Here is an 868106-nt window from a genome sequence, read left to right on the forward strand (position 1 = left end):
CCATCGCGGCGAGCCGGTCGGGGTCGCCGAGCAGGTCGGGGACGTGGGCGGCCACCCACTCCGACGTCAGCGCGGCGTCGGCGACGAGGAGGCCGCCTCCGGCGTCGACGACCGGGCGGGCGTTGAGCTCCTGCTCGCCGTTGCCGATCGGCAGCGGCACGTAGACCGCCGGCAGGCCCACCGCCGCGGCCTCGGCGACGCTGTTGGCGCCGGCGCGGCACACCACGAGGTCGGCGGCGGCGTAGGCGAGGTCCATGCGGTCGACGTAGGGCACGACGACGTACGGCCCGCCGGCGCCGGCCGACGCGGGCGCGGCGACCTCGTTCTTCGGCCCGGCCACGTGCAGCACCTGCACCCCGGCGGCCGCGAGGGCGGGCGCTGCGCCGAGCACGGCCTCGTTCAGGCGCCGGGCGCCCTGGGAGCCGCCGGTGACGAGCAGGGTGGGCCGCTCGGCGTCGAGCCCGAAGTGGGCGCGGGCCTCCGCGCGCCGCGCGGGCCGGTCGACGCGGGCGACCATCGTGCGCAGCGGCAGGCCGACGTGCTCGGCGCGCGGCAGCGGGGTGCCGGGGAAGCTCACCGCGACCCGGCGCGCGAGGCGCGCACCGAGGCGGTTGGCGACGCCGGGCAGCGCGTTCTGCTCGTGCACGACCACCGGTGCGCGGCGACGGGCCGCGAGGTAGACGGGGACGGAGACGTAGCCGCCGTAGCCGACGACCACGTCGGGGCGCAGCCGGTCGAGCAGCGCGCCCGCCTCGGCGACGGCACCGCGCAGCCGGCCGGGCACGCGCAGCAGGTCGACGCCGGGTCGGCGCGGGAGCGGGACCGGGGGCACGAGCTCGAGCGGGTAGCCCGCAGCGGGGACGACGCGGGTCTCGAGGCCGCGCGCCGTGCCGATGCAGGTGATCTCGACACCGGGCTCGGCGCGACGCAGCGCGTCGGCCGTCGCGAGCAGCGGGGACGTGTGGCCGGCCGTGCCGCCGCCGGCCAGCACCACCCGCGTCACGCGCGCACCCCGCGGCGCCGCGCGGCGAGGGCGCGTGCGGCCGCCGGCTCGCGGCGGGCGAAGCCGATGAGCAGGCCGAGCGCGACGAGGGAGGGCACCAGTGCTGAGCCGCCGTAGGAGATGAGGGGCAGCGGGATGCCGATGACGGGCAGCAGCGTGAGCACCATGCCGACGTTGACGATCATCTGGCCCAGCAGCCACACCACGATGCCGAAGGTCGCGTAGCGCACGAACGGGTCGGTGGTCACCTGCGCGACCCGCACGGCGGCCCAGGCGATGGTGAGGAAGAGCGCGAGCACCAGCAGCGTGCCGACGAGGCCGAGCTCCTCGCCGAGCACCGCGAAGATGAAGTCGGTGTGGGCCTCGGGCAGGCTGCCCCACTTCTGCTGGCTGGCACCGATGCCCTGGCCGAACCACCCGCCCGAGGAGAGCGCGAACAGCCCGTGGGCCGGCTGCCAGCCGGCGTCCTGGAAGTCCTTGAAGGGGTCGGTGAAGGTCATCAGCCGCTGGCGGCGCTCCTCGCTGGTGGAGGCGAGGAAGAGGGCCAGGACCGCGGCACCGGTGGCCGCCACGGCGAAGAGCCGGCCGGGGGCGCCCACGACCCACAGCAGCGCGAGTGCGATGGCGGCGAGCACGAGGGCGGTGCCGAGGTCGCGCTGGGCGACGACGAGCCCGGTGACCAGCAGCAGCCCGGGCACGACCGGCACGAAGACGTGGCCGAGGCGGCCGAGCAGTCGCTCCTTGCGGGCGTAGACGTGGGCGGCCCACAGCACGACCGCGAGCTTGGCGACCTCTGAGGGCTGCACCTGGAAGGGGCCGACGCCGAGCCAGTTGGTGTTGCCGTTGACGGTGCGGCCCAGCGGGGTCATCGTCAGCGCGAGCAGCACGACGGAGACCAGCAGGCCCGGCCACGCGAGCCGGCGCACCGCCGAGAGCGGCAGCCGCGAGGCCACCCACGCGCAGGGGACGCCGATGACCACCCAGGTCAGCTGGCGGGACACCACGGTGTAGGAGCTGCCGGTGCGGTCGAAGGAGTAGACGCTGGAGGCCGACAGCACCATGAGCAGCCCGATGGTCAGCAGCAGCGCGGAGGCGCCCAGCAGGGCGTAGTAGGACGTCAGCGGTCGCGCGAGCGCGTCGCGGAGCGCCGCGACCCCCGACCCGGACGACCAGCGGCCGGTCGTGGTGGGGGTGGCCGGGGTCGTGGCCGGGGTCGTGGACGTGGGGGGCGCCACCGTGGTCACTGCGAGCCTCCTCGTCCCTGGTCAGCCGTCGTGCGGGTGCCGATCGCCCCGGGGTCCGGTCACCCCTGCGCCGCGGCGCGTCGCTGCACCGCCGCCGCGAAGGCGTCACCGCGTGCGCCGTAGTCGGCGAACATGTCCATCGACGCGCACCCCGGCGCCAGCAGCACGGTGTCGCCCTGGTGGGCCATCCCGGCAGCTGCCGCCACGACGCGGTCCATGACCCGGTCGGGACCATCCTCGCCGCCGTCGACCACGACGACCGGCACATCGGGCGCGTGTCGCGCGAGAGCCGCGGCGACGACGTCGCGGTCGCGCCCGAGGAGCACCGCGCCGCGCAGCCGGTCGCGGCAGGCGGCGACCAGGTCGTCGAACGCGGCGCCCTTCGCCAGGCCGCCGGCGACCCAGACCACCGGGGAGTACGCCGCGAGCGAGGCGCGCGCGGCGTGCGGGTTGGTGGCCTTGGAGTCGTCGACGTAGGCGACGCCGTCGACCTCGCCGACCGCGGCGATGCGGTGGGCATCGGGGCGGAAGGCACGCAGGCCGTCGCGCACGGCCTGCTGCGAGACGCCGTGGGCGCGGGCGAGCGCGGCGGCGGCGAGGGCGTCGGCCACGACGTGCGGTGCGGGCGAGGGCAGGTCGGCCACGGTGCACAGCTCGGCCGCGGAGCTCTGGCGCTCCTCGACGAAGGCGCGGTCGGCGAGGATGTCGTCGACGACGCCGACCATGCCGACGCCGGGGGTGCCGAGCGTGAAGCCGATCGCCCGGGCGCCCTCGACCACGTCGGCGTCGCGCACGAGCTGCTCGGTGACGGGGTCGGCGACGTTGTAGACGCAGGCCCGCTCGACGCCCTCGTAGACGCGGCCCTTCGCCGCGGCGTACTCGTCGAGCGTGCCGTGCCAGTCGAGGTGGTCCTCGGCGACGTTGAGGACCGCGGCGGACTCGGCGGCCACGCTGCGGGTCCAGTGCAGCTGGAAGCTGGACAGCTCGACCGCGAGCACGTCCCAGGGCTCGGGGTCCATCACGGCCTCGACGAGCGGCAGCCCGACGTTGCCGGCGGCCACCGTGCGCAGCCCGGCGGCGCGCAGCACCGACTCGAGCATCCGCACGGTCGTGGTCTTGCCGTTGGTGCCGGTGACGGCGAGCCACGGCGCCGGACGCTCGGGGTCGCGCAGGCGCCAGGCGAGCTCGACCTCGCCCCACAGCGGTAGGCCGCGCGCGGCGGCCTGGGCGAGCAGCGGCGCGGTGGGCCGCCAGCCGGGCGAGACGACGACCAGGTCGACGTCGTCGGGGAGCGTGGCGGTGCTGCCCTCCCCCAGCCGCACGCGGGCGCCGAGGACCTCGAGCAGGTCGGCCTTCTCGCGGCGGTCGCCGGCGTCGGACTCGTCGAGCGCGGTCACGTCGGCGCCGAGGTGCAGCAGGTTGTCGGCGGCGGCGAAGCCGGAGACGCCGAAGCCGGCGACGACCGCGCGCACGCCCTCCCAGGAGTCGCGCCGACCCAGGCCGTGCGGGTCGCGCCCGCTCACGCGCCCGTCCCGGCGACCCACTCGGCGTAGAAGATGCCGAGCCCGGTCACCACGCACAGGCCGGTGATGATCCAGAAGCGGATCACGACGGTGACCTGCTCCCAGCCGAGCATCTCGAAGTGGTGGTGCAGCGGGGTCATGCGGAAGATGCGCCGCCCGGTGCCGGTGAGGCGGCGGGTGGCCTTGAACCAGCTCACCTGCAGCATCACCGAGAGCGTCACCGCGACGAAGAGGCCGCCGAGCACGACGAGCAGCAGCTCGGTGCGGGTGAGGATCGCCAGGCCCGCGAGCGCACCGCCGAGCGCGAGCGACCCGGTGTCGCCCATGAAGATCTTGGCGGGCGAGGCGTTCCACCACAGGAAGCCGAAGCAGGCGCCGGTAATGGCTGCCGAGACGATGGCGAGGTCGAGCGGGTCGCGCACGTCGTAGCAGGTGCCGTAGGAGATGTCGAGCTGCCCGCACCACTGGTTGTTCTGCCAGATGTTGACCAGCGTGTAGGCGCCGAAGACCATCATCGACGCGCCGGTGGCGAGTCCGTCGAGACCGTCGGTGAGGTTCACGGCGTTGCTCGTGCCGGTGATCATCAGCCAGATCAGCACCACCACCACGACGGTGGGCAGCGTCCAGGACTCGAAGTCGCGGATGAAGGAGATGTGGCGCGAGGCCGGGGTCTCGCCGCGGCTGTCCTCGAGCCACGGCGAGAGCGCGAGCGCGCCGAAGGCCACCGCGACCGCGGTCTGCCCCACGATCTTGGCCTTGCTGCGCAGGCCGAGGCTGCGCTGCTTGTAGATCTTGATGAAGTCGTCGAGGAAGCCGACGAGGCCCAGGCCCACGAAGAGGAAGAGCAGCAGCAGCGCCGAGGCCGAGGGCCAGTCGCCGAAGGCCAGCTTGGCGGCGAAGTAGCCGACGACCGACGCACCCACGATCACGATGCCGCCCATGGTGGGCGTCCCGCGCTTGGTGTGGTGGCTGGTGGGCCCGTCGTCGCGGATCTCCTGGCCGTAGCCCTTGCGCGACAGCACCGTGATCGCCAGGCGGGTGCCGAAGAGGGAGATGAGCAGGGACAGGCCACCCCCGAGCAGGATCGCTCTCACCGGACGGTCTCCTCCTGCTGCTCTCCGGGACGGTCGTGCGCCAGCGCCGCGACGACGTGCTCCAGCGCGACCCCGCGGGACGCCTTCACGAGCACGACGTCCCCGGCCGCGACATTCTCCCCCACGCGCGCGGCTGCCTCGTCCCGCCCCGCCGTGAGGACGGTCTCACCGCGGTGGCCCCGCGACTCGGTGTAGGCCGCTGCCGCGTGGGCGGCCAGCGGGCCCACGGTCACCAGGAGGTCCACCCCGGCCGCGGCGGCGGCGCGACCCAGGGCACGGTGCTCCTCGACCTCCCCGGAGCCGAGCTCGAGCATGTCGCCGAGCACCGCCACCCGCCGGGCGCCGCGGCGCTCCCCCACCAGGCGCAGCGTGTCGAGCGCCGCGGCCATCGACTCGGGGTTGGCGTTGTAGCAGTCGTCGAGGACGACCGTGCCGTCCGCGCGCTCGGTCACCTCCATCCGGCGCCGCGACGCGGCCTCGGAGGTCGCGAGGGCCGTGGCCACCGCCGCGAGGGGTACGCCGCCCGCGACGGCGAGCGCGGCGGCCGCGGCGGCGTTCGGGACCTGGTGGGGGCCGACCTGGCGCAGCGCGACGCGGTGCGACTCCCCGGCCGCGCCCAGCGTGAAGGCGGCCCGGGCGAGGTCGTCGAGGACGACGTCGTCGTAGGTCACCGCCGCGCCGCTGGAGGCCGGGCCGAAGGTGAGGACCCGCGCCGCGGTGCGGGCGGCCATCGGCGCGACCAGCGGGTCGGCGGCGTTGAGGACGGCGGTGCCGTCGGCGCCGAGAGTCTCGACGATCTCGCCCTTCGCCTGCGCGATGGCCTCGCGGGAGCCGAACTCGCCGAGGTGCGCGCTGCCCACGTTGAGCACGGCGGCCGCGTCGGGGCGTGCGACCGCGCACAGCTCGGCGACGTGCCCGACGCCGCGGGCGCCCATCTCGACGACGAGCCAGCGGGTCCGCTCGTCGGCACGCAGCACGGTCAGGGGGACGCCGAGCTCGTTGTTGAGGTTGCCCCGGGTGGCCACCGTCTCCCCCACCGACGCGAGCACGTGCGCGAGGTGGTCCTTGGTGCCGGTCTTGCCCTGCGACCCGGTCATCGCGAGCACGGTCAGCGCACCCCGGCGCGCGAGCTCGTCGCGCACGTGGCGCGCGAGGCGGCCCAGCGCGACCGTCGCGTCGGGCACCACGACGGTGGGCAGGGCGGTCGGCCGGCTCCCGATCGCGGCGGCGGCGCCCGCGGCGGCCGCGGCCTCGGCGAAGGCGTGACCGTCGACCCGCTCCCCCGCGATCGCCACGAAGAGCCCGCCGGGCTCGACCTCGCGGCTGTCCAGCGTCGCCGGGCCGCTCACCACGACGTCGTCGCCACCGGCGGGGGCGACCTCGCCGCCGACCACGGCGGCGACCTGCCGCAGCGTCATGGCGATCACCGGGCGCCGCCCGTTGCGGACGCGGCCGCCAGGGCCGCCGCCTCCTCCGCGACGACGACCCGGTCGTCGAAGGGGTGCACCGTGCCCGCGACCTCCTGGCCGGTCTCGTGTCCCTTGCCCGCGACGAGCACCAGGTCGCCGGGGCCGGCCGCGGTCAGCGCCGCGCGCACGGCGCGGCGGCGGTCGCCCTCCTCGTGGACCTCGGCGGCGCTGCCGGCGGCGCGCGCCTCGGCGGCGCCGACCAGCAGGGCGGCGCGGATCTCGGCCGGGTCCTCGGAGCGGGGGTTGTCGTCGGTGACCACCACGACGTCCGCGAGCTCGGCGGCGAGGCGGCCCATCACCGACCGCTTGCCCGGGTCGCGGTCACCGCCGGCACCCAGGACGACCAGCAGCCGGCCGCCGGCCGCCGCGGCGAGCGGCCTCAGCGTGCGCAGCGTGGCCGCGACGGCGTCGGGCTTGTGGGCGTAGTCGACGACCACCGTGCAGGGCAAGTCGGTCGGGACGCGCTCGAGACGGCCCGGCACGCCGGGGCCGGCCGCGATCCCCGCGGCGACCGCGCGCAGGTCGTGGCCCAGCTCGGCCGCCGCGGCCAGGGCGGCCAGCGCGTTGGCGACGTTGAAGTCGCCCGGCACCGGCACCGCCGCCTCCGCGCGCTCGCCGTCGGGCCCGAGGACGGTGAAGCGCGACCCGTCCGCCTCGAGCACCACGTCGACGGCGCGCCAGTCGGCGGCCGGGTCGCCGGCAGCGCTGAAGGTGCGGGTCGGGACGGTCGCCGCGGCGAGCAGCCGGCGGCCGTGGGCGTCGTCGAGGTTGACCAGCGCGCGCCGGCACCGGTCGGGGTCGAAGAGGCGCGCCTTGGCGGCGAAGTAGTCCTCTTCGTCGGCGTGGAAGTCGAGGTGGTCGCGCCCGAGGTTGGTGAAGACGGCCACGTCGAAGACGACGCCGTCGACGCGGCCCAGGACCAGCGCGTGGCTGCTGACCTCCATCGCGCACGTGTCGACGCCCTGCTCGCGCATCCGCGCGAACAGTCCGTGCAGGTCGGGCGCCTCCGGGGTCGTGAGCACCGTCGGGACGTCGGCGCCGAGCACGCGGGTGCCGACCGTGCCGACCACGGCGGCGGGCACGCCCGCCGCGCTCAGCCCTGCCTCGAGCAGCCGCGTGGTGGTGGTCTTGCCCTGGGTGCCGGTCACCCCGCACAGCCGCAGGGCGGCGGCCGGCTCGCCGTACGCGCGGGCGGCCACCGGGCCGAGGGCGGCCCGCGGGTCGGGGACGACGAGGACCGGGAGGGACGCGGCGACCGCGGGCGCGAGTCGCGCCAGCCCGTCGTCGTCGGTGAGCAGCGCCACGGCGCCCGCCTCGAGCGCCGCACCCGCGAAGTCGGCGCCGTGCGCGCGGGCTCCCGGGAGCGCGGCGTACAGGTCGCCTGGGCGGGTGCGGGAGGTGCTCAGGGTGACCCCCGTGACCGACGTGCCCTCGCCGGCGGTGGCCGGGTCGGCGCCCGCCAGGCGCACCGGCCCGTGCTGCTCCGCGGCCGCGACGAGCGCGGCGAGCGGGACCGGGGTCGCGCGGGCGGGACGGGTGGGGTCGTCGTCGCTCAGCACGGCGCGAGGCTACCGCCCGCGGCGGGCCCCGGTCGCGAGCCCGGGGTCACCACTCGACCGGCAGGTCCGAGGGCGGCGTCTGCGTCGGCGGCACGGCGTAGCGGCGCAGCACGTGGCCCATGATCTTGGCGAAGGCCGGGCCGGCGACCGAGCCGCCGCCGCCACCGTTGCGGGGGTTCTGCACGACGACGTAGACGGTGAAGCGCGGGTCGTCAGCGGGCGCGAAGCCGGCGAAGGAGACGGTGAAGGTGCCGTCGTAGCAGGCGCAGTCCGCGCCGACGCGCTGCGCGGTGCCGGTCTTGCCGGCCACGCGGTAGCCCGGCACGGCGGCACCCGGCGCGACGCCGTCCTCGGGGTCGAGGACCCGCTCCATCATCAGTGCCGTGTCGCGGGCGGCCTGCTCGCTGATGACGCGGCGCTCGACGGTGGTGCCGGTGCCCACCACGGTGCCGTCGTCGGCCCGGGCGGTGCCCTCGACCAGGCTCGGCGAGACGTGGACCCCGCCGTTGGCGATCGTGTTGACGGCCGCCGCCATCTGCAGCGCGTTGACCGACATCGCCTGGCCGAAGGCGATGCGGTCCTTGCCCATCGGCGTCCAGGTCGCGCCGTCGGGCAGGATGCCCGGGGTCTCGCCGCGCACGCCCACGCCGGTGCGCCGACCCAGGCCGAAGGCCGTCATGTAGCGGTGCATCCGCACCGCCGACATCTCGTCGGCCGCGAGCACGGTGCCGATGTTCGACGACTTGGCGATGGCGCCGGTCAGCGTGAGCCGCAGGCGGCCGTGCTCGAAGTAGTCCTTGATGTAGCGGTCGCCGCTGAGCAGCCTGGGCGGCACCGCGATGCGGGTCTCGGGGGTGACCAGGCCCGCGTCGAGCAGCGCGGCGGCCGTCACCACCTTCTGCACCGACCCCGGCTCGTAGACGTCGCTCATCGCTCGCGAGCCGAGGTCGTCCTCGGCGGAGGCCAGCGGGGCGTTGGCGTCGAAGGTCGGGTGGTCGGCGAGCGCGAGCACCTCGCCGGTGCGGGTGTCCATCACGATCGCGACACCGGAGTCGGCGCGGGCGTCCTCGACCGTCTGGCGCAGCACGCGCTGGACGAAGAACTGCTCGTCGCGGTCGAGGGTCAAGGTGAGGTCCTGGCCGTCGACCGGCTCGGTCGTGGTCTGCTCCCCCAGCGGGATCCGGTTGCCGCCGCCGACCTCGTAGCGCTCCGACCCGTCGGTGCCCGACAGCAGGGCGTCGAAGGTCAGCTCGAGACCGCCCAGGGCCTGGCCCTCCGCGCCGGTGAAGCCCACGAGGTTCGCCGCGACGTCCTCGGCCGGGTAGGTGCGCAGCGGGTCGCGACGGGTGTCGATGCCGCGGAAGCCGGCCGCTGCCACCTCCTCGACCACGTCGGTGGCCAGCGTGGAGGGGACGCGCCGCGCGACGTACTGGAAGCGGGTGCCCTCCTTGCGCAGCCGCTCCAGGGTCTCGAAGTAGTCGACGTCGAGGCGCTGCGAGAGCAGCCGGGCGAGCTCGGGGGCGTCCTCGGCGGTCATCGCGGGGTCGGCGACGACCATGAGGCCGTCGACGGCCTCGGCGAGCGGGGCGCCGTTGCGGTCGAGGATCGCCCCGCGCGCCGCCGGGAGGGTCACCTCGACGACGCCGGAGGCGGCCGCCATCGCGGCGTACGAGCGGGGGTCGAGGCCCTGCAGCTGGACCAGGCGGGCACCGAAGACCGAGAGCACCATCGCGATGACCACGAAGCCGACGCGCAGCCGCACGTGGGGCGCGCCCCTCCGGGCGGGACGGGCAGGCCGGGCGGGGCGTCGGGCGGGGCCGCGCGTCGAGGTCACCGCCCGCCTCCCCCCTGTCCACGCCGGCCGTCACGCTGCCCGTCACGCTGGCCGTCACGCTGGCCGGCACGCTGCTCGGACCGGGCCTGCGCGCCATTCCTACCCTGCGCGCCGGGGGTCTCCCGGGACGCCTCGCCGGTGTCGCCGGACCGGTCCGGACCAGCGGCGCCGGCCGCGTCGTCGCGGGACGCGGGCACCTCGACCACGACGGGCGCAGGAGCGAGCACGGCCGGCTTGACCGGCGGCTTCGGCTGGAGGCGCACGTCGAGCGGGGCCGGCGCCTCGCCGCCGGTGGGCCCGCCCACGACCTCGTCGGTGCGCAGGTCGAGGAAGGTCGGGGCCGCGGGCAGCACCATGCCGAGGGCCCGCGCCTGCTCGGCCACCCGCTGCGGCGAGCGCAGCGCGTCGAGCTCGACCTGCAGCGTCTGCTGCCGCGCCGCGAGGGTGGCGGCCTGCCGCTCGAGCGCGGTGGTGGCGAAGGAAGCCTGCTGCATGGAGGTGTTGAAGAGCAGCAGCCCCACGACGCCGCCCAGCAGCAGCAGGCTCACGAGCGAGACGAAGGGCACCCGCGCGGCGCGGGTGCGGACGCGCGGCACCACCGACAGCGGGGCGCGGCCCGGCTGCTCGTGGCGCTCGGGCCGGCCCTGGTGGTGGCGCTGTGCGGGGGCGACGACACCGCTCACGACGCGGCTCCTCTCGTGGGACGGGTGCGCTGGACGGCCCGCAGCCGCACGGAGGCGGCGCGGGGGTTGTGCTCGACCTCGTCGGCCGGGGCCTTCTCCGCGCCCCGGGTGACGGTGCGGAAGGGGGGCTCCTGGTCCGCGGGCACGAAGGGGAGGTCGTCGGGGACGGTCGAGCGGGTCACCTCGGCGAAGGCCTGCTTGACCAGGCGGTCCTCGAGGGAGTGGTAGGCCTCGACCACGACGCGTCCGTCGACCGCGACGGCGTCGAGGGCGGCCGGGAGGGCGCGGCGCAGCACGGCCAGCTCGTCGTTGACCTCCATGCGCAGCGCCTGGAAGGTGCGCTTGGCCGGGTGGCCGCCGGTGCGGCGCGCCGGCGCCGGGATCTCGGCGTACAGCAGCTCCACGAGCCGGCCGGAGGTCGTGAACGGCGCGCGGGCGCGCTCGCGCACGACGGCGGCCGCGATCTTGCGCGCGAACTTCTCCTCGCCGAAGTCGCGGAGCACCCGGGTCAGCTCGGCGGCGTCGTAGGTGTTGAGGACGTCGGCCGCGGTGCGGCCGGCGGTGCCGTCCATGCGCATGTCGAGGGGGGCGTCCTCGCGGTAGGCGAAGCCGCGCTCGGCCACGTCGAGCTGCATGGAGGAGACCCCGAGGTCGAAGAGCACCGCGCCGACGCCGCCGCTGCGGCCGAGCCCGAGGTCGTCGAGCACCTGCGGCAGCTCGTCGTAGACCGCGTGCACGCCGGTGAACCGGTCGCCGTGCGGCGCCAGCCGCTCCGCCGCCAGCGCGAGCGCCTGCGGGTCGCGGTCGACGCCCACCACGCGGCACCCGGGCACGGCACGGAGCACGGCCTCGGTGTGCCCGCCGAGGCCGAGGGTGCAGTCGACCAGGACGGGCGGGGCCGCACCGTCACCGCGCAGTGCGGGCGCGAGGAGCGCGACGACCCGGTCCAGCAGCACCGGGACGTGGTGGGGGGTGGTCACGGGCCTACCGGCCCACGCTGGCGAGGAGCAGCAGCAGGACGGCCGTGCCGGCCGAGGTGGCCGCGGAGAACGCCATGACGGCGACCGCCTCGCGCGCCTGGTGGCGCACGCGCCGCGTCGGCCCGCCTGCGTGCCCCGACGGAACGGGGTGCCCGGCGTGCGCCTGGACCCTCATCTCGACCCCACCCTCCGGCCCCCACGGCCGACTCGTGTGCGTGCTGCGGTGCACGGGCGGACCCGCCGGGCCAGGTCCCGTCCCGCTCTCCTGGGAGTGCCGGCTTCTGGGGCCGGGGAAGTGGCTCCAGACGTCGACGGGAGAGCGGGTCCGAGACCTCGTCCTGCGCGTCCGCTGTGCTGTTGTCTGCTGGTGCTGCCGGTCCTGCTGTGCCTGCCGCCCGTCAGATGCCCGGGAAAACCTCGTCGCTGAGCTCGGCGAACTTCTGCTCCTGCTCCTCGGAGTAGGTGGCCCAGGACTGCGGGTCCCAGATCTCCACCCGGTTCATCGCCCCGATGACCATCACGTCGCGGGTGAGCGAGGCGTAGTCGCGCAGCGTCGCCGGGATGCCGATGCGCCCCTGCTTGTCCGGCACCTCCTGGGAGGCGGCGGCGAAGAGCATGCGCACGTAGTCACGGGTGGCCTTGTTGGTCACCGGCGCCTCGCGGAGCCGGTCGGTCATGCGGCTGAAGTCGGCCAGGGACCACACCGTGAGGCACCGCTCCTGCCCTCGGGTCACCACGAGTCCCTCCGCCAGCTCGTCCCTGAACTTCGCCGGGAGGAAGAGCCGGCCCTTGTCGTCGAGCTTGGGGGTGTAGGTGCCGAAGAACACCGGCCACCTCCACTCGTGCCGCCACTTCCTCCACTGCGCACCACTTTACGCCACTTTCCCCCACCGTCAACGACCCCGGGCACATCTGCCCTGCTCAGGGCGCGATCAGGGGCGGTGGTGCAGACCACCTCGCGACGGCGCGGAGTCGTTGCCGCGCACGGCGTACGCCGCCTCGGGCGGTGCTGGGGAGCGCCGGGGTGGAGCGGAGTGGAGGACGCGGTGGTGTGCGGGGTGTCGGGCGCGCCCGGCGGGCTGCACGGCCGGCCCGCCGTGTCCGGCGACAGCGGTTGCCGGTGCCGCATACGGTGGGGGCCACCCCGTCGGGCGACGACGGGCCACGGGAGGGAGGACCGGGCCTTGGCAGAGCACCCTGCGCGCGGCGGCACCGACGAGACCGGCAGCGGCGGCGGCACCGGCCCCACCGACGGCACCGACCTCGAGCTGGTCGCCCGGGTCACCGACCGGGTCCGCCGCAACGTCGAGCGGGTCATCGAGGGCAAGCCCGACGTCGTCACGACCGCGCTCGTGGTGATGCTGGCCGAGGGCCACCTGCTGCTCGAGGACGTCCCCGGCGTCGGCAAGACCATGCTCAGCAAGGCGCTGGCCCGCAGCATCGACGCCACGGTGCGGCGCCTGCAGTTCACGCCCGACCTGCTGCCCTCCGACGTGACCGGTGTGTCGGTCTTCAACCAGTCGACGCGCGAGTTCGAGTTCCGCCCCGGCGGGATCTTCGCCAACATCGTGGTCGGCGACGAGATCAACCGCGCCTCGCCGAAGACCCAGTCGGCCCTCCTCGAGTGCATGGAGGAGCGGCAGGTGAGCGTCGACGGCTCGACGTGGACCCTCGAGTCGCCCTTCATGGTCATCGCGACGCAGAACCCCGTGGAGATGGAGGGCACCTACGCCCTGCCCGAGGCCCAGCGCGACCGGTTCATGGCCCGGGTCTCGATCGGCTACCCCGTCGAGTCCGCCGAGCTGGCGATGGTCGCCTCGCACACCGGCGGTCACCCGCTCGAGGAGATCGACGCCGTCACCGACGCCGCCGAGGTCCGCAAGCTGATCGAGGTCGTGACCTCGGTGCACGTCTCCGAGCCGGTCCGGCGCTACGCCGTGGCGATCACGACGGCCACCCGCCGCAGCAGCGACCTGCAGCTCGGCGCCTCCCCCCGCGCCACGCTCCACCTGGTGCGCGCCGGCAAGGCGTACGCCGCGCTGCAGGGTCGCGCGTACGTCCTGCCCGACGACCTCCGGCTGCTCGCCCCGACCGTGCTGGCCCACCGGCTGCTCCCCAGCGCCGAGGCCGCGATGGCCGGCCGCTCCCCCGCGCAGGTGCTCGACGCGCTGCTGGGCGCGGTGCCGGTGCCCGAGCCGGCGCCCCGGTGACGCCGACGCCGGGCTGGACGACTCCGTGAACCCGCTGCGCGAGGCGCTCGGCGCCCTCACCGTGCGGGGTCGCGCCTTCCTCGCCGCGGGCACGACCACGGTGGTGTGCGCGCTGGTGGTCGGCCAGGAGCCGCTCGTGCGCGCCGGGCTGCTGGTGCTCGCGCTCCCGCTGGTCTGCGCGCTGGTCCTGGCCCGCAGCCGCTACCGCCTCGCGCTCGAGCGCGTGGTCTCCCCGCAGCACCTCGCCGCAGGCCAGGCCGCGCGGGTGCGCCTCACGCTCACCAACGAGGGCCGGCTCCCGAGCGGCGCGCTGCTGCTCGAGGACCAGCTACCCTACGTGCTGGGCACCCGCCCGCGCTTCGTGGTCGAGGGCATCGGCCCCGGGTGGCGCCGCACGGTGGACCACGTGGTGCGCTCGGAGGTGCGCGGTCGCTTCGAGGTCGGCCCCATGACGGTGCGGGTGCGCGACCCCTTCGGCATGGTCGAGCTGGGCCGCTCCTTCCGCGGCACCGCTCCCCTGGTGGTCACCCCCCGCACCGTCCCGCTGCCCGCCGTGCCGGTCGAGGGCGGGCAGCGCGGCGCCGGGGACGACCGGCCCCGCGCCTTCGCCGTCGGCAGCGCGGAGGACGTCACGGTCCGCGAGTACCGCCGCGGCGACGAGCTGCGTCGCGTGCACTGGCGCAGCTCGGCGCGACGCGGCGAGCTGATGGTGCGCCGCGAGGAGCAGCCGTGGCAGTCGCGGGTGACGATCGTGCTCGACCACCGTGCCCGCGCCCACCGTGGCCAGGGCATCGCCTCCACCCTCGAGGCCGCCGTCTCGGCCGCCGCCTCGGTGGGCGTCCACCTCGCCCGTCGTGGCTACGGCGTCCAGCTGGTCACCGCCTCGGGCGAGGACCCGACCTCCCACGGCCACCTGCGCGAGGCGCAGGCCACCGCCGACGCCCTGCTCGAGTCGCTCGCCGTGCTCCGTCCCGCGACCACGCCGACCCTCGACACCCGGTGGCTCGGCGAGGGCAGGTCGGGCCTGCTGGTCGGCGTCTTCGGGGCGCTCGGTCCCGAGGACGTGCCCGCGCTGCGGCGGCTGGCCGCCCACGCCGACCCGGCACTCGCGATCGTCCTCGACGTGGACCACTGGGGCGCCGGCGGTCGGCGCCACCCCGGCGAGTCCGACGCCGCCGCCCTGCTGGCGGCGCAGGGGTGGCGCGTCGTCGTGCTCGGCCCGCGCGACCGCCTCGACACCGCCTGGCAGCAGCTGGCGCGCCGCGGGCGCCCGTCGTCGGCTGCACGGCCGGCTGCGTCCGGGGCCACGCCGTGACCACCCCACCGCCCACCCGCGAGCGGCGCGACGGCTTCGACGGGCTCGACGGTCTCGGGCACCACCTCGCCCTCGCGCTCGCAGCCGCCCTCACGACCTGGGCGGCGACGTGGGCGTGGCGGGGCTTCAGCGTCGACTCTTCCCCGTGGCTGGTGCCGCTGCTCCTGCTCGCGGTGCTGGTCGCCGTCGGTGGCGCCGTCGGCCGGTGGGCGCGCGTGCCCGGTCCCCTGCTGGTCGTCGGCCAGGTCGCGGGGTCGGGCCTCGTGGCCGTGGCGCTGGTGGCCGGCACGGCGGTGCCGGGCCCCGGCACCGTCGAACGGCTGGTCTCGCGGCTGCGCGGAGCCGTCGCCTCCGCCCAGGAGTACGCCGCGCCCGTGCCCGCCGACGCCCCCAGCATCGCTCCGCTGCTCGTGCTCGGGGGCCTCGCCTGCCTGGTGCTGGTCGACCTGCTCGCCGGCACGCTGCGGCGTGCGGCCCTGGCCGGCCTGCCGCTGCTGACCGTCTACGCGCTCCCGGTCAGCATGCTCGGCGACGGCGCGCCGTGGCCGGTCTTCGCCCTCGTGGCCGTCGGCTACCTCCTGGTGCTGGCGCTGCAGGAGGACGAGCAGGTGGAGCGGTGGGGCCGCGGTCTGGCCGGCGGCGGGCCCGCCGTCCTGGGGCGCCCGCTCGCGGCGCGCCTGGGCGCCGCCGCGGTCGGTGCCGCGGTGACGGTCCTCGCCCTGCTGGCTCCGGTGTCGGCCCCGAGCGCCGGGCTGACCCTCTTCGAGGGTGGCCTGGGGCCCGGCGGCGACGGCGAGATCGAGCTCGACGACCCCATGGTCGACCTGCGGCGCGACCTGCGCGAGCGCGACGACGTCCCCCTGCTGCGGGTGCGCACCGACGACCCCGACCCCGACTACCTCCGCATCACGGTGCTCGAGCGCTTCTCCGACAACGCGTGGACCAGCGGCGGCCGCGACCTGCCCGACACGCAGCGCGCCGACGGCAGCGGCCTGCCCGCGACCGGCGTCGACGCCGAGGTGGCCGCGCGCAGCGACCGCTTCGCCTACGCCTTCGAGGCCACCGACGCCCTGCGCTCGGAGTGGCTGCCCGTGCCGTTCCCGCTACGCTCCGTCGACGCCCCGGGCAACTGGAAGTACGACCTGTCGACGCTCGACGTCCTGGCCACCGACGAGGACGGCGGCCTCACCACCGCGGGGCTCTCGTGGAGCGCCACCGGCCTCGAGCCCGCCTTCGACGAGGCCGCCCTCGACGACGCGCTGCCCGGCAGCGACCTGGTCGACCCCGTCTACACCGAGCTGCCCGAGCTGCCGGCCCTGGTCACCGACCTGGCGCGCGAGGCGGCCGGCGACGGCACCGCGCTCGACCAGGCCAAGGCGCTGCAGGCGTTCTTCCGGGTCGGCGGCGACTTCCAGTACACCCTGGAGGCGCCCGCCGGCAACGGCAGCGACGACCTCGTCGCCTTCCTCACCGACGACGCCGACGGCCGGCGGGGCTACTGCGAGCAGTTCGCCTCGGCCATGGCCGTGATGGCCCGCGTGGTGGGCATCCCGTCGCGGGTGGCCATGGGCTTCCTCGAGCCCACCCAGGTCGCCCCGGGCGAGTTCGAGTACAGCACCGACGACCTCCACGCCTGGCCCGAGCTGTTCTTCGCCGGTCAGGGGTGGGTGCGCTTCGAGCCCACGCCGGGCGGTCCGGGTGGGCGCGCCCAGGTGCCGCCGCCGTGGACCGTCGGCGACGCCCCCGCTCCCGCACCCGCGGCGCCGGAGGGCCAGGTCGGCGTCGACCCGCTCGACCCCGACCGCGGCGGTGCCGCCTCGCCCGCACCCGCGCCCGACGAGGCCCCCGAGGCGGCCGACGCGCGCACCGACGGCGACGGCACGCCGTGGCGGGCCGTGGTGCTCACGCTCCTGACCCTGGCCCTGCTCGTCGCCGTCGCCCTCGTGCCCCGCGCCCTCCACCGCGCGCGCACCCGGCGCCGGTGGGCCGACGCGGCGCAGGGCCGCGCCGGCGTCGGCAGCACGGCCTGGCGGGCCCTGCAGGACGGGTGCCGCGACCTCGGGGTCGCCTGGCCCGGTGGCCGGTCACCGGCCGAGACGCGACGCGCGCTCGGGCCGGCCCTCGCGTCCGGTCCCGTCAGCGCCGACGCCGCGCTCGCGCGGCTCGCCCGCCTCGTCGAGCACGAGTGGTACGCCGCGCCCGCCGACGCCGCGCCCGCCGAGACGAGGGGACGCGCGGGGCTGGCGACCGACGCGCGGCGCGACACCGAGCTGGTGCTCGAGGCCGTGGCGAGCGGCGTCAGCCCGCGGGCCCGGGTGCGGGCCGAGTGGGCGCCGCGCTCGGTGCTGCGACGCGACCGAGGCCTCGACCACCCGGTCGGTCCGGTGCTCGCCGACCAGGTGCACTGACCCCGTCAGGACGCCAGGGGTGCCGCTGCTCGCGGCACCGGCGGGGAGCAACGGCTCAGTAGCCCTCACGGCGACGACGCCAGCGCTGCTCCATGCGCTCGAGGAACGAGCCCTGCGCGCGCTGACGCGGCTGCTTGGTGCGGCGCGAGGAGCGGCCGCCCTGGACCAGGCTGAGGCCCTCGACGCCGGTGGGCGCCGCGGGGGCGGCGCCACCCTGGGCCGCCTGGCCGCGCAGGGCGGTGAGCCCCACGGTCGCGGCGCCCAGCATGATCACGAAGCCGACGATGCCGACCGGGGTGATCCGGAGCACCGCACCGGTCATGAGGACCGTGATGCCGGCCGCGAACACGACGCCCGCGAGGATCGCGCGACGGCGCGCGTTGCGCCGCATCGCGGTGCCGCGCAGCGTGTTGGCGAACTTCGGGTCCTCCTCGACGAGGGCGCGCTCCATCTGCTCGAGCATTCGCAGCTCCTCTTCCGAGAGCGGCACGGTTCCTCCACGAGTGTCATCCCGGCGTCGACCCGGGCAGTGCGAGCCCGGTCACTCCAGGATAGGCAGGGGGTGGTCACGTGGGTAGCGGACCCCGGAAAATCTTGCGCGGCTCTCAGGCAGGCCGCCGGTCGGGCGCGCCGGGCAGCAGCGAGGCCGGCCGGACGGCCGCCGCACCGAAGCGCCCGGTCGCCCGGTCGACCGCCCGGTCGGCCTCGGCCCAGCCGTGCTCGGGCTCGCCCAGCACGAGCTGGTGGTGCACCTCGCTGCGCCGCACCAGGTGCTCGGCGCGCACCCCCACGAGGCGTACGCCGCGCCCGCGCGAGCCGGGTCGGTCGAGCAGGGCGTCGAGCAGGTCGGTCGCCGTGCGGTAGACCTCCTGGGTCACGTCGGTCGGCTCCGGCAGCGTCCGCGACCGGGTCAGGGTGGTGAAGTCGGAGTAGCGCACCTTGAGGGTCAGCGTGCGCCCGACCACTCCCCCGCGGCGCATCCGACCGGTGAGGCGGGCCGAGAGGCGCAGCAGCTCGCGGTGCAGCACGGCCCGGTCGGTGGTGTCGCGGGCCAAGGTCGCGTCGGCACCCGTGCTGCGGTCGGGCTCGGTCGGCCCCCGCCGGTCGCGCACCTCCCGCCGGTCCTCACCACGGGCCAGGGTCTGCAGCTGGCGGGCAGCGCCGGGGCCGAGGCGGCCCTCGAGCAGCTCGAGGGGGGCGTCGGCGAGGTCGCCGACGGTGCGCAGCCCCAGGCGGTGCAGGCGCTCGCGAGTCTTGTCCCCCACGCCCCACAGGGCGCCGACGTCGAGCGGGCGCAGGAAGGCGGCGACCTCCTCCGGCGGCACGACGACGACGCCGTCGGGCTTGGCCCGGCGGCTGGCGACCTTCGCCACCGACCGGGTCGGCGCGACGCCGACCGAGCAGGTGAGCCCCTGCTCGTCGTGCACCAGCGCCCGCAACCGCTGGGCGAGCTGCAGGGGTGTGCCGTGGCGGTGGGCGCCGCGGACGTCGAGGAAGGCCTCCTCGAGCGAGACGACCTCGACGCGCGGGGTCACCGACCGGAAGGCCTCGAGCACCGAGGCCGAGGCCCGGGAGAACGCTGCGAAGTCCGGCGGGACGACGACGAGCGAGGGGCACAGGCGCCGCGCGTGCACGACCGACATCGCGGAGCGCACCCCGTGGCGGCGGGCGGGGTAGCTGGCGCACAGCACGACCCCCCGGCCGCCACCCGCCACGACGACCGGGGCGTCGCGCAGCTCGGGCCGGTCACGGAGGGCGACCGCGGCGTAGAAGGCGTCGACGTCGACGTGGAGCACGGGGCACGCCGAGGAGGCGTCGCCGCCCCTCACGGCCGCTCAGCGGGTGGCGAGCAGGTGCAGCTGCGTGGCGAGCGGGAGGTACTCCGGGCGCGAGGCGACGGCGCGCTCGAGCTCGACGAGGGCGTCGGTCGCACCGGGCTCGAGGTCGAGCAGCGAGCCGGGCACCAGGTCGGCGAAGACGCGCACGCCGTGGACCTCGGTGACGGCGAGGCCGGCCGACTGGAGCAGCGCCTCGACCTCGTCGCGGGCGAAGCGCCGCCCGGCCCGTCCCCCCGGCTCGAGTGGGGTGTCGAGGGGGGCGTCGAGCAGCTCGCGGGCCTGCTGGAAGTGGCCCGCCATCGCCCGGGCGACGACGGCCGCGTGGCGCTGTCCGACCAGCAGGCTGAGGGTGCCCCCGGGGCGCAGCACCCGGTGCAGGACGTCGAGGGCCGCGGCGGGGTCGTCGACGACCTCGAGCACCCCGTGGCACAGCACGACGTCGGCCGACGCCTCGCCCACGACCTGCAGGAGGTCGGCGAGGTCCCCCTGCCGCCCGGTGACCCGGTCGCCGACGCCGCGCTCGGCGCCGCGGCGGTCGAGGGCCGCGAGCGCGTCGGGGCTGGGGTCGACCACGACGACGCGGTGACCGAGCTCGGCGACCCGCACGGCGAAGCCACCCGTGCCACCTCCGATGTCGAGCACCTCGGCCGCACCGTCGCCGGCCGCCTCGAGCACCGGGCGCAGCGCCGACCAGACGAGGGCGGTGCGGGCGGCGGTGCGGCGCTCGCTGGCGGTCTGCGCGGAGGCGGGCATGGGGCCCACCCTAGTGGGGTCACCCCCCGGCGCCGGCCGGGCAGCGCGCTCACGCCGTCACGCGCGCCGCCCGCGCCGAGAGCTGCTCGAGCGGCACGTGGGGCACGAGGCCGAGCTGCTGCTCGACCACCCCGAGGAAGCGGTCGGCGTCGCGCACGAGGTCGTCGGCCTCCCGCTCGGTCACCGCTCGCCGCGACCCCGCCTCGGCTGCCGCGCGCTTGGCCGCGCCCGCCGCGAAGAAGCCGGCCCACTCGGCGAGCTCGGGCACGACCTCGGCGAGCAGGACCCACGCGTTGGTCTGGGGGCGCCGGCGTCCCGCGGTCGGTCTGGCCCGGGCCGCGAGCAGCGCCGCGGCCGCGCGCAGCGCGGCGACGTGGGCGCACGCGTAGCGCGTGGGGACGTCGGCGGCGGTCATCGCCTCCTGCAGCGAGGTCGCCGCGCGGTCGAGGTAGGAGTGGGTCGTGGCCGGCAGCGAGAACGGCCCGGGGACCTCCTCGTGCCACCCGTCCCCGCTGCCCGCCGCCCTCCGTGCTGCTCCGCTCACCGCACTGCTCCCTCCGCCGCTCCGTGGACGTTCGAACGCATGTTCGAACGACGACGACGCTACACCCCGCCACCGACGAGGACAACGGGTCCGCAGGCGCGGAGGTCCAGCGCGGCGCCGGGGCCACTAGGGTCGTCGTCGTGGACCCCGAGCCCCCCGCCGTCAGCCGCTTCCGCGAGGCCCTGGCCGCTGCCGGGGGCCGCGGCGAGGTGGTCGTGCTCCCCGACAGCGTGCACACCGCCGCCCTGGCGGCGGAGGCCCTCGGCTGCGAGGTCGGCGCGATCGCGAACAGCCTCGTCTTCGAGGCCCGCCCGGAGGACCCGGCCGGCGACGAGCCGGGCCAGCCGGTCCTCCTCCTCACCTCGGGAGCACACCGCGTCGACACCGCGTCGACCGCCGCCCGCCTCGGCCTCGGGAGGCTGCGCCGCGCCTCGCCCGAGCTGGTGCGGCGCAGCACCGGCCAGGTCATCGGCGGCGTCTCGCCGATCGCCCACCCGGCCCCCCTCCCGACCTACGTCGACCCGTGGCTGCGGCGCCACCCCGTGCTGTGGGCCGCGGCCGGCCACCCCGCCGCGGTCTTCTCCACCACCTTCGACGAGCTCGTCGCCCTGACGGGGGCGGTGGAGGTCGACGTCGAGCCCGCGACCGGGTCCGGCGGGCCGTGAGCAGGGTCGTCGTCGTGGGCGGCGGCCTGGGTGGCACCGCCGCAGCCGCCCGGCTGGCGAAGCTCGGCCACGACGTGCACCTGCTCGAGCGCGCCGGAGCGCTCGGCGGCGCCCTGGTGCCGGTGCGCTCGGGCGACCTCACCTGGGAGTCCGCCACCGCCAGCACGACGCTGCCGGCCGTGGTGCGCGACCTCTTCCGCAAGAGCGGGCGCCCGCTGGAGCGCGAGCTCGACCTCGTGCCGCTCGCGGTGCCGCGGGAGCACCGCTTCCCCGACGGGAGCCGTGTGCGGCTGCCCACCGGCTCGCGGGCCGCCCAGCTCGAGGCACTCGAGGGCCTGGGGGCCGGCGTCGGGACGGCATGGGTCGACCACGTCGCCGCCTACGCGCCGGCGTGGGAGGCCCTGCGGCGTGACCTCTTCGAGCGGCCGTGGGCGCCCGACCTCGCCACAGCCGAGGCACGCGACCTGCTGCGCTCGCGCACCTCGCTCCACCGCCACCTGCGCCGCAGCCTGCGCGACCCGCGCCTGCGCGCCCTGGCCGCGCACCCCGCCGTCCTCGGTGGGCACGACCTCCGCGCCGTGCCGTGGTGGGTCGGCCTCGAGACCTACGTCGAGCAGCGCTCGGGCACCTGGACCGTGCCGGGCGGGATGCACCGCCTCGGCGAGGCGCTCGCCGACCGTCTGGCCACCCGCCGGGTCACGGTCTCGCTGGGCACGGCCGCCACCGACGTCGTGGTGCGCGGCGGGCGTGCGGTGGCCGTCGCCACCGCGGCCGGCGAGGTCGACGCCGACGTGGTCGTCTGCGCCGTCGACCCGCGCGGTCTGCCGACCCTGGCCCCGCACGCGGCGCGCACGACCCCCGCCCTGCCGCCCGTGGTCGCCCACGTCGCGCTGGACGCGACCGGCCTGCCCGACGACGCGCCGCCCGAGGTCGTCGTGCACGGCGAGACCACCTTCGTGGTGCGCACCGGCGGCCAGGCGCCCCCCGGCCGCGCCGCGTGGACCGTCCTGGGCCGCGGCCCGGTGTCGGAGGACCTGCTGCGCGCCCTGGCCCGGGTCGGCGTCGACCTCCGCGAGCGCGTGCTCGAGCGCCACGACCTCTCCCCGCTGCAGGCGGTCCAGCGCTGGGGCGGCTCGCCGTACGGCGTGCTGTGGCAGGGCCGCCGCAGCGTCACCGACCGGCTCGGGCCGCGCACGCCCGTGCCCGGCGTGCTCGCGTGCGGTGCGCACGCGACCTCGGGCGCTGGCCTGCCGTTCGTCGGCCTCTCCGCGGCTCTCGTGGCCGAGGTGGTCGGGCCCGCCTGAGGCCCCGGCCGACCCCTCAGACGGTGATGCGCAGCGCCTCGAAGATCTCGAGCGTGGCGCGCGAGCGGTTGAGGGTGAAGAAGTGCAGCCCGGGGGCGCCCGCGGCGAGCAGCTCCTCGCACAGCTCGGTGGCGATGCGCACGCCCTCGCGGCGCACGTCGGCGGGGTCGGTGAGCCCCTCGAAGCGGGCGAGCAGCGAGGCGGGCACCTCGGCGCCCGAGAGCTCGGCCATCCGGGTCACCTGGCGCAGGTTGGTGATCGGCATGATCCCCGGCAGCACCGGGATGTCGCAGCCGGCGGCGGCAGCGCGGTCGACCAGCTCGGCGTAGTCGGAGGCGCGGAAGAACAGCTGCGTGACCGCGAAGTCAGCGCCCGCGCGCGCCTTCGCGGCGAGCACCTGCGCGTCGTGCTCCAGGCTCTCCGAGCCGGGGTGCTTCTCGGGGAAGGCGGCGACGCCGACGCTGAAGTCGCCGACCTCGTGGCACAGCTCGACGAGCTCGACGGCATGGGAGAGGCCGCCCTCGGTCGGGGTCCAGGGCGCCGACGGGCCGTCCTGGGGGTCGCCGCGCAGCGCCAGGATGTTGTGGACACCGGCGTCGCGGTAGGCGGTGATGACGTCCACGAGCTCCTGGCGGGTGTGGCCCACGCACGTGAGGTGGCCCATGGCCCGCAGCGCCGTCTCGCGGGCGATGCGCCCCGTGATCTCGACCGTGGTGTCGCGGGTGGTGCCGCCGGCGCCGTAGGTGACCGAGACGAAGGTCGGCTCGTAGGGCTCGAGGTCGCGGATGGCCGACCAGAGCTGCGCGGCGCCGGCCTCGTCGCGCGGCGGCATGAACTCGAAGGAGATGACGCGCTCGCCGGTGCGCACGACGTCGCCGATGCGGTGCGAGTCAGGACCGGTGGCCTCGTCGGGGACGGGGCGCAGGGGCTCGGCGGGCATGGCTCCAGCGTAGGTGGCGGCGCCGTGTCCACCGGTGCGTGTCCACGCCGGAGGCGGTGGTTAGGCTCAGCGGGTGGACGACACCGCGAGGACAGCCCCGTCGACCTCGGCGGGGGCCGCGCTGGCCGACGCGCCCGCGGGGGCCTGGGACATCGCGGCGTTCCGCGACGGGGTGCAGGCCACCCTCGACACGTTCCTCGACGGCCAGGTGGAGCGCCTCGTGGACCTCGGGCCCGACGCGGCCCGGCTGGTCGAGGAGGCCCGCGCGGCGGTCAGCGGCGGCAAGCGGCTGCGCGCGGCCTTCTGCTGGTGGGGGCACCGCGCCGTGCCCGCCCCGGGCGGCGACCCGGCGCCCGTCGACGAGGCGGCGCTGCTGCGCGCGTGCGCCGCGCTGGAGCTGCTGCACGCGAGCGCGCTCGTCCACGACGACGTGATGGACGCCTCCGACACCCGCCGGGGCCGGCCCTCGGCCCACCGCACGTTCGAGGCCGAGCACCGCGCTGCGGGGTGGCAGGGCGACGCCGAGCAGTTCGGCGCGGCCGCCGCCGTGCTCCTCGGCGACCTGCTGCTCACCTGGTCCGACGAGCTGCTGCGCACGTGCGGCCTGCCCGCCGAGCGCGTGGCCGCCGCGATGCACGTGCTCGACCTGTGCCGCAGCGAGGTGATCGCCGGGCAGTTCCTCGACGTCTCGGTGCAGGCCCGCGGGCGCGCCGACGTCGACGCGGCGATGACGGTGCTGCGCTACAAGTCGGCGAAGTACTCCATCGAGCGGCCGCTGCACGTCGGCGCCGCCCTCGCCGGCGCGGACGCGGCCCTCCTCGGGCGCCTGAGCGCCTTCGGCCTGCCACTGGGCGAGGCCTTCCAGCTGCGCGACGACCTGCTCGGCGTCTACGGCGACCCGCAGGTGACCGGCAAGCCCGCGGGCGACGACCTCGTCGAGGGCAAGCGCACCGTGCTGGTCGCCCTGGCGCTCGACGCCGCACCGCCGGCCGACGCAGCGCTGCTGGACGCCGCGCTCGGCACGCCCCTCTCCCCCGGTCAGGTCGACCGGCTCCGCGAGGTGATCTCGGCCTCCGGCGCCGCCGACCAGGTCGAGCAGGTCATCGGGGCGCTCGTCGAGCGCAGCCGAGAGGCGCTCGCCGAGGCCGGCACGACGGCGGCGGCGCGGTCCGCGCTGCGCGCGCTGGCGACCGCCGCGACCGAGCGCGCCTTCTGAGGGGCTCGCTCAGAGCATCGCCTGGGCGCGCCGCTTCACCTCGGAGCCGCGGTTCTCGCGCAAGGCGTCGATGGGGCGCCCCGGCAGGTCGGCGTCGGTGAAGATCCAGGCGATCGCCTCGCGGTCGTCGAAGCCGGCGTCGTGCAGCAGCGTCAGCAGCCCGGGGAGTCCCTTGACCACCTCGCCGTCCTGGACGAACTCCGTGGGCACCTGCTGACCGGCTCCCGGCGACGGGACCGCCGCGGCCAGCCGGTGCTCGCGGATCCACTGACGCACCTTCGACACCGTCACGCCGAGGGCGCGCGCCGTCTCCGCCCAGTCCGACCACGCGGGGACGAGGGCGGCGAGGTCGGGACCGGCGAGCTGGTCGGGGGCCTGGTCGTCGGGTGCAGCAGCGCTCATGGCCCCCATCCTCGCACCGCGGGCGGTGCGCGCCACGCCGGGACGTCGCGCACGCCGGCGCGAACGACCGCGGTCCGTACCATGGACGCGGCCGGCCTTCCCCCCGGCCACGTGGAGGAGACGTCGTGGACCGGGTCGCGGAGCACGCCGTCGGGCCCGGTCGCACCGCCGACCCGCTCGTCGGCCGCGTCCTCGACGGCCGCTACCGCGTCGAGGAGCGCATCGCCCGCGGCGGGATGGCGACGGTCTACACCGCGACCGACCTGCGCCTCGACCGCCTCGTCGCGGTGAAGGTGGTGCACGAGGGCCTCGGCGACGACGCCGACGTCGCCGCCCGCTTCGTGCGCGAGGCCCGTGCGGCCGCGCGGCTCGACCACCCCAACGTGGTGGCCGTGCACGACCAGGGCGACGACCACGGCACGGTCTTCCTCGCGATGGAGCACGTGCCGGGCCGCACCCTGCGCGACGTGGTGCGCACCGACGCCCCGCTCTCCCCCGCCCGCGCCCTGGCGCTGCTCGAGCCGGTGGTCGGCGCGCTCGCGGCCGCCCACCGGGCCGGCATCGTGCACCGCGACGTCAAGCCCGAGAACGTCCTGCTCGCCGACGACGGCCGTGTGAAGGTGGCCGACTTCGGTCTGGCCCGGGCCGTCAGCGCCGACACCCAGCACACGGCGACCGGCGGCGTGCTCATCGGCACCGTCTCCTACCTGGCGCCGGAGCTGGTCGTCGACGGTCGCGCCGACGCCCGCGCCGACGTCTACGCCGCGGGCATCGTGCTCCACGAGCTGCTCACCGGCCGCAAGCCGCACGAGGGCGAGTCGGCGCTGCAGGTCGCGTGGAAGCACGTCCACGAGGACGTCCCGCCGCCGTCGCTGCTCGTGCCGGGTCTCCCGGCGTACGTCGACGCCCTGGTGGTCCGCGCCACCAGCCGCGACCGCTCGCACCGCCCCGCCGACGCCGGAGTGCTGCTGCACCAGCTGCACCGCGTCTCCTCCGCGCTCGCCGACGGCGTCCGCGAGGACCCCGACCTCGTCGCCGACCTGCTGCCCCCGCCGCCGCGCGAGCCCTCCGAGCCCGAGCCGACCCGGGTCGTGACAGTGGAGCCGACCGGGGAGCCGACCGGGGAGCCGACCAGCGAGCCGACCGGGGAGCCGACCGGGGAGCCGACCGGGGAGCCGACCAGCGAGCCGACCGGGGAGCCGACCGGAGAGCTGTGGCCCGGTCCCGCGCTGCACCAGGCCGTGCCGCTCCCGCCCACCCCCGCACCGCGCCGCCGCTCGCGTCGCGGGCCGGTGCTGCTGCTGGTCGCCCTGCTGCTCGCCACCGGCCTCGGCGCCGGCGCGTGGTGGTGGGGCGTGGCGCGCTGGACCGTGACCCCCGGTGTGACCGGGCTGGGCCAGGTCGCGGCGACCGAGCGGCTGGAGCGCGCAGGCCTCGACGTCGCGGTCGGCACGCCGGCCTTCTCCGAGAGCGTGCCCGCGGGTCAGGTGCTGCGCACCGAGCCGGCCGCCGGCGAGCGGGTGCTCGACGGGGGCGACGTCACGCTGGTGCTCTCCCGCGGCCCCGAGCGCTACGACGTGCCCAGGCTGCGCGGGCGCAGCGTCGACGAGGCGCAGGACGCGCTCCTGTCCTCGGGCCTGGCCTACGGCGGCTCGGTCGAGCGCTTCCACGAGCAGGTGCCGGCCGGGCAGGTCGTGCGCACCGAGCCCGCCGCGGGCACGACGCTGCGTCCCGACACCGAGGTGCGGCTCGTGGTCAGCAAGGGCCCGCGCCCGATCCGCGTGGGCGACTGGGTCGGCGACCCGCTCGAGACCGCCCGCGCGACGCTGGAGGAGCGCGGGCTGCGCGTCGAGGTGGTCGGCGAGGAGTTCAGCGACGACGTCGCCGAGGGCTCGGTGATCCGGCACGACCCCGCCGAGGGCACGCTGACCCGGGGCGCCACCGTCTCCTTCGTGGTCTCGCTCGGCCCCGAGCTGGTCGAGGTGCCCGAGGTGCGTGCGAGCGGCGTCGAGGCCGCCACCGAGCGGCTCGAGGCGCTCGGCTTCGAGGTGCGCACCGAGCAGGCCGCGGGCTACCTCGGCCTCGGCTACGTCTTCTCCACCGACCCCGGCGGCGGCGCCAGCGTGCCGCGGGGCAGCACCATCACCCTCTTCCTGGTCTGAGCCCCGCGCCGCTTAGGCTGCTGCGGTGCTCGACCCCGCCCGCCGCAACCCCGTCGGCACCCACGTGACGGTGGGCAAGGGCCTCGCGTCCGGCGCGCTCCTCGCCGCCGACGCCGCGGGCTGCGAGACGCTCCAGGTCTTCGTCGGCAACCCCCGCGGCTGGGCCTGCTCGCCCGGCAAGCCGGCCGAGGACCGTGCCTTCCGCGCCGGCCTGGAGGCGCGCGGGGGCATGCGCGCCTTCGTCCACACCCCCTACCTCGTCAACCTCGGCTCCCCCACGCCCGCGACCTACGAGCGCTCGGTCGCGGTGGTCGCCCACAACCTGCGGCGAGCCGCCGAGATCGGCGCCGAGGGGGTCGTGGTGCACACCGGCTCCTACGTCGCGCCGGCGGAGGACGACGCGGCGGGACAGGCCCGTCACGACGCGGCGCTGCGGCAGGTGCGCGAGGCGCTGCTGCCGCTGCTCGACGACCTCGGGGCCGCCGGTGACGACGCCCCCTGGCTGCTGCTCGAGCCGACGGCCGGCCAGGGCCGCTCCCTGTGCGCGGGGGTCGACGACCTCGCGGCCTACCTCGAGGCGCTCGACCACCACCCGCGCGCCGGGATCTGCCTCGACACCTGCCACGTCTTCGCCGCCGGGGCGCCGCTCGACGAGCCGGGAGGCGCCACCGCCACCCTCGACCGGGTCGTCGAGGTGGGCGGCCCCGGTCGGCTCCGCCTGGTGCACGCCAACGACTCGCTCGACGTGCGCGGCTCCTTCCGCGACCGCCACGAGAAGATCGGGCAGGGCCGCATCGGCACGGACGCCTTCCGCGAGCTCCTGGCCCACCCCGCCACCGCCGGCGTGCCGCTGGTGCTGGAGACGCCCGGCTCCCGCGACGCCGACGACCCGGACATCCCGTTGCTGAAGCGGCTGCGCGACGAGGCGGCCGCGTGAGCGGCCCGCACGCTCCGTCCCCGCACACCGCCACCGACCGGCGCACGACGCTGCTCGCGACGGGCGCGCTCCTCGCGATGACCGCGGCCTGGGGCTCGACCTTCCCGCTGATCGCCGACCTGCTCGACCGGGTGCCGACCCTCGACTTCCTCGCGGTGCGCTTCGCCGTGGCCGGCGCGGCCATGGTGCTCGTGGCACCCGGCGCCCTGCGGCGACTCTCGCCCGAGACGCGACGCCGGGCGGTCGTGCTCGGCCTGGTCTACGGCGCGGCGCAGATCCTGCAGACCGCGGGGCTGGCCCACACCGCGGCGAGCGTGAGCGGCTTCGTCACCGGCACCTACGTCGTGCTGACGCCCGTCCTCGCCGCGCTGCTGCTGCGCACCCGGATCACCGGGGCGACGTGGCTGGCCGTCGCCGTGGCCACCGTCGGGCTGGGCGTCCTGACCCTCGAGGGCCTCGCGATCGGCTACGGCGAGGCGATCACGCTGGTCTCTGCCGGTCTCTACGCCCTGCACATCGTCGCGCTCGGCGCCTGGTCGCGCCCCGGCGAGGCCCTCGGCTGCTCGGTGCTGCAGGTGCTGGTCATCGCCGCGGTCTGCCTGGTGGCGACCTCGCCCGACGGGCTGGTGCTGCCGCCGACCACCCGCGACTGGGTCTCGGTGGTCTACATGGCGCTCGTCGCGGGCGCCCTGGCCCTGCTCGCGCAGACCTGGGCGCAGGCACGCCTCTCCCCGACCCGCAGCGCGATCGTCATGAGCAACGAGCCCGTCTTCGCGGCCTTCTTCGCGGTGACCTTCACCGCCGAGGTCCTCACGGGGCGGATGCTGCTGGGCGGCGCGCTGGTGCTCGCCGCGATGCTGCTGGTCGAGGCGCTGCCGCGCCGCAAGGTCGAGGGCGAGGTCCAGCACCTGGTCGTGTGACCCCACCCGCACGGGTGCGCCACTAGCGTGCCGCCATGGTCGTGGTCATGGCACCGGACGCCACCGACGAGGACGTCGCGCACGTCGTCGCCCGCGTCGAGGCCGTCGGCGGCGAGGCCTTCGTCAGCAAGGGCGTCGAGCGCACGATCATCGGCCTGGTCGGCGACCTGGAGTCCTTCCACCACCTCAACCTGCGCACGCTGCGCGGCGTCGCCGACGTGCACCGCATCTCCGACCCCTACAAGCTGGTCAGCCGCCAGCACCACGCCGAGCGCTCGACCGTGTGGGTGGGTCGCGAGGGCGCGCAGGTGCCGATCGGCCCTGACACGTTCACCTTCATCGCGGGGCCCTGCGCGGTGGAGACCGCCGAGCAGACCCTGGAGGCCGCCCGCATGGCGCGCTCGGCCGGGGCGACGCTGCTGCGCGGCGGTGCCTTCAAGCCGCGCACCTCGCCGTACGCCTTCCAGGGCCTCGGCGTCGAGGGGCTCCGGATCCTCGCCGCCGTGGGCGAGGCCACCGGCCTGCCCGTGGTGACCGAGGTGGTCGACGCCCGCGACGTCGACGTCGTCGCCGAGCACGCCGACATGCTGCAGGCGGCACCCGCAACATGGCCAACTCGGGCCTGCTGCAGGCCGTCGGCGAGGCGGGCAGGCCCGTGCTGCTCAAGCGCGGCATGACGGCCACCACGGAGGAGTGGCTGATGGCCGCCGAGTACATCGCGCAGCGCGGCAACCTCGACGTGGTGCTGTGCGAGCGCGGCATCCGCACCTTCGAACCGTCGACGCGCAACACCCTCGACATCGCGGCCGTGCCGGTCGTGCAGGCCACGAGCCACCTGCCGGTGATCGTCGACCCCTCGCACGCCGCCGGGCGCAAGGACCTCGTCGTGCCCCTGGCGCGCGCCGCGATCGCCGTCGGCGCCGACGGGATCATCGTCGACGTGCACCCCGACCCCGAGACCGCGCTGTGCGACGGCCCCCAGGCGCTGCTGGGCCTCGAGCTGCGCCAGCTCGCCCAGGCCGTGCGCCAGCTCCCCTCCGTGGTCGGTCGCCGCCCGGCGGTCGTGGGCGACCGGGGCTGAGGCCCGCGGCACACTGGCAGGGTGCTCGACTCCCTCGCCCCGGCCCGGCGCCGCACCGTGCTCGGCGCGGCCGCGCTCGCGGCGGTCCTCGTCGTCGCGGCGCTGACCGCGGTGGTGCTCGTCCAGCGCGCCGACCGGGTCGACCCGGTCGCCCAGGACCGCCTGGGACCGGTCCTGCTCGTGCCCGGCTACGGCGGCGCGACCGGCGGTCTCGAGCGACTCGCCGCGAGCCTGCAGGTGGGCGGCCGGCGCACCCAGGTGGTGCGTCCCTCCGCACCCACCGGCGACCTCCGCGCGCAGGCGGCCGAGCTCGGCGAGGTCGTCGACAGGCTGCTGGCCGCCGGCGCCCCGTCGGTCGACGTGGTGGGCTACTCCGCCGGCGGGGTCGTCGTGCGCTGGTGGGTGGAGGAGCTGGGTGGTGCCTCCCAGGCGCGCCGCGTCGTCACCCTCGCCTCTCCTCACGCGGGCACCGACCTGGCCGCACTGGGGGCCGGGCTCGGCGGAGACGCCTGCCCCGAGGCGTGCCGGCAGCTGGCACCCGACTCCGACCTGCTGCGGCGGCTGCCGGTCGACGACGTCGCGGAGGGCCCGCGCTGGACCGCGGTGTGGACCGAGGACGACCGCACCGTCGTGCCGCCCGACTCGGGACGGCTCGCCGGCCCCGGCGTGCTGTCCTACAGCCTGCAGTCGGTGTGCCCCGGGCTCGTGCTCGGCCACGCCGAGGTGCCCGCGCACCCGGTGGTCGCGGCCGCCGTCGAGGCCGCCCTCGGCACCCCGGCCCCGACGCCGCCGGACCCCGCGGTCTGCGACGGTCCCGGCGCCGGCGTCAGTCCGTGACGTCCTTGGTCGCGAAGCTCGCCCACGCGGCGGCCAGGAAGACCACGACGTAGGCGCCCTGCAGCAGCACGCCGCGCACCAGGTCGCGCCACAGCACGGGGTCGCGGAAGAGGTCGACGAAGGCCAGCCAGTAGCGGGTGGGCAGCCACGGGCGCAGCGCCTCCGCGGCGTCGAGCGTCAGCAGCAGCGTGGAGCCGATGAGGACGGCCATCGTGGCCATGGCCGCGCCGAGCGGGGAGTCGGCCACCGTAGAGGCGAAGAGCGCGATCGCCGCCACCCCGAGCATGCAGAGCATCGCGTAGCCCAGCGCCAGGAGGGTGCGACCCACCAGCTCGGGCGTCGACAGCGTCGTGCCCGACACGCTGGTCGTCCCCGTCGTCAGGTCCTGGTCGCCGAGCAGGGCGGTGCCCAGGAGGTAGGCGGTCCCCGCGACGACGAGCACGGCCAGCACGACGAAGGCCATCGACGCGACGAGCTTGGCCAGCAGCAACCGGCCGCGGCCCACGGGGCGCACCAGGACGTAGCGCAGCGTGCCCTGCTGGGCCTCGCCGGCGATCGACTCGCCCGCCACCAGCGCCACCGCGATCGGCAGGAAGAGCGGCAGCACGATCCCGAGGGCGGCGAGCGGGTAGAGCGTGCCGTCGGTCAGGACCGCGGACAGGAAGGCCGGACCCGTGCCGGGGCGGGGGCCGAGGTCGGTGACGGCGAGCAGCACCGCGACGACGACCGGCAGCGCGTCGATGAGCGCGATGGTCGTCCACGTGCGGCGGCTGCGCACCAGCTTGCGCAGCTCGACCCCGATCACGCCGGCACCGCGGCGTCCGACGTCGTCGCGGCGAGCACGACCTGCTCCAGCGTGCGTCGCTCCTCGACCAGCCGCTCCACCCGGACGCCGCCGTCGACGAGCAGCCGGACCAGACCCGCCGGGTCGGCGCTCACGACCCGCAGCCCCCGCCCCTCGAGGTCGACGGCGAGTCCCGCGCTCCGCACCAGGCGCGCGGCGAGGTCGACGTCGGGGGTGCCGACCTCGACGCGTCCGGTCGGGCCCCGCAGCTCGTCGAGCGCGTCCTGCAGCACGAGGCGTCCCCGGTGCAGCACGCCCACCCGCGTGGCCAGCTGCTCGACCTCGGCCAGCAGGTGGCTGGAGAGGAAGACGGTGGTGCCCTCGCGGTTGAGGTCGAGCAGCAGGTCGCGGATCTCGCGGATGCCCTGCGGGTCGAGGCCGTTGGTGGGCTCGTCGAGCACCAGCAGCCGCGGCCGCCGCACCAGGGCTCCTGCCAGGCCGAGCCGCTGGCGCATGCCGAGGGAGTAGGCCCGCACCGGGCGGTCGTCGACGTGGCCCAGCCCGACCCGCTCGAGCGCCTCGGAGACCCGGGCCCGGCGGGTGCGGCGCGGTCCGCCGGCGCCCATGGCGTCGAAGAGCGCGAGGTTGGCGCGGCCCGACATCGCGGCGTACGCCGCGGGGCCCTCCACGACCGCCCCCACCTGCGGCAGCACGGAGCGGGCCGCGCGCGGCACCGGCTCGCCCAGCACCTCGGCCTCGCCGGAGGTCGGGAGCACGAGGCCCAGCAGCATGCGCACGGTGGTGGTCTTGCCGGAGCCGTTGGCGCCGAGGAAGCCGTAGACGTCGCCCTCGCGCACGTCGAGGTCGACGCCGGCGACGGCGGTGACGGCGCCGTAGCGCTTGACCAGGGCGCGGGTGCGGATCACCGACGACCCACCACCCGCGTGCCCGTGAGCAGGTCGCGGCCGGCACGCTCCAGCGTCGGCGCGTCGACCGTGCCGGCGACGAGCCAGGCACCCTCGTCGTCCTGGCCGGTCACCAGCACGCCGAGCGGCCCGACCGCGAGGCGGACGGCGGGCAGGCCCGGCACGTCGGCCGCGCCGACGGCCGTGCGCAGCTGCGCGCGCAGCGGCTCGGCCTCCTGGGGCCGCAGCGGGATCGCGACGAGCTGGGTCAGGCCGGTGCCGTAGACGCCCACGGCGCCCGCGGAGGCGGACGAGCGGGGCAGGCCCCCGACGACGCCGGGCGGGCGGAACGGGGCGTACTGGTTCGCCGCGTCGGCGATGTCGAGCACCTGCTCGACCTCCACGTCGGTGGTGGCGGTGGGCGAGAAGTCGGTGACCGAGGCCGGCGGCACCTCGCGGGAGAAGTCGCCGAAGGCGGAGGTGAAGTCGGGTGGGCCGGTGGGCGAGGTGTGGACCTCGACGCGCAGCGGCACCCCCGTCACCGGGTCGGCCCACAGGTCGACGTGGTCGACGCTGGCCTGCGGGGCGGGCGGCCGCACCCGCAGGCCGGGCGCGGCGGTGCCGGCGACCCGGCGGCTGGGCACCCGCGAGACGTCGTCGGCACCGATGCCGCGCAGCACCCGGGCACCCAGCACCGGCGGCACGAGGTCGGCCGTGCGGGGCAACCGGACGGCCGGGTCGCGCGACAGCTCGGCCTCGCTGCGCTCGTAGGACCAGGCGACGGTCACCCCGTCGTCGTGGCGCAGGTCGCTCTCCCCCGTGGCCAGCAGCCGGTCGACGCGCCAGTCGTCGTCGCTGCGCCACCAGGCCCGCAGCCGGGTCCGCTCGCCGAAGAGCGCGGCGACGCCGTCGAAGTCGTCGGAGGTCGGCAGCTGCAGCGTGCCCTGGGTCTCGACGTAGCCCGACCACGCCCGGCCCTCCGCGCCGCGCACCAGGGCCAGCAGGTCGGCGGCGGCCACGTCGCTGTCGGCCGGCGGGACCGCGCGCAGCGCCGTCGGGACACCCACCACCACCGCGAGGACCAAGGCGACGAGGGCCCAGCGCCGACGGGTGGTCACCTCCGCAACCTACGACCGGGCCGCAACCCGGGGCGGGTCAGAGCCGGGCGAACACCGCCGCGGCCCGCTCCGCGTCGGCACGGTCGACGTCGAGGTGGGTCACGAGCCGCACGGTGCGCGGCCCGACCGTGGCGACCCGCACGCCCGCGTCGGCCGCGGCGCGCACGAACGCCGCCGCGGACTCGGCGCTGTCGCGCTCGACGACCACGATGTTGGTGTCGACGCCGGCCGGGTCCACGCCGACGGCCTCGGCCAGCAGGCGCGCGTGGGCGTGGTCGTCGGCGAGCCGCTCGACGTGGTGGTCGAGCGCGTGCAGGCCGGCCGCGGCCAGCACCCCGACCTGCCGCATGCCGCCGCCCATGCGCTTGCGCCACACCCGGCTCTCCGCCACGGCGGCGGCCGAGCCGACGACGAGCGAGCCGACCGGGGCACCGAGCCCCTTCGACAGGCACACGGCGAGCACGTCGGCGACCGCGCCGTAGGCCGCGAGGGAGGTGCCGGTCGCGACGTGGGCGTTCCAGATGCGCGCCCCGTCGAGGTGCACCGCGCACCCGGCGCGGTCGGCGAAGCCGCGCAGCGCCTCGAGGTCGGCCAGCGGCAGCACGGCGCCGCCGGCGAAGTTGTGGGTGTTCTCCACCGCGATCGCCGCGGTGGGCACGAAGAAGGGCCCCATGTCGGGGGCGAAGAGCGCCTCGACGGCCGGCAGGTCGAGCTGGCCGCGCGGCGCGGTCCAGGTGCGCATCGTCAGCCCGGTGTACGCCGCGTGGGCGCCGAGCTCGGCGCGCGCCACGTGGGCGGAGGACTCGCAGAGGAGCTCTTGTCCGACGCCGACCACGGTGCGCACGGCCAGCACGTTGGCCATCGAGCCCGTCGGGCAGAAGAGCGCTGCCTCGTGGCCGAACGCCTCGGCCACCCGCTCCTCCAGCAGGCGGACGGTGGGGTCCTCGCCGTAGACGTCGTCGCCGACCGGCGCCTGCGCCATCGCGCGGCGCATCGCCTCGGTGGGCTGGGTCAGGGTGTCGGAGCGGAGGTCGACGAGGTCGGGCACCGGGGGGACGCTACCGGGGCGCTCGCTCAGCCACGACGGGTGTCGGCTGCTCGCAGCATCTCCGCGACGAGGAAGGCCAGCTCGAGCGACTGCACGCGGTTCAGGCGCGGGTCGACGACCGACTCGTAGCGGTGGGCCAAGCCGTGCTCGTCGAGCTCCTCGCCGCCGCCGATGCACTCGGTGACGTCGTCGCCGGTCATCTCGACCAGGATGCCGCCGGGCCAGGTGCCGAGCGCGCGGTGGACGTCGAAGAAGCCCTGGACCTCGCCGACGACGTCGTCGAAGCGGCGGGTCTTGTAGCCCGTCGAGGACGTGAAGGTGTTGCCGTGCATCGGGTCGCAGACCCAGGCGACCTGGACGCCCTCGGCCGTGACCTTCTCGACCAGGCGCGGCAGCCCGTCGCGGATCTTCTCGGCACCGAAGCGGGTGATGAAGGTGAGGCGGCCCGGGGTGTTCTCGGGGTTCAGCTTGGCGGCGAGGGCCAGCGCGTCGTCGGCGGTGGCGGTCGGGCCGAGCTTGACGCCGATCGGGTTGCGCAGGTGGCGGAAGTACTCGACGTGCGCGCCGTCGAGCTGGCGGGTGCGCTCACCGATCCACACGAAGTGGCCCGAGACGTTGTAGGGCTGCTGCGTGCGGGAGTCGATGCGCGTCATCGCGTGCTCGTACTCCATGAGCAGCGCCTCGTGGCTGGAGTGGAAGTCGACGCGGCGCAGCTCCTCGGGGTCGGCCCCGATGGCCGACATGAAGGACAGCGCCCGGTCGATCTCGCTCGCCATCACCTCGTAGCGCTGGCCGACCGGCGACTCCTTGACGAAGTCGGTGTTCCAGGTGTGCACCTGGCGCAGGTCGGCGTAGCCGCCGGTGACGAAGGCGCGCACGAGGTTCAAGGTGGCGGCCGAGGCGTGGTAGACCTCGACGAGCCGCTGCGGGTCGGGGATGCGCGACTCGGGGGTGAAGTCGAAGCCGTTGACGGCGTCGCCGCGGTAGGCCGGCAGGGTCACGGACTCGCCGTCGACGACCCGGGTCTCGTCGTCGGAGCTGCGCGGCTTGGCGTACTGGCCCGCGAGGCGACCGACCTTCACCACCGGCACCGAGCCGGCGTAGGTGAGGATGACCGCCATCTGCAGCAGCACCCGCAGCTTGTTGCGGACGTTGTCGGCCGTGACGCCGTCGAAGGTCTCGGCGCAGTCGCCGCCCTGCAGCAGGAACGCCTCGCCGCGCGAGACGGCGGCCAGCTTCTCGGTGAGGTCGTCGCACTCACCCGCGAAGACCAGCGGCGGCGCCCCGCGCAGGCGCGCGACGGCGGCGTCGAGCCGCGCGCGGTCGGGGTACCGCGGCTGCTGCGCGGCGCCGATCGCGTGGAGGGACTCGAGGGAGGGGATGCTGCTCACCGATCCAGCGTACGTCGGGTGGGCGGCCCCGGCCGACTCGGCGAGCGTGCGTGGACGCTCTGCGGGCGGCCCGCTCAGGAGTCGAGCTGCTCCACGTCGCGGAAGCCCGTACGCTGCGCGCGCAGCCCCCGGTTCGCCGCCCAGGTGAGGGCCCACAGCACCACGCCCACCGCGAGGAGCGCCGCGCCGATGCGGTACTGCACCCAGTCCTCGGGCTCGCGTGCCCACGGTCCGACCAGGAAGGCGCTGGTCGCCGCTCCCGCCCACGGCACCCAGGTCGGCGCCCGGAAGACCCGCTCCGCACCCCGGCGGCGCAACCGGAGGCAGGCGAGGTTGACGACGGTGAAGACGACGAGCAGGAGCAGGGCGGTCGTCCCGGCCAGCGCGGTCACCACGCTGGACTCCGACTGTGTGCTCACCACGCTGATGAGGCCGACGGCGAGGAGGGTGGTGAAGACGACCGCCGCCCACGGCGAGCGGCGGCCCGGCAGCACCCGTCCCAGCGTGCGCGGCAGGACGTCCTGCTTGGCCAGGCCGTAGACGAGCCTGCTGGCCATCAGCATGTTGATCAGCGCCGTGTTGCCGACGGCGAAGATGGTGAGGAAGGGGAAGACGGTGTCGACCGGCAGGCCCGGCGCCCCCACCCGCACCACGTCGAGGAGGATGCCGGCCTCGGGGTTGACCGGGTCGGCGATGTCGCTCGGCGGGATGACGGCGACCACCATCACCGCGACCACGCCGTAGAGCAGGGCGCAGGCGCCGAGCCCGGTCAGCAGGGCGCGGGGGAAGGTCCGGCCCGGGTCGTGGGTCTCCTCGACCATGTTGACGGAGTCCTCGAAGCCCACCATGGCGAAGAACGCCACCGTCGTGGCCACCGTCGTGGCCAGGAAGAGGTCCTTCTCGCCCGCCGACTCGAAGACGACGACCCGCCCGAGGTCAGCACGACGTTGAGCTTCACGCTCTCCCCGACGCCGCGGAGGTTGACCGCCGCGAGCAGCAGCACCACCACCAGGGCGGTGACCAGCGTCGCGGTCTCCCCCGTCGGGACGCCGCCGACGACCTCGTCGAGCCCGAGCAGCAGGTTCGAGGAGAGCAGCGTCGAGGACGTCGAGGCGCTCGTGATGCCCGAGCAGACGACGGCGAAGGCCACCAGGAAGGTCACGAAGTGCAGGCCGAAGGCCTTGTGGGCGAAGAGCGCGGCCCCGGCGGCCTGCGGGTGCGCCGTCACGAGCTCGAGGTAGGACAGCGCGGTCAGGCTGGCCACGGCGAAGGCCACCAGGAAGGGCAGCCACGCGATGCCGCCGACCTGCGCGGCCACGTCGCCGGTGACGGCGAAGATCCCGGCACCGATGATGTCGCCGACCACGAAGAAGAGCAGCAGCCGCGGGCCGATCACCCGCTTCAGCTCACCCTCGCCGCTCCCGGGACCCTCGGCGCCCGCCGTGCCCGCCGTGCTCGCTGTGCCCGCCGTGCCCGCTGTGCTCCCCATCCCGCCATCTCTGCTCGCCCCGCTGCGAGGCCGCCGCGCGGCCTGCTCCGCAGGATGCCCTCGTCGTCGCCGGGCCGCACCTCACCCGTTCGGTCGCTCCGGGGCCACCCCGAGGCGGCGCAGCAGGTGCAGTGCCGCGTCGGCGAAGGGGTTCTCGCCCGTCTCCTCGGCGACGCGCTCCCAGTCGACCTGCTCGCGCACCGCGCGGGCCGCGGGGAGCACCTTGCCGAGGTCGCAGGCGTGCTCCTCGAGCGCACCGAGCTTGTGGGCCATCAGCTCGGTCGCCGAGAGCACCGGCATCAGCACCGACTCGACCTCGAGGCAGTCGACGTCGGCGAGCTGCTCGCGCGTGACCGGCACGCGCAGCGCCCGGAAGAGGACGTCGACCATCGCGTCGCCCTGCCACACCTTGAACAGCCAGTCCTCGGGCGGCTGCTGCACCTCGAGGCCGTGGTCGGCCAGCAGCCGCTCGACGCGTGCGGCGTCCTCCTCGGCGACCACGAAGTCGACGTCGTGCACCGGCTCGGGCGCCCCGCGCGCCCACAGGCCGTAGCTCCCGGCCAGCGCGAAGGGGGTGTCGCCCTCCTTCAGCACCACCGCGACGGTCTTCAGGGCCTCGCGCAGCCGCTGCTGCGCCTCCTCGCTCATGGCGGGCAGGTACCCCGCTCTGCGTGGCCGCCACGGCCCGGCGGGGTACCGGTCCCCCGATGCGCCTGGTGACCTTCAACATCCTCAACGGCCGCCACCCGGCTGACGACCACGTCGACCCCGCCCTGCTCGACCGGGCCGTGCGCGACCTCGCCCCCGACGTGCTCGCGCTGCAGGAGGTCGACCGCAACCAGCCGCGCTCGGCGCAGGCCGACCTCACCGCGGTCGCGGGCGAGGCGATGGGCGCGGTCGCCCAGCGCTTCGTCGCCGCCCTCCACGGCGTGCCCGGGTCGGCCTGGGTGGCCGCCACCGGTGAGGCCCAGCCCGACACGGCGGAGTACGGCGTGGCGCTGCTGTCGCGCTGGCCCGTCACCCACTGGCAGGTCGTGCGGCTGCCCGCGCTGCGGCGCGCCGCCCCGATGTGGTTCCGGCGCGACCGTCGCCCGACGCTGGTGCGCGACGAGCCGCGCGTGGCCGTCGCCGCGACGGTCGCGACGCCGGACGGCCCCCTCACCGTGGCGACGACCCACCTGACCTTCGTGCCCTGGTGGAACGGCGTGCAGCTCACCCACCTCGTGGGTGCGCTGGACGCGGACCGGGACCAGGGGGTCGCGCGCGGGCGCGACGCCACGCCGCTGGTGCTCACCGGCGACCTCAACATGGGCCCGCCCCGCGCGCAGGGGCTCACCGGCATGCGGAGCCTCGCGGCGCACCCGACCTTCCCGGCGCACGCGCCGCGCGCGCAGCTCGACCACGTGCTGGGTCGAGGCGCGGTGCGGGCGGTGGGCAGCGAGGCGCCGGCCGCACCGCTGTCGGACCACCGACCGCTGGTCGTGGAGCTGGCGCTGGGCTGAGCGCTGGGCTGAGCGCGGGACGGCCGCGGCAGGCGCCGAGCGGTCAGCCGAAGAAGACCTGCGCCTCGGCGTACTCGGCGGGGCTGACGACCTTGAGCTCCCCGGTGCCCTCGGCGAGGGGTACACGCACGATGTCGGTGCCGCGCAGCGCGACCATCACGCCGAAGTCGCCCTCGGCGACCGCGTCTGCGGCCTGGAGGCCGAAGCGCGTGGCCAGCCAGCGGTCGAAGGCCGTGGGGGTGCCGCCGCGCTGCACGTGGCCGAGCACGACGGAGCGGGCCTCCTTGCCGGTGCGCTCCTCGATCGCCTGGGCCAGGCGGTCGCCGATGCCGCCGAGGCGCACGTGGCCGAAGGCGTCCACCTCGCCGGACTGCAGGGCCATGTCGCCGTCCTTCGGGACCGCGCCCTCGGAGACCACGATGATCGGGGCGTACTGGCTGCGGAAGCGGGCCTCGACGTGCGCGCAGACCTCGTCGAGGTCGAAGGGCTGCTCGGGGATGAGCACGATGTTGGCGCCGCCCGCGATGCCGGCGTGCAGCGCGATCCAGCCGGCGTGGCGGCCCATCACCTCGACGACGAGCACGCGGTGGTGCGACTCGGCGGTGGTGTGGAGGCGGTCGATCGCCTCGGTCGCGATGTTGACCGCGGTGTCGAAGCCGAAGGTGAAGTCGGTGCCGGACAGGTCGTTGTCGATGGTCTTGGGCACGCCCACGACGTGCACGCCGAGGTCGGCCAGCTTCGTCGCGACGCCGAGGGTGTCCTCTCCGCCGATCGCGACCAGCGCGTCGACGCCGTCGCGGGCGAGGTTGTCCTTGATCTGCTCGACCCCGTCGTCGATCGCGAAGGGGTTGGTGCGCGAGGAGCCCAGGATGGTGCCGCCGCGCGGGAGGATGCCGCGGCAGTCCTCGATCCCGAGGGGGAAGGAGTGGCCCTCGAGCGGGCCGCGCCAGCCGTCGCGGTAGCCGACGAGCTCCATGCCGTGCACCGTGGCGCCCTTGCGCACCACCGCCCGGATCACCGCGTTGAGCCCCGGGCAGTCGCCCCCTCCGGTCAGCACACCGACTCGCATGCGCCCACCCTCGCACGCCCCCTAGGGTCTCCACCATGACGTTCTCGATCGTGGCCCGCTCCGCCGACGGTGAGTCGTGGGGCGTGGCGGTCGCCTCGAAGTTCCTGGCGGTGGGCAGCGCGGTGCCGGCGGCGGTGGCGGGGGTGGGTGCGATCGCGACCCAGGCCGACGCCAACGTCGCCTACAAGGGCATCGCCCTCGCCCACCTCGACGAGGGCGCGACCGCGGCGGTCGCGCTCGCGCGCATGCTCGAGGAGGACCCGCACCGGGAGCACCGCCAGGTCGGCCTGGTCGACGTCGACGGCGGCGCGGCGACCCACACCGGCAGCGAGTGCTTCGACTGGGCGGGCGGCTGGGCAGGCGACGGCGTCGCGGTGCAGGGCAACATCCTCGCGGGGCCCGAGGTGGTCGAGGCGATGCGCACGTCGTGGGAGGCCAGCGCCGGGGAGCCCGACCTCGCGCGCCGGCTGCTCGGCGCGCTGGCCGCGGGCGACGGCGCGGGTGGCGACAAGCGCGGCCGGCAGTCCGCGGCCCTGCTCGTGGTGCGCGACGAGGCGGGGTACGGCGGGCTCGACGACGTCGCCGTCGACCTGCGCGTCGACGACCACGCCGACCCCGTCGGCGAGCTGGGGCGGCTGCTCGACCTCAACGACCTCTACCTCACCGCCTCCACCGAGGAGGAGAAGGTCGAGGTGACCCCCGAGCTCGCCGCTGAGCTGCAGGAGCGCGTGGAGGCGCTGGGCCACCCCGACCTCGCGGCCTGGGTCGGCACCGAGAACCACGAGATGCGCGTCGACCCGGCCGGGCGCTGGATCGACCGCCGGGTGCTGGCCATCCTGCGCGGGGACGGCGCGTGAGCGTCCTCGCCGTCGACGCCGGCACCACCGGCGTCACCGCGCTGGTCGTCACGCCCGACGGGGCGGTCGCGGCCCGGGGCTACCAGGAGTTCACGCAGCACTTCCCCCGCCCGGGGTGGGTCGAGCACGCACCCGAGGAGATCTGGCAGGCCACGCTCGAGGCGGTGACCCAGGCGGTGCGCGCCTACGGCCGCGACGACCTGCAGGCCGTCGGGATCACCAACCAGCGCGAGACCGTCGTGCTGTGGGACCGCGAGACCCTCGCCTCGCCCCGCCGCGCGATCGTGTGGCAGGACCGTCGCACCGCCGACGTGTGCACGCGTCTGCGCGACGCCGGGCACGAGGAGCGCGTCGCGCAGCTCACCGGCCTGCGCCTCGACCCGTACTTCTCCGGCACCAAGCTCGCCTGGCTCGCCGAGCACGAGCCGCACACGTGGGCCCTCGTCGAGCAGGGCCGCTACGCCGTCGGCACGGTCGACTCCTACCTCGTCGCCCGGATGACGCGGGGCACCTGGCACGTCACCGACGTCTCCAACGCCTGCCGCACCCTGCTCCTCGACCTCACCACGGGTGACTGGTCCGACGAGCTGTGCGGGCTCTTCGGCGTGCCGCGCGACGCGCTGCCCGAGCTGGTCCCGAACTGGGGCGAGGTCGCCACGACCGACCCGCGCGTCTTCGCCGGGCTGTCCCTGCCGGTCGCGGGCCTCGCCGGTGACCAGCAGGCGGCGCTCTTCGGCCAGACCTGCTTCGACCCGGGCGACTCGAAGTGCACCTACGGCACCGGGTCGTTCATCCTCACCAACACCGGCTCGGAGATGGTGCGCAGCGACGCCGGGCTGCTCACCACCGCGGCGTGGCGGGGCCCCGACCAGGAGCTGACCTACGCCCTCGAGGGCGCCATCTTCGTCACCGGCGCCGCCGTGCAGTGGCTGCGCGACGGGCTGCAGGTCGTCGGCTCGGCTGCGGAGACCGCCGCGGTCGCGAGCACCGTCGACGACTCAGAGGGGGTCGTCTTCGTGCCGGCCCTGACCGGCCTCGGCGCCCCGCACTGGGACCCCCACGCCCGCGGCACGATCATCGGCATCACCCGCGGCACCACCCGGGCGCACCTGGTGCGCGCCACGCTCGAGGCCATCGCCTTCGAGGTGCGCGACGTGCTCGAGACCATGCCGAGCGTCGCCTCGCTGCGCGTCGACGGCGGGGCCGCGGCCAACGACCTGCTCTGCCAGGTGCAGGCCGACCAGGTCCGGGTGCCGGTCGACCGCCCCCGCACCGTCGAGACCACCGGACTCGGCGCTGCCTTCCTCGCCGGCCTCGGCACCGGCGTCTGGGACTCCACCGACGACCTGCGCGAGACCTGGCAGCTCGACCGGTCCTTCACCCCGCAGGCCGACCAGGCGGCCGTCGACGCGGCGTACGCCCGCTGGACGGAGGCCGTCCGGCGCTCGGCCGGGTGGGCACAGGTCTGAGGGGCGGGTCGACCTTGAGTCAGGCCGCGTCGTGCTGGGCCAGGCACCAGCGCAGGCGTCGCTCGACGCCGCACTCGACGTGCGTGCCGCGGTGGTCCACCACCCGGACCAGCCCGTGGGGACTGGTCCACCGCACCACCCCGAGGTCGAGCGGCTCGCACACGTAGGGCAAGTGGGTCTTCGCGCGGTGCGCACCGCGCGTGAGTGGCTGGCCGTTGCCGACCGAGGTCTGCTGGTCGGACGGTCTGGACGGCTCGGGCGGCCCGGTGTCGTGCCAGGGCACCACGTGGTCGTGGTCGACCCGGCTCGACCCCGGCCCGGGACAGGTGGCCGCGTGCGGGAAGGCGTCACCGTCGAACAACAGGTGCAGCCGCTGCCTCAGTGCCTCGGGGAACTCGTAGGCCGCCGTCGACACCCGGTCAGCGAGGTCCAGCACCGGCTGCACGCTGACCCGGTGCTGCCCCAGCAACCCCGCGAGGTCGTCGAGCGCCACCGGGCCCAGCCCCTCCACCCGCGCCACCCCCGCCCGACGCTCGACCGCGTCCTGGTGCAGGTGGAGGAAGACCACCGCCCGCGGCCGCAACGACGTCAGGTCCCGCGAGCGCAGGGCCTCCGCCAGGCGTGCCGGCACGGCGAGCAAACCCGACCGCTCGGTGGGCTCGTCGGTGGGCTCGGGCGGGAGGTCGTCGGGCGGGGCGTCGTCGGCGTGCTCCAGCAGCAGCACCAGCAGATCGGCCGGCCGCGCGAGCCACGCCACTGCCTCGGCCCGCAGCTGGTCACGGGTCGGCACCGGCGCCACCGGGCCGGAACCCGCACCCAGGGGGTGATCGTGCGCGGCGCGAGCCTGCGCCTCCAGGATCTCCGCGACCCGGGTGATGGTCGCGTCCACCGCAGCGGCCTCGCCTGCGTGCATCCGCGCGATCAGCGTGCGCATCCCGGCCGCGTCACGGCGGGTGAACGTGGCGTAGCGGCGCAGCCGCTCGACCTCCGCACGCGCGGCGTGGCCCTCCGGGTCTGCCTGCACGACCTTCGCCTCGGCCAGCTCCAGCACCTTGCGCGGCGCCTGACCCACTGCCCGCGCCACCGCCCGGTCGACCACACCGCAGCACGCCAGCGGCAGCACCCGCGACATCGCCGCGACCTTGCGCGCCACCCACACCGGCAACTCGCAGCACTGCACCACCGCCCACGTCGCCGGCAACCGGTGACGCAGGTCGAGGGTGTCGGCCAGCAACGACCGCGTCGCCTGCACCCCCTCCTCCCGCGCGAGCGCCAGCTCGTAGGTCGCCAGCTCCCGCACCCCCGGCGTGCCCTCCCCACCGAACCACCGCAACCGCTCGCCGCCCAGCACCACCCGGGCGCCGGGCTCCCGCTCGTCGGCCGGGTCGGTGCTGTGCAGGTCGGCCCAGTGCGCCACCACTCGCAGCTCCTCGGCCTCCACCTCACGACGCGCCCGCAGCAGCGCCGACGCGAGCGCCAGCGTCGACGACGCACCACGCTCGTCCAGCGGCAGCCCGCGGTCGGGATCGGAGACCATGCTGCACCTTATCGAACACAGTTTCGAGTAGTCAACCGGTTTCGCTCACCCCGAACGAGGTCAGGAGTCCTGGTTCGTCACCCGCGCTGCGTCCGGGTCGCCGCCCGCGACGAGGAGCCGCTCGGCCAAGGCTTCCTCGAGGCTCTCGAGGACGGCACCGACGGCGTAGCCGAAGGTCTCGAGCGTCGAGGGGGCGCGGTGGACCGACTGCAGCAGGCCGAAGGTCACGGTTACCAGGATCGAGAAGCCGAAGGTCGTGCTCTCGCGGCCCACGGTGCTGCGCATCGAGCGCAGCGTCGCGCTGCCGGACACGTCTGCTGACGCCTCCCCTGACGCCTCGCCACTGCCCACGCCGACCACCCCTCGCTCGCACCGCGGCGCCGGAGGGCGCCCACCCTCGGACGTACCCGGACGCCCGAGGCGGACACCTCATCCCAGGGCGTCGAGCGCGGTCTGCGCGGCGTCCTGCTCGCGGCGCGCCTCCGCGGCCTCGGCCTCGGCCTGCTCGGCGGCGGCCTCGGCGTCCTCGAGCTCGTCGTCGACCTCCTCGGCCTGCGCCTCCAGCTCGGCGATGCGGCGCCGCAGCTCGTCGAGCTCGGCCTGCAGCTGCATGCCCCGCGCCTGCAGCTCGCCGACCGCGGCGTGCGCCGCGTCGGCCTCGGCGGCGGCTTCCTCGGCGGCCTCGACCGCCTCGGCCAGCCGCTCCTCGGCCGCGCGGCGCGCCTTGGCCTCGGCCTCGGGGTCGGGCACGACGCGCAGGTCGGGGCGCCCCGCGGGCGCGGCCGGCGGCGCGTCGCGCGGCAGCGCCGCGAAGCCCAGGGCGGCCGGCGTCGCCACCGCACCCGCCGCGTCGACCTCGTCGACACCGGTGGCCGCGAGGGCGGCGACGAGCTGCCCGCTGCGCACGGCCTGCGCGGCGCCGGGGTCGACCATCGCCGCGGTCAAGGTGGCCTCGACCTGGTCGAGCACGGCGGGGGTCAGGCGCTGGCCCTCCGCGGACGCCAGCGCCCGCACCCGGCCCGTCACGGCCGCGGTCAGCTGCCGGCGCTGCTGGGTGAGCGCGCGCAGCTGCGCGGTGTCCATGCCCTCCTGCGCCTCCCGCAACGCAGCGCCCACCTCGACCAGCTGGGCCACCTGCCCGCCCTCGCGACGCACCAGCAGGTTGACCGCCCACGCGGCGACCGAGGGCTTGCGCAGGGCCTTCACCGACGACGAGAGCGTCGCGTCGTCGCCCTTGAGCTCCTTGGCCCGGGCGTCCCGCGCCGCGGTGAACTCCCCCAGCGTCAGGGCGTAGAGCTGGTCGGCCTCCGCCAGCAGGGCGGCCGCGGCGTCGTCGGGCACGCCGCCCACCCTAGGACCGCCCGCCGCGCCTCAGCGCAGCCACAGCGCCCACGCCTCCTCGACCGGGTGCGGCGGCCACGGCGAGTCGCGCGCCTCACCGGTGCGGGCCCACCCCAGGCGTGCGTACAACCGCTGCGCCCGCCCGTTCTGCGCCAGGCACCACAGCGTGACCTCGGCGGCCCCGGCCGCCCGGGCCGCCGCCACCGCCCGCTCGACCCCGTCCGCGCCGAGCCCGCGACCGGCCGCGTCCGGGTGCACTGCGAGGTGGCGGAGCGAGGCACGCCCCTCCCCCACGTCGTACGCCGTGAGGGCACGCAGCGGGCCCCCGTCGGGCCCGACGACCTCGACCACCGCGGTCGGGTCGGCGAGGACCAGCGCCCACCGTGCGGCGACGTCGTCGTCGGGGAAGGGGAAGCGGTCGGGCGGGAAGACGTGGCCGAGGGTCGCGAGGTTCGCCTCGCGCTCGAGGCGGGTCAGGGCGTCCAGGTCGCCGTCGCCGGCACGGCGCCACCGCTCGGCCTGCGGCACGGGCTCAGTCCTCGCCGTCGAGGCCCTGCTCGATCGCCCAGCGCGTGAGCTCGACCCGGTTGTGCATCTGCAGCTTGCGCAGGGTGTTCTGCACGTGGTTCTGCACGGTGCGGTGGGAGACCACGAGCCGCTCGGCGACCTGCTTGTAGGAGAGGCCCTTGGCGACGAGCCGCAGCACCTCGGTCTCGCGCTCGGTGAGGCGCGGGGCGTCGGGGTCGAGGGCCGCAGGACCGTCGGCGAGGCGGCGGAACTCCCCCAGCACGAGCCCGGCCAGCCCGGGTGTGAAGACGGTGTCGCCGGCGGCGACACGGCGCACGGCGTCGAGCAGCTCCTCGCGGGAGGCCGACTTGACCAGGTAGCCCGTCGCCCCCGCCTTGACCGCGGCCAGCACGTCGGCCTGCTCGCCCGAGGCGGAGAGCACGAGCACCCGCGCCGACGGGTCGTGCCGCAGCACCTCGCCGGTGACCTCGACACCGCCGGGCCCCGGGAGCTGCAGGTCCAGCACGACGACCTGGGGCCGGGCGGCGGGGAAGCGCGCGATGGCCTGGTGGCCGTCGGCGGCGACGGCCACGACCTCGAAGCCGGCCGAGGCGAGGTCGCGCTCGACGGCGTCGCGCCACATGGGGTGGTCGTCGACCACCATCACGCGCAGCGGCACGCCCTGCTCGCCCGCGGTCCCCGTCACGAGGGCCGAGCGTAGCGGCCGCGGCGGTGCTCCAGAGGAGCCTCGTCGGGACCGACGTGGACCTCCTCGAGCACGGCGGTCACCCGCAGGCTCCACCCGACCTCGACCGCCTCCTCGAGGGCGGCCCCGGCCCAGGTCGAGGCGGTCGTGAGCAGTGGGCCCCACGCGGTCGCGGCGAAGGCCGCCTGCCGGAAGGGGCCGCCCGGGGCGGGCGCCAGCCCGGCGAACTGCTCCGCCAGGTCGCGGTGCTCCCAGGAGAGCAGCTGCACGACGCAGCGCCCGGTGCGCGCGAGCACGTCGGCGAGGTCGGAGTCGGGGTCGACGAGGCCGAGCACCCGCGGCGGCTCTCCCGGCAGCACGAGCAGGGAGGAGACCGTCAGCCCCGCGCACCCGCGAGCGTCGGCGAGGTCGCCGGCGGTCCACAGCGAGACCGCGCCGCCGAGCCGCCCGCGCAGCCGGCGCACCGGGTCGCGCTCGCCGTCCGGGTCGGCGAAGGGGTGGTCGGCGTGGATCGTCACGTCGCGAGCGTACGAGGCCCGCGCGGCAGCTCGAGCTCCCACTCGGTGCCGTGCGCGCCGGTCTCGAGCCGTGCCTGCCCACCTAGCTCCGCGAGCCGCTCGCGCACCGACGCCGCGACCCCGAGGCGACCTTCGGCCGCCGCCTCGGCCAGCCGGCCGGGCGCGATGCCGGGGCCCTCGTCGCGCACCGAGACCACGACACGGTCGGGCAGCGCCTCGAGCAGCACCCACGCCGAGGCGTCGTCGCCGACGTGCCGGGCGACGTTGTCGAGGCAGGCGCCCACGGCCGCCACCAGCTCGGCGGCGGGGTGGGCGGCCACGGGCACGGGGTCGCCCGGGGTCGCGACGGACACCCGGGGCGCGGGGCGCTGCTCGAGCGCGACCAGCGCGACGCCGAGGTCGACCTCGGCCGCGACGCCCGCGGCAGCCGCCGAGGACGCCGGACCGCGCGCGTCCTGGCGCCGGATCAGCGTGCGCAGCCCCGCTTCCTGCTCCCCCGCCAGCCGACCGAGCTCGGCGCCCTCGGGGCCGAGCTCGGGGCCGCGACGCTGCACCAGCGCGAGCACCTGGAGCACCCCGTCGTGCACGGCCCGGGCGAGCCGCGCCCGCTCCGCCGCTGCGGCGGCGTCGCGCTCGGCGCGGTCGCGCTCGGTCGCCATCTCCTGCAGTGACCCGACGAGGTAGCCGACGATCGGCCCCCCGACCATGAGCAGGAAGACGTTGCCGTAGTTGGCCTGCGTGACCTGCGAGCGCACCGCGAGGTCGGCCGCGCACAGCGCGACGGAGGCGACGAGGCCGCCGGGCCAGCGCCAGTGCACCGCCCACGCCATCAGCGCCCCGACGACCCAGAAGCCCGGCACGGTCGCGCGGAAGTCCTCGCCCTTCAGCAGCGGCGAGCTCAGCAACGCCCCCACCGCGACGAGCAGGTCGACGACCAGCAGGCCGGCGACGCGGCGGTGCGCCTCGGCGTACGCCCAGAGGGCCACGACCGTCCAGGCGACGAGCACGCCGACGACCGCGACGGCCACCCAGGGCCGCACGAAGGAGTCGACGCGCCACAGCGTCAGCCCCACCAGGTTCAGCGTGAGGACCACCCGCAGCACCGCGAGGGCGCGGACCAGGCGGTCCTCGACGGCGATCGCCGGGGCCGCGGTCCACGAGCGCTGGCCCAGCGGCAACGGGCCGCTCAGGAGGCCTTCCGCTCCTCGGGCACCGCCGCGGCGGCGGCCGCCTGCTCCTTCTCGAGCCGCTTGGACTCCTCCTTGGCGCGGGCGGCGTACTGGTCGACGTACTCCTGGCCGGAGAGGCGCATGATCTCGTACATGATCTCGTCGGTGATCGAGCGCAGGATGTAGCGGTCGTTCTCCATGCCCTCGTAGCGGGAGAAGTCCAGCGGCGTGCCGAAGCGCACCACCGGCCGGGTCAGCGAGCCGAACTTCTTGCCGGGCGGGGCCACGACGTCGGTGCCGACGACGGCCACGGGGATGACCGGCACGCCGGTCTCGAGCGCGAGCCGCGCGACGCCGGTCTTGCCGCGGTAGAGCCGGCCGTCGTGCGAGCGCGTGCCTTCGGGGTAGATCCCGAAGAGCCCGCCCTCGCCGAGGATGCGCTTGGCCGACAGCAGGGCGCCCGCAGCGGCGTCGGCGCCCGAGCGGTCGATCGGCACCTGCCCGGCGCCGGAGAAGAACGTGCGCTGCAGCCAGCCCTTGAGGCCCGTGCCGGTGAAGTACTCCGCCTTGGCCACGAAGGTCACGCGGCGCGACAGGGTCAGCGGCATGAACAGCCAGTCGGCGTAGGACAGGTGGTTGCTCGCGAGGATGGCGGGGCCCTCCTCGGGCACGTGCTCGGCGCCCTCGGTGTGGGGGCGGAAGACGAGCCGCAGCAGCGGACCGAGGGCCACCCACTTGAGGAACCAGTAGAACACCGCGCGCTCCTGCCTGTCCGACACCGACCACCGGTCGTCGGGCGAAGACTAGTCCTCCGCGACCGGATGTGAGAATGCCGCGCGTGAGCACCGCACCGACTCCCGGCCACGGCCCCGATCCCCGCTCCGCCCCCGGCTCCGGCTCCGGCTCCGGCTCCGAGCACGTGCACCCGCAGGCCCAGCCGTGGTCGACGCCGGCGCGTCCCGAGCTCACGGGCGGTCGACGCGTCGCGGTGCTGCTGAGCCACGGCTTCACCGGCTCCCCGGCCTCGATCCGGCCGTGGGGCGAGGAGCTCGCCCGCCGCGGCTACGCCGTGGAGGTGCCGCGGCTGCCCGGCCACGGCACCACGTGGCAGGAGATGAACCGCACCCGCTGGTCCGACTGGTACGCCGAGGTCGCCCGGGCCTTCGACCGGCTGCACGCCGCGCACGACGCGGTCGTGGTCGGCGGGCTGTCGATGGGCGGCGCGCTCGCGCTGCGACTCGCCGCCGACCGCGGTCGCGACGTCGCCGGCGTCGTGCTCGTCAACCCCGCGGTCACCAGCACGAACAAGCAGCTGCTCGCCGTGCCGGTGCTCAAGCACCTCGTCGCCTCGATGCCCGGCATCGGCAACGACGTCGCCAAGCCCGGCGTCGACGAGGTCGGCTACGACCGCACCCCGCTCAAGGCGCTGCACTCGATGACGCGGGCGTGGGGGCCGCTGCGCGCCGACCTCCCCCGCGTCACCGCCCCGGTGCTGCTGCTGCGCTCGGTGGTCGACCACGTCGTCGACCCCTCGAGCGGCCGTCTGCTGCAGGCACGGCTGCGCGACGTCACCGAGGTGCTGCTGCCCGACTCCTTCCACGTCGCCACGCTCGACCACGACGCACCGCGCATCGTCGAGGAGTCCGCCGCGTTCGTCGCCCGCGTGAGCGCCCCCGCCCCCGCGTAGGCTCGAGGCGTGAGCAGCACCGGCGGCCCGCGGGGCGAGGAGGAGGCCTGGCGGGCCATCGTCGAGAACTACGGCGAGCGGCCCGAGGTCCCGGAGGCCCCGGTCGAGCGACCGGCGCCCCGCGAGGCAGCGCCCGGGCCCGTGGCACCGGAGGACCCCGACGCCGCGCTCGCCCGTGCGCTCGGCGAGCAGGAGCGCTTCGTGCCACCCCCGCCGCCTCCGATCCCCCGCCCGGCCCCGCCACGGCTCGCCGCGTGGATCGGCGTCTTCGGCGTCCCCGCCGTCCTGCTGCTGCTGCTCGTCACGCCGTTCAGCGTCCCCTCGCTGGTCGGCTACGCGCTCGTGGCGTGGTTCGTCGGCGGCTTCCTCTACCTCGTCTCCCAGATGCCGCGCGGGCCCCAGGACCCGTGGGACGACGGGGCCCGCGTCTGAGGCGGCCCGCGGCCGTTATCGTCGGCGCGTGACCACCACCGAGACCGTCGAGATCACCGGCCACCTCATGGACCACGGGCTGCTCAGCCTGGTCCTCGACGACATCCGCGAGTACGGCGGCGACTACACGATCGACCGCTTCGACGTGGGCCGCGAGACCGACGACCCCTCCCACGCGGTGATCACCGTCATCGCCGACGACGACGAGGCGCTGCAGCGCACCCTGATGCGGCTGCAGACCCGCGGCGTCAACCAGGTCGACCCCGGCGAGGCGGAGGTGGCCACGGCGACGCGGGACGGCGTCTTCCCCGACCGCTTCTACTCCACCACCAACCTGCCCACGCGGGTGCGCGTCGAGGGCCGCTGGCTCGAGGTCGGCAACCCCGAGATGGACTGCGGTCTCGTGCTCGAGCGCGACGAGCAGGGTCAGCCCGCCCGGGTGTCGACCCTGCCGATGAGCGACGTCCGCGCCGGCATGGAGGTCGTCACCGGCGCCTCGGGCGTGCGGGTGACCCTGCCGACGCCCGACAAGAGCGCCGAGGCCTTCGGCTTCATGGAGTCCGAGGTGTCCTCGGAGAAGCCCCAGGCTGTGCTGGTGCGGCAGGTGGCCGACGGCATGCGCGAGGCCAAGGCGCAGGGCAAGAAGGTGCTGTGGGTCGGCGGGCCCGGCGTCGTCCACACCGGCGCGGCCCCCGCGATGGTCGCGATGGTGCAGGCCGGCTTCGTCGACGTGCTCTTCGCCGGCAACGCGCTGGCCACGCACGACATCGAGTCCGCGCTCTACGGCACCTCGCTCGGCGTCGACCTGGCCCAGGGCCGCGGCGTGGAGCACGGCCACGAGCACCACATCCGCGCCATCAACACCATCCGCCAGGAGGGCTCGATCGCCGCGGCCGTCGAGTCCGGCGTGCTCGGCGGCGGGATCATGCACGCGCTGGTCACCCACGGCAAGGAGTTCGTGCTGGTGGGCTCGGTGCGCGACGACGGCCCGCTGCCCGACGTGCACACCGACGTGATCGAGGGTCAGCGCGCCATGCGCGCCGCACTGCCCGACGTCGGCTTCTGCCTCATGGTCGCGACCATGCTGCACTCGGTGGCGACCGGCAACATCCTGCCCGCCTCGATCCCGCTGGTGTGCGTCGACATCAACCCCGCGACGGTGACCAAGCTGACCGACCGCGGCTCCTCGCAGGCGCGCGGCATCGTCACCGACGTGGGCCTCTTCCTCGAGCAGCTCGCCGGCGAGCTCGTCCCCGACTACCGCCGGTAGCGCTCGGCGGCGAGCGCCGCCGCGCCGACCAGGCCGGCCTCGGGGCCGTGCACGGCCCGCACCACCGGCGGGACCCTGCGGTGCGCCGCGCCCACCAGCGCCCGCTCGAGCGCCGCGCGCGCCGGGTCGAGCAGCAGGTCGCCCGCGGCCGACACCCCGCCGCCGACCACCAGCACCGCGGGGTCGAGCGCCGCCGCGAGGTTCGCCAGGCCCACGCCGAGCCAGGTGCCGACCTCCTCGAACGCGTGCCGGGCGGCGGGGTCACCGGCCGCGGCCGCCGTCGTGACCTGCGGCCCCGTCAGCGGGTCGGACGCCCCTCCACGCTGCTCGTGGTCGGCGCGCACCAGCGCCCGCCCGCTGCAGTACTGCTCCCAGCACCCGCGACCTCCGCACTCGCAGGGACGACCCTCGGGCACCACCTGGGCGTGGCCGAACTCCCCGGCCATGCCGCTGGCCCCCCGCACCACCCGCCCGCCGACGACCACGCCGCCGCCGATGCCGGTGCCGAGGGTGACCACCAGCGCCGGGTCGAGCCCGCGCGCCGCACCCGACGTCGCCTCGGCGTACGCCGCGGCCGTCGCGTCGTTCTCGAGCACGACCGGCACACCGAGCAGCTCGGAGAACCGCGTGCGCACGGGCTCGCCGCGCCACGGCAGGTGCGGCGCGAAGACCACGTGCTCGCCGGCGGCGTCGACGAAACCGGCCGCGGCGACACCGACCGCCGCCAGCGGCTCACCGCCGGCGGCCTCCCGCACCGCCTCGACCACGGCCGCCTCGACCAGGCGCACGTCGACGCGGCGACCCGGGGTCGCGCGGCGGGCGACGCGCTGCACGCGGCCCTCGACCACCACCCCGGCCACCACCTTGGTGCCGCCGACGTCGACGCCGACGACGCAGCCCGGGTTCACGGGCGGGGGCTCACGGGCGGGGGCTCACGTGCGCGGGCGCTGGCGGGCGAGGTCGGCGGCGCCGATCAGGCCGGCGTCGTTGCCGAGCTCGGCGGGGCGGATCTCCAGCTCGGGGCGGTGCAGCCGCCCGGTCAGCTGCTCGCGGAAGCCCTGCCGCACGGCGTCGAGGAAGAGGTCGCCGGACTCCGACACCCCGCCTCCGACGACGGCGACCGCCGGGTCGAGCACGGCGGTCAGCGAGGCGATCCCCTCACCCAGCCAGCGGCCGAGGTCGGTCACCAGCCGCACGGCGAGGGGGTCGCCGTCGTGGGCGGCCGCGGTGACCATCGGGCCGGTGATGGCCTCGACCGCGCCGCCGGCCCGCTCGAGCAGGGGCGAGGAGCCGGGGTCACCGGTCGCGACCGCCTCCCGCGCGGTGCGCACGAGGGCCGAGCCCGAGGCGTACTGCTCCCAGCAGCCCAGGTTGCCGCAGCCGCAGGGCAGCCCGCCGGGCACGACGCGCAGGTGTCCGATCTCGGCGGCGACGCCGAACGCGCCGCGGTAGAGCTCGCCGTCGAGCACGAGGCCGCCGCCGACGCCGGTGCCGACGGTGACCAGCAGCAGGTCGTCGACGTCGCGACCGGCCCCGAGCACGAACTCGCCCCAGGCCGCGGCGTTGGCGTCGTTCTCCACGACGACCGGCAGCCCGGCCTCCTCCTCGAGCACGCTGCGGAGGTCCTCGTCGCGCCAGGCGATGTTGGGCGCGAAGAGCACCCGCGAGCGGGTGCGGTCGACGAACCCCGCGGCGCCCACGCCGACCCCGGTGATGCGGTCGCCCGGGGCGAGGTCGGCCTCGAGCCCGCGCACGAGCCCGGCCACGGCGCGGGCGAGCGCGCGGGCGTCACCGGCGGGGGTCGGCACCCGCGAGGCGCCGCTGATCCGGCCGGCCTCGTCGACGAGGCCGGCGGCGATCTTGGTGCCGCCCACGTCGACGCCGCAGGTCAGGTCGGTCATGGGGCGTCCTCCGCGGGTCGGGGGTCGGGGTGGGGCTCTGGCTCTGGCTCGGGCTCGGGATCGAGGTCGATGTGCTCGACCGGGCGGCCGGCACCGCCGGGCCGGCCGGGCTGGCCGGGCTGACCGGGCTGGCCTGGCTGACCGGGCTGGCCTGGCGGGTGGTCGCGGCCCACGGTCGCGAGGAAGGCGGTGGCGGCCTGCGCGAGGGCCGCGGCGGCGGTGGTGAGGTGCTCGCGCACCTCCGGCGACGTGCCGCGCAGCCAGCGGGCGCCGCGGCACACCGGGCACCAGGCGCACTCGGGCGAGCCAGCCTCGTGGCCGGCGCCCAGGTCCGCACCGTGCGCGGCGTCAGCCCCTCCGGCGCTCTCCTGCGCCCACGAGGCGAAGGCACCCAGCAGCTTGGCGGCCTCCTCCGCGGCGGAGCCGACCGGCTCCCCGCCCGGGGGTCCGGCGCTCACGCCGCGCCCTCGACGAAGCGCACGCGCAGCTCGCCCTGCTCGACCCGGGCCCCCGCGACCCGCAACCGGGCCAGGGACGTGGGCAGCGTCAGCAGCCGCCGGTGGGAGGCCACGGTGACGACCAGCTCGTCGCCGTTGCGGGCGAGGTCGACGTCGGCCCGGCTGACGTGCGGCAGCGCCAGGCGCAGGACCGCCCCGCCGTCGGAGGAGCGGTCGACGTGGAAGGGCCCGGCGGACCCGGGCAGGGCCAGCGGGTCGTCGTCGCCGTAGAGCTCGCGGGCGACCGCTGCGAGCGCCTCGACGCCGACCGGTTCTCCGGGCAGGTAGGGCGCGCGCCAGAGCGGCAGCCCCGCGAAGGACTCGCCGACCTCGGCGAGCACGGCGGCCTGGGCCTCGACCCACGAGCGGCGCCAGGCGTCGGCGCCCTCCTCGGGGAAGACGCGGTTGGCGACCACGCCGTCGACGCGGTAGCCGTAGAGCGACAGGCTGGTCCAGCAGCGGCGCGCCTCGGCGAGGACGACCTGCTCGGGGGTCAGCACCAGCCGCACGCTCGCGTCCGGGCCGGTGAGCATGGCGCGCACCTCGTCGAGCTCGGCGTGCAGGCGCTCGAGCGCCCCGAAGACGTCGTCCTCGGGCATCGGCACGCCCGCGGCGCGGGTGAGGACCGGGCGCAGCGCCTTCACGACGCGCCGCTGGGGCGGCAGCACGCGGCGGACGTACCAGCCGAGGGCCTCGGGCAGCGCCAGCAGCCGCAGCGTCTCCGCCGTGGGGGCGCAGTCGACGACGACGACGTCCCAGCCGCCGGCGAGCACCTGCAACCGCAGCTCGAGCAGTGCCAGCACCTCGTCGGCGCCGGGGATGACGGTGAGCTCCTCGGCGGTGACCGGGTCGACGCCCACGACGTCGAGCACCTGCAGCAGGTAGCGCTGCACGTCGGCCCAGCTCTGCTCGAAGCGGCGCTGGGTGTCGACCTGCTGCACCCACAGGTGCGGCACGACCTCGGTCGGCTCGGGGCCGACGGGGACGGCGTACGCGTCGGCGAGGGAGTGCGCCGCGTCGGTCGAGAGCACGAGGGTGCGCAGGCCGCCGGCCGCGGCGAGGGCCGCCGTGCCTGCGGCGACCGTCGACTTGCCGACGCCGCCCTTGCCGGTGAGGAGCAGGATCCGCACGCGCGTCCCCGCCCTCAGGCGAGCTGCTCGACGCGCTTCTCGAGACCCTTCAGCGCGGTGTCGATGAGGATCTTCTCCCCCTTGCGCTTGAGCATGCCGATCAGCGGGATGCTCACGTCGAGCGCGAGGCGGTAGGTGACCTCGGTGCGACCGTCGCCGAGGTCGCGCAGCACGTAGGCGCCGTCGAGGGCGCGCAGCAGGTTGCCCTCGACGAGGGTCCAGGTGACCTCGCGGTCGCCGTCCCAGGTGTAGGCCAGGGTGTACTCGTCCTTGATCGGCGCGACGTCGAGGGCGAAGAACACCTGCTCGGCGCGGCCGTCGGGGCCGCTCGCGCGGACCTCGGTGCGCTTCACGCCCTTCGCCCACGCGGGGTAGGACTCGAAGTCCGCGATCACCGCCATGACCGCGGCCGGAGGGGCCCCGATCACGATCGAGGAGGTGGTCTGCTCGGCCATGACCGGCGAGCCTACCGGACCGGCGCGCCCCGCCTCGCCACCGGTAACGTGCGCGAGCGTGCGTGAGTACTCCACCCCTCTCGACCGCTCGCGCGGCGTCGTCCCGGCGACCGGCAACCTCACCGACGACGTCGTGGCGAACGCCCGCGACCACGGGGACGAGGCCGTCCTCGCGCGCCGCGGGGCCGACGGGGTGTGGCACGACGTCACGGCCGCGCAGTTCCTCGCCGAGGTGCGGGGGGTGGCGAAGGGCCTGGTCGCAGCCGGCGTCCAGCCCGGCGACCGCGTCGCCCTGCTCTCGCGCACCCGCTACGAGTGGACCCTGCTCGACTACGCCACCTGGTTCGCCGGCGCCGTCGGCGTGCCCGTCTACGAGACCTCCTCCAGCGACCAGCTGGGGTGGATCCTCGAGGACTCCGGCGCGACCGCGGTCGTCGTGGAGACCCGCGGGCACGCCTCGCGGGTGGCACCCCACCGCGAGCGCCTGCCCGACCTGCACCACGTCTGGACGATCGACGACGGGGCCGTCGACGTGCTCACCCGCCTCGGGGGCGACGTGTCCGACGCCGAGCTCGAGGCGCGGCGCACGCGTGCCACCCCGCTCGACCTGGCGACCCTCGTCTACACCTCCGGCACCACCGGCCGCCCCAAGGGCTGCGAGCTCACCCACGGCAACTTCCTCGTCGAGCTCGGGGTGGCCGTCGACGAGCTCGACGAGCTCTTCGAGGCCGAGGGCGCCTCGACCCTGCTCTTCCTCCCGCTCGCCCACGTCTTCGCGCGGATCGTGCAGGTCGGCTGCGTCAAGGCCCGGGTCCGGCTCGGCCACAGCGCCGACGCGGCGCGGCTCGTCGAGGACCTCGGGGACTTCCGGCCGACCTTCGTGCTCGCGGTCCCGCGCGTCTTCGAGAAGGTCTTCAACACCGCCTCGCAGCGCGCCGCGGCCGACGGTCGCGGCGCGCTCTTCGACCGCGCGGCCGAGACCGCGATCGCCTGGTCCAAGGCGATCGACAAGGGGCGCCCCTCCCCCGTGCTGCGCGCCCGCCACGCGTTCTTCTCGCGCGTGGTCTACGGCCGGCTGCGCCAGGCGCTCGGCGGCCGCTGCCAGTACGCCGTGTCCGGCGGTGCACCCCTCGGTGAGCGGCTGGGCCACTTCTACCGCGGCATCGGCCTCACGGTGCTCGAGGGCTACGGCCTCACCGAGAGCACGGCCGCGCTGACGGTCAACCTGCCCGACGCCCAGAAGGTCGGCACGGTCGGGCGCCCGCTGCCCGGCACGGCGGTGCGGGTCGCCGACGACGGCGAGCTGCTCTTCCGCGGCGGCCAGGTCTTCTCCGGCTACTGGCGCAACGAGGAGGCCACCGCCGAGGTGCTGGGTCGCGACGGCTGGCTGCGCACCGGCGACGTCGGCGAGGTCGACGACGAGGGCTTCGTGCGCATCACCGGCCGCAAGAAGGAGATCCTCGTGACCGCCGGCGGCAAGAACGTCGCTCCCGCGGTCCTGGAGGACCGGTTGCGCGCCCACGCCCTGGTCTCGCAGTGCATGGTGGTCGGCGACGGACGGCCCTTCGTCGCGGCCCTGGTGACCATCGACGACGAGGTCTTCGAGGCCTGGGCCGCGCAGCGCGGCAAGACCGGGCGCGTCGCCGACCACGTCGAGGACCCCGACCTGCTCGCGGCCGTCCAGGACGCCGTCGACGACGCCAACGCGGCGGTGTCGAAGGCCGAGGCCATCCGCAGGTTCGCCGTGCTGCCGGAGGACTGGACCGAGGAGGCCGGCCACCTGACGCCGAGCCTCAAGCTGCGCCGCGCGGTCGTGCTGCGCGAGCACCGTCACGAGGTCGACGCGCTCTACCGCTGAGGGCACGACGGTGTGGTCCTGCGCCTGATCGGCCCGTCGCGACCCGACCTGAGGAGTCCGCCGACGGTGGTCTGGACCGGGCTCGTCAACCCCTGCGAACCACCGGACCAGACCGCTCGCCTCAGGCAACCTGAGGGGGTCCGCGGGCCGTGAGGGACGGCCCCGGCAGGAGGGGTGTGGAGAGGCATGGATCGACGCAAGGTCCTGCTCGTGGTCGCGGCGGTCGTCGCGGCCCTGGGCACGGTGCTCGTGTTCTTGTACGTCCGCGGCGCCGACGACCGCGCCGAGCAGCGCTTCGAGACCGTCGAGGTGCTGCGCGCCGTGGCGCCGATCGAGCCGGGCGAGGCCATCGAGGCCGCGGCCCAGGCCGGCAAGCTCAAGCTGCAGCCGGTGCCGCAGGAGGCACTGCTGACCGGCTACCAGACCAGCATCGAGGGGCTCGCCGGCACGGTGGCCCTCACCCGCGTCTACCCCGGCGAGCAGATCATCTCCTCACGCTTCGGCGGCGCCTCCGCAGCCGCGTCGAGCACGCTGCCGATCCCCGAGGGCATGCTCGCCATCTCGGTCAACCTCAGCGACACCGCGCGCGTCGCCGGCTTCGTTCAGCCCGGCTCGCAGGTCGCGGTCTTCCACAGCGGCGTCGACCCGCAGAGCCAGCAGCCCTACACCCGCCAGCTGCTCGAGCGGGTGCAGGTGCTCGGCGTCGGCTCGACCACGCCGGTCTCGACCACGACCACCACGCAGGACGGCGCCCAGACCACCGAGCAGCTGCCCCGCACCCTCATCACGCTCGCGCTCGACAAGCGCGACGCCCAGAAGGTGATGTTCGCCAGCAGTGCCGGCGAGCTCGGCTTCGCGCTGCTCACCGAGTCCAGCAAGCTGCCGGCCGACCGCGGCGTGACCGCGGCCGACCTCTTCCGCAGCTGACCCGTCGCGACACCCGAGGAGCCCCCCGATGCCCGTCGTCGTCGACACCGACACCCAGGTCCTCGACAAGCTGCTCACCGCGCTGCCGCCGGGCGGCCACGCGCTCGACGACCTCGCCCTGCTCGACGCCTGGCTGGCGCACCGCCCCGACGAGTACGTCGTGGTGCTGGGCGCCTCGCTCCCCCTCGACGCCGCGCTCGCGACGTGCGAGGAGCTGCGCCTGAGCCGGCCGACCACGTCGGTCGTGCTGGTGCGCGAGCAGGTCGACACCGCGACCCTCACCCGCGCCATGCACGCGGGCGTGCGCGACGTCGTCCCCCGCGAGGACGTCGCGGCCGTGAGCGCCGCCGTCGAGCGGGCGCGCCAGCTGTGGGCCGCGCTGCGCGGCACCGAGGGCGTGGTCACCACCGGCAAGGTCGTCACCGTCTTCTCCCCCAAGGGCGGGGTCGGCAAGACCACCGTGGCGGTCAACCTGGCCCTGGCGCTGGCCGACCGCGGCACCCGCCGGGTCTGCGTCGTCGACCTCGACCTCGCCTTCGGCGACGTCGCCATCACGCTGCAGCTCTTCCCGACCCACACCATCGAGCACGCCGTGGGCGGTGAGCACGCGCTCGACTTCGCGCTGGCCGAGTCGTTGCTGACCCGTCACGAGGACGCCGTCATGGTGCTGGCGGCGCCGAGCCTGCCCGACGCCCGCGACCGGGTCACCCCGGTGCTGGTGGCGAAGATGCTGCGCACACTGAAGGAGCACTTCGACTTCGTCGTCGTCGACACCGCGCCCGCCTTCGACGAGCAGACCCTCACCGCCCTCGACGAGACCGACGAGTGCGTCGTCGTGGCCACCCTCGACGTGCCCACGCTGAAGAACGTCAAGGTCGCCCTCGAGACCCTCGACATGCTTCACGCCGCGGTGGGCCACCGCCACCTGCTGCTCAACCGCGCCGACGACGCGGTCGGCATCGACCCGGCGAAGGTCGAGGCGATCCTCGGCATGCCCGTGAGCGCCCGGATCTCGACCGACACCGGCATCGCGGCCGCCACCAACGCCGGCCGCCCGATCGTGCTGGCCCAGCCCGAGCACCCCGCCAGCCGCGCCGTGCGCACCCTCGCGACCACCGTCGGCGGCGCCAGCGTCGCGGCGCCGGCCGCGACCGGCTCGGGCACCGGCCACGAGACCGAGCGGGCCCGCCGCTTCCGGATCCGGCGGTGACGCGGTGAGCACCCTCGCCGACCGCCTCCGAGCCGCGCGCGGCAGCGGCGCGGACGCCACCACCACCGCACCCGGGGACCAGCCCGCCGCGGCGGCTCCCGCCCCGACGGCAGCGGCCGCACCGGCAGTGCCCACCGCACCGGTCGCGTCGGCCGCACCGGCTGCTCCGAGCGAGCTCGCCCCCGCCGCCGAGCGGCTCGCACGCGCCTCCGCCCCCCTGGCCGAGCGCACGGGCCGCGACGCCGAGAGCGGCCTCGGCGCGCGGCGTACGCTCGCGACGCAGTCGGTCGGGCGGGTCGAGGACCTCAAGGCCAGCGTCCACACCGAGCTGCTCCAGCAGCTCGGGCCGCAGCTCTACGACGCCAACATGGACGCCACCGAGCTCGAGTCGCGGGTGCGCGCCGTCCTCGCCGACGTGCTCGCCGGCCAGGACCGCCCGCTCAGCAGCGGCGACCGTGCCCGGGTCACCCAGGAGATCAGCGACGACATCCTGGGCTACGGCCCGATCGAGCCCTACCTGCGCGACGAGGACGTCTCGGAGGTGATGGTCAACGGCCACGACAACATCTGGCTGGAGAAGAAGGGGCGGCTGGTCGCCGCCGACGCGACCTTCGCCGACGAGGCCCACCTGCGGCGCACCATCGACAAGATCGTCTCGCGCATCGGCCGCCGCGTCGACGAGTCGAGCCCCATGGTCGACGCCCGCCTGCCGGACGGCAGCCGCGTCAACGCCGTCATCCCGCCGCTGGCCATCGACGGCTCGGCGCTGACGATCCGCAAGTTCGCCACCGACCCGCTGACCGTCGACGACCTGATCCGCTTCGGCTCGCTCTCGCCGCGCACGGCCGACTTCCTCGAGGCGTGCGTGCGCGGGCGGCTCAACATCTTCGTCTCCGGGAGCACCGGCGCGGGCAAGACGACGACGCTGAACGTGCTGTCGTCCTTCATCCCGGCCGACGAGCGGATCGTCACCATCGAGGACGCCGCGGAGCTGCAGCTGAAGCAGGAGCACGTGGTGCGCCTGGAGTCGCGCCCGGCCAACATCGAGGGCAAGGGCGCGGTGACCATCCGCGACCTGGTGAAGAACAGCCTGCGCATGCGGCCCGACCGGATCATCGTCGGCGAGGTCCGCGACGCCTCGGCGCTCGACATGCTGCAGGCGATGAACACCGGTCACGACGGCTCCATCTGCACGCTGCACTCCAACGGCCCGCGCGACACCCTCTCGCGCATGGAGACGATGGTGCTGATGGCGGGCATGGACCTGCCGGTGCGCGCCATCCGCGAGCAGGTGGCCTCCGCGGTCGACCTGATCGTCCACCAGACCCGCTTCAAGGACGGCACGCGCCGCATCACCCACCTCACCGAGGTGGAGCGGATGGAGGGCGACGTCATCACGCTGCAGGACATCTTCGTCTTCGACCACGGTGCGGGCTTCGACGCCGAGGGCCGGTCGCGCGGCACGCTGCGCTCCACCGGCCTGCGCCCGAAGTTCCTGGAGAAGATGGCGCACGCCAACGTCACGGTCGACCCGATGCTGTTCGCGACGGACGGGCGCTGATGGCCGCGGGCAGCCGGCCGCTCGCCGGCCCCGTCGCGCTCCTGGCCGCTGTCGCGGCGCTCGCCCTCGGCCTCGCCCCCGCGGCGCACGCCGGCGGGCTGGGCGCGGGTGGGACCGGCGGGGCCCAGGTGACCTACGTCGAGGCGACCGAGGCCGGTCTCCGCATCCTGGTCGAGGTGCCGGAGGGTGCCGCGGTCGACCTCGACGCAGTGTCGGTCGCGGTCGACGGCCGCAACGCACCCGCGACCGCCGAGCCCACCGGTGACGGCGCCGTCGTCGAGCGCACCACCGTCCTCGCGGTCGACACCAGCCTGTCGATGCGCGGCGCCCGGTTCGCCGCCGCCAAGGCCGCCGCCACGACGTACCTCGACGCCGCGCCCGCCGACGTCGCCGTCGGCATCGTCACCTTCGACAGCGACGTCGAGGAGGCGCTCGCGCCGACCACCGACCGCGACGCCGCGCGTGCGGTGGTCGCGGGCCTGTCGCTCTCCCGCGAGACCCTGCTCCACGACGGCGTCGTGCAGGCGGTGGCGTCGCTGGGCGACGAGGGCGCACGCAGCGTGCTCGTCCTCTCCGACGGGGCCGACACGAGCGACACCCCCGTCGCGGACGTCACCGCGGCGATCTCCGAGGCCGACGTGCGCGTCGACGTGGTCGCGCTCGACGAGTCCGCCGACGAGGCCGGGTCGCTCACCGCCGTGGTGGAGGCCGGCGGGGGCCAGCTGGTGCAGGCCGACCCCGCCGCGCTGCGCGCCGCGCTCGTCGACCAGGCCGAGGCCCTCGGCCGCCAGGTGCTGGTCACGGCCGCCGTGCCCGCATCGGTGACCGCGGCCGAGGCGAGCATCGTCGTCGACCTGCCCACGGCCGCCGGCCGGTCGCTCACCGCCGAGGCGTACGCCGCGATCGAAGGCGCCGGCTCCCCGGCGGTCGCGATCGCCCGGGAGGCCGCCGGGCTCACGGTCCCCCGCCCGCTCATGTACGTCGGCGTGGTCGCCCTGGGCCTGGGCCTCGGCCTCCTGCTCGTGCTGCTGGTGCCGCGGCGGGCCACGGTCACCGACGCCGCCGAGGAGCGGTTGTCGCGCTGGAGCGCCGGCGCGCGCTCGGGCCCGGCCGAGGAGGCGCGGCCCCGCGTCGACACCGAGGCCGCGCTGTCGCAGGCCAAGGACGCCGCGGCGTCGGTGCTGCGGCGCAACCGGGGGCTCGAGCTGCGCATCGCCAAGCGCCTCGAGGCCGCCGGCAGCGGCATCAAGCCGGCTGAGTGGCTGCTGCTGCAGCTCGGTGTCTTCCTGCTCGCCGGGCTGGTCGGGCTGCTCCTCGGTGGCGGCAGCCTGGTCGTGGGCCTGGTCGCGATGTTGCTCGGCGCGCTGGGCCCGTGGCTGTGGTTGGGGATCAAGCGCACCAAGCGGGTCAACGCCTTCAACGCCGCCCTGCCCGACACGCTGTCGCTGATGTCGGGCTCGTTGTCGGCCGGCCTGTCACTGGCCCAGTCGGTCGACACCATCGTGCGCGAGGGCACCGAGCCGGTCGCCTCGGAGTTCAAGCGGGTGCTGGTCGAGACCCGCCTGGGCGTCTCGCTCGAGGACGCCCTCGAGGGCGTGACCGAGCGCTTCGAGAGCAAGGACTTCGGCTGGGTGGTCATGGCCATCCGCATCCAGCGCCAGGTCGGCGGCAACCTCGCCGAGCTCCTCGACACGGTCGCCGCGACCATGCGCGAGCGGGAGTACCTCCGCCGCCAGGTCCGCACCCTCTCGGCCGAGGGGCGGCTCTCGATGTACGTCCTCGGCGGTCTGCCGCCGCTCTTCGTCTTCTACCTCGTGCTGACGCAGGGCGACTACGTAGCGCCGCTGTTCACCGAGCCGCTCGGCTGGCTGATGCTCGCGACCGCTGGCGTCCTGCTCGGCGTCGGGATGCTGTGGATGTCCAGGATCGTCAAGGTGGAGGTGTGAGGTGACCCTGCTCCTCGTGCTCGGCGGCGTGATGCTGGCCGCCGCGGTCTACCTCGTCGCTGCCGCGACCCGCCCCGAGGGCGACACCGGGGTGACCCGCTCGCTCGCCATGATCGAGGCGATGAGCGTGGCCCCCAAGGCGCTCACCGACCAGGTCGAGCGTCCCTTCTCGGAGCGGGTCCTCGTGCCGCTGCAGGCCCGCGCGCTCACGGTCGGGCGCCGGCTGTCCGGCAGCGACACCGCCGAGCGGATCCGGCGCAAGCTCGAGCTCGCCGGCAACCCGCCCGGCTGGACGGTCGACAAGGTCGTCTCGAGCAAGGTGATCGGCGCCGTCGTCGGCCTCGTGGTGGCCCTTCTCCTCACGGCGCTCATGGGCGCGTCGTTCCCGGTACGCCTCGTCTTCGTGCCCGCCCTCACCCTCGTCGGCTTCTTCGCGCCCAACCTGTACCTCTACCAGAAGGCCTACGACCGCGAGCAGCGCCTGTCGCGCGAGCTGCCGGACGCGATCGACCTGCTCACCATCAGCGTGGAGTCGGGGCTCGGCTTCGACGCCGCGCTGCAGCAGGTGGCCCGCAACACCGAGGGACCGCTCGCCGAGGAGTTCTCCCGTGTGCTGCGCGAGATGCAGATCGGCTCCGGGCGCTCGGAGGCGATGCGGGCGCTGGCCGACCGCTCCGGCAACGCCGACCTGCGCTCCTTCGTCGCCGCCATGGTGCAGGCCGACGCGTTCGGCATCCCGATCGGGCAGGTGCTGCGCGTGCAGACCTCCGAGATGCGCACCAAGCGCCGGCAGCGGGCCGAGGAGGCGGCGCAGAAGGTGCCGGTCAAGATCACGGTCCCGCTGATCTTCTGCATCCTGCCGTGCCTGTTCATCGCCGTGCTCGGGCCGGCTGCGATTAGCATCATGGACAACCTGATGTGAGGAGGCACCTCCGGGATGGGTGACCGGCTCCAGTTCCTCCCCCGCTACGTCGGCATCGCCGCGGCAGCACGGCTCTTCGCCCTGCTCGCCATCGGCCTGCCCTCGGCGCTGCTCGGCGACCCCGAGGCGCTGGAGGGCGTGCTGCTGCTGGGGGTCGTCTGGACGGGTGCCATCACCTTGAGCGTGCTGGCGCGCCTGCCCGTGCTGCCGGCGCTGGTGCTCGAGGCGGGCCTGGTGACCTTCGTCGTGGCCGCGAACCTCGACCAGACCCAGATGCTGCACCTGACCGCGCTCGCGGTCAGCCCGTTCATCGCCGGTCTGCGTCGCGGCCCGCGCGGGGTCGTGGAGGTGCTCGCCGCCGAGGTCGTCGTGCTGGCGCTCGCCGCGGTGACGCTGCACGGCGAGCTCGACACCGTGCGCGGTGCGGAGATCTTCACCGCGATGGTCATGGGGCTCGGCGTCGGCCTGGTGTCGAGCTTCCTGCGCGCCGTGCAGGAGGACCCCGACGACCAGCTCACGCCCTACCGCGACGCCCGGGCCCTCATCACCCGGCTGCTGGACCTCTCCGACGACCTCGGCCAGGGCCTCGACCCGGTGACGATCGCGGAGCGGATCGCGCGGCAGGTGCGCGAGGCCCTGCCGACCGAGGCCGTCGTCGTCTACGTCGAGCGCTACGGCGAGTTCGTGCCGCTCCTCGACTCCCCCGCCGCCGGCGGCATCGGCGCGCGACGCGCCCTCGTGGACCGCGCCCGCGCGACGGCGCACTCGGTGGCCGAGGCCGGCCAGGTCGCGGTGCCCCTCGCCACCGACGCGGGCATCACCGGCGTGGTGGTCGGCAAGCTCACGGTCCCGCCCGACGGCACCGTCGTGGAGGGCCCGGCCCTCGCCGAGGCGCTGCACCGCCTCGAGCGGCAGCTGACCTCCGAGGCGCTGCGCCTCGACACCGCGCAGCTGTTCTCCCGCGTGCGCGAGGCAGCGACGTCGGAGGAGCGCCAGCGGCTCGCCCGGGAGGTCCACGACGGCATCGCGCAGGGTGTCGCCTCGCTCGGCTACCTGGTCGACGCGCTCGCTGCCGACGCCGAGGACGCCGCCCAGCGCGACGGCCTGCAGCTGCTGCGCTCCTCGATCACCGACGTCGTGAGCGAGATCCGTCGCTCGGTCTTCAACCTGCGCAACGAGGCCACCGCCGGGCAGCGCATCGTCGACCGGATCCAGGCGGTCGCCGACAACCTGGCCTCGACCTCGGGCATGCACATCCTGGTCGAGGTCGAGGAGACCGGCGACCGGCTGCTCGCCGAGGTCGAGGCCAACCTCGTCCGCATCGCCCAGGAGGCGATGAACAACGCGGTCAAGCACAGCGGGGCGACCGTGATCCGCGTGGAGCTGCAGACCAAGGCGCCGACGGCCGTGCTGCGCGTGGTCGACGACGGCGTGGGCATGCAGCCTGGACGCGCGGACTCCCACGGGTTGAAGATCATGAAGGAGCGCGCGCGCCGCATCGGGGGCGAGGTCGAGGTCGAGACCTCCCCCGCGGGTGGTGTAGCGGTCGTGGTCCGCGTGCACGGTGGGATCTCCAGGGTCAACGGATCGAAGGGGTTGGTGCGCTCGTGACCAGCAGTGCCGCAGTGGGCAGCGAGGAGCGGCCGATCCGCGTGCTGCTCGTCGACGACCACGAGCTGATCCGCCACGGCCTGGCGCTGGCCTTCCACCGCGAGCCCGGCACCGAGGTGGTGGCCCAGGCCGGCACGGTCGTCTCGGCGCTCGCCGCCTACGACCGGGTCACGCCCGACGTGGTCGTCACCGACCTGCAGCTGCCCGACGGCACCGGCCTCGACATCATCCGCTCCGTGCGCCAGCGCTCCCCCGCCATCGGCCTGGTGCTGCTGACCATGCACTCCGGCGACGACCAGATCTTCGCCGCCATGGAGGCCGGCGCCTCCGCCTTCGTCGGCAAGGACGCACCGTCGAGCGAGGTCGTCAAGGCCACCCGCCACGCCATGGTCTCGCCGCGCACCTTCCTGTGCGCCGGGCTCGCCCAGGCAATGATGCGCCGGGTCTCCGGCGAGAGCACCCGGCTCTCGGGTCGCGAGCACGAGGTGCTGCTGCTGCTCGCCGACGGCGACGGCACGGCCGCGATCGCCAAGCAACTGCACATGAGCGAGTCGACCGCGAAGTCGCACATCGCGAAGATCTACCAGAAGCTCGGCGCCTCCAACCGCGCTCAGGCCCTGGTCACCGCGATGCGCATCGGGCTGCTGAGCTCGGTCCAGCCGACCCAGCGCTGAGCCCCCGCCGGCGCACCGCGCATGCGTTCTGGTCTGCCACCACCCCCGCGGGTGAGGGCACCCGGGACCGTCCCGCCGACCGGCCCGCACGGATGGTCCGAAGTGACTACTGACCCCCGGACGTTCTCCCGATGGTTGCGCGAATCTTGAGGACCAGACTGGTGGACATCAGGGAGGAACCCTGCCGCAGCGGCAGGGACTGAACGTCCGGGAGGGACACCACCATGATCCAGCTCATCGCCACCAAGCTCATCGAGCGCAAGGCCCGCATGGACGAGCGCGGCGCGTCCGCGGTCGAGTACGGCCTGCTGGTCGCCGGCATCGCGGCGCTCATCGTCGCCGTCGTCTTCTTCTTCGGCGGATTCGTCGGCGACATCTTCGGTGACACCTGCGCCACCATCAACGCCGACGGCACCGCGACCGAGGGAACCGACGCCTCCTGCGACCAGACCCCGTGATCAGGTCGCGTCCCGAGCGGGGCGCGACCGCCACGGAGTACGCACTGCTCATCGCCGGCATCGCGGCCATCGTCGTCGCCGCAATCCTCCTCTTCGGGGGCTTCGTCGACGGCCTGCTCGGCCAGAGCTGCGACACCGTCGCCGCGGAGAGCGGCGGCAGCTGCTAGCGGTCGCGCTGGCCACCGAGGGAGGTGGCCAGCGCGATCCTCTCCAGCACCGTCGGGTGGCTGGAGAACCAGAAGTGCGACCACGCCGGCGGCGTGGGATCCGCGAGCGAGCGGCGGGCCAGGGAGACCTGGAGCCCCGCGAGCGCCTCCGGGTCCTGCGTCGCCGTCCGTGCGTCCAGGTCCGCCCGGGTCTCCACCAGTCTGCTGGCGCCGTTCTGCACCGGCGCCAGGAGCAGCGTCGTCACCGCCACCAGCGCGAGGACCCGCGGCACCGCCTCGGGCCGGGCCGCACCGGCGACCCGCCGGCCACGCCGGGCCCGGCGACCGCCCGCCGGCACGAGCAGGGCCAGCAACCCGCCCGCGGCCACCGCTCCCCCGGCGCCGATCACCGTGCCGACGAGCACGTCGTCGTGGCGGGCGTGGGCCAGCTCGTGGGCGACGACGGCGAGCAGCTGCTCGCGCGGCAGGTCGGCGACCGCGGTGTCGTAGAGCACCACGCGCCGACTGCTCCCGAAGCCCGACACGTAGGCGTTCAGCGACGTCGTGCGCCGCGAGGCGTCGGCCACCAGGACCTCGTCGACGTCGACCCGCTCGGACGCGGCCAGCGCCAGCACCTCGGTGCGCAGCGGCCCGGCCGGCAGCGGCTCGACCCGGTTGAAGAGCGGCTCGACGACCAGGGGGTACGTGAAGGACCCCGCGAGCACGGCCGCACCGAGCAGCGCTCCCGCAGCAGCCGGCCAGGCGCGGGGCAGGCGGCGCGCCAGCCCCACCACCGCGACCAGCGCCAGGCCGGTGACCACCACGTCGAGCGCCGTGCCCACGGCGACGTCGCGAAGGAAGCCCGGCCACGCCTGGGTGGACAGGCCGGCGCCGCGCCGGTGCGCGTGCAGCCCGGCCGCCAGGGGCAGCGTCACGACCCGGCCGAGCAGGAGCACCACTGCGACCGCCGCGAGCGTGCGCACCGCCCAGCCGCCCCACAGCCGGCCGACCAGCCGCTCGCCCCACCGCGTCGTGCCCAGCGCCACGGCGACCAGCAGCGACACCGCGAGCGAGGACCAGCTCCACGCGCGCGCCACCCTGCTGTAGGCCTCGGCGCGGGCGACCTCCTCGGCGGTGAACCAGTCGGCCGCGTCGACGGGCTCCGGCGCACCGCCCGGCACCGGTTGCCAGGGCAGCGCCGCGACGGCCACGCCGACCGCCACCGCAGCACCCACGGCGAGCACCGCCCACGCCGTACGCCGCTCGACCCGGCGGGACGCGTCGGTCACGGCACCCGCGGGCGGGGCCGACGGTGGGCTCACGCGGCCACCGCGCGGAGGCGCTCCTGCCACCGCTGGGTGAGGCCCGCGAGCCCGAAGCCGGCCACGTCGCGCAGCACGGCCTCGACGTCCTCGCCCGCGTCGACGCGCCGGTAGAGCTCGACCAGCGCGTCCGGCCCGGCCGCGTCGGCGACGACCTCGCACGCGAGCCACGCCGCCTCGTAGGTGGCCCCGAGGTGGGTGGCGGAGGTGTCGAACTCGGCCGGCCCGGGCAGTGCGGCGGGCACGCCGTCCTCACGCACCTGGGCGATGACCTGGCCCGCCGTCGTGGTCACCGGCAGGTCGACGTCGCGCAGCGCGACGTGGTCGGCGAACCCCTCGAGAAGCCACAGCGGCACGTCGGCGCGCGGCGCGTCGGTCGCGACGTGCACGGCCTCGTGGGTCATGACGACCTGTGCACCGCGTGGGTCGAGGCCGTCGAAGACCTCAGGGTTGACGAAGACGTGCACGGGCGCGGCCGGGTCGGTGCCGTCGCCGACGGTGGTGGTCACCGCCGCGACCGCGGCGTACTGGCGCTCGTCGGCGGCCAGCGCGGCGCGCAGCGCCTCCGCCGAGGACGGCACCTGCACCACCAGGCCGGTGCGCCACCCGGGCAGCACCTCCCGCACCTGGGCCACGGCGGCGCGCGCGAGGCGCGCGTAGCGCTCGAGGTCGAGGTCGTCGGCGGCGAGGACGAGCACGTCGTCGGCGCGGCTGACCTCAACGGCACCGGTCAGCCACAGCGGCAGGCGGTCGTCTGCTACGCCGTCGGTGGCGGCGGCGGGGGCCACGAAGCCCACCACCCCGACCGCGTCGCCGACGACGCGGAGCGCGACCTGGACCTCGGCGCGCACCGGAGCGGTGTCGAAACCCGCGAAGGACCAGGTGGCGTCGGCCTCCGCCGTCCAGCTGCCGTCGTTCCCGACGGGGCCGAGGGCGTCGACGTAGCGCAGGTCGACCTCGCCCACCCCGAGGGCGGAGGCGTCGTCGGCCACCGCGGCGAGGCGGGCCGCGGCGGTCTCGTCGCCCGGCGGAGCCACCGCGGCCGCGGCCTCGGGCGAGCCGTCCTCGAGCGCCCGGGCGAGGGCGTCGAGCGCCGCAGCCGCCTCGGCCGGGCGCGCCGCCGCGACGCTCGGCGCCGTCGGCGTGGGTGCGACGTAGGTGTCGTCGCGCAGCGCCAGGACCGCGACGACCGCCGCGACGAGCAGCACCACCGCGGCGACGGCGAGGCCGGCCGCACCGAGCGAGGTGCGGCCGGCCTGCGCGGGTCGACGCTGGGTTGGGTGCGGCTCAGCCAGGGCGGACCGCGCTGGTGATGGGCATCGAGCCAACCGGCGCGACGTTGACCGGCTTGCTCGGGTTGGCGGCGTGGACGATCTGGCCGCCACCGATGTAGATGCCGACGTGGCTGATCGGGCTGTAGTAGAAGACCAGGTCACCGGGCTGCAGGTCGCTGATCGAGACCGGCGCGCCCATCGAGGCCTGCGCGGAGGAGGAGTGCGGCAACGCGACGCCGGCCTGGGCCCACGCCATCATGGTCAGGCCCGAGCAGTCGAAGGCGTCCGGCCCGGCGGCGCCGTAGACGTAGGCGTCGCCGACCTGGGCGAGGGCGTACTGCACGGCAGCCCCCGCCCGCCCGCTCACCGCGACGTCGGGGAGCCGCACCTCGCTGCGCGAGGCACCGACGAGGCGCTCGCGCTCCTCGGCCTCGAGCCGGGCGAGGAGCTCCTCGGCCTCCTCGACCTTGGCGTCGATGGTCGACTTCTCCTCGGCGAGCCGCTCCTCGAGGGCGGCGACGCGCGCGGCGCGGTCACCGACGGCGTCGGCGCGCAGCTCGAGGGCGGCGAGCTCGGTCGAGTAGTCCTCGAGGAGCTCGGCCTGCACGTCGTTGAAGGAGGCCATGGTCGAGAGCCGGCCGAGGAAGGTGCGGGGGTCGTCCGCCACGACGACCTGGCCGACGGTCGAGATCCCCTCGCCGGCGTACTGCCGCACGACCGAGTCCTGGACCTGGTCCCGGACGGCCTCGAGCGCGGCGCGCTGGCGACGCTCGTCCGACTCGAGGGAGTCGAGCTCGCCGGTCAGCTCGCGCAGCTCGATGCGGACCGCGTTGTAGCGCTCCGAGGCCTGCTCCGCCTGGTGGTAGAGGGTGTCGACCCGCTCTTGGACGTCGGCGACGTCCGGCGCGGCGGCCGACGGGGCCGCGGGCACGAGGCCCACGGCGAGCACCGCGCTGACAGCGGTGAGGGCACTGACGAGTCGCTTCCGGCCGTGCAGCACGAGCGGGCGGTCTCCCTTGCGTGTCGTACGCCTACCGGGTGAGCTGACGGGTGCGGGCACGACCTGCCCGTCCTCTGCTCCTCGGGCGTGCGCCCGCCTCGCAGAGGATTGACCCCAGGGTGGTGGTTCCCCGGCTCCCGACCGTCGGCGGGGGCCTCGGGTCGGGACTCGACGCGGCACCCGCGCGGTCCGGTCGGACCGCTGTCACGGGCGCCAAGCGACCTCAGGGTAGGTCAGCCCTGAACGCCCGGCAAACTCCCCCGGGCGGGTCGTCGGCGTGTCGTCGGTGCGGGCGCCCGCTCACGCCGACTCCACCTCGGGGCCCCGCACGGGGCGCACCATCCGCAGCGGCGGCACCAGCCCGCCCTGCGCCAGCACGTCGAGCGCCGCCGTCTGGTCGTCGTCGAAGCCCAGCTCGGGCGGGGGTCCCAGGAGCACCGTCACCACGCAGTCGTGGCAGTGCAGGCCGCGCACCTCGCAGGTGTCGCAGTCGATCCTCGTCGTCATGGCGCGCACGCTGCCAGGCACCTCCGACAACGCCCCCCGCGAGCGGTGGTCCGCGGACCGCGTCAGCGCAGCGCCGCGACCAGCACCGTCGCGTCCACCACGCGTGCGCCTGCCCGGCTGACGTCGCGGCGCAGCTCCTGGTCGGACGTGACGACGACCGTGGGACGGCCCTCGGGCTCGGCGGCGACGAGGCGGCGCACGACGTCGTCGGCGATCACGCCCGGCGGGCTCCACACCACGCGCACCCCGCGGGGACCGGGCACGACCGGCCGGTGGGTCGCGGCCGCGGCGTCGAAGACGACGGTGGTCTCCGCCCCCGTGCGCGCCACCAGCGGCGCGAGGGCCGCGACCAGACGGGTGCGCTGCGCCTCGAGCGTGCTGGACGCGTAGGCCGTCTTCGTCACGTTGTAGCCGTCGACGATCAGGCGGCAGCGCGGGCGGGCGAGCAGCTGCTCGAGCACCGCCGGGCTGACGGGGGCGGCCGAGCCGGGGCGCTGCGGCGGCTCACCGGCCGGGTCGGCCGCCTCGACCAGCTCGGCCTCGGCGCGCTCCCCCGGCGTCGAGGTGGCGGTCGGCAGCGCCAGCTCCCGTCGCAGTCCGGCGGCGGCCTCCAGCACCGTGTCGAGCAGCAGCCGCGCCCGCGCGGAGACCTCCTCGCGCTCGGCCCGCGCCTGGCTGCGACTCTGACCGGCAGCGGCCTGCAGCTCCTCGACCTGCGCACGCAGTCGGCGTACCTCCGCCTCGGCGGCCGAGCTCGCCGCGGTCGCCGCGGCGACCTCTGCGGCCCGGGCGGCCTCGGCGGCCTCGAGGGCGGCGCGCGCCTCCTTCTCCGCCACCCGCGCCTCGCCGAGGCGCCGGCGCAGCACCTGGTGCTCCCGACGCGCCTCGTCGGCCTGGTCACGCACGCGGGCCCGCGCGTCGCGCAACGCCTCCTCGAGCTCGGCGACCCGGCGCTCGGCCCGCGCGAGCCCACCCTGCTCCCGGGCGGCCTCCGCCTCGGCCTCGCGGGCGGCCAGCACCGCCAGCGCCGCACCGCAGGGCTCCTCCCAGCCCTCGGGCCGGGCCAGCCAGAGGACGGCGGCACGGTCGACGGGGTCCTGGACCGCGGCGTCGGGCTCCGGTGCGTCCACGACCTCGGCGGTCGCCAGCGCGGCCAGCGCAGGGGCGGCCGCGCCCAGCTGCGTGGCCACGCGGCGCCGCAGGTCGTCGTCGGCGTCGAGGGCGGCCGCGATCGCCGTCGCCCCCAGCCGCGCACGGCGGCCCGGGGCGAAGTCGGCGACCTTCCGCAGCGCCGGCGGCAGCGGGGTCACGGCCGGCAGCACGTCGGCCGTCAGCGCCACCACCCGGGCGCGGACCGGCTCCGGGAGGGCCGCGAGGTCAGCGTCCGGGGCCACCGGCGGCGCTGCCCGTCGGGTCGGTGCCCGCCTCGGAGCGGTCGACCAGCTCGACGGCGTCGTCGCGGCCGCACCAGCGGCACGTGACCTGCTCGACGGTCTCCTCGCGCAGGTCGGTCTGCTCGACCTCGTGCTCACCGGCGAGGTCGAAGTGCCAGAACTCGGTGGTGCGGCGGGTCCGCGTGACGTCGAAGCGGGTGAGGTTGCCGCACCCGCCGCAGCGCCAGCGCTGGGAGGACGAGGGCAGGGCGACGGTCACGGGGGTCTCCTTCGCGGGCGGACGGCTCCGCCAGCCTAGTGCGGCCCGGGGCGCGCGCGTCGGCGCGGGGTTGCACGGCGTTGTCGGTGGGCCCACCTAGCGTGCCGCCCATGAGCAGGGGCAGTGCGTCGACGGCGGAGCCGGGGCGGTGGGAGGCGCAGCGCAGCTTCGACGAGCTCGGCCGGCCGCTGCGCGACGTCACCTTCACCGTGGTCGACCTCGAGACCACCGGCGGGTCGGCCGCGGGCGGGTCCATGATCACCGAGATCGGCGCCGTCAAGGTGCGCGGCGGCGAGGTGCTCGGCGAGTTCCAGACCCTCGTCGACCCCGGTCTCGCCATCCCGCCGTTCATCGCCGTGCTCACCGGCATCACCGACTCGATGGTGGTGGGCGCGCCCCGCATCGAGGCGGCGCTGCCCGCCTTCCTCGAGTTCGCCGCCGGCACCTGCCTCGTCGCCCACAACGCCCCCTTCGACGTCGGCTTCCTCAAGCACTTCGCCGAGCAGCAGGGCCGTCCGTGGCCCGCCTTCGAGGTCGTCGACACCGCCCGGCTGGCCCGCCGCGTCGTCACCCGCGACGAGACCCCTGACTGCAAGCTCTCCTCCCTGGCGCGGCTCTTCCGCTCCGGCACCACGCCCGACCACCGCGCGCTCACCGACGCCCGCGCCACCGTCGACGTCCTCCACGGGCTGATCGCGCGGCTGGGCGCGCTGGGCGTGCACACGCTCGAGGAGCTCGCCACGTTCAACGGCCGGGTGACCTCGGCGCAGCGCCGCAAGCGCCACCTCGCCGAGCACCTCCCCCACGCCCCTGGCGTCTACCTCTTCCGCGACGACGCCGACCGGGTCCTCTACGTCGGCACCTCGAAGGACCTGCGCACCCGCGTCCGCACCTACTTCACCGCCTCCGAGACCCGCAGCCGCATGGGCGAGATGGTCGGCCTCGCGGCGCGCGTCGACCACGTCGTGTGCGCCACCCCGCTCGAGGCCGAGGTGCGCGAGCTGCGCCTGATCGCGGAGCACACCCCGCGCTACAACCGCCGCTCCCGCTTCCCCCACAAGGTCCACTTCCTCAAGCTCACCCGCGAGACCTGGCCGCGGCTCTCGCTCGTGCGGCGCGTCCTCGACGACGACGCCGACTACCTCGGGCCGTTCTCCTCGCGCGGCACGGCCGAGAAGTGCCTGGCCGCCCTGCACGACACCTTCCCGGTCCGCCAGTGCTCCGACCGGCTGGGCCGCGAGCCGAGCCGCTCCCCGTGCGTGCTCGCCGAGATGCAGCGCTGCCTCAGCCCGTGCGACGGCAGCGTCGACCCCACGACGTACGCCGCGGTCGTGCGGCAGGTGCGCGACGCGCTGCTGACGCGTCCCGACCGCGTCGTCGAGGTGATCAACGAGCGCATGGGCGGCCTGGCCGCCGAGGAGCGCTTCGAGGAGGCGGGCACCCACCGCGACCGGCTCGCCGCCTTCGTGCGCGCCGCGTCTCGCACCCAGCGGCTCACCGCCCTGGCCCGGCTGCCCGAGGTGGTGGCGGCGCGGCGCGACGACGACGGGCGGTGGAGTGTCCACGTCGTGCGCCACGGCCGGCTCGCGGCCGCCGGCGTGATCCCGCCGGGCGCCGACGCCCACGACTTCGTCCGCGTGCTCCGCGCGGGCGCGGAGACGGTGCTGCCCGCGCCCGGCCCGGTGCCCGCGGCGAGCGCCGAGGAGAGCGAGAAGGTGCTGCGCTGGCTGGAGGCGCCCGGGGTGCGCCTGGTCGAGGTGGAGGGCGAGTGGACCTGCCCCGTCGGCGGCGCCGGGCGCCACCTCGCGCTGCACGACGCGGTGCACCAGTCGCGCCTCACGCTGGTGCCCTTCGACGACCGGCGCGGGCTGCGACCGGTGCACCGCCCGGCCCGCTGAGCCCGGCTAGGCTCCGCGCATGATCACCGCCATCGTCTTCGTCAACGCCGAGGTCGACCGGATCCCCGAGGTCGCCGACGCGATCGCGTCGATCGACGGCGTGAGCGAGGTCTACTCCGTCACGGGCCAGATCGACCTGATCGCCCTGGTGCGGGTGCGCGAGCACGAGCAGGTCGCCGAGGTCGTCGCCGACCGCCTCAACAAGGTCGAGGGTGTCCTGTCGACCGAGACGCACATCGCCTTCCGGGCCTACTCCCGCCACGACCTCGAGTCCGCGTTCTCGCTCGGGCTCGACTGAGCACGAGGTCGGGTGCGGCCGGGCACCTAGGCCTGCGAGGCCTCGACCCACCGATCGAGCGTCGCCTTCGCCGCGCCCGAGTCGACCGCCTCGCGGGCCCGCTCCAGGCCGTCGGCGAGCGCCTCGTGCACCCCGGCGCGCAGGTCTCCCCCGTCGAGCAGGCCGGCCACCGGGCCGGCGTGGACCGCGAGCGTCGCGGCCGCGTTGAGCAGGACCGCGTCGCGCACCGGCCCGGTCTCGCCGTCGAGCAGCCGCCGCACGACGTCGGCGTTGTGCGCGGTGTCGCCGCCGCGCAGCGACTCCGGCGTGGCCGGCGCCAACCCCAGCTCGCGGGGGTCGACGGAGGTCTCCCGCACCTGCCCGCCGCCCACGACCCACGCGGCCGACGTGGTCGTGGTGGTGAGCTCGTCGAGCCCGTCGTCGCCGCGCACGACCCAGGCGTCCACGCCGCGGCGGGCGAGGACGCCCGCCATGACCGGGGCCGCCGCTGGGTCGGCGCAGCCGATCGCCTGGGCGTCGGGACGCGCCGGGTTGGCCAGCGGTCCGAGCAGGTTGAAGGTGGTCGCGATGCCGAGCTCGCGGCGGGGAGCGGCCGCGTGCCGCAGCGCGGGGTGGAAGGCGGCGGCGAAGCAGAAGGTGATGCCGGCCTCCTCGGCGACCTCCGCGACCCGCGGGACCGGCAGGTCGAGCCGCACGCCGAGGGCCTCGAGCACGTCGGCGCTGCCGGACTTCGACGAGGCCGAGCGGTTGCCGTGCTTGACCACGCGGGCGCCGGCGCCCGCCGCCACGATCGCGGCCATGGAGGAGATGTTGACCGACATCGACCGGTCGCCACCGGTGCCGACCACGTCGACGGTGCGTCCGCCGACCTCGAGCGGCGCGCACACGGCGTACAGCGCGTCGACGAGGCCGACGACCTCGTCGGTGGTCTCGCCCTTGGCGCGCAGCGCCACCGCGAAGCCGGCCACCTGGGCCGGCGTCGCCTCGCCGCGCAGGACCTCGCCCATCGCCCAGGCGGTCTGGGCCGCGTCCAGGTCGCGGCCCGCGACCAGGGCGGTGAGCACCTCGGGCCAGCTGTGCCGGCCGGCGTCGGGCCGGGTCACGTCAGGCGCGCGCGGGGACGCGGGCGCGCAGCAGCGCCACGACCGACTCCGCGAGCTGCACGGGGTCGATCGGGTGCGGCACGGCGGCCTCTGCGCGCGACCACGTCGCGAGCCAGGCGTCCTGCGGCCGCCCGGTGAGCACGACCACGGGCGGGCAGTCGTGCAGCTCGTCCTTCAGCTGCTTGGCGATGCCCATCCCGCCGGCCGGGACCGCCTCGCCGTCGAGCACCACCAGGTCGACCCCGCCGGCGTCGAGCACCTCGACGACGACCGGCTCGGTGGCGACCTCGACGTAGGTGACCTCGGGCAGGTCGGGGTGGGGACGACGACCCAGCGCGAGGATCACCTGCTCGCGGGTGCGGACGTCGTCGCTGTAGACGAGGACCTTGAGCTTGGCTGCCCCTGCGCCGGGGCGGGTCGCGCTGGCGGCGTGCGAGTCGGTCACGGCCGCGATGCTACTTCGCGGCGCTCGAGGCGGTCGAGGCGCCGGTCCTCGCGCTGCGCCTCGCGCATCGACTGGCGCACCCACTGCACGAAGAGCGCGGCGAAGAAGAGCAGGCCGATCGCGTCGCCCGAGCCCCACAGGATGCCGCCCGCGACGTGCTGGTCGTCGGCCACCGACGGCAGCCAGCTGCCCATCGGGCCCTCGCGCAGGGCCAGGTAGTGCTCGCCGCCGATGAGCGTCGACTGCCCCATGATCGTCACGCCGAGGAAGGCGTGGAACGGCAGCGTCATCACCGTCAGGCCGATGCGGAAGGGGTAGGACATGCGCCCGGGCACCGGGTCGACGCCGACCAGGGGCCAGAAGAACAGCGCCCCCACCGCCACCAGGTGCACGTGCATCACCTCGTGGACGTACGAGGAGGCCAGGGACGCGTCGTACCAGCCGGTGAAGTAGAGCGCCCACGGCGAGACGACGTAGAGCGCGAAGGCGAGCGGCGGGAAGCTCAGGACCCTCGCGACGCGCGAGTGCAGCAGGGCGAGCAGCCAGCGCCGGGGGGCTGCCGGCAGCGTCCGCAGGGCGAGCGTGACCGGCGCGCCGAGCGCCAGGAACAGCGGCACGACCATCGACAGCAGCATGTGCTGGACCATGTGCACGCTCAGCAGCGTGGTGTCGTAGGCCGCGAGCCCGGACTGGGTCGCGAAGAGGAACGTGCCCATGCCGGCGCCGACGAAGGCCAGGGTGCGGCCGACGGGCCAGCGGTCGCCGCGCCGCCGCAGCGAGCGCACCGCCAGCAGGTAGAGCCCCGCCACCCACACCGCACCGACGAAGAGCACCGGGTCGAGGCCCCACTCGGTCACGATCCGGCCCGGCCCGAACGGGGGCAGGACGGGCTCGGCGGCGGCGGTCAGCACGCTGTGAACTTTATGACCCGCCTGGGAACCGACCCGGGGTGGGTTGCGGGCGACCTCCCGGTCATAATGGCCGTGTGGCGACAGCAACAGCGATCCCGGCATCCCGGCTCCACGGGCACCACGACCGGCCCTCGATGGTCAGCGTGGGCACGATCATCTGGCTCTCCAGCGAGCTGATGTTCTTCGCGGCCCTCTTCGCGAGCTACTTCACGATCCGGGCCGTCAGCCCCGAGCTGTGGGCGCAGGAGACCGAGAAGCTCAACGTCCCCTTCGCCACGGTCAACACCGTCATCCTGGTGCTGTCGTCGGTGACCTGCCAGCTCGGCGTCTTCGCCGCGGAGCGCGGCCAGGTGGGCCGCACCGGCGGCCTCGCGGACTTCCGCGGCTGGGGGCTGCGCGAGTGGTTCATCCTGACCTACGTCATGGGCGCCATCTTCATCGGCGGCCAGGCCCTCGAGTACGCCGAGCTCGTCGCCGAGGGCATGACCATCCAGGACTCCGCCTACGGCACGATGTTCTACCTGACCACCGGCTTCCACGGCATCCACGTGACCGGCGGCCTCATCGCCTTCCTGTTCGTGCTCGGCCGCACCTACATCGCCCGCCGCTTCACCCACGAGCAGGCCGTCTCCGCGATCGTCGTGTCCTACTACTGGCACTTCGTCGACGTGGTGTGGATCGGGCTGTTCGCCACGATCTACCTGATCCAGTGACCCCGCTGGCGTGGACCGGTCGCCGCCCGTCCGCGCTCGCCCGCCTGCCCCGCGTGACCGCCCGTCCCCTGAGGAACCCGAGGATCACACCGTGCGTCTCCTGAACCGCTCCGCCGGTCGCCTGTCGCGGCACCGTCGAGGCCCGCTCGCGGGTCTCGCCGTCCTGCTGCTGGGCCTGCTCATGACGGGTGGCCTCTACGCCGTCGTCGCTCCTGCGCAGGCCGAGTCCACCGCCACCGAGACCGAGCTGGTCGCCGAGGGCCGCGAGCTGTTCCTGGTCGGCTGCTCCTTCTGCCACGGCCAGAACGGCGAGGGTGTGCGCTCGCTCGACGGGGAGAGCCAGCTCGGCCCGTCGCTGGTCGGCGTCGGCGCCGCCGCCGTCGACTTCCAGGTCGGCACCGGCCGCATGCCGCTCGCCAACCCGGCCGTGCAGGGCCCCGACAAGCCCCGCGCCTACAACCAGGAGGAGATCGACGCCCTCGCGGCGTACGTCGCCTCGCTCGGCCCCGGCCCCGCGGTGCCCGACCCCTCCGAGTACTCCCTCGACGGCCTGTCCGACGCCGAGCGCGAGGAGGCCATCGTCAACGGCGGCCAGGTGTTCCTCACCAACTGCACCGCGTGCCACAACTTCACCGGCGCCGGTGGCGCGATGCCGCGCGGCAAGTGGGCCCCGCAGCTCGTCGGCGTCGAGCCGAAGTACGTCTACGAGGCGCTGCTGACCGGCCCCTCGCAGATGCCGGTCTTCTCCAACGGCAACCTGCCGCCCGAGGACAAGCGCGACGTGATCGCCTACCTGCAGTCGCTCGAGGAGGACCCGTCCTACGGCGGCTTCACCCTCGGCTCGCTGGGTCCCGTGTCCGAGGGCCTCTTCGCCTGGATCGTCGGCATGGGCGGCCTCGTCGCCTTCGCCGTCTGGATCGCCGCCCACACCGCCCGCACCAAGAAGGACAAGGTGGAAGCGTGAGCATCGAGAAGCACGACGCCTCCGTCCCCCACACCGGGGTCGGCTCCGACCTGGCCGAGGAGCCGATCGGCAACCCCGGGCTGCCGGCGCACACCTGGCGGCCCACCGACGTCGACGACGGCGCGGCGAAGCGTGCGGAGCGCCAGGTCGCGGCGATGTTCGTCGGCGCGATGGTCTGCTCGGTGCTCTTCGTGGTCGTCTACTTCACCGCCGAGATCGGCGACAACCAGGACGTCTTCCTCGGCCTGGGTGCCTCCAACCTCGGCCTGGGCCTCACGCTGGGCGGCGCGCTGCTGCTGATCGGCGTCGGCGTCATTCAGTGGGCCCGCAAGCTCATGGCCGACCACGAGCTGGTCGAGATGCGTCACCCCGCCAAGTCCAGCGAGGAGGACGTCGCCACGACGGTCGCCGCGCTGTCCGCCGGCGCCGAGGAGTCCGGCATCGGCCGCCGCCCGCTGATCCGCAACACCATGATCGGCGCGCTCGGCATGCTCGGCCTGCCGGCCGTCGTCGCGCTGCGCGACCTGGGTCCCACGCCCGGCGACGCGCTCTACTCCACCATCTGGTCCGAGGGCATGCGCGTCGCGCGCGACGTGCTCGGCACCCCGATCAAGGTCTCCGACATGGAGATCGGCGACCTGATCAACGGTCAGCCGATGGCGATCTTCGAGGTCGACGAGGAGGGCGAGCCGCTCGTCGAGGGCGTCGAGCTCTACGTCGCGAAGTCGAAGGCCTCGGTCGTGCTGGTCCGCATGGAGCCCGACGAGATCACCCCGGGCGAGGGCCGCGAGAACTGGTCGGTGGACGGCATCCTCTGCTACTCGAAGATCTGCACGCACGTCGGCTGCCCGATCTCGCTGTACGAGCAGCAGACCCACCACCTGCTGTGCCCCTGCCACCAGTCGACCTTCGACTTGGCGGACAGTGCAAGAGTGGTCTTCGGACCTGCAGCCCGCGCCCTGCCCCAGCTGCCGCTGGCGGTCGACGACGAGGGCTACCTGATCGCACAGAGTGACTTCACCGAACCGGTGGGTCCGAGCTTCTGGGAGCGTGGCTGACCATGAGCACGACGAGCAGCGTCGCCGAGACCAACGGCGCCACGGCTGCGACCGCGAAGAAGCCCAGCAGGGTCGGCGGTGCCGCCACCTGGGCCGACGAGCGCCTGGGCCTGGCCGGCCTGGCGAAGAAGAACCTGCGCAAGGTCTTCCCCGACCACTGGTCCTTCATGCTCGGCGAGATCGCGCTGTGGAGCTTCGTGGTCCTGCTGCTGACCGGCGTCTTCCTCACGCTGTGGTACCGCCCCAGCATGGCCGAGGTGACCTACCTCGGTTCCTATGACCAGCTCCGCGGGCTCCACATGTCCGAGGCGATGGCCTCGACGCTGAACATCTCCTTCGACGTCCGCGGCGGCCTGCTGATGCGCCAGATGCACCACTGGGCCGCGATGATCTTCATCGCCGCCATGCTGGTGCACCTGATGCGCGTCTGGTTCACCGGCGCCCACCGCAAGCCGCGCGAGCTCAACTGGGTCATCGGCGTGCTCCTGCTGACGCTCGGCACGCTCGAGGGATTCACGGGCTACTCCCTGCCCGACGACCTGCTCTCCGGCACCGGCATCCGGGCCGCCGACGGGTTCGTGAAGTCGATCCCCGTCATCGGCACCTACGGCTCGTTCTTCCTCTTCGGCGGCGAGTTCCCCGGTGACTCGATCATTCCGCGGCTCTACACGATCCACGTGCTGCTGATCCCGGGTGTGCTGCTCGCGCTGATCGCCGCGCACATGCTGCTGCTCGTCTACCACAAGCACACCCAGTGGCCTGGCCCCGGCCGCACCGAGCAGAACGTCGTCGGCTTCCCGATGCTGCCGGTCTACGCCGCCAAGGCCGGCGGGTTCTTCTTCGTCGTCTTCGGCGTCATCGCCCTCATGGGCGGCGTGATGACGATCAACCCGATCTGGAAGTACGGCCCCTACGACCCCTCGAAGGTCACCGCGGGCTCGCAGCCCGACTGGTACATGGGCTGGCCCGACGGCGCGCTGCGCATCATGCCGGGCTGGGAGAGCGAGCTCTTCGGCGTCACGATCTCCTGGAACGTGTTCATCCCGATCATCCTGCTGCCGACGCTGGCGATCGCGATCCTCATCGCGCTGCCCTTCGTCGAGTCCTGGATCACCGGTGACAAGCGCGAGCACCACCTGCTGCAGCGCCCGCGCAACGCCCCGACCCGCACGGCCGTGATGGTCGCGCTGATGACCTTCTACGGCCTGATGTGGGCCGCGGGCGGCAACGACATCATCGCGATCACCTTCGACCTGAGCATCAACCAGATCACGTACTTCATGCGTGCTGCGGTGTTCGTCGGTCCGGTCATCGCCTTCTGGATCACCCGCCGCTGGTGCATCTCGCTGCAGCGCAAGGACAACGAGGTGCTGCTGCACGGCTACGAGACCGGCGTCATCATGCGCTCGCCCCAGGGCGGCTACACCGAGCGTCACCTGCCGATCTCGGAGGCCAAGGCCTACACCCTCACCGCGCGGGACCGCGACAGCGTCTACGTCCTCAACGGTGACGCCGAGCGCCTCTCGGGCCGCAGCCTGGCCCTGGCGAAGGCACGCGAGAAGCTGTCGGCCACCTACTACGGCGACAACGTGCAGAAGCCGACCGCGACCGAGCTCGAGGAGGCGCACCACCACGCCGAGCACGAGCACGCGCTCGAGGCCGGCCTCGACCACCCCGCCGACGGCCACCAGTTCGACGGCCGGGCCGAGGTCGGTCCCGACCACCAGCTCCGCGCCCCGCACTGACACGGCGCTGAGCCACGGCTCCCGACCCGTTCAGGAGTCCCGCACCACCCGCCGACGGCGCGGTCCCCTCACGGGGGCCGCGCCGTCGGCGTCTGCGCCCCTCCCCCGCCGAGGGGTCACGCGCTGCGCTCACACCGAGGGGTCACGCGCTGGGCTCGCGTCGAGGGGTCGCGCGCTGCGCTCACACCGAGGGGTCACGCGCTGCGCTGACGCCGAGGGGTCGCGCGCTGGGCTCGCACCGAAGGGTCATGCGCTGCTCCAGCCGCGGCTGTCCACAGGTCTGGTCGACACACATCGCCGGCCGGCCCGATCTGTGGCAGACCTGGGTCATGACCAACGTGCACAGGACGGCCCGCGACCTCGACCAGCTCGCTGAGCGCTGTCCGACCACCGCGCCATTCAGCTCCACCCACGCACTGCGGCTCGGCCTCGCGCCGGAGGACCTGAGCGACCTGGTGCGCACCGCCCGACTCAAGCGGGTGCTCATCGGTGTCTACGTCCGCACGCACGTGGCCGACTCGCTGGCGCTGCGAGCCGCTGCCCTGCGGCTCGTCGTCCCGGACGGCAGCTTCGTCACGGACCGCTCCGCCGCGTGGCTGCACGGGGCGTCGATGGCACTCGCCCCTGGGGACCACCTCGAGGTCCCGCCGCTCGACGTCTTTCGCATCCCCAGCGCCACCCGGTTGCGCAACCCCATCGTCGTGTCCGGCCGCAGGACCGTCGCCGCGGACGAGCTCTGCACGGTGGCAGGACTGGTCGTGACGACCCCGCTCCGGACCGCCCTGGATCTCGGGAGGCTCCAGCGACCCGACATCGCCCTCGCCGGCATGGACGGGCTGGCGCGGCTGCAGGCGTTCACGGTGGCGGAGCTCGTCGACGCCGCAGCGAGGATCCGCGGCGCGCGGGGCGTCGTACAGCTCCGTCGACTCGCGCCCCTGGTCGATCCTGGGGCTGAGTCTCCAGGCGAGTCCGCCCTCCGCCTGCGGTGGCTCGAGGCCGGTCTCCCGCGGCCTCAGTGCCAGGTCCTGGTGCAGTGCGCCGACGGTCACACCTACTACCTCGACATCGGCCTCGCCGACGTCCGCTTCGGCGCGGAGTACGACGGTGCTGACTGGCACGGGCCCGACCGGGCTGCACACGACACGCGACGCCGTCAGTGCATCACGAAGCGGGCCGGATGGCACCTCGAGGTGTTCCGGGCCGAGCACGTGCACGGCCGCGACCAGGATGCCCACTACCGCCTGCTGCGCGCCTGGACCGAGCATGCTGCCCGGCGACGGCGGGTCGTGGTGTGACGCGGGTGCCAGCGCGCGACCCCTCGGCGTCAGCGCAGCGCGTGACCCCTCGGCCACAGCCCAGCGCGCGACCCCTCGGCCACAGCCCAGCGCGCGACCCCTCGGCCACAGCCCAGCGCGCGACCCCTCGACGCCAGCGCAGCGCGCGACCCCTCGACCTCAGCGCAGCGCGCGACCCCTCGGCGAGCACCCGGAGACGACGACACCCCCGGGAGCTGGCTCCGCGGGGGTGTCGTCGGTGACGGCTGCGTGCGTCAGTGCGCGTGCTCGCCGCGGTAGTACTCGAAGATCCAGCCCGACAGCGTGAGCACGCCGCCGGCCGCACCCATGATGAACAGCCACCAGGCGCCGAAGGCGGTCGCGAAGACCATCACGCCCAGCACAGCGGCGCACCACAGCGGCCACCAGGAGTAGGGCGGGAAGAAGCCGAGCTCGCCGGCGCCCTCCGCGATCTCGCCGTCCTTGCGGTCCTCCGGACGCGGCTCCATGCGCGAGGCGTGGAACCCGAGGTAGATCGCGACCATCAGCGTCAGCAGCGTGGTCATCACCAGCGCCGAGGTGCCGGTCCAGTCACCGGTGATGAACCAGTAGGCCGGGCTGACCAGCGCCAGGAAGATCGTCGTGATGAGGAAGATCCAGGTCTCGGCCTTCATCGGGTCTCGTCCTCCGTGCCGTCGGTGCGGTCGGTCGTCGCGGTGCCGGTGCGACCGCGCAGCATCTCCTCGCGGCCCTCCACGTCGGGCGCGTCGGCCGGACGACCGTCACGCTCGGCCAGGTTGTGCTCGAGCTCGAGGGCGGCGATCTCGGGGTGGTGCAGGTCGAAGGCCGGCGACTCCGAGCGGATCCGCGGGATCTCGACGAAGTTGTGGCGCGGCGGCGGGCACGAGGTGGCCCACTCCAACGACCGACCCCAGCCCCACGGGTCGTCGACCTCCACCAGGGGCGCCTGGCGGCTGACGTAGACGTTGTAGATGAAGGGCAGGATCGACAGGCTCAGCAGGAACGCACCGACGGTCGAGATCTGGTTGAGCAGCGTGAAGCCGTCGTCGGGCAGGTAGTCGGCGTAGCGACGCGGCATCCCCTCGACACCCAGCCAGTGCTGCACCAGGAAGGTCAGGTGGAAGCCGAAGAAGAGCAGCCAGAAGTGGACCTTGCCGAGCCGCTCGTCGAGCATGCGGCCGGTCATCTTCGGCCACCAGAAGTAGAAGCCGGCGAACATCGCGAACACCACGGTGCCGAAGACGACGTAGTGGAAGTGCGCGACCACGAAGTAGGAGTCGGAGACCGCGAAGTCCAGCGGCGGCGAGGCCAGGATGACGCCGGTCAGGCCACCGAAGAGGAAGGTCGTCAAGAAGCCGACCGACCACAGCATGGGGGTGTCCATCGACACCGACCCGCCCCACATCGTGCCGATCCAGTTGAAGAACTTCACGCCGGTCGGCACGGCGATCAAGAACGTCATGCCGGAGAAGAACGGCAGGTCGACCGCGCCGGTGACGTACATGTGGTGGGCCCACACCGCGACCGAGAGGATCGCGATGCCGAGCGTGGCGCCGACGAGGCCGACGTAGCCGAAGATCGGCTTGCGGCTGAAGACCGGGAGGATCTCGGTCACGATGCCGAAGAACGGCAGCGCGATGATGTAGACCTCGGGGTGCCCGAAGAACCAGAACAGGTGCTGCCACAGGATCGGGCCACCGTGGACCGGGTCGAAGACGTGGGCTCCGAGCAGGCGGTCGGCCTCGAGCGAGAGCAGCGCGCCGGCCAGGATCGGGAACGCGATGAGCACCAGCAACGAGGTGACCAGCGTGTTCCACACGAAGATGGGCATCCGGAACATGGTCATGCCCGGGGCGCGCATGCAGATGATCGTGGTGATGAAGTTGACCGCACCGAGGATCGAGCCGAGGCCGGCCATCCACAGACCCATGATCCACAGGTCGCCGCCGACGCCCGGCGAGCGGATGCCGTCGGACAGCGGGGTGTAGGCGAACCAACCGAAGCTGGCCGCGCCCTGCGGGGTGAAGAAGCCGGACGCCGCGATCAGGCCGCCGAAGAGGAACAGCCAGTAGCTGAACATGTTGAGCCGCGGGAAGGCGACGTCGGGCGAGCCGATCTGCAGCGGCATGATCACGTTGGAGAAGCCGAAGAACAGCGGCGTCGCGAACAGCAGCAGCATGATCGTGCCGTGCATGGTGAACAGCTGGTTGTAGAGCTCGTCGTTGACGACCTGCGTGCCCGGGAAGGCCAGCTCGGAGCGGATGACCAGCGCCATCAGGCCCGCGATGAGGAACCACGCGAACGAGGTGACGAGGTACATCTTGCCGATCAGCTTGTGATCGGTGGTGGTGAGCATCCGCACGACCTGCTCACCGAGGGGCTTGCGCCCGGGGATGGTCGTGGTGGTGCCCGGGGTGGCCGTGGCGGTCACTCGTCGCTCCCGTCGTCGTCGCCGCTGAGGTTCTCGCTGTTGCTGGACCCCTCGGACGTCCCCTCGTCCTCGAGGCCTTCCTGGGTGCGCGCCTCGGCACCGCCGAGGAGCGGCCCGTCGGAGGTGAAGCCGCGCTCGGCCTGCTGGTCGAGGTAGGCCTCGTAGTCGGCCTGGCTGACCACCTCGACGTTGAAGAGCATCCGGGAGTGGTAGGTGCCGCAGAGCTCCGCGCACTTGCCGGCGTAGGTGCCGATCCGGTCGGGCGTCACCTGGAAGTGGTTCACGCGGCCCGGGATGACGTCCATCTTCATCAGGAAGCCGGTGACCCAGAAGTCGTGGATCACGTCGGGCGAGTGCAGGTTGAACTGCACGGTCTGGTCGACCGGGAGCACCAGGGTCGGGATCTGCGCCGCGGTGCCCGACTCGTAGACGTAGTCGTCGTAGCGGTACTCGCCGTCGCCCACGTCAGGGGTGCGGGGCCCGTCACCCTCGCCCACGCCGTGGTTGAAGGTCCACGACCACTGCTGGCCGACCACCTCGACGACGAGGTCGGGGTCCTCGACCTCGTCGAGCACCTCGTTCTGGACGTTGACGGTCCAGTAGAAGAAGACGATCACCATCATGATCGGGGCGACCGTGTAGAAGATCTCGAGCGGCAGGTTGTAGCGCGTCTGCACCGGCACCTCGTCGGCGCTGCGGCGGCGGTAGCGCAGGACCACCCAGGCGATCAGGCCCCACACGATGACGCCGACGATGATCGCGGCGAGCCAGGCGTAGCGCCACAAGTCGTAGATCGCGGGAGCCTGCGTCGTCGCGGGCTCGGGCATCGCCAGACGCTGGATCTGGTCGACGTCGTCGGCGGAGCAGCCGCTGAGCAGAAGAAGGCTGGAGACCAGCAGCGCTCCGGCTGCGGCCCGCTTCGCGGACCGCGCGGCACGCGGGGGGACTGGCAGACCCACGGACGAGCCTCTCTCGTAGGACGGGAAGACGCCCTCCAGACTAGCCGAGTCCCGCAGCCGGACCCGGCCGGGGTCAGCGGTAGTTTCCCCGGTGTGAGGAAGTCCTCGTGAGCGCCGCCGGCCCGCCGCCGCGCACCTACCTCGACGCCGCCTCCTCCGAGCCGCTGCACCCGGCGGCGCGCGAGACGCTGCTGGCCGCCCTCGAGCGCGGGTACGCCGATCCGCGCCGCCTCCACGGAGCGGCCCGGGAGGCGCGGCTGCTGCTCGACAACGCGCGCGAGGTGGTCGCCGGCTGCCTCGGCGTGCGTCCCGACGAGGTCAGCTTCACCTCGTCCGGCACCGACGCCACCCACCGCGGCGTGCTCGGGCTGCTGCGCGGACGCGCCCGCGTCGGCGACACGCTCGTGCACGGCGCCGTCGAGCACTCCTCGGTGCTCCACGCCGCCCGCTGGGCCGAGGCGCCGACGCTCGTGCTCCCGGTCGACCGCACGGGACGCGTCGAGCCCGCAGCCGTGCCCGACGTGCTCGCCGGACTCCCCCGCCCGCCGGCCGCGGTGGCCCTGCAGACGGCCAACCACGAGGTCGGCACGCTGCAGCCGGTCGCCGAGGTCGCCGAGGCCGTGGCACGCGCGGTCGGCGAGCCCGTGCCGGTGGTGGCCGACGCGTGCGCCTCCGCCGGCCGGCTGCCGCTGCCCGACGGGTGGTCGGTGGCCGCCGCGTCCGCGCACAAGTGGGGCGGACCGGCCGGCGTCGGGGTGCTCGTGGTCAGGCGCGGCACCCGCTGGCGCCAGCCCTTCCCCGTCGACGACCGGGTCGACGAGCGGGTCTCGGGCCACGAGGACGTGCCGGGCGCGCTGGCCGCGGCGGCCGCGCTGCAGGCGCTCACCGCCGAGGCGGCCGACCTCGCCGCGCGGCAGCACGCCCTGGTCGCCGAGGTGCGGCGCGCGGCCGCCGCCCTGCCCGACGTCGAGGTGGTGGGGGCCGAGCACGACCGGCTCCCCCACCTCGTCACCTTCTCCTGCCTCTACCTCGACGGCGAGGCCCTCGTGCACGCCCTCGACCGCCACGGCTTCGGGGTCGCCAGCGGGTCGGCCTGCACGTCGGCCGCCGTCCGGCCCAGCCACGTCCTGGAGGCGATGGGCGTGCTGACGCACGGCAACGTCCGGCTCTCGCTGACCCGCACGACCACGACCGAGGACGTGCGCCGCTTCCTCGCGGTGCTGCCCGGGGTGGTCGCGGACCTCCGCGCCGAGACCGGCCTGTGAGCGCGCCCGCGCCCGACCTCGAGCTCGACTGCCGCGACCTGCGCTGCCCCCGACCGGTGATCGAGCTGGCGCGCCACCTCGCCGAGGTGCCGGTCGGCGGCGTGCTGGCGGTCGTCGCGACCGACGTCGCCGCACGCACCGACGTGCCCGCCTGGTGCCGGATGCGCGGGCAGGAGTTCCTCGGCGAGGACGCCGCCGACGACGGGGCCCCGCGCTACCTCGTGCGCCGGCTCAGCTGACGGGCAGGTGGGGGCGGACCTCGGCGGCCGCCTCCGCGCCGTACGACGCCTCGACGCGTCCGGCGAAGCCGTCGCTGGTGAAGGTGTACTCCTGCGTCCCGACCGTCTCGACGACGTAGGCGGCGAGCACGCAGCCGACCTGGGCCGCGCGCTCGAGACCGAGCCCCCACGACAGCGCGCCGAGGTAGCCCGCCCGGAAGGCGTCGCCCACTCCGGTCGGCTCGACGGCCGCGACGTCGCGCGCCGCGGCCACCACCAGGTCGGGCTCGCCCGCCCGCCGCACGCGGACCCCGGCGGCGCCCAGCGTGGTGACCTGCGTGCCCACGCGGTCGAGGACCTCCTCGGCGCTCCAGCCGGTCTTCTGCTCGATCAGGTGCGACTCGTACTCGTTGGAGAACAGGATGGCGGCGCCGTCGACGAGGTCGCGGATCAGCTCGCCGTCGCCGAACGCGAGCTGCTGGCCGGGGTCGGCGATGAACGGGTAGCCCCGCTGGCGGCACTCGGCGGTGTGGCGGCGCATCCCGTCGGGGTCGTCGGGGCCGACGAGGACGTGCTCGGGCTCGCCGACGCGCGCCGCGATCGGGGCCAGCTCGATCAGCCGGGCCTCGGCCATCGCGCCGGGGTAGAACGAGGCGAACTGCGCCATCGTCTCGTCGGTGGTGCACACGAAGCGGGCGGTGTGCTTGGACTCGGAGATGCGCACGTGGTCGCAGTCGACACCGTGCCGCTCCAGCCAGGAGCGGTAGTCGCCGAAGTCCTCGCCGGCGGCCCCCACGAGGACGGGCCGCAGGCCGAGCCGCGCCAGGCCGAAGGCGATGTTGGGGCCGACGCCGCCGCGACGGATCTCGAGGTCCTCGACGAGGAACGAGACCGACAGCTTGTCGAGCTGGTCGACGACCAGCGAGTCGGCGAACTTCCCCTGGAAGGTCATGAGGTGGTCGGTGGCGATGGAGCCCGCGATCAGCAAGGACATGGTGGGCGACCCTACTAGGACTACCCGCAGGTAAGGCCTAGCGTCGGCTGCATGAGCCCTGCCGCGCAGCCCGACCCCGCGAGCCACCTCGCCTACGACGACCTCGACAGCCTGGCGCAGATGCGGGCCGACGCGGGCTCGGCGCAGGCCCACCTGCCGCGTGCCCGTGCGCTGGCCGACGCCGCCCGTGCCGCGGTGCGCCCCGCCCCCAGCATCCGCTTCGAGGACTACCCCCGCGAGGTCGCCAAGCGCGACGTGCGGGTCGACGAGGCCGCCGCGCGGCTGGCGCGCCACCTCGGCCTCGGCTGAGCCCTCGCTCCGACGGGGCTCGGCGGGCCTCCGCACGACGAAGGCCCCCACCGCGGCGGTGGGGGCCTTCGTCGTGCAGCGTCGTGTGCAGCGCCCTGTGCGCCCGGGCGGGCGTCAGGCGCTCAGTGGAACGAGTCGCCGCAGGCGCAGGAGCCGGTGGCGTTGGGGTTGTCGATCGTGAAGCCCTGCTTCTCGATCGAGTCCACGAAGTCGATCATCGCGCCGTTGAGGTAGGGCACGCTCATGCGGTCGACCACGACGGTGACGCCGTCGAAGTCGGTGGTCACGTCGCCGTCGAGCGTGCGCTCGTCGAAGAACAGCTGGTAACGCAGACCCGAGCAGCCACCGGGCTGCACGGAGATGCGGAGCGCGAGGTCGTCGCGGCCTTCCTGCTCGAGGAGGCTCTTGACCTTCGCGGCGGCGACCTGGCTGAGGTTGATCTGGTCGGTCCGGCGCTCGTCGGTGGTCTCGACCTGCTCGGTCATCACATCGGTCCAATCACTGGAGGGTGGAGAAGTCTCGCTGGGTCCAAGTCTCGCACACGCGGGTTTGTTCCCCCGCCGCTCGACGGGGTGGACCCCCGGGGCACCGGCCGCGCCGGCGACCTCAGCGCGACCAGGTGCGGGCCACGCGCTCGGCGAGGTCGGCCAGCGCCGCCGCCGGCTCCGCCAGCGAGCGCTCCTGGCCGACGAGCTCGGAGACCGAGTACGCCGACTCCACGCCGAGCGCGCGCATCTCGCGTGAGCCGACCAGCACCTGCCCGGCGAGCGCCACGCAGGGGCGCAGCGCCTCGGCGGCGACGGCCGCCACGCCGTAGGGCACCTTGCCCGAGCGGCTCGAGAAGTCGAAGGCGCCCTCCCCGGTGACCACGAGGTCGGCCGCGGCCGCCCGGCGCGGCAGGCCGACCGCGTCGGCCACCAGCGCGACCCCGGGCACACGGGAGGCGCCGAGCAGCAGCAGCGCGAAGCCGAGGCCGCCCGCGGCACCGGCCCCCGGCTCGAGCGAGGCGCGCCGGTCGGTCGCGTGCGCGAGCTCCTCGAGCCAGCCGTCGACCACCGGCAGCCGCTCCTCGGCCAGTCCCTTCTGGGGGCCGAAGGTCTTGGCCGCGCCGAAGAGCCCGGTGAGCGGGCTGTCGACGTCGGAGGCGACGACCAGCTCGACGCCGGCGACCCGCGCCCGGGCCGCGGCGAGGTCGACCGTGCGGACCCCGGCGAGGCCGGCGGGGCCCCGGTCGAGGGGCACGTCGGCGCGAGCCCCGAGGGCCGCGAGCAGGCCGGCGCCGCCGTCGGTGGTGCCGCTGCCGCCCAGCCCGACCACGACGCGGCGGGCGCCGGCGTCCACGGCGGCCGCGACGAGCTCCCCGACCCCGACCGTCGTCGCGCGCTCCGCGAGGGCACCGGACCCCCGTCCCCCGGTGAGCTGCACCCCGCACGCCTGGGCGCTCTCGACGTAGGCCGTGCCGTCGACCAGGAGCACCGCTGCCGGCGCTCCCCCGGCGTCGCCGCCGGGGCCGGTGACCGCCGCGGCGAGCAGCTGACCACCCAGCCCGGCGTGCAGCACGTCGACGAAGCCGGGGCCGCCGTCGGCCATCGGGGCCAGGTCGAGCTCGTCGGCCGGCGCCCGCCGTCGCCAGCCCACCGCGATCGCCTCGGCGGCCTCGACCGCGGTCAGGGTGCCGGCGAACTTGTCGGGAGCCACGAGGACGCGCACCCCTGCATCCTGCCCGTCAGGCAGCGCGCCCGGCACCCGAGGGCCGCCGGCGACCTCCCCTAGGGTCGGCGGCGTGCCCGACGTCCGGATCCGCCCGCTCCGCGAGGACGACGTGCCCGCGGTCGAGCGGGTGCAGGAGACCGGCTTCGCCGCCCTCGACGCGCGCACCCTGCCGCGGGGCCGGCCGCTGCCGCCGCGGCGGACCCCGGAGGAGAACGAGCCGTGGGCGGAGCGGGCACGGCACCTGCTGCGCACCGACCCGGAGGGGTGCTGGGTCGCCGAGCACGGCGACGGCACGGTGGTCGGCTACGCCCTGGCGCTGCGGCGCGAGACGCTGTGGGTGCTGGCGTCCTTCGTGGTGCGTCCCGACGCGCAGGGTCGCGGCGTCGGCACCCAGCTGCTCGCGGCCGCGGCGCAGCACGGCCGCGGCTGCCTGCGCGCGATGCTCTCGGCGAGCGCTGATCCCGCCGCGGTGCGGCGCTACCGGCTCGCCGGCTTCGACCTGCACCCGCAGATGGAGCTGCACGGGCACGTCGACCGGGCGCTGCTCCCGGTCGTGCGCCACGTGCGGCCCGGCACCGAGGCCGACCGCGACCTCCTCGACTCCCTCGACCGCCGTACCCGCCACGCCGCGCACGGCGTGGACCACGCGCTGCTCGCGCGCCAGCTGCGGCTGCTCGTGGTCGACCGGCCCTCGGCGCAGGGCTACGCCTACGTCGACGCGTCGGGCTCGCCGCGGCTGCTGGCCGCCACCGACCGGCGTACGGCTCGGGCCCTGGTGTGGGAGGCGCTGGCCGCGTCGGCGCCCGACGTCGCGGTGAGCGTGCCGCACGTGACGGCCGCCAACCAGTGGGCCCTCGACGTGGGCGTCGAGGCGCGGTTGTCGGTGGCCACGGCGGGCTACCTCGCCGTGCGCGGCCTGCGCCCGCCGGCGCCGTACGTCCACCACGGCTCGCTGCTGTGAGCGCGCCGCCTATCCTGGCGCCATGACGACCGTCGACCTCCCGCTCCTCCCGCTGGGCCGCGGCAGCGACCGGCTCTCCGAGCGCGGCGTGGAGTGCCCCGGCGACCTGCCCGCGGTCTCCGACCCCGACCTGGTCGCCCGCGCCCGGGCCGCGAAGGCCGCGCTCGGCGACCGGGTCTTCGTGCTCGGCCACCACTACCAGCGCGACGAGGTCATCCAGTTCGCCGACGTCACCGGCGACTCGTTCAAGCTCGCCCGCGACGCCGCCGCCCGCCCCGACGCCGAGTACGTCGTGTTCTGCGGCGTGCACTTCATGGCCGAGAGCGCCGACATCCTCACCGGGCCGCAGCAGCAGGTCGTGCTGCCCGACCTCGCCGCCGGCTGCTCGATGGCCGACATGGCGCGCCTCGCCCAGGTCGAGGACGCCTGGGACGCGCTCGTCGACGCGGGCGTCGCCGAGCAGGTCGTGCCGGTGACCTACATGAACTCCTCGGCCGACATCAAGGCCTTCTGCGGGCGCAACGGGGGCGCCGTGTGCACCTCCTCCAACGCCGACGTCGCACTCGAGTGGGCCTTCGAGCAGCGCGGCCCCGGCACCAAGGTGCTGTTCCTGCCCGACCAGCACCTCGGGCGCAACACCGCCGTGCTCAAGATGGGGATGTCGCTCGACGACTGCGTGGTGTGGAACCCCCACCTCCCGGGCGGCGGCCTCACCGTCGAGCAGCTGCGGGACGCGAGGATGGTGCTGTGGAAGGGCCACTGCTCGGTGCACGGCCGCTTCACCGCCGACGTCGTCGACCGGGTGCGCGAGGAGGTGCCGGGCGTCACCGTCCTGGTGCACCCCGAGTGCACCCACGACGTGGTCACCCGGGCCGACCTGGTCGGCTCGACCGAGTTCATCATCAAGACCGTCGAGGCCGCGGAGCCCGGCACGGCCTGGGCCATCGGCACCGAGCTGAACCTCGTCAAGCGGCTCGCGGCCGCCCACCCCGACAAGCGCGTCGTCTTCCTCGACAAGACCGTCTGCTACTGCTCGACGATGAACCGCATCGACCTGCCCCACCTGGTGTGGGCGCTGGAGTCGCTCGTGGCCGGCACGGTGGTGAACCGCATCCAGGTCGACGCCGACACCGAGCACTGGGCGAAGGTCGCGCTGCAGCGGATGCTCGACCTGCCGGGGCGCTCGCACCGCGACTGAGCCGCTCTCCTCAGTCGGCGGAGCCGTCCGGCAGCTCGAACCACACGACGGTGCCGCCGCCGTCGCGCGGCTGCAGACCGATCTCGCCACCGTGCGCGTTGACCACCCGCTTGCAGGTGGCCAGGCCGATGCCCGAGCCCTCGACCCGGGTGTCGACCCGGGTCAGGGGCTCGAAGACCCGCTCGGCGTCGGCCTCGGCCACGCCGATGCCGCGGTCGGCCACCTCGACCCGCCAGCGGCCGTCGAGGCGGGTCGCGCTCACGTCGACGACCGGGGTCGCACCCTCGGGGACGAACTTGGCGGCGTTGGCCACGAGGTTCTGCAGCAGCGCGCGCAGCTGGGTGCGGTCGGCGTGCAGGGTCGGCAGCGCGCCGACGCTCACCTCGGCGTGGGCCAGCGGCCCCTCGAGGTCGGCGAGCACCTCGGCCACCACCTCGCCGAGGTCGACCTCGGTGCGGCGCAGGTCGCCGCCGATGCGGGCGTAGTCGAGCAGCTCGTCGACCAGCTCGCGCATCCGGTTGGTGGCGCTGAGCGCGCGGGTGGCCAGCCAGCTGGCCTGGCCGACCGCGTCGTTCTCGGGCCCGGCCTCCTCGAGCTCCTCGCGCAGCAGCGCGAGCGCCATGCCGACCGCCGTGAGCGGGTTGCGCAGGTCGTGGCTGACCTGCCCGGCGAAGGCAGCGAGCTCCTCGTTGGACCGCTCCAGCTCGCGCTGCACACGCCGCATCCGCGCCAGGGTGGCGGTGAGCTGACGGGTGCGGCGGTCGAGCTCGAGCACGTCGACGATCCGGTCGGCGAGCGTCTGCAGCGAGAGCCGCTGGTGGTCGTCGAGCACGCGCGGCTCGGTGTCGAAGACGCACAGCGTGCCGATCGCCACGCCCTCGGGCGTGACGAGCTGGTGCGCGGCGTAGAAGCGCACGTCGCCGAGCTCGCCGGTGACGAAGGGGTTGTGCTCGAAGCGCGGGTCGAGCCGGGCGTCGACCAGCACCACCGGCTCGGTCTCGTGCAGGATCGCCGCGCACATCGAGTCCTCGCGGCTGCAGATGCTCGCGTCGAAGCCGTGCGCGGCGACCTGGTGCTGCTCGGTGGCGGTGATGAGGTTGATGGTGGCCATCGGCACGCGGGTCACCACCGCGGCCAGCTCGGTGAGCGCCCGCAGCTCACGGCGCGGCTGGCGGGTGAGTGCCTCGTAGGCCGAGAGCTCGGCCTCGCGCCGTGCGTCCTCGGTGGCCCCCGCCGACGCGGTGCCCGCCGTGGCCGCAGTCGTCGTGCCCGCAGTCGTCGTGCCCGCAGTCGTGCTCGCCGTCGTGCTCGCCGTCGTGCTCACAGTCCCGGTGCCCCCCACAAGGCCAGCCAGCGCTGGCGGTCGTCCTCCACCGGCAGGTCACCGGCCACGGCCTGGGCCACCTGCACCTCCCGCAGGGTGTCACGGGTCTGCGGCCCGGTGGGCGAGAAAGGGTAGAAGGTGCCCTGCTTGTACAAGTAGACCAGACCGAGCGGGTGGCCGCTGCCGTCGTCGAAGGCGACGACCGAGCAGAGCAGCCCGGTGGCGAACCCCTGCTCCTCGAGCAGCAGGTGGGCGACGTGCAGGTCGGCGCAGAGCTCGCCGGTGGCCGCTTCCGGGCGCGCGAGGGTGAACCACGTGAAGCCGAAGCGGTCGTGGGAGACCTGCACCGCGGGCATCCGCGGGTCGGCGTCGAGCAGGGCCAGGATGTCGGCGCGCGTGCGGTCGAAGGCCGGCCCGCTGGCTGCGCGCAGGCACAGCGAGGCGGTGCCGGTCGCGTGCAGGCCGAGGGTGGACTCCAGCGTCAGCGCGGCGGTCGGCACGGCGAAGAGCGCGTCGAGGCGGGCGGGGCGGGGCGTCGAGCGGCCCAGCAGCGACTGCCACAGTCCCACGGCGCGCCCCTAGCCCTGCGGCCGACCGAGCTCGGTCTGGATGCGCGCGAGCTGCTCCAGGCGCTGCTCGAGCGACGGGTGGGTGGAGGTGAGGCCCTGCAGGCCGACCCCGCGCACCGCCGGGGCGATGAAGAAGGCGTTCATCGGCTGGGCCGCCCGCAGGTCGCGGGTGGGCGTCGCCTCGATGCCGCCGGCGATCTTCTGCAGCGCGGACGCGAGCGCCGCCGGCCGCATCGTGAGGTAGGCGCCGGCGCGGTCGGCCGACAGCTCGCGGTAGCGCGAGAGCAGCCGGGTCAGGAAGAAGCTCACGGCGTAGACCACGAGGCTCACGACGAGGGCGACCACCCAGAACGGCGCCCCGCCGTTGTCGCGCCGGTTGCCGCCGCCGAAGAACGCGCCGTACTGGGCGCCCTGCGTCAGCAGGCCGGCCGTGATGCCGGCCGACGCGGCGAGCGTCATGACCGCGACGTCGCGGTGGGCGACGTGGGCCAGCTCGTGGGCGAGCACCGCCTCGAGCTCCTCGGCGTCGAGGGTGCGCAGGATGCCGGTCGTCACCACGACCACCGCACGGTCGGGCGAGCGGCCGGTGGCGAAGGCGTTGGGCAGCGGGCTGTCGGCCACGCCGACGCGGGGCTTGGGCATGTCGGCGAGGGCGCAGAGCCGGTCGACCATGCCGTGCAGCTCGGGGGCCTCCTGGGGGGTGACCTCGCGGGCGCGCATCGCCCGCATCGCGACCTTGTCGGAGCTCCACCACTGGTAGGCGGCGACCCCGATGCCGGCCAGGGCGATGAGCGGCGCCAACCCGCGGAAGAGCGACATGAGCACCACGACGAAGCCGACGAAGAGCGCCCCGAGCAGGAAGAGCGTGAGCGTCATCCGGGCCGTGAGACCACGGTCGCCGACGAAGCGTGAGCGGGCCACGGCGCCCCTCAGCCCGGGACCAGGCCGTCGTCGCCGAGCATCTCGCGGACCTCGTCGAGCGTCGCGTCGGCGGGCGGCAGGATCAGGTCGGACTCGTCGAGGCTGTCGGCGGGGTGGGCGACGCCCACCTCGCGGACGCCGTCGAGCAGCGCCGCGAGCGCCGCGGTGAAGGCGGCCTCGTCGCCCGCCTCGACCGCGCGCTCCACGGCCCCGTCGAGCTCGTTGAGGCGGTCGAGCGCGGTCTCGGGCACGTCGAGCTGGCCCTCGCCGAGGATGCGGACGATCACGACCGGCCCTCCTCGTCGGCGACGGGCTGCGCCTGGGCCTCGCCCGCCAGGATCGGGCCCGACTCGGGTGCCTCGATCGCCTGGGGCTGAGCGCCGGCCTTGAGCCGGGCCAGCTCGGCCTCGACATCGGAGGTCGAGGAGAGCGCGTCGAGCTCGCGGGCGATGTCGTCGCCACGGTTGGTCGCGGTGGCGTCGTCGAGGGCGCCCGAGGCGATGAGCTCGTCGATCGCGCCAGCACGGGCCTGCATCTGCGCGGTCTTGTCCTCTGCGCGCTGGATCGCCAGGCCGACGTCGCCCATCTCCTCGCCGATGCCGGAGACCGCCTCGTTGATGCGGGTCTGCGCCTCGGCCGCGGTGTAGGTCGCCTTGATCGTCTCCTTGCGGGTGCGGAAGGCCTCGACCTTGGCCTGCAGCCGCTGCTGGGAGCTGACGAGCTTCTCCTCCTCGGCCTGCAGCTGGGCGTGCTGGGCCTGCAGGTCGCCGATCTGCGAGGTGAGCGCGGACTTGCGGGTCAGCGCCTCGCGCGCGAGGTCCTCGCGACCGACCTCGATCGCCTTCTGCGCCTGCGCGGTGAGCTTGGCGGCCTGCTGCTCGAGCTGGGTCACCTGCAGCTCGACCCGCTTGCGGCTGGTGGCGACGTCGGCGACGCCGCGGCGCACCTTCGTCAGCAGCTCGACCTGCCGCTGGTAGCTGTAGTCGAGGGTCTCGCGCGGGTCCTCCGCGCGGTCGATCGCCTTGCTGGCCTTCGACCGGAAGATCAGGCTGATGCGCTTCATGAGGCTCATGGTGCGGCTCCTCGTCTCGTCCCCGCGGGGCGCCGGTGGGCGGAGGTGGGCGAGGACCACCTCCGCGGTGCCCCTCCCGGGCCACCCTAGCCCGCACGCCCCACCGGCCGGGGGCACGCACGGGTCGAGCGCCGGTAGGCTGGCGGCGTGTTCCGACGCAGCAGGTCCGACGAGGCAGCGGCCCCCGCCACCCCCAGCCCGGGCCCGGGCGCCGGCCCCGCCACCGAGGTGGCCGCGCGCCCCGGCGCCAAGGGGCGTCCCACGCCGTCGCGCAAGGAGGCCGAGGCCGCCCGCAAGGCCCGCGCCCGCACCCCCCGCACCCGCAAGGAGCTCGCCGCGGCCCGCCGCGCCGCCCGCATCGAGCAGAGCGAGCGGGTGCGCCGCGGCATGCGCACGGGCAACGAGGCCGACCTGCTCCCCCGCGACCGCGGCCCGGTCAAGCGTTTCCTGCGCGACTTCGTCGACGCGCGCCTGACCTTCCTCGAGCTGATGATGCCGCTGCTGCTCCTCAGCCTGCTGCTGAGCCTCACCGGCAACGCCTACCTCGTCACGACCAGCTCCAACATGATGCCCCTGCTGCTCCTGCTGGCCCTGGCCGACGGCGTCGCGCTGCGCTTCCGGGTGCGTCGGCAGCTGAAGGCCCGCTTCCCCGACGAGTCGTGGAAGGGCACCACCTACTACGCGGTCGTGCGCGCCCTGCAGGTGCGTTTCCTGCGGATGCCCAAGCCGCAGGTCAAGCTCGGCCAGGAGCTGCCGGAGCACTACCGCTGATGGCGCGCCCCGACGGGCCGACCGCCGACGTGTCGGTCCGCGTGGCCTGGGCCGACGACGCGGCCGCGGTCGCGGCCGTGCAGGTGCGGGCGTGGGCCCGCGACCTGGCCGGGCGGGTGGCGGCCGACGACCTGCCCGACGCCGAGAGCGTCGCCGCGGCGTGGCACCGCTCGCTGACCGCCTCGGGCGACGCCCGCAACCGGGTGCTGGTCGCGCTCGAGCGCGCCCGGGTGGTGGGCTTCGCGGTGACCGTGCCCGCGGCCGACCCCGACTGCGACCCCGTCGCCGACGGGGAGCTCGCCGAGCTGGTCGTCGCCCCGGACGAGACCGGGCGCGGCCACGGATCGCGCCTGCTGCAGGCCGCGGCCGACACGCTGGCCGCCGACCGGTTCACCCGCGCCGTGCACTGGGTCGCGGCCGACGACGACGCGCGCCGCGCCTTCCTGCAGGGCGCCGGGTGGGCACCCGACACCGCCCACCGCGAGCTCGACCTCGGCGCGGCCGGCGGGGCCACCCTGCGCCAGGTGCGGTTGCACACCGCCCTGGGCGACCCAGCCGCGTGAGCCCCGGCCGGGTGCGGTCGGCGCTGCGTCGCCCGGTCGTGCGCGACGGGGTGGCGGTCGGCGTCGCCACGGGCCTGTACGGCGTGTCCTTCGGCGCCGTGTCGGTGGCCGCCGGCCTGAGCGTGCTGCAGACGTGCGCGCTGTCGCTGCTGGTCTTCACCGGCGCCTCGCAGTTCGCGCTCGTCGGGGTGGTGGCCTCGGGCGGCACGGTGCTCGCCGCGACCGCCACCGCCGTGCTCCTCGGCGCCCGCAACGCCTTCTACGGCCTGCGCCTCGCGCCGCGCCTCGAGGTGGCGGGCCTGCGGCGCGCCGCGGCCGCCCACCTCGTGATCGACGAGTCCACCGCGGTCGCGACCGCCCAGGTGGACGACGCCGACGGCCGCGCCGGCTTCTGGGTCACCGGCCTGGCCGTCTTCGTGTGCTGGAACCTCGCCACCGCCGTCGGCGCCGTCGGCGGGCAGGCCCTGGGAGACCCGCGCGCCTACGGCCTCGACGCCGCGGTCGGCGCCGCCTTCCTGGCGCTGCTGTGGCCGCGGCTCCACGGCACGGTCCCGCGCCTGGTCGCACTCGGCGCGGCCGCCCTCGCCTGCGGCCTCGTGCCGTGGACGCCCGCGGGCGTGCCGGTGCTCGCCGCGGGTGGGGTGGCCCTCCTCGTCGGGGCCTGGGGCCGGCCGGGGCGGGAGCCGTGAGCGCGACGGCGCTGTGGCTCGCGGTCCTCCTGACGGCGGCCGGGTGCTACGCGCTCAAGGTCGCCGGCCTCTCGGTGCCGCGAGCCGTGCTCGAGCGACCGCGGGTGCGCCGCGTCGCCGACCTGCTCCCGGTCGCCCTGCTGTCGGCGCTGGTGGCCGTGCAGGTGCTCGCCGACGGCGACCGCCTGGTGCTCGACGGCCGGGCGGCCGGGCTGGCGGTGGCGGTCGCCCTCCTCCTCCTGCGGGCGCCCTTCCTCGTCGTCGTGGCGGGCGCTGCCCTGACCGCCGCACTGCTGCGCGCGCTCTGAGGACACCGCGCGACCTCAGAGGTCGAGGAACTCCTCGAGGCCCACGGTCAGGCCCGGGCGGGAGCCGACCGTGCGCACCCCGACCAGCACGCCCGGGGTGAAGCCCACCCGGTCCATCGAGTCGTGGCGGATGGTGAGGGTCTCCCCCAGCCCGCCCAGCACGACCTCCTGGTGCGCGACCGCGCCTCGCAGCCGCACCGCGTGCACGGGGACGCCGTCGACGTCGGCGCCGCGCGCGCCCGGCAGGGACGTGGTGGTGGCGTCGGGGCCGGGGCCGCGACCGGCGGCGCGCCGCGCCTCGGCGACCAGGCGGGCCGTGCGCTGGGCCGTGCCCGACGGCGCGTCGGCCTTGTCGGGGTGGTGCACCTCCACGATCTCGACCGACTCGACGTGGGGCGCGGCGAGCGCCGCGAACCGCATCATCAAGATGGCGCCGATCGAGAAGTTGGGGGCGACGAGGCAGCCCGTGCCGGGCGCCTCGGCCAGCCAGCCGCGCAGGGTCGCGAGCCGGTCGTCGTCGAAGCCGGTCGTGCCGACCACGCTGTGGATCCCGTGGTCCACGCAGAAGCGCAGGTTGTCCATGACCACGTCGGGGTGGGTGAAGTCGACGACCACCTCGGCACCGCCGGCGAGGAGGGAGTCGAGGTCGCCGTCGGCGTCGACCTCGGCCACGAGCACCGTGTCGTCGGCGGCGGACACCGCGCGGCAGACCTCGCGCCCCACCTTGCCGCGGGCACCGAGCACGCCCACGCGGATCGGGTCGGCCGCGTCGCGGGACGCGGGCTCGGAGCTCGCCGGGTCGTCCGGGCCGGGGTCGGGCAGCTGGGTCACCGGCCCAACCTACCGCCGTGCGGCCGGACGTCCGCGCCCGGCGCGGGTGACTGACGGGGCGGGCGCGAGGTGGCAGTCTGTCCGCATGGCGGTGCAGACGGTCCCGGCACGGATCAGGTGGGCGGTCGACCTCATGGACCCTCGCCCCGACGACTCGGTCCTGGAGATCGGGTGCGGACCGGGTGCAGCGGCGGAGGTCATCTGCGGTCGCCTCGAGCGCGGGAAGCTCTTCGCCATCGACCGCTCGGAGTCGGGCGTCGACCGCACCCGCCGGCGCAACCAGCAGCACGTCGACGCGGGCCGCCTCACGGTGCGCCAGATCGACCTCGCGACGCTGCGGGTGCCGGTGAAGCGCCTCGACAAGGTCTTCGCCTTCGGCGTCAACCTCTTCTGGGTGCGCGACTGCGCCGACGAGGTCGCGCTGCTGCACGAGCGGCTGCTGCCCGGCGGTGGCGTCCACCTCTTCTACGACGCGACGCGTCGCGACCAGGTGCCGTCCATCCGCGACGGTGCCACCGCGGCGCTCGACGCCGGAGGCTTCGAGGTGCGCAGCGTGGTGAACGCCGCCCCCGCGGTCCTCGCTGTCGTGGGTCGTAAGGTTTGAGCCTTCAGACTGCTCGGACAAGCCTGTGACCTGTTGTACGGTCATCCCAGTCCCACGCCTGGAGGTCCGGTGCCCGTCGTCGTCCTGACGCTCGACCAGCGCGGCAGCCGACGCGCCGCCGACCGCGTCCCGGACCTGCTGCGCCGGCTCGCCGACCTCCCGACGGTCCGGGCCTTCGCCCGCACCGCCGGTGACGAGGTGCAAGGCGTGCTCGACTCCGCCGAGGCGGTCACCCGGGTCCTCGAGCTGCTGCTCCGCGACCGCGGCTGGCACCTCGGGGTCGGCATCGGGGACGTCGAGCTCCCACTGCCCCTCGACGTCCGCGCCGGCCGGGGCGACGCCTTCCTGCGCGCGCGCGACGCGGTCGTCCGCGCCAAGTCCTCCCCCGCGCACCTGCGCGTCGCCGGCCCCGCTGCCGGTCCGGCCGCTCGCAGAGCCGAGCACCTGGAGGCCGTGCTCTGGCTGTGGGCCGCGGTCCTGGCGCGTCGCAGCGCTCGCGGGTGGGAGGTCGCCGACCTCGTCGACGCCGGCCTGACCTACGACGAGGCCGCCGGTCGACTCGGCATCTCGCCTTCCGCGGTCAGCCAGCGCGCGCAGGCCGCCGGACTGGTCGAGGGCGCTCGCGCCCGTCGGCTGGTGGGTGACCTCGTGACCGACCTGCTCGACGGAGGCGCTGAGGGCGACCCCGACGTGGTGGCCCCGGGGGGCCGGCGGTGATCGCGCAGGAGTGGCTGGCCCTCGCGGCGCTCGCCCTGGCCACCGCGACGGCGTTGCCGGCCTGGTGGCAGGCCCTGCTGCCGGCCCGCACCCGCGCGCTGCTCGCCGCGGGCGCGGGGGGCCTGCTGCTCCTCGCCTGCGCCGTTGCTGCGCTGGTGCCCGGGGCCCCGCTGGAGGGAAGGGTGGTCCCCGACCTCGCGGTCGCCCTCGCAACCGTGCTGGCGGTGGTGGGGGGCGGACCCGTCACCGCCGCGGTCTTCGAGCTGGTCGACGCCCGTGACGACGACGAGCGCACGTCCGTGCGACGGGCCGGCGAGGTGCTGCGCGGCGGTGCCTGGATCGGCGGCCTCGAGCGGGCCGCGGTGACGGGGGCGCTGGTGGGCGGCTGGCCGGAGGGCGTCGCGGTGGTGCTGGCGGTCAAGGGCCTGGGGCGCTACCCCGAGCTGCGCAGCGGCGACAGCCCGGGCGCGGCCGAGCGCTTCATCATCGGCACCTTCGCCAGCGTGCTGTGGGCGGTGGCCTGCGCAGGCGCCGCGACCCTGCTGCGGCCCTAGTCCGCGTGCCGCACCGGCCGGGTCGCGTCAGGCCGGACCGACCACCGCGAGCGCCTGCGGGCGCCTGAAGAGCTCGGCCGCGAGCGCGCGGACCTCCTCGACGCCGACGGCGTCGATGCGCTCCACGACCTCCTCGACCCCGAGCAGCTCGTCGTGGACCAGCTCCGCCTTGCCGAGCCGCGACATCCGGGCGCCGGAGTCCTCGAGACCCAGCACGAGCCCGCCGCGGAGCTGGCCCTGCCCGCGCGAGACCTCCTCGGCGGAGAGGCCCTCCTCGGCCAGCCGCCGCAGCTCGCCGCGCACGGTGGCCAGCAGCTCGTCGTACTTGCCGGGCAGGCAGCCGGCCGAGACGCCCACCAGGCCGGCGTCGTCGTGGTGCGAGGCGAAGGAGTAGACGGAGTACGCCAGGCCGCGCCGCTCGCGCACCTCCTGGAAGAGCCGCGACGACGTGCCGCCGCCCAGCGCGGTGTTGAGCACCCCGAGCGCGTAGCGGCGCGGGTCGCTGCGGGTCAGGCCACCGACGGCGAGCACGAGGTTGACCTGCTCGAGCGGGCGCACCTCGCGCCGCTCTCCCGGGCGCACCGGACGGGCCCGCGTGGTGCGCTGGGGCAGCACGGGCTCCTCGTCGCCCTGCAGCCAGCCGCCGCGACCGAAGGAGCTCGTCACCTGGGCCACGACGGCGTCGTGGTCGACGTCGCCGGCCGCGGCGACCACCGTGCGCGACGGGCGGTAGTGGCGGCGGTAGAACCGCGCGACCTGGTCGCGGGTGAGCGCCTCGATCGAGGCCTCGGTGCCCGCGATGGAGCGGCCCAGGGGTGAGTCGCCCCAGGCCTGGAGCGCGAGCAGCTCGTGCACCACGTCGTCGGGGTCGTCGTCGTGCATGGCGATCTCGTCGAGGATGACCTCGCGCTCTGCCTCGACGTCGGCGGGATCGAGACGGGAGCTGGTGACCATGTCGCCGAGGACGTCGACGGCGAGCAGGAGGTCACGACCGAGCACGCGCGCGTGGAAGCAGGTGTGCTCCTTCGCGGTGTAGGCGTTCACCTCGCCGCCGACCGCGTCGAGCTCGACGGAGAGGTCCATCGCCGAGCGGTCGCGGGTGCCCTTGAAGAGCAGGTGCTCGAGGAAGTGGGAGCACCCGTGGAGGCGCGGCACCTCGTCGCGGCTGCCGACGCCGACCCACACGCCGACGCTGGCCGAGCGCACGCCGGCCATCCGCTCGGTGATGACGCGCAGGCCGCCGGGCAGCACGGTGCGGCGCACCACGGAGGTCAGCTGGCCGTGCTCGTCGTGCACCGTCTCGACGGTGCGCGCGGTGCCGAGGGGCTGCGGAAGCGACAACCGGCCGGCAGCGAGCTGCCGGCCGGTCGTCGTCCCCGGGTGTCGGGGGGTGCTCACAGGAGCGTCACGCCTCCGCAGGGGCCTCGGTGGCCTCGGGGGTCTCGCCGCCCTCGGCCGCCTCCGCCTCGTCGACGACGGGCACCAGCGACAGCTTGCCGCGGTCGTCGATCTCGGCGATCGAGACCTGGACCTTCTGGCCGACCGAGAGGACGTCCTCGACCGCCTCGACGCGCTTGCCGCCGGCGAGCGGACGCAGCTTGCTGATGTGCAGCAGGCCGTCCTTGCCCGGCATGAGCGAGACGAACGCACCGAAGTTGGTCGTCTTGACGACCGTGCCGAGGTAGCGCTCGCCGACCTCGGGCATCGTCGGGTTGCCGATCGCGTTGATGGCGGCCTTCGCGGCCTCCGCGGCGGCACCGCTCGTCGCGCCGATGTAGACGGTGCCGTCGTCCTCGATCGAGATCGAGGCCCCGGTGTCGTCCTGGATCTGGTTGATCATCTTGCCCTTGGGGCCGATGACCTCGCCGATCTTGTCGACCGGCACGCGCACCGTGATGATGCGCGGCGCGGTCTCGGCCATCTCCTCGGGCGCGTCGATGGCCTCGGCCATGACGTCGAGGATGGCGTGGCGGGCGTCGCGGGCCTGGGTCAGCGCGGCCGCGAGCACCTCGGCGGGGATGCCGTCGAGCTTGGTGTCGAGCTGCAGCGCCGTGACGAACTCGCGGGTGCCGGCGACCTTGAAGTCCATGTCGCCGAAGGCGTCCTCGGCACCGAGGATGTCGGTGAGCGCGACGTACTGGGTCTCGCCGTCGACCTCGCCGGAGATGAGGCCCATCGCGATGCCGGCCACCGGCGCCTTGAGCGGGACGCCGGCCTGCAGCAGCGACAGCGTCGAGGCGCAGACCGAGCCCATCGAGGTGGAGCCGTTCGAGCCCATGGCCTCCGAGAGCTGGCGGATGGCGTAGGGGAACTCCTCGCGGCTCGGCAGCACCGGCAGCAGCGCGCGGCGCGCGAGCGCGCCGTGGCCGACCTCGCGGCGCTTCGGCGAGCCGACGCGGCCGGTCTCGCCGGTGGAGAACGGCGGGAAGACGTACTTGTGCATGTAGCGGCGCGACTTCTCCGGGGAGAGGGTGTCGAGCTGCTGCTCCATCTTGAGCATGTCGAGGGTGGTGACGCCCAGGATCTGGGTCTCGCCGCGCTCGAACAGCGCCGAGCCGTGGACCCGCGGGATCACGCCGACCTCGGCGTGCAGCGGCCGGATGTCGGCGAGGCCGCGACCGTCGATGCGCACCTTGTCGCGCAGGATGCTCTCGCGCACGAGCTGCTTGTTGACCGAGCGGAAGGCCGCGCCGATCTCCTTCTCGCGGCCCTCGAAGCGACCGCCGAGACTGGCGAGCACGCCGTCCTTGAGCTCGTCGGTGCGGTCCTGGCGCTCCTGCTTGTCGGCGATGCGCATCGCCGCGGCCAGGTCGTCGCGCACGGCCTCCTCGACCGCGGCGAAGACGTCGTCCTCGTAGTCGAGGAAGACCGGGAAGTCGGCGACCGGCTTGGCGGCCTCCTTCGCGAGCTCGGCCTGCGCCTCGCACAGCTGCTTGATGAAGGGCTTGGCGGCGTCGAGACCGCCGGCCACGACCTCCTCGGTCGGCGCGGTGGCGCCGGAGTGCACGAGGTCGACGGTCTGCTCGGTGGCCTCGGCCTCGACCATCATGATCGCGACGTCGCCGGAGTCGGTGACGCGGCCCGCGACGACCATGTCGAAGACGGCCTCCTCCAGCTGGCTGTGGGTCGGGAACGCCACCCACTGGCCCTGGATGAGCGCGACCCGCACGCCGCCGACGGGGCCGGAGAACGGCAGGCCCGAGAGCTGGGTCGAGATGGAGGCGGCATTGATCGCGAGGACGTCGTAGGGCACGTCGGGGTCGAGCGCCAGCACGGTGATGACGACCTGGACCTCGTTGCGCAGACCCTTCTTGAAGGTCGGGCGCAGCGGGCGGTCGATGAGGCGGCAGGTGAGGATCGCGTCCTCGCCCGGGCGGCCCTCGGAGCGGAAGAAGGAGCCGGGGATCTTGCCCGCGGCGTACATCCGCTCCTCGACGTCGATCGTCAGGGGGAAGAAGTCGAAGTGGTCCTTGGGGTGCTTGCCGGCCGTGGTGGCCGACAGCAGCATGGTCTCGTCGTCGAGGTAGGCGGTGACGCTGCCGGCCGCCTGGCGGGCCAGCAGGCCGGTCTCGAACTTGACGGTCCGCTTGCCGAACGCGCCGTTGTCGATCACGGTCTCGACGGCGGAGATGACGGGTCCCTCGGTCAAGGGTGTCCCTTTCTGCTCGCGGAGCGAGCCGCGTCGCCCGCCGGTGAGGCGGGGCGCGTGGTGGCACCCGCCGAGGTGCCCTCCGGTCTGGGAGGGGGCCGGTCTTCGATCGAGGCCCGCGGCCGCACGCCGGCCCCGTGGGGCGGGCGGCTCCGAGAGCCACTACCGAGGACCGGGCCGGACGGTGCGGGTCGCTCCTGGTGTGGTCTTCAGTTGGGGGTGCGCCGGCGAGGCCGGCGCACGGCTCCGAGACTAACGCGCGTGGGGTGCGCACGCGAAGTGCGCGCGCCGCGGGGCCCGGAAGCACGAGAGCGGCCACCCGAGGGTGGCCGCTCTCGCGGTGTCAACGGCGCAGGCCGAGGCGCTCGACGATCGAGCGGTAGCGCTCGATGTCGGTCTTCTGCAGGTAGTTCAGCAGGCGGCGACGACGACCGACCAGGAGCAGCAGGCCGCGCCGGCTGTGGTGGTCGTGCTTGTGCTGCTTCAGGTGCTCGGTCAGGTGCGAGATGCGGTGGCTCAGGAGGGCCACCTGGACCTCGGGAGAACCCGTGTCGCCCTCGCTCGCGCCGTACTCGGCGACGATCTTCTTCTTGGTCTCCGCGTCGGTGCCGATCGACATGCGGGCCTCCTCTTCTGGTTGTCCGTTGCGCGGCGCGCCGGCCCGGTGGTGCCCGGCGCTCTCTGGTTCCGCGGCCGTCGTGACGGCAGTGCTGCCCCTGCGGGCAACCGGGCGAGGCTATCAGCGGCGGTCGGCGGCACCCAACTCCGCGAGGACGGCCCGGGCGGCGGCACGTGCCCCGGCGGGGTCCGAGGCCGCGAGCGCGGCCTCGGCCGCCTCCTCGCACGCGTCGAGGTGGGTGCCACCGAGGGCCGCCCCGACGGGCCGCACGGCCGCGGCCGCCATCGACAGCGAGGTCGCGCCCATGCCCACGAGGACCTGCGCCAGCAGCGGGTCGGCCGCCGCCTCGCCGCAGACCCCGACCGGCTTGCCGGCTCGACGTCCGGCCTCGGCGGTGATCGCGATGAGCTGCAGGACCGCGGGCTGCCACGGGTCGGTGAGGTGGGCGAGGTCGGAGGCCATCCGGTCGGCGGCCATCGCGTACTGCGTCAGGTCGTTGGTGCCGATCGAGAGGAAGTCGACCTGCTCGAGCACCCGGTGGGCGAGCAGGGCGGCGCTCGGCACCTCGACCATCACCCCGGCCCGCAACCCGCGGGCACGCACCCGGCCGGCGAAGTCCGCCGCCTCGGCGACCGTGGCCACCATCGGTGCCATGACCCAGGTGTCCGTGCCGGTGCGCTCGGCGGCCAGGGCGACCGCGTCGAGCTGGCGGTCGAGCAGGCCCGGGTTGCCCGCGGCCAGCCTCAGCCCGCGCACGCCGAGAGCGGGGTTCTCCTCCCCGTCGAGCGTGGCGAAGGCGACCGGCTTGTCCGACCCCGCGTCGAGCGTGCGCACCACGACGGTGCGCCCGACGAAAGGCGCCAGCACCGCCGCGTAGACCTCCGCCTGCTCCGCCACGGAGGGCTCCTCGGCTCGGTCGAGGAAGCACAGCTCCGTGCGGAACAGGCCGACACCCTCCACCGGGGCCTCCGCCGCGGCCGCGGCGGAGGCCGCGTCGGCCACGTTGGCCAGCACCTTCACGGGCTTCCCGTCGCGGGTGCGGCCGGGCCCGCACCACGCCGCCGAAGCGGCCCGGGCCTGCGCGTCGGCCGCCACGAGCCGCTCCGCCTCGTGGGGGTCCGGCCGGCGCCGCACCTCCCCCGTCGTGCCGTCGACGAGCAGTGCCTCGCCGGGGACGGGGCCGTCGGGGCCCCGCAGCCCACCCACGCCGACCACGCAGGGGATGCCGAGCTGCCGGGCGATGATGGCGGTGTGGCTGGTCGGCCCGCCGCGCTCGGTCACCAGCGCGCGCACGAGGGCGGGGTCGAGCCCGGCGGTGTCGGCCGGCGCGAGGTCCTCGGCGACCAGGACCACCGGCGCGTCCGGCACGGGCACCCCCGGCTCGGCGGCGCCGACGAGCCGGGCCACGAGGCGCCGCTCGATGTCGCGCAGGTCGGTGACGCGCTCGGCCATCAAGCCCCCCATCCCGGCGAAGACCCCGGCGAACTGCTCCACCGCGGCGGCCACCGCGTCGAGCAGGCCGGTGCCCGAGGCCAGCTCCTTGCGCACCGCTTTGCGCAGGCCGCGGTCGCGCGCGAGCCCGGCGCTGGCGGTGAGCACCTCCGCCGCGGCGCCCGAGGCACGGGCGGCCTTGGCGGCGAAGCCGTCGGCCACGGCCTCGACGGCGGCGTCGTAGGCCTGGAGCGCCGCGTCGGTGTCGAGCGCGCCGTCGTCGAACGCAGCCACGCGCGCGGGGTCGACCTCGGTGCGCACCACCAGTGCCGGCGCGTGGGCCACGCCGGGGACGACGGGCGTGCCGTGCAGGGCCTCCCCCTCGCCGGGGGACGGCGGGTCGGAGGCTGCGGAGGGGGTGTCCGAGGTGACCATGGCCACACGGTAGACCCTCTGCCCCCTTGACAGTCAACACAAATGGGCATAGAACAACACGAACGAAGACGTGCCCAGGAGGTGACCCGCACTGTACGCCGAGGAGCGCCAGCAGGCGATGGCCCAGCGCATCGCCGACCGCGGCCGCTGCGCCGTCGCCGAGCTCGCCGAGACCTACCGGGTCACCACCGAGACCGTGCGTCGCGACCTGTCGACCCTGGAGCACCTGGGACTGGTGCGTCGCGTGCACGGCGGTGCGGTGCCCGCCGGCACCCTGCGGGTCATCGAGTCCGGCGTCGCCGACCGCGACCGCACCAACGCAGCCGAGAAGGAGGCGATCGCCCGCGCGGCGCTGCGCTACCTCCCGGGGCCTGGCTCGACCGTGCTGCTCGACGCCGGCACGACCACCTCCCGCCTCGCCCAGCTGCTACCCCAGCAGCACGGGCTCAGCGTGGTCACCCACGCCGTGGACGTGGCCGCGCAGCTGACCGGTCGCGGTGGCGTCGACCTCCACCTGCTGCCCGGGCGCGTGCGCGAGACCACCCACGCCGCGGTGGGCGCCGCCACCGTCGCGGCCCTCGGCACGCTGCGGGCCGACCTCGCCGTGGTCGGCACCAACGGCATCTCCGCGGGGCACGGCCTCTCCACACCCGACACCGACGAGGCCGCGGTCAAGCGCGCGATGGTCCGCAGCGCCCGGCAGGTCGTCGTGCTCGCCGACTCGAGCAAGGTGGGTCGCGAGACCGCGGTCCGCTTCGCCACCCTCGACGAGGTGGACGTCCTCGTCACGGACGCGGGCGTGGAGGCCGCCGCCCGCTCCGCACTCGACGAGGCCGGCCTGGAGGTCGTGACCGCATGATCCTGACCGTGACGCCCAACCCGAGCGTCGACCGCACCGTGGCACTGACCGGGCCGCTGGAGCGCGGCAGCGTGCTGCGCGCCGCCTCGGTCACCGCCCAGGCCGGCGGCAAGGGCGTCAACATCAGCCGCGCCGCCGTCGCCGCGGGCGTGCCGTCGGTCGCGGTCCTGCCGGCGGAGGAGGACGACCCCTTCGTCCTCGAGCTGCTCACCGGAGGCGTCGACTGCCGCCCGGTCCCCCCGGCCGGGCCCGTGCGGGTGAACCTCACGCTCACCGAGCCCGACGGCACCACCACCAAGGTCAACGCCCCCGGCGCCGAGGCCACGCCCGCGCTGCTGGACCGGCTCACGGAGACCGTGCGCCGGCGCGCCAGCGGAGCCGACTGGGTCGTGCTCGCCGGCTCGTTGCCGCCCGGCACGCCCGAGACCTGGTACGCCGACCTCGCGGCCCGCCTGCGGGGCGGGGTCGCCGCCGTCGCGGTCGACACCAGCGACGCACCCCTCGCTGCCCTGGCTGCCGGGTTGCCGCACTCCGCGCCCGACCTCCTCAAGCCCAACGGCCACGAGCTCGCCTCGCTCACCGGCGACGACCCCGAGCTGCTCGAGTCCGACCCCGAGGCGGCCGCGGACGCGGCTGCCGGCCTCGTCGCGCGCGGCGTGCGCGCCGTGCTCGTCACCCTCGGCGGCCACGGGGCGGTGCTGGTGACCCGTGACGGTGCCTGGCACGCGACCCCGCCGCCCACGACCGTCGTCAGCACCGTCGGCGCCGGCGACTGCAGCCTCTTCGGCTACCTGCTCGGCGACGTGCGCGGGCAAGCACCCGCGCGGTGCCTCGCGCTCGCCGTCGCCTACGGCAGTGCCGCGGCCGCGCTGCCCGGCACCACCGTCCCCCGCCCCGACCAGGTGCACCCCGAGCGGGTCGCGGTGCGGCGGCTCGCGACCGTCGTGCGCCCGCCCGCCGACGACCGGGCCTCGGCCCTGGCCCCCGACCCGACCGACCGACCCGGGGGCCACGCCGACGACCCCGCCGGCACCTCCGCCGGCACCCCCGCCGGCACCCCTGTCAGCACCCCGGCCAGCACCCCCGCCCACACCCCCGTCCGCACGGCACCAGGAGCCTCTTCGTGACCGACATGATCACCACCGACCTCGTCCGGCTCGACGCTGACCTCGGAGGGGAGAAGCACGACGTCATCCGCGCCCTCGCCGCGGTCGCCGTCGACGCCGGGCGCACCACCGACACCGAGCAGCTGGTCGCCGACGCGTTCGCCCGGGAGGAGACCTCGCCGACCGGCCTGCCCGGCGGCATCGCGATCCCCCACTGCCGCACCGCGGCGGTCGAGGTGCCCACCCTCGTCTTCGCGCGACTGGCGCCGCCGGTCGACTTCGGTGCCAAGGACGGACCGGCCGACCTCGCCTTCCTCATCGCCGCCCCGGCCGGCGGCGACGCCGACCACCTCAAGATCCTGACGATGCTGGCACGCGCGCTGGTCAAGCCGGCCTTCACCGACGGCCTGCGTGCTGCCGAGACGCCGCAGGACGTCGTCGACCTCGTCGCCGGGGTGCTGCCGGCACCTGCCGCCCCCGCGAAGCCCGCGCAGGCGGCCGCGGTCGACGCGTCGACCGCGCAGGCCGAGCACGACCCCGAGCACCCGGTGGACGAGCAGGTCGGCGGCAGCGACGCCCCGGCGCCCACCGGGAGCGCCGGGACCGCGGGGACCGAGCCGTCCGCCCCTGCCCCCTCCGCAGCCGCGACCGGCACCCGCCGTCTCGTCGCGGTGACGGCGTGCCCCACCGGCATCGCCCACACCTACATGGCGGCCGAGGCGCTGGAGGCGGCCGCGGCCCGCGCGGGCGTGGCGATCGCCGTCGAGACCCAGGGCTCGGCCGGCTCGACCCCGCTCTCCCCCGACACGATCGCGGCGGCCGACGCGGTGATCTTCGCCGTCGACGTCGGGGTGCGGGACAAGCACCGCTTCGCCGGCAAGCCGGTGGTCTCCTCCGGCGTCAAGCGGCCCGTCGACGAGGCCGACGCCATGGTCGCCGAGGCGCTGCGCGTCGCCGACGACCCGCACGGCGCCCGCGTCGAGGCCGGCTCGGGGGGCGGCGACGGCGCGCGTGCCACCGGCGGCACCGGCGAGTCCTTCGGCGGGCGCACCCGCCGGGTCCTCATGACCGGCGTGTCCTACATGATCCCCTTCGTCGCGGCCGGCGGCCTGCTCATCGCGCTGGGCTTCCTCCTGGCGGGCTACGAGATCGCGCTGGGGTCCACCATCGGGGACGGTGCGGCCACGCCGAGCACGGCTGCGCACATCGTGCTCAACAGCTCGCTGGCCGACCTGCCCGACCCCACGGCGTACGTCATGGAGGACGGCCGCGCCTTCGGCAACGGCCCGCTGCTCACCTACCTCGGCGCGCTGCTGTTCGTGCTCGGCGGCGCCGCCTTCGGCTTCCTCGTGCCGGCCCTCGCCGGCTACATCGCCTTCGCGATCGCCGACCGGCCGGGCATCGCACCCGGGTTCGTCATGGGCGCGGTCGCGGGCATCACCGGCTCCGGCTTCATCGGGGGCATCATCGGCGGCGTGCTGGCCGGCGTGCTCGCCGCGTGGATCTCGCGCTGGCGCGTCCCGGCCTGGGCACGGGGCCTCATGCCGGTCCTCGTCATCCCGCTGGTCGCCACGCTCTTGGCAGGCTTCGTCATGGTCGTCGTGCTCGGCCAGCCGCTGAGCGCCCTCACCGGCGCCCTCGAGGACGGCCTGGAGAGCCTCTCCGGTGGCTCGGCCATCCTGCTCGGCGCGATCCTCGGCCTGATGATGGCCTTCGACATGGGCGGCCCGCTCAACAAGACCGCCTACGCCTTCGCGACGACCGGCCTCGGCGCCGCGGCCACCGCGACCGACGCCCCCGAGCTGCGCATCATGGCCGCCGTCATGCTCGCCGGCATGGTGCCGCCGCTGGCACTGGCGCTGGCCACCGTCGTGCGGCCGCGCCTGTTCACCGTGCCGGAGCGCGAGAACGGCAAGGCCGCCTGGGCCATGGGTGCCTCCTTCATCACCGAGGGCGCCATCCCCTTCGCCGCGGCCGACCCGCTGCGCGTGATCCCCTCGATCATGCTCGGCAGCGCGGTCACCGGTGGTCTCGCCCAGGCCTTCGACGTCGGCCTGCGGGCCCCGCACGGCGGCATCTTCGTGCTGTTCGCCGTCGACGGCGTCCTCGGCTTCGTCGTCGCCCTGGTCGCCGGCACCCTCGTCGCCACGGCCGCGGTCGTCGCCCTCAAGTCCCTGGGGCGCTCCGACCGCGAGGTCGAGCCCGCCGCGGCCCGCGTCGCCTGAGCCCCGCACCCACCCACACCCACCACCTGAGGAGAGCCCATGCCCACCCAGACCGTGACCGTCGGCTCGGCCGTCGGCCTGCACGCCCGTCCCGCCGCCATCATCTCGGAGGCGGCCGCCGACCTCGACACCGACGTGCTCATCGGCCTGCCGGGCGAGGAGCCGGTCGACGCCTCGTCGGCGCTGCTGATCATGACCCTCGGCGCCGGCAAGGGCGCCACGGTCGAGGTGTCCGGCGACTCCGAGGACGACGTCGCCGCCATCGCCCGCCTCGTCGAGCAGGACCTCGACGCCTGAGGGCACCCGGGCGTCCCGGCTCAGGGCGCGGGCCGCTCCCCCGGCTGCGTGCCGAACGCCGCGAGGTAGACCGCCCGGGTGCCGACCGCCTGCTCGAGGTGGCGGGTCACGTCGGAGAGGAACTGGCTGCGGTAGGCGTCGTCGGTCAGCGCGGAGACCGTGAAGTAGAGCCCCGAGAACGCCGCGAGGAACAGCGAGACCTGGAAGAGCTCGACCGACACGTTGGTCAGGTAGGGCAGGTTGCCCAGGTCGCCCTCCTCCTGCCCCGTCCACCCCAGCTGGACCGCGTCGGTCATGGTGAGCGAGCCGAAGACCAGGAAGAACACCAGCACCGAGAGGACCAGCAGCAGCACCTGCGCGGCCTGGATCACCACGAGCGCCAGCACGAGGTTGAGCCGGGCGGGGCCGGTGACCACGGCGTACGCCGCGGGGTCGACGCCGCGGTCGGCGACCAGCCGTCGGCAGGTCTCCTCGAGCGGCGTGCCGGCGCACGCCCGCAGCAAGAAGGCGTCGTCGACGGCGTCGTCGGCGCGGTCGACCTCCTCGGGCAGCCGCACCACCAAGAAGACGACGGCCAGCGCCGCCAGCAGCACGACGACGAGCCACAGCACGCCGGGCGCCATGGTGCCGGCCAGCTCCCACGCCTCGGCGTTGATGAAGAGGAAGGTGACGAAGAGCAGCAGCAGCGGCAGCGCGCGCGAGGCCATCCGCAGGGCGTGGCGCAGGCTCGACACCGTGCGGGTGGCCGCCCACGACAGGATCGGGCGCGCCCGCAGCGCCGTGACGGCGTACGCCGCTCCGGCGAGCAGGCCGGCCGTCACCAGCACCGCGGGGGCGGCGCTGGCCTGCCCGGCGAGCCACGCGACCGCGAAGCCGCCCGCGCCGGCGAGCACGACGGTGAGCAGGAGCAGCGGCAGCAGCCGCCGCGGACGCAGCGCGGACCGCGCGGCCGCCTGCTCCTCGGGCACGAAGTAGGGCAGGCCGTGGGCGAGGAACCACGCCTCGGTGGCGGCGCGGGTCTCGGCGCCGGTGTCGGCAGGGGTCACGGGACCAGCAGTTCCCGCGCCCGGTCGACGTCATGCCGCATCTGGGCCAGCAGCGGCTCGACCCCCTCGTAGCGGGTCATGCCGCGCAGCCGCGCGACGAAGGAGACCTCGACGTGCACGCCGTAGAGCGCGAGGTCGGTGCGGTCGAGCACGTAGGCCTCGACCCGCCGCTCCCGCTCGCCGTCGAAGGTCGGGTTGGTGCCGACCGAGATCGCGGCCGGCAGCCGCTCACCGGTGTCGTGGCGGTGCAGCCAGCCGGCGTAGACGCCGTCGGCGGGGGCGGTCACGCCCTCGGGCACCACGTTGGCGGTCGGGTAGCCGAGGTCGCGACCGCGCTGGTCACCGCGCACGACCTCGCCCGCCACGGCGTAGGGACGCCCCAGGGCCTCGGCGGCGCCCTCGACGTCGCCGGTGGCCAGGCAGTTGCGCACGTAGGTCGACGACCACACCTGCGGCCCGCCGTCGAGCGCGACGCCGTCGACCACGAAGCCGTGACGCTCGCCCGCCTCGCGCAGGAACGCCACGTCGCCCGCGGCGCGGTGGCCGAAGCGGAAGTTGGCGCCGACGACGACGGCGGCGGCGTGCAGCGCGTCGACCAGGATGCGCTGCACGAACTCCTCGGGCGTCCACGCGGCGACGCCGCGGTCGAAGGGGACCACCAGCGCGTCGTCGGCGCCGGCCTCGGCCAGCAGCGCGAGCCGCCCCTCGACCGTGCTGAGGGTCGGCGGCGCGTGCTCGGGGCGCAGCACCGCGATCGGGTGCGGGTCGAAGGTGACCACGACGACGGCCTCGGCGCCGGTGCGCTCGGCGGCCTCGCGGGCGCGCTGGACGACGTGCTGGTGCCCGAGGTGGACGCCGTCGAAGTTGCCGATGGTGACCACGGTGCGGCCCAGGTCGCTCGGGACCTCGGTCAGGGTTCGCCAGGTGCGCACGCGCAGAGCCTCCCACACGCGCCGCTCAGCAGAAGACGGCCACCGCCCGCGCCTGGGGGCCCCGCTGCTCGTAGAGGGCGAGGAACTCCCCGCCCGGCGCCAGCAGCGCCACGGGCCCCTCCTGCCCCAGGTCGAGCAGGAGCCCGCGGCCCACCCGCACGTCGGCCGCCTGCTCCGCGTCGAGGTGGCGCACCGCGAAGGTCCTGGCGGCCGCGGTGGCGAGGTCGACCAGCGCGAGGTCGTCGGCCAGCTGCTCGAGCGTGTGCGCCTGCGTGAGGTCGAAGGCCCCCACGGCCGTGCGCCGCAGCGCCGTGAGGTGCCCGCCGGTGCCGAGCGCGGCTCCGAGGTCGCGGGCGACCGCGCGGACGTAGGTGCCGCTGGAGCAGCGCAGCGAGAGGTCGACGTCGAGCCAGGACGGGGCGCCGTCTGCCCCGACCACCCGGCGTACGTCGTGCACGGCGAGGTCGTGGACCGTCACGCGCCGCGCGGCCAGCTCGACCTGCTCGCCGGCCCGCACCCGCTCGTAGGCGCGGCGGCCGTCGACCTTCACCGCCGACACGGCTGTCGGGACCTGGTCGATCTCGCCGACGAAGGCGCGCAGCGCCTCGCGGACCGCCGGCTCCTCGACCCCGTCGGCACCCTGGCGCTCGAGTGTCTCGCCCTCGGCGTCGTCGGTCGTCGTCGACTGCCCGAGGCGCACCGTGGCGTCGTAGGCCTTCTCGGTCAGCAGCAGGTGGCCGAGCAGGCGGGTCGCCCGCCCGACGCCGAGCACCAGCACACCGGTGGCCATCGGGTCGAGCGTGCCGGCGTGGCCGACCTTGCGCGTGCCGGCCAGGCGTCGCACGCGCGCCACGACGTCGTGGGAGGTCAGCCCGGCGGGCTTGTCGACGACGACCAGGCCTGCGGGCGCCTCCGGTGCGCCCGGGCTCACGCCTCGTCGGCGCTGTCGTCGGCGCTGTCGTCGGCGCTGTCGTCGGCCTCGCGGGGCTTCTTGTACGGGTCCGGGTCACCCGCCGGCACCGCGCCCGCCCGAGCGGCCGCGACCGCGGCGTCGGACTCGCGGGCCCGGGCCAGCAGGTCGTCGAGCGCCCGTGCGCTCTCGGGCAGGGCGTCGCGCACGAAGGTCAGGGTCGGGACGGTACGCATCCCGAGCTGCTTGCCCACCTCGGAGCGCAGCAGGCCCTTGGCCGACTCGAGCGCGGCCGCGCTGCCCTCGGCGGTGTCCTCGTCGAGCACGGTCCAGTAGACCGTCGCGTGCTGGTTGTCGCCGGTCATCCGCACGTCGGTGATCGTGACGAACCCGAGCCGGGGGTCCTTGACCCGCCGCTCGAGCATCTCGGCCACGACCACCTGGATCCGGTCGGCCACCTTGCGCACCCGGGGGTTCGCCATCGTTCCTCGCTTCGCTGCTGGTGGGCTGCCGGTGGGCAGCGGGGCTGCTGGTAGGACGGGGCGGGCCCGCCGCCCGCACCCAGGGGTGCGGGCGACGGGCCCGGTGGAGCATCAGCTGCGCGGGATCTCGCGCATCTCGAAGGCCTCGACCACGTCGCCTTCCTTGATGTCCTGGTAGTTGCGGAGCACCAGACCGCACTCGAAGCCCTCGCGGACCTCGGAGGCGTCGTCGCGCTCGCGCTTGAGCGACGCCAGGTCGAGGTTGTCGGCCACCACGGCGCCGTCGCGGATCAGGCGCACCTTCGCGTTGCGGCGGATGACACCGGAGGTGACCATGCAGCCCGCGATGTTGCCGATCTTCGACGAGCGGAAGATAGCGCGGATCTCCGCCTGGCCGAGGGTGGACTCCTCGTACTCCGGCTTGAGCATGCCCTTGAGGGCCGCCTCGATCTCCTCGATGGCCTGGTAGATCACCGAGTAGTAGCGGATCTCGACGCCCTCCTTGTCGGCCATCTCGGTCGCCTTGCCCTGCGGGCGGACGTTGAAGCCGATGATGATCGCGTCGGAGGCGGCCGCCAGGTCGACGTTGGTCTCGGTGATCGCACCGACACCGCGGTCGATGACGCGCAGGGTGACCTCGTCGCCCACGTCGATCTGCGACAGCGAGTCCTCGAGCGCCTCGACCGAGCCGGACACGTCGCCCTTCAGGATCAGGTTGAGCTCCTGGCTCGCACCCTTCTCCATCGAGGCCATGAAGTCCTCGAGCGTGCGGCGCACGCGGCGCTTGGCCTGCATGGCCGCCCGCTCGCGGGCCTCGCGCTTCTCGGCGATCTGGCGCGCGGTGCGGTCGTCCTCGACGACGAGGAAGTTCTGCCCCGCGCCGGGCACCGCCGAGAGGCCCAGCACCATCGCCGGCCGGGCCGGGGTGGCCTCGGTCAGCTCGTTGCCGTGCTCGTCGAGCATCGCGCGCACGCGGCCGTGCGCCGGGCCGGCGACGATCGAGTCGCCCACCCGCAGCGTGCCGCGCTGCACCAGCACCGTGGCGACGGGGCCACGGCCCTTGTCGAGGTGCGCCTCCACCACGAGGCCCTGGGCGTCCTGCGTCGGGTTGGCCCGCAGGTCGAGCGAGGCGTCGGCGGTCAGCACGACCGCCTCGAGCAGCTTGTCGAGGTTGAGCTCCGACTTCGCCGAGACGTCGACGAACATCGAGTCGCCGCCGTACTCCTCGGGGATCAGGCCGTACTCGGTGAGCTGGCCGCGGACCTTGGTCGGGTCGGCCTCGGGCTTGTCGATCTTGTTGACCGCCACGACGATCGGGACGCCGGCGGCCTTGGCGTGGTTGAGCGCCTCGACCGTCTGCGGCATGACGCCGTCGTCGGCCGCCACCACGAGGATCGCGATGTCGGTCGCCTGGGCACCACGCGCACGCATGGCCGTGAAGGCCTCGTGACCCGGGGTGTCGATGAGGGTGATGCGGCGGTCGTCGCCGTCGACCTCGGTCGCCACCTGGTAGGCACCGATGTGCTGGGTGATGCCACCGGCCTCCTTGTCGACGACGTTGGCGTTGCGCAGCGCGTCGAGGAGCTTGGTCTTGCCGTGGTCGACGTGACCCATGACGGTGACCACCGGCGGGCGCACCACGAGGTCGCTGTCGTCGCCCTCGTCGGAGCCGAACTCCAGGTCGAAGGACTCCAGCAGCTCGCGGTCCTCGTCCTCCGGGGACACGATCTGGACGTCGTAGTTCAGCTCCTCGCCGAGCAGCTGCAGCGTCTCGTCGTTGACCGACTCGGTCGCCGTGACCATCTCGCCGAGGTGGAAGAGCATCTGCACCAGCTGGGCGGCGTCGACGCCCACGCGCTCGGCGAAGTCGGTCAGCGACGCGCCACGCGGCAGGCGGACGGTCTCGCCGTTGCCCTTGCGGACGCGCATGCCGCCGAGGGTCGGGGCCTCCATGGCCTCGAACTCCTGACGACGCGCGCGCTTCGACTTGCGACCGCGGCGCGAGGGACCGCCGGGACGACCGAAGGCGCCCTGGGTGGTGCCGCGCTGGCCGGGACGGCCACCACCGGGGCGACCGCCGCCTCCCGGGCGGCCGGCGAAGCCGCCGGGTGCGCCACCCGGACCGCCGCGACCGGGCGCGCCGGGGCGACTGGGGCCGCCGGGGCCGCCGCGACCGGGCGCGCCGGGACGACCGGGCGCGCCCGCACGACCGCCGGGACCGGCGCCGAAGGCGGCCGGCGACTTCGGCATCATCGCGGGGTTGGGGCGCGGCATGCCCGGACGCCCGGGCGCACCGCCGTCGCGACCGGCCGGCGGACGCGGCGGACGCTGGTCACCACCGGCGGCACCGGGGCCGTCGGCGGCCGGGCCGCGGGCCGGCGCGGGTCGGCGACCCATGCCCTGGCTCGAGGCGAAGGGGTTGTTGCCGGGGCGCGGTGCACCAGGGCGACCGACCGGTCGAGGCGCGGGCGAGCGCGGCGCCGGGGCCTTCGGTGCACCCGGGGCGGCACCGCCGGCGGGCGGGGCCGACGGGCCCGAGGAGGCGGCCGGGGCCGCGGGGGCCGCGGGGGCCGCCGGGGCCGACGCCGCCGGGGCCGCGGGTGCGGCCGGTGCTGCAGGCGCCGGCGCCTCGGGCGCGGCCTTCGGGCCCGGCTTCGGGCCCGGGCGGGCGCCGCTGGGCGCGGGAGCGGCCGGTGCTGCCGGGGCCGCGGGGGCTGCCGGGGCGGTCTTGGCGGGCGCGGGGGCGGCGGGCGCTGCCGGGGCGGCGCCGCCGGCGGCCTTGAGCTCCTCGCCGTACTGCTTCTTGAACCGCATCTCGACGGGCGGTTCCACGGTGGAGCTCGCCGACTTGACGAACTCCCCCATCTCCTTGAGCTTCTCGAGAACGAACTTGCTCTCGACTCCGAACTCCTTGGCGAGCTCGTGGACTCGTGTCTTGGCCACGCTTCTCCTTCTGTGGCCCGAGCCCGGCTCCCGGCGGTCCGGGGGAAGGGTTGGTCGAGCCGTTAGTGGGGGTGTTGCACGCTCATCGGGAAGTACTCATCGAGTGCTCATGAGCTGCTGCTCCAGTCCTGGTCGGTCGATCACGTCGCGGTCGCGGGGTGCGTCCGCGCGTCGGCCCCTGGCGGGGCGGGGTCGGTGCGGGCTGCCACCACCCCGGCCAGCGCCGCGGTGCCGAGCGCCGAGCCGGCCCGCAGGGCCCGCCCGAACGCCTTGCGACGCACGGCGAGGTCGAAGCACGCGGTCGTGGGGTGCAGGTGCGCCCCCCGGCCCGGCGCGGTGCGGGCGGGATCGGGGACGACGGCCGGACGGCCCTCGTCGTCGACCCCTGCGACCACGCGCAGCAGCTCGTTCCTCGTGGCCCGCTCGCGACACCCCACGCACGTCCTGACCGGTGAGGTGCCGTCAGGGCATGCGGACGGGGAGTGCTCGCGCGCCACTGGGCCCACTCTAGCGTCCCGGCGCCCCCGAGCGTGAACCGGTGGCGTGCGGGCCGTCGTCTAGCCGGCCGGCGCCTCGTCGGAGCGGATGTCGATGCGCCACCCCGTCAGGCGGGCGGCGAGGCGGGCGTTCTGCCCCTCCTTGCCGATGGCCAGGGAGAGCTGGAAGTCGGGCACGACCACCCGCGCCGAGCGGGCCGCGGCGTCGACGACCTCGACGGAGGTAACCTGGGCCGGCGACAGCGCGTGGGCGACGTAGCGGGCGGGGTCCTCGGCGTAGTCGACGATGTCGATCTTCTCGCCGTGGAGCTCGGCCATCACGTTGCGCACGCGCTGGCCCATCGGGCCGATGCAGGCACCCTTGGCGTTGACGCCCGGCACGGTGGCGTGGACCGCGATCTTCGTGCGGTGCCCGGCCTCGCGGGCGAGCCCCGCGATCTCCACGGTGCCGTCGGCGATCTCGGGCACCTCGAGGGCGAAGAGCTTGCGCACCAGGTTGGGGTGCGAGCGCGACAGCGTGACCTGCGGGCCGCGCATGCCCTTGCGCACCGAGACGACCAGGCACTTCAGCCGCGTGCCGTGGGGGTACTCCTCGCCGGGGACCCGCTCACCCAGCGGCAGGATCGCCTCGAGCTTGCCGAGGTCGACCAGCACGTCGTCGGGGTTGCGACCCTGCTGCACGACGCCGGAGACGATGTCGCCCTCCCGCCCCGAGAACTCGCCGAAGCGCAGGTCGTCCTCGGCGTCGCGCAGACGCTGCAGCATGATCTGCTTCGCCGTCGTGGCGGCGATGCGCCCGAAGCCCTCCGGGGTGTCCTCGACCTCGCCGACGACGTTGCCCTCGGCGTCGAGCTCGGCGGCCAGCACGCTGACGTGGCCGCTGCGACGGTCGAGCACGACCCGCGCGCGCTCCTGCGCGCCGGGGGTCTTCTGGTAGGCGGTCAGCAGCGCCTGCTCGATCGCGTCGACGAGCACGTCGAAGGAGATCTCCTTCTCGCGCTCCAGCATGCGCAGGATGCTCAGGTCGATGTCCATCAGGCGTCCTCTCCGGTGCTGCGGTTGAACTCGACCTGGACCAGCGCCTTCGCCACGTCGGCGTAGGCCAGCCGCCGCTCGGGGCCGGCGCCGCGCCCCTCGGGCACGAGCTGGACCCCCTCGTCGTCGCTCGCGCCGACGCGGGCGGTCAGCGTGTCGCCGTCGGTCGTGGTCACGGCGACGAGGCGCCCGGCGTTGCGCCGCCAGTGGCGGGGCAACGTGAGGGGGCGGTCGACGCCGCGGGAGGTGACCTCGAGCGTGTAGGGCTGCTCGCCCATCACGTCGCTGGCCTCGAGCACGCGGTCGACCTCGCGGGTGGCCTCGGCGACGTCGTCGAGCGTCACGCCGCCGTCCTTGTCGACCGCGACCCGCAGCACCCGGCGCTTGCCGGCCGGGGTCAGCTCCACGGCCTCCACGTCGAGCGACAGGGCGGCGAGCGGCTCGAGGAGGGCCTCCTCGACGCGGTCGCGCGTGGTGTCGCGGCTGGCGCTGCTCATCGGGCGGTGCCTCCCTGTGCTGTTGTCGAGCGCTCACCCTAACCCCTCGCGGCGCCGTCCCCGACCGTCACCGGGACCTCGCTCGCTAGGGTCGGTCGGGTGCCCCGCCCCCTCCCCGACGCGCCCCGCGGCGGCCCCCTGCTCGGCCCCCTGCTCGGCCCCCACGGCGACCGCGCGCACTGCGCGACGACACGGTTGCCGCGCCGCGCACTGCTCGGGCTCGGGATGCTCGTCCCGGCGGTCGCGTGCGCCCCGCGGGGGTCGGACGCCGGCGGCGCCGTCGCTGCCGCGTGCAGGAACTCGTCCGGTGACGCGGAGCTCCTCACGGCGGCCCTCCGGGCGACCGCCTCGATCGAGGCCGACCTCGGCGCTGCGGCCGCACGCCACCCGGGCCTGCGCCCCCGGCTGCGGGCGTCGCAGCGCCTGCACGCCGCGCACCGCGGCGTGCTCGACCCCTCGGGCGAGGGTGTGGACGCGAGCGCCGGGGCTGGGTCGCCGGCACCCCTGCCGCCCACCCGGTCACCGGCAGCCGCGCTCGGGGTGCTGGCCCGTCGCGAGCGCGTGCTCGCCGACCGCATGGGTGCCCTGGCGGTCGCCGCCGGGTCGGGGCCGTTCGCCCGGCTCCTCGCCTCGTGCGCCGCGGGGGCCCGGGCCACGGCGGTCACCCTCGGCGCGTCGCCGACGCCGCCCGTGCTGCCCGACCCTGTGGTCGACGACGCGCCGCTGGCCGGCGCCGCCGTGGCCGTGCCTGCGCTCCAGGACGCGCTCGCCGCGGAGCACGCGGCCGTGTGGGCGCTCGGCGTGCTCGGCGCCCGGACCTCGAGCAGCGCGCAGCCGGGGCTCACCGCGGCGCTGACCTCGGCGTACGCTGCGCACCGCGACCGCCGCGACCTGCTGCAGGCGCTGCTCGTCGCTCTGGGCGAGGAGCCGGTCGCCGCCGCACCGGCCTACGCACTGCCGCCGTCGAGCGGCCCCGACGAGGTCGCCGCGTCGGCGCGTGCGGTCGAGACCCGCTGCGGCACCTGGTGGGCCGCGGCGGTGGAGGCGACCACGGGCCCGACCCGGGCCCTGGCGAGCGACGCCCTGGGAGACACCGCGGTCCGCGGGCTCGTCGGCCGGGGAGGTCCCGAGATCTTCCCCGGGGCCGACGAGCTCGCGGACCGGTAGCGGACCCTGGGGAGGGGTCCTGCCGCGCTCCTCGTGGGGGTCGGAGCGCGGCGGTCCTGGGTGGTGCCGGTGCTGCGAGGTGCTGCTGGACGGGACGAGTGCTCGCGGTGGTCGACCCCTGCCCGACCACCGCGAGCCGTCTCGGCTGCTCGCCCCCCCGAGGGGCGGAGCAGGCGGCGGTGCCGCCTGGGCCGGAGCGCTGCTGCCCCGAGAGCGGCGGCAGCGGTCCGGCGTGTCCTGTGGAGGTGTGCGAGCGGGTCTCCCGGTGGGGGCCGGTGGGGTGCGACCCGCTCGTGCACAACTCTGCAGCACGCCGCGGTCGGCGCCTAGAGCTCACAGCCTGCAGGATCCTGCACTGCAGGAACCTGCAGGACGGTCGGGCCGGCCGCCGACCCGCCGTCGGCGGGAGGCGGCGGGCCTCAGGACCGCACGAGCGCGACGACGTGGTCGACCACGCGGTCGGCGGGCACCTCGGTGCGCTCGCCGGTGCGCCGGTCCTTGACCTCGACCGTGCCGTCGGCCAGCCCCTTGCCCACCACGACGATCGTCGGGACGCCGATCAGCTCGGCGTCCTTGAACTTCACGCCGGGGCTGACCTTGACCCGGTCGTCGTAGAGCAGGTCGAGGCCGTGGGAAGACAGCTCGTGGGCGATCCGCTCGGCGGCGGCGTGCACCGCCTCGTCCTTGCCGGTGGCGACCAGGTGCACGTCGGCGGGCGCGACGTCGCGCGGCCAGCACAGGCCGAGCTCGTCGTGGGTGCCCTCGGCGATGGCCGCGACCGCGCGGGACGGCCCGATGCCGTAGGACCCCATCGTGACCGTGACCAGCTTGCCGTGCTCGTCGAGCACCTGCAGGCCGAGCGCCTCGGCGTACTTCCGGCCGAGCTGGAAGATGTGGCCCATCTCGATGCCGCGCGCGGACTCCAGCACGCCGCCGTCCTCGGCACCGCAGGCCGGGCAGGGGTCGCCGTCACGCACCTCGGCCACGTCGATCGTGCCGTCGGCGGTGAAGTCGCGGCCGGCGACGAGGTCGAGCACGTGGCTGCCGGGCTCGTCGGCGCCGGTGACCCAGACCGTGCCCTCCCCGACGCGGGGGTCGAGGAGGTAGCGGACGCCGGCGGGCCGCTCCTCCCCGAGCGCACCGGGTCCGATGTAGCCCTTGGCGAGCGTGGGCCGGGCCGCGAAGTCCTCGTCGCCGAAGGGCTCGAAGACCACCCCCTCCCCCAGCTTCGACTCCAACCGCTTCAGGTCGACCTCGCGGTCGCCCGGCAGGCCGACCGCGAGCGCCTCGCGCGTGCCGTCGGGGTGGCGGAGGGCGAAGAGCACGTTCTTGAGGGTGTCGGCGGCGTGCCAGGGCCGGTCGGCGCGCGGGAAGGCCTCGTCGAGGTGCGCGACCAGGGTGTCGATGGTGGGGGTGCCGGGCGTCTGCTCGGCGTGCGCGGCGGGCACGTCGTCGTACGCCCGGGGCGCGGCCGGCGGGGTGGTCACGGCCTCCACGTTGGCGGCGTAGTCGCAGCGGTCGCAGCGGACGTAGGTGTCCTCGCCGACGTCGGCCTTGGCGAGGAACTCCTCGGACTTCGAGCCGCCCATCGCGCCCGCCTCGGCCCGCACCACGACGTACTCGAAGCCGAGCCGGTCGAAGATCCGCACGTAGGCCTCGCGGTGGCGCTGGTAGCTCGCCTCGAGCCCTGCGTCGTCGACGTCGAAGGAGTAGGAGTCCTTCATCGTGAACTCCCGGCCGCGCAGCAGTCCGGCGCGCGGGCGGGCCTCGTCGCGGTACTTCGTCTGCACCTGGTAGAGCGAGAGGGGCAGGTCCTTGTAGGAGGAGTAGAGGTCCTTCACCAGGAGCGTGAACATCTCCTCGTGGGTGGGGCCGAGCAGGTAGTCGGCGCCCTTGCGGTCCTTCAGGCGGAAGATGCCGTCGCCGTACTCCGTCCAGCGGTTGGTCGCCTCGTAGGGCTCGCGGGGCAGCAGCGCCGGGAAGCTGACCTCCTGCGCGCCGATCGCGTCCATCTCCTCGCGCACGATGCCCTCGACCTTGCGCAGCACGCGCAGGCCCAGCGGCAGCCAGGTGTAGATGCCCGGGGCCGCACGCCGGACGTAGCCCGCGCGGATCAGCAGCCGGTGGCTCGGCACCTCCGCGTCGGCGGGGTCGTCGCGGAGGGTGCGCACGAACAGCTGGGACATCCGGGAGATCATGCGGCGAAGGCTATCCGTGACCCACGGCCGCCCGCGCGCCGGTTGTGCGCGCCCCGTCCTGGGCGCCGGCCCCGCCGTGAGGCGAGCAGCGTGCGGGTCAGGCGCGGCCGGCGCGCCAGGCGGCCCGCACCAGCGGGGCCTGGAGCGGGAGGCGGGCCCAGGCCGCCGGGGCCGGGACCGGGCTGCGGCCGGCCTGGGCGTCGAGGGCCATCTTCACGTTGCCGGGGAAGACGCCGAGGAGCAGGGCCGCGCTCGCGAGTCCCGCGGGGCGGCGGGTCGCCGGCACCAGCAGGCCGGCGGCGCACGCGAGCTCGGCGACACCGCTGGCCTTGATGACCTCGTCGTGCGCGGGCACCCACGACGGCATCAGCGGGCGGAAGACCTGCGGCCTGACCAGGTGCACGGTGCCGGAGACGAGGAAGGCGCCGACGAGGCCCTTCAGGGTGCGGGTCAGCGGAGCGGGACGGTTCACGGTGGGTCCTGTCGTGTGCGGGGCGGGGCGGGGCGGTGCGGGCCGGTGCGGGCGGTCCGGTGGGTCAGAACATGATCGTGGAGAAGCGGGCGGTCTCGGCGAAGCCGACGCGCTCGTAGGCGCGGCGGGCCGGGGCGTTCCACTCGTTGACGTAGAGCGAGACCGTGGGCGCGATCTCCGCCCGCACGACCTCGACGACCGCCGCCATCCCCCGCGCGGCGAGGCCCTCGCCGCGGCGGTCGCGGGGCACGTAGACGCCCTGGATCTGCGCCGCCCGCGGCGAGACGCAGGCGACCTCCGCCTTGAAGACCACCCGCCCCTCCTCGAAGCGGGCGAAGGACCAGCCCTTCGAGACCAGCTGCCGCACCCGGGCGCGGTAGAGGTCGGCGCCACCGCCCACCTCGGGGCTGACCCCGACCTCCTCGGTGTACATCGCGACGCAGGCGGGGTAGAGCGCCTCGAGGTCGGCGGGCTCCGTGCGGCGCACGGCCGGGTCGGGCGCGATGCTCGGCGGGCCGGCGATCTCGAGGTGGGGCTGGCGCCAGCGCACGTCGCGCGGGCTCCCCCACCCCTCGGCCGCGACCCGCCAGAAGGCCTCGACCGCCTCGTGGGGGCCCACCACGGTGGACGCGCTGCGACCGCGGGCCAGGGCCCGCTCGGCGAACGCGACGGCGTCGTCGGGCGTGGCCTCGATCGGCACGAGGTTGGCGCCGACGTGGCACGCCGCGACGAGGCGGCCGTCGTCGAAGCGGCCCCACACCTCGCCGCCGAGCCAGCGGGGGTCGAGGTTGGTGGTGCGCGCGCGGTGCTCGGCGAAGACGTTGAGCACCGGGTGGCGGGCGGTCAGCTCGAGGAAGGCCTGCAGGTCCGGTGCCCCGAGCACGTGGACGCCGTGGCGGATGTCGAGCACGGCCCGAGCCTAGTGCGACCGGCCGGCGGTGGCGTCAGGAGACGGTGACCTGCGCTCCCGCGCCGTCGACGCTCTCCATCCCCTCGGCGATGCGCATGGCCTCCTCGATGAGGGTCTCCACGATCTGCGACTCGGGGACGGTCTTGACGACCTCGCCCTTGACGAAGATCTGGCCCTTGCCGTTGCCGGAGGCGACGCCGAGGTCGGCCTCGCGCGCCTCGCCCGGGCCGTTGACGACGCAGCCCATCACCGCGACGCGCAGCGGCACCTCGAGCCCGTCGAGGCCGGCGGTGACCTCGTCGGCCAGCTTGTAGACGTCGACCTGGGCGCGCCCGCACGAGGGGCAGGAGACGATCTCGAGCCGCCGAGGGCGCAGGTTGAGCGACTCGAGGATCTGCAGACCGACCTTGACCTCCTCGACGGGCGGGGCCGAGAGCGAGACCCGGATGGTGTCGCCGATGCCCTGGGAGAGCAGGTGGCCGAAGGCCACGGCGGACTTGATGGTGCCCTGGAAGGCCGGGCCTGCCTCGGTCACGCCGAGGTGCAGCGGCCAGTCGCCCTCGGCGGCGAGCATCTCGTAGGCGCGCACCATGACGACGGGGTCGTTGTGCTTGACCGAGATCTTGAAGTCGCGGAAGCCGTGCTCCTCGAAGAGGCTCGCCTCCCACTTGGCCGACTCGACCAGGGCCTCGGGGGTGGCCTTGCCGTACTTCTCGAGCAGCCGCTTGTCGAGCGAGCCAGCGTTGACGCCGATGCGGATGGAGGTGCCGCGGTCCTGCGCCGCGCGCGCGATCTCCTTGACCTGGTCGTCGAACTTGCGGATGTTGCCGGGGTTGACCCGGACCGCCGCGCAGCCGGCGTCGATCGCGGCGAAGACGTACTTCGGCTGGAAGTGGATGTCGGCGATGACCGGGATCTGCGACTTGGCCGCGATCGCCGGAAGCGCGTCGGCGTCGTCCTGGCTGGGGCAGGCCACGCGCACGATGTCGCAGCCGGAGGCCGTCAGCTCGGCGATCTGCTGCAGCGTCGCGTTGACGTCGCTCGTGAGCGTCGTGGTCATCGACTGCACCGACACCGGGTGCTCGCTCCCGACGCCGACCTTGCCCACGCGGATCTGGCGCGTCGGGCGCCGCGGCGCGAGGACCGGGGGCGGGGCGGCGGGCATGCCGAGGCTGACGGTGCTCATGGCCTCCAGGCTACCGGCGGGGCCCCGCCCGCCCCCACGGGTCCGGTCAGGTGCCGTAGGGGCTGATCGGGACGACGAGGTCGCCGACGATGAGCACGACGCCCATGACGAGGAGCGCGGCCCCCACGACGTACGCGACGGGGAGCAGCTTGGCCACGTCGACGTAGCCCGGGTCGGGGCGACGGCGCACCCGCGCGACGCCGCGTCGCAGCGCCTCCCACAGCGCGCCGGCGATGTGGCCGCCGTCCAGCGGCAGCAGCGGCAGGAAGTTGAACATGCCGATGAACAGGTTGAACCCGGCGATGAGCAGCAGCAGGAAGGCGACCTTGTCGGTGCTGGGGATGAGGTCGGTCGAGGCGGTCTCGCCGGCGATCCGGCCGCCGCCGACGATGCTGACCGGGCTGTCGAGGGCGCGCTCCTCGAGCCCGACGACCGCGCGGGCGACGCCCCACACCTCCTGCGGCAGGGTGGCGATCGCCTGCACGGTGTCGACGGTCATCTCGCCCATCTCGCCCAGGGTGTAGAGCGGGCCGCCGGTCACCAGGCCCTCGAAGGAGGGGCTGACGCCGAGGAAGCCGACCTGGCGCAGGGTCTCGTCCTCCAGCGAGGTCGGTCGCGCCGTGACCGTCGTGTCGGTCTCGACCGTGAGGCGTTCGCCGTCGCGGACCAGCTCGATCGTGGCGGCACCGTCGGCGTTGCCGCGGATCAGCCCCTGCAGCTGCTCCCAGCCGGTGACCTCGGTGCCGTTGAAGGCCACGATCTCGTCGCCCTGCTGCAGGCCGGCCTCGGCCGCGGGGCTCGGCGGGTCGGCGGGGGTGCAGTCGCGCCCGGCCTCCTCGGCCGGGATCACGCACTGCGACACCGCGGAGACGGTCGGGGTGATGACCGGGTCGCCGGGGTTGCCGTAGGTCGCGAAGACGCCGGTGAAGACCGCGAAGGCGATGAGCAGGTTGACGGTGGGGCCGCCGGCCATCACCACGACCTTCTTCCACCACGCCATCTTGTAGAACAGCCGCGGCTCGTCCTCGGGGCCGATCAGCTCCCACTCGGCCGAGCGGGCGTCGGAGACCAGCTGGGTGAACAACCCGGTGTTGGAGCGGCGGACCCGGTGCACCGGGGCGCCGTGCTCGTCGACGCCGGCGGGCTCGGCGAGGTCGTCGCCGCCCGGGGGCAGCATACCGACGATCTTGACGTAGCCGCCGAGCGGGATCGCCTTGAGGCCGTACTCCGTCTCGCCCACCTGACGGCTCCACACCGTGGGGCCGAAGCCCACGAAGTACTGCGTGACCTTCCCGCCGAACTTCTTCGCCGGCACCATGTGGCCGACCTCGTGCAGGCCGATCGAGACCAGGATCGCGACGGCGAAGACCAGGACGCCGAGGAGGTAGAGCAGCGCGGTCATGAGGTGGGGGTGGTCCCTTCGATCACGCGCGCGGCCTCCGCGCGCGCCCAGGCGTCCGCGGCGAGCACGTCGTCGACGGACAGGTCGTCCTCCTCCGAGCGTACGTCGTGGCGCGCGAGCACGCGGTCGATCGTCGCGACGACGTCGGGGAAGGCCAGCGCACCCGCGTGGAACTGCTCCACGCAGACCTCGTTGGCGGCGTTGTAGACCGCGGGCGCGGTGCCGCCTCGTCGTCCCGCCTCGCGCGCGAGGCGGACGGCCGGGAAGGCGTCGTCGTCGATCGGCTCGAAGCGCCAGTCCGCGGCCTGCCGCCAGTCCACCGGCGTCTCCGCGCCGGGCACCCGGTCGGGCCACGCCAGGCCCATCGCGATCGGCACCATCATCGTCGGCAGCCCGATCTGGGCGACCACGGCGCCGTCGGTGAACTCCACCATGGAGTGCACGAGCTGCTGGGGGTGCACGACGACCTCGATGTCGTCGTAGGCCACGTCGAAGAGCAGGTGCGCCTCGATCACCTCCAGGCCCTTGTTGACCAAGGTGGCGGAGTTGGTGGTGATGACGGTGCCCATCGCGAAGTTGGGGTGGGCCAGCGCCTGCGCCGGGGTGACGTCGCGCAGCTGCGCGGGGGTGCGGCCCCGGAAGGGCCCGCCGCTCGCGGTGAGCACCAGTCGGCGCACCTCCTCGCGGCGCCCGGCGCGCAGGCTCTGCGCGATCGCGCTGTGCTCGGAGTCGACCGGCACCACCTGGCCGGGCGCCGCGGCGCGGGTGACCAGCGGACCGCCGATGATGAGCGACTCCTTGTTGGCCAGCGCGATCGTCGTGCCGGCCGCGAGCGCGGCCAGCGTGGGCCGCAGCCCCACGGCGCCGGTGATGCCGTTGAGCACGACGTCGCACGCCATCGCGGCGGCGGTGACGGAGGCGTCCTCGCCGAGGCCCGCGAAGGCCGGCCGGAACTCCGCGACCTGCTGCTCGAACAGCTGCTCCTGCGAGCCGCCGGCCGTCAGCGCCACGACCCGGAAGCGGTCGGGGTGGCGGCGCGCGAGGTCGAGGGCCTGCGTGCCGATGGACCCGGTCGAGCCCAGGATGACCACGTCTCGTCTGCTCACGGCCGACGAGTCTCGCAGGTGGAGGGGCGCGACCCTGCGCGGCGTCAGCCCCGCAGCACCGGGCGCAGGGCGTCGAGCACCGCGGGGTCCTCGATCGTCGACGGCACGGCGGGGTCGCGGCCGTCGGCGACCTCGCGCATGGTGCGGCGAAGGATCTTGCCGGAGCGGGTCTTGGGCAGCGCGGGCACGACGTCGACGCGGCGCAGGGCGGCGACCGCGCCGATCTCGTCGCGGACCTTCGCGACGAGCTCGGCGGCCAGGGCGTCGGGGTCGGTGTCGACACCGGCCTTGAGCACGACGAAGCCGCGCGGCACCTGCCCCTTCAGCTCGTCGGACACGCCGACCACCGCGCACTCCGCCACGGCCGGGTGACGCCCGAGCACCGCCTCCATCGCCCCCGCCGAGAGCCGGTGGCCGGCGACGTTGACGACGTCGTCGGTGCGCCCCATGACGAAGAGGTAGCCGTCCTCGTCGACGTAGCCGCCGTCACCGGTGAGGTAGTGGCCCTCGAAGGCCGAGAGGTACGACGCGACGTAGCGCTCGTCGCCGTCGACCGGGCCGCCCCAGAGCGTCGGGAGCGTGCCCGGCGGCATCGGCAGGCGCAGGCAGATGGCGCCCTCGGTGCCGGGCGGCACCTCCTGGCCCTGCTCGTCGAGGACGCGCACGTCGAAGCCCGGCACCGGCACCGACGGCGAGCCGGGCTTGAGCGGCATCGGCTCGAGCCCGCGGAGGTTGGCCGCGATCGGCCAGCCCGTCTCGGTCTGCCACCAGTTGTCGACCACCGGCACCCCGAGCCGCTCGGAGGCCCAGTGGAAGGTGTCGGGGTCGAGCCGCTCCCCCGCCAGGAAGAGCGTCTCGAGGCTCGACAGGTCGTGCTGGGCGAGCAGCGCGCCGTCGGGGTCCTCCTTCTTGATCGCCCGGATCGCGGTGGGGGCGGTGAAGAGCGCCTTGACCCGGTGGCGCGCGACGACGCGCCAGAAGGCCCCGGCGTCGGGGGTGCCGACGGGCTTGCCCTCGTAGAGGACCGTCGTGGCGCCGCAGATCAGCGGGGCGTAGACGATGTAGGAGTGGCCGACCACCCACCCCACGTCGGAGGCGGCCCAGAAGACGTCGCCGGGTCCGCAGTCGAAGACGTGGGGCAGCGACCACGCCATCGCCACCGCGTGGCCGCCGTGGTCGCGCACGATCCCCTTGGGCCGCCCGGTCGTGCCCGAGGTGTAGAGCACGTAGAGCGGGTCGGTGGCCTCGACCACCACGCACTCGGCCGGGTCCGTGCGCCCGGCCGTCATCGCGACGGCCCAGTCGACGTCGCGGCCCTCGACCAGGGTCGCCTCGACCTGGGGCCGCTGCAGCACCACGACCGCCGGCACCTCGTGCGCGGCGAGCTCGAGCGCCCGGTCGACGATCGGCTTGTACTCCAGCACCCGCCCGGGCTCGAGCCCGCACGACGCGGTCACCAGGGCGGCCGGGCGCGCGTCGTCGACGCGGGCGGCGAGCTCGGCGGCCGCGAACCCGCCGAAGACCACCGAGTGGACGGCGCCGATGCGGGCGCAGGCCAGCATGGCGACGACGGCCTCGGGCACCATCGGCAGGTAGACCACGACCCGGTCGCCCCGCTGCACCCCGAGCGCCCGCAGCACCCCGGCGAAGGCCGCGACGTCCTCCAGCAGCCGGCCGTAGGTCAGCTCGCGCACCTCGCCGGTGTAGGCGGAGTCGTGGACGAGGGCCACCCGGTCGGCGTGGCCGGCGACGACGTGGCGGTCGAGCGCGTTGTAGCAGGTGTTGAGGGTGGCACCCGGGAACCAGCGGTGGAAGGGCGCCGCCGACGAGTCGAGCACCTGCCGGGGCTTGCGGGCCCAGGAGACGAGCGCGGCGGCCTCGCCCCAGAAGCCCTCGGGGTCGCGGATCGAGCGGTCGTGGGTCTCGCGGTAGCCGGTCACGGAGCCATCCTGCCGCGCACCGCGTGGGGCACGCCACACCGCGCACCTGGGCCCGGGCCGCCGAAGGTGCAGGATGGGCCGCATGCACGCACGCCGCGCCCTGGTCCGCCGCCCCGGCCCGAAGCTCGCCGACGGCCTGCTGACCCACCTCGAGCGCCAGCCGGTCGACGTCGACCTGGCGACGCGCCAGTGGGAGGGCTACGTCGAGGCCCTCGCGGCCGAGGGCTGGGAGCCGGTCGAGGTCGCCCCGGCCGACGACTGCCCCGACGCCGTCTTCGTCGAGGACACCGTGGTGGTCTACGCCGACCTCGCCGTCGTCACCCACCCGGGCGCGCCCGAGCGGCGGCCCGAGACCGACGGCACCGAGCGCGCCCTCGGCGAGCTCGGCTACGCCGTGGCCCACCTCGACGCCCGCACCGGGGCCACGCTCGACGGCGGCGACGTGCTGAAGCACGACGGCACCGTCTGGGTCGGCGTCGGCGGTCGCACCAACGAGGCCGGGGTCGCCGCGCTGGCGGCCCTGCTCGAGCCCCGGGGCGCCCGGGTGCTGGGGGTGCCGACCACCAAGGTGCTGCACCTGAAGTCGGCGGTGACGGCCCTGCCCGACGGCACGGTCGTCGGCTACCCCCCGCTGGTCGACGACCCCGACGCGTGGGGCTCCTTCCTGCCGGTGCCGGAGGAGGGCGGTTCGCACGTCGTCGTCCTCGACGAGGAGACCGTGCTCATGGCCACGAGCGCGCCGCGCACGGCGGCGCTGCTGCGCCAGCGCGGGCTCCGCACGGTGTGCGTCGACATCTCGGAGTTCGAGAAGCTCGAGGGCTGCGTGACCTGCCTGTCGGTGCGGCTGCGCCACACCCCCTGAACCGCCCGGCCGCACCGGGAAAACCCGTTGCGCGCCGGCCGGGGCACCCGCCACGATGACGGCTGCCCGGGCGCCAGTGCGCGCCCACGACGAGAGGAGCGTGACGTGTCCACGACTGTCTCCGGCCTGCCCTCCACCGCAGCCAACCCTCTCGTCTCCAGGAGCACCCACCGCGATGACCCGCGAGCAGCACCCCGCCCCCGCCTGGGGGTCCGCGCCGGCCGCTGAGCCCGGCACCCCCGTCCCCACCGTCACCGAGCAGCAGCTCGACCCGAGGTTCGTCCTCGACTGGCAGACCTACGACGACCCCGACGACGAGCGTCAGCGCTGGTCGACGTGGCACGACGTCGAACCGCTGAGCCGTGGCCCCGAGCCGCGACCCGACTGGGTCGTGGTCTCCCGCGGCGCACTCGACACCGAGCTCGGCATCCTCAAGACCGGCAAGGAGGCCGACGTCTTCCTGCTCGAGCGCGCGGACCCGCACGACCCCGCCGGCGGGGTCGTGATGGCCGCCAAGCGCTACCGCAGCCCCGAGCACCGCACCTTCCACCGGGCCGCGACCTACACCGAGGGGCGCAGCATGCGCCGCTCCCGCGACCAGCGCGCGGTCAAGCGCGGCAGCACCTTCGGCCGCCAGCTCGCCGCCACCGAGTGGGCCGCCTCGGAGTGGGACCTGCTCAAGCGCTTCTGGTCGGCCGGTCTGCCCGTCCCCTACCCCGTGCAGGTCGACGGCACGGAGATCCTCATGGAGTGGGTGCACGTCGACGGTGCAGAGGGGCCGACGACCGCGCCGCGCCTCGCGCAGACCCGGCCGGACCCGGCGCTGCTGGCCTCGCTCTTCGAGCAGCTGCGCGCCGCCATGCTCGGGATGGTCGAGCTCGGCGTCGTGCACGGCGACCTGTCGGCCTACAACCTGCTGGTGCAGGACGAGCGGCTCGTCGTGATCGACCTGCCGCAGGTGGTGGACCTCGTGGGCAACCTCCACGGCGTCGACTTCCTCGCGCGCGACTGCGCCAACGTCTGCGGGTGGTTCCGCGCCCGCGGGCTCGAGGTCGACGACGGGGAGCTGCTCGGCGACCTGCTGGCCCACGCGTTCTAGGACCGTCGGCCCGCGCGGCTACGGTGCGGGCATGAGGCACACCCGAGGGCGCGCGGTCGAGGTCGACTCCCTGGTCGACCTCGACCGCCGCCTGGCGCGCGGCGCCAGCACGATGGCCGGCTGGCACCTGCGCGGGCTCGACCTCGCCGACCACGGGCCGGCCCTGCGCCGCTGCTCGGTCGCCGGGGCGCTCTTCCTCGGCTGCCGGCTGCACCCCGACGACGAGGCCGACGTCCGCCGCCGCGGCGCCACCGTCTTCCCCGAGGTGCCCGGCGTGCCGGTCGACGTCTACCGCGGCACGCTCTACACCCCCGAGGAGCTCTACGACACCGTCCTGGCCGGGCAGGGGGCCGGGCAGGGGGCCGGGCAGGGGTACGCCGTCTCGCTCGACGCACGCGCCTACGCCTGGTCGCAGCAGTCGCCCGACCGCGACGTCGCGCTGGCCCAGGCACTGCACGACCACGCTGTCGACACAGCGCTCGACGGCTGGGCCGCCGAGCGGCGACTGGTCGGCGTCATGGGCGGCCACGCCCTGCCGCGCGACTCCCCCGGCTACCGCGAGGCGGCGCTCCTCGGCCACGCACTCGGTCGTCACGCGCTCGTCGCCACCGGTGGTGGTCCCGGGGCGATGGAGGCGGCGGCCCTCGGCGGCTTCCTCGCGGACGAGCCGGTCGCCGAGGTCGGGGCGGCCGTGGCGCGGCTCGCCCGGGTGCCGTCCTTCCGGCCGTCCGTCGACGCGTGGGTCACCGCGGCGCTGGAGGTGCGGCGCGCCCACCCCGCGGGTCGTGAGGGCCTGGGCATCCCCACCTGGCACTACGGTCACGAGCCGCCGCACGTCTTCGCCTCGAGCATCGCGAAGTACTTCGCCAACCCCACCCGCGAGGCGGTGCTGCTCGAGGTCTGCGACGCCGGCATCGTCTTCCTGCCCGGGGCCGCCGGCACCGTGCAGGAGGTCTTCCAGGACGCCTGCGAGAACTACTACGCCGACGAGTCGTCGGTCGCGCCCATGGTGCTGCTGGGGCGGCGGCACTGGACGGTCGACCTGCCGGCCTGGCCGCTGCTCGAGCGGCTGGCGCGGGGGCGGGCGATGTCCGACCGCGTGCACCTCGTCGACACCGCCGAGGAGGCGATCGCGGCGCTCGGGCTGCGCTGACCGCGCGGCCCGTGCCCGGTCGTCTCACCACTGGACGCCCTCGCCCGGGTCGGGGCGCTGCGCGTCGCGGACCTCCCGCTCGGTGCCGGCGGCCCGCGCGGCCAGGTCGGCGAGCCGCGCGGCGTCGCGGCGCTGCTGCGGTGTGGCCGCCGGCAGGGCGGCCGCCGCCTCCTCTGCGGCTCGGGAGGCCGCGAGCTTGGCGCGCACGCGCTCGTCGGCGCGCCGGGCCGTGCGGGACACCGCCGGAGCGGCGGCACCGGGCTGGGTGCACCCGCCCGCGGCGAGCACGCCGCGCGCCCTCGTCCACTCCTCCCGGCCCGCCCCCTGCTGCCCGCCGCGCGCGGCGGCGTCGCCGCGCGCCTCCACGACGAGCGCGAGGTTGACCCGCACCCGGCACTGTGCCTCGGCCGGCGCCAGCGCGAGGGCGTCGGTCAGTGCCACCTCGGCGCCCGCCAGCTCGTCAGGGTCGGTCCGCCCGCGCGAGCCGCTCGCGGCCGCGCGCGCCGTGCCCTCCCCGAAGGCGGCGACCCACTGCTCGACCGGGGCCGCCACCCGGTTGCGCGCGAGGTGCGCGACGGCGTCGCGCACCTCCCCCGCCGCGTAGGCGTCGCGGCCGCGCTCGTCGTCCAGCGCGAGCATCAGCACCCGAGCGGCGACGAGCAGCAGCAGGAGGCTGGGCACGGCTCCGAGGAGCAGCAGCCGTCGGCGCGCGCTCACGGCCGGCCCGCCCGCCGGGTCTCGTGGAGGTCGCGGGCCCAGCGCCGCAGCTCGGCGAGCCCGAGCAGGGCCGCGAGCCCTGCCAGCGCCCACGCCGGGTCGGTCGGCGTCGGCACCGCCCGCGTCACGACCGCCTCGGGCTCCGGGAGCCGCAGCGCGAGGTCGCGCAGCGCGGCGGGGCCCGCCGAGGGTCCGCGTCCGACGTACGGCACCTCCAGCTGCGACGCCACCCGGCGCAGGGTGGCCGGATCGGCCCGCGAGAGCGCGGGCGCGCCGCTGCGGGGGTCGACGACCGGGGGCGCACCCGGCAGGTCGGCGCGCGGCATCGTCGCACCCGCCCGCGTGCCGTAGCCCAGCACGGCGCCGCCGTCGCTCAGGGCCCCGGCCGGGCGCCAGGACCGGGCCGCGGTGCCCGCGGGCCGCCCGGTGGTGTCCTCCCCGTCGCTGAGCAGCAGCACGAGGCTCCCCCGCTCGGGGTACTGGCGCGCGGCGCGACGCAGCAGGGCGGTCACCTCGGGCAACGGGCGGTCGACGGTCGACCCGGTGCCGGCACGCGGGTCCTCCGGCGCGGTGCGCGCCACCGCGTCGAGGAAGGCCGCCCGGTCCGTGGTGGCGGGCACGACCTCCTCGACCTCCCGCCCCCACACCACGAGGCCGAACCGCGCCCCCTCGAGCCGCTCGGTCAGGACGGCCAGGTCGGCCCGCGCCGCCTCGAGCCGGGTGCGGCCACCGGGCCCGTCGGTCGCGGCCATGCTGGTGGTGCGGTCGAGGACGACGAGCAGCTGGCGGTCGGGCACCGTGCCCGCGGTCGCGACCGTCCGGCCCAGCAGCAGCGGGTGGGCGAGCAGCACCCCGACGACGACCACGAGCAGTGCCCGCACGGGCCACCCAGCGCGGTCGCGCCCGCGGCGCAGCACCGGCACGAGCACCGCGACCAGCCCCACCGCGACGCCGAGCGCCAGCACCCGCGGGTCGAGCAGCGGCTCCCACCGGACGCCGGCCACCGCCCCGCCGAGGCCACTCACCGCACGCCCCGTCTGCGCCGAGGACCGCTCGGCCACCCGTCTGCTGGACGGGGTCGGCCGGCCGTCGGCCGCACCGCGCACGCCAGCGCCAGCGCCAGCGCGCCCGCACCGAGCACGAGCGCCCCGGCGCCGGGCGCGTCGACGCGTCGGGGGCGGGGCGGTCGCTCGAGGCGCCGTGCCTCCTGCCGGGCGATCGCCGCGACGACCGCGTCGGCCGCGTCGGACGTCGAGCCCGCGTCGAGCAGGCTCAACGTGCCGCCGGTGCGCCGCGCCGCCCGCTCGAGCGCGGAGCGCCGCGGACCGGTCAGGGCGTCGGGTCCGACGGCGTGCACGACGACGTCGCGCGCCACGGCGTACGCCGCGGCCTCGGACAGGTCGTAGAGCGGCGGGCCGAGGGGATCGTTGTCGGTGGCCAGCACGACGGTGCGGCCCCGCCGCTGGTCGAGGGCGTCGAAGCGCTGCACGCAGGAGACCAGACCGTCGCCGACCTGCGAGAGCCGGCGGCCGTCGCCCTGGGTGGCGAAGTCGAGGGCCGGGTCGCCGTCGACCACCGCGTCGGCCACGGTGCGCAGCCGCGCCCGCACCGCCGCGTGGTCGTCGCTGAGCGGCATCACGGTCAGCGGCGCGCCGTCGAAGAGCACGATCGCCACCCGGTCGTCGCGCTGCTCATCGACCACCGCCGAGACCGCGCGCAGCACGGCGGCCGCGCTCGAGTCCATCGAGCCCGAGCCGTCGAGGCAGACCACGACGTCGCGACTCGGCGGGTCGGCCGCCGCGGTCTGGGTCCGGGTCGGGCGGCTGAGCACCAGCGCGGCGCCGACCAGCAGCGTGAGCGCCGCGACGACGCGCACCCCGGTGAGCAGGAGGCGGCGTCGGCGCAGTCGCCGGAAGGGGGGCAGGGCTCGCACCCGGGCCGCAGCCACCGGACCGAGCAGCAGGCCGTCGCCGCGGTCGCGCACGCGTCGCGCCCCGAGCAGCAGGACGGACAGCGCGAGGAGGCCGACGACCGGCAGGGCGAGCGGCCAGCGGGGGTCGTCGAGCGCGGTCAGCGCCACGCCGCCACCGCCTCCCGGGCTGCGGCGAGCGCGCGGGCCCACCGCTCGTCGGCCGCCGTCCGGTCGGTCGCGGGGGCGCCGTCGGGGGCGAAGCCAGGCGGGTAGGTGAGCGCGACCGCGGCGACCGTCGCGGCGAGCGGGCGCGAGCGGCGCTGGTCGCGCTCGGTGGCCGCCTCGGTGGCGAGGGCCAGGTCGTCGAGCGCAAGGCTGCGGGCGGGCAGGTCGCCGAGGTCCTCGGCCAGGCCCCGCACCAGGGCGCTCAGGGCCAGGTGCGACTCCCGGTCGGTCGTGCGCCCGACGGACCGCTCGGCGTCGAGGGCGTCGAGCGCGCGGAGCACCCGACGGCGCAGCCGCGCCCGGCGCCATCGGCGTGCCGGGCCCGACCGGGCGGGAGCCCGGCGGTCGCGGGCGGGGCGGGTCCACCACCAGACCCCGAGGTGCCAGACGACGACGAGCGCGACGAGTGCGAGGCCCAGCAGAGCCCAGGGCGCGTCGTACCCGACGGGCGGGCTCAGCTCCCGCAGCGGGTCAGCGGCGGCCACGGCGCTGCCGCTCCAGCAGCCGCAGCACGGCTGCCACGGCACCCTCCTCGTCGGGCACCCGCTCGTGCGGCACGCCCAGCCGGTCGAGGGCCCGCTGCAGGCGGGCCGCGTCGGTGGCGTCGGCCGCGGCGTACTGCACGGCGAGGTGCGGGTCGTCGAGGAGCCACGCGGGCAGCCGCGCGCCCGAGCCGACGTCGACCAGGGGTGCCGTGGTCGCCCGCGTCGGGTCGAGGTCGGCGACGGTGACCAGCAGCACCTCGTGCTGCGCCGCCAGGCGCCGCAGCACCGACGTCAGCGCAGCGGGCAGCTCCCCGTCGGTGGCGAGCGGCACGTCGTCGGTGACGACCACGGCGATGCTGCGCCGACGCACCGTGCGCGCGACGTGCTCGAGCAGGCCCACGAGGTCACCCGGCGGGCCGTCCTCGCGGGTCGCGTCGTGGGCCGCGGCGAGGCACCGCTCGAGGTGCACCTCCCCCGTCCGGGGCGGCAGCTGGGCCGCACCGCCGGCGTGGCCGTGCACCAGGCCGACGCGGTCGCCGTGGCCGAGCGCGAGCTGCCCGAGCACACCGGCCACGAGGACCGCGACGCGGCGCTTGGGCACGCCGACGTCGTTGAGCGCCGCCATCTCGCGCCCGGTCGAGACCACGAGGAGCACGGTGTGTCGGCGCTCGGCGCGGTAGCGGCGCACCAGGAGCGAGCCGGTGCGCGCCGAGGCCTTCCAGTCGAGGTCGCCCACGTCGTCGCCGCGCACGTAGTCGCGCAGGTCCTCGAGCTCGGTGCCGCGGCCGGCCTGGGCGGCGGCGTACTGGCCCTCGAGGAGGCCGCGCACCTTGCGGTGGGCGTGCAGGGCGAGGCGGGAGCGCACCCGGACCAGGTGGGCCGTCACGGGCTGGGGACCGCCTCGAAGACGGCGTCGACCACGGACTCCGGGCGCACCCGGTCGGCCAGCGCCTCGAAGGAGAGGTGCAGCCGGTGCCGCAGCACGGCGTGGCGCAGCACCCGCACGTCGTCGGGCACCACGTGGTCGCGGCCGGCCAGCAGCGCCTGGGCGCGGGCGACGTGCAGGAAGGCGATGCTGGCGCGGGGGCTCGCGCCGCGCTCCACGAGCGCACCGGTCGCGGGCCCGACGACCCCGGCGAGGTCGCGGGTGGCGTGCACGAGGTCGACGATGTAGCGCTTCACCGCCGGCGACACGAAGACCCGGGAGGCGAGCGCCTGCAGGTCGAGCACGTCGTGCGGCGTGGCCACCGCCGGCGCGGGCCCGCCGTGCAGGCCGAGCGTGCCCGCGTCGACGCGGTCGAGCACCTCGACCTCGGCGGCGTGGTCGGGGTAGTCGACGACCTCCTGCAGCAGGAACCGGTCGAGCTGGGCCTGCGGCAGGACGTAGGTGCCCTCGTCGTCGACCGGGTTCTGCGTGGCCAGCACGAGGAAGGGGCGCGGCAGCGGGTGCACCACCCCGGCGATCGAGGTCTGCCGCTCCTGCATCGCCTCCAGCACGGCCGACTGCGTCTTGGCGCTGGCGCGGTTCACCTCGTCGAGCAGCACCACCTGGGCGTGCACGGGCCCGAGCTGGGTGTCGAAGGTGTGGGTGCGGGGGTCGTAGACCTGGGTGCCGACGATGTCGCTGGGCAGCAGGTCGGGCGTGCACTGGATGCGCGAGAAGTGCGCGCCCACCGACTGCGCCAGCGTCGAGGCGGCCAGGGTCTTGGCCAGCCCCGGCACGCTCTCGAGCAGCACGTGGCCCTCGGCGACGAGCGCGGTCAGGAGCACCCGTCGCACCCGGTCCTGGCCCACCACCCGGGCGCCGAAGGCGTCCGTCAGCCGGCTCAGCAGCTCGCTCGCGCGGGCCACCTCCTCGGCGGTCAACGGCTCGCTCACGTGGTGCGCGACCATGCGGGCTCCTCCGCGCTCGGGTCCGGTGCGGGCACGAGGCTAACCGCTGCCGCTGCCGCGGCTCGGCTCAGGCGTCGGCCTGCGACGCGACGCCCGGCAGGGTCGCGGTGCTGAGCGCCTCGACCTGGTCGCCGGGGCCGACCGCGGCGAGCTGGCCGCACGCCCCGTCGATCTCCTGCCCGCGGGTGTCGCGCACCGTCGTGGGCACGCCCTTCGCCTCCAGGCGGCGCACGAACTCGCGCTCGTCGGCCGGGTCGCTCGCCGTCCACTTCGAGCCCGGCGTGGGGTTGAGCGGGATCAGGTTGACGTGCACCCAGCCCCAGTCGCCGTAGCCGTTCAGCAGGTCGCCGAGGAGGTCGGCGCGCCACGCCTGGTCGTTGATGCCGCGCATCATGGCGTACTCGATCGAGACGCGGCGCTTCGTCACACGGGCGTAGTCCCAGGCCGCCTCGACGGTCTCGGCGACGGAGAAGCGGGTGTTGATCGGCACCAGCTCGTTGCGCAGCTCGTCGTCGGGGGCGTGCAGCGAGAGCGCCAGCGTGACCGGGACGCCCTCCTCGGTGAGCTGGCGGATGCGGGGCACGAGCCCGACGGTCGACACGGTGACGCCGCGCGCGGACATCCCGAGACCGGCGGGGCTGGGGTCGGTGAGGCGGCGTACGGCGCCCAGGACGGCCTTGTAGTTCGCGAGCGGCTCGCCCATGCCCATGAAGACGACGTTGTTGACCCGCCCCGGGCCGCCCGGCACCTCGCCGCGCGCCAGGGTGCGGGCCGCGGCGACGACCTGCTCCACGATCTCGGCGGTGCTCATGTTGCGCTGCAGCCCGCCCTGGCCGGTGGCGCAGAAGGGGCAGGCCATGCCGCAACCGGCCTGGCTCGACACGCACACCGTCGAGCGACCGGGGTAGCGCATCAGCACCGACTCGACCAGCGCACCGTCGAAGAGCCGCCACAGCGTCTTGCGGGTGGTGCCCCGGTCGGCCTCGAGGGTGCGCAGGGGCGTCATCAGGGTGGGCAGCAGCGCGGCGACCAGCTCCTCGCGCTGGGTGGCGGGGAGGTCGGTCATCTGGGCCGGGTCGTCGACCAGGCGCGAGAAGTAGTGCGTCGAGAGCTGCTTCGCGCGGAAGCCGGGCAGCCCGTGCTCGACCAGCAGGTCCTTGCGCTCGGCCTCGGTCAGGTCGGCGAGGTGGCGCGGCGGCTTGGCGCGGCCGCGCGGGGCCTCGAAGACCAGGGGCAGGCCGGTGCGGCCGGCCGCGGCGGCCGCCTCGGCGGCGGCGGCGTCGGCCAGCGGGGCGACCTCGGTGGCCGGGGCGACCGGGGCGACCGGGGCGACCGGGGCGGCCTCGGGTGCGGGGGCGGTGTCAGGTGTGTCGGGCATGGCTCCCCCATGGTCGCACCCGCCCCGGGGTGCGCCGAAAACGTCAGCGCTCGACGAGCACCATGAGCCACAGCACGAGCGAGGCGACGCCGAGCACCACGACCGCGGTGGTGACTGCCCCGAGCAGCACGTAGGCACCGAAGCGCCGGGTGCGGGCGGGGGCCAGGAGGCCGAGGGGCACCAGGAGGGCGAGCAGCGCCAGCGGGAAGAGCGAGGCGGCGGTGTCGTAGTCGAGGAACAGCCGCAGCAGGCCGATCCAGCCGCCGGGCACGACCGTCACGAGCACGGCGCCGGCGAAGAAACCGGCGAGCGCGCTGAAGACCGGGTGGTCGCGGTGCCACCAGTCGGTGGGCTGCGCGGGTCGACCGGGCGTCACGGTCTCCGCGTCACGGCTGCTGGGCACCGGGTCAGCATCCCACGGCTCAGAAGACGGCGTAGTGCAGCAGCAGCCAGGTGGGGGCGACGGTCGCGAGCAGGGAGTCGAGACGGTCCATCAGCCCGCCGTGGCCGGGCACCACCTGCGACATGTCCTTGATCCCGAGGTCGCGCTTGATGACCGACTCGCACAGGTCGCCGAGCGTGGCCATGACGACGGTGATGAGGCCGAGCACCACCCCCACCCACGCGGGGCCGTCGAGCAGCTGGGTGACCGTGAGCCACCCGGCGAAGACGCAGAGGGCGGCCGAGCCGGCGAACCCCTCCCACGACTTCTTCGGGCTGATGACCGGCGCCATGGGGTGCTTGCCGAAGAGCACCCCGGCGACGTACCCGCCGGTGTCGGAGGCGATGGTGACCAGGATGAAGCAGACGATGCCGAGCGCGCCCTGGGAGGGCTCCTCCGCGTCGGACCCGATGCCGCCCTCGGCCAGCAGCAGGGCCACGAAGGAGCCGAGGAAGGGCACGTAGACCAGCGTGAAGACCGACGCGGTGGCGGTGCGGACGTAGCCCTCGACGCCGCGGCGCAGCAGCCACAGCATGGTGGCCAGCGCGGTGACCGCGGTCGCGGTCACGAGCGCCTCGGCGCCCCACACGTAGGCGACGACGACCATGACGACGCCGCCGAGCATCAACGGCTGCTCCGGCAGGTCGACCGCCTGGCTCAACAGGCCCTGGCGCATCTCCCAGATCGCCACGACCACCGCGGCCGCCACGATGACCATGAAGGCGGTCTTGAGGAACGCCAGCGAGAGCGCGATCGCGGCGAGCAGGACGACGGCCGAGCCGATCGCGGCGGGCAGGTTGCGACCCGCCCGGCCGTGGTCCTTGGCAGGAGCCGCGGCGGGCGCGTGCGCAGGTGTCGGGTCGACCACAGGGGTCCGGGCGGCTCGAGGTCTCAGACCTCGAGCAGCTCGGCCTCCTTCGACTTCAGCATCTCGTCGATGGCGTCGGTGTGCTTCTTGGTGGTCGCGTCGAGCTTCTTCTCCGCCCCCACGACGTCGTCCTGACCGGCGTCGCCGTCCTTCTCCAACTTCTCGAGCGCCTGCTTGGCGGTGCGGCGCACGTTGCGCACCGAGACCCGGCCGTCCTCGGCCTTGGCCTTCGCGAGCTTGATGTACTCCTTGCGGCGCTCCTCGGTCAGCTCCGGGAAGACGCAGCGCAGCACCTTGCCGTCGTTGGCCGGGTTGACGCCGAGGTCGGAGTCGCGGATGGCGCGCTCGATGCCGCCCATCGCGCCCTGGTCGTAGGGCGAGATGAGGATGACCCGGGCCTCGGGGGCGGTGAAGGAGGCGAGCTGCTGCAGCGGGGTGGGCGAGCCGTAGTAGTCGACCACGATCTTGCTGAACATCGACGGGTGCGCCCGGCCGGCCCGGATCGCCGCGAACTCCTCGCGGGTCGCCTCGACGGACTTGCCCATCTTCTCGTCGGCCTCGGAGAGGACCTGGTTGATCACGGCTGCTCCTGTCTGGTGGTGCGTGGGGCGGGTGGGGGCTCAGCCGGCGGAGACCAGCGTCCCGATCCTCTCACCCGCGACGACGCGGGGGATGTTGCCCTCGGGCTCCATCCCGAAGACCACCATGGGCAGGCGGTTCTCGGCGCACAGGGTGAAGGCGGTCTGGTCGACGACGCGCAGCCCCTGGCTGATCGCGTCGTCGTAGGTCAAGGTGTCGAGCTTGCGCGCGGTGGGGTCCTGGTGCGGGTCGGCGGTGTAGACGCCGTCGACGCCGTTCTTGGCGAAGAGCACCGCGTCGCAGCGGCTCTCGAGCGCCCGCTGCACCGCGACGGTGTCGGTGGAGAAGAACGGCATGCCCATGCCGGCGCCGAAGATGACGACGCGCCCCTTCTCCATGTGCCGGATCGCACGGCGCGGCACGTAGGGCTCGGCCACCTGGCCCATCGTGATCGCGGTCTGCACGCGGGTCTCGACGCCCATCTTCTCCAGGAAGTCCTGCAGGGCCAGGCAGTTCATGACGATGCCGAGCATGCCCATGTAGTCGGCCCGCACGCGGTCCATGCCGCGCTGCTGCAGCTCCGCGCCGCGGAAGAAGTTGCCGCCGCCGGTGACGACCGCGATCTGGGTGCCCGACTCCACGACGCGGGCGACGTCGCGCGCCACGGTCTGCACCACGTCGGGGTCGACCCCGACCTTCCCGCCGCCGAAGACCTCGCCGGACAGCTTGAGGAGCACACGTCGGTAGGCGGTCACGGGCGGGTCCTCCTGGCGGTGGCGGGCGGGCGGTGGGTGCGGCGTACGGCGCGTGCTGCGGGCCCCGGACAGCGCAGGAGGCCGGTCCGGACCGCGGGAACCGCGCCGGACCGACCTCCGCTGCGTCTGGTCGGCAACCTAGCCGATCAGGCGCCGACCTCGAAACGCACGAAGCGGGTGACGGTGACGCCCGCGGCGTCGAGCACGGCCTTGACCGACTTCTTGCTCTCGGTCACCGACGGCTGCTCGAGGAGCACGACGTCCTTGAAGAAGCCGTTGAGCCGGCCCTCGGTGATCTTGGCGATCGCCTGCTCGGGCTTGCCCTCCTCGCGCGAGGTGGCCTCGGCGATCTCGCGCTCCTTGGCCACGACGTCGGCGGGGACCTCGTCGCGGGTGAGGTACTGCGGGCGCATGGCGGCGATCTGCATCGCGGCGCCGCGGGCGGCGTCCTCGTCGTCGCCCTCGAACTCCACGAGCACGCCCACCGCCGGCGGCAGGTCGGCGGCACGCTTGTGCATGTAGGTCACCGAGGTGCCGTCGAAGTAGGCCACCTGGCCCAGCTCGATCTTCTCGCCGATGGTGATCGCGAGGCCCTCGACGACCTCGCCGACGGTCTTGCCGTCGAGCGGGACGGCCTTGAGCGCCTCGACGTCGCCGGCCTTCGCCTCGGCGGCCGCGTCGGCGATCTTCTGGGCCACGGCGACGAAGTCCTCGCCCTTGGCCACGAAGTCGGTCTCGCACTTGAGCTCGACGAGCGCACCGCCGGAGGTGGCGACCAGGCCGGCGGAGGCCTCGCGCTCGGCGCCGCGCTTCGCGGCCTTCGCGGCGCCCTTGACGCGCAGCAGCTCGACGGCCTTGTCGAAGTCGCCCTCGGCCTCCTCGAGCGCCTTCTTGCAGTCCATCATGCCGGCGCTGGTGAGCTCACGGAGCTTCTTGACGTCGGCGGCGGAGAAAGTCGCCATGGGGTGTCCTCGCCCTCTTCTGGTCTGGGTGGTCAGGGAAGGGCCGGTGCCGCCCGGTGGGCGGCACCGGCCCAGGTGAGTGGTGGGACCGGCTCAGGAGTCGGTCGCGGGGGCCGCGTCCGCGGCGGGCGGAGCGGCCTCGGCGGGGGCCTCGGCGGGGGCCTCGACGGGAGCGGCGGCCTCACCGGCCTCGCTCGCGGCACCGGTCGACTCGGTGGCCGGGGTGGTCTCGGTGGCGGCGTCGCCACCGGTGGCCTCGACGGCGACCTTGTCGGCCTCGCCGGAGAGCAGCTCGCGCTCCCACTCGGCCAGCGGCTCGTCGGCGGCGGTGTCGGACCCCGAGCGGGCGCCCGAGCGCGACATCAGGCCGTCGGCCACGGCGTCGGCCACGACGCGGGTCAGCAGACCGACCGCGCGGATGGCGTCGTCGTTGCCCGGGATCGGGAAGTCGACGACGTCGGGGTCGCAGTTGGAGTCCAGGATGCCCACGATCGGGATCTTGAGCTTGCGGGCCTCCTCGACGGCGAGGTGCTCCTTGTTGGTGTCGACGATCCACACCGCGGAGGGGGTGCGACCCATCTCGCGGATGCCGCCGAGGGTCTTGTCGAGCTTGTCGCGCTCCCGCTTCATCTGCAGGAGCTCCTTCTTGGTGCGACCGGAGCCCGCGACGTCGTCGAAGTCGATCTCGTCGAGCTCCTTGAGGCGGTTGATCCGCTGGTGCACGGTCGAGAAGTTGGTGAGCATGCCGCCGAGCCAGCGCTGGTTGACGTAGGGCATGCCCACGCGGGTCGCCTGCTCGGCGATCGCCTCCTGCGCCTGCTTCTTCGTGCCGACGAACATGATCGTGCCGCCCTTGGCGACGGTCTCCTTGATGAAGGCGTAGGACCGGTCGATGTAGGCCAGCGACTGCTGCAGGTCGATGATGTAGATGCCGTTGCGCTCGGTCATGATGAAGCGCTTCATCTTGGGGTTCCAGCGACGGGTCTGGTGCCCGAAGTGGACGCCGCTCTCGAGGAGCTGGCGCATGGTCACGACTGCCATGGTGGTTCTCTCTCCTGGTGGCCCGCGCGCGCCCGCGAGGGCACGGCCGGGCCGGGTGGGTGTCCAGTTGTCCGCGGGCCGGCGGGTGCCGGCTCGCCCTGACGTCTGCGCGCGACCCCACCCGGTGCTGGCGCACCGGGACCGGAGGTCGTCGCCCACGGGTGGTCGGGGGCCGGAGCGGCTCCCGTCGCGGTCTGCGGACGTGCGAAGTCAGTCCCCGGAGGGACTGCTGGGGACACACTAGCCCCGCCGCGGCGCGCCCGACGAATCCGAGCGGGCCGCCGCGCGTGCACAGGGGGCTGCACCGACCCCGGTCCTCCCCAGCCTCGTCGCGGTGGCCCCGGCGTACGCCGTGGGGGCGGAGGGTGGGCGGGTGACCCGTCCCCGCTCCCGCCTCCGCCTGCTGCTCGCCGCGACCGCCGCGCTCCTCGCCCTGCCCGCAGGGTCGGCCGGCGGCACACCCGAGGGGGTCTGGCCCCTCGACCCGCGCCCAGCCGTGGTCGGGGCGTTCGCCCCGCCGCCGAGCCCCTGGGCGGCCGGGCACCGCGGCGTGGACCTCAGTGGACGGGTGGGCCAGCCGGTCCGTGCGGCGCTCGCGGGCACGGTGCGCTTCGCCGGGACGCTCGCGGGTCGAGGCGTGCTGGTCGTGGGGCACGGCGCGACCCGCACGACCTACGAGCCGGTGGCGGCGCTGGTCGTCGTCGGTGCGCGGGTGGCGCGCGGCGAGGTCGTGGGTGTGCTCGAGGGTGGCGGGTCGCACTGCGCGCCTGCCGCCTGCCTGCACTGGGGGTGGCGCCGTGGTGAGCGCTACCTCGACCCGTTGCTGCTCGTCGGGGGCGGCCCGGTGCGGCTGCTGCCCCTCGACGGGGGCGGCGGGGGCCCGGCCGCCGCGGTGGGACCGACGGCCGCGGCGGGCGCCTGGGCCGGCGGGGACACCACTGGCCCGGCTGCGCGCAGCGTGACGGCGCTGTGGCGCCCGCTGGCGGAGCTCGGGTTGCTCCCGTGCCCTGCTCAGGCGCGGGGGTGGGCCTGCCGGTAGGCGGCCCGCAGCCGGTCGGTGGTGACGTGGGTGTAGCGCTGGGTCGTGGCCAGGGAGGCGTGGCCCAGCAGCTCCTGCACGGTGCGCAGGTCGGCGCCGCCCTCGAGCAGGTGCGTGGCGGCCGAGTGGCGCAGGCCGTGGGGGCCGAGGTCCGGAGCGTCCTCGACCTCGCCGAGGAGCCGGTGCACGGTCGCCCGGACCGCGCGCTGGTCGAGACGGCCGCCGCGTGCGCCGAGGAACAGCGCCGGGCCGGAGCCCTCGCGCACCAGCGCGGGGCGCCCCCGGGACAGCCACCGGTCGAGCGCCGCGGCGGCGGGGCGGCCGAAGGGGACCGTGCGCTCCTTGCGGCCCTTGCCGAGGACGCGCACGACGTCGCGCTCGCGGTCGACGTCGTCGACGTCGAGCCCGACGAGCTCACCGACGCGCACCGCGGTCGCGTAGAGCAGCTCGAGCACCGCGGCGTCGCGGAGGCCGGTCGGGCCGGCCTCGGCGGCGGCCGCGGTCGCGTGGTCGACCACCGCGCGGGCCTCGTCGACCCGCAGCACGGTGGGGAGGGTGGTGTGGGCGCGGGGCGAGGCGAGCGCGGCACCCACGTCGGTGGTGGTCCGGCCGGTGCGGTGCAGCCAGGCGGTGAAGGCGCGGGCCGCCGCGGCCCGGCGCGCCATCGTGGTGCGGGCCATCCCCCGGGTCTGCTCCAGCGCCAGCCAGCTGCGCAGCGCGCGCAGGTCGAGCTCGGCCGCCCCGAGCCCGAGACGCCGGGCGTGCTCGAGCAGCCGGGCGACGTCGCCCAGGTAGGCGCGGACGGTGTGGGGAGCCAGGTCGCGCTCGGAGGCGAGGTGCTGCTCGTAGCAGCCGAGCAGCCGCGCCGCCTCCTCGTCGACCCCGGCGGCCTCGTCGACCCCGGCGGCCCCGGCGACCCCGTCGACCCGGTCGGCACCCGGCGCGCTGCCGCCCGGCGACCCGTCGCGCCGGGCCTCGGGACCGTCGACCCGGTCGCCCACCGGCCGCTCACCCCTCATCCCGCACCGTCCGGCCGCCCCGCGGACGGACCACCCTGCGGCCCTCGTGGCTCCCCGGATGCCCCCGCCGCGGGGTCGAGCGCGCCCCACACGTCGCGCAGCTCTCGCGGGGCGAGCTCGTCGAGCTGGCGGCGCACGTGGGCGAGCAGCTGCGCGGCGGCCTCGCTGGGGCCTGCGTCGACGCGGAGCAGCTCGCGGCCGTCGTCGCGGCGACGGACGACGAGCTCGCCGGCCGTGGGCTCGTCGTACCACCCCGCCATCGCCCCCACGGCGAGCAGCGCGCCGTGGGCGCGGGCTCGCCAGCGGCCGCGCGCCGTGCCGGGTGGCTCGAGCGCGACCGCGTAGACGTCACCGGCCCGGACACCGGCAGGCTCGTCACCCGGCCGCCCGCCTGCGGGCGGGCCGGCCGGGTCGCGCGTGCTGTCGGCCTCCACGGGCCCAGGCTAGGGCTCGCCCCCCTCGGGACGGTCGCGGCGCGCGAGGTCGGTCAGTCGCCACCCGGCGTCACCGTCGACCAGCCCCAGGGCGCGCAGCCGCTGCAGCTCGGCGCCGGTCTCGACCAGCCCGAAGCCGCAGGCACGCGCCACCGCGTCGCTGCCGACGCCGCGCCCGACGGGCACGGCGTCGAGGACCACCCGCTGCCGCGCGCTGATCCGGTCGCGTGGTCGTGCCGGGGCCCGCGGCTCGTCCACCAGCGCCTCCCCCGCCCGACCGACGAGCTCGAGGACCTCCTGGCCCGAGGTCACGACGGCAGCGGCGCCGGACCGGACGAGCTGGTGGGCGCCCTGGGAGGCCGCACTCGTGACCGGCCCCGGCACCGCCCCCAGGGGACGGTGGAGCCGCTCGGTCCAGTTGGCGGTGTTGAGGGCGCCGCTGCGCACCGCCGCCTCGACCACCACTGTGCCCCGACCGAGCGCGGCGATCAGCCGGTTGCGCGAGAGGAACCGGACCCGGGTGGGAGCACCGCCCGGCGGGGTCTCGGAGACCACCGCGGCGGTGGCGGCGAGGTGTTCGACCAGGCTGCGGTGGGCCTCGGGGTAGACCCGATCGGCACCGCAGGCCAGGACCGCGACCGTGGTGCCGCCCGCGCCGAGGGCGCCGCGGTGGGCAGCGTCGTCGATGCCGAACGCCGCGCCCGAGAGCACCGGCAGCCCCGCGCGCCCGACGGCCGCGGCGAGGTCGCCGGCGACCCGGGTGCCGTAGGTGGTGGCCGAGCGGGCGCCGACGACCGCGACGGCGGAGTGCAGCGCATCGAGGCGCAGCGGACCGCGGACCCACAGCCCCAGCGGCACGTCGCCGCGGTGCTGCAGCGGCTCGGGACGGGCCAGGTCGTCGAGCCCCGAAGGCCACTCCTGGTCGCCCGGGACGACGAAGCGCAACCCCGTCCGGGCGGCACGGTCGAGCTCGGCGTGCGGGTCGACCTCGGCGAGCCGCGCGGCGACGTCGGCAGCGGGCGCCTGGCCGCGCTGGGCGAGGAGGGCGTCGCGGACCGTCACCGCACCGAGCTCGCGCACCAGGCGCAGCACCCGGTGGTCACCCGGCTCGACCACGCGGCTCAGCGCGGCGCGGGCGAGCCGGTCCTCGTCGCCCGCCCGCGCGGCCGTCGGAGCGCTCACCGCCGGGCCTCGAGGTGGGCGAGGGCGGCGTGGACGGCGGGCGACGACGGGTCTTCGCCGCCGGCTCGGTCGTCCGCACGCCCGTCGACGAGGTCACCGACGGTCTCGGGCAGGTCGTCGAGGTCGGGCCCGACGTCGGCGGGTGCGGCCCCGGGCTGCACGACCCAGGCCGGGAGGGCGGTGCCGCGCCGCAGCGCCAGGGCGACCTCGACGTCGACCGCCTCGGGCCGGTGGACGCCGCGGAGGTCGGCGACCGTCCAGGCGAGGCGGTGCACCCGCACGGCGCCGCGCCGCGTCAGCGAGCCGTCCTGCAGGGCGGCACCGACGAGACGACGCGCGTCCGCCGGCAATGGGTGCTCGGCGCTGAGCACCGCGCCGGGGACGTGCGCGTTGAGGCGCCACCGGCGACCGGCCCAGCGGCGCGCTTGGCGCGCGCGGGCAGCCGTCACCCTCGCCCGCACCGCGGCGGTGCTCTCGGGCGGCTCGAGCGCGTCCTCGCCGCCGGCGCTGGCGGCCAGGTGGCAGACCACGTCGACGCGGTCGACGACGGGGCCCTCGAGCTTGCGGCGGTAGTCGCGGCGCCGGGTCTCGGCACAGCGGCAGCCGTTGCCGGCGGCCGTGGGGTGCCACCGACCGCAGGGACAGGGGTTGGCGGCGAGGACGACCATGCCGCGGGCGGGGTAGGTGGCGGTCTGGTCGCCGCGCGCCAGCGTGACCTCCCCGCTCTCGAGCGGGTCGCGCAACCCCTCGACGACGTCGGCGGCGAGGAGCGGGAACTCGTCGAGCACCAGGACCCCCGCGTGGGTGCGGCTGACCGCGCCGGGCGCGACCGTGCCGGTGCCGCCGCCCAGGACGCTCGCGCGGGTGGCGCTGTGGTGCAGCGACTCGTAGGGCGGGCGCCGCACCAGCCCCTCCCCCGGCACGAGCGTGCCGGCGAGGGAGCGCACGGCGGTGAGCTCGAGCGCCTCCTCGTCGTCGAGGTCCGGCAACAGCCCCGGCAGGCGCTCGGCGAGGCTCGTCTTGCCGGCGCCCTGCGGCCCGCTGAGCAGGAGGTGGTGACCGCCGGCGGCAGCGACCTCGACGGCGTAGCGCGCCTCCCGCATGCCGACGAGGTCGGCCAGGTCGACCTCGTCGCCCCGGTCCTGGCCGCGCCAGGCGAGCAGGGACAACCCCGACGGCTCCACCACCGGCGGGGCGTCGGGCACCTCCTCACCGCGCAGCAGCGCGAGCACCTGGGCGAGGGAGCGCACGCCGAGCACCTCGGTGCCGGGCACCATGGCCGCCTCGACCGCCTGCGGCTCGGGCACCACGACCCGGCGCAGCCCGTGGTCGCGGGCGACCATCACCATCGGCAGCACCCCGGTGGCGGGCCGCAGACCGGCGTCGAGGCCCAGCTCGCCGACGAAGACGGTGCCGGCGAGCGCCGAGCGGGGCACGTCGCCGGCCGCGCACAGCACGGACACCGCCACGGCGAGGTCGAAGTGGGTGCCGCGCTTGGGCAGCCCCGCCGGGGAGAGCAGCACGGTCACGCGCCGGGTGGCGGGCCACCCGACGCCGGCGGTGTTGCCCACGGCGGTGCGCACGCGGTCACGGCCCTCCTGCAGCGCCGCGTCGCCGCACCCGACGAGCGTCGTGCCGACCATGCCCTGCGACACGTCGGCCTGCACGTCGACGACGTGGCCGACGGACCCGGCGAGCGCCACGGTGCGCGCGCACGCCCAGGGCATCAGCCGATCCCCCGCACGTGCTCGACCTCGGCCGCGCCGCGTCGACGCAGGTGCACGGCGACGAGGTCGAGGCGCACGCCGCGCGGGTGCGCCGCGGGGTGGGCCGCCAACCAGGCGGCACCGAGGCGCCGCAGGCGCGCGAGCTTGGCGTCCGAGACCGCCTCGTGCGGCGTGCCGAAGGCGTCGCTGGAGCGGGTCTTCACCTCCGCCACCACGAGGTCGTCGCCCTCGCGGAGGACGAGGTCGAGCTCGCCGGCCTCGCAGCGCCAGTTGCGCTCGAGCAGCACCAGGCCCTGCGCGACGAGGTGCCGGGCGGCGACGTCCTCGCCGTAGCGGCCCAGCGCGGTGCGGCGCGCGGCCGTGTCACCGCTCGGGGGTGACTCCGCGGCAGGTGCTGAGGCAGGTGCCGCGGCAGGTGTGGGACCGTCCCCGGGCTCGGGCTCGGGCTCGGGCTCGGGTGAGGGTGAGGGGGCGGGGCCGGGTGCCGGCCCCGGGTCGGAGCCGGACTCGGGAGCGGCCGCGGGCACGGCGCCCGGCGTGGGGCTCGGCTCAGGGGTGGGTGGCGCGGTGGTGCTGGTCGTGGTCATCGGCGTACCTCCTGCGAGCAGCCTCGACCGCGCCGCAGGCCACCGGCGCCGCTCGGCCGGCGGCTGTGGACGACGAGCACCGGGGGCCGGCCTGTGGACGGCGGGTGGCGCAGCGTCGGACGCGGTCGTCAGCAGTCGAGGGCGTCGACAGGCACGTTCTCGACACGGTTGGTGGCGCTCTCCACGATCGCGCCACCGTCCGGCACGGGCACGAGGCCCACGTCGAGCGAGTCGACCCAGACCGTGACGGTCACCAGCTCCCCGCGCACCGCGGGGGCCGTCTCCGAGGCCGGCAGGCCGTAGGCGATCCGGATGCGGGGGTCGCCCGACCCGACGTGGGGGAAGGCGAGCTTCGCCAGCGCCTCCTCGCGCACGCACGTGGGGTCGGTGCCGACCACGAGCTGGCGGGCGGCCTCGCGAGCGGTGGCCGCGGCGGTGCTGAGCGCCCAGTAGTGGTAGCCGTACTGGACGACCGCGAAGACGAGCAGCACCACGACAGGGAAGACCAGCGCCATCTCGACGACCGCGGCACCGCGTGCGTCCCGCTGCCTCTCCCCCACCCGGGCCCTCACTCGACCAGCCTGACGATGCGGGGGCCCACGCCGACGTACTCCGCCTCGGGCCCGGTGTAGTCCGCCGGGACGGCCGGGAGCGCGTCCGGCGAGATCGTCACGAAGCGCACGGCGCTGAGGCGGCCCGAGGAGTCGAAGAGCAGGCCGTCCTGCTCCGTCACCCCGGCCTGCAGCAGCTCGCGCATGGCGGTGTCGATCGTGGTGATGACGGTGGCCATCGCAGGCTGCAGGCCCGGCAGGCCCAGGATCGAGGCCGGGTCGAGCAGCGGCAGGTCGGTGAAGGCCTCCGGGCCCGTGATGAACACGGGACGGAAGGTCAGCACGGGGTAGTCCCCGGCCTGCACCGCCGAGGTGGCCCCGAGGGTCGAGACCACCGCCACCCACATGAAGCGGTGGGAGTCGTAGATCGACCGGTCGAAGACGCTGGTGGGGGTCACCGGCGCGTCCCGGCTCAGGTAGCGGCCGGTGTCGGAGAACGTCGCCGGGGTGAGCAGGGAGGGCACGCGCACGAAGTCGAGCAGCTCGTCGTCGTTGACGAGTCGACCGTCGACCAGCACGCTCTCGCCGGGTCGGCAGGGCGCGCTCTGCGTGCAGGTCAGGCGCCCGGCCGGGCCGACCAACCCGTCGTGGAAGCCCGCCTCGTAGGCGTTGCTCATCATCGTGACGACGCAGTTGGGCACGTCCCCGTGGTGGTTGCCGTTGGTGTCGGTGACGCTGACGCCGTTCGACCCCGAGCAGGCGGCACCGCTCGCGACCTGGCGCAGCAGGGCCCCGTCGAGCGCGCCCTGCGGCACCGCGGCCGGCCAGGAGTCGATGAGGTGGTCGATGCCGTGCTGGAAGTTGAGCGGGAAGTTGGCGTTGGCCTGCGTGCCTGCCCGCGGGCTCTTGAGCAGCCGCCCGCAGGAGACCGGCGTCGCTCCGGCCAGGACGGGGTCCACGTCGACCGCGGAGGTGTCGGAGGAGTACGCCGTGGAGGTGACGGTGCTGCCGACGACCGTCTGCGTCACCACCTTGACCTGCCACTCGCCCGCGGTCGACGCGACGACGGCGGGCAGGGTCACGCTGACCTGGCCGAGGCGGCGGCGGTTGCGCCCGCCGTCGAGGACGAGCGTGCCGGGCACCTGCACCTCGACCCGCGCCAGGCCGCTGCCGCGGGCGAAGGCGACCGCGAAGCGCTGACCGGGCAGGAGCTCCGGCCACTCGCTGCCGCTCACCGCGACGCTGGGCGGGGTGCCGGTCAGCTGCTGGGTCACGCGTCCGGGCACCAACCCGTTGAGCCGCGGCGCCGCAGCGGCGAGGGGCCAGGTCGTCGTGACGGTGGGCGTGGCACCCCCGCCACCCTTGTGCGTGGTCGAGACGTAGCCGAACGGCAGGACGCCGCTCAGCAGGCTGCCGCCGGCGTCGAGGAGGCAGTCGATCGACAGCGCCATCGGGGCGAGCGGCCCGGGGCTGTTGACCCGGGCCGTGGCCCGCTTCTGCTGCTCGGTGCCCTCCGCGCCGGCCGCGCGGCCGAGGCCGAACTCCACGCGTGCCGTGGGCGTCGTCACCGACACCTGGTTGGGCGCGGGGAAGCTCACCGAGCCGGCGGGGCCCGCGACCGCGTCGAGCAACCGACCGGCGTACGCCGCGGTGGTCACCGCGCGGACGTCGGTCGGGCAGACCGGCATCTCGGGGTGCATCTCGCGCTGGCCGGGCACGGGGTTGCAGGCGAGGTACCACGCCACGGCCTGCGCGACGACCGCCTCCTGGGCGTCGGTGTGCGCGGGGAGGAACTGCGAGGCGAAGACCGCGGCGCGGTCCGCCTGCACCTGGAGCTGACCGCGACGGGCCCAGGTGTTGCCGAGGTCGACGGCGAGGCCGGCGACGACCATCAGCACGACGCTGACCACCGCGGTGAAGACCGCGACGGCCCCGCGCTCGTCGCGCGGCCGATGGGCGCCGCGCCCAGCCGGGCTCACCCGCAGCTCCCCTCGCTCAGGGTCACGTCGTCCAGGCGCTGGCTGAAGTCGGTGACCAGGGCACCGCCGCCGGGCAGCGGCAGCAGCGAGGCCAGGCCGCCGGTGGTCGGCACCTCCAGGTGCACCTGGACCGTCGCGCCGACGACCGGGTCGACGTCGACCACCTGCACCTCGACGTCGTCGGCGTCGAGGTCGACGCCGAGCCCGAGGTCGACGACGGTGGCGGCCACGGCCGCGGCCACCTCGGCCTCGAGCGCGTCGCAGGTGAACACGCCGACCACCAAGCCGACCGGCACGCCGGGCGTGACCGCGTCGATGCGCTGGGCACCCCAGAGGTACTGCCCGAGCTGGAGGGTGCCGAGCAGCAGCGGCAGCAGCAGCACGGCCGAGACCAGGCCGGCCTCCACCGCGACCGCACCACGCTGCTCGCGTCGTCGACGCGCGCACCTCCGCGCCATTCTCGCTCCTCCGCCACGTCCCGAGTGGTGACGCGTGCCCCGCCGCGTCGGCCCGCGGGTGCGGGCCTGAGGCCCACCCCATCGGCGGACCGCGGTGGGTCTTGAGGGTTTCTTGAAGGTTCGTCAGCCGACGAGTCGGGGGTGGCCGCAGGCCGGCGGCGCGACCCCCAGCACGTCGGCCCCGGCGACCCGGACCCCGAGGAGGCGGGAGAGCGGCACCAGGGCCTGGTTCACGTTGGCGACGACCGCCGCGGTCGAGGTGCCGACGACGCTGCTGCTCACCGCGGACAGCAACCCGGTCAGGTTGAGCTGCCCGACCGGCACCGCCTCGACCCGCACCGCACCCAGCAGCGTGGTGACCCGCACCGAGGCCGAGCTGCCGGTCGCGTCGAGCACGACCGACGGGCTCGGCAGGGCCACGGGACCCGCCGTGGTCGACGGCTCGGCGTCGAGGTAGGTGCGCGGCGGTGCGACGTAGAGCGTCGGCGACGCGGCCGCCTGGGCCGGCGTGGTGACGCTCGCGGTGTTGCGCAGGCGCAGGTCCAGCACGACCTCGACCTTGCCCACCACGCCGAGCAGCAGCCCGAGCGAGGACAGCACGGAGTCCAGCGTGCCGCTCGGGAGGAGCGAGCTCGTCGTGCCGGTGTCGAGGGTGCCGGTGACCCGCAGCGGCAGCGACACCGAGGTGGTGAGCAGTCCGCTCTGCACCTGGACACCGATCGTGTCCGGGTCGGCGACGGTCCCCTCGCCGCACCGTGCAGAGACGAGGCGGCCCGTGGCGCTGCCGAGCTCCGCACGGACGCTCAGCGTGCCGGCCTTGCTCGTCGGGTCCGAGGGGATGCCGACGTCGAGCGAGCCGAGCGAGCCGAGGCCCACCTTGTTCGGGAGCGCGAAGCCGAGGTCGGCCGCGACCTCGACCTGCGCGGTGCGCGCCTCCGCCTGGCCCAGCAGCCCGCAGGCCTGCTGCGGCGCCTGGATCGCGCGGAGGGCGATGGTGCCGTTGCTGACGTGCGGCGCGGCCCAGGCCACCCCGGTGTCGAGGAAGTTGTTGCCGTTGGACACCTCGGCGGCGACGCCGAGGGCCGCCGAGCCGAGCAGGTCGACGAGGTTGACGCGCCCCTCGAGGACCGAGCCGGCACCCACCGCCAGCACGTCTGCGACGTCCACCCGGAGCGTCTGCGACATCTGCTGGGACATCTGCAGCACGGTGCCCTGCGCGGCGGTGTCCCCGTCCTGGCCCAGCACGCGGGCGGAGGCGGCCAGCAGGTCGGCCACCTTGACCGCCGGCAGGGCGGCGAGCTGGTCGGTCGTGCCGGCCCCCAGCTCCGCGGCGAGGAGGGGCAGGTCCACGAAGGTCTGCAGCAGGCCCTGGTAGCCCACGGCCTTGAGGTTCAGGCCGAGCGCGTCCTGCACGGCTGCCTCGAAGACGCCGAGCACCGCCGCGTCGCCGGAGCTGAGCGCCGCGGCGAAGGACCCGAGCCGGAAGCAGGCGAAGGTCGAGGCGTTCGCCAGCGCCGTGCGCTGCGCGCCACCGCTGCCCGGGGCGAAGCCGAAGTCGACGGACGTCGCGGCCTCGACGAGCACCCCGTCGGGCTCGGCACCGGACGGCACCGGAGCGAGGGCGCCCGAGGCGAGCCGGACGGGCTCGCCGGTGAGCGCGTCGACGTCGACCAGCGTGGCGGTGACCTGGGGCGGGTCACCGAGCGTCAGGTCGTCGTTGCGGGCCACGCTCTTGCCCAGGGCCACCTGCAGCGGGTCGTGGGTCGCGTCCCCCGCGGTGATCTGCGCGGCCGTGCGGCCGTCGAGGAGCCGGGCGAGGTCGAGCGCCACGATGTCGGCGACGGCCTGCATGTCGCGACGGGCGACCCGCTGCATGCCGAGGTCGACGGCGAAGGCCGCCATGACCAGCAGCACGCTCGCCATGACGGCGACCAGCGCGAGCACCCCGCCCCGCTCGTCGCGGCGCCGCCGGCGCAGGGCCCGGCCGACCATCAGCTGACCTCGGCGCTCGCCGTGTAGACGAGGTGGTCGGGCATGACGATGCCCAGGCCCGGGAAGACCGGCGTCAGCGGCTCCGCCTCGTAGTCGTAGTCGACCGTGACCTCGAAGCACGTCGTGCAGGTGGTGCTGCGCACCACCGTGCACACCAGCGGCCCGCTGCCGCACGTGAGACCGTAGGAGGCCAGCGCGCTCTCCACCGCGGTGCGCGCGTCGGTCGTGCGCGTGGCGTCGGTGGTGGCGGGCGGCGCGACCGCCGCGGCCCGGGCACCCTCGGCCGCCGCCTGGCTCACTGCCTGGCGGAAGCTCAGCATGTAGCCGTAGCTGATGATGCCGAAGAGGATCAGCGAGAGCGGGATCAGCACGAGGCCGAACTCCACCGCGGCCGCGCCGCGCTCACCGTCCACGCCGCGCGCTCGACGTCGTCGGCGCGCGCCGAGGCGTGCGTGTGCGCTGATCCCCACCAGCATGCGAGTCCCTCCCCAGGTGATCCCGTGCCTCGATGCTAGGGAGCAGGGGGCGTCCCGTCCGCGGATCGGGACCTTCGGCCCGGACCGGTGGTCCGCTGGTCCAGACCGCAGGCTGCGGGAGCGTCGGCGGGGAGGCCCGGGTCAGGCCTCCGGCGGGTCCATCTCGGCGGGCGTGAGCTCCTCGACGTTGACGTCCTTGAAGGTCAGCACCTTCACGTTCTTCGCGAAGCGCGCCGGGCGGTAGACGTCCCACACCCAGGCGTCGCTCATGGAGACCTCGAAGAACACGTCGCCCTGCTCGGTGCGGGCCTTCACGTCGACCTGGTTGCACAGGTAGAAGCGGCGGTCGGTCTCGACGACGTACTTGAAGATCCGCGAGACGTCGCGGTACTCGCGGTAGAGGTGGAGCTCCATCTCCGCCTCGTACTGCTCGAGCTCCTCGGCGCCCATGCCACCTCCCGCGTCGTCGGACGGCTCATTGTGCCCTGCACGTCACGGCGCCACGGGTCCGACCACCCGACTGGCACCCTGGTGGACGTGGCGGGGACGCAGGCAGCCGAGGTCGTCGTGGTCGGGGCCGGGCTCGCCGGTCTGGCGTGCGCGGTCGAGCTGCAGCGGCACGGTGTCGCCGTCGAGGTGCTCGAGGCATCCGACGCCGTCGGCGGCCGGGTCCGCACCGACGTCGTCGACGGCTTCCGCTGCGACCGCGGCTTCCAGCTGCTGAACCCGAGCTACCCGGCCGCCCGGGCCCTGGTCGACCTGGACGCCCTCGCGCTGCAGGTCGCGGGCCGCGGCGTCGAGGTGCTGCGCCCGAGCGGCGTCGCACGGCTGGCCGACCCGACGCGGCACCCGCGCGACCTGCCGGCGACGTTGGCCAGCGGCCTCGTGCGCCCGGGCGAGCTGGTGCGGCTGGGCCGCTGGGCCGCACCTGCACTCGGCTCCGTCGACCGGCTGCTGCGCCGGCCCGACCGCACCCTCGGCGCGGCGCTCGACGCGGCCGGCCTGCGCGGGTCGCGCGACCGGTTGCGGCGCGAGGTGCTCGAGCCCTTCCTCACCGGGGTGGTGGCCGACGACCCCGCTCAGGTCTCCGAGCGGTTCGCGCGGCTGCTGCTCCGCAGCTTCGCGCTCGCCACGCCCGGGCTCCCCGCGGCCGGCATGCAGGCCCTGCCCGAGCAGCTCGCCCGTCGGCTCGCGCAGCCGGTGCGACTCGCCCACCCCGCCCACGGCGTACGCCGCCGCGACGACGCCGTCGAGGTGCTCACCGCGCACGGCACGTGGCGGGCGCGCGCGGTGGTCGTCGCCACCGACCCCCGAGCGGCCGCCGCGCTCACCGAGCAGCCCGAGCCCGCGACCCGGGGTCTGGCGACGTGGTGGTTCACCGCACCGGAGCCCGTGTCGTCGTCGCCCTTCCTGCGCGTCGACGGCACGCGCGGGGGCCCGGTGATCAACACCACCGTGGTCTCGGCGTGGGCCCCGACCTACGCGCCCGCGGGCCGACCGCTCGTGGCGGCGACGGCCCTGCTCGGCGCGGGCGCGGCCCCACGGGAGGACGAGGTGCGCCGACACCTCGCCGCACTGTGGCAGCGACCGACCGACACCTGGGAGGTGGTCGTGCGCCACGACGTGCCGCACGCGCTGCCGGCTGCCCCGCCCCCGCTGCGGCACCGCCGGGAGGTCGACCTCGGGGGCGGCCTGCTGGTCGCCGGCGACCACCGCGACACCGGGTCCATCCAGGGCGCCCTGGTCTCCGGACGCCGGGCCGCCCGGGCCGCCCTCGCCCACGTCACCGCGGGTGCTCGGTGAGCGGCGCCGGACCGCGCCTCGACCCCGAGGGCCCGCCGCTGCGGGGTCGCGCCCTCATGTCGCAGTGGTGGCACGACCTGGCCTTCGTCCACTGGCGCGTCGACCCGGGCCTCGTCACGCCGTGGCTGCCGCACGGTGTGCGCCCCGACCTCTTCGACGGGTCGGCCTGGGTGGGCCTGGTGCCCTTCCGGATGCTCGACGCCGCCGTGGGCGCCGGCCCACCCGTGCCCTGGCTCGGCACCTTCCTGGAGACCAACGTGCGCACCTACTCCGTCGACGAGCAGGGGCGCCACGGGGTGGTCTTCTGCTCGCTGGACTGCGAGCGGCTCGCGGCGGTCGCAGGGGCCCGAGCGGTCTTCGGCACGCCCTACCGGTGGGCGCGCATGCGCTTCGAGCACCGGCCCTCCGGGCGGCCCGACCGGGTGGGCGACCGCGTCGCCTACGCGACGTCGCGCCGCGAGCGCCCCCGCGGCGCCGGCGGCCGCCTGGAGCTCGAGGTGCGCGAGCCACTGTCCGCGCCCGGCGACCTGGAGGTCTTCCTCACGGCGCGCTTCGGGCTGCACACCACGGTGGCAGGACGCAGCTGGTGGGTGCCCAACACCCACGCCGCCTGGCCGCTGCACCGCGCCCGCGTCACCGGGCTCGAGGACCCGGTCGGCGCACCGGGGCTGCTGGCCGCGGCCGGCTTCCCGGGACTGGACGCCGGAGGCCGTGCACCCGACTCGGTGCTCTTCTCACCCGGGGTGCGCACCCGCTTCGGACTCCCCCAGCGGCTCGAGGCCCGCGGCGCGGCGCACGTTGACGAAGCGCCACCGGTGCACCGGTGACGGGCCGTGGCGCAGCAGCGCCTCCTGGTGCAGGTCGGTGGTGTAGCCCTTGTGGACGGCGAAGTCGTAGGCGGGCCACTGCCCGTGGAGCTCGGCCATGATCCGGTCGCGCGTGACCTTCGCGACGACGGACGCGGCGGCGATGCAGGCCGCGACGCGGTCGCCCTTCCACACCGCGAGCCCCGGCACGCCGAGCCCGTCGACCGGGAAGCCGTCGGTCAGCACGTAGGCGGGCCGCACGTCGAGCAGCGCGACGGCGCGGCGCAGCGCCTCGACGTTGGCGACGTGCATGCCGAGCCGGTCGCACTCCTCGGGTCCGACGACGACCACCGACCAGGCCGCAGCTCGGCGCACCACCTGCTCGTAGCAGCGCTCGCGCGCCCGCTCGGTGAGCAGCTTGGAGTCGGCGAGGCCGGGCACGACCCCGGCCTTGCCGGCCGGCAGCACGACGGCCGCGGCCACCAGCGGGCCGGCGCACGCGCCCCGGCCGGCCTCGTCGACGCCGGCGACCGGGTCGAGACCGGTGCGCCGCAGTGCCCGCTCGTAGCCGTAGAGCCCGGCGTCGCGCCGCACCGTCGCCCCGCGGGGCAGCACGCTCACCGCGGGCTCACCGGCCCGTCACCGACCCTGCCCGGCGGCCCCGTCCTGGGAACCCTCGGGCACGTCGGCGAAGGTCTGGGCCGGCCGCTCCACCCACTCGAAGCGCGACGCCGGCCACGCGAGCACGAAGACCTTGCCGACGACGAGGTCGACCGGCACGAACTCCCGCCCGGGCACGCACTCGGTCTGGTCGTCGCGGCAGATGCGGCGCGAGGAGTCGGCGGAGTTGCGCCGGTTGTCGCCCATCACGAAGACGTGGCCCTCGGGCACCGGCCCGGCGGTCCAGTCGCAGGTGCCGGTCATCGGCCCGTTGCACGGCGAGCTCGGGTCGTCCTTGACGTAGGGCTCCTCGAGGGGCACGCCGTTGACCCGGATGCGGCCCTGCCCGTCGCAGCAGGTCACGGTGTCGCCCGCGACCCCGATGACGCGCTTCACGAGGTGCCCGCCGGTCGGGTAGAGCCCGATGGCCGAGAGCACGCGCGAGACGGGGTTGGTCGGGCCGGCCGCCTCGACCGCGTTGAGCCAGCCACCCGGGTCCTCGAAGACCACGACGTCGCCGCGCTGGGGGCCGCCGTCGCCCCAGTAGGACACCTTCTGCACCAGGATCCGGTCGTTGCGCACGAGCCCGGGCTCCATCGACTCCGAGGGGATGTAGAAGGCCTGGAGGAAGAGCGCCTTGATGACGACCGCGAGCAGCACCGCGATGCCGAGCAGGAGCACGGTCTCCTGCCACAGCGGCAGCGGGCGGCGCGCCTGGCGGTCACCACGCGACGCGGGGCGGGACGCAGCGGACCGCGACCCCTCCCCCGGTGCGCCGCCGGGAGTGCCGGGGGCGGGGGTGGAGTCGCGGTCCGAGGTGGTCACCGCCAGAGCCTAACGAGCGACCGGTCGAGCCGGTGCGGGGGCCTCAGGCCTCGCGACGCTCCTTGATCTTCGCCTTCTTGCCGCGCAGGTTGCGCAGGTAGTAGAGCTTGGCGCGGCGCACGTCACCGCGGGTGACGACCTCGATCTGCTCGAAGATCGGGGAGTGCAGCGGGAAGGTGCGCTCGACGCCGACGCCGAAGGACACCTTGCGCACGGTGAAGGTGCGGCCGATGCCGGAGCCGTGGACGCGGATCACCACGCCCTGGAAGACCTGGACGCGGGAGCGGTTGCCCTCGACGACCTTCACGTGGACCTTGAGGGTGTCGCCGGCGCGGAAGTCGGGGACGTCGTCGCGCTTCGCCGCGTTGCCGATCTCGGCGATCAGGTGGTTGGTCATGTCTCTCCTCACGGGTGCCACAGGTCAACCGTGTGCGGGGATCGTGTCTGCGTGGCGGTCCAGCGCACGAGGCCGGCGGCGCTGCGCACCCCCTGTGGCAGGAGCGCGGCGCAGACCCCCCTGCCGGAGCAGGTCCTCGGGAGGGTCCGGGTTTGACCGGCTGGACCGGTCGGCAAGTCTGCCACAACGCCCGGACCGCACCGAAATCATCGTCGGCGCGGGCGGGTGAACCACACGGCGCCGTCGGGCGCGTCGAGCTCGGGCCGCGCCCGGAAGCCTGCCGCCCGGTAGAGGCGGTGGTTGCGCACGCTCCCCCGTCCCGTCAGCAGCCGGTAGGACGTCACCGCGTCGGGGGCGACGTCGAGGGCGTGCTCGAGGAGGCGACGGCCCAGGCCCCCGCCCTGCCGGTCCGGCGCGACCATCAGCCGTCCGACCTCCCAGACCGTCGACCCCGCGACCTCCGGGCGCGCGCGCACGGAGCCGACGAGGCGGGCGCCGTCGCGCACGACGTACGTCGACCAGGCGGCGAGGCCGTCGACGACCTCGGCGAGCGTCTCGTGGGCCGCCGGGATGTGCACCCCGGGGTTCTCCTGCTGCTCGGTGAGCCAGCAGGCGCGCTGCAGGGTCAGCAGCTCGCCGGCGTCGGCGCGCACGGCGGGGCGCACCAGGAGCTCGCCGGGCGCGGTGGTGGCGGTCAGCAGGTCGGGGCGCCGCTCGGCCGTGCGCCGGCGCGACTGCGCAGCGCGCCAGGCGGCGATCGCGCCGTGGTCGCCGCTGAGCAGCACGGCCGGCACCTCGAGCCCGCGCCACGCGGCGGGCTTGGTGTAGACGGGGTACTCGAGCAGGCCGTCCTCGTGGGACTCCTCCACCAGCGAGGCAGGGTTGCCCATGAAGCCCGGCAGCAGCCGGACGACGGCCTCGAGCAGCGCCAGTGCGGCGACCTCGCCACCGTTGAGCACGTAGTCGCCCAGGGAGACCTCGAGCAGCTCGGTGCGCGCCGCGGCGTGCTCCAGGACGCGGGCGTCGATGCCCTCGTAGCGCCCGCAGAGCACGACCAGGCGGTCGCGGCCGGCCAGCTCGCGGGCCATCGCCTGGGTGAAGGGGCGGCCGCTGGGGGTCGGCACCACGACGGTGGCGCCCTCGACCTCGAGGGCGTCGAGCGCCTCCCCCCACGGCTCGGGCCGCATCACCATGCCCGCGCCGCCGCCGTAGGGGGTGTCGTCGACGGTGCGGTGGCGGTCGTGGGTCCACTGCCGCAGGTCGTGCACCCGGAGGTCCAGCAGGCCCTTCTGCTGCGCCTTGCCGGGCAGGGACAGCTCGAGGGGGCGCAGGTAGTCGGGGAAGATGCTGACGACGTCGGCCCGCACCGGCTCAGGCGTCCTCGGGCAGCGGGGCCACGAGGCCCGGGCGGTCCGCGACCACGACCCTCCGACCGGCGAGGTCGACCTCGGGCACGAGTGCCTTGACGAACGGCACGAGCGTGTCCCGCCCGTCGGGGGTGCGCACCTGCAGCAGGTCCTGGGCGCCGCCGTGCACGAGCCCGGTCACCTCGCCCAGCGGCCGACCGTCGAGGTCCTCGACCGCGAGGCCCTCGAGCTGGTGGTCGTAGAACTCGTCGGGGTCCTCCGGCACCGCGTCGGCCGGCACGTCGACGTGCAGCACCGTGCCGCGCGCGGCCTCGGCGGCGTCGCGGTCGCCCAGCTCGGCGAAGACCACGAGCAAGGTGCCCTGGTGCACCCGGGTGGAGGTCACGGTGAGCGAGCGGGTCGGGGTCTCCGGGCGCACGCCCCGCAGCACCGCCCCGGGCGCGAAGCGCCGCTCCGGCTCGTCGGTGCGCACGTCGACGGTCACCTCGCCGCGGATGCCGTGCGGCTTGCCGATGCGGCCCACGACGACGTCGACGGTCTCTGCCATGGCGCGGTGTCTCCTCCGGTCGGGGGGTGCGGTGCTGGTGCTGGGGCTGGGCCGGGGCTGGGCCGGGACGACGAACGGGTGCCGCCCCGGTGGGGCGGCACCCGTGCGTGCACGTGCGGAGCGCTGGTCAGCGACGGTCGACGTCGACGAAGTCGACGCGCGCACCGCCACGGCCCGCGAGGGCCGAGACCACGGTGCGGAAGGCGGTGGCCGTGCGGCCCCCGCGACCGATCACCTTGCCGAGGTCGTCGGGGTGCACCCGGACCTCCAGCACGGAGCCGCGGCGCAGCTGCTTGTCGGACACCTCGACGTCGTCGGGGTGGTCGACGACCCCGCGGACGAGGTGCTCGAGCGCGTCGGCCAGCACGGTCAGGCCTCGGCCTTGTCGGCGTCAGCGCCCTCGGGCGCCTGGCCCTCGGCCTCGACGGCCTTGGCCTCCTGGACCTCGGCCTCCTCGGTCGCACCCTCGGGGGTCTCGACGCCGGGGACGAGCTCGGCGGCCTGCTCGGCGGGGGTCTCGGCCTTCTTCTCGGCCTTCTTCTTGGTGGTGGTCGCGCCGCCCTTGGGCTCGTTCGCGGCCTCCTTCAGCGCCTCGTTGAAGATGTCGATCTTCTCGCGCTTGGCGTCCTTGACCTGCAGGGTGCCCTCGGTGCCGGGGAGGCCCTTGTGCTTCTGCCAGTCACCGGTCACCTTGAGGAGCGCCTCGACGGCCTCGGTCGGCTGGGCACCGACGCCGAGCCAGTACTGCGCCCGCTCGGAGGTGACGTCGATGAGGGACGGCTCCTCCTTGGGGTGGTACTTGCCGATCTCCTCGATCACCTTGCCGTCGCGCTTCTTGCGCGAGTCGACGACGACGATGCGGTACTGCGGCACCCGGACCTTGCCCAGGCGCTTCAAGCGGATCTTGACGGCCACGTCTGTGGTGTCTCCTCGGAACTCGTGGTGGTGAGCGCGGCTGACCCGGGTGGGGACCAGGGGGCCGAGCTCGAAGGGCCTGGGGCGGGCGGCTGAGAGGGGTCCGCGCCGTCCAGGACTCAGCGCGCCATTGTGCCAGAGCGGGTGGGCCAGGCCGAATCGGCCGTGCCGGCCCGCGGGCTCACGCCACGACCACCCCGCGCAGCACCACCCGCGACGGCTCGTGGAGCACGCCGAGGTCCGCCAGCGGGTCGCGGGGGTAGACCACCAGGTCGGCCGGCGCCCCCTCGTCCAGCAGGGCGTTCCAGCCCAGCCACGACCGGGCCCGCCACGACGCCGCCCCGAGGGCCTCCTCGGGCGCCAGCCCCATCTCGGCGAGCGCGAGGACCTCCCCCGCCAGGTTGCCGTGGCGGGCCACGCCGCCGCCGTCGGACCCGGCGTACACCGCGACGCCGGCCTCGTGGGCGGCCATCACCGTCTCGCGGCGGCGGGCGTGGAGGTCGGTCATGGTCGAGGCGTAGGCGGGGAACCTCGCCGCGCCGGCCTCGGCGTACTGGGGGAACTTGTCGAGCTGCATGACGGTCGGCACGAGCGCGGTGCCGCGCGTGGCCATCTCCTCCACGAGGTCGGGGGTGAGCCCGGTGCCGTGCTCGATGCAGTCGATGCCCGCCGCCACCAGCCCCGGCAGCACCTGGGAGCCGAAGCAGTGCGCGGTGACCCGCGCGCCGTGCTCGTGGGCCACCCGGATCGCCTCGGCGAAGACCTCGGGCGGGAAGGACGGCCGCAGGTCGCCCTCCTCGCGGCTGATCCAGTCGCCGACCAGCTTGACCCAGCCGTCGCCGCGCTGCGCCTCCTGGGCGACGTACGCCGGGAGGTCGCCCGGCTCGACCTCGTGCGCGTAGCCGCGGATGTAGCGCTTGGTGCGCGCGATGTGGCGTCCGGCGCGGATCAGCCGCGGCAGGTCGTCGCGACCGTGCACCCAGGAGGTGTCGGCCGCGGACCCGCAGTCACGGATGAGGAGCGCGCCGGCGTCGCGGTCGAGCACCGCCTGCCGCTCGGTCTCGGCGTCGTCGACCGCGCCGTCGTCGTCGAGGCCGAGGTGGCAGTGCGCGTCCACCAGGCCCGGGACGACCCACCCCTCGGCGACCGTCTCGGCGCCGGCCTGCGGCTCGAGGGTGACCCGGCCGTCGACGAGGTAGAGGTCGCGGGGCTCCCCGTCGGGCAGGACGGGGCCGCGGATGCGCAGGGCGGTCATGCCGGGACCGTACCGCCCTCCCCGGCCACCCCGGCTCAGCCGAGCTGGTCCAGCAGCCAGGAGGGACTCATCGGCTGGGCGCCGAGCTGCTCGACGCGCCCGCGCAGGACCCGGTCGGCGGTGACCACGGTGACCCGTGCCCCCCGCTCGACGGCTGCCGCGGCCTGCGCCTGCACCTCCCGGTCACCGTCGCGCGCAGCGTGGACGGTCGTGACGTGGACGTCGCGACCGGCCGGGACCCCGCCCTTCGCCGCCCCCTCGAGCACGAGGACGACCTCGTCGTGCGGCAGGTCGGCCACGAGCAGCCGCTCGTGCAGCCGGCGCGCCGCACCCGCCCGGTCCTTCCACCAGCCGTCGGGGACGCTGCCGACCACGTTGGCGGCGTCGACGACCAGGGTGCTGATCACCACGGGGTCACTTGAGGAACTTCGAGAAGTCCTTCGGCAGGTCGAGCGCGGCCGCGGCCTGCTCGTAGTCGACAGGAGCCTGCTGGCCGAAGGGGTTGCCGGCCGACTTCTGCGCGGCCGCCTGCTGGGCCTCCTGGGCGGCCTTCGCGGGGTTGCCCGACCGCTTCGCGCCCTTGCCCTTCTTCTGCTGCTTCTGGGCCTTGCCACGCTTGGGGCCACCGGGCATCCCCGCACCGGGCATGCCCGGCATCCCGGGCATCCCACCGCCGCGCGCGAGCTGCGACATCATCTTGCGCGCCTCGAAGAAGCGGTCGACGAGCTGGTTGACGTCGGAGACCTGGCGCCCCGAGCCCTTCGCGATGCGGGCCCGGCGCGAGCCGTCGATGATCTTCGGGTCGGCCCGCTCGGCCGGCGTCATGGACTGGATGATCGCCTGGATCCGGTCGATCTCGCGCTCGTCGAAGTTCTCGAGCTGCTCGCGGAACTGGCCCATCCCGGGCAGCATCCCCATGATCTTCGACAGCGAGCCGAGCTTGCGGACCTGCTGCATCTGCTCGAGGAAGTCGTCGAGGGTGAAGTCGGCGCCGCCGCGGCCCGAGAGCTTCTCGGCGGTCTTCATCGCCTGCTCGGCGTCGAAGGTCTTCTCGGCCTGCTCGATGAGGGTGAGGACGTCGCCCATGTCGAGGATGCGCGAGGCCATGCGGTCAGGGTGGAAGAGGTCGAAGTCGGTCATCTTCTCGCCGTTGGAGGCGAACATGACCGGCTTGCCGGTGACCGAGGCGATCGAGAGCGCGGCGCCGCCGCGGGCGTCGCCGTCGAGCTTGGTGAGGACGACGCCGTCGTAGCCGACGCCGTCGAGGAACGCCTGCGCGGTGGTGACGGCGTCCTGGCCGATCATGGCGTCCACGACGAAGAGCACCTCGTCGGGCTGCACCGCGTCGCGGATGTCGGCGGCCTGCTGCATGAGCTCGGCGTCGACGCCGAGCCGGCCGGCGGTGTCGACGATGACCACGTCGTGCAGGCGCCGCTTGGCCTCCTCGACCGACGCGCGGGCCACGCCGACCGGGTCGCCCACGCCGTTGCCGGGCTCGGGGGCGAAGACCGGCACCCCGACGCGCTCGCCGTTGACCTGGAGCTGCTTGACCGCGTTGGGCCGCTGCAGGTCGCAGGCGACCAGCAGCGGGGTCTTGCCCTGCTCCTTGAGCCACAGCGCGAGCTTGGCGGCCAGCGTCGTCTTGCCGGCGCCCTGCAGGCCCGCGAGCATGATGACCGTCGGCCCCTGCTTGGCGAAGCGCAGCCGACGGGTCTCGCCGCCGAGGATTGCGACGAGCTCCTCGTCGACGATCTTCACGACCTGCTGCGCGGGGTTCAGCGCCTGGCTGACCTCCTCGCTGCGCGCCCGCTCCTTGACCGCGCCGACGAACTGCTTGACGACCGGAAGCGCGACGTCGGCCTCGAGCAGCGCGATCCGGATCTCGCGGGCCGTGGCGTCGATGTCGGCCTCGGAGAGCCGACCCTTCCCGCGGAGGTCCTTGAAGGTCGCGGCGAGGCGGTCGGAGAGGGTGGCGAACACGGGAGTCAGCCTAACGAGTCCCGGACGGCTCCTCGGACAGGGCGGCCCGCACGGCCTCGGCGATCGCGTCGGCGTCCTCCGGTGCGAGCGGCCCGCCGGCGGGCCCGGCGAGGTAGAACACGTCGACCGCCTGGGGGCCGAGGGTCACGACGTGGGCCGAGCGCACCCCGACCCCGAGGTCGGCCAGCGTCCGGCACACCGACCACACCACCCCCGGCCGGTCGGCGGCGCGCACCTCGAGCACCGTCGAGGTCTGCGACGCCTCCGGGCGCACCTGCACCGACGGCGCCAGCGCGGGGTCGCCGCTCGGGCGGCGCAGGCGCGCCGCGGGGTCGACCCGCCCCTCGGCCACCGCGAGCACCCGCTCGCGCAGCACCGCGGGCACCAACCCGTCGTCACGCACCTCCCAGACGCTGGTGGCGACCCCGTCGTGCGACCAGGCCCGCGCCGCCAGCACCGAGCAGCGCTGCAGCGCGAGCGCGGCCGCGGCGTCGGCCAGCAGCCCGATCCGGTCGCCGGAGACGACGGTGACCCGGGCTCGGTCCTCGTGCGGCTCGACGCCGACCCACACCTCGCGCGGGTCGCGGACCACCTCGTCGGGCACCGCGACGTCGTCGGCGACCGCGACCGGGGTGGCGACGCCGGCCGCCCGAGCCTCGAGGTGGGCGCGGGTCCGCGCGGCCAGGCGGCGCACGAGGCCGGCCCGCCAGCTCGACCAGGCCGGGGCGGAAGCCGCGCGGGCGTCGGCCTCGGTCAGCGCGAGGAGCAGTGCGAGGGTCTCCGGATCGCCCACCCGGTCGGCGACGAGCGCGGTCGTGGCGGGGTCGTCGAGGTCGCGGGTGGTCGCGGTCTCCGCGAGCAGCAGGTGGTGGCGCACCAGCAAGGCGACCTGGTCCACGGCGGCAGGGTCGAAGCCGAGGCGGGTCGCCACGCGCCGCGCGACCGGCTCACCGACGACGCTGTGGTCGCCTACCTCCGCCTTGCCCACGTCGTGCAGCAGCGCGGCGACGAGCAGCACGTCGGGGCGGGCCACGGTGCGGATCAGGGAGGCGACCTCGACGCAGGTCTCCACGACGTGGCGGTCGACGGTGAACCGGTGGATGGGCGAGGCGTGCGGGAGCAGCCGGATGCCCTCCCACTCCGGCAGTAGCCGGGCGAGCGCCCCGGTCTCCTCGAGGGTCTCCCACACCTCGAGCAAGCCGCGCCCGGCCGCGAGCAGGCGCACCAGGAGCCGACGGGCCTCCTCCGACCAGGGCTCGGGCAGCGGGGGTGCCTCGCGGACCAGGCGGGCCGTCGTCGTCGGCGAGAGCACCACGTCGCGCTCGGCCGCCTCGGCGGCGGCCCGCAGCAGCAGCAACGGGTCGCTCGCCGGGCGGGCGCGGGCGTCGAGGACCACCTCGCCGCGCGACAGCGCGACCCCGGGGGCCACCGGCACCAGTGCGGGGCGGCGTGCGCCGCGCAGCGACGACCGGCGCTCGACCAGCTCGCTCGCCCGGCGCCAGGTCAGGCGCGACAGGTGGGTGACGCGGCGGCCGTGCTCGCGCACGTGCACCTGCGCGGCCCGGGCGTCGCGCAGGCCGAGTCCGTCGGCCAGGTCGCGCCACGCCTCGGGCCCGACCCGGTCGACCGCCCGACCCGCCTGCTGCTGCACCACGTCGCGGACGTCGAGCAGCGCCTGCCGGCTGCGCTCGAGGTCGGCGTGGGGCACGTCGACGAGCCAGGTCGCCACCAGGGCCTGCAGCACGGTGGCGTCGCGCAGGCCGCCCTCGGACTCCTTGAGGTCGGGCACCGAGGCGTGGGCCAGCTCGCCCGCCAGCTCGTGCCGCCGGCGCACCAGCGGGCGGAGCTGCGGGATCCGCTCGCGCGCCTCGCGGCGCCACTGCGCGAGCAGCGTCGTGCGCAGCCGGAGCGTGAGCCCGGGGTCTCCCGCCACGTGGCGCACGTCGAGGAGCCCGAGCACGACCCTCAGGTCGGCGCTGGCCGCGGTCACCGTCTCCCCCACCGAGCGCACGGCGTGGTCGAGGCGGTGGCCGCCGTCCCACAGCGGGTACCACACCTCTGCGGCCGACATGCCCGGGTCGACGCCGTCGTCGTGGACGAGCAGCAGGTCGAGGTCGCTGTGGGGGGCCAGCTCGCCCCGGCCGTAGCCGCCGAGCGCCACGAGGGCCACGCCCGACGCGGGACCGCCGCACCCGTCGTACGCCGCGCGGCACGTGGCGTCGGCGGCCTCGGTGCGGGCGGTCCTCTCGGCGGCGGTCACGGGCGCTCCTGGCTCGGGGGCGGCAGTCGGGGTGCGTCAGGTCGGGGGTCCTGGCACGCGCCGGGCCGGCGCCGGGACGGGGGCGGACCCTCGTCCCGGCGCCGGCCCGGGCGTGCTGTCAGACGGCCGCGGCGTCGCGGTCGCCGGTGCGCACGCGCACGACGGTGTCGACCGGGGTGACCCACACCTTGCCGTCGCCGATGCGTCCGGTCTGCGCGGTCTTCACCACGATGCCGACCACGTCGTCGGCGTCGGCGTCCTCGACCACGATCTCGAGGCGGATCTTCGGCACCAGCGCGACGTCGTACTCCGCCCCGCGGTAGACCTCGGTGTGGCCCTTCTGGCGGCCGTAGCCGCTCACCTCCGAGACGGTCATCCCGGTGACCCCGAAGGTCTCGAGCGCCTCGCGGACGTCCTCCCACTTGTGCGGCTTGATCACCGCGGTCACGAGCTTCACGCGTTGGCTCCTTCGGTCTTGGTGCTCGGGGCCAGCAGGCCGGTCTTGCCGCCGCTGGACAGGCTGGTGTGCAGGTCGTAGGCCGACTCGCCGTGCTGGTCGAGATCGATGCCCTCGACCTCGGACTCCTCCGGGATCCGCAGGCCGATCGTGAACTTGATGGCCAGCGCGATGACCGCGGTCAGCACGCCGCTGTAGGCGATCGCCACGAGGGCGCCGAGGACCTGGTCGACCAGCGACCCGGCACCGCCACCGTAGAAGAGGCCGTCGACACCGCCCGCACCCTCGGCGGTGGAGAAGAAGCCGATGAGCACGGTGCCGACGAGGCCGCCGACGAGGTGGACGCCGACCACGTCGAGCGAGTCGTCGTAGCCGAGCTTGAACTTCCAGCCCACGGCCCAGGCGCAGAGCGCACCGGCTACGGCCCCGATCGCGACCGCGCCGCCGATGTCGACCGCACCGGCGGCCGGGGTGATGGCGACGAGGCCCGCCACGATGCCCGAGGCCGCGCCCAGCGAGGTGGCCTTGCCGTGGAGCAGGCGCTCGACCAGGAGCCAGGCCAGGATGGCGGCGAAGGTGGCCAGCGTGGTGTTGGCGAAGGTGCGACCGGTCTCGGACATGAACTGCGCGACGTTGGCCTCGTCGGTCTCGCCGGTGAAGACGATGGAGCCGACGTTGAAGCCGTACCAGCCGAGCCACAGCATGCCCGCGCCGAGCATCGTGAGGGTGAGGTTGTGCGGGCGCATCGGCTCCTTGCCGAAGCCGAGGCGCTTGCCGAGCAGGACGGCGAGGACCAGGCCGGCGACGCCGGCGTTGATGTGGACCGCGGTGCCGCCGGCGTAGTCCTGGGCGCCGATCCGCCCGCAGATGAGCGAGTCGTCGGTGCAGCTGAAGACCATGTGGGCGAGCGGGAAGTAGACGACCAGGGCCCAGATCGGCACGAAGACGACCCAGGCGGAGAACTTCATCCGGTCGGCGACGGCGCCGGAGATGAGGGCGGTGGTGATGATCGCGAAGGTCATCTGGAACATCACGAAGATGTAGCTGTCGGTGGTGACGCCGTCGAGCCACAGCAGCTCGAAGGGGTTCGCGAAGAGGGTGCCGTCGCCGCCGAAGCCCATCGACCAGCCGACCGCGACGTAGAGGATGCCGACGATCGCCGCAGCGACGAACGACATCATCATCATGTTGAGCACGGACTTGGAGCGCGACATGCCGCCGTAGAACAGGGCCAGCGCGGGCACCGTCATCATCAGCACGAACGCCGTCGCCACGAGCATGAAGGCGTAGTAGCCGTCCACAGGACCTCCCGGGGTGCAGGGTGCCGGGGCGGGCTGCTCGACGTCGCTGTCGAGGAGCCCCCCGGCCGTGGCACCGGACACTGCCCGCGGGAGGTTTCGGGTCGCGGGTGCCTCTGTTGCGGCCGTGTTACAGGTGGCGGCCCTGCGTTGCGGTGCGGTGAACGCTCAGCCGAGCAGGGCGTCGACGAACGCCTCGGCGTCGAAGGGCGCGAGGTCGTCGGGGCCCTCGCCGAGGCCCACGAGCTTGACCGGCACGCCCAGCTCGCGCTGCACCGCGACCACGATGCCGCCCTTGGCCGAGCCGTCGAGCTTGGTCAGCACGATGCCGGTCACGTCGACGGCCTCGCGGAAGACCCGCGCCTGCACCATGCCGTTCTGGCCGGTGGTCGCGTCGAGGACGAGCAGCACCTCCGTCACGGGCGCGAGCTTCTCGACGACGCGCTTGACCTTGCCGAGCTCGTCCATGAGGCCCTGCTTGTTCTGCAGCCGGCCCGCGGTGTCCACGAGGACGGTGTCGACCCCGGCCTCGAGGCCGTGCTTGACCGCCTCGAAGGCGACGCTGGCCGGGTCGGAGCCCTCGGGGCCGCGCACGACGTCGACCCCGACGCGCTCGCCCCAGGTCGCGAGCTGCTCGACGGCCGCGGCGCGGAAGGTGTCGGCGGCCCCCATGACCGCCCGGTGGTCCTCGGCGACGAGGATCCGGCCGATCTTGCCGACCGTCGTGGTCTTGCCCGCGCCGTTGACGCCGACGACCAGCACGACGCCGGGACGACCGTCGGTGCCGGTGACCTGCAGGCGCCGGTCCATCTCCGGGTCGACCAGCGCGACGAGCTCCTCGCGCAGCACCTGGCGGGCGTCGGTGTCGCCCCCCTCGACCCGCAGGCGAGTGCGGAGGCGCCCGACCAGCTCCTGCGTGGGGGCGACGCCGACGTCGGCGGTCAGCAGGGTGTCCTCGATGTCCTCCCAGGTGTCCTCGTCGAGGCGGTCGCGGGAGAGCAGCGCGAGCAGGCCCTGCCCGAGGCCGCCCTGGGAGCGGGCGAGCCGCTGGCGCAGCCGCTGCAGCCGGGTCGCGGTGCCCTCGGGGCGCTCCAGCGTGGGCGCAGCCGGGGCCTCGGGTGCTGCGACGTCCCCCGCGACCGGGGCCTCGACCTCGTCGGTCGGCGGCAGGCCGGGCGCCGGGGGCGCCTCGCGCTCGGGGGCCAGCGTGCCGGTGCCGACCCCCGTGCCGGGCCCGGCGGGCGGGCGGCGGCGCCGGGCTCCGGAGAGCAGGCCGACGGTGACGGCGACGCCGAGGACGGCGATGCCGACGACCAGCAGGATCCAGTCGGTGGCCCAGTCGGTGAGGAGGTCCATGGTCCGATCCTGGCAGAGGGCCGCGGCTCAGCCGCGGTCGCGGGTGGCCTGCCGCGGGGCGCGCTGGGCCGGCACGAGCGCGGGCGCCCGGGCCGCCGGTGCCTCGCGCTCCTCCTCCGCGACCGTGGGCAGCGCGTCGACCCCGCGCCGCAACGCGTCGCCGAGCCAGGGCGCGGCCGGCAGCGGGCGTCCGCGGTGCGGGAAGGCGACGTAGGCGACGACCACCCCGGCGACCAGCGTGATGAGCAGCATGGACAGGACGAGCGTGAGCACGAGCAGGCTCCCGAGAGTCGTGGTCGGACGGGCGCGGCCAGTCAACCACCGCGGCCCCGCCCCCCGACCACCCCGGCGCGGGGTGTCGGACACACCACCCCCGGGGGCCGCCCGGGCGGCCCGTCAGCGCAGGAGCGGCTCGACGGCGGCGCGGATCGCGTCCGGGAGCGGGGCCACCGGACGGTCGCCCGCCCCGCGCGCGTTGTCGACGTACACGTGGACGAAGCGGCCCTCGGCCGCGGCCTCGTCGGAGGCGCCCTGGAAGAGGCCGATGCGGTAGACCACGGAGCTGCGCCCCACCTTGTCGACGACCAGCCCGGTCTCGATCGGCTCGGGGAAGCCGAGCTCGCGGAAGTAGCGGCACGAGGTCTCCGCGACGACGCCGATCTGCGGCAGCGACCGCACGTCGAGGCCGGTCGCCTCGTAGAGGTGGGCGTTGACGGCCGTGTCGAACAGCTCGTAGTAGGTGGCGTTGTTGAGGTGGCCGTAGGCGTCGTCGTCGCGCCAGCGGGTGGTCACCGTGCGCCACGCGACGTAGTCGGACCGGGTGGGGCGGGTGGCTCGCGTGCCGTCGGCGCTCATGGGCGCCATCCTCGCAAGGCCCGGGCCCGGCTCAGGAGGCGGTCTCGCGCAGTCGCTGGCTGATGACCGCGGAGACCCCGTCGCCGCGCATGGTGACGCCGTAGAGGGCGTCGCCGACCTCCATCGTGCGCTTCTGGTGGGTGATGACGAGCAGCTGGGAGGTCTCGCGCAGCTCCTCGTAGATCTGCAGCAGCCGCCCGAGGTTGGTGTCGTCGAGCGCGGCCTCGACCTCGTCGAGGATGTAGAAGGGCGAGGGCCGTGCCTTGAAGAGCGCGACGAGGAAGGCGACGGCCACCAGGGAGCGCTCGCCGCCGGAGAGCAGCGAGAGCCGCTTGACCTTCTTGCCGGGCGGGCGGGCCTCGACCTCGACGCCGGTGGTCAGCATGCTCCCGGGGTCGGTGAGCAGGAGCCGCCCCTCGCCGCCGGGGAAGAGCCGGGCGAAGACGTGGTCGAAGGCGGTGCGCACGTCCTCCCACGCCTCGGTGAAGACCTGCTCGACGCGGGTGTCGACCTCGCGGACGATGTCGAGGAGGTCCTTGCGGGTCTGCTTGAGGTCCTCGAGCTGCTCGGTGAGGAAGCGGTGGCGCTCCTCCATCGCCGAGAACTCCTCCAGCGCGAGCGGGTTGACCCGGCCGAGCACCGCGAGGGCCCGCTCGGCCGAGCGCAGGCGCTGCTGCTGCTCCTCACGCACGTAGGGCACGGGCGGCGCCGGCTCCTCGCCCTCCTCGACCGGCGCAGTGGAGGGCACCGGCTGCTCGGGGCCGTAGTCGGCGACCAGGCCGTCGGGCTCGAGGCCGAGCTCGGCGAGGGCCTTCTCCTCCAGCTGCTCGATGCGCATCCGCTGCTGGGCGCGCGCCACCTCGTCGCGGTGCACCGTGCTGACGAGCTCGTCGTGCTCGCGCCCCAGGTCGCGCAGCCGCGCGCGCACGGCGAGCAGCTCGGCCTCGCGGTCCTTCCGCGCGGCCTCCACCGCAGCGCGGACCTCGGCCGCCTCGGTGACCGAGAGCTCGAGGCGCTCGAGCACGTGGCCGACCGCGAGCCCCACCGCCTCGGCGGCGCGACCCTCGCGGGCGACCCGGCGGCGGCGCTCGGCGGCACGGGCGCGGGCCTCGCGCTCCTGTCGGGCCGCGCGCAGCAGGCCGTCGGCCCGGCCGTGCAGCGCCCTGGCGCGCTCCTCGGCCGTGCGGAGCGCCAGTCGGCTGTCGACCTCGCCCTGACGGGCGTCGCGGGCGGCGGCCAGCAGCTCCTCGCGCCGTGCGGTGTCGGGCTCCTCCTCGGGCGCCGCCTCGGCCGTGGCGAGCCGCTCCTCGAGCTCGGCCAGCCCGGCGAGGTCGCGGTCGCGGGCCTCCTCGGCCTGGGTGATCGCCGCGGCGAGCCGCTCGGCCTCGCCGCGGGCCGCGCGGGCCTGCGAGCCGTGCTGCCCGAGCTCCTCGGCGACGGCGGCGAGGGTGGCGTCGGACTCGTGCAGCCGGGCCAGGGCCACGTCGACGCGCCGCTGCGCGTCGACGCGCTCGGCCTCGAGGCGCGAGGTCTCGAAGGCCAGGCGCTCCGCGGTGGCGCTCGCCTCGGCGAGCCGGGCGGCGGCGTCGTCGACCGCCGCCTGCACCTCGAGCAGCGAGGGCTTGGCGCTCGACCCGCCGGCCGCGGCGTGGGTGCCGAGCACGTCGCCGTCGCGGGTGACGGCGGTGACGTCGGGCAGCGCGGCGACGAGGGCGCGGGCAGCCTCGAGGTCCGGCACCACCGCCACGCGCTCGAGCAGCCGGTCGACGGCGCCGCGCAGCTCCTCGGGAGCCTCGAGCACCTCCACGGCGTACGCCGCGCCGCCCGGCAGGGCAGGCCAGTCGCGCGCCGCAGCGGGAGCCCCGCCCAGCAGCAGCCCCGCTCGGCCGAGGTCCTCGCCCTTGAGGTGGGCGAGGGCGTCGACCGCCGCGTCGAGGTCGCGCACCACGACCGCGTCGGCCGCCTGCCCCAGCGCCGCGGCGACGGCTGCCTCGTAGCCGGGACGCACGCGCAGCAGCGCAGCCGCGGAGCCGAGCAGGCCCGAGACCCGCTCGCCGGCGGCCAGGAGCGCACCCGCACCGTCCTTGCGGTCGAGGCCGAGCTCGAGCGCCTCCTTGCGGGCAGCGAGGGCGCTGCGGTCGCGGTCGGCCTGCTGCGCCGCCTCGCGGACCTTCGCCAGCTGCTCGACGACGTCGTCGAGGAGCCCGACGGCCACCTCGTGCTCGGCGTCGAGCCCCTCCTCGCCGGCGTCGAGGCCGGCGACCTTCGTCTCGAGGGCGGTGAAGTCGCGCTGCGCCCGGGCGGCGCGCGCCAGCGCGTCCTCGCGGGCGAGCCCGAGGCGTCCCACCTCGTCGTCGGCGGCCGCGGCGCGGGAGCGCAGCGCGTTGACCTTGCCGTGCAGACGGGCGAGGCCCTCACGGCGGTCGGCCGCCGCGCGCTGCAGGGCAGCGACGCGCCTGTCCTCGTCGGCGGCCGCCTCCTCCGCCTGCCCCTTGGCCGTCACCGCCGCGGCCAGCGCCGCCTGCATCGCCGCCACCTCCTCGGCGATCTGCGCCTCCTGCTCGGCGAAGCGGGCGGCGTCGGCCTCGAGCTGCTCGGGGTCGCGCCCCCCGCTGCTCTCGGCCTCGCGGGCCGCGGCCTGCGCGTTGCGCACCCGCTCCGCGGCGAGCGAGGCGGTGCCGCGCAGCCGCTCGCGCAGGCCGCTGAGCGCGAACCACGTCTCCTGCGCCGCGGCCAGTGCCGGCAGGTCCTCGCGCAGGCCGGCCTCCAGGGCGGCCTCGGCGGCGCGGGTCTCGGCGACCGCGGCCTCGACCTGCGCGCGGCGCTCGAGCAGCAGGGACTCGTCGGCCATCTCCTGCTCGAGCGCGGTGCGGGCACGGACCAGGTCGTCGGCCAGCAGGCGGGCCCGGGCGTCGCGCACGTCGGCCTGCACGACCTGTGCCTTGCGGGCCACTTCGGCCTGGCGGCCGAGCGGCTTGAGCTGGCGGCGGATCTCGGTCAGGAGGTCCTGCAGCCGGGTGAGGTTGCCCTCGGTGGAGTCGAGCTTGCGCAGCGCCTTCTCCTTGCGCTTGCGGTGCTTCAGGACCCCGGCCGCCTCCTCGATGAAGCCGCGGCGGTCCTCCGGCGTCGCGTGCAGGATCGAGTCGAGCTGGCCCTGCCCGACGATGACGTGCATCTCGCGTCCGATGCCGGAGTCGCTGAGCAGCTCCTGCACGTCGAGCAGGCGGCACCCCTGGCCGTTGATGGCGTACTCCGAGCCGCCGTTGCGGAACATCGTGCGGCTGATCGTGACCTCGGCGTAGTCGATCGGCAGCGCGCCGTCGGTGTTGTCGATGGTCAGCTGCACCTCGGCGCGCCCCAGGGGCGGGCGGCCGGAGGTGCCGGCGAAGATGACGTCCTCCATCTTGCCGCCGCGCAGCGACTTCGCGCCCTGCTCGCCCATGACCCAGGCGAGGGCGTCGACGACGTTGGACTTGCCGGAGCCGTTGGGCCCGACGATGCAGGTGATGCCAGGCTCGAGCTGGAGGGTCGTGGCCGAGGCGAAGGACTTGAAGCCCTTCATCGTCAGGCTCTTGAGGTACAACGTCGGGTCCCCTCGCAGCAGGTGGGCGCGTCAGCCTACCGCCGCCAGGACGTCGTCGAGGGCAGCCAGCACGGTCAGGGCGGCGTCGGGGCGCGCGTTGTGCCCCATCAGCCCGATGCGCCACACCGAGGCCGCGTAGGGCCCGGCACCGGCGCCGATCTCGATGCCGTGGCGCTCGAGCAGCAACCTGCGCACCGCGGCCGAGTCGACGCCCTCGGGCACCACGACGGTCGTGAGGTCGGGCAGCCGGTGGCCCTCGGCGGCGAAGAGCTCGAGCCCGCGCGCCTGCAGCCCCTCCTGGAGGATGCGCCCCGCCTCCTCGTGGCGCGCCCAGACCGCGGGCAGGCCCTCGTCGAGGATGCGCCGCAGGCCGGCGTGCAGGCTGGCGACCATCGCGACCGGCGCGGTGTGGTGGTAGGTGCGGCCACCGCCGCTGCTCGCGGCCTCGCCGACGTAGCCGCCGAGCAGGCCGAGGTCGAGGTACCACGAGCGGGGCCGCTCGACCCGACGCGCGAAGGCGCGCTCGGAGATGGTGAAGGGCGCCAGCCCCGGCGGCACGCCCAGGCACTTCTGGGTGCCGGCGTAGCCGAGGTCCACGCCCCAGTCGTCGGCGCGCAGCTCGAGGCCGCCGATGCTGGTGACCGCGTCGACGAGCAGCAACGCGTCGCCCTTGCCCGCGCCGAGCGCGGCGACGTCGGAGCGCACGCCGGTCGAGGTCTCGGCGTGGACCGCCGCCACGATCTTCGGCGACGGGTGCGCGGAGAGGACCCGGTCGACGTCGACGGGCAGCCCCCACTCGTGCTCGACCGCGACCACCTCGGCGCCGCAGCGCGAGGCCACCTCGACCATCCGCTGGCCGAAGAGGCCGTTGACCGCCACCACGACCACGTCACCGGGCTCGACGGTGTTGACGAAGGCGGCCTCCATGCCCGCGGAGCCCGTCGCCGACAGCGGGATGGTGCGCTGGTTCTGGGTGCCCCAGACCTCGCGCAGCATGTCGCAGGTCTCGTCCATCATCGCGATGAACAGCGGGTCCAGGTGCCCGAGGATCGGCAGCCCCAGGGCCGCGGTGGCCTCGGGGTAGGGGTTGCCGGGGCCGGGACCGAAGAGTTGGCGTGCGCGGATCATGCCGCCGAACCTAGCGCGCCCGGCCGGCGGTGCGGCCCCGCCGCCGGGTCTGCGCCACGCGGCCTCACCACAGCGCGCCGGGGTTGAGGATGCCGGCCGGGTCGAGCGCGGCCTTGACCGCGAGGTTGAGCGACATGACGTCGTCGCCGAGCTGGTCGGGCAGCGCGCCCTTCTTGGTGCGCCCGACGCCGTGCTCCCCGGTGATCGTGCCGTCGAGGGCGATCGCCGCGGCCATGACGGCCTCGAAGGCGGCGGCGGCACGTGCCCGCGAGTCGGGGTCGGCCTCGTCGAAGACGATGATGGGGTGGGTGTTGCCGTCCCCGGCGTGGGCGACGACGGGGATCTCCACCCCCTCCTCGGCGGCGATCCGCGCGATCGCGGCGAGCAGCTCGGGCAGGCGCGGGACGGCGACCCCGACGTCCTCGAGCATGAGCGCACCGCGCGCCCCGATGGCGGGGAAGGCGGCGCGCCGGGCCTCGACGAAGAGCGAGCCCTCCGCGGGGTCGTCGGTGACGAAGACCTCGAGCGCCCCCGCGGCGCGGCACGCCTCCTCCATCGCGACGACCTCCGCGGCCCGCGAGGTGCCGGGGGCGTCGGACTGGGCCACCAGCAGCGCCCCCGCGTCGCGGTCGAGCCCCATCGCGCGGTGGTCCTCGACCGCGTTGACCGACGCCTGGTCCATCAGCTCGAGCATGGAGGGCCGCAGCCCGCGGCGGATGCCGACCACCGCCCGGGCGGCCGCGTCGACGGTGGGGAAGCTCGCGACCAGCGTCGAGCACGCCTGCTGTGCCGGCACGAGCCGCAGCAGCGCGCGCGTGACGACGCCGAGCGTGCCCTCGGAGCCGACGAAGAGCTTGAGCAGGCTCAGCCCGGCGACGTCCTTGATGCGCTTGCCGCCGAGTGTGACGAGCCGACCGTCGGCCAGGACCACGTCGAGGCCGAGCACGTAGTCGGTGGTCACGCCGTACTTCACGCAGCACAGGCCGCCCGCGTTGGTGGCGACGTTGCCGCCGATGGAGCAGATCTCGAAGGACGAGGGGTCCGGCGGGTACCACAACCCGTGCTGCGCGACCGCGGCCTTGACCTCCGCGTTGAGCGCGCCCGGCTCGACCACGGCGACCTGGCAGTCGACGTCGACCTCCACCGCCCGCATCCGCTCCAGGCTCAGCACGATGCCGCCGTCGACGGCGCTCGACCCGCCCGACAGACCGCTGCCGGCGCCGCGCGGCACGACGGCGACCCGGTGCTCGGCGGCCCACCGCACCGCGGCCTGGACCTCGGCGGCGTCGGCGGGCCGGACCACGGCGACCGGGGTGCCGGCACCGGGGTCGCGCGACCAGTCGAAGCGGTAGGACTCCAGCAGGTCGGGATCGGTCAGCACGGTGCCCGGCGGCAACGAGCCGACCAGCGCGGGCAGGACCGCGCGGGCCTCCTCGGCCGACGCCAGGGACGTGGTGCCCGTCGGGGGCGCGAGCGTCATGCGCACACCCAACCACCCCGCCGGACGCGCCGGAAGGGTCAGTCCGCGCGCTGCGCCGCGCGACTGCGGCGACGCACCAGCGCGAGGGCGCCGAGCGCACCCAGCGTCACCAGGCCGACCGGCACGACCGCGCCCGCCGCGTCCGTCGCACCCGCGCGCCGCGGGACCACGGCCGGGTCCGGCTCGGCACCCCGACCGTCACCGGGGACGTCGACGGCGTAGACGTCGAGCCCGCGCACCAGGTCGATCGCGTAGACGACGTTCGACTTCCTGCCCGTCTGGCGACCGCGGGCGTCGTAGACCGGGAGCCACATCGCGTCCCACACCTCGCTGGCCGCCTGCAGGGCGTGGCCGTACGGCGTGATGTCGCGCGGCCGGCGCACGTCGAGCAGCTGCGTGCCGCCGCCGTAGTAGCCGATCGCGACCAGACCGCCGGGGCGGAAGTCGAACCAGTGGGCGGAGCAGAAGGCACCCTGCGGCAGCGGGAAGTTGCCGAGGTCGGCCAGCTCGACCTTGTCGAGCGGCACGATGCCGCCCGGGCGGCCGTCGAGCCGCTTGACCCACCAGGTCTGGAAGGAGCCCGCGAGGCTGCAGTCGGTCTGCTCGTAGTCCTCCTCGGTCACGAGCAGGACGTTGCCGTTGGCCAGCGACGGCGGCCGGAACGCCTTGAAGCGGCGGGCGTTGGGCCGGAAGGAGTTGTGGTGGATGAAGTCGTTGTAGCCCTCGGCGCGCGGGTCCTCCCCGCGGCCCGCGGCGCCGGTCGTGGCCAGCAGGCGGGGGCGACGGGGGTCCTTCGTGGACCACATGGAGCTGCCGCCGAAGCCGGTGTGGGTGCCGATGCCCGCGGCGTCGAAGTTCCACTTGTGGCCGGCGGTCGGCGAGCGGAAGGGCTGCAGCCCGGCCCTGCGGGGGTCGCCGTCGAGCTCGCGGGGCCGCGTCAGGTCGCGCAGGTCGAAGATCGAGAACTCGCCGTCGCCCCCGGCGGAGTAGACGTAGCGGCAGTCGCGCACCTCGACGCAGGCGACGGTGTGCGTCGACGTCGAGCCCGCGACCCGGGACAGCACCCGGGGCGCGGCCGGCTCGGTCACGTCGACGACGACCAGCTCGCCACCGCCGACGTTGGCGTGCTGGATGTCGTCGGGCGAGGCCTGGTAGAGGTCGACCCCGATCAGCGCGAAGCGGCGGACGCCGCGCGCGGTGCGACGCTCGCCGCAGTTCATCGCCTCGTTCTCGAACTGCAGGCTCGGCAGCACCCCGACGAGCCGGGGCCGCGCACCGTCGCGCACGTCGAGCACCCGCACGGAGTCCAGGCCGGAGGTCACCAGCAGCGGCGCCGTCGGCAGGAAGCACCCGGAGATGCCCAGCTGGGACGGGTTCGCGGAGAGCTGCGCGACGTTGTCGCTCGACAGCAGCGGTCCGTCGGGCTCCGCTGCGAGCGCTGCCCGCACCTCCTGGAGCCGCTCGAGGTCGCCACCGTGGGCGGAGGCGGGGGCGAGCGGGGCGGTGGCGAGGCCGAGTGCGAGGCCGAGTGCGAGGACAGCGGCTCGGCCCGCGGCACGGGGGGTGCGGCGCGTGCGTGCGAGGGTCATGCCCTCGTCAACGACGAGGGCACGGCCGGGTCACGCCGGCTGCATCTCCGCGAGGTCCGCGAGCGTCTCGTCGCGGCCGAGCAGGTGCTCGGCGCGCTCGGCGAGGAGGCGGTCGTTCTCGGCCTGCAGGGCGGTCACGAGGGCCTCGAGGTCGGCCACGCGACGGCGCAGGCGCGCGTTGTCGGAGACGAGGACGGCAGAGTTCCGCAGGTCGCTGGGCACGTGGCCGAGCAGCGCCTTCGCCATGGGTGTCCCTCCAGAGGGTGGTGGCGGGCTGGGGGCCCGAGGGGTGTCAGGGCCGTCTCCAAGAGTCTCACCGCGGGCGCGGCGGGTCAATCCGGCGGGTCGCCCGCGGCCGGCGCGGGACCGGCTGGCACACGGGGCAGAAGAACGAGGAGCGGTTGGCGAAGGCGACCCTGCGGATCGGGGTGCCGCAGCGCTGGCAGGGCCGCCCCTCCTGGCCGTAGGCCCGCAGCGAGCGGTCGAAGTAGCCGGACTGCCCGTTCACGTCGACGTAGAGCGCGTCGAAGCTGGTGCCGCCCTCGGCCAGCGCGTCGGTCATCACGTCGCGCACGTGGGCCAGCAGCTCGCGCACCTGGGCGGCGCGCAGCCGCTCCCCCGGGCGGTCGCCGTGGAGGCGGGTGCGCCAGAGCGCCTCGTCGGCGTAGATGTTGCCGATGCCGGAGACGAGCGTCTGGTCGAGCAGCTGTCGCTTGATGCCGACCGCGCGGCGGCGCACCCGGGCGACGAAGGCGTCGTCGTCGAAGAGCGGGTCGAGCGGGTCGCGCGCGATGTGGGCGACCTCGGCCGGGAGCTCGGCACCCCCGGCGCTCACCGCGAGGCCGCCGAACATCCGCTGGTCGACGAAGCGGAGCTCGGTGGGCTCGGCGCCGGGACGCTCGAGCGCGAAGCGGACCCGCAGGTGGCGCTCGGCGGGCGCCCCGGGCGGCTGCACGAGCATCTGGCCGCTCATGCCGAGGTGGGCGAGCAGCGCGTCGCCGCCGTCGAGCGGCAGCCAGAGGTACTTCCCGCGCCGTCGGGCCGCGGTCAGGGTGCGCCCGACGAGGGCGTCGGCGAAGCCCTCGGGCCCGCGGGGGTCGCGCCGGACCGGGCGCACGTGGAGCACCTCGACCGCGGTGACGCGGGCGCCCACCGCGTGCTGCTCGAGCCCGCGGCGGACGACCTCGACCTCGGGCAGCTCGGGCACTAGGACGCGGCGGAGTCGGGGGCGGCGGAGTCTGGAGCGGAGTCGGGTGCCGGGCTCGGCGTCGTGTCGCGCCCGTCGCCGACGCCCTCGGCGCTGCCCGCACCGGCCGCCGCCACGATCTCGCGGTAGGCGGACTCGGCCGCGCCCTGCTCGGCCTCCTTCTTCGACCGCCCGGTGCCGTGGCCGTGCAGGCTCTCGCCGAGGCGGGCGCGGGCGGTGAAGGTCTTCATGTGGTCGGGGCCCTCGTCCTCGATGACGTAGTCGGGCACCCCGAGCCCGCGCTCGGCGGCGAGCTCCTGCAGGGAGGTCTTCCAGTCGAGGCCGGCCCCCATGGCGGCCGCTGCCTCCATGAGGGGGTCGAAGAGGCGGTGCACGACCACCGCGGAGACCTCGAAGCCGCCGGAGAGGTGGACGGCGCCGATCACGGCCTCGACGGTGTCGCTGAGGATCGAGGCCTTCTCGCGCCCGCCGGTCGACTCCTCGCCGCGTCCGAGCTTGACGTGGGTGCCCAGCCCGATGGCGCGGGCGACGTCGGCCAGCGCCCGGGCGTTGACGACCGCGGCCCGCAGCTTGGCCAGCCGCCCCTCCGAGAGGTCGGGGTGGGTGCGGTAGAGCGCCTCGGTGACCACCACGCCCAGCACGGAGTCGCCCAGGAACTCCAGGCGCTCGTTGGTCGGCAGCCCACCGTTCTCGTAGGCGTAGGACCGGTGCGTGAGCGCACGCTCGAGCAGCCCGGGGTCCAGCTCGGGATCCCCGAGCGCCGCGCGGAGCTCGGTGTAGGTGGTCAGCGGACCGGAGGTCTCGGAGCCCTGGGGCTCAGAGGACCTGACGGCGGTCGGCGCGCGCGCCGTACTGCCCGCACGAGCCGCAGGCGCGGTGCGGGAGGTGCTTCTCGCCGCAGGCGGGGTTCGCGCAGGTCACCAGGGACGGCGCGACGGCCTTCCACTGCGAACGACGGTGACGCGTGTTGCTGCGCGACATCTTCCGCTTCGGGACTGCCATGTCTACTCCTCGTGCAGGGGCCGGGGGGTCCGGCCGCTTCGGTCGACCGGAGGTTGCTCCGGTCGCTCAGTCGTCGTGCTGCTGGCCCTGCTCGCCGCCCCGGAGGGCGGCCAGGCCGGCCCACCTGGGGTCGACCGGGGCGTCGTGCGTGTGGTCGGGGTCGTCGGCCAGGCGTGCCCCGCACTCGGGGCACAGGCCAGGACAGTCGTCCTCGCACAGCGGCTGGAAGGGCAGTGCGAGCACCACCGCGTCCCGCAGCAGCGGCTCGAGGTCGACCAGGTCGCCCTCCAACCGCCCGACGCCGTCGTCCTCCTCGTCGGCGGGGCGACGGTCACCGTCGTCGTAGAGGTACAGCTCCTGCAGGTCCACCGACACCTCGTCGGTGAGGTCCTGCAGGCACCGCACGCACTCGCCGACGAGCCCGGCCGAGGCCGTGCCGCTGACCAGCACCCCCTCCATGACCGCCTCCAGGCGCAGGTCGAGCTCGACCGGCGACCCTTCGGGGACGGAGAGGACTTCGATGCCGAGATCTGCCGGGGCCGGGACCGTCCGTGACACCTGTCGCTGGGACCCCGGGCGGCGGCCGAGCTCGCGGGTGTCGAGCACGAGCGGCGCTCTCGGGTCCAGGCTGCTCAGGGGATCACTTCCGGTTTCCGGGCACGTCAGATCGTGGGGAAGCGTAACCGTCGGGGCGGATCGGGAGCAAAACGACCCCGCGGCCCCGCGGGCTCAGCCGTGCTGGGCGCGCTCGGCGAGCCGGGCGGTCAGTCGGGCGTGCACGTGCGGCGGGACCAGCGCGGAGACGTCGCCGCCGAGCGCGGCGACCTCCTTGACCAGGCTGGAGGCCAGGAAGGACCACGCAGGGCTGGTGGGGACGAAGACGGTCTCGACGGGCGCGAGGCTGGAGTTCATCTGCGCCATCTGGAGCTCGTAGTCGAAGTCGGTGACGGCGCGCAGGCCCTTCACGATCGCCACGATGCCCTGCTCCTCGCAGAAGGTGGTGAGCAGGCCCTCGAAGCCGGCGACGCGCACGTTGGGCAGGTCGGCGACGCCCTCGGCGATCATCTCCATGCGCTCGGCGGGCGTGAAGAGCCGCTTCTTCGAGGCGTTGACGCCCACCGCGACGACGACCTCGTCGAAGAGCCCCGACGCCCGCCGCACGATGTCGAGGTGACCGTGGGTCACCGGGTCGAAGGAGCCGGGGCAGACGACGCGGCGCACGCGCATCACTCCTCGTCCGTGAGGTCGGGCAGGTGAGGGTCGGGGTGCTGCTGGTCGGACGGCCCCGCGCCGCCTCGAGGGTCCGGCGGCGGCGGAGCGGCGCGACCGTACCAGAGCACGGTCTCGCCGTAGCGCTTCTCGCGCTCCGGCTCGAGGCCCGCGGGCCAGGTCGGGGCGGGGCTGCGCACGGACCGCTCGACCACCACGAGACCGCCGGGCACGAGCCAGCCGCGCGCGGTCACCCGCACCAGGTCGGCGTCGACCTCGGCGGGCGCCAGGGGGTAGGGAGGGTCGCTGAAGACGACGTCGTAGGGAGCGCCCGGCGGGCGGTCGAGGACGGCGCCGACCGCGCCCACCACCACCTCGGCGCGCGACGCCCCCACGGCGCCGAGCGCGCGGGCGTTGGCCGAGACCAGGGCCGCGGTGCGCCGGTCGTGCTCCACCAGCGTCACCACCCCGGCCCCGCGCGACCAGGCCTCGAGGCCGACCGCGCCGGACCCGGCGTACAGGTCGAGGAAGCGCAGGCCCGCCAGCGGCCCGACGCGGGACTCCAGGGTGGAGAAGAGCGCCTCGCGCACCCGGTCGCTGGTCGGCCGGGTCGCGCCGCCGCGCGGGGTCTGCAGCCGCCGTCCGCCGGCACGGCCCGCGATGATGCGGGTCACGACTTGTCCAGGAAGTCGGACTCGACGGACGCCTCGAGGACGAGCACGGCCTCCGCGAGGCGGGGCGCGGCGTCGAGCGACGCGTCGAGGTCGAGCAGGCGCTCGGCCTCCTCGCGGGCCGCGACGATGGTCTCTTCGTCGCGCAGGACCCGCAGGCGCTGCAGGCTGGAGCGGCCGCCCGCCTGGTGGGCGCCGAGCACGTCACCCTCGCGGCGGTGCTCGAGGTCGAGCCGGCTGAGCTCGAAGCCGTCGGTCGTGGCCGCCACCGCCTCGAGCCGCTCGAGGGCGGGGCTGCCCGGCGGCACGTGGGTGACCAGCAGGCACAGCCCGGGCAGGCCGCCACGCCCGACGCGGCCGCGCAGCTGGTGCAGCTGCGAGACGCCGAAGCGGTCGGCGTCGAGCAGCACCATCGTCGTGGCGTTGGCGACGTCGACCCCCACCTCGACGACGGTGGTGGAGACCAGGACGTCGACCTCACCCGCGGCGAAGGCGCGCATGGTGGCGTCCTTGACCTCCGGGCTGAGCCGGCCGTGGAGGCGGGCGGTGCGCAGCCCTGCCAGCGGGCCGGTCTCGAGGTCGGTGGCCACCTCCTCGACCGAGGCCAGCCGGTGGGCGGGCGGCAGCGGGTTGCCCTCGGCGTCGAGGTCGACCTGGTCGACGGTCCCCTCCTCGGGGTCGTCGGCGTCGATGCGGGGGCACACGACGTAGGCCTGGTGGCCGGCCTCGACCTCCTCGCGCACCCGCGCCCACACGCGGTCGAGCCACACGGGGCGCTCGGTGACCGGGACCAGCGAGGTCTGCACCGGCGCGCGTCCGGCGGGCAGCTCGCGCAGCGTGGCGACCTCGAGGTCGCCGAAGACGGTCATCGCGACCGTGCGCGGGATCGGTGTGGCGGTCATGACGAGCACGTGGGGCGGGGTCGTCGCCTTGGCCGCCGCGGCGGCGCGCTGCTCGACGCCGAAGCGGTGCTGCTCGTCGACGACCACCAGGCCGAGGTCGGCGAAGGTCACCTCGGGCTCGAGGAGCGCGTGGGTGCCGATGACGAGCCCGGCCTCGCCGCTCGCGGCGGCCAGGAGCGCCTCCTTGCGGGCCGCCCGGGGCATCGAGCCGGTCAGCAGCACCACGCGGGTGGCCTCGGCGGCGCCGCCGAGCATGCCGCCGCCGGCCAGGTCGCCGAGCAGCGCCGTGATGGAGCGGTGGTGCTGCTGGGCGAGCACCTCGGTGGGCGCGAGCAGCGCGACCTGCCCCCCGCTGTCGACGACCCGCAGGGCAGCGCGCAGGGCGACCAGCGTCTTGCCCGAGCCGACCTCGCCCTGCAGCAACCGGTGCATGGGGCGGGGGCGGGCGAGCTCGTCGGCCAGCACCTCGCCCACCTCGCGCTGGCCGGCCGTGAGCTCGAACGGGAGCCGCGCGTCGAAGGCGCCGAGCAGTCCCTCCCCCTCCGCCCTGCCCGGGCGGGCGACGGTGCCCTGGGCGGCCTGCACGCGGCGTCGGCGCCCGAGCACGAGCTGCGTCACGAGCCCCTCCTCGAAGCGGAAGAGCCGGTGGGCCTCGCCCACCTGGTCGCGGGAGTCCGGGAGGTGCAGCCACTGCAGCGCCGTCAGCGTGTCGGGCAAACCGTGGCGGGCACGGACCTCCGCGGGCAGCAGGTCGGGCACGTCGTCGACGAGGGTGAGGGCGAAGGCGACGGCACGCTGCACGTCCCACGAGTCCAGGCCCTTGGTGAGGGGGTAGATGGGGTAGAGCGAGCGCAGCTGCTCGGTGAGGAACCGCGCGTCGGCCTCGTCGGCGCCGACGTCGTCGGCACCGCCCGGCCCGCCCGGCCCCACGCCGTCCTCGCCGAAGAGCAGCATGCGCGGGTTGGTGAGCTGCCACTGGTCGCGGAAGACCTTGGCCTGCCCGGTGAACAGGCCGCGCCGCCCCCGCTGCAGCCGACGCTCGTGCCAGTCGCTGACGTGCTTGGCCTTCGCGAAGAACGTCATGGTGAGCGACGGCCCGTCGGTGCGCAGCCGGGCCTCGACGCGGTAGGCCGTGCGGCCGGTGCGGCGGTCGGTGTACTGGTGGCGCTGGGTGCCGGCGACCTCGCCGACCACGGTGAGCACCTGGCCCTCCTCCAGCTCCTCGAGCCGGGTGAGCTCGGCGACCGCGAGGTAGCGCCGGGGGTGGTGGTGCAGCAGGTCGCCGACGGTGCGCACGCCGAGGCGCTCCATCGCCTTGGCGATCTTGGGGCCGCGGGGCCCGAGGACCGCCACGACCGGGGAGTCGAGCCCGATCACGTCGTGCAGCCTGCCCTACTCCACCGACACGAGCAGGGGGTAGCGCTCCTGGCCCCCGTGGTAGACCGCGACGTCGACGGTCGGGTGACGCTCCTCGAGGTGGGCGAGCGTCGCGGCGCGCAGCCCGGGTGCGGCGTCGGCGCCGGTCACGACCGTGACCAGCTCGCCGCCACCGCCGAGCAGCCGGTCGAGCACCTCGGCCGCGACCTCCTCCAGCCGCTCCCCCACCACCACGAAGTCGCCGGCGACCACGCCGAGCACGTCGCCGGGCTCGCACGGCCCGGCCGAGGTCATGGCGCGGCGGGCCGCGACCGTCACCGCGCCGTGGCGGGCGTGGCGCGCGGTCGCGGTCATCTCGAGCACGTCGGAGTCGAAGGCGCGGCCGGGCTCGTGCACGGCCAGCGCGGCGAGTCCCTGCACCTGCGCGTGGGTGGGGATCACCGCGACCCGTACACGACCGGACTCCTCGGCCGTGCGCGCGGCGATCTCGGCGGTGCGCACCGAGTCGGGGTCGTTGGGCAGGACGACCACCTCGCCGCTGCCGCAGCCGGTCACCGCCTCGAGCAGCTCGCCCGTCGACGGGCGGCGACCGGGGCCACCCTCGACCACCACCGCGCCCCCGTCCTCGAAGAGCCGGCGCAGCCCCGGTCCCGCCGCCACCGCGACGACCGTCCGCGCCCGGGCCGGCACCTGCGCCGGGGCCGTCGCCGGGGACGGGACCGCCGCGTGGCGGGCCTGCTGGGCGAGCTGCTCGGCGAAGTGGGTCACGCGCACCCGGTGGGGTCGACCGGCGCGCAGCCCGGCCTCGAGCGCGGCGCCGACGTCGTCCACGTGGACGTGGACGTTCCACAGCCCCTGCCCGCCCACGACGACCAGCGAGTCGCCGAGCGGGGCCAGCTCGCGGCGCAGCGTGGCCACGGCGTCGTCGCCGGGGTCGACGGTGTCGAGGAGGTACATCACCTCGTAGGACGGGCCGTCGGGGTCGAGACGGTGGTCGGGCGGTGCGTGCCGCGGTGCCGGGATGCGGTGGCCCCGCACGCCCCCGGGCGCCACGGGACGACGCCCGGTCAGGGCGGTCTCGGCGGCGTCGAGCAGCACGCACAGCCCCCGTCCGCCCGCGTCGACGACGCCCGCCTCGGCGAGCAGCGGCAGCTGCTCGGGCGTGCGGGCGAGCGCCTCCCGCGCGGCGGCCGCGGCGGCGACGTAGACCTCCCGGCTGCGCGCGTGCGGGTCCGCGGCGGCCGCGACGGCGGCCTCGGAGGCGGCCCGCGACACCGAGAGGATCGTGCCCTCGACCGGGGTGCCGACGGCCGCCCAGCTCGCCTCGGTCGCGGCTGCCATCGCCTCCGCGGTGACCTGGGCGTGGCGCTCGCCCGCGGCCGCCTGGCCCAGGCGCCGGCACACGGCGCCGAGCATCTGGGCGAGGATCACGCCGGAGTTGCCGCGCGCGCCGAGCAGCGCTCCGCGGGCCATCGCCGCCAGCGCCGGGGCGAGCGGGGCCTCGGCGTCGCCGCCGGTCGCCTCCAGCAGCGCGTCGCGGGCGGAGGAAACGGTGAGGAACATGTTGGTGCCGGTGTCCCCGTCGGGCACCGGGTAGACGTTGAGCGCGTCGATCTCCTCACGGGCGCCGCCGAGGGCGTCGGTCGCGAGCTCGACGAAGCGCAGCACGACCGCGAGGGAGATGCCGCCGCCGGTGGGGACCTGCTCCACGCGCGCCTCCTCCTCGGAACGGCCGGGGCCTGTGCCGCCGGTGCGGCGCCACGGTAGCGGGCGAGCGGGGTCGGTCCGCGGATTCGCCCGCGGCCTGACGCGTCCGTTACAGTGCTGCGGTTGCCCGAGCGTCGCCCCGTGACGCCTCTGCCGGGCCCCCATGACCGACACCGATCCACCACCACCAGGAGCTCCCGTGGCCGCCGTCTGTGACATCTGCGCGAAGAAGCCGGGCTTCGGCAACAACCGCCCGTGGTCCCGCAAGATCACCAAGCGTCGCTTCAACCCCAACATCCAGCGCGTGCGCGCCAAGGTCGACGGCACCCCGAAGCGCCTCAACGTCTGCACCGGCTGCCTCAAGGCCGGCAAGGTCACCCGCTGACCTGACGCACCACCTCGACGAGGCCCCCACCGCACCGCGGTGGGGGCCTCGTCGCGTCGGCTCTCAGAAGTGGGTCCAGCCGGTCGGCCCCTCGTGCGAGGCACCGTCGACGGTGACGCCGCTGCCCTCCCCCACGCTCCCGACGGCCCGCCAGCCCGGCGGCAGCGATGCGGCGTCGGGGAAGGTCGCGAGCAGGGCGTGGTCGTCACCCCCGGCGAGCACGAAGGACACCGGGTCGGCGCCGAGCGCCGCCCCGACGGCGTGCAGCGGCTCGGCGACCTCGAGCGCGTCGGTGCGGACGTCGATCGCCACCCCCGAGGCGGCCGCGAGGTGGCCCGCCTCGGCGAGCAGCCCGTCGGAGACGTCGACCATCGCCGTCGCGCCGGCGCGGGCCGCGGCCGGCCCCGCGTCGTACGGCGGCTCCGGACGTCGGTAGGCCTCCACCAGCGCGCGCGGCGAGCGGAAGCCGCGGCCCAGCACGGTCAGCCCGCCGGCCGCCCAGCCCTGGCGCCCGGCCAGCGCGAGCACGTCGCCGGGCGCGGCGCCACTGCGCAGCACCGGCGCCTCCGTGCAGGCCCCGAGCACGGTCACCGCCACCACGAGCTGGTCGCTGCGGGTCAGGTCGCCGCCGACGACGCTCGCCCCGACCTGCGCGCACTCGGCAGCGAACCCGCGGGCGAAGCCCAGCGCCCAGGCGACCGGCAGGTCGGCCGGGGCGGCCAGGCCCACGGTCAGCGAGTGCGCGCGGCCACCCATGGCGTTGACGTCGGAGAGGTTCTGCGCGGCGGCGCGGTGCCCGACGTCCTCGGCGCTCGCCCAGTCGCGGCGGAAGTGGCGGCCCTCGACGACCAGGTCGGTCGAGACCACGACGTGCCCCGTCCGCACCCGGAGCACGGCGGCGTCGTCGCCCGGCCCGACCAGCACGTGCTCACCCTGCTCGAACAGCGACGCCAGGGCGCCGATCAGGGGGAACTCGCCGGCGTCGGCGACGGTGGCGTCGGCGGGCAGGTCGGGCAGCAGCGGGTCCGCGGCGGGCATGGCCCCATCCCACCACCCGGGGGCCGCGGTCGCCCGGCCGGGCCGCTGCGGGCGGGGCCGCCATCGGGTGTCGCGTGCGACCGCCGTCACGGTAGGTTGTGCCCGCCCGCAAGCCCCGAGGTTGAGGAGTCACCGTGGTCGTCCAGGCGTACATCCTGATCCAGACCGACGTCGGCAAGGCCGCCGAGGTGGCCGCCGCCATCGCCCAGGTCAAGGGCGTCACCCTCGCCGAGGACGTCACCGGCCCCTACGACGTCATCGTGCGCGCCGAGGCCCGCAACGTCGACGAGCTCGGCAAGCTGGTCGTCTCCAAGGTGCAGAACCTCGACGGCATCACCCGCACCCTCACCTGCCCGGTCGTGCACATCTGAGGGTGCGCCCACCCCGCGCTGCGCGCCCCGTGCCCGTCCGGGCCCGGGGCGCTCGCGCGTCCGCGGCGCTGCTGGCGCCGCTGACGCTCGTCGGCTGCGGCGGCCCGGTCGAGCTCGGCGCGCCGCCGGAGCTGCCGCGCGCGGACGCCGCGGCCTGCGCCGACCTGCTCGCCGCGCTGCCCGACACCCTCGGCGACCTCGAGCGGCGCGACGTCGAGCCCGCGGCGGCGCGCGGCGCCGCGTGGGGCGACCCCGCGGTCGTGCTGACGTGCGGCGTGGGGGTGCCCGAGGGCTTCGACGCGTTCTCGCCGTGCGAGGAGGCCGACGGCGTCGGGTGGTACGCCGCGCCCGTCGCCGCCTACGAGGACCCCACCGCCGACGTCGTGCTCACGACGGTGACGGCGGAGCCGCGGCTGCGCCTGGAGGTGCCGGGCAGCCAGCGACCGCCGGCGGGCTACCTCTCCCGGCTGGCCCCGCTGGTGCGGGAGCACCTGCGGGCCACCGGGCCGTGCGTCTGACCCCTCAGCGCAGGCCTGGGGCGCGCTCGAGCGCCACCGTCACGAGGTGGTCGACCAGCGCGGGGTAGTCCACGCCGCTGGCGGCCCACACCTGCGGGAACATCGAGGTCGGCGTGAAGCCGGGCATGGTGTTGATCTCGTTGACCACGAGCTCCCCGCCGGGCAGCACGAAGAAGTCGACCCGGGCGAGGCCCGAGCAGCCGACCGCCTCGAAGGTGCGCACGGCGAGTGCCTGCAGCCGGGCGACGACGACGTCGTCGAGGTCGGCGGGCAGGTCGACCTCGGTCGCCTGGCCGGGGAGGTACTTCGCCTCGAAGTCGTAGAAGTCGTGCCCCTCCCCCACCCGGATCTCGGCCGGCACGCTGGTGCGCAGCGCGCCGTCGGCGTCCTCGAGCACCCCGCACTCGACCTCTCGGGCGTCGACGGCACCGGCCTCGACGAGGGCGGCGGTGTCGTGGCGCAGTGCCTCGTCGACGGCGGCCGTCAGGTCGGTCCAGGCGGTCACCTTGCTGATGCCGATGCTCGAGCCGCCGCGCAGGGGCTTGACGAAGACCGGGAGGCCCAGCGCCTCGGCGCGCGAGGCGCAGCCGGCGGCGTCGTCGGCCCAGGCGCGGGCCGTCACGGTGCGCGAGGGCAGCACGGGGAGCCCGGCGGCGGCGAGCACCACCTTCATCGACGCCTTGTCCATGCTCACCGCGGAGGCGAGCACCCCGGCCCCGACGTAGCGCAGGCCGACCATCTCGAGCAGGCCCTGCAGGGTGCCGTCCTCGCCGTAGGGGCCGTGCAGCAGCGGCAGGACGACGTCCACCGGACCGAGCGAGCGGGGCCCCTCGGGGTCCTCGGTCAGCACGAGGGCGGCCCCTCCGGCCAGCGGCGCCAGCGCGACGGCCGGGCGGGTCGGGTCGACGGCCGGCAGGGAGCCGTCGTCGCCGAGCGCGAGGCGGCTGGGGTCGTCGGTCTCCAGCACCCACCGGCCGTCGGTGGCGATGCCCAGCGGCACGACGTCCCAGCGCGCGCGGTCGAGGGCGCTCAGCACGCTGCCGGCGGTCACGCAGGAGATGCCGTGCTCGCTCGAGCGGCCGCCGAAGACGACCGCGACGCGGGGCCGCGCCCGGCCGGCGGGGTCGTCGGGCTCGCCGCCGGTGACGGGGCCGGGGTGGGCCGAGGGCTCGTTCACCGCGCAGACCCTACCGGCCTAGGGTGGCCGCATGAGCGACGCCGTACCGACCGGACCCGCCCGTCGCGCCGCGACGGTCGCGGTGCACGCGGGACGTCCCCCGCACACGAGCGACCAGCCGTTCAGCACCCCGGTCACCTTCGCCTCGACCTACGTCGCGGGCGGCGAGCTCGAGTACGGCCGCTACGCCAACCCGACCTGGACGGCCTTCGAGGACGCCCTGGGCGCGCTCGAGGGCGGCCGGTGCCTGTCCTTCGCCTCCGGCATGGCCGCGGTGACGACCGTCCTCGACCTCGTCGGGCTCGGCGCCAAGGTCGTCGCGCCGCGCCACGGCTACACCGGCACCGTGATGGCCCTCGGCGACCTCGAGTCGCGCGGGCGCCTCACGGCCGAGCTCGTCGACGTCACCGACACCGCGGCCGTCGTCGCGGCGTGCGACGGCGCCGCGCTGGTGTGGCTGGAGTCGCCGACCAACCCCGCGCTCGAGGTGGCCGACGTCGCGACGATCACCGCCGCCGCCCACGAGGCGGGGGCCTACGTCGTCGTCGACAACACCTTCGCCACCCCCGTGCTGCAGCGCCCGCTCGAGGACGGCGTCGACCTCGTCGTCCACTCCGTCACCAAGTACGTCGCGGGGCACAGCGACGTGCTCATGGGCGCGGTGTGCACCCGCGACGAGGAGCTGCACCGCGTGCTGAAGGGCCGCCGCGACCTCGTCGGGGCCGTGCCCGCCCCCATGGAGGCGTTCCTGGCCCTCCGCGGCCTGCGCACGCTGCACCTGCGCGTGGAGCGAGCCCAGGCCAACGCCGCGGAGCTCGCCCGCCGCCTCGCCGACCACCCGGCCGTCGCCGAGGTGCGCTACCCCGGCTTCGGCGGGATCGTGTCGATCGTCGCCGAGGGCGGGGCGATCGCGGCCGACCTGCTCGTGCACAAGACGTCGCTGTGGGTCCACGCCACCTCGCTCGGCGGCGTCGAGTCGACCTTCGAGCGCCGGCGCCGCTGGCGCGCCGAGGCGCCCACGATCCCCGAGGGCCTGGTGCGGCTCTCCGTCGGCATCGAGGACGTCGAGGACCTCTGGGAGGACCTCCGCGGCGCCCTCGACGACCTGGTCACCTGAGCCCGTCGCTCGCTCAGTCGGTCTCGGCCTTGGTGTCGCGGGCGATGAAGGCCGCCATCATCTCGGGGGCGGTCATGCCGCCGCTGACGACGGCGTCGACGTGCTCGGCTATCGGCGCGTCGACGCCGGTCTGCCGGGCCAGCGCGAGCAGCGAGGAGCACGACTTCGCGCCCTCCGCCACCTGGCGGGTGGAGGCGTAGATGTCGTGCGTGGTCATCCCCTGGCCGAGCTTCTCCCCGAAGGTGCGGTTGCGCGAGAGCGGCGAGGAGCACGTCGCCACGAGGTCGCCCAGCCCGGCCAGGCCCATGAGCGTCAGGGGGTTGGCGCCCAGCGCCATGGCGAGCCGGGCGGTCTCGGCCAGCCCGCGGGTGATGAGCGAGGCGGTCGTGTTGTCGCCGAAGCCCAGGCCGACGGCCATGCCCACGCTGAGGCCGACGACGTTCTTGTAGGCCCCTCCCAGCTCGCACCCGAGCACGTCGACCGAGGTGTAGGGCCGGAACGCCGGCGCGTGCACGAGGCTCTGCAGCTGGCGGGCGACCGACTCGTCGGCGCAGGCGACCACCGAGGCGGCCGGCTCGCGCCGCGCGATCTCGCGCGCCAGGTTGGGTCCGCTGACCACGGCGATGCGCTCGGGACCGGCACCGGTCACCTCCGCGACCACCTCGCTCATCCGCTTGAGCGTGCCGAGCTCCACTCCCTTCATCAGCGAGACCATCGGCGCGCTGGACGGGATCGCCGGCGCCCACACCTCGAGGTTCTCGCGGAGGGTCTGCGAGGGCACCGCCAGCACCACCACGTCGGCCCCGGCGAGGGCCTCCTCGTGGTCGACGGTCGCGCGGACCTGGGGCGGCAGCTGCACGCCCGGGAGGTAGTCGGCGTTCTCGCGCGTCTCGTTGATCGCGGCGCACACCTCGGCGCGCCGACCCCAGACGGTGACGTCGTTGCCGGCGTCGGCGAGCACGAGCGAGAACGCCGTGCCCCAGGAGCCCGACCCCATCACGCAGACCTTCGTCACGCCGTGCCCTCCTCGCGTCGCGCCTGCTTGTGCGGGTTGCCGATCTCGCCCACCCCGCGCTGCCGGGGGTCGAAGCGCTCGGCGGGCGGCTCCTCACCGCGCACGTCGGCCACCAGCGCGGTGATCGCGTCCATGATCAGGTCGGTCGCGCGCCGCAGTGCCTCCGCGGTCGGCGGGCCGTCGGGCAGCGAGCCGAGGTCGACCGGGTCGCCGACCTTGAACGTCACGGTGCGGCGCGGCAGCAGCCGCGGCCGGGTGGAGTAGGGCGGGAGGATCTCCTGGGCTCCCCACTGCCCGACGGGCACGACCGGGCACCCGGTCGCCAGCGCGATGCGCGCGGCACCGGTCTTGCCGGTCATCGGCCACAGGTCGGGGTCGCGGGTGATGGTGCCCTCGGGGTAGACGACGACGCACTCCCCGGCGCGCACCGCCGCGACGGCCGCGTCGTAGGCCCCGACGGCGTCGGCGCTGAGCCTGGCGACGGGGATCTGGCCGAGCGAGCGCAGGAAGCCGCCGAGGACGGGGTTGCGGAAGAGTCCCGACTTCGCGAGGTAGCGCGGGAGCCGGCCGTGGTCGTAGACGAAGTGGGCGGTGAGCAGCGGGTCGACGTGGGAGATGTGGTTGAGCACCAGCACGCAGCCGCCGCCGGCGGGCAGCTTGTCGCCGTCGATCCACCGCCGGCGCGTCCCCGGGACGAGCACCGGCTTGAGGATCGAGGCGGCCACGACGAAGGGCCACCCGCGCTTGCGCTCCAGCTTGCGGACCCTCACGACACCCCGTTCGTCCCTCCCGGCGCCCGGGGCAGGCCCGCACGCGACGCACCGGGCGGCACGTCGGGGTGCAGGCTACTCGTTCAGCTCCCCCGGCGGCGTCCGCCCGAGCCCGGCGGGGCGGCGCCGGGTCGGGCACGGGTCGTGCACGAGGCGGGTGCGGGGCGGCGCACGACCGGTTGGCAGGATCGGCGTGTGCCCGAGACGCCCCCGCCCGCCGACGCCGGCCCCCCGCGCGGCGTCACGGTGCTGGTGCCGGTGAAGCCCCCGGCGCGCGGCAAGTCGCGGCTCGCCGGCCTGCCCGACGAGGAGCGACGCGAGCTGGCCGCGGCGTTCGCCCTCGACACGGTCGCGGCTGCGCTCGCCACGCCCAGCGTCGAGCACGTCCTCGCCGTCACCGACGACTTCCGCTTCGCGGCCGAGCTGGCGCAGGCGGGGTGCACCGTCCTGCCCGACGGCGCCGGCGAGGACCTCAACGCCACCCTCGCGCAGGCCGCGGCGGAGGCGGGTCGACGCTGGCCGGGCACGGTTCCGGTCGCGCTGTGCGCCGACCTGCCGGCCCTGCGCCCCGAGCACCTCGGCGGCTTCCTCGCGGCCTGGGACGGCCGGGGTCCGGCCTTCGTCCCGGACGCCCTCGGCACCGGCACCACGGCGTACGCCGCCCCGCTCGCCGTCTTCGACCCGCGCTTCGGCGCCGGCTCGCGGGAGGCCCACCTGGCGGCCGGCGCGCGGGAGCTGGCGGGGCCGTGGCCCGGGCTGCGCCAGGACGTCGACGACGCGGGCGACCTCGGGCGGGCGCTCGTGCTCGGCGTCGGTCCGCGCACGGCGCGCGCTGCGGGTCGCTGACGCGGCGGACGCCCGACGCACGACGGCCGTGCACCACCGCGCGGGGGCGGCGGGCACGGCCGGTCGGCGGGGCTCAGCTGCCGGTAGAGCTGCTGTCGCTGCCGGAGGAGCCGGTCGACGAGGTGGTCGAGGAGGCCGAGCTCGTGGACGAGGCCTCTTTCGCGGGGGCGTTCTTCGCCGTGCTGCTCGAGGAGGCCTTCTTCGCCGTCCCGCTCGACGACGCCTTCTTCGCCGTCCCGCTCGACGACGCCTTCTTCGCCGTCCCGCTCGACGACGCCTTCTTCGCCGTCCCGCTCGACGACGCCTTCTTCGCCGTCCCGCTCGACGACGCCTTCTTCGCCGTCCCGCCCGACGACGCCTTCTTCGCCGTCCCGCCCGACGACGCCTTCTTCGCCGCGCCGCTCGACGACGCCTTCTTCGCCGCGCCGCCCGACGACGCCTTCTTCGCCGCGCCGCTCGACGACGTCTGCTTCGCCGCGCCGCTCGAGGAGGCCTTCTTCGCCGTCCCGGTCGTGGTGGTCTTCTTGACGGGGGCGGGCTTCTTCGCGGCCCTCGTCGGCGCCGTCACGGTCTCGGCCGCCTGCTTCGCGGTGGTCTTCTTCGCGGTCGTCTTCTCCGCGGTGGTCTTCTTCGCCGGGGCCGCTGTCGCCTTGCCGGAGCCGCGGCCGGCGCCGGTGGCCTTGCCGGCCACGCTGGTCGCGGCGGCGGCGGCAGCACCCGCGGTCGCGGTCGCCTTCTTGGCCGCGGCGGCGGGAGCCGTGACGGTGAGCTTCGGCAGCTTCTTGGCGCCGGAGATGACGTTCTTCAGGTCGGCGCCGGGTGTGAACTTCGGCACGGCGGTCTTCTTCGCCTTGACCCGCTCACCGGTGCGCGGGTTGCGCACCCAGCGCGCCTCGCGCACCCGCTTCTCGAACGAGCCGAAGCCGGTGATCGCGACCTTCTCGCCCTTGGCGACCTCGCGGGTGATGGTGTCGAGGACCGCGTCGAGCGCGTGCGCGGCGGCCTTCTTGTTGCCCTCGTAGCGCTGCGCCAGCGCGTCGATCAGCTGGGTCTTGTTCACGTGACGTCCCTTCCGGTGACTTCCGCGGGTCGAGCCCGTGCCCGACGTCCTGCAGGCACGCTAGGGACTCTGCACCGCGCCCACAACGACCGCTCACCCGTGTCCGGCGCCCCCGACGGCCCTCAGGTGCGCTGCGTGACCGGCTTCCACGCGGGTCGACGCGCCTCGAAGGCGGCGATGTCGTCGTCGTGGCCCAGCGTGATGCCGATGTCGTCGAGGCCTTCGAGGAGGCGCCAGCGGGTGTAGTCGTCGATGTCGAAGGAGTCCTCGACCGCCCCGTCGCCGCTCCCGGCACGCACGGTGCGCGACTCCAGGTCGAGGGTCACCTCGGCCCCGGGCTGCGCCTCGAGCAGGTCCCACAGCCGCTGCACGACCTTCTCGTCGACCTGGGCTGCGAGCAGGCCGGCCTTGCCGGCGTTGCCGCGGAAGATGTCGGCGAAGCGCGACGACACGACCGCCTTGAACCCGTAGTTCTGCAGCGCCCACACGGCGTGCTCCCGCGAGCTGCCGGTGCCGAAGTCGGGGCCCGCCACGAGCACCGACCCCGCGGCGTACGCCGGGTGGTTGAGCACGAAGTCCGGGTCGCTGCGCCACGCGGCGAACAGGCCGTCCTCGAACCCCGTGCGCGTCACCCGCTTGAGGTAGACGGCCGGGATGATCTGATCGGTGTCGACGTTGCTGCGCTTCAGCGGCACGCCCACGCCGGTGTGGGTGGTGAACTTCTCCATCAGTTGCTCCCGGCGGTGCTCAGCGAGCCCAGCGGCTCGAGGTCGGCAGGCGAGGACAAGGTGCCCCGCACGGCGGTGGCCGCGGCGACGGGCACGGACACGAGGTGGGTGCGACCGCCCTTGCCCTGACGGCCCTCGAAGTTGCGGTTGGACGTGGAGGCGCTGCGCTCCCCCACGGCCAGCTGGTCGGGGTTCATGCCGAGGCACATCGAGCACCCGGCCCCGCGCCACTCGGCGCCCGCCTCGGTGAAGACCGTGTGCAGGCCCTCCTCCTCGGCCTGCAGGCGCACCCGCACGGAGCCCGGCACCACGAGCAGGCGCGTGTCGGGCGCGACCTTGCGACCCTTGATCACCTCCGCGGCGAGACGCAGGTCCTCGATGCGGCCGTTGGTGCAGGAGCCGACGAAGACGGTGTCGACCTTGATGTCGCGCATCGGCGTGCCGGACTCCAGCCCCATGTAGGTGAGGGCCTTCTCGGTGGCGACGCGGTCGTTGGGCTCGTCGAAGTCGTCGGGCGAGGGCACCGACGCACCCAGCGGGACCCCCTGGCCGGGGTTGGTCCCCCACGTGACGAAGGGCGTCATCGTGGAGGCGTCGAGCACGATCTCGGCGTCGAAGACCGCGTCGTCGTCGGTGCGCAGGCTGCGCCAGTGCTCGACCGCGGCGTCCCAGTCGTCGCCCGTCGGGGCCTCGGGGCGGCCCTGCAGGTAGTCGAAGGTGGTCTGGTCGGGGGCGATCATCCCGGCCTTGGCGCCCCACTCGATCGACATGTTGCACACGGTCATCCGGCCCTCCATGGAGAGCTCCTCGATGGCCTGGCCGCGGTACTCCACGATGTAGCCCTGCCCGCCGCCGGTGCCGGTGTGGGCGATGAGCGTGAGCACGAGGTCCTTGGCGGTGACGCCGGCGGGCAGGCTGCCCTCGACCGTCACGGCCATCGTCCTCGGCCGCGACTGGGTCAGCGTCTGCGTCGCCAGCACGTGCTCGACCTCGGAGGTGCCGATGCCGAACGCGATCGCGCCGAAGGCGCCGTGGGTGGAGGTGTGGGAGTCACCGCAGACGATCGTCATGCCGGGCTGGGTCAGCCCCAGCTGCGGCCCGACCACGTGGACGATGCCCTGCTCGACGTCGCCGAGCGGGTGCAGCCGGATGCCGAACTCCTCGGCGTTGCGGCGCAGCGTCTCGACCTGGGTGCGCGACACCGGGTCCGCGATCGGCTTGTCCCAGTCGAGGGTGGGGACGTTGTGGTCCTCGGTCGCCAGCGTGAGGTCGGGCCGGCGCACGCGGCGACCGGCGAGCCGCAGACCGTCGAACGCCTGCGGCGAGGTGACCTCGTGGAGGAGGTGGAGGTCGACGAAGAGGAGGTCGGGCTCCCCCGGAGCGCTGCGGACGACGTGCTCGTCCCAGACCTTCTCGGCCAGCGTGCGACCCATGCCTCGTCCTCCCGCGCGGTGCGGCCGCGGCCGGGGCCGCGGCATCGTTGCCTCGATGCGTCGCCGGATGTGGCGACGGCCATCAGGTTACCTCTTGCATCCCATGATCTGAGACGTCAATATTGCTATATGGACAACAGCAGCGGGGTCGGCGTGCTCGACAAGGCGGCCCTGGTGCTCGCCGCGCTGGAGTCGGGCCCGGCCACGCTGGCCGGCCTCGTCGCCGGCACCGGGCTGGCCCGCCCCACCGCACACCGTCTCGCGGTGGCCCTCGAGCACCACCGCCTCGTGGCCCGCGACATGCAGGGCCGCTTCGTGCTGGGCCCCCGCCTCGCCGAGCTCTCCGCCGCCGCCGGCGAGGACCGGCTGCTGGCCGCGGCCGGTCCGGTGCTGGCCCGGCTGCGCGACATCACCGGGGAGTCCGCGCAGCTGTGGCGGCGCCAGGGCGAGCACCGCGTCTGCGTCGCGGCGGCGGAGCGTCCCTCGGGGCTGCGCGACACCATCCCGGTGGGCTCGCAGCTGACGATGCGCGCGGGCTCGGCCGCCCAGGTGCTGCTCGCGTGGGAGGACCCCGAGCGCATGCACCGCGGCCTGCAGAACGCCGCCTACTCCGCCACCGCGCTGTCCGGCATCCGCCGCCGCGGCTGGGCGCAGTCGGTCGGCGAGCGCGAGCAGGGCGTCGCCTCGGTCTCCGCGCCGGTGCGTTCCCCCAGCGGCAAGATCATCGCCGCGGTCTCGGTCTCCGGGCCGCTCGAGCGCCTCTCGCGCCAGCCCGGCCGCATGCACGCCCCCGCCGTGCTCGCCGCCGCCGAGCGGCTCTCCGAGTCGCTGCGCCGCGCCGCAGCGGAGTGAGGGGCCCGCGACCGCGCCTGCGAGGTCGCACGCCGACGCCTCAGAAGAGCGCGCCCTGCTCCAGCTGCAGCAGCGTCTGCTTGCGCGCCATCCCACCGGCGTAGCCGGTGAGGGTGCCGTCGGCCCCGATCACCCGGTGGCACGGGATGACGACGGGGATCGGGTTGCGGCCGTTGGCCGTGCCGACCGCCCGCGACGCGGCGCCGGTGTGGCCCAGCCGCCGCGCCACCTCGCCGTACGACGCGGTGCGGCCGTAGCCGATCCGCTGCAGCTCGGCCCACACGCGTTGCTGGAAGTCCGAGCCGACCGGTGCGAGCGGGAGGTCGAAGTCGGTGAGCTCGCCGGCGAAGTAGGCCTGCAGCTGCCGCACCGCCTCGGCGAGCACGGGGTGGTCGTCCTCGCGGTCGCCGATCGGCCGGCCGCCGGCGGCGTCGCGGAAGGGCGAGAACTCGATGGCCGTGAGAGCGCCGTCGCGCTCCACCACGCGCAGCTCGCCGATCGGCGAGTCCAGCGTCGTCCACATCTCAGGCTTCCTCTCGTGCGCGCCGGGCGTCGGGCTGGGCGTCGGGCTGGGCGTCGGGCTGGGCGTCGGGCTGGGCCGGCACCACGGTGTGCCACAGGTGCAGCAGGGCGTAGGAACGCCACGGCCGCCACGCCTCGCTGCGGGCGGCGGCCGCCGCGGGGTCGCCGGGCTCGCCGAGCGCCCGCAGCGCATTGCGCACGCCGACGTCGCCCGGCAGGAAGACGTCGGGGTGGCCGAGGGCGCGCATCGCGACGTAGTCGGCCGTCCAGGGCCCGATGCCCGGCAGCGCGAGCATCGCGGCGCGCACGTCGCCGCGGTCGCTGCCGCCGTCGAGGGCGACCGTGCCGTCGGCGAGCGCCGCGCAGAGGGCGACCAGGGCCCGACCGCGCGCCCGCGGCATCGGCAGCGTCTCCGGGTCGACCACGGCCAGCGTGGCTGCGTCGGGGAAGAGGTGCGTCAACCCCGCCACGCCGAGGTCGACCCGGCGTCCGTGCGCGGCGACGACCCGTGCGGTGACGGTGCGGGCCCCGACCACGCTGACCTGCTGGCCCACGACCGTGCGCACGGCGGTCTCGGCGCCGTCGACCTGACCGGGCACCCGCAGCCCGGGGGTGCGGGTCACGAGGGGGGCGAGGAGCGGGTCGGCCCCCAGGGCCGCGTCGACGGCCACCGGGTCGCAGTCGGCGTCGAGCAGCCGCCGCACGCGCGCCACCGCGGCCCCGGTGTCGCGCAGGTCGGTCAGCCGCAGCGTCGCCACGACGTACGCCGTGCCGCCCGGCTCGACCTCGTCGACCGGCGCCTCGAGGCGCACCGCGCCCGGGCCGTGCGGCAGGTCGAGGGTGCGGGCGTACCACCCCGGTCCGGCGGTCTCGACGCCCGGCACCACGTGGTAGGCCAGGAAGTCGACGAGCGCACGGGCCGCGAAGGGGGGGCGCACCGCGAGCCTCACCGGGAGCGTGCCGGGGGACGACGACCCGGCGGGCCCTCCGGCCCGGCGACGCCCGCGCAGCTCGGTCGGGGTCGCGGCGTAGACCTCGCGGACGGTGTCGTTGCACTGCCGCACGCTGGCGAAGCCAGCGGCGAAGGCGACGTCGGCCACGCGCAGGTCGGTGGTCTCGAGGAGCGTGCGCGCGGTCTGCGCCCGTCGGGAGCGGGCGAGTGCGAGCGGGCCGGCTCCGAGCTCGGCGACCAGGACGCGGCCGAGGTGGCGGGGGGTGTAGCCGACGCGGCGGGCCAGGCCCTCGACGCCCTCGCGGTCGACCACGCCGTCGGCCACCAGCCGCATGGCGCGGCCGGCCACGTCGGCGCGCACGTCCCAGCCCGGGCTGCCCGGTACGGCGTCGGGCAGGCAGCGCTTGCAGGCGCGGTAGCCGGCCGCCTGTGCCGCTGCCGCCGTGGGGAAGAACGCGACGTTGCCCTGCGCCGGCGTGCGCGCCGGGCAGGAGGGCCGGCAGTAGATCCCGGTCGTGCGCACGGCCGTGCAGAAGACGCCGTCGAAGCGCCGGTCGCGGCTGCGCACGGCGCCGTAGCGGGCGTCGTCGTCGAGCGCGGCCAGGTCGGTCGTCATGACCCCATCCTGCCGGAGCGGGGCGGCCCGCACTGGCGGGAACCGGACACGGCCGTGGACACCACCACGGGGACCTGCACCGCACACTCGCGGGCAAACGCAGCAGGGCCCCGGTCTCCCGGGGCCCTGCTGTCCGTGCGTACCCCCGACCGGATTCGAACCGGCGCTACCGCCTTGAGAGGGCGGCGTGCTAGGCCGCTACACAACGGGGGCATTGCTGCTCCGACCTGCGCTGACGCGGCCGTCGCAACGGTTCGGAACCTTAGCCTCGACGAGGGCCCCGCACCAAATCGCAGTCGTGTGACCGCGATCTCGCTGGGATACTAGGACTCGAACCTAGACTAACTGAACCAGAATCAGTCGTGCTGCCAATTACACCATATCCCACAGCATCGGCCCCTCACGCTGCCGCGTGCGGGACCGGGTGTGAACCATACACGCGTCCGCGCGACGCGATCAAAACGGCCGGGTCGCACACCGTCCGCAGGCCCATCAGGCGGGCGACGCCGACCGCGAGGCCGAGGTAGACCAGCGTCCGGACGACCGTCACGGGCACCATCCACCAGCTGCTCTCCCCGGGGCTCAGGGCACTGCCGAGCTCGCCGAGGGAGATGGCGACGCCGAAGGCCAGCAGGTTGTTGAGCACGTGCATGGCAATGGCCGCCTCGAGGCCGCCGGTGAGCACGACGAGCAGCCCGGCCAGCAGGCCGAAGGCGAAGCGGTCGATGAAGACGGGCGCGTCCTGCGCCCCGTGGGCGAGGGCGAAGAGCAGCGCGGGCACGACCACGCAGGCCGCGGCCGTGACCCGCCGCCCCGCCGGGCCGGTGCCCCGGCCGCCGAGCAGGCCGCCGACGGCCTGGGTGACGTAGCCGCGGAAGAGGTACTCCTCGCCGGCCGCCTGGAGCGGGGTGAAGAGCAGCGCGACCAGCAACAGGTCGCGGGTGGCGTCGGAGAACCCCTCGAACTGCGGCGTCTGCTCGGTCTCGGCCAGGCCCGGCAGCAGCGCACCCATCACGACGGTCACGAGGAGCGCAACGAGGGCGAGGCCCAGGCACACCGCGAAGTAGCCCCACCGCATCCGGGGTGCCACCGAGGTGGTCCACCGCGGCCGCAGCCCGTGCAGCCAGCGGGTCAGGGCCCAGGTCAGCGGGATGAAGAGCGCCAGCGACGTCAGCAGGTAGCTCAGCGATAGCGGGCCCGGGTCGTCGAAGGCGGTCAGCGCCGAGAACGTCTCCCCCGCCCCCTGCCCGAGCAGCAGCCCGCCCGCGACGAAGACCAGCATCCACACCAGGCTGAGCCCGAAGAACGCGACGGCGCACACCAGCAGCCCCACCAGCGGCCGCCACGCGCCGAGGTGACCGGCGCGGTGCAGCTCGTGGAACGGCAGCGGCGGGTAGAGGTCGACCGGCGGGCCCGCCGGGCCGGGGGTGGACGCGGCGGGCGGGCCCCCGGCGTACGACGGGTGGTGGGCGGTGCTCACACCGCCATTGTGCCGACCCTCCGGTCAGGCGCCCGGGGTCTCCGCGGGCGTGCTCGTGGCGGAGGCGAGGCGGGCGAGGCTGCGCTCGCGTCCGAGGAGCTCCATCGACTCGAAGAGCGGCGGGGAGATGCGGCGGCCCGTGACGGCCACGCGCACCGGGCCGAAGGCGACCCGCGGCTTGAGGCCGCGCTCCTCGACGAGGGCCTCGCGCAGCGCCGCCTCGATGGCCGCGGTGCTCCACTCCGGCAGCGCTGCGAGCGCGTCGTGGGAGGCCTGCACGACCGCGCGACCCTCCTCGGTGAGCACCTTCTCGACCTCGGCGGGGTCGCGCGTGAAGGACTCCTCCTCGGTCAGGAGGAAGCCGAGCATCTCGGGGGCCTCGGTGAGCTTGTTCATGCGCTCGGCCACGAGCGGCACCGCCTGCCCGAGGACCTGCAGCTCGGCCTCGGTCGGCGGGTCGGAGAGGACGCCCGCACCCTGCAGGAACGGCACCATGCGGGCCGTGAGGTCCTCGGCGCCCAGCAGACGCATGTGGGAGGCGTTGATGGCCTCGGCCTTCTTCAGGTCGAAGCGCGCGGGGTTGGGGTTGACGTCGCCGATGTCGAAGGTCTCGACCATCTCCGCGAGCGTGAAGACGTCGCGGTCGGCGGCGATGGCCCACCCGAGGAGCGCGAGGTAGTTGAGCAGGCCCTCGGGCAGGAAGCCCTGCTCGCGGTAGAGCGCCATGTGGGCCTGCGGGTCACGCTTGGACAGCTTCTTGTTGCCCTCGCCCATGACGTAGGGCAGGTGACCGTAGGCGGGGGTCTGCTCCGCGACGCCGATCGCCTTCAGCGCCTCGAAGAGCGCGAGCTGGCGGGGGGTGCTGGAGAGCAGGTCCTCGCCGCGCAGGACGTGGGTGATCGCCATCGTGGCGTCGTCGACGGGCGCGGTGAGGGTGTAGAGCGGGTCGCCGTTGGCGCGGCAGAGCGCGAAGTCGGGCACGAACGCGGTCTCGAAGGTGATCTCGCCGCGGACCAGGTCGTCCCAGGTGATCGAGCCGTCCGGCATCCGGAAGCGCACGACGGGGCGGCGGCCCTCCGCGCGGAAGGCGGCGACCTGCTCCTCGGAGAGCTCGCGGCAGAAGCCGTCGTAGCCCATGACCTTCGAGCCGGTGGCCTTGCGGCGCGCGTCGACCTCGTCGGTGGTGCAGTAGCAGTCGTAGGTCGAGGAGGTCTCGCGCAGGCGCGTCAGCACGTCGGCGTAGAGCTCGCTGCGCTCGGACTGGCGGTAGGGCCCGTAGGGGCCGCCGACCTCGACGCCCTCGTCCCAGTCCAGGCCGAGCCAGCCGAAGAGGTCGACGAGCGAGGCGTAGGACTCCTCGGTGTTGCGCTCCTTGTCGGTGTCCTCGATGCGGAAGACGAAGGTGCCGCCGTGGCGGCGCGCGAACGCCCAGTTGTAGAGCGCGGTGCGGGCCAGGCCGACGTGGGGCGAGCCGGTGGGGCTCGGGGCCATGCGGACGCGGACGGTCATCAGCGGGACGCCACCTTGTTGGTCAGGGAGCCGATGCCGGCGACGGTCACCTCGACCTCGTCGCCGACGGCCATCGGACCGACACCCTCCGGGGTGCCGGTGAGGATGACGTCGCCGGGCAGCAGCGTCATCACGCTGGTCACGTGGGCGACCAGGGTGGGGATGTCGAAGATCAGGTCGGCGGTGCTGCCGTCCTGCACGAGGTCGCCGTTGAGGTGCGTGGTGATGCGCACGCCGTCGGCGAAGGTCTGCGGGTCGAGGTCGGTCTCGATCCACGGCCCGAGGGGGCAGAAGGAGTCGAAGCCCTTGGCCCGGGTGAACTGCCCGTCCTTGCGCTGCAGGTCGCGGGCGGTGACGTCGTTGGCGACGGTGTAGCCGTGGATGACGTCGGTCGCCTTCTCGGGCGGGACGTCGCGGCAGATCCGGCCGATGACGACGGCGAGCTCGCCCTCGTAGTGCAGCTCCTCGGTCTGGCGGGGGTAGTGCACCGGGTCACCGGGGCCCACCACCGCGGTGTTGGGCTTGAGGAACATCAGGGGCTCCTCGGGCAGGTCGTGGCCGAGCTCGGCGGCGTGGGCGGCGTAGTTGCGGCCGATGCCGACCACCTTGCTGCGCGGCAGCACGGGGGCGAGCAGCCGCACGTCGGCGAGCCGGTGCTCCTGCTCCAGCAGCTTCACCCCCACGTAGAGCGGGTCGCCGGCCAGCGCCACGACGACGCTGTCGTCGGCGGGCTGGCCGAGCTCGTCGACCTCCCCGGTGACGACGCCGTACATCGGCTCTTCTCCCGTGGTGAACCTCGCGATGCGCACCGGTCGAGACTAGCGACCTACGATCGGTGCCCGTGACGGCGGAGGTGCGGGCGGCAGCGGGCGTGCTCGAGCCCGACGCGTGGCGCGCCCTGGCCGACGCGCACGCCGCGCGCGTCGACGCCCTCGTCGCCCCGCACCTCGAACGGCGACGGTCGGGAGTGCCGCACCCCGTGCACGACTTCCTCTTCACCTACTACTCCCAGCGGCCGGCCCAGCTGCGCCGCTGGCACCCGGGCTTCGGCACCGGGCTCGCGGACGCCGAGGAGCACGGCACGCTCAAGGGGTACGCCGTGCGCGACGGGGTCGCGGCCGTCACGGCGGAGCACGTGCGGGCGCAGCGGCCCCTGCTGGTCGCGCTCGCGCGGCTGCTGCGGGCGACGGCGTCGCGCGCCCCGGCGTACTCCTGCTTCGGGCTGCACGAGTGGGCGATGGTGCACCGATCCGCCGAGCACGGCACGCGCCACCCGTGGCCGCTGCGGCTCGGCGCGGACGCGACCGACGCGGTGGTCGAGTCGCACCGGGTGACGTGCTCGCACTTCGACGCCTTCCGCTTCTTCACGCCGTCGGCCCGGCCGCTCAACACCCTCTCCCCCGGCCGCGACGACCGCGACGCCTTCGAGCAGCCGGGGTGCCTGCACGCCGGGATGGACCTCTACGGCAAGGTTGCAGTCAGGTTGAGTCCGATGATCTGTTCGGACTTGGTTGCTGATGCGTTCGAACTAGCCTGGGACATCAGGATCTTGGACATGCGGGCGGCCCCTTACGACATGACTGGCATCCGGCTCGATCCCACCGGGGACGAATGGACTCCAGTCAAGATCGAGACTCCAGAAGGCAAGGCGGAGTACGTCAGGCTTCAGCGCGAGTTCTCAGGGCGCGCTGCGCCGATCCGTCAGCGACTCATCGAAGAGTGCGAGCGCCTCCTCAGCGCGACTGGCGTGTGATGATGCCGACATGAAGTTCGCCGTCGCCGCTCTCGCGATGTACCTGCTGCTAGGCATGGCGTTCGCGATGGCAACCCTGCCGGACCAGATGTACTACTGCCCGGACCCCTCGTCTCCTTCCGGAGAGGTGGGCTACGGGGGCCTTGACGCTCCCCCACGCCCCGACTGCCACGCGACCGTCACCAACGGCGATCGGGCGCAGTGGATCGCGTTCGCAACACCCACCTGGCTTCCTCTGATCGTCGCCAAGGGACTCTCGAACGACTGAGGACCGGCGCGACCGGTGTCTGCAGACTTCGCCTCTGCATGGACCTCTACAAGCACGCCTTCCGGCTCACGCCGATGGTCGCCTCCGACCTCGTCGTCGACTGCTTCGAGCTGGCCCGGGACATCCGCGAGCTCGACATGCGCGCGGCGCCCTACGACCTCGCCGACCTCGGCTACGCGCCGGTGCGGATCGAGACGGCCGAGGGCAAGGCGGAGTACGCCGCTGCCCAGCGCGCCTTCGCCGAGCGGGGCGCACCGCTGCGCGCGGCCCTCCTCGTGGAGTGCGAGCGGTTGCTCGAGGTCTGACGCACCGGGCGCTGGTCGTGCCGGGGCTCGGTGAACCGCCCCAGGGGCGCGCGCCGGGCTCGTGTCGAGGGGTCGCGCGCTGGGCTCGTGTCGAGGGGTCACGCGCTGGGCTCGCGTCGAGGGGTCACGCGCTGCGCTCGCGTCGAGGGGTCACGCGCTGGGCTCGCGTCGAGGGGTCGCGCGCTGGGCATGCGTCAAGGGGTCGCGCGCTGCTCTGGTGTCGAGGGGTCACGCGCTGCGCTGGCGTCGAGGGGTCACGCGCTGCGCTGGCGTCGAGGGGTCACGCGCTGCGCTGGCGGCGAGGGGTCACGCGCTGGGCTCGCGTCGAGGGATCACGCGCTGGTGCACACGGGTCGTCGGGGGGTCGCCCAGAGGCCCTCTCGACACCCGCACCCGACCCTCGTCAGACGCCGGTCTGCGCCACTTCCAGTCCACAGGCGACCGTCATGGATCCGTTCTCCACAGGCCGATCCGGGCCCCCGCGGAGTCGGGCGGGACTGTCGGTGGCAGGTGGTTGAGTAGGCGGCATGGCAGACCACCGCGACCACGCACCGCAGCACCCGCTGCTGGTCGCGCTGGCCTGCCTCGACACCGACCTCGACCACGCCTCGGGTACGCCGACCTGGTCACTCACCGCCAACGAGGCAGAGGCCGCCCTGGTCGAGCTCGCCAAGTGTCGTGCCCGCCTCGCCGCACTCGAGCTCACCACCGTTGCTGCTGCGGACCGGGCTGGTGTCGGTGACGCCACGGGTGCGACGTCTACGGGGGCGCACTGGGCCAGGCTGACCCACCAGACCCGGGCGAAGTCAGTCGCCACCGTCCGCCACGCTGCGGCGCTCGAGGCACGCCACTGCACCGTGTTGGCCGCGATGAGCGCCGGGGTGGTGTTGCCCGAGCAGGCCGAAGTCATCACCCGCGCGGTCGACGCCCTGCCGGTGGACCGGGTCGGGGCCGCAGTGGTCGACGCCGCCCGCGCCCACCTCCTCGAGCTGGCGGCCATGTTCGACGCGGTCGAGCTGAAACGACTCGGCGACCGCATCCTCGACGTCGTCGCACCCGACATCGCCGACGACGTCGAACGCGACCGCCTCGAACGCGAAGAAGCAGCAGCAGCCGCGGCAGCCAGCTTCACGATGACCCGCGACGGCCACGGCAAGGCGCATGGGCGGTTCACGATCCCGGTCGCGGAAGCCGACATGCTCGCCACCGCCCTCGACGCGCTCACCGCGCCCCGTCACCACCACGCCACCCACGGCACCGACCCGGTGCCGGTCGATCAGCACGGCGACCGGGCCCCCCGACCGCTACGACGCGGGCAGGCATTCTGCGAATACATCCGCACCCGCCACCACGCCGCCGCCACCACCGCGACCCAGGCCGGTGGAGTGGACGCGACCGTCACCGTCACCCTGGACCTCGCACAGCTCACCGGCACCGGCCCCGGGGCCGACGCACCGGCCACCCTGTCGACCGGCACCCGGATCACCGCCGCGAAAGCCCGCCTGTGGGCGTGCGGTGCTGGGATCGTGCCCGTCGTGCTCGGCGGAGCCTCGCAGCCCCTCGACGTCGGGCGGACCCGGCGGTACTTCACCAAGACCCAACGCCTCGCCCTCGCACGCCTCCAGGGCGGGTGCACCGCCGACGGCTGCGACTGGCCGCCCTCGATGTGCCACGCCCACCACCGCACCCCCTGGCATGCCGGCGGCAACACAGACCTCACCGACGGCTACCTGCTCTGCCCCAGACACCACGCCCGCGCCCACGACCCCGCCTACGAGACCACCTACCACCGCCACCGCGTCACGTTCGCCCGCACCCGACCCATACGGACCTGAGCCGAGGCGACGCAACCAGACCCACCAACGCCGACACCGCGTACCCGCGCATGGCTGTGCGAACGGTCCGATTCGGCACGGGCCGCCGACCCCCTAGACCACCAGCCCGCTGCCAGCGCGCGACCCCTCGGCGCGTGCGCAGCGCGCGACCCCTCGGTGCGTGCCCAACGCGCGACCCCTCGACACGAGCCCAGCCCGCGACCCCTCGACGCGAACCCCACGCGCGACCCCAACGCGCGACCCCTCGACGCCAGCCCAACACGCGACCCCTCGAAGCATGCCCAGCCCGCGACCCCTCGACCGAGCTCACCCGGGCCAGGCCGAGGACTCCCGGCGACCCCCAGACCTGCTCCGCTGTTCGAACAGGTGTTCTAACCTGGGTCGGTGGCGGGCGCGGGAGGAGCAGGTGGGCGGCGGCGGGCCGGCGCCCCGGCGAGCGCCCCGCCGACGCCTGGAGCGCGGCGCCCGGCCGCCGCGGCCTGGGCCAGCCTGTCCCCGGGCGCACCGCCGCCGGGGTCGCCCGCGCGGCACTGCTGGGTCACGGCGCCGGTCGACGGACCGACGCCGCGCCCGGGCCTGCTGCTCGAGTGGCGACGCGCCGAGCGCGGTCGGTGGGAGGGCCGGGTCGTCTACGCCGCTGAGCTGCGCCCAGGCCGCTGGGCAGCCGTGGAGGAGTGGGTGCCTGCTGAGCTGCTCACCGCTCGCTGAGGCTGCGCTCCCCCACCCGCAACCGGATGCCGTCGACCACCAGCGTCAGCCCGGCGAGGAAGTCCGATCCCTCCCGCGGCCCGTCGGCGATCGCACCCGCGCTGCCGGCCTGCAGGTGCGTCTGCTCCTCCACCGCGTGACCGTAGGTGAAGTGCAGGAGGGTGCGGGCGGCAGTCGGCACGAGGGAGGCAGGCAGGCCGGAGGTGTCGAGCGCGTCGACGAGGGCGTCGTACGGCGCGTGGGCACCGAGGCCGAAGGCGGAGACCGTCGCGACGAGCTCCGCCCCGTCGCGGTAGGCGAGCACGGACTCGCGCAGCCCCGCACACGTCGCGAGGACCCGCTCGTCCCAGGGTGCGTCCACCCCCGGGAGCGGGCGAGCGCCGCGCACGAGCAGCTCGTCGGCGACGAGCCCGAGGAGCGTCTGCTTGTCCGGCACGTGGTGGTAGAGCGCACTGGGCTGCACGGACAGCTCGGCGGCGAGCCGGCGCATGGTCAGGTCGGCCAGGCCGTAGCGGTCGAGGACGTCGAGCGCCCGGGAGACGACGTCGGCGCGGCGGTGGACCATGGTGCTCCTCACACGGGGTGGACCGGCGGAGGGCCCTACCCTAACCTGAACGCCGTTCAGCCCACCCCGGCGCCCGCCCCGGCGCGCCGCTCCCCGACACCGCACGAGGACGCCCCGTGACCAGCTCCCCCAGCAGCCGACCCGCCGGCCGCACCGCCCGCCGCAGCCCCGCCACCGACGTGGCGCTGATCGCCGGCTTCGCCGCCCTCGTCGCGGTCTGCGCGATCCTGCCCGCCATCAAGGTGGGCGCGGGCCTCGTGCCGATCACGCTGCAGACCTTCGCGGTGCTGCTCGCCGGCGCGGTGCTCGGGCCCGTGCGCGGCTTCCTCGCCGTCGCGCTCTACGTCGTCGTCGGCGCCGCCGGTCTGCCGGTCTTCTCCGGCGGCGCGGCCGGGCTCGGCGTGCTGGCCGGCCCGACGGCGGGCTACCTCCTCGGCTTCCCGCTGGCCGCCGGCCTGTGCGGCCTGCTGGTCTCGCGGCTGCCCCGGCGCAAGCTGGCCAGCGTGCCGTTGGTCTTCGCCGCGGGACTGGTGAGCTCGGCGCTGTTCATCCACACGCTCGGGATGGCCGGCCTCGTGCTGCGTGCCGACCTCACGTGGGCGCAGGCCTTCGACGTCGACAAGGTCTTCTGGATCGGCGACGTCCTGAAGAACGTCGCGATGGCGCTGGTGGCGACCGCGGTGCACCGCGCCTTCCCCGACCTGCTCGGGCGCCGCGCCCCGGCCACGAGCGCGACCCCCGCCACCGCACCCGCCGGGTCGGCGTCCTGACCTCGGACGGGATCCGGCTGAAGGCGGTCACCGTCCGGCTCCCGACGGCCGACGGCGACGTGGCGGTGCTGCACGAGACGTCGCTGCACCTGACCGAGCGCAGCACGGCGCTCGTCGGCCCCAACGGCTCGGGGAAGTCGACCCTGGCCCGCCTCGTCAACGGCCTCGTGACGGCCACGACGGGACGGGTGCTGGTCGACGGCCTCGACGTCGCCCGCGAGGGCGCCGAGGTGCGCCGGCGCGTCGGCTTCGTCTTCACCGACCCCGCAGCGCAGCTCGTGATGCCCACGGCGGTGGAGGACGTCGCCCTCTCCCTGCGCCGGCGCCACCGCGACCGCGCACAGCGGCGCGCGGCCGCCGAGGCCGTGCTCGCCGCCCACGGCCTCGCGGGGCTCGGCGACCGCAGCGTGCACTCCCTCTCCGGCGGCCAGCGGCAACTGCTGGCCCTGGCCGGCGTGCTGGCGACCGACCCGTCGGTGCTGGTGGCCGACGAGCCGACGACGCTGCTCGACCTCGGCAACGCGCGCCGCGTCGGCGACCTGCTGCTCGGGCTGCCGCAGCAGCTCGTGCTGGTCACGCACGACCTCGACCTCGCCGCCCGCTGCGAGCGCGCACTGCTCGTCGACGCCGGCCGCGTGGTCGCCGACGGCGCGGCGCCCGACGTCGTCGCGCACTACCGGGCCACCGCGTGAGCGCGAGCCTCCTCGGCGCCTACCGCCCCGGCACCACCTGGCTGCACCGGCTGAGCGCCGGGTCCAAGCTGGCGGCACTGCTCGTCGGTGGCACGGCCGTGGTCGTGGCCCGCGGCCCGCTCGTCGCCCTGGTCGCCCTCGCGGTCGCGGTGGTGCTCTTCGTGGCCAGCGGCGCCGGCCTGCGCCGCGCGCTCACCACCCTGCGCGGGCTGCTGGTCGTGGTGGTCCTCCTCGGCGCCTTCCAGTGGTGGCAGCACGGGTGGGTGCGCGCGGTCGAGCCGGTCGCCGAGCTGCTGGCGCTCGTGCTGGCCGCGACCGTCCTGACCGTCACCACCCCGGTCGACGAGGTGCTCGACGTCGTCGGCCGAGCGGCGCGGCCCCTGCGCCACGTCGGCCTCGACCCGGCGATGGTCGGCCTCGCCTTCGCGCTCGTGGTGCGGGGCATCCCCACCACCCTCGACCTCGCCGAGCAGACCCGCGACGCCGCTCGCGCGCGCGGCCTCGCCCGCGACCCGCGCGCCCGACTCGTGCCCCTGGTGCTCCGCGTGGTGGCCCACGCCCGCCACACCGGCGACGCCCTGCACGCCCGCGGCATCGGCGACGACTGAGCCGTCACCAACCGGGCGGGTGCACCTCGCCCCACGCCGGCCCGCGCGTCGCCGCGTCGGCCTCGAGCTGAGCGGCGACGCCGAGCAGCAGCTCCTCCTCCGCAGGCCGACCCGCCAGCATCACGCCGACCGGGAGACCCGCGCCCCGCGCGCCGCCCGTCCACCCCCACGGCAGCGAGACCGCGGGCGAGCCCGTGACGTTCCACGAGGAAGTGAAGGGGGTGAAGGCCTTCTGCGCCGCGAAGTCGGCCGCCGGGTCCGCGTCGTCGCGGATCGCCCCGACCGGCAGCGGCGGCGAGGCGAGCGTCGGCGTCAGCACCACGTCGTACGCCGCCAGCGCGGTCAGCGCGACCGCCGCGTGCCGTCGCACCGCACCGACCGCACGACCGAAGTCGGGCCCGCTGACCGCCTCGCCGCGTGCCCGCAGCCAGCGCGTGAGCGGGCGCAGGAGGTGCTCCTGGCCGGCCGGCACCGGCGGCAGCGCGGTGAGCACCGCCCAGCAGGTCTCGAAGTCCGCGACGGCCGCGCGCGGCAGCGGCACCGGCACGTCGACGACGTCGTGGCCGAGCGCCGCGAGCCGCGCCGAGACGTCCTCCCACGCGGCGAGGCAGGCCGGGTCGACCACGGTGTCGGTGATGACCGGCTCGGCGAAGCGGGCCACCCGCAGCCGCCGGGGCTCGCGGTCGCAGGCGTCGAGGAAGCGGCCGCTCGGCGGCGGCGCCCAGGACGGGTCGCCCGGCAGCCGACCGGCCAGCACGTCGAGCAGCGCGGCGGCGTCGCGCACCGTTCGGGCGATCGGCCCGGGGGTGGCCAGGCCGACGGGGTCGCCGTAGGCCGGCGCCCCGGAGACCCTCCCGCGCGACGGCTTGAGCCCGACCAGGGCGCAGCAGGAGGCCGGGATGCGGATCGACCCGCCGCCGTCCGACCCGGGTGCCAGCGGCAGCAGGCCCGCGGCGACCGCGGCGGCGGCGCCGCCCGACGACCCACCGGCCATCCGGGCGGGGTCGTAGGGGGTGACCGACGGCGGGTGTCCCTCCGGCTCGGTGTAGCAGGGCGAGCCCAGCTCCGGCGTCGCGGTCTTGCCCAGGCTCACCAGCCCGCCCGCCTCCAGGGCGTGCACGACCGCGTCGGACTCCGTGGGCACGTGGTCGGCCCACACCGGCGAGCCGTAGGCCGTGCGCACGCCCGCGGTCGGGTGGAGGTCCTTCACCGCGGTCGGCACGCCCCACAGCGGGCCCGCGTCGGCGGGCCGCGCCCCCAGGGCTCGGGCTGCGTCCAGCGCCCGGTCGGGGGTGAGCGTGACGAACGCGCCGACCGCGTCGCGGTCGGCGCGTCCGAGGAAGTGCTCGACGAGCTCGACGGGGCTCACCCCGCCCGCGGCGACCAGGGCGCCGAGGTCGAGCGCGGTCAGGTCGTGCAGGTCGGGCCGGCCGGGCGGGTCGTCAGGGGCGGGCACCCCGTCACGCTAGCGCTCAGGCGGCGGCCACCTGCGGCTCGGACTCCACGAGGGTGCGCAACGCCGCGCGCAGCTTGTCGCGCACGCCTTCGTCGGTCAGCACGTCGACCTCGAGCGCCGACTGCGACACGGTCGCGTCGGCGACCACGACGGCACCGGCGACGCCCGCGGAACGGCGCGCGTCCTCGTGCGCCCACTTCCCGCCGTACGGCGTGGGGGTCGCGCCGACGACGGCGAACGGCTTGCCCACGAGGGCGCCCTGGCCGTAGGGCCGGGAGAGCCAGTCGATCGCGTTGTTGAGCACGGCCGGCATGGTGCCGTTGTACTCCGGGGTCACGGCGAGCACGCGGTCCGCAGCCGCCACCCGCGCCCGGAGCTCGGTCGCGGCGGCGGGCACGGAGCCCTCGACGTCGACGTCCTCGTTGTAGAACGGCAGCGCGTCGAGCCCGTCGACGAGCTCGACGACGGTGCCCTCGGGCGCGAGGTCGGGCAGCAGGGCGGCGAGACGACGGTTCAGCGAGCCGGCGCGGAGGCTGCCGACGAGGACGGCGACACGGGTCTGCGACATGGGGTGCTCCTGAGGTGAGGTCGGGGTGCGGGGTCGGACAGGTGCTGGGGAGCAGCGCCCGAGGGCGCCGCACTCCGGACCGAACCGGACCGCGGTCCGGTTTGTTCCCGACGGTCCGTCCTAAGGTGGACCGGTGAGCGAGCCCACCCCGCTGCGGCTGCTCGGACCCGGTGCCAGCGCGCCCCCCGAGCGCGCCGACGCGGCCCGCAACCGCGACGCCCTGCTGGGCGCGGCGCGCGCGCTCGTCGACGAGCGCGGGGTCGGCGCCGTGACGATGGAGGCCGTCGCCGCCCGCGCCGGCGTCGGCAAGGGCACGCTCTTCCGCCGCTTCGGGAGCCGGGAGGGCCTCATGGCCGCGCTGCTCGACCGCTCGGAGGCGCAGTGGCAGGCCGACGTGATCTCGGGCCCGCCCCCGCTCGGCCCCGGGGCTCCCGCGCGCGAGCGGCTGCACGCCTTCGGCCGCTCCCGGGCGGCCACCGACCTGGCCCACGCCGACCTCGTGCGGGCCGCCGGGGCGACGCGCCAGCGCAGCTACGCGGCGTACGCCTTCACCGCGATGCACGTGCGCCTGCTGCTCACCGAGCTCGGCGTCACCGGCGACGTGCCGCTGCTCGCGACGGCGCTGCTGGCCCCGCTGGACCCGTTCGTGCTCGACCAGCAGGTGCGCCGGGAGGGCCTGCCGCTCGAGCGGGTGCTGGCTGGGTGGGACGACCTCGTGCGCCGCGTGGTCGAGGGCGGCTGAGGCGCTCGACCGTCAGGCCGGCAGCACCCCGAGGTGGGCGAGCGCCTGCTTGACCAGCACCCCGCGCCCGCCCTCCATCTCGGCGAGCATGCCGGGGGCGCAGGCCTCCTCGGGCGAGAGCCAGCTCAGCTCGAGCGCGTCCTGCCGCGGCTGGCACTCCCCCGCGACCGGGACGACGAAGACCAGCGCGACGGCGTGCTGCCGCGGGTCGTGCAGCGGGGAGACGCCGGGGATGGGGAGGTACTCGGCGACCGTGAACGGCACCGGGCTCGCGGGGATCTGCGGGAAGGCCGTGGGGCCGAGGTCCTTCTCCAGGTTGCGCACGAGCGCCCCACGGACCGACTCGCCGTGCAGCACCCGGCCGGACACGAGCGAGCGCGACATCTCGCCGGTCTCGGTGGCGCGCAGCAGCACGCCGACGTGCTCGACCGCGCCGAGCGGGTCCACCCGCACCGGCACGGCCTCGACGTAGAGCATCGGCACCCGCGAGCGCGTCTCGGACAGCGCGTACTCCGAGAGCCAGCCGGGGTTCGGGTCAGGGGTGCGCACGGTCGCCATGGCCCCATTCTCACCGCACCGGGGCCCGCGGCGCCGTCAGGGTCGTGCGCGGCGTGCCCCGGGTCGGCCGGCCGGGTCAGGCGCCGTGGCGCCGCAGGCCGAAGGTCAGCCCGTCGACCAGCGCGGCCCACGAGGCCTCGACGACGTTGGCGCCGACCCCGACGGTGACCCACGAGGAGGCGCCGTCGCTGGTCTCGATCAGCACCCGCGTCGTCGCGTCGGTGCCGTGGCCCTGGTCGAGGATGCGCACCTTGTAGTCGATGAGCTCGAAGGTCGCGACCTCCGGCCAGGCCTGACCGATCGCCGCGCGCAGCGCCGCGTCCAGCGCGTTGACGGGGCCGTTGCCCTCCCCGGTCACCACGAACCGCTCGCCGCCGGCACGCAGCTTGACCGTCGCCTCGGAGACGGCCTCCTCGCCCGGGCGCGCGTGGGCGAGGGTCTCGGTGATCACGCGCCACGACTCGACCTCGAAGTACGACGGGCGGCGACCCTCGATCTCCTCGACCAGCAGCAGCTCGAAGGAGGCGTCGGCCGCCTCGAAGGTGTGCCCGCGCGACTCGAGGGCCTTGACCCGCTCGGTGACCCGACCGACGAGCGCCCGGCCCTCCGGCGAGTCGGCGTCGAGGTCGAAGCCGAGCTCGCGGCCCTTGAGCTCGATCGAGGCCCGCCCCGCCATGTCGGAGACCAGCAGCCGCATGTCGTTGCCGACGCCGAGCGGGTCGGTGTGCTGGTAGAGGTCGGGGTCGACCTTGACCGCGCTGGCGTGCAGCCCCGCCTTGTGCGCGAACGCCGAGGTGCCGACGTAGGGCTGGCGCGAGGAGGGCGGCACGTTGGTCACCTCGGCGACCGCGTGGGCGGTGCGGGTGGCCTCGCGCAGCAGCCCGGGCGGCAGCACCTGGCGGCCCAGCTTGAGCTCCAGGTTGGCGACGACGGCGACGAGGTCGGCGTTGCCCGTGCGCTCGCCGTAGCCGTTGACGGTGCCCTGCACGTGGGTGGCGCCCGCGTCGACCGCGGCCAGCGTGTTGGCCACGGCGCAGCCGGTGTCGTTGTGGCAGTGGATGCCGACCCGCACGCCGGTCGTCTCGACGACGTCGTGCACCACGTCGGCGACCCAGCCCGGCAGCATGCCGCCGTTGGTGTCGCACAGGGCGGCCAGCTCGGCCCCGGCCTCGGCGGCCGTCCGCAGGACCTCCAGCGCGTAGTCCCGGTCGTCGCGGTAGCCGTCGAAGAAGTGCTCGGCGTCGAGGAAGACCTGCTGGCCTTCGGCGACGAGGTGGGCGACGGTGTCGCGCACCATCGCGAGGTTCTCCTCCAGCGTGGTGCGCAGTGCCAGCTCCACGTGACGCGCGTGCGACTTGGCGACGAGCGTGACCACCCCGGCGCCGGAGTCGCGCAGGGCCGCGACGCCCGGGTCGTCCGCGGCGACCGCCCCCGCCCGACGGGTGGCGCCGAAGGCGGCGAGCCGCGCGTGGCGCAGTGAGAGCTCGGTGCGCGCACGCCGGAAGAACTCGGTGTCCTTGGGGTTGGCCCCCGGCCACCCGCCCTCGACGTAGCCGACCCCGAGGTCGTCGAGGTGCCGGGCGATCGTCAGCTTGTCGGCGACCGACAGGCTCAGCCCCTCCTGCTGCGCGCCGTCGCGCAGGGTGGTGTCGTAGACGTGGAAGGCACCGTGCAGGTCCATCGGCCCGGGCCCGTCAGCGGGCGGCGGCGCGAGGGCGGGTCAGGTGCGGCACGCGCCCACTGTGGCACCGGGGTCCACCTAGTGGGCCCTCATCCCAGGATCTGGGCGAGGCCGGGCAGCCCGTCGAGCGCGCCCCGGAGCGCGGTGACCGGGTCCTGGGTCGCCGGTGACCAGACCGTGCCCTGCACGGCCGCGGCCGCCCCGAGCCCCGCGGCGAGCACGAGCGTCGCGACCAGCGCGAGCGACCAGGGGCCGGGTCGTCGCGCGAGCGTCAGCGCACCGCCGCCGACCGGCCCGCGCAGGCGGACCGCTCCCGGCCCCAGCCACAGCCCGACGGCCCCCGCGGCTCCGGCGGCGGCCAGCACCGCGGCCTCCCCGGGGGCGAAGGCGTAGGCCAGCAGCGCCCCGGCGAGCCCGATCCCCGTCGCCCAGAACAGCAGGACGAGCGTGCCCGGCAGCGACGCCACCAGGTGCCACGGTGCGCTCAGCACCCCCAGCGGCACGTCCCACCAGCGACGTCCCCGGGCCTCGCGCCGGGCCCGGCGCACGGCTCCGCCACGTGCGCCGGCCCGGACCAGCACCACCGCGGTCGAGAGCACCGCGGTCGCCATCCAGGGGTAGGACGCGAGCGCGGCGCCGACGAGGGCGGCCAGCCCGAGCAGCAGCGCTCCGGCCCGCCAGCGCTGGGCCCGCGGGGCGCGCGCGGGCACCTGGTCGGCCCAGTCCGGCCACGGACCGTCCGCCCCGTCGGTGCCGTCGCTCGCGTCAGCGACCGGCAGGACGCGGGTGGCGGCGGCCGGCACCTCGTCGACCCGGGCCGGGGGCGGGGGCACGGGCAGTGGCTCGGGGACCGTCTCGGCGGGCGGCGCGGCGGCCGCGGCCCGAGCAGGTACGTCGACCCGGCTGCGCAGCCACCCGCGGAGCTGGTCGAGGGTCGGGCGGGCGGCCGGGTCGGGGTGGAGGGCGTCGCGCAGGGCCTCGCGCAGCGGGCTCGGCACGGCGGAGAGGTCGTGCTCGCCGCGGCGCACGCGGTCCATCACCGCCACCGCGGGCCCGCGACCGAAGGGCGGCGTGCCGGTCGCCGCGAAGGCGACGGTGGCGGCCCACGAGTGCACGTCGGAGGCGGTGGTCGCGTCCTCGCCGTGGAGGACCTCGGGGGCGAGGTAGCCGGGCGTGCCGAGCAACCAGCCCGTGTGGGTCAGGCGCGGGTCGTCGGCGACGCGCGCGAGCCCGAAGTCGATGAGGACCGGGCTGCGGCCCTCGAGCAGCACGTTGGTGGGCTTCACGTCGCGGTGCAGGACGCCGGCGCGGTGCACGTCGGCCAGCGCCTCGGCCAGGCACCAGGCCGCCCAGTCGAGGTCGGCCCCGACCAGCGGCCCCTCCTCCGCGACGTGGGCGTGCAGGGAGGGGCCCGGCACGTAGCGGGTCACGACGTACGGCACGTCACCCCACGGGTCGGCGTCGAGGACCTCGGCGACGCGCCGCGAGTGCACCCGCGAGAGCGAGGCGACCTCGCGGGCGAGGCGCTCGCGCGCCTCCTCGTCGCCGACGACGTGCGGCCGCAGCACCTTGAGCGCCACCCGGTGGCCGTCGCTGCCGCGGCGCGCCAGGTGCACCACGCCCATCCCGCCCTCGCCGAGGCGGCTGAGGACGGTGTAGTCGCCCACCTGCACCGGCCCGGGCGGCGGGCCGCCGCTGCGCAGGGGCGAGGTCGTCACCTGCCCGAGGCTATCCGCCCGGGAGGACCCGGCCGCTCAGACCACGCGGTGCATCCAGCCGAAGGCGTCCTCGGCCCGGCCGTACTGCACGTCGACGAGCGCCTGCCGGATGCGGCGGGTCAGCTCGCCGCCGGCCTCGCCGGTGCCCGCGGGGGCCGCGACCTCGCCGCCGGCGTGCTTGAGCGTGCCGACCGGCGTGACGACCGCGGCCGTGCCGCAGGCGAAGACCTCGCGGATCGCCCCGGAGGCGACGCCGTCGCGCCACTCGTCGATGGAGAAGCGGCGCTCCTCGACGGGGTGGCCGAGCTTGCCGGCGAGCTCGATGATCGAGGCGCGCGTGATGCCCTCGAGGATGGTGCCGGTCTCCGGGGTGACGATGCGGCCGTCGTCGAAGAGGAAGTACATGTTCATGCCGCCCAGCTCCTCGACGTAGCGGCCCTCCTGGGCGTCGAGGAAGACCACCTGGTCGCAGCCGTGGGCGGTCGCCTCCTGCTGCGCGACCAAGGAGCTGGCGTAGTTGCCGCCCGTCTTGGCCGCGCCCATGCCGCCGCGCCCGGCGCGGGTGTACTCCTCGGTGAGCCACAGGCTGACCGGCTTCACCCCGCCCTTGAAGTAGGCGCCCGCGGGGCTCGCGATCACCATGAAGGTGACGTGCTGGGCCGGACGCACCCCGAGGAACGCCTCGGAGGCGAACATGAACGGCCGCAGGTAGAGGCTCTTCTCCCCCTCGGCGTCGGGCACCCAGCGCTGGTCGACCTCGACGAGCGCGTCGACGCACTGCACGAAGTCGGCCGGGTCGAGCACCGGCAGCGCGAGCCGGTGGCTCGAGCGCGCCATGCGCGCGGCGTTCTCCTCCGGACGGAAGGTCCACACCGAGCCGTCGGCGTGGCGGTAGGCCTTCATCCCCTCGAAGGTCTCCTGCGCGTAGTGCAGGACGGCGGTGGCGGGGTCGAGCGTCAGCGGCCCGTACGGCGTGACGCGGGCGTCGTGCCACCCGCGCTCGGGGGTCCACTCGACCGTCAGCATGTGGTCGGTGAAGTGCGTGCCGAAGCCGGGCGCGGCGAGGACCTCGGCGAGCCGCGCGTCGTCGACGGGTGCGGGGTTGGGCGTGACGCTGATCTGCATGGGGCTCACGGTAGTCCTCCTCCTGGCCGGGCCCGCGGGGCGCGCCCGGCCTAGCCGGTGACGCGGGCGGCGACGGCGTCGCCGACCTCGCTGGTGCGGCGCGTCGCGCCGGGGGTGCGGGCGGCGAGGTCGGCCAGGACGGCCGCCTCGACGCGGGCGGCCGCCTCGGGGTGACCGAGGTGGTCGAGGAGCAGCGCCGCGGAGAGGATGGCCGCGGTCGGGTCCGCCACCTGCTGCCCGGCGATGTCCGGCGCCGAGCCGTGCACGGGCTCGAACATCGACGGGGTGGTGCGGTCGGGGTTCACGTTGCCCGACGCGGCCAGGCCGATGCCGCCGGTGACCGCGGCGGCCAGGTCGGTGACGATGTCGCCGAAGAGGTTGTCGGTGACGACGACGTCGAAGCGGGCGGGGTCGGTGACCAGGAAGATCATCGCGGCGTCGACGTGGACGTAGTCGACGGTGACCTCGGGGAACTCCTGCGCGACCTCCTGCACGAGCCGCCACCACACGGCGCCCGCGTGCACGAGCACGTTGGTCTTGTGGACCAGCGTCAGCTTCTTGCGCGGGCGGCGCTGGGCGCGGGCGAAGGCGTCGCGCACGACCCGCTCCACGCCGTACGCGGTGTTGACGCTGACCTCGGTGGCGACCTCGGCGGGCGTGCCGACACGCAGGGCGCCGCCGTTGCCGGTGTAGGGGCCCTCGGTGCCCTCGCGGACCACCACGAAGTCGACCTCGCCCGGGTCCGCCAGCGGGCTCGTCACACCCGGGAAGAGCCGGGACGGCCGCAGGTTGACGTAGTGGTCGAGCTCGAAGCGCAGCCGCAGCAGCAGGCCGCGCTCGAGGATGCCCGGCGGCAGGCTCGGGTCGCCGGGCTTGCCACCGACCGCGCCGAGGAGGATCGCGTCGTGGCCGCGGACCTCCTCGAGCACCGAATCGGGGAGCACCTCGCCGGTCGCGAGGTAGCGCTCCGCGCCCAGGTCGTAGCGGGTGGGCTCGAACCGGGCGCCCGTCGGCGCGGCCGCCTCCAGCACCTTGAGGGCCTCCGCGGTCACCTCCGGGCCGATGCCGTCGCCGGGGACGACGGCCAGCTTCACAGTGCCGGTGGCGGGCACGGGTGCGGTGCTCGAGGCGGGAGAGGTCACGGGGGGCGACCCTAGTTGTCGTCGGGGCGCTCGCCCCCGTTGTCCCGCAGGTCGAGCGCGCGCTGCACCGCCTCGTGGCTGCGCGGGTTGTCGGGGTCGTGGCTGGCGGGGCCCCACTCGGGGTAGAGGTCGTACACGGGTGTCTCCTGGGGTGCGGCGCGCCGGGCGGCGCGCGAGGGGTCGTGGCTGTCAGGACCCTCCGGGCAGGCCCGGAGGGGTGGAGCGACGCCCCGCCGCGGCGAAGGGGAGGACGGTCGACGGCGGGTCACGCCGGTCGGGAGCGGTCCTCGGGACCGTCAGGAGCGGATCGCGCGTGCTGGGCGGGCGGTCCGCCGCGGAGGGCGGGGATCGCGAGGCCACGCAACGCCGAGCACCGCGGCGAGGTGGCCTCGCTGTCAGGCCTCGCCGCGGCGGTCGATGAGTACGAGCACGCTCCGCATGGTGCGAGCACGGTACGCCGCGCCGGGGCGCCGCGGGGCGGCTCGACGACCGGTGTCCCGCATCGTGGGACGGTCGTCCCGTGCAGCGAGACCCCTCGGTGGTCGCCGGCGCTCAGCGGCGACGGCTTGCGAGGGCGCCGGTGCCGACCCCGACCAGCGTGACGACTGCGCCGGCCACCGTGGCCGGGCCGACCTCGGCGGCACCGGTGACGGCGTCGAGGGCGACCGAGGTGACGACCTGGCCGGCGACCACGCACAGCCCCAGGACGAGCACGCCGTGCACCTTCACGAGCGCGGCGGTGAGGGCGATGAAGGCCACCCCCAGCGGGCCGCCGCAGTAGAGCCACCAGCCGTCGGCCAAGCCGGGCGGGCCCCGGAGCTCGCCCGGGAGCAGGACCGTGGCCGCGAGCAGCACGAGGAGGGCGACGAGGCCCACGGCGAAGTTGTTGACCGCCGTCGCGACGGGGCCCGCCACCTCGGAGACCCGGCCGTTCACGGCCTGCTGCCACGACACGGCTGCGCCCGCCAGCAGCGGCAGGAGCGCGAGCGCCAGCGCGGCGGCCCCGAGGCCCTCCGGACCGGTCAGCCGGCCGGAGACCGTGAGCACGACCGCGGCCACCGTCACCACCGCCCCGACGACGCGGCCGCGGCTCACCGCCCGCGGCCCGGAGGGCCCGAGGCCGGCACGGTCCACCACCAGCGCACTCGAGGTCTGTCCCGCGACCACGGCGACCGTGAACAGCGCCACCCCGACGGTGCCCACCGTCAGGCCCTGGGTGGCGACCAGCAGCGCGCCGGCGACGCCGCCGAGCAGCAGCCACGGGCGCAGCTCGCCGGAGCGCACCGCCGCCACCAGCCGCACCACCCCGGCGCGGGGCCCTCGCAGGACGGCGACCACCACCGCGAGCACGACCAGGCCCACCCCGAAGCTCACCGTCGCCGCCGCCACCCCCGCCCGCGCGCCCTCCCCGAGCCGCTGCGCGAGGTCGCCGTTCAGCTGCGACTGCACCGCCACCAGGGCGCCCACCGCGACCATCGCGGGCACCGCCAGCACGTCGAGCAGGGTGCGGTGCGGTGCCGGCCCTGCGTCCGGCGTCGAGGCTGGTGTCGAGGTGGTCGTCGAGGTGGTCGTCGAGGTGGTCGTCGAGCTGCCGGGAGGGCCGAGGTCGCGCACCGCACCATGGTCACGCACCCCTGGTCGTGCCCGCCCGCCCCGTCACCGGCCCGGACGGGCCGGGTGCTTGCACCGTGCATCCACCAGCCGAGACGGCCGTCCCACTGTGGGAGACTCCCCGCCATGAGCGCGCCGATGGAGCTGCCCGGCATCGTGACCCGAGCCTTCGACGTGTCGCGCCAGGCCGGCTACGTCTCCTCCTGCCGCAACGAGACCGGCCGGCTCCTCGCCGCGCTCGCCGCGACCCGCGGCGGCACGCTGGCGGAGTTCGGCACCGGCTGCGGCGTCGGCACGGCGTGGCTGCGCTCGGGGGTGCGCGACGGCGCCCGCATCCTCACCGCCGAGCTCGACGAGTGCCTGGCGGGAGCCGCGGCGCGGATATTCGAGGACGACCCGTCGGTGGAGGTGCTCGCCGCCGACTGGTCGACGCTGCACGACCGCGGGCCGTTCTCCCTGCTCTTCCTCGACGCCGGTCAGCCGGCCGACGTGCGCGTCGAGAAGGTGGCCGACCTGGTCGAGCCGGGTGGCCTCGTGGTCCTCGACGACTTCGTGCCGTGCGCGTCGTGGCCGCCGATCACCGGCGGCCGCGTCGACGTGCTGCGCGAGGAGTGGCTCACCGACGAGCGGTTCACGGCGGTCGAGGTCATGGTCGCCCCCGACGCCGCCACCGTCATCGCGACGAGGCGCTGACCTCCTCCGGGGCGCCCGCGGGCACGCGGAGGGCGACGGTGAACCACGGCAGCATCGCCTGCGTCAGCGGACCGATCGCGAGCGCGTAGAGCAGCGTCCCGAGCCCGGCGACGCCGCCGAGCAGCAGCCCGAGCAGCACCACGCCGACCTCCAGACCCGTGCGCACGAGCCGCAGCGAGGCGCCGGTGCGGCGCGACAGCCCGGTCATCAGCCCGTCGCGCGGCCCGCGCCCGAGCTGCGCGCCGATGTAGAGCGCGCTCGCCAGACCGCAGAGCACCACGCCCCCGACCATGAGCCCCGCGCGCCCGAGCAGCGCGTCGGGGCGCTCGAGCAGGGCCAGGGTGGCGTCCGCCGACAGCCCGACCACGACCGCGTTGGCCACCGTGCCCACGCCCGGCTTCTCCCGCAGCGGCACCCAGGCCAGGAGGACCACGAAGCTCATCGCGACGATCGTCTGGCCGAGCGTCAGCGGGAGGTAGCGCGCGAGGCCCGAGTGGAGCACGTCCCACGGCGCGAGACCGAGGTCGCCGCGGACCATCATCGCGAGCGACACGCCGTAGAGCACCAGGCCCACGGCGAGGCGCGCCAGCCTGCTGGGCAGGTGCCCGGCTCGCAGCTGCGCCACCGGCCCGAGGTCGGCCAGGGGACGGACGGGGCGGGCGGCCCGGGCGGGACGGACGGGACGGCGGCGGGGGCGCGGGGTCGTGCTCACCGCACCAGTGTGCGACCGGATTGGCCTGGTCACGAATAGCCAATCGTGGAACAGTGGCCTGCGTGCACCGATCCGTGAGCGCCACCCGCGTGGCCACCCTCGTGGCGGGCTTCGACCGCTCCCCCGCCTACGCCGGTCTGGCCGCGGCGGTCCGGCTCGCCGTCGGTGACGGACGCATCGCCGTCGGGACCCGGCTGCCCAGCGAGCGGGAGCTGACCGCGGCACTCGGCGTCTCGCGCACGACGGTCACCCGGGCCTACGCGGCACTGTGCGAGGAGGGGTGGGCCGAGGCCCGCCGCGGGGCCGGCACCTTCACGCGGGTTCCGGGCGGCCGGGCCCGGGCCTTCGACCGCGCGCTGGTCCCGCGCCCGGGCGACGAGGACGCGGTCGACCTCAACTGCGCCGCGCCCTCGGCGCCGCCGGGTCTCGCCGAGGCCCACGCCGCCGCGGCGGCCGACCTCCCCGCCTACCTCGGCGGCCACGGCTACTTCCCCGCCGGCCTGCCGGTGCTGCAGCAGGCCGTCGCCGCCGCGTACGACCAGCAGGGCCTGCCGACCGACCCCGGGCAGGTGCTGGTCACGGCCGGCGCGCTGTCGGCCACCGCGATCGTGGCCCACGGCCTGCTCGGCGCGGGTGACCGCGCCCTCGTCGAGACGCCCGTCTACCCCAACGCCGTGCAGGCCTTCCGCCACGCCGGTGCCCGCGTGCTGGGCGCGCCGGTCGACCCCGACGGCTGGGACCTCGACGTCGTCGCCGCCGCGCTGCGCCAGGCGGCGCCGCGCACGGCCTACCTCATCCCCGACTTCCAGAACCCCACCGGGCTGCTGATGGACGACGCCCAGCGGGAGGAGTACGCCGCGGCGCTGCGGCGCACGCGCACCGTCGCGGTGGTCGACGAGGCGCACCGCGCCCTCGTGCTCGACGACGACCTCGAGCGCGCCGGGATGCCCGCGCCCTTCGCCGTGCACTCCCCCGACGCGATCACGCTCGGCAGCGCCAGCAAGAGCCACTGGGGCGGCCTGCGGCTGGGGTGGGTGCGGGCGCCGCGCGACCTCGTCGACCGGCTGACGCGGGCGCGGCTCGGCGTCGACCTCGGTGCTCCCGTGCTCGAGCAGCTGGTGCTGGCGCGGCTGCTCGGGGACGACCACGAGGTCGCCGTCGAGCACCGCCGACGCCTGCGGCGCCAGCGCGACGCACTGGTCGCCGCGGTCGCGCGCGAGCTCCCCTCCTGGCGCACCCGCGTGCCGCAGGGCGGGCTGGCGCTGTGGTGCGAGCTGCCCGAGCCGGTGGCGACGGCCCTGGCCGCGGAGGCCGACCAGCGCGGCGTCGTCGTCGCTCCCGGCCCGACCTTCGCCGTCGAGGGCGGCCTCGGCCGCTTCGTGCGCCTGCCGTGGACGCGCCCGGAGGCCGAGCTCGAGCTCGCCGTGCGCCGGCTCGCCGAGGCGTGGGCCCGCGTGGCGGGCGGGGCCGGCGTGGGACCCGGATCCGCGGGGCGCGCCTCGCGTGACGGCTCCGGCGGCCCGGTCATGGTGGCCTGAGCCGCCCCGTGCTCCCCGCCCGGCCCTCCGAGCGGCGGCGGTGGCGGCCTCAGCCGAGCGGTCGCAGCAGCAGCGTCTGCACGGCACGTCCGACGGGGCCGTGCACGTCGTGGAGCACGGAGTCGGACATGCCGAGCCCGTCGGCGTGCCAGTGCGAGACCGACTCCGAGGCGAACCACTCCCCCTCGGGCCGGCGGTGCAGCGCGACGGTGAGGTCGGCGTTGAGGAAGCCGAGGCGAGCGACGTCCTCGTTGCGCGAGACCGCGTTGCCGCAGTCGGCGAGCGGGCAGATCCGCTGGAAGGGCGAGGGGTCCTCTCCGGCGAGCAGCCGCGGCGCGCGCAGCCACAGCGTCGTGGGCCCCGGCGAGCCGTCGTGGCCCGGTGGGTAGGCCGTCTCGACCGCGTCGGTGAAGCACGGCAGGCCGTGCAGCGTGCGGCCGATGGGGAACGGCCCGGGCACGGCGTCGGCGAGCACGGGCCCCGCCACGGGTGCGGTGGGCACGGACCCCAGCCCCTCGGCGTACGACGCGACGTGCAGGCCGCGGGCGCTCAGCAGCTCGCGCCCGTCGGCCGCGAGGAGGCGCACGAGCGTGGTCGAGACGCTGCGACCCGCGCGCGTCACCTCGGCCTCGACGGCGAAGCCCGCCATGGGCACCGGCCGGACGAGGTCGACCGTCAGCCGCACCAGCGGCTGGTCGGGCAGCGCGTGCGCGGAGGCCCGGGCCAGCAGCCCGGTGGGTGGTCCGGCGTGGCAGCTGTCGGCGTCCCACGGCCCGCGGGCGAGCGCGGTCGGCGCGAACCAGCGACCGTCGGGGGACGTGAAGAAGGCCGCCGGTCGCCCGGCGGCCTCCTCCGCGTCGTGCGCGTCGACCACGTCGTCAGCCGCGCTCACCGGCCGGTCAGACCAGGTCGACGGCGCGGACCGTGTCGGCCTCGATGGTCGTCTCGATGTCGGCGAGGGTCTCGGCCGGGATCGCGGTGTCCACCGACAGCGCGACGAGGGCGTTGCCGCCCTTGGCGTTGCGCGCCACCTGCATGCCCGCGATGTTGACGCCCGCGTCGCCCAGCACCCGGCCGACGACGCCGATGATCCCGGGGCGGTCGGCGTAGGAGAAGAACGCCAGGTGCTCGGTCGGCTCGATGTCGAGGTCGAAGCCGTTGACCTCGACGAGGCGCTCGCGCTGCTGGATGCCCACGAGGGTGCCGGAGACGGAGACCTGGGCCCCGTCGGCCAGCGTGCCGCGCAGCGTGATGAGGTTGCGGTGGTCGGGGCTGTCGGCCTCGGTCACCAGGCGCACCTCGGTGCCGCGCTCGGCGGCGAGCAGCGGGGCGTTGACGTAGGACACCTGCTCGGTGACGACGTCGGAGAAGACGCCCTTGAGGGCGGCCAGCTCGAGCACCTTGACGTCGTGCTCGGTGATCTCGCCGCGCACCTCGACGTCGAGGCTCTGGGCCACCTCGCCGGCCAGGGCGGTGAAGACGCGGCCCAGCTTCTCGGTGAGCGGGATGCCGGGACGCACGTCCTCGGCGATGACGCCGCCCTGCACGTTGACCGCGTCGGGCACGAGCTCGCCCGACAGCGCCAGGCGCACCGACTTCGCCACGGCGATGCCGGCCTTCTCCTGGGCCTCGTCGGTGGAGGCGCCGAGGTGCGGGGTGGCGACGACGTTCTCGAGCTCGAAGAGCGGGCTGTCGGTGCAGGGCTCCTTGGCGAAGACGTCGAGGCCGGCCGCGGCGACGCGGCCCTCCTTCAGCGCGGAGTAGAGCGCGCCCTCGTCGACGATGCCGCCGCGGGCGGCGTTGACCAGCACGAGCGACGGCTTCACCTTGTGCAGCTCGTCGTCGCCGATCAGCCCGAGCGTCTCCGGCGTCTTCGGGAGGTGGACCGACATGAAGTCGGACTCCGCCAGCAGGGTGTCGAGGTCGACGAGGCGCACGCCCATCTGCGCGGCCCGGCCGGCCTGCACGTAGGGGTCGTAGGCGATGACCTGCATGCCGAAGGCCGAGAGCCGCTGCGCGACCAGCACGCCGATCCGGCCGAGGCCGACGATGCCGACGGTCTTCTCGTAGAGCTCGGTGCCGGTGTACTTCGAGCGCTTCCACTCGCCGTCCTTCAGCGCGGCGTGGGCCGGGCTGACGTTGCGGGCGGCGGCGAGCATGAGGGCCACGGCGAGCTCGGCGGCGGAGACGATGTTGGAGGTCGGCGCGTTGACGACCATGACGCCCGCCTGGGTCGCGGCCTTGACGTCGACGTTGTCGAGGCCGACGCCGGCGCGGGCGACCACCTTGAGGCGGTCGGCGGCGGCGAGCGCCTCGGCGTCGACCTTGGTGGCCGAGCGCACCAGCACCGCGTCGACGCCGGCGAGGGCGGGCAGCAGGGCCGCGCGGTCGGCGCCGTCGCAGTGGCGGATCTCGAAGTCGGGGCCGAGTGCCTCGACGGTGGCGGGGCTGAGCTCTTCGGCGATGAGCACGACAGGCTTGGTCACAGCAGGTCCTCGTGGGTTGGGCGCGGGTGTGTGGGGACCGGGGTCTCCGGTCGTGCACGACGCTGTGCCGCCACCCAGCGTACAAGAGGTCGGCCGACTCGGGCAGCCGACCGAAGACGCGCTCAAGATTTGGGGCGGGAGTCGGCGAACGGCCCACAGCCACCGTACGGTCGTGGTCGGATGTACCCGGCCGCCGGGGGCGCGGCCGGCGCGCACGCGCGCTCGGGACAGGATTGGGGAACAGTGGGTCGACGACGCGCCATCGTGAGGCGCCTGCCGCGGTGGGCAGGACTGACTGGCGGAGCCGCCGCCGTGGTGCTCGTGAGCGGCCTCCTGGTCGGCCCGGTCGTGCCGGCACGTGCCGACGAGCCAGGCACACCCACCCCCACCGAGGCTACCGAGCCGGCGGGACCCACCGAGCCCAGCGAGCCCAGCGAGCCCAGCGAGCCCACCGAACCCAGCGAACCCAGCGAGCCCACCGAGCCGGCCGACTACCGCTTCCTGTCATCGCCCGACTTCCTGAACGGCGATGTTGGGGACGTCACCCGGTCCGGGTCATACCGGAACGGGCAGCCCAACTCGATCAACGACGACTACCGGGACGCCTTACGCGTCGTGATGGACGTCTTCGCGGCAGAACAACCCGACGACGTCTTCGTGGCCGGGGACCTGGTCGAGGGCCACTGGGGCCTCGACAGCTCGGGCACAGGGACCTTCGGCCCCGTCCGGACATACCCGGAGAGGGTGGCGGCGGTACGCCGAGCCGGCCGCCTGTACTTCCGCCAGTGGCGCAGCCGGTTCTCGGCGCGCGGGCTCGACGTTCACGCTGCGGTGGGTGACCACGAGTTGGGCGACAACCCTTGGGCGCGCTCCGGCGCTCCGTACCCGCGCTTCAAGCACCGCGCATTCGGGGTCTTCAAGGACGTGTTCGCGGACCACATCGTCGCGCCGCAGGGCTATCGCTCGCGGCCAGCGGGGCCTGCGCATGCGACCGCGTACGCCGTCCGGCTTCACCGCGAGGTCCTCCTGGTCACCGTCGACGTCTTCCGTCGCACCGACACGGGCGTGGTGTCGCAGCTGGATCCGCGGCAGTTGGCCTGGCTCGAACGGGTGCTTGCGCGCGCCCAACTCGACGGGGTCGACTGGACCATCGTGCAGGGTCACACTCCCGTACTGGGACCTGTGCGCCAGCGGGCCTCGTCCGGTCTGTACTACTCCGGCGGCCGAACCTCGCCGTTCTGGCGGACGATGCGCAACCGCGGCGTGGACCTGTACCTCTCCGGGGAGGTCCACGAGGTGACGGCGATCCGGCGAGACGGGGTGACCCAGGTCAGCCACGGTGGCATCTTCACGTCTGGTGGCACCAACTACCTCCTCGGCGAAGTGCGCGGGGACCGGCTTGCGCTCGCCGCCGTAGACCTTGTCGGGAGGTCAGGCGGGCCCGTCGGCCCACAACTGTGGCAGACCGACGCCCGTAAGACGCCCTCGGCTTTCGTGACCTATGACAGGTCGCCGGTGACCACGGGGACGATGGTGCTCGGCGCTGACCGCACTGTGCGCACGCCGGGGAGCGGCACGTTGGCACCATGGGAGTCCACGACCGACAAGACGGAACCACCTGCCCGCGCGGCTCGCTAGCGGTTCCGCGTCAGGCGCAGCCGTCGGGCCCGCAGACGGCCCCGTCCTCGTCGGGCCCGCCGACGCTCTGCAGGGCCGGGTGGGCCTCGTCCCAGGCCCGCTGCAGCACGTCGGCGAAGGTGGCGGTCGGCTGTGCGCCGGGCACGGCGTACTTCCGGTCGACCACGAAGAACGGCACCCCGGAGGCACCGAAGGCCTGCGCCTGGTCGACGTCGGCCTGCACGTCGTCGGCGTACTCGCGCGAGGCGAGCACCTCGGCGACCCGCTCGGCGTCGAGCCCCGCCTCGAGGGCGGCCGCGCGGAGCAGGTCGGGGTCGGCGACGTTGCCGCCCTCGACGAAGTAGGCGCGCAGCAGCCGCTCCTTCAGCGCGTCGACGCGCTGGGGGCTGCCGCCGTGGGCTGGGTCGCCGGCCAGGTGCAGCACGCGGTGGGCGTCGACGGTGCTCACGCGCTGGGCGATCGCCAGGTTGAACAGCAGGCCCTCCTCGGCGGCGGTGGCCTCCATCTGGTCGACCATCCGCTGCCCGCCCTCCGGGCCACCGCCGTACTTGCGGCCGAGGTGCTCGGCGACGCTCTCGGTGGGCTGGTCGGGCGCGCCGGGGTCGAGCAGGTAGGAGCGCCAGACGACCTCGACGTCGTCACGGTGCTCGAAGTCGGCCAGGGCCTTCTCGAAGCGCCGCTTGCCCACGTAGCACCAGGGGCAGGCGACGTCGCTCCAGATCTCGATGCGCATGGGGGGTCAACGCCGAGGCCCGGCCGGGGTGTTCCCGGCCGGGCCTCGAGCGTGCTCCTGGGTCGCTGCCGCAGCGGTCAGCGGGTGGGCGGCTCAGCGGGTCGCGGTGCCCTCGACGTAGTCGGAGTCGTGGCTCTTGACCCACGCCATGAGCTTGCGCAGCTCGCGACCGGTCTGCTCGATCGGGTGCGCCTCGCCCTTCGCGCGCAGCTCGGTGAACTCCGGGCTGCCGGCGTCCTGGTCGTCGATGAACCGCTTCGCGAAGGCGCCGTTCTTGATGTCCTCGAGGACGGCCTTCATGTTCTCCTTCACCTCCGGGGTGATGACCCGGGGACCGGAGACGTAGTCGCCGTACTCGGCGGTGTCGGAGACCGACCAGCGCTGCTTGGCGATGCCGCCCTCGTACATCAGGTCGACGATGAGCTTGAGCTCGTGCAGGCACTCGAAGTAGGCGACCTCGGGCTGGTAGCCGGCCTCGATGAGGGTCTCGAAGCCGTACATCACCAGCTGCGAGGCGCCGCCGCACAGCACGGCCTGCTCGCCGAAGAGGTCGGTCTCGGTCTCCTCGGTGAAGGTGGTCTTGATGCCGCCGGCGCGCAGGCCGCCGATGCCCTTGGCGTAGGAGAGCGCGAGGTCCCAGGCCTTGCCGGTCTCGTCCTTCTCCACCGCGACGAGCACGGGCACGCCGCGCCCGTCGACGTACTCCCGGCGCACGAGGTGGCCGGGGCCCTTGGGCGCGACCATGAACACGTCGACACCCTCGGGCGGGGTGATGTAGCCGAAGCGGATGTTGAAGCCGTGGCCGAAGACGAGCGCGTCGCCGGGGTTGAGCGCGGGCTCGACCTCCTCGGCGTAGAGCTTCCGCTGGTGCTGGTCGGGGGCGAGGATGACGACGACGTCGGCCTCCTCCGCAGCCTCCCGCGGGGTCAGCACGGTCAGGCCCTCGGCCTCGGCCTTGGCGCGGCTCTTCGAGCCGGGCTGCAGGCCGATGCGGACGTCGACGCCGGAGTCGCGCAGCGACAGCGCGTGGGCGTGGCCCTGGCTGCCGTAGCCGATCACCGCCACGCTCTTGCCCTGGATCAGGGACAGGTCGGCGTCGTCGTCGTAGAACATCTCAGCCACGGTGGGCTTCTCCTTCGGTGTGCGGGTGGGGTACGTCGTGCGGTGCGGTGACGTGCGGTGACGTGCGGGTGCGTCAGCTGGTGCGCGTCGCGCGGGTGACCGGCGGCGGCGCGGGGATGGGCACCGGGCGCAGCGTCCGCTCGGTGATCGAGCGGGAGCCGCGGCCGATCGCGACCATGCCGGACTGGACGAGCTCGCGGATGCCGAACGGCTCCATCACCCGCAGGAAGTCGGCGAGCTTGTCGGCGTTGCCGGTGACCTGGACGGTCACGGCGTCGGGGGCGACGTCGACGACCTTGGCCCGGAAGAGCTGGACGGCGTCGAGCACCTGGCCGCGGGTCTCGCCGTCGGCGCGGACCTTGACGAGCAGGAGCTCGCGGTTGACCGACGCGCCCGGGTCGAGCTCGACGATCTTGATGACCTCGACCAGCTTGTTGAGCTGCTTGGTGACCTGCTCGAGCGGCGATTGCTCGACGTCGACCACGATGGTCATGCGCGAGACCTCGGGGTGCTCGGTCGGGCCCACGGCGAGGCTGTCGATGTTGAAGCCGCGGCGGCTGAAGAGCCCCGCGATGCGGGCCAGCACACCCGGCTTGTTCTCGACGAGGACGCTCAGGGTGTGCTTGGTGCTCGAGGCGCTCACGCGCGGACCTCCCAGTCGTCCTCGACCTCGAACTGCGGTGCGAGGTCGCGTGCGTACTTGATGTCGTCGTTGCTGGTGCCGGCCGCGACCATCGGCCACACCATGGCGTCGCGGTGCACCCGGAAGTCGACGACGACCGGCTGGTCGTCGATGGCCATCGCCTTCTCGATCGTGGCGTCGACGTCGTCGGGGCTCTCGCACGACAGGCCCACGCAGCCGTAGGCGTCGGCGAGCTTGACGAAGTCGGGGATCCGCTTCGAGTGCAGGTCGGTGTTGGAGTAGCGCTCGTTGTAGAACAGCGTCTGCCACTGGCGCACCATGCCGAGCGACTCGTTGTTGATGATCGCGACCTTGATCGGGATGTCGTTGATCGCGCAGGTCGCGAGCTCCTGGTTGGTCATCTGGAAGCAGCCGTCGCCGTCGATGGCCCACACGGTGGCCTCGGGCCGCCCGACCTTGGCGCCCATCGCGGCGGGCACGGCGTAGCCCATGGTGCCGAGGCCGCCGGAGTTCAGCCAGGTGCGCGGGTGCTCGTACTGCACGAAGTGGGCCGCCCACATCTGGTGCTGGCCGACGCCCGAGGCGTAGACGGCCTCGGGGCCGGCGATCGCGCTCAGCCGCTCGATGACGTACTGCGGGGCGAGCGAGCCGTCGGACGGGGCGTCGTAGCCCAGCGGGTAGGTCTGCTTGAGCCCGGCGAGGTAGGCCACCCACGCCTCGTAGTCGCCGGTGCGCCCGGCGTCGGCCTCGGCCTTCAGCGCGACGACGAGGTCGCTGATCACCTCGCGGCAGTCGCCCACGATCGGCACGTCAGCGTGGCGGTTCTTGCCGATCTCGGCCGGGTCGACGTCGGCGTGGACCACCTTGGCGTGCGGGGCGAAGGAGTCGAGGTTGCCGGTGACGCGGTCGTCGAAGCGCGCGCCCAGGCTGATGATGAGGTCGGCCTTCTGCAGCGCGCCCACCGCCGCCACCGTGCCGTGCATCCCCGGCATGCCGAGGTGCTGCGGGTGGCTGTCGGGGAAGGCACCGAGGGCCATGAGCGTCGTGACGACCGGCATGCCGGTGAGCTCGGCGAGCACCCGCAGCTCGCGGTGGGCGTGGGCGCGGATGGTGCCGCCGCCGACGTAGAGCACCGGGCGGCGCGACTCGAGGATCAGCCGGGCGGCCTCGCGGATCTGCTTGCCGTGGGGCTTGGTCACCGGGCGGTAGCCGGGCAGCTGCAGCTCGGCGGGCCAGGTGAAGGTCGTCTGGGCCTGCAGGGCGGACTTGGCGACGTCGACGAGCACGGGGCCGGGGCGGCCGGTCGAGGCGATGTGGAAGGCCTCGGCGACCGTGCGCGGGATGTCGGCGGGGTCGGTGACCAGGAAGTTGTGCTTGGTGATGGGCATCGTGATGCCGCGGATGTCGGCCTCCTGGAAGGCGTCGGTGCCGATCATCGAGGCCCCGACCTGGCCGGTGACGGCCACCATCGGCACGGAGTCCATGTGGGCGTCGGCCAGCGGCGTGACCAGGTTGGTCGCGCCCGGGCCCGAAGTGGCCATGCACACGCCCACGCGGCCGGTCGCCGCGGCGTACCCCTGAGCGGCGTGGCCGGCGCCCTGCTCGTGCCGCACGAGGATGTGGCGGATGGCGGTGGAGTCCATCAGCGGGTCGTAGGCCGGGAGGATCGCGCCGCCCGGGATGCCGAAGACGTGCTCGGCGCCTGCGCACTCCAGCGACTTGACCAGGCTCTCCGCCCCGGTCACCGCCGCGCCCTGCTCGCTCATCTCGTCCGTCCTTGTCCTCGTGCCGGGCGCTCGCACCCGACCTCGCCAACCCAACAAAAAACCCTCCGGCCGAGTCGGCGAGCGGAGGGGAAGACGCGCAGCTGGGACCCGTCGGGGTCTCAGTCCACGCGTCGCGTGCGTACGAGGAGGTCGTCGCGCATGCGCCTACGGTCGCCGCCGGGGCGATCCGGCGTCAACCATACTGGCACGGTCGTCCCACATCTCGGGACGCGGGTCCCGGCATGTGGTCACCACGGGGCGCCCGACGCCTCAGCCGCGGCCCTGCGGAGTGCACACGCACACCCGGTTGCCCTCGGGGTCCGCCAGCACCCAGTACGCCGGCGCGTCGGCGTCGCTGACGAGGCTGCCGCCCGCGTCGAGCGCCGCCTGCACCCGCGCCTCGGCGTCGGCGGGGTCGACCCACACGTCGGGGTGCCAGGCCTGGGGTGGCTCCCCGGGCTGCGGGTCGTGGGCCGGGTCGGGGGCCTGGAACCAGACGTCGGGCAGGCCGCGCGGGCTGCCGACGACCTCGTCGCGCTCGACCTGCGCGCCGAGGACGGCCGCCCAGAAGCGGGCCTGCTCGGGGCCGCGAGCGGTGTCGAGGCCGAGCTCGACCGCACCGAGGTGCGACGGGTCGGACCGGGCACCGACCTCGGCCGCGAGCGCGCTCACCGCACGGGCGAGGTCGACGTCGCGGCTGGTCAGGCCGCCGACGTCGTGGCTCGTGAGCCGCACGGTCACCGACCCGTAGGTCAGGACGACGTCGGGGTGGTGGTCAGCGGCCTCGGCGGCGGCCCCCACCCGCGCGACCAGGGCCAGGCCGGTCGCGAAGTCGGCGGTGGCGAAGCGTGCCACCAGCTCGGAGCGCAGGTGGCGCCAGTCGGCGAGGCCCGCCGCGGCCACGTCGGGCGCGGTGAGCAGGCGGCGCTGGTCGGAGGTCGGCGCACTCACGGCAGCACCGACTGCCCGATCTCGCCCGGGTTGCAGGCGACCTCCCAGCGGAAGCCGTCGGGGTCGGCGAAGTAGCCGGAGTAGCCGCCCCACGCGCGGTCCTGGCCTGCGGCGACCACCTCGCCGCCGGCGGCCTCGGCGTGCTGCAGCACGCGGTCGACACCGTCGGGTGTCGCGACGTTGTGCGACAGGGTGAGGGGCGGCACGCCACCGGTGGCCACCCGCTGGCCGATCTCCTCCTCGAAGGCCACGCGACTCCACAGCGAGAGCACCACCTTGTCGGCCACGCGGAACATCAGCACCTCGCCGGGCACGTGCACGGCCGGCTCCCAGCCGAGGCCGTCGACGTAGAACTGCCGGGTGGCCTGCAGGTCGGCCACCGCGAGGGTGACGAAGCTCAGTCGCTGGTCCATGGGCGCACCCTGCCAGGCCGGACCGACACGGGCCAGCGCCCGCGTCAGGCGCCGACGGCCTTCCGCCAGGCGCTGAACGAGCGCACCGGTGCGCGGCGCGGTCGCACCAGCCAGGGCCAGGGGTGCTGCTCGACGACGTCGAGGCGGGCGGCGCGGCGCCGCCAGCCCGGCACCGGCGCCCAGGTCGTGGCCAGGGGCGTGCCGGCGAGCTCGGCCACGACCGGCCCGCGGCGTACGACGAGGGGTCGGGTCGCGGCCAGGTCGCCGAGGGTCTCGGCGAGGAACACCAGCCGCTTGCCCGAGAGCCGCAGGCGGGCGAGGAGCGGCTCGTCGAAGCAGAAGACGGCCGGCCGGCCGGGGTCGGCGGCCAGGGCGGGGTCGTCGGTGCCCAGGGACTCGGCGGTGAGCCACACGGCCTCTCCCCCGCCGCCCTCCTGCCCACGCGGCCCGGCCGGGACCTCGTCCGCGCCCAGGTAGGGGCCGTCGACCGGTGCGCCGCGCTCCGCCTCGGGCCACTCCTGCACCGGGCAGGCGTCGCGCAGGGCGCAGCCGCGGCAGAGCTGGGGCGCCCGCTTCTCCACCTGCCACCGGCTGAAGCCGTAGGGCTTGCCGCTGCCGGTGCCGACCGTCCACTGCCAGCCGAGGCGGTTGGCCGCGCGCGAGCCGTCGAGCAGGTGGGTGAAGAAGGCGTCCTCGCCGGCGCGCCAGTCGGCACCGGCGCGCACCGCCCACTGCGAGGCCAGCCACATCCGGGTCTGGTTGACCAGCCAGCCGTCGCGCTCGAGCTCGCCGACGGTGGCCTGCATGCAGGCCATCTCGCGCGGCCAGGGGTCGCGCCAGGGGGCGTCGGTGCGCGGCTGCTCGTAGCGCAGCGACCGACCCAGCTCGTCGCCGGTGCGTGCGTGCAGGTGGCGGGCGTACTCCTGCCACAGCAGCTCGTCGCGGTACTTCCGCCGGTCGCCGGAGGGCGCGTCCGCGACGTGGTCCCACACCGTGCGCAGGGTGAGCAGGCCGTGGCGGACGTAGGGCGAGACCCGCGTCGCTCCGCGCCGCGACGGCGGCCAGACCTCGTTGCGCCGGCGGGCGTAGCCGGTGACGTCGAGCGCGGCCAGGGCCGCGTCGGCGGCGACCTGGCCGCCGCGGTGCCGTCCGGGCCGCACCCCGTCAGGGCCCTCGAGCGTCAGGTCGCCGAGGTGCGCCGCGACCCACGCGGCTGCGTCGTCCGTCGTCGCGCCCTTGCTCGGCGCGGGCGGGGTGGGGAGCTGCACGCCTCGATCGTGCCGGGTGGGGCGAAGCCTGCTCGTGCGCACCGGGGGAGCCTGGCGGCCCCGCTCGACCACCAGGGTGGGCCTGGCGGCCCGGCTCGGCCACCGGGGTGGGCCTGGCGGCCCGGCTCGACCCGCGGAGCGGCCGGCGCTCAGGCGAGCAGGTCGCGGACGGCGGCGAGACCCGTGCGGACCTCGGTGAACGACGTCGACAGCGGCGAGAGGCCGAGCCGCAGACCGCCGGGGTCGCGGTAGTCGGGCAGCACGTCGGCCTGCCACAGCGCGGCCACCACCTCGCGCATCCGCGGGTGCGACAGCGTCACGTGCCCGCCGCGCCGCTCAGGGTCGCGCGGCGAGGCCAGCGCGACGCCGAGGGGCGCAAGCCAGGCGTCGGCGAGGTCGACAGCGTAGGACGTGAGCGCCACGGACTTCTGCCTCACCGCGGGCATCCCCACGGCCGCGAGCAGCCTGAGCATGTCCTGCAGCGCCAGCATCCCGACGATCGGTGGTGTGCCCGACACCATGCGCCGGATGCCCGGCGCCGGCACCCAGTCGGGCCCCATCGCGAACGGGTCGGCGTGCCCCATCCAGCCGGTGACCGGCTGGTCGAGGCCCTCGTGGTGGCGCGCGGCGGCGTAGACGAAGGCGGGCGCCCCCGGGCCGCCGTCGAGGTACTTGTAGGTGCAGCCGACCGCGAGGTCGACACCCCAGTCGTCGAGCGCGAGCGGGACCGACCCGACCGAGTGCGAGAGGTCCCACAGCACGACGGCGCCGGCGTCGTGGGCCACGGCGGTGATCGCGGGCGCGTCGGCCAGCCACGCCGAGCGGTAGGCGACGTGGCTCAGCAGCACGACCGCGGTCCGCTCGCCCACGACCCCGGCCGCGTCGTCGACCGACACGCCTGCGGCAGGGTCGACCTCGATCCAGCGCAGCGTCAGCCCCAGCTCGCGCGCCACCGACGCCGCGACGTAGCGGTCGGTCGGGAAGTCGTCGCGGTTCAGCACCACTTCGGTGCGACCGGGCCGCAGCGCCACCGCGGCGCGCAGCGCCTTGTAGAGCAGCACGGTGGTCGAGTCACCCACCGCGACCTGGCCGGCGGCCGCCCCGAGGCAGGCCGCACCGATCCCGTCGCCGACGACCAGCGGCAGGTCCATCCACGCCTCGTCCCAGCCGCGGATCAGCCGCCCGCCCCACTCCTCCTCGACGAAGGTGCGCAGCCGCTCGCCGGTCACGCGCAGCGGGCGCCCCAGCGAGTTGCCGTCGAAGTAGACCAGCGGCGTCTCGGCCCCGACGAAGAGGTCGCGGTGCGGTCCCAGCGGGTCCGCTGCGTCGAGCCCGGCGGCGTACGCCGGGTCGGTCGGGTCGGTGGGAGGGGCCACCTCAGCTCGTGATTGCGCCGTGGGCGGCGGACTGCACGACCTTGGCGTACTTGCCGAGGACACCGCGGGTGTACTTCGGCGGGCGCGGCGCCCAGCCCTCGCGGCGGGTCGCGACCACGTCGTCCCACGACGAGCCGTCGGCGGGCTCGACCTCGAGCAGCCGGTTGGCCACGTCGAGGGTGATCCGGTCGCCGTCGGCCACGAAGGCGATCGGACCCGCGTCGACGGCCTCGGGCGCGACGTGGCCGACGCACAGGCCGGTCGTGCCGCCGGAGAAGCGGCCGTCGGTCAGCAGCAGCACGTCCTTGCCGAGGCCGGCGCCCTTGATGGCACCGGTGATGGCGAGCATCTCGCGCATGCCAGGTCCGCCCTTGGGGCCCTCGTAGCGGATGACCACGACGTCGCCGGCGACGATGCGGCCCTCGGCGAGCGCGTCCATCGCCGCCCGCTCGCCGTCGAAGACCCGGGCAGTGCCGGTGAAGACCGACTCGTCGAAGCCGGCCGACTTCACCACCGCGCCCTCGGGGGCCAGCGAACCCTTGAGGATCGTCAGGCCGCCGGTGCGGTGGATCGGCCGGTCGAGCCCGCGCAGCACCTCGCCGTCGACGGCGGGCGGCGCGATCTCGGCGAGGTTCTCGGCCATCGTCTTGCCGGTCACGGTCAGGACGTCGCCGTGCATGAGGCCCGCGTCGAGCAGCGCCTTCATCACGACGGGGATGCCGCCGACCTTGTCGACGTCGTTCATGACGAATCGCCCGAACGGCTTGAGGTCGCCGAGGTGCGGCACCTTGTCGCCCACCCGGTTGAAGTCGTCGATGGTCAGCTCGACCTCGGCCTCCCGGGCGATCGCGAGCAGGTGCAGCACGGCGTTGGTGGAGCCCCCGAGCGCCATGACGACGGCGATCGCGTTCTCGAAGGCCTCGCGCGTCATGATCTGGCGTGCGGTGATCCCCCGCCGCAGCATGCCGACGACCGCCTCGCCGGAGCGGTGGGCGAAGCCGTCGCGGCGGCGGTCGACCGCGGGCGGCGCGGCGGAGCCGGGCAGCGACATGCCCAGCGCCTCGCCGACCGAGGCCATCGTGTTGGCGGTGTACATGCCGCCGCACGCGCCCTCGCCGGGGCAGATCGCGCGCTCGATGCGGTCGACCTCCTCCCGCGTGATCTTGCCCGCCAGGCACGCGCCGACCGCCTCGAAGGCGTCGATGATGGTCACGTCGTTGCCGTCGACCTGGCCGGGCATGATCGAGCCGGCGTAGAGGAACACTGAGGCCAGGTCGAGCCGCGCCGCGGCCATCAGCATGCCGGGCAGCGACTTGTCGCAGCCGGCGAGCAGCACCGAGCCGTCGAGCCGCTCGGCGTTCATCACGACCTCGACGGAGTCGGCGATGACCTCGCGCGAGACCAGCGAGAAGTGCATGCCCTCGTGACCCATCGAGATGCCGTCGGAGACCGAGATGGTGCCGAACTCCAGCGGGTAGCCGCCGGCGGCGTGCACGCCGTTCTTGACGGCCTTGGCGAGCCGGTCGAGCGAGAGGTTGCAGGGGGTGATCTCGTTCCAGCTCGACGCGACGCCGATCTGCGGCTTCTCCCAGTCGTCGTCACCCATGCCGACGGCGCGCAGCATGCCGCGGGCGGCGGTCTTCTCGAGACCGTCGGTGACGTCGCGGGAGCGGGGCTTGAGGTCGGGCTGCTGTGCGGGCCCGTCGGTCCCGCCGGTGCTGCTGGTCATGGGCGCCAGCCTAGGTGGCCCCACCGCCGCCCGCGCCCCGGTCTCAACCGTGCGCCCGCGCGACCTAGCCTGGAGGGGTGAACCCGGAGACCCCTGCTCCCCCGTCCTCGCGCGTCGACTGGTCCAGCGTCGACGCGGTGCTCTTCGACCTCGACGGCGTGGTGACGCCGACCGCCGAGGTGCACATGCGTGCGTGGACCGAGCTGTTCACGACGTGGCTGGAGCAGCACCGCGAGGACCCGGCGTACGCCGGGGCCGACCTCGGGCCGTACACCGACGGCGACTACTTCGCCCACGTCGACGGCAAGCCGCGCTACGACGGCGTGCGCGACCTGCTCGCCTCGCGCGGTGTCACCCTCCCCGAGGGCACGCCCGACGACCCGCCGAGCGCCGAGACGGTCTGCGGCCTCGGCAACCGCAAGAACGACGCCTTCAACGCCGTGCTCGCGCGCGACGGGGTCGTGGCCTACCCCGGCTCGGTCGCCCTGCTCGACCACCTGCGCGAGCGGGGCCTGCCGCTCGCGGTCGTGTCCTCCTCGGCCAACGCTCCCGCCGTGCTGGAGGCGGCCGGGCTGCTCGACCGCTTCGCCACCGTCGTGAGCGGTGCGGTCGCCGTCGAGCTCGACCTGCCCGGCAAGCCCGCACCCGACACGTTCGTCCACGCGGCGCGCGTGCTCGGCGCGGAGCCGGACCGCGCGGTGGTGCTCGAGGACGCCGTCTCCGGCGTGCGCGCCGGGGTCGCCGGCGGTTTCGCGGTCGTCGTCGGCGTCGACCGCGGCGCGGGCGACGCGCTGGCCGCCGCCGGGGCCCACCTGGTCGTCGCGGACCTCGCCGAGCTCGTGGGGCCCGGCGCGTGAAGCGCGGCTACGACCCGGCCGACGACCCCGACCCGCTCGACCGGGGCCGCTTCCCGGTGGACCCGTGGCGGCTGGTCGAGACGGCCTACGACCCCGCTGACCTCGGCGTCACCGAGACCCTCTTCAGCGTCGGCAACGGCTACCTCGGGATGCGTGCCAACCCCGAGGAGGGGCGCGACGCCCACACCCACGGCACCTTCGTCAACGGCTTCCACGAGACCTGGGACATCCACCACGCCGAGTCGGCCTTCGGCTTCGCGCGGACGGGCCAGACGATCGTCAACGTGCCCGACGCCAAGGTCGTGAAGATCTACGTCGACGACGAGCCGCTGATCCTCGGCACGGCCGACCTCGAGCACTACGAGCGCTCCCTGGACTTCCGCGACGGGGTGCTGCGGCGCAGCCTGGTGTGGCGCACACCGGCCGGCAAGCGGGTGCGGGTGGAGTCGACCCGGTGCGTCTCGATGGTCGAGCGGCACCTCGCGCTGATCACGCTCGAGGTCGAGATGCTCGACGGCGACGCGCCGGTCGTCATCTCCTCGCAGATCCTCAACCGGCAGGACGGCGAGGACGAGTACCACGTGCCGGCCGCCGCCATGGGCGAGGGCGTGGACCCCCGCAAGGCCAGCCGCTTCACCGGTCGGGTGCTGCTGCCCCAGGCCCACACCGTCGACGGCGGCGACGACCGTGCCCGCATGCTGCTCGGCTTCCGCACCGCCCGCTCGGGCATGACGATCGCCGTGGCCGCCGACCACGTGCTGCGCACCGACGACGCGGTGGAGTGCGTGCGCAGCGCGGAGCCCGACCAGGCCAAGGCGGTCTACCGCGTGGCGGCGACCCGTGGCCGACCGGTCGTGCTGCACAAGTTCGTCAGCGTCCACACCTCCCGCGGCGTGCCCGTGCGTGAGCTGTCCGACCGGTGCGACCGCACCCTCGACCGCGCGCGCCGGCACGGCGTCGAGCACTACCACCGCGCCCAGCGGGAGTGGTACGACGCCTGGTGGGAGGACGCCGACGTCACCCTCCGCACCACCGGGGCCGACCCGGGCGCCGGCTCGGTGCACGCCGGCGAGGAGCGCGGCCACCTGCAACAGGCGGTCCGATTCAACCTGCTGGCACTGGCCCAGGCGAGCGCTCGCGCCGACCAGCAGGGCGTGCCGGCCAAGGGCGTGACGGGCTCGGGCTACGAGGGCCACTACTTCTGGGACACCGAGGTCTACGTCGCGCCCTTCCTCACCTACACGCGCCCCGAGGTCGCGCGCAACGTGCTCCACTTCCGCCGCCGGATGCTGCCCGCCGCGCGTGCCCGCGCCCGCGAGATGGCGCAGAGCGGCGCGCTCTTCCCCTGGCGCACCATCAACGGCGAGGAGGCCTCGGCCTACTACGCGGCCGGCACCGCGCAGGTCCACATCGACGCCGACGTCGCCTACGCCCTCGCGAAGTACGTCGACGCCACCGGCGACACCGGCTTCCTCGTGCGCGACGGGGTCGACGTGCTCGTCGAGACCGCGCGGATGTGGACCGAGCTGGGCTTCTGGCGCACCAACGGTGAGCCCTCCTTCCACATCCACGGCGTGACCGGCCCCGACGAGTACACGACGGTGGTCAACAACAACCTGTTCACCAACGTGATGGCGCGCCTCAACCTCGAGCGCGCCGCGGACGCCGTCGAGCAGGTGCGCGACCTCGACCGCGCGGCGTACGACCGGGCGGTGCACCGCCTCGACCTGCGCCCCGGCGAGGTGGAGGAGTGGCGCCGCTGCGCGGCCGGGATGACCATCCCCTTCGACGAGGGGCTGGGCATCCACCCCCAGGACGACCACTTCCTCGACCGCGAGGTCTGGGACCTCTCCCGCACCCCGAGCGAGCTGCGCCCCCTGCTGCTGCACTACCACCCGCTGGTGATCTACCGCTTCCAGGTGCTCAAGCAGGCCGACGTCGTGCTGGCGCTCTTCCTGCAGGGCGACCGCTTCACCCCGGAGCAGAAGAAGGCCGACTTCGAGTACTACGACCCGATCACGACGGGCGACTCCACGCTGTCCGCCGTCGTGCAGTCGGTCATCGCCGCCGAGGTGGGCTACCACGAGGTCGCCCTCGACTACTTCCACCGGGCGGCCTACGTCGACCTCGCCGACCTCCACGCCAACACCGTCGACGGCCTGCACATCGCGTCGGCCGGCGGTGTGTGGACCGCGCTGGTGGCCGGCTTCGGCGGCATGCGCGACCACGGTGGCCGGCTCCACCTCGACCCCCGGCTGCCCGTCGGGTGGGAGGAGCTGCGCTTCCGCCTGCGCTGGCGCGGCAGCAGGCTGCAGGTGACCGTGCGCGAGGCCCACCTCGACCTCGAGGTGCTCGAGGCCGGCGACGAGGCGGGCGTGGTGGTGGACGTGCGCGGCACCGACCACGAGGTCGCGCCCGGACGACCGGTCTCGCTCGACCTCGACGGGCACGGGCCGCGCCAGGACGGCACCCTCGGCACCCGCCCGCTGATCGGCGGACGGCGCGCGGACGGCAGCCGGATCACGGCCGGGGTGCCCGAGCCGGCCCACCGCGACCTGCACGACGGGCACCTGCCGCGACCCGACGTGCCCGAGGAGCAGACCGCCTCGCACGCCGGGCCGCGGCTCAGCAGCGAGCCGCCCGCAGGCACATGACGTCGGGGAGGTCGCGCGCGACCTCCCGCCAGCGACCCCCGTCGACCGACAGCCAGACGCTGCCGTTGCGCGCGCCCAGCCACAGACCCGACCGCTCGTGGTCGTCGGCGGTCATCGCGTCGCGCATCACCCCCACCCAGAAACCGTCGGGCAGGCCCTCGTCGTGGGCCGCCCAGGTCGCACCGGCGTCCGGGGAGCGCCACACGCGGGCGCGCCCCTCGGGCGGGAAGCGGCCCTCCCCGCCGCCGAGCGGGAAGACGTGGACGGTGTCGGGACGGTGGGGGTGCACCACGACCGGGAAGCCGAAGTCGCTCGGCAGCCCCGCGGCGATCGACGCCCACGAGCCGCCCTCGTCGTCCGAGCGGTAGACGCCGCCGTGGTTCTGCAGGAACAGCCGCTCGGGGTGCGCGGGGTGGCGCGCCACCTTGTGCACGCACTGGCCGAACTCCGGGTAGTGCGCGCCGTCGGGGAAGAACTCGGCCTTCAGGCCGCGGTTGCGCGGCTCCCAGGTCGCTCCGCCGTCGGTGGTGGCGTAGACCCCGCCGGTCGAGATCGCCGCCACCAGCCGGTCGGGGTCGGTCGGGTGCGGCAGCAGGGTGTGGAAGGCCTGTCCACCGAAACCCTCCCCCCACTCCGCGCGGTGCGGGTGGTCCCACAGCCCCCGCACCAGCTCCCAGGTCTCGCCGTCGTCGGTCGAGCGGAACACCGCGCCAGGCTCGGTGCCGGCCCACAGCTCGCCGGCCCGGGCACCGGGCTGCAGCTGCCACACGCGCTCGACCGAGGCGTCGACGTCGTCGGGGAAGCGTGGGACGCCCGCCTCGACCCACGTCTCACCCAGGTCGTCGGAGCGCACCAGCGTCGGCCCCAGCCACGACGACGCGGTGGCGGCCCACAGCCGCGGCGGCCCGCTGTCGGACGGAGGCGTGACGAGGCAGGCGTAGACCTCCGTCATGGCGGCGTGGGGACCGCTCCACGCCCACGCCGCGCGTGCCCCGTCGGACCGGCCGACCCACAGGCCCTTCCGGGTGCCCACGAGCACCACCGTGTCCTGCCCCGTGCCCTGCTCCGTGCCCTGCCCCGTGCCCTGCTCTGTGCCCTGCCCCGTGCCGTGCTCTGTGCCGTCCACCGTGCCTCCTGCTCGCCGTGCCCTGCCGCCCGCCGTCCGGCCGACCGTAGTGGTGACCACCGACGGCGCCCAGGGTCATCGGTCGCGTCGTAGCCAGGCAGACTGCGGGGGTGCCGGCCACGACCTCGCCCCGCCTCCCGGCCGTCTGGCTCGTGCTCGTCGGCATCGCGTCGGTGCAGCTCGGGGCTGCGGTGGCCAAGGGCCTCTTCGACGAGCTCTCCCCCACCGCGCTGGTGTGGCTGCGCCTCGTGACCAGCGCCGTGGTGCTCGCCGCGATCGCCCGCCCTCGCGTGCGCGGGCTGGGTCGGGCGGAGTGGAGCGTCGTGCTGGCCTTCGGCGCCAGCCTGGCGCTGATGAACTGGGCGATCTACCAGTCCTTCGCCCGCATCCCGCTCGGGATCGCGGTCACCTTGGAGTTCGTCGGCCCGCTCGCCGTCGCGCTGCTCGGCAGCCGTCGCCCGCGCGACCTGCTGTGGGTCGCGCTCGCGGCGGGCGGCGTGGTGCTGCTCGGGCTGCAGCCGGCGTCGCTCACGGCGGCTGGCGTGGCGCTGGCGCTGCTCGCGGGCGCCGCGTGGGCGGCGTACATCCTGCTGAGCGCACGCACCGGACGGCTGTGGTCGGGGCTCGACGGCCTGGCGCTCGCCAGCGTTGTCGCCGCCCTGCTCCTCGCCCCGGCCGCGATCCCGTCGGGCGGCGCCGACCTGCTCGACCCGCGGCTGCTCCTCCTCGGCGCCGTCGTCGGTCTCCTCAGCTCGGTGGTGCCCTACAGCCTCGAGATGGTCGCGCTGCGCACCCTGCGGCCGGCCACCTTCGGCATCCTGATGAGCCTGGAGCCGGCGGCTGCGGCACTCGCCGGGCTGCTGGTGCTGCGCGAGCTGCTCACGCCGCTGCAGCTGCTGGCCCTGGCGTGCGTCGTGGCCGCCAGCGTCGGTGCGACCCGGAGCTCGCGCCGGGCCGACCCCGGCCCGGAGGAGGTCGTGGCGAGCGGGTGAGGCCCCCCTCGCGCCGGGCCCCGGTCGGCGCCGGAGCTCGTCACGTGCTCGTCACCCAGTGTTGACGAGAGGGGTCTCCCGCGGCGGCTGCGACGGGGCTAGGTTCGCCGGGTGACCTCGTCGCTGCGCCGCCTCCCCCGCGTCCCGCGCCCCGTGCTCCGGTGGGCCGGGGAGCGCGTCCAGCGGTGGTCCGAGGCGTCCGTGCAGGGCTCACGCCGCAACGCGATGGTCGCGGCCACCGCCCTGACCCAGCGCCGCGTCGAGGCGCGCGAGGTGACCGACTACCTCGCCTCGCTGCACGGTCCCGCGGTCGCCTCGCCGCACGACGCGCACGGTGACGCTGCGCACGCCCGCCGCTGAGAGGGGCCTCGCTGCGGCATGATCCGCCCATGGCTGCTCGTCCGTCCCGCTCCGCTGCCGCGCCCGCTCCACGCGACCCTGCACCCGTGGCCGCACCCGAGGCCGCGCCCGGCGCCGCACCGGGCCTCCGCTTCCACGACGTCGTCTCCGCCGACGGCACCCGCCTGCGCGCGTGGGACAACGGCGCCGAGGGCCCGACCGTCCTGCTGTGCAACGGCCTCGGCACCAACCCGTGGGCCTGGCCCGCCCTGCTCGACCCGGCCTGCGGCGTCCACGTGGTCTCCTGGCAGCACCGCGGCACCGGGGGCTCGGAGCGGCCGGCCGACCCCGACCACACCGGCATCGACGCCTTCGTCGAGGACGCCGTCGCCGTGCTCGACGACGCCGGGCTTGACCGCGTGCCGGCGGTCGGCTGGTCGATGGGCGTCAACACCGCCTTCGAGCTGGCGCTGCTCCACCCGGACCGCGTCAGCGGCCTCTTCGCCGTCGCCGGGGTGCCGGGTCGCACGTTCGGCAGCATGCTGGGGCCGCTCGGCCTCCCCCGGCTCCTCAACGAGGCGGTCACCGTCAACGCCGCCCGCCTCGCCCGCCGCGCCGGACCCGTGCTCAACCCCGTCGCCCGCCGCCTGCCGGTCGGCCCCCGCGCGATCGCCGCGCTGTCGCACAGCGGCTTCATGCTCCCCGTCGCCGACGCCGAGGTGGCGGCCCGGGCGGTGCAGGAGTTCCTCACCACGCCGCTCGACTGGTACTTCCACATGGCGCTGCGCACCCACCAGCACGACCGCGTGCCGTTGAGCCGCCTCGACGTGCCGGCGGCCTTCGTCGCCGGCCGCTGGGACCTGCTCGCCGGCACCCGCGACATGCGCACGGCCGCCGAGCGCATGCGCGACGCGGAGTACGTCGAGCTGCGGGGCTCGCACTTCCTGCCCCTGGAGCAGCCGGGCGAGGTCCACACCCGGCTGCTCGCCTTCCTGGCCCGCCTCGACGGCAACGAGGAACCCGGGGCCTGAGCAGCCGCACCCGAGGTGACCGGCGGCCGCCGGTCACCTCGGGTGCGTCGTCGGGGTGCGGCTCAGTGCTCCTGGATCTTCGCGTAGGGGTCGACGCCGTCGACGAGCGCGCCCAGCGGCGCCACCTGCGTGGTGCGCAGCGACGTCGTCGTCCGGCGGCCCTCGACGGCCGAGCCGACCGAGCGCGTGCGCGGGGCCCGGGCGTACCACGCCGCGATCCAGCGGTTGTAGCCCTCGAGGACGCGCTTGCTGCGCAGACGCATCACCGCCTCGTCGCTGGCGAGGGCGACCGGGGTCCAGTTCAGCGAGCCGTTGACCGTGACGAACGCCCCGCGCTGGCCGGCGTAGCGGCCGCGGATCGTCAGCACCTTGGTGTGGAGGTAGCGGTCGTAGACGCCGTCGCCGTCGGGGTCCTGCACGAGCTGGCGGAAGGGGATCGGGCCGCGGCGGCCGTTGCGCATGAGGCGGAGGACCTCGTTGCCCATGACGGCGTAGATGATCTGCACCTGGCAGCCGCCGTCGTAGAGCCGGCGCACCTTGCGCGCCAGGCGCACGCCGCGCTCGCCGTGCCACGACGTCATCGCGATCTTGAGGCGCGTGCGCCGGTCACCGGTGTTGGTGGCGCCCCAGCAGCGCACCCGGTCGAGCTCGCGCATCGTGGGGTCACCGGCGGTGCCGCTGCCGGTCCACGGCATGAACATCGTGGTCAGGCCCTGGAACTGGCGGACGCGGTAGCCCTGGGCGCGGGTGCGGTCGGCGTACATCTGGTCGAAGACGCGCAGGAACTCGTCGTAGACGTTGCGGCGACCGCGGGTCGTGAAGACGTCGTTCCACTGGTGGCTGGCGGCGAGGTCGGTGAGGTTGGCGGAGCCGTTGACGACGACCCAGCGGGTCGGGCCGACCTGGCTGAAGAGGAAGAACTTCGAGTGCGCGATGCCGCGCTGGCCGCGGCAGGCGCTCACGCAGCGGCGCACACCCGAGCGCATCGCGGGCTCGCGGGTGGCGTTGCCGTGCCGCGAGAGCACCCGGCGCAGCCGGTCGACGCCGGGGTTGGGGTTGTCGGGGTTGGCGTTGCCGCGGTCGACCACCACCCGCACGCTGACGCCCCGCTTGTGGGCGGCGACGAGCGAGTCGACGATGGTGTCGTTGCGCAGGTTCCAGCTGGCGATGCGGATCTTCTGCCGCCGCATGACCGAGTCGATGCTGCGGCGGACGTGGCGGTTGATCGCGCGCTTCTCGCGCTTGGAGCCGAGCGGGTCGTTGACGGTGATGCCGACCGGCGGCTTGTACCAGTCGGCCTGCGCCGGCGCGGCGGGCCCGGCGACGACGAGCAGGCCGACGAGCAGGGCGAGCACGGTGCTGGTGACGATGCCGCCGCTCACGGAGCTGGTCGCGCGGCTGCGGGGCGTGGTGGTGCGGACGATCCGGGGCAGCGTGAGGCGCTGCTTCGGGCGGGTCATGGAACGGCTGCTCCCTCGAGCGTGGTCTGTCCGGACCGCGGTCCGGTGGTCTGGACCCGTGGGCCCGCGTCACCGTAACAACTCAGGAGAGCTTCTCCAGGACCAGCGTCCGGACACGCCCGGCGTCGGCCTGCCCGCGCATCTCCTTCATGACCGCGCCGATGAGCGCGCCGGCCGCCGCGACCTTGCCGTCGCGGACCTTCTGCGCGACGTCGGGGTTGTCGGCGATGGCCTTGTCGACCGCCGCGGTCAGGGCGCCCTCGTCGGAGACGATCGCGAGCCCGCGGGCGGCGACCACCTCCTCCGGCGTGCCCTCACCGGCCACGAGGCCGTCGAAGACCTGGCGGGCCAGCCCGTCGTTGAGGCTGCCGGCCTGGACCATCGCCTGCACCGCGGCCACGTCGGCCGGCGTGACCCCGAGGTCGCCGATCTCGCGGCCGGTCTCGTTCGCGCGCCGCGCCAGCTCGCCGAGCCACCACTTCCGCGCCGCCTGCGGCGACGCCCCCGCGGCGACCGTCTCCTCCACCAGGCCCAGGGCGCCGGCACCGACGGTGTCGCGCATGTCGAGGTCGGAGAAGCCCCACGCCGCCTGCAGCCGGGCCCGGCGCTCGGTGGGGTTCTCGGGCAGCGTGCCGCGCAGCTCCTCGACCCAGGCACGCGACGGTGCGACGGGCACGAGGTCGGGCTCGGGGAAGTAGCGGTAGTCCTCGGCGTCGGACTTCTCCCGACCGCTCGTGGTCACGCCGGTGTCCTCGTGCCAGTGGCGGGTCTCCTGCAGGACGGTGCCGCCGCCGGCGAGCACGGCGGCGTGCCGCTGCACCTCGTAGCGCACCGCGCGCTCGACCGAGCGCAGGGAGTTCACGTTCTTCGTCTCCGAGCGGGTGCCGAGCACGCCGGAGCCCTTCGGGGCCAGCGAGAGGTTGACGTCGGCGCGGATCGAGCCCTGGTCCATCCGCGCGTCGGAGACACCGAGGGCGACGATGAGGTCGCGCAGCTGGGCGACGTAGGCGCGGGCCACCTCGGGAGCGCGCTCCCCCGCACCCACGATCGGCTTGGTCACGATCTCGATCAGCGGGATGCCCGCGCGGTTGTAGTCGACCAGCGAGTAGTCGGCGCCGTGGATGCGGCCGGTGGAGCCGCCGACGTGCAGCGACTTGCCGGTGTCCTCCTCCATGTGGGCGCGCTCGACGTCCACCCGGAAGGACTCCCCGTCGGCCAGCGTGACGTCCATCCAGCCCTCGAAGGCGATGGGCTCGTCGTACTGCGAGGTCTGGAAGTTCTTCGGCATGTCGGGGTAGAAGTAGTTCTTCCGCGCGAAGCGGCACCACTCCGCGATCTCGCAGTTGAGCGCCAGGCCGATGCGGATCGCCGACTCCACCGCGGTGGCGTTGACCACCGGCATCGAGCCCGGCAGGCCCAGACAGGTCGGGCAGACCTGGGTGTTGGGCTCGGCGCCGAACTCGGTGGCGCAGCCGCAGAACATCTTCGAGGCGGTGCCGAGCTCGACGTGGACCTCGAGGCCGAGGGCCGGGTCGAAGCGCTCGAGGGCCTCCTCGTAGGTCAGCAGCTCGGTCTCGGTGGCGCTCACGCGCGGGCTCCTTCGGGGGCGGCGGTGCGGGGCTGGGCGGCGAGGGCCGGCGCCTGCGCCAGGAGCGGACCGCCCCAGCGCTGCTCGAGCGCGGCCTCGAGGGCCGCCCCCACGCGGTAGAGCCGGTCGTCGGCCGTGGCCGGGGCCAGCACCTGGAAGCCGGCCGGCAGGCCGTCCTCGTCGGCCAGGCCGCTGGGCAGCGACAGGCCCGGGACGCCGGCGAGGTTGGCCGGGATGGTGGCGAGGTCGTTGAGGTACATCGCCAGCGGGTCGTCGAGCTTCTCGCCGAGGCGGAAGGCGGTCGTGGGCGAGGTCGGGCTGACCAGCACGTCGACCTGGCCGAAGGCCGCCTCGAAGTCGCGCGAGATCAGCGTGCGCACCTTCTGGGCCTGGCCGTAGTAGGCGTCGTAGTAGCCGCTGGACAGGGCGTAGGTGCCGATGACGATGCGGCGCTTGACCTCGTCGCCGAAGCCGGCGTCGCGGGTGGCGCGCATGACCTGCTCGGCGCTCGGCGCCTCGACGCCCTCGGGCAGCACCCGCAGGCCGTAGCGCATCGCGTCGAAGCGGGCCAGGTTGCTCGAGGCCTCGCAGGGCATCACCAGGTAGTAGGTCGCGAGGGCGTGCACGAAGCTGGGGCAGGACACCTCCACGACCTCGGCCCCGGCGGCGACCAGCAGGTCGAGGGAGTCGCGGAAGCGCGCGAGCACGCCGGCCTGGTAGCCCTCGCCGCCGAGCTCGGTGATGACGCCGACGCGCAGGCCGGCCAGGTCGCCGGCCGCGCCCTGGCGAGCGGCCTCGACCAGGCCTGGCAACGGGGCGTCGATGCTGGTGGAGTCGCGCGGGTCGTGGCCGCCGACCAGCTCGTGGAGCAGGGCGGCGTCGAGCACCGTGCGGGTGACCGGGCCGACCTGGTCGAGCGAGTTGGCCATGGCCACGAGGCCGTAGCGCGAGACACCGCCGTAGGTGGGCTTCACGCCGACCGTGCCGGTGACGGCACCCGGCTGCCGGATCGACCCGCCGGTGTCGGTGCCGAGCGCGAGCGGCGCCTCGAAGGCCGCGACCGCGGCCGCGGAACCGCCACCCGAGCCGCCCGGGATGCGCTCGAGGTCCCACGGGTTGCGGGTGGGGCCGTAGGCGGAGTGCTCGGTCGAGCTGCCCATGGCGAACTCGTCCATGTTGGTCTTGCCCAGGATCGGCAGGCCGCCCTCCCGCAGGCGGGTGACCACCGTGGCGTCGTAGGGCGGGAGCCAGCCCTCGAGGATCCGCGAGCCGCAGGTGGTCGCGAGCCCGCGGGTCGCGAGCACGTCCTTGACCGCGATCGGCACCCCGTCGAGCGGCGAGCGCACCTCGCCGTCGGCGCGTCGCCGGTCGGACTCGGCGGCCGCGGCCAGGGCGCCCTCGGCGTCGACCTGCAAGAAGGCGTGGACGCCCGCGTCGGGGCCGCCGTCGACGGCGTCGATGCGTGCGAGGTGGGCCTCGGTGAGCGCCACCGAGGTGGTCTCGCCCGCGGCCAGGGCGTCGGCGAGCGCGGCAGCGCTGCGGCGGGTCAGGTCGGTGCTCATCAGGCCTCCTCGCCCAGGATGCGCGGGACGGCGAAGCGCTGCTGCTCGTGGGCCGGGGCGCCGGCCAGGGCGTCCTCGGCGCTCAGGCCCCGCACCACCACGTCGTCGCGGAAGACGTTGGTCAGCGGCAGCGGGTGGGAGGTCGGCGGCACGTCGTCACCGGCCACCCCGCGGATGGAGGCGACCGACTCGAGGATCACCGACAGCTGCGGGGCGAGGTGGTCGAGCTCGGCGTCGGAGAGGTCGATCCGGGCGAGGTCGGCGAGGTGCGCGACCTCCGCCCGGGTGATCCCGCCGGCCGGCGCGGCGCCGCGGTCGGCACCGCGGTCGGGGCCGCTCTCGGGGGCGTGCTCGGGCTGCTCAGGCATGGCCCCGATCCTAGGCCCGGCGCCGGGGGCCGGCGGACCCGGGCGGGCACGGCCGGGTGGCGAGGGCCGGGGCCGAGGGCGGGGGTGGCGGGGCGGTGCGCGCGCGTCAGCTGCCGGTGAAGGGCCGCGCGGTCGACGCGGCGTCGAGGTGGCCGGGAGCCCCGACGACCTCGAGGCGCAGCTCCCCCGCGCCCGCGGGGGCCCGCGTGCGGAGGGTGACCGTGCTCTTCGACGTCGTCGCCGCGCTCGTGAGCGTGGCCGCGGCCTGGCCTCCGCTGGGCGTCCAGGTCAGGCGCACCCGCAGGCCGGTCGCCGGTCCGCTCGTGCAGTCGTACGCCCGGGTCACGGTGCCGGTGACCGTGATGCTCGCGCCGGTCGTCGCCGCGGCCGGCGCGGAGATCACGGCGAGCGCGGGGGTCCAGCTGCCCGCCACCACGTCGCCGACGAGCTGCTCGACCGCCGGTCGGCCCGCGGCCCCGGCGTAACGCACGCGCAGCGCGCCGGAGACCTTGAGGAGGGCCGGCAGGGACCAGGTGCCGTCGGCGGCGGTGCGGCCGCTCCCGACGCGCACGGCCCGGCCGCCCGGCGGCGTGACCGTGGCGGACACCGTGGCCGACGGCAGGCCCGCGACGACGCCGTCGCGCGCGAGCGTCAGGCGGCCGTTGACCACCGACGTCGTGCCCCAGCCGACGTCGCCGTCGGCGACCGCGGCCGTGAGGCCCGAGACCGGCGTGCGCACGGTCAGCGGGCCGAGGTCGACCCGGTCCGCGACGTACGCCGTCGAGCCGGGCAGCGCCGCCGCGAGGGCGCCGCTCGTGGTCGGCTTCGCGGTCAGGGTCCAGGAGCCGTCGAGGGCCACCTTCGCCGAGCCGAGCCGCTTCACCACCACGCGCTCGACGCCGGTCGCCGACGTGGTAGTGCCGGTGACGCTCACCGGCACGACCGCGCCGGCGACGGGCACGTCGACGGGACCGTCGGGTCCGGTGACCTGCCGCACGAGGCTGCCGCTGACGGTGAGCACGTCGCCGTGCCACACGGTGGCCGCCGAGGCGGAGGCGGTCAGCCGCGGCGCGCAGGTGCCGGCCGTGACCGCCTGGGTAGGGGCCGTGGCCCCGCCGAAGCCGTGGGCACCCAGGGACGCGGCGACCAGCGTGAGCGGTGCCCGGGTGGTCAGCCGGGCGACGGCGCCGTCGTGGGTGGTCGTGACGGTGCCGGCGCTGCTGCTGGCGCCGGTGGCCGTGGTCTTGCGGAAGGCCACCTCGAGGCCCTTCACCGGCCGGGAGGAGGCGGTGTCGACGACGGTGCCCACGACGACGGCCGGCGCACCCGCGCAGACCGAGGCGGTCGGGAAGTCGGTGACGCGCTGACCGGCGGTGGTCAGCTCGAGCGTCACCGGGCGGGTCGCGGTCGGCCGGGCGAAGGTGAGCGGCACGGCGACGGACCGGGTGGACCCGGCCGAGTCGGTCACCGTGGCGGTGACCGTCGTCGCCGTGGCCGAGGTCGCCGAGCAGGTCACCTCGGTCGAGACGGCGCCCGGCGAGGCGAAGGTGCAGTCGCGCCGGGTCGCCTTCCAGACCACGGTGGCGAGGCTGCGCCCGCTCGGCAGCACCGGCGTCACCGTCGCCTGGGTCGGGAGCCCCGGCACGGCCGGGTTGTTGACCGCGAGCGTCGCACCCAGGGTGCTCGGCGTGCCGGTCGTGCCGCCCCCGGTGCCGTCGCCGCCGCCGACGAGGAAGCGGGAGTCGGCCGCGTTCCAGTGGCCGTCGAGCCAGCCGCCCGGATCGGGGAAGGTGGAGAAGTAGTCGTCGCCGCCGCAGTCGAGGAGGTAGCCGCTCGCCGCCGGGCAGACGAAGCGCATCGTCACCCCCGCGCCGTCTGCGTAGCACATCGTGTCGTGCTCGTCGGTGCAGTGGCCGGCGGCGGTGCCGTTCGGTGCGGCGCTCGACACCGCGCCGAGCGTGTGCACCAGCTCGTGCGCCTCGACGGAGTGCTGGCCGGCGAGGCTGCCGAGGCCCCAGCACCCCGAGTCCACGCGGGCGTACTGCGGGTAGGCGCCGTTGTTGGGGTTCGCCTGGTCCTCGCGGTCGCCGAGGTACATGCTGGCGACCCCGCAGAGGACCGAGGCGTCGGTCCACACGAGGTACTTCCGCGACGGCGCCGTGTGGCCCTGGGCCTGCACCGCGGAGATGGCCGAGCCGAAGGACGACAGCGACCCGGGCGGCACGGTCACGTTCAGCACGCTCGGCACGCACGTGCCCTCGGTCGTCCCCGGCTCGCTGACGTAGCGGACCCGACGCACCCCGCCCGTCAGGGCAGCGGACCGGTTGACCACGTCGTCGACGCCGGCGGCCCAGACCCGCATGCTCGCCACGAGGTCGGCGTAACGGTTCGGGTCGTCGGACTCCACGACGTACATCGCCTGGGTGCGGTAGCCGGCGCTGCCGTCGCCGTCGCAGGCGACCTCGGGCGAGCTGACCGCGGCCTCGGCGGTGGTGGGCACGCCGAGGTCCTCGGCGACCTCGTGGGCCCGCTCGCCCGCGCCCTCCCGGGCGGCGAGGACGTGGGTGGGCACGTGCGCGGTGACGTCGACGCCCGGCGGGGCGACGTCGGCGTGGACGCAGGCAGGGGGCGCGCCGGGCAGGCGCAGCCACTCCCCGGAGGGGCACGCCGACGGTCCGGCGACCTGCACCGCGCGGAAGCCGAGGCCCACCACGGCGCAGGCCGCGGCGAGGAGCACCGCGCTCACGAGGAGCGGGAGCAGGCGGCGCAGCGGGCCGGGCAGGGCACGGGACACGGTCCGACGGTCCCAGGCCGGGCGGGCGGACGGGGGGGGTGCGCGGCCCACTCCGGACCGGCCGGGGGCGAGGTCGGGACGGAGGTCCCGGTCCGGGCCGCTCAGCCCGCAGTCGCCTCGGTGGGCTCCTCGCCGGGCTGCTCGGCGGGCTCCTCGGTGGGCTCCTCGACGCCGGGGAGCACGCCGGCCGGCCCCTCCGCCAGCAGCCGCACGAAGCCCTCCTCGTCGAGGACGGGCACGCCCAGCTGCTCGGCCTTGTCGGCCTTCGAGCCGGCGGCCTCGCCGACCACCACGTAGTCGGTCTTCTTCGACACCGAGCCGGCCGCCTTGCCGCCCCGCGCGAGGATCGCCTCCTTCGCCTCGTCGCGGCTGAAGCCGGTCAGCGACCCGGTCACCACGACCGTGAGGCCCTCGAGCGTGCGCGGCACGGAGGCGTCGCGCTCGTCGGCCATCGACACGCCCGCCTGCTCCCAGGCGTCGACGATGCGGGCGTGCCAGTCGACGGTGAACCACTCGGTGAGCGACGCGGCGATGGTCGGGCCGACCCCCTCGGCGGCGGCGAGCTCCTCCTCGCTCGCTGCGCGGATGGCGGCCATCGACCCGAACTCCTGCGCCAGCGCCCGGGCCGCCGTCGGCCCGACGTGGCGGATCGACAGCGCGACCAGCACCCGCCACAGCGGCACCTGCTTGGCCCGGTCGAGGTGGTCGAGCAGCCGGCGCCCGTTGGCGCCGAGCACGCGCCCCTCCCCCTCGCCCTTCTTGGCCGCGCGGGTGAACATCGGCACCCGCAGCAGCCGCTCCTCGTCGAGGTCGAACACGTCGCCCTCGTTGTCGATGACCCCGGCCTCGAGCAGTGCGGTCGCCGCCTCGTAGCCGAGACCCTCGATGTCGAAGGCGCCACGACCCGCGACGTGGAAGACACGCTCCCGCGCCTGCGCGGGGCAGGCCTCGTGGTTGGGGCAACGCAGGTCGCGGTCGCCCTCCTTCTGCTGGTAGAGCGTCGACCCGCACGCTGGGCAGGTCGTCGGCATCTCCCACTCCGGCAGGCCCTCGGGCCGCAGCGCGAGCACCGGCCCGACGATCTCGGGGATCACGTCACCGGCCTTGCGCAGGACGACCGTGTCCCCCGGGCGCACGTCCTTGCGCCGCACCTCGTGGGCGTTGTGCAAGGTGGCCTTCTCGACCGTCGAGCCGGCGACGCGCGTGGGCCGCATCCGCCCGAAGGGCGACACCCGGCCCGTGCGCCCGACCTGGACGTCGATCGCGAGCAGCTCGGCGTTGACCTCCTCCGGGGGGTACTTGAACGCGATGGCCCAGCGCGGGGCGCGGCTGGTGGAGCCGAGCCGTCGCTGCAGGGCGACGTCGTCGACCTTGACCACGACGCCGTCGATCTCGTGCTCGACGTCGTGGCGGTGCTCGCCGTAGTGGGCGACGAACTCCTGCACCCCGGCCAGGTCGGGCACGACGCGGGCGCGGTCGGACACCGGGAGGCCCCAGGCGGCCAGGGCGTCGTACGCCGCGGACTGCGAGGTCGGCTCGAAGCCCTCGCGCGCCCCGAGCCCGTGGCACACCATGCCGAGCGAGCGGCTCGCGGTGACCCGGGGGTCCTTCTGCCGCAGCGAGCCCGCCGCGGCGTTGCGGGGGTTGGCGAAGACCGGCTTGCCGGCCTCCGTCATCGCCTCGTTGAGCTGCTCGAACGCCCGCACCGGCAAGAAGACCTCGCCGCGCACCTCCACGAGTCGCGGCACGGGGTGCTCGTCGGTGCCGGTCAGCCGGGTCGGCACGGTGTCGATGGTGCGCACGTTGGGCGTGACGTCCTCGCCCGTGCGGCCGTCGCCGCGCGTGAGCGCACGGACCAGGCGCCCCTGCTCGTAGAGCAGGTTGATGGCGAGCCCGTCGACCTTCAGCTCGCAGAGCAGCGCGGGCGACTCCGCACCCTCGCGGGCGAGCCGGGCGTGCCACGCGGCGAGCTCCTCGTCGGTGAAGACGTTGTCGAGGCTCTCCATGCGCTGCAGGTGGTCGACGGCGGTGAACTCCGTCGAGACGGCACCGCCGACCTTCTGCGTGGGTGAGTCGGGGGTGCGGAGCTCGGGGTGCTGCTCCTCGAGCGCCTCGAGCTCGCGCACCCGGGCGTCGAAGTCGGCATCGGAGAGCGTGGGCGAGTCGAGCACGTAGTAGCGCCAGCGGGCGTCCTCGACCTCCTCGGCGAGCTGCCGGTGCCGCTCGCGGGCCTCGGGCTCGGCGGGCTCGGCGGGCTCGGGCGGGGTCGTCATGGGCACATCCTGCCGTGCCCCACCGACACCGACCTCACACCGACGCCGGCGCACGCGGGCTGGTGCCGGGCGGGGGGTGGTCGTACCGTGGCGACGGACAGAACGAAACCGTTCCGTATCATCGAGGCACGCTCGAGGAAGGAGGCACGCGGTGACGCCCGAGGCTCCGCAGCCCCGCCCCCGCGTCGAGGGCGACCGCGAGCAGGAGGTGCTCGACGCGGCACTGGACGTCCTCGTCGAGGTCGGCTACGACCGGCTGACGATGGACGCCGTCGCGACCCGCGCCCGGGCCTCGAAGGCCACCCTCTACCGGCGCTGGGCAGGCAAGGCCGCACTCGTCACCGACGCACTGGCCGCGGCGCGGGGGCCGCTCGTGACCTCCGACACCGGCACCCTGCGCGGCGACCTGCTCGCCGCGTTCTGCGGGCCGGGAGGCTTCACCGAGCCGTCCCACGTGCGCCACCTCGCCAGCGTGGCCACCGCGATCGCCACCGACCCCGAGTTCGCCGCGGCCTTCCGCGAGCGGGTCGTCGCCGCCAAGCTCCTCGCGCTGCGGGGCGTCTTCGAGCGCGCCGCGGCCCGCGGCGAGCTGCGCGACGACGCCGACCTCGACGTCCTGGCCCCCACGCTCCCGGCGCTGCTGGTGCACCGCTGCCACGTGCTGGGCGAGCTCCCCGACGACGCCCTGGTCGAGCGCGTCGTGGACCAGGTGGTCCTCCCCGCGGCGCTGCGCCCGGCCCACCCCGACCGCCGACCCGACCGCCGTACCCACTCCTGAACCGAGAGGCTGCCCCATGTCCGACCGCACCGCCGACGAGGCCGCGCCGGCCACCGGCCCCGAGGGCCCCACGAGCGTCGGCGCACCCGCCCACCTCGGCTGGGCCCTCGTCGTCATCTCCGTGGCCCAGTTGATGGTCGTCCTCGACGGCACCATCGTGAACATCGCCCTGCCCTACATCCAGCGCGACCTGGCCATCAGCGAGGCCAACCTGACGTGGGTCGTCACGGGCTACGCCCTGGCCTTCGGCTCGCTGCTGCTGCTGGGCGGACGCCTCGGCGACCTCTACGGCCGACGCAAGGTCTTCACGGTCGGCCTCGTCGTCTTCGCCGTGGCCTCGCTGCTGGGCGGGCTGGCGACGACCGAGCCGCTGCTGCTCGCGGCCCGCGGACTGCAGGGCCTCGGCGCCGCGATGGCCTCCCCCGCCGCGCTGGCGCTGATCGCGACCACCTTCCCCGCGGGCCCGCAGCGCAACCGCGCCTTCGCGGTGTACGCCGCGATGTCGGGTGCGGGCGCGGCCGTCGGGCTGCTGCTCGGCGGCTGGCTCACCGGGCTCGAGTCCGTCGCGGGCGTCGACGTCGAGGGCTGGCGCCTGACGCTGCTGATCAACACCCCGATCGGCATCGGCGCCGCGCTGCTCGCGCCGCGCTTCCTGCGTGAGTCCGAGCCGCACCCCGGCGAGATGGACCTCCTGGGCGCGGTCACCGGCACGGTGGGCCTGCTCGGTCTGGTCTACGGCTTCAGCCGCGCCGGCGAGGACGGCTGGACCGACCCGCTCACCCTGGTCAGCCTGCTGGGCGGCGCCGCGGTCCTCGCGGTCTTCCTGCTCGCCGAGCGCCGCGTCGCGCACCCGCTCCTGCCGACCCGGGTCTTCGCCCACCGCACGCGTGCGGCGTCCTACCTCGCGATGTTCCTGGCGCCGGCAGCGATGTTCTCGATGTTCTACTACCTCGGCCGCTACATCCAGGTCGTCATGGGCTACAGCCCGATCGAGGCAGGCGTGGCCTTCCTGCCCTTCTGCGTCGGCATCGTCGTCGCGGCCGGGCTGTCGTCGAACCTGGTCAACCGCGTCGACGCCCGCTACCTCGCCGGCACGGGCACGCTGCTGGCCGCGATCGCGCTCCTCGGCTTCTCGCGCATCCCCTACGACACCAGCTTCCCGGTCAGCGACGTGCGGGCCGACTACGTCACCGACGTGCTGCCCTTCATCGTGCTGATGTCGCTCGGCATGGGCTCGACCTTCGTGCCGCTGACGCTCACCGCGGTGCACCACCTGCGCGCCGAGGACTCCGGCATCGGCTCCGGCGTGCTCAACACGATGCAGCAGGTCGGCGGGGCCGTGGGCCTGGCCGTGCTCTCGACGCTGGCGACCCGCACCATCACCGACCGCAGCGGCGAGCTCGCCGACGCGGCCGGCCGCGCGGCGGCCGGCGGGGCCACCCCGCCCGCGGGCGCCTCGCCGGAGCAGCTGCAGGGGCTGATCCTCGGGCAGTCCTTCGCCGAGGGCGCGACCGACGCCTTCCTGCTCGGCTCCGTGATGATGCTGGGCGCCTCGCTCGTGGTGTGGACGCTGCTGCGCGTCAAGCACACCGAGCTGGCCACCGACGGCCCCGACGGGGCGGCCGTCCACGTGTGACGGTCCGCCCGGCGCGCGGGCGGGGGCGCGCGACGGAGCCCCGGGGCACCGCCCCGGGGCTCCGTCCTGCCTCAGGAGGCGAGGGACTCCTCGATCGCCTCCACGAAGGCGGGGAGGTCGTCGGGGTTGCGACTGGTGATGAGGTTGCCGTCGACGACGACCTCCTCGTCGGCCCAGTCGCCGCCGGCGTTGCGCACGTCGTCGGCCAGGCTCGGGAAGGACGTGAGCCGGCGACCCTGCGCCAGCCCGGCCGAGATCAGCAGCCAGGGCCCGTGGCAGATCACCGCGAGCGGCTTGCCCGCCTCGTCGACGCTGCGCACCAGCTGCTGGGCGTCCTCGTCGGTGCGCAGGTGGTCGGCGTTGACGGTGCCGCCCGGCACGACGAGCGCGTCGACGGTGTCGGGGTCGAGGTCGGCGACGGAGCCGTCGACCTCCACGACCTGCTTCTTCTCGGTGTCGCCCTCGACGGTCTGGATCGGGTCGCCCGACACCGAGTGCACGACGACCCGGGCGCCGGCCTCGCGGAGGGCGTCGCGGGGCGTGACCAGCTCGGCCTCCTCGACGAAGTCGCTGGCGATGATGGCGATGGTGCGTCCGGTCAGGTCGGCCACGGGGTTCCTCTCGACGGGTGCGTGCGTGCGCCGGGTCGGTACCCCGCAGCCGCCCCCTTGCAACGCGGTGTCCCGGTCGCTTCCCCAGCGGTCGAGCCCTGGGGTAGCGACGCGGACACCGCGTTGCATGCCGCAGGTGGGACGCCCGGCCGGCTCAGCCGAGGCCGGCGGCGGCGCTCCGGGCGAGGAGCAGCGCGCGCCGCGCCCAGGCGGGCGAGGCACCGGCCAGGCCGCAGCCCGTCGTGATCACCAGCGACCCGGCCACCTCGGCGGGGTCGAGCCCCACCACCTCGAGCAGCCGCAGCACCCGCTCGGTGGGCTGCTCGTGGCCCGGGTCGCGCGCCGGGTCGGTGGAGGGCAGCACGCCGAGGCCGACCACCTCGCCGGCCTCCAGCGCCGTTGCCAGCTCGTCGAGGTCGGCGGGGCCCAGCACGTCGGCGTCGACGAGCAGCCCGCGGGCGCCCGCGCCGCGCACCAGGCCCCACGGCACGTCGGGCGCGCACGCGTGGACCCACGGCTCGACGCCGGCGTCGCGGGCCGCGCCCAGCACGGCCTCGAGCCCGGCGGCCAGCTCGGGGCGGTCGACGGCGCGGTGGCGCCCGAAGCCGGAGGCGGTCGGCACCCGGGCGCCGGCCACCGCGGCGAGCGCCGGCTCGTCGACCTGGAGCACCAGCCGCTCGACCCCGGGCAGCCGCCGTCGCAGGTCGGCGACGTGGGTCGCGACCCCCTCGGCGAGCGCCTGTGCCAGCTCGCGGCGGGCCCCGTGGTCGGCGAGCACCTTGTCGCCGCGCGGCCGCTCGACGGTGGCCGCCAGCGTCCAAGGCCCGGCGACCTGCACCTTGAAGGCGCCGGTGAGCCCCTCGGCCCGCTCCTCCAGCGCGTCGAGGTCCTGAGCGAGGAGTGACCGTGCGCGCCGGTGGTCGACGCCACTGCTCTCCGCGCCGCCGCCGGTGAGCCGCCAACCGGCGGGCTGCAGGTCGGCTCCCAGCTCGGCGAGCACGGCCAGCCCGCGGCCGGTCATCGCGGCGGTGACGCCGCGGCCGGGCACCTCGGGCAGGAAGGGCAGGCCCCGCTCGTGACCGCCCAGCTCGTCGAGGACGACGCGCACCCCCTCGTCGTACGCCGCCTGGTCGGTGCCGGGCAGCGAGCCCACGCCGGTGCCGAGCGGGACCCGGGTGGCCGGGTCCGCGCTCACGCGGGCACCCGGCGGGTGGTCTCGATCGTGGCGGAGCCGACGACGCGGGTGCCGTCGTAGACGACGACGGCCTGGCCCGGCGCGATGCCCTCGGCGTGGTCGAGCAGCTCGACCTCGACCCGGTCGGCGCTCGCGCGCACGCGGGCCCGGTGCTCGGCGCCGTGGGCCCGCAGCTGCACGGCCGCGTCGAGCACCTCCCCGGCGGCGGGCGGCGCGCCGCACCACCGAGGTCGGCTGCCGACCAGGCCGTGCACGGCGAGCCGCTCGCGGGGGCCGACGGTCACGGTGCCGGTGACCGGCTCGATGTCGAGCACGTAGCGCGGCCGGCCGTCGGGCGCGGGCCGCCCCAGGCGCAGGCCCTTGCGCTGCCCGATCGTGTAGCCCCAGCTGCCCTCGTGGCGCCCGAGCACCTCACCGGTCGCCTCGTCGACGACGTCGCCGCCCTGGTGGGGGGCGCGGTCGCCGAGCGCGCCGCGCAGCCAGCCGGCGGTGTCGCCGTCGGCGACGAAGCAGACGTCGTGGCTGTCGGGCTTGTCGGCGACCAGCAGCCCGCGCGCGGCGGCCTCGCGGCGCACCTCGTCCTTGGGGGTGTCGCCGAGCGGGAAGAGGGCATGGCGCAGCTGGGCCTGGTCGAGCACGCCCAGCACGTAGGACTGGTCCTTGCCGGGGTCGAGGGCGCGGTGCAGCTCCACCCGGCCGTCGGCACCCGTGCGCAGCGAGGCGTAGTGGCCGGTGGCCACCGCGTCGAAGCCGAGGGCGAGGGCGCGGTCGAGCACCGCGGCGAACTTCACCTTCTCGTTGCAGCGCAAGCAGGGGTTGGGGGTGCGGCCGGCGGCGTACTCGGCCGTGAAGTCCTCCACGACGTCGGCGTGGAAGCGCTCGGAGAGGTCCCAGACGTAGAAGGGGATGCCCAGCACGTCGGCCGCCCGGCGGGCGTCGCCTGCGTCCTCGACCGTGCAGCAGCCGCGGGCGCCGGAGCGGTAGGACGCCGGGTTGCGGGAGAGCGCGAGGTGGACCCCCGTGACGTCGTGGCCGGCGTCGACGGCGCGGGCGGCGGCGACGGCGGAGTCGACCCCGCCGGACATGGCCGCGAGGACCCGCATCAGCCGCGCCCCGCGGCTACGGCGCCGGCGGCGCGCGCCCGCTCGACCACCGGCCCGATCGCGGCGACCAGCGCGGCGACGTCGGCGGCGGTGCTGCTGTGGCCGAGCGAGAAGCGCAGCGACGAGCGCGCCCGGCGGTCGTCGTGACCCATGGCAAGCAGCACGTGGGAGGGCTGCGGCACCCCGGCGGAGCAGGCCGAGCCGGTGGAGCACTCCAGGCCGCGGGCGTCGAGCAGCATGAGCAGCGAGTCGCCCTCGCAGCCGGGGAAGGACAGGTGGGCGTGGCCGGCCAGCCGCTCGGCGCCGGCGCCGTTGAGCACCGCGTCGGGCACGGCGGCCTGCACGCCGCGCACCAGCTCGTCGCGCAGGGCGGCGAGGCGCACCGCCTCCTGCTCGCGCGCGGCCACGGTCTCGACGACCGCCGCCGCCAGGCCCGCGACGGCGGCGGCGTCGAGGGTGCCGGAGCGCACGTCGCGCTCCTGCCCCCCGCCGTGCACGAGCGGCACCAGGTCGAGGTCGCGCCGGGCCACGAGCGCACCCGCCCCGACGGGTCCGCCGACCTTGTGGCCGGTGACGGCGAGGGTGTCGACGCCGACTGCGGCGAAGTCGACCGGCAGGGTGGCGACGGCCTGCACCGCGTCGGTGTGCACCGGCACGCCGTGGGCGGCGGCCAGCGCGGCGACCTCGGCGACGGGCTGCACCGTGCCGACCTCGTTGTTGGCCCACATGCAGGTGACCAGCGCGACCGAGCCGGGATCGCGTGCGAGCGAGGCCTCGAGGGTCGCGAGCTCGAGGCGGCCCTCGGCGTCGACGGGCAGCAGCTCGACCACGGCACCCTCGTGCGCAGCGAGCCAGTCGAGGGCGTCGAGCACCGCGTGGTGCTCGACGGCGGGCGCGAGCACCCGACGACGCGCGGGCTCGGCGTCGTGGCGCGCCCACCACAGGCCCTTGAGCGCGAGGTTGTCGGCCTCGGTGCCGCCGGAGGTGAAGACCACCTCGCCGGGGCGGCAGCCGAGCGCGGCGGCCAGCGCCTCGCGCGACTCCTCCACGACGCGGCGCGCGCGGCGGCCCGAGGCGTGCAGCGAGCTGGGGTTGCCCACCCGGCCGAGCTCGGCGGTCACCGCGGCCACGGCCGCGGCGCGCACCGGCGTGGTGGCGGCGTGGTCGAGGTAGACGGCGGGGGTGCACAGGTCGTGCGGCACGGCTGGCATGGCGCGCACCAGCGTACGGCGCCCCGCCCGGCACGCACGAACGCGGCCGCCCGCGGACGGGCCGGGACAGCCGCGGCGCCGCCCCGCCCGAGGGCGAGTCAGCCTCGCGGCGCCAGCGCGGCGAGCACGCCGCTGTGGTCGGTGCCGGGCACCGACACCCGGCGCACGTCGGTCACCGCGAGCTCGGGCCCCACCAGGACGTGGTCGATCTGCACGAGTCGCGGCGCGCGCAGCGGGCCGACCCCGACGCGCCCCTGGGCGGGCCAGGTCGGGGCCCACCCGGCCCCGGTCAGCTCGGTGGCCGAGCGCAGCCCGACCCGCGCGTAGTCGTGCAGCGGCGCGTGGTCGGGCGTCGCGTTGAGGTCGCCGGCCACGACGTCGACGCCGGCGCGGGCGGCGTCGAGCACGACGGCGTGGTCGGCCGCCCACGCGTCGGCGTCGCCGATCGGCGGGCGGGGGTGGGTCGCGAGCAGCGTGAGGTCCCCACCGGGCGCGCGGACGTCGACGACCCACGACCCAAAGCCCGTGGGCAGCGGCCGGTCGGGGCCGAGCGGCACCCGCGAGAGCACGACGGTGCCGGTCACCCACTCCCCCGGCTCACCGGCCCGGTGGGGCCACCGCGACGCCGCGCCGGCGGCGTCGAGCCGGGCGAGAGCGTCGGGCGTGACCTCGCTCAGCACGAGCACGTCGGCGTCGCCCCGCTCGGCCTCGGTCACCACCCGCTGGGGGTCGGCGCCGCCCCCGAGCAGGTTGAGCGCGAGCAGGCGCAGCCGGGGCGTGCCGTCGGGCACCACCGCGGGCGCGCCCACCAGCTGCGGGGCGACCCACGCGGCGTGCACCCCGGTGAGGGCGAGCAGGACCACGGCCGCCGCGAGGGTGCGGAGCCGGCGGCGGCGTCGCGCGGCCGTGACGAGCGCGGCGAGCGCCAGCACGGCGTACGCCGGGAGGGCGAGCGGGGCGAACGACGCCGCCCGGACCGCGGGCCCCCACCCGGTCTGCGACGCCCGGGCGAGGGTGACCCCGAGGCAGCCGAGCAGCACGACGACCACGAGCGACCCCAGGAGCAGGCGGCCCGCCCGCGCGGCGCCGGCGGGGCGCACGCTCAGCCGACCCTGCCGCGCCGCAGCAGCACCAGGTCGTCGCGGTGGACCACCTCGCGCTCGTAGGCCGCGCCCAGCTCGCGCTTGAGGTCGGTGGTGCTGCGACCCACGAGGCGGGGCACCTCGGCGGCGTCGAAGTTGACCAGGCCCCGCCCGACGACCGCGTCGTCGGGCCCGCACAGGTCGACCGGGTCGCCGGCCACGAAGTCGCCGCGCACCCCCGTCACCCCGGCCGCGAGCAGCGACGCGCGCCGCTCGGTGAGGGCGCGCACCGCGCCGGCGTCGAGCAGCAGCGCGCCGCGGGTGTCGGTGGCGTGGGCCAGCCACAGCAGCCGGGTCGGCCGCCGTCGGCCGGTGGCGTGGAAGAGGGTGCCGACGGGCTCGCCGGCGACGGCCTCCGCGGCGCGGTCGGCGGAGGTGAGCACGACCGGGATGCCGGCGCCCGTGGCGATGCGGGCGGCCTCGACCTTGGTGACCATGCCGCCGGTGCCGACGCCCGCGGCGCCCACCGACCCGGTGGCGACCTCCGCGAGGTCGGCCTCCGAGCGCACGTCGGTCAGCAGCCGCGCTCCCGGGCGGCTGGGCGGACCGTCGTAGAGGCCGTCGACGTCGGAGAGCAGCACCAGGAGGTCGGCGTGCACCAGGTGGGCGACGAGGGCGGCGAGGCGGTCGTTGTCGCCGAACCGGATCTCGGAGGTCGCCACCGTGTCGTTCTCGTTGACGACCGGCAGCACCCCGAGCTCGAGCAGGGTGGCGAAGGTCTGGTGGGCGTTGCGGTAGTGCGCGCGCCGCGTGACGTCGTCGACGGTGAGTAGCACCTGCCCGGCGGTGAGGCCGTGGCGCGCGAGCTCCTCGGTGTAGCGGTGCACGAGCAGCCCCTGGCCCACCGAGGCCGCGGCCTGCTGCGCCGCCAGCCCGCGCGGGCGCCGAGCGAGCCCGAGGGGCGCCAGGCCGGCGGCGATCGCGCCGGAGGAGACCAGCACGACCTCGGCGCCGGCGGCCCGCACCGACGCGAGCACGTCGACGAGGCGGCGCACCCGTGCCGGGTCGATGCCGCCGGCGGCGGTGGTGAGCGAGGACGAGCCCACCTTCACCACGACGCGGCGGGCCGCCGTGACCTCGGGGCGCAGGCTCACCCCGGGTCGCTCTCGGACCAGTCGGGGTCGTCCGCACCGCCGATCTCGTAGGACGAGGGGCCCTGCCCACTCCCGGTGCCGCGCCCGGTCTGCTCGCCGACGGTGAGGCCGAGGCGGCGCGCGACATCGGCGCGGGTCTCGCCCTCGGCGCGGTCGGGCATCGCCTCGTCGATGAGGCGGCGGCGGCGCGCGGCGGGGCGCTCGTCGGAGAACCGGTTGTCCTCGCCGCGACGGCCCAGCACCTCGGCACCGGCGTCCATGCCGGGCTTGAAGTCGAAGACCACGGCGTCGTCGGGATGGCCGATCAGCACGGCGTCGCCCTCGACCGCGCCGAGCTCGAGCAGCCGCTTCTCGACGCCGAGGCGGTCGAGCCGGTCGGCGAGGAAGCCGACCGCCTCGTCGTTGCTGAAGTCGGTCTGGCGCACCCAGCGCTCGGGCTTGGTGCCGCGCACGCGCCAGCCCTCCTCCTCGAGCACGACCTCGAAGTCCTCGCCGCCGTCGACCGACGGCGGTCTCAGCACGATGCGCTCCGCCTCGACCACCGGCGCCGCGGCGCGGGCCGCCTGCACGATCTCGGCCATCGCGAAGGTGAGGGCCCTGAGCCCCTCGCCGGAGGCGGCCGAGACCTCGAAGACACGCAGGCCGCGCTCGCGCAGCTCGTCGACGACGAAGGAGGCGATGTCGCGCCCGTCGGGCACGTCGACCTTGTTGAGCGCGACCAGCCGGGGCCGGTCCTCGAGACCGCCGTAGCGGGAGAGCTCGGACTCGATCACGTCGAGGTCCTCGACCGGGTTGCGGCCGGGCTCGATCGTCGCCGTGTCGACGACGTGGACGAGCGCGGCGCAGCGCTCGACGTGGCGCAGGAACTGGTGGCCCAGCCCCCGGCCCTCACTGGCCCCCTCGATCAGGCCCGGCACGTCGGCGACCGTGAAGACGGTGTCGCCGGCCGTGACCACGCCGAGGTTGGGCACCAGCGTCGTGAACGGGTAGTCGGCGATCTTGGGCCGTGCCCGCGACATCGCGGCGATGAGCGAGGACTTGCCGGCGCTCGGGAAGCCGACGAGCCCCACGTCGGCGACGACCTTCAGCTCGAGCACGATCTCGAGCTCCTCGCCGGGCTCGCCGAGGAGCGCGAAGCCGGGTGCTTTGCGCTTGGCCGAGGCGAGGGCGGCGTTGCCCAGGCCGCCGCGGCCGCCCTGGGCCACGACGAGCTCGGTGCCCGGGCCGACCAGGTCGGCCAGCACCGTGCCGTCGGGACGCGCCACGACCGTGCCGTCGGGCACGGGGAGCACGAGGTCCTTGCCGTGGCCGCCGTTGCGGTGCGCACCGGCCCCGTGGCCGCCGTGCTCGGCACGGCGCTTGGGGCTGTGGTGGTAGTCGAGCAGCGTCGTGGTGCCGGGGTCCACCCGGAGCACCACGGAGCCGCCAGGGCCGCCGTTGCCCCCGTCGGGTCCACCGAGCGGCTTGAACTTCTCGCGGTGCACCGAGGCCACGCCGTTGCCGCCGCGACCGGCGCTGACGTGGAGGACCACGCGGTCGACGAAGGTGGGCAGGGCCATCAGGGTGCTCCTCGAGGAGGGTGGGAAGGCGACGAAGGGCGCCCCTGTGCAGGGACGCCCTTCGACCGTGGACCGTGCGGGGGGAGCGTCAGCTCACGCCCCCGGGACGACGTTGACGACCTTGCGGCCGCGCTTGGTGCCGAACTCGACGGCACCGCCGACGAGGGCGAAGAGGGTGTCGTCGCCGCCGCGGCCCACGCCGCTGCCGGGGTGGAAGTGCGTGCCGCGCTGGCGGACGATGATCTCGCCCGCGTTGACGACCTGACCGCCGAAGCGCTTGACGCCGAGGCGCTGCGCGTTGGAGTCGCGACCGTTCTTGGTCGAGGCCGCACCCTTCTTGTGTGCCATGAGTCTGGATCCTTCGTCGAGTCGGAGGGGGTCTGCGCAGGTGCCGAGCCGGAGGCTCAGGCGTTGATGCCGGTGACCTTGACCTGGGTGTAGTGCTGGCGGTGACCCTGGCGCTTCTTGTAGCCGGTCTTGTTCTTGTACTTCTGGATGACGATCTTCGGGCCCTTGGTGGCGCCGAGCACCTCGGCGGTGACCGAGGCCTTGCCGAGGGTCGCGGCGTCGCTGGTGACCGTCTCGCCGTCGACGAGGAGCACGACGGGCAGGGTCACCGACTCGCCGGGCGCCGTGGCGTTCTTGTCGATCTCGATGACGTCGCCGACGGCAACCTTCTGCTGGGTGGCGCCTGCGCGCACGATCGCGTACACCGCGGTCTCCTTCGTCGAGTGCTTGGTGGTGCTCGTCCGGGGGTCCGGCTCCGGACCCGCACGCACCACGACGCGGGGCGCGGGCGGCCGCGCGGCGTCGGGAGGGGGTGGAGCTCGGAGGGGTGCGCACGGGGCACACCGAGGAACCATCGTACGGACCCGCGCCCCCCGGCGCAAAACGACCGGGAGGCGGCGGGCCAGGCCGTCGGCCCGCGCCGCTCAGCGCTTGCGCGTGCCCTTCTTCTTCACCGGCACGTGGTCGACCGGCGGCTGGTCGTCGCTGCTGTCGGACTCGTCCCCCGCGGGCGCGGCGGGAGCCGCGCCGGTCAGGGTGGTGGCCGACCCCGCCGTCGTAGCGGGGCGCGAGGCCCCGCGACGCGTGCGGGTGACGACCTTCGGTGCCGCCGGCTCCGGGGCTGGGGCCGCCTGCGCGGCGGGCTCCGGCGCCTGGTCCGGTGCCTGGTCCGGTGCCTGGTCCGGTGCCTGGTCCGGTGCCTGGTCCGGTGCCTGGTCCGGTGCCTGGTCCGGTGCCTGCTCCGGGCTCGGCACGCTGATCGCGACCGGGGCGGCTGGCGTGGTCACGCCCCCCGGGCGGCTGGCCGCCCGGCGGCGGGTCCGGGCCACCACGCGCGGCGCCTCGGGCTCGGCGGGGGCCTCGGGCTCCTCGGTGACCTCAGGCTCCGCCCGGACCTCGGGCTCCGCCCGCACCTCGGGCTCCGCCGGGACCTCCGGGGACACCGCGGCGGGTGCCTCGGTCGGCTGGCCGGTCGGCTCGGCGGCGGACGCCTCGGTCGCCTCGGTCGGCTCGGCGGGCGCGTCTGCGGTGGGGGCCTCGTGGCGCGCCATCGCCGCCACGGCGGCGGGCGACGGCACGACCGGCGCGGTCACGGCTGCTGCGTCGCCGTCGCCTCGGCCGCTGCCGCCGCGTCCGCGACCACCACGACCGCCGCGCGAGCGGCCGCCGGGCTCGCCGTCGCCGGCCTGCTCGGCAGCCCGGTCACCACCGCGCTCGCCGCCCTGGTCGCCCGACCGGTCGCCGCCGCCGCCGCCGGCGCCGCCGGCGCCGTCGTCGTCGCGACCCTTGCCGCCGCGCTTGCGGCCGCCGCGGCGGCCGCCGTCGTCCTCGCGACGGGGCTCGACCGGCACGTCGTGCAGCAGCAGACCACGGCCCTGGCAGTGCTCGCAGGTCTCGGTGAAGGCCTCGAGCAGCCCCGTGCCGATGCGCTTGCGGGTCATCTGCACCAGCCCGAGCGAGGTGACCTCCGCGACCTGGTGGCGGGTGCGGTCGCGCCCGAGGCACTCGACGAGGCGCCGCAGCACCAGGTCGCGGTTGGACTCGAGCACCATGTCGATGAAGTCGACGACGATGATGCCGCCGATGTCGCGCAGCCGGAGCTGCCGCACGATCTCCTCGGCCGCCTCGAGGTTGTTGCGGGTGACGGTCTCCTCGAGGTTGCCGCCCGAGCCGGTGAACTTGCCGGTGTTGACGTCGACGACGGTCATCGCCTCGGTGCGGTCGATCACCAGCGAGCCGCCGGAGGGCAGCCAGACCTTGCGGTCGAGGCCCTTCGCGATCTGCTCGTCGATGCGGAAGGCCGCGAACGAGTCGACGCCCTCCCCGCTGTAGCGCTCGAGGCGGGGCTCGAGGTCGGGGGCGACGTGCGCGACGTACTGCTGCACCGTCTCCCAGGCGTCGTCGCCCTCGATGACGAGCTTCGAGAAGTCCTCGGTGAAGAGGTCGCGCACGACCTTCAGGGTGAGGTCGGGCTCGCCGTAGAGCAGCTTCGGGCCCTGGCCCTTCGACTTCGCCTCGATGTCCTCCCAGCGCGCCTTGAGCCGCTCCACGTCGCGGGTCAGCTCCTCCTCGCTGGCGCCCTCGGCGGCGGTGCGGACGATGACGCCCGCGCCGTCCGGCACGACCTCCTTCAGCAGCGCCTTGAGGCGGGCGCGCTCGGTGTCGGGCAGCTTGCGGGAGATGCCGGAGTTGGTGCCGTCGGGCACGTAGACGAGGAAGCGGCCGGCCAGGCTGACCTGGCTGGTGAGGCGCGCGCCCTTGTGGCCGGCCGGGTCCTTCGTCACCTGCACGAGCACCGACTGGCCGGAGGTGAGGACCGACTCGATCTTGCGGGGCTGACCGTCCTTGTGGCCGAGGGCCGACCAGTTGACCTCGCCGGCGTAGAGCACGGCGTTGCGGCCCTTGCCGATGTCGACGAACGCCGCCTCCATCGAGGGCAGGACGTTCTGCACGCGGCCGAGGTAGACGTTGCCGATGAGCGAGGTCTGCGACTCCCGCGCGACGTAGTGCTCGACGAGCACCTTGTCCTCGAGCACCGCGATCTGGGTGAGGTCCTCGCGCTGGCGGATGACCATGACCCGCTCGACGGCCTCGCGACGGGCGAGGAACTCCGCCTCGCTCACGATCGGCGCGCGGCGGCGGCCGGCCTCGCGCCCCTCGCGCCGGCGCTGCTTCTTCGCCTCCAGGCGGGTGGACCCGCTCAGCGCGGTGATCTGGTCCTCGGCGGCGCGCGGCTTGCGGGTGCGGGTCGTCGTCGTCGCGTCGTCCGCGCCGTCCCCGCCCTCCCCGGCGTCGTCACCCGAGCGTCGCCGCCGGCGGCGACGGCGCGACGAGCCGGACCCGGAGCCCTCCTCGGCGCCCTCCGCCGCCTCGGCGTCGTCACCGGCGGCGGTGTCGGCAGCGGTGTCGGCGCCGGCGGTCTCGGCGGTCTCGGCGTCCTGCGAGTCACCTTCGTCGGCGCGCGGGGTGCTCTCGGGGTCGGCGCTGTCCTGGCTCCCTCCCCCGCCACCGCGGCGACGACGTCGGCCACCGCGGCGCCGGCGGCGGCGCGGCCCGCCCGTGCCCTGCTCGTCGGTGTCGTCCGAGTCGTCCGAGTCGTCCGAGTCGTCCGAGTCCTCGCTCGCGTCCTCGTCGTCGGCGTCCTCGGGTGCGTCGGCGGCCACCGGGTCGGCAGCCTGGTCCGCCGCGGCGTCCGCGAGGGCGCCTTCCTCCTCGACCGCCTCCTCGACCGCCTGGTCGTCGGACTCCTCGGCCGCGTCGGCCGGGGGCTCCTCGACAGGCACGGCGCGCCGCGCGGCGGCGCTGCGGGAGCGCGTACGGCGTGCCGGGGCCGGCTCGCTGCCCGCCTCGGCGGTCGCCTCCGCGGTGGGCTGGGCGGTGGGCTGGGCGGAGAGTTGGGTGGAGGGCTCGGCGTCTGCCGCGGCGTCCGTCGCTGGGTCCGTCGTAGGCGCCTCGGCGGCCTTCCGGCGCGACGCGCGCTTGCGGGGCGTCGCTGCCGGGGCTTGGAAGAGCGGCACCGGCGCACCGGGCAGGGGCTGGTCGACGCTGCCGTCGGCGGCGGGCTCGAGCACGGGCTCGGCGGCCGGCGCCTCGAGGGTCTCGGACGCGGCGGCCGCCTTGGTGGTGGTCCTGCGCTTGGCGGCCTTCTTCGCGGGCGCCCGCTCGGCCGCAGGCGCCTCCTCGGGTGCCGGCGCAGCGGTGTCACCCGCGGCAGCGTCGTCTGCGGCCGTCGTGGCCGACTCCTCCGCCCCTGACGCCTTCGCCGCCGACTTCCTCGGGGTCGACTTCTTCGCGGTCGACTTCTTCGCCGTCGTCCGCTTCGCAGCCGCCGCCGGCTCTGTTGGCGTCTCCTTCGGGGCCGCCGCCTCGGGAGCCGACTCCCCCGCGGTCGTCGCCTGCGCCGTCGCCTTCGTCGCGGCGGTCCTCTTCGTGGCCGTCCGCTTCGCCGCCGCCTTCTTCGCCGGGGCGGCACCGCCCTGGTCGGCCGCGTCGCTCGTTGACCCGTCGGCGGTGGCGTCTGCGGTGGCGTCTGCCGTGGCATCGGCCGTGGCGGCGGCCTTCTTGGTGCTGCGCTTGCGGGTGGCCTTGGTGGCCGGGGCCGGCGCGGAGACGTCGGCGGGGGACGTGTCGGCCCCCGCTGCGCTGCTGCTGTCGTCTGCCGGGGTCGTCTCGTCGAGCAAGGAGTGCTCCTCGGCCGCCGCGGGGAGCGACGGCGGGTCGGGCCGCCGGCCGGGCCGGCGACGCAAAGCCTGCGTGTGGCGGCGACGACCTCCGCTCGGTCGCGTCGCCGTCGCTCCACCGGCACCTGCCGCGGTCAGCTGGGCCGCCCCGGTGCTGTCACCACCGAGCCGGACCGCGTCGCGGTCTGGTGCCGACGTCGGTCGGGCGTGCCGGTCCAGGACCGACGAGGACGTCGTCGGGTCGGCGCCCGCAGCGCTGCCGCGGACCGACCGTGGCGAGTATCGCACACGGCGGCCCTACGACCCTTCACGACGCGAAGGGGTCGCCGACCTCACCGTCGACCAGCGGACCCTGCGCGAGCCGCGTCACCAGCACCGCGGCGCCGAGGTCGACGCCCCCGGCGCGGCCGACGCCGCGCAGCACGTCGTCGGGTCGCACGGCGGGCTCGCTGTGGCGCACCACGACCTCGAGGGCCGACCCTGCGCGCTCGTGCCGGGGCGCCACCACCTCGAGCCGCACGACGGCGGCGCGGCAGTCGAAGGTGCGCAGCCCCTTCTTCGTCATCCGCTCGACCTCGATCGCGTCGGCCGCGAGGAAGGCGGCGACGCCGGCGGCGGTGTCCGCGGCCGGCGCACCGACCTCGACGACCCAGTGGCTCGCCTCGAGCCGGTCGGCCAGGGAACCGCCCGGCGACTCCACGACCGCGAGCACGTCGAGCCCGTCGGGCAGCGAGGCGGCGAGCGCGTCCGCGACCGCTGCGGGGTCGAGGACCTGGGCGAGCCCCACCTCGACGTACTCCGCCTCGCTCGCGGCCCCGGTGGGCGAGGCGCCGGCGTAGGAGATGCGGGGGTGGGGGTTGAAGCCCGAGGAGTAGGCCATCGGCAGCCGCGCGCGCACCACGGCCCGCTCGAAGGCCCGGCTGAAGTCGCGGTGGCTGGTGAAGCGCAGCCGCCCGCGCTTGGCGTAGCGGATGCGCAGCTTCTGCACCGGCGGCGCCTGCTGCGGAGGTTGCTGCTTCACCGGCCCAGGCTAGGCCAGCGCGGCCCGCATCGCGGGCGAGGGGTAGACGGTGCCGACCCGCTCGCCGTCCAGCCACGCCGTCAGCCGCTCGGCCTCGACCGCGAGGGCCGCGCGGCCGGTCGGCGGCACGTCCTCGAGCAGGGACACCACGACCCGGCCCGCGTCGTCCTGCACCCACACGCCGACGACCCGGCCGTTCCACCACGCAGTCGTGCCGGCGTTGCCGTTGCGGTCGAAGACCGCCGCAGCGTGAGGACCGAGGTAGGCGTCGCGCTCCTTCCAGCCCATGGTGGTCGGGTCGAGCACGGGGAGCAGCGCGGCCCACGGCGCGACGTCGGGCTCGACCGCCAGGTCGTCGGGCAGCAGCCAGGCCGCCCGCCCGTCCTCGAGGCGCACCTCGACGGCGTCGACGTCGCCCAGCGCGCGCGTCACCGCCGTCTTGGTCGAGCCGAGCCACCACTGCAGGTCGGCCGCGGTGCCCGGACCGTGCGAGCGCAGCCAGCGCCGCACCAGCTCGGCCCACCCCGCGCGCTCGTCCCACGGCGCGGGCTGCTCGCCGAGCCAGTCCTCGGCCAGGGCCCAGCGGTGGCGCGAGACCCGCCAGTGCCCGGCGTTCGTGCCACGCACCACCCGCGCCTCGAGCCCCAGCAGCGTGAGCAGGCGGGGCACGACCGGCTGGGTCCCGCCGTACGCCGTGCCCGGCGCGACCTCGATCCCCACGTCGAGGGCGGGCACGGCGGCACGCACCTCCGCCGCCTGGAGCTCGCCGCGCTCCGCGAGCAGCGCCACGACGGCGTCGCCGGCCTGCGCCACCCACTGCTCGCCGTCGGCCGCGAGCCCGCCGGCGACGACCTCGCGCGCCAGGCGGCCGCGCTGCTGGGTCGCGACCCGGGCCGAGGCGCTCCCCCACGAGGCCGGCAGCAGGTCGCGCGGGAAGACGAAGAGGGTGCGCCGCATGGCCAGCTGCTTGACCAGCGTGCGGTCGACCTCGAGCGCGGCGCGCACGTCGTCGCGTGCGAGGTCCGCGACGCGGGCCTGCAGCGAGAGCGCGACGGTCGCGGGCTCGGTGGCGTGCAGGACGGTGACCGCACGGGTGGCGGCGACTGCGTCCCCGACGCGCTCCGTCGGGGCGAGCGCGTGGCGTCGTGCCAGCCGGGCTCGTCGCTCGTGGTCGGTGACGGTGCGCACGCGCCTCATCCTGCCCGGTCGCCACCCTGCAGAATGGCCGGGTGAAGCAGCAGCAGGCCCTGACGGCGGCCGTGGTGGTCGGCCTGCTGGCCGTCGTGGCGACGCTGCTCGCGCTCACCGCGCAGCGCGGCTCGCAGACCGCGGGTCCGACCGCTCCCACCCCCACCGTCTCCCCTGCTCCGTCGGGCACGGCGCCCGCCCCGACCGCTCTGCCCGCGCCCACGGCCACGCCCAGCGGCCCGCCGACCGCGCCTCCCGGCTCGCCGTCGCCCGTCGCACCCGACCAGGTGTGCGCGACCGGGGCCGCGACCGGCCCGCGCCGCCTGCGCGTCCTGACCTTCAACATCCACGCCGGGCTCGGCGGTGGCCGGCTGCAGCTCGGCAGGGTCGCCGAGGAGATCGCCGCGACCGGCGCCGACGTGGTCTTCCTGCAGGAGGTCGACCGCTTCCGCGCCCGCTCGGGCCGCACCGACCAACCGGCCCTGCTGGCGCAGCGCCTGGGCATGGAGGTGGCCTTCGGCAGCAACGTGCGCCACCCCCGCGGCGGGCAGTACGGCACCGCGATCCTGTCGCGCTGGCCGATCGTCGACCAGCGCAACCTGGCGCTGCCCAACCGTCCCGGCCTGGAGCAGCGCGGGTTGCTCTTCGCCGCGATCGACGTCGAGGGCACCCCGCTCCACGCGTACGGCACGCACCTGCAGCACACGCGGGGCCCGGCGCGCCTCGAGCAGATGCAGGCCGCCCTCCAGGTCATCGCCGCCGACCCGGTGCCGAAGGTCTTCGCGGGCGACTTCAACGCCGGGCCCGCCTCGGCCGCGCTGCAGGTGGCCCGCCGCTACCTCGCCGACCCGTGGCCGGTCGTCGGCGACGGGCCCGGGCTGACGGTGCCCCCACGCGCCCCCCGCCGCCGCATCGACTACGTCCTGCACGACTTCTGGTCGACCCCGGTCGCCGCCCGCACGGTGCGCTCACAGGTCTCCGACCACATCGCGGTGCAGGTCGACCTCGACCTGCGCACCCTGCCCACCTGCCTGGCGGGCTGAGCACCGTGACCGGCACCGCGACGACGCGCACCCCTGCGCCGCTGCGCACGCGGTGGCTGGTGCTCGCCGGCATCGTCCTGCTCAGCGTCAACCTGCGGCCCGCTGCGGTCAGCGTGGGGCCGGTCCTCGAGGAGGTCCGCGCGGCGCTCGAGATGGGTGGTGCGGCCGCGGGCCTGCTGACCTCGCTGCCCGTGCTCGCCTTCGCCGGCTTCGGCGCGCTCGCCCCCGGGCTCGCGGCCCGGGTGGGCGTGCACCGCGTCACCCTGCTCTCCCTGCTCGCGGTGGTCGGCGGGCTGCTCGCGCGCGCCGCGGCCGGATCGGGGCCCACCTTCCTGCTGTGGTCGGCCGTCGCGCTCGCCGGGATGGCCACCGCCAACGTGCTGCTGCCCTCGCTGGTCAAGCTGCACTTCCCCGACCGCACCGGCCTGCTCACGTCGGTCTACACCACGGCGCTGGCGCTGGGGCTGACCGCGGCCCTGACGCTGACCGCGCCCCTGGAGTCCGTGGTCGGGTGGCGCCCTGCGCTGGCGACGTGGGCCGGGCTCGCGGCCGTGGCGGCGCTGCCGTGGGTGGCCCTCGCGACCCACGACCGCCGGCTCGACCGCCGGGCGCGGGCCGTGTCGGTTCGGTCGGTGCTCCGCACCCGGCTCGGGGCGGCGATGGCACTGTTCTTCGGTCTGCAGTCGATGCAGGCGTACGCCGTCTTCGGCTGGTTCGCGACCCTCTGGCGCGACGCCGGCTCCTCCGCCGAGGCCGCCGGGGCGCTCGTCGGCCTGGTCGCCGGCGTGAGCATCCCGCTCTCCGCGCTCGTGCCGTCGCTCGCGGCGCGCCGGGAGAGCCAGGTGGGCATCCACCTCGCGCTGATGGCCTGCTACCCCGTCGGCTACCTCGGGCTGGTGCTCGGCCCGACCGAGCTGGCGTGGGTGTGGGCGGTCTTCGTCGGCACGGGGCTGTGCAGCTTCCCGCTCGCGCTGACGCTGGTCAACCTGCGCTCGCGCACCCCCGAGGGCACCGCGGCGCTCTCCGGCAGCACCCAGGCGGCGGGCTACCTGCTGGCCGCGGCCGGGCCCTTCGCGGTGGGCGTCGTGCACGACGCGACCGGCGGGTGGACCGTGCCGGTGCTCCTGCTGCTCGTGCTCACGCTGCCGCAGGCGCTGGTCGGGATCTACTGCGCCCGCCCCGGCGCGGTCGAGGACCAGCTGGCCGACCGCACCCGCGGCCGGCGCGGCTGAGCCCGGGCGGCGGCCCTCAGACCACCGAGAGCGGCAGCAGCTGCTGGCCGGTGGGCCCGACCTGGATCTCGGTGCCCATCTCGGGGCACACCCCGCAGTCGTAGCAGGGGGTCCAGCGGCAGTCCTCGACCTCGACGTCGGAGGAGCCGTCGGCGACCGCGAGCGCGTCCTCCCAGTCGGCCCACAGCCAGTCCTTGTCGAGCCCGGAGTCGAGGTGGTCCCACGGGAGGACCTCGTCGTAGCCGCGCTCGCGGGTGGTGAACCAGTCGAGGTCGACGCCCGTGCCGGCGAGACCGCGCTCGGCGGCCGCGACCCAGCGGTCGTAGGAGAAGTGCTCGCTCCAGCCGTCGAAGCGGCCGCCGTCGCGCCACACCTGCTCGATGACCGCGCCGACGCGGCGGTCGCCGCGCGAGAGCAGGCCCTCGACCGCCCCGGGCTTGCCGTCGTGGTAGCGGAAGCCGATCGCGCGCGCGAAGCGCTTGTCCTCGCGCACGGTGTCGCGCAGCTTCCTCAACCGCTCGTCGGTGGTCTCGGGGTCGAGCTGCGCAGCCCACTGGAAGGGGGTGTGCGGCTTCGGCACGAAGCCGCCGATCGAGACGGTGCAGCGGATGTCGTTGCGACCGGAGACCTCGCGGCCCTTCGCGATGACGCGCTTGGCCAGCTCGGCGATCTGCAGGACGTCCTCGTCGGTCTCGGTGGGCAGGCCGCACATGAAGTAGAGCTTCACCTGGCGCCAGCCGTGGGAGTAGGCCGTGGCGACCGTGCGGATGAGGTCCTCCTCGGTCACCATCTTGTTGATGACCTTGCGCATCCGCTCGCTGCCGCCCTCGGGTGCGAAGGTGAGGCCCGAGCGGCGCCCGTTGCGGGAGAACTCGTTGGCCAGCGTGATGTTGAAGGCGTCGACGCGCGTGCTGGGCAGCGACAGGGAGACGTTGGAGCCGTCGTAGCGGTCGGCGAGGCCCTTCGCGACGTCGCCGATCTCGGTGTGGTCGGCGCTCGACAGCGAGAGCAGGCCGACCTCCTCGAAGCCCGTGGCGCGGATGCCCTGCTCCACCATGTCGCCGATGGTGCCGATCGAGCGCTCGCGCACCGGGCGGGTGATCATGCCGGCCTGGCAGAAGCGGCAGCCGCGGGTGCAGCCGCGGAAGATCTCCACCGAGAAGCGCTCGTGCACCGTCTCGGCCAGCGGCACAAGCGGCTTACGCGGGTAGGGCCAGGCGTCGAGGTCCATCAGCGTGTGCTTGCGCACGCGGTGCGGGATGCCCGGCACGGTCGGGGTGTAGCCCGCGATCTCCCCGCTGGGCAGGTAGGTGACCTCGTAGAAGCGGGGCACGTAGACACCGCCGCTCACGGCGAGGCGGCGCAGCAGCTCCTCGCGCGGCGTCGGCATCTCGCCCGCCGGGCAGCCGTCGGCCTTCCACTCGCGCACGACCTCGGAGATCGCGAGCACGACCTCCTCGCCGTCGCCGAGCACGGCCGCGTCGAGGAAGTCGGCCACCGGCTCGGGGTTGAACGCCGCGTGGCCGCCCGCGAGCACGACCGGGTGCTCCTCGGTGCGGTCGGCGGCGTGCAGCGGGATGCCGGCGAGGTCCAGCGCGGTCAGCATGTTGGTGTAGCCGAGCTCGGTGGAGAAGCTCAGGCCGAAGAGGTCGAAGTCGCCGACCGGGCGGTGCGCGTCGACGGTGAACTGCGGGATGGGGCCCTGCTCGTCGCCCTCCCGCAGGACGGCCTCCATGTCGGGCCACACGGCGTACGTGCGCTCGGCGACGATCCAGTCGCGCTCGTTGAGCACCTCGTAGAGGATCTGCACACCCTGGTTGGGCAGGCCGACCTCGTAGGCGTCGGGGTACATCAGGGCCCAGCGGACGGTGGGGCCGGTGCCGGCCTGCTCGCCGCAGTCCCAGTCCTTGACCGTCGAGCCCAGCTCGCCGCCGACGTACTGGATGGGCTTGGAGACGCCGGGGAGCTTCGGCTCGAGGCGGGGGAAGACGCTCTCGGGCGCGGGGGCAGGCACGGGTGGACCTCGCAGGTTCCTCACGGGGGCAGGGCGCTCCCAGGGTACGGCGTGGGGCGGCGCCGGCCGAACCGCGCGCCACCCCCGACGGGGCGGCGCGGCCTGCGCACGCCGCCCGTAGGTTGACCGCATGAGCGCGACCACCACCGGCCGGCTGCACTGGACCGTCGTGGCGCCCCCCGTGGCGGCGGTCGTCCTCGCCCTCACGTGGGGCCGCTCCCCCGGGGGTGCGCTGCAGACGGTGGTCTACGTCGTGGCGGGGGCGCTCCTCGTCGGTGCCGTGCTCGCGGCGGTGCACCACGCCGAGGTGGTCGCCCACCGGGTCGGGGAGCCCTTCGGCTCGCTCGTGCTGGCGGTCGCCGTCACGGTCATCGAGGTGGGGCTGATCGTCACCCTGATGCTCGACGGCGGGAAGGGCGTCGACACCCTCGCCCGCGACACCGTCTTCGCGGCGGTGATGATCAGCCTCAACGGCATCGTCGGCCTCGCGCTGCTGGTCTCGGCGCTGCGCCACCACCTCGCGGAGTTCAACCCCGAGGGCGCCGGCGCGGCGCTCGCCACCGTCCTCGCCCTGGCGGGCCTCACCCTGGTGCTGCCGGGCTTCACCACGAGCGCCTCGGGGCTGGAGTTCTCCGGGCCGCAGCTGGCCTTCGCGGCGGTGGTCTCCGTCGTGCTCTACGGGCTCTTCGTCTTCACCCAGACCGTGCGCCACCGCGACTTCTTCCTGCCGGGCGAGGTGCCGCGCGGCGCGCTGGACCGGCCCGACGACGACGCGGACGGCCACGCCGACCCCCCGACGGGCCGCGAGACCGCGGTCAGCCTCGCCCTGCTGCTGGTGGCCCTGGTCTCGGTCGTGGGCCTGGCGAAGGTCGAGTCGCCCGCGATCGAGGCCGCCGTCTCCGCCCTCGGGTTCCCCTACGGCTTCGTCGGCGTGGTCATCGCGCTGCTGGTGCTGGCGCCCGAGACCATCGCCGCCACCCGGGCCGCCGCCCGCCGGCGCGTGCAGATCGCGCTGAACCTCGGCTTCGGCTCCGCGATGGCCTCGATCGGCCTCACGATCCCCGTCATCGCCGTCGCCTCGGTGTGGCTCGACGGGCCGCTCTCGCTCGGGCTCGAGCCGGTGCAGCTGGTGCTGCTCGCCGTGACCGCGGTCGTCGCCACCCTGACCGTCGTGCCGGGGCGGGCCAAGCCGCTGCAGGGCGGCGTGCACCTGGTGCTGCTGGCCGCCTTCGTCTTCCTCGCGATCAACCCCTGACGGGGTCTGCTCACCCCCGCAGCAGGGCGGGCGCGGCGGTGTAGCGCGTCGGCAGCGGCGCCGCCGAGCGCAGGTGGACGTTCTGCAGCAGGCCGACCGCCAGCATCCCGGCGAACATCGAGGACCCGCCGTAGGACACGAACGGCAGCGGCACGCCGGTGACCGGCATGATGCCCAGGCACATCCCGACGTTCTGGAAGGTCTGGAAGCCGAACCAGCAGGCGATGCCGGCGGCGGCCACCCGGCCGAAGACGTCGTCGGCGTGCAGCGCGATCGCGAGCGCACGCCAGACCACCACGCCGAGCAGGCCGACCAGGAGCCCCGCGCCGAGCAGGCCGAGCTCCTCGCCCGCGACGGTGAAGACGAAGTCGGTGTGCTGCTCGGGCACGAAGCCCGAGCGGGTCTGCGAGCCGTCGAAGAGGCCCTGGCCGAGCAGACCGCCGTTGCCGACCGCGATGCGCGCCTGCTCGACGTTGTAGCCCGCCCCGCGCGGGTCGAGCTCGGGGTCGGTGAAGGCGAGGAAGCGGTCGACCTGGTAGTCCTCGAGCAGGCCGAGCGCGACCGCGGTCAGCGCGACCGCGACGCCCGACGCGGCGAGGCCGACCAGCCAGCCGCGCGGTGCGCCGGAGACCGCGAGCACGCCGAAGACCGTCGCGGTGAGCACCAGCATGGTGCCGAGGTCGGGCTGGGCCAGGATCAACCCGGCCGGCACGGCCGCGATGAGCAGCATGCCGACCACCTCGACGGTGCCGACGGGGCGGTGCCGGTGGGCCTGGGCCCGCTCGGCGAGCAGCAGCGCCGCGCCGATGACGACCGCCAGCTTGGCGAACTCCGCCGGCTGGATCGACATGCCGCCCACCTGCACCCACGAGCGCGAGCCGTTGATGGTCTGCCCCACCACCAGCACCAGCCCCAGCCCGACGAGGCTGGCGAGGTAGGCGAGCGGCGCGAGGATGCGCACCCACCGGTGGTCGGTGGCCGTCACGACGACGAGGAGCACCACCCCGATCGCGACGTTGACGAGGCTCTTGCGGAGGTACGCCGTGCTGTCGCCGCCGGTCAGCGAGTCACGCGTGCTGGTGGCCGACCACACGAGCAGGGTGCCGACCACGCACAGCGCCAGGACGGCACCGAGGAGCACCCAGTCGACGCCCTGCGCGCGAGAGGCCCGCAGGGCCGGGCGCGCCGACGCGCCGCCGCGGCTCACGACCGCGCCCCCGCGGCGCGGCGCACGACCGGCGGCAGGATGGAGCCGTCGAGCTCGAAGCGCGGCAGCCGGCGCGGCGGCACGGTGCCGGGGATCGCGGCGGCCGCCGGGCGCACCTGCTCGCCCTGCACGCCGTACAGCGCCTCGTAGATCGCCCGGATCGCCGGGCCGGAGGTGCCCGAACCGGTGCCGCCCTGGCTCACCATCATCACCACCACGTAGTCGTCGGTGTAGGAGGCGACCCACGAGGTCGACTGCTTGCCGTAGACCTCGGCCGAGCCGGTCTTGGCCCGGATGCGCACCTGGTCGAGCGGGAAGCCGCCGAGGCGCCAGTTCATCGTGCCCTGGGGGTTGGCCGCGACGCCGGTCAGGGCGGCGTCGAGGTAGCGCAGCACGTCGCGCGGGGCGTCGACACGACCCTGCACGACCGGGGGGATGCGCTGCACGACGCTGCCGTCGGGTCCGACCACCGCCTTGCCGACGCGCGGCTCGTAGAGCGTGCCGCCGTTGGCGATGGCGCCGTAGGCGCGGGCGAGCTGCAGCGGCGTGACGATGGTGTCACCCTGCCCGATCGCGAAGTTGACGGCGTCGCCGGCGCGGTAGGCGTAGCCCTCGACGCAGAACTCCTCGGCGAAGCGGTGGACGAAGTCGCTGACGCCCTTGTTGTCGGGGTGGCTGCGCGGCTTGGCGGCGATCGCGCAGTAGTAGTCCTTCTGCGACTCGTAGTAGTCGCGCTTCCACTGCCGGTCGGCGATGCGGCCCGCGGCCTCGCCCGGCACGTCGATGCCCGTCTCGGCGCCGAAGCCCCACTCCTGCGCCTCGCGCACCAGCGGGTCGCGGGCCGCGACGTCGTCGACGTCGGAGCCGAGCCGCTGCCAGTAGTCGTAGCCGATGCGGTAGAAGAAGGTGTTGCACGAGACCTCGAGCGCCTTGGCGAAGGAGATCGACCCGTAGGCGCCGGACTCGTAGTTCTTGAACACCCGGTTGCCGACCTGGAAGCCCGACGAGCACGCGAGGCGGGTGTCCTCGTCGTAGCCGTGCTGCATCGCGCCGGCGGTCATGAAGGGCTTCCACGTCGAGCCGGGCGCGAACTGGCCCTGCGTGGCGCGGCTGAGCAGCGGGGTCCCGGCCGCCTCGGAGTAGAGCCGCGCCAGCTGACGGCTCGAGATCCCGCCGACCCACACGCCCGGGTCGTAGGTCGGCTGGCTCGCCATCGCGACCACGCGGCCGGTGTCGGCCTCGAGCACGACGGCCGCGCCGGAGTCGGCGACGTAGCGGCGGCCGGTGACGGTGTCGAGGGTGGCGCGGGCGGTCGCGATGGTCTGCGCGAGCTGCTGCTCGACCACCGACTGCACCTTGGCGTCGATCGAGGTGACCAGCGTGCTCCCGGGGACGCCCTCGACCTCCTCGGCGTCGTCGAGGGTGCGACCCATCGAGTCCACCGCGACGCGGCGGTAGCCGGGCATGCCGCGCAACCACGCGTCGTACTGCTTCTCGACACCGGCGCGGCCCACCGACGAGGCGCCGTTGACCGAGCGGTCGTCGGCCGCCTCCGCCGCGTCGAGCTCGTCCTCGGTGATCGGGCTGAGGTAGCCGAGCAGGTGGGCGGCGTTGACGCCGAAGGGCTCGGGGTAGGCGCGCACGGTCTGCTGCTCGACCAGCACGGCCGGGAAGTCCTCGGGCTGCTCGAGGATGCGCAGCGCGGTCTGCTCGGGCACGTCGGTGGCGACCGGTACCGGCTGGTAGGGCGAGCCGTTCCAGCACTCGCCGGCGATGCTGCCGGCGACGCCGCAGTCGAGCAGCGCGCGGCGCAGCCGGGCGGGGCGCAGGTCGACCTCGGCGGCGACGCGGCGCAGCACGACCGCCTGCTCGTCCTCGCCCATCCGGCCCAGCAGGGTGCGGTCGACGCTGACCACCCACGACGGGCGGTTGGCGACCAGGGGCCGGCCCTGCGCGTCGACGATCAGCCCGCGCTGCGGCTGGACGACGACCTCGCGCACCGACTGCGACGCCGCCTGGGCGCGGTACTCCTCGCCGTCGAGGACCTGCAGGAACCACAGCCGCGCGAGCAGCGTGGCGAAGAGGGAGAAGACGAGGGCCTGCACGACCACGAGGCGCACCCGGCTGCGCTCGGCGCCGACGTCGGGACGCCCCGCGCCCACGGTCATCCGCCGCTCACCCGGTCGAGCCGCTCGAGCCGATCGGTGCGCGCGCCGCGGTCGCGGCGCTCGGGCCGCCGACGGCCGTCGAGCCGCGCCAGGACCGCGAGCAGCGGGGGCAGCACGAAGGGGGTGAGCAGCACGTCCCAGACCACGGCCACGGCCACCACGGCGAGCATCGTCGCCACCGAGCCGACGGGCTCGCCCAGCAGGACGCCGCTGAGCGCGAAGACCGACGTGCCGACGAAGGAGGCGACCGCCACGGTCGCGACCACCGAGGTCGGGGTGCGGGTCTCGGCGCGCACACGGCCGACGACCCAGCCGACGAGCACCAGGGCGATCGCCCAGCGGCCGGCGAGGTGGTCGGCCGGCGGGGCCAGGTCGAGCAGCAGGCCCGCGGCCAGGCCGGTCGCGGCGCCCACGTCGGGGCCCCGCGCGAGGGCCGTGCCGACGACCACGAGCAGGCAGAGGTTGGGCACGACGCCGGCCCACGCGACGTGCGGGAAGACCGTCAGCTGGAGCACGAGGGCCAGCAGCAGGGCGAGCGCGGTGACCGCCGCGCGCAGCAGGCTCACCGCAGGCTCCCGTCGGCCTCGACGACCCCGCGGTCGCTGCGGGTGCCGGAGGGCACCACCACCCCGACCACGTCGAGCGCGCTGTAGTCGACGAAGGGCACCACGACGGCCCGCTGGCTGGTGGTGCGGGGGTTGCGGTAGACGTCGACGACGCGGCCCACGGGCACCCCCGCGACGTACGGCGCGCCCCCGCGGCTGCCCCACGTCACCACCACGTCGTCGCGGGCCGGGACGACGCTGCCGTCGACCAGCTCGAGGTCGAGCAGGTCGTCGTCGCCGAGGCCGCCGCGCCCGCGCAGGAAGCCCATCTCGAGGCTGCTGCCGAGCCGCGCGCCGACGACGGAGTCGGCGTCGGCGGCGAGCAGGACCGTCGCGGTGGTCGAGGTGGCGCGCAGCACCCGGCCGACCAGGCCGTCGGCGTTGACCACCGTCATGTCGGCGTCGACGCCGGCGTCGGTGCCGGCGTCGATGGTCACGGTGCGGGTGAAGGACTGCCGGGCGCCGAGCGCCACGACGCGGGCGGGCACCAGCGCGGTGCCGAGGTCGGCAGCGGCGCGGGTCAGCCCGTCGAGCTCGGCGAGGCGGTTGCGGTCGAGGTCGGTGGTGGCGAGGTCGGCGCGCAGGTCGGCGTTGTCGGCCTCGAGCGCGGCGACCCTCTCGCGCAGCGACGCGTGCGTGCGGAACCACCGCGGCACGGCCGTGAACGGGCGGACCACCGCGCCGGCAGCGGTCTCGGCCGGGCCGAGCACCTCGCCGACGGCCGCGCGGGCGGGGTCGAGCGCGGAGTCGTCACCGCCGCGCACGTCGACGGTCAGCACCGTCAGGCAGCACAGCAGCAGCGCGACGAGCAGCGAGCGCGAGCCGCGCGGGCCCTCCCGCTCGAGCCCGCGCCACCGCTTCTCCCGGTCGGTCGCCACCTGCTCCCCCTCACCAGCGCCGCGGGTCGGAGACGAGGACCTGCGAGAGCGCCTCGAACTCCTCGACGCAGCGGCCGGCCCCGAGGGCCACGGAGGACAGCGGGCTCTCCGCCACGTGGACCGGCATGCCGGTCTCGTGCCGCAGGCGCTCGTCGAGCCCGCGCAGCAGCGCACCGCCGCCGGTGAGCACGATGCCGCGGTCCATGATGTCGCCGGCGAGCTCGGGCGGGGTCTGGTCGAGGGTGGCGCGCACCGCGTCGACGATCGCGTGCAGCGGCTCCTCGAGGGCCTGGCGCACCTCGGCGGAGCTCACCGTGATGGTGCGGGGCAGCCCCGAGACCATGTCGCGCCCACGGATCTCGGCCTCGGGCTCGGCCGGCAGCGGGAAGGCCGAGCCGAGCGTGACCTTGACCTCCTCGGCCGTGCGCTCCCCCAGCATCAGGGAGTACTCCTTCTTCATCCACGCGATGATCGCCTGGTCGAGGTCGTCGCCCGCGGTGCGGATCGACAGCGAGGTGACGATGCCGCCGAGGGAGATGACGGCGACCTCGGTGGTGCCCCCGCCGACGTCGACGACCATGTTGCCGGTGGCCTCGTGCACGGGCAGGCCGGCGCCGATCGCGGCGGCCATCGGCTCCTCGACGATGTAGACCCGGCGCGCGCCGGCCTGGTAGCCGGCCTCCTTGACCGCGCGCTGCTCGACGGCGGTGATGCCGCTCGGCACGCAGACGACCATGCGGGGCTTGGCGAAGTAGCGGCGGCGGTGCACCTGGTGGATGAAGAAGCGCAGCATCTGCTCGGTCGCCTCGAAGTCGGCGATGACGCCGTCCTTGAGGGGGCGGATGGCGGTGATGGAGTCGGGGGTGCGCCCGATCATCCGCTTGGCCTCGTGGCCGACCGCGAGGATCTCGTCGGTCGCGGAGTTCAGCGCCACCACCGACGGCTCGTCGAGCAGCACGCCCTTGCCACGCACGTAGACCAGCGTGTTGGCGGTGCCGAGGTCCACGGCCATGTCGCGGCCGATGAAGCTGTTCGCCATGTGCGGACGCCCTCGCAGGTGGGACTCGTGGGGAAGGTGGGGCCGGAGGTGCCTCCGGGTCCTGCAGCAGGGTAGGAGCGCGCGGGCGCCCCTCCGGGGAGCCACGCCGTACGCCGCGGCTCACGGCCGCGCCCGCACCGGGCGGTCGGCCTCGGGGTCGACCGGGGTGCGCCACCACGGGTCGCGGCGGGGCTCGGCGTGCGCCACCTCCTCGTCGCGGCCGGCGACGACGAGCGCGAGGCCGGCCAGCGACTCGCCGCCGGGGGTGAGGTAGCCGCGGTGCTGGTCGAGCGACCAGCGCAGCCCGACGTCGCGGTCGCGGTGCTCGGCGGCGAAGCGTCGGGCACCGAAGTCCTCCCCCGCGGGGTCGCGCCCCAGGGTGCCCGGGCCGCCGAGGCGGCCCTCGTCGCCCAGCAGCGTGACCGGGTCGCTCGACGCGGACCCGACCCAGACCGGGGCGGGGCCGAGGTCGCGTGCGTCCTGCGCGGGGCCTGCGCCCGGAGCGCCGAGCAGCACCAGGTCGTCGGCGGCCAGGCCTGGGCCGGCGGCCCCGTGGGCGAGCGCGACGGCGCCGTAGCTGTGGCCCACGACGACGAGGTGCGGGTCGGTCGTCCGGGCGGCCGCCAGGCCCGCGAGGTCGGCGGCGAGCGCGTCGCCGCCCGTGCGGGCCAGGCCCTGCCCCGCGACCCGCCAGCCGTCGAGGTCGCCCGAGCCCCAGCGGTCGGGGGCGTCGTAGCCGAGCCAGGCGACGGTGGCCACCGAGTCGGCGCTCGCGCGACGCGCCGCGGCCCACAGGTGCCACGCGTCGCGGGCCCGGGCCGGCAGGTCGGTGCCCTCGGTGCCCAGGCCGGGCACGACCACGGCCACCCGCCGCGCCGCCGCGGGGTCGCCCAGCGCGAGGACCGCGGTGCCGTCGCCGCCGTGCGCCCGCGGCACCCAGTCCCAGAGCAGGGCGGGCACGGCCGTGCCCGTGCGCGGGTCGCGGTGGCGGGTGGCGGCCCGCAGCGCCTCGGCCGCGGCCCCCGCCAGCGCCAGGCGGCGGCGGTCGCCCGCGGCGAGCACCCCGGCCCCCTCCCGCGCCGTGAGCGTGACCAGGTCGCGCGCCAGCGCGAGCCTGTTGGCGCGGTCCCGCACCGCCGGCGGGAGCCCGTCGAGGCGCCCCACGACGAGGGGCAGGGTCGCGACGAGGGTCCACCGGACCGGGTCGGGCAGGGCCGCCCACCAGGCGGCGGCCGCGGCAGGACCCGCGGCGTCGGCCGGCGGCGCGCTCGGCGGCACGCTCGGCGGTGCGGTCGACGGTGCGGTCGTCGAGGACCAGCCGTCCGGCACGTCCTCCCGGCCGAGCGCGGGCCCCTGCTGACGGGTCGGGCGCGGTCCGGCGGAGCGGACCGAGCCGGCCGCCGCGGCGACCAGGGCCCGGTCGGCGTCGAGGCACGCCGCACGCCAGCGGCCCACCGCGTCGCGGTGCCGGGCCAGGTCGGCGTCGAGGCCGGCGACGCGCGCCCGCCACGCGGGCAGGCCGGCCAAGGCGGCGGGCGAGGCGGCGCCCGCGGCCACCAGTGCCGCGTGCTCGGCGACCAGCCCCGCGCGCGTGCCGCGCAGGTCGCCCGCGCGGGCCGCGAGCGCGGCCCGGGCCGCCCCGAGCGCCGTGAGCGCCTCGGCGTGCCGCAGCAGGCCGACCGCGAGCGCGCGGACGGCGTCGACGGCGTCGTCGGCGCCCGACCGGAGTCGTTCGGCGGCCGCCGCCGCGGCCGAGGCGGCCCACCCCTCCCCGGTGTCCGCTCCGTCGGCGAGGCCGTCGCGCACCTCGCCCAGCACGGCCGCCGCGACGAGCAGCCGCCCACCCGCCTCCTCGACCGGGCCCGGGTCGCCCGAGGTCGGCGGGAGCGGCGGGGGCTCGGGCCCGACGACCGCGCTCACCACCCACCCGCTGCGGGCAGCACCGGCGCGAGGCGGTCGACGACCGCCGCGACCTCCTCGTCGGTGGCCTCGAGGTCGTCGACGGTCTCGGCGAGCGCACCCGCGTGCCGCGCGACGGCGGCGGCGAGCCCGTCGGCGCCGTCCCGCAGGCTCGCGAGGGCCCGCGCGACCGAGGTGGCGGCGTCGGGCGAGAGCCCGCTGGTGCCTGCGGAGGAGACCAGCGCGGCCGCGGCCGACGCCTCAGCCGCGCGCGCCTGCCAGGCACGCACCGCGTCGTGGGCACCAGGGGTCAGGCGCAGCGCGGCAGCCGGCGCGGAGGGAGGCGAGGAGGGAGGCGAGGAGGGAGGCGAGGAGGGAGGCATCACCCACCCACGGTCGCGCTCGGCCGGTGCGCGCGTGCCGTTCTTCCACAGCCCCCGGGGCGGAGGGCACCGTCCACAGGACGCCGCCACCGCACCGGCCCACGGGTGCGCCTCGCAGGGTGTGACCCCGACCGGCGTCAGGAGCAGCGCCGAGGCAGGTCAGCCGGGCCTCAGAGGCCCGGGAACCAGATCGCGATCTCGCGCTCGGCCGACTCCGGGGAGTCCGAGCCGTGCACGAGGTTCTCGCGGTTGGACAGCGACAGGTCGCCGCGGATCGTGCCGGGCGCGGCCTTGCGGCCGTCGGTGGCGCCGTTGAGCGCGCGCACGACCTCGATCGCCTCGTCGCCCTCGAGCACGAGCGCCACGAGCGGACCGCTGGTGACGAAGTCGCGCAGCGGCGGGTAGAAGTCGCGCTGGACGTGCTCGGCGTAGTGCTCGTCGGCCTTCGCGCCGTCGATGGTGCGGTGCTCCATCGCCACGATCCGCAGGCCCTTGGCCTCGAAGCGGCGCAGCACCTCCCCCACCAGCCCGCGGCGGACGGTGTCGGGCTTGAGGAGGACGAGGGTGCGCTGGCTCATGCCGCTCACCCTAGTGGGGCGCGAGGGCGGCGGCGCGACGCCGTACGTCGAGCGGCACCGGCGCGCCCGCGTCCGCCGCTCCCTGCGGGTCACCCGCGACCTGCCGCAGCGGCAGCACGCCGGCCCAGGCACCCGCGGCGACGTCGTCGGGCTCGTCGACCGGGTCGCCCGCGCGCACCTTGACCGACGCCTCGTGCAGCGGCAGCGCGAGCACCGAGGTCGCCGCCAGCTCCTTGCGCGTGTGGGCACGCAGCGTCGCAGCGCGTCCGGGGACGACCTGCTCGACCAGCAGGTCCAGCGCGCGTCCGCGCTCGGCCGGGTCCGTGACGACCCGCGGCGTGCCCAGGACCACCGCCGAGCGGTAGTTCGCCGAGTGGTGGAAGGCCGAGCGGGCCAGCACCAGGCCGTCGAGCAGCGTGAGGGTCACGCACACGGTGGCGCGCGGCGCCGCCCGCAGCGAGCGCGAGGCGACCGAGCCGTGGAGGTAGAGCGACCCGCCCTCGTCGGGGCCGTCGGGGTCCCACCCGAAGGCGGTCGGCAGCACGACGGGGTGCGCGTCGGCGCCCTCGCCCACGACGACGCCGAGGTGGCAGACCAGGGCGTGGCGCAGCACGTCGTGGAGCGCCGCGCGGTCCGCCGTCGCTCGGCGGTGGCCGCGGACGACCGTCGTGCGCGGTGTGGGCGACAGGGGCGGCGAGGTCGTGGGCACCCGGACAGCGTGCCTGGATCGTGGCCTGCAGGCACAGGCCAATCCACGAGCGGTTGCGCAGGCCACTCGACCCCGGGCACGCTGGTGACGTGGCCAGCCTCGCCGTCACCCTCGACCGCGCCGGCGGCGCCCCGCTCCCCCGGCAGCTGGCCGACGCCGTGCGGGCGCAGGTGGTCGCCGGCACCCTGCGTCCCGGCGACCGGCTGCCGAGCAGCCGGTCGCTGGCCGCCGAGCTCGGCTGCTCGCGCGCGGTGACCGAGCAGGCCTGGGCCCAGCTGGTGGCCGAGGGCTGGCTCGAGGGCCGGCACGGCCGCGGCACCTTCGTCGCCGGGGTGCCCGGCGCCGCGCCGCTCACCGCACCTCCGGCGCCGGTCGCCTCCGCCCGCGACGAGCCGACGGGGCTGGTCCACCTCGGCACCGGCACGCCCTGGATCGACCCGCGCCACGCCGCGGCCTGGCGGCGCGCCTGGCGGGAGGTGGCCGCGGCGCGACCGCCCCGGGGCTACGACGACCCCCGCGGCCTGCCCGAGCTGCGCGAGCTGCTCGCCGCGCGGCTCGGTCGACTGCGGGGGCTGGCCTGCGGGCCCGACGAGGTGGCGGTCGTCGCCGGCACCACCGACGGGCTGCGGCACCTCCTGGGCGCGCTGCCCCCGGGCCCGGTCGCCGTCGAGGACCCCGGCTACCGCGCCGCCGTGGCGACCGTGGAGGCGGCAGGCCGCGAGGTGCGGGACCTGCCGGCGCTGCAGCCGGTGGCCGACCTGGGCGGGTGCGCCGCGGCGTACGTCACCCCGGCGCACCAGCACCCCCTCGGCCCCACGATGCCCGGTCCGCACCGGGTGGCGCTGCTCGCGGCCGCCCGGGCCGCGGACGCGCTCGTCGTCGAGGACGACTACGACTCCGAGTTCCGCTACGACGTCGCACCCGTGCCCGCGCTCGCCTCCCTCGACCGCGCCCGCGTCGCCTACCTCGGCACCGCCAGCAAGTCGGTGGCGCCGAGCATGCGGCTGGGCTGGCTGGTCGCACCGCCCGCTCTCGCCGACCGGGTCGCAGCGCAGCGCGCCCGCACCCACGACGCAGTGCCGTGGCCGGTGCAGCGGGCCTTCGTGGCGCTGCTGCGCGACGGCTACGTCGACCGCGTCGTGCGCTCCGCCCGCCGGGTGTACGCCGCGCGCGCGGCGCGGGTCGGTGCCGCGCTCGCGCCGCACGGCGAGCTCGCCGGGCCGGTGGCCGGGATGTACGCCACGCTGCGCACGAGCGCCGAGGCCGCCGAGCGGGCACGGCGCGCGGCCGCCGCCGCGGGCTTCGCCGTGCCGCTGCTCGCCGACCACGCCCGCAGCGCGGAGCTGCACGGCCTGGTCGTCGGCTTCGGTGGCTGCACCGACGAGCAGCTCGACCGGGCCCTCGCCGCGCTCGTGCGGGGGCTGCAGCCGACGGTCTGAGGTGCGGGAGGCTCAGCCCTCGTCGGCCGCGGGGTCGTCGCCGGCCTCGCCGCGACGCTCGGCGTCGAAGGCGCGGAACGCCTCGGCGCGCTCGCGCTCGATGCGCTGGCCCAGCAGGTCGGCGGTGGCCCAGAGCGCGCCGAAGAGCAGGCCGAGGAAGAACATGAGCGGCACCACGAAGCCGAGGGCGGTCGCGGCGACCTGGATGGCCCAGCCCGCGACGTAGGCCCACTCGCGCCGCAGCATGCCGGCGACGAGCACGCAGGCAACGGTGAGGCCGAGGCCCACCAGCAGCGCGGTGACCAGCGGCACGTCGGCGATGACCACCATCACCGGCGTGGTGAGGCCCAGCACGACCGCCTCGAGGGACAGCACGGCCGCGCACATGCCGCGGCGCGGCGACCGGGTGCGCTCGTCGCTCACCGCTCGCCTCCTGCGGGCCGCGTGCGGACGACCATCCGCCGGGCCTCTCCCACGGTCACCACCGAGCCCGTGACCAGGACCGCGCCGGAGCTCAGCGACCCGCTGAGCGCGTCGCCGGCCTCGGCGAGCGCCGCAGCCGCGTCGAGCGCGTCGGCGAGCCGGGGCACGACGCTCACCCGGCCGTCGCCGAAGACCTCGCGCGCGACCGCGCCGAGCTCCTCGGCGGGCAGGGCCCGGTCGGTGCTGGCCTGGGTCACCACGACGTGGGCCAGCCGCGGCTCGAGGGCGGCGAGCAGCCCCTCGTGGTCCTTGTCGGCCATCACCCCGACCACGCCCACGAGCGGCTCGAAGGAGAAGGAGTCCTCCAGCGCCGCGGCCAGCGCCTCGGCGCCGTGCGGGTTGTGCGCGGCGTCGAGCACGATGGTGGGGCTGCGGCGCACGATCTCGAGGCGCCCGGGCGAGGTGACCTCGGCGAAGGCCGCGCGCACCACCTCGTCGGCCAGGGGGGCGTCCCCGCCGAGGAAGGCCTCGACCGTCGCGAGCGCGACGGCGGCGTTCTGCGCCTGGTGCGCGCCGTAGAGCGGGAGGAACACCTCGGGGTAGGTGCCGCGCAGGCCGCGGAGGTCGACGACCTGGCCGCCCACCGCGGGCGAGCGCGCCTCGACGCCGAAGTCGACGCCCTCGAGCACCGCGGTGGCGCCCACCTCGCGCACGCGGTCGGCGACCACGGCCGCGACGGCCTCGGACTGCTCGGCGACAACCACCCGCGAGCCGGGCTTGACGATGCCCGCCTTCTCCGCGGCGATCGCGGCCGGGGTGGCGCCGAGGTACTTCGCGTGGTCGAGCGCGACCGGCAGCAGCACGGCGACGTCGGCGTCGGCGACGTTGGTGGCGTCCCAGGAACCCCCCATCCCGACCTCGACCACGGCGACGTCGACCGGGGCGTCGGCGAAGGCGGCGAAGGCCATCCCGACCACGGTCTCGAAGAACGACAGCGGGTGGTCGGCCTCGGCGTCCACGAGGTGGGTGTAGGGCGCCACGTCGGTGAAGGCGCGCACGAAGGCCTCGTCCGACAGCGGCTCGCCGTCGACGCTGATGCGCTCGGTGATCGACTCCACGTGGGGGCTGGTGAAGCGGCCGGTGCGCAGCTCGAGGGCGCGCAGCAGGGTGTCGACCATCCGCGACGTCGACGTCTTGCCGTTGGTGCCGGTGAGGTGGATGACGGGGTAGCCGCGCTGGGGGTCACCGAGCAGCTCGGTGAAGGCCGCGATCCGGTCGAGGCTGGGCTCGAGGCGGGTCTCGGGCCAGCGCGACAGGAGGGCGTCCTCGACCTCGGCGAGCGTCGCCGCCGGGCGGGCCTGGGAGTCGTGGTCCATGACGGGCCCGAGCCTAGCCGCGCGTGGTGCGGGAACTGGTTTCCGGAGCACCCGCGGCACTCCGTAGCATGCGCACATGACCCAGACCCCCGAGCAGACCGAGCAGTCCACGACGACGACGCCCCGCGCCGTCGTCGTACCGGACAAGCCGGCCCTCGAGGGCCTCGAGGCCACCTGGTCGCAGCGGTGGAAGGAGCAGGAGACCTACCGCTTCGACCGCAGCCGCCCGCGCGCCGAGGTCTACTCCATCGACACCCCGCCGCCGACCGTCTCCGGCTCGCTGCACGTCGGCCACGTCTTCTCCTACACCCACACCGACCTGGTGGCGCGCTACCAGCGGATGCGCGGCAAGACCGTCTTCTACCCCATGGGCTGGGACGACAACGGGCTGCCGACCGAGCGCCGCGTGCAGAACTACTTCGGCGTGCGCTGCGACCCCTCGCTGTCCTACGACCCCGGCTTCATCCCGCCGGGAAAGCCCGACCCGAAGCGGCAGGTGCCGATCAGCCGCCCCAACTTCGTCGAGCTGTGCGAGCGGCTCGTCGTCGAGGACGAGAAGGTCTTCGAGGAGCTGTGGCGCCGCCTCGGCCTCTCGGTCGACTGGGACGAGCACTACACGACCATCGGCCCGAAGGCGCAGCTGGCGAGCCAGCGCGCGTTCCTGCGCAACTACGCGCGCGGCGAGGCCTACCTGCAGGAGGCCCCCACGCTGTGGGACGTCACCTTCCAGACCGCGGTCGCGCAGGCCGAGCTCGAGGCCCGCGAGTACCCCGGCGCCTACCACCGCGTCGCCTTCCACCGACCCGACGGCACCCCGCTCCACATCGAGACCACGCGGCCCGAGCTCATCCCGGCCTGCGTCGCGCTGATCGCCCACCCCGACGACGAGCGGTACGCCGCGCTCTTCGGCACCACGGTCACCTCGCCCGTCTTCGGGGTCGAGGTGCCGGTGCTCGCGCACCCCGCCGCCGAGCCCGACAAGGGCGCCGGCATCGCGATGTGCTGCACCTTCGGCGACCTCACCGACGTCACCTGGTGGCGCGAGCTGCAGCTGCCGGTGCGCACCCTCATCGGGCGCGACGGTCGCTTCCTGCGGGAGACGCCCGCGTGGCTGGCCCACGAGCCGGCTGCGACGGCGTACTCCGAGCTCGCCGGCAAGACCACCTTCAGCGCCCGCGAGGCGGTCGTCGCGGCCCTGCGCGCGAGCGGCGACCTCGACGGCGAGCCGAAGCCGACCCAGCGCATGGCGAACTTCTACGAGAAGGGCGACAAGCCGCTCGAGATCGTCGCGACGCGCCAGTGGTACGTCCGCAACGGCGGGCGGGACGCCGAGCTGCGCACCGAGCTCGTCGACGACGGCCGCGAGATCACCTGGGTGCCGACCCACATGAAGCACCGCTACGACAACTGGGTCGGCGGCCTCAACGGCGACTGGCTCATCTCGCGCCAGCGCTTCTTCGGCATCCCCTTCCCGGTGTGGTACCCCCTCGACGCCGACGGCGAGCCCGACTACGAGCACCCGCTGCTGCCCACCGAGGCGCAGCTGCCGGTCGACCCGTCGACCGACGCCCCCGAGGGCTACGACGAGTCCCAGCGCGGCGCCCCCGGCGGCTTCCTGGGAGACCCGGACGTGATGGACACCTGGGCGACCTCGTCGCTGACGCCGCAGATCGCGGGCGGGTGGGAGACCGACCCCGACCTCTTCGAGCGGGTCTTCCCCATGGACCTGTGCACGCAGGCCCACGACATCATCCGCACCTGGCTCTTCTCGCGCGTCGTGCGCGCCCACCACGAGCACGGCGTCGTGCCGTGGCACACCGCGCTGGTCTCGGGCTTCGTCGTCGACCCCGACCGCAAGAAGATGTCGAAGTCGAAGGGCAACGTCGTCGTCCCGACCGAGATCCTCGACCAGTACGGCGCGGACGCGGTGCGGTGGCGCGCCGCGATGGCCCGCCCCGGACTGGACTCCCCCTTCGACGAGTCGCAGATGAAGGTCGGCCGGCGCCTGGCGATGAAGGTGCTCAACGCCTCCAAGTTCGTGCTCGGCGGCGTCGGCGCCTCGCAGCTCGCGCTCTTCGAGGTCAGCGAGCCGATCGACTGCGCCCTGCTCGGTCGGCTCGAGACGGTCGTGCGCCGCGCGACCGACGCGTTCGAGGCCTACGACTACACCACCGCGCTCGAGGTCACCGAGAAGTTCTTCTGGGAGTTCTGCGACGACTACCTCGAGCTGGTCAAGGAGCGGGCGTACGCCGAGGACGGCAGCGTCGCGACCGCCTCCGCCCGCGCAACCCTCGCCACCGCGCTGCACGTGCAGCTGCGGCTGCTGGCGCCGTTCCTGCCCTACGTGACCGAGGAGGTCTGGTCGTGGTGGCAGGACGGCTCGGTGCACCTGCAGGCGTGGCCGACCTCGGCCGACCTCGGCTCCGCGGCCGCCGCCGACCCGGCACTGCTCGACGCCGTCGCCGCGGCCGTCGCGGGCATCCGCGGCGCCAAGTCGCAGGCGAAGGTCTCCATGCGCACCGAGGTGCTCCGCGCCGTGGTCACCGGCCCGGCGGCGCTCGTCACCGCCGCCGAGGCCGCGGCCGACGACCTGCGCAAGGCCGGCAAGGTCTCGGGTGAGCTCGTCTTCGAGGCACGCGAGGACGCGCAGGAGATCGGCGTCGAGGTGGAGCTGGCCCCCGCCGGCTGACACCCGGAGCCGGGCGCCCCCGGGCGTTCGGCCCGTGCCTCGCCCGTGCGGATGCGGTCAGCGACCGCGGCCCTTGCCCGGCTTGTCGCGACCCTTGCCGCCGTTGCCGCGGTCGGCCTTCTCGCGGCCCTTGCCGCCGTTGCCGCGGTCGGCCTTCTCGCGGCGCTTCTCGTCGGCCTTGGCGGCCTGCTCGCGGCGCTTCTCCTCGGCCTTCGCGGCCTGCTCGCGGCGCCTCTCGTCGGCCTTCGCGGCCTGCTCGCGGCGCCTCTCGTCGGCCTTCGCGGCCTGCTCGCGGCGCTTCTCGTCGGCCTTCGCGGCCTGCTCGCGGCGCCTCTCCTCGGCCTTCGCGGCCTGCTCGCGGCGCTTCTCCTCGGCGCCGTCCGCAGCTCTGCCCGGGCCAGGCTCGGGAGGACGGGCCACGCCGGGCGCTGTCTGGTCGGGAGCCTCCGGCCCCTCGCCGCGGTCGCGGTCGCCGGAGTCCCACCCGAGGACGCCCTCGGGCGCCTGCTGCGAGCCGCGGCCGCCGCGGCCGGGGCCACGGGCCGGCGCCGCACCACCGGATCGAGACGTGCCGGAGGCGCCGGAGGAGTCGGACGTGGAGGCCGAGGTCGCACCGGGGTCGGCGGGCGACGGCTCGACCGGCGTGGGCGCGTCGGCAACCGCGGGCGCGGGCGCGGTCGCGGCGGCCGGCGGGGTCGCCGGGGGGCCGACCCGGTCGCGCTGAAGGGCGAAGCCGAGGACCGGGTCGGGGACGAAGGGATCGAGCATGCGCTCCGCGGTCCCGTAGACGTTCCGCTCCACCTGGTCGGCCACGAGGCGCGGGAGCGCACCGGCCTGCATCCCCTGGCCCACGAGCGTGGTGACGACACCGGCGACCAGCACGAAGGCGGCCATCGGCCCGCGGTGCTCGGCGTTCATCGTGGTCTCCTCACCCTCGGGTGGGATTCTCGCCCGCCCGCGTGGTCTGGACCAATCGAACGCCGGATCCGGCAGCGGTGGACTAGACCGTCGCGGTGGTCACCGCGACGCGTGCCCGAGTGCCGGTCAGGCGGACTTCTTCTTCTTGACCTCGGCCTCGCGCGGGACCAGCGTGGGCGCCACGTCGTGCACCACGACGTCGCCGGTCACCACGACCTTGGCGATGTCGCCGCGGGAGGGCACGTCGTACATCACGTGGAGCAGGACCTCCTCGATGATGGCGCGCAGCCCGCGGGCACCGGTGCCGCGCTCCATGGCGGAGTCGGCGATGGCGGTGATCGCGTCGTCGGTGAACTCCAGCTCGACGCCGTCGAGCTCGAAGAGCTTCTGGTACTGCTTGACGAGGGCGTTGCGCGGCTCGGTGAGGATCTGCACGAGCGCGGCCTGGTCGAGCTTGTTGACGCTGGCGATGAGCGGGAGGCGGCCGATGAACTCGGGGATCAGGCCGAACTTCGTGAGGTCCTCGGGCCGGACCTGCGCGAGCAGGTCGTCGGCGTCGCGCTCCGCCTGGCCGCGCACCTCGGCGCCGAAGCCGAGCGTCTTGCGACCCACGCGCTGCTCGATGATGTGCTCCAGCCCGGCGAAGGCGCCGCCCACGACGAAGAGGATGTTCGTCGTGTCGATCTGGATGAACTCCTGGTGCGGGTGCTTGCGCCCGCCCTGCGGCGGCACGGAGGCGGTCGTGCCCTCGAGGATCTTCAGCAGGGCCTGCTGCACGCCCTCACCGGACACGTCGCGCGTGATCGAGGGGTTCTCCGCCTTGCGGGCCACCTTGTCGATCTCGTCGATGTAGATGATGCCGGTCTCGGCCTTCTTGACGTCGTAGTCGGCCGCCTGGATCAGCTTGAGCAGGATGTTCTCGACGTCCTCGCCGACGTAGCCCGCCTCGGTCAGCGCCGTGGCGTCCGCGATCGCGAAGGGCACGTTGAGCATGCGGGCGAGGGTCTGGGCGAGGTAGGTCTTGCCGCAGCCGGTCGGACCGATGACCAGGATGTTGGACTTCGCGACCTCGACGGCCTCGTCCTTGCTGTGCTTGCCCGCGCTCTGCACGCCGGCCTGCACCCGCTTGTAGTGGTTGTAGACCGCGACCGCGAGCGACTTCTTGGCCTGCTCCTGGCCGATGACGTAGGAGTTGAGGAACTCGAAGATCTCGCGCGGCTTGGGCAGCTCGTCGAGGCCGACCTCGGAGCCCTCGGCGAGCTCCTCCTCGATGATCTCGTTGCACAGGTCGATGCACTCGTCGCAGATGTAGACGCCGGGTCCGGCGATGAGCTTCTTGACCTGCTTCTGGCTCTTCCCGCAGAAGGAGCACTTCAGCAGGTCGCCTCCGTCACCGATGCGTGCCACGGCGGTCATCCTCCGGTCGGGCCCACGGGTGGGTGGGCTGTCGTGTTGCGTCGTGCGGGTCGGCCTGCGGGGGCGGGACCGACGGGGGGTGCCAGGGCGGCTCGGTCGCAGCCGGTCGGGGCGGCGGGCCCGGCACCTGCGACGGTACCCCGAGCCGGCCCGCTGCGCAGGCCGGACACGGGGAACTCGTCGCTCGCGTCGCGGCGGTGCTCAGACCGCGACGGCCTTGCGCGACTCCAGCACGGAGTCGATGAGGCCGTAGTCGACGGCCTGCTGGGCGGTGAGGATCTTGTCGCGCTCGATGTCCTTGCTGACCTCGTCGCGACCCTTGCCGCTGTGCTCGGAGATCATCTGCTCGAGCAGCTCGCGCATGCGCAGGATCTCGTTGGCCTGGATCTCGATGTCGGAGGTCTGGCCGAAGGTGCCCTCGGTGTAGGGCTGGTGGATCAGGATGCGGCTGTTGGGCAGCGCCATCCGCTTGCCGGGGGTGCCGGCGGCGAGCAGGATCGCGGCGGCCGAGGCGGCCTGGCCCATGCACACCGTCTGCACGTCGGGGCGGATGAAGCGCAGGGTGTCGTAGATCGCGGTGAGCGCGGTGAACGAGCCGCCGGGGCTGTTGATGTAGATGCTGATGTCCTGGTCGGGGTTCATCGACTCCAGGCACAGCAGCTGGGCGATCACCGCGTTGGCGACGTCGTCGCTGATCGGGGTGCCGAGGTAGATGATGCGGTCCTCGAAGAGCTTGCCGTAGGGGTCGATGCGGCGGAAGCCGTAGGAGGTGCGCTCCTCCCACTGCGGGATGTAGTAGTTCATCGAGGGGCTCAGGTCGGGGGTGTGCTGGCTCATCGTCATCAGTCCTTCGTGTGGGCGGGGCGGCCCTCGTCGGCGGCCTCGCGGGCGCTCTTGACGACCTGGTCGACCAGGCCGTACTCCAAGGCCTCCTGGGCCGTGAACCAGCGGTCGCGGTCGGCGTCGGCCGTGACCTGCTCGACGCTCTGGCCGGTGTGCTCGGAGATCAGCTCCAGCAGGACCTTCTTGATGTGCAGCGACTGCTGCGCCTGGATCTTGATGTCGGAGGCCGAGCCACCCATGCCCGAGGAGGGCTGGTGCATCATGATCCGGGCGTGGGGCAGGGCGTAGCGCTTGCCCTTCGTGCCCGCGCACAGCAGGAACTGGCCCATCGAGGCGGCCAGGCCCATGCCGACGGTGGCGACGTCGTTGGGGATGTAGTTCATCGTGTCGTAGATCGCCATGCCGGCGTCCACCGAGCCGCCCGGGCTGTTGATGTGCAGGAAGATGTCTGCCTCGGGGTCCTCGGCCGAGAGCAGCAGCAGCTGGGCGCAGATCGCGTTGGCGTTCTGGTCGCGCACCTCGGAGCCGAGGAAGACGATGCGCTCACGGAGCAGCCGCTGGTAGACGTCGCTGTCGAGGCCGAAGGAGGGCATGCCCCCGTTCATCTGCGGGGAGGTCGCGGAGCTGAGGGTCGTGTTCACGTCTGCGACAGTAGCCGCCGCCACGGACAGAACCGGAGCGAATCCCGCCCTGTTCGCCGACAGCGGATTCGACGGGTGCGCCGGGGCGGCCCGGCGGCTGCCCCGCCCACCCGCTCCGTGCTCGGTCAGGCCAGCCAGCGGCGCAGCGCGGCGCTGACCCGGGGGTCGTTCAGCAGCGTCCAGTGGTGGGCCCGCCCCAGGTGCAGGGTCTCGCCGTCGGGGAAGAGCGCCCGTCCGGCCCGGCTGCGACCCCAGGCCGAGCGCGGCGGCACCAGCAGGTCGCCCACGGTCGCCGCCACCGGGTGGTCCGGGGAGGCGGTGAGGCTGGCGGAGACGAGCCGGTAGCGCGCGTGCGGCAGCGGCGCGACGTCCTCCCCCAGGCCCTCGACGAGGTCGTGCACGCCGCGCGAGCGCCAGTCGAGGATGCGCCCGAAGGCGGCGGTCTCGGGCACCCGGGCGAGCGCCCGGGAGCCGTGGCCCACGCCCTGGGCCACCGGCGAGCCCAGGTGGGGCGTGCCCAGCGTGACCACCTCGGTCACGAGGCGGGTCCACGGCGCTCCGGCCTCGTGGTCGTGGTCGGGCACCGCGACGGCGGCGGCGGCGCGCGTGATCAGCCCACCCATGGAGTGGCCCAGGAGGGCGACCTCGCGCACCTCGACGGGCCACTGCTCGACGAGCCGCTGCAGCAGCGCGGAGAGCGCGACGCCGTTGCGGCGCAGCGGCAGCCCCGTGTTGGCACGCAGCAGCACCGGGGTCCACCCGAGGCCCTCGAGCTCCTCGGGGTAGGTCGTCCCGCGCCCGCCGCGGTCACGCGTCCAGTACTCCTCGTCCTCGCACAGCCCGTGCAGCAGCACGACGACGCGCCCCGTCGCCCGGGGGTACGCCGCGGCGAGGGCGTCGCGGGTCACGGCCACGTCGCGCCCGGCGACCCGCGGCGACATCGTGATCGCCATGCGGGGCCGCTCGTCGGCGAGGCGGTCACCGATGAGCCCGTTGACCGCGGCGTTCAGCCACCGACCGCGCGGGTCGTCCTCGAGCCGCGGGTCGAGGTCGGCGCTCGCCGCCGCGGCGAGCGCACGGGACGCGCCGCGCAGCCCGAGGCCGAGGCCGGCGTAGACCCCGCCCGCGATGCCGCGGTGCACCAGCTCGGGGACGCCGGCCGTCCCGCCGGTCGGGCGCCGCAGCAGGCCGTGGACCCGGTCGAGGACGGCGACGTGGGTGTCGCGCACCGAGCGCAGCACCAGGCCGTCGGCCACCTCGGAGAGCAGCGACAGCGCGTCGAGCACGCCGGGCCCCGCCGACCGCGCCGACATCTGAGTGGACATGTGTGCACTCTACCGCGTGCGGACGCACGACGGCCCCGCTCCCGGGATCCGGGAAGCGGGGCCGCGGGTGCCGGTGCGGCGGGTCAGGCCTGCTGCTGGGCCTCGTCAGCCTCGTCCGTGGCGGCGGCGTCGGCGTCGGCGTCGGCGGGCTCCTCGGCCGGCGGCTCGCCGATGCTGCCGTCGGGCTGCAGCAGCGCGAGCTCGACGTGCTGACCGGAGGCGTCGGTGACGACGGCCTGCTCCACGATCGCCGCGAGTGCCTTGCCGCGCAGGATCTCCTGCACGAGCTCGGGCACGTGGTTGTGCTCGAACATGTGGTTGGCGAACTCCTGCGGGTCCTGGCCGGACTGCTGGGCGCGGCGCACGATGTGCTGCGACAGGTCCTGCTGGTCGACCCCGAGCTCCTCGGCCTTGGCGACCGCGTCGAGGAGGAACTGCGCGGCGACGGCGTCGCGCACCCGGCGCTCGAGGTCGGCCTCGAACTCCTCGACGGTCTGGCCCTCGTCCTCGAGGTACTTCTCCATCGTCAGGCCGGCGTAGACGAGCTGCTGCTCGAGGTTCTGCCGGCGCGCGTTGAGCTCCTCGGTGACGAGGGTCTCGGGCAGCGGGATGGAGACCTTCTCGAGGAGCGCCTCGAGGACCGCGTCGCGGGCGGCCGCGGCCTGCTCGAGGCGCTTGCCGCGGGTCAGGCGCTCGCGCACGTCGTCGGTCAGCTCGGCGACGGTGTCGAACTCGGAGGCCATCTGGGCGAAGTCGTCGTCGAGGTCGGGGAGCTCCTGCTCCTGGACCTGGTGGACGGTCACCTGGACCTCGACGTCCTGACCGACGAGCTCGCCGCCCACGAGCTGGGAGGTGAAGGTGGTGGAGTCGCCGGGCGCCATGCCCACCAGCGCCTCGTCGAGGCCCTCGAGCATGCCGCCGCGACCGACGCGGTAGGACATGCCGCTGACCTCGGCGCCCTCGATGGGCTCGCCGTCCTGGGTGGCCTTGAGGTCGAGGACGACGTAGTCGTCGTCCGCCGCGGCCCGCTCGACGTCGTTGAGGGTGCCGAAGCGCTCGCGCAGGGCCTGCACCTGCTCGTCGACGTCGGCGTCGGTGACCTCGAGGTCGTCGACCTGGGCCTCCACGCCGGCGTAGTCGGGCACCTCGAAGTCGGGCTTGACGTCGACCTCGGCGGTGAACTCCAGCACGTCGCCGTCGTCGATGCGGGTCACCTCGATCTCGGGCTGGGCGAGCGGCTCGAGCGAGTTCTCCTGCAGCGCCTCGGCGTACTTGCGGGGCAGCACGTCGTTGACGGCCTCGTTGAGGACGGCACCGCGACCGACCTGGCGGTCGATCACCACGGGCGGGACCTTGCCCCGGCGGAAGCCGGGGACGTTGATCTGCTGGGCGATCTGCTTGTAGGCCGCGTCGAGGCTCGGCTTGAGCTCCTCGAAGGGCACCTCGACGGTGATCTTGGCCCGGGTCGGGCTCAAGGTCTCGACGGCGCTCTTCACCGCTGGTCTCCTCATCGTTCGTCTGGTTCGGGGGTCGGCACGTGCTCAGCACGGGTCAGTCGGGGCGACAGGACTCGAACCTGCGGTCTCCTGCTCCCAAAGCAGGCGCGCTAGCCACTACGCTACGCCCCGCCAAGTGCGCCCGCCCGGGGGTGGGCACCGCTTGGAGCGGATGACGGGAATCGAACCCGCGTAGCCAGTTTGGAAGACTGGGGCTCTACCATTGAGCTACATCCGCGCGCACCGGTGTCTCGTGCGCCGCTCATCGTGCCACACCCCGCGGGGGCCGCCCCAACCGGCGCCGGTGCCCCGGACGCGCGTCAGAGCCGGTAGAGCAGCAGCAGGGCGCGGTCGTCGGTGTCGACGCCCACCTTGCGCACGAGGCGGTCGGCCACGCCGTCGAGGCCGCGCTGCAGCTCGCGCTCGGCCGTGCCGAGCAACCGGTCGATCCCGAGGGAGATGTCGCGACCGGCGGCGCCCTCGACCAGCCCGTCGGTGTAGACCATGAGGGCGTCGCCGCGGGCGAGGTGACCGCGCCACGGGGCGTACTCGGCGCCGCCGAGCACGCCGAGCAGCGGCCCGTCGGAGTCGAGCACCCGCCACCGGCCCGAGCCGGCGCTCAGCTGCACGGCCGGCGGGTGGCCGGCCGTGCGCACCTCGAAGTCGCCGGAGCGCAGGTCGACCGCGAGGTGCACCGCCGTCGCGAAGCCCTCCTCCCAGTCCTGGCGCAGGAGGTAGTCGTTGGCGGCCGGGAGGAACCGGTCGGCGGGCAGGGCGCTGAGCAGCCCGCCGAAGGCGCCGGAGAGCAGCAGCGCACGCGTGCCGGCCTGCTCCCCCTTGCCCGAGACGTCCACCAGCACCAGCTCGAGCCGGTCGTCGTCGGTGCGCGGGGCCGCGACGACGAAGTCGCCCGCGAAGGGGGTGCCGCCAGCCGAGCGCAGCACCAGCTGCGCACCCCAGCCGGGCGGCAGATCCGGCAGCCGGCCCTGGTTGAGGATGCGGTCGCGCAGGTCGACGAGCATCGACTCGCCGCGCAGGCCCGCGACGCCGAGCCGGCTGCGGCGGAAGGCGGACATCAAGATGATGAAGCCCAGCACGAACATCACGAGGACCGCACCGGCGGTGCGGACGGTGATGTCGGACTGGCGACTGACCACGAGCGCGACGGCGCACAGCACGGCCACGGTGAACCACGGCAGCCGGCGGGGCCCGAGCCAGAGGTTGCCCAGCACCAGCGGCACCATCAGCATCGTGAGCGGGAGCTCGTCGGGCTCGACGACGAGCGCCACGGTCATGACCGCGGTCAGGGCAGCCAAGCCGGAGAGCGCCCGGCGCTCGGGGTGGGCGCCGCCGATGCCGACCGAGCTCACCCGGCGACGCCCGAGCACCCGCCGCGGACGACGTGCCTGGGCCGTGCGGTCCGGCGCGACGGGTCCCGAGCCGCCCGACGACGCGCGGTCGGCGCCGGGGCGGGGTGCTGCGCCGCCTGCGCCGCCTGCGCCGCCAGCGCCGCCTGCGCCGCCTGCGCCGGAGGGCCCGCCCGGCCCGCGGGTCGGCGCGCCGGTGCCCGGTCGGGTCGTCGTCATCGCACCTCCCGGGGAGTCGGTCGCGGTCACTGTACGGCGCGCGGGCCGACCTCGGAGGGACGCGCGCTCAGTCGTCGCCGGCCGACGCGCTCGCGGCACCCTGCAGCGCGGAGGCCGGGAGCGGCGGCAGCTCGCGGGTCGTCTCGTAGTCGGCCAGCTGCCCGATGCGGCGGACGTGGCGCTCGTCGCCGCTGAACGCGGTCGCGAGGAAGACCTCCACGAAGCGGGTCATGTCGTCGAGGCTGTGCATGCGGCCACCGACCGAGACGACGTTGGCGTCGTTGTGCTCGCGCGCCAGCACGGCGGTCTCCTCCGACCACACCAGGGCGCACCGGATGCCCGCGACCTTGTTGGCGGCCATCTGCTCGCCGTTGCCCGAGCCGCCGACCACGACACCGAGGGCGTCGCCGCCCTCCGCACGCTCGGCCGCGACCGCCTCGGCGGCCCGCAGGCAGAAGACCGGGTAGTCGTCGAGCGCGTCGTAGGTGAACGGGCCGTGGTCGACGACCTCGTGACCGGCGTCGGTCAGCGCGGTCGTCAGGTGGTCCTTGAGCTCGAGGCCGGCGTGGTCGGAACCGATGTGGACGCGCATGGGGCGCGATTGTGCCAGCGTCGCCGGGCCGAGCCCCCTACGGGTGGTGCTGGCGCAGGTAGGCCGCGACCTGCCGGGTCAGCGGCTCGGCCGCCGTGAAGGCGTCGTGGTGGCGGAAGAAGCCGTGCACCTGACCCAGGTAGCGCGTGGCGGTCACCTCGACGCCGGCCTCGGCGAGCAGCCCGGCGAGGTGCTCCCCCTCGTCGCGCAGCGGGTCGTGCTCGGCCGTGACGACCAGGGTGGGCGGCAGCGTGCCGAGCCGGTCGGAGCGCAGCGGCGCGAGGTCGGGGTGGGTCAGGTCGGCCGACGAGGCGGCGTACTGCTGCCAGTACCACGCGGCCTCCGCGGGGTCGAAGCCGTCGGCGGCGGTGCGGTAGGACGCGAAACCCTGCTCGGGGTCGAGGAACGGGTAGACGAGCACCACGGCGCGGAACCGACCCGGGTGGCGCAGGGCCGCGACGAGCGCGAGGTTGCCGCCCGCGCTGTCGCCGTGGGCGTACGCCGGTCCGTCCAGGCCGTGGGCGGCGCCCGCCTCGTCGAGCCAGCGCAGCACCGCGTCGACGTCGTCGGGCGCGGCGGGGAAGCGGTGCTCGGGCGGGCGCCGGTAGTCGACGCTGAGCACCGCGAGGCCCGCCCGGTTCGCCAGTCGCCGGGCCAGCGGGTCATGGACCTCGACGTCGTTGAGCACGAAGCCGCCACCGTGCAGGTGGACCACGACGCCGGGGACGGCGCCCGCGGGGCGGTAGAGCCGGCACGGGACACCGCCGGCGTCGACGTCGAGCACCTCGGCGACCTCCTCGCGCGGCGCCGCGAGCGCGGCCTCGCGGTCGGCGGCACGGGTGGCCACGACGTCGAAGTCGGGGTGGTGGACCGGGAGGTCACCGCGGGCGGCCTCGACGGCGCGACGGGCGTCGGGGAAGAGCACGACCCCGCCCCTCAGCGCGCGAGCAGCGCGTCGAGGCCGACCGCCACCGCGGCGGCGACCCGGAAGTCGACGCGCGGGTCGGGCACGCGGACGGTGTAGCGGTCGCGCACGCTCGCCTCCCGCTCCACCGAGAGCAGCGGCGCCCCGCCACCGTCGTGGAAGTCGAAGTGGATCGGCAGGAAGGGGATGTCGAGGAAGCGGCGCACGAGGGCCACCGCCTGGCTGCGCTCCTGCCCCACGCCCTGGTAGCCCGGCCCCTCGAGGCGGAACGTCGTGCGGAGCAGGCTCGCGCCGAACTCCTTCTTGAACCACCCGATCTGCTGCCCGCCCTCGTCGGTCACGTCGTAGCCGGCGCCGAGGTCGAGGGCCTGGCGCGCTTTGAAGGCGAAGACCGGCCGCGCCTTGGTGTCGTCGGAGAAGAAGGTGACCTGCTCCTTGAAGGCCAACCGCTTCTGCTCCGCGAGGCCCATGAGGGGGCCGGGCGAGCCGTCGGGCGCGGTCGCCCACAGCTCGTAGCGGTTGGTCGTCATCGCGAAGCGCTGCCGCACGGTGAACAGCGGCAGGTGCATCTCGGCGCTCATGTCCCGGAGACTAGCCGCCGGCGCGCGGCGCGAGACCCATCGCGGCCGCTCCCGGGTACGCCGCGAGCGCGGCCGCCGCGAGCGGCCCCGCGAGCGCGCGGAACCGGGCGGCACCCGCCTCCCCCACGACGCGCCACGGCTGGGCCGCGAGCCGGTCGGTGGTGGCCTCGACCCCGTCGAGCAGGGTCGTGCCGGCCTCGGTGGTCCGAGCGTCCGCGTCCAGCAGGGCGCGGGCCTGCAGCCCCGCGACCGCGGCGTCCCACTGCGCGTCGCTCCAGCCGCGCGCGGCCTGCAGCGGCGCCCGCTCCAGGTCGCGGCCGGCCCGCAGCGCGAGTGCGTCGAGACCGGAGAGCTCCGCGGCGACGAGCGCCGCCACGTGCCCGTCACCGCGCACCTCGCGCAGCACGGTGGCAGCGCGCCACAGCCGCGCGAGCGGGTCCACCGGCCACGGCTGGGCGGCCTCGGCGGCGCCGAGGGCGCGGCCACCGTGGTCGGCGGAGCGCGCGGCCTGCGACGCGAGCTCGGCGGCCTCGGCGACGGACGCCGCGTCGAGGTCGAGCGCCCGGAGCGCGGCGACGGCACCGGCGAGCCGGGCACGCAGGGCGTCCTCCGGCGCGCACAGGTCCCACACCGACGGGATCGCGCGCTCGACAACCGCCGGCGCGAAGCCGTGGAAGAGGGCGGTGACGGTGGTCGCCGGCGCCCGCCCCAGCGCGGCCGCCCGGCCTGCGAAGTAGCCGCGCCAGTAGCCGCGCAGCCCGGCGGCCTCCGTCGCCTCGCGCGCCTGCGGCGCGAAGTAGGTGACGACGTGGAGGGGCTCGAAGACGGCGAAGAGCTCGCGTGGGGTCGGCGTGGTCACGGGCCGAACCTAGCGAGCGCCCACGCGGTCGCGGCCGACGCGAGGCCGTCGCCGCAGGTCACGAGGGCTGCTCGACCCGGCGACCTCCCGCCGCTCACCCACCGGCGAGCCGCGCGATCTCCTCGTCGACGACGCCCGGGTCGAGCTTGGTGAAGACCGGTGTCGGCTTCGCGATCGGCGTGCCCACGACGACGGTGCGCGACGCCCACGCGGGGGTGGCCGCGTAGTCTCCGGTGATGACGGGGTAGGTCGTCAGGCCGGCGCCGCTGTCGGGGTCGAGCTCCTCGACCTGCTCGACGCGGGGCATGGGCACGAAGTCGCCCTCCCCGCCGAGCACGGCGTGCACCCGGTTGGCGGCGTGCGGCAGGAAGGGCGCCAGGAGCGTGTTGCAGTCGCTGACGCACTGCACGGCGACGTGCAGCACCGTGGCGAGCCGGTCGCGCTGGGCGGGGTCCTTCATCTTGTAGGGCTCGGTGACGGTGAGGTACTTGTTGACCTCGCCGACCACCCGCATGGCCTCCGCGACCGCCGCGCGCAACCGGTGACGGCGCAGCAGGTCGCCGACCTGGTCGAAGCCCGCGCGCACCGCCGCGAGCACCGCCTCGTCGACGGGCTCGAGCGCGTGGGCGGGCGGCACCTCGCCGAAGTTCTTCGCCACCATCGTGGCGGTGCGGTTGACCAGGTTGCCCCAGCCCGCCACGAGCTCGGAGTTGTTGCGGGTGACGAAGTCGGCCCAGGTGAAGGCCGCGTCGGAGGTCTCCGGCCCCGCGGCGCAGATGAAGTAGCGCAGCGGGTCGGGGCCGTAGCGCTCGAGCACGTCGCGGACGTAGAGCACGTGGCCGCGGCTGGAGGAGAACTGCTGGTCGCCCATGGTGAGGAACTCGCTCGAGACCACCTCGGTGGGCAGGTTGAGCACGCCCAGGTCACCGGGCTCGCCGCCGCGGGCGCCCTGACCGTTGTGGGCCAGCAGCTCGGCGGGCCAGATCTGGGAGTGGAAGACGATGTTGTCCTTGCCCATGAAGTAGTAGGACAGGGCGTCGGGATCGTTCCACCAGGCACGCCAGGCGTCGTCGTCCCCGCTGCGCCGCGCCCACTCGACGGAGGCCGAGAGGTAGCCGATGACGGCGTCGAACCAGACGTAGAAGCGCTTGGTGGGCTGGTCCTCCCAGCCGGGCACGGGGATGCCCCAGTCGATGTCGCGCGTCATCGCCCGCGGCCGGATCTCGCTGAGGATGTTCTGCGAGAAGCGGATCACGTTGGGGCGCCAGTCGCCGTCGCGCTCGCGGCCGTCGAGCCAGGCCGTCAGGGCCTCGGCGAGGGCCGGCAGGTCGAGGAACCAGTGCTCGGTCTCGACGAACTCCGGCGTCGCGCCGGTGACCTTCGAGCGGGGCTCGAGCAGGTCGACGGGGTCGAGCTGGTTGCCGCAGTTGTCGCACTGGTCGCCGCGCGCCTCGGCGTAGCGGCAGATCGGGCAGGTGCCCTCGATGTAGCGGTCGGGCAGCGTGCGACCGGTCGACGGCTCGAGCGCGACCTGCTGTGCCTGGGCGACGAAGTAGCCGTTGTCGCGGCAGCGGCGGAACATCTCCTGCACGACCCGGTAGTGGTTGCCGGTCGTCGTGCGCGTGTAGAGGTCGTAGGAGCAGCCGAGGTCGGCCAGCTCCTGGGCGATGACCGCGTGGTTGCGCTCGACGAACTCGCGCGCCGTGGTGCCGGCCTTGTCGGCGAGGACGAGGATCGGGGTGCCGTGCTCGTCGGAGCCCGACACCATGAGCACGTCGTGCCCCGCCATGCGCATGTAGCGGCTGAAGACGTCGGAGGGCACGCCGAAGCCGGCCACGTGGCCGATGTGGCGGGGCCCGTTGGCGTAGGGCCAGGCGACGGCGGACAGCACTCGGGTCATGGGCCCGATCCTAGGGTTCGTCCCGACCCGCCCCGGTCCCGGCCCGACCGGTCACGACCAGCGGTCGGCGCGCCTCTGCGCGGCCCGGCGGATGCCGCCGAGGTCGGCGTAGAGCAGCCGCCCGGGGCAGGCGGTCTGGTTCGTGTCGCGGTGGCCGGCGGTGCGCGGGAGCCGGGGCCGGCTGCCGCGGGGGTAGCGGTCGCTGCCGTGGGACCAGACCCGTCCCGTGCCGCCGGGGCGGTGCCCCGCGGCGTCGAGCTTCCAGGCCACGAGCTGGGCGAGCGTCCACCGCGCCGCCCGCGGCACCCGCACCTGCTCGAAGTTGCCGATGACCGCGACGCCGGTGCTGTTCTCGTTGAAGCCGAGCGTGTGCGCCCCGCGCACCTTGCGGCCCCAGCCGCCGGCCCGGCCCTCCCACGCCCGGCCGAAGCGGTCGACCAGGAAGTTGTAGCCGATGTCGGACCAGCCCAGGCTCTGGGTGTGGTAGCGGTAGATGCCGCGGATCATCGGCGCCACGTCGGCACGGCGGTAGTCGTTGCTGTTGACCGTGTGGTGCACGTGCACCTGGTCGAGCCGGGTGTTGTAGCGCGGCGCGCCGTCGCGCCACGACTCGTCGGCCCCCCACGCGCGACGCAGCCGCACCTCGGGCCGCGGCGCCCGCGTCCGCCGGGCGGGCCGGGCGCTCGCGGTGGCCGAGCTGGTCGCGCTGGTCGCGGCGGTCCCGGTGGCCGCGGTGGCCGCGGTGGCCGCGGTGGGCGTGGTGCGGGCCGCGGCGGGCCGGGCGGTCGACCCGGGGGCGGCCGTGCCGGGGTCGATGACCACGACCCGCAGGCCTCGGTGCGCGCCGCGCACGCGCAGCTGCAGGTCGCGTGCGTCGCCGACCCACCGCAGCTCCGTGGCGTGGCGCCCGTTGCCCTCCCCGGCGCCGCTGCTCGGTCCGTCGTGCAGGTGCTCCAGGGTGGTCCAGGGCGTCCAGGCCCCACCCGCCGCGCGGGTGCGGATGCTCACGCCGGGCTCGCCACCGCGCCACGTGACGCCGACCTGGCGGAACCCGTCGGTGCGCCACCCGCGCCGGACCTGGCCGCGCGCGACCGCAGCGCTCGCGGCGCGCACCGGGTCGGCACCGCGCGGGCGCTGCGGCCCGCGGGCCGCCGGGCCGCCGGGGTCGGGTCGCAGGCTCAGCGGCTCCAGGCCGCCACCGCGCGCTGCCGCGACGTGCACGGCGTACGCCGTGGGGCCGGCCGCCGCCTGTAGGCCCGCCGCGGGCGCGGCGAGCGCCGGCAGCGGGGCGAGCACGAGCGCCCCTGCGAGGCCGACCGCGGCCGCGGGACGCGCGACGAGGCGGCGGGCACGGTCGACGGACAGGCGGAGCGGGGAAGTCACACAGACATCATGCGTCCCACCTGCAACAGGAGTCGACCCCCGGGGGGCCTGCTCGCACTCCCCCGGGTCGGCCCGCCGACCGTGTCGTCGGGGCCGCCGCCGACCTCAGCCGAAGTCGAGCTCGCCGGTGCGGCTGCGCTTCAGCTCGTAGAAGTAGGGCACCTTCGCCATCAGCACGGCGCCGTCCCACAGCTGCCCGGCCTCCTCGCCGCGCGGGATCCTCGACAGCACCGGACCGAAGAACGCCGCACCCTCGACCGCGATGGTCGGGGTGCCGACCTCGTCGCCGACCTGGTCCATGCCGCGGTGGTGCGACTCGGCGACCGCGGCGTCGAGCGAGGTGTCGTCCATCGCCTCGACCAGCTCGGCGGGCAGCCCGGCCTCGGCCAGCGACTCGGCGACGAGCTCGCGCGAGATCGGCCGGCCGCCGAGGTGGATGCGCTCGCCCATCGCGGTGTAGAGCGGCAGCAAGACCTCCTTGCCGTGCTCCTGCTCGGCCTTGACGAGCACCCGCACCGGACCCCAGGCCGGCTCGAGCATCTCGCGGTACTCCTGCGGGACGTCCTTGTCCTGGTTCAGGTAGGCCAGGCTCATCACGTGCCACGTCACGTCGACGTCGCGCACCTGCTCGACCTCGAGCATCCAGCGCGAGCTGATCCAGGCGAAGGGGCAGAGCGGGTCGAACCAGAAGTCGGCGGTGCCGCGCGCGGGCGCGCTCGTGTCGGTGGTCATGCCCGCCCCAACGCGACCGCGGGCACGGGTGTTCCCGGGCCGCGACGCGGGGTCACCGGGTGACATGATGCGGCGCATGCCTGGAACCAACCTGACCCGCGAGGAGGCCGCCACCCGCGCCGCCCTCCTCGACGTCGCGTCGTACGCCGTCGAGCTCGACCTCACCACGGGCGAGCAGACCTTCGGGTCCACCACGACCATCCGGTTCACCTGCCGCGAGCCCGGCGCCGCGACCTTCGCCGACCTGGTCGGCGCGACGGTGCACGAGATCGTGCTGAACGGGGAGACGGTCGACCCCGCGGCCTACGCCGACAGCCGGATCGCGCTGACCGGGCTGGCAGCCGACAACGAGCTCGTGGTGCGGGCCGACTGCACCTACAGCCGCACCGGCGAGGGCCTGCACCGCTTCGTCGACCCGGCCGACGACCGCGTCTACCTCTACTCCCAGTTCGAGGTGCCGGACGCCCGCCGCGTCTACACCACCTTCGAGCAGCCCGACCTCAAGGCCACCTTCACCTTCACGGTCACCGCGCCCGCCCACTGGAAGGTCGTCTCGAACGCGCCGACCCCCGCACCCGAGCCCGTCGAGGGCACCGAGTCGGCCGTCTGGCGCTTCCCCGAGACCGAGCGGATGTCGACCTACATCACCGCCCTGGTCGCCGGCGAGTACCACGAGGTGCTCGACACCTACGAGGGCGCGCACGGCACGATCCCGCTCGGCCACTACTGCCGCCAGTCGATCAAGGAGCAGCTCGACGTCGACGAGCTCGTCGAGCTGACCAAGCAGGGCTTCGCCTTCTTCGAGGACGCCTTCGACTTCCCCTACCCCTTCGGCAAGTACGACCAGCTCTACGTGCCGGAGTACAACATGGGCGCGATGGAGAACGCGGGCTGCGTGACCTTCCGCGACGAGTACCTCCCCCGCTCCCGCCAGGTGCACGCGTTCTACGAGCAGCGCGCCAACACCGTCCTGCACGAGATGGCCCACATGTGGTTCGGCGACCTCGTGACCATGAAGTGGTGGGACGACCTCTGGCTCAACGAGTCGTTCGCGGAGTGGGCCAGCCACCACGCGATGGTGAGCGCCACGAAGTACACCGAGGCGTGGACCGGCTTCACCAACGCCCGCAAGAACTGGGCCTACCGCCAGGACCAGCTGCCCTCGACCCACCCCATCGCGGCCGACAACCACGACCTGGCGGCCGTCGAGGTCAACTTCGACGGCATCACCTACGCCAAGGGCGCCTCCACGCTGAAGCAGCTCGTCGCCTGGGTCGGCATCGACGAGTTCCTCGCCGGGCTGCGGGAGTACTTCCGCGCCCACCAGTTCGCCAACTCGGAGTTCGGCGACCTGCTCGCCGCGCTCGAGCGCTCCTCCGGCCGCGAGCTCGACAGCTGGGCGCGCGAGTGGCTGCAGACCTCCGGGGTCAACACGCTGTCCGCCGCCTTCGAGGTCGACGAGGCGGGCGCCTTCCGCTCCTTCGCCGTGCAGCAGAGCGCCGCCGAGGCGTTCCCGACCATCCGCCGACACCGCATCGGCATCGGGCTCTACGACCTCGTCGAGGGCCGCGTCGTGCGCCGCTCGGTGGTCGAGACCGACGTGGCGGGCGAGCGCACCGAGGTGCCGGAGCTGGTCGGTGAGCGCCAGCCCGACCTCGTGCTGCTCAACGACGGCGACCTCACCTACGCCAAGATCCGCCTCGACGAGCGCTCGCTCGCGACCGCCGTCGAGCACGTCGACGCGGTCGAGGACTCCCTCGCCCGCGCGCTGCTCTGGGGCGCGGCCTGGGACATGACCCGCGACGCGGAGATGAGCACCAAGGACTTCGTCGCGCTCGTGCTGCGCGGCATCGGCACCGAGACCGACCTCACCGCCGTCAGCCGGCTGCCGCTCTACGCCCGCACGGCGGTCAACCTCTACTCCGACCCGGCGGGCCGGACCGAGCTCAAGGCGACGTGGGAGCGCGGCCTGCGCGGCCTGCTCGAGTCGGCGGACCCGGGCTCGGACCACCAGCTCGCCTTCGCCCGGGCCTACGCCTCCGCGGCGCACACCGACGAGGGGCTCGACCTGGTCGCCGCCCTGCTCGACGGGTCGGCCACGGTCGAGGGGCTCACCGTCGACACCGACCTGCGCTGGACCCTGCTGACCGCGCTCGCCACCCACGGGCGCGCCGACGAGGCGCGGATCGGCGAGGAGCTGAGCCGCGACAACACCATCTCCGGCCAGGAGCGGGCGGCGATGGCGCGCACGGTGCGGCCCACCGCCGAGGCGAAGGCGCAGGCCTGGCGCGACGCGATCGAGCGCGACGACGTCCCCAACGAGACCCAGCGCCAGATCGCGTACGCCTTCCCCACCGCCGGTCAGGAGGAGCTGCTCGAGCCCTACCTCGAGAAGTACCTCCAGATGGCGGAGACGGTCTGGGAGGAGCGCGGCACGCAGCGCGCCTCGACGGTGCTCGAGTACATGTTCCCGATGCCGCTGGTCTCCCCCGCCACCGTCGAGCGGGTGCAGACCTGGCTCGAGCACAGCCGCGCCAACCCCGCGGCGAAGCGCTACGTCCGCGAGGGCCTCGACGACATGCAGCGCGCCCTGGCCGCCCAGGAGCGCGACCGGGCCTGACGCCCCTCCCTGCTCACCGTTGGTCGAGCAGCGAGCGCCAGCGAGCGTGTCGAGACCACCGCGGGCCACCCACCCTGGTCTCGACACGGGCCTGGCGGCCCTGCTCGACCAACGAGGAGTCGCTGGTCGAGCAGCGAGCGCAGCGAGCGTGCGTGCGTGTCGAGACCACCGCGAGACGCGCTACCGACCTCTTCGCCAGTGCCCCTCGGCCAGGCGCGGCAGGTCGGCGTACCTGCCGTCCACGAGGGCCTGCCTCTTGGCCCGGCTCCAACCCTGCACCTGCTTCTCCCGGGCGTACGCCGCGTCCACGCGCTCGTGCTCCTCGCACCACACCAGCTCGACCGGGCGCCTGCGCCGGGTGTATGCCGCGCCGAGGCCGACCTGGTGCTCCCACAGCCGTCGCTCGAGGTCGACGGTGCTGCCGACGTAGAAGGAGCCGTCGCGGCAGCTCAGGAGGTAGACCCAGGGCACCCAGCCATCGTGGTCCCGCGCCACACCGGGCGCCAGGACCACGAACCCGTCTGTGGAGGACAGCTCACCCTGGTCTCGACACGGGCCTCGCGGCCCTGCGGTTCTTGAGCAGGCGCGCCAGCGCCGTGTCGAAGGGCGACCAACGGGTATCCCACCGCTGGTCGAACAGCGAGCGCCAGCGAGCGTGTCGAGACCACCGCGCGCGACTCACCCTGGTCTCGACACGGGCCTGGCGGCCCTGCTCGACCAACGAGTGGGGCCCGGCGGCCCCGTGGTCCCTGAGCAGGCGCGCCAGCGCCGTCTCGAAGGGCGACCAACGGGTCTCCCACCGCTGGTCGAACAGCGAGCGCCAGCGAGCGTGTCGAGACCACCGCGCGCGACTCACCCAGGTCTCGACACGGGCCTGGCGGCCCTGCTCGACCAACGAGTGGGGCCCGGCGGCCCTGCGCGTCAGGCGCCGGCGTGGAGGGTGCGCTGCGGGCGGGCGTGCTCGGCGAGCATCGCGACGCCGCGGCGCAGGCCGCCGACGAGGTCGCCGGCGGCGAAGTCGTGGCGCATCGACACCACGGCCAGCTCGACCTCCTGGTCGGAGAGTCGCTGGCGCACCTGGGCGCCGGTGACGACCTCGAGCACCTTGGCCTGCGGGTCGACCATCACCAGGACGCTCCGCGGGGGCGCGACGAGCGAGTTGTGCAGGCTGGTCGCGAAGGCGCGCGGGTCACCCTCGGACCGGCCGACGAAGACGGAGAACTCGAAGCGGCTCAGCTGCTCGGCGCGGCGGATCGCCGCGTCGACCGCACCGCGGTCGCCGGCGCGCAGCTCACCAGCGGGCACCGGCGCCACCCGCCTGCGAGGTCTCGTCGTCGGGGCCGGCGAGCTCGCGGGCACCCGGGCGCGGACCGCCGAACCACTGGTCCTCGACCTGGACGGGGCCCGGGGTGACCTTCTCGCCGCGCACGAGCGCGGGCACGTAGACGGCGAGCGCGATCAGCAGGGCGAGCGCGAAGGGCGCACCGACCAGCACCAGCAGGAACGGGCCGGCACCGACCTCGTCGGGGTTGCTCCACCCCTCGGGCACGTCGGCCGCGGCGGGCGCGACCGGGGCGAGGAGCGCCAGCGCGGCGCCGGTGGCCAGGCCGACGACGGCGCCGCGGCGGGCGCGGAGGCTGCGGGCGGGGCGGTCAGCGTGCGTGGTCACGCGCCCGAGGATATCGGGTCGCGCGGGGGGCCGGCGGCCCGGGGCGGGGCGTGGGCAGGCGCTTGCCCGCCTCCGACAATGGGCGGCATGCCTGCCGCACTCCCCTTCGCCCTGCGCGCCCTCGACACGGTCGAGGCGTGCGAGCCCGACCAGGCGCTGTCGTGCCGCCTCACCTACGACGTGACCGGCAACGCCACCGCCGCCGAGGCCGCCACGTGGCTGGTCGGCAAGCCCTCGGCCGTCCTGGGCATCCTGCTCATCGCGTTCGTGGCGCGCTGGCTCCTGCACCGCCTCATCGACCGCGTCGTCAGCCGCGCCGAGACCGGGGTGCTGCCCCACCGCCGCGAGCGGCGCCGGCGCGGCCGGCTGTTCCTCGGCACCCCGTCGGCGGCCAGCGCGGAGAACCCCGCCGTCGCGCACCGCCGCTCCCAGCGGGTCGCGACGATGGGCTCGCTGCTCAAGAGCATCGTGACCGGTGCGCTCGCCGCGATCGCGGTGATCATGTCGCTCTCCGAGCTCGGGCTCGACGTCGCGCCGCTGATCGCGAGCGCGGGCATCGTCGGCATCGCGCTCGGCTTCGGCGCGCAGAGCCTGGTCAGCGACTTCCTCTCGGGCATCTTCATGATCCTCGAGGACCAGTACGGCGTGGGTGACGAGGTCGACCTCGGCGAGGCGTACGGCGTGGTCGAGGCGGTCACGCTGCGCGTCACGCGGCTGCGGGACCTGCACGGGGTCGTCTGGTACGTCCGCAACGGCGAGATCCTCCGCGTCGGCAACGCCAGCCAGAACTGGTCGCGCACGGTGCTCGACGTGACCGTGGGCTACGGCGAGGACCTCACGCACGTGAAGCGGGTGCTGGAGGAGGTCGCCCACGACCTGTGGGACGACGAGGACTTCCGCGGCCGGGTCATCGAGGAGCCCTCGGTGTGGGGCGTGCAGGACCTCGGGGTCGACGGCGTCGCGGTGCGCGTCGCGATGAAGACGGCCCCGGGCGAGCAGTGGGGCGTGGCGCGGGAGATGCGCGCACGCATCAAGGCGCGCTTCGACCTCGAGGGGATCGAGATCCCCTTCCCGCAGCGCGTGGTGTGGCACCGCGGCGACGTCCCCGCCGACCTGCAGGGGGACGCCGCCGACCGGTCCTGAGCGGTCTCGTCAGGCGAGCGAGGCCTGCAGGGTGATGTCGACGCCGGCCAGCGCCTTGCTCACCGGGCAGCCGGCCTTGGCGCCCTCCGCGGCCTCGACGAACTGCTCCTCGGTGAGGCCCTCGACGGTGCCGACGACGGTCAGGCGGATGCCCGTGATGCCGGTGCCGGGGGTGAGCTCCACCTCCGCGGTCGTCTCGAGCGAGGTGGGCGGGGTGCCGGCCTTGCTGAGCCCGGCAGAGAGCGCCATCGAGAAGCAGGACGAGTGCGCGGCCGCGATCAGCTCCTCGGGGCTGGTGCGGCCGTCGGGCTCCTCGGCGCGCGAGGGCCAGGTGACGTCGAAGGTGCCGACGCCGGAGGACTGCAGCGTGACCTGGCCGGAGCCCTCGGTCAGGCTCCCCTGCCAGCGGGTCTGGGCGGTGCGGGTGGTGGGCACGGTGGCTCCTTCTCTCGCGGGTGCCCCGTCGCGGCGCGCGGCCGGGCGCGGGGCGGGTCGGCGACCATCCTGCCGCGTGGGCACAATGGGTCCCACCATGGGTGAGGCGAGCACGTTCTACGACGAGATCGGCGGTCGCGCGACGATCGAGCGCATCGTCGCGGTGTTCTACGAGGGCGTCGCGACCGACGAGGTGCTCCGCCCGCTCTACCCCGAGGAGGACCTCGGGCCGGCCGAGGAGCGCTTCCGGCTGTTCCTGGAGCAGTACTGGGGCGGCCCGACGGACTACTCCGACAGCCGCGGCCACCCCCGGCTGCGCATGCGGCACGCGCCGTTCGCCGTCACGCCGCACGCCGCGGAGCGGTGGTTGGTGCACTTCCGCGCCGGCCTGGACGCGGTGGCGCTGCCGCCCGAGCAGGACCAGCGGTTCTGGGACTACGTCACCCACGCCGCTCAGTTCATGGTCAACACCTTCGAGGACAGCAGCGAGCGGTAGTCCTCGACGAGCGGGGCGGCGCGCTGCGTGGTCGCGTCGAAGCCGACGAGCACGACCCGGGCCGTGGCCAGCGAGCGGTCGCCGTCGCGCAGGTCGTTCTCGATGACGAAGCTGGTGCGTCCGACGTGCGCGACGCGCGAGCGGACGTCGTACGGCTCGGGGCGGAAGAGCACCGGCACCCGGTAGTCGACGTCGCACTGGGCGAGCACCACCGAGCCGGGTGCGGCCGACGTGCCGGCCTCCTCGGCCAGCGCCGCCATGTAGGCGACCCGGGCCTCCTGGAAGTAGGTGAAGTACTCGACGTTGTTGACGTGGCCGTAGACGTCGACGTCCGAGAAGCGCACCTGCAGCGGCAGCCGGCCGGCGGGGTCGTCGAAGCCCGCGGGGTCGACCTGCAACGGGCCCCGGGCGGGTGCCGGCTCCAGGAAGCGACCGAGCACCTCGCGCTCCTCGGGCCGCAACCGCCGCGGCTGCTCGGTGGCGAAGACGTACGGCGTGAGCAGCGAGGTCGCCTGGAGGTAGACGCGCCGCCCGCCGTCGGGCAGGTGGTCGAAGAGCTCGTAGGCCATCGTGAACGAGCCCGCGCGGACCTCGGTGATCCAGACCTCGACGTGCACCGGCGTCAGCCGGAAGGTGAGCGGCGCGAGGTAGCGCACCTGGTGGCGCACGACGACGACGCCCTCGGCCAGCTCCCCGACCGCCGGGTCCGGGGCGTGGGTGAGGAGCATGTCGATGCGCGCCTCCTGGAGGTAGTCCACGTAGGTCACGTTGTTGACGTGGCCCAGCATGTCCATGTCGGCCCAGCGCAGCTGGCACTCGTAGAGGTGGCGCACACCACGGATGCTGCCACCTGCGGCACCCGGCGCACCGTCTAGGGTGGCCGGGCCCCGCAGTCCCGCACGCTCGAACGGAGTCCTCATGCCCGAGGCAGTCATCGTCTCCGCCGCCCGGTCGGCCATCGGCCGCGCCAACAAGGGGTCGCTCAAGGACCTGCGTCCTGACGACCTCGCCGCCACCATCGTCAAGGCGGCGCTCGACAAGGTGCCGGCACTCGACCCGACCACGGTCGACGACCTCTACCTCGGCTGCGGCCTGCCGGGCGGCGAGTCGGGCTTCAACATGGCCCGGGTCGTCAACGTGGTCAACGGCATGGACACCGTGCCGGGCGCGACCGTCACGCGCTACTGCGCGTCCTCGGTGCAGACCACCCGCATGGCCTTCCACGCCATCAAGGCCGGCGAGGGCGACGTCTTCGTCAGCGCCGGCGTGGAGACGGTGTCGCGCTTCCGCAAGGGCACCTCCGACCACTGGCCCGAGACGGAGAACCCCCTCTTCGCCGACGCCCAGGCGCGCACGAAGAAGACCGCCGAGGGCGGCAGCACGTGGCACGACCCGCGCGAGGACGGCCTCGTCCCCGACGCCTACATCGCGATGGGTCAGACGGCCGAGAACGTCGCCACCCTGCGCGGGCTCGACCGCAAGGAGCTCGACGAGTTCGCCGTGCGCTCGCAGAACCTCGCCGAGAAGGCGATCGCCGACGGTTTCTGGGCGCGCGAGATCACCCCGGTCACGGCCCCCGACGGCACCGTCGTCACGGCCGACGACGGCCCGCGCGCCGGCGTGACGTACGACGCGATCGCGGCGCTGCAGCCCGCCTTCCGCCCCGACGGCGTCGTCACGGCCGGCAACTGCTGCCCGCTGAACGACGGCGCGGCCGCGGTCGTCGTCATGTCCGACACCAAGGCCGCCGAGCTCGGCCTCACCCCGCTCGCGCGCATCGTGTCGACGGGCGTGTCGGGCCTCTCGCCCGAGATCATGGGCCTCGGCCCCGTCGAGGCGACCAACCGTGCCCTGGCCAACGCGGGCATGAGCATCGGCGACATCGACCTCGTGGAGATCAACGAGGCCTTCGCCGCCCAGGTGGTGCCGTCCTACCAGGACCTCGGCATCGACCTCGACCGCCTCAACGTCAACGGCGGCGCGATCGCGGTCGGCCACCCCTTCGGCATGACGGGCGCCCGCCTGCAGAACACCCTGCTCAACTCGCTGGACTGGCACGACAAGTCCACCGGCCTCATCACCATGTGCGTCGGTGGCGGCCAGGGCATGGCGCTGATCCTGGAGCGGATGTCCTGACCTCGGGTCGGCACCGCTGACCGAGGAGAGCCCGTCCCGCCCACGGCCGCGGGGCGGGCTCTCCTGCGTGCCGGTCCCCCACCTAGGATCGGGCGCATGACCGAGGGGGGCACCACCCGCTGGCTCGAGGAGCGGCAGCAGCACGCGTGGCGCGCGCTGCTCGTGGGCACGACGCTGCTCTACGACCGGCTCGACCAGGACCTGCGACGCGGCTTCGACCTCTCGCTCGGCGAGTACGAGATCCTGGTGCGGCTCTCCGAGGCCCCCGGGCGTGCCCTGCGGATGGCCCACCTCGCCGACTCGCTGCGCCACAGCCGCAGCCGCGTGACCCACACGGTCGGCCGGATGGAGGCCGCGGGGCTCGTGCAGCGCTCGCGCTGCGGCGACGACGGGCGCGGGATCCTCGCCACGCTGACCGACGAGGGCTTCGGGTTGCTCGAGCGGGCCGCGCCGCTGCACGTCGCGGGCGTGCGCGCCGGGCTGGTCGACCTCGTCAGCGACGAGGACCTCGCGGCCATGGGCCGGGTCATGGACGCCGTGGCGGACCGCCTCGTGGGCGGCCACCCCGGCGCCGACATCCGCTGAACCCCGGGCGGCCCGGCACGGGCCGCCCGAGGGCCGGCGCGCCGGTCAGTCGCGGGTCAGGCGGCGGTGCGTGACCCGGTGCGGGCGCGCCGCCTCCACACCGAGCCGCTCGACCTTGTTCTCCTCGTAGGCGGCGAAGTTGCCCTCGAACCAGAACCACTTCGCCGGCTCCTCCGCGTCGCCCTCCCACGCGAGGATGTGGGTCGCGACGCGGTCGAGGAACCACCTGTCGTGGGAGGTGACCACGGCGCAGCCGGGGAAGTCGAGCAGGGCGTCCTCGAGCGAGCTGAGGGTCTCGACGTCGAGGTCGTTGGTCGGCTCGTCGAGCAGCAGCAGGTTGCCGCCCATCTTGAGGGTCAGCGCCAGGTTGAGGCGGTTGCGCTCACCACCGGAGAGCACCCCGGCCTTCTTCTGCTGGTCGGGGCCCTTGAAGCCGAAGGACGCGACGTAGGCCCGGCTGTTCATCTCGAAGTTCGCGACCTTGATGTGGTCGAGCCCGTCGGAGACGACCTCCCACACGTTCTTCTGGGGGTCGATGCCGCCGCGGCTCTGGTCGACGTAGGAGATCTTCACCGTCTGCCCGACCGCGAGGTCGCCCTCGTCGGGCTGCTCCTGGTCGGTGATCATGCGGAAGAGGGTGGTCTTGCCGACGCCGTTGGGGCCGATCACGCCCACGATGCCGGCGCGCGGCAGCGAGAAGGTGAGGTCGTCGATGAGGGTGCGGCCCTCGAAGCCCTTGGTGAGGCCCTTCGCCTCGAGCACGACGTCACCGAGGCGCGGACCGGCCGGGATGTTGATCTCGGAGGTGTCGATCTTGCGCATGCGGTCGGCCTCGGCCGCCATCTCCTCGTAGCGGGCGAGGCGGGACTTGCTCTTGGCCTGGCGCGCCTTGGGGTTCGACCGCACCCACTCGAGCTCCTTCTCGAGCATCTTGGCGCGCTTGGCGTCCTTCTGCCCCTCGATCTTGAGGCGCTCCTTCTTGGTCTCGAGGTAGGTCGAGTAGTTGCCCTCGTAGCCGTGGATCTGACCGCGGTCGACCTCGGCGATCCACTCCGCGACGTTGTCGAGGAAGTAGCGGTCGTGGGTGACGGCGAGGACGGCGCCGGGGTAGGACTTGAGGTGGCCCTCGAGCCACTGCACCGACTCGGCGTCGAGGTGGTTGGTGGGCTCGTCGAGGAGCAGCAGGTCGGGCTGCTGCAGCAGCAGCTTGCACAGCGCGACGCGGCGCCGCTCGCCACCGGAGAGGTGGTCGACGAGGACGTCCGGCGGCGGGCAGCGCAGCGCGTCCATCGCCTGCTCGAGGCGGCTGTCGAGGTCCCACACGTTGGCGGCGTCGAGCTCGCTCTGCAGGTCGCCGGCCTCGGCGCTGACCTTGTCGAGGTCGGCGTCGGGGTCGCCCATCATGAGGTAGAGCTCGTCGAGGCGCGCCATCTTGGCCTTGGTCTCGGCCACCGCCTCCTCGACGTTCTCCAGGACCGTCTTGCCCTCGCTCAGCGGCGGCTCCTGCTGGAGCATGCCGACCGTGGCCTCGGGGTCGAGGATCGCGTCGCCGTTGTTGGGGTGGTCGAGCCCGGCCATGATCTTCAGCAGCGAGGACTTGCCCGCGCCGTTGGGCCCCACGACGCCGATCTTGGCGCCGTGGAGGAACGAGAGGGTGACGCCGTCGAGGACGACCTTGTCGCCGTGGGCCTTGCGCACCCCGCGCAGGGTGAAAACGTATTCCGCCATGCCCCCGAGCCTACGGCCGGACGCGCTCGGCGCGCCCCTCGGGGCACCGGCCGGGAAGCCGGCCTCACGCGGCCGTCGCGGGCACGGGCGCCGGGTCGGAGCCGGCCGGCGTCGCAGGAGCGCCGGCCGCGGCCCCGGTCGGCGCCTCGCGGTGCGGACGGCGTCGGGTGAACGACCCGGCCCCGTGCACGAGGTCGTGCCCCACCGCGTCGGCGACGACGACGTGGCGCGACGCCCGGGTGCCGTCATCGCGACGCCAGGACTCGGCCACGAGGCGCCCCTGCACCACGACCGGGTCTCCCTGGCGCAGCGAGTCTGCGGCGTTGCGCGCCAGGTGCGCCCAGGCCTTGACGGTGAACCACACCGACGGGAGGTCCTCCCAGCCGCCCTCGCGCCGGCGCCGCGGCGTGCAGCCGACCCGGAAGGACGCCAGCGGTCCCCCGCTCGTCTCGGTGACGGTGACGTCGCTGCCCAGCCAGCCGCGCAACGTGATCTCGGGCTCGTGCACGGTGCTCCTCTCCGGCGCGGACCCTCCGCGCCACCGGTCGCCACCCTGGCGCGGGCCGGACGCCGGAGGGCCGGGCCTCCCCCGACCTGTGGACGGACACCAGCCCGGGCGCGCCTGTGCACGCGTGGCGGCCCGGTTGGGAGGATGTCCCCGTGACCTCCTCACCTCCCTCCCGACCCGCCGTGCTCCGCGTGCTCGTGCCGGCGGCCCTGCTCCTGGCCACCGCCTGCGGCGGGCAGGACGACGGGGCCGACCCCGCGGCGTACGAGCAGGTCCGCGGGCGCGACCTGTGCCGCGCCGTCGGGGACGCGCCGGTGGAGGAGCTGCTGGTGGAGTCGGGTGCGGCGCGCTTCGACGAGCGCTCCGGCGACGTCCTGGTCGGCGGCCTCGACGTCTCCGAGGGCGAGGTCGAGGGTCTGCCATCGTGCACGTGGACCGCCACCGACGCCGTGGTGGGGGTGCGCGTCTACGCCGCCGAGCTCGGCACGGGCACGGGCCCGGACGGCACGGTCACGAGCGAGGTCGAGGTCGGCGGCGAGGCGGCGCTCGAGCAGCAGCTCGGCGACGGCGCCGCGTGCGTGGACTTCCTGCCGCTGGGCGACGACCTCTGGCTGGCCGTCGACGCGACGCTGCCGACCGGCGAGCCGTGCCCCCTCACCCGCGCGCTGGCCGCCGCCGCGGTCGACGACGTGCGCGGGCTCGCCGCCGGGTCCTGACGCGACCTCGGTCGGTGGCCGGGAGCCTCAGCCCGTGATGCGGGCGACCTCGGCGCGCAGCTCGCGGTAGGCCGCGACCTCCGCCTGGATCGGGTGCACCACCAGCTCGTCGGCGACGTCGGCGATGGCGGAGCGCAGTCGTTGGTCGGCCGAGCGCGCGCGGGCGCGCGCGGTCAGCGAGACCAGCACCCGCGCCAGCAGGGCGAGCAGGATGCCCGCCGCGACCCCGCCGAGGAGCAGGGCGGTCGGCGCCGGCAGGCCGGAGTACGACGGCGCGTCGGGCAGGTCGAGCTGGAGGAAGCCGGCGGCGGCGAGCGCGCCCAGCCAGGCGGCCCCGACCAGGGCGGTGAGCAGCAGGGCCCACTGCACGACGCGCAGGGCGCCCGCCCACCACGGCAGCCGGGCGACGCCGAGGTCGGTGCCCGCGACCGCCGCGTCGAGGCGGTCGCCGAGCTCGGGCACGCGGGAGACCGAGGCGCGGCGCACCGCGTCGGCGAAGGGGCCGCGCACCTCGCCGACGGCGTCGTCGGCCACCGCGCGCACGGCCGCGTCGACGCGCGCGCGCTGCACGCCCGTGGCCTCGGGCACCGAGGTGCGCGCCCGACCGGTGAGCTCGCGGCCCGACGAGCCGAGGTCGAGGTGGAGCCGCTTCAGCGGGTCGGGACGCAGCCGCGAGACCCAGGAGACCAGGGGCCAGCCGGTGGCCCGGCCGGCGCGCACGCGGGTCGCGGTCTGCACCGCGTCGACGACCGTGGGGACCCCCGCCGAGTCGGCGAGCGCGTCGCGCAGCTCCACGACGCGCGGGGCGCCGAGGTCGCGCGGTCGGCCGTCGCCGGCGGCCGTGCCGAGCCGGCGGGCAGCGGCCTGCAGGTCGGCCTCGAGACGCTCCCGCGTCGCCTTCTTGCTCTTCACCTGCGCGCCGATGCGCTCGCGCAGCTCGTCGAGGCCCCACCCCTCGCGGGCGCTGGCGGCGATGACGGGCACCCGGTCGAGCCCGTCGGCGTCGAGCAGGCGGCGCACGTCGGCCAGCATCGCGGCTCGCCGCTCCTCCGGCACCCGGTCGACGTGGTTGAGCACCACGACCATGACGTCCTGGTGGGTGGCGAGCGGGGCGAGGTAGCGGTCGTGGATCGCCGCGTCGGCGTACTTCTGGGGGTCGAGGACCCACACCAGCATGTCGGCGAGCTGCACGAGCCGGTCCACCTCGAGGTGGTGGGCGACCTCGGTGGAGTCGTGGTCGGGCAGGTCGAGGAGCACCACGCCCTGCAGCGCGCCGTCCTCGCGCCGGGTGTCGAGCATCGAGTCGCGGGTCACCTGGTGCCGCGCGGGGATGCCGAGCCACTCGAGCAGCTCCTCGGCGCCCTCACGACCCCACACGCACGCGGTGGCCCACGAGGTCGTGGGCCGGCGCACCCCGACGGCCGAGAGCTCGAGCCCGGTCAGCGCGTTGAACGTCGACGACTTGCCCGAGCCGGTCGCGCCGGCGATGGCGACCACCGTGTGGTCGGCCGAGAGCCGCAGCCGACCCTCGGAGCGCTCGACGACGGCCTGCACCTCGTCGACGACGTCGTCGGCCACCCGCCCGCGCGCCAGCTCGACGGCCGCCCGCAGGGCCTCCACGCGGGCGTCGGTGCCGGAACCACGGGAGACCAGCCGGCGGGCTCCCTCGAGCAGGGACGTCATCTTCTCCTCGTGCAGGTGCGCTGCGGTCGTGGCGATCGTGGGGGTGGAGTGGCGCGCGGTGCGGGGCGGACGGTGCGGGTGGTGCGTCGCGCGGGCTCCCAGCCTAGGGGGTGCCCGCCTCACCCTCGCGGGGTCTTGGCCTCCTCGAAGCGCAGGTCGTCGACGCGGCGCGACGCCGCCCGCAGCGTCTCGGCGGCCTGCGGGTCGACCTCGAGACTGTCGAGCAGCGCGGTGAAGCGGTCCTGCTCGGCCCCGAGGAGGGTGTCGACGCGTCGCTCGAGGTCGGCGCGGGCCCGGTCGGCGAGGCGGCGCACGGCCTGGTCGCCGAAGACGGCCTCGAGCAGCTTCTGACCGACGACGGCGCCGCCGCCGGCGATCGCGCCCTCGGCGGCGACCAGCGCGCCGCCCGAGTGGGCGAAGACCACGATCATCAGTGCGACGGACAGCCCGTTCACGCCGTACGCGAGGAACCGGGCGGTCGTGCGCTTGTCGGCGCCCTCGGTGCGGACCATCTCGAGGATGCCGCCCTGCCACTCGCGCACCTCGCGCTCGGCCCGGCGGCGGAAGTCGCGCGAGGCGCGGGTGAGGTCCTCGCCGGCGTCGGCCAGGAGGGCGGCGCCGGCGGCGTGGGACGACCACGAGGCGGCCGCGCGCTCGGCGGCGGCCTCGGCGTGCTCGAGCACCAGCGTCTCGAGGCCCGACTCGACCGCGACGGTGACCCGCTCGGCCTGCTGCGGCTTGCCCTTGACCGCGTTGACGATGCGGTCGCGGATCTTGCCGACGCGGTGCTCGAGCGAGCGCAGCAGCTCGCCGGTGCCGACGAACTCCTGCCAGCGCGCCATCACCTCGCCGCGCAGCAGGGTGCCGTCGGCCGAGGCGCGGGCGACGGCCTCGCGGGCGAGGTCGTAGGCCGCGGCGGCGTCGGCCCGCAGGCGCTCGGCGACCGCGACCTGCTCGGCCGAGGCGTCCGCGACGACGTGGGAGCGGCCCGACAGCGACCGGACGGCGCCGTCGAGCGTCTGCTTGACGACGGCTGCGCGCGCCTCGGAGTCCTCGGCGAGCGAGTCGAGCCACCCGCGCACGTCGGCGACGTGGGAGGCGGGCAGCAGGCCCTCCTCGGTGATCGGGCCTTCGTGCACCACGAAGAGCGGGGAGTCCTGGAGGCCGCGGCTGGCCAGCATGCGGGCCAGGTGGGTCGCGACCGTCTCGACGGCCTCCTCGGGCGTGCGGTCCAGCACGATCGCGACCGCGGTCGAGCGCTCGGCGGCCAGGCGCAGGAAGTTCCACGGCACCTGGTCGGCGTAGCGGGCCGCCGAGGTGACGAAGAGCCACAGGTCGGCCGCCGCGAGCAGCTGGGCGGCGAGGGTGCGGTTGCGCTCCTCGACCGAGTCGACGTCGGGCGCGTCGAGCACCGCCAGGCCGCGCGGGACCGCCTCGGTCGCGACCAGCTGCAGCGCGTCGGGGTCGTCGGTGGCGTAGGGGACCCGCTCGAGGTCGGGCAGCAGCCGGTCCTGGCCGAACCACTCGGCGTCGTCGGGGTGGTGCACGAGCACCGGGGAGCGGGTGGTCGGGCGCAGGACGCCCGGCGCGGTGACGCGGTGGCCCACGAGGGAGTTGACCAGGGTGGACTTGCCGGCGCCCGTGGACCCGCCGACGACGGCGAGCAGGGGCGCGTCGATGGTCATCAGGCGCGGGATGACGTAGTCCTCGAGCTGGTCGACCATCTCGCGGCGGGCCGCACGCTGCTCCGCCACGCCCGGCACGTCCAGCGGGAGCGCAGCCCCCTGCAGCGCGCTGCGCAGCTGCACCAGCGCGGTCAGCATGCGGGTGCTCTGGGCGGCCGGGGCGGCCGGGCCGCTCGGGGCGGGCCCGGGGGTCTCGGGGGGCTCGGTCGGCTCGGGGCTCATCGGGCGGGGACCACCTGTCCGGGGAGGGCGACGTGCGGTCGCACGGCGTGGATGCGGGCGACGAAGTGCTGACCGCGCTCGGCGAAGTCGGGCGGCGGGGTGCCGCGGAGGTAGCGGTGGTGCAGGAAGCCGAGCTCGACGGCCGCCTGCTGGTAGTCGCGGACCGCGGCCAGCATCGCGGGCCCGCCGACCGCGCGCGCGTGGCGACGGCTGGCGCGGCGTGCCTGCAGGTCGACCAGCCAGGGCACGTCGACCGCCGGCAGCAGGCCGCGGGCGGCGGCGTCCTCCAGCGCGATCCGCAGCACCCGGCCCTCGGCCCGCCGCGCCCACACCGAGAGCCCCGCGACGAAGAAGAACGCGGGGACCATCAGCAGGAGGTAGGTGCCGAGGAACCCGCCGAACCCGAAGAGGGTCGAGCCGTTCCACAGGGCGTGGGCGGTCACGGCCAGTGCGTACCCCGTCAGGGGCGCCGTGACGCGCACGAGCCCGGACCGGGCGCCCACCGCGATGCCGACACCGATGCCGGTGAAGGCGGTGAAGAGCGGGTGCGCGAAGGGGCTGAAGAGGCAGCGCACGAGGAAGGTGCCGGTGACGGCCTCGACGCCGCCGGGCCCGACGCCGTCGGTGCCGTCGTAGGCCGCGGCGAGGTAGAGGACGTTCTCGACGAAGGCGAAGCCGACGCCCACCATGCCGGCGTAGACGATGCCGTCGAGCACGCCGTCGAGCTCGTGGCGCCGCCACCACAGGAGCAGCAGCAGGAACAGGCCCTTGGTGAGCTCCTCGGTGACCGGCGCGACGACCGCGAGGCTCGCCGCCTCGGTCACGGGCACCAGGAGCCCGCCGATGCCGCCGAGCACCAGCGCGAAGGCGGTCGCGACCACGCCGCCCCACACCAGGCCGGCGGCCAGCAGCCGCCGCGGCTCGGGCTCGTAGCGGTCGAGCCAGACGAAGCAGGCGACGACCGGTCCGACCGGGAGCGCCGCGAGCACCGTGGCGAGCAGGACCGTGCCGGGGGCGCCGGAGAGGGCCACGACGAGCGCGAGCGGCACCGCGCAGAGCGCCACCAGGACCGTCACCACGACCGTGAACGCGACGCTGTCGCGGGGTCGCCTGGCCATGCCGGGAGCCTATCGGAGCAGGTGGGACGGCGTGTCGCGACCGGCGTAGAGTGCGGGAGGTGAGCGCCACTGACCCCGCCGACAGCACCGCAGCCACCCCGCCGGAGGGCACCGACGACGCGGCGGCGGAGCAGCCGCGCACGGAGTCGCACGACCCGGCGGTGCCGGAGGCCTACGCCGCGTTCATGCGCACCGGCTGGGGCGAGCGCGAGCTCGACCTGCCGCCGCACCCGGTCGCGCCGTACGCCGCGGCGCGCCGCCGCGCGCTGGCCGACGCGTTCCCCGGGGAGCGGCTCGTGCTGCCGGCCGGCACGTTCAAGGTGCGCTCCAACGACACCGACTACCGCTTCCGGCCCGACACCGCGCACACCTACTTCTCCGGCAACCAGACCACCGACGCGGTGCTGGTGCTCGAGGACGGCGACGCCGTGCTCTACGCCCGGCCGCGCTCCAGCCGCGAGACCGACGAGTTCTTCCGCGACCGGCAGTACGGCGAGCTGTGGGCCGGCCGCCGGCCGTCGGTGCGCGAGATGTCCGACAGCCTGGGCCTGGAGGTGCGCCACGTCGACGAACTGCCCGACGCGCTGACGCGCAGCGGGAAGACCCGCGTGCACCGCGGCGTCGACGCCGGGGTCGACCGGCTCGTGGACGCCGACGAGGGACGCGACGGCGAGCTCGCCCGGGTGGCCTCGGAGATGCGGTTGGTCAAGGACGACTGGGAGGTCGCCGAGCTGCAGGAGGCGTGCGACGTCACCACGCTCGGCTTCGAGGACTCCGTGCGCGAGTGGGACCGCGTGCTGGAGTTCGGCGAGCGCTGGGTCGAGGGCACCTTCTTCCGCCGCGCCCGCGCGATGGGCAACGACATCGGCTACGACTCCATCGTCGGCGGAGGACGTCACGCCACCACGCTGCACTGGATCGACAACACCGGGCCGATCACGCCCGGCGAGCTGGTGCTGCTCGACATGGGCGTCGAGGGCCGCAACCTCTACACCGCCGACGTGACCCGCACCCTGCCGGTCTCGGGCACCTTCACGCCGCTGCAGCGCGAGCTCTACGACCTCGTGCTCGCCGCCCAGCAGGCCGGCATCGACGCCGTGCGCCCCGGCGTACCGTTCCTGGCGGCCCACGAGGCCGCGATGCAGGTGCTGGCCCGCGGCCTCGACGGCCTCGGCCTGCTGCCGGTGAGCGCCGAGGAGGCGCTCGACCCGCAGAGCAAGGTCTACGCGCGCTGGACGCTGCACGGCACCAGCCACATGCTCGGCATGGACGTGCACGACTGCGGGCGCGCGGCGCTCGAGGTCTACCCGCGCGGCGACCTCGCCGAGGGCATGGTGCTCACCGTCGAGCCGGGCTTGTACTTCCAGGAGGACGACCTGCTCGTCCCCGAGGAGCTGCGCGGCACCGGCATCCGCATCGAGGACGACGTGCTGGTGACCGCCGACGGCTCGCGCAACCTCTCGGCCGCGCTCCCCCGCCCCGCCGACGAGGTCGAGGAGTGGATGGCGCGGCTGCGCGCCTGACGGTGGGGCACCGACCCGCTGGGGCCGGTGCCCCGACCGCGGTCAGGAGCAGACGGCCCGCTTGGCGGCCTGCGCGACCGGCTCGTAGGCCTTGACGTCGCAGCGCTGGCCGCCGGAGCTGCGGTAGCCGTAGGTCGTGAACCGGGCCCGCTCCCACTCGACGGTGCCCACCTGCGACGGCATGCCCGAGTAGTGGTGGCACCAGGAGTACTCGAAGGTGCCGCCCACCACGCGGTAGCCGCGGAACCAGGCGACGGAGCGGCCGCCCGGGATCACCATCTTGGTGCTCGACGACACCGTGGTGCTCTCGCTGCGGGTGCTGCCGATGCTCGCGCGCAGCTGGGTGCGCCCGCTGATCTCGCCGTAGATGCCGACGACCTTCTTCAGCATCGCCGAGGCCCCGAAGGTGGCGGAGACGGTGTTCTTCACCCCCGCGCTGAAGACGCGGTCGGTCGAGACCGTGACGCTCTGCCCCTTCTTGATGGTCGTGCGCCCGGGGTAGGTCACCGCCCGTACCCGGGTCAGGCCGATCTGCTGCGTGCCGCGCACGTTGCGGATGCGCGTGCGGTACTCGTCGGTGCGGCAGCTGCTCGAGCGTGCGTCGGCCCCGCCCGCGGTGGCGGCGCTCGCCGACGCGGCGGCCGCGCCGGTCGCGCCGGTCGCGCCGAGGGAGGCCACGACGGTGGTCGCGAGCAGCGTCGTCGTCGCCAGGGCGCGTCGCAGCAGGTGGCGGCGTGGGGTGGTGGGCTGGAGGTGTTGCACGGTGTGCTCCTGTCGCTGTCCGCCGGCCCCGTGCCGGCGCGCAGTCGTCCTACCCCGGTCCGGGGTGTCCCACTCCCCTAGGATCGGTGGGGTCCCGCCTCCGTAGCTCAGCTGGACAGAGCAGCGGCCTTCTAATCCGCTTGTCGCAGGTTCGAGTCCTGCCGGGGGCGCCGCGGACGACGAGTGACGCGCACGGCACGGGTGCGACCGGCCCCCACGGTGCTCCCCGCGTCACTCGTCGTCCCCACCGGAGGGGTGGTTGAGCCCTCAACCTCCTAGGTCCTCTCCGGCATGCTCGGGAGTGGCACACCCAGGTCCGGGACCCGCCCGGCCGCCTCGACCCGAAGGAGCGACATGAGCGTCAAGCTCGCGATCATCTACTACTCCAGCACCGGCAACGTCGACGGGATGGCCCGCCACCTGCAGGCCGCGGCGGAGAAGGCGGGCGCCGAGGTGCGCCTGCGCCACGTCGAGGAGATCGCACCGGACGCCGCGATCGACTCCCAGCCCCGCTGGCGCGAGCACGTCGAGGCGATCAAGGACGAGCCGCGCGCGACGGCCGACGACATCGTGTGGGCCGACGCCGTCATCTTCGGCACGCCCACCCGCTACGGCAACGTGGCCAGCCAGCTCAAGCAGTTCATCGACACCCTCGGCCCGCAGTGGGCGCAGGGCCAGCTCGCCGACAAGGCGTACGCCGGGTTCACCTCGAGCCAGACCGCCCACGGCGGCCAGGAGTCGACGTTGCTCGCGCTCTACAACGTCGTCTACCACTTCGGCGGCATCATCGTGCCGCCGGGCTACACCGAGCAGCTGAAGTTCGCCGACGGCAACCCCTACGGCGCCTCGCTCGTCAGCGGCGGCGACAACTCGGGCGAGCTGTCGCAGGTCGACCTCGACTCGCTCGACCACCTCGCCCGCCGCGTGGTCACGGTGGCAGGCAGGCTCACCGGCGGCAACTGAGCCGTCGCACGACGCGCACGACGACGCGAGGCCGGGGCGGACGCCCCGGCCTCGCGGCGTTCAGCGCCCCTGGCGCTTGACCCGGCGACGCAGCTGCAGGATGCGCAGCGACCCGGCCAGCGCGGTGATGAGGATGCCGGCGGCGGCCGCGATCAGGATGGCCGCCGAGAGCGGCGTGCGCCCCTCCCAGCCCAGGAAGGCCAGGTCGACCGGCTGGGTGTTCTGCAGGGTGAAGACGACCAGCAGCACGATCAGCACGCCGACGACGACCATCGTCACCCACAGGCCCGAGGTGCGCGAGCCGCGCAGGGGGTCCTCGTCGTGGTCGCGCCGCGACGCCGCCGGCTCCCGGGTCGACGGGGCCTCCTGGGGCGCGCGGCCCGGGGTCGGCGGGGCGCCGGTGGGCTGCGTCGGGTCGTCGGCGCGGGGCGTCTCGCTCATGGGTCCGACCGTAGTGGGCGACGACCGGGCGCGGCGCTCACCCCACCGCGTCCTCGAGCGCGGCGACCTCTTCGTCGGTGAGCTCGAGGTCGGCGGCGCGCAGGTTGTCTTCGAGGTGCTCGACGCTCTTGGTGCCCGGGATCGGCAGCACGACCGGCGAGCGCTGCAGCAGCCACGCCAGGGCGAGCTGCGAGGGCGAGGCGTCGTGGCGCCGGGCCGCGTCGGCCAGCGGGCCGTCGGTCTGCGAGAGCTCGCCGGTCGCCAGCGGGAACCACGGGATGAAGCCGATGCCCTCGGCCTCGCACACCTCGAGCAGCGGCTGGGCGTCGCGGTTGCCCAGGTTGAAGAGGTTCTGCACCGTCGCGATCTGGGCGACCTCCTGGGCCGCGCGCAGCTCGTCGACGTCGACCTCGGAGAGGCCGAGGTGGCGCACCTTGCCCTCCTCCTGCAGCTCGCGGAGCGTGCCGACCTGGTCGGCGAGCGGCACGTCGGGGTCGATGCGGTGGAGCTGGAACAGGTCGATGGTCTCCACCCCGAGCCGGCGCAGGCTGAGCTCGCACTGCTGGCGCAGGTAGGACGGGCGGCCCACGGGCACCCACTCCCCCGGGCCGGTCCGCGTCAGCCCCGCCTTCGTGGCGATCACCAGGTCGTCGGCGTAGGGGTGCAGCGCCTCGCGGATCAGCTCCTCCGACACGTTCGGCCCGTAGGAGTCGGCGGTGTCGATCAGCGTCACGCCCAGCTCGACGGCGCGGCGCAGCACCGCCAGCGCGCCGTCGTGGTCGGCGGGCGGGCCCCAGACCCCCTCGCCGGTGATCTGCATCGCGCCGTAGCCGAGGCGCACCACCTCGGTCTCGCCGCCGATGCGGAAGGTGCCGGAGCCGGTCGCGCGGGTCGTCGTCTCGCTCATGCCGCGAGCGAACCAGCCGCGGCCAAGCCCGGCCTCAGCCGACCCCGCCCCGGGCCGGCCTCAGCCGTCGAGGCGCACGCCGCGCGCCCCGGCGTACGCCGTGACCTCGGCGCGCAGCGCCCGCTTGAGCTCGTCGTCGGCGAAGGAGGCGTCGACCGAGGCCAGCGCGAGCCGTGCGACGCCGGCCTCGTCGAGGCCGAGCAGGTCGGCGGCGACCTCGTGCTCGCGGTTGAGCGTGGTGCCGAACATCGGCGGGTCGTCGGAGGCGATCGCGACGGGCACCCCGGCCTCGACGAAGCGCGGCAGCGGGTGCTCGGCGAGCGAGGCGACGGCCCGGGTGGCGACGTTCGAGGTCGGGCAGACCTCGAGCACGACGCCCTCGTCGGCGAGGCGGCGCAGCAGCGCGGGGTCCTGGGCGGCGGAGGTGCCGTGGCCGATCCGCTCGGCGCCGAGGTCGTCCAGCGCCGACCACACGGTCTCCGGCCCGGTGGTCTCCCCGGCGTGCGGCACCGAGCGCAGGCCGGCCGCACGGGCGGCCTCGAAGTGTCGGCGGAACTGCGGGCGCGGCACGCCGATCTCGGGTCCGCCCAGGCCGAAGCCGACGAGTGCCTCCGGGCGGTGCTGCAGCGCGAACTCCAGCGTGGCGTCGGCCGCCGGGACCCCGGACTCGCCCGGGACGTCGTAGACCCACCGCAGCACCAGCCCGAAGTCGCGCTCCGCGGCCTCGCGCGCCCGCTCGAGCGCGGCGGTGTAGTCGCCGATCGCCATGCCCCGCACCACCGAGGTGTACGGCGTGCACGTCAGCTCGGCGTAGCGCACCCGCTGCCCCAGGGCCATCTCGCGCGCCACCTCGTAGGTCAGCACCTCGACGTCCTCGGGGGTGCGCACCAGGTCGACGACGGCGAGGTAGACCTCGATGAAGTGGGCGAAGTCGCGGAAGGTCATGAACTCCCGCAGCTGCTCCAGGTCGCTCGGCACCGGGCCGCCGGGGTGGCGGGCGGCGAGCTCGGCGACGACCTCCGGCGAGGCGGAGCCGACGTGGTGGACGTGCAGCTCGGCCTTGGGCAGGCCGGCCACGAAGTCGGTGAGGCGGTGGGGCACGGACGCCAGCGTAGGGTGGCGCCTCGTGAACGAACGACTCGTGTGGATCGACTGCGAGATGACCGGTCTCGACCTCGGCGCCGACGCGCTGATCGAGGTCGCCGCCCTCGTCACCGACTTCGACCTCAACGTGCTCGGCGAGGGGGTCGACGTGGTGGTCCGCCCGCCCGCCGAGGCCCTGGAGCAGATGGGCGACTTCGTCCGGTCGATGCACGAGACCTCCGGGCTGCTGCCGGAGCTGGAGCAGGGCGTCACGCTCGCCGAGGCCGAGGCGCAGGTGCTGGCCTACGTGCGCGAGCACTGCCCCGACGGCAGCCGCCCGCCGCTCGCCGGCAACACCGTCGCCACCGACCGCTCCTTCCTCGCCCGGGACATGCCGGAGCTGGAGTCGTTCCTGCACTACCGCATCGTCGACGTCAGCTCGATCAAGGAGCTGGCCCGTCGGTGGTTCCCGCGGGCCTACTTCCAGGCACCGGCGAAGCGCGGCAACCATCGGGCGCTGGCCGACATCCAGGAGAGCATCGAGGAGCTGCGCTACTACCGCGAGGCCGTCTTCGTGCCCTCCCCCGGGCCCGACTCCGCCGCCTCGCGGGTCGTGGCCGAGAAGCACGGTGGGTCGCTGACCGGGCTGGGCCCCGCCCCCGCTCCGTCGCCTGCCGCGTCCGCCACCGCGTCGGCCAGCGAGTCCGCCACCGGCGACGCGGCGACCGAGCAGCCCGCCCCCGATGCGGCGCCCCGGCCCGAGTGACGGTATGGTCCTCCCCGTCGTGACGGTCTCCGTCGCGCCGTGGTGGGCGTAGCTCAGCTGGTAGAGCATCGCGTTGTGGTCGCGAGGGTCGCGGGTTCGAGTCCCGTCGCTCACCCCACGTCACCGAGGGCCCCGTCCGCTGCCGCGGACGGGGCCCTCGTGCGTCGGCGGGACCTTCGACCCGCTCCCGCGGGCCGATCGCCCCGAGGTGGGCCGCCGACGGTCCCGACGTGCGCGTGCGGGCTCACCCACGCGGGTGGGGCGTCGATCCTGGCGAGGAACCCGTCACCCCCCGGACGGGACCCCCGACCCCCCTGACCGGAGGCCCTGCCCCCATGAGCCAGACCATCGTCCCCACGGGACGCGCGCGCGTGCTCGGTGACGACGAGATCATCGTCAGCAAGACCGACCTGCGCGGCCACCTCACCTACGTCAACGACCTCTTCGTCGACATCAGCGGCTACGAGGAGGCCGACCTCCTCGGCAAGCCGCACAACATCATCCGCCACCCGTCCATGCCCCGCGCGGTCTTCGGGCTGCTGTGGGAGACGCTGCAGAGCGGCGAGGAGCTCTTCGCCTACGTCGTGAACCTCTGCGCCAACGGCGACCACTACTGGGTCTTCGCCCACGTCACGCCGACGCGCGACCGCAGCGGCGCCGTCACCGGCTACCACTCCAACCGGCGCAGCGTCAGCCCCCGCACCATCGAGCGGGTGCAGCGGCTCTACGACCGGCTGCTCGTCGCCGAGCGCCGCGAGTCCGGCGGCCGGGCGGCCACCGCGGCCGGCACCGCCGAGCTGCACGCCGCGCTGGGCGAGTCGGGCACGACGTACGACCGGTGGGTCTGGTCCCTGCTCGAGAAGCAGGCCGCGTGATGGCGGCCGCACCCCGTCGCGGCGCCGCCGCGACCGACGAGCTGGCCGTGCACCGCGCCTTCGCCGACGAGGTGCTGCGGGCGCTGACGGCGGCCGGCCAGGGCGACCTGGAGGCGCGCGTGCGCCACGTGCCCGGCATCGAGGGGCTGCCGGCCCTGACCGCCCTGCGCCACGCGACCAACCGCACCCTCGACCTCACCGACGCCTTCGTGCGCGAGGCCGGTGCCTCGCTCGTGGCTGCGGCCGAGGGCCGCTTCCACCGCAGCTTCGTCGAGGTGGGCATGCCGGGCTCCTTCCGCACCGGCGCCGCGGAGATCAACCGCGGGTCGGCCGCGATGGAGGCGGCGGCGGGCCAGGTGGCCGAGGCCGCCGGCGAGCGCCAGCAGCTCGCCGACCGCTTCGAGTCGGTCGTGCTCACCCTCACCCAGGACGTCGTCGGCGCCGCCGACGAGGTCAGCGGGACGACCGGCACCCTGAGCCGGTCCGCGCACGAGGTCGCGGACGAGGTGCGTCGGGCCCGCGAGACCGTCGACTCGCTCTCGGAGTCGTCGTCGGCCATCCAGGACGTCGCCCGCCTCATCGACACGATCGCCGCGCAGACCCGGCTGCTCGCGCTCAACGCCACCATCGAGGCCGCGCGCGTCGGCGAGGCCGGCAAGGGCTTCGCCGTGGTCGCGGCCGAGGTGAAGGACCTCGCGACGCAGACCTCCGAGGCGACCCAGCGGGTCTCCGCTCAGGTGCACGAGATCCAGGCGGCGAGCACCGACGCCGTGCAGGTGATGTCGGGTGTCGGCAGCACGGTGACGACGATGACCGACATGGTCGGCGTCGTGGCGGCCGCGGTCGACGGCACGCAGGAGAAGCAGGGCATGACGCGGGCTGCCGGGCACCTGCGCGACCAGGTCCGCGACTTCCTCGGCGAGATGCGGGACTGACCTCAGGCCCGGTGCCGCGGCGCGTGGGGGACCTCGAAGTCCCCTGCCGCCGCGGTGTACGCCGGGTGGTCGGGCGCCACGGGGACCCCCGCGGCGCCCGGCCCGTCACCCCGGCCGGCCGGGGTGCCGGTCGGCCCCGCCGCGCGGGGCAGGACCACGGCCACGGTGGTGCCCTCCCCCTCGACGGAGGCGACCTCCACCCGCCCGGCGTGGCGGGCGACCTGCGCGGCGACGACCGCGAGGCCGAGGCCGGTGCCCTGCACCGCTCGGTCCCAGGCGTTGCGGGCGCGGAAGAAGCGCTCCGTCACCCGCGCGACCTCGTCGGCCGGGATGCCCAGGCCGCGGTCGGCCACGGTGAGCACGACCTCGTCACCGGCGGTCGCGAGGCGCACCACCACGGGGTCGTCGCCGGGCGTGAACTTCGCGGCGTTGTCGAGCAGCGCGACGACGACCTCGCGCAGCGCCTCGGGGTCGCCCTCCACCCAGGACGAGGCCAGGCCGACGTCGAGCCGGACCGCGGGGCCGCGCCCGCGCAGCGCGGTGCGGCTCGCGGCAGCCGCCTCCTCGACCACCACGCGCAGGTCGAGCAGCCGCGTCTCGGGGCTGACGAGTCCGGCCTCGAGCCGGGCGAGCGCGAGCAGGTCGTCGACCAGGGCGAGCAGGCGCCGGCTGTTGTCGGTGATGCGCTGCACGGCGGAGGCCTGCGCTGCGGTGAGCTCGCCGAAGTCGCCCTCCGCGAGCATCTCGGTGAAGCCGGTGATGTTGGTGATGGGGGTGCGCAGCTCGTGGCTCACGGTGGCCACCAGCGTGTCCTTCACGCCGTCGGCCTCGCGCAGCCGCCGCGCCGCCTCGTGCTCGGCGAGGTAGGCGAGCACCCGGGCCTCCTCGGCCCGGACCCGGTCGGTGACGTCGTCGGTGGTGACGACGAAGCCGACGAGGCGGCCGGCGGCGCCGGTCATGGGCGCCACCGCCACCGCGTGCACCCGTGCCTCGCCGTCGGCACGGCGCAGGATCCACTCGCGCCGGGCGCCGGGTGTGCGCGCGCAGGCCGCGAGCACCGAGCGCAGGTCAGGGGTCGTGCCCAGCGCGGCGGCCTGGTCGGCGAGCTCGCCGGGGGCGACGACGAAGGCCACCGAGCGCCCGACCAGGTCGGCGGCCGGGTGCCCGAAGGCGTCGACCGCCCCCGGGTTGGCGAGCTGGACGGTGCCGTCGACGTCGCAGGCGAGGATGGCCGTGCCGGCGCTGCACGCGAGCAGCCGCTCGGCCCGCTCGCGCGCGGCGTCCGCCTCCGCGGTGGCCGAGCGCAGCCGGCGCAGCGCACGGGACAGCGCCCGGGCCCCGGTCGCCACCACGGCGAGCCCGAGGAGCAGCGCGAGCACGGCCACGACGGCCCAGGCGGGTAGTGCTCCCACGGACGGCACCTCCGGGCGCGGGCGGAGCCGGCCGGGGCGCTGCTGGGCGCTAGGTTGGCCGGATGACGGAGCAGTCACGCTACGACGTCGTGGTGGTCGGCGGCGGCCACAACGGCCTCACCGCCGCCACCTATCTAGCCCGGTCGGGGCTGCGCACGCTCGTGCTCGAGCGGCTGCCGCGCACCGGCGGCGCGGCGGTGTCGTCGCAGGCCTTCGCCGGGCACCCCGTGCGGCTGTCGCGCTACTCCTACCTGGTCAGCGTCATGCCCGAGGAGCTGCTGCGCGAGCTCGACCTCGACGTGCGGCTCGTCTCGCGCCGCACCGCGTCGTACACCCCGGTCGTGCGCGACGGCCGCGCCGGCGGCCTGCTCGTCGAGCACGAGGAGGGCGAGGCGACCCGCGCGTCCTTCCGGGCCCTGACCGGCTCCGACGACGAGCACGACGCCTGGCGCGACTTCTACGCCGGCGTGCAGGGCCTGGCCGAGGTCGTCGCCCCCACCCTGCTGCAGCCGCTGCCGCGTGAGCAGGAGCTGCGCGACCGCGTCGACCCGCAGGTCTGGGAGGACGTCGTGCAGCGCCCGCTCGGCGACGCCGTCGTGCGCCGCTTCCGCGACGACACCGTGCGCGGCGTGGTGGCCACCGACGGCCTCATCGGCACGACGGCCTCGCTGCACGACCCCTCGCTGGTGCAGAACCGCTGCTTCCTCTACCACCTCGTCGGCAACGGCACCGGCGAGTGGCGGGTGCCCGTCGGCGGGATGGGCGCGCTCACCGACGCGCTGGCCGCGCGGGCCGTCGAGGCAGGCGCCACCGTGCTCACCGGTGCCGGCGTGTCCCGCATCGTCGCGGGTGACGACGGCGCCGAGGTGACCTGGCACGACGGCGACGGCACCCGCACGGTGGCGGCGCGGCACGTGCTGAGCGGGGTGGCCCCCTGGGTGCTGCGCATCCTGCTCGGCGAGCCCGAGGACCCCGCCACCAAGCCGGAGGGCTCGCAGCTGAAGATCAACATGCTGCTGCGCCGGCTGCCCCGGCTGCGCTCGGGCGTCGACCCGACCGTCGCCTTCGCCGGCACGCTGCACCTCGGCGAGGAGCTCTCCGCGCTCGAGGCCGCCCGCGCCGACGCGGAGGCGGGCCGCTTGCCGGCGCGGTTGCCGGGCGAGGTCTACTGCCACTCGCTGACCGACCCCAGCATCCTCGGCGACGCACCCGAGGGCACCCACACGCTCACCTACTTCGGGCTGCACACGCCCGCGTCGCTCTTCGACGGCGACCGCGAGGCGACGAAGGCCGAGGCCGTGCGCCGCGCCCTCGCCTCCCTCGACGAGCACCTCGAGGAGCCGATCGCGGACTGCCTGGCGACCGACGCCGAGGGCCGACCGTGCCTGGAGGCGAAGATCCCGCAGGACGTGGAGGCCGACCTCGCGATGCCGGGCGGCCACATCTTCCACGGCGACCTCGACTGGCCGTGGGCGAGCCAGCGCGCCCTGCTCGACACCCCCGCCCGGCGCTGGGGCGTCGCGACCGACACGCCGTCGGTGCTGCTGTGCGGCTCGGGGTCTCGGCGCGGCGGCGCCGTCAGCGGTCTCGGCGGCCACAGTGCGGCGATGGCGGTGCTCGAGTCCCGCTGAGACCGAACGGGTCGGGGTGAGGCACGCCACCGTCGCAGGTCGACCGTCCGATTTCGACCGACCGCCACCGGCTGCTAGTGTTGCGGACGCTTCACCGCGCGCCATTAGCTCAATTGGCAGAGCAGCTGACTCTTAATCAGCGGGTTCGGGGTTCGAGTCCCTGATGGCGTACCGCACACGACGAGGGCCAGGACGCACCACGCGTCCTGGCCCTCGTCGCGTCAGCAGCCGTGCCAGGCCCAGCCGTCGCTGACGACCAACCGCCTCAGGCAGGCCCGCCGCTCGCGCTCGCGCTCCGCGACCTTGCGCACCGCGTCGTCGTCGACCGGGACGCCGGCCTCGCGCAGGCCCGCGGTGCTCGGCGGTGCGGGCACCTCCACGTCGGGCATCCAGGCGGTGCCGGCGGCGGTGGCGAGGTAGCGCTCGACCGCCGAGCGCAGGGGGTCGACCGCGCTGGCCTCGGGCCGGTGCTCGGGCGCCATCGCGGTCATGGTGGTGAGCGCGTCGTCGAGGTGCGCGACGGCCACGGGCGCGGCCAGGCCGCGGGTCCCGGAGTGGAAGTAGTGCAGCACGGGGTAGGCCAGTGCTGCTCGGCCGAGGTCGCCACCGCGGTCGACAACGACACCAGCTGCTGCTGGAACATGCTGCCGAAGCCCTCGCCGGTCCACCCGCGCGCCACGATCTCCGCCGGGGAGTCGCCGAGGCCGTGCACCTGCACGGCGACCACCCGACGGGCCACCACCGCGGCGACCACCGAGATGAGGTAGGTGATGGCGAGGGTGACGAGGAAGAGGCCGGAGAAGGTCGCGACCGCCATCACGACCCGCCACCCCGGGGTCGCGGCGACGAAGTCTCCGGTCCCGAGGGTGAAGACCGTGAACCCGGTTGAGTAGACGACGTCCGCGAGCCCGGCCGGCCGCCCACCGGTCGAGGTGACCACGGCCTGCGAGCCGTGGAAGACCAGGGTCCACCCCGTCCAGAGGGCACCCACCCACAGCCCGACCGTCGTGACCAGCAGCACCGGTCCCCCGGCGACCAGCCAGCCGCCCTCCCGGTCGCGACGGTGCACGCGCAGGGCGGCGCGCCACAGCACGGCCAGCACGGTGCGGGTCAACGGCCCGGCCCCGCGGGAGACCGCGAGCGTCGTCGCGAAGGCGTCGACGAAGGTCAGCAGCACCACCAGGGCGCCACCGACGACGAGCAGCTCGGGCACGGGGCGCTCAGCCCCGACGCTCGACGACCACCTCGTCGCCGCGGCGCAGCGCCCGGGCGACCCGCAGCCGCAGCACCTTGCTGTAGGACCGGACGAACGCGGCGTAGCCAGGGGCGGGGCCGTGGTAGCCGAGGAACCCGCGCGGGCCCTGCACCATCTCGCCGGTCTCGACGTCGTAGCGGCTCTGGTGCCACGGGCAGACCAGGCAGCCGTCGGCGTCGACGTGGCCCTCGGAGAGGTCGGCGAGCTGGTGTCGGCAGCGGCGCGAGACGGCGAACAGCTCGCCGTCGCGGTTGCCGACCGCCCAGGGGCCGGCGCGGCGCACCGCCCCGGGCGGCAGCTCACGTGCGGGGACGGTGCGGGGGCGACGGGCCACGGGTCCTCCTCAGCAGCGGGGCCCGACGGTCGGGCACCCGCTCGTGGAGGTACCCCGGTCTCAGCCCGGGACGCGCAGGACCAGCAGCGCGATGTCGTCCTCGGCCTGCGCCGGGACCGCGGTGGCCAGCAGCTCGCAGACGTCCTCTGCCGTCGTCGTGCCCGCCGTCGCGCCGGCCGCGTCGAGCTGGCCCACCAGCCACGCCAGCCCCAGGTCGAGCCCGACGCCGCGCCGCTCCACCAGGCCGTCGGTGTAGAGGACCAGGGTGCTGCCCGGCTCGAGCCGGACCTCGTGGTCGGAGCGCTCCCGGCCGGGCGCGAGCCCGAGGAGCGGGTCGACCCCGACCTCGAGCAGCCGCGCCGAGCCGTCGGAGGAGACCAGCACGGGCGGTGGGTGCCCGGCGTTGGCCCAGCACAGCGTGGCACCACCGTCGCCGTGCCGCGTCACGTGGCCCAGCACCACCGTCGCGACGCTGGAGACGGCCAGGCGCTCGAAGACCTCGTCGAAGGTCGTGAGCACCGCGCCCGGCCCGCCCGGCACGGCGTAGGCGATGCCGCGGAGCAGGTTGCGCGCCTGTCCCATCGCGGCCGCGGCGTCGCGGTCGTGACCGGCGACGTCGCCGATGACCACCGCGAGCGACCCGTCGGGCGTCGGGAACGCGTCGTACCAGTCGCCGCCGACGAAGGCCACCTCGGCGGCAGGCACGTAGCGCACCGCGAGGTCGAGGCCCTCGACCTCGGGGAGGTCGGTGAGCAGGCTGCGCTGCAGCGCTTCCGAGAGCCCGCGCTCGCGGCGCGCCACCTCCCGCTCCGCAGCGACGACGCGCATCCGCTCGACCGCCTGGTCGACGACGCCGCCGACCTGCCGCAGGAACGAGCGGTACGCCGCGTCGGGCGCCCGGCCGCCGCCGAGCCGGGCGACGAGCACCGCGCGGTCCCGGCCGAGGCGGCCCGCCGGGAGCACGAGGAAGCCGGTGGCGCCCTCCCCCTCGTCGTCGCGCACGACCAACGGGTCGAGGGCCGGCAGCAGGTCGTCCGGCGTGGGCGGCAGGCCGTCGGAGGGTTCACGGTGACCGGGACCGGGCGCGAGCTGCGGGAGCCGCAGGGCGGCCGCCGACAGGTCCGGCGAGACCGACTCGGCGACCACCCGGGCGACCACCGCCGGCACCTCCTCGAGCGTGTCGACCGCACCGAGCTCGTAGGCCAGCTCGGCGACCACCTGCTGACGCCGCCGCTCGACCACCCGTGGCGTGGTCTCGGCTGCGATGTCGAGGACCCCCTCCACGACGCCACCCGACGAGCGCACCGCGGAGTAGGAGAAGGTGAAGTAGCACTCCTCGAGGAAGCCGTGGCGCTCCAGCGGCACCAGCGCGTCCTCGACGTAGTGCCCCTCGCCGGTGGTGAGCACGTCCGACATCCACGGCCCGATCTGCTCCCAGGCCTCCGGGAAGACCTCGCGGCTCGTGGCCCCGAGCGCGGCCGGGTGCTTGTCGCCGATGAGCTCGACGTAGGCCTCGTTGTAGACGAGGACGAACTGGGGCCCCCACATCAGCGTCATGGGGAAGCGGGAGTCGAGCACCGTGCGCACCGACTGCCGCAGGCAGGGGCTCCACCCCTCGGGCGCACCCAGGGGCGTGCGCTCCCACGCGACCGCGGCGTAGGCCTCGCGCAGCGACCCGGCGGTCGCGAAGAGGGTGTCCACGACACCGACACTAGGCCCTCAGGAGGCCCCCGCGCGCCCGCCCGGCGCGTGCCTGCGAGCGCGTCGGGGTGGGCCGGGGGTGCCGGCCCCCACCCGCCTACTAAGGTGTGGCGCATGGAGGACCTGCCCTACTCCGCCGACTTCGACGCCGGTCGGCGCACCCTGGTCGTGACCGGTGACATCGACGAGGTCACCGGACCCCGCCTGCGCGAGTCCCTCACGACCCTCGTCGAGCCCGGCGCGCCGCCGGTGACCGTCGACCTGAGCGACGTCACCTTCCTGCCCAGCGCCGCGGTGAGCGTGCTGGTGACGGCGGTGCGCGCGGCCGACCAGGCCGGCACCGGCTTCCAGCTCGTCGCGACCCCGGGCACCATCTCGCACCGCGTGCTCACCATCTGCGGCGTGCCGGTGGGCGACCCCCAGCACAGCCAGGCCTGACCGGCGCCGCGGCGCGCGCGGCGCGCCTCAGGCGCCGGGCAGCGGTTGCTCGACCACCGGGCAGGGCGGCCGACCGAGCACCAGCAGGCTGGTGTCGTCGGGGTGCCGGCCGTCGTCGTGCACGGCCAGCGAGGCCGCGACCTCCTCGAGCAGCGCCTCGACGTCGTCGCTGCCGCGCGCCAGCACCCCCGGCAGCACGTCGTCGAGGAAGTCCGCGCCTGTCCGGGTGCGCACCGCGAGGGCGTCGGAGTGCAGCAGGAGGCGCCCGCCGGGGCGCAGGAAGCCGTGGCGCACGGGGTAGTCGGTGTGCAGGCCCAGGCCCAGCGGGGGGCCCACCACCGCGTCGAGGTCGCCGGGGGTCACGGCGCCGGCCTCGACCTGCCACGGGCCGGAGTGCCCTGCGGAGGCCCAGCGGAAGAGACCCGTCGCGGGCTGGACGCTGACCACGCACGCGGTGACGAACTCGGTCTCGAGCCCCGGCGCGAGGTCGGGGTCGACGTGCACGGCGTTGTTGGCGAGCGCGAGCACCCGCCCGGGGTCGGGCTCGAAGCGGGCGGTGCTGCTCAGCAGCGTCCGGGTGTACGTCGCGTGCGCCGCCGCGGCGGGCCCGTGGCCCATGGCGTCGCCGAGGACTGCCACCACGTGTCCGTCGGGCGCGTCGACCACCGCGATGAGGTCGCCGCCCGCGCCCGCTCCGCCCACCGGCCGCGAGGTGGCGGCCACGTCGAGACCCGGACGCGACGGCACCCGGGGCTGGCGCACGGCCGCGCGCACCGACTCGAGGTCGGCGAGCCGCCGCGCGCGGCTGACCGCGGTGCTGACCCGCTGCTGCAGCTCGCCGAGGTGGAAGGGCTTGCGCACGTAGTCGTCGGCGCCCGCGGCCAGGCCTCGCGCGACGTCGTCGCCCGAGGCCTGGGCGGTCACCAGGAGCACGGCCGACTGCACCGGCCGGCCGGCCTGCTCGCGGCGCACGGCCGCGAGGACGGTGAGGCCGTCGGCGCCCGGCATGTCCACGTCGAGCAGGACCAGGTGCGGCGACAGGCGCGTCACGGCCGCGATCGCCTCGTGGCCGTCGACCGCCTCGTGGGTGGTGAAGCCCCAGCGCCGCAGCTGGTGCACGAGGAGCGCACGCACGTCGGCGTCGTCGTCGGCCACGAGGGCCACGAGCCCCGTCCCCACCTGCACCTCGCCGCTCCTCCCGGACCGGGACGCGCGCGCCGGACCTCCCCCAGTCAACCCGGCGCCCGGCGCCGGCACACGCGTGCGCGCGAATGCTGCGGACCTCTTGCGCAGACCTCCGGGCGACCTGAGGGAGCGCTCAGTCGGTGCTGCCGCGCACCAGGCCGACGGCGAGCAGCAGGTCGATCAGCTCCTCGACCCGGCGCACGTCGCAGCCGGTCCGCTCGGCGATGCGCTCGAGGCGGTAGTAGACGGTGTTGGGGTGCACGTGCAGCTGCACGGCCGCCATCTTGGCGTTGAGGTCGGCGGCGACGTAGGCGCGCAGCGTCTCCGTGAAGGTGCTGCCGCTCGCGAGGTCCTCCTGCACGAAGGCCCGCACCTCCGGCCGCACGAGGCGGCGCGCCGAGCGGTCGTGGGTCTGCACGAGGTAGTCGAGCGTCGACATCCGCGACAACGCCTGGACCCCCGAGCGTCCCTGCAGCGACCGGCGCGCCAGGCGCGCCTCCTCGTAGGCCTCGGGCACGTCGAGGAAGCCCTCGCGCACCGACGAGACGCCGACGCTGGGGTAGACGCCGCGGCTGGCGAGCGAGGCCACCTGGGCCCGCACCCGGCCGAGCACGCGCTCCTCCGCCTCGGCAGCGTCGAGGCCCGGCTCGACCGGGAGCACCGCGACCACCTCGTCGTGGCGCACCACCACCAGGCCCCGCCCGGGGTTGGTCAGGGCGGAGCGCAGCATCGCGTGCGCCTTGCGGTCGCCGCTGGCGTCACCCGGCACCGTGTAGGAGCCCACGGCGACCACGAGCCGCGAGGCCGCGTCGATGCCGACGTCGGCCAAGGCCTCGAGACGGGGCCGCACCGTCGGCGGGCGCCCCTCGAGCAGGTCGTCGAGCAGGTCGCGGGCGAGGCGGGCGTGGTCGGCCACCGTGAACTGCTGCGCCTCGAGGTAGGCCTCGGCGGCGGCCGTGCTGCCGGCCTCGATGGTGCGCATGAGCTGACCGGCGACGGTCAGCGCCGCGTCGGTGGTGCCCGGGTGCACCCGGACCGCCTCGACGACCTCGTCCCACAGCGAGATCTGGCCGATGCGGAAGGCCTTCATGAAGTCGGTCAGCGTGATGCCGAGGTCGACGCGTCGCATCGCGTGCCGACCGGTCCAGGGGAAGTCGGCCCGCGAGGGGTCGCGGCGGTCCTGCACCGTGGCGATGAAGGCGGTGAACACCTGACGGCAGTGCGCCTCGACCTCCGCACGCAGGGTGCGGTCGGCGAGGTCGGCGTACGCCTCGATCTCCTCCCAGATCGCGACCGTCGCGCGGGCCGCGATGTCGTCGGCGCGGTCGCGCACCCAGGCCGCGAGGACGTCCTCCCCCGCCCGCCCGGCCCCGCGCTCCTGCGGCAGTGCTGTCATGCGGATCCTCCGATCGAGGCGGGCCCCCCGGCCCCGCCGCCCCACCCGGCCGCGACGGCCGGGCCACCCAGTGTGCCGGGGTGAGCGCGCTCACACCACCGACGCGCCCGCGACGTGGACGCCGGTCGAGACCGGCGGGACCCGGAGGCCCTTGTGACGCGGTCACAGGTGCCGTGGCCCCAAGACTGTGCGGCTCACCAGTGACACGTGCCACACCCCGGCTGTTCAGTGAGAGCACCGTCACACCCGTCCCGCCCACCCCTGAACGGCAGGAGTCAACCGGTGCTGAGCGCCCGCAACCTCGAGGTCGTCTACGACGACGTCGTGCTCGCCCTGCGCGGGGTGAGCCTGCAGGTCCCCGACGGCAGGATCGTCGCCCTGCTCGGCTCCAACGGAGCCGGCAAGACCACCCTCCTGCGAGCCCTGACCGGCCTGCTCGACCTGCACGACGGCGAGGTCACCAAGGGCTCGGTCACCCTCGACGACGACGACCTGCGACGCACCCCGCCGGAGAAGATCGTCTCCCGCGGCGTGCGCCAGGTGCTCGAGGGCCGCCGCGTCTTCGTCGAGCTGAGCATCGAGGACAACCTCAAGGTCGGCGCCCACACGGCGCGCGCGAAGATGGCGGCCAACCTCGACCGGGTCTACGGGCTGTTCCCGGTGCTCGCCGACCGTCGCACGCTGACGGCCGGCTACCTCTCCGGCGGCGAGCAGCAGATGCTGGCGATGGGCCGGGCCATGATGTCCGACCCCCGCTTCCTGCTGCTCGACGAGCCCAGCCTCGGACTGGCCCCGCTGATGGTGGAGGCCATCCGCGACGTGGTCGTCGAGATCAACGCCCAGGGCACCGGGGTGCTGCTGGTCGAGCAGAACGCCACGATGGCGCTCTCGATCGCCCACCACGGCTACGTCATGGAGACCGGGCGGGTCGTGCTCGACAAGCCCGCGGCCGAGCTGCTCGCCGACGACGACGTCCGCGAGTTCTACCTCGGCCTGCACCCCGGGGAGGACGGCCGGAAGTCCTTCCGCGACACCAAGCACTACCGGAGGAAGAAGCGGTGGTCGGCATGAGCGCGAACCGCACCGGCACGCCGGTGCTCGAGCTGGACGACGTGCACCTGTCGTTCAAGGGCGTCAAGGCCGTCAACGGCGTGAGCTTCGAGGTCCGCCCCGGTGAGCTCTTCGCGGTGATCGGGCCCAACGGCGCTGGCAAGACCTCGCTGTTCAACGTCATCTCGGGGGTCTACAAGCCCCAGCAGGGCAGCGTGCGCTTCCTGGGCGAGGACGTGCTCGGCAAGAAGCCCAGCGACATCGCGGCGCGCGGCGTCTCGCGCACCTTCCAGAACATCGCGCTCTTCGAGCACCTCACGCTGATCGACAACATGATGCTCGGGCGCCACCAGCACATCTCCTACGGCGCTGGCGCGGCGATCGCCTGGTGGGGACGCGCGCGGCGCCAGGAGGTGGAGCACCGCCGCAAGGTCGAGGAGATCGTCGACTTCCTCGAGCTCGCGGCCTGGCGCGCGCTGCCCGTCGGCCTGCTGCCCTACGGCGTGCAGAAGCGCGTCGAGCTCGGCCGCGCCCTCGCGATGGAGCCGAAGCTGCTGCTCCTCGACGAGCCGGTCGCCGGCATGAACCTCGAGGAGACCGAGGACACCGCCCGCTTCGTGCTCGACATCCGCGACGAGCTCGACGTGCCGATCATCATGGTCGAGCACGACATGGGCCTGGTGATGGACCTCGCCGACCGGGTCATGGTCGTCGACTTCGGCACCCCGATCACCACGGGCACCCCCGACGAGGTCCAGCGCCACCCCGACGTGGTCCGCGCCTACCTGGGAGAGGAGCTCTCGACGTGACCGCCACAGCAGACCGGGTCCGCAGCGGCCCGACGGCCCCCACCACCAGCACCCCCGCCACCCGCATCCGCGAGCAGGCCCGCACCCGCGGCGACGCCGTCGCCCTGCGCGACAAGCACCTCGGCGTGTGGCGCGAGTGGACCTGGGTCGACTACTGGGAGCACGTGCAGCTCGCCGGGCACGCCCTGCTCGCGCTCGGGGTCACCCCGGGTGACCGGGTGGCGATCCACTCGGAGAACCGCCCCGAGTGGCTCATCACCGACATGGGCGCGCTCGCGGTGCGGGCCGCCTCGGTGGGGGTCTACCCCACCAACCCCGCCGCCGAGGTCGCCTACCTGCTGCAGAACTCCGGCGCCACGGTGCTCCTCGCGGAGGACCAGGAGCAGGTCGACAAGGCCCTCGAGGTCCTCGACCAGTGCCCCGACCTGCGCACCATCGTCTACGTGGAGCCGCGGGGCATCCGCGGGCGCTACGACCACGAGGCCCTGATGTCGTGGGAGGAGTTCCTCGCCCTCGGGGCGGCGCACCGCCGCGAGCACCCGGGCGCCGTCGACGAGCTCGCCGACGCGGCCGAGCCCGACGACCTCGCGACCCTGATCTACACCTCCGGCACCACCGGCCCGCCCAAGGGCGCGATGCTCACGGTGCGCAACGTGGAGTTCGCCATCCAGGTGCTGGTGCAGGAGGGCGCCTTCACCGACCCGCCCCCCGGGCCGGACGACCTCAGCCTGTCCTACCTGCCGCTGTCGCACGTCGCGGAGCGGATCTTCACCACCTGGTTCAACGCCGCTGCCGGCACCCAGGTGAACTTCGCGGAGTCGATCGAGACGGTCCCGCAGAACCTCCGCGAGGTGCAGCCGACCATCCTGTTCGGCGTACCGCGGATCTGGGAGAAGCTGCTCGCCAGCGTCGACACCCGGCTCTCGGGGGCGACCCGCCTCAAGCGCGCCAACGCCCGCTTCTGGCTGAAGGTCGCCGGCGGCATCGGCGACACCCTCGTGCGCACCGGCGGCGAGCACACCGCGAAGACCCGGCTGCTGTACGCCGTGGGGTGGCTGTTCTGCTACCGCGCCCTGCGCGAGCGGCTCGGCATGCGCCGGGTGCGCTACGCCTCCTCGGGCGCCGCGCCGGTGGCCCCCGAGGTGCTGAAGTACTTCATGGGGCTCGGGGTGCCGATGCACGAGGTCTACGGCATGACGGAGAACACCGCGGTCGCGACCGGCAACCGGCCGGGACGCGTGCGCCTCGGCACCGTCGGCGAGGCCCACCCCGGCACCGAGGTCCGGGTCGACGAGCAGACCGGCGAGATCCTCACCCGCCACCCCGGCGTCTTCGCCGGCTACTGGCGCAACCCCGAGGCCACCGCCGCCGTGCTCACCGCCGACGGGTGGCTGCACACCGGCGACGTCGGCGAGTGGGTCGAGGGCACGCACCTCAAGATCACCGACCGGATGAAGGACATCATCATCACCGCCGGCGGCAAGAACATCTCGCCCTCGATGATCGAGAACGAGCTGAAGGCCTCCCCCTACGTGAAGGAGGCGATCGTGGTCGGCGACGGCAAGAAGTTCCTCACGGCCCTCATCGGCATCGAGCTCGACACCGTCGGCGAGTGGGCACAGCGCCGCCAGCTCGGCTACAGCACCTACCGCGACCTCACCGAGAAGCCCGAGGTCCAGGCCCTGGTGAAGAGCGTCGTCGACGACGTCAACACCCGCCTCGCCAGCGTCGAGCAGGTCAAGGCCTTCCGGCTGCTGCCCAAGGAGCTCGACCACGAGGACGGCGAGCTCACCGCCACGCAGAAGGTCAAGCGGTCCGCGGTCACCACCGCCTTCGCCGACCTCGTCGACGGGATGTACGGACGGGGTGCGGCCTGATGGAGCAGCTGCTGGAGTCCCTCGTCCGCGGCCTAGGCACCGGCTCGGTCTACGCCCTGCTGGCCCTCGCCTTCGTCATCATCTACAAGGCCACCACCGTCATCAGCTTCGCCCAGCCGGCGTTCATGCTGACCGGGGCCGTGATCACCAGCTACGTCACGCCGGCGATCGGCGTCCTGGCCATCACGGGCCTGTCGTTCTTCGTCTCGGTCACCATCGCGGCGATCCTGACCGCCGGCGTCGCGCTCGTGGTGGAGCGGCTCGCGATCCGGCCGATGGTCGGCAAGGCGGTCTTCACCGTCGCCATCATCACCATCGGCATCGACATCGCCGTGCGGGTCGTCGTCAACGGCTTCATCGGCCTCGGCGCCCGGCCGATCGGCTTCCCGTGGGGCCTGGACCGCGTCGAGCTCCTGGGGCTCGACGTGCAGATCCGGCACCTGGTCATGATGGGCACGGTCGCCGTCGTGGTCGCGGCGCTGTTCTGGTTCTTCCAGCGCACCCGGTGGGGCCTCGCGATGCGGGCGGCGGCCTTCGACCAGGAGGCCGCGATGACCCAGGGCGTGAGCGTGGGCGGCGTCTTCGCCCTCTCCTGGGGCATGGCCGGCGCTCTGGCCGCCATCGCGGGCTCGCTCCTGGCGACCGGCGCGGGTGTCGACCGCCAGCTGTGGCTCGTGGCGCTCGTCGCCCTGCCGGCGATCATCCTCGGCGGCCTCGACTCGCTCGAGGGCGCCGTCGTGGGCGGCCTGGCCGTCGGCGTCGTCGAGTCCCTCGTCGGCACCTACCAGCGTGACTTCGCCCCCTGGCTGGGCGACAACTTCGCCGTCGTGTCGCCCTACGTGCTGATGCTCGTGGTGCTGCTGGCGAAGCCCTACGGCATCTTCGGCACCGCAGAGGTGAGGCGCGTATGAGCACCCTGGCCCCCCGCACCGACGGCACCGGCGCGCACGCCGCCGACGGCCCCACCGCCGCGCCCGCCGGCCCCGCCGGCCCGTCGTCGGGACGCGGGCGCAGCCTGCGCGGCCGGCCGGGCTTCTACCGCTCCTACGAGCAGGAGCTCGCGCTCTTCAACACCCGGCCCAAGCGGGTCGCGGTCGGTGCGGTCGTGCTGGTCGCGCTCGTGCTGCCCTTCGTCCTCGAGGACGCGCTGCTGCGCACGCTCGCGGTCGCCTTCGTCTTCGCCATCGGCGCGCTCGGCCTCAACATCGTCACCGGCCTCGCCGGTCAGGTGTCGCTGGGCCACGCCTTCTTCCTCGGTGTGGGCGCCTACACCGCCGCGGCGATCTCGGGCGACCCCGAGGGGCGCACGATCGGCTTCGGCATCACCGAGATGGTGGTGTGGCTCCCCGCCGCCGGGCTCGTCGCTGCCCTCTTCGGCGTGCTCGTCGCGCCGCTCGCCACCCGCCTGCGCGGGCTCTACCTGGCGATCGTCACGCTCGGCCTGGTCTTCATCGGCGAGCACGTCTTCCGCGAGTGGAGCGACCTGACCGGCGGCGCCGGCGTGGGCCGCGAGGCCGCGACGCCCGTCGTCGCGGGCTACGACCTCAGCCAGGGCGGCGAGGCCTTCAGCCGCGACCAGCAGCTCTTCTTCCTGATGTTCGCGCTGCTGCTCGTCTTCGCGCTGGCCGCGCGCAACATCGCGCGCTCCCGGCTCGGCCGGGCCTTCTCGGCCGTGCGCGACCGCGACATGGCCGCCGAGATGATGGGCATCGACCTGCCGCGCACCAAGCTGCTGGCCTTCGCCATCTCCTCGTTCTACGCCGGGTGCGCCGGCGCGCTGCTCTACAGCGTGTCCGGCTTCTTCGACCCCGCGTCGTTCAACCTGCTGCTCTCGGTGCAGTTCATCGCGATGGTCCTCATCGGCGGTGCAGGCACCGTGGGCGGCACGATCGCCGGGGCGTTGTTCATCTCGCTCCTCCCGACCCTCACCCGGGAGCTGCCCGAGTACATCCCGTTGATCAGTCGTCAGGTCACGGAGACGCCGAACGTCTTCCAGGTCGAGCAGATCCTCTACGGACTCTTGATCGTGGCGTTCCTGCTCTTCGAGCCTCGGGGCCTGTTCGGCATCTGGGTGCGGATCCGCACCTACTGGAAGAGCTGGCCGTTCAGCTACTGAACCGGTCGGACACACGAAGGAGGAAGCTGTGGAGTTGCGCAACAAGAGGCGGGCCGGCGCCGTCGGCCTCGCCGTGCTGGCCCTGGTGGCCACGGGCTGCCGGGGTGGGGACTCCGGTGGCGAGGCCGGGGGCGTCGACGCCCCCGGTGTCACCTCGGAGCCGTGCCCCGAGGCCGTCAACGAGGACAACGGCTGCATCTACCTGGGCACGATCTCCGACCTCACCCAGGGTCCGTTCGCCCCGCTGGGCGTGCCGATCACCGAGGCGCAGGAGGCCTTCTGGGCCCGGGTCAACGAGGAGGGCGGGATCGGCGGCTACGACATCGACGTCACCGAGTACGTCCGCGACAACCTCTACAACCCCGAGACCCACGCCCAGGTCTACAACGAGATCGAGCCCGACGTGCTCGCGCTCGCGCAGACCCTGGGCTCCCCCACCACCCTCGCGATCCTGTCGCAGATGGAGAACAACGACGTCGTCGGGGCCCCTGCCTCGTGGACCTCGCTGTGGGGCTTCGAGGACAACATCCTCGAGTCCGGCGCGAGCTACTGCGTGGAGGGCATGAACGTCGTCGACTACTTCGTCGAGAACGAGGGCATCGCCTCCGTCATGGCCGTCGGCTACCCCGGCGACTTCGGCGGCGACGCCGCAGCCGGTGCCGAGATCGCCGCCGGTGAGCGGAACATCGACTTCACCAACGTCGAGACCGCTCCGGGCCAGGAGGCCCAGGCCGGCGCCATCTCGCAGATCGTGCGCGAGAACCCCGACCTGGTGCTGCTCTCGGTCGGCCCGACGGAGACCGCGGTCATCGTCGGCCAGGCCGCGGCGCAGGGCTACACCGGCCAGTTCGTCGGCACCGCCCCGACCTGGAACCCCGCCCTCCTGCAGAGCCCGGCCGCGCCGGCGCTCGAGCAGCTGTTCGTCCACAGCGGCCCCTGGGGCAGCTTCAGCAGCGACACCGACGGCCACGCCGCCATGCGCGAGGCCATCGGCGAGGTCGACCAGCCCAACGACGGCTACACCTCCGGCTGGGCCTGGAGCTACCCGCTGAAGGCGGCGCTCGAGGAGTGGCTCGAGGGTGACTACGACAAGACCCGCGCGGGCCTGGTCGAGGCCATCGGCAACCTGGAGACCGTCGACTTCGAGGGCATGCTGCCCGAGGAGGCGGGCGACCGCACCGGTGAGAACGACATCTTCAAGCAGACCGTCCTGAGCGACGTCGACCCCGAGGCCGCGGCCGGCCTGACGATCCGCGAGGACTTCTTCACCGGCCCGACCGCGGAGGCCTACGAGTTCGAAGGGGCGTGCTTCGAGGGCTGACCCGGCCCGCACGCACAGCACCACAGCACCGACGACGAGGCCCGCACTCCCCCACCCGGGGAGTGCGGGCCTCGTGACGTACCCGGCGGGCTCAGGAGCCGCTGAGGACGCGTCGGCTCACCCGCGCGCGCGCCACCTCGCGGGGCGTGAAGGGGAAGGTCACCCACCGCTCCTGACCGAAGAGCCGCGTCTGGTCGGTCGACCACGGCGAGCGGGGGTCCTCGGACTGCCCGTAGGTGAGGATGGTGCGGGCCAGCACCGAGCCGTCGCGGCGGAACGCGACCGACTGCACGTGCGACGAGCCGTAGGTCACCGGGCTGAGCCGGTCGCGGTTGCGCAGCGGCGTGCGGGACACCGTCACGTTGGCGTTGCCCGTCGTGCCCTCACCGCCGCCGATCGGCAGCGGCGGGGCGCCGCGGTCGCCGGCGACGTGCAGGCTGCCCCACGGGGCGTCGAGCCGCACCCGCGCGGCCCGCAGCTCGGCGACGGCGTCGGCCATCGCCTGGACCACAGCGGCGTTGCCCTCGTCGAGGTCGCGCGGCGTGCCGACCGGGTCGGCGGCGTCGAAGGGCACCTCCCAGATCGAGCCGTCGGTGGGCAGCCGGCGCACGAACTCCTCGAAGAGGTGGTTGCCCCGGCTCGTCGTGTCGGAGCGACCGTCCCAGGCCGCGAGCACGTCGCAGGCCCGACCCACCTCGGCCGCCTCGCAGACCGCCGCGAGGTCACCGCCCTCGCGCATCAGCTCGGCACCGAAGACGCGGTTCTCGTGCTGGCTGGCCCGCAGCGTCTCGGGCGACACCCGACGGCCGCGGGCGAGCCCGTCGGTGCCGGCGAGGCGGTCGAGGACGTAGCGGTAGACCATCCGGGTGCGCAGGCTGCGCTCGCACCGCTCGCAGCCGATGATGCCGGCGAAGCCCTCGAGGGGCTGGGCGGGATTCGGCAGCCAGTAGGAGTCGTTGGCGTTGACGACCCAGTCCCGGCGCACCGCGTCGGGAAGGTTGGCGGAGCCGAAGATGCCGGGCCGCGCGGCGTCGGCGTCGTCGCCCCAGGCGCAGGCGCTCTGGGCGAGGGCGCCGTTGAGGCCCGGCAGCCCGGCGACCTGCTGCAGCACCTTGCCCACGGGCGTGGTGCAGACCGCGGCGAGGTCGTCGGGCACGTTCGGCACGACCGAGTGGTCGGCGTAGAGGACGTCGCCGCGGCGGTCGGCCGCGATCGTGTTGACCCACGGCATGCCGGCGCCGCGGTCCTGCGCGGCCAGCAGGCTGCGCACGCTCGTGGCCTTCGCCATGAGGTGGAAGGTGTCGACGGTGCGCAGGTGCTCGGCGTTGGCGTCGCGCACCGCCCACACGCTGGCGGGCGACCAGCCCATGAGCAGCGCCGGCGCGTCCAGCACGTAGCCGACCGGCGTGCGGTAGAGGTCCTCCTCGACCGTCGTGACCGAGCCGTCGGCCTGCTTCACCGGGATCCGCACCACGCGGCGCTCGAGCGGCTGCGGGCCGCTCTCGGTCAGGATGGTGTCGGGACCGACGGTCGGGAACTCGTAGGGCGTGAAGCGGTAGGCCGTGGAGACGGTGTGGCTCCACGCCACGTCGCGGTTCCAGCCGATGTTGACGACCGGGGAGCCGACGAGGCTGGCTCCGGCGACGTCGTAGCGGCCCGGGATCGTCAGGTGCTGCTGAGCGAACTTGTAGCGCCCGCGCCACGGGAAGTGCGGGTTGCCCAGCACCATGCCGCGGCCCGTGGTCGTGACGTCGGCGCCGGCGGCGGTCGCGTTGGAGCCGAACGGGGCCTCGGGGTCCTTGCCGAGACCGCGCAGCAGGGCCTCGCGGTCGACGTCGGCCGCGAGCGGCACCTGCGGCAGCCCCGGGTCGTCGGGGCTGGGCGGGTCGGCCTCGACGATCTCCTTGACCAGGAAGCCGCTGGAGGCGAGCAGGTTGGCGAGGTACACGCCGTACCAGAGGTCGACGGAGGTGACCCGCTGCCGCAGGTAGGCCGCGCCGCGGCACTCGGGGTCGCGGACGCCGGCCGGGCCGCCCACGCTGCGCAGGTAGCGCTCCACGCCGGCGACGTAGCCCGCGACCATCGCCTTCGTCTCCCGGCCGGGACCGTTGACGGGGTCGGCCAGCAGCCGCTCGACGACCCTCCGTGCGCGCAGGTCGGCGGCGAGGGTGTCGACCTGGAGGTTGGTGCCGTTCATGGCGACCTGGTCGTCGTAGCGCGCCGTCGCGCCGAACCAGCGGGAGCGTCGGCCCTGGCCGGTCAGCACCGTGTCGGCGAGGTTGCAGATGTGGGTCTCGGCGGTCGCGAAGCCGGAGCCGTAGCCCAGCGAGCCCCACGTGCGCGCGGTGATGTGCGGGATGCCGTGGCGGGTGCGGGTGACGGTGGCGCGGTAGCGCGGACCGCGCCCGTCTGCGCGCCCGTCGAGGTCGACCGCGGCGGCGGGGCCGGCGGCGGCGCCGGCGAGGGTGGGCGCCGCCGTCGCGGTGGTCGACGCCGTGACCGGGGCCGGCACAGCGGCCGAGGTGGCGCCCGGCACGAGCGCCGGGGTGAGGGCGGCGCCGACGGCCAGCGCCGCGAGGGCGGCGACGGGTCGGCGGACGGGGGGTCTACGACGCAACGGGGGCTCCTGTGACGGTGGACACGGTTGCCTGTGCCAACTGCGGAGCAGGGTCGACGTTACGGGTCCGTGACCCTGGGGCTAGAGGTAAAGGCCTGCGCCCTCGTCGGCGACCCGCTCGGCCGCGACGGCGTGCACGTCGCGCTCGCGCATGACGACGTAGACGTGGGCGTGCACCTCGACCTCCGCCTTGTCCTCCGGGTCGAAGAGGACGCGGTCGCCCACCTCGACCGCGCGCACGTGGGGGCCGCACGCCACCACGCGCGACCACGCCAGGCGGCGCGCACCCATCGCGGCGGTCGCCGGGATGACGATGCCGCCCGAGCTGCGACGCTCGCCGGCCTCGTCGTCGACCTCGACGAGCAGCCGGTCGTGCAGCATCTTGACCGGGACGCCCCCGGCGGTGCTCACGCGAGGCCCTCGACGGTCAGGACGCGACCTTGCGGACCACGACGAGGAGCGCCACGAAGCCGACGACCCCGCCCACGACCTTGAGGACGTGGTCGGTGCGCGGCGCGCCGGACTCGTCGACGAAGTAGCCCCGGACCGAGCTCACCTCGCGCCGCACGATCGTCTTCGGGCTCGCACGGTGCAGCAGCTGGTCGAGGTTGCCGGCCAGGCGCTCGCGCGTCGCCTCGATCTCGGACTCCAGCGCCTTGAGGTCCTTCTCGGGGGTGGTCACGCCGGAAGGCTACCAATCGTGCGGGGGTCGAAGCCGAAGGGCAGCTCGAGGCGGTGCGCGCGCATGAGGGCGTCGTCGGTGAGCACGTCGAAGGTCGACCCGTCGGCCACCACGACGCCGTCGCTGAGCACGACCGAGCGGGGGCACAGCTCGAAGGCGTAGGGCAGGTCGTGGGTGACCATCAGCACCGTCACGTCGAGCGAGCGCAGGATGTCGGCGAGCTCGCGCCGCGACGCGGGGTCCAGGTTGGACGACGGCTCGTCGAGCACCAGCACCTCGGGCTCCATCGCCAGCACGGTCGCCACCGCGACGCGGCGGCGCTGGCCGAAGGACAGGTGGTGCGGGGGGCGGTCGACGTGCTCGGCCATGCCGACCTGCTCGAGCGCCGCCTCCACGCGGCGGTCGAGCGCCGCGCCCCGGAGCCCGGCGTTGGCAGGGCCGAAGGCGACGTCCTGGCGCACCGTGGGCATGAAGAGCTGGTCGTCGGGGTCCTGGAAGACCACGCCGACGCGACGGCGGACCTCCGCCACGCTCGCCTTCGTCACCGGCAGCCCGCTCACCGCCACGGAGCCCGCACCGGCGGTGAGGATGCCGTTGAGGTGCAGCACGAGCGTCGTCTTGCCGGCCCCGTTGGGCCCGAGGAGCGCCACCCGCTCACCGGCGTGCACGTGCAGGTCGACGCCGAAGAGCGCCTGGTGGCCGTCGGGGTAGGCGTACGCCAGGCCCCGGACGTCGAGCACGGGCGCGCTCACGCGACCCTCGCCCCGGGGGCGCGACCCTCGCCGACCCGCGACCGCGGGTCGAGGCCGGTCGGGAGCGTGCCGGTGTAGCCGCGGGAGACCATCGCGAGGTGCACCCGCTCGCCGCGCTCGTAGGAGCGCACGAAGAGCGCCCCGAGCGAGCGCGCCAGCGTCGGCCAGTGGCGCGGCGAGCGCGGGTCGCACCCGCGTGAGCGCATCGCGGTGAGCATGCGGCCCATCTCGCCGGTGACCACCTCGAGGTAGCGCACCATGAAGCCGGCGATCTGCACGACGAGCTCCGGCACGCGCAGCCGGCGCAGCCCTCGCAGCACGTCGGTGGCCTCGGTGGTCGCGGCGAGCGTGAGCGAGGCGAGCACCCCGAGGCTGCCCTTGACGAGGAGCGCCAGGCCGGCGTCGAGACCCGGCTGCGAGACCGCGACCCCGAGCACCTCGGTGCGGGGCCCGGTCGCGACGAAGGGCATGAGCACGGCGAAGACCGCGAACGGCACCTCCACCACCATGCGGCGCGCGAGGTAGCCGAGCGGCACGCGGCTGAGGGCGACGACGGCGAGCAACCCCACGGCGTACGCCGCGTAGGCGGGCCACGCGCTCCGCGGGGTGGCCACGACCACCAGCGCGAAGACGACCAGCGCCAGGAGCTTGAGGTGCGCGGGAGCCCGGTGGACGGGACTGTGCCCGTGGTAGTGCAGCAGGTGGCCGTGCCCGGCCCCCATCAGCGTCGCGCCAGGTCGCCGTCAGGGGCGCCGCCGGTGGCGCCGTCGGTGGCGCCGCCGCGCCGTCGTCGGAGCCCGAGCGCCAGCCCGCCGGTGAGGAGGAGCGTCACGAGGGCCCCGACCACGCCGGCGATCGCGGTGCCGGCGCGCGCGTCGTCGACGCCGCGGGTGGAGTAGTCGGCGAGCGGGCTGTCGGCGGTCGGGCTGTCCTCGGCGCTGTCGAGGAAGCCGGTCTGCTCGGCCACGTGCTCGAGGCCGTCCGGGTGGGAGGAGGCGTAGGAGCTGACGACACCGGCCAGCAGCAGGCTGACGAGGAGCGCGACGGCGTAGAAGGCGCGGCGACTCACGCGGCCACCTCCCGGATCTCGAGCGGGCGGGCGGGGAGCAGGTGGCGGGCACCGTGGACCAGGTCGGGCCGGGCGGCGACCACCGAGCCGACGACCAGCCCGGTGATGACGGCCTCACCGACCCCGATCACGGTGTGCCACGCCAGCATCGCGACCAGGACGTCGCCGAGGTCGACGGGCGCGAGCCCGCCGACCGCGAAGAGGCCGGTGAAGACGCCTGCGGCCACCGGCACGCCCAGCAGGGCCCCGACCGCGGCGGCCGGCGCGATGGTGGCGGCGCGCTTGGGCAGCACGGCCACGAGCCCGCGGAAGACCACCCACCCCACGGCGACGGTCACGACGCCGATCAGCACCACGTTGGTGCCGAGCGCCGTGATGCCGCCGTCGGCCATGAGGAGTGCCTGCACCAGCAGCACGACGCTGACGCAGAGCAGGCCCGTCCACGGCCCCACCAGCACGGCCGCGAGGGCACCGCCCATGAGGTGGCCGCTGGTGCCCGCGCCGACCGGGAAGTTCAGCATCTGCGCGGCGAACACGAAGGTCGCGACCAGCCCGGCCATCGGGGCGGTGCGGTCGTCGAGCTCCGTGCGCGCCTTGCGCAGCGCGACCCCGACCGCCGCGACCGCGACCGCCCCCGTGGCGATCGAGGTCGAGGCATCGAGGAACCCGTCCGGCACGTGCATGGCGCCTCCTGGCGGCGGCGGCCGACGGCCGCGGGGTGGGTGGTGATCAGTAGGTTGTCCGGTGCCGCGTCGGGACCGGACGGCCCGGCGCCCACCCTACGTTGTTGCACACAGTTCGCAACAAGCCGGACACGACAGGAGCCACCCGTGAGCGAGACCCCGCGCCTCTCCGTCGGCGACGCCGCCCCCGACCTCACCCTCGCCGACGACACCGGCGCGACCGTCTCGTTGGCCGGCCTGCGCGGGCGCAAGGTGGTCGTCTACTTCTACCCCGCCGCGATGACGCCGGGGTGCACAAAGCAGGCCTGCGACTTCACCGAGTCCCTCGAGTCGCTGCGAGCCGCGGGCTACGAGGTGGTGGGCGTCTCGCCGGACTCGCCGGCCACGCTGGCGAAGTTCCGGGAGAAGGAGGGCCTGGGCATCACGCTGCTCTCCGACCCCGACAAGCAGGCGATGCAGGCGTGGGGCGCCTTCGGCGAGAAGAAGATGTACGGCAAGGTCGTGCAGGGCGTGATCCGCTCGACGTTCGTCGTCGACGAGGAGGGCACGATCACCCTGGCGCAGTACGCCGTCAAGGCCACCGGCCACGTCGCCAAGCTGCGCCGCGACCTCGGTCTCGACGCGGCCTGAGCACCCGCCGCCTCGGCTCGTAGGATCGGCGCCGCGCGCACGCGCCCGCCGGAGTGGTGGAACTGGCAGACACGCAGGATTTAGGTTCCTGTGCCCGCAGGGCGTGGGGGTTCGAGTCCCCCCTCCGGCACCCTCGACCCGTCGATCGTCGTCGAGACCCGTTCGTGACCTGCCTGTGACGTCGCCGTGCGCCGCGCCGCCCCGAGAGGCCGCTGGGGTGCCGGTCACAGCTTGGTGAGACCCAGGTCACACCGACCGGGACGGCCCGCCGACGGGAGCGGGCCTCGGACGAAGAGGGGCTCGATGAAGAGGATCCGCACCGTGACCGCGGCGGCGGCGGTGGGCGCACTGGCGCTCACGCTGACCGCCTGCGCCGAGTCCGAGCACGAGGAGGGCGGTGGTGGCTCCGCGGAGTCGACCTTCACCTTCGGCGCCGCCGGCGCGCCCGAGATGTTCGACCCGCTCTACGCCACCGACGGCGAGACCTTCCGCGTCACCCGCCAGATGTTCCAGGGCCTCCTGGGCATTGAGCCGGGCGGCGCCGAGGTGGTGCCCGAGCTGGCCACCGACTGGACCTCCAACGAGAAGGGCACCGAGTGGACGTTCACGCTGCGCGACGACGTGACCTTCCACGACGGCACGCAGTTCGACGCCGAGGCTGTCTGCGCCAACTTCGAGCGGATGTTCGACCAGAACGAGGCCTATCGTGGCCGACGAGCCGGTGAGCGCGCTCGACGTGTCGGTGCAGGCGCAGGTGGTCAACCTGCTCGCGGACCTGCAGGAGGAGCTCGGCCTCACCTTCCTGGTCGTCGCCCACGACCTGGCCGTCGTGCGGCACATCAGCGACCGCATCGGCGTGATGTACCTCGGCGGCCTGGTGGAGGAGTCCGAGGCCGGCGAGCTCTACGACGTGCCCCTGCACCCCTACACCCGCGCGCTGATGTCGGCGGTGCCCGTGCCCGACCCGGTGGTGGAGGACCGGCGCGAGCAGATCCTCCTCACCGGCGACCTGCCGTCCCCGTCGGACCCGCCCAGCGGGTGCCGCTTCCACACCCGGTGCCCGTGGCGCCGGCCGACCCGGTGCGACGACGAGCGGCCGGTGCTGCGCACCGTCGACCTCCCGGGCGTGTCCGACGGCCACCGGGTCGCCTGCCACTGGGCCGAGGAGATCGCGCGCGGCGAGGTGCCACGCCACGAGGTGCGCCCCGAGGACACCGCGTCCGGCGACGCGGTGCCCGACACCGGGCCCGACCGCGGTTCGGCGATCGGCCCGGCGTCGGTCACCGAGGCCTGAGCAGGTCGGCCAGCTGCGGGGCGAGCTCGCGCAGCGCCCGGCCGCGGTGGGAGATGCGGTCCTTCTCCCCCGGCGGCAGCTCCGCCGAGGTCAGGCCGCGGCCGTCGGGGCCGGCGGCGGCGTGCTCGTCGGCGACGAAGAGCGGGTCGTAGCCGAAGCCGCCCTCGCCGCGCTCCTCGCGGACGACGCGCCCGGGCATCCGGCCCTCGACGACGAGCTCACGGCCTTCGGGGGTGGCGACCGCGACGGCGCACGCGAAGTGGGCGGCGCGGCGCTCGTCGGGCACGTCGTGCAGCTGGTCGAGCAGCAGCCGGTTGTTGCGGCGGTCGTCCTTGGGCAGCCCCGACCACCGGGCGGACAGCACGCCCGGCATGCCGTTGAGCGCGTCGACGCACAGCCCGCTGTCGTCGGCGATCGACGCCAGCCCGGTCGCGGCCACCCCGGCCCGGGCCTTCAGCAGCGCGTTGCCGGCGAAGGTGGGCGCGTCCTCGACCGGCTCGTCGTACGCCGCGACGTCGGCGAGGCCGAGCACCTGCACGCCCGGCAGGTGCTCGGCGAGGAGCCGCTGCACCTCGGCGACCTTGCCGGCGTTGCGGGAGGCGAGGAAGAGCCGCGGGGCGCCCGGGTCGCCGGGGGCGTCAGGCACGGAACCCGGCGGCCGGCGCGTCCAGCGCCTCGCGCTGCAGGCGGGTGAGGTCGGCGCACCCCTTCTCGGCGAGGGCGAGGAGCGCGTCGAGCTCGGCGCGGTCGAAGGGGGCGCCCTCGGCGGTGCCCTGCACCTCGACGAAGCGGCCGTCGCCGGTCATGACGACGTTCATGTCGGTCTCGGCGCGCACGTCCTCGACGTAGGGCAGGTCGAGGCGCGGGAGGCCGTCGACGATGCCGACGCTGACGGCTGCGACGGAGCCCGTGAGCGGCTCGCCCTTCAGCGCCCCGGTGGAGCGCAGGTGGGCCACGGCGTCGGCGAGTGCGACGTAGGCGCCGGTGATGGCGGCGGTGCGGGTGCCGCCGTCGGCCTGCAGCACGTCGCAGTCGAGCTGGATGGTGTTCTCGCCGAGCGCGGAGTAGTCGACCACCGCGCGCAGGGCGCGTCCCACCAGCCGGGAGATCTCGTGGGTGCGGCCACCGACACGGCCCTTGACCGACTCACGGCCGGACCGCTCGTTGGTGGCGGCCGGGAGCATGGCGTACTCGGCGGTGACCCACCCGAGGCCCGAGCCCTTGCGCCAGCGCGGCACGCCCTCGCTCGCGGAGGCCGCGCAGAGCACGCGCGTGGCGCCGTACTCGACGAGCACGGAGCCGGCGGCGTGGTCGAGCCAGCCGCGGGTGAGCCGGACCGGCCGCAGCTCGTCGTCGGCGCGGCCGTCGGCGCGCGGGGTGGGGGTGCCAGGCGTCGCAGTCATGCCGCGACCCTAGACCGGAGCGGCGTCAGCCGGCCCGGCCGGGCTCACCGGCCCGGAGCGCCTGCAGGTCGCCGACCACGTCGCCGGGGCGCGACGACAGGCAGACCGGGCAGGGGCCCTCGGCCTGGACGGTGCGGCAGGTCTGGCAACGGGCGGTCGCGGCGCGGGTCGCCGACGGTCGGGTTGCCGGGCGCGGGTCGCTCCAGCGGTCGTCGTGCGCGGTGTGCATGCGGGGTCTTCCCTCCTCCAGGCGGAAGGCACCAGTGAACGCCGCGATCGCCTGCTGTGCAACGCGGCTGGGCCGGTTGTGAGCAAGCCCACCGCCCCCGGCTGGGGGCGGTGGGCTCGTGCGGCTCGTCGTGCCGCGACGGTCAGCGATGGGTCGCCGGGCTCACTTCAGCTCGGCCCGCCTGATCCGCACCCAGCCCGCCGCGAAGGGCAGGATGATCCAGATCAGCGAGGTGGTGCCGAGCTGCGCCCACTGCTCGCCGGTGAGGCTGGCCTCGCCGCCGAGCTGGAAGAGCGCCTGCTGCGCCGTGCCCAGGTCGAGCCAGGCCGCCGAGTCGCGCAGTGCCGGCACGAGGTTGAAGACGATCGAGGACGCGATCGGGGCCACGAAGAAGAACACGATGGCGGCCGGGGTGTTCAAGAAGATCAGGCCGTAGGCCAGGCCCTGCACGATCGTGAGCAGCTGCAGCAGGAAGAACAGCCCGAACACGCTGGCGGTGAGGCCCTCGAAGCCGCCGTCGGCGCCCCCGACGGCCGTGCAGGCCGCCGCGAGGAGGATCGCCGCGACGAACGCGGCGGCGCCGAAGAGCAGGGCGGCCACGGTCTTGGCCGCGATCACCCGCGGACGCGACGGCTCGAGGGCGAAGGTGACCATGGCGGTGCGCTGGCCCCACTCGCTGGTCACCAGCAGGATGCCCAGCACCGGCAGCAGGAACCCCTGCGGCGTGGCCGCGATGCCGATGAAGTTCTCGAAGACGCGGTCGTCGGCGTCGGCCACGAGGAAGAAGATCACCATGATCGCGGCGGTGATCGCGACGATGCCGCCGAGCAGCCAGCGGCCGGCGCGGGTGTCGGCCGACTTGCGCAGCTCGACCGACACGAGCCGGGCGAAGGGCACCCGCGAGGTGCCGGAGACGTCAAGCGTCGTGGGCGCGGGCGCGCCGGGGGCGGTGGCGGTGCTCATGCGGGCACTCCTTCGGTGCGACGGGCGGGGCCGTCGACGGGGCCGTCGACGTGTCCCTCGCGCTGGCTGTCGGCGGTGAGCTCGAGGAAGAGGTCCTCGAGCCCGGCGTTGCCCAGGCGCAGGTCGGTGAGGACGACCTGGAGCTCGAGGGCGGCGCGGCCGACCTCGGCGGGCTCGGCGTGGGCGCGCAGGCCCTCCCCGGCCGGCTCCACCTCCACCCCGCGGGCACGCAGGCCGGCGGCGAGCGCCGCGTCGTCCAGCGACGAGACCAGCGTGCTGGCGGCGCCGGCACCGGCGAGCAGGGTCTTCTTGTCGCCCTGGGCGACGATCTTGCCGCGGCCGATGAGGATCATCTCGTCGGCGATCAGCTCCACCTCGTGCAGCAGGTGGCTCGAGAGCAGCACCGTGCCGCCGGCGCGGGCGAAGCCGGTGAGCACGTCGCGCATCCAGCGGATGCCGGCGGGGTCGAGGCCGTTGGCCGGCTCGTCGAGGATCAGGACCGACGGGTCGCCGAGCAGCGCGTGGGCCAGGCCGAGGCGCTGCTTCATGCCGAGTGAGTAGTTGCGCAGCCGGCGGCCGGCCTCGTCCTGGCTCAGCGACACCTGTGCCAGCACCTCGTCGACCCGCGAGGTCGGCAGCCCCATCGTGCGGGCGCCCACGGTGAGGATCTCGCGGCCCGTGCGGCCGGCGTGCTGGGCCGAGGCGTCGAGCAGGACGCCGACGTGGCGACCGGGGTTGGGGATGTCGCGGTAGCGCAGCCCCCCGATCGTCACCTGCCCGCGGGTCGGCGGCGTCAAGCCCACCATCACCCGCATCGCGGTGGTCTTGCCGGCCCCGTTGGGGCCGAGGAAGCCGGTCACCCGGCCTGGACGGCAGCTGAAGCTGACGTCGTCGACGGCCGTGAAGCCGCCGTACGTCTTGGTGAGTCCCTCCACGGTGATCATGGGTCCACCTTGCACCACCCCAGCAGGTGGTGCATCCGGGAAACCCCTGAGACCCCCCGCGTGTCCGCGAAGGGTCACCTCGGGGTCACCCGCAGGTCGGCCCTGGGACGCCGAGACGGCGCTCAGACCACGTGGACGGCCCCCGGCACGGCGAGCGCGAGCGGCCCGTCGTACGTCGTGCGGGCCTCGCGGAGCGCGACCTGCGGGTCGTGCCACGGCGCCACGTGGGTGAGGACCATGCGCTGCACCTGCCCACGCACGGCGACGTCGCCGCACTCGCGCCCGGTGAGGTGGATGTCGGGCGGGTTGTCGTCGGAGTCGCGGAAGGACGCCTCGGCCAGCAGCAGGTGGGCGCCGTCGGCGAGGCGGTCGAGCCCGGGGCAGGCCGCGGTGTCGCCGGTGTAGGCCAGCACGCGCCCGCCGGCCTCGACCCGCAGGCCGTAGGCCTCGACGGGGTGGTTGACCGCCACGGCGGTGACGGTGAAGGGCCCGACCTCCAGCGCTGCTCCCGGCGCGTGCTCGCGGAAGTCGAACTCCTCGTGCATGCCCGGGTCGAGCGGCAGGTCGTAGGCCTTGGCCATGCGGTCGGCGGTGCCGGTGGGCCCCCACACCGGGATGCGGGGCTGCGGGCCGTCGGGGTGGTACTTGCGCATGACGTAGTAGCCGCACAGGTCGAGGCAGTGGTCGGCGTGCAGGTGGCTGAGGAAGACCGCGTCGATCGTCAGCGGGTCGGCGTAGCGGTGCAGCGCGCCGATCGCGCCGTTGCCGCAGTCGAGCAGGATGCGCCAGGTGCGCTCGTGGTCCTCCGCCTCGACGAGGTAGCAGCTGGCCGGGGAGTCCGGGCCGGGGTAGGACCCCGAGCAGCCGACGATCGTGACCCGCATGCCCAGCGGGCCGCCGCCGACGGCACCGCGGCTCACGCGAGACCCCCGACGAACTGGGTGGCGGAGCGCAGCTCCGGCCCGAGGAAGCGGCGGCCGATCGTCTCGAACTCGCCGGGCTCGCCCGTGGTCAGGAAGCGGTGCACCGGGGTGCCGCCGGGTCGCAGCAGGCCCTCGCGGGTCAGCACCGCGTAGACGGCCTTGCCGCACTCCTCGGCGCTCGAGACGAGCGTGACCTGGTCGCCGACGACGTAGGAGATGACGCCGGTGAGCAGGGGGTAGTGGGTGCAGCCGAGGATGAGGGTGTCGACACCGCGGGAGACGAGCGGGTCGAGGTAGTCGTGGGCCACGGAGAGCAGCTCGTCGCCCCCGGTCACGCCGCGCTCGACGAAGTCGACGAAGCGGGGGCAGGCGCGGGTGTGCAGCTCGACGTGGGGCGCGGCGGCGAAGGCGTCGTCGTAGGCCATGGACTCGGCGGTCGCGCGGGTGCAGATCACCCCGATGCGGCCCGTGCGGCTGGCGGCGACCGCACGGCGGGTGGCGGGGTAGATCACCTCCACCACCGGCACGTCGTAGCGCTCGCGGGCGTCGCGCAGCATCGCGGCGCTCGCCGAGTTGCAGGCGATGACGAGCGCCTTGACCCCCAGGTGCACGAGGTGGTCGAGGCACTCCAGGGCGTACTCCCGCACCTCGCCGATCGGCTTCGGCCCGTAGGGCTGGCGCGCGGTGTCGCCGACGTAGGTGATCGACTCGTGCGGGAGCTGGTCGATCACCGAGCGGGCGACCGTCAGGCCCCCGAAGCCCGAGTCGAAGATGCCGATCGGGGCGTCGACGCCGGGCCCGGGCCCACCGCCGCGGGAGGGGAGGTCGACCGCGGCCAGGCTCATGGGAGGCAAGGCTAGGTCCCCGGGGGTCGCGAGGCCACCAGCCGCGACGGAGGTCACGCCGCAGGCTCCCTCCGGGTGGTCCCGCACGGCCCCGCACCGGTCCTAGCATGGTGGCGGTGCGCGCGAACCCGGCTCCCCGTGTCCTCGCGGCGGCCATCCTGGCCTCCGCGCTGCTCGTCGGCTGCGGTGGGTCCGAGCCACGACCACGCGCCGAGGCCCCCGCGGCGGTGCTCGCGGCCGGGGACGCGACGCCCCTGTCGCGTGTGGGCGTCGCGACCTCCGGCGTGCTGGCGGTCTCCGTCGACGGCCTGAACCCGACCGCGCTGGCGCGGCTCGGCGCCGAGCGCGCCTCGACGCTGCACCGGCTCGTCGCAGAGGGCGCCTCGACGCTCGACGCCCGCACCGCGCGCGAGCAGACCGAGACGCTGCCGAACCACACCGGCATGCTCACCGGGCGGCGGATCCTGGCACGCCGCGGCGGCCACGGCGTCACCGTCAACCACGCCGTGCCGGGCACGGTGCACGACCGCGCCGGCGAGCACGTGTCGTCGGTCTTCGAGGTGCTCGAGCGCCACGACCGCTCGGGCGCGCTCTTCGCGATGAAGTCCAAGTTCGCGCTCTTCCGGCGCTCGTGGCCCGCCGGCGTCGACCGCTTCGTGGTGCGTCCCGGCTCGGCGCGGCTGGTCGACCTCGTGCTCGCCGACCTCAGACGCACGCGGCGCGCCTTCCGGTTCGTCCACCTCGCCGACCCCGACGTCGCCGGGCACGAGCACGGCTTCCTGGGCCCCGACTACCTCGCCGCGGTCGAGCGGGTGGACGCGCAGCTGGCCCGCCTGCTCGCCGCGGTCGAGGGCGAGCCGGCGCTGTCCGGCACCACGGTGGTGCTCACCGCCGACCACGGCGGCTCCGGGCACCACGGCCACGCCCAAGCGGAGCGGCTGGCGAACCACCGCGTGCCCTTCGTGGTGTGGGGCGCCGGCGTCGCGCCGGGCACCGACCTCTACGACCTCAACCCCGACCGGGTCCACCCCGGCACCGGTCGACCCGCGTGGGGCCGCACCGGGCAGCCCGTGCGCAACGCCGAGGTCGCCAACCTCGCGCTCGACCTGCTGGGCCTGCCGGTCGTGCGCGGGTCGCTGGCCGACGCCCGCCAGGACCTCGACGTCCGCTGACGCGCGGCGCGCCCGGCGCAGGGCAGCGCTCGACGCTCAGCGCTCGGCGCTCGCCGTTCAGCGCTCGGCGGCGGTCGGCCAGGGGTTGAAGCGGCAGCCGTCGAGCCCCTTCGACTGCTGCATCATCACCGGCGCGGGACGGCCCGGCCCGGGGCAGCCGCGGTGGCCGCGACCGAGCCAGTGCCCGGTCTCGTGGTTGACGACCATGTGGCGGTAGTCGCGCAGCGAGCCGCCGGCGCGGTTCCACGCCGGCGAGGCGCGCTGCCAGCGGGTCTGGTTGACGACGACGTAGCGCCCGACGCGGCAGCTCCACTCGACGCTGCACACCGACGAGAAGCGGGGCAGCTGCTCGGGGGTGGCCAGCACGAGGGAGAAGTCGCCGCCGCGGCGCACCCGCCGGAAGGCCGTGCCGCCGGCGCGCCAGCCCCGCGGGTCGTCGAAGGTCTGCTGTGCGAGCCGGGCGAAGGTCGCGACGTCCGCGGTGACCCGGCCCCGGGTCTCGACGCGGTAGGTCACGGTGCGCCGGACCGGCACGGCGTGGCGCACCGCGACCGGGCGCGACGTGGCCGCGCGCGCGTCGTAGCCCGCCTTGCGGGCCGTCACCCGCAGCGCCAGCCGGTGGCCGACGTCCTGGGGCCGCACGACGTGGCGGCGCCCGGTCGCGCCCGGCACCGGACGGCCGTCGCGCAGCCACTGCAGGCGCAGGGTGTCGGGCCACGGCGACCACGCACCGCGGCGCGCGGTCAGGGTGGAGCCCCACTGCGGCTCCCCCGCCACCGACGGCGCCCGCGTGACCCGCAGCTGCCCGCGCTGCACGGGGTCGGTCGGCTCGCTGGTCGCCACCCTGGTCGAGCCGTCGGCCGAGGGCCCGGTGGCCTCCGCGCTCAGGCGCGCGCCGAGGTCGTCGGCGGTGAGCCGGTAGGTGGAGGCCGTGGCCCCCGCGACCGCGACCCCGTCGCGCAGCCAGCGCCAGGCGTACGACGCGGGGTCGCCGTCGGCGGGCACGGCGCGGAGGACCTCCCCCACCCGCGCGGTGCCGGTCACCGTGGGCGGCGCGGTCGTGGCCGCGCTCGCGGAGGCCGCGCGCTGCACGGGGGCGGCGGGCACGCCGTACGCGACGGTGAGGACGGTCAGCAGCACCGAGGCGAGGACGGCGGCGAGTCGGGTCACCCGCCGGATCCTAGCCCCGACCGAGCCGGGGCCTCAGGCCCAGAGCTGCCCCTCGAGGCGGTCCTCGGCCTCGTCGATCGTGCCCTCGTAGGCGCCGGTGGAGAGGTACTTCCAGCCGCCGTCGCACACGATGAAGGCGATGTCGGCACGCTCGCCGGCCTTGACCGCCTTGGCGGCCTGCCCGAGCGCGGCGTGGAGGATCGCGCCGGTGGAGATGCCGGCGAAGATGCCCTCCATCTCGAGCAGCTCGCGCACCCGGCGGACCGCGTCGCGCGGGCCGACCGAGAAGCGGGTGTCGATGAGGTCGGCGTCGTAGAGCTCGGGCACGAAGCCCTCGTCGAGGTTGCGCAGGCCGTAGACGAGCTCGCCGTAGCGCGGCTCCGCGGCCACGATGCGCACGTCGGGCTTGGCCCGGCGGAAGAACCGCGACACGCCCATGAGCGTGCCGGTGGTGCCGAGCCCGGCGACGAAGTGGGTGACGCTCGGCAGGTCCTCGAGGATCTCCGGGCCGGTGCCCTCCTCGTGGGCGAGCGCGTTCGCGGCGTTGCCGTACTGGTAGAGCATCACCCAGTCGGGGTGCTCCTCGGCCATCTGCTTGGCGACCCGCACCGCCTCGTTGGAGCCGCCGGCGGCCGGCGAGGAGTAGATCTCGGCGCCCCACATCCGCAGCAGCTGGCGCCGCTCCTCCGAGGTGTTCTCCGGCATCACGAAGACGCAGCGGTAGCCCTTGAGCTTGGCGGCCATCGCGATCGAGATGCCGGTGTTGCCCGAGGTGGGCTCGAGGATCGTGCAGCCGGGCCGCAGCAAGCCCTCCTTCTCGGCCTGCTCGACCATGCGCAGCGCCGGGCGGTCCTTGATCGACCCGGTGGGGTTGCGGTCCTCGAGCTTGGCCCACAACCGCACGTCGGGGCTCGGCGAGAGGCGGGGCAGCCCGACGAGCGGGGTGTGCCCGACCGAGGACAGCAGGTCGTCGAAGCGCATGGGGTGGGTCTCCTCCTCGTGCGCCTCAGCGCAGGAAGAACTCGGGGTCGAAGGTCTCGAGCGGGATGATCCGCACCCGCGGCAGGGGCACGTTGAAGGCCGCGACGTCGTCCTCGAGGTCGAAGAGCTCGACGTCGGGGAGGGTCAGCTGCGACGAGGCGTACTCGCGCAGCGCCAGCACGCCCACGCGGCGCTCCGACCCGTGATCGCCCTCGAGCAGCGGCGGGAGGTACGGCGCGAAGTCGCCGTCGTGCGAGCACAGCAGCACGTCGGCGTCGGGCCGGGCGACCAGCGCCTCCAGCGTGCGCTGGATGCCGACGTCGACGACCTTCTCGTCCGCGCGCCCGGCGAGCGGCACCGGGCGGTAGTCCATCGCCAGCAGCGCCGCCACGAAGCTGGTCGGCAGCTGGCCGTGGGAGGCGTTGAGGAAGAACAGGCCGGTGACGGGCTGGCCCCACCGCGCCTCGGCGAAGGCGGTGACGCGCTCCCAGCGCGGCCGCTCGTCGGGCTGGGGACGGCGACCGAGCAGCGCGTTGCCCAGCGTCGCGTCGATGTTCTCGCCGTCGACGAGGACGAAGGTGCGCCTGGCGGTCACCGGCCCTGCCTCGCTCAGCCGCCCGCGACGGCGGGGAGCACGACGACCTGGTCGCCGTCGGAGAGCGTGGCCTCGAGCCCGCCGATGAAGCGGACGTCCTCGTCGTTGACGTAAACGTTGACGAAGCGGCGCAGGTCGCCCTCCCCCTCGATCAGCCGGTCCTTGATGCCGGGGTGGTGGGACTCGAGGTCGTCGATCAGTGCGGCGAGCGTGCCGCCCTGGGCCTCGACGGACTTCTCGCCCCCGGTGTAGGTGCGCAGGATGGTGGGGATGCGGACCTCGATGGCCATGTGCTGTTCCTTCCTCAGTCGCCGGGGTGCCCGGCAGGTAGGTGCGCGACGACGCTGACCTCTTCCTCGGTCACCTCGCCGTCGACGATTCTGTAGGACCTGAACTCCACCGGGCCGTCGTTGTTCCCGTGCTCGCGTGTGCTGACGAGCACGTAGTGCGCGCCGGGCTCCATCGCGAGGCCGATGTCGGTGCGGCTGGGGTAGGCCTCGGTGGCCGTGTGGGAGTGGTAGACGACCACCGGCTCCTCGCCGCGGGAGTCCATCTCCTGGTAGAGCCGCAGCAGCTCGGTGGAGTCGAACTCGTAGAACGTCGGCGAGCCGGCCGCGTTGACCATGGGCACGAAGCGCTCGGGGCGGTCGGAGCCCTCGGGGCCTGCCACCACGCCGCACGCCTCGTCGGGGTGGTCCCGCTTCGCGTGCGCCACGATGGCGTCGTACGTCGCCTGGTCGATCGTCAGCACTCCTCCAGCGTAGGCGGTGCGTCCCGCATGCCGGACACCCGCCAGCATCCGGACCCTCACCCGCCGGGGGTGGGGCCGGCGCCTCGTACCCTGCGCCCGTGGACCAACTCGACGAGCTCCTCCAGCCGCACCTCGACACCGTGCTCGCCCGCAACCCCGGCGAGCAGGAGTTCCACCAGGCCGTGCGGGAGGTGCTGGAGTCCCTCGGGCCGGTCGTGCGCCGCCACCCCGACTACCTGCACCAGGCCGTGATCGAGCGGATCTGCGAGCCCGAGCGGCAGCTGATCTTCCGGGTGCCGTGGGTCGACGACCAGGGCCGCGTGCAGATCAACCGCGCCTTCCGGGTCGAGTTCAACTCCGCGCTCGGCCCCTACAAGGGCGGCCTGCGCTTCCACCCCTCGGTCTACCTCGGCATCGTGAAGTTCCTCGGCTTCGAGCAGGTCTTCAAGAACGCGCTGACCGGCATGCCGATCGGCGGCGGCAAGGGCGGCTCGGACTTCGACCCCAAGGGCCGCAGCGACGCCGAGGTCATGCGCTTCTGCCAGTCGCTCATGACCGAGCTCTACCGCCACCTCGGCGAGCACACCGACGTGCCGGCCGGTGACATCGGCGTGGGCGGTCGCGAGATCGGCTACCTCTTCGGCCAGTACAAGCGCATCACGAACCGCTACGAGTCCGGTGTGCTCACCGGCAAGGGGCTGGCGTACGGCGGCTCGCAGGTGCGCACCGAGGCGACCGGCTACGGCACGGTCTTCTTCACCGAGGAGATGCTGGCGACGCGCGGCACGTCGCTGTCGGGGCGACGCGTGGTCGTCTCGGGCTCGGGCAACGTGGCGATCTACGCCGCGCAGAAGGCCGCCGCCCTCGGGGCCCACGTCGTCGCGTGCTCGGACTCCTCCGGCTACGTCATCGACGAGGACGGCCTCGACGTCGACCTGCTGCGCCAGGTGAAGGAGGTCGACCGCGGCCGGGTCTCCGACTACGCCGCGCAGCGACCGCGCGCGGAGTTCGTCACCGGTGGCCGCGTCTGGGACGTCGCCTGCGAGGTGGCGCTGCCGTGCGCGACGCAGAACGAGCTCGACGACGCCGCCGCGCGCCGGCTCGTCGAGCAGGGCGTGGTCGCGGTCGCCGAGGGCGCCAACATGCCCTGCACCCCCGACGCCGTGCGGGTCTTCCAGGAGGCCGGCGTGCTCTTCGCCCCCGGCAAGGCGGCCAACGCCGGCGGCGTGGCGACCAGCGCGCTGGAGATGCAGCAGAACGCCTCGCGCGACTCGTGGGGCTTCGCGGAGACCGAGGAGAAGCTGCGCCGCATCATGGTGGGCGTGCACGAGCGGTGCGCCCACGCCGCGGACGACTACGGCCTGCCCGGCAACTACGTCGCCGGCGCCAACATCTCGAGCTTCCTGCAGGTCGCCGAGTCGATGCTCGCGCTCGGGGTCGTCTAGCGGCTCAGCGCGTCGACGAGGGTCTCCAGGAGGTAGCCGACCCACTCGTAGATGTCGTGAGCCTGCGAGCGGGGGTCGTCCTCCGGCATCGCCAGCCAGCGCTCCTCGTCGTCCTCCTCGACCCCGAGCCGGGTCGCGAGGGCGAGGCGCAGGTCGGTGAAGGAGCGCATCCAGGTCTTGGCCTCGGCCTCGTCGAGCTCCACGTCGATGACCAGCCCGTCCTCGGTCAGCAGGGCCGGCAGACCGGCCTCCTCGAGCCCGTCGATGACGGCGGCGGCCGCGGCGGCCTTGCCGTCACGCAGCGTGCCCTCGGTGAAGCGGCGGAACTCCGCGGCGGCCTCGGGGTCCTCGCGGTAGGCGGTCGGGAAGAGCCGTGCGAGGACGGGGTCCTCCGGCTCGGTGGTCGGCCCCGAGAAGTCGAGCATCGCCTCGAGCGGGTCGCGGCCGTCGTCGGGCTGGGCGCGCTCGTTGCGCAGCAGCTCGACGAGCTGGGAGGCCAGCGAGCGCAGCAGGTCGGCCTCGAAGCCGGTGAAGCTGGCGATGACCCGGCCGCTGCGGCGGTGGCGTGCGAACCCGGGCACTACTCGGCCTTCTCCATGGTGGCCCACAGGCCGTACTCGTGCATCGCCTGCACGTCGCGCTCCATCTCCTCGCGGCTGCCCGTGCTCACTGCGGAGCGACCGTCGTCGTGCACCTCGCGCATGAGCCGCTCAGCCTTCTTGCGGTCGTAGCCGAAGTACTCCTGGAAGACGTAGGTGACGTAGGACATCAGGTTGACGGGGTCGTTCCACACGATCGTGACCCAGGGCGTCGCCGGCGCGACCACCGTGTCGGCGAGCTCCTCGGACCCCAGGTCGGGGACGACCTCGGTCGGGCTGGCGGCGGACACGCCGTCATCGTGGCACACCCCTAGGCTGGCCCGGGTGACCCCGTCGAACGGCCCCCTGGCGTCCGCTGCGGCGACCCCCGCGGCCGCGCCCACCAGCTCGGCCCTGCTCACCGACCACTACGAGCTGACGATGCTGCAGGCCGCGCTGGCCGCCGGCACCGGCACACGCCGGGCGGTCTTCGAGCTCTTCGGCCGCCGCCTGCCCGAGGGCCGCCGCTACGGCGTGGTGGCCGGCGTGGGCCGGGCCCTCGACCTGCTCGAGCGCTTCCGCTTCGACGACGCCACCCTCGCGGTGCTGGAGGAGGGCCGGGTCGTCGACGGGCCGACGCTCGAGTGGCTGGCGGGCTACCGCTTCACCGGCGACGTCTGGGGCTACGCCGAGGGCGAGGTCTACACGGCGTACTCCCCCCTCGTCGTGGTCGAGGGCACCTTCGCCGAGGCGGTGCTGCTCGAGACGCTGCTGCTGTCGGTCTACAACCACGACTCGGCCATCGCGTCGGCGGCCTCGCGCATGACCATGGCCGCGGGTGACCGGCCGTGCATCGAGATGGGCTCGCGGCGCACCCACGAGGAGGCGGCCGTGGCGGCTGCGCGCGCCGCGTACGTCGCGGGGTTCGCCTCGACGAGCAACCTCGCGGCCCGCGCGCGCCACGGGGTGCCGACGACGGGCACGTCCGCGCACTCCTTCACGCTGCTGCACGACCAGGAGCGCGACGCCTTCCGCGCGCAGGTCGACGCCCTCGGGGTCGGCACCACGCTGCTGGTCGACACCTACGACGTCGAGGAGGCCGTGCGCACCGGGCTCGAGGTCGCGGGCACCGAGCTGGGCGCGGTGCGGTTGGACTCGGGTGACCTGCGCGCCGTCGCCGTGCGCGTGCGCGAGCTCCTCGACTCGCTCGGCGCGACCGCGACGAAGATCGTCGTCACGAGCGACCTCGACGAGCACGCGATCGCGGCGATGGCCGCCTGCCCCGTCGACGTCTTCGGCGTCGGCACGTCGCTGGTCACCGGGTCTGGCCACCCCACGTCGGGCTTCGTCTACAAGCTGGTCGCGCGCGAGGGCGCGGACGGCACCCTGCAGCCGGTCGAGAAGCGCAGCCCGCTCAAGGGCTCCCACGGCGGCCGCAAGGACGCCTTCCGCCGCCACGACGCCGCCGGCACCGCCGTCGCCGAGGTGGTCACGACCCGGCCCCTGGGTGGACAGCATGGCAGTGGCGAGGAGCCCCCGGCGCCGCCGGAGCCCGGTGACCGCCGGCTCCTCGTGCCGCTCGTCCGCGACGGGGAGGCCGTGGGTCGCGAGCCCCTCGACGCCGCCCGCGAGCGCCACCTCGCCTCCCGCGCCGCCCTCCCGGCGGCAGCCCAGCAGCTCTCCAAGGGCGACCCGGTGCTGGTGACCCTCTCCGCCTGAGGGCCTCGGTCGGCCCCCCGCCGGTGGTCGTGCTGCGCCGCCAGGTGGTGTTGGTCGAGCAGGGTCGCCCGCGCCCTCGGTGGTCGAGCAGGGCCGCCGGGCCAGTGTCGAGACCCTGGCGGGACGAGCGGGCCGCCGCCCCCTCGGTGGTCGAGCAACGCCGCCGGGCCCGTGCCGAGACCCGGCGGGACGAGCGGGCCGCCCGTCACTCGGGGACGAACAGTGCCGCCGGGCCCGTGTCGAAGCCCGGCGGGGCGAGCGGGCCGCCCGTCACTCGGGGGTCGAGCGGTGCCGCCGGGCCCGTGTTGAGGCCCGGCGGGGCCAGCGGGCCGCCCGTCACTCGGGGGTCGAGCAGTGCCGCCGGGCCCGTGCCATCCCCCCCCGCACCTGGCGCCCGCGGTGCACGGGGCAGCACGACGAGCCCGTCACCCCGGAGATGGGGTGCGGGCTGTCGCCGAGTGGAGGCGGACGGGGGCGTACGAGGCGAACGAGTCGTGCCGGAGTCGCGCCTCGTCCGTTGGTCGAGCAGGGCCGTCAGGCCCGTGTCGAGACCCGGTGACGTACGCGCGGGTCGTCAGTCCGCGGGTGCGGGTGGACCGGTGTCGTCGCGGTGCGGCTGGTCGCCGTCGCACGGCGGCCCGGTGTCGTAGGCCGGGCCGGGGTCCGGGGGCGCTGGTCCACCGTCGGGCGGTGCGGTGTCGTGGGCGAGGGGCCCGTCGAGGGGCCCGTCGAGTGGTCGGGTGCCGGTGTGGTCGCGCAGGTAGTGCGCCCCGTGCGGTGACTTCCACAGCCACGCGCCGGCGCCGGCGGGGGTGAGGGTCCACCGGGTGGCGGCGTGGCCGTGGGTCTTCAACCGGTGATGCGGCCGGCACAGCGGTGCGATGTTGCAGGTACAGGTCGGCCCACCCGCATCCGGGTCGGTGGGGTCGTAGGGGACGGTGTGGTCGTGGTCGCACCTGCGTGCGGCGCGGCCGCACCACGGGAACACGCACGCCAGGTGGATCAGGGCCGTCTGGGTCTGCAGTCGGCGTGGGACCTCGTAGGCCTCGGTGTGCACCGCCTCGGCGAGGTCGAGCACCGGCAGCACCGTCACGTGGGGTGCGACCCCGTCAATGCCGGCGGTGGTGAGCCAGTCGCGGATCGCGGTGGCCGACACCGGCGCTCGGGTCTCCTCCACCCGTCCGACCGCGCCGTCGCCGGCAGCCAGCCGTCCGGGGAACATCGAGGTGCGCAGGACCGCGTCGGACAGGTGCAGGTGCAGCAGATACCGCCGTCGCTGCCGCGGCGACGACTGACCCGCAGGAGTCTCCGGGGTCTCGACGCGCTCGTCGGGGCTTGCTGCTCGACCACCGGTGCTCGGCTCGGGGGCCGCTGCTCGACCACCAGCTGCTGCACCATCGACGCCGGTGAGGAGGTCGAGGGTGCCCTGCGCGGACGCCCCGTCGGAACCCCGCACCACCAGGTTGAGCAGGGCCTGCGCCGACAACGGCCCCGACTCAGCCGTGGCGCCCAGGGCACGCAGCCGCTGCTTCTCCTCGACCACGGCGTCGTGGATGGTGATCCCGTCGGGCAGGTCGAAACAACCACTCGCGTCCACCGTCCCGGTCAGGTCATCCACGGGACGATCGTCCAGGTGCACCTCGAACCGGCGTCGCTCGCGCGCCTCGGCCTGGGCGAGCTCGGCCTCGTCGGGCATGAACCGCGCGAGTGCTTCGGCGACGAGGCGCTCCAGGGTGGTGGCGCCGATGGTCTGCGCCACCGGTGTCACGTGGCGGTCCACCCACCCCGCTGCCTCCGGGGTGAGGTCTCTGCCGAGCACCATCCGCGCGACCAGGCGGGCACGCCACCCGTCCACCCGGTGCGCCTGCACCGCATCCCACAACCGGGGCAGCAGGTGGCGGCACACCAGGGATTGGCCGAGGTAGGCGGCACCGGAGGTGGTGGAACGCCCCAGCCGGGTGGCGAACTCCGCCACCGCGAACTCCGTCACCCCCGGCGCATACGCCCCAGCGGCCTTGAGTGCGGTGTCGCCGTAGGTGCCGGCCACCGTCGCCGCATCCAACGCGTCGGCGGGGTGCAGGTCAGCCCAAACACACGCGGCGTACATCAGCCGGGCGTCCGCGGCGCGCTGGTCCATGACCGCAGCAACCGTGGCGTCGAGCACCGCGACCGCGGTGTCGAGCTCGGGTGCGGGGCTGGTGGTCATGAGAGGAGTCAAACAGCCACCACCGACAGTCGCCGCCAGCGTGGATCTGGCTGTGGACAACGGATCCGGGCCGTCGGCCTGTGCACGACCAGTGGCCCACGACCGGACCACACTGCGACTCGGGGTGTGGTCTCGCGCCAGCCCTGACGAGCCTCCTCGACCACCTCATTGCCTCAGCGTGCGCCCCCTCGACGCAAGCGCAGCGCGCGACCCCTCGACACGAGCGCAACGCGCGACCCCTCTGCGGGTGAGCAGCGCGCGACCCCTCGACACGAGCCCAGCGCGCGACCCCTCGACACGAGCCCAGCGCGCGACCCCTCGACACGAGCCCAGCGCGCGACCCCTCGACACGAGCCCAGCGCGTGACCCCTCGACACGAGCCCAGCGCGCGACCCCTCGGCTCAGGTCTGCGGGCCGCTCACCGGGTCTCGACACGCTTTCCGGGGCTCGCTGCTCGACCGGCAGGGCGGGGCCGGCCGCGGCTAGGGTCGCGGCCATGACGGAGCAGACGCAGCAGGGGCCGCGGCGGGCGCTGGTGGTGGTGGACGTGCAGGTCGACTTCTGCGAGGGGGGCTCGCTACCGGTGACGGGGGGCGCGGCCGTCGCGGCCGGGCTGGGCGACGCCCTCCGGGCCTGGCGGGCCGACCCCGCCGGCGCGGGCGGTTGGGCGCACGTGGTGGCGACCAAGGACCACCACGTCGACCCCGGCGACCACTGGTCGGACTCCCCCGACTTCGAGCACAGCTGGCCGGTGCACTGCGAGGTCGGCACGGCCGGCGAGGCCTTCCACCCGGCTCTCGACGCCGCGGCGCTCGAGGCGGTCGAGGCCGTCTTCACCAAGGGCGAGCACGCCGCGGCGTACTCCGGCTTCGAGGGCCACGACCCCGCCGGCACGCCGCTCGCCTCGTGGCTGCGCGAGCGCGGCGTCACCGCGGTCGACGTCGTCGGGATCGCCACCGACCACTGCGTGCGCGCCACCGCGCTGGACGCCGCGGCTGAGGGCTTCGCGACCACCGTGCTGCTCGCGCACTGCGCGGGGGTCGCCCCGGCGACCACCGAGGCGGCGCTGGCGGAGATGCGCGACGCGGGGGTGCGCCTTGCCTGACGCCCAGACCCCCGACGGCTTCCCCCACGGCCTCCCCGACGGGCTCCGCGTCGAGCGCGGTGACGGCGTCCTGCGCATCACCTTCGACCGTCCGGCGCAGCTCAACGCGCTGACGGCTGCGATGACGGACGCGACCGCCGCCCTCCTCGAGCGCGCGAGCGCCGACGACGCCGTGCGGGTCGTGCTGCTCACGGGCTCCGGCGAGGGGCCCGGCAGCGCCTTCAGCACCGGTGCCGACATCGGCGGCGCCGACGCCCACCTGCACTTCGACGAGTCCGCCCTCGTGCGCGCCAACCGGCTCGTGCGCAGCATCGTGCGCTGCGACAAGCCCGTGGTGGCCGCCGTCAACGGGGTGGCCGCCGGGGTCGGCTGCTCCACGGCGCTCGCCTGCGACCTGGTGGTCGCAGCCGGGTCGTCGGCGTTCCTGCTCGCCTTCGCCCGCATCGGGCTCATGCCCGACGGCGGGGCGTCGGCGACGGTGGCCGCCGCCGTCGGCCGTGCCCGCGCCATGCGGATGGCACTGCTCGCCGAGCCGCTGTCGGCCCGCGAGGCCTACGACGCCGGGCTCGCGACCCACCTCGTGCCCGACGAGGAGCTGCGCGAGTCCGTCGACCGGCTGGTCGGTCGCCTCGCCGACGGGCCACCGCTGGCCTTCACCGCTACCAAGCGCGCCGTCAACGCCGCGACCCTCGGTCCGGTCGACGCGCCCCCGTGCGGCCTCGACGCCGCGCTCGAGACCGAGCGGGTGGGCCAGACGCTGCTCCTGCGCACCGCCGACGTCGCGGAGGGCATGCGCGCCTTCGGCGAGAAGCGGCGCCCCACCTTCCGTGGGGAGTGAGCGACACCCCAACACCCCTTTGACGGTCGGCCGCGACCGTGCCAGACTCCCCAACGACTCTTGGGAGGTCTCCGTTGGTCGACGACCCGGCGCCCGACGCGCCCGCAGCACCCACCGCCGTACGCCGGCTCCGCGCCGCCGCGCACCCGCTGCGGCTGCGCATGCTCTCGCTGCTGACCGGCGCCGAGCTCAGCGCCGCCGAGGTGGCGCGCGCGCTCGGCACCACGCACGCCAACGCGAGCTACCACCTGCGCGTGCTGCTCGAGGCCGGCGAGGTGGTCGTCGCCGGCGAGGAGGTCGTGCGCGGCGGCGTCGCCAAGCGTTACCGCCACCCCTGGCGCGAGCGCGCGGAGCTCGAGCAGGCAGGGCCGCCCGCGGACCCGGCCGAGCTGCGCGGCTACGTGCGGGCGATGGCCGAGGAGCTGGTGCGCCGCTACGACGCCCGGGCCCCGCACACCTCGGGCACCGTCACCGCCGAGACCGCCGAGACCGCCGAGACCGCCGAGACCGCCGAGACCGACCGCGGCACCCTCACCGACGCGGAGGTCTGGGTCGACCCCGCCACGTGGTCGCGCGCCCTCGACCTGCTGCGCGAGGCCGGCGCCCTGCTGCACGACGGCGCGCGCCCCCCGGGCACGCCCGGCACCCGCCACGTCGCCCTCACTCTCGGCGCGTTCGCGATGGCCCCGCCCACCGACGAGGACCGCGGGTGAGCCGCGGCCCCGCCCTGGCACCGCTGCGCGAGCGGCCCTTCCGGTGGTACTTCGCCTCGCGCGCGGTCAACCTCGTCGGCTCCACGATGGCGTCGGTCGCGCTGGCCTTCGCCGTGCTGGAGGTGAGCGACTCCCCCACCGCGCTCGGCACCGTGCTCGCCGCGTTCAGCACCCCGATGGTCCTCTTCCTGCTGGCCGGCGGCGTGGTGGCCGACCGGATCGGGCCCACGCGCACGATCCAGGCCGGCAACGTCGCCGCGGGTCTCAGCCAGCTCACCAGCGCCGCTCTGCTGCTGACCGGCACCGCCGAGCTGTGGCACCTCGCGGCCCTCGCGGCGGTCAACGGCACGGCCGCGGCGATGACCCTGCCGGCCCTGGCGTCGGTGCTGCCCAGCCTCGTCCCGCGCGAGCAGCTGCAGCAGGCCAACGTGCTGGTGTCGATGACGCGTAGCGGCTTCACGGTGGTCGGCCCGAGCCTCGCGGCCCTGCTGGTCGTCACCGTCGGCCCCGGGTGGGCGCTGGCGGTCGACGGCACGACGTACCTCCTGTCCGCGCTGCTCCTCACGCAGGTGCGCCTGCCGCGCCCCGAGCGAGACCTCGACGCGCCCGGCGGGCCCGCCGGCGCCCTGCGCGAGCTGCGCGAGGGGTGGCGCTTCGTGCGGGCCACCCCGTGGTTCTGCGTCGTCGTGCTCGCCTTCTGCGTGATCGTGGCGCTGCACCAGGGCGGGATGTACACCCTCGGCCCGGTCCTGGCGAAGGACACCGAGGCGATCGGCGAGGAGGGCTGGGGCCTCGTGCTGTCCGCCGAGGCCCTCGGCCTCGTGCTGACCGGGCTCGTGCTGCTGCGCGTGCGCCTCGAGCGCCCGCTGCTGCTGGGCATGCTCGGCACGGCCGTGTACGGCGCACCCCTGGTCGCGATGGGCCTCGACCCCGCGCTGGCGACGGTCCTGCTGTGCGCCTTCGCCGCCGGCGCCGCGATCGAGGTCTTCGGCCTGGGGTGGAACCTCGCGATGCAGGAGCAGGTGCCGGCCGCGATGCTCAGCCGGGCCTACTCCTTCGACGCCCTCGGCTCCTTCCTGGCCATCCCGCTGGGCCAGCTGGCGGCCGGCCCGCTGGCCGCCGCCTTCGGGCTGCGACCCGTGATGCTGGCCGCGGGCGTCGGCATCGCCGCGGTCGCCCTCGCCACCCTGCTGGCGCCCTCCGTCCGGCGGCTGCCGCGGGCTCCGTCCACCGCTCCACCACCCGGGCCTGTCGCCGCGACGGCAGGCACGGCATGATGGCCCCCGACCAGGCACCTCCACGCTCGGGCGGACGGAGGCACCCATGGGTGCTGCGCGCACGACCGTGCAGCGGGCGATCGACCCGCTGCGCCGTCCTGCCTTCCGCTGGTACTTCGCCGCCCGGCTGACCAGCGTCGTCGGCGCGGCGACCGCGCCCCTCGCGCTCGCCTTCGCCGTGCTCGACCTGACCGACGACCCGGGCGCCCTCGGTGCGGTGCTCGCCTCGGCGACCCTGCCGATGCTGGGCTTCCTCCTCGTCGGGGGCGTGCTCGCCGACCGGTTGCCCCGCACGGCGCTGATGCAGGTGGCCCACGTCGTGCAGGGCGCGGCGCAGGCCACCGCCGCGACGCTGGTGGTCACGGGCCGCGCGGAGGTGTGGCACCTCGCGGCCCTCGGTGCCGTCGGTGGCACGGCCACCGCCGCCGCGCTGCCGGCCCTGCGCAGCGTCGTGCCCCAGCTGGTCCCGCGCGCCCAGCTGCAGGAGGCCAACCTGCTGCTCTCGGTGACCCGCGGCGCCGTCGCGGTCGCCGGGCCCTCCCTCGCCGCCCTCCTCGTCGTCACCACCGGGCCGGGCTGGGCGCTGGCAGTCGACGCCGTCGCCGCACTGCTCGCCGCCGCTCTCCTCACCCGGGTGCCGCTCCCGGCCGTGGTCCACGACCGCGCCGCGGCGCGCGGGGTGCGCGGCGTGCTCGGCGAACTCGCCGCCGGGCGCCGCGAGCTGGCCCACCTGCGGTGGTTCTGGACCGTCGTCGGCGTCTTCGCCGTGCTCAACGCCGTGCAGGCGCTCACCTGGACCACCCTCGGCCCCCCGCTCGCCCTGCGCACCGTCGGTGAGCGCGGCTGGGGGCTCGCGCTCTCGGCTCTCGCGCTCGGCCTGCTGCTCGGCGCCGTCGCGCTGCTCGGGGTGCGGCTGCGCCGCCCGCTGCTCGTCGGCATGCTGGCGATCGCCGTGACCGGCCTGCCGATCCTCGCGCTGGGCGCCGACCCCCGCGTGGTCCCGCTCGTCGCCACGGCGTTCCTCGCCGGCGTCGGGGTCGAGGTCTACACGCTCGGCTGGCACCTCGCCCTGCAGGAGAACGTGCCGGAGCAGCTCCTCTCCCGCGCCTACTCCTGGGACCAGCTGGGCTCCTACGCCGCGATCCCCGCGGGCCAGCTCCTGGCCGGGCCCCTCGCCTCGACCTTCGGGGTGCGGCCGACCATCGTCGCCGGCGGCGTGCTGTACGTCGTCCTCGCGCTCGCCGTCCTCGGCTCCCGCGAGGTGCGGACGCTCCAGCGCGCCCCCGCCGACCCGGCCCCGGACCCGACGCCGGACGACCCCGCACCCGGCGTCACCCTGCCGGCGGCTCCGGGCACCACCGCTGCGCCAGCGTCGTGAGCACGGCGAAGGTGCGGTTGGTGCTCACCCCGAGCAGCCGCTCGACGCGGGCACCGTCGACGCGCGCGAGGTGGTAGCTCTCGCCGATCAGCAGGTGCACCGCACGCCCGCGCACGACGACCTGCTCCCCCTCCGCCGCGGCCGCGACCAGCTCGGCCTGGGCGGCCGGGTCGGGCTCCTCCTGCAGCAGCGACACGTGGTGGCGACCGGGCGGAACTGAGCGGGCCGCTTCGACCTCGACGCCGGCCGCCACCACCGCGCGCAGCTCGGCTGCCGGGAGCACGACGACCGGCACGTCGAAGCCGCGGTCCGCGGCGTACGCCTGCTCGAGGCGCCGCTGCACCTCGCGCGGGTCGGTCGTGGCCGCCTCGACCCGGACGTTGCCGGTCGCGAGGTAGGTCGCCACGCCGCGGAACCCCGCCGCCGCCGTCACCGCCGCCTGGTCGGCGGCCGGGAAGCGCCGGCGCGCGCCCAGGTTGACCGCGCGCAGGAAGGCCACGTGGACGTGGTCCGGCGTACCCCCCGCCGACGGACCGGGCGTCGCGGCCCCGCTCACGGGTGCGACGCGAGCACGACCGGGTGCCCGGGCACGGCTCCCTGCGGCGCCCGGGCGGTGGAGTGGCGCACCACCAGCTCGGGCTGGAAGAACACCTCGTCGGGCGGGGGCGCGGCGCCGTTGACCTGGTCGACCAGGGAGCGGGACACCGCCGCGGCCAGCGCCATCGTGGGCTGGCGCAGCGTCGTGAGCGGCGGGTCGGTGAACTCGATGAGCGTGCTGTCGTCGCTGCCCACGACCGAGAGGTCCTCGGGCACCCGCAGCCCCCGCTGCCGCGCGGCCCGCACCACGCCCAGCGCCATGACGTCGGAGCCGCACAGCACAGCGGTGACGCCCTCGTCGAGGAGGGCGTGGCCGGCCTGCAGCCCGCCCTCGACGGTGTAGGTCGTCTCGACGACGCGGCCCGGAGGCCCTCCGGGCACGTGCCGGGCGACGGCCTCCCGGAAGCCCTCGGTCTTGCGCATGGCCGGCGTGTAGCGCATCTGCCCGATCGCGAGGCCCACCCGCTCGTGGCCCATGTGCGCGACGTGCATGACCCCGAGGTCCATCGCGGCGACGTCGTCGGTGGAGAAGCTCGCGGCGCCGACGCCGGGCAGGTGGCCGTTGACCAGCACGACCGGCAGCCCGGTCTCCGTCAGGCGGCGGTAGCGGCGCGGGTCGGTCGTCGGCATGGCGTGCACGCCGGAGACGAAGATGATGCCCGAGACGCCGTGCTCCAGCAGCGTCGCGACGTAGTCGTCCTCGTGGATGCCGCCGAGGGTCATGGTGCACAGCACCGGGGTGTAGCCGCGCTGCTTGAGGTGGTTCTCGATGGCCTGGGCGAAGCGCGGGAAGAACGGGTTCTCCAGCTCCGGCACCACCAGCCCGACCAGGCCGCCGCTGCGCGGACGCAGCCGCGCCGGGCGGTCGTAGCCGAGCACGTCGACGGCCGTCAGCACCTGGCGCCGGGTGGCCTGGTTGACGCCGGGCTTGTCGTTCAGCACGCGGCTGACGGTGCTGACGCTCACGCCGGCGCGGTCGGCGATCTCGGCCAGGCGGATCTTCACGTCCGTCACCGTACCCCCCTGGGCCGCCTGGCGGCCGCTGTTCTTGCAAGGATCGCCGCACGGCTGGCAGCGGTTTGCAGGCATCCTGGCGGGCGCCGGCCTGCACCTGCAGCCTGGACGAGGGTTGGACCGCGCGCAAGGGGCTGCAATTTTTTGCAGGCGGACTACCCATTCGCAACGGACCTTGCTAGCGTGTGGCGACCCTCACACGCAGAACCGCTAAAGGAGTCTCCTGACCATGCGCATCGCCCGCACCCTCGTGCCCGCCGTCCTGGCCGTGGCACTGACCGCCTGCGGAGGCGGTGGTGGCAGCTCGACCAGCTCCGCCGACACCACGCCCTCCGAGCCCACGGAGAGCTCGACGGAGGAGGCCGTCCCCACCCGCGGTGACGCCGACCTCGTGATCTGGACCGACGCGCTCAAGATCGACGCCGTCAAGACGGTCGCCGACACCTTCGCCGAGCAGAACGGCATCTCGGTCGAGGTCCAGGCCGTCTCCTCGGACCTGCAGACCAACTTCGTCACCGCCAACACCGCGGGCAACGGCCCCGACGTCGTCGTCGGCGCCCACGACTGGATCGGCAACCTCGTCGCCAACGGCGCGATCGAGCCGCTGCAGCTCACCCCCGACCAGCTCTCGGGCTACTCCGAGAAGGCCGTCCAGGCCACCACCTACGAGGGCCAGCTGTACGGCGTGCCCTACGGCATCGAGGCCCTCGCGCTCTACCGCAACACCGAGGTCGTGCCCGAGGAGCCCGCCAACCTCACGGAGGCGATCGACGCCGGCAAGCAGGCCGTCCAGGCCGGCGAGGTGGAGTCGGCCCTCAACCTGCCCGTCGGCGAGAACGGCGACGCCTACCACATGCAGCCGGTCCTGACCTCGATGGGTGGCTACCTCTTCGCCTACGACGAGGCATCCGGCTACGACGCCTCCGATCTCGGCGTCGGCGAGCCCGGCTCGGTCGAGGCCGCCCGCAAGGTGGCCCAGCTGGCGAAGGAGCGCGTGCTGCGCACCTCGATCAGCGGTGACAACTCCATCGCGCTCTTCACCGAGGGCAAGGCCGCGTTCCTCATCTCCGGCCCCTGGGCCCTCGGCGACATCAAGGCCTCGGGCATCGACTACGCCATCCAGCCGATCCCCGGCTTCGCCGGCGAGGAGCCTGCCGAGCCGTTCATGGGCGCGCAGGCGTTCATGGTCGCCTCCGGCGCCGAGAACGCCGCCTTCGCGCAGGAGTTCGTGACCGTCGGCGTCAACAACGAGGAGGCCATGCAGGCCCTCTACGAGGGCGCCACCCTGCCCCCGGCCATGACCTCGGTCCAGGACGGTCTGCAGGACGAGGACATCGCGCTCTTCGCCGAGGCCGCCAACCAGGCCGCGCCGATGCCCGCCCTGCCCGAGATGGCCGCCGTCTGGGAGCCCCTCGGCAAGGCCTACGCCGCCATCGTCGGGGGCGCCAACCCCGAGAAGACGATGAGGGACGCGGGTCGCACCATCGAGTCCGCCATCCAGGGCGGCTGACCCCGCCCTCCGCAGCACCGGTGCGCCCGGCGGCCTCGAGCCGCCGGGCGCACCGGCCGGCACCCCCCTGACCAAACCCGGACGACGAGGCGGCTTCCCCGTGGCCCTGGCAACACCGACCGGCAGCACCCGACCGCTGCCCCTGCTCGTGAAGGTCCTCGGCCTCGGCACCGCCGTCGGCGTCGCGGCCGCCCTCACCCCCACCCTGCTGCTGCAGGACCAGTGGTTCTTCCTCGTCGGCCTCTGGGTGATCGTGGCCCTGCTCGTCGCGACCTACGCGACCGGCCGCGCCCTGCCCGCGAAGTACCTCCTGCCCGGCACGCTGCTGCTGACGCTCTTCGTCGTCGTCCCGATCGTGATGACGGTGCAGACCTCGTTCACCAACTACGGCGACGGCACGCGCACCTCGAAGGAGGAGACGGTCGCGCAGATCGTCGGCAGCTCGGTGCGCCAGACACCCGACGCGCCGCGCTACAACCTCACCGTCGGCACCACCGGATCGACCACCGACGGCCCGTTCACCTTCTTCCTGGTCGACCCCGAGACCGAGGCGGCCTTCGCCGGCACCCCGGAGGGCCTCGAGGAGCTCGACCCCGACGCCGTCACGCTCGAGGGCGGCTTCGTGCGCGCGGCCGACGGCTACGAGATCCTCACCGGCGTCCAGCTCAACGACGCCGGCCCCGCGCTGCAGGACTTCACCGTCCCGACCGACGACGGCACCGCCATCCGCCAGCTCGGCATCAGCCAGGCCTTCGAGGGCACCACGACGCTGCAGTACGACGAGGCCGCCGACACCATCACCGACACCGAGACCGGCACGGTCTACACCGTTCAGCAGCAGGGCGACCGCGAGTACTTCGTCTCCCCCGACGGCGAGCGGGTCTCCGACCAGTCCTGGACGGCCAACGTCGGCTTCCGCAACTACGTCGAGATCCTCACCGACAGCCGCATCAGCAGCGACTTCCTGCGCATCTTCGCCTGGACCGTGGCCTTCGCGACGCTGTCGGTGGTGACCACCTTCGGCCTCGGGCTGCTGCTCGCGGTCACGCTCAACGACGCGCGCCTGCGGGGCCAGAAGGTCTACCGCGCGCTGCTGATCATGCCCTACGCCATCCCGGGCTTCATCTCGCTGCTGCTGTGGGCGAGCTTCTACAACCGCGACTTCGGCCTCATCAACGACGTCACCGGCCTCGACGTGAACTGGCTCGGCGACGCCACGATGGCGAAGGTCGCGGTGGTGATCACCAACCTGTGGATGGGTTTCCCGTACATGTTCCTCGTCTGCACCGGCGCCCTGCAGGCCATCCCGGGCGACCTGCAGGAGGCGGCCCGCCTCGACGGGGCGAGCGGGTGGGACGGCTTCCGCCGCATCACCTTCCCGCTGCTGCTGGTGACCGTGGCGCCGCTGCTGGTCGCGACCTTCGCGTTCAACTTCAACAACTACAACGCGATCGCGCTGCTCACCGAGGGCGGGCCCTACTCCCCCGACAACCCCACGGCCGGCGGCACCGACATCCTCATCAGCTACACCATCCGCCTCGCCTTCGGCGCCGGCGGCGCGCAGATCGGGTTCGCCTCGGCGGTCTCGGTCCTGCTCTTCGTCATCACCGGAGTCATCGCGGCGCTGCAGTTCCGCGCCACCCGCGCACTCGAGGACGTGAACTGATGTCGACCCCCACCTCCTACCCCCAGGACCTCGCCCCCGAGGAGAGCGTCGACGAGCCCGACACGACAGGCGGCGCGGGCCGCACCACCGGCCCGCCCCCGCGCGGGCTGAAGGGCCGCCGCTGGTGGAGCGAGGTCGGCTGGCGCCACGTCGTCGGGGTGGTCGCGTGCCTCTGGGCGCTCTTCCCGGTCGCCTACATCGTGAGCGCGGCCTTCAACCCGCTCGGCACCGTGGTGAGCACGTCGCTGATCCCCCGCTCCTTCAGCCTCGGCAACTTCGAGGAGCTCTTCTCCTCCCCCTCGGTGCCCTTCGGCCGGTGGGCCCTCAACACGCTCGTGGTCTGCACCGCGGTGGTGCTGGTGCAGATCCTCTTCAGCGCGTTCGCGGCCTACGCCTTCTCGCGCTTCCGCTTCAGGGGCCGCCGCGGCGGTCTGCTGGCGCTGCTGCTGATCCAGATGTTCCCCCAGTTCCTCGCCGCGGTCGCGCTGTTCACCCTCTTCACCGACTTCGGCGAGGTCGTGCCGGCGATCGGCCTCAACACCCTCGCGGGCTACGTGCTCGTGCTCTCGGGCGGTGCACTGGGGCAGGTGTGGCTGATCAAGGGCTTCTTCGACTCCGTGCCGCGCTCGCTCGACGAGGCGGCGATGATGGACGGCGCGAGCCACGTGCAGACGTTCTTCCGCATCATCCTGCCGCTGGTGCGCCCGATCCTGGCGGTCAGCGGCCTGCTGGTCTTCGTCGCCACGATCGCGGAGTTCCTGCTGGCCTCGATCTTCCTCACCGAGACCTCGCAGAAGACGCTGGCGACCGGCCTCTACGGCCTCATCGACGGCGACCGCTCCAACAACCTCGGCGTCTTCGCCGCGGGGGCGTTGCTGACGGCGATCCCGGTGATCCTGCTCTTCCTCTTCCTGCAGCGCTACATCGTGGGCGGCATCACCGCGGGCGGGGTCAAGGAGTGAGGCGGGCGGCCCCCCGAGCGCCCCACCACGACGGCTCCCCGGCGTACGCCGGTCCCGTCGGCCCCGCGGGCCCCTCCCTGGGCGACCGGGTCCCCCTGCGGGTGCGCGTGCCGCACGCGGCCGACGGCTCGCCGGGCGCCCGCACGGTCGTGCTGCGCTCGGTGCGCGACGGCGAGCCCGCGGTCGCCGAGGCCACGCTCGAGTCGAGCGACGAGGGCGGCTCGTGGTGGCGCGCCGAGCTCGACGTGGTCAACCCCGAGACGTCCTACCGCTTCCTCGTGGCGGGTGGGGCCGGGTCGGGCAGTGGCTACGCCTGGCTGAACGCATCGGGCGTGCACGACCGCGACGTCACCGACGCCGGCGACTTCCGGCTCTCGACCCGGCACCGGCTGCCCGACTGGGTGCCCGACCAGGTCGGCTACCAGGTCTTCCCCGACCGCTTCGAGCGCACCGAGGTCGGCGTGCCGACGCCGGCGTGGGCGCAGCCCGCGGCGTGGGACGACCCCGTCGTGCACCGCGGGCCCGACGTGCCCTACCAGCTCTACGGCGGCACCCTCGACGGCATCGCGACGCGGCTCGACCACCTCGAGCGGCTCGGCGTGACCGCGCTCTACCTGACGCCGGTCTTCGAGGCGTGGTCCAACCACCGCTACGACGCCGCCTCCTTCGACCACGTCGACCCGCTGCTGGGCGGCGACGCGGCGCTGCAGCGCCTGCTCGACGCCGCGCACGCCCGCGGGCTGCGCGTGGTCGGCGACCTCACGACCAACCACACCGGCGACCACCACGACTGGTTCCTGAAGGCCCAGGCCGACCCCGCCTCACCCGAGCGCGGCTTCTACCGCTTCCGCGACGACGGGTCCTACGAGAGCTGGCTGGGCATCGACTCGCTGCCCAAGCTCGACCACGGCTCGGCCGAGCTCGCCCGTCGCCTCTACGACGGCGACGCCTCCGTGGTCGCCCGCTGGCTGCGCGCCGGCCTCGACGGCTGGCGCATCGACGTGGCCAACATGACCGGCCGGATGGGCGCCGACGACCACGCACACCGCGTGGCGCAGGCGCTGCGGCGCACCATCGACGCGGTGCGCCCCGACGCGTGGCTGCTGGCCGAGCACGGGCACGACGCCTCGCTCGACCTCGCGGGTCCGGGCTGGCACGGCACGATGGACTACTCCGGCTTCACCCGCCCGGTGTGGTGCTGGCTCAACGGTGGCGCCCCGGGCGGCCCGGGTCGCGAGCACGGGCTGAACTGGCTGGGCCTGCCCGTCGACGTGCCCGTGCTGCGGGCCGAGCAGGCCGTGGCGACCATGCGCGAGGTGCACGCGGCCGCGCCGTGGACGGCCTGGACGGGCTCGACGCTGCACCTCGACTCCCACGACACCCCACGCTTCCGCACGGTCGCCGGCGGCGGCACCGACGGCTGGGTCGACGCCGCCGGCACCGGCCGCGAGCGGCACCTGCTCGGCCTGGCGCTGCAGATGACGCTGCCGGGCGTGCCGGTGGTCTTCGCCGGCGACGAGCTCGGCCTCACCGCCGTCGACGGCGAGCACGCCCGCACGCCCATGCCCTGGGGCCGCGAGTCGGAGTGGGACGGCCAGACGCTGGCGGCGTACGCCGACTGGGTGCGGCTGCGGCGCGAGCACACCGCGCTGCGGCGCGGCGGGCTGCGGTGGCTGCACGCCGAGGGCGACGTGCTCACCTTCGTGCGCGAGCACCCCGACGGCTCGGTGCTGGTGCACGTCGTGCGCCCGGGCGCCGACACCCCTGGCGCCCCCGTGCGGCTGCCCGCGGCCGCCCTGCAGCCCGGTCTGCGAGCAGCGACCACGCTCGCCGGCGCGCCCGCCGACCTGCGCGACGGCGTCCTCACGCTGCCCGGCGAGGTCGGCGCCCACGTCTACGCCCTGTGAGGCGCGCCCTCACCGGTGGCACGGCGTCAGGCGGCGACCGTCTCGTCATGTCGATGTGCGAACACTGGACGCCCGGTGTGGCAGCGTCAGTGCGCGGCCTCGGTCACGGGAGTGCGCCGCCGCCAGACGAGCCACGCAGTCCCGACGACGATGGAGTAGACCGCGAAGCAGGCGAGGACTGACCCGACCTGGTCGAGCAGCACCGTCAGTTCGCACTGGTCGCAGTCAGCACTCCCGACCGCTGCATCACGATCGAGCCCCGCTCGCCGCCACGCCAGCCAACTCGCCGTACGCCACGTCGCGTACGAGCCGAGGACGAGCGCGGCGAGGACTGCGAGGGCACGCTTCAACTCCACACGAACCTCCGGGCGCTGGGTGGCTCTGGCGGAGTCTACGACGCGAACGCCCGCTCATGCCGCGTGCAGGACGGCAGGCTCGAGTGAGACAGTGGTCCGCTACCCCCGCCACGGGCTACGCGTCCCAACCAGACCCGACGAGGACCAACGTCGTGGTCGCGACGACGATCGAGACGGCTGCGACGGCGACGGCGATCGTCCCCAGTCTTCGGCTCGGCAGATCGGTGCGCGCCGCCACGCCTAGGAAAACCGCGAGGGCCGCCGAGATGTAGGCGAACGGGCTCGAGAAGTACGTGGGCGCGAGCATCAGCGCGACCAGTGACAGACCGACTGCCAGACCGCCGAGTGGCCGCACGCTCGGCTTTCCGGGCTCACTCATGCGGAGAGCCTCGCAGGGTCAAGTCGAGCCCCCGCTGTCGGGGCGAGGCGCCCGCTCATGCCGCTGTCGGGACGAAGCGCCCGGCCATGCCGTCAGGACACGAGGAACGCGAAGGCACCGAAGGTCGCGTTCGCGACTGCTGCGGGGGCGACCAGCATGCGCAGTGGCCGAGCGGAAGGCGTCGGGCGCGAGCATGCTCCTGCAGCGAGAGCTGCCGCGAGCAGGATCGACGCCGCCCAGCCAGCAGCCATGGCGAAGACCGAGGCGTAGAGCAAGCCCGCGACCACGACGAGGCCGACGACGAGCACGAGCGCCTGCTCGCCGGCGGAGGGTGCTGCCGGGACCTCACCGGTGCTCGCCGCAGAGCTCTCGACCGTGGACACCGCGAGATACCCTCACGAGGAGGCGCGACAGCACCTGCGAACCGAGCACGTCGCCTGGGGCGGACAGGGCGGGGCCTGGCAGGTGATGGACGAGGGTGTCGCACGCCTCGAGGCTCGACACTCAACCGTGCCGGTGCGCGGCCACAGGCAGCGCCGCGAGAGTCAGGAAGGCCGGACATGAGCCGTACGATCCGCTACCGGTGGTGGGGTTACCTGTGCTTCTTCCTGCTGACCTTCGCGGTCTTCAACGCATTGTTCGAGACGGACGGGAGCTTCTTCGACGTCTTCTGGGTGGTCGTGCCGGTGGGTGCGGCAGTCCTGACCGGCGTGCTCGCCGGGGCAGTCGGGGTGTGGCTCAGGCGGAGCGGCCGAGTCGTGCGCGACGACAACTGGCTCCAGGAGCACTGACCCGACCACCGCTCGGCCTCGAACTGCGGGCAACGGCCACCTCGACGGGTCGTTCGCTGACCCGGGACGGCGTCCCCACGCTGCCCGGCGAGGTCGGCGCACGTCCGCCCTGGACGCGTGCCCTCACCGGTGACGCGGCCTCAGCCGGACGCCCCCTCCTACGCCCTGGTCGTCGTGCTCGACCAGCAGCCCCGCCGGGAACCCCCGGGTGCGGTAGGACAACCAGGGTCACTCCGGCGGAGCCTCCTACAGGGCTCGGACCTCGACGCGCGAGTGAGCGCTTGCGACGCCTCGGCGGCGCGCGACGGTTGACGCGGGCCGCCAGCGCGGCGGCGACACGACCGGGTCAGCGCCGTTCGCGGTCGCGGCTGCAGTGCCCGCTCTCCGTGCGACCGGACAGGCAGTCGCGCGGGAGGCCGACGTGCAGCAGACCGATCAGCGAGACAGGTCCGACCAGCACCACGAGCACCAGCAGGCCAGCCACGCGTGACCGCACCCGCACCCGCCGCCACAGGAGCGGAACGGCGGCGGCGACGGCCAGCCCCACCGCGGCGTACGACGCCCAGACGAGCGGCGGCTCGGCGCCGGGCCCGCACATGACCAGGGAGTACGGCGAGCCCGGCGCCGCCATCGACCCCTCGTCCTCCCACTGGGGGCAGCTGTCGTCGACCGCGTAGAGCGCGACGCCTCCGACCAGGGCGGCCGCGCAGCCCAGGACGAGAGCGACCAAGGCCACCCAGGCCCACCGCCTGGTCGGCCTCTCCCGGCTGGTCGGGCCCACCGCCTCGAGGTGCGTCACAGGTTGCCGCGGCGCTCCTGCTCGCGCTCGATGGCCTCGAAGAGCGCCTTGAAGTTGCCCTTGCCGAAGCCGAGCGAGCCGTGGCGCTCGATGAGCTCGTAGAACACGGTCGGCCGGTCGCCGACCGGCTTGGTGAAGATCTGCAGCAGGTAGCCGTCCTCGTCGCGGTCGACGAGGATGCCGCGCTCCTTCAGCGCCTCGATCGGCACCCGCACCTCGCCGATCCGCGCGCGCAGCGTCGGGTCGTCGTAGTAGGAGTCGGGGGTGTCGAGGAACTCCACGCCGTGGCTGCGCATGACGTCGACCGAGCGCAGGATGTCACCGGTGGCCAGCGCGATGTGCTGGCAACCGGCGCCGTCGTAGAACTCGAGGTACTCGTCGATCTGCGACTTCTTCTTCGCGATCGCCGGCTCGTTGAGGGGGAACTTCACGCGGTGGTTGCCGCTGGCGACCACCTTCGACATCAGCGCGGAGTAGTCGGTGGCGATGTCGTCGCCGATGAACTCCGCCATGTTCGTGAAGCCCATGACCTCGTTGTAGAAGCGCACCCACTCGTCCATCCGGCCGAGCTCGACGTTGCCGACGCAGTGGTCGACGGCCTGGAAGAGCCTCCGCGGGTGGCCGTCGGGGCGGGTGAGCGTGCTGCGCCGCGCGACGTAGCCCGGCAGGTAGGGGCCGTCGTACCGGCTGCGGTCGACGAGGGTGTGGCGGGTCTCGCCGTAGGTCGCGATCGCCGCCGTGCGCACAGTGCCGTGCTCGTCGGAGACGTCGTGCGGCTCCACCAGCACGGTCGCACCCTTGCTGCGGGCGTGCTCGACGCACCGGTCGACGTCGGGCACCTCCAGCGCGAGGTCGACGACACCGTCGCCGTGACGACGGTGGTGGTCGAGCAACGGGCTGTCCGGGGTGACACCGCCGGTGAAGACGAAGCGCGCCGAGCCCGAGCGCAGCACGAAGGACTTCGAGTCGCGCGTGCCGGTCTCGGGTCCGCGGTAGGCCTCGAGCTCCATGCCGAAGGCCAGCTGGTAGAACGTCGCGGTCTGGGTGGCGTTGCCGACCACGAAGCCGACCGCGTCCATCGCGGTGACCGGGAAGGGGTCCTGGCTGGCGTCGTGCTCGACCAGACCCACGAGCTGCTGGAGCTGCTCGAGGGTGAGGTCGGCGCGCAGCTCGTCGACGGTGAGGGCGCGGGTCGACGTGGCCTGCTCGGGGCTCTCGTGCGTGGTCGTCATGCGGGTGAGCGTGGCGCGCACCACGCAGGCTGTGCAACAGTCGGCCCCACCACTGGTCAACCTGCCCAGTCGAGAGGACGCACGTGGACGAGCTGGACCGCACCTTGATCGAGCTCTTCGCCGCCGAGCCCCGGGTGGGGGTTCTCGAGGCCTCGCGCCGCCTCGGCGTCGCGCGCGGCACGGTCTCGGCCCGGCTCGACAAGCTCGTGGCCAGCGGGGTCGTGACCGGCTGGGGCCCCGAGCTCGACCCGGCCGCGCTGGGCCACCCGGTCACCGCCTTCCTGACGCTGGAGATCCGCCAGACCGCGGAGGGCGAGGCCGCGCACGACGCGGTGGGCCGCCACCTCGCCGCGATCCCCGAGGTGCTCGAGGCGCACACCACCACCGGAGCCGGCGACGTCTGGGTGCGCGTGGTCGCGCGCTCCAACACCGACCTGCAGCGGGTGATCGACCGGGTCCTCGACGATGCGCGGGTCGTGCGCTGCTCGACGGTCATCGCGCTGGCCGAGCAGGTGCCCTACCGCGTGCTGCCACTCGCCCGCGCGGTCGCGGGTCCCGACTCGGCCGAGGGGGTCAGGCGCCGCCGCTGAGCAGCCGCGCCACCTGGGCGGCCGCGGCCGCGACCTGCGGGCCCACGCGGTCGACCTCGAGCTCACCGAGGGTGACGATGCCGACGCTGGCCTCGAGGCCGTCGACGCCGCGCACCGCGGCCGCGACGCCGCGCGCGCCCGGCTGCAGCTCGCCGTACGTCGCGACCCACGGCGGGCCCTCCGGCTCGCGCCCGGCGAGCACCGCCCGCCCGGCCGCGCCCTGGCGCAGCGGGTGGCGCGCGCCCACGCGGTAGGAGACGTGGAAGTCGGTCCAGGTCGGCTCGACCACCGCGAGCGCGAGCGCCTCCTCGCCCTCCGCGATCGTCAGGTGGGCCGTGCAGCCCACGGCCTCGGCGAGGTCGCGGAGGACCGGCACGCCGACCTCGCGCAGCGCCGGGTGCACCGAGGCGGCCAGGCGCAGGGCGCCGAGCCCGACGTGGAGGCGGCCGCGCGGGTCGCGGCGCACCAGCGCGTGGCACTCGAGGGTGGCGACGAGGCGGTAGGTGACGGTGCGGTTGACCCCCAGCGCCGCCGCGAGCTCGGTGACGGTCAGGCCCCCCGTGGTCTCGCCCAGGACCTGCAGCGCGCGCAGGCCGCGGTCGAGGGTCTGGGAGGTCTCCGCCACCATGGCCGGAGCCTAGCCAGCGGCGCGGTGCCCGCCCCCCACCCTGCGAGCCGTCACGAGGTCTTGCGCAGGGCCCACTCGCGGATGCGGTCGATGCGGGCGTGGAGCTGCTCGGCGGTGGCGACCGCGGCCGCCGGCCCGCCGCACTCCTTGCGCAGCGCGGCGTGGGTGACGCCGTGCGGCTGGCCCGTGCGGTGGTGCCACGCGGCGACCAGCCCGTTGAGCTCGCGCCGCAGCACCGCGAGCTGCTCGTGGGTGCTCACCTCGGCGACGGTGTCGGCCTCGCGGCCCCGCGCGGCCGCGGCGCGCGCGGCGTCGCGCGCCGCCTGCTTCTGCTGCTCGGCCCGCTCGCTCTGGCGCGAGTGCAGCAGCTCGCGCACCTGGTCGGGCTCGAGCAACCCGGGGATGCCGAGGAAGTCCATCTCCTCGTCCGACCCCACGTGCACCTCGCCGGCGTGGCCGAACTCGCCCCCGTCGTAGAGCACCCGGTCGAAGGTGGCCTGCGACCCCAGGGCCTCGTAGGACTGCTCCAGCTCGGCCGAGGCCGCCTCGGAGGCGTTGGCGCGGTCGAGGAGGTCCTGCTCGGCGGCGAAGAGGTCGTCCTCGTCGGTCACCTTCCGTCCGAGCACGTGGTCGCGCTCGACCTCCATCTCGGAGGCGAAGCCGAGCAGCGAGGGCACCGAGGGCAGGAAGACCGACGCGGTCTCGCCCCGCTTCCGGGCGCGGACGAAGCGGCCGACGGCCTGGGCGAAGAACAGCGGGGTGCCGGTGGTGGTGGCGTAGACACCGACGGCGAGGCGCGGCACGTCGACGCCCTCGGAGACCATGCGCACCGCCACCATCCACCGGTCCTCCGACGTCGCGAAGGCGGCGATCTTCTTCGACGCCGCCTTCTCGTCGGAGAGCACGACCACGGGCGCCTCGCCGGAGATGGCCCGCAGCAGCTTGGCGTAGGCACGCGCGGAGTCCTGGTCGGTGGCGATCACCAGGCCGCCGGCGTCGGGCACGTGACGCCGCACCTCCGTGAGCCGCCGGTCGGCGGCCTCGAGCACCGACGGCATCCAGGAGCCCTGGGGGTCGAGCGCCGTGCGCAGCGCGTGGGCGGTCATGTCCTTGGTCAGCGGCTCGCCCAGGCGGGCGGCCACCTCGTCGCCCGCACGCGTGCGCCACTGCATCTCGCCGCTGTAGGCGAGGAAGAGCACCGGGCGCACCACGTGGTCGGCGAGCGCGTGGGCGTAGCCGTAGGTGAAGTCGGCGACCGAGCGCGGCACCCCGTCGTCGCCGGGGGCGTAGGTGACGAAGGGGATCGGGTTGACGTCGGAGCGGAAGGGCGTGCCCGTGAGCGCCAGGCGGCGCGTCGCGGGGTCGAAGGCCTCGCGCACCCCCTCGCCCCACGACAGCGCGTCGCCGGCGTGGTGCACCTCGTCGAGGATCACCAGCGTCTTGGTGCGCTCGGTGCGGATGCGCATGGCCAGCGGGTTGACCGCGACACCGGCGTAGGTGACCGCGATGCCGACGTAGTCACCCGACGTGCGGCCCTTGCCCGCGGCGTACGTCGGGTCGATCGGGATGCCCGCCCGCGCGGCGGCCTCGGCCCACTGCACCTTGAGGTGCTCGGTCGGCGCTACGACGGTGACGCGGTCGACGACCCGGCGACCGAGCAGCTCGGCGGCGACGCTGAGGGCGAAGGTGGTCTTGCCCGCGCCCGGCGTCGCGACCGCGAGGAAGTCGCGCGGCTGCTCGGTGAAGTACTTCGTCATCGCCGCGGCCTGCCAGGCGCGCAGCGACCCAGCCGTGCCCCAGGCCGCCCGGTCGGGGTAGGCCGGCGGCAGCGCCGGCGACGGCGCGGGTGCCGGGTCGGGTGCGGCGGTGAAGAGGTCGGGCACGTCGGGCTGCGCGCCCGTCACGCGTCTCCCTCGCCGGAGCCGCCGCCCTTCATCGACTCCCAGATCTCCTTGCAGTCCGGGCAGACGGGGTACTTCTCCGGGGCTCGGCTGGGCACCCACACCTTGCCGCAGAGGGCCACCACCGGGGTGCCCATGACCATCGCCTCGGTCAGCTTGTCCTTCGGCACGTAGTGCGAGAACCGCTCGTGGTCGCCCTCGTCGGTGGGGACGGTGCGCCGGTCCTCCAGGACGTCGGTGCCGCCGGACCCGAATCCGATCGTGGGGTTGCTCATGGTGGGCCAGTCTAGGTCAGGGAGGTCGTCGGCGTTCAGTTGAGCGCGGGGTCCGCGGGGCGGGTGGCCTGCCAGGCCAGCTCCCCGGGCTGGCGGCGCAGCACGTCGCGGCGCAGGGCGCGCGTGTCGGCGCGGAAGGCGTCGCCGGGCTCGCCGGGCACGACGTACCAGCTGCCCTCCTCGACCTCGGCCTCGAGCTGGCCGGCACCCCAGCCGGCGTAGCCGGCGAAGACGCGCAGGTCGCGCAGGGCGGCGCCGACGACGGCGACGGGCGCGTCGAGGTCGACGACCCCGACCTCGCCGAGCACCGCGCGGAACCCGGGCGGCGCCGCCGTCGGGTCGGCGAGCCGGCCGACGGCCAGGGCCCCCTCGGTGCTGACGGGTCCACCGCGGAAGAGCACCTCGGGCTCGGAGGCGGCCTCGCCCCACTCCCCCAGCACGTCGCCGACCAGCACCGGAGAGGGCCGGTTGACCACCACGCCCAGCGCACCGTCGGCGTCGACGTCGAGCAGCAGCACGACGGCGTCGGCGAAGTTCGGGTCGAGCAGCTCCGGCGTCGCCACCAGCAGCAGGCCCGCCGACAGTTCGCTCACGCGTCCATGATGCCCCAGCGGGGCGCGACGGGCGGGCGGCCACGGCCGCCCGCCCGCCGCAGGCGGGTCAGGCGGCGAGCGTGCGCAGCCGGTGGAGGAGGTGGTCGATCACGCGCGGCTGGTGACGGGTGACGCTCACCTCCGGCTGGGCGACCAGGGTGTCGCGGGCCCGCTCGGCGATGGCGCGGCCCACGCGGGCGGCGACGTCGTCGGCAGTGCTGCTGCGCCCGGCCATCAGCGCGAGCAGGACGTGCTCCTTGGCCGCCGCCTTCTCGAGCGCCGCGACGACGTCCGGGTCGGGGTGGGCGGCGAGGGCGCGGTCGAGGACCGAGCGCACCCCGGCCAGGTCGCGCGCCGTGGACTGCCAGGCGCGCACCACGGCGGCCTCCAGGTCCAGGGGCTGGGAGGCGAGCTCGCCCTCGATGCGGCCGGCGAGGCGGGTGTGCCACTTCAGCGACAGCGCGCCGAGCAGGTCGAGGTCGTCGCGGAAGGTCTCGCTGACCCCGGCCACGTCGGTGGGGAGGATGCCGTCGCGGCGCTGGTCGGCGCGCTCGACGACGGTGCGGAGGACGTCTCCGCGGCGGTGATAGGACGTCCAGGTCATGGTTGCTCCTACTCGGGGTTCACCTTCGTACTCTCGGTACGTACCCACGGTAGGCAGACGTACCCGCGGTATCCAACGTCCGGCGCGGTGACCCTCGGCACAGGACCGGTGATGTGCGCAACAGGGCTCGCAGGTGACCCCCACCACACCGGCCCGGCGCGCGAACCTAGACTGGCCGGCATGCCGAAGCCCGCAGCCTCCAAGCTGCTGCGCCCGAAGGTCCCGTCCGTGCCCGGCGCGAGCCGCCGCCAGCAGTACTCCGCCTCCACCAAGCGCGCCCTTGTCGACGTCGCCGAGGAGCTCTTCACCGAGAACGGCTACGCCGGCACGTCCCTCGACGCGATCGTCGCGGGCGCACGGGTCACGAAGGGCGCGCTCTACCACCACTTCAGCGGCAAGCAGGCGCTCTTCGAGGCGGTCTTCGAGCGGGTCGAGGCCGACGCGACCAAGCGCGTCACGAAGGCGCTCAAGGGACACCGTGACCCCTGGGAGAAGGCGCTGGCCGGCCTGCGCTGCTTCCTCGAGGTCGTGAAGCAGCCGACCTACCGCCGCGTCGTGGTGCAGGACGGTCCGGCCGTGCTCGGCTACGAGCGCTTCCGCGAGCAGGAGGAGCGCTCGACCTTCTCCACCGTGCTCGACATCGTGCGCTCCGCCCTCAGCGCCGGCGCGTGGGACCTCGACGAGGAGATGGTCGAGACCTTCAGCCGGATCTTCTTCGGTGCCATGTCGTCGGCCGGCGAGCACGTCGCCAGCAGCGACGATCCCGCCGCTGCCGCCGTGCGCGTCGAGACCGCGATCGGCCTCATCCTCGCGGGGCTGCGCGCGCTGGTCGAGTCGGGCGGGGGCAACCCGACCGCCGAGGACGGTGAGGCGGGCGCCGAGCTCCCGGACGGGGTGCTCGACGACGCGATCGACGACGACCCCGACCTCGACCCCGACGCGGGCGAGGACGCCGCCGACGAGGACGGCGAGGACGGGGAGGACCCCCGGGCCTGAGCCCGGCCCCGGGTCAGCGACCGACGCGCACGTCGCCGCCGTCACGCGGCACGAGCTCGATCCAGGTGTGCCCGGCGGGCACGCGCAGCGGCCCCTGCGGGGTGCGCAGCGTCAGCGGCGCTCCGAGGCCCTGCTTGCTCCACGTGCCGCGCACCATCCGGCCGCCGTGGAAGAGCATCGCGGCGCCCGTGCCCTGGAACTTCGTCTCCGGCACGAAGTTGCCGGCCGGGTCGCGGTAGCCCGCGTCGCCGACCTCGACCCGGAGCACGAGCACGGTGTCGGCCTCGAACTGCTCGTCGGGAGCGGCGTAGGACCCGACGTTGCGGTAGGTGCCGCGGCCGAACTCCCAGGTCGTGGTGTGGCTGCCGAAGAACGCCTCGAGGCGGCGGGCCGGGCGGCCCTGCGGCACGTCCTCCGGGGTGCCCCACTCGAGGTAGGCCGCCGGGTCGGGCGCGGACTTCCGCGCCCGGGTGCCGATGTCGGCGAGGTCGGCCATCAGGTTGTACGGCGCGGAGCGGGCGCCGTCGCGGAAGACGCCAGGAGCGCCCTCACCGATGAAGGTGATGCCCGCCTGCTGGACGCGGCGGATGGTGACGGGGGCCGCGCCGGAGGTCACGACGGTGGCCTTCGCCGGCGTCACGATGCCGATGTCGGAGGCGCGCATCGAGCGCACCGGCCCGACGACCTGCGGCAGCCGGGTGTGGAAGAAGGCGGCGAGGCGGGTGGTGCCGCCCTCGACGAGCTCCTCGACGACGAGGTCGGCGCGGTGCAGGCCGCGCTGCGGGGCGCTGGAGGCGGTGTTGTCGATCTTGACGACGTAGGCGGGGTGGGGCTGGTCGGCATCGCCGCCACCCTCGACCTCGAGTCCCGTCAGCGGCCAGGTGGCCGGCTCCTGCGGGGCCGCCGCGCTGGTGGGCTCGTCACCCGCCGGCTCCTCCTGGCCACCCTCGTCGCCGCCTCCGCCGCAGCCGGCCAGCACCAGGCCGGAGACCAGCAGCGGGGTGAGCACCCGGGCCGCGCGCACAGTGCGGGGCGCACGGGGCCCGCGGAGGGCGCGCGGGGCGGGGCGGGCGGGCAGGTGCTGCACGGGGACTCCGGTCTGTCAGGGGGGTGGCGGCCCGCCGGGCGGACCGCAGCCGATTGTGCGTGACGCAGGTCGGCCGGGCACGCAGGCGCGCCCGGCCGACCGGTGGGTGGGACGCCTCGCGCCCCGCGGAGCGGTCAGCCGAGCTTGGCGCCGCCGTCGACGTACAGCGTCTGGCCGGTGATGTAGGAGGCCTCGTCGCTGGCGAGGAAGGCGACCGCGGCCGCGATGTCCTCGGGGAAGCCGACGCGCTTGACCGGGTTGGCCTCGGCGGCGTGCTTGCGGAACTCCTCGACGTCCATCTTGAGGCGGGCAGCCGTGGCGTCGGTCATCTCGGTGGCGATGAAGCCGGGGGCGACCGCGTTGGCGTTGATGCCGAAGGGGCCGAGCTCGATGCCGAGGGTGCGGGTGAAGCCCTGGATGCCCATCTTGGCGGCGGAGTAGTTGGCCTGGCCGCGGTTGCCCAGCGCGGAGACGCTGGAGATGTTGACGACCTTGCCGTACTTCTGCTCGACGAAGTGCTTCTGGGCGGCCTTCGTCATGAGGAAGGCGCCCTTGAGGTGCACGCCCATGACGAGGTCCCAGTCGTCCTCCGTCATCTTGAACAGCAGGTTGTCGCGGGTGATGCCGGCGTTGTTGACCAGCACGTGGATGCCGCCGAGCTCGGTCACGACCCGCTCGACCGCGGCGTCGACCGACGCGGCATCGCTGACGTCGCAGCCGATGCCGACGGCCTTCGCCCCGTCGACCAGCTCGAGGCGGCCCGCGGCGTCGGCGGCGGCCGCCTCGTCGAGGTCGACGATGGCGACCGAGGCGCCCTCGGCGGCGAAGCGGGTGGCGGTGCCGAAGCCGATGCCGCGCGCGGCACCCGTGATGACGACGACGCGTCCGTCGAAACGACCCATGTGCACTCCTGAGGTGTGTGGCCGGGCGGCCCTGCGGTGGGCGCCCCGGGGCCCGGGCGGGCCGCCGGTCACTCTAGGGCGGCGCCCAGGGCGGCGCGGAGACGGGCGGCGTAGGCGGCCCGCTCCTCGTCGTCGTCGTAGCGGGTGCGGGGCCAGAAGAAGCCGCGCAGGCCGTCGCCCTTGGTGCGCGGCACGACGTGCAGGTGCAGGTGGGGCACCGACTGGCTCACCACGTTGTTGACCGCCATGAAGGAGCCCTGCGCGCCGAGCGCCTCGACCACCGCGTCGCCGAGTCGCTGGGCGGCGGCGAGGAACGGCACACCCAGGTCGGGGGGCAGCTCGGGCAGGGTGACGACGTGGGTGCGCGGCGCCAGGAGCACGTGGCCCTTGAAGACCGGCCGGGTGTCGAGGAAGGCGACCACGTGCTCCTCGCGCAGCACCTCGGCCGCCGGCAGGTCGCCGGCGACGATGCCGCAGAAGGTGCAGTCGGCCACGGCCCGGTCCCCTCTCGCCTGTGCCGTCAGTGGCAGGTGCCGGCGCCGTCGGTGCAGCCGCGCGGGGCGATGACCCGGCCGCTGCCGCGCACGGCGTCGAAGTGCTGGGAGTCGCCGACGCCGTAGGTCCAGCGGAAGCCGTGCGAGAGCCAGACCCGCAGGACGGGGTGGCTGCGCGAGCGCCACGCCACGCGGGGGTGGCTGCGCCGGGCCCACCACGCGTTGGGCGTCCAGCCCGTGCGGCTGAGGTAGGGGTTCTCCCACGGGTTGACGTCGACCGACCCGCCGTAGGCGTGCGGGCTGCGCGCGCTGGGGTTGTTGACGACCGTGCGGCAGTTGAAGCCCGAGGTGTTGTCGGCGGCCATGGAGCGGTAGTCGTTGCCACCGCGCAGCTTGGCGGAGTAGCCGAACCGGTCCACGCGGTACATCGCGCGGATCGGCAGCCGCTGGCGGTGCATCGCGGTGAAGGCGGCGGCGGTGCGCTGGGCCGCCCACGCCGCGACCACGACCTCCCCGCGGTGGCGGTAGCCGTCGAAGCCCCAGTAGTTGACGCGCACCAGCCGGAGCCCGGCGCGTCCGACCGGACAGCCGGGGCGCCAGCTGACGCCGGTCATGCTCGACCACACGCCGTCGGGGATGCGGGTGACGCGGGCGTCGGCCCCGGCGGTCGTGGCGCGCGGCTGCGGCGGCAGGGTGATGCGCGGGCGCGGGGCCCCGGCAGGCAGGCGCACGGGGACGCCCGGCGGCAGGTTGTCGACGGCGCGCACCGGGCTGGTGCCGCCGCCCACCCACGGCAGTGCCCGGGCCACCGCGCGGTAGCGGGTGTCGACGCGCGGGCGCTGGCGCAGCACGGCGCGGCCGTCGTCGCCGGTGCGGACGCGGCCGACCTCGACCCAGCGGCCACCGGCGCGGCGCTGCACCGACACCCAGCCGCTGACCGGGTCGCCCGACCCGGCCCGCCAGCCCACCACCAGGTCGATGCTGCGCTCGTCGACGACCGTCCGCGGCGCGGACAGGGTGACGGTGCCCTGCCGGCGCACGAGCGGCGCGGTCGCCGCGGCCTGGCTCGGGGCGTACGCCGGGTCGTCGGGCGCGCTCGGGTCCGCCGGCTCGCCGTCGAAGCGGGCACGGAAGGCGTTGGTGGCCGGGGTGCGGGCCACCGTCGCGGTCGTCGAGGCGGCTCCGGTCTCGTCGGTCGTGACCGTGGCCAGCGGCGCCCAGGTGCCGTCGCCGGTGGCGCGCTCCAGCTCGACCTCGCGACCGGCGAGCGGCGCCCCGTCGGCCGTGAGCGTCACGGTGAGCGTCGTGGGGGCGCCCTCCTTGGCCGGCGTCGCGCGCAGCGCCGTCGTGGTCGCGACCTCGTCGGCCGCGGCCGCGGGGACCGCGAGCGCGGGCAGGAGCACCGCGAGCGCGGTGAGCACCGCGGCGACGAGCGCAGCAGGGACGGGTCGAGCGGGGCGGCCGACGGCCATGGGCACTCCCGAGCGGTGGAGCGGGACGAGGAAGGCTCATCCTGCCCTGACGCGTCGCGACGCGCCTCCCACCCCGCCGGGCGTGGCGTCGACCGCGTGCGGCCGGGTGCCGCGGGCCTCCCCCGGTGGGCCCGCGGCACCCCGACGGGCACATCGTCGGCAGCACAGGGGGGCCGCGGAAGGGTCTCGACCCGGTCCCGGACGTTCCCGGACGGCCTCCCACGCGGCCCACGCGGCGGTAGCCTGCGCCGCGGTGGGGTACGGAGCGACGACCCGCGGCGGAGCGGGCGCCCAGCACGGTCACGAGCGGAGCGGAGCGTCAGGTGGAGGGCCAGGTGGCACCCGGGCAGGACGCGGCGACGCGGCCGCGGGCCGGCCGGTGGGACCCCGTCGTCGCGGAGCTGCAGTCGCTGCGGCAGCGGGCCGGCGAGCCGTCGTACGCCGAGATCGCGCGCCGCGTCGTCGCGCAGCGGGTCGCGGGCGGCAGCACCGAGCACGCCGCCCGGCTCGCGAAGTCGACCGTCCACGACGCCTTCCGCCTCGGACGCACCCGCCTCAACCTGCCGCTGACCCGCGAACTCGTGCAGGCGCTCGGCGGCGACCCCGCTGCGGTGGACGACTGGGTGGCGGCGAGTGCGCAGCAAGCCGCGGTGCCGGGCCCGGGCGTGCCGGCGGCCAGCGCCGCACCCAGCCCGGAGGCGGAGGCGGCCGAGGCCCTCGGGTCGCCCGGGCGTGCGGAGCCGCTCCGACCGACGTGGCGCCTCGGCCTGGTCGTCGCCGCGGCCTGCGTCGCCCTCAACCTGGCGGGCCGGGTCGTCGTCGACGCCCTCGACCTGCCGGTGCACCTCGACATGGTCGGCACGGCCGTCGCCGCGTTCAGCCTGGGGCCCTGGGCCGGCGCCGGGGTCGGGGTGGCCACCAACGCGCTCGGCACGGTGTCCAGCGGCTGGGTCTCGCTGCCCTTCGCCCTGGTCAACGTGGCAGGCGCCCTGGTGTGGGGCTACGGCGTGCGCCGGTGGGGCCTGGGCCGCACCCTGCCGCGCTTCCTCTCCCTGCAGGTCCTGGTCGCGGTGGTCTGCACGCTGGTCGCCGTGCCCGTCCTCGTCGCGCTGGACGGCGCGGTGTCGCGCGGCGGCGGGGACCTGCTGGCGCAGGTCGGCGGCGTGGCGCTCGACTCCCTCGTCCTGGCCGTGGGCCTCGCCAACGTCCTGACGTCGCTCGCCGACAAGGTCATCAGCGGCTTCGTCGCGCTCGTCGTGGTCTCGACGCTGCCGCGCACGCTGCGCGCGGCGGTGCCGCTCGCGCTCGCCGCCGCTCCCCCGCCCAGCCCCGGAGACCCGGTGCAGCGGACCTGAGGCGCTCCCGGACGCACGAGAGCCGCCCCGCGGGCGCGGGGCGGCTCTCGGGGTGGTGCAGAGGGCTGTCGCCGGTGGTCAGGTCGGCGTGGTGGAGCTGGCGGGAATCGAACCCGCGTCCTCGAGCGCCGAACCAGGTCTTCTCCGGGTGCAGTCCGTGATGGCGCTTTTCTCGGCCCCGGGGCTCGCGACGGACACGTCCCCGACAGGCTCAGCCACAGGTGAGTCCCCGTCAGCCTCCGTGGCCAGAGCTGACGAGCGAGCCTCCTAGATGAGGCCAGGATCCGGGACGGAGGCAGATGCCCGGTCTGACCCTTCGATCACTGCTCAGGCAGCGAGAGCGAAGTCAGTGCGATCGTTGTCGGCACTTATGGTTTCCAGCGGTCGTTAACGAGATGTCGCTGGCTCCTCGACCCGCTTCTCCTGGAACTAGCGTCCCCAGTCGAAACCGATCAGCCCCTCTTGAGTTGTGAACCGCCCGGCGGACCGGGCGACACAGGTGATGCTACCCGTGCCAACGAGCGGGGGCACCGGGGTATTCCGCGGTGCCCCCGCTCACGAGGTCGGCGTCAGGACAGGAAGGGCGCCAGGAAGTCCTGGGCCTCGGCGATGTCCACGCGCTGGTAGCCGTCGATGTAGCGGCAGTTGGCGGTGTAGCCGTAGCTGGTGACGCCGACGATCTCGCCGCCGTAGATGAGCGGGCCGCCGGAGTCGCCGAAGCAGGTGCCGCCGGTGCCGGCGTTGTCGTTCTCGTTGCCGTTGGTCTGCAGCACCTGCGGCATCAGCTTCTGCCCGGGCATGTCGACGTAGCGGCGCTCGAGCGGGTAGGTGAAGGGCGTGGGCTTCTGCGGGCCCGACTCGGCCTTGCGCACCTCGGTGCCGTAGCCGACCGCGCGGAAGAGCGTCTTGCGCAGCTGCGAGCGCGGGATGGTGTCGAGGGTGCCGAGGTCGGCGATCTCGTAGGTGCTCATGCCGGTGGCCGGCTCGTCGAGCACGACGACCGCGACGTCGTTCCACGTGTCGAGGTCGGTGAAGTTCGAGTAGTCGGGGTGGGTCGTGGCCGTGCCGGAGAGGTAGCCGCCGGCGGTGATGTCCTCGGCCGTGTAGCCGGCGGCCGGGTCGGAGGCCGTGGGCAGGCCGCTGGGCGCCTCGTCGGCCAGGAACTGGTCGAAGGTCACCGCGACCTTGCCCTCGGTGCCGGAGGTGCAGTGGGCGGCGGTCAGCAGGACCGTCGGGCTGATCAGCGCGGCCGAGCAGCGGTAGCGGCCGCCGTCGTCGTAGACCGCGATGAGGCCGACGCCGTCGTACTCGTTGGCGGTGTCGGGGGTGCCACCGGTGCTGGCCTGGGCCGCCGGGACGGCGCCGAGGCCGAGGGCGAGCAGGGCGGTGGCAGAGAACGCCGCGAGGCGTGAGCGCATGTGCGCCTCCTCTGTCGAGGGGTCCGGGAGCTGGAGTGCGCTAGACCACCACACGGCGCCGACAGGGGGAAGGCGCAGCAGGTCACGGATCGGTGACGGTTGCACCGAGCAAAGGTGCGGCGTTGTGCCAGCAGACGGCCCGCAGCCACTCCTCACCCAGGCCCAGGCGCTCGAGCGCCTCGAGCTGGCGGAGGTAGGGGTAGGGGATGTTGGGGAAGTCGGTGCCGAGCAGCACCTTGTCGCCGATCGCGGCGACCCGCGCGAGCAGGTCGGGCGGCATCGGCCCGCCCATCTCGGCGAAGAAGTCGGTGAAGGCCATCGTGGTGTCGAGCAGCACCCGCTCGTGGGTCTCGGCGAGGGCGAGGAACTCGGCGTACTCCGGCGCACCCATGTGCGCGATCACCAGCCGCAGGCGCGGGTGGCGCCCGAGCAGCTCGGCGACCGGCCCCGGCCCGGTGTACGCCGTGCCGACCGGCCCGCTGCCGGCGTGCAGCACCACGGGGGTGCCGGCCTCGGCGAGCAGGCCCCAGGAGTCGTCGAGCAGTGGGTCGGTGACGTGGAAGGCGCCGACCTGCACGTGCACCTTGAGCACCGCCAGCCCCTGCTCGAGCCGGCGGGCGAGGTAGTCCGCGGCGCCGGGCTCGGGGAAGACCGTGCCGCAGTGCACGGCCTCGGGCACCCGGGCGGCGAAGTCGGCGGCCCACTCGTTGAGGAACTCCGCCATCCCCGGCTTGTGGGCGTAGGGCAGGGCGGTGAAGCGCCGCACGCCGAAGTCGCGCAGCTGCGCGACGAGCGCGTCGTCGTCGTCGCGGTAGCGGATCGGCCAGGCCCGCCCGATCAGCGGGCCGGCGGAGTCGAACTGGGCGCGGATCTTCGCCGTCACCCGCGGCGGCAGGAAGTGGGTGTGCACGTCCAGCAGGCCCGGCAGGCCCAGGCGCTGCCAGAAGGCGCGGACCTCGGCGACGGGCTCGGGGTCCCGAGACGGGCGCGGGGCGCCCTCCTCGACCACCCGTCCGGTCATGCGCGGCCCTTGAGGCGGCGGCCGAGCTCGACCTGCTTCTCCCGGTTGGCCTCGCGCTCGGCGATGGTGTGCCGCTTGTCCCACGACTTCTTGCCCTTGGCGAGGGCGATCTCGACCTTGGCGCGGCCGTCCTTGAAGTAGAGCGAGAGCGGCACCAGGGTGTAGCCCTTGTCGGCGACCTTGCGCTCGATCTTGTCGATCTCGGCGCGGTTGAGGAGCAGCTTGCGGCGCCGGCGGGCGGCGTGGTTGGTCCAGGTGCCCTGGGTGTACTCCGGGATGTGCACGCCGAGCAGCCACACCTCGCCGCCGTCGACCTCGGCGAAGCCGTCGACCAGGCTGGCGCGGCCCATCCGCAGCGACTTCACCTCGGTGCCCTGCAGCACCATGCCGGCCTCCCACGTGTCCTCCACGTGGTAGTCGTGGCGCGCCTTCTTGTTCTGCGCGACGACCTTCTGCCCCTGCTCCTTGGCCATCTGCCCATCCTCCCAGCACCCGCAACCGGGTTGCGAGCGCGGTCGTCCCGCCGCACCCGGAGGGAAGGGTCAGAACCAGCGCATCGGGTCGACGGCGCGACCGTTCGCCATCACCGTGAAGTGCAGGTGGCACCCGGTGGACCAGCCGGTGTTGCCGACGTAGCCCACGAGCTGGCCGCGCACGACGCGGGCGCCCGGGCCGACGACGTAGTGGCTGGCGTGGTTGAGGATCGTCGCCACGCCCTTCCCGCCCGCGACGCCGTGGTCGATGATCAGCCGGTTGCCGTAGGACTCGCTGTAGTACTCCGACACGACGCGGCCGGGCGCCGCGGCGTACAGCGGGGAGCCGCAGCCGGCGCCGAAGTCGGTGCCGTCGTGCAGCGAGTAGTAGCCGTAGATGGGGTGCGTGCGGTAGCCGAAGGGCGAGGTGACGTAGCCGCGCACGGGGTAGTCGAGGAAGCCGTCGGAGGCGGTGGTGCGGGCGGCGCCCCGGCTGGCCCGCGCGGCCGCGGCGGCGCGGCGGCGGGCGGCCTCCGCCCGGCGGCGCAGCATCTCCTCGATGCGGTCCTGCTCGCGCTCGAGGCGGCGCAGCACCCGCATGTCGCGGGCCCGGGCGGCGTCGGCGCGCTGCTGGGCGGCGCGGCGGTCACCGACGAGGGCGGCGACGTCGGCGCGCGCGGCCTCCGCCTCGGCCTCGAGCCGCTCCATCTCCGCGAGCTGCTCGGCGGCCTCGGCGCGCTGGGCGGCGACGGCGTCGCGCGCGTCGGCCACCTTCGCCTCCTCGACGAGCAGCAGCACCTCCGCGGCGCGCAGGTCGTCGTAGGCGAAGGACTCCTCGTCGACGAGCACCTCGCGCGCCTTGTCCTGGCGCGCGACGTCGGCCGGCGACGCGGCGTTGGCGAGGGCGGCCAGGCGCATGAGGTCGGGGTTGCCGCGGGTGTAGAGCTCGACGACGGTGTCGGCGATCTGGTCGCGCTGCTCGGCGACCTGGGCCTTGCCGTGCTCGACCGCCTGGCGGGCCTCCCCCAGCCGGCGCTCGGCCTCGGCGAGGCTCTCGGCAAGCTCGCGGTCGCGCACCTGCGCAGCCGTCAACCGGGCACGCACCGTGGTGAGCCGCGACTGGGCGTCAGCCAGCTTCGCGGCGGCCCGGCGCAGGGCGCGGTCGGCCTCGCGGAAGGCGGCGCTGCTCTCCTGCAGGTCCTCGCCGGCGGCCTCGACCTGCCGCTCGACCTTGCGCTCGCGGTCCTTCAACCCGTCGGCGAGGAGCGCCAGCGGGGTGGACGGGACGGTCAGCGCACCGAGGGCCAGGGCGCCGGCGGTCGCGGCGGCAGCCAGGCCTCGGCGTGCGGTACGGGGGAAGAGGCGCACCGGTCAGCCTTCAGCAGTCGGGGAAGAGAGCTGCCCCGACCGTAGGGCACCGCGGTCAGACCCTCGTGTATTTGCGGGCCAGCGCGAGTGTCGGGAGCAGCGTGAGCAGCGGGCCGAGCACGGCGATCACCGCCACCGCGGTGCCGAACTCGCCCAGGCCGATCCACGGGATGAACTGGAACTGGTCGCTCGCGCGCTCGGCGATGCCGAACCACATGAAGGCCCCCAGCGCCCCGGTCGCGAGCGCCACGCCGATGAGCGCCGTCACGAGCGCCTCGAGCAGGAAGGGCAGCGCGATGTAGAGCGTGGAGGCGCCGACGAGCCGCATGATGCCGATCTCGCGGCGCCGGGCGAAGGCGGCCAGCCGGATGGTGTTGCCGACCAGCAGCAGCGCGGCGAAGACCAGGAAGGCGGCGGTGCCGAGCGCGCCCCACTGCAGCGCGTTGAGCGAGCCGTAGATCGGCTCGAGCTCGTCGCGCATGTCCTGGACCGCCGACACCCCGTCGAGGCCGACCACCGCGCTGGTGATGCCCTTGTAGCGGTCGGGGTCCTCGAGCTCGATCCACACCGACTCGGGCATCGCCTCGGCGGTCATGATCGCGTTGGGCCCGTCGAAGCGCTCGGGGCCGTAGAGCTCCTTGACCTTCGCGAACGCCTCCTCCTTCGACTCCGTGTAGTAGTCGGCGACCTCGGGGCTCTCCTCGACCGCCTCGAGGATGGAGGTCTTCTGCGCGTCGGTGACCTCGCCGGTGCAGGCGGGGTTGTCGTCGCGGTCGCGGCAGAGGAAGACGGTGATCTGGAGCTGGCTGCCCCAGTAGTCGGCCGCCTTGTCGGCCTGCTGCTTCAGCAGGGCGCCGAAGCCGACGAGCGTGAGGGCGACCAGCAGCGTCAGCACGACCGCGAGGTGCATGGAGAGGTTGCGTCGCAGGCCCTGGCCGAGCTCGGTGAAGACGTAGCGCAGCTGCATGGGGTGGGGGGTCCTCCGGGGAGTGCTGGGGTGGGGGTGCGGCTGAGGCCGGTGTCCGGGCGGTCGGCTCGGGCGGGCGGCTCAGACGGGCGGCTCAGGCGGGCGGCTCAGACGGCGGAGCCGTAGACGCCCTGGGCCTCGTCGCGGACGACCTGGCCGTCGGCGAGCTCGATCACGCGCTTGCGCATCTGGTCGACGATGCCGGAGTCGTGGGTCGCCATGACGACCGTGGTGCCGGTGCGGTTGATCCGGTCGAGCAGCTTCATGATGCCGACCGAGCTGGTGGGGTCGAGGTTGCCGGTGGGCTCGTCGGCGATGAGGATCATCGGCCGGTTGACGAAGGCCCGCGCGATCGCGACGCGCTGCTGCTCGCCGCCCGACAGCTCGTCGGGCATGCGGTCGGCCTTGCCCTCGAGCCCGACGAGCTCGAGGGTCTCGGGCACGAGCGCGTCGATGTCGGCGCGCGGGCGCCCGATCACCTGCAGCGCGAAGCCGACGTTCTCCGCGACCGTCTTGCCCGGCAGCAGCCGGAAGTCCTGGAAGACGGTGCCGATCTGACGGCGCAGCCGCGGCACCTTCCACCCGGCGAGCCGGTTGATCTCCTTGCCGGCGACGTAGACGCGGCCCGAGGTGGCCCGGTGCTCGCGCAGCACGAGGCGCAGGAAGGTCGACTTGCCCGAGCCGGAGGAGCCGACGAGGAAGACGAACTCGCCCTTCTCGACGTCGACCGAGACCTGGTCGAGGGCGGCGTGGGCGTGGCCGGGGTAGGTCTTCGTCACCTTCTCGAAGCGGATCACCGGGTCGAGGGTACGCGAGCGGGTGCGCCGTACCCTCGAGGCCGTGCCCCCCGTGTCCCCCGCCGGCGAGCGACCTCGCCGCCACCCCGCGTACGCCGTGGGGGCGCCGCTGGCGCTCGCCGCGCTCGTGCTGTCGGGTTGCTCGGGGGCCGGGTCGCCCGACCCGTCCGGCGCGGGGAGCCCCTCGCCGACCCCGGTCGAGGCGACCCCGCTGGAGGCGCTCGACACCGCCGGGGTGGTCGTGCCGCGCGCCGACCCGTGCGAGGGGCTGCCCGAGACCGCGGTCGTCGACGCGCTCGGCGCCCCGGCGACCGCCGCCGACCGCTGGGCCGACGGCGAGCCGGCCCGCCTCTCCCCCGGCCTGCGCGACGTCGCCCACGAGTGGGGCTGCGCCTGGACCGCCGCCGACGGCAGCGCGGTGCGGGCCTGGGTCTTCGCGCCGCCGCTCACGCCGGCCCGTGCACGCGCGGTCGCGCGGACCGTGGTCGCGGACGACGGCTGCCGTCGGGTCGCCGACGCGCCGGCCTTCGGCGAGCCGACCGCGGCGCGGCTGTGCCGCACCGGCGACGGCGGCCGGGTGCTCGAGGCAGCCTTCTCCGGCCTCTTCGGCGACGCGTGGCTCTCGTGCTCGGTCGCCGCGCCGCGCGCCGAGACCCGCACCGCGGTGGCCCGCGACGCCCTGGTCGCGCGCGCCGGTGCGTGGTGCTCCCAGGTGCTGGCCTCGGCCCGCACCTGAACCGTCGGCGGGGCCGAGGCGCGGTCTAGTTCTGCTCGGCGCCGCGGCGCCAGCGGATGCCGGCCTCGAGGAAGCCGTCGATGTCACCGTCGAAGACCGCCTGCGGGTTGCCGACCTCGAAGGAGGTCCGCAGGTCCTTCACGATCTGGTAGGGGTTGAGCACGTAGTTGCGCATCTGGTCGCCCCAGCTGGCCTGCACGTCGCCGCGCATCTCGTCGAGGTGCGCCTTCTCCTCGGCCTTCTTGCGGGCCAGCAGCTTGGCCTTGAGCACGACCATCGCGCTCGCCTTGTTCTGCAGCTGGCTCTTCTCGTTCTGGCAGGAGACGACCGTGCCGGTCGGGAGGTGGGTGAGGCGCACCGCGGAGTCGGTGGTGTTGACCGACTGCCCTCCCGGGCCGCCGGAGCGGTAGACGTCAACGCGGATCTCCTCGTCGGGGATCTCGATCTCGTCGGTCTGCTCGAGCACCGGCACGACCTCGACGGCGGCGAAGGAGGTCTGGCGCCGGCCCTGGTTGTCGAAGGGGCTGATGCGCACCAGCCGGTGGGTGCCGGCCTCGACCGAGAGCGTGCCGTAGGCGTAGGGCGCGTGCACGGCGAAGGTCGCCGACTTCAGGCCGGCCTCCTCGGCGTAGGAGGTGTCGAAGACCTCGACGGGGTACTTGTTGCGCTCGGCCCACCGGACGTACATCCGCATCAGGGTCTCGGCGAAGTCCGCGGCGTCGACGCCGCCCGCGCCGGCGCGGATGGTGACCAGGGCCTCGCGGGCGTCGTACTCACCGGAGAGGAGCGTGCGGACCTCGAGCGCCTCGACGGCCTTGTGGACCTTGGGCAGCTCGGCCTGGGCCTCGGCCAGCGAGTCGGCGTCGCCCTCCTCGACCGCGAGCTCGACGAGCGCCTCGAGGTCGTCGACGCGGGCGGTGAGGCCCTCGAAGCGCTCGAGCTCGCCCTGCAGCATCGACAGGCGGCCGGTCACGCGCTGGGCGTTGGCCTGGTCGTCCCACAGGTCGGGGGCGCCGACCTGCTCGCCGAGGTCGGCGATCTCGCCGCGCATGGCCTCGACGTCGAGCACCTGCTCGATGGTGCGCAGGGTGGCGCGCAGCGCCTTGATCTCTTGGTCGAAGTCCGGTCCAGCCACGAGATCCGACTCTACGGCACCTCGTTCAGCGGCCCAGCACCGCGCGCAGCGCCCCGCGGGCGCGGTGCTCGACGATGTTGGAGGTGACGCGCACCGAGGCGGGCAGCGGCAGCGGCACGCGCGTGAGCCGCTCGACGGGGGTGCGCCGGTCGGTCCAGGCGGCGTCGCAGGCGGTCGCGCGCTGGGCGGCGAACTCCTCGCTGCCGCGGCGGCGCAGCGACTCGCGGATCGCCACGTCGACCGGGGTCGCGACGCCCGGCAGGCCCCAGGCGCGCTCGGGGCGGCAGACCATGTCGTGGCGCAGCGACTCCACCAGCGCGGTGACGGTGTGGGCCGGGGCCGTGCTGAAGACGGGCGCGACGTGGGCCACCAGCGGCGTCGGGACCGGCGGCACCGGCAGCTGCAGGCGTGGGAGCCGGGCGACCTTGCAGAAGCGGGCCAGCAGCTCGGTGTAGGTGAGGACCTCGGGCCCGCCGACGTCGACCGAGCCCACGGGGTCGTCGTCGTGCTCGAGCGCGTGGACGAGCAGGTCGACCACGTCGACGACGGCGATCGGCTGGATGCGGGAGGTCAACCACGCCGGCACCGGCTGCACGAGCATCGCCGAGGCCAGCTGGCGGATCACCTCGAAGCTGGTCGACCCTGCGCCGAGCACGACGCCGGCGCGCAGCGAGGTGACCGAGGCGCGGCTCTCGGCCAGCACCTCCTCGACCTCGATCCGGCTGTTGAGGTGGTCGGAGAGCAGCGTCCGCGGCTGGTCGGGCGCGAGCCCGGAGAGGTAGACGACGCGGCCGACCCCAGCCGCGTCCACCGCGTCGCGCATGGTCTCAGCGGCCAGCCGGTCGAGCTCGACGAAGTCGCGCCGGTCGAGGGCATGCACGAGGTAGCAGACGGCGTCGACGCCCTCCACGGCCGCGGCCACCTGGCGCGGGTCGAGCGCGTCCATGGTGCGCCACTCGACCTGACCACCCCACGCGTAGCGGCTGGCGTCGGGCGTCGAGCGCGCCGTCGCGACCACCCGGTGCCCGCGCGCGAGCAGCGCCGGCACGAGCCGCGACCCCACGTAGCCCCGCGCGCCCGTCACCAGGACCGTGCGGGGGCGCGCTGCTGCGGTGCTGCGGGCGCTCGCTGCCGGGGTGCTGCGCGGGGTGCTGCGCGGGGTGCTGCGCCGGGTGCTGCGGGGGGTGCCGCGGGGGGTGCGGGGCGGGGTGGCGGGCATGTCGCGAACCTATCCAGACCCCCCAGCCCCGCCGAGGGGTCACGCACCGGCCGGCGCCTTGCAACGCGGTGTTCCTGTCGCTTCCCCAGTGGTCGAGCGCTGGGGAGGCGACGCGGACACCGCGTTGCAGGGCGGGGTCAGGCGGTGTGGCGCACGGGGCAGCCGGCCACGCCGGGCACGGGCCGGGTGCCGAGGTCCTCGACGCGGAAGCCGTCGGGGTAGCTGCGGATCCACGGGAGGTCGGCGATCGTCTTCGGCCGGCGTCGCGCCGGGGCGAGCCGGAGCAGGCGACCCCGCGCACGCAGTGCGGCGCGGGCGAGCCGCTCGACGGCGGCCGGCGGGGCGTCGTACTGCAGGGCGGAGCGGAGCGGCTCGTCCATGAGGGCGCGGCTGAACACCTCGACCGCCCGGGCGGCGAAGGACGGGTAGAAGGTCAGCATGAGCGCCAGCGTGCTGTCGGCGACCGCGCGGCCGCCGGGGCTGTGGGCGAAGTGCTCGGCCTCGTAGCCGTCCATGAGCCGCTCGAAGCCGGCGTAGTCCTCCGGCACGTCGCGGATGCCGAGGTGGCGCCCGAGCTCGCGGTAGTAGGTGACGGACGCGACGACCTCGTGGTGGGTCATCGGGCGCTTGCCGTAGTCGTCGAGCCAGCGCTTGGGCACGACCACGAAGGTGGACAGGACGTAGCGCATCTCGTGGTCGGGGATGTCGTAGGAGCGGTGCATCTGGTTGATGCGGCGGATCGCTGCCCGCGCCTCGGGGTGGTCGAAGCCGTGCTGCAGGGGCGGCTCGAGCAGCAGCGCGGTGTCGTCGTAGCGCTTCTGCACGTCGCCGGTGAAGGCGCCGGTCTCGGCCAGCAGGGAGCCGATGCCGGGCACGGCGTAGGTGCGGAAGAGCGCGAAGGAGAGAGCCTGGTTCATGTCCCAGGGGAACTCGTGCTGGGTGAGGGTGCGGTAGACCTCCACCGCGTCCTGCACGGGGTCGAGCGAGTCGTTGCGTCGCCGCCAGTGGTCGCGCTGCATGCCTCACAGTGGAGCGCACGCTCCAGACCTGTCAAGAGGGTACGCCGGCCCGCGCGGCACCCGGCCGGCTGGCGGGCGGGTCGTGGTCGCTGTGCGAACCTGTGGCCGTGCGCCAGCCCCTCCAGCACCGCAGCTCCGCGTCGGCCGAGGCGATGCTCGGCGCCACCCTCGCACTGCTGCAGGACGGCGGGCTCGGCGCGGTGACCGTGGCGGCGGTGGCCCAGCGGGCCGGCACCTCGAACGGCGCGCTCTACCACCGCTTCGGCGACCGGCAGGGCCTGCTGCGCGCCGCGCAGGAGCGGGCACTCGACGCGATCGAGGCGGAGACGGCCGCCGCCTTCGTCGCCGCCGACGCCGAGCCCGACGACGCGGTCGCGCTGCGGCTGCTGGCCGGCGCGGCGCTGCGCATCTTCACCGACCACCGCCCGGCGCTGCGCGCCTTCCTCGTCGAGGCCCAGGGCGACACGGTGCTCGAGCAGCGCAGCCAGGTCTCGGTGCACCGCCTCGCCACCACCGTCACCGGGTGGCTGCGCTCGCGCGCCGGGGCGAGCCAGGAGCAGGCCGAGGCGTCGTGGCGGATCATCTACGCCATCGCGGTCAGCCAGTCGCTCTTCGACGACGCCCAGGTCTCCCCCGCACCCCTGGGCACCGAGGCCCTCGGCGACGCACTCGCCGCGGCGGTCGGCGCGATCGTGCGGGGCTGAGCCGGCGCGGCGCCCCTGTCGGAGTCACCGGCTGACCGGTGACTCCTGCACTTGTGCCCCGAGAACTCGGGCCACAAGTGCAGGAGCTGGGCCACAAGAGTGGCCCGAGCCGGGTCAGCGCAGGCCGGCGACCTTGTCGACCTTGGTGTGGTAGCGGTGACCCGCGAGGCCACCGAGGACCGCGGCGACGGCGGTGAGCACCACGATCGCAACCAGCGTGATGACGCCGGCCCAGGTCGCGCTCGACTCCGAGACGGGGATGCTCGGCAGGTCGACGCGGCTGAGCACGTCGTACTGCGAGCCGGCGACCGCGCCGACGGCCGCGACGAGCAGCGTCACCAGCAGGCCCACCAGCCACACGCCGAGGCCCTGGCGGGCGCCGTCGAAGCGCGACATCCGGCCGGCGACGTAGCCGCCGGCGTAGTAGGCGAGGAACAGCACGACGCCGAGGGTGATGGCGGCGGCGAGGCCGTAGCCCCCGGCGTCCTGCTGCGCGTCGGACTGGCTGAGGCTGAGCTCGGACCCGATCGCGGTGGCGATCGCGCCCACGATGCCGACCAGGATCGCGGCCATGCCGATCGCGACGAGCCAGCCGAAGAACGCGGCACCGAGGTTCATGCCGCCGAAGCGCTCCTTGGCCTCGCCGCGGCGGTGGTCGGCCACGGCTTCCCGGCGCAGGTGGTCGTCACCGCGGTGGTCGACGTGCTCGACCCGCTCGACGTGCTCGTGCTCGGCGGTGCGCTGCGGCGGGACCGCGGGGTGCTGGGTGGTGGGGGTCGCTCCCGTGGCGGGAGCGGCGTGGGTGCCGCCGGACACCGGGCTGGTGCCGGTGGCCGGCTGGTCGGTGCGACGGACGTGCTTCACGACTACCTCCTCGGCTGCCCGCGCCTGCTCGGCCGCCCCGTGGCGACCGGTGTACGCCGCGCGGCGCGGCCGTCCGGGCGGTACCCCGCGCGGGCGCGGATGACACCGCCGCCCTCCCTGAGGCCGCTCCAGCCCTGCGTCACCCCGGCGTGATCACCGCCGCCGCCTCGGCCGCGACGACCGGCCGGTCGGGCGAGCCCGGGATGCGCAGCGGCAGGTCGACGGGGGCGGCGACGCGCACGCTGATGCGGTCGCCGTCGACGGCCACCTCGAAGGACAGGCCCGGGAAGTCCTGCCGCGCACCGGTGGCACGCAGGTAGGTCTCGACGGCCGCGCGGGCCGCACCGGCCTGCTGCCGCAGCCGGTCGTCGGGCACGCCCTGGGTGTAGACGTCGCTGCCGGTCGCCCCGCCGTCGGCCCCGGCGAGCGCGGCGCCGTCGGCGAGGTTGGCGAGACCCTGGCGGTGGAGGTAGGCCGCGGAGGCGTCGACCACGACGGCCACCAGCATCATGAGCACGACCGCGAAGCCGACGATCAGCAGCGTCGTCTGCCCCGCCTCCGACCTACTCCTCCGCCGCACCGGCACCGCCCCCCACCACGTTGAAGCGCCCCCGCGGCACCGTGTGAGTCGCGTCGAGCGCGAACCGCGGGGCGCCGCCCCCGAGCGCGTCGGGCACGAGCGGCAGCTGCACGGACGACTCCACCACGACCGTGATCACCGCTCCCGGCTCGCGGCAGCGGTCGGCGGGGGCGCAGCTGAAGCGCAGCCGCAGGTCGGCGCCGTCGAGCCGCTGGTCGGCGAGGGCCTGCAGCGCCGCGGCACGGGCGGCGCGCTCGCCGGCGGCGTCGGTGTCGGCGACGGCGTACGCCCGGCCCGCGGCGCGCGCTGCTGCGCTGACCGCGAAGGCGCCCCGCTGGACCTCGAAGACCGAGAGCATGACGTAGACCAGGGGGACGAGCAGCAGGATGCCGAGCCACACCAGCTCGACCAGGACCGTGCCGCGCTCGTCGCGCCGACCCGGGCCTCCCGGCGTACGCCGGGTGGTCACGGCGCGACCTCCTCGACGGCGCTGCCGCTGACGGTCAGCGCGACGCCGGGACCCCACAGCCCCAGGGGCGGCACGACAGCCCGCACCGTGACGACGACGCCCGGCGCGCCCCCGACCGACCCCGTCGAGGCAGTGACGTCGCGCGCGAAGCGGCCGGTGAGGGCGCCCTCGATCTCGGCGCGCGTGCGGGCGACGCCGTCGCCCGGGCCGCGGTCGAGGGTCGCGGCGTGGCGCGCCCCCTCGGAGGCGGCGGAGGTGAGCGTGTTGCGCACGTGGAGCACGAGCCCGACCTGCACGATGCCGAGGACGAGCGGGATGAGCACGACCAGGGCCAGGACGAAGTCGACGACGGCGGAGCCGCGGTCGCCGTGCGGGGGCGTCGCGGTCTCAGCCACCGCTGACCGAGGACAGCGCGGAGCGCAGCATCGCGTTGAGCTCCTCGCGCGCGAGGCCCCAGATGCCGCCGACGAGGCCGGCGGTCATGACCGTGATCAGCACCCAGCCGGGCACGTCGCCGCGCTCGTCGCGCACCCGGTGGCCCAGCGCCAGGCGGGTGCGGAGGGCGAGCAGGGCGACGGCGCCCAGGAGCAGGTGCAAGCGGGTGTGCGGCATGAGGGTTCCTCTCGGGCGGGTCAGGGTGTGGTGAGGCTGAGCCCGACGACGCCGGGCCAGAAGGCGAAGAGCACGGTGACCGGCAGCACGAGGAAGATGACGGGGACCATCATCAGCACCTCCTTGCGCGCGGCGGTCTCGATGAGCTCGCGGCGGCCGGCCTCGCGCACGTCGGCCGCCTGCGCGTGGAGCACGTCGGCCAGCGGAGTGCCCCGCTCGACCGAGACCGCGATCCCCTGCGCGAAGCGCGCGACCAGCGGCAGCCCGGTCGTCGCGGCGAGCCGGTCGAAGGCCGCACCGACGGGCTCGCCGGTGCGGATGGCGGCGAGCACCGTGGCGAGGTCGCGTGCGAGGTCGCCGCGGGTGCGGCGTACGACGCGGTCGAGCGCAGCGACCGGGCCCTCCCCGGCGGCGACGGCCAGCGCGAGCAGCTCGGCGACGGTGGGGAACTCGGTGAGGATGCGGCGCTCCCGGGCGCGCACCTGGCTGGTCAACCAGGTGTCGCGGGCCAGGACGCCGGTGGCGCCGGCGGCCAGGCAGAGCACGAGGGTGCCGACGGAGCCGGTGGGATCGGCGAGCGCCTCGAGCACGCCGAGGGTGGCCGCCGCGGCGAAGGCGCTGAGTCCCCACAGCACCTGCTGCACCCGGAACTCGTGGACCGTCACGTCCAGGCCCGCACGCGCGAGCCGTCGCCGCACCGACGCGGCGCCGCCCAGCACCCGGTCGACCGTGTCGGCCGCGGCCCGCAGCACCGGCCCGAAGACACCCGCGGCGGCGGTGACGGGCGAGGGTCCCGACGCACCGGTGACCGCGGTCCGGCCGACCTGGGGCAGGTCGCGCACGTAGGGCAGCACGCGGAGGGCGAGCTGGGGACGCCGCACCACGGCCACCCGGCCCACGACCAGCAGCACCCCCACGCCGGCGAGGCCGCCGAGGAGCGCGCCCCACACCGCCGGGGTCACGAGAGGATCCGCCGCTCGGTGGGCAGCCGGCCGATGCGCATCATCAGCCGGTAGGCAACGACGCAGGTGCCGGCACCGAAGGCGAGGATCACGACCCCCGTGCCGGAGGAGTAGCGCGAGATGACCTCGGGCTGGAAGGAGAGGACGAGCAGCACCAGCCAGGGAGCGGCCACTGCGAGCCGCGCGCCGTTGACGGTCCACGCCTGACGCGACTCCATCTCGGAGCGGGTGCGTGCGTCGTCGCGCAGGTAGCCCGACAGGTTGCGCAGCAGCCGGCCGAGCTCGCCGCCGCCGACCTCGCGCGCGATGCGCAGGCCCTCCACGACCCGGTCGCCCACCGGGTCGGCGAGGCGCTCCTTCAGCCGGTCCAGCGACTCGGCGAAGCGACCGCTGACCTGGTAGTCCAGGGCGAATGCCGCGAACGGCTCGCGCAGCGGCTCCGGCCCGCGCACCGCCAGCCCGGCCAGCGCCTCGGGCAGCGACAGACCCGCCCGCACGGCGGAGGCGAGGTGGTCGACCGCCTCCGGCCACACCTCGGCGAACTCGCGCTGCCGGCGACGGGCGCGGGAGGAGACCAGCGCGACGGGGAGGTACGCCGCCAGGGCAGCGAAGGTCAGGGCCACCGGCGGGGTGCGCGAGACCGCCTGGACGAGGAGCCCGCTCACCGCGCCCAGCACCGCGCAGAGCACGAGCAGGCCGCTCGCCGACACCTGCGCCATGCCGGCGGACGAGAGCAGCCGGGTCAGCCGACCCGGCGGGCGGGGCCCGCGGGCCGGCTGGCGCGGCCACGCGACGGTCGACCAGATCAGCAGCAGGCCGACGCCGACCCCGAGACCGAGCACCACGCCCATCAGCCGTCGCCCGCCAGGATCCGGTGCACGTCGAGACCCAGGCGCTCGAAGCGGTCGAGGCGCGGGGGCATCCCGCCCATGCGGCGCAGCTCGCCCCCCTGGCGCGCGAAAACCTCCTCGGCCTCGATCACGTCGGACTCGCTGCGCCCCGGCACCGCGACGACCTCCTCCACCCGGCGGGTGCCACCGGGGTCGACCCCCAGGTGCACCACGAGGTCGACGGAGCTCGCGACGGTCGGCACGACGAAGCGCGCCGAGATGTTCTCGCCCGCGAGCAGCGGCAGGGTGCACATCTTGACCAGCGCCTCGCGCGCGGAGTTGGCGTGGAGCGTGCACATGCCGGGGAGCCCGGCGTTGAGCGCGAGCAGGAGGTCGAGGCACTCCTCGGCGCGCACCTCGCCCACGATGAGGCGGGAGGGCCGCATGCGCAGGCTCTCCTTGACGAGGTCGCGCAGCCGGATCTCGCCGGTGCCCTGATGGCCGGACTGCCGCGTCTGGAGCGGCACCCAGTCGGGGTGCGGGAAGCGGAGCTCGAAGACCTCCTCGGCGCTCACCACCCGCTCCCCGCCGGGGATGGCGGCCGCCAGGCAGTTGAGCATCGTGGTCTTGCCGGCCTGGGTGCCGCCCGCGACCAGGATGTTGAGCCCGGCGCGGACCGACGCCTCGAGGAACCGAGCCGCCGTCGGCGTCAGGCTGCCGAGCTCGACCAGGTCGGAGAGCCGCGCTGCCTTGAGCACGAACTTGCGGATGTTGACGGCCGAGAAGCCCCTGCTGATGCCCTCGAGCACCACGTGGAGGCGGTGGCCGTCGGGCAGCATCGCGTCGACGAACGGCTGGCTGATGTCGATGCGCCGCCCGCTCGACTTCAGCATCCGCTCGACCAGCTCGTCGACCTGTGCCCGGGTGAGCACGGTGTTGGTCAGCTCGTGGCGGCCCTGCCGGGCCACGAAGACGCGGCTGGGGTCGTTGATCCACACCTCCTCGACGGTCGGGTCGTCGAGGTAGGGCTGCAGCGCACCGAACCCGGACACCCGCGCCAGCAGCTCGGAGACCAGCGCCGCCGGGTCGCCCACCGGCAGGACCGTGCCGGTCAGGCTGAGCTCGTCGTGCTCGCGCACCACGGTCTCGGCGATGCGCCGCACCGCGCCCGACTCCCGCTGCGGGTCGACGCCCTCGCGGCGTACGCGCTCGCGCACGCGCTGGTCGAGCACGGAGACGAGGTCACCGCCGAGCACGCGGGCGTCGGCGGACCCCGAGGTGTGCGTGAGCGACACGGTGCCCCCCATGGCCCGAGCGGTTGGACTGGCAGAGCAGGACGCTACGACAACCCCTGCGGGTGGACCAGACCTGTTCCAGCACCCTGTGGACAACCGCGTCCCAGGAGTCGCGCGGGGACCCACGAGGCACTCCCGTCACGCGCCGCGGCCCCTCCTTCCCAAGCGTCCGCGTCGCTTCCCCAGGGCTCGAGCCCTGGGGAAGCGACGCGGACACCGCGTTACACGGGGCCGGGCGGGGGGCCGACGGGGGCGGCGGGGGCGGCGGGGGCGGCGGCGCGGCCGACGCGGGCGAGGAGCAGCAGGAACAGCACGAAGACGATCAGCAGGCACAGGCCGACGACGAGCGCGAGGACGCCGACGCCCGGCTCGAGGACGGCCAGCAGCAGCAGCGCCACCAGCACGACGGTGAGCCCCAGGTCGGCCCAGCGCAGCTGGTCGGCCGCGACGGCCTCGTCGCGCACCAGCGCGCGCACGGCCGTGCAGACGGCGAAGACGAAGACGGTCGTCGCCGCGGTGTCGAGGGCGCCGAGCAGCCCCAGGTCGGTCGCGAGGACCCCTGGCACCGACACCAGCAGGCACACCACGCTCGCGGCCGTGGCCACCGTGAAGGCGCGGTGCAGCCCCGCGAGCCGGCTCACCACCACGACCGCCACCACCCAGCCGACGGGGTCGGGCAGCACGTCGAACCCGTCGAAGCGCAGGTCGACCAGCACCACCAGGAGACCGAAGGCCATCGTCCGCAGCGGCGCGAGCCGCGGGTCGACCCCACCGACCCCTCCCACGCCGGCGACCCCACCGAGCCCGCCGACGCCGCTCACGAGGCACCCCCCGAGGCGCGTACGACGCCCGTGCGGGACACCACGCGCGCCGGCGTGCCCGCGCCCCCGATGCGGATCCGCACCCCGACGTCCTCGCGACCCTCGGCGCGGCCGTCGCGGCGGGTGGGCAGGGTGAGCACGGCCGCGCTCGGCCGGCCGGCGGGCCCGAGGAACTCGCCGAGGAACAGCAGCGAGCGGCCCAGCGACCGGCCGGGGTCGAGCCGCACCCGGTCGCGCAGGAACTCGCGCGGCACGTCGGCCTGCCGCAGCGGCGCGCCGGGGCCGGGCACGAAGCGGGCCTGCACCGGCAGCAGGTAGTCGAGCGGCCCGGCCACCGCGACCCGCCACCGCAGGGCGCGGCCCTCGTCGACCACCGCGCGCACCGGGGTCACCGTGACCCGCGGCGTCGGGTCGTCGTCGAGCACCACCAGGCGACCGGTGTGCTGGGCGGTCATGAGACCGCGCACCGCGAAGGCGAACAGCCCGAAGCGCTGTTCGGGCAGGTCGTCGGCCACGTCGGCGCGGTAGGGCCAGCGCACGACCCCCGAGGTCTGCCCAGCAGCCACGTCGACCGTGACGGTCGTGAGTCCCGAGCGGCGGCCGTCACCGCTGACGACCGTGAAGCGGCCCGGCCGCTCGAGCACGCCAGCGACCGTGAACGGCACCTCCGCGACCGCGGACCCGGGGGCGCCGGAGCCGTCACCCTCCACCACCCGCACGGTGCCGAGCGAGACGACGGGCCCGCGCAGCGGCGAGGCGGGCGGCAGCGCGGCAGCGCCCTCAGCCACCGCCGCGACGTCGAGCACCCACACCCGCCCGCGCGCGGAGCGGGCGACGAGCTCGACCGAGCGGATCGCGGCCAGGTCGACGCCGCTGACTGCGGCCAGGTCGACGCGCAGCACCTGCGCCCAGTGCTTGCCGAGCGCGTAGTCGCCGCGCGGCAGCGCCGGCACCGCCCCGCCGACCGGGTCGACCTCGACCGAGGCCCCGGCGGCGTCCGTCAGCCGCACGCCGAGCAGGGCGTCGGGCCGCGACGGGTCGGCGACCGTGCGCAGGTCGAGCCAGCGCCGGCCCGTGGTGTCGAGGGGAGCACCGAGGACGAGGCCGCCGCGCGCCCCGGCCTGCGACCACGCCAGCTCCAGCGCGCGCACCGGCGGGACGCCGCTGCCGGTGCTGGGCCAGTGCGGCGCCGCGACCTCGGTGGCTGCGCGCCCGCACAGCGCGGCCGGGCCCTGCAGCTCGGTGCGACCGGTGCACAGCTGCACCACCGCTCCCCCGGCCGGCTCCGCGAGCACCGCGTCGAGCCCGGGGCGCACCAGCAGCCGCCCGCCGCCCAGCGCGTGCGCCCGCACGTCGGCGTCGCCCGCCGAGGCCACCGACGTGGCGGTGCCGTCGACCAGCGGCAGCACCGCGGCCGCAGCCGCCGGGTCCGTCGCGACGCCGCCCGTGAAGAGACGGGCCGCCGCGGCGACGTACGTCGCGCCGACGGCACGCTGCGCCGCCGGCCGCAGCCGCTCGGGGTGGCGGCGCCCGCAGGTCGCGTCCGGGTCACCGGCCCAGTCGTCGAAGGCCGGGGCGGCCGCGAGTCCAGGGGTCCACTCGGCGTTGAAGTAGTTGTGGTTGGCGCCCATCACCAGCAGCGAGGCGTGCAGCGCGGTGTCGCCGACGTCGAGGTCGCGGGCGCGGTCGGTCCACAGCTGGCCCTGCAGGTCGCTGACGTCGCCGTCGCAGTGCGGCAGCAGCGTCACGCTCGACACGTGCGGCACCGCCTGTGCCGCGAAGTCGGTGGGCGCGAGCAGCGCCAGCCCTGCGACCGACCAAGGCGCGTCGGCGGGCAGGTCGAGCGCGGTGCGCGCCACGCCCTCGCCGCCGCGGCTGTGGCCGACGAGCACGACCCGCGAAAGGTCCACGGCGCGCCCCTCGGCGGCCCACCGCACCCAGGCGTCGAGGTGGTGGCGCACCAGCGCGGAGCGCGCGCCCGCGCCGCCGTCGCGCAACCAGCCGTCCTGCGCGTTGACGCCGTCGGCGCCGATGCTGACGGTGACGTAGCCCTGCGAGGCCAGCAGCCGCTGCGTCTGCTCGTAGCCACGCAGGCTCGGCACCTGCTCGGTGCCGCGCGGGCAGGGCCACCCCACCACGAAGCGGTCGGGCCGGCGCGGGTCGTGGCACCACGCGTGCCGCCCGTGCAGGAAGACCACCAGCGGCGCGTCGGCGCTCGGCTGGGCCGGCTCCACCACGTGGCCCTCGACCTCGACGGGGCGGCGCATCCCCGCCACCCGCAGCCGCGGCAGCTCGTAGTCGCTCACCACCACCGCCGCCTCCCCCGGCACCCCGGGGTCGACCGGGGCCGGGGTGGTGGCGGGCCGGGTCGTGCCCGCGCCCGCGCGCCCTGCAGGCGCACGCCGCGCCGCCCGGTCGTCGCGTCCGCGCTCGTCGAGCCGGTCGCCCGACAGCACCACGTCGAGCGCGGCCGGGTCGGGGGCGTCGGGCTGCTCGAGCACCGCGGTCACGGTGCGGCCGTCGGGCGCGACCAGCGCCGGCACCCGGAGGTCGGCCGGGCCGACGACCTCGGGCCGGGCCGCGCCGACCGGCAGGGCACGCGGCGCGCGCCAGACGACCTGCCAGCGCTGCGCGCCGACCTGCGCGACCAGCCAGCCGTCTGCCGACGAGCGCCGCCCGGGCTCTGCGGGCGAGGCGACCGCAGCGGTCGGGGCGCCCGACGCCCCGGCGCCGGCCGACGGCGCGACGGGCCCCAGCGCGACCCTGCCGGTGAGCACGCCGGCGAGCGCTGCGGTGAGCGCGGCGGTGAGCCTGGACGAGCGGCGCATCGGCGCTCCTGGGTGACGGGCGCGACCCCCCGTGGACCGCCGAGGTCGAGCCTAGGGCCTTCGCGCCCCCCGCGGGGCCGCTCGCCGCACTCCGCGGCCAGGCGGCCTCACTGACCTCACCCGGCCGGCTCGCGCTCCTCGCGCTCTTCCCGGTCCTGCGCCCGCTCGTCGCGCTCGCGCGCCGCCCGCTCGCTGCTGCTCTCGAGGTGGCGCATCGCCGGCGTCGCGGTGACGCCGTGCACGACGACGGACAGCACGACGGTGAAGACGACGGTCGAGAAGAGCCACTCCGCCTCGGCGAAGTCCTCCTCGCCGACCGCGTAGGCGAGGTAGTAGAGCGAGCCGACGCCGCGCACCCCGAAGAACGACGCCGCGAGCCGCTCGCGCCGCGTCAGCCCACCCACCTCGGTGGCCGGCCGCGGGCGCACCGCCAGCGCGGCGTACGCCGTGAGGGGCCGCACCACGAAGACCAGAGCGACCGCGATGGCCACCCCGGCGAGGTCGAGGCCCTCGAGCTGCCCCCGCGTGAGCGCGATGCCCAGGACCAGCAGGACGAAGAGCGTCAGCAGGCGCTCGAGGCGCTCCACGACCTCGTGCATCGCCTCGTGGTAGCGGTGGGTCCGCTCCGCGGCGCGCAGGGTCATCGCGCACGCGAAGACGGCGAGGAAGCCGTAGCCCTGGGCCACCTCCGCCACGCCGTACGCCGCGACGAGCGCCGCGACCGCCAGGAGCGGCTCGCCCTGCTCGGCCACCCGCAGCGCGTCGAGCCGTGAGCGGAAGGCGAAGGCCCCCAGCAGGCGGCCGGCGAGGAAGCCGGCGCCGACCCCGACCGCGATCTTCACTACCACGTAGAAGCCCACCCACTCCAGGGCGAGGCCGGCCCCCGTGGTGCCGGAGGCCAGCAGCACCGCGAGGTAGACGAAGGGGAAGGCCAGGCCGTCGTTCAGGCCGGCCTCGGAGGTGAGGGTGAAGCGCACCTCGTCGGTCTCGTCGACCTCGTGGTCGCCGGTCTGCGGGCCCGCGACCTGCACGTCGGAGGCGAGCACGGGGTCGGTCGGGGCGAGCGCTGCGCCCAGCAGCACCGCCGCCGCGGGGGCGAGGCCGGCCCACCACCAGCCGAGGAGGGCGACGCCGGCGATGCCGAGCGGCATCGCCACCAGCAGCAGCCGCCAGGTCGGCGACCAGGCGCGCCAGCTGCGCCACGAGCGGGCGTCGAAGGGCCGGTCGAGCGCGAGGCCCACGCCCATGAGGGCGACGATGACGGCCAGCTCGGTGACGTGCTCGATCACCGCGCGGTTCTCGGACGGGTCCAGCGGCAGGTGGGCCGACAGCGGGGTCAGCCCCAGCAGGGCGCCGACCGCGACCAGCACGAGCGGCGCCGAGATCGCCCAGCGGTGCAGCAGCGGGGGCAGGACGACCGCGAGGAGCAGCGCACCGCCCGCCACGAGGAAGGTCAGGTCGGCGGTCACGGGCCGATTCTGACGGCTCCTCCCAACAGGTGGGCGAGGCCGCCGCGGGCTAGGCTCGCCCGGTGACCCGCCCCGCTCGCGTCCGCCTCTCGCCCGAGGAGCGCAGCCGCCAGCTGCTCGACCTCGGGGCGGAGCTGTTCGCCTCGACGCCCTACGAGGACGTCCACATCGAGCGGGTCGCGGAGCTGGCGGGCGTGAGCCGCGGCCTGCTCTACCACTACTTCCCGAGCAAGCGGGCGTTCTTCGCCGCCATGGTGCGCCGCCAGGCCGCGACGATGGCCGAGGAGACGGCGCCCGACCCGAGCCTGCCGGCGGTCGCGCAGCTGCGGGCCGGCGTCACCGCCTTCCTCGACCACATCGGTCGCCACCCCCACGGCACCCGCGCGGCCTACCGCGGGGCGGCCAGCGGTGACGCCGAGGTGCAGGCGGTGATCGCGGAGTCGGTGGCGCTGCACGAGGAGCGCATCCTCGCCGCCCTCACCGACGACCACCCGCGCGAGGCGCACCCGCTGCTGCGCGTGGCAGTGCGCAGCTGGGTGGTGCTGCTGCGCCACGCCGGGCAGGAGTGGCTCGACGACGAGGAGGGTTCGCTCGACCTCACCGAGGTTCGCGACCTGGTGGTCGACGCCTTCCTCGGCATGCTGCTCGGCCTGCCGGAGGCCGCGCGGCCCCCGGCCGTCGCCGAGCTGGTCGCCGCCGACGCCTAGGCGCGGCACGGCGAGCCGTCAGGCCTCGGGCGCGGCCTCCCGGGCGAGGTCGACCAGGTCGGCGATCGAGTCGACCACCCGGGTCGCGCGGTAGGGGAACCGCTCGACGTGCTCGGGCCGCGTCGAGCCGGTCTGCACGAGGATCGTGCGCAGCCCGGCCTCGAGGCCCGACACGATGTCGGTGTCCATCCGGTCGCCCACCATGACGGTGGTCTCCGAGTGGGCCTCGAGCCGGTTGAGCGCGCTGCGCATCATCAGCGGGTTGGGCTTGCCGACGTAGTAGGGTTGCCGACCCGTCGCGGTCGAGATCAGCGCGGCCACCGAGCCGGTCGCCGGCAGCGTGCCCTGGGTGCTCGGCCCGCTCGGGTCGGGGTTGGTCGCGATGAACCGCGCGCCCGCCTCGATCAGCCGGATCGCCCGGGTGATGGCCTCGAAGGAGTAGGTGCGCGTCTCACCCAGCACCACGTAGTCGGGCTGCCGGTCGGTCATCACGTAGCCCACCTCGTGCATCGCCGTGGTCAGCCCCGCCTCCCCCACGACGTACGCCGTGCCCTGCGGTCGCTGGGCGTGGAGGAAGTCGGCGGTGGCCAGGGCCGAGGTCCAGATGCAGTCCTCCGGCACGTCGATGCCGCTGCCGAGCAGTCGGGCGCGCAGGTCGCGCGGGGTGAAGATCGAGTTGTTGGTCAGCACGAGGAAGCGCTTGCCCGAGGCCTTGAGCGCCTCGACGAACTCCGCCGCGCCCGGGATCGGCTCTTCCTCGTGCACCAGCACGCCGTCCATGTCGGTCAGCCAGGTCTCGACGGGTCGTGGGTCGCTCACGCCCCCATCCAACCAGCCGCCTCAGCGCTGGGGCACGAGCACGACGAGCCCGCGCGGGCCGACGAGGTCGCCGCTGACCCGGCCGCCGAGCGTCTCGACGAGGCGGCGCACACGGTCGAGCGGCGCGACGCCGGGCCGCACCTCGCGGCGCTCCCCGGCGCCGTCGAGGCGCACGGTGACGCGCAGGTGCTGTGCGCCCCCCTCCAGTCCGAGCTGCGCCCCGGCGGGACGGTGCGCCAGCACCTCGACGAGCAGCTCGTCGAGCAGCTGCTCGAGCGGGCCGGGGGTGAGCGGCACAGCGGTGTCGCCGGTGAGGTCGACCTCGAGGTCGGTGCCGGCGAGGCCCAGCGCGTCGGACCAGCGGCGCGCCACGTCGGGCGCGACCTGGGCCAGCGGCAGCTGCGCCTCGGCGACGACGGGGTGGCTGCGCGCCTCCTGCACGACCGCCTCCACCGCCCGGTCGAGGCCGTCGATGCGGGCGAGCGCCGCCTCGGCGGCGCCCGCGAGGTCGGGTGGCACGTCGTCGCGGTGGCGCAGGTCGTCGAGCTCGAGGCGCAGTCCGGTCAGGGGGGTGCGCAGCTCGTGGGAGGCCCGCAGCGCCAGGTCGCGCTCGCGGCGCAGCGACTCCTCGAGCCGGTCGGCGCTGGCACGCAGCGCGTCGGCGAGGGTGCGGGCCTCCAGCACCCGGGTGCGGGGCAGCCGCAGGTCGAGCCGGCCGCGCGCGAGGGCGCCGGCCGCCCCGGCCAGCTGCACGAAGGGTCGCGAGAGCCGGTCGGCCACCAGGTAGCCCATCAGCAGCGCCAGCAGCACCAGCACCCCGCCGAGCGCCAGCAGCGACGGCAGCGCGCGCGCCACCTCGTCGTCCACCGCGCCGGCCGGCGCGCTGACCTCGGCCACGACCTGGTCCACCGTGGCCGCGCCTCGCAGCGCGTCAGGGCCCTCGGTCCACTCGGGGCCGCGCGCCTCGAGCGTCCCGCCGCCGGGCAGCACGACGGTCACCAGCCGGTCGGGAGCGGCGTACGCCGCCAGCTCGGCCTCGGTGGGCGCGTCGCCCTCCTGCGCGTCGCGGGCGAAGCCGGCCGCGACCACCGTGGCGACGAGCCGGGCCTCGCGGTCGAGGTCGGCGCGCAGGTCGTCCTCGGCGAGGTCGGCGATGGTGAGCGCGCGGAAGCCGACGAGCGCGACGACCAGCAGTGCGCCGAGCAGGCCGAAGGCCGCCGTCAGCCGCGCGCGCACGGCGGTGGCCCGGTGGGTCGCCGGGTGGCCGGCTCAGGCACGGGCGGGGTCGTCCTCGAGGCGGAAGCCCACCCCGCGCACCGTGACGACCTGCGCCGGGGCGTGGGCCTTGTCGAGCTTCTGCCGCAGCCGTCCGACGGTGACGTCGAGGGTCTTGGTGGAGCCGAACCAGTTCTCGTCCCACACCTCGGCCATGAGCTGCTCGCGCGAGACGACGGCGCCGCGGGTGGTGTCGAGGAGCGCGAGCACGTCGAACTCCTTCGTCGTGAGCGCCACCTCGGCGGCGGCGACCCACACCCGGCGCGCGGCGCGGTCGACGCGCAGGCCGGTGGCGGGCGCTGCCGGCGGAGCGGGCTGGGCGGCCCGGGCGGGCTGGCCCGGGTCCGCGGGGCCGGTGGCGGCCGGCGGCGCCGAGCGCGCGGCGCGCCGCGCGAGCGCCCGCACGCGGGCCTGCATCTCGGCGACGCCGAAGGGCTTGGCGAGGTAGTCGTCGGCGCCGTAGTCGAGGCCGACGACGCGGTCGAGCTCGTCGCTGCGGGCGGTGACGATCATGATGCCGCCGTCGAAGCCGCCGTCGCGCGCCTGCCTGCACACGTCGAGGCCGTCCATGTCGGGCAGCCCGAGGTCGAGGACCACCACGTCGGGCCGTGCGCCGATCGCCTCGAGGGCACCGGCGCCGGTGTCGACCCAGGTGACGTCGTAACCGTCGCGCTGGAGCATCCGCTGCAGGGGCAGCGCGATGTCCTCCTGGTCCTCCACGAGCAGCACCGTCGTCACGTCGCCCAGCGTAGGGCGAGGGGGTGTCCGGCGCGGGCGAACGGGGAGGTCGGCGGGGAGGTCGGCGGGGAGGCTGGCCTGCAGGTCGACCGGGGAGGTCACAGGTCGGCGTCCACGGCGCCGGACTCGGCGGCGGGGGTGGCCGACGCGGCCGCGCCGCCGGTGCTGCGGACCGTGGTCGTGGGGTACCACCGCACGGTCGCGGCCGCGGTGGCGGAGCGGAGCGCGCCGTTGCTGACCGGGTCGAGCACGATCCGCAGGACCGTCGCGGGCACGCCGCCGACCGTCTGCGTCGTCGCCGTCATGGTCCCCGTGAGGGGGACCGACTTGCCCCTCTTCACGTAGTTCTGCCCGAAGGACAGCTTGCCGAGCGTGCCGAGCCCGGCCCAGTCGGCACCGGCCAGGGGCGAGCCGTTGACCTTCTGGTCGTTGAGCGTCAGCGAGAACGGGGTCGCCGCGCCGGTCCACCCGGCCTTGACGGTCGTCAGGTCCACGGTGGTCGACCAGGTGAGGGTGAGCGCGTCGCCGCCGTCGGCCTTGCCGAGCAGACCGCCGTTGACGACCTGCACGTCGAGCGCGCGCAGCGGGTTGTTGTCGACCAGCACGGTGACGATCGGCGACACCGCCGTGAGCGCGGCGCCGTAGGTCATCGTGGCGCGCAGCTCCCACGAGCCCGACGCGAGCGCCCCCGTGGCCCAGTCGCAGGTGAACGGCGCACTGGTGTCGGTGCAGACCGTGGCGAAGGTGCCACCGACCAGCCGGGCCTCGATGCGCACCTGCGAGGCCGTGGTCCCCAGCGGCGTGGAGTGGTCGGTGGTGATCGTCGGGGTGCCGCGCACCAGGTCACCGCCGATGGGCGAGGTGATGCTGACGGTGCCGAGCGTGTTGTCGACCTGGCGGGTCAGGAGGGCGGAGTTCGTGACGTTCCCCGCCGCGTCGGTCGCCACGGCGCGCAGCTCGTAGGTCGCGAGGTTGGTGAGCTTCGTGGTGTCGAGGGCGCAACGGTAGGGGTCGACGGCCACGGTGCAGTGGGTCGTCCAGCCGGCCGTGCCCAGCAGGCGGTACTGCAGCTCCACCGTGGCCACGCCGGAGTCCTCGTCGGCTGCGGTGGCGGTGAGCTGCACCGTGCCGCTGAAGGCGGTGGGCGCCGACAGCGAGACGGTGGGTGCGAGGTTGTCGACGGTGACGCTGAGGCGGGTGTCGGTGACCGTGACGGTGCCGACGGTGGAGACGACGCGCACGTCGAGGTCGTCGGCCAGCGTGCCCGTGACCCACGAGCAGGTCGGCGCGGTGCCGGTGACGGCACCGCAGCCGGTGATGACCGTCCAGTTGCCGGTGCTGTCGGACGCGCGGTACTGGAAGGAGCTGGAGACCGAGCGGCCGGCCGCGCCGACGACGGTCGCGGACAGCTGGACCGTGCCGCGGGTGGGGTCGACGATCGTGCCGAGCACGACGCCCGCCGAGTTGGCCACGCGCGTCGTCACGGTGGCCGAGACGGCCGAGAAGCCGGCCGCGTCGTAGGCAGTCGCACGCAGGCGGTAGTCGCCGTCGGCGACCTTGGTGGTGTCCCAGGGGCAGGACCACGGTGCTGCGGTGTCGGTGCACAGGGCGGTCCACGCGCCCGAGGGGGACGCGGCGTACTCGACAACGACGCGGACGACGCCGCTGGCGGTGTCGCTCGCGTCGGCCGTCACCGCGACCGTGCCGGTGCTGAGCGCGCCGGGTCCGGTGACGGCGACGGTGGGCGGCAGGTAGTCGGCCGCCGCGCCCACCGTCGTCTGCGACGTGCTGGACGAGGTGAAGGTGGCCGAGGAGAAGAGGGTGGTGGCCCCGACGAGGGTGACGACGACCAGGACCAGCAGCGCACGCACGGGCAGCCGGCCGCCGCCGAGGCGGGGCAGGTGGCGCGCGGCGCGGCGGGTGGCCATCGGATCAGCTCTTCCGGGGGAGGGAGGGTGGGACACCTGAAGTCTGCTCCGCGGGCGACCACGTGTCTGCCACACCCGGGACACGGTTGTGCCACGCCCGGGCAACAACGCGCAGGCGGGCCACCGACGGCGAACGACCGGCCGTCGCGGGGGCGTGCGCCGGTCGGTCGGTCGTGGTGCGACCGGCCACCCTCGTCGGGGGCGAAGGGTGACCGGTCGGCCGGAGGGTCGCCTAGACGGCGACGGGGGTGCGCTCGGCGGCGGCCTCGGCGGCGAGGGCGGCGACCAGCTCGTCGGCGGTCGGCTCCTCCTCGCGGGGGGCGCGCAGCGCCCGCACCAGCTCGGCCAGCGCCATGAGCGCGATGAGCGCGGCGGGGATGCCGATGACGGCCATGCGGGTGCCGCGGTCGGCGAGGGCGAGGAAGACCCAGCCGACGTGCGGCACGCTCGCGACCACCCGCGGCTGCGTGGCCGCGGTCAGCTGGAAGGTCCACGGGTCGACGTCGGCGTTGGCGTCGCCCCGGGTGACGAACTCGTCGCCGTCGACGTCGACGATGCGGTGGGTGACGAAGTTGGCGATGCCCGACTCGGCCGGCGGGACGTAGGTGATCACGTCGCCCACGCGCAGGTCCTCGACGGGGACGACCTCCTCGAAGACGACGGAGCCGATCTCGTAGGTGCCCGACATGGAGCCACCGGTGATCACGTAGCGCTCGTAGCCCAGCAGGCTGGGGAGCAGGAAGCCGAGCGCGACCAGCACCACGACGAGGATGCCCAGGTTGAGGGCCGCGTCGGCGATCCGGCCACGCACGGTGCGGGCCCGGTGGGCGGCAGGGGTGCTGAGCAGCGACATGGCGGGTCCTCTCGGTGCGGTGGGCCGGGCGGGTGGGCGATGGCGGGGCGAGCGGGTCCGGGGAGACCCGCCCCGTCCGGCACAGGGGTCCGGACGGAGCGGGGTTCCCTCCCCAGGGACTCAGGAGCGGCCGGGGCCGCGGTGGATCAGTTGCCGCCCAGCGGGACGGTGCCGACGAAGGGCAGCGTCACGCCGGCGTCCTGCGTGGAGACCCACTGGTAGGAGGCCGAGGCGGTCTTGCCCTCGTTCAGGTTGTCGGCGCTCTCGACGAGCGTGACGGTCCAGGTGACGGTGGTGCTGCCGCCGACCGGCAGCGCCCCGAGCGCGAGCTTGGTGGCGTTGTCGAGCGCACCGAAGGAGCCGTCGTAGAGCGAGGTGCCGCCCTGGGTGAGGCTGAGCTCGAGGTCGGCGCCGTTGAAGGTGGTGGCGTCGCCGGTCTCCTGCAGGGTCAGCGTCGAGGGCAGCGTGCCGGTGTTGGTGATGACGACCGAGCCGGTGATCGTGTCGCCGGGCTTGATGTTGGCGATGTCGAGCTTGGTCACGTCGTTCGCGTGGGTCACCGAGCCGGAGGCGACGCTGGTCGTCGACGCGGTGGTCGAGGTGAAGGTCGCGCCCGAGCCGACGGCGACGGCGCCGGCGGCCATCAGGGTGGCGAGGGGGACGAGGACCTTGCGGCTGCGGCGGGTGGCGGTGCGGGACATCGGGGGCTCCTGGGGAGTGAGGCCGCTCGGTGCGGCGTTGCTGATGACGACAACTCTGGTCGTCGCGACGCCACGGCCTCCCCACGCGATCCCCACGCGACCACCACAGCTCGGCAACAGTCGCGACCGGGAGCCTCGGCACCGACTCGCGCAGGCAACGGCGTCGCCCGCGCTCGCCCGAGATCAGGACGCGAAGAAGCGGGCCAGCCGCCGGTGCCGGTGCTCGAACAGCGCCCGGACCAGTCGCAGCACCACCGGCGTGGCGGGGCGCAGCAGCCACCGCGGCTCCACCGTGAGCCGGTCGACGACCCGCGTCGTGCCCAGCCCGGCCGGCTCGACGGTGCGCTCGTGCCCCCAGCGGCGCAGCGTGAGCATCGTCGACTCCTCGCGGAAGGAGCGGCCCGGCACGACCTCGACGAGCGTCATGGCGTCGTGCTCCACCGGGAGCACCCGCAGCAGCCGGAGCCAGGCGCGCCCCAGCGGCACGCCCACCGGCACGGTGTCGACCGTGCGGCCACGCGCGCCGGGCGGCATGCCCATGCCCAGCCAGGGCGCCAGCTCGTCGGCGATCCCCTCGGGGGTGACCACGCGGGCCCACACCCGCTCCGGCTCGGCGGCGACCACGCTGGCCACCTCCACCACGCGCGTGTGCTCCGCGCTCACGCGTCCACCGCGAAGAGGTCGCCGAGCTCCTCGACCCGCTCGAGCACCTGCGCCGGCGTCAGCTGCTCCAGCGCCAGGGCGTCCTCGGCCCCGGCCTCGACCTCGTCCCAGGTGACGGGGGCGGCCACCGCGGGGCGCTCTCGCCCGCGGAGGGAGTAGGGGCTGATCGTGGTCTTCGACCCGGCGTTCTGCGACCAGTCGAGGAAGACCTTGCCGCCGCGCTTGGCCTTCGTCATCGTCGCCGTGACCAGGCTCGGGTGGGCGCGCTGCAGCGACTCGGCGACGTCCTTGGCCATCGCGGTGCTGTCGTCGGAGGGGATGCGCCGCGGCAGCTCGGCGTAGAGGTGCAGACCCTTGCTGCCGCTCAGCACCGGCCGCGTCGTCAGGCCGCGCTCGGCGAGCACGTCGCGCGCCAGCAGAGCCACCTGGCAGCACTCGTGGAGCCCGGCGGGCTCGCCGGGGTCGAGGTCCACGACGAGCCGGTCGGCCCCCCGGGGCTCGCCCGCGCGGGTCACCTGCCACTGGTGCACGTGCAGCTCGAGGGACGCGAGGTTGACCAGCCAGGTGAGGGTCGCGAGGTCGTCGACGAGCGGGAAGACGATCTCGTCCTCGCGCTCCCCGACCCGACGCGATGAGCCGCGCGAGCCCGTGGTCGGCACCGACGCCGTGCGCACCCACGCGGGCGTGCCGGGCGGCACGTTCTTCTCGAAGAAGCTCTGGTCGGCGACCCCGTGCGGCCAGCGGATGCGCGTGACCGCCCGCCCGGCGAGGTGCGGCAGCAGCGTGGGGGCGATGCGGGCGTAGTAGTCGAGCACCTCGCCCTTCGTCGTCCCCGTGCTGGGGTAGAGCACCTTCTCCAGGTTGGTCAGCCGCAGGGTGCGGCCCTCGACGTCGACGTGCACCTCCGTGCCGGGGCTCTCGCGCTTCTTCGCGGGCGCCACTACGCCTCCTCGCTGAGCTGGTCGGGGTCCAGGTCGGGCCGCAGCCCGCAGTAGGCCGGCTGCCGCAGCCGGTCCTGCCGCGAGCGGCCCAGCGCCTCGACGTCGACGACGAGCCGGGGCTCGACCCAGCGGGTACCCACCGCGTCCACCTTCGGCACCTGCTCGGCGAACGGGCTGGTGCCCCGGGCCAGCGGCTCGAGCGCCGCGAGCAGCAGCGGTCCGGCCTTCCCGGCGATCCCGCTCCCGACGCGGCCGCGGTAGACGAGCCCGTCGGGCGTGGGCTCACCCACCAGGACCGAGCCGAGCCGGTTGCTCGAGCCGGTCTCGGGGCGCCACCCCCCGACCACGTAGGACTCGCGACGCCGGTGCGGGAACTTCAGCCAGTGCCTGCTGCGGGCGCCCGGCTCGTAGCGCGACGACAGCCGCTTGCTGACGATGCCCTCGAGCCCCTGCTGGGCGGTCGCGTCGAGCAGCATCGCCCCGTCGTCGTACGCCGCGGGCACCTGCCAGGTGCCGTCGAGCCCGAGCGACTCCAGCACCGCGCGCCGCTCCGCGAGCGGCAGGTCGGTGAGGTCGCGGCCGTCGAGGCGCAGCACGTCGAAGACCATGAACGTCGCGGGGTCGGCCGCCGCCATCCGCTGAGCCGTCGTCGCCTTGCGCACGTGCATGCGGTCCTGCAGCACCCCGAAGTCCGGCAGGCCGCGGGCGTCGAGCCCGATCACCTCGCCGTCGACGAGCAGGTCGCGACCGGGCAGCGGGCCGGGCAGCAGCTCGGGCCACGCGACGGTGCAGTCGTTCTCGTTGCGGGTCGCCAGCCGCGGTGCGGCGCCGTCGCGGGCGTCGGCGAGCAGCCGGATGCCGTCCCACTTGACCTCGTGGCTCCACCCCTCTCCGGGTGGGACCACCTCCCCGCGGGTGGCCAGCATGGGACGCATGGGGCCATTCTGGTCACATGCGTGCCATCTGGAAGGGCTCGGTGTCGTTCGGGCTGGTCAGCGTGCCCGTCAAGCTGTACGCCGCGACGGAGAGCCACGACGTCTCGTTCCGGCAGGTGCACGCCAAGGACGGCGGCCGCATCAAGTACCAGCGGGTCTGCTCGATCGACGGCGAGGAGGTCCCCTACGCCGACATCGCCAAGGGCTACGAGACGGAGGACGGCGAGATGGTCGTGCTCACCGACGACGACCTGTCCTCGCTCCCGTCGACCTCCTCGCGCGAGATCGCGGTCGAGAAGTTCGTGCCCAGCGACCAGATCGACCCGATGCTGTTCGAGAAGTCCTACTACCTCGAGCCGGAGGGCGCGGGCGCCAAGCCCTACGCGCTGCTGCGGCAGGCCCTGCTCGACGCCGACCGCATGGCGGTGGTGACCGTCGCGCTGCGCCAGCGCACCACCGTGGCGGTGCTGCGCGTGCGCTCCACCGAGAAGGGCGACGTCATCGTGCTGCAGACCATGATGTGGCCCGACGAGGTGCGCGTCCCCGACTTCAACGTCGAGGCCGGCGACGTCAAGCCCAACGAGGTCAAGATGGCCACGATGCTCGTCGAGACCCTGGCCGGCGACTTCGACGCCTCGGAGTTCGAGGACGACTACGCCGAGGCCGTCGAGGCCCTGGTCAAGGCGAAGGTCGAGGGCGGCGAGGTCACCCGCACCGAGACCTCCACCAAGTCCTCCGGCGAGGTCGTCGACCTGCTCGCCGCCCTGCAGCGCTCCGTCGCCGCCGCCAAGTCCGCCCGCGGCGAGGCGACCGACGACGCGCCGGCGGAGCCCGAGGAGGGGTCCGCGACGAAGAAGTCGGCGACCAAGAAGGCCGCAGCGAAGAAGGCGCCGGCCAAGAAGACCGCGACGAAGAAGACCGCGGCGAAGAAGACGACCACGTCGGCCGCGAAGAAGACGACCAAGAAGGCGCCGGCGAAGAAGGCGAGCTGAGTCAGTCGCACCGAGTGTCGCGGGCGGCACGGGCGAGAGCCCCGCCAGGGGTGCCGCCCGCGTCACTGGATCAGCCCGCAGCGCCCGCCGTCGGCTCGACCGCTCGGCGCCGAGCGGCCTCGCGCGCCTCAGCCCGTCGTACGCGCTCGGCGACCCGCTCCTCCAGCGGTGCCGCCGGCCGCCCCGTCGCCAGGTCGACCGGCGGGCCGACGACGAAGAGCCGAGGCTGACTGCCCGCCCGCGCGTAGGCCTGGTCGATCCGCGACACCGCGCGGTCGCGTCGGTCGAGGTCACCGCTCACCGCGGTGACGACCTCGAGCCCGGCCGCGCGGAACGCCGCTTCCCGGTGCACGTCGCGACGGTGCCGCGCCCGGGTGCGGTGCTCCGCCCCGTCGTACTCTCCCACGACGCCGTGGTCGGGGTCGACGAGGTCGGCGACACCGAGCACGCGGCCGTGCTGGTCGAGCAGCTGGCGGTTGGTCAGCGGTCGGCCCCGGTGAGCGTCGAGCTGCCACAGCAGGCGCAGGCGCGTCTCCTGCGGCGAGGCGCTGTGCTCGTCGGCGAGCAGCAGGGCTTGCGCGAGGCGACCCCGGTGGCGCAGTCCCGAGTGCGCGGCGAGCCACGCCCGCAGCCGGTCGAGCGTGGTCACCTCGGCCGCGCAGGCCATGTCGACCAGCACGACGGCCTCGCGCGGATCGCGCTGGCGGCACACCTCGTGGGCGAGGGCCCGCTCGGGCCGCACGCACCGCACGCCCTGGCGCACCACGACCTCGTCGGGCGCCAGACGCTCACGCACCAGCACGACGTCCGCACAATCGCGGGTGCGCGACCCCGCGGCGACCACCACGACGGGCCGGGCGCGGCCCTGGCGGTCGGTCCCGTCGGCGTACGCGACCCCGTGCAGCCGCAGCGCTGCCCACCCGGTCACCGCTGCCCCGGGCCCGCAGCGCGCCACCTGCTCCACGATCCGCTGCTCGACGACGTCGGGCGCCGAGGCGCTGACGTACCAACCCCGTGCGACGCGCCGCCACGCCGTGCCGCGGGCGGCGACCCGGCTCACCTGGTCGCTGCCGCTCCCGACACGCCGTGGCGCGACGAGGCCGGGAGGCGGGTCGACGCGCGGGGAGAAGGGCACGACCGCAGCCTGTCGCGGCCGCGGACTCCGTGCGCCGCCCCGTCCACAGGGCTGTGGACGTCGACTGTCGCGGCCGGCACGGGCAGGAGCCCCGCCAGGGGTGCCGCCCGCGTCACTCGACCGGCCCGCAGCCGCTCAGCCGGCCGTGCGCTCCGCGCCCGCCTCGCCGCGCGCCGCGGCGGAGTCGGGGTGACGGCGGTCGAGCAGGTGGAAGAGCAGGTCCATCCCACGCGGCCAGACCAGGTTGGCGACCTCGCCCACCGCGCCGGGGAGGGTGTCGAGCGTGATCGGGCGGTCCTCGAGCGCGCGGACCAGGCGCTCGGCGGCCTGCTCGGGGGTGGCCCCGCGACCGGAGTAGGCCTCGGTGGGGGCCACCATCGGGGTGCGCACCAGCGAGACGCGCACGTTGGTGACGGTGACCCCGTCGCCGTACGCCTCACGCCCGAGGATGCGGCCGAAGGTGTCGAGCGCGGTCTTGGAGGCGATGTAGGCGGCGAACTTCGGCGCCTTGAGCTGCACCCCCCACGTGACGACGTTGACGACGTGGCCGAACCCCTGGGCCCGCATCGCCGGCAGCAAGCCCATCGTGAGCCGCACGGGACCGAAGTAGTTGACCGCCATCGTGCGCTCGAAGTCGTGGAAGCGGTCGTGGGTCAGCGCCAGCGAGCGCCGGATCGAGCGGCCGGCGTTGTTGACGAGGTGGTCGACCGCCCCGTGCTCGGCGAGCACGCGCTCGACCAGCGCGTCGACGGCGTCGCCGTCGGCCAGGTCGCAGGTGTACGCCGTCGCGCGGCCGCCTCCGGCCTCGATCTCGGCCACGAGCCGCTCGAGCGGCTCGCGCCGCCGGGCGACGACCAGCACGTGCGCGCCGCGTCGGGCGACAGCGCGGGCCGTGGCCTCGCCGATGCCCGAGGAGGCGCCGGTGACGAGCACGGTGCGCCCGGCCAGCGGGCTGGCGCCGCCGACCCGGCCGCCGGTGACGGTGCGGGCGAGGCGGCGGGCGTGCGCGAGCGGGGACTGCAGCAGGAGGCTCACGAGCCGATCCTCGCAGGGCGCCTGCTCACGGCCGCGGCCAGCCCGGCGCGGTGAGCGGCCAGGGCCGCGCCCGCTCGAGCTGGGCGGAGAGGGACAGCAGCACCTCCTCGCCGTCGGTGGGCCCGACCAGCTGCACCGAGGTCGGGAGGCCGTCGGGCCCCACCCCGGCGGGCACGGCGGCGGCCGGGTTGCCGGCCACGTTCCACAGCGCGGCGTAGGCGATCATCGGCATCGAGCGCAGCGCGGCGCGCACCGGTCCGGCGCCGTCGAGCTGCCCGAGGCGGGGCGGGCGCGGCGCGATGGTGGGGGTCAGCAGCACGTCGACGTCGTCGAAGACGCGGTTGGCCTTCGCCGACACGGTCTCGGTGGCAGCGAGGGCCTTCTCGAGCACGCCGGGGCGCACCCACGCCCCGAGGCGGTAGGTCGCGCGCGTGCGCCGCTCGAGGCGGCCGTAGTGCTCGACGGCGTCGGCCTCGGTGCGGATGCCGGCGAAGAACTGCGGCACGAAGGCGAGCGTCGGGTCGGGGTAGCGCGGGTCGACCTCGCGCACGTCGTGGCCGAGCTCGGCGAGCAGGCGCGCGGTGTCCTCGACGGCCTGCACGTGCACCGGGTCGGGCCGCACCCCCTTCGTCACCGGGCGCACCGACCAGCCGACGCGCAGCCGTCCGGGCTCACGACGGGCGGCCTCGACGAAGGACCCGACGGGGCCGGCGGTGAACCGGTCGGTGGGCTCGCCGCCCCTGATGGCGTCGTAGACGAGGGCGGCGTCCTCCACCGAGCGCGCGAGCGGACCGGCGGTGCCGAGCGCCCACCACAGGTGGGGCTCCGGGGCGGTGCTGACCCGACCCCGCTGCGGCTTGAGGCCGAAGAGCCCGCAGCAGGCGCTCGGGATGCGGATCGACCCGCCCCCGTCGCCGCCGATGGCCGCGGGCACGACGCCGGCGGCGAGCAGGGCGGCAGTGCCCCCGCTGGACCCCCCGGGCGTGCGGTCGTCCGCCCACGGGTTGCGGGTGACGCCGGTCGCGGCGGACTCGGTGAAGGGCCACGCACCGAACTCGGGCATCGCGGTGCGGGCCACCACCACCGCGCCGGCCTCGCGCAGTCGACGCACCAGGGCGGAGTCCTCGGCGCGCGGGGTCGTGTTGCCGCGACCGCCGAAGGTGGTGACGCATCCCGCGACGTCCACCTCCTCCTTGATCGCGACGGGGACGCCGTGGAGCGGGCCCACCGGGCCGGAGCGGGCGAAGGCCTCATCGAGGGCCGTCGCCTCCGCCTCGGCGCGGTCGGCGAGCACCACCGTGGCGGCACCCAGGCCCTCGGCCGCGGCGAGCCGGGCGAGGGTGTCGCGCAGCACCGCGCGGGCGGTCGTGCCGCCCGAGGCGACGGCCCGGGCGGTGTCGGCGGCGCCGAGCGGCGCGGGCGAGGAGGCGTCAGCGGTCACGGGCGCGAGTCTGTCAGCCCACCCCTGGGGGTGACGCGGGCACGAGCACCGTGACCTGGTCCGGCCATGGCCGTTGTGGGACCGAGGGGCGGAACAAGCCTGCCCTGCGAGACCGACTCGCGGTACGGTGCCAGCACCTGCGCGCCAGGGGCGGCTCGCAGCACACGACAGCGGCCGATCGCCGCGAGGGGGCACCAGATGAAGAAGAACATCGTCCGGGCAGGAGCAGTGGGCGGCGTCGCGACGCTCGCGCTGCTCGCCGCAGCACCGGGCTACGCCGCGACGGTCGTCGCGCAGTCGAGCGCGACCGCCATCGAGATCGCGATCGCCGGCAACGGGCAGGGCTCGGGCCAGGTCCGGGCCACGGCGTCCGACGACGGCACCACGGCCAAGGAGGGCGAGACCCAGCCCCCGATCTCCGTGCTCGGCAACCAGGGTCTGATCAACGCCGGCACGCTCCAGCAGGACGCCGCTGCCGACGTCGTGAACCGCAACGGCCTCTCGGCCGCCTGCGCCGGCGTCGCCGGCGAGGGTGCCTCCATCGCCGAGGTCGGCGACAGCGACTGCCTCACCCCCGGCCAGCCGGTCGGCGTGAGCATCGCCAACCTCGACCTCAGCGAGGTCGTGGTGATCAACCCGGAGTCCGCGCTGGCTCCGCTGGGTGACGTGCTCAACGGCCCGCTCGCGCAGCTCCTCGGCGCCGTCACCGCGCCGCTGAGCGACGCGCTGGCCGGCACCCCGATCGGCGACCTGGCCATCGGGGGCACGTTCGACGCGATCCAGGCGCGCTGCACCGCAGCGCCCGGCACCGCTGCCGGCACCGCCAGCATCGCCAACGCCTCGCTCGGTCTCACCCTGGCCGGCCAGTCGGTGCAGGCGGTGCAGCTGCCCGCCAACCCCGCACCCAACACCCCGGTCGTCACCGACCTCGACGAGGTCGTCAACGTGATCCTCGACGGTGTCGAGGTCCAGCTGCGCGAGGGCCTGGACGGCGTGCTCGACCCGCTGGGCCTGCTCACGCAGGCGGTCCAGGACAACATCGTGGACACGGTGGTGGCCCAGGTCGCCGACCAGCTCGAGCCGCTCGAGCAGAACGTCCTGAACATCACGCTGAACAAGCAGACCACCACGGGCCCCGGCCAGATCTCGGTGACGGCGCTCGACCTGCAGCTGCTGCCGGCGATCGCCGAGGCCGCCGGCGCGTCGGCCGTCTCGCTCGAGATCGGGCAGGTCAGCTGCGGCCCGAACGCCCGCGTCACCCCCGGTGACCCGGTCGACCCGACCGACCCCACCACCCCCGGTGGCGGTGACGGCCCGGGTGACGGTCCCGGCCTGCCCGCCGTGCCCACCGTGATCGACGCGGGCGCGAGCACCGACGGCGGCCTCAGCGCCGACACCGCGCTGCTCGGCGCCGGCGCTCTCGCCCTGGCCGGCGCGGCCGGCATCGCGGGCCACCGCCGCCTCGCCAGGCGCTGATGGCGGGAGTGCGACTGCCCCGGGACACCCCGGGACGGCTCGTGGTCGGGCTGGCCGCGCTGGGACTCGTCCTGGCGCTGGTCGGCCTGCTCCTGCCCGACGGCTCGTCGGACGACCCGAGCCCGGCCACCGCCGCTCCGGCGGCGGTGGCCGTGCCGGCCGACGGCCCACCCGACGCGCTCAAGGTGCCCTCGATCGACCTCGACGCCCCGCTCGACCCGATCGAGGTCGACACCGCCGGCGTCCTCACCCCGCCCTCCGACGTGACCCGCGTCGGGTGGTGGAAGCGCAGCGCGCAGCCCGGCGCCCGCCGCGGCCAGACGCTGCTCACCGGCCACGCCGTGCGCTCGGGCAACGGCGTGATGGACCGGCTCGCCGAGGTGCGGGCCGGCGACCTGGTGCAGGTCGTCGACGGCGAGCGCGTCGTCGACTACCGCGCCACCCGCACGGTCACCCTCACCAAGGCCCAGGTCGCCGCACGCGCGCAGGAGCTCTTCGGCCAGGGCCGCCGCGGCGGCCGGCTGGTCCTGGTCAGCTGCACCGACTGGGACGGCGAGGACTACCGCGCCAACGTCGTCGTCTTCGCCGAGCCCGTCCGCGACGCCGCTTGAGGCTGCAGGTCGTGCCGGCGCGACCTGCAGGTCGTGCCGGCGCGACGCGCCCGGCTCAGCCCGGGGCGAGCAGCCCGCGGACGACCCGCAGCCCGACCGACATCCGCGCGAGGTCGGCGGTGTCGTCGGAGGTGATCTCCTCCAGCGTCGTCACCGACCGGCCCACCAGCACGGCGTCGGCCTCCTCCCAGTCGGCGATGCGCGCCGGCGCCGGCTCGCCCGACGTGGTCGTGGCCAGCACGTGGCGCGTGAGCTGGGCGTGCACCGCGTGCACGTCGTCGCGCAGGGCGGCGCGCGCCATCGTCTGCCACCGGTCGGCGCGCGGCAGGGTCAGCACCCGCGCGAGCAGCGCCGGCAGCCCGAGCCGCTCCCCCAGCGCGAAGTGCACCCGCGCCACCTCCAGCGGGTCGACGTCGTCGGCGCGGGCGGTCTCGACGACGCCCAGCAGCGTGTACGCCGGCGGCAGCACCGCGACACGTCCGGCGAGGTCCTCGGGCAGGCCCTGCTCGACGAGCGCGGCGCGACGCGCGTCGTACGCCCGCTGCTCGCGACCGCCCATGAGGCCCGGCAGCTCGGCCATCGCCTGCTGCACCGCGACCCCGAAGAAGTCGACCGTCGCCTCGCTGTCGAGCGGGGGGCGCCGGTGGGTGACGAGCCAGCGGGTCGCGCGCTCGACGAGGGTGCGCATCTCGAGGCGGGCGTGGGTCTGCACCGCGGCGTCGACACGGTTGTCGTAGGACGCCAGCTCCTCGCGCAGTGCCAGCGACCCGAAGATCTCGCGCGCCACGAAGTTGGCGCGCACGAGCTCCGGCGCGCTCGCACCGGTCTCCCCCGCGAGCCGCGGCCAGAAGGTCGTGCCCGCCGCGTTGACCAGGTCGTTGACCGCCTGCGTCACGACGATCTCGCGGCGCAGCGGGTGCGACTCCATCCGCTCGCGGTGCGCGTGGTGCATGCGCTGCGGGAAGTAGGCGAAGAGGTCGCTGCGCAGGTAGGGGTCGTCGGGCAGGTCGGAGGCGAGCAGCTCGTCGGCCAGCACGATCTTGGTCCACGACATCAGCACGGCGTGCTCGGGCGTCGTCAGCCCCTGGCCCCGCTCGAGGCGGGCGCGCACCTCGCGGGTCGGGGGCAGCGCCTCGAGCTCGCGGTTGAGGACGCCGCGGCGCTCGAGCTGCTTCATCCAGTCCTCGTGCACGTGCAGCAGCGGGCCGGCGTTGGCCGCGGCGTTGGCGAGCGCGAGGTTCTGCTCGTAGTTGTCGCGCAGCACGAGGGCAGCGACGTCGTCGGTCATCGAGGCGAGCAGCTCGCCGCGCTGCTTGCGGGTGAGGTCGCCCGCGGCCACCTCGCCGTCGAGCAGCACCTTGATGTTGACCTCGTGGTCGGAGGTGTCGACGCCGGCGGAGTTGTCGATGGCGTCGGTGTTGACGCGCCCGCCCTCGCCGGCAGGACCGCCGTGGAGGGCGTACTCGATGCGACCGCGCTGGGTGAGACCGAGGTTGCCACCCTCCCCGACGCAGTGGGCGCGCAGGTCGCGGCCGTCGACGCGGATCGCGTCGTTGGCCTTGTCGCCGGCGTCGGCGTGCGACTCGGTGGAGGCCTTGACGTAGGTGCCGATGCCGCCGTTCCAGAGCAGGTCGACGGGCGCGAGCAGCACCGCCCGCATCAGCTCGGCGGGCGTCAGCGAGGCCACGTCGTCGGCCAGGCCGAGCGCGCGACGCACCTGGGGGCTGATCGGCACCGACTTCGCCGAGCGCGGGAAGACCCCGCCGCCCTCCGAGATCAGGGAGGTGTCGTAGTCGGCCCACGAGGAGCGCGGCAGGTCGTAGAGCCGCTTGCGCTCGTCGTAGGACGTGGCCGCGTCGGGGTCGGGGTCGAGGAAGACGTGGCGGTGGTCGAAGGCCGCGACGAGGCGGGTGTGCTCGGAGCACAGCATCCCGTTGCCGAAGACGTCGCCCGACATGTCGCCGATGCCGACGCAGGTGAAGTCCTCGGCCTGGCAGTCGATGCCGCGCTCGCGGAAGTGGCGCTGCACCGAGACCCACGCGCCACGGGCGGTGATCCCCATGGCCTTGTGGTCGTAGCCGACCGAGCCACCGGAGGCGAAGGCGTCGCCGAGCCAGAAGCCGCGCGAGAGCGCCAGCTCGTTGGCGATGTCGGAGAAGGTCGCGGTGCCCTTGTCGGCCGCCACCACGAGGTAGGCGTCGTCGCCGTCGTGGCGCACCACGTCGCGCGGGGGCACGGTCTCGCCGTCGACCAGGTCGTCGGTGACGTCGAGCAGGGCGGAGATGAAGGTGCGGTAGCAGGCCACGCCCTCGGCCATCCACGCCTCGCGGTCGCCGGTGTCGGGCAGCTGCTTGGCGAAGAAGCCGCCCTTCGCGCCCACCGGCACGATGACGGTGTTCTTGACCATCTGCGCCTTGACCAGGCCCAGCACCTCGGTGCGGAAGTCGTCGCGGCGGTCCGACCAGCGCAGCCCGCCGCGCGCCACCGGGCCGAAGCGCAGGTGCACGCCCTCGACGCGGGGCGAGTAGACGAAGATCTCGTGGCGCGGCCGGGGCTCGGGCAGCTCGGGGACGGCGGCGGGCTCGAGCTTGAAGGCGACGTAGGGCTTGGGCTCGCCGTCGTCGGTGCGCTGCCACCAGTTGGTGCGCACGGTCGCGCGCACGAGGGTGAGGTAGGAGCGCAGGATGCGGTCGTGGTCGAGGGACACCACGTCGTCGAGCGCGCGGGTGATCCGCTCCTCGACCGCCTCGACCTTGGCGACGCGCGCCTCGGCGTCGGCCGGCAGCCCGTCGCGGCCCGGGTCGAAGCGGGCCTCGAAGAGCTGCACGAGCATCCGCGTGAGGTCGACGTTGGCGACCAGCGCCTCCTCGATGTAGTCGAGGGCGAAGGGCGTGCCGCCCTGCTTCTGGTACTTCGCGTAGGCCCGCAGCAGGCTCGCCTGCCGCCACGTCAGCCCGGCGGCGAGCACCAGGCGGTTGAAGCCGTCGACCTCGCAGCGGCCGTCCCACATGGCGCGCACGGCGTCCTGCACGCCGGCGCGGGCGCCCGGCGGGAGCTCTCCGCCGGCGCGCAGGCCGAACTCGTAGACGTGGGTGTCGTGGGGCATCCCCTCGAGCCCGTAGGGCCGCTCGTCGACGACCTCGACGCCGAGCGAGGCCAGCATCGGCAGGATGCCGGAGAGCGAGAGGTGCGGCCCGACGCGGTAGACCTTCAGCCGCGCCTCGCCGCGCCCCGCGTCGACGCGCTCCTGCAGCGCGACGTCGAAGCCCTCCCCGGTCTCGGGGTCGAGCGCGAGGGCGTCGATCCGGCCCACGTCGACCGCCGCGGTGCGGGCGCTGAAGTCCTCCTTGTAGGCCTCCGGGAAGGAGTCGGCGTACGCCCGTCCCCACCGCGTGCCGGTCGCCTCGCCGTACTCGTCGACGACCGCGGCGAGGAAGTCGTCGCGCCACGAGCGCGAGGCGTCGGCCAGGCGGCGCTCGAGGTCCTCGGTGTCGACGTCGGCCACGAGCTCGCCCTGCGGCGGGCGCACGGTGAAGTGCACCCGTGCCAGCGTCGACTCGGTGATGCGGGCGTTGAACTCGACGGTGCCGCCGCCGAGGCGCTGCTCCAGGATCGCGGTCATCCGCTCGCGGACGCCGGTGTTGTAGCGGTCGCGCGGCAGGTAGACCAGGCAGGAGAGGTAGCGGCCGTAGGTGTCGCGGCGCACGAAGAGCCGCAGCTGGCGGCGCTCGCGGGTGTACATCACGGCCTCGGCGACCTCGGCGAGCTCGTCGACGGGGGCGTGGAAGAGCTCGTCGCGGGGGTAGTTCTCGAGCGTGTCGAGCAGCGCCTTGCCGGCGTGGCTGCGCGGGTCGAAGCCGGCGCGGCGCAGCACCTCGGCGGCCTTCTCGCGCAGCAGCGGGATGCGGGTGAGCGACTCGGTGTAGGCGGCGCTCGAGAAGAGGCCGAGGAAGCGCCGCTCGCCGGTGACCTCGCCGTGCTCGTCGAAGGTCTTCACGCCGACGTAGTCTAGGTAGGCGGAGCGGTGCACCGTGGCGCGGGAGTTGGCCTTGGCCAGCACCAGCAGCGTGCGCTCGCGGGCCTTGGCCGCGACCGGTGCGGGCAGCCGGCCCGGGTCGGCGCTGAGGTCGGGGTCGGCGCGCAGGATGCCCAGGCCGGAGCCGGGCACGGCACAGAGCACCTCGGAGCCGTCGGGCTCCTGGTCGGCCAGGGTGTACTCGCGGTAGCCGAGGAAGGTGAAGTGGTCCTCGGCCAGCCAGCTCAGCAGCTCGCGGCCCTGGCGGACCTCCTCGTCGGGCAGGTCGGGCGGGCTGGTGCGCAGCTCCTCGGTGATCTCCGCGACCCGGGCCTGCATCTTGTCCCAGTCCTCGACCGACTCGCGCACGTCGCGCAGCACGCGCTGCAGGCCGTCGACGATCGCCTGCGTCGTCGCGCCGTCGGGGTCGTCGGCGAGGCGGGCGACCTCGACGTGCATCCACGACTCGCGGGTCACGCCCGGCTCGGCCTCGGCGGTGGTCTCGTCGACCACGCCGACCGAGCGCAGGGCGCCGGCGACGTCGCGCACCACCTCGAACTGCGGGTGCACCACTACTTGCACGTCGCAGTGCTGGCGGGTCAGCTCCATGGTCACCGAGTCGACGAGGAAGGGCATGTCGTCGGTGACGACCTCGACGACGCTGTGGCCGCCGGCCGACCAGCCCTGCTCGTCGACGGCCGGGGTCAGGACGCGGACGCGGGCCGTGCCCTGCGGGCGCTCCTGGGCGAGGCGGTAGTGCGAGACCAGCGCGCCCCACAGGTCGACCTCGCCGCGGTCGAGGAGGTCCTCCGGCGCGACGTGGCGGTAGTAGGCGCGCAGCAGCGCGCCGACGGTGTCCTGCGGCGGGCCACCGCTGCCCCGGGCCGAGCGGGCGGCCTCGGTCGCCCGGTCCAGCAGGTCGGCCTTCTGGTCGTCGAGCGAGGAGGACACCTCAGCGACCTTAGGGCCCGCATCGTGAGACGTACAACAGGGCCCGGGGCGCGTCGAGGGCCGCGCCGAGCCGGGCCCGGGTCAGAGCGCCGAGCGCAGGTCCCAGAGCACCGGGTAGTACTGCAGCGGCAGCCGCGAGCGGAGGTAGCCCGCACCGCTCGAGCCGCCCGTCCCCGAGCGCGCGCCGATCATCCGCTCGACCATCACGACGTGCCGCGCACGCCAGCTGGCGGCCAGCTCGTCGTGCTGCAGGAGGGCTTCGGCGAGCGCCCACACCGCGGCGTACGACGAGCGGTCGTGCGCCGCCGTGCGCAGGGAGGCCCGCACCTCCTCGTCGGTGCCGACCGGGAGGCCGTGGTGGGCGACCACCGCGAGCAGGCCGTCCCACAGCGTCGGCTCCTCGAGCCGGCGCAGCAGCCGTGCCTCCTCGTCGGGCGTGAGGCCGCGGAAGCGCTGGAGGTAGGCCGGGTCGCGCGCCCCGGACAGGAACTCCAGCTCGCGGAACTGCACCGACTGGAAGCCGCTCGCCGGCGCGAGGCGCTGGCGGAACTCGAGGAAGTCCTGCGGGGTCATGGTCTCGAGCACGTCGACCTGGTGCACCAGCACCCGCTCGACGGCGTGCACCCGTTGCAGCAGGTGCTGGGCCCACCAGACCCGGCCCTCGGCGGGTGCCAGCATCGCGTCGCGCGCCGCGGCCGCCTCGTGGAGGAGCTGCTGGAACCACAGCTCGTAGACCTGGTGGATCGTGATGAACAGCAGCTCGTCGTGGGCCGGCGGGTCCGACTCGAGGTGCTGGGCGTCGAGCAGCTGCGGCAGCCGGAGGTAGTTGCCGTAGGTCAGCTGCGGGCGGCCCGCGGCGATCCCCTCGCCGTGCCCCTGCTCGCCGAACCGGACGAATCCCTCCTCGCTCACCGCAGCACCGTAGCGAGCCTGCGGCCCGGCGCGGCACCAGCTGCGCCATGATGTGCCCATGGCGAAGCGACTCGTGCACGAGCTGACCTACGACGCGGCCCCCGAGCGGGTCGCCGCGATGCTGCGGGACCCCGCCTTCCGCGAGGAGGTCTGCGAGGCCACCGGCGTGATCCGCCACGACGTGCGCGTCGACGGCGACCACGTCGTCATCGAGCAGTGGCAGTCGCCGCAGGGCATCCCGTCCTTCGCCACGAAGTTCGTCGGCGACGAGATCCACATCGTCCAGGACGAGCACTGGGACGGCCTCGACGGCCGGATCGCGGTGACCATCCCGGGCAAGCCCGGCGACATGACCGGTACGGCGGTCCTCACCGCCGCGGGCGACGGCACCGTCGAGACGGTCGACATGACCATCAAGGTCTCGATCCCGCTCGTCGGCGGCAAGATCGAGGGCCTCATCGCCGACATGCTGCTGAAGGCGCTCAAGGCCGAGAACCGCGTGGGGCGCGACTACCTGTCGCGCTGAGGCTCGCCCGGCTCTGCCGGGGCCAGCGTGCTGCCGGCGTGCTGGGTGCGTGCGGTGCCGGGGCTGCGCGAGCCGGCCTCGTCGGCACCGTCGACGGCGGCCGCGTCCGCGGTCTCGTCCTCGGCCGCGAGGTCGCGGCGGCGCAGCACCGCGACGACCACCCCGAGCACGGCGAAGGGCCCGAACGCGAGCAGCAGCACCAGCAGCTGCTCGTAGGCGTGCAGGTCGCCGAGGTGCAGCGGCACGACGGGCAGCGCGGTGGTCGACATCTCCCCCACCGTACCGCCGGTCGGTCCCCTGCGCCCTGTGACCTGAGCCGCGTCCTACCCCGGTGGTCGAGCAGGAGACCCGGAGACGTGCGCGCCGCCGTCAGCCCGCGGCCTCGGGCGGCCCCGCGTGCCCCAGCGCGCGACCCCTCGGCGGGAACGCACGCGGCGGGTCAGAGGAGGTCGCGGATCTCCTGGGTGGCGAACCAGGCGAGGGCGTCGTCGGGTGCTCCGCCGTCGGGGCCGGCGGTGCGGTCCTCGGTGTCGACGTGGGCGGAGGCGATGCGCTTCCAGGGGATGTCGGCGGTGACCTCGACGAGGCTCGGGTCGTCGGGGTCGACCCCGTTGGTGAGGAGACCCTCGACCGCGGGGACGTCGGCGGCCACCACGTGGCGGCGCGGCGGGTCGGCGGGCCCGCGGGCGTGCCAGCTGGCGTCGGCCGCGGCCTCCAGGGCGACGAGCTCGAGCTCCTCCTCGTCGCTCCCGCCGCCGGCTGCCGCCCAGGCCTCGGCCAGGGCGGGCGTGACGGCGTGGGCGCGCAGCGGGCCGGCCAACCGGCCGTCGGCGACGAGTGCGGCGAGCCCGGTCGCGGTGACCGGCACGTAGACGCGGGTGCTCACGTGTCGTCCGGGCGGGGCGGACGCACCGGCGTGCGACCGCGCGGGGCGCGGGGACGGTCGGCGCTGGCGGCGTCGACCAGCTCCTCGAGGGCCTCGCGCACGCACTGCGCGAGGGTCTCGGCGTCGGGCACGGCGTCGCGGTCGGCGGTGATGCCGAGGAAGACCTTGCCGTCGTAGGACGTGACGCCGATCGCCAGCGCGTGGCCCGGCAGGAGCGGGTGGACCGGGTAGCTCTCCACCATGCGCGCCCCCGCGGCGTACAGGGGGAACTGCGGGCCGGGGACGTTGGTGACGCTGAGGTCGGGGTCGTGGCGCTGCTGCGCCGCGGCGACCCGCGAGCCGAGCGCGTGGAAGGTGGTCGGGGCGAAACCGGCGATGCCGGCGAGCCGGTTGGCGGCGACGGCGCGGCCGGTCTCGCGGTGGGCCTGCAGGGAGTAGGAGACCTGGTGCAGCCGCACCACCGGGCTCGGCTCTCCGATCGGGAGGTCGACGAGGTGGCCCGCGATCTGGGTGCCGAGCGAGGTGGCCTCGAGCTCGTCGTCGATCACCGACATCGGCACGACCGCGCGCAGCCTGCGCAGGCCGCCCATCGACTCGCGCCGCGTCATGAGCCAGCCCCGCAGACCGCCGGCGACGGTGGCCAGCACGACGTCGTTGACGGTGCCGCCGTGCACCTCGCGCACCCGGCGGTAGTCGGCGAGGTCGGTGGCGACCGTGACGAAGCGCCGCTGCTCGGACAGCTCGACGTGCAGCGGCGAGCGCTGCTCGGAGCGGCGACCCGTGACGGCCCCGGCGACGGCGCCGGCCCTCTGCGTGGCGCCGCGGAGCAGCCGCGTCGTCGCACCCGCCGTCGCACGCCCGGTGTCGAGGACGGTCGTGGGCGAGGTGAGGGAGTCGCGCACCGCTCCGCGCACGAGCCGCGCGGCGGAGGGCCGGCGGCGGGGGTGCCACGCCTCGGTCTCGAGCGTGCGGGCCTCGGGCGTCGTGTCGAGCAGGACCTGCCCGAGGTCGACGGTCTCCACCCCGTCGACGAGGACCTGGTGGGACTTGGACAGCACCGCGACGTGGCCGTCGGCCAGGCCCTCGACGACGTAGACCTCCCACAGCGGGCGGTGGCGGTCGAGCGGGCGCGAGACGATGCGCGACACGAGGTCCCACAGCTGCTCGTGGGTGCCCGGCCGGGGCAGCGCGGAGCGCCGCACGTGGAAGTGCAGGTCGAAGTCGGGGTCGTCGACCCACACCGGGTTGGCGAGCCGCCCCGGCACGCTCACGACGCGCTGGCGGTAGCGCGGCACGAAGGCGATGCGGTCCTCGATCAGCGAGAGCAGGCCGGCGTGGTCGAAGCCGTCAGGGCCGGCGTCGAAGATGTCGACGGTGGCGTTGTGCATGGGCGTCGCCGGGGTCTCGCGCGCCAGGAAGGCCAGGTCGCGCGGTCGCACCCGCTCGCTCACCGTGGGTCTCCTCGTCCTGGGCTCGTGGTCTGGCCGCCGCTGGGTGCGGGCGTGGCCCGGGTCACGCGCCCGGCGGACCCGTCCCGCAGCCGTTGGCCTCGCGTGGGATCCTGCCAGAGGACGCCGCAACGACCGACGGAGGACCACACCGTGACGACCCGCCCCGCTGTCCGCACCCGTGCCGCCGCCCGTGCCGCTGCCGGAGCCCTGGGCCTCGCCCTGGTGCTGACCGCCTGCGGCAGCGACGCCGAGACCCCGGCCGCGAGCGGCACCGACACCTCCGAGAGCCCGAGCGCCACCTCGGAGGAGACCCCCGCCGACACCGCCTCGGAGACTCCTGACGAGACGCCCGCCGCGGAGCCCAGCGAGGACCCCGGCACCGTGGTGGACGTCAGCATCGAGGGTGGCGAGGTCACGCCGAAGGGCGAGCGCGTGCGCGCGGCCGTCGGCGAGCCCATCACCTTCCGCATCACCTCCGACCAGCCCGGCGAGATGCACGTCCACAGCACCCCCGAGTCGGAGTTCGACTTCCCCGCCGGCACGACCGAGCGCACCATCACCGTGGAGACCCCCGGACTGGTCGAGGTCGAGCTGCACGACCCCGACGTGACGCTGGTCCAGCTCGAAGTCCGCTGACGTGGGGGCACCCGCACCGGTGGGCGACGACCGGCTCGTCGTCGCGCACGGCCTCGGCGGTGCGCAGGACCTGCCGATCCCGCCCGAGCTCGCGATCGTCGGCGCGACCGCCGCACTGGCCGTCTCCTTCACCGTGCTGGCGGTCGCGTGGCGACGCCCGCGGTACGCCGACCCCGCCGCCGGGCGCCCCGCCCCGGCGTGGCTGCAGCGACTCGTCGAGAGCACGGCCTTCACCTGGCTCGCGCGCCTCGTCGGACTGTTCTTCTTCGGCTGGGCCGCCTTCGCCGCGGTCCTCGGCCAGGACCTGCTGACCAACCCGTTCTTCGGCATGGTCTACGTGCTGCTGTGGGTCGGCCTCGTGCCCGCCTCGCTGCTCCTCGGCCCGTTCTGGAAGGCGATCAGCCCGGTCCGCACGGTCAACCTGGCCTTTGCCAAGCTCGCCGGCAGCGACCCCGACACCGGCCTGCGACGCTACCCCGAGCGCCTCGGCTACTGGCCGGCCGCGCTCGGCCTCTTCGCCTTCGTCTGGCTCGAGCTGGTCTACCCCTACTCCACCGAGCTCGGGCCGGTGCGGCTGTGGTTCGCGCTCTACGTCGCCGCGATGCTGGTGGGCGGCGCGGTCTTCGGCAGCACCTTCTACGCCCGCGCCGACCCGTTCGAGGTCTACTCCACGATGGTCGCGCGGATGTCGGTGTGGGGCTGGCGCGACCGCACCGGTGCGTCCGGCATCGCGGCCGCGGACGGCCGCGACGGCACGGCGCGCGAGCTGGTCGTGCGCAGCCCGCTGGCCAACCTCGACCGCACCCCGCCCCGACCGGGCCTGGTCGCCGTCGTCGCGGTGCTCTTCGGCAGCACCGCCTACGACTCCTTCCGCGACGCGAGCGCCTGGCTGCAGCTGACCCAGTCCCTCGACCGCACCCTCGCGATCGCGCTGAACAACCTGGTGCTGCTGGCCTTCTGCGTGGTGGTCGGTGCGCTGCTCGCCGCCGCCACCGCGGCGTACCCCGCCGAGGGCCACCCGCGGCGCGCCCTCCCCGGCCTCTTCGCGCACTCGGTGGTGCCGATCATCGTGGGCTACGTCGTGGCGCACTACCTCAGCTACCTCGTGCAGACCGGGCAGCAGACGGTCATCCTCATGAGCGACCCGCTCAGCAACGGCAGCGACCTGCTCGGCACCGGCGACTGGTCGGTGAACTACTGGTTGGCCTACCACCCCACCTTCCTGGCCGTGACGAAGGTGCTCGCGGTCGTCGTCGGCCACGTGCTCGGCGTGGTGGCCGCGCACGAGCGCTCGATCCAGGTGCTGCCGCGCCGCCACCAGCTGACCGGGCAGCTGCCGCTGCTGGTCGTGATGGTGGCCTTCACCGCCGGCGGGCTCTACCTGCTCTTCGCCGCCTGAGCCCCCGCGGCCCCCGCGCCCCCCGGGGACCCCGCCGCGCACCGGCAGCCGCGGGTCCGGGGCCCGGGAGCACCGCCTCGGCCACGGCGTCGAGCGCGCGCCCCAGTGCGCTGTCGCCCGTCTCGACCAGGCTCCGCCCGGCGACGAGCGCCGCGTCGGCACCGGCACGGTCGTCGGGCAGCACGTGGAGGCTCGCGACGCGGGTGAAGCCCTCGACCATGCCGGCGACCTCGCGCTCGCCCCAGCCGAGCGAGGGACGCATGCGGTTGACCACGACGTGCACCGGTCGGCCGCCCGTGCGCTCGCGCAGCTCGACGAGGCCGCGCGCGAGCCGGGCGAGGCCGACCGGGTCGGCCGCCCCGACCACGACGAGCTCGTCGGCGGCGTCGACCGCCTCGAGCGTCAGCTGCTGGCGTCCGGGACGCACGCTGCCGAGGTCGACCGGGTCCTCCTCCAGGCTCGGCCCGGTGTCGACCACGACGTCGGCGCCGCCGACGGCGAGCTCGAGGAGGTGGTCGAGCACGCCCGCCCGCACCTCGCTCCACCGGTCGGGCCGCGGCAGGCCGGTCACGACGTGCAGCCGCTCGCCGACCGCCCGCGGCACCTCCGCGAAGCGCTCCGCCAGCTCGCCCGAGCTGGTGAGCCGGGCGGCCGCGAGCACGCCGGAGACCTCGTCGAGGACACCGAGGTGCTGGGCCACCGCGCCGCCCCAGGGGTCGGCGTCGACGAGCAGCACGGGACGGGGCGCACCCGCCCGGGCGGCGACGGCGGCCGCGATGCCCACCGCCACCGTCGTGCGCCCGGGAGCTCCGGTCGGCCCCCAGACCACGACCCGGGTGCCGCCCTGCGGCGCCGTGCCTGGGACGGCGGCTCCGGCGAGACGCGACGCCTCCGCGCCGGCCGGGACGCCCGCGTGCGGGTCGACGCCGAGGACGCCCGGGAGGTCGGGCGCCGCCGCGGGCGCGCCGGCGTCGGCCTCGTCGAGCTGCGGCAGGGCGAGGACGGCCTCGACGAGGCGGTCGACCTCGGCCTCGGGCAGCAGCGCGGGCGAGCCGATGCGCTGGGCGCGGGTGCGCGCGGCCTCGGCGGAGCCGTCGACGGCCGCGACCACGAGCGGGGCGACCCGGTGGCGGCGCAGGTGCTCGACCGCGGTGGCGTCGAGCCCGGGGGCGTCGAGCGCGACGACGGCAGCGTCGGCCTGGCCCGAGGTCGCGGCCGCCATCAGGTCGTCGACGTCGACGCACCGCTTGAGCAGCACCACCTCGGGGCGGCCCTCGAAGAGCGCGAGGGCGCGCGTCTCCCAGGCGGCGCCGGCGGCCGTGACCAGCACGCAGCGCACCGCTCAGCCCTGCCGCGTGATCGTGACCGCCCCGCCCGCGGCGGCGCCGAGCGCGCGGGCGAGCTGGTCGGCCTGGTCCTCGCCGACGGCGAGGACGACCTGGCGCTCCCCGGTCGAGCCGAACCCCTCGCTCACGGCCGGCGCGTCGACGACCACCACGTCGTCGAGGACGAGCCGCGCGGGCGCACCGGGCTCGGTGCCGACGCCGGCGACGTAGACGTCGACCACGGAGCCCTGCACCACCGAGGCGGGCACCGCACCCGGGGCGACGCTGAGGGGCACCTCGACGACACCGGCCGTGGAGGTGTCACCGAGGGCGGCGCGCGGCAGCAGCTCGCCGGCGCCGACGGGGCGCAGGACGCCGAGGTCGGCGGGGAGCGGCTCGTCGGCCCGGAGGTAGCGCGCGAGCTCCGCCTCCTCGGCGAAGCGCACCCGGCGTGCGACCAGGTCGTCGGGCGCCAGGGTGTCGCCGGCGCCGAGGTCGACCGCCGTCGCCCACACCTGCACGGTGCGGTCGGCGCCGCCCACCACGCGCGCCCCCAGCAGCACGCAGCCGGCGACCAGCACGACGCCGACCCACAGCCGCGGGTCGCGCCAGCCGGGCGCGCTCGCCCGCGTCGCGGCCGCCGGCGCCCCGACGCCACCCGCCGGCGCGGGGCCCGCCACGCTGCCCGACCTGGTGGGGCCGACCGGCCCCTGCTCCGACCTCCCGAGACGTCTCACGGGCCCATGGTGCAACGCCGGGAGCCCGCTCCGCACGCGTCGTCCACAGGCACCGGGTGGCGACGGGACGGGTGGGACGGGAGGTGGCAGAGTGGGCCCATGCCCGGCTCGCCCCGCTTCCTCACGCTCGCCGACGTGGCGGAGGTGCTCAACACCTCGAGCGCGCAGGTCTACGCGCTCGTGCGGCGCGGCGACCTGCCCGCGATCAAGATCGGCGGCCGGGGCCAGTGGCGCGTCGAGGCCAGCCAGCTCGAGGAGTTCATCCAGCGGATGTACGCCGAGACCCGCGACTTCGTCGACACCCACCCCTTCGTCGACGCCGATCAGGAGTCCTGACCGGCTCCGACCGGGGGTGCCGACCCGGCTGCGACGACCCGCGTCAGCCGACCTCGGCGCCCAGCGTCACGTCGAGGGTGAGCTCCTCGCCGTCGCGCACCACCGTGAAGGGGATGGTCTCCCCCGGCTGGTGGGTGCGAATGGCCACGATCAGCGAGATGCCGTCGGTGACGAGCTGGTCGTCGACCTCCACCACGCGGTCGCCCTGCCGCAGGCCGGCCCGGTCGGCGGGGGTGCCGTCGTTGACCTCGTCGATGAGGGCCCCGGTGCCGTCGGTGCGACCGCCGGTGCGCACCTGCGCGCCGATGACGGGGTAGCGCGCCTCGCCCGTGCGCAGGATCTGGTCGGCGGTCACCTTGACCTGCTCGATCGGGATCGCGAAGCCGACCCCGATGTTGCCCGACTCGCCGCCGAAGCCGCCGCCGGTGGTGGCGATCGCGGAGTTCACGCCGACCACCTGCCCACGCAGGTCGACCAGCGGGCCGCCGGAGTTGCCGGGGTTGATCGCCGCGTCGGTCTGCACCGCGTTGATGTACGACGTGTCGTCGCTGCCGCCGGTCGTCACCGGGCGGTCGAGCGCACTGACGATGCCGGCCGTGACGGTCGAGCTGAGGCCCAGCGGCGAGCCGAAGGCGACCACGGTCTCGCCGACGGCGAGGTCGCCCGAGGCACCGAGCGAGGCCGGCTGCAGGCCGCGCGCGTCCCGCACGACGAGCACGGCGAGGTCGTAGACGGGGCTGCGGCCGACGATCTCGGCCGGGTAGCGCTCCCCGTCCTGACCGACGACCTGGATCTCGCCGCCCTCGGCCGCGCCCTCCACGACGTGGTTGTTGGTGACGATGTGGCCCTGGCGGTCGAGCACGAAGCCCGAGCCGGTCGCCCCGCCCTCCTCGCCCTCGAGGTCGGCGAGGATCTGCACGGTGCTCGGCAGCAGCTGCTGCGCCACCGCGGCGACCGAGCCGTTCTCGGCCTCGAGCGGCGGCTCCGAGACCGTGTCGACGTCGTCGAGGCCGCCGGGCACCAACCCGGGCACGTCGCGCTCCGCGAGCTGCACCACCGCGGCGCCCACGGCACCCCCGACCAGGCCGAGCACCAGGGCGAGGGCGCAGACCGCCGGCCACAGCCAGGCCGGCACCCGCGCCTTCGTGGCGGGCGGCAGCGAGGGCGGGAGGGGGTCGCCCCACGGCTGGTAGCCGGTGCCCGGACCAGCCGGACCGGCCGGACCACCCGGGCCAGCCGGACCACCCGGCCCCGCAGGCCCGGCCGGCCCCGCCGGTGCGCCCCACGTGGGGGCCTCGGGCGGGCCGAAGGGCCGCGGTGCCGGCTGCTGCGGCGCCAGCGGCCGGGTCTGGTCCTGCTCGTCGTCCATGGCGCCATCATCCCCCGTCACCCCAGGGGGCAGCGCTTCGACCTCGACCGAGGACGCGCGGTCAGCGTCCGCCGACCGCCGTGCGCACCAGCGGGTGGGCCGGTGCAGGCAGGCCGCCGGGCAGCTCGGCGGGACCCGTGGTCGCGGAGCCGGCCGGCACCGGGCCCGGGGTCACCCGGCTCAGGTCGGCTGGCGCGGGTCGGCGCGGCAGGTCGGCCGGGGCGAGCCCGAGCGCGAGCACCCCGGCGAACGCCATGCCCACCGCGCTGCCGCCGAGGAGCACGCCGCGCGCGCGACCGGCCGACCCGCCGGTCGCGGGGCCGGCCGCCAGGCTCACCGGCGCGTGCAGCGGGCCCGTGGACGCCCCGCGCAGCAGCGACCCGCGCAACGACTCGGGGGCACCCGGGGCGGGCGCACCGCCGGCGAGGCCCGCGAGGCGGGTCTTCACCCAGCCCTCGCGCTCGACCAGGTCGCGACACGCGTGGCAGGCGTGCACGTGCGCCCAGGCGCGCTCCTCCTCTGCCGGGTCGAGCTGGCCGTCGAGGAGGGCGCTGACGCGGCTGCCGAGGTGACCCCTCACGACCCCGCCCCGGCGTAGCGCTCCCGACCGGCGGCAGGCTCGCGGTGGGCCAGCGCCCGGCGCAGCTGGGCCCGGCCGCGGTGGATGCGCGAGCGCACCGTGCCGAGCTTGACGCCGAGGATCTCGGCGATCTCCTCGTAGGTGAGGCCCTCGACGTCGCACAGCACGACCGCGGCACGGAAGTCGGGGGTCAAGGTGGCCAGCGCGGCCTCGACGTCGTCGTCGAACGTGCGGGCGGCGTACGCCTCCCCGGGGTGCGGCGCCGAGCTCGCGAGGCGGGCGGCGCGCTCGTCGGACAGCGCGTCGAAGCGGATGCGCTGCCGGCGGCGGGCCTGGTCGAGGAAGAGGTTGGTCGTGATGCGGTGCAGCCAGCCCTCGAAGGTGCCCGGGCTGTAGGTCGACAGCGAGCGGAAGACCCGCACGAAGACCTCCTGCGTGAGGTCCTCGGCGTCGTGCCGGTTGCCCGTGAGGCGGTAGGCGAGGCGGTAGACCCGGTCGGTGTGCCGGTCGACGATCTCGTCCCAGGTGGGCACGCCCTGCTGCGGCTCGTCGCGCTGCGGCCCGGTCGGGTCGGACGAGGCGGCGTCGGTGTCCACGGGTGGCTCCTGGTCGGTCGGTGCGGTGACCGGGGTGCGGGTGGCTGCGGGGCGCAGCACGGGCGCTCCTCACGCTAGGGGTCGGGGCTGAGGTGCGGCTGAGAGCAGGCTGTGGGTCCGCTCGGGCCGGCACCGCTCACAACGCACCGCGGGCCGCCGTCGTTCCCGTGCCGGCTGCCGCACCGCGGCGCCGGCTGCCGGTAGGGTCGCCGCCATGTCGACGACGACCCCGGGGACCCCGGGGACCCCGGTCAGCAGCGCGAGCTGGACCTACGCGGAGGGCTTCGTGGGCGAGGACGACGTCCTCGCGGCCGCACGCGCCCGCGCCGACGAGGTCGGGGTGACCCCGGTCGGGCCGGGCGCCGGCGCGGCGCTTCGCTTCCTGGCCGCCGTGCTCGACGCGCGCGCGGTGGTCGAGGTCGGCACCGGCACCGGCGTGTCCGGGCTGTGGCTGCTGCGCGGCATGCGCTCCGACGGCGTGCTCACCACTGTCGACGTCGAGGCCGAGCACCAGCGCCTGGCCAAGCAGACCTTCGCGGAGGCCGGCATCGCCGCCTCGCGCGCCCGCACCATCCCCGGCGCTGCGCTCGAGGTGCTCCCCCGGCTGACCGACGGCCACTACGACCTGGTCTTCTGCGACGGGGACAAGCGCGAGTACGCCGCCTACCTCGACGAGGCGATGCGACTGCTGCGCCCCGGTGGCGTGGTGGTCTTCGACAACGCGCTGTGGCACGACCGCGTGGCCGACCCGGCCCAGCGCGACGAGCAGACCGTCGCGATCCGCGAGCTCGGCCGCACGATCGCGGCCCACGACTCGCTGGTGCCGCTGCTGCTGCCCGTCGGCGACGGCCTGCTCCTGGCCAAGAAGGAGTGGGCACCGGGCGACTGACCCGGGCGACTGACCCGGGCGGGCTGACCCGCGGCGGGCCGGCGCCGGCTCAGGCGCGCGGGGTGGCCTCGAAGCCGTCCCAGCCCTCGGCCACGGCGACGACGCCCCACGCCTCGACCAGCTCGGGCGGGCTGCCGACCATCTGCGTGCCGGGCGCGGTGTCGGCCGTGGCGGTGAAGGCCTCCTCGAACTCCGCGCGCGCCGCCTCCGTGGTGAAGACGTAGGTGCCCTCGAACCACTCGCCGGGCCGCACCCGCCACACCTTGAAGCGCAGCCCCGCCTGCCCGGTGAAGCGGGCGTGCGACTGCTCCTCGACGTAGGACGCGAGGGTCTCCTCGACACCCTCGGGGGCGTCGCGCAACGACCAGCGGACCGTCAGGCCGAGCAGCGGCGCGCTCACCGCACGCTCGCGAGCGGGTCCTCGCTGCCGAGCCAGCCGAGCAGCGCGCGAACGCCGAAGCCGGTCGGCCCGGGTGTCCACTCGTGACGGTGGTCCGGGGAGTCGCCGACGGAGGCGATGTCGAGGTGGGCCCACGGCACGTCGCCGGTGAAGTGCTGCAGGAAGAGTGCGGCGGTGATCGCGCCCGCACCGCCGGCGGCGTTGTCGGCGTCGGCGACCTTGGAGGCGAGCTTCTCCTCGTAGTCGGCGACCAGCGGCAGGCGCCACAGCGGCTCGCCGGCCGCCTCGCCGGCCGCCACCAGCGCGGTGGCCAGGCCGTCGTGGTCGGCGAAGAGGCCGCCGGTGCGCAGCCCGAGCGCGACCTTGACGGCGCCGGTGAGCGTGGCGACGTCGACCAGGGCCGCCGGGTCGAGCTGCTCGACGGCGTAGGCGAGGGCGTCGGCCATGACGAGGCGGCCTTCGGCGTCGGTGTTGGTGACCTCGGAGGTGCGACCGCCGTAGTGGCGCAGCACGTCGCCGGGGCGCAGCGCGTTGCCGGAGACGGCGTTCTCGGCGGCGGCGACGAGACCCGTGACGCGCACAGGGCAGCCCACGGCCGCGAGCGCCGCCATCGTGGCGATGACGACGGCACCGCCGGTCATGTCGCGCTTCATCGAGACCATCGAGTCGCCCGGCTTGAGCGAGAGGCCGCCGGAGTCGAAGGTGATGCCCTTGCCGACGAGCACCACGCGCGGCGCCTTCTTCCCCCCGCGTCCGGCGGGGGTGTAGTCGAGGCGCACCAGCCGCGGCGGGGTGGCGGAGGCCTGCCCGACCCCGACGATGCCCCCGAAGCCCTCGGCGGCGAGCCGCTGCTCGTCCCACACCGTGAACTCGAGGCCCGCCTCGGCGGCGGCGCGCTCGGCCTCGGCGGCGAGCCAGGGCGGGTTCTTCAGGTTGGACGGGACGGTCGCGAGGTGGCGCGCCGTCCACGACGCCCGGGCCACGGCGACGGCGCGGTCGAGCTCGTCGCCGCGGGTCGCGGCATCGGGCACCCCGGCGAGCACGACCCGGGCGACCGGTCGGTGCTCGGGGCCCTGCGAGCGCCAGTGGAAGGCGAACGATGCCAGCACGGTGCCCGCGACCAGCGGCTCGAGCCCGCCGGACCCGGCCAGCGCCCCGAGCGTGGTCGCGACCGCGTCGCGGTCCTGCACGGCGCGCGCGAGCGCCGCTCCGGCCCGGCGCAGGTCGCGCGGCCCGGCCTCGCCGACGCCCACGAGCAGCAGCGTCGCGAGCGCGGGCAGGGCGGCGGCCTCGGTCGGCGCCACCGGCACGCTGAGCACCTCGCCGACCGCGCCGGTCGCGCGCTGGCGCTCGGCGAGCTCGAGCAGGTCGAGGCCGAGCAGCTCACCGAGCTCGTCGGCCCCGGGGCCGAGCAGCACGGCGGCGCCGTCCTCCCCCTCCCCGGCGGCACCCGGCAGCACCGGGACCGCGACGACCTCGGCCCGCGAGGCGCGCGCCGCCGCCACGAGGGCGTCGGCGCGGAGCTCGACGGTCGGCGGCTGGACCTGATCGGGCAGGACCGGCTGGCCGGAGGGGGCGGAGCGGGCCGTGCTCACGTCGCTCGGCACGTCAGCCGACGACGTCCTTGAGGGCGTCACCGAGAGCGCCGGCCTCCTCGGCGTTGAGCTCCACGACCAGGCGGCCACCACCCTCGAGCGGGACGCGCATGACGATGCCGCGACCCTCCTTGGTGACCTCGAGCGGACCGTCGCCGGTACGGGGCTTCATCGCCGCCATCCGCGCACCTCTTCCTCGACTCCGTGGGGCGCGCGAGCGGGCCTCCCCGCCCCGTCACGCCGTACGGCGCCCATTATCGCCCATGCGCGGGTGACCCGGGCCACTGCCCTGCCCACCCGTGGCCGCCCGGGGTGCGAGGATGCCGCCCATGAGCGCTGCGAGCACGCCCGAGAAGTCCGCCGGAGCCCCGGTCCGCGTCGACCTCGCCGAGGGGGTCGCGACCCTCACCCTCGACCGCCCGGAGGCGATGAACAGCCTCGACCTGGCCACCAAGGTCGCGCTGCGCGACGCCGTCCACGAGGTCGCCGCCGACGACGCCGTGCGCTGCGTGGTGCTCACCGGCACCGGTCGCGCCTTCTGCGTCGGGCAGGACCTCAAGGAGCACGTCGCGCTGCTGCAGGCCGGCAGCGACGCCCCGCTGGCCACGGTCGACGAGCACTACAACCCGACCGTGACCGCGCTCGTCACGATGGACAAGCCCGTGCTCGCCGCGGTCAACGGCGTCGCGGCGGGGGCGGGCGCGAGCCTGGCCCTGGCCTGCGACGTCCGCGTGGTCGCCGACACCGCCGGCTTCAACCTCGCCTTCGCGGGCATCGCGCTCTCCTGCGACACCGGCATCAGCTGGACCCTGCCGCGCCTCGTCGGCCCCGCGAAGGCCACCGAGCTCCTCTACTTCCCGCGCACGGTCAAGGCGGAGGAGGCGCTCGATCTCGGCCTGGCCACCCAGGTGGTGCCGGCCGACCAGCTCGCCGGCACCGTGCAGGAGCTCGCCGCGCGGCTGGCCGCGGGCCCGACCAAGGCGTACGGCGCGATCCGCCGCTCGCTCGCCCACGCGGCGGGGGCGTCGTTCACGGACGCGGTCGCCTTCGAGAGCCGGATGATGGCCGCCACCGGTCAGACGCGCGACCACCGCGCCGCGGTCGAGTCCTTCCTGGCGAAGGAGCAGCCGAGCTTCGAGGGTCGCTAGCGCGAGCCGCCGAGGGCCCGCAGCAGCTGCCGCGGGGCCTCGACGCGCATCCGGTGCCGGCCGGGCGCGCGGCCGTACTCCACCGTCACCGCGGCGCCGCGGTGGCGGGCGTTGAACCACATCGTCATCGTGCCGTGGCACACGCCGCCGCAGTCGAAGGTCTTGCGCGGGAGCCGCAGCTCGGTGGCCAGCCGGCGCGCGAAGGCCGGCCGCTTCGTGTCGGTGTCGACGCCGTGCAGCGGCTGGTGGAAGCTCACCACCCACCGCGGGTCGACGTCGTCGAGGAAGCCCATCACCGCGCGGGTCTCGGGCTCGGAGGCCGGACGCGGGCCGGACTCGTAGCGACCGTCGAGGTCGCGCCAGCGCTGCGGGAAGTTGCGGTTGAGGTCGACGCCGCGGGCGTTGGTGCGGGTGCCGCGGGCGAGGCCGTCGGGGTTGTAGGTCGGCACGACCCACAGGTCGACGCCGCGCACCGGCGCGCCGTCGCGCAGGGCGCGCAGGATCGCGCGCGGCGCCGGCTCGTCGCCGTGCATCGTCGCCAGCGCGACGGCCCGCGGCGCCCCGGGCTCGCCCAAGCGGTAGGCCCAGATCGCCCGCCCGCGCACGGACCGCCCGATGACCCGGCGCTCCAGCACCGTGCGGGCGGCCGGCTCGACGGCGTACGACGCGGCGACGGCGGTCGGCGCCGGTGCTGCGGTGCCCGCCGGTGCGGTGGGCCCGGCGACGGCGAGCGCGACGGTCGCGACGAGCGCGGGGACCGACCCGAGGCGGCGCACGTCAGACCGCCGCGGTGACGTAGGCCCAGGTGAAGACCGCGACGCCGACGAGCATGCCGACGTGGGCCAGGATCGACAGCCCCGGGCCCTCGCTCCAGCCGTCCTCGGCGGTCGCCGACGAGTGGCGACCCTGGCTCGGCAGCCAGCGGCTGAGGATGAGCAGGCCCGCGCCGGTGAGCACCCACCACAGCGCCAGCGCGACGATCCCGACCAGCCCGTCGCCGGCGGTGCTGTCCTCCGGGGCGAGCAGGAAGACCAGCCAGGTGGCGATCGCGAGCACGCCGACCACCGTGTGGACCCCGAGCAGCACCGGCCCGACGCGCACGTGGCCGGCCCCGCCGTCGCGCCCGAGCCGCACGCGCGTCAGCACCACGACGACGGCGGCCAGCGCGGTCAGGACGTAGACGATCACCTCGGTCGACACGCGGGGCAGTCTGCACCACCCCGGGCGACCGCGCCACGAATCCGCAGGTCAGGTGGGTCGCGACGGGTCGTGGTCGTCCCCGGAGGGCGGGTGCGGCGGGGGCGCGGTGTCGGGCTGGCCCGCGAGCTGGTCCGCGAGCCGGTCGAGCAGCGCGTCGACCTCGGCCATGCGGTAGCCACGGACCGCGAGCGGGAAGCGCACGCGGCGCAGGTCCGCCGCGCTCAGCGGACCCGTCGGCGGCACCACGACGTCGGGGCGGTCGTCGTGCTCCTCGACCAGCGGCGCGCCCCTGCCGGCGGCGACGACCGCGACGCCGCCGAGCACGAGTACGGCGAGGACGGCGAAGAACCAGGTCACGGGGGCCCCGGGGAGCCGCCGTCGGGCCCGCCGGCGGGACCCGGGTCGCCGGCGCCCTCCGCCCCGCGCTCGTCGCGGGCGGCGACCATGGTCGCGACCGCCTCGTCGACGTCGTCGACCACCTGCAGCAGGTCGAGGTCGGCCGGGCTGATCTTGCCCTCGGTGACGACGGTGCCGCGCAGCCAGTCGAGCAGCCCGCGCCAGTAGTCGGAGCCGAGGAGGACGAGGGGGAAGCGGGTCACCTTGCCGGTCTGGACCAGCGTGAGCGCCTCGAAGAGCTCGTCGAGGGTCCCGAGGCCGCCGGGCAGCACGACGAAGCCCTGGGCGTACTTCACGAACATCGTCTTGCGCACGAAGAAGTAGCGGAAGTTGATGCCGCGGTCGACCCACGGGTTCAGCCCGGTCTCGAAGGGCAGCTCGATGCCGAGGCCGACGCTGACGCCGCCGGCCTCGCTGGCGCCCTTGTTGGCCGCCTCCATCGCACCCGGCCCGCCGCCGGTGATGACGGCGAAGCCCGCCTCGACGAGCTTACGGCCGGTCTCCTCGGCGAGCGCGAAGTGCGGGTCGGTCTCAGGCGTGCGCGCGGAGCCGAAGACCGCGACGGCGGAGCCGAGGTCGGCCAGCGCACCGAAGCCCTCGACGAACTCGGCCTGGATCCGCAGCACGCGCCACGGGTCGGTGTGCACCCAGTCGTGCGGGCCGCGCGAGTCGAGCAGGTGCTGGTCGGTCATCCCGGTGTCGACCTGCCCCCGGCGCATCACCACCGGGCCGCGGTGCTTGTCGCCGCCGGCCGTGCGTCCCCCGCTGAGCGTCACGCCCGCCCCTCTCCCCCGTCGGTCAGCCACCGCACCAGCTGCTCCTCGCAGCGGCGCAGGTCGGCGACCGGCACGAACTCGTCGGCCTTGTGGGCGTACATCGGGTCGCCGGGGCCGAAGTTGACCGCCGGCACCCCCAGCCCGCTGAAGCGGGCGACGTCGGTCCAGCCGAACTTGGGCGCGACCTGACCACCGACGGCCTCGACGAAGGCCGCGGCCGCCGGCACGCCGAGGCCGGGCAGCGCTCCCGGCGAGGAGTCGGTGAGGGTCACGTCGTAGCCGTGGAAGAAGTCGCGCACGAACGCCTCGGCCTCGGCCTCGCTGCGGTCGGGGGCGAAGCGGAAGTTGACCTCGACGACGCACTCGTCGGGCACCACGTTGCCGGCGACGCCGCCGCGGATGCGCACGGCGTTGAGGCCCTCGTGGTACTCCAGGCCGTCGATGACCGGCTTGCGCGGCTCGTAGGCCGTGAGCCGCGCGAGCACCTCGGCGGCACCGTGGATCGCGTTGACGCCGCGCCACGCCCGCGCCGAGTGGGCGCGCTCGCCCGTGGTGCGCACCTCGACGCGCAGCGTGCCCTGGCAGCCCGCCTCGACCGCGGCGTTGGAGGGCTCCATCAAGATGGCGAAGTCGGCCTCGAGCAGCTCCGGGTCGCTCTCGGCGAGCAGCCGCAGGCCGTTGTGCACGGCGTCGACCTCCTCGGCCTCGTAGAGCACGTAGGTCACGTCGCGCACCGGCTCGGGCACGCCCGCGGCGAGGCGCAGGATGACCGCGTCGCCGCCCTTCATGTCGCAGGTGCCGCAGCCGTGCAGCAGGTCGCCGCCCTCGGCCTCCGGTCGCTCCTCGAGCCGGCTCGGCAGGTTGCCGTTGACCGGCACGGTGTCGAGGTGGCCGGCGATGACGACCCGCTCGCCGCGCCCGAGGTCGGTGCGGGCGACGACCGTGTGGCCGCGGCGCACGACCTCGAGGTGGGGCAGCGCCCGGAGCGCCGTCTCCACCGCGTCGGCCAGGGCCTCCTCGTGGTGGCTGACCGACTCGGTGTCGACGAGCGTGCGGGTGAGGTCGACGACGTCGGCGTGCAGGTCGAGGTGCGGCGTGCCCGGCATGGGTCCAGTCAAGCAGCCCGCCTCGCGCGCGGAGCTCAGGCTCGACCCACCGACACCGTCGCGGTCTCGCCGTCGGCGAGCTCCACCGTCGTGCCGTCACCGGGCTCGCCGACGACGTACGACGTCGCGAGGGTCTCGCCCGCCACCAGCTGCTCGTGGGCGCGAGCGGCCTCCTGCACCGCTGCGGAGCCGCCGATGCGCAGCGCGATGCGGTCGGAGACCTCGAGCCCGGCGTCGCGGCGCGCCTGCTGCACCGCGCGCACCAGGTCGCGCGCCAGGCCCTCGGCGGCGAGCTCGGGCGTCACCTCGGTGTCGAGCACGACGAAGCCGCTGCCGGGCAGCACCCCGATCGCGGTCGACGCGTCGTCGGAGCCGGCGACCGTCTCGAGGGTGTACTCACCCTCGACCAGCGCCAGCCCGCCCGCGGTCACGGTGCCGTCGTCGGCGACCGACCAGTCGCCGGACTTCGAGCCCTTGATCGCGGTCTGCACGTCCTTGCCCAGGCGGGGCCCGGCGGCGCGGGCGTTCACCGTCAGCCGTTGGGACACGCCGTACGCCGTGGCCTCGTCGCCGTCGGCGGCCAGCAGGCGCACCGACTTCACGTTGAGCTCGTCGGCGACGATCGCCTCGAAGCCGGCGAGCGCGTCGGGGTCGTCGACCACGACGGTGAGGGTGCTCAGCGGCAGCCGGTTGCGCAGCCCGTGGGACTTGCGCAGCGCCGAGGCCGCGGAGCAGACCTCGCGCACCTGGTCCATCGCGGCGACCAGCGCGTCGTCGGCCGGCAGCTCGTCGAGGCTGGGCCAGTCCTCCAGGTGCACCGAGCGGCCACCGGTCAGGCCGCGCCAGACCTCCTCGGTGACGAGCGGCAGCAGCGGCGCCGTGGCGCGGCAGACCACCTCGAGCACGGTGAAGAGGGTGTCGAAGGCCTGCCGGTCGGCGGTGTCGGCGGTGGACCAGAAGCGCTCGCGGGAGCGGCGGACGTACCAGTTGGTGAGGACGTCGAGGTAGGTGCGGGTCGCGTCGCACGCCTCGGCCACCGCGTAGTCGTCGAGGGCGGTGGTCATCTGCTCGACGAACTGCCGCGTCTTGGCGAGCAGGTATCGGTCGAGCGGGTCGCTCGAGGTGGTCGAGCGCTGCGCCTCGACGCCGGCGGCGTTGGCGTAGAGGGTGAAGAAGTACCAGGTGTTCCACAGCGGGATCAGCACCTGGCGCACGGAGTCGCGGATGCCCTGCTCGGTGACGACGAGGTTGCCGCCGCGCAGGATCGGGCTCGACATGAGGAACCAGCGCATCGCGTCGGCGCCGTCGCGGTCGAAGACCTCGCGGACGTCGGGGTAGTTGCGCAGGCTCTTGCTCATCTTGCCGCCGTCGCTGCCCAGCACGATGCCGTGGCTGACGCAGGTCTGGAAGGCCGGCTTGTCGAAGAGGGCGGTCGCGAGCACGTGGAGGGTGTAGAACCAGCCGCGCGTCTGGCCGATGTACTCGACGATGAAGTCGCCCGGGAAGTGGCCCTTCTTCTCCGCGGTGCCGTCGAACCAGTCGGCCTCCTCGAAGGGGTAGTGCACCTGGGCGTAGGACATCGAGCCCGAGTCGAACCACACGTCGAGCACGTCCGTGACGCGCCGCATCGTCGACGTCCCGGTCGGGTCGTCGGGGTTGGGCCGGGTCAGCTCGTCGACGAAGGGTCGGTGCAGGTCGGGCTCGCCGTCGTGGTTGCGCGGCAGCCGGCCGAAGTCGCGCTCGATCTCCTCGAAGGAGCCGTAGACGTCGAGCCGCGGGTAGGCGGGGTCGTCGGACTTCCACACCGGCACCGGGCTGCCCCAGAAGCGGTTGCGCGTGATGGACCAGTCGCGGGCGTTCTCGAGCCACTTGCCGAACTGGCCCTCCTGGATGTGGCCGGGCACCCAGCGGATCTGCCGGTTGAGCTCGAGCATCCGCTCCTTGATGGCGGTGACCTCGACGAACCACGACGAGACGCCCTTGTAGATCAGCGGCTCGCGGCAGCGCCAGCAGTGCGGGTAGGAGTGGTCGTAGGTCTCGCGGCGCAGCAGCACGGTGCCGGAGGTGACGTGGCCGGCGTCCGCCTCGCCCCGGGTGGCGGCCTTGAGGTGGTCGATGATGGGGCCGTTGGCGTCGAAGACCTGCAGGCCCTCGTAGTCGGTGACCGGGTGCGTGAACCGGCCGTCCTTGCCGACCGGCATGACCGCCTCGATGCCCTCGCGGTCGGTGACGACCTTGTCGTCCTCACCGAAGGCGCCGGCGGTGTGCACCAGCCCCGTGCCGTCGGTGGTGGTGACGAACTCGGCGGGCACGAGCCGGAAGGCGCGCTCGTGGCCCTCGAAGTAGGAGAACGGCGGGCGGTAGGTCAGCCCGACCAGGTCGGCGCCCGTGCCCCGCCAGGAGACCTCGGGGTCGTCGCCGAGCTCGCGCGCGTACGCCGGGAGCCGGGCCTCGGCGAGGAGGTAGCGGGTCGTCTCGTCGGTGCCGGGGACGGGCGCGGTGACCACCACGTAGTCGATGTCCTCGCCGACCATCACGGCGAGGTTGGAGGGCAGGGTCCACGGCGTGGTGGTCCACACGAGGACCTTGACGCCCGCGAAGTCGCCGGGCGTGGTGACCTCGTAGCCGACGGTGACGGCCGGGTCCTGGCGGCGCTGGTAGACGTCGTCGTCCATGCGCAGCTCGTGGTTGGACAGCGGGGTCTCGTCGTTCCAGCAATAGGGGAGCACGCGGAAGCCCTCGTAGACCAGGCCCTTGTCGTGCAGCTGCTTGAACGCCCAGATGACCGACTCCATGTAGTCGGGGTTCATCGTGCGGTAGTCGTGGTCGAAGTCGACCCAGCGCGCCTGGCGGGTGACGTAGTCGCGCCACTCGCCGGTGTACTTCATCACCGACTCGCGGCAGGCTGCGTTGAAGGCGTCGATGCCCATCTCGACGATCTCGTCGGTGGTCTTGATGCCGTTGAGGCGCATCGCCTCGAGCTCGGCGGGCAGGCCGTGGGTGTCCCAGCCGAAGCGGCGCTCGACGCGCTTGCCCCGCATCGTCTGGTAGCGCGGCACGAGGTCCTTGACGTAGCCGGTGAGCAGGTGGCCGTAGTGCGGCAGGCCGTTGGCGAAGGGCGGGCCGTCGTAGAACACGAACTCGTTGCCCCCGTCGGCGCCGGGGTCGCGCTGCTCCACGCTCGCGCGGAAGGTGTCGTCGGCCGCCCAGTAGGCCAGCACCTGCTCCTCGATCTCCGGGAAGCGAGGGCTCGACGGGACGCCCGAGGCGTCGCTGTGGCTGACCTTGGGGTACACGGGTGGCTCCTGCGGGGTCTCGACTCCGCGAGGACGACCACCCGGGACCCGGGGAGCCGCGGTACCACCTCGCTTGCCCCCAGCGGGGACCGCTCGTTCGCGGGCTGTGACGGGCCCACCCGTCCGGTTCTACTGAGGCCCGGGGGCCCGTTCTTCCGGAGGCTCGCCGCTGATGACGGCTCAGACGCCTTGGCGAGATCGTACGGCGCGCACCGGCCGTCGCGGAAAACCGTCAGCGTCCGGGTCGCCGACGACGGTGGGTGCTCACCCGTCGTAGACGTCCCTGCGGTGCCCGAGCCGCAGCACGACGACGAGCAGCACGCCGTCGTCGACGGTGTAGAGCACGCGCCAGTCGCCCACCCGCACCCGGAAGCCGGGTCGGCCCCGCAGCTGTCGCGAGGCGGGCGGGCGCGGGTCGACGGCGAGCAGCTCGATGGCCCCGGCGATGCGGCGGCCCGTCTGCGGGTCGAGCCTCCTGAGCTGGCGAGCAGCAGCGGTGGTCAGCTCGACCCGGTAGGTCGGGTGCGCCGGCTCAGAGCCAGCCAAGGTCGGCCCTCACCTGCTCCCACGGGATGGTCGGGGACGTCTCGGCCAGGGCCTCGTCGAAGGCCGCCACGTCGTCGAGCTCCTCCTCGGCCTCGAGCAGCGCCTCGTAGCGGGCCGGGCTGAGGACCACGGCGACGGGACGGCCGTGCCGCAGCAGCGTCACGGCCTCGGTCGCGGCCTGCTCGAGCACGGCCGGCAGCTGGTCGCGAGCTGCGCTGACGGGGAAGCTGGTCACACCACGATCGTACGAGACGGCACGCGTTCCGTACAGAACTCGTCCACAGACGCCAGGACCGCGGCCGTCGCGGTGGGCGCGGCTCCGTAGGATCGAGCATCATGACCGCCACTCCCCTGACCGGCCCCGCCCACGGCTTCGCCCTCGTCACGCTCGACCGCTCCGGGGCGGTGCTGGACGCGTGGTTCCCCGCGCCGGCACTCGGCCCCGCGGACGCCACCGAGGCCCCGGACGAGCTGGCCGCGCTGGCGGGCGACGACGAGCTGCGCCAGGTCACCCGCGAGGTGCGGCTCGTCGAGGTCGCCGACCTGCAGGCCGCGCCGACCTCCACCGAGGACGTGTGGCTGCGCCTGACGTTGATCTCCGCCCGCCTGGCCACCCCTCACAGCGTCAGCCTCGACGGCGTCTTCGGCCTGCTCACCAACGTCGTGTGGACCTCCGAGGGCCCGTGCGCCGTCGAGAGCTTCGAGCTCACCCGCGCCCGGCTGCGCGCCGCGGGCCGGCACGTGACGGTCTTCGGCGTCGACAAGTTCCCGCGGATGGTCGACTACGTCGTGCCGAGCGGCGTGCGCATCGGCGACGCCGACCGCGTGCGCCTCGGCGCCCACCTCGCGTCGGGCACCACCGTCATGCACGAGGGCTTCGTGAACTTCAACGCCGGGACGCTCGGCGCGAGCATGGTCGAGGGCCGCATTTCCGGCGGCGTCGTGGTCGGCGACGGCTCCGACGTCGGCGGTGGCGCCTCGATCATGGGCACCTTGTCGGGCGGCGGCAAGGAGGTCATCTCCGTCGGGGAGCGCTGCCTGCTGGGCGCCAACTCGGGCCTCGGCATCTCGCTCGGCGACGACTGCGTGGTCGAGGCCGGCTGCTACGTCACCGCCGGCACCAAGGTGACGCTCCTCGACATGGACGGCAAGCCGCAGGTCGTGAAGGCGGCGACGCTCTCGGGCAGCAGCAACGTGCTGTTCCGCCGCAACTCCGTGACCGGCGCGGTCGAGGCCGTGCCGTGGAAGGGCGACGGCATCGCCCTCAACGCCGCGCTGCACGCCAACGACTGACCGCTCGTGCCGAGGTCCCGCAGCCCCTGGAAGCCGGTCGCGGCGACGGTCGCCGTCGTCGTGGCGGCGACCGCGGTCGGCCTCGGCGTGCGCGAGGGGGTCGTGCCGGTCCCTGGCGCGCTGGGCGGCGAGGGCTGCACGGCCCGGGTCGACGGCCACACCGTCGAGCTGTCGCTCGAGCAGGCCGAGCACGCCGCGCTGATCGCCGGCACGGCGGTCGCGCGCGACCTGCCCGCCCGCGCGGCGTCGATCGCGCTGGCCACGGCCTACCAGGAGAGCGACCTGGAGAACGTCGAGTACGGCGACCGCGACTCGCTCGGCCTCTTCCAGCAGCGCCCCTCGCAGGGCTGGGGCACGCCGACGCAGGTGCTCGACCCGGTCTACGCGACCAACCGCTTCTACGACGCGCTGGTCGAGGTCGACGGCTACCGCGACATGCGCATCACCGAGGCCGCGCAGGAGGTGCAGCGCTCGGGCTTCCCCGAGGCCTACGAGGACCACGCCGACGACGCCCGCGCGCTGGCCTCGGCGCTGACCGGCTACAGCGAGGCGGCCTTCACCTGCACGGTCGACCTCGACGCGGAGGAGGAGACCGACCGGCTCGACCGGCAGGGGCTCACCCCGCGCGCAGCGACCGTGCGGGAGGAGCTCGAGGCCGTCTTCGGGCGGCTCTCGCTCGGGGGCTTCGCCCCGGGCGGCGTGAGCAGCGGTCACTCGGCCGACTCCGCGCACTACGACGGGCGCGCCGTCGACGTCTTCTTCCGCCCCGTCGGGGGTGACCGCACCCGGCGGGGCTGGGCGGTCGCGCAGTACCTCGTCGCGCAGGCCGACCGGCTCGGCGTCGCCACCGTCATCTTCGACGAGAAGATCTGGACCGCGCGTCGCTCGTCGCAGGGCTGGCGCGACTACGACCTCGACACCGGCGGCGTCGACCGGGCGACCGCGGCGATCCTGCTGCACCGCGACCACGTGCACGTCGACGTCGCGGACTGATCACGATCGCGGCGCCGCACTCCCCTGCGGCCCGCGGCGGCCCTAGGGTCCGGCCATGACCCCTCGCGTGCGGCTCGGCGCCGCCTCCGTCTGCTGCGGCCTGCTGGCCGCGGTGCTCACCTCCCCGGTCGCTGCGAGCGCCGACCCCAGCGCCGGCGGCACCGCGACGTGCGGCGGCGCGAGCGCGACCATCCGTGGCACCCGCGGTGACGACGTGCTCGTGGGCACCGCCGGCCCCGACGTGGTCGCGGCCGGTGCCGGGGACGACGTCGTGCGGGGCCTGGGCGGCGACGACCTGCTCTGCGGCGGCGCGGGCGCCGATGTCGTCTCCGGCGGGCCCGGCAGCGACCTCGTCGACGGCGGCACCGACGCGCTGGAGGAGGAGGACAACGACTACTTCGTGGCCTACGGCGACCGGCTGAGCGGCGGCCCCGGTGACGACCGGCTCGTGTCCGGTCCGGCCGCCGACGAGCCCGTGGACGAGCTGACCTTCGCCGGCTCCGCGACGGGCGTGGTCGTCGACCTCGTGGCCGGCACCGCGACCGGCGAGGGCGACGACGCGCTGGTGGGCGTCTTCCGGGGTGTCTCCGGCTCGCCGCACGACGACGTGCTGCTCGGCACCGACGGCGAGGAGCAGCTCCTCGGCGGGGCGGGCTCCGACCGGCTCGAGGGCCGGGGTGGCGCGGACTTCCTGACCGGCTCCGCGTCGACCGGCACGGACGCCCCCGACGGCGACGACGTGCTGCTCGGTGGCACGGGCTCCGACGAGGCGTACGGCGAGCGTGGCGACGACGTGCTCGACGGCGGCCCGGGCCGCGACAACCTCCACGGCGGCGCCGGTCTCGACCGGGTCCGCGGCGGGGCCGGGCCCGACTACCTCGGCGACCACGTCGTGCCGGGCGACGGCCAGGTGCTCGACGCCGGTGTGGGGCGCGACGAGATGGGCGAGGTCTTCCTGCTGCGTCCTGACGGCGAGGTCCACACCACGGTCACGGGCCGCACCGACCTGGCCGCCGGCACGCTCCGCGCGACCTGGTCCGGGCGCACGACGGTGGTGCGGGTCACCGGCTTCGAGCAGGCTGGCCTCCCCTCGCGCTCGGGCCGCTGGGTGCTGCTCGGCACCGACGGCCCCGACGTGCTGCTCGCCGGCTACGACCAGGGCGGGGTCCTGCGCGGGCGCGGCGGCGACGACACGCTCGGCGGTAGCAGGGGTGACGACGTGCTCGACGGCGGTCCCGGCCGCGACCGGGCCTACGGCTCGGGTGGCCGCGACCGGTTCGTGGCGGTGGAGCGGGTGCAGCGCTACTGACGGCCCCTGCGGGGCGCTCGACCGACGATCGGTCAGAGGGCGGCGAGGCGCTCGACCGCGGCGGCGACGCGGTCGTCGGTCGCGGTGAAGGCGACGCGCACGTGCTGGGCGCCGGCGACACCGTAGAACGAGCCGGGGGCGACGAGGACGCCGAGGTCGGCGAGCGCCGAGACGGTGTCCCAGCACGGCTCCCCGCGGGTCGCCCACAGGTAGAGCGAGGCCTCGGAGTGGTCGATGCGGAAGCCCGCGCCGACCAGGGCGTCGCGCAGCCGGGAGCGCCGCGCGGCGTACCGCTGGCGCTGCTCCTCGACGTGCACGTCGTCGTCGAGCGCGGCGACCATGGCCCGCTGCTGCGGGCCGGGCAGCTGCAGCCCGAGGTTCTTGCGCACGGCGAGCAGCTCGCCGATCACCGCGGGGTCGCCGGCGACGAAGGCGCACCGGTAGCCGGCGAGGTTGGAGCGCTTCGAGAGCGAGTGGACGGCGAGGATGCCCTCGGGCGACCCGCCGCAGACGTCGGGGTGGAGCACCGAGACCGGCTCGGCCTCCCACGCGCACTCGAGGTAGCACTCGTCGGAGATCAGCAGCGTGCCACGCTCGCGGCACCAGTCGACCAGCTTGCGCAGGTGCTCGGGCGGCAGCACGCGCCCGGTGGGGTTGGACGGGCTGTTGACCCACAGGACCGCCGGCACCTCGGGGCCGAGGGCGGTCAGCGAGTCGGTCGCGACGGCGCGGGCGCCGGCCAGCGCGGCGCCGACCTCGTAGGTCGGGTAGGCCAGCGCGGGGTAGGCGACGAGGTCGCCCGGCCCGACGCCGAGGTGGCCGGGCAGCGAGGCGATGAGCTCCTTCGAGCCGATCACCGGCAGCACGGCGTCGAGCCCGAGGCCGGTCACGCCGGCGCGACGCTCGAGCCAGTCCAGGCAGGCCTGCCGGGTCTCGGGCAGGCCGATCGTGAGCGGGTAGCCCGGGCTGTCCGCGGCGTCGCGCAGCGCCTGCTGCACGACCTGCGGCGTTGGGTCGACGGGCGTGCCGACCGAGAGGTCGACGATCCCGTCAGGGTGCGACCGCGCCCGGGCGGCGTGCTCGGTGAGCTGGTCCCACGGGAAGTCGGGCAGCCGGCCCGAGACCGCACCCAGCGCGGGCAGCCCGGGGCGCCGGGTCACTCCTGGTTCTGCGGGGGGAGAGCGGCGACGAAGGGGTGGTCCTTGTCGATCTCCCCCATCTTGGCCGCGCCGCCCGGGGAGCCCAGGTCGTCGAAGAAGTGCACGTTCGCGTCGTAGTACTCCTTCCACTGCTCCGGGGTGTCGTCCTCGTAGAAGATCGCCTCGACCGGGCAGACCGGCTCGCACGCACCGCAGTCGACGCACTCGTCGGGGTGGATGTAGAGCATCCGCTTGCCCTCGTAGATGCAGTCGACGGGGCACTCGTCGACGCACGCGCGGTCCTTGACGTCGACGCACGGCTGGGAGATGACGTAGGTCATCTGCTTCCTCCTGGGGTCTCGCGGCATGGGCGGGGCGGCGTCGCGGGGAGCGCCGGTCCCACCGGTCTCCCAGGAGCCTAGTATCCCGTGGTGCACGAGGACGACGAGACCCGCGCGGGCGGACGCCCCGCCTCCGTACCCTCACCGGCCGACCTCGAACCCGGCCGCCACCTGCTCGGACCGCACGCGGTGGGCAGCCGGGTCGTCGTGCGCCGGCTGCTGCCGGGCCAGACCGGCCCCACCGGCGGCCCCGCCTTCACCGACCTGCTCGGCGACCTGGTCGCCTGGCCCGCGCCCGGCGCCCCGCCGGCGGAGCGGGTGGCGGTCGTGCTCGGTGCCGACGGCCGGCGCACCGCGGTGCCGCTGGCCGAGATCGTCTCCGGCAAGCCGGTGCCGCCCCGGCCGTCGGTGCGCCACCGGGTCGGGGTCGGCGAGGCCGAGCGCCACGCCCTCGCCCTGTGGCCCGGCGTCGAGCACGAGGCGCTCGGGGCGTGGGTGCTGCGGCACGACCCCGCCCCGGTGGGGCGGCTGCTGAAGCGGGCCAACTCGGCGCTGGCCGTCGAGGAGCCCGGGCGACCCCTGGCCGAGGCGGCCGCGGCGGTGCGTGCGTTCTACGAGGCGCGCGGGCGCGACGTGCTCGCCCAGGTCGAGGTCGGCTCCGATGTCGACCGCGGGCTGGGCGCGCTCGGCTGGCGGGAGGTGCCGGGCGGTCGGGCGGGCTTCTGGCTGGCGTCGGTGGCGGCCGTGCGCCGCGGCGTACGTCGTGGGGGCCGCGCCGACGCGTCCGTGCTGGAGGACCTGGGGCTGGCGGGGCCCTGGCGCGAGGAGTCCGGACCCCGGGTGCGGGTCGGGGTCGGGCCGCCCGCCGAGCCGGTCGCGGCCGTGCAGGCCGCGCGCGACGGCGACTGGGTGGGCGTGCACGGGCTGGTCGTGGCCGCCACGCAGCGACGTCGCGGGCTCGGCACGCTGCTGCTCGACGACGCGCTGGAGTGGGCGGCCGAGCAGGGCGCGACGACCGCCTGGCTGCACGTCGAGGTCGACAACGCGCCGGCGCGCGCGCTCTACGCCGCCTTGGGCTTCGCCGAGCACCACGAGACGCGCTACCTCACCCCCACCGGCTGAGGCGGCCGGGTCCGGCGGGTGCGAGGGTTGAGCGCATGCACCTGCTGCCCGCCGTCACGACCCCGCTCGCGACCTCGCTCGCGGCCGACGAGCTGGACCTCCCGCCGATCACCTGGGAGGGCGTCGGCACCGGGGTGGTGGTGCTCGTCGTCGGGTGGCTGGTCGCGCGGGCCGCGGGCTGGGCCACCCGGCGACTGCTGCTGTGGCGGGGGCGCTCGCCGAGCGCGAGCGCGATGTTCTCGTCGCTGGCGCGGTGGGCGCTGACCCTGGTGGCCTTCGCGGCGGCGGTGACGATCGTCTTCCCGAGCGTGAAGCCGGTCAACGCGCTCGGCGGCATCGGGGTGCTGTCGATCGCGGCGGGCATCGCCTTCCAGACCGTGCTGGGCAACATGTTCGCCGGCATCGTGATCCTGGCGCGCGACAAGTTCCGCGTGGACGACCAGATCGCCGTGCGCGACGTGGCCGGCACGGTCACCGGCGTGACGCTCACCAGCACCGCCGTGCGCACCTTCGACGGGCGGCTCGTGCTCATCCCCAACGCGGTGGTGCACTCCGAGGTCGTGACCGTGCAGACCGGCTTCGAGCGGGTGCGCTCGACGGTGGCGGTCGACATCGCCGACGGCGCCGACCTGGGCGCGGCGGTGCGGGTCGCGGAGCAGGCGATGGCGTCGCTGCCAGCGGTGGTGGACGAGCCGGCGCCGCAGGCGCTGCTGCAGTCGGTCGGCTCCGGCACGGTGCGGATGGACCTGCGCTTCTGGTCGGGCGCGCGGCAGATGGAGACCAAGCTCGCCCAGCACGAGGTGATCGGCGCAGTGCTGGAGCAGCTCGAGGCGGCCGGCGTCGCGACGGGTGCCGACGCGCTCGTCGTCGAGGCCGGACCGCGGCTGACCTCGACCCTCGCGTCGCGCGACCAGGCCTGAGGACGGCCTCGGCGGCGGGCGTCAGCCCTCCTGGCCGGGCTCCACGCAGACGACGGTGTCGGACGGCGTGTAGGTCGTCGTGAACACCTCGCGGCGCACGACCTCGCTCTCGCCGACGCGGCGGAAGACCCGCGTGACGTCGACGTCGAAGCCGCCGTACCCGCTGTTGGGGTAGCAGTCGGGGGTGCTGAGCCGGCGCGTGGCGGGCTCGGTGAAGTTGTAGCGGTCGCTGGTGATCGACTCGACGTCCCACTCCTTGGTCGACCAGAGCCTCACCGTCACCGAGCCCTGGCCGCCGGGGCTGCTGGGGCTGACCGCGGTGTCGATGAGCACGCCGTGGTCGCTGTCGTTGCGGAAGCGCAGGTCGATCGCGCCCCACGCCACCGTGGCCTCGCGGCCGACGGGGTAGCGGTCGATGTAGAAGGAGTGCGGCTTGTGCTCGACGTCCTCGTAGCCGGCGAAGAACATGGCGTTGAAGATGGTCGTCGCCATCTGCGAGACCCCGCCGCCGAGGTCCTCGACCAGGATGCCGTCGTTGATCACGAAGCCCTCGGTGAAGCCGTTCTCCCGCGTGCGCTCCCCGACGGTGTCGTTGAGGGAGAAGGTCTCGCCGGGCAGCAGCAGCGTGCCGTCGATGAGCTCGGCGGCGCGGCCGAGGTTGACGTTGCGGTAGTCGGCGTGCGGGTAGTAGGTGGTGAACTGGCCGGCCACCTCGGTGATGCCGAGCTCGCGCACCTCGGCGGTGGTCAGCTCGGGCTCGGCGACGCTGGCCTCGACCCGCGCGCGGCGCTCGCCCGGGGAGGCGACGAGGTCGAGGAAGACCGCCTCGACGTCGGCGGGGTCGTAGGTGACGCCGGGCTGGGCGGGCACGACCTGCGGGCGGCCGTCGACGATGCGCACGGTCGCGTCGACCGGGGCGCCGTCGTCGCCGACGCGGTCGCCGACGAGCTGCTGGAGCGCCTCGCGGTCGACCTGCGGGACGAGCCGGCCGTCCTCGGGCACCATCGCCAGCGCGGGGGTGAACTCCCGCGGCTGCAGCCGCACCGGGGTGCCCTCGAAGACGAGGGTGACCGGGCCGGAGACGGCGGGGTTGGCGAAGCCGTCGAGCGCGTCCTGCACGTCGGCCTCGTCGATCGCGGGCTCGACGGTCTCCAGGTCGAGCTCGGCGCGACCGTCCTCGGAGAGGTACGCCGCCACGAGCGCGTCGCGGGCGGCCTCGCGGTCGAAGCCCTCCCCCGGCACGGGGTCGACCACGCGCACCTGGCCGCGGCGGAAGCCGACCTCGCCGTCCTCGGGTGCCGTGCCGAGCTGCTCCTCGAGCTGCTCGAGCGTGGTGTCGAGCGCGGCACCGTCGACGCTGACGACGGCGTCGAGGTCCTCGCCGCCGGTCCAGTGGTCCCAGAGCACCTGCGGCTGCCACGAGCGGTCGGCGCCGGCGGCCTCCACGGAGGCCTCGACATCGACCTCGAGGCCGGCGTCGGCGGGCGCGACGGTGGCGTCGCCGTCCTCGGTGACCACGGTGACGGGGCGCTCGGTGCGGTCGGCGAGGCCCTCGCGCAGCGCCTGCTCGGCCGCGGCGGGGCTCAGGCCCCCGACCTCGACGCCGGAGATGGTGGTGCCGCGGGGCAGCTCGTCGCCGGCGGCCGCGTAGGCCGCGGCGTAGCCGCCGCCGGCCAGCAGCACCAGCACGAGCAGGATGAGGAGGACGGCCTTGCCGCCCCGGCCCTCGCGGGCGGGGTCCTTCGCGGCCTTCGTCGCAGTCACTCCCGCATGCTAGGTCGCCGGGTGGGGGCGTTCCGAAATCGCGCGGCCGCGTCCCGCGCCCAGGGTGCCGAGCGCCACGGCGAGGACCACGGCGGCGAGCAGGAGCACGGCGTAGCCCGCGGGGCCGTTCACCAGCACGAAGTCGCCCTCGGGGCGCCCGACGAAGGCGAGGGCGACCGGGAGCACCCACCCGAGGGCCAGCGGGAGGCGGGTCGCGAGGCCCGGGCGCACGGCGAGGAGCGCCGCGAGCGTCGCCAGCACCGCGAGCGGCAGCCCCCACGCGCGGCTGTGCACGGCCAGCGTCGCGATGCCGGTGCCGACGCCGAGGAGCACCAGGCCGAGTGCGGTGCCGGCGGCGCGGGCCGGGGCGACGGGGCCGCTCACAGCCCGGCGAAGAGGTCCGTCTCGAGACCGTCGGGCCCCGCGGGACCGGGGGTGCCCTTGGCGAGGCGGTAGAACTCGACGCCCCACGCCTCGGAGCCGACGTTGTTGCTGAGGGCGAAGAAGGGGCCGTCGGTGGTGATCTGGGTGGCGTGGGCGGCGAGCGCGGCCATCTTGGCGTCGACGAAGTCCATCGCGTCGACGGCGGCGGTGAGGTCCTCGTCCTTGGTCACGAAGTGCGGGAGCGGACCGTCGGGGTCCATGCCCTCGAAGGTCGTGGTGTCGCCCGCGGCGCGCAGGCGGCGCAGGCCCTCGCGCAGGCGGCTCTCCGACATCGCGCCCCAGTAGACCTTCGGCACGTCCCACGCCTCGCCGAGGTCGCGGCGGTAGGAGGGGACGGCGGCGAGCTGCACGGCGTACATCGCGACGCGGTGGGCCTGGATGTGGTCGGGGTGGCCGTAGCCGCCGAACTCGTCGTAGGTGACGACGACCTGCGGGCGGACCTCGCGGAGGACCTCGACCAGCAGCGTGGCGGCCTCGGTGAGGTCGGCGTGCCAGAAGGCGTTGTCGTGGATGGTGTCGGCGGCGATCGCGTGGCCGGCCTCGTGCCACTGCATGCCGGAGTCGCGGTAGCGCCCGAAGCCGCCGAGGAAGCGGTGGTCGGTCACGCCGAGCGCTGCCATCGCGGCCGCGAGCTCGCCGCGGCGGTGCTCGCCGAGCCCGTCCTCGCGGTCGGCGGCGAGGTGCTCGAGCTCGGGCACCAGGATCTCGCCCATCTCGCCGGCCGTGCAGGTGACGAGGGTGACGCCGCGGCCCTCCGCGACGTACTTCGCCATCGTGGCGCCCTGGCCGATCGACTCGTCGTCGGGGTGGGCGTGGACGAGCAGCATCCGCTGGGCGGGCGCCTCGGCCGGGGAGGCGGCGGTCTCGGGCATGGCGCCGATGCTAGACGGGCGTGCCGACGTCCCTGCTCGACCGTCCTGGGGTGGGTCCGCTCCGACGGGGGCAGGCGGGTGGGTCGGGCGGGTGGGGCGGGGTCGGGCGGGCTCGTCAGACGGGCGGGCGCTTGAGCCGACGGGGTGCGTCGGGCAGGTCGAGCGGGACCGCGGGCGGCCTCGGCGCGTCGGGCGGCTCGGGCGCGTCGAGCCAGCCGTCGTGGCGGTCGACCAGCACCTCGAGGACGAACTCGGGCGCGTCGGTCGTCACCGCCCACGGGTGGTCCTCGTCGTCGTCCTCGCCGGCGAAGGGCTCGCGCTCGACGTCGGCGTCGTAGCCGTCGGCGAGCAGCCGGCGGGCGACGGCGCGCGCGTCGTCCTCGTCGAAGAAGATGCCTCGGGGCCGCACGGGGCGATTGTGCCGCAGGTCAGTGGGCGAGGTGCGCCGCGACCTCGGGCAGGAAGGGCCGGTCGGGCTCGAGCCAGTCGACCGCCTCGGGGTGCGCGGGGTCGAGCTGGTCGGCCGTGAGCCAGCGCAGCTCGTCGTGGTCGACTGGCGTCGGCTCGGCGGTGGGGTCGGCGAGGGCCACGAGCGCGGCGCGCAGGGTGTGCCGACCGCCGGCGACCTGCTGCGCACCGTCGAGCCAGCGGACGACGGTCGTGGCGACCCCGAGCTCCTCCTGCAGCTCGCGCACCAGCGCGTCGTCGGGGGTCTCCCCCGCCTCCACCTTGCCGCCCGGCAGCTCCCACCGGCCCGCGTGCTCCGCCGGCCACGTGCGGCGCGCTGCCAGCACGCGCCCGTCGCGCACGACCGCGCCGCCCACCACCAGAGCCATGGCGGCACGGTAGCCGTGGGCGGTGCAGTGGTCGGGTGTGGATGAGCGAGAGCAGACAGGAACAGGCGGGCACGGGCGCGCACGGGGCCGCGAGCCGGTCGGGCCGGCGTCGTGGGCCTGGTGGTGGACCTGGTCGTGTGTTCGTCGCGGGGGCGGCTGCGGGAGTCGCAACGCCTCGGCCGGCGTAGCGGTCCCGACAGCGGGGCGGCACCAGGCCGTTCCGAGCAGTGGGCAGCACAACCAGCCCGCCCCCTAGCTGGGGTGCGGGCTGGGGCGCGGCCGTACGCCGTGGGCCGGGGCGCGTTTGGAGGCACGCCGAGGGGCGCGACGGTGCGGCCAGCTCCAGCGTCCGTCGCGCGGGCTGCCGTCCGAGGTGCGCGAGCAGTGCCGAGACGGACGAACGATGCGACGGGCTGGTGAAGAACCGCACCTGCGACGCGTCGATCAGTCCGCAGGTGCGGGCGGGCCGGTGCCGGGTGGACCGGTGCCGCCCTCGTCGGGTGGGCCCGTGCCGGTGGCGAGCGGGCCGTCGACGGGCCGGGTGCCGAGGTGGTCGCGGAGGTAGTGCGCCCCGTGGGGCGACCGCCACAGCCAGGCGCCGTCGCCGGCGGGTGTCGAGGTCCAGCGTGTGGCGGCGTGGCCGTGGGTCTTGAGCCGGTGGTGGGTGCGGCACAGCGGCGCGATGTTGCAGGAGCAGGTCGGCCCGCCCCTGCCGCCGGGGCCGCCGCCGGGGGCACCGGCGGGGTCGAAGGGGACGGCGTGGTCGTGGTCGCACGAGCGGGCCGCCCGACTGCACCACGGGAAGACGCAGGTGTGGTGGACCAGGGCGGTGCGCCGCGCGAGGCGGGTCGACACCTCGTAGGCCTCGGTGTGGACCGCCTCGCCTAGGTCGAGGACGGGCAAGACCGTGACCTGTGCCGTCGCACCGGCGCCGAGCCACTCGCGGATCGTCGCGGCCGTGACCGGGGCGCGGGTCTCCTCGACGCGGCCGATCTCACCGCCGCCACCGCCGTGCACGGCGAGGTCGGAGAGGTGCAGGTGGAGGAGGTAGCGCCGGCGCGGACCGTGCGGGCGGGCGTCGGGGGTGTCGACACGCTCGCCAGGGCTCGCTGCTCGACCACCGGGATGAGGCCCGCCGGGGCCCTCGGCGTCCCCCACGAGCAGGTCGAGCGTGCCCTGCGCGCTCGCGCCGTCGCTGCCGCGCGCCACGAGGTTGGCGAGCGCCTGGGCCGACAGCGGCCCGGGCTGGTCGGCGGCGCCGAGGGCGCGCAGCCGGGCCTTCTCCTCCTCCACGGCGTCGCGGATCGCGAGCCCGTCGGGCAGGTCGAAGGTGCCGGTGGCGTCGACCGTGCCGTCGAGGTCGCTGGTGCGACCGTCGCAGTGCACGTCGAAGTGGCGCCGCTCCTCGGCCCGCTCCCGCTCCGCCTCGGCGGCCTCGGGCATGAACCGCGCGAACGCCTCGCTCACCAGCCGCTCGAGCACCACCGGCCCTGCGGTCTGGGCGACCGGCGCGAGGTGGCGGTCGACGTGGGCCGCCGCGGCGGGCACGAGGTCGCGCACGAGGCAGGCCCGCGCGACCAGCCGCACCCGCCAGCCGTCGACCTCGAGAGCCTGCAGCCGCTCCCACAGCCGGGGCAGGAGGTGCCGGGCGAAGAGCGACTCGCCCAGGAATGAGCCGCCGGCCTGCGTGGTGCGCCCCATCCGGGCGGCGAGCTCGGCGACCGCGAACTCCGCGACCGTCGGCGCGTGCGACCCCGCGAGCGTCAGACCCCGGTCGAAGTAGTCGGGCGCACCCGCGACGTGGGCGGCGTCGAGCAGGTCGGCCGCGGGGTGCAGGTCAGCCCAGGTGCACGCCGCGAGCATGAGGTCGGCCTCGACGGCTCGGCCGTCGCGCGCCCGCACCCCGGCGAAGTCGAGGACCGCCGCGGCGGACTCGAACTCGGGGACGGGGCTGGCTGCCATGAGGACCACTCAACCAGGGACCACCGACAGTCGGGGACGGCGCAGATCGCCCTGTGCACAACGGATCCCGTCCACAGGCCTGTGGACGAGAAGTGGCCTAGGAGGGCCCGGGCGCGAGCCACAGCCACGCCTCGCGCACCAGCTCTCCCTCCCCACTGCCGGACCCGCCGGCAGCCCCGCCGACAGCTCCGCCGGGCCACCGCTGCCCGCCGACGACGAGGAGGTCGCGGCCGAGCGCGGCGCTGCTGTCGTCGTGCACCTCGTCGCGGCGCTCGGGCATGGCCGGCAGCTCGACGTAGGCCTGCGCCGCGGCGTCCCACAGCAGCACCCGCAGCCGGGAGGTCATCTCGCCGACGCTGTTGGGCACGTCGTAGGCGGCGCCGCCGCGACCGAGCACGCCGCCGAGCTGCGAGGTGCGCCCACGCGGGTCGGCGCCGGGCTCCGGCAGGCGCGACCACGCCCAGGTCGCGGGGTCGAGCACCGCGCCGGAGGTCTCGACGAAGTGGCCCACGAGCACCGGCCCACGGTCGGACCCCACGAGCTGGAAGCCGGGCACGGGCGCGTCCGGCAGCGTCGTCCACGCCCACGAGTCGAGGTCGAAGCGCGCCGCCGACACCGTGGCGGAGCGGCCCGCACGCACGTCCTCGATCGACGAGCCCTTCAGCACGAGCTGCTCGCCCACCGGCACCGCGAAGCGGTCGAAGCTGTCGGCCAGCGGGTCGTCGGGCAGCTCGCGCCACGCCCCGGTGGCCGGGTCGAAGAGGAGGTCAGGGGCCTCGCCGCCCTCGTCGCTGATGGTGGGGACGAGCAGGCGGTCGCCCACCGCAACGAGGGCGCGGTAGCGCTCCGGGCCGGGCACCGCGCCGTGGTCGGTCCAGCGGTCGGCCGCGAGGTCGTACTGCAGCAGCCGTTCGCGTCCCTCGCAGGTCACGCCGCTCGCGCAGGAGGTGAGGAGCCACGCCGAGCCGCCGAGGCCGACGGTGGCGCGCTCGTGACGGCGTACGCCGTGGGGTGCGGGAGCGGTCGGCGTCCAGGTGTCGTCGGCCGGGTCGTAGACCGCTCCGTCGCGGAAGAGCGGGCCGCCGGCGTAGCTGCAGTCGGCACCGGGCGGGCACAGCAGCTCCCACCCACCGACCACCAGGGCCCGCGGCGACCCCGCGACTTCAACCCCGACGACGACCGCGTGGGTGCGCGGGCTGAGCGGCAGGTCGGGCAGCCGGCGCCACTCGCCCACGGCCTCGGGCCCGCCGGCGCGCGTGCCGACTCCGGAGCCGCAGGCCGTCGCGAGGACGGCGACGACGGCCAGGACGACGAGGAGGAGGCGTGGGCGCACGGTCACACCGCTGAGACGGCGACGGCTGGTCGACGGTTCCCCGGGTGCGTCAGACGGGCACGCACTCCGGCACGGAGCCGGTGGCGACCTCGAAGCTCACCCACACCTCGGCGCGGTCGGTCTCGCGGTAGCCCTCCGGGGACACCGCGTCCGGCAGCCGCTGCATGGAGGCGTCGATGACGAGCGTCTCCCCCGCGGCGACCGCGCCGGCCTCGAGCTCGACGCCGAAGGTCTCGTCACCGACGCTGAGGGTGATGCCGGAGGCGTCCGTCTCGACCAGGCCGGGGCGGCGGCACTGCCCGCCGTCGGGGACGTAGTTCACCACCGCGTCCACGCCGCGCTCGCGCAGCTCGCGCTCGAGGCCGGCGGCGTCCTCGAGCCGGTTGACCCGCACCTCGAGGGCGCCGTTGCTGCCCTCGCTCACGGCGTACGCCGGCTCCGCACCGAGGCCGGGCACCACCAGCACCGCGGTGGTCGTCGCCGCGACGAGCCCGCCGGCCAGGGCCAGGGCGCGGCGCGAGGGGCGGCGCGGCGCGTGGCGGGGCGACCGCTCGGCGACCACCTCGCGCAGCGAGTCGAGGAGGGCCTGCTCGTAGGTGTCCAGCTGGGGGGTCACGACGTCACCTCTCGGAGTGCGGCGGAAGGCAGGAGGCGGGCCCGGGCCCGGTGGTAGCGCACCCGGGCCGCGCCCGGGCTGACGCCGAGGACGGCGGCCGCCTCGACGAGAGAGAGACCGTCGACGGCGACGAGCTCGACGACCTCCCGCTGGGTGCGCGGCAGGTCGGCGACCTCGCGCAGGAGCCGCCGGGCTGCGCGCTCGTCGTCCAGCCTGGCCGCGATGCGCTCGACGGCGTCGTCGTCGAGCAGGGCGCGGCCCTGCAGCCGGGCGACGGCACGCACGCCGCGGGCCTGACGACGCAGGTGGTTGGCCACGACGCGGCGCGCCACGGCGTACAGCCACACGCGGGGGTCGACCCCGCCCGGTGTCACGTCGCTCGCCTCGATGGCGGCCACGAACACCTCGGCGGTGAGGTCGGCGGCGTCGTGGACGCTGGAGACGCGGCGGGCCACGAAGCGCTGCACGGCCTCGAGGTGCTCGCGGTAGAACGCCTCGAAGGCGTCGGGGTCGCGTCCGATCGGGCGGACGGCGTTCTCGGGGCTCACACCTGTCAGTGGTCGCAGCACGGTGCAGCGTTACACGCGGCTGCGGGCGACCTCCAGCACGGCGCGGCCGTAGGGTCGGCGGGGTGCACCAGACCCGACCTGCGGACGCGTCGCGACTCCCGCTCGTGCCGGCCGCGGCGTTCGTGCTCGTGTGGAGCTCGGGCTACGTGTCGGGGCCGATCGGGGTGGAGGCGGTCGAGCCGCTGACGCTGGTGGCGCTGCGCTTCGCCCTGGCGGCCGTCGTGGCCGCGGCGATCGCGCGGGCGCTGCGGGGTCCGGCGCGGCGGGCCTTCCCCGGTGGGCGGCGGATGCTGCCGCGCGTGGCGGCGGTGGGGCTGTCGATGAACGGTCTGCAGTTCGGCCTGGCCTACCTCGGCTTCGCGGCGGGCCTCGCGCCCACGCTCATGGCGCTGCTGCACTCGCTGAGCCCCGTGCTGACCGCGCTGCTCGCAGGCGCCCTGCTGCGCGAGCGCCTCACCGCCCTGCAGGTCGGCGGGTTCATCGTGGGCGTCGTCGGCGTGCTGATCGTGCTCGGCCCGGAGATCGAGGAGGCGGGCGGGGCGCTCGGGCTCACCTTCGGCCTGCTCAGCATGCTCGCGCTCAGCTTCGGCACCCTGGGGCAGCGCTGGATCGGCAGCGGGGCCGACCCGTGGTGGTCGGCGACGCTGCAGTTCGCGGTCTCCGCTCCCCCGATCGCGCTCGCCGCGCTGTGGCTGGAGGGCACCGACACCGTGCACGACCCGTGGGTCGCCCTCGGCGCGATTGCGTGGCTGGCACTCGTGAACTCCATCGTCGGCCTGCTGCTCCTCGGCGTGCTGATGCGCACCGGCGGCGCGGGCTCGTCGGCGAGCGTCTTCTTCCTGATGCCGCCGGTGACCGCGGTGATGACGTGGCTGGCCTTCGGCGACGTGCTCAGCCCGCTCGAGCTGCTGGGCCTGCTCATCACCGTGGTCGGCGTCGCCGTCGCCACCCGGAGCGGCCGCACGCGGTTCCCGGCCGCGGAGGTGCCCGGGTGAGCGCGGACGTGCCCGGCATCGGGCTGCGGGCCGGGCGCGACCGCGAGGCCGACACCACGGCGTACGCCGAGGCGCGCGACGCCGAGCGCGTCGGCCTCGCGGGCCTGCTGAAGCACCTCGACCGCCGCGGCCGGCGCTCCCCGTGGGCGCCGGGGCTGCGCGTGTCTCGCGCACTGACCTGGGACGCCGCCGACCGGCGCGACCGCCGCTGGTGGCCGCAGGGCATCACCGGCACGGCGGACGCCCGCCTCACCGAGGCCGACCCCGACCGGGTGCACGGCCGGCGGCTGCTCGCGGTGTCGTGGTGGGGCACCGGGGCCGACGGGCACAACGACGGGTCGCGGGTGAGCTTCTACGACGTCGACACGCGGCGCTACCAGCACGCCGAGCTCGTGCGCGTCGTCGACGGCGACACCGGGCCGGAGCTCGCGCCGCTGCGCGTCCACGCCGGCGGGCTGGTCTGGCACGGCCCGTGGCTCTTCGTCGCCGCCACTGCCACGGGGTTGTGGGTGTGCCACGTCAACGACGTGCTGCGCTTGCCCGCCACGGGTGGTCGAGGAGGCCCGCCAGGGCCGTCTCGAGACCGCTTCGTCCTCCCCGTGCGCCAGGCCTGGCCCGCCGTGACCGACGACGGCACCGAACCCTTCCGCTGGTCGTTCCTCTCGCTCTCGCGGACCGGCGGGGAGGCAGCGCTGGTGGCCGGGGAGTACGCCCGCGGCACGAAGTCGCGCCGCCTGCTGCGCCTGCCCCTCGACCCTTCGACCCAGCTGCCGCTGCTCGGCACGGACGGGGTTGCACGCCCCACGCTCGTCGCGAAGGGCGTTGCCGGGATGCAGGGCGTCGTCGAGCGCGACGGCCGCTGGCACGTCACGGTCTCGCACGGACCGGTGGCGCCCGGCTCGTTGCTCGGAGGTCAGCCGGGGGCACTGCGACGACGGAGGTACGCCGCCCCGCCCGGCCCCGAGGACCTGCACTGGTGGCCCGAGCTCGGCGGGTTGTGGACAGCGACCGAGCACCCGCGCCGGCGGTGGCTCGTCGCCCTCCGGACGCACTGAGACCCGCTGTCCTGCTCGAGCCCCGCGCCGTCAGTCCTGCGGACCCGCCCGCATCACGAGGAGGGCGATGTCGTCGCCGGCCCGCGGGAGGACGCCGGCGAGCAGGCGGTCGCAGATCGCGTCGGGGGTCAGCCGCTCGGCACCGGCGAGGCGCGAGCGGAGCCACTCCAGGCCCTCGTCGAGCAGCGCACCGCGGCGCTCGACGAGCCCGTCGGTGTAGAGCACGACCGTCGAGCCGGGCCGCAGCGTCGTGGTGCGGTCGCTGCGGGCGGGGGCTGCGAGGAGCCCGAGGAGCGGCTGCGGCTCCCCGGCGAGCAACCGCACCTCGCCGTCGGGCTCGACGACCACCGGAGGCGGGTGGCCGGCGTTGCACCAGCGCAGGGTGCGCTCGCTGCGCTCGCGCTGCTCCGGTGTCTGCTCGACGCGCGCCGCGACCGCGGTGGTGGTCGTGGCCACGCCGAGCGACTGGATCGTCAGGTCGAGCCGGTCGAGCACGGCCGACGGCGGCGCCTCGGCGTCCCCGAACCAGATGCCGCGCAGCAGGTTGCGCGCCTGCGCCATCGCGGCCGCCGCCTCGCGGTCGTGCCCGGCCACGTCGCCGACCGTCAGCGCCAGCGCTCCGCTCGGCAGCACGAAGGCGTCGTGCCAGTCGCCGCCGACCTGGGCGAGGTCGGCCGCCGGCTCGTAGCGCACCGCCACCTCGAGGTCGTCGGGCGACATCGGCTGCGTCAGCAGCGCGCGCTGCAGCGCGGTCGACAGCTCGTGTCGTCCGCTCGCGCGCTGTCGCTCCGCGGCCAGCAGCGAGAGCCGCGCCAGGCCGGCGTCGAGCGTCGAGGCGAGCAACCGGAGGAAGAGCCGCAGGCTCCGGTCGGGCCGCAGCCGCGGGTTGAGCCCCACCACCAGCACGGCGCCGCCCTCCTCGGCGCGCGCCGTCGAGCGCAGCGGCAGCCACACGACGTGGCCCACCCCGCCGGTCACGCCGTCCTCCACCAGCAGGTCGCGGTCGCCGATCGGCTCGCGCGGGGCCTCGGGCAGCGGCCGGCCCCGACGGGCGACAGGACGCCCGGGCAGGCGCACCTCGACGGCCTGCACGTCGTCGCTCCCCGAGACGACCTCGTCGACGAACCGCGGCCCGAGCTCGGCGACCTCCTCGACCGCGACGAGGGCGCGACCGAGGTCACCGATCATCTCCAGCCGACGGCGCGAGAGCACCTGCGAGGTGGTCTCGAGGCCGATGCCCACGATCCCCTCGAGGCGGCCGTCAGGCCCCCGCACCGGGGAGAGCGAGGAGGTGAAGTGGCACTCCTCCAGGAAGCCGCGGCGCACCAGCGGCACCGCGTGGTCCTCGACGAAGGTCGAGCCCTGCCCGGCGCCCACGCGCTCGAGCATCGGCGCGATGACGTCCCACGCCTCGGGGAAGACGTCCTTGGCCGGGGCGCCGAGGGCGGCCGGGTGCTTGTCGCCGAGCAGCGGCACGTTGGCCTCGTTGTAGAGCACGACGTGCTCCGGGCCCCAGTGGAGGACGACCGGCACCCGGGTGGTCAGCGCGAGCTCGAGGGTGCTGCGCAGGGTCGGCGACCACGACGCCATCGGCCCGAGCGGCGTGGAGCCCCAGGGCACCGAGCGGTAGGCGTGGCCCAGCCCGCCGGCGGCGCGCAGCAGGTGGTCGACCACGGCACCACCCTAGAGGGGGGCGGCGGGGTGGTGGGCGGTCAGCGCGGCAGCATCGCCAGCTGGCGCGACTGCGCGACGAGGCGGCCGGCGGAGTCCCAGACCTCGCAGTCTTCCTCGAACATGCCGCCGGCGACGTTGCGGGTCACGTGGCGCACCTGCAGCCAGCCCGGCGCCGGGGCGCCGCGCACGTGGGCGGTGAGCTCGAGCGTCGGTGCCCAGCCCATCAGCCCGAGGTCCATGGTGACCGGAGGCAGGACGTCGAGGACGGTCAGCAGCGCGACCGGGTCGGGCTCGCGCTCGTCGTTGAGGCGGAACCACGCCTGCAGCTCCCCGCGCCGGCTCGGCGCACCCACGGTCCAGCCGACGCAGGCGGGGTCGAAGCGCATGTCGAAGCGCGCCATCATCCGCGCCACCTTGCGGACCTCCTCCGGCGCGGCGGAGCCGGGCACGCACTCCTCCAGCGGCGGGATGGGCGGCCGGGTGGCGGTCGTCCGGACGTCGTCGGGCAGGCCGGCGAGGTCGCCGTACGTCGCGAGGGCGGTGACGCGCACCTGCTCGCCCTGCCGCAGCTCGGCGGCGAGGGTCGCGCTCCCCCGGCCCTCGCGGACGACGCGGGTGCTCACGGTCGCGGGGCCGGGCACGGCGGCGGAGACGTAGTAGGCGCTGACGGCCAGCGGGTCGGGCTTGGCGGGCGAGGCGGCGCGCAGGGCCGTGCCGACCACGCCGAGCAGGTAGCCGCCGTTGACGCCGCCGCCGACCACCCAGCCCTCGTCGAGCTCGGCGGCGAACCCGCCGTTGCCGAGGTCGGTGACCGCCACGTGCTGGTCGTACTCCGCTCCCATGCGCGGCAACCTAGCCGGAGGTGAGGACCGCGGCGGCAGCGACTCGCACCGCGGTCCTCACCAGCACCGGGCTGGGTGCCGAGAGCACGCTGCTGACCACGCATCCCGACGGGGGGACGGGACGTGCGAGCCGCGTGACGGGAGTCCCTCGGCTCCCGGTGCTGATCCATTGAACGCCCTCGCGGCCCACAAGTCACGCGAACGCGTCCAATCCGGGGGACCAACGGCCCTGGCGGCCGGGTCCGGGGGCCTGCAGGGTCAGGCCGGAATCCTCTGCCCCGTCGCCCGTCGACGTCGGCACCATGGGTGTGTGCTGGTGCTCCCCGTGTCCGTCGTGCGCACGCGCGTGGGGCTGCTCGCCTTCCTGCTCTTCCCCGTCGCCCTCGGCCTGCTCGTCGCCGAGCCGACCTGGGCGCTGCTGCCGGTGGTGCTCGCCTGGCTGACCGGCCAGCCCTGGAGCCGGCAGGTCCGCCGTCGTCGACGCGGCTCCGGCGACCCGCGCCTGCTGACCCTCTGGTCGACCGCCTTCGCCGCCTCCGTGGTCGGCGCGCTCGCGATGCGGCCGTGGGTGCTCCTGGTGGTCGTCGCCACCGGCGCCCTGCTGCTCGGCGAGCGGGCCCTGGACCGGCGCGGGCTCGGCAACGCCACGACGGGGGCCGCGATCTTCGTCGCCGCGGGGTCGGGCGTGGTCGGCGTCATGGACGCCGTCGCGGAGCCGGCACGCTGGCTGCCGCCGCTGATGGGCTGGCAGACGTGGCTGCTCATCGGGATCTGCGCGGTCACCCTCAGCAGCCTCCTGCTGCACGCCGCGGCCGTGCGCCACCCGCTCGCCAGCCGGTGGACGCGTGCCGACCAGGTCGTCGCCCTGGCGGGCGCCACGGGGCTGTGCCTCGTGGCCGCTGCCGGCGTCACCCGCGGGGAGCCGGCCCTGGTGCTGCTGCTCCCGGCCGCCCTGCTGCTCGTCGAGCGGACCTACGCACCGGCCGCGCGCTCGCTGGTCGAGCGCTTCGGCGCCCGGGTCTTCCGCGCCACCGAGCTCGCCTGCCTCGCCGTGGTCGTCGCCAGCACCGGGCTCGCGCTCCACCTGTGAGCGCGGCGCCCCGTCGCAGGCCGCGCGTCCGTCAGACGGGGCCCTCGTCGGTCGCGACGACGAAGCGGTCGCCCTCGCGCTGCTCCACCCCGAGACGACGCTGCTCGGTCTGGCTGCTGCCGTCGGTGGTGTAGCGCAGGCTCACCAGCACCACGCCGTCGCCCTCCGACTCGGTGCCGGTCACCTCGACCGCGTCGATCGTGCGCCAGAAGGCCTCGTAGTCCTCCACGCTGCCCACCTCCGCCTGCACCTGCGGGCCCAGCAGCGGCCACGCGGAGCGGGGGTCGGAGGGCAGCAGGGAGTAGTAGTCCTCCACGAACGCCGCCGCGGACCCCGCGCTCGCGGCCCCGTCGCCACCGCTGCCGGCGGGCGGTGCCTCCGTCTCGGGCTCCGTCTCGGGCTCGGGCTCCGTGGTCTCGGGCTCCGGCGCCGGCTCGGTGGTCTCGGGCTCCGGGCTCGGCTCGTCACCGGTGTCCTCGCTCGCCGACGGGCTCGGCGAGGCGCTCGTGTCCTCGCCGGCGGTGGTGGCCGGTGCGTCGGCGTCGTCGCCCAGCACCGTGCTGAGCCCCCAGCCGAGGAGCGCCAGCAGGACCACCGCGGCGAGCACGGGCAGCAGCCACCGCCGGCGGCGAGGGGCGGGCTCGGGCTGCGCCACGGCGTACGCCGCGGGGGCGGGGTCGGCGACCGGCTCCGGCCGCGGCTCGACACCGGTGGGCGTCAGCGGCGCGGTGGGCGCGGTCGGCGGCGGCGCGGCGACTGCGACGGTGGGCTCGTCTCCGGCGCGCCCCCGGCCGGCCGCGACGTCGAGGAAGGCCTGCTCGGCCTCGGCCATCGAGAGCCGCTGCGCGGGGTCGGGGTCGAGCATCCGCGCGAGCACGGGGGTGAGCGGGCCGGCGCGCTCGGGCCGCGGGGCGGTGCTGCGCGCGATCTCGGCCAGCATCGCCAGCGGGTTGTCGTGGGAGGGGAAGGGCGGGTGGCCCTCGACCGCGGCGTAGGCGGTCGCCCCCAGCGCCCACACGTCGGAGGCCGGGCTCGGGTCCTCGCCGCGCGCGAGCTCCGGGCTGAAGTAGGCAGGCGTGCCGACGACCATGCCGGAGCGGGTCAGCTGGTCGTCGCCCCCGGTGCGTGCGATGCCGAAGTCGGAGATCTTGGCGACGCCGGCGTCGGTGACCAGCACGTTGCCGGGCTTCACGTCGCGGTGCACCGTGCCCTCGCGGTGGGCGGCGGCGAGGCCGCCCGCGACCGGCGCGAGCAGGGCGGCGACGCGGCGCGGCGGCAGCGGGCCGTCGTCGGCCACGACCTGCGACAGCGGTCGCGACGGCACGTGCTCCATCACCAGCCAGGTGGTGTCGTCCTCCTCGACGACGTCGAAGACCGTCACGACCCCGGGGTGCTGCAGCGCCGCCGACGAGCGGGCCTCGCGCAGCGCGCGGGCCACGTCGTGGGTGCTCTCCCCCGGCAGCCGACCGACCTGCTTGACCGCGACCTCGCGGCGCAGCACCTGGTCCTCGCACAGCCACACCGCACCCGCGGCACCGCGACCGAGCTCGCGCAGGGGGCGGTAGCGCCCCGCGACCGTCGTGTCCACGCGCACTCCTCCCGGTCTGCTCCCGGCCTGCTCCCGGCGACCCCTGCGACGTACCCGCTCGTCGTGGGGGCACACCTCGCCCGGCCGCGCGTCAGGCGTCGGCGGCGGCGCGCCGCGACCAGTCGAGCGTGTGCACGGCGTGCACGCCCGCCAGCCCCTTGAGCTCGACCTCCTCCGAGCCGAGGAGGACGACGCGGTCGGGGTCGAGCTCGGCGAGCACCGGGTCGGTGACCTTGAGCTCGCCGCCGTCGGCGAGCGAGGCGACGCGGGCCGCGAGGGCGACGTTGCGGCCGAAGAGGTCGCCGTCGCGGTGCACGGCCTCGCCCCGGTGCACGCCGATGCGCACCCGGACGGGGGTGCGACCGGGGCGACGACCCGCGGCCTGCAGGTCGCGCTGGACCTGCACCGCGCAGCGCACGGCCGCCACCGGGTCGGCGAAGGCCACCATGAAGCCGTCGCCCTGGGTCTTGACGACGTGGCCGTCGTTCTCGACGACGCGCGTGCGCACGAGGCGGTCGTGCCAGGCGACGAGCTTGACCCACTGCTTGTCGCCGAGCTCGTCGTTGAGGGCGGTGGAGCCCTCGATGTCGGAGAAGAACAGCGTCACCGTGCCGTCGCGCGACGCCATGCGCACGAGGTCGGGGCGCTCGACCTGCGCCCAGCCGGCGAGGTCCTCGATCGAGGAGCGCAGCGCCGCGCCCACCCCGCGCTCGCGCACCAGCGCCGCGGTCTCCCAGACCGCGCGGACGGCGTCGCGCCCCGAGGGCAGCAGCCGGTCGCGGCGGCGCTCGCCGCGCAGCATCGCCTCGCGCAGCTCCTCGAGCTCGGCGACCCGCTCCTCGGCCGCCGCCAGCTGCTCGCGCGTGCGCACCAGGACGACGCCGGTCGCCACCGCGAGCACGCCGAGCGCGGCGGCGGCGACCAGCGCGACGACGAGGAGGGACTGCACGCGCCCATGGTCCCAGAGGGCGGGGTGTGACGGAGGACGCTGGTGGGCACCGTCGGGGCGGTCGAGCCACCGGCCGCTCCGCCCACCCGCGAAGGGCACGCCCGTGCACCTCGTCCTCACGCTGCCCACGATCGGCGGCGCGCGCCCCGACCCGCTCGCGCCGCTCGACCCCCTCGCGGCCGCGGTGCTGGCGCGGCTGGCCGCCGAGGGACACGCCCTCGGTGCGGTGACGCGCCGACCGCCGCGCTGCGGCGTACCCGACACCGACCTCGGCTCGGGGCGCGTCGCCCGCGTGCGCTGGTGGGCCGTCGACCCCGGCGACGAGCGCGCGCGACAGCTGCTGGCGGACGCGTTCGCCGGTGCCGACGCGGTGCTGCACCTCGCCGGGGAGGGGTTGGCGCAGGTGACCGACGCCGCCCAGGTCGCCGGGGTGCCCCGCCTCGTCGCGCCCGACCCCGCCGACCTCGCGGGCGACACCGCGACGGTCGCGGCCCGCCTCGCCGACGCGCTCGTCGCGACGCCCGCACCGGTCGGCGTGCCGGCGCAGCGCGGCTCGGCCGCCGTCGACCGCCCCGCCCCCGCCGCGGCCACGGCCCCGGCCCACATGTAACGCGCCGTCAGGGGCACTTCCACCCCCTGTCGACGGGGGTCGGAGTGCTACCAACGGCGCGTTGCAAGGCCCCAGGCGGCCGGGGCCGGGTACGCCGGGCAGTGCGGCGGGAGGGTCAGCGGCGGGCGTGCTCGCGGCGCAGCTCGTCGGTGAGCAGCGCGACGAGGGCGTCGAGCTGCACGTCGGTCGACGAGGCGACCTCCTCGTCGGAGCCGTCGAGCGCGCGGGCGGCGAGGCCGGCCTTGCTGTCGATGAGCTCGGCGATCTTGGTGTCGATCGTCTGCGAGGCGATGACGCGCCACGCGGTGACCGGCGTCTCCTGGCCGATGCGGTGCACCCGGTCGATCGCCTGGGTCTGCTCGGCGTCGGTCCACGACAGCTCGGCGAGCACCACGTTGGAGGCGACCTGCAGGTTGAGGCCGACGCCGGCGGCGGTCAGCGAGCAGACCGCGACGTGCACGTCGGGGTCGGAGACGAAGGCGTCGATGTTGCGCTGGCGCACCGTCGGGGTCTGGTCACCGCGGATCGAGGCGAAGCCGATGCCGCGCTTGGCGAAGGTCTCCTCGGCGGTGTCCATGACGTCGACGTGCTTGGCGAAGAAGACCACCTTGCCGACGTTGCGCACCAGCTGCGCGGCGTAGTCGGCGGCCAGCCCGGCCTTGGCCTGGCCGATGCGGCGCACCATCGTGAAGACGTTGGTGCCGTCCTTCTCGGTGGAGTCCGACAGCTCGGTCTTGGCGACGCGGCGCACCAGCTCGTGGTCGACGCCGTCGCCCATCGGGTCGACGACGTGCTCGCGACGCGACTCCAGCGCGCGGTGGTAGCGCGCGAGCAACCGCTTGGCCAGCTCGCGCTCGGCGTCGCGGATCGAGCGGCCGAGCGAGCCCTCGAGCTCGACCGGGAGGTCGGCGATGCGACGGGCGGGGATGTCGGCGGCGACGTCGACCTTGCGGCGCCGCACGATGCCCATGCTGACCACGCTGGCGCGGGCGCGGGGGTAGAAACCCGGCTCGACGGGGGTCAGGCCGTCCTCCTCCAGCTTGGCCATGAGGGCGGGCAGCGGCTTCTTCTCGTCGATCCAGCCGAGGAACTGCCAGATCGCGCGGAAGTCGTCGATGTCGTTGATGAGCGGGGTGCCGGTGAGCGCCATCATCAGCGGCCGGGCGGTGCGCTCCCGCACCTTGTCGGCGATCGCGAGCACGTGCTGCGAGCGCTGCGACGACTTGTTCTTGATGAAGTGCGCCTCGTCGACCACCATCCCGCGGAAGCCGAGCTCGCCGAGCCAGCCGACGTGGCGGTCGAGCACCTCGTAGTTGACGACGAAGACGTCGGCGAAGCCGTCGATCTGCTCGCCGTCGCCGTGGATGACGGTGACCGCGCGCTCGGGGGTCCACCGCTGGGCCTCGCGAGCCCAGTTGGTCTTGACGACGTTGGGCACCACGACGAGCAGGGGGTAGGCGTCGGCCGCGCGCGCGGCGAGCAGCGCCTGCGCGGTCTTGCCGAGGCCGGGCTCGTCGGCGAGCAGGAAGCTGCGGTGGCCGTCCTCGGCGGCTGCCACCAGGCGGCCCTGGTGCGGCATCAGCTCGAGGCCGGCGGGCAGCCGGAGCGCGGACGGCTCGGGCAGCTCCATCGAGGCGGCCCCGCCGCCGGCGAGCTCGAAGGAGCGGAAGAGCGGCTCGAGCAGCTCCCAGCCCGCGAGGCGGTGCGGGCCGTCGTAGCGCTCCTGGGCAGCGCTGAAGTCGGGGGTGAGGAAGGGGTGGGCGAGCATCCGGCGACGCACCGACTGCGGCACGACCTGGCGGGTGGCGGCGAGTGCCGCGTCGACGGCCTCCTCGACGACCGGCTGCTCGGTGGGCTCGAGGCCGCCGGCGATCTCGAGCTCGCGCTTGAGGTCGAGCGCAGCGTCGGAGACGACGGCGTCCTCGCCGAGCAGGCTGAAGAGGGCCGGCTCGCGGGTCGCGGTCTTGGCGAGGATGGTGCCGATGCCGTCGAGGCGCTTGAGCTGCTCGGCGCGCTGGGCCTCGCTCAGCGCCGGGTCGGCCTTGACCCGCTGGCGCTCGTCGCGGGCGAGCAGGGCGACGACCTGGAAGCGCGTGCGCAGGTCGCGCGGGGGGACGCGGCGCTGCACGCCGGCCTCGACCTCGCGGACCACCCGCGCGAGGATCGGGATGATCCCCTCCTCGTCGCGGGGCCGGCGGCGCTGGCCGCCGTTGCCGCCACCGCCCCCGTTGCCGCCGTTCTGGCCGCCGCGGGCACCGCCGCGCGCAGCGCCGGCACGGCGCTGGCCTCCTCTGGCCAAGGGTCCTCCTCTGCGTGCCCGGACACGACCGGGCGGTGGGTGGCCGCGGACGCCGTGGGGGTGCTGCCCGAGCGGGGTGCTGCGGGAGCGTGGTGCAGGTGCTGCGAGCGCCGCGGTCGCGTCGCGCCGGGTGGTCGCGCGAACGGCGACGGCGCACCCCGGCAGCGGTGCGGCCTCCACTGTAGCCCCCGCCACGCCATCGCGCCGAAGTGCCGCGGAACCCGCCGCGGTGGGGTCAGCCGGTCGCGCGGGTGCGGGAGCGCGCGAGCAGGTGGAGGAAGTACGGCGTGCCCACCAGCGCGACCACCAGCCCGGCGGGCACCTGGGCCGGGGCGACGACGGTGCGCCCGACGGTGTCGGCGAGGCTCAGCAGCAGCGCCCCGAGCAGCGCCGCGACCGGCACCACGCGCGCGTGGCGGCCCGAGACGAGCGCCCGGGCGGCGTGCGGCGCGACCAGGCCGACGAAGGCGACGACACCGACGGCCGACACGGCGGTCGAGGTCAGCACGGCGGCCGCGCCGAGGGCGGCGAGGCGGGTGACCTCGAGGCGTACGCCGACCAGTCGCGGTGTGTCGTCGTCGACCGCGAGCAGGTCGAGACGTCGGTGGGCCAGCCACACGGTGGGCAGCGCGAGCGCCAGGGCGACGGCGACGGGCAGCACCTGCTCGAGGTCGCGGTCGTAGGTGGAGCCCGAGAGCCAGGTGAACAGGCGCGGGGTGTTCCACGGGTCGGCACGGATGAGCAGGAAGGTGGTGACGGCCAGGGTGCCGGCCTGGACGCCGATGCCGACGAGGACGAGGCGGTCGGAGTCGAGCCCGCCGCGCCAGGACACGGCGTACACGAGGGCGAAGGCGAGGACGGCGCCGACGCCGGCGGCCAGCGAGATGGCGGCGGTGGACACGACGGTCGCGGTCGAGGTCACGACCAGCACGGCGCCGACGCCGGCGCCGCCGGTGATGCCGAGGATGCCCGGCTCGGCGAGCGGGTTGCGGCAGACCGCCTGCACGACCGTGCCCGCGAGGGCCAGGGCGGCGCCTGCCAGCAGGGCCGCGAGCACGCGCGGGAAGCGCTCGTCGGCGGCGAAGGCGACCACCGGGACGGCGCGGTCCTGCGCCCACAGCAGCAGGTCGCCGGTGAGCAGCCAGGTGAAGCCGGCGAGCATGCCGAGCAGGGCGGCGCCGGCAGTGGCGACCAGGAGCAGCATGACGACGAGGGCGTAGCGGCGGCTGCTGCCCGGCACCGGCGGGCGCGCGGCCGGCGGGGTGCGGGTGGGGCCGGAGTCGCGGCTGCGGCGGGCGAGCACGACGAGCACGACCGCGCCGAGCAGCGTGGTGGTGACGCCGGTCGGGATGCGCAGCGCGCCCTCGGCGCCGAGCACCGAGCGCAGCCCGGCGTCGGAGGCGAGCACGATGACCGCGCCCGCGAGCCCGGCGAGCGGGACCAGCACGGCGTGGCGGGTGACGGCCGGCACCCAGCGGGCGACCAGGCGCACCGCGGCGGGGGCGCACAGCCCGACGAAGCCGATGGGCCCGGCCAGCGTGACCGCGGCGGCCGAGAGCACGACGGCGACCAGCGTGCCGAGCACCCGGGTGGCGCGCACGGGCACGCCGAGCACCGAGGCGAGGTCGTCACCGGCGGCGAGCAGGTCGAGGCGGCGCGCGAGCAGCAGGGCGGCGACGAGGCCGAGGGCCACGACCGGTCCGACGCGGGTGACGGCGCCGAGGTCGAGCTGGGTGAGCACGCCGTTGCCCCAGGCGTAGAGGCCGCCGGTCTCCTGGTCGAAGAGCAGCAGCAGCGCAGCCGTCACGGACGACAGGGCGAGGGTGAGGGCGGAGCCGGCGAGCACCAGCCGCGTGGTCGAGGCGCCGCCCGCGCCGGCGAGCAGCAGCACCGTCCCGGCCGCGGCCAGGGCGCCCACGAAGGCGACGGCCCCCTCTCCCAGCACCGGCAGGGAGATTCCGGCGACCGTCACGAGCGCGATCGCGAGGAAGGCTCCGGCGTTGACCGCGAGGGTGTCGGGGGCCGCGAGGGCGTTGCGGGCGAGCGAGGAGAAGACCGCGCCGGCCGCGCCCAGGGCGAGGCCGACCACGAGGCCGGCGAGCAGCCGGGGCAGCCGGGAGGCGACGAAGACGTCGCGGACGACCGGGTCGGCGTCGCCGGTGAGCAGCCGCAGCAGGTCGCCGCCGCCGACGGCGGAGGTCCCCTGGGTCACGTGCCACGCGGCGACGACGGCGAGCAGCCCCGTGGTGCCGGCGAGCACCGCGCCCGCGCCGAGCACGCCGCGCGCGGTGCACGGCGGCTCGGCGGTGGGACGGACCCGGTCGTCCAGGACGGTCACGTCAGGCTCGGGAGAGGTGAGGTCGGGCTCAGGTCAGGGCGTCGACGTAGGCCTCGACGACCTGCTGGCTGGAGCGCGGGCCGCCGAAGGTCCACACGCCCTCGGGGAAGGGGTGCACGCGGTCGGCCTGCACGAAGCCGGCGCGCTGCCACACCGCGTTGCCCTCGAGGGCCTCGACCCAGGCCGAGGCCTCGGTCGAGCTGTAGAAGAAGTGCGCGTCGCCCACGGCCCGCAGGCCCTCGGGGTCGGTGGCCCCCAGGCCGTACGCCGGGTCGACCTTGCCGCTCCACACGTTGGTGAGGCCGAGGGTCTCGCCCAGCTCACCCATCAGCGAGCCCTGGCCGAAGGGGCGCACCGAGACGTTGGAGCCGTCGACGTAGCCGTCGACGTAGACGAACTCGGTGGTCTCGAGGTCGGCCTCCGCGATCGCGGCCTTGCCCTCCTCGATGGTGGCGTCGAGCTCGGCGAGCACCTCCTCGGCCTCCTCCTCCTTGCCCAGCGCCTCGGCGATGAGGGTGAAGGTCGCCTCCATGTTCGCGATCGGGTCGGCGGTGTCGGCGCCCTTCGTGACGAGGACGGGCACGTCGTACTCGGTGAGCTGGTCGATGATCGGCGCGCCGCGCTCGGCCTCGACGATGACCAGGTCGGGGTCGGTCGAGAAGACCGCGTCCATGTTGGGCTCGCCGCGGGTGCCGACGTCGGTGGTGCCCTCGTCGACCGGCAGGGCGCTGGAGTAGGTGTTGTAGCCCGCCACGTCCGCCACGCCGACCGGCTCGACGCCGAGGGCGAGCACGTCCTCGACCTGCTGCCACTCGAGCACGACCACGCGCTCGGCGGGCGCGTCGAGCTCGACGGTGCGACCGGCGGCGTCGGTGAGGCTGACCGGGCCGGCCGAGGCGTCCGGGCTGGTGGGCTCGGCGTCGGCGGCGGGCTGGCTGGTGCCGCAGGCGGCGAGGCCGGCGACGCTCAGCAGCAGGGCGGCCGGGAGCAGCGCGCGGCGCAGCGAGGGGCGGGGAGGGGTGCGCATGGGTGTCCTTCTTCTCGGGTGGGTGCGTCAGGGGTACGTCGTGGGGCGGGGCCGGCGGCGCGCGTGACGGACGCCGCCCCGGGAGGTCCGGCTCAGGTGGCCGGGACGGCGCGGCGGGCGTGCCGCTCGTGGTGGCGCCCGCGCGGCTCGCAGCGCACGAGGCCGGTGCCGGGGTCGACGACGGCCTCGATGCGCAGGCCGTAGACCTCCGAGAGCAGCGGTCCGGTCAGCACGTCGACGGGCGCGCCGGCCGCACGCACCCGGCCGCGGTGCAGCAGCACCACGTCGTCGGCGACCGCGGCGGCCTGGTCGAGGTCGTGCAGGACGACGCCGACGGCGGTGCCGTGCTGGTCGGCGAGGTCGCGCACCAGGTCGAGCACCTCGACCTGGTAGCGCAGGTCGAGGTGGTTGGTCGGCTCGTCGAGCAGCAGCACGGGGGTGTCCTGGGCCAGGCAGCAGGCCAGCCAGACGCGCTGCAGCTCGCCGCCGGAGAGCTCGTCGACCGGCCGGTCGCGCATCTCGGTGGTGCCGGTGACCGCCATCGCGCGCGCGATCGCGGTGCGGTCGGCGTCGTCGACGCCGGCGAAGCGGCGGCGCCACGGGTGGCGACCGAAGGCGACGACGTCGCGCACGGCCAGGCCGCTGGGGCTGGGGCGGGTCTGCGAGAGCAGGGTGACCTGGCGCGCGAAGTCGCGGGCGCTGAGCGCGAGCGCGGAGCTGCCGTCAGCGAGCTCGACGCGGCCGGCGTCGACCGGGTGCAGGCGGGCCAGTGCCCGCAGCAGGGTCGACTTGCCGCTGCCGTTGGGCCCGACGAGGGCCGTCACCCGCCCCGGGGTCAGGGCCACCTCCGCCTCGCGCACCACCGGGTCGGACGCGCCGGGGTAGCCGAGCGTCAGCGCGGCGCCGCGCAGCACCGGGTCCGGCGCTGGGTCCAGGTCGGTCATGGCAGGTGAGGCTAGCCTAAGTAAGGGTGGCCTCACCACGGGGGTCCGCGGGGTAGTCCGTCACACCTCCGCCCTTCCGCGGGTGACCGAGGGCCGAGGTGTGGCGGACTATCGACCAGGTGGCGGGCTGGCGCGGGGCGTCGTACGTCGTGCGGGACGGCGCGCTCGTGCGCACCGAGGACGACGACGGGCTCATGGTGCTGCGGCACGGTCCGAGCGCGGGGCTCGACCTCGCCCTCCCGACCGCGTGCGAGGACCGCCTCGGCGACCCGTGGTGACTGCGGGTCGCGGGCGCAGGCCGGCGACGGCGGCGAGGATGAGCACGCAGCCCGCCACCGCCGGCGCGCTGAGCCGCTCGCCGAGCAGCAGCGCGGCCAGCACCGCGGCCGAGACCGGCTCGACCAGGGTCGCGACCGTCGCCGCGGAGCCCGTCGTGGTGCGCAGCCCGGCGTAGAGCAGGCCGTAGGCCAGCGCCATCGTCGCGACGCCGAGGTAGGCCAGCAGCGCGAGCGACGTCGCGTCGGTCGTCGCCACGGGCTCGCCGCGCAGCGCGGCGACGGCGAGGAAGGGCGCCAGGACGAGCGCGCCCGCGCCCGTCGCGCAGGTCGTGAGGGCCACGGGGTCGGCGCGCTGGGCGAGGTGGCGGCCCAGCACCGTCGTGGCGGCGTACGTCGCGCCCGACGCCACCGCGAGCGCCAGGCCGAGCGCGGCGGACCCGCCCTCGGGTGCGGCGCCGTGGCTGCTGGTGCTCACCAGCACGAGGCCGGCCAGCGCCGCGCCGAGCACCGCGACGCCGCGGCCCGTGGGGCGGGTGCGGGCGGCGGCGTGCTCCCAGGTGGCGGCGAGCACCGGCGCGAGCCCGAGGCTCACCACGGTCGCGACGCTCACCCCCGCCTCGAGCACCGCGACGAAGTAGAGACCCTGGTAGGCCGCGGTGCCGGAGCCCACCACGACCGCCGCCTTCGGGTCCGTGCGCAGGGTCGCGCGCACGCTCCCCCACTGCCGGGTCGCCAGCGCGAACGCGACGAGGGCGACTGCGGCGACCGCCATCCGCCACGCGCTGACGGTCATGGCGCCGAGCCCGTCGCGCTCGTGCAGCAGCGTCACCACCAGGCCGCCCGTGCCCCACAGCACGCCGGCGAGGCAGACCTGCAGCAGTCCGACCCCGGCGCGCGGGGAGGTGGCGGCTGCGGTCACGGGCCTAGGCTGCCAGCCGCAGGGGCCGGTCCGCGCGCGCGTTTCCCCTGGTTCAGACGTTGAAGCGGAACTCCACCACGTCGCCATCGGCCATGACGTAGTCCTTGCCCTCCATGCGCACCTTGCCGGCCTCGCGGGCCTTGAGCATCGAGCCGTGCTCGACCAGGTCGTCGAAGCTGACGACCTCGGCCTTGATGAAGCCGCGCTGGAAGTCGGTGTGGATGACGCCGGCGGCCTCGGGGGCCGTGGCGCCCTTCTTGATGGTCCAGGCCCGCGTCTCCTTGGGGCCGGCGGTGAGGTAGGTCTGCAGGCCGAGGGTCTCGAAGCCGACCCGCGCCAGCACGTCGAGGCCGGGCTCGTCGACGCCCATCTCGGCGAGCATCGCGCGAGCCTCGTCGTCGTCGCCGAGCTCGACCAGGTCGGACTCGAACTTCGCGTCGAGGAAGATCGCCTCGGCGGGCGCGACCAGGTCGCGCATGCGCTGCTTGAGCTCGTCGTCGGCGAGCTCGTCGGCGTCGCAGTTGAAGACGTAGATGAAGGGCTTGGCCGTCAGCAGCGACAGCTCGCGCACCGCGTCGCGGTCGACGTCGGTGGCGATGAGCGGCGTGCCGGCCTCGAGGTGGGCCAACGCCTCCTTGGCCGCCGCGAGCGTGCCGGCGAGCTCCTTCTTGGCACGCGCCTCCTTCTCGAGGCGCGGCACGGCCTTCTCCACTGTCTGCAGGTCGGCCAGGATCAGCTCGGTCTGGATCGTGGAGATGTCGTTGGCGGGGTTGACCTCGCCGTCGACGTGGGTGACGTCCTCGTCGCGGAACACCCGCGTCACCTGGCAGATCGCGGCCGACTCGCGGATGTGCGCGAGGAACTTGTTGCCGAGCCCCTCCCCCTCCGAGGCGCCGCGCACGATGCCGGCGATGTCGACGAACTCCACCGTCGCCGGCAGCACCTTGGCCGAGGAGAAGATCTCCGCCAGCCGCGGCAGCCGGTCGTCGGGCACGCCCACGACGCCGACGTTGGGCTCGATGGTCGCGAAGGGGTAGTTCGCGGCGAGCACGTCGTTCTTGGTCAGGGCGTTGAAGAGCGTCGACTTGCCCGCGTTGGGAAGACCGACGATGCCGATGGTGAGAGCCACGGGCGGCGAGTCTACGGGCGCGAGCGCCCGGAGCCCGCAACGGCGGCCGCGCCCCCGGTTGCCGCCGGTGGCTAGCGTCGCCGCCGTGGACCCCGAGGTGGCGCTGCTGGCCGCGACCGCGCTGCACGCCGGCTTCCAGGCGACGGTGACGCGCGTCGTCTACCCCGCCCTCGCCGACGTCGACGTCGACCGCTGGCGCCCGGCCCACGAGGCCCACTCCCGGCGCATCTCGCTCGTCGTCCTCGTCGTGTACGCCGCGCTGGTCGCGGCCTGCTGCTGGGTGCTGGTCGACGGCCCCCGCACCCCCGCGGCGTACACCGCCCTCACCGGTGCCGCCCTCGCCGGCCTCACCACCGCGGCCGTCGCCGCGCCGACCCACGGCGCGCTCGGGCGCGGCCCCACCGACGCGCTCGTGCGTCGACTGCTGGTCGCCGACCGGGTCCGGCTGCTCGGCGCGGTGGTGGCGCTCGGCGGCGCGACCGTCCTGGTGACAGGCTGACCCCGTGGACCACCAGGGGGAGGACGCACTCCGCGAGCCCGCGCACCGGGTCTCGCCGCGCGCGGTCGGCTACTGGCGCCTGACCGCGGCGATCGGCACGCTCGTCACCTGGGCGGTCCTCGTGGCGGCCCTCCTGCTCTGGCCCGACCGGCCGGGCTGGGCCGTCGCCCTCGGTGTCGGGCTCGCGCTGGCCGCGGTGGTGCGGCCCGCGCTGATGCCCGACCTGCGCTATCGCTGGCACCGCTGGGAGGTCACGCCGACCGCCGTCCACACCCGCGCCGGGTGGATCACGGTGGAGCAGCGCATCGCCCCCATCTCCCGCGTGCAGACCGTCGACTCCTCCCAGACCGGGCTGATGCGGCTCTTCGGGCTGCGCTCCATCACGGTCACCACCGCCTCGTCGGCGGGCCCGCTCGTGGTGGAGTGCCTCGACGAGCAGGTGGCCGACCGGGTCGTCGCCGACCTGACCCGGATCACCGGCCAGGCGTCCGGGGACGCCACGTGAGCGACGGCGGGTACGCCGCGCCCGGGCCGCCGCCACCGCCGCCGTCCCCACCGCCGCCGCCACCACCTGTTGCCCCCGCACCCCCGGTGCCGGCCGGCAGCGGGTGGCGCCGGCTCGCTCCGCAGATGACCGTCGTCGACCCGCTGCGCACCCTGCGCGGCTTCGCCGTGCCGATCGTGATCGCCGTCGTCGGCATCGGCTCCGGGGACGTGGGCCTGTCGCTGCGGCTGGCGCCGGTGATGCTCGCGGGCGCGCTGCTGCTCGGGCTCGTGCCGTGGTTGACCACCCGCTGGCAGGTCACGCCGACCCAGCTGCAGGTGCGCCGCGGGCTGATCAGCAGGCGCGTCGTGACCGCCCCCCTCGACCGCGTGCGCAGCGTCGACCTCGAGGCCTCGCTGCTCCACCGCGTGCTGGGGCTGGTGAAGGTGCAGGTCGGCACGGGCGTCGACGACACGCGCATCGAGCTCGACGCCCTCGCTCGCCACGAGGCCCATGCGTTGCAGGCGTGGCTGCTGGCGCAGCGTGCCGCCCCGGCACCCGCCGACCACGCCGACCACGCCGAGCGCGTCGCGGAGGCCGCCCCGCCGACCCCACCGGTGGAGGAGCTGGCGCGCATCGACTGGTCCTGGCTGCGCTTCGCGCCGTTCTCGCTGGCCCGGCTCGTGGTGGTGGCCGGCACCCTGGGCGTGCTCTCGCAGGTCCTCGACGACGTCGACCTCGTGAGCCGCGAGCGGGTCGAGGGCGTCCGCGACTTCGTGCTCGCCCAGGCCCTCGCGGCGGTGCTGGTCGTGGGCGTGGTCGGGGCGCTGGTGGCCTGGGTCGCCCTCTCGACGATCGGCTACGTCCTGCAGTGGTGGGACCTCCGGCTCGTGCGCACCGACGGCAGCCTCCGCATGACCGCCGGTCTCGTCACCACCCGCAGCACCACGGTCGAGGAGGCGCGGGTGCGCGGGGTCCGGCTCAGCGAGCCGCCGCTCCTGCGCCTGGTCGGCGGCGCCGAGCTCGCGGTCCTGGCCACCGGCGTCGGCTCGGGTGGCACCACCTCCGTGCTGCCGCCGAGCCCCCGCACCGTCGACGTCGAGGTCGGCCACCGGGTGGTCGACGCCGGGGAGGCGGACCGGCCCCTCGACCTGCCGCTCACCGGCCACGGTCCGGCCGCGCGCCGTCGCGCGCACCTGCGGGCGCTGCGCGGCGTCCTGCCGCCCGTCGCCGCCGTGGTCGCCGCGGCCGTGTGGTGGGTCGTGCCGCCCGCGGCGGCCGCGACCGCCGTCGCGGCACTGCTGCTGCTCGCCCTGGGCGTCGGCGAGCTGTCGTGGCGCCACCTGGGGCACGCGCTGACCCCGGCCCACCTGGTGGCGGGCGCCCCGGCGGCCAGCCGCACGCGCACCGTGCTGGAGACCGACGGGGTGATTGGGTGGAACGTGACCCAGGGGTGGTTCCAACGGCGGGCGGGGCTCGTCACCCTCACCGCCACGACGGCCGCCGGCCCGGAGCGCGTCGTCGTGCACGACGTGCCGCGACAGGCCGCGCTCGACCTGGCGACGCGCGCGACCCCCGGGCTGCTCGAGCAGTTCCTGGTCGGGAACGGTGTCGAGCGGCCCGGGGGCCGGTCAGGCGCGACGGCTCAGGAGCCGTAGAGCGCCCGGACGCCCGCGGTCCGTGCTCGCACGTCACCCCGCTCCGCACGGGGGTCGTGCCGATGCCTCCGTAGGGTGGAGGTCGTGCGCCTCGCGACCTGGAACGTCAACTCCCTCCGCTCCCGCATCGACCGCGTCGAGGCCTTCCTCGACCGCCACGAGGTCGACGTGCTCGCGCTGCAGGAGACCAAGGCCCGCGAGGACCAGCTGCCGCTGATGGGCCTGGAGTCGCGCGGCTACGAGGTCGCCGCCGCCGGCACCAGCCAGTGGAACGGCGTGGCGATCGTGAGCCGCGTGGGCCTCGACGACGTGCAGGTCGGCTTCCCCGAGGCCCCCGGCTGGGGCGACCCCCTCGAGACCGAGTCGCGCGCGATCGGCGCGGTCTGCGGCGGCGTGCGGGTGTGGTCGCTCTACGTGCCCAACGGCCGCAAGCCCGACGACCCGCACTACGTCTACAAGCTCGACTGGCTCTCGCGGCTCCACGACGCAGCGCGGGGCTGGGTCGACGAGCCCACCGCGCTCGTCGGAGACTGGAACATCGCCCCGACCGACCAGGACGTGTTCGACCCCGCGCAGTTCACGAAGTCCACCCACGTCACCCCGCCGGAGCGCGAGGCGTTCGGCCGCTTCCTCGAGACCGGGTACGCCGACGTGGTGCGCCCGCACGTGCCCGGCGACGCGGGCTACACCTACTGGGACTACTACCGCCAGCGCTTCGAGCGCAACCGCGGCATGCGCATCGACTTCGTGCTCGGCTCCCCCACCCTGGCCGAGCGGGTCACCGGCGCCTTCGTCGACCGCGACGAGCGGGACCCGGCCCAGGGCAGCGGCAGCCCGTCGGACCACGCGCCGGTGGTCGTCGACCTGGCCGACTGACGGCCCTGACGGCTCAGCGGCGCGCGGCCCAGGCGCGAGCCTGGGTGCGCACCATCGCCACCGCGTCGTCGAGCACCAGGTTGACGTCGGTGAGGTGCAGTCCCCACGTCTCGTCGGGCGCCTCGCCGAGGTCGCGGGCTCCCGGCAGGGGCCGGGCCAGCAGCACGTGGGCGCCGGCCACGCGCTGGCAGCGCACCGAGTAGCGCTCGGCGGGCACGACGTACGGCGTCGTGGCGTTGGGCGGTAGCCCGCGGAAGGTCTGCACGAGCAGCAGCCCGATGACGCCCGGGAAGGGCTCGGAGCGCACGACGGTGCGAGCGGTGCGGCGGCGGTTGCCGGCGAGGTCGGCGGGGTTGGTGCAGACGACCTCGTACGCCGGGCCCGCCGGCAGGCCGTCCTCCTCGCGGGTCGCGGGGGGCCGGCCGAAGCGGCTGTCGGGCGGCGGAGGCTGGTCGAAGGTGCTCCACGCCGCGACGCAGCCCGTCTGGCGCGGGCGCTCGCAGACCGGCACGTGGCGGAAGTCGCCGCCGGTCGTGCGGCCGCGGCGCACCAGCACGTCGGCACCGGGGAGGACCGCCGAGACCAGGCGCTGGCGCAGGGCGGGGCGCGGGTCGACCTGCTCGCGCACGAGCTTGCGCAGGATGCGGGTGCCCTGCGAGTGGGCGAGCAGCACGAAGCCGCGGCCCCTGCTGTCGCGGCGCAGGAAGCTGCGCCACGCGGCGAGCACGTCGGCGTAGGCCAGGTCGAAGAACTCCCGCTGCTGCGCGGGCGTGAAGGCGTCCTCCGCCGCCAGCGCGGGCAGCGTGCGCTGGCGGTAGACCGGCGCGAAGACCCGGCAGGTGGTCGAGAAGCGCGCCGCCTGCAGCTGCGCGACCGCGGCGACCTCGGGGGCGCGCACGCGCAGGGCGTTGGGCTGGGGCTGGTTGCTCACCGTGGGGTAGACGTAGAAGCAGTCGACCGCCGGCCGCGGGTCGGTGCGCGGCGTGGTGGTCGTCGACGACCCGTCGGCGCGCTGCACCGTCGTCTCCTGGCTGCCGCGGCAGGGGTCCTGCGCCTCCGGCAGGCCGGGGTGGCACAGCCACAGCACGTCGTCCGCAGCGCCCGGCTCGCCGGACGGCACCGGGACGGCGGGGACGTCCGGGAGCGCCGTGGTCGCGGTGGTCGCGGCCGTCGCCGTGGTCGTCGCCGTGGCCGTCGCCGCGGTGGTCGCCGCGGTGGTCGCCGCGGTGGTCGGCGCAGCCACGAGGGGCGTGACGAGGGCGAGCAGCGCGAGGGCGGCGAGCACGACGGGGTGCGGGACGGGGGACGGGACGGACCGGGGCACGTCGGGGTCAACGAGCCGCCCCGCCCGACGTCATGCGCGCGCGTGACGGACGAGGAGGCAGCAGCCGCTCCCCCCCTCCCCCGGGGGAAGAAGAGTCCGGGACATGCTCGAACGTTCGTGCAAGGGGTGCTCGAACGTTCGAGCAAGGCGCAGACTCTTCCCCCTTCCCCGAGGCCCCGCCGCGCGTCGCGCCGCGCCCCGCCGCGCACCCCGCCGCGCCCCGCCCAGGTCCGGGAGGCGCCCCGCCCCAGCGCGCCGCGGGCGGGGCTACGACGGCTGTCGGTGGTCGCCGCCATGCTGGCCCGCATGGACCTCGGCACCGTGCTCCCCCTCGCCCTCGGCCTGCTGCTCGCGCTCCTGGTGGGGCTCGCGCTCGGGGCGGTGGGTGGTGTGCTGTGGAGCCGCGCGCGGGCCGCGGACGCGCCCGCGGTCGACCCGGCGGCGCTCGCGGGCGTGGCCGACGCGGCGGTCGTGCGCGACGGCCTCGACCGGCTGCAGCACCAGCTCGGCGAGCTCGCCCGCGACCGCGCCAGCTGGCAGGGCCGGCTCGCCCAGCAGGTGGAGGACGTGCGCCACGGCACCGAGCTGCTGCGGCGCGAGACCCGGGCGCTGAGCACGGCGCTGCGCAAGCCGCAGGTGCGCGGTCGGTGGGGCGAGATGCACCTGCGCCGGGCGGTGGAGCTCGCGGGTCTCGTCGACCGGTGCGACTTCGAGGAGCAGGTGCGGCTCGCCGACGGGGCGCTGCGGCCCGACCTGGTCGTGCGGCTCGCGGGCGGCCGCAGCGTCGTGGTCGACGCCAAGGTGCCGCTCGACGCCTTCCTCGACGCCACCGAGGTCGACGACGAGCCGGGCGAGGCCGACCCGGCGGCGGCCGCCGAGGAGCGCGAGCACCACCTGCGCCGCCACGCCGCGCAACTGCGCAGCCACGTCGAGGCGCTGGCGGCGCGGCGCTACTGGCGGGCGCTGCCGAGCTCGCCGGAGTTCGTCGTGCTCTTCGTGCCGGGCGAGTCGTTCCTCGCCGCCGCGCTCGAGGCCGACCCTCGACTGCTCGACGACGCAGCGGCACAGCGGGTCGTCCTGGCCACGCCCACCACGCTCATCGCCCTGCTGCGCACCGTCGCGCTCGGGTGGACCCAGGAGTCGCTCGCCGACCGCGCCGACGAGATCCAGCGGCTGGGGCGCGACCTGCACGACCGGCTCGCCGTGCTGTCGGGCCACCTCGACTCGCTCGGCCGCTCCCTCACGGCGGCGGTGGGCCACTACAACGCCACCGTCGGGTCCTACGAGGCGCGCGTGCTCGTCGCCGCGCGCCGGTTCGGCGAGGCGGGGCTGTCCGACGAGCCCCTAGGGCCCGTCCGGCAGGTGGAGCAGGCCACCCGCTCGGTCGCCCCCGCGGCGAGCCGCCCGCACAGCGCCTGAGGGGTCACCTAGCGTGCGGCACGTGAGCCCGCAGGCCCCGCTCCCCCCGCTGCCGCCCACGGCGCGGCTCCCGCGCGCCGACCGGCCGAGCGAGGCCGGGCACCGGGTCGCGGCTCTGGGCGCCGCGCTCGTGCTCGCCGCCGCGGCCTTCGACCTCACCTTCTCCGGCCGGCTCACGATGTTCTTCGACCTGGCCTTCGTCGTCGCCTGCCTCGGCCTGGCGCTCGCCGTGCGCACCGACGACGTCTTCACCGTGGGGGTGCTGCCACCGCTGCTGATGCTGGCCGCCTTCGTGCTGCTCGCCGCCGTCGACCCCGCCGCCCTCGACGCCCCCGGCGACGGCGTCGTCCAGGCGACCGTCACCGGGCTGGCGCACCACAGCGCGGCGCTGGCCAGCGGCTACGCGCTGTGCCTGGCGACCCTCGCCGTGCGTCGCCGGCAGGCTCAGTCGTCGAACCGCGAGGTGTCGCCCGCGCCCTGACGCAGCACCTCGGGCACCCCGGAGGAGAAGTCGACGACGGAGGTGGGCTCGGCCGACGGCTCGCCCGACTCGACCACGACGTCGACGAGGTGGTCGAGCTCCTCCTTGACCTCCCAGCCCTGCGTGCGGGGCTCGGTCTCCCCCGGCATGATCAGCGTCGACGTCAGCAGCGGCTCGCCGAGCCGGTCGAGGATCGCGCAGACGACCGGGTGGTCGGTGATGCGCACCCCGACGGTCTTCTTCTTCGGGTGCATGAGCCGCCGCGGCACCTCGCGGGTCGCGGTGAGGATGAAGGTGTAGGGCCCTGGCGTCGTCGCCTTGATCGCCCGGAAGGCGGCGTTGTCGACGACGACCATCTGGCCCAGCTGCGCGAAGTCCTTGCACATGAGCGTGAAGTGGTGGCGGTCGTCGAGCTCGCGGATCGCGAGGATGCGGTCACGGCCCTCGCGGTTGCCCAGCTGGCAGCCCAGGGCGTAGCCCGAGTCGGTGGGGTAGGCGATGAGCGCGTCGTCGCGCAGCTGCTGCACGACCTGGTCGACGAGCCGCGGCTGCGGGTCGACCGGGTGGACGTCGAGGTAGCGCGCCATCAGCCGCGCCCGGCGCGTCCCGCCTGCTCGGCGGCGCGCATGTCGCGCCGCAGCTCCGGCGGGAGGGCGAAGACCAGCGACTCCTCGGCCGTGTGCACCGCGCGGGCGTCGGGGTAGCCGCGCTCGGCGAGGTGCGCGAGCACCCCGTCGACCAGCTCCTCGGGCACCGAGGCGCCGCTCGTGACCGAGACGGTGCGCACGCCCTCGAGCCAGGACTCCTCGATCTCGGAGGCGTCGTCGACGCGGTAAGCCGCCCGGGCGCCGGCCTCGAGCGCGACCTCCGCGAGCCGCACGCTGTTGGAGGAGTTGGCCGAGCCGACGACGATCACCAGGTCGGCGTCGGGGCTGATCTCCTTCACCGCGAGCTGGCGGTTCTGGGTGGCGTAGCAGATGTCGTCGCTCGGCGGGTCGAGCAGCTCGGGGAAGCGCTCGCGCAGCGCGCGGACCGTCTCCATCGTCTCGTCGACCGACAGCGTCGTCTGCGAGAGCCACGCGACGCGCGAGGGGTCGCGCACCTGCACCCGCGCCACGTCGTCGGGGCCGTCGACGAGCTGGATGTGCTCGGGGGCCTCGCCCGCGGTGCCCTCCACCTCCTCGTGGCCGGCGTGGCCGATGAGCAGGATGTCGTAGTCCTCGGCCGCGAAGCGCTTGGCCTCGTGGTGCACCTTCGTCACCAGCGGGCAGGTCGCGTCGATGGTCTTGAGCGACCGCTCCGCGGCCTGGCGGTGCACCTCCGGCGACACGCCGTGGGCGGAGAACACCACGGTCGCGCCCTGCGGCACCTCGTCGAGCTCTTCGACGAAGACGGCGCCCCGCTCCTCCAGGGTGGAGACGACGTGCTTGTTGTGCACGATCTGCTTGCGCACGTAGACGGGCGCGCCGTAGAGGTCCAGGGCCTTCTCGACCGTGATGACCGCGCGGTCGACGCCGGCGCAGTAGCCGCGCGGCGCGGCGAGGAGGACCTCGCGGGCCTCGTCGGGCGACAGGACGGGCGGCGTGCCCAGGTCGGTGGTCATGGCCCCGAGTCTAGGCGGGACGCGAGCGGCAGCCGCCTCCCCAGCCGCCTCCCGCCGCTGTCGGCGCCCTGGCCTAGTCTCCCGAGGTGGCCATGGACACCTCCCTCGAGTCGCCGGCGCCGGTCCGGCAGGTGGCCAACGCCATCGCGGGGTGGATCGACCGCCTCGGCGCCGTGTGGGTCGAGGGGCAGGTCGCCCAGGTGACGCGCCGGCCCGGCATGGCCACGGTCTTCATGACGCTGCGCGACCCGGTGGCCGACCTGTCCATCACCGTCACCTGCTCGCGGGTGCTCTTCGACGGCCTCACCCCGCCGCTGGTCGAGGGGGCCAGCGTCGTGTGCCACGCCAAGCCGTCCTTCTACGCCAACCGCGGCTCCCTCTCGCTCTACGCCCGCGACATCCGCACCGTCGGGCTCGGCGAGCTGCTCGCCCGCCTCGAGCGCCGCCGTCAGCTGCTGGCCGCCGAGGGCCTCTTCGAGCAGCGCCTCAAGCGCCCGCTGCCCTTCCTGCCCCGCACGGTCGGGCTGGTCACCGCGCCGCGCTCCGCGGCCGAGCGCGACGTCGTCGACAACGCCCGCCGCCGCTGGCCGTCGGTGCGCTTCACCACGGCGTACGCCGCGATGCAGGGCCCGCGGTCGGCCGCCGAGGTGCTGGAGGGCCTCGACCGGCTCGAGCGCGACCCCGAGGTCGACGTGGTGGTGGTCGCCCGCGGCGGCGGCTCGGTGGAGGACCTGCTGCCCTTCAGCGACGAGGCCCTGCTGCGCGCGGTGCACCGCATGCGCACCCCGGTCGTCTCCGCGATCGGCCACGAGCAGGACTCCCCGCTCCTCGACCTCGTCGCCGACGTGCGCGCCTCCACCCCGACCGACGCCGCCCGCCTGGTGGTGCCCGACCACGCCGAGGAGCAGGCCCGGGTGCGCGGCGCGCGCGACCGGCTGCGCGACCTCGTCGTCGGCCGGGTCGAGCGCGAGCAGGCCGGGCTCGACGCCCTCCGCGCGCGCCCCGCGATGGCCGACCCGCGCACCCTGCTCGACCGGCGTGCCGAGGAGGTCGACGCGCTGCGCGAGCGCACCCGCCGCTGCCTGCGCCACCAGCTCGACCGCGCGGGCGACGACCTGGGCCACCAGCTGGCCCGGGCCCGCGCCCTCTCGCCCCTGGCCACCCTGCGCCGCGGCTACGCCGTGCTGCAGGACGCCGACGGCCACGTCGTCACGACCCTCGACGCCGTCGCGCCCGGCGCCGCGGTCCACGTGCGCGTCGCCGACGGCCGGGTCGCGGCCACCGTCACCGGCACCGAGGCCCTGCCCACCGATCCCCCCGCCGCGCCCGCGACCACCCAGGAGGCACCCCGTGGCTGAGCAGCAGTCCCCCGCGAGCCCGAGCTACGAGGAGGCGCGCGCCGAGCTGGTCGAGGTGGTGCGCGCCCTCGAGGCCGGCGGCACCACGCTCGAGGAGTCCCTCGCGCTGTGGGAGCGCGGTGAGCGGCTCGCCCGCACCTGCCAGGACTGGCTCGACGGCGCCCGCCGGCGGCTCGACGCCGTGCTCGACGCCGACACCGGAGCCGACGGCGACAGCGCCGCCACCGGCGACGACGGGGAGGGTCAGCCCGCCGGCTGAGCCTGCGCCGCGGGCAGCTCCTCAAGGGTCTCGACGAAGGTCGCGAGGTCCTCGGCCGGGGCCGAGCCGTGCACGACGACGGCGGTCGTCCCGAGGTCGGCGACCCAGGCGAGGTCCTCGCCCACCTCGTAGGCCTGCCAGCGCGTCGCGACGGCCGCGTCCGCCACCTCCACCGGGTCGACCTCGACGGGCTCGTCGTCGGGGTAGGTCGACTCGAGCAGCTCGTCGGGCTCGACGTCGCCGTGCCGCAGCCCGACGAAGCGCTCCTCGTCGGTCAGCACCCCGAGGCGCCACACCGGCGGGGCGCCGCGCTCGACCTCGGCGCTGGTGGCGATCCAGCCCGACGGCAGGGTCGACGGGAGCACGACCGGGATCCCCGCGCGCGCCACGGCCTCGCCGGCCTCGCGGTAGTCCACCGGCGTCGGGCCGACCTCGAGCTCCTCGCGGAAGAGCGCGCGGTAGCCCACGATCAGCAGCACCACGCCGACGAGCACCACCATCGCGGCCACGAGGCCGGAGAAGGAGCGCTCGTAGCGGCCGGGGCGCCCGGCGGGTGCAGCAGCGGTGGGTCCGGCGGTCGGGCGGGGCTCGCTCACCCCTCCATCGTGCCAGCCGCGCGCAGCGTCTCGTCGCGGGCCGGCCGACGCCCCGGCCGACGCCCCGGGAGCGGTCGCCGCTCCCGCGGGTGGGCCAGGACGCCTCCCGCAGCCGCTAGCATCCGGGCCATGACGACCCCCGGTGCGCCGTACCCGCCGTCCGAGCTGTCCGTCGCCCCCGAGTCGCCCGACCGCAACCTCGCGCTCGAGCTGGTGCGCGTCACCGAGGCCGCCGCGATGGCCGCCGGTCGCTGGGTGGGCAAGGGCGACAAGAACGGCGCCGACGGCGTGGCCGTCAACGCGATGCGCGTGATGATCTCCGGCATCGGCATGAACGGCACCGTCGTCATCGGCGAGGGCGAGAAGGACAACGCGCCGATGCTCTACAACGGCGAGCAGGTCGGCGACGGCACCGGCCCTGAGTGCGACGTCGCCGTCGACCCGATCGACGGCACGACGCTGACGGCGAAGGGCATGAACAACGCCATCGCCGTGCTCGCCGTGGCGCCGCGGGGCACGATGTACGACCCCTCGGCCGTCTTCTACATGGACAAGCTCGTGACCGGCCCCGAGGCCGCCGATGTCGTCGACATCCGCCTGCCCGTCGCGGAGAACGTCCGGCTGGTCGCGAAGGCCAAGGGCGCGAGCCCCGAGGACGTCACCGTCGTGCTCCTCGACCGCCCCCGCCACGAGCAGCTCGCACGGGAGATCCGCGACGCGGGTGCGCGCATCAAGTTCATCTCCGACGGCGACGTCGCCGGTGCGATCATGGCGGCGCGCAGCGGCACCGGCATCGACCTGCTGCTCGGCATCGGCGGCACGCCCGAGGGCATCATCGCCGCCTGCGCGATGAAGTGCCTCGGCGGCACGATCCAGGGCCAGCTGCGCCCGCAGGACGACGCGGAGCGGCAGAAGGCGCTCGACGCGGGCCTCGACCTCGACCCCGACCACGTGCTGACCACCGACGAGCTGGTGACCGGCGACGACTGCTTCTTCGTGGCCACCGGCATCACCGACGGCGAGCTCATGCAGGGGGTGCGCTACCGCGCCGGCGGCGCCACCACCCACTCGCTGGTGATGCGCTCCCGCTCGGGGACGATCCGCTCCATCACCTCCGAGCACCGGCTCTCGAAGCTACGCGCTTACTCCGCGATCGACTTCGACCGCTGAGGCCGGGCGGGCGACGCGCAGGCTGCCCAGGACCGCGTCGACCACGCGCGGGTCCACCGCCATGCCGAGGTGGGAGGCGCTGACCTCGACCGAGCGGGCGAGCGGGTCGACGCAGGCGCGCCAGTCGACGATGCCGTCGCGCTTGGACCAGATCGCGGTGAAGTCGGTGCCCGGCGGCACGGGCTCGCGGCTCTCGTCGAAGCTCTGCCGCGCGCACGCCCCCCGCACGCACTCCTCGGCCATGAAGCCGGGCAGCCCCATCCGCGAGAGCCGCAGCAGCACCTCGACCCCGGTCGACAGCGAGGCGTGGTGGGCACCGGGCGCCAGCATCGGGCTGCCCATGGTGACGAGCGAGGAGACCAGGTCGGGCCGACGAACGGCCAGCCCGCGGGAGAGCATGCCTCCGAGGCTGTGGCCGACGAGCTGGACCCGGCTGCCGCGCCGCTCGGCGACCTGCTCGATGCGCTGCTCCAGCCGGGTGGCGGCGTCGAGGGTGCAACCGACGTTGCAGCGGATGTGGGCGCGGTAGGTGCGGTGGCCGGCGGCGCGCAGCTCGCGCGCCATGAGGGCCAGGGAGAGGTCGCCGGCGAGGAAGCCCGGCACGAGTACCACCGGGTCGCTGCCGCGCACCGGCGCTCCCCCGGCCCACGGCGAGGACCCGCGCACCGCGGCCCGTCGCGCCGCGGCGGCACGGGCGGCGGCGCGGGCGCCCTCGGCGACGACGCTGCCCTCGCGCAGGACGGCGACGACCGGCGGTCGGCGGAAGCCGTCCGGCAGCAGGAAGGAGGCCAGCGCGCCGGCTGTGTCGTGAGTCACGGATCGACGGTACCCACGGAACGTGGTTTCGCGCGCAACTATCCCCCGTTTCGCTGAACCGGTGTTTGACCAGCCCGCTTGACTGGGCCCATGGCCGCCGCTCCCCGCACCACCCGTCCCGGCTCCCCCGCGGGGTCGCCCAGCACCTCGCCCCCCGTGTCGGAGGAGCTGCACGCACCGGTCGCCCCGGGCATCGAGCTGTGCTACCAGACCTTCGGCGATCCGGGCGACGAGCCGCTGCTGCTGGTGATGGGCCTCGGCGGCCCGATGACGTGGTGGGACCCCGAGCTGTGCACGCAGCTCGCCGAGCGCGGCTTCTTCGTCGTGCGCTACGACAACCGAGACACCGGCCGCTCGAGCCGGGTGCGCCAGCGGGTGCCCCGCACCGCGGTGGTCCGCGCGTTCCTCGGCCAGCGGGTGCGCACGCCGTACACCATGTCGGACCTCGCCAGCGACGCCGCGGGCCTGCTCGACCACCTCGGGATCGACGCGGCCCACGTCGCCGGGGTGTCGATGGGCGGGATGATCGGCCAGACCCTCGCGATCGAGCACCCCGACCGGGTCCTCAGCCTGACCTCGATCATGTCGAGCACCGGCCGTCGCACCGCGGGCTGGCAGCACCCCCGCCTCTTCCCGGGGCTGCTGGCCGCCCGCGGCGCCGGCCGGGAGGCGTACGTCGCGGGGTCGGTCGCCTTCTGGGAGCTGATCGGCTCGCCCGCCTACCGCAACGACCCCGAGACGGTGCGGCGCCGAGCCGAGGAGACCTTCGACCGCGGCTACTCCGCCTCCGGGGTGCTGCGCCAGATGCTGGCGGTGCTCACCCAGCCCAACCGCGAGCGGGCGCTGCGCGACGTGCGCGTGCCGGTGTGCGTGATGCACGGCCTGGCCGACCCCATGGTCCACGTCTCCGGGGGTCGCGCCACGGCGCGGGCCGTGCCCGGCGCCGAGCTGGTGCTCGTCGACGGCATGGCCCACGACGTGCCGACCGCGCTGCACCGCACGATCGTCGACGCCGTGCGCCGCACCGCCGACCGGGCCGCAGCCCAGGCCGGCGACCGGGCGCCCGTCAGTCGCTGAGGCGCTCCCCCGTGGCCGTGTCGAAGACGTGCACGTACTCGGGGTCGGTGGTGACGTGGACGACGTCGCCGCGGCCGGGGTGGTGGCGCCCGCTGACCCGCAGGATCACGGTGCTGGGGGTGCCGGCCACGTCGCTGGTGCCGTAGACGAAGGCGTCGGCGCCGAGCTCCTCGACCACCGTCACCTTGAGCGGCAGGCCGCCGTCCTCGGGGCCGACGACGCGCCAGGCCTCGGGACGCACACCGACCGTGATGGCGCCCTCGGCGCGGCGCGAGGCGCCCGGGTCGACCGGCACGAGGTAGCCCCCGATGCGTGCCTGGCCGTCGACCGCGGTGGCCTCCAGCAGGTTCATCTGCGGGCTGCCGATGAAGCCGGCGACGAAGAGGTTGGCGGGCCGGTCGTAGAGCTCCAGCGGCTTGGCGACCTGCTGGATCAGCCCGTCCTTCATCACCGCGACGCGGTCGCCCATCGTCATCGCCTCGACCTGGTCGTGGGTGACGTAGACGGTGGTGATGCCGAGCTCGGCCTGCAGCTTGGCGATGTCGGTGCGGGTCTGCACGCGCATCTTGGCGTCGAGGTTGGACAGCGGCTCGTCCATGCAGAAGACCTGGGGCTGGCGCACGATCGCGCGGCCCATCGCCACGCGCTGGCGCTGGCCGCCGGAGAGCGCCTTCGGCTTGCGGTCGAGGTAGTCGGTGAGCCCGAGCATCGCCGCCGCGTCCGCCACGCGGCGGTTGCGCTCGTCGGTCGGCACCTTGGCCATCTTCAGCGCGAACGCCATGTTCTCGGCGACCGACATGTGGGGGTAGAGCGCGTAGTTCTGGAACACCATCGCGATGTCGCGGTCCTTGGGCGCGACGTGCGTGACCTCGCGGTCGCCGATGTAGATCTCGCCGGCGTCGACCTCCTCGAGACCTGCGAGCATCCGCAGCGTCGTCGACTTGCCGCAGCCCGACGGGCCGACCAGGACCATGAACTCGCCGTCGGCGATCTCCAGGTCGATGCCGGGGACCGCCGGCTTCTCGGCGCCGGGGTACCAGCGCTGGGCCTTCTTGAACACGACAGCGGACATCGCCGTCTCCTTCCACCGGCAGGAACGTGCCGGACGATCCGAGTGGGAGTGACGCGCGCCACAGTAGTGCATCCCCCGACCGAGCGCTCCGGACCGTCCGCCCACCCCCGCTGCGCCCACCGCCGCGCACCTCACCCACCCACTCGCTCGCCGGGTAGGAAGGTGGACAAAGTGGCGCACGAGGACTAGACCGTGACGCACACCACGAGGAGGGGCACCATGGAGAGACGCCCGCGTCGGCCGGTCCGCCGCGCACTGGCTGCCACCGCCGCCCTCGCCTGCGGTTCGGCGCTGCTGAGCGCCTGCGCAGGCGGGGACAGCGGGAAGCCCACGCTGAACTGGTACATCAACCCCGACGGCCAGGAGACGCTGACGCAGCTCGCCGAGCAGTGCAGCACCGACGAGTACGACATCGCCATCCAGCTGCTGCCGACCAGCGCCACCGACCAGCGCACGCAGCTGGCGCGCCGGCTCGCGGCCCGCGACAGCTCGACCGACCTGATGAGCCTGGACCCGGTCTTCGTGCCCGAGTTCGCCAACGCCGGCTGGCTGGCGCCCTTCGAGGGCGACCTCGCCGACCAGGTCGTCGACGACGACGTGCTGGCGGGCGCCGCCGAGACCGTGATGTGGGAGGACCAGGTCGTGGCCGCCCCGCAGTGGGCCAACACGCAGGTGCTGTGGTTCCGCCGCTCGCTGGCCGAGCAGGCCGGGCTCGACATGTCGCAGCCCGTCACCTGGGACCAGGTGATCGAGGCCGCCGCCTCCGTCGACGGAGCGACCGTGGGGGTCCAGGCCGACCGCTACGAGGCGTACGTCGTGTGGATCAACGCCCTCGTCGAGGGCGCGGGCGGCTCGATCGTGGAGGACACCGAGGCCGGCCGCGAGGCCGAGGTCACGATCGACTCCGAGGCCGGCCGCGAGGCCGCCGCGGTCATCCAGAAGCTCGCGGACTCCGGCGCCACCCAGCCCGACTTCACCACCTCCAACGAGGGCACCAGCCTCGGCCGGATGTTCCCCGAGGACGGCGGCCCCGGCGAGTTCATGAACAACTGGACCTTCGTCTACAAGAACTACGAGGGCACCATCGGCACCCCGGGCGGCCCGGCGGACCAGGAGGCCTTCGAGGACCTCGGCTGGGCGCGCTACCCGCGCACCGTCGAGGGCGAGCCGTCCAAGCCCCCGATCGGCGGCATCGACATCGGGGTCGGCGCCTACTCCGAGAACCTCGACTTCGCCCAGGAGGCCGCGGTCTGCGTGACCTCCCCCGAGGCCCAGTCCGCGCTGGCCGTCAACGACGGCCTGATGCCCTCGCGCGCCTCGGTCTACGACTCGCCGGAGCTGCAGGAGGCCTACCCCGCCGACCTGCTCGACCTCTACCGCGAGAGCATCGAGGAGGGCGGCCCGCGCCCCAAGAGCGCCTTCTACAGCCAGATCTCGAGCGCCGTGCAGTCCGTGTGGCACCCGCCCACCTCGGTCTCGCCGGAGTCCACGCCGGAGGAGTCGGCGGAGTTCCTGCGGGCCGTCCTCGACGGGGAGGCCCTGCTGTGAGCAGCGCTGCGGTCCAGACCGCGACACCCACCCAACCCACGGGCAAGGCCTCGCGCACGAAGCCCGCCGACTCCGACCGCTCCCGGGCCGAGAACTCCCTGGGCCGCAAGCTCGTCGCCCCGGCGATCGTGCTGATGCTGCTCGTCACGGCGTTCCCGATGCTGCGGGCGCTCTACCTCTCGCTGTTCCAGTACAGCCTCACCGCACCCGAGGAGCGCTCGTTCGTCGGCGTCGACAACTACGTCACCGCGCTGACCGACCCGCTCTTCTGGCAGACCACCGCCAACACGGTGGGGATCATGGTCATCACGGTGGCCTTCGAGCTCGTCATCGGCTTCGCCTTCGCGATGGTGATGCACCGGGTGATCTTCGCCCGCGGCGTGATCCGCACCTCGATCCTGATCCCCTACGGCATCATCACCGTGGTCTCGGGCTTCGCGTGGCAGTTCGCCTTCTCCAACACCAACGGCTTCGTGAACAGCTGGCTGCCCTTCCTCGGCGACGACTTCAACTGGTTCGCCTCCTACGAGTCGTCGATGATCGCGATCATGGTCTCCGAGATCTGGAAGACCACGCCGTTCATGTCCCTGCTGCTCCTCGCCGGCCTGGCGCAGGTCTCCGAGGACATGATCGAGGCGGCCAAGGTCGACGGCGCGACCTGGTTCCAGCGGCTGTTCAAGGTGATCCTGCCCAACATGCGGGCGGCGATCATGGTGGCGGTCCTCTTCCGCGCCCTCGACGCCTACCGCATCTTCGACAACATCTTCGTCATGACCGCCGGGGCCAACGGCACCTCGTCGATCTCGTTCCTGACCTACCGCCAGGTCATCGAGCAGTTCCAGCTCGGCATCGGCTCCGCGCTGTCGGTGCTGCTCTTCCTCTCCGTCCTGGTGGTGGCCTTCGTGATCGTCAAGGTCTTCCGCGTCGACCTGGCCTCGGCCCGACAGGAGCGATGACCATGAAGAACCGCATCGGCATGGTGGTCGGCATCGTGCTGATCCTGCTGTGGTGCCTGCTGCCCGTCGCCTGGATCATCTCGCTGTCGCTGAAGTCCCAGGACTCCATCACCAACGGCAACCCGGGCTTCCTGCCCGCCGACGGCACCTTCGCCGGGTTCGCCAACTACTCCGACGTGCTGGCCGACGACCAGTTCCGCCGGGCCATCTTCAACTCCATCGGCATCTCGCTGATCGCCACGACGCTCTCGGTCATCATCGCCACGCTCGCCGCCTACGCGATCGCACGGCTGGAGTTCAAGGGCAAGAAGTTCGTGCTCACCACCGCGCTGGTGATCGCGATGTTCCCGGTGGTCTCGCTGGTCGGCCCGCTCTTCGACATGTGGCGCACGCTCGGCATCTACGACACCTGGCCGGGCCTGATCATCCCCTACATGTCCTTCACGCTGCCGCTGGCGATCTGGACGCTCTCGGCCTTCTTCCGCGAGATCCCGTGGGAGATGGAGCAGGCCGCCCAGGTCGACGGCGCCACGTCGTGGCAGGCCTTCCGCAAGGTGATCGTGCCGCTGGCCGCGCCGGGTGTCTTCACCGCCGCGATCCTGACGTTCTTCTTCGCCTGGAACGACTTCGTCTTCGGCATCTCGCTGACCTCGACCGAGGCGGCGCGACCGATCCCCGCGGCGCTGTCGTTCTTCGTCGGGCCCGACCCGTTCAACCGGCCGGCGTCGCTGCTGGCCGCGGCCGCGGTCGTCGCGACCGTCCCGATCATCGTCATCGTCCTGCTGTTCCAGCGCAAGATCGTCGCCGGCCTCACCTCCGGCGCAGTGAAGGGTTGAGCCATGGCTGCCATCACCATGAAGAACATCGTCAAGAAGTACGGCGACGGCTTCCCGGCCGTCAACGACGTCTCGATCGACGTGCAGGACGGGGAGTTCATGATCCTCGTGGGCCCCTCGGGCTGCGGGAAGTCGACCCTGCTGCGGATGATCGTGGGTCTGGAGGACATCACCGACGGCGACATGGTCATCGGTGAGCGCAAGGTCAACGACCTCGCCCCCCGTGACCGCAACCTGGCCATGGTCTTCCAGAACTACGCCCTCTACCCCCACCTGTCGGTCTACGAGAACATCGCCTTCCCGCTCCGGTTGGCGGGCGCCTCCGACAGCGAGGTCGACGAGAAGGTGCGCGCAGCGTCGAAGACCCTGGAGCTCGACGAGCACCTCGAGCGCAAGCCGGGCAACCTCTCGGGCGGCCAGCGCCAGCGGGTCGCGATGGGACGCGCGATCGTGCGCGACGCCGACGCCTTCCTCTTCGACGAGCCGCTGTCCAACCTCGACGCCAAGCTGCGCGGGCAGATGCGCACCGAGATCGCCCGGCTGCAGAAGCGCCTCGGCATCACCACGGTCTACGTCACCCACGACCAGACCGAGGCGATGACGCTCGGCGACCGCGTCGCCGTGCTCAAGCGCGGGGTGCTGCAGCAGCTGGCCTCGCCGCGCGAGCTCTACACCAACCCCGGCAACCTCTTCGTCGCCGGCTTCATCGGCTCCCCGCCGATGAACTTCCTGCCCGCCACGGTGCGCGGCACCAGCGTGGAGCTGCCCTTCGGCTCCGTCAAGATCCCGCAGGAGAAGGCGGCAATGGTGCCCGAGGGCAAGCTGCTGATCGCGGGCATCCGCCCCGAGCACTTCGAGGACGCCTCCGTCGTCGACGAGGGCAAGCGCGGTCACGGCTCGACCTTCACCACGCGGGTCGACGTCGTGGAGTGGCTCGGCAACGAGGCCTACGCCTACATCCCCTTCGAGGCCGACGACGCGGTCAAGGAGCAGCTCACCCAGCTCGAGCGCGACCTCGACGGCGAGGCGATGCGCAACCAGCTGGTCGTCTCCCTCGACGGGGCCAGCCGCATCGCCGAGGGCGACGAGGCGGAGATCTGGGTCGACGCGCGCCAGATGCACCTCTTCGACCCCGAGACCGGCGACAACCTCACCGTCGACCTCGAGCGCGCCGGGCGGCTGCCGGCGAAGGAGGACCCGCAGGCCCAGGCGCGGGCCGAGGACGTCGCGGCCGACGCCGCGGCGCACTGAGCACCTGACACCAGCGACACCTACGCCGAGGGGCGGGGGCCGGGGGCCGGCTCCCGCCCCTCGGCAGCCACCGGGCCCGGTGCGTGGGCGTCCCGCTGGAGCACCAGGTCGGTCACCTCGCGGCTGATCCGCATCGAGCAGAACCTCGGCCCGCACATCGAGCAGAACTCCGCGGTCTTGGCCGCCTCAGCGGGCAGCGTCTCGTCGTGCATCGCCTGGGCGGTCGGCGGGTCGATCGAGAGCGCGAACTGGTCGTGCCACCGGAAGTCGTAGCGGGCTCGGCTCAGCGCGTCGTCCCAGGCGCGCGCGCCGGGGTGGCCCTTCGCGACGTCGGCGGCGTGCGCGGCCAGCTTGTAGGTGACGACGCCGGTCTTCACGTCGTCGCGGTCGGGCAGGCCGAGGTGCTCCTTGGGGGTGACGTAGCACAACATCGCCGTGCCGTGCATGCCGATCGTCGCGGCGCCGATGGCACTCGTGATGTGGTCGTAGCCGGGAGCGACGTCGGTCGCGAGCGGGCCGAGGGTGTAGAAGGGCGCGCCGTGGCACCACTCCTGCTGCAGGCGCACGTTCTCCTCCACCAGGTCCAGCGGCACGTGCCCCGGTCCCTCGACCATCACCTGCACGTCGTGCTCCCACGCGCGGGTGGTCAGCTCGGCCAGCGTGCGCAGCTCCGCCAGCTGCGCAGCATCGTTGGCGTCGGCCACGCTGCCCGGACGCAGCCCGTCGCCGAGGCTGATCGTCACGTCGTACGCCGCCAGCAGCTCGCAGAGCTCGTCGAAGTGCTCGTAGGCGAAGTTCTCCCGCGCGTGCGCCATCGACCAGCCGGCCATGATCGAGCCGCCGCGCGAGACGATGCCGGTCACCCGGTGCGCGGCCAGCGGCACGTGCGCCCGGAGCACGCCCGCATGGACCGTCACGTAGTCGACGCCTTGCTCCGCCTGCTCGACGACGGTGTCGCGGAAGACCTCCCACGACAGCTTCGCGGCGTCGCCGCCGACCTTCTCCAGGGCCTCGTAGACGGGCACGGTCCCGATCGGCACCGGGCTGTTGCGCAGCACGGCCTCGCGGGTCTCGCGGATGCGCCTGCCGGTCGAGAGGTCCATGACGGTGTCGGCGCCCCAGGTGACCGCCCACGTGAGCTTCTCGACCTCCTCCTCGACGCCGCTGGTGACCGCGGAGGTGCCGATGTTGGCGTTGACCTTCACCAGGAAGCGCCGCCCGACCACCATCGGCTCGGCTTCTGGGTGGCGCACGTTGAGCGGGATGACCGCCCGCCCTGCGGCCACCTCGGCACGCACCAGCTCCGGCTCGCAGTCCTCGCGCAGGGCGACGAACTCCATCTCCGGCGTGATCCGCCCGGCGCGCGCGTGGTGCATCTGCGTCACCGGGCGACCGGCGTCGTGGGCGGCGTCGTCACCGCGCTCGCGCACCCACGCGGCGCGCAGCGGCGGCAGCCCGACGGCGGGGTCGCTGCCCGGACCAGCGGTCGTGTAGCGGTCGAACGCCTCGCCGTTGGTCAGGTGCACGCGCAAGCGCGGGACCTGCAGGTCCGGCCGCGAGCCGGGCACCGACACGCGCTCGTGCGCCGGGTGGACCTGGCGCGCGTCGGCGAGCCGGGCGTCGGGGCGGGTGTGGGCGCCGGGGGACGCGGGTGCGGTGGTCATCGTTCTCCTCGGGTCAGGTGGGTCGGTCGGACAGGGTCGGTCGGGTGGGTGTGGGCGACGGGGCCGCGGCCGCGCCCGAGCGACCAGGTCGCGGAGGTGCGCAGCTGCGCCGTCGTGTACGCCGCGGCACGCGACGCGGCCTCCTCCAGTGCCGCCCCGGCGGCGATCGCGCACGCCATCGCCGCGCTGAAGGTGCAGCCGGAGCCGTGGTCGTGCTCGGTGTCGACGAGCGGGTGGGGCACCGCCACGGGAAGGCGGCCGGGCCGGGCGAGCCAGTCGACGACCTCGCCGGGGCGGTCGAGGTCGGGGCCGCCGGTGAGCACGACGGCGCAGCCGAGCCCCGTGAGGCCGGCGGCCACGTCGGGCACGGGCAGGTCGTCGGCGCCCGGACCGAGCAGCGCCCGGGCCTCGGCGAGGTTGGGCGTGGCGACGGCCGCCACCGGGAGCAGCCGCTCGCGGTAGGCGGCGACGACCTCGCCGCCGCCGAGCACCGCGCCGCTGGTCGCGACGAGCACCGGGTCGACCACGAGCGGCGGTCCGCCCGCGAGCCGGTCCGCCAGCAGGCCGACCACCGCGGGTGTGCCGAGCACACCGGTCTTGACCGCGGCGACCGGCAGGTCGGCGAGCACGGCGTCGAGCTGGGCGACGACGACCTCGAGCGGCACCGGGTGCACCCCGTGCACGCCGGTGGTGTCCTGGGCGGTCACTGCCGTGACGACGCAGGCGCCGTGCACGCCGTGGGCGGCGCAGGTGGCGAGGTCGGCGGCGAGGCCGGCGGCACCACCCGAGTCGGTGCCGGCGACGCTGAGGACGACGGGGGGCGTGGCGATCACGCATCCTCCCCGAGCTCCGCGAGGAGCGCGGCGACGGCCGCGGCGGGGTCGGCGGCGCCCATGACGGCACCCATCACCGCGACGCCGTGGGCGCCTGCGGCGAGCGCCTCGGCCGCGTCGCCGGGTCGCAGCCCGAGACCGCCGAGGGCGAGGACGGGTAGCGGCGCGGCGGCGTACGCCTCCCGCGGGACCGGCGGGCCGTGGCCCGGCTTGCTCGGGGTCGCCGCCCAGGGCGACAGGGTGGCCCACGCGGCGCCGTCGGTCGCGGCGCGGACGAGGTCGGCGTGGTCGTGGCACGAGCGGCCCCAGCACGCAGGGCGGTCGTCGCCGGCCGGAGCCGGCTGGGCGGCCGCGAGGTGGACCCCGTGGGCGGCCGGGTCGAGGCGCCGCGAGCTCACCACGACCAGCCCGGGCAGGCACGCCAGGTCGCGCACGAGGGCGTGGCGGGCGGGCGGCGCGAGGTCGTGCTCGCGCACGACGACGGCCCGCAGGCCGGCCTCGACGCACTCGGTGACCGTACGGAGCAGGCCGCGTCCGAGCCGCAGGCAGGAACGGTCGGTGAGCAGCAGGAGCCGGGGCAGCCGGGGCGCGCTCACGCGATCCGCCCCGAGGTCGGGCTCGACGCGTGGGCGGCCGCGAGTCGCGGCACCCGTCCGGCGCCGCGCGCGGCACGGCCGGCCTCGACGGCGAGCGCGAGGGCCCGCGCCATCGCGACCGGGTCGTCGGCGCGGGTCACGGCGGTGGCGGCCAGCACGGCGTCGCAGCCGAGCTCCAGTGCGAGGGCCGCGTCGGAGGCCGTGCCGACCCCGGCGTCGAGCACGACCGGCACGTCGCCGCCGACCGCCGCGACGACCGACTCGAGCGCGAACGGGTCGAGCACGCCGAGCCCCGAGCCGATCGGCGAACCGAGCGGCATGACGGCCGCGCAGCCCACGTCGACCAGCCGGCGGGCGACCACCGGATCGGCGGTCGTGTAGGGCAGGACCTCGGCACCCTCGCGCACCAGCTGCTCGGCCGCGTCGAGCAGCTCGACCGCGTCGGGCATCAGGCTGCGCTCGTCGCCGACGACCTCGAGCTTGACCCACGTGGTCCCGAGTGCCTCGCGAGCCAGCCGGGCGGTCAGCAGTGCCTCGCGGGCGGTCGTGCACCCGGCGGTGTTCGGCAGCACACGCACGCCGCGCTCGCGCAGGGCGGCCAGCAGGCCACCCGCGCCGGTCGACGACGTGCGACGCAGGCTCACGGTGACCAGGCCGGGGTCGGCGGCGTCGAGCACCGGACCCAGCAGCGACAGCCGGGGCAGACCGCCGGTGCCGAGCCACAGCCGTGACCCGACCTGCTCCCCCGCGACCCTCAGCCCTTCCCCTTCGGGCGCCGTCACGGCGCTCACCCGCCCTGCACCGCGGTGACGACCTCGACCGCCGCGCCCTCCTGCAGCACGCGGTCGGGGTGCTCGACGCGGGGCACCACGGCCCCGTCGACCGCGACGGCGGTGCCCTCGCGCGGCGCGTCGATGCGCTCGTCGAGCAGCGCAGCGAGGGTGGTGGGGCCGGCGAGCTCCGTCGGCTCGCCGTTCAGCGTGATCTTCACGAGGTCCTCCTCGGGTCCAGGGCGGGGTGGGGGTCGGCGGCCGGGTCGTCGACGAGGTCCGCGATCAGGCGGGCGGTGAGCGGGGCGAGCAGCACCCCGTGGCGGTGGTGGCCCGCGGCCAGCAGGTGACGGGCACCTGACCCCGGCCCGGTGCCGTCGGGCCGACCCTGCGGAGCCGGCCCGACGAGCGGCAGGCCGTCGGCGGTGGCGGGCCGGTCTCGGGCGAGGACCTCGACGACCTCGGCGCGGTCGAGGCCGGGCAGCAGCAGTCGGGCGCCGTCGAGCAACCGGTGCACACCGCCGAGGGTCGGCACCGGCGGGCCGTCGTGCTCTTCGCTGGTCGCGCCGACGACGACCTCCACGGCGGTGCCGGGCGAGCCCGGACGGGGCACGACGTACGTCGGCGCGCCGGCCACCCACCCGCGCACCGTCCGGCAGGGCGGGTCACCGCACCGCAGCCGCACGACCTCGCCCCGCACGCCGCGCACCAGGTGTCGCCACGGCCGCGGCAACCAGGCCCCGGTCGCCCAGACCTCGACGTCGCACGGTCCCGGGCCAGGGTCGGCGTGCACCTCGACGCGCTCGTGGAGCGCCGCCACGACCGCTCTCGGGTCGACCGCGGCGTCGTCGCGCAGCAGGGCGCCGCCCGTCACCCGGCCCAGGCCGGGCTCGAGCCGGCGCAGCTCGCGCCCGCCCAACGGCTCCGCGGCGGCGCCGAGGCGGGTCAGCAGCGCCGCCTGCCGCTCGACCTGGGACAGGTCCCCGGCGTCCAGGCCGACCAGCAGCACCCCGCCGGTGTGCAGCGGCACACCGAGCCGGGCCGCCCAGGCCGGCCACGCGGCCCGGCTCTCGGCCCCGAGGCCGAGCAGCACCTCCTCGCCGTGCCAGACCTCGCTGGACGGGCTCAGCATCCCCGCGGCCGCGCGGCTCGCCCCACTGCCGGGCCGGGCATCGACGACCTCGACCTCGTGGCCGCGGCGGGCCAGCTCGTCGGCGCAGGCGAGCCCGACGATGCCGGCCCCGCGCACCCGCACGCGCGGCATCAGCCGACCGCCGCGACGAGCACCTCCGCTGCACCCACCGGGTCGGGATCTCGCCAGACCGCGCCGATGACCGCCACACCCTGCGCCCCGGCCGCCCGCGTCGCCCGGGCCGTGGCGGCGTCGAGGCCGCCGACCGCGACCAGCGGCAGCACCCCGGCGGCCGCGGCGACGGCCGCCACGCCCAGAGGCTCGGGCAACCCGGCCTTCGAGTCGCTGGCGCGGACCGGCCCGATCCCGGCGTAGGACGCGCCAGCGGCCGCTGCCCGCACGACCCCCGCCCGGTCGCGGCACGTGGCCCCGACCAGCAGCCCAGGGCGTACCGCGTCCGCGAGCGCGCGGACCTCGGCGACGGGGAGGTCGTCGGCGCCGACGTGCACGCCGTCAGCGCCGGAGGCGAGCGCGACGTCGACGCGGTCGCACACGGTGACGGACGCCCCGAGCGGCGCGACCGCGCCGATCACCAGACGTGCGAGGCAGAGCAGCTCGGCGTCCGTGACCGCCTTGGCACGCACCTGGAAGCCGTCGACGCCCGCCGCCGCGAGGTCCGGGAGCAGCGCGAGGTCGTCGGCGGCGTCGACGAGCAAGGTCAACCGCGGGACAGCAGCCGGGCCCGGGGTGGGCCGGGACAGGACGGGGTGGGACAGCACAGCGCCTCCGCTTCCTTCGCCGGCACTACCCGGATCAGGTTCGACGGTCGGAGCGGCTCCAGCTCCCTCTCAGCCCGCTGCCGCGAGCTCCCGTGGTGGACGACGACGACCGTAGCACTACCGGCTCGAGCGTCGTACCGACGCACGCGTCCACCGACACTCGATCGAGGAATATTGACATTCGATAGATCAACCCGCATGCTCCCGCCATGGACCTCGCCCGTCGGGCCGTGCTGCCCCTCCGCCTCCTGCTCGTCGTCGCCTTCGGGCTGCTGCTGCTCCTGCAGACCTTCTCGATCCCCGGTCAGCTGGCCTACGAGGCCGAGCAGGACCCGTCGGTCGGCGCGGAGCGGTGGGTCCTGCTCGCGGTCCTCGTCCTGGGGCTGGCCTGCGTCCAGGTCGTCATCGTCTGCACCTGGCGGCTGCTCGGGATGGTGCAGGCCGACCGCATCTTCAGCCCCGCGGCCTTCCGGTGGGTCGACGGGATCGTCGTCGCGGTCTTCGCGGGGTGCGCGCTGCTCACCGGACTCTTCCTGTGGGTCGGCTCCACCGCCGACGACCCCGGCGCACCGCTGCTGCTGCTGGTCGTGCTCACCGCCGCCGGCGTCCTCGCGCTGCTGATGGTGGTCATGCGCGCGCTGCTCGTGCAGGCGACCTCGCTGCGCACCGACCTCGACGCGGTGATCTGAGTGGCGATCGTGGTGCGCATCGACGTCGAGCTCGCCCGCCGCAAGATGGGGGTCGGCGAGTTCGCCGAGGCCGTGGGCCTCACCCCGGCCAACGTGGCGGTGCTCAAGAACGGCCGCGCCAAGGCGGTGCGCTTCTCCACCCTGGAGTCGATGTGCCGCGTGCTCGGCTGCCAGCCCGGCGACCTGCTCGAGTGGGTGCCCGACGAGGACGAGGAGCGCGACGAGGAGGACGACGAGGACGCCCCGGGCGAGCACCACCCTGGGCGCGACGCACGGCGCACGAGGCCCCCGCGAGGGCCCGCGAGGCGCTAGGTTGCGCTGACGGCGCCGTCGGGGCGCCCGACGACGGGGGTCGCCGTGGCACGTCTGGCCATCGTGGTGGGACCACTGGTCCTGGCACTCTGGATCTTCTGCCTGGTCGGCGTGCTGACCAGCCGCGACGACGACGTGCGGCTGCTGCCCCGCTGGGGCTGGCTGCTCGCCGTGCTGCTCTTCCCCTTCGTCGGGTCGGTGGTGTGGCTGGCCTTCGGGCGCCCGGTGCGTGACCGCCCCCGCCGCGGGGAGCGCTCGCAACCGGCCTTCCCGGAGTACGACCGCCCGGGCCGGATGGCGGCCAGCGACCCCGCAGCCGACGAGGCCTTCCTGCGCCGGGTGCGCGAGCGCGCCGAGGAGCAGCGCCGGCGCGCGGCCGAGCAGCGGCGTGTCGAGGAGCAGCGGCGTGCCGAGGAGCAGCGCGGGACCGAGGACGACGACCCCCAGACGGCGGCGTACCCTGACGGGTCGTGAGCACCCCTGAGTTCCGCTGGTCCGACCTGCTGCCCACCGGCCCGGACCCCACGCCGTACCGCCTGGTGACCACCGAGGGCGTCTCGACCCACGAGGTCGAGGTCGGCGGCGAGACCCGCACCTTCCTGCAGGTGGAGCCCGAGGCGATCCGGCGGCTCACGGCCGAGGCGATGCACGACATCAGCCACTACCTGCGCCCGGCGCACCTCGCGCAGCTGCGCCGGATCATCGACGACCCCGAGGCGTCGGGCAACGACCGCTTCGTGGCGCTCGACCTGCTGAAGAACGTCAACATCTCCGCCGGCGGTGTGCTGCCGATGTGCCAGGACACCGGCACCGCGATCGTCATGGGCAAGAAGTCGGAGGGCGTGCTCACGGGCGCCGACGACGCCGAGGCGATCAGCCGCGGGGTCTTCGACGCCTACACGCAGCTCAACCTGCGCTACTCCCAGCTCGCGCCGCTCACGACCTACGAGGAGAAGAACACCGGGTCCAACCTGCCGGCGCAGATCGAGCTCTACTCGACGCCGGGGGCCTCCGGGCAGCCGGAGTACAGGTTCCTCTTCATGGCCAAGGGCGGCGGCTCGGCCAACAAGTCCTTCCTCTTCCAGGAGACGAAGGCGATCCTCAACCCGCAGCGGATGCTGCAGTTCCTCGACGAGAAGATCCGCTCGCTCGGCACCGCCGCGTGCCCGCCCTACCACCTGGCGGTGGTCATCGGCGGCACCAGCGCGGAGTTCGCGCTGAAGACCGCGAAGCTGGCCTCGGCGCACTACCTCGACGAGCTGCCGACCGAGGGCTCGATGGACGCCCACGGCTTCCGCGACGTCGAGCTGGAGCAGCAGGTCTTCGAGCTGACCCAGTCGTTCGGCATCGGCGCGCAGTTCGGCGGCAAGTACTTCTGCCACGACGTCCGGGTCGTGCGGCTGCCCCGCCACGGCGCCTCCTGCCCGGTGGCGATCGCGGTGTCCTGCTCGGCCGACCGCCAGGCGCGCGGCAAGATCACCGCGGAGGGCGTCTTCCTCGAGCAGCTCGAGACCGACCCGGCGCAGTACATGCCCGACGCCGGGGTCGCCGAGACGATCGAGGGCGGCGAGGTCGTCCCGATCGACCTGCGGCGCCCGATGGCCGAGATCCTGGCCGAGCTGCGCAAGCATCCCGTGAAGACCCGGCTGTCGCTGACCGGCCCGCTCGTGGTGGCGCGCGACATCGCGCACGCCAAGATCAAGGAGCGCCTCGACGCCGGCGAGGAGATGCCCGCCTACCTGCGCGACCACCCCGTCTACTACGCAGGCCCTGCCAAGACCCCCGAGGGCATGGCGTCGGGCTCCTTCGGGCCGACGACCGCGGGCCGGATGGACTCCTACGTCGAGCAGTTCCAGGCCGCGGGCGGCTCGATGGTGATGCTCGCGAAGGGCAACCGGTCGAAGGCCGTGACCGACGCCTGCGCGGCGCACGGCGGCTTCTACCTCGGCTCCATCGGCGGCCCGGCCGCGCGCCTGGCACAGGACTGCATCAAGAGCCAGGAGGTGCTGGAGTACCCCGAGCTCGGCATGGAGGCGGTCTGGAAGATCGAGGTCGAGGACTTCCCGGCCTTCATCGTCGTCGACGACCAGGGCAACGACTTCTTCACCGACCCCGGCGGCACCGTCACCGTGCCGCTGTCGGGCATCCGGGTGCGCTCGGCGCAGTAGGCCGCGCTCAGGCCTCCCGGTCGGTGTCGCCCTCGGGCGCCGCCTTGCCGTCGTGGTCGATGCCGGTGCGCTCGGCGTTGCCGGGCGGGATCGAGTTCGGCCCGACGCCGCCCTCCTGCGTGCCCTCTGCGTCGGCCGTGGGCTGACCCGCGACGGACTGCGAGTCGCTCACCGGCTCGCCGGCGTCGTCGAGGTTCTGCACGTTCGAGCGCTGCTCGCCCGCGTCGCCCTGGTCGGGCTGCTCCACCGCGGGACCGCCGTGGAGGGCGTCGAAGGTGTCGGCGGCGCTGCTCTGCTGGTCCTGCTCGGCCGGGTCGGCCACGGGTCCTCCTGTGGTGGTCTGGCTACCTTCGTGCCATGTACCCACCGCCGCGCGATCCCGTGCGCCCCGGCCAGCGCTCGGTCTGGGACTTCCCCCGCCCGCCCGCGCTCGAGCGCACCGGCGAGAGCGTCGAGGTGTGGCTCGGCGACGTGCGCATCGCCCGCACCGCCGACGCGCTCGTCGTCCTCGAGACGAGCCACCCACCGACCTACTACCTGCCGCCTGACGCCTTCGTCGACGGCGCGCTGCGCCCCGCACCGGGCTCGTCGCACTGCGAGTGGAAGGGCCGTGCCGCCTACCTCGACCTGCTGGGCGGCGAGCCGCTCGGCACCGCGGTGGCGGAGCGGGCCGCGTGGACCTATCCCGACCCGACCGAGCGCTTCGCCGCGCTGGCCGACCACGTCGCGCTCTACCCCGCCGCGGTCGACCGCTGCCTCGTCGAGGGCGTCGAGGTGGTGCCGCAGCCGGGCGGGTTCTACGGCGGCTGGATCGTGCCCTGGGTCGCCGGGCCCTTCAAGGGTGCGCCGGGGACCCACGGCTGGTGAGCCGACCGGTCAGACCGCGACGTTGAGGTCGAGGCCGTGGCCCCACCCGCCGACGACGGCGAGCGCCACGACCGCGAGGGTGCCCGCGGCCAGCAGCCACGTCGTACGCCGGTCGGTGGCGGACGGCGCGCGTCGACGTCCCCGCGCCGCGCCGGCGACCGGGGGGAGGGCGAGCGCGGCGACGAGCGCGGTGAGGGCGAGCAGCGACGGGTAGGCCCAGTCGAAGTCCATGCCGCTGTGGAGCAGCAGGACCAGCAGCGTGGCGGCCGCGCCGGCGTGGACGAGGTCGCCGCTGCGCACCGCACGGGGCAGGGCGCGCGCCACCGCGAGGCACGTCGCCCCGAGCAGGAGGAGCAGCGGCATCGTCAGCAGCAGGCCGCCGTCGGAGAGCGCCTGCAGGTAGCCGTTGTGGGCGTAGGCGGTGTCGACGGCGTCGCGCTTGGTCGTCGCCGCCTCGACGGCGCTGTCGAAGCCGTTGGGGCCGGAGCCGACCAGCGGGCGGTCGAGGAAGACCTCCCAGGCGCGTCGCCAGTCCTCGAGGCGCTGCACGCCGTTGCCGACGAAGCTCCCGGCCCGCTCCTCGGTGCCGGCGGTGGGCGAGACCCGCTCCGGGAAGAACGGCGGGCCGCTCAGCGCGACCGTCACGCCCCACGAGAGCGTGGCGGCGGCCGCCAGGCGGGCGCTGCGGCGCAACCGCGTGCCGCGCGGCCCCAGGACGACGGCGACCAGCAGGAGGAGCACACCGAGGGCGAGCCCGATCTGCGAGCCGCGGCTGGTCGACCACACGGTGCCGGCCACGGCGAGCGGGGCGACGGCCCACCCGAGCAGCGCCCAGGGCCGGTGGCCGTGCGCAGCGGCGGCGAGCGCGAGGACCGCACCGGCAGCGAGGAAGGTGCCGGCCTGGTTGTGCCAGTAGAACGTGCCCTGGAAGAGCGCCGTGGGGTCCTGACGGCCCCAGAAGGCGAGCCAGCCCTGGTTGAGCTGCAGGCCCGCCGCGGCGAGCAGCGCGGTGAGCAGCAGCCCGCGGCGCAGCGCGGTGGTGGCCCAGGCCCAGGCGAGCAGCCCGAGCACGGCGGCGTAGCCGTGCGCGGCGGCCTCGTCCACGCCCGCGGTGCCGCTCGGGGCGAGCAGCACCACGCCCCAGGCAGCCGCGCCGAGGGCGAGCACGAGGACGGTCGCAGCCCGCGGCGCCCGCTCCCAGGGCCGCACCAGCGCGACCGCGAGCAGCAGCAGCGCCGCGCCGACCGCGAGCACCCGTGGCTCGCGCCCGCCGGTCCCCCAGGTCAGGCCGGTCGCCCACCACGCGAGGGTGGCCACCACCGCGGCATCGGCGGCGAGGGACGACCACCCGGGCCGTGCCCGCCGTGGCGTGGGGGCGGGCGCCGGCCGGGGGCGGGCTAGAACCGTGCGGACGGGCTCGTGCACCAGGGTCACAGCCGGGGTCTCGGCCCGAGGCGGGGCCACCTTGAGCGTTTCGTCGTCGCCCGGTGCGGGGAGGCTGCGCCCGTGACCGGGCCCTTCACCCTCGACGTGCGGCCCGACGCCGTGCGCGCGTCGGCGAAGCGGCTCGACGAGGCCGCGCAGGTGTGCGCGCGCCACGGCCGACGGCTGGCGACCGCACCCGAGCGGTGGCGCGACGGGTGGCGCTCCGGCACCGCCCGCACGGTCGGGGCGCAGGTGCGGAGCCTGGCCGAGCACCTCGAGACGGCCGCCACGGACCTGGAGGCCGCCTCGACCACGCTCGCGGGGCTCGCCGAGACCTACGAGGTGGCGCTGACCGAGGACCTGCCGGCGCTGCACGCCCGCTGGCGTCGGGCCCAGGCGGCCTACGACGACGCGGTCGCCGACGCCCGACGTGACCGCGACCGGGCGCTGGACGGCAGCGACCTCGAGGGCGGGGCCCGGCGGATGCTGCAGCACGACCTCGACGACGGGCTCCGGGCGGCGACCGGCGCGGCGGGTGTGGCGCTCTCCCGGGCGCAGACGGCGATCCTCGCCGACGTCGAGGCGCTGCGGACGCGGCTGGCGCGGCGTACGACCGAGGCCTCCGACGCACTGGCGGGCGCGGTGCGGGTGCCCGTGCCGCCCGCCCTGGTGCAAGCGCACCTCACGGTGCGGGGCAACCTGCTGTCGAGTCCCCTCGTCGACCTGCTGGGCCCGCTCGGCCGGCTGGTCGACGAGGCGCAGGAGCGGCTCGACGGGCCCCTCGACCGGCTCCGCGAGGAGCTCGAGGACCCGCCCGGCGACGTCGCGGCGCTCGACGACCTGCTCGCCCGGGCCCGGGAGCTGGGCGTGCCGCCGCCGCAGTACGCCGGCGCGCTCGAGGCCTTCTGGCAGCGGACGGCCGCCGAGGCCGCCGGCATCGACCTCGACGCGTGGGACCCGGCGCGCGGCGCCGACGCCAATCGCGCTGCCATCGAGGCGGTCTACCGCTACTACGGCGACCTCTACCTCGCCGACCCCGACCTGCAGTGGGCCGGCATGGCCAACATGATCGGTCCGTCCTTCGCCGCCGGCTTCCTCGACCTCGCGCTCTTCCGGCGCCTCGCCGAGCAGGCCACCGACCTGCCGCCTCCGCTCGACCAGGGCGTCCCGCCCGAGCTGCGCGACCTCGCCGACCTGCCCGAGGACGAGCTGCGCTACTTCGAGACCAGCTTCTTGTCGATGCAGAAGGAGATCTTCCTCGACCAAGGCACCATGCACCAGGCGTACGTCGACGGCGGCCTGGACGCGATCCGGGAGCTGGCGGCCGCGCGGGTCGTCGACCGGAGCATGGTGCGCGCCTGGGAGCGGCTCGCGACCGGCCGGCCCGACCTGGTCGAGCAGGCCAACGAGCGCTTCCTGAGGCGCGAGCAGCTCGACGTCATCGACGACGACTACCAGCGGATGCGGGCGCACGCCCCGAGCGGCGAGGCGGTCACGTGGCTGATGACGCTCATCGGCACGCCGTCGATCCCGGGCGCCCGGGGCTACGCCGACCGGTTCCCGCTGCGAGTGCCGGTCGAGACCCCGGGCCCCGAGCGCCTCGGCACGCCGCGCCGCATCTTCGGTCAGGACGTGCCGTCGGTGTCCATCGACAACCCCGCGCAGGTGCGGGTCGAGGTCACCACACCGCTGCCCCACGGCAACATCGCCGACTTCGACGACCGGTGGCGGCTCATCACCCGGGACACCCTGCCGGCCTACCAGGCGCTGCTGCGCGACGACCCGCAGCGGGCCCGGGACCTCGTCGCTGCCGACGTCGCCGACCGCATCGGCGACTACCGTCTGCACCGCCAGGTGGACGACATCCTGGCGCAGCTGACCGAGTGGGACGTCGATGTGGACCAGTGAGGGCAGGCGGGGGCGCCGGGCGACGTGTGCCGGGCTCGTCGCGACGGTGGCGACCGTGGTGGTCGTGGCGACAGGAGGGTGCAGCGTGGAGACGACCGGACCGGCCGACGCCGAGGAGCGCGCCGCCGAGCGGGTGCTGGCCGAGGGCCTCGTCGTGGACCTCGCCGACCCGCCCACGCGCGAGGAGCTCGCGCTCCCAGACGGTGTGTCGTCGACCGTCCTGCAGACCGAGGACGAGACGCCGGCCGAGGTGACCGTGCGGTTCTCCGACGGCGGCGAGCTGGTCGTGCCCGCCTACGCGGTGGTGGTCGACAGCCTCGGCCCGGAAGCACCGCCGACCAGCCTCGCCCTCGCGCGCGTCGACCTGTCGCCGGCCGAGCTCGCGGACGTGCTCGCCTCGGCCGTCGCCGAGCTCGGGGCCGACGAGGCGGCGGTCGCGGCCTACCTCGACGCCGTGCCCCGTGCCGGCTCGCGCGAGGGCGACCTCATCCGCGCGATCCCGACGCGCTACGACGGTCGCGAGGAGCTGGTGCTCGACGTCGTGACCACCCAGGCCGAGGGCCGGATCCGCGTCAACTACCTCGTGGCCTGGGGCGAGGAGACCGCTCCCGTGCCCGGCTCGGAGGGGTGAGCCGTGGCCGGTGACGAGCTCTTCGTCGACCCCGCCGTCGTCGACGGGGTGCGTGACGAGCTGAGCCGTCGCGGCGCCGACCTCGACGCGCTGCCCGCGGCTCTCGCCCGCACCGTCGAGCGGGCGCTCGAGGGCGCCGGCGAGTTCGCGGACTCGCTGGCCGTGGGAGCGACGACGCTCGAGCTGTCCTGGGGTGCGTCCTTCGAGGCCACCGCCCGTTCCCTCGGCAACGTCGCCGCCAACGTGGGCGGCTCCACCGTCGACCTCCGGGCCGTCGACCTCGACCTCTCCGGCTGACCCCGTCGCGGGGTCACGCGCTGGACTCGCGTCGAGGGGGCGTGCGCTGCGCTCGCGTCGAGGGGTCGCGCGCTGGCTGGTGTCGAGGGGTCGCGCGCTGGGCTGGCGTCGAGGGGTCACGCGCTGCGCTCGCGTCGAGGGGTCGCGCGCTGGGCTGGCGCCGAGGGGTCACGTGCTGCGCTGGTGCCGAGGGGTCGCGCGCTGCGCTCGCGTCGAGGGGTCACGGGCTGGGCTGGTGTCGAGGGGTCACACGCTGCGCTCGCGCCGAGGGGTCAGGCGCTGCGCTGGTGTCGAGGGGTCACGCGCTGGGGCGCTCGGGTCGTCCGGGGAGGCCCGCAGAGGCCGCCCCGGGCTGGCTGGCAGAGCCTGGTCTGCGCCACTTCCCGTCCACAGGCGACCGTCGTGGATCCGTTCTCCACAGGGCGATCCGGGCGGTTCTCGAGGCGCGCGGGACTGTCGGTGGCAGGTGGTTGAGTAGGGGGTATGACAGACCACCGCGACCACGCACCGCAGCACCCGCTGCTGGCCGCGCTGGCCTGCCTCGACACCGACCTCGACCACGCCGCGGGTACGCCGACCTGGTCACTGACCGCCAGCGAGGCAGAGGCCGCCCTGGTCGAGCTCGCCAAGTGTCGTGCCCGCCTGTCGGCCCTCGAGCTCACCACCGTTGCTGCCGCTGACCGGGCGGGTGTCGGTGACGCCACGGGCGCGACCTCTACCGGGGCGCACTGGGCCAAGCTGACCCACCAGACCCGCGCCAAGTCAGTGACGTTGGTGCGCCACGCCGCCGCGCTGGAGGCACGTCACGGCACCGTGCTCGCGGCGATGGCCGCTGGGGTGGTGCTGCCCGAGCAGGCCGAAGTGATCTGCAAGGCCGTCGACGCCCTGCCGGCCGACTGGGTCGGGGTGGAGGTGGTCGACGCTGCCCGCGCCCACCTCCTCCAGTTGGCCGGCTCGTTCGACGCGGTTGAGCTGAAACGGCTCGGTGACCGGATCCTCGACGTCGTCGCCCCCGAGATCGCCGACGACGTGGAACGCGAACGTCTCGAGCGTGAAGAAGCAGCAGCCGCCGCGGCAGCGTCGTTCACGCTGACCCGCGACGGCCACGGCAAGGCCCACGGCCGGTTCACCATCCCCGCCGCCGAAGCCGACATGCTCGCCACCGCCCTCGACGCACTCACCGCACCCCGACACCACCACGCCACCCACGGCACCGAGCCGATCCCAACCGATCACCACGGCAACCGGGTCCCCCGACCGCTACGGCGCGGGCAGGCGTTCTGCGAGTACATCCGCACCCGCCACGGCGGACGCCGGGCCGAGGGCCACGCAGCACCGGCTACTGGGGTGCAAGCCGGTGGGGTCGACGCCACCGTCACCGTCACCCTCGACCTCGCGCAGCTCACCGCCACCGGCCCCGGCGCCGACGCACCGGCCACGTTGTCGACCGGGACCCGCATCACCGCCGCGAAAGCCCGCCTGTGGGCGTGCGGCGCCGGGATCGTGCCCGTCGTGCTCGGTGGTGCGTCGCAGCCCCTCGACGTCGGACGCACCCGGCGCTACTTCACCAAGACCCAACGCCTCGCCCTCGCGCGGTTGCAGGGCGGGTGCACCGCCGACGGGTGTGACTGGCCACCCTCGATGTGCCACGCCCACCACCGCACCCCCTGGCATGCAGGCGGACGCACCGACCTCGCCCACGGCTACCTGCTCTGCCCCAGACACCACGCCCGCGCACACGACCCCGCCTACGAGACCACCTACCACCGCCACCGCGTCACCTTCGCCCGCACCCGACCCATACGGACCTGAGCCGAGGCGACGCCACCAGACCCACCCACACCGCCCGACACCGCGCACCCGCGCATGGCTGTGCGAACGGTCCGATTCGGCACGGGCCGCCGGCCCCCTAGACCACCAGCCCGCTGCCAGCGCGCGACCCCGCGGCGCCTGCCCAACGCGCGACCCCTCGACGCGAGCCCGACGCGCGACCCCTCGACGCGAGCCCAGCCAGTGACCCCTCGGCGCGTGTACAGGGCGTGACCCCTCGGCGCGTGTGCAGGGCGTGACCCCTCGGCGCGTGCCCAGCGCTCGACCCCTCGGCGCATGCCCAACGCCCGACCCCTCGACGCGAGCCCAACGCCCGCGACCTCTCGACGCGAGCCCCACGCGCGACCCCTCGGCGCGTGTGCAGGGCGTGACCCCTCAGCGTGTGTGCAGCGCGTGACCCCTCAAGACGAGCTCAGCCGGTGACCCTCGACGCGAGCCCAACGCGCGACCCCTCGACACGTGCCCAGCGCGCGACCCCTCGACACGTACCCAGCGCGCGACCCCTCGGCAGTCTCGACACGCTCGCCCAGGGCTCGCTGCTCGACCAGCTCGACCGGAGCGCCGCCGTGCCGCGTAGGCCGACGGCGGGCTGGTTACCGTCGAGCCATGAGCGAGGAGACGGCGTACCGGATCGAGCACGACTCGATGGGAGAGGTCCGGGTGCCCGCCGACGCGCTGTGGCGTGCGCAAACCCAGCGGGCGGTCGAGAACTTCCCGATCAGCGGCGCCCGGCTCGAGGACGTGCACGTCCAGGCGATGGCGCGGGTGAAGGCGGCAGCGGCGCGGGTCAACGGGCGGCTCGGCGTGGTGGACCCCCAGGTCGCCGCCGCGGTCGAGGCGGCCGCCGCGGAGGTCGTCGCCGGCCAGCACCTCGACCAGTTCCCGGTCGACGTCTTCCAGACCGGCTCCGGCACCTCGTCGAACATGAACGCCAACGAGGTCATCGCCTCCCTCGCCGCCCGTGCCGGGGTGGAGGCGCACCCCAACGACCACGTCAACGCCAGCCAGTCGAGCAACGACACCTTCCCCACCTCGATCCACGTCGCCGCCGCGCTCGCGGTCACCGACCAGCTGCGCCCCGCGCTGGAGCACCTCGCCGAGGTGCTCGAGGACCGCGCGGGCGCCTTCGCCGACCTGGTCAAGGCCGGCCGGACCCACCTCATGGACGCGACCCCGGTGACGCTGGGCCAGGAGCTCGGGGGCTACGCCGCCATCGCCCGCCGCGGCGTCGAGCGCCTCGAGGCGACGCTGCCGCGCGTGCTCGAGCTACCGCTCGGCGGCACCGCGGTCGGCACCGGCATCAACACCCCCGACGGGTTCGCCGACGCGGTGATCGACGAGCTCGCGCGCGACACGGGACTGCCGTTCACGGAGGCGCGCGACCACTTCGAGGCCCAGGGCGGGCGCGACGCACTGGTCGAGCTGTCCGGCCAGCTGCGCACGATCGCGGTCGGCCTCACGAAGGTCTGCAACGACCTGCGCTGGATGGGGTCCGGCCCGACGGCCGGCCTCGGCGAGGTGCACCTGCCCGACCTGCAGCCGGGCTCGAGCATCATGCCGGGCAAGGTGAACCCCGTCGTCCCCGAAGCCGTGCTCATGGTCTGCGCGCAGGTCGTCGGCAACGACGCCGCCATCGCGCACGCGGGGGCCTCCGGCACCTTCGAGCTGAACGTGATGATGCCGGTCATGGCGCGCAACCTCCTCGAGTCCGTCCGGCTGCTCGCCAACGCCTCACGCCTGCTCGCCGACCGCTGCGTGGCCGGTCTCGAGCCCGACGCGGCGCAGATGCGCCGCTACGCCGAGAGCTCGCCGTCGGTCGTCACGCCGCTCAACCGGCACCTCGGCTACGAGACCGCCGCGAAGATCGCCAAGCAGGCCCTCGCCGACGGCGCCACCATCCGCGAGACCGTGCTCGCCATGGGCTTCGTGGAGCGTGGCGAGCTCACCGAGCAGCAGCTCGACGCGGCGCTGGACGTGGACGCCATGACCGGCCGCGACCGCCCGTCGGCCCGCTGACCACCCGTCGCCCCGCTGGCCGACCGTCGGTGGTCGACCGCACGTCGGCCCGCTGACCGGCCGCCGCCCCGAGCGCGCCCGCAGCACCCGTCGTACGCCGCCAGGCCACGCGCCGCGGGTCAGTACCAGTTGTTGGCCTGCTTGAAGCTCCACGCGCTGCACGGGGAGCCGTAGGCGTCGCGGATGTAGCCGAGGCCCCACTCGATCTGCGAGACCGGGTTGGTCATGTAGTCGGCCGGCAGGTCGTCGTGGGTGCCACCGGTGAGCGCCTGCGGGATGCCGTAGGCCGAGGAGACCGGGTTGTCGGCGTCGACGCGCCAGTCGCTCTCGCTCACCCACAGCGAGTCGAGGCAGCCGAACTGGTCGGCGGAGAAGCCGTACTGCGGGAGCAAGGCCCGGGCGACGTCGCGCGGGTCGGCGTCGGAGAGGTCCTGGCTGCCCGTGACGGCCTCGGCCTCGACGGGGCCGAGGGCCGCGGCCTTCGCGGGGTCCTCCTCGCCGCGGCGGTCCGAGCGCGACACGGGGGTCTCGCGCTCGGGCAGCTCGATCGACTGCGGCTCGCTCAGCGTCGCGGATGCGGCGAGGGTCTCGCCGAGGTCCTGCGTGCTCGAGGACGCCGGGTCGCCGGCGAGGACGCCGCTGCCGATCGTCGTGCCGGTCGCCGCGACGGCGACGGTCGACCACACCAGGCCGCTGCGCACGGCAGCACGCGTGGCCTGGGCCGGCTGGGGACGGGCGGGGGCGGAGCGGTGCTTCGGGACGTACTTCTCACGCTGAGGCACAGGGGAGGGCTCACTGGGTCGGGGGCAGGGGGCCAGCGGCCACCATGCCTGACGCCCCCACCAGGTGCAAACCCATCCGCACAGGTGATCCGGCACACGTCGCCGCGCGCCGCCACACGAGCCCCGCCAGACCTGTCGGCCCCTCCCGCACCACCGCGACCCTCAGTGCACGAGCCCGTGGGGCGGCGGTGCGGGTGCGGCCCGCGGCGACTCAGAGGGTCACGTGCTCGAGCACCTCGGTGACCAGCGCCGCGATGGGCGAGCGCTCGGAGCGGGTGAGTGTGACGTGGGCGAAGAGCGGGTGGCCCTTGAGCTTGTCGACGACCGCGACGACGCCGTCGTGGCGACCGACCCGCAGGTTGTCGCGCTGCGCGACGTCGTGCGTCAGCACCACCTTCGACCCCGCGCCGATGCGCGAGAGCACGGTCAGCAGCACGTTGCGCTCCAGCGACTGCGCCTCGTCGACGATGACGAAGGAGTCGTGCAGCGAGCGGCCGCGGATGTGGGTCAGCGGGAGCACCTCGAGCATGCCGCGCTCGAGGATCTCCTCGACCACCTCGCGCGAGGTGAGCGCTCCCAGGGTGTCGAAGACCGCCTGCCCCCAGGGCGACATCTTCTCCTGCTCGGAGCCGGGCAGGTAGCCCAGCTCCTGCCCACCGACGGCGAAGAGCGGCCGGAAGACCACGACCTTCTGGTGCTGCCCGCGCTCGAGCACGGCCTCGAGGCCCGCGCACAGCGCCATCGCCGACTTGCCGGTGCCCGCGCGGCCACCGAGCGAGACGATGCCGACTTCGGGGTCGAGCAGCATCTCCAGCGCGATGCGCTGCTCGGCCGAGCGGCCGTGCACCCCGAAGGCCTCGCGGTCGCCGCGCACCAGGTGCACCTGCTTGTCGGGTCCGACGCGGCCGAGCGCCGTGCCGCGCTCGGAGACCAGCACGAGGCCGGTGTGGCAAGGCAGGTCGCGGGCCTGGTCCAGGTCGAGCACCCCGTCGTCGTACAGCTCGTCGAGGTCGACGCCCGCGACCTCCAGCTCGGCCATGCCGGTGTAGCCCGTGTCGGACTCGTGGACGGCGTCGGCGCGGTACTCCTGCGCGTCGAGGCCGACCGCGGAGGCCTTGATGCGCATCGGGAGGTCCTTGGAGACCACGGTGACGCGGAAGCCCTCGTCGGCGAGGTTGCGCGCGACCGCGAGGATGCGGGTGTCGTTGTCGCCGAGCCGGAAGCCCGACGGCAGCGCGCTGGGGTCGGTGTGGTTGAGCTCGACGCGCAGCGTGCCGCCGTGCTCCCCCACCGGCACGGGCTGGTCGAGGCGGCCGTGCTCGACCCGCATCTCGTCGAGGGTGCGCAGAGCCGTGCGGGCGAAGAAGCCGAGCTCGGGGTGGTGGCGCTTCCCCTCGAGCTCGGTGATCACCACGACGGGGAGGACGACCTCGTGCTCCTCGAAGCGCCGCAGCGCCCCGGGGTCGGCCAGCAGGACGCTGGTGTCGAGGACGTAGGTGCGGACGCGGGCCTTGCTGGTCGACGTGGTGCTCAACGCGGTCATCCCCTCACGAGGTCGCACGCGCACCCGCGCCCGGCCTCAGTCGACGCTGGTGGACCGGGTGACCCGACCGCCGGGGTGCCGGCTCCCGCGCAGCGGCGGCACCGGGCGGCGCGCGGCGCCCCCCGGACCTGCTGAGCGGTCGTGAGCGTCCACGGACGGGCCTCCTGGTGCAGCGGGCTTCCCCACCCGCCGGTCCCTCGGACGGTACGCCGCGCAGCCACCGGCAACGCGCGACACGCCCGGCCGCGAGGCGGCGGGCCGGTGAACGCCCGGGTGGCAGGTCCCGCGGGGGCTCAGACGCCGTGGCGGCGGTCGCGGTGCGCATAGGCCCGCATCGCCCGCAGGAAGTCCACGCGGCGGAAGTCGGGCCACAGGGCCTCGCAGAAGTAGAACTCCGAGCGGGCGCTCTGCCACAGCAGGAAGCCGCCGAGCCGCTGCTCCCCCGAGGTGCGGATCACCAGGTCGGGGTCGGGCTGGCCCTTGGTGTAGAGGTGCTCGGCGATGTGGTCGACGTCGAGGGTCTGCGCCAGCTCCTCGAGCGAGGTGCCCCGCTCGGCGTGCTCGAGCAGCAGCGAGCGCACGGCGTCGGCGATCTCGCGGCGCCCGCCGTAGCCCACGGCGATGTTGACGAGCATCCCGTCGGTCTCGCGCGTGGCCTCCTGCGCGGCCTTGAGGCGCGCCGCGGTCGCGGCCGGCAGCAGGTCGAGGGCGCCGACGGGGTGCAGCCGCCACCGGCCGGTCTCGGCGAGGGCGTCGACCGCGTCGGCGATGATCGCCAGCAGCGGCTCGAGCTCGTCGGCGGGACGGTTGAGGTTGTCGGTCGAGAGCAGCCACAGCGTGACGACCTCGATGCCCACCTCCTCGCACCACCCGAGCAGCGGCTCGATGTTGGCGGCGCCGGCGCGGTGGCCGTGGGCGGTGTCCATGCCGACGGTGCGCGCCCAGCGACGGTTGCCGTCGAGCATCACCCCGACGTGCTGGGGCAGCCGGTCGGTCGGCATCCGGCGCAGCATGCGCGCCTCGTAGGCCGGGTAGAGCACCCGGCGCACACCGTTCCTCCAGTCGGCCACCCGCGCATGCTACGCCGATCCACGCCCGCCGGGAGCCGCCCGCGCACCACCCCCGGCAGGCTCCCGACGACCCGCCGACCCCGACCTACGGTGCGGTAGGTTGTGGCCCATGGACTCCCGCGCCTCGCACCTGCGGCAGGAGGCGGGCGAGCAGCTCCGAGAGCTGGTCGACGAGGTCAAGCCCCACCTGCGCGGCTGGCTGCACCTGGCCACGGCCCCGCTCACCCTCGTCGCCGGCATCGTGCTCATCGCCCTGTCGCCGACGACGACGACCCGCATCGGCTCGACGGTCTTCATCGCCTCGGCGCTGGTGCTCTTCACCGTCTCCGCGGTCTACCACCGCGGCACGTGGTCACCGCGCACGTGGGCGGTGCTGCGGCGTCTCGACCACTCCAACATCTTCCTGCTGATCGCCGGGTCCTACACGCCGTTCACGCTCATCTTCCTCGAGGGTCGCGACGAGGTGCTGCTGCTGTCGATCGTCTGGACGGGCGCGGTGCTGGGAGTGCTCTTCCGCGTCTTCTGGGCCGACGCGCCGCGGTGGCTCTACACCCCGATCTACATCGCGCTCGGCTGGGCCGCGGTGTTCTTCGTCCCGGCGTTCGCCGGCGGCGTCGACACCGTCGGCCTCGGGATCGGCATCGCCAGCCTCGTGCTCGTGGCCGCCGGGGGCGTGCTCTACACCCTCGGCGGCGTGGTCTACGGCCTCAAGCGGCCCGACCCGTCCCCGCGGTGGTTCGGCTTCCACGAGGTCTTCCACACCTTGACGATCCTGGCCTTCGTGGCCCACTACGTCGGCGTCTCGCTGGCGACCTACTCGCTGCGCTGATCCCCTGCGGCGCCGCGACGCCGCGACGCGGTCCCCGCCTCGCCGCGCCCGGCACCACGGTCGACATCCCGTCCGTGGTCCCGGCGGTCGTCCCGGTCGTGGTCCCGGTCGCGGCGCGGGCTCGGCACCGACCCGGCGTACGCCGTGGGCTGCGCGCCGCGGCCGGCCAGCGCGAGCAGGGCGGCGGCCAGCAGACCCGCGACCAGGCCGTCGACCACGACCAGGGCGAGCAGCGCCAGCACGAGGCCGTCGACGGGCACCCCCTCGTCGCCGACGAGGAGGTCGCGACCGACCAGCACGGCGACCGCGACCCCCGCGAGCCACGCGGTGCCGGCGACCGCGGCCGCCCCCGCCAGCCGGGCACGCGGGCGGGTCGCGAGGGGGCCGGCGGAGGCGGCCCACCAGTCGAGGACCCACGTCTGCGACAGCACCAGCCAGGCGGCGACGGCGACGCCGAGCTGAGGCGCGGCGAGGGTGGCGAGGGTCAGCGGCAGCGCTCCGAGCGCGGTGAGCCCCCCGACGACGAGGCCGGCCGCCACCGCGCGCCGGGCCAGGCTCCGCGGGCGGCGGCCGACCTCGGGCGCACCCGCCTCGGGGGCCGCCCGGCCCGGCCGCGAGAGCACCGCGACCACGACGCCGACCGCGACCAGCACCCCGGCGACCGCGGTGCGGGTCCACCACGTGCGCTGGGCCTCATCGACCACCGCCGGGTCGCACAGGCCGTCCACCAGGCAGGGGTGGCGCGGGTCGAAGGGGGCGTAGAACGGCGAGGCGGACCAGCCGGCCCAGGTGAGGACGGCCAGGCCGACGAGCACGAGGAGGCCGGCGGCCCCGCGGAGGAGGTGGCTGCGGGAAGGTGCGGTCACGCCCCCATGGTCCCCCTGCGGGTCGCCCTCGACACCACCAGGACCCCGGGTGTGACCGGGGACGCGCACAAGATCACCCTCAGGTCCACCGCAGGAGGACCGATCTGGCTCAGGTCGGGGCCGCGGATGCCGTTCACTACCGACGTCGAGCGGCGCGGGCCCGGTCGACCGGAGCACCCGACCGCCCGCGTCGGAGATCCGCCATGCCTCGGGCCACCACCCCCGGCAGCGCTGCTGCGCGCCCCGCCCCCCTGTCCGCGCCCCTGTCGCCGGCTGCGGCCCTGCTGCTGCTCGTCGCGCTGGTCGCGCCGCTGCTCGGTGCTCAGCTGGTGCTCGGTGCCCGCGCCGACGCCGCCGCCCCGGCCACCTCGACCGCCCCGGCCACCCGGGTGGCGGGGGCCGTCGACGAGAGCCGCGTGCTGGTGCTGGGGGACTCGCTCACCTGGCGCGGACGCTCCGAGCTCGCCGCGGCGCACCCGTCGTGGACGATCGACGGCGTGCGCGGCCGCAGCGTCCTCGAGCTGCCCTGGCTGCTGCGGGCGCACCTGCGCAGCAGCACCCCGGACGCCGTCGTGGTCGCCCTCGGCACCAACACCGCGCGCCGCTGGACCAAGGACTCCTACCGCCGGGCCGCCGCCCTCGTGCCCCGCGGCGTGCCGCTCGTCTTCGTCACGCCCTACCGCGACCCCCGCGCCGACACCACCCGCAACGCGCGGGTGAAGGCCGAGCGTGCGACGCGCTACGCGACCTGGATGCGCGAGCTCGCCCGCGAGGGCGGTCGCCGCTGCGTGGCCGACTGGCGCGCCCTGGCCGCGCAGCACCGCTGGCTGCTCATCGACGGCGTCCACCAGACCCCGCCGGCCGAGCAGACCTGGGCCCGGGTCGTCGGCGACGCGGTCGCCCGCTGCAGCTGAGCCTGGACGCTCAGAGCACCTGCTCGCCGTACATCTCCCCCAGCGGGTCGGCGATCAGCTCGATGCGCGCGCCGTCGGGGTCGGTGAAGTAGACCGACACCCCGCTGTGCACGACGTGCTCGACACCGGCCTCGGTCAGGCGGGCCACGAGCTCCTCCCACCGCGCCGGGTCGACCGAGATCGCGACGTGGTGCAGCCCGCCGAGGACCTCGGCGTAGGGCCCGACGTCGAGGCCGGGGAAGTCGAAGAAGGCCAGCAGGTTCTCGTGGCCGATGTCGAAGAAGAAGTGCGACGACCCGGGGTAGTCACGGTTCTCGATCAGCTCGGTGAGCGGGAAGCCGAGCAGGTCCTGGTAGAAGCGCACGGTCCGCTCCACGTCGCTGCTCACCAGCGCGGTGTGGTGCAGCCCGCGCGCGGTCGACGCGGGCCGCTCGCCGGCGGGGCGCAGGTGCGCCTCCCGGATCCGGGCGCGTGCGGCGGCCACCGCCTCGAGGTCGACGTCGGTCTGGGTCACGGCTCCTCCTGGGGAGTGCGTCAGGGGCTGGGGCTGGTCGGGCCGGCGGGGCCGGTGGGGCCGGTGGGAACGGGGGCCGGCGGGACTGGTGGGCTGGCGGGGTCAGGCGGCGATGCCGGCGTGCATCTCCCACACCAGCACCTCGGCGGGCTCGGTCGCGGTGACCCGCTGACCGCCGGTGGCCGTGAACCGCACGGCGTCGCCCTTCTCCAGCGCGCCGGCGCCCTCGAGCGTCACGGCACCGCGGGGGACGAAGAGGTGGAGGTAGGGCGCGTCGGGCAGCTCGACCGACCCGCCGGGCTGCAGCCGGGCGACGTGCAGCGCGGCGTAGCGGTTCTGGATGCGGATCGCGGTCGCGTCGGCGTGCTGCGGCATGCCGGAGGCGACGGTCACGAGGCCGCCGGAGAGCAGCTCGTGGTCGATCTCGAGCTGCTCGTAGCCCGGCTGCACGCCGGAGGAGTCGGGGACGACCCACATCTGCACGAAGTGGACCGGGTCCTGGTGGGTCTCGCCACCGAGGCGCCACGAGTCGTTCTTCTCCGAGTGCAGGATGCCGCGGCCCGCCGACATCCGCTGCGCCAGTCCGGGGTAGATGACGCCGTTGTGGCCGGTGGAGTCCTGGTGCACCAGCGAGCCCTCCATCACCCAGGTGACGATCTCCATGTCGCGGTGCGGGTGGGTGTCGAAGCCGGTGCCGGCCATGACCACGTCGTCGTTGTTGACCATCAGCAGCCCGTGGTGGGTGTTGCGGTGGTCGTAGTGGTGGCCGAAGGAGAAGGAGTGGTGCGAGTCCAACCAGCCGACCTGGGTGCTGAAGCGGTCGGCGGCACGGCGCACGTCGACGCTGGGGGTGAGCTGCACGGTGCTCATGGTCTGCCTCCTGGGGATGACGGGGCGGTCACACGCTCAAGTTACATGACGCATCAACTATTCCGGTAGGCTCGCCTCGTGACCGCACCCGGACCCTGGCTCGACGACGACGAGCAGCGCGTGTGGCGGCAGTGGCTGGCCGTCAGCGCCCGGCTGCCCGCGGCGCTGCACCGGCAGCTGCAGGAGGGCACGGGCCTCTCGCTGCCCGACTTCGACGTGCTGGTGCGGCTGACCGACACGCTCCCCGACGCTGACGCGCCCACGGTGCGCGACGCGGGAGGCGCCGCCACCGCAGACGGGACGAGCGCGGCGCGGCTGCGGGTCGGCGACCTCGCCGAGGCGCTGCAGTGGGAGCGCAGCCGGCTCTCGCACCACCTGCGCCGCATGGAGGGCCGCGGCCTCGTGGCCCGCGAGGAGTGCGCCGACGACGGGCGCGGCGCTTTCGTGGTGCTGACCCCCGCGGGCCGCGCCGCGATCGAGGCCGCCGCCCCCGACCACGTGCGCCTCGTGCGCTCCCTCGTCTTCGACGCGCTCACGCCTGCCCAGGTGACGGCCCTGGGCGAGGTCACGGCCGCGGTGCTCGCCCGCCTCGACGCCTGAGGCACGCCTGCCCGCCTGCCTGCCTCGGCGTCGCCGGACGGACGGGCGCGTCACCGGCGGCGGTGCACGGCGACCTCGGTCGCCTTCACGGCGAAGAGCGCCCGGTCGCCCGGCGCGAGGTCGAGCTCGGCCGCGGCCTGCACCGTCACCTCGGCAGCCAGGTCGCCGGCCCGCAGCCGGACCCGGTCGCCGTGGGGCTCGACGTCGGTGACGACCACCGGCAGGGCGTTGCGGGGGCTGCCGCCGGGTGCGTCGCGGTGCACCGCGACCGCGGTCGGCCGGAAGACCGCGACCACCTCCTCGCCCTCGGCCGGGGGGCCGTCGGCCGGGTCGGGCTCCCCGACGACGCGTCTCCCGTCGGCGGTCTCGACCGCCCCGCCCCGCCACCGCCCCGCGACCAGGTCGAGGCCCGCGATCCGGGCGGCGAAGGCACTGCGCGGGCGGGTGAGCACGTCGGTCGTCGCGCCGGCCTCGACCACCCGGCCGGCCTCGAGCACCACCACCCAGTCGGCCAGCAGCAGCGCGTCGAGCACGTCGTGGGTCACCACGAGCACCGTGCGCGCGGCCAGCACCCGGCGCAGCACCTGGCGCAGCGCGGGCGCCACCGCGACGTCGAGCGCCGCCATCGGCTCGTCGAGCAGCAGCAGCGACGGGTCGGCGGCCAGTGCCCGGGCCAGCGCGACCCGCTGGGCCTGCCCACCCGACAGTGCCGCCGGTCGGCGGTCGGCCAGGTCCTCCACCCCCACCTCGGCGAGCCAGCGGGCGGCCTGGCGCTGGGCCGTACGGCGGGGGGTGCCGGCGGCGCGCGGGCCGAAGGCGACGTTGTCGCGGGCCGAGAGGTGCGGGAAGAGCAGCGGGTCCTGGGCCAGGGTGGCGACCCGCCGGTCGTGAGGCGGCACCCACGTCGAGGTGCGGCCGCGTGCCGCGACAGTGAGGGGGCGGCCGTCGAGCACCACCTCGCCCGCGGCCGGCCGCAGCAGCCCGGCGACCGCGGCGAGGAGGGTGGACTTGCCGGCACCGTTGGCGCCCAGCAGCGCGACGGTCTTGCCGGCGGCGACGTCGAGCGCCACGTCCACGCCGCGCTCGGGCACGACGACCCGTGCCTGCAGACCGGTCGCAGGGACGGCCACGGGGCTGGTCGCGGGTCCGCGGCGCGTCACAGGGCGCTCCCCCGGCCCTGCCGGGCGGTGCCGATGACGAGCACGGCGACCACGACGAGCACCAGCGAGAGGGCGACGGCGGCGTCGGCGTCGGACTCGCGCTGCACGAAGATCAGCAGCGGCAGCGTTTGCGTGGTGCCCTGCAGGCTGCCGGCGAAGGTCAGCGTGGCACCGAACTCGCCGAGCGAGCGGGCGAAGGCGAGCACCGACCCGGAGACCAGCCCGGGCAGCACGAGCGGCAGCGTCACCCGCCGCAGGACCGTGCCGGGCGCGGCGCCGAGCGAGGCCGCGACCTGCTCGTAGCGCTCCCCCGCAGTGCGCAGCGCCCCCTCGAGGCTGACCACGAGGAAGGGCAGCGACACGAAGGTCTGCGCCAGCACGACCGCGGCGGTGGTGAAGGCGACCTCGAGGCCCAGCACCTCCAGGGTGCCGCCGAGCAGCCCGCGCCGGCCGAAGGTGTAGAGCAGCGCGATGCCGCCGACCACCGGCGGGAGCACGAGCGGGAGCAGCACCAGCGAGCGCAGCACGCCCTGGCCGCGGAAGGTCGTGCGCGCGAGGACCAGGGCCATCGGCGCGCCCAGGAGCAGGCACAGCACGGTGGCGGCCGCCGAGGTGCGCAGGCTCAGCCCGAGCGCGGACAGGGCGGCCGGCGAGGTGACGAGGGACGGCAGCGCGGCCCAGTCGACGCGGGCGACCATGGCCGCGAGGGGCAGCAGGACGAACGCTGCCCCCAGCGCGGCCGGCGCCCAGGTCCACCGCGGCAGGCCCGTCCCCCCGGGGCCGGGGCTCACGGCGTGCCGAAGCCCGCCCGGCCGAGCAGTCGACGGCCGTCGGCGGAGAGCAGCAGGGCGACGAACCGCTCGGCGAGCTCGGGCTCGGGCGCACCGGTCGCGACCGCCACGGGGTAGCGGTTGACGAGCGCGGCGGCCTCCGGGAGCGGGACCTCCTCGACCGCCTCGCCGACCTCGAGCAGGTCGGTGACGTAGACGAGGCCGGCGTCGGCCTCGCCGGAGGTGACCTTGCCGAGGACGTCGGTGACGGCGCCCTCCTCGCTGACCGGCGCCAGCGCGACGCCGGCCGCGTCGGCGACCTGCTGCGCGAGCGCGCCGCACGGCACCTGCGGGGCGCAGGTGACGAGCCGGGCGTCACCGCCCTCGGCCACGTCGGCGAGACCGGTGACGCCGGCCGGGTTGCCCGCCGGCACGGCGAGCGCCAGCGAGTTGGTGGCGAAGACCCGCGCTCCCCCCACGAGCGCGTCCTCCACCAGCCCGGCCATCGCGGCCTCGTCGGCGGTCGCGACGACGTCGACCGGGGCGCCCTGCTGCACCTGGGCGACCAGGTCGGCCGAGCCGGCCACCGAGAGCCGCACCTCGACGCCCTCCTGCTCCTCGAACTCCTCCGCCAGCGTCGCGAACACCTCGCCTGCCGACGCCGGGGCCACCACGGTCAGCACCTGCTCGTCCCCGCCGCTGCACGCCGCGAGCAGGGCGGCGCCGAGCGTGAGCGCCACCGAGGCGGACCCACGCCGCAGCGCCCTCACGCCGTGCCGCCGGCGGTCTCGACGACGACCTGCGTCGACTTCACGGTCGCGACGGCGACCACGCCCGGCTCCAGGCCGAGCTCGCGGACCGCCTCGCTGCTCATGAGCGACACGACCCGGAAGGGGCCGCACTGCAGCTCGACCTGCGCCATGACCGTGTCGACGGTGACCTCGGTGACGAGGCCGACGAAGCGGTTGCGCGCCGAGCTTGCCACCCCCGTCGGCGGCGCCGGGGGCGTGGCGTGGTCGCGGGCGAGGGCCGCGACGGCGCGGCCGTCGAGCACCTTGCGACCCGCCTCGTCGCTCCCGGCGTCGAGCACGCCCTGGTCGACCCAGCGGCGGACGGTGTCGTCGCTGACGCCCAGGAAGGTGGCTGCGTCTCGGATCCTCAGGTGCGGCATGCCACCCACCCTACAGCCGCAGGAGCGGTCCCGTCAGGGGGATGGCGACGCAGGTGCGACCGGAGGACCGCCGGTCGCCGGGCGCCGGTCTCAGACCAGCAGCCAGACCTCGACCTGCTCCCCCGCCGCGACCTCGGTGACGTGCTCGGGCAGCACGACGAGGCAGTCGGCCAGCGCCAGCGCGCCTAGGAAGTGGGAGGCGGCCTCGCCCTGCGGGCGGACGGTGCCGGCGGCGAGGTCGGCGCGGCCGCGGCGCAGCTGCAGCTTGCCGGCCGGCGAGCGCAGCGGCTCGGCGAGGGTGAGCCGCACCCGGGGCCGGGACGTGACGGCGTGGCCCTGCGCGGCGAGCACGGCGGGGCGCAGGTGCACCTCGCAGGAGACGAAGGCGCTGACCGGGTTGCCGGGCAGGCAGACGACGGGCACGCCGCGGTAGCGGCCCGCACCCTGCGGCATGCCGGGCTGCATCGCGGTCTTGGTGAACTCCACCTCGCCGCCACGGCCCGCGGCGGTGAGCCCGTCCTTGACCACCTCGTAGGCGCCCTCGCTCACCCCGCCCGACGTGACCACCAGGTCGACGCCCGCACCGCCCGCACCGCCCGCATCGCCCGCACCGCCCACCGGCGCGGTCTCCGCGTCGAGGAGCGCGAGGAACGCCTCGACGTCGTCGGCCACGAACTGCGCGACCCGGACGTCGGCGCCGACCTCGCGCAGGGTCGTGGCGACCAGGGTGCTGTTGGCGTCGTGCACCTGGCCCGGCGCCGCGGGCTGCCCGGGTGCGACCAGCTCGGAGCCGGTCGAGACCACGAGCACGCGCAGTGCCGCGTGCACGGGCACGGTGGCGACGTCGAGGGCCGCCAGCAGCCCCAGCTGCGCCGACCCGAGCCGGGTGCCGCGCGGCAGCACGACGTCGCCGACGGCGACGTCGCAGCCGGTGCGCCGCACGTGGGCCTCGGGCTCGCGCGGCTCGTGCACGGCGACCCGGTCGCGCCCGCGGTCCGTGGCCTCGACCGGCACGACCGCGTCGGCCCCGGGCGGGAGCACCGCGCCCGTCATGATCCGCTGCGCCGTGCCCGGCTCGAGCGGTGCCACGTCGACCCGACCCGCGGGGACGTCGTCGACCACGGGCAGCACCACCGGGGCGCCCGCCGCGGCTGCGGCGACGTCGGCGGCCCGCACGGCGTAGCCGTCCATCGAGCTGCTGTCGGCGCCGGGCAGCGGCACCGGGGCCCGCACGTCGTCGGCCAGCGCGCGCCCCACGGCCGCAGCGGTGGGCGACGAGGTGACCGGGGTGCTGCCGAGCAGCCCGCGCACGACGCGCTGGTGCTCCTCCACGCTCCTCACGCGGCGAACCCTAGCCCGAGGTGCGCACCGTGACCTGCTCGTCGAGGTAGCGCAGCACGACCGCCACCACTGCGGCGACGGGGACGGAGAGGAACGCGCCCGCCACGCCGTACAGGCTGGAGCCGAGGACGATCGCGAGCAGCACGACGGTGGAGTGCAGGCGCAGGCTGCGGCCCTGCAGCCAGGGCAGGAAGACGTTGCCCTCGAGCTGCTGCACGACCACGACGATGCCGAGCACGACCAGCGCGCTCACCCAGCCCTCGGTGACCAGCGCGACCAGCACGGCGAGCGCGCCGACGGTGATGGCGCCGACGATGGGGGCGAAGGCCGCGACGAAGGTCAGCGCGGCCAGCGGCAGCGCCAGCGGCACGCCCACGACGAGCAGCCCGGCGCCGATGAGCACCGCGTCGATGAGGCCGACGAGCGCCTGGGTGCGGATGAACCCGCCGAGCGTCGCCCAGGCGCGTTCCCCCACCTCGTGCAGGTGGCCGCCGACGCGGGGGCCGGTGACGTGGCCGAGCCAGGGCAGGAAGCGGTGACCGTCCTTGACGAAGAAGAAGGCGAGCACCAGCGTCAGGACGGTGGTGACCAGCGCCGAGGTCACCACGTTGATGCCGACCAGCACGCCCGAGGCGATGCTGGCGGCGCTGGAGCGGAGCCGCTCCTGGGCGGCGTCGACCGCCTGCTCAACCTGGTCGCGGGTGACCTCGAAGCGGCTCTGCTGCACCACCCACTGCTCGACCTCCTCGAGCCCGTCGGAGGCGCTCTCGGCAACCTCCGCGAGCTGGGCGCCGATCGACGGCGCCAGCAGCACGCTGCCGCCGACGACCACCGCGACGAGCGCGAGCACGGCCAGGCCCGCCGCCGCGCCGTGGGGCACGCGGAGGCGCCGCTCGAGCAGGCGGGCGACCGGCACCAGCACCGTCGCGAGGAGCAGCGCGAGCAGGACCGGGAGCACGACCGGCCAGAGGTAGGCCACCACCCGACCGAGCACCACGACCCCGAGGACGAGCACGAGCCAGCGCACGGTCCAGCGCGCCGACCAGGAGATGCCGGCCCCGAGCACGCGGGCGCGGCTGGGCGCCGCGGCCTCGGGCCCCTCGCCCGCGACCCCGCCGTCGGTCCGGCTGTCCACCTGCCTGTCCGCTCCGCTCTCCACCGGGCCAGTCAACGGGGGCGGCGCGCGCCGCCCCACCACCCGTACGGTGGACGCATGGCCACCTTCGAGCTGACCGCGGAGAACTTCGAGGCGAGCGTGCGCGAGCACGACATCCTGCTCGTCGACTTCTGGGCGAGCTGGTGCGGGCCGTGCCGGCAGTTCGCGCCGACCTACGAGGCGGCCTCGGAGCAGCACACCGACGTCGCCTTCGGCTCGGTCGACACCGAGGCGCAGCAGCAGCTCGCGGCGGCCGCGCAGATCACCTCCATCCCGACGCTCATGGCCTTCCGCGAGGGGGTGCTCGTCTTCTCGCAGCCCGGTGCGCTCCCGCCCGCCGGCCTCGAGCAGCTCATCACCGCGGTCCGCGACCTCGACATGGCCGAGGTGCACGCGCAGGTGGCGCAGCAGCAGGGTCAGCAGGGCTGACGGACCGGTGGACGCGGCCGCCTGGGACGCGCGCTACGCCGCGTCGGCGCAGGTCTGGTCGGCCGAGCCCAACGTCTTCGTGGCGCAGGCGTGCACCGACCTCCCGCCCGGCCGGGCGGCCGACGTCGCGTGCGGCGAGGGCCGCAACGCGGCGTGGCTGGCCGAGCGCGGCTGGTCGGTGACCGCGCTGGACTTCTCCGCCGTCGCGGTCGAGAAGACCCGCGCGCTGGCCGAGCGCCGCGGTCTCGCCGACCGGGTCGCCGCACGGGTCGACGACGCGACCCGGTGGCAGGCCGAGGCGCCGCTGGACCTCGTCGTGCTGTGCTATCTCCAGCTCGCCGCCCCCGCCCGCGGCGAGGCAGTGCGGCGGGCGTTCTCCGCACTGGCGCCGGGAGGCACGCTGCTGGTCGTCGCCCACGACAGCAGCAACCTCGCCGAGGGCACGGGCGGGCCGCAGGACCCGGCCGTGCTCTACCGCGCCGAGGACGTGCTCGCCGACCTCGACCCCACGGCGTACGACGTGGTGCGGGCCGGGCGCGTGGCGCGCACGGTCGGCGCGTCCAGCGGTGGGCCAGCGGCCGATCCGCACCGCGGCGAGCCGGAGCGGACCGCGTGGGACTGCCTGGTGCAGCTCAGGAGGCCGGCGCCACCAGCGGGGTGACCGTCGCCGTGGCGTAGAGGAAGTCGTGGTCGCTGGTGCGCTGCACCTGCGCCGACGTGTCGCGCACGTAGCCCGACCAGGACAGCGAGGCCTGCTCGCCGCCACCGCCCATGATCCAGTCGATGCGCAGCGGGCGCGGGGGCGGCACGCAGCCGCCGGAGGTCGAGCCGCCGTTGGCCGCCTGCAGGCCGGTGGCGCTGCCGACGCGGCAGAACCACTCCTCCTTCTCGTTCATGTCGCCCACGACGAAGACCGGCAGCCCGGAGGCGCGCAGGGAGTTGAGCTGCGCGATCTCGGTGCCGGTCGCGGCATCGCGGTCGGCCTCCTGGTCGCGCGGTGAGTTGTGGACGACCATGTGCCACGACTCCGAGCCGGAGGCCAGGTGGCGCAGCTTGACGACCGGGATCGGACGTCGCTGGCGGTCGAAGGTGGTGTCGAAGGAGTAGGCCTCGACGAACTCGAACTGCCCGGCGTCCCAGAAGAGCTGCAGCCGCTGACCGTTGCCGCCGAGTGCCTGGCCCGGCCAGTTGCCGTAGCCCCCGAGGCGGTTGCGCAGCACGGCGAGCTGGTCGTCCTGCACCTCCTGCAGGCCGATCACGTCGACGCCGCGGCTGCGGACCAGGTCGGCGACGTAGCCGGCGCGGGTGGTGCCGGAGGCGTAGCGGCTGCTGCCGCGGGTGTGCTGGCTGCCGAGCACGTTGAAGGTGCCGACCTGGTAGGAGAAGGCCTCGCCGGGGACGGGGACGGGCTCGACGGGAGCGCGCTCGAGCACGAGGCCGGGGACGACCCGCTTCGGGGCTCCCGCGACGGTCGTGCCGGGCTTGCGCCGCAGCGGCGCCGGGCGCGGGGCCAGGCGGTAGGCGGGGAAGCTGATCCCGGCCCGCGCCTCGGCCGTCGTGGTCGTCGTGGTGGTCCCCGCGGCGCCGGCCTCGCTGCGCACCTGCGAGCGGGAGGTGGTCGCGCGCTCGCCGGCGAGGACCCCCGCCGGCACGTCGGCCCCGACCGGCGTCGCGGTGATCGTCGGCCACTGCGAGGCCACCAGCAGCGCCACCGCGGTCGCCAGGACGGCGACCAGACCGGAGGTCAGGCCGAGGGGGGTGGAGCGGGTCTCCCGGGGTGCGCGGTGCGAGCCGTGCGGTGCCGGGCGCGACCCGTCGTCGGGGCGGCGCACCGGGCAAGGATAACAACGCAGGCGCGGCGTCGGTGTCGGCGTCCGCGACCGCTGCCCGGCCGGGGGCTCGGCGGGGACGAAGGTCCCGCGCCGGCCCCGGCCCGGGCCCGGTGGTCGCCGTCAGCGGCGGGGGCGCGCCACCCGCACGGTCGCCTGCACGAAGTGGTGGTCGGAGGCCCGGCGCACGCGGGGGCCGCGCGACTGGCGGTAGCCGCGGAAGTCGATGCGGCCGTCACCCATGATCCAGTCGATGATCGCGTGCTTCGGCGGGCGGCAGCCGCGGGCGGTGACCCGACCACCGTTGGGCGCGCGCAGCCCGGCGGCGCGGGCCGAGCGGCAGAAGAACTCGCGGCGCTCGTTGGCGTCGCCGAGGATGAACACCGCGCGGCCGGTGCGCCGCAGCCGCTTGACCAGGCGCACCTGCTTGCGGGTGGCGCTGTCGCGGGCCGCCTCCTGCCCGCGCGGGGAGTTGTGGATGTCGATGACGTAGAAGCGCACGCCCGAGCGGCGCTCGCGCAGCTGCACGAAGGGGATCGGGCGGCGCTGGCGGTCGAACGTGGTGGTGATGTGGCCGTGCGAGAGCTTCTCGAAGCGCTTCGTGCGCCACGCGATCTGCAGCCGCACGCCCTGGTTGCCCAGGCGGCGACCCGGCCACACGCGGTAGCCGTCGAGGCGCTTGCGCAGCACGCGCAGCTGGTCCCTCTGGACCTCCTGGAAGCCCACCACCTCGATGCCGCGGTCGCGGACCAGGCCGGCGGTGATCGCGGCCCGGCGGGTGCCCGGCGCGTAGCGGCGGCTGCCGCGCGTGTGCTGGCTGCCGAGCTGGTTGAAGGTGGCGATCTGGAACTGCGCCGCGCGGGGACGGCGCGGCCGGGTCGCCGGTGCCGCGGTCCGCGTCGGCGAGGGGGACGCGGTCGCGGCGGGGCTCGAGGTGGGGCTGGGGCTGGGGGTCGCGGTGGGGGTCGCGGTGGGGGTCGCGGTGGGGCTGGGGGTCGCCGTCGCCGTGGGGCTGGGGTCCGCGGTGGCGGAGCGCGCCGGCGAGGCGGTGGCGCCGCTCAGGAGCGAGGCGGCGAGCAGGAGCGAGGTCAGGCCCGAGGCGAGCACGGCGGCGGGGGTCGTCGTGGACATGGGGCCCTATGCCAGCAAGACCTCGTCAGTCGCGCAAATCGGGGCCCTCACCCCGGGGGGTGCGACCGGAGCCGGCGGGGCCGGCCGCGGGACCCTCGGGCGAGCCGTCCGCCGGGCCGCCGCGGTCGGTCGGGACGTCGCCGTAGACGCCCGCGTCGCGGGCCTGCTGCGCGCGGCGCAGCTGCTTGACGAGCGAGAAGCTGAGGAGCACGACGGCGGCGATCCCGAGGATGAACAGGGCGAAGGCGCCCCAGCCGGCCTTCACGTCCTCGGGCTCCGGCCCCTCGACCACCTCGTCGGCGAGGACCACGAGGCGGGTCAGCAGCGAGCCGGCGACCGGGTGGGAGAGCAGCGCGTCGAGCATGGCTCCATCCTCCCACCCCGCCGGTGAGGTCAGGGCTGCGGGATCCCGGCGAAGAGGTCGTCCTCGGGCGTCGGGGCGTCGACGTGGCTCACGACGAGCTCGAAGTCCTCGGTGGGCCACACCTCGACCTGCAGCTCGCGCGGCACGGCGAACCAGAAGCCGTCGGGGTCGATCTGCGTCGCGTGGGCGAGCAGCGCCTGGTCGCGCACGCCGAAGTAGTCGCCGCACGGGACGCGGGTGGTGATGCGGGCGTCCCACTCGGGCTCCCGCTCCCAGTTCGCCAGCCGCTCCGCCCAGGGCGACTCCAGCCCGTGCGCCAGCATCGCCTCGTGGATCGCCTCCATCCGCGGGCGGTTGAACGAGTGGTGGTAGTAGAGCTTGAGCGGCTGCCAGGGCTCCCCCGCGTCGGGGAAGCGCTCGGGGTCGCCGGCGGCCTCGAACGCCGCGACCGACACCTCGTGGCACCGCACGTGGTCGGGGTGGGGGTAGCCGCCGCGCTCGTCGTACGTCGTGACGACGTGGGGGCGGAAGTCGCGGATCAGGCGCACCAGCCGCTCGGTGGCCTCCTCGAGCGGCACGAGCGCGAAGCAGCCCTCCGGCAGCGGCGGCTTGGGGTCGCCCTCGGGCCACCCGGAGTCGACGAAGCCGAGCCAGTCCTGCCGGATGCCGAGGATGTCGCGGGCCCGCTCCATCTCCTGGCGGCGGATCTCGGTGATGTTGGCCAGCACGTCGGGCCGGTCCATCTTGGGGTTGAGCACCGAGCCGCGCTCGCCGCCGGTGCAGGTGACGACGTGCACGTCGACGCCCTCGGCGACGTACTTCGCGGTCGAGGCGGCGCCCTTGCTCGACTCGTCGTCGGGGTGGGCGTGCACGTGCATGAGGCGGTAGCCCGCGCGAGGGGCGGCTCCGCTCGCCCCGGTCGGGCCGGTGGGGACTGGCATGCCGGGGAGTCTAGGAGCGGGTGGGAGACTGGGGGCATGCAGGGATCGGTCTCCGAGCGCGACGCGCTCCTCGCCGAGCGGTACGGCGCACCCGCCCGCCGCTCCCGCCTCCCGGTCGTCGTGACGGCCGCCGCGTCCGCCCTGGTCTTCGGCGGCTGGCTGGCCTGGACCGCGTGGGACCACGCGACGCCCGACGTCACCTCGGAGATGGTGGGCTACGAGATCGACCCGCCGCACCGCGCGACGGGCACGGTCGACGTGGCGATCGCCGACGGGGTCGACCCCGCCGACGTGACCTGCACCCTGCGGGCCCTCGCCTGGGACAAGGCGACGGTCGGGGAGCTCGCCTTCTCCCCCGCCGGCAGCGGCCGGCAGACCCTCGAGGTGCGCACCGAGCGCGAGGCCACCTCGGTCGACGTGGTGGGCTGCACGACGCCCGACCAGCAGCGCGCGCGTTGACCGGTCGCTAGACTCGACCATTCCGCTCCGCGACGGAGCGGCCGCGCCACCGTGCGCACCCCCGATCGTCCACGCGCACCACGACTGCCGCCGCGCGCCCCCGGGCCGCGAGCGGCACCCGCACGTCAGGAGCAGGAGATGACCCAGCACAGCGAGCAGCAGACCGTCTGGCTGACCCAGGAGGCCCACGACAAGCTGCAGGCCGAGCTCGAGGACCTCAAGGGCCCGAAGCGCCAGGAGGTCATCGAGCGCATCGCGGCCGCGCGCGACGAGGGCGACCTCAAGGAGAACGGCGGCTACCACGCCGCCCGCGAGGAGCAGGGCCGCCTCGAGGGCCGCATCCTGCAGCTCGAGGACATGCTCCGGCGCGCCGAGGTCGGCGAGACCCCCGCCAACGACGGCGTCGTGGAGCCCGGCATGGTCGTCACCTACAAGTTCGTCGGCGACGACGACGACGACGAGGCCGAGACCTTCCTCCTCGGCGCCCGCGAGATCGAGGACGGCGGCGACCTCAAGGTCTACTCGCCGCAGTCGCCCATGGGCCAGGCCATCAACGGCGCGACCAAGGGCGACACCGTGTCCTACGAGGCGCCCAACGGCAAGACCCTCGAGGTCGTCGTGCTGGACGCGGTGCCCTACACCGGCTGACGTCGCGGCAGCCCCTGCACCGGCTGACGGCTCACTCGACCACCCGGTAGCCGCGCTCGCGGAGCCGGGTGGTCACCGCCTCGGCGTGGGCGGAGCCGCGCGTCTCGAGCTGGATGCGCACCTCGACCTCGTCGAGGTGCAGCACCGGCGAGATCCGCTCGTGGGCGACGTCCATGACGTTGGCGCCCGACTCGGCCAGCGTGCCGAGCAGGCCGGCGAGCCCGCCCGGCAGGTCGGGGATGCGCACCCGCAGGAAGAGGTAGCGACCGTCGGCGGCCATGCCGTGGCGGATCACCTTGCCGAGCAGCAGCGGGTCGACGTTGCCGCCCGAGAGCACCGCCACCGCCGGGGTGCCCCAGCGGTGCGGCTCGTCGAGGAGCGCGGCGACCGCGGCCGCGCCCGCCGGCTCGACGACCATCTTGGCGCGCTCGACCAGCGACAGCAGCGCCCGCGAGAGCGACTCCTCCGAGACGGTGACGACCTCGTCCACGCAGCGCAGCGCGGCACGGAAGGGCACGTCGCCGGGCCGGCCGACGGCGATGCCGTCGGCCATGGTCTTCATGCTGGTGAGCGCCTGCGGCGCCCCACCGGCCAGCGAGGCGGGCCAGGCGGCGGCCCCCTCGGCCTGGACCCCCACGACGTGCACGTCGGGGCGCAGCGCCTTGATCGCCACCGCCATGCCAGCGACGAGCCCGCCACCACCGGTCGGCACCAGCACGGTCTGCACGTCGGGAGCCTGCTCCAGCACCTCGAGCCCGGCGGTGCCCTGCCCGGCGACGACGTCGGCGTGGTCGAAAGGGTGGATGAGCACGGCGCCCGTGCGCTCGGAGAAGTCACGCGCGGCCTCGAGCGCCTCGTCGATCCAGCGGCCGTGGAAGACGACCTCCGCGCCGTAGCCGCGGGTCGCCCGCTCCTTCGGGATCGGGGCGCCCTCCGGCATGAAGACGGTCGCCCGCAGGCCGAGCAGCTGCGCGGCCAGCGCCACGCCCTGGGCGTGGTTGCCGGCCGACGCGGCGACCACGCCGCGTGCCTTCTCCTCGTCGCTGAGCCGCGACATCCGCAGGTAGGCGCCGCGGATCTTGAAGCTGCCGGTGCGCTGGAGGTTCTCGCACTTGAGGCGCACGGGGCCGCCCGCGAGCGCGGAGAGCCAGCGCGACTCCTCCATCGGCGTCGCGATGGCGACGCCCGCGAGCTCCTCGCGCGCGGCGAGCACGTCGTCGAGCGACACCTCGGGCACGGCGACGGGGTCGGGCTGGGCGCTCACTGCTGCTCCTCCTCGCGGGGGTCGACCAGGGGCTCGGGCAGCCCGGCGGCGCGGGCGGCCTCGACGTCCTCGGGCTCGGGCGGGGGGCCGGGCCGCTCCGCGGCGGGTGGGCCGGGCAGGTCGTTGCGCAGACTGTCCTCGGCGTCGTCGCCCACCGCCGTGTGGGCGGCGAGGTGCTGGGCCACGGCGTTGCCGGCCGCGACGAGCGGCACGGCGACCAGCGCCCCCGCGACGCCGGCCACGAGGATGCCGCAGGCGATCGCGATGATCACCCCGAGCGGGTGCACCGAGACGAAGCGGCCCATGAGGAAGGGCTGCAGGACGTGGCTCTCGAGCTGCTGGACCAGCACCACGCCGCCGAGCATGAGCAGCGCGGTCACCGGGCCCTGGTCGACCAGGGCCACCAGCACAGCGACGCCGCCGGCGAGGGTCGCGCCGATGAGGGGGACGAACGCGCCGAGGAAGACCAGCACGCCCAGGGCGAGCACGAGGGGCACCCCGAGCAGGGCCGCGACCACCACCACGCCCACGGCGTCGACCAGCGCCACCAGCACGGTGGCCCGCACGAACTGGGTCAGCGAGATCCACGCCACCTGGCCCGAGCTGTCGAGCCGCTCCCGGGCCGCACGGGGCGCGAGGCGCACGCACCAGGCCCAGATGCGCGCGCCGTCGGCGAGGAAGAAGAAGACGGAGAAGAGCACGATGAACAAGCCGGCGACGACGTGGCCCAGCGCGCTGCCGAGCTGGGTGACCGACGACATCGCGCTGCCGTCGTCGACCGAGGCCGTGATGGAGCGCTGCACCTGCTCGAGGTAGCCGTTGATCTGGGAGTCGCTGGCGTCGAGCGGGCCGGTCTTCAGCCAGGTGCGCACCTGCTCGAGCCCGGCGACGACCTGGTTGGCCAGGTCGGTGAACCCCTGGGCGACCTGCTGGCCCACGAAGGTCAGCATGGCGGCGACGACGGCGATCCCGAGCGCGACCACCAGGCCGGCGGCGAGGCCGCGCGGCACCCCGACGAGGCGCAGCCGCTCCGCGAGGGGGCTCGCCAGCGCGGCGAGCAGCAGGGCGATCGCGACCGGCAGGGTGACCACCGCGAAGTAGGCGAGCAGCCACAGCAGCGCCAGCAGGGCGGCGCCGATCACCAGCGCCCGCCAGGCCCAGGCCGCGACCAGGTCGACGGCCCACGGCACCTGCGCACGGTCGAAGTTGGAGCGCCCGCCGCGCACCGCGAGGGCGCGCAGGTCGGCGGCCCGCTCGGCCTCGCGCTCGGCGCGCCGCTCGGCCCGCAGGACCGCCCACTGGGCAGCGAGCTGCTGGGTGATGCGCTCGGAGAGCCGCTCCTCCTCCCGCTCGCGTCGGGGCTCGGGCGGGGTCACGAGGCCACCGCGACGGCGGCGAGCCGCGACACCAGGGCGTACGCCGCGTCCGGACGGAGGTCGCGCAGCAGCCCGGCCGCGGCGAGCAGCGAGACCTCGTCCACGACCACGCGCGCCTCGCGCGGCAGCTGCCAGCCGGCGCCACCACCCGCGTCGGGCCCGACCGAGCCGGCGAGGACGCGGCCGGCGACGCCGGGACGGCCGTGGCGCAGGGCACCTCCGGAGGCGACCACGAGGCGCACCTCGCGCAGGTCGGTGCCCGAGCGCTCGACGACCCGGCCACCGGGGCCCACCACCACCCGGGCCCGGCCGGCGTGGCGGCGCAGCGCCTCGCCGACGGCCGCGCGGGCCAGCGCCTCCTCGTCGTCGGCGTCGGCCGGGGTGGTCGGCAGGAAGCCGGGGTCGTCCTGCCGGACCTGCGCGGCGTCGGCGAGGCGGTCGACGGCGTGCGGACCGCCCGCGACCGCCGCGACCGTGGTGGGCGCCGACCAGCGCATGCCGAGGTCGCCCTCGACCGTGCGAGCGACGGCGGTCGTGCCGGCGACGTCGCGGGAGAGCCCGTCGACGCCGGAGAAGGCGGTGTCGGGGTCCGGCTCGACCACCGAGTGGACGTCGGTGGTGGCCCCGCCGACGTCGACGACGACCACGTCGCCGACGCCCGGCCTGTCCGGGCCGGCCCCTCGGGCCAGCAGCTCGACGCCCCCCAGCACGAGGTCCGGCGTGGCGCCGCGGACCATGGCGGCGAAGGCGGGCGAGCGCGAGAGGCCCTTGCCGCCGATGACGTGACGCAGGAAGACCTCGCGCACGGCGGCGCGGGCGCCCTCGGGCGCGAGCCGGCCGATGCGGGGGACGACGTTGGGGGCCACGACGTGAGGTACCCCGCCGGCCTCGAGCACGCCCTGCACCTCGGGCACCGCCTCCGCGTTGCCGGCCACCACCACCGGGCCGGTCCAGCCGGCGGCCACGAGCGCCGTCGCCGCCTCGACGAGGACCGCCCGGTTGCCGCCGTCGGTGCCGCCGGTCAGCAGCACCACGTCGGCCCGGGCGGCCGCCAGCTCGGCGGGCAGCGCGGCGAGGCCCGCGGGCGCCCCGGCCGCGACCACGCACACGACCGCTCCCCCGCTGCTCAGCGCGACCCGCCGCCCGGCCTCGGCGGTGACCAGCTGCTCGCCGCCGACGACGGCGATGCGCAGCCCGCCGCCGGCCGACGAGCAAGCGAGGGCGGGGGCGGTGGTGGCCCGGGCATCGGCCTCGGCGAGCGACGCCACGCAGGCGGCGTACCCGTCGAGGACGTCGGTCGACACCGTCGTGCGGTGCTCGGCGCTCGCGACGACGGTGGCGCCGCCCGGCGCGTCGAGGTCGACGAGCAGGGCCTTGGTGAAGGTGGAGCCGACGTCGGCGCAGACGACGAGCCCCTCGAGCCGGGCCGGGGGTCGGTCGTCAGCCGAGGGCACGGTCGAGGTCCGCGAGCAGGTCGTCGACGGTCTCGATGCCGACGCTGAGGCGGACCAGGTCGGCGGGCACCTCGAGGTCGGTGCCGGCCACGCTGGCGTGGGTCATGCGGCCCGGGTGCTCGATGAGCGACTCGATGCCGCCGAGCGACTCGGCCAGGGTGAAGACCTGCGCCCGCTCGCAGACCGCGAGCGCCTGCTGCTCGCCGCCGGCGACGCGGAAGGAGACCATGCCGCCGAAGCGCTTCATCTGCTTCGCCGCGACCGCGTGGCCGGGGTGGTCCTCGAGGCCGGGGTAGACGACCTGGCTGACCCGGTCGTCGGCGGCGAGGAAGTCCACGATGCGCTCGGCGTTGTCGCAGTGGCGCTCCATGCGCACGGCCAGCGTCTTGAGCCCGCGGTGGGTGAGGAAGGAGTCGAAGGGTCCCGGCACGGCGCCCATCGCGTTCTGGTGGAACGCGAGGCGCTCGGCGACCTCGAGGTCGCGCACGACCAGCGCCCCGCCGACGACGTCGCTGTGCCCCCCGACGTACTTCGTCGTCGAGTGGACCACGACATCGGCGCCGAGGGTGAGCGGCTGCTGGAGGTAGGGCGAGGCGAAGGTGTTGTCGACGACCAGGAGCGCGCCGGCGTCGTGGGCCACCGCGGCGAGTGCCTCGACGTCGCCGACGTTGAGCAGCGGGTTGGTCGGCGTCTCGACCCACACGAGCCGGGTCTCGCCGGGGCGGATCGCGGCGCGCACCGCGTCGACGTCGGAGACCGCTGCCGGGCTGTGCGCCAGGCCCCAGACCTGCTCGACCTTGTCGAAGAGCCGGAAGGTCCCGCCGTACGCGTCGTCGGGGATGACCGCGTGCTCCCCGGGGCGGCACAGCGCGCGCACGAGCGCGTCCTCGGCGGCGAGGCCGGAGGCGAAGGCGAAGGCGCGCTCGCCCTCCTCGAGCGCGGCGAGCGCGCCCTCGAGGGCGGTGCGCGTGGGGTTGGCGGAGCGGGAGTACTCGTAGCCGCCGCGCAGTCCGCCGACGCCGTCCTGCTTGTAGGTCGACGTGGCGTAGATCGGGGCGATCACGGCCCCGGTGGTCGGGTCCGGCTCGTAGCCCGCGTGGATCGCACGCGTCTCGAAACCGGCCTTGCTCGTGTGGTCAGCGCTGTGGGCGGTCACGTGGCGAGCGTAGACCCGCGCGGGCCCGTCGCGGCCAGCGGGAAGGCCGCGGCGCCTTGGTGCGTTGAGCAGACTGGGGACGCCCGTACCCCGGTGAGGAGCCACCCTGTGTTCAACCGCCACAAGACCACCCTGCCCGCCCCCGAGGAGGCGCTCCCCGGCCGCGAGGACCGCTGGTTCGCCCTGGCCGAGCGCCACCGCGTGCTCGACGCGCCGGTGGTCACCGACGAGGTCCCCGACGGCCTCGAGGTCGCGCTCTTCGGGCTCGGCTGCTTCTGGGGTGCCGAGGAGGTCTACTGGCAGAAGCCCGGTGTCTGGTCGACCTCCGTGGGCTACGCCGGCGGCCACACGCCGCACCCCTCCTACGAGGAGGTCTGCAGCGGCCGCACCGGCCACACCGAGGCGGTCCGGGTGGTCTTCGACCCGGCCGTGGTCTCCTACGCCGACCTGGTCAAGGTGTTCTTCGAGGTCCACGACCCGACGCAGGGCATGCGCCAGGGCAACGACGTCGGCACGCAGTACCGCTCCGCGATCTACTGGACCACCCCCGAGCAGGAGCGCGTCGCCCGCGAGCTCACCGACGTGTACGCCGCGGAGCTGCGCCGCCGCCGGCTCGGCGAGGTCACCACCGAGATCCGACCCGCCAGCGAGACGCCGTACTACTACGCCGAGGACGCCCACCAGCAGTACCTCGCAAAGCACGTAAATGGCTATCGGTGCCACGCCAACACCGGGGTGCGGTTCCCCGGCACGGCCTGAGCGGGATTGACCTGTCGGCCCGGGCGTCCCGGAAGCCACGCGACGAACGGTGCCGACACAGGTTGACTCCCTCGCCGTGTTCAGCGCTATCATCGCGCTATGGCGATGGAAGAGATGACGAGGGCAACCTCAGGGGGCCTCGACGAGACCGCAGCAGCGCGAGCAGCGGCCTGCCTGTTCCGGGGCATGGGCGATCCGTCCCGGGTCGCGATCTTGCAGCACCTGCTGCTGGGTGAGCACACCGTGAGCGAGCTGACCAAGCACCTCGGGTTGGCGCAGTCGACCGTCTCGAAGCACCTGGCCTGCCTGCGGGACTGCGGCCTGGTGGACTCGCGGCCTGTCGGGCGCTCGTCGGTGTTCTCGCTGACGCACCGCGGTGCCGTGCTCAAGGTGCTCGCGGCCGCGGAGGAGCTGCTGGCCGCGACCGGCGACGCAGTCACGTTGTGCCGCGTCCACGGGGTGGGAGCCGAGAAGTGAGCGCCGATCTCGGGACGCCGACCGGCAATCTGGATGCGGGCAGGCGACGCCAGCTCGGTCGCCGGGCGCAGCTGCTCGCGGGTGCCTCGGTCACGTGGAACGTGGTCGAGGCCGTCATCGCCATCACTGCTGGCGTGGTCGCCGGGTCGATCGCGCTGATCGGCTTCGGGTTGGACTCGGTCGTCGAGGTCAGCAGCGGCCTGATCATCCTGTGGCAGTTCCGCCACCCCCTACCGGAGTCGCGCGAGCAGACCGCCCTGCGGTTGATGGCGGTCTCGTTCTTCGCGCTAGCGCTGTACGTCGGCTTCGAGTCCGTGCGCGCGCTCGTCACGGGCGCCGACCCGGACTCCTCGCCGGTCGGCATCGTCCTGGCGTCGCTCTCGCTCGTGGTGATGCCCTTCCTGTCCTGGGCCCAGCGACGCACCGGTCGCGAGCTCGGCTCCAACGCGGTCGTCGCGGACTCCACCCAGACGCTGCTGTGCACCTACTTGTCCGCAGTGTTGCTGGCGGGTCTGCTGCTCAACGCCACCCTGGGCTGGAGCTGGGCCGACCCGATCGCCGGTCTGATCATCGCCGCGGTGGCGGTCAAGGAGGGCCGTGAGGCATGGCGTGGCGACGGGTGCTGCTCGCCGGCCTCCGGTGGCGTCGTCGAGCGAGACCCGTGCGCCGATGGCTGCTGCCAGCGCGGGACCCCTGCCGCTCCCGGCCAGGAGTCCCACTGATGGGCACCGGCCACGGACACGGTCACGGCGTGCCCCGAGGCCATGCAGGCGGGCGCCACCGCAGGCGACTGGCCATCACGTTCACCCTCGTCGCCACGTTCTTCGTCGTCGAGCTCGTGGCCGGCCTGCTGTCGGATTCCCTGGCGCTGATCTCGGACGCTGGCCACATGCTGGCCGACGTGGTGGCCCTCGGGACAGCCTTGGTGGCCACCAGGATCGCGGTCCGACCAGACAAGACCGGCCGGCGCACGTACGGCTCTTACCGAGCCGAGGTCTTCGCCTCGGGCCTGACCGTGCTGATCATGGTGGGCGTCGCCGTGTACGTGGTGGTCGAGGCGGTCGGTCGCCTCGGCCAGCAGACCGAGGTCCAGACAGGCGCGATGCTCGTGGTCGGCCTGATCGGCCTCGTGATCAACGTCGTCTCCATGGTGCTGCTCCGACGGGGCGCAACGGAGTCCATCAACGTCAAGGGCGCCTACTTCGAGGTGGTTGCCGACGCCGCCGGCAGTGTCGGGGTCATCGCCGCCGGACTGCTCGTCCTGTGGACCGGTCAGACCTGGTGGGACACGGCGGTGGCGTTCGCCATCGGTGTCTTCGTCGCGGTGCGCGCGGTCGTGTTAGGTCGACAGGTGCTCGCCGTCCTCGGGCAACACGTCCCGCGCGAGGTGGAGCTCGCGCAGGTGGTCGCCGACCTCGACGCCGTCGCCGGTGTCGGCGGCGTCCACGACCTGCACGTGTGGACGCTCACCTCCGGGATGAACGTGGCAACGGCCCATCTCGTGGTCCAGGACGCCGAGTGCGCACAGTCCGTGCTGACCGAGGCACAGGCCCTGCTGTCCTCCCGACACCGGATCGAGCACGCCACCCTCCAGGTGGAAGTAGTCGCGGGAGCCCAGTGCCATGAACTCGGTTGGTGAGCTCCGCCGCGTGCCCCCTGTGGGCTGGCTCCTAGTCGGGCTGGCGGCCCAAGCGTTGCTCGCCGGCGATCGTCGACCGACCCGTCGGTCGCTCGGCATCGGTGGCGCGGTGTCATCGGCAAGCCTGGGCCTCGTCGCCTGGTCGGTGGCGACCTTCCGTCGCCACGACACGACCGTTGATCCCTGGCTCCCCGGCGCGCCAGCCGTCTGGTCAGCGAAGGCCCTTACCGACTGACACGGAACCCCATGTACGTCGCGATGGCCGGCGCCCTCGTCGCGCACACGGTGGCGCGGCGATCTGTCGCCTCAGCGCTCCCGGCGGCCGGTTTCGTCGTGGTGGTGGGCGCGGCACAGGTCCGGGCAGAGGAGGAGGCCATGGCAGCGAACTTCGGCGTCGAGTGGCACGCGTACGCCGCGACATCGCCGCGCTGGCTCAGCCTCCGATCGCTCTACGCCCGCACGCGCTCCGCGCGACCTCGGGCCACCGTCGGTGTGCCGCCGCCGACCGGACCCTGACCTCGCACTGAGCGGGTGCACCCCAGCGCACAGCTGAGCGCCAACGACTACGCGGCCGGAGCTGGGCAGTCCGTCTGTTACTCCCCTGCCACCCGCCCTCGCCCGAGCCTCCCGGCCCGGGGGTCGCGGGGTTCGAGCGACGAGGCGAGGTGCTCACAGAGGCGCCTGCCAGGACGAGACCCACACCTGGCTGCGCGCCATGAGGTCGGTCCACCATCCGGTGAGCTGCAGCAAGCCGAGGAGGATCAGCATCGTCCCCCCTGCACGCGTGATGAGGCGGGCACGGCGTCGAGCCCACCTGAACGACCGCATGGCCCGGTCGACGGACAGACCAGCGACGACGAACGGCAGGCCGAGCCCGAGGCTGTAGACGAAGGCCAGGATTGCCCCTCGACCGGCATCGGCCGAGGTCGTCGACAAGGTGAGGACAGCAGCCAAGGTGGGACCGATGCACGGCGTCCACCCCAACCCGAACGTCACGCCGAGCGCAGGTGCCCCGGCAAGCCCGATCCGAGGCGACCACGTGGGACGAATCGTGCGGGAGAGGGGCAGCCGGTTGAGGACGCCGACGAACACCAGACCGAGAGCGATCGTCAGGACACCCAAGAGCTGGGTCAGCCGCGCCTGGTGCTGTGCCAGCCAGGTGCCCGCCATCCCGAAGAGCGCCCCGTAGGACGTGAACACCGCCGCGAAGCCCAGCACGAAGAGCGTGGCACCGACGGTCGCGCGGCGGGTGCGGCGCTCGACGTCGTGGTCCACCGTGCCGGCGACGCCGGAGACGTAGGACAGGTAGCCCGGTACCAGGGGCAGACAGCACGGCGAGAGGAAGGAGACCACGCCGGCCGCCAAAGCGATCGCGGCCGCGATCAGCAGTGGCCCCGACAGCACGACTTCCTGCATCACCCTCGCCCTCCGATCCACCGCGGCTGTGCTGGGCGGGAACTTCTCAACCCTACTATGCGCCTTAGGACTTGAGTGGCGGGCGGGGGGATCAGGAGTACGATCACGTGGTGCGACAGTTCGGCGACCTCGAGGCACTCATCATGGACGTGTTGTGGAGCCAGCCAGGGGGTCACAGCGTCCGCGAGGTCCTCGCACGCTTCCCCGAGGGTGAGGCCCGGGCCTACACGACGGTCATGACGGTGCTCGACAACCTGCACCGCAAGGACTACCTCGAGCGCGAGCGGCGCGGCAGGGCCTACGTGTACCGGCCCAAGCAGACCCGCGAGGCTCACACCGCCAGCCTCATGGAGGAGCTCTTGGTGGGCAGCGGTGATCCGGGGGCGACATTGCTGCACTTCGTCGGCCAGATGCAACCAGGTGAGGCGGCGCGCCTCCGCGCCGCCCTGGACAGCCTCTCCGAGGACCAGGCGTGACCGCGGCACTGCTCCTCGCGTCGTTGGCTGCCGCCACGGGCATGCTCGGTGCGCGTCTGGATCGGGCGCACTGGCCAGCGCGGCTGCCCAAGCACGCAATCGTCATCTGGCAAGCGCTGAGCTGGTGCTTCGTCACCTCCGTCCTGCTTGCCGGCCTCGCCCTCGCAGTGCCGAGCGTCCCTTGGGGTGTCGACGGACTGGCCGGATTCGTCGGTGCCTGCGCCGCACTGGTCCGCGACCACTACGCGACGCCGGGTGGGGCCGCCGCGGGGGGCGTCGGACTCCTCGTCGTCGGGACGGTGGTGTCGAGCATCGGCGTGCGGGCGTGTGCGGAGGTCAGGATGCTCAGACGAGCACGGGCACGGCAGCGATCGGCCGTGACGCTGGTGGCCGACCACGACGAGCGCGCCGACGTCTGGCTGCTGGAGGAGCCGCGGCCGGCCGCCTACGTCCTGCCTGGCCGCGTGCCGATGATCGTCGTGACCACCGGAGCCGTGGCCGACCTGCACGACGGTGAGCTGCGGGCCGTCCTCGCTCACGAGCGGGCCCACGTCGACGGGCGCCACGACATCGCGATCACGGTGGCCCGCATCCTGCACCGCGCCCTGCCGGGCGTTCCCCTCCTCGCGGCAGCCGCTCGGGAAGTGCCTCGTCTGTTGGAGATGCACGCTGACGACCGCGCTGCCCAGGCTCACGGCCGCCGGGCGCTGGCGACCGCGCTTGCACGCCTCGCGGGCGCACTGCGACCGGGCACCGAAGCGACCCCGGTCACGCTCAGGTCGACCGGCGGTGACGCGGCGGCACGCGTCGAGCGGATGACCGATGCTGCCCGACGCGGCCGCTGCTGGCAACGTTGCGCGCTCGGGGCCGTCGCACTCGTGCTGTTGCTGGCGCCACTGGCCCTAGCAGCCGCACCTGCGGTCGAGGCCGCTGTGCTGGACTACTGCCCCGTCCCGCTCGGCTGAGTCGGTGCGGTGCCGCTACCGCCAGCGGCGCCGTCCTCCCGCCGCACACCGCGTCCCGCCAACGCGGCCAGTCGGTCGTTGTAGCGATCTAGTTCTCGGTCTCCCTCCCGGTCGACCTTCCGGTCACGGCGCCGCCTCTCGCGAGCGTCGGCTCTCACCCAGCTCCACAGCAGAGCCGCGACCAAGACCGCCAGCGGGTAGTCGCCGAGGCCCCACCCCAGCGACGCCCCGACGTACTGGTCACGGAGCAGATCGGGACCCCACTCGCGTCCGAGCTGCGCGAACCAAGATTCCGCCAGGACCTCGGAGCTGGCCATCAGCGATATCGAGAAGAACGCGTGGAAGCCGAAGGTGGTCATGAGCAGCAGGACCCGCAAGGGGTAGGGCGGTCGCGGCGGACCGGGGTCGACTCCGCAGACCGCGTTGGCGAAGAGGTAGCCCGCGACGAGGAAGTGGGCCGTCATCACCACGTGGCCGGTGTGCGTCTCCAAGGAGAGCTCGAACAGGGGGCTGTAGTAGAAGCCGACCAGCCCGGTGATGAACACCGACGCTGCCACAACGGGGTTGCCGAGCAGGTACGCCGGCCACGAGTGCACCACATAAATCAGCCACTCCCGCGGGCCCCAGGAGGCGTCGGTGCGGCGCTGCAGCGCGCGCAGCGCCAATGTCACGGGCGCGCCCAGCACCAGGAACGCCGGCACGGCTGTCGCGATGGTCATGTGCTGCACCATGTGCATGCTGAAGAGCACTTCGCCGTAGACCCCGGGTGCTCCGCTGGTGGCCCAGAACAGCCCGAAGCACCCGACTGTCCAGGCCGCCGTCCGACCGCGGGACCACCGGTCCCCGCGCTGCCGGAGACGTCTGGCGCCGCGGTGGTAGGTAACCAGCAGGACCAGGGCGGCGGTGCCCCACAGGGGGTCGAGCCTCCACTGGGTGAACCACTGCGCAGCGTCGAGCGGCGGCGGCATCGGATAACCCAGCAGCGCCGTCGCGCTGTCGAGCGGGACGAGCTCGGTCGCCGGTGGCTCGCTGCGCGACAGCGCGACCGCAGCGCCGAAGGTCGCCGCCATCAAGACCAGTTCGACCGTCACCAAGCGGGCGAACCACGAACCGCCGCTACCCCACCGTGTCAGCACGTGTCTGCGGTGCAGGTAGCCGGCGAACCCCAGCAGCAGCAACCCGGTCGTCTTGAGGCCGACGAGTCCGCCGTACGGGCTCAGGAGGTCGCCGATCCCGTCGAGCCGGAGCCAGACCGCGACGGAGCCGGTCAAGGCGACCAGAGCCCACGCCCATCCGGCGACCCGAGACCACCGCTGCACGGTGACGAGGGCCAGCGCGCGCCGGCGCCGGAGCACGACCAGGGTCAACAGCCCTCCGACCCACACCGCAGCCGAGCCGACGTGCAGGAACTGCGTCGTGACCGCGACGTCGTGGTCGGCGTCGCCTGCCGCGTGGCCCGTGGTGGCCAAGGCCCACCCCGCGGACGTCACGATACCCAACAGGAACGCCGCGCCGCTCATGCGCCGGACGTACGTGGCGGTCAGGGCGACGACGAGCGCTGCTGTCGCCGCGAACGCCAGGGCCCGACCCGCCTCCACCGAGGTCGCGAACTGCAGCAGCGTCATCGGTCCGACGGATTGGACCGGCTCAGCGGAGAGGTCGGAGTAGGTCAGGGCGAACTCAGCGAACCCACATCCCGCCCATAGCAGGGACGCCCACCCGACCCGGGTGAGCAGGTGGGCCTGCGTAGCGGAGAGGTCACCCCGGCGGTCGAGCGGCTCGAGGAGGGCGACGACGACCAGCAGCAGCCCGGTCACGGCGGCAAAGGCCAGGTCGCGGGCGGCGGCCGCCGCCGGCAGGCCCCACCGAGTGATCACACCCGGGTCGGGCAGCCCCCCGACAGCCGGCGGTTCGAGCCCACCCGTGAGGCGCAGCAGGACCACCGCGCTGAGGGCGCTGAGGGCGCTGAGGGCGCTGATCGAACCGACTGTCAGGAGCGTCGGGCCGCGGCCCGGGCGAAGCGGGCCGGGGATCGATCTCGACCGATGCTCCTCGGCCGTCACGCCGTCTCGCACGGTGCTCAACGGAAGCACCTCCGACCTAGACGCTGAGGGTCGATCTCGGCAGCCTCTGGCGCCGCTCGGCCCGGGTCGGGTGCGGTGTCTGCGCAGGGCATCGTCGTGCCCACTCACACGCCCGCGTAGGAATGTAGACCTGAGATCCACAGGTTGACCCCGAAGAAGTTGAACAGGAAGGCGCCGTACCCCGCCATCGCGAACCAGGTCGCACGGGGGCCGCGCCAGCCAGCGGTGCTCTGGGCGTGGAGGTACGCCGCGTAGCAGACCCACGTGATGAAGGCCCAGGTCTCCTTGGGGTCCCAGCCCCAGTAGCGACCCCAGGCGTTCTCCGCCCAGATCGCCCCTGCGATCACGGCGAAGGTCCACAGGGGGAACGCGAACACGTGCACACCGTGGGTGACCTTGTCGAGCACCGCGGCCCGCGGGAGCGAGCCGACGTAGCCGCCCGGGCCCGCGTCGAGCCCTCTGCGCTCCCATCGGCTGCGCAGCAGGTAGAGCAACGCGGTGACGGCTCCGATCGTGAAGACGCCGCCGCACACGATCGCGGCTGCGACGTGGACGATGAGCCAGTAGGAGTCGAGCACCGGCACCAGCTCGTCGACCGGCGTGTAGAGGACCGTCACAGCCAATCCGAGAGCCAGGGTGGCGAGCGTGACGACCCACGCGCCGGCCGCAATCACCGGACGAGCGCGCAACACCACCAGGTAGGCCCCGAGCACCGCCAGTGCACCGACGACGACGAACTCGTACATGTTGCCCCAGGGAGCTCGCTGCGCCGCCGCTCCGCGCGCGATCACGGCGCCCGCGTTCAGCACGAACGCGAGGACCGTCAGCGACGTCGCGACCGCCGGCAGCAGTTCGCCGTGTGGCGCCGTGCGCGCGGGTGATGAGTCGAGCAGCGCGGTGCGAGCCTGGGCAGCGTGAGACGGGTCCTGCAGCGCGGGACCGGTCGACGCCGCCGCGCGGGTGCGCGAACTCCGGCCGGCGGAGCGGACCGCCGTGGTAGCGGCGTGGGCGAGCAGCGCGAGCGCGAGCACCGCGATCGTCGAGTAGACCAAGCCGTCGGAGAGCCGGGCGAGGCCGTCTGGGTCGATCGTCACGAAGCGGACCTCCTGGGAAGGTGGTGGGCGAGGTCGTGCAGCTCGGTCGCCGGGGTTCCACGGCGGGTGAGGGGATGACTGGCGAGCTGCAGCCGCAGCTGGCCGTCTCCTTCGACGACCGCGCGGGCGTACAGGCGACGCCGGCGCACGACGAGGGAGGTGGTCAACCCGGCCAGCAGCAGCAGGGCTGCGACCAGCGACACCTCCTTGCCGGGGTCGCGTGCGAACTGGAAGTTCGCGAAGCGGCGCACGTCGTCGAAGCGGATGCTGCCCCGCCCGCCGGGGAGCTCGAGCGTGTCCCCCAGCGCGAGGACCTCCCGCAGCGGACGCTCCCCCGACGTCTCCAGCACCGGCTGCAACCCATCGGTGTCGAGCTCGAAGACCGACTGGGGGCGGCCGTCGTCGAGTCCGAGGTCGCCGGTCCACGCCGTGAGCACGAGCCGGGGGTTCAGCAGGTCGGGGAACGCTGAGTACGGACCGTTCTCATCAGCCGCGGCGGTTGGCAGGAACAGACCCTCGAAAGCGAGCTGGGTGGGCTCCGCGTCAGGTGCCTTGATCACGCCGTCGGAGGTGACGTTGCTGTCGGCGGGCAGGAAGACGACTGGTCCCGAGAACACCGTCTCGCCGGTGCCGTCGCGGACCGTCACCACCGGGGCGTACCCGTGTCCGGTGAGGAACGCCTTGGTGCCTCCCACCTCGAGCGGCTGATTGGGGCGCACGACCTGCTCGAACGTCGAACCGGGCGTCGTCACTTCGAGGGCAGCGTCGAAGGACCTCGGCTCGCCCCGCCGGCCCGCCGCGGTCTCGAAGGTGGCGTCGAAGGAGGACAGGTGGAAGCTGAACGGCTCCAGGTCGTCGACGTCGGTCCACACCGAGGGGGTGAAGGCGTCGTACTGCGAGGCAACGTTGGTGAACGACTCCCCCTCGACGACGGCAGCGCGAGCCTCGTACCCGAAGAGGCGCCCACCCGCGACCCCCACCAGGAGCACGAGCAGCGAGAAGTGGAAGGCCAAGTTACCCACCTCCCGCACGTAACCGCGCTCCGCCGAGAGCCACCCGTTCCCGCGACGGACACGGAAGCGCCTGCGTGACAGCTCGTCGGCGAGCGACGCCAGCGCGTGGGTCGCCAGCGCCTCGTCGAGCGGCTCGCTGACCGCCCAGTGCTCGAAGCGGTCGAGCGAGCGCGGCGGCTCCGGTGGCGCGCCGCGGGCCGACCGCCACAACACCGCGCACCGGGGCAGGACGCACCCGGTCATCGAGACCAGCAGCAGGAGGTAGACGGCGGCGAACCAGGCCGAGGCATAGACGTCGAAGAAGCCGAGGCGGTCCAACCACGGCGCAAGGTCAGGGTTGTCCCCGTAGAACCGGACGACCGCTCCCGGGTCGGTCGCGACGTTGCGCTGCGGGAACACCGATCCGGGGACAGCGGCCAGCGCGAGCAGCGCGAGCAGGACGACGGCTGTGCGCATCGAGGTGAGCCGGCGCCACGACCAGCGCAGCCATGTGCCGACCCCGGAACCCGTGGCGACGCCGCTGAGCCGGGACGCCGGCGCGTCCTGGGCGACCGCCGGCGGCGCAGCGCCCTCGCCCTCGTCCGTCCCGCTCGCCGGGACCGTTCCAGCGCTCACCTCGTGGTCCCCGCACGACCGCCCAACGCGTCGCCGACGAGTGCGGACAGGGTGCCGTAGCCGACCGGACCGATCACACGGGCCGCGAGCCGACCGGATCGGTCGACCACGAGCGTCGACGGAACCGCGCTCGGAGGTAGAGCAGCGCCGAAGGCACGGAGCGCATCAGGCGCCGTCGCGGTATCGATGCTCGGGTAGCCGATGCGAAAGCGTCGCTCGAAGGCTCGTGCCGCCTCGTCGTTGTCCCGGACGTTGATCCCGACGAAGGCGGCGCCCCACGCCTGCGTCTCGCGGTGCACGCGCCGCAGCACGGGCGCCTCGGTCCGGCACGGCGCGCACCACGACCCCCACACGTTGTAGACGACGACCTGGCCGGCGAGGGCGCTCGAGATGAACTCCCGCCCGTCCAGGAGGGTGCCGCTGATCTCCGGCACGGGCCGGCGGTCGGCGACGTCGTACTGTTCCACGACCCCATCGCCCGCACGGGTGGCTCCGGTGGACGAGTCGCTCCCGCAGCCAGCGACCGCCCCGGCCCCGGTCACTGCGAGGGCCCCACCCAGGAACCTGCGTCGACCCAGCGACATGTCACTCGCCGCGTCCGGCGCCGGAGGCGTCACGGGGACGCTCATAGGAGTCGAGCAGCGCGCGGAGGGCGGCTACCTCCGACTTCTGCGCCTGGACCATGCGGCCGGCCAGCAGACGGACGAACGGGTCCTCCGCGCGCTCGGCGGCAGCCTCCGCCATGGCGATGCCGCCCAGGTGGTGGGGGATCATCAACGACAGGTACATCTGCGCCGCGCGATCACCCGTGGCGCGCTCGAGGGCCTCCAGCTCGGCGTCGGTGGCCATGCCCGGCATCGAAGTCGCGGCGGAACCGCCTGTGTCGCCGCCCCTCGCTGCGGGATGGCCGGCGTGGCCGCCGAGCGCGCCCATCTCCTCCATGTCCCTCATCCAGGACATCGGTGCTGCGGCGGTGGACTGCGGGAGTCCCCGCGACGCGAGCCAGCCGTACATCTGCCCGATCTGCTGCTGCTGCGTCAGCATCACGTCGAGCGCGAGCTGACGAACGTCGGCGCGGTCCGTCGACTCGCGGACGAGCACGGACATCTCGACGGCTTGGGCGTGGTGAGCCTGCATGTCGCGGAGGAACCCCTGGTCGAGGGCCGCCGCACTAGTGGACGACGACTCCCCACGCCCGACGACGGCCCCCAGCGCGACCCCACCAGCCACGAGCACCCCGGCCAGGACGACCGCGACGGCCGTCAGCACCGCGGCCCGGCTCGGCAGCACCTCTGGGGTCTCGGCCTCCCCCCTGTCGCTCACAGGTCGACGCCGCCGGTGCACGGGGCGCCCGGCTCCGGCGTCTGGGGGCCCTGCGCGAACTGGGTGACGAATCCCTCCAGCTTCGGGTCCTCCGCATCGTCCAGCTCGAGCTGGACGCCCCACGCCGAGGCGACGACCGGGGCGTCGAGGCCCTCGACCGGCGACACCAGCACGTACCCGTTGCCGTCCGCGATCTCGCCGAGCGCCTCACGCACATCGGCGTCGGCGTCCGGTGCGTGCGCGAGCCACACCGCCCCGTGCTCCAAGGAGTGCACCGCCAGCTCGTCGGGAACAGGCTCCTCGTAGACCCCGCAGTTCAACCAGACCGCGTTGTGGTCCCCGCCCACGGCCGGAGTCTGTTCGTAATCGACCTCGCCCTCGACGTGGTTCTGGCTCAGGTCGTCGACGAAGGTGAGCCCTTCGACCTGCGGGTCGTCACCGGCGAACACACCGGCCGCCTCCTCGCGCTGAGTGGTCGTCTGGCGGATTGCCAGCACGGTGGCGACCACGATGGCGATGGCGATGAGCGCGGCAGGCACCACGAAGGTGAGCGCTCCGGCGCGGCTGCTCTTCACCGAACCCGCGCCGCGGGCCTTCTTCGAGCTCGAAGACACGAGCGGCTCCTCTCCGCGGTGACGCGGCTGTGCGTGTGATGACGCGCTGACGACCACAGCCTACGTACTAAGCCCACTAGTAGACAAAGTGGTCAGCCGCCAGGGCCCCGCGCGGGCCACGGGTGCGCGGCGCACCCCTGCAGCCCCTTGGTCTGCTGCAGCATCACCGGGGCGAGACGACCGGGGCCAGGGCAGGAGGCGTGGCCCTCCCCGAGGGCGTGGCCCACCTCGTGGTTGACCAGGTACGTCCGGTAGCGACCCAGGTCAGTGTAGGCGGGGGCGCCGTTGGCCCACCTCCACGCATTGAGCGCCACGGTGTCCCCGTTGCGGCAGCTCAGCCGTCCGCCGGTGTCGAGCGGCAGGCACAGCTCGTCGGTCGTCGCAGGGCTTGCCAGGACGATGCGGAGGTCGGCATGACCGCCGGTCCGCCGCATCGCGATGTCGCGAGTATCGCCCCATCCGCGACGGTCGAGGAGGATGGCGTCGACCTGGCGGGCGAGCTGGGCCGGGGTGACCCCGAGACCGAGCTCGACCTCGACGCGGTAGGTGAACGACTCGCCCGCCACCGGCCTGACCCCGCGGGCTGCAGCAGCCACGAAGCGCCCAGAGGCACGCTCGGGTACTGCCGCGACGATGCCGCCGCCCACCTCGGCCGACTGCGATCCGGGCCGCTCACGCGTCGCAACGGTTCTCCCACGCGGCGGGGTCCACGACGACGTCCGCGGGGTATCGAGTCTCGGCCCCGCACCGACCGGAGACTTTGCGGACGCGCTGGTGACCCCGCGCGCCGGCGCGGCGGCGCCGGCGCCGGGCTCGGGGAGCTCGTTCGCAGTCCCGCCTCGGCCAACCGCCAACGCCAGTGTCACCGAGACGCCGGCGACGAAGCACGCAGCGAGGCGACCCGGCATGCGGACCGTGCGTGCGCGCCGGTGCCGGCCGCTCACCTCGACGCCCGAGGCCGGCGGACGCGCGACGTGCGGCCGAGGCGTGCAACCCGGGCCCTCCGCCAAAGGGCGCTCAGGCTCAAGAGCGCCGCTGCGGACGGGACCACCAGTGGCCCCGCGGCAGCCGCCGCTGTCTTGTCCCGCACCAACGGCACATCCTCCACCAGCACCGCCCGACCCGAGTCCTCCGATCGACTCACCACCGACCCGTCCGGGGCGATCACCGCCGACACGCCGGTGGTGGCAGCCACCACGACGGCCCGACCCGTCTCGAGAGCCCGCGCCCTGGTGATCACCAGCTGCTGGTTCAGCTGACGGGTGCCGGTGAACGTCGCATTGCTGGTCTGCACGGCCAGCAGCTCGGCTCCGCCGTCGATCGCTGCGCGAACGGCGTCGTCGTGGGCGACGTCGAAGCAGATCAGCAGGCCGACGTGCGTACCGGCCACGCCGAAGGGGCCTTGGTCTCCCCCGGGCAGCATGTCCCGGGGCACCTCGTCGACGCGGCCCACCCCCAAAGTCCTGAACAGGTCCCGCCAGGGCACGTACTCCCCGAAGGGCACCAGGTGACGCTTGACGTAGGCGCGACCGACATCGTGCCCGTCGCGCCACACACGCGTCAGGTTCACCGCCGTCCCGGTCCGGGGGCCGTCCTCGATCGTGCCGACCAGAACCGGGGCGTCCACGGCGGCGCTTGCACGAACGAGGTCCGCACGGACGTCCGCGTCCGCGCCGGGATCGACGGCCGTCGAGTTCTCAGGCCAGAGCACCAGGTCGGGCGCGATGGGCACGCCCCCGTCCGCAACCGGCCTGACCGTCCCGCCTGTCCGGCCGATCCCTACCGTGGCCTCGGCCAGCCTGTCGGTGACCTCGCGGTGGTGTGCCGCCAACTGGGTGCCGTCCCCCGGCACGCCGCCTTGCACCACCGCCACGGTGAACGTCTCGGCGTCCGCGACCCATCCTGACCCGAGCGATGCCGGCGGCCACAGCAATGGCGCGGACAGCAGCGTCGCCGAGACCCCGGCGGTGCCCAGCGCTCCAGCGGCCCGAGCCCTGGGTCGCCGGAGCGGGCACCGCAGCCGCCGCACCGTCATGGTCGCCACCCAGGCCGCGAATGAGCCGGACAGGAACACCACCATCGAGGTGCCAGGCACACCGACCAGCGCGAGCCAGCCGGCCCACGGCGCGTCCACCGCCGACCACGCCAGTCGGGGCCACGGGAAGCCGCCCAGCGGCACGCGCGACCACACCTCCTCGCCGAGCACCCACACCACGGCGACCCAGACCGGCCAGCCGGGCCACCGCGCAACCAGGCTCATCGCCGCCCCGGTCAGCCCCACGAACACGCCGACCGCCACCGATGTGACCACCCAGGCCGACAGACCTACTGCTGCCAACCACGGAACCAGGAGAACACTCCAAGCCGTTCCGGTCACGAACCCCAGGAGTGACCCGAGGCGCCCGCCGGCACCGTGGACGCACACTGCCAGCACACCCGCGCCAGCCGGGGCCGCAGCCCACCAGCCGAGCGGCTCAGCAGAAGCCGCGAGGAGCGTCGCTGCCGCGACAGCACCCGCCGAGCGGAGCAGCACCTGGGGGGACACGACGTGCACTCTACTAAGACGCGTAGTAGCGTGACCGGCGACCGCCGCCCCGGCCACGGAGGACCATGCCCGCCACACCTGGTCGCCGTCGTGCACCACGCCCACGTCGGCCTTGGAGCTCTGCTCTCGTCCCCGGCGTGGCCGTGGGCGTCCTCGTGTCGAGCGCGACCGCCTCTGTCTTGACCGGCGCAGCGGGACTGCAGCACGCAGCGCCGACCTCAGTGCAACCGGTGTCCTCACCGGGTGCCGCCGTCGCACCACGCCGAGACGACGCCGACGGGGCTGACCTGCGCGCCCGCCCACACGTGTCGCGTTCCGGTGACCGCGGCCCGACAGCGGCGGACCTGGCGGCGCGCCGGGAGCGAGCGCTGGTGTCGCTCGACGAGCGAGCTGCCGCCTACACGGCGTTCCTGCGCGACAACCGGTGGGGGCTCCCCCTCGCCGACTACGAGCTGACGGCGACGTTCGGCCAGAGCAGCTCGCTGTGGTCATCGGTCCACACCGGTCTCGACTTCGCTGCGCCGACTGGGACGCCGATCCTGTCCGTCGCTCGCGGCACGGTGGCCGAGGCCGGTTGGGCCGGCGCCTACGGCGAGCGGACGGTGGTGGTCGACGCCGACGGCACCGAGTTCTGGTACTGCCACCAGGAGTCGACCTCCGTCTCACCTGGGGAAGACGTTGCTGCCGGCGAGGTCATCGGCACTGTCGGCGCGACGGGCAACGTCACCGGTCCCCACCTCCACCTGGAGGTGCGACCCCGCGGTGGCGCGCCGGTCGACCCCTTCGTCGTGATGGCCGACCGAGGTGCGTCACCGTGAAGTCGAATCGGGCGTGGCGGGAGGCGGTGCTGATCTCTTTGCCGCTGTACCTCGCGGCCCTCGTCGTCGCCTGCGCGCCGACGTCGAGCCCGCTGGGGGGGCCGGGCAGTCGGTCGGACGCCGCGACGTTCGTGGGACCCGTGGACGTCCCACGGGCCGAACCGTGCAGTTCGCTGCTGTCGCGTCCCGCCACACCGGTAGAGCAGGGGTGGACAACGGTCCGGCTGCCGTGCCTGACAGAAGAGGCGGAGGTCGAGGTGGCTGCTCTAGGCGCCGTCGAGGGTGGACCCGTCGTGGTGAACTTGTGGGCGTCGTGGTGCACGCCGTGTCGAGAGGAGATGCCGCGCCTCGAGCAAGCGGCCCGGGAGGCGGCGGACGACGGCGTCCGCTTCGTCGGTGTCGCGACGCGGGACGCGCCCGAGAGGTCAGGCGAGTTCCTCCGCTCGCTCGGGGTCACGTTCCCCCAACTGAGCGACGTGAGCGGCGACCTCCTTGCGGAGCTCGGCGTCCCAGGTCTCCCGGTCACGGTGGCGGTGGCGGGAGGCGCGGTCGTGGGGCAGCACGTCGGACCAGCCTCCGCGCAGGACCTCGCAGACCTGGTCAACGAGGCCCTGGACGCGGAAGTCGCGAGTGAGGCAGCGACCCCGTGAGGACCCCCAGCCAATGGTTCACCGCGATGGTCGCAGGCCTCGCGTCGGTCGCCCTCCTGGCAGCGACCGCTTCGCCCGCAGACGCGCACAGCGCGCTGGAGTCGAGCTCACCCACCGCCGGTGCGCAGCTGAGGTCGGCGCCGGACACCATCGAGCTCCGCTTCAACGAGCCGGTGCTCGCCGACTATGCGAGAGCCTCGGTCTCCGTCGGCGAGGGGGCCCCGACAACGCTGTCGCTCGAGGTGACCGGGGCGGTGGTCGTGGCCGATACGGCCGAGGTGCGAACGCCGACAGGCGAGCGCTCCATCCCGTGGACGCTGCGCTACCGTGTCGTGTCCGCCGACGGCCATCCCATCACCGGCGAGCTCCGGTTCGCGGTCGCGCCAGCACCGCCGGCGCCGGACACGACAAGGTCGGCGGCTCCCGAGGACGGCGGCGCCGCGCGCACGGAGGACATCCAAGCACCACCCGAACCGGATCAGCTGAAATCCACGTCTTGGTGGTGGTGGACCCCCCTAGCGCTCCTGCTGGCAGGCGTCGCACTGACCCTCCGCCGGCTTACGCGAGGCCGAACCTAGAACACCCGCGACAACTAGCGGTCCCGCCCGAACGGCGCTGTGGCTCGCGCTCCACGACGGTCGGGGCTCACACATTGGGCGGCTCGCGTGCCACAGCGGCCCGTCGGCACATGGTCAGCGACACGCCGGGACGGAGAGCACCGCCCGGCCTGCCGCCGCGGAGGCCCAAGTTCGAGGACCGAGCGCGTTGGTCATGGTGGGACCGGCAGGAGCCGCACCGCGGGTCCGCGCGCTGCTGTCGACTCCGGGAACGCCAAATTTTGCCCGCAGAAAAAATTGGGGCTGCACGAACGCCCCCCGCCCCCTCGGCGCGAAGTGGACAGGGGGGGCCTGAGCGGTGGTCGGTGACACCGCCCGCCCCTCCGAGAGCCACCTCGTTTCCCGTCGGTCTACTCGGCCGAGCCCGGCGCCGGACTGCGCGCGACCTCCGACGAGTCTGGGGCACACCTACTCGAGGTGGGCTCGACTTTGGGCGGGCCCGTCTCCCACGTCTTCGTCGGCAGACATGCTGAGACCCCAGAGCGTTCTCAGCCCCGAACGCCAGGCACCGGCCAGCCCGGCCTACGCAACTGTTCGGTTGCGTAAGAAGCGGGCGTCCGTCAAGATGAACCAGTGCGGGTGATCGGGTACATCAGGGTCAGCACCGACGACCAGGCTCGTAGCGGGCTAGGTCTGGAGGCGCAGGAGCAGACGTTGCGCCAGGCCGCTGCGCGAGAAGGCTGGGACTTGGTGGACCTCGTGGTCGACGAGGGTCGCAGCGCCAAGAGTCTCGACCGGAAGGGGTTGCTGGACGCCGTCGCCCGTGTCGCCGCCGGCGAGGCGGAGACGATCGCCGTCGCCAAGCTCGATCGCCTGACCAGGTCCCTGGTCGGGCTCGCCGACTTGCTGGAGTGGGGCGAGCGGGTGGGAGCCAGCATTGTTGCCCTCGACCTCGGCTTGGACACGTCGACCAGCACCGGCCGCTTGGTGGCGCGCATCATGGCATCAGTCGGCGAGTGGGAACGCGAGCAGATCAGCGACCGGACTCGAGCGGCCGCCGCGGTAAAGCGCGACAAGGGCGAGCGGATCAGCCGCGGCTCGGTGCGCGACTCCAACCCCAGTCTCGCTCGTCGGATCGCCGCGGCCCGCGAGGCGGGTGAGACCTGGCAGACCATCGCGGACGCCCTGAACGAGGAACAGGTGCCGACCGTGCGCGGTGGCGCGTGCTGGCGGGTGTCATCGGTGCAGGCCGCAGGCGGGTACCGACGGCCGACCTCCCGCACCGCGCGCGTCGAGTTGCCGACCCCTCCGCGCCGACGACGCTAGGTGTTCGATCTTCAGGCGTCACCGTGGAGTGGGGCCGGGGAGATACTTCGGGGACCAGGGCGCCTCGTCGCGCCTCGCCTCGCCAGCGGCACGCAGCCCTGCTGCGGCGCCCCGGAGGTACCGCGAGTCTCGGGCGTTGGCCTCGATGGACCCGGCCTCGACCTCGCCCGCGACTAGGTCCAAGATGCGCGCCGCATCTAGGTAGTCGTCGCGGGTCATGGGGCCATCATGCCGGGCGGCGCGTCCTCGGACGGGAGGAGATGCGTCTTCGACGACTCGACCACCCTGCTGCGACTCAGGCGACGGCGTCGAACGGTGACCTCGACGACACCTCCTGGAGTGGTCGTGCGGGTCACGACCTGCTCCGTGATGAACAACTTGCTCGCCGCCGCGCGGCGGCGGCGACGGCGATGGTCGACGCGGGCCGCGTACAGAGACTCCGGCGCCAAGGCAGCGCCCGCGACCTGGACCAGCAGGCCGGGCAGGCCGGGATCGGAGTCGTCGATCGCCGATGCGATCCGGGTAAGGGTGGATACCCGCGTGCGCCGCTCCCCGCGCTCGAGGCGACGAAGACTCCGGGCGGCGAGTCCGGCACGCGCGGCGACGTGGCCCTGGGCGAGGCCACGCTCCTGCCTCAGCGCCACCAACAGTAGCCCCAGTGTTCGCGCCGCCGCACGCTCCTCCTCGTCGAGGGGTCGACGCCCCGGGTCCCCTGGGCTCGCCGGGTCTTGCCGGGGCGGTGCCGGACCCACTGCGCGCGCGGGACACCCGCCAGCGGTCCAACAACTACAGTCCCTCGCCGTCGTGCACGGCTCGAGGGGGGTTTCCACCCCTGCACCTTGCCTGTTGAGCCGAGCAACGTCGCGGGCTCAGCGGGGCGCAACGTCACCCCAGGACGCAAGCCACTGGACCCTGGCGTACTCCGCCGGTGCCGCCCACCAACCGTTGCCCCCGCCCTGCCCATCCGCACCTGCCGGTCCGTACTGTCCACCGGCCGAGCGTGCTCCCCGTCTCTCGTCGGACGAGCGGCCCGTCGGCTCCTACGCTCAAGTACGGCGCGCTGCCCGAGGGCAGTAGCCGGCCGATGAGTCGGCCTGGGGGCCTCCTCGACCAGCACGACCTCCGCACCAGGATGGTGGCCGCCATCTCGGGCCGCGGCATGCGGGTGCTGCACCTGACTAAGGACAACGAGGTCGATGGCTCGGCGCAGCCTTGGTCGCTGGAGGCGGCGGAGCGGCCCTACATGGTGGCCATCGGCAACGCAAACGGCCGCTTCACCACGGTGGCGCTCGACTTCGACGCCAAGCGCGGCGAGCCCGGTGACGCCGACCGCCACGCCGGCATCGTGATGGACCTCTTCGCTGATGCTGGTATGCCCGCGGTTCTTGCTCGCAGCGGTCCGACCGGTGGGCGCCACGTGCTGCTCAGCATCGCGGGCTATGGCCTCCCCGTCGAGAGCGGGCGTCTCATGGTCACCAGGCTGCGCGCACTCGGGTTGACCAGCTTGGACCCCTCCTGCATGAGCAGCGTGCGCTCAGGCATCAGGCCACCCGGCGCACCTCACCGGCGCGGGGGACGCTCCGAGGTGGTCGGCGACCCCGCCGAGGCCCTTGCTCGCCTCCGCCGCGACCGGTCCGACACCCCGGGCGCGGCCGATCTCAACGACTTCATCGACGCCCTCGCTCTCCCCAGCGACATGCGTGCCCCCCTGCGGCGCCCTCGGGCGACGACCGACGGCCATAGCGAGGTGGTGCTCGCGGACCGCTCGGCACAGCTCCAGCGGTACGCGACTGAGGTGGTGGCCGGTGGTGGCGACCTCAACCGGCTGCGAGCCTTCCTCGCCGCACTGCCTGCCGACGACGCCGCGGCGCAACACCTGGCCGAGAAGTCCCCGCGAGGCCGCGACGCCGCCCTCACCCGCTCGCACAAGAAGGCGGTGCAGTGGCTCGCCGAGAACCCCGCGGCGTACCAGGGCCAGGTCGACGACCAGGCCGTCATCGCCGCCTGGAGGGAGCGCGACCTGGCGTCCCTGGCCGCCCCGCTCGGCCCTGTGGCCGTCGTCTTGCCCGTCATGGCCGAGCAGCACCGGCAGCGCCTGGTGGGCACGAGCACGCGAGCACTGGCCGAGAGGACCGCGCTCTCCGAGGCAAGCGCGAGGCGGGGGCTGGCCAAGGCCGTGGAGGTCGGCATGCTCGAGGTGGCCGATGCCGGCAAGGGCGCCCGGGCCCGGCGGTACCGGCTGAACCCCCCGGAGCAGTGGGACGCGGCGGTGCGTGACGCAGTAGGCCCCTCCCCTGTCAAGGGGGGCGTGAGGAGGCCTACTGCGTCACCGACCGCCGCAACCGCCGCCGACCTGGCCCGCGAGGTCGGGAACGAGGTCTGGTACGCCGAGGCCCTGGGTCAGCGGGTGCGCCAGGTCTACCTCGCGCTGCACGAGTGTTCGGCCGCGGGCGACCCCGCCCCGACCGCCGCCGTCGCGCAGAGGGTCAGCAAGAGTCCCCGGCAGGTGCGCGACGACCTCACGCTCCTCGCCCACCACGGCCTCGCCCGGCAGCTCGGCCGAGCGGGCTGGGTCTCGGAGTACCGCGACCCGCGAGACATCGTCGTCGAGCTCGGGGCCGCCGGTGTCGCCCATCAGCGCCGCCGGCAGCACGCCGACCAGCGGCAGTCCTACCTGCTCGAGGTGATCCGGCATCGGTTGCACCGCAAGTTCGGCGCCCCGCCCGCCCCCGTCGAGATTGCCCCCGCCGGGCCCTCGTGCCGTGCGACGAGGGATCAGGGCGTTTTCGAGGGGGATCGAGGCCCCCTGCCGGGGCGGAAGCCGATGCGAGCGAGTGCGGCGAGCTGCTCATCGCGCCGCGCTCGCAGGTCCTCGGACATCTCGCGCCAGACGACCTCGACTCGGCTGGCGTCCAAGCCGCGGCCGCGCCGTTCAGTGTGCGAGATGCGTACCGCCTCGACCTGCCCCAGGAGCAGTTGGCGGCGCGCCTCGGTGTCCCCTGCGCGCGCCCAGTCCTCGCGCAAGGTGGAGGAGGACACGCGGTAGGTGGGCTCCGTCTTCACACCCGCCTCTGCGTCCGCGCGCGCCTGCTTCTGGGCTCGCAGCCGTTCGGTCAAAGAGGCTAGGTCCGCGCCGTCCTCCTGCATCAGGTCCAAGGTCAACCTGATCTCCGCCTGAATGTTCTCGAGCAGCGTTCGATCGGGGCCGGCGGAGGCGACGGTGACCGTCACTCCCCGCTCCTCCCCCCGCTCCGCGAGCACAACATCGACGACGTGTTGTTCCAGGCTGGGGCGGTTGATGCCCACAGGTCGGGGGCATCCCTTCTGCTGGCACCTGTACTGGTGGTACTTCGAGGCGGCGGTCGCGCGGTACATCAGCCCCCCGCAGGAAGCGCAGCGGACGATGCCGTAGAGCAGAGCCACGTCCCTGCCCGCCCGTGGCCGAGAACCCGGCTGCTTGGCCCGGTCCAACATGGCGAGGAGTTGGCGGCGCTCCTCGACGCTGATGATGGCCACATCGGTGTCGACTACGGGCAGCCCGTCGTCCCCGCGGAGTACATCGCCCCGGACGGGGGTCATGCCCGCGAGCACCGGTGAACGGAGGATGGCTTCGACCGACGCGTCGTGCCAGTTCGCATGCTGCTGGTCGGCCTCCAGCCCGCCTCCCGCGGGGCGGCGTGGTCGGGTTGGCACCCCGGTCTCGGTGAGCCACTTGGTCAACGAGTAGAGACTCGCGCCCGCAAGGGCTCGATCCACGAGGACTTCGACGACCTCGACGCGGTCGGGGTCCTTCTCGAGGACGTACCCGGGCTCCGGCGAGGCGTTGCGGTTCCGCCAGCCGAAGGGTGGCCGCCCCCCCGTACGACGCCCCGCTTTCATGAGCGCCGCCCGGGAGGCGCGAACACGGGCCGAGATCGCCGCGGCCTCCATCTCCGCGAAGACCGCCATCATTGTCGCGAAGGCGCGACCCTGGGGGTCGGTCATGTCGATCGGGTCCTCGACGGCTACCAGGCCAGCGCCCCGACCCCGAAGCATCTCGTCGGCGTGAAGGAAGTCGAGTACGTTGCGCGCCAGGCGGTCGACCTTCCAGACGATCACGGCATCGATGGGCTGCGGCGAGTCAAGCAACGACCGCCAGCCCGGACGGTCCTCGGGCCGGTGCTTGGTCGCACTCACGCCCTCGTCCTTCTTCTCGTCGACAATCTCCCAGCCGCGGGATCGGGCGTACTGTCGACCTGCCTCGAACTGTCGGTCGATCGACACGGACTCTTCGGTCGAGACAGACAGACGGGCGTACAGCGCGACACGACGGACCTGACCATCCATGAGGGGAACGTACTACGTTGGAACCTCACTTCCGCCAGCAGTACCTCGCGAAGAACCCGTTCGGCTACCGCTGCCACGCCAACACCGGCGTGCGCTTCCCCGAGACGGCCTGACGTCGAAGCGACCGAGACCGACCTCCGCATGGTGAGCGTCGACGAGCCGCACAGCGCCGGCGGTGGGCCCCCTGGTGGGCGCCCTGGTGTGCCTCGTGGTGGGCCCCGCACCGTGGTGCTGTGCGGTTCGGTGCGCTTCCGGGACACCTTCGTCCGGGTCGCAGCCGAGCTGACGCGCGCCGGGCACACGGTGCTGTTGCCGACCTTCCTCGAGCCGGGTGCGGAGCTCGGAGCCGACAATCGCGCCCGGCTGGGCCGCGCGCACCTCGCACGTGTCGCGACCGCCGACGAGGTCCTCGTGGTCGACGTGGGCGGCCACGTCGGGGAGAGCACCCGCCGCGAGATCGCCCACGCCCGCTCCCGCGGGGTGCCGGTGCGGTTCCTGGAGGGGGACGGTCGGTCTGCCGGGGCTGGTTCGCTGGGCGCCACCTGATCCTCGAAGCCGTGGAGCGGCCTTGTCCGGTGGTCGCGCAGGGCCGATGCCACCGCCCGGTGGTCGAGCAGGGGCCGCCAGGCCCGTGTCGAGACCCCCGCACCGAGGGGCCCGAGGGGGCCAGGCAGCACTAGGAGCCCGTCACCCCGGGGGTGGAGTGCGGGCTGTCGTCGCGTGCTAGACCAAGGAGCCCGTGGCACGCCGCCTTCGTTGGTCGAGCAGGGCCGCCAGGCCCGTGTCGAGACCACCGTGAGGTTCGAGCAGCGCGTCAGTCCGCGGGTGCGGGTGGACCGGTGTCGGCCTCGTGCGGCGGAGCAGCATCACGGGACGGCCCGGCGTCGGGTGGTCCGGTGTCATGCGCGAGGGGTCCGTCGAGTGGCCCGTCGAGTGGTCGGGTGCCGGTGTGGTCGCGCAGGTAGTGCGCCCCGTGCGGTGACCGCCAGAGCCAGGCGCCGGCGCCTGCGGGTGTGAGGGTCCAGTGGGTGGCGGCGTGGCCGTGGGTCTTCAACCGGTGGTGCGGCCGGCACAGCGGCGCGATGTTGCACGAGCAGGTCGGCCCACCCGCATCCGGGACGGCAGGGTCGAAGGGGACGGCGTGGTCGTGGTCGCACCTGCGGGCGGCGCGTCCGCACCACGGGAACACGCACGCCAGGTGGGTCAGAGCCGTCTGGTGGGCCAGGCGGCGTGGCACCTCGTAGGCCTCGGTGTGCACCGCTTCCGCGAGGTCGATCACGGGCAGCACCGTGACGTGCGGCGCCACCCCGTCGATGCCGGCGGTGGTGAGCCAGTCGCGGATCGCGGTCGCCGACACCGGTGCCCGGGTCTCCTCCACCCGACCCACCGCCCCGTCCCCGGCAGCCAGACGACCGGGAAACATCGAGGTGCGCAGCACCGCGTCGGACAGGTGCAGGTGCAGCAGATACCTCCGTCGCTGCCGCGGCGACGACCGACCCGCAGGAGTCTCGGGGGTCTCGACACGCTCGCCAGGGCTCGCTGCTCGACCCCCGCCCGCGGTCACCAGCTCGAGGGTGCCCTGCGCGGACGCGCCGTCAGAGCCACGGACCACGAGGTTCAGCAGCGCCTGCGCCGACAACGGTCCCGGCTCAGCCGTGGCACCCAGGGCACGCAGCCGCTGCTTCTCCTCCGTGACGGCGTCGTGGATGGCGATCCCGTCGGGCAGGTCGAAACACCCGCTCGCGTCCACCGTCCCCGTCAAGTCATCGCCGGGACGACCGTCGAGGTGCACCTCGAACCGCCGCTGCTCGCGGGCCTCGGCCCGGGCCAGCTCCGCCTCATCGGGCATGAACCGCGCCAACGCTTCCGCGACCAGCCGCTCCAGCGCGGTGACACCGATGGTCTGCGCCACCGGTGCCACGTGGCGGTCCACCCACCCGGCTGCCTCAGGGGTCAGGTCTCTGCCGAGCACCATCCGCGCAACCAATCGGGCACGCCACCCGTCCACCCGATGCGCCTGCACCGCGTCCCACAACCGGGGCAGGAGGTGGCGGCACACGAGTGCTTGGCCGAGGTAGGCGGCACCCGAGGCTGTGGACCGCCCCAGCCGGGACGCGAACTCCGCCACCGCGAACTCCGTCACCCCCGGCCCATAGGCACCGGCAATCTTGAGTGCGGTGTCGCCATAGGTACCGGCCACCGTCGCCGCATCGAGGGCGTCGGCGGGGTGCAGGTCCGCCCACGCACACGCAGCCCGCATCAGCTCCGCGTCGACCACGCGGGCGTCGGCGACCAGCGCGCCGGCATGATCGAGCACCGCGATCGCGGTGTCGAGCTCGGGTGCCGGGCTGGTGGTCATGAGAGGAGTCAAGCAGCCACCACCGACAGTCACCGGCGGCGTGGATCCGGCTGTGGACAACAGATCCGGGGCGCCGGCCTGTGCACGGGATGTGGGTCTCGAGACGGCCCGAGCGGGCCTCCTCGACCAGCCGAGCACCACGTCGGTGGGCGGGTCACCGGGTCTCGACACGCTCGTCAACGCTCGATGCTCGACCAGCGGTGGAACAGGTCGGTGGGCCCGTCACCGGGTCTCGACACGCTCGATGCTCGACCAGCGGGGGGCGCTGCGGTCAGACCTCGCGCTCCATCCAGACGGAGTCGGGCCAGCCCTCGCGGCGGCCGGGTTCGCGGGCGGCCTCGCGGAAGCCGTGGCGAGCGTAGAAGGTGGCGGCGCGGAGGTTGCCGTCGACGTACTCCAGACGCACCCGACGCCCCGGAGGCACCACGGCCAAGAGCGCCTGCAGGACCTGCCCGCCGAGGCCGTCGGCCTGGTGGTCGGGGCGCACGTAGAGCCGCCAGATGACCGGCACCTCCGGAGCCAGGTCGACGTTGCCGGTGCCCACGACCAGCCAGCCCTGCTCGTCGGCGACCTCCGCCACGACGTACGTCGTCTGCGCGAGGCTCTCCTCGACGGCCTCGACCGACCACAGCCGCTCGAGGCCGTCGCGCACGTAGGCCTCGCCCGCGAAGGCGTAGGTGGCAGGCCACGCGGCGTGGCCGACGCGGCGGATCGCGTCGCGGTCCGCGGGTGTCGCGCGCCGCACGCGCACCGCACCCGGTGCCGGCTGGTCTGCCATGGCCCCAGCCTCCCAGAGACCTGGCGGCCCGGAAGGGTGACCCCTTGCCCCGCCCGCGATGATGGGGGGTGTGACCGAGCTCCCGCGCAAGGCAGCAGCCCGCACCGCCCGGCTCGCGGCGCTGCCGCTGGGCTACGCCGGCCGCAACGCCGTGGGGCTGGGCAAGCGCCTCGCCGGGCGCCCGGGCGAGGCGGTGATGAGCGAGATCCAGCAGCGCACCGCGGAGCAGCTCTTCCGCACCCTCGGCGAGCTCAAGGGTGGTGCGATGAAGCTCGGCCAGGCGTTGTCGGTCTTCGAGTCGGTGCTGCCCGAGGAGATGGCCGGTCCCTACCGCGAGCAGCTGACCCGGCTGCAGGACTCCGCCCCGCCGATGCCGACCAGCACCGTGCGCTCGATCCTCGCGGCCGAGCTCGGCGCCGACTGGCAGGAGCGGTTGGTGTGGCTCGACGGCGGGCCCACCGCGTCGGCCTCCATCGGCCAGGTGCACAAGGGCCGCTGGCACGACGGCCGCGAGGTCGCGGTCAAGGTGCAGTACCCCGGCGCCGGCGACGCCCTGCGCTCCGACCTCAAGCAGCTGATCCGCCTCGCGCGCACGATCGGGCCGGCCTTCCCCGGCGTCGAGATCAAGCCGCTGGTCGCCGAGATGCAGGCCCGCACCGAGGAGGAGCTCGACTACCGCCTCGAGGCCGAGGCGCAGCGCACCTTCGCCGAGGCCTTCCGCGACGACCCCCACATCGCCGTGCCCGACGTCGTCGCGGTCGGCGAGACGGTGCTCGTCACCGAGTGGCTGGAGAGCCCCTCCTCGCTCGCCGCCGTCATCCGCGACGGCACGCAGGAAGAGCGCGACCACTACGGCGAGCTCTACGTCCGCTTCCTCTTCGAGGGCCCGCGCCGCACCGGCCTGCTCCACGCCGACCCCCACCCCGGCAACTTCCGCGTGCTGCCCGGGCCCGGCGGGGAGCCGGGCCGCATGGGCGTCCTCGACTACGGCGCCGTCGCGCGGCTGCCGGAGGGCCGGCTGCCCGACGCGATGGGCCGGCTCATCCGCGTCGCCTCCGAGGAGGACAGCGCCGGGCTGATGGCCGGGCTGCGCCGCGAGGGCTTCGTCAAGGAGCGCATCAACCTCGACCCCGACCTCGTCCTCGACTACCTCGCCCCCTTCGTCGAGCCCACCCGCGTCGAGCGCTTCCGCTTCAGCCGGGAGTGGATCCGCGAGCAGTTCCAGCGCATCAACGACCCCCGCTCCGAGGGCTACACGATCGCGATCAAGCTCAACCTGCCGCCGTCCTACCTCCTGATCCACCGCACCTGGCTCGGCGGCATCGGCGTGCTCTGCCAGCTCGGCGCGGAGGCGCCCTTCCGGCAGATCATGGAGGAGTCGCTGCCGGGCTTCGCGGACGCGTCGTGACCCGGCCCGCGACCGAGCCCACCGACGCACGTCGACCCCCGGCGCAGCGGGTCGTGTCGCTGCTGCCGTCGGCCACCGACGTGCTGACCGCGCTGGGAGCGGGCGACGCGCTCGTCGGCGTCACCTTCGAGTGCGACGTGCCTGCCGGCCTCGACCCGCGGGTGGTGTCGTCCACGACCCTGCCCGAGGGGCTCGCGCCGGCCGAGATCGACGCCCGCGTCTCGGCTGCCGCGGCGGCCGGCGAGGACCTCTACCGCCTGCACACCGACGCGCTGGCCGACCTCGACGCCGACCTCGTCATCACCCAGGACCTCTGCGCCGTCTGCGCCGTCGACGCCGGCACGGTCGGCGAGGCGCTCGCCCACCTCGGCACCGACGCCGACGTGCTGACCCTCGACCCCCGCACGCTCGACGACGTGCTCGACACGGTCGCCACGGTCGGCCGGGCCATCGGCCGCGAGGACGCGGCCGCCGCGCTCGTGCTCGACCTGCGGGCCCGCCTCGACGCCGTGGTGCGCCGGGTGGCCGGCCGCCCGCGCCCGCGCGTGGTCGTCCTGGAGTGGACCGACCCGCCCTTCGGGCCCGGTCACTGGATCCCCGAGATGGTCGAGCTGGCCGGCGGCGCGTGCGTGCTCGGCTGGCCGGGCGAGCGCTCGCGGCCGACCACCTTCGACGACGTGGCCGCGGCCCGGCCCGACGTCGTGGTGGTCGCCCCGTGCGGCTACGACCTCGCCCAGGCGCGCGCCTTGGCCGACGACCTCGTCGAGCGCGGCGTGCTGCCGGCCGGCGTGCCCGTGGCGGCCGTCGACGCCGATGCCCACTGGGTGCGTCCCGGCCCCGGCCTCGTCGGCGGGGTCGAGGAGCTCTCTGCGATCCTGCACCCGTGAGCGACTCGCCCGACCTCGACGCCTGCCTCGCGCGCTGGCACGCCCTCGTCGCCGATCCCGACCCCGCGGCGCTCGCGGCGCAGGTCCACCCCGACGCGGTCTTCCGCTCACCTGCGGTCCACCGCCCGCAGGAGGGCGGCGCGCTCGTCACGGCCTACCTCACCGCGGCGCTGCGCGTGCTCGGCCCGTCGATCACCTACCACCGGGAGTGGCGACGCGAGACCGGCGCGGTGCTGGAGTTCACCGCGCTGCTCGGCGACCGCGAGGTGCACGGCACCGACGTCGTGGAGTGGGGCGCCGACGGCCTGATCCGCGACTTCACCGTGCTGGTGCGCCCGCTGTCAGGCCTCACGGCGCTCGTCGAGAGGATGGCCGCCGAGCTCGCGCGCTGACGGCCGGGAGCGTCAGGTCAGCCGACCTGGAACTCGCCCAGCTCGTCCCAGTGGTCGCCCTCCAGCAGCACGTTGCGGATCCTCGGCGTCTCCGCGACGTACTGCGGCAGCTCGGCCTGCGCCTTGCGGAAGTGCGCCGACGTCACGTGGGCCTCGGCCGCGTCGTCGCGGAAGGCCTCGATCAGGACGTACTCGTGGGGGTCGTCGACGCTGCGCGACCACTCGAAGAACAGGTTGCCCTCCTCGGCCCGCGTGGCCTCGGTGAACTCCCGGGTCAGCTCGACCCAGTCGTCGGCGTGCTCGGGCTTCACCTTCCACTTGACGCAGATGAAGATCACGGGGGCTCCTCCTCGAGGGCGTACGGCGCTGCGTGCGGTCCGACCCTAGCCAGCGGCCGGTCGGTCGACGGGGTCGTGGTCGTGGAGCGTGCTGCCGCGCCGGCGCGGCAACGTCCACGTCAGCATGCCGGCGAAGCGGGGGTAGAGCGCCTCGACGACCGCGTCGTCCTCCCCCGCCGCGACAGCACCGCCGGGGAGCGCTGCCAGCGCCGCGCGCCCCTGCCGCTCGAGGCGAGCCCCGACCAGCAGCGCGCGCACCCGACCGGCGAGCCCCGCCAGCGCGGCGAGGAGGAGCAGCAGCCCGAGCACGGCGAAGGCGCCGAACACCCAGGTCACGAGGTCGCCGGCACCGCCGGTCTCCTCGACGCCGGCGCCCATGGACCAGTCCGCGTCGAGGCCGAGCGGCGCCGCCGGGTCGGCGAGCACCGGCTCGTCGGCCGCGAACGGTCCGACCCCCATCGCGGTGAGGGCCACGACCGGGACGGCGGTGAAGGTCCCGGCGACGAGCACGCCGGCCACCGAGCCACCGACGCCCGGACGCAGCAACCGCGGGTCGGTCGGGTGGCTCAGGCCGCGCCGCCCGTCCTCCTGCAGCAGGCGGCCGAGCGCGACGCGGGTGACCGCGACCTGCCGCTCGTCGGCGCCTCGGGTCTCCTCGAGCAGGCGGCGAGCGGCCGGCACGGCGCCGGAGCGGATCGCCGCCCCGGTGCGGCCCGCGACGTGCGCCGGCCAGCTGGGCTGGCCGGGCTGGCCGGGCTGGAACGAGTGCGTCTGGTCGTGCACGGTGCTCCCCCGAGTCTCCGCCGCGCGGCGGTCGGCAGCATCATGCCCCGTCGGCCGGGTCCGACACGTGCGGGGCCGGCCTCAGCCTGCCCACCAGCCGCGACCACCACCGCCCCAGCGACCGAAGAGGTCGCCGTAGCCGCCGCCGGCGGGCCCACCGCCGGCGCCGCCGGGCCCGCCGCGCCCGCGGGAGCCGAGGTAGCTGCCGACCACGGCCGCGCCGAGGTCGTCGAGCTCGGGGGCGACCACGTGGCCCTCGACCCGGCGGGCCATCTGCTCGACGAACCGCGCGAGGCCGGGGTCCTCCCCCAAGCGGAAGAAGGTCGTCTGCGCGCCGAGCCGACCGGCGGCGTCCAGCTCGCGCACCGAGAGCGCGATCGTGAGCGGGTGCGGCGGGTAGTCGAAGAGCACCTCGCCGTCGGGCTCGAGGTGGGCGGTGGGCTCGCCGTCGGTGACGACGAGCAGCACCGGCTGGGCGTTCGGGTGCTTGCGGAAGTGGCGGTTGGCCAGCAGCAGGGCGTGGTGGAGGTTGGTGCCCTTGTCCCAGACGGGCTCCAGCCCGGTGAGCTCCTCGACGTCCATCACCTGCGCGTGGCGGCCGAAGCCGACGAGCTGCAGCGCGTCGCCGCGGAAGCGGGTGCTGATCAGCGTGTGCAGCGCCAGGGCGGTGCGCTTCATCGGCACCCACCGGCCGTCCATCGCCATCGAGAAGGAGGTGTCGACGAGCAGCGCCACGCACGCCTGCGTGCGGGCCTCGGTCTCGGAGACCTCGACGTCGCGGATGTCGAGGCGCACCGACGGGCGCCCGGTGACGGGGTCGCGTCGCAGGCCGCCCGGCTCGCCGGCGGAGCGCACGACGGCGTTGGTGATGCTGCGGGTGACGTCCCAGGGCTCGGTGTCGCCGAACTGCCACTCGCGGCTCGCCCCCGTCAGCTCCCCGGAGGCGCCGGCGCGGCGGATGTCGCGGGCACCCTGGCGCCCCGACATCCGGGTGGCGACGTCGCGCAGCAGCGCCTTCCCGAGCTGGCGCATCGCCTTCGGCGAGAGCCGGGTGGTGCCGTCGCTGGCGCGCTGGAGGTAGCCCGAGTCGCGCAGCGCCCGCTCGAGCTCGGCGAGCCGGCGCGCCTCGACCGCGGAGTCCTCCCCCAGCTGCCGGGCGAGGGCGTCGAGGTCGACGTCGTCCATGCGCGCCCCGCCGTAGGACTGGCTGAGCTGCTCGGCGAGGGCGTCGAGGTCGGCGAGGTCCTGGAAGACACCGGTGCCGTCGCCGAGGCCGAGGCCCTCCTCGCCCTGCATCCGCTCGGAGCCCGACCAGTCCTCGCCCGGGCGCAGGGCCTGCAGCTGACCGTCGAGGCGGGCCAGCTGCTCCTGCAGCGCCGGGCTGCCGAAGGCCTGCGCCGACAGCTCGGCGAGCTCGCGACGCTGCTCGGCGCTCATCGAGTTGAGCATCCGCTGCGCGGCGGCGGCGCGCTGGGCGAGCGCGTCCAGCAGCTCGTCGACGTCGCCGGGCCGCTCCGGGAAGAAGTCGCCGTGGCGGTCCATGAACCGCTCGAAGTCCTCGGGGGTGTCCTCACCCCGCCCGTGCTTCTCCAGCAGGTCGTTGAGGTCGGCGAGCATCTGCTGCACGGCGGCGCGGTCCTCGTCGGTGGCGCCCTCGAGCGCCTGCTTCATCCCGGCGAAACGCTGGTCGAGCGCCTCGCGGCCCAGCAGGTCCTTGATCTGCTCGAAGGTCTCGCGGGCCTCGCTCGAGGCCCAGTCGTAGGACGCCAGCTCGCTCACCGCGGCGGCCGGGCTGGGTGGCAGCGCGTCGAGCCGGAGCTCGCGGAAGGCCCGGTCGCCGTCGTCCATCTCGACGTCGCGCGCCAGCTGTCCGCGCTCCTGCCGCACGGCGGTCTCGAGGAGCTCCTGCACCTCCTGCAGGGTGCCGTCGAGGCGGTGGCGCTGGGCGAGGTCGCGGCGCTTCTCCGCGACCCTGCGGGCCAGCTCGTCGAGACCGACGTGGTCGCGGCCACCGCGGCGCAGGTGCTCGCGCATCGCGCGCTCGGGGCTGTAGCCGGCCATCACGTCCTCGCCGATGGCGTCCAGCGCCTCGGCGAGGTCGACCGGGGGCGCGAGCGGGTCGGGGCCGCCGCGGTAGCGCCCGTAGCGCGACCGGTGGCCCGCCCCCCGGCGTCGCCGGTCGTCGGCCGCGCCCGCGTCAGCCATAGACGGTCTCGCCGTCGCCGGACTCCTTGGCGACCTTGCGGGCCAGGAAGAGGCCTTCGAGGGCGAGCTCGACCGCACTCGCCCGGGTGCCCTCGTCGTGGGCGTCGAGGCGGGCGGCGAGCGCGTCGTACAGGTCGCTCTCGCCGGCGCCGGTGGGCGGGAGCGGCGGCAGGCCCGCCAGCAGGTCGCGGGCGCTGACCTGCTCGCCCGTCGTCACGCTCGCGCCGGCCTCGATCGCCTCGACCAGCGGGCCGAGGTCGAGCCCGCGGAAGCGGCTGCGGACGGTCTCGGCGGTGGCGGTGCGCAGCAGGTGCTCGAGCACCTGGCGCTCGCGGCCCTCCTCGCCGGTCTCGAACTCGATCTTGCCGCCGAGCACGTCGACGGCCGTCTCGAGGTCGACGACCCGGGCCACCGCCCGCTCCTCGCCCTGCGTGGTCGCGCGGTGCAGCGCCGCGGCCGCGACCGTCTCGGCACCGGCGATGGCGAAGCGGGCCGAGACCCCGGAGCGCTGGTCGACCGAGCTGGACTGCCGCAGGGCGCGGGTGAAGCGCGCGAGCACCTCGACGAGGGCGTCGGGCACCTCGGCGACCATGGCCGCCTCCTGCCGGATCACCGCGACCTCGTCCTCGAGCGCGAGCGGGTAGTGCGTGCGGATCTCGGCGCCGAAGCGGTCCTTCAGCGGGGTGATGATGCGCCCGCGGTTGGTGTAGTCCTCGGGGTTGGCGCTCGCCACGACGAGCACGTCGAGCGGTAGCCGCAGCACGTAGCCGCGCACCTGGACGTCGCGCTCCTCCATCACGTTCAGCATCGCGACCTGGATGCGCTCGGCCAGGTCGGGCAGCTCGTTGATCGCCACGATGCCGCGGTGGCTGCGCGGCACCAGGCCGAAGTGGATCGTCTCGGGGTCGCCGAGCGAGCGGCCCTCGGCCACCTTGACCGGGTCGACGTCGCCGATGAGGTCGGCGACGGAGGTGTCCGGCGTGGCGAGCTTCTCGGCGTAGCGCTCGTCGCGGTGCACCCACACCACCGGCAGGTCGTCGCCGAGCTCGGCGGCGCGCCGCTGCGAGACCGGGCTGATCGGCTCGTAGGGGTGCTCGCGCAGCTCCGAGCCCTCGATCGCCGGCACCCACTCGTCGAGCAGGCCGACCAGGGTGCGCAGCAGCCGGGTCTTGCCCTGGCCGCGCTCGCCGAGCAGCACGACGTCGTGGCCCGCGATCAGCGCCCGCTCGAGCTGGGGCACGACGGTGGTGCCGAAGCCGTGCAGTCCGGGCCAGGGGTCGCGGCCCTCGGCGAGCGCGGCCAGCAGGTTGGCCCGCAGCTCCTCGCGCACCGAGCGCTGCTCGTGCCCGGAGGCGCGCAGCGCGCCGAGCGTGGTGGGGGCAGGACGACTGGCTGGGGTGCTCGCCTCGGTCACGCCGCCACGCTACTGCCGCTCCGCAACAGCCCGGCCCGGGTGCCGCGGCGCCCACGCCCGGCTAGCTCCCGGTGGTCCCGTCGAGCGCCTCGCGCAGGAAGTCGGCGTGACCGAGGTGGCGGGCGTACTCCTCGACGAGGTGGACGAGCACCCACCGCAGGCTGGCCCGCTGCGCCGGGTCGTCGTGGCGGCCGTGGACGCAGAGCCGGTCGAGCGCGGCGGCCCCGTCGGCCGCCACGACCGCCGCGACGCGGGCGCGGGACTCCACGACGGCCTCCTCCCAGCGGCGCCGCAGCACGCCGTCGGCGACGTCGGGGGCGGTCGTGAGCTCCCAGTCGCGGTCGGCGTCCCAGTCGGCGGAGGCCCACGGCTCGGCGAGCGGGAGGCCGTGCAGCACATGGGTGGTCCACCAGTGCTCGACGAAGGCGAGGTGGTGCAGGAGGCCGCCGAGCGTCAGCGACGACGGGGCCAGCGCGGTGTGCAGCTGGTCGTGGTCGAGCCCGGCGGCCTTCAGCCGCAGGGTGTCGCGCTGGTGGTCGAGGAAGCCTGTCAGGGTCGCGAGCTCGTCGCCGGCCAGCGGCGCCTCGGTGCGGTCGTCCACCGGGCGAGGCTAGCGCGCGCCGGCCTTGAGCCGGCGCTGCTGCGACGCGGGGGCGACGTTGCGGAGTCGGCGGTCCCGGGCTTGAGCCGGGCTGGGGAGACTGGTGCCCGTGCCGGGATCCGGGTCAGCCCCACTCGCCCCGGCCGAGGAGGACCCGCGCGGCCACCTGCCCCGAGACCGGTGGCCGCGCGGGACCACCGACCGCACGCTCGACGTGCGCGGGTGAGCCTCAGACGGCTTCCATGCGGTAGCCGACGCCCCGCACGGTGCGGATGAGCCGGGTCTCGCCCTTGCCGTCGCCGAGCTTGCGGCGCAGGTTGCCGATGTGGACCTCGACGAGGTGGGTGTCGTTGACCCACTCGTTGCCCCACACCGAGCGCAGCAGCGCCTCGCGGCTCCACACCCGGGCCGGGGTGCGCATCAGCTCGGTGAGCAGGTCGAACTCGGTGCGGGTGAGGGCGAGCTCCTCGCCGTCGCGCAGCGCGCGCCGCCCGTCGACGTCGACGGTGAGGACGCCGTGGCGCAGCACCTCGGAGTCGTCGTCGGCCGCGACCGCCGCACCCCGGCGCGGGCGGCGGAACATCGCGTTGACGCGGGCCTTCAGCTCGCGCGGCGAGAAGGGCTTGCCCAGGAAGTCGTCGGCACCGGTCTCGAGGCCGATGAGCCGGTCGACCTCCTCGTTGCGGGCGGTCACCATGACGATGTAGGCGTCGCTGAACTCCCGGATGCGCCGGCAGGCCTCGATGCCGTCGAAGCCCGGCAGCCCGAGGTCGAGGGTGATGAGGTCGGGGTCGGCGCTGCGCGCCGCGTCGACGGCCTCGCGACCGTCGGCGGCCGAGGTCACCTCGAAGCCCTGCGAGGTGAGCGTCAGCGCGATGAGCTCGCGGATGTCGGCGTCGTCCTCGACGACCAGCGCCTTGCGGTCCACGTTCTCCATGCGGGCATGATGCCAGAGCCCCCGCACGAGGGTCAGTCGCCTCGCGGGGCGGTGCTGCCGGGGCGCGGGCGGCACCGGGCGGCGGCGGGTGTGCGCGCCTTCAGGCGTGGGAGCGGTGCAGCACCGCCGAGGTCGCCACCAGGACGACGTCGTCGCCGTCCACCTCGGCGCGGCCGTCGACCAGCAGCGAGTGCGCGGCCGGGTCGGTAGGCGCGAAGAGCAGCGTCGCCTCCGGGTTGTCCTGCACGTTCAGCACCGTGCCGCGCCCCGGGCCCGGCAGCCGCACCCGGCCGCCCTCCACGACCGGCGCCACGCTCACCGCCTTGACCCGTCCGGCGCGCTCGCCGTTGCGCGGCGTGGTGAGCAGGAAGGCCTGCTCGAAGCCGGCCACCGCGGCCGGCAGGTCGGCCACGTCGACGGGGATGCTCACTGCGGCCCTCGGGTGCTCACCCGCCGAGACTAGACCGCGGGTGACCCGCGCGGGGGGTGGCTCGTTGTCCGGGCATGACCAGCCTGGGCACCGCCTCCCCGGACCCCCACCTGCTGCTCGCCGCCGCGCTCGGCGTGCTCGTCGTCGTCGCGGTCGTGCTCGCGGAGCGCGCCGCGCACCGCCGCGAGGTGCACGCACGTCGCGTGGTGCTCGCCGCCCACGACTCCCGGCTCCGAGCCCTCGCCCCGGCGCAGGTGGACGCGGCCTTCGAGCGCCTGGTGGCGCGCCACCGCTAGCGTCGAGGGGTGCCCGACCCCTCGCCCACCGACCGCTCCCCCGGGGACCCCTTCGCGCCCGCCGCCTGCCCGTGCGGCCGCCCCGCGGCGTACGACGCCTGCTGCGGCCCGCTGCACCGCGGCTCCCGCCCGGCGGCGACCGCGGAGGAGCTGATGCGCTCGCGCTACAGCGCCTACGCCCGGGGCGAGGCCGACCACCTCTTCCGCACCTGGCACCCGCGGACCCGCCCGACCGACGTCACCACCGACCGCGGCCTGCGGTGGACCGGGCTGACCGTGCTCGACACCGTCGCGGGCGGCGTCGACGACGAGGAGGGCGTGGTGGAGTTCGAGGCGCGCTGGGACTCACCCGCAGGCCCCGGACGGCTGCGTGAGCGCAGCCGCTTCGTGCGGCGCGGCGGGCGGTGGGTCTACCTCGACGGCTCCTGAGCGGGCTCCTCGGACGGGCCTGCGGGCGGGCGCGCGCGGGCGCGCTCGTCGAAGCTCACCGTGACGGTCTCGAAGCCCTTGTGCCGCTGCGCGCGGGCGTAGAGCGCGTAGGCGCGTCGGTCGGCGTCGGTGAGCTCGACGGCGTCGGTGAACGGCGTCAGCAGCGCCCGCGGCCACAGCCGTCGCGCCAGGACGACGTTGACCTCCATGCCGAGCACCGCCATGGCCGCGGCGAGGTAGATGATGCCGATCAGCCCGAGGACGAGCGCGAAGGTGCCGTTCACGTCGGTGGTCGCCGCGATGACCCGGGTGGCGTAGAGCGCGCCGAGGTACTGCAGGGCCTGCCACAGGACCGCGACGGTGAGCGCCCCCGGCACCGCGGCCACCCACGGGTGCTGGCGGGCGGCGGCGAAGCGGAAGAACACGGTGAGCATCGCCGCGAGCGCGAGCAGCGCGCCGAGCTGCACCAGCAGCCGCGCGGTGCCGTCCAGGCGGTCGTCGAGCAGGTCGGTCGCGGCGCTCAGCGCGGAGAAGACGGTGAGCGAGAGCACCGCGACGCCCGCGGTGATGAGCAGCAGCAGGCTCTTCAGCCGCAGCAGCACCGGGTTGGGGCGGCTGTTGCGCGGCACCGACCAGGCGACGTTCATGGCGTTCTGCAGCGACTGCCCGAGGCCGAGGGAGCCGTAGAGCGCGGCCAGCCCGCCCACGACGATGGCCGCGGTCGAGCCCTGCAGCCCGTCGGGGCGGCCGAGCTGGTCGCCGACGATCGGGAACTGGCTCAGCGCCGAGTCGAGCACCCGCTCCTCGAGGCGGGGGTCGCCCTGCAGCACGAAGCCGAGGATCGAGCTGGAGAGCAGCAGCAGCGGGAAGATCGCGATGAAGGCGTAGTAGGTCAGCGCCGCGGCGAGGTAGTTGCCCTGGTCGTCGAAGTACTTGTAGACGACCGCGAGCGGCACCCCCACCAGCGGCACGCGCTGCTGGAAGCGGTCGAGGCGCTGGTCGAGCCGCGCCACCTCACAGCCTCCCGAGGACGTCGGCGCCGATCTTCACGATGAAGGCACCCACGACCAGGACGAAGAAGACGCGCACGAAGCCGCCGCCGTGGTGCACCGCCAGGCGCGCCCCGGCGTACGCCCCCAGCACGTTGGCGGCCCCCATGAGCAGGCCGACGCCCCACAGCACCGCGCCCTGCGGCACGAAGACCACCAGCGCGGCGACGTTGGTGGCCCAGTTGGCCAGCCGCGCCTTCGCGGAGGCCTCCAGGAAGGCGTAGCCCAGGAGCCCGACGAGGGTGAAGACGAAGAAGGAGCCGGTGCCGGGCCCGAGCGCGCCGTCGTAGAAGCCGATCAGCAGCCCCGTCGCCATGGCGACCGCGGCGTGGCGCCGGCCCGCGAAGCGCAGCCGGGTGACGGCGCCGATCGAGGGCTTGAAGAGCACGTAGGCCCCGACGAGCACCAGCACGACCAGGACGATGGGGTCGAAGGCGGAGCGCGGGATGAGCGAGGCGACCAGCGCACCGAGGGCCGAGCCGACGAAGGCGAGGAGCATCAGCGGGCCGAAGGTGCGCGGGTCGGGACGCACCCGGTTCCAGTACGTCGCGGCGCTCACGGTCGTGCCGCACACCGAGGCCAGCTTGTTGGTGGCGAGCAGCTGCACCGGCGAGGCTCCGGGCAGCCCGATGAGCAGGGCGGGCAGCTGGATCAGCCCGCCGCCGCCGACCACGGCGTCGACGAAGCCGGCCGCGAGGGCCGCGAGGCCGAGCAGCAGGACGACCTCGGTGGTGGGATCCCCCACCTCAGGCCCCCACGTCAGGCCGAGCGCTCGTCGTCGCCGGGCCCGAGGATGCGCAGGTGGTCGGGCAGGAAGCCGTGGGCGATGGCCCACCGCACGGCCTGGCTGCGGCGCACGACGCCCATCTTCTTGTAGGCCGTGCGGATGTAGGTCTTCACGGAGTTGATGGAGAGGAAGGCCTTGTCGGCGATCTCCTGGTTGGACAGGCCCTGGGCGAGCAGCGTCACGATCTCCGACTCGCGCTCGGTCAGGCCGGCCTCGCGACCGGGCCACTCGTGCTCGCGGGGCGCCGGGTCGGCCTCCACGCCCGTCTCGGTGACCACCTCGCCGCGGGCGACCCGCTCGAGGGCCTCGACGACGACGTCGGCGGGGAGGCTCTTGGTGAGGTAGCCCTGGGCACCGCGCCGCAGCGCGTCCTGCACGAGCTCGGGCTGGGCGTTCCACGAGTAGACCACCACCGCGGCGCCCCCACGGGTGAGCCGGCTGAGCTCCATCCGGTCGCCCTGCGGCTGGCTGAAGGAGTCGTAGAGGACGACGTCGACGTCGCTCAGCACCGGCATCCTGCTGTCGAGCTCGACGACGGAGACGCGCTCGGCGAAGGGCTCCAGCATGGCCGCGAGCCCGCGCACCACGACCTCGTAGTCGTTGGAGATCGCGACCCTCAGCGGCTTCTGCACGAGCCGGAGCATAGCCGGGGCCCGGGGGGCCCGCCGCCGGCGCGGACGACGGCGGTGGCCGGGTCCGGCCAGCCACCGGAGGCGGCCAGCGCGGCGTCCGGCGGGCCGCTCACTCCACGAAGCCCTCCTGCCGCAACCACTCCTCGGCCACCGCGACCGGCTCGCGGCCCTCCACGTCGATCTGCGCGTTGAGCTCGAGCAGCACCTCGTCGGTCAGCTGCGCGGCCACCGGCTCCACGAGGTCGGCGATGGCCGGGTGCTGCTCGAGCACCGGCTCGCGCACCACGAGGGAGATGTTGTAGTTCGGGAAGTAGGAGCGGTCGTCCTCCAGGACCGCGAGGTCGAGGGCCAGGATGCGGCCGTCGGTGGTGAACACCTCGCCGAAGGCGCACTCCCCCTGCGCGGTCGCGGCGTAGATCGCGCCGGTCTGGTAGACCTGGATGTTCTCCCGGGGCGTGGCCTGGCCGAGCGGCACGTCGTAGGTCCGGAGCATGCCGGGCAGGCCGTCGGGCCGGTTCTGGAACTCCGACTCGACGCAGAAGGTGCGCTCCGGCGCCGGCACCTCGGAGAGCTGCGAGAGCTTCGTGATGCCGTAGCGCTCCTGGGTCTCCTGAGTCACCGCGAAGCCGTAGGTGTTGTTCGCCGGGGTCGGCGGCAGCCACACGAGGTCGTTCTCCTCGAGGTCGGCCTCGGCCACGGCGGCGTACTGCTCCTGCTCGCCCTTCACGGGCTCGTCGCGCCCGAGGTAGGAGATCCAGGCGGTGCCGGTGTACTCCCACATCGCGTCGACCTGGCCCTGCAGGTGCGCCTGCCGGGCGGAGTTGCTGCCCGGGATGTTGGTGAGGTCGGTGACCTCGGCGCCGGCGGCCCTGAAGAGGATCAGCACGATCTTGCCGAGCAGGATGTTCTCGGAGAAGTTCTTCGACCCCACGGCGATGTCGGCGCCCTCGAGCTCGCCGGCGAGGTCGTCGAGCGGGCCGGCGAGCTCGGCCTCCGGCACGATGCCGCCGGCGGTGGCCAGCCCGCAGCCGGTGGGCAGCGCGAGCGCGAGCAGGGCGGCGAGGCCGGCGACGGCACGGGTACGACGGGTGCGCGCGCGCATCACAGCCCCCGCGGGGAGAGCAGGACCTCGGCGAGCCGCCCGAGCCACTCCACGAGCAGGGCGAGGAGGGCGACGAGCACGGCGCCCGCCACGGTGAGCTCGGGGCGGAAGAGGTTGACGCCGGTGGTGATGAGGCCGCCGAGCCCGCCGGCTGCGATGAAGGTCACGAGCGTGGCGGTGCCGACCGCCAGGACCAGCGAGGTGCGGATGCCCGCCATGACCACGGGGAGCGCCAGCGGCAGCTCGACCCGGGCCAGGACGGCGAGCGGCGACATGCCCATGCCGCGCCCGGCCTCGACCAGCGTGCGGTCGACGCCCTCCAGCCCGGTGATGGTGTTGCGCAGCACCGGGAGCAGGCCGTAGAGCGCGACGGCGAGCACGCCGGTCCAGAAGCCGAAGCCCAGCCAGATCGCGAGCAGCACGACGAGCCCGATCGACGGGGCCGCCTGGCCGGCGTTGGCGACGCCCACCACCAGCGGAGCGGCGCGGCGGAAGCGTGGCCGGGTCACGAGGATCCCGAGCGGAACGGCCGTCACCACGACCGCCACGCCGACGGCGGCGGTGATGCGGACGTGCTCCCAGGTCGCCGTGGTGATCGCGCGCCAGGCCAGCGCGCTCTGCTCGACCGAGTCGAGGTCGGCGCTCTGGCGCCACAGCGCGAAGGCGCCGAAGCCCGCAGCCACCAGCAGGGGCGGCAGCACGAGCAGCAGCCGCGTCTCGCGGTCGAGGCGCCGGCGCCCCGGGGACGGGCCGGGGCCGGCGTCGGGGGCGGCGGGGGCCGGGGCCGGCCCGGCGGCCGAGGGCGCCGTGGTCGTGGCGCTCACGCGGTCTCCCCCGCGTGCCGCTCGGCCTGCTCCTCGAGGGCGCGCACGTGGTCGGTGACGGCGTGGAAGTCGACCACCCCGAGGAACCGGTCGCGATCCCCGGTGACCACGGCGGCCCCGTGACTGCTCGAGAGCATGGTGTCGAGCGCGTCGTTGAGCGTGGCGCGCTGGTCGACGGTCAGCAGGTCGCCGGTCGGCTCCACGACGGTCTCGCCGTGCAGCTGCCGCAGCCACGGCCAGCCGCGCGGGCGATCGCGGTCGTCGAGGACGACGACCGTGCGGTCGCCCGCGGCTTCGGCACGGCGCCGCACGTCAGCCGTGGACTCCCCGATGCGGGCGGTCGTCTGCTGGCGCAGGTCGACGTCGTCGACCCGGGCCAGCGAGAGCTGCTTGAGCGTGGAGCCGGAGCCCACGAAGTCGCTCACGAAGTCGTCCGCCGGCGAGGCGAGCACGACCTCGGGGGTGTCGTACTGGGCGACGTGGCCGCCCTCGCGCAGGATGACGATGCGGTCGCCGAGCTTGATCGCCTCGTCGATGTCGTGGGTGACGATGAGGATCGTCTTGCGCAGCTCGCGCTGGATGCTGAGCAGCTCGTCCTGCAGCCGCTGGCGCGTGATCGGGTCGACGGCACCGAAGGGCTCGTCCATCAGCACGACCGGCGGGTCGGCGGCCAGGCCGCGCGCGACGCCCACGCGCTGCTGCTGCCCGCCGGAGAGCTCGCGGGGGTAGCGACCGCGGTAGCGGTCGGGGTCGAGGCCCACCAGGTCGAGCAGCTCGGTGACCCGCTCGGCGGTGCGGCGCTTGTCCCACCCCAGCATCTTCGGGACGAGCGAGACGTTCTTCTCGACCGTCATGTGGGGGAAGAGGCTGCCGCCCTGGATGACGTAGCCGACCTCGCGCCGCAGCGCGTCGGCGGAGCGCTGCCGCACGTCGGCGCCGTCGATGAGGATGGTGCCCGAGGTCGGCTCGATGAGGCGGTTGACCATCTTGAGCGAGGTGGTCTTGCCGCAGCCCGACGGACCGACGAGCACGACGATCTCGCCCGCCGGCACGGTCAAGGAGAGCGAGTCGACGGCCGGTGACTGCTGGCCCGGGTAGCGCTTCGTCACCTGCTCGAGCCGGATCTCGGCCCCGCTGACGCCGGGCCGGCCGGCGTCCTCCCTGGCCCCCGCTCCGGTGCCCGTGGTGCTCGACGTGGTGCTCGTGCTCGTCATCCGGTGATCCCCTTCGAGGTGGTGAGCCGCCCGAGCAGCAGGAGCAGGGCGTCGGCGAGGAGCGCGACGACGACGATGCCGATGGTCCCGACGAGGGCGTAGTCGAGGGCGTTGGCGCCGCCGATCTGGCCCAGGCCGGTGAAGATGAAGCCGCCCAGGCCGGGGCCGAGGATGAACGCGGCGATCGCCGCGATGCCCATCGTCATCTGGGTGGAGGTGCGGATCCCGGCGAGGATGACCGGCCACGCCAGCGGCAACCGCACCCGCCACAGCACGGCGGCCGCGCCCATGCCCATGCCGCGCGCCGACTCCAGCAGGGTCGGGTCGACCTCGCGCAGCCCGACGACGGCGTTGCGCAGGATCGGGAGCACGGCGTAGAAGGCGACCGCGACGAACGCCGAGATCGGCTGGATGCCGTCAGCGCCAGCATCAGGCCGACGAGCGCGAAGCCGGGGACGGTCAGGCCGATCGCGCTCAGCGCGTTGAGCACCCCCTGCAGCGCCGGCACACGCATCGCGAGCACGGCGAGGCCGACGGCGACGACGGTGCCGAGCAGCACGGCCTGCGCGACCAGGTTGAGGTGCTGCAGCGCGTTGAACCAGATCAGGTCCTGGCGCTCCTGCACGAACTCCCACACGACGCACGCACCTCCGTGGGGCACCGGACCCCTGCGGCGACCCCACCCGGGCGATCGGGACGCCCGGGACCTCCTACCGAAGCACGGTCACCCGTCCGGGTGGACCACCCCGGACGGGTGGGACGGGTGTGACGTCGGTGCCCGGAGCCGGGCGTCGGCGCAGGCGCCCTCCGTCAGTCGCGGGTCAGGAACGCCAGCAGGTCCTGCCGCGTGAGCACGCCGACCGGCTTGCCTTCCTCGTGCACGAGCACGGCGTCGGCGCGCTCGAGCATCGGCACCGCGTCGCGGGCCGCCTCACTCGACCCGATCGTGGGCAGCGGCGGCGACATGTGGTCCTCGACGGGGTCGGCGAGTCGGGCGGAGCCGGCGAAGAGGGCGTCGAGGAGGGCCCGCTCGGAGACCGACCCGGCGACCTCGGCGGCGACCACCGGCGGCTCGGCGCGCACGACGGGCATCTGGGACACGCCGTACTCCTGGAGGATGTGGACCGCCTCGGCGATGGTCTCGCTCGGGTGCGTGTGGACGAGGTCGGGCAGTCGCCCGCTCTTGCCGCGCAGCACCTCGCCGACCGTGCGGGTGCCCTCGTCGCCCGAAGTCGTGGCGAAGCCGTAGGACGCCAGCCAGTCGTCGCTGAAGATCTTGGAGAGGTAGCCGCGGCCGGAGTCGGGCAGCAGCACGACCACCACGGCGTCGCGGCCCTCGGGGGTGCCGGCGAGCTCGTGGGCGACCTGCCGCGCGGCGTACGCCGCCATGCCGCAGGAGCCCCCGACCAGCAGGGCCTCCTCCCGGGCGAGGCGACGGGTGAAGGCGAAGGAGTCGGCGTCGGAGACCTCGATGACGCGGTCGGCCACGGTGCGGTCGTAGGTCTCCGGCCAGAAGTCCTCGCCGACGCCCTCGACGAGGTAGGGCCGGCCGGTGCCGCCGGAGTAGACCGAGCCGGCCGGGTCGGCCCCGATGACCTGCACCGCGGGGTTCTGCTCCTTGAGGTAGCGACCGACGCCGCTGATGGTGCCGCCGGTGCCCATGCCGGTGACGAAGTGCGTGATGCGGCCCTCGGTCTGGCGCCAGATCTCGGGACCGGTGGTCTCGTAGTGCGAGCGGGGGTTGTGGGGGTTGGAGTACTGGTCGGGCTTCCACGCGCCGGGCTGCGAGGCCAGCCGGTCGGACACGTTGTAGTAGGAGTCCGGGTGCTCCGGGGCGACGGCGGTCGGGCAGACCACGACCTCCGCGCCGTAGGCCTTGAGGACGTTGCGCTTGTCCTCGCTGACCTTGTCGGGGCACACGAAGACGCACCTGTAGCCCTTCTCCTGCGCGACCATCGCCAGGCCGACGCCGGTGTTGCCCGAGGTCGGCTCCACGATGGTGCCGCCGGGCTGCAGGGCACCGGAGGCCTCGGCGGCCTCGATCATCCGGGTGGCGATGCGGTCCTTCACGCTGCCGCCGGGGTTGAGGTACTCGACCTTGGCGAGCACGAGGGGGCCCTGGTCGTCGCCGTCGCCCCGGGGTGCCAGGTCGAGGGTCCGACGCAGCCGCACCAGCGGGGTGTCGCCGATGAGGTCGATGACGGAGTTCACGTAGTCCACGTCGCCAGGCTAGGCCGTCGTCACCCCTCCGGCGGAGCCGCCACTAGGGTGGAGGACGTGGGGAAGGCAGCAGCAGCACGCAAGCTGGCGTCCGCGGCTGCCTTCGGCGGGGGCGGGCTCACCGCCGTCGGCGCGGGCCTCTTCGGTGTCATGAAGGTCGAGGCGCAGCTCGCGCGCCGCGCCATCGGCGAGCCGCGCGACGAGCCGCCGCCCGACGCGACGGGGTGGTACGGCCGCCACCGGCCGGGCCCGGCCGTCAAGGTCGTGCTCCTCGGCGACTCCAGCGCGGCCGGCTACGGCGTCGAGCGGGTCGAGGAGACCCCTGGCGCGCTGCTGGCCTCCGGGATCGCCGTGCACGGCGACCGGCGCGTCTACCTCCGCTCCCTCGCCGTCGTGGGCGCCCAGACCTCCGACCTCGCCGCGCAGGTCGACCGCGCGCTCGTGGTCGAGCCCGACGTCGCCGTCGTGATGATCGGCGCCAACGACGTCACCCACAGCGTGCTGCCGCGCCAGTCGGTCGCCGACCTCACCGAGGGCGTCACGCGGCTCATCGAGGCGGGGGTCGCGGTCGTCGTCGGCACCTGCCCCGACCTCGGCACGATCAAGCCCATCGCGCCGCCGCTCAAGCAGTTCGCCCGGGCCTACTCGCGTCGTCTCGCCGCGGCGCAGACCATCGCCGTCCTCGAGGCCGGCGGCCGCACCGTGTCGCTCGGCTCCATCCTCGGTCCGGAGTTCGACGCCGCCCCCGCGCTGCTCTTCGGGCCCGACCGCTTCCACCCCTCCGCCGACGGCTACCGCAAGCTCGCCGGCGTGCTGCTGCCCTCGACGCTGGCCGCGCTCGACCTGCTGCCCGACGACGAGCTGCGTCCCGAGGCCTTCCGCGGCGAGGGCGTCCTGCCGATCACCGCGGCGGCCCTCGAGGCGGTGCGCACCCCCGGCACCGAGCTCGACGGCACCGAGGTCGCGGGCGCGCGCCGCGGCGTACGCGGGCTGTGGGTCGAGCTGCGCCACCGCCGACGCCGTGTCGACGGCGACGCGGAGTCGCCGGAGAAGTCCGAGGCAGACGAGGCCGGGCCGGACGGGGCCGTGGCTGCGGACGGCGGGCTCGTGCCGGACCCCGGCACCGTGACGGAGGAGGCCGCGGGCGCCTGAGGCACTCGCGCACCGACCTGCGGACACGGCAGAGGCCCCGGACCAGCAGGTCCGGGGCCTCTGCGCTGTGGGGGCTGGGCGACCGCTCCGACGGCCGCCGAGTGCTCCGCGTCAGTCCTGGCTGAAGATCGCCATGATGCGGAGCAGGTTGGTGTAGATCCAGACGAGGCTCACCGTCATCGCGAAGGCGGCGCGCCACGACTCGCGCTCGGGCAGCCCGTGGCGGACGCCCTGCTCGACGAAGTCGAAGTCGAGGATCAGCATGAAGATGCCGAGCGCCAGACCGGCCAGCGAGAAGACCAGGCCGAGGCCGCCGAAGCCGAACAGGCCGAACGAGTTGCCGAAGAAGCCGAGCACGAGCTCCATCAGCGACAGCGCGACCATGCCGAAGACGGCCGCCATGACGCCGCGGCGGAACTTGTCGGTCACGGTGATGTCGAAGACCTTGTAGGCCGCGAGCGTGCCCGCGAAGGCCGCGAACGTGCCGAAGACCGCCGGGGCGACGATGCCGCCGCCGAACTGGCCCTCGAAGATCTTGCTCAGCGCGCCCAGCGCGACGCCCTCGAGCACGGCGAAGGCCATCACCAGCGCCGGCGAGATGACGCGCTTGAACGAGTTGACCATCGACAGCGCGAAGGCGCCGAGCGAGCCGACCAGCACCGCGGTGAAGAGGCCACCAGGGTTGGCGTCGGACAGGTCGGGGGTCAGCACCCAGGTCGCCATCGCGACCAGCACGACGGTGCCGACGGAGAACGCGGTCTTCTGCACCACGCTGTCGATCGTCATCCGGGCGGCAGGCTCGGCGTAGCCCGTGGGGCCGCCGAAGCCGCCCTGGGAGCCGCCCTGGGCGACGTCCCACTGCGAGGGGTTGCCGTACGGCGCGCCCACGGTGGCCTGGCCACCCTGGGGGTAGCCGGGGTAGGTGGGGTACTGCTGCGCGCTCGACCCGTTGAACTCGGCCGAGCGGCGGAACACCGGGTTGTTGCTCTGCATGGCTCTGGTCTCTCCTCGAGGCCTGGTCGGCCGTCGACCTGACGGCTCGGTGGTCCCGATCCTCTCAGGTCCCACGTCCACGTCAACGATCAGCCGGGGGCCGGTGTTCCCGCTCCCGCCCCGCCGTCCCTGAGAGTCTCCTGTGACCGCACTGGTCGCGGGTCGCCGGTCGCCGGTCGCCGGTGGCGGTGGGGGCAGCGAGCTCCTGCCGGTCGGCCGGCCCGCGAGCGGGCGAGTCGAGACCCGCCCTCGGTGGTCGAGCGAGCACGCCGCGCTCTCGCCGAGGGGTCGGGCGTTGCGCTCGTGTCGAGGGGTCGCGCGCTGGGCTCGCGTCGAGGGGTCGCGCGCTGCTCATCCGCCGAGGGGTCGCGCGCTGCGCACTCGCCGAGGGGTCACGCGCTGCGCTCTCGTCGAGGGGTCGCGCGCTGCGCTTCGGTCGAGGGGTCGCGCGCTGCTCACCCGTCGAGGGGTCGCGCGCTGGGCTCGGGTCGAGGGGTCGCGCGCTGCGCTCGCGTCGAGGGGTCGCGCGCTGCGCTCGCGTCGAGGGGTCACGCGCTGGGGCGTTCGGGTGGTCGAGGGGGCCCCGCCAGGGCCGTCGCGAGACCGGAGTCCAGGCGGGCTGCGGGCCATTGGTCGTGCACAGATCGACGGCCAGGATCCGTTGTCCACAGCCGGATCCGAGCCGGCGGTGAGTGATGCTCCTATGGCTGTCAAGCGGCGAGTAGCCATTGACGGTAGCGGTCGGCGAGGTCGCAGTCGGGGTAGGTGCCGAGTTCGGTTCGGACGATTTTGCTGGGGTAGGTGCCGAGGGCTTTGGCGGCCGCAGTGAGGGTGATGTTCTTGGCCTGTCGCGCGGGTCGCAGGTCGGTGAGCTCGGGGGCGGCCAGGCCCCGGGTGAGGGATCGGTAGACCTCGCGTGCGATCGCGCGCTTGAGCAGACGGGTGATCTCGGCGTGGTCGCGGCCGCGGTCTCGTTGGGTGCGGACGTAGGCGCGGGTGCGGGGGTCGGAGGTCATCCGGACCAGCGCGATGGTGTGCAGCGCGCAGTTCGCGGCTCGATCGCCGCCGCGCGAAAGCCGGTGACGGGTGGTCTTCCCGGATGAGGCCGGGACGGGCGCGGTGCCGCACAGGGCGGCGAAGGAGGCTTCGCTACGCAGCCGTTCGGGGTTCCCGCCGGCGGTGATCAGTAGTTGGGCTGCGGTGGCCGGGCCGACGCCGCGCAGCGACATCAGGTGGGGGTTCGCTGCTTGGGCCAGGTCGCGGATCTGCTGGTGGAGGTCGTCGGCTTGCTCGGTGAGGAACTGGTGGCGCCGAGCCAGGGTCTTCAACGCGGTCAGCACGCCGTGGCTGGTCGGGTCCTTGGTGCTGGGGCGGCAGGCTGCGAGCGCGTTGACCAGCGCTTTCTCCTTCAGTGGGCGGTACTTCTCCCGCACGAGGGTGGGTGCGGTGATGAGCATGTGGTGGATCTGGTTCATCGCCGCGGTGCGGGCCTTGACCGCGGATCGGCGGGCGTTGTTCAGCGCCCGGATGGCCTCGGTGTGTTCGTCCTTGGGTGCTGCCGCGGCCCGCTGGGACAGCACGGCGCGGGCGGCCTGGTAGGCGTCGATGGGGTCGGACTTGCCCTGCAGGCGTCGCACCGACCGCTCGGGGCGGATGACCTCGCGCACGGCGATCCCGGCTGCTTGGGCCGCGCGGGTGAGGCCGGCGCCATAAGAGCTTGTCCCCTCGATCCCGATCACTGTCAGCGCACCGAAGGCGACCAGGAACGCGAGGGCGTCGCGGTAGCCGGTCGGTGTGGTGGGGAACTCGCGGTCGCCCAGGTCGCGGCCCAGGGCGTCGATCGCTGCGACGTGGATGGTGTCGGCATGGGTGTCCGCACCGCCGAGGACCTGGGTTGCCTCGGGTCGGGTCGCTGTCATGATGGATCTGCCTTCCGCGTCGATTCGGTAGGTCGACGTCGGTCGGGCGGCAGACAGGACATTGATGAGGCGCTTGCCAGGCTCTTATTAGGTCATGTCCGCCCGGCCGACGAGCGTTGGACCCTGACCGCCGGCCAGACCAATTGATGGTCAACCCAGCAGGGCGACAGTCGGCGGCAGAGGCACGACGGTCAGGGCGCTTGACCATCATCAATGTCGGTGGTGGCTGCTTGACTCCTCTCATGACCACCAGCCCGGCACCCGAGCTCGACACCGCGATCGCGGTGCTCGACCGTGCCGGCGCGCTGGTCGCAGACGCCCGCGTGGTCGACGCGGAGCTGATGCGGGCTGCGTGTGCGTGGGCGGACCTGCACCCCGCCGACGCGCTAGATGCGGCGACGGTGGCCGGGACGTACGGCGACACCGCGCTGCCCATCGCCGGCGCCTATGCGCCTTCGGTGACGGAGTTCGCGGTCGCGGAGTTCGCGACCCGGCTGGGGCGTTCCACCACCTCGGGTGCCGCCTACCTCGGCCAAGCACTCGTGTGCCGCCACCTCCTGCCCCGATTGTGGGACGCGGTGCAGGCGCATCGGGTGGACGGGTGGCGTGCCCGCCTCGTCGCCCGCATGGTCCTCGGCAAGGGCCTCACCCCCGAAGCAGCCGGGTGGGTGGACCGCCACGTGACGCCCGTGGCGCAGACCATCGGCGCCACCACCCTCGAACGCCTCGTCGCCGAAGCACTCGCGCGGTTCATGCCCGACGAGGCCGAGCTCGCCCACGCCGAGGCACGCGAGCAGCGCCGCTTCGACGTCCACCTCGACGACCGCCCCGGCGATGACTTGACCGGGACGGTGGACGCCACAGGGTGTTTCGACCTGCCCGACGGGATCACCATCCACGACGCCGTCACGGAGGAGAAGCAGCGGCTGCGTGCCCTCGGCGCCACCGCCGAGCCGGGACCACTGTCGGCGCAAGCCCTGCTCAACCTCGTCGTACGGGGCTCCGACGGCGTGTCCGCGCAAGCCACCCTCGACCTGGTGACCGTGGACGGTGGTCGAGCAGCGAGCCCTGGCGAGCGTGTCGAGACCCCCGGCACCGACACAGCAGGGTCGGGTTCGCAGCCGGGTCGATCTGCGGGCCGTCGGCAACGGCGCTACCTGCTCCACCTCCACCTGTCCGACGCGGTGCTGCGCACCTCGATGTCCCGCGGCCGGCTACGGGCGGGGGACGGGGCGGTGGGACGGGTCGAGGAGACCCGCGCCCCGGTGACCGCGACCGCGATCCGCGACTGGCTCACCACCGCCGGGATCGACGGGGTCGCACCCCAGGTGACGGTGCTGCCGGTGCTCGACCTGAACGAGGCCGTGCACACCGAGGCCTACGAAGTCCCACGACGCCTGGCCCACCAGACGGCTCTGACCCACCTGACGTGCGTGTTCCCGTGGTGCGGCCGCGCCGCACGCAGGTGCGACCACGACCACGCCGTCCCCTACAACCCGGTCGACCGTGCTGGCGAAGCGGACGCGGCGGGCGAGGCGGGCGAGGCGGGCGAGGCAACCATTGGGCCCGCGGGCGGGCCGACCTGTTCCTGCAACATCGCGCCGCTGTGCCGTCCGCACCACCGGTTGAAGACCCACGGCCACGCCGCCACCAGGTGGACCCTCACACCAGCCGGTGCCGGCGCATGGCTGTGGAAGTCACCGCACGGGGCGCACTACCTGCGCGACCACACCGGCACCCGACCCCTCGACGGACCCCTCGCCCACAACCCCGGACCACCCGATGCTGGACCAGCGCCCCCGGACTCGGGCCGGGCCTGCAATACCGGGCCGCCGCCCGGCTCTGGTCCGGCACAGGAGTGTGACACCGGGCCGCCACGCGACGGCGACCCGCCGCACCACGACGACACCGGGCCGCCCGCACCCGCGGACTGACCACACGCGCGTACGTCACCGGGTCTCGACACGGGCCTCGCGGCCCTGCTCGACCAACGAACAGGGGCGTCCGGTCCTCCTCAGCCATCCGTTCGACGACAGCCCGCACCCCACCTCCGGGGTGTCGGGCTCGTCGTGCTGCCCGAACAGCGTGGGCGCCCGGGTGCGGGGGTCGGCTACGCCCCGGCGGGCCCTGCTCGACCACCGACGTGGCGGCGGCCCCGCGTGACCACCGGGTAGCGGCCAAGGGCGTGGCTCGACACCCGCCCCCTCGGCGGCGGGCGCCGTGCCCCCGGTGGGACTCGAACCCACAGCTGGCCGCTTTTAAGGCGGCTCCCTCTGCCAGTTGGGGCACGGGGGCGCGGGCCACACCGTACGGCCTGGGCGCGGTCAGACGGTGGTCGCCGGGTCCGCGCTCACGAGGAGGTAGCGGTCGTCCTCGATCGCACGTCCCCAGTAGCGGGCGTCGGTGAGTCGGTGGAGCTCGACCGGGCGTCCCGCGGCCTCGACGAGCGCCGCGGCGCGCTCCGCCGGGATCCCCGCACCGTTGCTCCACCAGCCCTCGACGAGCAGCAGCCGGCCGCCGGGCGCGAGCAGCCGCAGCCACCGGCGCAGGGCCACGGCCGGGTCGGGCATGGCCCACAGCACGTGGCGGGAGAGGACGACGTCGTGGGCCGCCGCCTCGAGGGGCGGCTCGGAGGCGTCCCCCTCGCTGAACGTGACGCCCGGCAGGCCCGCCGCCTTGCGCTCGGCGAGCTCGAGCATGCGCAGAGAGAAGTCGAGGCCGCTCACCACGTGCCCGGCCTCGGCGAGCAGCACCGACAGGGTCCCGGTGCCGCACCCCAGGTCGGCGACGCGCGCCGGAGGCGCGGGCAGCCACGGGACCCGCAGCTCGCGCCAGGCGTCGCGCACGGCAGGGTCGCGGAGCCCGTGGTCAGCGGGCTCGTCGAACGCAGCCGCCTCGGCGTCCCACGACGCCACCTCGTCAGCCCGAGCCACGTGCGCGAGCCTAGGCGGGCCACTCGGGCGCTGTCGCTCAGGTCAGGCCCGCGAGCGCGGCCGCGCGCCCGAGCACGTCGTCGAGCATCGAGGCGGTCAAGCGCCGCGTGGCGGTGTTGTGCAGGCTCGGGTGGTAGCAGCCGAGCAGGGGCACCGCGGGCAGCGCCGCACCCGGGGGTGCGGGCAGCGGCACCTCGACCGCGTGCCCGAAGCGCGGCCGCGGCGAGGGGACGGCGAAACCCGCGCCGGCGAGGCCACGGAGCGCGGCCGCCCACCCGAAGGCACCGAGGGCGACCACCACGCGCACGGTCGGGGCCAGCAGGGCCAGCTCGGCGTGCAGCCAGGGTGCGCAGGTGTCGCGCTCGCCCGGCGTCGGCTCGTTGTCGGGCGGCGCGCAGCGCACCGCGGCGACCATCCGCGTGCCGCGCAGCTCCTGGCCGTCGCCGGCGTGGGTGGACGTCGGCAGCGCGGCCAGCCCGACGCGGTGCAGCGACGCGTAGAGCCAGTCGCCCGAGGAGTCGCCCGTGAAGTTGCGGCCCGTCCGGTTGGCGCCGTTGGCGGCAGGCGCGAGGCCGACCACGAGCAGGCGGGCATCGGTCGGGCCCCACCCGGGCACCGGGCGACCCCAGTAGGGCTGGTCGGCGAAGGAGGCGCGCTTCGTCGCGGCGACGTCCTCGCGCCACCGCACGAGCCGGGGGCAGGCCCGGCACACCGAGACCGCGGCGTCGAGGCCCGCCGGCCCGTCGAGGCCGCCGGCCCGCGCGGCAGTACGCCGCACCCCGGCCGCCGTCGTCGCCACCGGCGTCGTCGCGTCGGCGGCGTCGCCGGGCCACCCGCTGCCCGGGGCGACGGGTGAGGGGAACGCCCCGCCGACGAGCGGGTGCGGGAGCAGCCGGTCGTCCGGCACGCGGCTCACGCGTCGACCAGCGACCACGCGATGCCGTCCAGGATGTCCGCCTCGCTGACGGTCAGCGTCGGCAGCCCGACCCGGCGCACGACCTGGCCGAGCACGAGGGCGCCCGCGTCGAGCACGTCGGCCCGACCGGGGTGGACGTAGGGCAGCTGCCGCCGCTGCTCAGCGCTCATCGCGACCAGCTCGTCCACCGCGGCCAGCACGTCACCGGTGGCGACGACCGACTGGTCGATCGCCCGCCGGTCGTAGGAGGACAGCCCCAGCACGTGCGCCGCCACCGTGGTCACCGTGCCCGCCACGCCGACCAGCGCGACCGCGTCGGTCACGGGCACCCGCTCGCCGTCGACGTCCCCTCCCCCGGCACCGACCGAGGCGACCACCTCGTCGAGCGCGGCGTCGACCGCCGCCCGGCACGCGGCGACCTGCTCCGGCGTCGCGGGGTCGTCGTGCAGCAGCCGCTCGTGCAGCCGCACCGACCCGACGTCGGCGCTGCGCGCGTGGGTGACGGCACCCGCCTCCCCCGCCCCGCCGGCGCGGCCGAGCACCAGCTCCGTCGAGCCGCCCCCGATGTCGACGACGAGCACGGGTCCGTCCGGCCGCTCGTGCAGGTGCCGCACCGCGCCCGCGAAGGACAGCGCCGCCTCGGCGGCACCCGGCAGCACCTCCGGCTCGACGCCGAGGCGCGCGCGCACCCCCGCCGTGAAGACGTCGGCGTTCGCGGCGTCCCGCGTCGCCGACGTCGCGCAGAAGCGCACCCGGGCGACGTCGTGGTGCCGCAGCAGGTCGGCGTACTCGTCGAGGGCGGCGAAGGCGCGCGCCAGGGCTGCCTCGTCGAGGCGCCCGGTGCGGTCGACGCCCTGCCCGAGCCGCACCATGCGCGACTCGCGTGCCAGCTCGACCAGCGCGCCGTCGACCACCTCGCCGACGAGCAGCTTGACGGTGTTGGTGCCGCAGTCGACCGCGGCGACCCGCGCCCTGCTCACGCCAGTCCGGCCCCGCCCGCGACGTCCTCGACGTCATCGACGGCTCCGGCACCCTCGACACCCCCGGCGCCCGCCTCCACGCACGGCCCGGCCTCCCACCAGGGCCCGATGCGCGCGAGCACCTCGTCGCCGAGCGGGTTGACGCCCGCGCCCTGTGCGAGCGCCTGCCCGGCGAGGACGTGCAGGCACTTCACGCGGTCGGGCATGCCGCCGGCCGAGATGCCCGCGATCTCCGGGACGTCCTGGCCGTGCTCGGCGGCCAGCGCGTCGCGGGCCTCGAGGTAGCGCTGGTGCGCCCGGGCGTACGCCGCGGCGAGCTCGTCGTCGTCGGCGAGCCGCTGCTGCATCTCGCGCATCAGCCCGCCACCCTCGAGCGTGCCGATGCGCGACGCCGCGCGCGGGCAGGTGAGGTAGTAGGTCGTCGGAAAGGGCGTGCCGCCCGGGAGGCGCGGCGCGGTGGTGACGACGTCGGGGTTGCCGCAGGGGCAGCGGTGGCCCACGGCCGCGATCGCGCGGGGCTCGCGGCCCAGCTGCGCGGCGACCGCGGCCTCGTCGCGGGGCGTCGCCGGGACGCCGGACGGCCCGCCGGCGGGGTGCTCGCTCACCGCCCGCCTCCCGCGGGGTCGCCACCGAGGTCCTCGGCCGGGGCGTCGAGGCGCGCGGCGGGCGTGCGCTCGCGCGGCGGGTCGCCCGCCAGCTCGACCGAGGCCCAGGCGGTCTCCCACCAGGCGGTGGGCGTCGGCTCGGGCACGACCTGGTCGGGGTCGGAGAGCTCCGAGCTGGGCTCGAGAGGCTCGCCGTCGACGTCGATCACCTGGTAGCCGGTCTCCCCGGGCTCGAGGTAGCCGAAGCGCTTGCGCGCCTGCCCCTGCACGAACTCGGGGTCCTGCCAGCGGCGCTTCTCGCGCTCGAGCCGGTCGATGTCGGCCTGGCGCTCGGCGATGGCGCTCTTGAGGTCCCCGATGCGCGCGCGCTGGTCGAGGAAGGCGCGCATGGAGGAGGCGTAGGAGACCGCGAGCAGCCCGAGCACCAGCACGAGCACGACGGCCCGGCCGGTCAGCCGCGGCCGACGGCGCGCCGCGGCGGCCGCGCCTCGTGCGCGCTCCGCCCCGCGCAGCGCACGCTCACGCGCCGACGCGCTCGAGCCGCCCGAGGCGCGCCCGCGCGCCGGCCGGCCGCCTCGCGCGCTGGGTCGCGGGTCGGGTCGCGACGCGGGCCGTCGCCCCGGTCCGGCGGGTCGGCCGCCCGGTGTGCGCCCCTGCGCCATCTCAGCCTCCCCGCTGCCCCTCGTGACGTGGCGGTCCCCGGCGCCGCACCGGCGCCGGGGACCCATCCTGCCTGCTTCAGCCGCCGAACCGCGGGAACGCGGCCGCACCGGCGTAGCGGGCGGCGTCGCCGAGCTCCTCCTCGATGCGCAGCAGCTGGTTGTACTTCGCGACGCGCTCGGAGCGGGCGGGCGCGCCGGTCTTGATCTGGCCGCAGTTGGTCGCCACGGCGAGGTCGGCGATCGTGGTGTCCTCGGTCTCGCCGGAGCGGTGGCTCATCATGCAGCGGAAGCCGTTGCGGTGGGCGAGGTCGACCGAGTCGAGGGTCTCGGTGAGCGAGCCGATCTGGTTGACCTTCACCAGCAGCGCGTTGGCCTGGCCGCCGGTGATGCCGCGCTGCAGCCGCTCCACGTTGGTCACGAAGAGGTCGTCGCCGACGAGCTGGGTGCGCGAGCCGAGCTGGTCGGTGATCGCCTTCCAGCCCTCCCAGTCGTCCTCGTCGAGGGGGTCCTCGATGGAGACGATCGGGTAGGCGTCGACGAGCTCGGCGTAGTAGGCCGTCATCTGCTCGGCCGTGCGCTGCGAGCCCTCGAAGGTGTAGGTGCCGCCCTCGCAGAACTCGGTGGCCGCGACGTCGAGCGCGAGCACGACGTCCTTGCCCAGCGTGAGCCCGGCCTGCGAGACCGCCTCGGCGATGAGGTCGAGCGCCGCGCGGTTGGAGGCCAGGTCGGGCGCGAAGCCGCCCTCGTCGCCGACGCCGGTCGCCAGGCCGCGGCCCTTCAGCACCGACTTGAGCGCGTGGTAGACCTCCGCGCCCTGGCGCAGCGCCTCGCGGAAGGTCGGGGCGCCGATCGGGGCGACCATGAACTCCTGCACGTCGACGTTGGTGTCGGCGTGGGCGCCGCCGTTGAGGATGTTCATCATCGGCACGGGCAGCACGTGGGCGTTGGGGCCGCCGACGTAGCGGTAGAGCGGGAGGCCCGCCGACTCGGCGGCCGCCCGGGCGACGGCGAGCGAGACGCCGAGCACCGCGTTGGCGCCGAGCGTCGCCTTGTTGGCGGTGCCGTCGGCCTGCAGCATGGCCTGGTCGACCAGGCGCTGGTCGTCGGCGTCGAGGCCGAGCACCACCGGGGCGATCTGCTCGACGACCGCGTCGACCGCCTGCTGCACGCCCTTGCCGGCGTAGCGCTCGCCGCCGTCGCGCAGCTCGACCGCCTCGAAGGCGCCGGTGGAGGCACCGCTGGGCACCGCCGCGCGGGCGAGCGTGCCGTCGTCGAGGAGCACCTCGACCTCGACCGTGGGGTTGCCGCGGGAGTCGAGGATCTCGCGGGCGGCGACTGCGTCGATGGCGGCCATGGTGCTCCTGGGGTGGGGGTCGGCTGGTCCGCGCGTCACCCTACCGGCGCCTCGGCGCCGCCCCGGCCTCCCCGTCGGTCGGTGGATCGGAGGCCACCGCGAGGGGGTCGCGAGCCGCCAGCAGACGGCGTACGGCGTCGCGCAGCGCCTGCTCGGGGTCGACCCCGGAGCCCCGGGCACCGGCCAGCACCGCGAGCAGGTCGTCGCCCACCGCGCGCGCCGCGACCTCGGCCTCGGGGGTGCCCGGGGCGAGGTCGTCGGCGGCCGGCGGCGCACCCTCGCGCCGCGCCAGCCGGTCGAGCACCTTGTCGGCGAGGAGCAGCGCGGGGAGCGTGGGCGGCAGCCCGTCGACGAGTGAGGCGCGCGGCTTCTCGGCCGCCTTGACCGACTCCCACAGCTCGTTGACCGCGCGGGCGTCGGCGGGGGCCGGGCCGTCGGCGGCGAAGACGTGCGGGTTGCGCCGTCGCAGCTTGGCGACGAGGCCCGCTGCCACGTCGTCGAGGTCGAAGTCGCCGCGCTCCTCCGCGACCGCGGCGTGGAAGCAGACCTGCAGCAGCACGTCGCCGAGCTCCTCCCGCAGCGGCGCGGCGTCCCCGGTCTCGGCGACGACGTCGATCGCCTCGAGCGCCTCGTGCGCCTCCTCGAGGAGGTAGCGCGCCAGCGACCGGTGGGTCTGGGCGGACTTCCAGCCGCACTCGGCGCGCAGCCGGCGCATCACCGCGACCAGCTCGGCGAGCGGGGCCGGGGCGGCGCCGGGCTCGCTCACCCGCAGCGCTGCTCGGCCGGCAGCGCGGCCGCGGCCTGGCCGGCGTCGCCGTCGGCGGCGACCGCGAGGTCGGTGACCGGCACCGACGCGGACGTGTCGGTGGGCTGGAAGAAGCCGCCGATGAGGGCGTTGACGTCCTCGAGCGTCGGCTCCTCGGGGATCTCCGCCACCTCGACGCGCATGCCGATGCTCGGGGAGAACTCCACCTCGGACTCCCGCAGGAAGTCGGCGAGCTCGCGGAGCCCGGCGGCGGTGCGCACCGTGAGGTCGGCCTGCTCGTCGCCCAACACCGCCGAGCCGATCTCGCTCAGCGTCGTCGGCACGTAGACCTGGGCCGACTGCACCTCGACGAAGGCCTCGCGCTCGTCCTCGGGCAGCGTCTCGGCCAGGCCGCGCAACCGCACGACCTCGCGGTTGAAGTCGCTCGTGGGGGACGCGTCGTACTCCTCGGCGAGCTGCTCGACGGCCGAGCGCAGGGCGAGCAGCACGGCCGCGGAGCGGCGCACCTCCAGCAGCGGGACGGCCTGCTGCTGCTGCTCGAGCTGCGGCTCGAAGTAGGTGCACAGCGCCTCGGAGGCCTCGCTGAGCGTGTCCTCGGTGACCACCTCGTCGCCGACGACCACCGCCGCGCCGGGCTGCAGGCCGGCACAGCCCGCCAGCAGGACGGCCGCGCCCAGGGCGCCGGCGACGGGCGCGGCCAGGCGGGACAGGCCAGCACAGGACAGGCCGGCACGGGACAGGGCGGCACGGGGGCGAGGGGCGCGGCTCACGGCGCACATTGAACCAGCCGCGGGCACGCCGGTGTGACCCGGCCCACGTCGGACCGCAGGCTCACGAGGCGGGGTCGAGCACCCCCTCGACGACCTGCCGGGCCCACTCGAGCAGCGCGATGCCGTAGATCGGCTTGCCGCCGATCACGGCCGTCTGCGGGCGCGGCACCAGCACCGTGGAGGTGGCGGGCTTGACCAAGGCGCCCTTGTGCAGCCGCTGCAGGCGCACCTGGCGCGACTCCGGCAGGTCGACGGGCGCGAAGCGCACGTGCTTGCCCGCGATCGTGACCTCCGTGATGCCCGCCTGGCGCACCCGCGCACGGAACCGCGCGACGAGCAGCAGCGAGGCCACGGCCTCGGGCGGCTCGCCGTAGCGGTCGAGCAGCTCCTCGGCGACGGCGTCGACGTCGGCGTCGGTGCGCACCTCCGCGAGCCGCTTGTAGACCTCGAGCCGCAGCCGCTCGGAGGGGATGTAGTCGTGGGGCAGGTGGGCGTCGACGGGCAGCTCGATCCGCACCTCACCGAGCTCCTCGCCGCCGTCGCCCTTGAAGTCCTGCACCGCCTCGCCGACGAGGCGGACGTAGAGGTCGAAGCCGACGTCCGCGATGTGGCCCGACTGCTCGCCGCCGAGCAGGTTGCCCGCGCCGCGGATCTCGAGGTCCTTCATCGCGATCGCCATGCCGCCGCCGAGGTCGGAGTGCTGGGCGAGGGTCGCGAGGCGCTCGTGGGCGGTCTCGGTCAGCGGCTTCTCGGCCGGGTAGAGGAAGTACGCGTACGCCCGCTCGCGCGAGCGCCCCACACGGCCGCGCAGCTGGTGCAGCTGGGAGAGGCCGAGGGTGTCGGCGCGCTCGATGATCATGGTGTTGGCGTTGGAGACGTCGAGGCCCGACTCGACCAGCGTCGTGCAGACGAGCACGTCGAAGCGCTTCTCCCAGAAGTCGACCATCACCTGCTCGAGCTGCCGCTCCCCCATCTGGCCGTGGGCGGTGGCCACCCGCGCCTCGGGCACCAGCTCCTTCAGCCGCGCCGCCGCCTTCTCGATCGACTGCACCCGGTTGTGGATGTAGAAGACCTGGCCGTCGCGCAGCAGCTCGCGGCGGATCGCGGCCGTGACCTGGCGGTCCTCGTAGGCCCCGACGTAGGTGAGCACCGGGTGGCGCTCCTCGGGCGGCGTCGCGATCGTCGACATCTCGCGGATGCCGGTCACCGCCATCTCGAGCGTGCGCGGGATCGGCGTCGCGCTCATGGAGAGCACGTCGACCGACGTGCGCATCCGCTTCATCTGCTCCTTGTGCTCGACGCCGAAGCGCTGCTCCTCGTCGACGATGATCAGCCCGAGGTCCTTGAAGCGGATGTCGGGGTTGAGCAGCCGGTGGGTGCCGATCACCACGTCGACGGTGCCGTCGGCGAGGCCGGCCAGCACCTCGGTCGCCTCCTTGTCGCTCTGGAAGCGGCTGAGGGCCTTCATCGTCACCGGGAAGCCGGTCATGCGCTCGGCGAAGGTCGAGAAGTGCTGGTTGACCAGCAGCGTGGTCGGCACGAGCACCGCGACCTGCTTGCCGTCCTGCACCGCCTTGAAGGCCGCGCGCACCGCGATCTCGGTCTTGCCGTAGCCCACGTCGCCGCAGACCAGCCGGTCCATCGGCACCGTGCGCATCATGTCGGCCTTCACCTCGTCGACCGTGCTGAGCTGGTCGGCGGTCTCGGTGAAGGGGAAGGCGTCCTCCATCTCGCGCTGCCACGGGGTGTCGGGGCCGAAGGCGTGGCCCTGGGTCGCCTGCCGCGCGGCGTACAGCTTGATGAGCTCGGCGGCGATCTCGCGCACGGCCTTGCGGGCCTTGTTCTTGCGCTTGGTCCAGTCGCCGCCGCCCAGGCGGTCGAGCGAGGGCTGCTCGCCACCGACGTAGCGGGTGACCTGGTCGAGCGCGTCTGCCGGCACGTAGAGGCGGTCGGGCGGGCCGCCGCGCTTGGACGCGCCGTACTCGAGCACGAGGTACTCGCGGACCGCGCCCCCGACCTCGCGCTGCTTCATCTCCACGAAGCGGCCGACGCCGTGCTGCTCGTGCACGACGAAGTCCCCCGCCTTGAGCTCCAGCGGGTCGATCTGGCGCTTGCGGCGCGCGGGCATCTTGCGCATGTCGCGCGTCGAGGCGCGCTGGCCGGAGATGTCCTCGCCGGTGAGCAGCGCGACCCGGTTGACCGGGTCGACGAAGCCCTGCGCGAGCGAGCCGCAGCTGACCGTGACCAGGTCGCGGGGCGGGGCGTCGTCGAGGTCGTCCACCAGGCGCGCGGCGACGTCGTGCTCGCCGAGCGCCTCGACGGTGCGCTGCGCCGGGCCGTGGCCGGGGTGCAGGACGACCACGCGGAAGCCGTCGGCCACCCAGCCCGCCAGGTCGCGGATGGCGCGCTCGACGTCGCCGCGGTAGGCCTCGGCGGGCTGCATCGGCAGCGCGCGGCTCTCGACCGCCCCGATGCGGACGTCGAGGTCGACCTCGGGGCCACGGGTGCGGGCGGCCTCGTCGGCCGGCAGGTCGTCGGTGGCGATGCCGAAGGGGCTGACGGTCCACCACGTGTGCCCCGCGGCGAGCGCGACCTCGCGGACGTCGGCGAGCGTGCGGTAGGACGCCGCGCCGAGGTCGATCGGCGCGGTGCCACCGCCGGCGGCCGCGGCCCACGAGGCACCGAGGAACTCCTCGCTCGTCGCCACCAGGTCGTGGGCGCGGCTGCGCGCACGCTCGGGGTCCATCAGCAGCACGGCCGTGCCGGCCGGCACCAGCTCGACGAGCAGCTCCATCTCGTCGACGAGCGCGGGCGCGAGCGACTCCATGCCCTCCACGGCGATGCCCGCGGCGACCTTGTCGGTGAGCTCGAGCAGCTGCGGGTGGGCCTCGCCGAGGGCCTTCGCCCGCGCCCGGACCTCCTCGGTCAGCAGCAGCTCGCGGCACGGCGGCGCCCAGAGCCGCTCGACCGTGTCGAGGGTGCGCTGGTCGGCGACCGCGAAGGCGCGGACCTCCTCGACCTCGTCACCCCAGAACTCCACGCGCAGCGGGTGCTCCTCGGTGGGCGGGAAGACGTCGACGATGCCGCCGCGCACGGCGAACTCGCCACGCTTCTCCACCAGGTCCACCCGCGTGTACGCCGCGTCCGCCAGGGCGCGCACGGTGTCGTCGAGCGACGCGGTCTGGCCGGGCACCAGCTCGACGGGCACGAGGTCGGCCAGGCCCTGCACCTGGGGCTGCAGCAGGGAGCGGACCGGCGCGACCACGACGTCGAGGGGGCCGTTGGAGGCGTCGGTGCCGGGGTGCTTCAGCCGGCGCAGCACCGCCAGGCGCCGACCGACGGTGTCGCTGCGCGGGCTGAGGCGCTCGTGGGGCAGCGTCTCCCAGCTCGGGTAGAGCGCCACCCGCTCCGCCGGCAGCAGGTCGCCGAGCCACTCCACCAGGTCCTCGGCCTCGCGGGCCGTGGCGGTGACGGCCAGCACCGTGCGACCCGCGTCCACCAGCCCCTTGACCACGAACGGGCGGGCCGCGGCCGGACCCGTGAGGTCGAGGGTCGGCAGCGTGCCGTCGCGCAGCTCCTCGAGCGCGGTGGCGAGCACCGGGTCGGCGAGGACGGCGTCGGCCAGGCCGCCCAGGTGGCCGGAGGCGGTCGCGGGGGCGGTCGACGAGGCGGTGGCGGTCGCGGGCGTGGTGGCGGTGGGCACCGGGGCTCCCGAGTGGTGGTGGGGCGGGTCGGACAGCACGGCGACCCCCGGTCCGGCGAGCGGCGGGGGTGCGCAGTCGATCGTACGCCGCGCCCCACCGCACCCCCGGCCCGAGCCGGGCGCGGGGCTCACACCTCGACGCGCCAGGCCTCGCGCACGCTGAGCCGGCCCTGGGTCTGCAGCAGCGCCCGGCGGTAGAGCCGCTCGGCGACGACCACGAGCTCGGCACCCAGGGCGAGCAGTCCGGCCAGCGCGAGCAGCGCCTGCCACCAGGCGACGTCGCCCTCGAGCAGCCGCAGCGGCATGAGGACGGCCGAGAAGGGCGGGAGGTAGGAGGCGACGGTGCGCGCGGTGCCCTCGAGCAGCACCGCCCCGAAGAAGACCGCGAGGACGAGCATCGTCACCGGCGTCGCGGTCGACTGCAGGTCCTCGCTGCGGCTGGCGAGCGCGCCCGCGACGGCCCACAGGCACGACAGCACGGTGAAGCCGGCGAGGAAGAAGACGAGGAACCACCCGACGGCCCCGGTCACCCCGCCCAGAGCGTCGCCGTAGTCGGTGGCGCGCAGCCCCACGAGCCCGACGGCGACGTAGAGGACGACCTGGGTGAGCGCCAGCACGGTGTTGCCCACGACCTTGCCGGCCAGCAGCTGGCGCAGCGGCACCGCGACGGCGATCATCTCGGCCAGCCGCGACTGCTTCTCCTCCAGCACCGAGTTGGCCAGGGTGAAGCCGAAGAGCAGCGAGGCGACGTAGAAGAGCATCGAGAAGGCGTAGCCCAGCAGGTCGCGCAGCTCGCTGGTCGTGCTGTCCCCGGTGAGCTGCTCGACCGCCAGCGCACTGCCGCGGGTCAGCTCCTCGACGGTGGTGCCGGCGGCGGCGGCGTTGGCGGTCAGGGCCTGCTCGCGCACGACCGTCTCGACGACGGCGCGCAGGCCGGCGTCGGCGCCGTCGCGGGTGGTGAGCACCCACCCGGCGCCCGCCCCGTCGCCTCGTGCGGCGCTCGCGGGCGCCAGCACCGCGTCGACCTCCTCGGCCTCGAGGGCCCGCAGCGCGGCGGCGTCGTCGTCGAGCTCGCGCACCCGCACCTCGACGTCACCGTCGACCTGCGGTGCCCGGGCGGCGCTCGCCGCCGCGACCTGCTCGGCCTGCGGCGTGGTGACGGCGACGTCGTAGGTGGTCGCGCGACCGCCGAGCCACCCCTGCAGGACGATCACCCCCACCAGGACCGCCAGGGTGGCGAGCGTGCCGAGCACGAAGGTGCGGTCGGTCAGCTTCACCACGACCTCGCGCCGGGCCACCAGCGCCCAGGCGTGGCGGGGAGTCGCGCCGGCGCTCACGCGGTCACCTCGCGGTAGACCTCGGAGAGCTGCGGCACGACGCGGCCGAAGTGCCGCACCGGCCCGCGGGCGACGGCGTCGACCAGCAGCCGCTGCTCCGCTCCGGGCTCCAGCACCTCGACGACCGCGTCCGGGCCGGCGAGGTCGACGACGCGCACGCCGGCGGCCTCGCGCACCCAGCCGGCGTCGTCGCACAGCGTCAGCCGGTAGCGCAGCGCGCCGCTCTCGCGGAGCTCGGTGGTCGTGCCCCGGGCCGCGACGCGGCCCCGCGCCATCACCACGAGGCGGTCGCAGAGCCGGTCGACGAGGTCGAGCTGGTGGGAGGAGAAGAGCACCGGCACCCCGTCGCGGGCGTGCTCGCGGAGCACGTCGGCCATCGCGTCGACGGCCGCCGGGTCGAGGCCGGAGAACGGCTCGTCGAGCACGAGCACCGCCGGGCGGGGCACGAGCGCCGCGACCACCTGCACGCGCTGCTGGTTGCCCAGGGAGAGCTTCTGCACCTGCTCGCGCGCCCGGTCGGCCAGACCGAAGCGCTCCAGCAGCGCCAGCACCTCCTGCCGGGCCCGGCCCGCGTCGTCGCCGCGCAACCGCGCGAGGTGCACGAGCTGGTCGAGCACCGGCTGCTTGGGGTAGAGCCCCCGCTCCTCGGGCATGTAGCCGAAGCGTCGGCGGTCGGCCGCGGTGGCCGGCCGGTCACCCCAGCGCACCTCCCCCGCGTGGACGGCGAGCACCCCCGTCAGCATCCGCATCGTCGTGGTCTTGCCGGCCCCGTTGCCGCCGACGAACCCGGTCACCGCGCCCGCCGGCACCTCGAAGGACACGTCGTCGACGGCGACGACCTCCCCGAAGCGACGCGTCAGCCCCCTGGCCTCCAGCACGTGGTCTCCCCTCCCTGTGCCTGCACCTGTCATCCGCCCCCGCAGGGGCCGCGCTCAGTCCGTGCCGTGCCGCGCCACGAATGCGAGGATCGCCTCGCTGAGCTCGGGGCGGCAGACCACCAGGTCGGGCAGCGAGACGTCGTCGGCGTTGTAGACGAGCGGCCCGCCGTCGACGCGCGAGCAGAAGAGCCCGGCCGCGCGGGCCACCGCCACGGGCGCGGCGTTGTCCCAGGCGTACTGGCCACCGGCGTGGACGTAGGCGTCGGCCACGTCGCGGACGACCGAGACCACCTTCACGCCCGCGGAGCCCATCGGCACCAGCTCGGCGTCGAGCTCGGTGGCGAGCGCCTGCACGAAGGCCGGCGGGCGCGAGCGCGACACCGCGATGCGGGGGCGCTCGGAGGTGCGCGGCGGCACGACGGCCGGCGCGCCGGTGGTGAAGGTCTCGCCCAGGGCCGGCTGCGCGACCGCACCGGCGGTCAGGTCGCCGGGCCCGGTCGTGCCGTCGCCGGCACCGCGCGTCCACAGCGCGACGTGCACGGCCCAGTCGTCGCGCGGCGGCTCGGAGAACTCCCGGGTGCCGTCGAGCGGGTCGACGATCCACACCCGGTCGGCCTCGAGGCGGGCCTTGTCGTCGGCGGCCTCCTCCGACAGCACCGCGTCGTCGGGTCGGTGCGCGGCCAGCAGCGCCACCAGCAGCTCGTGGGCGGCGCGGTCGCCCGCGTCCTTCAGCTCGCGGCCCTCCAGCCCCTGCTCGCGCACCTGCAGCAGGCGGTCGCCGGCCGCGGCGGCCAGCCAGCCGGCCAGGGCGTGGTCGTCGCCGAGCACGTCGGCGGGCGGGACGGGGAGGGCGTCGGGGCTCGTCACGGCGCCCACCTTCTCACGCAGCCGTCCTCACCCCTGCGGGGGCAGCAGGCCGTGGTGCGCCAGCAGCCGGCGCAGCGCGTCGGTGCCGTCCTCGGCGCACCAGACCTCGCCGCGCAGGCCCGCGGACCGCGCGGACGCGACGTACTGCTCGCTGTCGTCGACGAGCAGCAGCGTGCCCGGGTCGGCGCCGAGCCGTCGGGCCACCTCGGCGAAGAACCCGGGGTCGGACTTGGTCAGCCCGAGCTCGCAGGAGACGAAGAGCTGCTCGAACAGCTCGGCGTAGCCGAGCCCGTCGCGCATGTACGCCGCGCGGTGGTCGTTCTGGTTCGTCACCAGGTGGCGCGGCACCCCGGCCTCGCGCAGCTCGCGCACGACCGCGACCGTGCCGGCCTGCGCCTCGACGCGGTGCCAGTGCGGCAGCAGCTCGTCGACGCGGTCGCCGATGCCCCACCGCTCCGTGACCTCGCGCAGGACGTCGACGAAGCGTCGACGCCCGCGCATCGCGTCGTGCTCGGCGGCCCAGAGCTCGTCGACGAACTCCTGGCCGCGCGCCTGCTCCACCTGCCCGCGCAGGTGGTCGACCCAGCCCGGCGGGTTGGTCTGCAGCACCCCGTCGGCGTCGAGGAGCAGCTGCTGCGCGGCCGGCGCCCCGCGGCTCACGAGTTGTGCCGTTGCTGGGTGCGCTCGAGGCCCTCGGTAAGCAGGCACTCGACGGCGTCGGCGGCGTCGCCGACCGCGAAGGGCAGCTCCCTGCGCTCGGTCGAGGACCAGTTCGAGAGCACGAAGTCGGAGACCTCCTGGCGGCCCGGGGGCCGGCCGATGCCGGCGCGCACGCGGTGGAAGTCGCCGGTGCCCAGCGAGGAGCGCATCGAGCGCAGGCCGTTGTGGCCGTTGTCGCCGCCGCCGAGCTTCACTCGCAGCGTCGCGAACGGCAGGTCGAGCTCGTCGTGCACCGCGACCACGCGGGCGGGCGGCACCTTGTAGAAGGTCGCGAGCGCCTTGACCGGGCCGCCCACCTCGTTCATGAAGGAGCGCGGCTTGGCCAGCACCAGGCGCGGCCCCGGGCTGCCGGGGACACCCAGGCGGCCCTCGACGACCTCGGCGCGCCCCGTCCCGTGCTTGCGGAACCTCTCCCGCAGCCGGTCGGCGAGCTCCTCGACGACGAGGTAGCCGACGTTGTGCCGGTGGCCGGCGTACTCCGGGCCGGGGTTGCCGAGGCCGACCACCAGCCAGGCCCCGGTCGCCTCGTCGCTCGCTGCGCTCATGGTGCAGCAGTATCCCGGCAGCCGCACCGACGACGACGCCCCGGGTCGGACCGGGTGGTCCGAGCCGGGGCGTCGGGTGCTGCTGGGTGCTGCGGGGTGCGGGTCAGTCCTGCTCGGGGACGACGTCGCCCTCGCCGGACTCGGTGCCCTCGCCCTCGGCGGCGGCGTCGGACGCCTCGTCCTTCTCGATGCCGGCGTCGGCCTCGGCCTCGGCGAGCTCGGCCTCGAGCTGCTCCTCGGTCTGCGCCTGCGACACGTTGACGACCAGCGTCTCGGCGTCGGTCAGGAGGGTGGTGCCCGAGGGGAGGGTGAGGTCGGAGGCGAGCACCTGGGTGCCGGCCTCGGCACCCTCGACGGAGACCTCGATCGACTCGGGGATGTGGGTGGCCTCGGCCTCGACGGAGACCACGGCGCTCTCGACGGTCACCAGCGTCTCGGCGGCGGCGTCGCCGGTGGTCACGACGGGCACGTCGACGGTGACCTTCTCGCCCTTCCTCACCGCGACGAAGTCGACGTGCTCGAGGGTGCGGCGGATCGGGTCGACCTGCACCTGCTTGGTGAGCGCCAGCTGCTCGGAGCCGTCGACGACCAGCGTCAGCAGGGCGTTGGCGCCGCCGTGCTTGAGCGCCAGCCAGGTCTCGTGGCCCGGGAGCGTGAGGTGCTGGGGCTCGGCGCCGTGGCCGTAGACGACCGCGGGCACCTTGTCGGCGCGACGGATGCGGCGGGCCGCGCCCTTGCCGAACTCGGTGCGGGTCTCGGCCTGGATAGTGGACTCGTCGCTCATCGGTCTCTCCTCGTGGTGCTCGTGCGTGTGCGTGCGTCGTGCAGGTCGGGGTGTGCGGGGCGGGGCCGGACAGACGAAGCGCCACGCGTCCGTGAGGACAGCGCGGCGCGGGCCGGCCCTGTCGATCACGGAGCCGGTCGTCGACCGCTCCCTCGCCGAGGCAACCGCGGCAGTCTAGCCGCGGCGGCGGGGGGAGGCGAAATCGCTGGTCAGGCGTGCCCGTCGAACATCGAGGTCACGGAGCCGTCCTCGAAGACCTCGCGGATGGCGCGGGCGACCAGCGGTGCGATCGAGAGGACCGTGAGCTTGTCGAAGACGCGGTCCTCGGGGATCGGCAGCGTGTTGGTCACGATGACCTCCATCGCCGGGCTGTTCTTGAGCCGGTCGACGGCCGGGTCGGACAGGATCGGGTGGGTCGCGGCGATGACGACGCCCGCGGCGCCGTCGGCCATCAATGCCTCGGCCGCCTTCACGATCGTGCCGCCCGTGTCGATCATGTCGTCGGTGAGCACGCAGACCTTGCCCGCGACCTCGCCGACGACGCGGTTGGCGACCGTCTCGTTGGGCCGGTCGGTGCGCCGGGTCTTGTGGATGAACGCCAGCGGGACGCCACCGAGCTTGGCCGACCACCGCTCGGCCACCTTGATGCGCCCGGCGTCGGGCGAGACCACCGCGAGCTCCTCGTGGCCGTACTTCGCCTTGACGTAGTCGGTGAGGATCGGCAGCGCCATCAGGTGGTCGACGGGGCCGTCGAAGTAGCCCTGGATCTGGTCGGCGTGCAGGTCGACGGAGATCAGCCGGTCGGCGCCGGCGGTCTTGAACAGGTCGGCCATGAGCCGCGCCGAGATCGGCTCGCGGCCGCGGTGCTTCTTGTCCTGGCGGGCGTAGCCGTAGAACGGCATGACCACGGTGATGCGCTTGGCCGAGGCGCGCTTGAGCGCGTCGACCATGATCAGGTGCTCCATGATCCACTCGTTGATCGGCGCCGTGTGGCTCTGGATCACGAAGGCGTCGCAGCCGCGCACCGACTCCTCGTAGCGCACGTAGATCTCGGAGTTGGCGAACTCGTAGGCCGACTGCGGGACCAGCTCGGTGCCGAGGAGGTCGACCACCTCGTGCGCCAGACCGGGGTGCGCCCGGCCGCTGAAGACCATGAGGTTCTTCTCGGTGGTCCGCTTCATTCCGCTCACGTGGGAGCCGCCCTTCGGTCGCGACGAGGGTTGCCTCGGCGTCAGGATTCTGGACCCTCCGCGGCGCGCGCCCCAACTCCGGGACCGCCACTGTGAGACGTCTCTCCTCCACCGGGCGGCCGCCCGCCGGCCACCTGCGCGTCACGCGCGGCGTCGGCCTGCGCCGTGCCGGCGCGCTTCTCCTGCGCCCAGCCCTCGAGGTGGCGCTGCGGCCCCGCCGAGAGCGCGAGCGCACCCGGGGGCACGTCGCGGCGCACGACCGTGCCGCCGCCGGTGCTGGCGCCGTCGCCGATGACGACCGGCGCGACGAAGGTGTTGTTGGAGCCGGTGCGGGCGTGGCGTCCGACGACGGTGCGGTGCTTGGCGACGCCGTCGTAGTTGGCGAAGATCGTGCCGGCCCCGATGTTGCTGCCCTCCCCCACCTCGGCGTCGCCGACGTAGGACAGGTGCGGCACCTTGGCACCGTCGCCCAGGCGGGCGTTCTTGGTCTCGACGAAGGCGCCCACCTTGCCCGCCCGGCCCAGCTGCGTGCCAGGGCGCAGGTAGGAGAACGGACCGACCTCGGCCTCGTCGCCGACGACCGCCTCGCGGCCGTGGGTGCGCACCACGCGGGCGCCGCGACCGACGCGGCAGTCCTCCAACGTGGTGTCGGGGCCGACGACCGCGTCCTCGGCCACCTCGGTGCGCCCGAGCAGCTGCGTGCCGGGCAGCAGGGTGACGTCCTGGCCGAGCACCACGTCGGCGTCGACCCAGGTCGTGGCGGGGTCGACCACGGTGACGCCAGCCTGCATCCAGCGGGTGAGGGTGCGCTCGTTCAGCAGCCGGCCGAGCTCGGCGAGCTGGGCGCGGTCGTTGGCGCCCTCGGTCTGCGCGACGTCGTCGACCGGCCAGGCCCCGACCGTGAGACCGGCGTCGCGCGCCAGGCCGACGACGTCGGTGAGGTAGTACTCGCCCTTGGCGTTGTCGTTGCCGATGCGGGGCAGGGCCTCGACGAGGAAGGCGGCGTCGAAGGCGAGGATGCCGGAGTTGATCTCGGCGATCTCGCGCTGCTCGGCGGTGGCGTCCTTCTCCTCCACGACCGCGACCACGTCGCCGTCGTCGCCGCGCACGACGCGGCCGTAGCCGAAGGGGTCGGGCACGACGCCCGACAGGATGCTGACCGCGCACTGCGCCGCCTCGTGCTGGGCGACGAAGGCGCGCAGGCTCTCGCCCTCCAGGAGCGGGGTGTCGCCGGTGACGACGACGACCGTGCCGTCGGTGACCCCCGCGGTGTCGACGGCGCAGCGCACGGCGTGGCCGGTGCCCTCCTGGGTCTCCTGCACGGCGAGCACCGCGGCCGGCGCCAGCTCGCGCACGTGGGCGGAGACCTGCTCGCGCTGCGTGCCCACCACGACGACCACCCGGCCGGGCTCGGTCGCGGCGACCGCGTGCAGCACGTGGCCGAGCATGCTGCGCCCGCCGATGCGGTGCAGCACTTTCATCACCTTGGACTTCATGCGGGTGCCGCCGCCGGCGGCCAGCACGATCACCGTGAGGTCCTGGGTCATGGGCTCACCCTAGGACCTCACGGCGTCGTGGAGCTCGCCGCGGCCCGCCCGCTCAGCGCAGGCGGCGGCTGACCGCGCGCAGGACGCGCGCCCCGTCGTACCAGACCACGCGCACCGTGCGGGCGCCGCGCGGTGCCCGGGCGCCGAGGCGGAAGGCGTCGGCGCGGTGGTCGGTGAGCACCGCGGCGCTCGCCACGCGACGGCCGTCGACGAGCACCACCACGCGCTCGTCGCCGCGGGCCGGGCAGCCGGTCGCCCCCGTGCCGGGCGCAGCGGGGCACCGGTCGAACCGGTCCTGGGTGAGGTCGCCGTCGCGGTCGGGGCAGCCGGCGCCCGCCGACGGGCCCCGGTCGCGGTCGCACAGGTCGACGCTGTCGGGGACCCGGTCACCGTCGCGGTCGTCGGCCCGCGTGAGGCTCGTGAGCCGCGCCGTCAGGGTGTAGTCGGCCCCGGGCGAGAGCACCTCGAGCGGGTCGACCACGACCTGCAGGTCGCGTCGCGCCCACGGCACGGTGACCGTGACGGAGCCCTCGCCCTCGCGGGTCCCCGTCTCGGAGCCGCCCTTGACCGCCAGCGCCAGCAGGGTGCCGGGGTCGTCCCAGCGCAGCGTCACCTCGACCGCAGACTGCCGGCGCACCGGCAGGTCGACGACGTGCTTCGTGCCGACCGGCACGAGCGGCAGGCCGAAGCTGCTGTCCGCCGCGGTGAAGGAGTTGCCGCCCTCGTGCTGCAGGGTCAGCCGCTGGGTGCTGCGGGTCCGCGCGATCGGCGCGTCGAGCGAGCGCGCCGGGAGCGCCGGGCCGGTCACCGCGATCGGACGGCGCGCGGGTGCGACGTCGTCGGTGGCGAGCCAGTCGTTGGTGCGGGCGTGCACGCCGGTCATGCCCTGCACGTCGTAGGGCGCGTCGATGCGCTGGTCGGCCAGGTAGGCCCGCGGGATGCGGAAGCGCACCGTGCCCGCGTCGGCGTCCCACGTCGAGGTGCCGCGGGGCATGGTCGTGCCCTGGCCGTTGTCGAGCGTGGTGGGCGTGCCGTCGGTCGTGCCGTTGGCGACGAAGGAGTCGAAGCGGCGACCGCTCACCAGCAGCGAGTACGCCGTCACCGACGCGCCGTCCGTGACCGGGTTGACCTGGCCCACGCGGAGCACCGCCTCGAGGTGGTCGCGGGTGACCCGCACGCTGACCCGCTCGATGTCGGTGATCGGGGTCAGCGCGTCGCCGCTGGCGTCGTCGGCCGCGCCGGAGCGGGCGGTGACGGGGCGACCGAGCGGCACGCGGGCGGCGGTGCCGGCGACCGCGAGCCGACCACCGCGCACGTCGACCCGCGCGGTGAGCCGGGGGCGGGTCGTGGCGACCGGCGCCGGGGTCCAGTCGGTCGCGGCGGCGCCGGGCAGCGGCGCCACGTCGGGCTGGGGGCAGTCCTGGGGGTCGCCGGTGGCGGAGGCGTAGTGGTGGTCGTCGGGGTGCTGCACGTGGAAGGAGCTGGTGCCGTCGCCCTCGACGTCGTTGGGCTCCAGCTCGTCCTTCGCGGTGACCTTCCCGTCGCCGTCGCGGTCGAGGTACTTGCTCATCTGCAGCGCGAAGCCCTCCACGTCGAGCGTCGAGACGCACTTCGCCAGGCCCGGCGGGTCGGTGGAGTAGGCCATGATGTCGTTGACCGCGGTCGGGCCCCAGGGGCCGTCGGCGCCGTCGCCCACGTGGCCGAGCGTCAGGCAGTGGCCCACCTCGTGCGAGACGAGGTCGAAGAGGCCGAAGAAGTCGGTCGTGCCGGGCACGGGGTCGACCGCGCCGTTGACGGCGAAGCAGACGTTGCCGCCCACGCCGCCGCAGTCCTCGACGTAGATGCCGCCGGCCTCGCCGTGGTGGCCGTCGTAGCCCTCCACGTCCTCCCAGGCGTCGAGGCTGAAGACCTGCGACGGCACCTCGACCTCCTGGCAGGGCACGCCCTCGCCGTCGGTGATGCCGATCTGGGAGGCGAAGTCGGAGGGGTCGATGCCGATGCCGATGCCGCCCGCGGGGTTGCTGGCGACGACGACGATCTCGGGGTCGACGAGGTTGAGCACCTCGGCCGGGCCGCCCTCGGGGTCGACGGGCACGCCGTACCCGCGGACGCGGAAGTCGGTGCCGTCGCGCAGCCACTCCATGCCCATCTGGCCGGCGAGCATGTCGAGCCCGCCCTCCCACATGTCGATGGACTGCTGCACCACCCGCAGGTCGCGCTCGGCGAACGGCGAGACCGGCACCAGCACGGCCACGTCGACCCGGGGGGTGTCGAGGGCGTTCAGGCCCACCTTCAGGTGGTAGCACTCGTTGTCCGGGTTGGCCGGGTCGAGGTCGAGGACGCAGCCGGCCGGCAGCCGCTGGTCGCCGAAGTGGGCGCGGACGTAGGAGTCGCCGGGCGCGCTCAGCGCGGGGACGCCGGCGAGCACGAGGACGGCTGCCACGAGCGCCATCGCGAGGTGGCGCCAGCGGGGGGTGCGGGGGGTCATGCCCCGCTCAACGGGCGAGCGCGCCGCAGGCTACGCGCCAGTAGCCGTGGAGCTCCCCGGGTAGGAGTCGAACCTACGTCGCTAGTCCTGATTCAAAGTCAGGCGGGCCCTGCCGGCAGACCAACCGGGGAACGCGCTCCCGTGGGGGCGCCGGCCCAGCCTAAGGCGCGCGGAGGGGTGACCGGTGCCCGCGTCGGGCCCTAGCCTCGAGGCGTGGACCTCCCCGTGCAGCCGCCCGTGCAGCCCATGCTCGCCACGTCGGTCGCGGGCATCCCCGACCCGCAGCGCCACAGCGTGGGCGACGTGCCGGGGCTCTCCTTCGAGCCGAAGTGGGACGGCTTCCGGTGCCTGGTCTTCAAGGACGGCGACGAGGTCGAGCTGACCAGCCGCGGCAGCAAGCCGCTGACCCGCTACTTCCCCGAGGTGGTGCAGGCGGCGCGGGCGCAGCTCCCCGAGCGCGTCGTCCTCGACGGCGAGCTCTTCTGCTCCAGCCGCGACCAGGTGCCGCCGCGCCTGGAGTTCGAGACGCTGCAGGAGCGCATCCACCCGGCCGCCTCGCGCGTGGCGATGCTCAGCGGCCTCACCCCCGCGGGCTTCGTCGCCTTCGACCTGCTCGCCCTGGGCGACACCTCCTACGTCGAGCGCCCCTTCGCCGAGCGGCGCGCCGCCCTCGAGCAGGCGCTCGCCGGGCTGCCCGGCGTGTCCGACCCCACCGAGCCCGCGACCGGCTTCCACCTCACCCGCACCACCACCGACCCGGCCGAGGCCGAGCGCTGGTTCCACCAGTTCGAGGGCGCCGGCCTCGACGGCGTGGTCGCCAAGCCGCTGGGCGCGGCGTACTCCCCCGGCAAGCGCACCATGCTGAAGATCAAGCACCGCCGCACCGCCGACGTCGTGCTCGCGGGCCTGCGCGAGCACAAGACCTCCACCCCCGAGCGCCCGCTGCTCGGCTCGCTGCTCCTCGGGCTGTACGCCGAGGGGGCGCTGCAGCACGTCGGCGTCGCGGCCAGCTTCACCGAGCAGCGGCGCGCCGCGCTGTGGCAGGAGCTGCAACCGCTGGTCTGCGGCATCGACGAGCACCCGTGGAGCGCCTGGGCGGGCGACGCGGTGGCCAACCCGGAGCGGGTGCCCGGCACCCAGTCGCGGTGGTCGGCGGGCAAGGACCTCTCCTTCACCCCGCTGCGGCCCGAGCGGGTGCTCGAGGTGGGTTACGACCACATGGAGGGCCGCCGCTTCCGCCACACCGCGCAGTTCAAGCGGTGGCGCGACGACCGCGACCCGACCTCGTGCACCTACGAGCAGCTCGAGGAGCCCGTGGGCTACGACCTCACCGACGTCCTGACCGGAGGCACCCCGTGAGCACCGCAGGCCCCGCAGGCCCCGCAGACCCTGCAGGTCCGAGCTACGACGTCGTCCTGCTCGTCGAGGAGGAGCTGAGCGAGGCCGACGCCCGCCAGGTCGTCGGTCTGCACGAGGACCTCGACGAGCCGGTGCGCTACCACGTGCTGCTGCCGGCGGAGGACGCCGCGGTGCGCGTCGAGGCGGCGATGGGCACGCTGTCGGCCGGTGAGGTCGCGGCCACGCCGGCCTTCGCGCTGGGCGAGGTCGACCTCGCCGAGGTGCGGCGCGAGGCGCTGGCGCAGGCGGAGGGCGAGCTGGCCGCCACCCTCGCGCGGCTCCACGCGCTCGGCGCCGCCGCGGTCGGGGAGGTCGTGACCGCGCAGCCGGTCGCCGCCCTGCAGGAGACCGTCGCGCGGGTCGCGGGGCGCGAGGCCGTGGTGCTGACCCGGCCGCACGTCGTGGCCGAGTTCTTCCACGTCGACTGGACCTCGCGCGCCCGGCGCCACCTCGGCGTGCCGGTGCTGCACCTGCTCGAGCACGAGGACCCGCGGAGCGCTCCCTGAGCCCCACGGCGTACTAGGGTGCGGGCCGTGACCCTGCCGACCTCTCGACGCACACGTGCCGTGATCGTGCAGTTCGAGCCTGTGCACGAGGAAGTGGCAGAGGCTCTGCGCTCCGCCTTGGAGGCGCTCGGTGTCGAGGTCACGATCTACCTCAACGAACGTGCGCTGAGCCGGGGCCCGCTCTACGGCGGGATGGTCAGCGGCGAACGGGTCCACTACCGCCAGCTCGACGACGCCGAGGGGCGAGATGCCCTGGCCCTCGAGCTCGCCGACTTCGATGTGCTGGTGCTCAACACCTTCCAGCGCAACGGGCACGCCAGCTGGGCGCGGCGTCTCGGACTCCCGACCCTGGGCTTGGTCCACAACCCGCCGCTGCTGTTGTCCCAGCAGGAGTGCGTCGACCTCGTCCGATCGGGGCAGGCGGTCCTGGCCACCCTGGCCCCGCACTGCACCGCCGCCCTCATGCTGGCCGACCACCGCCTGTTCGGTGACACCGTCACGTTGAGCCACACGATGTGGCACCTGCCGGACCCCCCGCGCAGCGCGAGCGGCAAGATCCGGATCGGGCTGCCCGGAGCGGCGACCTTCCGCAACCGTGACTTCGAGGGCGTGGTGACGGCCGCTGCAGGGCTGTCCCCCACGGAACGGGATCGGGTCGAGTTCGCTGTCCTGGGCGCCGGCCACGACCGGACCACGCTCGAGCAGATGGTCCGTGAAGCCGGTCTCGACGACACCTTCTGGTTCGCTCCCGTCGATCCGGCCACCGGTTTCGTGCAGCACGACGTGACGTTCGGGAACATGGCCGGTTCGGACTACCTCTTGCCAGCCCTGCCACCGGACCGTTCCGACTACCGCACGACCAAGATCACGAGCGCCGTGCCCGCCTCGGTCGCGTTCGCAGTACCCGCGATCCTCGACCGCTGGACAGCGGCCGTCTACGACATCCCGTGCATCGACCACCCCGTCGATCAGCTGCAGAGCGGAGTCAGCGCCGCTCTCGCGCTGGGCGAGGACTCCCGGCGCGACCTCGTCGACCAACTGCGACGACGTCGGGAGCGCGACGTGGAGGCGAACGTCGCGCAGACGCGGCGCGCGCTCGAGCGACTCGACGGCGAGCGTGGGGCACCACGAAGCGGAGCGCGCGACCGCGGAGCTGGGCGGGACACCGCCGAGAGGAACGGCTTCCTCCGCTTCGTGGCAGCCGCACTCCCGCACTCCTACGCCCAACGCTTCCAGGACCTGTGGGCACTGTGGGAGACCGGCTTCGCGCAGGAGGGGTACTTCGTCGAGTTCGGAGCTCTCAACGGGCGCGACGTGTCGAACACCTACCTCCTCGAGCAGCTCGGCTGGACAGGCGCAGTCGCCGAGCCGCACCCCGCCTTCGCCGACGCGGTCCGGCGCAACCGCTCGTGCCACGTGTCGACCAAGTGCGTCCTCGACGTGAGTGGTCGGACCGTCGAGTTCCACGCTGTCAACGGCCGGCCCGCCCTGTCGACCGCGAGCGGTTTCGGGGAGGGAGACGAGCGCGAAGCCCTCCGTGCGGACCACGTCGTGCACCACGTCGAGACCACGACGTTGGAGGACCTCCTGGTCGAGGCAGGGGCACCGCACACCATCGACTTCCTCTCCGTCGACACCGAGGGGTCCGAGGTCGCGATCCTGCGCGCCTTCGACTTCTCGGCCCGTCGCGTCGAGCGCATCTGCGTCGAGCACAACGAGCACCAGCGCGACGAGCTGCACGCCCTCCTGACCGAGCAGGGCTACCGCCGCAAGTGGCCTGACCTGAGCGGGCACGACGACTGGTACGTCCACGAGTCCGTCAGCGCCCGCCGCAGCCCTGCGGCCCAGGCTGCTCTGCTCCACCGGGTCAGGACGGTGCCCCCGGCGGTGGTCGGGTGGCACCGGCGGAGGGCCCTCGCCGAGTCGCTCGTGCCCGCGGGGACGACCGTCGCCTCCCTGCCGGGCACCGAGCCGAATCGAGGGGGTCGCGACCAGCGCCGCAGCGCCATGACGCGCACCGCGCTGACCCGCAACACCACCCGCCAGGTCGCTCGGGCCAACGGACTCGACGAGGAGGTGTACGCCCGACGGGTGCGCGCCGCCTTCCGCCGGCTGTGCCGTGCGGTCGAGCCGGAGCAGGCGGTCGAGATCGGCTCCGACGGCTTCGGGTTCGCCGCCTGGGCCAGCAGGGAGATAGCCGGGTGCCAGGCCGTCGCCTTGGACCTCGGCGTGGCCGGCCAGGCCCCTCCTGGGGTCCAGCACGTCACGGTCCACGACGCCACCTGGCGCACCACGTCGGCGTCGGCCGGGACGCTGCGCGACGTCGGCACCGTCCTGCGTGTCGATGGCGGCCACGAGGCGCTGCGGGTGCTCGACGACCTGCGCGACCTGTTGCCGTCCTGCGACGTCGTCGGCGTCGTGATCACGGCGTCGTCGGACGAGCGGCCCTCGATGGCCGGTCACGTGGCCCGTGTGCTCACCGATGCCGGGCTGCACCTGGTCCTCGCCGACATCCCCACCGGTGACAGGACGATGCAGGTCTTCGTCCACGAGCGCATCGCCGGGAGACCGGTCGTCGCCCGCAACGTCGCGAAGGCGCTCCGGCCCGCCGCCGACCCTGCATGAGGCGCCGTTCCGCCAAGTCACGGCCCGTCGCGGCGTACGCCCGGGTGCTGGACGGCGAGCACCTCTGGCTGGCGCTGGCCGGGGTCGACGCGGCTGCGGTGCCGGGGCTGCAGCTCGACGACGGCACGACCCTCGCCCTCGAGGTCGAGGTGGCCGAGCCGCTCCCCGGCGGCGGGGGGTCCTACCGCTGCCCGCTGCCCGACGCGCTGCTGCCCGCCGACGCCCGCCCGGGCGACACCGGCACCGCCGCCCTGGTGGTGACCGGCTCGAGCGGCGCCGCGCAGCCGGTCGTCGACGCCACCGCGCCCGACGAGGGCCCCACCCGCACGCCGCCCTCGCGCAGTGGGGACCGGCAGCACACCCTCGGTCGCCGCGCGGACGGCACCCTCCTGCTGACGGCCACCCGCCTCGCGCCGCGGGCCGTGGTGCTCGGCTTCGGCGGGCCGGTGCCCGACCCCGACGCGCTGGTCGTCGACGTCGCGCTGCCCCCTGGCTGCCCCCCCGTCGTCGACGCCGCACTCGACCCGCTCGACGGCGGCGAGCCGAGCCTCGCGTCGTGGGAGCCGCTCTCGTCTGCCCACGGCCGGGTGCGGGTGGGGACCGCCGCTGTCGTCCCGCCCGCGGGTGCCCGGCTGGTGCTGCGCGGCGCGCGGCCCGCGGACGGGCGGACCGGTGACGACCTGGCGGTGCACCGGGCCCGCGACGGGCTCCGCGACCCCGCGACCCTCGTCGCCCTGCCCCACCCGCTCGTCGACGACCGCGGCGCCCCCCTGCGCTGGACCTTCGGAGCCGACGGCGCCCTCGTCGTGCGCCGCGCGGAGGCGACGCCGTGAAGGTCGCCTTCCTCGTGCTCACGCTCGACGACGTGGGCGGCACCGCCCGCGCCGTGGTCAACCTCGCCAACCGGCTCGTGGCCGACCACGACGTCGAGGTGCTCAGCCTGCGCCGCCTGCACGAGCGCCCCCACGCCGCCGTCGACCCGCGCGTGCGGGTCGAGTACCTCGTCGACCTGCGCGACCCGCGGCGCCCGCGCGTCGCCGGCCACCGACGGCTCGACCCGGCCGAGGCCGCGCGTCTCGAGCAGCAGCCCTCGCGCGCCGTCCCACGACGCTGGGAGTGGCAGCTCAGCGCGCTCAGCGACCTCGCCCTCGAGACGGCGCTGCCACGCGTGCGCGCCGACGTGCTGGTCACCGTGGTGCCGGGGCTGCTCGCTCGCGCTGCCGACCTGCTGCCGTCCGACGTGGCGCTGGTGCACCAGGAGCACCGCACCTCCTTCGACCGCGCCGGCGGCAAGGAGGCGCTGCTGGCCGCCGCACCGCGGGCCGACGCAGTCACGATGCTCGGCGAGCCAGCGGTCGACTGGCTGCGCGCCGAGCTCCGCGCAGCCTGCCCCGAGACGCTCGTGGTGCCCAACCTGCTCCCGGCCGGGCACCGTCCCCGTGCCCGCCTCGACGGCGGACCCGACGGCGGGCTCGTGGTCGCGGCCGGGCGCCTCGACGCGGAGAAGCAGTTCCACCACCTGGTGCGCGCCTTCGGCCGCGTCGCCGACCGGCTGCCCGACTGGCGGGTGCGCATCCTCGGGGACGGGGCGCTGCGCGAGGAGCTGCTCGCCGTCGCGCGCAAGCTGGGCCTGCACGACCGCGTCGAGCTGCCCGGGACCACCTCCGACATGGCCTCGGAGTGGGCCCGTGCCGACGTCGCGGTCTGCTCGTCGCTGCGCGAGGGCCTGCCATTGGTCGCGCAGGAGGCGATGGCCGCCGGCGTGCCGGTGGTGGCCTACGACTGCCCGCTCGCGGTGCGCGACATCGTGCGCGACGACGTCAACGGGGTGCTGGTGCCGGCCGGGGCGGAGCCCGCGCTCGCGCGCGCCGTCCTCGACCTGGCCACCGACCCCGAGCGGCGACGCCGCCTCGGCGACGGCGCGCTGGCCACGGCCGCCGAGTACGACCCCGACGTCGTCGCGGCGACCTGGGACGACGTGCTGGGACGCGCCGTCGCACGACGCCGCGGCCGGGTCCCCCGCGGCAGCGAGGGCGAGGGGGGCCGCGGGGGCAGCCGGGCGACCCTCGTCGACCCGCCCACGCCGGCCGGTGTGACCGGACAGGAGACGACCCCCGCCGAGGCCCGCGGCGCCGTGGTCGCGGCGGTGGCGCGGATCGCCGCGGCGACGTCGTCGGACTGGTTCGTCGTGCCCGCACCCTTCCCGGCCCCGCCCCGCGTGGTCGTGCCCCACGCGCGCCGCCGCGCGTTCCTGGACGCGCTCGCCGGCGCCGACCTGCCGCCCTGGCTCTCGGCGGTCGACCCGCCCGACCACCGCTGGCTGGAGCGCCGGGGCGCCCCCGCCGAGCTGGTCGCGGCCGTGCGGCACGGCGCCACCGCCCGGCTGCTGCTCGAGCCGTGGCAGCGCCGCGCCGGTCGCCGGACCCTGCTCGCCGAGGGCACGGCGGTGCACGTCGAGTTCTGGCCCGAGGACGAGACCGGCACCTGGCACGCGCCCGTGCCCAACGGGTGGGTGACCACCGCCCGACCCGAGCACGCGACGGCCACCGTCGAGGTGGCCGGCGTCGAGGTGCCGACGCTGCCGCTGCTGCTCGGACGCACGGTGGACGACGTCGACGTCCCGGTCGACGTCGTGTTCACGTGGGTCGACGGCTCCGACCCGGCCTGGGACGAGCGCCGGCGCCGACGCCTCGCCGAGCTCGGGGAGCCACCGGGCGACCCCCGCAGCCGCGGCCGTGCGCGCTACGCCGACCGCGGCGAGCTGCGCTACGCCCTACGCAGCCTGCACCTCTTCGCCCCCTGGGTGCGGCAGGTGCACCTGGTCACCGACGGCCAGCGGCCCGACTGGCTCGCAGACCACCCCCGGGTGCGGGTCGTCGACCACCGCGAGGTGTTGCCCGCCGAGGTGCTCCCGACCTTCAACTCCCACGCGATCGAGACCGCGCTGCACCGGGTGCCGGGACTGAGCGAACACTTCTTGTACTTCAACGACGACGTGGTGCTGGGCCGACCCTTGGGGCCGTCTGCGTTCTTCGACGGCACTGGTCGCGCCGCCGTCTTCCGCGCTGCCGTGCCGGTCGGCGACGACGAGAGCGCGCCCGAGCGGCCTCACCTCGCCGCGGCACTCACCAACCGGAAACTGCTGCAGGAGGCGCTGGGCGTCACCTTGCGCGACCAGGTCGCGCACAGCCCCTACGCCCACCGTGTCTCCGTGCTGCGGGAGGTCGAGGAGCGCTTCGGCGACGCCCTGCGGCGCACGGCCGCCTCGCCGTTCCGCTCGCCGAGCGACGTGTCCCTCTTGTCGTCGCTCGCCCAGCACTACGGCCTGGCGACCGGGGCGGCCTACTGGGGCGAGCACGCCTTCCGCTACGTCGACCTCGGCAACGGCGCCGTGCGCCGCACCCTCGACGGCCTGCTGCGCACCCGCGGGCTCGACAGCGTCTGCCTGGGCGACAACGACCGCTCCGGCCTCCCGCCCGACGAAGTGGCCGCGCTGCTGGCCGACTTCCTGGAGCAGTGGGTGCCGCTGCCCGCGCCCTGGGAGCGCTAGGCGCGCTCGCGACCTGCGACCCGGCGCACGCCGCGGCGCACGCCGCGGCGCACGCGGCCCGCGGCCACCCGCCACCGCGGGCGCGCGGGACCCGTCGACGCCGCCGCCTCCTGCGCGAGCCGGCGCCGGACCTCGCGCCGGGCGCGCTGCACCGCGACGCCGGTGTGGTCGAGGGTGAGGGCCTCGGCCTCGCGGTGCATCAGCGCGTAGCGCTCCCCCACCTCTCCCAGCCGGGCGACGGCCGCCACGTCGACCGGGTCGTCGACCAGGGCGTCGGCGGCCTCCCAGGCCGCGTCGGCGACCTCGCGCACCGCCGCGCTCGTCGACACGTCGTCCCAGGACGTGCGCGACCGGTTCAGCCGCACGTCGACGAAGTCGTCGACCGGGTGGTGCTCGTCAGCCGAGGGCACCGTGACGTCGAGGCCCAGCTGGTCGACGCACCGCCCCACGGCGGACCGCCAGTCGGCGAGCAGGTCGTCGTAGCGCACGAAGGCGCGCGGGCGCCCGCGCGTGAGGCGCTCGGTGGTGACGGTGCCGTTGACCCAGGAGGCGACGTTGGCGGTCTGGCGCAGCGTGCGGAAGTCGGCGGGGCGGTCGGCGAGGTAGTGCGTGTCGCGCGAGCGCGCCACCGCTGCGGGGTGGCGCAGCATCGTGACGAAGCAGACCTCGAGCCCGGCCGCGGCGGCCGCCTCGCACCACAGCTCGGTGAACCACAGCGTGCGCGGGTCCTTGACCAGCAGGGGCGCGCCGGCGCGCCCGCTGCGGTCGGCCTGCGCCGCGTGCTCGGCGAGCCAGGCCGCGACCTGCGCCCGCACGGCGTCGCGGTCGATCGACTCGTCGACCAGGCGGGCGGCGTCGGGCCGTGCGTCGTTGGTGCGGGCAGGCACCCGCTCGAGCAGCTCCTTGTGCAGCTCAACGGCCCACAGCGGCTCGTAGAAGCCGCGCGGGTTGCTCTCGTCGGGCGGCACCTCAGGCTGCGGCACCACGAGCCCGAGGCGCTGCAGCACCCCGGCCATCGTGCTCGTGCCGCTGCGCCCCGCCCCTGCGACGAGCACGAGCCGCCGGGCCCCGGTCGGGGCCGCGCTCACGAGGGCGCCCCCACGGCCTGCTCGAGCACGCGGGCGAGCGCCTGCTCGTCGGCGTACGGGACGAACAGCGAGGTGTGGCCGCACGCCTCGTCGAGGAGGCGCTGGCTGGGCAGCGGGGAGTCGGGCGTGCGCTGGTCACCGACCTCCACGACGGTGGTGCCGGGCTCGGCGAAGACCGCGAGGTGCAGCGCGGACCCGGCCGAGCCCGCGACGACCCGAGCGCCGCGCAGCAGCGCCACCTGCTCGCGCACCGACAGCGTCTCGGGGTGCACGACGGTGAAGCCGGCCGCGCCGGCGAGCCGCTCCATCTGCTCCTCCCAGCGGGCCTCGACGCGCACCTTGAGCTCGTCGTCGGCGTTCTCGGCGTGGAAGCGCGCGCGGGAGAGGAAGACGGCGGGCTCGCCCGCCGGCTGCACCGAGGCGGCCATGCGCTGCCACAGCGTCACCGCGTCGGCGCCGACCCGCGACTTCAGCAGCACCGGGCGCGACGCAACGCGCAGGCGGTCGACCAGACGGGGCTGGGCGCGGACGATCTCGACCGGCATCCCGCCGTAGCCGGCCAGGTCGAGCAGCTCCTCCTGCCACGGCCAGAGGTCGGCCGGACGCGTGCGGTCGCCGCGGCCGGGGGCTGCGGGGGCCGGGCCGTAGCAGCTGCGGTGGGCGACGAGGCCCGCCACTGGCTCACCTCCGGTGGCCTCCGGCTCGGGCCAGAGGTTGGGCACCGTCTCGACCAGGAAGTGGCCGAAGTGGCGGGTCCAGTGGCCGGCGTAGTGCCAGGTGCCGGCGAGGCGGTCAGGACCGCCCGGGCCGTCGGGGCGCACCACGGCGGCCGGGTCAGCGGCCACCGGCGCGTGCTCGTCACCGTCCCAGTCGCGCTGCGAGAGCGGCACCAGCCGGCCCTCGGCGTCGTGGACCGCCCCGCTCATCCACCGCAGCGTCTGCCCCGCCATGCGCAGCGGCCCGCGGACGAATCGCGTGACGAGGGCGTCCTCGACGAGCAGGACGCCGGGTGGGACCGCGGGGGGCACGGCCCCCGCCCGCAGGCTGAACGGCACGGTCCGCTCCTCCCCAAGCGACGGCTGCGACGACGGCGGCCCATCGTAGCCACGGCCGGTCTGCTCGAACCTCACGGGCGGGCTGCGGGGGAGGCGGGACGCCTCCACTAGGGTGTTCCGGTGCTGGGACGACGCCGCAGACCCGAGTCGAGGACGTTGGGGACCTTCTTGCTGGGGATCGGCGCCCAGAAGGCCGGCACGACCTGGTTGTACGACTACGTGAAGGACGCGCCGGGCTTCGCCGCCGGCTACCGCAAGGAGTACCACGTGTTCGACGCGCGTGACCTGGCGGAGGAGCAGTGGCTGCTGGAGAACCACGTGCGCGATGCCGAGCGCTCGCTGCAGGACCTCCGACAGCGAGGAAAGGCCCGCGCCGGGGTAGTGCACCGCGCCGCGATGGTGGCGGAGCCGCGCTTCTACTTCGACTACTTCACCGGCCTCCTGGCCTCGCGTGAGGGGGCGCAGCTCGCCGCCGACGTCACCCCCGACTACTGCCTGCTGTCAGGTGAGCGGTTCGCGTCGATCCGGACGCAGTTCGAGCGCCGCCGCGTGCGGGTCGCCCCGGTCTTCTTGATGCGGGACCCCGTCGAGCGCATCCACAGCACGCTGCGGATGATGGAGCGTGTCGGCACCGACTTCTTCACGGGGAGCCCGGAGCAGGCACTGCTCGAGCACCACCGACGCGCCAATCTCGAGAAGCGCACCCGCTACGACCGTACGATCGCTTCCCTCGAGCACGCCTTCCGGCCCGACGAGGTCTTCTACGGCTTTTACGAGGAGCTCTTCAGCACCTCCGAGGTGCGGCGCCTGTGCGATTTCCTCGCAGTCCCGTTCCACGAGCCGGCCCTCGACAAGCGCAGCAACGCCGCTCCGCAGCCGGCCGAGGACCTGCCGGAGCAGACGGTCCAGGCGGTCGCGACCCACTACCGCCCGGTCTACGAGTTCATGGCCGACCGCTTCGGCCGCGACAAGGTTCTGCGTCTGTGGCCCAGCGCGCGGTTCGTCCTCTGAGCAGACCTGTCGGGGTGCACTCAGCCGGCCCATGGCGAGCGCCGGGACCACCGCGACGCCTTGTTAGGGTGCGCCTGCCCACGGTTCGACGACGCCCGGGAGGTGAGGATTCGTGCAATTGATCATCGCGGGGTTCCACCGCAGCGGCACCTCCCTGCTCACCCAGCTGCTCCACGCCGGCGGTCTCTTCGTCGGCGACGACCTGCTCGGCGCCGGGCCGACCAATCCTTACGGGCACTTCGAGGACCGGGAAGTGCTCTCCCTGCACCGGGCCGTGCTCGAGCGCCACGGTGACGACTGGCAGTGGGACGCGCCTTTCCCGTTCCGCATCGGCCGCGACCACTGGAGGCGGATGCGCTCGTTCGTGCTCAAGCGCGAGCTGCGTCATCCCGTCTGGGGGTTCAAGGATCCCCGCGTGTGCCTCTTCATCGGTGCGTGGAAGCACGTGAACCCGGACGTCAAGGTGGTCGTGGTGTTCCGCGACCCGGGTGAGTGCGTGCGGTCGATGGAATCACGGTCGGCGCGTGCGCTGCTGCAGCAAGAGGGCAACCCGCAGCGGCACGGCCGCTTCTTCTCCGAGCCCGATCACGGACTCAAGCTGTGGGACACGTACAACAGGGCGTTGGTCGCGTTCGTGCGAAGCTTCCCGGAGGACTGCCTGGTCCTTCCCTTCGAGGCAGTGGCGGGCAGCGGCGACGTCGTGGAGCGCGTCAACGACCGATTCGGCTTGTCGCTCGACCAGGCGCGCACCGCGGGTGTGTTCGACCCCGAGGTGACCTCGCAGCGCGAGGCACCGCAGCCGGTGTTCGCCCCTCGCACCGAGGAGCGGGTGCTGCAGACGTGGCGGGAGCTCCAGGAACTGTCCGAGACCACAGGAGCACGTTGATGCAACCGATGCACCGGGTGACCCCCGACGAGCTCGCGACGCTGCGGATGGAGAACGAGCTGCTGCGCTACGAGGTCCGGCACCTGTCGGCGCGCCTGCGGGAGGCCGAGGCAGCCGGCGGCGAGCCCGCGTCCGCCCACCGGGGCGTCGAGGTCGCCAACGTCGCGCCCCAGACCCGCGACGACCTGGTCTGGTTGCTGCGGCGCATCGACGACGTGCCGCTCGTAGGCCGTCTCCTCCGCCGCAGACCAGGCGTGCAGACGCTGCGGGAGCGCTACCTCGAGGGGCCGGCTGCGTGAGTGCCGCGCCGGTGGGTCGCAGCCCACTCGCGACCCAGGGCCCCGTCGTCTGGGGCGGTCGCACCTCCGCCGACGTCCCGGACAGCCTCGACGACTGGTCCACGTCCCGATCGGGCCTGCACCGCCGTCTCCGCGAGGCCGGCTCCCTGGTGGTGCTCGACGCCCTCAGCTTTCCTTGGCAGGTCCTCGACGCCGACGAGCGCGCACTGCCGACATGCGTCGCCCTGCCCGACGACCTGGACGCGACGAGCCTCGGACAGCTGCTCGGCGTCCCACTGCTGACCCACCTGACGCCGTACGACCGTCTGGTCGGCCCGCGCAGGGAGGTCCGGGCCGCGTTGCAGGAGGAGTGGCACCTCCCCCCCACCGTCTGGGCGGAGGCACCGCCCTCTCCGGCCGACGCGCTCCCGCCCGGCGCTCGCGGCGCCAAGCTGCGGCACCTGCAGCTGTCCAGTGCACTCGTCGAAGAGGCACGCGCCGCCACCGCCGACGTGTCCGAGGCAGGAGCCCGCATCCACGTGCGGGGGGACGCGAGCGCACACCGATCCGCACTGGTCAGGGCCTTCGGGGCCACCGCGGCCGTGACCGGGCCCGAGCTCGACGACCCGCCCAGCCCGCACGTCGTCGCAGTCGTGCTGCCCGACGGCGCCGACGCCGACGAGGTGGCGGCGCAAGCCCTGAGCGCGCGTGAGGTGCTGCACCCGGGCGGGCGCGTCGTCCTGGCTGCCCACGTGGTCACGGCGCCCGGGGGGCCGGCGAACATCTCGACGTCCGCGTGCGTCGAGGCCCTCTCCCGCGGCTTCGGCACGATGGTCCACGTCGACCGGTTGCGGTCGCTCCGCCTCGTCGGCGAACCGTGGAGCAGGGTGGTGGTCATGACCCTCACGTCGCTGTGGCCGAGGCCCGAGTGAGAGGGCCGCGCAAGGTCGTCGTCCTGTCGAACGACGTCATCCCCGGGATGGGCCTGCCTGTCGCGGCTCCGGGCCTGCGGGCGTGGGGGCTCGCTCTAGGACTGCGCGCGCTCGGGCACGACGTGACCGTGGTCGTCGACCGGCGGGTCATCGCGCGCGTGTGGACCAGGCCGACACCCCCCGCCCTGCCCCGAGGATCCATCATCTTGTGGCCCGGACACCTCGACCGTTACGTGCGGACCCACGACGTCGACGCGCTCGTCGTGACCAACTCCAACAACGTGCGGCGCCTCGGTGACCTCGGGCGGTGCCGGCTCGTGTACGACTTCTTCGCGCCGAAGATGCTCGAGCTCGCCCAGGAGGACCACCCCGACGAGGAGACGGCTGCTGCGGCCCTCGCCCTGCTCGAGTCGCGCAAGCTGGCCGCGCTCGCGCGGAGCGACGCCGTCATCGTCAACGGGGCGAAGAAGGTGCCCTACGTGCGTGGGTGGTTGGAACGCGCCGGTGTGCCCGAACTGCCCCTCGGCGTGGTCGTCATGGCAATGCCGACCGAGGCCCCGAGGTCGGCCGACGACGGCACCCTGCGGGCCGCGATCAGCGGCTACCTCCAGCCGTGGTCCCGCCCCGGCCCTGTGCTGTCCACCCTGGCCGGGCTGCTCGACCGTGGCGACCTCACCCTTGACCTGATGGTCAGCGGCCACTGGGGCTACACACGCACCGTCTCCCTCCATCCCGAGCTGCAGGCCCTCACGAGCCACCCGCGGGTCGTGCGCCACGCTCCGCTGCCCTTCGGCGACTTCCGCCGACACCTCGCGTCCTGCCACGTCAGCGTCGACGTCTTCGCCCGCAACCCGGAGCGCGAGCTGGCCATGGTCACCCGGTCGGTGGTGGCGTTGTCGTGCGGGCTGCCTGTGCTCCACGTCCCCTTCACCGAGGTGAGCGACCTCATCACGGCCTACGACGCCGGCTGGACCGTCGACCCGGACGACACGGCCGAGCTGCGCGCCGCCTTGGTGGGGGCGATCGAGGACCCCGAGGTCCTGCGGAGCAAGCGCGAGGGCGCGCTCCACCTGGCCCGTGAGCTGCTGGAGCCCTCACGAGCCGTCGTACCTCTCCACGAGATCCTGCAGGGCTTCGCGTGAGCGGCTCCCGCACTCTTCACGTGCTGACGCCGACCTGGAAACCGGTCGGCGGGGTGGTCAAGCTCATGGACTACGTGCAGCATGCCCGCACCTTGGGCTTCCGCGTCAGTGTGTGGTGCCCCCGGCCACCGTCAGTCGACGAGGAGCTCTTCCGCAACGACCGGTTCCGCGACTTGCCCACTGCCGACGACGTGAGCGTGGTGAGCGGGCGGAGCCTAGCGTTCGCCGATGACGACCTGGCGCTGATCTCGTTGCCGCGCAACGCCGAAGTCGTCCACCGCTCGCTCCCCGCCGGAGCCTCGCCCGAGCGGGTCGTCCACCTGGTCCAGAACGTCCGTCACGTGAATCCCGCCTGGGGCGACGGCTACCCCACCCGGTTGTTGACCCGCCCCATGGCGCGCATCTCGATCAACGAGATCGTCGCCGAGACCATCCGGCCGTGGCTCGACCAGCGGGCGCTGCACCGCACCGTCGACCTCGGCCACGACACCCCGTTCTTCCGGACGCACCGCCGCGACGAGGGGCCCCGCACACCGCTGCGGGTGGCGTACACCACGTGGAAGTCCGACGTGGGCGACCGGGTGGCAGCCGCACTGGTGGACGACCCGGGTTTCGCCTTCCGCGCCATCACGACGACGGCCACGTGGGCCGAGCTGCGCGAGCTCTACCAGTGGAGCGACGTGTTCCTCGCGACACCCGGACCTGAGGAGGGCCTCTACCTCCCCGGTCTGGAGGCGATGGCCGCCGAGAGCGTGGTCGTCACGCCCGACGTGGGGGGCAACATGGCCTACTGCCGACCCGGGCTGAACTGCGTGCTCGTCGACTACGACGACGCCGGGTCCTACGTCGCCGCGCTGCGCGGGCTCGCATCCTCCGCACCCAGAGAGGTGCTGCGCCTGCGGCGAGCGGGTGCGCAGATCGTCGACCGCTTCGACCTGTCGGCCGAGCGCGCGGGGTTCGCCGCGTTCCTCGCGGAGCTCGAGCCCCGGATCGTCGACTTCGAGCGCAGCGGACGACGCCGCTGGACCTGAGGCGGGTCAGGTCTCGACGCGGTTGCCGTCGGCGTCCCAGTGGCTGGCGACCTTCTTGCTCGGCTGCACCCGCGGCGGCTCGCCGGGCATCTTGGGGTAGTCGGGCGGGAAGTTCAGCTCGCCGCCCGGCAGGGTCTCCCACAGCGCGAGCAGCGGCTCGAGGGAGTGCGCGACGTCGTCGACCTCGGCCCAGGGGTCGCCGTCGGCGAGGCGCTCGGGGGCGGTGAAGAGGTTGAGCTCGCGCGGGTCGGCGAGCCCGGCCAGCTCCTCCCACGTGACGGGCGTCGACACCGGCGCACCGGGCAGGGGGCGCAGCGACCAGGCCGAGGCGATGGTGCGGTCGCGGTTGTTCTGGTTGTAGTCGACGAAGATCCGCTCGCCGCGCTCCTCCTTCCACCAGTCGACGGTGACCTGGTCGTCGCGGCGCGCGAGCTCGCGGCCGAAGCCGATCGCGGCGTGGCGCACGTCGGTGAACTCCCAGCGGGGCTCGATCCGCACGAAGACGTGCACCCCGCGGTTGCCCGACGTCTTGGCGAAGCCGCGGATCCCGAGCTCCTCGAGCAGCTCGCGCGCGACCCCCGCGACGCGCGCGGCGTCGCCGAAGGTCGTGCCCGGCTGCGGGTCGAGGTCGAGGCGGAGCTCATCGGGGTGGTCCAGGCTCGCCGGGTCGTCGGTGCGGCGCACCGGCCACGGGTGGAAGGTCAGCGTGCCCATCTGGGCGCACCACACCGGCACCGCGACCTCGCTCGGGCAGACCTCGTCGGCGGTGCGCCCCGAGGGAAAGGTGATGCGCACCGTCTCGAGGTAGTCCGGCGCCCCCTTCGGCACCCGCTTCTGGTAGAACGCGTCGGCGTCGCGGTCCTGCGGACCGGTCGCGAGCCGCATCCCCTCGCGGACCCCCGAGGGCCAGCGCTCCAGCGCGGTCGGCCGGTCCCGCAGCACGCGCATCAGCCCCTCGCCGACCGACGCGACGTACTCCGCCACCATCAGCTTGGTGACCTCGGGGGTGCGGTCGGTGGCCTCGTAGACCACGCGGTCGGGGCTGGAGACGCGGACGACGCGGCCGCCGGCCTCGACCTCCGCTGCGGGTGTCCTCGCCATGCGCTCGACCCTAGCGGTGCGGCTAGGGTGCTGCCGGGCTGCTGGACGCAGGCCGCGGACCAGCGAGCGGAGGACGGCGTGGGCGACTCGAGGCCACCGCAGGCGGCGATCGACCTGGTCGACAGCTACGCCCGGCGCGTCGGCGACGACGTCGAGGTCGTGCTCAGCGACCCCGACCACGTCGTGTCGTCGGGCGACGTCGTCGAGCTGCGTCGCGGCGAGCAGCGCCACCGCGCGCGTGCCGAGGTCGTCGACGACGACCGTGGACGCCGCGCCCTCGTGCGGGTGGCGCGCGGCGAGCTGCGCAACGGCACCTACGCGCTGCGGCGGGTGGGCGGGTCACGGGGCGCCGGGGACGTCGGCGACGGGCCTGCCGAGGACGTGCCGGAGGTGCTGCCGCTCGGCTGCCGGCTGCTGGTGCAGGGCGAGCGGCCGCTCGTGCTGCTGTGGGGCCAGCGCGCCACGCCGTCGATGACGCCCGTGCCGCACCCGCGTGGTCGCGACGGGGACGCCGCGAGCACCGCAGGCGGTGGGACCCGCGCACGCCGCCGCGCCGTCGCCGTCGCGCGACGGGTCCGCGCGCGGCTCAGCCGCTGAGCGCCGCGGCCTCCTGCACCAGGTCGGCGAAGGCCTCGCGCACCGGCCCGCTGTCGCCGGGGCGCACCTCGCCGCGCAGCTCGGGCAGCCGCGCCCAACCGGGGCTGGCCAGCAGCCGCTCGGGGTCGACCGCCCGGGTGCGGCGCAGCACGTGGTCGGGCACGTCCTGGGGGTCGGGGACCACCGCGTCGGCCAGCCACTCGTCGTAGCCCTCGAGGACGCCGCCGCGCGTGGCGTCGGGGAAGAGCACGACGCAGGTGCCGGTGGGCTGGGTGTCGACGTCGAGCACGAGCAGGTCGGGTCGCAGCCGGCGCAGCGCCTCGGCCGCCTTGTAGACGTCGCCGGTCCACATGTGGGTGCGGCGCTTGCGGTCGGCCTCCTCGACGGTGCGCGGCAGCATGTCGTCGAGCACGACCACGCTGGTGGGGAGCGTGAACCGCTCGACGGCCACGACGTCGCGCAGGGCGTACTCGGCGAGGTGCATGCCGTCGACGAAGGCGAGGTCGAGCACGCCCACCGGCAGGTGCGCGAGCGGACGCCGCCGGGCGAAGAACTCGTCGCTCGTGGTGCGCGCGAGGTGGACGTCGGCCTGCAGCTCGGCCCGCACGGTGAAGGCCGGGTCGACGCCGATGCTCGGCACGCGCGAGAGCGCGAGGCTGTGACCGAGGTTGACGCCGGTCTCGAGGTAGGTGCGCGGGCGGGTCAGCCGGTGCAGAGACCGGAGGAGCTGGTGGCGGTTCACGGGGCCTCCGCGGTCGGCCCGGGCCGGCGCCCGGGTCACGCGCACCCTATCCGTGCGGGTCCGGAAGTCGGTGGTGGTCCGGGTCGCGCATCCCTACGGTGGCGGACATGGCCTCCCCCGCGCAGCCCGACGCGCCGCCCGCCGCGACCGCCGACCTCGTCGACCGCACGCTCGACCCGCAGGTCGACGACGAGGCGTCGCTCGCGCTCGTGGACGGCTGGCTGCACGGCACCTCCCGCGGTTTCCACGACGGCCGGCCCGGCGACGAGGAGCACGCGCTGTGGTTGCGCTGCGCCCGGGCCGACGCCGCCGAGCTCCGGGGGCTGTGGGAGCCGTCCCCGCCGGTCGGCAGCGGGAACCTCCCGGTCGCGACGATCTCCTCATGGGACGGCACGCTGCACGCCGGCGCGGGGCTGCTGCCGCTGCGGCTCATCACGGACGTGACGGTGGCCCCGACCCACCGGCGGCGCGGCCTGCTGCGCCGGCTGCTCGGCGAGGAGCTCGCCGCGACCGCGCGCCGCGGCGTGCCGGTGGCGGCGCTGACGGTCTCGGAGGGCACGATCTACGGCCGCTTCGGCTTCGGGCCCGCCACCCGCAAGCGGTCGGTCGAGGTCGACGTCGGCGACCGCTTCGCGCTGCACGGCCCCGCGGCCGCCGGACGGGTCGTCCTGGTCGAGCCCGCGGAGGCCGAGGAGGTGGTGGCGGCCGTGGCGCAGCGCCACCACGAGACCACCCGTGCGACCGTCAGCCGCCCCGCCTTCTACCGCGAGGTCCTGGCCGGGCGCCTCGACCCCGAGACGCGCGGCGAGGACCGCAAGCTGCGCGTGGCGGTCCACCTCGACGAGGCGGGCACCCCTGACGGGTACGTCGCGTGGCGCCACCGCGGGGAGGTCGAGGGTCGCGGCACCCTCGACGTCGCCGACCTGCTGGCGCTCTCCCCTGCCACCCACCTCGCGCTGTGGCGCTTCCTCGCCTCGCTCGACCTGACCGAGCGGGTGCGGTGGCGCGGCGCGCCGGTCGTCGACCCGCTGGACCACGCCGTGGTCGACCCGCGCGCCGTGCGCACGGTGGGCACGACCGACGTGCTGTGGCTGCGGGTGCTGGATCCGGTGGCCGTTCTGGCGGCGCGACCGTGGCGCGGCGACGGCCGGGTGGTGCTCGAGGTCGACGACGCCCTGGGGCACGCCACAGGACGGTTCGCGGTCACGGTGCGCGACGGCCGCGCCGAGGTGGAGCGCCTCGACGACGCCCGCGACGCCGGGGACCTGCGCCTCGACGTCGCCGTGCTCGGCACGCTGCTGCTCGGCGACGTCGACGTCGCGACCCTGGCCGACGCCGGCCGGGTCGCGGGCAGCGACGCGGCCGTGTCGGCGTACGCCGCGGTGGGCGACCTCGCCGCGCCGCCGTGGTGCCCGACCGGCTTCTAGGGGCTGGTGCCCCGGCGCTCAGAGCAGGGCGTGCAGGGAGAAGACCGGCTCGGTCTCGACCTCGTCGCGCCCCGGCCGCACGAACTCGAACGCGGCGGTGCGGAGCAGCACCCACGACGGGTCGGCGCCCGGCGCGGCGAGCAGGCCCTCGGCGCACGCGAGGTGCATCGGTGGCGCGTGCACGGCGTTGCGGTCGCGCTCACCAGGGGTCGCCAGGAACGCGATGGGGCGGCCCAGCGGCTCCGCGCACACCCCGCACACCCGGCTGAGCGCGCACTGCGTCACCCGGGCCCGCGCCGGCGCGCCCAGGCGCCCCTCCGCCGTCGCCGGCAGCGGCTCGCCGCCGCGGTCGGTCCAGGCGAAGGGCGTGCCGGTGGGGGTGAGCACGGCCGCCCTCACGCGCGCTCCTTCGCCGACCCCCGCGACCAGGCGCCGAGCTCGAGGCGGCGGGTGGGCCGCTCGGCGTCGCTCTTGCGGCGCCGCTCGCGCACCGGGCCCTCCGGCACCGGGGGCGTGTCGCCGCGGGTGCTGGCGTCGTCGTAGACGCGGTTGTCCTTGGTCCACGAGTTCGGCAGCGAGAGCTTCAGGATCGTGCGCAGCGCCTGGCCGTACTGCCGGTGCAGCGGACCGACCGTGTAGGGCAGGTCGTACTTGTCGCACAGCGCCTTCACCCGCTCGGCGATCTCCGGGTAGCGGTTGCTCGGCAGGTCGGGGAAGAGGTGGTGCTCGATCTGGAAGCCGAGGCTGCCGCTCATGATGTGCAGGAAGCGGCCGCCCTCGAAGTTCGCGGCGCCCAGGATCTGGCGGAGGTACCACTCCGAGCGGGTCTCGTCCTCGATCTCCTCCTCGGTGAAGTGCACCGCGCCGTCGGGGAAGTGGCCGCAGAAGATGATGACGTAGGACCACACGTTGCGCGTCACGTTGGCGGCGGCGTTGGCCACGATCGTGGTGCGCCAGTGCGGTCCGCTGAGCGCCGGGTAGACGACGTAGTCCTTGAGCACCTGGTTGCGGCCCTTGCGCCAGATCTGGCCGAGCTGGCGCTTCATCTCCTGCGGGTCCTTCTGACCCTTGCGGATGCGCTCGAGGTCGAGGTCGTGCAGCGCCACGCCCCACTCGAAGAGGAAGGCGAGCAGCGAGTTGTAGACCGGCTGGCCGACGTTGACCGGGTGCCACTTCTGCTCGCGCGCCATCCGCAGGATGCCGTAGCCGATGTCGTTGTCGTAGCCGAGCACGTTGGTGAACTGGTGGTGCACGTAGTTGTGGCTGTGCTTCCACTGCTCGGCCGGCTGGGCGGTGTCCCACTCCCAGTTGGAGGAGTGGATCTCGGGGTCGTTCATCCAGTCCCACTGGCCGTGCATGACGTTGTGGCCGATCTCCATGTTCTCGAGGATCTTGGCCGTCCCGAGCATCGCGGAGCCGAGCACCGCGCCCGGGATCCGCGCCCGCTTCGAGTACGCCGAGGCGCCGAGCACCACGCGTGCCCCGAAGGCCAGCCCGCGCTGCACCTTGATGAGCCGGTTGATGTACGCCGCGTCCGCGGCGCAGCGCGACTCCTCCACCTCCGTGCGGATCGCGTCGAGCTCGCGCCCGATCTGCTCGACCTCCTCGTCGGTGAGGTGGCAGTACTCCTGGACGTCGCTGATGGCCATGCTTCTCCCTGGGTCGATCGGGTCAGATGTCGAGGACGCAGTCGCCGACCGCGGCGGTGACGCAGGTCTGCACCTGCTCGTTGGGCTGGTCGTACTCCTCGCCGTTGCGCAGGTCGCGGACCTTGCCGGAGACGAGGGTGAGGGTGCAGGTGTGGCAGATGCCCATGCGGCACCCGTAGGGCATGCCGACGCCGGCCTGCTCGCCGGCCTCCAGCACCGTGGTGGCGCCGTCGGCCTCCACCTCCTTGCCGGAGTTGCGGAACGAGATGGTCCCGCCCTCGCCGCCGTCGGCGCCGAGCTGCAGGTTGAACCGCTCGACGTGGAGCCGCTCCGCGACGCCCTCGGCCTCGAAGTGCTCGCTGAGCGCGTCGAGCATCGGGCCCGGCCCACAGGCCCAGGTCTCGCGCTCGCGCCAGTCGGGGCAGACCTCGTCGAGGTCGCGCGCCGGGTCGAGCATGCCGTCGGTGTCGGTGTGCAACCGGTGGACGGTGAAGGAGTCGTGGTGCTCCTCGAGCTGCGCCAGCTCGTCGCGGAAGATCATCCGCTCCGGCGTCGGCGAGGAGTAGTGCAGCACGACGTCGGGCATGGTGCCGCGCCGGTGCAGGGTGCGGACCATCGCCATCACCGGGGTGACGCCGCTGCCGGCGACCAGGAAGAGCACCTTGTCCGGCGGCGGGTCGGGCAGCACGAAGTCGCCCTCGGGCAGCGCGAGCCGCACGATGGTGCCGGGCTCCAGGCCCTTCACCAGGTGGGAGGAGAGCAGGCCCTCCGGCATCGCGCGGACGGTGATGGAGATGGTCCGCCGCGACCGCGACGGGGCCGAGGAGATGGAGTAGGAGCGCCACTGGAACTTGCCGTCGACCTGCACGCCGATCCCGACGTACTGCCCCGGGCGGTGCTGCCAGCGCCAGCCCCAGCCCGGCTTGATCACGAGCGTGGCGGCGTCCTCGGTCTCGGGGACGACCTCCTCGACGCGGCCGCGCAGCTCGCGCGCCGTCCACAGCGGGTTGACGAAGCGCAGGTAGTCGTCGGGGTGCAGCGGGGTCGTCAGCTTGGAGCCGACCGAGCGCACCCGGTGCCACCCCTGCCGCTGCCCCGCCGCCCGCGGGGTCGTGTCGGTCGCCATCGGGTCAGTGAACAGGTGTACTCAACGGTTGGTCAAGACCCCGATCGGGTGGGCACTTGCGTCTCGCACCTACCGTGGGGGCATGGCGAACCAGGGTGCCCACCGGGTCCAGAAGACCGACGCCGAGTGGCGCGAGCAGCTCACCCCGGAGGAGTACGCCGTGCTGCGCAAGGCCGGCACGGAGCGCGCCTTCACCGGGGAGTACACCGACACCGAGACCACCGGCGTCTACCGCTGCAAGGCCTGCCAGGCCGAGCTGTTCACCTCCGACACCAAGTTCCACTCCGGGTGCGGCTGGCCGAGCTTCTACCAGCCGATCTCCGACACGATCGAGTACCTCGAGGACAACACCCTCGGCATGAAGCGCGTCGAGGTCCGCTGCGCCAGCTGCGGCTCGCACCTGGGCCACGTCTTCCCCGACGGCTACGGCACGCCCACGGGCGACCGCTACTGCATCAACTCCATCGCGCTCACCCTGGAGCCGAAGCAGGCCTGACGTCAGCCGGCGCGACGGGTGCCGGCGAGGAAGTGCTCGACGTCGCGGCGCGTGCGCAGCCGGTGGAAGGTCAGGTGGGCCCACTGCGGGTCGGCCATCGCGGCGGCGTACCGCTCCTGCGTGCGGTCGTAGGTCGTCCAGGCCCACCAGAGCACCGAGTCCTCCCCGCGCCAGAAGGCGAGGCCGGACCACCGCTCGCGGTTGCCGTTCCACAGCTCCTGCCGCGTCACGACGCGTCGCAGCGTGCGGGTGACCGACTGCCAGGTCGTGCGCCACCGCGGCGGGCTCACCCACACCACCGTGTCGGCCCGCTCCCACACCTGCGGCCCGACCTTGCCCCAGTAGTTGCCGTCGACGACCCACGCCTCACCGGCGGTCGCCTCGGCGATGCGGGCGGACAGCTCGGCCGGCGAGGCCGCCGACCAGCCCGGCCCCCAGTGCAGCGCGTCGAGCTCCACGTGCGGCACGTCGAGCTCCGCGGCGAGGCGCCGGGCGACCGTGGTCTTGCCCGACCCGGAGCTGCCGACCACCGAGACGCGGCGCGGCCGCTCAGGCACCGCTGAGCTGCTGCGCGAGCATGACCAGGATGCCGCTCGGCCCTCGGAGGTAGGTCAGGCGGTAGGAGTCCTCGTAGGTCGCGACGCCGCGCAGCGGGTGGCAGCCGTGGCGGGCCGCGACCACCAAGGCCGCGTCGAGGTCGTCGACGGCGAGGGCGACACGGTGCATGCCGACCTGGTGCGGCACGACCGGCTCGGCCTCCACCGCCTCGGGGTGGACCTGCTCGAAGAGCTCGATCCGACCGTGCCCGTCCGGCGTCTCGAGCAGGGCGATGCGCGCGTGGTTGCCGTCGAGCCCGACCGCGGTGTCGGCCCACTCCCCGCTGACCTCGGCCCGCCCGAGGACGCGCAGCCCGAGGTCGGTGAAGAAGGCGGTCGCCTCGTCCAGGTCGCGGACGGCGATGCCGACGTTGTCGAGACGGGTGGGCACGGAGGCACGCTAGCGCGGTCCGGGGGACGCGGGCGTCCGGCAGGACGGGTGGGGCCGCCGTCGCCTCGGTGGTCGAGCAGGGCCGCCGCCGCCCCCGGTGGTCGAGCAGCGCCGCCGCCGCCCCGGTGGTCGAGCAGGGCCGCCGGGCCCGTGTGGAGACCCCCGCACCCGGACGCCCACGGCGGTCGGGGCAGCACGACGAGCCCGTCACCCCGGAGATGGGGTGCGGGCTGTCGTCGAGTGGAGGTGGACGGGGGCGTACGAGGCGAATGAGGGATGCCGGGAGCGCGCCTCGTCCGTTGGTCGAGCAGGGCCGCCAAGGCCCGTGTCGAGACCAGGGCGACGTGCGCGCTGTCCTCAGTCCGCGGGTGCGGGTGGACCGGTGTCGTTGTGGTGCGGCTGGTCGTCGTCGCGTGGCGGCCCGGTGTCACACTCCTGCGCCGGGCCGGAGCCGGGCGGTGAACCGGTGTCGGGTGGTCCGGTGTCGGGTGGTCCGGTGTCGTGGGCGAGGGGCCCGTCGAGTGGTCGGGTGCCGGTGCGGTCGCGCAGGTAGTGCGCCCCGTGCGGTGACCGCCAGAGCCAGGCGCCGGCGCCTGCGGGTGTGAGGGTCCACCTGGTGGCGGCGTGCCCGTGGGTCTTCAACCGGTGGTGCGGCCGGCACAGCGGCGCGATGTTGCAGCTGCAGGTCGGCCCACCCGCGGGCCCATCGCCCGCCTCACACGCCTCGCCCGCCGCGTCCGCTTCGCCAGCACGGTTGACCGGGTTGTAGGGGACGGCGTGGTCGTGGTCGCACCTGCGTGCGGCGCGTCCGCACCACGGGAACACACACGCTAGGTGCGTCAGAGCGCTGTGGTGGGCCAGGCGGCGTGGGACCTCGTAGGCCTCGGTGTGCACCGCCTCAGCCAGGTCGAGCACCGGCAGCACCGTCACGTGGGGCGCGACCCCGTCGATCCCGGCGGTGGTGAGCCAGTCGCGGATCGCGGTCGCCGACACCGGCGCTCGGGTCTCCTCCACCCGTCCCACCGCCCCGTCACCGGCAGCCAGCCGACCGGGGAACATCGAGGTGCGCAGCACCGCGTCGGACAGGTGCAGGTGCAGCAGGTACCGCCGCTGCCGGCGGCTCGGCTGCGGGCGCGGCTGTAGTGACTCGGTGCCGGTGGCCCCGACACGCTCGCCAGGGCTCGCTGCTCGACCACCAGCCGCTGCGCCATCGTCGCCGGTGAGCAGGTCGAGGGTGCCTTGCGCCGACGCGCCGTCAGAGCCACGGACCACGAGGTTCAGCAGGGCCTGCGCCGACAACGGCCCCGACTCAGCGGTGGCGCCCAGTGCACGCAGCCGCTGCTTCTCCTCCGTGACGGCGTCGTGGATGGTGATGCCGTCGGGCAGGTCGAAACACCCCGTGGCGTCCACCGTCCCGGTCAGGTCATCGCCGGGACGGCCGTCGATGTGGACATCGAACCGGCGTTGCTCGCGGGCCTCGGCCCGGGCCAGCTCCGCCTCATCGGGCATGAACCGCGCCAGTGCTTCGGCGACGAGGCGTTCGAGGGTGGTGGCGCCGATGGTCTGCGCCACCGGTGTCACGTGCCGGTCCACCCAGGCTGCGGCTTCGGGGGTGAGGTTTCTGCCGAGGACCATGCGGGCGACGAGGCGGGCACGCCACCCGTCCACCCGATGCGCCTGCACCGCATCCCACAACCGGGGCAGCAGGTGACGACACACCACGGCCTGGCCGAGGTAGGCAGCACCCGAGGCGGTGGAACGCCCCAACCGGGACGCGAACTCCGCCACCGCGAACTCCGTCACCCCCGGCCCATACGACCCAGCGACCTTCAGGGCGGTGTCGCCGTAGGTGCCGGCCACCGTCGCCACGTCCAACGCGTCGGCGGGGTGCAGATCAGCCCAGACACACGCGGCGTACATCAGCCGGGCGTCCGCGGCGCGCTGGTCCATGACCGCACCCACGGCGGCATCGAGCACCGCGACCGCGGTGTCGAGCTCGGGCGCCGGGCTGGTCGTCATGAGAGAAGTCAAACACCCACCACCGACAGTCACCGGTGGCTCGGATCCGGCTGTGGACGACGGATCCTGGCCGTCGGCCTGTGCACGAGCAGTGGCCCGCAGCCGGCCTGGACTCCGGTCTCGAGACGGCACTGCGTGCCTCCTCGACCACCCGAGTGCCCCAGCGCGCGACCCCTCGATGCGAGCGCAGCGCGTGACCCCTCGACGCGGGCGCAGCGCTCGGCGGGTGAGCAGCGCGCGACGCCTCGGCGGGAGCGCAACGCGCGACCCCTCGACGCGAGCGCAACGCGCGACCCCTCGACACGAGCGCAACGCGCGACCCCTCGACACGAGCGCAACGCGCGACCCCTCGACACGAGCGCAACGCGCGACCCCTCGACGAGAGCGCAGTGCGCGCCCCCTCGACGGATCAGCAGCGCGCGACCCCTCGGCGGGAGTGCAGCGCGCGACCCCTCGGGCTCAGGTCGGCGGGCGGGCCCGTCGCCGGGTCTCGACACGCTCGCTGACGCTCGCTGCTGGTCAGACGAGGGGCGGGGGCTCGTCGGTTGACCAGCCGGCGCGGGGTCAGGCGTCGACCGGGGCCAGGGCGCTGACGACGACGACCACGCCGGCGCCGTACTGCTCGTCGGCCCAGGCCTGCAGGGAGCCGTCGTCGAAGGTGACGTCGACGAGGACGCGACCCTCGACCGGGTAGGCGCCCTGGGCGCCGCCGAGGCCGGAGACCTCCTCCGCGATCCGGGCGAGCTCGGCCTCGGAGGGCGGCGTCGCGAGGGGCGGGACGTCGGCGAGCGGGTCGGGCAGCGGCGGCGTGGTCACCTGCATGCCAGGCAGCGCGTCGGTGACGGTGAGGGCGGTGCCGTCCCAGGTGCCGGTGACGAGGTAGGTCCCCCACCGCACGGGGCCCTGGCGCTCGGCGCCGTCGAGGCCGGCCCAGTCCCAGCCGACGAGCTGCGGGCCACCGCACTGCGGCGGCCACGACTCGGCGACGGCGCCGAGGCAGAGCTCGGGCGGGCCGTCGCCGCGATCCATCACGTAGACGGCGACGCGGGTGCTGACGACCCCCTCCGACGCCGGCGAGGCGGTCGGCACGGCCGACGGCTCCGCCGTCACGCCGGCGGGCGGGTCGCCGGCGGCGTCCCCAGCGCCGTCGCCGGCGCTGACGGCGCCGCCGCCGGAGCAGGCGGCGAGGAGGGTCAGGGCGAGGAGGAGGGCCGGGGCGGAGAGCAGCTTCGGGGGGCGCATGCCGGTGTGACGTCGCCCGGGCCCCGGCGGTTCCCTCCGCGACGGTGCGGGGTCGAGCCTCAGGGCAGCCGCGCGAGCAGCTCGCCGACCTCGACGCGGGCGCCGGTGTAGAACGGCACCTCCTCGCGCACGTGGCGCCGGGCGGTCGAGGCGCGCAGGTCGCGCATCAGGTCGACGATGCGGTGCAGCTCGTCGGCCTCGAAGGCGAGCAGCCACTCGTAGTCGCCGAGCGCGAAGCTGGCGACCGTGTTGGCCCGGACGTCGGCGTAGCCGCGCGCCATCCGGCCGTGCTCGGCGAGCATGGCGCGACGCTCCTCGTCGGGCAGGAGGTACCACTCGTAGGAGCGCACGAACGGGTAGACGCACACGTGCCGGCGCGCCTCCTCGTCGGCGAGGAAGGCCGGGATGTGCGACTTGTTGAACTCCGCCGGGCGGTGCAGCGCCATCTGCGACCACACCGGCTCGAGGCGCCGACCGAAGGCGGTCGAGCGGAAGCGGTGGTAGAGCGACTGCAGCTGCTCGGAGTCGGCGGCGTGCGACCAGACCATGACGTCGGCGTCGGCGCGCAGCCCGGAGACGTCGTAGACCCCGCGGACCGTGACGTCCTCGCCCGCCAGCTCGGCGAACAGCGCGTCGACCTCGGCCGCCTCCGCGGCGCGGTCGGCGCCGTCGCCGAGGGTGTCGGCCAGCCGGAAGACCGACCACATCGTGTAGCGGACGGTCGCGTTGAGCTCGCGCAGGCGCGCGGCGTTGGTCTGCTCGGCGGTCGAGGCGGCGTCGGTCATGGCTCCATTGTGCCGGGGCCGGCGGACCCACCGCGTGTGGCGTCGGCCTCCTCCAGCTCGCGCACCGCGCGCTGCGCGGAGGCGACGACGGCGGGGATGCCGACACCGTCGTACGCCGCGCCGCAGACCGCGAGCCCGGGCACCGCGGCGACCGCCGCCCGGGCGCGCGCGACGCGGGCGACGTGGCCCAGGGCGTACTGCGGCAGCCCGCCGCCCCAGCGCTGCACGTGCGTGTCGACCGGGACCGCGTCGAGGCCGGTCGCAGCGCGCAGGTCGTCGCGGGAGGCCCGCACGAGCGCAGCGTCGTCGGCCTGCAGCGCGGTCTCCTCGCCGTGGCGGCCCAGGGAGGTGCGCAGGTGGACGAGGTCCTCCCCGCCGGGGCCGGCACCCCGCCCGGCCTCGCGCACCCACGCCCACTTGGCGTAGCTGAACGTGGACGCCTTCACCGCACGGCCCTCGACGGGCGGCACCAGGAAGCCGCTCGCGTCCTCGCCCAGCAGCGGCAACGCGTCGGCGGCGCGGTAGGCGAGCGTGACGACGGCCACCGAGGCGGTCTCGACCCCGCCCACCTCGTCGGCGGCCAGGGGCGCGACCTCGCGCAGCAGCCGCGCCGCGGCGGCCGGGGGCACGGCCAGGACCACCGCGGCCGCGCGCACCTCCTCCTCCGCGGTCGTGGGCCCCACCACGAGGGCGAAGCCCTCCGGGGTGCGCCGCAGCGCACGGACCGTCGCCGCGGTGCGCAGCTCGGCGCGACCGGTGGCCTCCAGCCCCGCCGCCAGCGCGGCGGGCAGCCGTCCCACCCCGCCGGCGACGCCGGCGAAGACCGGGCCCTCGTGCGTGGCCTGCTGACCAGGAGCCTGGGCCAGCACGGAGCCGCGCGTCGCCAGGGTGAGCAGCTGCGGGACGGCCGCCCGCGCCGACAGCGCACGGGCGTGGCCGGCGTACACCCCGCCGAGGAGCGGCTCGACGAGCAGGTCGGTGACGGCGGGCCCGAAGCGCCGGTCGACGAGCTCGCCGACGGTGGCGTCGGCGTCGTCGCCGACCACCTCGGGCGGCAGGTCGCGCTCGGCGCGCACCCGGGCCAGCTGGGCATCGTCGAGCAGGCCGGTGCCCGCCAGCTGGTCGGGGTCGAGGGGCACGCCCATCAGCGAGCGGGGCAGCGGTCGCAGCGCGCCGCGCACCCACAACCGCGAGGAGACGACGGCCGGGTGCACGACGGGCAGCCCCGCAGCCCGCACCAGCGCCACGCCCTCGGGTCGCCGCGCCAGCATCGCCTCCGCGCCGACGTCGACCGCGACGCCCCCGACCTCCGCCGTGCGCAGCTTGCCGCCGAGCTCCGGGGAGGCCTCGAGCAGCAGCACCCGCCGGCCGGCCTCGACCAGGGCGTGGGCCGCCGCCAGCCCGGCGACACCGCCGCCGACCACCACCGTCGGGGAGCCGGGCGAGGCCTCGCGCGCGTGGGTGCTCACCCGACCACTGTGGCAGGCAGCCCGCGGGAACCGGCCCGGGCCCCGACCCGTCCCACCCCCATGACGACCTCCCGCCCCACCCTCCGCCCCCACGCCGGCCGGGCCGCCGCGCTCGCCCTGGCGGCGCTGCTGCTCGCGGGCTGCACGGGCGCCGGCACCGACAGCAGCTCCGCCGGTGGTGCCGACGCCGAGGCCCCCGCGGCCGCGGCCGAGTCGGCCGCCTACGACGCCGGCGCGGTCGACCGCGCCACCGGCAGCACTGGCGAGCGCGCCGCGCCGGCCACGCTCCGGCGGGCCCAGGAGCGCACCGTCGTCTCCACCGGCACCGTGTCGCTCGAGTCCGACGACGTCGGCGCGGCCCGCTTCGACGTGCAGCGGGTGGTCGACGAGGTGGGCGGCGAGGTCTCCGACGAGCAGACCGGCACCGACCGCGACGGCGAGGTACGCCGGACCCGCCTCGTCCTGCGCGTGCCGTCGGCCGCCTTCGACGAGACGATGACCGCCCTGGCCGCGCTCGACTCCGCGACGCTGCGGTCGGCGAAGCGCGTGAGCGAGGACGTGACCACCCAGGTCATCGACGTGGCGGCGCGGGTGCGTGCGCAGGAGGCGAGCCTGCAGCGCGTCGAGCTGCTGCTCGCGCGCGCCGAGCGGCTGCGCGACGTGGTGGCCGTCGAGGCGCAGCTGACCCGCCGCCAGGCCGACCTCGACTCGCTGAAGCAGCAGCAGGCCTTCCTCGCCGACCAGACCGCGCTCGCGACCGTCACGGTGCTCGTCGAGCGTCCCGAGGACCGGCCGGAGCCGGCGGCCGACGACGACGGCTTCCTCGCCGGACTCGGTGCCGGGTGGGACGCGCTGCAGGGATCGACGGTGGCGGTGCTCACCGCCGTCGGCGCCGTGCTGCCCTTCCTCGTCGTCCTGGCACTGCTCGGCGTGCCGGCCTGGCTGGTGCTGCGGCGCTGGGCGCCGCACCGGACGGCCGCGCTCAGCGAGGGAGCTGCTGCACGAACTCCGTGAGCCGCTCGAGCTGGGCGGGGTCCGTGGACGGGATGACGCCGTGCCCGAGGTTGAAGACGTGCCCCCGCGCGGCCTTGCCGGCCTCCACCACCTCGGCGGCACGGGCGAGCATGACCTCGGTTGGGGCGAAGACGAGGGTGGGGTCGAGGTTGCCCTGCACCGAGCGGTCGCCGACGGCGCGGATGCCGTCGGCCAGCGGGGTGCGCCAGTCGACGCCGACGACGTCGGCGCCCGCCTCCGCCATCAGGGGCAGCAGCGCGCCGGTGCCGACGCCGAAGTGGGTGCGCGGCACCCCGAGGCGGCCCGCCCGCTCGAGCACGGCGGCCGAGTGCGGCAGGACGTGCTCGGCGTAGTCCTGCGGCGTGAGCGCCCCCGCCCACGAGTCGAAGAGCTGCACCGCCGAGGCCCCCGCGGCGACCTGCACCTCGAGGAAGGCCGCGGCGATGCCGCCGATCTTGCGCATGAGCGCGTCCCACACGTCGGGCGCGCCGAACATCATGGCCTTGGTCTTGGCGTGCTCCTTGGAGGGCCCGCCCTCGACGAGGTAGGAGGCCACCGTGAAGGGCGCGCCGGCGAAGCCGATCAGCGGCGTGGCGCCCAGCTCGGCCACCAGCGCGCGCACCGACGCGGTCGTGAAGTCCACGTGGTCGGGCGTCAGGTCGGGGATCGCCTCGACGTCGGCCAGCGTGCGCACCGGGTGGGCGACCACCGGTCCCACACCCGGCACGATGTCGAGGTCGACGCCGACGGCCTTGAGCGGCAGCACGATGTCGGAGAAGAAGATGGCGGCGTCGACGCCGTAGCGGCGCACGGGCTGCAGCGTGATCTCGACGGTGAGGGCGGGGTCCATGCAGGACTCGAGCATCCCCACGCCCTCGCGCACCCTCAGGTACTCCGGCAGCGACCGGCCCGCCTGGCGCATGTACCAGACCGGGGTGTGCGGCACCGGCTCCCCGCGCGCGGCCTTGAGGAAGGCGCTGTCGGCGAGGCCGGGGTGCGGTGCGGGGCTGGCGGTCACGCGCCGATCCTCCCAGGTCAGGGCGGCGTGTCCCAACCTCCCGGGGCAGGGGCGTGCTTAGGGTGGGCCCATGGTCGTCGGTCAGGAGGCGCACCCGGGCACGGGTGCTGCCGCGCAGCCCCCTGAGTTCCGGGCTGCCGTCGACGGCATGCAGCGGGCCCGGTTGCGGCCCGAGGTGCTGTGCGAGGAGATGCCGGCCCCCCAGCGCATCGCGCCCTACGCTGCCGCGCTGACCGCCGACGTGACCGTCGAGGGCACCGACGTCGGCACCGGCCGCATCATCGTGCTGCACGACCCTGCCGGCAACGACGCCTGGGCCGGCACCTTCCGCTGCGTCGCCTACGTGCGCGCCGACATCGACCCCGACCTCGTCACCGACCCGCTGCTCGGCGAGGTCGGCTGGTCGTGGCTCACCGAGGCGCTCGACGCCCACGGAGCCGCCTACGCCGCCCCGTCCGGCACCGTCACGCGGGTCGCCACCGAGAGCTTCGGCGGCATGGGCGAGGAGGACGGCACCGCCCAGATCGAGGTCCGCGCCTCCTGGACCCCGGCCGGCGACACCGGCGTCGGTGGCGCCCCTGACCTGACCCCGCACGTCGAGGCGTGGGGCGAGCTGCTCTGCACCGCGGCCGGCCTCGAGCCCGTGCCCGAGGGCGTCACCGCCATGCCCAGCCGCCGCGGGCAGCGCGGCGCGCGCTGAGCGCCGTGAGCCCCGTGCCGTCCGAGCCCGCGCAGCCCGAGCCCACCGAGGACCAGGCCCCCCAGGCCCCCGACGTCGCTGAGGCCCCCGAAGCCCCGCTGCTGACCCTGCGCGACGGGCTGCCGCGGGTGGTCGACACCGACGCCGGGCTGGCCGAGGCCTGCGCCGCGGTCGCCGCCGGCACGGGCCCCGTCGCGATCGACGCCGAGCGCGCCTCGGGCTACCGCTACTCGGCGCGCGCCTACCTCGTGCAGCTGCGACGCGAGGGTGCCGGCACCTGGCTCGTCGACCCGATCGCCTTCGACTCCCTCGAGCCGCTCGCCACGGCCATCGGCGACGCCGAGTGGATCCTGCACGCCGCCACCCAGGACCTCCCCTGCCTCGCCGAGGTCGGCCTGCGCCCGGCCTCGCTCTTCGACACCGAGCTGGCCGGCCGCCTCCTGGGCTATCCCCGCGTCGGGCTCGGCACGCTGGTCGAGACCGTCCTCGGCCGCCGCATGCGCAAGGAGCACTCCGCTGCCGACTGGTCGACGCGCCCGCTGCCCGAGCCCTGGCTCGAGTACGCCGCACTCGACGTCGAGGTGCTCCTCGAGCTCCGCGAGGCGCTCCTGGCCGAGCTCGAGCAGGCCGGCAAGTCCGAGTGGGCCCGGCAGGAGTTCGCGCACCTGCTCGACCACCAGGCCCCCGTGCGGCACGAGGCGTGGCGACGCACCTCCGGCATGCACAAGGTGCGGGGCCGCCGGGGCCTCGCCGCCGTGCGTGCGCTGTGGGAGACCCGCGACCGCATCGCCGCCGAGCGCGACGTGACCCCGGGCCGGGTCATCCCCGACTCCGCGATCGTGGCCGCCGCCCGCGCCGACCCGCGCGACCGGTCGGCGCTGCTGGCCACCTCGGGCTTCCACGGCCGCGGCGCCGAGCGCTACGCCCACCGCTGGGTGGCCGCGCTCCGCGAGGCCGCCGACCTGCCGGAGTCCGAGCTGCCCGCGCGCTCCCCGCGCAGCGACGGCCCGCCGATGGCGCGCGCCTGGGCCGAGAAGGACCCCGTCGCCGCCCGCCGGCTCGCCCTCGCCCGCGAGGAGATGACCGCCCTCGGCGAACGCCTGGGCATGCCGGTGGAGCAGGTGCTCACCCCCGACTACCTGCGGCGGGTGCTGTGGACCCCGCCCGCCACCCGGGAGCCCGCCGCCCTCGCCGACGCGGTCGCCGCGCAGCTGCGCGACCTCGGCGCGCGACCCTGGCAGGTCGAGCAGGCCACCGCGCTCGTGGTCGACGCCGTGCTGCGCGCGGACGCCGAGCCGGCTCCCACCCCGGAGCCCACCCCGGAGCCCACCCCGGAGCCCACCGGCGAGGAGTGAGGCTCAGCCCTCCGGCGTGGCCTCCGGCGACGCCGGGTCGACCTCCGGGCCGAGCACGTTCTGCGACGAGGCGTCGATCGACTCCGTGAGCTCGTCGAGCTCGATCACCGCGTCGTAGAGCATGCTGCGCAGCGCGGGCGCCACGACGGCGTCGAGGGCCGCACGGGTGCCCGGCTCGCCGAGCTCGGGGGCCGGCACGATGTCGCGCACCGCGTCGAGGAACGCCTGCGACTGCGACGGCTGACGACCCGGCTGCAGGAAGGCGTCGGAGGCGGCGACCGCGAGCTCGGCCGGCACGAGGTAGCCCTCCCGCGCCACCGCCGCGACCGAGTCGGGGTCGAGCAGGTGCAGCAGGAAGTCGGCCACCGCGTCGGTGTCGGCGTCGGCCGCGGCGCACAGGCCCGTCACCGTGCCGGTGGTGACGGTGCCGTCGAGGCGCGGCAGCTGACGCACGTCGAAGGACAGGCCCTGCACCCGGCGCAGCTGCGGCACGAGGGCCCGCTCCCCCGGCAGCATCGCGAGCCGGCCCTGCTCGAAGAGCTCGACCGCGCTGCGGTCGCCGAGCTCCTCGGGGGTCGGGGTGACCTGGGGCGCGCGGAGCAGGGTCAGCAGCGTCTCCAGGGCGGCCTGCGACTCCTCGGAGGAGAGGGTCAACGAGGTGGGCGGCTCCTCGTCGTCGTAGACCTCGCCGCCGCCGGCGAGCACCCACGGACGCAGGCCGTCGAGCGTCGGCGGCACGTGCACGCCGCGCACACCGCGGCGCGGGCGCGTGGCGAAGCGGGCCGCGGCGGCGAACTCCTCGAAGTCCCACTCGGTGGGCGAGCTCGGCACCGGCAGCCCGCGCGCGGCCATGCGCACCGGGTCGACGAGGTCGGTGTTGACGTAGAGCACGGTCGGCGAGATGCCGAACGGCATGCACTGCAGGTCGTCCTCGGCGCTGAAGGCCTGCAGGGCGTCGCGGGAGTAGCCGTCGCCGAAGTCGACGCCGCGGGCGTCGAGCGGCTCGCCCAGCGGCTGCAGCAGGTCGGCGGCGAGCAGCTCCGGCAGCTGGTCGGAGGTCGCGAGGAAGACGTCGGGCAGGTCGCCCGCGGCGATCTCCTCGCTCACCGACGACGCCGAGCGGTCGGCGAGCAGGCGGGCGGGCACGGCGGGGTGGGTGGCGTTCCAGTCGGCCACCACGCGCTCCCAGGCCGCGAGCTCGTCGGGTGGGCCGAAGACGCCGAAGTCGAGCGGCGGGGCCGGCGCGGCGGCGGAGGACGTCGCGTCGGTGGGCGACGGGGCCGGGTCGGGCTCGGGCTCGCCCGTGCAGGCGGCCAGGGACGAGGTGACGACCAGCGCGGCCGCGGCCGCGGCGACCCTGCGACGACCGCGCGTCGACACCTGCCACCACACCTGCTGCCACGACACCGCTGGACCCCTCTCGCTCTCCCCCACGGGCCCGGTCACCCTAGCGGGGGGATCGTGCCGCCTAGAGGCCGAGGTGGGGCCGCGCGGCGGCGACCACGGCGTCGTACGTCGTGCGGTCGAGGGCGGCCCCCTCCCGCCGGACGTCGGCGGCGGGCAGGCGCAGCAGCCGGTTGAGCCGCACCTCGCTGGGCCGGCCGCTGCGGTCCCAGCCGCCCGAGCCGACGTCCATCCACAGCCGGCCCGCCCGGGCCTCCTGGGCCGCGTCGCGGTCGTGGTCCTGGCTGGTCAGCTGGAGCGCCAGCACCTCGTCGCCGTCGAGGCCGACGACGAGGACGGGCCGGTCCTTGCCCTGGCTGGCGTCCTCCTCGAAGGGCACCCACGCCCACACGACCTCGCCGGGGTCGGGCCGGCCGTCGGCGGTGGGCTCCCAGTCGCCGACCATCGGGCCGGCGCCGCGCCGGTGCGACGACGCGGGCGCACGCGTGGGGGCGGGCGAGGGGGCGGGCGACGGCGTGGGCCGCCGGGACGACGCGGTCGAGCCGCGCGAGGCGAGGGCGTCGCGCACGATCGGCACGACGACGGGAAGCACGGCGGGGAGGGCCTTGCGCAGGACGCGGCTCCAGGAGCTCATGGGCCCCAGGCTAGGGGGCGGTGCACCGGACCGGGAGCGCCTCACGGCGCGTGGCCGCTCGCAGCGGCTTCAGTTGGGACCCGGGGCTGCCGCGGCCCGGCGCACCGTGGTCGAGTCTAACGGCTCCGGCGCGGCACGGAAGGACCTCACGCCAGTCCGTGGCGCAGCTCCAGGTGGGCCGCGTGCTCGAGCTGCTCGGCCAGCGTCAGCACCCGCTCCGCGCCGCCCCCGGCGCCCGCGCCGGCGGCCAGGCCGAGGGTCGCGCGGCCGGTCGCGACGACGCGGGCGAAGGCGGAGGCCCGCAGCAGCACGTCGGCGAAGTCGCGCTCGGCGATCCCGCGGAGCACCTCGTCGACCATCGCGCGCAGCTCGTCGGGGCCCGGCGGGTCGGCGACGCCCGCGACGACGCGCGCGACCTGCGCGCGGGCGCGGCCCGCGTCGTACTCCCGGGCGACCGCGACCGGGGCGGCGTGCACCCAGGAGCGCAGGAGGTAGAGGCGGAACAGCGCGCCGGCGAGGCTGTCGGCGGGCGCGCCGGACCACAGGTCGGCGATGGTCTCGAGGCCCTCGGTCTCGGCGAGGTGGAGCAGCCGGTCGGCGACCGCCTCGTCGTCGCTGCCGCGGGCCCCGCGCACCAGCAGCACCGCGGCGCGGTCGGCCGCCTCGCGCACCTCGGCCGGATCGGCCCCGCCCGCCACCGCCTCGAAGAAGCGCGACCCCGGCTGGGTGGGCCGGTGGTGCGGGCGGCTCGGGTCGGACGGGCTCACCTCAGGAGGGTACGGCGTGCCCGCGGCGCCGCCCGCCTCAGCCGAGGGCCTTGCGGATCCGGGCGTCGCTGACCGGCCCGTCGGTGCCGAGCTGCTGGGCCCACAGCGACACGCGGTACTCCTCCAGCATCCAGCGCACCTGCCGCAGCCCCGCCCCGGGCGGCCGCCCCGGCGGGAGCGCCGCCACCTGGTGCAGCCAGGCGTCCTGCAGCGAGGCCACCTGGTCGGCGAGCTGGCGATCGCGCGCCACGGCCCCGCCACCGCTGCCCAGCCGCTCGCGGCGGTGCTCGAGGGCCGCGAGGTAGACGGGGTAGCGCCGCAGCACCCGCGGGCCGGCCTCGCCGACGAAGCCGCGGTGCACCAGGCGCGCGAGCTGGGCCTGCATGTCGGTGAGCGCCGGGAGGGTGGTCATCTCGGCGCGACCCGACAGCGCGCGCTCGGCGCGGCGCCAGGCGTCGAGCACGCGCAGCACGTCGCCGAGCACGGCCCGCACGGCCGGCTCGAGGTCGCGCGCCGCCGCGGTCACGAGGGCGTCGAACGCGGCCGCGTCGCGCACCACCGGGTGCGCGTCGACCACCCCGCCCGCCACCGCGGCCCGGCAGTCCTCGAGGAGGTCGGCCACCGAGGGGTAGGGCGAGCCCGCGAGCCCGAGCTTCTCGGCGTTGCCCAGGCCGTCGACGACCCGCTTCACCAGCCCCGGGTCGCGACGCTCGAGGGCGAGCAGCAGCAGGCGGCGGACGCCGAGGCGGTGGCGCGCCTCCTGCTCGTCGGCGGAGGCGACGACCTGCAGGCCGACGGTCGCGCCCTCGTCGTCGAGCGCGGGGAAGCCGCGCACCTCGTGGCCGGCACGCACCTCGGTGAAGGACGGCTCGACGGTGCCGAAGGTCCACGTGGTCTGCCCGGTGGCGCTGACGCCGCTGGAGGCCGCGACCTCGGCGATCGCCGCCGCGAAGCGCGGCCGCAACGGCTCCTTGAGCGCCTCGAGGTCCTTCCCGCGCGCGGCCTCGCGCCCGCGGTCGTCGACGACGCGGAAGGTCGGCCGCAGGTGCTCGGGCACCTTCGACCAGTCCCACGCCTCGCGCGGGACGACCACGCCCCGCGTCGAGCGGCACCACCGCTCGAGGGCGTCGAGCAGGGGCTCCTCGCCCGGCGGCACGTCGCGCAGGAACTCGCGGGCCTTGTCGGGCGCGGGCACGAAGCTGGTGCGCAGCTGCTTGGGCAGGCTGCGGATGAGCGCGGTCACGAGCTCCTCGCGCAGCCCCGGCACGTTCCACGAGAAGTCGTCGGCCCCGACGCGGTTGAGGGTCGCCACCGGCACGTCGATGGTCAGCCCGTCGTCGGCGGCGCCCGGCTCGAAGTGGTAGGAGATCGAGAAGGTCAGGCCCTCGTCGGCCGCGGCCCGCCACTCCTCGGGGTAGTCGGCCGCCCGCACCTCGGCGGCGGTGTCGTGGGTGAGCATCGCGGGGTCGAAGTCGAGCAGGTCGGGGGTCTCGCGCCGTGCCTGCTTCCACCACTGCTCGAAGTGCGCACCGCTGACGACCTCGGGCCCGACCCTCGCGTCGTAGAAGTCGAAGAGGGTCTGCTCGTCGACGACGATGTCGCGCCGGCGGGCGCGGTGCTCGAGTTCCTCGGCCTCGGCGAGCAGCGCCTGGTTGCGGCGGTGGAAGCGCAGCCGTCCCGACGCGAGCGCGGACCACTCCCCCTGCACCAGCGCGTGGCGGATGAACAGCTCGCGGGCGAGCGGGGCGTCGACCCGGCCGTAGTTGACCAGGCGGTCGGCGACCAGCGTCACGCCGTACAGCGTGACGCGCTCGCGCGCCATGACCGCGGCGCGCTTGGTCGACCAGTGCGGCTCAGAGAAGGACCGCTTCACCAGGTGGGCGCCGAGCCGCTCGGCCCACTCGGGCTGGACGGCGGCGACCTGGCGGCCCCACAGCCGGCTGGTCTCGACGAGCTCGCCGGCCATGACGAAGGGCGGGTTCTTCCGGTGCAGGCCGCTGCCGGGGAAGATCGCGAAGCGGGTGCCGCGGGCACCGAGGTACTCCCGCGGGCCGCGCCGCCCGCCCCGCCCCTCCTTCTCCTCGCGCTGCTCCAGCGCGCCGACGTGCGAGAGCAGCCCGGCGAGCAGTGCCTGGTGGATGCCGTCGGCGTCGGGCTGGTCGGCGGGGCGCCCGACCTCGACGCCCATCTCCTTGCAGACCTGCCGCAGCTGCGACTCGAAGTCCTGCCACTCGCGCACCCGCAGGTAGTTGAGGAACTCGCGCTTGCACATGCGGCGGAACGCCGAGGAGGAGAGCTCGCGCTGCTGCTCGCGCAGGTGGCGCCACAGCGTGAGCAGGGTGAGGAAGTCGCTGCCCTCGGCGGTGAACCGCGCGTGCGCCTGGTCGGCCTGCGCCTGCTGCTCGACGGGGCGCTCGCGAGGGTCCTGCAGCGACAGCGCCGCGGCGATGACGAGCACCTCGCGCACGCAGCCGAGGCGCTCGGCCTCGAGCACCATCCGGCCGAGCCGGGGGTCGACGGGCATGCGGGCGAGCCGGCGGCCCGTCCGGGTGAGCCGGCCGTCGGCGGTGAGCGCCCCGAGCTCCTCGAGGAGCTGGCGCCCGGCGGTGACGTTGCGTCGGTCGGGCGGCTCGACGAAGGGGAAGCGGGCGAGGTCGCCGAGGCCGAGCGCGGCCATCTGCAGGATGACGCTGGCGAGGTTGGTCCGCAGGATCTCGGGGTCGGTGAACGCGGGGCGCGCCTCGAAGTCCTCCTCGCTGTAGAGGCGGACCGCGATGCCGGCCTCGACGCGCCCGCACCGCCCGGAGCGCTGGTTGGCCGACGCCTGGCTGATCGGCTCGATCGGCAGCCGCTGCACCTTGGTGCGCGCGGAGTAGCGCGAGATGCGGGCGACCCCGGTGTCGACGACGTAGCGGATGCCGGGCACGGTCAGCGAGGTCTCGGCGACGTTGGTCGCGAGGACGACGCGGCGCGCGCTGCCCGAGGGCGAGAAGACGCGGTGCTGCTCGGCCGCGCTGAGGCGCGAGTAGAGCGGCAGCACCTCGAGCGAGCGGCCGGGGCGGGCCGCGCCGACGAGCTCCTGCAGCGCATCCGCGGTGTCGCGGATCTCGCGCTCGCCGGGCAGGAAGACGAGCACGTCGCCGGGCCCCTCGCCGGAGAGCTCGCGCACCGCGTCGACCACGGCCTCGGTCTGGTCGCGCACCACCGGCTCGCCGTCGTCGTCGACGGCGTCGAGGTCGAGCAGCGGGCGGTAGCGCACCTCGACCGGGAAGGTGCGGCCCGAGACCTCGACGACGGGCGCGGGGCGCCCCCGCTCGTCGGCGAAGTGGTCGGCGAAGCGCTGGGTGTCGATGGTGGCGGAGGTGATGACGAGCTTGAGGTCGGGCCGCTGCGGCAGCAGCCGCTTGAGGTAGCCGAGGAGGAAGTCGATGTTGAGGGAGCGCTCGTGCGCCTCGTCGACGATGATCGTGTCGTAGCGCCGCAGCATTCGGTCGCGCTGCAGCTCGGCGAGCAGGATGCCGTCGGTCATCAGCTTGACCCGGGTGGCGCGCGAGGTGCGGTCGGTGAAGCGCACCTGGTAGCCCACCGGCGAGTCGGGCCCGCCGAGCTCGGTGCCGAGCTCGTCGGCGATCCGCTCGGCGACGCTGCGCGCGGCGATCCGTCGGGGCTGGGTGTGCCCGATGAGGCGCGGCCGCCCCCGCTCGTCGGGCGCACCGCGGCCGAGCTCGAGGCAGATCTTGGGCAGCTGCGTGGTCTTGCCCGACCCGGTCTCGCCCGCCACGACCACCACCTGGTGGTCGCGGATCGCGGCGGCGATGTCGTCGCGGCGCTGGGTGACCGGCAGCGCGGGCGGGTAGGTGATCTGCAGGGAGGTGTCCACGGCGGGCACCATTGTCGCGGCAGCCGCAACCGGGCGCGCGTCGCCCCGGGTGCGGGGCCGGGTCAGCGTGCGGCGAGGGCCGCCGGGCCCGTCAGCGCCGCGGCGCCGACCCAGCGGCCGGTGACCTCGCAGCCCGGGCCTGCGAGCGCCACCACGACCGTGCACGACCCGTCGGCGAGGTGGCGGCCGGGGCGGGCCGGCCCGGTGGCCACCACGCTCCACCCGTCGCCCCGGTCGCGATCGACCCGGTCGACCTGCACGGCCACGACGGCGTCGTCGTCGACGTGGGCCAGCGCGCTCCCGGCGCCCGCGGCGACCTCGAGCCGGTCCCCCACGCGCACGTAGGCCACCAGCTGCACCTGCGGTCGGCCGTCGACGACGAAGGCCGCCCGGCCGACGCTCTCGAGGTCGAGCAGGTCCCGGCAGGTGCGCGCGTCCAGCGCGACGCGGTGGTGCTCCACGGCTCGTCCTCCTCCCGCGGCACGCCCCCGCGCCGCTGCCACCAGCGTGGCGCACCGCCCACCGACGGCGGGACGGGCGACCGGGCCCGCCGACGGGTGACCTAGGTCCCGGCTCGCGGGCCCGGGCAGCCAGGAGCGGCGCGCGTCAGCCTCAGGGCAGGACGGCGACGAGTGCCGGGAGCGAGGCGGTCAGCGCGTCGAGCAGCTCCTCGCGGCTGACGCCGTGCGGGTCGCGCACCCAGTCGAGGACGAGCTCCTCGCTGAGCGCCGCCCAGCCGCGCACCATGAGCCGGGCGGCCGGGGTGTCCTCGACGAGGCCGTCGGGGTCGGCGAAGATCCGCTCGGTGAGCGCCGCCCGCGTCTCCTCGTAGATCTCGCGCAGCGCCTCGTTGCCCCCCTGCGCTCCCTTGACCAGGGACAGGTAGCCCTCGTGGTTGGCCACCACGTAGTCGAGGTAGGCCGCCTCCCCCGCCCGCAGCCGCTCGAGCGGATCGTCGAGGTCGGGCGGGGCGGTCTGCGCCAGCAGGTCGGCCACCGCGCGGCGGACGACGGCGAGGTGGAAGTCCTGCTTGTTGCCGAAGTAGTGGTAGAGCAGGCCGCGGGAGATGCCGGCCTCCTCGGCCAGCAGGTCGATCGACAGCTCCTCCAGCGACCGCGTCGAGAGCAGCCGCACGCCGAGGTCGAGCAGCTGCTCGCGCCGGGTGTCGGGCTGCAGGCGCACCCGCGCGGTGGAGGTGGTCATGAGACGCACCTTACTGAACGGCGTCCAGCAGCGCTATTGACGACTGTTCAACAACCCTCCTACGGTGGTCGCATGACCACCACCACCGCGCCGCTCCCCACCCGGGTCGAGCACCTCGTCGTCGGCGCCGGCTTCGCCGGCCTCGGCACCGCGATCAAGCTCGACGAGGCCGGCCGCCGCGACTTCCTCGTCGTCGACCGCGGCCACGACGTCGGCGGCACCTGGCGCGACAACACCTACCCCGGCGCGGCGTGCGACGTGCCGAGCCAGCTCTACTCCTTCTCCTTCGCGCCCAACCCCGCGTGGTCGCGCAGCTTCTCGCCGCAACCCGAGATCCAGGCCTACCTGCAGCGGGTCGCCGAGCGCAGCGGGGTGCTCGACCGCTTCTCCTTCGCGACCTCGGTCGAGGCCGCCGCCTGGGACGAGGCCGAGCAGGCCTGGCGGGTGACCGTGCACCGCGACGGCGCCGACCACGAGGTGCTCGCCCGCTTCCTCGTCACCGGCTCCGGCGGGCTCTCGGAGCCCAAGATGCCCGACATCGAGGGCATCGACTCCTTCGCGGGCCGCGTCTTCCACTCCGCGCGCTGGGACCACGACGCCGACCTCGCCGGCAAGCGCGTCGCCGTCATCGGCACGGGCGCCTCGGCGATCCAGATCGTGCCGGAGCTGCAGAAGGTCGCGGGCCGCCTCGACGTCTACCAGCGCACCGCCCCCTGGGTGATGCCGCGCCACGACCGGCCCTACCTCGGCGTGGAGAAGCTCGGCTTCCGGCTGGTGCCGGGCCTGCAGAAGCTCTACCGCACCGCCATCTACTGGGGCCGCGAGAGCTACGTGCCCGGCTTCACCCTCGACAAGCGCATCATCGCGCCGGCGCAGAAGCTGGCGCTGAAGAACATCGAGAAGGGCATCACCGACCCCGAGCTCCGCGCGAAGGTCACGCCGACCTTCGACATGGGCTGCAAGCGCATCCTCATCTCCAACACCTACTACCCGGCGCTGGCGGCCGACAACTGCGAGCTGGTCACCGACCGCATCGCGCGCATCACCCCGACCGGCATCGTGACCGAGGACGGCACCGAGCGCGAGGTCGACGTGCTCGTCGTGGCGACCGGCTTCTTCACCACCGACCAGCCGATCGCCCACCACATCACCGGGCGCGAGGGACGCACCCTCGCCGAGGTCTGGGACCAGCGCGGCATGGCGGCCTACAAGGGCACGACGATCCACGGCTTCCCCAACCTCTTCCAGATCGTCGGACCCAACGTGGGTCTCGGGCACTCCTCGATGGTCTTCATGATCGAGTCGCAGATCGCCTACGTGCTCGACGCGCTGCAGACGGTCGACGAGCACGCCTACGGCAGCGTCGAGCCGAAGCAGTCGGCCCAGGACGCCTGGAACGACGACCTCCACCGCCGCATGCGCCGCACCGTGTGGAGCACCGGCGGCTGCGCCAGCTGGTACCTCGACGCCCACGGCCGCAACACCACGCTGTGGCCCCGCACCACCTTCACCTTCCGCCGTCTGCTGTCGCGCTTCGACGTCGAGGCGTACGACGTGACCGCGCGCCGCTCGGCCACCACCGGGCAGACGCTCGGACAGGTGCACACCACCCCCCAGACCCAGGAGGTCTCCGCATGAAGACGCTGGACGACAAGGTCGTCGTGATCACGGGTGCCGGCTCCGGCATCGGCCGGGCCCTGGCGGTCGCCGCCGCCCGGCAGGGGGCGCTGCTCGCGGTCTCCGACGTCGACGAGGCCGGCCTGGCCGAGACCGTCGACCTGGTGAAGGGCGCCGGCGCCCGGGAGGTGCGCAGCGACCGCCTCGACGTGGCCGACCGCGCCGCGGTCGCGGCCTACGCCACCACCGTCGCCGACCACTTCGGCCGGGTCAACGTCGTGGTGAACAACGCCGGCGTCGCGCTGGCCGGCGAGTTCGCCGACCTCGAGTACGACGACATCGACTGGATCATGGCCATCAACCTCGGCGGCGTCCTCAACGGCACCAAGGAGTTCCTGCCCCACCTCATCGCCTCCGGCGACGGCCACGTGGTCAACCTGTCCTCGCTCTTCGGCCTGGTGCCGATGCCCGGGCAGTCGATCTACAACGCCACGAAGTTCGCCGTGCGCGGCATGAGCGAGGCGCTGCGCATCGAGATGCTGCAGGCCGGCCACCGCGTCGGCGTCACCGTCGTGCACCCCGGCGGCATCAAGACCGCGATCGCGCGCAACGCCCGCGTCTCGGCCAAGGAGGACAAGGAGGCGACGGCGAAGCTCTTCGACAAGAAGCTGGCGAAGATGACGCCCGAGAAGGCCGCCGAGGTCATCTGGCGCGCCGTCGAGAAGGACCAGGCCCGGGTGCTCGTCGGCATCGACGCCCACGTCATCCACAACCTCGGCAAGTACACCGGCTCGAAGTTCCAGGACCTCGTCGCGAAGGCCGCCGACCGGGTGCTCCCGGCGAAGACCAAGGTCGTCTGAGCCACCCGCACCACCCGTGCGAGACTCCCCCGCGTGCAGCCGACCGAGCCGGCGCGGGGGAGCCTCGTGCGCATCGAGGCGACCAAGTGGGGCTCGCGGCCCCACTGGGTCTACGAGGGTCGCTGGCTGGGCCGCGACCACCACGGCGACTGGGTCGGCTTCCCCGCCGGCTCCCGCTTCACCCGCCCGGGGCGTGACTACACCGCCCCCTACGACCAGGTCGCCCTGGTGCCGGCCCCGGGCCCCGAGGCCGCCCGCCGCTTCCTCGCCGCCTTCCACGCCCCCGCGGGGCCGGTGGAGGTCTACGTCGACGTCACCACCCCGCCGACCTGGGAGCTCGACGGCGCCGTGCCGGTGGTGCGCGCGGTCGACCTCGACCTCGACGTCGTGCGCGGGTCCACCGGGCGGGTGTGGGTCGACGACGAGGACGAGTTCGCCGAGCACCGGGTGACGCTGGGCTACCCCGACCACCTCGTCGCGGCCGCCCTCGCCTCGTGCGCCCGCGTCGAGGCGGCCGTGCGCGCCGGCGACCCGCCGTACGACGGGTCGCACGGCGCCTGGCTCAGCGTGCTCGCCGCGCTGGGCCCCGTCCCGCCGGCCTGACGGCGCGCGCCCGCAGCGGGCCCACCAGCCGCGGACCCGCCAGGCGCGACTCGAGCCGGCGTGCCTCGCGCTTGAGCGGCTGCGCGACGTACTCCCCCAAGATGACGCCGGAGGCGAGCGCGATCGCGACCGAGGCGGCCGTGATCATCGCCAGCAGGCCGCGCGAGGTGGTGTCGCCGCCCTCGGCGAGCAGCGAGAGGCCGCGGTAGATCGACAGGCCCGGCAGCATCGGCACGATCGCCGGCACCACCAGCACCAGCGGCGGCACCCGCACGCGCCCGGCGACCTGGTAGGCGACCAGGCCGATGAGGAACGCCGCGGTGCCCACCGACCAGGTGCGACCGAGGTCGGTCGCGGCGACCGCCTGGTTGACCAGCATCGCGACACCCGCGACGAGGAAGATCGCGGCCACCGCGCGGCGGGGGGCGTAGGTCGCGAAGGCGAACCCCGAGGCGCACAGGCCGGCGCCCAGCACCAGCGCCGAGACGCCCTCGGGCGTGAGCGAGAAACCCGGTTGGAGCCGGACCAGCTCGACGTCGAGCAGAGGCGCCAGCGCCAGGCCGCCGGACACGCCGGTGATGATGCCGACGGTGGCCAGGAGGGCCTCGATCAGCCGGGCGGCGGAGGTGACGTAGAAGCCGGTGAGCGCGTCCTGCAGCGCCCCCATGAAGCCGATGCCGGACAGCAGCATGATGATGTTGGCGGTCACCATGAGCGACAGGGTGCGCGGCTCGAGCCACGGCAGCGCCGCGAGCGCGACGACCGCGAGCCCGCCCGCGATCAACCCACCCACGACCTGCAGGTAGAAGGCCGGCAGCCGTCGACGGCTCATCAGCAGCTGGGTGCGGTCGATGAGCACGGCGGCGAGGAACGACACCGCGAGCACCGTGCCGGTGCCGCCGAGCATCAGCGCCGTGCCGGAGCTCATCACGCCCCACGACAGCGTGACCGCCCACCGGCGGGTGTGGTGGCCCGAGGAGCGGATGCGCGCGACCGTCGCCCGCGCCTCCGTGAGGCCGATGCGGTCGGAGAGCAGGTCGCGCACCAGGTGGTCGACGCGGGTGAGGTCCTCGTAGTCGATCTCGCGCGACCAGACCTGCCGCATGAGGGCGAGCGGCGGCTCCTCCGGGGAGGGCTGGTAGCTCATCGACAGCGACGTGAAGGTGACGTCGATGTCGGGGTTGCGCAGGCCGAGGTGGCGCGCGATCGACTGCATCGTCGCGGTCACGTCGGCGGCGCCGGCGCCGTTGGCGAGCAGCAGCTCGCCCACGCGCAGGCAGAGGTCGAGGGTCAGGTTCACCTCACGCGTCTCGGCCATGCAGCGGAGGATGCCAGCCGGGCCCTGCCGACCCCAAGCGCGGACGCGCCGCGCCGCCTACGCTGTGGGCATCCGCACACGAGCCCCCCTCCTCACCGCCCTGCTCGGCCTGCTGGTGGCGCTCGTGCCGCTGCTCCCGGGCGGTGCCGCCGCGCCCGCCCGCGAGCCCGACCTGCGCCCGCGACCGGGCGCCGAGACCGCCGGCGACCCGCTCTTCCCGGCGTCGGGCAACGGCGGCTACCACGTGCGCCACCACGACCTGCGGATGCGCTACCACCCCGCCACGCGACGCCTGGTCGCGACCGCCACGCTGCGCGTCCGCACGACCCAGCCGCTCTCGCGGCTCTCGCTCGACCTGCGCGGGCTGCAGGTCACCGGCGTGCGGGTGGCCGGCGAGCCGGCCCGGTGGTCGCGCGCCGGCGCCAAGCTGCGGGTCGTGCCGCCCCGACCGCTGGCCGCGGGCCGCACGGTCGACGTACGGGTGTCCTACCGCGGTCGGCCCGGGCCGGTGACCGCCCCCGACGGCAGCACCGAGGGGTGGATCCCCACCGACGACGGCGCGGTGGCGCTGAACCAGCCGGTCGGCGCCCCCACGTGGCACCCGACCAACGCCACCCCGGCGGACGAGTCGACGTACGACGTGCGGGTCAACGTGCCGCGCACGCTGCAGGCGGTCTCGACCGGGCGCCTGGTCTCGCGGCGCGTCGCCGGTGGCCTCGCGACCTGGCACTGGCGCACCTCGCAGCCGACCCCGGCGGCGCTGTCGATGCTGGCGATCGGCCGCTTCCGCCGCCACGACGCACGGGTGGTGCTGACCTCCGGCACCGTCCCGGCGTGGTCGTTCACCGACGTGACCACCGGCGACGCCGCGGCCGCGCGCGGCCTGCTGCAGCCGGTGCTGCGCTGGCTCGAGGACCTGGCCGGCCCCTACCCCTTCGACGCCGCGGGGCTGGTGGTCGACGTGCACGACGCCGGCTACGCCCTCGAGACGCAGACCCGGCCGGTCTTCCCCGGCCGCGCCGACGAGACCACGCTGGTGCACGAGCTCGCCCACCAGTGGTTCGGCGGCTCGGTGACGCCGCGCCGCTGGTCCGACACCTGGCTCAGCGAGGGGTGGGCGACCTACGCTGAGTGGCTCTGGAACGAGCGACCCGGCGGCGACGGCCCGACGGCGGCGGCGCGGTTCCGCTCGGCCTACACCTCGAGGACGGCGCTGGACCGCTTCTGGGAGGTCCCGCCGGGCGCGCTGCCCTCGGCCGAGCAGCTCTACCACGAGGCGGTCTACCTGCGCGGGGCGATGACGCTGCACGCCCTGCGTGAGCGGGTGGGCGAGGCCGACTTCGCCGCGATCACCCGCACCTGGACCACGCGCCACCGCCACCGCGGGGTCACGACGGCGACCTTCGAGCGGCTCGCGGAGGAGGTGTCGGGCGAGCAGCTCGACACGCTCTTCCAGGACTGGCTGCGCGAGCCGACCCGCCCCGCGGGGTACTGACGGCTCGGGACCCGTCGGCCAGGATGGTCGGGTGCGCATCGACTTCCACGGCTCCCCCCGCCCGACGCTCGGCGTCGAGTGGGAGCTGGCGCTCGTCGACCGCACCAGCCGCGACCTGGTCAACGATGCGGCGGCCGTGGTCGAGCTGGCCCGGCCGCGCCTGCCCGACCCCGAGCGGCTGCACGAGGAGCTGCTGCGCAACACCGTCGAGCTCGTGACCGGCGTGTGCGACACCGTCGGCGAGGCCGTCGCCGACCTGCGCGCGTCGGCCCTCGTCGTCGCGGCCGCCGCCGACGAGGTGGGCGTCGACCTGCTCGGGTCGGGCACCCACCCCTTCGCGTCGTGGTCGACCCAGCAGCTCACCGAGGGCCACCGCTACGCCGAGCTGATCAACCGCACGCAGTGGTGGGGCCGGCAGATGCTGATCTGGGGCGTGCACGTGCACGTCGGGCTGCCCGAGCGCAGCCGGGTCATGGCCGTCATGTCCTCGCTGCTCACCTACTACCCCCACCTGCTGGCCCTGTCGGCGTCGTCACCGCTGTGGGCCGGGCTCGACACCGGCTACGCCTCGACCCGGGCGCTGATGTTCCAGCAGCTGCCGACCGCGGGGCTGCCCTTCCAGTTCTCCCGGTGGGAGGAGTTCGAGGCCTTCGTCGGCGACCAGGTGACGACCGGCGTCGTCGACGAGATCAACGAGATCCGCTGGGACGTGCGGCCCGCACCGCACCTCGGCACGCTCGAGAACAGGGTCTGCGACGGCGTCTCGACGCTGCCCGAGCTCGGGGCCCTCGTCGCGCTCGTGCACTGCCTGGTGGTCGACCTCGACGAGCGGCTGGCCGCCGGCGAGGAGCTGCCGACCATGCCGCCGTGGCACGTGCAGGAGAACAAGTGGCGCGCCGCGCGCTACGGCCTCGACGCCATCGTCATCCTCGACGACCGCTGCCGCGAGCGGCTCGTCACCGACGACCTCCACGACCTGCTGGAGCGACTCGCACCGGTGGCGGCGAGGCTCGGCTGCAGCGACGAGCTGCGCTCCGTCGCCGACGTGGTCTCCTCGGGCGCGTCCTACCAGCGCCAGCGGGCAGTGGCCGAGGAGTCCGGCGGCGACCTGGTCGCGGTCGTCGACGCGGTGGTGCGCGAGCTGCGCGAGTCGCTCGCCGGCGGGGTCTGAGCGAGGTGCCCGAGGGCCACACCGTCCACCGGCTCGCGCGCGACCTCGCCGAGCTGGTCGGTCCGCCGCTGGCGGTGAGCTCGCCCCAGGGGCGCTTCACCGAGGCCGCGGCCGGGCTCGACGGCGCCACCCTCGCCGCCCCCGACGCGTGGGGCAAGCACCTCTTCCTCCCCACCACCACCGGCGACGCCGTGCACGTGCACCTCGGCATGCGCGGGCTGTGGCTGCGCCACCCCGACCCCGCCACGCCACCCCGCCCGCAGGTGCGGCTGCGGCTCGCGGCGCCCACCGTCGCCTGGGACCTGATCGCCCCGACGGTCTGCGAGCTGCTGGACGACGACGGGGTCCGCCGGGTGCAGGCCCGCCTCGGGCCCGACCCGCTGCGCCCCGACGCCGACGTCGGCGCCGCGGTGGCCGCGATCGCCGCCGACCGCCGCGCCGTCGGCGCGGTCCTGCTCGACCAGGGGGTGCTGGCCGGCGTCGGCAACGTCTTCCGCGCCGAGGCGCTGCACGCGGTCGGCGTCGACCCCGGCCGACCGGCGCGCTCGCTGGACCCGGACCTGGTCGCCGCCCTGTGGCGGGTGCTGCAGCGGATGATGGCGCGCGCCGTCGACGACGGGCGCATCGTGACCGTCGACGTCGACGACCGCGAGGCGCGCCTCGCGCTGCCGGAGGAGGAGGCGCGGGTGGTGTACAAGCAGGCGCAGTGCCGCAGCTGCGGCGCACCGGTGACGGTCCGCGCGGTGGGTGGGCGCACCGCGTACTCCTGCCCGGTGGAGCAGCCGGCCTGACCGACGGGCCGACCACCCACGGGGGCGGTCCTGCCCCACGGGGGCGCCCGGCAGGCTCGAGGGGTGCAGACCTTCCTGCCCTACCCCGACTTCGAGCGCTCGGCGCGCGCACTGGACGCCAAGCGCCTGGGCAAGCAGCGCGTGGAGACGATCCAGGTCGTGCGCGCGCTCACGGTGCCGGGCTACGGCTGGGCCAACCACCCGGCGGTGCTGATGTGGAAGGGCCACGAGGAGGCGCTCGGCCGCTACGGCTTCGTGTGCTGCGAGGTGTGGACCGAGCTCGGCTTCGGCGACACCTGCGCGGCCACGATCGGCGCGGACCTCGCCCGCGTCGGCATCGAGCAGGTGCGCACCGAGGCCGAGCTCGCGGCCGCCGGCGCGCTGCCCTCCTGGCTCGGCGACGAGGCCCTGCACCTGAGCCACCGCTCGGCCCTGGTGCGCAAGGACCCCGACCACTACCGCCCACTCTTCCCCGACGCCCCCGACGACCTGCCCTACCGGTGGCCGGTGCGCTCCGAGGCGGCCGTCGAGGCGGAGGCCCGCAAGGCCGAGGCGGCGGTGCGGCGCAAGCAGCGAGCCCTGGAGCGGCGCCTCGAGGAGGCCGAGAAGGCCCACCGCAAGCGCAGCCGCGCCGCCAAGAAGGCGTGGCGCACGCGGCGGGAGAACGAGCGGCGCGCGGCCCGCGAGGGCGTCAGCCCACGGTGACGTCGAGACGACCGCCCGGGGCCGGCCCGCCTGCGCACTTGTGGGCCGACTCCTGCACTTGTGCCCCGAGTTCTCGGGCCACAAGTGCAGGAGTCACCGGCTGACCGGGGACTCCGACAGCCCGGCAGGCGGGGTCGGGTCCGCCATCTCGAGCCGCACCCCGAGCAGGCGCACGGCGCGCGACCGGTCGGTGCGCTCCAGCAGCCCGACGGCGGCCGCGAGCACCGCGGCCGGGTCGGTCGTGGGCGCCGGCAGCGAGCGCGAGCGGGTGACGGTCTCGAACGGGCGGTAGCGCACCTTGAGCCCGACCCGCACGACCGGCCGGCCCTCCGCCACCACGTCGTCGAGGGCCTGCGCCGTCAGCCGTCGCACGGCCGCCTCGACCTCCTCCGGCGTCTCGAGGTCGACCTGGAAGGTCTCCTCGCGCCCGTGGCCTCGGGCGACGTGCGGCGCGGGGTCGACCGGCCCGGTGTCGCCGCCGTGGGCGAGCAGCCGCTGCCACGGCCCGGTGGTCGGCCCGAGCTCGGCCGCCAGGACGTCGCGGTCGGCGTCCATCAGGTCGGCGACGGTGTGCAGGCCGAGGTCGGCGAGCCGAGCCGCCGTCCTGCGCCCCACGCCCCAGAGCTCGACGGTCGGCCGCGGCCCCATCACCTCGCGCCAGGTGGCCGCGGTCAGCCGGTGCACCCCGCGCGGCTTGGCGAACCCCGTCGCCGTCTTCGCCCGCACCTTGGTGTCGCCGATGCCCACCGAGCAGTGCAGACGCGTGCGCTCGAGCAGACGGCGCTGCACCTCGGCAGCGAGCTCCTCGGGCTCGCCGAGCGCTCCGTGGTCCGGGCCGGCCGCCAGGAACGCCTCGTCCCAGCCGAGCACCTCGACCAGCACGGGCACCCCGCCCCAGCGCAGGCCGCGCAGCACCGCGACGACCTCGGCGGAGGCCGCCTCGTGCACCGGCTTGTCCAGCGCGAGGAAGACCGCGTCGGGGACGTCGCGCAGCTTGCGCGCCGCCACCCGCAGCGGCATGCCCGACCCGACCCCGTGGGCCCGCGCCTCGTAGGAGGCGGTGGCCACCACCCCGCGCTCCGTCGGGTCGCCACGTCCGCCGACGACGACGGGCCGGCCCGCCAGCTCGGGGCGACGCAGGACCTCCACCGCGGCGACGAACTGGTCGAGGTCGACGTGGAGCACCCACTCTCCGCGCCCCGGCGCCGCGTCGACCACGCCACGCCTCCTCAGGCCCGGGCCGGCGGCAACGCGTCCGTAGCCTCGAGCGTGCCCATGCCGGTGACCTGCAGCAGGTCGACGACGACGGAGCGCACCTGCGCGAGGACGACCTCGACGGACAGGTCGGAGGTGCGCTCGACCTCGGCGCTGGCCCGTCCCACGGCCAGCAGCGCCCCTCGGGCGGCCACGGCCATCCGGTCCGCGCGCAGCTCCTCCCCGACGAGCTCGGCGGCGTCGGCCAGGTCGTGCAGCAGTGCGGCGTAGGACGGCGGCACCCGCTGGTGGCGGTACGCCGTGACCGCCGCCTGGCGCGTGAGCACCCGCGTGCTGCGCAGCGCCCGGTCGAGCGGGGTGACCAGGTCGGCGACCCGCCGCACGGTCGGCCCGTGCCGGACCCGGAACGGCGACGAGGCCACCACGGCCAGGCCCTCGTCGGCCGCGGCCTGCAGCTCGCGGACCAGGTGGTCGGTGGACCGCGCGTCGGCGAGCAGGTCCAGGGCCGGCTCGACCTCCCCGGCCACGACCACGTCGGCGGCCGCGCGCAGCAGCCCCGCCACCTTGCCCACGACGGCGGCCGCCTGCTCGCGCGGGCGTCGCAGCGGCGCGGCAGGCACGACCGTGGCCGCCACGAGCGCCACCCCGCCGCCGACCAGGGCGTCGGTCCACCGCACGAGCGCCTCGCCGGGGTCGGCCACGATCGTGGCGACGATGATCCCCTGCACCGCCGCCTGATTGACCAGCAGCTGGCCGGCGTCGAGCAGGAAGCCGACCGAGAGCGCGAGCGCGACGACCAGCCCGATCTGCCACGCGCCCGACCCGAGCCACAGCACGAAGAGGTCGCCCACCAGCACCCCGACCGCCACGCCGACGGTGACCTCCGCGACCCGCCGCAGCCGCTGGCCGTAGGAGGTGCCGAGCCCGAGGAAGGCCGCGACGGGCGCGAAGAACGGGTCGGGGTGACCGAGCAGGTCGCGGGCGACGAACCAGGCCACCGCCGCGGCGACCGAGCACTGCAGGATCTGCCACGCCTTGGAGCGCAGCCGCGCCCGACGGGCACGCAGCGACAACCTCCCGCGGGCCAGCGCGGCGTCGAGCCGGTGCGCACCCGCGCGGGCACCGGGCCGCCCACCCGGCCCCGCCCACCCGGGTCCCGCGGGTCCCCCCGACGCCGCCACGACCGCGATCCCGCCCGTCTCAGCCCAGCCGCGCCAGCGCCGCGGCGGCCTCGCCGCGCCACCGCGGGCCGAGGCCTGCGAGGCGCACGCGCCGCAGCTCGGCACCGTCGCCGTGGCCGTCGCCGTCGCCGTCGCCGTCGCCGTCGCCGTCGCCGTCGCCCTCGGACCGCTCGATGCGCACCTCGAGCCGGGAGTCGGCCAGTCCCTCCGCGACCCCGGCGCCCCACTCGACCACGGTCACGGCGTGGTCGAGGTCGGTGTCGAGGTCGAGGTCGTCGAGCTCCGCGACGCCGCCGAGGCGGTAGGCGTCGACGTGCACCAGGTCGGGCCCGCCCACCTCGCTCGGGTGCACGCGGGCGATGACGAAGGTGGGCGAGGTGACGCCGCCGCGCACCCCGAGGCCGCGACCGATGCCCTGCGTCAGCGTCGTCTTGCCGGCCCCGAGCCCCCCGGTCAGCACGACCAGGTCGCCCGCGCGCAGGACCGCCCCCAGCGCCTCGCCGAGCGCCTGCATGGCCGCGCCGTCGGGCACCGCCACGGTGCGGGGCACGGCCCGCTCGAGCACGACGTACGGCGCCTCCCGCCCCACCGCTGCGAAGCCGTGGGACGTCCAGAACCCGACGCTGGCCGGCAGCTCGAGGCGCGCCAGGGCGGCGACGACCGCACAGCCCGGGAGCGCGGCGGCGTGGTCGAGGGCGGCCTCGACCAGCGCCGTGGCCACGCCGTGGTCCTGCGCCGTCGGCACCACGCCCACCCGGCGCAGCCACAGCCGCTCGTCGACGGGGTCCAGGACGAGCGCGCCGACCACCTCACCGTCGAGCTCCGCGACGAGCCCGCCGTGGGAACCCAGCACAGCCGCCAGGCTCTCCTCGGTCTCGGCCAACGCGTCGGCTGGCGGGTCGAGGGGCGGTCGGGGGCCGAAGGCCGCACGCACGACCGCGAGCACGTCGGCGGCCGCCTCGGGCCCGACCCGGCGCACGCGCACCGCACCGCCTCCCGGGCCGGTCACCGGCGCGCCCGCTCGGTCGCGGCGGCCAGCAGCTGGTCGAGCGCCGCGTCGACCTGCTCGTGCCGCTCGAGCACCACCATGTGGCCGGCGCCCTCGCACTCGACCAGCGTCGAGCCCGGGATGCGCCGGTGCAGCTCGCGGCTGTGCCCGATCGAGGTCATCTTGTCCTCGGTGCCGCACACGACGGTGACCGGCACCCGCCCGAGCGCCCCGAGCGCGTCGAACTTGTCGAGCGTCGTGAAGCTCGGGAAGAACTCCGCGAGCACCTCGAAGGGCGTGCTCGCCAGCATCTCGTCGACGAACGACACGTAGGACTGCGGCACGTCGTCGCCGAAGGCGAAGACGTCGGTGACCACCAGCGCGACGTCGCGCCCGAGGCGGCGCACCCCGTCGACCGCGCGGTGACCGCGGGCCAGCACCGCGACGAAGCGGCGGGCCAGGTCGCCTCCGAGCGCCGAGGGCAGGAAGGGCAGCAGCATCCGGTGCGGGTCGAGGCCGCCGGCCGTCGTCGAGACCAGGCCGGCGCCGACCACGGTGGTGCCGAAGAGCTCGGGGTGCTGCTCGGCGAGCGCGACCACGGTCATGCCCCCCATCGAGTGGCCCACCACGACGACCGGCCCGTCGGGCGCGACGGCCTCGACGACCCGGCGCAGGTCGCGTCCGAGCTGCTCGATGGTGGTGCCGCCCTCCGGCGAGCGCCCCGAGCGCCCGTGCGAGCGCTGGTCGTAGAAGACGGTGCGCACCAGCCCGCGGTAGGCCGCGCGCTGGAAGTGCCAGCAGTCCAGGGTGAGCGCGAAGCCGTGCACGAAGACCACGGTCAGCGGGTTGCGGGTCCCGGGGTCGGCCTCGTCGACCTCGACGTGCAGCGGTGTGCCGTCGTCGGCCACCACCGTGCGCGGCTCGGAGCGCAGGCTGCCGAGCGGCACCGCGTCGCCGGCGCCGCGGCGCCCGATCACGACCCGCCGGCGCGCGACCCCCGCCGCCGCACCGGCGACCAGCACGCCGGCCGCACCCGCGGCGAGCCCCTTCCAGTGCCCCGCGGCCCACCGCTCGCTCACGCGTCGTCCTCCCTGCTCGTGCGGTCCCACCCGGTGTCGACCCAGCGCCGTGCGAGCCGACCGTCCGCTCCGGCCGCGCCGCCGACGCGGGTCAGCACCTCGTAGTCGATCGTGCCCGCCGCGCGCGCCCAGTCCAGGGCGGTGGGCGCGCCGTCGTGCCCGGTGCCGAAGAGCTCGTACGGCGTGCCCGCCGGCAGCTCCTCGCCGCCGAGGTCGACGACGAGCTGGTCCATGCACACGCGGCCGACGACCGGGCGCCGGCGTCCCGCGACCCAGACCTCGGCCGGGTGGCCGCCGGCGCCGGGGCTGCTGGCGTGGCGCGGCACGCCGTCGGCGTAGCCCAGCGGCACCAGGCCGACGGTGGTGTCGCGCTCGGCGGTCCAGGTGTGGCCGTAGCTCACCGACGCCCCCGCGCGGATCCGCTTGGTCAGCGCGAGGCGGCCCTGCACGGTCATCACCGGCACCAGGCCGGCACCGGGCCCGGTGTCGGGCCCGGTGTCGGGCCCCGCCACCTCCGGCGCCGGGTGGCGGCCGTAGGTCGCGACGCCGCAGCGCACCAGGTCGAGGCGGGTGTCGGGGTGCAGCAGGGTGCCGGCGGAGTTCGCGAGGTGGCGCAGGCCGGGCGCGAGCCCGAGCACGCGTGCGCGTGACAGCGCCGCGGCGAAGACGCCCTGCTGCGACCCGGTGGCCGGGTGGTCCGGCTCGTCGGCGGCTGCCAGGTGCGACCACGTGCCGGTCACGACGACCTCGCCGGCGCCGCGCGCCTCCCGCGCCGCGGCGACGAGCGCGTCCCACTCGGGCAGGGTCGCCCCGCCGCGGGACAGCCCGGTGTCGACCTTGAGCTGCAGCCGGGCCGGCACCCCGGTGCGCCGGGCCGCGGCCGCGACCTCCCGCACCTCCGCAGGCGTGTACGCCGTGACGTCGACGCCGGCGGCGACGGCGCCGTCGTAGTCCTGGCCGGGGGCGGCGAGCCAGCACAGCAGCGGGCCGTCGTCGCCGGCGGCCCGCAGGGCGAGCGCCTCCTCCACGGTCGCGACGCCGAGCCAGGCCGCGCCCGCCTCGCGCGCGGCGGCGGCGACGGCGAGCAGCCCGTGGCCGTAGGCGTCGGCCTTCACGACCGTCATCAGCGCGGCGCTGCCGGCCGCGGCGCGCAGGAGGCGCACGTTGTGCCGCACGGCGGCCAGGTCGACCACCACCTCCGCGCGCACGCCGGGGGCGGCGGGCGGGTGCGGGGGCGGGAGGGCCGGGCTCACGGCTCGATCATCCCAGGGCTCACCTGTGGAGGACCGCCCGGACCGCCGCCGGGAGGGCCGCGGCGACGTCGCTGGCCACCAGCGGACCGCCGCCCGAGGCGAGGGTGGCCGCGGCACCGTGCAGCCACGACCCGACGGAGGCGGCCTCGAGGGGGTCGAGCCCGGCCGCGAGCAGCGCCCCCACGAGGCCGGCGAGCACGTCGCCGGCGCCCGCGGTGGCGAGCCACGGCGGGCCCGTCGTCGTGACCCGCACGTGGCCGTCGGGGCGCGCGGCGAGGCTGTGCCGGCCCTTCAGGAGCACGGTGCAGCCCCACCGCTCGGCGGCGGCGCGGGCGTGCGCGAGCTGCGCGGCCTCGACCTCCTCGCGCGCCACCCCGAGCAGGCGCGCCAGCTCGCCGGCGTGCGGGGTGAGCACGGCCGGCACGGGCAGCGGGGACCCGCCGAGCACGTCGTCGAGCACGCCGAGCGCGTCGGCGTCGAGGCAGAGCGGCACCCCGTCGGCGAGCGCCGACTCCAGCGTGGCCCGTGCACCCTCGTCGGTGCCGGAGCCGACCGTCCACGCCTGCACCCGGCCGGCGCCGACCACCTCGGGGTGCGCCTCGCGCACGCGGGCGCCCACCGCGTCGTCGCCGACGTAGCGCACCATCCCGACCAGGCCCGACGCGGCGCCGGCGACGCAGAGCAGGCCCGCGCCGGGGTAGCGCGCGGAGCCGGCCCGCACCCCGACGACGCCGCGGGTGTACTTGTGGTCGTCGGCGCCCGGTCGCGGCAGCAGCGCGGCGACGTCGTCGGGGCGCAGCGCCGTGACCGCGGCGGGCGGCAGGTCGAGCCCGAGGTCGACGAGGTGCACCGCCCCGGCCGCCTGCGCGGCCGGGTCGACCAGGTGCGCGACCTTCGCCGTGCCGAAGGTGACCGTGAGGGCGGCGCGCACGTGGGGGCCGTCCACCGCGCCGGTGTCGACCGCCACGCCCGACGGCACGTCGACCGCGACCACCGGCACCCCGGCGACCGCGTCGAGCGCCGCGACGGCGTCGGCCCGCAGCCCCGGCCGCCCGCCGATGCCGACGATGCCGTCGACGACGAGGTCGGGACGCGGGTCGGGGTCGGTGGCCGGGACCACCCGGCCACCGGCGGCGCGGAGGGCGGCGAGCCCCGCCGCGTGCACCTGGTCGGAGAGGAGCACGGCGTCGACCGCGACCCCGCGGCGACGCAGCGCCGCGCCGGCCCACAGCGCGTCGCCGCCGTTGTCGCCGGAGCCGACGAGCAGCCGCACGCGCGCGCCGTACGCCGTGCCGAGCAGGTCGAGGACCGCCGCGGCGAGCCCGTGGGCCGCCCTCTGCATGAGCGCGCCCTCCGGCAGGGTCGCCACCGCGGCCGCCTCGGCGGCGCGGACCTGCGCGGCGGTGTGGGCGCTCCTCATGCCGCCCGACCGTAGCCGCCGGTCAGGACTCGAGCACCACCACCGCGCTGGCGATGCCGGCGTCGTGGGACAACGAGACGTGCACGTGCGCGACGCCGAGCGCGTCGGCCGCCGCGCGCACCGTCCCGCGCAGCTCCAGGCGCGGGCGGCCGGACTCCTCCGAGACCACCTCGGCGTCGTGCCAGCCCAGGCCGGCGGGGCCGCCCAGCGCCTTGGCGACCGCCTCCTTGGCCGCGAAGCGCGCCGCGAGCGAGGCCGGCCCGCGGGTCGCCTCGGCCGGGGTGAAGAGCCGCTCGCGCAGCCCGGGCGTGCGGGCCAGCGACGCCACGAAGCGCTCGACGTCGACGACGTCGGTGCCGACCCCCACGACGGGCACGACGGTCCCCCGGTCCTACTCGACCGTGACGGACTTGGCGAGGTTGCGCGGCTGGTCGACGTCGTGCTCGAGCGCCGTGGCCAGCTCGCAGGCGAAGAGCTGCAGCGGCACGACAGCCAGCAGCGGCTGCAGCAGCACCGGCACCTTCGGCAGCCACACGAGGTCGTCGGCGTAGGGCTCGATGGTGGTGTCGCCCTCCTCGGCCAGGCAGATGGTGCGCGCCCCGCGGGCCCGCACCTCCTGGATGCCGCTCACCATCTTCTCGTGCAGCTGGTCGCGCCCGCGGGGCGGCACGACGCAGAGCACCGGCAGGCCCTCCTCCACCAGCGCGATGGGGCCGTGCTTGAGCTCGCCGGCCGCGAACCCCTCGGCGTGGAGGTAGGCGAGCTCCTTGAGCTTGAGCGCGCCCTCGAGCGCGACGGGGTAGCCCGCGTGGCGGCCCAGGAACAGCACCGAGCGGGTGGCGACGTGGCGGTGGGCCAGGGCGTAGACCTCGTCGGCGCGGCTCAGCACGGTCTCGAGGTGCGCGGGGATCGCCTCGAGCTGGTCCATCACCTCGGCGACCTCGTCGCCGTAGCGGGTGCCCTTGACCTGGGCGAGGTAGAGGCCGAGGAGGTAGCAGGCGACGAGCTGGGTGAGGAACCCCTTGGTCGAGGCGACCCCGATCTCGGGCCCGGCGTGGGTGTAGATCACCGCGTCGGACTCGCGCGGGATGGTCGAGCCGTTGGTGTTGCAGATCGCGAGCACCTTGCTGCCCTGCACCCGCGCGTGCCGGATCGCCTGCAGGGTGTCGGCGGTCTCGCCCGACTGGCTGATCGCGACGACGAGGGTGCCGCGGTCGAGGATCGGGTCGCGGTAGCGGAACTCGGAGGCGAGCTCGACCTCGACCGGCGTGCGCGTCCAGTGCTCGATGGCGTACTTCGCGACCATGCCGGCGTAGAAGGAGGTGCCGCAGGCGATGACGATCACCTTGTCGACCTCGCGCAGCTCGGCGTCGTCGAGGCGCATCTCGTCGAGCTGCAGGCGGCCCGCGGCGTCGCGGCGCCCGAGGAGGGAGTCGGCGACCGCGCGCGGCTGCTCGAAGATCTCCTTGCGCATGAACCAGTCGTGGCCGTCCTTCTCGGCGGCCGAGAGGTCCCAGTCGACGTGGTAACGCTTGCCCTCGCTCGGGGTGCCGTCGAAACCGGTCACCTCGACGCCGTCGCGTCGCAGCGTGACCACCTGGTCCTGCTCGAGCTCGAGCGCCTCGCGGGTGTGGCCGATGAAGGCGGCCACGTCGGAGCCGAGGAAGTTCTCCCCCTCACCGAGGCCCACCACGAGCGGCGAGTTGCGCCGGGCGGCGACGACGACCTCGGGGTCGTGGGCGTCGACGGCGACGAGGGTGAAGGCGCCGTGCAGGCGGCGGCAGACGGCCTGCATCGCCGCGGTGAGGTCGAGGCCGTCGTCGAGCGCGCGCTCCAGCAGGTGCGCGGCGACCTCGGTGTCGGTGTCGGAGACCATCTCGTGGCCCTGCTCCTCGAGCTCGCCGCGCAGCTCGGCGAAGTTCTCGAGGATGCCGTTGTGCACGAGCGCCAGGCGGCCCGCACGCCCGGGGTGCGGGTGGGCGTTGCGGTCGGTCGGCGCGCCGTGGGTGGCCCAGCGGGTGTGGCCGATGCCCAGCGTCGACGGCGGCAGCGGCGACTCCTCGAGGGCCTTCTCGAGGTTCGCGAGCTTGCCGGCGCGCTTGTCGGAGGCGACCGCGCCGTCCGCGACCACGGCGATGCCGGCGGAGTCGTAGCCGCGGTACTCGAGCCGGCGCAACCCCTCGACGACCACGTCGCGCGCTTGCTGGTGGCCCACGTAGCCGACGATTCCGCACATGGGCGGGGAGTCTAACGAGCGCGGGGCACCGCCCGACGCGGTGCGCCCGACTGGTTGAATGCCGCGCATGGCTCCCCCCGGCGCTGCGGTGCCCGACGAGAGCGGCCGTGAGCCCTCGCCGTACGTCGAGCTCGACCGCACCTCGTGGGCCGCCCTCGCCCGCACCACCGAGGCGCCGCTGACGCCCGCGGAGATCGCCCGCGTGCGCGGCCTCGGCGACGCGCTCGACCTCGACGAGGTGCAGCAGGTCTACCTGCCGCTGTCGCGGATGCTGAGCATGTACGTCGGGTCCGCCCGGCGGCTGCACCACGAGCAGGAGGAGTTCCTCGGCAAGCCCCAGCCGCCGCGCACGCCCTTCGTCATCGGCCTCGCGGGCTCGGTGGCCGCGGGCAAGTCCACGACCGCCCGCGTGCTGCAGCAGATGCTGGCGCACTGGCCCGAGCACCCCCACGTCGCGCTGGTGACCACCGACGGCTTCCTGCTGCCCAACACCGAGCTCGAGCGCCGCGGCCTGCTGCAGCGCAAGGGCTTCCCCGAGTCCTACGACCGCAAGGCGCTGCTGCGCTTCGTCGTCGACATCAAGTCGGGCAAGGAGGAGGTCGAGGCGCCGGTCTACTCCCACCGCGACTACGACGTGCTGCGCGGCGAGAAGGTCGTCGTGCGCCGCCCCGACATCGTCATCGTCGAGGGCCTCAACGTCCTGCAGCCGGCCCGCGTGCGCGAGGACGGCCGCACCGGCCTGGCGGTCAGCGACTTCTTCGACTTCTCCGTCTACGTCGACGCTGCGACCTCCGACATCCGCCGGTGGTACGTCGAGCGCTTCCTGCGGCTGCGCGAGACCGCCTTCCGCGACCCGCAGTCCTACTTCAGCAAGTACGCCGACCTCTCCCCCGACGAGGCCGCCGCGGAGGCCGAGCGCATCTGGGACGCCATCAACGGCCCGAACCTCACCCAGAACGTGCTCCCCACCCGCTCGCGCGCCACCCTCGTGCTGCGCAAGGACGCCGACCACTCCGTGCGCTACGTGCGGCTGCGCAAGCTCTGAGCGGGTACCGGCTAGGTCCGACCCCGACGCGAGGAGCGCCCGTGACGCAGACGCCGCAGGACCTGCCCGACTTCGAGCCCGACCACGACCAGGACGCCGAGCCGGCCTCGCGCCCCGACGGCGGCGCCGCGAGCGACGGCGGCCAGGAGGAGCAGGCAGGCGACCAGGACGCCGGTCCGGCGTCCTCCTGACGCCCTACCCGTCGCCGGCCGCGCTCACGCAAGCGTGCGCGAGAACTCCCCGAGCCGCTCGACGGGGCGGAAGCCGAGGGCGACGTTGACGGCGACCATGTGCTCGTTGACCTCGGCGTTGTAGGTGATCAGCCGCGTGACGTCGGGCCGCTCGGCCTGCAGCAGCCGCAGGTTCGCCACCTTGACGGCCACGCCGAGGCGGTGGCCGCGGTGGTCGCGGTGCACCAGGGTGCCCCACTGGTAGGCGCGGCCCGGCTCGTGCACGGTCGTCGCGAGGTCGGTGTAGGCGACCACGGTGCCGTCGGCGTCGAGCGCGACCGCGGAGTACTTCGTGCGCCCCTGTCGCCGCACCGTCTCCTCCTTGACCCGCACGAGCGCCGGGTCGACGTCCTCCGCCTCGAGCTGCAGGTCGCCCATGGGGGCCTCCACGACGAGCTGCCCGACGAGCGCGGCCCAGCCCTCGAGGAGCTCGTCGGGCACCGGCCCGACGAAGGCCCGCAGGGTGTACGCCGTGTGGTACGGCGCCGCCTCGGCGGCGAGGCGGTCGAGGAGGGCGCCGTCGACCGGGAGGTCCAGCACGCGCTGCACGTCGCCGAGCGCGTTGCTCCACCCGTGGCGCTGCAGGAACTCCACCCCCGGCACCCCGGCGCCGTCGGGTCCGAGGTCGTGGGCCCAGCCGACCTCGCCGTCGAGCAGGGTCCGGCCGGCGGCGCGGGCCCGCTCGGTGAGGTGCTCCAGCAGGGCGCTGCCGTGGCCCCGCCGGCGGTGGTCGGGGTGCACGTGCACCGCCATCCAGGCGTGGTCGCGGTTGTCGCGCTGCGGGAGCTCGAGGTAGCCCGCGGCCACGACCTCGCCGCCGTCGAGGCCCGCCCACAGCTCGATCGTGCGGCTGTCGTCGTCGGCGAGCACGTCGACCCGGACCTCGTCGTGCTGCCAGGCGGTGGCGGTGTCCTCGCGACCGTGCAGCTCGGCGGCGAGGTAGGTCGCGTGCCACCCGTCGTACAGCGAGGAGCGCTCGCCGTCGGGCGGCGCGGGGACGGGGACGATCTCGAGGCTCACGAGCCACGAGCCTAGGCACGCGGGACCCGAGGGAGCGACCGGTTTTCGGGCGGCGCGCCTCAGAGCGCGAGGCGGTCGCGCACCACGGTCGCGAGGCGCTCGGCGACCGCCGAGGCCTCCTCGGCCGTGCCGGCCTCGACCATGACGCGCACGAGGTCCTCCGTGCCGGAGGGGCGCAGCAGCACGCGGCCGCCGTCGCCGAGCACGGCCTCCTCCTCGGCCACCGCGGCGGCGAGGATCGTGTCGTCGTCGGCGCGGGTCTTGTCGACGCCCGGCACGTTGACGAGCACCTGCGGCAGCCGCGTCACCACGCCGGCGAGCTCGGCGAGGGGGCGGCCGGTGACGGCCATGCGCTCCAGCACGTGCAGCGCGGTCAGGATGCCGTCGCCGGTGGTGGCGAAGTCGCTCATGATGACGTGGCCCGACTGCTCACCGCCGAGGGAGTAGCCGGCGACGTTCATCGCCTCGAGCACGTAGCGGTCGCCCACCTTGGTCTGGCGGACGCCCACGCCGGCGGCGCGCATCGCCTGCACGAAGCCGAGGTTGCTCATCACGGTGGCCACGACGGTGTCGCGGGCCAGGCGCCCCTGCTCGCGCAGGCCGAGCGCCAGCACGGCGAGGATCTGGTCGCCGTCGACGACCGCACCGGTGTGGTCGACGGCCAGGCAGCGGTCGGCGTCGCCGTCGAGCGCGAAGCCCGCGTCGGCGCCGTGCTCGAGCACCGCGGCGCGCAGCGGCTCGAGGTGGGTCGAGCCGCAGCCGTCGTTGATGTTGAGGCCGTCGGGCGAGGCGTGGATGGCCACGACCTCGGCGCCCGCGGCCGCCAGCGCCCGCGGTCCGGCCTCGGAGGCCGCGCCCTCGGCGCAGTCGAGCACGACGGTGAGGCCGGCCAGCGGCTGGGCGAGCGTCTCGACGAGGTGCCGGGCGTAGTCCTCGACGGCGGTGGGGTGGGTGCGCACGCGACCGACGGCGGCGCCGGTGGGGCGCTCCCACGACTGGCCGACACGCGCCTCGATCTCCTGCTCGACGCGGTCGTCGAGCTTGCGCCCGCCGCGGGCGAGGAACTTGATGCCGTTGTCGGGCATCGGGTTGTGGCTCGCCGAGAGCACCACGCCGAGGTCCGCGTCGAGCGCGGCGGTCAGGTGCGCGACGCCCGGCGTCGGGAGCACGCCGAGCAGCACGACGTCGACCCCGGCCGAGGCCAGGCCCGCGACCACGGCGGCCTCGAGGAACTGCCCGGAGACACGCGTGTCCCGGCCGACCACGGCGAGCGGGCGCCCCCCGGGACGGGGGACGTGCAGCTCGTCGTGGTCGGCCAGGACACGGGCGGCGACGACGGAGAGGTCCAGGGCCAGCTCGGCGGTCAACCGACCGTTGGCCAGGCCCCGGACCCCGTCCGTGCCGAACAGCTTCTGCAACGCAGGAGCCGGGTGCGTCAGCGCTTGCTGAACTGGGGCGCCTTGCGCGCCTTCTTCAGACCGGCCTTCTTGCGCTCGATGACGCGGGCGTCGCGGGTGAGCAGCCCGGCCTTCTTCAGCGACGGGCGGTTGGCCTCGACGTCGACGGCGTTGAGGCAGCGGGCCACGCCGAGGCGCAGCGCGCCGGCCTGACCGGTGATGCCGCCGCCGTGGATGCGCGCGATCACGTCGAAGCGGCCGTCGAGCCCGAGGTTGGCGAAGGGCTCGTTGACGACCTGCTGGTGCAGCTTGTTGGGGAAGTAGCTGTCGAGGTCGCGACCGTTGACCGTCCACTGGCCGGTGCCCGGCACGATGCGGACACGGGCGACGGCGGCCTTGCGGCGGCCGGTGGCGGCAGCCGGCGCGATCGTCGCGGGGCGGGCCTCGGTGTCGGCGGAGGGGGCGCTCTCGGAGGAGTAGGCGACGCCGCTCTCGTCGGTGGTGTAGGTCTCCTCGACCTCGGGGGTGGTGGTCTCGGCCACGGGAAGTCCTCGCTCGTCCTGGGTCGTCGTCACTGGGAGATCTGGGTGATCTCGAAGGGCTTGGCCTGCTGGGCCTGGTGGGGGTGCTCCGGGCCGGAGTAGACCTTGAGCTTCTTCAGGACCTGACGGCCCAGGCGGTTCTTGGGCAGCATGCCCCAGACCGCGGCCTCGACGGCCTTGCGGGCGTCCTTCTCGAGGACCTCGCCGATCGGCGTGGCGGTGAGACCGCCCGGGAAGCCGGAGTGGCGGTAGGCCATCTTCGTGGTCTTCTTCGTGCCGGTCAGGGCGACCTTCTCGGCGTTGACGACGATGACGAAGTCGCCCATGTCCATGTGCGGCGCGAAGGTCGGCTTGTGCTTGCCCCGCAGGAGGTTCGCGGTGGTGACGGCCAGGCGACCGAGGACGACGTCGGTCGCGTCGATCACGTGCCACTCGCGCTGGATGTCAGCGGGCTTGGGGCTGTACGTGCGCACGGCAGTACTTCCTGTTCTCGTTCGTGGACCCGGACGGTGGACCCGCCGGGCGGTGGAGCCACGCCTGCTGACGAACACGGCCCGGCTCGACTCGCACCCCCGACGCAGCGGGGGCGGACCGTCCGGATCTGCACCGCGGCGGGCCGGAGGACTCCGGCGCACCGAGGCACGGCAACAGGCGCGGGGAGCGACGATACGCGAGCGCGCGCCCGGGCAGCAATTCCCGGCCCCGGCTTCGCCCTGCAGCCGTCCCCGGACTAGGTTGGCCGGGACCACCCCACTCTGCAGCCTCTCACCGTAGCGAGGAGCCGACGTGACCTCCGAGTCGCTCACCGTCCGTGACAACCGCACCGGACAGGAGTACGACGTCCCGATCGTGGACGGCACCATCAAGGCCGCCGACCTGGGCAAGATCCGCCCGGGCGAGGACCAGCCCGGCCTGGCGGTCTACGACCCCGGCTTCGTCAACACCGCGTCGTGCCGCTCGTCGGTCACCTTCATCGACGGCGAGAAGGGCATCCTCGAGTACCGCGGCTACCCCATCGAGCAGCTGGCGGAGAACTCGACCTTCCTCGAGGTCGCCTACCTGCTGATCCACGGCGACCTGCCCACCAAGGAGCAGTACGACGCCTGGGTGCACGAGATCACCTACCACACGTTCGTCCACGAGAACGTGAAGACCTTCATGCAGGGCTTCCGCTACGACGCGCACCCGATGGGCATGCTCATGGCCTCGGTCGGTGCGCTGTCGACCTTCTACCCCGACGCCCGCAACATCGGCGACCCCGAGAACCGCCACATGCAGATCGTGCGGATGATCGCGAAGATGCCGACGCTCGGCGCCTGGTCCTTCCGCCACGCCCAGGGCAAGCCCTACGTCTACCCCGACAACGACCTGGGCTACACCGCCAACTTCCTCTCGATGCTCTTCAAGATGAGCGAGAGCAAGCACGAGGCCGACCCGCGCCTGGTCAAGGCGCTCGACGTGCTGTTCATCCTGCACGCCGACCACGAGCAGAACGCCTCCACCAACGCCGTCCGCTCGGTGGGCTCGACCCAGGTCGACCCCTACTCCGCCGTGGCCGCCGGCGTCGGCGCCCTCTACGGCCCGCTGCACGGCGGCGCCAACGAGGCCGTGCTGCGGATGCTCCGCCGCATCGGCTCGAAGGAGAACATCCCGGCCTTCATCCAGGGCGTGAAGAACGGCGACGAGAAGCTCATGGGCTTCGGTCACCGGGTCTACAAGAACTACGACCCGCGCGCCAAGATCATCAAGAAGGCCTGCGACGACGTCTTCGAGGTCACCGGGGTCAACCCGCTGCTCGAGATCGCCCAGGAGCTGGAGAAGATCGCCCTCGAGGACGAGTACTTCGTCCAGCGCAAGCTCTACCCCAACGTCGACTTCTACTCCGGGCTGATCTACGAGGCCTTCCAGTTCCCGCCGGAGATGTTCACCGTCCTCTTCGCCATCGGCCGCACCCCGGGCTGGCTGGCCCAGTGGCTCGAGCTGACGCAGGACAAGGAGCAGAAGATCGCGCGGCCCAAGCAGATCTACACCGGCGCGCGCACGCTCGACTTCGTGCCCGCCGCGGAGCGCTGGGCCTGAGCCAGCGGCTCCCACCAGGGCCCGGCACCGAGCACCGCACCGAGCCCGAGGGCCGGCCCCCGCGTCAGCGGAGGCCGGCCCTCAGCTCGTCCAGGGCGTGCGCGAGCGTGACCTGCGGCGTCCAGCCCCAGGACCGGGCGCGGTCGCTGCGCACCTGCCCGCTCCACCCGGGCTCCTCGCTCCACGCCGGCTCGACCCCCACCGCCTCGGCGACGGTGCCGGCGTAGTCGCGCCAGGTCGCCGGCTCCCCGGCGACCGTCACCGCCGTCGTCCCCCCGGCGAGCGGGCCGCGGTCCGGGTCGTCGGCCAGCGGGACCCGTCCGGTGGCGACGTCGGCGACCAGCGCTGCCAGGTCCTCGACGTGCACCCAGGCGAAGCTGCGCTCGGGGTGGCCGGCCAGGTGCGAGGGGTCGCGGCGCGCGTCGGCGGGGCGCAGCGTGTTCCACACCGAGCTCTCCCCCGGGCCGAGCACCGCAGGCGGGCGGACCAGCACGCGCGTGGGTCCCTCGAGCGCCGCGATCGCGGCGTCGGTGTCGCGCTTGGTGACCGGGTAGTCCCCGGCGTCGTCGTCGACGAGCGGTGCGTCCTGGTCGACGTCGCCGACGCCGGGGCTGCGGTCGTGCACGGCCGCGGTCGACAGGTGCACCGCCAGCGGCACGCCGGCGTCGTGCGCGGCCCTCACGAGCGCCGGTGTGGCCTCGACGCCGACCGCCTGCTGCGTCGCCCGGTCGCTGCCCATCGGGTGCACGGTCGTGACCAGCGCGTCGGCGCCGACCACCACGGTCTCGGCCACGTCGGCCTGGGCGAAGGACCCCACGACCTCCTCCGCCCCCGCCGGAGCGGTGCCGGCACGGCGTACGACGGCGCGCACGCGCGCGCCCCGCTGCAGCAGGGCGCGGGTCACCGCCTCGCCGACGAGGCCGTTGGCCCCGGTGACCACGACCAGGGGGCTGGCCGGGGCGGCGGTGGCCGCCGACGCGCTGCTGCTGGTGCTCGAGGTGGGGGTGCGGCTCGAGGTGGGGGTGGAGGTCGTCTCGCTCACGACCCCCACCGTGCCACCGGCGCGGGTGCCCTCAGACCACCTGGCTCTCGCGGCTCGCCCAGAAGGGCGCGCGCAGGTCGCGCTTGAGGATCTTGCCGGTGGGGTTGCGCGGCAGCGCCTCGACGACGTCGACCGACCTGGGGCACTTGAAGTGCGCGAGGTGCTCGCGGCTGTAGGCGATCAGCTGCGCCTCGCTCACCGAGGTGCCCTCCTTCAGCACGACCACGGCCTTGACCGCCTCGCCCCAGGTCTCGTCGGGCACGCCGATGACGGCGACCTCGAGCACCGCGGGGTGCTCGGCGAGGACCCGCTCGACCTCGGGCGAGTAGATGTTCTCCCCGCCGCTGATGATCATGTCCTTGAGCCGGTCCTGCACGAAGACGAAGCCGTCGGCGTCGAGGCGCCCCATGTCGCCGGTGCGGAACCAGCCGTCGTCGGTGACGACCTCGGCCGTCGCCTCCGGCTTGCCGAGGTAGCCCTTCATGAGCTGGCGGGTGCGCAGCCAGATCTCGCCGTGCTCGCCCGTCGCGACCTCCTCCAGCGAGGTGGGGTCGACGACCTTGACCTCCACGCCCGGCACGGGCCGCCCGGCCGACACCAGCCGCTCGGGGTGGCCCGAGGCGGCGGCCTCGCGGTGCTCGTCGGGCAGCAGGTGCGTGGCCACGCCGGCGACCTCGGTCAGGCCGTAGACCTGCAGGAAGTCGGTCTCGGGCCACGCCTCCATCGCGGCGCGCAGCAGCGGGGGCGGCATCGGGGCGGCGCCGTAGGTGTAGGTGCGCAGCCCGGCGAACAGCCTCACCGCGTCGGGCCCGGACTGCAGCACCTGCGCGAGGACCGCGGGCACCAGGAAGGTGCGGTTGGCGCCCTGCAGGATCGCGCCGGCCAGCGAGGCGCCGTCGGGCTCACGGGTCATCACCGACTCCACGCCGTCGTGGATGCCGAAGAGCACGTAGGAGGAGCCGCCCACGTGGAAGAGCGGCATGGCGACCAGGGACTTGTCGCCGGGCTCGAAGCTCCAGCCGTCGTGGGCGTTGACCGTGTGGCAGACCATGTTCTCGTGCGTGAGCATCACGCCCTTGGGGCGCCCGGTGGTGCCGGAGGAGTACATCACCAGGCAGGTGTCGTCGACCTGCACGTCGGGGCCGCGTCCCACCGGCTCGTGCTGCGCCAGCCACGCTTCGTACTCGTCGTCGTCGCCGCCCTCGGGTGTCACCTCCACGACCGTGCGCACGGCGGGGAGGGCCCCGCGCCGGCGCAGCGCCGCGACGGTCGGGGCGAGCTCGCGGCCGACGAAGAGCACCTGGGCGCCGCAGTCCTCGACGGCGTACTCGACCTCGTCGGGCGACGAGCGCCAGTTGACGATCGCGTTGGCGGCACCCAGCGACCCGGCGGCGAGGCTGACCTCGACGCAGGCCGGGTGGTTCTTGTCGAGGAACGACACCACGTCGCCGCGGCGCACGCCGAGCGCCTGCAGCCCCCCGGCCGCGCGACGGACCCGGTCGTCCCACTGCGACCACGTCCACGTGCGGCCGAGGTAGGTCATCGCCGCCGCGTCGGGGGTCTCGCGGGCCCAGTGGGCCAGCCGGTCGTCGACGAAGCGGGGGTCGGGTGAGCTCACGGGGGGCCTTCCGGTCGGACGGGCGTGGGGTGCGGCGATTGTGACCCAGCGCACACGGGGCCGCAACGAGGTCTTCGCCCGTTGCCAGCGCACCCTCAGGTGTCGCACAGGGTCGTCCGGGAACCTCGAGGCATGAGCGACCAGCACCCCCGTCCCGAGGACCACCACCCCGTCGACCCCGCCCACCCCGCCGGTGCCGACCACCCCACCGGAGCCGACCACGGCCGCACCGGGCCGGTCCTCCCGCCCCCGCCCCCGTCGTACGACGACACCGTCCCGCTCGGCGCGACGGCACCGGCGCCCAGCGGCCTCGGTGCGCCGGCCCCCTCGCCCGCCCCCCGCCGCGGCCGCCTGGTCGCCGGGGTCGCCACCCTCGCGCTGCTCGTCGGCGGCGGCGCGGGCCTCGGCGGCGCGGCGCTGCAGGACGCCCTCGACGACGACGCGCCGACCACGGGTGCCGGTGTGCCCGCCTCGGCCGGCACCTCGGCCAGCGCGCCCGCCCCGGTCGCGGTCGCCGACGGCACGATCGAGGCCGTGGCCGAGGAGGTGCTGCCGTCGGTGGTGAAGATCGACGTGCGCGGCGAGGAGGGGGCAGGCAGCGGCTCCGGCATCGTGCTCAGCGAGGACGGCCAGATCCTCACCAACCAGCACGTCATCGAGGTCGCCGAGGACGGCGGCACGATCCGGGTCGGCTTCACCGACGGCACGACCGCCGAGGCGGAGGTGCTCGGCAGCGACCCGCTGACCGACACCGCGGTGATCCAGGCGGTCGACGTCTCCGGCCTGACCCCGATCGAGGTCGGCGACTCCGACGCGCTGCGGGTCGGGCAGCAGGTCGTGGCCGTCGGCTCGCCCTTCGGCCTCGACTCGACGGTGACGACCGGCATCGTCAGCGCCCTCGACCGGCCGGTCAACGTCGGGCGCACCGACGAGGGCGGCACGACCACCTACCCGGCGATCCAGACCGACGCGGCGATCAACCCCGGCAACAGCGGCGGCCCGCTCGTCGACACCGAGGGCCGCCTCGTGGGCATCAACTCCTCGATCCGCACCGCCGCGACCGGCACCGGTCAGGCCGGCTCGATCGGCCTCGGCTTCGCCATCCCGATCGACGAGGTGCTGCCGATCGTCGAGCAGATGGCGGCCGGCGAAGAGCCGACCCACGCCCGCCTCGGCGTCTCGATCACCGACGTCGCGACCGCGCAGGTGCCGGGGGCGCTGCCCGAGGGCCTGGTGGTCGACGCCGACGAGCTCCCGGCCGCCGGGGCGCTGGTCAGCGAGGTGCCCGCGGGCGCTGCCGCCGACGCGGGCCTGCAGCCCGGCGACGTGGTGGTGCGCGTCGACGACACGGTGATCACCGGTTCGGACTCGCTGATCGCCACCATCCGCTCCTACCGCCCCGGCGACGAGGTCGAGGTGACCTGGGTCCGCGACGGCGAGGAGCAGAGCGCGACCCTCGAGCTGGGCTCGGACGCCGACGGCTCCTGACCCCGGGGTCGTCCCGGGTCGCGCCCGTCCGTCCCCGGCCCGTGGGCCGGGGACGGACGGGCTCAGCGCTCGAGGACGGCGGTGGTGCGGGCGGGCACGACGACCTCGTCGGCCCGCACCTGCGTGCCTCGCACGACCTCGTCGGCGCCGCGTCGCTGCGCCGCGTGCAGGCGCCACCCCGCGCCGGTGCCGGTCACGGTCACCGGGTCAGGGGTGGGGTTGACGAGCACCAGCAGGCCCTCGCGGGCGGGGTCGACGTCGCCTCCGACCGTGTCGTCGAGCAGCATCGCGACGGTGCCGAGCGGGGCCTCGAGGAACGACACCTTCTCCTGCACCGCGGCGGCGGTGCCGAGCCGGAAGAGCCGCGACGAGGTCCGCAGGCGCAGCAGGTCGAGCGCCGCCTCGTGGGCGGCGGACATCTCCGCCTGCCCCATCCGCAGCGCGGGGTCGCCGAGCAGGGGCCGCAGGTAGCCCCACTTGGCCTCGTTGTCGCGGCGCGGCGGCAGGCCGGAGCCGAAGGTGTGCTCGCGGCGCGACCAGTCGACCCGGTTGAACCAGTCGCCGGAGTCGTAGGAGTTGCGGTCCAGCGACTTCGAGCGCAGCAGGTCGGTGCCGGCGTGCCAGAAGGCGGTGCCCTGGCCCAGCGCGACCGTCGAGAGGGCGACGGTGTTGGCCCGCACCCGCTCGGCCGGCGAGGTGCCCTGCGGCAGCTTCAGCGCGAAGGCGTCGTAGAGCGTCTCGTTGTCGTGGGCGTCGACGTAGGTGACGGTCTCCCCCGGCTCGGCGGCGTAGCCGGCGGGCGAGCCGTTGTAGTCGACCTCGCGACCGGTGGTCTCCCCGCCCGCCGCGCTGCGGAAGCGGAAGTCGGCGAGGTTGCCGGCCATGCCGAGCGCGACCAGGTCGGTCTCCTGCCGCAGCCGGCGCTCCTGCTCGGCCGGGGTGCGGCCCTCGCGGTCGTTGGGGTCGGTGAGCAGGCCCGACCCGAAGCCCTGGACGCCCGGGTCCTCGTCGAAGGGCCCGCCGCCGCGCACGGCGTCGCGCAGCCGGTCGGAGAAGGTGCCGATGCCGGTGCCCGCGAGGTTGGCCTGCGTGGCCTGCTCGAAGCGCGCGTCGTCGGCCACCTCGCCGAAGTTCCAGCCCTCCCCGTAGATCCCGATCCGCCGGCCGTCGACGCCGTCGCGGGCGACGGTGAGCTCGTCGAGCGCGGCGCGCACGGCCAGCACGTTGGCCTTGGAGTGGTGCCCCATGAGGTCGAAGCGGAAGCCGTCGACGGCGTAGTCGCGCGCCCACGTCACCACCGAGTCGACCATCAGCTTCTCGGCCATCGCGTGCTCGGTGGCCGTGTTGGCGCAGCAGGTCGACGTCTCGACCGCGCCGGTGGCGTCCAGCCGGTGGTAGTAGCCCGGCACGACCCGGTCGAGCACGCTCTTCGCGTCCTGCCCCGACGCGGCGGTGTGGTTGTAGACCACGTCGAGCACGACCTCGAGGCCGGCGCGGTGCAGGCCCTGCACCATGGCGCGGAACTCGCGGGTGCGGGTCGGGCCCTCCGGGTCGGAGGCGTAGGACCCCTCGGGCGTCGTGTAGTGGAAGGGGTCGTAGCCCCAGTTGAACCCGTCCTGCCCGGCGACCTCGCCGACGCACTCCTGCTGGCGCTCGGAGTCGGCCGGCAGCGCCGCGAGGTCGCAGGCCGGCTCGGCCTGGGCCGGTCGCCGCTCCTCGATCGTGGCGATGTCGAAGGTCGGCAGCAGGTGCACCGTGGTGAGCCCTGCCTCGGCCAGCCGGCGCAGGTGGCGCATGCCGTCGGAGCCGGTGTGGGTGAACGCGCGGTAGCGGCCGCGGTCGGCCGCCGGCACCGTCTCGTCACCGATCGAGAAGTCGCGCACGTGCTGCTCGTAGATGCTGCGGTCGACCGCCCGTTCCACCGTCGGACGCGGCCCGCCGCCCCAGCCGGCCGGGGCCAGCGCCGGGTCGTCGAGGTCGACGAGCACCGAGCGCTGCGAGTTGGTGGTGAGCGCCAGCGAGGCCGGGTCGGTGACGCGGTTGGCCACGACCTGCTGGGCCTCCGGCGCCCACACGCGCACGTCGAAGAGGTACGACGCCCCGCGCCAGGCCTTCTCGCCCCGCACGGTCCACGCGCCGTCGCGCTGCCGGGTCATCGCGACCCGGCGCGGCTCGGCCTGCTCCTGGCCGGCCGGCCACAGCAGCAGGTCGACGTCCTGGGCGGTCGGCGCCCACAGCGCGAGCGAGGGGGTCGCGCCGGTCCAGGTGGGGCCGAGCTCGCGACGGTCGGCGCCGCGCTGGGCGACGTACACGTCGTCGAGGACGCCGGGGACCTGCACGCCGGTGGCCGCGGTCAGCCGGCCGTCGGGGTCGTACGACGCCACGGCGAGCTGGCCGCGGAGGAGCTCGTCGGCCCGCCGGGCGTCGGCCGGTCGCAGCCGCAGCGCCTCGAGGTCGGCGAGGTGGGGGAAGTCGGCCACGACGTCGGCGGGGAGCCCCGCCGGGTCGAGCGTCAGCGGCACCGAGGTGGCGCCGGCCGGGCCGTCGAGCGTCTCGGCGTCGGCGACCAGCCGGCCGTCGGGCGAGGCATGCAGGCGCCACGTGCTGCCGGCGGGCGCGTCGTCGGGCACGTCGAGGGCAACCACGTCGTCGCGCAGCCAGTGCGCGCGCTCGGCGGTGAGGTCGGGGCGCGGGCCCGCGTCCTGCGTCAGCACGGTCAGCTCCTTGGTCTCGAGGACGTAGCGGAAGAGGACCTCCTGGCCCGCGGCGCCGACGGTGAAGCCGATGTTCGCGCCGCCGGGCGCACCGCCGGCGCCGTAGTTCTCGTCCCACGACAGGCCGTGGGCAGCCTTCACCTCGTAGGTCCCCGGCGGGATCCGGGTGGTGGCGAAGGTCAGCACGCCGTCGCCGTCGGGGTCCTGCAGCCACGAGCGCATGCAGGCCGGCGACCAGTCACCGGGGCAGCCGAGCTCGGACTGGAAGCTGCCGGGCGCGGTCACGACCGGGCCCTGCGCGTCGCTGGTGACGTGGTGGGTGCGGTGGTCGTAGAAGAACCGCACCTCGCGGGAGCCGCCCGTGGTCAACGACAGGTTGGGGCCGTTCGGAGCGCCGCCGGCGCCGTAGTTCTCGGTCCACGAGCGGTCGATCGCGGCCTTGTACTCGTGGGTGCCGGCCGGCACCGGGAGCGTCGCCTTCCACACGTCGTCGGCGGCGTCGCGGGTCAGCTGCACCGCGTCGCAGTCGGGCTGCCAGTCACCCGGGCAGCCGACCTCCTGGTTGAACGAGCCGGGCACCGACACGGCGCCGGGCTGCTCGACCGGGCCGTCGGGGGTGCCGGGGCCCGGGTCGGTCGGGGCGGGCGCACTGCCCTCCTCCGCCACGACGGCCGGGGCGCCGGCTGCGCTGAGGTTGCCGGAGTGGTCGCGCAGGACCGCGCGGTACTCCACCTCGGTGCCGACCGGGAGGTCGCGGACGTCGTGGCGCACGCGGTAGGGCGCGGTGTCGTCGGTGCCGAGCACCTCCCACGCCTGCGCGCCGGTCTCGCGCCAGGCGAAGGTCACCTCGTGGAAGCCGGGCTCGGCGGGCTGCGCGCGCACCTCGGCGCGGCTCGCGACCGTGCCGGGGGCACCGTCGGTGGTCAGCGGGCGCACCAGGGCGACCGCGGGGGCCGCCTCCCGCTCGGGCAGGCGGCCGTCGGCGCGGAAGACCACCGAGGACAGCGGCGGCACCGTCAGCGTGACGCGGCCCTCGTCGTCGGCCTTCAGCCGCTGGGACGCCCCGGCCGGCCAGACCTGGCGGAAGCCGCCACGCTCGCGCAGCGTGTCGAAGGAGACCGTGCGGGCCTCCTCGGCATTGTTGACCGCGACGACGAGCTCGCGCCGCTCCTCGCGGTCGACGCGGCTGAAGGCGTAGACGCCGGCGCGGTCGCTGGCATAGCGGTGCAGCTGCGCGCCGTCGGCCAGGGCAGGGTGGCGCTCGCGCAGCTCGGAGAGCGCGGCGATGCGGCGGTAGAGCGGGTGGGTCGGGTCGAAGTTGTCGTCGGCCGGGGTCGCGTCGGTGCCGACCTGGTCGTCGTCGGCGTACTCCGCGGTGCGCGTGGGGAACATGTCCTGCCGCGCGTCCTTGTCGCCGCCGGGGCCGGTGAAGCCCTGCTCGTCGCCGTAGTAGACGACCGGCTGGCCGCGCACGAGGAACATCAGGTCGTGGGCGAGGCGGTCGCGGGCGAGCAGCTCGTCGCCGCTGGCCGCGTCGTCGAGGAAGGAGGCGATGCGGCCCATGTCGTGGTTGCCGAGGAAGGTCGGCAGGGAGTACGCCGAGGAGTCGGCGTCGGTGTACCAGTCGTCGTCGGCGAAGAGGTCGCGCAGGCGCGTCGTGCCGCTGCCGGTCGCGAAGGCGGTGGCGGCGGACTGGAAGCCGAAGTCGAGGGTCGCGTCCATCTCGCCCTCGGTGGTGTAGGTGCTCATGAACGACGGGGCGGAGTCGAAGACCTCGCCGAAGGCGAAGAAGTCGTCGTTGCCGATGCGGGCGGCCTCCGCGCGGATGGCCGGTGCGAACTCCTGCCAGAACTCCAGGTTGACGTGCTTGACGGTGTCGATGCGGAAGCCGTCGATGCCGAAGCGCACCCACTCCTCGTAGATCTCCGTCATGCCGTCGACGACCTCGGGCTGCTCGGTGAAGAGGTCGTCGAGGCCGACGAAGTCGCCGTAGGTCGACGACTCGCCGGCGAAGGTCGAGTCGCCGCGGTTGTGGTAGCGGCGCGGGTCGTTGAGCCAGGCCGGCACCTTGACGGTCTCGTCGGCCTCGGTGCGGAAGACCGGGGTGCGTGGGAAGGAGGTCTCCGCGTCGAGCTCGGGGAAGGTGTCGCCGCCCGCGAAGTCGCGGTCGTCGAAGGCCTCGCCGTCGGCGTCGCGGTAGGGCTGGGTGGCCTTGTCGACGTAGCCGTACTGCTGCTCGCGGTAGTCGAGGACGTCGGCGGTGTGGTTGGTGATGATGTCGAAGAACACCTTGATGCCGCGGCGGTGGGCGTCGTCGACGAATGCCTTCAGCTCCGCGTTCGTGCCGAAGTGCGGGTCGAGCCGCGTGAAGTCGGTGACCCAGTAGCCGTGGTAGCCCGCACTGGCCTGGTCACCGGAGCCCTGGACGGGCTTGTTGGCGAAGCTCGGCGTCAGCCAGATCGCGGTCGTGCCCAGCCCCTCGACGTAGTCGAGCCGCTCCCGCATGCCGGCCAGGTCGCCGCCGTGGAAGAAGCCCTTGTCGGTGGGGTCGAAGCCGTGGTCGAGCCGGCCGCCCTCGATCCCGCCGCGGTCGTTGGTCGGGTCGCCGTTGGCGAACCGGTCGGCCATGACGAAGTAGAACCGCTCGCGCGTGAGCGGTCCGCGCACGGGGGCCCGCACGAGGTCGCGGTCGGCCGCGGTCACCTCGTCGGAAGTGCGCGCCGCCGAGCGGTAGGAGGTCGGGCCCGGCGTCGTCGCGGAGCGCGGCGCGTCGGTGCGCGGCACGGCGCCCGGCCCGGGAGGAGACGGCTCGGCGCCGCCGGGCGCGGCGCCGACGGGCGCGGCGCCCGCCAGGCTCACCGCGGTGAGGAGGGCCACCGCGGACGCGGCGGTGGAGAGCAGGGGTCGGCGCACGGTGTGACTCCCGAGAGTGGGCCCGTCAGGGCGAGCAGTGTGGGCGCGGTCACACTAGGCCGCGCCGACGAGATGTTGCAAGGGCGGCAACTTTTTGCAGCCCGGGCCGGGCCGTCGGAGTCCCCGGTCGACCGGGGACTCCTGCACTTGTGGCCCGAGAACTCGGGGCACAAGTGCAGGACCTGGGGCACAAGTCCGCACGCAGGGGCCGCTCGGCGGCGCGGCGGCGCGGCGGCGGGGGGGTCAGCCGACGTGCGCGAGGAAGGCGAGCGTGCGCTGCGTCAGCAGGGCCGCGGCCTCGCGGTCGTACGACGGGAGGCTGCGGTCGGCGAAGAGGTGCTGGTCGCCGTCGTAGGTGAACAGCTCGGCCAGGTCCGGCCCGAGCGTCTCGACCAGCTCGCGGGCGGCCGGGAGGTCCTCGTCGAAGAACTCGTCGCCGAGCTTGCCGTGCACCTGCACCGGCACCCCGGCCGGCCACGGCCCGAAGGCCCACTCCCCGGTGACGGGGACGCACGACTCGTAGAGCAGGGCGCCGCGCGCGCCCGGCCGGGTCTGCGCGAGCGACTGGGCGCGCACCACGCCCCAGGAGAAGCCGGCGTAGACGAGCGCCTCGGGCAGACCCGCCACCGCCGCCTCGGTGCGGCGTGCGACCTCCCCGTCCGGGAGGCCCTGGACGTAGCCGAACCCCTCCTCGACGGAGTCGAAGGTGTGCCCGTCGAAGAGGTCGGGCGCGTGCACGGTGTGCCCCGCGGCCCTCAGGTCGTCGGCGAACGCCAGCACCCCGGCGGTCAGCCCTTGCACGTGGTGGAACAGCAGCACCTGGGCCATGCTCGACCCTAACGCGCGCGCGCCACGCGTCCCTCGTCCCACACGGGGCCGTCGGACTCGTAGACGCGGCCGTCCGCGCCGTACACCAGGAACCGGTCGAAGCCGCGGGCGAACCAGCGGTCGTGGGTGACCGCGAGCACGGTGCCCTCGAAGGCCTCGAGGCCCGCCTCGAGCGCCTCGGCCGACTGCACGTCGAGGTTGTCGGTCGGCTCGTCGAGGAGCAGCAAGGTGGCGCCCGAGAGCTCGAGCAGCAGGATCTGCAGCCGGGCCTGCTGCCCGCCGGAGAGCGACTCGAAGGTCTGCTCGGCGGCGTGGGCGAGCTCGTAGCGGTCGAGCACGCGGCTGGCCTGCTCGCGCCCCATCCCGGCACGACCGCGCCCGTCGGGCTGGGCGTCGCCGCGGTGGAGGATCTCCACCAGGGTGCGGCCGACGAGCTCGGGGTGCTCGTGGGTCTGGACGAACCACCCCGGCCGCACCCGCGCCCCGAGGCGGGCGACGCCGGTGTGCGGCACCGGCGCGACGGGCTCCCCGACGGGGCGGTGCTCCACGTCGGGGTCGCTGCCGCCGCCCGCGAGCAGGCGGAGGAAGTGCGACTTGCCGGAGCCGTTCGAGCCGAGCACGGCGACACGCTCGCCGTACCAGACCTCGAGGTCGAAGGGCTGCATCAGGCCGGTGAGCTCGAGGCCCTCGCACACGACGGCGCGCTTGCCGGTGCGCCCGCCCTTCAGAAGCATCGACACCTGCTGCTCGCGCGGCTGCTCGGTCGGCGGGCCTGCCTCCTCGAACTTGCGCAGCCGCGTCTGCGCGGCTTGGTAGCGGCTGGCGAGGCCGTCGTTGTAGGCGGCCTTCTGCTTGTACATCAGCACGAGCGCCTTGAGCTTGGCGTGCTCCTCGTCCCAGCGCCGCCGCAGCTCCTCGAAGCGCGCGAAGCGGTCGGCGCGCGCCTGGTGGTAGGACGCGAAGTCGCCCGGGTGGGTCCACACCTGGTTGCCGGCGGCACCGAGCTCGACCGTGACGACCCGCGTCGCGGTGTTGGCGAGCAGCTCGCGGTCGTGGCTGATGTAGAGCACGGTCTTGGGCGAGGTGCGCAGGCGCTCCTCGAGCCAGAGCTTGCCGGGCACGTCGAGGTAGTTGTCGGGCTCGTCGAGCAGCAGCACCTCCTCGGGGCCGCGCAGCAGCTGCTCGAGCACGAGCCGCTTCTGCTCGCCGCCCGACAGGGTGCGCAGCGAGCGGTGGCGGGCGCGGTCGAAGGGCACCCCGAGCGCGGCGACGGTGCAGACGTCCCAGCTGACCTCGAGGTCGTAGCCGCCCGCGTCGGCGTACTCCGCCAGCGCCGTGGCGTAGCGCATCTGCGTCGCCTCGTCCTCGTCCTCCATGAGCAGCCGCTCGCAGGCGTCCACCTCGGCGGCCGCCGCCTGCACGCGGGTCGGCGCGACGCTGAGCAGCAGGTCCGCGACGGTCGGGTCGACGACGTCCGAGCCGTCGCCCCGCACCACGCCGTGGCCGACGAACTGCCGCATCACGCCCAGGCCGCCGGAGCGCGTCACGACCCCGGCGTGCGGCTGCAGGTCGCCGGTGACGATGCGCAGCAGCGTGGTCTTGCCCGCGCCGTTGGCGCCCACGAGGGCGACCTTCTGCCCCTCGCCGACGCGGAACGACACGTCGTCGAGGAGCACCCTGCCGTCGGGCAGCTCGAAGCGCACCCCTGCCACGTCCACGTGTCCCACGGGCGACGATTGTCCGGCACGGCGCGGGCCCGGGCGAGCGATTTGCCGAGCGGCTCAGCCGGGGTCGGCGCCCAGCATCCGCAGGACCAGCAGCCGGTAGTGGTCCGCGACCTCGTCGGGCGCCCACCCCTCGCCTCGGCGGAACCAGCGCGCGACGTCGATGCCGAGCGAGGTGACCGCCGCCGCGCTCATCCGCGGGTCGGGTGTGCTGAGCTCGCCCGCCGCCACGCCCTCGGTCACCAGGGCGACGACCACCTGCTCGATGCGGTGCCGCAGCGCGGTGATCTCGTCGAGGTGCTCGGGGGCGAGCGCGGCGAGCTCGTAGTTCACCACCCGGGCCGACGTGTTGTTCACCGCGTGGTGCCGCACGAAGTCGGCGACGAGGCGCCCGAGCCGCTCGACGACGCCGCCGGGCGACGTCGCAGCCGCCTCGACGAGCGCGAGCGTGCGGCGGTGACCCTCGAGCGACAGCGCGAAGAGCAGGCTCTCCTTGCTGCGGTGGTGCACGTAGAGCGCCGCCGGGCTCATGCCCGCCGCGGCCGCGATGTCGCGGGTCGTCGTGCCGTGGAAGCCGCGGGCCGCGAACGCCTCGACCGCGGCCTGCGCCAGGCGCGACCGCGCGGCGTCGGCCCGCCCGACGGGCTCGCGGGGCTCCTCGCTGCCGGACCCGCCCACGACCCCTCCTCCCGGCGTACGACGCGGCGCGCGGCCGTTGACGCGACCGTGCGGTGGAGGCGATGCTAAGCAAGCGCTCAGTCACCTGTCCACGACCGCCGCCTGGAGGCCTCCGCCGTGCACTGCTCCGCCACCCCCGGACCCCGCGCGTGAACGGCCTCGCCGGCCGCACCGCCCTCGTCACCGGCGCGAGCCGCGGCATCGGCCTCGGCATCGCCCAGCGCCTGGTGGCCGAGGGCGTCCGGGTCTGCGTCACGGCTCGCAAGCCGGAGGCCCTCGCCGCCGCCGTCGAGGAGCTCGGCGGGCCCGACCACGCGATCGCGGTGGCCGGCCGCGCCGACGACGTCGAGCACCAGCGCGACGCCGTCGCGCAGACCCTCGAGGCGTTCGGCAGCCTGGACCTGCTGGTCAACAACACCGGCATCAACCCCGTCTTCGGTCGGCTGGTCGACCTCGACCTCGACGCCGCCCGCAAGATCACCGAGGTCAACTGCGTCGCGGCGCTGTCGTGGGTGCAGCAGGCCCACCGCGCCTGGATGGGCGAGCACGGCGGCGCGGTCGTCAACGTGGCGTCCGTCGCGGGCCTGCGGCCGGCGCCGGGCATCGCCTTCTACGGCGCCAGCAAGGCGATGCTGATCCACCTCACCGAGGAGCTCGCCGTCGAGCTCGGCCCCTCGATCCGCGTCAACGCGGTCGCGCCCGCCGTGGTGAAGACCCGCTTCGCCGAGGCGCTCTACCAGGGCCGCGAGGAGCAGGTCGCGGCGGCCTACCCGCTGCAGCGGCTCGGCGTCCCCGACGACGTCGCCGGCGCGGTGGCCTTCCTGCTCTCCGACGACGCGTCGTGGCTGACGGGCCAGACGGTCGTGCTCGACGGCGGCGTCACGCTGACGGGCGGCGCCTGATGAGCGGGGTCCTGGCCGGCCAGGGCGTCGTCGTCACCGGCGCGGCCGGCGGCATCGGGCGGGCCCTGGCCGCCCGCGCGGTGCGCGAGGGTGCGCGCGTGGTCGTCAACGACCTCGACGCCGAGCGCCTCGCCGCCACCGCCGCCGAGGTCGGCGCCACCGCGGTGCCGGGCGACTGCGCCTCCGACGAGGGCGTGCGTGCCCTCCTGGACGCGGCGAGCGCCGAGCTCGGGCGCGTCGACTGCTTCTTCGCCAACGCCGGCATCGACGCGGGCGCGGGCCTCGAGACCGACGACGCGACCTGGGCGCGGGTGCACGAGGTCAACGTGATGAGCCACGTGCGCACGGCGCGCCACCTGGTGCCGCGCTGGCTCGGGCCCGAGGACGGCGGCACGGGCGACGGCCGCGGCGGTCGCCTCGTCGTCACCGCGTCGGCCGCCGGGCTGCTCACGATGATCGGCGCGGCGCCCTACTCCGTCACCAAGCACGGGGCGGTCGCCTTCGCCGAGTGGCTCTCGGTGACCTACGGCGACCGCGGCGTCACGGTGCAGGCGATCTGCCCGCAGGGCGTGCGCACCCGCATGCTGGAGCAGGCGGGCCCGCTCACCGCGCTGCTGTCGCACGACGCCGCGCTCGACCCCGACGACGTCGCCCAGGCCTGGGTCGACTCCCTGGCCGACGACCGCTTCCTCGTGCTGCCCCACCCCGAGGTCGCGGGCTACTACGCCGCCCGCGCCACCCAGACCGACCGCTGGCTGGCCGGCATGCGCAAGCTGCGCCGGCTCGTCGACCGCACGCCCACCGCCTCGCCAGGAGCCGACTCGTGACCGACCCCTCCCCCCGCGGCCTCGACCTCGCGGCCTTCCACCGGTGGTACGACGCGCAGGTCCCGGGCGACCTCGGCCCCGACCTGACCGGCGAGCTGATCGCCGGGGGCCGCTCCAACCTGACCTACGCCGTCACCGACGGCACGACCTGCCGCATCGTGCGCCGGCAGCCGCTCGGGCACGTGCAGGCGACGGCGCACGACATGGGCCGCGAGCACACCGTGATGACCGCGCTGGCGCCCACCCCGGTGCCCGTGCCGCGCACCTTCGCGCGCTGCGACGACACCGAGGTGCTCGGCGCGACGTTCTACGTGATGGAGCACGTCGCGGGCACGCCCTACCGCTCTCGGGCCCAGCTGGAGGAGCTCGGCGCCGACGCGACCCGGCGCGTCGCCGAGGCGATGGTCGACACCCTCGCCGCGCTGCACGCGGTCGACCCGGCCGAGGTCGGCCTCGCGGGCTTCGGGCGACCCGAGGGCTTCGTCGAGCGGCAGGTGCGGCGGTGGGGCCAGCAGCTCGAGGGCTCGCACAGCCGCGACCTCGCCGGCGCCGACGAGCTGCGCGCCGAGCTCGCACGCCGCGCCCCCGGCGCGGCCTCGCCCGACCACACGATCGTCCACGGCGACTACCGCCTCGACAACCTGCTCGTCGACGCCGCCCACGAGGGCGCCGAGGTGCGGGCGGTCGTCGACTGGGAGATGGCCACGCTCGGCGACCCGCTCACCGACCTCGCCCTGCTCGCCGTCTACGACCAGCTCGCCGGCCTCGACCGCAGCGGGCTGCTGGTCACCGACGCCAGCACCGCCCCCGGCTTCCCCAGCACCGACGAGCAGCTGCAGCGCTACTCCGCGCAGAGCGGCCGCGACCTCGGCGAGATGTCCTTCCACCTCGGGCTGGCCTACTTCAAGCTGGCCGTCATCCTCGAGGGCATCCACTACCGCTTCCTGCAGGGCCAGACCGTCGGCGAGGGCTTCGACCGCATCGGCGACGCCGTCGAGCCGCTGCTCGGCGCCGGCCTCGACGCGCTGCGACGCTGACCCGCCACCACCCGACGTACGCCCGCTCCCCCGCACAGACCGGAGACACCATGGACTTCGCCCACGACGCCGCGACCCAGGAGCTGCAGCGCACGCTGCTCGACTTCATGGACAGCCACGTCCACCCCGCCGAGGCGACCTTCCACGCCCAGCTCGGCGAGCTCGACGACCGGTGGGCCTGGTCGCGCGTGCCGGTGCTCGCCGAGCTGCGCGAGGCAGCGCGCGAGCGGGGGCTGTGGAACCTCTTCCTGCCCGGCGAGCAGGGCAAGGCGCACGGGGCGCCCGGCCTCACCAACCTGCAGTACGCCCCGCTCGCCGAGATCTCCGGGCGCAGCGGCCACCTCGCCCCGGCGGTGATGAACTGCGCGGCGCCCGACACCGGCAACATGGAGGTGCTGGCGATGTTCGGCACCCCGGAGCAGCAGGAGCGCTGGCTGACGCCGCTGATGGACGGGCGCATCCGCTCGGCCTTCGCGATGACCGAGCCCGACGTCGCCTCCTCCGACGCCACCAACATCGCCACGCGCATCGAGCGCGACGGCGACGAGCTCGTGCTCAACGGCCGCAAGTGGTGGATCACCGGCGCGATGAACCCCGAGTGCGAGGTCTTCATCGTCATGGGCAAGACCGACCCGGAGGCCTCGCGACACCGCCAGCAGTCGATGGTCCTGGTCCCCCGCGACACCCCCGGGCTGGAGGTCGTGCGCGGCATGGAGGTCTTCGGCTACGACGACCACGAGCACGGCGGCCACGCCGAGCTGCGCTTCAGCGACGTGCGCGTGCCCGCCGCCAACCTCATCGGCCCCGAGGGCGCGGGCTTCGCGATCGCGCAGGCCCGTCTCGGCCCCGGCCGCATCCACCACTGCATGCGCTCGATCGGCGTCGCCGAGATGGCGATCCAGCTGATGTGCGAGCGCGCCGAGGCCCGCACCGCCTTCGGCCGCACGCTGTCGCAGCAGGGCGTCGTGCGGGACTGGATCGCGGAGTCGCGGGTGCGCCTCGAGCAGCTGCGGCTGCTGGTGCTGAAGACCGCGTGGCTCATGGACACCGTCGGCAACCGCGGCGCCCACACCGAGATCCAGGCGATCAAGATCGCCACCCCCGCCACCGTGCAGTGGATCCTGGACAAGGCCATCCAGGTGCACGGCGCCGGCGGCCTGAGCCAGGACTTCCCGCTCGCCAACGCCTACGCCGGCATCCGCACCCTGCGCTTCGCCGACGGTCCCGACGAGGTGCACAAGAACAGCCTCGCCAAGGCCGAGATCGCGCGCCACCAGCACTAGCCCGAGCAGGAGGAGACCCCGTGGACCTGTCGCTGTCCGAGGAGCAGGAGAGCTTCCGCCGCCTGGCGCGGGAGTTCCTGGAGAAGGAGGCGGTCCCCCACCGCACGGAGTGGGACCGCCGCGAGGCCGTCGACCTCGCGATCGTGCCGAAGATGGCGGAGCTCGGCTTCTTCGGCCTCACCATCCCCGAGCAGTACGGCGGGCTCGGCGGCGACTACGTCACCTACGCCCTCGCGATGGAGGAGCTGGGCCGTGCCGACTCCGCGCTGCGCGGGATCGTCTCTGTCTCCAGCGGCCTGGTGGGCAAGTCCGTCCTGTTCTTCGGCTCCGAGGAGCAGAAGGCGGAGTGGCTGCCGCAGCTCGCGACGGCGCAGAAGCTGGGCTGCTTCGGCCTCACCGAGCCGGGCACCGGCTCGGACGCCGGCAACCTGACGACCAGGGCACGCCGCGACGGGTCCGACTGGGTGCTGTCCGGGCAGAAGCTCTACATCACCAACGGCACCTGGGCCGACGTCGCCCTCGTCTTCGCACGCACCGGCGGCGAGGGGCCGCGCGGCGTCTCGGCCTTCCTCGTGCCGACCGACGCACCGGGCTTCGAGGCCCGCGAGATCAAGGGCAAGCTCGGGCTGCGGGGCCAGGCCACCGCGGAGCTGTTCCTGGACGACCTGCGCGTGCCCTCCTCCGCGATGGTCGGCGAGGAGGGGCAGGGCTTCAAGATCGCGATGAGCACCCTCGACAAGGGCCGGCTCGCGGTCGCCGCCGGCTGCGTCGGCATCGTGCAGGGCTGCCTCGAGGTGGCGGTCGACTACGCGACGACCCGCACCCAGTTCGGCCGGCCGATCGCGTCCTTCCAGCTGGTGCAGGACATGATCGCCGACATCTCCCTGGACGCCGACGCCGCGCGGCTGCTCGTGTGGCGCACCGCCGACCTCGTCGACCGTGGCGAGCCCTTCGGCACCGCCGCGTCCAAGGCCAAGCTCTTCGCCTCCGAGGCCGCCGTCCGCGCCGCCAACCTCGCCATCCAGGTGCACGGCGGCTCGGGATACGTCGACGAGTACCCGCCCGAGAAGTACCTCCGCGACGCCCGCGTCATGACGCTCTACGAAGGCACCAGCCAGATCCAGAAGCTGCTCATCGGCCGTGCGGAGACCGGGATCAACGCGTTCACCTGACCCGAGGACGGTCTCGAGACCCGCCCCGCCCGTCAGTCCCCGGCGCGGCGGGTCTCCAGCACCCGGAAGCCCTTGGCGCTGGCGACCCGCTCGGTGGGCCAGCCCTGCTCGCCCAGCCAGCGCTGCAGCGAGTCGCCGCCCAGGTTCTTGCCGACCACCATCACCGCACGACCACCCGGCGCGAGCCGGGGCAGCCAGGTGAGCAGCAGCTCGTGCAGCGCCTGCTTGCCGATGCGGATGGGCGGGTTGCTCCACACCTCGTCGTACGTCGCGTCCGCCGGCACGTCCGCCGGCGTCACCGCCCGGTAGCGGTCGGCCACCCCGAGCGTGGCGGCGTTCTCGCGCGCCAGCAGCAGTGCGCGCTCGTTGACGTCGACGCCCGTCACGTCTGCCTCGGGGACGGCGCGGGCGATCGCCAGCCCGATCACGCCCCAGCCGCACCCCAGATCGAGCACCCGCCGGGCGTCGACCGGCGGCTCCGTCTCCCGCAGCAGCACCGCGGTGCCGGCGTCGAGGCGCCCGCGCGCGAAGACCCCGGAGCCGGACACCAGGTCGAGGTCGTGGCCCCAGACCCGGCAGGTCACCGGCTCGCGCGTGAACGGGACGGACGGGTCGGCGCTGAAGTAGTGCTCGTCGCTCATGCCTGCTCCTCGCTCTGCGCCTCGCTCCGCGCCTGGGCCGTGACGGCCCCGGTCACCACCGGGTCCGGCAGCTCCCGGCGGCGGCGCGCGGTGGTGGCCTGGGCGGCGAGCTCGGCGTCGGGCGGGTAGCCGACCTCCTCCAGCGTGAGGCCGTGCGCGTGCGCCACGGCGACGGCGGGGTCGCGCTGCCTCCCTGCGAGCACGTCGGCCGCCCAGCCCGGCTCGCGGCGACCCTCCCCGACGGCCAGCAGGCAGCCGACCAGCGCACGGACCATCGAGTGGCAGAAGGCGTCGGCGCGCACGGTCGCGACCGCCACCCCGGCCGCGTCGCGCTCCCAGCGCAGGTCGAGCAGGGTGCGCACGGTCGTGGCGCCCTCGCGCCGCTTGCAGAAGGCGGCGAAGTCGTGGAGCCCGACGAGCGCGGCAGCGGCCTCGTTGACCCGGTCGAGGTCGAGCGGGCGGGGCCACGCGAGCACGTGGCCGCGGGTGAGCGGGTCGACCAGCGCCGGGGCGTCGGCGACCCGGTAGGCGTACCGGCGCCACACCGCCGAGAAGCGCGCGTCGAAGCCCGGGGCCGCCGCGCGCGCCCCGTGCGCGCGGACGTCCTCGGGCAGCACGCCGTTGAGGCGTCGGAGCAGCGCCTCGGCCGGGTCATCGGCCACCCGGCCCGCCGCCGCCTCGAGCACGCCCTCGGGGAGGTCGACGTGCGCCACCTGTCCCCGCGCGTGCACCCCGGTGTCGGTGCGACCGGCGCAGGTCACCGCGACCCCGTCGAGCCGCAGCACGGTCGCGAGCGACTCCTCCAGCGTCGCCTGCACGGTGCGCAGCCCCGGCTGCGACGCCCAGCCGCGGAACCCGCGGCCGTCGTAGGCGAGGTCGATCCGCAGGCGCACCGGGGCATCCTCCCAGACCCCGCATCGTCCGGCCCGTCGCGGGCACCTGCGGAGCATGGGCCCCCAGGTGCGCATCGGCTGCTCCGGCTGGAGCTACGAGCACTGGGTCGGCCCGCTCTACCCCGAGGGCACGCCGAAGTCCCGCTGGCGCGACCTCTACGCCGCGCGGTTCGACACCGTCGAGCTCAACGCCAGCTTCTACCGCTGGCCGGGGGTCCGCCCCTTCGAGGGCTGGTCGCGCAGCCTCCCCGACGGCTTCGCGATGACGGTCAAGGCGTCGCGCTGGATCAGCCACGCCCGCCGGCTGCGCGACCCCGACGGCGCCTGGGCCGACCGCCTCGCCGCCGCGCACGACGCCCTCGGCGCGCGCGCCGGGCAGGTGCTCGTGCAGCTGCCCGCCGACCTGGCCCGCGACGACGACCTGCTCGACGCGTTCCTGGCCCGGGTGCCCGACCGGGTCCCGGTCGCCCTCGAGCTGCGCCACCCCTCCTGGGCCCACGACGACGTCGACGCGCTGCTGGCGCGCCACCGCGCGGCGTACGTCGTGACGCACGGGATCGGCACCCTCACCCGCGAGGTCGCCACGGCGCCCCACGCCTACCTCCGGCTGCACGGGCCGGACCCGGAGCGGCCCTACGCCGGGCGCTACGCGGAGGCGCAGCTGCGGCACTGGGCCGACCTGCTGCTGCGCTGGCGGGCCGAGGGCCGCACGGCGTGGTGCTACCTCAACAACGACCTCGGGGGCGCAGCGCTGCACGACGCGGAGCGGCTGCGGACCCTGGTGCGCGAGGGCGTCGGCGAGGCCTAGGCTCCCCCGCGTGGGCGACCCCAGCGACCTGACCAGGCCGGCGATCGTGCTCGTCTCGGAGCACCGCGGCGACTTCCTGCGCGACGAGTTCGACCGCTACGCCCGCGACTACCACCTGCGCACCGCGCGCGACTGCGGCGAGGCGCTCGCGGTCACCGAGGAGCTGCGGGCCGCGGGGCGACCGGTCGCGCTCTTCGTCACCGAGTCGCGGTTGCGCGACTTCCCCGTGCTCGAGGCCATCGCCCGGTGGCGCCAGGTCGTGCCGACCGCGCGCCGCATGGTCGCGGCGCACCACGACCACTTCCTCGAGGACGCCCCGGCGCTGCGCCACGGCATGGCCGCCGGCAAGTACGACGCCTACCTGCTGATGCCCCGCGGCGTGCGCGACGAGGAGTTCCACACCGCGGTCACCGAGCTGCTCTCCGACTGGGGCTCCACGGTGGCCGCCCCGGTGGTCGAGAGCGTGCGCCTCGTCGCCCCGGCCGCCGACGCGCTGGTGCTGTCGGTGCGCGACCTGCTCGACCGCACGGGGCTGCCGCACCGCACCCACGACCCCGCCAGCGGGGTCGGGCGCGAGGTCCTCGAGCGGCTGCCCGACGACCAGCGCGGCCCCGACGGCCGTCCGCTCGGGTGGCCGGTGGTCGACCCGGTGCGCGGCGAGCCCTTCGTGGCGACCAGCGCGCGGCACGTCTCGTCGGCCGTCTTCGGCGCGCCCGACGACGTCGACCTCGGGGAGACCGTGGTCGACGTCGCGGTGGTCGGGGCCGGCCCGGCGGGCCTCGCGACCGCGGTGTACGCCGCGTCCGAGGGGCTCTCGACCGTCGTCCTGGAGTCCGACGTGGTGGGCGGCCAGGCCGGGACCAGCTCGATGATCCGCAACTACCTCGGCTTCCCGCGCGGCATCTCGGGCATGCGGTTGGCGCAGCGGGCGCGCAACCAGGCCATCCGCTTCGGCACCCGCTTCGTCACCGGCTGGGAGGTCACCGCGCTCGAGCCGGGCTCCGGCGAGGAGCCGCACCTGCTGCGCACCGGCGGGGGCGACGCCCGGGCCCGGACGGTGGTGGTGGCGACGGGCGTCGCCTACCGCACGCTCGGCGTGGCGCCGCTCGAGGCCCTGGTCGGCAACGGGGTGCACTACGGCGCCGCGATGAGCGCCGCGCGCGAGATGGAGGGCCACGACGTCGTCGTCGTCGGGGGCGGCAACTCCGCCGGGCAGGCGGCCGTGCACGTCGCCCGCTTCGCGCGCTCGGTCACGATCGTCGTGCGCCGCGAAGGGCTGGCCGAGACGATGTCGGCCTACCTCGTGACCGAGATCGAGACCCACCCGACCATCACGGTGCGCCCCTGCACCCAGGTCGTCGACGGCGGCGGCGACGGCCGGCTCGAGTGGGTGGAGCTGGCCGACACCCGCACCGGGGAGCGCGAGCGCCGAGAGGTCGGCGGACTCCTGCTGCTGCTGGGCGCCGAGCCCCACTGCGAGTGGCTGCCGCCCGCGGTGCAGCGCGACGGGCGCGGCTTCGTGCTCACCGGCCGCGACGTGCCGCGCGAGCAGTGGGTCGACGGGCTGCCGCCGGCCGAGCTGGCCACGGGCGTGCCCGGCGTCTTCGCCGCCGGCGACGTGCGCGCCGGCTCCATGAAGCGCGTGGCCGCCGCGTCGGGCGAGGGCGCCTCGGTGGTGCCGCTCGTCCACGCGCACCTCGCCTGAGCGGCGCGCGCCGGCCGCCCGCGGCTCAGCCGACCTCGTGGCGCCGCGGCGGGTCGGCGCCGGGCCTCGACACCGTGACCGCGGCGACCCGCGCCGCCCACGTCAGCACCGGCTCCCACTCGCGCGGGTCCAGACCCGCCAGCGCCTCGCGGCCCGCGGCGCCGAGCAGGTCGCGCTCCCACAGCGCGTCGAGCAGGCCGGCCATGAAGGTGTCGCCCGCACCGATGGTGTCGGCCACCGTCGTGGCCGGGCTCGCGACGTCCGCCCGACCGGTCGGGGTCACCACGGTCGCGCCGTCGCCGCCGCGGGTCACGACGACGGCGAGCGCGCCCAGCCCGTGCAGGTGGGCGGCGGCCTCCTCCACCGACCGGTCGGGCCACAGCGCCTCGAGGTCCTCGTCGCTGGCCTTCACCACGTCGGCGTGCTCGGCGACCCGCTCCACCGCCCGCACCAGCCCCGGACCCGTGCCGGTGATCGCCGGCCGCACGTTGACGTCGTAGGTCGTGGTGCTGCGCCCACGGGCGGCCGCGAGCACGGCGACCACCTGCGCGCACCCCGGCTCGAGCACCGCCGCGATCGAGCAGGCGTGGACCACCCGGGCCTCGACCGGCGGCAGCGGACCGAGGCGCCAGTCGAGGTCGAAGGTGTAGGACGCGGCGCCACCCTCGTCCAACGTCGCGACGGCGGTCGAGGTGTGCCCCAGCACGACCGGGTCGCCGTGCAGCTCCACCCCGTCGCGGCCCACGTGCTCCGCCAGGACGCGGCCGCGCGCGTCGTCGCCCCACGCCGTCGCGAACCGCACCGGTCGTCCCAACCGGGCCAGGGCCACGGCGACGTTGGCCGCGCTGCCACCGGGGTGCTCGACGTCGGCCGCGCCGGGGCGCCGCACGACGTCGACGAGGGCCTCGCCGAGGACCAGGGCAGGATCCGGGACCGGTGCCGGCACGGGAGCGCTCACCGGGCCTGTCTACCGCACCGCGGCGACGGGGCCGACGTAGCGTCTCGTCCGTGACGCCTCTCGCCGGCCCCGACGACCCGCCCGCGCTGCCTGCGGGGCTCGCCCCGCTCGACCCGGCGGGGGCCGAGCCGCCCTTCGAGCAGCTGCGGGTGCAGGTGGCCCGCGCCGCCGCCTCGGGCGCGCTGCCGGCCGGCACCCGGCTGCCGCCCGTCCGGGCGCTCGCGGCGGCTCTGGGCGTGGCGCCCGGGACCGTCGCCCGGGCCTACCGCGAGCTGGAGGCCGACGGCGTCGTCGTGACCGAGGGTCGGCGCGGCACCTCCGTCGCGGGCTCCGCGACGGCCGGCACCCCGGAGGCGACCCGCGCCGCGGCGGAGTACGCCGCCGCCGCGCGCCGCCTCGGCCTCGGGCTCGCCGAGGCGCAGCGACTCCTCGAGCGGGCCTGGCCCCGCTGACCGCGCTCCGGCTGGCCGAGGCGGCCCGCCGAGGCCGTCTCCCGACCCCCCACCCGGCCCTGTGGAGGAGCGGCCACGGCTGTCGGCGGCACCCGGCAGGCTGGCACCCATGACGACGACCACGCCGACGGAGGCCGCGCAGCGACGCGAGGCGGTGATGCGCAAGGTGCGGGCCCTGCTGGCCAAGGCCGAGGACCCCGCGTCGACCGGCCCCGAGGCGGAGGCGTGCACGGCCAAGGCGACGGCGCTCATCGCGTCGTGGGGCATCGACGCCGCGCTGCTCGCAGCGGACGACCCCGGCAGCGACCCCGTGGGCGACCGCGTGGTGGCGGTCGAGGCGCCCTACGCCGCCGACAAGGCCGACCTGCTCGGCGCGGTGGCGCTGCGGCTGCGCTGCCAGGTGGTGGTGCGCCGGCGCCGCGGCGACGACGGCGTCGAGCGCTCGGTGCACCTCTTCGGCCACCGCAGCGACCTCGAGCGGGCCGAGGTGCTGTGGACCAGCCTGCTGGTGCAGGCCCACCACGGGCTCGCGCGCGCGCCCGTGCCGGCGCGGGCCCACGCCGCCGCTTTCCGGCGGAGCTGGCTCGCCGGCTTCACCGCGGCGGTCGACGTCCGCCTCGCCGAGGCCGAGCGCGCGGCCCGACGAGACGCCGAGGCCGCGGCACCACCGGGCGCCCGCGGCACGGGCCTGGTGCTCGCCGACCGCGACGCCCTGGTCCGCGAGGCGGTCGTCGCGGCCTACCCCGCGGCACGCGAGGCGCGGCCCCGCCGGCTCTCGGGCGGCGGCGCCGAGGAGGGGTGGAGCGCCGGTCAGCGCGCCGACCTGGGCGGCACCCGCCTCGGTGGGCGGCGCGGCCTGCCCGGCTCCTGAGCACCCCCGCACGCACGAGGACCCGCCACCCCGGTGGGGCGGCGGGTCCTCGTGACCGTGCGGTGCGGCGGGGTCAGGCGCTCAGGCCTTGGCCTCGCCGTCGGTGCCCTCGACGGCCTCGTCGGCGGTCTGCTCGGCCGGCGCGTCCTCGGTCGCCGCGGCGACCTCGGGCTCGTCGGTCGTGGGGGCGGGCTCCAGGTCGGCACCGTCGGCGCTGTCGGGCGCCTCGGTGTCGGTGCCCTCGAGCTCCTCGGCCTGGGCCTCGGCGACGACGCTCTCCTCCGGGCCGGACTCCTCGGTGATGTCCGTGGGGCCGACCTCCGCGGCGGGCGCGGCGGCGGACGAGGTGGTCGACGAGCCGGCGGCGGGCTTGGTGGCGCGCTGCTTGGGCTCGTAGGCCTCGGTCACCAGCTCGATGACCGCCATGGGGGCGTTGTCGCCCTTGCGGGGGCCGATCTTCGTGATCCGGGTGTAGCCACCCGGACGCTCCTCGAAGGTCGGGGCGATCTCGGTGAAGAGGGTGTGCACGACGCCCTTGTCGCGGATGGTCTTGAGGACCTCGCGACGGTTGTGCAGGGCGTTCTCGCCGAGGTGGGCCTTCTTGGCCTTGGTGATGAGCTTCTCCGCGACGGGGCGCAGCGTGCGCGCCTTCGCCTCGGTGGTGGTGATCCGGCCGTGCTCGAACAGCGCCGTGGCGAGGTTCGCGAGGATCAGCCGCTGGTGGGCCGGGCTGCCGCCGAGGCGGGCGCCCTTCTTGGGAGTGGGCATCGTGTGCTCTCAGTTCTCCCCGGCCGTGTCAGGTACCGGGGTAGTGGTGGGTGGTGCAGTGCTGCGTGGCGGTGGTGCGCCAGGCGCAGGTCAGTACTGCTCGTCCTCGACGAAGGCATCGTCGTCGTCGTCGCCGTAGGCGGCGAGGGCGGTGGCCGGGTCGAAGCCGGGCGCGCTGTCCTTGAGCGACAGGCCCATCTCGACCAGCTTGGCCTTGACCTCGTCGATCGACTTCGCACCGAAGTTGCGGATGTCGAGCAGGTCCTGCTCCGAGCGGCTGATGAGCTCACCCACGGTGTGGATGCCCTCGCGCTTGAGGCAGTTGTAGGACCGCACGGTGAGCTGCAGGTCCTCGACCGGCAGGGCCAGGTCGGCGGCCAGCTGCTCGTCGACCGGCGACGGGCCGATGTCGATGCCCTCGGCCTCGACGTTGAGCTCACGGGCGAGGCCGAAGAGCTCGACCAGCGTCTTGCCGGCCGAGGCGATCGCGTCGCGGGGACGGATCGAGGGCTTGGTCTCGACGTCGATGACGAGCTTGTCGAAGTCGGTGCGCTGCTCGACACGGGTGGCCTCGACCTTGTAGGTCACCTTCAGCACGGGGCTGTAGATCGAGTCGACCGGCATGCGGCCGATCTCGTTGTCGGCGCCCTTGTTCTGGACGGCCGAGACGTAGCCGCGGCCGCGCTCGACGACCAGCTCCATCTCGAGCTTGCCCTTCTCCGACAGCGTCGCGATCTTCAGGTCGGGGTTGTGCACCTCGACACCGGCCGGGGGCGCGATGTCGGCGGCGGTGACGTCGCCGGCACCGGACTTGCGCAGGTACATCGTGACCGGCTCGTCGTGCTCGGAGGAGACGACGAGGCCCTTGAGGTTGAGGATCACCTCGGTCACGTCCTCCTTGACGCCCTCGATGGTCGAGAACTCGTGGAGGACGGTGTCGATCTTGATGCTCGTGACCGAGGCACCGGGGATCGAGGAGAGCAGGGTGCGGCGCAGGGAGTTGCCGAGCGTGTAGCCGAAGCCCGGCTCCAGGGGCTCGATGACGAACCGCGAGCGGAACTCGTCGACGGTCTCTTCCGACAGGGTGGGGCGCTGTGCGATGAGCACTGGTTCTTTCCTTCCCGGGCCCACCCGCCATATGACGGGCCCGAACAACGTGGATGACGGAAGCGGAGCTGTGCGGTCCCCCCGCGGACGGGGAGGCGGCGGGGGCCCGGGCGGACCCGGACCCCCGACCGGATCACTTCTTGGAGTAGAACTCCACGATCAGCTGCTCCTGGACCGGGACGTCGATCTGCGCCCGGACGGGGACCTGGTGCACCAGGATGCGCATGCGCGAGGGCAGCACCTCCATCCAGGCCGGGACGACGCGCTCGCCGTGGGTCTCGCGGGCGACGATGAACGGGGTCGTCTCGAGCGACTTCTCCCGGACGTCGACGATGTCGTACGCGGTGACCTGGTAGGACGGGATGTCGACCTTCTTGCCGTTGACCAGGAAGTGGCCGTGGACCACGAGCTGGCGGGCGTGGCGGCGCGTGCGGGCGAAGCCCGCGCGGTAGACCACGTTGTCGAGGCGGCACTCCAGCAGCTGCAGGAGGTTGTCGCCGGTCTTGCCGGAGCGGCGCGAGGCCTCGACGTAGTAGTTGTGGAACTGCTTCTCCATCACGCCGTAGGTGAAGCGGGCCTTCTGCTTCTCCTGGAGCTGCGAGCGGTACTCGCTCTCCTTGATGCGGGCGCGACCGTGCTGGCCGGGCGCGTAGGGACGACGCTCGAAGGCGGCGTCACCGCCGACCAGGTCGACACCGAGACGGCGCGACTTGCGGGTCATGGGGCCGGTGTAGCGGGCCATGTCTGTCTGCTCCTAGGTCTCTGGTGTCGGGCTCAGACGCGCCGGCGCTTGGGCGGGCGGCATCCGTTGTGGGGCGTGGGCGTGACGTCCTGGATGGTGCCGACCTCGAGGCCGATCGCACCCAGGGACCGGATCGCCGTCTCGCGGCCCGAGCCCGGGCCCTTGACGAAGACGTCGATCTTCTTCATGCCGTGCTCCATCGCCCGACGCCCAGCGGCCTCGGCGGCCATCTGTGCGGCGAAGGGGGTGGACTTGCGCGAGCCCTTGAAGCCGACGGTGCCGGCCGAGGCCCACGAGATCACCGCACCGGTGGGGTCGGTGATCGTGACGATGGTGTTGTTGAACGTGCTCTTGATGTGGGCTTCGCCCTGAGCGACGTTCTTCTTCTCCTTGCGGCGCACCTTCTTGGCGCCGGCCGCTGCGCGGCTCTTGGGAGGCATGCGGGTTCTCTCCTGCGGTTCTAGAGGCTGGGGGGGCGGAAGTCAGCGGTGACGCGGCGGGGCCGCAGCGTCACTTCGCCTTCTTCTTGCCGGCGACGGTGCGCTTGGGGCCCTTGCGGGTGCGCGCGTTGGTCTTCGTGCGCTGACCGCGGACGGGCAGGCCCATGCGGTGACGACGACCCTGGTAGCTGCCGATCTCGATCTTGCGGCGGATGTCGGCCTGGACCTCGCGACGGAGGTCACCCTCGATCTTGTAGGTGGCCTCGATCGCGTCGCGGAGCTTCACGAGCTCCTCGTCACCGAGCTGGTGGACGCGCATGTTGGGGTCGACGCCGGTCTCGGCGAGGAGCTTCTGGGCGGAGGAACGGCCGATGCCGTAGATGTAGGTGAGTGCGATCTCGATGCGCTTGTCGCGCGGGAGGTCGACACCGACGAGGCGTGCCATGAGGTGGCGGTATCCCTTCGGGTTGCGGCAGAGGTGTCGGTCGTGTCGCGTCCCGCTCCTCGTCGGTGCGGGCCCCGGCCTCTGCGCCGGGGGTGGTCGAGCCGGGCGGTGCCCGGTTCAGCGATCACGTGGGGTGGTGCGGTGGAGCTGACGCGCCGTGGGGCACGTCGTACGCCGGTGGGCGCGGGTGAGCGGTGGGCTCAGCCCTGGCGCTGCTTGTGGCGCGGGTTCTCGCAGATGACCATGACGCGGCCATGGCGACGGATCACCTGGCACTTGTCGCAGATCTTCTTGACGCTGGGGTTGACCTTCACAGGAGGCCCTTTCGAGTGTCGGCTGGCAGAGCAGCAGACCGCGGTGCGCGGCCTACTTGTAGCGGTAGACGATCCGACCTCGGGTGAGGTCGTACGGCGAGAGCTCCACCACCACGCGGTCCTCGGGGAGGATGCGGATGTAGTGCTGCCGCATCTTGCCGCTGATGTGGGCGAGGACCTTGTGGCCGTTGGAGAGCTCCACCCGGAACATCGCGTTCGGGAGTGCCTCCACCACGGTGCCCTCGATCTCGATCACGCCTTCTTTCTTCGGCATGTCCTCCGCAATCTGTCGTTGGTCGGTGCCTACCGTCGGCCCGGGAACCGCCCCGGGGCGCCCGCGTGCGGGCAGTCCGGGTGGACCTCGTGCAGCCGCTCCGCACGCCTCTTCCCGGGCGCACCGCGCCGCTGCCGGTGAGGGCGGAGGAGCGAGGACCGAGCAGCCGCGAGGCAGCGCAGGGCGGACCCACGTTGGGCCGACACGCCAGTCTAGGGGGACGGCGCGGCAAACCCCTAATCGCAGGTGGGGTCGCGCGGGGCGGGGGGTCAGGCGTGCGCGGCGGCCCCGACGGGCACCTCGGCACCCGCGCCGAGAGCCGCCGCCAGCAGCTCCAGCGTGCGCTCGCGGGCGGGCGCGCGGTCGGCCGGCGTGCCCGCCACGGCGCTCGCCACCGGGTGCACCATCACCTCGTCGACGTCGTGCTCGGCGGCGAGCGCACGCACCCGCGCCGCGGCCGCGACCGGCTCGTCGACCACCCAGCGCGACAGCATCGCCTCGACCAGGGGGCGGTGCGCGTCGGCGACCGGTGCGGCCTCGGCCTCCTCGACCAGGCGCTGCGGGGTGAGCGGGGCGCCCGTGCGCAGGGCGACCATCGCCTGCACCTGCGGGAGCGCGAGCCGCAGCGCCTCCTCGCGGGTCGGGGCCACCGCGACGTTGACGGTGAGGAAGGTCGTGGGCCGCTCGGCGTGCTCCGATGGGCGGAAGCCGTCGCGGTAGAGCCGCAGCGCCTCGGCCGTGCCCTGGCCCGAGAAGTGGTGGGCGAAGACGTAGGGCAGGCCCCGCTCGGCCGCCAGGCGTGCGGAGTAGTCGGAGGAGCCGAGGAGCCAGACCGCCGGCACGCCCGTGGCCGCCGGCGTGGCCCGCAGCGCGTGCACCCGGCCACCGACCCGCAGGCCGACCCCGTCGCGGTCGAGCATGGCGAGCACGTCGTCGACGTGCTGCGGGAAGCGCGCGACCGCGTCCTCCTCGACCCCGCCGGCACCGTGGCGCAGCGCCCAGCTCGTGACCGGGTCGGAGCCGGGCGCCCGACCGATGCCGAGGTCGACGCGACCCGGGAAGGCAGCCTCGAGCAGCGCGAGCTGCTCGGCCACCACGAGCGGCGCGTGGTTGGGGAGCATGATCCCGCCCGAGCCGACGCGGATGCGGTCGGTCGCGGCGGCCAGCAGCGCCATCAGCACCGGCGGGTTGGTCGCTGCGACCGCCGGCATGTTGTGGTGCTCGGCGACCCAGTAGCGGCGGTAGCCCAGCCGGTCGGCCACCTGCGCCAGCGCGCGGGTGGCCGCGACGGCGTCGGCGCTGGTCTGGTCGCTGCGCACGGGCACCAGGTCGAGCACCGACAGCGTCGGGGTGCGGCGGACGGGCTCCGGGGCGGCGTCGTGGGAGGTCACCCCGGGTCCAACGTGGCCCGCCGGGGGCTTGTTCCCCGCCACCCCGCTCCCCGCGTGCGTCATCGCGAGCGCACGCCACTGCGTGCAGGAACGCGTGCCGCGACGAGGGGCGGGCCGGGGCGGGCCGTACGCCGGGAGGGCGAGGTGGTCAGTCGGCGGCGAGGCGGGCGAGGGCCTGGCGCACCAGCGCGGGGTCGGTGGTCGACCACATGGGCGGGAGGCTGGCCTTGAGGAACCCGCCGTAGCGGGCGGTGGCGATGCGGGGGTCGAGGAGCGCCACGACGCCGCGGTCGGCGGTGGTGCGGACCAGGCGGCCGGCGCCCTGGGCGAGCAGGAGCGCGGCGTGGGTGGCGGCGACCTGCATGAAGCCGTTGCCACCGGCCTGGTCGGCGGCCCGCTGGCGCGCGCTCATCAGCGGGTCGTCGGGGCGCGGGAAGGGGATGCGGTCGATCATCACCAGCTGGCAGGTGTCGCCCGGCACGTCGAGGCCCTGCCAGAGGCTGAGCGTGCCGAAGAGGCAGGTGTGGGGGTCGGCCACGAACTGGCGCGCGAGCTCGGGCAGCTGTGCGTCGCCCTGGGCGAGCGTGGTCAGGTGGGGCAGCCGCTCGCGGACGGCCTCGGCCGCCGCCTCGGCCGCCCGGCGAGACGAGAAGAGACCGAGGGCGCGGCCGTCGGAGGCGTCGACCAGCTCGACGATCTCGTCGAGCTGGGCCGGGCCGAGACCGTCGCGGCCCGGCGGCGGCAGGTGGCGGGCGACGTAGAGGATCGCCTGCTTGCCGTAGTCGAACGGCGAGCCGACGTCGAGGCCGCGCCACGGCAGCACACCCTCGGCCGGGGCGGGCGCCTCCTGCCCGTCGAGCACCCGCTCGCTCGGCTTGAGCCCGAGCGTGCCGGCGACGGCCGCGAAGTCGCCGCCGAGCATCAGCGTCGCCGACGTCATGACGGTGGTCTTCTCTGCCAGCAACCGGTCGCGCAGCGTGCCCCACACCTGCAGCGGCGCCACGCACAGCCGCGCCGGCACCCGCTCGCGGGCCTCGCTGAGCCACAGCACGTCGGAGTCGAGCGCCGCGGCCATCCGCTCGGCGACCTGGTGCACCTCCTGCACCCAGCCCTTGGCCTGCTGCTTGCCGGGGTCGGCCCCCTCACCGGAGGAGCCCGAGCCCGGCTCCTCGCGCGGGAAGGCCGAGAGGCAGGCGCGCGCCGCGTCGCGCACCAGCACCAGCGCGTCGGCGAGCTGCTGGGGCTGGCGGTCGATGCGACCGGCGTCGACCTCGCGCAACGCGTCGTCGAGGGCGCCGGCGGCGTCGTCGAGGTCGTCGGCCTCGCCGCCGTCGACGTGGCGCGCCGCGCGCCGGGCCGCGCGCTCGACGTCGCCGACCGACAGCTCGTCGGTGGCGGCCTGGGTGACGCGGGCGACCAGCTCGTGGGCCTCGTCGACGACGACGGCGTCGTAGTCGGGGATCATCGGCACGCCCTCGATCGCGTCGATGGCGAGCAGCGAGTGGTTGGTGACCACGAGCTGGCTGCGCTGCGCCCGCTCCTTGGCCAGCTCGGCGAAGCACTCCGTGCCGTAGGCGCAGCGCGACGCGCCGAGGCACTCGCGCGCGCTCACGCTCACCTGGCGCCAGACCCGCTCGGTGTGGCGCGGCGCGCCGTCGCGCTCACCGGTGCCGCCACCGGCGGCCTCCTCCTCGACCCACTCGCGCAGCGCGACCACCTCGGCCCCGAGGCTGCCCTCGGGCATCGAGACGAGCGCGCCCTGCTCGTCGGGCACGCCCTCGCGCACGCGGTGCAGGCACGCGTAGTTGGAACGGCCCTTGAGCACGGCGAAGGAGGTGTCGAGCCCGGGGAAGTCGCCGAGCGCCTCGACCAGCCGCGGCAGGTCGCGCTCGACCAGCTGGTGCTGCAGCGCGAGGGTCGCCGTGGCCACCACGACGCGGCGGTCGTGGAGCAGCGCCGGCACGAGGTAGGCCAGCGACTTGCCGGTGCCCGTGCCGGCCTGCACGAGCAGGTGGCGCTCCTCGGCGAAGGCCTCGGCGACGGCGCGGGCCATCTCGACCTGACCGTCGCGCCGCTCGCCGCCCAGCTTCTCGACGGCGCGCCCCAGCAGCGCCTCGACGGCGTCGGCGGGGGCGCTCACGGTGGTGGTCTCCGGCACCGCTGCACCCTAACCGCGACCGCCGACCTCGGCCGCCGCGACGGCCGCGGCCTGTGGAGACGAGGTCAGCGGGCCCAGGTCGTGCGGTAGGCGGCGAGCCGTGCCCGCCCCCGCTCGACCGCGGCCGCGAGCCCCGGCAGCAGGTCGGCCGCGCGCGCGAGGTCCCCCGTGGCGCCGCAGTCCTCCACGGCGAAGGCCGCCTCGCCGAGGCTGACCAGCCCGAGGTTGGTCGCCGAGCCCTTGAGGCTGTGCGCGGCGTGGCGCAGCGCCTCGGCGTCGCCCGCCTCGACCGCCCTCCGCGCCGCCGCGACCAGGTCCGCGCTGCCTGCGGCGAAGCGCCCGATGACGCGGTCGAGGTAGGCGTGGTCGTCGGTGAGGTCGCGCAGCATCGCCAACCGCTCCTCGTCGACCACGTCGTCCACCACGTCGTCCACCACGTCGTCGACCACGCCGTCGGGCACGTCGTCGGGCAGGTCCGCGCCGACCCCGTCGCCGTCGACCGCGTCGGCGTCTGCCCCGGCCGAGGCGTCCCGCTCCCCCGGGGCCGGCTCGCCGGCCACGCCGGTCCACCGCTCGACGACGTCGCCGAGGGCGCGCGGGTCGACCGGCTTGGTGAGGAAGTCGTCCATGCCGGCCTCGAGGCACCGGTCGCGCTCGCCGACCAGCGCCGAGGCGGTCATCGCGATGATCGGCACGTGGGACCCACCGCGCTCGGCCTCCAGCTCGCGGATCGCGCGCGTCGCCTCGTAGCCGTCGAGGCGCGGCATCTGCAGGTCCATCAGCACCGCGGCGTAGCCCGCACCCTCGCCCTGCTGGAGGGCACGGCGCACGGCGTGGACGGCGGCGAGACCGTCGTCGGCGGTCTCGGCGTCGTGGCCGAGTGCCTCGAGCAACCCGGTCGCGACCATCTGGTTGACCGGGTTGTCCTCCACCACCAGCACGGGCCGGGCGTGCGTGACGGCCGCGGCGGTGTGGCCCGCCGGCCGGTCGCCCGCGACGTGGTGGAGCACGAGGCTGCGCAGCGCGGAGGTGAGCACCGGCTTGCTCACCGCGGCCGCGATGCCGGCCTCCTGCAGCCGCGCCCGGCTCGGCGGCAGCGCGGAGCTCAGCAGCACCAGCGGGAGGTCGTCGAGCTCGCGGCGCGCGCGCACCGCCCGGGCGAGGTCGAAGCCGTCTCGGTCGGGCATGGCGAAGTCCAGGAGCACGAGCGCGAAGGGGTCGTCCTCCGCCAGCGCCGCGTCGAGCCGGTCGAGCGCCTCCTCGACGCTCGAGGTCGCGGCGCACCGCATGCCCCACCAGCCCACCTGCTCGGTGAGGATCAGCCGGTTGTGCTCGTCGTCGTCCACGACCAGGACCCGTCGCCCCGCCAGCCGCTCCCGGGCGCGCCGGTCGGCGAGCGCCGCCTCACCGCCCTCGGCCGCGGCGAGTCGCGCGGTGAACCAGAAGCGCGAGCCCTCCCCCGGTGTGCTCTCGACGCCGATCTCCCCGCCGAGCGCGTGCACGATCTCGCGGCAGATCGCCAGGCCCAGGCCCGTGCCGCCGTAGCGCCGGGTGGTGGACGCGTCGGCCTGCACGAAGCGCTGGAAGACGTCGCGCTGCTGCTCCGGCTCGATGCCGACCCCGGTGTCGACGACCTCGACCTGCAGCAGCGTCGAGCCGTCGTCGGCCGGGCTGGCGCCTGCCTCGATCAGCACCCGGCCCTCGTCGGTGAACTTCACGGCGTTGGACCCGAGGTTGGTCAGCACCTGCGCGAGGCGCGTGGGGTCGCCCCGCAGCGCCGCCGGCACCTCGGGGTGGCAGGCGACGACCAGGTCGAGCCCGCGTGCCCGGGCGGCCTCGCCGAGCACCGCCGCCACCTGGTCGAAGACCGCGCGCACGTCGAAGTCGACCGACTCCAGCGCGAGGTGGCCGGCCTCGATCTTGGAGAAGTCGAGCACGTCGTCGACGATCGCGAGCAGCGCCCGGCTCGAGACCTGCACCCCGGTGGCGAGCCGGTGCTGCTCGGCGTCGAGGTCGGTGCGCAGCAGCAGGTCGTTGAGCCCGATGACGCCGTTGAGCGGGGTGCGGATCTCGTGGCTCATCGTGGCCAGGAAGTCCGACTTCTGCCGCGAGCCCTCCTCGGCGGCGTCGCGCGCGGTGGCGAGCTCCTGCGCGGTGCGCTCCCGCTCGACGACGTGGGCGATCTGCACCCCCGCCTGGCGCACCATGTCGGCGATCATGTGGGGCCGCCGGAAGGGCTCGGGCTCGCCGATCACGAGCACCGCGGCGACCTCGCCGCGGTGCAGCACCGGGAAGCCGATGCTGTGGCGGCCGGGCGGGTCCTCCCCCCACAGGACGTCGCGTGCGTCGTGCACCCGCTGGGCGAGCTCGCGCTCGGCGGCCAGCAGCTCGGGCTGCGCCTCGTCCTCGGCGCGGTCCGCCTCGCGCAGCCAGTACGGCGCGACCCGGCCGTGCTCGTCAGGCAGGTAGGCCCGGCCCCGGTCCCAGTCCTCGTGGGCCACCACGAGGTCCTGCGCCATCAGCAGCACCTCGTCGAACGTCTCGGCCTGGTTGGCGGCCGCGGCGGTGGCCTGCATGAGCGCGTTCTGCAGGGCCGCGTCCTGCAGCGCCTCCTGGGCCTCGCGGCGCTCCTGCACGTCCTGGAAGGTGCCGGTGTGCACGACCCCGCCGGTCTCGTCGGTGCTCGCCCGCCCGCGGCCGGCGAACCACCGCCAGCCGTCGGCCGTGCGGATGCGCACCTCCGCGGCCCAGGACTCGCCCTCCTCGTAGGCCTCGGCCGACACGCGGTCGAGCCCCTCGACGTCGTCGGGGTGCACGAGGGCGAGGAAGCCGTCGCGCGTGCGCGGTGCCGCCGCGGGGTCCAGGCCGAGCGCCGCGCACAGCCCCTCGGAGACCAGCAGCAGGTCGGTGTCGACGTCGTAGCGCCAGCTGCCGACGCGGGCGATCCGCTCCGCCTCGGCCAGCGCGAGCTGCTGGCGGCTCAGCGTCTGCACCAGCAGCCGCCGCTCGGTCCAGTCGGTCACGTGCAGCACGACGCGCGCCGGCTCGTCGTCGTCGGCGGGCAGCAGCGACTCGCTCATCAGGACCCAGGTGCCGGAGCCGTCCTTGCGCACCAGCAGGCACTCGACCGCCTCGGGGTTGGCCCGCCCCGCCCGCAGCTGCGCGAAGTGGGCACCGAGCTGCACCCGACCGACCTCGTCGTGCACGTCGTACATCGACAGGCCGACCATCTCCGCAGGCGTGCGGCCGAGCTGGCGGGCCATCGCGCGGTTGGCGTAGAGGGTGCGACCGTCGAGGTCGACCACCCAGATGCCGTCCGGCGACGCCTCGACGATGTCGCGGTGCACAGCCACTCCTCCCCGCCCCCGGCGAAGCATACGAGGGGGGTACCCCGTCGGGGGTCAGACCACGGCGCCGGAGTCCTCCGGGTCGCGCTGGACGCGCTGCTTCTTGACCCGCGACATCGGCGAGCGCTCCTGCAGGTAGGTCAGCAGCGGCGTCGCGGTGAAGGCCGAGGAGTAGGTGCCGACCACGAGGCCGACCAGCAGCGCGAGCGAGAAGTTGCGCAGCGAGTCGCCGCCCAGCACCGCCAGCGCCCCCAGGATGAACATCGCGCCGAGGCCGGTGTTGATCGTGCGCGGCATCGTCTCGATGCACGCCCGGTTGGCCATGGCGAGGAACGACTCGTCGCGGGAGGAGTACCACCGCTCGCGGACGCGGTCGAAGGTCACGACCGTGTCGTTGACCGACAGACCGATGATCGAGAGCACCGCGGCGAGGAAGACCGAGTCGATGGGCCGCTCGAGCCAGGCGAAGAGGCCGACGACGATGAGGACGTCGTGGGCCATGGCGGCCACGGCCGAGACGCCGAAGGTCCACTTGAAGCGGAAGGCGAGGTAGGCCATCTGCACCAGCAGCGCGATGCCGAAGGCGATCAGCGCCTTGTTGCGCAGCTCGGTGCCGAAGGAGGCGCCGATGGTCTCGTCCTGCTCGCGGACCGCTCCGCCGCCGGCCTCCGCGATCGCGGCCTCGATGGTGTCGGCCTCCTCGAAGGAGAGGTCGCCGGTGCGCACGGCGATCTCGCCGTCGTCGACGCGCTGGACCGTCGCCTCGGGGAAGCCCGCGTCGGCGACCGCCTCGCGGGCCTCGTCGGCGTCGACCGTCTCGGTGGTGGAGAACTGCAGCTGGCGTCCGCCGGAGAACTCGACGCCGAAGTTGAGGCCCTGCAGCGCGATGCCCGCGACGGCGAGCACGACGGCCGCCCCGGAGATGCCCAGGAAGAGCTTGCGGCGCCCCATCCAGTCGGGGTTGCGGCGCTCCAGCCACTGGCGCACGCGGCCGGTGGAGCCGATGCCGCTGAAGCCGGGGTGGCGGCGCACCCACGGGATCGCCACGCCGACCTCGGTCAGGACACGGGCGACGACGAGCGCCGAGATGAGCGAGGCGATGACACCGATGCTCAGCGTGACACCGAAGCCGCGGACGGGGCCGACCGCGAAGACGAAGAGCAGCGCGGCGGCGAGCAGCGTGGTCATCTGCGAGTCGAGGATGGCCGACCACGCCTTGTCGAAGCCGATCTTCAGCGAGCGGCGCAGGCCGGCCGAGCGGGCGCCCTCGAACTCCTCGCGGGCGCGCTCGAAGACCAGCACGTTGGCGTCGATCGCGAGACCGATGGCGAGCACGAAGCCGGCGAGGCCGGGCAGCGTCAGCGTGGCGCCGATGGCCAGCAGGGTGGCGTAGGAGATGAGGGCGTACGTCGTGAGCGCGAGCGTCGCGAGGAAGCCGACGAAGCGGTAGACGAGGACGATGAAGAGGCCGGTGAGCACCAGACCGATCACGCCGGCCTCGAGCGAGTCGTCGATGGCCTCCTGGCCCAGGGTCGGGCCGATCTGGCTGTTGGCGACGACCTCGACCGGCACGGGCAGGGAGCCGCCCTCGATCAGGTCGGCGAGCTCGGTGGCCTGGGCCTGGGAGAAGCCGCCCTGGATCTCGGTCGAGTTGCCGCCGATGCCGGCGCAGCCGACGCTCTCGGACATCGGCGGGCTGGAGATGATCTGCTCGTCGAGCACGATGGCCACCCGGGCCTGGGGCTCGGTGCGCGGGCGCGGGGTGCCGTCGGGCAGGCACGCGGCCTCGGCGGTGATCTGCTGCCAGGTGTTGCCGCCCTCCCCGTCGAACCCGATCTGCACGACGTAGTCGACGCCGTTCTGCGGGAGCTGGGCGCTGGCCTCGGTGACCTGGTCACCGGTGATGACGGTGGGACCGATCTCGAGGAACTCGCCGGGGTTGTCGGTCGGCAGCACCTGGTTGCGCTCGGCCTGCGGCTCGGCCTCGGGGCCGGGCACGGTGCGCACGACCTCGTGGATCGTCAGCTGGGCGGTGCGACCGAGGGTCTCCACCGCCTCCTGCTGGTCCTCGAGGCCGGGCAGCTCGACGAGGATGCGGTTCTCGCCCTGGCGGGCCACCGTGGGCTCGCTGACTCCGAGCGCGTCGACGCGGTTGCGGATGACCCCGAGCACCTGCTCGGTGGTCTCGGTCGTGACCTCGACCTCCTCGGTGTCCTGCAGCTCGAGGGTGACCGTGACGCCGCCCGAGAGGTCCAGGCCGAGCCGGGGCTGGACGTTGAGCGCGATCGCCGCGCACCCGGCCAGGAGGCCGAGGACGAGGACGAGCCGGAACAGGATGCCGCGTGACATGGGCGACATCCTCGCCGACGCGGGTCGGCCCCACGCAATCCGGGGTGGGGTCGTGACCGGGACGTGACCTCCCGGGTCGGTCGCGCCTCGGCGGCGGCCGGCCCGGGCGTCACGGCTCAGACGGCGAAGCCCGCCAGCTCCCCGGCGAGGTCGGCGTGGGCGCGACCGCGCACCAGGCTGCCGTCGGGGGTGTGCTCGAGGGAGTCGATCTCGGCCTGGCGGTGCAGCCGGTCGACCAGGTCACCGCGGGCGTAGGGTACCAGCGCGGCGAACTCGACGCCGGGCCGGGGCAGCTCGCCCTCGACGACGCGCCGCAGCTCGTCGACGCCCTCACCGGTCTTCGCGCTGACCACCACGAGGTGGGGCTCGCGCTGGCGCAGCCGGGCGATGACCATCGGGTCGGCCGCGTCGGCCTTGTTGACCACGACCAGCTCGGGCACCTGGTCGGCGCCGATCTCGGCGAAGACCTCGCGCACGGCGCTGATCTGGCCCTCGGGGTCGGGGTGGGAGCCGTCGACGACGTGGAGCACGAGGTCGGCGTCGGCGACCTCCTCCAGCGTCGAGCGGAAGGCCTCCACCAGCTGGTGCGGCAGGTGCCGCACGAAGCCGACGGTGTCGGACACCGTGTAGGTGCGCCCGTCCTCGGTGGTGGTGCGGCGCGTGGTCGGGTCGAGGGTGGCGAAGAGCGCGTCCTCGACCAGCACGCCGGCCCCGGTGAGGCGGTTGAGCAGCGACGACTTGCCGGCGTTGGTGTAGCCGGCGATGGCGACGCTGGGCACGGCGTTCTTGCGGCGCTCGTTGCGCTTGGTCTCGCGGGTGCCCTTCATCGCCGCCAGCTCGCGGCGCAGCTTGGCGATCTTGGTGTTGATGCGGCGACGGTCGGTCTCGATCTTGGTCTCACCGGGGCCACGGCCACCGATGCCCTCACCGCCGGCGACCCGGCCGCCCGCCTGGCGCGACAGGTTGCCGCCCCAGCCACGCAGGCGCTGCTTCATGTACTGCAGCTGCGCCAGCTCGACCTGGGCCTGGCCCTCCTTGCTCTTCGCGTGCTGGGCGAAGATGTCGAGGATCAGCGCCGTGCGGTCGACGGCCTTGACCTTGAGCTTGTCCTCGAGGTTGCGCAGCTGGCTCGGCGCGAGCTCGCCGTCGAGGACGACGGTGTCGGCGCCCGTGGCCTGCACGATCTCGCGCAGCCCCTCGACCTTGCCGCGACCGACGTAGGTCGCCGGGTCGGGCTTCTGGCGGCGCTGGTAGATCGCGTCGAGCACCTCGGAGCCGGCGGTCTCGGCCAGCAGGGCCAGCTCGGCCATGGAGTTCTCGGCGTCCTCGACGCTGCCCTCGGTCCAGACGCCGACCAGCACGACCCGCTCGAGGCGGAGCTGGCGGTACTCGACCTCGGTGATGTCCTCGAGGTCGGTGCGCAGGCCGCTGACGCGGCGCAGCTGGTGGCGCTCGGCGAGGTCGAGGTCGCCGGTGGTGAGCTCCTCGGGGTCGGGGCCGTCGGCGCTGACGACCTCGTGGTCGTCGCGGTCGGCGGCGTCGAGGTCGTCGTCGACCAGGTCGAGGTCGTCGTGACCGGTCCCTCGCGGGTCGTGGGCGGGGTGGTGGGCCTCGTCGTGGGCCTCGTCGTGGGCCTCGTCGTGGGCGTCGTCGTCCCAGCCGGCGGTGGCGCGCAGCTCGGCGTCGAGGGAGAAGTCGTGTGCGTGGCTCATGTGCTCCTCAGCGTAGGTCTGCAGGCTCAACGCGCGCGACCTGTTATCCATGCCCGTGTGGGAGAGGTACCCCGTCACACCCGTCTCGACGCCGGCCCGGCCGGCGCGACCGCGCTCGACGCGCTGGTCGCGGCGCTGCCGCGCCCCGCGCTGCTCGGCGTCGCCGGGGCCCCGGGCGCCGGCACGTCGACGTTCGCGGCGGCCCTCGCCGCGGCGTACGGCGGGGTGGTCGTGCCCCTCGACGGCTTCCACCTCGCCGACGTCGAGCTCGACCGGCGGGGGCTGCGCGAGCGCAAGGGCGCGCCGGAGACCTTCGACGTCGACGGGTACGCCGCGCTGCTGGCGCGGGTGCGCCAGCGGCGGCAGCTGGTCATGGCCCCCACCTTCCAGCGCGACCTCGAGCAACCGTTGGCCGGGGCGCTGCCGGTGCCACCCGGCGCGCCGCTGGTGGTGACGGAGGGCAACTACCTGCTGCTCGACGCACCGGGCTGGCGCGAGGCGCGGGCCCTGCTCGACGCGGTGTGGCACGTGCGGGTCGACGACGCGTTGCGCGTGCGGCGGCTCGTCGCCCGGCACGAGGAGTTCGGCAAGGCGCCGGCGGCTGCCCGGGCGTGGGTCGAGCGGGTCGACGCGCCGAACGCCGCGCTGGTCGAGGCGGCGTCGGGACGCGCCGACCTGGTGCTGGACCTCACCGACTGGGCGCCGCCGGCCCCTCGCTGAGCAGCGGCCTACTTCGCGGCCTACCTCGGGGGCATCCGGATGCCGCCGTCGACGCGGACGACCTCGCCGTTGAGGTAGGAGTTGGTGATCGTCTCGACCACCATCGAGGCGAGCTCGTCGGGCACGCCGAGGCGCTTCGGGAAGAGCACCGACTCGCCCAGCTTGGCCTTGAACGCCTCGGCGTCGGGGCCCTCACCGTAGATCGGGGTGTCGATGAGCCCGGGGGCGACGGTGTTGAGCCGGATGCCGACGGCCGCGAGGTCACGGGCGACCGGCAGGGTCATGCCGACGACGCCGCCCTTGGAGGAGGAGTAGGCCGCCTGGCCGATCTGGCCGTCGAAGGCGGCGACGCTGGCGAGGTTGCAGATCGCGCCCCGGCAGCCGTCGACGTCCGGTTCGTTGCGGCTCATCGCGGTGGCCGCGAGCCGGGTCACGTCGAAGGTGCCGACGAGGTTGATCGCGATGACGCGCTTGTAGGCCTCGAGGTCGTGGGCCGAGCCGAACTCGCCGTCGCGCCCGACCGTGCGCTGCGCCCACCCGATGCCGGCGGAGTTCACCACCGCCCGCAGCGGGGCGATCTCGGCCGCGGCGGTGACCGCCGCCTCGATCGCGGCGGTGTCGGTGACGTCCACGCGGGCGAAGACGCCGCCGATCTCCTCGGCGAGCGCCTCCCCGCGCTCGGCCTGCAGGTCGGCCACGACGACGGTCGCGCCCTTCGCGGCGAGCTGGCGTGCGGCGGCGGCGCCGATGCCCGACGCGCCTCCCGTGACGAGGGCGGATGCTCCGGTGATGTCCATGCCGCGGAGCATAGGGCGGCCCCGGAGGGTCGGGTCAGAGGGTCGTGGCGCCCCAGGAGTGGACGACGGCCGGGCCGGTGAGGAGGACGCGGTCGTCGGCGGTCCAGGTGATGGTGAGGGTGCCGCCCGGCACGTCGACGCGGTAGGCGAGGTCGCCGCCGCGGCCGTCGCCGGGGCCGGTGACGCCGTCGGCGAGGGCCGCGGCGACCATGACCGCGCAGGCGCCGGTGCCGCACGACCGGGTCTCGCCCGAGCCGCGCTCGTGCACGCGCATCGCGACGTGGCGCGGGCCGCGGCGCACGACGAACTCGACGTTGACGCCCTCGGGGTAGAGCAGCGGGTCGTGGGTCGGCGGCTCGAGCAGCGGGCCGACCGGCCCGGCCGGGTCGAGGTCGTCGACGAGCGCCACGGCGTGGGGGTTGCCGACGTCGACGTGGCGCGCGGCCCAGGTCGCGGGGCCGACCGACACCGCCGTCTCCCCCAGCACGCGGGCACGGCCCATGTCGGCGGTGACCAGCCCGTCGTCGGTGAGCGTCAGCAGCTTGGTGCCGGCGCGGGTCGCGACGGGGATCGGGGCGGAGGGGTCGGCCAGGCCCTCCTCGACGAGGTGGCGGGCGAAGACGCGCACGCCGTTGCCGCACATCTCGCTCATCGACCCGTCGGCGTTGCGGTAGTCCATCGTCCACTCGGCGTCCTGCCCGCGGGCGCCCGCGGAGACCTCGAGGGCGTCGTACGCCTCGGTGCGCACGACCCGCAGCACGCCGTCGGCGCCGATCCCGGAGCGGCGGTCGCACAACGCCGCGACCCGCGCGGCGTCGAGCTCGCCGTGCAGCGAGGCGTCGTGGTCGGGCAGCAGCACGAAGTCGTTCTCGGTGCCGTGGCCCTTGAGGAAGGGGTAGGGCGCGCTCACCGGTAGAGCCCCTCGGCGTAGGACGGGCCGTAGTAGCGGTCGAGCTCCTCCACCGGCGTGCCGCGCCGCTCGACCTCGGCCGCGATCACCGCGCGACGGGGGACGGTGCCGGTCGGGTCCCAGGTGGCGGGGTCCCACAGGCCGGAGCGCAGGAACGCCTTGGCGCAGTGGAAGAAGACCTCCTCGACGTCGACGACCAGCGCGAGCACCGGGCGGTGGCCCTGCACGACCATCTCGTCGAGGAACGGCGCGTCCGAGACCAGCCGCGCGCGGCCGTTGACGCGCAGGGTGTCGCCTCGACCGGGGATGACGAAGTGGAGCCCGACGTGCGGGTTGGCCAGCACGTTGCGGTAGCCGTCGGCGCGGCGGTTGCCGGGCCGCTCCGCCACGGCCACGGTCCGGTCGTCGAGGACCAGCGCGAGGGAGCCGGCCGGGTCGCCCTTGGGCGAGGCGTCGCACCGGCCGTCGGCGTCGGCGGTCGCGACCAGGCAGAAGGGCGAGGCGGCCAGCCAGGCGCGGTCGACCGGGAGCAGCCGGTCGCGGCCCTTCTCGCGGGCGAGCCGGGTGGGCTCGCCGAGCAGCGCGGTGAGCGTCGCGTCGTCGGTGACCTCGGTCCACCCGGACCGGTCGAGGGGCCGGTCGAGGGGCCGGTCGGCGGGCGGGTCGAGGGGCGGGTCGGCGACGGGTGCGCTCACAGCCCCACCGTACGCCGCGGGACGCCCCGGCCCGCCCGTGCGCTCAGCGCGGGCCGACCACGGCGTAGCGCGCCGCGACGAACGCGCGGTTGCGCTCCACCGACTCCAGGCGCAGGTCGAAGGCGCCGGGCAGCAGCGGCATGCCGGCGCCGAGGGTGACCGGCGCGATCGCGACCACGAGCGCGTCGAGCAGCCCCTCGGCGGCGAGGGCGGCGGCCACCCCACCACCACCGACGACCCACACGTCGCGCCCGTCGGCGGCGTCGACGAGCGTGGCGTGGAGGCGGCGCACCTCGGCGGCCGTGTCGGCGGTGGCGAAGGTCAGGTCCGCGCCCGGGACGCGCGGCAGGTCGCGGTGGGTCAGCACCCAGGTGGGCTGCGGGTAGGGCCAGCCCTCACCGGACTCCGCGAGGTGGTGGCGCACCCACTCGTAGGTCGAGGCGCCCATGACGAGAGAACCCACCCCGGCCATGAACGGCTCGTGTCCGCCCGGTCCGTCGGGGTCGACGTCCTGGCTCAGCAGCCAGTCGAGCGAGTGGTGCTCGTCGGCGAGGAAGCCGTCGAGGGTGGTCGCGGTGAAGTAGGTGGTCGCAATGCACGCATCGTGCACCCGGCCGCCGACAGGTGGGGCCGCCGTACGGGCGCAATTGCCCGGTTGTTGCCCGGTTACCGACGAGTAAGTGGGCGACAACCCAGCAATTGACCCTCAGAGCAGGGGACGGACGGCCTCGAGCGCCCGGGTGAGCCGGTCGGGGTCGTCCCACCGCACCCAGTGGATGCGCGGGTCCTTGCGCCACCACGACTCCTGGCGCCGCGCGAAGCGCCGCGTGGCGGCGACCGTGCGCTCGCGCGCCTCGTCGAGCGTCAGCTCGCCCCGCAGGTACGCCGCCACCTCGCGGTAGCCGATCGCCGCACCGGCCGTGCGGCCCTCCGCGAGCCCGTCGGCGAGCAGCCGCTCGACCTCCTCGACGAGCCCGCCGGCGAGCATCGCCTCGACCCTCCGCTCGATGCGCGCGTCGAGGTCGGGCCGGTCGATCGCGACGCCGACCTGCACGGCGGCGGGGTCGGCGTACTCCAGCCGGGGCAGCGAGGCGCTGAAGGGGCGCCCGGTGATCTCGACGACCTCGAGCGCCCGCACGACGCGGCGGCCGTTGTCGGGCAGCACCTGGGCGGCGGCCTCGGGGTCGACCTCGGCGAGCCGGCGGTGCAGCGCGGGGGCGCCGGCGTCGGCGAGCTCCGCCTCGAGGCGGGCCCGGACGGCGTCGTCGGTGCCGGGGAAGTCGAAGCGGTCCAGCACCGCACGCGTGTAGAGCGCCGAGCCCCCCACCAGCACCGGCACGCGCCCACGACCGCGCACCTCGGCGATCGCGGCGCGCGCCCACCGCTGGAACTCCGCGACCGACGCTGGCTCCCGCACCGACAGCAGGTCGAGCAGGTGGTGCGGCACCCCGCGCCGCTCGCTGACGGGCAGCTTGGCGGTGCCGACGTCCATGCCGCGGTAGACCTGCATCGCGTCGGTGTTGACCACCTCGCCGCCGAGCTCCAGGGCGAGGTCGAGGGACAGGTCGCTCTTGCCCGCGGCGGTGGGCCCGACCACCGCGACCACCGGCGGCACGCGGGCGAGGTCGCGGTCGGGCACGGCGCTAGTGTCGCAGCGACCCGAGCAGCCCGCCGCCAGGGCGGGCCGCGGACCGCGCGGAGGACCGACCACGTGAACCAGAAGCGCCACGAGACCGGCCACGAGAGCGACCTCGACGCCCCCACCCCGCCCGGAGGCCCGCAGCGCACCGACGCCGCCGACCCCGGCGCCACCACGCCCGGCGAGCCCGCGCAGGACCCCGGCCCCGGGGTGCACCGGGTGACCGAGCGGGAGGGGACCGGGGAGCCGCCCGCCCCCACCCACGACGACGCCCGCGACCCCTCGGGGCCCGAGACGGCGGCGCAGGAGGCCAACGCCGAGGAGTCGGAGTTCGGCGAGCCGTCGCAGTGACCGCGTCACCCGATCCGCTGGTCGACCCGCGCCACGGCCGGTTCACGCTCGTCCCGGCGTCCTACGTCTTCCTCCTGCGCGGCCCGGCCCCGGCGGCCCCGGGCGGCCCGCCGGCCGCCGGCACGCAGGTGCTGCTGCAGCTGCGCCGCGGCACCGGCTACATGGACGAGCACTGGGCGGCCGCGGCGGCGGGACACGTCGAGCGCGGCGAGACGGCCTTCGACGCGGCCCGCCGCGAGGCCGCGGAGGAGATCGACGTGCTCGACCTCGACCTCCGGCTCGAGCTCGTGCTGCACCGCACCCGCGGCGACCTGCCCGTCGACGAGCGGGTCGACTTCATCTTCACCGCGCGCTCGTGGACCGGTGAGCCGCGCGTCGTCGAGCCGGAGAAGTGCGCCGAGCTGCGCTGGGTGCCGCTCGACGCGCTCGACACGCTGCCCGGCCCGGTGGTGCCGCACGAGCGCGAGGCCCTCGCCCGCCTCGGCGGCGCCGAGCACTACGTGCCGCTCGGTTTCGCCTGACCCGCCCGACCGGCCGCCGCAGCGCCGGACGTGTCGGGCGCGTCACAGGTGGGTACGCACTCGAGGGGAGAGGGAGGAAGGGATGGACGTGCCAGACACGCAGGAGACCGAGGCGGTCCTCGGACCGCTGCCCACGATCAAGGCGGAGGAGCCCGAGCGCTTCCCCGGCGGCGCCGACTCGGTGGCCGACGAGGAGAAGTACGGCGAGATCCCGGACGCGCCGCTCGTCCCGGACGTGCCACCGGTCGACAACCCGGCCGCCGCCGACGCGCCCGAGGCCGTGACCGAGGACGACGACAAGCCGCAGGCGCCCACCGACGACGCCGACGAGGACCGCGAGGCCAACACGCCGGACGCCGACCAGGCCGCCGCCGAGGACGCCACGGGCGGCGAGCCCGGCGAGCAGGCCACGGAGCCCGAGTCGTGACGGGCGAGGCCGGTCACCAGCAGCACACCAACGTGCGCGACTCCTCTCCCGGCGAGCGGCCCGCGGCGGCCGACGGCGGGATGGGTGTGAGCAGCGAGCGCGTCGGCCACGCCGGCCCGGGCCAGGTCGGCACCGAGGGCGTGCGCGACACCTCGGTGGTCGACCCGGTCGCCGACGCCGACGCCCCGCCGGAGCAGCGCCCCGGCCTGCCCGAGCCGCACCCCGACGGCGTGCCCTCGCACGAGCTGCACCACCGCAACCCCGGCCACAGCGGCGGCGGCGGGGTCGGCGGCGGCTGAGGCGTCCGGCCGCGCCGACCGGGCGCGGGCGGGCCCGGGTCAGCCGCAGGCGGGCGCGGGCGGCAGCGGGGCGGGCACGCCGACCGTCGGCATGCCCAGCCCGACACCGGACGGCGCGGAGGGACCCGACGTGCGCCGCTCCCAGGCGTCGCCGGCGCGGGTCCGGCGCAGCGCGCGCACGGGCCCGTCGGCGACGAGGTGGTGCGGGGCGGCGTAGGTGACCTCGACGCTCACCACGTCGCCGGGTCGCGGCTCGCCGTCGACGCGGGAGAAGTCGGCCTCGAAGTGCACCAGCCGGTTGTCGGGCGCGCGTCCGGAGAGCCGCCGGGTGACGAGGTCCTTGCGCCCCTCCCCCTCGGCGACCATGAGCTCGAGGGTGCGACCGACCAGCGCCTTGCCCTCCGACCACGCGATCTCGTCGACCAGGGCGGCGAGGCGGCCGTAGCGCTCCTTGACGACCGCGGGCGGCACCTGGTCGGGCAGGTCGGCGGCCGGCGTGCCGGGGCGCTTGGAGTACTGGAAGGTGAAGGCGCTGGCGAAGCGCGCCTCGCGGACCACGTCGAGGGTGGCCTGGAAGTCCTCCTCGGTCTCGCCGGGGAAGCCCACGATGATGTCGGTGGTGATGGCGGCGTCGGGCATGGCGGCGCGCACCCGCTCGATGATCCCGAGGAACTTCGAGGACCGGTAGGAGCGCCGCATCGCCCGCAGCACCCGGTCGGAGCCGGACTGCAGCGGCATGTGCAGGCTCGGCATCACGTTGGGCGTCTCGGCCATCGCCGCGACCACGTCGTCGGTGAACTCCGCGGGGTGGGGGCTGGTGAAGCGGACCCGCTCGAGCCCCTCGACCTCGCCGCACGCGCGCAGCAGCTTCGAGAAGGCCTGACGGTCGCCGAACTCCACGCCGTAGGCGTTGACGTTCTGGCCGAGCAGGGTGATCTCGGTGACGCCCTCGGCGACGAGCGCCTCGACCTCGGCCAGGACCTCGCCGGGCCGGCGGTCCTTCTCCTTGCCGCGCAGGCTGGGGACGATGCAGAAGGTGCAGGTGTTGTTGCACCCGACCGACACGCTGACCCACGCGGCGTACGCCGACTCGCGGCGGGTCGGCAGCGTCGAGGGGAACACCTCGAGCGACTCGAGGATCTCCACCTGCGCCTCGTCCGCGACGCGGGCCCGCTCGAGCAGCACCGGCAGGGAGCCGATGTTGTGGGTGCCGAAGACGACGTCGACCCAGGGCGCACGCTGCGTGATGGTCTCGCGGTCCTTCTGCGCGAGGCAGCCGCCGACGGCGATCTGCATGCCCGGGTGCGCGGCCTTGACCGGCGCCAGGTGGCCGAGGTTGCCGTAGAGCTTGTTGTCGGCGTTCTCCCGCACCGCGCAGGTGTTGAAGACGACCACGTCGGCCTGCTCGCCGCTCGGCGCGGCGGCGTAGCCGGCGTCCTCCAGCAGCCCGGTGAGGCGCTCGGAGTCGTGCACGTTCATCTGGCACCCGTAGGTGCGGACCTCGTAGGTGCGCGGGGGGCGCCGGGTGGTCGTGGCGGCGGTGGTGGCGGCAGGCATGGCAGTCGCCAAGCGTACGGCGGTCAGTGCGGGTCGCGGGAATCGAGCGGTCAGGCCCCGCGGGCGCCCTCGCCACCCCGGTGCAGCCACCACCCGGCGGCGGCGAGCAGCACGGCGATCACCACGTAGCCCACCTCCCAGGAGACAGGACCGCCGAGGTCCTCGCGCAGCCGGTGCAGGCCGAGCAGCGCGTGGTTGACCACCCCGTCGAACAGCGTGAAGAGCCCCCAGCCGGAGACCACGAGGCCGAGGTGGAAGCGGTAGGAGGTCGACAGCGTGCCGCGGCGCCGGGCGTGCAGGGTGGCGGCCACGCCCGCCACCGCGACCACCCAGGCGACGGCGTGGAACACCCCGTCCCAGAAGGCGTGGGCCTCGAGGCCGGCGACGGTGTCGGTGGGGTAGCCCTCGACGTCGCTGACGAGGTGGTGCCACTGCAGCAGCTGGTGGAAGACGATGCCGTCGACGAAGGCGCCGAAGCCGACGCCGAGCAGGAGTCCCGGCACGCGGGTGGGTGCCCGGGTCACCGCGGGCGTGACGTCGTGGGCCGACGGGCTCGGGCTGCGGGTCACGCGCACCGGTGCCCCGCCGCGCCTCCCCCACACCCCTGCGGGCGGGTCACGATCGCGTCGCGATCGTGCTCCGGGGCGTCGCGTCGATGGCGGGGCGCGGCGCGGTGTGAGTAGGTTGCCTGCCATGACAGCCCCGCAGACCGGGTCGAGCCCGACGGCCCAGGGTGACGTGCTCGTCCGGATGGACCACGTCGACAAGTGGTTCGGTGACCTGCACGTGCTGCAGGACATCGACCTGTCGATCCACCGCGGCGAGGTCGTCGTCGTCATCGGGCCCTCCGGCTCCGGCAAGTCGACGCTGTGCCGCACGATCAACCGCCTCGAGACCATCGACAAGGGGGAGATCCTGCTCGACGGCCGGCCGCTGCCCGCCGAGGGCAAGGCCCTCGCGCAGCTGCGCGCCGAGGTCGGCATGGTCTTCCAGAGCTTCAACCTCTTCGCCCACAAGACGATCCTCGAGAACGTCACGCTCGGCCCCACCAAGGTGCGCGGGGTGAAGAAGGCAGACGCCGACCGGCGCGGCATGGAGCTGCTCGAGCGCGTGGGCGTGGCGCACCAGGCCGAGAAGTACCCCGCGCAGCTCTCCGGCGGTCAGCAGCAGCGCGTGGCAATCGCCCGGGCGCTCGCGATGGACCCGAAGGTGATGCTCTTCGACGAGCCGACCTCGGCGCTCGACCCCGAGATGATCGCCGAGGTCCTCGACGTCATGGTCGACCTCGCCGAGCGCGGCATGACGATGGTCGTGGTCACCCACGAGATGGGCTTCGCCCGCAAGGCGGGTGACCGCGTCGTCTTCATGGCCGACGGCGCGATCGTCGAGGAGGCCCCGCCCGAGCAGTTCTTCACGGACCCGCAGTCGGCCCGCGCCCAGGACTTCCTCGGCAAGATCCTCAACCACTGATCCGCCCGCGGCGGACCGTCGCCGCACCCCTGATCCGCAACCCGAAGACCCGTCGGCCGGGGGCACCGGCCGGGACACGAAGGAGAAGCAGGATGCGCACTCGCCACACCAGCCGCACGAGGGCCGCCGTCGTCGGCGCCGCCCTCGCGCTCACCCTCGCCGCCTGCGGCGGCGGCAGCGACGACACCCCCGACGTGGAGGTCGCCGAGAGCCCGGAGTTCGAGGCCGGCACCACCATGGCCGAGATCGCCGAGCGCGGCACCATGACGATCGGCACCAAGTTCGACCAGCCCGGCTTCGGCCTGCTCAACCTCGAGGACGTCCCCGAGGGCTTCGACGTCGAGGTCGCCAAGATCATCGCCGGTGCCATGGGCGTCGCCGAGGACGACATCACCTGGGAGGAGACCCCCTCCGACATCCGCGAGCAGGTGATCGAGGACGGCGCCGTCGACATGGTCGTCGCGACCTACACGATCAACGAGGAGCGCGCCGAGCGCATCACCTTCGCCGGCCCCTACTACGTCGCCGGCCAGATGCTGATGGTCAACGCCGACAACGAGGACATCACCTCGCCGGAGGACCTTGCGTCGAACCCCGACGCGAAGGTCTGCTCGGTCACGGGCTCGACGCCGGCGGAGAACATCCAGCAGTACCTCGCCAACCCCGACCAGCTCGTCCTCTTCGACGTCTACGACAAGTGCGCCGACGCCCTGAGCAACGGCCAGGTCGACGTGGTCACCACCGACAACGTCATCCTCGCCGGCTTCGTCAGCGAGTCCGACGGCGAGTTCAAGCTCGTCGGCGAGCAGTTCACCGAGGAGCCCTACGGCATCGGCATCGAGAAGGGCGACGTCGCCTTCTGCGAGTTCATCAACGAGACGCTGCAGGAGAACGAGGACGCCTACCTCGAGGCCTGGGAGGCCACCGCCGGGCAGGTCGAGGGCGCCGAGACGCCCGAGCTGCCCGAGCCCGCGCCCTGCGCCTGAGCACCACCTGACCGCGGTCGCGGCGCCCCCGCGGGGCGCCGCGACCGACCCAGCACCCGACCGCGAGGAGAGCCGGTGGAGGCCGTCACCGACAACCTGGACCTGTACTGGTCCGGGTTCCTGAGGTCCTTGGGCATCTGCCTGTGGGCGATGGTGGGCTCCCTGGCGCTGGGCACGGTCATCGCTGCCTGCCGCGTCTCCCCCGTCCCCGCGCTGCAGGGCTTCGGCGCCGCCTGGGTGACCCTGCTGCGCAACTGCCCGCTCACCGTCGTGCTGTTCTTCGTGGCCTTCGGGCTGCCCGAGCTCGGCATCAACGCGAGCTACTACGTCTTCGGCGTCGGTGCCCTGATCCTCTACACGTCCGCCTTCGTCTGCGAGGCGCTGCGCGCCGGCATCAACTCGGTCAGCGCCGGGCAGGCAGAGGCGGCCCGCGCCATCGGCCTCACCTTCACCCAGTCGCTCTCGACCGTCGTGCTGCCGCAGGCCTTCCGGTCGTCTGTTCCTCCGGTCGGCAGCGTCATCATCGCGATGTTCAAGAACTCCGCCGTCGTGGGCGCCTTCGGCGTCGGCCGCGACCTCTACAGCCTGAGCGAGCGGCTCACCAGCTCCCAGGGCCTCTCGTTCATCCCGGTGCTCACCGGCGTCGCGATCGGCTACCTCGTGATCACGCTCTCGGCGGGCGCCATCCTCGCCCTCGTCGAGCGCAAGGTGGCGATCGCCCGATGAGCACCTCCGTCCTCTACGACGCCCCCGGGCCTCGGGCCCGCCGACGCTCGCGCATCGGCACCGCGATCGCGTTGCTCGTCCTCGGCACCCTGGTGATGCTCGCCGTGCTGCGGCTCGTCGACCGCGGCCAGTTCGACTACGAGCTGTGGGCGCCGTGGATCGACCCGAGCACCGACGAGTTCCCCCTGGTCTGGGGGTTGGTGGGCGACGGCCTGCGCGCGACGCTGGTCGCGGCCGCACTCGCCATCGCCTTCTCGCTGGTCGTCGGCGTCGCCCTCGGCACGGCCCGGATGATGCTCGGGCGCGCCGGTCGCGTGCCCGTCATCGCCTTCATCGAGCTCTTCCGCGGCCTACCCGTGGTCATCACCCTCGTGATCGTCTGGCGCTTCTTCGAGGAGCTCGACCTCGACATCTCGGCACTGCCGGGCGAGGACGGCCTGTGGTACGTCGTGATCGGCCTGACGCTCTACAACTCGGTCATCATCGCCGAGATCCTGCGCGCCGGCGTCGCGTCGCTGCCGCGCGGGCAAGGCGAGGCGGCGATGGCCGTCGGCATGACCCGGTGGCAGGTGATGCGCACCGTGCTGCTGCCGCAGGCCTTCCGCGTCATGCTGCCGGCCCTGGTCAGCCAGCTGGTGGTCATCCTCAAGGACACCTCGCTCGCAGCGCTGCTCGCCTTCTACACCGAGCTGCTGCGTCGCGGGAACCTGATCGCGCAGAACCTCGACAACCCGATCCAGTCGCTCTTCGTCGTGGGCAGCATCTTCATCCTCATCAACTACGCGCTGTCGCGGGTGGCGGTGTGGCTCGAGCGACGACTGAGCCGCTCGCGCGGCAGCGACGCGGCGGTCAAGGCCGCCGAGCAGGCCGTGCCCGCCACCTGACGTCGCCCACGTGACACCCGCACGCCCCGGTCGTTGACCGGGGCGTGTGCACGTCCGGCTCCTGCGCCCACGCCGACCCGACCGCCGCCGCCCTCGAGGAGCGGCGGACGACGCGGCGCGGGCTGCTGCTCGCCGGCGCCGCCACCACGACGTACGCCGCGCTGGCGACGGTGGCGCCCGCCGCTGCGGGCACGACGTCCACGCGTGTGTTCACCGGCCGGTTCACCGGCCTGCCCGGCGAGGCGGACTGGCACTACCTGCCGGTGCGGGTGCCGCGGGGGGTGCGCGCGCTGGAGGTGTCCTACTCCTACGAGAAGGTCGAGACGCCGGTCGGCTTCAGCGCGAACGTCGTCGACGTCGGCCTCTTCGGGCCGGCCGGCACGGCGCTGGGGCGCGAGCGCGGCTTCCGCGGCTGGTCGGGCGGTGCCCGCACGTCCTTCCGCGTCGGGCGCGGCGGGGCGACACCGGGCTACCTCGCCGGACCGGTGACCCCGGGCACCTGGCGGGTGGCGCTGGGGCCGTTCGCGGTGGTGCCGCCGGGGGTCGACTACCGCGTCGAGGTGCGGCTCGTCCACGGCCCACCGGAGCGGGCCGAGCGCCCGCGGGTCGCGCCGACGGCGGTGCGCGGCACCGGGCCGGGGTGGTACCGCGGCGACCTGCACACCCACACCGTGCACTCCGACGGCCGGCGCACCCAGGCCGACCTGGTGCGCGAGGCGCGGGCGGCCGGCCTGGACTTCGTGTGCTCCACCGAGCACAACACCTCCTCGGCGTCGCTGACCTGGGGCCGGCACGCGCCCGACGACCTCCTGGTGGTGCAGGGCGAGGAGGTGACCACGCGTGCCGGTCACTGGCTCGCGCTGGGCCTGCCGGCGGGGAGGTGGGTCGACTGGCGCTACCGACCGGCCGACGGGCAGCTCGACCGGTTCGTCCAGCAGGTGCGCGCGCTCGGCGGGCTGGCGGTCGTGGCGCACCCGCACGCGCCGACGCCGGGCGCGACGTGGGGCTTCGGGACCGGGCCGGGCGACTGGTCGGGGATGGACGCCGTCGAGCTCGCGAACGGCCCCTGGACCCTCGACGACGAGGTGACCCTCGCGGCGTGGCACGCGCAGCTGGTCGCCGGCCGCTTCGTGCCGGCCGTGGGCAGCTCGGACTCCCACCACCCGGGCCAGCCCGTCGGGCGCGCGCAGACCGTCGCGTGGCTCCCGACGCTCTCGACCCGTGCGGTGGTCGCGGCACTGCGCGCCGGGCGGTGCTGGCTCGCCGAGTCGTCGGCCGTCCAGCTCGCGCTCACCGCGCGGCTCGGCACGCGCACGGCGGGGATCGGCGAGGCGCTGGGGGCGGGCGCGGCCGACGTGGTCGGCGTACGACTCGAGGTCGGGGGCGTGCCCGGCTGCCTCGCGCAGGTCGTCGGACCGGCGGGTCCGCTCGGCGGGGCGGTGACCGACGCCGACGGGCGCGCCGCGGTCGCGCTGGACCTGCCGGCCGGGCTGGTGCCCTTCGTGCGGGCCGAGGTGCGGCGCCTCGACGGCGCGCCGGTGGCGAACCCGGTCCAGGGCGTGCCCGGCCTGGCCGTCGTGGCGCTGACGAACCCGGTCTGGCTCGGGGTCAGGCCGACCGGGCCTGCTGCGCGGCCGGGGCGGGACGCTTCTTCGGGGTGACCCAGAGGCGGATGGTGCCCTCGACCACGACCGTGCCGTCCTCGCGGGTGCCGTGCACGCGGACGGCGACCTCGCTGCCGGTGTCGGCCAGGCCCGTCCACTGCTCCGGGTCGGTCTGCGCGACGCAGGTGACGTCGGTCGTCGCCTTCGCGGTGTAGCGGACCTCCATGGCCTGCGGGATCCAGCGGCGGTCGGCCGGGATCGTCGCCTCGGCCAGCGCGCCCATGACCGCCTCGAGGCCGTTGCACAGCGCGATCGCGTGCACGGTGCCGAGGTGGTTGTGCACCCCGCGGCGCTTGCGGATCACCAGCTCCGCGCGGTGGGGCTCGAGCACGGTGAAGCGCGGGCGGATGGTGGCGAAGTAGGGGGCCTTCTGGCTGAACGCGAAGGAGAAGACGCGCGCACCCAGCGGCAGCGGCGACAGCTTCGTCCACATCGACAGGACCTGGCTCATGCGCCGTAGGTTACTCGTCGGTAACGTCGAGCGCCAGCCCTCGTCCCCGGCGGCGTCGACGGCGTCGGACGACCGCGCGCCGTCCGCTGGCAGGATGCCGGGGTGGGCCCAGCACCTCGACGCAGCCGGATGACCGCGGGCGAGCGCCGCGACCAGCTCGTGCAGGTCGCCCGTGCCCTCTTCGCCGAGCGCGGCTACGACGGTGCGGCGGTGGAGGAGGTCGCGGCCCGTGCGAGCGTGAGCAAGCCGGTGGTCTACGAGCACTTCGGCGGCAAGGAGGGGCTCTACGCCGTCGTCGTCGACCGGGAGGTGACCGACCTGCTCGCCCGGATGCGCGCCGCACTGGTGGGCCGTGGCCGCGAGACCGTCGAGAGCGCCGCCCTGGCGCTCCTGACCTACGTCGAGGAGTCGCCCGACGGCTTCCGCATCCTGGTGCGCGACAGCCTGCCGGGGTCGGCGTCCTTCCAGACCATCATCGCCGACGTCGCGTCGCGGGTGGAGGGCATCCTCACCGAGCAGTTCCGCCGCGGCGGCCTCGACCCGGGGCTGGCCCCGATGCACGCCCGGATGCTCGTCGGCATGGTCGCCACGACCGGCCAGTGGTGGCTCGACCGCCGCGAGCCGGCCAAGGAGGTCGTCGCCGCCCACCTGGTCAACCTCGCCTGGAACGGCCTCGGCGGCCTCGAGCGCTCCCCCCGCCTCGGCGCGGACCCGGCCGCCGGACCGCACCCACCCCGGTAGTCCGCCACACCTCGGCCCTCGCGGCACGCCGGGAGGGCGGAGGTGTGCCGGACTACCCCAGCGGGGCGCGGGCGACCACGAAGACCCGCCGGAACGGCAGCACCACGACCTCCCGGCCGGCGACGACGCGGGCGGGATATGCCGCACGCAGCCGCCGCTTGCACTCCTCCTCGAACCCCCCGCGTAGGTCGGCGGGCAGCGCCTGCAGGGTCGGGCGGGCGCCCGTGCCCGACACCCAGGTGAAGACCGGGTCCTGGCCCGTGAGCACGTGCAGGTAGGTCGTCTCCCACGCGTCGACCTCGCAGCCGAGGTCCGCGAGCTCCGTGAGGTAGTTCGCCGCGTCGTGGGCACCGACGTGCGGCGCGTGCGCCACGTGCGCGGCGTACGGCGCCTCCGCGGCGAGGTCGCGCAGCAGCCGGTGGCTGGGGGCGTCGTGGTTGCCCGGCACCTGGAACGCCAGCCACCCACCCGGCGCGAGCGCCCCGACGAGGGCGGGCAGCAGGGCGAGGTGGTCGGGGAGCCACTGCAGCGTGGCGTTGGAGACGAGCACGTCGACGCCGGCGGCCGCGGCCGGGCCGGCGAGCCAGTCGCGCAGGTCGGCCACCTCGAAGCCGACCTCCGGCACGTCGGCCCGTGCGCGGGCGACCATCTCGGCGCTTCTGTCGACCCCGCGCACCTCCGCCCGGGGCCAGCGCTGCGCCAGCAGGCGGGTGAGGCCGCCCGGCCCGCAGCCGAGGTCGACCACGCGCCCGGGTGCGGCCGCGCCGACCCGCGCGAGCAGGTCGACGAAGGGCCGGCCGCGCTCGTCGGCGTACGCCAGGTAGCGCTCGGGGTCCCAGGTGTGGGCGGCAGGGGCCCGGTCGGGCCGGGGCGGGAGGCTCACCCCGCCATCGTGCGTCGCAATTGTCTTGACGTCAAGATTCTTGACGTGGCCTACGATGACGGCATGCGGGACGAGGTCGACGAGCTGGTCGAGGCGTGGGCGCGCGAGCGCCGCGACCTCGACCTCGCCCCCGTCGAGGTCTTCAGCCGGATCAGCCGGCTGGCCCGCCACCTCGACCTCGCCCGCCGCCAGGCCTTCGCCGAGCACCGCATCGAGCTGTGGGAGTTCGACGTGCTGGCCGCGCTGCGGCGGGCGGGCGCGCCCTACGAGCTGTCGCCGGGACGGTTGCTGCGCGAGACGCTCGTGACCAGCGGCACCATGACCAACCGCGTCGACCGGCTCGCCGCGCGCGGGCTCGTCGAGCGGCTGCCCGACCCGCGCGACCGCCGCGGCGTGCTCGTGCGGCTGACCGCCGAGGGCGGGGAGACCGTGGACAACGCCTTCGAGGCGCTGCTCGACGCCGAGCACGCGCTGCTGGCCTCGCTGCCCGCCGACGACCGCGCCGCGCTGGCGGGACTGCTGCGCACGCTGCTCGCGCCCTTCGGCACGGGCCCGCGCGACTGAAGCGCTCCCCGCGGACGGGGCGGCTCAGGCGGCCACGTCGGCGGTGACCAGCAACCGCTCGACGGCGCGTCGGCCGAGCGCGACGTGCTCGCGGGTCCGGGAGAAGTCGACCATGCGCGTGCCGAGGTCGGGGGCGCGCAGGTGGTGGACCTCGACGTCGAGGCCGAGGTCGGGCAGCGCGCGCACCCGCATCGCGACCCCCAGGCAGGCGACCAGCACGTGGATCGGGGAGCGCGACGGCACGGGTCGCACGGGCACGCTCGCGTCGAGGACGAAGACGCGCCGCGGCACGACGCCCCCCACCGGGTCGGCGGCGAGGTCGACGACCCCCGTGACCGGCACGAGGTCGGCCACCCCGCCGTCGACGTGGGCCGCGTGCGCACCCGTCTCGGTGTCGCGCAGGACGACGGGGTCGAAGATCGCGGGCAGGGCCGCAGAGGCCAGGAGCAGCTCGGCCAGCGGCCCGCGGCGGTGGTAGACCGCGGCGCCGGTGTCGAGGTGGGTCGTGACGACCCGCAGCGGCAGCGGCAGGTCCTCCACCCGCGGGGCCGGCAGCCAGTCACGCACCAGCCGGGCGAGGCCGTCGGCGGAGTAGAGCGACGCGTGGTGGCGCGCGAGGTGGCCGAGACGCCCGAGCGTGCCGCCGGGGAAGACGTCGCGCCGGGTCAGCCGCTCCCAGCGCTCCTCCAGGGCGGCGACGCCGTCGAGGGTCGCGTGCCCCGCGACGTACGCCGCGTTGAGGGCGCCGACCGACGTGCCGACGAGGGCGGCGGGCCGGATGCCGGCGTCGAGCAGGGCACCCACCATGCCGACCTGGACGGCGCCGCGGGCGGCGCCCCCCGACAGCACGAAGACGTCGCCCCGGGGGCGGTCCGCCGCGAGGTGGGGCTCGGGCTGCAGCAGGCTGGTCATCGCGGGCCTCCTCGGGGGCGTCGGTCGAGCGGGGTGCCCGGCGGCGCCGGGTGACCTCCGATCGGCGCAGGGGCGACGCGGTTGAGGCACCCGTCGGGGTGGGCTGGTCGGGTCGACCTGTCGGGGACCTTGCGCAACCCTGCGGGGTGCAGCCGGCTCAGGTCGGCGGGTGCGTCGCCGATGGTGGTCCCGTGGAGCAGGAGATCGAGGTCGTGCACTGGCACACCCCCGCCGTGAGCGCCCACCGCGACCTGGTGTGGTCGGCGTGGCTGCACGGCGAGGTCGCCGGCGTGCGCGACGGCCGCCGGCTGCTGCTCGTCGTGCCGATGGACGAGGTCACGCCGACGGGCGCGGCCCTGGCCTTCCGGCTCTTCCACGTCGGCGCCTGGCGCGAGGCGCCTGCGGTCGGCGGTGTCAGCGGACCCGTCGGGCCGGTCAGCACCGTCGCCTGAGTGCCGCGGCCGGGACCGCGACGGTCGGCCCGGCTACTGCTCGACCGCCTCGGCGGCCTCGAGCCACGTCAGCTCGAGCTCCTCGCGCTCAGCCGCCAGGGCCGCGAGCTGCGCCCCGAGGTCGGCGAGCCGCTGGTGGTCGCTGGCGTGGGCGACGACCTCCGCGTTCAGCGCGGCCTCCTGCTCGGCGACCCGCTCGAGCCGGCGCTCCACGCGGGTGAGCACCTTGCGCGCGGCGCGCTCCTCGGCGCTGCCGGACCTCGCCTTGGCGCCGCCGCCCCCGGCGGTGCCGGCGGTGCCGGCGGTGCCGGCGGTGCCCGACGCGCTCCCCGCACCGGAGGCGCTGCTCGCCGCGGCCGCGCGGTCGCGGTCGGCCTGCTCAGCACGGGCGAGGTCGGCGGCGCGCCGCTCGAGGTACTCCTCGACCCCGCGGGGCAGCATCGCGACGCTCCCGTCGCCCATGAGGGCCCACACCGAGTCGGTCACCCGCTCCAGGAACCAGCGGTCGTGGGACACCACGACCAGGGTGCCGGGCCAGCCGTCGAGGTAGTCCTCGAGGACGGTGAGGGTCTCGATGTCGAGGTCGTTGGTCGGCTCGTCCAGCAGCAGCACGTTGGGCTCGGTCAGCAGCAGCCGCAGCAGCTGGAAGCGGCGCCGCTCGCCGCCGGACAGGTCGCCGAGGCGGGCGGTGAGCTTGTCGCCGGTGAAGCCGAAGCGCTCGAGCATCGAGGTGGCGGTCACCTCGCCCTCCGCGGTGCGGGTCACGCGGCGCACGGCCTCGATCGTGCCGAGCACGCGGGCGTCGGGGTCGAGCTCGTCGATCTGCTGGGTCAGGTGCTGCAGCGCGACGGTGCGGCCGTGCTTGACCCGGCCCGCGCTGGGCGCGAGCTCGCCGGAGAGCAGCGAGAGCAGGGAGGTCTTGCCGGCGCCGTTGACCCCGACCAGCCCGATGCGGTCGCCGGGCCCGAGCCGCCAGGTGGCGCGCGAGAGCAGCTGGCGCTCGCCGCGGCGCAGGTCGACGTCCTCCAGGTCCACCACGTCCTTGCCGAGGCGCTGGGTGGCGAAGCGCTCGAGGGCGAGCCGGTCGCGCGGCGGCGGGACGTCCTCGATGAGGGCGTTGGCGGCCTCGACGCGGTAGCGCGGCTTGGAGGTGCGCGCCGGCGCGCCGCGGCGCAGCCACGCCAGCTCCTTGCGCACGAGGTTCTGCCGGCGGCTCTCCGAGGCCGCCGCCTGCCGCTGCCGCTCCGCCTTGGCCAGCACGAAGGCGGCGTAGCCGCCCTCGTAGGCGTCGACCTGCCCGTCGTGCACCTCCCACGTGGTCTGGCAGACCTCGTCGAGGAACCACCGGTCGTGGGTCACGACCACCAGCGCGCTCGGTCGTCGCACCAGGTGCTGGGCGAGCCACGAGACGGCCTCGACGTCGAGGTGGTTGGTGGGCTCGTCGAGCACCACGAGGTCGTGCTGGTCGAGCAGCAGGGCCGCCAGCGAGCAGCGCCGCCGCTCCCCGCCGGAGAGCCCGAGCACCGCGCGGTCGAGGTCGACCCCGGCGAGCAGCACCTCGACGACCTCGCGTGCCGTCGCGTCGCCGGCCCACTCGTGGTCGGCGCGGCCCGCGAGCACCGACTCGCGCACGGTGTGGCTGTCGACGAGCTCGTCGCCCTGGTGGAGGTAGCCGACCGTCAGCCCCCGCGTCCGCGAGACCCGGCCCTCGTCGGGCTCCTCGAGGCCGGTCATCACCTCGAGCAGCGTGGTCTTGCCGTCGCCGTTGCGCCCGACGATGCCGATGCGCTCGCCCGCGGCCACGCCGAGCGAGACCTCCGAGAGCAGCGGGCGCACGCCGTACGCCTTGGAGACGCGCTCGAGGTTGAGCAGGTTCGTCGCGGTGGCCATCAGCCGACCTCCCGGGGTACGTCGAGCACGTGCGCGCCGGCGACCGGTGCGGGCACGACCAGCACACCGTCGCGGCCGGACTCCTGCAGCGCGCCCGCGGTCGACCGCGCGGCCCCGACGTCGGCGCAGAGGAAGACGCAGGTCGGACCCGACCCCGACACCAGGCCGCGGAGGGCGCCGGCGCGCTCGCCGGCCTCCAGCAGGTCGGCGAGGTCGGGGCGCAGGTCGAGCGCCGGGGCCTGCAGGTCGTTGTGGAGGGCCGCCGCGAGCGCGTGGACGTCGCCGGCGCGGAGGGCGGCGAGCACGGCGTGGGCCGGGCGCGGCTCCGCGGGTGCGGCGGGCCGCAGCTCGTCGTGGTGGCGGTAGACCCGCGGCGTCGAGAGGCCCTCGTCGGAGGGGACCACCACCCACCACCAGGCGCCCGCGTCGGGGGCGGGGTCGACGACCTCGCCGCGACCGGTGCCGAGCGCGCTGCCGCCGACGAGCGCGAAGGGCACGTCGCTGCCGAGGTCGGCCGCGAGCCGCAGCAGGTCGGCGTCGGGGGTCTGCAGCTCCCAGAGCCGGTCGAGGGCGACCAGCGCCGCGGCGGCGTCGGCGCTGCCGCCGGCCAGACCCCCGGCCACCGGGACGCTCTTGTCGAGGTGCAGCCGGGCGTCGGCGGGCCGGCCGTGGTGGGCGGCCAGCGCCAGCCCGGCGCGGACCGCGAGGTTGGTCGCGTCGAGGGGCACGCCGGAGACGTCGAGGTGGGGCCGCGCGGTGAGGCTGAGGGTGAGGCCCTCCCCCGGCGCGGCCGGGGCGGCGGTGAGGTCGTCGTGCAGGCCGACCGCCTGGTAGACGGTGACGAGCGGGTGGAAGCCGTCGGCGCGGGGGGCGCCGACGCCGAGGTGGAGGTTCACCTTCGCGGGCGCGCGCACGGTCACCGGCGCACCCGCGGGAGCGGGGGCAGGGCTCACGCGGCCTCCCCGCGCACGGCGGCGAGGGCCTCGGCGACGCGCACGAAGTCGTCGACGTCGAGCTGCTCGCCGCGCGCCATCGGCTCGATGCCGGCCGCCTCGAGCGCGGCGGTGGCTGCCTCGCCCGACCCCGCGAGCCCGCGCAGCGCGCCCCGCAGCGCCTTGCGCCGCTGGGCGAAGGCGGCGTCGACGACGGCGAAGACCGCCTCGCGCGACACCGCCGTCGTCGGCGGCTCGCGGCGGGTCCAGGCGACCAGGCCGGAGTCGACGTTGGGTGCGGGCCAGAAGACGTTGCGACCGACGGCGCCGGCACGGCGGACGTCGGCGTGCCAGGCGGCCTTGACCGAGGGCACGCCGTAGGTGCGCGAGCCCGGTCCCGCGGCGAGCCGGTCGGCCACCTCGGACTGCACCATCACCAGGCCGCGCTCGAGGCTCGGGAGCAGCGCGAGCAGGTGCAGCAGCACCGGCACCGAGACGTTGTAGGGCAGGTTGGCCACCAGCGCCGTGGGCGCCGGGCCCGGCAGGTCGGTGACGCGCAGGGCGTCGGCGAGCACCACCTCGAAGGCGTCGGCCGGGAGGTCGGGCGCGAGCTCGGCCACCGTCGCCGGCAGCCGCCCCGCGAGCAGCGGGTCGACCTCGACCGCGACCACGCGGCGTACGTCGTCGAGGAGCGCGAGCGTCAGCGACCCGAGGCCCGGGCCCACCTCGACGACCACGTCGTCGGGGCCGACGCCCGACTCCCGCACGATGCGGCGCACGGTGTTGGGGTCGATCACGAAGTTCTGCCCGCGCTGCTTGGTGGGGCGCAGGTCGAGCTCGGCGGCCAGGCGACGCACCTCCGCCGGCCCGAGGAGCCTCGGACCGGCGGAGGGGGACGACATGGGGCGAAGACTATCCGTCAGCGCGGGAGCCCCAGCTTCGCCGAGCACGACGGCCACGAGCCGTAGCCGCCGGTGGCGTCGCGCAGGCGGGTCGCCACGGCGATCTGCGCCTCGCGGGACTGCTGGTGGGGGTAGCCGGTGCCGCCGTAGGCGCGCCACGTGTCGATGTTGAACTGCAGGCCGCCGTAGTAGCCGTTGCCGGTGTTGATGGCCCAGTTGCCGCCCGACTCGCACTGCGCGAGGGAGTCCCACACGGTGCCGCCGGAGGCGAAGTTCGCGGCGGCCGGCGGGGCGACGGGCTCCTCCTTGGTGCCCACGCGGACGACCGCGTCGACGGGGCGGCGGGTGACGGTGCTGCGCAGCACCTTCGTCGCGACGAGCTCGCCGTCGACGTAGCGCAGGCGGTAGACGACGTCGCGCAGGCCGGCGCGGCCCTCGCGGACGGTCTCGGTCTCGCCCTCGAGCATCGTGTCGTCGGGCCGCTCGACGGTGTCGAAGCCGATGCGCTCGCCGTCGACGGCCTTGCGCACCACCCGGACCTTGGTGACCACGACGCGGTCGCCCGCGGCGATCTCGGCACCCAGGCGCGGACGGACGCGGTCGTCGCGGTCGACGCGCACGCCGAGCTCCTGCAACGCCTCGCGCACGGTCAGCGCGGTGACGGTGCGGGGGCGGGCCTGGCGGCCACCGACGGCGACGCGCAGGCGCTTGGGGGTGACGACCTCGAGCTCCAGCCCGGAGCGGTCGATCCCGGCACCACGGCTCACCGACAGCTCGGCGCCGCGGTAGGCGGGGCCGACCTCGGCCAGCGCCGCCGCGACGTCGGTCGAGTGCACCCAGTGGGTCTGCGTCTCGCCGTCGACGGTCAGCTCCAGCGGGCGGGCGAACTGCACCGAGATGCGGCTGCCGTCCTCGACCGGGGCGTCGACGGCCGGGGTGACCAGGTCACGCTCGGAGACCTCGACGCCCTCGGCCTCGAGGACCTCGCCGACGGTCTGGGCCATCGCGCTCACCGAGCGGGCCTCGCCGTCGAGCGAGAGCGTGACGTCGGTCGACAGGGCGGTGTAGCCGTAGGTCGTGCCGGCGACGGCCAGGGCCACCACGGTCGTGGCGGCGACGAGCGCCGTCCGGCCGCGGCGCCAGCGGAAGGCGGTGGGTGCTGCGGGTGCTGCGGGGGTCACTGCGGGCAGGGGCTGGGTGTGCTCGTGGTCCGGCACGCTTCTCCAGGGGTAGTGCTCTCCGGGCCTCGGTCGGCCGGCGCGGCGAGCCGGCGTGCGGGGGTGCGGGGGCACCTCCGCGGCTCGCGCCCACGGGTGCTGCGCACCCGCGGCGCCGGCCACGATCTGCCGATCCCGGCCAACAGCACCAAGACCATACGGACGCATCCGCCTCGTGGCCAGCCGACGAGAGCGGCCTCACCCCGAGGGCGGTGACCCCACGGCGTGTCTCTCGCCCGCCTTGCGGCCCCGTTGACGCGGCGTACGGCGCGCCTTGCGGCCCTGCCCCGCGCGGGGCTGCGCCCCGCCGTCGGAGTCACCGGTCGACCGGGGACTCCTGCACTTGTGCCCCGAGAACTCGGGCCACAAGTGCAGGACCTGGGCCACAGGTCCGGGTCCAACCCACCGCGCTGCACGCCGTCGCGCCCGATTGTCCACAGACCCGGACCCGGCGCCGCGCACGCCACGCTGATCCGGGGCAGGCTCGCCTCGTGGACTACGACCCTGTGGCTCGGGTGCGGGTGCACCTGCGCAAGGAACTGCTCGCCTCCGGTCTCGACGACCGGGCCCTGGCCGCGGCGCTGCGAGCCGGCACGCTGGTGCGCGTGCGGTACGGCGCCTACGTCACCGGGGCCGACTGGGCGGGTCTCGACGAGCGCGGTCGCCACCGCGTGCTCGTGCGGGCGGCCGTCAAGCAGTCGCGCACGCCCGTCGTCGTCTCCCACGGGTCGGCGGTCGCCGAGCTGGGCGGGCCGTTGTGGGGGCTGCCGACGGAGGTCGCGCAGCTCACCCGGCTCGACCAGCGGGCCGGGCGCAACGCAGCGGACCTGCACCAGCACCGCGGCGTGCTGCGCGCCGCCGACGTCGCCGTGCGCGGCGGTCTGCGCGTGACGACGCCCGCCGTCACGGTGCTCGACGTCGTCGCGACCACCTCCACCGAGGTCGGTCTGGTCGTCGCCAACCACTTCCTGCACAACCGAGCGACCGACCTGGAGCAGCTGGAGACGACACGGGCGTTCCACGAGCACCGGCCGGGCACGCTCGGCGCCCGGCTCGTGCTGCGCCTCTGCGACCCCGCCGTCGAGTCGGTCGGCGAGTCCCGGAGCCTCTACGCCTTCTGGCGCGGCGGCCTCCCGACCCCGCGTCTGCAGTGGTTGCTCGTCGGTGACGACGGGCGCGAGGTGCGCCTCGACTTCGCCTGGCCGGAGCTCGGTGTCTTCGCCGAGTTCGACGGGCGCGTGAAGTACGGCCGGCTGCTCCGGGCGGGCCAGGACGCCTCCGACGTCGTCGACGCCGAGAAGCGCCGCGAGGAGATGGTCTGCCGGATCACCGGCTGGCGCTGCCTGCGGATCATGTGGGAGGACCTGACCGACCCCGATCGCCTTGCCTGGCGGGTCCGTTCGCTCGCCTCCCACCACCGGCCCGCCGCCTGAGCGTGCCGGGCCGCCGTCGGCGCGGCGTACGACGGGTGCCGCAGCGGCCTGCGCCCCGTGCCCGGGCTGCGGCCGGCGCGGCGTACGTCGTGTGGTCGCCGCGGCGACCCGGCCAGCGCCCACTTGTGGCCCAGGTCCTGTACTTGTGGCCCGAGTTCTCGGGGCACAAGTGCAGGAGTCACCGGTCGACCGGTGACTCCGACAGCCGGGGCCGCGCCACCTACCAGGAGCCGCCGAAGGCGCGCTCGGTGGTGGCGTCGAGGGCGCGGCAGAGGACCTCGAGGTCGTCACCGCGGACCTCGGCCATGGCACGCACGGTCACGGGGACGAGGTAGGAGGCGTTGGGGCGGCCGCGGTGGGGGGTGGGGGTGAGGAACGGCGCGTCGGTCTCGACGAGCAGCCGGTCGAGGGGGGTGACGGCGAGGGCCTCGCGCAGCGGGGCGGCGTTCTTGAAGGTCACCGTGCCGGCGAACGAGAGGTGGGCGCCGCGGTCGAGGCAGGCGCGGGCGAAGGCGGCGTCGCCGGAGAAGCAGTGCATCACCCAGCGCTCGGGCACGCCCTCGGCGTCGAGCACGTCGAGCACCTCGTCGTGGGCGTCGCGGTCGTGGATGACGAGCGTCTTGTCGAGCCGCTTGGCCAGGTCGACGTGCCACGCGAAGCTCTCGACCTGCGCCGCCCGGCCGTCCTCGCCGGTGCGGAAGTGGTCGAGCCCGGTCTCCCCCACCGCCCGCACCCCGTCGTGCGCCGACGCCAGCTGCTCGATCTCCGCCAGCGCCGCCTCCAGCTCCCCGGCCGCTGCCAGCCGCGGGGCCTCGTTGGGGTGCAGGGCCACGCCCGCGACGAGGGCGTCGTGGCGCGCTGCCGCCTCGACGGCCCACCGCGCGCCGGGCAGGTCGCAGCCGATCTGCACGATCCGCGGCACCCCGACGGCGGCCGCGGCCGCCAGCGCGTCGGTGACGGTCCAGTCGGCGTCGCCGTCCGCGGAGTCGGCGATGTCGAGGTGGCAGTGGTTGTCGACGACCGGGTGCGGCAGCGGCTCGGGCGCGGGCGGGCGCGACCGGTCGCGGGTGTGCCCCTGCTCGGTGGTGGCGGCGCGGCGCCGGGTCGGGCGGTCGCTCACGCGCGTGCCCCTGCGCCCCCGGCCCCCTCGAGCGCGACGCCGTCGAGCAGCAGCTGCGCGAGCTCGTCGGGCGCGTGCTCGGGCACCCAGTGGCTCACGCCCTCGAGCACGCGGAAGCGGTACGGCGCGTCCACCCAGCCGGCGGTCCGCTCGGCCTGGGCGCGACCGCAGGCGGTGTCGCCGTCGCTCCACACGAAGGTGGTGGGCACCCGCACCCGGGCCGAGGTCCACGACGGCGGGGTGAAGGGCAGCGCGCGGTACCACGCCACCCCGCCCGGCAGGGCGCCGTCGTCGACCACCTCGCGACGGAAGCGCGCCAGGTCGGCCGGGCGCATGCCGGTCGCGGCGAGCAGCCGGTCCATGACACCGCCGCGGCGAGCGGCCATCCGCTCGGGCAGCCCGGGCACCTGGAAGGCCCCGACGTACCACGACTTCAGCACCTGCGGCCCGGCCATCGAGCGCAGGAACGCCCCGGGGTGCCCCACCGACACGGTCGCCAGGGTGCGCACGCGCTCGGGGTGCTGCGCGGCGTAGGACCAGGCGACGATCGCGCCCCAGTCGTGCCCGACGAGGTGCACGGGCGCGCCACCGGCCGCGTCGACGAGGGCGTCGACGTCCGCGACGAGCTCGGTGACGGCGTACGCCCTCCGCCCGGCGGGGCGCGCACCCGGCGAGTAGCCGCGCTGGTCGGGGGCCAGCGTGCGCAGGCCGGCGTCGTGGAGGGCGGGGACGACGGCGTCCCACGAGGTGGCGCGCTCGGGGAAGCCGTGGAGCAGCACGACGACCGCGCCGTCGAGCGGTCCGCGGTCGGCGACGTCGAAGGTGAGGCCGTCGCGCTGGAAGGTGGTGAGGCGGTCGGTCATCGGGTGCCCTTCTCGTGGACGAGGTCGTAGAGGTCGCGCCGCCGGATGCCCGCGGCGCGGGCGACCTCGGCGACGGCGTCCTTGGTGGTGGCGCCGGCGGCCTCGGCGGCGGCCACGGCGGCGCGCAGGCCGGCGGTGTCGAGGGGGCCGTCGGCGGCGGGCGGCGCTCCGGCGACCACCAGGGTGACCTCGCCGCGCACGCCGTCGGCGGCCCACGCGGCGAGCTCGGCGAGGCCGCCGCGGCGGACCTCCTCGTGGGTCTTGGTCAGCTCGCGGCACACCGCGCCGGGCCGGTCGTCACCGAACGCCTCCGCCAGCGCCGCCAGCGCGGCCGCGGTGCGGTGCGGCGCCTCGAAGAACACCATCGTGCGCGGCTCGGCGGCGAGCTCGGCCAGCCGTCGCGCCCGCTCGCCGGCCTTGCGCGGCAGGAACCCCTCGAAGCAGAAGCGGTCGACCGGCAGCCCCGAGACCGCGAGCGCCGTCAGCACCGCGGACGGACCGGGCACGGAGGTGACGTCGAGGTCCGACTCGACGGCGGCCGCCACGAGCCGGTAGCCCGGGTCGGAGACGCTCGGCATGCCGGCGTCGGTCACCAGCAGCACCCGCTCGCCCGCCTGCAGCGCCTCGAGCAGCTGCGGCGTGCGCTGCGCCTCGTTGCCCTCGAAGTACGACACCACCCGCCCACGGACGACCACGCCGAGGTCGGCGGCGAGCCGGCGCAGCCGCCGGGTGTCCTCGGCGGCGACGACGTCGGCGCTCGCGAGCTCCTCGGCCAACCGCGGTGAGGCGTCCGCGGGGCGGCCGATCGGGGTGCCGGCGAGCACGAGCATGGCCCGATCATGTCAGCCGCGCCTCGTAGGCTGAGCGCCGTGACCCTGCTCTCGCCTCCCCCGGTCGCACCGGCGGGCGCGCAGCCGGTCGTGCCACCCGCGGGGCGGCGGGCGCGGGCGCGCGCGGAGCGGCTGCGCGACGACCGCGCCGCCGGCTGGCTGACCGCGGTGGGCGTCGCGCTGGTCGCGCTGGTGCTGCGGCTGTGGCGGATCGGCGAGCCGCAGGCGTTCGCCTTCGACGAGACCTACTACGCCAAGGACGCCTGGTCGCTGCTGGAGTTCGGCTACGTCCGGGCCTACGCCGACGGTGCGGACGCCGCGATCCTCACGGGCGAGACCCGCGGCCAGTGGCTCGACGAGCCGTCGATGATCGTGCACCCCGAGGTCGGCAAGTGGCTCATCGCCCTCGGCGAGGCGGCCCTCGGCATGGACCCGGCGGGGTGGCGGGTGTCGGCGGCGGTGGCGGGCGCGCTGACGGTGCTGCTCGTCGTACGCCTCGCGCGGCGGCTCACCGGCTCGACGCTGCTCGGCGGGGTCGCGGGCCTGCTGCTGGCCCTCGACGGGCTGCACCTGGTGCTCTCCCGCCTCGCGCTGCTCGACGGCTTCCTCGCGCTCTTCCTGGTCGCGACGCTGGCCTGCGTGGTCGCCGACCGCGACCGCTCCCGCGCGCGCCTGGCCGACCTGGTCGAGCGCGGCGGAGGCGCCCCGGTCGACGGCTGGGGGCCGGTGCGCGGGCTGCTGCTGCGCCCGTGGCTGGTGCTCGCCGGCGTGTGCGCCGGGCTGGCGGCCGGCACGAAGTGGACCGCCCTGCCCGCCATCGCCGTGCTCGGCGTGCTGGTGTGGCTGTGGTCGGCCGGCGCGCGCCGCTCCTTCGGGGTGCGGCTCGCGCTGCTGCGCTCGGCCGTGGTCGACGGCGTGCCGGCCTTCCTCTCGCTCGTGGGTGTCGGCCTGGTCGTCTACGTGCTGTCGTGGTCGGGGTGGCTCGTCCACGCCGGGGAGTACGAGGAGCACCTGTCCGCCACGCAGTACACGACCTACGGCGGTGGGCAGCCGTGGCCCACCGCGAGCGAGCCGGACGCGTCCGGGCTCGGCGAGGTCACCCAGTCGCTGCGCTCGCTGGCGCACTTCCACCGCGACGTCTACGTCTTCCACGCACACTTCCTCGACGACGCCGAGCACACCTACGCCTCCTCGCCGCGCGGCTGGCCGCTGCTCGGTCGACCCGTCGGGGTGGACGCGCAGCTCGACATCGCGCCCGGCGAGCAGGGGTGCGCCGCCGCCCCCGGCAGCGACTGCCTGCGCCAGGTCGTCCTCCTCGGCACGCCCGCCGTGTGGTGGGGCGGCGCCGTCGCCCTGCTGTGGGCGGCCGTGCGCTGGCTCGGCGCCCGCGACTGGCGCTGCGGCCTCGTGGTGGTCGGCTTCCTCGCCACCTGGCTGCCCTGGTTCCGCTACGACGACCGACCGATCTTCTCGTTCTACGCCGTCGCGCTGCTGCCCTTCGTGGTGCTCGCGCTGACGCTCGCGATCGGCCGGCTGCTCGGAGCGGGCACCGGTGCGGGTGGCGGAGCGGGCAGCGGTGCGGGTGGCGGTGCGGGTGACGGGGCGGACCCGGGCCTGCGGCGCACCGTGGGCGTGGTGCTCGCCGGCTCCTACCTCGTGCTGGTGGTGCTGAACGCCGCGTGGTTCTGGCCGGTGTGGACCGACGAGCTGCTCACCAACGGCGAGTGGCTCGACCGGATGTGGTTCTCCCGCTGGATCTGACGCTGGACCCGAGGCGGGCTCAGTCGCTGCGGGCGTGCGCGTAGGCGTGCTGGAGGAAGTCCGCGCCGCCGACCACCGAGAAGACCGCGGCCCACGCTCGCGCTGCACCCGGGTGCAGCCCCAGCCCCGCGACGTACGCCGTCGCGATCCACGGCGCCAAGCAGAACGGGCAGGTCAGGAGCTCGCCGAGCGAGTGGGTCGGCCCGGGCCGGGGCGACTCCGCGACCTCCGCCGACCCGGCCTCGCCCTCGAACTCCGTGAAAGGGGCGCGCAGCGGCGTCGTGACGCCCTCCTTGGTCACGATGCGGGCCACCTTGTGAGTCGCCACGGCGCCGAGCGCGAGGTCCTTCCAGTCGTAGGACGCGGGCAGGCCACGGCCGGCGCGGCGGCCCAGCAGGGCGGTCGCCGCCACGCCGGTGGCGTAGGCCGTGAGCGCGGAGGCGTAGCCGGCGAGGCGGTGGGGGTCGCGAGGGCTGTCGGGCATGCCGGGTCGTACCCCTCGGTCGACCTCGCACGCGCCGGCGTGACCCGTCGCGCACCTCCTCCCACCCCGAGGGGTGCCGCGCTACCGTGTCACCAGACCGCCCTTGCTGCTCTCACCCCCGTTGCGCAGCAGGGGCGGTCCTGTGCGTGGGGGGCCGGGGGTCGTCGGCGGGTCAGCGGCGTGCGAGCCAGCGCAGCACGGTGCCGCGCACGCGGTCGGCGCCGCGCTCGAGGGGCAGCGCGCTGCCGGCCCCCGCGACGGTGCGGACCGTCAGCTCCTCGCTGCGGCGGAAGAGCAGGCCCGCCTCGGCCGCGCTGAGCGGCCGCACGCGGGAGTCGCGGGCGCCGGTCAGCAGCAGCACGGGCACCTCGACGGACCCGGCGCTCACCGCAGCGCGCGCGACCGTCGGCACGAGCGACTCGACGTCGCCGCAGGGGGTCTCGTTGCGCAGGCGCAGCGCTGCCCGTCGGACCCGCTCGGGCGCGGAGGCGAAGAGCAGCCGCGAGAAGGCCGCCGCGTCGGAGCCGAAGGGGGCGTAGTCGCCGCCGGCGGCGCAGGCCAGGACCTGCGCGCGGCCCTGCTCGAGCGCGAAGGCGGTGGGCGGTGCGGTGGGCGACGACATCAGCACGAGGCCGTCGGTGTCGTCGTAGGTCGCGGCCTCCAGCTCGGCGACGGTCGCGCCGGTGCCGTGCCCGTGCACCACGACGTGGGCGGCGTGCGCGGGGTTGGTCTCGCCCGCGACCCGGAAGGAGCCGGAGCGCAGCCGCTGCACGACCTGGTGGAGCTGGTGGGCCTGGGCCGCGAGGCAGGTGGCGTCACCGTCGGCGAGCGGGCTGCGGTCGTAGCCGAGACGGTCGAGCACCAGCGCCGTCTCGCCGCGGCGCGCGAGCGCGGTCGCGTAGCCGACCCCGTCCGGCGCCGGCGCGTCCCAGAACCAGCCGCCCGTGCCGGCGTCGTGGACGAGCACGTGCACCCGCAGCACACCACCGGTGGCGGCGACGCCCCCGCGCGGCCCGACCAGGCGCCCGCGCACGAGGTGCTCCGTGCCGTCACCGCAGTCGAGCGGCAGCAGCGCGTCCTCGGTGTTGGTGAGCGGGAAGGCCACCGCCCGCCGCACCACGCGGTGGGTGCGGGGGCGCGCCGGGCGCGCGTCGACCGTGGCGGTGCTCGCGGCCCCTGCCGTGGCACGCGCGGTCGCGGTGGCCGTCGCGGCGGTGGTCGCGGTGGCGGGCAGCGTGACGGCTGCCAGCGCCGCCGCGAGCGTCGCCGCGGCGGTGAGGAGCGTCGTACGACGGGGGGCACGGGCGGGGCGAGCGGGACCGGGTCGGCGCATGAGCCGACCGTAGGGCCGACCGGCGGTCGGTGACACACCCGTCGTACGTGACGTGTCCCACCCCGCCGGGGGGTAGTCCGCCACACCTCGGCCCTACCGCGCCGCGTGGAGGGCCGAGGCGTGCCGGACTACCGGGTGAGGGAGGTGGAACTGAGGGTGGTGCGCGCCTCGCGGGGAGGGCAGGCTGGCCGGGTGGACGCGGTCCCGCGCGGGTGCGTGGTGGTGGGTGTGGACGGCTCCGCCCAGGGCGACGAGGCCCTGCGGTGGGCCGCCGAGCAGGCGGTGCTCGAGGAGCGGCCGCTCGTCGTGCTCCACGCGGCCGACGTCGGCACCGCGCTCGCCGCGGCGTGGGCCGGCAGCCCGGGCGCGGACTACGGTGCGGTCCGCCGGGAGGTCGAGGCGGCGGGCCGCGCCCTGGTCGACGGCGCGGCACGGGCGGCCCGGGACCTGTCCCCCGGCGTGGCCGTGCGGACCGCCGTCGGGCCGCTCGAGGCGCGTCAGGCGCTGCTCGCCGCCTCGACGCGAGCGAGCCTACTCGTGATCGGCTCCCGCGGACGCGGGCCGCTCCGCAGCCTCGTGCTGGGCTCGGTGAGCGCCGCCGTCGCGCGCCACGCCCAGTGCGCGGTCGTGGTGCTGCGACCGCGACCCGGTGGCGACGCCTGCACCCCGTGGAGCGGGGTCACCCTCGGCGCGAGCGCCGACGTCGCCGGCGCGGAGGCGGTCGAGCGGGCCTTCCGGCACGCCACGGCCCGTCGGCTCCCGCTCACCGTCCTGCACCCGACCGGGTCGGCCGGGTCGGCAACCGACCCCGGCGTCGCCGCGTCCCTCGCGGGCGCGGCCGAGCGGTGGCCGGCCGTCGCCGTGCAGCACCGCGAGGTGGGCAGCGACCTCGCGGGCGCCCTCGCCGGGGCCACCGCGAGCAGCAACCTCGTGGTGCTCAGCGGGCCCCACCACGTCGCGGGCGAGCGGCCCGCCGGCGCGGGGGGAGCCGGGGGACACCGCCGGCGACTGCACCGCTCGGCGGTCGCGCTCGCCGTGCTCGAGCACGCGAGCGGCCCCGTCTGCGTGGTGCCGGAGCAGCGTGGGCGGTGAGACCGCCGGAGACACCGCAGGCCCCCTCCGCGGAGGGGGCCTGCGACGTGCGGTGGAGCTGAGGGGATTCGAACCCCTGACCTTCTCATTGCGAACGAGACGCGCTACCAACTGCGCCACAGCCCCGCGGTGTGCCCGACGGCACGGACAGGAAAGATAGCACCAGGCCCGGACCCGGCCGAAACCGGGCGCCGGGCCGTGGCACCCGGCGCGTCAGGAACCCACGGCCCGGCCGGACGACGCGGGCACCACGCCCTGCGAGCCCGCGACCGCCCGCTCGGCCGAGGCCGCGGCGTCGGCCTCGCGGGCGATCGCTGCGTCGACCTCGGTGCGCCCGGAGGTCCACACGCCGGTCGACTCCAGGTCGATGGTGCGGACCGAGCGGCGCACGGCCGCCGGCTTGCCGACGTAGGTCGGGAGGGTGACCGGCACCGGGTCCCACAGCGTGGGGTCGAGGGTCGCGGGCGAGACCGCGGCGATCGAGGCGGTCTCCGCCCCGGGCGCCACCTCGTCGAAGCCCTGGTCGTTGCGGGCGACCTCGAAGCGCTCGGGCACGTCGGACCCGCGGTCGGGCTCGCGCGCGTCCTCGTCGTCGGCGTCGGTCGCGGGAGCGGTCAGCAGGCCGCGCCCGGTCAGCGCGTCCCAGGCGGCGTGCTCACCGCGCACCATGAGGCGGCAGAGCACGAGCCAGGTGAGCAGCAGCCCGAGCGGCACGCCCAGCCAGGCCCAGGCGACGGCCTGCGTCGCGGCGAGGGTGGCGACGACCGCGACGGCACCGAGCAGCACCAGCAGCACCCGGCGCCGGCGGGCGGTCGCGCGGCGGGCCGCGGCGCGGCGGGCGCGCAGCTGCGCGGGGCTGGCCGCGACGACCGCCGGTGCGGTCGGGACCGCGACGGCGTCGCGCGAGGAGCCCTTCGTGGCGACGACGGCGGTCGCGCCGCTGCGCGCCGGGGTCACGACGAGCCGCGCGTCGCGGCCGGAGACCGGCTCGCGGCGCGCCAGCACCCGCATCGTGTGCGAGAAGCGGTCGACCGAGCGGCTGCGCACCACCTCGTCGTGGTGCTTGAGCGCCATCGGGACGAGGTAGGCGGCCCACGCCACGGCGAGGGCGACGAAGATGACTGCACTCAGGTCCACGCGAGCAGCGTAGGAGCGGCGCGCGGGGACACGCCGTACGTGCGGCGGTGTGTCGCCAGAACACTCCTGTGGCGGAAGTGGTCGGTGGGACTCGGCGTCGTCGCGACGTCCTCGCCCCCCTCGCGATCAATTGCTGGGTCGTGGCCCGGTTACTCACGAGCAACCGGGCCACAACCCAGCAATTGCTGCCTCCCGCGGGCGGCCAGGCGGCGTACGCCGTCAGGGCAGGCGGGCGCGCAGGCCCTGCGGGGCCTCCTCGCGGGTGACGGCGTAGATGCGGTGGTCGCGCCAGCCGCCGTCGATGTGGAGGTAGCGCGGGGCGAGGCCGACCTCGTGCAGGCCGAGCTTCTCGACGACGCGCAGGGAGTTGGAGTTCTCGGGGCGCACGGCGACCTCGACACGGTGCAGCCCGCCGGCGGTGAAGCAGTGGTCGACGGCGAGCGCGACGGCGCGGGGCACCAGGCCGCGTCCGGCGACGTCGCGGTCGATCCAGTAGCCGACGGTGGCGAACTGCGCCGACCCGCGCACGATGCTGCTCACGGTCAGCTGGCCGCGGAAGCGGCCGTCGACCTCGAGGGCGAAGGGCATGGCCTGCCCCTCGCGGGCGAGCCGGCGCAGCTGCCGCACGAGCGCGCGGAAGCTCGAGGGCCGGGCGTCGGCGCCGGGCGGGACGGTGGCGTCCCAGGGCCTCAGCCAGTCGGCGTTGCGGCTGCGCACCTCGCGCCAGGCGTCGGCGTCGTGCTGCGAGACCGGGCGCAGCAGCAGCTCGCCGTCGGCGAGGCGCACGGGCCACCCCGGGGCCCGCGACATCAGTGGTCGCTCCCGACAACCTGCTCGACGGCGTGCACCAGCCACGGCTCCAGCACGGCGAGGCCGTCGCGCACGCCGCCGCGCGAGCCCGGCAGGTTGACCACGAGGCAGGAGCCTGCGACCCCGGCCAGGCCGCGCGAGAGCACGGCCGAGGGCACGCCCTGCGCGACACCGTGCGCGCGGATCGCCTCGGCGATGCCGGGCACCTCGCGGTCGAGCAGCGGGCGGGTCGCCTCGGGGGTCCGGTCGGTCGGGGTCAGACCGGTGCCGCCGGTGGTGAGCACCACCCGGGCACCGTCGTGCACGGCCGCCGCGATCGCCACGCCGACCGGGTCGCCGTCGGGCACCACCGCGGGGTCCTCGACGCGGAAGCCGAGGCGGCGCAGGAAGTCGGCGATGAGGGGTCCGGTCTCGTCGGCGTAGACGCCGGCGGCGGCCCGGTTGGAGGCGACCACCACCGCGCCGAGCAGGGCATCGACACCGTCGGCCGCGCCGGCCGACACGCCCTCGGCGGTGCTCACGCCGGCCTCCCGTCGCGGGTCCAGGTGCCGCTCTTGCCGCCGGTCTTGCGCTCGACGCGCACGTCGGTGATGACGGCCCCCTTGTCGACGGCCTTGACCATGTCGACGACGGTGAGGGCCGCGACCGACACGGCCGTCAGCGCCTCCATCTCGACGCCGGTGCGGTCGCTGGTGCGCACCGTGGCGGTGATGGCCACGCCCTCGTCGAGCACCTCGAGGTCGACCTCGACCCCGCTGACCGCGAGCGGGTGGCACAGCGGCACCAGGTCGGGAGTGCGCTTGGCGCCCATGATGCCGGCGATGCGTGCCACGGCGAGGGCGTCGCCCTTGGGCACGCCCTCGCCGCGCAGCAGCGCGACCACCTCGGGCGAGGTCCGCACGCGCCCGGAGGCCGTGGCCTCGCGCGCGCTCACCTGCTTGCCCGAGACGTCGACCATCCGCGCCGCGCCGGTCTCGTCGACGTGCGTGAGCCGGTCGGCGCGGCGGTCGGCGCCTCGGTCGGCGCCTCGGTCAGCGCCGCGGTCGGTCGGTCGGTCGGTCACCAGGCCTCCTGGTCGAGCAGCAGCACGTCGACGGCCTGGCCGGCCTCGACGTGGGTGGTCTCCTCCGGCACGACCACGAGGGCGTTGGCCGCGGCGAGGTCGCCGACGAGGTGCGAGCCGCGTCCCTGCAGCGGGGTCACGCGCGCGACGCCGTGCTCCTCGGCGTGCTCGGCGCGGAGGTACTGCCGGCGCCCGGCGCGCACCTGCACACCGTGGGTGAGCCGGGCCCGCACGGTCGGGCGGGCGTAGGGCACGACCCCCATCAGCCGGCGGATGGCCGGCAGCACGAAGACCTCGCAGGAGACGTACGCCGCCACCGGGTTGCCGGGCAGCGCGAGGAGCGGCACGCGGTCCTCGCCCACCTGCCCGAGGCCCTGCGGACGGCCCGGCTGGAGCGCCACGCTGCCGAAGTGCACCTCGCCGGGCAGCGCACCGCTGCGGGCGGCGCGCCCGCCCTCCAGCGCCTCCTTGACGACGTCGTGGTCGCCCTCGCCGATGCCGCCGGTGGTGACGACGAGGTCGGCGCGCACCAGCTGGTCGGAGAGCGCCTCGGTGAAGGCGCGTGGGTCGTCGGGCACGATCCCGACGCGGTACGCCAGCGCACCGGCACGGCGCGCGGCCGCGGCCAGCAGGAAGGAGTTGGCGTCGAAGACCGAGTCGTGGCCCAGCTGGCTGCCGACCTCGCGCAGCTCCGAGCCGGTCGAGAGCACGACCACGCGCGGTCGCGGTCGCACCCGCACGGCCGCGCGGCCGGCGGCGGCGAGCAGCCCGAGGTGGCGCGGGCCGAGCACCGTGCCCTCCTCCACCAGGAGGTCGCCGGGCTCGACGTCCTCGCCGCGCAGGCGCACGTGCTGGCCGGGCTCGGGCGAGCGGGAGATGCGCACCTGCGCGGCGCCGCGGTCGGTCCACTCCTGCGGCACCACGGTGTCGGTGCCGACCGGCATCCGGCCCCCGGTCATGATCCGCACGGCCGTGCCCGGCGCGGTGGCCGTGAGGGTGGCCCGCCCCGCTGCCACCTCGCCGACGACGGGCAGCACCGCGGGGTCCGGGTCGCCTGCGTGGGCGACGTCGACCGCGCGCACGGCGTAGCCGTCCATGGCGGCGGCGTCGAAGCCGGGCAGCGGCGAGGTCGCCTCGACGTCCTCGGCGACGGCGAGCCCCAGCGCGTCCATGAGCGGCTGCGGGAAGGCCGGCAGCGGTGAGACCGCCGCGAGCACCCGGGCGAGGTGCTCCTCGACGCTCGCCTCGGGCTCCGCCCCGTGCTCCGGCTCGGGCATCCGGGTCAGGCGCTCGGGTCGTCGGCGCCCAGCACCGTGCCGGGCTCGACGCGCTGGCCGGTGCCCCGGCCCTCGAGGGCGGCCTCGCCGCGCACGACCACGTCGCGGCCGAAGGTCCACTCCCCCGTGACGGTCAGGCGGGTGGCCTCCTTGAGCGACGGGGCCCCCTCGGGGAAGCGCTGGTCGAAGGAGCCGACGAGGCCGTAGTGCTCCTTCTCGAGGTCGACGAAGGGCACGTCGGCCGCGACCTGCTCGAGCACGAAGTCCTGGCCGATGCGGTAGACGTCCGAGCGCAGCACGAGCAGGTCGTTGGTCGTCTTCACCGGCACGAAGCGGTCGCGGCCGACCTCGATGGTGCGGGCACCCTCGAAGACCTCGATCGCGGCCCCCATCGCGGTCTCGATCTGCACGACCTCGGGGCTGGAGGGGTCGGCCGGGTCCACGGTCTTGACGTTGCGGATGAGCGGCAGGCCGAGGATGCCCTCGCGCGCGTCGAGCACGTCCTTCATCGCGCGCAGGTCGAACCACAGGTTGTTGGTCGAGGTGTAGCGGTGGCGGTCGAGGTCGGCCAGCGCGTCCTTGTCGGAGTCCAGCGTCTGCGCGGTCTCGCGCAGCACGATCCGGCCGTCGGCCTTGCGCCGCGCGAAGTGGCCGCCCTTGCGGTCGGAGGCCGTGCGCCGCACCGCCTCGATGGCGAAGGGCGCACCGCTCGCCGCGAACCAGCCCGCGACCCGCGGGTCGGGGGTCGCCCCGAGGTTGTCGGAGTTGGAGACGAAGACGCGGGTGAAGCCCTCGTCGAGCAGCTGGTCGAGCAGGCCGGTGCCGCGCAGCGCGGTGTAGAGGTCGCCGTGGCCGGGCGGGCACCACTCGAGGTCGGGGTCGGCCGGCCAGGAGACCGGCGAGAGGTCCTTGACGAGGAGCTTGGGCTCCTTGTTCTGCAGGAACTCCAGCGGCAGGCCCTCGACCGGGAGCTCGTCGTAGCGCGCGAGCGCCGCCATCGTGTCGTCGGAGGTGCGGAAGCTGTTCATCACCAGCAGCGGCAGCCGGGCGTCGTGCTCGCGGCGCAGGTGGAGCACCTGGCGCGCGATGATGTCGAGGAACGACAAGCCGCGGCGCACGCAGAGCAGCGACTTGGCGCGGTCCATGCCCATCGAGGTGCCGAGGCCGCCGTTGAGCTTGACGACCGCGGTCTCGCGGATCGCCTGCGCGGCGGCCTCGTCCGCGACCTCGACGTCGGCGAGGCGCTCCATGTCGAGCGGCTCGATCGTCGACTCGGGGATCATGCCGGTCTCGCCGTGCTCGAGCAGGCGGTAGTAGTGGGAGAACACCTCGACGGCGGTCGCGTCGACGCCCGCCTCGTGCATCTTCTCCTGCGCGCGGCGCAGACCGGAGCTAGCCATGGTCCCGATCGTAGGCTGGCCGGGTGGCTCCCCCGCAAACCCCTCCGGGCGGGCCCGGACCCGCCGACCCGCGCCGACCGGCCGGCGACGGCCCGCTGCCCGCCAAGACCGCGCTGCGCGACCAGGTGCTCGCCGCGCGGCGACGCCTCTCCCTGGCCGAGCTGGCGCAGACCGCCCTCGCGCTGTCGGAGGAGGTGCTCGCCCTCCCCGAAGTACGCCGTGCCGCCACCGTCGCGGCGTACGTCTCGGTGGGCAGCGAGCCCGGCACCGGCCTGCTGCTCGAGGCGCTGCGGGCCCGCGGGCACCGCGTCCTGCTGCCGGTGCTGCGCCCGGACCTCGACCTCGACTGGGCCGAGCACCGCGGCGCGGTGGGCCTGGCGCGGGCGGGGCGCGGGCTGCTCGAGCCGACGGCGCCGACCCTCGGCACCGACGCGGTCGCGACCGCCGACGTCGTGCTCGTGCCCGGCCTGGCCGTCGGGCCCGCCGGCGAGCGGCTCGGGCGCGGCGGCGGCTCCTACGACCGGGCGCTCGCGCGGGTGCCGGTGGGCACCCTGACGGCCGTCCTGCTCCACCCCGGCGAGACCGGGCTGCCCGTGCCGACCGAGTCCCACGACCGCCCGGTGGCGGCGGCGGTCGTGCCGGGGCGCGTCCTGCGCTTCGGCTGAGCCCGGTCGGCCGACGTCAGCCCAGCGGCTCCTCGGCCGGCTCGAGCACCAGCACGTCGCGCGTCGCGTCGCGCACGGCCGCCTCGCCGAAGGGCCACGGCAAGGTGCGCCCGTCGACCCACCGCTCGGTCTGGTCGACGTAGTGCTCGCTGGCGGGGTGCCCCGACACCCCGGTCAGCGAGATCCACCGCGAGTCGTCGAGGTCGGCGAGGTCGACCACCATCCGCATCGACGGGGCCGCCGTCACGCCGTAGCCCTCGGCCGCGTCCCACGAGGTCGCGTCGACGGTGCTGCTGCCGCCCGAGACCTCCCAGCCGTCGCGGTTGAGCAGCCGCTCCGCGAGGGCGCTGCCCGACTGCCCGATCGTCGGGCTCTGCAGGTCCAGGCGGTGCAGCCGCCCCCACTCCCACTCCTCGGCGTCGCGGCCGAGCAGGCGGGTCAGCTCGTCGCGGGCGTCGCGCATCGCCTGCCGCACGACGTCGTCACGGGTCTCGAGCCCCGGCGTGCCGACGTCGTCCCACCACGGGTCGAGCGGGTCGTCGAGCAGCGCGTCGACGACCCCGAACCACCGGTCGCCGCCGTCGGGGTGGACCTGCGCGGGCAGCTCGTCGTGGAAGGTGAGGCGCAGCAGGTGCGACCACACCGCGTTGAAGTACGCCGCGCCCGCGCTGTCGGCGGACTGCGCGAGGTCCCAGTCGCGCAGCAGGCGCTGGCCGTCGGAGAAGAAGCCGCGCGGCAGGTCCTGGCGCAGCAGGTGCGGCAGCAGCGTGGTCGCGAAGGGGTGGCGGTCGTCGAGCTGCAGCGCCACGGCGTCGTCGACCCCGAGCCGCTCGCCGACGGCGACGTCGCTCTCGAGCCGGTCGCGGATGCGCTGGGCGCGGTAGCCGAGGTCCCAGTCGCGGGTCAGCAGGTAGGGGTAGTCGGGTCCCACCACGGCCTGGTTGGCCGTCACGACGAGACCGTCGTCGGGGTCGAGCTCGCTGGGCAGCGCCTCGAAGGGGACCGGCCTGGCGGACCAGTCGTCGGTGAGCCGCCAGCCCTCGGCCGGCCACCGCCCGTCGTTGCCGGGCAGCCGCACCGGCACCCGCCCCGGCGCCTGGTAGCCGACGTGGCCTTCGCGGTCGGCGTAGACCAGGTTCTGCGCCGGCACGGCGAAGTCGGCCGCGGCGGCCCGGAAGTCGGCCCAGTCCTCGGCCTGGTTCAGCGCGAGCAGCGCGTCGGCGGTCGGCGAGGGGCGCAGGGCGGTCCAGGCGAGCGCGACCGCGTAGCCGTTGCCGCGCGCGGGGTCGCCCAGGGCGTCGGGCGTGGGCGCGTTCGCGCCCACGGAGCTGAGCTCGCGGCTGACGTCGGAGAGCAGGGGGCCGTGGTGGGTCTCACGCACGACCAGCTCGAAGTCGGGGGCGTCGCGCACCTCGACCACCTCGGTGCGGGTCTCGAGGGGTCGCAGCCGCCGCCCGTGCTGGTAGCGGTCGCCCCGCACGCGCTCGAGGAACAGGTCGGTGACGTCGGGCCCCAGGTTGGTGAAGCCCCACGCCACGTCGGCGTTGTGGCCGATGACCACTCCCGGCACGCCGGCGAAGGAGAAGCCGCTGACCTCGTAGGGGCACTCCTCGTCGACCGTGCGGCAGTGCAGTCCCACCTGCGTCCACACCCCCGGCAGCGAGACACCGAGGTGGGGGTCGTTGGCCAGCAGCGGCAGACCTGACGCGGTGTGCTCGCCGGCCACCACCCAGCTGTTGCTGCCGAGGCCGTCGCCGTGGCCGAGCAGCGGCGGCACGGCGCCGAGCGCCTCACCCGCCGACGTGAGCGCCCGCGCCTGCGCGGCGGTCCACCCCGGGGCGGGGCGCGCCGAGCCGCCGGCGACCCCGCTCGCCGTGGTGGCGCCGACGGCCTCGGCGTCGGCGTCGAAGGTGCCGCCCACCACGGCGCCGCCGTCCACGATCGGCTCGTGCTCGTCGTAGGGGTACGCCGGGAACAGCTGCTCGGCGCGCGCCCGCCCGACCCGCACCGCGGCGGTGACCCGCTCGACCTCCTCGGCCATGTTGCCGCGCAGGTCCCACGCCATCGCCTTGAGCCACGCGAGCGAGTCGACGGGCTCCCACGGCTCTATGGTGTGGTCGAGGCCGGTGGCGCGCAGCAGGGTGTACTCCACCGCGACGTCGGTCGAGCCGCGACCGTCGAGGTAGGCGTTGACCCCGTCGGCGTACGCCGTGAGGGCGGCGCGCGTCGCGGGCTCGACGAGGGCCAGCTCGCGCTGGGCCACCCGCCGCCACCCCATCGTGCGCACCGTCTTGTCGGACTCGAGGGCAGCCTCGCCGAAGAGCTCGGCGAGCCGGCCGGCGGTGGCGTGGCGGCGCACGTCCATCTCCCAGAAGCGGTCCTGCGCCTGCACGAAGCCCTGGGCGAAGAAGAGGTCGTGCGCGGTGTCGGCGTAGACCTGCGGGATGCCGTGCTCGTCGCGCAGCACCTGCACCTCGGCGTCCAGCCCGGCCAGCTCGAGGCGGCCCTCGGTCTGCGGCAGCGGCCGGCGCACCAACGTCGCGGCGGTCGCGACGCCGGCGACCAGCAGCAGGACCAGCACCACGGCCGTGCCGAGCGCCCAGCGCGCGGGCCGGGGCCAGTCGCGCACGCGCGGGACGGCGTCGCGCAGGCGGGGCTCGGCGGGCGGTGCGGGCGTGCGGTCGTCCATGGTCTGGCCATTGTGCCGTACCATTTGGCAGTCGAAGGTCGAGAGTGCCAGCGGACGTGCTCCGCCGGCCGATCCCGAGGAGCCTCCAGGTGCCCACCTACCAGTACGCCTGCACCGCCTGCGACCACGCCTTCGAGCAGGTCCAGAGCTTCAGCGACGACGCCCTCACCACCTGCCCGGCGTGCCAGGGGCGCCTGCGCAAGGTCTTCAACGCCGTCGGCGTGGTCTTCAAGGGCTCCGGCTTCTACCGCACCGACAGCCGGTCGAGCTCGTCGTCGAGCGACACCGCGGGCAGCTCGAGCGGCTCCTCCAGCTCGTCGGACTCCTCCTCGTCGAGCACCTCCGGCTCGTCGTCGACCTCGTCGTCGTCCTCCTCCGCCGGCTCGGCCTCGAGCAGCACCGCCGCCGCCTCCTGACACCTCGCCCACCGCTGGTCGAGCAGCGGACCCACCCCCACCGCCGGTCGAGCAGCGAGCCCCGACGAGCGTGTCGAGACCCCCGCGAGCGCGCCGCCCCGGCCTCGACCCGGGAGCTGCCCGCCGGAGACCCCTGTGGACGAGCGCACGCACGCGACGCCCCGCACGCCTAGCGTCGAGGCGTGTCCTCGACCACCTCGCCCCCACCCGGCCTCCGGCGTCGCCTGACCCGGTGGCGACGCCGCACGCGGCGCCGGGTGCTCGCCCGGCGCCGGCTGCTCGCGGCGGTGCTCGCCGCGGTGGCGGCGCTGGCCGCGGTGAAGGCGACCGCCCCGCCGGCGGCGCCGTCGGCGGCGCTGGTGGTCGCGAGCCGCGACCTGCCGGCCGGCGAGCGGCTCGGCCCCGGCGACCTGGAGGTGGTGCGGGTCGCGCCGGGCAGCCGGCCGGCGCGCGCGCTCACCCGAGCCGACGCCGTCGGGGAGGTCCTGGCCTCGCCGCTGGGTGCCGGCGAGCCGGTGACCGACCTGCGACTGCTCACCCGCGACCTGCTGGACACCGCGCCCGGCCTCACCGCCGTGCCGGTGCGGCTGCCCGACGCCGCGGTCGTCGACCTGCTGCGCGTCGGCGACCGGGTCGACGTGGTCGCCACCGCCCCGCGCGGCGGGGTGGCGACGACCGTGGCTGCGGACGTCCGGGTGCTCGCCGTCCCGCCGGCAGTCGCCGCGGAGCAGGCGAGCGCCGCTCCCCCGGGTCGGCTCGTCCTCCTCGGCACCGCGCCCGAGGTCGTCGGCGCACTCGCGGCGGCCGCCGCGCGGGACTACCTGACGGTGGTCTGGTCCGGCTAGCGTCTCCCCGACCGGCTCCGACCCCGGGGCCCGCACGAAGGAGCACACGTGTCCGGCTTCAAGAACTTCCTGCTGCGAGGCAACCTCGTCGACCTCGCGGTCGCAGTCATCATCGGCACCGCCTTCGGCGCGGTCGTCACCGCCTTCACGGCGTGGCTGACCAGCAAGATCCCCGCGGTGGAGGACGTCTTCGCCGGCACCGAGCTCGGTGACCTCGGCTTCTTCCTGAACGCGCTGATCTCGTTCATCGTGCTCGCGGCGGTCGTCTACTTCGCGGTCGTCCTGCCCTACACCAAGGCCCGTGAGCGCTTCTTCCCGAGCCCTCCCCCGGGCACGCCGGAGGAGATCGAGCTGCTGCGCCAGATCCGCGATGCCCTGCAGGCCCAGGCCGGCACCGGCTCGGTCCCCGGCACCGGGACGCAGACCCCCGGCACCTGAACGGTGATCGTGCGGACCCGCAGCCACCCGCTGACCGCAGGTCCACACGTACCGACGAATAGCCGCCGGCGCCCCGGCCTGCCGCGGGCCCGGCCTGCCCGGCGAGCCGTCAGCGGCGCCTACGAGCCGTGGTGCGGCGGCACCTGCTCACGCCACCAGCGGTCAGCGGCGCTCTCCCCCCGCGGGGAGGGCGCCGCGGCGCGTTCGTCTGAGGTCGTGTCGGGCAGCACGTCGCCGAAGACCTCGGCGCGGCGCCGGCGCCGGGCAGCCTCCTCGCGCAGCCGGCGGCGCTCGTCCGCCGCCGCGGCGTCGACCTGGGCGTCAGACGCAGAGTCCGGCATCGAGCGCCTCCTGGCGGGCCTGCTCGGCGGCCGCCTGCTGCTGCGGCGAGGCGCTGGGGCTCGACGGCGTACCGCCGCCGCCCGCGCCGTCGCCGCCGTCGCCCGCGCCGGACCCCGGGCCCGCGGGCCCGCCCGGCACGTCCGCCGCGCTGATCGCGGTGCCGGTGAGGGTCCGCGAGAGCGGCTCGTCATTGCGCATCTTGCGCCAGAGCACGTCGGCCTGGTCGGTCCACACGATGCGGTTGGAGTCCTGCGGGTCGACCTGCCACGGCACGGTCATGAACTTGATCTTGTCGAGCCCGATGCCCTGGAACTCCTGCGCCAGCCCGGCGAGCCGGCCGATGTTGCCCAGCCCCGGGTCGACGGTGAGGCTGCGCGTCGCGGCGGAGGCGAAGGAGATCAGCCGGTCCGGCCGGCTCAGGGTGTCGGCCGAGAGCACCTTCGCGGCCATCGAGGCGATGAAGGCCTGCTGCCGCTTCATCCGGCCGATGTCGGAGCCGTTGCCCACCGCGTAGCGCTGGCGCACGTAGTTGAGCGCCTCCTTGCCGCGGATCTCGCGGGTGCCCTCCTCGAGGTAGATCCCGTGCTCGCGGTCATCGATGGTCTCGGGGATGCAGACCTGCACGCCGTCGACGGCGTCGACCATGTCGCGGAAGCCGTTGAAGTCGAGCACGACGTAGTGGTCGATGCGCAGGTCGGTGAGCTGCTCGAACTGCTGGATGGTGCAGGCCGGGCCGCCGATGCTGAAGGCCTCGTTCCACATCTGGTAGTCCTCGGCCGGGATCTCGCCGCGGTCGCACGCGGGCCGGTCGACCATCGAGTCGCGCGGGATGCTGACGCCGTAGGCCCGCTCACGGTCGGCGGAGAAGTGGAAGAGGATCGTGGTGTCGGAGGCGGCGGCCCCGGACTCGCCGTCGATGTCGTTGCCCTCGCCCTCGCGGGTGTCGGAGCCCATGACCAACACGTTGAGCGGCTCGCGGGAGCCGGCGACGTCGACCACGTCGGGCCGGTCCTGCAGCCGGTCGCCGACCTCGACGACGTTGAGGTTGCCGCTGAGCTCGCGGTAGAGGTAGACGACCGACAACCCGGTCACCAGCGCCATCGCGACGACGGTCGCGAGGAGCACCTTGGCGACGGTGTGCCGGCGCCGGCCGCGCCCGCGGCGCTTGGCGCGGGCGGTCGACGCGGCTCGTGGCGGGGTGGCGTCGAGGCGGCCGGGGCCGGGCTCGGCGTCGGTCACGAGGTCTCCACGAGGGCAGGCAGCAGGGGCGGCGGTCAGGGGCACCACGGCACCGCCCGGCAGCTCCGGCCGGACGTGCACCACCCTCCAGGGTAGGTGACCGACCCACATGATGCGGCGGCGCGCGCGTGGCGGCCAAACCGGCGGTGCCGCCCTGCCGGGCCGCGGCGCCGCCCGTGCCAGGATGTCCGCCGACGCCGCCGGTCCGCGCCGGCGGCGCTCCGCCCCAGTAGCTCAGTGGACAGAGCAGCCGCCTCCTAAGCGAAAGGTCGCAGGTTCGACTCCTGCCTGGGGCACCACGGCGTACGCCGGGACGAGGGCGGGGGCGCGCCCCCGCCGGTCCGTCAGCCCTCGACCACCTCGAAGCGCATGCCCGCGGCCTGCAGTCGCGCGAGCAGCGACTCGCCCATCGCGACCGCGGTGGTGACCTGGCCGCTGGTGGTCGGGTTGTCGTCGAGGGCGAGGGAGAGCGCGGCCTCGGCGAGCATCTTGGCGGTCTCGTCGTAGCCCGGGTCGCCGCCCGAGACGCGGGTGTGCACCGTCCGGCCGCCGGTCTCGCCCACGAGGTCGACGCTGAACCACGACTTGGCGCGGCGGCCCTCGTCGGGGCCGTCGCCCTGCGCGACCTTGCCCAGCAGCGCCTTGCGCAGCGGGCCGACCTGGGCGGCCAGGCCGAGGGCGGTGACGCCGACCGCGCCGCCCGCGGCGTAGCGCAGCGTCTTGGTGCCGGCGTAGTGGGAGTAGCGGAAGTCGGGGCCGTAGTCGGCGCGCGCGGCCCCGCTGCGGGCGACCACGAAGGGGTCGAGCGTCGGCAGCGGCAGCAGCCAGTAGCCGAGCAGCGGGTCGCGGTGGGGCTTGCCGGCGACCGCGCGCGAGCGGCGCCCGGTCGGGCGCTCCTCGCGGCGGCGGCGCTGCGAGGAGGCCTCGCGCATCTGGCGAGCGCGCGCGAACTGACCGAGCGCGGAGTGGAAGGTGCCGCCCGAGAAGGTGCCGCCGCCGCGCACCACGCCGCGCACCGTCAGCGGCCCGTCCACCGGCCCGTCGGCGGCGAGCTGCTGCACCGTGAAGAGCACGCCGAGGTCGTGCGGGACGGAGTCGAAGCCGCAGGCGTGCACGAGGCGGGCGCCGGTGCGCTGGGCGGTCTCGTGGTGCGCGAGCCACATCCGGTCGACGAACTCCGGCTCGCCGGTGAGGTCGAGGTAGTCGGTGCCGGCCTCGGCGCAGGCGCGCACGAGCGGCTCGCCGTGCTCGAGGTAGGGGCCGACGGTCGTGGCGACGACCTCCGCCCGCGCGGCCACCGCGTCGAGCGACGCCGGGTCGGTGACGTCGGCGGTGAGCAGCTCGAGCTCACCGAGGTGCGGGTGCTCGGCTGCCAGCGAGCGGCGCACGTCCTCCAGCTTGGCGGGGTTGCGCCCGGCGAGCGCCCAGCGCAGGTCGTCGGGGCCGTGGGCGGCGAGGTACTCGGCGGTCAGGCGGCCGGTGAAGCCGGTCGCGCCGAAGAGGACGAGGTCGAGGTCGCGGTCGGGCATGGGCCACATCGTGGCAGGTCGCCGGGCAGGTCGCCGGGTGAGCCCGCGCGAGCCCGGAGCGGCCGGCGGGCGCGGCGTACGCTGGTGGCATGTGCCGCAACATCCGCCAGCTCCACAACTTCGAGCCCCCGGCGACGGGCGAGGAGGTCGCGGCGGCGGCGCTGCAGTACGTCCGCAAGGTCAGCGGCGCGGCCAAGCCGTCGCAGGCCAACCAGGCCGCCTTCGACCGCGCGGTCGCCGAGGTCGCCCGCGCCACCCAGGAGCTGCTCGACGCGCTCGTCACCACCGCCGCCCCCAAGGACCGCGAGGTCGAGGCGGCGAAGGCCCGGGCGCGCGCGGAGCTGCGGTACGCCCGTTGACCCAGCAGGCCGCGCACGCTGCGGGGTCGACCGCGGCCGCGCTCGCGCCTGTGGTCCACCCCGTGGTGCGGCCGGCGCAGCGGCCGGCGCTGCCACCGCGCACGCACCACGACGACCCCGCGGCGGCGCTCGCGCTCCTGGCCGACCGACGGCTCGTCGTGCTCACCGGCGCGGGGCTGAGCACCGACTCGGGCATCCCCGACTACCGCGGCCCGGGCGCGCCGGTGCGCACCCCGATGACCTACCAGGAGTTCGTGGCCGCGCCGCGGGCCCGCCAGCGCTACTGGGCGCGCAGCCACGTCGGCTGGGGCCGCATGCGCCACGCCGAGCCCAACGCCGGGCACCTCGCCCTGGCGCGCCTCGACCCGGAGCTGCTCGTCACGCAGAACGTCGACGGCCTGCACGAGCGTGCCGGCAGCCGCCGGGTGGTGGCCCTCCACGGCCGCATCGCCGACGTCGTCTGCCTCGACTGCCGGCGCACGACGTCGCGCGCGGCGCTGCACGCCCGGTTGACCACCCTCAACCCCGGCTACGCCGAGGCGCACGCCGACGTGGCCGACCGGCCCGACGGCGACGTGGAGCTGGAGGAGACGGCCGACTTCGTCGTGCCGGGGTGCGAGGCCTGCGGCGGGGTCCTCAAGCCCGACGTGGTCTTCTTCGGCGAGAACGTCCCGCGCCCACGGGTGCAGCGCTGCCTCGACGCGGTCGACGCGCTGGCGGACGACCCGCCGGGGGCGCTGCTGGTCGTCGGCTCGTCGCTGACGGTGATGAGCGGCCTGCGCTTCGTGCGGCGCGCGGCCAAGGCGGGCACGCCGGTCGTCGTGGTCAACCGGGGCGCCACGCGCGGCGACGACCTCGCGACCCTGGTGGTCGAGGCCGGCTGCAGCGGCTTCCTCACCGCGCTGGCCGACGCCAGGGGCTGAGGCCCGCGACTGGAGCCCGCGACTGGAGCCCGCGACTGGAGCCCGGCCAGGGGGTCAGGTCAGCTCTCGGCGAGCAGCGCGACGGCGCGGCGCTGCGCGGGCACCCGCATGGCCTCGCGACCGACGGTGCGCAGGCTGCCGAGCATCGCGACGACGTCGGCGACGTCGACGCGGGGGGCCTCGGCGGCGGCGTCCTCGCACAGGAGGGCCTCGGCCTGGTCGGCCGGGACGACCCCGCCGAGCGAGAGGCGGTAGACGGTGTCGTCGAGGGTGAAGTCGACGTCGACCACGCAGCCGGTCCAGTGCTCGGCGCCCGAGCGCACGACGACGACCTCGCCGGGCTCGAGCCCGCGGGGCAGGCCGGCGGCGGTGTGGCTGACGAGCAGCGAACGACTGCGGCGCGTGAACTCCGCGACCTCGGTCTCGACGAGCAGCATGGTGGGCTCCCTCCCGGTGCGGGTCCCTCAACCCGCACCCACCTCAACGACGCGTTCGGGGCCGGGTCACGCCGCGGATCGCGACCGCTCCCACCGGTCTGGACCACCCGGGACCCGGGCGGCCCGACGGAGCGAGGTCAGAGCACGCGCACGAAGATGTGCTCGGCGGCCTCGAGGTCGACCTCGGCGGTCTCGCCGGAGGAGCCCACGAGCACGCCGTGCTCGGTGCCGACGACGGTGACGGTCTTGTCGGGCAGGGCCCCGGCACGCCGCAGCGCGCTCATCAGCACCTCGTCCTTCTGCATCTCCTCGGAGATGCGGCGCACGTGCACGCGGCCCTCCGCGGTGCCCGCGGCCGACGCCAGCGACTGCACGCCCTCCATGAAGCCCTCGCCGGGCGCGGTCTGGCCGAGCTCGTCGAGGCCGGGGATGGGGTTGCCGTAGGGCGACTCTGTGGGGTGGTCGAGCAGCTCGAGCAGGCGCCGCTCGACGGTCTCGCTCATCACGTGCTCCCACCGGCACGCCTCGGCGTGCACGAGCTCCCAGTCGAGGCCGATGACGTCGGTGAGCAGCCGCTCGGCCAAGCGGTGCTTGCGCATGACCCGCACCGCGAGGCGGCGGCCCTCCTCGGTGAGCTCGAGGTGGCGGTCTCCCTCGACGGTCAGCAGGCCGTCGCGCTCCATCCGGGCGACGGTCTGCGAGACCGTCGGGCCCGACTGGTGCAGCCGCTCCGCGATGCGGGCGCGGAGCGGGACGATGCCCTCCTCCACGAGCTCGTAGATCGTGCGGAGGTACATCTCGGTGGTGTCGATCAGGTCGCTCACACCGCCATCCTCCCAGACGCGGCCGACACCTCCCGCAGCCGACGGCGGGCCCCCCGGCGGCTGGGTGGGCGGTGGCACAGTGACGGCGTGAGCGACGCGCCCGTGCACACCGTCATGTGGTTCCGCCGCGACCTGCGGCTCGGCGACAACCCCGCCCTGCTCGAGGCGTGCGACGCCGACGGCGTGCTGCCGCTCTTCGTGCTCGACCCGGCCCTGTGGGACCCGGCCGGCCCGTCGCGTCGCGCCTACCTCACCGCCTCGCTGCGCGCGCTCGACACCGCGCTCGACGGGCTCGGCGGCGGCCTGCAGGTCGTGCACGGCGACCCCGTCGAGGTGCTGCCGCGCGTCGCGGCGGAGGTGGACGCCCGCCGGGTCCACCTCGCCGCCGACTACGGCCCCTACGGCCGCCGGCGCGACGAGCGGGTCGAGGCGGCCCTCGCCGAGCGTGAGGTCGAGGTCGTGCGGACGGGCTCGCCGTACGCCGTTGCGCCGGGGCGCGTCGTCAACGGCTCCGGGAAGCCCTACCAGGTGTTCACGCCCTTCTCGCGCGCGTGGGCGGAGCACGGCTGGCGCGGCCCGGTCGACCCGCCCAGTGCTGCCACGTGGCTGACGCTCGAGCGCACCGACGACCTGCCCGACGTCGACCTGCCCGACGGCCTCGCGCTGCCCGAGGCCGGCGAGGAGGCCGCGCGGCGCGCGTGGGCGGCCTTCCTCGACCGCGTCGCCGACTACGACGAGGAGCGCAACCGTCCCGACCTCGACTCCACCTCGCGGATGTCGCACCACCTCAAGTACGGCGAGGTGCACCCCCGCACGCTGCTCGCCGACCTGAAGGGGCGCCGCGGCAAGGGGCCGACGACCTACCGCACCGAGCTGGCCTGGCGCGACTTCTACGCCGACGTCCTCTTCCAGCGCCCCGACTCCGCCCGCGACTACTACAAGCCCGAGCTCGCCCGCCTGCAGTACGACGAGCCCGGCGCCGGCTTCGAGGCCTGGCGGGAGGGGCGCACCGGCTTCCCCGTCGTCGACGCCGGGATGCGACAGCTGCGGGCCGTCGGCTGGATGCACAACCGGGTGCGGATGATCACCGCGAGCTTCCTGGTCAAGGACCTGCACGTCGAGTGGCAGCACGGCGCCCGGCACTTCCTGCACTGGCTCGTCGACGGCGACCTGGCCTCCAACAACCACGGCTGGCAGTGGACGGCCGGGTCGGGCACCGACGCCTCGCCCTTCTTCCGGGTCTTCAACCCCACCACCCAGGGCCGGAAGTTCGACCCCGACGGTGCCTACGTGCGGCAGTGGGTGCCCGAGCTCGCCGCGCTGCCCGACGACGCCGACGTGCACGACCCCTCGCCGGAGCAGCGCGAGCAGGTGGGTTACCCCGCCCCCGTCGTCGACCACGCCGCGGAGCGCAAGGAGGCGCTCGAGCGGTACGGCAAGATCCGGCCGTGACCACCCAGCGCACCGAGCCCACCGAGCAGGCCCTCACCGTCCCCGCCCGCTTCTGCGGCCCGCCGCGCAGCGGCAACGGCGGGTGGAGCGCCGGGGCGCTCGCCGCGCTCTGGGCGGACGCCCGCGGGTCCGGCCCCCTCGGCACGGCGGTGACCGTCACGCTGCGCACCCCGCCCCCGCTCGACACCCCGATGCCCACCACCCACGACGAGGCGGGCGCGCTGGTCGCCCACCACGACGGGGTGGTGGTCGCGGAGGCGGTCGCGGCCCCCGCCCCGCCCCGTCCCGTGCCGGGCGTCCCGGTCGCCGACGCGGCGGCCGCGGAGGCGGCGTACCCCGGCCTGCGCTCGCACCCCTTCCCCACCTGCTTCGCCTGCGGTCCGGGTCGAGAGCCGGGCGACGGCCTGCGGATCTTCCCGGGGCCGGTCGACCCGCGCGACGCCGACGAGCCCCGCGTCGCGGCGACCTGGGTGCCGGCCGGGCCGGCCGGGTCAGCCGGGTCAGCCGGGTCAGCCGGGTCAGCCGAGCCGGTCGACCTGGCGACGACCTGGGCAGCGCTCGACTGCGTCGGCGGGTGGGCCGGCGACCTCGAGGAGCGGCTCATGGTGCTCGGTCGGATGACCGCAGTGGTCCACCGGCTGCCGCGGCCCGGCGAGACGCTGGTCGTGGTCGGCGCCGCCCGCGGCGTCGACGGCCGCCGCACCCTGACCGCCTCCTCGCTGCACGACGAGGACGGCGTGGTGGTCGGGGCCGCCGAGCACGTGTGGTTCGCGGTCGACCCGGCGCTCTTCGCCTGAGGCCCGCACGTCCTGGCGTTGACCGCGAGCCCCCCGGCGGGGGAGACTGGCGGCATGCGCGATTTTAACGATCCAAAGAACGCCTGGTGGCGCCACGCGGTGTGCTACCAGGTCTACGTCCGCAGCTTCGCCGACAGCGACGGCGACGGCGTGGGCGACCTGCCCGGCATCACGTCCCGGCTCCCCCACATCGCCGCCCTCGGGGCCGACGCGCTGTGGATCACGCCCTTCTACACCTCGCCGCAGAAGGACCACGGCTACGACGTGGCCGACTACTGCGACGTCGACCCGCTCTTCGGCGACCTCGACGCGGCCGACGCGCTGCTCGCGCGCGCCCACGAGCTCGACCTCAAGGTCATCGTCGACCTCGTGCCCAACCACACCTCCGACCAGCACGTGTGGTTCCAGGCGGCGCTGGCGGCCGGCCCGGGCAGCCCGGAGCGCGCCCGCTACCTCTTCCGCGACGGTCGCGGGGTCGACGGCTCCGAGCCGCCCAACAACTGGCACTCCGTCTTCGGCGGCCCGGCCTGGACCCGCGTCACCGAGGCCGACGGCGCGCCGGGGCAGTGGTACCTCCACCTCTTCGACTCCACCCAGCCCGACCTCGACTGGCGCAACCCCGAGGTCGGCGACATGTTCGAGGACGTGCTGCGCTTCTGGCTCGACCGCGGCGCCGACGGCTTCCGCATCGACGTCGCGCACGGCCTCTACAAGGAGGCGAGCCTGCGCGACCAGGAGCGCCCCGAGCTCGCGCGCGGCCTGCCCGACGACCACGTGGCGGAGGCGGCGGAGGAGCGCTCGATGGTCGAGCGCACCCTCACCGACGAGCCGATGTGGGACCAGCCCGAGGTGCACGAGGTCTACCGCCGCTGGCGCCGGGTCATGGACGACTACGAGGGCCGGATGAGCGTGGCGGAGGCCTGGACGCAGACCGCGGAGTCCATGGCCAAGTTCATCCGCCCCGACGAGCTGCACCAGACCTTCAACTTCTCGTGGCTGCTCGCCCCGTGGTCGGCCCAGGCCTTCCGCGACGTCGTCACCGACACCCTCGACTCGCTGGCCGCCACCGACGCTTCGCCGACCTGGGTGCTCAGCAACCACGACGTCGTGCGCCACCCCACCCGCTACGGCGGCGGTGCGCAGGGCCTCGCCCGCGCGAAGGCGGCGACGATGACGATGCTCGCGCTCCCCGGCTCCTCCTACCTCTACCAGGGTGAGGAGCTCGGCCTCGAGCAGGTCGACGTCGCGGAGGAGTTCCGCCAGGACCCGTCGTGGTTCCGCACCGGCGAGGTCGGCCGCGACGGCTGCCGCGTGCCGATGCCGTGGGGCGGGCAGAAGCCGCCCTTCGACTTCGGCCCCGGCGAGGGCCAGCCGTGGATCCCGCAGCCCGACGAGTGGGTCGACCTCACCGTCGAGGCGCAGGAGGGCGTCGAGGGCTCCACGCTGGAGTTCTACCGCTCCGTGCTGCACACCCGCCGCGACTTCGCGACCACGGCCGGCGACGAGGTCGACATGGTCGACCTCGGCGACGACGTGCTCGCCTTCCGTCGCGGCCCGGTGCTCGCCGTGCTCAACTGCGGCAGCACCCCCGTCGACCTCCCCGCGGGCGAGGTCATCGCCGCCAGCGGACCGCTCGACGGCTCGCTGCCCGGCGACACCGCCGCCTGGCTGCGGGTCTGACGACCCGCACCCTGTCGGAGTCACCGGCTGACCGGGGACTCCTGCACATGTGCCCCGACAACTCGGGGCACATGTGCAGGACCTGGGCCACAGGTACGCCGTCCGGCCGGTCGGCGCGTCAGCCCTCGACCGCCGCGTTGTAGCGCCCCAGCAGCGCGGCAAGCTGCTCCAGGTCGGCGATGGGGAGGGCGTCGAGGCGGGCGAGGTAGCGCTCGCGGCGCTCCGCGTCGACCCGGGCGAAGGCCTCCTCCGCCGCGGCGGTCGCCGCGACCCGGCAGGCACGGCGGTCGTCGGGGTCGGCGCGACGCTCCACCAGGCCGGCCGCCTCGAGCTGGGTGACGAGACGGCTCACGGCCCCCTTCTCGATACCCGACGTGGCCACCAGGTCGACCTGGCGGGCCGGCCCCTCGCGGACCAGCCGGCCGAGCACGAGGTAGCCGACCGGGGTCAGGCTGGGTCCGAGCGCTGCGGCCCGCTGGTGCAGCACGCGCCGCAGCCGCCGGCCGAGCACCAGCACCTCGGCCTCCACCTGCGACACGGCGGCTCGCCGGGCGTCGACGCCCTCCTGCTCCTCGGTCCTCACCGCGGTCCCGGCGCCGGCGCGCCACCGGGAGCCAGCCCGGCGGCCTGCTCGATCTCGTCGGCGCGCTGCACGGTGGTGCGGAGCGGCACCTCGCGGAGGAGCGAGACGCACACCAGCGCCAGCACGGCGAAAGGGACCGCGACGGCGAAGATCAGCGCCGTCCCCTCGCCGTACGCCGACTCGAAGACCGCGCGCACCGCCGGTGGGAGCGTGGAGACGTCCGGCACCGTGCGACCGGCCGCGCCGTCGACCGGCACCCCGAGTCGCGCCAGGCCCTCGGTCACGCCGTCGACGACGCGGTGTCCCAGCACCGCCCCGAGCACCGAGACGCCGACCGAGCCGCCGAGGGACCGGAAGAACGCGACGACCGAGCTGACCGCACCCATGTCGCGCTGGGCCGCGCCGTTCTGCACGGCGAGCACGAGGTTCTGCATCGTCGCGCCCAACCCCAGTCCGAGCACGGCCATGAAGGCACCGACGACCACGAGCGAGGTCTGCTCGTCGATGGTCGCGAGGAGCCCGAGCCCGACCACCACGAGCACCATGCCGCCGACCAGGTAGCGCTTCCACCGGCCGGTGGCGGTGATCGCGCGGCCGGTGGCGATGCTCGAGACCAGCAGGCCGCCGACCATCGCGACCGACATCAGGCCGGCGGCGGTGGGGCTCATGCCGCGGGCGATCTGGAAGTACTGCGAGAGGTAGACCGTCGAGCCGAACATCGCGAGCCCGACGAGCACCGACGCACCCGTCGCCAGCGCGGTCGTGCGGTCACGGAAGAGGCGCAGCGGGATGATCGGCTCCGGCACGCGCAGCTCGACGGCGACGGCGAGCACCAGCAGGGTCGTGCCGGCGGTCAGCATCGCGGCGGTCTGCCACGACGCCCAGTCGAAGGAGTGGCCCGCCAGCGACACCCAGGCGAGCAGCACCGAGACCGACGCGGCGACCAGCACGGCGCCCGCGACGTCGAGCTGCACGTCGCGGCGCACGACCGGCAGGCGCAGGGTGCGCTGCAGGACGACGAAGGCCAGCACCGAGACCGGGATGCCGACGAAGAAGCACCACCGCCAGCCGAGGAAGGGGGTGTCGACGATGAGGCCGCCGACCAGCGGGCCCGACACCGTCGCGAGCGCGAAGACGGCGCCGATGTAGCCGGAGTAGCGGCCCCGCTCGCGCGGCGAGACCATGGTGGCGATCACGACCTGCACCAGGGCCGTCAGCCCGCCCACCCCGAGACCCTGCACCGCCCGGGCCGCGATGAGCGTCCCCATGCTGGGCGCGAGGCCGGCGGCCAGCGAGCCCACGGCGAAGACGACGAGTGCCGACTGCACCAGCACCTTCTTGTCGTAGAGGTCGGCCAGCTTGCCCCACAGCGGCGTGGTCGCGGTCATCGTCAGCAGCGTGGCGACGACGACCCAGGTGTAGCCCGACTCGCTGCCCTCGAGGTCGGCCACGATCACCGGCAGCGCGTTGGAGACGACCGTCGAGGAGAGCATCGCGACGAACATCGCGAGCAGCAGCCCCGACAGCGCCTCGAGCACCTGGCGGTGGGTCATCGGGGCCGGTGCCCCCACGGCGTACGACGAGCTGTCGGCGCGGTCGGCGGTCGTGGTCACGGTGGTGCCTCTCGACGGATGGTTGTGGTCGACAACCATAAGTCGGTTGCATCTCGCAACCGAATCGCCACCACCCCTGCGGTGGTGACCCGCCGGTAGTTGTGCGGTTCTTGCACAGATCTGCGGCCGGACGGCCGATGATGTCCCCGTGACGACACGACGGACCTCGGAGCGCCGTGTGCGTGCCTTCCTGCTCGACGACCACGAGATCGTGCGGCGGGGCCTGCGCACCCTGCTGGAGTCGGAGGGCGACATCGAGGTCGTCGGCGAGGCCGGCACCGCCGCCGAGGCCGTCCCGATGCTCGCCGAGCTCGCGCCCGACGTCGCCGTGCTCGACGCCCGCCTGCCGGACGGCTCCGGCATCGAGGTGTGCCGCGACGCGCGCGCCGCCCGCCCGGAGCTCAAGGCGCTGATCCTCACCAGCTACGACGACGACGAGGCGATGTTCGCCGCGATCATGGCCGGTGCCGCGGGCTACGTCCTCAAGCAGATCGAGGGTGACTCGCTGCTGAGCGGGGTGCGCGCAGTGGCCGACGGCCAGTCGCTCATCGACCCGCTCATCGCCGCCCGCGTCTTCGAGCGCGCGCGCCGTGCCGCCGAGCAGCCCGACGAGCTGGCCCACCTCACCGGCCAGGAGCGCAAGATCCTCGACCACATCGCCGAGGGCCTGACCAACCGCCAGATCGGCGACCGGCTGTTCCTGGCCGAGAAGACGGTCAAGAACCACGTCACGAGCATCCTCAGCAAGCTCGGCGTGGAGCGGCGCACCCAGGCGGCCGTGCTGGCCTCCCGCCTGCGCCAGGGCTGAGCCCCGCTCAGCGCTCCTTGCGCAGCTTGCCGAGGCCCTCGGCGAGCGAGGCGACGGCGTCGTCGCTGGGCGAGGCCGCCCCGCGGTTGCTGCTCTCGAGCTCGGCCAGCAGCTCGGCGCGGTGCACCGAGACCGAGCGCGGCGCGTCGATGCCGACGCGCACCACGTCGCCGCGCACCTCGAGGATCGTCACGGTGACGTCCTCGCCGATGACGACGCTCTCACCGGCGCGACGGCTCAGGACCAGCATGGCGTCACGCTACAGGCAACCCCGCGGCGTACGCCGCACCGCGCCCGAGCGCCCCGGCGCCGGGTCGGCGGGGGTCGGGGAGGGCCGACGCGCCCACCCGGGCCCGGGACCTAGGTCCACCGACGCGGTCGGGACCATCGGCCCCTTGTGCCCGGCCCCGGCGAGAAGCCCTCACCTCCGCGGGAGAGACGCCGATCCTCGACGTGCAAGCCCGCCCGGGCAGCACAGGAGGAGACACGATGGATGGCATGGACGAGATCGTCCAGGAGTTCTTGGTCGAGAGCCACGAGAACCTCGACCAGCTCGACCAGGACCTGATCTCCCTGGAGCGCGACCCCGCCTCGCGGGAGCTCCTGTCGAGCATCTTCCGCACGCTGCACACCATCAAGGGCACCAGCGGCTTCCTCGCCTTCCACCAGCTGGAGTCGATCACGCACGTCGGCGAGAGCCTGCTCTCGCGGCTGCGCGACGGCGACATGGTGCTGACCGCCGACACCACCACCGCGCTGCTCGACATGGTCGACGCGGTGCGCTCGCTCCTCGGCGACATCGAGCAGCACGGCGCCGAGGCCCCGCGCGACTACAGCGCCCTCGTCGGCCGCCTCGAGCTGCTCCTGCAGACCGGCGGCGTGCTGCCGGCGACCGCAGCCGCCCCCGCCGCCACCGCGGCCGCGACCGTCGCCGGTCAGGCCGACGACGCAGTGGCCGGCACGACCGCGACGGTGGTCGAGGAGCCGGCACCCGCCGCGGCGGAGCCGGAGGCGACGCGCAGCCGGAAGAAGGCGGCGCCGGCGGACCCCGTGACCGAGGCCGTCGCCGCCGAGGTCGACGCCGCGCTCGCGGCCGGCCCCGCCGACACCGACGCCGCCGCGCCGTCCGAGGCGCTCGCCGCCGCGCAGGTCGCGCTCGAGGCGACCGCGACCGAGGTCGAGCAGGCCGCCCCCACCGAGGCGAGCGCCCTGGTGGGCGCCGCCGTCGCGCAGCTCGCCGACGCCGTGGCCGGGCCGGCGGCGCCGGAGGAGGGCCGCCGCGCCATCTCCGACAGCACCATCCGCGTCGACGTCGAGCTGCTCGACTCGCTGATGAACCTCGTCGGCGAGCTCGTGCTGACCCGCAACCAGATCGTGCAGCGCGCGGTCGCCCGCGACGACGCCGAGCTGCTGTCGAGCACCCACCGCCTCAACATCGTCGCCGGCGAGCTGCAGGAGGGGGTCATGAAGACCCGCATGCAGCCCATCGACAACGTGTGGAGCAAGCTGCCCCGCGTCGTGCGCGACCTCTCGCTGGCCCTGGGCAAGCAGGTCAACGTGGTCATGGAGGGCAAGGACACCGAGCTCGACAAGACCATCCTCGAGGCGGTCAAGGACCCCCTGACCCACCTCGTGCGCAACTCCGTCGACCACGGCGTCGAGACCCCCGAGGCACGCGTCGCGGCCGGCAAGCCCGCCGAGGGCACGCTGCTGCTGCGCGCCTACCACGAGGGCGGCCAGGTCAACATCGAGATCACCGACGACGGTGCCGGCATCGACCCGGAGAAGCTGCGCCGCAAGGCGGTCGAGAAGGGCATCCACACCGCCGAGTCGGCCGCCCGCCTCGGCGAGCGCGAGCTGCTCAACCTGGTCTTCGCGCCGGGCTTCTCCACCGCGGCGGCCGTCACCAACGTCTCGGGCCGCGGCGTCGGCATGGACGTGGTGAAGACCAACATCGAGAAGATCGGTGGCCTCATCGACCTCTCGAGCGTCCCGGGGCGCGGCACCACCGCGCGCATCAAGATCCCGCTGACCCTCGCCATCATCCCGGCCCTGGTCGTGACCGCCGACGAGCAGCGCTACGCCATCCCGCAGGTCAACCTGCTGGAGCTGGTGCGCGTCGAGCACGGCAGCACCGGACCGCAGGTCGAGCACATCCACGGCACGCCGGTCTTCCGCCTCCGCGGCAACCTGCTGCCGCTGGTCTACCTGCGCGAGCAGCTCGAGCAGGAGCCGGTCGACACCGGCACCACCTTCATCGTGGTGCTGCAGGCCGGCGAGCGGCAGTTCGGCCTCGTGGTCGACGACATCCGCGACACCGAGGAGATCGTCGTCAAGCCGCTGGGCACCCAGCTGCGCGGCGTGCCGCTCTTCGCCGGCGCCACCATCATGGGCGACGGGCGCGTCGTGCTGATCCTCGACGCGGTCAACCTCGCGGAGCGGGCCGGCATGGTCGCCGACGCGCACGGCAGTGCCGGCGCCACGCAGACCCACACCACCGACGACTCCGAGCGCGCCTCGCTGCTGCTGCTCGGCCTGGCCGACGGCCGCCGCGTGGGCCTGCCCCTCGCCTCGGTCGACCGGCTCGAGGTGCTCGCGCTGCAGCAGGTCGAGAACGTCGGCGGCCAGGAGGTCGTGCAGTACCGCGGCGGCATCCTGCCGCTGGTCCGACTCGACAGCGTCTACGGCGCCTACGGCCACACCGAGGCCGAGGAGCTGCAGGTCGTCGTGTGCTCGAGCGAAGGCGCGCCGGTGGGCTTCGTCGTGCACGAGATCGTCGACATCGTCGACGCCGCCCTCTCGGTGCGCAGTGGCCTCGACACCGGCGGCCACCTCGGCTCGGCAGTCGTGAGCGACCGCGTCACCGAGCTGGTCGACGTCGCCCACGCCGTGCGCAGCCTCGACCCGGCCGCGCTCGCCCCCGTCCCGACCTACGGAGCCTGAGATGTCGCACCAGTACTGCACCTTCCACCTGGCCGACCACCTCTTCGGCGTGCCGGTCGAGACCGTCCAGGAGGTGCTCCGCCGCCAGGAGACCACCCCGGTCCCGCTCGCCTCGCCGGAGATCAGCGGCCTGCTGAACCTGCGCGGCCAGATCGTCACCGCGGTCGACCTGCGCCGCCGTCTCGACCTCCCGGTCGCCAGCGACGACGTCTCGGCCATCAACGTGGTCGTCCGCACGCCCGAGGGCGCGGTGAGCCTGATCGTCGACAAGATCGGCGACGTGCTCGAGCCCGCCGACGACGACTTCGAGCCGGCGCCCGACACGGTCCCGCAGTCCGTGCGCGACCTCGTCACCAGCGTCTGCAAGCTCGACGGGCAGCTGATGCTCGTGCTCGACACCGAGCTCGCCGTCACCGTCGGCAAGGCCGCCTGAGCCACCCCGCTCCACCCGACCGCCTGGGACCCGCCGGGCGGGCGCGAGCCTGCCCGCGAGCAGGCACCCACCCCCCGCACCACCCGGCACCACCCGGCACCACGCCACCAGCAGCACCCACCCCAGAGCGCCGCGCCGCGACGCCGCACGAAAGGCTCACCATGAGCGACACCACCGCGAAGTCCGCCCCGGCGCGCGCCCTCAAGGGCGGGCTGCTGGCGAAGGTGCGCAACCTGCGCACCGCGCAGAAGCTGCTGGCCGGCTTCATGATCACGACCATCCTGATGATCGCCGTCGGCGTCCTCGGCATCATGCGGCTGGGCGACACCCAGCAGCGCCTCGAGACGATGTACGACCAGAACCTGCGCAACATCGAGCGGGTGGCGGTCGTCGAGGCCAGCTTCATGGAGCTGCGCCAGAAGCTGCTGTACCTCGCGATGGCCCCGACGCCCGAGGCGATGGACCCCATCCGGGCCCGCATGGACGAGCTCGACGCGCTGGTCGACGAGTCCATCGTCGACCTGAACGAGAACACCGACGACGACCTGACGGGCCTCATCGAGTCCATCGACGCCTACCAGGTGGTCCGCGACGAGAAGGCCGTGCCGCTCGCGATCGACAGCAAGTTCGCCGAGCTGTACGAGATCAACGAGGACGAGATCGCCCCGCTCGCCAGCACCATCGTCGAGTCGATCGCCGAGGTGAAGGCGTCCGAGCAGAGCGCGGCGAAGGCGTCCCTCGACGCAGCACAGTCGGCGTACTCCTCCGCCCGCACCCTCATCATCGGCCTGATCGTGGTGGCGACCGCGCTCTCGATCGGCCTGGCCCTGTGGATCGGTCGCCTGATCGCCCGCCCGCTGGCCCGCACCGTCGACGCGCTGAAGCAGCTCGCCGCCGGTCGCCTCGACCAGGAGCTGGTCGTCGAGTCCACCGACGAGGTCGGCCAGATGGGCGACGCGCTGAACGCCGCCCTGGCCTCGCTGCGCGAGTCGATGCAGAAGATCTCCGCCAACACCGGCACCCTGGCGTCGGCGTCGCAGGAGCTGTCCGCGGTGTCCGGCCAGATGTCCGGTGCCGCCCAGGAGTCCTCCAGCCAGGCCGGCCTGGTCTCCGCCGCCGCCGAGCAGGTCTCGCACAACGTGCAGACCGTCGCCACCGGCACCGAGGAGATGTCCGCCTCCATCCGCGAGATCGCCAAGAACGCCACCAGCGCCGCCCAGGTCGCAGCCCAAGCCGTCTCCGTCGCCGAGAACGCCAACCACACCGTCGGCAAGCTCGGCGAGTCCTCCGCCGAGATCGGCAACGTCATCAAGGTCATCAACTCCATCGCCGAGCAGACCAACCTCCTCGCCCTCAACGCCACCATCGAGGCCGCCCGCGCCGGCGAGGCAGGCAAGGGCTTCGCCGTCGTCGCCAACGAGGTCAAGGACCTCGCCCAGGAGACCGGCAAGGCCACCGAGGACATCGGCCGCCGCATCGAGGCCATCCAGTCCGACACCGCCGCCGCCGTCACCGCCATCACCCAGATCGCGGAGATCATCGCCGAGATCAACGACACCCAGACCACCATCGCCTCCGCCGTGGAGGAGCAGACCGCCACCGCCAACGAGATGTCGCGCAACGTCGCCGAAGCCGCCACCGGCTCCTCCGACATCGCCCAGAACATCACCGGCGTCGCCCGCTCCGCCGACGACACCACCGCCGCCGCCGGCTCCACCAGCCAGTCCGCGGAGGAGCTGTCGCGGATGGCGACGGAGATGCAGCAGCTGGTGGGCCGCTACACCTTCTGAGGTCGTCGTAGCCCGGCACCACCCAGCACCGCCCGAAGCACCCCGCAGCACCAGCAGCACCAGCAGGACCAACGGCAGGTCGGCGCCGGGACGTAAGGTCCCGGCCCGGCCTGCCGATGTGTCAGGGGACACCCCGCCCCCCACCGCACCCCCCAGGAGCACCCCATGACCGAGGCCGTCCGCGCCGGCGCCGCCGCCCGGCTGCGCAACCTCAGCACCGGACGCAAGCTGTCCCTGCTGACCGCCACCGCACTGCTCCCCGCCGCACTCGCGACGGGCGCCGCGGTGCTCGGCAACAGCGCGGTCAGCGCGGAGACCCAGGACGCCTTGGCCCTCGAGCGGGCCTCCGGCGAGCTCTTCCACCTCGACAACCGCAACAGCGAGATCAAGGCCGACGCCTACCGCGCCCTGCTGGAGGACGACCTGACGGTCGTCGTGCAGGACACCCAGGACGACGTCGCCAGCGCCGTCGAGGTGCTGGGCCTCGTCCAAGCGCTCGAGCTCCCCGACGGGATCGCCGAGCAGCTGCCCGGCGTCGAGACCGCGCTCGCGACCTACACCGGCGCGATCGAGGACTTCGTGTCGCTGGCCGTGTCCGACCGGGAGGCGGCGCTCACGCAGCAGGGCAGCGTGGCCGAGGCCAACAGCGTCCTCGACGACCTGCTCGAGGGACTGCGCACCGACATCGACGCCGAGGTCGCCGCGCACCGCGAGCAGGTCGCCGGGCTCACCCGGCAGATGCTGGTGCAGATCGGCCTGGCGCTCGTGCTCGGCCTGGTCCTCGCCCTGGTGGTCTGCGTGGCCGTCGGCCGCAGCATCACCCGCCCACTGCGCCGCACGGTCGACGTGCTCGACGCCGTCGCGGCGGGCGCGCTCGACCAGCGCCTCGAGGTCGACTCGACCGACGAGGTGGGCCGCATGGGCACGGCCCTCAACACCGCCCTCGACAAGCTGAGCGAGGCGATGCGCCGCATGTCGCAGACGTCGCACTCGCTCGCCTCCGCGTCGCAGGAGCTGTCCGCGGTGTCCGGCCAGATGTCCGGTGCCGCCCAGGAGTCCTCCAGCCAGGCCGGCCTGGTCTCCGCCGCCGCCGAGCAGGTCTCGCACAACGTGCAGACCGTCGCCACCGGCACCGAGGAGATGTCCGCCTCCATCCGCGAGATCGCCAAGAACGCCACCAGCGCCGCCCAGGTCGCAGCCCAAGCCGTCTCCGTCGCCGAGAACGCCAACCACACCGTCGGCAAGCTCGGCGAGTCCTCCGCCGAGATCGGCAACGTCATCAAGGTCATCAACTCCATCGCCGAGCAGACCAACCTCCTCGCCCTCAACGCCACCATCGAGGCCGCCCGCGCCGGCGAGGCAGGCAAGGGCTTCGCCGTCGTCGCCAACGAGGTCAAGGACCTCGCCCAGGAGACCGGCAAGGCCACCGAAGACATCGGCCGCCGCATCGAGGCCATCCAGTCCGACACCGCCGCCGCCGTCACCGCCATCACCCAGATCGCGGAGATCATCGCCGAGATCAACGACACCCAGACCACCATCGCCTCCGCCGTGGAAGAGCAGACCGCCACCGCCAACGAGATGTCGCGCAACGTCGCCGAAGCCGCCACCGGCTCCTCCGACATCGCCCAGAACATCACCGGCGTCGCCCGCTCCGCCGACGACACCACCGCCGCCGCCGGCTCCACCAGCCAGTCCGCCGAGGAGCTGTCGCGGATGGCCACCGACATGCAGCAGCTCGTCGGGCAGTTCCGCTTCTGACCTGCACGAGCCGTGCAGGGCGCCACCCCACCACGCCCCTTGTGAGGAACCCGTGAAGAAGATCCGCGTCATGGTCGTCGACGACTCCGTCGTCGTCCGCCGCCTGGTCACCGACTCGCTGTCGGCCGACCCGCGCATCGACGTGGTGGGCGTGGCGCCCAACGGCAAGGTCGCCCTGGCGAAGATCGCCCAGCTCAACCCCGACCTGATCACGCTCGACATCGAGATGCCGGTCATGGACGGCCTCGAGACGCTGCTGCACCTGCGCAAGCTCCACCCGAAGCTGCCGGTCATCATGTTCTCGACGCTGACCGAGCGCGGCGCCGCGACCACGCTCGACGCCCTCGAGCGTGGCGCCCGCGACTACGTCACGAAGCCTGCCAACGTGGGCAGCGTGGTCGAGTCGATGGCCGCGGTCCGCGCCCAGATCGTGCCGAAGATCCTGGCGCTGTGCGCGCCGCCCCCGGCGCCGGTCATCCCCGTGCGCCGACCCGTCGCGCCTGCCGCCGCGGGCACGCCCGCAGGCCGGCCCCTCGACCGCACCTCGACCCCGGTCGACGTGCTCGCCATCGGCGTCTCCACGGGCGGCCCCGACGCCCTCAGCACGGTGCTCTCGGGCCTGCCGGCCGACCTGCCGGTGCCGGTCGTGATCGTGCAGCACATGCCGCCGGTCTTCACGGCCCAGCTCGCCCAGCGCCTCGACAAGCGCTGCCCGCTCACCGTGACCGAGGCGCGCGCCGGCGACGTGGTCGTGCCCGGCCGGGTGCTGCTGGCGCCCGGCGACTTCCACATGCGGGTGCGCCGGGTCGGCGCCGGTGTCGGCGTCTCGCTCGACCAGGGCACGCCCGAGAACTACTGCCGCCCCGCGGTCGACGTGCTCTTCCGCTCGGTCGTCGAGGTGTACGGCGGGCGCACGCTCGCCGTCGTCCTCACCGGCATGGGCGCCGACGGGGCCCGCGCGAGCGCCGACGTGGTCGCTGCGGGCGGCGAGGTCTACGTGCAGGACGAGGCCAGCTCGGTCGTGTGGGGCATGCCGGGTGCCGTGGCGCGCGCGGGCCTCGCCGACCAGCAGCTGCCGCTCGGCGACGTCGCCGCGGCGATCACCACGCGCGTGCGCGCCGGCCGCGGGGGCGCCGTACCTGCCCGTGCCCTCGCCTGAGCGGACCTGACTGGTCCAGCGCAGCCCTCACCGGCGACGCTCCGTGACCTCGCGCCCCTCCCCCTCGTTGGGCATCCAGGAGCACACTGGTGCTCCGGGGCCCGGGAGAGCCCCACGACGGTGAGGGTCGTCAGGACGGGAGGGGATCGCCGTGGGCGGTCTGGTGAACATGTCGGCGGTCGGCTACGACCTGGTGCGGCTGCCCGGCGGGGCCGCCGCCGCGCGGGTGCTCGACCTCGCGGTCGCCCTGGTCGAGGACGACCTCGACCGGCTGGCGTCAGGCGTCGTGCCCCGGGCCGCCGAGCCGCACGTGCCGGCGCAGCGCGGGAGCAGCGAGCACCTGCCGCTGGCGCTGCGCCGCAGCGCCGACCTCGTCGGCGAGGGTCGCCCCGAGGAGGCCCTGGCGCTGCTCGAGGGCGTGCCGGTGCTCGGCCCCGAGGTCGTGGTCGACCTGGTGCGCGAGGAGCTGCTCGACTGGGTCGGCCGCCTGCCGGTCGACCACCTGTCCTCCGGCCTGCGCGCCACCACCGTGCTGCGCGACGCCGTCATCGCCTGCTGGGCGGGGCAGCTCGACGACCCGGCCGTCGCCCACGTGCTGGCCTACGCCGACGCACGGGCGGGCGGGCCCGACGCCGCAGGCGCGGCGCCCGGACTGGCCGAGGCTCCGGGCGGCGCGGCGGTCGTCGGCCTGCTCGACGCCGTGGCCGACCTCGACCGCGCCGGGGTGCTGGAGCTGCTCGACGCGGCCGGGGCCGCCCGGCCGGCCGGCTGGGCCCAGGCGATGCACGCCGCGACCTGGGCGGCCCACGTGACCGACCGGCTGCGGCTCGCCGCACGGGCGCAGCTGCAGGCCGTCGTCGCCGTGCGGCGCGCGCCGTTCACCACCACCGAGCTGGCCTCCGGCGGCTGGAACGCCGTCAGCGGCGCGGCTCTGGCCCTCCTGCTCGCCGACGTCCTCGACGAGGAGTCCGTGGCCCTCCTCACCGCCCCCGTCGGTCCCCTGCTCTGAGGCCTGTCGGAGTCACCGGTCGACCGGTGAGTCTGGCACTTGTGCCCCGAGAACTCGGGCCACAAGTGCAGGAGTCACCGGTCAGCCGGGGACTCCTGCAGGCCGGTCAGACGGGCAGCGGGGCGGCGACGGGCAGGCTGGGGTCGTCGAGGATGACCTGGGCCGCACGGCGGGTGACGGTGTTGAGCACCACCGGCGCGAGCAGGTTGGCGGTGGTCTCGGCCAGCGTGGCGCCGGCGGTGAGGACGACCAGGACCAGCACGTCGCCGACCGCCTCGATGCCGAGGTCGGCGACGACGTCGTCGGCGATGACCGGGGCGTAGTCGGGCCAGAAGTCGAAGGGCGGCACCACCAGGAAGCGCAGCGACTCGTCGTCGAGCGAGCGCAGCGCGCAGAGCACGCCGTCCTCGTCGAGCTGCACGAGCGCGAAGCGGCGGTGCTCGGGGAAGCCGGGCACCGGCTGCACCATCTCGATCACCGGCACGTCGGAGACCTCGGGCATCTCGCTCCTGCTCCCGGCCGCCGCGGGGGCGGGGGCCGTCGTCTGCACCATCGTCGCGATCATCGCAGGAACTCCATCAGGCTGGGCTGCATGACACGGGCCGTGGCCGCGAGCGCGGCCTGGTAGGCGACCTCCTGCAGCTGGAGGTCGACCATCGCCTTGGGCAGGTCGGTGTTCTCGACCTCGGACAGCGAGCTGACCAGGTCGACCTCGGCGTCGCGGGCGGCCTGGGCGGCCACCTCGAGGCGCGCCGAGCGGGTGCCGACGTCGGCCAGCGTCGTCGTCAGCCGGTCGAGGCCGGCGCGCATCGCGTCGCCGCCGGCGGCGATCCCGGCCGCGTCGCCGGCGCGGAGGGCGGCGGACAGCGCGGTCAGGTCGTCGAAGAGGTTGGCACCGTCGGGGCCGAAGACCGCGACGGCGTCGGTGTCGACGCGCACCTGCACGCCGTCGCCGACGGTGCGGCGCACCTGGCCGGTGTCGCCGGCGTAGAGCCCGTCCGAGTCGTAGGCGACGCCACCGGCGGTGGTGCCGCCGAAGACCGGCCGGTCGAGGTACGTCGTGTTGGCGGCGGCGAGCAGCGACGTGCGGAGCTGGTCGACCTCGGTGGCCAGCGCCTCGCGCGCGGCCGGGCCGACGCTGCCGGTGTTGGCGCCGCGGATGGCGAGCTCGCGGGCCCGGCGCACCTGGTCGGTCATGGACATCAGCGTGCTGTCGGCCTGCGCGAGCCAGCCGAGGCCGTCGTCGGCGTTGCGCGCGTGCTGCTTGGCCTCGGCGATCGAGGTGCGCATGCGCATCGCGGCCGTCGTGCCGGTCGGGTCGTCGGAGGGCCGGTTGATGATGCGGCCGGTCGTGAGGTGCTCCTGCACCTTCGACACCCGGCTCGAGGCGGTCATCATCCCGTCCAGCGAGCGCTGGGCGAGCATGTTGTGGGTGACCCGGAAGGTGCTCATCAGCTGCCCATCCGGTTGATCAGCGTGTCGAGCATGCTGTCGACCGTCGACATCACCCGCGCCGCCGCCTCGTAGGCCCGCTGGGCCTGGAGCATGGTCACCATCTCCTCGTCGAGGTTCACCCCGGAGAGCTGCTCCCGGGTGCCGTCGACCTGCTTGGTCAGGGCGTCCTGGTTCAGCGCCAGTCGCCGCACCGAGGCCACCTCGGTGCCGAGGCCGTTGATCAGCCGCTGGTAGTCCTCGCCGGCGACCTCGAGGCGACCGAGAGCGTCGGCGTTGCCGCCGTCGAGCCCGCCGCCGGGCACCGAGGAGGCCGCGACCTCGCGGACGTCGGTGATCGCGACGGCCAGCGTGCCCGCCGGGTCGTCCTCGTCGAAGGTGAACAGCGGCCCGCCTGCGACGCCGTCCTTGTCGTATCCCTGCGCGTGCTGGGCGTTGACCTCCTCGGCCAGCCGGCGCGCGACGGCGCCCAGCCCCTCGGCGTACGCCGGGAGCGTGGTGTTGAGCAGGTCGACCCGGGCTCCGGCGTCGCCCTTCAGGCCGGCGACGGGGGTCTCGACGCCGTCCAGCTCGACAGCGAGCGCGACGGGGCTGCCGTCGGCGGAGCCGTCGTCGGCGATGCCGGCCGTCACGACGAGGCGGCCCGCGTCCTTGCCGGCCACGAGCGGCACACCGCCGACCGCCATGTCGAGGCCGCCGTCGGCCCGCACGGTGGCGACCGCGCCGGTGAGCTCGGAGATCCGCATCGCCAGCGCGTCGCGGCGGTCCATCAGCACCGAGGCGTCGTCGCCGTTGAAGGTCGCGACCGCGATCGAGCGGTTGGTCGTGGCGAGGTCGGAGGCCAGGGTGTTGGCCTCGGTGACGGCCGAGGTGAGCGCGACGCGCTGCGCCGACGCCTCCGAGGCCACGTTGCGCGCCTGCACGCCGAAGGACGCGGCGAGCACGCCCGCCCGGGCGAGGAGCTGGCTGCGGGCGGCGTCGCCGCCGGGGTTGTTGGCGAGGTCGTGCCAGGCGGTGCGCAGCTCGTCCATCGCCGCGGACACGCCGTTCTCCCCGGGCTCGCCGACGCCGGTCTCGAAGCGCTGGAGCACCGAGCTGCGGACGTCGAGGTAGGTGCGGCTGCTGTGCTCCGCGCGGGCGCGCGCGTCGAGCAGCGTGTCGGACAAGCGCTCGAGGCCGAGCACCCGGACACCGTCGCCCTGGCCCTCGTAGCGCGCCCACATCGCGGTCTGGGCGGGCGCCCCGACGGCCTCCCCCGCGACGCGGCGCCGCACGTAGCCCTCGGACGAGGCGTTGGCGACGTTGCCGCTCGCCACGTCCATGACGACGCGGTTGTAGCGCAGCGCGCTCAGCGCGTTGCCGAAGGAGGAGAAGGTGCCGGCCATCGGGTCAGAGGCTCCGGTCGACCAGGCGGTGCCGCGGCGCGACCGAGGTGGCCGTGCCGTCCTGGCTGTAGCCGTCGACCGGCCCGCCGAGCGTCATGAGCGTCTCGCGGGCCGAGCGGTAGCCCGTGGTGATGAGGTCGCGGTTGGCGTCGGCGAGCGCGGTGATCTCGAGGGTCGCGGCCTGGAAGGCCTCGCGGTGGTCGTGCAGCAGCGAGCGGAAGGGCTCGTCGGCCGCGTCGGCGAGGTCGCGCAGGCTCGAGCCGGCCGGCAGCCCGACCGACGCGGCGGCCTGGTCGGCGGCGACGGCGCGCAGCACCTCGGTCTCGCGGATCGTCTCGAGCACGGCCTCGACCTCGCGCGCCGCGCGGATCAGCCAGCGCGTGCGACCGCTGGCGAGGAGCAGCTGCTCCTGCTCGAGGCGGTAGTGCAGCGTGTCGAGCAGCTCGCGCTCCCGCCACAGGACGAGCGACAGCTTCTCCATCACGGGATCGGTCCGTCCGGTCGTGTCGTCGCCCCCGGGCCGTGGTGCGGCGACGGGGACCTTGCTCCCTCCCCTTCGGCCGGCGCAGGACCCTCCTGAGTCAACTGTGCGGACCACTTCCGGGCCGTCCGGGTGGGAGGACCCGGGACCTTCGGGCCCGACCTGCCGACCGACCGGTCGGTTCTGCGCCGTTGCCCTTCGAGGCGTCCCCATCGGCACCCAAGGTGGCGACGTGAGCGAGAACGAGATGGACACCGACGCGATGATCACCAGCCACATGGCCCTGGTCGGTCACATCGTGCGCGAGACGATGGGCCGGGTGCCGGCCCACGTCAACCGCGACGACCTGACCTCTGCCGGCCTCGCCGCGCTGGTGCAGGCCGGGCACGCGTACGACGCCGCGCGCGGCGTCCCCTTCGCCCGCTACGCCGCGACCCGCATCCGCGGCGCCGTGCTCGACGAGCTGCGGTCGGTCGACTGGGCGTCGCGCTCCGTGCGCCGCCGCGCCCGCGACATCGAGGACACCAAGACCCGCCTGGCGGCCACCCTCGGTCGTGTCCCCTCCACCCAGGAGGTCGCGACCGCCTCCGGCCTGCGCGTCGAGGACGTCGCCGCCAACGAGGACGACATCGCCCGCGCCCAGGTGCTCTCGCTCCAGGGCTCGCAGGACGCCTCGCTCGACGACCTCCTCCCCAGCGGCGGCCCGAGCCCCGAGGACCTCGTCGAGCACCGCGAGCGCCTCGCCTACCTCGTGCACGCCATCGCCGAGCTGCCCGAGCGGCTGCGCACCGTGGTCCAGGAGTACTTCCTCGCCGAGCGGCCGATGGCGGAGATCGCCGACACCCTCGGCGTCTCGGAGTCGCGGGTCTCGCAGATGCGGGCCGAGGCGCTCGTGCTGCTCAAGGAGGCCATCAACCGCGAGCTCGACCCCGAGCTGGTCGCGCCCCCGGCCCGCCCCGACGGCTGCGCCGCCCGCCGCCGCGAGGCCTACTTCTCCGCCGTCGCCTCCCGTCACGCCGCCACGCTGCGCCGCCCCGCCGCCGCGGGCAGCGGCGCGCTGAACGCGACGGCCTGACGCGCCGGAAATTCCCCACCCTCTTCCCTCAGGTCCCCGGCAGGGGGGTCGATGGGAGGGGCACGGAAGCCCACGGACGGGCACCGGCACCACGACTCGACTTCCAGGAGGGAAACACCATGAGTCTCCGCATCAACCAGAACATCGACGCCTTCAACTCGTACCGCAACCTGTCGGTCACGCAGAACCAGATGTCGAAGTCGCTCGAGAAGCTGTCCAGCGGCTTCCGCATCAACCGGGCCGCGGACGACGCCGCCGGCCTGGCGATCTCCGAGGGCCTGCGCTCGCAGGTCGGCAGCCTGAAGATGGGCGTCCGCAACGCCCAGGACGGCATCTCGGTCGCCCAGACCGCCGAAGGTGCGCTCACCGAGGTCCACTCCATGCTCCAGCGCATGAACGACCTCTCGGTGCAGCACAACAACGGCACGCAGAACGACGACTCCAAGGCGGCGCTGTCGGGTGAGTTCACCCAGCTGCAGGAGGAGATCACCCGGATCACCACCAACGCCAACTTCAACGGTGTCGCCCTCTTCGGCGGCGAGGCGCTGAACTTCCAGGTCGGCTCGACCTCGGAGGACTCCATCGAGGTCTCGGCCACCGCCCTGGCGGCCGTCGACACCTCGGGCGCCTCGATCGAGGACAGCCAGTCGGTGAAGGACGCGATCACGCAGATCTCGACGCAGCGCGCCGAGCTCGGTGCGGTGCAGAACCGGTTCGAGCACACCATCAAGTCGGTGAACGTCGCCGTGGAGAACCTCTCGGCCTCCGAGAGCCGGATCCGCGACACCGACATGGCGAGCGAGATGATGAACTTCACCCGTTCGCAGATCCTCGCGCAGGCCGGCACCGCGATGCTCGCCCAGGCCAACCAGGCCCCGCAGGGCGTGCTCTCGCTGCTCCGCTGACGTCTCCTCCGTCGGCACCGGCCACCCCGGCACCGACGAGGTCGACCCAGCACCGCAGGTGGCGGGGGTGAGCACCCGCTCACCCCCGCCTCCTGCGTTCCGGCACCACCAGCACCAGACCCACCTGCACGACCTGCAGCGCCGACCGGGAGGAGGACGACGTGGCCAGCATCAGCGGACTGGGCGGCTTCGACTCCGCCTCGATCGTCGACCAGCTCATGCAGCTGGAGACGATCCCGCAGACGCGCCTCAAGACCCGGGTCACCACCGAGACCTCCCAGGTCAGCACGCTGCAGAGCATCAACGCCAAGCTCGCCGCGCTCGTCACGAAGGCCGAGGCCGCCCTCGACCCGGCGAAGTTCGGTGGGTGGGCCGCGGCGTCCACGAGCGACAAGGTGACGGTGAAGGCCGGCGGCACCGCTGCCCCCACCACGATCAGCCTGACCGTCGTGCAGACCGCGGCGTCCCACCAGCTCGGGTTCGCCGAGGCCGCGGCGGGCACCGACCTCGTCACCGGCGCCGACACCCAGGTGCGTCTCGACCTGCTCGACGGCACCACCAAGATCCTCGAGACGGGCGACGGCAGCCTGGACGGTCTGGTGGCCGCACTCAACGACCCCGACAACGCGACCGGGGTGCGGGCCACGCTCGTGAGCACGGCCGACGGTCAGCGACTGCTGGTCGAGTCGACCGCCACTGGCGAGGCCAGCGACTTCGCGCTCACCGCCCTCGACGGCGGTGCGCTGCTCGGTGGCCCCACCGTCCGAGCAGGCCGCGACGCGCTCGTCGAGCTCGGCGCCGGCATCACCGCGTCCTCCACGACGAACACCTTCAGCCAGCTCGTGGCCGGCATCGACGTCACCATCGCCCCCGACACACCCGGCAGGGCCGGCACCGCGCCCGATGACTTCCCCGGCACCCCGGCCACCCTCACCGTCGCGCGCGACGTGGCCGCGGCCGGCACGCTGGTCAAGGACCTGGTCGACGGCCTGAACGCCGTGCTGTCCGAGATGCGCACCGTCACCGCGCAGGGCGGCGGAGCCGGCAAGGCCGGCGTGCTCGCCGGCGACGCGATCGTGCGATCGGTGCAGAGCACCCTCACCGGCACCCTCTTCGGCGACGGCACCACCACGCTGGCCGACTTCGGCATCGAGCTCGACCGCAGCGGCACCTTCACCTTCGACCGCGCCGCCTTCGAGACGGCGTACGCCGCCGACCCGGCCCGCGCGGGCACCCTCGTCTCCGGTGGCTTCGCCGAGCGGGTGCGTGACGTGGCGAAGGCCGCCAGCGACAAGTACGACGGCACGATCACCACGGCCATCACCGGCCGGCAGGCCGGCATCGCCCGCCTCAACGACTCCATCGAGGCGTGGGACACCCGCCTCGAGCTGCGCCGCTCGATGCTCACGCGGCAGTTCACCGCCCTCGAGACGGCCCTGTCGCAGATGAACAGCCAGTCGAACTGGCTCGCAGGTCAGATCAGCTCCCTGCCCTCGGCAGCGGGCTGAGCCGAGGAAGCTACGGAAGGCACCTCATGATCCCCACGGCACGGAACGCCTACATGCAGAACTCCGTCAGCACCGCCAGCCCCGCCCGGCTGCTCGTGATGCTGGTCGACCGGCTGGTCCTCGACGTGCAGCGCGCGCTCGACGCCCAGCACGTCGACGACCTCCCGGAGGCCCACCGCCAGCTGCTGCACGCCCAGGACATCGTCGTGGAGCTGCGCAGCACGCTGAAGCCGGAGCTCTTCGCCGGCGGCCAGCAGCTCGCCTCGCTCTACGACTACCTCTTCAACCAGCTGGTCGCGGCCAACGTCCGCAAGGACGCGGCCCTCACCGAGCACTGCCTCGGCCTCGTGCGCGACCTCGCCGACACGTGGAAGCAGGCCGCCCTGCAGGCGGCCGCCGCCCCCACGGCCGCCTCGGCCTGAGCCGGACCCGAGCCGAGCCCGCCGTGAAGTCGACCCTGACCCCCGAGGAGCGTCAGCACCTCGCGTGGGAGACCGCGCTCGACCGCCTCGAGCTCGACGTGCTGGTCTGCGACCGGATGGCGCGACGCGGCGAGGACCCGCCGCACCTGCGCGAGTGGGACCTGCCCACCGACCTCGGACCCATCCCCGAGGACCTCCGCGAGCGCGCGCAGGCCATCCACGCCCGCCAGGCCGCGGCCCTCGAGGCGCTGGCCGGCGCCGTCGTCGACCTGCGCCGACGCCAGGAGGACGTCGACCGCGGCGGCGCGACCTACGCCGGGGCCGTCCGCGCGGCGTACGTCGACACGCACGTCTGACCGCCGTCCCGGCGCGGCCACGCGCCCGCCCGAGGACCCACCGGGACCTTCGGCCCCTTCTCCGCCCGCGGCCGCCCGGCCCGCGGCGTACGCCTCAGATCACCCGCCCCGCACCCGAAGGAGGAGTCGTGACCATCTCGACCGCGAGCTTCGAGTACGTCTCCCAGCTCGTCAAGCGGGAGACGTCGATGCTCTACGAACCGGGCAAGGAGTACCTCGTCGAGGCGCGCCTGACCCCGCTGGCCCGTGCTGCCGGCTGCGCCGACGTCGACGCCTACGTCTCCCGGCTCGCCGGGAGCCTGGTCGAGCGCCGCAAGACCCTCGACGCGCTCACGATCAACGAGACCTCGTGGTTCCGCGACAACGCGCCCTACCAGGTCTTCACCGACCACATGCTGCCGCAGCTGATCGCGGCCCGCAGCACCACGCGCCACCTCAACATCTGGTCGGCGGCGTGCTCGAGCGGGCAGGAGGCCTACAGCCTCACGATGCTGCTCGACCAGCACCTGCCGCCCGGCTGGAGCGCCTCGATCCTCGCCACCGACGTGTCGACCGCGATGCTCGAGCGCGTGCAGGCCGGCCGTTACGGCCAGGTCGAGATGAACCGCGGCATGCCCGCGGCGCAGCTGGTTCGCTACTTCTCCCGTGTCGGCACCGAGTGGGAGGTCAAGCCCGAGCTGAAGCGGATGGTGCGCACGCAGCACCTCAACCTCGCCGCGCCCTTCCCGCCGATGCCGGTCTTCGACGTGGTCTTCCTGCGCAACGTGCTCATCTACTTCGACCTGCCGACCAAGCGCGACATCCTGCGCCGCACCCGCGCCGTCGTCGCCCCCGACGCCTTCCTGCTGCTCGGCTCGTCCGAGACCACGCTCGACATGGACACCCCGTGGTCGCGCGAGCCGGTCGGCCGCGTCGCGGTGCACCGCCCGCTGCCCACCGGCGTCACCTCCGCCGCGCAGCTGCGCGCCGTCCCGCCGGCGGGCACCCCGGCCGCCGCGCCCACGAGCTCGTTCCCCGCCTCGCCCACCAGCACGCCCACCATCACGCCCACCGCCACGCGGACCGCCCTGACGGGAGCATGACCATGCACGCCTTGATCATCGACGACTCCCGGGCGATGCGGAGCATCCTGCGCCGCATCGTCACCGAGCTCGGCTTCGAGACCGCGGAGGCCGGCCACGGGCAGGAGGCCCTCGACCACCTCGAGGGCGGCCTGACCCCCGCCATCTGCCTCATCGACTGGAACATGCCGGTCATGGACGGCTACACCTTCGTGCAGAAGGTGCGCGAGCGCCCCGAGTGGCGCGACATCACCTTGATGATGGTGACCACCGAGAGCGAGCACGGCCAGATCGTGCGCGCGCTCGCGGCGGGCGCCCACGAGTACGTCATCAAGCCCTTCACCCCCGACGCCATCACCGACAAGCTGGAGATGCTCGGCCTGGTCCGGAACGGAGTGCCCGCATGAGCACCGCAGCCCCCACCCTCGACGACGTCCGCTCCCTCACCGAGGAGGTGTGGGCCAGCTTCCTCGGGGAGGCCGAGCCGCTCCTGCCCGGCGCCGGCGGTCCCACCGGCGGCTGGTCCGCCGCGATCACCGTGACCGGTGGCTGGGAGGGCATGGTGACCGTCGAGCTGACCGACCGCGTCGCCGCGGCCGTCACCCAGCAGATGCTCGGCATGGCCGAGGACGAGGTCGCCTCCGACGAGGACGTCGCCGACGCGGTCGGCGAGCTGGTCAACATGGTCGGCGGCAACGTCAAGAGCCTGATGCCCGGCCCCAGCACGCTGTCGTTGCCCGTGGTGGCCGTGGGCCGCGTCGCGCGCCCCTCCGACGCCGTCGAGGCCTGCCGCGTCGAGGCCAGCTGGCTCGGCGAGCCGGTCGTCGTCTCCGTCCACGTCTTCGGCGCGGCCGCCGCCTGAGCGCGCCCCGCCGCAGCACCACCTCCCCTGCACCGACCCACCCGAAGGACGTCCCGTGAAGATCCTCGTCGCCGACGACTCCCGCGTCATGCGCCAGATCGTCATCCGCACCCTGCGCCAGGCCGGCTTCGGCGGGCACGACGTCGTCGAGGCCGAGAACGGCCGCATCGCGATGGACGCCGTGCTGGCCGACGCCCCCGACCTCGTGCTCTCCGACTGGAACATGCCCGAGATGAACGGCATCGACTGCCTCGTCGGGCTGCGCGCCGCCGGCTGCGCCGTGCCCTTCGGCTTCGTCACCTCGGAGGGCTCCGACGACATGCGGGCCCGTGCGGCCGCGGCCGGCGCCCTCTTCCTCATCGCCAAGCCGTTCACCGCCGAGACCTTCGCCGAGGCCCTCTCGGCCGTCCTGGCACCCACCGGCTGAGGAGGTCGCCCGCTGTGTCGACCGTCCACCTCCCCGGACCCATGGAGGTCCGCGAGCTCCTCGCGGACCTCCTCGGGCGCGAGGTCACGCTCAGCACCACCTCGCCCTTCGCCCCGGGCCCCTACAACCGGGCGACGTACGGCGTGTACGTCGACGACGCGCTGCGGGTGCGGGCGCTGATCGCGCTCGACATGCCCCTCTCGGCCTACGGTGCCGCCGCGATCGGGCTGGTGCCGCCGGCCGGGGCCCTCGACGCGATGGAGGCGGGCCGACTGCCCGACACCCTGCGCGAGAACCTCTCGGAGGTCTTCAACATCGCGGCCTCGACCTTCAACGTCGCCGGGGCCGAGCACCTCCGCCTGCACGCCGTGCACCACGTCGGCGACCAGGCCCCGCACGACGTGGAGGCCCGGGCCCTGACGCTCGGCCGCCGCGAGGACCTGCGCATCGACGTCGCCGGCTACGGCGGCGGACGGCTCTCGGTCATCCTCACCTGACGCTCGCAGCTCCCCTCACCCGACCCGGGCGGCCCCACGTGGCCACCCGGGTCGTGGCGCACCCGGGTCGTGGCGCACCCAGGTCGTGGCGCACCCAGGTCGTGGCGCACCCGGGACCACCCGGTCCCGGACCAGACCGGGACCTCCGTCCCGACCTCGGACCCGATCGGCGACGACCGCCGCCGACGGCTCAGCCCGGGCGGGGCAGCGCCGAAGGGCCCCGCGAGCACGGAACGCTCACCCCCGCCGAAGGACCGGCACCCGATCTCCTCGTCATGGAGGGATGTCGTGTCCTTCGCCACCGACGGTCTGGTGACCGACGGCGTCAGCCGGGCGCTGCACAGCGCGCTCAACGGCGTCGCCCTGCGCCAGTCGACGATCGCCGACAACATCGCGAACGTCGACACCCCCGGCTACCGCGCCCGGGCCGTCGCCTTCGAGGACTCGCTGCGCTCCGCCCTGGTCTCCGGGGCGTTCGAGGTCCCGGGTGCCGACCCCGTCGTCGCGACCGCGGCCCTGACCGAGACCCCGGTGGGTCCCGACGGCAACTCCGTCGACCTGCGCAAGGAGACGCTGGCCGCCGTCCAGTCGCAGTTCCAGTACCAGATGCTGACCCGCGCGGTCTCGGACAAGTTCGACCTCGTCCGCACCGCCGTGACGGGACAGTGAGCTGACCGTGGGCGCCTTCGACTCCCTGCGCATCGCCAACTCGAGCCTCGGCATGCACCAGACCTGGCTCGACTCGCTGGCCAACAACATCTCCAACGCCAACACCGTGAAGTCCACCGACGAGGAGGCCTTCCGCTCGCAGATGGTCGTCGCCCGCGCCCGCCCCGGCGGCGGCGTCGAGGTGGCCGGCATCGCCGAGGGCGACCCCGAGGGCCGCCTCGTGCACAGCCCCGACCACCCGCTGGCCGACGCGGAGGGCTACGTGCGCTTGCCCGAGGTCGACATGGCCAGCCAGATGAGCCAGCTCGTCATGGCCCAGCGCGGCTTCCAGGCCGCGGTCCAGGTCACCAAGAACGCCCAGGAGACCTACTCCTCGGCCCTCACGATCGGACGTGCCTGATGAGCATCGGCGGCATCGAGCCGGTCGGCTTCACGCCGTACGTCCCCCCGACGGTCGCCCCGTCGGCCAGCGGCCCCGCCACCTCGGTGTCGGGCCCCTCGGCCCCCGGCGCCGCCTTCGGCGACATGGTGCTCGACGGCATCGACCGGCTCGCCGCGGTGCAGGCCAAGAGCGACGGCCTCGCCGTGCAGGCCGCGACCGGTGACCTCACCAACCTCCACGACTACACGATCGCGGCCACCGAGGCCGCCGTGACCACCCAGCTGACCGTCGCCGTCCGCAACAAGGCGGTCGAGGCGTTCAACGAGATCATGCGGATGCAGGTCTGAGCACGATGAAGGACAACCTCACCCGGAGCCTCACGCGGGCCCAGCGGTCGTTCACCGCCTTCACCACCGGCCAGAAGGTCGTCGCGGTGCTGGGCACGGGCGCGCTGCTGCTCGCCGCGTTCATGGTCTTCAGCTGGGCCAGCAAGCCCGCCATGACCCCGCTCTTCTCCAACATGTCGGCCGAGGACACCGCGGCCGTGGTGGAGGAGCTCACCGCCCAGGGCGTGCCCTACGAGATCGCCGGCGGCGGCACCACGGTCATGGTCCCCCAGGACACCGTCTACGAGACCCGCATCGCGCTCTCCGGCGAGGGCCTGCCGGCCAGCAGCGGCCAGGGCGGCTACTCGATCCTCGACGGCCAGGACCTGTCGACCTCGGAGTTCCAGGAACAGACCGACTTCAAGCGGGCCATGGAGGGCGAGCTCTCCCGCACCATCGAGGGCATCGACGGCGTCGGCACGGCCGTCGTGCACCTCGCGCTGCCGCAGAAGGAGGTCTTCGCCGACGAGCAGGAACCCGCGACCGCCTCGGTGCTCGTCAGCACGAGCCCCGGCGCCGCGCTCTCCCCCGAGCAGGTGCAGTCGGTCGTGCACCTCGTCGCCTCGAGCATCGACGGCCTCGACCCCGACCGGGTGACGGTGGCCGACGGCGCGGGCACCCTGCTCACCCCGCCCGCGGACTCCGCGATGGGCGCGGCCTCGACACGGGCGCAGCAGGTCAGCGAGGTCCAGGACGAGATGACCCGCCGGATCCAGGCGACCCTCGACCGGATCGCCGGCCCGGGCAACGCCACCGTGCAGGTGACCGCCGACCTCAACTTCGACCAGACCGTCACCGAGTCGACCCGCTACGAGCCCGACCCCGACAACCCGCCGTTGTCCTCCAGCGAGCAGACCGAGACCTACGAGGGCGCCGGCGGCGGCCTCGGCACGGTCGGCGGCGTCGTCGGCCCCGACGGGCAGATGGAGGGCACCGACGGCACCGTCGACGGGGCGTCGTCCTACGAGAAGTCGACCCGCACCCAGGACAACGCGATCGACACGATCACGGAGGTCCGCGAGTCCGCCCCCGGCGAGATCGACAAGCTGGGCATCGGCGTCGTGATCGACTCCGGCAACGCTGCGGCGATCGACCCCAACCAGGTGCAGCAGCTCGTGGCCGCCACCGTCGGTGTCGACCCCCGGCGCGGCGACACCATCAGCGTGTCGTCGATGCCCTTCGACCGCTCCGCGGAGGAGGCGGCCGCCGCCGAGATCGCCGCGGCCGAGGCCGCCGACGCGAAGAGCGCCCAGATGACGCTCTTCCGCAACGCCGGGCTGGGCCTGCTCATCGCCCTCCTGGTCGTGGTGGCCTGGCTCAAGAGCCGCAAGAAGGGCAAGCAGCGCGCCGAGGCCACGACGTACGTCGTGGAGCAGCTCCGCGCCGACGCCGCCGCCCGTGCTGCGGCCGCCCAGCAGGCCGCGCTCGAGGCGCAGACGCCGGCGATGGCCGCGCTCGCGCAGTCCGAGAACGCCCTGACCGACGACCTGCGCGACGAGCTCGCCTCGCTCGTCGAGCGTCAGCCCGAGGACGTCGCCGCGCTGCTGCGCGGCTGGCTGGTGGAGAAGCCCTGATGACGACGACGACCCTCGCCGGGATCGGCGTGCGCAAGGCCGCGATCCTCATCATCCAGATGGGGCGCGAGAAGGCCGCCAAGGTGATGGCCCACCTCGCCGAGACCGAGGTCGAGGCGATCTCGGCCGAGATCGCCCGGCTCGAGCAGATCGGCGCCGCGGAGACCGAGTCGGTGCTCACCGAGTTCCGCGACATGGTCACCGCGCGCACCCACATCTCCCAGGGCGGGCTCGCCTTCGCCCAGTCGGTGCTCGAGCAGAGCCTCGGCAGCGAGCGCGCGGCGGAGATCATCGAGCGGCTCAACGCCGCCGCGGTGAAGATGCCGTTCCAGTTCCTGCACCGCGCCGACCCCGCGCAGCTGCGCTCCTTCATCGTCGACGAGCACCCGCAGGTGATCGCGCTGGTGCTGGCCCACATGACCGCCGACAAGGCCGCGCTGCTGCTCTCCGGCCTGGCGCCGGCCCAGCAGGCACAGGTCGCGCACCGGATCGCGGTCATGGACCGCACCTCCCCCGAGACCGTCCGCGCCGTCGAGGCCACGCTGGAGCGGAAGCTCAGCTCGATGCTGCAGCCGCAGGAGATGTCGCGGGTCGGCGGCCTCGACCCCCTGGTCAACATCATCAACCGGGCCGACCGCTCGACCGAGCGGCAGATCGTCGAGGGCCTCGAGGCACTCGACTCCCAGCTCGCCGACGAGGTCCGCAGCCGGATGTTCATGTTCGAGGACATCGTCAACCTCGACGACCGCTCGGTGCAGCAGGTGCTGCGCCAGGTCGACGGGCCCAGCCTGGCCCTCGCGCTCAAGGGCGTCGCGGACCACGTGCGGGCCAAGATCACCAGCAACCTGTCCGAGCGCGCGGCCCAGAACCTGCTGGAGGAGGTCGAGATGCTCGGCGCGGTCCGCCTCGCCCAGGTCGAGGAGGCCCAGCAGGCCGTCATCCGCGCCATCCGCCAGCTCGAGGAGCAGGGCCAGATCATGGTCCGCAGAGGAGGCGAGGATGACTTCGTCGTCTGAGCGCGTCACCCCCCACACCTTCCGCACCCTGCCGACGCCCGAGCTCCGCACCGGCGACTGGACGCGGCTGGGCGACGACACCGTCCTCGGCGACGCCGTCACCGAGCGGGCGCTGGCCGGCCTCGCCGAGAGCACCCGCTCGGCCGCCCGCGCGCAGGGCTACTCCGTCGGCTGGGCCGAGGGCCGCCGCGAGGCCGCGGAGGCCGCCGCCGCGCAGGCCGCCGAGGACGCCGCCGTCGCGCAGGCCGAGGAGGCCCGGCGCGAGGCCGAGCACCGCTCGCGCCTCGCCGCGCTCGACCAGGCCGCGGCCCGGCTGGCCGCCGCCGTCGCCACCACCTGCGCGGCCGTCGAGTCGCAGGCCAGCGAGCTGGCCTGGAGCCTCACCCGCGACCTGGTGGGCCACGAGCTGCGCTGCGCCGGCGAGGAGGCCGGCCCCGACGTCGTACGCCGGGTGCTCGCGGTCCTGCCCCCCGAGGCGGCCGTGGTGCGCCTGCACCCCGCCGAGGTGGACGAGCAGGTCGTGGCGGCGCTCGCGCCGCACGGCGTGCGCGCCGTCGGCGACCCCGCCCTCGCCCCCGGCGACGCCGTGGTGGAGGCGAGCGACCAGGTCGTCGACCTGCGCTTCTCGGCCGCGCTGGAGCGCCTGGCCCTCGTGCTCGCCCCGGGGGCCCGCGCGTGAGCACCCTGTCCCCCGCGCTGGTCGCGCGCGCCCGCACGGCCGCCCGCCCGCTGGTGCTCGGCCGCGTCTCCGAGCTGGTCGGCCTGCACCTGGTCGTGACCGGCCTGCCGGCCGCCGTCGGCGACCTGGTGCGCATCGAGCCCGCCGGTCCCACCGCGTCGGGCAGCGGCGCGCCCGTGCTCGCCGAGGTCGCCGCGAGCCGCACCGACGGCCTGGTGTGCCTGCCGCTCGGCCCCACCACCGGCCTGCAGGTCGGCGCCCACGTCCACCACACCGGCGGGCCGCTGCGCGTGCGCGTCGGCGACGAGCTGCGCGGCCGCGTGCTCGACGGCCTCGGCCGCCCGGTCGACGGCGGCCCGTCGCTCGACCACCTGCGCTCGGTCGTCGTCGAGCACCGTGCCCCCGACGCCCTCTCCCGCCCCCGCATCGACACCCAGCTCGGCCTCGGGGTGCGCGCCATGGACGCGCTGACCCCCTGCGGCCGCGGCCAGCGGATCGGCATCATGGCCGGCTCCGGCGTCGGCAAGTCGAGCCTGCTGTCCATGATCGCCCGCGGCTCCGACGCCGAGGTCGCCGTCATCGCCCTGGTCGGCGAGCGCGGCCGCGAGGTGCGCGAGTTCATCGAGAACGACCTCGGCCCCGAGGGCCTGGCGCGCTCGGTCGTGGTGGTGGCCACCTCCGACGCGCCCCCGGTCGAGCGGCTGCGCGCCGCCTTCGTGGCCACCCGCATCGCGGAGTCCTTCCGCGACGACGGCCGCCACGTCGTGCTCATGATGGACAGCCTCACCCGCGTCGCCATGGCGCAGCGCGAGATCGGCCTGTCGGCCGGCGAGCCCCCGACGACCCGGGGCTACCCGCCCAGCGTCTTCGCGCTGCTGCCGCGCCTCCTCGAGCGCGCCGGCACCTCGCCGACCGGCAGCATCACGGGCCTCTACACGGTGCTCGTCGAGGGCGACGACATGCAGGACCCCGTCGGCGACACCGCCCGGTCGATCCTCGACGGCCACATCGTGCTCACCCGCCGGCTCGCCACCTCGGGCCACTTCCCCTCCATCGACGTGCTCGAGTCGATCTCGCGCGTCGTCTCGGCGGTGACCACGCCGGAGCAGCGCGAGGCCGCGACCCTGCTGCGGCGCATGCTCGCCGCCCACCGCGACGTGCGCGAGCTCGTCGAGATCGGTGCCTACGTGCGCGGCACCGACCCGGTGGCCGACGCGGCGCTGGAGCGGATGCCCCGCATCGACGCCTTCCTGCGGCAGTCGATGGACGACAGCACCCCCACCGCTGAGACCTGGCAGCGGCTGCAGCAGCTGGTGGCGGCGTGAGCGCGACGACGCGTGGCCGCGTGCACGAGGCCGACCGCGGCATGCACGCCGTCGCGCGGGTCCGCGAGGTGCGCGAGCAGGACAGCCGCCTCGGCCTGCAGCAGGCGAGCGCCGAGCAGCGCGATCGCGAGGCGCGGCTCGCGGAGCTGCACCGCCACGTCGAGGCCTCGCCGGTCTTCGAGGCCGGCAGCGCCGCGACCTTCCTGGCGCTGCGCGCGTCGATGACCGCGCTCGGCGAGGCCGTCGGCGAGGCGCGCGAGGAGGTCGACGCCAGCCGTCGCATCACCGACGCCGCCCGCGAGCACTGGCAGCGCGACCACTCCCGGCTGCGCGCGGTCGAGACGCTGCTCGAGACCCGCGCCGCCGAGCGGGCCGCGGAGCGCGCCCGGCGCGAGGCGGCCCGCCTCGACGAGGCCGCCACCCAGCTGTGGCTGCGCCGGTCGGAGGTGGAGCAGTGAGCGTCGCCGACGTGTCCTCCCGCATCGCCGCGATCCAGTCGCAGCTGGCGATGCTGGCGCCCCGCACCACGGGGAGCGCCGCGGCCTTCGCGTCCTCGCTGCAGTCCGCCGGCGCGACCGCGACCGCGACGGCGTCCGCCGCCCCGTCGAGCGGGAGCAGCGCCCAGGCCGCCTCGGTCGTCGCCGAGGCGAAGAAGTACGTCGGCATGCCCTACGTCTGGGGCGGCTCCTCGCCGGCCGACGGTGGCATGGACTGCTCGGGCCTCGTGCAGTACGTCTACGGCAAGCACGGCATCGACCTCCCGCGCGTCTCGGCCGACCAGGCCCGCACCGGCTCCCCCGTCGCGTCGCTGGCCGAGGCCCGCCCCGGCGACCTGATCGCCTGGGACAACTCCGGGCGCAACGTCGGGGCCGACCACATCGCGATCTACCTCGGCGACGGCAAGATGCTCGAGGCCCCGCGCACGGGTCTCGACATCCGGATCACCACCATCGACGCCGCCGGCCACGGCGCTCCCGACTACATCCGCCGGGTGCTGCCCGAGGGCGCGGGCGGGACCGGCGGGGCCTCGGGCGCCGCCGCGGTCTCCGGTCGCCAGGTCGCCGGCGCGACGCCCTTCGCCGACCTCTTCAACCGCGCCGCCGCCAAGCACGGCGTCGAGGCGCCGCTGCTCGCCGCCGTGGCGCGGCAGGAGTCCGGCTTCGACCCGCGCGCGGTCAGCCACGCCGGGGCCCAGGGCCTCATGCAGCTCATGCCCGCGACCGCCCGCGGTCTCGGCGTCACCGACTCCTTCGACCCCGTGCAGGCCGTCGACGGCGCCGCGCGCCTGCTGCGCGACCTGCACGACCGCTTCGGCAGCACCCCGCTCGCCCTGGCCGCCTACAACGCCGGGCCGGGCGCCGTCCTGCGCTACGACGGCATCCCGCCCTACCCCGAGACGCAGCAGTACGTCCGCTCCGTCATGTCGATGCTCGGAGGCGCAGCGTGACCACCCTCCCCCTCGCCCCCTCGATGGCCGCCCCGCTCCTCGCGGGCACCGCCCTCGTCGGCGCCCCCACCGGCACCGGGCCCGCTCCGGTGACGACCGGCGAGCTCTTCGCCGCCCTCGTCGCCGGCGCCCTCCCCGGCGCCGAGGGGTCGCCGCAGGCCGTCCCCGGCGCCGAGGGGTCGTGCCCGCGGGTCGAGCAGCCGGCGGGGCCGGGTGTCCAGCCGGCCACCGCGCCGGTCGCACCGCTGCTCGACGGCACCTCCGACGAGCACGCGGCCTCGCCGACCTCCTCGGAGCAGCCGGAGCCGACCGCCCCCGCCCTCGAGACCCCGGGGTGGTCGGTCGCCAGCCCGACCCCGGTGGACCCGACCACCGCGCCGACCGGCACCGCGACGCCGGCCGTCCGGACCGGGACCGGCCCCGTCGCGGCGACCGCCGCGGTCGACACCACCGCGACCACCGCGACCACCACGACCACCTCGACCACCGCCCCGGCCGAGCCCGTCCTGCCCACCGGCCGGCCGGCGTACCTCGACGCAGCCCCCGCCACCCCCGCCACCCCGGCGGCCCCCGCCACCACCGCCACCCCTGCCACCACCGCCACCCCTGCCACCACCGCCGCTCCTGCCACCACCGCCGCTCCTGCCACCACCGCTGCTCCTGCCACCACCGCTGCTCCCGCAGCGTCATACGGAACGCACGCAGCTGCGTCTGCACCGCATGACGCAACCGCGACGACCGCCCGCCCCACCGCGGGAGCGTCATCCGCACCGCACGCAACTGCGTCCGCACCGCATGACGCAGCTGCGGCGACCCCCACCGTGGCCGCGACCCCGTCGGCCCCCGTCACCCCCGCCACCCCCGCCACCGCGTCCCAGCAGTACGCCGCCACGCCGGTGCCCCAGGACACCACCGGCGCCGCGCCGAGCACCCCCGCACCGAGCACCCCCGCGCCGAGCACCCCCGCACCGACCACCCCCGCGAACCCTGCTGCCACGAACGGTCAGGTCCGGGGGACCGCGGCCGATCAGGTGCCGGGGACCACCGTGGTCCACCCGGCGTCCGAGCGCGCCGCCACCCAGGACAGCACCACGGGCGAGGCCGCGGCACCGGCGCCCGCCACCTCGGCGAGCACCGCCGCGCAGCCGAGCACGCCGACGTCGACCGCACCCACCGCCCTCGCCGCACCGGTGGCCCCGACCGCGCCGGCCGCACCCGCGGCAGCCACCGCACCGGCGACGGCACCGCCCGTGGCCGAGCAGGTGCTGCCGGAGATCGTGCGGCTCGTCAACGCCACCAGCACCGCGACGACCCGACGCGTCACCCTGCAGCTCGCGCCCGAGGCGCTCGGCGACGTCCGCGTCGTGCTGAGCGTCCGCGACGGCGCGGTGCGGGTGAGCCTCGCCGCCGGGCAGGAGGCCCAGCGCGCCCTGCTCGAGGGCACCCCCGAGCTGCGCCGACTGCTCGAGTCCACGGGGGTCCCCGACCCCCGCATCGTGGTCCGCGACCTCGCCTCGGCGAGCGCGACCACCCCCACGACCACCTCGACCACCCCCGCGGGGACCACCGGCCAGCCCGGTGCCCACGCCGACCTGACCGGCCACAGCAGTGGCCAGGAGCAGGCCGGCACCGCGGGCGGACGAGGGGACCAGCACGCAGGGACGCGTGGTGGCAGCACCGCCAGGGACGGCGACCAGGACGTGACCCCCACCGGGGTGCGTCCGACCGGAACGGCCACGCGAGCCCACCAGGGCCTCGACGTGACCGTGTGAAGGAGGAGTGGTGTCGATCCCGGCAACCGAGGCGGTCACGAGGACCGGTGGGCTCTACGGAGCCACCGGACCGACGGGGACCGAGCCGGCCAACCAGGCCGACAAGGAGATGTTCCTGCAGCTCCTGGTCGCGCAGATGCGCTACCAGGACCCGATGAACCCGACGGACTCCAGCCAGTTCCTGGCGCAGTCCGCCCAGTTCACGGCGCTGGAGAAGATGCAGGACGTCGCCGACCAGACCGCGCAGCTGCTGTCGGCCCAGGTGGCCTTCGGCGCGAGCGGCCTGGTGGGTCGTGACGTCACCTACACGGCCGCCGACGGCAGCACCGTCGCCGGCACCGTGGCCGGGGTGACCTTCGGCGCCGAGGGCCCGACCCTCGACGTCGGCGGGACGAGCGTGGCGCTCGCGAGCGTCCAGTCCGTCACCGCGGGATCGACCACTCCGCCCTCCGGCACCTCCGGCACCTCCGGCACCGCACCCTCGTCCAGCTCGTCCACCACGTCCCCGACGGCCTGAGCCGTCCTCCGAGAGGAACTCCCGTGCTCCGTTCGCTCTTCGCCGGCATCTCCGGCCTCCGCGTCAACCAGACCATGCTCGACGTGACCGGCAACAACATCGCCAACGCCAACACGACCGGCTTCAAGGCCTCCAGCACCGTCTTCCAGGACACGCTGAGCCAGATGCTCACCGCGCCCTCGGCCGCCAACGACGCCCGCGGCGGCACCAACCCGGTGCAGGTCGGCCTCGGTGTGCAGGTCGGCGCCATCGCGACCAACCTCGGTCAGGGCTCCGCCCAGACCACCGGCCGCGCGACCGACCTGATGATCCAGGGCGACGGCCTCTTCGTGGTCCGCAAGGGCCAGGAGCAGCTCTACACCCGCGCCGGCGCCTTCACCTTCGACGAGACCGGTGCCCTGGTGACCCCCAGCGGCAGCCGCGTGCAGGGCTACGCACTCGACGCCGACGGCGCCGTGAGCGGCGACCTCATCGACATCACCCTCGACACCTCGGCGCTCGAGCCGCCGGTCGAGGACGGCGTCCAGCTCACGTCGTACAACGTCGGCTCCGACGGCACCCTGCGGGGCATCTTCTCCGACGGCATCCAGCGCGACATGGCGAAGCTGGCCCTGGCCGACTTCAACAACCCCAACGGCCTGGAGAAGGTCGGCGAGACCTCCTTCCGCGCCTCCGCCAACTCCGGCGCCGTGCAGCTCGGCGTGGCCGGCGAGGGTCGCCGCGGCACCCTCATCGCCGGTGCGCTCGAGATGAGCAACGTGGACCTCGCCGCCGAGTTCACCAACCTGATCCTCGCGCAGCGCGGCTTCCAGGCGAGCTCGCGCGTCATCACCACCTCGGACTCCGTGCTCGAGGAGCTCGTCAACATCAAGCGCTGACCCCGCCCGCGCCGGGCCCGTCGCCGCCACCGTGGCGGCGGGCCCGTGCCCGGTGCGGAACCCCCAGAAGACCTCAAGTCCGCGGTCGCCAGGCCGAAGGACACCCTGTCAGGGCCACGGACGGCCCGATACGACGCACAAGGACGGTGCTGCATGATCACGCTCACGCGCCTCTCGGGCTCGGTGTTCGCGCTGAACTCCGACCTGATCGAGCGCATCGACGCCACCCCCGACACGGTCATCTCGCTGGTCGACGGCAAGAAGTACGTCGTGGCCGAGGGCCTCGAGGACGTCGTCGAGCTGATCCGCCGGCACCGCGGCGAGATCGTCGCCCGCAGCGCCTACGTGCCCGTCGGCGTCACCGCCGACGACGAGCCGGCGCCGCCCCGCCTGGCCAGCGTCGCCGCGCTGCGGCCGGCCGACGCCCGCTCCTGCCGCGGGGAGGCGTGATGGACCCGGCACCCGCGATCGGGATCGTCCTGGGCTTCGTCGTCATCATCACGGCGAACGTCCTCGAGGGCGGCAACCCGGCCAACATGATCCTGCTGCCGCCGATGCTGCTGGTCTTCGGCACCACCTTCTTCATCACCATGGCCGGCGGCACGGTCGCGGACATGAAGGCCGCCATGGCCGGGGCGAAGAAGGCCTTCACCGGGGGCGTGCCCAAGGGCGACGCGATCGTCGACAACGTTGTGACCCTGGCCGACAAGGCCCGCCGCGAGGGCCTGCTGGCCCTGGAGGACTCGCTCAAGAACGTCGACGACCCCTTCCTGGTCAAGGGCGTCACCCTCGCGATCGACGGCACCGACCCCGAGGAGGTCCGCGACATCCTCGAGGCCGAGGTGCAGGCGAAGAAGTCGGCCGACAAGCAGGCCGCGAAGTTCTTCAGCGACGCCGGCGCCTACGCCCCGACCGTCGGCATCATCGGCACCGTCATGGGCCTGGTGCACGTGCTGGAGAACCTCGCCCAGCCCGAGGAGCTCGGCCACCTCATCGCCGCCGCCTTCCTCGCCACCCTGTGGGGCGTCGCCTCGGCCAACGTCATCTTCCTGCCGCTCGGCAACCGCCTGAAGCGGCTCAGCGAGCTCGAGGTCAACCAGATGGAGGTGACGATCGAGGGCGTCGCCGCCATCCAGGCCGGCTCCAACCCGCGCGTGATCGCCGCCAAGCTCAAGTCGCTGCTCCCCGCGGGCTCCGTCGCCGAGGAAGCGGCCTGACGTGTCCGGGCACGGCGGGGGCGGTCGCCGCCCCAAGAAGCACGACGAGGAGGAGCACGAGAACCACGAGCGGTGGCTCGTGACCTACGCCGACATGGTCACGCTGCTCATGGTGCTCTTCATCGTGATGTTCGCGATGAGCTCGGTGGACCAGAAGAAGTTCAACGAGCTCAAGTCGGGCCTCGCCGCCGGCTTCGGCGACAGCACCTCGGTGCTCGTCGGGTCGGAGTCGATCCTCGACCAGCCGGGCAGCGCCGGCATCGAGTCCTTCACCCCGTCGACCACCACCGGCATGAGCCCGCGGGAGTCGCAGCTGGTCGACGAGGCCGTCAACACCGCCGCCGCGCAGGCCGCCCAACGGCAGTACGCCGAGGCGGCCGCCGAGGCGGGCCGGCTCGAGGAGGTCGCGGAGCGCGTGGGCAAGGCCTTGCGCGAGCACGGCCTGGGCGACGACGTGCAGGCCACGATCGACGAGCGCGGCCTCGTGCTCAGCCTCGTGAGCAAGCACGTGGTGTTCGAGCCCAACCTGGCGAGCCTCAGCCCGCGCGGCCGCGAGGTCGTCGACACCCTCGCCCCGGTGCTGCGCGACCTGCCCGACCCGCTCCAGGTCGACGGCCACACCAACCAGGTCAAGGTGAAGCCGAAGTACTACCCCACCGACTGGGAGCTCTCCGCCGCCCGCGCCGTCACCGTGCTGCGCCACCTCACCGAGCAGTGGGACCTGCCGCCCGCGCGACTGCGCGCCTCGGCCTACGGCGCGGAGAAGCCCCTCGTCGACCCCCGCGAGCCCGGCTCACAGGCCGTCAACAAGCGCGTCGACATCGTCGTGCTCTCCGACGTGCCCCCCGAGGTCCGCGCCCTGCTCGACGACGTGGTGCGCGACCGGGTCACCCGCGCCGCGACCCGCCCCGCGCCGGGCACCGAGGAGGCCGCGGAGCGGGCCGCCCAGACCACCGACACCGAGACCACCGAGACCACCGAGACCGCCGACGCGGCCGAGCACGCCGAAGGAGCCCACTGATGACCATCACCGCCATGCCCGGCGCCCCCGCCGGCGACGCCGCGCCGGAGGAGAAGAAGGGCGGCAAGAAGAAGCTGGTCATCGTCGTCGTGCTGCTGGCCGTGCTCGGCGGCGCGGGCTACTGGTTCTTCCTCAAGCCCTCCGGTCCCCCGCCGCCGCCGGAGCCCGGAGAGGTCACCGCCCTCGAGCCGATCCAGGTCAACCTGGCCGGCGGCCACTTCCTGCGCATCGGCATCGCGCTGCAGGCGACGACGACCGTGGCCCACGACGTCGAGGGCAGCAAGGCGCTGGACGCGGTCATCCACGTCTACAGCGGCAAGAAGCTCGAGGAGGTCATGGCCCCCAAGGAGCGCGAGCACCTCAAGGAGGAGCTGAAGAAGGAGGTCGACCACCTCTACCACGGCGACGTGATGGACGTGTACCTGACCGAGTACGTCGCACAGTGAGCCCGGGGAGCGCCCGCTCCCCGGCACCTCTCCCACACACCTGGCCCCCTGACCGATCGGCCGGCGCGCCGGGACCTCCGTCCCGACTCCGCCGACCGCCGGCGTTCCCGCTCAGGTGCCCCCACCGGGGGCCGATACGTGCCCTCGTGACGACGATGGCGACCCCGGCGGCCGTGCCTGCACGCGCCGACGCGTCCCGTCGCACCGGCGCGCCGGTCGGCTACGACTTCCGCCGACCCATCCAGCTCTCGCGCGAGCACTCGCGCATCCTGCAGCTGTCCTTCGACGGCTTCGCGCGGCAGGCCACGCAGGTCTTCACCTCGGCGCTGCGCACCGTCTGCTCGGTGTCGATGGCCAGCATCGACCAGCTGACCTACAGCGAGTACGTCGACTCGCTCGACGCCACGACGTACATGACCCTGTGCACCGTCGACCCGATGCCGGGCCGCGGGGTGCTGGAGGTGCCGCTGCCCGCGGTCATGTCGTGCGTCGACCACATGCTCGGCGGCCCCGGCTCCGACACCCAGCCGCTGCGGCCGCTGACCGAGATCGAGACCGGCGTCATCAGCGGCGTGATCGCCCGCCTCTTCTCCGAGATGCGCTACTCCCTCGCCGGCCTGGTGCCGATCGAGCCCGAGATCGTGGGCACGGAGTACAGCCCGCAGTTCGCGCAGGCGGCCGGCGCGGCCGACGTCATGGTCGTCGTCTCGCTCGAGCTGCGCATCGGCCAGCGCGCCCACCGGCTCACCGTGTGCCTGCCCTTCAGCGGCCTGCACCCCCACCTGACCGCGGCGGCCGCGCCGGCGCCGGTCTCCGAGCGGGAGCGGGCCCAGCGCGACCGGGCCGCCGCCCTGCTCCGCGAGCGGTTCACCACCGTCCCGGTGGACGTGACGGTGCGGCTGCGGCCGACGCCGGTCGCGCCCGAGGTGCTCGCCGCCCTCGTCCCGGGCGGCGTGGTCCGCCTGGGCCACCCCGCCTCCGCCCCGCTCGACGTCGTCGTCGACGGCACCACCTTCGCCCACGCGTCCGCCGGCGCGCGGGGCCCCCGCCTGGCCGCCCTCATCGTGGGCGAACCCGAGGAGACCGCATGAGCGACGCCACCGACCCGACCGCAGGGCCGGGCCTCGACCCCGCCCTCGCCCTGGCGACCGAGGCGGCCACCGCCGCCGCGGCGGTGCTCCCGGCCGCCGAGCCGCTCGCCGCCGTCGGCGCGCAGCCCGGCACCGAGCACGTCACCGCCGCCTTCGCCGGCGCGGCCATCGCCACCGTCGAGGGCACCCTGTCCGGCGGGGCCGGGCGGGTCGCCGTGCTCGTGGGCGCCGACCTGGTCGAGGCGCTGGCCTCCAGCCCGCTCGGCGGCCTCGACCTCGCCGCCGCGACGCAGCCCGCCCTGGACGCTGCCGCGGCGGCGCTCGGCGGCAGCGCGACCGCCGCCCAGCAGGTCGACCTCAGCCTCGTCCTCGCCGACCTCGGCGCCCCCTTCACCGCCGTGCCGCTGGTCGGCTCCGGCATCGCCGCCGCGCTCCTGGTCACCGACACCCTGCTGCCGGGCGCGCCTGCGGCCGACGTGCCGGTGGTCGCCGCGGGGGTCCCCGTGGTCGACGCCACCGGCGCCGAGGTCGCCGCGGGTCGGCCCGTGGTCGACGCCACCGCCGCCCAGGTCGCGGCGGGCCAGCCCGTGGTCGACGCCGCCGCCCCGGTGACGGCCGGGCAGCCGGTCGCGCCTGCCGCGGCGTACGCCCCGCCCGTCGCCCAGCCCGCCGCCCAGCCCGTCGCGCCTCAGCCCGCGATGGCCGGTGTCGGCGGCTACGCCGGCAACGCCCCCGTCCAGGCCGTGCACCACGCGCCGGGCTCCGGCGGCGGCCTGGTGCCGCGCCGCGGCATCGAGATGCTGCACGGCGTCGACATGGAGGTCACCGTCGAGCTCGGCCGGACCCGGATGACCGTGCGCGACCTGCTCGCGCTCGCCCCGGGTGCCGTGCTCGAGCTCGACCGGGCCGCGGGCTCGCCCGCCGACCTCCTGGTCAACGGTCGCCTGATCGCCCGCGGCGAGGTCGTCGTGGTCGACGAGGACTTCGGCTTGCGGATCACCGAGATCCTCGACGACAGCGTCGGCGGCTGACCCGTGGTCGAGCTCACCGTCCGCCTCGTCGTGTCGCTGGCCGTCGTCGTCGGCCTCATGCTGCTGCTCGCGCGCCTGGGTGGCCGCAAGTTCCGCGGCGGCGCCGGCACGCCGGTGCGCGTCGTGCACCGGCAGGCGTTGACGCGCGGCTCGGCCCTGACGGTCGTCGAGGTCGGCGGCCGCGTGCTCGTGCTCGGCACCACCGAGCAGCAGGTCAACGTGCTCGCCGAGCTCGACCCGTCGGAGGTCGAGGGCGCGACCGTGCCGGCCGCGACCCCCGACGACACCGCCCACACCACCGACGGCGTCGACGGCGCCGAGGGGGACGAGCCTGCCCTCGAGGACGAGGTCGTCGAGGAGGAGGTCGAGCCCGACCTGCTCAGCCCCGAGGAGCTGCGCGTGCTCGCCGAGCTGGCCGCTCTCGACGAGGACGCCGCGACGGAGGAGCCCGCCGACCAGGAGGTGCTCGAGCTCCCCGCCGGCCTGCCCTCCCTGGTGCCCGCGCACCTCGCCGGCCTCGCGGGCCTCGCCGGCTCCGCTGCGCTGGCGGCCGACGCCGCCGCGGTCGCCGCCGCCCCGGCCGCCGCCCCGCTCGTGGTCGTCCCCGCGCCCGCTCCGGCTCCCGTCGCCTCAGAGCCCGTCCGCGGGCGACGCTGCGCCGCCGTGCCGGTCGACTCGGCGCCCGTCCTCACCTCCGTTGGTCACCGCCTCGGTGCCCCCGCCGCCGCCCACGCCGGCGGTGGCCGCCGCATCGCGACCCGGGTCACCGCACCCGTCCCCCACCCCGACACCGCGACGACCCCGCAGGACGCCCCGGTGCCGGCCGCGCCGCCGGCCACCCCCGCGGTGGCCGCCACCCCCGCACCCCCGCCGTACGCCGTGTCCGCACCCGTGCGCGCCGCCGTCGCCCGCCCCGCGGTCTCCCTCGACGACTTCCTCGCGAGCGTCGGCATCGACCCGGCCACCGCGACGATGCCGCAGACCCTGGCCGCGACCCCCGCTGCGACCCCCACGGCACAGCCGGCCGCCACCCCGGCACCTGCCCCCGCAGCTGCCCCCGCCGCCGAGCCCGCCCGCGCCCCCCGCCGCACCCGCGCCCCGCGCGAGGTGGCGGCGCAGCCGAGCGGCCCGCTCGCCGGCTCGGTGCTCTCACCGCAGACCTGGCGCCAGGCGATCGCCGCCGTCCGGCGGGCCTCGTGACCCTCGTCCGCCGCGCTGCCGCGACCCTCGCGGCGGTGGTCCTCGGGGTGCTCCTCGCCCTCGTCGCGGCCCCCGCCCAGGCGCAGCCGACGCTGCCGGAGCCGACGCCCGGCCAGACCGACGGCCAGACCGACGGCCCCGCCGGCACCCCGCAGGACGGCCAGGACGAGCCGGGCGTCGACGGCCCCGCAGGCCCCACCGGCCCGGGGGTCGACCCCGGCGACACGGTCTCGATCGACCTGACCGGCCTGTCCGGCACGCCGAGCACGTCGGTCACGGTCATCATCGGCCTGACGCTGCTCTCGCTGCTGCCCGCGATCCTGCTGACCTGCACCAGCTTCACGAAGATCCTCATCGTGCTGGGCCTCACCCGCAACGCGCTGGGCCTGCAGCAGACGCCGAACAACCAGGTGCTGGCCGGGCTCGCGCTCTTCCTCAGCCTCTTCATCATGGGCCCGGTGCTCTCGGAGATCAACGAGGTCGGGCTGCAGCCCTACCTCGACGGCGACAAGACCACCAGCGTCGCCTTCGAGGACGGCCTCGAGCCGCTGCGCGAGTTCATGCTCGACCAGACCGACAGCGAGGAGCTGACGCTCCTCACCAACGTCGCCGGGCGCGAGCTGCCCGAGGACCGCGCCGACGTGCCGACCGCCACGCTCATCCCGGCCTTCGTGCTGAGCGAGCTCAAGCAGGCCTTCGTCATCGGCTTCATCATCTTCATCCCCTTCCTCGTCATCGACATCGTCGTGAGCGGGGCGCTGATGGCGCTGGGCATGATGATGATGCCGCCGGTGATGGTGTCGCTGCCCTTCAAGCTCCTGCTGTTCGTCATGGTCGACGGCTGGGCGCTGATCATCCGTTCCCTCGTCGCGAGCTACGGCTAGGCGCCGCGCGCCCGCCACCGGAGGACCCCTGTGACCGACACCGCCGTCATCGAGATCGCGCTCAAGACGATGCTCGTGGCCGCCAAGCTCTCCGCCCCGATCCTGGTGACCTCGCTGGTCATCGGCTTCGCGGTCTCCCTCTTCCAGTCGATGACGCAGATCCAGGAGTTCACCCTCGCCTTCGTGCCCAAGCTCGTCGGCGTCGGCATCGCGCTGCTCGTCAGCGGCAACTGGATGCTGCACACGCTGATGGCCTTCACCCACGACCTCTTCGACGCCCTGCCGTCGATGCTGGGCTGACCCAGACCAGACCCGGACCCGTGACCCTGACCGTCGCCGGCGAGCCGCTGCTCGCCTTCCTCCTCGCCTCGGTGCGCATCGTGGCGTGGCTGGCGATCGTGCCGCCGTTCTCGACGCGGTCGGTGCCGGCGATGGCGAAGGTCGTGCTGTCGCTGGGCCTCGCCTTCGCGGTCGCGCCGTCGCTGGCGCGCTCGACGATGCCGACCGGCACCTTCGAGCTGGCCGCGACCGCGCTCACGCAGGCGGCGGTCGGCCTCGGCATGGGCTTCGTGACCATGCTGCTCTTCGCGGCGATCGGCGCGGCAGGCAGCCTGGTCGACGTCTTCGGCGGCTTCGCGGTGGCGCAGATCTTCGACCCGCTGTCGATGAACATGAACACGGTCTTCGGCAAGTTCCACCAGCTGCTCGCCACGATGCTCCTCTTCGCCAGCGGCGGGCACCTGCTGGTCATCGGCGGGCTGCTGAAGACCTTCCACTTCCTGCCGATCGGCGAGACCCCCGACGTCGACGGCCCGGGCCTGCTCACCACGGCGTTCTCGATGTTCTTCGTGACGGCCGTGCAGATCGCGCTGCCGTTGATCGCGGTGCTGTTCATCGCCGACGTCGGCCTCGCGCTGCTGACCAAGGTCGCCCCGCAGATGCAGGCGATCAACGTGATGTTCCCGGCCAAGATCGGGCTCACGCTCGTGCTGCTGGGCCTGTCCTTCCCCGTGCTGCCCGAGGCGCTCGACCGGCTGGTCGACCTCGCCCTCGAGGCCATGGCCACGATCGCCGGCGCGGGCGCCGGCGCCGGCTGAGGGAGGTGCGGTGGCCGACAGCAGTGAGGAGAAGACAGAGAAGCCGACTCCGAAGAAGAAGAAGGAGTCGCGCAAGGAGGGGCAGGTCCCCCGCACCCAGGAGCTGGGCGGGTGGCTCTCGATGCTGGCCGTCGGGCTGGCGCTGCCGCCGCTGGTCGGCCGCGAGCTCGAGGCGCTGCGCACCCTCATGGCCGCCAGCGTCACCGCGATCGAGGACGCCTCGATCGCCGTCGCCCTGCAGCTGCTCGGCGACGGCGCCCGCCACGTGCTCGTGGCGCTGGTGCTCCTGGGCTGCGGCGTCATGGTGGTCGGCGTGGCCGGCACCGTGGCCCAGGGCGGCTTCTACCTCGCGACCAAGGCGGTCAAGCCGAGCGCCAAGAAGCTCAACCCGATCTCGGGCGCCAAGCGCATCTTCGGCACGCAGGCGCTGTGGGAGGGCGCCAAGGTGCTGCTCAAGAGCGCGGTCGTCGGCTTCCTGGCCTACGGCGCGGTCAAGGCGATGGTGCCGATGGTCGGCGGCCTGGTGCCGATCCCGGCCGTCCTCACCGCGGTGGCCGACGAGGCGCTCGGCCTCATCCGCAACGTCGCCGTCGCCGGGGTCGTGATGGCTGCCGCCGACTACGCCTTCCAACGCCGCAAGGTCGGCAAGCAGACCCGGATGTCGCACTCCGAGGTCAAGCAGGAGCACAAGCAGGCCGAGGGCGACCCGCTGCTCAAGGGCGCGATCCGCAGCCGCCAGATGGCGATGTCGCGCTCGCGCATGATGGCCGCGGTCGCCGACGCCGACGTCGTCCTCGTCAACCCCACGCACGTGGCCATCGCACTGCGCTACGACGCGGCCCAGGGCGCGCCGCGCGTCGTCGCCCGGGGCGCCGGCGCGGTCGCCGCGAAGATCCGCGAGCGCGCCGCCGAGCACGACGTGCCGCTCGTCCGCGACGTGCCGCTGGCCCGCGCCCTCTACGGCGCCTGCGACGTCGGCCACGAGATCCCCGCGGAGCTGTTCGCGGCCGTGGCGCAGGTGCTGGCCTTCGTCATCAGCCGCCGCACGGCGGGCCGCACCGGCGGCGAGCACCGCTCGCCGCGACCCGAGGGCGCGCTGCCGGAGCTCCCGACGGGCGGTCGGCGGCGCCGGTCTGCACCAGCGGACGCGGTTCCCTCAGCAGCGCTGGCACCCGGCCGATAGGGCCGTCGGGCTCCAGGACGGAGCCCGCACGCGGCGCCACGGACGGCGCGCACCCCTCGTGAGAGAGCGACCCGTCCGTTGCCCCTGAAGCGCCTGACCCAGCTCGGTGTCCCCGTCGGCATCGTGATGATCGTCGTGATGCTCGTCGTGCCGCTGCCCGCGGTCGTCCTCGACCTGCTGATCGCGCTCAACATCACCGGTGCGCTGCTGGTCCTGCTCGTCGCGATGTTCGTGCGGCGCCCGCTCGACTTCGCCGCCTTCCCCGCCGTCATCCTCGTCATGACGCTCTTCCGCCTCGCGCTCAACGTCAGCGCGACCCGGCTGGTGCTGCTCGACGGCTACGCCGGCAAGGTCATCGACACCTTCGGCCACTTCGTCGTCGGCGGCTCGCTGATCGTCGGCCTCATCGTCTTCTCGATCCTGCTGGTCATCCAGTTCGTCGTCATCACCAACGGCGCCGGCCGCGTCGCCGAGGTCGGCGCCCGCTTCACCCTCGACGCCATGCCCGGCAAGCAGATGGCCATCGACGCCGACCTCAACTCCGGGCTCATCGACGAGGACGAGGCCCGGCGCCGACGCGCCGAGGTGCACCAGGAGGCCGACTTCTACGGCGCGATGGACGGTGCCTCGAAGTTCGTCAAGGGCGACGCCATCGCGGCGATCATCATCACCCTGGTCAACCTGGTGGGCGGCTTCGCCGTCGGCGTCGCGCAGCTGGGCATGCCCTTCGGCGAGGCCGTGCAGACCTACAGCCTGCTGACCGTCGGCGACGGCCTGGTCTCGCAGATCCCGGCCCTGCTGCTCTCGGTCGCGACCGGCCTCATCGTCACCCGCAACACCGGTGACGAGGACATGGGCTCCGACATCCTGCGGCAGCTCACGGCCAACAAGGTGCCGCTGCGGGTCGCCGGCTTCGCCGCCCTCGCGCTCTGCCTCATCCCCGGGCTGCCCAAGCTGCCGTTCATCGTCGCCGGCGGGATCATGCTGCTCGCCTCCGCCCGGGTGGGCGAACCGGAGGAACCGGCCGACACGGGCGCGGAGCTCGAGCCGGTCGCGGTCGCCGACTCCCCCGAGATGCTCGCCTCGGAGATCCAGATCGACCCGCTCGGCCTCGAGCTCTCCGCCGACATCATCGACCTCGTCGACACCGCCACCGGCGGCGACCTGCTCGAGCGGGTCAAGGCGCTGCGCCGCAAGGTCGCCACCGACATCGGCATCGTGGTGCCGCCGGTGCGCACCCGCGACAACCTCGACCTGCCGCTGCGCACCTACGCGATCAAGCTCTTCGGCATCGAGGTCGCGCGCGGCGAGGCCCCCTCCGGCACGGTGCTCGCGATCGGCGACTACCTCTCCGCGCTGCCCGGCGAACCCACCCGCGAGCCCGTCTTCGGGCTCGACGCGAAGTGGATCCCCGCCGAGATGCGCAACCAGGCCGAGCTGGCCGGCGCGACCGTCGTCGACCGCTCGTCGGTCGTCACGACCCACCTCGCCGAGGTCGTCACCACCCACGCCGCCCGCCTGCTCGGCCGCGAGGACGTCAAGCTGCTCACCGAGGTCGTCAAGCGCACGCACCCGGTCGTCATCGAGGAGCTCACCCCCGCCCAGCTCAGCCTGGGCGAGGTGCAGCGGGTGCTGCAGGCGCTGCTCGACGAGCAGGTGTCGGTGCGCGACCTGGTGCGCATCTTCGAGGCGCTCTCGTTGCGCGCGCAGGCCACGAAGGACGTCGACGCGCTCGTCGAGAGCGCCCGCGCGGCGCTCGGTCCCGCCATCGCCGCGCCCTACGTGGTGCCCGGCGAGGGCGGTGCGACCGTCCACGTCATCAGCCTCGAGCCGCACCTCGAGCAGCGCATGCTCGAGTCCATGCGCCTGGGCGACCAGGGCGCGGTGATCGCGCTCGACCCGGTCACCGGCCAGCACGTGCTGACCCAGCTCGCGCGGCTCGTGACCGACGCCGAGAACCTCGACGTCCGCCCCGTGCTCGTCTGCGCCCCGCAGATCCGCGCCGCGGTGCGCCGCCTGGTGCGACCGGCGCTCGAGAAGCTGCCGGTGCTCGCCTACACCGAGCTCAGCGGAGCTCAGCAGGTGCGCGCCGTCGGCACCGTGACCGCCGAGCCCACCATGGCGGTGACCGCGTGAGCCCCCTCAACGGCACCGTGCTCCTGGCCGCCGCGGTGGTCGCCTCCCCCGCGCTCTACGGCGGGTTCGTCGGCGGCACGATGCCCACCGACACCGCCCTTACCCGCTACCTGGTCGCCGTCGGCGCGTGCTGGGTGCTGTTCTCGGTCATGGTCGAGCTGGTCCTGCCCTCGCGCGACGAGGTCGCCCGTGCGGTGCAGGCGCGCGACGCCGCGGCGGCCGCCGAGCGCGCGGCGTCCGCCGACGCCGCCCCACCGGCGTACGACGTGCCGCCCGGCAGCGGCGCGAGCGACCCCGCCGCCTGAGCCCGCCGCCTCAGCCCCCTGCGCCCGCCGCCTGAGCCCGACCCGAGAGGAGCCCCGCGTCGGCTCAGCCGTCGACGAGCGTCGTGATGTCGGTCGCCAGCTCGGAGGCGGAGGTGTCGCTGCGCCACACGATCGGCGCGTCGCCCGCTTGGTCGACGCCGACGACGTAGGTGCCGTGCAGGTCGGGGTCGGCGGCGACGCCCTCGCTGCCCTCGTCGACGAAGATGCCGACCGACCGGCCGAGGCTGGCGGTCTGCGCCAGGTCGGCGCGCACCCCGGTGAAGTCGGGGTCGAAGCGGGCGAGGTAGTCGGTGAGCACCGGCGCGGTGTCGGTCTCGGGGTCGGTGGTGACGAAGTAGACCTCGACCTCCTCGCGCACCTCCGGCTCGAGCCGGGTCAGCGCGGAGGCGACGGTCGCCATCACCGCCGAGCAGACGTCGGGGCACGAGGTGTAGCCGAAGAAGAGCAGGCTCAGCCGGTTGTCCTGCTCCTCGCCGAAGTCGACGGTCTCGCCGGCCACCGTCGTCAGCCGTGCCGACTCGACCGCGAAGGGCGGGTCGACCACCGTGCCGGTCAGGGCGGCGGGCTCACTCCCGGAGCACGCGGCGGCCAGGCCCAGCAGCGCGGTCGCGACCACGGCTGCGGCCCGGCCGCGGCCGCGCCCTGCCCGCGCGGCCCTCACGCCGACACCGCCTCGAGCGCGGTCGCCGCGAAGGCGGCCTCGTCGGTGATCTCGCCGAGGTGCGCGCGCACGGCCCGGCCGTCGACGAGCGCGACGGTCATCGGCAGCGCCCGCGGCGGCACCTGGCCGTCGAGGTCGACCAGCAGCTGGCCGGTGGGGTCGACGTAGTTGGGGTAGGTCACGCCCGTCTCCTCCAGCATCGCCGCGACCGGGCCGGGGTCGCGCTCGCGCGCCAGGCCGACGACGGGCAGGCCGGTGCGCCGTCCCACCCGCTGCAGCAGCGGCAGCTCGCGACGGCACGGCGCGCACCAGGTGGCCCACACGTTGACCAGGAGCGGGCCGGCGAGGTCGACCTGGGCGGGTCCGGTCACCGCCGTCACGTCGCCGAGCCGCACCTCACGGCCGTCGAGGTCGACCCACCCGGCCTCGGCGGCGGTGGAGCCGCGCCGCGACCCGGCCTCGCCGGACCCGGCGCACCCCGCGGCGAGGAGCCCGAGGCCGCCGGCGACGGCGCCGAGCACGAGGCGCCGGCCCACCGGCCGGGTCGTCGACGTCAGGGGGTGGCGCGAGGGGTTCACCACGTCGACGGTACGTCGCACCCGCCGCTGACCGGAGGCCGTGCGGCGCACGTCACGCCGGCGCTGCGGTCACGAGCCGAGCGGGACGCTCCACTCGAGCCGCGTGCCGTGGGGCTCCTCCGGCAGCAGCTGAAGGTCGCCGCCGAGGTCGGCGGCGCGGCGGCGTGCGTTGCGCAGGCCGCTCTCCTGGCGCTCGACGGGCATGCCGACCCCGTTGTCGGTGACCGACAGCGTCAGCCGGTCGGCCTCGAGGACGACCTCGACGACGCACGCCTCGGCGCGGGCGTGCCGCGCGACGTTGCTCAGCGCCTCGCGCAGCGTGGCCAGCAGGTGGTCGCCGACCCCGGCGTCGGCGCCGCCGTCGACGGCCGTGTCGACCGGCCCCGCGGTGCGCACGAGCGGGGAGAAGCCGAGCGTGGGGACGTACTCCCGCACCAGCCCCCGCACCTCCTCGCGGAAGGAGGTCGCGCGCCGGTGCCCCAGCTCGAAGATCGTCGAGCGGATGTCGCGGATGGTGGTGTCGAGGTCGGCGACCGCGTCGGAGAGCCGGTCGCGCACCTCCGGCACGACCGCGCTGCGCCGCACGCCCTGCAGCTGCAGGCCGGTGGCGAAGAGCCGCTGGATGACCACGTCGTGCAGGTCGCGCGCGATCCGCTCGCGGTCGGCGACCAGCATCAGCTCCTGGCGCTCCGCGAGCGCCTGGGCGCGGTCCATCGCCAGCGAGACGTGGTCGACGAAGCCGCGCACCCGCTCGACCTCCTCGTCGTCGGGCGGGCGTCGGTCGGCCGGCCACGCGAGCAGCAGCAGGCCGGCCCGGGTCAACCGCGCCGGCACCGGCAGCAGCAGCACGGGCTGCCCACCGGAGTCGCGGGTCGAGACCGGCGCACCCTGCTGCTCGGCACGCTCGACCTCGACGCGCAGCTCGCGCAGGAGCGCCTCGGCGTCGACCCCGTCGCGACGGTCGCCGACGAGCTCGTGGCCCTCCGCGAGGGGTCGCACGAAGGTGCCGAGGTCGGCACCCGCCGCGTCGCGGGCCACGCGCACGACGTCGGGCAGCACGTCGACCATCCCCGGTCGGGGCTGCAGCAGGTCGGTGGCCCGGGCCGCCGCCTCCAGCCAGACCTGGCGACGCTCGCTGCGCTCGTAGGCGCGGGCGTTGTCGAGCACGTAGCCGGCGGCGTGGGCGAGCGCGGCCACGAGCGTCTCGTCGTCCTCGGTGAAGCCGCCGTCGTGCTTCTCGGTGAGGTAGAGGTTGCCGAAGACCTCGCCGCGGATCTTGACCGGCACGCCGAGGAAGCTGCGCATCGCGGGGTGGCCTACTGGGAAGCCGTGGGCACGCTCGTGGCCGCCGATGTCGGTGAGGCGGAGCGGGCGGGGGTCCTCGGTGATCAGCCCGAGGATCCCGAGGCCCTGCGGCAGCGAGGCGATGGGGGAGGCCTCCCACGCGCTCAGCCCGTGGGTCACGAAGTCGCCGAAGCGGCCCTCCTCGGTCATGACGCCCAGGAAGCCGTAGCGGGCGCCGACGAGCGTGCACGCGCTGTCGACGAGGCGCTGCAGCACCCGGTGGACCTCGAGGTCGGAGGTGATGGCGACGACGGCGTCGAGCAGCGCCCCCGCGGCGTCGGGAGCCGACGGCTGCGGACGTGGCGGGGCACTCACCGGCCCATCGTAGGCGCGGGGGCGCCGAACGCAGACGACCCGCAGACGTGGTCACCCCAGAGGGGGGACCGCACCGGCGGACGTGCGACCGGTTCGTCTGCGGGTCGGGTGGCTGCGGTGGATTCGCCAGCAGCCCTGTCGGCTATCAGCCGGCTGCTAGCGCGCAGCCACCTCACGCGTCCTGAGTGAAACCATGTTCTCGGACCACCTCCTTCCTCGTGTGCGACGAGCCTACGTCGGCGACCCGGGGGGCTCAACGGGTTTCCGCCGCGCTCACGGCTGCAGTCGCACGACCTCCCACCGGCCGTCGACGCGGCGGTGGACCAGCCGGTCGTGCAGCCGGCCCGTGCGCCCCTGCCAGAACTCCACGACGTCGGGGCGCACGCGGAAGCCGCCCCAGTGCTCGGGCACCGGCACCTCGCCGGGGAAGCGGGCCGCCACCTCGTCGTACGCCGCCTCGAGCGCGGCGCGGTCGGCGACCGGCTGCGACTGCTCCGAGGCCCACGCCCCGAGCTGGGAGCTGCGGGGGCGGGAGGCGAAGTAGGCCGCGACCTCGTCGCGCGGCAGCGGCGAGGCGGTGCCCTCGACGCGCACCTGCCGCTCGAGGGGGTGCCACGGGAAGAGCAGGGAGCACGCCGGGTTGGCGGCGAGGTCGCTGCCCTTGCGCGAGCCCAGGTTGGTGAAGAAGCGGAAGCCGCGCTCGTCGACCCCCTTGAGGAGCACGGTGCGCACCGAGGGCCGCCCCGCGGCGTCGGCGGTGGCGACCACGACGGCGTTGGGCTCGTGGAGCCCCGCGGCGCGGGCGTCGTCGAACCACCGCGCGAAGGTGACGAGCGGGTCTCCGTCGAGGTCGGCCTCGTCGAGACCGCCACGGGCGTAGTCCTCGCGCAGGTTCGCCAGCTGCCGCGTCAGGTCGGGCGCCGAGTCGGGCGTCGGGCTGGGCGTCGGGTCGGGCGTCGGGTCGGGAGCCACACCGGGAGGGTAGGTCGCGCCCCCGGGGAGCGGGGTGCAGAATGCCCGGGGGCCCGCGCCGGGCCGCGCCCACCGGGCCGCGACTGCGCCGGCCGTCCACCCCTGGACCGACGAAGGAGTCGACGCATGACCGAGGTGCACCACGGACTGGAGGGCGTCGTCGCCTTCGAGACCCAGATCGCCGAGCCCGACAAGGAGGGCTCCGCGCTGCGCTACCGCGGCGTCGACATCGAGGACATCGTCGGCCGGGTCCCGTTCGAGAACGTCTGGGGCCTGCTGATCGACGGCGCCTACACCCCGGGCCTGCCGCCGGCCGAGGCCTACAACATCCCGGTGCACACCGGTGACGTGCGCGTCGACGTGCAGGCCGCGATCGCGATGCTCGCCCCCGCCTTCGGCTTCCGCCAGACCTACGACATCTCCGACGAGCAGGCTCGCGCCGACCTCTCCCGGGTCGCGGTGATGGTGCTGTCCTACGCCGCGCAGTCCGCCCGCGGCCTGCACCAGCCGGTCGTGCCGCAGAGCGAGGTCGACGCCGGCGCCACCCTGGCCGAGAAGTTCCTCATCCGCTGGAAGGGCGAGGCCGACCCCAAGCACGTGAAGGCGATCGACGCCTACTGGTCGTCCGCGGCCGAGCACGGCATGAACGCCTCCACCTTCACCGCCCGCGTCATCACCTCGACCGGCGCCGACGTGGCCGCCGCCTTCTCCGGCGCGATCGGCGCCATGAGCGGCCCGCTGCACGGCGGCGCCCCCTCCCGGGTGCTCGGCATGATCGAGGAGGTGGAGCGTCGCGACGGCGACGCCGCCTCCTACGTCAAGGAGCTGCTCGACAGCGGCGAGCGCCTCATGGGCTTCGGCCACCGCGTCTACCGCGCCGAGGACCCCCGCGCCCGCGTGCTGCGCCGCACGGCGCGCGAGCTCGACGCGCCGCGCTACGAGGTGGCCGAGGCACTCGAGAAGGCCGCGCTGGCCGAGCTGCGCGAGCGCCGCCCCGACCGGGTGCTCGAGACCAACGTGGAGTTCTGGGCCGCGATCGTCCTCGACTTCGCCGAGGTGCCCGCGCCGATGTTCACCTCGATGTTCACCTGCGCGCGCACCGGCGGCTGGTCGGCGCACATCCTCGAGCAGAAGCGCACCGGCCGCCTGATCCGCCCGTCGGCGGTCTACGCCGGCCCGCCGTCGCGCCCCGCCTCCGAGGTGGAGGGCTGGCAGGACGCCTGGGGCGAGGGCTGAGCCCGCCGGAGGCCCACCGGCTGCACCGCCCCGACGGCTCGTCGTGGGCGGTGACGCTGCACCGGGCGGCCGACCCCGACGCGGCGGTCGTGCTCATCGTGCCGGCGATGGGACTCGGCGCGCGGTGGTACCGCCCGCTCCTGGAGGCGCTCGCCGCGGCGGGGGTCCACGCGGCCGCCACCGAGACCCGCGGCCACGAGGAGGGCGCACCGCCGCCGGGGCGCCGGCACGACCACGGGTACGCCGACCTGGTCGCCGACCTCGACGCCGCCGCCCGGCTGCTCACCGACGAGGTGGGCGGGCCCCTCGTGCTGCTCGGGCACAGCCTGGGCGGGCAGGTGGCGAGCGCGCTGCTCGCCCAGCGACCCGACGCGGCCGCCGGGCTGGCCCTGGTCGCGAGCGGCTCGCCGTACTGGCGCGACTGGCGCCGCCGTCCCGACGACGCCGCGGGCTGGGGCGCGGTGCGGCTCCTCGCGCTCACGCAGGGAGCCGCCCTGCTGGCCCGGGTCCTGGGGCACTTCCCTGGCCACCGCTTCGGCTTCGCCGGGCGGGAGGCCCCGACCCAGACCCGCGACTGGGCGCGACTGGCCCGCACGGGGCGCCTGCGCTTCGCCGGGCTGGACGGGCGGGTGCGCGATCACACCGCCGCGCTGCGGGGGCTGCGCCTGCCGGTGCTCGCAGTGACGCTCGACGGCGACGACCTGACACCGCCGCGCAGCACCGACGGGCTGCTGCGCTGGTGGGCGGCAGCCGACGTGGAGCGCCACCACGTGTCGCCCGCGCCCGGCAGCGGGCTGAGCACCGACCACCTGCGGTGGGTGCGGACGCCCGCCGTGGTGGTGCCGGTCGTGGCGGCGTGGGTCTCGCGGGTGGCCGTCGGCCCGAGCCCTTGAAGACGGCTAGTACACTCGGCCGTCGAGGGGAGTACCTCACCAAGCAGCGTCCGGTCACCACGGCGGTCCCACGTCCGCCCCGGTCGCTCGCCCGCTCCGGCGGGTGAGGGAGACCTCGGACGCTTCCCCCTGTCCGAGGAGACACCTGTGCTCGACACCATCGGCACCCCCACGCTGTGGGCCGTCACGATCGGTGCGGTCATCGCACTGCTGGTGATGGACTTCCTGCTGACCCGCAAGCCCCACGAGGTCTCGATCAGGGAGGCCACCGGCTGGTCCGCCTTCTACATCGCGCTCCCGCTCGCCTTCGGCGCCTGGATCTGGAACGAGTACGGCACCGACCGCGGCGTCGAGTACCTCACCGGCTACCTCGTCGAGAAGTCGCTGAGCGTCGACAACCTCTTCGTCTTCATGCTCCTGCTCACCGCCTTCGTGGTGCCCAAGGAGCTGCAGCAGCGCGTGCTGCTCTACGGCATCGTCGGCGCGCTGGTGCTGCGCGGCATCTTCATCGCCCTGGGCGCCGCGGCGCTGTCGGCCTTCGACTGGGTCTTCCTCGTCTTCGGCCTGATCCTGGTCGCGACCGCCGTCAAGATCCTCCGCGACACCCTGTCGGGCCACGACCAGGAGGTCGACGTCGACTCGATGCGCTCGGTCCAGCTGGCCCGCCGCATCTTCCCGGTCACCCCCGACTACGAGGGCCCCAAGCTGTTCTCGAAGGTCGACGGCAAGCGCGCCATCACGCCGCTCTTCCTGGTCGTCCTCGCGGTCTTCATCACCGACATCGTCTTCGCGGTCGACTCCGTGCCGGCGGTCTACGGCATCACCGGTGACCCCTACCTCGTCTTCGCGACCAACGCCTTCGCCCTGCTCGGCCTGCGCGCGCTCTACTTCGTGCTCGAGGCGGCGCTGTCCAAGCTGATCTACCTCGGCTACGGCCTGGCGGCGATCCTGGCCTTCATCGGCGTCAAGCTGGCCCTGCACTGGGGCCACACCGTGTCCCCCGACGTCCCGGAGATCCCGACCGTCGCCTCGCTGCTGGTCGTGCTGGGCATCCTGACCGTGACGGTCGTCGCGAGCCTCGTCGCGACGCGCGGCAAGGTCGCCGACATCGAGCGGCCCGAGCCCGGCACGAGCGACGCCGAGGCCTACGTCGACTACGACGAGGTCGGCCACCGCGACTGAGGCCGTCCGGCCGCGCCGCGTCGTGCGGCCCGCCCGCAGCTGCGTGCGGACCGCACGACGCACGGCCCAGGAGAGGGAGCCCGGGCTCAGGTGAGGCGACGGCCGAGGTGCCGCGACAGCGGCGCGTCGGCGTAGTGCCCGAAGGCGGGCACGGCGACGTAGCCCGAGGAGGCGTAGAGCGCCAGCGCCTCGGGCTGCATCGTGCCCGTCTCGAGCACCATCACCTCGGCCCCGGCCGCGCGCGCCGTGGCCTCCAGGTGGGCCAGCACGCGCCGGGCCAGGCCCCGGCCACGGGCGGCGGGGCGGACGTACATGCGCTTGACCTCGGCGGTGGTGCGCGACCCGAGCGCCTCGACGTCGTCGCGACGCCGCCACGCCCCGGTCGCGACCGGCTCGGCGCCGAGGTAGCCGACGAAGAAGCTGCCGGCCGGGGGCTCGAAGTACGCCGCGTCGAGCGGCGTCTCGTCGGGCCCGCCGTAGCGGCGCACGTACTCCTGCTGCACCTCGGCGACCAGCAGCTGAGCGTCGGGGTGGTCGAAGGGCACGCGCAGGAGCGCGAGCGCTCCGGCGTCCGGCGGGGAGGCGGGCTGCGTGCTCAGGGTCGGTCTCCGGATCCGGTCTGTCGAGGTGGGCTGCGCCGCGGCGGCGGGGGGTGACAGACTAGGACCCGGCTGACAGCGTCGTCACCGCAGCACCGGCAGCACCACCCTGACACCGGAAGGCACACTCCGTGACCGACGCGATCCAGATCCCCGCCGACCTCCTGCCCGCCGACGGCCGCTTCGGCGCCGGGCCCTCGAAGATCCAGACCTCGCACCTCGACGCACTCGCCGCGACCGGGCAGTCGCTGCTCGGCACCTCCCACCGCCAGGCGCCGGTCAAGAAGACCGTGGGCCGGGTGCGCGAGGGGCTCGCCGCGCTCTTCGACCTGCCCGAGGGCTACGAGGTCGTGCTCGGCAACGGCGGCGCGACCGCCTTCTGGGACATCGCCACCTTCGGCCTCGTGCGCGACAAGGCCCAGCACCTGGCCTTCGGCGAGTTCTCCTCGAAGTTCGCCAAGTGCACGCAGGCCGCGCCGTTCCTCTCCGACTCCTCGGTCATCAGCAGCGACCCGGGCTCGCGGCCGTCGCCGGTCGCCGAGGCGGGGGTCGACACCTACGCCTGGGCCCACAACGAGACCTCGACCGCCGTGATGGCGCCGGTGCTGCGCCCCGAGGGCGCCGACGACGACGCGATCGTGCTGGTCGACGCCACCTCCGGTGCCGGTGGTCTGCCCGTCGACCTCTCGCAGGTCGACGCCTACTACTTCGCGCCGCAGAAGTGCTTCGCCTCCGACGGCGGCCTGTGGATCGCGATCATGTCGCCCGCCGCGCTCGCCCGCGTCGAGGAGGTCAAGGCGAGCGGCCGGTGGATCCCCGACTTCTTCGACCTGCCGACCGCGATCGACAACTCCCGCAAGGACCAGACCTACAACACCCCGTCGGTGGCCACGCTCTTCCTCATGGCCGAGCAGCTCGACTGGATGAACGCCAACGGCGGGCTGACCGGCATGGTCGCGCGCACGACGCAGAGCTCCGACGCGCTCTACGGGTGGGCGGAGGCCTCCGACGTCGCCACGCCGTACGTCGTGGACCCGGCGCACCGCTCGCTGGTGATCGGCACGATCGACTTCGACGACTCCGTCGACGCCGCGGCCGTCGCGAAGGTGCTGCGGGCCAACGGCGTCGTCGACACCGAGCCCTACCGCAAGCTGGGTCGCAACCAGCTGCGCATCGCGATGTACCCCGCGGTCGACCCCGCCGACGTCGAGGCGCTCACGCGCTGCGTCGACCACGTCGTCGAGCGGCTCTGACCCGCTGACGTCGTCCGCTCAGGTCGTGCGCCCCACGCGGGAGCGCACGACCTGGGCGGCGTCACGGCCGTAGGCGACGATCCGGGCCTCGTCGAGGTCCCACCCGCCCTCGGCGAACACCTCGAGCGCGGCGTCGACCGACTCCTCGCGCGACCAGCCGTAGACCCCCGCCGAGACCAGCGGGAAGGCGACCGTGCGGGCGCCGAGCTCCTCGCACACCTCGAGCGCGCGGCGGTAGCAGGACGTCAGCAGGGTGCGGTCGGTCTCGCCCGCGTGCCGGTCCGGCCCGACCACGTGCACCACCCAGCGCGCGGGCATCCGCCCCGCCGTGGTCCAGCCGGCGTCGCCCGTGGCGAGGCCGTCGGGGAAGCGGCGCCGGCAGTCGTCGAGCACCTCGGGACCGCCCGCGGCGTGGACCGCCCCGTCCACCCCTCCCCCGCCGCGCATCCGCCGGTTCGCGGCGTTGACCACCGCGTCGACCTCCTGGGCGGTCAGGTCGCCCTCCACCACCGTCACGTCCACGCTGCCCCCTCAGCCGCCTCAGTCCCGCGCCAGCAGGCGCAGCGTCGCGCGCTCCAGCGCCGCCTGCCGCTCGTCGGGGTTGTCGTAGTCCTTGCCGGTCGCGGCGGCGATGGTGTCGCCCCGCTCGTAGGCCTCGACGACCCTCGGGTCGACGTAGGAGCTGCGCGCCAGCGTGGGGGTGTTGCCCAGGAACTGCGACACCTCCTTCATCGCCCCCGACACCGCGCGCTTGCGGGACGCCTTGGTCTCGCCGTGCTCGGGCGTCTCGGCCAGCGCTGCGGCAGCGAGCACCGTGGCGTGCCACGTGCGGAAGTCCTTGGCGGTGGCCTGCAGCCCGGTCGACTCGCGCACGTAGTCGTTGACCAGGTCGGGCAGCAGCGAGCGCCAGGACCGGCCGTGCTTGTAGGACAGCAGCCGGGCGTCCTGCCCGCGTCGGCGCCGCATCACCTCGATCGCCTCGACGACCACGCGGTCGTCGATCTCGATGCGGTGCTCGACGCCCGACTTGCCGACGAAGGCGAAGACCAGCTGGTCCTGCCGGCGCCGGACGTGGCGCCGCTCGAGCGTGGTGAGCCCGAAGCTGCCGTGCGTGTCGGCGTACACGTCGTTGCCGATGCGGAAGTAGCCGAGGTCGAGCAGCCGCACCGCCGCCGCGCAGGCCCGCTCCAGCGGCATGCCCTCGCGCCCGAGGTCGGTGACCACCAGCTCGCGGGCGCGGGCCAGCGCGGCACCGAACTCCTCCATCCGCGCGAACTTCTCCGCGTCGCGACGGGTGCGCCACTCGGGGTGGTAGAGGTACTGCCGGCGCCCGGCGTCGTCGGTGCCGACCGCCTGCAGGTGGCCGTTGCGGTGCGGCGTGATCCACACGTCGCGCCAGGCCGGCGGGATGACCAGCGCCTCGACCCGCGCGCGGTCCTGGGGCGCCAGGCGCTGGCCGTGCTGGTCGAGGTAGGCGAAGCCCGACCCCGCCCGCCGCCGGGTCCACCCCGGCTGGTCGGGCGACGTCCGCCTCAGCCGCACCATGCGCAGAACGTACCGACCTGCGCCCTCACCCGGGCGGGAGCGGCCGCCGCCGGTGCCCGCCCGTCGGAGTCCCCGGCTGACCGGTGACTCCTGCACTGGGGGCCCGAGAACTCGGGCCACAAGTGCAGGACCTGGGCCACAAGCCCGGTGAGTACGCCGTTCAGGCGCCGCGCGGGCGGCGCACCAGCGCCCAGCCCGCCAGGCCGACGACCGCGACGACCAGGGCACCGCCGGCCCACGACCACGGCCCCGGCTCGGCGCCCTCGGGCCGGGCTGCGGGTGGCGGCTCGGGCGCACCCGGGTCGGCAGCGCGGCGGCCCTCCAGCACGGCGCGGAGCGGCGGGGGGACGGCCACCGCCAGCACCGGCTGCCGCAGCCCCTCGCTGCTGACCAGCACCCGACCGTCGCCGCTGACCGCGAGCCCCTCGCCCTGCCGCTGCCGCGGCAGCGGCAGGTCGCCGACCGGCTCGAGGCCCGGCCAGGTGTAGCCGCGAGCACCGCCGTAGCCCCGCACGAGCAGGTGCCGGCCGTCGGGCCAGAGGGCGGCGTCGGTCGCGAGCCCCAGGACGCCACCGAGGGGCTCGGTGACCACCTCGTCGCCGGGGCCGGCCCCGCGGGGCAGTGCGTGCACCGTGCCGCCGAGCACGTCCTTCGTCACGATCGCCAGCCGGCCGGTGCGGGGGTGGCGCACCAGCGACTCCGCGTCGTGCGCGCCGTCGGGGTAGGACACGGTCAGCGGCTCCGCCTCGACGCTGCGCTCGCCGCGGCCGACGGGCACCTCGTAGAGCCGCACCTCGTCGCGGGAGCGGGCGTTGTCGCCGATGTCGGCGACCCAGACGCGGCCGGGCCCCGCGGGTGCGAGCGCCTCGACGTCGTCGACGTCGGAGCCGTCGGTCGGCTCGAAGGTGGTCGTGCCCACGGTGTCGCCGGTCGCCGGGTCGACCGCGAACACCCGCGCCTCGTCACCGGAGTCGTTGACCGTCAGCACCAGCCCGCCGCCCAGCAGCGGACCGTCGACGACGAGCCCGGAGGACTCGACGACCTCGGCGTCGGTGAACCGGAAGAGCTCCTCGCCCCCCGGTCCCGCCGGCGCGGCTGTGGACCCCGCGAGGAAGGGCACGGCGAGCGCCACGGACGCGAACGCCTCCGACCTGTTCACGACGTGCTCACCACCCGCTCGCCACCCGCTCACGGCCCGCTCGAGCCGGGCGACCCCTCGAGCAGCACCGCGAGCGCGGGCGTGAGGCCCCACGCGCCGACGAGCTCGTCGTACTCGTTGCGGACGCCGCCGCCCTTCACCGGCGGACCGGTGCGCACCGCGCGCAGCAGGGTGTTGCGCGGCGTGTGCTCGCTCTCGACGAACTCCACGACGTCGACCCGGTAGCCCTGCAGCCGCAGCAGCGAGGCGCGCAGCGCGTCGGTGAGGGTGTCGGCGAAGCGCTCGCGGAGGATGCCGTGGCGGGTGAGGGCGGCGTACGGCGCGGGGGTGGGCGCGCGCCGCAGCTGCGCGGCCACGTCGTGGTGGCAGCAGGGGGCGGCCAGGACGAGCGGTGCGCCCCAGCCGACGGCGCGCGCCAGCGCCTCGTCGGTCGCGGTGTCGCAGGCGTGCAGCGCCAGCACCACCTCGGGCGCCGCGTCGAGCTCGACCCCGGCGATCGAGCCGACCACGAACTCGCCGGCCGGCAGCCCGGTCTCCTCGGCGAGCCGGGCCGCGAGGGCGGTGCCGTGGTCGCGGGCCTGCTGCTTCACGTCGACACCGGTCAGCCGCACCGGCAGGCCGCGCACGTGGGTGAGGAAGCGCTGCGCGGCGAAGGTCAGGTAGGCGTTGCCGCAGCCGAGGTCGACGATGCGCAGCGGGTCGTCCTCGGTGGGCGTGCGCAGGTGCCCCTTGGCGAGCGCGTCGGTGACCGAGGCGTCGAGCAGCCGCAGGAACTCCTCGACCTGGCGGTACTTCGCCTGCCGGCTCGGCTTCGCCCGCCCGGAGGCGTCCGAGATGCCCAGGGCGACGAGCACCGGGTCGTCCTCGGGGAGCAGCCGCCCCTTGTCGCGGTCGTGCGCGCGGTCGGCGGCGACGGGCTGGGCGCGGTCCTGGGTGTGCAGCACCGCGTCGCCCTTCTTGGTCACCCGCACCTGGTGGGTCTGCGTCGTCGTCTCGACGTGCCAGTTGCCGAAGGGCTGGTCGAGCAGGTCGTCGACGGCGTCGCGGGCGGCGGTCGCGTCGGGGTGGGGGGCGCCGCCGAGGTGGTTGGTGGTGTGCGCCTGCGTCGCGTCGTACGCCGTCACCTGGAGGTGGCGCCCGCCCTTCAGGTCGACCCACCGCAGCTCGACGCGGCGCCACCGCGGGCTCGCGCCCTTCTGGCGGCCCGACGCGACCGCGCGGACGAGGGTGGCGTCGTCGAGCAGCGCCGCACGGACCCGGGAGAGCACGCGCAGCAGGGGCTCGGTCGTCGAGGCCACGGCGCCCTCAGAGCAGCGCGGAGACGACGACGACGGCGATGAGCCCGGCCAGCGCCAGCGGGATGACGAGGCGGCGGTAGCGGGGGTTCACCCCGCGAGCCTACCGGCGGTCGGGCAGCCGCGAGGCGAGCAGGTCGGCGAGGTGCACCGCGGTGACGCCCGCCAGGTCGGCCAGCTGGTGGCGGCACGAGACCCCGTCGGCGAGCACCACCGCACCCGGCGGCGCCTCGCGCACCGCGGGCAGCAGCCGGGTCTCGGCGACCGCTCGCGAGACCTCGCCGTGGCCGCGCTCCATGCCCCACGAGCCCGCCAGCCCGCAGCAGCCGCCGACGCGGGTCACGCGGGCACCGGCGCGGATCAGCAGCGCCTCGTCGCGGTCCCAGCCGAGCACCGAGGCGTGGTGGCAGTGCGGCTGGGCGACCACCTCGACACCCGTGAGGTCCGGCAGCGGCACCGCGAGCCGCTCCAGCAGCTCGGCCAGGGTGTGCACCGCGCCCGCGACGAGCTCGGCCCGCGGGTCGTCGGTGAGCCGTCGCGCGTCGTCGCGCAGGGTGGCCACGCACGACGGCTCGAGGCCGAGGAGCGGCGCGGCGGACGCGGCGTACGGCGCGAGCGCGGCGAGCGTGCGCTCCACCCGCCGCCGCGCCGCGTCGAGCTGTCCGGTGGTGACGAGCGTCAGGCCGCAGCAGGCGTCGAGGTCGACCACCCGCGCCTCGAGCCCCGCGCTCGCCAGCAGCCGCACCGCCGCCTCCGCTTGCCCCGCCGCGAACCGGTCCGTGAAGGTGTCGGCCCAGACCCACACGTCGGGGGCGGGCGCGTCTCCGGCCGTGCCCGCCACCCCCGCCGCGCGCGCACCGGCGCGGGCGGAGGGGACCGCGAGGGGCGGCAGGGTGCGGGCGGGGTCGGTGCCGGCGAGCGCCGCGGCCAGCCGGCGCCCGGCGGTGGTGCGGGCCACCGCGTTGAGCACCCCCGCCACCGGCGCCGCCAGGCGGGCCCAGGTCGGCAGCCGGCCCAGCGCGTAGTGGCTGCGCGGCCGCAGCCGGCCCCGCCAGCGCTGGTGCAGCGCCTCGGCCTTGTACGTCGCGACGTCGACGCCGGTGGGGCAGTCGCGCGCGCAGCCCTTGCAGGCCAGGCAGAGGTCGAGCGCCTCGTGGACGACCGGGTCGGCGAGGTCGCGCACGAGTGCGTCGCTGCCGGGGCCGGCGTCGAGCGCCTCCTGCAGCACCCGCGCGCGGCCGCGGGTGGAGTCCTTCTCCTCGCGCGTCGCCACCCACGACGGGCACATCACGCCGCCGCCGGCCGGCGCCCGCCCCAGCTCAGGGCCGGGCGCCACGCACGCACCCACGCCCGTGCACCGGTGCACCGCGGCCGCCATCGAGCCGCCGTCGTCGACGAGGCGGAGCGCCAGCGGAGGCTCGCGGCGGGGCCGCGGCGGGCGCAGGTCGGCCGTCGCGGCCGCGGGGTCGACCAGCACGCCGGGGTTGAGCACGCCGTCGGGGTCGCACACCCGCTTCACCGCGGCGAAGAGCGCGAGCGAGGACGCGTCGTACATCAGCGGCAGCAGCGACGAGCACGCGCGGCCGTCGCCGTGCTCGCCGGAGAGCGACCCGCCGCGCGCGGCGAGGGCGCGCGCCGAGGCCTCGAGGAAGTCGGAGAACCTCCGCACACCCTCGGCCTGTCGCCCCGCGGCGGTCTCCTCCGCGAAGGGCACGTCGACGCGCACGTGCACGCAGCCGTCGCCGAAGTGGCCGTAGGGCACCCCTGCGAGCCCGTGCGCCGCGAGCAGCTCGTCGAAGTCGCGCAGCCACCCGCCGAGCTGCTCGGGCGGGACCGCCGCGTCCTCCCAGCCCGCGTGCGCGGGCCGGCCGAGGCTCCGCGCCGCCAGGCCCGCACCGCTCTCGCGGATCCGCCACAGCGCCGCGGCCTCCTCCCCCACGACGACCCGCGAGCCCAGCGCTCCCGCCGCCGAGACCACCCGGGCGGCGTGCGCCGCGGCCTCCCCCGCGGAGCCGCCCGCGACCTCGACCAGCAGCCACCCCGAGCCGGTGGGCAGCTCCGGCACGGCGTGCCTCGGCCGTGCGCGCACCAGGTCGACGATGCGCGCGTCGAGGCCCTCGCACGCGGTCACGGCGCCGCCGACGGCCGGACCGCAGGCCGCGAGCAGTCCCGGCACCGCGTCGGCGGCCTCGGGCATCGAGGGGTAGCCCAAGGCCACCAACGCCGTGGCGGGCGGGTCCGCGGCCAGCCGCACGGTCGCCTCGAGGACCAGCCCGAGCGTGCCCTCCGACCCGACCAGGAAGCGGTCGACGCGGCGTCCGCGCTCGGGCAGCAGGTGCTCCAGCGCGTAGCCGCTGACCTGCCGCGAGAAGCGGCCGAAGCCGGTGCGCACGCGCGCCAGGTCGCCGTCGACCACGTGGCCGAGCCGCGCGGCCAGCGCCGCGCCCGCCCCGGCCTCCGCCCCGATCTCCGCCCCCTGCCCCGCTCCGGCGGCCGGCCCCACCGCCACCACCTCGCCCGTGCCGAGCGCGACCCGCAGGCCCTCGACGACGTCGGAGGTGCGCCCGTAGCCGAGCGCCCGCGACCCGCACGCGTTGTTGCCGACCATCCCGCCGACCGTGCAGCGGGTGTGCGACGACGGGTCGGGGCCGAGCCGCAGCCCGTGGGCGCGGGCACGGCCCTGGAGGACGGCGTGCACCACCCCCGGCTCGACCCGCGCGAGCCGGGTGCCGGGGTCCAGGTCGTGCACGCGGTGCAGGTGCCGGGCGCAGTCGACCACCAGACCGGGGCCGACGGCGTTGCCGGCGATCGAGGTGCCGGCGCCGCGCGCGGTGAGCGGCACCCCGGTCGCGCGGGCCACGTCGAGCACCGCGAGCAGCTCGTCGGTGTCGCGCGGCCGGGCGACCGCGCGCGGCGGCACGCGGTAGAGCGAGGCGTCGGTGGCGTAGAGCGCCCGCGTCAGGGACGAGTCGTCGCAACCCTCGACGCCGCGCCGCCGCAGTTCGGCGAGGAGGTCAGAGGTCGAGGGCATGGCGGACCACGTCGAGCGCCTCGAGCCGCCCGGTCCGCACGTCGTCGACCGGCACCCAGGCGACCGCATCGGTGGTGCCGGCCGCCTCGGTGACGCGCGGCTCGGCGTCGAGGGGCACCGACGCCGCGAAGAGCAGGTGGACGCCGTGGTAGTCCTCGCGCCGGCCCGTCGGTGCGGTGCCGGTGAAGTGCACGTCGTGCACGCCGAGCAGCGCGCCGACCTCGCAGGGCAGGCCGCACTCCTCGCGCACCTCGCGCGCCAGCGCGGCCGCCGGCCGCTCGCCGTGGTCGACGCCCCCGCCCGGCAGCGTCCAAGCCCCGGGGTGGTGACCGACCGCGCTGATGCGCGTGAGCAGCACCTCGTCCCCCGCCGACGCCGCCGACCCTCCCGCCCGGCCGCGCCGCCGCACCACGGCGTACGCCGCGAGGCGCTGGACCTGCGCGGGCCGGTGGTCGGCGAGGGCCTCCCGCACCATCGGCACGGTCGGCACGGCCCCCGACGCGACGTCGGCCAGCGGCACCCAGCGGGCCTCGACGGTCGACCCGTCGACCTCGACGACCCGGGGCTCGGGCGCGTCGGGCGCCACCCACCCGTCGTAGACGATGCGCAGCGCGTGGGCGTCGACGCGCTTCCCGTCGCGCCACGCACTGGGGGCGTGGGCGGAGTAGACGCGGGCCTCGGCGCCGACGCGGGCGTCGAGGCCGGTCTCCTCGTGCACCTCCCGCACGACGGCGTCGCGGGGGTCCTCCCCGTGGTCGAGACCGCCCCCGGGCAGCGTCCAGAGCTCCTCCGCGGAGATGCGCGGCGCGATGCGCGAGAGCAGGATCGCGTCGTCGCGCACGATCACGGCGTAGGCCGCGACGCGCTGTCGTCGTGGGAGGTGGCTCACGCGTAGAACGGTAGCGGCGCGGGTACGAGACCGGGGTGGCAGCCGCACGAGACCCGTGGTTCGACAACGCGAAGATGACGCTGGTGACGCTCGTCGTCATCGGCCACGGCATCGCCTTCGTGCCGTCGAGCGGCTTCACCTCGCACCTCTACGACGCGGTCTACTACGTCCACATCCCGGCGTTCGTGCTGCTGACCGGCCACCTGTCCGCGCGCTTCGCGTGGGACCGCAAGGGCTTCCGCTCGCTGCTCACCACCCTCGTCGTGCCCTACGTCGTCTTCGAGGCGCTCATGGCCGCCTTCCGCGTCGACCTCGGCGGGGAGGAGCCGCTCGACCAGCTGTGGATCGACCCGCACTGGCCGATGTGGTACCTCGCCGCGCTCTTCTGCTGGCGGCTCATGACGCCGGTCCTGCGCGCGCACTGGCTGTGGGTGCCGGCCTCGGTGGGCGTGTCGCTGCTCGGCCCCCTCACGGCCTACGACGTGCTCGACGTCGACCGCGTCCTCGGTCTGCTGCCCTTCTACGTGCTCGGCCTGCACCTGCGCCGCGAGCAGCTCGCCCTGGTGCGGCTGCCCGGCATGCGGGTGCTCGCGGTGGCGGTGCTCGCCTGGATCTGGTGGACGGCCGGCCAGACCGACCAGTGGATCCGCACCGAGTGGCTCTACTACCGCTCCTCCTACGACGAGATGGACGCGCCGCTCGACCACGCGGTCTGGGCGCGGCTGACCCTCATCGCGATCTCCTCGGTCGGCACGCTCGCGCTGCTCGCCCTCGTGCCCCGCCGCGCCTCCTGGTGGAGCCGCCTGGGCGCGGCCAGCATGGTGGTCTACCTGTGCCACGGCTTCGTCGTGCGCGGCCTCGAGTACGCCGACTTCTGGGACCGCCTCCCGGGTCCGGGCCCCGTCGAGATGGCCATCACCGCGGTGGTCGGCACCGCGATCGCGGTGCTGCTGGCCTGGCCGCCCGTCGCCGCCCGGCTCACCTGGCTCGTCGACCCGGTCGGCAGCGTCGAGCGCCACCGCGCGGCCCGGCACGCGACCGGCGTCGCGGCGGCGCCCGCTCAGCCGGTGACGTCCTCGGCGGGCGCCTCCACCGGGCCGGCGGTGCCCGCACCCCGCACGGGCAGCGGCCCCCAGGTCGGCGGCACCGCCGAGCGCGGCAGCGACTCCAGCGAGGCGACCTCGGGGCGCGCCGGCGCCTGACCGCCGAGGTGCGCCGGGTGCCACGGCGCGTGCTCGCCGGGACGCGGCGCGTGCACCGGGTCGCGCTGCAGCTCCTCCAGCAGGGCTGTCAACCGGTGGCCCAGGTCGGTGGTGGCCGCCGTGACGTCCGCGCCCGGAGCGACCGCGACGGGCTCCCCCAGCGACACCTCGACCGGCAGGCCGCGCACCCACCGCGGCGGCGCGAAGGCACCCGCCGCGTCGACGCTCCAGAGCCGCTGCGGCCCCCACACCGCCACGGGCACGACCGGCACCCCGGTCTCCCGGGCCAGTGCCGCCACCCCCGGCATGAGCGAGCGCACCGTCCAGGTCCAGGAGATGCCGGCCTCCGGGAAGGCGCAGACGGCCTCGCCCGCGCGCAGCAGCCGGCGCGCGTGGAGGTAGGCGGCGGCGGGTGCCTGGCGGTCCACCGGCACGTGCCCCATCGCGTCCATCGCGCGGGCCACCAACGGCGAGCCCCAGACGTCGTGCCGGCTGAGGAAGCGCACGTGGCGTCCGCGCTCCAGGGCGGCCCGGCCGACGAAGAGGAAGTCGGGGAAGGACACGTGGTTGCTCGCCAGCAGCACCGGCCCCGTGCGGGGCAGGTGGGCCAGGCCACGCACCCGCAAGTCGAGCGCGAGGGCCCTCATGGCCACCCGCCCCAGCCCGATCGTGGCGGCGTAGAAGGGGCTCTCGCGCCGCGTCGTGCCCGGCACGTGCCCCACCGACGTCCGCACGACCGACTCCCGCACGGTCGGCTCAGCTGAAGGGAGGGCGGGCGTCGCGCGCGATCGAGCGGCGCCCGGCCCAGGCCCAGACCCTCGCGGCGCGGTCGCGGTCCTCGTCGGTGACCAGGTTGCCCATCCACCGCAGGGCCAGCGTCATGCCGAGCTCGGAGCGCATCCCGACCGGGCCGAGGGTCTTGAGCAGGCCCGGCACCGTCACGAGGCCGGCGAGGCGGCGCGCGATCGAGAAGGCCTCGCCGTAGTGGTCGCGCAGCAGCTGCGGCCACACGGCCCCGAGGTCGGCGCCGGGGTCGTCGGCGAAGAGCTCGGCGACGAGGCGCCCGGTCTCCAGGCCGTAGTCGATGCCCTCACCGTTGAGCGGGTTCACGCAGCCGGCCGCGTCGCCCACGAGGGCCCAGTTGGGCCCGGCGACGCCCGACACGGCGCCACCCATCGGCAGCAGCGCGGAGGTGGGCGCGCGCAGGTCGCCGCGCAGGTCGAACTCCTCGCGCCGCGCCTCGGCGTAGTGGCGCATCAGCGGGCGGAGCGCGATCTCGGCCGGCCGCTTCGCGGTGGCGAGCGTGCCGACCCCGAGGTTGACCTCGCCCTCGCCGCTGGAACCGGCGCCGAGCGGGAAGATCCAGCCGTAGCCGGAGAGCACCTCGCCCTCCTCGCTGCGCAGCTCGAGGTGGCTGCTGATCCACGGGTCGTCGCCGGCGCCGGAGGTGACGTAGCAACGTCCGGCGACGCCGTAGACGGTGTCGCGGTGCCAGGTGCGGCCCAGCAGCTTGCCGAGCTGGGAGCGGACGCCGTCGGCGACGACGAGGCGACGGCAGGCCACCTCGACCTGCTCGCCGTCGCGCGCGAAGGTGACGGCGGCGACCCGCGCCCCGTCACGACGTACGCCGACGGCCCGCGCGCCGTCGAGGGCCTGCGCGCCCGACTTCAGCGCGGTCGTGCGCAGGTGGTCGTCGAGCTCGGTGCGGGCGACGGCCGAGCCCCAGTCGGGCAGCGTGCCGCCCGGCCAGGGCAGGTGGAGGGTCTGGCCGAAGCCGTGGGCCCGCAGACCCTTGTTGACGGTGTGGGCGCGCAGCCAGTCGGTCAGCCCGAGCCGGCCGAGCTCGTGCACCGCGCGCGGCGTGAGGCCGTCACCGCAGGTCTTGTCGCGGGGGAAGACCGCCGCGTCGGCGAGCACGACGTCGAGACCGTGGCGCGCCGCCCAGGCCGCGGCCGCCGAGCCCGCGGGGCCGGCGCCGACGACGAGGACGTCGGTCTGCTCGGGGACGGTCGTGCTCACGACGCGATTCTCCCAGACCACCCCAGGAACGCCGAGACCGGCGCCGGTCGCCCCTGCGGGGCGGCCGACGCCGGTCACGTCAGTGGTGCGGGTGGTGCGGGGTGTCAGGAGACGGTCAGCGTCGCAGCTGCGGCGTTTCCGCCCGGCGTGGTGACGACCACCTGGTAACTGCCCGCTGCCAGGGCGGAACCGAGCACGACGGTGACCGACGTCGCGCTGTTGACCGTGATGCCGGTCGTGGCCGTGACGGTCGTCGGGACCGAGTCGGTGAAGGTCACCTGCGACGTCCCGGTGAGGTTCGTCCCGGTGATCGCCACCGTCTCGCCGTCCGCCGAGGTGACGGCCGAGACGGTGGGCGCCGCAACCGCGGGCGTGCCCACGGAGAACTCGAACTTGGCCGAGGGCACGGTGTGCGCCGTGACGACCTCGATGTCGTACGCCGCGTCGTCCGGCAGCTTCGGCAGCTTCACCTCGGCGCTGGTGGCGCTGAGGACCTTGATGGCCGAGCCCGCGTAGGTCTTGACGGTGGCGGTCTTGGAGTAGACCTTCACGGCCTTGAGGCTGACCAGGTTGGTGCCGGTCAGGGTGACGACGCCCGAGGCCACGCCGAGGTCGACGCCGGTCTTCGGCGTGACCGCGGTGACCGTCGGCAGGCCGGCCGCCTGGCGGTCGAGGGTCAGCGTGTCGCTGTTGCCGTAGGCGCCCTTGAGGGTCAGCGTGCCGTCGTTGAGGGCGGCGCCAGCGGGCACGCCGATGACCACCTGGGTCGCGCTGACCTTCTTGACGGTGGCCTTCTGCGTCGTGGTGCCGTCGCTGTAGGTCGCCGTGGCCACGGCGTCCAGGTTGGTGCCCGTGACCGGGATGGCGGTCGCCGCCTCGTTCACGGCGTAGGGCAGGTCGGCAGAAGTGGCGTCGATGGTCTTGGCCACGTAGGTGACGTAGCCGACGTAGGCCGTGCCGCGCTTGTCGGCCACGACGACGTCGTGCACGCCCACGAGACCCGCCGGCAGGTCGAACTCGATGCGCGTCGGGTCGAAGGTGGTACCGCGCGGGGTCGGGGTGACCCGGGCCCGCTTGCCGCCGACGAGCACGGCGGTGGTCTTCTGGAAGCCCGCCCCGGTCAGCACCTGGTCGGCCAGGCCGGTCTCGCTGACGGGCGCCCAGCCGCTGAGGGTGGTCTGGGTGGTCGAGACGGTGGCCTCGAGCAGCTCGTAGGTGTACTTCGGGCCGGCGGTCGCGTCGCCGACGAGCACCTTGACCACGGGGGTGTCCGCGACGCCGGCGGGGACCTCGACCTGCAGGGCGCCGGTGCTGAGGGCCGTCACGTCCGCAGTCGGCACCGTGACGGTGCCGAAGGTGACGGCCTTCGCGACGTAGGGACCGGTGCCGGTCGCGAGGTCCTTGCCGGTGATGAGGACCGTGCCGCCTCCGGCCAGCGGGCCCTTGTTCTCCGACAGCCGCTTGACGACCGTGGTCGGGGTGACGGTGGCCGCGCGCACGACGGGCGCGGCACCGAGCTGGGGTGCGGCGTTGGCCGGCACGTAGGACAGGGCGGTCCCTCCGAGGACCAGACCGGTGATGAGGGCAGCCGTCCGTGGCGACCGCGTTCCGGTGACAGACATGTGAGCTCCTTCTCGTCTGCGTGGGGAGACACCCCCGGAGTCCCCCGGCGGCGGTCGCGCCCGCGGACGTGCGGGAGGCGACATCCCGCCCATCGGCGGCACAGGCACGCGACCTGAGGGAACGCTCGCCTCCGCACGCACCTGGCTAGACGGCCGAAGGTCCCGGGTCCGGGCCGGCCCGCCGACCGTGCGCGGCGGCGTACGCCGACGGCCCCGCCCCCACGGAGGGGACGGGGCCGTCGGTCGGACGTCGAGCTCGGCGCTCAGCTCTGGTAGGAGCCGAAGTCGAAGTCGTCGAGGGCGACGGCCTGGCCGCCGGCACCGCCGAACTCGTAGTCGTAGGAGTCGTAGCCCGTCACGGAGTACGCCGCGGCTCGGGCCTCCTCGGTCGGCTCCACCCGGATGTTGCGGTAGCGCTCGAGGCCGGTGCCCGCCGGGATCAGCTTGCCGATGATGACGTTCTCCTTCAGACCGCGCAGCGAGTCGCTGCGGCCGTTGATGGCCGCGTCGGTGAGCACCCGGGTGGTCTCCTGGAAGGAGGCCGCCGAGAGCCACGACTCGGTCGCCAGCGAGGCCTTGGTGATGCCCATGAGCACCGGTCGACCCGAGGCCGGCTTGCCGCCCTCGGAGACCACGCGGCGGTTCTCCTCCTCGAAGATCACGCGGTCGGTGAGGTCGGAGGGCAGCAGGTTGGTGTCACCCGACTCGATGACCGTCACGCGGCGCAGCATCTGCCGCACGATGATCTCGATGTGCTTGTCGTGGATCGCCACGCCCTGCGAGCGGTAGACCTCCTGGACCTCGTCGACCAGGTGCTCCTGCGCCTTGCGGACACCGAGGATGCGCAGCACGTCCTGCGGGTCCGGCGTGCCGGAGGTGATGTGGTGGCCGACCTCGATGTGCTGGCCGTCCTCCACGTTCAGGCGCGAGCGCTTGGAGACGGGGTACTCCTGGACCTCGGAGCCGTCGTCGGGGGTGACGATGACGGTCCGGGCCTTGTCGGTCTCCTCGATCTCGACGCGACCGGCGGCCTCGCTGATGGGCGTGCGGCCCTTCGGCGAGCGGGCCTCGAAGAGCTCGACCACGCGGGGCAGACCCTGCGTGATGTCGTCGGCCGAGGCCACACCACCGGTGTGGAAGGTGCGCATCGTCAGCTGCGTGCCGGGCTCACCGATCGACTGGGCCGCGATGATGCCGACGGCCTCGCCGATGTCGACGAGCTTGCCGGTGGCCAGCGAGCGGCCGTAGCACTTGGCGCACGTGCCGGTGCGGGCCTCGCAGGTCAGGACCGAGCGGACCTTGACCTCCTCGATGCCGGCCGCCACGAGCTCGCCGATCTTCACGTCGCCCAGGTCGCCACCCGCCTCGACCAGCACCTCGCCGGTCTCGGGGTGGGTGACCTCGACGGCGGCCGAGCGGGCGTACGCCGCGGTCTCGGCGTTCTCCGCCTTCACGACGCTGCCGTCGGCCAGCTTCTCGCCGATCCGCTTGGGCAGGCCGCGCTCGGTGCCGCAGTCGTCCTCGCGGATGATGACGTCCTGGGAGACGTCGACGAGGCGGCGGGTGAGGTAGCCGGAGTCCGCGGTGCGCAGCGCGGTGTCCGCGAGGCCCTTGCGGGCACCGTGGGTCGCGATGAAGTACTCCAGGACCGTGAGGCCCTCGCGGAAGTTCGACTTGATCGGGCGCGGGATGATCTCGCCCTTCGGGTTGGCCACGAGACCACGCATGGCCGCGACCTGCCGGATCTGGTTCATGTTTCCGGAGGCACCCGAGTCGACCATCATGTAGATCGGGTTGGCCCGGTCGAAGGTCTGCTCCATCGCCCGGCCGACCTCGGCCGAGGCCTGGGTCCAGATCTCGATGAGCTCCTGGCGGCGCTCGTCGTCGGTGACCAGACCGCGCTCGAACTGCTTCTGGACCTTGGCGGCCTGCTCCTCGTAGGTCGCGAGGATGGTCGCCTTCTCCGGCGGGGTGGTGACGTCGTCGATCGACACGGTCACGCCCGAGCGGGTCGCCCAGTGGAAGCCGGCGTCCTTCAGCGCGTCGAGCGAGGCGGCCACCTCGACCTTGGTGTAGCGCTCGGCGAGGTCGTTCACGATCGCACCCAGGGCCTTCTTGCCCACCTCGTAGTTCACGAAGGGGTAGTCGCCCGGGAGCGTGTCGTTGAAGATCGCGCGGCCCAGCGTGGTCTCGAGGACCAGCGGCTGACCCTCGGACCAGCCCTCGGGCAGCGCCTCGCCGACCGGCGGCACCGCGTCGGGGAAGCGGATGCGGACCTTGCTCTGCAGCGAGATCTCGCCCCGGTCGAAGGCCATGATCGCCTCGGCCTGCGAGGAGAACACCCGACCCTCGCCCGGCTCGCCCTCGCGGTCGGTGGTGAGGAAGAACAGGCCGATGATCATGTCCTGGGTCGGCATGGTCACCGGTCGGCCGTCCGACGGCTTGAGGATGTTGTTGGTCGACAGCATCAGGATCCGCGCCTCGGCCTGGGCCTCGGCCGACAGCGGCAGGTGCACCGCCATCTGGTCACCGTCGAAGTCCGCGTTGAACGCGGTGCACACGAGCGGGTGGATCTGGATGGCCTTGCCCTCGATCAGCTGGGGCTCGAAGGCCTGGATGCCGAGGCGGTGCAGCGTAGGCGCACGGTTGAGCAGCACCGGGTGCTCGGTGATGACCTCCTCGAGCACGTCCCACACGACCGGGCGGGCGCGCTCGACCATGCGCTTGGCCGACTTGATGTTCTGCGCGTGGCTCAGGTCGACCAGGCGCTTCATCACGAACGGCTTGAAGAGCTCCAGCGCCATCTGCTTGGGCAGACCGCACTGGTGCAGCTTGAGCTGCGGGCCCGACACGATGACCGAGCGGCCGGAGTAGTCGACGCGCTTGCCGAGGAGGTTCTGGCGGAAGCGGCCCTGCTTGCCCTTGAGCATGTCGGACAGCGACTTGAGCGGGCGGTTGCCCGGGCCGGTGACCGGCCGGCCGCGGCGGCCGTTGTCGAAGAGCGAGTCGACGGCCTCCTGCAGCATCCGCTTCTCGTTGTTGACGATGATCTCCGGCGCGCCGAGGTCGAGCAGCCGCTTGAGGCGGTTGTTGCGGTTGATGACGCGGCGGTAGAGGTCGTTGAGGTCCGAGGTCGCGAAGCGGCCACCGTCGAGCTGGACCATCGGGCGCAGGTCCGGCGGGATGACCGGGACCGCGTCGAGGACCATGCCGATCGGCTGGTTGCCGGTCTTGCGGAAGGCGTCGACGACCTTGAGGCGCTTGAGGGCGCGGACCTTCTTCTGGCCCTTGCCGTTCTCGATGGTGTCGCGCAGCGACTCCACCTCGGCCTCGACGTCGAAGTCCTGCAGGCGCTTCTGGATCGCCGTGGCGCCCATGTGGCCCTCGAAGTACTTGCCGAACCAGTTCTTCATCTCGCGGTAGAGCAGCTCGTCGCCCATGAGGTCCTGCACCTTGAGGTTCTTGAAGGTGTCCCAGACCTCGTCGAGGCGGTCGATCTCGCGCTGCGAGCGGTCGCGCAGCTGCTTCATCTCGCGCTCGGCGCCGTCCTTCACCTTGCGGCGCTGGTCGGCCTTGGCGCCCTCGGCCTCGAGCTGGGCGAGGTCCTCCTCGAGCTTCTTGGCGCGGTCCTCGATCGCGGTGTCGCGGCGCTTCTCGAGGCGCTCGCGCTCCAGGCCGACCTTGCCCTCGAGCGAGGACAGGTCGCGGTGGCGGGCGTCCTCGTCGACCGAGGTGATCATGTAGGCGGCGAAGTAGATGACCTTCTCGAGGTCCTTCGGCGCCAGGTCGAGCAGGTAGCCCAGGCGCGAGGGCACGCCCTTGAAGTACCAGATGTGCGTCACGGGCGCGGCGAGCTCGATGTGGCCCATGCGCTCGCGGCGGACCTTGGAGCGGGTCACCTCGACGCCGCAGCGCTCGCAGATGATGCCCTTGAAGCGCACGCGCTTGTACTTGCCGCAGTAGCACTCCCAGTCCCGGGTGGGACCGAAGATCTTCTCGCAGAAGAGGCCGTCACGCTCGGGCTTGAGCGTGCGGTAGTTGATGGTCTCGGGCTTCTTGACCTCGCCGTGGCTCCAGGTGCGGATCTCGTCGGCGGTGGCCAGGCCGATCTGGAGCTGGTCGAAGAAGTTCACGTCGAGCACGGTGGCTGCAACCCTTCGTAGGTTCTACAGGTGAGAGATGAGGGGGGCGGAGGCCGGGGCCGGGGGCGGCGGCACGCTCACGCGCACCACCGGCCCCCGGGCCCGGCGGCTCACACCTCTTCGACCGAGCTGGGCTCGCGGCGGGACAGGTCGATGCCGAGCTCCTCGGCGGCGCGGAAGACGTCCTCCTCCGCGTCGCGCATCTCGATGGCCGTGCCGTCCTGCGACAGCACCTCCACGTTGAGGCAGAGCGACTGCATCTCCTTGACGAGCACCTTGAACGACTCCGGGATGCCGGAGTCGGGGATGTTCTCGCCCTTGACGATGGCCTCGTAGACCTTGACGCGCCCGGGGACGTCGTCGGACTTGATGGTCAGCAGCTCCTGCAGAGCGTAGGCGGCGCCGTACGCCTCCATCGCCCAGACCTCCATCTCGCCGAACCGCTGGCCGCCGAACTGGGCCTTTCCGCCCAGGGGCTGCTGCGTGATCATCGAGTAGGGGCCGGTGCTGCGGGCGTGGATCTTGTCGTCCACGAGGTGGTGCAGCTTCAGGATGTACATGTATCCGACCGAGACCGGGTCCGGGAACGGCTCGCCGGAGCGACCGTCGAACAGGTGCGCCTTGCCGGTCTCGTCGATCATCCGCACGCCGTCGCGGGTGGGGTAGGTCGCGCCCAGCAGACCGGTGATCTCGTCCTCGCGGGCACCGTCGAAGACCGGGGTGGCCACACGGGTGTCCGGAGCGGCGGTCTCGACGCCGATCTTGATCAGGCGCTGCTTCCACTCCGCGTCGTCGGGGTCGCCCGACAGGTTGAGGTCCCAGCCCTGCTTGGCCAGCCAGCCGAGGTGCAGCTCGAGGATCTGCCCGATGTTCATGCGTCGCGGCACGCCCAGCGGGTTGAGGATCACGTCGACCGGGGTGCCGTCCTCCATGAACGGCATGTCCTCGACCGGCAGGATCTTCGCGATGACGCCCTTGTTGCCGTGGCGTCCGGCGAGCTTGTCGCCGACGGAGATCTTGCGCTTCTGCGCGACGTAGACGCGCACCAGCTGGTTGACGCCCGGCGGGAGCTCGTCGCCCTCCTCGCGGTCGAAGACCCGGACGCCGATGACGGTGCCGGACTCGCCGTGCGGGACCTTCATCGAGGTGTCGCGCACCTCGCGCGCCTTCTCGCCGAAGATCGCGCGGAGCAGGCGCTCCTCGGGGGTCAGCTCGGTCTCGCCCTTGGGCGTGACCTTGCCGACCAGGATGTCGCCCGTGGTCACCTCGGCGCCGATGCGGATGATGCCGCGCTCGTCGAGGTCGGCCAGCATCTCCTCGGAGACGTTGGGGATGTCGCGGGTGATCTCCTCGGGGCCCAGCTTGGTGTCGCGGGCGTCGACCTCGTGCTCCTCGATGTGGATCGAGGTGAGGACGTCCTCCTGGACCAGGCGCTGGCTCAGGATGATGGCGTCCTCGTAGTTGTGGCCCTGCCACGGCATGAAGGCCACGAGGAGGTTGGTGCCCAGCGCCATCTCGGCGTCGTCGGTGCAGGGGCCGTCGGCGATCGGCGAGCCGACCTCGAGGCGGTCGCCCTCGCTGACCAGCGGGCGCTGGTTGATGCAGGTGCCCTGGTTGGAGCGCTGGAACTTCTGCAGGCGGTAGGAGGTGTAGGTGCCGTCGTCGTTCATCGTCTCGACCAGGTCGGCCGAGACCTCCTTGACCACACCGGCCTTGGAGGCGGTGACGACGTCGCCGGCGTCGACCGCGGCGCGGTACTCGATGCCGGTGCCGACCAGGGGGCTGTCGCTGGTGATCAGCGGGACCGCCTGGCGCTGCATGTTGGCGCCCATGAGCGCGCGGTTGGCGTCGTCGTGCTCGAGGAACGGGATGAGCGCGGTCGCGACCGAGACCATCTGGCGCGGCGAGACGTCCATGTAGTCGATCTCGCTCGGCACGACCTCGGAGACCTCGCCGTCGCGCTGGCGCACCAGCACCCGCTCGTTGACGAAGCGCATGTCGTCGTCGAGGGTCGCGTTGGCCTGCGCGATGACGTAGCGGTCCTCGTCGTCGGCCGTCAGGTAGTCGATCTGGTCGGTGACCTGCCCGTCGACGACCTTGCGGTAGGGCGTCTCCACGAAGCCGAACGGGTTGATCCGGCCGTAGGAGGCCAGCGACCCGATGAGGCCGATGTTGGGGCCTTCCGGCGTCTCGATCGGGCACATGCGGCCGTAGTGCGACGGGTGGACGTCGCGGACCTCCATGCCGGCGCGGTCACGGGAGAGACCACCCGGGCCGAGCGCGGAGAGACGACGCTTGTGCGTCAGGCCCGCGATCGGGTTGGTCTGGTCCATGAACTGCGAGAGCTGCGAGGTGCCGAAGAACTCCTTCAGCGCCGCCACCACGGGCCGGATGTTGATCAGCGACTGCGGCGTGATCGCCTCGACGTCCTGGGTCGTCATCCGCTCGCGGACCACGCGCTCCATGCGTGCCAGGCCGGTGCGGAGCTGGTTCTGGATCAGCTCGCCGACGGTGCGCATGCGGCGGTTGCCGAAGTGGTCGATGTCGTCGGCCGCCACCTCGAGGGTGCCCTGGGGCGCCTCGACCTGGGTCTGGCCGTCGTGCAGCGCCACGACGTAGCGGATCGCGGCGACGACGTCGTCGACGGTCAGCGTCTGCTGGTCGAAGGCCTCGGTCAGGCCGAGCTTCTTGTTGATCTTGTAGCGGCCGACCTTGGCGAGGTCGTAGCGCTTGGGGTTGAAGTAGTAGTTGTTGAGCAGCGTCTGCGCGGCCTCGCGCGTCGGCGGCTCGCCCGGGCGCAGCTTGCGGTAGATGTCGAGCAGCGCGTCGTCCTGGCCCTGGGTGTGGTCCTTCTCCAGGGTCAGCTCGATGGACTCGTAGGCGCGCTCGGGGTTGGCCGGGTCGGCGAACTCGCGGCGGATGTCCTCCACGGTCAGGCCGAGGGCCTTGAGCAGCACGGTGACGTTCTGCTTGCGCTTGCGGTCGAGGCGCACGCCGACCAGGTCGCGCTTGTCGATCTCGAACTCCAGCCAGGCACCGCGGCTCGGGATGAGTTTGGCGGTGTAGATGTCCTTGTCGGAGGTCTTGTCGGCGGAGCGCTCGAAGTAGACGCCCGGGCTGCGGACCAGCTGGGAGACGACGACGCGCTCGGTGCCGTTGATGACGAAGGTGCCCTTGTCGGTCATGAGCGGGAAGTCGCCCATGAAGACCGTCTGGCCCTTGATCTCGCCGGTGTCGTTGTTGGTGAACTCGGCCGAGACGTAGAGCGGCGCGGAGTAGGTGAAGTCCTTCTCCTTGCACTCCTCGACCGTGTACTTCGGGTCGTAGAAGACCGGGTTCTCGAACGAGAGCGACATCGTCTCGGAGAAGTCCTCGATCGGCGAGATCTCCTCGAAGATCTCCTGCAGGCCCGACTTGGGGCTGACGTCCTCGCCGGCGTCGGTGCGCGCCTGGACCTGCGCGTCCCACGCCTCGTTGCCGACCAGCCAGTCGAAGCTGCTGGTCTGGAGCGAGAGGAGCTGCGGGAGCTCGAGTGGTTCGGAGATCTTCGCGAAGGAGATGCGGCGGGGGTTGTCGGCGGCGTTGGTGCGCGAGGCCAAGAGGTTTCCTTCTTCAGTTCCGCGTGCGTGCGAGCCTGGACCACCACACCTCCGACCACCGGGCAGGGCGGAGGGCATCTGAGGGCAGGCGCAACCTCGAAGGATACGGCACGCAGCACACGCACACAACCCGGGGTCACCCCCCTCGAGGGGGGCCGCAACCGGGCGATCTGCCGGAGATCATGCGCCGCTCCCCCGCCCGGGGTCAAGCACCGCCGCGCCCGCCTGGGGACACGGCGTACGCCGGTGGGTCGGCGGGCGGGTCAGCCGCGGGTGGTCTGCAGGTCGTCGACCAGCCAGCGGCCGTCGACCTCCTGCATGGTCACGGTGACCTGGTTGCGGTAGGTCACCGGCTCCGTGGTCTGCGCGTTGGTCGTCACCTGGTCGACGAAGAGCAGCACCTGCACGCGGTCGGCGCCGCCGCGGGTGATGGCCGAGGCCCGCACCTCGGCCTCGACGACCGTGCGCGTGGTGGGGGCGTTCTCCTCGATCTGGGTGAAGAGGCGCTCGTAGTCGTCGCGGAAGTCGTCGGTGAGGTACTGCACGGCGTCGGCGCGGTCCTCCTCGAGCGTCTCGAAGTCGTAGGAGAGCACCGGCACGATCGCCCGCTCGGCCGTGGCCTGGGCCGTGCGGGTGCCGGAGAGCACCTCGTCGTCAGAGGGCACCGTCAGCGCGAACCACGTGGCCGCCCCGACCACGGCGATGGCGAGTGCCGCCAGGAGCGCCGGCACCCACCACGGCAGCCGGCCGGTGCGGGCGCCGTCGGCCTCCACCTCGGCCCCCGCGTCGGCACCCGCGTCGGTGGTGGTCGTCGGGCGGGTCCCGGTCGGGGCGGCGGGAGTGGTGGCGCCGGCGGCGGTCGCGCCGCGGCGCAGCCGGACCGACCGGCGCGGGGCGGGGGCGTCGGCCGGCGCCGGCTCGGCGGGCGGCGGGCTCACCGGGGCGGTGGGGGCCGAGGGGGCGGCAGGGGCACCGGAGGCCGGGGCGTCGCGGCCCGCGAGCTCCGCGTCGTGCGCGGCGCGCCGCTGCGGGTCGAGGAGCACCGCGGCGGCCTCGTTGAGCACCGCGAAGCGGCGGTCGGTCGGGTCGAGGTCGGCGACCCGGGCGCGCCACGCGGCGCGCACCTCGTCGGCGCTGGCGGTGGGCTCGACGTCGAGCAGGTCGTACCAGCTGGGGGTCACGGCGTCGCCCCTTCCTGCGGCTGGATGTCCGTCTGGAGATCAGAAGGCGCGGACGGCTCTGCACTCGGCTCCGCACCGGGCTCGGTGCCCGGGGCCGGCACGGGTGCGTCCTCGCCCGGCAGGCCGCCGCCCGCCTCCTCGTCGGCGACGGCGGAGCCGAAGTCGTCGACCAGCCACTCACCGTCGACGAGCACCAGCTGCAGGCGCAGGTAGACCGGGAACGGCGCGCCGGCCTCGCCCCCGACGGTGTTGGTGAAGGCGCCGGCGACCAGGGCGGTGGCGGAGTCCTCGTCGAGGGTGGCCACGCCGGTGCCGAAGACCTCGGCGTCGCGCTCGGCCTGCTGCTGGGCGACCAGCTGCTCGGCGACGACGACA

Annotated in this window: 837 protein-coding genes, 12 tRNA genes, 1 other RNA gene, 4 pseudogenes and 2 riboswitches (1 of these 856 cut by a window edge); of the genes and pseudogenes, 310 read left to right on the forward strand and 544 right to left on the reverse strand. The window is 75.0% G+C overall.

Going from position 1 to position 868106, the window contains the following annotated elements; all coding sequences use genetic code 11:
• From murG to mraZ, 10 genes are all read right to left on the reverse strand, one after another.
• Positions 1 to 1003 carry the 5' portion of an undecaprenyldiphospho-muramoylpentapeptide beta-N-acetylglucosaminyltransferase gene (murG, locus tag BJ989_RS12785; RefSeq protein WP_179518523.1) on the reverse strand. Its footprint begins 95 nt before the window's first position, so the window shows 1003 of its 1098 coding nt (coding positions 1-1003); its start codon is at positions 1001 to 1003; its stop codon lies off the left edge, out of view.
• A complete protein-coding gene (gene ftsW / locus BJ989_RS12790) occupies positions 1000 to 2247 on the reverse strand; it encodes a putative lipid II flippase FtsW (protein WP_179518524.1) in 1248 nt (415 codons plus the stop codon). The genes murG and ftsW overlap by 4 nt, the downstream gene beginning before the upstream one ends.
• A 59-nt stretch (positions 2248 to 2306) precedes the next feature.
• The gene (gene murD / locus BJ989_RS12795) at positions 2307 to 3791 is read right to left on the reverse strand and encodes a UDP-N-acetylmuramoyl-L-alanine--D-glutamate ligase (protein ID WP_425489995.1); all 1485 of its coding nucleotides are present in this window, start codon (positions 3789 to 3791) and stop codon (positions 2307 to 2309) included.
• Entirely contained in the window at positions 3767 to 4864 is a 1098-nt protein-coding gene (gene mraY, locus BJ989_RS12800; RefSeq protein WP_179518526.1) for a phospho-N-acetylmuramoyl-pentapeptide-transferase, read from the reverse strand. Before mraY ends, murD begins: the two co-directional genes overlap by 25 nt.
• Entirely contained in the window at positions 4861 to 6282 is a 1422-nt protein-coding gene (locus tag BJ989_RS12805; RefSeq protein WP_218848812.1) for a UDP-N-acetylmuramoyl-tripeptide--D-alanyl-D-alanine ligase, read from the reverse strand. The genes mraY and BJ989_RS12805 overlap by 4 nt, the downstream gene beginning before the upstream one ends.
• Before the next feature lie 5 nt (positions 6283 to 6287).
• Positions 6288 to 7892, reverse strand: coding sequence for a UDP-N-acetylmuramoyl-L-alanyl-D-glutamate--2,6-diaminopimelate ligase (locus BJ989_RS12810; RefSeq protein ID WP_179518528.1), 1605 nt, complete (start codon positions 7890 to 7892; stop codon positions 6288 to 6290).
• Between the two features lie 46 nt (positions 7893 to 7938).
• Entirely contained in the window at positions 7939 to 9654 is a 1716-nt protein-coding gene (locus BJ989_RS12815; protein WP_343049343.1) for a peptidoglycan D,D-transpeptidase FtsI family protein, read from the reverse strand.
• A gap of 68 nt (positions 9655 to 9722) precedes the next feature.
• Complete coding sequence (gene ftsL, locus BJ989_RS12820) at positions 9723 to 10409, reverse strand: cell division protein FtsL (RefSeq protein WP_179518529.1); 687 nt, start codon at positions 10407 to 10409, stop codon at positions 9723 to 9725.
• The gene (gene rsmH / locus BJ989_RS12825) at positions 10406 to 11389 is read right to left on the reverse strand and encodes a 16S rRNA (cytosine(1402)-N(4))-methyltransferase RsmH (RefSeq protein WP_179518530.1); all 984 of its coding nucleotides are present in this window, start codon (positions 11387 to 11389) and stop codon (positions 10406 to 10408) included. The genes ftsL and rsmH overlap by 4 nt, the downstream gene beginning before the upstream one ends.
• A 398-nt stretch (positions 11390 to 11787) precedes the next feature.
• Positions 11788 to 12216 carry a division/cell wall cluster transcriptional repressor MraZ gene (mraZ, locus tag BJ989_RS12835; RefSeq protein ID WP_179518532.1) on the reverse strand — a complete coding sequence of 143 codons (429 nt, stop codon included), beginning with the start codon at positions 12214 to 12216 and terminating at the stop codon, positions 11788 to 11790.
• Positions 12217 to 12657: 441 nt separating this feature from the next.
• Between mraZ and BJ989_RS12840 the strand changes: the two genes are divergently transcribed.
• Genes BJ989_RS12840 through BJ989_RS12850 form a run of 3 tightly spaced genes read left to right on the forward strand, consistent with a single transcriptional unit; the run spans position 12658 to position 17322 of the window.
• Complete coding sequence (locus BJ989_RS12840; protein WP_246284148.1) at positions 12658 to 13599, forward strand: AAA family ATPase; 942 nt, start codon at positions 12658 to 12660, stop codon at positions 13597 to 13599.
• A gap of 25 nt (positions 13600 to 13624) precedes the next feature.
• On the forward strand, positions 13625 to 14914 hold the full coding sequence (locus BJ989_RS12845; protein ID WP_343049344.1) for a DUF58 domain-containing protein: 1290 nt from the start codon (positions 13625 to 13627) through the stop codon (positions 14912 to 14914).
• Complete coding sequence (locus BJ989_RS12850) at positions 14911 to 17322, forward strand: transglutaminaseTgpA domain-containing protein (protein WP_179518533.1); 2412 nt, start codon at positions 14911 to 14913, stop codon at positions 17320 to 17322. The genes BJ989_RS12845 and BJ989_RS12850 overlap by 4 nt, the downstream gene beginning before the upstream one ends.
• A gap of 55 nt (positions 17323 to 17377) precedes the next feature.
• On the opposite strand, the gene BJ989_RS12855 is transcribed toward BJ989_RS12850, so the two are convergent.
• From BJ989_RS12855 to BJ989_RS12870, 4 genes are all read right to left on the reverse strand, one after another.
• Positions 17378 to 17812, reverse strand: coding sequence for a DUF3040 domain-containing protein (locus tag BJ989_RS12855; protein ID WP_179518534.1), 435 nt, complete (start codon positions 17810 to 17812; stop codon positions 17378 to 17380).
• 115 nt (positions 17813 to 17927) lie between these two features.
• Positions 17928 to 19151 (reverse strand): DNA polymerase IV, encoded by a 1224-nt coding sequence (gene dinB / locus BJ989_RS12860; RefSeq protein ID WP_179518535.1) that lies wholly within the window; start codon positions 19149 to 19151, stop codon positions 17928 to 17930.
• A 6-nt stretch (positions 19152 to 19157) separates the two neighbouring features.
• Entirely contained in the window at positions 19158 to 19913 is a 756-nt protein-coding gene (locus tag BJ989_RS12865) for a methyltransferase domain-containing protein (protein WP_179518536.1), read from the reverse strand.
• Between the two features lie 49 nt (positions 19914 to 19962).
• Entirely contained in the window at positions 19963 to 20457 is a 495-nt protein-coding gene (locus tag BJ989_RS12870) for an SAV_6107 family HEPN domain-containing protein (RefSeq protein WP_343049345.1), read from the reverse strand.
• Positions 20458 to 20597: 140 nt separating this feature from the next.
• On the opposite strand from BJ989_RS12870, the gene BJ989_RS12875 reads away from it, so the two are divergent.
• Both BJ989_RS12875 and BJ989_RS12880 read left to right on the forward strand, forming a co-directional pair.
• Positions 20598 to 21122, forward strand: coding sequence for a YbaK/EbsC family protein (locus tag BJ989_RS12875; protein ID WP_179518537.1), 525 nt, complete (start codon positions 20598 to 20600; stop codon positions 21120 to 21122).
• On the forward strand, positions 21119 to 22426 hold the full coding sequence (locus BJ989_RS12880) for an FAD-dependent oxidoreductase (protein WP_179518538.1): 1308 nt from the start codon (positions 21119 to 21121) through the stop codon (positions 22424 to 22426). The genes BJ989_RS12875 and BJ989_RS12880 overlap by 4 nt, the downstream gene beginning before the upstream one ends.
• A gap of 16 nt (positions 22427 to 22442) precedes the next feature.
• Here the strand turns inward: BJ989_RS12880 and metF are convergent, their stop codons facing one another.
• Positions 22443 to 23366, reverse strand: a complete 924-nt coding sequence (gene metF, locus BJ989_RS12885) for a methylenetetrahydrofolate reductase [NAD(P)H] (protein WP_179518539.1) — start codon at positions 23364 to 23366, stop codon at positions 22443 to 22445.
• Between the two features lie 73 nt (positions 23367 to 23439).
• Here metF and BJ989_RS12890 point away from each other — a divergent pair, with 73 nt between their 5' ends.
• Positions 23440 to 24582: a polyprenyl synthetase family protein gene (locus tag BJ989_RS12890; RefSeq protein ID WP_425489996.1), complete on the forward strand. Its 1143-nt coding sequence runs from the start codon at positions 23440 to 23442 to the stop codon at positions 24580 to 24582.
• Positions 24583 to 24591: 9 nt separating this feature from the next.
• Here the strand turns inward: BJ989_RS12890 and BJ989_RS12895 are convergent, their stop codons facing one another.
• Entirely contained in the window at positions 24592 to 24984 is a 393-nt protein-coding gene (locus BJ989_RS12895) for an Rv2175c family DNA-binding protein (RefSeq protein WP_179518540.1), read from the reverse strand.
• A 125-nt stretch (positions 24985 to 25109) separates the two neighbouring features.
• Here BJ989_RS12895 and pknB point away from each other — a divergent pair, with 125 nt between their 5' ends.
• From pknB to BJ989_RS12920, 6 genes are read left to right on the forward strand one after another with little or no spacing between them, the layout of a single operon-like run.
• On the forward strand, positions 25110 to 27146 hold the full coding sequence (pknB, locus tag BJ989_RS12900) for a Stk1 family PASTA domain-containing Ser/Thr kinase (RefSeq protein WP_343049347.1): 2037 nt from the start codon (positions 25110 to 25112) through the stop codon (positions 27144 to 27146).
• A 25-nt stretch (positions 27147 to 27171) separates the two neighbouring features.
• Positions 27172 to 28083, forward strand: a complete 912-nt coding sequence (locus tag BJ989_RS12905; RefSeq protein WP_179518541.1) for a deoxyribonuclease IV — start codon at positions 27172 to 27174, stop codon at positions 28081 to 28083.
• Positions 28080 to 29003, forward strand: a complete 924-nt coding sequence (locus BJ989_RS12910) for a DMT family transporter (RefSeq protein ID WP_343049348.1) — start codon at positions 28080 to 28082, stop codon at positions 29001 to 29003. The genes BJ989_RS12905 and BJ989_RS12910 overlap by 4 nt, the downstream gene beginning before the upstream one ends.
• A gap of 35 nt (positions 29004 to 29038) precedes the next feature.
• The gene (locus tag BJ989_RS18345; RefSeq protein WP_281363172.1) at positions 29039 to 29680 is read left to right on the forward strand and encodes a hypothetical protein; all 642 of its coding nucleotides are present in this window, start codon (positions 29039 to 29041) and stop codon (positions 29678 to 29680) included.
• Positions 29659 to 30084 (forward strand): hypothetical protein, encoded by a 426-nt coding sequence (locus BJ989_RS18350; protein WP_343049349.1) that lies wholly within the window; start codon positions 29659 to 29661, stop codon positions 30082 to 30084. Before BJ989_RS18345 ends, BJ989_RS18350 begins: the two co-directional genes overlap by 22 nt.
• A 21-nt stretch (positions 30085 to 30105) precedes the next feature.
• A complete protein-coding gene (locus BJ989_RS12920) occupies positions 30106 to 30921 on the forward strand; it encodes an esterase/lipase family protein (RefSeq protein ID WP_179518542.1) in 816 nt (271 codons plus the stop codon).
• On the opposite strand, the gene BJ989_RS12925 is transcribed toward BJ989_RS12920, so the two are convergent.
• The 8 genes from BJ989_RS12925 to BJ989_RS12955 all read right to left on the reverse strand — a co-directional run bounded on the left by BJ989_RS12925 (position 30911) and on the right by BJ989_RS12955 (position 38304).
• Positions 30911 to 31726 carry an ABC transporter permease gene (locus BJ989_RS12925; protein ID WP_179518543.1) on the reverse strand — a complete coding sequence of 272 codons (816 nt, stop codon included), beginning with the start codon at positions 31724 to 31726 and terminating at the stop codon, positions 30911 to 30913. The genes BJ989_RS12920 and BJ989_RS12925 overlap by 11 nt on opposite strands.
• Positions 31723 to 32631 (reverse strand): ATP-binding cassette domain-containing protein, encoded by a 909-nt coding sequence (locus BJ989_RS12930; RefSeq protein ID WP_179518544.1) that lies wholly within the window; start codon positions 32629 to 32631, stop codon positions 31723 to 31725. Before BJ989_RS12930 ends, BJ989_RS12925 begins: the two co-directional genes overlap by 4 nt.
• Positions 32628 to 33728: a LolA-like protein gene (locus tag BJ989_RS12935; RefSeq protein ID WP_179518545.1), complete on the reverse strand. Its 1101-nt coding sequence runs from the start codon at positions 33726 to 33728 to the stop codon at positions 32628 to 32630. The genes BJ989_RS12930 and BJ989_RS12935 overlap by 4 nt, the downstream gene beginning before the upstream one ends.
• Positions 33729 to 33765: 37 nt before the next feature.
• Entirely contained in the window at positions 33766 to 34776 is a 1011-nt protein-coding gene (locus BJ989_RS12940) for a threonine aldolase family protein (protein WP_343049350.1), read from the reverse strand.
• Positions 34777 to 34802: 26 nt separating this feature from the next.
• Positions 34803 to 36167 carry a class II 3-deoxy-7-phosphoheptulonate synthase gene (locus tag BJ989_RS12945; protein WP_179518546.1) on the reverse strand — a complete coding sequence of 455 codons (1365 nt, stop codon included), beginning with the start codon at positions 36165 to 36167 and terminating at the stop codon, positions 34803 to 34805.
• A gap of 74 nt (positions 36168 to 36241) precedes the next feature.
• Positions 36242 to 37030: an APC family permease gene (locus tag BJ989_RS18355; protein WP_343049351.1), complete on the reverse strand. Its 789-nt coding sequence runs from the start codon at positions 37028 to 37030 to the stop codon at positions 36242 to 36244.
• Positions 36937 to 37656: an amino acid permease gene (locus BJ989_RS18360; protein WP_281363174.1), complete on the reverse strand. Its 720-nt coding sequence runs from the start codon at positions 37654 to 37656 to the stop codon at positions 36937 to 36939. Before BJ989_RS18360 ends, BJ989_RS18355 begins: the two co-directional genes overlap by 94 nt.
• An 81-nt stretch (positions 37657 to 37737) precedes the next feature.
• On the reverse strand, positions 37738 to 38304 hold the full coding sequence (locus BJ989_RS12955; protein ID WP_179518547.1) for a nucleotidyltransferase domain-containing protein: 567 nt from the start codon (positions 38302 to 38304) through the stop codon (positions 37738 to 37740).
• 59 nt (positions 38305 to 38363) lie between these two features.
• On the opposite strand from BJ989_RS12955, the gene BJ989_RS12960 reads away from it, so the two are divergent.
• On the forward strand, positions 38364 to 39158 hold the full coding sequence (locus BJ989_RS12960) for an endonuclease/exonuclease/phosphatase family protein (protein ID WP_179518548.1): 795 nt from the start codon (positions 38364 to 38366) through the stop codon (positions 39156 to 39158).
• A gap of 43 nt (positions 39159 to 39201) precedes the next feature.
• Here BJ989_RS12960 and BJ989_RS12965 read toward each other — a convergent pair whose 3' ends face one another.
• Positions 39202 to 40227 carry a 6-phosphofructokinase gene (locus BJ989_RS12965; RefSeq protein WP_179518549.1) on the reverse strand — a complete coding sequence of 342 codons (1026 nt, stop codon included), beginning with the start codon at positions 40225 to 40227 and terminating at the stop codon, positions 39202 to 39204.
• A gap of 35 nt (positions 40228 to 40262) precedes the next feature.
• Here BJ989_RS12965 and BJ989_RS12970 point away from each other — a divergent pair, with 35 nt between their 5' ends.
• Complete coding sequence (locus tag BJ989_RS12970; protein ID WP_179518550.1) at positions 40263 to 41084, forward strand: DUF1028 domain-containing protein; 822 nt, start codon at positions 40263 to 40265, stop codon at positions 41082 to 41084.
• Positions 41081 to 42553, forward strand: coding sequence for a glycerol kinase GlpK (gene glpK, locus BJ989_RS12975; protein WP_179518551.1), 1473 nt, complete (start codon positions 41081 to 41083; stop codon positions 42551 to 42553). The genes BJ989_RS12970 and glpK overlap by 4 nt, the downstream gene beginning before the upstream one ends.
• Before the next feature lie 19 nt (positions 42554 to 42572).
• On the opposite strand, the gene BJ989_RS12980 is transcribed toward glpK, so the two are convergent.
• From BJ989_RS12980 to BJ989_RS13015, 8 genes are all read right to left on the reverse strand, one after another.
• Positions 42573 to 44090 (reverse strand): serine/threonine-protein kinase, encoded by a 1518-nt coding sequence (locus BJ989_RS12980; protein ID WP_179518552.1) that lies wholly within the window; start codon positions 44088 to 44090, stop codon positions 42573 to 42575.
• Positions 44091 to 44150: 60 nt separating this feature from the next.
• Entirely contained in the window at positions 44151 to 44375 is a 225-nt protein-coding gene (locus BJ989_RS12985) for a hypothetical protein (protein WP_179518553.1), read from the reverse strand.
• A 144-nt stretch (positions 44376 to 44519) separates the two neighbouring features.
• A complete protein-coding gene (locus BJ989_RS12990; protein ID WP_343049353.1) occupies positions 44520 to 45431 on the reverse strand; it encodes a hypothetical protein in 912 nt (303 codons plus the stop codon).
• A gap of 30 nt (positions 45432 to 45461) precedes the next feature.
• Positions 45462 to 45959: a GNAT family N-acetyltransferase gene (locus BJ989_RS18810; RefSeq protein ID WP_179518555.1), complete on the reverse strand. Its 498-nt coding sequence runs from the start codon at positions 45957 to 45959 to the stop codon at positions 45462 to 45464.
• Positions 45960 to 45963: 4 nt separating this feature from the next.
• The gene (locus BJ989_RS13000; protein ID WP_179519626.1) at positions 45964 to 46602 is read right to left on the reverse strand and encodes a response regulator; all 639 of its coding nucleotides are present in this window, start codon (positions 46600 to 46602) and stop codon (positions 45964 to 45966) included.
• Positions 46603 to 46640: 38 nt separating this feature from the next.
• Positions 46641 to 47162, reverse strand: coding sequence for a flavin reductase (locus tag BJ989_RS13005; protein ID WP_179518556.1), 522 nt, complete (start codon positions 47160 to 47162; stop codon positions 46641 to 46643).
• A complete protein-coding gene (gene macS / locus BJ989_RS13010) occupies positions 47159 to 48340 on the reverse strand; it encodes a MacS family sensor histidine kinase (RefSeq protein WP_246283441.1) in 1182 nt (393 codons plus the stop codon). The genes BJ989_RS13005 and macS overlap by 4 nt, the downstream gene beginning before the upstream one ends.
• Positions 48341 to 48348: 8 nt before the next feature.
• The gene (locus BJ989_RS13015) at positions 48349 to 49086 is read right to left on the reverse strand and encodes a 1-acyl-sn-glycerol-3-phosphate acyltransferase (protein ID WP_179519628.1); all 738 of its coding nucleotides are present in this window, start codon (positions 49084 to 49086) and stop codon (positions 48349 to 48351) included.
• 83 nt (positions 49087 to 49169) lie between these two features.
• Between BJ989_RS13015 and BJ989_RS13020 the strand changes: the two genes are divergently transcribed.
• The 3 genes from BJ989_RS13020 to BJ989_RS13030 are packed head-to-tail and all read left to right on the forward strand — an operon-like array spanning position 49170 to position 51720.
• On the forward strand, positions 49170 to 50018 hold the full coding sequence (locus BJ989_RS13020; protein ID WP_343049354.1) for an alpha/beta hydrolase: 849 nt from the start codon (positions 49170 to 49172) through the stop codon (positions 50016 to 50018).
• A 9-nt stretch (positions 50019 to 50027) separates the two neighbouring features.
• Complete coding sequence (locus BJ989_RS13025) at positions 50028 to 50450, forward strand: hypothetical protein (RefSeq protein ID WP_179518558.1); 423 nt, start codon at positions 50028 to 50030, stop codon at positions 50448 to 50450.
• A 28-nt stretch (positions 50451 to 50478) separates the two neighbouring features.
• Complete coding sequence (locus BJ989_RS13030; protein WP_179518559.1) at positions 50479 to 51720, forward strand: ornithine cyclodeaminase, nickel-pincer nucleotide-dependent; 1242 nt, start codon at positions 50479 to 50481, stop codon at positions 51718 to 51720.
• On the opposite strand, the gene BJ989_RS13035 is transcribed toward BJ989_RS13030, so the two are convergent.
• From BJ989_RS13035 to BJ989_RS13055, 5 genes are read right to left on the reverse strand one after another with little or no spacing between them, the layout of a single operon-like run.
• Positions 51708 to 52628 (reverse strand): ROK family protein, encoded by a 921-nt coding sequence (locus BJ989_RS13035; protein WP_179518560.1) that lies wholly within the window; start codon positions 52626 to 52628, stop codon positions 51708 to 51710. The two genes, BJ989_RS13030 and BJ989_RS13035, sit on opposite strands and share 13 nt — an antisense overlap.
• Before the next feature lie 24 nt (positions 52629 to 52652).
• Complete coding sequence (locus tag BJ989_RS13040) at positions 52653 to 53621, reverse strand: ROK family glucokinase (protein WP_179518561.1); 969 nt, start codon at positions 53619 to 53621, stop codon at positions 52653 to 52655.
• A complete protein-coding gene (locus BJ989_RS13045; protein WP_179518562.1) occupies positions 53618 to 54079 on the reverse strand; it encodes a hypothetical protein in 462 nt (153 codons plus the stop codon). Before BJ989_RS13045 ends, BJ989_RS13040 begins: the two co-directional genes overlap by 4 nt.
• Complete coding sequence (locus BJ989_RS13050) at positions 54076 to 55248, reverse strand: TRC40/GET3/ArsA family transport-energizing ATPase (RefSeq protein WP_179518563.1); 1173 nt, start codon at positions 55246 to 55248, stop codon at positions 54076 to 54078. Before BJ989_RS13050 ends, BJ989_RS13045 begins: the two co-directional genes overlap by 4 nt.
• Before the next feature lie 14 nt (positions 55249 to 55262).
• Entirely contained in the window at positions 55263 to 55703 is a 441-nt protein-coding gene (locus tag BJ989_RS13055) for an SRPBCC family protein (RefSeq protein WP_179518564.1), read from the reverse strand.
• 58 nt (positions 55704 to 55761) lie between these two features.
• On the opposite strand from BJ989_RS13055, the gene BJ989_RS13060 reads away from it, so the two are divergent.
• The 10 genes from BJ989_RS13060 to BJ989_RS13105 all read left to right on the forward strand — a co-directional run bounded on the left by BJ989_RS13060 (position 55762) and on the right by BJ989_RS13105 (position 67037).
• On the forward strand, positions 55762 to 57561 hold the full coding sequence (locus BJ989_RS13060) for an AMP-binding protein (protein ID WP_179518565.1): 1800 nt from the start codon (positions 55762 to 55764) through the stop codon (positions 57559 to 57561).
• Between the two features lie 186 nt (positions 57562 to 57747).
• Positions 57748 to 58488 (forward strand): Flp pilus assembly protein CpaB, encoded by a 741-nt coding sequence (gene cpaB, locus BJ989_RS13065; protein ID WP_179518566.1) that lies wholly within the window; start codon positions 57748 to 57750, stop codon positions 58486 to 58488.
• A 28-nt stretch (positions 58489 to 58516) separates the two neighbouring features.
• Positions 58517 to 59698 carry a CpaE/TadZ family protein gene (locus tag BJ989_RS13070; RefSeq protein ID WP_179518567.1) on the forward strand — a complete coding sequence of 394 codons (1182 nt, stop codon included), beginning with the start codon at positions 58517 to 58519 and terminating at the stop codon, positions 59696 to 59698.
• Positions 59699 to 59702: 4 nt separating this feature from the next.
• Positions 59703 to 61259, forward strand: a complete 1557-nt coding sequence (locus tag BJ989_RS13075) for a TadA family conjugal transfer-associated ATPase (RefSeq protein ID WP_343049355.1) — start codon at positions 59703 to 59705, stop codon at positions 61257 to 61259.
• Complete coding sequence (locus BJ989_RS13080; protein ID WP_179518568.1) at positions 61259 to 63205, forward strand: type II secretion system F family protein; 1947 nt, start codon at positions 61259 to 61261, stop codon at positions 63203 to 63205. The genes BJ989_RS13075 and BJ989_RS13080 overlap by 1 nt, the downstream gene beginning before the upstream one ends.
• Before the next feature lies 1 nt (position 63206).
• Complete coding sequence (locus tag BJ989_RS13085) at positions 63207 to 64127, forward strand: type II secretion system F family protein (RefSeq protein ID WP_179518569.1); 921 nt, start codon at positions 63207 to 63209, stop codon at positions 64125 to 64127.
• A gap of 15 nt (positions 64128 to 64142) precedes the next feature.
• On the forward strand, positions 64143 to 65738 hold the full coding sequence (locus BJ989_RS13090) for a sensor histidine kinase (protein WP_179518570.1): 1596 nt from the start codon (positions 64143 to 64145) through the stop codon (positions 65736 to 65738).
• Positions 65735 to 66412, forward strand: a complete 678-nt coding sequence (locus BJ989_RS13095) for a response regulator transcription factor (protein ID WP_343049356.1) — start codon at positions 65735 to 65737, stop codon at positions 66410 to 66412. Before BJ989_RS13090 ends, BJ989_RS13095 begins: the two co-directional genes overlap by 4 nt.
• 224 nt (positions 66413 to 66636) lie before the next feature.
• Positions 66637 to 66870 carry a Flp family type IVb pilin gene (locus tag BJ989_RS13100; protein ID WP_179518571.1) on the forward strand — a complete coding sequence of 78 codons (234 nt, stop codon included), beginning with the start codon at positions 66637 to 66639 and terminating at the stop codon, positions 66868 to 66870.
• Positions 66867 to 67037: a Flp family type IVb pilin gene (locus BJ989_RS13105; protein ID WP_246284555.1), complete on the forward strand. Its 171-nt coding sequence runs from the start codon at positions 66867 to 66869 to the stop codon at positions 67035 to 67037. Before BJ989_RS13100 ends, BJ989_RS13105 begins: the two co-directional genes overlap by 4 nt.
• Here the strand turns inward: BJ989_RS13105 and BJ989_RS13110 are convergent.
• The 6 genes from BJ989_RS13110 to BJ989_RS13135 all read right to left on the reverse strand — a co-directional run bounded on the left by BJ989_RS13110 (position 67034) and on the right by BJ989_RS13135 (position 72772).
• Positions 67034 to 68338, reverse strand: coding sequence for a M48 family metalloprotease (locus BJ989_RS13110; RefSeq protein WP_343049357.1), 1305 nt, complete (start codon positions 68336 to 68338; stop codon positions 67034 to 67036). The two genes, BJ989_RS13105 and BJ989_RS13110, sit on opposite strands and share 4 nt — an antisense overlap.
• Positions 68335 to 69549, reverse strand: a complete 1215-nt coding sequence (locus BJ989_RS13115) for a gluzincin family metallopeptidase (protein ID WP_179518572.1) — start codon at positions 69547 to 69549, stop codon at positions 68335 to 68337. Before BJ989_RS13115 ends, BJ989_RS13110 begins: the two co-directional genes overlap by 4 nt.
• A gap of 76 nt (positions 69550 to 69625) precedes the next feature.
• Complete coding sequence (locus BJ989_RS13120; RefSeq protein ID WP_179518573.1) at positions 69626 to 70612, reverse strand: NlpC/P60 family protein; 987 nt, start codon at positions 70610 to 70612, stop codon at positions 69626 to 69628.
• 26 nt (positions 70613 to 70638) lie between these two features.
• A riboswitch (cyclic di-AMP (ydaO/yuaA leader) is annotated at positions 70639 to 70762 on the reverse strand.
• Positions 70763 to 70912: 150 nt separating this feature from the next.
• Positions 70913 to 71119: a hypothetical protein gene (locus tag BJ989_RS13125; RefSeq protein ID WP_179518574.1), complete on the reverse strand. Its 207-nt coding sequence runs from the start codon at positions 71117 to 71119 to the stop codon at positions 70913 to 70915.
• A 62-nt stretch (positions 71120 to 71181) separates the two neighbouring features.
• The gene (locus BJ989_RS18815; protein ID WP_179518575.1) at positions 71182 to 72513 is read right to left on the reverse strand and encodes an NYN domain-containing protein; all 1332 of its coding nucleotides are present in this window, start codon (positions 72511 to 72513) and stop codon (positions 71182 to 71184) included.
• Positions 72497 to 72772, reverse strand: coding sequence for a hypothetical protein (locus BJ989_RS13135; RefSeq protein ID WP_179518576.1), 276 nt, complete (start codon positions 72770 to 72772; stop codon positions 72497 to 72499). The genes BJ989_RS18815 and BJ989_RS13135 overlap by 17 nt, the downstream gene beginning before the upstream one ends.
• A 110-nt stretch (positions 72773 to 72882) precedes the next feature.
• On the opposite strand from BJ989_RS13135, the gene BJ989_RS13140 reads away from it, so the two are divergent.
• Together BJ989_RS13140 and BJ989_RS13145 are read left to right on the forward strand one after the other, a co-directional pair.
• Positions 72883 to 74670, forward strand: coding sequence for a DEDD exonuclease domain-containing protein (locus BJ989_RS13140; protein ID WP_179518577.1), 1788 nt, complete (start codon positions 72883 to 72885; stop codon positions 74668 to 74670).
• A gap of 19 nt (positions 74671 to 74689) precedes the next feature.
• Positions 74690 to 74968, forward strand: a complete 279-nt coding sequence (locus tag BJ989_RS13145; protein ID WP_179518578.1) for an Lrp/AsnC family transcriptional regulator — start codon at positions 74690 to 74692, stop codon at positions 74966 to 74968.
• 26 nt (positions 74969 to 74994) lie between these two features.
• Here the strand turns inward: BJ989_RS13145 and trpD are convergent, their stop codons facing one another.
• From trpD to BJ989_RS13160, 3 genes are read right to left on the reverse strand one after another with little or no spacing between them, the layout of a single operon-like run.
• Positions 74995 to 76071: an anthranilate phosphoribosyltransferase gene (trpD, locus tag BJ989_RS13150; protein WP_179518579.1), complete on the reverse strand. Its 1077-nt coding sequence runs from the start codon at positions 76069 to 76071 to the stop codon at positions 74995 to 74997.
• Position 76072: 1 nt separating this feature from the next.
• Positions 76073 to 76516 (reverse strand): Rv3143 family two-component system response regulator, encoded by a 444-nt coding sequence (locus BJ989_RS13155; protein ID WP_179518580.1) that lies wholly within the window; start codon positions 76514 to 76516, stop codon positions 76073 to 76075.
• Positions 76513 to 77427 (reverse strand): cytochrome c oxidase assembly protein, encoded by a 915-nt coding sequence (locus tag BJ989_RS13160; protein WP_343049358.1) that lies wholly within the window; start codon positions 77425 to 77427, stop codon positions 76513 to 76515. Before BJ989_RS13160 ends, BJ989_RS13155 begins: the two co-directional genes overlap by 4 nt.
• 74 nt (positions 77428 to 77501) lie before the next feature.
• Between BJ989_RS13160 and ctaE the strand changes: the two genes are divergently transcribed.
• From ctaE to BJ989_RS13185, 5 genes are all read left to right on the forward strand, one after another.
• Complete coding sequence (gene ctaE, locus BJ989_RS13165; RefSeq protein ID WP_179518582.1) at positions 77502 to 78140, forward strand: aa3-type cytochrome oxidase subunit III; 639 nt, start codon at positions 77502 to 77504, stop codon at positions 78138 to 78140.
• Positions 78141 to 78231: 91 nt separating this feature from the next.
• Positions 78232 to 79104 carry a cytochrome bc1 complex diheme cytochrome c subunit gene (qcrC, locus tag BJ989_RS13170; protein WP_343049359.1) on the forward strand — a complete coding sequence of 291 codons (873 nt, stop codon included), beginning with the start codon at positions 78232 to 78234 and terminating at the stop codon, positions 79102 to 79104.
• Entirely contained in the window at positions 79101 to 80162 is a 1062-nt protein-coding gene (gene qcrA, locus BJ989_RS13175) for a cytochrome bc1 complex Rieske iron-sulfur subunit (protein ID WP_425489997.1), read from the forward strand. The genes qcrC and qcrA overlap by 4 nt, the downstream gene beginning before the upstream one ends.
• Positions 80163 to 80164: 2 nt before the next feature.
• Positions 80165 to 81907: a cytochrome bc1 complex cytochrome b subunit gene (gene qcrB / locus BJ989_RS13180; RefSeq protein WP_179518583.1), complete on the forward strand. Its 1743-nt coding sequence runs from the start codon at positions 80165 to 80167 to the stop codon at positions 81905 to 81907.
• A 329-nt stretch (positions 81908 to 82236) separates the two neighbouring features.
• Positions 82237 to 83202 (forward strand): hypothetical protein, encoded by a 966-nt coding sequence (locus BJ989_RS13185; RefSeq protein WP_179518584.1) that lies wholly within the window; start codon positions 82237 to 82239, stop codon positions 83200 to 83202.
• A 254-nt stretch (positions 83203 to 83456) separates the two neighbouring features.
• On the opposite strand, the gene BJ989_RS13190 is transcribed toward BJ989_RS13185, so the two are convergent.
• The 3 genes from BJ989_RS13190 to ctaC are packed head-to-tail and all read right to left on the reverse strand — an operon-like array spanning position 83457 to position 86592.
• Positions 83457 to 83855, reverse strand: a complete 399-nt coding sequence (locus tag BJ989_RS13190) for a cytochrome c oxidase subunit 4 (RefSeq protein WP_179518585.1) — start codon at positions 83853 to 83855, stop codon at positions 83457 to 83459.
• On the reverse strand, positions 83852 to 85633 hold the full coding sequence (gene ctaD, locus BJ989_RS13195) for an aa3-type cytochrome oxidase subunit I (RefSeq protein ID WP_425489998.1): 1782 nt from the start codon (positions 85631 to 85633) through the stop codon (positions 83852 to 83854). The genes BJ989_RS13190 and ctaD overlap by 4 nt, the downstream gene beginning before the upstream one ends.
• Positions 85630 to 86592: an aa3-type cytochrome oxidase subunit II gene (gene ctaC / locus BJ989_RS13200; protein ID WP_343049360.1), complete on the reverse strand. Its 963-nt coding sequence runs from the start codon at positions 86590 to 86592 to the stop codon at positions 85630 to 85632. The genes ctaD and ctaC overlap by 4 nt, the downstream gene beginning before the upstream one ends.
• Positions 86593 to 86699: 107 nt before the next feature.
• Here ctaC and BJ989_RS13205 point away from each other — a divergent pair, with 107 nt between their 5' ends.
• Positions 86700 to 87857: an aminotransferase class V-fold PLP-dependent enzyme gene (locus tag BJ989_RS13205; protein ID WP_179518586.1), complete on the forward strand. Its 1158-nt coding sequence runs from the start codon at positions 86700 to 86702 to the stop codon at positions 87855 to 87857.
• On the forward strand, positions 87854 to 88096 hold the full coding sequence (locus BJ989_RS18820) for a sulfurtransferase TusA family protein (RefSeq protein ID WP_179518587.1): 243 nt from the start codon (positions 87854 to 87856) through the stop codon (positions 88094 to 88096). The genes BJ989_RS13205 and BJ989_RS18820 overlap by 4 nt, the downstream gene beginning before the upstream one ends.
• Here the strand turns inward: BJ989_RS18820 and BJ989_RS13215 are convergent.
• Positions 88089 to 89069 (reverse strand): carbohydrate kinase family protein, encoded by a 981-nt coding sequence (locus BJ989_RS13215; RefSeq protein WP_179518588.1) that lies wholly within the window; start codon positions 89067 to 89069, stop codon positions 88089 to 88091. The two genes, BJ989_RS18820 and BJ989_RS13215, sit on opposite strands and share 8 nt — an antisense overlap.
• 51 nt (positions 89070 to 89120) lie before the next feature.
• Between BJ989_RS13215 and BJ989_RS13220 the strand changes: the two genes are divergently transcribed.
• Positions 89121 to 89378: a hypothetical protein gene (locus BJ989_RS13220; protein ID WP_179518589.1), complete on the forward strand. Its 258-nt coding sequence runs from the start codon at positions 89121 to 89123 to the stop codon at positions 89376 to 89378.
• A gap of 122 nt (positions 89379 to 89500) precedes the next feature.
• Here the strand turns inward: BJ989_RS13220 and erpA are convergent, their stop codons facing one another.
• Complete coding sequence (erpA, locus tag BJ989_RS13225; RefSeq protein ID WP_179518590.1) at positions 89501 to 89863, reverse strand: iron-sulfur cluster insertion protein ErpA; 363 nt, start codon at positions 89861 to 89863, stop codon at positions 89501 to 89503.
• Positions 89864 to 89984: 121 nt separating this feature from the next.
• A complete protein-coding gene (locus BJ989_RS13230; protein ID WP_179518591.1) occupies positions 89985 to 91088 on the reverse strand; it encodes a glycerate kinase in 1104 nt (367 codons plus the stop codon).
• A 73-nt stretch (positions 91089 to 91161) separates the two neighbouring features.
• On the opposite strand from BJ989_RS13230, the gene BJ989_RS13235 reads away from it, so the two are divergent.
• Together BJ989_RS13235 and nadA are read left to right on the forward strand one after the other, a co-directional pair.
• A complete protein-coding gene (locus BJ989_RS13235) occupies positions 91162 to 92052 on the forward strand; it encodes a GNAT family N-acetyltransferase (protein WP_179518592.1) in 891 nt (296 codons plus the stop codon).
• 22 nt (positions 92053 to 92074) lie between these two features.
• Positions 92075 to 93250 (forward strand): quinolinate synthase NadA, encoded by a 1176-nt coding sequence (nadA, locus tag BJ989_RS13240; protein ID WP_179518593.1) that lies wholly within the window; start codon positions 92075 to 92077, stop codon positions 93248 to 93250.
• 10 nt (positions 93251 to 93260) lie between these two features.
• Here the strand turns inward: nadA and BJ989_RS18825 are convergent, their stop codons facing one another.
• Genes BJ989_RS18825 through BJ989_RS13265 form a run of 5 tightly spaced genes read right to left on the reverse strand, consistent with a single transcriptional unit; the run spans position 93261 to position 97136 of the window.
• Entirely contained in the window at positions 93261 to 94574 is a 1314-nt protein-coding gene (locus tag BJ989_RS18825) for an ATP-binding protein (protein WP_179518594.1), read from the reverse strand.
• Positions 94571 to 95143 carry a PspA-associated protein PspAB gene (pspAB, locus tag BJ989_RS13250; protein WP_179518595.1) on the reverse strand — a complete coding sequence of 191 codons (573 nt, stop codon included), beginning with the start codon at positions 95141 to 95143 and terminating at the stop codon, positions 94571 to 94573. Before pspAB ends, BJ989_RS18825 begins: the two co-directional genes overlap by 4 nt.
• Before the next feature lie 9 nt (positions 95144 to 95152).
• Positions 95153 to 96064 (reverse strand): zinc metalloprotease HtpX, encoded by a 912-nt coding sequence (gene htpX, locus BJ989_RS13255; protein WP_179518596.1) that lies wholly within the window; start codon positions 96062 to 96064, stop codon positions 95153 to 95155.
• Positions 96065 to 96072: 8 nt separating this feature from the next.
• Positions 96073 to 96351 (reverse strand): PspA-associated protein PspAA, encoded by a 279-nt coding sequence (gene pspAA / locus BJ989_RS13260; RefSeq protein ID WP_179518597.1) that lies wholly within the window; start codon positions 96349 to 96351, stop codon positions 96073 to 96075.
• Positions 96348 to 97136 carry a PspA/IM30 family protein gene (locus BJ989_RS13265; RefSeq protein ID WP_179518598.1) on the reverse strand — a complete coding sequence of 263 codons (789 nt, stop codon included), beginning with the start codon at positions 97134 to 97136 and terminating at the stop codon, positions 96348 to 96350. Before BJ989_RS13265 ends, pspAA begins: the two co-directional genes overlap by 4 nt.
• A 147-nt stretch (positions 97137 to 97283) precedes the next feature.
• On the opposite strand from BJ989_RS13265, the gene BJ989_RS13270 reads away from it, so the two are divergent.
• Genes BJ989_RS13270 through BJ989_RS13285 form a run of 4 tightly spaced genes read left to right on the forward strand, consistent with a single transcriptional unit; the run spans position 97284 to position 99467 of the window.
• Positions 97284 to 97907 carry a DUF3043 domain-containing protein gene (locus tag BJ989_RS13270; RefSeq protein WP_343049362.1) on the forward strand — a complete coding sequence of 208 codons (624 nt, stop codon included), beginning with the start codon at positions 97284 to 97286 and terminating at the stop codon, positions 97905 to 97907.
• Positions 97907 to 98470, forward strand: coding sequence for a GNAT family N-acetyltransferase (locus tag BJ989_RS13275; RefSeq protein WP_179518599.1), 564 nt, complete (start codon positions 97907 to 97909; stop codon positions 98468 to 98470). Before BJ989_RS13270 ends, BJ989_RS13275 begins: the two co-directional genes overlap by 1 nt.
• Positions 98467 to 99159, forward strand: coding sequence for an AzlC family ABC transporter permease (locus BJ989_RS13280; RefSeq protein WP_179518600.1), 693 nt, complete (start codon positions 98467 to 98469; stop codon positions 99157 to 99159). Before BJ989_RS13275 ends, BJ989_RS13280 begins: the two co-directional genes overlap by 4 nt.
• Positions 99156 to 99467 carry an AzlD domain-containing protein gene (locus BJ989_RS13285; protein WP_179518601.1) on the forward strand — a complete coding sequence of 104 codons (312 nt, stop codon included), beginning with the start codon at positions 99156 to 99158 and terminating at the stop codon, positions 99465 to 99467. The genes BJ989_RS13280 and BJ989_RS13285 overlap by 4 nt, the downstream gene beginning before the upstream one ends.
• Positions 99468 to 99482: 15 nt before the next feature.
• Here BJ989_RS13285 and dapB read toward each other — a convergent pair whose 3' ends face one another.
• The gene (gene dapB, locus BJ989_RS13290) at positions 99483 to 100223 is read right to left on the reverse strand and encodes a 4-hydroxy-tetrahydrodipicolinate reductase (RefSeq protein WP_179519638.1); all 741 of its coding nucleotides are present in this window, start codon (positions 100221 to 100223) and stop codon (positions 99483 to 99485) included.
• A 160-nt stretch (positions 100224 to 100383) separates the two neighbouring features.
• Between dapB and BJ989_RS13295 the strand changes: the two genes are divergently transcribed.
• The 3 genes from BJ989_RS13295 to BJ989_RS17210 all read left to right on the forward strand — a co-directional run bounded on the left by BJ989_RS13295 (position 100384) and on the right by BJ989_RS17210 (position 102173).
• Entirely contained in the window at positions 100384 to 100902 is a 519-nt protein-coding gene (locus BJ989_RS13295; protein WP_179518602.1) for a class I SAM-dependent methyltransferase, read from the forward strand.
• A 69-nt stretch (positions 100903 to 100971) separates the two neighbouring features.
• Positions 100972 to 101619: a transposase gene (locus tag BJ989_RS13300; RefSeq protein WP_179518603.1), complete on the forward strand. Its 648-nt coding sequence runs from the start codon at positions 100972 to 100974 to the stop codon at positions 101617 to 101619.
• Positions 101616 to 102173: a hypothetical protein gene (locus BJ989_RS17210; RefSeq protein ID WP_343049363.1), complete on the forward strand. Its 558-nt coding sequence runs from the start codon at positions 101616 to 101618 to the stop codon at positions 102171 to 102173. The genes BJ989_RS13300 and BJ989_RS17210 overlap by 4 nt, the downstream gene beginning before the upstream one ends.
• A 27-nt stretch (positions 102174 to 102200) precedes the next feature.
• On the opposite strand, the gene BJ989_RS13310 is transcribed toward BJ989_RS17210, so the two are convergent.
• The 4 genes from BJ989_RS13310 to BJ989_RS13325 form a co-directional block, all read right to left on the reverse strand.
• Complete coding sequence (locus BJ989_RS13310; protein ID WP_343049364.1) at positions 102201 to 103571, reverse strand: M16 family metallopeptidase; 1371 nt, start codon at positions 103569 to 103571, stop codon at positions 102201 to 102203.
• Between the two features lie 7 nt (positions 103572 to 103578).
• Complete coding sequence (locus BJ989_RS13315) at positions 103579 to 105822, reverse strand: polyribonucleotide nucleotidyltransferase (protein WP_179518604.1); 2244 nt, start codon at positions 105820 to 105822, stop codon at positions 103579 to 103581.
• A 343-nt stretch (positions 105823 to 106165) separates the two neighbouring features.
• Positions 106166 to 106441, reverse strand: a complete 276-nt coding sequence (rpsO, locus tag BJ989_RS13320) for a 30S ribosomal protein S15 (protein ID WP_179518605.1) — start codon at positions 106439 to 106441, stop codon at positions 106166 to 106168.
• 120 nt (positions 106442 to 106561) lie between these two features.
• The gene (locus tag BJ989_RS13325; protein WP_179518606.1) at positions 106562 to 108307 is read right to left on the reverse strand and encodes a phosphoenolpyruvate--protein phosphotransferase; all 1746 of its coding nucleotides are present in this window, start codon (positions 108305 to 108307) and stop codon (positions 106562 to 106564) included.
• A gap of 118 nt (positions 108308 to 108425) precedes the next feature.
• On the opposite strand from BJ989_RS13325, the gene BJ989_RS13330 reads away from it, so the two are divergent.
• The 4 genes and pseudogenes from BJ989_RS13330 (at position 108426) to BJ989_RS13345 (ending at position 112794) form a co-directional block, all read left to right on the forward strand.
• Positions 108426 to 109166 (forward strand): DeoR/GlpR family DNA-binding transcription regulator, encoded by a 741-nt coding sequence (locus BJ989_RS13330; protein WP_246283442.1) that lies wholly within the window; start codon positions 108426 to 108428, stop codon positions 109164 to 109166.
• Positions 109163 to 110101: pseudogene (locus BJ989_RS13335) on the forward strand (1-phosphofructokinase family hexose kinase); the annotation flags it as partial. The gene BJ989_RS13330 and the pseudogene BJ989_RS13335, both read left to right, overlap by 4 nt.
• A gap of 197 nt (positions 110102 to 110298) precedes the next feature.
• The gene (locus BJ989_RS13340) at positions 110299 to 112497 is read left to right on the forward strand and encodes a PTS fructose transporter subunit IIABC (protein ID WP_179519641.1); all 2199 of its coding nucleotides are present in this window, start codon (positions 110299 to 110301) and stop codon (positions 112495 to 112497) included.
• 39 nt (positions 112498 to 112536) lie between these two features.
• The gene (locus BJ989_RS13345; protein WP_179518608.1) at positions 112537 to 112794 is read left to right on the forward strand and encodes an HPr family phosphocarrier protein; all 258 of its coding nucleotides are present in this window, start codon (positions 112537 to 112539) and stop codon (positions 112792 to 112794) included.
• 20 nt (positions 112795 to 112814) lie between these two features.
• On the opposite strand, the gene BJ989_RS13350 is transcribed toward BJ989_RS13345, so the two are convergent.
• The 8 genes from BJ989_RS13350 to rimP form a co-directional block, all read right to left on the reverse strand.
• Positions 112815 to 113840, reverse strand: a complete 1026-nt coding sequence (locus BJ989_RS13350) for a hypothetical protein (RefSeq protein WP_179518609.1) — start codon at positions 113838 to 113840, stop codon at positions 112815 to 112817.
• A complete protein-coding gene (locus BJ989_RS13355; protein ID WP_179518610.1) occupies positions 113837 to 114772 on the reverse strand; it encodes a bifunctional riboflavin kinase/FAD synthetase in 936 nt (311 codons plus the stop codon). The genes BJ989_RS13350 and BJ989_RS13355 overlap by 4 nt, the downstream gene beginning before the upstream one ends.
• A gap of 25 nt (positions 114773 to 114797) precedes the next feature.
• Complete coding sequence (truB, locus tag BJ989_RS13360; RefSeq protein WP_179518611.1) at positions 114798 to 115703, reverse strand: tRNA pseudouridine(55) synthase TruB; 906 nt, start codon at positions 115701 to 115703, stop codon at positions 114798 to 114800.
• Positions 115700 to 116164 (reverse strand): 30S ribosome-binding factor RbfA, encoded by a 465-nt coding sequence (gene rbfA / locus BJ989_RS13365; RefSeq protein WP_179518612.1) that lies wholly within the window; start codon positions 116162 to 116164, stop codon positions 115700 to 115702. The genes truB and rbfA overlap by 4 nt, the downstream gene beginning before the upstream one ends.
• Before the next feature lie 111 nt (positions 116165 to 116275).
• Complete coding sequence (infB, locus tag BJ989_RS13370) at positions 116276 to 119107, reverse strand: translation initiation factor IF-2 (protein WP_179518613.1); 2832 nt, start codon at positions 119105 to 119107, stop codon at positions 116276 to 116278.
• Positions 119108 to 119247: 140 nt separating this feature from the next.
• Positions 119248 to 119613: a YlxR family protein gene (locus tag BJ989_RS13375; protein WP_343049365.1), complete on the reverse strand. Its 366-nt coding sequence runs from the start codon at positions 119611 to 119613 to the stop codon at positions 119248 to 119250.
• Between the two features lie 51 nt (positions 119614 to 119664).
• Entirely contained in the window at positions 119665 to 120639 is a 975-nt protein-coding gene (nusA, locus tag BJ989_RS13380; RefSeq protein ID WP_179518615.1) for a transcription termination factor NusA, read from the reverse strand.
• A complete protein-coding gene (gene rimP / locus BJ989_RS13385; RefSeq protein ID WP_179518616.1) occupies positions 120639 to 121136 on the reverse strand; it encodes a ribosome maturation factor RimP in 498 nt (165 codons plus the stop codon). Before rimP ends, nusA begins: the two co-directional genes overlap by 1 nt.
• Before the next feature lie 99 nt (positions 121137 to 121235).
• Between rimP and BJ989_RS18830 the strand changes: the two genes are divergently transcribed.
• On the forward strand, positions 121236 to 122303 hold the full coding sequence (locus BJ989_RS18830) for a DUF4439 domain-containing protein (protein WP_179518617.1): 1068 nt from the start codon (positions 121236 to 121238) through the stop codon (positions 122301 to 122303).
• Between the two features lie 419 nt (positions 122304 to 122722).
• Here the strand turns inward: BJ989_RS18830 and BJ989_RS13395 are convergent, their stop codons facing one another.
• From BJ989_RS13395 to BJ989_RS13425, 7 genes are all read right to left on the reverse strand, one after another.
• A complete protein-coding gene (locus tag BJ989_RS13395) occupies positions 122723 to 124501 on the reverse strand; it encodes a proline--tRNA ligase (protein WP_179518618.1) in 1779 nt (592 codons plus the stop codon).
• Positions 124502 to 124598: 97 nt separating this feature from the next.
• Positions 124599 to 124973 (reverse strand): DoxX family protein, encoded by a 375-nt coding sequence (locus tag BJ989_RS13400; protein WP_179518619.1) that lies wholly within the window; start codon positions 124971 to 124973, stop codon positions 124599 to 124601.
• Positions 124974 to 125037: 64 nt separating this feature from the next.
• On the reverse strand, positions 125038 to 125883 hold the full coding sequence (locus BJ989_RS13405; protein WP_179518620.1) for a GNAT family N-acetyltransferase: 846 nt from the start codon (positions 125881 to 125883) through the stop codon (positions 125038 to 125040).
• Between the two features lie 34 nt (positions 125884 to 125917).
• Positions 125918 to 127069 carry a flavodoxin-dependent (E)-4-hydroxy-3-methylbut-2-enyl-diphosphate synthase gene (gene ispG, locus BJ989_RS13410; RefSeq protein WP_179518621.1) on the reverse strand — a complete coding sequence of 384 codons (1152 nt, stop codon included), beginning with the start codon at positions 127067 to 127069 and terminating at the stop codon, positions 125918 to 125920.
• Positions 127070 to 127115: 46 nt separating this feature from the next.
• Complete coding sequence (locus BJ989_RS13415) at positions 127116 to 128471, reverse strand: M50 family metallopeptidase (protein ID WP_179518622.1); 1356 nt, start codon at positions 128469 to 128471, stop codon at positions 127116 to 127118.
• Positions 128468 to 129577, reverse strand: a complete 1110-nt coding sequence (gene dxr, locus BJ989_RS13420) for a 1-deoxy-D-xylulose-5-phosphate reductoisomerase (RefSeq protein WP_179518623.1) — start codon at positions 129575 to 129577, stop codon at positions 128468 to 128470. Before dxr ends, BJ989_RS13415 begins: the two co-directional genes overlap by 4 nt.
• A gap of 44 nt (positions 129578 to 129621) precedes the next feature.
• The gene (locus BJ989_RS13425) at positions 129622 to 131517 is read right to left on the reverse strand and encodes an acetate--CoA ligase (RefSeq protein WP_179518624.1); all 1896 of its coding nucleotides are present in this window, start codon (positions 131515 to 131517) and stop codon (positions 129622 to 129624) included.
• Between the two features lie 82 nt (positions 131518 to 131599).
• Between BJ989_RS13425 and ddaH the strand changes: the two genes are divergently transcribed.
• From ddaH to BJ989_RS13440, 3 genes are all read left to right on the forward strand, one after another.
• Entirely contained in the window at positions 131600 to 132379 is a 780-nt protein-coding gene (gene ddaH / locus BJ989_RS13430; protein WP_179518625.1) for a dimethylargininase, read from the forward strand.
• Positions 132380 to 132554: 175 nt separating this feature from the next.
• A complete protein-coding gene (locus BJ989_RS13435; protein WP_179518626.1) occupies positions 132555 to 133478 on the forward strand; it encodes a serine protein kinase RIO in 924 nt (307 codons plus the stop codon).
• A gap of 31 nt (positions 133479 to 133509) precedes the next feature.
• Positions 133510 to 134631, forward strand: a complete 1122-nt coding sequence (locus BJ989_RS13440; protein ID WP_179518627.1) for an LOG family protein — start codon at positions 133510 to 133512, stop codon at positions 134629 to 134631.
• Positions 134632 to 134655: 24 nt separating this feature from the next.
• Here the strand turns inward: BJ989_RS13440 and BJ989_RS13445 are convergent, their stop codons facing one another.
• The 13 genes from BJ989_RS13445 to rpsB all read right to left on the reverse strand — a co-directional run bounded on the left by BJ989_RS13445 (position 134656) and on the right by rpsB (position 145888).
• A complete protein-coding gene (locus BJ989_RS13445) occupies positions 134656 to 135348 on the reverse strand; it encodes a hypothetical protein (protein WP_179518628.1) in 693 nt (230 codons plus the stop codon).
• Positions 135345 to 136373, reverse strand: coding sequence for a VWA domain-containing protein (locus BJ989_RS13450; RefSeq protein ID WP_179518629.1), 1029 nt, complete (start codon positions 136371 to 136373; stop codon positions 135345 to 135347). The genes BJ989_RS13445 and BJ989_RS13450 overlap by 4 nt, the downstream gene beginning before the upstream one ends.
• The gene (locus BJ989_RS13455; protein ID WP_179518630.1) at positions 136370 to 137428 is read right to left on the reverse strand and encodes a VWA domain-containing protein; all 1059 of its coding nucleotides are present in this window, start codon (positions 137426 to 137428) and stop codon (positions 136370 to 136372) included. The genes BJ989_RS13450 and BJ989_RS13455 overlap by 4 nt, the downstream gene beginning before the upstream one ends.
• Positions 137419 to 137970 carry a hypothetical protein gene (locus tag BJ989_RS13460; RefSeq protein ID WP_179518631.1) on the reverse strand — a complete coding sequence of 184 codons (552 nt, stop codon included), beginning with the start codon at positions 137968 to 137970 and terminating at the stop codon, positions 137419 to 137421. The genes BJ989_RS13455 and BJ989_RS13460 overlap by 10 nt, the downstream gene beginning before the upstream one ends.
• Positions 137957 to 138856, reverse strand: coding sequence for a DUF58 domain-containing protein (locus BJ989_RS13465; RefSeq protein ID WP_179518632.1), 900 nt, complete (start codon positions 138854 to 138856; stop codon positions 137957 to 137959). The genes BJ989_RS13460 and BJ989_RS13465 overlap by 14 nt, the downstream gene beginning before the upstream one ends.
• Positions 138853 to 139863, reverse strand: coding sequence for an AAA family ATPase (locus tag BJ989_RS13470; RefSeq protein WP_179518633.1), 1011 nt, complete (start codon positions 139861 to 139863; stop codon positions 138853 to 138855). Before BJ989_RS13470 ends, BJ989_RS13465 begins: the two co-directional genes overlap by 4 nt.
• 67 nt (positions 139864 to 139930) lie before the next feature.
• Entirely contained in the window at positions 139931 to 141241 is a 1311-nt protein-coding gene (gene rlmN, locus BJ989_RS13475) for a dual-specificity RNA methyltransferase RlmN (protein ID WP_179518634.1), read from the reverse strand.
• Between the two features lie 43 nt (positions 141242 to 141284).
• Entirely contained in the window at positions 141285 to 141644 is a 360-nt protein-coding gene (locus BJ989_RS13480; protein WP_218848818.1) for a hypothetical protein, read from the reverse strand.
• A 19-nt stretch (positions 141645 to 141663) separates the two neighbouring features.
• Positions 141664 to 142551, reverse strand: coding sequence for a phosphatidate cytidylyltransferase (locus BJ989_RS13485; RefSeq protein ID WP_179518635.1), 888 nt, complete (start codon positions 142549 to 142551; stop codon positions 141664 to 141666).
• Positions 142552 to 142574: 23 nt separating this feature from the next.
• The gene (frr, locus tag BJ989_RS13490) at positions 142575 to 143129 is read right to left on the reverse strand and encodes a ribosome recycling factor (RefSeq protein ID WP_343049507.1); all 555 of its coding nucleotides are present in this window, start codon (positions 143127 to 143129) and stop codon (positions 142575 to 142577) included.
• A gap of 42 nt (positions 143130 to 143171) precedes the next feature.
• Positions 143172 to 143885 (reverse strand): UMP kinase, encoded by a 714-nt coding sequence (gene pyrH, locus BJ989_RS13495; protein WP_179518637.1) that lies wholly within the window; start codon positions 143883 to 143885, stop codon positions 143172 to 143174.
• A gap of 146 nt (positions 143886 to 144031) precedes the next feature.
• Positions 144032 to 144847: a translation elongation factor Ts gene (gene tsf / locus BJ989_RS13500; protein WP_179518638.1), complete on the reverse strand. Its 816-nt coding sequence runs from the start codon at positions 144845 to 144847 to the stop codon at positions 144032 to 144034.
• Positions 144848 to 144940: 93 nt separating this feature from the next.
• Positions 144941 to 145888 carry a 30S ribosomal protein S2 gene (rpsB, locus tag BJ989_RS13505; RefSeq protein WP_179518639.1) on the reverse strand — a complete coding sequence of 316 codons (948 nt, stop codon included), beginning with the start codon at positions 145886 to 145888 and terminating at the stop codon, positions 144941 to 144943.
• A 373-nt stretch (positions 145889 to 146261) separates the two neighbouring features.
• On the opposite strand from rpsB, the gene BJ989_RS13510 reads away from it, so the two are divergent.
• The gene (locus tag BJ989_RS13510; RefSeq protein ID WP_343049366.1) at positions 146262 to 146927 is read left to right on the forward strand and encodes a M23 family metallopeptidase; all 666 of its coding nucleotides are present in this window, start codon (positions 146262 to 146264) and stop codon (positions 146925 to 146927) included.
• Here the strand turns inward: BJ989_RS13510 and BJ989_RS13515 are convergent.
• The 11 genes from BJ989_RS13515 to BJ989_RS13565 all read right to left on the reverse strand — a co-directional run bounded on the left by BJ989_RS13515 (position 146900) and on the right by BJ989_RS13565 (position 157782).
• A complete protein-coding gene (locus BJ989_RS13515; protein WP_179518641.1) occupies positions 146900 to 147946 on the reverse strand; it encodes a tyrosine-type recombinase/integrase in 1047 nt (348 codons plus the stop codon). The genes BJ989_RS13510 and BJ989_RS13515 overlap by 28 nt on opposite strands.
• A complete protein-coding gene (locus tag BJ989_RS13520) occupies positions 147943 to 148380 on the reverse strand; it encodes a hypothetical protein (protein WP_179518642.1) in 438 nt (145 codons plus the stop codon). The genes BJ989_RS13515 and BJ989_RS13520 overlap by 4 nt, the downstream gene beginning before the upstream one ends.
• A 9-nt stretch (positions 148381 to 148389) precedes the next feature.
• Positions 148390 to 149562, reverse strand: a complete 1173-nt coding sequence (gene dprA / locus BJ989_RS13525; RefSeq protein WP_179518643.1) for a DNA-processing protein DprA — start codon at positions 149560 to 149562, stop codon at positions 148390 to 148392.
• Positions 149559 to 151289 carry a YifB family Mg chelatase-like AAA ATPase gene (locus BJ989_RS13530; RefSeq protein WP_179518644.1) on the reverse strand — a complete coding sequence of 577 codons (1731 nt, stop codon included), beginning with the start codon at positions 151287 to 151289 and terminating at the stop codon, positions 149559 to 149561. Before BJ989_RS13530 ends, dprA begins: the two co-directional genes overlap by 4 nt.
• Positions 151289 to 151876 carry a YraN family protein gene (locus BJ989_RS18835; RefSeq protein WP_179518645.1) on the reverse strand — a complete coding sequence of 196 codons (588 nt, stop codon included), beginning with the start codon at positions 151874 to 151876 and terminating at the stop codon, positions 151289 to 151291. Before BJ989_RS18835 ends, BJ989_RS13530 begins: the two co-directional genes overlap by 1 nt.
• 128 nt (positions 151877 to 152004) lie before the next feature.
• Positions 152005 to 152448: a TadE/TadG family type IV pilus assembly protein gene (locus BJ989_RS18840; RefSeq protein ID WP_179518646.1), complete on the reverse strand. Its 444-nt coding sequence runs from the start codon at positions 152446 to 152448 to the stop codon at positions 152005 to 152007.
• Positions 152445 to 154406: a pilus assembly protein TadG-related protein gene (locus tag BJ989_RS18845; RefSeq protein WP_179518647.1), complete on the reverse strand. Its 1962-nt coding sequence runs from the start codon at positions 154404 to 154406 to the stop codon at positions 152445 to 152447. Before BJ989_RS18845 ends, BJ989_RS18840 begins: the two co-directional genes overlap by 4 nt.
• A complete protein-coding gene (locus BJ989_RS13550; RefSeq protein ID WP_218848819.1) occupies positions 154403 to 154813 on the reverse strand; it encodes a hypothetical protein in 411 nt (136 codons plus the stop codon). The genes BJ989_RS18845 and BJ989_RS13550 overlap by 4 nt, the downstream gene beginning before the upstream one ends.
• A gap of 174 nt (positions 154814 to 154987) precedes the next feature.
• Positions 154988 to 156856, reverse strand: coding sequence for a pilus assembly protein TadG-related protein (locus BJ989_RS13555; RefSeq protein WP_179518649.1), 1869 nt, complete (start codon positions 156854 to 156856; stop codon positions 154988 to 154990).
• Positions 156856 to 157269 carry a TadE/TadG family type IV pilus assembly protein gene (locus tag BJ989_RS13560; protein ID WP_179518650.1) on the reverse strand — a complete coding sequence of 138 codons (414 nt, stop codon included), beginning with the start codon at positions 157267 to 157269 and terminating at the stop codon, positions 156856 to 156858. Before BJ989_RS13560 ends, BJ989_RS13555 begins: the two co-directional genes overlap by 1 nt.
• A 204-nt stretch (positions 157270 to 157473) precedes the next feature.
• Positions 157474 to 157782, reverse strand: coding sequence for a DUF2469 domain-containing protein (locus BJ989_RS13565; protein ID WP_179518651.1), 309 nt, complete (start codon positions 157780 to 157782; stop codon positions 157474 to 157476).
• A gap of 87 nt (positions 157783 to 157869) precedes the next feature.
• Between BJ989_RS13565 and BJ989_RS13570 the strand changes: the two genes are divergently transcribed.
• Together BJ989_RS13570 and BJ989_RS13575 are read left to right on the forward strand one after the other, a co-directional pair.
• Entirely contained in the window at positions 157870 to 159135 is a 1266-nt protein-coding gene (locus BJ989_RS13570) for an FAD-dependent oxidoreductase (protein WP_179518652.1), read from the forward strand.
• Positions 159132 to 159962, forward strand: coding sequence for a YqjF family protein (locus BJ989_RS13575; RefSeq protein WP_343049367.1), 831 nt, complete (start codon positions 159132 to 159134; stop codon positions 159960 to 159962). Before BJ989_RS13570 ends, BJ989_RS13575 begins: the two co-directional genes overlap by 4 nt.
• Here the strand turns inward: BJ989_RS13575 and BJ989_RS13580 are convergent.
• From BJ989_RS13580 to BJ989_RS13720, 29 genes are all read right to left on the reverse strand, one after another.
• Entirely contained in the window at positions 159870 to 160562 is a 693-nt protein-coding gene (locus BJ989_RS13580) for a ribonuclease HII (RefSeq protein WP_179518653.1), read from the reverse strand. The genes BJ989_RS13575 and BJ989_RS13580 overlap by 93 nt on opposite strands.
• An 18-nt stretch (positions 160563 to 160580) precedes the next feature.
• Positions 160581 to 161426, reverse strand: a complete 846-nt coding sequence (gene lepB / locus BJ989_RS13585; RefSeq protein WP_343049368.1) for a signal peptidase I — start codon at positions 161424 to 161426, stop codon at positions 160581 to 160583.
• A 43-nt stretch (positions 161427 to 161469) separates the two neighbouring features.
• Positions 161470 to 161823 (reverse strand): 50S ribosomal protein L19, encoded by a 354-nt coding sequence (gene rplS / locus BJ989_RS13590; protein WP_179518654.1) that lies wholly within the window; start codon positions 161821 to 161823, stop codon positions 161470 to 161472.
• Positions 161824 to 162029: 206 nt separating this feature from the next.
• Complete coding sequence (trmD, locus tag BJ989_RS18850) at positions 162030 to 163190, reverse strand: tRNA (guanosine(37)-N1)-methyltransferase TrmD (protein WP_179518655.1); 1161 nt, start codon at positions 163188 to 163190, stop codon at positions 162030 to 162032.
• Between the two features lie 4 nt (positions 163191 to 163194).
• Positions 163195 to 163737 (reverse strand): ribosome maturation factor RimM, encoded by a 543-nt coding sequence (rimM, locus tag BJ989_RS13600; protein WP_179518656.1) that lies wholly within the window; start codon positions 163735 to 163737, stop codon positions 163195 to 163197.
• A gap of 127 nt (positions 163738 to 163864) precedes the next feature.
• Positions 163865 to 164104, reverse strand: a complete 240-nt coding sequence (locus BJ989_RS13605) for an RNA-binding protein (RefSeq protein ID WP_179518657.1) — start codon at positions 164102 to 164104, stop codon at positions 163865 to 163867.
• 2 nt (positions 164105 to 164106) lie between these two features.
• A complete protein-coding gene (gene rpsP, locus BJ989_RS13610; RefSeq protein ID WP_179518658.1) occupies positions 164107 to 164652 on the reverse strand; it encodes a 30S ribosomal protein S16 in 546 nt (181 codons plus the stop codon).
• 181 nt (positions 164653 to 164833) lie between these two features.
• The gene (locus tag BJ989_RS13615) at positions 164834 to 165907 is read right to left on the reverse strand and encodes an amidohydrolase family protein (protein WP_179518659.1); all 1074 of its coding nucleotides are present in this window, start codon (positions 165905 to 165907) and stop codon (positions 164834 to 164836) included.
• Positions 165908 to 165942: 35 nt separating this feature from the next.
• The gene (locus tag BJ989_RS13620; RefSeq protein ID WP_343049369.1) at positions 165943 to 166317 is read right to left on the reverse strand and encodes a hypothetical protein; all 375 of its coding nucleotides are present in this window, start codon (positions 166315 to 166317) and stop codon (positions 165943 to 165945) included.
• A gap of 4 nt (positions 166318 to 166321) precedes the next feature.
• The gene (ffh, locus tag BJ989_RS13625; RefSeq protein ID WP_179518660.1) at positions 166322 to 167887 is read right to left on the reverse strand and encodes a signal recognition particle protein; all 1566 of its coding nucleotides are present in this window, start codon (positions 167885 to 167887) and stop codon (positions 166322 to 166324) included.
• Positions 167888 to 167897: 10 nt separating this feature from the next.
• The gene (locus tag BJ989_RS13630) at positions 167898 to 170147 is read right to left on the reverse strand and encodes a [protein-PII] uridylyltransferase (protein ID WP_179518661.1); all 2250 of its coding nucleotides are present in this window, start codon (positions 170145 to 170147) and stop codon (positions 167898 to 167900) included.
• Between the two features lie 118 nt (positions 170148 to 170265).
• The gene (locus BJ989_RS13635; RefSeq protein WP_179518662.1) at positions 170266 to 170604 is read right to left on the reverse strand and encodes a P-II family nitrogen regulator; all 339 of its coding nucleotides are present in this window, start codon (positions 170602 to 170604) and stop codon (positions 170266 to 170268) included.
• Entirely contained in the window at positions 170601 to 171905 is a 1305-nt protein-coding gene (locus tag BJ989_RS13640; protein WP_343049370.1) for an ammonium transporter, read from the reverse strand. The genes BJ989_RS13635 and BJ989_RS13640 overlap by 4 nt, the downstream gene beginning before the upstream one ends.
• 165 nt (positions 171906 to 172070) lie before the next feature.
• The gene (gene ftsY / locus BJ989_RS13645; RefSeq protein WP_179518663.1) at positions 172071 to 173258 is read right to left on the reverse strand and encodes a signal recognition particle-docking protein FtsY; all 1188 of its coding nucleotides are present in this window, start codon (positions 173256 to 173258) and stop codon (positions 172071 to 172073) included.
• A gap of 27 nt (positions 173259 to 173285) precedes the next feature.
• Positions 173286 to 173531 (reverse strand): hypothetical protein, encoded by a 246-nt coding sequence (locus tag BJ989_RS13650; protein WP_179518664.1) that lies wholly within the window; start codon positions 173529 to 173531, stop codon positions 173286 to 173288.
• Between the two features lie 123 nt (positions 173532 to 173654).
• Positions 173655 to 174113 carry an acyl-CoA thioesterase gene (locus BJ989_RS13655; RefSeq protein WP_179518665.1) on the reverse strand — a complete coding sequence of 153 codons (459 nt, stop codon included), beginning with the start codon at positions 174111 to 174113 and terminating at the stop codon, positions 173655 to 173657.
• A 31-nt stretch (positions 174114 to 174144) separates the two neighbouring features.
• Entirely contained in the window at positions 174145 to 177696 is a 3552-nt protein-coding gene (smc, locus tag BJ989_RS13660; RefSeq protein WP_179518666.1) for a chromosome segregation protein SMC, read from the reverse strand.
• Positions 177697 to 177726: 30 nt separating this feature from the next.
• Entirely contained in the window at positions 177727 to 178824 is a 1098-nt protein-coding gene (locus tag BJ989_RS13665; protein WP_179518667.1) for a pyridoxal-phosphate-dependent aminotransferase family protein, read from the reverse strand.
• Between the two features lie 64 nt (positions 178825 to 178888).
• Positions 178889 to 180304 carry an FAD-binding oxidoreductase gene (locus BJ989_RS13670; RefSeq protein WP_179518668.1) on the reverse strand — a complete coding sequence of 472 codons (1416 nt, stop codon included), beginning with the start codon at positions 180302 to 180304 and terminating at the stop codon, positions 178889 to 178891.
• A 38-nt stretch (positions 180305 to 180342) separates the two neighbouring features.
• Complete coding sequence (locus tag BJ989_RS13675) at positions 180343 to 181893, reverse strand: LVIVD repeat-containing protein (protein WP_179518669.1); 1551 nt, start codon at positions 181891 to 181893, stop codon at positions 180343 to 180345.
• A 30-nt stretch (positions 181894 to 181923) separates the two neighbouring features.
• Positions 181924 to 182139, reverse strand: a complete 216-nt coding sequence (locus BJ989_RS13680) for a hypothetical protein (protein WP_179518670.1) — start codon at positions 182137 to 182139, stop codon at positions 181924 to 181926.
• 67 nt (positions 182140 to 182206) lie between these two features.
• Positions 182207 to 183100 carry a bifunctional DNA-formamidopyrimidine glycosylase/DNA-(apurinic or apyrimidinic site) lyase gene (gene mutM, locus BJ989_RS13685; protein WP_179518671.1) on the reverse strand — a complete coding sequence of 298 codons (894 nt, stop codon included), beginning with the start codon at positions 183098 to 183100 and terminating at the stop codon, positions 182207 to 182209.
• The gene (gene rnc, locus BJ989_RS13690) at positions 183100 to 183888 is read right to left on the reverse strand and encodes a ribonuclease III (protein ID WP_179519647.1); all 789 of its coding nucleotides are present in this window, start codon (positions 183886 to 183888) and stop codon (positions 183100 to 183102) included. The genes mutM and rnc overlap by 1 nt, the downstream gene beginning before the upstream one ends.
• A 28-nt stretch (positions 183889 to 183916) precedes the next feature.
• Complete coding sequence (gene rpmF, locus BJ989_RS13695; protein WP_179518672.1) at positions 183917 to 184102, reverse strand: 50S ribosomal protein L32; 186 nt, start codon at positions 184100 to 184102, stop codon at positions 183917 to 183919.
• 66 nt (positions 184103 to 184168) lie between these two features.
• Complete coding sequence (locus BJ989_RS13700; protein ID WP_179519648.1) at positions 184169 to 184738, reverse strand: YceD family protein; 570 nt, start codon at positions 184736 to 184738, stop codon at positions 184169 to 184171.
• Positions 184739 to 184831: 93 nt separating this feature from the next.
• Positions 184832 to 185323 (reverse strand): pantetheine-phosphate adenylyltransferase, encoded by a 492-nt coding sequence (gene coaD, locus BJ989_RS13705; protein WP_179519649.1) that lies wholly within the window; start codon positions 185321 to 185323, stop codon positions 184832 to 184834.
• 5 nt (positions 185324 to 185328) lie between these two features.
• Positions 185329 to 185985, reverse strand: coding sequence for a 16S rRNA (guanine(966)-N(2))-methyltransferase RsmD (gene rsmD / locus BJ989_RS13710; protein WP_179518673.1), 657 nt, complete (start codon positions 185983 to 185985; stop codon positions 185329 to 185331).
• Positions 185982 to 188261, reverse strand: a complete 2280-nt coding sequence (locus BJ989_RS13715) for a DEAD/DEAH box helicase (protein WP_179518674.1) — start codon at positions 188259 to 188261, stop codon at positions 185982 to 185984. The genes rsmD and BJ989_RS13715 overlap by 4 nt, the downstream gene beginning before the upstream one ends.
• A gap of 15 nt (positions 188262 to 188276) precedes the next feature.
• Positions 188277 to 189971 (reverse strand): DAK2 domain-containing protein, encoded by a 1695-nt coding sequence (locus BJ989_RS13720; protein WP_343049371.1) that lies wholly within the window; start codon positions 189969 to 189971, stop codon positions 188277 to 188279.
• Between the two features lie 196 nt (positions 189972 to 190167).
• Here BJ989_RS13720 and rpmB point away from each other — a divergent pair, with 196 nt between their 5' ends.
• On the forward strand, positions 190168 to 190353 hold the full coding sequence (gene rpmB / locus BJ989_RS13725) for a 50S ribosomal protein L28 (RefSeq protein WP_179518676.1): 186 nt from the start codon (positions 190168 to 190170) through the stop codon (positions 190351 to 190353).
• A gap of 63 nt (positions 190354 to 190416) precedes the next feature.
• Here rpmB and BJ989_RS13730 read toward each other — a convergent pair whose 3' ends face one another.
• Positions 190417 to 191361, reverse strand: coding sequence for a thiamine-phosphate kinase (locus BJ989_RS13730; RefSeq protein ID WP_218849474.1), 945 nt, complete (start codon positions 191359 to 191361; stop codon positions 190417 to 190419).
• A gap of 164 nt (positions 191362 to 191525) precedes the next feature.
• Here BJ989_RS13730 and BJ989_RS13735 point away from each other — a divergent pair, with 164 nt between their 5' ends.
• Positions 191526 to 191762, forward strand: a complete 237-nt coding sequence (locus BJ989_RS13735) for an Lrp/AsnC ligand binding domain-containing protein (RefSeq protein ID WP_028636164.1) — start codon at positions 191526 to 191528, stop codon at positions 191760 to 191762.
• A gap of 29 nt (positions 191763 to 191791) precedes the next feature.
• The gene (locus BJ989_RS13740; RefSeq protein WP_179518678.1) at positions 191792 to 192280 is read left to right on the forward strand and encodes a DUF3515 family protein; all 489 of its coding nucleotides are present in this window, start codon (positions 191792 to 191794) and stop codon (positions 192278 to 192280) included.
• Between the two features lie 4 nt (positions 192281 to 192284).
• On the opposite strand, the gene BJ989_RS13745 is transcribed toward BJ989_RS13740, so the two are convergent.
• On the reverse strand, positions 192285 to 193457 hold the full coding sequence (locus BJ989_RS13745; RefSeq protein WP_179518679.1) for a D-alanine--D-alanine ligase: 1173 nt from the start codon (positions 193455 to 193457) through the stop codon (positions 192285 to 192287).
• A gap of 31 nt (positions 193458 to 193488) precedes the next feature.
• On the opposite strand from BJ989_RS13745, the gene BJ989_RS13750 reads away from it, so the two are divergent.
• Positions 193489 to 194574 carry a trans-sulfuration enzyme family protein gene (locus BJ989_RS13750; RefSeq protein WP_179518680.1) on the forward strand — a complete coding sequence of 362 codons (1086 nt, stop codon included), beginning with the start codon at positions 193489 to 193491 and terminating at the stop codon, positions 194572 to 194574.
• Positions 194575 to 194587: 13 nt separating this feature from the next.
• On the opposite strand, the gene BJ989_RS13755 is transcribed toward BJ989_RS13750, so the two are convergent.
• Together BJ989_RS13755 and BJ989_RS13760 are read right to left on the reverse strand one after the other, a co-directional pair.
• Entirely contained in the window at positions 194588 to 195589 is a 1002-nt protein-coding gene (locus BJ989_RS13755) for an NAD(P)H-dependent glycerol-3-phosphate dehydrogenase (protein WP_343049372.1), read from the reverse strand.
• The gene (locus BJ989_RS13760; protein WP_343049373.1) at positions 195586 to 196359 is read right to left on the reverse strand and encodes a lysophospholipid acyltransferase family protein; all 774 of its coding nucleotides are present in this window, start codon (positions 196357 to 196359) and stop codon (positions 195586 to 195588) included. Before BJ989_RS13760 ends, BJ989_RS13755 begins: the two co-directional genes overlap by 4 nt.
• 195 nt (positions 196360 to 196554) lie before the next feature.
• On the opposite strand from BJ989_RS13760, the gene cofC reads away from it, so the two are divergent.
• Positions 196555 to 197205, forward strand: a complete 651-nt coding sequence (cofC, locus tag BJ989_RS13765) for a 2-phospho-L-lactate guanylyltransferase (protein WP_179518681.1) — start codon at positions 196555 to 196557, stop codon at positions 197203 to 197205.
• Between the two features lie 73 nt (positions 197206 to 197278).
• Here the strand turns inward: cofC and BJ989_RS13770 are convergent, their stop codons facing one another.
• The 3 genes from BJ989_RS13770 to leuC form a co-directional block, all read right to left on the reverse strand.
• On the reverse strand, positions 197279 to 198265 hold the full coding sequence (locus BJ989_RS13770) for an HU family DNA-binding protein (protein ID WP_179518682.1): 987 nt from the start codon (positions 198263 to 198265) through the stop codon (positions 197279 to 197281).
• A 122-nt stretch (positions 198266 to 198387) separates the two neighbouring features.
• Positions 198388 to 198993, reverse strand: coding sequence for a 3-isopropylmalate dehydratase small subunit (gene leuD, locus BJ989_RS13775; RefSeq protein ID WP_179518683.1), 606 nt, complete (start codon positions 198991 to 198993; stop codon positions 198388 to 198390).
• Positions 198993 to 200426 (reverse strand): 3-isopropylmalate dehydratase large subunit, encoded by a 1434-nt coding sequence (leuC, locus tag BJ989_RS13780; protein WP_179518684.1) that lies wholly within the window; start codon positions 200424 to 200426, stop codon positions 198993 to 198995. The genes leuD and leuC overlap by 1 nt, the downstream gene beginning before the upstream one ends.
• A 129-nt stretch (positions 200427 to 200555) precedes the next feature.
• Between leuC and BJ989_RS13785 the strand changes: the two genes are divergently transcribed.
• Positions 200556 to 201278, forward strand: a complete 723-nt coding sequence (locus tag BJ989_RS13785; RefSeq protein WP_179518685.1) for an IclR family transcriptional regulator — start codon at positions 200556 to 200558, stop codon at positions 201276 to 201278.
• Between the two features lie 40 nt (positions 201279 to 201318).
• Here the strand turns inward: BJ989_RS13785 and BJ989_RS13790 are convergent, their stop codons facing one another.
• The 7 genes from BJ989_RS13790 to BJ989_RS13820 all read right to left on the reverse strand — a co-directional run bounded on the left by BJ989_RS13790 (position 201319) and on the right by BJ989_RS13820 (position 207166).
• On the reverse strand, positions 201319 to 201801 hold the full coding sequence (locus BJ989_RS13790; protein ID WP_179518686.1) for a methylated-DNA--[protein]-cysteine S-methyltransferase: 483 nt from the start codon (positions 201799 to 201801) through the stop codon (positions 201319 to 201321).
• Between the two features lies 1 nt (position 201802).
• Positions 201803 to 203368: an AlkA N-terminal domain-containing protein gene (locus BJ989_RS13795; RefSeq protein ID WP_179518687.1), complete on the reverse strand. Its 1566-nt coding sequence runs from the start codon at positions 203366 to 203368 to the stop codon at positions 201803 to 201805.
• 140 nt (positions 203369 to 203508) lie between these two features.
• Positions 203509 to 203581: transfer RNA gene (locus BJ989_RS13800), tRNA-Glu, on the reverse strand.
• Between the two features lie 102 nt (positions 203582 to 203683).
• Positions 203684 to 203755, reverse strand: a tRNA-Gln gene (locus tag BJ989_RS13805).
• A 13-nt stretch (positions 203756 to 203768) separates the two neighbouring features.
• Complete coding sequence (locus BJ989_RS13810; protein WP_179518688.1) at positions 203769 to 204848, reverse strand: CPBP family glutamic-type intramembrane protease; 1080 nt, start codon at positions 204846 to 204848, stop codon at positions 203769 to 203771.
• Positions 204849 to 204872: 24 nt separating this feature from the next.
• Complete coding sequence (gene gltX / locus BJ989_RS13815) at positions 204873 to 206357, reverse strand: glutamate--tRNA ligase (RefSeq protein ID WP_179518689.1); 1485 nt, start codon at positions 206355 to 206357, stop codon at positions 204873 to 204875.
• Positions 206357 to 207166 (reverse strand): fumarylacetoacetate hydrolase family protein, encoded by an 810-nt coding sequence (locus BJ989_RS13820; RefSeq protein WP_179518690.1) that lies wholly within the window; start codon positions 207164 to 207166, stop codon positions 206357 to 206359. The genes gltX and BJ989_RS13820 overlap by 1 nt, the downstream gene beginning before the upstream one ends.
• Positions 207167 to 207198: 32 nt before the next feature.
• Between BJ989_RS13820 and BJ989_RS13825 the strand changes: the two genes are divergently transcribed.
• From BJ989_RS13825 to BJ989_RS13840, 4 genes are all read left to right on the forward strand, one after another.
• Entirely contained in the window at positions 207199 to 208110 is a 912-nt protein-coding gene (locus BJ989_RS13825; protein WP_343049375.1) for a 3-methyladenine DNA glycosylase, read from the forward strand.
• A gap of 10 nt (positions 208111 to 208120) precedes the next feature.
• Complete coding sequence (locus tag BJ989_RS13830) at positions 208121 to 208378, forward strand: hypothetical protein (RefSeq protein WP_179518691.1); 258 nt, start codon at positions 208121 to 208123, stop codon at positions 208376 to 208378.
• 38 nt (positions 208379 to 208416) lie between these two features.
• A complete protein-coding gene (locus BJ989_RS13835; protein ID WP_343049376.1) occupies positions 208417 to 208683 on the forward strand; it encodes a hypothetical protein in 267 nt (88 codons plus the stop codon).
• Positions 208684 to 209210: 527 nt separating this feature from the next.
• The gene (locus BJ989_RS13840; protein ID WP_179518692.1) at positions 209211 to 210518 is read left to right on the forward strand and encodes an HNH endonuclease signature motif containing protein; all 1308 of its coding nucleotides are present in this window, start codon (positions 209211 to 209213) and stop codon (positions 210516 to 210518) included.
• Between the two features lie 694 nt (positions 210519 to 211212).
• On the opposite strand, the gene BJ989_RS13845 is transcribed toward BJ989_RS13840, so the two are convergent.
• Positions 211213 to 211791, reverse strand: coding sequence for a TetR/AcrR family transcriptional regulator C-terminal domain-containing protein (locus tag BJ989_RS13845; protein WP_179518693.1), 579 nt, complete (start codon positions 211789 to 211791; stop codon positions 211213 to 211215).
• A 116-nt stretch (positions 211792 to 211907) separates the two neighbouring features.
• Between BJ989_RS13845 and BJ989_RS13850 the strand changes: the two genes are divergently transcribed.
• From BJ989_RS13850 to BJ989_RS13860, 3 genes are all read left to right on the forward strand, one after another.
• On the forward strand, positions 211908 to 212561 hold the full coding sequence (locus tag BJ989_RS13850) for a biotin transporter BioY (RefSeq protein WP_179518694.1): 654 nt from the start codon (positions 211908 to 211910) through the stop codon (positions 212559 to 212561).
• Positions 212562 to 212626: 65 nt separating this feature from the next.
• Entirely contained in the window at positions 212627 to 213253 is a 627-nt protein-coding gene (locus BJ989_RS13855) for an energy-coupling factor ABC transporter ATP-binding protein (RefSeq protein ID WP_343049377.1), read from the forward strand.
• Positions 213250 to 213861, forward strand: coding sequence for a CbiQ family ECF transporter T component (locus BJ989_RS13860; protein WP_179518695.1), 612 nt, complete (start codon positions 213250 to 213252; stop codon positions 213859 to 213861). The genes BJ989_RS13855 and BJ989_RS13860 overlap by 4 nt, the downstream gene beginning before the upstream one ends.
• Before the next feature lie 4 nt (positions 213862 to 213865).
• On the opposite strand, the gene BJ989_RS13865 is transcribed toward BJ989_RS13860, so the two are convergent.
• On the reverse strand, positions 213866 to 215317 hold the full coding sequence (locus BJ989_RS13865) for an amidase family protein (protein ID WP_179518696.1): 1452 nt from the start codon (positions 215315 to 215317) through the stop codon (positions 213866 to 213868).
• Positions 215318 to 215333: 16 nt separating this feature from the next.
• Positions 215334 to 215885: an NAD(P)H-dependent oxidoreductase gene (locus BJ989_RS13870; protein WP_179518697.1), complete on the reverse strand. Its 552-nt coding sequence runs from the start codon at positions 215883 to 215885 to the stop codon at positions 215334 to 215336.
• A gap of 133 nt (positions 215886 to 216018) precedes the next feature.
• Here BJ989_RS13870 and BJ989_RS13875 point away from each other — a divergent pair, with 133 nt between their 5' ends.
• Positions 216019 to 216627, forward strand: coding sequence for a TetR/AcrR family transcriptional regulator (locus tag BJ989_RS13875; RefSeq protein ID WP_343049378.1), 609 nt, complete (start codon positions 216019 to 216021; stop codon positions 216625 to 216627).
• A 12-nt stretch (positions 216628 to 216639) separates the two neighbouring features.
• On the opposite strand, the gene BJ989_RS13880 is transcribed toward BJ989_RS13875, so the two are convergent.
• The 7 genes from BJ989_RS13880 to BJ989_RS13905 all read right to left on the reverse strand — a co-directional run bounded on the left by BJ989_RS13880 (position 216640) and on the right by BJ989_RS13905 (position 224465).
• Positions 216640 to 217185 (reverse strand): NUDIX hydrolase family protein, encoded by a 546-nt coding sequence (locus BJ989_RS13880; protein WP_179518698.1) that lies wholly within the window; start codon positions 217183 to 217185, stop codon positions 216640 to 216642.
• Positions 217186 to 217261: 76 nt separating this feature from the next.
• Positions 217262 to 218866, reverse strand: coding sequence for a citramalate synthase (gene cimA, locus BJ989_RS13885; protein ID WP_179518699.1), 1605 nt, complete (start codon positions 218864 to 218866; stop codon positions 217262 to 217264).
• An 89-nt stretch (positions 218867 to 218955) separates the two neighbouring features.
• On the reverse strand, positions 218956 to 220584 hold the full coding sequence (locus BJ989_RS13890; RefSeq protein ID WP_179518700.1) for a protein kinase domain-containing protein: 1629 nt from the start codon (positions 220582 to 220584) through the stop codon (positions 218956 to 218958).
• 36 nt (positions 220585 to 220620) lie between these two features.
• A complete protein-coding gene (locus BJ989_RS13895) occupies positions 220621 to 221709 on the reverse strand; it encodes a branched-chain amino acid aminotransferase (protein WP_179519655.1) in 1089 nt (362 codons plus the stop codon).
• A gap of 50 nt (positions 221710 to 221759) precedes the next feature.
• On the reverse strand, positions 221760 to 222851 hold the full coding sequence (locus BJ989_RS13900; protein ID WP_425490002.1) for a 3-isopropylmalate dehydrogenase: 1092 nt from the start codon (positions 222849 to 222851) through the stop codon (positions 221760 to 221762).
• A gap of 11 nt (positions 222852 to 222862) precedes the next feature.
• Positions 222863 to 222988, reverse strand: coding sequence for a hypothetical protein (locus BJ989_RS18390; RefSeq protein WP_281363175.1), 126 nt, complete (start codon positions 222986 to 222988; stop codon positions 222863 to 222865).
• Between the two features lie 415 nt (positions 222989 to 223403).
• On the reverse strand, positions 223404 to 224465 hold the full coding sequence (locus BJ989_RS13905; protein ID WP_218848822.1) for a DMT family transporter: 1062 nt from the start codon (positions 224463 to 224465) through the stop codon (positions 223404 to 223406).
• A gap of 123 nt (positions 224466 to 224588) precedes the next feature.
• Between BJ989_RS13905 and BJ989_RS13910 the strand changes: the two genes are divergently transcribed.
• Entirely contained in the window at positions 224589 to 225155 is a 567-nt protein-coding gene (locus tag BJ989_RS13910; RefSeq protein WP_179518701.1) for an O-methyltransferase, read from the forward strand.
• On the opposite strand, the gene yczE is transcribed toward BJ989_RS13910, so the two are convergent.
• Positions 225136 to 225867, reverse strand: coding sequence for a membrane protein YczE (yczE, locus tag BJ989_RS13915; protein WP_343049379.1), 732 nt, complete (start codon positions 225865 to 225867; stop codon positions 225136 to 225138). The genes BJ989_RS13910 and yczE overlap by 20 nt on opposite strands.
• A 74-nt stretch (positions 225868 to 225941) precedes the next feature.
• On the opposite strand from yczE, the gene yczR reads away from it, so the two are divergent.
• Positions 225942 to 227405, forward strand: coding sequence for a MocR-like transcription factor YczR (gene yczR, locus BJ989_RS13920; protein ID WP_343049380.1), 1464 nt, complete (start codon positions 225942 to 225944; stop codon positions 227403 to 227405).
• A 49-nt stretch (positions 227406 to 227454) separates the two neighbouring features.
• On the opposite strand, the gene BJ989_RS13925 is transcribed toward yczR, so the two are convergent.
• Both BJ989_RS13925 and serA read right to left on the reverse strand, forming a co-directional pair.
• Positions 227455 to 228297 (reverse strand): acyl-CoA thioesterase domain-containing protein, encoded by an 843-nt coding sequence (locus tag BJ989_RS13925; protein ID WP_218848824.1) that lies wholly within the window; start codon positions 228295 to 228297, stop codon positions 227455 to 227457.
• A gap of 7 nt (positions 228298 to 228304) precedes the next feature.
• Positions 228305 to 229891, reverse strand: a complete 1587-nt coding sequence (gene serA, locus BJ989_RS13930) for a phosphoglycerate dehydrogenase (protein ID WP_179518703.1) — start codon at positions 229889 to 229891, stop codon at positions 228305 to 228307.
• A gap of 321 nt (positions 229892 to 230212) precedes the next feature.
• Between serA and BJ989_RS13935 the strand changes: the two genes are divergently transcribed.
• Positions 230213 to 231529, forward strand: a complete 1317-nt coding sequence (locus BJ989_RS13935; protein ID WP_179518704.1) for a metallophosphoesterase — start codon at positions 230213 to 230215, stop codon at positions 231527 to 231529.
• A 10-nt stretch (positions 231530 to 231539) separates the two neighbouring features.
• Here the strand turns inward: BJ989_RS13935 and BJ989_RS13940 are convergent, their stop codons facing one another.
• The 9 genes from BJ989_RS13940 to ilvD form a co-directional block, all read right to left on the reverse strand.
• Positions 231540 to 232262, reverse strand: coding sequence for a DsbA family oxidoreductase (locus BJ989_RS13940; RefSeq protein WP_179518705.1), 723 nt, complete (start codon positions 232260 to 232262; stop codon positions 231540 to 231542).
• Positions 232263 to 232355: 93 nt separating this feature from the next.
• Positions 232356 to 233384: a ketol-acid reductoisomerase gene (gene ilvC, locus BJ989_RS13945; protein ID WP_343049381.1), complete on the reverse strand. Its 1029-nt coding sequence runs from the start codon at positions 233382 to 233384 to the stop codon at positions 232356 to 232358.
• 73 nt (positions 233385 to 233457) lie between these two features.
• Complete coding sequence (gene ilvN / locus BJ989_RS13950) at positions 233458 to 234027, reverse strand: acetolactate synthase small subunit (RefSeq protein WP_179518706.1); 570 nt, start codon at positions 234025 to 234027, stop codon at positions 233458 to 233460.
• A complete protein-coding gene (locus BJ989_RS13955) occupies positions 234024 to 235829 on the reverse strand; it encodes an acetolactate synthase large subunit (RefSeq protein ID WP_343049382.1) in 1806 nt (601 codons plus the stop codon). Before BJ989_RS13955 ends, ilvN begins: the two co-directional genes overlap by 4 nt.
• 234 nt (positions 235830 to 236063) lie before the next feature.
• Positions 236064 to 236744, reverse strand: a complete 681-nt coding sequence (locus BJ989_RS13960) for a 4a-hydroxytetrahydrobiopterin dehydratase (protein WP_179518708.1) — start codon at positions 236742 to 236744, stop codon at positions 236064 to 236066.
• On the reverse strand, positions 236741 to 237157 hold the full coding sequence (locus tag BJ989_RS13965) for a VOC family protein (protein WP_179518709.1): 417 nt from the start codon (positions 237155 to 237157) through the stop codon (positions 236741 to 236743). Before BJ989_RS13965 ends, BJ989_RS13960 begins: the two co-directional genes overlap by 4 nt.
• 44 nt (positions 237158 to 237201) lie before the next feature.
• Positions 237202 to 238425: an FAD-binding domain-containing protein gene (locus BJ989_RS17820; RefSeq protein WP_179518710.1), complete on the reverse strand. Its 1224-nt coding sequence runs from the start codon at positions 238423 to 238425 to the stop codon at positions 237202 to 237204.
• Positions 238426 to 238574: 149 nt separating this feature from the next.
• Positions 238575 to 239801, reverse strand: coding sequence for an aminotransferase class V-fold PLP-dependent enzyme (locus tag BJ989_RS13975; protein WP_179518711.1), 1227 nt, complete (start codon positions 239799 to 239801; stop codon positions 238575 to 238577).
• A 1-nt stretch (position 239802) separates the two neighbouring features.
• On the reverse strand, positions 239803 to 241530 hold the full coding sequence (gene ilvD, locus BJ989_RS13980; protein WP_179518712.1) for a dihydroxy-acid dehydratase: 1728 nt from the start codon (positions 241528 to 241530) through the stop codon (positions 239803 to 239805).
• 77 nt (positions 241531 to 241607) lie between these two features.
• On the opposite strand from ilvD, the gene BJ989_RS13985 reads away from it, so the two are divergent.
• The gene (locus tag BJ989_RS13985; RefSeq protein ID WP_179518713.1) at positions 241608 to 242387 is read left to right on the forward strand and encodes a beta-phosphoglucomutase family hydrolase; all 780 of its coding nucleotides are present in this window, start codon (positions 241608 to 241610) and stop codon (positions 242385 to 242387) included.
• A complete protein-coding gene (locus BJ989_RS13990; RefSeq protein ID WP_179518714.1) occupies positions 242384 to 245041 on the forward strand; it encodes a glycoside hydrolase family 65 protein in 2658 nt (885 codons plus the stop codon). The genes BJ989_RS13985 and BJ989_RS13990 overlap by 4 nt, the downstream gene beginning before the upstream one ends.
• On the opposite strand, the gene BJ989_RS13995 is transcribed toward BJ989_RS13990, so the two are convergent.
• The gene (locus tag BJ989_RS13995) at positions 245013 to 246167 is read right to left on the reverse strand and encodes a WD40/YVTN/BNR-like repeat-containing protein (RefSeq protein WP_343049383.1); all 1155 of its coding nucleotides are present in this window, start codon (positions 246165 to 246167) and stop codon (positions 245013 to 245015) included. The genes BJ989_RS13990 and BJ989_RS13995 overlap by 29 nt on opposite strands.
• A 110-nt stretch (positions 246168 to 246277) precedes the next feature.
• Between BJ989_RS13995 and BJ989_RS14000 the strand changes: the two genes are divergently transcribed.
• The 3 genes from BJ989_RS14000 to BJ989_RS14010 all read left to right on the forward strand — a co-directional run bounded on the left by BJ989_RS14000 (position 246278) and on the right by BJ989_RS14010 (position 248529).
• Positions 246278 to 247159, forward strand: coding sequence for an EamA family transporter (locus BJ989_RS14000; RefSeq protein ID WP_179518715.1), 882 nt, complete (start codon positions 246278 to 246280; stop codon positions 247157 to 247159).
• Between the two features lie 111 nt (positions 247160 to 247270).
• Positions 247271 to 247519: a hypothetical protein gene (locus BJ989_RS14005; RefSeq protein ID WP_179518716.1), complete on the forward strand. Its 249-nt coding sequence runs from the start codon at positions 247271 to 247273 to the stop codon at positions 247517 to 247519.
• Between the two features lie 86 nt (positions 247520 to 247605).
• Positions 247606 to 248529 carry an alpha/beta fold hydrolase gene (locus BJ989_RS14010; RefSeq protein ID WP_179518717.1) on the forward strand — a complete coding sequence of 308 codons (924 nt, stop codon included), beginning with the start codon at positions 247606 to 247608 and terminating at the stop codon, positions 248527 to 248529.
• 62 nt (positions 248530 to 248591) lie between these two features.
• On the opposite strand, the gene BJ989_RS14015 is transcribed toward BJ989_RS14010, so the two are convergent.
• The 6 genes from BJ989_RS14015 to ligA all read right to left on the reverse strand — a co-directional run bounded on the left by BJ989_RS14015 (position 248592) and on the right by ligA (position 258574).
• Positions 248592 to 249989, reverse strand: a complete 1398-nt coding sequence (locus BJ989_RS14015) for a phospholipase D-like domain-containing protein (protein WP_179518718.1) — start codon at positions 249987 to 249989, stop codon at positions 248592 to 248594.
• 82 nt (positions 249990 to 250071) lie between these two features.
• Positions 250072 to 251577: an Asp-tRNA(Asn)/Glu-tRNA(Gln) amidotransferase subunit GatB gene (gatB, locus tag BJ989_RS14020; protein WP_179518719.1), complete on the reverse strand. Its 1506-nt coding sequence runs from the start codon at positions 251575 to 251577 to the stop codon at positions 250072 to 250074.
• Positions 251574 to 253139: an Asp-tRNA(Asn)/Glu-tRNA(Gln) amidotransferase subunit GatA gene (gatA, locus tag BJ989_RS14025; protein ID WP_179518720.1), complete on the reverse strand. Its 1566-nt coding sequence runs from the start codon at positions 253137 to 253139 to the stop codon at positions 251574 to 251576. The genes gatB and gatA overlap by 4 nt, the downstream gene beginning before the upstream one ends.
• Positions 253139 to 253507: an Asp-tRNA(Asn)/Glu-tRNA(Gln) amidotransferase subunit GatC gene (gene gatC, locus BJ989_RS14030; protein WP_179518721.1), complete on the reverse strand. Its 369-nt coding sequence runs from the start codon at positions 253505 to 253507 to the stop codon at positions 253139 to 253141. Before gatC ends, gatA begins: the two co-directional genes overlap by 1 nt.
• A gap of 106 nt (positions 253508 to 253613) precedes the next feature.
• Positions 253614 to 256301: a hypothetical protein gene (locus BJ989_RS14035; RefSeq protein WP_179518722.1), complete on the reverse strand. Its 2688-nt coding sequence runs from the start codon at positions 256299 to 256301 to the stop codon at positions 253614 to 253616.
• A 101-nt stretch (positions 256302 to 256402) separates the two neighbouring features.
• On the reverse strand, positions 256403 to 258574 hold the full coding sequence (gene ligA, locus BJ989_RS14040) for an NAD-dependent DNA ligase LigA (RefSeq protein ID WP_179518723.1): 2172 nt from the start codon (positions 258572 to 258574) through the stop codon (positions 256403 to 256405).
• 151 nt (positions 258575 to 258725) lie between these two features.
• Here ligA and BJ989_RS14045 point away from each other — a divergent pair, with 151 nt between their 5' ends.
• Positions 258726 to 259352 carry a TetR/AcrR family transcriptional regulator gene (locus BJ989_RS14045; protein ID WP_343049385.1) on the forward strand — a complete coding sequence of 209 codons (627 nt, stop codon included), beginning with the start codon at positions 258726 to 258728 and terminating at the stop codon, positions 259350 to 259352.
• A 16-nt stretch (positions 259353 to 259368) separates the two neighbouring features.
• Positions 259369 to 260988, forward strand: coding sequence for an MFS transporter (locus tag BJ989_RS14050; RefSeq protein ID WP_179518725.1), 1620 nt, complete (start codon positions 259369 to 259371; stop codon positions 260986 to 260988).
• Positions 260989 to 261059: 71 nt separating this feature from the next.
• Here BJ989_RS14050 and BJ989_RS14055 read toward each other — a convergent pair whose 3' ends face one another.
• From BJ989_RS14055 to BJ989_RS14110, 12 genes and pseudogenes are all read right to left on the reverse strand, one after another.
• The gene (locus BJ989_RS14055) at positions 261060 to 261599 is read right to left on the reverse strand and encodes a type 1 glutamine amidotransferase domain-containing protein (RefSeq protein ID WP_343049386.1); all 540 of its coding nucleotides are present in this window, start codon (positions 261597 to 261599) and stop codon (positions 261060 to 261062) included.
• A gap of 154 nt (positions 261600 to 261753) precedes the next feature.
• A complete protein-coding gene (locus tag BJ989_RS14060; RefSeq protein WP_179518727.1) occupies positions 261754 to 262794 on the reverse strand; it encodes a uroporphyrinogen decarboxylase/cobalamine-independent methonine synthase family protein in 1041 nt (346 codons plus the stop codon).
• Positions 262791 to 263897 (reverse strand): tRNA 2-thiouridine(34) synthase MnmA, encoded by a 1107-nt coding sequence (mnmA, locus tag BJ989_RS14065; RefSeq protein ID WP_179518728.1) that lies wholly within the window; start codon positions 263895 to 263897, stop codon positions 262791 to 262793. Before mnmA ends, BJ989_RS14060 begins: the two co-directional genes overlap by 4 nt.
• Positions 263897 to 265108, reverse strand: a complete 1212-nt coding sequence (locus tag BJ989_RS14070) for a cysteine desulfurase family protein (RefSeq protein WP_179518729.1) — start codon at positions 265106 to 265108, stop codon at positions 263897 to 263899. The genes mnmA and BJ989_RS14070 overlap by 1 nt, the downstream gene beginning before the upstream one ends.
• Positions 265109 to 265206: 98 nt before the next feature.
• The gene (locus tag BJ989_RS14075; protein WP_179518730.1) at positions 265207 to 266208 is read right to left on the reverse strand and encodes an endonuclease/exonuclease/phosphatase family protein; all 1002 of its coding nucleotides are present in this window, start codon (positions 266206 to 266208) and stop codon (positions 265207 to 265209) included.
• A gap of 2 nt (positions 266209 to 266210) precedes the next feature.
• Entirely contained in the window at positions 266211 to 267344 is a 1134-nt protein-coding gene (gene proB, locus BJ989_RS14080; RefSeq protein ID WP_179518731.1) for a glutamate 5-kinase, read from the reverse strand.
• Positions 267341 to 268903 carry a GTPase ObgE gene (gene obgE, locus BJ989_RS14085; protein WP_179518732.1) on the reverse strand — a complete coding sequence of 521 codons (1563 nt, stop codon included), beginning with the start codon at positions 268901 to 268903 and terminating at the stop codon, positions 267341 to 267343. The genes proB and obgE overlap by 4 nt, the downstream gene beginning before the upstream one ends.
• Positions 268904 to 268996: 93 nt before the next feature.
• Complete coding sequence (gene rpmA, locus BJ989_RS14090) at positions 268997 to 269251, reverse strand: 50S ribosomal protein L27 (RefSeq protein WP_179518733.1); 255 nt, start codon at positions 269249 to 269251, stop codon at positions 268997 to 268999.
• A 56-nt stretch (positions 269252 to 269307) separates the two neighbouring features.
• Positions 269308 to 269616 (reverse strand): 50S ribosomal protein L21, encoded by a 309-nt coding sequence (gene rplU / locus BJ989_RS14095; RefSeq protein WP_179518734.1) that lies wholly within the window; start codon positions 269614 to 269616, stop codon positions 269308 to 269310.
• A 1077-nt stretch (positions 269617 to 270693) separates the two neighbouring features.
• Positions 270694 to 272737, reverse strand: a pseudogene (locus BJ989_RS19030) (Rne/Rng family ribonuclease); the annotation flags it as partial.
• Between the two features lie 1161 nt (positions 272738 to 273898).
• Complete coding sequence (locus BJ989_RS14105) at positions 273899 to 274612, reverse strand: TIGR03936 family radical SAM-associated protein (protein WP_179518735.1); 714 nt, start codon at positions 274610 to 274612, stop codon at positions 273899 to 273901.
• 9 nt (positions 274613 to 274621) lie between these two features.
• Positions 274622 to 275809 carry a winged helix DNA-binding domain-containing protein gene (locus tag BJ989_RS14110; protein WP_218848828.1) on the reverse strand — a complete coding sequence of 396 codons (1188 nt, stop codon included), beginning with the start codon at positions 275807 to 275809 and terminating at the stop codon, positions 274622 to 274624.
• Positions 275810 to 275841: 32 nt separating this feature from the next.
• On the opposite strand from BJ989_RS14110, the gene BJ989_RS14115 reads away from it, so the two are divergent.
• Both BJ989_RS14115 and BJ989_RS14120 read left to right on the forward strand, forming a co-directional pair.
• Positions 275842 to 276843, forward strand: coding sequence for an endonuclease/exonuclease/phosphatase family protein (locus BJ989_RS14115; protein ID WP_179518737.1), 1002 nt, complete (start codon positions 275842 to 275844; stop codon positions 276841 to 276843).
• 5 nt (positions 276844 to 276848) lie between these two features.
• Positions 276849 to 278075, forward strand: a complete 1227-nt coding sequence (locus BJ989_RS14120) for an MFS transporter (protein WP_343049387.1) — start codon at positions 276849 to 276851, stop codon at positions 278073 to 278075.
• A gap of 16 nt (positions 278076 to 278091) precedes the next feature.
• Here the strand turns inward: BJ989_RS14120 and BJ989_RS14125 are convergent, their stop codons facing one another.
• Complete coding sequence (locus BJ989_RS14125) at positions 278092 to 280089, reverse strand: TIGR03960 family B12-binding radical SAM protein (RefSeq protein ID WP_343049389.1); 1998 nt, start codon at positions 280087 to 280089, stop codon at positions 278092 to 278094.
• A 130-nt stretch (positions 280090 to 280219) separates the two neighbouring features.
• Here BJ989_RS14125 and BJ989_RS14130 point away from each other — a divergent pair, with 130 nt between their 5' ends.
• Complete coding sequence (locus BJ989_RS14130; protein WP_179518739.1) at positions 280220 to 281344, forward strand: calcium:cation antiporter; 1125 nt, start codon at positions 280220 to 280222, stop codon at positions 281342 to 281344.
• Between the two features lie 10 nt (positions 281345 to 281354).
• On the opposite strand, the gene rodA is transcribed toward BJ989_RS14130, so the two are convergent.
• The 9 genes from rodA to BJ989_RS14175 form a co-directional block, all read right to left on the reverse strand.
• A complete protein-coding gene (gene rodA / locus BJ989_RS14135) occupies positions 281355 to 282551 on the reverse strand; it encodes a rod shape-determining protein RodA (RefSeq protein WP_179518740.1) in 1197 nt (398 codons plus the stop codon).
• On the reverse strand, positions 282548 to 284719 hold the full coding sequence (mrdA, locus tag BJ989_RS14140; RefSeq protein WP_179518741.1) for a penicillin-binding protein 2: 2172 nt from the start codon (positions 284717 to 284719) through the stop codon (positions 282548 to 282550). Before mrdA ends, rodA begins: the two co-directional genes overlap by 4 nt.
• A complete protein-coding gene (gene mreD, locus BJ989_RS14145) occupies positions 284716 to 285285 on the reverse strand; it encodes a rod shape-determining protein MreD (RefSeq protein ID WP_179518742.1) in 570 nt (189 codons plus the stop codon). Before mreD ends, mrdA begins: the two co-directional genes overlap by 4 nt.
• Positions 285282 to 286202, reverse strand: coding sequence for a rod shape-determining protein MreC (gene mreC, locus BJ989_RS14150; protein WP_179518743.1), 921 nt, complete (start codon positions 286200 to 286202; stop codon positions 285282 to 285284). Before mreC ends, mreD begins: the two co-directional genes overlap by 4 nt.
• Positions 286203 to 286212: 10 nt before the next feature.
• Positions 286213 to 287241 (reverse strand): rod shape-determining protein, encoded by a 1029-nt coding sequence (locus tag BJ989_RS14155; protein ID WP_179518744.1) that lies wholly within the window; start codon positions 287239 to 287241, stop codon positions 286213 to 286215.
• Positions 287242 to 287361: 120 nt separating this feature from the next.
• Positions 287362 to 289161 (reverse strand): alpha/beta hydrolase, encoded by a 1800-nt coding sequence (locus tag BJ989_RS14160; protein WP_179518745.1) that lies wholly within the window; start codon positions 289159 to 289161, stop codon positions 287362 to 287364.
• Positions 289158 to 289430, reverse strand: coding sequence for a hypothetical protein (locus tag BJ989_RS14165; protein WP_179518746.1), 273 nt, complete (start codon positions 289428 to 289430; stop codon positions 289158 to 289160). The genes BJ989_RS14160 and BJ989_RS14165 overlap by 4 nt, the downstream gene beginning before the upstream one ends.
• 263 nt (positions 289431 to 289693) lie before the next feature.
• Positions 289694 to 290101: a nucleoside-diphosphate kinase gene (gene ndk, locus BJ989_RS14170; RefSeq protein ID WP_179518747.1), complete on the reverse strand. Its 408-nt coding sequence runs from the start codon at positions 290099 to 290101 to the stop codon at positions 289694 to 289696.
• A 10-nt stretch (positions 290102 to 290111) separates the two neighbouring features.
• Positions 290112 to 290810, reverse strand: coding sequence for a pyridoxamine 5'-phosphate oxidase family protein (locus BJ989_RS14175; RefSeq protein ID WP_179518748.1), 699 nt, complete (start codon positions 290808 to 290810; stop codon positions 290112 to 290114).
• A gap of 89 nt (positions 290811 to 290899) precedes the next feature.
• On the opposite strand from BJ989_RS14175, the gene pdxR reads away from it, so the two are divergent.
• A complete protein-coding gene (pdxR, locus tag BJ989_RS14180) occupies positions 290900 to 292249 on the forward strand; it encodes a MocR-like pyridoxine biosynthesis transcription factor PdxR (RefSeq protein WP_179518749.1) in 1350 nt (449 codons plus the stop codon).
• A gap of 12 nt (positions 292250 to 292261) precedes the next feature.
• Here pdxR and BJ989_RS14185 read toward each other — a convergent pair whose 3' ends face one another.
• Positions 292262 to 292672, reverse strand: coding sequence for a DUF4233 domain-containing protein (locus BJ989_RS14185; RefSeq protein ID WP_343049391.1), 411 nt, complete (start codon positions 292670 to 292672; stop codon positions 292262 to 292264).
• The gene (locus BJ989_RS14190; RefSeq protein WP_218848831.1) at positions 292669 to 294048 is read right to left on the reverse strand and encodes a bifunctional folylpolyglutamate synthase/dihydrofolate synthase; all 1380 of its coding nucleotides are present in this window, start codon (positions 294046 to 294048) and stop codon (positions 292669 to 292671) included. Before BJ989_RS14190 ends, BJ989_RS14185 begins: the two co-directional genes overlap by 4 nt.
• A 76-nt stretch (positions 294049 to 294124) precedes the next feature.
• On the opposite strand from BJ989_RS14190, the gene valS reads away from it, so the two are divergent.
• Entirely contained in the window at positions 294125 to 296737 is a 2613-nt protein-coding gene (valS, locus tag BJ989_RS14195) for a valine--tRNA ligase (protein WP_179518751.1), read from the forward strand.
• A 57-nt stretch (positions 296738 to 296794) separates the two neighbouring features.
• Here valS and BJ989_RS14200 read toward each other — a convergent pair whose 3' ends face one another.
• The 16 genes from BJ989_RS14200 to BJ989_RS14275 form a co-directional block, all read right to left on the reverse strand.
• Entirely contained in the window at positions 296795 to 297655 is an 861-nt protein-coding gene (locus tag BJ989_RS14200) for a hypothetical protein (RefSeq protein ID WP_179518752.1), read from the reverse strand.
• Between the two features lie 126 nt (positions 297656 to 297781).
• Entirely contained in the window at positions 297782 to 299062 is a 1281-nt protein-coding gene (gene clpX, locus BJ989_RS14205) for an ATP-dependent Clp protease ATP-binding subunit ClpX (protein ID WP_343049392.1), read from the reverse strand.
• A gap of 210 nt (positions 299063 to 299272) precedes the next feature.
• Positions 299273 to 299875, reverse strand: a complete 603-nt coding sequence (locus BJ989_RS14210) for an ATP-dependent Clp protease proteolytic subunit (RefSeq protein ID WP_179519665.1) — start codon at positions 299873 to 299875, stop codon at positions 299273 to 299275.
• A gap of 38 nt (positions 299876 to 299913) precedes the next feature.
• A complete protein-coding gene (locus BJ989_RS14215; RefSeq protein WP_179519666.1) occupies positions 299914 to 300519 on the reverse strand; it encodes an ATP-dependent Clp protease proteolytic subunit in 606 nt (201 codons plus the stop codon).
• Between the two features lie 161 nt (positions 300520 to 300680).
• The gene (locus tag BJ989_RS14220; RefSeq protein WP_179518754.1) at positions 300681 to 301880 is read right to left on the reverse strand and encodes an esterase/lipase family protein; all 1200 of its coding nucleotides are present in this window, start codon (positions 301878 to 301880) and stop codon (positions 300681 to 300683) included.
• Between the two features lie 83 nt (positions 301881 to 301963).
• Complete coding sequence (gene tig, locus BJ989_RS14225) at positions 301964 to 303376, reverse strand: trigger factor (RefSeq protein ID WP_179518755.1); 1413 nt, start codon at positions 303374 to 303376, stop codon at positions 301964 to 301966.
• A 59-nt stretch (positions 303377 to 303435) separates the two neighbouring features.
• Positions 303436 to 303508 (reverse strand) — tRNA-Pro (locus tag BJ989_RS14230).
• Positions 303509 to 303540: 32 nt separating this feature from the next.
• Positions 303541 to 303614: transfer RNA gene (locus tag BJ989_RS14235), tRNA-Gly, on the reverse strand.
• Between the two features lie 82 nt (positions 303615 to 303696).
• Positions 303697 to 304746 (reverse strand): PP2C family protein-serine/threonine phosphatase, encoded by a 1050-nt coding sequence (locus BJ989_RS14240; protein WP_343049393.1) that lies wholly within the window; start codon positions 304744 to 304746, stop codon positions 303697 to 303699.
• A 283-nt stretch (positions 304747 to 305029) separates the two neighbouring features.
• A complete protein-coding gene (locus BJ989_RS14245; protein WP_179518756.1) occupies positions 305030 to 305554 on the reverse strand; it encodes a ribose-5-phosphate isomerase in 525 nt (174 codons plus the stop codon).
• A gap of 37 nt (positions 305555 to 305591) precedes the next feature.
• The gene (locus tag BJ989_RS14250) at positions 305592 to 306479 is read right to left on the reverse strand and encodes an alpha/beta fold hydrolase (protein WP_179518757.1); all 888 of its coding nucleotides are present in this window, start codon (positions 306477 to 306479) and stop codon (positions 305592 to 305594) included.
• Positions 306480 to 306490: 11 nt separating this feature from the next.
• On the reverse strand, positions 306491 to 307060 hold the full coding sequence (locus BJ989_RS14255) for an LURP-one-related family protein (RefSeq protein ID WP_179518758.1): 570 nt from the start codon (positions 307058 to 307060) through the stop codon (positions 306491 to 306493).
• A gap of 10 nt (positions 307061 to 307070) precedes the next feature.
• Positions 307071 to 307919 (reverse strand): SCO6745 family protein, encoded by an 849-nt coding sequence (locus BJ989_RS14260; RefSeq protein ID WP_179518759.1) that lies wholly within the window; start codon positions 307917 to 307919, stop codon positions 307071 to 307073.
• 94 nt (positions 307920 to 308013) lie between these two features.
• Complete coding sequence (gene metG, locus BJ989_RS14265; protein WP_179518760.1) at positions 308014 to 309819, reverse strand: methionine--tRNA ligase; 1806 nt, start codon at positions 309817 to 309819, stop codon at positions 308014 to 308016.
• Positions 309820 to 309870: 51 nt separating this feature from the next.
• Entirely contained in the window at positions 309871 to 311202 is a 1332-nt protein-coding gene (locus tag BJ989_RS18855) for an N-acetylmuramoyl-L-alanine amidase (RefSeq protein ID WP_179518761.1), read from the reverse strand.
• 105 nt (positions 311203 to 311307) lie between these two features.
• Positions 311308 to 311934 carry a mycothiol-dependent nitroreductase Rv2466c family protein gene (locus BJ989_RS14275; protein ID WP_179518762.1) on the reverse strand — a complete coding sequence of 209 codons (627 nt, stop codon included), beginning with the start codon at positions 311932 to 311934 and terminating at the stop codon, positions 311308 to 311310.
• Between the two features lie 76 nt (positions 311935 to 312010).
• Between BJ989_RS14275 and pepN the strand changes: the two genes are divergently transcribed.
• Positions 312011 to 314554, forward strand: coding sequence for an aminopeptidase N (gene pepN, locus BJ989_RS14280; RefSeq protein ID WP_179518763.1), 2544 nt, complete (start codon positions 312011 to 312013; stop codon positions 314552 to 314554).
• 180 nt (positions 314555 to 314734) lie between these two features.
• On the opposite strand, the gene BJ989_RS14285 is transcribed toward pepN, so the two are convergent.
• The 3 genes from BJ989_RS14285 to BJ989_RS14295 form a co-directional block, all read right to left on the reverse strand.
• A complete protein-coding gene (locus BJ989_RS14285; protein WP_179518764.1) occupies positions 314735 to 315025 on the reverse strand; it encodes a GIY-YIG nuclease family protein in 291 nt (96 codons plus the stop codon).
• A 450-nt stretch (positions 315026 to 315475) separates the two neighbouring features.
• Entirely contained in the window at positions 315476 to 315859 is a 384-nt protein-coding gene (locus BJ989_RS14290) for a DUF5130 family protein (protein WP_179518765.1), read from the reverse strand.
• The gene (locus tag BJ989_RS14295) at positions 315846 to 316223 is read right to left on the reverse strand and encodes a hypothetical protein (RefSeq protein WP_179518766.1); all 378 of its coding nucleotides are present in this window, start codon (positions 316221 to 316223) and stop codon (positions 315846 to 315848) included. The genes BJ989_RS14290 and BJ989_RS14295 overlap by 14 nt, the downstream gene beginning before the upstream one ends.
• A gap of 87 nt (positions 316224 to 316310) precedes the next feature.
• On the opposite strand from BJ989_RS14295, the gene BJ989_RS14300 reads away from it, so the two are divergent.
• Entirely contained in the window at positions 316311 to 317366 is a 1056-nt protein-coding gene (locus BJ989_RS14300; RefSeq protein WP_179518767.1) for a mechanosensitive ion channel family protein, read from the forward strand.
• A 9-nt stretch (positions 317367 to 317375) separates the two neighbouring features.
• Here the strand turns inward: BJ989_RS14300 and BJ989_RS14305 are convergent, their stop codons facing one another.
• A complete protein-coding gene (locus BJ989_RS14305) occupies positions 317376 to 317801 on the reverse strand; it encodes an OsmC family peroxiredoxin (RefSeq protein ID WP_179518768.1) in 426 nt (141 codons plus the stop codon).
• Positions 317802 to 317898: 97 nt separating this feature from the next.
• Here BJ989_RS14305 and BJ989_RS14310 point away from each other — a divergent pair, with 97 nt between their 5' ends.
• Positions 317899 to 318297: a globin gene (locus BJ989_RS14310; protein ID WP_179518769.1), complete on the forward strand. Its 399-nt coding sequence runs from the start codon at positions 317899 to 317901 to the stop codon at positions 318295 to 318297.
• On the opposite strand, the gene BJ989_RS14315 is transcribed toward BJ989_RS14310, so the two are convergent.
• Positions 318255 to 319130 (reverse strand): acyl-CoA thioesterase, encoded by an 876-nt coding sequence (locus BJ989_RS14315; protein ID WP_343049395.1) that lies wholly within the window; start codon positions 319128 to 319130, stop codon positions 318255 to 318257. The two genes, BJ989_RS14310 and BJ989_RS14315, sit on opposite strands and share 43 nt — an antisense overlap.
• A gap of 85 nt (positions 319131 to 319215) precedes the next feature.
• Here BJ989_RS14315 and BJ989_RS14320 point away from each other — a divergent pair, with 85 nt between their 5' ends.
• Together BJ989_RS14320 and BJ989_RS14325 are read left to right on the forward strand one after the other, a co-directional pair.
• Positions 319216 to 320433: an acetyl-CoA C-acetyltransferase gene (locus BJ989_RS14320; protein WP_179518771.1), complete on the forward strand. Its 1218-nt coding sequence runs from the start codon at positions 319216 to 319218 to the stop codon at positions 320431 to 320433.
• A 96-nt stretch (positions 320434 to 320529) separates the two neighbouring features.
• The gene (locus BJ989_RS14325) at positions 320530 to 321018 is read left to right on the forward strand and encodes a MarR family winged helix-turn-helix transcriptional regulator (protein WP_179518772.1); all 489 of its coding nucleotides are present in this window, start codon (positions 320530 to 320532) and stop codon (positions 321016 to 321018) included.
• A gap of 45 nt (positions 321019 to 321063) precedes the next feature.
• Here the strand turns inward: BJ989_RS14325 and ettA are convergent, their stop codons facing one another.
• Positions 321064 to 322746 carry an energy-dependent translational throttle protein EttA gene (gene ettA, locus BJ989_RS14330; protein WP_179518773.1) on the reverse strand — a complete coding sequence of 561 codons (1683 nt, stop codon included), beginning with the start codon at positions 322744 to 322746 and terminating at the stop codon, positions 321064 to 321066.
• 64 nt (positions 322747 to 322810) lie between these two features.
• Entirely contained in the window at positions 322811 to 323254 is a 444-nt protein-coding gene (locus tag BJ989_RS18860) for a single-stranded DNA-binding protein (RefSeq protein ID WP_179518774.1), read from the reverse strand.
• 152 nt (positions 323255 to 323406) lie between these two features.
• Between BJ989_RS18860 and BJ989_RS18865 the strand changes: the two genes are divergently transcribed.
• Complete coding sequence (locus tag BJ989_RS18865) at positions 323407 to 323970, forward strand: hypothetical protein (RefSeq protein WP_179518775.1); 564 nt, start codon at positions 323407 to 323409, stop codon at positions 323968 to 323970.
• A gap of 27 nt (positions 323971 to 323997) precedes the next feature.
• On the opposite strand, the gene BJ989_RS14345 is transcribed toward BJ989_RS18865, so the two are convergent.
• The 3 genes from BJ989_RS14345 to BJ989_RS14355 all read right to left on the reverse strand — a co-directional run bounded on the left by BJ989_RS14345 (position 323998) and on the right by BJ989_RS14355 (position 328678).
• Positions 323998 to 325653: a GTPase family protein gene (locus BJ989_RS14345; RefSeq protein WP_179518776.1), complete on the reverse strand. Its 1656-nt coding sequence runs from the start codon at positions 325651 to 325653 to the stop codon at positions 323998 to 324000.
• A 119-nt stretch (positions 325654 to 325772) separates the two neighbouring features.
• Entirely contained in the window at positions 325773 to 327560 is a 1788-nt protein-coding gene (locus BJ989_RS14350) for a P-loop NTPase family protein (protein ID WP_246283445.1), read from the reverse strand.
• The gene (locus BJ989_RS14355) at positions 327557 to 328678 is read right to left on the reverse strand and encodes a PrsW family intramembrane metalloprotease (protein WP_179518777.1); all 1122 of its coding nucleotides are present in this window, start codon (positions 328676 to 328678) and stop codon (positions 327557 to 327559) included. Before BJ989_RS14355 ends, BJ989_RS14350 begins: the two co-directional genes overlap by 4 nt.
• 59 nt (positions 328679 to 328737) lie before the next feature.
• On the opposite strand from BJ989_RS14355, the gene BJ989_RS14360 reads away from it, so the two are divergent.
• Positions 328738 to 330201, forward strand: coding sequence for an aminopeptidase P family protein (locus tag BJ989_RS14360; RefSeq protein WP_343049397.1), 1464 nt, complete (start codon positions 328738 to 328740; stop codon positions 330199 to 330201).
• Positions 330202 to 330243: 42 nt separating this feature from the next.
• Here BJ989_RS14360 and BJ989_RS14365 read toward each other — a convergent pair whose 3' ends face one another.
• Positions 330244 to 330963, reverse strand: a complete 720-nt coding sequence (locus BJ989_RS14365; protein WP_179518778.1) for a hypothetical protein — start codon at positions 330961 to 330963, stop codon at positions 330244 to 330246.
• A gap of 96 nt (positions 330964 to 331059) precedes the next feature.
• On the opposite strand from BJ989_RS14365, the gene BJ989_RS14370 reads away from it, so the two are divergent.
• Positions 331060 to 331133 (forward strand) — tRNA-Arg (locus BJ989_RS14370).
• A gap of 184 nt (positions 331134 to 331317) precedes the next feature.
• A complete protein-coding gene (wrbA, locus tag BJ989_RS14375) occupies positions 331318 to 331926 on the forward strand; it encodes an NAD(P)H:quinone oxidoreductase (protein ID WP_179518779.1) in 609 nt (202 codons plus the stop codon).
• A gap of 60 nt (positions 331927 to 331986) precedes the next feature.
• On the opposite strand, the gene BJ989_RS14380 is transcribed toward wrbA, so the two are convergent.
• From BJ989_RS14380 to BJ989_RS14390, 3 genes are read right to left on the reverse strand one after another with little or no spacing between them, the layout of a single operon-like run.
• Complete coding sequence (locus tag BJ989_RS14380) at positions 331987 to 332367, reverse strand: lipopolysaccharide assembly protein LapA domain-containing protein (RefSeq protein WP_179518780.1); 381 nt, start codon at positions 332365 to 332367, stop codon at positions 331987 to 331989.
• A gap of 37 nt (positions 332368 to 332404) precedes the next feature.
• Positions 332405 to 333274 (reverse strand): aldo/keto reductase, encoded by an 870-nt coding sequence (locus BJ989_RS14385; protein WP_179518781.1) that lies wholly within the window; start codon positions 333272 to 333274, stop codon positions 332405 to 332407.
• A gap of 60 nt (positions 333275 to 333334) precedes the next feature.
• Complete coding sequence (locus tag BJ989_RS14390) at positions 333335 to 334375, reverse strand: adenosine deaminase (protein ID WP_179518782.1); 1041 nt, start codon at positions 334373 to 334375, stop codon at positions 333335 to 333337.
• A gap of 25 nt (positions 334376 to 334400) precedes the next feature.
• Between BJ989_RS14390 and orn the strand changes: the two genes are divergently transcribed.
• The 4 genes from orn to BJ989_RS14410 all read left to right on the forward strand — a co-directional run bounded on the left by orn (position 334401) and on the right by BJ989_RS14410 (position 336933).
• Positions 334401 to 335123 (forward strand): oligoribonuclease, encoded by a 723-nt coding sequence (orn, locus tag BJ989_RS14395; RefSeq protein WP_179518783.1) that lies wholly within the window; start codon positions 334401 to 334403, stop codon positions 335121 to 335123.
• Positions 335124 to 335165: 42 nt separating this feature from the next.
• Positions 335166 to 335241 (forward strand) — tRNA-His (locus BJ989_RS14400).
• A 217-nt stretch (positions 335242 to 335458) separates the two neighbouring features.
• Positions 335459 to 335998 carry a PAS domain-containing protein gene (locus BJ989_RS14405; protein WP_179518784.1) on the forward strand — a complete coding sequence of 180 codons (540 nt, stop codon included), beginning with the start codon at positions 335459 to 335461 and terminating at the stop codon, positions 335996 to 335998.
• Positions 335998 to 336933, forward strand: coding sequence for a methyl-accepting chemotaxis protein (locus tag BJ989_RS14410; RefSeq protein WP_179518785.1), 936 nt, complete (start codon positions 335998 to 336000; stop codon positions 336931 to 336933). The genes BJ989_RS14405 and BJ989_RS14410 overlap by 1 nt, the downstream gene beginning before the upstream one ends.
• A gap of 2 nt (positions 336934 to 336935) precedes the next feature.
• On the opposite strand, the gene BJ989_RS14415 is transcribed toward BJ989_RS14410, so the two are convergent.
• Positions 336936 to 338345, reverse strand: a complete 1410-nt coding sequence (locus tag BJ989_RS14415; protein ID WP_179518786.1) for an ATP-binding protein — start codon at positions 338343 to 338345, stop codon at positions 336936 to 336938.
• Between the two features lie 62 nt (positions 338346 to 338407).
• On the opposite strand from BJ989_RS14415, the gene BJ989_RS14420 reads away from it, so the two are divergent.
• Entirely contained in the window at positions 338408 to 339976 is a 1569-nt protein-coding gene (locus BJ989_RS14420; RefSeq protein WP_179518787.1) for a phytoene desaturase family protein, read from the forward strand.
• 98 nt (positions 339977 to 340074) lie between these two features.
• A tRNA-Lys gene (locus BJ989_RS14425) sits at positions 340075 to 340147 on the forward strand.
• Positions 340148 to 340197: 50 nt separating this feature from the next.
• Here BJ989_RS14425 and BJ989_RS14430 read toward each other — a convergent pair.
• From BJ989_RS14430 to BJ989_RS14445, 4 genes are read right to left on the reverse strand one after another with little or no spacing between them, the layout of a single operon-like run.
• On the reverse strand, positions 340198 to 340503 hold the full coding sequence (locus BJ989_RS14430) for a hypothetical protein (protein ID WP_179518788.1): 306 nt from the start codon (positions 340501 to 340503) through the stop codon (positions 340198 to 340200).
• Positions 340464 to 341189 (reverse strand): hypothetical protein, encoded by a 726-nt coding sequence (locus tag BJ989_RS14435; RefSeq protein ID WP_179518789.1) that lies wholly within the window; start codon positions 341187 to 341189, stop codon positions 340464 to 340466. Before BJ989_RS14435 ends, BJ989_RS14430 begins: the two co-directional genes overlap by 40 nt.
• Positions 341190 to 341196: 7 nt before the next feature.
• The gene (locus tag BJ989_RS14440; RefSeq protein ID WP_179518790.1) at positions 341197 to 341565 is read right to left on the reverse strand and encodes a Rieske 2Fe-2S domain-containing protein; all 369 of its coding nucleotides are present in this window, start codon (positions 341563 to 341565) and stop codon (positions 341197 to 341199) included.
• 60 nt (positions 341566 to 341625) lie between these two features.
• Positions 341626 to 343266: a SpoIIE family protein phosphatase gene (locus BJ989_RS14445; protein ID WP_179518791.1), complete on the reverse strand. Its 1641-nt coding sequence runs from the start codon at positions 343264 to 343266 to the stop codon at positions 341626 to 341628.
• A 114-nt stretch (positions 343267 to 343380) separates the two neighbouring features.
• Between BJ989_RS14445 and BJ989_RS14450 the strand changes: the two genes are divergently transcribed.
• On the forward strand, positions 343381 to 343704 hold the full coding sequence (locus BJ989_RS14450; protein ID WP_179518792.1) for an STAS domain-containing protein: 324 nt from the start codon (positions 343381 to 343383) through the stop codon (positions 343702 to 343704).
• Positions 343705 to 343731: 27 nt separating this feature from the next.
• On the opposite strand, the gene BJ989_RS14455 is transcribed toward BJ989_RS14450, so the two are convergent.
• Together BJ989_RS14455 and BJ989_RS14460 are read right to left on the reverse strand one after the other, a co-directional pair.
• Positions 343732 to 344889, reverse strand: coding sequence for a SpoIIE family protein phosphatase (locus BJ989_RS14455; protein WP_179518793.1), 1158 nt, complete (start codon positions 344887 to 344889; stop codon positions 343732 to 343734).
• A 133-nt stretch (positions 344890 to 345022) separates the two neighbouring features.
• Positions 345023 to 346285 carry a PucR family transcriptional regulator gene (locus BJ989_RS14460; RefSeq protein WP_179518794.1) on the reverse strand — a complete coding sequence of 421 codons (1263 nt, stop codon included), beginning with the start codon at positions 346283 to 346285 and terminating at the stop codon, positions 345023 to 345025.
• A 282-nt stretch (positions 346286 to 346567) separates the two neighbouring features.
• Between BJ989_RS14460 and BJ989_RS14465 the strand changes: the two genes are divergently transcribed.
• Genes BJ989_RS14465 through BJ989_RS14490 form a run of 6 tightly spaced genes read left to right on the forward strand, consistent with a single transcriptional unit; the run spans position 346568 to position 353458 of the window.
• Positions 346568 to 347356, forward strand: coding sequence for an ATP-binding cassette domain-containing protein (locus BJ989_RS14465; protein ID WP_179518795.1), 789 nt, complete (start codon positions 346568 to 346570; stop codon positions 347354 to 347356).
• Positions 347353 to 348144 (forward strand): ABC transporter ATP-binding protein, encoded by a 792-nt coding sequence (locus tag BJ989_RS14470; RefSeq protein WP_179518796.1) that lies wholly within the window; start codon positions 347353 to 347355, stop codon positions 348142 to 348144. Before BJ989_RS14465 ends, BJ989_RS14470 begins: the two co-directional genes overlap by 4 nt.
• Positions 348141 to 350021, forward strand: coding sequence for an AMP-binding protein (locus BJ989_RS14475; protein WP_179518797.1), 1881 nt, complete (start codon positions 348141 to 348143; stop codon positions 350019 to 350021). The genes BJ989_RS14470 and BJ989_RS14475 overlap by 4 nt, the downstream gene beginning before the upstream one ends.
• Positions 350021 to 350932 carry a branched-chain amino acid ABC transporter permease gene (locus BJ989_RS14480; RefSeq protein WP_179518798.1) on the forward strand — a complete coding sequence of 304 codons (912 nt, stop codon included), beginning with the start codon at positions 350021 to 350023 and terminating at the stop codon, positions 350930 to 350932. The genes BJ989_RS14475 and BJ989_RS14480 overlap by 1 nt, the downstream gene beginning before the upstream one ends.
• On the forward strand, positions 350929 to 352137 hold the full coding sequence (locus BJ989_RS14485) for a branched-chain amino acid ABC transporter permease (RefSeq protein ID WP_246283447.1): 1209 nt from the start codon (positions 350929 to 350931) through the stop codon (positions 352135 to 352137). The genes BJ989_RS14480 and BJ989_RS14485 overlap by 4 nt, the downstream gene beginning before the upstream one ends.
• Positions 352138 to 352165: 28 nt before the next feature.
• The gene (locus BJ989_RS14490; RefSeq protein WP_179518799.1) at positions 352166 to 353458 is read left to right on the forward strand and encodes an ABC transporter substrate-binding protein; all 1293 of its coding nucleotides are present in this window, start codon (positions 352166 to 352168) and stop codon (positions 353456 to 353458) included.
• 91 nt (positions 353459 to 353549) lie between these two features.
• Here the strand turns inward: BJ989_RS14490 and BJ989_RS14495 are convergent, their stop codons facing one another.
• The 7 genes from BJ989_RS14495 to BJ989_RS14525 all read right to left on the reverse strand — a co-directional run bounded on the left by BJ989_RS14495 (position 353550) and on the right by BJ989_RS14525 (position 359261).
• Entirely contained in the window at positions 353550 to 356075 is a 2526-nt protein-coding gene (locus tag BJ989_RS14495) for a penicillin acylase family protein (protein WP_246283448.1), read from the reverse strand.
• An 81-nt stretch (positions 356076 to 356156) separates the two neighbouring features.
• Positions 356157 to 356486, reverse strand: coding sequence for a GroES family chaperonin (locus BJ989_RS14500; protein ID WP_425490004.1), 330 nt, complete (start codon positions 356484 to 356486; stop codon positions 356157 to 356159).
• A gap of 16 nt (positions 356487 to 356502) precedes the next feature.
• Entirely contained in the window at positions 356503 to 356757 is a 255-nt protein-coding gene (locus BJ989_RS14505; RefSeq protein WP_179518800.1) for a DUF3618 domain-containing protein, read from the reverse strand.
• Positions 356754 to 357509 (reverse strand): ATP-binding cassette domain-containing protein, encoded by a 756-nt coding sequence (locus BJ989_RS14510; RefSeq protein ID WP_179518801.1) that lies wholly within the window; start codon positions 357507 to 357509, stop codon positions 356754 to 356756. Before BJ989_RS14510 ends, BJ989_RS14505 begins: the two co-directional genes overlap by 4 nt.
• Positions 357506 to 358231 (reverse strand): cobalt ECF transporter T component CbiQ, encoded by a 726-nt coding sequence (cbiQ, locus tag BJ989_RS14515; protein ID WP_179518802.1) that lies wholly within the window; start codon positions 358229 to 358231, stop codon positions 357506 to 357508. Before cbiQ ends, BJ989_RS14510 begins: the two co-directional genes overlap by 4 nt.
• A complete protein-coding gene (locus BJ989_RS14520; protein ID WP_179518803.1) occupies positions 358231 to 358578 on the reverse strand; it encodes a PDGLE domain-containing protein in 348 nt (115 codons plus the stop codon). Before BJ989_RS14520 ends, cbiQ begins: the two co-directional genes overlap by 1 nt.
• Positions 358575 to 359261: an energy-coupling factor ABC transporter permease gene (locus BJ989_RS14525; protein ID WP_179518804.1), complete on the reverse strand. Its 687-nt coding sequence runs from the start codon at positions 359259 to 359261 to the stop codon at positions 358575 to 358577. The genes BJ989_RS14520 and BJ989_RS14525 overlap by 4 nt, the downstream gene beginning before the upstream one ends.
• Before the next feature lie 147 nt (positions 359262 to 359408).
• Here BJ989_RS14525 and bcp point away from each other — a divergent pair, with 147 nt between their 5' ends.
• Both bcp and BJ989_RS14535 read left to right on the forward strand, forming a co-directional pair.
• Positions 359409 to 359891, forward strand: coding sequence for a thioredoxin-dependent thiol peroxidase (bcp, locus tag BJ989_RS14530; protein WP_179518805.1), 483 nt, complete (start codon positions 359409 to 359411; stop codon positions 359889 to 359891).
• Between the two features lie 47 nt (positions 359892 to 359938).
• A tRNA-Leu gene (locus BJ989_RS14535) sits at positions 359939 to 360021 on the forward strand.
• Between the two features lie 94 nt (positions 360022 to 360115).
• On the opposite strand, the gene BJ989_RS18395 is transcribed toward BJ989_RS14535, so the two are convergent.
• Complete coding sequence (locus tag BJ989_RS18395; protein WP_281363179.1) at positions 360116 to 360250, reverse strand: hypothetical protein; 135 nt, start codon at positions 360248 to 360250, stop codon at positions 360116 to 360118.
• 145 nt (positions 360251 to 360395) lie between these two features.
• On the opposite strand from BJ989_RS18395, the pseudogene BJ989_RS17835 reads away from it, so the two are divergent.
• Positions 360396 to 360545: pseudogene (locus tag BJ989_RS17835) on the forward strand (ABC transporter substrate-binding protein); the annotation flags it as partial.
• A 52-nt stretch (positions 360546 to 360597) separates the two neighbouring features.
• The gene (locus BJ989_RS14545; protein WP_425490005.1) at positions 360598 to 361185 is read left to right on the forward strand and encodes an oligopeptide/dipeptide ABC transporter ATP-binding protein; all 588 of its coding nucleotides are present in this window, start codon (positions 360598 to 360600) and stop codon (positions 361183 to 361185) included.
• Here the strand turns inward: BJ989_RS14545 and rdgB are convergent.
• The 7 genes from rdgB to murI all read right to left on the reverse strand — a co-directional run bounded on the left by rdgB (position 361172) and on the right by murI (position 366492).
• Positions 361172 to 361831, reverse strand: a complete 660-nt coding sequence (rdgB, locus tag BJ989_RS14550; protein WP_179518806.1) for an RdgB/HAM1 family non-canonical purine NTP pyrophosphatase — start codon at positions 361829 to 361831, stop codon at positions 361172 to 361174. The two genes, BJ989_RS14545 and rdgB, sit on opposite strands and share 14 nt — an antisense overlap.
• Positions 361824 to 362588: a ribonuclease PH gene (rph, locus tag BJ989_RS14555; protein ID WP_179518807.1), complete on the reverse strand. Its 765-nt coding sequence runs from the start codon at positions 362586 to 362588 to the stop codon at positions 361824 to 361826. The genes rdgB and rph overlap by 8 nt, the downstream gene beginning before the upstream one ends.
• A 25-nt stretch (positions 362589 to 362613) precedes the next feature.
• The gene (locus tag BJ989_RS14560) at positions 362614 to 362817 is read right to left on the reverse strand and encodes a hypothetical protein (RefSeq protein ID WP_179518808.1); all 204 of its coding nucleotides are present in this window, start codon (positions 362815 to 362817) and stop codon (positions 362614 to 362616) included.
• A gap of 162 nt (positions 362818 to 362979) precedes the next feature.
• Entirely contained in the window at positions 362980 to 363780 is an 801-nt protein-coding gene (locus tag BJ989_RS14565; protein WP_179518809.1) for an ABC transporter permease, read from the reverse strand.
• Positions 363777 to 364724 (reverse strand): ABC transporter ATP-binding protein, encoded by a 948-nt coding sequence (locus BJ989_RS14570; protein WP_179518810.1) that lies wholly within the window; start codon positions 364722 to 364724, stop codon positions 363777 to 363779. The genes BJ989_RS14565 and BJ989_RS14570 overlap by 4 nt, the downstream gene beginning before the upstream one ends.
• Before the next feature lie 122 nt (positions 364725 to 364846).
• Positions 364847 to 365644: an MBL fold metallo-hydrolase gene (locus BJ989_RS14575; protein WP_343049398.1), complete on the reverse strand. Its 798-nt coding sequence runs from the start codon at positions 365642 to 365644 to the stop codon at positions 364847 to 364849.
• A complete protein-coding gene (gene murI / locus BJ989_RS14580) occupies positions 365641 to 366492 on the reverse strand; it encodes a glutamate racemase (RefSeq protein WP_179518811.1) in 852 nt (283 codons plus the stop codon). The genes BJ989_RS14575 and murI overlap by 4 nt, the downstream gene beginning before the upstream one ends.
• A 116-nt stretch (positions 366493 to 366608) precedes the next feature.
• On the opposite strand from murI, the gene BJ989_RS14585 reads away from it, so the two are divergent.
• Positions 366609 to 367664 carry an alkaline phosphatase family protein gene (locus BJ989_RS14585; RefSeq protein WP_179518812.1) on the forward strand — a complete coding sequence of 352 codons (1056 nt, stop codon included), beginning with the start codon at positions 366609 to 366611 and terminating at the stop codon, positions 367662 to 367664.
• Between the two features lie 57 nt (positions 367665 to 367721).
• Here the strand turns inward: BJ989_RS14585 and BJ989_RS18870 are convergent, their stop codons facing one another.
• The 5 genes from BJ989_RS18870 to BJ989_RS14610 are packed head-to-tail and all read right to left on the reverse strand — an operon-like array spanning position 367722 to position 371161.
• The gene (locus BJ989_RS18870) at positions 367722 to 368834 is read right to left on the reverse strand and encodes a DUF3152 domain-containing protein (protein ID WP_179518813.1); all 1113 of its coding nucleotides are present in this window, start codon (positions 368832 to 368834) and stop codon (positions 367722 to 367724) included.
• A 33-nt stretch (positions 368835 to 368867) separates the two neighbouring features.
• Positions 368868 to 369815, reverse strand: coding sequence for a PLP-dependent cysteine synthase family protein (locus BJ989_RS14595; protein ID WP_179518814.1), 948 nt, complete (start codon positions 369813 to 369815; stop codon positions 368868 to 368870).
• Between the two features lie 25 nt (positions 369816 to 369840).
• Entirely contained in the window at positions 369841 to 370410 is a 570-nt protein-coding gene (locus BJ989_RS14600; protein WP_179518815.1) for an NYN domain-containing protein, read from the reverse strand.
• Between the two features lie 14 nt (positions 370411 to 370424).
• Positions 370425 to 370700 carry a MoaD family protein gene (locus BJ989_RS14605; RefSeq protein WP_179518816.1) on the reverse strand — a complete coding sequence of 92 codons (276 nt, stop codon included), beginning with the start codon at positions 370698 to 370700 and terminating at the stop codon, positions 370425 to 370427.
• 14 nt (positions 370701 to 370714) lie between these two features.
• A complete protein-coding gene (locus BJ989_RS14610; RefSeq protein ID WP_218849621.1) occupies positions 370715 to 371161 on the reverse strand; it encodes a M67 family metallopeptidase in 447 nt (148 codons plus the stop codon).
• A gap of 98 nt (positions 371162 to 371259) precedes the next feature.
• Here BJ989_RS14610 and gdhA point away from each other — a divergent pair, with 98 nt between their 5' ends.
• A complete protein-coding gene (gene gdhA, locus BJ989_RS14615) occupies positions 371260 to 372606 on the forward strand; it encodes an NADP-specific glutamate dehydrogenase (protein WP_179518818.1) in 1347 nt (448 codons plus the stop codon).
• Here the strand turns inward: gdhA and BJ989_RS14620 are convergent.
• Both BJ989_RS14620 and clpS read right to left on the reverse strand, forming a co-directional pair.
• Positions 372603 to 373187 carry a DUF2017 family protein gene (locus BJ989_RS14620; RefSeq protein ID WP_179518819.1) on the reverse strand — a complete coding sequence of 195 codons (585 nt, stop codon included), beginning with the start codon at positions 373185 to 373187 and terminating at the stop codon, positions 372603 to 372605. The two genes, gdhA and BJ989_RS14620, sit on opposite strands and share 4 nt — an antisense overlap.
• On the reverse strand, positions 373187 to 373495 hold the full coding sequence (clpS, locus tag BJ989_RS14625; protein ID WP_179518820.1) for an ATP-dependent Clp protease adapter ClpS: 309 nt from the start codon (positions 373493 to 373495) through the stop codon (positions 373187 to 373189). The genes BJ989_RS14620 and clpS overlap by 1 nt, the downstream gene beginning before the upstream one ends.
• Positions 373496 to 373529: 34 nt before the next feature.
• On the opposite strand from clpS, the gene BJ989_RS14630 reads away from it, so the two are divergent.
• Positions 373530 to 374903, forward strand: coding sequence for a nicotinate phosphoribosyltransferase (locus tag BJ989_RS14630; RefSeq protein ID WP_343049399.1), 1374 nt, complete (start codon positions 373530 to 373532; stop codon positions 374901 to 374903).
• Positions 374904 to 375477: 574 nt separating this feature from the next.
• Here BJ989_RS14630 and BJ989_RS14635 read toward each other — a convergent pair.
• Positions 375478 to 377109 carry an HNH endonuclease signature motif containing protein gene (locus tag BJ989_RS14635; protein ID WP_179518821.1) on the reverse strand — a complete coding sequence of 544 codons (1632 nt, stop codon included), beginning with the start codon at positions 377107 to 377109 and terminating at the stop codon, positions 375478 to 375480.
• 496 nt (positions 377110 to 377605) lie between these two features.
• Here BJ989_RS14635 and BJ989_RS14640 point away from each other — a divergent pair, with 496 nt between their 5' ends.
• The 5 genes from BJ989_RS14640 (at position 377606) to BJ989_RS14660 (ending at position 382420) form a co-directional block, all read left to right on the forward strand.
• A complete protein-coding gene (locus tag BJ989_RS14640; RefSeq protein WP_179518822.1) occupies positions 377606 to 378214 on the forward strand; it encodes an isochorismatase family protein in 609 nt (202 codons plus the stop codon).
• On the forward strand, positions 378207 to 379052 hold the full coding sequence (locus BJ989_RS14645; RefSeq protein WP_179518823.1) for an enoyl-CoA hydratase-related protein: 846 nt from the start codon (positions 378207 to 378209) through the stop codon (positions 379050 to 379052). The genes BJ989_RS14640 and BJ989_RS14645 overlap by 8 nt, the downstream gene beginning before the upstream one ends.
• A gap of 74 nt (positions 379053 to 379126) precedes the next feature.
• Entirely contained in the window at positions 379127 to 379765 is a 639-nt protein-coding gene (locus BJ989_RS14650; RefSeq protein WP_218848836.1) for a helix-turn-helix domain-containing protein, read from the forward strand.
• Positions 379762 to 381042: an MFS transporter gene (locus BJ989_RS14655; RefSeq protein WP_179518824.1), complete on the forward strand. Its 1281-nt coding sequence runs from the start codon at positions 379762 to 379764 to the stop codon at positions 381040 to 381042. Before BJ989_RS14650 ends, BJ989_RS14655 begins: the two co-directional genes overlap by 4 nt.
• Before the next feature lie 46 nt (positions 381043 to 381088).
• Complete coding sequence (locus tag BJ989_RS14660) at positions 381089 to 382420, forward strand: MFS transporter (protein ID WP_179518825.1); 1332 nt, start codon at positions 381089 to 381091, stop codon at positions 382418 to 382420.
• Here BJ989_RS14660 and BJ989_RS14665 read toward each other — a convergent pair.
• Both BJ989_RS14665 and BJ989_RS14670 read right to left on the reverse strand, forming a co-directional pair.
• Entirely contained in the window at positions 382374 to 382919 is a 546-nt protein-coding gene (locus BJ989_RS14665) for a DUF1697 domain-containing protein (RefSeq protein WP_179518826.1), read from the reverse strand. The two genes, BJ989_RS14660 and BJ989_RS14665, sit on opposite strands and share 47 nt — an antisense overlap.
• A gap of 53 nt (positions 382920 to 382972) precedes the next feature.
• Positions 382973 to 384022: a substrate-binding domain-containing protein gene (locus BJ989_RS14670; RefSeq protein ID WP_179518827.1), complete on the reverse strand. Its 1050-nt coding sequence runs from the start codon at positions 384020 to 384022 to the stop codon at positions 382973 to 382975.
• A gap of 238 nt (positions 384023 to 384260) precedes the next feature.
• Here BJ989_RS14670 and BJ989_RS14675 point away from each other — a divergent pair, with 238 nt between their 5' ends.
• From BJ989_RS14675 to BJ989_RS14690, 4 genes are all read left to right on the forward strand, one after another.
• Positions 384261 to 385541 (forward strand): sugar ABC transporter substrate-binding protein, encoded by a 1281-nt coding sequence (locus BJ989_RS14675; RefSeq protein WP_179518828.1) that lies wholly within the window; start codon positions 384261 to 384263, stop codon positions 385539 to 385541.
• Positions 385542 to 385641: 100 nt separating this feature from the next.
• A complete protein-coding gene (locus BJ989_RS14680; RefSeq protein ID WP_179518829.1) occupies positions 385642 to 387207 on the forward strand; it encodes an ABC transporter permease subunit in 1566 nt (521 codons plus the stop codon).
• Positions 387207 to 388169 (forward strand): sugar ABC transporter permease, encoded by a 963-nt coding sequence (locus BJ989_RS14685; RefSeq protein ID WP_179518830.1) that lies wholly within the window; start codon positions 387207 to 387209, stop codon positions 388167 to 388169. The genes BJ989_RS14680 and BJ989_RS14685 overlap by 1 nt, the downstream gene beginning before the upstream one ends.
• Entirely contained in the window at positions 388166 to 390076 is a 1911-nt protein-coding gene (locus BJ989_RS14690) for an alpha-amylase family glycosyl hydrolase (RefSeq protein WP_179518831.1), read from the forward strand. Before BJ989_RS14685 ends, BJ989_RS14690 begins: the two co-directional genes overlap by 4 nt.
• 471 nt (positions 390077 to 390547) lie before the next feature.
• On the opposite strand, the gene BJ989_RS14695 is transcribed toward BJ989_RS14690, so the two are convergent.
• Positions 390548 to 390811 carry a hypothetical protein gene (locus BJ989_RS14695; RefSeq protein ID WP_179518832.1) on the reverse strand — a complete coding sequence of 88 codons (264 nt, stop codon included), beginning with the start codon at positions 390809 to 390811 and terminating at the stop codon, positions 390548 to 390550.
• Between the two features lie 92 nt (positions 390812 to 390903).
• Positions 390904 to 391194, reverse strand: a complete 291-nt coding sequence (locus BJ989_RS14700) for a hypothetical protein (RefSeq protein ID WP_179518833.1) — start codon at positions 391192 to 391194, stop codon at positions 390904 to 390906.
• A 177-nt stretch (positions 391195 to 391371) separates the two neighbouring features.
• Between BJ989_RS14700 and BJ989_RS14705 the strand changes: the two genes are divergently transcribed.
• On the forward strand, positions 391372 to 391602 hold the full coding sequence (locus BJ989_RS14705) for a hypothetical protein (protein ID WP_179518834.1): 231 nt from the start codon (positions 391372 to 391374) through the stop codon (positions 391600 to 391602).
• Between the two features lie 346 nt (positions 391603 to 391948).
• Here BJ989_RS14705 and BJ989_RS14710 read toward each other — a convergent pair whose 3' ends face one another.
• The gene (locus tag BJ989_RS14710) at positions 391949 to 392338 is read right to left on the reverse strand and encodes a hypothetical protein (protein WP_179518835.1); all 390 of its coding nucleotides are present in this window, start codon (positions 392336 to 392338) and stop codon (positions 391949 to 391951) included.
• Positions 392339 to 392397: 59 nt separating this feature from the next.
• On the reverse strand, positions 392398 to 393633 hold the full coding sequence (gene hppD, locus BJ989_RS14715; RefSeq protein WP_179518836.1) for a 4-hydroxyphenylpyruvate dioxygenase: 1236 nt from the start codon (positions 393631 to 393633) through the stop codon (positions 392398 to 392400).
• Between the two features lie 83 nt (positions 393634 to 393716).
• On the opposite strand from hppD, the gene BJ989_RS14720 reads away from it, so the two are divergent.
• Positions 393717 to 394223 (forward strand): Lrp/AsnC ligand binding domain-containing protein, encoded by a 507-nt coding sequence (locus BJ989_RS14720; protein ID WP_179518837.1) that lies wholly within the window; start codon positions 393717 to 393719, stop codon positions 394221 to 394223.
• Here BJ989_RS14720 and BJ989_RS14725 read toward each other — a convergent pair.
• From BJ989_RS14725 to BJ989_RS14745, 5 genes are all read right to left on the reverse strand, one after another.
• Complete coding sequence (locus tag BJ989_RS14725) at positions 394207 to 394851, reverse strand: IclR family transcriptional regulator (protein ID WP_179518838.1); 645 nt, start codon at positions 394849 to 394851, stop codon at positions 394207 to 394209. The two genes, BJ989_RS14720 and BJ989_RS14725, sit on opposite strands and share 17 nt — an antisense overlap.
• Before the next feature lie 50 nt (positions 394852 to 394901).
• Positions 394902 to 396608 (reverse strand): DEAD/DEAH box helicase, encoded by a 1707-nt coding sequence (locus BJ989_RS14730; protein WP_246284297.1) that lies wholly within the window; start codon positions 396606 to 396608, stop codon positions 394902 to 394904.
• Positions 396609 to 396751: 143 nt separating this feature from the next.
• Positions 396752 to 397027 carry a DUF3039 domain-containing protein gene (locus BJ989_RS14735; protein WP_179518839.1) on the reverse strand — a complete coding sequence of 92 codons (276 nt, stop codon included), beginning with the start codon at positions 397025 to 397027 and terminating at the stop codon, positions 396752 to 396754.
• A 35-nt stretch (positions 397028 to 397062) separates the two neighbouring features.
• Positions 397063 to 397620: a YqgE/AlgH family protein gene (locus BJ989_RS14740; RefSeq protein ID WP_179518840.1), complete on the reverse strand. Its 558-nt coding sequence runs from the start codon at positions 397618 to 397620 to the stop codon at positions 397063 to 397065.
• A gap of 67 nt (positions 397621 to 397687) precedes the next feature.
• Positions 397688 to 398224, reverse strand: coding sequence for a hypothetical protein (locus tag BJ989_RS14745; protein ID WP_179518841.1), 537 nt, complete (start codon positions 398222 to 398224; stop codon positions 397688 to 397690).
• 180 nt (positions 398225 to 398404) lie between these two features.
• On the opposite strand from BJ989_RS14745, the gene BJ989_RS14750 reads away from it, so the two are divergent.
• Complete coding sequence (locus BJ989_RS14750; protein WP_218848838.1) at positions 398405 to 399220, forward strand: TetR/AcrR family transcriptional regulator; 816 nt, start codon at positions 398405 to 398407, stop codon at positions 399218 to 399220.
• Between the two features lie 13 nt (positions 399221 to 399233).
• Here BJ989_RS14750 and BJ989_RS14755 read toward each other — a convergent pair whose 3' ends face one another.
• The 4 genes from BJ989_RS14755 to BJ989_RS14770 form a co-directional block, all read right to left on the reverse strand.
• On the reverse strand, positions 399234 to 400307 hold the full coding sequence (locus tag BJ989_RS14755; protein ID WP_179518842.1) for a DUF3048 domain-containing protein: 1074 nt from the start codon (positions 400305 to 400307) through the stop codon (positions 399234 to 399236).
• 134 nt (positions 400308 to 400441) lie between these two features.
• Positions 400442 to 401209 carry an SDR family NAD(P)-dependent oxidoreductase gene (locus BJ989_RS14760; protein WP_179518843.1) on the reverse strand — a complete coding sequence of 256 codons (768 nt, stop codon included), beginning with the start codon at positions 401207 to 401209 and terminating at the stop codon, positions 400442 to 400444.
• A 68-nt stretch (positions 401210 to 401277) separates the two neighbouring features.
• The gene (locus tag BJ989_RS14765; RefSeq protein ID WP_179518844.1) at positions 401278 to 401703 is read right to left on the reverse strand and encodes an HIT domain-containing protein; all 426 of its coding nucleotides are present in this window, start codon (positions 401701 to 401703) and stop codon (positions 401278 to 401280) included.
• 26 nt (positions 401704 to 401729) lie between these two features.
• The gene (locus tag BJ989_RS14770; RefSeq protein WP_179518845.1) at positions 401730 to 403175 is read right to left on the reverse strand and encodes a M15 family metallopeptidase; all 1446 of its coding nucleotides are present in this window, start codon (positions 403173 to 403175) and stop codon (positions 401730 to 401732) included.
• A 335-nt stretch (positions 403176 to 403510) separates the two neighbouring features.
• Between BJ989_RS14770 and BJ989_RS14775 the strand changes: the two genes are divergently transcribed.
• Positions 403511 to 404530, forward strand: coding sequence for an ECF transporter S component family protein (locus BJ989_RS14775; protein ID WP_179518846.1), 1020 nt, complete (start codon positions 403511 to 403513; stop codon positions 404528 to 404530).
• Between the two features lie 89 nt (positions 404531 to 404619).
• On the opposite strand, the gene ssrA is transcribed toward BJ989_RS14775, so the two are convergent.
• The 7 genes from ssrA to ftsE all read right to left on the reverse strand — a co-directional run bounded on the left by ssrA (position 404620) and on the right by ftsE (position 410574).
• Positions 404620 to 404990: a transfer-messenger RNA gene (gene ssrA / locus BJ989_RS14780) on the reverse strand.
• Between the two features lie 109 nt (positions 404991 to 405099).
• Positions 405100 to 405948: a S1 family peptidase gene (locus tag BJ989_RS14785; RefSeq protein ID WP_179518847.1), complete on the reverse strand. Its 849-nt coding sequence runs from the start codon at positions 405946 to 405948 to the stop codon at positions 405100 to 405102.
• 82 nt (positions 405949 to 406030) lie between these two features.
• Positions 406031 to 406969: an amidohydrolase family protein gene (locus tag BJ989_RS14790; RefSeq protein ID WP_179518848.1), complete on the reverse strand. Its 939-nt coding sequence runs from the start codon at positions 406967 to 406969 to the stop codon at positions 406031 to 406033.
• On the reverse strand, positions 406966 to 407442 hold the full coding sequence (gene smpB / locus BJ989_RS14795) for an SsrA-binding protein SmpB (protein ID WP_179518849.1): 477 nt from the start codon (positions 407440 to 407442) through the stop codon (positions 406966 to 406968). The genes BJ989_RS14790 and smpB overlap by 4 nt, the downstream gene beginning before the upstream one ends.
• Before the next feature lie 69 nt (positions 407443 to 407511).
• Positions 407512 to 408810, reverse strand: a complete 1299-nt coding sequence (locus tag BJ989_RS18875; protein WP_179518850.1) for a peptidoglycan DD-metalloendopeptidase family protein — start codon at positions 408808 to 408810, stop codon at positions 407512 to 407514.
• 55 nt (positions 408811 to 408865) lie between these two features.
• Complete coding sequence (gene ftsX, locus BJ989_RS14805; RefSeq protein ID WP_179518851.1) at positions 408866 to 409777, reverse strand: permease-like cell division protein FtsX; 912 nt, start codon at positions 409775 to 409777, stop codon at positions 408866 to 408868.
• Between the two features lie 107 nt (positions 409778 to 409884).
• The gene (gene ftsE, locus BJ989_RS14810) at positions 409885 to 410574 is read right to left on the reverse strand and encodes a cell division ATP-binding protein FtsE (protein ID WP_179518852.1); all 690 of its coding nucleotides are present in this window, start codon (positions 410572 to 410574) and stop codon (positions 409885 to 409887) included.
• Positions 410575 to 410617: 43 nt separating this feature from the next.
• Here ftsE and BJ989_RS14815 point away from each other — a divergent pair, with 43 nt between their 5' ends.
• Positions 410618 to 411310: a hypothetical protein gene (locus tag BJ989_RS14815; RefSeq protein WP_179518853.1), complete on the forward strand. Its 693-nt coding sequence runs from the start codon at positions 410618 to 410620 to the stop codon at positions 411308 to 411310.
• A 25-nt stretch (positions 411311 to 411335) separates the two neighbouring features.
• Here the strand turns inward: BJ989_RS14815 and prfB are convergent, their stop codons facing one another.
• The 3 genes from prfB to BJ989_RS14830 form a co-directional block, all read right to left on the reverse strand.
• Positions 411336 to 412445, reverse strand: a complete 1110-nt coding sequence (gene prfB / locus BJ989_RS14820) for a peptide chain release factor 2 (protein ID WP_179518854.1) — start codon at positions 412443 to 412445, stop codon at positions 411336 to 411338.
• Positions 412446 to 412470: 25 nt separating this feature from the next.
• On the reverse strand, positions 412471 to 413664 hold the full coding sequence (locus BJ989_RS14825; RefSeq protein ID WP_179518855.1) for an NAD(P)H-binding protein: 1194 nt from the start codon (positions 413662 to 413664) through the stop codon (positions 412471 to 412473).
• 137 nt (positions 413665 to 413801) lie between these two features.
• Positions 413802 to 414683, reverse strand: a complete 882-nt coding sequence (locus tag BJ989_RS14830) for an oxygenase MpaB family protein (protein WP_179518856.1) — start codon at positions 414681 to 414683, stop codon at positions 413802 to 413804.
• A 107-nt stretch (positions 414684 to 414790) separates the two neighbouring features.
• On the opposite strand from BJ989_RS14830, the gene BJ989_RS14835 reads away from it, so the two are divergent.
• Positions 414791 to 415387 carry a TetR family transcriptional regulator gene (locus BJ989_RS14835; protein ID WP_179518857.1) on the forward strand — a complete coding sequence of 199 codons (597 nt, stop codon included), beginning with the start codon at positions 414791 to 414793 and terminating at the stop codon, positions 415385 to 415387.
• 114 nt (positions 415388 to 415501) lie between these two features.
• Here BJ989_RS14835 and BJ989_RS14840 read toward each other — a convergent pair whose 3' ends face one another.
• The 11 genes from BJ989_RS14840 to BJ989_RS14890 form a co-directional block, all read right to left on the reverse strand.
• Positions 415502 to 416251, reverse strand: a complete 750-nt coding sequence (locus BJ989_RS14840; RefSeq protein WP_179518858.1) for a hypothetical protein — start codon at positions 416249 to 416251, stop codon at positions 415502 to 415504.
• A 139-nt stretch (positions 416252 to 416390) separates the two neighbouring features.
• The gene (locus tag BJ989_RS14845) at positions 416391 to 416837 is read right to left on the reverse strand and encodes a pilus assembly protein TadG-related protein (RefSeq protein WP_343049402.1); all 447 of its coding nucleotides are present in this window, start codon (positions 416835 to 416837) and stop codon (positions 416391 to 416393) included.
• Positions 416815 to 417300 (reverse strand): hypothetical protein, encoded by a 486-nt coding sequence (locus BJ989_RS14850; RefSeq protein ID WP_179518859.1) that lies wholly within the window; start codon positions 417298 to 417300, stop codon positions 416815 to 416817. The genes BJ989_RS14845 and BJ989_RS14850 overlap by 23 nt, the downstream gene beginning before the upstream one ends.
• Positions 417297 to 417695, reverse strand: a complete 399-nt coding sequence (locus tag BJ989_RS14855) for a TadE/TadG family type IV pilus assembly protein (protein ID WP_179518860.1) — start codon at positions 417693 to 417695, stop codon at positions 417297 to 417299. The genes BJ989_RS14850 and BJ989_RS14855 overlap by 4 nt, the downstream gene beginning before the upstream one ends.
• Complete coding sequence (locus BJ989_RS14860; RefSeq protein WP_179516473.1) at positions 417688 to 417912, reverse strand: hypothetical protein; 225 nt, start codon at positions 417910 to 417912, stop codon at positions 417688 to 417690. The genes BJ989_RS14855 and BJ989_RS14860 overlap by 8 nt, the downstream gene beginning before the upstream one ends.
• A 20-nt stretch (positions 417913 to 417932) precedes the next feature.
• Positions 417933 to 418874: a type II secretion system F family protein gene (locus tag BJ989_RS14865; protein ID WP_179518861.1), complete on the reverse strand. Its 942-nt coding sequence runs from the start codon at positions 418872 to 418874 to the stop codon at positions 417933 to 417935.
• Complete coding sequence (locus BJ989_RS14870) at positions 418871 to 419725, reverse strand: type II secretion system F family protein (RefSeq protein ID WP_179518862.1); 855 nt, start codon at positions 419723 to 419725, stop codon at positions 418871 to 418873. The genes BJ989_RS14865 and BJ989_RS14870 overlap by 4 nt, the downstream gene beginning before the upstream one ends.
• Positions 419725 to 420999: a TadA family conjugal transfer-associated ATPase gene (locus BJ989_RS14875; RefSeq protein WP_343049403.1), complete on the reverse strand. Its 1275-nt coding sequence runs from the start codon at positions 420997 to 420999 to the stop codon at positions 419725 to 419727. The genes BJ989_RS14870 and BJ989_RS14875 overlap by 1 nt, the downstream gene beginning before the upstream one ends.
• 221 nt (positions 421000 to 421220) lie before the next feature.
• On the reverse strand, positions 421221 to 421820 hold the full coding sequence (locus tag BJ989_RS14880; protein WP_179518864.1) for a hypothetical protein: 600 nt from the start codon (positions 421818 to 421820) through the stop codon (positions 421221 to 421223).
• Positions 421817 to 424648 carry an alpha/beta hydrolase family protein gene (locus BJ989_RS14885; RefSeq protein WP_179518865.1) on the reverse strand — a complete coding sequence of 944 codons (2832 nt, stop codon included), beginning with the start codon at positions 424646 to 424648 and terminating at the stop codon, positions 421817 to 421819. Before BJ989_RS14885 ends, BJ989_RS14880 begins: the two co-directional genes overlap by 4 nt.
• A gap of 116 nt (positions 424649 to 424764) precedes the next feature.
• Positions 424765 to 426117, reverse strand: coding sequence for a cation:proton antiporter domain-containing protein (locus BJ989_RS14890; RefSeq protein WP_179518866.1), 1353 nt, complete (start codon positions 426115 to 426117; stop codon positions 424765 to 424767).
• Positions 426118 to 426179: 62 nt separating this feature from the next.
• Between BJ989_RS14890 and BJ989_RS14895 the strand changes: the two genes are divergently transcribed.
• On the forward strand, positions 426180 to 426824 hold the full coding sequence (locus BJ989_RS14895; protein ID WP_179518867.1) for a TetR family transcriptional regulator: 645 nt from the start codon (positions 426180 to 426182) through the stop codon (positions 426822 to 426824).
• A gap of 18 nt (positions 426825 to 426842) precedes the next feature.
• Here the strand turns inward: BJ989_RS14895 and BJ989_RS14900 are convergent, their stop codons facing one another.
• The 9 genes from BJ989_RS14900 to ligD (BJ989_RS14940) form a co-directional block, all read right to left on the reverse strand.
• Entirely contained in the window at positions 426843 to 427604 is a 762-nt protein-coding gene (locus BJ989_RS14900) for an HAD-IIA family hydrolase (RefSeq protein WP_218849527.1), read from the reverse strand.
• Between the two features lie 60 nt (positions 427605 to 427664).
• Positions 427665 to 428879: a HAMP domain-containing protein gene (locus BJ989_RS18880; RefSeq protein WP_179518869.1), complete on the reverse strand. Its 1215-nt coding sequence runs from the start codon at positions 428877 to 428879 to the stop codon at positions 427665 to 427667.
• A 33-nt stretch (positions 428880 to 428912) separates the two neighbouring features.
• A complete protein-coding gene (locus BJ989_RS14910; RefSeq protein ID WP_179518870.1) occupies positions 428913 to 429656 on the reverse strand; it encodes a response regulator in 744 nt (247 codons plus the stop codon).
• Between the two features lie 98 nt (positions 429657 to 429754).
• Positions 429755 to 431584, reverse strand: coding sequence for an Ig-like domain-containing protein (locus BJ989_RS14915; protein ID WP_179518871.1), 1830 nt, complete (start codon positions 431582 to 431584; stop codon positions 429755 to 429757).
• Between the two features lie 232 nt (positions 431585 to 431816).
• Complete coding sequence (locus tag BJ989_RS14920; protein ID WP_179518872.1) at positions 431817 to 432437, reverse strand: signal peptidase I; 621 nt, start codon at positions 432435 to 432437, stop codon at positions 431817 to 431819.
• 146 nt (positions 432438 to 432583) lie between these two features.
• Positions 432584 to 433138 (reverse strand): TasA family protein, encoded by a 555-nt coding sequence (locus tag BJ989_RS14925; protein ID WP_179518873.1) that lies wholly within the window; start codon positions 433136 to 433138, stop codon positions 432584 to 432586.
• A gap of 183 nt (positions 433139 to 433321) precedes the next feature.
• A complete protein-coding gene (locus BJ989_RS14930; RefSeq protein WP_218848839.1) occupies positions 433322 to 433801 on the reverse strand; it encodes a hypothetical protein in 480 nt (159 codons plus the stop codon).
• Positions 433798 to 434742 carry a non-homologous end-joining DNA ligase gene (gene ligD / locus BJ989_RS14935; protein WP_179518874.1) on the reverse strand — a complete coding sequence of 315 codons (945 nt, stop codon included), beginning with the start codon at positions 434740 to 434742 and terminating at the stop codon, positions 433798 to 433800. Before ligD (BJ989_RS14935) ends, BJ989_RS14930 begins: the two co-directional genes overlap by 4 nt.
• Positions 434742 to 435677 (reverse strand): non-homologous end-joining DNA ligase, encoded by a 936-nt coding sequence (gene ligD / locus BJ989_RS14940; RefSeq protein WP_179518875.1) that lies wholly within the window; start codon positions 435675 to 435677, stop codon positions 434742 to 434744. The genes ligD (BJ989_RS14935) and ligD (BJ989_RS14940) overlap by 1 nt, the downstream gene beginning before the upstream one ends.
• A gap of 17 nt (positions 435678 to 435694) precedes the next feature.
• On the opposite strand from ligD (BJ989_RS14940), the gene ku reads away from it, so the two are divergent.
• Positions 435695 to 436669, forward strand: a complete 975-nt coding sequence (ku, locus tag BJ989_RS14945; protein WP_179518876.1) for a non-homologous end joining protein Ku — start codon at positions 435695 to 435697, stop codon at positions 436667 to 436669.
• A gap of 70 nt (positions 436670 to 436739) precedes the next feature.
• On the opposite strand, the gene BJ989_RS14950 is transcribed toward ku, so the two are convergent.
• From BJ989_RS14950 to BJ989_RS14960, 3 genes are all read right to left on the reverse strand, one after another.
• Positions 436740 to 437804 carry a PDDEXK family nuclease gene (locus BJ989_RS14950; protein WP_179518877.1) on the reverse strand — a complete coding sequence of 355 codons (1065 nt, stop codon included), beginning with the start codon at positions 437802 to 437804 and terminating at the stop codon, positions 436740 to 436742.
• Positions 437805 to 437939: 135 nt separating this feature from the next.
• On the reverse strand, positions 437940 to 438839 hold the full coding sequence (locus BJ989_RS14955) for an SDR family NAD(P)-dependent oxidoreductase (RefSeq protein WP_179518878.1): 900 nt from the start codon (positions 438837 to 438839) through the stop codon (positions 437940 to 437942).
• Between the two features lie 25 nt (positions 438840 to 438864).
• The gene (locus BJ989_RS14960; RefSeq protein WP_179518879.1) at positions 438865 to 440280 is read right to left on the reverse strand and encodes an amidase; all 1416 of its coding nucleotides are present in this window, start codon (positions 440278 to 440280) and stop codon (positions 438865 to 438867) included.
• 198 nt (positions 440281 to 440478) lie between these two features.
• Between BJ989_RS14960 and BJ989_RS14965 the strand changes: the two genes are divergently transcribed.
• The gene (locus tag BJ989_RS14965; RefSeq protein ID WP_179518880.1) at positions 440479 to 441756 is read left to right on the forward strand and encodes a hypothetical protein; all 1278 of its coding nucleotides are present in this window, start codon (positions 440479 to 440481) and stop codon (positions 441754 to 441756) included.
• An 8-nt stretch (positions 441757 to 441764) separates the two neighbouring features.
• Positions 441765 to 442367: a sortase domain-containing protein gene (locus BJ989_RS14970; protein ID WP_179518881.1), complete on the forward strand. Its 603-nt coding sequence runs from the start codon at positions 441765 to 441767 to the stop codon at positions 442365 to 442367.
• A gap of 55 nt (positions 442368 to 442422) precedes the next feature.
• Here BJ989_RS14970 and BJ989_RS14975 read toward each other — a convergent pair whose 3' ends face one another.
• Positions 442423 to 447333: an NAD-glutamate dehydrogenase domain-containing protein gene (locus BJ989_RS14975; RefSeq protein WP_179518882.1), complete on the reverse strand. Its 4911-nt coding sequence runs from the start codon at positions 447331 to 447333 to the stop codon at positions 442423 to 442425.
• Between the two features lie 81 nt (positions 447334 to 447414).
• Positions 447415 to 448245, reverse strand: a complete 831-nt coding sequence (locus BJ989_RS14980; RefSeq protein ID WP_343049406.1) for a tryptophan 2,3-dioxygenase family protein — start codon at positions 448243 to 448245, stop codon at positions 447415 to 447417.
• A gap of 58 nt (positions 448246 to 448303) precedes the next feature.
• On the opposite strand from BJ989_RS14980, the gene BJ989_RS14985 reads away from it, so the two are divergent.
• Entirely contained in the window at positions 448304 to 448771 is a 468-nt protein-coding gene (locus BJ989_RS14985; RefSeq protein ID WP_179518884.1) for a DUF2505 domain-containing protein, read from the forward strand.
• Here BJ989_RS14985 and BJ989_RS14990 read toward each other — a convergent pair.
• The 3 genes from BJ989_RS14990 to BJ989_RS15000 all read right to left on the reverse strand — a co-directional run bounded on the left by BJ989_RS14990 (position 448756) and on the right by BJ989_RS15000 (position 451108).
• Positions 448756 to 449040 (reverse strand): hypothetical protein, encoded by a 285-nt coding sequence (locus BJ989_RS14990; RefSeq protein ID WP_179518885.1) that lies wholly within the window; start codon positions 449038 to 449040, stop codon positions 448756 to 448758. The two genes, BJ989_RS14985 and BJ989_RS14990, sit on opposite strands and share 16 nt — an antisense overlap.
• 170 nt (positions 449041 to 449210) lie before the next feature.
• Complete coding sequence (locus BJ989_RS14995; protein ID WP_179518886.1) at positions 449211 to 449657, reverse strand: DUF6912 family protein; 447 nt, start codon at positions 449655 to 449657, stop codon at positions 449211 to 449213.
• Positions 449654 to 451108 carry a wax ester/triacylglycerol synthase family O-acyltransferase gene (locus BJ989_RS15000; RefSeq protein WP_179518887.1) on the reverse strand — a complete coding sequence of 485 codons (1455 nt, stop codon included), beginning with the start codon at positions 451106 to 451108 and terminating at the stop codon, positions 449654 to 449656. Before BJ989_RS15000 ends, BJ989_RS14995 begins: the two co-directional genes overlap by 4 nt.
• A 150-nt stretch (positions 451109 to 451258) precedes the next feature.
• Here BJ989_RS15000 and BJ989_RS15005 point away from each other — a divergent pair, with 150 nt between their 5' ends.
• Together BJ989_RS15005 and BJ989_RS15010 are read left to right on the forward strand one after the other, a co-directional pair.
• The gene (locus BJ989_RS15005) at positions 451259 to 451744 is read left to right on the forward strand and encodes a hypothetical protein (protein WP_179518888.1); all 486 of its coding nucleotides are present in this window, start codon (positions 451259 to 451261) and stop codon (positions 451742 to 451744) included.
• A 1-nt stretch (position 451745) separates the two neighbouring features.
• Positions 451746 to 453143: a hypothetical protein gene (locus BJ989_RS15010; protein WP_343049407.1), complete on the forward strand. Its 1398-nt coding sequence runs from the start codon at positions 451746 to 451748 to the stop codon at positions 453141 to 453143.
• Here BJ989_RS15010 and BJ989_RS15015 read toward each other — a convergent pair.
• Both BJ989_RS15015 and BJ989_RS15020 read right to left on the reverse strand, forming a co-directional pair.
• Complete coding sequence (locus BJ989_RS15015; RefSeq protein WP_179518889.1) at positions 453106 to 454473, reverse strand: CpaE/TadZ family protein; 1368 nt, start codon at positions 454471 to 454473, stop codon at positions 453106 to 453108. The two genes, BJ989_RS15010 and BJ989_RS15015, sit on opposite strands and share 38 nt — an antisense overlap.
• 12 nt (positions 454474 to 454485) lie before the next feature.
• Entirely contained in the window at positions 454486 to 455148 is a 663-nt protein-coding gene (locus tag BJ989_RS15020; RefSeq protein ID WP_179518890.1) for a hypothetical protein, read from the reverse strand.
• Positions 455149 to 455304: 156 nt separating this feature from the next.
• Between BJ989_RS15020 and BJ989_RS15025 the strand changes: the two genes are divergently transcribed.
• Positions 455305 to 455541, forward strand: a complete 237-nt coding sequence (locus tag BJ989_RS15025) for a helix-turn-helix domain-containing protein (protein ID WP_179518891.1) — start codon at positions 455305 to 455307, stop codon at positions 455539 to 455541.
• Between the two features lie 43 nt (positions 455542 to 455584).
• Here BJ989_RS15025 and BJ989_RS15030 read toward each other — a convergent pair whose 3' ends face one another.
• From BJ989_RS15030 to sigE, 3 genes are all read right to left on the reverse strand, one after another.
• Complete coding sequence (locus BJ989_RS15030) at positions 455585 to 456910, reverse strand: S1C family serine protease (RefSeq protein ID WP_179518892.1); 1326 nt, start codon at positions 456908 to 456910, stop codon at positions 455585 to 455587.
• Positions 456911 to 456971: 61 nt separating this feature from the next.
• Entirely contained in the window at positions 456972 to 457490 is a 519-nt protein-coding gene (locus BJ989_RS15035; protein ID WP_179518893.1) for a zf-HC2 domain-containing protein, read from the reverse strand.
• Positions 457487 to 458086, reverse strand: a complete 600-nt coding sequence (gene sigE / locus BJ989_RS15040; protein ID WP_179519680.1) for an RNA polymerase sigma factor SigE — start codon at positions 458084 to 458086, stop codon at positions 457487 to 457489. Before sigE ends, BJ989_RS15035 begins: the two co-directional genes overlap by 4 nt.
• Before the next feature lie 214 nt (positions 458087 to 458300).
• Between sigE and BJ989_RS15045 the strand changes: the two genes are divergently transcribed.
• A complete protein-coding gene (locus BJ989_RS15045; RefSeq protein WP_179518894.1) occupies positions 458301 to 458975 on the forward strand; it encodes an O-methyltransferase in 675 nt (224 codons plus the stop codon).
• A 49-nt stretch (positions 458976 to 459024) separates the two neighbouring features.
• Here BJ989_RS15045 and BJ989_RS15050 read toward each other — a convergent pair whose 3' ends face one another.
• Genes BJ989_RS15050 through BJ989_RS15060 form a run of 3 tightly spaced genes read right to left on the reverse strand, consistent with a single transcriptional unit; the run spans position 459025 to position 461151 of the window.
• On the reverse strand, positions 459025 to 459375 hold the full coding sequence (locus tag BJ989_RS15050; protein WP_343049408.1) for a hypothetical protein: 351 nt from the start codon (positions 459373 to 459375) through the stop codon (positions 459025 to 459027).
• Positions 459372 to 460970 carry a leucyl aminopeptidase family protein gene (locus tag BJ989_RS15055; protein ID WP_343049409.1) on the reverse strand — a complete coding sequence of 533 codons (1599 nt, stop codon included), beginning with the start codon at positions 460968 to 460970 and terminating at the stop codon, positions 459372 to 459374. Before BJ989_RS15055 ends, BJ989_RS15050 begins: the two co-directional genes overlap by 4 nt.
• A 13-nt stretch (positions 460971 to 460983) precedes the next feature.
• The gene (locus BJ989_RS15060) at positions 460984 to 461151 is read right to left on the reverse strand and encodes a DUF3117 domain-containing protein (RefSeq protein WP_082574674.1); all 168 of its coding nucleotides are present in this window, start codon (positions 461149 to 461151) and stop codon (positions 460984 to 460986) included.
• A 148-nt stretch (positions 461152 to 461299) separates the two neighbouring features.
• On the opposite strand from BJ989_RS15060, the gene BJ989_RS15065 reads away from it, so the two are divergent.
• Positions 461300 to 462118 carry an enoyl-CoA hydratase/isomerase family protein gene (locus BJ989_RS15065; protein WP_179518896.1) on the forward strand — a complete coding sequence of 273 codons (819 nt, stop codon included), beginning with the start codon at positions 461300 to 461302 and terminating at the stop codon, positions 462116 to 462118.
• Here BJ989_RS15065 and BJ989_RS15070 read toward each other — a convergent pair.
• From BJ989_RS15070 to BJ989_RS15105, 8 genes are all read right to left on the reverse strand, one after another.
• The gene (locus BJ989_RS15070; RefSeq protein ID WP_179518897.1) at positions 462115 to 462894 is read right to left on the reverse strand and encodes a M14 family zinc carboxypeptidase; all 780 of its coding nucleotides are present in this window, start codon (positions 462892 to 462894) and stop codon (positions 462115 to 462117) included. The two genes, BJ989_RS15065 and BJ989_RS15070, sit on opposite strands and share 4 nt — an antisense overlap.
• Before the next feature lies 1 nt (position 462895).
• Positions 462896 to 463318 (reverse strand): hypothetical protein, encoded by a 423-nt coding sequence (locus BJ989_RS15075; protein ID WP_179518898.1) that lies wholly within the window; start codon positions 463316 to 463318, stop codon positions 462896 to 462898.
• 48 nt (positions 463319 to 463366) lie between these two features.
• Positions 463367 to 463675, reverse strand: coding sequence for a DivIVA domain-containing protein (locus BJ989_RS18885; protein ID WP_179518899.1), 309 nt, complete (start codon positions 463673 to 463675; stop codon positions 463367 to 463369).
• Positions 463672 to 464433, reverse strand: coding sequence for an LOG family protein (locus tag BJ989_RS15085; RefSeq protein WP_179519682.1), 762 nt, complete (start codon positions 464431 to 464433; stop codon positions 463672 to 463674). The genes BJ989_RS18885 and BJ989_RS15085 overlap by 4 nt, the downstream gene beginning before the upstream one ends.
• Positions 464434 to 464486: 53 nt before the next feature.
• The gene (gene dapE / locus BJ989_RS15090) at positions 464487 to 465596 is read right to left on the reverse strand and encodes a succinyl-diaminopimelate desuccinylase (protein WP_179518900.1); all 1110 of its coding nucleotides are present in this window, start codon (positions 465594 to 465596) and stop codon (positions 464487 to 464489) included.
• Between the two features lie 35 nt (positions 465597 to 465631).
• Entirely contained in the window at positions 465632 to 468892 is a 3261-nt protein-coding gene (ileS, locus tag BJ989_RS15095) for an isoleucine--tRNA ligase (protein WP_179518901.1), read from the reverse strand.
• 264 nt (positions 468893 to 469156) lie between these two features.
• On the reverse strand, positions 469157 to 469438 hold the full coding sequence (locus tag BJ989_RS15100; RefSeq protein WP_179518902.1) for a type II toxin-antitoxin system RelE family toxin: 282 nt from the start codon (positions 469436 to 469438) through the stop codon (positions 469157 to 469159).
• Complete coding sequence (locus BJ989_RS15105; protein WP_179518903.1) at positions 469425 to 469673, reverse strand: type II toxin-antitoxin system prevent-host-death family antitoxin; 249 nt, start codon at positions 469671 to 469673, stop codon at positions 469425 to 469427. The genes BJ989_RS15100 and BJ989_RS15105 overlap by 14 nt, the downstream gene beginning before the upstream one ends.
• 101 nt (positions 469674 to 469774) lie before the next feature.
• On the opposite strand from BJ989_RS15105, the gene dapD reads away from it, so the two are divergent.
• The 3 genes from dapD to BJ989_RS15120 are packed head-to-tail and all read left to right on the forward strand — an operon-like array spanning position 469775 to position 473033.
• Positions 469775 to 470731: a 2,3,4,5-tetrahydropyridine-2,6-dicarboxylate N-succinyltransferase gene (dapD, locus tag BJ989_RS15110; protein WP_179518904.1), complete on the forward strand. Its 957-nt coding sequence runs from the start codon at positions 469775 to 469777 to the stop codon at positions 470729 to 470731.
• A 6-nt stretch (positions 470732 to 470737) separates the two neighbouring features.
• A complete protein-coding gene (locus tag BJ989_RS15115) occupies positions 470738 to 471724 on the forward strand; it encodes a VldE C-terminal domain-containing protein (RefSeq protein ID WP_218848840.1) in 987 nt (328 codons plus the stop codon).
• A gap of 55 nt (positions 471725 to 471779) precedes the next feature.
• Positions 471780 to 473033: a calcium-binding protein gene (locus BJ989_RS15120; protein ID WP_179518905.1), complete on the forward strand. Its 1254-nt coding sequence runs from the start codon at positions 471780 to 471782 to the stop codon at positions 473031 to 473033.
• Between the two features lie 32 nt (positions 473034 to 473065).
• On the opposite strand, the gene dapC is transcribed toward BJ989_RS15120, so the two are convergent.
• Both dapC and fdxA read right to left on the reverse strand, forming a co-directional pair.
• Positions 473066 to 474193 (reverse strand): succinyldiaminopimelate transaminase, encoded by a 1128-nt coding sequence (gene dapC, locus BJ989_RS15125; protein WP_343049410.1) that lies wholly within the window; start codon positions 474191 to 474193, stop codon positions 473066 to 473068.
• The gene (fdxA, locus tag BJ989_RS15130) at positions 474190 to 474513 is read right to left on the reverse strand and encodes a ferredoxin (RefSeq protein WP_179518906.1); all 324 of its coding nucleotides are present in this window, start codon (positions 474511 to 474513) and stop codon (positions 474190 to 474192) included. The genes dapC and fdxA overlap by 4 nt, the downstream gene beginning before the upstream one ends.
• A 90-nt stretch (positions 474514 to 474603) precedes the next feature.
• On the opposite strand from fdxA, the gene BJ989_RS18890 reads away from it, so the two are divergent.
• Together BJ989_RS18890 and BJ989_RS15140 are read left to right on the forward strand one after the other, a co-directional pair.
• Positions 474604 to 475635: a GNAT family N-acetyltransferase gene (locus tag BJ989_RS18890; protein ID WP_179518907.1), complete on the forward strand. Its 1032-nt coding sequence runs from the start codon at positions 474604 to 474606 to the stop codon at positions 475633 to 475635.
• A 35-nt stretch (positions 475636 to 475670) separates the two neighbouring features.
• The gene (locus BJ989_RS15140) at positions 475671 to 476555 is read left to right on the forward strand and encodes a mechanosensitive ion channel family protein (protein WP_179518908.1); all 885 of its coding nucleotides are present in this window, start codon (positions 475671 to 475673) and stop codon (positions 476553 to 476555) included.
• Between the two features lie 21 nt (positions 476556 to 476576).
• Here BJ989_RS15140 and BJ989_RS15145 read toward each other — a convergent pair whose 3' ends face one another.
• From BJ989_RS15145 to BJ989_RS15185, 9 genes are all read right to left on the reverse strand, one after another.
• Positions 476577 to 478319: a VanW family protein gene (locus BJ989_RS15145; protein ID WP_179518909.1), complete on the reverse strand. Its 1743-nt coding sequence runs from the start codon at positions 478317 to 478319 to the stop codon at positions 476577 to 476579.
• A gap of 9 nt (positions 478320 to 478328) precedes the next feature.
• Complete coding sequence (locus tag BJ989_RS15150) at positions 478329 to 478703, reverse strand: hypothetical protein (RefSeq protein ID WP_179518910.1); 375 nt, start codon at positions 478701 to 478703, stop codon at positions 478329 to 478331.
• The gene (gene mshB, locus BJ989_RS15155) at positions 478700 to 479635 is read right to left on the reverse strand and encodes an N-acetyl-1-D-myo-inositol-2-amino-2-deoxy-alpha-D-glucopyranoside deacetylase (RefSeq protein ID WP_179518911.1); all 936 of its coding nucleotides are present in this window, start codon (positions 479633 to 479635) and stop codon (positions 478700 to 478702) included. Before mshB ends, BJ989_RS15150 begins: the two co-directional genes overlap by 4 nt.
• Before the next feature lie 115 nt (positions 479636 to 479750).
• Positions 479751 to 480044: a hypothetical protein gene (locus BJ989_RS15160; protein WP_179518912.1), complete on the reverse strand. Its 294-nt coding sequence runs from the start codon at positions 480042 to 480044 to the stop codon at positions 479751 to 479753.
• Positions 480045 to 480063: 19 nt separating this feature from the next.
• Complete coding sequence (locus BJ989_RS15165) at positions 480064 to 480471, reverse strand: (deoxy)nucleoside triphosphate pyrophosphohydrolase (protein ID WP_179518913.1); 408 nt, start codon at positions 480469 to 480471, stop codon at positions 480064 to 480066.
• A gap of 444 nt (positions 480472 to 480915) precedes the next feature.
• The gene (locus BJ989_RS15170; RefSeq protein ID WP_179518914.1) at positions 480916 to 482433 is read right to left on the reverse strand and encodes a hypothetical protein; all 1518 of its coding nucleotides are present in this window, start codon (positions 482431 to 482433) and stop codon (positions 480916 to 480918) included.
• A gap of 97 nt (positions 482434 to 482530) precedes the next feature.
• Positions 482531 to 483766 carry a Kelch repeat-containing protein gene (locus BJ989_RS15175; protein ID WP_179518915.1) on the reverse strand — a complete coding sequence of 412 codons (1236 nt, stop codon included), beginning with the start codon at positions 483764 to 483766 and terminating at the stop codon, positions 482531 to 482533.
• 49 nt (positions 483767 to 483815) lie between these two features.
• Positions 483816 to 484382 carry a hypothetical protein gene (locus BJ989_RS15180; protein WP_179518916.1) on the reverse strand — a complete coding sequence of 189 codons (567 nt, stop codon included), beginning with the start codon at positions 484380 to 484382 and terminating at the stop codon, positions 483816 to 483818.
• Positions 484379 to 484930, reverse strand: coding sequence for an RNA polymerase sigma factor (locus BJ989_RS15185; RefSeq protein ID WP_343049411.1), 552 nt, complete (start codon positions 484928 to 484930; stop codon positions 484379 to 484381). The genes BJ989_RS15180 and BJ989_RS15185 overlap by 4 nt, the downstream gene beginning before the upstream one ends.
• A gap of 83 nt (positions 484931 to 485013) precedes the next feature.
• Here BJ989_RS15185 and BJ989_RS15190 point away from each other — a divergent pair, with 83 nt between their 5' ends.
• Positions 485014 to 485946, forward strand: coding sequence for an EamA family transporter (locus BJ989_RS15190; RefSeq protein ID WP_179518917.1), 933 nt, complete (start codon positions 485014 to 485016; stop codon positions 485944 to 485946).
• Entirely contained in the window at positions 485943 to 487001 is a 1059-nt protein-coding gene (locus BJ989_RS15195; protein ID WP_179518918.1) for a hypothetical protein, read from the forward strand. The genes BJ989_RS15190 and BJ989_RS15195 overlap by 4 nt, the downstream gene beginning before the upstream one ends.
• A gap of 30 nt (positions 487002 to 487031) precedes the next feature.
• Here BJ989_RS15195 and BJ989_RS15200 read toward each other — a convergent pair whose 3' ends face one another.
• Both BJ989_RS15200 and BJ989_RS15205 read right to left on the reverse strand, forming a co-directional pair.
• Positions 487032 to 488675, reverse strand: a complete 1644-nt coding sequence (locus BJ989_RS15200) for a SpoIIE family protein phosphatase (protein WP_179518919.1) — start codon at positions 488673 to 488675, stop codon at positions 487032 to 487034.
• A gap of 38 nt (positions 488676 to 488713) precedes the next feature.
• Positions 488714 to 489517, reverse strand: coding sequence for a thioesterase family protein (locus BJ989_RS15205; RefSeq protein WP_179518920.1), 804 nt, complete (start codon positions 489515 to 489517; stop codon positions 488714 to 488716).
• Between the two features lie 310 nt (positions 489518 to 489827).
• Between BJ989_RS15205 and BJ989_RS15210 the strand changes: the two genes are divergently transcribed.
• Positions 489828 to 490607 (forward strand): YwiC-like family protein, encoded by a 780-nt coding sequence (locus BJ989_RS15210; RefSeq protein WP_179518921.1) that lies wholly within the window; start codon positions 489828 to 489830, stop codon positions 490605 to 490607.
• 31 nt (positions 490608 to 490638) lie between these two features.
• On the opposite strand, the gene BJ989_RS15215 is transcribed toward BJ989_RS15210, so the two are convergent.
• On the reverse strand, positions 490639 to 492195 hold the full coding sequence (locus BJ989_RS15215; RefSeq protein WP_179518922.1) for a protein kinase domain-containing protein: 1557 nt from the start codon (positions 492193 to 492195) through the stop codon (positions 490639 to 490641).
• 91 nt (positions 492196 to 492286) lie between these two features.
• Entirely contained in the window at positions 492287 to 493144 is an 858-nt protein-coding gene (locus tag BJ989_RS18895) for an adenylate/guanylate cyclase domain-containing protein (RefSeq protein WP_218848841.1), read from the reverse strand.
• Between the two features lie 103 nt (positions 493145 to 493247).
• Between BJ989_RS18895 and BJ989_RS17225 the strand changes: the two genes are divergently transcribed.
• A complete protein-coding gene (locus tag BJ989_RS17225; protein WP_218848842.1) occupies positions 493248 to 493754 on the forward strand; it encodes a hypothetical protein in 507 nt (168 codons plus the stop codon).
• Between the two features lie 115 nt (positions 493755 to 493869).
• On the opposite strand, the gene BJ989_RS15225 is transcribed toward BJ989_RS17225, so the two are convergent.
• From BJ989_RS15225 to ychF, 6 genes are all read right to left on the reverse strand, one after another.
• Positions 493870 to 496053: a DEAD/DEAH box helicase gene (locus BJ989_RS15225; protein WP_179518923.1), complete on the reverse strand. Its 2184-nt coding sequence runs from the start codon at positions 496051 to 496053 to the stop codon at positions 493870 to 493872.
• Between the two features lie 235 nt (positions 496054 to 496288).
• Positions 496289 to 498391 (reverse strand): Fe(3+)-hydroxamate ABC transporter permease FhuB, encoded by a 2103-nt coding sequence (locus tag BJ989_RS15230; RefSeq protein ID WP_179518924.1) that lies wholly within the window; start codon positions 498389 to 498391, stop codon positions 496289 to 496291.
• Positions 498392 to 498419: 28 nt separating this feature from the next.
• Positions 498420 to 499418, reverse strand: a complete 999-nt coding sequence (locus tag BJ989_RS15235) for an ABC transporter substrate-binding protein (protein ID WP_179518925.1) — start codon at positions 499416 to 499418, stop codon at positions 498420 to 498422.
• Between the two features lie 92 nt (positions 499419 to 499510).
• Positions 499511 to 500362 carry an ABC transporter ATP-binding protein gene (locus tag BJ989_RS15240; RefSeq protein ID WP_179518926.1) on the reverse strand — a complete coding sequence of 284 codons (852 nt, stop codon included), beginning with the start codon at positions 500360 to 500362 and terminating at the stop codon, positions 499511 to 499513.
• 192 nt (positions 500363 to 500554) lie between these two features.
• Positions 500555 to 501559, reverse strand: a complete 1005-nt coding sequence (locus tag BJ989_RS15245) for a DMT family transporter (RefSeq protein ID WP_343049412.1) — start codon at positions 501557 to 501559, stop codon at positions 500555 to 500557.
• A 52-nt stretch (positions 501560 to 501611) separates the two neighbouring features.
• Complete coding sequence (gene ychF, locus BJ989_RS15250; RefSeq protein ID WP_179518928.1) at positions 501612 to 502688, reverse strand: redox-regulated ATPase YchF; 1077 nt, start codon at positions 502686 to 502688, stop codon at positions 501612 to 501614.
• 85 nt (positions 502689 to 502773) lie between these two features.
• Here ychF and BJ989_RS15255 point away from each other — a divergent pair, with 85 nt between their 5' ends.
• From BJ989_RS15255 to BJ989_RS15270, 4 genes are all read left to right on the forward strand, one after another.
• The gene (locus BJ989_RS15255; protein WP_179518929.1) at positions 502774 to 503187 is read left to right on the forward strand and encodes a hypothetical protein; all 414 of its coding nucleotides are present in this window, start codon (positions 502774 to 502776) and stop codon (positions 503185 to 503187) included.
• 4 nt (positions 503188 to 503191) lie between these two features.
• Positions 503192 to 503692: a PH domain-containing protein gene (locus tag BJ989_RS18900; protein ID WP_179518930.1), complete on the forward strand. Its 501-nt coding sequence runs from the start codon at positions 503192 to 503194 to the stop codon at positions 503690 to 503692.
• A 125-nt stretch (positions 503693 to 503817) separates the two neighbouring features.
• Positions 503818 to 505329, forward strand: coding sequence for a PH domain-containing protein (locus BJ989_RS15265; RefSeq protein WP_179518931.1), 1512 nt, complete (start codon positions 503818 to 503820; stop codon positions 505327 to 505329).
• Positions 505330 to 505413: 84 nt separating this feature from the next.
• The gene (locus BJ989_RS15270; protein WP_179518932.1) at positions 505414 to 506205 is read left to right on the forward strand and encodes an exodeoxyribonuclease III; all 792 of its coding nucleotides are present in this window, start codon (positions 505414 to 505416) and stop codon (positions 506203 to 506205) included.
• Between the two features lie 13 nt (positions 506206 to 506218).
• Here BJ989_RS15270 and BJ989_RS15275 read toward each other — a convergent pair whose 3' ends face one another.
• Complete coding sequence (locus BJ989_RS15275; protein WP_179518933.1) at positions 506219 to 507529, reverse strand: DUF3089 domain-containing protein; 1311 nt, start codon at positions 507527 to 507529, stop codon at positions 506219 to 506221.
• 306 nt (positions 507530 to 507835) lie between these two features.
• Here BJ989_RS15275 and BJ989_RS15280 point away from each other — a divergent pair, with 306 nt between their 5' ends.
• On the forward strand, positions 507836 to 508948 hold the full coding sequence (locus BJ989_RS15280; RefSeq protein ID WP_246283450.1) for a DNA recombination protein RmuC: 1113 nt from the start codon (positions 507836 to 507838) through the stop codon (positions 508946 to 508948).
• 22 nt (positions 508949 to 508970) lie between these two features.
• A complete protein-coding gene (locus tag BJ989_RS15285) occupies positions 508971 to 509429 on the forward strand; it encodes a DUF6542 domain-containing protein (RefSeq protein ID WP_179518934.1) in 459 nt (152 codons plus the stop codon).
• Here BJ989_RS15285 and BJ989_RS15290 read toward each other — a convergent pair.
• Together BJ989_RS15290 and BJ989_RS15295 are read right to left on the reverse strand one after the other, a co-directional pair.
• Positions 509393 to 510016, reverse strand: a complete 624-nt coding sequence (locus BJ989_RS15290) for an L-threonylcarbamoyladenylate synthase (RefSeq protein ID WP_179518935.1) — start codon at positions 510014 to 510016, stop codon at positions 509393 to 509395. The two genes, BJ989_RS15285 and BJ989_RS15290, sit on opposite strands and share 37 nt — an antisense overlap.
• Positions 510016 to 511032: a 4-hydroxy-3-methylbut-2-enyl diphosphate reductase gene (locus BJ989_RS15295; protein WP_179518936.1), complete on the reverse strand. Its 1017-nt coding sequence runs from the start codon at positions 511030 to 511032 to the stop codon at positions 510016 to 510018. The genes BJ989_RS15290 and BJ989_RS15295 overlap by 1 nt, the downstream gene beginning before the upstream one ends.
• 86 nt (positions 511033 to 511118) lie before the next feature.
• Here BJ989_RS15295 and xseA point away from each other — a divergent pair, with 86 nt between their 5' ends.
• Positions 511119 to 512390: an exodeoxyribonuclease VII large subunit gene (gene xseA / locus BJ989_RS15300; RefSeq protein WP_179518937.1), complete on the forward strand. Its 1272-nt coding sequence runs from the start codon at positions 511119 to 511121 to the stop codon at positions 512388 to 512390.
• Positions 512383 to 512649 carry an exodeoxyribonuclease VII small subunit gene (locus tag BJ989_RS15305; protein ID WP_179518938.1) on the forward strand — a complete coding sequence of 89 codons (267 nt, stop codon included), beginning with the start codon at positions 512383 to 512385 and terminating at the stop codon, positions 512647 to 512649. Before xseA ends, BJ989_RS15305 begins: the two co-directional genes overlap by 8 nt.
• Here the strand turns inward: BJ989_RS15305 and BJ989_RS15310 are convergent.
• Positions 512634 to 513245, reverse strand: a complete 612-nt coding sequence (locus tag BJ989_RS15310) for a DUF4245 family protein (RefSeq protein ID WP_179518939.1) — start codon at positions 513243 to 513245, stop codon at positions 512634 to 512636. The genes BJ989_RS15305 and BJ989_RS15310 overlap by 16 nt on opposite strands.
• Before the next feature lie 129 nt (positions 513246 to 513374).
• On the opposite strand from BJ989_RS15310, the gene glpX reads away from it, so the two are divergent.
• Complete coding sequence (glpX, locus tag BJ989_RS15315) at positions 513375 to 514415, forward strand: class II fructose-bisphosphatase (RefSeq protein WP_179518940.1); 1041 nt, start codon at positions 513375 to 513377, stop codon at positions 514413 to 514415.
• On the opposite strand, the gene BJ989_RS15320 is transcribed toward glpX, so the two are convergent.
• Positions 514380 to 515231, reverse strand: a complete 852-nt coding sequence (locus BJ989_RS15320; RefSeq protein ID WP_179518941.1) for an alpha/beta fold hydrolase — start codon at positions 515229 to 515231, stop codon at positions 514380 to 514382. The genes glpX and BJ989_RS15320 overlap by 36 nt on opposite strands.
• A gap of 90 nt (positions 515232 to 515321) precedes the next feature.
• Here BJ989_RS15320 and BJ989_RS15325 point away from each other — a divergent pair, with 90 nt between their 5' ends.
• Positions 515322 to 516308, forward strand: coding sequence for an alpha/beta fold hydrolase (locus BJ989_RS15325; RefSeq protein ID WP_179518942.1), 987 nt, complete (start codon positions 515322 to 515324; stop codon positions 516306 to 516308).
• Here the strand turns inward: BJ989_RS15325 and BJ989_RS15330 are convergent.
• The gene (locus BJ989_RS15330; protein WP_179518943.1) at positions 516298 to 517380 is read right to left on the reverse strand and encodes an ABC transporter ATP-binding protein; all 1083 of its coding nucleotides are present in this window, start codon (positions 517378 to 517380) and stop codon (positions 516298 to 516300) included. The two genes, BJ989_RS15325 and BJ989_RS15330, sit on opposite strands and share 11 nt — an antisense overlap.
• A gap of 219 nt (positions 517381 to 517599) precedes the next feature.
• Here BJ989_RS15330 and BJ989_RS15335 point away from each other — a divergent pair, with 219 nt between their 5' ends.
• Genes BJ989_RS15335 through BJ989_RS15350 form a run of 4 tightly spaced genes read left to right on the forward strand, consistent with a single transcriptional unit; the run spans position 517600 to position 521971 of the window.
• Positions 517600 to 518928, forward strand: a complete 1329-nt coding sequence (locus BJ989_RS15335) for an extracellular solute-binding protein (protein WP_179518944.1) — start codon at positions 517600 to 517602, stop codon at positions 518926 to 518928.
• A complete protein-coding gene (locus tag BJ989_RS15340; protein ID WP_343049413.1) occupies positions 518925 to 519884 on the forward strand; it encodes a carbohydrate ABC transporter permease in 960 nt (319 codons plus the stop codon). The genes BJ989_RS15335 and BJ989_RS15340 overlap by 4 nt, the downstream gene beginning before the upstream one ends.
• 2 nt (positions 519885 to 519886) lie before the next feature.
• On the forward strand, positions 519887 to 520720 hold the full coding sequence (locus BJ989_RS15345; protein ID WP_246283451.1) for a carbohydrate ABC transporter permease: 834 nt from the start codon (positions 519887 to 519889) through the stop codon (positions 520718 to 520720).
• A gap of 3 nt (positions 520721 to 520723) precedes the next feature.
• Positions 520724 to 521971, forward strand: coding sequence for an ABC transporter ATP-binding protein (locus BJ989_RS15350; RefSeq protein ID WP_179518946.1), 1248 nt, complete (start codon positions 520724 to 520726; stop codon positions 521969 to 521971).
• Positions 521972 to 521991: 20 nt separating this feature from the next.
• On the opposite strand, the gene thiC is transcribed toward BJ989_RS15350, so the two are convergent.
• Genes thiC through BJ989_RS15385 form a run of 7 tightly spaced genes read right to left on the reverse strand, consistent with a single transcriptional unit; the run spans position 521992 to position 527688 of the window.
• The gene (gene thiC, locus BJ989_RS15355) at positions 521992 to 523635 is read right to left on the reverse strand and encodes a phosphomethylpyrimidine synthase ThiC (protein ID WP_179518947.1); all 1644 of its coding nucleotides are present in this window, start codon (positions 523633 to 523635) and stop codon (positions 521992 to 521994) included.
• Complete coding sequence (thiD, locus tag BJ989_RS15360; protein WP_343049414.1) at positions 523632 to 524468, reverse strand: bifunctional hydroxymethylpyrimidine kinase/phosphomethylpyrimidine kinase; 837 nt, start codon at positions 524466 to 524468, stop codon at positions 523632 to 523634. Before thiD ends, thiC begins: the two co-directional genes overlap by 4 nt.
• A complete protein-coding gene (locus BJ989_RS17870) occupies positions 524465 to 525064 on the reverse strand; it encodes a thiamine phosphate synthase (protein WP_179518948.1) in 600 nt (199 codons plus the stop codon). Before BJ989_RS17870 ends, thiD begins: the two co-directional genes overlap by 4 nt.
• Entirely contained in the window at positions 525061 to 525855 is a 795-nt protein-coding gene (locus BJ989_RS15370; protein WP_343049415.1) for a thiazole synthase, read from the reverse strand. Before BJ989_RS15370 ends, BJ989_RS17870 begins: the two co-directional genes overlap by 4 nt.
• Positions 525852 to 526055, reverse strand: a complete 204-nt coding sequence (gene thiS, locus BJ989_RS15375) for a sulfur carrier protein ThiS (RefSeq protein ID WP_179518949.1) — start codon at positions 526053 to 526055, stop codon at positions 525852 to 525854. Before thiS ends, BJ989_RS15370 begins: the two co-directional genes overlap by 4 nt.
• Complete coding sequence (locus BJ989_RS15380; RefSeq protein WP_179518950.1) at positions 526052 to 527098, reverse strand: FAD-dependent oxidoreductase; 1047 nt, start codon at positions 527096 to 527098, stop codon at positions 526052 to 526054. The genes thiS and BJ989_RS15380 overlap by 4 nt, the downstream gene beginning before the upstream one ends.
• On the reverse strand, positions 527098 to 527688 hold the full coding sequence (locus BJ989_RS15385; protein WP_179518951.1) for a thiamine phosphate synthase: 591 nt from the start codon (positions 527686 to 527688) through the stop codon (positions 527098 to 527100). The genes BJ989_RS15380 and BJ989_RS15385 overlap by 1 nt, the downstream gene beginning before the upstream one ends.
• 49 nt (positions 527689 to 527737) lie before the next feature.
• Positions 527738 to 527849, reverse strand: a riboswitch (TPP riboswitch).
• 105 nt (positions 527850 to 527954) lie between these two features.
• Between BJ989_RS15385 and BJ989_RS15390 the strand changes: the two genes are divergently transcribed.
• The 4 genes from BJ989_RS15390 to BJ989_RS15405 are packed head-to-tail and all read left to right on the forward strand — an operon-like array spanning position 527955 to position 530914.
• The gene (locus tag BJ989_RS15390; RefSeq protein ID WP_179518952.1) at positions 527955 to 528434 is read left to right on the forward strand and encodes a DUF2975 domain-containing protein; all 480 of its coding nucleotides are present in this window, start codon (positions 527955 to 527957) and stop codon (positions 528432 to 528434) included.
• Positions 528435 to 528746, forward strand: coding sequence for a helix-turn-helix domain-containing protein (locus BJ989_RS18905; protein ID WP_343049416.1), 312 nt, complete (start codon positions 528435 to 528437; stop codon positions 528744 to 528746). It begins immediately after the preceding gene.
• 45 nt (positions 528747 to 528791) lie between these two features.
• A complete protein-coding gene (locus tag BJ989_RS15400; RefSeq protein WP_179518953.1) occupies positions 528792 to 529220 on the forward strand; it encodes a PLDc N-terminal domain-containing protein in 429 nt (142 codons plus the stop codon).
• Complete coding sequence (locus BJ989_RS15405) at positions 529217 to 530914, forward strand: FumA C-terminus/TtdB family hydratase beta subunit (protein WP_179518954.1); 1698 nt, start codon at positions 529217 to 529219, stop codon at positions 530912 to 530914. The genes BJ989_RS15400 and BJ989_RS15405 overlap by 4 nt, the downstream gene beginning before the upstream one ends.
• Positions 530915 to 530921: 7 nt before the next feature.
• Here BJ989_RS15405 and BJ989_RS15410 read toward each other — a convergent pair whose 3' ends face one another.
• Positions 530922 to 531236 (reverse strand): hypothetical protein, encoded by a 315-nt coding sequence (locus tag BJ989_RS15410; protein WP_179518955.1) that lies wholly within the window; start codon positions 531234 to 531236, stop codon positions 530922 to 530924.
• A 35-nt stretch (positions 531237 to 531271) separates the two neighbouring features.
• Here BJ989_RS15410 and BJ989_RS15415 point away from each other — a divergent pair, with 35 nt between their 5' ends.
• Positions 531272 to 531781 (forward strand): DUF427 domain-containing protein, encoded by a 510-nt coding sequence (locus BJ989_RS15415; RefSeq protein WP_179518956.1) that lies wholly within the window; start codon positions 531272 to 531274, stop codon positions 531779 to 531781.
• Between the two features lie 9 nt (positions 531782 to 531790).
• Here the strand turns inward: BJ989_RS15415 and BJ989_RS18910 are convergent, their stop codons facing one another.
• A complete protein-coding gene (locus BJ989_RS18910; RefSeq protein ID WP_179518957.1) occupies positions 531791 to 533098 on the reverse strand; it encodes an O-antigen ligase family protein in 1308 nt (435 codons plus the stop codon).
• A 189-nt stretch (positions 533099 to 533287) separates the two neighbouring features.
• Between BJ989_RS18910 and BJ989_RS15425 the strand changes: the two genes are divergently transcribed.
• The 5 genes from BJ989_RS15425 to BJ989_RS15445 all read left to right on the forward strand — a co-directional run bounded on the left by BJ989_RS15425 (position 533288) and on the right by BJ989_RS15445 (position 539888).
• Entirely contained in the window at positions 533288 to 535114 is a 1827-nt protein-coding gene (locus tag BJ989_RS15425) for a hypothetical protein (protein ID WP_179518958.1), read from the forward strand.
• A gap of 85 nt (positions 535115 to 535199) precedes the next feature.
• On the forward strand, positions 535200 to 535745 hold the full coding sequence (locus BJ989_RS15430) for a hypothetical protein (RefSeq protein WP_179518959.1): 546 nt from the start codon (positions 535200 to 535202) through the stop codon (positions 535743 to 535745).
• 3 nt (positions 535746 to 535748) lie between these two features.
• On the forward strand, positions 535749 to 536042 hold the full coding sequence (locus BJ989_RS15435) for a hypothetical protein (protein WP_179518960.1): 294 nt from the start codon (positions 535749 to 535751) through the stop codon (positions 536040 to 536042).
• Positions 536043 to 536525: 483 nt separating this feature from the next.
• Positions 536526 to 537854 carry an HNH endonuclease signature motif containing protein gene (locus BJ989_RS15440; protein WP_179518961.1) on the forward strand — a complete coding sequence of 443 codons (1329 nt, stop codon included), beginning with the start codon at positions 536526 to 536528 and terminating at the stop codon, positions 537852 to 537854.
• 624 nt (positions 537855 to 538478) lie between these two features.
• Positions 538479 to 539888 (forward strand): class II fumarate hydratase, encoded by a 1410-nt coding sequence (locus BJ989_RS15445; protein ID WP_179518962.1) that lies wholly within the window; start codon positions 538479 to 538481, stop codon positions 539886 to 539888.
• A 119-nt stretch (positions 539889 to 540007) separates the two neighbouring features.
• Here BJ989_RS15445 and BJ989_RS15450 read toward each other — a convergent pair whose 3' ends face one another.
• From BJ989_RS15450 to BJ989_RS15460, 3 genes are all read right to left on the reverse strand, one after another.
• Positions 540008 to 540670 (reverse strand): aggregation-promoting factor C-terminal-like domain-containing protein, encoded by a 663-nt coding sequence (locus BJ989_RS15450; RefSeq protein ID WP_179518963.1) that lies wholly within the window; start codon positions 540668 to 540670, stop codon positions 540008 to 540010.
• 211 nt (positions 540671 to 540881) lie between these two features.
• The gene (gene phoH2, locus BJ989_RS15455; protein WP_179518964.1) at positions 540882 to 542213 is read right to left on the reverse strand and encodes an RNA 5'-3' helicase PhoH2; all 1332 of its coding nucleotides are present in this window, start codon (positions 542211 to 542213) and stop codon (positions 540882 to 540884) included.
• A 293-nt stretch (positions 542214 to 542506) separates the two neighbouring features.
• A complete protein-coding gene (locus BJ989_RS15460; RefSeq protein WP_179518965.1) occupies positions 542507 to 543283 on the reverse strand; it encodes an isoprenyl transferase in 777 nt (258 codons plus the stop codon).
• Between the two features lie 109 nt (positions 543284 to 543392).
• Here BJ989_RS15460 and trhA point away from each other — a divergent pair, with 109 nt between their 5' ends.
• The gene (gene trhA / locus BJ989_RS15465; RefSeq protein ID WP_179518966.1) at positions 543393 to 544112 is read left to right on the forward strand and encodes a PAQR family membrane homeostasis protein TrhA; all 720 of its coding nucleotides are present in this window, start codon (positions 543393 to 543395) and stop codon (positions 544110 to 544112) included.
• On the opposite strand, the gene BJ989_RS15470 is transcribed toward trhA, so the two are convergent.
• The gene (locus BJ989_RS15470) at positions 544097 to 544978 is read right to left on the reverse strand and encodes a hypothetical protein (RefSeq protein WP_179518967.1); all 882 of its coding nucleotides are present in this window, start codon (positions 544976 to 544978) and stop codon (positions 544097 to 544099) included. The two genes, trhA and BJ989_RS15470, sit on opposite strands and share 16 nt — an antisense overlap.
• 203 nt (positions 544979 to 545181) lie before the next feature.
• On the opposite strand from BJ989_RS15470, the gene BJ989_RS15475 reads away from it, so the two are divergent.
• Positions 545182 to 545892, forward strand: coding sequence for an SGNH/GDSL hydrolase family protein (locus BJ989_RS15475; protein ID WP_179518968.1), 711 nt, complete (start codon positions 545182 to 545184; stop codon positions 545890 to 545892).
• Between the two features lie 10 nt (positions 545893 to 545902).
• Here BJ989_RS15475 and BJ989_RS15480 read toward each other — a convergent pair whose 3' ends face one another.
• Together BJ989_RS15480 and BJ989_RS15485 are read right to left on the reverse strand one after the other, a co-directional pair.
• Complete coding sequence (locus BJ989_RS15480; protein ID WP_179518969.1) at positions 545903 to 546406, reverse strand: VOC family protein; 504 nt, start codon at positions 546404 to 546406, stop codon at positions 545903 to 545905.
• 102 nt (positions 546407 to 546508) lie between these two features.
• Entirely contained in the window at positions 546509 to 547276 is a 768-nt protein-coding gene (locus BJ989_RS15485; protein ID WP_179518970.1) for a pirin family protein, read from the reverse strand.
• Positions 547277 to 547354: 78 nt separating this feature from the next.
• On the opposite strand from BJ989_RS15485, the gene BJ989_RS15490 reads away from it, so the two are divergent.
• Positions 547355 to 547876: a MarR family transcriptional regulator gene (locus BJ989_RS15490; RefSeq protein WP_179518971.1), complete on the forward strand. Its 522-nt coding sequence runs from the start codon at positions 547355 to 547357 to the stop codon at positions 547874 to 547876.
• Positions 547877 to 547926: 50 nt separating this feature from the next.
• Here BJ989_RS15490 and BJ989_RS17885 read toward each other — a convergent pair whose 3' ends face one another.
• From BJ989_RS17885 to BJ989_RS15520, 6 genes are all read right to left on the reverse strand, one after another.
• Positions 547927 to 549006: a sulfate/molybdate ABC transporter ATP-binding protein gene (locus BJ989_RS17885; protein ID WP_343049419.1), complete on the reverse strand. Its 1080-nt coding sequence runs from the start codon at positions 549004 to 549006 to the stop codon at positions 547927 to 547929.
• 26 nt (positions 549007 to 549032) lie between these two features.
• Positions 549033 to 549827 carry an ABC transporter permease gene (locus BJ989_RS17890; RefSeq protein ID WP_343049420.1) on the reverse strand — a complete coding sequence of 265 codons (795 nt, stop codon included), beginning with the start codon at positions 549825 to 549827 and terminating at the stop codon, positions 549033 to 549035.
• Positions 549824 to 550546 (reverse strand): molybdate ABC transporter substrate-binding protein, encoded by a 723-nt coding sequence (gene modA, locus BJ989_RS15505; protein WP_343049421.1) that lies wholly within the window; start codon positions 550544 to 550546, stop codon positions 549824 to 549826. The genes BJ989_RS17890 and modA overlap by 4 nt, the downstream gene beginning before the upstream one ends.
• A gap of 26 nt (positions 550547 to 550572) precedes the next feature.
• Entirely contained in the window at positions 550573 to 550977 is a 405-nt protein-coding gene (locus tag BJ989_RS15510; RefSeq protein WP_179518973.1) for a TOBE domain-containing protein, read from the reverse strand.
• 90 nt (positions 550978 to 551067) lie between these two features.
• A complete protein-coding gene (locus BJ989_RS18915) occupies positions 551068 to 552318 on the reverse strand; it encodes a molybdopterin-binding protein (protein WP_179518974.1) in 1251 nt (416 codons plus the stop codon).
• A gap of 10 nt (positions 552319 to 552328) precedes the next feature.
• Positions 552329 to 553453 carry an AI-2E family transporter gene (locus tag BJ989_RS15520; RefSeq protein WP_343049422.1) on the reverse strand — a complete coding sequence of 375 codons (1125 nt, stop codon included), beginning with the start codon at positions 553451 to 553453 and terminating at the stop codon, positions 552329 to 552331.
• A 78-nt stretch (positions 553454 to 553531) separates the two neighbouring features.
• Here BJ989_RS15520 and BJ989_RS15525 point away from each other — a divergent pair, with 78 nt between their 5' ends.
• Entirely contained in the window at positions 553532 to 553903 is a 372-nt protein-coding gene (locus BJ989_RS15525; RefSeq protein WP_179518976.1) for a thioredoxin family protein, read from the forward strand.
• Between the two features lie 7 nt (positions 553904 to 553910).
• Positions 553911 to 554564 (forward strand): methyltransferase domain-containing protein, encoded by a 654-nt coding sequence (locus tag BJ989_RS15530; RefSeq protein ID WP_179518977.1) that lies wholly within the window; start codon positions 553911 to 553913, stop codon positions 554562 to 554564.
• On the opposite strand, the gene BJ989_RS15535 is transcribed toward BJ989_RS15530, so the two are convergent.
• The 4 genes from BJ989_RS15535 to mca all read right to left on the reverse strand — a co-directional run bounded on the left by BJ989_RS15535 (position 554536) and on the right by mca (position 558168).
• The gene (locus tag BJ989_RS15535) at positions 554536 to 555735 is read right to left on the reverse strand and encodes an endonuclease/exonuclease/phosphatase family protein (RefSeq protein WP_179518978.1); all 1200 of its coding nucleotides are present in this window, start codon (positions 555733 to 555735) and stop codon (positions 554536 to 554538) included. The two genes, BJ989_RS15530 and BJ989_RS15535, sit on opposite strands and share 29 nt — an antisense overlap.
• Before the next feature lie 120 nt (positions 555736 to 555855).
• Positions 555856 to 556863, reverse strand: a complete 1008-nt coding sequence (locus BJ989_RS15540) for an endonuclease/exonuclease/phosphatase family protein (protein WP_179518979.1) — start codon at positions 556861 to 556863, stop codon at positions 555856 to 555858.
• Between the two features lie 25 nt (positions 556864 to 556888).
• Positions 556889 to 557227 (reverse strand): hypothetical protein, encoded by a 339-nt coding sequence (locus BJ989_RS15545; RefSeq protein WP_179518980.1) that lies wholly within the window; start codon positions 557225 to 557227, stop codon positions 556889 to 556891.
• Between the two features lie 29 nt (positions 557228 to 557256).
• Entirely contained in the window at positions 557257 to 558168 is a 912-nt protein-coding gene (mca, locus tag BJ989_RS15550) for a mycothiol conjugate amidase Mca (RefSeq protein WP_179518981.1), read from the reverse strand.
• 36 nt (positions 558169 to 558204) lie between these two features.
• On the opposite strand from mca, the gene BJ989_RS15555 reads away from it, so the two are divergent.
• Positions 558205 to 558627 (forward strand): DUF4307 domain-containing protein, encoded by a 423-nt coding sequence (locus tag BJ989_RS15555; RefSeq protein ID WP_179518982.1) that lies wholly within the window; start codon positions 558205 to 558207, stop codon positions 558625 to 558627.
• Positions 558628 to 558765: 138 nt separating this feature from the next.
• Positions 558766 to 559275 (forward strand): transcription elongation factor GreA, encoded by a 510-nt coding sequence (greA, locus tag BJ989_RS15560; protein ID WP_179518983.1) that lies wholly within the window; start codon positions 558766 to 558768, stop codon positions 559273 to 559275.
• A 31-nt stretch (positions 559276 to 559306) separates the two neighbouring features.
• On the opposite strand, the gene ilvA is transcribed toward greA, so the two are convergent.
• The 4 genes from ilvA to BJ989_RS15580 are packed head-to-tail and all read right to left on the reverse strand — an operon-like array spanning position 559307 to position 564525.
• Positions 559307 to 560539 (reverse strand): threonine ammonia-lyase, encoded by a 1233-nt coding sequence (gene ilvA / locus BJ989_RS15565; protein WP_179518984.1) that lies wholly within the window; start codon positions 560537 to 560539, stop codon positions 559307 to 559309.
• A complete protein-coding gene (locus BJ989_RS17895) occupies positions 560536 to 561915 on the reverse strand; it encodes an AI-2E family transporter (RefSeq protein WP_179518985.1) in 1380 nt (459 codons plus the stop codon). The genes ilvA and BJ989_RS17895 overlap by 4 nt, the downstream gene beginning before the upstream one ends.
• Positions 561912 to 563369, reverse strand: coding sequence for a glutamate mutase L (locus tag BJ989_RS15575; RefSeq protein ID WP_179518986.1), 1458 nt, complete (start codon positions 563367 to 563369; stop codon positions 561912 to 561914). Before BJ989_RS15575 ends, BJ989_RS17895 begins: the two co-directional genes overlap by 4 nt.
• A complete protein-coding gene (locus BJ989_RS15580; protein WP_179518987.1) occupies positions 563356 to 564525 on the reverse strand; it encodes a cystathionine gamma-synthase in 1170 nt (389 codons plus the stop codon). The genes BJ989_RS15575 and BJ989_RS15580 overlap by 14 nt, the downstream gene beginning before the upstream one ends.
• A gap of 108 nt (positions 564526 to 564633) precedes the next feature.
• Between BJ989_RS15580 and msrA the strand changes: the two genes are divergently transcribed.
• From msrA to BJ989_RS19035, 5 genes are all read left to right on the forward strand, one after another.
• A complete protein-coding gene (gene msrA, locus BJ989_RS15585; RefSeq protein WP_179518988.1) occupies positions 564634 to 565284 on the forward strand; it encodes a peptide-methionine (S)-S-oxide reductase MsrA in 651 nt (216 codons plus the stop codon).
• A 114-nt stretch (positions 565285 to 565398) separates the two neighbouring features.
• Positions 565399 to 565761 carry an ArsR/SmtB family transcription factor gene (locus BJ989_RS15590; protein ID WP_246283454.1) on the forward strand — a complete coding sequence of 121 codons (363 nt, stop codon included), beginning with the start codon at positions 565399 to 565401 and terminating at the stop codon, positions 565759 to 565761.
• The gene (locus BJ989_RS15595; RefSeq protein WP_179518990.1) at positions 565758 to 566483 is read left to right on the forward strand and encodes a cation efflux transmembrane domain-containing protein; all 726 of its coding nucleotides are present in this window, start codon (positions 565758 to 565760) and stop codon (positions 566481 to 566483) included. Before BJ989_RS15590 ends, BJ989_RS15595 begins: the two co-directional genes overlap by 4 nt.
• Positions 566483 to 567400 carry a cation diffusion facilitator family transporter gene (locus tag BJ989_RS15600; protein WP_179518991.1) on the forward strand — a complete coding sequence of 306 codons (918 nt, stop codon included), beginning with the start codon at positions 566483 to 566485 and terminating at the stop codon, positions 567398 to 567400. Before BJ989_RS15595 ends, BJ989_RS15600 begins: the two co-directional genes overlap by 1 nt.
• 207 nt (positions 567401 to 567607) lie before the next feature.
• The gene (locus tag BJ989_RS19035) at positions 567608 to 567916 is read left to right on the forward strand and encodes a methyltransferase family protein (protein ID WP_425490018.1); all 309 of its coding nucleotides are present in this window, start codon (positions 567608 to 567610) and stop codon (positions 567914 to 567916) included.
• A gap of 153 nt (positions 567917 to 568069) precedes the next feature.
• Here the strand turns inward: BJ989_RS19035 and BJ989_RS15610 are convergent, their stop codons facing one another.
• The gene (locus BJ989_RS15610) at positions 568070 to 568816 is read right to left on the reverse strand and encodes a cytochrome c biogenesis CcdA family protein (protein ID WP_179519694.1); all 747 of its coding nucleotides are present in this window, start codon (positions 568814 to 568816) and stop codon (positions 568070 to 568072) included.
• Between the two features lie 110 nt (positions 568817 to 568926).
• Here BJ989_RS15610 and BJ989_RS15615 point away from each other — a divergent pair, with 110 nt between their 5' ends.
• Together BJ989_RS15615 and BJ989_RS18920 are read left to right on the forward strand one after the other, a co-directional pair.
• A complete protein-coding gene (locus tag BJ989_RS15615; protein ID WP_179518992.1) occupies positions 568927 to 569292 on the forward strand; it encodes a BlaI/MecI/CopY family transcriptional regulator in 366 nt (121 codons plus the stop codon).
• Complete coding sequence (locus tag BJ989_RS18920) at positions 569289 to 570257, forward strand: M48 family metalloprotease (protein WP_179518993.1); 969 nt, start codon at positions 569289 to 569291, stop codon at positions 570255 to 570257. The genes BJ989_RS15615 and BJ989_RS18920 overlap by 4 nt, the downstream gene beginning before the upstream one ends.
• On the opposite strand, the gene BJ989_RS15625 is transcribed toward BJ989_RS18920, so the two are convergent.
• The 8 genes from BJ989_RS15625 to lnt form a co-directional block, all read right to left on the reverse strand.
• Entirely contained in the window at positions 570233 to 572332 is a 2100-nt protein-coding gene (locus tag BJ989_RS15625; protein ID WP_343049513.1) for a bifunctional copper resistance protein CopD/cytochrome c oxidase assembly protein, read from the reverse strand. The genes BJ989_RS18920 and BJ989_RS15625 overlap by 25 nt on opposite strands.
• Positions 572333 to 572445: 113 nt before the next feature.
• The gene (ccsB, locus tag BJ989_RS15630; protein WP_343049423.1) at positions 572446 to 573372 is read right to left on the reverse strand and encodes a c-type cytochrome biogenesis protein CcsB; all 927 of its coding nucleotides are present in this window, start codon (positions 573370 to 573372) and stop codon (positions 572446 to 572448) included.
• Between the two features lie 59 nt (positions 573373 to 573431).
• On the reverse strand, positions 573432 to 575063 hold the full coding sequence (gene resB / locus BJ989_RS15635; protein ID WP_343049424.1) for a cytochrome c biogenesis protein ResB: 1632 nt from the start codon (positions 575061 to 575063) through the stop codon (positions 573432 to 573434).
• Positions 575060 to 575497, reverse strand: coding sequence for a redoxin domain-containing protein (locus BJ989_RS15640; protein ID WP_218848846.1), 438 nt, complete (start codon positions 575495 to 575497; stop codon positions 575060 to 575062). Before BJ989_RS15640 ends, resB begins: the two co-directional genes overlap by 4 nt.
• 151 nt (positions 575498 to 575648) lie before the next feature.
• A complete protein-coding gene (locus BJ989_RS15645) occupies positions 575649 to 576332 on the reverse strand; it encodes a DUF305 domain-containing protein (protein WP_179518996.1) in 684 nt (227 codons plus the stop codon).
• Positions 576333 to 576382: 50 nt separating this feature from the next.
• Positions 576383 to 577000 carry a DUF3105 domain-containing protein gene (locus tag BJ989_RS15650; RefSeq protein WP_218848847.1) on the reverse strand — a complete coding sequence of 206 codons (618 nt, stop codon included), beginning with the start codon at positions 576998 to 577000 and terminating at the stop codon, positions 576383 to 576385.
• Between the two features lie 92 nt (positions 577001 to 577092).
• A complete protein-coding gene (locus tag BJ989_RS15655) occupies positions 577093 to 577908 on the reverse strand; it encodes a DUF3152 domain-containing protein (protein WP_179519698.1) in 816 nt (271 codons plus the stop codon).
• Between the two features lie 32 nt (positions 577909 to 577940).
• Positions 577941 to 579545 carry an apolipoprotein N-acyltransferase gene (lnt, locus tag BJ989_RS15660; protein WP_179518997.1) on the reverse strand — a complete coding sequence of 535 codons (1605 nt, stop codon included), beginning with the start codon at positions 579543 to 579545 and terminating at the stop codon, positions 577941 to 577943.
• Between the two features lie 371 nt (positions 579546 to 579916).
• On the opposite strand from lnt, the gene BJ989_RS17905 reads away from it, so the two are divergent.
• From BJ989_RS17905 to BJ989_RS15680, 4 genes are all read left to right on the forward strand, one after another.
• Entirely contained in the window at positions 579917 to 580363 is a 447-nt protein-coding gene (locus BJ989_RS17905) for a peptidoglycan DD-metalloendopeptidase family protein (protein WP_218848848.1), read from the forward strand.
• Positions 580360 to 581013: a redoxin domain-containing protein gene (locus BJ989_RS18420; protein ID WP_179518999.1), complete on the forward strand. Its 654-nt coding sequence runs from the start codon at positions 580360 to 580362 to the stop codon at positions 581011 to 581013. Before BJ989_RS17905 ends, BJ989_RS18420 begins: the two co-directional genes overlap by 4 nt.
• Complete coding sequence (locus BJ989_RS15675) at positions 581010 to 581591, forward strand: copper resistance protein CopC (RefSeq protein ID WP_179519000.1); 582 nt, start codon at positions 581010 to 581012, stop codon at positions 581589 to 581591. Before BJ989_RS18420 ends, BJ989_RS15675 begins: the two co-directional genes overlap by 4 nt.
• Before the next feature lie 618 nt (positions 581592 to 582209).
• The gene (locus BJ989_RS15680) at positions 582210 to 582896 is read left to right on the forward strand and encodes a recombinase family protein (RefSeq protein ID WP_179519001.1); all 687 of its coding nucleotides are present in this window, start codon (positions 582210 to 582212) and stop codon (positions 582894 to 582896) included.
• Positions 582897 to 583111: 215 nt separating this feature from the next.
• Here the strand turns inward: BJ989_RS15680 and BJ989_RS15685 are convergent, their stop codons facing one another.
• Together BJ989_RS15685 and BJ989_RS15690 are read right to left on the reverse strand one after the other, a co-directional pair.
• Complete coding sequence (locus BJ989_RS15685; protein WP_343049425.1) at positions 583112 to 583726, reverse strand: helix-turn-helix domain-containing protein; 615 nt, start codon at positions 583724 to 583726, stop codon at positions 583112 to 583114.
• Between the two features lie 1945 nt (positions 583727 to 585671).
• Complete coding sequence (locus BJ989_RS15690; RefSeq protein ID WP_179519003.1) at positions 585672 to 587222, reverse strand: recombinase family protein; 1551 nt, start codon at positions 587220 to 587222, stop codon at positions 585672 to 585674.
• 243 nt (positions 587223 to 587465) lie between these two features.
• Between BJ989_RS15690 and BJ989_RS15695 the strand changes: the two genes are divergently transcribed.
• Positions 587466 to 587768, forward strand: coding sequence for a DUF4406 domain-containing protein (locus tag BJ989_RS15695; protein ID WP_218848849.1), 303 nt, complete (start codon positions 587466 to 587468; stop codon positions 587766 to 587768).
• A gap of 268 nt (positions 587769 to 588036) precedes the next feature.
• Here BJ989_RS15695 and BJ989_RS15700 read toward each other — a convergent pair whose 3' ends face one another.
• Positions 588037 to 589581, reverse strand: coding sequence for an HNH endonuclease signature motif containing protein (locus BJ989_RS15700; RefSeq protein ID WP_179519005.1), 1545 nt, complete (start codon positions 589579 to 589581; stop codon positions 588037 to 588039).
• A 271-nt stretch (positions 589582 to 589852) separates the two neighbouring features.
• On the reverse strand, positions 589853 to 590359 hold the full coding sequence (locus BJ989_RS15705; RefSeq protein WP_179519006.1) for a GNAT family N-acetyltransferase: 507 nt from the start codon (positions 590357 to 590359) through the stop codon (positions 589853 to 589855).
• Between the two features lie 61 nt (positions 590360 to 590420).
• On the opposite strand from BJ989_RS15705, the gene BJ989_RS15710 reads away from it, so the two are divergent.
• The 3 genes from BJ989_RS15710 to BJ989_RS15720 are packed head-to-tail and all read left to right on the forward strand — an operon-like array spanning position 590421 to position 593046.
• Entirely contained in the window at positions 590421 to 591767 is a 1347-nt protein-coding gene (locus BJ989_RS15710; RefSeq protein WP_218849559.1) for an ABC1 kinase family protein, read from the forward strand.
• Positions 591764 to 592654, forward strand: coding sequence for an ABC transporter substrate-binding protein (locus BJ989_RS15715; RefSeq protein ID WP_179519008.1), 891 nt, complete (start codon positions 591764 to 591766; stop codon positions 592652 to 592654). The genes BJ989_RS15710 and BJ989_RS15715 overlap by 4 nt, the downstream gene beginning before the upstream one ends.
• Positions 592651 to 593046: a nuclear transport factor 2 family protein gene (locus tag BJ989_RS15720; RefSeq protein ID WP_179519009.1), complete on the forward strand. Its 396-nt coding sequence runs from the start codon at positions 592651 to 592653 to the stop codon at positions 593044 to 593046. Before BJ989_RS15715 ends, BJ989_RS15720 begins: the two co-directional genes overlap by 4 nt.
• Before the next feature lie 17 nt (positions 593047 to 593063).
• Here the strand turns inward: BJ989_RS15720 and BJ989_RS15725 are convergent, their stop codons facing one another.
• From BJ989_RS15725 to BJ989_RS15755, 7 genes are all read right to left on the reverse strand, one after another.
• Positions 593064 to 593384, reverse strand: coding sequence for an antibiotic biosynthesis monooxygenase (locus BJ989_RS15725; protein WP_179519010.1), 321 nt, complete (start codon positions 593382 to 593384; stop codon positions 593064 to 593066).
• Between the two features lie 45 nt (positions 593385 to 593429).
• Complete coding sequence (locus BJ989_RS15730; RefSeq protein ID WP_179519011.1) at positions 593430 to 594167, reverse strand: hypothetical protein; 738 nt, start codon at positions 594165 to 594167, stop codon at positions 593430 to 593432.
• Positions 594168 to 594248: 81 nt separating this feature from the next.
• Complete coding sequence (locus tag BJ989_RS15735) at positions 594249 to 596372, reverse strand: vWA domain-containing protein (protein ID WP_179519012.1); 2124 nt, start codon at positions 596370 to 596372, stop codon at positions 594249 to 594251.
• The gene (locus BJ989_RS15740; RefSeq protein ID WP_179519013.1) at positions 596365 to 597786 is read right to left on the reverse strand and encodes a MoxR family ATPase; all 1422 of its coding nucleotides are present in this window, start codon (positions 597784 to 597786) and stop codon (positions 596365 to 596367) included. The genes BJ989_RS15735 and BJ989_RS15740 overlap by 8 nt, the downstream gene beginning before the upstream one ends.
• Positions 597787 to 597847: 61 nt before the next feature.
• Positions 597848 to 598387: a mycothiol transferase gene (locus BJ989_RS15745; RefSeq protein ID WP_179519014.1), complete on the reverse strand. Its 540-nt coding sequence runs from the start codon at positions 598385 to 598387 to the stop codon at positions 597848 to 597850.
• A gap of 229 nt (positions 598388 to 598616) precedes the next feature.
• The gene (locus BJ989_RS15750) at positions 598617 to 599324 is read right to left on the reverse strand and encodes a response regulator transcription factor (protein WP_179519015.1); all 708 of its coding nucleotides are present in this window, start codon (positions 599322 to 599324) and stop codon (positions 598617 to 598619) included.
• Positions 599325 to 599424: 100 nt separating this feature from the next.
• Positions 599425 to 599754: a pyridoxamine 5'-phosphate oxidase gene (locus BJ989_RS15755; protein WP_179519016.1), complete on the reverse strand. Its 330-nt coding sequence runs from the start codon at positions 599752 to 599754 to the stop codon at positions 599425 to 599427.
• A 74-nt stretch (positions 599755 to 599828) separates the two neighbouring features.
• On the opposite strand from BJ989_RS15755, the gene BJ989_RS15760 reads away from it, so the two are divergent.
• Positions 599829 to 600050 carry a hypothetical protein gene (locus BJ989_RS15760; RefSeq protein WP_179519017.1) on the forward strand — a complete coding sequence of 74 codons (222 nt, stop codon included), beginning with the start codon at positions 599829 to 599831 and terminating at the stop codon, positions 600048 to 600050.
• A 9-nt stretch (positions 600051 to 600059) separates the two neighbouring features.
• Positions 600060 to 600479 carry a YchJ family protein gene (locus tag BJ989_RS15765; protein WP_343049427.1) on the forward strand — a complete coding sequence of 140 codons (420 nt, stop codon included), beginning with the start codon at positions 600060 to 600062 and terminating at the stop codon, positions 600477 to 600479.
• On the opposite strand, the gene BJ989_RS15770 is transcribed toward BJ989_RS15765, so the two are convergent.
• From BJ989_RS15770 to BJ989_RS15805, 8 genes are all read right to left on the reverse strand, one after another.
• A complete protein-coding gene (locus BJ989_RS15770) occupies positions 600461 to 601492 on the reverse strand; it encodes a YhjD/YihY/BrkB family envelope integrity protein (protein ID WP_179519018.1) in 1032 nt (343 codons plus the stop codon). The two genes, BJ989_RS15765 and BJ989_RS15770, sit on opposite strands and share 19 nt — an antisense overlap.
• A 1-nt stretch (position 601493) precedes the next feature.
• Positions 601494 to 602273: a TSUP family transporter gene (locus tag BJ989_RS15775; RefSeq protein ID WP_179519019.1), complete on the reverse strand. Its 780-nt coding sequence runs from the start codon at positions 602271 to 602273 to the stop codon at positions 601494 to 601496.
• A gap of 14 nt (positions 602274 to 602287) precedes the next feature.
• Positions 602288 to 602947: a response regulator transcription factor gene (locus tag BJ989_RS15780; RefSeq protein ID WP_343049428.1), complete on the reverse strand. Its 660-nt coding sequence runs from the start codon at positions 602945 to 602947 to the stop codon at positions 602288 to 602290.
• A 109-nt stretch (positions 602948 to 603056) separates the two neighbouring features.
• Positions 603057 to 604049, reverse strand: coding sequence for a glycine betaine ABC transporter substrate-binding protein (locus BJ989_RS15785; RefSeq protein ID WP_179519021.1), 993 nt, complete (start codon positions 604047 to 604049; stop codon positions 603057 to 603059).
• Positions 604049 to 604873 (reverse strand): ABC transporter permease subunit, encoded by an 825-nt coding sequence (locus BJ989_RS15790; RefSeq protein WP_179519022.1) that lies wholly within the window; start codon positions 604871 to 604873, stop codon positions 604049 to 604051. The genes BJ989_RS15785 and BJ989_RS15790 overlap by 1 nt, the downstream gene beginning before the upstream one ends.
• A complete protein-coding gene (locus BJ989_RS15795; protein ID WP_179519023.1) occupies positions 604870 to 606087 on the reverse strand; it encodes an ABC transporter ATP-binding protein in 1218 nt (405 codons plus the stop codon). The genes BJ989_RS15790 and BJ989_RS15795 overlap by 4 nt, the downstream gene beginning before the upstream one ends.
• Positions 606084 to 606458: an ABC transporter permease gene (locus tag BJ989_RS17915; RefSeq protein WP_343049429.1), complete on the reverse strand. Its 375-nt coding sequence runs from the start codon at positions 606456 to 606458 to the stop codon at positions 606084 to 606086. Before BJ989_RS17915 ends, BJ989_RS15795 begins: the two co-directional genes overlap by 4 nt.
• Before the next feature lie 439 nt (positions 606459 to 606897).
• Complete coding sequence (locus tag BJ989_RS15805; protein ID WP_425490019.1) at positions 606898 to 608298, reverse strand: cystathionine beta-synthase; 1401 nt, start codon at positions 608296 to 608298, stop codon at positions 606898 to 606900.
• A gap of 66 nt (positions 608299 to 608364) precedes the next feature.
• Here BJ989_RS15805 and BJ989_RS15810 point away from each other — a divergent pair, with 66 nt between their 5' ends.
• Positions 608365 to 609459 carry a GDSL-type esterase/lipase family protein gene (locus tag BJ989_RS15810; RefSeq protein WP_179519025.1) on the forward strand — a complete coding sequence of 365 codons (1095 nt, stop codon included), beginning with the start codon at positions 608365 to 608367 and terminating at the stop codon, positions 609457 to 609459.
• 111 nt (positions 609460 to 609570) lie between these two features.
• Here BJ989_RS15810 and BJ989_RS15815 read toward each other — a convergent pair whose 3' ends face one another.
• Together BJ989_RS15815 and BJ989_RS15820 are read right to left on the reverse strand one after the other, a co-directional pair.
• Positions 609571 to 610452: a Bax inhibitor-1/YccA family protein gene (locus tag BJ989_RS15815; RefSeq protein ID WP_179519026.1), complete on the reverse strand. Its 882-nt coding sequence runs from the start codon at positions 610450 to 610452 to the stop codon at positions 609571 to 609573.
• A gap of 710 nt (positions 610453 to 611162) precedes the next feature.
• Positions 611163 to 612371 (reverse strand): IS110 family RNA-guided transposase, encoded by a 1209-nt coding sequence (locus BJ989_RS15820; RefSeq protein WP_179519027.1) that lies wholly within the window; start codon positions 612369 to 612371, stop codon positions 611163 to 611165.
• Positions 612372 to 612613: 242 nt separating this feature from the next.
• On the opposite strand from BJ989_RS15820, the gene BJ989_RS15825 reads away from it, so the two are divergent.
• Entirely contained in the window at positions 612614 to 614305 is a 1692-nt protein-coding gene (locus BJ989_RS15825; RefSeq protein ID WP_179519028.1) for a hypothetical protein, read from the forward strand.
• A gap of 287 nt (positions 614306 to 614592) precedes the next feature.
• On the opposite strand, the gene BJ989_RS15830 is transcribed toward BJ989_RS15825, so the two are convergent.
• From BJ989_RS15830 to BJ989_RS15925, 20 genes are all read right to left on the reverse strand, one after another.
• Positions 614593 to 614666: transfer RNA gene (locus BJ989_RS15830), tRNA-Leu, on the reverse strand.
• Between the two features lie 29 nt (positions 614667 to 614695).
• On the reverse strand, positions 614696 to 615304 hold the full coding sequence (locus BJ989_RS15835; protein ID WP_179519029.1) for a methyltransferase domain-containing protein: 609 nt from the start codon (positions 615302 to 615304) through the stop codon (positions 614696 to 614698).
• Between the two features lie 37 nt (positions 615305 to 615341).
• On the reverse strand, positions 615342 to 616220 hold the full coding sequence (locus BJ989_RS15840; RefSeq protein WP_343049431.1) for a uracil-DNA glycosylase: 879 nt from the start codon (positions 616218 to 616220) through the stop codon (positions 615342 to 615344).
• Positions 616217 to 617200, reverse strand: a complete 984-nt coding sequence (locus BJ989_RS15845; protein ID WP_179519030.1) for a Ppx/GppA phosphatase family protein — start codon at positions 617198 to 617200, stop codon at positions 616217 to 616219. Before BJ989_RS15845 ends, BJ989_RS15840 begins: the two co-directional genes overlap by 4 nt.
• The gene (locus BJ989_RS15850) at positions 617197 to 617805 is read right to left on the reverse strand and encodes a DUF501 domain-containing protein (RefSeq protein ID WP_179519031.1); all 609 of its coding nucleotides are present in this window, start codon (positions 617803 to 617805) and stop codon (positions 617197 to 617199) included. The genes BJ989_RS15845 and BJ989_RS15850 overlap by 4 nt, the downstream gene beginning before the upstream one ends.
• Positions 617802 to 618242, reverse strand: a complete 441-nt coding sequence (locus tag BJ989_RS17920; protein ID WP_343049432.1) for an FtsB family cell division protein — start codon at positions 618240 to 618242, stop codon at positions 617802 to 617804. The genes BJ989_RS15850 and BJ989_RS17920 overlap by 4 nt, the downstream gene beginning before the upstream one ends.
• A 301-nt stretch (positions 618243 to 618543) precedes the next feature.
• Positions 618544 to 619821 (reverse strand): phosphopyruvate hydratase, encoded by a 1278-nt coding sequence (gene eno, locus BJ989_RS15860; protein WP_179519033.1) that lies wholly within the window; start codon positions 619819 to 619821, stop codon positions 618544 to 618546.
• Positions 619822 to 619861: 40 nt separating this feature from the next.
• Positions 619862 to 620587: a MazG nucleotide pyrophosphohydrolase domain-containing protein gene (locus BJ989_RS15865; protein WP_343049433.1), complete on the reverse strand. Its 726-nt coding sequence runs from the start codon at positions 620585 to 620587 to the stop codon at positions 619862 to 619864.
• Complete coding sequence (locus BJ989_RS15870; RefSeq protein WP_179519034.1) at positions 620584 to 621357, reverse strand: hypothetical protein; 774 nt, start codon at positions 621355 to 621357, stop codon at positions 620584 to 620586. Before BJ989_RS15870 ends, BJ989_RS15865 begins: the two co-directional genes overlap by 4 nt.
• A 61-nt stretch (positions 621358 to 621418) precedes the next feature.
• On the reverse strand, positions 621419 to 624991 hold the full coding sequence (gene mfd / locus BJ989_RS15875) for a transcription-repair coupling factor (RefSeq protein WP_179519702.1): 3573 nt from the start codon (positions 624989 to 624991) through the stop codon (positions 621419 to 621421).
• 197 nt (positions 624992 to 625188) lie between these two features.
• Positions 625189 to 626397, reverse strand: coding sequence for an ABC transporter permease (locus BJ989_RS15880; protein ID WP_179519035.1), 1209 nt, complete (start codon positions 626395 to 626397; stop codon positions 625189 to 625191).
• A complete protein-coding gene (locus BJ989_RS15885; RefSeq protein ID WP_179519036.1) occupies positions 626394 to 627308 on the reverse strand; it encodes an ABC transporter ATP-binding protein in 915 nt (304 codons plus the stop codon). Before BJ989_RS15885 ends, BJ989_RS15880 begins: the two co-directional genes overlap by 4 nt.
• 21 nt (positions 627309 to 627329) lie before the next feature.
• On the reverse strand, positions 627330 to 628142 hold the full coding sequence (locus BJ989_RS15890; protein ID WP_343049435.1) for an inositol monophosphatase family protein: 813 nt from the start codon (positions 628140 to 628142) through the stop codon (positions 627330 to 627332).
• 27 nt (positions 628143 to 628169) lie between these two features.
• Entirely contained in the window at positions 628170 to 628802 is a 633-nt protein-coding gene (locus BJ989_RS15895) for an HAD family hydrolase (RefSeq protein WP_179519037.1), read from the reverse strand.
• Positions 628799 to 629407 carry an aminoacyl-tRNA hydrolase gene (pth, locus tag BJ989_RS15900; RefSeq protein ID WP_179519038.1) on the reverse strand — a complete coding sequence of 203 codons (609 nt, stop codon included), beginning with the start codon at positions 629405 to 629407 and terminating at the stop codon, positions 628799 to 628801. Before pth ends, BJ989_RS15895 begins: the two co-directional genes overlap by 4 nt.
• 103 nt (positions 629408 to 629510) lie before the next feature.
• Positions 629511 to 630191, reverse strand: coding sequence for a 50S ribosomal protein L25/general stress protein Ctc (locus tag BJ989_RS15905; RefSeq protein ID WP_179519039.1), 681 nt, complete (start codon positions 630189 to 630191; stop codon positions 629511 to 629513).
• 209 nt (positions 630192 to 630400) lie between these two features.
• The gene (locus BJ989_RS15910) at positions 630401 to 631381 is read right to left on the reverse strand and encodes a ribose-phosphate diphosphokinase (protein ID WP_425490008.1); all 981 of its coding nucleotides are present in this window, start codon (positions 631379 to 631381) and stop codon (positions 630401 to 630403) included.
• 41 nt (positions 631382 to 631422) lie between these two features.
• Positions 631423 to 632928: a bifunctional UDP-N-acetylglucosamine diphosphorylase/glucosamine-1-phosphate N-acetyltransferase GlmU gene (gene glmU, locus BJ989_RS15915; RefSeq protein WP_179519041.1), complete on the reverse strand. Its 1506-nt coding sequence runs from the start codon at positions 632926 to 632928 to the stop codon at positions 631423 to 631425.
• A gap of 52 nt (positions 632929 to 632980) precedes the next feature.
• Positions 632981 to 635416 (reverse strand): zinc metalloprotease, encoded by a 2436-nt coding sequence (locus BJ989_RS15920; RefSeq protein ID WP_179519042.1) that lies wholly within the window; start codon positions 635414 to 635416, stop codon positions 632981 to 632983.
• A gap of 52 nt (positions 635417 to 635468) precedes the next feature.
• A tRNA-Gln gene (locus tag BJ989_RS15925) sits at positions 635469 to 635547 on the reverse strand.
• 82 nt (positions 635548 to 635629) lie between these two features.
• On the opposite strand from BJ989_RS15925, the gene BJ989_RS15930 reads away from it, so the two are divergent.
• The 5 genes from BJ989_RS15930 to BJ989_RS15950 are packed head-to-tail and all read left to right on the forward strand — an operon-like array spanning position 635630 to position 643495.
• Positions 635630 to 636775 (forward strand): ATP-dependent DNA ligase, encoded by a 1146-nt coding sequence (locus tag BJ989_RS15930; RefSeq protein WP_179519043.1) that lies wholly within the window; start codon positions 635630 to 635632, stop codon positions 636773 to 636775.
• Positions 636772 to 637320, forward strand: a complete 549-nt coding sequence (locus tag BJ989_RS15935) for a hypothetical protein (RefSeq protein WP_179519044.1) — start codon at positions 636772 to 636774, stop codon at positions 637318 to 637320. The genes BJ989_RS15930 and BJ989_RS15935 overlap by 4 nt, the downstream gene beginning before the upstream one ends.
• Positions 637321 to 637347: 27 nt before the next feature.
• Positions 637348 to 639945 (forward strand): FkbM family methyltransferase, encoded by a 2598-nt coding sequence (locus BJ989_RS15940; RefSeq protein ID WP_179519045.1) that lies wholly within the window; start codon positions 637348 to 637350, stop codon positions 639943 to 639945.
• Entirely contained in the window at positions 639942 to 640778 is an 837-nt protein-coding gene (locus BJ989_RS15945; RefSeq protein WP_179519046.1) for a hypothetical protein, read from the forward strand. Before BJ989_RS15940 ends, BJ989_RS15945 begins: the two co-directional genes overlap by 4 nt.
• A complete protein-coding gene (locus BJ989_RS15950; protein WP_179519047.1) occupies positions 640775 to 643495 on the forward strand; it encodes a stealth conserved region 3 domain-containing protein in 2721 nt (906 codons plus the stop codon). The genes BJ989_RS15945 and BJ989_RS15950 overlap by 4 nt, the downstream gene beginning before the upstream one ends.
• Here BJ989_RS15950 and BJ989_RS15955 read toward each other — a convergent pair.
• Positions 643492 to 644583: a sulfotransferase gene (locus BJ989_RS15955; protein WP_179519048.1), complete on the reverse strand. Its 1092-nt coding sequence runs from the start codon at positions 644581 to 644583 to the stop codon at positions 643492 to 643494. The genes BJ989_RS15950 and BJ989_RS15955 overlap by 4 nt on opposite strands.
• Positions 644580 to 645638 carry a glycosyltransferase 61 family protein gene (locus BJ989_RS15960; protein ID WP_179519049.1) on the reverse strand — a complete coding sequence of 353 codons (1059 nt, stop codon included), beginning with the start codon at positions 645636 to 645638 and terminating at the stop codon, positions 644580 to 644582. The genes BJ989_RS15955 and BJ989_RS15960 overlap by 4 nt, the downstream gene beginning before the upstream one ends.
• 168 nt (positions 645639 to 645806) lie before the next feature.
• Here BJ989_RS15960 and BJ989_RS15965 point away from each other — a divergent pair, with 168 nt between their 5' ends.
• The 6 genes from BJ989_RS15965 (at position 645807) to BJ989_RS18925 (ending at position 650918) form a co-directional block, all read left to right on the forward strand.
• The gene (locus BJ989_RS15965) at positions 645807 to 646649 is read left to right on the forward strand and encodes a sulfotransferase (RefSeq protein WP_179519050.1); all 843 of its coding nucleotides are present in this window, start codon (positions 645807 to 645809) and stop codon (positions 646647 to 646649) included.
• A gap of 112 nt (positions 646650 to 646761) precedes the next feature.
• On the forward strand, positions 646762 to 647535 hold the full coding sequence (locus BJ989_RS15970; protein WP_179519051.1) for a sulfotransferase: 774 nt from the start codon (positions 646762 to 646764) through the stop codon (positions 647533 to 647535).
• Complete coding sequence (locus tag BJ989_RS15975; RefSeq protein ID WP_179519052.1) at positions 647535 to 647834, forward strand: hypothetical protein; 300 nt, start codon at positions 647535 to 647537, stop codon at positions 647832 to 647834. Before BJ989_RS15970 ends, BJ989_RS15975 begins: the two co-directional genes overlap by 1 nt.
• Entirely contained in the window at positions 647831 to 648745 is a 915-nt protein-coding gene (locus BJ989_RS15980) for an MDR/zinc-dependent alcohol dehydrogenase-like family protein (RefSeq protein ID WP_179519053.1), read from the forward strand. The genes BJ989_RS15975 and BJ989_RS15980 overlap by 4 nt, the downstream gene beginning before the upstream one ends.
• Before the next feature lie 47 nt (positions 648746 to 648792).
• Positions 648793 to 649887 (forward strand): glycosyltransferase, encoded by a 1095-nt coding sequence (locus BJ989_RS15985; protein WP_179519054.1) that lies wholly within the window; start codon positions 648793 to 648795, stop codon positions 649885 to 649887.
• Positions 649884 to 650918 (forward strand): glycosyltransferase, encoded by a 1035-nt coding sequence (locus BJ989_RS18925; RefSeq protein ID WP_179519055.1) that lies wholly within the window; start codon positions 649884 to 649886, stop codon positions 650916 to 650918. The genes BJ989_RS15985 and BJ989_RS18925 overlap by 4 nt, the downstream gene beginning before the upstream one ends.
• Before the next feature lie 6 nt (positions 650919 to 650924).
• Here BJ989_RS18925 and BJ989_RS15995 read toward each other — a convergent pair whose 3' ends face one another.
• On the reverse strand, positions 650925 to 652019 hold the full coding sequence (locus tag BJ989_RS15995; RefSeq protein ID WP_179519056.1) for a DNA polymerase domain-containing protein: 1095 nt from the start codon (positions 652017 to 652019) through the stop codon (positions 650925 to 650927).
• Positions 652020 to 652097: 78 nt separating this feature from the next.
• On the opposite strand from BJ989_RS15995, the gene BJ989_RS16000 reads away from it, so the two are divergent.
• Positions 652098 to 652616, forward strand: coding sequence for a hypothetical protein (locus BJ989_RS16000; protein ID WP_179519057.1), 519 nt, complete (start codon positions 652098 to 652100; stop codon positions 652614 to 652616).
• On the opposite strand, the gene BJ989_RS16005 is transcribed toward BJ989_RS16000, so the two are convergent.
• Complete coding sequence (locus tag BJ989_RS16005; protein ID WP_179519058.1) at positions 652606 to 653358, reverse strand: class I SAM-dependent methyltransferase; 753 nt, start codon at positions 653356 to 653358, stop codon at positions 652606 to 652608. The genes BJ989_RS16000 and BJ989_RS16005 overlap by 11 nt on opposite strands.
• Before the next feature lie 107 nt (positions 653359 to 653465).
• Here BJ989_RS16005 and BJ989_RS16010 point away from each other — a divergent pair, with 107 nt between their 5' ends.
• The gene (locus BJ989_RS16010) at positions 653466 to 654785 is read left to right on the forward strand and encodes a GNAT family N-acetyltransferase (protein WP_179519059.1); all 1320 of its coding nucleotides are present in this window, start codon (positions 653466 to 653468) and stop codon (positions 654783 to 654785) included.
• An 18-nt stretch (positions 654786 to 654803) separates the two neighbouring features.
• Here BJ989_RS16010 and BJ989_RS16015 read toward each other — a convergent pair whose 3' ends face one another.
• From BJ989_RS16015 to BJ989_RS16025, 3 genes are read right to left on the reverse strand one after another with little or no spacing between them, the layout of a single operon-like run.
• Positions 654804 to 655184 (reverse strand): hypothetical protein, encoded by a 381-nt coding sequence (locus BJ989_RS16015; protein WP_179519060.1) that lies wholly within the window; start codon positions 655182 to 655184, stop codon positions 654804 to 654806.
• A complete protein-coding gene (locus BJ989_RS16020; protein WP_179519061.1) occupies positions 655181 to 656434 on the reverse strand; it encodes a fatty acid desaturase family protein in 1254 nt (417 codons plus the stop codon). Before BJ989_RS16020 ends, BJ989_RS16015 begins: the two co-directional genes overlap by 4 nt.
• A gap of 22 nt (positions 656435 to 656456) precedes the next feature.
• Positions 656457 to 657560, reverse strand: coding sequence for a ferredoxin reductase (locus BJ989_RS16025; protein WP_179519062.1), 1104 nt, complete (start codon positions 657558 to 657560; stop codon positions 656457 to 656459).
• Between the two features lie 82 nt (positions 657561 to 657642).
• Between BJ989_RS16025 and msrB the strand changes: the two genes are divergently transcribed.
• Positions 657643 to 658056 (forward strand): peptide-methionine (R)-S-oxide reductase MsrB, encoded by a 414-nt coding sequence (msrB, locus tag BJ989_RS16030; protein WP_179519063.1) that lies wholly within the window; start codon positions 657643 to 657645, stop codon positions 658054 to 658056.
• 2 nt (positions 658057 to 658058) lie between these two features.
• Here msrB and BJ989_RS16035 read toward each other — a convergent pair whose 3' ends face one another.
• From BJ989_RS16035 to hemG, 6 genes are all read right to left on the reverse strand, one after another.
• On the reverse strand, positions 658059 to 658613 hold the full coding sequence (locus BJ989_RS16035; protein WP_218848850.1) for an AAA family ATPase: 555 nt from the start codon (positions 658611 to 658613) through the stop codon (positions 658059 to 658061).
• The gene (locus tag BJ989_RS16040) at positions 658606 to 659043 is read right to left on the reverse strand and encodes a VOC family protein (RefSeq protein WP_179519064.1); all 438 of its coding nucleotides are present in this window, start codon (positions 659041 to 659043) and stop codon (positions 658606 to 658608) included. Before BJ989_RS16040 ends, BJ989_RS16035 begins: the two co-directional genes overlap by 8 nt.
• Positions 659044 to 659400: 357 nt before the next feature.
• On the reverse strand, positions 659401 to 661062 hold the full coding sequence (locus tag BJ989_RS16045) for a hypothetical protein (RefSeq protein ID WP_179519065.1): 1662 nt from the start codon (positions 661060 to 661062) through the stop codon (positions 659401 to 659403).
• A gap of 564 nt (positions 661063 to 661626) precedes the next feature.
• On the reverse strand, positions 661627 to 662304 hold the full coding sequence (locus tag BJ989_RS16050) for a hypothetical protein (protein ID WP_179519066.1): 678 nt from the start codon (positions 662302 to 662304) through the stop codon (positions 661627 to 661629).
• Positions 662305 to 662363: 59 nt separating this feature from the next.
• Positions 662364 to 663089 (reverse strand): hydrogen peroxide-dependent heme synthase, encoded by a 726-nt coding sequence (gene hemQ, locus BJ989_RS16055; RefSeq protein ID WP_179519067.1) that lies wholly within the window; start codon positions 663087 to 663089, stop codon positions 662364 to 662366.
• Positions 663086 to 664558, reverse strand: coding sequence for a protoporphyrinogen oxidase (gene hemG / locus BJ989_RS16060; protein WP_179519068.1), 1473 nt, complete (start codon positions 664556 to 664558; stop codon positions 663086 to 663088). Before hemG ends, hemQ begins: the two co-directional genes overlap by 4 nt.
• A gap of 60 nt (positions 664559 to 664618) precedes the next feature.
• On the opposite strand from hemG, the gene BJ989_RS17930 reads away from it, so the two are divergent.
• Positions 664619 to 665572, forward strand: coding sequence for a DUF4349 domain-containing protein (locus BJ989_RS17930; protein WP_179519069.1), 954 nt, complete (start codon positions 664619 to 664621; stop codon positions 665570 to 665572).
• On the opposite strand, the gene hemE is transcribed toward BJ989_RS17930, so the two are convergent.
• The gene (hemE, locus tag BJ989_RS16070; RefSeq protein ID WP_179519070.1) at positions 665541 to 666590 is read right to left on the reverse strand and encodes a uroporphyrinogen decarboxylase; all 1050 of its coding nucleotides are present in this window, start codon (positions 666588 to 666590) and stop codon (positions 665541 to 665543) included. The two genes, BJ989_RS17930 and hemE, sit on opposite strands and share 32 nt — an antisense overlap.
• A gap of 70 nt (positions 666591 to 666660) precedes the next feature.
• Here hemE and BJ989_RS16075 point away from each other — a divergent pair, with 70 nt between their 5' ends.
• Both BJ989_RS16075 and BJ989_RS16080 read left to right on the forward strand, forming a co-directional pair.
• Positions 666661 to 667290 carry a DUF3000 domain-containing protein gene (locus BJ989_RS16075; RefSeq protein WP_179519071.1) on the forward strand — a complete coding sequence of 210 codons (630 nt, stop codon included), beginning with the start codon at positions 666661 to 666663 and terminating at the stop codon, positions 667288 to 667290.
• 5 nt (positions 667291 to 667295) lie between these two features.
• Positions 667296 to 668645 (forward strand): HRDC domain-containing protein, encoded by a 1350-nt coding sequence (locus BJ989_RS16080; RefSeq protein ID WP_343049439.1) that lies wholly within the window; start codon positions 667296 to 667298, stop codon positions 668643 to 668645.
• Between the two features lie 3 nt (positions 668646 to 668648).
• On the opposite strand, the gene BJ989_RS16085 is transcribed toward BJ989_RS16080, so the two are convergent.
• The 6 genes from BJ989_RS16085 to BJ989_RS16110 all read right to left on the reverse strand — a co-directional run bounded on the left by BJ989_RS16085 (position 668649) and on the right by BJ989_RS16110 (position 676533).
• Positions 668649 to 670052 (reverse strand): extracellular solute-binding protein, encoded by a 1404-nt coding sequence (locus BJ989_RS16085; protein WP_179519072.1) that lies wholly within the window; start codon positions 670050 to 670052, stop codon positions 668649 to 668651.
• Positions 670053 to 670113: 61 nt separating this feature from the next.
• Positions 670114 to 670683: a type II toxin-antitoxin system PemK/MazF family toxin gene (locus tag BJ989_RS16090; RefSeq protein ID WP_179519073.1), complete on the reverse strand. Its 570-nt coding sequence runs from the start codon at positions 670681 to 670683 to the stop codon at positions 670114 to 670116.
• A 146-nt stretch (positions 670684 to 670829) separates the two neighbouring features.
• The gene (locus BJ989_RS16095; protein ID WP_179519074.1) at positions 670830 to 671450 is read right to left on the reverse strand and encodes a hypothetical protein; all 621 of its coding nucleotides are present in this window, start codon (positions 671448 to 671450) and stop codon (positions 670830 to 670832) included.
• Positions 671451 to 671487: 37 nt separating this feature from the next.
• Complete coding sequence (gene hrpA, locus BJ989_RS16100; RefSeq protein ID WP_343049440.1) at positions 671488 to 675330, reverse strand: ATP-dependent RNA helicase HrpA; 3843 nt, start codon at positions 675328 to 675330, stop codon at positions 671488 to 671490.
• A 62-nt stretch (positions 675331 to 675392) separates the two neighbouring features.
• Entirely contained in the window at positions 675393 to 675791 is a 399-nt protein-coding gene (locus tag BJ989_RS16105; protein ID WP_179519076.1) for a pyridoxamine 5'-phosphate oxidase family protein, read from the reverse strand.
• Between the two features lie 151 nt (positions 675792 to 675942).
• A complete protein-coding gene (locus BJ989_RS16110) occupies positions 675943 to 676533 on the reverse strand; it encodes a TetR/AcrR family transcriptional regulator (protein ID WP_179519077.1) in 591 nt (196 codons plus the stop codon).
• Positions 676534 to 676605: 72 nt separating this feature from the next.
• Here BJ989_RS16110 and BJ989_RS16115 point away from each other — a divergent pair, with 72 nt between their 5' ends.
• From BJ989_RS16115 to BJ989_RS16125, 3 genes are read left to right on the forward strand one after another with little or no spacing between them, the layout of a single operon-like run.
• Positions 676606 to 678171, forward strand: coding sequence for a flavin-containing monooxygenase (locus BJ989_RS16115; protein ID WP_179519078.1), 1566 nt, complete (start codon positions 676606 to 676608; stop codon positions 678169 to 678171).
• On the forward strand, positions 678168 to 679010 hold the full coding sequence (locus BJ989_RS16120) for an SDR family NAD(P)-dependent oxidoreductase (RefSeq protein WP_179519079.1): 843 nt from the start codon (positions 678168 to 678170) through the stop codon (positions 679008 to 679010). The genes BJ989_RS16115 and BJ989_RS16120 overlap by 4 nt, the downstream gene beginning before the upstream one ends.
• Before the next feature lie 33 nt (positions 679011 to 679043).
• Positions 679044 to 679613, forward strand: coding sequence for a DUF402 domain-containing protein (locus tag BJ989_RS16125; protein WP_179519080.1), 570 nt, complete (start codon positions 679044 to 679046; stop codon positions 679611 to 679613).
• Here BJ989_RS16125 and BJ989_RS16130 read toward each other — a convergent pair.
• The gene (locus BJ989_RS16130) at positions 679573 to 680931 is read right to left on the reverse strand and encodes a threonine/serine exporter family protein (RefSeq protein ID WP_179519081.1); all 1359 of its coding nucleotides are present in this window, start codon (positions 680929 to 680931) and stop codon (positions 679573 to 679575) included. The two genes, BJ989_RS16125 and BJ989_RS16130, sit on opposite strands and share 41 nt — an antisense overlap.
• A gap of 64 nt (positions 680932 to 680995) precedes the next feature.
• Here BJ989_RS16130 and BJ989_RS18930 point away from each other — a divergent pair, with 64 nt between their 5' ends.
• From BJ989_RS18930 to BJ989_RS16150, 4 genes are all read left to right on the forward strand, one after another.
• On the forward strand, positions 680996 to 682426 hold the full coding sequence (locus BJ989_RS18930; RefSeq protein ID WP_179519082.1) for a M1 family aminopeptidase: 1431 nt from the start codon (positions 680996 to 680998) through the stop codon (positions 682424 to 682426).
• A gap of 31 nt (positions 682427 to 682457) precedes the next feature.
• Positions 682458 to 683597 (forward strand): glutamate--cysteine ligase, encoded by a 1140-nt coding sequence (locus tag BJ989_RS16140; protein ID WP_179519083.1) that lies wholly within the window; start codon positions 682458 to 682460, stop codon positions 683595 to 683597.
• Between the two features lie 5 nt (positions 683598 to 683602).
• Positions 683603 to 684388, forward strand: coding sequence for a DNA-formamidopyrimidine glycosylase family protein (locus BJ989_RS16145; protein WP_179519084.1), 786 nt, complete (start codon positions 683603 to 683605; stop codon positions 684386 to 684388).
• Positions 684389 to 684451: 63 nt separating this feature from the next.
• Positions 684452 to 685093 carry an MSMEG_6728 family protein gene (locus BJ989_RS16150; protein WP_179519085.1) on the forward strand — a complete coding sequence of 214 codons (642 nt, stop codon included), beginning with the start codon at positions 684452 to 684454 and terminating at the stop codon, positions 685091 to 685093.
• 93 nt (positions 685094 to 685186) lie between these two features.
• Here BJ989_RS16150 and BJ989_RS16155 read toward each other — a convergent pair whose 3' ends face one another.
• The 8 genes from BJ989_RS16155 to glmS are packed head-to-tail and all read right to left on the reverse strand — an operon-like array spanning position 685187 to position 694465.
• Complete coding sequence (locus BJ989_RS16155; RefSeq protein ID WP_179519086.1) at positions 685187 to 686311, reverse strand: DNA polymerase IV; 1125 nt, start codon at positions 686309 to 686311, stop codon at positions 685187 to 685189.
• A gap of 11 nt (positions 686312 to 686322) precedes the next feature.
• Positions 686323 to 687489: an FUSC family protein gene (locus tag BJ989_RS16160; protein ID WP_343049442.1), complete on the reverse strand. Its 1167-nt coding sequence runs from the start codon at positions 687487 to 687489 to the stop codon at positions 686323 to 686325.
• 19 nt (positions 687490 to 687508) lie between these two features.
• Positions 687509 to 688498 carry a tRNA (adenosine(37)-N6)-threonylcarbamoyltransferase complex ATPase subunit type 1 TsaE gene (gene tsaE / locus BJ989_RS18935; RefSeq protein WP_343049443.1) on the reverse strand — a complete coding sequence of 330 codons (990 nt, stop codon included), beginning with the start codon at positions 688496 to 688498 and terminating at the stop codon, positions 687509 to 687511.
• Complete coding sequence (locus BJ989_RS16170) at positions 688495 to 689556, reverse strand: alpha/beta fold hydrolase (RefSeq protein WP_179519087.1); 1062 nt, start codon at positions 689554 to 689556, stop codon at positions 688495 to 688497. The genes tsaE and BJ989_RS16170 overlap by 4 nt, the downstream gene beginning before the upstream one ends.
• Positions 689553 to 690809: an alanine racemase gene (alr, locus tag BJ989_RS16175; RefSeq protein WP_343049445.1), complete on the reverse strand. Its 1257-nt coding sequence runs from the start codon at positions 690807 to 690809 to the stop codon at positions 689553 to 689555. Before alr ends, BJ989_RS16170 begins: the two co-directional genes overlap by 4 nt.
• 19 nt (positions 690810 to 690828) lie before the next feature.
• The gene (locus BJ989_RS16180) at positions 690829 to 692229 is read right to left on the reverse strand and encodes a bifunctional ADP-dependent NAD(P)H-hydrate dehydratase/NAD(P)H-hydrate epimerase (protein ID WP_179519088.1); all 1401 of its coding nucleotides are present in this window, start codon (positions 692227 to 692229) and stop codon (positions 690829 to 690831) included.
• A 22-nt stretch (positions 692230 to 692251) separates the two neighbouring features.
• On the reverse strand, positions 692252 to 692605 hold the full coding sequence (locus BJ989_RS16185; protein WP_179519089.1) for a holo-ACP synthase: 354 nt from the start codon (positions 692603 to 692605) through the stop codon (positions 692252 to 692254).
• A 15-nt stretch (positions 692606 to 692620) separates the two neighbouring features.
• Positions 692621 to 694465, reverse strand: coding sequence for a glutamine--fructose-6-phosphate transaminase (isomerizing) (gene glmS, locus BJ989_RS16190; RefSeq protein ID WP_179519090.1), 1845 nt, complete (start codon positions 694463 to 694465; stop codon positions 692621 to 692623).
• A gap of 67 nt (positions 694466 to 694532) precedes the next feature.
• On the opposite strand from glmS, the gene coaA reads away from it, so the two are divergent.
• Both coaA and BJ989_RS16200 read left to right on the forward strand, forming a co-directional pair.
• The gene (gene coaA, locus BJ989_RS16195) at positions 694533 to 695510 is read left to right on the forward strand and encodes a type I pantothenate kinase (protein ID WP_218848851.1); all 978 of its coding nucleotides are present in this window, start codon (positions 694533 to 694535) and stop codon (positions 695508 to 695510) included.
• 41 nt (positions 695511 to 695551) lie between these two features.
• Positions 695552 to 695701, forward strand: a complete 150-nt coding sequence (locus BJ989_RS16200) for a hypothetical protein (RefSeq protein WP_179519092.1) — start codon at positions 695552 to 695554, stop codon at positions 695699 to 695701.
• 24 nt (positions 695702 to 695725) lie between these two features.
• Here the strand turns inward: BJ989_RS16200 and BJ989_RS16205 are convergent, their stop codons facing one another.
• From BJ989_RS16205 to rplM, 4 genes are read right to left on the reverse strand one after another with little or no spacing between them, the layout of a single operon-like run.
• Positions 695726 to 696760 carry a GNAT family N-acetyltransferase gene (locus BJ989_RS16205; RefSeq protein WP_179519093.1) on the reverse strand — a complete coding sequence of 345 codons (1035 nt, stop codon included), beginning with the start codon at positions 696758 to 696760 and terminating at the stop codon, positions 695726 to 695728.
• A gap of 59 nt (positions 696761 to 696819) precedes the next feature.
• Complete coding sequence (gene glmM, locus BJ989_RS16210) at positions 696820 to 698178, reverse strand: phosphoglucosamine mutase (RefSeq protein WP_179519094.1); 1359 nt, start codon at positions 698176 to 698178, stop codon at positions 696820 to 696822.
• A 17-nt stretch (positions 698179 to 698195) separates the two neighbouring features.
• Entirely contained in the window at positions 698196 to 698699 is a 504-nt protein-coding gene (gene rpsI / locus BJ989_RS16215) for a 30S ribosomal protein S9 (protein WP_179519095.1), read from the reverse strand.
• 29 nt (positions 698700 to 698728) lie between these two features.
• On the reverse strand, positions 698729 to 699172 hold the full coding sequence (gene rplM, locus BJ989_RS16220) for a 50S ribosomal protein L13 (protein ID WP_179519096.1): 444 nt from the start codon (positions 699170 to 699172) through the stop codon (positions 698729 to 698731).
• Positions 699173 to 699485: 313 nt separating this feature from the next.
• Between rplM and BJ989_RS16225 the strand changes: the two genes are divergently transcribed.
• On the forward strand, positions 699486 to 700778 hold the full coding sequence (locus tag BJ989_RS16225) for a citrate synthase (RefSeq protein WP_179519097.1): 1293 nt from the start codon (positions 699486 to 699488) through the stop codon (positions 700776 to 700778).
• Between the two features lie 64 nt (positions 700779 to 700842).
• Here the strand turns inward: BJ989_RS16225 and BJ989_RS16230 are convergent, their stop codons facing one another.
• Positions 700843 to 701820 carry an NAD-dependent epimerase/dehydratase family protein gene (locus BJ989_RS16230; protein WP_179519098.1) on the reverse strand — a complete coding sequence of 326 codons (978 nt, stop codon included), beginning with the start codon at positions 701818 to 701820 and terminating at the stop codon, positions 700843 to 700845.
• A gap of 31 nt (positions 701821 to 701851) precedes the next feature.
• Entirely contained in the window at positions 701852 to 703438 is a 1587-nt protein-coding gene (locus tag BJ989_RS16235) for a long-chain-fatty-acid--CoA ligase (RefSeq protein ID WP_179519099.1), read from the reverse strand.
• A 132-nt stretch (positions 703439 to 703570) separates the two neighbouring features.
• Between BJ989_RS16235 and BJ989_RS16240 the strand changes: the two genes are divergently transcribed.
• A complete protein-coding gene (locus BJ989_RS16240; protein ID WP_179519100.1) occupies positions 703571 to 704926 on the forward strand; it encodes a S1C family serine protease in 1356 nt (451 codons plus the stop codon).
• A 62-nt stretch (positions 704927 to 704988) separates the two neighbouring features.
• Here the strand turns inward: BJ989_RS16240 and pulA are convergent, their stop codons facing one another.
• The 4 genes from pulA to BJ989_RS16260 all read right to left on the reverse strand — a co-directional run bounded on the left by pulA (position 704989) and on the right by BJ989_RS16260 (position 713783).
• The gene (gene pulA, locus BJ989_RS16245) at positions 704989 to 710553 is read right to left on the reverse strand and encodes a pullulanase-type alpha-1,6-glucosidase (protein WP_343049446.1); all 5565 of its coding nucleotides are present in this window, start codon (positions 710551 to 710553) and stop codon (positions 704989 to 704991) included.
• A gap of 243 nt (positions 710554 to 710796) precedes the next feature.
• Positions 710797 to 711381, reverse strand: a complete 585-nt coding sequence (locus BJ989_RS16250) for a dienelactone hydrolase family protein (protein ID WP_179519101.1) — start codon at positions 711379 to 711381, stop codon at positions 710797 to 710799.
• An 8-nt stretch (positions 711382 to 711389) separates the two neighbouring features.
• Entirely contained in the window at positions 711390 to 713108 is a 1719-nt protein-coding gene (locus tag BJ989_RS16255) for an ATP-binding cassette domain-containing protein (protein ID WP_179519102.1), read from the reverse strand.
• 54 nt (positions 713109 to 713162) lie between these two features.
• Complete coding sequence (locus BJ989_RS16260; protein ID WP_179519103.1) at positions 713163 to 713783, reverse strand: TetR-type transcription factor C-terminal domain-containing protein; 621 nt, start codon at positions 713781 to 713783, stop codon at positions 713163 to 713165.
• A 149-nt stretch (positions 713784 to 713932) separates the two neighbouring features.
• On the opposite strand from BJ989_RS16260, the gene BJ989_RS16265 reads away from it, so the two are divergent.
• From BJ989_RS16265 to BJ989_RS16285, 5 genes are read left to right on the forward strand one after another with little or no spacing between them, the layout of a single operon-like run.
• Positions 713933 to 714685 carry an SDR family oxidoreductase gene (locus BJ989_RS16265; RefSeq protein ID WP_343049447.1) on the forward strand — a complete coding sequence of 251 codons (753 nt, stop codon included), beginning with the start codon at positions 713933 to 713935 and terminating at the stop codon, positions 714683 to 714685.
• Positions 714685 to 715512, forward strand: a complete 828-nt coding sequence (locus tag BJ989_RS16270; protein WP_179519105.1) for an SDR family NAD(P)-dependent oxidoreductase — start codon at positions 714685 to 714687, stop codon at positions 715510 to 715512. Before BJ989_RS16265 ends, BJ989_RS16270 begins: the two co-directional genes overlap by 1 nt.
• Positions 715509 to 716549, forward strand: a complete 1041-nt coding sequence (locus BJ989_RS16275; RefSeq protein ID WP_179519106.1) for a phosphotransferase — start codon at positions 715509 to 715511, stop codon at positions 716547 to 716549. Before BJ989_RS16270 ends, BJ989_RS16275 begins: the two co-directional genes overlap by 4 nt.
• A gap of 50 nt (positions 716550 to 716599) precedes the next feature.
• A complete protein-coding gene (locus BJ989_RS16280; protein ID WP_179519107.1) occupies positions 716600 to 717832 on the forward strand; it encodes an acyl-CoA dehydrogenase family protein in 1233 nt (410 codons plus the stop codon).
• A 20-nt stretch (positions 717833 to 717852) separates the two neighbouring features.
• Positions 717853 to 719004, forward strand: a complete 1152-nt coding sequence (locus tag BJ989_RS16285) for an acyl-CoA dehydrogenase family protein (protein ID WP_179519108.1) — start codon at positions 717853 to 717855, stop codon at positions 719002 to 719004.
• A 32-nt stretch (positions 719005 to 719036) separates the two neighbouring features.
• On the opposite strand, the gene BJ989_RS16290 is transcribed toward BJ989_RS16285, so the two are convergent.
• Both BJ989_RS16290 and truA read right to left on the reverse strand, forming a co-directional pair.
• A complete protein-coding gene (locus BJ989_RS16290; protein ID WP_179519109.1) occupies positions 719037 to 719645 on the reverse strand; it encodes a class I SAM-dependent methyltransferase in 609 nt (202 codons plus the stop codon).
• Positions 719642 to 720538 (reverse strand): tRNA pseudouridine(38-40) synthase TruA, encoded by an 897-nt coding sequence (truA, locus tag BJ989_RS16295; RefSeq protein WP_343049448.1) that lies wholly within the window; start codon positions 720536 to 720538, stop codon positions 719642 to 719644. Before truA ends, BJ989_RS16290 begins: the two co-directional genes overlap by 4 nt.
• Positions 720539 to 720593: 55 nt before the next feature.
• Between truA and BJ989_RS16300 the strand changes: the two genes are divergently transcribed.
• Both BJ989_RS16300 and BJ989_RS16305 read left to right on the forward strand, forming a co-directional pair.
• Positions 720594 to 721346 carry a DUF72 domain-containing protein gene (locus tag BJ989_RS16300; protein WP_179519111.1) on the forward strand — a complete coding sequence of 251 codons (753 nt, stop codon included), beginning with the start codon at positions 720594 to 720596 and terminating at the stop codon, positions 721344 to 721346.
• Between the two features lie 10 nt (positions 721347 to 721356).
• Positions 721357 to 723051 (forward strand): NAD(P)/FAD-dependent oxidoreductase, encoded by a 1695-nt coding sequence (locus BJ989_RS16305; protein WP_343049449.1) that lies wholly within the window; start codon positions 721357 to 721359, stop codon positions 723049 to 723051.
• A gap of 25 nt (positions 723052 to 723076) precedes the next feature.
• On the opposite strand, the gene BJ989_RS16310 is transcribed toward BJ989_RS16305, so the two are convergent.
• Positions 723077 to 724009: a carbohydrate kinase family protein gene (locus BJ989_RS16310; RefSeq protein ID WP_343049450.1), complete on the reverse strand. Its 933-nt coding sequence runs from the start codon at positions 724007 to 724009 to the stop codon at positions 723077 to 723079.
• A gap of 50 nt (positions 724010 to 724059) precedes the next feature.
• Here BJ989_RS16310 and BJ989_RS16315 point away from each other — a divergent pair, with 50 nt between their 5' ends.
• Positions 724060 to 724461, forward strand: coding sequence for a GntR family transcriptional regulator (locus tag BJ989_RS16315; protein ID WP_343049451.1), 402 nt, complete (start codon positions 724060 to 724062; stop codon positions 724459 to 724461).
• 109 nt (positions 724462 to 724570) lie between these two features.
• The gene (locus BJ989_RS16320; protein WP_179519112.1) at positions 724571 to 725332 is read left to right on the forward strand and encodes a DUF2786 domain-containing protein; all 762 of its coding nucleotides are present in this window, start codon (positions 724571 to 724573) and stop codon (positions 725330 to 725332) included.
• 81 nt (positions 725333 to 725413) lie between these two features.
• On the opposite strand, the gene rplQ is transcribed toward BJ989_RS16320, so the two are convergent.
• The 12 genes from rplQ to hflX all read right to left on the reverse strand — a co-directional run bounded on the left by rplQ (position 725414) and on the right by hflX (position 740379).
• Entirely contained in the window at positions 725414 to 726100 is a 687-nt protein-coding gene (gene rplQ, locus BJ989_RS16325; protein ID WP_179519113.1) for a 50S ribosomal protein L17, read from the reverse strand.
• Between the two features lie 90 nt (positions 726101 to 726190).
• Positions 726191 to 727207: a DNA-directed RNA polymerase subunit alpha gene (locus BJ989_RS16330; protein ID WP_179519114.1), complete on the reverse strand. Its 1017-nt coding sequence runs from the start codon at positions 727205 to 727207 to the stop codon at positions 726191 to 726193.
• A 133-nt stretch (positions 727208 to 727340) separates the two neighbouring features.
• Entirely contained in the window at positions 727341 to 727949 is a 609-nt protein-coding gene (rpsD, locus tag BJ989_RS16335; RefSeq protein ID WP_179519115.1) for a 30S ribosomal protein S4, read from the reverse strand.
• Positions 727950 to 727981: 32 nt separating this feature from the next.
• Positions 727982 to 728389 (reverse strand): 30S ribosomal protein S11, encoded by a 408-nt coding sequence (gene rpsK, locus BJ989_RS16340; RefSeq protein WP_125038984.1) that lies wholly within the window; start codon positions 728387 to 728389, stop codon positions 727982 to 727984.
• A gap of 70 nt (positions 728390 to 728459) precedes the next feature.
• Positions 728460 to 728834, reverse strand: coding sequence for a 30S ribosomal protein S13 (gene rpsM, locus BJ989_RS16345; protein ID WP_179519116.1), 375 nt, complete (start codon positions 728832 to 728834; stop codon positions 728460 to 728462).
• A 200-nt stretch (positions 728835 to 729034) separates the two neighbouring features.
• A complete protein-coding gene (gene rpmJ / locus BJ989_RS16350) occupies positions 729035 to 729148 on the reverse strand; it encodes a 50S ribosomal protein L36 (RefSeq protein ID WP_056862094.1) in 114 nt (37 codons plus the stop codon).
• A 52-nt stretch (positions 729149 to 729200) separates the two neighbouring features.
• Positions 729201 to 729422: a translation initiation factor IF-1 gene (infA, locus tag BJ989_RS16355; RefSeq protein ID WP_011757309.1), complete on the reverse strand. Its 222-nt coding sequence runs from the start codon at positions 729420 to 729422 to the stop codon at positions 729201 to 729203.
• Positions 729423 to 729691: 269 nt separating this feature from the next.
• On the reverse strand, positions 729692 to 730813 hold the full coding sequence (locus BJ989_RS16360) for an LLM class flavin-dependent oxidoreductase (RefSeq protein ID WP_343049453.1): 1122 nt from the start codon (positions 730811 to 730813) through the stop codon (positions 729692 to 729694).
• A gap of 148 nt (positions 730814 to 730961) precedes the next feature.
• Positions 730962 to 732971 carry an ATP-dependent DNA helicase gene (locus BJ989_RS16365; RefSeq protein ID WP_425490011.1) on the reverse strand — a complete coding sequence of 670 codons (2010 nt, stop codon included), beginning with the start codon at positions 732969 to 732971 and terminating at the stop codon, positions 730962 to 730964.
• 65 nt (positions 732972 to 733036) lie between these two features.
• Positions 733037 to 736318, reverse strand: coding sequence for a response regulator (locus tag BJ989_RS16370; RefSeq protein WP_179519118.1), 3282 nt, complete (start codon positions 736316 to 736318; stop codon positions 733037 to 733039).
• A gap of 54 nt (positions 736319 to 736372) precedes the next feature.
• On the reverse strand, positions 736373 to 738667 hold the full coding sequence (gene secD / locus BJ989_RS16375; RefSeq protein ID WP_179519119.1) for a protein translocase subunit SecD: 2295 nt from the start codon (positions 738665 to 738667) through the stop codon (positions 736373 to 736375).
• Positions 738668 to 738783: 116 nt separating this feature from the next.
• Positions 738784 to 740379 (reverse strand): GTPase HflX, encoded by a 1596-nt coding sequence (gene hflX / locus BJ989_RS16380; protein WP_246283457.1) that lies wholly within the window; start codon positions 740377 to 740379, stop codon positions 738784 to 738786.
• A gap of 57 nt (positions 740380 to 740436) precedes the next feature.
• On the opposite strand from hflX, the gene BJ989_RS16385 reads away from it, so the two are divergent.
• Positions 740437 to 741099, forward strand: a complete 663-nt coding sequence (locus BJ989_RS16385; RefSeq protein WP_343049454.1) for a nucleoside/nucleotide kinase family protein — start codon at positions 740437 to 740439, stop codon at positions 741097 to 741099.
• Between the two features lie 20 nt (positions 741100 to 741119).
• Here the strand turns inward: BJ989_RS16385 and BJ989_RS16390 are convergent, their stop codons facing one another.
• The 5 genes from BJ989_RS16390 to miaA all read right to left on the reverse strand — a co-directional run bounded on the left by BJ989_RS16390 (position 741120) and on the right by miaA (position 745140).
• Entirely contained in the window at positions 741120 to 741896 is a 777-nt protein-coding gene (locus BJ989_RS16390) for an SDR family NAD(P)-dependent oxidoreductase (RefSeq protein WP_179519120.1), read from the reverse strand.
• Between the two features lie 34 nt (positions 741897 to 741930).
• Positions 741931 to 742806 (reverse strand): diaminopimelate epimerase, encoded by an 876-nt coding sequence (dapF, locus tag BJ989_RS16395; RefSeq protein WP_179519121.1) that lies wholly within the window; start codon positions 742804 to 742806, stop codon positions 741931 to 741933.
• The gene (locus BJ989_RS16400) at positions 742803 to 743501 is read right to left on the reverse strand and encodes an MSMEG_1061 family FMN-dependent PPOX-type flavoprotein (RefSeq protein ID WP_179519122.1); all 699 of its coding nucleotides are present in this window, start codon (positions 743499 to 743501) and stop codon (positions 742803 to 742805) included. Before BJ989_RS16400 ends, dapF begins: the two co-directional genes overlap by 4 nt.
• Positions 743502 to 743544: 43 nt before the next feature.
• A complete protein-coding gene (locus BJ989_RS17950) occupies positions 743545 to 744111 on the reverse strand; it encodes a dihydrofolate reductase family protein (protein WP_343049456.1) in 567 nt (188 codons plus the stop codon).
• A gap of 96 nt (positions 744112 to 744207) precedes the next feature.
• Entirely contained in the window at positions 744208 to 745140 is a 933-nt protein-coding gene (miaA, locus tag BJ989_RS16410) for a tRNA (adenosine(37)-N6)-dimethylallyltransferase MiaA (protein ID WP_343049457.1), read from the reverse strand.
• A gap of 72 nt (positions 745141 to 745212) precedes the next feature.
• Between miaA and BJ989_RS16415 the strand changes: the two genes are divergently transcribed.
• From BJ989_RS16415 to BJ989_RS16430, 4 genes are all read left to right on the forward strand, one after another.
• Positions 745213 to 745491: a hypothetical protein gene (locus BJ989_RS16415; protein ID WP_179519123.1), complete on the forward strand. Its 279-nt coding sequence runs from the start codon at positions 745213 to 745215 to the stop codon at positions 745489 to 745491.
• Positions 745488 to 746012, forward strand: coding sequence for an NUDIX domain-containing protein (locus BJ989_RS16420; protein WP_343049458.1), 525 nt, complete (start codon positions 745488 to 745490; stop codon positions 746010 to 746012). The genes BJ989_RS16415 and BJ989_RS16420 overlap by 4 nt, the downstream gene beginning before the upstream one ends.
• A gap of 88 nt (positions 746013 to 746100) precedes the next feature.
• Entirely contained in the window at positions 746101 to 746439 is a 339-nt protein-coding gene (locus tag BJ989_RS16425; RefSeq protein ID WP_179519124.1) for a hypothetical protein, read from the forward strand.
• Positions 746436 to 746738: a hypothetical protein gene (locus BJ989_RS16430; RefSeq protein ID WP_179519125.1), complete on the forward strand. Its 303-nt coding sequence runs from the start codon at positions 746436 to 746438 to the stop codon at positions 746736 to 746738. Before BJ989_RS16425 ends, BJ989_RS16430 begins: the two co-directional genes overlap by 4 nt.
• Before the next feature lie 39 nt (positions 746739 to 746777).
• Here BJ989_RS16430 and miaB read toward each other — a convergent pair whose 3' ends face one another.
• Both miaB and BJ989_RS16440 read right to left on the reverse strand, forming a co-directional pair.
• Complete coding sequence (miaB, locus tag BJ989_RS16435) at positions 746778 to 748295, reverse strand: tRNA (N6-isopentenyl adenosine(37)-C2)-methylthiotransferase MiaB (protein ID WP_179519126.1); 1518 nt, start codon at positions 748293 to 748295, stop codon at positions 746778 to 746780.
• Positions 748296 to 748345: 50 nt separating this feature from the next.
• Positions 748346 to 748864 (reverse strand): DUF2243 domain-containing protein, encoded by a 519-nt coding sequence (locus BJ989_RS16440; RefSeq protein WP_218848854.1) that lies wholly within the window; start codon positions 748862 to 748864, stop codon positions 748346 to 748348.
• Between the two features lie 181 nt (positions 748865 to 749045).
• Here BJ989_RS16440 and BJ989_RS16445 point away from each other — a divergent pair, with 181 nt between their 5' ends.
• From BJ989_RS16445 to BJ989_RS17955, 5 genes are all read left to right on the forward strand, one after another.
• A complete protein-coding gene (locus BJ989_RS16445; RefSeq protein WP_246284487.1) occupies positions 749046 to 749765 on the forward strand; it encodes an amino acid ABC transporter ATP-binding protein in 720 nt (239 codons plus the stop codon).
• Positions 749766 to 749857: 92 nt separating this feature from the next.
• Positions 749858 to 750751, forward strand: a complete 894-nt coding sequence (locus tag BJ989_RS16450; RefSeq protein WP_179519129.1) for a glutamate ABC transporter substrate-binding protein — start codon at positions 749858 to 749860, stop codon at positions 750749 to 750751.
• Positions 750752 to 750826: 75 nt separating this feature from the next.
• Entirely contained in the window at positions 750827 to 751477 is a 651-nt protein-coding gene (locus BJ989_RS16455; protein WP_179519130.1) for an ABC transporter permease subunit, read from the forward strand.
• Complete coding sequence (locus BJ989_RS16460) at positions 751474 to 752361, forward strand: amino acid ABC transporter permease (protein ID WP_179519131.1); 888 nt, start codon at positions 751474 to 751476, stop codon at positions 752359 to 752361. Before BJ989_RS16455 ends, BJ989_RS16460 begins: the two co-directional genes overlap by 4 nt.
• Before the next feature lie 44 nt (positions 752362 to 752405).
• Positions 752406 to 754022 (forward strand): CehA/McbA family metallohydrolase, encoded by a 1617-nt coding sequence (locus BJ989_RS17955; protein WP_179519132.1) that lies wholly within the window; start codon positions 752406 to 752408, stop codon positions 754020 to 754022.
• On the opposite strand, the gene BJ989_RS16470 is transcribed toward BJ989_RS17955, so the two are convergent.
• Entirely contained in the window at positions 753970 to 754476 is a 507-nt protein-coding gene (locus tag BJ989_RS16470; protein ID WP_179519133.1) for a hotdog fold domain-containing protein, read from the reverse strand. The genes BJ989_RS17955 and BJ989_RS16470 overlap by 53 nt on opposite strands.
• A 129-nt stretch (positions 754477 to 754605) precedes the next feature.
• Here BJ989_RS16470 and BJ989_RS16475 point away from each other — a divergent pair, with 129 nt between their 5' ends.
• Positions 754606 to 755217 (forward strand): TetR/AcrR family transcriptional regulator, encoded by a 612-nt coding sequence (locus BJ989_RS16475; protein ID WP_179519719.1) that lies wholly within the window; start codon positions 754606 to 754608, stop codon positions 755215 to 755217.
• A gap of 52 nt (positions 755218 to 755269) precedes the next feature.
• Here BJ989_RS16475 and BJ989_RS16480 read toward each other — a convergent pair whose 3' ends face one another.
• Complete coding sequence (locus tag BJ989_RS16480) at positions 755270 to 756100, reverse strand: methyltransferase domain-containing protein (protein WP_179519134.1); 831 nt, start codon at positions 756098 to 756100, stop codon at positions 755270 to 755272.
• Positions 756101 to 756163: 63 nt separating this feature from the next.
• Between BJ989_RS16480 and BJ989_RS16485 the strand changes: the two genes are divergently transcribed.
• Entirely contained in the window at positions 756164 to 756664 is a 501-nt protein-coding gene (locus BJ989_RS16485) for a MarR family winged helix-turn-helix transcriptional regulator (protein ID WP_179519135.1), read from the forward strand.
• Between the two features lie 24 nt (positions 756665 to 756688).
• Here the strand turns inward: BJ989_RS16485 and BJ989_RS16490 are convergent, their stop codons facing one another.
• Entirely contained in the window at positions 756689 to 757576 is an 888-nt protein-coding gene (locus tag BJ989_RS16490) for a patatin-like phospholipase family protein (RefSeq protein WP_179519136.1), read from the reverse strand.
• Positions 757577 to 757767: 191 nt separating this feature from the next.
• Between BJ989_RS16490 and BJ989_RS16495 the strand changes: the two genes are divergently transcribed.
• Positions 757768 to 758028 carry a hypothetical protein gene (locus BJ989_RS16495; protein ID WP_179519137.1) on the forward strand — a complete coding sequence of 87 codons (261 nt, stop codon included), beginning with the start codon at positions 757768 to 757770 and terminating at the stop codon, positions 758026 to 758028.
• 33 nt (positions 758029 to 758061) lie between these two features.
• Here the strand turns inward: BJ989_RS16495 and BJ989_RS16500 are convergent, their stop codons facing one another.
• The 4 genes from BJ989_RS16500 to BJ989_RS18425 are packed head-to-tail and all read right to left on the reverse strand — an operon-like array spanning position 758062 to position 762969.
• On the reverse strand, positions 758062 to 759918 hold the full coding sequence (locus BJ989_RS16500; RefSeq protein ID WP_179519138.1) for an ABC-F family ATP-binding cassette domain-containing protein: 1857 nt from the start codon (positions 759916 to 759918) through the stop codon (positions 758062 to 758064).
• Complete coding sequence (locus tag BJ989_RS16505; RefSeq protein WP_343049459.1) at positions 759918 to 760871, reverse strand: 4-(cytidine 5'-diphospho)-2-C-methyl-D-erythritol kinase; 954 nt, start codon at positions 760869 to 760871, stop codon at positions 759918 to 759920. The genes BJ989_RS16500 and BJ989_RS16505 overlap by 1 nt, the downstream gene beginning before the upstream one ends.
• Positions 760868 to 761752, reverse strand: a complete 885-nt coding sequence (gene rsmA, locus BJ989_RS17960) for a 16S rRNA (adenine(1518)-N(6)/adenine(1519)-N(6))-dimethyltransferase RsmA (RefSeq protein ID WP_179519139.1) — start codon at positions 761750 to 761752, stop codon at positions 760868 to 760870. The genes BJ989_RS16505 and rsmA overlap by 4 nt, the downstream gene beginning before the upstream one ends.
• A 17-nt stretch (positions 761753 to 761769) precedes the next feature.
• On the reverse strand, positions 761770 to 762969 hold the full coding sequence (locus BJ989_RS18425; protein ID WP_343049460.1) for a resuscitation-promoting factor: 1200 nt from the start codon (positions 762967 to 762969) through the stop codon (positions 761770 to 761772).
• Between the two features lie 491 nt (positions 762970 to 763460).
• On the opposite strand from BJ989_RS18425, the gene BJ989_RS16520 reads away from it, so the two are divergent.
• Entirely contained in the window at positions 763461 to 764402 is a 942-nt protein-coding gene (locus BJ989_RS16520; RefSeq protein ID WP_179519141.1) for a hypothetical protein, read from the forward strand.
• Positions 764403 to 764622: 220 nt separating this feature from the next.
• Here BJ989_RS16520 and BJ989_RS16525 read toward each other — a convergent pair whose 3' ends face one another.
• From BJ989_RS16525 to rsmI, 3 genes are read right to left on the reverse strand one after another with little or no spacing between them, the layout of a single operon-like run.
• The gene (locus BJ989_RS16525) at positions 764623 to 765522 is read right to left on the reverse strand and encodes a TatD family hydrolase (protein WP_179519142.1); all 900 of its coding nucleotides are present in this window, start codon (positions 765520 to 765522) and stop codon (positions 764623 to 764625) included.
• Positions 765519 to 766385 carry an alpha/beta fold hydrolase gene (locus BJ989_RS16530; RefSeq protein WP_179519143.1) on the reverse strand — a complete coding sequence of 289 codons (867 nt, stop codon included), beginning with the start codon at positions 766383 to 766385 and terminating at the stop codon, positions 765519 to 765521. Before BJ989_RS16530 ends, BJ989_RS16525 begins: the two co-directional genes overlap by 4 nt.
• Positions 766382 to 767215, reverse strand: coding sequence for a 16S rRNA (cytidine(1402)-2'-O)-methyltransferase (gene rsmI / locus BJ989_RS16535; RefSeq protein ID WP_179519144.1), 834 nt, complete (start codon positions 767213 to 767215; stop codon positions 766382 to 766384). Before rsmI ends, BJ989_RS16530 begins: the two co-directional genes overlap by 4 nt.
• A 39-nt stretch (positions 767216 to 767254) precedes the next feature.
• Between rsmI and BJ989_RS16540 the strand changes: the two genes are divergently transcribed.
• The gene (locus tag BJ989_RS16540) at positions 767255 to 768976 is read left to right on the forward strand and encodes a dolichyl-phosphate-mannose--protein mannosyltransferase (RefSeq protein ID WP_343049461.1); all 1722 of its coding nucleotides are present in this window, start codon (positions 767255 to 767257) and stop codon (positions 768974 to 768976) included.
• Between the two features lie 19 nt (positions 768977 to 768995).
• On the opposite strand, the gene BJ989_RS16545 is transcribed toward BJ989_RS16540, so the two are convergent.
• Positions 768996 to 769460 carry a DUF1360 domain-containing protein gene (locus tag BJ989_RS16545; protein WP_179519146.1) on the reverse strand — a complete coding sequence of 155 codons (465 nt, stop codon included), beginning with the start codon at positions 769458 to 769460 and terminating at the stop codon, positions 768996 to 768998.
• 172 nt (positions 769461 to 769632) lie between these two features.
• The gene (locus BJ989_RS16550) at positions 769633 to 770793 is read right to left on the reverse strand and encodes an alpha/beta hydrolase (protein ID WP_179519147.1); all 1161 of its coding nucleotides are present in this window, start codon (positions 770791 to 770793) and stop codon (positions 769633 to 769635) included.
• A gap of 192 nt (positions 770794 to 770985) precedes the next feature.
• Here BJ989_RS16550 and BJ989_RS16555 point away from each other — a divergent pair, with 192 nt between their 5' ends.
• Entirely contained in the window at positions 770986 to 771885 is a 900-nt protein-coding gene (locus tag BJ989_RS16555) for a universal stress protein (protein ID WP_179519148.1), read from the forward strand.
• A gap of 53 nt (positions 771886 to 771938) precedes the next feature.
• Here BJ989_RS16555 and BJ989_RS16560 read toward each other — a convergent pair.
• From BJ989_RS16560 to BJ989_RS16590, 7 genes are all read right to left on the reverse strand, one after another.
• Positions 771939 to 772011 (reverse strand) — tRNA-Ala (locus BJ989_RS16560).
• 87 nt (positions 772012 to 772098) lie between these two features.
• Entirely contained in the window at positions 772099 to 773022 is a 924-nt protein-coding gene (sepX, locus tag BJ989_RS16565; RefSeq protein ID WP_179519149.1) for a divisome protein SepX/GlpR, read from the reverse strand.
• Between the two features lie 219 nt (positions 773023 to 773241).
• Entirely contained in the window at positions 773242 to 773832 is a 591-nt protein-coding gene (locus BJ989_RS16570; RefSeq protein WP_179519150.1) for a GNAT family N-acetyltransferase, read from the reverse strand.
• Positions 773832 to 774353 carry a MogA/MoaB family molybdenum cofactor biosynthesis protein gene (locus tag BJ989_RS16575; RefSeq protein WP_425490012.1) on the reverse strand — a complete coding sequence of 174 codons (522 nt, stop codon included), beginning with the start codon at positions 774351 to 774353 and terminating at the stop codon, positions 773832 to 773834. Before BJ989_RS16575 ends, BJ989_RS16570 begins: the two co-directional genes overlap by 1 nt.
• Positions 774350 to 774895 (reverse strand): cyclic pyranopterin monophosphate synthase MoaC, encoded by a 546-nt coding sequence (moaC, locus tag BJ989_RS16580; protein ID WP_343049462.1) that lies wholly within the window; start codon positions 774893 to 774895, stop codon positions 774350 to 774352. Before moaC ends, BJ989_RS16575 begins: the two co-directional genes overlap by 4 nt.
• A complete protein-coding gene (glp, locus tag BJ989_RS16585; RefSeq protein ID WP_179519151.1) occupies positions 774892 to 776172 on the reverse strand; it encodes a molybdotransferase-like divisome protein Glp in 1281 nt (426 codons plus the stop codon). Before glp ends, moaC begins: the two co-directional genes overlap by 4 nt.
• Positions 776173 to 776177: 5 nt before the next feature.
• Entirely contained in the window at positions 776178 to 777572 is a 1395-nt protein-coding gene (locus tag BJ989_RS16590) for a UTP--glucose-1-phosphate uridylyltransferase (RefSeq protein WP_179519152.1), read from the reverse strand.
• Between the two features lie 23 nt (positions 777573 to 777595).
• Here BJ989_RS16590 and BJ989_RS16595 point away from each other — a divergent pair, with 23 nt between their 5' ends.
• Positions 777596 to 778237, forward strand: coding sequence for a 5-formyltetrahydrofolate cyclo-ligase (locus tag BJ989_RS16595; RefSeq protein WP_343049463.1), 642 nt, complete (start codon positions 777596 to 777598; stop codon positions 778235 to 778237).
• Positions 778238 to 778253: 16 nt separating this feature from the next.
• Here the strand turns inward: BJ989_RS16595 and BJ989_RS16600 are convergent, their stop codons facing one another.
• The gene (locus BJ989_RS16600) at positions 778254 to 780926 is read right to left on the reverse strand and encodes a penicillin acylase family protein (RefSeq protein WP_179519153.1); all 2673 of its coding nucleotides are present in this window, start codon (positions 780924 to 780926) and stop codon (positions 778254 to 778256) included.
• 89 nt (positions 780927 to 781015) lie between these two features.
• Here BJ989_RS16600 and BJ989_RS18430 point away from each other — a divergent pair, with 89 nt between their 5' ends.
• From BJ989_RS18430 to BJ989_RS16615, 3 genes are all read left to right on the forward strand, one after another.
• Entirely contained in the window at positions 781016 to 781342 is a 327-nt protein-coding gene (locus tag BJ989_RS18430) for an FmdB family zinc ribbon protein (RefSeq protein ID WP_179519154.1), read from the forward strand.
• A gap of 182 nt (positions 781343 to 781524) precedes the next feature.
• Entirely contained in the window at positions 781525 to 782187 is a 663-nt protein-coding gene (locus BJ989_RS16610) for an SAF domain-containing protein (protein WP_343049464.1), read from the forward strand.
• Positions 782188 to 782235: 48 nt separating this feature from the next.
• On the forward strand, positions 782236 to 782625 hold the full coding sequence (locus BJ989_RS16615) for an MscL family protein (protein ID WP_179519155.1): 390 nt from the start codon (positions 782236 to 782238) through the stop codon (positions 782623 to 782625).
• A 119-nt stretch (positions 782626 to 782744) separates the two neighbouring features.
• On the opposite strand, the gene BJ989_RS16620 is transcribed toward BJ989_RS16615, so the two are convergent.
• Together BJ989_RS16620 and BJ989_RS16625 are read right to left on the reverse strand one after the other, a co-directional pair.
• Positions 782745 to 782966: a hypothetical protein gene (locus BJ989_RS16620; RefSeq protein WP_179516474.1), complete on the reverse strand. Its 222-nt coding sequence runs from the start codon at positions 782964 to 782966 to the stop codon at positions 782745 to 782747.
• Complete coding sequence (locus BJ989_RS16625; RefSeq protein WP_343049465.1) at positions 782947 to 784206, reverse strand: LCP family protein; 1260 nt, start codon at positions 784204 to 784206, stop codon at positions 782947 to 782949. The genes BJ989_RS16620 and BJ989_RS16625 overlap by 20 nt, the downstream gene beginning before the upstream one ends.
• A 223-nt stretch (positions 784207 to 784429) precedes the next feature.
• Here BJ989_RS16625 and BJ989_RS16630 point away from each other — a divergent pair.
• A tRNA-Arg gene (locus BJ989_RS16630) sits at positions 784430 to 784505 on the forward strand.
• Between the two features lie 45 nt (positions 784506 to 784550).
• On the opposite strand, the gene BJ989_RS16635 is transcribed toward BJ989_RS16630, so the two are convergent.
• Positions 784551 to 785735, reverse strand: a complete 1185-nt coding sequence (locus BJ989_RS16635; protein WP_179519156.1) for a saccharopine dehydrogenase family protein — start codon at positions 785733 to 785735, stop codon at positions 784551 to 784553.
• Between the two features lie 89 nt (positions 785736 to 785824).
• On the opposite strand from BJ989_RS16635, the gene BJ989_RS16640 reads away from it, so the two are divergent.
• Both BJ989_RS16640 and BJ989_RS16645 read left to right on the forward strand, forming a co-directional pair.
• Positions 785825 to 786094, forward strand: a complete 270-nt coding sequence (locus BJ989_RS16640; RefSeq protein ID WP_179519157.1) for a DUF2277 domain-containing protein — start codon at positions 785825 to 785827, stop codon at positions 786092 to 786094.
• A complete protein-coding gene (locus tag BJ989_RS16645) occupies positions 786091 to 787017 on the forward strand; it encodes an NAD-dependent protein deacetylase (RefSeq protein ID WP_246283458.1) in 927 nt (308 codons plus the stop codon). The genes BJ989_RS16640 and BJ989_RS16645 overlap by 4 nt, the downstream gene beginning before the upstream one ends.
• A 59-nt stretch (positions 787018 to 787076) precedes the next feature.
• Here the strand turns inward: BJ989_RS16645 and BJ989_RS16650 are convergent, their stop codons facing one another.
• Both BJ989_RS16650 and BJ989_RS16655 read right to left on the reverse strand, forming a co-directional pair.
• Entirely contained in the window at positions 787077 to 787454 is a 378-nt protein-coding gene (locus BJ989_RS16650) for a hypothetical protein (protein ID WP_179519158.1), read from the reverse strand.
• A gap of 137 nt (positions 787455 to 787591) precedes the next feature.
• On the reverse strand, positions 787592 to 788278 hold the full coding sequence (locus BJ989_RS16655) for an iron-dependent transcriptional repressor DtxR (protein ID WP_179519159.1): 687 nt from the start codon (positions 788276 to 788278) through the stop codon (positions 787592 to 787594).
• Between the two features lie 87 nt (positions 788279 to 788365).
• Between BJ989_RS16655 and BJ989_RS16660 the strand changes: the two genes are divergently transcribed.
• The 3 genes from BJ989_RS16660 to BJ989_RS16670 are packed head-to-tail and all read left to right on the forward strand — an operon-like array spanning position 788366 to position 792207.
• Positions 788366 to 789730, forward strand: a complete 1365-nt coding sequence (locus tag BJ989_RS16660) for a cryptochrome/photolyase family protein (protein WP_343049466.1) — start codon at positions 788366 to 788368, stop codon at positions 789728 to 789730.
• A complete protein-coding gene (locus BJ989_RS16665; RefSeq protein ID WP_179519160.1) occupies positions 789727 to 790527 on the forward strand; it encodes a hotdog family protein in 801 nt (266 codons plus the stop codon). The genes BJ989_RS16660 and BJ989_RS16665 overlap by 4 nt, the downstream gene beginning before the upstream one ends.
• Positions 790528 to 790581: 54 nt before the next feature.
• Complete coding sequence (locus BJ989_RS16670; RefSeq protein WP_179519161.1) at positions 790582 to 792207, forward strand: glycoside hydrolase family 13 protein; 1626 nt, start codon at positions 790582 to 790584, stop codon at positions 792205 to 792207.
• Positions 792208 to 792325: 118 nt separating this feature from the next.
• On the opposite strand, the gene BJ989_RS17980 is transcribed toward BJ989_RS16670, so the two are convergent.
• Positions 792326 to 792790 (reverse strand): MarR family transcriptional regulator, encoded by a 465-nt coding sequence (locus BJ989_RS17980; protein ID WP_179519162.1) that lies wholly within the window; start codon positions 792788 to 792790, stop codon positions 792326 to 792328.
• Positions 792787 to 794403, reverse strand: a complete 1617-nt coding sequence (locus BJ989_RS16680; protein WP_343049467.1) for an MDR family MFS transporter — start codon at positions 794401 to 794403, stop codon at positions 792787 to 792789. The genes BJ989_RS17980 and BJ989_RS16680 overlap by 4 nt, the downstream gene beginning before the upstream one ends.
• Before the next feature lie 148 nt (positions 794404 to 794551).
• On the opposite strand from BJ989_RS16680, the gene BJ989_RS16685 reads away from it, so the two are divergent.
• Positions 794552 to 795211 carry a response regulator gene (locus tag BJ989_RS16685; protein WP_343049468.1) on the forward strand — a complete coding sequence of 220 codons (660 nt, stop codon included), beginning with the start codon at positions 794552 to 794554 and terminating at the stop codon, positions 795209 to 795211.
• Between the two features lie 7 nt (positions 795212 to 795218).
• Here the strand turns inward: BJ989_RS16685 and csrA are convergent, their stop codons facing one another.
• Positions 795219 to 795461: a carbon storage regulator CsrA gene (gene csrA / locus BJ989_RS16690; RefSeq protein ID WP_179519163.1), complete on the reverse strand. Its 243-nt coding sequence runs from the start codon at positions 795459 to 795461 to the stop codon at positions 795219 to 795221.
• Positions 795462 to 795709: 248 nt separating this feature from the next.
• On the opposite strand from csrA, the gene BJ989_RS16695 reads away from it, so the two are divergent.
• The 6 genes from BJ989_RS16695 (at position 795710) to BJ989_RS16720 (ending at position 804306) form a co-directional block, all read left to right on the forward strand.
• Positions 795710 to 798154 (forward strand): chemotaxis protein CheW, encoded by a 2445-nt coding sequence (locus BJ989_RS16695; protein WP_246283459.1) that lies wholly within the window; start codon positions 795710 to 795712, stop codon positions 798152 to 798154.
• A 1-nt stretch (position 798155) separates the two neighbouring features.
• On the forward strand, positions 798156 to 798587 hold the full coding sequence (locus BJ989_RS16700; RefSeq protein WP_179519165.1) for a chemotaxis protein CheW: 432 nt from the start codon (positions 798156 to 798158) through the stop codon (positions 798585 to 798587).
• Between the two features lie 161 nt (positions 798588 to 798748).
• Positions 798749 to 800377, forward strand: a complete 1629-nt coding sequence (locus BJ989_RS18435) for a methyl-accepting chemotaxis protein (RefSeq protein WP_179519166.1) — start codon at positions 798749 to 798751, stop codon at positions 800375 to 800377.
• A gap of 165 nt (positions 800378 to 800542) precedes the next feature.
• Positions 800543 to 802138 (forward strand): methyl-accepting chemotaxis protein, encoded by a 1596-nt coding sequence (locus tag BJ989_RS17255; protein ID WP_218848855.1) that lies wholly within the window; start codon positions 800543 to 800545, stop codon positions 802136 to 802138.
• Positions 802139 to 802190: 52 nt separating this feature from the next.
• Positions 802191 to 803297 carry a protein-glutamate methylesterase/protein-glutamine glutaminase gene (locus tag BJ989_RS16715; RefSeq protein WP_343049469.1) on the forward strand — a complete coding sequence of 369 codons (1107 nt, stop codon included), beginning with the start codon at positions 802191 to 802193 and terminating at the stop codon, positions 803295 to 803297.
• Between the two features lie 151 nt (positions 803298 to 803448).
• Positions 803449 to 804306, forward strand: a complete 858-nt coding sequence (locus tag BJ989_RS16720; RefSeq protein WP_179519167.1) for a hypothetical protein — start codon at positions 803449 to 803451, stop codon at positions 804304 to 804306.
• Positions 804307 to 804412: 106 nt separating this feature from the next.
• On the opposite strand, the gene fliW is transcribed toward BJ989_RS16720, so the two are convergent.
• The 4 genes from fliW to flgN are packed head-to-tail and all read right to left on the reverse strand — an operon-like array spanning position 804413 to position 807624.
• Entirely contained in the window at positions 804413 to 804859 is a 447-nt protein-coding gene (fliW, locus tag BJ989_RS16725) for a flagellar assembly protein FliW (RefSeq protein WP_246283460.1), read from the reverse strand.
• 8 nt (positions 804860 to 804867) lie between these two features.
• A complete protein-coding gene (flgL, locus tag BJ989_RS16730) occupies positions 804868 to 805758 on the reverse strand; it encodes a flagellar hook-associated protein FlgL (protein WP_179519169.1) in 891 nt (296 codons plus the stop codon).
• Positions 805758 to 807143, reverse strand: coding sequence for a flagellar hook-associated protein FlgK (gene flgK / locus BJ989_RS16735; RefSeq protein ID WP_179519170.1), 1386 nt, complete (start codon positions 807141 to 807143; stop codon positions 805758 to 805760). Before flgK ends, flgL begins: the two co-directional genes overlap by 1 nt.
• Positions 807144 to 807147: 4 nt before the next feature.
• Positions 807148 to 807624: a flagellar export chaperone FlgN gene (flgN, locus tag BJ989_RS16740; protein ID WP_179519171.1), complete on the reverse strand. Its 477-nt coding sequence runs from the start codon at positions 807622 to 807624 to the stop codon at positions 807148 to 807150.
• Positions 807625 to 807856: 232 nt separating this feature from the next.
• On the opposite strand from flgN, the gene BJ989_RS16745 reads away from it, so the two are divergent.
• The 35 genes from BJ989_RS16745 (at position 807857) to BJ989_RS16915 (ending at position 836993) form a co-directional block, all read left to right on the forward strand.
• The gene (locus BJ989_RS16745) at positions 807857 to 808699 is read left to right on the forward strand and encodes a sigma-70 family RNA polymerase sigma factor (RefSeq protein WP_343049470.1); all 843 of its coding nucleotides are present in this window, start codon (positions 807857 to 807859) and stop codon (positions 808697 to 808699) included.
• Positions 808700 to 808818: 119 nt separating this feature from the next.
• Positions 808819 to 809604 carry a flagellin N-terminal helical domain-containing protein gene (locus BJ989_RS16750; RefSeq protein ID WP_179519172.1) on the forward strand — a complete coding sequence of 262 codons (786 nt, stop codon included), beginning with the start codon at positions 808819 to 808821 and terminating at the stop codon, positions 809602 to 809604.
• A 161-nt stretch (positions 809605 to 809765) separates the two neighbouring features.
• Positions 809766 to 811112: a flagellar filament capping protein FliD gene (fliD, locus tag BJ989_RS16755; protein WP_179519173.1), complete on the forward strand. Its 1347-nt coding sequence runs from the start codon at positions 809766 to 809768 to the stop codon at positions 811110 to 811112.
• Positions 811113 to 811138: 26 nt separating this feature from the next.
• On the forward strand, positions 811139 to 811534 hold the full coding sequence (gene fliS, locus BJ989_RS16760) for a flagellar export chaperone FliS (protein ID WP_179519174.1): 396 nt from the start codon (positions 811139 to 811141) through the stop codon (positions 811532 to 811534).
• A 23-nt stretch (positions 811535 to 811557) separates the two neighbouring features.
• Positions 811558 to 811890, forward strand: coding sequence for a hypothetical protein (locus tag BJ989_RS16765; protein ID WP_179519175.1), 333 nt, complete (start codon positions 811558 to 811560; stop codon positions 811888 to 811890).
• 128 nt (positions 811891 to 812018) lie between these two features.
• On the forward strand, positions 812019 to 812972 hold the full coding sequence (locus tag BJ989_RS16770; RefSeq protein ID WP_179519176.1) for a CheR family methyltransferase: 954 nt from the start codon (positions 812019 to 812021) through the stop codon (positions 812970 to 812972).
• 2 nt (positions 812973 to 812974) lie between these two features.
• A complete protein-coding gene (locus BJ989_RS16775; protein WP_179519177.1) occupies positions 812975 to 813358 on the forward strand; it encodes a response regulator in 384 nt (127 codons plus the stop codon).
• Complete coding sequence (locus BJ989_RS16780) at positions 813355 to 813813, forward strand: chemotaxis protein CheX (RefSeq protein WP_179519178.1); 459 nt, start codon at positions 813355 to 813357, stop codon at positions 813811 to 813813. The genes BJ989_RS16775 and BJ989_RS16780 overlap by 4 nt, the downstream gene beginning before the upstream one ends.
• A gap of 55 nt (positions 813814 to 813868) precedes the next feature.
• Entirely contained in the window at positions 813869 to 814240 is a 372-nt protein-coding gene (locus tag BJ989_RS16785) for a response regulator (protein WP_179519179.1), read from the forward strand.
• 14 nt (positions 814241 to 814254) lie between these two features.
• Positions 814255 to 814737: a hypothetical protein gene (locus BJ989_RS16790; RefSeq protein WP_179519180.1), complete on the forward strand. Its 483-nt coding sequence runs from the start codon at positions 814255 to 814257 to the stop codon at positions 814735 to 814737.
• A gap of 288 nt (positions 814738 to 815025) precedes the next feature.
• Entirely contained in the window at positions 815026 to 815406 is a 381-nt protein-coding gene (locus tag BJ989_RS16795; protein ID WP_179519181.1) for a flagellar basal body protein, read from the forward strand.
• A gap of 7 nt (positions 815407 to 815413) precedes the next feature.
• The gene (locus BJ989_RS16800; protein WP_179519182.1) at positions 815414 to 815806 is read left to right on the forward strand and encodes a flagellar basal body rod C-terminal domain-containing protein; all 393 of its coding nucleotides are present in this window, start codon (positions 815414 to 815416) and stop codon (positions 815804 to 815806) included.
• Positions 815806 to 816135 (forward strand): flagellar hook-basal body complex protein FliE, encoded by a 330-nt coding sequence (fliE, locus tag BJ989_RS16805; RefSeq protein ID WP_179519183.1) that lies wholly within the window; start codon positions 815806 to 815808, stop codon positions 816133 to 816135. Before BJ989_RS16800 ends, fliE begins: the two co-directional genes overlap by 1 nt.
• 5 nt (positions 816136 to 816140) lie before the next feature.
• Positions 816141 to 817748 (forward strand): flagellar basal-body MS-ring/collar protein FliF, encoded by a 1608-nt coding sequence (fliF, locus tag BJ989_RS16810; RefSeq protein WP_179519184.1) that lies wholly within the window; start codon positions 816141 to 816143, stop codon positions 817746 to 817748.
• A complete protein-coding gene (gene fliG / locus BJ989_RS16815; protein WP_179519185.1) occupies positions 817748 to 818764 on the forward strand; it encodes a flagellar motor switch protein FliG in 1017 nt (338 codons plus the stop codon). The genes fliF and fliG overlap by 1 nt, the downstream gene beginning before the upstream one ends.
• Positions 818748 to 819443 (forward strand): FliH/SctL family protein, encoded by a 696-nt coding sequence (locus BJ989_RS16820; protein ID WP_179519186.1) that lies wholly within the window; start codon positions 818748 to 818750, stop codon positions 819441 to 819443. The genes fliG and BJ989_RS16820 overlap by 17 nt, the downstream gene beginning before the upstream one ends.
• On the forward strand, positions 819440 to 820768 hold the full coding sequence (locus BJ989_RS16825; protein WP_179519187.1) for a FliI/YscN family ATPase: 1329 nt from the start codon (positions 819440 to 819442) through the stop codon (positions 820766 to 820768). Before BJ989_RS16820 ends, BJ989_RS16825 begins: the two co-directional genes overlap by 4 nt.
• On the forward strand, positions 820765 to 821226 hold the full coding sequence (gene fliJ / locus BJ989_RS16830) for a flagellar export protein FliJ (RefSeq protein WP_179519188.1): 462 nt from the start codon (positions 820765 to 820767) through the stop codon (positions 821224 to 821226). Before BJ989_RS16825 ends, fliJ begins: the two co-directional genes overlap by 4 nt.
• Positions 821223 to 822215 carry a transglycosylase SLT domain-containing protein gene (locus BJ989_RS18440; RefSeq protein ID WP_343049471.1) on the forward strand — a complete coding sequence of 331 codons (993 nt, stop codon included), beginning with the start codon at positions 821223 to 821225 and terminating at the stop codon, positions 822213 to 822215. Before fliJ ends, BJ989_RS18440 begins: the two co-directional genes overlap by 4 nt.
• Positions 822212 to 823987, forward strand: a complete 1776-nt coding sequence (locus tag BJ989_RS18445; RefSeq protein ID WP_179519189.1) for a flagellar hook-length control protein FliK — start codon at positions 822212 to 822214, stop codon at positions 823985 to 823987. The genes BJ989_RS18440 and BJ989_RS18445 overlap by 4 nt, the downstream gene beginning before the upstream one ends.
• A gap of 10 nt (positions 823988 to 823997) precedes the next feature.
• Positions 823998 to 824504: a flagellar hook capping FlgD N-terminal domain-containing protein gene (locus tag BJ989_RS18940; protein WP_218848856.1), complete on the forward strand. Its 507-nt coding sequence runs from the start codon at positions 823998 to 824000 to the stop codon at positions 824502 to 824504.
• A 23-nt stretch (positions 824505 to 824527) separates the two neighbouring features.
• On the forward strand, positions 824528 to 825382 hold the full coding sequence (locus BJ989_RS16850) for a flagellar hook-basal body complex protein (RefSeq protein ID WP_179519190.1): 855 nt from the start codon (positions 824528 to 824530) through the stop codon (positions 825380 to 825382).
• Positions 825383 to 825535: 153 nt separating this feature from the next.
• The gene (locus BJ989_RS16855; protein WP_179519191.1) at positions 825536 to 825832 is read left to right on the forward strand and encodes a flagellar FlbD family protein; all 297 of its coding nucleotides are present in this window, start codon (positions 825536 to 825538) and stop codon (positions 825830 to 825832) included.
• On the forward strand, positions 825832 to 826599 hold the full coding sequence (locus BJ989_RS16860; protein WP_179519192.1) for a flagellar motor protein: 768 nt from the start codon (positions 825832 to 825834) through the stop codon (positions 826597 to 826599). The genes BJ989_RS16855 and BJ989_RS16860 overlap by 1 nt, the downstream gene beginning before the upstream one ends.
• A 1-nt stretch (position 826600) precedes the next feature.
• On the forward strand, positions 826601 to 827620 hold the full coding sequence (locus BJ989_RS16865) for a flagellar motor protein MotB (protein ID WP_179519193.1): 1020 nt from the start codon (positions 826601 to 826603) through the stop codon (positions 827618 to 827620).
• Positions 827620 to 828066 (forward strand): flagellar basal body-associated FliL family protein, encoded by a 447-nt coding sequence (locus tag BJ989_RS16870; protein WP_218848857.1) that lies wholly within the window; start codon positions 827620 to 827622, stop codon positions 828064 to 828066. The genes BJ989_RS16865 and BJ989_RS16870 overlap by 1 nt, the downstream gene beginning before the upstream one ends.
• 155 nt (positions 828067 to 828221) lie before the next feature.
• Positions 828222 to 829157 carry a flagellar motor switch protein FliM gene (locus BJ989_RS16875; RefSeq protein WP_179519736.1) on the forward strand — a complete coding sequence of 312 codons (936 nt, stop codon included), beginning with the start codon at positions 828222 to 828224 and terminating at the stop codon, positions 829155 to 829157.
• On the forward strand, positions 829154 to 830188 hold the full coding sequence (gene fliN, locus BJ989_RS16880) for a flagellar motor switch protein FliN (protein WP_218848858.1): 1035 nt from the start codon (positions 829154 to 829156) through the stop codon (positions 830186 to 830188). The genes BJ989_RS16875 and fliN overlap by 4 nt, the downstream gene beginning before the upstream one ends.
• Before the next feature lie 3 nt (positions 830189 to 830191).
• Positions 830192 to 831388 (forward strand): flagellar biosynthetic protein FliO, encoded by a 1197-nt coding sequence (locus tag BJ989_RS16885; RefSeq protein WP_179519194.1) that lies wholly within the window; start codon positions 830192 to 830194, stop codon positions 831386 to 831388.
• On the forward strand, positions 831385 to 832272 hold the full coding sequence (fliP, locus tag BJ989_RS16890; RefSeq protein WP_343049472.1) for a flagellar type III secretion system pore protein FliP: 888 nt from the start codon (positions 831385 to 831387) through the stop codon (positions 832270 to 832272). The genes BJ989_RS16885 and fliP overlap by 4 nt, the downstream gene beginning before the upstream one ends.
• A gap of 30 nt (positions 832273 to 832302) precedes the next feature.
• Positions 832303 to 832572, forward strand: coding sequence for a flagellar biosynthetic protein FliQ (locus BJ989_RS16895; RefSeq protein ID WP_179519195.1), 270 nt, complete (start codon positions 832303 to 832305; stop codon positions 832570 to 832572).
• Between the two features lie 20 nt (positions 832573 to 832592).
• Complete coding sequence (locus tag BJ989_RS16900) at positions 832593 to 833369, forward strand: flagellar biosynthetic protein FliR (RefSeq protein WP_179519196.1); 777 nt, start codon at positions 832593 to 832595, stop codon at positions 833367 to 833369.
• 10 nt (positions 833370 to 833379) lie between these two features.
• On the forward strand, positions 833380 to 834552 hold the full coding sequence (locus BJ989_RS16905) for an EscU/YscU/HrcU family type III secretion system export apparatus switch protein (RefSeq protein ID WP_179519197.1): 1173 nt from the start codon (positions 833380 to 833382) through the stop codon (positions 834550 to 834552).
• Between the two features lie 78 nt (positions 834553 to 834630).
• Positions 834631 to 836688, forward strand: a complete 2058-nt coding sequence (gene flhA / locus BJ989_RS16910) for a flagellar biosynthesis protein FlhA (RefSeq protein WP_179519198.1) — start codon at positions 834631 to 834633, stop codon at positions 836686 to 836688.
• A complete protein-coding gene (locus BJ989_RS16915) occupies positions 836685 to 836993 on the forward strand; it encodes a hypothetical protein (RefSeq protein ID WP_179519199.1) in 309 nt (102 codons plus the stop codon). Before flhA ends, BJ989_RS16915 begins: the two co-directional genes overlap by 4 nt.
• A 64-nt stretch (positions 836994 to 837057) precedes the next feature.
• Here the strand turns inward: BJ989_RS16915 and BJ989_RS16920 are convergent, their stop codons facing one another.
• From BJ989_RS16920 to pdxH, 4 genes are all read right to left on the reverse strand, one after another.
• Positions 837058 to 837675 (reverse strand): SCO family protein, encoded by a 618-nt coding sequence (locus tag BJ989_RS16920; protein WP_179519200.1) that lies wholly within the window; start codon positions 837673 to 837675, stop codon positions 837058 to 837060.
• Positions 837672 to 838253, reverse strand: a complete 582-nt coding sequence (locus BJ989_RS18460; protein ID WP_179519201.1) for a redoxin domain-containing protein — start codon at positions 838251 to 838253, stop codon at positions 837672 to 837674. Before BJ989_RS18460 ends, BJ989_RS16920 begins: the two co-directional genes overlap by 4 nt.
• Before the next feature lie 69 nt (positions 838254 to 838322).
• A complete protein-coding gene (locus BJ989_RS16930; RefSeq protein ID WP_179519202.1) occupies positions 838323 to 839912 on the reverse strand; it encodes a GAF domain-containing protein in 1590 nt (529 codons plus the stop codon).
• A 273-nt stretch (positions 839913 to 840185) separates the two neighbouring features.
• Positions 840186 to 840884 carry a pyridoxamine 5'-phosphate oxidase gene (pdxH, locus tag BJ989_RS16935; protein ID WP_343049473.1) on the reverse strand — a complete coding sequence of 233 codons (699 nt, stop codon included), beginning with the start codon at positions 840882 to 840884 and terminating at the stop codon, positions 840186 to 840188.
• Between the two features lie 126 nt (positions 840885 to 841010).
• On the opposite strand from pdxH, the gene BJ989_RS16940 reads away from it, so the two are divergent.
• The 3 genes from BJ989_RS16940 (at position 841011) to BJ989_RS16950 (ending at position 844195) form a co-directional block, all read left to right on the forward strand.
• Entirely contained in the window at positions 841011 to 842120 is a 1110-nt protein-coding gene (locus BJ989_RS16940) for a citrate synthase 2 (RefSeq protein ID WP_179519203.1), read from the forward strand.
• A gap of 50 nt (positions 842121 to 842170) precedes the next feature.
• On the forward strand, positions 842171 to 843013 hold the full coding sequence (locus tag BJ989_RS16945) for an alpha/beta fold hydrolase (RefSeq protein WP_179519204.1): 843 nt from the start codon (positions 842171 to 842173) through the stop codon (positions 843011 to 843013).
• Positions 843014 to 843160: 147 nt separating this feature from the next.
• Positions 843161 to 844195 (forward strand): TerC family protein, encoded by a 1035-nt coding sequence (locus BJ989_RS16950; RefSeq protein ID WP_343049474.1) that lies wholly within the window; start codon positions 843161 to 843163, stop codon positions 844193 to 844195.
• A gap of 86 nt (positions 844196 to 844281) precedes the next feature.
• Here the strand turns inward: BJ989_RS16950 and BJ989_RS16955 are convergent, their stop codons facing one another.
• Positions 844282 to 844740, reverse strand: a complete 459-nt coding sequence (locus BJ989_RS16955) for a GNAT family N-acetyltransferase (RefSeq protein ID WP_179519205.1) — start codon at positions 844738 to 844740, stop codon at positions 844282 to 844284.
• 185 nt (positions 844741 to 844925) lie between these two features.
• Between BJ989_RS16955 and serC the strand changes: the two genes are divergently transcribed.
• Positions 844926 to 846047 carry a phosphoserine transaminase gene (gene serC / locus BJ989_RS16960; RefSeq protein ID WP_179519206.1) on the forward strand — a complete coding sequence of 374 codons (1122 nt, stop codon included), beginning with the start codon at positions 844926 to 844928 and terminating at the stop codon, positions 846045 to 846047.
• An 18-nt stretch (positions 846048 to 846065) separates the two neighbouring features.
• Here the strand turns inward: serC and BJ989_RS16965 are convergent, their stop codons facing one another.
• From BJ989_RS16965 to BJ989_RS16990, 6 genes are all read right to left on the reverse strand, one after another.
• Entirely contained in the window at positions 846066 to 846569 is a 504-nt protein-coding gene (locus BJ989_RS16965; RefSeq protein ID WP_343049475.1) for a macro domain-containing protein, read from the reverse strand.
• An 18-nt stretch (positions 846570 to 846587) separates the two neighbouring features.
• Positions 846588 to 847592 carry a DNA topoisomerase IB gene (locus tag BJ989_RS16970; RefSeq protein ID WP_179519207.1) on the reverse strand — a complete coding sequence of 335 codons (1005 nt, stop codon included), beginning with the start codon at positions 847590 to 847592 and terminating at the stop codon, positions 846588 to 846590.
• A gap of 160 nt (positions 847593 to 847752) precedes the next feature.
• Positions 847753 to 848751 carry a WD40 repeat domain-containing protein gene (locus tag BJ989_RS16975; RefSeq protein ID WP_179519208.1) on the reverse strand — a complete coding sequence of 333 codons (999 nt, stop codon included), beginning with the start codon at positions 848749 to 848751 and terminating at the stop codon, positions 847753 to 847755.
• 29 nt (positions 848752 to 848780) lie between these two features.
• A complete protein-coding gene (locus BJ989_RS16980; protein ID WP_179519209.1) occupies positions 848781 to 850049 on the reverse strand; it encodes a methyltransferase in 1269 nt (422 codons plus the stop codon).
• A gap of 100 nt (positions 850050 to 850149) precedes the next feature.
• A complete protein-coding gene (locus tag BJ989_RS16985; protein WP_179519210.1) occupies positions 850150 to 853077 on the reverse strand; it encodes an FAD-binding and (Fe-S)-binding domain-containing protein in 2928 nt (975 codons plus the stop codon).
• Positions 853061 to 853966 carry an NUDIX domain-containing protein gene (locus BJ989_RS16990; protein WP_179519211.1) on the reverse strand — a complete coding sequence of 302 codons (906 nt, stop codon included), beginning with the start codon at positions 853964 to 853966 and terminating at the stop codon, positions 853061 to 853063. The genes BJ989_RS16985 and BJ989_RS16990 overlap by 17 nt, the downstream gene beginning before the upstream one ends.
• A gap of 35 nt (positions 853967 to 854001) precedes the next feature.
• On the opposite strand from BJ989_RS16990, the gene BJ989_RS16995 reads away from it, so the two are divergent.
• Positions 854002 to 855168: an acyltransferase family protein gene (locus tag BJ989_RS16995; protein ID WP_179519212.1), complete on the forward strand. Its 1167-nt coding sequence runs from the start codon at positions 854002 to 854004 to the stop codon at positions 855166 to 855168.
• A 257-nt stretch (positions 855169 to 855425) separates the two neighbouring features.
• On the opposite strand, the pseudogene BJ989_RS18945 reads toward BJ989_RS16995, so the two are convergent.
• The 7 genes and pseudogenes from BJ989_RS18945 to BJ989_RS17025 all read right to left on the reverse strand — a co-directional run.
• Positions 855426 to 855815: pseudogene (locus tag BJ989_RS18945) on the reverse strand (lysophospholipid acyltransferase family protein); the annotation flags it as partial.
• Positions 855816 to 855924: 109 nt separating this feature from the next.
• Complete coding sequence (locus tag BJ989_RS17000) at positions 855925 to 857187, reverse strand: geranylgeranyl reductase family protein (protein WP_179519213.1); 1263 nt, start codon at positions 857185 to 857187, stop codon at positions 855925 to 855927.
• A gap of 104 nt (positions 857188 to 857291) precedes the next feature.
• On the reverse strand, positions 857292 to 858809 hold the full coding sequence (locus tag BJ989_RS17005) for an IPT/TIG domain-containing protein (RefSeq protein WP_179519214.1): 1518 nt from the start codon (positions 858807 to 858809) through the stop codon (positions 857292 to 857294).
• A 263-nt stretch (positions 858810 to 859072) separates the two neighbouring features.
• The gene (locus tag BJ989_RS17010; RefSeq protein WP_179519215.1) at positions 859073 to 862951 is read right to left on the reverse strand and encodes a DNA-directed RNA polymerase subunit beta'; all 3879 of its coding nucleotides are present in this window, start codon (positions 862949 to 862951) and stop codon (positions 859073 to 859075) included.
• Positions 862952 to 863061: 110 nt separating this feature from the next.
• Positions 863062 to 866550, reverse strand: a complete 3489-nt coding sequence (gene rpoB, locus BJ989_RS17015; RefSeq protein ID WP_179519216.1) for a DNA-directed RNA polymerase subunit beta — start codon at positions 866548 to 866550, stop codon at positions 863062 to 863064.
• Between the two features lie 263 nt (positions 866551 to 866813).
• The gene (locus BJ989_RS17020; protein ID WP_179519217.1) at positions 866814 to 867731 is read right to left on the reverse strand and encodes a J domain-containing protein; all 918 of its coding nucleotides are present in this window, start codon (positions 867729 to 867731) and stop codon (positions 866814 to 866816) included.
• A partial coding sequence (locus BJ989_RS17025) for a hypothetical protein (protein WP_218848859.1) occupies positions 867728 to 868106 on the reverse strand: 379 nt, incomplete at its 5' end. The genes BJ989_RS17025 and BJ989_RS17020, both read right to left, overlap by 4 nt.

It is taken from the genome of Nocardioides perillae (genome assembly GCF_013409425.1).
Taxonomy (GTDB): domain Bacteria; phylum Actinomycetota; class Actinomycetes; order Propionibacteriales; family Nocardioidaceae; genus Nocardioides; species Nocardioides perillae.

Coding starts and splice junctions, on each gene's coding strand:
- BJ989_RS12805 (WP_218848812.1), bottom strand. CDS start 6,282: ATGACGCTGCGGCAGGTCGCCGCCGTGGTCGGCGGCGAGGTCGCCCCC.
- BJ989_RS12865 (WP_179518536.1), bottom strand. CDS start 19,913: ATGCCCGCCTCCGCGCAGACCGCCAGCGAGCGCCGCACCGCCGCCCGC.
- metF (WP_179518539.1), bottom strand. CDS start 23,366: ATGCCCGCCGAGCCCCTGCGCCCCGTCCCCGACGAGGCCACCGGTCCT.
- BJ989_RS12895 (WP_179518540.1), bottom strand. CDS start 24,984: ATGAGCGCTGCTGCACCCGACGACCAGGCCCCCGACCAGCTCGCCGGT.
- BJ989_RS18345 (WP_281363172.1), top strand. CDS start 29,039: ATGGTCGTGGTCATGGCACCGGACGCCACCGACGAGGACGTCGCGCAC.
- BJ989_RS18360 (WP_281363174.1), bottom strand. CDS start 37,656: ATGGGGAGCACAGCGGGCACGGCGGGCACAGCGAGCACGGCGGGCACG.
- BJ989_RS12955 (WP_179518547.1), bottom strand. CDS start 38,304: ATGAGCGAGGAGGCGCAGCAGCGGCTGCGCGAGGCCCTGAAGACCGTC.
- BJ989_RS12960 (WP_179518548.1), top strand. CDS start 38,364: ATGCGCCTGGTGACCTTCAACATCCTCAACGGCCGCCACCCGGCTGAC.
- BJ989_RS12965 (WP_179518549.1), bottom strand. CDS start 40,227: ATGCGAGTCGGTGTGCTGACCGGAGGGGGCGACTGCCCGGGGCTCAAC.
- BJ989_RS12970 (WP_179518550.1), top strand. CDS start 40,263: ATGACGTTCTCGATCGTGGCCCGCTCCGCCGACGGTGAGTCGTGGGGC.
- BJ989_RS12980 (WP_179518552.1), bottom strand. CDS start 44,090: ATGGTCTCCGATCCCGACCGCGGGCTGCCGCTGGACGAGCGTGGTGCG.
- BJ989_RS12985 (WP_179518553.1), bottom strand. CDS start 44,375: ATGCGCAGCACCGTGGGCCGCGAGAGCACGACCTTCGGCTTCTCGATC.
- BJ989_RS13000 (WP_179519626.1), bottom strand. CDS start 46,602: ATGGTGGTCGACGACCACCCCATGTGGCGCGACGCCGTCGAGCGCGAC.
- BJ989_RS13040 (WP_179518561.1), bottom strand. CDS start 53,621: ATGACCGACCTGACCTGCGGCGTCGACGTGGGCGGCACCAAGATCGCC.
- BJ989_RS13055 (WP_179518564.1), bottom strand. CDS start 55,703: ATGGCCGAGCAGACCACCTCCTCGATCGTGATCGGGGCCCCTCCGGCC.
- cpaB (WP_179518566.1), top strand. CDS start 57,748: ATGGATCGACGCAAGGTCCTGCTCGTGGTCGCGGCGGTCGTCGCGGCC.
- BJ989_RS13070 (WP_179518567.1), top strand. CDS start 58,517: ATGCCCGTCGTCGTCGACACCGACACCCAGGTCCTCGACAAGCTGCTC.
- BJ989_RS13080 (WP_179518568.1), top strand. CDS start 61,259: ATGGCCGCGGGCAGCCGGCCGCTCGCCGGCCCCGTCGCGCTCCTGGCC.
- BJ989_RS13090 (WP_179518570.1), top strand. CDS start 64,143: ATGGGTGACCGGCTCCAGTTCCTCCCCCGCTACGTCGGCATCGCCGCG.
- BJ989_RS13100 (WP_179518571.1), top strand. CDS start 66,637: ATGATCCAGCTCATCGCCACCAAGCTCATCGAGCGCAAGGCCCGCATG.
- BJ989_RS13125 (WP_179518574.1), bottom strand. CDS start 71,119: ATGACGACGAGGATCGACTGCGACACCTGCGAGGTGCGCGGCCTGCAC.
- BJ989_RS13140 (WP_179518577.1), top strand. CDS start 72,883: ATGAGCAGGGGCAGTGCGTCGACGGCGGAGCCGGGGCGGTGGGAGGCG.
- BJ989_RS13145 (WP_179518578.1), top strand. CDS start 74,690: ATGATCACCGCCATCGTCTTCGTCAACGCCGAGGTCGACCGGATCCCC.
- qcrB (WP_179518583.1), top strand. CDS start 80,165: ATGAGCACGACGAGCAGCGTCGCCGAGACCAACGGCGCCACGGCTGCG.
- BJ989_RS13185 (WP_179518584.1), top strand. CDS start 82,237: ATGACCAACGTGCACAGGACGGCCCGCGACCTCGACCAGCTCGCTGAG.
- BJ989_RS13190 (WP_179518585.1), bottom strand. CDS start 83,855: ATGAAGGCCGAGACCTGGATCTTCCTCATCACGACGATCTTCCTGGCG.
- BJ989_RS13215 (WP_179518588.1), bottom strand. CDS start 89,069: ATGTCCTTGCTGATCGCGGGCTCCATCGCCACCGACCACCTCATGACC.
- BJ989_RS13220 (WP_179518589.1), top strand. CDS start 89,121: ATGAGCCCTGCCGCGCAGCCCGACCCCGCGAGCCACCTCGCCTACGAC.
- erpA (WP_179518590.1), bottom strand. CDS start 89,863: ATGACCGAGCAGGTCGAGACCACCGACGAGCGCCGGACCGACCAGATC.
- nadA (WP_179518593.1), top strand. CDS start 92,075: ATGACGACCGTCGACCTCCCGCTCCTCCCGCTGGGCCGCGGCAGCGAC.
- BJ989_RS13265 (WP_179518598.1), bottom strand. CDS start 97,136: ATGAGCCTCATGAAGCGCATCAGCCTGATCTTCCGGTCGAAGGCCAGC.
- BJ989_RS13275 (WP_179518599.1), top strand. CDS start 97,907: ATGGCGCGCCCCGACGGGCCGACCGCCGACGTGTCGGTCCGCGTGGCC.
- BJ989_RS13295 (WP_179518602.1), top strand. CDS start 100,384: ATGGCGGTGCAGACGGTCCCGGCACGGATCAGGTGGGCGGTCGACCTC.
- rpsO (WP_179518605.1), bottom strand. CDS start 106,441: ATGTCGATCGGCACCGACGCGGAGACCAAGAAGAAGATCGTCGCCGAG.
- BJ989_RS13325 (WP_179518606.1), bottom strand. CDS start 108,307: ATGGTCACCTCGGACACCCCCTCCGCAGCCTCCGACCCGCCGTCCCCC.
- BJ989_RS13330 (WP_246283442.1), top strand. CDS start 108,426: ATGGCCCAGCGCATCGCCGACCGCGGCCGCTGCGCCGTCGCCGAGCTC.
- BJ989_RS13340 (WP_179519641.1), top strand. CDS start 110,299: ATGATCACCACCGACCTCGTCCGGCTCGACGCTGACCTCGGAGGGGAG.
- BJ989_RS13345 (WP_179518608.1), top strand. CDS start 112,537: ATGCCCACCCAGACCGTGACCGTCGGCTCGGCCGTCGGCCTGCACGCC.
- rbfA (WP_179518612.1), bottom strand. CDS start 116,164: ATGGCGAACCCCCGGGTGCGCAAGGTGGCCGACCGGATCCAGGTGGTC.
- nusA (WP_179518615.1), bottom strand. CDS start 120,639: ATGGACATCGACCTGAGCATCCTGCGCATGCTGGAGCGCGAGAAGGAG.
- rimP (WP_179518616.1), bottom strand. CDS start 121,136: ATGAGCAGCGCCAGCCGCGACACCACGCGCGACCGCGTCGAGGAGGCC.
- BJ989_RS13395 (WP_179518618.1), bottom strand. CDS start 124,501: ATGATCTCCCGGATGTCCCAGCTGTTCGTGCGCACCCTCCGCGACGAC.
- ispG (WP_179518621.1), bottom strand. CDS start 127,069: ATGAGCACCGTCAGCCTCGGCATGCCCGCCGCCCCGCCCCCGGTCCTC.
- BJ989_RS13415 (WP_179518622.1), bottom strand. CDS start 128,471: ATGACCGCGCTGCTCTACCTCCTCGGCGTCCTGGTCTTCGCCGTCGCG.
- ddaH (WP_179518625.1), top strand. CDS start 131,600: ATGCACGCACGCCGCGCCCTGGTCCGCCGCCCCGGCCCGAAGCTCGCC.
- BJ989_RS13435 (WP_179518626.1), top strand. CDS start 132,555: ATGACCCGCGAGCAGCACCCCGCCCCCGCCTGGGGGTCCGCGCCGGCC.
- BJ989_RS13440 (WP_179518627.1), top strand. CDS start 133,510: ATGAGGCACACCCGAGGGCGCGCGGTCGAGGTCGACTCCCTGGTCGAC.
- BJ989_RS13470 (WP_179518633.1), bottom strand. CDS start 139,863: ATGGTCGCGCACCACGTGAGCGAGCCGTTGACCGCCGAGGAGGTGGCC.
- rlmN (WP_179518634.1), bottom strand. CDS start 141,241: ATGCCCGACACACCTGACACCGCCCCCGCACCCGAGGCCGCCCCGGTC.
- tsf (WP_179518638.1), bottom strand. CDS start 144,847: ATGGCGACTTTCTCCGCCGCCGACGTCAAGAAGCTCCGTGAGCTCACC.
- rpsB (WP_179518639.1), bottom strand. CDS start 145,888: ATGGCAGTCGTGACCATGCGCCAGCTCCTCGAGAGCGGCGTCCACTTC.
- BJ989_RS13515 (WP_179518641.1), bottom strand. CDS start 147,946: ATGAGGGGTGAGCGGCCGGTGGGCGACCGGGTCGACGGTCCCGAGGCC.
- BJ989_RS13530 (WP_179518644.1), bottom strand. CDS start 151,289: ATGCCCTGGGCGTGCGCGCGCACCGTGGCGCTCGCCGGGTCCGTCGGC.
- BJ989_RS18835 (WP_179518645.1), bottom strand. CDS start 151,876: ATGACCACGACCAGCACCACCGCGCCACCCACCCCTGAGCCGAGCCCC.
- BJ989_RS13555 (WP_179518649.1), bottom strand. CDS start 156,856: ATGGTCGGCCGGGCCCTGCGCCGGCGGCGCCGCGACGAGCGGGGCGGG.
- BJ989_RS13565 (WP_179518651.1), bottom strand. CDS start 157,782: ATGGGCGCCGAGGAGCTCGAGCAGTACGAGGCGGAGATGGAGCTCCAC.
- rplS (WP_179518654.1), bottom strand. CDS start 161,823: ATGACCAACCACCTGATCGCCGAGATCGGCAACGCGGCGAAGCGCGAC.
- rimM (WP_179518656.1), bottom strand. CDS start 163,737: ATGGCAGAGACCGTCGACGTCGTCGTGGGCCGCATCGGCAAGCCGCAC.
- BJ989_RS13615 (WP_179518659.1), bottom strand. CDS start 165,907: ATGACCGCCCTGCGCATCCGCGGCCCCGTCCTGCCCGACGGGGAGCCC.
- ftsY (WP_179518663.1), bottom strand. CDS start 173,258: ATGGACCTCCTCACCGACTGGGCCACCGACTGGATCCTGCTGGTCGTC.
- BJ989_RS13655 (WP_179518665.1), bottom strand. CDS start 174,113: ATGAGCGCCGACGGCACGCGAGCCACCCGCCCCACCCGGTCCGACTAC.
- BJ989_RS13665 (WP_179518667.1), bottom strand. CDS start 178,824: ATGATCCGCGCACGCCAACTCTTCGGTCCCGGCCCCGGCAACCCCTAC.
- BJ989_RS13670 (WP_179518668.1), bottom strand. CDS start 180,304: ATGACGCTCGCGCCCCCGACGGGCACCACGTCCCTGGCGTCGGCCGAG.
- BJ989_RS13675 (WP_179518669.1), bottom strand. CDS start 181,893: ATGACCCTCGCACGCACGCGCCGCACCCCCCGTGCCGCGGGCCGAGCC.
- BJ989_RS13680 (WP_179518670.1), bottom strand. CDS start 182,139: ATGGCGAAGGCGCTGCTCGGCCACGTGCCCAGCGACCTGCGGAACTCT.
- rpmF (WP_179518672.1), bottom strand. CDS start 184,102: ATGGCAGTCCCGAAGCGGAAGATGTCGCGCAGCAACACGCGTCACCGT.
- BJ989_RS13750 (WP_179518680.1), top strand. CDS start 193,489: ATGAGCGACGCCGTACCGACCGGACCCGCCCGTCGCGCCGCGACGGTC.
- leuD (WP_179518683.1), bottom strand. CDS start 198,993: ATGGAGAAGTTCACCACCCACACCGGCGTGGGCGTGCCGCTGAAGCGC.
- leuC (WP_179518684.1), bottom strand. CDS start 200,426: ATGGGTCGCACGCTGGCCGAGAAGGTCTGGGACGAGCACGTCGTCCGC.
- BJ989_RS13785 (WP_179518685.1), top strand. CDS start 200,556: ATGGACAACAGCAGCGGGGTCGGCGTGCTCGACAAGGCGGCCCTGGTG.
- BJ989_RS13790 (WP_179518686.1), bottom strand. CDS start 201,801: ATGTGGACGACGCTGGACTCGCCGATCGGCGAGCTGCGCGTGGTGGAG.
- BJ989_RS13795 (WP_179518687.1), bottom strand. CDS start 203,368: ATGACGACCGACCTGGCCGCGCTCGACGACGACGCCCGCTACGGCGCC.
- gltX (WP_179518689.1), bottom strand. CDS start 206,357: ATGACCGTCCGCGTCCGCATGGCCCCGAGCCCCACCGGCTCGCCCCAC.
- BJ989_RS13830 (WP_179518691.1), top strand. CDS start 208,121: ATGAAGTTCGCCGTCGCCGCTCTCGCGATGTACCTGCTGCTAGGCATG.
- BJ989_RS13835 (WP_343049376.1), top strand. CDS start 208,417: ATGGACCTCTACAAGCACGCCTTCCGGCTCACGCCGATGGTCGCCTCC.
- BJ989_RS13840 (WP_179518692.1), top strand. CDS start 209,211: ATGGCAGACCACCGCGACCACGCACCGCAGCACCCGCTGCTGGTCGCG.
- BJ989_RS13845 (WP_179518693.1), bottom strand. CDS start 211,791: ATGGTCCACCGCCGCGCCGACGTCGTCTCCCGGGCGCTCGACGTCCTC.
- BJ989_RS13870 (WP_179518697.1), bottom strand. CDS start 215,885: ATGTCGCAGACCCGTGTCGCCGTCCTCGTCGGCAGCCTCCGCGCCGGC.
- BJ989_RS13880 (WP_179518698.1), bottom strand. CDS start 217,185: ATGGCGACCGTGCGCACCCCTGACCCGAACCCCGGCTGGCTCTCGGAG.
- cimA (WP_179518699.1), bottom strand. CDS start 218,866: ATGGACCTGCACGGTGCCTTCCACGTCTACGACACCACCCTGCGCGAC.
- BJ989_RS13895 (WP_179519655.1), bottom strand. CDS start 221,709: ATGCAGATCAGCGTCACGCCCAACCCCGCACCCGTCGACGACGCGCGG.
- BJ989_RS13910 (WP_179518701.1), top strand. CDS start 224,589: ATGAGCGCGCCGATGGAGCTGCCCGGCATCGTGACCCGAGCCTTCGAC.
- BJ989_RS13940 (WP_179518705.1), bottom strand. CDS start 232,262: ATGCGCATCGAGATCTGGAGCGACGTCGCCTGCCCCTGGTGCTACGTG.
- BJ989_RS13965 (WP_179518709.1), bottom strand. CDS start 237,157: ATGGACCAGCGACTGAGCTTCGTCACCCTCGCGGTGGCCGACCTGCAG.
- ilvD (WP_179518712.1), bottom strand. CDS start 241,530: ATGACCAGCAGCACCGGCGGGACCGACGGGCCCGCACAGCAGCCCGAC.
- BJ989_RS14015 (WP_179518718.1), bottom strand. CDS start 249,989: ATGACCCGCCCGAAGCAGCGCCTCACGCTGCCCCGGATCGTCCGCACC.
- gatA (WP_179518720.1), bottom strand. CDS start 253,139: ATGAGCACCGACCTGACCCGCCGCAGCGCTGCCGCGCTCGCCGACGCC.
- gatC (WP_179518721.1), bottom strand. CDS start 253,507: ATGCCTGAGCAGCCCGAGCACGCCCCCGAGAGCGGCCCCGACCGCGGT.
- ligA (WP_179518723.1), bottom strand. CDS start 258,574: ATGACGACCCCGCCCGAGCCCGCCGAGCCCGCCGAGCCCGAGGCCCGC.
- BJ989_RS14050 (WP_179518725.1), top strand. CDS start 259,369: ATGTCCGACCGCACCGCCGACGAGGCCGCGCCGGCCACCGGCCCCGAG.
- mnmA (WP_179518728.1), bottom strand. CDS start 263,897: ATGCGGGTCCTCGCGGCCATGTCCGGCGGGGTCGACTCCGCCGTCGCC.
- BJ989_RS14070 (WP_179518729.1), bottom strand. CDS start 265,108: ATGCCAGCCGTGCCGCACGACCTGTGCACCCCCGCCGTCTACCTCGAC.
- obgE (WP_179518732.1), bottom strand. CDS start 268,903: ATGGCCCTGCCCACCTTCGTCGACCGCGTGGTCCTCCACGTCAGCGCC.
- rpmA (WP_179518733.1), bottom strand. CDS start 269,251: ATGGCACACAAGAAGGGTGCGGCCTCGACCAAGAACGGTCGCGACTCC.
- BJ989_RS14110 (WP_218848828.1), bottom strand. CDS start 275,809: ATGAGGCGCGTGCGCACCGTCACCGACCACGAGCGACGAGCCCGGCTG.
- BJ989_RS14130 (WP_179518739.1), top strand. CDS start 280,220: ATGAGCGCGACCACCACCGGCCGGCTGCACTGGACCGTCGTGGCGCCC.
- mrdA (WP_179518741.1), bottom strand. CDS start 284,719: ATGACCGTGGGCGCGGGGCGTCCCGACGTCGGCGCCGAGCGCAGCCGG.
- BJ989_RS14155 (WP_179518744.1), bottom strand. CDS start 287,241: ATGGCGAACAGCTTCATCGGCCGCGACATGGCCGTGGACCTCGGCACC.
- ndk (WP_179518747.1), bottom strand. CDS start 290,101: ATGAGCCAGCGCACCCTCGTCCTCCTCAAGCCCGACACCGTCCGCCGC.
- BJ989_RS14190 (WP_218848831.1), bottom strand. CDS start 294,048: ATGGACCACGACTCCCAGGCCCGCCCGGCGGCGACGCTCGCCGAGGTC.
- valS (WP_179518751.1), top strand. CDS start 294,125: ATGACCCAGACCCCCGAGCAGACCGAGCAGTCCACGACGACGACGCCC.
- BJ989_RS14200 (WP_179518752.1), bottom strand. CDS start 297,655: ATGAACGCCGAGCACCGCGGGCCGATGGCCGCCTTCGTGCTGGTCGCC.
- BJ989_RS14210 (WP_179519665.1), bottom strand. CDS start 299,875: ATGAACTACTACATCCCGCAGTGGGAGGAGCGCACCTCCTACGGCTTC.
- BJ989_RS14215 (WP_179519666.1), bottom strand. CDS start 300,519: ATGAACGGGGGCATGCCCTCCTTCGGCCTCGACAGCGACGTCTACCAG.
- BJ989_RS14220 (WP_179518754.1), bottom strand. CDS start 301,880: ATGTCCACTCAGATGTCGGCGCGGTCGGCGGGGCCCGGCGTGCTCGAC.
- BJ989_RS14245 (WP_179518756.1), bottom strand. CDS start 305,554: ATGCGCGTCCACATCGGTTCCGACCACGCCGGCCTCGAGCTCAAGGAC.
- BJ989_RS14255 (WP_179518758.1), bottom strand. CDS start 307,060: ATGAGCGCCGAGATGCACCTGCCGCTGTTCACCGTGCGGCAGCGCTTC.
- metG (WP_179518760.1), bottom strand. CDS start 309,819: ATGACCCGAGTGCTGTCCGCCGTCGCCTGGCCCTACGCCAACGGGCCC.
- BJ989_RS14275 (WP_179518762.1), bottom strand. CDS start 311,934: ATGACCACCGACACGAGCGCGCCCGCGCGCGGCACCGCCGACTTCTGG.
- pepN (WP_179518763.1), top strand. CDS start 312,011: ATGCCTGGAACCAACCTGACCCGCGAGGAGGCCGCCACCCGCGCCGCC.
- BJ989_RS14300 (WP_179518767.1), top strand. CDS start 316,311: ATGCCTGCCGCACTCCCCTTCGCCCTGCGCGCCCTCGACACGGTCGAG.
- BJ989_RS14310 (WP_179518769.1), top strand. CDS start 317,899: ATGGGTGAGGCGAGCACGTTCTACGACGAGATCGGCGGTCGCGCGACG.
- BJ989_RS14320 (WP_179518771.1), top strand. CDS start 319,216: ATGCCCGAGGCAGTCATCGTCTCCGCCGCCCGGTCGGCCATCGGCCGC.
- BJ989_RS14325 (WP_179518772.1), top strand. CDS start 320,530: ATGACCGAGGGGGGCACCACCCGCTGGCTCGAGGAGCGGCAGCAGCAC.
- ettA (WP_179518773.1), bottom strand. CDS start 322,746: ATGGCGGAATACGTTTTCACCCTGCGCGGGGTGCGCAAGGCCCACGGC.
- BJ989_RS14345 (WP_179518776.1), bottom strand. CDS start 325,653: ATGACGTCCCTGCTCGAGGGAGCCCGCCGGCTGGTCTCCCGTGGTTCC.
- BJ989_RS14350 (WP_246283445.1), bottom strand. CDS start 327,560: ATGAGCCCCGAGCCGACCGAGCCCCCCGAGACCCCCGGGCCCGCCCCG.
- BJ989_RS14355 (WP_179518777.1), bottom strand. CDS start 328,678: ATGGCCAGGCGACCCCGCGACAGCGTCGCGTTCACGGTCGTGGTGACG.
- wrbA (WP_179518779.1), top strand. CDS start 331,318: ATGAGCGTCAAGCTCGCGATCATCTACTACTCCAGCACCGGCAACGTC.
- BJ989_RS14380 (WP_179518780.1), bottom strand. CDS start 332,367: ATGAGCGAGACGCCCCGCGCCGACGACCCGACGCAGCCCACCGGCGCC.
- BJ989_RS14385 (WP_179518781.1), bottom strand. CDS start 333,274: ATGAGCGAGACGACGACCCGCGCGACCGGCTCCGGCACCTTCCGCATC.
- BJ989_RS14405 (WP_179518784.1), top strand. CDS start 335,459: ATGAGCCAGACCATCGTCCCCACGGGACGCGCGCGCGTGCTCGGTGAC.
- BJ989_RS14410 (WP_179518785.1), top strand. CDS start 335,998: ATGGCGGCCGCACCCCGTCGCGGCGCCGCCGCGACCGACGAGCTGGCC.
- BJ989_RS14420 (WP_179518787.1), top strand. CDS start 338,408: ATGACGGAGCAGTCACGCTACGACGTCGTGGTGGTCGGCGGCGGCCAC.
- BJ989_RS14450 (WP_179518792.1), top strand. CDS start 343,381: ATGGAGGACCTGCCCTACTCCGCCGACTTCGACGCCGGTCGGCGCACC.
- BJ989_RS14460 (WP_179518794.1), bottom strand. CDS start 346,285: ATGACAGCACTGCCGCAGGAGCGCGGGGCCGGGCGGGCGGGGGAGGAC.
- BJ989_RS14470 (WP_179518796.1), top strand. CDS start 347,353: ATGAGCGCGAACCGCACCGGCACGCCGGTGCTCGAGCTGGACGACGTG.
- BJ989_RS14480 (WP_179518798.1), top strand. CDS start 350,021: ATGGAGCAGCTGCTGGAGTCCCTCGTCCGCGGCCTAGGCACCGGCTCG.
- BJ989_RS14485 (WP_246283447.1), top strand. CDS start 350,929: ATGAGCACCCTGGCCCCCCGCACCGACGGCACCGGCGCGCACGCCGCC.
- cbiQ (WP_179518802.1), bottom strand. CDS start 358,231: ATGGGGGCCGGGCACGGCCACCTGCTGCACTACCACGGGCACAGTCCC.
- BJ989_RS14525 (WP_179518804.1), bottom strand. CDS start 359,261: ATGCACGTGCCGGACGGGTTCCTCGATGCCTCGACCTCGATCGCCACG.
- rph (WP_179518807.1), bottom strand. CDS start 362,588: ATGACTGCGACGCCTGGCACCCCCACCCCGCGCGCCGACGGCCGCGCC.
- BJ989_RS14560 (WP_179518808.1), bottom strand. CDS start 362,817: ATGCACACCGCGCACGACGACCGCTGGAGCGACCCGCGCCCGGCAACC.
- BJ989_RS14565 (WP_179518809.1), bottom strand. CDS start 363,780: ATGAGCACCGCCACCGCCCCCGGCGCGCCCGCGCCCACGACGCTTGAC.
- BJ989_RS14570 (WP_179518810.1), bottom strand. CDS start 364,724: ATGATCACCGTGGAGGGACTCACCAAGACGTACGGCGGCTTCACGGCC.
- murI (WP_179518811.1), bottom strand. CDS start 366,492: ATGAGCCTGGCCGCGGTCGACCTCCCCTCCCGCGGCGGTGGGCCCGGG.
- BJ989_RS14595 (WP_179518814.1), bottom strand. CDS start 369,815: ATGCGCTTCGACGACCTGCTGTCCTCGGTCGGGCACACCCCGCTCGTC.
- BJ989_RS14605 (WP_179518816.1), bottom strand. CDS start 370,700: ATGGCCATCGAGGTCCGCATCCCCACCATCCTGCGCACCTACACCGGG.
- BJ989_RS14635 (WP_179518821.1), bottom strand. CDS start 377,109: ATGACCACCAGCCCCGCACCCGAGCTCGACACCGCGGTCGCGGTGCTC.
- BJ989_RS14640 (WP_179518822.1), top strand. CDS start 377,606: ATGACGGAGCAGACGCAGCAGGGGCCGCGGCGGGCGCTGGTGGTGGTG.
- BJ989_RS14660 (WP_179518825.1), top strand. CDS start 381,089: ATGGGTGCTGCGCGCACGACCGTGCAGCGGGCGATCGACCCGCTGCGC.
- BJ989_RS14675 (WP_179518828.1), top strand. CDS start 384,261: ATGCGCATCGCCCGCACCCTCGTGCCCGCCGTCCTGGCCGTGGCACTG.
- BJ989_RS14685 (WP_179518830.1), top strand. CDS start 387,207: ATGTCGACCCCCACCTCCTACCCCCAGGACCTCGCCCCCGAGGAGAGC.
- BJ989_RS14695 (WP_179518832.1), bottom strand. CDS start 390,811: ATGAGTGAGCCCGGAAAGCCGAGCGTGCGGCCACTCGGCGGTCTGGCA.
- BJ989_RS14705 (WP_179518834.1), top strand. CDS start 391,372: ATGAGCCGTACGATCCGCTACCGGTGGTGGGGTTACCTGTGCTTCTTC.
- hppD (WP_179518836.1), bottom strand. CDS start 393,633: ATGACGACCACGCACGAGAGCCCCGAGCAGGCCACGTCGACCCGCGCC.
- BJ989_RS14725 (WP_179518838.1), bottom strand. CDS start 394,851: ATGGTGGCGGAGACCTCCCAGACCCTCGACCGCGGCCTGCGCGCGCTG.
- BJ989_RS14730 (WP_246284297.1), bottom strand. CDS start 396,608: ATGACGAAGTACTTCACCGAGCAGCCGCGCGACTTCCTCGCGGTCGCG.
- BJ989_RS14735 (WP_179518839.1), bottom strand. CDS start 397,027: ATGAGCAACCCCACGATCGGATTCGGGTCCGGCGGCACCGACGTCCTG.
- BJ989_RS14745 (WP_179518841.1), bottom strand. CDS start 398,224: ATGACCTGGACGTCCTATCACCGCCGCGGAGACGTCCTCCGCACCGTC.
- BJ989_RS14750 (WP_218848838.1), top strand. CDS start 398,405: ATGCCGAAGCCCGCAGCCTCCAAGCTGCTGCGCCCGAAGGTCCCGTCC.
- BJ989_RS14760 (WP_179518843.1), bottom strand. CDS start 401,209: ATGGGTCGTTTCGACGGACGCGTCGTCGTCATCACGGGTGCCGCGCGC.
- BJ989_RS14770 (WP_179518845.1), bottom strand. CDS start 403,175: ATGGCCGTCGGCCGCCCCGCTCGACCCGTCCCTGCTGCGCTCGTCGCC.
- BJ989_RS14785 (WP_179518847.1), bottom strand. CDS start 405,948: ATGCGCTCACGCCTCGCGGCGTTCTCTGCCACCGCCCTGCTCGCCCTC.
- BJ989_RS14790 (WP_179518848.1), bottom strand. CDS start 406,969: ATGACCGGACGGGTGGTCGAGGAGGGCGCCCCGCGCCCGTCTCGGGAC.
- smpB (WP_179518849.1), bottom strand. CDS start 407,442: ATGGCCAAGGAGCAGGGGCAGAAGGTCGTCGCGCAGAACAAGAAGGCG.
- ftsX (WP_179518851.1), bottom strand. CDS start 409,777: ATGCAGCTGCGCTACGTCTTCACCGAGCTCGGCCAGGGCCTGCGACGC.
- BJ989_RS14825 (WP_179518855.1), bottom strand. CDS start 413,664: ATGCCCGCCACCCCGCCCCGCACCCCCCGCGGCACCCCCCGCAGCACC.
- BJ989_RS14830 (WP_179518856.1), bottom strand. CDS start 414,683: ATGCAGCGCGACCACTGGCGGCGACGCAACGACTCGCTCGACCCCGTG.
- BJ989_RS14860 (WP_179516473.1), bottom strand. CDS start 417,912: ATGCCGCACACCCGCTTGCACCTGCTCCTGGGCGCCGTCGCCCTGCTC.
- BJ989_RS14870 (WP_179518862.1), bottom strand. CDS start 419,725: ATGGGCGTGGTGCTCGGTCTCGGGGTCGGCGTCGGCCTGCTGCTGATC.
- BJ989_RS14885 (WP_179518865.1), bottom strand. CDS start 424,648: ATGCGCCGCTCGTCCAGGCTCACCGCCGCGCTCACCGCAGCGCTCGCC.
- BJ989_RS14900 (WP_218849527.1), bottom strand. CDS start 427,604: ATGGACGGCGTGCTGGTGCACGAGGAAGAGCCGATCCCGGGCGCGGCG.
- BJ989_RS14915 (WP_179518871.1), bottom strand. CDS start 431,584: ATGGCCACCCGCCGCGCCGCGCGCCACCTGCCCCGCCTCGGCGGCGGC.
- BJ989_RS14920 (WP_179518872.1), bottom strand. CDS start 432,437: ATGTCGCTGCTCAGCACCCCTGCCGCCCACCGGGCCCGCACCGTGCGT.
- BJ989_RS14925 (WP_179518873.1), bottom strand. CDS start 433,138: ATGTCCCGCACCGCCACCCGCCGCAGCCGCAAGGTCCTCGTCCCCCTC.
- ligD (WP_179518875.1), bottom strand. CDS start 435,677: ATGCGTCCCATGCTGGCCACCCGCGGGGAGGTGGTCCCACCCGGAGAG.
- ku (WP_179518876.1), top strand. CDS start 435,695: ATGCGTGCCATCTGGAAGGGCTCGGTGTCGTTCGGGCTGGTCAGCGTG.
- BJ989_RS14965 (WP_179518880.1), top strand. CDS start 440,479: ATGAAGAAGAACATCGTCCGGGCAGGAGCAGTGGGCGGCGTCGCGACG.
- BJ989_RS14985 (WP_179518884.1), top strand. CDS start 448,304: ATGGCGAAGCGACTCGTGCACGAGCTGACCTACGACGCGGCCCCCGAG.
- BJ989_RS14990 (WP_179518885.1), bottom strand. CDS start 449,040: ATGTCGACCACCGCGCTGCCCGTCGTGCCGCTGCACCTCGGCGACCTG.
- BJ989_RS15025 (WP_179518891.1), top strand. CDS start 455,305: ATGCCCGGCTCGCCCCGCTTCCTCACGCTCGCCGACGTGGCGGAGGTG.
- BJ989_RS15030 (WP_179518892.1), bottom strand. CDS start 456,910: ATGGACGACGAGCAGGACCAGACCCGGCCGCTGGCGCCGCAGCAGCCG.
- BJ989_RS15045 (WP_179518894.1), top strand. CDS start 458,301: ATGTCGACGACGACCCCGGGGACCCCGGGGACCCCGGTCAGCAGCGCG.
- BJ989_RS15060 (WP_082574674.1), bottom strand. CDS start 461,151: ATGGCGGCGATGAAGCCCCGTACCGGCGACGGTCCGCTCGAGGTCACC.
- BJ989_RS15065 (WP_179518896.1), top strand. CDS start 461,300: ATGAGCGCTGCGAGCACGCCCGAGAAGTCCGCCGGAGCCCCGGTCCGC.
- BJ989_RS15085 (WP_179519682.1), bottom strand. CDS start 464,433: ATGCGCCGGGGGCAGGTCGACACCGGGATGACCGACCAGCACCTGCTC.
- dapE (WP_179518900.1), bottom strand. CDS start 465,596: ATGCCGGGCACGCCGCACCTCGACCTGCACGCCGACGTCGTCGACCTC.
- dapD (WP_179518904.1), top strand. CDS start 469,775: ATGACCGCCACTCCCCTGACCGGCCCCGCCCACGGCTTCGCCCTCGTC.
- BJ989_RS15120 (WP_179518905.1), top strand. CDS start 471,780: ATGACCCCTCGCGTGCGGCTCGGCGCCGCCTCCGTCTGCTGCGGCCTG.
- fdxA (WP_179518906.1), bottom strand. CDS start 474,513: ATGACCTACGTCATCTCCCAGCCGTGCGTCGACGTCAAGGACCGCGCG.
- BJ989_RS15140 (WP_179518908.1), top strand. CDS start 475,671: ATGCACCTGCTGCCCGCCGTCACGACCCCGCTCGCGACCTCGCTCGCG.
- mshB (WP_179518911.1), bottom strand. CDS start 479,635: ATGCCCGAGACCGCCGCCTCCCCGGCCGAGGCGCCCGCCCAGCGGATG.
- BJ989_RS15165 (WP_179518913.1), bottom strand. CDS start 480,471: ATGGCTCTGGTGGTGGGCGGCGCGGTCGTGCGCGACGGGCGCGTGCTG.
- BJ989_RS15170 (WP_179518914.1), bottom strand. CDS start 482,433: ATGGCAGCCAGCCCCGTCCCCGAGTTCGAGTCCGCCGCGGCGGTCCTC.
- BJ989_RS15205 (WP_179518920.1), bottom strand. CDS start 489,517: ATGGGAGCGGAGTACGACCAGCACGTGGCGGTCACCGACCTCGGCAAC.
- BJ989_RS15235 (WP_179518925.1), bottom strand. CDS start 499,418: ATGCGCACCCCTCCCCGCCCCTCGCTGCGCCGCGCGCTGCTCCCGGCC.
- BJ989_RS15240 (WP_179518926.1), bottom strand. CDS start 500,362: ATGACCGACCTGGACCCAGCGCCGGACCCGGTGCTGCGCGGCGCCGCG.
- BJ989_RS15265 (WP_179518931.1), top strand. CDS start 503,818: ATGACCGTCGTCGACCCGCTGCGCACCCTGCGCGGCTTCGCCGTGCCG.
- BJ989_RS15280 (WP_246283450.1), top strand. CDS start 507,836: ATGGACCTCGGCACCGTGCTCCCCCTCGCCCTCGGCCTGCTGCTCGCG.
- BJ989_RS15290 (WP_179518935.1), bottom strand. CDS start 510,016: ATGGCGCGCTACCTCGACGTCCACCCGGTCGACCCGCAGCCGCGGCTC.
- BJ989_RS15295 (WP_179518936.1), bottom strand. CDS start 511,032: ATGACCACCGACCTGGGCACGCCGCCCGTCCTGTCGCCCGACGAGGCC.
- glpX (WP_179518940.1), top strand. CDS start 513,375: ATGACGACCCCCGGTGCGCCGTACCCGCCGTCCGAGCTGTCCGTCGCC.
- BJ989_RS15325 (WP_179518942.1), top strand. CDS start 515,322: ATGGCCGCCGCTCCCCGCACCACCCGTCCCGGCTCCCCCGCGGGGTCG.
- BJ989_RS15330 (WP_179518943.1), bottom strand. CDS start 517,380: ATGTCCGCTGTCGTGTTCAAGAAGGCCCAGCGCTGGTACCCCGGCGCC.
- BJ989_RS15335 (WP_179518944.1), top strand. CDS start 517,600: ATGGAGAGACGCCCGCGTCGGCCGGTCCGCCGCGCACTGGCTGCCACC.
- BJ989_RS15345 (WP_246283451.1), top strand. CDS start 519,887: ATGAAGAACCGCATCGGCATGGTGGTCGGCATCGTGCTGATCCTGCTG.
- BJ989_RS15350 (WP_179518946.1), top strand. CDS start 520,724: ATGGCTGCCATCACCATGAAGAACATCGTCAAGAAGTACGGCGACGGC.
- thiC (WP_179518947.1), bottom strand. CDS start 523,635: ATGACCACCGCACCCGCGTCCCCCGGCGCCCACACCCGCCCCGACGCC.
- BJ989_RS15380 (WP_179518950.1), bottom strand. CDS start 527,098: ATGCCGCGCGTGCGGGTGCGCGGGGCCGGCATCGTCGGGCTCGCCTGC.
- BJ989_RS15390 (WP_179518952.1), top strand. CDS start 527,955: ATGGACCTCGCCCGTCGGGCCGTGCTGCCCCTCCGCCTCCTGCTCGTC.
- BJ989_RS15415 (WP_179518956.1), top strand. CDS start 531,272: ATGTACCCACCGCCGCGCGATCCCGTGCGCCCCGGCCAGCGCTCGGTC.
- BJ989_RS15440 (WP_179518961.1), top strand. CDS start 536,526: ATGACAGACCACCGCGACCACGCACCGCAGCACCCGCTGCTGGCCGCG.
- BJ989_RS15445 (WP_179518962.1), top strand. CDS start 538,479: ATGAGCGAGGAGACGGCGTACCGGATCGAGCACGACTCGATGGGAGAG.
- phoH2 (WP_179518964.1), bottom strand. CDS start 542,213: ATGACCGCGTTGAGCACCACGTCGACCAGCAAGGCCCGCGTCCGCACC.
- trhA (WP_179518966.1), top strand. CDS start 543,393: ATGGACTCCCGCGCCTCGCACCTGCGGCAGGAGGCGGGCGAGCAGCTC.
- BJ989_RS15475 (WP_179518968.1), top strand. CDS start 545,182: ATGCCTCGGGCCACCACCCCCGGCAGCGCTGCTGCGCGCCCCGCCCCC.
- BJ989_RS15485 (WP_179518970.1), bottom strand. CDS start 547,276: ATGAGCACCGTGCAGCTCACCCCCAGCGTCGACGTGCGCCGTGCCGCC.
- BJ989_RS15510 (WP_179518973.1), bottom strand. CDS start 550,977: ATGCCGCACCTGAGGATCCGAGACGCAGCCACCTTCCTGGGCGTCAGC.
- BJ989_RS15525 (WP_179518976.1), top strand. CDS start 553,532: ATGGCCACCTTCGAGCTGACCGCGGAGAACTTCGAGGCGAGCGTGCGC.
- BJ989_RS15540 (WP_179518979.1), bottom strand. CDS start 556,863: ATGTCCACGACGACCCCCGCCGCCGTGCTCGCCTCGGGCCTGACCTCG.
- BJ989_RS15545 (WP_179518980.1), bottom strand. CDS start 557,227: ATGCTCGACGCGCTGCTCTCCCACCCGGTCGCCGGCTCGCTGCTGACC.
- mca (WP_179518981.1), bottom strand. CDS start 558,168: ATGCCAGTCCCCACCGGCCCGACCGGGGCGAGCGGAGCCGCCCCTCGC.
- BJ989_RS15555 (WP_179518982.1), top strand. CDS start 558,205: ATGCAGGGATCGGTCTCCGAGCGCGACGCGCTCCTCGCCGAGCGGTAC.
- greA (WP_179518983.1), top strand. CDS start 558,766: ATGACCCAGCACAGCGAGCAGCAGACCGTCTGGCTGACCCAGGAGGCC.
- BJ989_RS15590 (WP_246283454.1), top strand. CDS start 565,399: ATGACGAGGGCAACCTCAGGGGGCCTCGACGAGACCGCAGCAGCGCGA.
- BJ989_RS15600 (WP_179518991.1), top strand. CDS start 566,483: ATGGGCACCGGCCACGGACACGGTCACGGCGTGCCCCGAGGCCATGCA.
- BJ989_RS15610 (WP_179519694.1), bottom strand. CDS start 568,816: ATGCAGGAAGTCGTGCTGTCGGGGCCACTGCTGATCGCGGCCGCGATC.
- BJ989_RS15655 (WP_179519698.1), bottom strand. CDS start 577,908: ATGCCGGGTCGCCTCGCTGCGTGCTTCGTCGCCGGCGTCTCGGTGACA.
- BJ989_RS15690 (WP_179519003.1), bottom strand. CDS start 587,222: ATGGATGGTCAGGTCCGTCGTGTCGCGCTGTACGCCCGTCTGTCTGTC.
- BJ989_RS15700 (WP_179519005.1), bottom strand. CDS start 589,581: ATGACCACCAGCCCGGCACCCGAGCTCGACACCGCGATCGCGGTGCTC.
- BJ989_RS15705 (WP_179519006.1), bottom strand. CDS start 590,359: ATGGCAGACCAGCCGGCACCGGGTGCGGTGCGCGTGCGGCGCGCGACA.
- BJ989_RS15710 (WP_218849559.1), top strand. CDS start 590,421: ATGGGGGGTGTGACCGAGCTCCCGCGCAAGGCAGCAGCCCGCACCGCC.
- BJ989_RS15735 (WP_179519012.1), bottom strand. CDS start 596,372: ATGGCTGACGCGGGCGCGGCCGACGACCGGCGACGCCGGGGGGCGGGC.
- BJ989_RS15750 (WP_179519015.1), bottom strand. CDS start 599,324: ATGGAGAACGTGGACCGCAAGGCGCTGGTCGTCGAGGACGACGCCGAC.
- BJ989_RS15760 (WP_179519017.1), top strand. CDS start 599,829: ATGACCAGCCTGGGCACCGCCTCCCCGGACCCCCACCTGCTGCTCGCC.
- BJ989_RS15785 (WP_179519021.1), bottom strand. CDS start 604,049: ATGCGCGCGCGCACCCGTCGTACCCGTGCCGTCGCCGGCCTCGCCGCC.
- BJ989_RS15795 (WP_179519023.1), bottom strand. CDS start 606,087: ATGACGAGCACGAGCACCACGTCGAGCACCACGGGCACCGGAGCGGGG.
- BJ989_RS15815 (WP_179519026.1), bottom strand. CDS start 610,452: ATGCAGAGCAACAACCCGGTGTTCCGCCGCTCGGCCGAGTTCAACGGG.
- BJ989_RS15820 (WP_179519027.1), bottom strand. CDS start 612,371: ATGACAGCGACCCGACCCGAGGCAACCCAGGTCCTCGGCGGTGCGGAC.
- BJ989_RS15825 (WP_179519028.1), top strand. CDS start 612,614: ATGACCACCAGCCCGGCACCCGAGCTCGACACCGCGATCGCGGTGCTC.
- eno (WP_179519033.1), bottom strand. CDS start 619,821: ATGGCCGCCATCGACGCAGTCGCCGCCCGCGAGATCCTCGACTCCCGC.
- BJ989_RS15885 (WP_179519036.1), bottom strand. CDS start 627,308: ATGACAGGTGCAGGCACAGGGAGGGGAGACCACGTGCTGGAGGCCAGG.
- pth (WP_179519038.1), bottom strand. CDS start 629,407: ATGAGCGCAGCGAGCGACGAGGCGACCGGGGCCTGGCTGGTGGTCGGC.
- BJ989_RS15905 (WP_179519039.1), bottom strand. CDS start 630,191: ATGAGCGACGAGTCCACTATCCAGGCCGAGACCCGCACCGAGTTCGGC.
- glmU (WP_179519041.1), bottom strand. CDS start 632,928: ATGACCCAGGACCTCACGGTGATCGTGCTGGCCGCCGGCGGCGGCACC.
- BJ989_RS15920 (WP_179519042.1), bottom strand. CDS start 635,416: ATGACCCCCCGCACCCCCCGCTGGCGCCACCTCGCGATGGCGCTCGTG.
- BJ989_RS15945 (WP_179519046.1), top strand. CDS start 639,942: ATGAGGCGCCGTTCCGCCAAGTCACGGCCCGTCGCGGCGTACGCCCGG.
- BJ989_RS15975 (WP_179519052.1), top strand. CDS start 647,535: ATGCAACCGATGCACCGGGTGACCCCCGACGAGCTCGCGACGCTGCGG.
- BJ989_RS15985 (WP_179519054.1), top strand. CDS start 648,793: ATGGGCCTGCCTGTCGCGGCTCCGGGCCTGCGGGCGTGGGGGCTCGCT.
- BJ989_RS15995 (WP_179519056.1), bottom strand. CDS start 652,019: ATGGCGAGGACACCCGCAGCGGAGGTCGAGGCCGGCGGCCGCGTCGTC.
- BJ989_RS16010 (WP_179519059.1), top strand. CDS start 653,466: ATGGCCTCCCCCGCGCAGCCCGACGCGCCGCCCGCCGCGACCGCCGAC.
- BJ989_RS16020 (WP_179519061.1), bottom strand. CDS start 656,434: ATGGCCATCAGCGACGTCCAGGAGTACTGCCACCTCACCGACGAGGAG.
- BJ989_RS16025 (WP_179519062.1), bottom strand. CDS start 657,560: ATGGCGACCGACACGACCCCGCGGGCGGCGGGGCAGCGGCAGGGGTGG.
- msrB (WP_179519063.1), top strand. CDS start 657,643: ATGGCGAACCAGGGTGCCCACCGGGTCCAGAAGACCGACGCCGAGTGG.
- BJ989_RS16045 (WP_179519065.1), bottom strand. CDS start 661,062: ATGACGACCAGCCCGGCGCCCGAGCTCGACACCGCGGTCGCGGTGCTC.
- BJ989_RS16050 (WP_179519066.1), bottom strand. CDS start 662,304: ATGCGCCCCCCGAAGCTGCTCTCCGCCCCGGCCCTCCTCCTCGCCCTG.
- hemQ (WP_179519067.1), bottom strand. CDS start 663,089: ATGACCGACGCCGCCTCGACCGCCGAGCAGACCAACGCCGCGCGCCTG.
- BJ989_RS17930 (WP_179519069.1), top strand. CDS start 664,619: ATGACGACCTCCCGCCCCACCCTCCGCCCCCACGCCGGCCGGGCCGCC.
- BJ989_RS16075 (WP_179519071.1), top strand. CDS start 666,661: ATGGTCGTCGGTCAGGAGGCGCACCCGGGCACGGGTGCTGCCGCGCAG.
- BJ989_RS16090 (WP_179519073.1), bottom strand. CDS start 670,683: ATGAGCTCCTGGAGCCGCGTCCTGCGCAAGGCCCTCCCCGCCGTGCTT.
- BJ989_RS16110 (WP_179519077.1), bottom strand. CDS start 676,533: ATGACCACCTCCACCGCGCGGGTGCGCCTGCAGCCCGACACCCGGCGC.
- BJ989_RS16115 (WP_179519078.1), top strand. CDS start 676,606: ATGACCACCACCACCGCGCCGCTCCCCACCCGGGTCGAGCACCTCGTC.
- BJ989_RS16120 (WP_179519079.1), top strand. CDS start 678,168: ATGAAGACGCTGGACGACAAGGTCGTCGTGATCACGGGTGCCGGCTCC.
- BJ989_RS16130 (WP_179519081.1), bottom strand. CDS start 680,931: ATGGCCGAGACGCGTGAGGTGAACCTGACCCTCGACCTCTGCCTGCGC.
- BJ989_RS16180 (WP_179519088.1), bottom strand. CDS start 692,229: ATGAGGAGCGCCCACACCGCCGCGCAGGTCCGCGCCGCCGAGGCGGCC.
- glmS (WP_179519090.1), bottom strand. CDS start 694,465: ATGTGCGGAATCGTCGGCTACGTGGGCCACCAGCAAGCGCGCGACGTG.
- coaA (WP_218848851.1), top strand. CDS start 694,533: ATGGCTCCCCCCGGCGCTGCGGTGCCCGACGAGAGCGGCCGTGAGCCC.
- BJ989_RS16240 (WP_179519100.1), top strand. CDS start 703,571: ATGAGCGACCAGCACCCCCGTCCCGAGGACCACCACCCCGTCGACCCC.
- BJ989_RS16250 (WP_179519101.1), bottom strand. CDS start 711,381: ATGGCCCAGGTGCTGCTGTTCCACCACGTGCAAGGGCTGACCGCCGGG.
- BJ989_RS16270 (WP_179519105.1), top strand. CDS start 714,685: ATGAGCGGGGTCCTGGCCGGCCAGGGCGTCGTCGTCACCGGCGCGGCC.
- BJ989_RS16280 (WP_179519107.1), top strand. CDS start 716,600: ATGGACTTCGCCCACGACGCCGCGACCCAGGAGCTGCAGCGCACGCTG.
- BJ989_RS16290 (WP_179519109.1), bottom strand. CDS start 719,645: ATGAGCGACGAGCACTACTTCAGCGCCGACCCGTCCGTCCCGTTCACG.
- BJ989_RS16300 (WP_179519111.1), top strand. CDS start 720,594: ATGGGCCCCCAGGTGCGCATCGGCTGCTCCGGCTGGAGCTACGAGCAC.
- BJ989_RS16320 (WP_179519112.1), top strand. CDS start 724,571: ATGACGACGACCACGCCGACGGAGGCCGCGCAGCGACGCGAGGCGGTG.
- rplQ (WP_179519113.1), bottom strand. CDS start 726,100: ATGCCCACTCCCAAGAAGGGCGCCCGCCTCGGCGGCAGCCCGGCCCAC.
- rpsD (WP_179519115.1), bottom strand. CDS start 727,949: ATGGCCCGCTACACCGGCCCCATGACCCGCAAGTCGCGCCGTCTCGGT.
- rpsK (WP_125038984.1), bottom strand. CDS start 728,389: ATGCCTCCCAAGAGCCGCGCAGCGGCCGGCGCCAAGAAGGTGCGCCGC.
- rpsM (WP_179519116.1), bottom strand. CDS start 728,834: ATGGCACGCCTCGTCGGTGTCGACCTCCCGCGCGACAAGCGCATCGAG.
- infA (WP_011757309.1), bottom strand. CDS start 729,422: ATGCCGAAGAAAGAAGGCGTGATCGAGATCGAGGGCACCGTGGTGGAG.
- secD (WP_179519119.1), bottom strand. CDS start 738,667: ATGTCACGCGGCATCCTGTTCCGGCTCGTCCTCGTCCTCGGCCTCCTG.
- hflX (WP_246283457.1), bottom strand. CDS start 740,379: ATGAGCCACGCACACGACTTCTCCCTCGACGCCGAGCTGCGCGCCACC.
- BJ989_RS16390 (WP_179519120.1), bottom strand. CDS start 741,896: ATGGACATCACCGGAGCATCCGCCCTCGTCACGGGAGGCGCGTCGGGC.
- miaB (WP_179519126.1), bottom strand. CDS start 748,295: ATGCCTGCCGCCACCACCGCCGCCACGACCACCCGGCGCCCCCCGCGC.
- BJ989_RS16445 (WP_246284487.1), top strand. CDS start 749,046: ATGGACCACGTCGACAAGTGGTTCGGTGACCTGCACGTGCTGCAGGAC.
- BJ989_RS16450 (WP_179519129.1), top strand. CDS start 749,858: ATGCGCACTCGCCACACCAGCCGCACGAGGGCCGCCGTCGTCGGCGCC.
- BJ989_RS16460 (WP_179519131.1), top strand. CDS start 751,474: ATGAGCACCTCCGTCCTCTACGACGCCCCCGGGCCTCGGGCCCGCCGA.
- BJ989_RS16470 (WP_179519133.1), bottom strand. CDS start 754,476: ATGAGCCAGGTCCTGTCGATGTGGACGAAGCTGTCGCCGCTGCCGCTG.
- BJ989_RS16475 (WP_179519719.1), top strand. CDS start 754,606: ATGACCGCGGGCGAGCGCCGCGACCAGCTCGTGCAGGTCGCCCGTGCC.
- BJ989_RS16485 (WP_179519135.1), top strand. CDS start 756,164: ATGCGGGACGAGGTCGACGAGCTGGTCGAGGCGTGGGCGCGCGAGCGC.
- BJ989_RS16490 (WP_179519136.1), bottom strand. CDS start 757,576: ATGACCAGCCTGCTGCAGCCCGAGCCCCACCTCGCGGCGGACCGCCCC.
- BJ989_RS16500 (WP_179519138.1), bottom strand. CDS start 759,918: ATGGCCACCGCGACGAACCTGCTCAACCTCGAGCGCGTCTCCAAGGCG.
- rsmA (WP_179519139.1), bottom strand. CDS start 761,752: ATGTCGTCCCCCTCCGCCGGTCCGAGGCTCCTCGGGCCGGCGGAGGTG.
- BJ989_RS16530 (WP_179519143.1), bottom strand. CDS start 766,385: ATGACCGACCGCCTCACCACCTTCCAGCGCGACGGCCTCACCTTCGAC.
- rsmI (WP_179519144.1), bottom strand. CDS start 767,215: ATGCTCGTGCTCGCCGGCACCCCGATCGGCCGCCCCGCGGACGCCTCA.
- BJ989_RS16545 (WP_179519146.1), bottom strand. CDS start 769,460: ATGCCCGACAGCCCTCGCGACCCCCACCGCCTCGCCGGCTACGCCTCC.
- BJ989_RS16550 (WP_179519147.1), bottom strand. CDS start 770,793: ATGCGCCGACCCGGTCCCGCTCGCCCCGCCCGTGCCCCCCGTCGTACG.
- BJ989_RS16570 (WP_179519150.1), bottom strand. CDS start 773,832: ATGTCGCGGGCCCCGGGGTGGCCCGTGCGCCTCGCCGACGGCGAGCTG.
- glp (WP_179519151.1), bottom strand. CDS start 776,172: ATGCCCGAGCCGGAGCACGGGGCGGAGCCCGAGGCGAGCGTCGAGGAG.
- BJ989_RS16590 (WP_179519152.1), bottom strand. CDS start 777,572: ATGGCTAGCTCCGGTCTGCGCCGCGCGCAGGAGAAGATGCACGAGGCG.
- BJ989_RS16600 (WP_179519153.1), bottom strand. CDS start 780,926: ATGGACGACCGCACGCCCGCACCGCCCGCCGAGCCCCGCCTGCGCGAC.
- BJ989_RS16620 (WP_179516474.1), bottom strand. CDS start 782,966: ATGCCGGACTCTGCGTCTGACGCCCAGGTCGACGCCGCGGCGGCGGAC.
- BJ989_RS16635 (WP_179519156.1), bottom strand. CDS start 785,735: ATGCCCGACCGCGACCTCGACCTCGTCCTCTTCGGCGCGACCGGCTTC.
- BJ989_RS16640 (WP_179519157.1), top strand. CDS start 785,825: ATGTGCCGCAACATCCGCCAGCTCCACAACTTCGAGCCCCCGGCGACG.
- BJ989_RS16650 (WP_179519158.1), bottom strand. CDS start 787,454: ATGCTGCTCGTCGAGACCGAGGTCGCGGAGTTCACGCGCCGCAGTCGT.
- BJ989_RS16670 (WP_179519161.1), top strand. CDS start 790,582: ATGCGCGATTTTAACGATCCAAAGAACGCCTGGTGGCGCCACGCGGTG.
- csrA (WP_179519163.1), bottom strand. CDS start 795,461: ATGCTGGTCCTGAGCCGTCGCGCCGGTGAGAGCGTCGTCATCGGCGAG.
- BJ989_RS16695 (WP_246283459.1), top strand. CDS start 795,710: ATGGACGAGATCGTCCAGGAGTTCTTGGTCGAGAGCCACGAGAACCTC.
- BJ989_RS16700 (WP_179519165.1), top strand. CDS start 798,156: ATGTCGCACCAGTACTGCACCTTCCACCTGGCCGACCACCTCTTCGGC.
- BJ989_RS18435 (WP_179519166.1), top strand. CDS start 798,749: ATGAGCGACACCACCGCGAAGTCCGCCCCGGCGCGCGCCCTCAAGGGC.
- BJ989_RS17255 (WP_218848855.1), top strand. CDS start 800,543: ATGACCGAGGCCGTCCGCGCCGGCGCCGCCGCCCGGCTGCGCAACCTC.
- fliW (WP_246283460.1), bottom strand. CDS start 804,859: ATGGTGCAGACGACGGCCCCCGCCCCCGCGGCGGCCGGGAGCAGGAGC.
- flgL (WP_179519169.1), bottom strand. CDS start 805,758: ATGAGCACCTTCCGGGTCACCCACAACATGCTCGCCCAGCGCTCGCTG.
- flgK (WP_179519170.1), bottom strand. CDS start 807,143: ATGGCCGGCACCTTCTCCTCCTTCGGCAACGCGCTGAGCGCGCTGCGC.
- flgN (WP_179519171.1), bottom strand. CDS start 807,624: ATGGAGAAGCTGTCGCTCGTCCTGTGGCGGGAGCGCGAGCTGCTCGAC.
- BJ989_RS16750 (WP_179519172.1), top strand. CDS start 808,819: ATGAGTCTCCGCATCAACCAGAACATCGACGCCTTCAACTCGTACCGC.
- fliS (WP_179519174.1), top strand. CDS start 811,139: ATGATCCCCACGGCACGGAACGCCTACATGCAGAACTCCGTCAGCACC.
- BJ989_RS16775 (WP_179519177.1), top strand. CDS start 812,975: ATGCACGCCTTGATCATCGACGACTCCCGGGCGATGCGGAGCATCCTG.
- BJ989_RS16780 (WP_179519178.1), top strand. CDS start 813,355: ATGAGCACCGCAGCCCCCACCCTCGACGACGTCCGCTCCCTCACCGAG.
- fliE (WP_179519183.1), top strand. CDS start 815,806: ATGAGCATCGGCGGCATCGAGCCGGTCGGCTTCACGCCGTACGTCCCC.
- fliF (WP_179519184.1), top strand. CDS start 816,141: ATGAAGGACAACCTCACCCGGAGCCTCACGCGGGCCCAGCGGTCGTTC.
- fliG (WP_179519185.1), top strand. CDS start 817,748: ATGACGACGACGACCCTCGCCGGGATCGGCGTGCGCAAGGCCGCGATC.
- BJ989_RS16820 (WP_179519186.1), top strand. CDS start 818,748: ATGACTTCGTCGTCTGAGCGCGTCACCCCCCACACCTTCCGCACCCTG.
- BJ989_RS16855 (WP_179519191.1), top strand. CDS start 825,536: ATGATCACGCTCACGCGCCTCTCGGGCTCGGTGTTCGCGCTGAACTCC.
- BJ989_RS16860 (WP_179519192.1), top strand. CDS start 825,832: ATGGACCCGGCACCCGCGATCGGGATCGTCCTGGGCTTCGTCGTCATC.
- BJ989_RS16870 (WP_218848857.1), top strand. CDS start 827,620: ATGACCATCACCGCCATGCCCGGCGCCCCCGCCGGCGACGCCGCGCCG.
- BJ989_RS16875 (WP_179519736.1), top strand. CDS start 828,222: ATGGCGACCCCGGCGGCCGTGCCTGCACGCGCCGACGCGTCCCGTCGC.
- fliN (WP_218848858.1), top strand. CDS start 829,154: ATGAGCGACGCCACCGACCCGACCGCAGGGCCGGGCCTCGACCCCGCC.
- BJ989_RS16940 (WP_179519203.1), top strand. CDS start 841,011: ATGACCGAGGTGCACCACGGACTGGAGGGCGTCGTCGCCTTCGAGACC.
- BJ989_RS16970 (WP_179519207.1), bottom strand. CDS start 847,592: ATGGTGCGGCTGAGGCGGACGTCGCCCGACCAGCCGGGGTGGACCCGG.
- BJ989_RS16985 (WP_179519210.1), bottom strand. CDS start 853,077: ATGCCCTCGACCTCTGACCTCCTCGCCGAACTGCGGCGGCGCGGCGTC.
- BJ989_RS17005 (WP_179519214.1), bottom strand. CDS start 858,809: ATGTCTGTCACCGGAACGCGGTCGCCACGGACGGCTGCCCTCATCACC.